The organism is Vibrio sp. QJM3NY_27 (assembly GCF_057785955.1).
The window spans coordinates 1,499,459-2,422,204 of record NZ_CM173511.1 but is presented as its reverse complement, the minus strand read 5'-3'; the positions used below and the strand labels follow the sequence as shown (position 1 = coordinate 2,422,204).

The 922,746-nt window shown below is 43.7% G+C and carries 776 protein-coding genes, 6 tRNA genes, 12 pseudogenes, 3 riboswitches and 1 other annotated feature (2 of these 798 only partly in view); of the genes and pseudogenes, 396 read left to right on the top strand and 398 right to left on the bottom strand.

The window, feature by feature from the left end; translation table 11 throughout:
• On the top strand, positions 1–713 hold the 3' portion of the coding sequence (locus AC3CIA_RS10695) for a patatin-like phospholipase family protein (protein WP_488518106.1). 484 nt of this gene lie to the left of the window's left edge; the window shows 713 of its 1,197 coding nt (coding positions 485–1,197); the start codon falls outside the window, past its left edge; its stop codon occupies positions 711–713.
• A 171-nt stretch (positions 714–884) separates the two neighbouring features.
• Here the strand turns inward: AC3CIA_RS10695 and pyk are convergent, their stop codons facing one another.
• Entirely contained in the window at positions 885–2,333 is a 1,449-nt protein-coding gene (pyk, locus tag AC3CIA_RS10690; protein WP_017085832.1) for a pyruvate kinase, read from the bottom strand.
• A gap of 319 nt (positions 2,334–2,652) precedes the next feature.
• On the opposite strand from pyk, the gene mlc reads away from it, so the two are divergent.
• Complete coding sequence (gene mlc, locus AC3CIA_RS10685; protein WP_017084008.1) at positions 2,653–3,870, top strand: sugar metabolism global transcriptional regulator Mlc; 1,218 nt, start codon at positions 2,653–2,655, stop codon at positions 3,868–3,870.
• A 168-nt stretch (positions 3,871–4,038) separates the two neighbouring features.
• Positions 4,039–4,980 (top strand): chemotaxis protein CheV, encoded by a 942-nt coding sequence (locus AC3CIA_RS10680; protein ID WP_004736572.1) that lies wholly within the window; start codon positions 4,039–4,041, stop codon positions 4,978–4,980.
• A gap of 348 nt (positions 4,981–5,328) precedes the next feature.
• Here the strand turns inward: AC3CIA_RS10680 and AC3CIA_RS10675 are convergent, their stop codons facing one another.
• The 4 genes from AC3CIA_RS10675 to AC3CIA_RS10660 all read right to left on the bottom strand — a co-directional run bounded on the left by AC3CIA_RS10675 (position 5,329) and on the right by AC3CIA_RS10660 (position 11,654).
• Positions 5,329–8,421 carry an error-prone DNA polymerase gene (locus AC3CIA_RS10675; RefSeq protein ID WP_488518105.1) on the bottom strand — a complete coding sequence of 1,031 codons (3,093 nt, stop codon included), beginning with the start codon at positions 8,419–8,421 and terminating at the stop codon, positions 5,329–5,331.
• Between the two features lie 141 nt (positions 8,422–8,562).
• Positions 8,563–10,047, bottom strand: a complete 1,485-nt coding sequence (locus tag AC3CIA_RS10670) for a Y-family DNA polymerase (RefSeq protein ID WP_488518104.1) — start codon at positions 10,045–10,047, stop codon at positions 8,563–8,565.
• Between the two features lie 3 nt (positions 10,048–10,050).
• Positions 10,051–10,758 carry a translesion DNA synthesis-associated protein ImuA gene (imuA, locus tag AC3CIA_RS10665; protein ID WP_488518103.1) on the bottom strand — a complete coding sequence of 236 codons (708 nt, stop codon included), beginning with the start codon at positions 10,756–10,758 and terminating at the stop codon, positions 10,051–10,053.
• Positions 10,759–10,913: 155 nt separating this feature from the next.
• Positions 10,914–11,654 (bottom strand): YciK family oxidoreductase, encoded by a 741-nt coding sequence (locus tag AC3CIA_RS10660; protein WP_004736577.1) that lies wholly within the window; start codon positions 11,652–11,654, stop codon positions 10,914–10,916.
• Positions 11,655–11,797: 143 nt separating this feature from the next.
• On the opposite strand from AC3CIA_RS10660, the gene sohB reads away from it, so the two are divergent.
• Positions 11,798–12,859 (top strand): protease SohB, encoded by a 1,062-nt coding sequence (gene sohB / locus AC3CIA_RS10655; protein WP_009849001.1) that lies wholly within the window; start codon positions 11,798–11,800, stop codon positions 12,857–12,859.
• 193 nt (positions 12,860–13,052) lie between these two features.
• Here sohB and AC3CIA_RS10650 read toward each other — a convergent pair whose 3' ends face one another.
• From AC3CIA_RS10650 to AC3CIA_RS10640, 3 genes are all read right to left on the bottom strand, one after another.
• Positions 13,053–14,615: a SpoVR family protein gene (locus tag AC3CIA_RS10650; RefSeq protein WP_171327814.1), complete on the bottom strand. Its 1,563-nt coding sequence runs from the start codon at positions 14,613–14,615 to the stop codon at positions 13,053–13,055.
• Between the two features lie 11 nt (positions 14,616–14,626).
• Positions 14,627–15,898: a YeaH/YhbH family protein gene (locus AC3CIA_RS10645; RefSeq protein ID WP_488518102.1), complete on the bottom strand. Its 1,272-nt coding sequence runs from the start codon at positions 15,896–15,898 to the stop codon at positions 14,627–14,629.
• Positions 15,899–15,980: 82 nt separating this feature from the next.
• Positions 15,981–17,915, bottom strand: coding sequence for a PrkA family serine protein kinase (locus tag AC3CIA_RS10640; RefSeq protein WP_004736581.1), 1,935 nt, complete (start codon positions 17,913–17,915; stop codon positions 15,981–15,983).
• Positions 17,916–18,269: 354 nt separating this feature from the next.
• Between AC3CIA_RS10640 and AC3CIA_RS10635 the strand changes: the two genes are divergently transcribed.
• Positions 18,270–19,025: a MipA/OmpV family protein gene (locus AC3CIA_RS10635; RefSeq protein WP_488518101.1), complete on the top strand. Its 756-nt coding sequence runs from the start codon at positions 18,270–18,272 to the stop codon at positions 19,023–19,025.
• A gap of 194 nt (positions 19,026–19,219) precedes the next feature.
• On the opposite strand, the gene AC3CIA_RS10630 is transcribed toward AC3CIA_RS10635, so the two are convergent.
• Positions 19,220–19,273, bottom strand: a complete 54-nt coding sequence (locus tag AC3CIA_RS10630; RefSeq protein ID WP_488518895.1) for a hypothetical protein — start codon at positions 19,271–19,273, stop codon at positions 19,220–19,222.
• A 39-nt stretch (positions 19,274–19,312) separates the two neighbouring features.
• On the bottom strand, positions 19,313–19,882 hold the full coding sequence (locus AC3CIA_RS10625) for an outer membrane beta-barrel protein (protein WP_004736526.1): 570 nt from the start codon (positions 19,880–19,882) through the stop codon (positions 19,313–19,315).
• Between the two features lie 393 nt (positions 19,883–20,275).
• On the opposite strand from AC3CIA_RS10625, the pseudogene AC3CIA_RS10620 reads away from it, so the two are divergent.
• Positions 20,276–20,413, top strand: a pseudogene (locus AC3CIA_RS10620) (MipA/OmpV family protein); the annotation flags it as partial.
• Positions 20,414–20,518: 105 nt separating this feature from the next.
• Here the strand turns inward: AC3CIA_RS10620 and AC3CIA_RS10615 are convergent.
• From AC3CIA_RS10615 to AC3CIA_RS10595, 5 genes are all read right to left on the bottom strand, one after another.
• Entirely contained in the window at positions 20,519–21,019 is a 501-nt protein-coding gene (locus AC3CIA_RS10615) for a YfbU family protein (RefSeq protein WP_004736527.1), read from the bottom strand.
• A gap of 384 nt (positions 21,020–21,403) precedes the next feature.
• Positions 21,404–22,144, bottom strand: coding sequence for a pyruvate formate lyase 1-activating protein (gene pflA, locus AC3CIA_RS10610; RefSeq protein WP_004736528.1), 741 nt, complete (start codon positions 22,142–22,144; stop codon positions 21,404–21,406).
• A gap of 165 nt (positions 22,145–22,309) precedes the next feature.
• The gene (locus AC3CIA_RS10605) at positions 22,310–23,311 is read right to left on the bottom strand and encodes a lipid A deacylase LpxR family protein (protein ID WP_488518100.1); all 1,002 of its coding nucleotides are present in this window, start codon (positions 23,309–23,311) and stop codon (positions 22,310–22,312) included.
• A 202-nt stretch (positions 23,312–23,513) separates the two neighbouring features.
• Positions 23,514–25,790 carry a formate C-acetyltransferase gene (pflB, locus tag AC3CIA_RS10600; protein WP_102445107.1) on the bottom strand — a complete coding sequence of 759 codons (2,277 nt, stop codon included), beginning with the start codon at positions 25,788–25,790 and terminating at the stop codon, positions 23,514–23,516.
• Positions 25,791–26,097: 307 nt separating this feature from the next.
• On the bottom strand, positions 26,098–27,639 hold the full coding sequence (locus tag AC3CIA_RS10595; RefSeq protein ID WP_017083998.1) for a DUF3360 family protein: 1,542 nt from the start codon (positions 27,637–27,639) through the stop codon (positions 26,098–26,100).
• A 790-nt stretch (positions 27,640–28,429) separates the two neighbouring features.
• On the opposite strand from AC3CIA_RS10595, the gene AC3CIA_RS10590 reads away from it, so the two are divergent.
• The 5 genes from AC3CIA_RS10590 (at position 28,430) to AC3CIA_RS10570 (ending at position 34,795) form a co-directional block, all read left to right on the top strand.
• Positions 28,430–29,200: an ABC transporter ATP-binding protein gene (locus AC3CIA_RS10590; protein ID WP_004736532.1), complete on the top strand. Its 771-nt coding sequence runs from the start codon at positions 28,430–28,432 to the stop codon at positions 29,198–29,200.
• Between the two features lie 234 nt (positions 29,201–29,434).
• On the top strand, positions 29,435–30,214 hold the full coding sequence (locus AC3CIA_RS10585; RefSeq protein WP_017095697.1) for an ABC transporter substrate-binding protein: 780 nt from the start codon (positions 29,435–29,437) through the stop codon (positions 30,212–30,214).
• A gap of 79 nt (positions 30,215–30,293) precedes the next feature.
• A complete protein-coding gene (locus AC3CIA_RS10580) occupies positions 30,294–31,034 on the top strand; it encodes an ABC transporter permease (RefSeq protein WP_004736534.1) in 741 nt (246 codons plus the stop codon).
• Between the two features lie 2 nt (positions 31,035–31,036).
• Entirely contained in the window at positions 31,037–31,714 is a 678-nt protein-coding gene (locus AC3CIA_RS10575) for an ABC transporter permease (protein ID WP_004736535.1), read from the top strand.
• A gap of 225 nt (positions 31,715–31,939) precedes the next feature.
• Positions 31,940–34,795 carry an ImpA family metalloprotease gene (locus tag AC3CIA_RS10570; RefSeq protein WP_488518099.1) on the top strand — a complete coding sequence of 952 codons (2,856 nt, stop codon included), beginning with the start codon at positions 31,940–31,942 and terminating at the stop codon, positions 34,793–34,795.
• Between the two features lie 135 nt (positions 34,796–34,930).
• On the opposite strand, the gene xthA is transcribed toward AC3CIA_RS10570, so the two are convergent.
• The 3 genes from xthA to emrD form a co-directional block, all read right to left on the bottom strand.
• Positions 34,931–35,737, bottom strand: coding sequence for an exodeoxyribonuclease III (gene xthA / locus AC3CIA_RS10565; RefSeq protein WP_065204914.1), 807 nt, complete (start codon positions 35,735–35,737; stop codon positions 34,931–34,933).
• 171 nt (positions 35,738–35,908) lie between these two features.
• Positions 35,909–37,999, bottom strand: a complete 2,091-nt coding sequence (locus AC3CIA_RS10560) for a S9 family peptidase (RefSeq protein WP_488518894.1) — start codon at positions 37,997–37,999, stop codon at positions 35,909–35,911.
• 339 nt (positions 38,000–38,338) lie between these two features.
• Positions 38,339–39,544, bottom strand: a complete 1,206-nt coding sequence (gene emrD, locus AC3CIA_RS10555; RefSeq protein ID WP_488518098.1) for a multidrug efflux MFS transporter EmrD — start codon at positions 39,542–39,544, stop codon at positions 38,339–38,341.
• Positions 39,545–40,043: 499 nt separating this feature from the next.
• On the opposite strand from emrD, the gene AC3CIA_RS10550 reads away from it, so the two are divergent.
• Positions 40,044–42,161 (top strand): methyl-accepting chemotaxis protein, encoded by a 2,118-nt coding sequence (locus tag AC3CIA_RS10550; RefSeq protein ID WP_237300139.1) that lies wholly within the window; start codon positions 40,044–40,046, stop codon positions 42,159–42,161.
• A gap of 158 nt (positions 42,162–42,319) precedes the next feature.
• Here the strand turns inward: AC3CIA_RS10550 and AC3CIA_RS10545 are convergent, their stop codons facing one another.
• From AC3CIA_RS10545 to dinG, 5 genes are all read right to left on the bottom strand, one after another.
• The gene (locus AC3CIA_RS10545; protein ID WP_488518097.1) at positions 42,320–43,453 is read right to left on the bottom strand and encodes a ribosomal protein uL16 3-hydroxylase; all 1,134 of its coding nucleotides are present in this window, start codon (positions 43,451–43,453) and stop codon (positions 42,320–42,322) included.
• An 85-nt stretch (positions 43,454–43,538) separates the two neighbouring features.
• Positions 43,539–43,709: a pleiotropic regulatory protein RsmS gene (gene rsmS, locus AC3CIA_RS10540; RefSeq protein WP_004736541.1), complete on the bottom strand. Its 171-nt coding sequence runs from the start codon at positions 43,707–43,709 to the stop codon at positions 43,539–43,541.
• Positions 43,699–44,247, bottom strand: coding sequence for a primosomal replication protein (locus AC3CIA_RS10535; RefSeq protein ID WP_488518096.1), 549 nt, complete (start codon positions 44,245–44,247; stop codon positions 43,699–43,701). The genes rsmS and AC3CIA_RS10535 overlap by 11 nt, the downstream gene beginning before the upstream one ends.
• A gap of 22 nt (positions 44,248–44,269) precedes the next feature.
• A complete protein-coding gene (locus AC3CIA_RS10530) occupies positions 44,270–45,049 on the bottom strand; it encodes a sulfite exporter TauE/SafE family protein (protein ID WP_004736543.1) in 780 nt (259 codons plus the stop codon).
• A gap of 127 nt (positions 45,050–45,176) precedes the next feature.
• Positions 45,177–47,252: an ATP-dependent DNA helicase DinG gene (gene dinG, locus AC3CIA_RS10525; RefSeq protein ID WP_488518095.1), complete on the bottom strand. Its 2,076-nt coding sequence runs from the start codon at positions 47,250–47,252 to the stop codon at positions 45,177–45,179.
• Between the two features lie 516 nt (positions 47,253–47,768).
• Between dinG and AC3CIA_RS10520 the strand changes: the two genes are divergently transcribed.
• A complete protein-coding gene (locus AC3CIA_RS10520) occupies positions 47,769–48,776 on the top strand; it encodes a porin family protein (RefSeq protein ID WP_017083949.1) in 1,008 nt (335 codons plus the stop codon).
• Positions 48,777–48,911: 135 nt separating this feature from the next.
• Here AC3CIA_RS10520 and AC3CIA_RS10515 read toward each other — a convergent pair whose 3' ends face one another.
• Positions 48,912–49,640, bottom strand: coding sequence for a pseudouridine synthase (locus tag AC3CIA_RS10515; RefSeq protein ID WP_488518094.1), 729 nt, complete (start codon positions 49,638–49,640; stop codon positions 48,912–48,914).
• A 321-nt stretch (positions 49,641–49,961) separates the two neighbouring features.
• On the opposite strand from AC3CIA_RS10515, the gene AC3CIA_RS10510 reads away from it, so the two are divergent.
• Positions 49,962–52,187 carry an NADP-dependent isocitrate dehydrogenase gene (locus AC3CIA_RS10510; RefSeq protein ID WP_488518093.1) on the top strand — a complete coding sequence of 742 codons (2,226 nt, stop codon included), beginning with the start codon at positions 49,962–49,964 and terminating at the stop codon, positions 52,185–52,187.
• 372 nt (positions 52,188–52,559) lie between these two features.
• Here the strand turns inward: AC3CIA_RS10510 and cspD are convergent, their stop codons facing one another.
• The gene (gene cspD, locus AC3CIA_RS10505) at positions 52,560–52,781 is read right to left on the bottom strand and encodes a cold shock domain-containing protein CspD (RefSeq protein ID WP_004736548.1); all 222 of its coding nucleotides are present in this window, start codon (positions 52,779–52,781) and stop codon (positions 52,560–52,562) included.
• A gap of 586 nt (positions 52,782–53,367) precedes the next feature.
• Here cspD and clpS point away from each other — a divergent pair.
• Positions 53,368–53,688 (top strand): ATP-dependent Clp protease adapter ClpS, encoded by a 321-nt coding sequence (gene clpS / locus AC3CIA_RS10500; protein ID WP_004736549.1) that lies wholly within the window; start codon positions 53,368–53,370, stop codon positions 53,686–53,688.
• A gap of 39 nt (positions 53,689–53,727) precedes the next feature.
• Complete coding sequence (clpA, locus tag AC3CIA_RS10495; RefSeq protein WP_004736550.1) at positions 53,728–56,001, top strand: ATP-dependent Clp protease ATP-binding subunit ClpA; 2,274 nt, start codon at positions 53,728–53,730, stop codon at positions 55,999–56,001.
• Between the two features lie 385 nt (positions 56,002–56,386).
• Here the strand turns inward: clpA and infA are convergent, their stop codons facing one another.
• From infA to aat, 3 genes are all read right to left on the bottom strand, one after another.
• The gene (gene infA / locus AC3CIA_RS10490; protein ID WP_001040192.1) at positions 56,387–56,605 is read right to left on the bottom strand and encodes a translation initiation factor IF-1; all 219 of its coding nucleotides are present in this window, start codon (positions 56,603–56,605) and stop codon (positions 56,387–56,389) included.
• Between the two features lie 81 nt (positions 56,606–56,686).
• On the bottom strand, positions 56,687–57,385 hold the full coding sequence (locus AC3CIA_RS10485) for an arginyltransferase (protein ID WP_004736551.1): 699 nt from the start codon (positions 57,383–57,385) through the stop codon (positions 56,687–56,689).
• Complete coding sequence (aat, locus tag AC3CIA_RS10480; RefSeq protein WP_017078161.1) at positions 57,382–58,095, bottom strand: leucyl/phenylalanyl-tRNA--protein transferase; 714 nt, start codon at positions 58,093–58,095, stop codon at positions 57,382–57,384. The genes AC3CIA_RS10485 and aat overlap by 4 nt, the downstream gene beginning before the upstream one ends.
• Positions 58,096–58,148: 53 nt before the next feature.
• Here aat and AC3CIA_RS10475 point away from each other — a divergent pair, with 53 nt between their 5' ends.
• Together AC3CIA_RS10475 and aroA are read left to right on the top strand one after the other, a co-directional pair.
• Positions 58,149–58,604: an outer membrane lipoprotein gene (locus tag AC3CIA_RS10475; protein WP_004736438.1), complete on the top strand. Its 456-nt coding sequence runs from the start codon at positions 58,149–58,151 to the stop codon at positions 58,602–58,604.
• A 162-nt stretch (positions 58,605–58,766) separates the two neighbouring features.
• Positions 58,767–60,047, top strand: coding sequence for a 3-phosphoshikimate 1-carboxyvinyltransferase (gene aroA, locus AC3CIA_RS10470; RefSeq protein ID WP_488518092.1), 1,281 nt, complete (start codon positions 58,767–58,769; stop codon positions 60,045–60,047).
• Between the two features lie 62 nt (positions 60,048–60,109).
• Here aroA and AC3CIA_RS10465 read toward each other — a convergent pair whose 3' ends face one another.
• A complete protein-coding gene (locus AC3CIA_RS10465) occupies positions 60,110–60,355 on the bottom strand; it encodes a YciN family protein (RefSeq protein ID WP_004736440.1) in 246 nt (81 codons plus the stop codon).
• A 439-nt stretch (positions 60,356–60,794) separates the two neighbouring features.
• On the opposite strand from AC3CIA_RS10465, the gene topA reads away from it, so the two are divergent.
• The 4 genes from topA (at position 60,795) to AC3CIA_RS10445 (ending at position 67,705) form a co-directional block, all read left to right on the top strand.
• On the top strand, positions 60,795–63,425 hold the full coding sequence (topA, locus tag AC3CIA_RS10460) for a type I DNA topoisomerase (protein WP_054547284.1): 2,631 nt from the start codon (positions 60,795–60,797) through the stop codon (positions 63,423–63,425).
• A gap of 535 nt (positions 63,426–63,960) precedes the next feature.
• A complete protein-coding gene (gene glgC, locus AC3CIA_RS10455; protein WP_017078163.1) occupies positions 63,961–65,178 on the top strand; it encodes a glucose-1-phosphate adenylyltransferase in 1,218 nt (405 codons plus the stop codon).
• The gene (gene glgA, locus AC3CIA_RS10450) at positions 65,168–66,622 is read left to right on the top strand and encodes a glycogen synthase GlgA (RefSeq protein ID WP_488518091.1); all 1,455 of its coding nucleotides are present in this window, start codon (positions 65,168–65,170) and stop codon (positions 66,620–66,622) included. The genes glgC and glgA overlap by 11 nt, the downstream gene beginning before the upstream one ends.
• 285 nt (positions 66,623–66,907) lie before the next feature.
• A complete protein-coding gene (locus AC3CIA_RS10445; RefSeq protein WP_004736445.1) occupies positions 66,908–67,705 on the top strand; it encodes an alpha/beta fold hydrolase in 798 nt (265 codons plus the stop codon).
• A 139-nt stretch (positions 67,706–67,844) separates the two neighbouring features.
• On the opposite strand, the gene AC3CIA_RS10440 is transcribed toward AC3CIA_RS10445, so the two are convergent.
• The 5 genes from AC3CIA_RS10440 to torD all read right to left on the bottom strand — a co-directional run bounded on the left by AC3CIA_RS10440 (position 67,845) and on the right by torD (position 71,991).
• Positions 67,845–68,162: a putative signal transducing protein gene (locus AC3CIA_RS10440; protein ID WP_017078165.1), complete on the bottom strand. Its 318-nt coding sequence runs from the start codon at positions 68,160–68,162 to the stop codon at positions 67,845–67,847.
• A 70-nt stretch (positions 68,163–68,232) separates the two neighbouring features.
• Entirely contained in the window at positions 68,233–68,913 is a 681-nt protein-coding gene (locus tag AC3CIA_RS10435) for a TVP38/TMEM64 family protein (protein ID WP_249631871.1), read from the bottom strand.
• Between the two features lie 135 nt (positions 68,914–69,048).
• Positions 69,049–69,639 (bottom strand): TfoX/Sxy family DNA transformation protein, encoded by a 591-nt coding sequence (locus tag AC3CIA_RS10430; RefSeq protein WP_004736448.1) that lies wholly within the window; start codon positions 69,637–69,639, stop codon positions 69,049–69,051.
• 127 nt (positions 69,640–69,766) lie between these two features.
• Positions 69,767–69,852: riboswitch (cyclic di-GMP riboswitch) on the bottom strand.
• A gap of 170 nt (positions 69,853–70,022) precedes the next feature.
• A complete protein-coding gene (gene purR, locus AC3CIA_RS10425; protein ID WP_065204902.1) occupies positions 70,023–71,027 on the bottom strand; it encodes an HTH-type transcriptional repressor PurR in 1,005 nt (334 codons plus the stop codon).
• A 316-nt stretch (positions 71,028–71,343) separates the two neighbouring features.
• Positions 71,344–71,991 carry a molecular chaperone TorD gene (gene torD / locus AC3CIA_RS10420; protein WP_488518090.1) on the bottom strand — a complete coding sequence of 216 codons (648 nt, stop codon included), beginning with the start codon at positions 71,989–71,991 and terminating at the stop codon, positions 71,344–71,346.
• 284 nt (positions 71,992–72,275) lie between these two features.
• On the opposite strand from torD, the gene torR reads away from it, so the two are divergent.
• Complete coding sequence (gene torR / locus AC3CIA_RS10415) at positions 72,276–72,989, top strand: two-component system response regulator TorR (protein ID WP_054547289.1); 714 nt, start codon at positions 72,276–72,278, stop codon at positions 72,987–72,989.
• 226 nt (positions 72,990–73,215) lie between these two features.
• Here the strand turns inward: torR and elyC are convergent, their stop codons facing one another.
• A complete protein-coding gene (gene elyC, locus AC3CIA_RS10410) occupies positions 73,216–74,070 on the bottom strand; it encodes an envelope biogenesis factor ElyC (RefSeq protein ID WP_479279437.1) in 855 nt (284 codons plus the stop codon).
• Between the two features lie 115 nt (positions 74,071–74,185).
• Between elyC and cmoM the strand changes: the two genes are divergently transcribed.
• The 5 genes from cmoM to fdhF all read left to right on the top strand — a co-directional run bounded on the left by cmoM (position 74,186) and on the right by fdhF (position 86,241).
• Complete coding sequence (gene cmoM / locus AC3CIA_RS10405) at positions 74,186–74,971, top strand: tRNA uridine 5-oxyacetic acid(34) methyltransferase CmoM (protein ID WP_017085860.1); 786 nt, start codon at positions 74,186–74,188, stop codon at positions 74,969–74,971.
• A 125-nt stretch (positions 74,972–75,096) separates the two neighbouring features.
• A complete protein-coding gene (mukF, locus tag AC3CIA_RS10400; RefSeq protein WP_171327784.1) occupies positions 75,097–76,434 on the top strand; it encodes a chromosome partition protein MukF in 1,338 nt (445 codons plus the stop codon).
• The gene (mukE, locus tag AC3CIA_RS10395; protein WP_114633773.1) at positions 76,415–77,221 is read left to right on the top strand and encodes a chromosome partition protein MukE; all 807 of its coding nucleotides are present in this window, start codon (positions 76,415–76,417) and stop codon (positions 77,219–77,221) included. The genes mukF and mukE overlap by 20 nt, the downstream gene beginning before the upstream one ends.
• Positions 77,218–81,678 (top strand): chromosome partition protein MukB, encoded by a 4,461-nt coding sequence (gene mukB / locus AC3CIA_RS10390; protein ID WP_488518089.1) that lies wholly within the window; start codon positions 77,218–77,220, stop codon positions 81,676–81,678. Before mukE ends, mukB begins: the two co-directional genes overlap by 4 nt.
• A gap of 333 nt (positions 81,679–82,011) precedes the next feature.
• Positions 82,012–86,241 (top strand): formate dehydrogenase subunit alpha, encoded by a 4,230-nt coding sequence (fdhF, locus tag AC3CIA_RS10385; protein ID WP_488518088.1) that lies wholly within the window; start codon positions 82,012–82,014, stop codon positions 86,239–86,241.
• Between the two features lie 111 nt (positions 86,242–86,352).
• On the opposite strand, the gene AC3CIA_RS10380 is transcribed toward fdhF, so the two are convergent.
• The 6 genes from AC3CIA_RS10380 to AC3CIA_RS10355 all read right to left on the bottom strand — a co-directional run bounded on the left by AC3CIA_RS10380 (position 86,353) and on the right by AC3CIA_RS10355 (position 92,792).
• Complete coding sequence (locus AC3CIA_RS10380) at positions 86,353–87,333, bottom strand: alpha-L-glutamate ligase-like protein (RefSeq protein WP_004736463.1); 981 nt, start codon at positions 87,331–87,333, stop codon at positions 86,353–86,355.
• A 3-nt stretch (positions 87,334–87,336) separates the two neighbouring features.
• Complete coding sequence (locus tag AC3CIA_RS10375) at positions 87,337–88,842, bottom strand: inactive transglutaminase family protein (protein ID WP_054547295.1); 1,506 nt, start codon at positions 88,840–88,842, stop codon at positions 87,337–87,339.
• A gap of 17 nt (positions 88,843–88,859) precedes the next feature.
• Positions 88,860–89,600 (bottom strand): ATP-dependent zinc protease family protein, encoded by a 741-nt coding sequence (locus tag AC3CIA_RS10370; RefSeq protein ID WP_054547296.1) that lies wholly within the window; start codon positions 89,598–89,600, stop codon positions 88,860–88,862.
• A 267-nt stretch (positions 89,601–89,867) separates the two neighbouring features.
• Positions 89,868–90,839, bottom strand: coding sequence for a tRNA 5-methoxyuridine(34)/uridine 5-oxyacetic acid(34) synthase CmoB (cmoB, locus tag AC3CIA_RS10365; RefSeq protein ID WP_017105756.1), 972 nt, complete (start codon positions 90,837–90,839; stop codon positions 89,868–89,870).
• Positions 90,840–91,021: 182 nt separating this feature from the next.
• The gene (cmoA, locus tag AC3CIA_RS10360; protein ID WP_017078176.1) at positions 91,022–91,750 is read right to left on the bottom strand and encodes a carboxy-S-adenosyl-L-methionine synthase CmoA; all 729 of its coding nucleotides are present in this window, start codon (positions 91,748–91,750) and stop codon (positions 91,022–91,024) included.
• A gap of 139 nt (positions 91,751–91,889) precedes the next feature.
• On the bottom strand, positions 91,890–92,792 hold the full coding sequence (locus AC3CIA_RS10355) for a DUF72 domain-containing protein (protein WP_488518087.1): 903 nt from the start codon (positions 92,790–92,792) through the stop codon (positions 91,890–91,892).
• Positions 92,793–93,372: 580 nt separating this feature from the next.
• Between AC3CIA_RS10355 and aspS the strand changes: the two genes are divergently transcribed.
• The 18 genes from aspS to AC3CIA_RS10265 all read left to right on the top strand — a co-directional run bounded on the left by aspS (position 93,373) and on the right by AC3CIA_RS10265 (position 111,246).
• Positions 93,373–95,145, top strand: coding sequence for an aspartate--tRNA ligase (gene aspS, locus AC3CIA_RS10350; protein WP_004736469.1), 1,773 nt, complete (start codon positions 93,373–93,375; stop codon positions 95,143–95,145).
• 211 nt (positions 95,146–95,356) lie between these two features.
• Positions 95,357–95,878 (top strand): crossover junction endodeoxyribonuclease RuvC, encoded by a 522-nt coding sequence (gene ruvC, locus AC3CIA_RS10345; protein WP_004736470.1) that lies wholly within the window; start codon positions 95,357–95,359, stop codon positions 95,876–95,878.
• Between the two features lie 215 nt (positions 95,879–96,093).
• Positions 96,094–97,554, top strand: coding sequence for a methyl-accepting chemotaxis protein (locus AC3CIA_RS10340; protein WP_488518086.1), 1,461 nt, complete (start codon positions 96,094–96,096; stop codon positions 97,552–97,554).
• 92 nt (positions 97,555–97,646) lie between these two features.
• The gene (gene ruvA / locus AC3CIA_RS10335) at positions 97,647–98,258 is read left to right on the top strand and encodes a Holliday junction branch migration protein RuvA (RefSeq protein ID WP_017111036.1); all 612 of its coding nucleotides are present in this window, start codon (positions 97,647–97,649) and stop codon (positions 98,256–98,258) included.
• A gap of 73 nt (positions 98,259–98,331) precedes the next feature.
• Complete coding sequence (gene ruvB / locus AC3CIA_RS10330) at positions 98,332–99,348, top strand: Holliday junction branch migration DNA helicase RuvB (RefSeq protein WP_017083931.1); 1,017 nt, start codon at positions 98,332–98,334, stop codon at positions 99,346–99,348.
• 552 nt (positions 99,349–99,900) lie between these two features.
• On the top strand, positions 99,901–101,487 hold the full coding sequence (cydA, locus tag AC3CIA_RS10325; protein ID WP_004736475.1) for a cytochrome ubiquinol oxidase subunit I: 1,587 nt from the start codon (positions 99,901–99,903) through the stop codon (positions 101,485–101,487).
• A gap of 13 nt (positions 101,488–101,500) precedes the next feature.
• Entirely contained in the window at positions 101,501–102,637 is a 1,137-nt protein-coding gene (cydB, locus tag AC3CIA_RS10320) for a cytochrome d ubiquinol oxidase subunit II (RefSeq protein ID WP_054547301.1), read from the top strand.
• 31 nt (positions 102,638–102,668) lie between these two features.
• Positions 102,669–102,776 (top strand): cytochrome bd-I oxidase subunit CydX, encoded by a 108-nt coding sequence (gene cydX / locus AC3CIA_RS10315; RefSeq protein ID WP_000270284.1) that lies wholly within the window; start codon positions 102,669–102,671, stop codon positions 102,774–102,776.
• Positions 102,769–103,071 (top strand): cyd operon protein YbgE, encoded by a 303-nt coding sequence (gene ybgE / locus AC3CIA_RS10310; RefSeq protein WP_017055065.1) that lies wholly within the window; start codon positions 102,769–102,771, stop codon positions 103,069–103,071. Before cydX (AC3CIA_RS10315) ends, ybgE begins: the two co-directional genes overlap by 8 nt.
• Before the next feature lie 172 nt (positions 103,072–103,243).
• The gene (ybgC, locus tag AC3CIA_RS10305; protein WP_017078182.1) at positions 103,244–103,681 is read left to right on the top strand and encodes a tol-pal system-associated acyl-CoA thioesterase; all 438 of its coding nucleotides are present in this window, start codon (positions 103,244–103,246) and stop codon (positions 103,679–103,681) included.
• Positions 103,671–104,354: a protein TolQ gene (gene tolQ / locus AC3CIA_RS10300; RefSeq protein WP_004736480.1), complete on the top strand. Its 684-nt coding sequence runs from the start codon at positions 103,671–103,673 to the stop codon at positions 104,352–104,354. The genes ybgC and tolQ overlap by 11 nt, the downstream gene beginning before the upstream one ends.
• Positions 104,355–104,357: 3 nt before the next feature.
• On the top strand, positions 104,358–104,801 hold the full coding sequence (gene tolR, locus AC3CIA_RS10295; protein ID WP_004736481.1) for a protein TolR: 444 nt from the start codon (positions 104,358–104,360) through the stop codon (positions 104,799–104,801).
• Between the two features lie 13 nt (positions 104,802–104,814).
• The gene (tolA, locus tag AC3CIA_RS10290; RefSeq protein WP_017085870.1) at positions 104,815–105,882 is read left to right on the top strand and encodes a cell envelope integrity protein TolA; all 1,068 of its coding nucleotides are present in this window, start codon (positions 104,815–104,817) and stop codon (positions 105,880–105,882) included.
• 17 nt (positions 105,883–105,899) lie between these two features.
• Positions 105,900–107,255: a Tol-Pal system beta propeller repeat protein TolB gene (gene tolB / locus AC3CIA_RS10285; protein ID WP_425609817.1), complete on the top strand. Its 1,356-nt coding sequence runs from the start codon at positions 105,900–105,902 to the stop codon at positions 107,253–107,255.
• A 111-nt stretch (positions 107,256–107,366) separates the two neighbouring features.
• Positions 107,367–107,909, top strand: coding sequence for a peptidoglycan-associated lipoprotein Pal (gene pal / locus AC3CIA_RS10280; RefSeq protein ID WP_004736484.1), 543 nt, complete (start codon positions 107,367–107,369; stop codon positions 107,907–107,909).
• A 33-nt stretch (positions 107,910–107,942) separates the two neighbouring features.
• A complete protein-coding gene (ybgF, locus tag AC3CIA_RS10275; RefSeq protein ID WP_488518085.1) occupies positions 107,943–108,731 on the top strand; it encodes a tol-pal system protein YbgF in 789 nt (262 codons plus the stop codon).
• 210 nt (positions 108,732–108,941) lie between these two features.
• The gene (gene nadA / locus AC3CIA_RS10270) at positions 108,942–110,003 is read left to right on the top strand and encodes a quinolinate synthase NadA (protein ID WP_146455881.1); all 1,062 of its coding nucleotides are present in this window, start codon (positions 108,942–108,944) and stop codon (positions 110,001–110,003) included.
• Between the two features lie 211 nt (positions 110,004–110,214).
• Complete coding sequence (locus AC3CIA_RS10265) at positions 110,215–111,246, top strand: potassium channel family protein (protein ID WP_054547305.1); 1,032 nt, start codon at positions 110,215–110,217, stop codon at positions 111,244–111,246.
• 77 nt (positions 111,247–111,323) lie between these two features.
• Here the strand turns inward: AC3CIA_RS10265 and AC3CIA_RS10260 are convergent, their stop codons facing one another.
• A complete protein-coding gene (locus AC3CIA_RS10260; protein ID WP_102541105.1) occupies positions 111,324–111,893 on the bottom strand; it encodes a UPF0149 family protein in 570 nt (189 codons plus the stop codon).
• 138 nt (positions 111,894–112,031) lie between these two features.
• On the opposite strand from AC3CIA_RS10260, the gene AC3CIA_RS10255 reads away from it, so the two are divergent.
• From AC3CIA_RS10255 to AC3CIA_RS10195, 13 genes are all read left to right on the top strand, one after another.
• On the top strand, positions 112,032–114,518 hold the full coding sequence (locus tag AC3CIA_RS10255) for a hybrid sensor histidine kinase/response regulator (protein ID WP_474356315.1): 2,487 nt from the start codon (positions 112,032–112,034) through the stop codon (positions 114,516–114,518).
• Positions 114,519–114,766: 248 nt separating this feature from the next.
• The gene (locus AC3CIA_RS10250; RefSeq protein WP_017105736.1) at positions 114,767–115,216 is read left to right on the top strand and encodes an L-alanine exporter AlaE; all 450 of its coding nucleotides are present in this window, start codon (positions 114,767–114,769) and stop codon (positions 115,214–115,216) included.
• 180 nt (positions 115,217–115,396) lie between these two features.
• Positions 115,397–115,487 (top strand) — tRNA-Ser (locus tag AC3CIA_RS10245).
• A gap of 254 nt (positions 115,488–115,741) precedes the next feature.
• Positions 115,742–116,956, top strand: a complete 1,215-nt coding sequence (gene gltS / locus AC3CIA_RS10240) for a sodium/glutamate symporter (protein ID WP_017083923.1) — start codon at positions 115,742–115,744, stop codon at positions 116,954–116,956.
• Positions 116,957–117,625: 669 nt separating this feature from the next.
• Complete coding sequence (locus tag AC3CIA_RS10235; RefSeq protein ID WP_488518084.1) at positions 117,626–118,609, top strand: LPP20 family lipoprotein; 984 nt, start codon at positions 117,626–117,628, stop codon at positions 118,607–118,609.
• 54 nt (positions 118,610–118,663) lie between these two features.
• A complete protein-coding gene (locus tag AC3CIA_RS10230) occupies positions 118,664–119,671 on the top strand; it encodes a hypothetical protein (RefSeq protein ID WP_428785678.1) in 1,008 nt (335 codons plus the stop codon).
• 3 nt (positions 119,672–119,674) lie between these two features.
• Entirely contained in the window at positions 119,675–120,286 is a 612-nt protein-coding gene (locus AC3CIA_RS10225; RefSeq protein ID WP_428785679.1) for a lipoprotein, read from the top strand.
• 99 nt (positions 120,287–120,385) lie between these two features.
• A complete protein-coding gene (locus AC3CIA_RS10220) occupies positions 120,386–121,891 on the top strand; it encodes a transglycosylase SLT domain-containing protein (protein ID WP_488518083.1) in 1,506 nt (501 codons plus the stop codon).
• 25 nt (positions 121,892–121,916) lie between these two features.
• Positions 121,917–122,087: a hypothetical protein gene (locus AC3CIA_RS10215; protein ID WP_488518082.1), complete on the top strand. Its 171-nt coding sequence runs from the start codon at positions 121,917–121,919 to the stop codon at positions 122,085–122,087.
• 2 nt (positions 122,088–122,089) lie between these two features.
• Positions 122,090–122,896 (top strand): ETEC_3214 domain-containing protein, encoded by an 807-nt coding sequence (locus tag AC3CIA_RS10210; protein WP_065204880.1) that lies wholly within the window; start codon positions 122,090–122,092, stop codon positions 122,894–122,896.
• 58 nt (positions 122,897–122,954) lie between these two features.
• The gene (locus tag AC3CIA_RS10205; RefSeq protein WP_065204879.1) at positions 122,955–123,932 is read left to right on the top strand and encodes a DHH family phosphoesterase; all 978 of its coding nucleotides are present in this window, start codon (positions 122,955–122,957) and stop codon (positions 123,930–123,932) included.
• Between the two features lie 223 nt (positions 123,933–124,155).
• The gene (locus tag AC3CIA_RS10200; protein ID WP_488518081.1) at positions 124,156–125,082 is read left to right on the top strand and encodes a LysR family transcriptional regulator; all 927 of its coding nucleotides are present in this window, start codon (positions 124,156–124,158) and stop codon (positions 125,080–125,082) included.
• Positions 125,083–125,306: 224 nt separating this feature from the next.
• Complete coding sequence (locus AC3CIA_RS10195; protein WP_171310820.1) at positions 125,307–126,560, top strand: D-amino acid dehydrogenase; 1,254 nt, start codon at positions 125,307–125,309, stop codon at positions 126,558–126,560.
• Between the two features lie 140 nt (positions 126,561–126,700).
• Here AC3CIA_RS10195 and AC3CIA_RS10190 read toward each other — a convergent pair whose 3' ends face one another.
• Positions 126,701–127,480 carry a type 2 periplasmic-binding domain-containing protein gene (locus AC3CIA_RS10190; RefSeq protein WP_237300154.1) on the bottom strand — a complete coding sequence of 260 codons (780 nt, stop codon included), beginning with the start codon at positions 127,478–127,480 and terminating at the stop codon, positions 126,701–126,703.
• Positions 127,481–127,980: 500 nt separating this feature from the next.
• Between AC3CIA_RS10190 and AC3CIA_RS10185 the strand changes: the two genes are divergently transcribed.
• The 6 genes from AC3CIA_RS10185 to AC3CIA_RS10160 all read left to right on the top strand — a co-directional run bounded on the left by AC3CIA_RS10185 (position 127,981) and on the right by AC3CIA_RS10160 (position 137,126).
• Entirely contained in the window at positions 127,981–129,615 is a 1,635-nt protein-coding gene (locus AC3CIA_RS10185) for an ABC transporter substrate-binding protein (protein ID WP_054547309.1), read from the top strand.
• A 55-nt stretch (positions 129,616–129,670) separates the two neighbouring features.
• Positions 129,671–130,645, top strand: a complete 975-nt coding sequence (locus AC3CIA_RS10180) for an ABC transporter permease (RefSeq protein ID WP_048659636.1) — start codon at positions 129,671–129,673, stop codon at positions 130,643–130,645.
• An 8-nt stretch (positions 130,646–130,653) separates the two neighbouring features.
• Positions 130,654–131,643 (top strand): ABC transporter permease, encoded by a 990-nt coding sequence (locus AC3CIA_RS10175; RefSeq protein WP_054547310.1) that lies wholly within the window; start codon positions 130,654–130,656, stop codon positions 131,641–131,643.
• Positions 131,643–132,596 carry an ABC transporter ATP-binding protein gene (locus AC3CIA_RS10170; RefSeq protein ID WP_054547311.1) on the top strand — a complete coding sequence of 318 codons (954 nt, stop codon included), beginning with the start codon at positions 131,643–131,645 and terminating at the stop codon, positions 132,594–132,596. The genes AC3CIA_RS10175 and AC3CIA_RS10170 overlap by 1 nt, the downstream gene beginning before the upstream one ends.
• A gap of 10 nt (positions 132,597–132,606) precedes the next feature.
• Entirely contained in the window at positions 132,607–133,596 is a 990-nt protein-coding gene (locus AC3CIA_RS10165) for an ABC transporter ATP-binding protein (protein WP_054547312.1), read from the top strand.
• Between the two features lie 86 nt (positions 133,597–133,682).
• A complete protein-coding gene (locus AC3CIA_RS10160) occupies positions 133,683–137,126 on the top strand; it encodes a hypothetical protein (protein ID WP_488518080.1) in 3,444 nt (1,147 codons plus the stop codon).
• 89 nt (positions 137,127–137,215) lie between these two features.
• Here the strand turns inward: AC3CIA_RS10160 and AC3CIA_RS10155 are convergent, their stop codons facing one another.
• A complete protein-coding gene (locus AC3CIA_RS10155; RefSeq protein ID WP_146455857.1) occupies positions 137,216–138,211 on the bottom strand; it encodes a LacI family DNA-binding transcriptional regulator in 996 nt (331 codons plus the stop codon).
• A 548-nt stretch (positions 138,212–138,759) separates the two neighbouring features.
• On the opposite strand from AC3CIA_RS10155, the gene AC3CIA_RS10150 reads away from it, so the two are divergent.
• Together AC3CIA_RS10150 and AC3CIA_RS10145 are read left to right on the top strand one after the other, a co-directional pair.
• Entirely contained in the window at positions 138,760–140,358 is a 1,599-nt protein-coding gene (locus AC3CIA_RS10150; protein ID WP_488518079.1) for a family 16 glycosylhydrolase, read from the top strand.
• A 454-nt stretch (positions 140,359–140,812) separates the two neighbouring features.
• On the top strand, positions 140,813–142,144 hold the full coding sequence (locus AC3CIA_RS10145) for a carbohydrate porin (protein ID WP_488518078.1): 1,332 nt from the start codon (positions 140,813–140,815) through the stop codon (positions 142,142–142,144).
• Positions 142,145–142,464: 320 nt separating this feature from the next.
• On the opposite strand, the gene AC3CIA_RS10140 is transcribed toward AC3CIA_RS10145, so the two are convergent.
• Entirely contained in the window at positions 142,465–143,343 is an 879-nt protein-coding gene (locus AC3CIA_RS10140; RefSeq protein WP_171314174.1) for a helix-turn-helix domain-containing protein, read from the bottom strand.
• Positions 143,344–143,485: 142 nt separating this feature from the next.
• On the opposite strand from AC3CIA_RS10140, the gene AC3CIA_RS10135 reads away from it, so the two are divergent.
• Positions 143,486–146,299 carry a glycoside hydrolase family 3 protein gene (locus AC3CIA_RS10135; protein WP_488518077.1) on the top strand — a complete coding sequence of 938 codons (2,814 nt, stop codon included), beginning with the start codon at positions 143,486–143,488 and terminating at the stop codon, positions 146,297–146,299.
• A gap of 89 nt (positions 146,300–146,388) precedes the next feature.
• On the opposite strand, the gene AC3CIA_RS10130 is transcribed toward AC3CIA_RS10135, so the two are convergent.
• The 5 genes from AC3CIA_RS10130 to AC3CIA_RS10110 form a co-directional block, all read right to left on the bottom strand.
• A complete protein-coding gene (locus AC3CIA_RS10130; protein WP_488518076.1) occupies positions 146,389–147,294 on the bottom strand; it encodes a MalM family protein in 906 nt (301 codons plus the stop codon).
• A gap of 176 nt (positions 147,295–147,470) precedes the next feature.
• Positions 147,471–148,208 (bottom strand): dienelactone hydrolase family protein, encoded by a 738-nt coding sequence (locus AC3CIA_RS10125; RefSeq protein WP_054547321.1) that lies wholly within the window; start codon positions 148,206–148,208, stop codon positions 147,471–147,473.
• 215 nt (positions 148,209–148,423) lie between these two features.
• Positions 148,424–149,353, bottom strand: a complete 930-nt coding sequence (locus AC3CIA_RS10120; RefSeq protein ID WP_488518075.1) for a pyridoxal-phosphate dependent enzyme — start codon at positions 149,351–149,353, stop codon at positions 148,424–148,426.
• A gap of 127 nt (positions 149,354–149,480) precedes the next feature.
• Complete coding sequence (locus AC3CIA_RS10115; protein WP_488518074.1) at positions 149,481–150,779, bottom strand: sensor histidine kinase; 1,299 nt, start codon at positions 150,777–150,779, stop codon at positions 149,481–149,483.
• Entirely contained in the window at positions 150,776–151,453 is a 678-nt protein-coding gene (locus AC3CIA_RS10110) for a response regulator transcription factor (RefSeq protein WP_029405344.1), read from the bottom strand. Before AC3CIA_RS10110 ends, AC3CIA_RS10115 begins: the two co-directional genes overlap by 4 nt.
• Positions 151,454–151,578: 125 nt before the next feature.
• On the opposite strand from AC3CIA_RS10110, the gene AC3CIA_RS10105 reads away from it, so the two are divergent.
• From AC3CIA_RS10105 to AC3CIA_RS10095, 3 genes are read left to right on the top strand one after another with little or no spacing between them, the layout of a single operon-like run.
• Positions 151,579–152,598 (top strand): glycosyltransferase family 2 protein, encoded by a 1,020-nt coding sequence (locus AC3CIA_RS10105; RefSeq protein WP_004736502.1) that lies wholly within the window; start codon positions 151,579–151,581, stop codon positions 152,596–152,598.
• Positions 152,595–154,076, top strand: coding sequence for an ArnT family glycosyltransferase (locus tag AC3CIA_RS10100; RefSeq protein ID WP_473575783.1), 1,482 nt, complete (start codon positions 152,595–152,597; stop codon positions 154,074–154,076). Before AC3CIA_RS10105 ends, AC3CIA_RS10100 begins: the two co-directional genes overlap by 4 nt.
• Positions 154,069–154,533, top strand: coding sequence for a GtrA family protein (locus AC3CIA_RS10095; RefSeq protein WP_054547326.1), 465 nt, complete (start codon positions 154,069–154,071; stop codon positions 154,531–154,533). Before AC3CIA_RS10100 ends, AC3CIA_RS10095 begins: the two co-directional genes overlap by 8 nt.
• Before the next feature lie 125 nt (positions 154,534–154,658).
• On the opposite strand, the gene AC3CIA_RS10090 is transcribed toward AC3CIA_RS10095, so the two are convergent.
• A complete protein-coding gene (locus tag AC3CIA_RS10090; protein ID WP_054547327.1) occupies positions 154,659–156,971 on the bottom strand; it encodes a YgiQ family radical SAM protein in 2,313 nt (770 codons plus the stop codon).
• 330 nt (positions 156,972–157,301) lie between these two features.
• Between AC3CIA_RS10090 and AC3CIA_RS10085 the strand changes: the two genes are divergently transcribed.
• Positions 157,302–157,982 (top strand): hypothetical protein, encoded by a 681-nt coding sequence (locus tag AC3CIA_RS10085; RefSeq protein ID WP_054547328.1) that lies wholly within the window; start codon positions 157,302–157,304, stop codon positions 157,980–157,982.
• A 121-nt stretch (positions 157,983–158,103) separates the two neighbouring features.
• Positions 158,104–158,304, top strand: coding sequence for a DUF4250 domain-containing protein (locus tag AC3CIA_RS10080; protein ID WP_004736508.1), 201 nt, complete (start codon positions 158,104–158,106; stop codon positions 158,302–158,304).
• Between the two features lie 230 nt (positions 158,305–158,534).
• On the opposite strand, the gene AC3CIA_RS10075 is transcribed toward AC3CIA_RS10080, so the two are convergent.
• Entirely contained in the window at positions 158,535–159,446 is a 912-nt protein-coding gene (locus tag AC3CIA_RS10075) for a LysR substrate-binding domain-containing protein (RefSeq protein WP_017076389.1), read from the bottom strand.
• A gap of 278 nt (positions 159,447–159,724) precedes the next feature.
• Here AC3CIA_RS10075 and metE point away from each other — a divergent pair, with 278 nt between their 5' ends.
• On the top strand, positions 159,725–162,073 hold the full coding sequence (gene metE / locus AC3CIA_RS10070; protein ID WP_488518073.1) for a 5-methyltetrahydropteroyltriglutamate--homocysteine S-methyltransferase: 2,349 nt from the start codon (positions 159,725–159,727) through the stop codon (positions 162,071–162,073).
• 108 nt (positions 162,074–162,181) lie between these two features.
• Here metE and AC3CIA_RS10065 read toward each other — a convergent pair whose 3' ends face one another.
• The 6 genes from AC3CIA_RS10065 to AC3CIA_RS10040 all read right to left on the bottom strand — a co-directional run bounded on the left by AC3CIA_RS10065 (position 162,182) and on the right by AC3CIA_RS10040 (position 165,829).
• A complete protein-coding gene (locus AC3CIA_RS10065) occupies positions 162,182–162,580 on the bottom strand; it encodes a GspS/AspS pilotin family protein (RefSeq protein ID WP_029225239.1) in 399 nt (132 codons plus the stop codon).
• A 1-nt stretch (position 162,581) separates the two neighbouring features.
• Positions 162,582–162,878, bottom strand: a complete 297-nt coding sequence (locus tag AC3CIA_RS10060; protein WP_004736512.1) for a YciI family protein — start codon at positions 162,876–162,878, stop codon at positions 162,582–162,584.
• Between the two features lie 194 nt (positions 162,879–163,072).
• Positions 163,073–163,471 carry an acyl-CoA thioester hydrolase YciA gene (yciA, locus tag AC3CIA_RS10055; RefSeq protein WP_017061510.1) on the bottom strand — a complete coding sequence of 133 codons (399 nt, stop codon included), beginning with the start codon at positions 163,469–163,471 and terminating at the stop codon, positions 163,073–163,075.
• Positions 163,472–163,657: 186 nt separating this feature from the next.
• Positions 163,658–164,260, bottom strand: coding sequence for a septation protein A (locus AC3CIA_RS10050; protein WP_054547330.1), 603 nt, complete (start codon positions 164,258–164,260; stop codon positions 163,658–163,660).
• A 146-nt stretch (positions 164,261–164,406) separates the two neighbouring features.
• Positions 164,407–164,655 carry a hypothetical protein gene (locus AC3CIA_RS10045; RefSeq protein WP_004736516.1) on the bottom strand — a complete coding sequence of 83 codons (249 nt, stop codon included), beginning with the start codon at positions 164,653–164,655 and terminating at the stop codon, positions 164,407–164,409.
• A gap of 286 nt (positions 164,656–164,941) precedes the next feature.
• Positions 164,942–165,829 carry a LysR substrate-binding domain-containing protein gene (locus AC3CIA_RS10040; protein WP_054547331.1) on the bottom strand — a complete coding sequence of 296 codons (888 nt, stop codon included), beginning with the start codon at positions 165,827–165,829 and terminating at the stop codon, positions 164,942–164,944.
• A gap of 181 nt (positions 165,830–166,010) precedes the next feature.
• On the opposite strand from AC3CIA_RS10040, the gene hisC reads away from it, so the two are divergent.
• From hisC to AC3CIA_RS10015, 5 genes are all read left to right on the top strand, one after another.
• Positions 166,011–167,153, top strand: a complete 1,143-nt coding sequence (hisC, locus tag AC3CIA_RS10035) for a histidinol-phosphate transaminase (protein WP_114633740.1) — start codon at positions 166,011–166,013, stop codon at positions 167,151–167,153.
• Positions 167,154–167,163: 10 nt separating this feature from the next.
• Positions 167,164–167,937, top strand: a complete 774-nt coding sequence (locus tag AC3CIA_RS10030) for an ABC transporter substrate-binding protein (RefSeq protein ID WP_488518072.1) — start codon at positions 167,164–167,166, stop codon at positions 167,935–167,937.
• Between the two features lie 586 nt (positions 167,938–168,523).
• A complete protein-coding gene (locus AC3CIA_RS10025) occupies positions 168,524–169,483 on the top strand; it encodes a TRAP transporter substrate-binding protein (RefSeq protein ID WP_488518071.1) in 960 nt (319 codons plus the stop codon).
• 67 nt (positions 169,484–169,550) lie between these two features.
• Positions 169,551–170,030 (top strand): TRAP transporter small permease, encoded by a 480-nt coding sequence (locus AC3CIA_RS10020; protein WP_004736522.1) that lies wholly within the window; start codon positions 169,551–169,553, stop codon positions 170,028–170,030.
• Positions 170,031–170,051: 21 nt separating this feature from the next.
• Complete coding sequence (locus AC3CIA_RS10015) at positions 170,052–171,359, top strand: TRAP transporter large permease (RefSeq protein ID WP_488518070.1); 1,308 nt, start codon at positions 170,052–170,054, stop codon at positions 171,357–171,359.
• A gap of 102 nt (positions 171,360–171,461) precedes the next feature.
• Here the strand turns inward: AC3CIA_RS10015 and AC3CIA_RS10010 are convergent, their stop codons facing one another.
• Positions 171,462–172,781 carry a dicarboxylate/amino acid:cation symporter gene (locus AC3CIA_RS10010; protein WP_422641388.1) on the bottom strand — a complete coding sequence of 440 codons (1,320 nt, stop codon included), beginning with the start codon at positions 172,779–172,781 and terminating at the stop codon, positions 171,462–171,464.
• 410 nt (positions 172,782–173,191) lie between these two features.
• Between AC3CIA_RS10010 and AC3CIA_RS10005 the strand changes: the two genes are divergently transcribed.
• Both AC3CIA_RS10005 and AC3CIA_RS10000 read left to right on the top strand, forming a co-directional pair.
• Entirely contained in the window at positions 173,192–174,598 is a 1,407-nt protein-coding gene (locus AC3CIA_RS10005) for an NfeD family protein (protein ID WP_488518069.1), read from the top strand.
• Positions 174,599–174,667: 69 nt separating this feature from the next.
• Positions 174,668–175,465, top strand: coding sequence for a slipin family protein (locus tag AC3CIA_RS10000; RefSeq protein ID WP_065204854.1), 798 nt, complete (start codon positions 174,668–174,670; stop codon positions 175,463–175,465).
• 116 nt (positions 175,466–175,581) lie between these two features.
• Here AC3CIA_RS10000 and trpA read toward each other — a convergent pair whose 3' ends face one another.
• The 7 genes from trpA to trpL2 all read right to left on the bottom strand — a co-directional run bounded on the left by trpA (position 175,582) and on the right by trpL2 (position 182,758).
• Positions 175,582–176,388: a tryptophan synthase subunit alpha gene (gene trpA / locus AC3CIA_RS09995; RefSeq protein ID WP_004729802.1), complete on the bottom strand. Its 807-nt coding sequence runs from the start codon at positions 176,386–176,388 to the stop codon at positions 175,582–175,584.
• A complete protein-coding gene (gene trpB / locus AC3CIA_RS09990) occupies positions 176,388–177,578 on the bottom strand; it encodes a tryptophan synthase subunit beta (protein ID WP_010438034.1) in 1,191 nt (396 codons plus the stop codon). The genes trpA and trpB overlap by 1 nt, the downstream gene beginning before the upstream one ends.
• Before the next feature lie 167 nt (positions 177,579–177,745).
• Positions 177,746–179,197 (bottom strand): bifunctional indole-3-glycerol-phosphate synthase TrpC/phosphoribosylanthranilate isomerase TrpF, encoded by a 1,452-nt coding sequence (trpCF, locus tag AC3CIA_RS09985; protein WP_488518068.1) that lies wholly within the window; start codon positions 179,195–179,197, stop codon positions 177,746–177,748.
• Positions 179,198–179,222: 25 nt separating this feature from the next.
• Positions 179,223–180,218, bottom strand: coding sequence for an anthranilate phosphoribosyltransferase (gene trpD, locus AC3CIA_RS09980; protein ID WP_114633734.1), 996 nt, complete (start codon positions 180,216–180,218; stop codon positions 179,223–179,225).
• 9 nt (positions 180,219–180,227) lie between these two features.
• On the bottom strand, positions 180,228–180,854 hold the full coding sequence (locus tag AC3CIA_RS09975; RefSeq protein ID WP_054547339.1) for an aminodeoxychorismate/anthranilate synthase component II: 627 nt from the start codon (positions 180,852–180,854) through the stop codon (positions 180,228–180,230).
• Positions 180,855–180,856: 2 nt separating this feature from the next.
• Positions 180,857–182,446: an anthranilate synthase component 1 gene (locus tag AC3CIA_RS09970; RefSeq protein ID WP_488518067.1), complete on the bottom strand. Its 1,590-nt coding sequence runs from the start codon at positions 182,444–182,446 to the stop codon at positions 180,857–180,859.
• A 125-nt stretch (positions 182,447–182,571) separates the two neighbouring features.
• Positions 182,572–182,686, bottom strand: a sequence feature (Trp leader region).
• Positions 182,633–182,758: a tryptophan operon leader peptide gene (gene trpL2 / locus AC3CIA_RS09965; protein ID WP_009848753.1), complete on the bottom strand. Its 126-nt coding sequence runs from the start codon at positions 182,756–182,758 to the stop codon at positions 182,633–182,635. (Overlaps the previous feature by 54 nt.)
• 120 nt (positions 182,759–182,878) lie before the next feature.
• Here trpL2 and rnm point away from each other — a divergent pair, with 120 nt between their 5' ends.
• The 3 genes from rnm to rluB all read left to right on the top strand — a co-directional run bounded on the left by rnm (position 182,879) and on the right by rluB (position 185,612).
• Positions 182,879–183,748 carry an RNase RNM gene (gene rnm / locus AC3CIA_RS09960; protein ID WP_054547341.1) on the top strand — a complete coding sequence of 290 codons (870 nt, stop codon included), beginning with the start codon at positions 182,879–182,881 and terminating at the stop codon, positions 183,746–183,748.
• 55 nt (positions 183,749–183,803) lie between these two features.
• Complete coding sequence (locus tag AC3CIA_RS09955) at positions 183,804–184,424, top strand: L-threonylcarbamoyladenylate synthase (RefSeq protein WP_017076369.1); 621 nt, start codon at positions 183,804–183,806, stop codon at positions 184,422–184,424.
• 159 nt (positions 184,425–184,583) lie between these two features.
• Positions 184,584–185,612 (top strand): 23S rRNA pseudouridine(2605) synthase RluB, encoded by a 1,029-nt coding sequence (gene rluB / locus AC3CIA_RS09950; RefSeq protein WP_004729784.1) that lies wholly within the window; start codon positions 184,584–184,586, stop codon positions 185,610–185,612.
• A 204-nt stretch (positions 185,613–185,816) separates the two neighbouring features.
• Here rluB and AC3CIA_RS09945 read toward each other — a convergent pair whose 3' ends face one another.
• From AC3CIA_RS09945 to efpL, 3 genes are all read right to left on the bottom strand, one after another.
• Positions 185,817–186,308, bottom strand: coding sequence for an RNA methyltransferase (locus tag AC3CIA_RS09945; RefSeq protein WP_004729783.1), 492 nt, complete (start codon positions 186,306–186,308; stop codon positions 185,817–185,819).
• An 89-nt stretch (positions 186,309–186,397) separates the two neighbouring features.
• The gene (locus AC3CIA_RS09940) at positions 186,398–186,727 is read right to left on the bottom strand and encodes an HI1450 family dsDNA-mimic protein (RefSeq protein WP_004729782.1); all 330 of its coding nucleotides are present in this window, start codon (positions 186,725–186,727) and stop codon (positions 186,398–186,400) included.
• A gap of 10 nt (positions 186,728–186,737) precedes the next feature.
• Complete coding sequence (efpL, locus tag AC3CIA_RS09935) at positions 186,738–187,307, bottom strand: elongation factor P-like protein EfpL (protein WP_004729781.1); 570 nt, start codon at positions 187,305–187,307, stop codon at positions 186,738–186,740.
• Positions 187,308–187,444: 137 nt separating this feature from the next.
• On the opposite strand from efpL, the gene AC3CIA_RS09930 reads away from it, so the two are divergent.
• On the top strand, positions 187,445–188,212 hold the full coding sequence (locus AC3CIA_RS09930) for a nucleotidyltransferase family protein (protein ID WP_054547342.1): 768 nt from the start codon (positions 187,445–187,447) through the stop codon (positions 188,210–188,212).
• Positions 188,213–188,372: 160 nt separating this feature from the next.
• Here the strand turns inward: AC3CIA_RS09930 and AC3CIA_RS09925 are convergent, their stop codons facing one another.
• Positions 188,373–190,736, bottom strand: a complete 2,364-nt coding sequence (locus tag AC3CIA_RS09925; RefSeq protein ID WP_054547343.1) for a DNA polymerase II — start codon at positions 190,734–190,736, stop codon at positions 188,373–188,375.
• Positions 190,737–191,162: 426 nt separating this feature from the next.
• Here AC3CIA_RS09925 and uvrY point away from each other — a divergent pair, with 426 nt between their 5' ends.
• From uvrY to nspC, 10 genes are all read left to right on the top strand, one after another.
• Positions 191,163–191,807 carry a UvrY/SirA/GacA family response regulator transcription factor gene (gene uvrY / locus AC3CIA_RS09920; RefSeq protein WP_004729778.1) on the top strand — a complete coding sequence of 215 codons (645 nt, stop codon included), beginning with the start codon at positions 191,163–191,165 and terminating at the stop codon, positions 191,805–191,807.
• A 15-nt stretch (positions 191,808–191,822) separates the two neighbouring features.
• Positions 191,823–193,655: an excinuclease ABC subunit UvrC gene (uvrC, locus tag AC3CIA_RS09915; protein ID WP_017078220.1), complete on the top strand. Its 1,833-nt coding sequence runs from the start codon at positions 191,823–191,825 to the stop codon at positions 193,653–193,655.
• Positions 193,656–193,701: 46 nt separating this feature from the next.
• On the top strand, positions 193,702–194,259 hold the full coding sequence (gene pgsA, locus AC3CIA_RS09910; RefSeq protein WP_488518066.1) for a CDP-diacylglycerol--glycerol-3-phosphate 3-phosphatidyltransferase: 558 nt from the start codon (positions 193,702–193,704) through the stop codon (positions 194,257–194,259).
• Positions 194,260–194,525: 266 nt separating this feature from the next.
• Positions 194,526–194,599 (top strand) — tRNA-Cys (locus AC3CIA_RS09905).
• Positions 194,600–194,631: 32 nt separating this feature from the next.
• Positions 194,632–194,707 (top strand) — tRNA-Gly (locus tag AC3CIA_RS09900).
• A gap of 80 nt (positions 194,708–194,787) precedes the next feature.
• Positions 194,788–194,874, top strand: a tRNA-Leu gene (locus AC3CIA_RS09895).
• Between the two features lie 36 nt (positions 194,875–194,910).
• Positions 194,911–194,986, top strand: a tRNA-Gly gene (locus AC3CIA_RS09890).
• Between the two features lie 791 nt (positions 194,987–195,777).
• On the top strand, positions 195,778–198,729 hold the full coding sequence (locus AC3CIA_RS09885; RefSeq protein ID WP_488518065.1) for a diaminobutyrate--2-oxoglutarate transaminase family protein: 2,952 nt from the start codon (positions 195,778–195,780) through the stop codon (positions 198,727–198,729).
• 8 nt (positions 198,730–198,737) lie between these two features.
• Complete coding sequence (locus AC3CIA_RS09880; RefSeq protein WP_237290216.1) at positions 198,738–199,988, top strand: carboxynorspermidine synthase; 1,251 nt, start codon at positions 198,738–198,740, stop codon at positions 199,986–199,988.
• Between the two features lie 211 nt (positions 199,989–200,199).
• The gene (gene nspC / locus AC3CIA_RS09875) at positions 200,200–201,333 is read left to right on the top strand and encodes a carboxynorspermidine decarboxylase (RefSeq protein ID WP_488518064.1); all 1,134 of its coding nucleotides are present in this window, start codon (positions 200,200–200,202) and stop codon (positions 201,331–201,333) included.
• Positions 201,334–201,418: 85 nt separating this feature from the next.
• Here nspC and AC3CIA_RS09870 read toward each other — a convergent pair whose 3' ends face one another.
• The 4 genes from AC3CIA_RS09870 to AC3CIA_RS09855 form a co-directional block, all read right to left on the bottom strand.
• The gene (locus tag AC3CIA_RS09870) at positions 201,419–201,955 is read right to left on the bottom strand and encodes an Lcl C-terminal domain-containing protein (protein ID WP_146457118.1); all 537 of its coding nucleotides are present in this window, start codon (positions 201,953–201,955) and stop codon (positions 201,419–201,421) included.
• A complete protein-coding gene (locus AC3CIA_RS09865) occupies positions 201,955–203,604 on the bottom strand; it encodes an Lcl C-terminal domain-containing protein (protein ID WP_488518063.1) in 1,650 nt (549 codons plus the stop codon). Before AC3CIA_RS09865 ends, AC3CIA_RS09870 begins: the two co-directional genes overlap by 1 nt.
• Positions 203,605–203,796: 192 nt before the next feature.
• Entirely contained in the window at positions 203,797–204,309 is a 513-nt protein-coding gene (locus tag AC3CIA_RS09860; protein WP_010438087.1) for a glycine cleavage system transcriptional repressor, read from the bottom strand.
• 253 nt (positions 204,310–204,562) lie between these two features.
• Positions 204,563–205,474, bottom strand: coding sequence for a DUF3943 domain-containing protein (locus AC3CIA_RS09855; protein WP_017083899.1), 912 nt, complete (start codon positions 205,472–205,474; stop codon positions 204,563–204,565).
• 209 nt (positions 205,475–205,683) lie between these two features.
• Here AC3CIA_RS09855 and AC3CIA_RS09850 point away from each other — a divergent pair, with 209 nt between their 5' ends.
• Positions 205,684–206,922, top strand: a complete 1,239-nt coding sequence (locus AC3CIA_RS09850; protein WP_488518062.1) for a CinA family nicotinamide mononucleotide deamidase-related protein — start codon at positions 205,684–205,686, stop codon at positions 206,920–206,922.
• Positions 206,923–207,083: 161 nt separating this feature from the next.
• On the opposite strand, the gene AC3CIA_RS09845 is transcribed toward AC3CIA_RS09850, so the two are convergent.
• Genes AC3CIA_RS09845 through AC3CIA_RS09835 form a run of 3 tightly spaced genes read right to left on the bottom strand, consistent with a single transcriptional unit; the run spans position 207,084 to position 211,001 of the window.
• On the bottom strand, positions 207,084–207,929 hold the full coding sequence (locus AC3CIA_RS09845; RefSeq protein WP_488518061.1) for a dimethyl sulfoxide reductase anchor subunit family protein: 846 nt from the start codon (positions 207,927–207,929) through the stop codon (positions 207,084–207,086).
• A 1-nt stretch (position 207,930) separates the two neighbouring features.
• A complete protein-coding gene (locus tag AC3CIA_RS09840; protein WP_004733360.1) occupies positions 207,931–208,551 on the bottom strand; it encodes a DMSO/selenate family reductase complex B subunit in 621 nt (206 codons plus the stop codon).
• Between the two features lie 11 nt (positions 208,552–208,562).
• Positions 208,563–211,001 (bottom strand): DmsA/YnfE/YnfF family dimethyl sulfoxide reductase, encoded by a 2,439-nt coding sequence (locus AC3CIA_RS09835; RefSeq protein ID WP_488518060.1) that lies wholly within the window; start codon positions 210,999–211,001, stop codon positions 208,563–208,565.
• A 198-nt stretch (positions 211,002–211,199) separates the two neighbouring features.
• Between AC3CIA_RS09835 and AC3CIA_RS09830 the strand changes: the two genes are divergently transcribed.
• Together AC3CIA_RS09830 and napF are read left to right on the top strand one after the other, a co-directional pair.
• Positions 211,200–211,766, top strand: coding sequence for a molecular chaperone TorD family protein (locus AC3CIA_RS09830; RefSeq protein ID WP_474356345.1), 567 nt, complete (start codon positions 211,200–211,202; stop codon positions 211,764–211,766).
• Entirely contained in the window at positions 211,766–212,278 is a 513-nt protein-coding gene (napF, locus tag AC3CIA_RS09825; protein WP_054547353.1) for a ferredoxin-type protein NapF, read from the top strand. The genes AC3CIA_RS09830 and napF overlap by 1 nt, the downstream gene beginning before the upstream one ends.
• A gap of 192 nt (positions 212,279–212,470) precedes the next feature.
• Here the strand turns inward: napF and yfaE are convergent, their stop codons facing one another.
• From yfaE to ubiG, 4 genes are all read right to left on the bottom strand, one after another.
• Entirely contained in the window at positions 212,471–212,749 is a 279-nt protein-coding gene (yfaE, locus tag AC3CIA_RS09820) for a class I ribonucleotide reductase maintenance protein YfaE (protein ID WP_017078714.1), read from the bottom strand.
• Entirely contained in the window at positions 212,749–213,882 is a 1,134-nt protein-coding gene (gene nrdB / locus AC3CIA_RS09815) for a class Ia ribonucleoside-diphosphate reductase subunit beta (RefSeq protein WP_004733365.1), read from the bottom strand. Before nrdB ends, yfaE begins: the two co-directional genes overlap by 1 nt.
• Positions 213,883–213,983: 101 nt before the next feature.
• Positions 213,984–216,266 carry a class 1a ribonucleoside-diphosphate reductase subunit alpha gene (gene nrdA / locus AC3CIA_RS09810; protein WP_108176287.1) on the bottom strand — a complete coding sequence of 761 codons (2,283 nt, stop codon included), beginning with the start codon at positions 216,264–216,266 and terminating at the stop codon, positions 213,984–213,986.
• A gap of 508 nt (positions 216,267–216,774) precedes the next feature.
• Complete coding sequence (ubiG, locus tag AC3CIA_RS09805) at positions 216,775–217,518, bottom strand: bifunctional 2-polyprenyl-6-hydroxyphenol methylase/3-demethylubiquinol 3-O-methyltransferase UbiG (RefSeq protein ID WP_474356347.1); 744 nt, start codon at positions 217,516–217,518, stop codon at positions 216,775–216,777.
• A gap of 258 nt (positions 217,519–217,776) precedes the next feature.
• Here ubiG and gyrA point away from each other — a divergent pair, with 258 nt between their 5' ends.
• A complete protein-coding gene (gyrA, locus tag AC3CIA_RS09800; protein ID WP_004733368.1) occupies positions 217,777–220,464 on the top strand; it encodes a DNA topoisomerase (ATP-hydrolyzing) subunit A in 2,688 nt (895 codons plus the stop codon).
• A gap of 200 nt (positions 220,465–220,664) precedes the next feature.
• Positions 220,665–221,294, top strand: a complete 630-nt coding sequence (locus AC3CIA_RS09795; protein ID WP_488518059.1) for a TPR domain-containing protein — start codon at positions 220,665–220,667, stop codon at positions 221,292–221,294.
• Positions 221,295–221,350: 56 nt separating this feature from the next.
• On the opposite strand, the gene AC3CIA_RS09790 is transcribed toward AC3CIA_RS09795, so the two are convergent.
• Positions 221,351–221,695 carry a rhodanese-like domain-containing protein gene (locus tag AC3CIA_RS09790; RefSeq protein WP_171316060.1) on the bottom strand — a complete coding sequence of 115 codons (345 nt, stop codon included), beginning with the start codon at positions 221,693–221,695 and terminating at the stop codon, positions 221,351–221,353.
• A gap of 129 nt (positions 221,696–221,824) precedes the next feature.
• Positions 221,825–223,255, bottom strand: a complete 1,431-nt coding sequence (gene nrfA / locus AC3CIA_RS09785) for an ammonia-forming nitrite reductase cytochrome c552 subunit (RefSeq protein ID WP_017101428.1) — start codon at positions 223,253–223,255, stop codon at positions 221,825–221,827.
• A 481-nt stretch (positions 223,256–223,736) separates the two neighbouring features.
• Between nrfA and nrfB the strand changes: the two genes are divergently transcribed.
• The 15 genes from nrfB (at position 223,737) to AC3CIA_RS09710 (ending at position 238,482) form a co-directional block, all read left to right on the top strand.
• Complete coding sequence (gene nrfB / locus AC3CIA_RS09780; protein WP_010438133.1) at positions 223,737–224,321, top strand: cytochrome c nitrite reductase pentaheme subunit; 585 nt, start codon at positions 223,737–223,739, stop codon at positions 224,319–224,321.
• Between the two features lie 3 nt (positions 224,322–224,324).
• Entirely contained in the window at positions 224,325–225,011 is a 687-nt protein-coding gene (gene nrfC / locus AC3CIA_RS09775; RefSeq protein ID WP_016797526.1) for a cytochrome c nitrite reductase Fe-S protein, read from the top strand.
• 2 nt (positions 225,012–225,013) lie between these two features.
• Positions 225,014–225,988 carry a cytochrome c nitrite reductase subunit NrfD gene (nrfD, locus tag AC3CIA_RS09770; RefSeq protein WP_488518058.1) on the top strand — a complete coding sequence of 325 codons (975 nt, stop codon included), beginning with the start codon at positions 225,014–225,016 and terminating at the stop codon, positions 225,986–225,988.
• Positions 225,989–226,120: 132 nt separating this feature from the next.
• Positions 226,121–228,043, top strand: coding sequence for a heme lyase CcmF/NrfE family subunit (locus AC3CIA_RS09765; protein WP_488518057.1), 1,923 nt, complete (start codon positions 226,121–226,123; stop codon positions 228,041–228,043).
• Positions 228,024–228,578 carry a DsbE family thiol:disulfide interchange protein gene (locus tag AC3CIA_RS09760; protein WP_171330945.1) on the top strand — a complete coding sequence of 185 codons (555 nt, stop codon included), beginning with the start codon at positions 228,024–228,026 and terminating at the stop codon, positions 228,576–228,578. The genes AC3CIA_RS09765 and AC3CIA_RS09760 overlap by 20 nt, the downstream gene beginning before the upstream one ends.
• Positions 228,575–229,015: a heme lyase NrfEFG subunit NrfF gene (gene nrfF, locus AC3CIA_RS09755; RefSeq protein ID WP_054547360.1), complete on the top strand. Its 441-nt coding sequence runs from the start codon at positions 228,575–228,577 to the stop codon at positions 229,013–229,015. Before AC3CIA_RS09760 ends, nrfF begins: the two co-directional genes overlap by 4 nt.
• 89 nt (positions 229,016–229,104) lie before the next feature.
• The gene (locus tag AC3CIA_RS09750; protein WP_017063565.1) at positions 229,105–229,281 is read left to right on the top strand and encodes a hypothetical protein; all 177 of its coding nucleotides are present in this window, start codon (positions 229,105–229,107) and stop codon (positions 229,279–229,281) included.
• A gap of 249 nt (positions 229,282–229,530) precedes the next feature.
• On the top strand, positions 229,531–230,127 hold the full coding sequence (locus AC3CIA_RS09745) for a GTP cyclohydrolase II (protein WP_004733379.1): 597 nt from the start codon (positions 229,531–229,533) through the stop codon (positions 230,125–230,127).
• A 176-nt stretch (positions 230,128–230,303) separates the two neighbouring features.
• The gene (locus AC3CIA_RS09740) at positions 230,304–231,563 is read left to right on the top strand and encodes an imelysin family protein (protein WP_102434846.1); all 1,260 of its coding nucleotides are present in this window, start codon (positions 230,304–230,306) and stop codon (positions 231,561–231,563) included.
• A gap of 111 nt (positions 231,564–231,674) precedes the next feature.
• Positions 231,675–233,063: a di-heme oxidoreductase family protein gene (locus AC3CIA_RS09735; protein ID WP_488518056.1), complete on the top strand. Its 1,389-nt coding sequence runs from the start codon at positions 231,675–231,677 to the stop codon at positions 233,061–233,063.
• A gap of 158 nt (positions 233,064–233,221) precedes the next feature.
• The gene (locus AC3CIA_RS09730) at positions 233,222–234,283 is read left to right on the top strand and encodes an imelysin family protein (protein WP_488518055.1); all 1,062 of its coding nucleotides are present in this window, start codon (positions 233,222–233,224) and stop codon (positions 234,281–234,283) included.
• On the top strand, positions 234,273–235,361 hold the full coding sequence (locus AC3CIA_RS09725; RefSeq protein ID WP_488518054.1) for a DUF1513 domain-containing protein: 1,089 nt from the start codon (positions 234,273–234,275) through the stop codon (positions 235,359–235,361). The genes AC3CIA_RS09730 and AC3CIA_RS09725 overlap by 11 nt, the downstream gene beginning before the upstream one ends.
• Before the next feature lie 80 nt (positions 235,362–235,441).
• Positions 235,442–236,980, top strand: coding sequence for a L,D-transpeptidase family protein (locus AC3CIA_RS09720; protein WP_054547365.1), 1,539 nt, complete (start codon positions 235,442–235,444; stop codon positions 236,978–236,980).
• 199 nt (positions 236,981–237,179) lie between these two features.
• Complete coding sequence (gene mepK, locus AC3CIA_RS09715) at positions 237,180–237,728, top strand: peptidoglycan L,D-endopeptidase MepK (RefSeq protein ID WP_065204824.1); 549 nt, start codon at positions 237,180–237,182, stop codon at positions 237,726–237,728.
• Positions 237,729–237,828: 100 nt separating this feature from the next.
• On the top strand, positions 237,829–238,482 hold the full coding sequence (locus AC3CIA_RS09710; protein ID WP_004733386.1) for an MBL fold metallo-hydrolase: 654 nt from the start codon (positions 237,829–237,831) through the stop codon (positions 238,480–238,482).
• 153 nt (positions 238,483–238,635) lie between these two features.
• Here AC3CIA_RS09710 and AC3CIA_RS09705 read toward each other — a convergent pair whose 3' ends face one another.
• A complete protein-coding gene (locus AC3CIA_RS09705; protein WP_171309126.1) occupies positions 238,636–239,451 on the bottom strand; it encodes a DUF2982 domain-containing protein in 816 nt (271 codons plus the stop codon).
• A gap of 220 nt (positions 239,452–239,671) precedes the next feature.
• On the opposite strand from AC3CIA_RS09705, the gene AC3CIA_RS09700 reads away from it, so the two are divergent.
• From AC3CIA_RS09700 to AC3CIA_RS09660, 9 genes are all read left to right on the top strand, one after another.
• On the top strand, positions 239,672–240,064 hold the full coding sequence (locus tag AC3CIA_RS09700) for a hypothetical protein (RefSeq protein WP_004733388.1): 393 nt from the start codon (positions 239,672–239,674) through the stop codon (positions 240,062–240,064).
• Positions 240,065–240,685: 621 nt separating this feature from the next.
• Positions 240,686–241,780, top strand: coding sequence for a TRAP transporter substrate-binding protein (locus AC3CIA_RS09695; protein ID WP_009847138.1), 1,095 nt, complete (start codon positions 240,686–240,688; stop codon positions 241,778–241,780).
• Between the two features lie 208 nt (positions 241,781–241,988).
• On the top strand, positions 241,989–242,561 hold the full coding sequence (locus tag AC3CIA_RS09690; RefSeq protein WP_488518053.1) for a TRAP transporter small permease subunit: 573 nt from the start codon (positions 241,989–241,991) through the stop codon (positions 242,559–242,561).
• Positions 242,562–242,570: 9 nt separating this feature from the next.
• Positions 242,571–243,854, top strand: coding sequence for a TRAP transporter large permease (locus tag AC3CIA_RS09685; RefSeq protein ID WP_054547368.1), 1,284 nt, complete (start codon positions 242,571–242,573; stop codon positions 243,852–243,854).
• Between the two features lie 104 nt (positions 243,855–243,958).
• Positions 243,959–245,314 carry a cache domain-containing protein gene (locus tag AC3CIA_RS09680; protein WP_017078693.1) on the top strand — a complete coding sequence of 452 codons (1,356 nt, stop codon included), beginning with the start codon at positions 243,959–243,961 and terminating at the stop codon, positions 245,312–245,314.
• On the top strand, positions 245,307–245,945 hold the full coding sequence (locus AC3CIA_RS09675; protein WP_171316073.1) for a response regulator transcription factor: 639 nt from the start codon (positions 245,307–245,309) through the stop codon (positions 245,943–245,945). The genes AC3CIA_RS09680 and AC3CIA_RS09675 overlap by 8 nt, the downstream gene beginning before the upstream one ends.
• Positions 245,946–246,114: 169 nt before the next feature.
• The gene (locus tag AC3CIA_RS09670; RefSeq protein WP_488518052.1) at positions 246,115–247,713 is read left to right on the top strand and encodes a BCCT family transporter; all 1,599 of its coding nucleotides are present in this window, start codon (positions 246,115–246,117) and stop codon (positions 247,711–247,713) included.
• A gap of 272 nt (positions 247,714–247,985) precedes the next feature.
• Entirely contained in the window at positions 247,986–249,557 is a 1,572-nt protein-coding gene (locus AC3CIA_RS09665; protein WP_017093820.1) for a BCCT family transporter, read from the top strand.
• A 298-nt stretch (positions 249,558–249,855) separates the two neighbouring features.
• Positions 249,856–251,739: a methyl-accepting chemotaxis protein gene (locus AC3CIA_RS09660; RefSeq protein ID WP_488518051.1), complete on the top strand. Its 1,884-nt coding sequence runs from the start codon at positions 249,856–249,858 to the stop codon at positions 251,737–251,739.
• A 397-nt stretch (positions 251,740–252,136) separates the two neighbouring features.
• On the opposite strand, the gene cydC is transcribed toward AC3CIA_RS09660, so the two are convergent.
• The 4 genes from cydC to AC3CIA_RS09640 all read right to left on the bottom strand — a co-directional run bounded on the left by cydC (position 252,137) and on the right by AC3CIA_RS09640 (position 258,342).
• Complete coding sequence (gene cydC, locus AC3CIA_RS09655; RefSeq protein WP_488518050.1) at positions 252,137–253,858, bottom strand: heme ABC transporter ATP-binding protein/permease CydC; 1,722 nt, start codon at positions 253,856–253,858, stop codon at positions 252,137–252,139.
• Complete coding sequence (gene cydD, locus AC3CIA_RS09650; protein ID WP_488518049.1) at positions 253,851–255,635, bottom strand: heme ABC transporter permease/ATP-binding protein CydD; 1,785 nt, start codon at positions 255,633–255,635, stop codon at positions 253,851–253,853. Before cydD ends, cydC begins: the two co-directional genes overlap by 8 nt.
• A gap of 161 nt (positions 255,636–255,796) precedes the next feature.
• On the bottom strand, positions 255,797–256,756 hold the full coding sequence (gene trxB, locus AC3CIA_RS09645; RefSeq protein WP_004733400.1) for a thioredoxin-disulfide reductase: 960 nt from the start codon (positions 256,754–256,756) through the stop codon (positions 255,797–255,799).
• 539 nt (positions 256,757–257,295) lie between these two features.
• Entirely contained in the window at positions 257,296–258,342 is a 1,047-nt protein-coding gene (locus AC3CIA_RS09640) for a S1C family serine protease (protein WP_162929976.1), read from the bottom strand.
• Positions 258,343–259,148: 806 nt separating this feature from the next.
• Here AC3CIA_RS09640 and AC3CIA_RS09635 point away from each other — a divergent pair.
• Together AC3CIA_RS09635 and AC3CIA_RS09630 are read left to right on the top strand one after the other, a co-directional pair.
• The gene (locus tag AC3CIA_RS09635; RefSeq protein ID WP_488518893.1) at positions 259,149–259,805 is read left to right on the top strand and encodes a 2OG-Fe dioxygenase family protein; all 657 of its coding nucleotides are present in this window, start codon (positions 259,149–259,151) and stop codon (positions 259,803–259,805) included.
• Positions 259,789–261,024, top strand: a complete 1,236-nt coding sequence (locus AC3CIA_RS09630) for a cysteine desulfurase-like protein (RefSeq protein WP_102343913.1) — start codon at positions 259,789–259,791, stop codon at positions 261,022–261,024. The genes AC3CIA_RS09635 and AC3CIA_RS09630 overlap by 17 nt, the downstream gene beginning before the upstream one ends.
• Before the next feature lie 127 nt (positions 261,025–261,151).
• Here the strand turns inward: AC3CIA_RS09630 and AC3CIA_RS09625 are convergent, their stop codons facing one another.
• On the bottom strand, positions 261,152–261,823 hold the full coding sequence (locus AC3CIA_RS09625; RefSeq protein WP_488518048.1) for a type 1 glutamine amidotransferase domain-containing protein: 672 nt from the start codon (positions 261,821–261,823) through the stop codon (positions 261,152–261,154).
• Positions 261,824–262,061: 238 nt separating this feature from the next.
• On the opposite strand from AC3CIA_RS09625, the gene AC3CIA_RS09620 reads away from it, so the two are divergent.
• Both AC3CIA_RS09620 and AC3CIA_RS09615 read left to right on the top strand, forming a co-directional pair.
• Positions 262,062–262,946 carry a LysR family transcriptional regulator gene (locus AC3CIA_RS09620; protein ID WP_065204807.1) on the top strand — a complete coding sequence of 295 codons (885 nt, stop codon included), beginning with the start codon at positions 262,062–262,064 and terminating at the stop codon, positions 262,944–262,946.
• Positions 262,947–263,349: 403 nt separating this feature from the next.
• Positions 263,350–264,573, top strand: coding sequence for a sensor domain-containing diguanylate cyclase (locus tag AC3CIA_RS09615; RefSeq protein WP_488518892.1), 1,224 nt, complete (start codon positions 263,350–263,352; stop codon positions 264,571–264,573).
• A gap of 283 nt (positions 264,574–264,856) precedes the next feature.
• On the opposite strand, the gene AC3CIA_RS09610 is transcribed toward AC3CIA_RS09615, so the two are convergent.
• Positions 264,857–265,681 (bottom strand): DUF2797 domain-containing protein, encoded by an 825-nt coding sequence (locus tag AC3CIA_RS09610; protein ID WP_017082764.1) that lies wholly within the window; start codon positions 265,679–265,681, stop codon positions 264,857–264,859.
• Between the two features lie 304 nt (positions 265,682–265,985).
• Here AC3CIA_RS09610 and AC3CIA_RS09605 point away from each other — a divergent pair, with 304 nt between their 5' ends.
• Positions 265,986–267,281 carry a GGDEF domain-containing protein gene (locus AC3CIA_RS09605; protein ID WP_488518047.1) on the top strand — a complete coding sequence of 432 codons (1,296 nt, stop codon included), beginning with the start codon at positions 265,986–265,988 and terminating at the stop codon, positions 267,279–267,281.
• Positions 267,282–267,405: 124 nt separating this feature from the next.
• Complete coding sequence (locus AC3CIA_RS09600) at positions 267,406–267,756, top strand: GlpM family protein (protein WP_004733411.1); 351 nt, start codon at positions 267,406–267,408, stop codon at positions 267,754–267,756.
• A 335-nt stretch (positions 267,757–268,091) separates the two neighbouring features.
• Here AC3CIA_RS09600 and AC3CIA_RS09595 read toward each other — a convergent pair whose 3' ends face one another.
• The 3 genes from AC3CIA_RS09595 to AC3CIA_RS09585 all read right to left on the bottom strand — a co-directional run bounded on the left by AC3CIA_RS09595 (position 268,092) and on the right by AC3CIA_RS09585 (position 272,342).
• Positions 268,092–269,462, bottom strand: a complete 1,371-nt coding sequence (locus AC3CIA_RS09595) for a DASS family sodium-coupled anion symporter (protein ID WP_372244041.1) — start codon at positions 269,460–269,462, stop codon at positions 268,092–268,094.
• 196 nt (positions 269,463–269,658) lie between these two features.
• Entirely contained in the window at positions 269,659–270,459 is an 801-nt protein-coding gene (locus AC3CIA_RS09590) for a SanA/YdcF family protein (protein WP_029224433.1), read from the bottom strand.
• A gap of 194 nt (positions 270,460–270,653) precedes the next feature.
• Positions 270,654–272,342 (bottom strand): NAD-dependent malic enzyme, encoded by a 1,689-nt coding sequence (locus AC3CIA_RS09585; RefSeq protein ID WP_171309140.1) that lies wholly within the window; start codon positions 272,340–272,342, stop codon positions 270,654–270,656.
• Between the two features lie 184 nt (positions 272,343–272,526).
• Here AC3CIA_RS09585 and AC3CIA_RS09580 point away from each other — a divergent pair, with 184 nt between their 5' ends.
• Together AC3CIA_RS09580 and AC3CIA_RS09575 are read left to right on the top strand one after the other, a co-directional pair.
• Positions 272,527–274,905, top strand: a complete 2,379-nt coding sequence (locus AC3CIA_RS09580; protein WP_372244043.1) for a helicase-related protein — start codon at positions 272,527–272,529, stop codon at positions 274,903–274,905.
• 203 nt (positions 274,906–275,108) lie between these two features.
• Positions 275,109–275,486: a hypothetical protein gene (locus AC3CIA_RS09575; protein WP_054547386.1), complete on the top strand. Its 378-nt coding sequence runs from the start codon at positions 275,109–275,111 to the stop codon at positions 275,484–275,486.
• Positions 275,487–275,681: 195 nt separating this feature from the next.
• On the opposite strand, the gene AC3CIA_RS09570 is transcribed toward AC3CIA_RS09575, so the two are convergent.
• The 7 genes from AC3CIA_RS09570 to AC3CIA_RS09540 all read right to left on the bottom strand — a co-directional run bounded on the left by AC3CIA_RS09570 (position 275,682) and on the right by AC3CIA_RS09540 (position 281,867).
• Positions 275,682–276,785: a phosphoribosylaminoimidazolesuccinocarboxamide synthase gene (locus AC3CIA_RS09570; RefSeq protein ID WP_488518046.1), complete on the bottom strand. Its 1,104-nt coding sequence runs from the start codon at positions 276,783–276,785 to the stop codon at positions 275,682–275,684.
• A gap of 309 nt (positions 276,786–277,094) precedes the next feature.
• A complete protein-coding gene (locus tag AC3CIA_RS09565) occupies positions 277,095–277,502 on the bottom strand; it encodes a SulA-like leucine-rich domain-containing protein (protein ID WP_488518045.1) in 408 nt (135 codons plus the stop codon).
• A gap of 365 nt (positions 277,503–277,867) precedes the next feature.
• Complete coding sequence (locus AC3CIA_RS09560) at positions 277,868–278,056, bottom strand: hypothetical protein (protein ID WP_017059767.1); 189 nt, start codon at positions 278,054–278,056, stop codon at positions 277,868–277,870.
• Positions 278,057–278,221: 165 nt separating this feature from the next.
• Positions 278,222–279,316, bottom strand: coding sequence for a tetratricopeptide repeat protein (locus AC3CIA_RS09555; RefSeq protein WP_488518044.1), 1,095 nt, complete (start codon positions 279,314–279,316; stop codon positions 278,222–278,224).
• 158 nt (positions 279,317–279,474) lie between these two features.
• Positions 279,475–280,143 carry a YiaD family glycine zipper/OmpA-like lipoprotein gene (locus AC3CIA_RS09550; protein ID WP_488518043.1) on the bottom strand — a complete coding sequence of 223 codons (669 nt, stop codon included), beginning with the start codon at positions 280,141–280,143 and terminating at the stop codon, positions 279,475–279,477.
• Between the two features lie 142 nt (positions 280,144–280,285).
• The gene (locus tag AC3CIA_RS09545; RefSeq protein WP_004733422.1) at positions 280,286–280,975 is read right to left on the bottom strand and encodes a DUF2786 domain-containing protein; all 690 of its coding nucleotides are present in this window, start codon (positions 280,973–280,975) and stop codon (positions 280,286–280,288) included.
• Between the two features lie 208 nt (positions 280,976–281,183).
• Positions 281,184–281,867, bottom strand: coding sequence for a DUF3334 family protein (locus AC3CIA_RS09540; protein ID WP_004733423.1), 684 nt, complete (start codon positions 281,865–281,867; stop codon positions 281,184–281,186).
• A 221-nt stretch (positions 281,868–282,088) separates the two neighbouring features.
• Here AC3CIA_RS09540 and ydiJ point away from each other — a divergent pair, with 221 nt between their 5' ends.
• On the top strand, positions 282,089–285,124 hold the full coding sequence (gene ydiJ, locus AC3CIA_RS09535) for a D-2-hydroxyglutarate dehydrogenase YdiJ (RefSeq protein WP_372244045.1): 3,036 nt from the start codon (positions 282,089–282,091) through the stop codon (positions 285,122–285,124).
• 66 nt (positions 285,125–285,190) lie between these two features.
• Positions 285,191–285,652 carry a methyltransferase family protein gene (locus AC3CIA_RS09530; RefSeq protein WP_488518042.1) on the top strand — a complete coding sequence of 154 codons (462 nt, stop codon included), beginning with the start codon at positions 285,191–285,193 and terminating at the stop codon, positions 285,650–285,652.
• Positions 285,653–285,781: 129 nt separating this feature from the next.
• On the opposite strand, the gene AC3CIA_RS09525 is transcribed toward AC3CIA_RS09530, so the two are convergent.
• From AC3CIA_RS09525 to hutC, 6 genes are all read right to left on the bottom strand, one after another.
• Positions 285,782–286,507: a DUF3581 domain-containing protein gene (locus AC3CIA_RS09525; protein ID WP_010438254.1), complete on the bottom strand. Its 726-nt coding sequence runs from the start codon at positions 286,505–286,507 to the stop codon at positions 285,782–285,784.
• A 226-nt stretch (positions 286,508–286,733) separates the two neighbouring features.
• Positions 286,734–288,266, bottom strand: a complete 1,533-nt coding sequence (gene hutH / locus AC3CIA_RS09520) for a histidine ammonia-lyase (RefSeq protein ID WP_488518041.1) — start codon at positions 288,264–288,266, stop codon at positions 286,734–286,736.
• A 14-nt stretch (positions 288,267–288,280) separates the two neighbouring features.
• A complete protein-coding gene (gene hutU / locus AC3CIA_RS09515) occupies positions 288,281–289,975 on the bottom strand; it encodes a urocanate hydratase (protein WP_488518040.1) in 1,695 nt (564 codons plus the stop codon).
• Between the two features lie 78 nt (positions 289,976–290,053).
• Positions 290,054–291,118 carry a formimidoylglutamase gene (gene hutG, locus AC3CIA_RS09510; protein WP_171316105.1) on the bottom strand — a complete coding sequence of 355 codons (1,065 nt, stop codon included), beginning with the start codon at positions 291,116–291,118 and terminating at the stop codon, positions 290,054–290,056.
• Complete coding sequence (gene hutI, locus AC3CIA_RS09505; protein ID WP_171330910.1) at positions 291,105–292,355, bottom strand: imidazolonepropionase; 1,251 nt, start codon at positions 292,353–292,355, stop codon at positions 291,105–291,107. The genes hutG and hutI overlap by 14 nt, the downstream gene beginning before the upstream one ends.
• Positions 292,356–292,468: 113 nt before the next feature.
• Entirely contained in the window at positions 292,469–293,182 is a 714-nt protein-coding gene (hutC, locus tag AC3CIA_RS09500) for a histidine utilization transcriptional repressor HutC (RefSeq protein WP_488518039.1), read from the bottom strand.
• Positions 293,183–293,363: 181 nt separating this feature from the next.
• On the opposite strand from hutC, the gene AC3CIA_RS09495 reads away from it, so the two are divergent.
• From AC3CIA_RS09495 to AC3CIA_RS09465, 7 genes are all read left to right on the top strand, one after another.
• A complete protein-coding gene (locus AC3CIA_RS09495) occupies positions 293,364–294,107 on the top strand; it encodes a sporulation protein (RefSeq protein WP_488518038.1) in 744 nt (247 codons plus the stop codon).
• Between the two features lie 384 nt (positions 294,108–294,491).
• Complete coding sequence (gene thrS / locus AC3CIA_RS09490) at positions 294,492–296,420, top strand: threonine--tRNA ligase (protein ID WP_029404979.1); 1,929 nt, start codon at positions 294,492–294,494, stop codon at positions 296,418–296,420.
• Between the two features lie 83 nt (positions 296,421–296,503).
• Positions 296,504–296,974, top strand: a complete 471-nt coding sequence (gene infC, locus AC3CIA_RS09485; RefSeq protein ID WP_004733519.1) for a translation initiation factor IF-3 — start codon at positions 296,504–296,506, stop codon at positions 296,972–296,974.
• Positions 296,975–297,078: 104 nt separating this feature from the next.
• Entirely contained in the window at positions 297,079–297,273 is a 195-nt protein-coding gene (rpmI, locus tag AC3CIA_RS09480) for a 50S ribosomal protein L35 (protein ID WP_004733518.1), read from the top strand.
• Between the two features lie 42 nt (positions 297,274–297,315).
• Complete coding sequence (gene rplT, locus AC3CIA_RS09475; RefSeq protein WP_004733517.1) at positions 297,316–297,669, top strand: 50S ribosomal protein L20; 354 nt, start codon at positions 297,316–297,318, stop codon at positions 297,667–297,669.
• A 217-nt stretch (positions 297,670–297,886) separates the two neighbouring features.
• A complete protein-coding gene (gene yqfB / locus AC3CIA_RS09470; protein ID WP_017086672.1) occupies positions 297,887–298,201 on the top strand; it encodes a N(4)-acetylcytidine aminohydrolase in 315 nt (104 codons plus the stop codon).
• A gap of 69 nt (positions 298,202–298,270) precedes the next feature.
• Positions 298,271–298,720 carry a hypothetical protein gene (locus AC3CIA_RS09465; protein ID WP_054547397.1) on the top strand — a complete coding sequence of 150 codons (450 nt, stop codon included), beginning with the start codon at positions 298,271–298,273 and terminating at the stop codon, positions 298,718–298,720.
• A 132-nt stretch (positions 298,721–298,852) separates the two neighbouring features.
• Here the strand turns inward: AC3CIA_RS09465 and AC3CIA_RS09460 are convergent, their stop codons facing one another.
• The 5 genes from AC3CIA_RS09460 to AC3CIA_RS09440 all read right to left on the bottom strand — a co-directional run bounded on the left by AC3CIA_RS09460 (position 298,853) and on the right by AC3CIA_RS09440 (position 305,277).
• On the bottom strand, positions 298,853–300,091 hold the full coding sequence (locus tag AC3CIA_RS09460; RefSeq protein ID WP_171308748.1) for a leucine-rich repeat-containing protein kinase family protein: 1,239 nt from the start codon (positions 300,089–300,091) through the stop codon (positions 298,853–298,855).
• A 114-nt stretch (positions 300,092–300,205) separates the two neighbouring features.
• Entirely contained in the window at positions 300,206–301,780 is a 1,575-nt protein-coding gene (locus tag AC3CIA_RS09455; protein WP_171308747.1) for an ABC-F family ATP-binding cassette domain-containing protein, read from the bottom strand.
• 492 nt (positions 301,781–302,272) lie between these two features.
• Positions 302,273–302,851 carry a TetR/AcrR family transcriptional regulator gene (locus AC3CIA_RS09450; RefSeq protein WP_017088387.1) on the bottom strand — a complete coding sequence of 193 codons (579 nt, stop codon included), beginning with the start codon at positions 302,849–302,851 and terminating at the stop codon, positions 302,273–302,275.
• Complete coding sequence (locus tag AC3CIA_RS09445) at positions 302,848–304,284, bottom strand: coniferyl aldehyde dehydrogenase (RefSeq protein ID WP_171308746.1); 1,437 nt, start codon at positions 304,282–304,284, stop codon at positions 302,848–302,850. Before AC3CIA_RS09445 ends, AC3CIA_RS09450 begins: the two co-directional genes overlap by 4 nt.
• Before the next feature lie 288 nt (positions 304,285–304,572).
• Entirely contained in the window at positions 304,573–305,277 is a 705-nt protein-coding gene (locus AC3CIA_RS09440) for a class I SAM-dependent methyltransferase (RefSeq protein WP_054547401.1), read from the bottom strand.
• Between the two features lie 442 nt (positions 305,278–305,719).
• On the opposite strand from AC3CIA_RS09440, the gene speA reads away from it, so the two are divergent.
• The 3 genes from speA (at position 305,720) to AC3CIA_RS09425 (ending at position 327,140) form a co-directional block, all read left to right on the top strand.
• Positions 305,720–307,609 (top strand): arginine decarboxylase, encoded by a 1,890-nt coding sequence (speA, locus tag AC3CIA_RS09435; RefSeq protein WP_488518891.1) that lies wholly within the window; start codon positions 305,720–305,722, stop codon positions 307,607–307,609.
• A complete protein-coding gene (speB, locus tag AC3CIA_RS09430) occupies positions 307,609–308,535 on the top strand; it encodes an agmatinase (RefSeq protein ID WP_488518037.1) in 927 nt (308 codons plus the stop codon). The genes speA and speB overlap by 1 nt, the downstream gene beginning before the upstream one ends.
• A gap of 662 nt (positions 308,536–309,197) precedes the next feature.
• Positions 309,198–327,140, top strand: a complete 17,943-nt coding sequence (locus tag AC3CIA_RS09425; protein WP_488518036.1) for a retention module-containing protein — start codon at positions 309,198–309,200, stop codon at positions 327,138–327,140.
• A gap of 112 nt (positions 327,141–327,252) precedes the next feature.
• On the opposite strand, the gene AC3CIA_RS09420 is transcribed toward AC3CIA_RS09425, so the two are convergent.
• The 5 genes from AC3CIA_RS09420 to AC3CIA_RS09400 form a co-directional block, all read right to left on the bottom strand.
• Complete coding sequence (locus AC3CIA_RS09420) at positions 327,253–328,017, bottom strand: transporter substrate-binding domain-containing protein (RefSeq protein ID WP_488518035.1); 765 nt, start codon at positions 328,015–328,017, stop codon at positions 327,253–327,255.
• A 304-nt stretch (positions 328,018–328,321) separates the two neighbouring features.
• Positions 328,322–330,076, bottom strand: a complete 1,755-nt coding sequence (locus AC3CIA_RS09415) for a sodium:solute symporter family transporter (protein ID WP_086049217.1) — start codon at positions 330,074–330,076, stop codon at positions 328,322–328,324.
• Positions 330,077–330,948: 872 nt separating this feature from the next.
• Positions 330,949–331,575, bottom strand: coding sequence for a bifunctional 4-hydroxy-2-oxoglutarate aldolase/2-dehydro-3-deoxy-phosphogluconate aldolase (locus tag AC3CIA_RS09410; RefSeq protein WP_017069898.1), 627 nt, complete (start codon positions 331,573–331,575; stop codon positions 330,949–330,951).
• Between the two features lie 73 nt (positions 331,576–331,648).
• A complete protein-coding gene (gene kdgK / locus AC3CIA_RS09405) occupies positions 331,649–332,581 on the bottom strand; it encodes a 2-dehydro-3-deoxygluconokinase (protein WP_146454185.1) in 933 nt (310 codons plus the stop codon).
• A 34-nt stretch (positions 332,582–332,615) separates the two neighbouring features.
• A complete protein-coding gene (locus AC3CIA_RS09400) occupies positions 332,616–332,951 on the bottom strand; it encodes a cupin domain-containing protein (protein WP_004733502.1) in 336 nt (111 codons plus the stop codon).
• 333 nt (positions 332,952–333,284) lie between these two features.
• Between AC3CIA_RS09400 and AC3CIA_RS09395 the strand changes: the two genes are divergently transcribed.
• The 4 genes and pseudogenes from AC3CIA_RS09395 to AC3CIA_RS09380 all read left to right on the top strand — a co-directional run bounded on the left by AC3CIA_RS09395 (position 333,285) and on the right by AC3CIA_RS09380 (position 339,854).
• Positions 333,285–335,474, top strand: coding sequence for a heparinase II/III domain-containing protein (locus AC3CIA_RS09395; protein ID WP_488518034.1), 2,190 nt, complete (start codon positions 333,285–333,287; stop codon positions 335,472–335,474).
• A gap of 2 nt (positions 335,475–335,476) precedes the next feature.
• Positions 335,477–337,630 (top strand): heparinase II/III domain-containing protein, encoded by a 2,154-nt coding sequence (locus AC3CIA_RS09390; protein ID WP_488518033.1) that lies wholly within the window; start codon positions 335,477–335,479, stop codon positions 337,628–337,630.
• A 317-nt stretch (positions 337,631–337,947) separates the two neighbouring features.
• A pseudogene (locus AC3CIA_RS09385) lies at positions 337,948–338,745 on the top strand (fumarylacetoacetate hydrolase family protein).
• Between the two features lie 392 nt (positions 338,746–339,137).
• Positions 339,138–339,854 (top strand): FadR/GntR family transcriptional regulator, encoded by a 717-nt coding sequence (locus AC3CIA_RS09380; RefSeq protein WP_488518032.1) that lies wholly within the window; start codon positions 339,138–339,140, stop codon positions 339,852–339,854.
• A gap of 413 nt (positions 339,855–340,267) precedes the next feature.
• Here the strand turns inward: AC3CIA_RS09380 and AC3CIA_RS09375 are convergent, their stop codons facing one another.
• Entirely contained in the window at positions 340,268–340,489 is a 222-nt protein-coding gene (locus AC3CIA_RS09375; protein WP_488518031.1) for a hypothetical protein, read from the bottom strand.
• A gap of 134 nt (positions 340,490–340,623) precedes the next feature.
• On the opposite strand from AC3CIA_RS09375, the gene AC3CIA_RS09370 reads away from it, so the two are divergent.
• The 4 genes from AC3CIA_RS09370 to AC3CIA_RS09355 all read left to right on the top strand — a co-directional run bounded on the left by AC3CIA_RS09370 (position 340,624) and on the right by AC3CIA_RS09355 (position 347,842).
• Positions 340,624–342,402 carry a sodium:solute symporter family transporter gene (locus tag AC3CIA_RS09370; protein WP_017076740.1) on the top strand — a complete coding sequence of 593 codons (1,779 nt, stop codon included), beginning with the start codon at positions 340,624–340,626 and terminating at the stop codon, positions 342,400–342,402.
• Between the two features lie 217 nt (positions 342,403–342,619).
• Positions 342,620–344,698 (top strand): DUF4962 domain-containing protein, encoded by a 2,079-nt coding sequence (locus AC3CIA_RS09365; RefSeq protein WP_371715968.1) that lies wholly within the window; start codon positions 342,620–342,622, stop codon positions 344,696–344,698.
• 655 nt (positions 344,699–345,353) lie between these two features.
• Positions 345,354–346,235: an NAD(P)-dependent oxidoreductase gene (locus AC3CIA_RS09360; protein ID WP_004733521.1), complete on the top strand. Its 882-nt coding sequence runs from the start codon at positions 345,354–345,356 to the stop codon at positions 346,233–346,235.
• A 569-nt stretch (positions 346,236–346,804) separates the two neighbouring features.
• The gene (locus AC3CIA_RS09355; RefSeq protein WP_048607052.1) at positions 346,805–347,842 is read left to right on the top strand and encodes a polysaccharide lyase family 7 protein; all 1,038 of its coding nucleotides are present in this window, start codon (positions 346,805–346,807) and stop codon (positions 347,840–347,842) included.
• Between the two features lie 256 nt (positions 347,843–348,098).
• Here the strand turns inward: AC3CIA_RS09355 and AC3CIA_RS09350 are convergent, their stop codons facing one another.
• The 3 genes from AC3CIA_RS09350 to AC3CIA_RS09340 all read right to left on the bottom strand — a co-directional run bounded on the left by AC3CIA_RS09350 (position 348,099) and on the right by AC3CIA_RS09340 (position 351,297).
• Complete coding sequence (locus tag AC3CIA_RS09350; protein ID WP_488518030.1) at positions 348,099–349,466, bottom strand: MATE family efflux transporter; 1,368 nt, start codon at positions 349,464–349,466, stop codon at positions 348,099–348,101.
• A gap of 148 nt (positions 349,467–349,614) precedes the next feature.
• A complete protein-coding gene (locus tag AC3CIA_RS09345) occupies positions 349,615–350,337 on the bottom strand; it encodes a FadR/GntR family transcriptional regulator (RefSeq protein ID WP_488518029.1) in 723 nt (240 codons plus the stop codon).
• A gap of 183 nt (positions 350,338–350,520) precedes the next feature.
• Positions 350,521–351,297: an SDR family NAD(P)-dependent oxidoreductase gene (locus AC3CIA_RS09340; RefSeq protein ID WP_017092960.1), complete on the bottom strand. Its 777-nt coding sequence runs from the start codon at positions 351,295–351,297 to the stop codon at positions 350,521–350,523.
• Between the two features lie 341 nt (positions 351,298–351,638).
• On the opposite strand from AC3CIA_RS09340, the gene AC3CIA_RS09335 reads away from it, so the two are divergent.
• The 3 genes from AC3CIA_RS09335 to AC3CIA_RS09325 all read left to right on the top strand — a co-directional run bounded on the left by AC3CIA_RS09335 (position 351,639) and on the right by AC3CIA_RS09325 (position 355,164).
• Positions 351,639–352,358 carry a FadR/GntR family transcriptional regulator gene (locus tag AC3CIA_RS09335; RefSeq protein ID WP_054547416.1) on the top strand — a complete coding sequence of 240 codons (720 nt, stop codon included), beginning with the start codon at positions 351,639–351,641 and terminating at the stop codon, positions 352,356–352,358.
• Positions 352,359–352,585: 227 nt separating this feature from the next.
• On the top strand, positions 352,586–354,448 hold the full coding sequence (locus AC3CIA_RS09330; protein ID WP_488518028.1) for a DUF294 nucleotidyltransferase-like domain-containing protein: 1,863 nt from the start codon (positions 352,586–352,588) through the stop codon (positions 354,446–354,448).
• Positions 354,448–355,164: a 3'-5' exonuclease gene (locus AC3CIA_RS09325; protein ID WP_054547418.1), complete on the top strand. Its 717-nt coding sequence runs from the start codon at positions 354,448–354,450 to the stop codon at positions 355,162–355,164. Before AC3CIA_RS09330 ends, AC3CIA_RS09325 begins: the two co-directional genes overlap by 1 nt.
• A 139-nt stretch (positions 355,165–355,303) precedes the next feature.
• Here AC3CIA_RS09325 and AC3CIA_RS09320 read toward each other — a convergent pair whose 3' ends face one another.
• Positions 355,304–356,053: an oligogalacturonate-specific porin KdgM family protein gene (locus AC3CIA_RS09320; protein ID WP_488518027.1), complete on the bottom strand. Its 750-nt coding sequence runs from the start codon at positions 356,051–356,053 to the stop codon at positions 355,304–355,306.
• Positions 356,054–357,226: 1,173 nt separating this feature from the next.
• A complete protein-coding gene (locus AC3CIA_RS09315) occupies positions 357,227–357,838 on the bottom strand; it encodes a toxin-antitoxin system YwqK family antitoxin (protein WP_145564505.1) in 612 nt (203 codons plus the stop codon).
• Positions 357,839–358,367: 529 nt separating this feature from the next.
• Between AC3CIA_RS09315 and AC3CIA_RS09310 the strand changes: the two genes are divergently transcribed.
• Both AC3CIA_RS09310 and AC3CIA_RS09305 read left to right on the top strand, forming a co-directional pair.
• The gene (locus AC3CIA_RS09310) at positions 358,368–360,143 is read left to right on the top strand and encodes a sodium:solute symporter family transporter (RefSeq protein WP_488518026.1); all 1,776 of its coding nucleotides are present in this window, start codon (positions 358,368–358,370) and stop codon (positions 360,141–360,143) included.
• Between the two features lie 112 nt (positions 360,144–360,255).
• Entirely contained in the window at positions 360,256–361,872 is a 1,617-nt protein-coding gene (locus tag AC3CIA_RS09305; protein ID WP_488518025.1) for a polysaccharide lyase 6 family protein, read from the top strand.
• A gap of 166 nt (positions 361,873–362,038) precedes the next feature.
• On the opposite strand, the gene AC3CIA_RS09300 is transcribed toward AC3CIA_RS09305, so the two are convergent.
• Entirely contained in the window at positions 362,039–362,563 is a 525-nt protein-coding gene (locus AC3CIA_RS09300) for a peptide-methionine (S)-S-oxide reductase (protein ID WP_488518024.1), read from the bottom strand.
• 234 nt (positions 362,564–362,797) lie between these two features.
• Between AC3CIA_RS09300 and AC3CIA_RS09295 the strand changes: the two genes are divergently transcribed.
• The 3 genes from AC3CIA_RS09295 (at position 362,798) to tnaA (ending at position 367,789) form a co-directional block, all read left to right on the top strand.
• Positions 362,798–363,910: a YcjF family protein gene (locus AC3CIA_RS09295; protein WP_488518023.1), complete on the top strand. Its 1,113-nt coding sequence runs from the start codon at positions 362,798–362,800 to the stop codon at positions 363,908–363,910.
• Complete coding sequence (locus tag AC3CIA_RS09290) at positions 363,897–365,561, top strand: GTPase family protein (protein WP_488518022.1); 1,665 nt, start codon at positions 363,897–363,899, stop codon at positions 365,559–365,561. The genes AC3CIA_RS09295 and AC3CIA_RS09290 overlap by 14 nt, the downstream gene beginning before the upstream one ends.
• Positions 365,562–366,316: 755 nt before the next feature.
• Positions 366,317–367,789 (top strand): tryptophanase, encoded by a 1,473-nt coding sequence (gene tnaA, locus AC3CIA_RS09285; protein ID WP_488518021.1) that lies wholly within the window; start codon positions 366,317–366,319, stop codon positions 367,787–367,789.
• A 118-nt stretch (positions 367,790–367,907) separates the two neighbouring features.
• On the opposite strand, the gene AC3CIA_RS09280 is transcribed toward tnaA, so the two are convergent.
• Complete coding sequence (locus AC3CIA_RS09280; protein WP_488518020.1) at positions 367,908–368,792, bottom strand: LysR substrate-binding domain-containing protein; 885 nt, start codon at positions 368,790–368,792, stop codon at positions 367,908–367,910.
• Positions 368,793–369,069: 277 nt separating this feature from the next.
• Between AC3CIA_RS09280 and AC3CIA_RS09275 the strand changes: the two genes are divergently transcribed.
• Together AC3CIA_RS09275 and AC3CIA_RS09270 are read left to right on the top strand one after the other, a co-directional pair.
• Positions 369,070–369,309, top strand: coding sequence for a VPA0252 family protein (locus tag AC3CIA_RS09275; protein WP_065111198.1), 240 nt, complete (start codon positions 369,070–369,072; stop codon positions 369,307–369,309).
• Positions 369,310–369,545: 236 nt separating this feature from the next.
• A complete protein-coding gene (locus tag AC3CIA_RS09270) occupies positions 369,546–369,863 on the top strand; it encodes a Dabb family protein (protein ID WP_488518019.1) in 318 nt (105 codons plus the stop codon).
• A 211-nt stretch (positions 369,864–370,074) separates the two neighbouring features.
• On the opposite strand, the gene AC3CIA_RS09265 is transcribed toward AC3CIA_RS09270, so the two are convergent.
• Both AC3CIA_RS09265 and AC3CIA_RS09260 read right to left on the bottom strand, forming a co-directional pair.
• The gene (locus AC3CIA_RS09265; protein ID WP_488518018.1) at positions 370,075–371,295 is read right to left on the bottom strand and encodes a DUF3103 domain-containing protein; all 1,221 of its coding nucleotides are present in this window, start codon (positions 371,293–371,295) and stop codon (positions 370,075–370,077) included.
• Between the two features lie 325 nt (positions 371,296–371,620).
• Positions 371,621–373,444 (bottom strand): M4 family metallopeptidase, encoded by a 1,824-nt coding sequence (locus AC3CIA_RS09260; RefSeq protein ID WP_488518017.1) that lies wholly within the window; start codon positions 373,442–373,444, stop codon positions 371,621–371,623.
• A gap of 918 nt (positions 373,445–374,362) precedes the next feature.
• On the opposite strand from AC3CIA_RS09260, the gene AC3CIA_RS09255 reads away from it, so the two are divergent.
• The 8 genes from AC3CIA_RS09255 to AC3CIA_RS09220 all read left to right on the top strand — a co-directional run bounded on the left by AC3CIA_RS09255 (position 374,363) and on the right by AC3CIA_RS09220 (position 382,449).
• Complete coding sequence (locus AC3CIA_RS09255) at positions 374,363–374,977, top strand: hypothetical protein (RefSeq protein WP_488518016.1); 615 nt, start codon at positions 374,363–374,365, stop codon at positions 374,975–374,977.
• A 102-nt stretch (positions 374,978–375,079) separates the two neighbouring features.
• Positions 375,080–375,820 (top strand): FRG domain-containing protein, encoded by a 741-nt coding sequence (locus AC3CIA_RS09250; protein ID WP_488518015.1) that lies wholly within the window; start codon positions 375,080–375,082, stop codon positions 375,818–375,820.
• 2 nt (positions 375,821–375,822) lie between these two features.
• On the top strand, positions 375,823–376,998 hold the full coding sequence (locus AC3CIA_RS09245) for a DUF262 domain-containing protein (RefSeq protein WP_488518014.1): 1,176 nt from the start codon (positions 375,823–375,825) through the stop codon (positions 376,996–376,998).
• A 133-nt stretch (positions 376,999–377,131) separates the two neighbouring features.
• On the top strand, positions 377,132–377,518 hold the full coding sequence (locus AC3CIA_RS09240) for a hypothetical protein (RefSeq protein ID WP_488518013.1): 387 nt from the start codon (positions 377,132–377,134) through the stop codon (positions 377,516–377,518).
• A gap of 385 nt (positions 377,519–377,903) precedes the next feature.
• Positions 377,904–378,794: a hypothetical protein gene (locus AC3CIA_RS09235; RefSeq protein WP_488518012.1), complete on the top strand. Its 891-nt coding sequence runs from the start codon at positions 377,904–377,906 to the stop codon at positions 378,792–378,794.
• Between the two features lie 414 nt (positions 378,795–379,208).
• A complete protein-coding gene (locus AC3CIA_RS09230) occupies positions 379,209–380,627 on the top strand; it encodes an SLC13 family permease (protein WP_004733551.1) in 1,419 nt (472 codons plus the stop codon).
• Positions 380,628–380,633: 6 nt separating this feature from the next.
• Positions 380,634–381,989, top strand: coding sequence for an ATP-binding protein (locus AC3CIA_RS09225; RefSeq protein ID WP_488518011.1), 1,356 nt, complete (start codon positions 380,634–380,636; stop codon positions 381,987–381,989).
• Positions 381,976–382,449: a response regulator gene (locus AC3CIA_RS09220; RefSeq protein WP_017062404.1), complete on the top strand. Its 474-nt coding sequence runs from the start codon at positions 381,976–381,978 to the stop codon at positions 382,447–382,449. Before AC3CIA_RS09225 ends, AC3CIA_RS09220 begins: the two co-directional genes overlap by 14 nt.
• A 115-nt stretch (positions 382,450–382,564) precedes the next feature.
• On the opposite strand, the pseudogene AC3CIA_RS09215 reads toward AC3CIA_RS09220, so the two are convergent.
• Positions 382,565–382,906 (bottom strand): annotated as a pseudogene (locus AC3CIA_RS09215) (transposase); the annotation flags it as partial.
• Between the two features lie 9 nt (positions 382,907–382,915).
• Between AC3CIA_RS09215 and AC3CIA_RS09210 the strand changes: the two are divergent.
• The 12 genes and pseudogenes from AC3CIA_RS09210 (at position 382,916) to AC3CIA_RS09155 (ending at position 390,187) form a co-directional block, all read left to right on the top strand.
• Positions 382,916–383,236, top strand: coding sequence for an NUDIX hydrolase (locus AC3CIA_RS09210; protein WP_253656760.1), 321 nt, complete (start codon positions 382,916–382,918; stop codon positions 383,234–383,236).
• A 338-nt stretch (positions 383,237–383,574) separates the two neighbouring features.
• Entirely contained in the window at positions 383,575–384,201 is a 627-nt protein-coding gene (locus AC3CIA_RS09205) for a LysE family translocator (RefSeq protein WP_017072731.1), read from the top strand.
• A 146-nt stretch (positions 384,202–384,347) separates the two neighbouring features.
• Positions 384,348–384,809: an RDD family protein gene (locus AC3CIA_RS09200; protein ID WP_488518010.1), complete on the top strand. Its 462-nt coding sequence runs from the start codon at positions 384,348–384,350 to the stop codon at positions 384,807–384,809.
• Between the two features lie 228 nt (positions 384,810–385,037).
• On the top strand, positions 385,038–385,391 hold the full coding sequence (locus tag AC3CIA_RS09195; RefSeq protein ID WP_171308714.1) for a YkgJ family cysteine cluster protein: 354 nt from the start codon (positions 385,038–385,040) through the stop codon (positions 385,389–385,391).
• A 77-nt stretch (positions 385,392–385,468) separates the two neighbouring features.
• Positions 385,469–385,591, top strand: a pseudogene (locus tag AC3CIA_RS09190) (opioid growth factor receptor-related protein); the annotation flags it as partial.
• Between the two features lie 54 nt (positions 385,592–385,645).
• Positions 385,646–386,053, top strand: coding sequence for a GFA family protein (locus AC3CIA_RS09185; protein ID WP_017072727.1), 408 nt, complete (start codon positions 385,646–385,648; stop codon positions 386,051–386,053).
• A gap of 185 nt (positions 386,054–386,238) precedes the next feature.
• Positions 386,239–386,664, top strand: a complete 426-nt coding sequence (locus tag AC3CIA_RS09180; RefSeq protein ID WP_488518009.1) for a hypothetical protein — start codon at positions 386,239–386,241, stop codon at positions 386,662–386,664.
• Between the two features lie 106 nt (positions 386,665–386,770).
• Positions 386,771–387,349: a DJ-1/PfpI family protein gene (locus tag AC3CIA_RS09175; protein ID WP_488518008.1), complete on the top strand. Its 579-nt coding sequence runs from the start codon at positions 386,771–386,773 to the stop codon at positions 387,347–387,349.
• 582 nt (positions 387,350–387,931) lie between these two features.
• Positions 387,932–388,408, top strand: a complete 477-nt coding sequence (locus tag AC3CIA_RS09170; RefSeq protein WP_488518007.1) for a DUF2059 domain-containing protein — start codon at positions 387,932–387,934, stop codon at positions 388,406–388,408.
• A 235-nt stretch (positions 388,409–388,643) separates the two neighbouring features.
• Complete coding sequence (locus AC3CIA_RS09165) at positions 388,644–389,036, top strand: hypothetical protein (protein WP_488518006.1); 393 nt, start codon at positions 388,644–388,646, stop codon at positions 389,034–389,036.
• Between the two features lie 89 nt (positions 389,037–389,125).
• Positions 389,126–389,677 carry a class IV adenylate cyclase gene (gene cyaB / locus AC3CIA_RS09160; RefSeq protein ID WP_237300233.1) on the top strand — a complete coding sequence of 184 codons (552 nt, stop codon included), beginning with the start codon at positions 389,126–389,128 and terminating at the stop codon, positions 389,675–389,677.
• 27 nt (positions 389,678–389,704) lie between these two features.
• Positions 389,705–390,187 carry a tetratricopeptide repeat protein gene (locus AC3CIA_RS09155; RefSeq protein ID WP_488518005.1) on the top strand — a complete coding sequence of 161 codons (483 nt, stop codon included), beginning with the start codon at positions 389,705–389,707 and terminating at the stop codon, positions 390,185–390,187.
• A 44-nt stretch (positions 390,188–390,231) separates the two neighbouring features.
• Here AC3CIA_RS09155 and AC3CIA_RS09150 read toward each other — a convergent pair whose 3' ends face one another.
• On the bottom strand, positions 390,232–390,678 hold the full coding sequence (locus tag AC3CIA_RS09150; protein ID WP_488518004.1) for a hypothetical protein: 447 nt from the start codon (positions 390,676–390,678) through the stop codon (positions 390,232–390,234).
• A gap of 84 nt (positions 390,679–390,762) precedes the next feature.
• Here AC3CIA_RS09150 and AC3CIA_RS09145 point away from each other — a divergent pair, with 84 nt between their 5' ends.
• Positions 390,763–391,200 (top strand): MarR family winged helix-turn-helix transcriptional regulator, encoded by a 438-nt coding sequence (locus tag AC3CIA_RS09145; protein WP_488518003.1) that lies wholly within the window; start codon positions 390,763–390,765, stop codon positions 391,198–391,200.
• 99 nt (positions 391,201–391,299) lie between these two features.
• Here the strand turns inward: AC3CIA_RS09145 and AC3CIA_RS09140 are convergent, their stop codons facing one another.
• Positions 391,300–392,328, bottom strand: coding sequence for a methionine synthase (locus AC3CIA_RS09140; protein ID WP_004733563.1), 1,029 nt, complete (start codon positions 392,326–392,328; stop codon positions 391,300–391,302).
• A 45-nt stretch (positions 392,329–392,373) separates the two neighbouring features.
• On the bottom strand, positions 392,374–393,351 hold the full coding sequence (locus AC3CIA_RS09135) for a DUF1852 domain-containing protein (RefSeq protein WP_029224723.1): 978 nt from the start codon (positions 393,349–393,351) through the stop codon (positions 392,374–392,376).
• Positions 393,352–393,694: 343 nt separating this feature from the next.
• On the opposite strand from AC3CIA_RS09135, the gene AC3CIA_RS09130 reads away from it, so the two are divergent.
• From AC3CIA_RS09130 to AC3CIA_RS09120, 3 genes are all read left to right on the top strand, one after another.
• Complete coding sequence (locus AC3CIA_RS09130) at positions 393,695–394,504, top strand: sulfite exporter TauE/SafE family protein (protein ID WP_488518002.1); 810 nt, start codon at positions 393,695–393,697, stop codon at positions 394,502–394,504.
• A gap of 252 nt (positions 394,505–394,756) precedes the next feature.
• Complete coding sequence (locus AC3CIA_RS09125; RefSeq protein WP_488518001.1) at positions 394,757–395,758, top strand: metal-dependent hydrolase; 1,002 nt, start codon at positions 394,757–394,759, stop codon at positions 395,756–395,758.
• 135 nt (positions 395,759–395,893) lie between these two features.
• On the top strand, positions 395,894–397,558 hold the full coding sequence (locus tag AC3CIA_RS09120; protein WP_488518000.1) for a competence protein CoiA family protein: 1,665 nt from the start codon (positions 395,894–395,896) through the stop codon (positions 397,556–397,558).
• Positions 397,559–397,582: 24 nt separating this feature from the next.
• On the opposite strand, the pseudogene AC3CIA_RS09115 reads toward AC3CIA_RS09120, so the two are convergent.
• Positions 397,583–397,849 (bottom strand): annotated as a pseudogene (locus AC3CIA_RS09115) (carboxypeptidase M32); the annotation flags it as partial.
• Between the two features lie 66 nt (positions 397,850–397,915).
• Between AC3CIA_RS09115 and AC3CIA_RS09110 the strand changes: the two are divergent.
• On the top strand, positions 397,916–399,772 hold the full coding sequence (locus tag AC3CIA_RS09110; RefSeq protein WP_488517999.1) for a recombinase family protein: 1,857 nt from the start codon (positions 397,916–397,918) through the stop codon (positions 399,770–399,772).
• 183 nt (positions 399,773–399,955) lie between these two features.
• Here the strand turns inward: AC3CIA_RS09110 and AC3CIA_RS09105 are convergent, their stop codons facing one another.
• Positions 399,956–400,549, bottom strand: a complete 594-nt coding sequence (locus tag AC3CIA_RS09105; RefSeq protein ID WP_488517998.1) for a hypothetical protein — start codon at positions 400,547–400,549, stop codon at positions 399,956–399,958.
• 90 nt (positions 400,550–400,639) lie between these two features.
• Here AC3CIA_RS09105 and AC3CIA_RS09100 point away from each other — a divergent pair, with 90 nt between their 5' ends.
• Entirely contained in the window at positions 400,640–401,206 is a 567-nt protein-coding gene (locus AC3CIA_RS09100) for a hypothetical protein (RefSeq protein ID WP_488517997.1), read from the top strand.
• A 289-nt stretch (positions 401,207–401,495) separates the two neighbouring features.
• Here AC3CIA_RS09100 and AC3CIA_RS09095 read toward each other — a convergent pair whose 3' ends face one another.
• Complete coding sequence (locus AC3CIA_RS09095) at positions 401,496–401,897, bottom strand: hypothetical protein (RefSeq protein WP_488517996.1); 402 nt, start codon at positions 401,895–401,897, stop codon at positions 401,496–401,498.
• Positions 401,898–402,510: 613 nt separating this feature from the next.
• Between AC3CIA_RS09095 and AC3CIA_RS09090 the strand changes: the two genes are divergently transcribed.
• The 7 genes from AC3CIA_RS09090 (at position 402,511) to AC3CIA_RS09060 (ending at position 409,008) form a co-directional block, all read left to right on the top strand.
• Complete coding sequence (locus AC3CIA_RS09090; protein WP_488517995.1) at positions 402,511–403,584, top strand: plasmid recombination protein; 1,074 nt, start codon at positions 402,511–402,513, stop codon at positions 403,582–403,584.
• Positions 403,538–403,798, top strand: coding sequence for a hypothetical protein (locus tag AC3CIA_RS09085; RefSeq protein ID WP_488518907.1), 261 nt, complete (start codon positions 403,538–403,540; stop codon positions 403,796–403,798). The genes AC3CIA_RS09090 and AC3CIA_RS09085 overlap by 47 nt, the downstream gene beginning before the upstream one ends.
• A gap of 312 nt (positions 403,799–404,110) precedes the next feature.
• Positions 404,111–404,524: a TIR domain-containing protein gene (locus AC3CIA_RS09080; RefSeq protein WP_488517994.1), complete on the top strand. Its 414-nt coding sequence runs from the start codon at positions 404,111–404,113 to the stop codon at positions 404,522–404,524.
• A gap of 9 nt (positions 404,525–404,533) precedes the next feature.
• The gene (locus tag AC3CIA_RS09075) at positions 404,534–405,481 is read left to right on the top strand and encodes a caspase family protein (protein WP_488517993.1); all 948 of its coding nucleotides are present in this window, start codon (positions 404,534–404,536) and stop codon (positions 405,479–405,481) included.
• A 140-nt stretch (positions 405,482–405,621) separates the two neighbouring features.
• Entirely contained in the window at positions 405,622–406,209 is a 588-nt protein-coding gene (locus AC3CIA_RS09070; protein WP_488517992.1) for a DUF6338 family protein, read from the top strand.
• 10 nt (positions 406,210–406,219) lie between these two features.
• Complete coding sequence (locus AC3CIA_RS09065) at positions 406,220–406,384, top strand: hypothetical protein (protein WP_488517991.1); 165 nt, start codon at positions 406,220–406,222, stop codon at positions 406,382–406,384.
• 311 nt (positions 406,385–406,695) lie between these two features.
• Positions 406,696–409,008 (top strand): P-loop ATPase, Sll1717 family, encoded by a 2,313-nt coding sequence (locus AC3CIA_RS09060; protein ID WP_219908221.1) that lies wholly within the window; start codon positions 406,696–406,698, stop codon positions 409,006–409,008.
• A gap of 565 nt (positions 409,009–409,573) precedes the next feature.
• Here AC3CIA_RS09060 and AC3CIA_RS09055 read toward each other — a convergent pair.
• Positions 409,574–411,124 (bottom strand): carboxypeptidase M32, encoded by a 1,551-nt coding sequence (locus AC3CIA_RS09055; protein WP_488517990.1) that lies wholly within the window; start codon positions 411,122–411,124, stop codon positions 409,574–409,576.
• Between the two features lie 328 nt (positions 411,125–411,452).
• Between AC3CIA_RS09055 and AC3CIA_RS09050 the strand changes: the two genes are divergently transcribed.
• A complete protein-coding gene (locus tag AC3CIA_RS09050; RefSeq protein ID WP_146456763.1) occupies positions 411,453–412,088 on the top strand; it encodes a LysE family translocator in 636 nt (211 codons plus the stop codon).
• A 154-nt stretch (positions 412,089–412,242) separates the two neighbouring features.
• Here the strand turns inward: AC3CIA_RS09050 and AC3CIA_RS09045 are convergent, their stop codons facing one another.
• From AC3CIA_RS09045 to AC3CIA_RS09030, 4 genes are all read right to left on the bottom strand, one after another.
• On the bottom strand, positions 412,243–413,721 hold the full coding sequence (locus AC3CIA_RS09045; RefSeq protein WP_488517989.1) for an aerolysin family beta-barrel pore-forming toxin: 1,479 nt from the start codon (positions 413,719–413,721) through the stop codon (positions 412,243–412,245).
• Between the two features lie 556 nt (positions 413,722–414,277).
• Complete coding sequence (locus AC3CIA_RS09040) at positions 414,278–414,739, bottom strand: hypothetical protein (RefSeq protein WP_488517988.1); 462 nt, start codon at positions 414,737–414,739, stop codon at positions 414,278–414,280.
• Positions 414,736–415,548 carry a winged helix-turn-helix domain-containing protein gene (locus AC3CIA_RS09035; RefSeq protein ID WP_488517987.1) on the bottom strand — a complete coding sequence of 271 codons (813 nt, stop codon included), beginning with the start codon at positions 415,546–415,548 and terminating at the stop codon, positions 414,736–414,738. The genes AC3CIA_RS09040 and AC3CIA_RS09035 overlap by 4 nt, the downstream gene beginning before the upstream one ends.
• Positions 415,549–415,912: 364 nt before the next feature.
• Positions 415,913–417,283 (bottom strand): alanine/glycine:cation symporter family protein, encoded by a 1,371-nt coding sequence (locus AC3CIA_RS09030; protein WP_488517985.1) that lies wholly within the window; start codon positions 417,281–417,283, stop codon positions 415,913–415,915.
• A 128-nt stretch (positions 417,284–417,411) separates the two neighbouring features.
• A riboswitch (glycine riboswitch) is annotated at positions 417,412–417,546 on the bottom strand.
• A 301-nt stretch (positions 417,547–417,847) separates the two neighbouring features.
• On the opposite strand from AC3CIA_RS09030, the gene AC3CIA_RS09025 reads away from it, so the two are divergent.
• From AC3CIA_RS09025 to AC3CIA_RS09015, 3 genes are all read left to right on the top strand, one after another.
• On the top strand, positions 417,848–418,006 hold the full coding sequence (locus AC3CIA_RS09025) for a hypothetical protein (RefSeq protein ID WP_048659466.1): 159 nt from the start codon (positions 417,848–417,850) through the stop codon (positions 418,004–418,006).
• Between the two features lie 149 nt (positions 418,007–418,155).
• A complete protein-coding gene (locus AC3CIA_RS09020; protein WP_102492239.1) occupies positions 418,156–418,890 on the top strand; it encodes a chromosome partitioning protein ParA in 735 nt (244 codons plus the stop codon).
• A 263-nt stretch (positions 418,891–419,153) separates the two neighbouring features.
• The gene (locus tag AC3CIA_RS09015; RefSeq protein ID WP_488517984.1) at positions 419,154–419,387 is read left to right on the top strand and encodes a hypothetical protein; all 234 of its coding nucleotides are present in this window, start codon (positions 419,154–419,156) and stop codon (positions 419,385–419,387) included.
• A gap of 184 nt (positions 419,388–419,571) precedes the next feature.
• Here the strand turns inward: AC3CIA_RS09015 and AC3CIA_RS09010 are convergent, their stop codons facing one another.
• From AC3CIA_RS09010 to AC3CIA_RS08985, 6 genes are all read right to left on the bottom strand, one after another.
• Positions 419,572–421,113, bottom strand: a complete 1,542-nt coding sequence (locus tag AC3CIA_RS09010) for an alanine/glycine:cation symporter family protein (protein ID WP_054547673.1) — start codon at positions 421,111–421,113, stop codon at positions 419,572–419,574.
• Between the two features lie 562 nt (positions 421,114–421,675).
• Positions 421,676–422,830, bottom strand: coding sequence for an ABC transporter permease (locus AC3CIA_RS09005; protein ID WP_488517983.1), 1,155 nt, complete (start codon positions 422,828–422,830; stop codon positions 421,676–421,678).
• Positions 422,827–424,146 carry an ABC transporter permease gene (locus AC3CIA_RS09000; RefSeq protein ID WP_488517982.1) on the bottom strand — a complete coding sequence of 440 codons (1,320 nt, stop codon included), beginning with the start codon at positions 424,144–424,146 and terminating at the stop codon, positions 422,827–422,829. Before AC3CIA_RS09000 ends, AC3CIA_RS09005 begins: the two co-directional genes overlap by 4 nt.
• Positions 424,147–424,153: 7 nt before the next feature.
• Positions 424,154–425,128, bottom strand: coding sequence for an HlyD family secretion protein (locus AC3CIA_RS08995; RefSeq protein WP_054547676.1), 975 nt, complete (start codon positions 425,126–425,128; stop codon positions 424,154–424,156).
• Between the two features lie 3 nt (positions 425,129–425,131).
• Positions 425,132–426,586: a TolC family protein gene (locus AC3CIA_RS08990; RefSeq protein ID WP_054547677.1), complete on the bottom strand. Its 1,455-nt coding sequence runs from the start codon at positions 426,584–426,586 to the stop codon at positions 425,132–425,134.
• 216 nt (positions 426,587–426,802) lie between these two features.
• The gene (locus tag AC3CIA_RS08985) at positions 426,803–427,030 is read right to left on the bottom strand and encodes a hypothetical protein (protein ID WP_004733582.1); all 228 of its coding nucleotides are present in this window, start codon (positions 427,028–427,030) and stop codon (positions 426,803–426,805) included.
• A 617-nt stretch (positions 427,031–427,647) separates the two neighbouring features.
• Between AC3CIA_RS08985 and AC3CIA_RS08980 the strand changes: the two genes are divergently transcribed.
• The 5 genes from AC3CIA_RS08980 (at position 427,648) to gnd (AC3CIA_RS08960) (ending at position 434,213) form a co-directional block, all read left to right on the top strand.
• Positions 427,648–429,300, top strand: coding sequence for an ATP-binding protein (locus AC3CIA_RS08980; RefSeq protein ID WP_017093985.1), 1,653 nt, complete (start codon positions 427,648–427,650; stop codon positions 429,298–429,300).
• A 69-nt stretch (positions 429,301–429,369) separates the two neighbouring features.
• A complete protein-coding gene (locus AC3CIA_RS08975; protein WP_004733584.1) occupies positions 429,370–430,065 on the top strand; it encodes a response regulator in 696 nt (231 codons plus the stop codon).
• A gap of 437 nt (positions 430,066–430,502) precedes the next feature.
• Positions 430,503–432,005 (top strand): glucose-6-phosphate dehydrogenase, encoded by a 1,503-nt coding sequence (zwf, locus tag AC3CIA_RS08970; protein ID WP_004733585.1) that lies wholly within the window; start codon positions 430,503–430,505, stop codon positions 432,003–432,005.
• Entirely contained in the window at positions 432,002–432,736 is a 735-nt protein-coding gene (gene pgl / locus AC3CIA_RS08965; RefSeq protein ID WP_488518890.1) for a 6-phosphogluconolactonase, read from the top strand. Before zwf (AC3CIA_RS08970) ends, pgl (AC3CIA_RS08965) begins: the two co-directional genes overlap by 4 nt.
• A gap of 28 nt (positions 432,737–432,764) precedes the next feature.
• Positions 432,765–434,213 carry a decarboxylating NADP(+)-dependent phosphogluconate dehydrogenase gene (gene gnd / locus AC3CIA_RS08960; protein WP_004733587.1) on the top strand — a complete coding sequence of 483 codons (1,449 nt, stop codon included), beginning with the start codon at positions 432,765–432,767 and terminating at the stop codon, positions 434,211–434,213.
• A gap of 135 nt (positions 434,214–434,348) precedes the next feature.
• Here the strand turns inward: gnd (AC3CIA_RS08960) and AC3CIA_RS08955 are convergent, their stop codons facing one another.
• Entirely contained in the window at positions 434,349–435,509 is a 1,161-nt protein-coding gene (locus AC3CIA_RS08955) for an HD-GYP domain-containing protein (protein WP_488517981.1), read from the bottom strand.
• Positions 435,510–435,934: 425 nt separating this feature from the next.
• Between AC3CIA_RS08955 and AC3CIA_RS08950 the strand changes: the two genes are divergently transcribed.
• A complete protein-coding gene (locus AC3CIA_RS08950; RefSeq protein ID WP_054547682.1) occupies positions 435,935–436,348 on the top strand; it encodes a VF530 family protein in 414 nt (137 codons plus the stop codon).
• Between the two features lie 568 nt (positions 436,349–436,916).
• On the opposite strand, the gene AC3CIA_RS08945 is transcribed toward AC3CIA_RS08950, so the two are convergent.
• The 4 genes from AC3CIA_RS08945 to AC3CIA_RS08930 form a co-directional block, all read right to left on the bottom strand.
• Positions 436,917–437,675 carry a sulfite exporter TauE/SafE family protein gene (locus AC3CIA_RS08945; RefSeq protein ID WP_171308698.1) on the bottom strand — a complete coding sequence of 253 codons (759 nt, stop codon included), beginning with the start codon at positions 437,673–437,675 and terminating at the stop codon, positions 436,917–436,919.
• A 192-nt stretch (positions 437,676–437,867) separates the two neighbouring features.
• Positions 437,868–439,388 (bottom strand): tripartite tricarboxylate transporter permease, encoded by a 1,521-nt coding sequence (locus tag AC3CIA_RS08940; RefSeq protein WP_004733593.1) that lies wholly within the window; start codon positions 439,386–439,388, stop codon positions 437,868–437,870.
• A gap of 10 nt (positions 439,389–439,398) precedes the next feature.
• Positions 439,399–439,899, bottom strand: coding sequence for a tripartite tricarboxylate transporter TctB family protein (locus tag AC3CIA_RS08935; RefSeq protein WP_171308697.1), 501 nt, complete (start codon positions 439,897–439,899; stop codon positions 439,399–439,401).
• 245 nt (positions 439,900–440,144) lie between these two features.
• Entirely contained in the window at positions 440,145–441,116 is a 972-nt protein-coding gene (locus tag AC3CIA_RS08930) for a tripartite tricarboxylate transporter substrate binding protein (protein WP_017076146.1), read from the bottom strand.
• 450 nt (positions 441,117–441,566) lie between these two features.
• On the opposite strand from AC3CIA_RS08930, the gene AC3CIA_RS08925 reads away from it, so the two are divergent.
• Complete coding sequence (locus tag AC3CIA_RS08925; protein WP_488517980.1) at positions 441,567–444,737, top strand: HD domain-containing phosphohydrolase; 3,171 nt, start codon at positions 441,567–441,569, stop codon at positions 444,735–444,737.
• 31 nt (positions 444,738–444,768) lie between these two features.
• On the opposite strand, the gene AC3CIA_RS08920 is transcribed toward AC3CIA_RS08925, so the two are convergent.
• Positions 444,769–445,533 carry an AraC family transcriptional regulator gene (locus AC3CIA_RS08920; protein ID WP_488517979.1) on the bottom strand — a complete coding sequence of 255 codons (765 nt, stop codon included), beginning with the start codon at positions 445,531–445,533 and terminating at the stop codon, positions 444,769–444,771.
• A gap of 98 nt (positions 445,534–445,631) precedes the next feature.
• Here AC3CIA_RS08920 and AC3CIA_RS08915 point away from each other — a divergent pair, with 98 nt between their 5' ends.
• From AC3CIA_RS08915 to AC3CIA_RS08885, 7 genes and pseudogenes are all read left to right on the top strand, one after another.
• Positions 445,632–446,753 carry a multidrug effflux MFS transporter gene (locus AC3CIA_RS08915; protein WP_488517978.1) on the top strand — a complete coding sequence of 374 codons (1,122 nt, stop codon included), beginning with the start codon at positions 445,632–445,634 and terminating at the stop codon, positions 446,751–446,753.
• A gap of 377 nt (positions 446,754–447,130) precedes the next feature.
• Positions 447,131–447,850: a GntR family transcriptional regulator gene (locus AC3CIA_RS08910; RefSeq protein ID WP_488518889.1), complete on the top strand. Its 720-nt coding sequence runs from the start codon at positions 447,131–447,133 to the stop codon at positions 447,848–447,850.
• A gap of 100 nt (positions 447,851–447,950) precedes the next feature.
• Complete coding sequence (prpB, locus tag AC3CIA_RS08905; protein ID WP_488517977.1) at positions 447,951–448,847, top strand: methylisocitrate lyase; 897 nt, start codon at positions 447,951–447,953, stop codon at positions 448,845–448,847.
• A gap of 146 nt (positions 448,848–448,993) precedes the next feature.
• Positions 448,994–450,196: a bifunctional 2-methylcitrate synthase/citrate synthase gene (gene prpC, locus AC3CIA_RS08900; RefSeq protein ID WP_488517976.1), complete on the top strand. Its 1,203-nt coding sequence runs from the start codon at positions 448,994–448,996 to the stop codon at positions 450,194–450,196.
• Between the two features lie 101 nt (positions 450,197–450,297).
• On the top strand, positions 450,298–452,943 hold the full coding sequence (gene acnD / locus AC3CIA_RS08895) for a Fe/S-dependent 2-methylisocitrate dehydratase AcnD (protein WP_488517975.1): 2,646 nt from the start codon (positions 450,298–450,300) through the stop codon (positions 452,941–452,943).
• Position 452,944: 1 nt separating this feature from the next.
• Complete coding sequence (gene prpF, locus AC3CIA_RS08890; protein ID WP_488517974.1) at positions 452,945–454,117, top strand: 2-methylaconitate cis-trans isomerase PrpF; 1,173 nt, start codon at positions 452,945–452,947, stop codon at positions 454,115–454,117.
• Between the two features lie 118 nt (positions 454,118–454,235).
• A pseudogene (locus tag AC3CIA_RS08885) lies at positions 454,236–454,577 on the top strand (acetyl-coenzyme A synthetase N-terminal domain-containing protein); the annotation flags it as partial.
• Here AC3CIA_RS08885 and AC3CIA_RS08880 read toward each other — a convergent pair.
• Entirely contained in the window at positions 454,523–455,236 is a 714-nt protein-coding gene (locus AC3CIA_RS08880) for a winged helix-turn-helix domain-containing protein (RefSeq protein ID WP_488517986.1), read from the bottom strand. The pseudogene AC3CIA_RS08885 and the gene AC3CIA_RS08880 sit on opposite strands and share 55 nt — an antisense overlap.
• A 364-nt stretch (positions 455,237–455,600) precedes the next feature.
• Complete coding sequence (locus tag AC3CIA_RS08875; protein WP_488517985.1) at positions 455,601–456,971, bottom strand: alanine/glycine:cation symporter family protein; 1,371 nt, start codon at positions 456,969–456,971, stop codon at positions 455,601–455,603.
• Between the two features lie 128 nt (positions 456,972–457,099).
• A riboswitch (glycine riboswitch) is annotated at positions 457,100–457,234 on the bottom strand.
• Between the two features lie 301 nt (positions 457,235–457,535).
• On the opposite strand from AC3CIA_RS08875, the gene AC3CIA_RS08870 reads away from it, so the two are divergent.
• The 3 genes from AC3CIA_RS08870 (at position 457,536) to AC3CIA_RS08860 (ending at position 459,075) form a co-directional block, all read left to right on the top strand.
• Positions 457,536–457,694 (top strand): hypothetical protein, encoded by a 159-nt coding sequence (locus AC3CIA_RS08870; protein ID WP_048659466.1) that lies wholly within the window; start codon positions 457,536–457,538, stop codon positions 457,692–457,694.
• Between the two features lie 149 nt (positions 457,695–457,843).
• Positions 457,844–458,578: a chromosome partitioning protein ParA gene (locus AC3CIA_RS08865; RefSeq protein ID WP_102492239.1), complete on the top strand. Its 735-nt coding sequence runs from the start codon at positions 457,844–457,846 to the stop codon at positions 458,576–458,578.
• Positions 458,579–458,841: 263 nt separating this feature from the next.
• Positions 458,842–459,075 carry a hypothetical protein gene (locus AC3CIA_RS08860; protein ID WP_488517984.1) on the top strand — a complete coding sequence of 78 codons (234 nt, stop codon included), beginning with the start codon at positions 458,842–458,844 and terminating at the stop codon, positions 459,073–459,075.
• A 184-nt stretch (positions 459,076–459,259) separates the two neighbouring features.
• On the opposite strand, the gene AC3CIA_RS08855 is transcribed toward AC3CIA_RS08860, so the two are convergent.
• The 6 genes from AC3CIA_RS08855 to AC3CIA_RS08830 all read right to left on the bottom strand — a co-directional run bounded on the left by AC3CIA_RS08855 (position 459,260) and on the right by AC3CIA_RS08830 (position 466,718).
• Positions 459,260–460,801 (bottom strand): alanine/glycine:cation symporter family protein, encoded by a 1,542-nt coding sequence (locus tag AC3CIA_RS08855; RefSeq protein WP_054547673.1) that lies wholly within the window; start codon positions 460,799–460,801, stop codon positions 459,260–459,262.
• A gap of 562 nt (positions 460,802–461,363) precedes the next feature.
• Complete coding sequence (locus AC3CIA_RS08850; RefSeq protein WP_488517983.1) at positions 461,364–462,518, bottom strand: ABC transporter permease; 1,155 nt, start codon at positions 462,516–462,518, stop codon at positions 461,364–461,366.
• Positions 462,515–463,834 (bottom strand): ABC transporter permease, encoded by a 1,320-nt coding sequence (locus tag AC3CIA_RS08845; RefSeq protein ID WP_488517982.1) that lies wholly within the window; start codon positions 463,832–463,834, stop codon positions 462,515–462,517. Before AC3CIA_RS08845 ends, AC3CIA_RS08850 begins: the two co-directional genes overlap by 4 nt.
• Positions 463,835–463,841: 7 nt before the next feature.
• A complete protein-coding gene (locus tag AC3CIA_RS08840) occupies positions 463,842–464,816 on the bottom strand; it encodes an HlyD family secretion protein (protein WP_054547676.1) in 975 nt (324 codons plus the stop codon).
• A 3-nt stretch (positions 464,817–464,819) separates the two neighbouring features.
• Positions 464,820–466,274 carry a TolC family protein gene (locus tag AC3CIA_RS08835; protein WP_054547677.1) on the bottom strand — a complete coding sequence of 485 codons (1,455 nt, stop codon included), beginning with the start codon at positions 466,272–466,274 and terminating at the stop codon, positions 464,820–464,822.
• Positions 466,275–466,490: 216 nt separating this feature from the next.
• Positions 466,491–466,718, bottom strand: a complete 228-nt coding sequence (locus tag AC3CIA_RS08830) for a hypothetical protein (RefSeq protein WP_004733582.1) — start codon at positions 466,716–466,718, stop codon at positions 466,491–466,493.
• A gap of 617 nt (positions 466,719–467,335) precedes the next feature.
• Here AC3CIA_RS08830 and AC3CIA_RS08825 point away from each other — a divergent pair.
• The 5 genes from AC3CIA_RS08825 (at position 467,336) to gnd (AC3CIA_RS08805) (ending at position 473,901) form a co-directional block, all read left to right on the top strand.
• Entirely contained in the window at positions 467,336–468,988 is a 1,653-nt protein-coding gene (locus AC3CIA_RS08825) for an ATP-binding protein (RefSeq protein ID WP_017093985.1), read from the top strand.
• A 69-nt stretch (positions 468,989–469,057) separates the two neighbouring features.
• The gene (locus AC3CIA_RS08820; protein WP_004733584.1) at positions 469,058–469,753 is read left to right on the top strand and encodes a response regulator; all 696 of its coding nucleotides are present in this window, start codon (positions 469,058–469,060) and stop codon (positions 469,751–469,753) included.
• Between the two features lie 437 nt (positions 469,754–470,190).
• A complete protein-coding gene (zwf, locus tag AC3CIA_RS08815) occupies positions 470,191–471,693 on the top strand; it encodes a glucose-6-phosphate dehydrogenase (RefSeq protein ID WP_004733585.1) in 1,503 nt (500 codons plus the stop codon).
• Positions 471,690–472,424: a 6-phosphogluconolactonase gene (pgl, locus tag AC3CIA_RS08810; protein ID WP_488518890.1), complete on the top strand. Its 735-nt coding sequence runs from the start codon at positions 471,690–471,692 to the stop codon at positions 472,422–472,424. The genes zwf (AC3CIA_RS08815) and pgl (AC3CIA_RS08810) overlap by 4 nt, the downstream gene beginning before the upstream one ends.
• Before the next feature lie 28 nt (positions 472,425–472,452).
• Positions 472,453–473,901, top strand: coding sequence for a decarboxylating NADP(+)-dependent phosphogluconate dehydrogenase (gnd, locus tag AC3CIA_RS08805; RefSeq protein ID WP_004733587.1), 1,449 nt, complete (start codon positions 472,453–472,455; stop codon positions 473,899–473,901).
• A gap of 135 nt (positions 473,902–474,036) precedes the next feature.
• Here gnd (AC3CIA_RS08805) and AC3CIA_RS08800 read toward each other — a convergent pair whose 3' ends face one another.
• Positions 474,037–475,197, bottom strand: coding sequence for an HD-GYP domain-containing protein (locus AC3CIA_RS08800; protein WP_488517981.1), 1,161 nt, complete (start codon positions 475,195–475,197; stop codon positions 474,037–474,039).
• Between the two features lie 425 nt (positions 475,198–475,622).
• Here AC3CIA_RS08800 and AC3CIA_RS08795 point away from each other — a divergent pair, with 425 nt between their 5' ends.
• Positions 475,623–476,036, top strand: a complete 414-nt coding sequence (locus AC3CIA_RS08795) for a VF530 family protein (RefSeq protein WP_054547682.1) — start codon at positions 475,623–475,625, stop codon at positions 476,034–476,036.
• Between the two features lie 568 nt (positions 476,037–476,604).
• Here AC3CIA_RS08795 and AC3CIA_RS08790 read toward each other — a convergent pair.
• From AC3CIA_RS08790 to AC3CIA_RS08775, 4 genes are all read right to left on the bottom strand, one after another.
• A complete protein-coding gene (locus tag AC3CIA_RS08790) occupies positions 476,605–477,363 on the bottom strand; it encodes a sulfite exporter TauE/SafE family protein (RefSeq protein WP_171308698.1) in 759 nt (252 codons plus the stop codon).
• Positions 477,364–477,555: 192 nt separating this feature from the next.
• Complete coding sequence (locus tag AC3CIA_RS08785; protein WP_004733593.1) at positions 477,556–479,076, bottom strand: tripartite tricarboxylate transporter permease; 1,521 nt, start codon at positions 479,074–479,076, stop codon at positions 477,556–477,558.
• 10 nt (positions 479,077–479,086) lie between these two features.
• Positions 479,087–479,587, bottom strand: a complete 501-nt coding sequence (locus tag AC3CIA_RS08780; RefSeq protein ID WP_171308697.1) for a tripartite tricarboxylate transporter TctB family protein — start codon at positions 479,585–479,587, stop codon at positions 479,087–479,089.
• 245 nt (positions 479,588–479,832) lie between these two features.
• On the bottom strand, positions 479,833–480,804 hold the full coding sequence (locus AC3CIA_RS08775; RefSeq protein ID WP_017076146.1) for a tripartite tricarboxylate transporter substrate binding protein: 972 nt from the start codon (positions 480,802–480,804) through the stop codon (positions 479,833–479,835).
• 450 nt (positions 480,805–481,254) lie between these two features.
• Between AC3CIA_RS08775 and AC3CIA_RS08770 the strand changes: the two genes are divergently transcribed.
• On the top strand, positions 481,255–484,425 hold the full coding sequence (locus AC3CIA_RS08770) for an HD domain-containing phosphohydrolase (protein WP_488517980.1): 3,171 nt from the start codon (positions 481,255–481,257) through the stop codon (positions 484,423–484,425).
• 31 nt (positions 484,426–484,456) lie between these two features.
• Here AC3CIA_RS08770 and AC3CIA_RS08765 read toward each other — a convergent pair whose 3' ends face one another.
• The gene (locus AC3CIA_RS08765) at positions 484,457–485,221 is read right to left on the bottom strand and encodes an AraC family transcriptional regulator (RefSeq protein WP_488517979.1); all 765 of its coding nucleotides are present in this window, start codon (positions 485,219–485,221) and stop codon (positions 484,457–484,459) included.
• Between the two features lie 98 nt (positions 485,222–485,319).
• Between AC3CIA_RS08765 and AC3CIA_RS08760 the strand changes: the two genes are divergently transcribed.
• From AC3CIA_RS08760 to AC3CIA_RS08710, 11 genes are all read left to right on the top strand, one after another.
• Entirely contained in the window at positions 485,320–486,441 is a 1,122-nt protein-coding gene (locus AC3CIA_RS08760; RefSeq protein ID WP_488517978.1) for a multidrug effflux MFS transporter, read from the top strand.
• A 377-nt stretch (positions 486,442–486,818) separates the two neighbouring features.
• On the top strand, positions 486,819–487,538 hold the full coding sequence (locus AC3CIA_RS08755) for a GntR family transcriptional regulator (protein ID WP_488518889.1): 720 nt from the start codon (positions 486,819–486,821) through the stop codon (positions 487,536–487,538).
• Between the two features lie 100 nt (positions 487,539–487,638).
• Positions 487,639–488,535 carry a methylisocitrate lyase gene (gene prpB, locus AC3CIA_RS08750; RefSeq protein WP_488517977.1) on the top strand — a complete coding sequence of 299 codons (897 nt, stop codon included), beginning with the start codon at positions 487,639–487,641 and terminating at the stop codon, positions 488,533–488,535.
• Between the two features lie 146 nt (positions 488,536–488,681).
• A complete protein-coding gene (prpC, locus tag AC3CIA_RS08745) occupies positions 488,682–489,884 on the top strand; it encodes a bifunctional 2-methylcitrate synthase/citrate synthase (protein WP_488517976.1) in 1,203 nt (400 codons plus the stop codon).
• A gap of 101 nt (positions 489,885–489,985) precedes the next feature.
• Positions 489,986–492,631: a Fe/S-dependent 2-methylisocitrate dehydratase AcnD gene (gene acnD, locus AC3CIA_RS08740; protein WP_488517975.1), complete on the top strand. Its 2,646-nt coding sequence runs from the start codon at positions 489,986–489,988 to the stop codon at positions 492,629–492,631.
• Position 492,632: 1 nt separating this feature from the next.
• Positions 492,633–493,805, top strand: coding sequence for a 2-methylaconitate cis-trans isomerase PrpF (gene prpF, locus AC3CIA_RS08735; protein ID WP_488517974.1), 1,173 nt, complete (start codon positions 492,633–492,635; stop codon positions 493,803–493,805).
• 118 nt (positions 493,806–493,923) lie between these two features.
• Positions 493,924–495,828 carry a propionyl-CoA synthetase gene (locus tag AC3CIA_RS08730; protein WP_488517973.1) on the top strand — a complete coding sequence of 635 codons (1,905 nt, stop codon included), beginning with the start codon at positions 493,924–493,926 and terminating at the stop codon, positions 495,826–495,828.
• Positions 495,829–496,004: 176 nt separating this feature from the next.
• Positions 496,005–496,451 carry a hypothetical protein gene (locus AC3CIA_RS08725; protein WP_135456343.1) on the top strand — a complete coding sequence of 149 codons (447 nt, stop codon included), beginning with the start codon at positions 496,005–496,007 and terminating at the stop codon, positions 496,449–496,451.
• A 249-nt stretch (positions 496,452–496,700) separates the two neighbouring features.
• Positions 496,701–497,102: a YMGG-like glycine zipper-containing protein gene (locus AC3CIA_RS08720; protein ID WP_017076343.1), complete on the top strand. Its 402-nt coding sequence runs from the start codon at positions 496,701–496,703 to the stop codon at positions 497,100–497,102.
• 193 nt (positions 497,103–497,295) lie between these two features.
• Positions 497,296–497,775 (top strand): GNAT family N-acetyltransferase, encoded by a 480-nt coding sequence (locus AC3CIA_RS08715; RefSeq protein ID WP_017100229.1) that lies wholly within the window; start codon positions 497,296–497,298, stop codon positions 497,773–497,775.
• Positions 497,776–497,846: 71 nt separating this feature from the next.
• Positions 497,847–499,259: a bifunctional NUDIX hydrolase/phosphatase PAP2 family protein gene (locus tag AC3CIA_RS08710; RefSeq protein ID WP_488517972.1), complete on the top strand. Its 1,413-nt coding sequence runs from the start codon at positions 497,847–497,849 to the stop codon at positions 499,257–499,259.
• A 100-nt stretch (positions 499,260–499,359) separates the two neighbouring features.
• Here the strand turns inward: AC3CIA_RS08710 and AC3CIA_RS08705 are convergent, their stop codons facing one another.
• Positions 499,360–500,169, bottom strand: coding sequence for a Cof-type HAD-IIB family hydrolase (locus tag AC3CIA_RS08705; protein WP_488517971.1), 810 nt, complete (start codon positions 500,167–500,169; stop codon positions 499,360–499,362).
• 185 nt (positions 500,170–500,354) lie between these two features.
• On the opposite strand from AC3CIA_RS08705, the gene queE reads away from it, so the two are divergent.
• Both queE and queC read left to right on the top strand, forming a co-directional pair.
• Entirely contained in the window at positions 500,355–501,023 is a 669-nt protein-coding gene (queE, locus tag AC3CIA_RS08700) for a 7-carboxy-7-deazaguanine synthase QueE (RefSeq protein ID WP_338121295.1), read from the top strand.
• 60 nt (positions 501,024–501,083) lie between these two features.
• Positions 501,084–501,779 (top strand): 7-cyano-7-deazaguanine synthase QueC, encoded by a 696-nt coding sequence (gene queC / locus AC3CIA_RS08695; RefSeq protein WP_017082670.1) that lies wholly within the window; start codon positions 501,084–501,086, stop codon positions 501,777–501,779.
• 7 nt (positions 501,780–501,786) lie between these two features.
• Here queC and AC3CIA_RS08690 read toward each other — a convergent pair whose 3' ends face one another.
• The 4 genes from AC3CIA_RS08690 to AC3CIA_RS08675 all read right to left on the bottom strand — a co-directional run bounded on the left by AC3CIA_RS08690 (position 501,787) and on the right by AC3CIA_RS08675 (position 506,304).
• Entirely contained in the window at positions 501,787–503,772 is a 1,986-nt protein-coding gene (locus tag AC3CIA_RS08690; RefSeq protein WP_488517970.1) for a diguanylate cyclase, read from the bottom strand.
• A 162-nt stretch (positions 503,773–503,934) separates the two neighbouring features.
• On the bottom strand, positions 503,935–504,285 hold the full coding sequence (locus AC3CIA_RS08685) for a DUF2750 domain-containing protein (protein ID WP_004733613.1): 351 nt from the start codon (positions 504,283–504,285) through the stop codon (positions 503,935–503,937).
• 136 nt (positions 504,286–504,421) lie between these two features.
• Entirely contained in the window at positions 504,422–505,039 is a 618-nt protein-coding gene (locus AC3CIA_RS08680; RefSeq protein ID WP_004733614.1) for an OmpA family protein, read from the bottom strand.
• Positions 505,039–506,304, bottom strand: coding sequence for a TolC family outer membrane protein (locus AC3CIA_RS08675; protein WP_004733615.1), 1,266 nt, complete (start codon positions 506,302–506,304; stop codon positions 505,039–505,041). The genes AC3CIA_RS08680 and AC3CIA_RS08675 overlap by 1 nt, the downstream gene beginning before the upstream one ends.
• A 445-nt stretch (positions 506,305–506,749) precedes the next feature.
• On the opposite strand from AC3CIA_RS08675, the gene AC3CIA_RS08670 reads away from it, so the two are divergent.
• Genes AC3CIA_RS08670 through AC3CIA_RS08645 form a run of 6 tightly spaced genes read left to right on the top strand, consistent with a single transcriptional unit; the run spans position 506,750 to position 525,589 of the window.
• Complete coding sequence (locus AC3CIA_RS08670) at positions 506,750–508,030, top strand: Ig-like domain-containing protein (RefSeq protein ID WP_488517969.1); 1,281 nt, start codon at positions 506,750–506,752, stop codon at positions 508,028–508,030.
• Positions 507,987–515,954, top strand: coding sequence for a beta strand repeat-containing protein (locus tag AC3CIA_RS08665; RefSeq protein ID WP_488517968.1), 7,968 nt, complete (start codon positions 507,987–507,989; stop codon positions 515,952–515,954). The genes AC3CIA_RS08670 and AC3CIA_RS08665 overlap by 44 nt, the downstream gene beginning before the upstream one ends.
• On the top strand, positions 515,911–516,660 hold the full coding sequence (locus tag AC3CIA_RS08660; RefSeq protein WP_488517967.1) for a hypothetical protein: 750 nt from the start codon (positions 515,911–515,913) through the stop codon (positions 516,658–516,660). Before AC3CIA_RS08665 ends, AC3CIA_RS08660 begins: the two co-directional genes overlap by 44 nt.
• 17 nt (positions 516,661–516,677) lie before the next feature.
• Complete coding sequence (locus tag AC3CIA_RS08655) at positions 516,678–518,096, top strand: hypothetical protein (RefSeq protein WP_488517966.1); 1,419 nt, start codon at positions 516,678–516,680, stop codon at positions 518,094–518,096.
• Positions 518,097–518,145: 49 nt separating this feature from the next.
• Positions 518,146–518,943: a hypothetical protein gene (locus AC3CIA_RS08650; protein WP_488517965.1), complete on the top strand. Its 798-nt coding sequence runs from the start codon at positions 518,146–518,148 to the stop codon at positions 518,941–518,943.
• A complete protein-coding gene (locus tag AC3CIA_RS08645; protein WP_488517964.1) occupies positions 518,912–525,589 on the top strand; it encodes a VWA domain-containing protein in 6,678 nt (2,225 codons plus the stop codon). Before AC3CIA_RS08650 ends, AC3CIA_RS08645 begins: the two co-directional genes overlap by 32 nt.
• Positions 525,590–525,661: 72 nt before the next feature.
• On the opposite strand, the gene AC3CIA_RS08640 is transcribed toward AC3CIA_RS08645, so the two are convergent.
• Positions 525,662–526,855, bottom strand: a complete 1,194-nt coding sequence (locus AC3CIA_RS08640) for a class I SAM-dependent methyltransferase (RefSeq protein ID WP_146454341.1) — start codon at positions 526,853–526,855, stop codon at positions 525,662–525,664.
• A 129-nt stretch (positions 526,856–526,984) separates the two neighbouring features.
• Positions 526,985–528,388, bottom strand: a complete 1,404-nt coding sequence (locus AC3CIA_RS08635; protein WP_017088499.1) for a methyl-accepting chemotaxis protein — start codon at positions 528,386–528,388, stop codon at positions 526,985–526,987.
• A gap of 88 nt (positions 528,389–528,476) precedes the next feature.
• Between AC3CIA_RS08635 and yccX the strand changes: the two genes are divergently transcribed.
• Positions 528,477–528,764 (top strand): acylphosphatase, encoded by a 288-nt coding sequence (gene yccX / locus AC3CIA_RS08630; RefSeq protein WP_171308305.1) that lies wholly within the window; start codon positions 528,477–528,479, stop codon positions 528,762–528,764.
• A gap of 58 nt (positions 528,765–528,822) precedes the next feature.
• Here the strand turns inward: yccX and AC3CIA_RS08625 are convergent, their stop codons facing one another.
• The 6 genes from AC3CIA_RS08625 to AC3CIA_RS08600 form a co-directional block, all read right to left on the bottom strand.
• Positions 528,823–529,152, bottom strand: a complete 330-nt coding sequence (locus AC3CIA_RS08625; protein ID WP_004733621.1) for a TusE/DsrC/DsvC family sulfur relay protein — start codon at positions 529,150–529,152, stop codon at positions 528,823–528,825.
• Positions 529,153–529,307: 155 nt separating this feature from the next.
• A complete protein-coding gene (locus AC3CIA_RS08620; protein WP_016767698.1) occupies positions 529,308–529,973 on the bottom strand; it encodes a Bax inhibitor-1/YccA family protein in 666 nt (221 codons plus the stop codon).
• A gap of 295 nt (positions 529,974–530,268) precedes the next feature.
• Positions 530,269–531,033: an amino acid ABC transporter ATP-binding protein gene (locus AC3CIA_RS08615; protein ID WP_004733637.1), complete on the bottom strand. Its 765-nt coding sequence runs from the start codon at positions 531,031–531,033 to the stop codon at positions 530,269–530,271.
• Between the two features lie 22 nt (positions 531,034–531,055).
• The gene (locus AC3CIA_RS08610; RefSeq protein WP_004733636.1) at positions 531,056–532,153 is read right to left on the bottom strand and encodes an amino acid ABC transporter permease; all 1,098 of its coding nucleotides are present in this window, start codon (positions 532,151–532,153) and stop codon (positions 531,056–531,058) included.
• A gap of 1 nt (position 532,154) precedes the next feature.
• Positions 532,155–533,360 (bottom strand): amino acid ABC transporter permease, encoded by a 1,206-nt coding sequence (locus tag AC3CIA_RS08605; RefSeq protein ID WP_488517963.1) that lies wholly within the window; start codon positions 533,358–533,360, stop codon positions 532,155–532,157.
• A gap of 71 nt (positions 533,361–533,431) precedes the next feature.
• Positions 533,432–534,460, bottom strand: coding sequence for an amino acid ABC transporter substrate-binding protein (locus AC3CIA_RS08600; RefSeq protein ID WP_004733634.1), 1,029 nt, complete (start codon positions 534,458–534,460; stop codon positions 533,432–533,434).
• A gap of 481 nt (positions 534,461–534,941) precedes the next feature.
• Between AC3CIA_RS08600 and AC3CIA_RS08595 the strand changes: the two genes are divergently transcribed.
• Positions 534,942–535,883, top strand: a complete 942-nt coding sequence (locus AC3CIA_RS08595; protein ID WP_171312406.1) for a precorrin-2 dehydrogenase/sirohydrochlorin ferrochelatase family protein — start codon at positions 534,942–534,944, stop codon at positions 535,881–535,883.
• A gap of 181 nt (positions 535,884–536,064) precedes the next feature.
• On the opposite strand, the gene AC3CIA_RS08590 is transcribed toward AC3CIA_RS08595, so the two are convergent.
• Together AC3CIA_RS08590 and AC3CIA_RS08585 are read right to left on the bottom strand one after the other, a co-directional pair.
• A complete protein-coding gene (locus AC3CIA_RS08590; RefSeq protein WP_004733632.1) occupies positions 536,065–536,547 on the bottom strand; it encodes a YajQ family cyclic di-GMP-binding protein in 483 nt (160 codons plus the stop codon).
• 12 nt (positions 536,548–536,559) lie between these two features.
• On the bottom strand, positions 536,560–537,618 hold the full coding sequence (locus AC3CIA_RS08585; protein WP_488517962.1) for a 3-deoxy-7-phosphoheptulonate synthase: 1,059 nt from the start codon (positions 537,616–537,618) through the stop codon (positions 536,560–536,562).
• Between the two features lie 207 nt (positions 537,619–537,825).
• Between AC3CIA_RS08585 and AC3CIA_RS08580 the strand changes: the two genes are divergently transcribed.
• Positions 537,826–538,713, top strand: coding sequence for a putative PEP-binding protein (locus AC3CIA_RS08580; RefSeq protein ID WP_017095590.1), 888 nt, complete (start codon positions 537,826–537,828; stop codon positions 538,711–538,713).
• Between the two features lie 175 nt (positions 538,714–538,888).
• Positions 538,889–539,374: a PaaI family thioesterase gene (locus AC3CIA_RS08575; RefSeq protein ID WP_017082222.1), complete on the top strand. Its 486-nt coding sequence runs from the start codon at positions 538,889–538,891 to the stop codon at positions 539,372–539,374.
• Between the two features lie 123 nt (positions 539,375–539,497).
• Here the strand turns inward: AC3CIA_RS08575 and AC3CIA_RS08570 are convergent, their stop codons facing one another.
• Positions 539,498–540,853 carry a hypothetical protein gene (locus AC3CIA_RS08570; protein ID WP_488517961.1) on the bottom strand — a complete coding sequence of 452 codons (1,356 nt, stop codon included), beginning with the start codon at positions 540,851–540,853 and terminating at the stop codon, positions 539,498–539,500.
• A gap of 28 nt (positions 540,854–540,881) precedes the next feature.
• Between AC3CIA_RS08570 and AC3CIA_RS08565 the strand changes: the two genes are divergently transcribed.
• The gene (locus AC3CIA_RS08565; RefSeq protein WP_004733627.1) at positions 540,882–541,790 is read left to right on the top strand and encodes a CvfB family protein; all 909 of its coding nucleotides are present in this window, start codon (positions 540,882–540,884) and stop codon (positions 541,788–541,790) included.
• Positions 541,791–542,094: 304 nt separating this feature from the next.
• Here AC3CIA_RS08565 and rsmF read toward each other — a convergent pair whose 3' ends face one another.
• From rsmF to AC3CIA_RS08545, 4 genes are all read right to left on the bottom strand, one after another.
• Complete coding sequence (gene rsmF / locus AC3CIA_RS08560; RefSeq protein WP_488517960.1) at positions 542,095–543,516, bottom strand: 16S rRNA (cytosine(1407)-C(5))-methyltransferase RsmF; 1,422 nt, start codon at positions 543,514–543,516, stop codon at positions 542,095–542,097.
• 169 nt (positions 543,517–543,685) lie between these two features.
• Positions 543,686–546,343, bottom strand: coding sequence for an MlaD family protein (locus AC3CIA_RS08555; protein WP_474356435.1), 2,658 nt, complete (start codon positions 546,341–546,343; stop codon positions 543,686–543,688).
• Positions 546,330–547,667: a PqiA/YebS family transporter subunit gene (locus AC3CIA_RS08550; protein WP_488517959.1), complete on the bottom strand. Its 1,338-nt coding sequence runs from the start codon at positions 547,665–547,667 to the stop codon at positions 546,330–546,332. Before AC3CIA_RS08550 ends, AC3CIA_RS08555 begins: the two co-directional genes overlap by 14 nt.
• A gap of 78 nt (positions 547,668–547,745) precedes the next feature.
• Positions 547,746–549,542: an ABC transporter ATP-binding protein gene (locus AC3CIA_RS08545; protein WP_017086285.1), complete on the bottom strand. Its 1,797-nt coding sequence runs from the start codon at positions 549,540–549,542 to the stop codon at positions 547,746–547,748.
• Positions 549,543–549,631: 89 nt separating this feature from the next.
• On the opposite strand from AC3CIA_RS08545, the gene AC3CIA_RS08540 reads away from it, so the two are divergent.
• From AC3CIA_RS08540 to rmf, 14 genes are all read left to right on the top strand, one after another.
• On the top strand, positions 549,632–550,123 hold the full coding sequence (locus tag AC3CIA_RS08540; protein ID WP_017077212.1) for a GAF domain-containing protein: 492 nt from the start codon (positions 549,632–549,634) through the stop codon (positions 550,121–550,123).
• 97 nt (positions 550,124–550,220) lie between these two features.
• A complete protein-coding gene (gene proQ, locus AC3CIA_RS08535; RefSeq protein WP_488517958.1) occupies positions 550,221–550,844 on the top strand; it encodes an RNA chaperone ProQ in 624 nt (207 codons plus the stop codon).
• A gap of 17 nt (positions 550,845–550,861) precedes the next feature.
• On the top strand, positions 550,862–552,856 hold the full coding sequence (gene prc, locus AC3CIA_RS08530) for a carboxy terminal-processing peptidase (protein ID WP_488517957.1): 1,995 nt from the start codon (positions 550,862–550,864) through the stop codon (positions 552,854–552,856).
• 276 nt (positions 552,857–553,132) lie between these two features.
• A complete protein-coding gene (locus AC3CIA_RS08525) occupies positions 553,133–553,819 on the top strand; it encodes a hypothetical protein (protein ID WP_054547714.1) in 687 nt (228 codons plus the stop codon).
• 218 nt (positions 553,820–554,037) lie between these two features.
• Positions 554,038–556,644, top strand: a complete 2,607-nt coding sequence (pepN, locus tag AC3CIA_RS08520) for an aminopeptidase N (protein ID WP_488517956.1) — start codon at positions 554,038–554,040, stop codon at positions 556,642–556,644.
• 237 nt (positions 556,645–556,881) lie between these two features.
• Positions 556,882–557,100, top strand: a complete 219-nt coding sequence (locus tag AC3CIA_RS08515; RefSeq protein WP_004733645.1) for a DUF2835 domain-containing protein — start codon at positions 556,882–556,884, stop codon at positions 557,098–557,100.
• Between the two features lie 228 nt (positions 557,101–557,328).
• Positions 557,329–562,170 (top strand): NAD-glutamate dehydrogenase, encoded by a 4,842-nt coding sequence (locus tag AC3CIA_RS08510; protein WP_488517955.1) that lies wholly within the window; start codon positions 557,329–557,331, stop codon positions 562,168–562,170.
• 371 nt (positions 562,171–562,541) lie between these two features.
• Positions 562,542–563,552 carry a quinone-dependent dihydroorotate dehydrogenase gene (gene pyrD / locus AC3CIA_RS08505; RefSeq protein WP_017077215.1) on the top strand — a complete coding sequence of 337 codons (1,011 nt, stop codon included), beginning with the start codon at positions 562,542–562,544 and terminating at the stop codon, positions 563,550–563,552.
• Between the two features lie 205 nt (positions 563,553–563,757).
• Entirely contained in the window at positions 563,758–564,306 is a 549-nt protein-coding gene (locus AC3CIA_RS08500; RefSeq protein WP_488517954.1) for a cell division protein ZapC, read from the top strand.
• Positions 564,307–564,853: 547 nt separating this feature from the next.
• A complete protein-coding gene (gene rlmKL / locus AC3CIA_RS08495) occupies positions 564,854–566,974 on the top strand; it encodes a bifunctional 23S rRNA (guanine(2069)-N(7))-methyltransferase RlmK/23S rRNA (guanine(2445)-N(2))-methyltransferase RlmL (RefSeq protein WP_017082213.1) in 2,121 nt (706 codons plus the stop codon).
• A 67-nt stretch (positions 566,975–567,041) separates the two neighbouring features.
• Positions 567,042–567,260, top strand: a complete 219-nt coding sequence (locus AC3CIA_RS08490; protein ID WP_237300794.1) for a glutaredoxin family protein — start codon at positions 567,042–567,044, stop codon at positions 567,258–567,260.
• A complete protein-coding gene (locus tag AC3CIA_RS08485) occupies positions 567,238–569,154 on the top strand; it encodes an ABC transporter ATP-binding protein (RefSeq protein ID WP_488517953.1) in 1,917 nt (638 codons plus the stop codon). The genes AC3CIA_RS08490 and AC3CIA_RS08485 overlap by 23 nt, the downstream gene beginning before the upstream one ends.
• A gap of 9 nt (positions 569,155–569,163) precedes the next feature.
• The gene (locus AC3CIA_RS08480) at positions 569,164–570,882 is read left to right on the top strand and encodes a DUF3466 family protein (RefSeq protein WP_488517952.1); all 1,719 of its coding nucleotides are present in this window, start codon (positions 569,164–569,166) and stop codon (positions 570,880–570,882) included.
• A gap of 160 nt (positions 570,883–571,042) precedes the next feature.
• A complete protein-coding gene (rmf, locus tag AC3CIA_RS08475; RefSeq protein WP_017074275.1) occupies positions 571,043–571,216 on the top strand; it encodes a ribosome modulation factor in 174 nt (57 codons plus the stop codon).
• Between the two features lie 249 nt (positions 571,217–571,465).
• Here the strand turns inward: rmf and fabA are convergent, their stop codons facing one another.
• Positions 571,466–571,981 (bottom strand): bifunctional 3-hydroxydecanoyl-ACP dehydratase/trans-2-decenoyl-ACP isomerase, encoded by a 516-nt coding sequence (fabA, locus tag AC3CIA_RS08470; RefSeq protein WP_010440782.1) that lies wholly within the window; start codon positions 571,979–571,981, stop codon positions 571,466–571,468.
• A gap of 70 nt (positions 571,982–572,051) precedes the next feature.
• Positions 572,052–573,704 (bottom strand): AAA family ATPase, encoded by a 1,653-nt coding sequence (locus AC3CIA_RS08465; RefSeq protein ID WP_488517951.1) that lies wholly within the window; start codon positions 573,702–573,704, stop codon positions 572,052–572,054.
• Positions 573,705–573,892: 188 nt separating this feature from the next.
• Between AC3CIA_RS08465 and matP the strand changes: the two genes are divergently transcribed.
• The 4 genes from matP (at position 573,893) to AC3CIA_RS08445 (ending at position 576,463) form a co-directional block, all read left to right on the top strand.
• The gene (gene matP / locus AC3CIA_RS08460; protein ID WP_004733655.1) at positions 573,893–574,348 is read left to right on the top strand and encodes a macrodomain Ter protein MatP; all 456 of its coding nucleotides are present in this window, start codon (positions 573,893–573,895) and stop codon (positions 574,346–574,348) included.
• 23 nt (positions 574,349–574,371) lie between these two features.
• Positions 574,372–574,680 carry a DUF3634 family protein gene (locus AC3CIA_RS08455; RefSeq protein ID WP_017082208.1) on the top strand — a complete coding sequence of 103 codons (309 nt, stop codon included), beginning with the start codon at positions 574,372–574,374 and terminating at the stop codon, positions 574,678–574,680.
• 107 nt (positions 574,681–574,787) lie between these two features.
• Positions 574,788–575,096: a hypothetical protein gene (locus AC3CIA_RS08450; RefSeq protein WP_114633574.1), complete on the top strand. Its 309-nt coding sequence runs from the start codon at positions 574,788–574,790 to the stop codon at positions 575,094–575,096.
• A gap of 146 nt (positions 575,097–575,242) precedes the next feature.
• Positions 575,243–576,463 carry a hypothetical protein gene (locus AC3CIA_RS08445; protein WP_488517950.1) on the top strand — a complete coding sequence of 407 codons (1,221 nt, stop codon included), beginning with the start codon at positions 575,243–575,245 and terminating at the stop codon, positions 576,461–576,463.
• 85 nt (positions 576,464–576,548) lie between these two features.
• Here AC3CIA_RS08445 and AC3CIA_RS08440 read toward each other — a convergent pair whose 3' ends face one another.
• From AC3CIA_RS08440 to AC3CIA_RS08415, 6 genes and pseudogenes are all read right to left on the bottom strand, one after another.
• Positions 576,549–577,151 (bottom strand): DUF2971 domain-containing protein, encoded by a 603-nt coding sequence (locus tag AC3CIA_RS08440; protein WP_054547722.1) that lies wholly within the window; start codon positions 577,149–577,151, stop codon positions 576,549–576,551.
• Positions 577,152–577,470: 319 nt separating this feature from the next.
• Positions 577,471–578,406, bottom strand: a pseudogene (locus AC3CIA_RS08435) (ISNCY family transposase); the annotation flags it as partial.
• Between the two features lie 180 nt (positions 578,407–578,586).
• Positions 578,587–579,933, bottom strand: a pseudogene (locus AC3CIA_RS08430) (ISNCY family transposase).
• Between the two features lie 282 nt (positions 579,934–580,215).
• On the bottom strand, positions 580,216–581,940 hold the full coding sequence (locus tag AC3CIA_RS08425; RefSeq protein ID WP_146454314.1) for an ATP-binding protein: 1,725 nt from the start codon (positions 581,938–581,940) through the stop codon (positions 580,216–580,218).
• Positions 581,940–583,124 carry an FIST signal transduction protein gene (locus AC3CIA_RS08420; RefSeq protein WP_171329791.1) on the bottom strand — a complete coding sequence of 395 codons (1,185 nt, stop codon included), beginning with the start codon at positions 583,122–583,124 and terminating at the stop codon, positions 581,940–581,942. Before AC3CIA_RS08420 ends, AC3CIA_RS08425 begins: the two co-directional genes overlap by 1 nt.
• A 115-nt stretch (positions 583,125–583,239) precedes the next feature.
• Positions 583,240–583,605, bottom strand: a complete 366-nt coding sequence (locus AC3CIA_RS08415) for a hypothetical protein (protein ID WP_017080464.1) — start codon at positions 583,603–583,605, stop codon at positions 583,240–583,242.
• A gap of 252 nt (positions 583,606–583,857) precedes the next feature.
• Here AC3CIA_RS08415 and ccoN point away from each other — a divergent pair, with 252 nt between their 5' ends.
• From ccoN to uspE, 10 genes are all read left to right on the top strand, one after another.
• Positions 583,858–585,291 carry a cytochrome-c oxidase, cbb3-type subunit I gene (gene ccoN, locus AC3CIA_RS08410; protein ID WP_102437077.1) on the top strand — a complete coding sequence of 478 codons (1,434 nt, stop codon included), beginning with the start codon at positions 583,858–583,860 and terminating at the stop codon, positions 585,289–585,291.
• An 11-nt stretch (positions 585,292–585,302) separates the two neighbouring features.
• On the top strand, positions 585,303–585,923 hold the full coding sequence (gene ccoO, locus AC3CIA_RS08405) for a cytochrome-c oxidase, cbb3-type subunit II (RefSeq protein ID WP_004733677.1): 621 nt from the start codon (positions 585,303–585,305) through the stop codon (positions 585,921–585,923).
• Positions 585,924–585,932: 9 nt separating this feature from the next.
• Entirely contained in the window at positions 585,933–586,106 is a 174-nt protein-coding gene (locus AC3CIA_RS08400) for a CcoQ/FixQ family Cbb3-type cytochrome c oxidase assembly chaperone (RefSeq protein WP_004733679.1), read from the top strand.
• Entirely contained in the window at positions 586,106–587,080 is a 975-nt protein-coding gene (gene ccoP, locus AC3CIA_RS08395) for a cytochrome-c oxidase, cbb3-type subunit III (RefSeq protein ID WP_004733681.1), read from the top strand. The genes AC3CIA_RS08400 and ccoP overlap by 1 nt, the downstream gene beginning before the upstream one ends.
• Positions 587,081–587,188: 108 nt before the next feature.
• Entirely contained in the window at positions 587,189–587,668 is a 480-nt protein-coding gene (locus AC3CIA_RS08390) for a FixH family protein (RefSeq protein WP_017074288.1), read from the top strand.
• A 5-nt stretch (positions 587,669–587,673) separates the two neighbouring features.
• On the top strand, positions 587,674–590,046 hold the full coding sequence (locus tag AC3CIA_RS08385) for a heavy metal translocating P-type ATPase (protein ID WP_488517949.1): 2,373 nt from the start codon (positions 587,674–587,676) through the stop codon (positions 590,044–590,046).
• The gene (gene ccoS / locus AC3CIA_RS08380) at positions 590,046–590,282 is read left to right on the top strand and encodes a cbb3-type cytochrome oxidase assembly protein CcoS (RefSeq protein WP_004733686.1); all 237 of its coding nucleotides are present in this window, start codon (positions 590,046–590,048) and stop codon (positions 590,280–590,282) included. Before AC3CIA_RS08385 ends, ccoS begins: the two co-directional genes overlap by 1 nt.
• Complete coding sequence (locus AC3CIA_RS08375) at positions 590,272–590,946, top strand: sulfite exporter TauE/SafE family protein (RefSeq protein WP_004733688.1); 675 nt, start codon at positions 590,272–590,274, stop codon at positions 590,944–590,946. Before ccoS ends, AC3CIA_RS08375 begins: the two co-directional genes overlap by 11 nt.
• A gap of 86 nt (positions 590,947–591,032) precedes the next feature.
• Positions 591,033–591,779, top strand: coding sequence for a fumarate/nitrate reduction transcriptional regulator Fnr (gene fnr, locus AC3CIA_RS08370; protein WP_004733691.1), 747 nt, complete (start codon positions 591,033–591,035; stop codon positions 591,777–591,779).
• 132 nt (positions 591,780–591,911) lie between these two features.
• Positions 591,912–592,859, top strand: a complete 948-nt coding sequence (gene uspE, locus AC3CIA_RS08365; RefSeq protein WP_004733693.1) for a universal stress protein UspE — start codon at positions 591,912–591,914, stop codon at positions 592,857–592,859.
• Positions 592,860–592,959: 100 nt separating this feature from the next.
• Here uspE and ttcA read toward each other — a convergent pair whose 3' ends face one another.
• The 4 genes from ttcA to AC3CIA_RS08345 form a co-directional block, all read right to left on the bottom strand.
• Positions 592,960–593,853: a tRNA 2-thiocytidine(32) synthetase TtcA gene (gene ttcA, locus AC3CIA_RS08360; RefSeq protein WP_004733695.1), complete on the bottom strand. Its 894-nt coding sequence runs from the start codon at positions 593,851–593,853 to the stop codon at positions 592,960–592,962.
• Between the two features lie 348 nt (positions 593,854–594,201).
• Positions 594,202–594,852 (bottom strand): DUF2987 domain-containing protein, encoded by a 651-nt coding sequence (locus AC3CIA_RS08355; RefSeq protein WP_004733696.1) that lies wholly within the window; start codon positions 594,850–594,852, stop codon positions 594,202–594,204.
• A gap of 123 nt (positions 594,853–594,975) precedes the next feature.
• On the bottom strand, positions 594,976–595,824 hold the full coding sequence (locus AC3CIA_RS08350; RefSeq protein ID WP_488517948.1) for a glucosaminidase domain-containing protein: 849 nt from the start codon (positions 595,822–595,824) through the stop codon (positions 594,976–594,978).
• Positions 595,817–596,671 (bottom strand): DUF2189 domain-containing protein, encoded by an 855-nt coding sequence (locus tag AC3CIA_RS08345; RefSeq protein WP_488517947.1) that lies wholly within the window; start codon positions 596,669–596,671, stop codon positions 595,817–595,819. The genes AC3CIA_RS08350 and AC3CIA_RS08345 overlap by 8 nt, the downstream gene beginning before the upstream one ends.
• A gap of 329 nt (positions 596,672–597,000) precedes the next feature.
• Here AC3CIA_RS08345 and potA point away from each other — a divergent pair, with 329 nt between their 5' ends.
• From potA to AC3CIA_RS08315, 6 genes are all read left to right on the top strand, one after another.
• Positions 597,001–598,116 carry a spermidine/putrescine ABC transporter ATP-binding protein PotA gene (gene potA / locus AC3CIA_RS08340; RefSeq protein WP_065205192.1) on the top strand — a complete coding sequence of 372 codons (1,116 nt, stop codon included), beginning with the start codon at positions 597,001–597,003 and terminating at the stop codon, positions 598,114–598,116.
• Positions 598,100–598,957, top strand: a complete 858-nt coding sequence (gene potB / locus AC3CIA_RS08335) for a spermidine/putrescine ABC transporter permease PotB (RefSeq protein ID WP_017107109.1) — start codon at positions 598,100–598,102, stop codon at positions 598,955–598,957. The genes potA and potB overlap by 17 nt, the downstream gene beginning before the upstream one ends.
• The gene (gene potC / locus AC3CIA_RS08330) at positions 598,957–599,727 is read left to right on the top strand and encodes a spermidine/putrescine ABC transporter permease PotC (protein ID WP_009846722.1); all 771 of its coding nucleotides are present in this window, start codon (positions 598,957–598,959) and stop codon (positions 599,725–599,727) included. The genes potB and potC overlap by 1 nt, the downstream gene beginning before the upstream one ends.
• A 137-nt stretch (positions 599,728–599,864) precedes the next feature.
• Complete coding sequence (locus AC3CIA_RS08325; RefSeq protein WP_372244424.1) at positions 599,865–600,899, top strand: extracellular solute-binding protein; 1,035 nt, start codon at positions 599,865–599,867, stop codon at positions 600,897–600,899.
• A 232-nt stretch (positions 600,900–601,131) separates the two neighbouring features.
• On the top strand, positions 601,132–602,169 hold the full coding sequence (locus AC3CIA_RS08320) for an extracellular solute-binding protein (RefSeq protein WP_029223699.1): 1,038 nt from the start codon (positions 601,132–601,134) through the stop codon (positions 602,167–602,169).
• Between the two features lie 96 nt (positions 602,170–602,265).
• On the top strand, positions 602,266–603,051 hold the full coding sequence (locus tag AC3CIA_RS08315; protein WP_488517946.1) for a GGDEF domain-containing protein: 786 nt from the start codon (positions 602,266–602,268) through the stop codon (positions 603,049–603,051).
• Between the two features lie 132 nt (positions 603,052–603,183).
• Here the strand turns inward: AC3CIA_RS08315 and cobB are convergent, their stop codons facing one another.
• From cobB to AC3CIA_RS08260, 11 genes are all read right to left on the bottom strand, one after another.
• The gene (gene cobB, locus AC3CIA_RS08310; RefSeq protein WP_017087790.1) at positions 603,184–603,918 is read right to left on the bottom strand and encodes a Sir2 family NAD+-dependent deacetylase; all 735 of its coding nucleotides are present in this window, start codon (positions 603,916–603,918) and stop codon (positions 603,184–603,186) included.
• A gap of 273 nt (positions 603,919–604,191) precedes the next feature.
• Complete coding sequence (locus AC3CIA_RS08305) at positions 604,192–605,412, bottom strand: ammonium transporter (RefSeq protein ID WP_171316391.1); 1,221 nt, start codon at positions 605,410–605,412, stop codon at positions 604,192–604,194.
• Between the two features lie 453 nt (positions 605,413–605,865).
• A complete protein-coding gene (locus AC3CIA_RS08300) occupies positions 605,866–606,282 on the bottom strand; it encodes a hypothetical protein (RefSeq protein WP_017059624.1) in 417 nt (138 codons plus the stop codon).
• Positions 606,266–607,339: a formate dehydrogenase subunit gamma gene (locus AC3CIA_RS08295; RefSeq protein ID WP_171312464.1), complete on the bottom strand. Its 1,074-nt coding sequence runs from the start codon at positions 607,337–607,339 to the stop codon at positions 606,266–606,268. Before AC3CIA_RS08295 ends, AC3CIA_RS08300 begins: the two co-directional genes overlap by 17 nt.
• A gap of 13 nt (positions 607,340–607,352) precedes the next feature.
• Positions 607,353–607,961, bottom strand: a complete 609-nt coding sequence (gene fdh3B / locus AC3CIA_RS08290; protein ID WP_004733723.1) for a formate dehydrogenase FDH3 subunit beta — start codon at positions 607,959–607,961, stop codon at positions 607,353–607,355.
• 11 nt (positions 607,962–607,972) lie between these two features.
• Entirely contained in the window at positions 607,973–610,828 is a 2,856-nt protein-coding gene (locus tag AC3CIA_RS08285) for a formate dehydrogenase subunit alpha (RefSeq protein WP_146454297.1), read from the bottom strand.
• A gap of 10 nt (positions 610,829–610,838) precedes the next feature.
• Positions 610,839–611,039: a twin-arginine translocation signal domain-containing protein gene (locus AC3CIA_RS08280; protein ID WP_004733728.1), complete on the bottom strand. Its 201-nt coding sequence runs from the start codon at positions 611,037–611,039 to the stop codon at positions 610,839–610,841.
• Positions 611,040–611,115: 76 nt separating this feature from the next.
• Entirely contained in the window at positions 611,116–611,748 is a 633-nt protein-coding gene (locus AC3CIA_RS08275; RefSeq protein ID WP_237290419.1) for a TorD/DmsD family molecular chaperone, read from the bottom strand.
• 9 nt (positions 611,749–611,757) lie between these two features.
• Positions 611,758–613,419, bottom strand: a complete 1,662-nt coding sequence (locus AC3CIA_RS08270; RefSeq protein ID WP_488517945.1) for a 4Fe-4S dicluster domain-containing protein — start codon at positions 613,417–613,419, stop codon at positions 611,758–611,760.
• Positions 613,420–613,718: 299 nt separating this feature from the next.
• Complete coding sequence (locus AC3CIA_RS08265; protein WP_016795574.1) at positions 613,719–614,408, bottom strand: DUF3306 domain-containing protein; 690 nt, start codon at positions 614,406–614,408, stop codon at positions 613,719–613,721.
• Positions 614,398–614,862 carry a DUF3305 domain-containing protein gene (locus AC3CIA_RS08260; RefSeq protein ID WP_016795575.1) on the bottom strand — a complete coding sequence of 155 codons (465 nt, stop codon included), beginning with the start codon at positions 614,860–614,862 and terminating at the stop codon, positions 614,398–614,400. Before AC3CIA_RS08260 ends, AC3CIA_RS08265 begins: the two co-directional genes overlap by 11 nt.
• Before the next feature lie 354 nt (positions 614,863–615,216).
• Between AC3CIA_RS08260 and fdhD the strand changes: the two genes are divergently transcribed.
• Positions 615,217–616,056, top strand: coding sequence for a formate dehydrogenase accessory sulfurtransferase FdhD (gene fdhD / locus AC3CIA_RS08255; protein ID WP_237290420.1), 840 nt, complete (start codon positions 615,217–615,219; stop codon positions 616,054–616,056).
• Between the two features lie 336 nt (positions 616,057–616,392).
• Positions 616,393–618,282, top strand: a complete 1,890-nt coding sequence (locus AC3CIA_RS08250; RefSeq protein WP_237290421.1) for a methyl-accepting chemotaxis protein — start codon at positions 616,393–616,395, stop codon at positions 618,280–618,282.
• A 187-nt stretch (positions 618,283–618,469) separates the two neighbouring features.
• On the opposite strand, the gene AC3CIA_RS08245 is transcribed toward AC3CIA_RS08250, so the two are convergent.
• Positions 618,470–620,053, bottom strand: coding sequence for an ABC-F family ATPase (locus AC3CIA_RS08245; protein WP_017077249.1), 1,584 nt, complete (start codon positions 620,051–620,053; stop codon positions 618,470–618,472).
• A 451-nt stretch (positions 620,054–620,504) separates the two neighbouring features.
• Between AC3CIA_RS08245 and AC3CIA_RS08240 the strand changes: the two genes are divergently transcribed.
• Positions 620,505–622,850 carry an ATP-binding protein gene (locus tag AC3CIA_RS08240; RefSeq protein WP_054547742.1) on the top strand — a complete coding sequence of 782 codons (2,346 nt, stop codon included), beginning with the start codon at positions 620,505–620,507 and terminating at the stop codon, positions 622,848–622,850.
• A gap of 1 nt (position 622,851) precedes the next feature.
• Positions 622,852–623,739: a mechanosensitive ion channel family protein gene (locus tag AC3CIA_RS08235; protein ID WP_004733762.1), complete on the top strand. Its 888-nt coding sequence runs from the start codon at positions 622,852–622,854 to the stop codon at positions 623,737–623,739.
• Positions 623,740–623,873: 134 nt separating this feature from the next.
• On the opposite strand, the gene AC3CIA_RS08230 is transcribed toward AC3CIA_RS08235, so the two are convergent.
• From AC3CIA_RS08230 to AC3CIA_RS08220, 3 genes are all read right to left on the bottom strand, one after another.
• Complete coding sequence (locus AC3CIA_RS08230) at positions 623,874–625,493, bottom strand: methyl-accepting chemotaxis protein (protein WP_488517944.1); 1,620 nt, start codon at positions 625,491–625,493, stop codon at positions 623,874–623,876.
• Positions 625,494–625,773: 280 nt separating this feature from the next.
• Positions 625,774–627,801: a sensor histidine kinase gene (locus tag AC3CIA_RS08225; RefSeq protein ID WP_488517943.1), complete on the bottom strand. Its 2,028-nt coding sequence runs from the start codon at positions 627,799–627,801 to the stop codon at positions 625,774–625,776.
• Entirely contained in the window at positions 627,791–629,254 is a 1,464-nt protein-coding gene (locus tag AC3CIA_RS08220) for a sigma-54-dependent transcriptional regulator (RefSeq protein ID WP_054547745.1), read from the bottom strand. Before AC3CIA_RS08220 ends, AC3CIA_RS08225 begins: the two co-directional genes overlap by 11 nt.
• Positions 629,255–629,557: 303 nt before the next feature.
• Here AC3CIA_RS08220 and AC3CIA_RS08215 point away from each other — a divergent pair, with 303 nt between their 5' ends.
• From AC3CIA_RS08215 to AC3CIA_RS08190, 6 genes are all read left to right on the top strand, one after another.
• Complete coding sequence (locus tag AC3CIA_RS08215; protein WP_017077255.1) at positions 629,558–630,364, top strand: ABC transporter substrate-binding protein; 807 nt, start codon at positions 629,558–629,560, stop codon at positions 630,362–630,364.
• A gap of 189 nt (positions 630,365–630,553) precedes the next feature.
• Positions 630,554–631,252, top strand: coding sequence for an ABC transporter permease (locus tag AC3CIA_RS08210; RefSeq protein ID WP_017068184.1), 699 nt, complete (start codon positions 630,554–630,556; stop codon positions 631,250–631,252).
• Positions 631,253–631,262: 10 nt separating this feature from the next.
• Positions 631,263–631,982 carry an energy-coupling factor ABC transporter ATP-binding protein gene (locus tag AC3CIA_RS08205; protein WP_004733775.1) on the top strand — a complete coding sequence of 240 codons (720 nt, stop codon included), beginning with the start codon at positions 631,263–631,265 and terminating at the stop codon, positions 631,980–631,982.
• Positions 631,960–632,544, top strand: coding sequence for a molybdenum cofactor guanylyltransferase MobA (mobA, locus tag AC3CIA_RS08200; RefSeq protein WP_004733776.1), 585 nt, complete (start codon positions 631,960–631,962; stop codon positions 632,542–632,544). Before AC3CIA_RS08205 ends, mobA begins: the two co-directional genes overlap by 23 nt.
• Positions 632,544–634,361 (top strand): bifunctional molybdopterin-guanine dinucleotide biosynthesis adaptor protein MobB/molybdopterin molybdotransferase MoeA, encoded by a 1,818-nt coding sequence (locus AC3CIA_RS08195; RefSeq protein WP_488517942.1) that lies wholly within the window; start codon positions 632,544–632,546, stop codon positions 634,359–634,361. The genes mobA and AC3CIA_RS08195 overlap by 1 nt, the downstream gene beginning before the upstream one ends.
• A 281-nt stretch (positions 634,362–634,642) precedes the next feature.
• Entirely contained in the window at positions 634,643–634,909 is a 267-nt protein-coding gene (locus tag AC3CIA_RS08190; RefSeq protein ID WP_004733780.1) for a DUF2960 family protein, read from the top strand.
• A 196-nt stretch (positions 634,910–635,105) separates the two neighbouring features.
• On the opposite strand, the gene nagK is transcribed toward AC3CIA_RS08190, so the two are convergent.
• Together nagK and AC3CIA_RS08180 are read right to left on the bottom strand one after the other, a co-directional pair.
• Positions 635,106–636,014 (bottom strand): N-acetylglucosamine kinase, encoded by a 909-nt coding sequence (nagK, locus tag AC3CIA_RS08185; protein ID WP_488517941.1) that lies wholly within the window; start codon positions 636,012–636,014, stop codon positions 635,106–635,108.
• A gap of 163 nt (positions 636,015–636,177) precedes the next feature.
• On the bottom strand, positions 636,178–636,924 hold the full coding sequence (locus AC3CIA_RS08180) for a tRNA-uridine aminocarboxypropyltransferase (RefSeq protein ID WP_081279949.1): 747 nt from the start codon (positions 636,922–636,924) through the stop codon (positions 636,178–636,180).
• Positions 636,925–636,992: 68 nt separating this feature from the next.
• On the opposite strand from AC3CIA_RS08180, the gene AC3CIA_RS08175 reads away from it, so the two are divergent.
• A complete protein-coding gene (locus AC3CIA_RS08175) occupies positions 636,993–637,796 on the top strand; it encodes a sterol desaturase family protein (RefSeq protein WP_488517940.1) in 804 nt (267 codons plus the stop codon).
• A 241-nt stretch (positions 637,797–638,037) separates the two neighbouring features.
• Here the strand turns inward: AC3CIA_RS08175 and AC3CIA_RS08170 are convergent, their stop codons facing one another.
• Positions 638,038–640,083 carry a methyl-accepting chemotaxis protein gene (locus tag AC3CIA_RS08170; protein ID WP_488517939.1) on the bottom strand — a complete coding sequence of 682 codons (2,046 nt, stop codon included), beginning with the start codon at positions 640,081–640,083 and terminating at the stop codon, positions 638,038–638,040.
• 104 nt (positions 640,084–640,187) lie between these two features.
• Between AC3CIA_RS08170 and AC3CIA_RS08165 the strand changes: the two genes are divergently transcribed.
• On the top strand, positions 640,188–640,673 hold the full coding sequence (locus tag AC3CIA_RS08165) for a C40 family peptidase (protein WP_488517938.1): 486 nt from the start codon (positions 640,188–640,190) through the stop codon (positions 640,671–640,673).
• 114 nt (positions 640,674–640,787) lie between these two features.
• Here AC3CIA_RS08165 and AC3CIA_RS08160 read toward each other — a convergent pair whose 3' ends face one another.
• The gene (locus AC3CIA_RS08160) at positions 640,788–641,132 is read right to left on the bottom strand and encodes a DUF3802 family protein (RefSeq protein ID WP_004733787.1); all 345 of its coding nucleotides are present in this window, start codon (positions 641,130–641,132) and stop codon (positions 640,788–640,790) included.
• Between the two features lie 617 nt (positions 641,133–641,749).
• Between AC3CIA_RS08160 and AC3CIA_RS08155 the strand changes: the two genes are divergently transcribed.
• The gene (locus AC3CIA_RS08155) at positions 641,750–642,616 is read left to right on the top strand and encodes a fructosamine kinase family protein (protein WP_054547752.1); all 867 of its coding nucleotides are present in this window, start codon (positions 641,750–641,752) and stop codon (positions 642,614–642,616) included.
• Positions 642,617–642,727: 111 nt separating this feature from the next.
• Positions 642,728–642,931: a CPXCG motif-containing cysteine-rich protein gene (locus AC3CIA_RS08150; protein ID WP_054547753.1), complete on the top strand. Its 204-nt coding sequence runs from the start codon at positions 642,728–642,730 to the stop codon at positions 642,929–642,931.
• 184 nt (positions 642,932–643,115) lie between these two features.
• On the opposite strand, the gene AC3CIA_RS08145 is transcribed toward AC3CIA_RS08150, so the two are convergent.
• Positions 643,116–643,724, bottom strand: a complete 609-nt coding sequence (locus AC3CIA_RS08145) for a riboflavin synthase (protein ID WP_054547754.1) — start codon at positions 643,722–643,724, stop codon at positions 643,116–643,118.
• 161 nt (positions 643,725–643,885) lie between these two features.
• Here AC3CIA_RS08145 and AC3CIA_RS08140 point away from each other — a divergent pair, with 161 nt between their 5' ends.
• Complete coding sequence (locus AC3CIA_RS08140) at positions 643,886–645,256, top strand: MATE family efflux transporter (RefSeq protein WP_488517937.1); 1,371 nt, start codon at positions 643,886–643,888, stop codon at positions 645,254–645,256.
• An 86-nt stretch (positions 645,257–645,342) separates the two neighbouring features.
• On the opposite strand, the gene AC3CIA_RS08135 is transcribed toward AC3CIA_RS08140, so the two are convergent.
• Positions 645,343–646,185 carry a DNA ligase gene (locus AC3CIA_RS08135; RefSeq protein WP_146454258.1) on the bottom strand — a complete coding sequence of 281 codons (843 nt, stop codon included), beginning with the start codon at positions 646,183–646,185 and terminating at the stop codon, positions 645,343–645,345.
• Positions 646,186–646,496: 311 nt separating this feature from the next.
• Between AC3CIA_RS08135 and AC3CIA_RS08130 the strand changes: the two genes are divergently transcribed.
• The 21 genes from AC3CIA_RS08130 (at position 646,497) to AC3CIA_RS08030 (ending at position 673,373) form a co-directional block, all read left to right on the top strand.
• Complete coding sequence (locus AC3CIA_RS08130) at positions 646,497–646,826, top strand: STAS domain-containing protein (RefSeq protein ID WP_004733793.1); 330 nt, start codon at positions 646,497–646,499, stop codon at positions 646,824–646,826.
• A gap of 62 nt (positions 646,827–646,888) precedes the next feature.
• Positions 646,889–647,725, top strand: a complete 837-nt coding sequence (locus AC3CIA_RS08125) for an OmpA family protein (RefSeq protein ID WP_488517936.1) — start codon at positions 646,889–646,891, stop codon at positions 647,723–647,725.
• Positions 647,722–649,821 carry an SLBB domain-containing protein gene (locus tag AC3CIA_RS08120; RefSeq protein WP_488517935.1) on the top strand — a complete coding sequence of 700 codons (2,100 nt, stop codon included), beginning with the start codon at positions 647,722–647,724 and terminating at the stop codon, positions 649,819–649,821. The genes AC3CIA_RS08125 and AC3CIA_RS08120 overlap by 4 nt, the downstream gene beginning before the upstream one ends.
• A complete protein-coding gene (locus AC3CIA_RS08115) occupies positions 649,821–650,510 on the top strand; it encodes a P-loop NTPase family protein (RefSeq protein ID WP_488517934.1) in 690 nt (229 codons plus the stop codon). The genes AC3CIA_RS08120 and AC3CIA_RS08115 overlap by 1 nt, the downstream gene beginning before the upstream one ends.
• Positions 650,511–651,103: 593 nt before the next feature.
• A complete protein-coding gene (locus AC3CIA_RS08110) occupies positions 651,104–652,096 on the top strand; it encodes an ABC transporter substrate-binding protein (RefSeq protein ID WP_488517933.1) in 993 nt (330 codons plus the stop codon).
• Positions 652,097–652,239: 143 nt separating this feature from the next.
• The gene (locus AC3CIA_RS08105) at positions 652,240–653,139 is read left to right on the top strand and encodes an ABC transporter permease (RefSeq protein WP_054547760.1); all 900 of its coding nucleotides are present in this window, start codon (positions 652,240–652,242) and stop codon (positions 653,137–653,139) included.
• On the top strand, positions 653,132–654,364 hold the full coding sequence (locus AC3CIA_RS08100) for a quaternary amine ABC transporter ATP-binding protein (RefSeq protein ID WP_054547761.1): 1,233 nt from the start codon (positions 653,132–653,134) through the stop codon (positions 654,362–654,364). Before AC3CIA_RS08105 ends, AC3CIA_RS08100 begins: the two co-directional genes overlap by 8 nt.
• 392 nt (positions 654,365–654,756) lie before the next feature.
• The gene (locus tag AC3CIA_RS08095) at positions 654,757–655,161 is read left to right on the top strand and encodes an Hpt domain-containing protein (protein ID WP_171308271.1); all 405 of its coding nucleotides are present in this window, start codon (positions 654,757–654,759) and stop codon (positions 655,159–655,161) included.
• Between the two features lie 222 nt (positions 655,162–655,383).
• Positions 655,384–656,895: a sigma-54-dependent transcriptional regulator gene (locus tag AC3CIA_RS08090; RefSeq protein ID WP_171308270.1), complete on the top strand. Its 1,512-nt coding sequence runs from the start codon at positions 655,384–655,386 to the stop codon at positions 656,893–656,895.
• On the top strand, positions 656,876–658,000 hold the full coding sequence (locus AC3CIA_RS08085; RefSeq protein WP_171308269.1) for a glycosyltransferase family 4 protein: 1,125 nt from the start codon (positions 656,876–656,878) through the stop codon (positions 657,998–658,000). The genes AC3CIA_RS08090 and AC3CIA_RS08085 overlap by 20 nt, the downstream gene beginning before the upstream one ends.
• Before the next feature lie 251 nt (positions 658,001–658,251).
• Positions 658,252–659,628: an O-antigen ligase family protein gene (locus AC3CIA_RS08080; protein ID WP_171308268.1), complete on the top strand. Its 1,377-nt coding sequence runs from the start codon at positions 658,252–658,254 to the stop codon at positions 659,626–659,628.
• Positions 659,629–659,720: 92 nt separating this feature from the next.
• The gene (locus AC3CIA_RS08075) at positions 659,721–660,506 is read left to right on the top strand and encodes an acyltransferase (RefSeq protein WP_017094511.1); all 786 of its coding nucleotides are present in this window, start codon (positions 659,721–659,723) and stop codon (positions 660,504–660,506) included.
• Positions 660,499–661,635 (top strand): glycosyltransferase, encoded by a 1,137-nt coding sequence (locus AC3CIA_RS08070; RefSeq protein WP_171308266.1) that lies wholly within the window; start codon positions 660,499–660,501, stop codon positions 661,633–661,635. The genes AC3CIA_RS08075 and AC3CIA_RS08070 overlap by 8 nt, the downstream gene beginning before the upstream one ends.
• Complete coding sequence (locus AC3CIA_RS08065; protein WP_171308265.1) at positions 661,632–663,056, top strand: GumC family protein; 1,425 nt, start codon at positions 661,632–661,634, stop codon at positions 663,054–663,056. Before AC3CIA_RS08070 ends, AC3CIA_RS08065 begins: the two co-directional genes overlap by 4 nt.
• Before the next feature lie 375 nt (positions 663,057–663,431).
• The gene (locus AC3CIA_RS08060) at positions 663,432–664,532 is read left to right on the top strand and encodes a glycosyltransferase (protein ID WP_171308264.1); all 1,101 of its coding nucleotides are present in this window, start codon (positions 663,432–663,434) and stop codon (positions 664,530–664,532) included.
• A complete protein-coding gene (locus AC3CIA_RS08055) occupies positions 664,529–665,716 on the top strand; it encodes a glycosyltransferase family 2 protein (RefSeq protein WP_171308263.1) in 1,188 nt (395 codons plus the stop codon). Before AC3CIA_RS08060 ends, AC3CIA_RS08055 begins: the two co-directional genes overlap by 4 nt.
• Positions 665,717–665,725: 9 nt before the next feature.
• Entirely contained in the window at positions 665,726–666,385 is a 660-nt protein-coding gene (locus AC3CIA_RS08050; RefSeq protein WP_017083640.1) for a sugar transferase, read from the top strand.
• A gap of 217 nt (positions 666,386–666,602) precedes the next feature.
• A complete protein-coding gene (locus AC3CIA_RS08045) occupies positions 666,603–667,481 on the top strand; it encodes a LysR family transcriptional regulator (protein WP_054547772.1) in 879 nt (292 codons plus the stop codon).
• Between the two features lie 99 nt (positions 667,482–667,580).
• The gene (locus tag AC3CIA_RS08040) at positions 667,581–668,732 is read left to right on the top strand and encodes an efflux RND transporter periplasmic adaptor subunit (RefSeq protein ID WP_081009008.1); all 1,152 of its coding nucleotides are present in this window, start codon (positions 667,581–667,583) and stop codon (positions 668,730–668,732) included.
• A 10-nt stretch (positions 668,733–668,742) separates the two neighbouring features.
• Complete coding sequence (locus AC3CIA_RS08035; RefSeq protein ID WP_200909009.1) at positions 668,743–671,862, top strand: efflux RND transporter permease subunit; 3,120 nt, start codon at positions 668,743–668,745, stop codon at positions 671,860–671,862.
• A 2-nt stretch (positions 671,863–671,864) separates the two neighbouring features.
• A complete protein-coding gene (locus AC3CIA_RS08030; protein ID WP_054547774.1) occupies positions 671,865–673,373 on the top strand; it encodes an efflux transporter outer membrane subunit in 1,509 nt (502 codons plus the stop codon).
• 81 nt (positions 673,374–673,454) lie between these two features.
• Here AC3CIA_RS08030 and AC3CIA_RS08025 read toward each other — a convergent pair whose 3' ends face one another.
• The 8 genes from AC3CIA_RS08025 to AC3CIA_RS07990 form a co-directional block, all read right to left on the bottom strand.
• Positions 673,455–673,787 (bottom strand): YnfA family protein, encoded by a 333-nt coding sequence (locus AC3CIA_RS08025; RefSeq protein ID WP_004733816.1) that lies wholly within the window; start codon positions 673,785–673,787, stop codon positions 673,455–673,457.
• A 119-nt stretch (positions 673,788–673,906) separates the two neighbouring features.
• The gene (locus tag AC3CIA_RS08020; protein WP_054547775.1) at positions 673,907–674,356 is read right to left on the bottom strand and encodes a DUF3291 domain-containing protein; all 450 of its coding nucleotides are present in this window, start codon (positions 674,354–674,356) and stop codon (positions 673,907–673,909) included.
• 64 nt (positions 674,357–674,420) lie between these two features.
• Complete coding sequence (locus AC3CIA_RS08015; RefSeq protein ID WP_102578134.1) at positions 674,421–674,702, bottom strand: hypothetical protein; 282 nt, start codon at positions 674,700–674,702, stop codon at positions 674,421–674,423.
• Positions 674,703–674,895: 193 nt separating this feature from the next.
• A complete protein-coding gene (locus AC3CIA_RS08010) occupies positions 674,896–675,300 on the bottom strand; it encodes a DUF1801 domain-containing protein (protein ID WP_428786119.1) in 405 nt (134 codons plus the stop codon).
• Between the two features lie 70 nt (positions 675,301–675,370).
• Complete coding sequence (locus AC3CIA_RS08005; RefSeq protein WP_488518862.1) at positions 675,371–675,850, bottom strand: P-loop nucleotide/nucleoside kinase family protein; 480 nt, start codon at positions 675,848–675,850, stop codon at positions 675,371–675,373.
• Positions 675,847–676,053, bottom strand: coding sequence for a hypothetical protein (locus tag AC3CIA_RS08000; protein WP_488518861.1), 207 nt, complete (start codon positions 676,051–676,053; stop codon positions 675,847–675,849). The genes AC3CIA_RS08005 and AC3CIA_RS08000 overlap by 4 nt, the downstream gene beginning before the upstream one ends.
• Before the next feature lie 611 nt (positions 676,054–676,664).
• Positions 676,665–677,078, bottom strand: coding sequence for a GNAT family N-acetyltransferase (locus AC3CIA_RS07995; protein WP_488518860.1), 414 nt, complete (start codon positions 677,076–677,078; stop codon positions 676,665–676,667).
• Between the two features lie 146 nt (positions 677,079–677,224).
• Complete coding sequence (locus tag AC3CIA_RS07990) at positions 677,225–677,950, bottom strand: hypothetical protein (RefSeq protein WP_488518859.1); 726 nt, start codon at positions 677,948–677,950, stop codon at positions 677,225–677,227.
• A gap of 340 nt (positions 677,951–678,290) precedes the next feature.
• On the opposite strand from AC3CIA_RS07990, the pseudogene AC3CIA_RS07985 reads away from it, so the two are divergent.
• Positions 678,291–678,497, top strand: a pseudogene (locus tag AC3CIA_RS07985) (IS110 family transposase); the annotation flags it as partial.
• 1 nt (position 678,498) lies between these two features.
• Here the strand turns inward: AC3CIA_RS07985 and AC3CIA_RS07980 are convergent.
• From AC3CIA_RS07980 to AC3CIA_RS07960, 5 genes are all read right to left on the bottom strand, one after another.
• Complete coding sequence (locus tag AC3CIA_RS07980; RefSeq protein WP_488518858.1) at positions 678,499–678,972, bottom strand: hypothetical protein; 474 nt, start codon at positions 678,970–678,972, stop codon at positions 678,499–678,501.
• Between the two features lie 142 nt (positions 678,973–679,114).
• Positions 679,115–679,549 (bottom strand): GNAT family N-acetyltransferase, encoded by a 435-nt coding sequence (locus AC3CIA_RS07975; protein WP_488518857.1) that lies wholly within the window; start codon positions 679,547–679,549, stop codon positions 679,115–679,117.
• Between the two features lie 151 nt (positions 679,550–679,700).
• On the bottom strand, positions 679,701–680,279 hold the full coding sequence (locus AC3CIA_RS07970) for a hypothetical protein (protein WP_488518856.1): 579 nt from the start codon (positions 680,277–680,279) through the stop codon (positions 679,701–679,703).
• Between the two features lie 236 nt (positions 680,280–680,515).
• Positions 680,516–680,929: a GNAT family N-acetyltransferase gene (locus AC3CIA_RS07965; RefSeq protein ID WP_488518855.1), complete on the bottom strand. Its 414-nt coding sequence runs from the start codon at positions 680,927–680,929 to the stop codon at positions 680,516–680,518.
• A 143-nt stretch (positions 680,930–681,072) separates the two neighbouring features.
• Positions 681,073–681,486: a hypothetical protein gene (locus AC3CIA_RS07960; RefSeq protein ID WP_488518854.1), complete on the bottom strand. Its 414-nt coding sequence runs from the start codon at positions 681,484–681,486 to the stop codon at positions 681,073–681,075.
• Between the two features lie 182 nt (positions 681,487–681,668).
• Between AC3CIA_RS07960 and AC3CIA_RS07955 the strand changes: the two genes are divergently transcribed.
• Positions 681,669–682,694 carry an IS110 family RNA-guided transposase gene (locus tag AC3CIA_RS07955; protein WP_488518853.1) on the top strand — a complete coding sequence of 342 codons (1,026 nt, stop codon included), beginning with the start codon at positions 681,669–681,671 and terminating at the stop codon, positions 682,692–682,694.
• A 379-nt stretch (positions 682,695–683,073) separates the two neighbouring features.
• Here AC3CIA_RS07955 and AC3CIA_RS07950 read toward each other — a convergent pair whose 3' ends face one another.
• From AC3CIA_RS07950 to artP, 8 genes are all read right to left on the bottom strand, one after another.
• A complete protein-coding gene (locus AC3CIA_RS07950) occupies positions 683,074–683,547 on the bottom strand; it encodes a GrpB family protein (protein WP_488518852.1) in 474 nt (157 codons plus the stop codon).
• 151 nt (positions 683,548–683,698) lie between these two features.
• Complete coding sequence (locus tag AC3CIA_RS07945; RefSeq protein ID WP_488518851.1) at positions 683,699–684,313, bottom strand: hypothetical protein; 615 nt, start codon at positions 684,311–684,313, stop codon at positions 683,699–683,701.
• A 163-nt stretch (positions 684,314–684,476) separates the two neighbouring features.
• The gene (locus AC3CIA_RS07940; protein WP_488518850.1) at positions 684,477–685,139 is read right to left on the bottom strand and encodes a hypothetical protein; all 663 of its coding nucleotides are present in this window, start codon (positions 685,137–685,139) and stop codon (positions 684,477–684,479) included.
• A 112-nt stretch (positions 685,140–685,251) separates the two neighbouring features.
• Positions 685,252–686,340, bottom strand: coding sequence for a PIN domain-containing protein (locus AC3CIA_RS07935; RefSeq protein ID WP_488518849.1), 1,089 nt, complete (start codon positions 686,338–686,340; stop codon positions 685,252–685,254).
• 316 nt (positions 686,341–686,656) lie between these two features.
• Complete coding sequence (gene artM / locus AC3CIA_RS07930; protein WP_017074936.1) at positions 686,657–687,325, bottom strand: arginine ABC transporter permease ArtM; 669 nt, start codon at positions 687,323–687,325, stop codon at positions 686,657–686,659.
• On the bottom strand, positions 687,322–688,008 hold the full coding sequence (gene artQ / locus AC3CIA_RS07925; protein WP_065205245.1) for an arginine ABC transporter permease ArtQ: 687 nt from the start codon (positions 688,006–688,008) through the stop codon (positions 687,322–687,324). The genes artM and artQ overlap by 4 nt, the downstream gene beginning before the upstream one ends.
• 3 nt (positions 688,009–688,011) lie before the next feature.
• On the bottom strand, positions 688,012–688,743 hold the full coding sequence (locus AC3CIA_RS07920; protein WP_065205246.1) for a lysine/arginine/ornithine ABC transporter substrate-binding protein: 732 nt from the start codon (positions 688,741–688,743) through the stop codon (positions 688,012–688,014).
• Positions 688,744–688,882: 139 nt separating this feature from the next.
• On the bottom strand, positions 688,883–689,611 hold the full coding sequence (gene artP / locus AC3CIA_RS07915) for an arginine ABC transporter ATP-binding protein ArtP (protein WP_004733840.1): 729 nt from the start codon (positions 689,609–689,611) through the stop codon (positions 688,883–688,885).
• Between the two features lie 583 nt (positions 689,612–690,194).
• Between artP and AC3CIA_RS07910 the strand changes: the two genes are divergently transcribed.
• Positions 690,195–692,018 carry an ABC transporter ATP-binding protein/permease gene (locus AC3CIA_RS07910; protein ID WP_171316313.1) on the top strand — a complete coding sequence of 608 codons (1,824 nt, stop codon included), beginning with the start codon at positions 690,195–690,197 and terminating at the stop codon, positions 692,016–692,018.
• A gap of 220 nt (positions 692,019–692,238) precedes the next feature.
• Positions 692,239–692,703: an acyl-CoA thioesterase gene (locus AC3CIA_RS07905; RefSeq protein WP_016786146.1), complete on the top strand. Its 465-nt coding sequence runs from the start codon at positions 692,239–692,241 to the stop codon at positions 692,701–692,703.
• Positions 692,704–692,879: 176 nt separating this feature from the next.
• Here the strand turns inward: AC3CIA_RS07905 and AC3CIA_RS07900 are convergent, their stop codons facing one another.
• On the bottom strand, positions 692,880–695,135 hold the full coding sequence (locus tag AC3CIA_RS07900) for a peptidase U32 family protein (protein ID WP_054546343.1): 2,256 nt from the start codon (positions 695,133–695,135) through the stop codon (positions 692,880–692,882).
• Between the two features lie 173 nt (positions 695,136–695,308).
• Here AC3CIA_RS07900 and AC3CIA_RS07895 point away from each other — a divergent pair, with 173 nt between their 5' ends.
• On the top strand, positions 695,309–695,899 hold the full coding sequence (locus AC3CIA_RS07895; RefSeq protein ID WP_253659267.1) for a glutathione S-transferase: 591 nt from the start codon (positions 695,309–695,311) through the stop codon (positions 695,897–695,899).
• 223 nt (positions 695,900–696,122) lie between these two features.
• Here AC3CIA_RS07895 and AC3CIA_RS07890 read toward each other — a convergent pair whose 3' ends face one another.
• The 3 genes from AC3CIA_RS07890 to AC3CIA_RS07880 all read right to left on the bottom strand — a co-directional run bounded on the left by AC3CIA_RS07890 (position 696,123) and on the right by AC3CIA_RS07880 (position 697,133).
• Positions 696,123–696,572: a GyrI-like domain-containing protein gene (locus AC3CIA_RS07890; RefSeq protein ID WP_171316309.1), complete on the bottom strand. Its 450-nt coding sequence runs from the start codon at positions 696,570–696,572 to the stop codon at positions 696,123–696,125.
• Between the two features lie 67 nt (positions 696,573–696,639).
• Complete coding sequence (locus AC3CIA_RS07885) at positions 696,640–696,873, bottom strand: hypothetical protein (RefSeq protein ID WP_004733848.1); 234 nt, start codon at positions 696,871–696,873, stop codon at positions 696,640–696,642.
• Positions 696,874–696,881: 8 nt separating this feature from the next.
• Complete coding sequence (locus AC3CIA_RS07880; RefSeq protein ID WP_004733849.1) at positions 696,882–697,133, bottom strand: Rho-binding antiterminator; 252 nt, start codon at positions 697,131–697,133, stop codon at positions 696,882–696,884.
• Positions 697,134–697,383: 250 nt separating this feature from the next.
• Between AC3CIA_RS07880 and AC3CIA_RS07875 the strand changes: the two genes are divergently transcribed.
• Together AC3CIA_RS07875 and AC3CIA_RS07870 are read left to right on the top strand one after the other, a co-directional pair.
• Positions 697,384–697,749 (top strand): c-type cytochrome, encoded by a 366-nt coding sequence (locus AC3CIA_RS07875; protein WP_054546347.1) that lies wholly within the window; start codon positions 697,384–697,386, stop codon positions 697,747–697,749.
• A 118-nt stretch (positions 697,750–697,867) separates the two neighbouring features.
• Positions 697,868–699,046, top strand: a complete 1,179-nt coding sequence (locus tag AC3CIA_RS07870) for a BamA/TamA family outer membrane protein (RefSeq protein ID WP_054546348.1) — start codon at positions 697,868–697,870, stop codon at positions 699,044–699,046.
• Positions 699,047–699,094: 48 nt separating this feature from the next.
• Here the strand turns inward: AC3CIA_RS07870 and catB are convergent, their stop codons facing one another.
• From catB to AC3CIA_RS07850, 4 genes are all read right to left on the bottom strand, one after another.
• Complete coding sequence (gene catB, locus AC3CIA_RS07865; RefSeq protein WP_054546349.1) at positions 699,095–699,727, bottom strand: type B chloramphenicol O-acetyltransferase; 633 nt, start codon at positions 699,725–699,727, stop codon at positions 699,095–699,097.
• Between the two features lie 93 nt (positions 699,728–699,820).
• The gene (locus AC3CIA_RS07860) at positions 699,821–700,552 is read right to left on the bottom strand and encodes a glucose 1-dehydrogenase (protein ID WP_054546350.1); all 732 of its coding nucleotides are present in this window, start codon (positions 700,550–700,552) and stop codon (positions 699,821–699,823) included.
• A 124-nt stretch (positions 700,553–700,676) separates the two neighbouring features.
• Positions 700,677–701,060 carry a nuclear transport factor 2 family protein gene (locus AC3CIA_RS07855; protein WP_054546351.1) on the bottom strand — a complete coding sequence of 128 codons (384 nt, stop codon included), beginning with the start codon at positions 701,058–701,060 and terminating at the stop codon, positions 700,677–700,679.
• A gap of 70 nt (positions 701,061–701,130) precedes the next feature.
• On the bottom strand, positions 701,131–701,847 hold the full coding sequence (locus AC3CIA_RS07850) for an HAD family hydrolase (protein WP_054546352.1): 717 nt from the start codon (positions 701,845–701,847) through the stop codon (positions 701,131–701,133).
• Positions 701,848–702,100: 253 nt separating this feature from the next.
• Between AC3CIA_RS07850 and AC3CIA_RS07845 the strand changes: the two genes are divergently transcribed.
• Positions 702,101–702,433, top strand: coding sequence for a PBPRA1643 family SWIM/SEC-C metal-binding motif protein (locus AC3CIA_RS07845; RefSeq protein ID WP_004733856.1), 333 nt, complete (start codon positions 702,101–702,103; stop codon positions 702,431–702,433).
• Positions 702,434–702,529: 96 nt separating this feature from the next.
• On the opposite strand, the gene AC3CIA_RS07840 is transcribed toward AC3CIA_RS07845, so the two are convergent.
• The 31 genes and pseudogenes from AC3CIA_RS07840 to AC3CIA_RS07690 form a co-directional block, all read right to left on the bottom strand.
• On the bottom strand, positions 702,530–702,754 hold the full coding sequence (locus tag AC3CIA_RS07840; protein WP_032555842.1) for a hypothetical protein: 225 nt from the start codon (positions 702,752–702,754) through the stop codon (positions 702,530–702,532).
• Between the two features lie 132 nt (positions 702,755–702,886).
• On the bottom strand, positions 702,887–703,402 hold the full coding sequence (locus tag AC3CIA_RS07835; protein ID WP_054546353.1) for a P-loop NTPase family protein: 516 nt from the start codon (positions 703,400–703,402) through the stop codon (positions 702,887–702,889).
• Positions 703,403–703,668: 266 nt separating this feature from the next.
• Positions 703,669–704,127: a DUF302 domain-containing protein gene (locus AC3CIA_RS07830; RefSeq protein WP_029406454.1), complete on the bottom strand. Its 459-nt coding sequence runs from the start codon at positions 704,125–704,127 to the stop codon at positions 703,669–703,671.
• Positions 704,128–704,293: 166 nt separating this feature from the next.
• Positions 704,294–705,283 (bottom strand): S66 family peptidase, encoded by a 990-nt coding sequence (locus AC3CIA_RS07825; RefSeq protein WP_054546786.1) that lies wholly within the window; start codon positions 705,281–705,283, stop codon positions 704,294–704,296.
• Between the two features lie 140 nt (positions 705,284–705,423).
• Positions 705,424–705,681 (bottom strand): hypothetical protein, encoded by a 258-nt coding sequence (locus AC3CIA_RS07820; protein WP_054546354.1) that lies wholly within the window; start codon positions 705,679–705,681, stop codon positions 705,424–705,426.
• Between the two features lie 199 nt (positions 705,682–705,880).
• Positions 705,881–706,267 (bottom strand): hypothetical protein, encoded by a 387-nt coding sequence (locus AC3CIA_RS07815; protein WP_488518848.1) that lies wholly within the window; start codon positions 706,265–706,267, stop codon positions 705,881–705,883.
• A gap of 122 nt (positions 706,268–706,389) precedes the next feature.
• On the bottom strand, positions 706,390–706,971 hold the full coding sequence (locus AC3CIA_RS07810) for an HD domain-containing protein (protein WP_488518847.1): 582 nt from the start codon (positions 706,969–706,971) through the stop codon (positions 706,390–706,392).
• 67 nt (positions 706,972–707,038) lie between these two features.
• Complete coding sequence (locus tag AC3CIA_RS07805; RefSeq protein WP_488518846.1) at positions 707,039–707,446, bottom strand: GNAT family N-acetyltransferase; 408 nt, start codon at positions 707,444–707,446, stop codon at positions 707,039–707,041.
• A 113-nt stretch (positions 707,447–707,559) separates the two neighbouring features.
• The gene (locus AC3CIA_RS07800) at positions 707,560–707,973 is read right to left on the bottom strand and encodes a GNAT family N-acetyltransferase (RefSeq protein ID WP_488518845.1); all 414 of its coding nucleotides are present in this window, start codon (positions 707,971–707,973) and stop codon (positions 707,560–707,562) included.
• A gap of 52 nt (positions 707,974–708,025) precedes the next feature.
• Positions 708,026–708,442 carry a VOC family protein gene (locus tag AC3CIA_RS07795; RefSeq protein ID WP_017061801.1) on the bottom strand — a complete coding sequence of 139 codons (417 nt, stop codon included), beginning with the start codon at positions 708,440–708,442 and terminating at the stop codon, positions 708,026–708,028.
• A gap of 119 nt (positions 708,443–708,561) precedes the next feature.
• Positions 708,562–708,906 (bottom strand): VOC family protein, encoded by a 345-nt coding sequence (locus AC3CIA_RS07790; RefSeq protein WP_488518844.1) that lies wholly within the window; start codon positions 708,904–708,906, stop codon positions 708,562–708,564.
• 88 nt (positions 708,907–708,994) lie between these two features.
• Positions 708,995–709,465 (bottom strand): GNAT family N-acetyltransferase, encoded by a 471-nt coding sequence (locus AC3CIA_RS07785; RefSeq protein WP_488518843.1) that lies wholly within the window; start codon positions 709,463–709,465, stop codon positions 708,995–708,997.
• A 36-nt stretch (positions 709,466–709,501) separates the two neighbouring features.
• Positions 709,502–709,858, bottom strand: coding sequence for a hypothetical protein (locus AC3CIA_RS07780; RefSeq protein WP_488518842.1), 357 nt, complete (start codon positions 709,856–709,858; stop codon positions 709,502–709,504).
• 101 nt (positions 709,859–709,959) lie between these two features.
• Positions 709,960–710,394, bottom strand: a complete 435-nt coding sequence (locus tag AC3CIA_RS07775; protein ID WP_237299069.1) for a GNAT family N-acetyltransferase — start codon at positions 710,392–710,394, stop codon at positions 709,960–709,962.
• A gap of 73 nt (positions 710,395–710,467) precedes the next feature.
• A complete protein-coding gene (locus AC3CIA_RS07770; protein WP_488518841.1) occupies positions 710,468–710,875 on the bottom strand; it encodes a bleomycin resistance protein in 408 nt (135 codons plus the stop codon).
• A gap of 400 nt (positions 710,876–711,275) precedes the next feature.
• A complete protein-coding gene (locus tag AC3CIA_RS07765; protein ID WP_488518840.1) occupies positions 711,276–711,614 on the bottom strand; it encodes a GFA family protein in 339 nt (112 codons plus the stop codon).
• Positions 711,615–711,666: 52 nt separating this feature from the next.
• The gene (locus AC3CIA_RS07760; RefSeq protein WP_488518839.1) at positions 711,667–712,101 is read right to left on the bottom strand and encodes an NUDIX hydrolase; all 435 of its coding nucleotides are present in this window, start codon (positions 712,099–712,101) and stop codon (positions 711,667–711,669) included.
• A gap of 26 nt (positions 712,102–712,127) precedes the next feature.
• Complete coding sequence (locus tag AC3CIA_RS07755; protein WP_488518838.1) at positions 712,128–712,544, bottom strand: nucleotide triphosphate diphosphatase NUDT15; 417 nt, start codon at positions 712,542–712,544, stop codon at positions 712,128–712,130.
• A gap of 25 nt (positions 712,545–712,569) precedes the next feature.
• Positions 712,570–713,127, bottom strand: a complete 558-nt coding sequence (locus tag AC3CIA_RS07750; protein ID WP_488518837.1) for a nucleotidyltransferase family protein — start codon at positions 713,125–713,127, stop codon at positions 712,570–712,572.
• An 8-nt stretch (positions 713,128–713,135) separates the two neighbouring features.
• Positions 713,136–713,300 (bottom strand): annotated as a pseudogene (locus AC3CIA_RS07745) (MBL fold metallo-hydrolase); the annotation flags it as partial.
• A gap of 117 nt (positions 713,301–713,417) precedes the next feature.
• Positions 713,418–714,035: an RraA family protein gene (locus AC3CIA_RS07740; protein ID WP_488518836.1), complete on the bottom strand. Its 618-nt coding sequence runs from the start codon at positions 714,033–714,035 to the stop codon at positions 713,418–713,420.
• A gap of 61 nt (positions 714,036–714,096) precedes the next feature.
• Positions 714,097–714,573, bottom strand: a complete 477-nt coding sequence (locus AC3CIA_RS07735; protein ID WP_488518835.1) for a GNAT family N-acetyltransferase — start codon at positions 714,571–714,573, stop codon at positions 714,097–714,099.
• A 218-nt stretch (positions 714,574–714,791) separates the two neighbouring features.
• Complete coding sequence (locus AC3CIA_RS07730) at positions 714,792–715,001, bottom strand: DUF3955 domain-containing protein (RefSeq protein ID WP_488518834.1); 210 nt, start codon at positions 714,999–715,001, stop codon at positions 714,792–714,794.
• 234 nt (positions 715,002–715,235) lie between these two features.
• Positions 715,236–715,487, bottom strand: a complete 252-nt coding sequence (locus AC3CIA_RS07725; RefSeq protein ID WP_171313086.1) for a hypothetical protein — start codon at positions 715,485–715,487, stop codon at positions 715,236–715,238.
• A gap of 235 nt (positions 715,488–715,722) precedes the next feature.
• On the bottom strand, positions 715,723–716,136 hold the full coding sequence (locus AC3CIA_RS07720) for a GFA family protein (protein ID WP_488518833.1): 414 nt from the start codon (positions 716,134–716,136) through the stop codon (positions 715,723–715,725).
• A 439-nt stretch (positions 716,137–716,575) separates the two neighbouring features.
• Positions 716,576–717,133 (bottom strand): cysteine hydrolase family protein, encoded by a 558-nt coding sequence (locus AC3CIA_RS07715; RefSeq protein WP_488518832.1) that lies wholly within the window; start codon positions 717,131–717,133, stop codon positions 716,576–716,578.
• A 150-nt stretch (positions 717,134–717,283) separates the two neighbouring features.
• Positions 717,284–718,120, bottom strand: coding sequence for an HNH endonuclease (locus tag AC3CIA_RS07710; RefSeq protein WP_171308220.1), 837 nt, complete (start codon positions 718,118–718,120; stop codon positions 717,284–717,286).
• A gap of 131 nt (positions 718,121–718,251) precedes the next feature.
• Positions 718,252–718,860: a sugar O-acetyltransferase gene (locus tag AC3CIA_RS07705; RefSeq protein WP_488518831.1), complete on the bottom strand. Its 609-nt coding sequence runs from the start codon at positions 718,858–718,860 to the stop codon at positions 718,252–718,254.
• Between the two features lie 96 nt (positions 718,861–718,956).
• Complete coding sequence (locus AC3CIA_RS07700) at positions 718,957–719,331, bottom strand: VOC family protein (RefSeq protein ID WP_017078093.1); 375 nt, start codon at positions 719,329–719,331, stop codon at positions 718,957–718,959.
• A gap of 64 nt (positions 719,332–719,395) precedes the next feature.
• Positions 719,396–720,094: a pseudouridine synthase gene (locus AC3CIA_RS07695; RefSeq protein ID WP_488518830.1), complete on the bottom strand. Its 699-nt coding sequence runs from the start codon at positions 720,092–720,094 to the stop codon at positions 719,396–719,398.
• On the bottom strand, positions 720,094–720,255 hold the full coding sequence (locus AC3CIA_RS07690) for a hypothetical protein (RefSeq protein WP_012604036.1): 162 nt from the start codon (positions 720,253–720,255) through the stop codon (positions 720,094–720,096). Before AC3CIA_RS07690 ends, AC3CIA_RS07695 begins: the two co-directional genes overlap by 1 nt.
• 208 nt (positions 720,256–720,463) lie before the next feature.
• Here AC3CIA_RS07690 and AC3CIA_RS07685 point away from each other — a divergent pair, with 208 nt between their 5' ends.
• A complete protein-coding gene (locus AC3CIA_RS07685; RefSeq protein WP_054546373.1) occupies positions 720,464–720,865 on the top strand; it encodes a YkgJ family cysteine cluster protein in 402 nt (133 codons plus the stop codon).
• Positions 720,866–720,917: 52 nt separating this feature from the next.
• On the opposite strand, the gene AC3CIA_RS07680 is transcribed toward AC3CIA_RS07685, so the two are convergent.
• The 8 genes and pseudogenes from AC3CIA_RS07680 to glpT form a co-directional block, all read right to left on the bottom strand.
• On the bottom strand, positions 720,918–721,331 hold the full coding sequence (locus AC3CIA_RS07680; RefSeq protein WP_488518829.1) for an NUDIX hydrolase: 414 nt from the start codon (positions 721,329–721,331) through the stop codon (positions 720,918–720,920).
• Positions 721,332–721,559: 228 nt separating this feature from the next.
• Entirely contained in the window at positions 721,560–721,940 is a 381-nt protein-coding gene (locus AC3CIA_RS07675) for a SpoIIAA family protein (RefSeq protein ID WP_146454522.1), read from the bottom strand.
• A 112-nt stretch (positions 721,941–722,052) separates the two neighbouring features.
• Positions 722,053–722,556, bottom strand: coding sequence for an HAD family hydrolase (locus tag AC3CIA_RS07670; protein ID WP_488518828.1), 504 nt, complete (start codon positions 722,554–722,556; stop codon positions 722,053–722,055).
• 43 nt (positions 722,557–722,599) lie between these two features.
• Complete coding sequence (locus tag AC3CIA_RS07665) at positions 722,600–723,100, bottom strand: GNAT family N-acetyltransferase (protein WP_171313092.1); 501 nt, start codon at positions 723,098–723,100, stop codon at positions 722,600–722,602.
• Positions 723,101–723,143: 43 nt separating this feature from the next.
• Positions 723,144–723,278 (bottom strand): annotated as a pseudogene (locus AC3CIA_RS07660) (D-2-hydroxyacid dehydrogenase family protein); the annotation flags it as partial.
• Between the two features lie 75 nt (positions 723,279–723,353).
• A complete protein-coding gene (locus AC3CIA_RS07655; protein ID WP_171316267.1) occupies positions 723,354–723,818 on the bottom strand; it encodes an ASCH domain-containing protein in 465 nt (154 codons plus the stop codon).
• A gap of 261 nt (positions 723,819–724,079) precedes the next feature.
• Positions 724,080–725,135, bottom strand: coding sequence for a glycerophosphodiester phosphodiesterase (gene glpQ / locus AC3CIA_RS07650; RefSeq protein ID WP_488518827.1), 1,056 nt, complete (start codon positions 725,133–725,135; stop codon positions 724,080–724,082).
• Positions 725,136–725,214: 79 nt separating this feature from the next.
• Positions 725,215–726,588, bottom strand: a complete 1,374-nt coding sequence (gene glpT / locus AC3CIA_RS07645) for a glycerol-3-phosphate transporter (RefSeq protein WP_114633484.1) — start codon at positions 726,586–726,588, stop codon at positions 725,215–725,217.
• A gap of 558 nt (positions 726,589–727,146) precedes the next feature.
• Here glpT and AC3CIA_RS07640 point away from each other — a divergent pair.
• Positions 727,147–727,863 (top strand): membrane lipoprotein lipid attachment site-containing protein, encoded by a 717-nt coding sequence (locus AC3CIA_RS07640; protein ID WP_488518826.1) that lies wholly within the window; start codon positions 727,147–727,149, stop codon positions 727,861–727,863.
• Positions 727,864–728,041: 178 nt separating this feature from the next.
• The gene (locus tag AC3CIA_RS07635) at positions 728,042–728,542 is read left to right on the top strand and encodes a hypothetical protein (RefSeq protein ID WP_114633482.1); all 501 of its coding nucleotides are present in this window, start codon (positions 728,042–728,044) and stop codon (positions 728,540–728,542) included.
• Between the two features lie 147 nt (positions 728,543–728,689).
• Here the strand turns inward: AC3CIA_RS07635 and AC3CIA_RS07630 are convergent, their stop codons facing one another.
• The 4 genes from AC3CIA_RS07630 to AC3CIA_RS07615 all read right to left on the bottom strand — a co-directional run bounded on the left by AC3CIA_RS07630 (position 728,690) and on the right by AC3CIA_RS07615 (position 730,975).
• Positions 728,690–728,944 carry a DUF3297 family protein gene (locus AC3CIA_RS07630; protein ID WP_004733911.1) on the bottom strand — a complete coding sequence of 85 codons (255 nt, stop codon included), beginning with the start codon at positions 728,942–728,944 and terminating at the stop codon, positions 728,690–728,692.
• Positions 728,945–729,184: 240 nt separating this feature from the next.
• Entirely contained in the window at positions 729,185–729,619 is a 435-nt protein-coding gene (locus AC3CIA_RS07625) for a GNAT family N-acetyltransferase (protein WP_488518825.1), read from the bottom strand.
• A gap of 66 nt (positions 729,620–729,685) precedes the next feature.
• Positions 729,686–729,820, bottom strand: a complete 135-nt coding sequence (locus AC3CIA_RS07620) for a hypothetical protein (RefSeq protein WP_009846853.1) — start codon at positions 729,818–729,820, stop codon at positions 729,686–729,688.
• A 24-nt stretch (positions 729,821–729,844) separates the two neighbouring features.
• Positions 729,845–730,975: a PcfJ domain-containing protein gene (locus AC3CIA_RS07615; RefSeq protein ID WP_488518824.1), complete on the bottom strand. Its 1,131-nt coding sequence runs from the start codon at positions 730,973–730,975 to the stop codon at positions 729,845–729,847.
• A 243-nt stretch (positions 730,976–731,218) separates the two neighbouring features.
• On the opposite strand from AC3CIA_RS07615, the gene AC3CIA_RS07610 reads away from it, so the two are divergent.
• The 4 genes from AC3CIA_RS07610 (at position 731,219) to AC3CIA_RS07595 (ending at position 735,594) form a co-directional block, all read left to right on the top strand.
• Entirely contained in the window at positions 731,219–731,641 is a 423-nt protein-coding gene (locus tag AC3CIA_RS07610; protein WP_054546383.1) for a universal stress protein, read from the top strand.
• A 274-nt stretch (positions 731,642–731,915) separates the two neighbouring features.
• Entirely contained in the window at positions 731,916–733,298 is a 1,383-nt protein-coding gene (locus AC3CIA_RS07605; protein WP_488518823.1) for a DASH family cryptochrome, read from the top strand.
• Complete coding sequence (locus tag AC3CIA_RS07600) at positions 733,295–734,854, top strand: cryptochrome/photolyase family protein (RefSeq protein ID WP_488518822.1); 1,560 nt, start codon at positions 733,295–733,297, stop codon at positions 734,852–734,854. The genes AC3CIA_RS07605 and AC3CIA_RS07600 overlap by 4 nt, the downstream gene beginning before the upstream one ends.
• Positions 734,854–735,594, top strand: a complete 741-nt coding sequence (locus AC3CIA_RS07595; protein WP_488518821.1) for an SDR family oxidoreductase — start codon at positions 734,854–734,856, stop codon at positions 735,592–735,594. Before AC3CIA_RS07600 ends, AC3CIA_RS07595 begins: the two co-directional genes overlap by 1 nt.
• 165 nt (positions 735,595–735,759) lie before the next feature.
• Here the strand turns inward: AC3CIA_RS07595 and AC3CIA_RS07590 are convergent, their stop codons facing one another.
• The 7 genes from AC3CIA_RS07590 to AC3CIA_RS07560 all read right to left on the bottom strand — a co-directional run bounded on the left by AC3CIA_RS07590 (position 735,760) and on the right by AC3CIA_RS07560 (position 744,805).
• Positions 735,760–736,644, bottom strand: coding sequence for a PA4780 family RIO1-like protein kinase (locus AC3CIA_RS07590; RefSeq protein ID WP_029221996.1), 885 nt, complete (start codon positions 736,642–736,644; stop codon positions 735,760–735,762).
• Between the two features lie 93 nt (positions 736,645–736,737).
• Positions 736,738–736,881 (bottom strand): DUF2256 domain-containing protein, encoded by a 144-nt coding sequence (locus tag AC3CIA_RS07585; RefSeq protein WP_017078065.1) that lies wholly within the window; start codon positions 736,879–736,881, stop codon positions 736,738–736,740.
• A gap of 238 nt (positions 736,882–737,119) precedes the next feature.
• Complete coding sequence (locus AC3CIA_RS07580) at positions 737,120–740,836, bottom strand: SbcC/MukB-like Walker B domain-containing protein (RefSeq protein WP_488518820.1); 3,717 nt, start codon at positions 740,834–740,836, stop codon at positions 737,120–737,122.
• A gap of 5 nt (positions 740,837–740,841) precedes the next feature.
• Complete coding sequence (gene sbcD / locus AC3CIA_RS07575) at positions 740,842–742,095, bottom strand: exonuclease subunit SbcD (RefSeq protein ID WP_488518819.1); 1,254 nt, start codon at positions 742,093–742,095, stop codon at positions 740,842–740,844.
• Positions 742,096–742,308: 213 nt separating this feature from the next.
• A complete protein-coding gene (locus tag AC3CIA_RS07570; RefSeq protein WP_488518818.1) occupies positions 742,309–742,881 on the bottom strand; it encodes a porin family protein in 573 nt (190 codons plus the stop codon).
• A gap of 508 nt (positions 742,882–743,389) precedes the next feature.
• A complete protein-coding gene (locus AC3CIA_RS07565; RefSeq protein ID WP_488518817.1) occupies positions 743,390–744,046 on the bottom strand; it encodes a glutathione S-transferase family protein in 657 nt (218 codons plus the stop codon).
• Between the two features lie 162 nt (positions 744,047–744,208).
• Entirely contained in the window at positions 744,209–744,805 is a 597-nt protein-coding gene (locus tag AC3CIA_RS07560; RefSeq protein WP_017090253.1) for a LysE/ArgO family amino acid transporter, read from the bottom strand.
• A gap of 505 nt (positions 744,806–745,310) precedes the next feature.
• Between AC3CIA_RS07560 and AC3CIA_RS07555 the strand changes: the two genes are divergently transcribed.
• Complete coding sequence (locus AC3CIA_RS07555; RefSeq protein WP_488518816.1) at positions 745,311–747,029, top strand: S8 family peptidase; 1,719 nt, start codon at positions 745,311–745,313, stop codon at positions 747,027–747,029.
• 182 nt (positions 747,030–747,211) lie between these two features.
• On the opposite strand, the gene AC3CIA_RS07550 is transcribed toward AC3CIA_RS07555, so the two are convergent.
• Complete coding sequence (locus AC3CIA_RS07550) at positions 747,212–747,736, bottom strand: GNAT family N-acetyltransferase (RefSeq protein WP_488518815.1); 525 nt, start codon at positions 747,734–747,736, stop codon at positions 747,212–747,214.
• Between the two features lie 274 nt (positions 747,737–748,010).
• Here AC3CIA_RS07550 and AC3CIA_RS07545 point away from each other — a divergent pair, with 274 nt between their 5' ends.
• Positions 748,011–749,306 carry a sensor domain-containing diguanylate cyclase gene (locus AC3CIA_RS07545; RefSeq protein ID WP_488518814.1) on the top strand — a complete coding sequence of 432 codons (1,296 nt, stop codon included), beginning with the start codon at positions 748,011–748,013 and terminating at the stop codon, positions 749,304–749,306.
• Between the two features lie 309 nt (positions 749,307–749,615).
• Positions 749,616–750,371 (top strand): class I SAM-dependent DNA methyltransferase, encoded by a 756-nt coding sequence (locus AC3CIA_RS07540; protein ID WP_488518813.1) that lies wholly within the window; start codon positions 749,616–749,618, stop codon positions 750,369–750,371.
• A gap of 132 nt (positions 750,372–750,503) precedes the next feature.
• On the opposite strand, the gene AC3CIA_RS07535 is transcribed toward AC3CIA_RS07540, so the two are convergent.
• The 4 genes from AC3CIA_RS07535 to AC3CIA_RS07520 form a co-directional block, all read right to left on the bottom strand.
• Positions 750,504–752,549, bottom strand: a complete 2,046-nt coding sequence (locus AC3CIA_RS07535) for a TonB-dependent receptor domain-containing protein (RefSeq protein ID WP_488518812.1) — start codon at positions 752,547–752,549, stop codon at positions 750,504–750,506.
• Between the two features lie 172 nt (positions 752,550–752,721).
• On the bottom strand, positions 752,722–753,651 hold the full coding sequence (locus tag AC3CIA_RS07530) for a LysR family transcriptional regulator (RefSeq protein ID WP_065205298.1): 930 nt from the start codon (positions 753,649–753,651) through the stop codon (positions 752,722–752,724).
• Between the two features lie 253 nt (positions 753,652–753,904).
• Complete coding sequence (locus tag AC3CIA_RS07525; RefSeq protein WP_488518811.1) at positions 753,905–756,094, bottom strand: immunoglobulin-like domain-containing protein; 2,190 nt, start codon at positions 756,092–756,094, stop codon at positions 753,905–753,907.
• 487 nt (positions 756,095–756,581) lie between these two features.
• Complete coding sequence (locus tag AC3CIA_RS07520) at positions 756,582–757,580, bottom strand: DHH family phosphoesterase (RefSeq protein ID WP_488518810.1); 999 nt, start codon at positions 757,578–757,580, stop codon at positions 756,582–756,584.
• 239 nt (positions 757,581–757,819) lie between these two features.
• On the opposite strand from AC3CIA_RS07520, the gene AC3CIA_RS07515 reads away from it, so the two are divergent.
• Positions 757,820–758,059, top strand: a complete 240-nt coding sequence (locus AC3CIA_RS07515) for a PAS factor family protein (RefSeq protein WP_488518809.1) — start codon at positions 757,820–757,822, stop codon at positions 758,057–758,059.
• Positions 758,060–758,200: 141 nt separating this feature from the next.
• On the opposite strand, the gene AC3CIA_RS07510 is transcribed toward AC3CIA_RS07515, so the two are convergent.
• From AC3CIA_RS07510 to AC3CIA_RS07495, 4 genes are all read right to left on the bottom strand, one after another.
• On the bottom strand, positions 758,201–759,922 hold the full coding sequence (locus AC3CIA_RS07510) for a methyl-accepting chemotaxis protein (protein ID WP_488518888.1): 1,722 nt from the start codon (positions 759,920–759,922) through the stop codon (positions 758,201–758,203).
• Positions 759,923–760,551: 629 nt separating this feature from the next.
• A complete protein-coding gene (locus AC3CIA_RS07505) occupies positions 760,552–760,968 on the bottom strand; it encodes a MarR family winged helix-turn-helix transcriptional regulator (protein ID WP_004733937.1) in 417 nt (138 codons plus the stop codon).
• A complete protein-coding gene (gene dmeF / locus AC3CIA_RS07500) occupies positions 760,946–761,881 on the bottom strand; it encodes a CDF family Co(II)/Ni(II) efflux transporter DmeF (RefSeq protein ID WP_237290502.1) in 936 nt (311 codons plus the stop codon). The genes AC3CIA_RS07505 and dmeF overlap by 23 nt, the downstream gene beginning before the upstream one ends.
• Before the next feature lie 280 nt (positions 761,882–762,161).
• Positions 762,162–763,073: a LysR family transcriptional regulator gene (locus tag AC3CIA_RS07495; RefSeq protein ID WP_171327236.1), complete on the bottom strand. Its 912-nt coding sequence runs from the start codon at positions 763,071–763,073 to the stop codon at positions 762,162–762,164.
• Between the two features lie 214 nt (positions 763,074–763,287).
• Between AC3CIA_RS07495 and AC3CIA_RS07490 the strand changes: the two genes are divergently transcribed.
• Positions 763,288–764,547: an adenylosuccinate synthase gene (locus AC3CIA_RS07490; protein ID WP_171327237.1), complete on the top strand. Its 1,260-nt coding sequence runs from the start codon at positions 763,288–763,290 to the stop codon at positions 764,545–764,547.
• A gap of 84 nt (positions 764,548–764,631) precedes the next feature.
• Here the strand turns inward: AC3CIA_RS07490 and AC3CIA_RS07485 are convergent, their stop codons facing one another.
• From AC3CIA_RS07485 to AC3CIA_RS07415, 15 genes are all read right to left on the bottom strand, one after another.
• Complete coding sequence (locus tag AC3CIA_RS07485; protein ID WP_488518808.1) at positions 764,632–765,573, bottom strand: GGDEF domain-containing protein; 942 nt, start codon at positions 765,571–765,573, stop codon at positions 764,632–764,634.
• A gap of 134 nt (positions 765,574–765,707) precedes the next feature.
• Positions 765,708–766,346: an OmpA family protein gene (locus AC3CIA_RS07480; RefSeq protein ID WP_488518807.1), complete on the bottom strand. Its 639-nt coding sequence runs from the start codon at positions 766,344–766,346 to the stop codon at positions 765,708–765,710.
• 8 nt (positions 766,347–766,354) lie between these two features.
• Positions 766,355–767,911, bottom strand: coding sequence for a TadE/TadG family type IV pilus assembly protein (locus AC3CIA_RS07475; protein WP_488518887.1), 1,557 nt, complete (start codon positions 767,909–767,911; stop codon positions 766,355–766,357).
• Between the two features lie 10 nt (positions 767,912–767,921).
• Positions 767,922–768,482: a tight adherence pilus pseudopilin TadF gene (gene tadF / locus AC3CIA_RS07470; RefSeq protein WP_488518806.1), complete on the bottom strand. Its 561-nt coding sequence runs from the start codon at positions 768,480–768,482 to the stop codon at positions 767,922–767,924.
• Positions 768,469–768,951 carry a TadE/TadG family type IV pilus assembly protein gene (locus tag AC3CIA_RS07465; RefSeq protein WP_488518886.1) on the bottom strand — a complete coding sequence of 161 codons (483 nt, stop codon included), beginning with the start codon at positions 768,949–768,951 and terminating at the stop codon, positions 768,469–768,471. The genes tadF and AC3CIA_RS07465 overlap by 14 nt, the downstream gene beginning before the upstream one ends.
• The gene (locus AC3CIA_RS07460; RefSeq protein ID WP_488518885.1) at positions 768,938–769,639 is read right to left on the bottom strand and encodes a tetratricopeptide repeat protein; all 702 of its coding nucleotides are present in this window, start codon (positions 769,637–769,639) and stop codon (positions 768,938–768,940) included. The genes AC3CIA_RS07465 and AC3CIA_RS07460 overlap by 14 nt, the downstream gene beginning before the upstream one ends.
• Positions 769,640–769,686: 47 nt before the next feature.
• A complete protein-coding gene (locus tag AC3CIA_RS07455; RefSeq protein ID WP_488518805.1) occupies positions 769,687–770,529 on the bottom strand; it encodes a type II secretion system F family protein in 843 nt (280 codons plus the stop codon).
• The gene (locus AC3CIA_RS07450; protein ID WP_017090273.1) at positions 770,526–771,428 is read right to left on the bottom strand and encodes a type II secretion system F family protein; all 903 of its coding nucleotides are present in this window, start codon (positions 771,426–771,428) and stop codon (positions 770,526–770,528) included. The genes AC3CIA_RS07455 and AC3CIA_RS07450 overlap by 4 nt, the downstream gene beginning before the upstream one ends.
• 1 nt (position 771,429) lies before the next feature.
• Complete coding sequence (locus tag AC3CIA_RS07445; protein ID WP_004733950.1) at positions 771,430–772,701, bottom strand: TadA family conjugal transfer-associated ATPase; 1,272 nt, start codon at positions 772,699–772,701, stop codon at positions 771,430–771,432.
• Entirely contained in the window at positions 772,698–773,939 is a 1,242-nt protein-coding gene (locus AC3CIA_RS07440) for a CpaE/TadZ family protein (RefSeq protein WP_488518804.1), read from the bottom strand. The genes AC3CIA_RS07445 and AC3CIA_RS07440 overlap by 4 nt, the downstream gene beginning before the upstream one ends.
• Complete coding sequence (locus AC3CIA_RS07435) at positions 773,939–774,418, bottom strand: hypothetical protein (protein WP_488518803.1); 480 nt, start codon at positions 774,416–774,418, stop codon at positions 773,939–773,941. The genes AC3CIA_RS07440 and AC3CIA_RS07435 overlap by 1 nt, the downstream gene beginning before the upstream one ends.
• Positions 774,415–775,785, bottom strand: coding sequence for a pilus assembly protein N-terminal domain-containing protein (locus AC3CIA_RS07430; RefSeq protein ID WP_372243874.1), 1,371 nt, complete (start codon positions 775,783–775,785; stop codon positions 774,415–774,417). Before AC3CIA_RS07430 ends, AC3CIA_RS07435 begins: the two co-directional genes overlap by 4 nt.
• On the bottom strand, positions 775,785–776,609 hold the full coding sequence (gene cpaB / locus AC3CIA_RS07425) for a Flp pilus assembly protein CpaB (RefSeq protein WP_372243873.1): 825 nt from the start codon (positions 776,607–776,609) through the stop codon (positions 775,785–775,787). The genes AC3CIA_RS07430 and cpaB overlap by 1 nt, the downstream gene beginning before the upstream one ends.
• 21 nt (positions 776,610–776,630) lie before the next feature.
• Complete coding sequence (locus tag AC3CIA_RS07420) at positions 776,631–777,071, bottom strand: prepilin peptidase (RefSeq protein ID WP_372243872.1); 441 nt, start codon at positions 777,069–777,071, stop codon at positions 776,631–776,633.
• A 159-nt stretch (positions 777,072–777,230) separates the two neighbouring features.
• A complete protein-coding gene (locus AC3CIA_RS07415) occupies positions 777,231–777,437 on the bottom strand; it encodes a Flp family type IVb pilin (RefSeq protein ID WP_017080668.1) in 207 nt (68 codons plus the stop codon).
• A 417-nt stretch (positions 777,438–777,854) separates the two neighbouring features.
• On the opposite strand from AC3CIA_RS07415, the gene AC3CIA_RS07410 reads away from it, so the two are divergent.
• On the top strand, positions 777,855–778,748 hold the full coding sequence (locus AC3CIA_RS07410) for a LysR family transcriptional regulator (RefSeq protein ID WP_004733957.1): 894 nt from the start codon (positions 777,855–777,857) through the stop codon (positions 778,746–778,748).
• A gap of 349 nt (positions 778,749–779,097) precedes the next feature.
• Here AC3CIA_RS07410 and AC3CIA_RS07405 read toward each other — a convergent pair whose 3' ends face one another.
• Complete coding sequence (locus AC3CIA_RS07405) at positions 779,098–779,421, bottom strand: winged helix-turn-helix transcriptional regulator (protein WP_372243871.1); 324 nt, start codon at positions 779,419–779,421, stop codon at positions 779,098–779,100.
• Between the two features lie 139 nt (positions 779,422–779,560).
• Here AC3CIA_RS07405 and AC3CIA_RS07400 point away from each other — a divergent pair, with 139 nt between their 5' ends.
• On the top strand, positions 779,561–779,974 hold the full coding sequence (locus AC3CIA_RS07400) for a YybH family protein (protein ID WP_488518802.1): 414 nt from the start codon (positions 779,561–779,563) through the stop codon (positions 779,972–779,974).
• Positions 779,975–780,137: 163 nt separating this feature from the next.
• Here AC3CIA_RS07400 and AC3CIA_RS07395 read toward each other — a convergent pair whose 3' ends face one another.
• From AC3CIA_RS07395 to AC3CIA_RS07380, 4 genes are read right to left on the bottom strand one after another with little or no spacing between them, the layout of a single operon-like run.
• Complete coding sequence (locus AC3CIA_RS07395; RefSeq protein ID WP_488518801.1) at positions 780,138–780,701, bottom strand: condensin complex protein MksE; 564 nt, start codon at positions 780,699–780,701, stop codon at positions 780,138–780,140.
• Entirely contained in the window at positions 780,698–782,110 is a 1,413-nt protein-coding gene (locus AC3CIA_RS07390; protein ID WP_488518800.1) for a hypothetical protein, read from the bottom strand. Before AC3CIA_RS07390 ends, AC3CIA_RS07395 begins: the two co-directional genes overlap by 4 nt.
• The gene (locus tag AC3CIA_RS07385) at positions 782,103–785,042 is read right to left on the bottom strand and encodes a coiled-coil domain-containing protein (RefSeq protein ID WP_488518799.1); all 2,940 of its coding nucleotides are present in this window, start codon (positions 785,040–785,042) and stop codon (positions 782,103–782,105) included. The genes AC3CIA_RS07390 and AC3CIA_RS07385 overlap by 8 nt, the downstream gene beginning before the upstream one ends.
• A 3-nt stretch (positions 785,043–785,045) precedes the next feature.
• A complete protein-coding gene (locus AC3CIA_RS07380; protein WP_488518798.1) occupies positions 785,046–785,825 on the bottom strand; it encodes a Wadjet anti-phage system protein JetD domain-containing protein in 780 nt (259 codons plus the stop codon).
• A 203-nt stretch (positions 785,826–786,028) separates the two neighbouring features.
• On the opposite strand from AC3CIA_RS07380, the gene AC3CIA_RS07375 reads away from it, so the two are divergent.
• The gene (locus AC3CIA_RS07375) at positions 786,029–786,889 is read left to right on the top strand and encodes a helix-turn-helix transcriptional regulator (protein WP_488518797.1); all 861 of its coding nucleotides are present in this window, start codon (positions 786,029–786,031) and stop codon (positions 786,887–786,889) included.
• A gap of 26 nt (positions 786,890–786,915) precedes the next feature.
• Here the strand turns inward: AC3CIA_RS07375 and AC3CIA_RS07370 are convergent, their stop codons facing one another.
• Together AC3CIA_RS07370 and AC3CIA_RS07365 are read right to left on the bottom strand one after the other, a co-directional pair.
• Complete coding sequence (locus AC3CIA_RS07370) at positions 786,916–788,043, bottom strand: HNH endonuclease (RefSeq protein ID WP_488518796.1); 1,128 nt, start codon at positions 788,041–788,043, stop codon at positions 786,916–786,918.
• On the bottom strand, positions 788,043–788,660 hold the full coding sequence (locus AC3CIA_RS07365) for a class I SAM-dependent methyltransferase (protein ID WP_488518795.1): 618 nt from the start codon (positions 788,658–788,660) through the stop codon (positions 788,043–788,045). Before AC3CIA_RS07365 ends, AC3CIA_RS07370 begins: the two co-directional genes overlap by 1 nt.
• 411 nt (positions 788,661–789,071) lie before the next feature.
• On the opposite strand from AC3CIA_RS07365, the pseudogene AC3CIA_RS07360 reads away from it, so the two are divergent.
• Both AC3CIA_RS07360 and AC3CIA_RS07355 read left to right on the top strand, forming a co-directional pair.
• Positions 789,072–789,259: pseudogene (locus AC3CIA_RS07360) on the top strand (IS5/IS1182 family transposase); the annotation flags it as partial.
• Positions 789,260–789,496: 237 nt separating this feature from the next.
• The gene (locus AC3CIA_RS07355) at positions 789,497–793,942 is read left to right on the top strand and encodes a sacsin N-terminal ATP-binding-like domain-containing protein (RefSeq protein WP_488518794.1); all 4,446 of its coding nucleotides are present in this window, start codon (positions 789,497–789,499) and stop codon (positions 793,940–793,942) included.
• A 127-nt stretch (positions 793,943–794,069) separates the two neighbouring features.
• On the opposite strand, the gene AC3CIA_RS07350 is transcribed toward AC3CIA_RS07355, so the two are convergent.
• From AC3CIA_RS07350 to AC3CIA_RS07320, 7 genes are all read right to left on the bottom strand, one after another.
• The gene (locus AC3CIA_RS07350) at positions 794,070–795,614 is read right to left on the bottom strand and encodes a class I SAM-dependent DNA methyltransferase (protein WP_488518793.1); all 1,545 of its coding nucleotides are present in this window, start codon (positions 795,612–795,614) and stop codon (positions 794,070–794,072) included.
• A 176-nt stretch (positions 795,615–795,790) separates the two neighbouring features.
• Positions 795,791–796,900, bottom strand: a complete 1,110-nt coding sequence (locus tag AC3CIA_RS07345) for a hypothetical protein (RefSeq protein ID WP_488518792.1) — start codon at positions 796,898–796,900, stop codon at positions 795,791–795,793.
• Between the two features lies 1 nt (position 796,901).
• Entirely contained in the window at positions 796,902–798,512 is a 1,611-nt protein-coding gene (locus AC3CIA_RS07340; protein WP_488518791.1) for a restriction system-associated AAA family ATPase, read from the bottom strand.
• A complete protein-coding gene (locus tag AC3CIA_RS07335) occupies positions 798,509–800,245 on the bottom strand; it encodes a restriction endonuclease subunit S (protein ID WP_488518790.1) in 1,737 nt (578 codons plus the stop codon). The genes AC3CIA_RS07340 and AC3CIA_RS07335 overlap by 4 nt, the downstream gene beginning before the upstream one ends.
• Positions 800,242–803,082 (bottom strand): type I restriction endonuclease subunit R, encoded by a 2,841-nt coding sequence (locus AC3CIA_RS07330; protein WP_488518789.1) that lies wholly within the window; start codon positions 803,080–803,082, stop codon positions 800,242–800,244. The genes AC3CIA_RS07335 and AC3CIA_RS07330 overlap by 4 nt, the downstream gene beginning before the upstream one ends.
• Before the next feature lie 28 nt (positions 803,083–803,110).
• Positions 803,111–804,016: a restriction endonuclease gene (locus AC3CIA_RS07325; RefSeq protein WP_488518788.1), complete on the bottom strand. Its 906-nt coding sequence runs from the start codon at positions 804,014–804,016 to the stop codon at positions 803,111–803,113.
• 78 nt (positions 804,017–804,094) lie between these two features.
• On the bottom strand, positions 804,095–804,484 hold the full coding sequence (locus AC3CIA_RS07320) for a helix-turn-helix domain-containing protein (RefSeq protein WP_017095389.1): 390 nt from the start codon (positions 804,482–804,484) through the stop codon (positions 804,095–804,097).
• 131 nt (positions 804,485–804,615) lie between these two features.
• Here AC3CIA_RS07320 and AC3CIA_RS07315 point away from each other — a divergent pair, with 131 nt between their 5' ends.
• On the top strand, positions 804,616–805,077 hold the full coding sequence (locus tag AC3CIA_RS07315) for an NlpC/P60 family protein (protein ID WP_488518787.1): 462 nt from the start codon (positions 804,616–804,618) through the stop codon (positions 805,075–805,077).
• A 173-nt stretch (positions 805,078–805,250) separates the two neighbouring features.
• Here AC3CIA_RS07315 and AC3CIA_RS07310 read toward each other — a convergent pair.
• A tRNA-Val gene (locus tag AC3CIA_RS07310) sits at positions 805,251–805,327 on the bottom strand.
• A gap of 264 nt (positions 805,328–805,591) precedes the next feature.
• Entirely contained in the window at positions 805,592–806,260 is a 669-nt protein-coding gene (locus tag AC3CIA_RS07305; RefSeq protein WP_004734944.1) for a DUF2726 domain-containing protein, read from the bottom strand.
• A 272-nt stretch (positions 806,261–806,532) separates the two neighbouring features.
• Here AC3CIA_RS07305 and AC3CIA_RS07300 point away from each other — a divergent pair, with 272 nt between their 5' ends.
• Entirely contained in the window at positions 806,533–806,718 is a 186-nt protein-coding gene (locus AC3CIA_RS07300; protein WP_017089278.1) for a hypothetical protein, read from the top strand.
• 153 nt (positions 806,719–806,871) lie between these two features.
• Here AC3CIA_RS07300 and AC3CIA_RS07295 read toward each other — a convergent pair whose 3' ends face one another.
• The gene (locus AC3CIA_RS07295) at positions 806,872–808,836 is read right to left on the bottom strand and encodes a GGDEF domain-containing protein (protein ID WP_428783431.1); all 1,965 of its coding nucleotides are present in this window, start codon (positions 808,834–808,836) and stop codon (positions 806,872–806,874) included.
• A gap of 259 nt (positions 808,837–809,095) precedes the next feature.
• On the opposite strand from AC3CIA_RS07295, the gene AC3CIA_RS07290 reads away from it, so the two are divergent.
• Positions 809,096–810,202 carry a M20/M25/M40 family metallo-hydrolase gene (locus tag AC3CIA_RS07290; RefSeq protein ID WP_372230111.1) on the top strand — a complete coding sequence of 369 codons (1,107 nt, stop codon included), beginning with the start codon at positions 809,096–809,098 and terminating at the stop codon, positions 810,200–810,202.
• Positions 810,203–810,330: 128 nt separating this feature from the next.
• On the opposite strand, the gene AC3CIA_RS07285 is transcribed toward AC3CIA_RS07290, so the two are convergent.
• Both AC3CIA_RS07285 and AC3CIA_RS07280 read right to left on the bottom strand, forming a co-directional pair.
• Complete coding sequence (locus tag AC3CIA_RS07285; protein WP_114633419.1) at positions 810,331–810,753, bottom strand: DUF3859 domain-containing protein; 423 nt, start codon at positions 810,751–810,753, stop codon at positions 810,331–810,333.
• 78 nt (positions 810,754–810,831) lie between these two features.
• Positions 810,832–811,200, bottom strand: coding sequence for an ATP-binding protein (locus AC3CIA_RS07280; protein WP_054546426.1), 369 nt, complete (start codon positions 811,198–811,200; stop codon positions 810,832–810,834).
• A gap of 273 nt (positions 811,201–811,473) precedes the next feature.
• On the opposite strand from AC3CIA_RS07280, the gene metA reads away from it, so the two are divergent.
• Both metA and pilW read left to right on the top strand, forming a co-directional pair.
• Positions 811,474–812,415 carry a homoserine O-acetyltransferase MetA gene (gene metA / locus AC3CIA_RS07275; RefSeq protein WP_004734938.1) on the top strand — a complete coding sequence of 314 codons (942 nt, stop codon included), beginning with the start codon at positions 811,474–811,476 and terminating at the stop codon, positions 812,413–812,415.
• Positions 812,416–812,583: 168 nt separating this feature from the next.
• Positions 812,584–813,351 carry a type IV pilus biogenesis/stability protein PilW gene (pilW, locus tag AC3CIA_RS07270; protein ID WP_488518786.1) on the top strand — a complete coding sequence of 256 codons (768 nt, stop codon included), beginning with the start codon at positions 812,584–812,586 and terminating at the stop codon, positions 813,349–813,351.
• A gap of 107 nt (positions 813,352–813,458) precedes the next feature.
• Here the strand turns inward: pilW and rlmF are convergent, their stop codons facing one another.
• Positions 813,459–814,817, bottom strand: coding sequence for a 23S rRNA (adenine(1618)-N(6))-methyltransferase RlmF (gene rlmF / locus AC3CIA_RS07265; RefSeq protein WP_488518785.1), 1,359 nt, complete (start codon positions 814,815–814,817; stop codon positions 813,459–813,461).
• A gap of 4 nt (positions 814,818–814,821) precedes the next feature.
• On the bottom strand, positions 814,822–815,319 hold the full coding sequence (locus AC3CIA_RS07260) for a YgjP-like metallopeptidase domain-containing protein (RefSeq protein ID WP_004734935.1): 498 nt from the start codon (positions 815,317–815,319) through the stop codon (positions 814,822–814,824).
• A 153-nt stretch (positions 815,320–815,472) separates the two neighbouring features.
• Between AC3CIA_RS07260 and AC3CIA_RS07255 the strand changes: the two genes are divergently transcribed.
• Positions 815,473–815,709 carry a glutaredoxin family protein gene (locus tag AC3CIA_RS07255; RefSeq protein WP_004734934.1) on the top strand — a complete coding sequence of 79 codons (237 nt, stop codon included), beginning with the start codon at positions 815,473–815,475 and terminating at the stop codon, positions 815,707–815,709.
• An 89-nt stretch (positions 815,710–815,798) separates the two neighbouring features.
• Here AC3CIA_RS07255 and AC3CIA_RS07250 read toward each other — a convergent pair whose 3' ends face one another.
• Positions 815,799–816,671 carry a LysR family transcriptional regulator gene (locus AC3CIA_RS07250; protein ID WP_488518784.1) on the bottom strand — a complete coding sequence of 291 codons (873 nt, stop codon included), beginning with the start codon at positions 816,669–816,671 and terminating at the stop codon, positions 815,799–815,801.
• Between the two features lie 110 nt (positions 816,672–816,781).
• On the opposite strand from AC3CIA_RS07250, the gene AC3CIA_RS07245 reads away from it, so the two are divergent.
• Together AC3CIA_RS07245 and AC3CIA_RS07240 are read left to right on the top strand one after the other, a co-directional pair.
• Positions 816,782–817,981: an MFS transporter gene (locus tag AC3CIA_RS07245; RefSeq protein WP_488518783.1), complete on the top strand. Its 1,200-nt coding sequence runs from the start codon at positions 816,782–816,784 to the stop codon at positions 817,979–817,981.
• 85 nt (positions 817,982–818,066) lie between these two features.
• The gene (locus AC3CIA_RS07240) at positions 818,067–818,633 is read left to right on the top strand and encodes a DUF1415 domain-containing protein (RefSeq protein ID WP_171312903.1); all 567 of its coding nucleotides are present in this window, start codon (positions 818,067–818,069) and stop codon (positions 818,631–818,633) included.
• Between the two features lie 17 nt (positions 818,634–818,650).
• Here AC3CIA_RS07240 and AC3CIA_RS07235 read toward each other — a convergent pair whose 3' ends face one another.
• Positions 818,651–819,721, bottom strand: a complete 1,071-nt coding sequence (locus AC3CIA_RS07235; RefSeq protein WP_488518782.1) for a sensor domain-containing diguanylate cyclase — start codon at positions 819,719–819,721, stop codon at positions 818,651–818,653.
• A gap of 213 nt (positions 819,722–819,934) precedes the next feature.
• Between AC3CIA_RS07235 and AC3CIA_RS07230 the strand changes: the two genes are divergently transcribed.
• Positions 819,935–820,510 (top strand): nucleoside triphosphate pyrophosphohydrolase family protein, encoded by a 576-nt coding sequence (locus tag AC3CIA_RS07230; protein WP_488518781.1) that lies wholly within the window; start codon positions 819,935–819,937, stop codon positions 820,508–820,510.
• Between the two features lie 115 nt (positions 820,511–820,625).
• Here the strand turns inward: AC3CIA_RS07230 and AC3CIA_RS07225 are convergent, their stop codons facing one another.
• The 9 genes from AC3CIA_RS07225 to AC3CIA_RS07185 all read right to left on the bottom strand — a co-directional run bounded on the left by AC3CIA_RS07225 (position 820,626) and on the right by AC3CIA_RS07185 (position 829,737).
• Positions 820,626–821,114, bottom strand: a complete 489-nt coding sequence (locus AC3CIA_RS07225; protein WP_017068284.1) for a GNAT family N-acetyltransferase — start codon at positions 821,112–821,114, stop codon at positions 820,626–820,628.
• A gap of 284 nt (positions 821,115–821,398) precedes the next feature.
• On the bottom strand, positions 821,399–821,578 hold the full coding sequence (locus tag AC3CIA_RS07220) for a hypothetical protein (RefSeq protein ID WP_171312900.1): 180 nt from the start codon (positions 821,576–821,578) through the stop codon (positions 821,399–821,401).
• A gap of 224 nt (positions 821,579–821,802) precedes the next feature.
• Positions 821,803–821,904 carry a cytochrome bd-I oxidase subunit CydX gene (gene cydX, locus AC3CIA_RS07215; protein ID WP_017109819.1) on the bottom strand — a complete coding sequence of 34 codons (102 nt, stop codon included), beginning with the start codon at positions 821,902–821,904 and terminating at the stop codon, positions 821,803–821,805.
• A gap of 10 nt (positions 821,905–821,914) precedes the next feature.
• Complete coding sequence (cydB, locus tag AC3CIA_RS07210) at positions 821,915–823,051, bottom strand: cytochrome d ubiquinol oxidase subunit II (protein WP_114633413.1); 1,137 nt, start codon at positions 823,049–823,051, stop codon at positions 821,915–821,917.
• Between the two features lie 12 nt (positions 823,052–823,063).
• Entirely contained in the window at positions 823,064–824,650 is a 1,587-nt protein-coding gene (locus tag AC3CIA_RS07205; RefSeq protein WP_488518780.1) for a cytochrome ubiquinol oxidase subunit I, read from the bottom strand.
• Between the two features lie 142 nt (positions 824,651–824,792).
• Complete coding sequence (locus AC3CIA_RS07200; RefSeq protein WP_488518779.1) at positions 824,793–826,223, bottom strand: aminotransferase-like domain-containing protein; 1,431 nt, start codon at positions 826,221–826,223, stop codon at positions 824,793–824,795.
• A 224-nt stretch (positions 826,224–826,447) separates the two neighbouring features.
• The gene (locus AC3CIA_RS07195; RefSeq protein ID WP_488518884.1) at positions 826,448–827,914 is read right to left on the bottom strand and encodes a lytic polysaccharide monooxygenase; all 1,467 of its coding nucleotides are present in this window, start codon (positions 827,912–827,914) and stop codon (positions 826,448–826,450) included.
• A gap of 371 nt (positions 827,915–828,285) precedes the next feature.
• Positions 828,286–828,645, bottom strand: a complete 360-nt coding sequence (locus AC3CIA_RS07190) for a DUF6559 family protein (protein WP_488518778.1) — start codon at positions 828,643–828,645, stop codon at positions 828,286–828,288.
• A gap of 165 nt (positions 828,646–828,810) precedes the next feature.
• Positions 828,811–829,737, bottom strand: coding sequence for a LysR family transcriptional regulator (locus AC3CIA_RS07185; protein ID WP_488518777.1), 927 nt, complete (start codon positions 829,735–829,737; stop codon positions 828,811–828,813).
• A 184-nt stretch (positions 829,738–829,921) separates the two neighbouring features.
• On the opposite strand from AC3CIA_RS07185, the gene AC3CIA_RS07180 reads away from it, so the two are divergent.
• Both AC3CIA_RS07180 and AC3CIA_RS07175 read left to right on the top strand, forming a co-directional pair.
• Positions 829,922–830,857 carry an NADP-dependent oxidoreductase gene (locus tag AC3CIA_RS07180; RefSeq protein WP_488518776.1) on the top strand — a complete coding sequence of 312 codons (936 nt, stop codon included), beginning with the start codon at positions 829,922–829,924 and terminating at the stop codon, positions 830,855–830,857.
• A gap of 26 nt (positions 830,858–830,883) precedes the next feature.
• A complete protein-coding gene (locus AC3CIA_RS07175; protein WP_017057425.1) occupies positions 830,884–831,297 on the top strand; it encodes a RidA family protein in 414 nt (137 codons plus the stop codon).
• A 52-nt stretch (positions 831,298–831,349) separates the two neighbouring features.
• Here the strand turns inward: AC3CIA_RS07175 and btuD are convergent, their stop codons facing one another.
• The 9 genes from btuD to AC3CIA_RS07130 all read right to left on the bottom strand — a co-directional run bounded on the left by btuD (position 831,350) and on the right by AC3CIA_RS07130 (position 840,229).
• Positions 831,350–832,108, bottom strand: a complete 759-nt coding sequence (gene btuD, locus AC3CIA_RS07170) for a vitamin B12 ABC transporter ATP-binding protein BtuD (protein WP_368084362.1) — start codon at positions 832,106–832,108, stop codon at positions 831,350–831,352.
• Positions 832,095–833,090 carry a vitamin B12 ABC transporter permease BtuC gene (gene btuC / locus AC3CIA_RS07165; protein WP_004734896.1) on the bottom strand — a complete coding sequence of 332 codons (996 nt, stop codon included), beginning with the start codon at positions 833,088–833,090 and terminating at the stop codon, positions 832,095–832,097. Before btuC ends, btuD begins: the two co-directional genes overlap by 14 nt.
• Positions 833,091–833,223: 133 nt before the next feature.
• Positions 833,224–834,252, bottom strand: a complete 1,029-nt coding sequence (locus AC3CIA_RS07160) for a succinylglutamate desuccinylase (RefSeq protein ID WP_428783440.1) — start codon at positions 834,250–834,252, stop codon at positions 833,224–833,226.
• Between the two features lie 277 nt (positions 834,253–834,529).
• On the bottom strand, positions 834,530–836,326 hold the full coding sequence (locus AC3CIA_RS07155) for a M3 family oligoendopeptidase (RefSeq protein WP_488518775.1): 1,797 nt from the start codon (positions 836,324–836,326) through the stop codon (positions 834,530–834,532).
• Between the two features lie 146 nt (positions 836,327–836,472).
• Positions 836,473–837,090 carry an alpha-ribazole phosphatase family protein gene (gene cobC / locus AC3CIA_RS07150; protein ID WP_488518774.1) on the bottom strand — a complete coding sequence of 206 codons (618 nt, stop codon included), beginning with the start codon at positions 837,088–837,090 and terminating at the stop codon, positions 836,473–836,475.
• 9 nt (positions 837,091–837,099) lie between these two features.
• Positions 837,100–837,702 (bottom strand): bifunctional adenosylcobinamide kinase/adenosylcobinamide-phosphate guanylyltransferase, encoded by a 603-nt coding sequence (gene cobU / locus AC3CIA_RS07145; protein ID WP_488518773.1) that lies wholly within the window; start codon positions 837,700–837,702, stop codon positions 837,100–837,102.
• A 9-nt stretch (positions 837,703–837,711) separates the two neighbouring features.
• Positions 837,712–838,518 (bottom strand): adenosylcobinamide-GDP ribazoletransferase, encoded by an 807-nt coding sequence (locus AC3CIA_RS07140; protein WP_488518772.1) that lies wholly within the window; start codon positions 838,516–838,518, stop codon positions 837,712–837,714.
• Entirely contained in the window at positions 838,518–839,573 is a 1,056-nt protein-coding gene (cobT, locus tag AC3CIA_RS07135) for a nicotinate-nucleotide--dimethylbenzimidazole phosphoribosyltransferase (protein WP_488518771.1), read from the bottom strand. Before cobT ends, AC3CIA_RS07140 begins: the two co-directional genes overlap by 1 nt.
• Positions 839,574–839,617: 44 nt before the next feature.
• The gene (locus tag AC3CIA_RS07130) at positions 839,618–840,229 is read right to left on the bottom strand and encodes a flavin reductase family protein (RefSeq protein ID WP_054546448.1); all 612 of its coding nucleotides are present in this window, start codon (positions 840,227–840,229) and stop codon (positions 839,618–839,620) included.
• A 645-nt stretch (positions 840,230–840,874) separates the two neighbouring features.
• Here AC3CIA_RS07130 and AC3CIA_RS07125 point away from each other — a divergent pair.
• Complete coding sequence (locus tag AC3CIA_RS07125) at positions 840,875–841,570, top strand: NAD-dependent epimerase/dehydratase family protein (RefSeq protein WP_054546449.1); 696 nt, start codon at positions 840,875–840,877, stop codon at positions 841,568–841,570.
• A 184-nt stretch (positions 841,571–841,754) separates the two neighbouring features.
• A complete protein-coding gene (locus tag AC3CIA_RS07120; RefSeq protein WP_017077997.1) occupies positions 841,755–843,128 on the top strand; it encodes an L-cystine transporter in 1,374 nt (457 codons plus the stop codon).
• 114 nt (positions 843,129–843,242) lie between these two features.
• Here AC3CIA_RS07120 and AC3CIA_RS07115 read toward each other — a convergent pair whose 3' ends face one another.
• Both AC3CIA_RS07115 and AC3CIA_RS07110 read right to left on the bottom strand, forming a co-directional pair.
• Positions 843,243–843,635, bottom strand: coding sequence for a GlcG/HbpS family heme-binding protein (locus tag AC3CIA_RS07115; RefSeq protein ID WP_065205371.1), 393 nt, complete (start codon positions 843,633–843,635; stop codon positions 843,243–843,245).
• A gap of 9 nt (positions 843,636–843,644) precedes the next feature.
• Positions 843,645–844,655: an aldo/keto reductase gene (locus tag AC3CIA_RS07110; RefSeq protein WP_065205372.1), complete on the bottom strand. Its 1,011-nt coding sequence runs from the start codon at positions 844,653–844,655 to the stop codon at positions 843,645–843,647.
• Between the two features lie 132 nt (positions 844,656–844,787).
• On the opposite strand from AC3CIA_RS07110, the gene AC3CIA_RS07105 reads away from it, so the two are divergent.
• The 6 genes from AC3CIA_RS07105 (at position 844,788) to AC3CIA_RS07080 (ending at position 853,151) form a co-directional block, all read left to right on the top strand.
• Positions 844,788–845,696 carry a LysR family transcriptional regulator gene (locus AC3CIA_RS07105; protein WP_488518770.1) on the top strand — a complete coding sequence of 303 codons (909 nt, stop codon included), beginning with the start codon at positions 844,788–844,790 and terminating at the stop codon, positions 845,694–845,696.
• 318 nt (positions 845,697–846,014) lie between these two features.
• Positions 846,015–846,776 carry a YdcF family protein gene (locus AC3CIA_RS07100; protein WP_488518769.1) on the top strand — a complete coding sequence of 254 codons (762 nt, stop codon included), beginning with the start codon at positions 846,015–846,017 and terminating at the stop codon, positions 846,774–846,776.
• A 463-nt stretch (positions 846,777–847,239) separates the two neighbouring features.
• Complete coding sequence (locus AC3CIA_RS07095; protein ID WP_488518768.1) at positions 847,240–848,709, top strand: aerolysin family beta-barrel pore-forming toxin; 1,470 nt, start codon at positions 847,240–847,242, stop codon at positions 848,707–848,709.
• A gap of 176 nt (positions 848,710–848,885) precedes the next feature.
• Positions 848,886–851,165, top strand: a complete 2,280-nt coding sequence (locus AC3CIA_RS07090; protein ID WP_488518767.1) for a hypothetical protein — start codon at positions 848,886–848,888, stop codon at positions 851,163–851,165.
• Between the two features lie 43 nt (positions 851,166–851,208).
• A complete protein-coding gene (locus AC3CIA_RS07085) occupies positions 851,209–852,789 on the top strand; it encodes a M91 family zinc metallopeptidase (protein ID WP_488518883.1) in 1,581 nt (526 codons plus the stop codon).
• Between the two features lie 179 nt (positions 852,790–852,968).
• Positions 852,969–853,151 (top strand): hypothetical protein, encoded by a 183-nt coding sequence (locus tag AC3CIA_RS07080; RefSeq protein WP_017077989.1) that lies wholly within the window; start codon positions 852,969–852,971, stop codon positions 853,149–853,151.
• A gap of 281 nt (positions 853,152–853,432) precedes the next feature.
• Here AC3CIA_RS07080 and AC3CIA_RS07075 read toward each other — a convergent pair whose 3' ends face one another.
• Positions 853,433–853,954 (bottom strand): DUF2058 domain-containing protein, encoded by a 522-nt coding sequence (locus AC3CIA_RS07075; protein WP_004734880.1) that lies wholly within the window; start codon positions 853,952–853,954, stop codon positions 853,433–853,435.
• A 401-nt stretch (positions 853,955–854,355) separates the two neighbouring features.
• Between AC3CIA_RS07075 and AC3CIA_RS07070 the strand changes: the two genes are divergently transcribed.
• On the top strand, positions 854,356–855,690 hold the full coding sequence (locus AC3CIA_RS07070) for a sphingomyelin phosphodiesterase (protein ID WP_428783454.1): 1,335 nt from the start codon (positions 854,356–854,358) through the stop codon (positions 855,688–855,690).
• Between the two features lie 39 nt (positions 855,691–855,729).
• Positions 855,730–856,680 carry a chromosome partitioning protein ParA gene (locus tag AC3CIA_RS07065; RefSeq protein WP_428783653.1) on the top strand — a complete coding sequence of 317 codons (951 nt, stop codon included), beginning with the start codon at positions 855,730–855,732 and terminating at the stop codon, positions 856,678–856,680.
• A gap of 4 nt (positions 856,681–856,684) precedes the next feature.
• Here AC3CIA_RS07065 and AC3CIA_RS07060 read toward each other — a convergent pair whose 3' ends face one another.
• Positions 856,685–857,719: an AraC family transcriptional regulator gene (locus tag AC3CIA_RS07060; protein ID WP_428783455.1), complete on the bottom strand. Its 1,035-nt coding sequence runs from the start codon at positions 857,717–857,719 to the stop codon at positions 856,685–856,687.
• Positions 857,720–857,888: 169 nt separating this feature from the next.
• On the opposite strand from AC3CIA_RS07060, the gene AC3CIA_RS07055 reads away from it, so the two are divergent.
• On the top strand, positions 857,889–858,902 hold the full coding sequence (locus tag AC3CIA_RS07055) for a DUF2804 domain-containing protein (protein ID WP_488518766.1): 1,014 nt from the start codon (positions 857,889–857,891) through the stop codon (positions 858,900–858,902).
• 87 nt (positions 858,903–858,989) lie between these two features.
• On the top strand, positions 858,990–859,838 hold the full coding sequence (locus AC3CIA_RS07050) for a sterol desaturase family protein (RefSeq protein WP_428783457.1): 849 nt from the start codon (positions 858,990–858,992) through the stop codon (positions 859,836–859,838).
• A 15-nt stretch (positions 859,839–859,853) separates the two neighbouring features.
• On the opposite strand, the gene AC3CIA_RS07045 is transcribed toward AC3CIA_RS07050, so the two are convergent.
• From AC3CIA_RS07045 to AC3CIA_RS07030, 4 genes are read right to left on the bottom strand one after another with little or no spacing between them, the layout of a single operon-like run.
• The gene (locus AC3CIA_RS07045) at positions 859,854–862,292 is read right to left on the bottom strand and encodes a carboxypeptidase-like regulatory domain-containing protein (RefSeq protein ID WP_488518765.1); all 2,439 of its coding nucleotides are present in this window, start codon (positions 862,290–862,292) and stop codon (positions 859,854–859,856) included.
• 47 nt (positions 862,293–862,339) lie between these two features.
• Entirely contained in the window at positions 862,340–863,050 is a 711-nt protein-coding gene (locus AC3CIA_RS07040; RefSeq protein ID WP_054546463.1) for a fimbrial biogenesis chaperone, read from the bottom strand.
• Positions 863,047–863,484, bottom strand: a complete 438-nt coding sequence (locus AC3CIA_RS07035; RefSeq protein WP_474355525.1) for a DUF4402 domain-containing protein — start codon at positions 863,482–863,484, stop codon at positions 863,047–863,049. The genes AC3CIA_RS07040 and AC3CIA_RS07035 overlap by 4 nt, the downstream gene beginning before the upstream one ends.
• Before the next feature lie 52 nt (positions 863,485–863,536).
• Positions 863,537–863,971, bottom strand: a complete 435-nt coding sequence (locus AC3CIA_RS07030) for a DUF4402 domain-containing protein (protein WP_004734871.1) — start codon at positions 863,969–863,971, stop codon at positions 863,537–863,539.
• Between the two features lie 1,023 nt (positions 863,972–864,994).
• On the opposite strand from AC3CIA_RS07030, the gene sbcB reads away from it, so the two are divergent.
• The 5 genes from sbcB (at position 864,995) to purT (ending at position 870,084) form a co-directional block, all read left to right on the top strand.
• A complete protein-coding gene (gene sbcB, locus AC3CIA_RS07025) occupies positions 864,995–866,419 on the top strand; it encodes an exodeoxyribonuclease I (RefSeq protein ID WP_488518764.1) in 1,425 nt (474 codons plus the stop codon).
• A 25-nt stretch (positions 866,420–866,444) separates the two neighbouring features.
• Positions 866,445–866,816, top strand: coding sequence for a CidA/LrgA family protein (locus AC3CIA_RS07020; protein WP_004734867.1), 372 nt, complete (start codon positions 866,445–866,447; stop codon positions 866,814–866,816).
• 2 nt (positions 866,817–866,818) lie between these two features.
• Entirely contained in the window at positions 866,819–867,496 is a 678-nt protein-coding gene (locus tag AC3CIA_RS07015) for an LrgB family protein (protein ID WP_004734865.1), read from the top strand.
• 357 nt (positions 867,497–867,853) lie between these two features.
• Complete coding sequence (gene cdd, locus AC3CIA_RS07010) at positions 867,854–868,741, top strand: cytidine deaminase (protein WP_017086319.1); 888 nt, start codon at positions 867,854–867,856, stop codon at positions 868,739–868,741.
• 167 nt (positions 868,742–868,908) lie between these two features.
• Positions 868,909–870,084 (top strand): formate-dependent phosphoribosylglycinamide formyltransferase, encoded by a 1,176-nt coding sequence (gene purT / locus AC3CIA_RS07005; RefSeq protein WP_004734863.1) that lies wholly within the window; start codon positions 868,909–868,911, stop codon positions 870,082–870,084.
• Between the two features lie 194 nt (positions 870,085–870,278).
• Here purT and AC3CIA_RS07000 read toward each other — a convergent pair whose 3' ends face one another.
• Complete coding sequence (locus AC3CIA_RS07000; protein ID WP_114633382.1) at positions 870,279–870,932, bottom strand: thiopurine S-methyltransferase; 654 nt, start codon at positions 870,930–870,932, stop codon at positions 870,279–870,281.
• A 323-nt stretch (positions 870,933–871,255) separates the two neighbouring features.
• On the opposite strand from AC3CIA_RS07000, the gene AC3CIA_RS06995 reads away from it, so the two are divergent.
• Positions 871,256–872,032, top strand: coding sequence for a RelA/SpoT domain-containing protein (locus tag AC3CIA_RS06995; RefSeq protein ID WP_017077978.1), 777 nt, complete (start codon positions 871,256–871,258; stop codon positions 872,030–872,032).
• 153 nt (positions 872,033–872,185) lie between these two features.
• Here the strand turns inward: AC3CIA_RS06995 and AC3CIA_RS06990 are convergent, their stop codons facing one another.
• The 9 genes from AC3CIA_RS06990 to AC3CIA_RS06950 all read right to left on the bottom strand — a co-directional run bounded on the left by AC3CIA_RS06990 (position 872,186) and on the right by AC3CIA_RS06950 (position 879,557).
• The gene (locus tag AC3CIA_RS06990) at positions 872,186–872,770 is read right to left on the bottom strand and encodes a c-type cytochrome (RefSeq protein ID WP_488518763.1); all 585 of its coding nucleotides are present in this window, start codon (positions 872,768–872,770) and stop codon (positions 872,186–872,188) included.
• The gene (locus tag AC3CIA_RS06985; RefSeq protein WP_054546469.1) at positions 872,767–873,270 is read right to left on the bottom strand and encodes a hypothetical protein; all 504 of its coding nucleotides are present in this window, start codon (positions 873,268–873,270) and stop codon (positions 872,767–872,769) included. The genes AC3CIA_RS06990 and AC3CIA_RS06985 overlap by 4 nt, the downstream gene beginning before the upstream one ends.
• On the bottom strand, positions 873,270–874,496 hold the full coding sequence (locus tag AC3CIA_RS06980) for a molybdopterin-dependent oxidoreductase (protein ID WP_065205387.1): 1,227 nt from the start codon (positions 874,494–874,496) through the stop codon (positions 873,270–873,272). Before AC3CIA_RS06980 ends, AC3CIA_RS06985 begins: the two co-directional genes overlap by 1 nt.
• Entirely contained in the window at positions 874,493–874,798 is a 306-nt protein-coding gene (locus AC3CIA_RS06975) for a c-type cytochrome (protein ID WP_004734857.1), read from the bottom strand. The genes AC3CIA_RS06980 and AC3CIA_RS06975 overlap by 4 nt, the downstream gene beginning before the upstream one ends.
• A 552-nt stretch (positions 874,799–875,350) precedes the next feature.
• Positions 875,351–876,217 (bottom strand): DUF302 domain-containing protein, encoded by an 867-nt coding sequence (locus AC3CIA_RS06970; RefSeq protein WP_488518762.1) that lies wholly within the window; start codon positions 876,215–876,217, stop codon positions 875,351–875,353.
• A gap of 133 nt (positions 876,218–876,350) precedes the next feature.
• A complete protein-coding gene (locus tag AC3CIA_RS06965) occupies positions 876,351–877,016 on the bottom strand; it encodes a Rossmann-fold NAD(P)-binding domain-containing protein (RefSeq protein ID WP_171314576.1) in 666 nt (221 codons plus the stop codon).
• 39 nt (positions 877,017–877,055) lie between these two features.
• Positions 877,056–877,547 carry a hypothetical protein gene (locus AC3CIA_RS06960; protein ID WP_065205653.1) on the bottom strand — a complete coding sequence of 164 codons (492 nt, stop codon included), beginning with the start codon at positions 877,545–877,547 and terminating at the stop codon, positions 877,056–877,058.
• A 458-nt stretch (positions 877,548–878,005) separates the two neighbouring features.
• Positions 878,006–878,302 (bottom strand): integration host factor subunit alpha, encoded by a 297-nt coding sequence (gene ihfA, locus AC3CIA_RS06955; protein ID WP_004734853.1) that lies wholly within the window; start codon positions 878,300–878,302, stop codon positions 878,006–878,008.
• A gap of 523 nt (positions 878,303–878,825) precedes the next feature.
• Complete coding sequence (locus AC3CIA_RS06950) at positions 878,826–879,557, bottom strand: SDR family NAD(P)-dependent oxidoreductase (RefSeq protein ID WP_488518761.1); 732 nt, start codon at positions 879,555–879,557, stop codon at positions 878,826–878,828.
• A gap of 128 nt (positions 879,558–879,685) precedes the next feature.
• Here AC3CIA_RS06950 and AC3CIA_RS06945 point away from each other — a divergent pair, with 128 nt between their 5' ends.
• The 4 genes from AC3CIA_RS06945 to AC3CIA_RS06930 all read left to right on the top strand — a co-directional run bounded on the left by AC3CIA_RS06945 (position 879,686) and on the right by AC3CIA_RS06930 (position 882,714).
• On the top strand, positions 879,686–880,444 hold the full coding sequence (locus tag AC3CIA_RS06945; RefSeq protein ID WP_488518760.1) for a helix-turn-helix domain-containing protein: 759 nt from the start codon (positions 879,686–879,688) through the stop codon (positions 880,442–880,444).
• Positions 880,445–880,638: 194 nt separating this feature from the next.
• A complete protein-coding gene (locus AC3CIA_RS06940; protein WP_065205392.1) occupies positions 880,639–881,094 on the top strand; it encodes a Fur family transcriptional regulator in 456 nt (151 codons plus the stop codon).
• Between the two features lie 62 nt (positions 881,095–881,156).
• Positions 881,157–881,717, top strand: coding sequence for an LbetaH domain-containing protein (locus AC3CIA_RS06935; protein ID WP_065205393.1), 561 nt, complete (start codon positions 881,157–881,159; stop codon positions 881,715–881,717).
• Positions 881,707–882,714: a CobW family GTP-binding protein gene (locus AC3CIA_RS06930; RefSeq protein WP_065205394.1), complete on the top strand. Its 1,008-nt coding sequence runs from the start codon at positions 881,707–881,709 to the stop codon at positions 882,712–882,714. Before AC3CIA_RS06935 ends, AC3CIA_RS06930 begins: the two co-directional genes overlap by 11 nt.
• A 97-nt stretch (positions 882,715–882,811) precedes the next feature.
• Here AC3CIA_RS06930 and AC3CIA_RS06925 read toward each other — a convergent pair whose 3' ends face one another.
• The gene (locus AC3CIA_RS06925; protein WP_488518759.1) at positions 882,812–883,684 is read right to left on the bottom strand and encodes an aspartoacylase; all 873 of its coding nucleotides are present in this window, start codon (positions 883,682–883,684) and stop codon (positions 882,812–882,814) included.
• A gap of 263 nt (positions 883,685–883,947) precedes the next feature.
• Positions 883,948–884,862, bottom strand: a complete 915-nt coding sequence (locus AC3CIA_RS06920; protein WP_428786727.1) for an EamA family transporter — start codon at positions 884,860–884,862, stop codon at positions 883,948–883,950.
• 103 nt (positions 884,863–884,965) lie between these two features.
• Between AC3CIA_RS06920 and AC3CIA_RS06915 the strand changes: the two genes are divergently transcribed.
• A complete protein-coding gene (locus AC3CIA_RS06915; protein ID WP_171312587.1) occupies positions 884,966–886,348 on the top strand; it encodes an aminotransferase-like domain-containing protein in 1,383 nt (460 codons plus the stop codon).
• Positions 886,349–886,664: 316 nt separating this feature from the next.
• Positions 886,665–887,846, top strand: a complete 1,182-nt coding sequence (gene cqsA, locus AC3CIA_RS06910) for an alpha-hydroxyketone-type quorum-sensing autoinducer synthase (RefSeq protein WP_237290575.1) — start codon at positions 886,665–886,667, stop codon at positions 887,844–887,846.
• Positions 887,847–888,033: 187 nt separating this feature from the next.
• On the opposite strand, the gene AC3CIA_RS06905 is transcribed toward cqsA, so the two are convergent.
• From AC3CIA_RS06905 to AC3CIA_RS06895, 3 genes are all read right to left on the bottom strand, one after another.
• Positions 888,034–890,082 (bottom strand): ATP-binding response regulator, encoded by a 2,049-nt coding sequence (locus tag AC3CIA_RS06905; protein ID WP_488518758.1) that lies wholly within the window; start codon positions 890,080–890,082, stop codon positions 888,034–888,036.
• A gap of 254 nt (positions 890,083–890,336) precedes the next feature.
• A complete protein-coding gene (locus AC3CIA_RS06900) occupies positions 890,337–891,152 on the bottom strand; it encodes a TauD/TfdA dioxygenase family protein (RefSeq protein ID WP_488518757.1) in 816 nt (271 codons plus the stop codon).
• A 297-nt stretch (positions 891,153–891,449) separates the two neighbouring features.
• Positions 891,450–892,352 carry a Vmh family MBL fold metallo-hydrolase gene (locus AC3CIA_RS06895; RefSeq protein ID WP_488518756.1) on the bottom strand — a complete coding sequence of 301 codons (903 nt, stop codon included), beginning with the start codon at positions 892,350–892,352 and terminating at the stop codon, positions 891,450–891,452.
• 176 nt (positions 892,353–892,528) lie between these two features.
• Here AC3CIA_RS06895 and AC3CIA_RS06890 point away from each other — a divergent pair, with 176 nt between their 5' ends.
• Positions 892,529–893,422 carry a LysR family transcriptional regulator gene (locus AC3CIA_RS06890; protein ID WP_488518755.1) on the top strand — a complete coding sequence of 298 codons (894 nt, stop codon included), beginning with the start codon at positions 892,529–892,531 and terminating at the stop codon, positions 893,420–893,422.
• A 181-nt stretch (positions 893,423–893,603) separates the two neighbouring features.
• The gene (locus AC3CIA_RS06885) at positions 893,604–894,935 is read left to right on the top strand and encodes an IS4 family transposase (RefSeq protein WP_488518170.1); all 1,332 of its coding nucleotides are present in this window, start codon (positions 893,604–893,606) and stop codon (positions 894,933–894,935) included.
• 99 nt (positions 894,936–895,034) lie between these two features.
• Here the strand turns inward: AC3CIA_RS06885 and AC3CIA_RS06880 are convergent, their stop codons facing one another.
• Positions 895,035–896,627, bottom strand: a complete 1,593-nt coding sequence (locus AC3CIA_RS06880; RefSeq protein WP_488518754.1) for a S8 family peptidase — start codon at positions 896,625–896,627, stop codon at positions 895,035–895,037.
• A 471-nt stretch (positions 896,628–897,098) separates the two neighbouring features.
• On the opposite strand from AC3CIA_RS06880, the gene AC3CIA_RS06875 reads away from it, so the two are divergent.
• Entirely contained in the window at positions 897,099–897,500 is a 402-nt protein-coding gene (locus AC3CIA_RS06875) for an ACT domain-containing protein (protein WP_488518882.1), read from the top strand.
• 5 nt (positions 897,501–897,505) lie between these two features.
• Here AC3CIA_RS06875 and AC3CIA_RS06870 read toward each other — a convergent pair whose 3' ends face one another.
• Complete coding sequence (locus AC3CIA_RS06870; RefSeq protein WP_488518881.1) at positions 897,506–898,351, bottom strand: LysR family transcriptional regulator; 846 nt, start codon at positions 898,349–898,351, stop codon at positions 897,506–897,508.
• 143 nt (positions 898,352–898,494) lie between these two features.
• Between AC3CIA_RS06870 and AC3CIA_RS06865 the strand changes: the two genes are divergently transcribed.
• Positions 898,495–899,340, top strand: coding sequence for an alpha/beta fold hydrolase (locus tag AC3CIA_RS06865; RefSeq protein ID WP_488518753.1), 846 nt, complete (start codon positions 898,495–898,497; stop codon positions 899,338–899,340).
• Positions 899,341–899,460: 120 nt separating this feature from the next.
• Here AC3CIA_RS06865 and AC3CIA_RS06860 read toward each other — a convergent pair whose 3' ends face one another.
• On the bottom strand, positions 899,461–901,347 hold the full coding sequence (locus AC3CIA_RS06860; RefSeq protein WP_428783476.1) for a methyl-accepting chemotaxis protein: 1,887 nt from the start codon (positions 901,345–901,347) through the stop codon (positions 899,461–899,463).
• Positions 901,348–901,683: 336 nt separating this feature from the next.
• On the opposite strand from AC3CIA_RS06860, the gene AC3CIA_RS06855 reads away from it, so the two are divergent.
• On the top strand, positions 901,684–902,385 hold the full coding sequence (locus tag AC3CIA_RS06855) for a helix-turn-helix transcriptional regulator (RefSeq protein ID WP_488518752.1): 702 nt from the start codon (positions 901,684–901,686) through the stop codon (positions 902,383–902,385).
• Between the two features lie 115 nt (positions 902,386–902,500).
• Positions 902,501–902,854: a VOC family protein gene (locus AC3CIA_RS06850; RefSeq protein WP_488518751.1), complete on the top strand. Its 354-nt coding sequence runs from the start codon at positions 902,501–902,503 to the stop codon at positions 902,852–902,854.
• 77 nt (positions 902,855–902,931) lie between these two features.
• Here the strand turns inward: AC3CIA_RS06850 and AC3CIA_RS06845 are convergent, their stop codons facing one another.
• On the bottom strand, positions 902,932–903,648 hold the full coding sequence (locus AC3CIA_RS06845; RefSeq protein WP_488518750.1) for a DUF1826 domain-containing protein: 717 nt from the start codon (positions 903,646–903,648) through the stop codon (positions 902,932–902,934).
• Between the two features lie 291 nt (positions 903,649–903,939).
• Between AC3CIA_RS06845 and AC3CIA_RS06840 the strand changes: the two genes are divergently transcribed.
• The 6 genes from AC3CIA_RS06840 to AC3CIA_RS06815 all read left to right on the top strand — a co-directional run bounded on the left by AC3CIA_RS06840 (position 903,940) and on the right by AC3CIA_RS06815 (position 908,517).
• Positions 903,940–904,512, top strand: coding sequence for a YceI family protein (locus AC3CIA_RS06840; protein WP_065205406.1), 573 nt, complete (start codon positions 903,940–903,942; stop codon positions 904,510–904,512).
• A 405-nt stretch (positions 904,513–904,917) separates the two neighbouring features.
• A complete protein-coding gene (locus AC3CIA_RS06835) occupies positions 904,918–906,108 on the top strand; it encodes a YbfB/YjiJ family MFS transporter (RefSeq protein WP_065205407.1) in 1,191 nt (396 codons plus the stop codon).
• A gap of 50 nt (positions 906,109–906,158) precedes the next feature.
• Entirely contained in the window at positions 906,159–906,815 is a 657-nt protein-coding gene (locus tag AC3CIA_RS06830; protein ID WP_488518749.1) for a glutathione S-transferase family protein, read from the top strand.
• A gap of 171 nt (positions 906,816–906,986) precedes the next feature.
• The gene (locus tag AC3CIA_RS06825) at positions 906,987–907,682 is read left to right on the top strand and encodes a VC0807 family protein (protein ID WP_017075154.1); all 696 of its coding nucleotides are present in this window, start codon (positions 906,987–906,989) and stop codon (positions 907,680–907,682) included.
• A 372-nt stretch (positions 907,683–908,054) separates the two neighbouring features.
• Positions 908,055–908,330, top strand: a complete 276-nt coding sequence (locus tag AC3CIA_RS06820; RefSeq protein ID WP_004734824.1) for an HU family DNA-binding protein — start codon at positions 908,055–908,057, stop codon at positions 908,328–908,330.
• Positions 908,331–908,370: 40 nt separating this feature from the next.
• Positions 908,371–908,517, top strand: a complete 147-nt coding sequence (locus AC3CIA_RS06815; RefSeq protein WP_004734823.1) for a hypothetical protein — start codon at positions 908,371–908,373, stop codon at positions 908,515–908,517.
• 97 nt (positions 908,518–908,614) lie between these two features.
• Here AC3CIA_RS06815 and AC3CIA_RS06810 read toward each other — a convergent pair whose 3' ends face one another.
• Entirely contained in the window at positions 908,615–909,763 is a 1,149-nt protein-coding gene (locus tag AC3CIA_RS06810) for an MFS transporter (protein WP_488518880.1), read from the bottom strand.
• Between the two features lie 435 nt (positions 909,764–910,198).
• On the opposite strand from AC3CIA_RS06810, the gene AC3CIA_RS06805 reads away from it, so the two are divergent.
• Positions 910,199–911,086, top strand: coding sequence for a VirK/YbjX family protein (locus AC3CIA_RS06805; RefSeq protein ID WP_081008967.1), 888 nt, complete (start codon positions 910,199–910,201; stop codon positions 911,084–911,086).
• A 159-nt stretch (positions 911,087–911,245) separates the two neighbouring features.
• Here AC3CIA_RS06805 and AC3CIA_RS06800 read toward each other — a convergent pair whose 3' ends face one another.
• The 3 genes from AC3CIA_RS06800 to pnuC form a co-directional block, all read right to left on the bottom strand.
• The gene (locus tag AC3CIA_RS06800; protein WP_004734820.1) at positions 911,246–911,926 is read right to left on the bottom strand and encodes a Crp/Fnr family transcriptional regulator; all 681 of its coding nucleotides are present in this window, start codon (positions 911,924–911,926) and stop codon (positions 911,246–911,248) included.
• Positions 911,927–912,051: 125 nt separating this feature from the next.
• Entirely contained in the window at positions 912,052–912,780 is a 729-nt protein-coding gene (locus tag AC3CIA_RS06795) for a nucleoside phosphorylase (RefSeq protein ID WP_146454737.1), read from the bottom strand.
• An 8-nt stretch (positions 912,781–912,788) separates the two neighbouring features.
• Positions 912,789–913,523, bottom strand: coding sequence for a nicotinamide riboside transporter PnuC (pnuC, locus tag AC3CIA_RS06790; RefSeq protein WP_054546503.1), 735 nt, complete (start codon positions 913,521–913,523; stop codon positions 912,789–912,791).
• 372 nt (positions 913,524–913,895) lie between these two features.
• Here pnuC and AC3CIA_RS06785 point away from each other — a divergent pair, with 372 nt between their 5' ends.
• On the top strand, positions 913,896–914,099 hold the full coding sequence (locus AC3CIA_RS06785; RefSeq protein ID WP_102576647.1) for a hypothetical protein: 204 nt from the start codon (positions 913,896–913,898) through the stop codon (positions 914,097–914,099).
• Between the two features lie 43 nt (positions 914,100–914,142).
• On the opposite strand, the gene AC3CIA_RS06780 is transcribed toward AC3CIA_RS06785, so the two are convergent.
• Both AC3CIA_RS06780 and AC3CIA_RS06775 read right to left on the bottom strand, forming a co-directional pair.
• Entirely contained in the window at positions 914,143–915,234 is a 1,092-nt protein-coding gene (locus AC3CIA_RS06780) for a transporter substrate-binding domain-containing protein (RefSeq protein WP_488518748.1), read from the bottom strand.
• A 217-nt stretch (positions 915,235–915,451) separates the two neighbouring features.
• A complete protein-coding gene (locus AC3CIA_RS06775; RefSeq protein ID WP_171307680.1) occupies positions 915,452–915,889 on the bottom strand; it encodes a PaaI family thioesterase in 438 nt (145 codons plus the stop codon).
• Positions 915,890–915,924: 35 nt separating this feature from the next.
• On the opposite strand from AC3CIA_RS06775, the gene AC3CIA_RS06770 reads away from it, so the two are divergent.
• Positions 915,925–916,203, top strand: coding sequence for a DUF134 domain-containing protein (locus tag AC3CIA_RS06770; RefSeq protein WP_004734814.1), 279 nt, complete (start codon positions 915,925–915,927; stop codon positions 916,201–916,203).
• Positions 916,204–916,255: 52 nt separating this feature from the next.
• Here AC3CIA_RS06770 and nqrM read toward each other — a convergent pair whose 3' ends face one another.
• The 4 genes from nqrM to AC3CIA_RS06750 form a co-directional block, all read right to left on the bottom strand.
• The gene (gene nqrM, locus AC3CIA_RS06765; protein ID WP_114633350.1) at positions 916,256–916,453 is read right to left on the bottom strand and encodes a (Na+)-NQR maturation NqrM; all 198 of its coding nucleotides are present in this window, start codon (positions 916,451–916,453) and stop codon (positions 916,256–916,258) included.
• Complete coding sequence (locus AC3CIA_RS06760; RefSeq protein ID WP_114633349.1) at positions 916,450–916,941, bottom strand: NifB/NifX family molybdenum-iron cluster-binding protein; 492 nt, start codon at positions 916,939–916,941, stop codon at positions 916,450–916,452. Before AC3CIA_RS06760 ends, nqrM begins: the two co-directional genes overlap by 4 nt.
• A gap of 281 nt (positions 916,942–917,222) precedes the next feature.
• On the bottom strand, positions 917,223–918,620 hold the full coding sequence (locus tag AC3CIA_RS06755) for a sensor histidine kinase (RefSeq protein WP_237299318.1): 1,398 nt from the start codon (positions 918,618–918,620) through the stop codon (positions 917,223–917,225).
• Entirely contained in the window at positions 918,604–919,278 is a 675-nt protein-coding gene (locus AC3CIA_RS06750) for a response regulator (RefSeq protein WP_017077938.1), read from the bottom strand. The genes AC3CIA_RS06755 and AC3CIA_RS06750 overlap by 17 nt, the downstream gene beginning before the upstream one ends.
• Before the next feature lie 243 nt (positions 919,279–919,521).
• On the opposite strand from AC3CIA_RS06750, the gene AC3CIA_RS06745 reads away from it, so the two are divergent.
• The 4 genes from AC3CIA_RS06745 to AC3CIA_RS06730 all read left to right on the top strand — a co-directional run.
• The gene (locus tag AC3CIA_RS06745) at positions 919,522–920,019 is read left to right on the top strand and encodes a GlcG/HbpS family heme-binding protein (protein ID WP_009846975.1); all 498 of its coding nucleotides are present in this window, start codon (positions 919,522–919,524) and stop codon (positions 920,017–920,019) included.
• 242 nt (positions 920,020–920,261) lie between these two features.
• The gene (locus AC3CIA_RS06740) at positions 920,262–920,984 is read left to right on the top strand and encodes a DUF1007 family protein (protein WP_488518747.1); all 723 of its coding nucleotides are present in this window, start codon (positions 920,262–920,264) and stop codon (positions 920,982–920,984) included.
• 97 nt (positions 920,985–921,081) lie between these two features.
• The gene (locus tag AC3CIA_RS06735; protein ID WP_488518746.1) at positions 921,082–922,197 is read left to right on the top strand and encodes a nickel/cobalt transporter; all 1,116 of its coding nucleotides are present in this window, start codon (positions 921,082–921,084) and stop codon (positions 922,195–922,197) included.
• Between the two features lie 285 nt (positions 922,198–922,482).
• Positions 922,483–922,746 carry the 5' portion of a YcxB family protein gene (locus AC3CIA_RS06730; RefSeq protein ID WP_249632665.1) on the top strand. Its footprint extends 240 nt past the window's final position, so 264 of the gene's 504 nt are visible here — the first part of the coding sequence; it begins with the start codon at positions 922,483–922,485; its stop codon lies beyond the right edge, outside the window.

Here is a 922,746-nt window from a genome sequence, read left to right as displayed (position 1 = left end):
TTGCCACTTGCGCCATTCCACGTTTGTATAGCGATGAAATATTCATTGGCGATAACGCTTATGTTGATGGTGGTGTATCCGCTTGTATCCCGGTTCAAGAAGCGTGGCGTAGACAAGCCCGTTCCATTGTAGTGATCAGAACTGAGCCACCTTTAGAGGAAGAGGTTCGAGTTAACAGTACGGGATTAAAAACACCCAAACCAATATCAGCTGAAGAGTTGGAATGGTTCCGGGAATCTTTTGACAGTGTTCAAGGTCATTGGCAGCAAAAAGTGGAACAGTGGAAAACCGATTGGAGCTCGTTCTTTCAACAACAAATCCTCAGTTCAAAAGAACAGAAGCGCGACAGATCACATTTGGATTTACTTAATGGTGGTCGATGGCTATTTGGGGCGGATGACATCTATAGATTAAGTCATTTAATTGGTGATAAGTTTGATTCCGGTTTGGCTGATATGCTAATGGTACATTACCAAACTTACTCATTGACTCAGGATTTTTTGAACTCCCCACCAGACGATGCGTTTGTCGTGCAAATTGCCCCAAGTAAGCCGCTGAAATCAAGTTCATTAATGAGTAATAAAGAAGATTTACTGCACGATTACGACATGGGTTTAGAAGCGGGTTACCGATTTGTAGAAACTTATACCTCTACGGAAAATGCCCGCAGTTCACACATGCCACAGTTGGCAACCATTGCTGCTGAGAAGTAATGCTTGAAGTTGATAAGTTAACATACTGTTAGCTCATCATGCTGTTTTAACCCGATCGTTAGTGAGTCGTGTTCTGATATGAAAAAGGGTTATTGAACTTGGTTCGATAACCCTTTTTTGATCTTGGCAGGGTCGTTCATCAACGAACTGACCTAATCAAACACTAACTGATTAAGTAACAGGCAAGATTCTCATGCAGTTGGTTGAGCCCGCCACATCCATAATGTCGCCTTGAGTGACGATCACGAGATCGCCAAACTTAAGATGCTCTTTCTCTTTTAGGCAAGTGAGCGTAGATAGGGCAATGTCAAAGCTATCTTCGGCTTCTGTCTCGAAGTAGATAGGTGTTACACCGCGGTACAAGGTACAGCGATTAAGCGTTCCTTCGTTACGAGATAGTGCATAGATAGGCATATCAGCACTTAGACGAGACATCATCAATGCAGTACGGCCTGACTCGGTGAGAGTGACTACGCCCTTAATGCCTTCCATATGGTTTGCAGAATAGATGGTTGCCATCGACACGGTTTCTTCGGCGGTGACAAAAGTACGGTCAATACGGTAATTAGATTGGTTATTAATTCCTGCCATTTTCTCTGCGCCAATACAGACTTCGGCCATTGATTTCACTGTTTCAACCGGGTAATCACCGGCGGCGGTTTCACCTGAAAGCATCACTGCATCGGTGCCGTCCAGTACGGCGTTGGCAACGTCCATCACTTCGGCACGGGTTGGCATTGGTGCTGAGATCATTGATTCCATCATTTGAGTTGCGGTGATTACGGTTCTGTTAAGCGCTCTAGCACGGCGTATAAGCTGTTTTTGTACTCCGACCAACTCAGGATCGCCAATCTCTACTCCGAGGTCACCACGAGCCACCATGACCACATCTGAGGCCATTATGATGTCATCCATGTTCTCAACAGTGGCTACCGTCTCTGCTCGCTCTACTTTTGCTACAAGGTGAGCTTCTAATCCCGCTTCTCGTGCAAGCTGACGAGCGTAGTGCATGTCTGCGCCGTTGCGTGGGAAAGACACTGCGAGGTAATCCACTTTGATTTGGGCTGCGGTGACGATGTCGCGCTTATCTTTTTCTGTCAGCGCTTCTGCGGAAAGACCACCGCCTTTTTTATTGATGCCTTTGTTATTTGACAGTGGGCCGCCAATGATGACTTCTGTATGAACGCGACAGCCTTCCACTTCGGTCACTTTCAGCTGAACACGACCATCGTCGAGTAACAGGATGTCGTTAGCTGAAACGTCGTTAGGTAATTCTTTATAATCAAGACCGACTGCTTGTTGGTTGCCTACACCTAAACCTAGGCTACTGTCGAGAGTGAATTTGTCACCCACAGCAAGTTGGATTTTGCCATCTTTGAATGTCGATACTCGAATCTTGGGGCCTTGTAAGTCACCGAGAATAGCGATTTGAGTGCCAAGTCTTTTTGCAATTGCTCTGACGTTTTCTGCGCGTTGTATATGGTCGTCGCTGGTGCCGTGAGAGAAGTTCATACGGACGACATTGGCACCGGCTTTGATGATCTCTTCAAGCACGTTACCTTTATCAGTAGAAGGGCCTAGCGTTGTGACGATTTTCGTTTTTCTTAATTCGGCTGTCATGAATACTCCTAGAGTGAGGCCAAGTAATCTTTTAAAAGACTGAATTAAGTATATGCATTAATTGATTATTTATTGGGAGCTAGGGAGATATTTCATTATTTGTCTCTAATTATTGAATTCAGGGCTCAATAACGATGTTTTATTCTGAAAATTAAGTCTCAATTTATCGATTTTGGTGTTAATTTTCCTCGAACTATTTGACTCGATACACAAAGATTCATGTATATACGTGATACTGGTCACGGCGATATACCAAGTGACTTCACAATTACTTCGCAAAGTAAAAAAATTAACTCGTTGATGATTTCTGGAGCGTAAAATGTACATGGCTCAACCGGGCCATATTGATCATATCAAACAGGTCAATGCTGGTCGTGTATATAAACTAATTGACCTTAAAGGTCCTATTTCTCGTATCGATCTGTCCAAGCAAAGTGAGTTGGCTCCGGCGAGTATTACTAAAATTACCCGTGAACTCATTGAAGCTCACCTTATTCACGAAACGACGGTTCAAGAAGCCACGACTCGTGGGCGTCCTGCTGTCGGTCTGCAAACCAATAACGAAGGTTGGCAGTTTCTGTCGATGCGTCTTGGTCGCGGATACTTGACGATCGCGCTCCATGAATTGGGTGGCGACGTGCTTATCGATACCAAGATTGATATTCATGAACGTGACCAAGATGATGTGCTTGCGCGTCTTCTACATGAAATTGATGAATTTTTCCAAACTTATGCTGAGCAACTCGATAGGGTAACAAGCATTGCGGTTACGCTACCGGGCCTTGTGAATTCTGAGCAAGGTATTGTGTTGCAGATGCCGCACTACAACGTTAAAAATTTAGCGTTGGGTCCTGAGATTTACAAAGAAACAGGTCTGCCTGTCTTTATTGCCAATGATACCCGAGCTTGGGCATTAGCAGAGAAGCTGTTTGGTCACTCACAAGACAACGATAATTCTGTTCTTATCTCGATTCACCATGGTGTAGGTGCTGGGATCATTCTCGACGGCCGAGTGCTACAAGGTCGCCACGGTAATATCGGTGAACTTGGGCATATCCAGATCGATAAGCAGGGCAAACTTTGTCATTGTGGCAACCGAGGCTGCTTAGAAACAGTCGCGAGTTCTCAGGCGATCCGTGATCAAGTGAAAGAGCGACTGGCTAATGGTGAAGCATCATCATTAACTGTGTTTGAAGACGTCACTATCGAACAGATCTGTGCAGCCGCTGCTGATGGCGATCCATTGGCTGTTGAAGTTATTGAACAGTTAGGTCGTTACTTAGGTGCCGCGATAGCGATTGTGATTAACCTTTTCAACCCTGAGAAAATCTTGGTGGGTGGTGTTATCAATCAGGCTAAAAGCGTGTTGTACCCTGCGATTCAAAAGTGTATCGAAGAGCAGAGTTTATCGGTTTACCATCAAGATTTAGAGCTGGTGGAATCTCGATTCTATAAACAAGCAACCATGCCTGGTGCTGCGCTTGTTAAACAAGCCTTATATGATGGCCAACTGTTAATGAAAGTTGTTGAAGGTTAACTCCTTATACTCGTCTTTTAGCCTCACCCGAAACCTTTCCATGTACTTAAGCTTTGTATAACATCATTTGTTGTACTTAGTTTAAGCATTCTGTGCATTGGCGCTTTGCTTTAACCTATTGAAGTAGGCTATTGTAGCCACAGTTATTATTTGTCACTAAGGTGTTGTATGTCTGGCGTTTTAAATTCGGTTGATCAGAGAACCAAACTGGTCGGTGAAAACCGTCTGGAGCTCTTGTTATTCAGCTTAAACAGTCGTCAACTATTTGCGATTAACGTATTTAAAGTGAAAGAAGTCCTAAAGGTGCCAGTACTCACTCGCTTGCCGGGCTCTCACCATCATATTACGGGTGTTGCGTCTCTACGTGGTGAGTCGGTGCCTGTTATCGATTTGCGCAGCGCGATTGGCTTCCCACCGTCACGAGATGAGACTCAAGAAAATAACTTGATCATCACGGAATACAACCGAACTGTACAAGGTTTCTTGGTTGGGCAAGTGCGTAATATCGTGAATACGACGTGGACTGAAATTCAGCCGCCTCCAAAGACAACGGGTCGTGCCAATTACCTGACGGCTATCACGCATATTCAAGAAGAAGAGCAGCACAAAATCGTTGAGATTATTGATGTTGAAAAGGTACTCGCTGAAATCATCGATTATGATGTTTCGATTTCTGACGGTGTTTTAGATGAGCAACTTGCCAATGAAATGGTTGGACGTAATGTACTTATCGTTGATGACTCTTCAACCGCGCGTAACCAGATTAAAGGTACCTTATCGCAGCTGGGTTTGAACATTATTGAATGTTGTGATGGTTTAGAAGCTCTGACCTTACTTAAGGGCTGGTGTGATGAAGGTAAAGACATCAATCAAGAAATATTGTTGATGATCACCGATGCTGAAATGCCTGAAATGGACGGCTATAAACTGACGCATGAAGTGCGTACGGATCCAAGAATGCATGACCTGTTCATCACGCTAAACACTTCATTAAGTGGAAGTTTTAATGAAGCTATGGTTGAGAAAGTAGGGTGTAATCGCTTTATTTCTAAGTTCCAACCGGACCTTCTGGTTGAAGTGACTCAAGAGCGAATGCGTCAGATTTTATAATTAAGACTGCTGTACGGTTATTTTGAGTGACCTTATGGAAAGTGTTTGCTAATATTCATGCAGCATATTTTTCTTAACGAAATATGCTCAACTACTAGCGTAACTTTTCACACACAATCTAAGGTAGTTCCTCTTAATGATATGGTTGACTTCTAAAGTCGTAATGACTTTGAGCTTATTACTGTATAGGGAATTTAAGAAAAGACGTACGGAAGCTGAAGTTGAGTCATAACTCAACAAATTGAATTGAAGGGAAGCTGATGCTTCCCTTTTTCGTTTCTTTCCTTTTTCGTTTCTCCGTCTATCGTTTCTTAGTCAATGAACGATCGAAAAACAGTTGGTACATCGCTAATGAAAATCCCGAGACTTGGTGTTCAAGCCAACAATCTCCTCGGTAATATCGATGAGCTTACCCGCGATAACATGCACGACCTCCCCTTCTTTTTCTAATATCCCTTGTACCTTTAAAGCCTTGGCTGTGAGATAAGCTTGTTGTTGGGCGCGCGCGGTGGCTCCCCAGACCACAACATTAATATTGCCTGTGTTATCTTCCAATGTGACAAAGGTGACCCCAGCTGCGGTGCCAGGTGATTGCTTACCCGTGACTAACCCGACAACCGTAACCATGGATTTGTGTCTTTGCTGTTTTAAGTCTTTCATGTGTGTGAATCGACCTAATCGTCCCGCTTCTTCTAGCAAAGTGATTGGGTGCTTGTTCAATGAAATTCCGACACTGGTGAAGTCTTCGAGTAGATCTTGCATCTCATTGGGTTGATGCAATGAGAGCTCGCCATTATCATCTTCTGCATAGTTATCGACTTGGTTAAACAAAGGCAGATCAGAGGCTGAGTCCATCATTGCCCAACGCGTCTGGAAGCGGTCTCCCGAGACGTTATGTAGCGCATTGGCCGATGCCAGTAGCTCGATATCTTTCTTATTCATCGACAACTGTTTCACCTGGCTAGGGTGGCGATAACCGGATTGCGGGCGATTGGCGAGCACACTTTGAATTCCATGTTCGCTGAATCCTTTGATTTGTCGCAACCCTAAGCGAATCGCTAAACCATTCTGATGTTCAACGACTATGTGGTTGTCTTGTGACGCGTTTACACATACCGGAAGAACCACCACACTATGTCGTTGTGCGTCTTGTACCAACTGTGAGGGACTATAAAAACCCATAGGCTGGCTATTCAGCAAAGAAGCGTAGAAACATTCTGGGTAGTAATATTTCAACCAAGCTGAGCAATACGCTAATACTGCAAACGAAGCCGAGTGGCTTTCAGGAAAACCGTACTCGCCAAAGCCGCATATCTGTTTAAAGATCTGTTCAGCAAACTCTGTCTCATAGCCTCGCTTTTGCATCCCTTCGATGAGCTTGTTTTTAAACTTAAAGACGTTGCCATTTTTTTTCCAAGCGGCCATCGCGCGTCTGAGCTGATCGGCTTCACCACCGGTGAACCCTGCAGCGACCATCGCGAGCTTAATCACTTGTTCTTGGAATATCGGCACGCCTAAAGTGCGTGACAGTACCGATTCCACATCTTTAGATGGATAGCTGATGGGCTCAATACCATCTCGACGTTTTAGAAACGGATGCACCATATCACCTTGAATAGGCCCTGGGCGTACGATAGCGATTTGAATCACCAAGTCGTAATAAGTCCTCGGTTTAAGCCTTGGCAGCATACTCATTTGAGCGCGTGACTCAATTTGGAATATCCCGACAGTGTCTGCCCGTTGAATCATGCCGTAAACCTGAGGATCGTCTTTGAGGCGAGTGATCTCTGCGATCGTTAGTAAGCGACCATGAATGCGTTTGATTAGGTCGAAACATTTACGAATCGCAGAGAGCATACCCAGTGCAAGCACATCGACTTTAAGCAGTCCCAAGGTTTCTAGATCGTCCTTATCCCATTGAATTATGGTTCGTTCGTGCATCGCGGCATTCTCGACAGGAACCAGTTCATACAAAGGCCCAGAAGAGATCACAAAGCCACCGACGTGCTGAGATAAATGGCGTGGAAAGCCGATGATCTCATTCACCAAGTGGATAAACTGTTGCCCCTTCAACGAATCAGGTTGTAGTCCTAATTGAGTTAATTGTGCCTGCCAACCTAAGCTTTTGTCCCTGCGGTTGGTGTTCTTTATGAAGTAATCAAGTTGGGTTTCCTGTAGTCCTAACGCTTTACCGACATCTCTTACTGCACTTTTGAAGCGATATGAAATGACCGTTGCGGCAAGCGCGGCTCTTTCTCTACCGTATTTTTGGTAGATGTATTGGATGACTTCTTCACGGCGTTCGTGTTCAAAATCGACATCAATATCAGGCGGCTCATCGCGCTCTTTACTGATGAAACGCTCAAACAGCACCGAGATCTGCCTTGGGTCGACTGAGGTGATTTCTAAGCAATAACAGACCACGGAATTGGCCGCTGAACCTCGACCTTGGTAAAGAATGCCTTGGCTTTTGGCAAACATCACGATGTCGTGAATGGTGAGAAAGAAGAAAGGGTAGTCAAGCTCGCCAATTAACCCCAATTCTTTCTCTATGATCTGTTGGATGTCGTTAGGTACACCTTGTGGGAAGCGAGCCCGTTTTCCCTTTTCGACCAACATGCGCAGATAACTCATGGGTGTTTCACCTTGAGGAATCAGTTCACTGGGATATTCGTAGCGCAAACTGTTTAACTCAAATTCGCACAGTTCTGAGATTCGGTTGCTCTCTTCTAGCCATTCCGCTTTGAAAATACGTGAGAGCTTATTGATGCTTCGTAAACAGCGCTCGGCATTGGCCAGTAAGTGACTGCCCACTTCAGTAATGGGCTTTTGGTACTTGATCGCAGTGAGTGAGTGCTGCAAGGGTAAGCGGCTAGCATTGTGCATCAATACACCGCCGCAAGCCGTTATCGGCAGGTGATGATGTTGTGACAGCTCGACACAGTAATCGATGTACTGCTGGTCGGTTTGTTTTAGGTGTCGTTGTAAGCCGATCCACAACCGACCTAGATGATGCTGGGAGAGCCATTGCCCCCAGTGTGCGTCTTCATTTTTCTGTTGAGGGAGCCAAAGAATAAAACAATGCTTAGCCGACATGATATCCCACTCAGAGAGCTGATAATGTCCCTTGCTGCTACGACGTCTCGCGTTGGTAATAATACGGCACAGCTCGGCATAGGCCGTTCTATTCGGACATAACAACACTACTTGGCACTCTTCATTTAACCAAAACATACTCCCGACAATTTGCTTGAGCGACAGTTTATGTTGCTTGATTGCAGAGTGAACCTTAACGACGCCCGCCACTGAGCACTCATCAGTGACAGCGAGTGCTTTGTAACGTAAGAAGTCGGCCTGTAAAACAAGCTCTTCTGCGTGTGAGGCTCCCTCAAGGAAGGAGTAATTACTTTGGCAAAATAGCTCTGAGTATTGCTGAGACATAACGTAATCTCACTTAACCATTGCGAGTGAACATGATTGAAAAGGGATGTTGAAATTGAGTAAGTGGAACGGACGAGCTAACGAAGTTTCTCACTGACTTTCTTACAGACGAGCTTTCTTACTGACTTACTTTCCTACAAGCTAGCTAAATAAGCCGTGCAAAAACCACTGTTTATCTGGCGTTCTAAAGATCCATAGCCACCGACCGTTTTCGCTGTGAGCAATAAAGTAGTCACGAATGATTTTCTCGCCATCCCACCAGCCAGAAACAATGCGCTCAGGACCTTGAGACAGGGTGACGCTTTCGGTTAAGGCTTCGGGCTCTGGCAGCAAAATACTGGGCCTGAGTCGCTGTTGGCTGATGTTGGGAGTTGCTATTTTCTGTTCGAACTCTGTGGGTGTTTGCCTCTTTGCCACAGACTTACTCAGTGTTGGGAGCGAGTACTGATTGGCCTTTTCTGGCCTTGGGTCGTGCTGTATTTTCGGTGTTTGAATACAGGGTTGCCCAAGCTTTGCTTGCAGTAGTGAGAGCAAATCTAACGCGGCAAGTGTTCCTGTATTGCCATCAAAAAGATCACGGTAGGCCATTTGCGGTTCTCCATGACGAATCAAAGAGAGAGTCAGCCCCTGAACCGGTGCCGTGATCTTCAGTGATTCTAAGGTTAGATGAGTCAGGTTCGCCCACTTTGCAGCAAGGTAATCGCCTTGTGCTGAATAGAAAGAGACAGGGTGGTCGTCTTTATCTCTCAGATGCAAAGTCAGCGTTAACTCGAAAGCCACTCGGTCGCGTAGTTTCAAAAAACACTCGAGTTGATTTAATAATTTCAGTAACGGCTTTTCGATAAACAGGATGTTTTCAATATCAAACAATAGCTCGAGATATTGCTGAAAATTCTCCGGTGGATGATAGAAATCAATCGGGTGCTTGAACTGTCCGTTAAGGCGACCAACATAATTCACTAAATCGATATCAAAGCGACGTGCGACATCTTGCAAAGGCAGTTTCAATAGGTCATCCACTAAGTTAATGCCGACGCGGTTCAGGCGCTCCACTTGCTTAGTTGGCAACTCACTAGAACTCAATGCTTGTTGATTGACCCATGCTTTCATTTGCTCAACATTATTAGTGACTTGGTTGATGGATTGCTTGCCCAAAAGGATCGCAGAAAGTGGTGAGTAACCCGTCGCGAAGCTGAACTGGATATTGAGCGTTTCTAAGTGGCTTTTGAGCTCATGCCAGTAGTTATCTAACCCATCGTAAAGTGACAGCATATTAGAAGCTTTAATCAACAAACCATTCGGTGGTAGTAAAGCCATGTCAGAAGTGACCAAATACGCCCATTGAGCGATCTCTTTGAGCTTGCTTTTTTCTAGCTCAATACTGTAAGGGTGGACGTGTAAGTTATGGCAAAGCGCCGCCGCAGACCCTAGCCCCATACCAAGTGAAATTCCCGATTGCAGAGCAGCTTGGTTAGCTTGCAGCACACGGTGATCTTTTTCATCCACGATGATAATAGGTTGCTCGTGTGACTCTTCATTAGAGTGAACTTTCTCGGAGTTAGATAGCTCAGAATTAAACAAAGTATCCAACTGCAGAGATGGAAAGTGCAGATAAAGCCACAACATACGCTAGCCTTGTTTCGCAATAGGAAAAGCCAGCACGGTGTTATTTGATAAAGCACTATGTGAACTGTCTTGAAGGGTGATTTTTTCAGTGAGTAACGGCCAATTTTGGCTCATGTCTAGAATAAAGAAGCCATATGACCAACTGCCTTTCCTTTTTGTGACCTCAACCTTTAACCCTTGGGCGTGAGAAGACAGCTTCATACTTAGAGAAACGGGTAGGGATAACTGATTATGGCTGCTGGCCTTAAAGTGAAATTGCAGACACTTACCGGTTTCGCTTGCTGCTTGCAGGCGCTTGGTTTGGTGTATTTCTAGATCGGCTCCCCATAGCAATACCGAGTGACAGGCGCCGCTTTTAAGGCACTGCTCTGCTGCCCACAATGCATCGAGATCGCGCTGAGGTTGGATAACGAGGATGTTCTCTAGTTCAATACCTTGGCTGCTAAAAAACTCAGCACAGATCTTCCCCGGTGGGTTAATGAAGATGGCCAATTTTTGTAAGTTTTGTTGAGCTAAATAGGGTGTAAGCAGGCGAAGTTCGCCGATCCCTTGTTGCGATTCAACCTCAATAACACCATGCGTCGGAAAGCCACCATCAAGCTGTTTATCCAATTGAGAATAGCCTGTTGAAGTAGTGCTTCCTTGCGCTGTTGATTGTAACCCTGTCCAGATTAGCTGGCGGTCTTGTAAGTTTTTTATTAGTTCATGCATAATTAAATACCTGTATATTTATACAGTATATTTGACAATGAAAAAGATGCAAAGAAAAATGACGAAAATCAGATGAACTAAATATTAGATGATTGATTTAGATGCAAAAAAAGCCGCTATGGAAGCGGCTTCTTACTGTTGGTTAATGATATCAGTTACTTAGGTTGAGCATCGATACATTGGCCATTAATGTCTGTCACACTTGGGTTCATTAAGTGTAGGTACAGCGGGATGATGTCGAGTGGCGTTTTCAGCTTGTTCGCATCTTCACCTGGGTACGCTTTTGCACGCATGCGTGTTTGAGTGCCGCCAGGATTGATCGCGTTTACACGGATGTTGGTGTCTTCAAGTTCGTCCGCTAGGATTTGCATCATGCCTTCGGTAGCAAACTTAGAAATCGCGTAAGTGCCCCAGAACGCACGGCCAGAGTGACCAACCGTTGAAGAGGTAAAGACAATACGACCCGCTTCAGCTTTCTTAATGACAGGCAGTAATGCTTGAGTCATTAGAAATTCAGCTTTAACGTTGATTTGCATAACGCCATCAAACGTTTCTTCATCGATTTGATCAAATGGACTTAACGTGCCAAGCACACCTGCGTTATGCAGTAGGCCGTCTAAACGACCGAACTGTGATTCAATGGTTTCAGCCATATCAATGTAGTTCTGCTTTGTTGCTCCTTTGAGGTCTAGCGGGATGATCGCAGCCTGAGGGTAACCAGCACTTTCGATTTCATCGTAAATGAATTCAAGGTTTTTAACATTGCGGCCTAACAGAATGACAGTTGCACCATGTTGAGCGAAGCTTAGTGCGGCTTGGCGACCAATGCCAGCACCGGCACCTGTAACCAAAATTACTTTATCTTTGAGGGCATCTGTAGAGATTGGGTAATCCACTGTGCTTATCCTTCTTTCTTTTATTATGTTCGTCATTCCATTGATGTTTAATCACACAGATAACCGCAGGAATGATGAGAAATTCTTGGTAATCGTGACAAGATGGTTACAATACACTAATTCATACAATAGGGGATATGACATTGGAATTTTTGTTGGACTACGGCTTGTTTTTAGCCAAGATTGCGACCGTTGTAATCGCCATCATTGCAATTTTAGTGATTGCTAAATCGGTGGGTGGAAAATCAAGCGCGATTAAAGGTGAGCTGGAAATCACGAACCTATCTGAACACCACAAACAAACGATTGAACAACTAGAGCACCATTTGCATGATGATGCTTTCATCAAAGCTCGTGATAAAGCAGAAAAGAAAGCGGAAAAAGAAAAAGTAAAATCACGTGGCAAAGAAGTGAAGAAAGCAGCGAAAGAGGGTGAGCTTGATAGCAAGCGTGAACCACACCTATTCGTTCTCGACTTTAATGGCAGCATTGATGCGAAAGAAGTGGCTTCATTACGTGAAGAGGTAACAGCGGTTCTAGCTGTGGCTCGTGAAGGCGATGAAGTATTGCTTAAACTTGAGTCTGGCGGTGGCATGGTTCACGGCTATGGTTTGGCGTCTTCTCAACTCGACCGTATCAAAGCAGCAGGCCTGCCTCTGACTATCTCGGTAGACAAAGTAGCCGCGAGTGGTGGTTACATGATGGCATGTATTGCGGACAAAATTGTATCTGCACCTTTTGCTATTGTTGGCTCTATTGGTGTTATTGCTCAACTGCCAAACTTCAATAAATTGCTTAAAAAGCATGACATTGAGTTCGAACAGCTAACGGCGGGTGAGTACAAACGCACGCTTACTATGTTTGGTGAGAACAGCGATAAAGCACGCGAGAAGTTTAAAGAAGAGCTCGAAGAGACACATGGCCTATTCAAAGACTTCATCCGCGACCACCGCCCGGCGTTAGATCTTGAAAAAGTAGCAACCGGTGAACACTGGTTTGGTACACAAGCACATGAGCTTGGGCTGGTGGATGAGATCAGCACTTCTGATGATTTAGTCGTAGCGGCATGTAAGGACAAAACGGTTCTAGCGATTCACTACGTACAGAAGAAAAAGCTGTCAGACAAACTAGCGGGCGTGGCAGGTAAATCTGCAGACAGCGTGCTGATGAAGCTGATTGAACGCGGCCAAAAGCCGATTGTTTAAGCTTATTTAGTTTTAGCTCTAGTATCTAGGTTTAGTGCCTTGCGTCTATTGAAGACGTTTAAGCCTTAAAAAGAAAGCGCATAAGTCATCAGACTTATGCGCTTTTTTATTGCTCCACTTCCGAGCGGGTTTAACCACTATGTTGTAGGGGGAGCGGAGTCTTATACCAACCACTTACTTCCTGTGGCTGGTATTAAATCTTTGCTCCATAATCATTGCGCTTTGGACAAGTGGTCAGAATTTCTCTATGACCAGTATCTTTGACCTCCTCCAAAATTACATCAAAGCCCCATAAACGATAGAGATGTTTCATCACTTCGTCATAGCCTTTATCAAGCGGGATACGGCCGTGAGGCACATACTGCAGTGTCATCGAGCGATCACCACGAACATCGACGTTAAACACCTGAATATTCGGTTCAAGGTTACTTAGATTGTATTGAGCCGCAAGCTTTTCACGAATCAAGCGATAGCCTGGGTCATCGTGAATAGCACTTATCTCAATGGTGTTTTTACGGTCGTCGTCGAGCACAGAGAACAGTTTAAAGTCTCGAATGATCTTTGGTGAAAGATATTGGCTGATAAAGCTTTCATCTTTGAAATTGTGCATGGCAAAGTGCACCGCTTCTAGCCAATCACTTCCGGCTAACTCAGGGAACCACTCTTTGTCTTCATCGGTTGGTTCTTCACAGATACGTCGGATGTCTCTAAACATCGCAAAGCCAAGCGCATAAGGGTTTATCCCGCTGAAATAAGGGCTGTTGTAGGCGGGCTGTGCGACCACGCTGGTGTGGCTGTGTAGGAATTCTAATATGAACTTGTCACTCACCAAGCCTTCGTCGTAAAGGTGGTTAAGAATGGTGTAGTGCCAGAAGGTTGCCCAGCCTTCGTTCATTACTTGAGTTTGCTTTTGAGGGTAGAAGTATTGGCTCACCTTGCGAACAATGCGAACACACTCACGCTGCCAAGGTTCAAGTAGTGGTGCGTTCTTCTCGATAAAGTAGAGAATGTTTTCTTGAGGTTCACTAGGAAAGCGAATTTTGGTCTCTTTTTCCTTGTCTTGATTTTTAGGCACAGTTCTCCACAGCTCATTGACTTGAGATTGCAGATACGCTTCACGTTCTTCTTGCCTTGCTGTCTCTTCAGCTATGGAAATCTTCTCAGGGCGTTTGTATCTGTCTACGCCGTAATTCATGAGGGCATGACAAGAGTCGAGAAGTTGTTCGACTTCGGCAACACCGTATTTTTCCTCACAATCGGTAATGTATTTTTTAGCGAATAATAGGTAGTCGATGATGGAACTGGCATCGGTCCAGGTTTGGAATAGGTAGTTGCCCTTAAAGAAAGAGTTATGGCCGTAACAAGCATGAGCCATTACGAGCGCCTGCATCGTGACCGTGTTCTCTTCCATCAGATATGCGATACAAGGATCTGAATTGATCACGATTTCGTACGCTAATCCCATCTGACCATGCTTGTAGTTTTGCTCGGTTTGAATGAATTTTTTGCCAAATGACCAGTGATTGTAATTGATCGGCATACCGATGCTCGAGTATGCATCCATCATCTGCTCAGAAGTAATCACTTCAATTTGGTTCTGGTAAGTATCTAAACGGTAATGCTGAGCCACACGCTTAATTTCTACGTGATATTGTTCCAAGAGGTTGAATGTCCAATCTGGACCATCAGGCAGCATCTTGTCGTTTCTCTTCTGTGTCGCTTTGTCTTTTTCTGCAACGTTTGATTTCGCTGACATGGCAAGCCCCCTTACGCTGTCTCTTTCTGGAACAATTCTCTAAACACAGGAAAAATATCATCCACCGTTTTAATATTTTTCATGGCGAAGTTGTCAAAGCTACTCTCGAGTTTTTCGTATTCGTGCCAAAGCGTTTGATGAGAGCGGCGTGTTATTTCGATGTAAGAGTAATATTGGCAAGTTGGCAGAAGTGTATTGACTAATAGCTCTTTACAACGAGGAGAGTCATCAGCCCAGTTATCTCCATCAGAAGCTTGTGCTGCATAGATGTTCCACTCATTTGCAGGATAGCGGTCTGCGACAATTTCCTTCATCAGTTTCAGTGCACTGGAAACGATGGTGCCACCGGTTTCTTGTGAATAGAAAAACTCGTGTTCGTCGACTTCTTTAGCCTGAGTATGGTGACGAATAAACACAACATCGACGTTTTCGTAGGTGCGGTTTAGGAACAGATACAGAAGGACATAAAAGCGCTTCGCAATGTCTTTCGTGGCTTGATCCATTGAGCCAGATACATCCATTAGGCAGAACATAACGGCTTGGCTAGATGGAATAGGGCGCTTCTCGTAGTTTTTAAAACGCAGGTCGAAGGTGTCAATGAATGGCACGCTTTCAATTCTTTTACGTAACTCGGCAATCTCTTCTTTTAAACGACTTTCTTCAAAGGGTTGTGCTGGTTCCGTCATTTTAACTTGGTCAAGCTGCTCCATCAGTAGGTTAAGCTCGCGCTTTTTACCTGCTGTCATCGCGGTTCTACGAGCCAGAGATTGCTGCAGTGAACGAACGATAGCAATGTTGGAAGGAATTCCCGCGCTTTGATAACCAGAGCGATGTGTCTTCCATTCGGTGATTTTGTTGACCTGATTCTTCTCTAGATTAGGAAGAGCTAAATCTTCAAAGAGAATATCAAGATATTCATCTTTTGAAATTTGGAATGTAAATTCATCTTGGCCTTCGCCATCAGGGCTTGCGTCACCCTGGCCTGCGCCACCACCTTGACCGCCACCTTTAGGACGTTCAATTTTATCGCCCGTGATGAACTGGTCATTACCTGGGTGAACGCGTTCTCTTACGCCGCCTTGACCTTGGTGAAAGCTTGGCTCTTTGATGTCTTTATGGGGAATAGTGACGTCTTCACCGGTTTCAGTATTGGTGATTGAGCGTCGGTTGACTGCATCGGCCACAGATTCTTTGATTTGCTCTTTATGGCGTCGTAAGAAACGCTGTCTATTCACAGCACTCTTATTTTTGCCATTGAGCCTCCGATCGATAAATTGTGCCATAAGAACTCCCTCTCAGCTGATGTCGCGATCCTACTTTTTATTATGTACGAGCTGCTCACTTGAACAGCTCAGTACAGTTTGGTTATGAGGATTTACGAACTCTTAGGTACCACTCGGATAGCAGTCTAACTTGTTTCTCGGTGTAGCCTTTTTCCATCATACGAGCAACGAAGTCGTCGTGTTTTTTCTGATCATCCGTTGAGGTCTTAGCATTGAACGAAATAACAGGAAGTAGCTCTTCTGTGTTGGAGAACATTTTCTTCTCAATCACAGTACGCAGTTTCTCGTAGCTGGTCCAAACTGGGTTTTGACCGTTATTGTTGGCCTTGGCACGAAGCACAAAGTTCACAATCTCATTTCGGAAGTCTTTAGGATTACTGATACCGGCTGTTTTCTCGATCTTCTCTAGTTCACCATTCAGAGAAGCACGGTCAAATAGTTGGCCTGTTTCTGGATCGCGGTACTCTTGGTCTTGAATCCAGAAGTCAGCGTAGGTGACATAGCGGTCGAAGATATTCTGTCCGTACTCAGAGTAAGACTCTAGGTAAGCGGTCTGAATTTCTTTACCAATGAACTCTACGTAACGTGGTACTAAGTATCCTTTCAAGAACTCAAGGTACTTCTCAGCGGTTTCTTGAGGGAACTGCTCACGTTCGATTTGCTGTTCAATTACGTAGAACAAGTGAACCGGGTTTGCCGCCACTTCGGCTTGGTCGAAGTTGAACACTCGAGACAGAATCTTAAAGGCGAAACGCGTTGATAGCCCAGACATTCCTTCGTCAACGCCAGCATAATCTCGGTACTCTTGGTAACTCTTCGCTTTTGGATCGGTGTCTTTTAGAGTTTCACCATCGTAAACACGCATTTTTGAGAACAGAGAAGAGTTTTCAGGCTCTTTCAGTCTCGATAGGATGCTGAATTGCGATAGCAGATCGAGTGTGCTTGGTGAACAAGGGGCTTTCGACAGCTCACTGTGCTCAAGCAGTTTTTGGTAGATCTTAACTTCTTCAGAGACGCGCAGACAGTAAGGGACTTTTACAATGTACACACGGTCGAGGAAGGCTTCGTTGTTTTTGTTGTTACGGAAGGTCTGCCACTCGGATTCGTTTGAGTGAGCTAGAATCATACCGTCAAATGGCAGTGCAGAAAGTCCTTCAGTACCGTTGAAGTTACCTTCTTGCGTTGCCGTTAGAAGTGGGTGCAAGACTTTGATTGGCGCCTTGAACATCTCCACGAATTCCATCACACCTTGGTTGGCTTTACACAGCGCACCAGAGTAGCTGTAGGCATCGGGATCATCTTGAGAGAAGTGCTCAAGTTTACGAATATCGACTTTACCAACCAGAGAAGAAATATCTTGGTTGTTTTCATCACCAGGCTCTGTCTTCGCGATCGCAACTTGGTCGAGAATCGAAGGGCGTAGTTTGATGACTTTGAATCTAGAGATATCACCACCGAAATCATGGAGGCGTTTCGCTGCCCAAGGAGACATGATAGAGCGTATGTAACGTTTCTCTATTCCGTACTCTTGTTTCAAAAGGTCGCCATCTTCGTTTACGTCGAATAGACAGAAGGGGTGATCATTCACAGGGCTTCGTTCACCATCTGCAGACAGCACATAGATTGGTAGCTTTTGCATCAGTGCTTTGAGTTTTTCAGCAAGGGAAGATTTACCACCGCCCACAGGGCCAAGCAGGTAAAGGATTTGCTTCCGTTCTTCTAAGCCTTGTGCAGCGTGTTTTAGGTAAGAAACAATCTGTTCAATCGCATCTTCCATGCCGTAGAAATCTTTAAATTCGCTGTAGCGTGAGATGACACGGTTCGAGAAAATACGACTTAGATGGGGGTCTTGAGCGGTGTCTATAACCTCCGGTTCGCCGATGGCCAGTAGTAAGCGCTCAGCAGCGTTAGCGTAAGCACTTTTATCGTCTTTACACAGCCCTAAGAACTCTTGCAATGTGAGCTCTTCTTCCTTGGCTGCTTCATAACGTGATTGATAGTGGTCAAAAATACTCATAGTCACATTCCCCTTGTTAACCAGTCAAAACTGATGAGCGATTGAAAAATAGGCTCTCCCTACATTTTAAGGTTAGACCCGCTTGCACAATTTTGCTTAACAATTATGTATTTATTTACAATTTTGCGTGTGAAAAACCTATCGAGCGCAATAGGCAACTTGAGGCGTGTAGAATCCAATTATTTTACATTCGAGGGGATCTAGCCGTTTGTTTTGTGATTTTAGGTCGCTTAATAATACTCACACTGGATTTATGTGTATTAGATGTATAACTGAGCTCTATTGATTTACTGGAATGAAGTACCATATAATGCGCAGCGTTATCAAAAATTGCTCAATAAATAGGTAGATGTAGTGAAGAATTATGGGTTAAAAATAGTGGCTATCAGTGTTGCGTTACTGGCTTCGACAGCAACACATGCAAAAATATCACAGTGGTCACTGGGCGTTGCCGCTTCTTATTCTCCTGCTGTCTATAAAGATACACCGTCAAACCGCGCTGTGATTCCTATGATTGGCTATGAAGGTGAGCACTTTTTCATGCGTGGATTCAGTGCAGGTTATCGCTTACTTCCTGCGGGCTCACCACAGAATATTGTGTTTCGAGCGGTTTATGATTCTAGAACATTAAAGCCGGGTGATTCTGATAACGTTGATATTCAAAAGTTAGATGAACGTAAAGCATCAGTATTAGGTGGCATTAGCTACCAAGTGATCACCTTGGTCGGGATGTTTGAAGCGACATCAGGCTCTGACTTAGGGTTTAGGCATAATGGTATCTATGCGGAAGCTGCATGGCGTTTACCGATTCGTCGCAATGGGTGGGCGATTACACCCTCTATTGGTTATGCTTATAACAGTGAGCGCTTGAATAACCACTTATACGGGGTGAGTTCAGCAGAAGCGTCGAGAACTAATTTGAATGAGTTCGATGCAGACTGGGATGGTCAGTACTTTATTAGTTTAGGTGGTTACTTGCATGTGACGCCAAATATCCGGGTCACTGGTGGCGTTCGTTATACCAACCTTGAAGGTGATATTGAGAACAGCCCAATACTTGAAAGTGGCATCAACATGGCCGCAAACGTCGGTGTTGCTTACGTCTTCTAGTTGCTTTGGTTTCCCTCTCTAAATGCGGACATTAAAAAAGGGTTACTCATGATGAGTAACCCTTTTTATTTATGCGAAGTACCGACCGATTATTACAGTAATCGAATCGAATCAAGGAAAGACATGGCTAGATTTAGCTCCCACCAGTGACTTTTCTACAAATCAATTTACTACCAAACTTTTCACCCAGTGGTTTAAAAACTTGAGGCAGCGGTTAACGCTAAGATACCAAGAATAGCAATAACGATGATCAGCTCAATTAGTGTAAAACCTTTCTACTTCATACCTTAGAAAGTGAAACCGGCCTGTAGACCTAGAGTGCCGTCACTGCCTAGATTTAGACCACCTGAGCTGAAGTCGTACCAATCAAAACCAACACGTGCCATAAACTTCGAGTTACCAAACATTGGTTGCACTGACTTAAATTCAGCACCGATGCCGTAAGTTGCCCCCCATTCACTATTTGAATGCTTGTTATTCACTGAGCCATCTTTATCAGTGATCGTTGATTTAGAATTAAAGTTTGAGTAAGCAAGACCAACTTTACCGTAGATAGCAAAAGATTCATCGAAACTATATTTATACATTGGCGCTAGAGACATTTTGAAGTGTTGGTAATCGCCCTTGTGCTTAGTTAGGTCGCCGTTTACGTCTGAAGTAACATCGCTGATATCTGAATCGATGTAATTCATGGTTGATTCTAAATAAAAGTTTGTATCAAGAACTTGTGAACCAACAGTGAATTGTGCGCCTGTGTCGTCTTCGTTAATGCCAACGCCGCCAAGTACGTACATTTCGTTAGCTGCGAAAGCTGAAGTAGACATGATAGCTAGTGATGCAAGGATGAATTTTCTCATTTTGTTTATCGCTCTGGTTAATAAATTTCGGGGAGCATTCTAGCTATCTTATTTAAAATAAAAAACACCGTTCAAAATCGATCGATGGTTTTTAATTTGTATTAAATTTTTCGAAGTGGAATTAATAAAGATGAATGACTTAATTGGTTATAAATACTAGGTTTGTGTTCGTTGGTTAAAGGGCGATATCAGAGAAATTAATTGGAAATGGTTCCACATTTAATATCTTATCTTTATGATTCATTTGCGTTTTCTGTATCTGAAGTACACTTTTTATCCACATCGCTTCATAAGTCCCGTTTTCTGTTTGTGAATATTCATTATCTGCAGACTTACACAACATCGTTACTTGCGCTTTGATATAAAAAAGCCCACTTCTGAAAGTGGACTATCTACATACATGTGACGTCAAATGTTCGAATAACCGACGGTGTTCGTTATACCAACCTTGAAGGTGATATTGAGAACAGCCCAATACTTGAAAGTGGCATTAACATGGCTGCAAACGTCGGTGTTGCTTACGTCTTCTAGTTGCTTTGGTTTCTCTCTCTAAATGCGGACATTAAAAAAGGGTTACTCATGATGAGTAACCCTTTTTTGAAACTTTTTAAAAGTTAGAGCTGATCAATAAATGTATTAAGCGCTAAAGATTTGAGATAGCTCTGTCGCACATAGGTGGTACTGACGAGGGCAGTTGCGCCATGTTGTTAGCATGCGGCGGTATTTCTCTAGCATTGGCATTTGGCTATTGAAGTGGTGATCTGCTTTGTCGAATTGAGGGTAAAGACCTTCAGAATCAACAAGGAAACGTACGTAATGTACGCTCTGAGCTTCAGAAGCGATATCAAAACCTAGGAACTGTAGGCGACGTTGGTCTACTTCAGCACGTTCTTGTTCTGCTAGCATTTTGTTCGACTCTTGCATGGCATGGTACATCTCCATGATGTCGATAACTTCGCGACACTCGGCTTCAGTCAAACAGCCAAATTCTTTATTAAGTTCACGCATTTGAAGTTCGTAACCACGCTCTACAACCGTTTGTAGACGTTGGTATTTAGCTGAGTTCTCAGGATCCATTTGAGACATTAGGTAGTATTGATTTGATAGAATTAGACGCTGAGCATTGGTCATTTCCATGGGAGAAGCCTCACTAAAAAACTAAATGTTATATTCTTTTGTTGCAGTAAGAGTAACAGCATTCCTACGAGTGGAAACATGATCTCAACACGGATTTAATATGATTTTTTGAATTGATAAACAAAAGTTGTAAAGAAAAGTGAAAGGATTATTTTAATACCAATCACAGTAAATAAGTGATCATAAATAGCGCAGGAAAAAGGCTTGAGAACAAGGCAGAAAGTTTCGATAAGTGGTTATTCTACAATCAAAATTTCTAACGCAGTTATTGAGCGTTTTAACCAGCTAGGATGACCAACTATTTACTACGATTGGTATAATCATAAAAGAAAACGCCCCAATCGAAATTGAGGCGTTTAAAAACACTATGAACGTAAGTCTAGATTAGTACTTTACGTTTGAATGGTACTGGCTTAGAACAGCAACAATCTCGTCCATTTTCTCTTTGCTTGGCGGATTTGTACCTTCAAGAGGGTAGTCATAACCAAGCGCTTCCCATTTATGAGCACCAAGCTTGTGGTATGGAAGCAGTTCTATTTTCTCGATGTTATCCATGTCTTTAATGAATTCACCAAGAAGATGAGCATCTTCAGGCGTATCCGTGTAGCCAGGAACTATCACGTAACGAATCCACGTCTTCTTACCGATTTTATGCAGGTAGCGTGCAAAATCCAGAGTACGTCTGTTTGATACGCCAATGAAATCGTGGTGTATCTCATCTCGCATATGTTTAAGATCCAACATCACTAGATCAGAGGCTTCTAGTACTTCATCGACCACTTCAGTGTGCTTACGAATGTAGCCATTAGTATCAAGACAAGTGTGAATGCCTTCAGCTTGCGCCGCTTGGAAAAAGTCACGAACAAACTCAGGTTGTAGCATCGCTTCACCACCAGAACAGGTGATACCACCGCCCGATGCTTTCATGAAATGACGGTATGATTTTGCTTCGTTGATGATCTCTTCGACCGTTACTTCCTTTCCGTCATGAAGATCCCATGTATCGCGGTTATGGCAGTACATACAACGCATTAAGCAGCCTTGAAGAAACACAATGAAGCGGATACCAGGGCCATCGACAGTACCACAAGATTCGAATGAGTGAATGCGACCAGTTGTAGACATGAGCTATTCTCGTAGAGGAATTTATACCGTGTATTTTATTACAAAAACGGTACATAAAATAGGGTCAAATGGTAACGAGGTCTTTAAAAAGAAAGGCGATCACCTGTGAAGGTGATCGCCTTTATTAAACCCGGAAAAATAAAGGACAAGAGCCCTTGCTGGTGGTTAGAAGAAAGCAAACATAGTTATGCCACCAGTGGTATAAATCGATTCTTTCGCTTCTTTGTAATCAGGCGTTTTGGCCGTTAGCGCAAAAGAGGCACCAACGTATTGGTTATACCAAGCAACACCCAGTACGGCTGTCGCTTGGATGTTCTCTAATGTCACATCGTAGATCGCAGGGTTTTCGTTGTTTTTATTTGCGTATTCGTCAACACCAGAGCGATCACCTTCGATAGTGAGGTCGTTAAATCGGTAACGCCCTTCGAGGCCAGCATAGGTAAACCAACCCGTATTGGATGCGCCAATCATGCCAGCTTTAAATGGGTTTTCAGTGCTGATGTTAGCCGCGCCAAAGTTACCACCTAAGTCGGTACCCCAACGGAACATGAAGCCCGTTTGGATATCACTTCTAAAGTTGCCTACATTGATCTCTGAAACGTTAGAGATCTCGTAGTCTGTATTTGCTAGCGCTTGATTACGCATTATGTTGAAATGGCTTAAGTAACCAACGCTCCCCGCCCACTCATCGTCAACCTGATATTCCCAACCCATAGGCTCATCTGATTTTGTGATCGAGTGAACCAACTTTTGAGCATCTTCAGACAGTGCACGTTCGCCTGTTGTACCGAAGGTAATGTTAAAACGTTGGGCTTGTTGTGGGTTCAAACTGATATAGTTGAAATCTGTATGTAGGTAACCTGCGTATGGGCGGTCATTAGCCGATGGCGTTTCTAACTCAATATCAGAAGGCGTATACATCTTGTGGCCAATGGTGATTTCCCATTTATCTAGAGAGCTTGCGCCCCAGTAAGAGAGACTCAATGGTTTCACCCAATTGTATGGCGTAATACTTGACGATGTGTAACCCAGAAATAAGCCGTTGGTATAGTCTTGGTCGACACCAAAAATACCATCATTATCTAAAGCGAAAGTTAGCGTAGAACGCTCAGATGCTAAAGATGAAAAAGAGAGAAGGAGCAGGGGTAAACAACGCAGGTATTTCATGGAGCAGTTACTCTTAAATTATGAACCAAGATAGTACCGTAATTAGAGTTTAGGTGTGAAAAAAAAGTGAATAGATGACGGGTTTTTTGCTCAATCTGACGTTTCGTATAGTGAAGACGAAATAATAAATTTCTGGATGATATAAAAAAGCCCCGCACATTGGCGGGGCTAATATCATTTTACTTATCTATTTAGCGTGAGCTTATAGAGACTCAGTAAATGTACGTGCGATTACGTCAGCTTGCTGCTCTGTAGTTAGAGAGTTGAAGCGTACAGCGTAACCAGAAACACGAATCGTTAGCTGAGGGTATTTCTCAGGGTGCTTAACTGCGTCTTCAAGAGTTTCGCGGTTAAGAACGTTAACGTTAAGGTGTTGACCACCTTCAATGCCAGCTTCGTGGTGGAAGTAACCATCCATTAGGCCTGCAAGGTTAGCACGTTGGCTGTCTTGTTCTTTACCTAGCGCGTTTGGCACGATAGAGAAAGTGTAAGAGATACCATCTTGAGCATCAGCAAACGGTAGTTTACCTACAGACGTTAGTGAAGCTACAGCGCCTTTCTCATCACGACCGTGCATTGGGTTAGCACCCGGAGCGAAAGGAGCGCCAGCACGACGACCGTCTGGAGTGTTACCTGTCTTCTTACCGTATACCACGTTAGACGTGATAGTAAGAACTGACTGTGTAGGGATTGAATCACGGTAAGTCTTAAGCTTACGGATCTTGTTCATGAACGTAGAAACTAGTTCACAAGCAATGTCATCTACACGAGAGTCGTTGTTACCGTATTTAGGGTAATCGCCTTCGATTTCGAAGTCAGTTGCAATGCCATCTTCGTCGCGGATTGGTTTAACCGTCGCGAATTTGATTGCAGACAGTGAGTCAGCAGCAACAGACAGACCAGCAATACCACAAGCCATAGTACGACGAACGTCACGGTCATGAAGAGCCATTAGAGACGCTTCGTAGCTGTACTTGTCGTGCATGAAGTGAATGCTGTTTAGAGCTGTCACGTATTGCTTAGCTAACCAATCCATGAATGTGTCTAGGCGACCCATTACGTCATCGTAGTTAAGTACTTCGTCAGTGATCTTGTCGCCAACTGGGCCAACTTGCATTTTAAGCTTCTCATCAACGCCGCCGTTGATTGCGTAAAGCATCGTTTTTGCAAGGTTAGCACGAGCGCCGAAGAACTGCATTTGCTTACCAACGATCATTGGTGATACACAACAAGCGATTGCGTAATCATCAGAATCAAGGTCAGGACGCATTAGGTCATCATTTTCGTACTGGATAGAAGAAGTATCGATAGATACCTTCGCACAGAAACGCTTGAAGCCGTCAGGTAGTTGCTCAGACCAAAGAACAGTGATGTTTGGCTCTGGAGATGGACCCATTGTGTATAGAGAGTTTAGGAAACGGAAGTTCGAACGCGTTACTAGCGTACGACCGTCGATACCCATACCACCCATAGACTCTGTTGCCCAGATTGGGTCGCCAGAGAATAGCTCATCGTATTCAGGAGTACGTAGGAAACGAACCATACGTAGCTTCATTACGAAATGATCAATCATTTCTTGAGCTTGGTCTTCAGTGATTTTACCAGCAGCGATATCACGCTCAAGGTAGATGTCTAGGAAAGTCGAAGTACGACCTAGAGACATTGCAGCACCGTTTTGAGACTTAACAGCAGCTAGGTAGCCGAAGTAAGTCCACTGGATAGCTTCTTGAGCAGTTTGAGCTGGTTCAGAGATATCGAAACCGTATTTCTCAGCCATTTGCTTGATTTGACCTAGAGCACGATGTTGCTCAGAGATCTCTTCACGCAATTGCATTGTTGCAGAAAGATCTTCGCCGTTCTCGAAACGCTCTTGTAGAGATGCGAATTGAGCCGCTTTGTCTTTCATTAGGAAGTTGATACCGTATAGTGCAACACGACGGTAGTCACCAATGATACGACCACGGCCGTAAGCATCAGGAAGACCAGTCAGAACACCAGACTTACGACATTTTAGGATATCAGGAGTGTAGATATCGAAAACGCCAGCATTGTGTGTTTTGCGGTATTCTGAGTAGATTTTTGAAACCATTGGGTCAAGAGTTTCACCGTATGCTTTACAAGAACCTTCAACCATACGTACACCACCGTTAGGGATGATTGCACGTTTTAGTGGCTTCTCAGTTTGTAGACCAACGATAGTCTCAAGATCTTTCTCAATGTAACCTGCATCGTGAGCAGTAATGGTAGAGATAACAGAAGTATCGAAATCTACAGGTGCTTTAGTTGCGTTTTCCTGTTTGATACCTTCCATTACCGAAGACCAAAGCTTGTTAGTTGCTTCAGTACCCTCAGAAACTAGGAAAGACTCGTCGCCTTCATACGGCGTGTAGTTCTTTTGAATGAAATCACGAACGTTTACTTCGCTTTGCCACTCACCTGCAGCAAAATCTTCCCAAGCTTTAGCAAATTGCTCTGCCATGACATACCTACCTTTTTAGTAGAAAAAATACGTACATTAACACTGTTGAGCCAGCGCCCCTCGTAAGGGTAGTACACTCTTATTAATAACAATATATATGAGCATATTCGCATCATATGGTTATATATATTGTCACTACCTTTTATATGTTGTCTTTACTCTATGTATTCAAGACTACGCTAAAAAATTTCTGTAAACCTTAAACTAAATCAATAAATGCCAAAAAAAGTTGAAAAAAAATGGGTGGCAGGGGTTGCCACCCAAACTTTTTTTTAATACCAATACTACTTTTGTGTAGTTAGAACCATTATAGCCAAGCTTTTAGGCCATATTGACTTTCTAGCATACCAACTGCAAGCATTGCTACTAAACAGATAACCAAAACGCCAACTGGGATAACAATCTTGTCTACAAATGATAGACGCTTCGCACGCTCTTTATCACCAATTAGACCGTTATTATCTAGAAGCATAGTCAGTGCCCATGCTAATACTGGGTTAACAACCGCAGAACCGAAGATACAGATACCCGCTGCTTGAGAATCTTTTGAATCCTTAACCATTTGCATACCCGCTTCAAGTAGAGGCAGAGATACACCTACAAGCAGCGCAACACGCATCACTGGTGGCCATACAGCTACGTCCATTGGGAAACCAAGAATCGCAACAATAATACATAAAGAACCAAGCAAGATTGCGCCGCCAGGAATTGGACGTTTCGCGATTGCTGCTGGGATCATGTAAGTACCCCAAGAAGAAGTGATGTTACCACCACCAACTGCAGTGCCCACCATTTGACGAACTGAACACATAGTCATTGTGTCATCAACATCCATAAGTACTTTTTCAGAACGTTTAGGGTAGTTCAGTTCTTGGAAGATACGGTGACCTAGGAAATCTGGCGACCACATTGCTACAGCAAGAATTGCGAATGGTAAAGAAGCAATGAAGTGTTCAACGTTTGGCAAGCCAAGCATCCAACCTTCAGAAGTAGAACCCCACCAGTAAACTGGGTTTAGGTTTGGAATACCCATTTCAGTTTCGAATACGATATCGAAACCAGCACCTAGTGCTAATGCAATAGCAAGGCCTGTGAATGCACAAACTGGGATAGCCAACCAACGCTTGTTCACTTTTGCTAAGAAAGCGTAGATAGCAATCGTAATAGCAAGAACGATTAAACCAACGTAACCCATGCTGCCTGCTTCAACAGTAGAAGATTGAAGACCAACCGCCCATGCTTGAATCGAGTTAATTTGGCTCATGGTGCCTGTTAGGCCTAAGAAAATGAGTAAGCCGCCAGCGGTACCTTCCGAAGTCAGGTTAACCAGCTTGGAGCCGCCTTTTAGGAAACTTAGGATTAGACCGAAGACACCGATAAGGATTGCCAATGCAAGAGGGTGAGCACCAGCGAGAGCGATGGTACCAATAAGAGGGATCATTGGGCCGTGGTTGCCGGCAAGGTTTGCTTTAGGGTTGAAGAAACCAGAAGCAAGAATACAGAACAGCAGTGCAGGAATAAGCATTTCTACACGAGCGACTTCAATTGCGAAGTCTTTACCTAGGTTTACGTGATCCCAAGCTTGGGTTAGGCCATCAGCCCAAGACATCATTACTGCTGAGTACATCGCGATGATACCTATGGTACCAGCAAGTGCAGGAACAAGGTCTTCAAGTTCAAAACGGAAATCACGGCCTGGAAGGTTTAAACCGAAGCGGCGAGGCTTCATGATTTGAAGTTCGTGATCTAGATAATCTGAGCGGCTCTCAAATTCCGAAGAAGGGCGGTGTAGCTCTTTATAGCTTTTCTCTTCTACTTCAGAGTTCGCATTATTCACAACGTCTGACATAGATTCCTCATATTTTTATGTTAGTAATTCTAAAATTGAATTAAATAAGTTCGCGTAATTGCGTTATTTCTTAGTTATAACTTATTAACACTATGTTGCACGGTTTTGATGTGCTTTATGCAGCTAAGTTAAAAGAAATGTTTGGCATTTTTAATGCCTTATTTTGTATTGAGGAGTCTAACAAGCTTACCCTTTAGGGTGATTGATCTTGATCACTTTATGAGTGTATGTGAAAGAAAGCTACAAAACGCAGCGATTCATTAACGTACCGTTGATAAAAAGTGTAATTTGTTTTCACAAACTGACGTTTTCCAATCTTCTTTGAACCTCTCCCGCTATGGTATTAGCTGAATGCTTAACGCGTACTGAGTTATTTCACTATTATTCGATTGTCATCCATTCCTTTTGACATACTTACAATGTAATGACTTCAAACAGAACTGTGATTGATGGAGGGGGTGCGCTGAATGCTCTGGTTGCATGTTTTCGGCAGCGATGTTTCTAAGTTCACAAAACGTGTTTTTCTTGTGAGCTATCAGGCTACGAGAATCTCATTTTGATTAACTTTATTTAAACAATGTAAGAGTGGTAATTACGACTTATTGATAGAACTCATTCATTAAATTGAGGTGAAAACGCTACCTTTTGCATAATAAGTCAGAGTGAATCGCTATTTATTCCAAATTATTAGGTTAATAATTTGTTGCATGTTATTCCGTGTGGTGCTAGTTTGTATCGCATGAAAAGGTCGGAGTACCTTGCATTTTCACAAACTTGGGAGAGAAAGCGCATGAAAGATGTACCAGCGCTGGACATAAAGGATCTACACAAAACGTTTGGTCAAAATGAAGTTTTAAAGGGAATTTCACTTTCTGCGCATAAAGGCGATGTAGTCTCGATTATCGGATCTTCTGGGTCTGGTAAAAGTACTTTCCTTAGATGTATCAACCTTTTAGAGACACCTACCGCCGGCGAAATTTGGGTTAATGGCGAATTAATTCAAATGAAAAACAACCGCCAAGGTGTTTCAGTTCCTGCCAATGAAAAACAAGTACAGCGAATCCGTTCTCGCCTAGCGATGGTTTTTCAGGGTTTCAATCTGTGGTCTCACCTGACCGTTCTCGAAAATGTTATCGAAGCGCCTGTTCACGTCTTAGGTGTACCTAAAGCGCAAGCGATTGAAAATGCAGAGTTACTACTGAAGAAAGTTGGTCTGTATGAGCGTAAAGATTACTACCCGGGTCACTTGTCTGGCGGACAACAACAGCGTGCTGCTATTGCGCGAGCGCTAGCGGTTGATCCGGAGGTTATGCTGTTTGATGAACCAACATCTGCACTTGACCCTGAGTTAGTAGGCGAAGTGCTTGGTGTAATGCGCGATCTAGCAGAAGAGGGCAGAACCATGCTTGTGGTAACACATGAAATGGCTTTCGCTCGTGACGTATCGAACCATGTGATGTTCTTACATCAAGGTCTAGTGGAAGAACAGGGCGATCCAGCTAAACTGTTTACAGAACCTGAATCTGAGCGATTACAACAGTTTATCTCTTCTATCTATTAATGTTCTAAACGTTAGATGGGCTTCTACTAGCAGTAGAGCGCAGTAGAGAAGTAGAAAATAGATGGCTTCTTAAAAACAAAGCAAAGCGTTCAGACGAATCAAGATTGAAATACCGCCGCTAAGGAAAATGGCGACGGTATGAACAATAAAACACAACAAGTAAGTTAATAAGTAACAACAAACACAATATTAAAATTAGCAAAACATAAAAACCTAAATCACAGGAGTAGGGATATGAAAAAGTGGTTATTAGTCGCGGCACTTGCTGCAACTGCTGCAACTGCTGCAACGGGCGTAGCTCAAGCAAAAGAATGGAAAACAGTACGTTTCGGTATTGAAGGTGCTTACCCTCCATTTAGCTGGACGGAAGCTGATGGTTCACTAAAAGGCTTCGATGTTGACATGGCTAACGCGCTTTGTACCGAAATGCAGGTGCAGTGTAAGATCGTTGCACAAGATTGGGATGGCATTATTCCTTCTCTACTTGCTCGTAAATATGATGCGATCATCGCGGCAATGTCTATCACGGAAGAGCGTAAGAAAAAGATCGATTTCACTGGTAAATACGCACTTATCCCAAACAAGTTCATCGCTAAAAAAGGTGCAGGCCTTAACTTTGATGATCTAAGTGGTCAAAAAATTGCCGTTCAACGTGCAACAACTCACGATAAGTACCTAACAGACAACTACGGCGACACAGTAGAGATCGTTCGTTACGGTTCATTCGATGAAGCTTACCTTGATCTAGCTAACGGTCGTGTTGCTGCTGTACTGGGTGATGCATCGGCTCTAGAAGAAGGCGTACTAAACAAAGCGGGTGGTGAAGACTACGAGTTTGTTGGCCCATCACTAACAGATCCTAAATGGTTCGGCGATGGTTTTGGTATTGCTCTACGTAAGCAAGACAAAGATCTGACTAAGCAATTAGATGCGGCAATCCTTTCACTACGTGAAAAAGGCATCTACCAAGATATCGCAGCTAAATACTTCAACTACGACGTATACGGTCAGTAATATCTAGCGTCAATTCTTAAGGGAGAGGTTCTCCTCTCCCTGTCTTACCAACTTTTTCGCAGTTCTGTTGGAATTCATTATGTTTGATTTACAAGGATATGAAGCTTCGATCCTGAAAGGGGCGGTGCTTACAATCGAAGTTGCCTTGCTGTCGCTAATTTTAGCTATGGTTCTTGGTATGCTAGGTGCCTTAGCAAAACTTGCGCCTTATCGCTGGGCTCGTGCAATTGCAACCCTCTACACAACCGTTATTCGAGGCATTCCTGATCTCGTATTGATGATGTTGATTTTCTTTGGTGGACAAATCCTTTTAAACAACAGTTTGTATTCCATCAATGAGTGGCTCAATGAGTGGTTCACATCAAGTGATCCTAACCATGAATGGACCGCTTACTTACCTGATTATATCGATGTCAGCCCATTCATTGCTGGTGTCTTAACCATTGGCTTTATCTTTGGTGCTTACATGGCTGAAACTTTCCGTGGTGCAATCATGGCTGTCGACAGCGGTGAGATGGAAGCGGCAAAGGCCTACGGCATGGGACCCGTCTTAGCGTTCCGCCGTATTCTGTTACCTCAAATGATTCGTCACGCACTGCCGGGTTTTGGTAACAACTGGTTGGTTCTACTTAAGACCACCGCGTTGGTTTCGATTATCGGCCTAGAGGACATGGTACGTGTTAGTGCATTGGCTGCTGGTTCAACCAAAATGCCATTTACCTTTTATATGACAGTGGCTCTTATTTTCCTATTCTTCACCAGTGTTTCGACGGGCTTGCTTAAGTTGGTTGAACGTAAATTCAGTATCCACGCGAGGTAGTTATGGACTTTTCATTGATAATTGAAAGCCTGCCGATTTACCTTAGTGGTTTATGGACAACGGCTTGGATGGTTTGCGTCGCTTTGATCATTGGCTTATGTGTAGCAATACCATTAGCTATTGCTCGTAACAGTCCCAATATGCTGATTAACGCTCCAGCTTGGTCGTTCATCTATTTCTTCCGTGGTACGCCATTATTGGTGCAGTTGTACCTAATTTACTACGGAATGGATCAGTTCTTCCCAGTAAAAGATACCCTATGGGAAAATGCATGGTTTTGTGCTTTGGTGGCATTCATTCTTAACACATCGGCATACACAGCAGAAATCATTCGTGGCGCTATCAACGGCTTGCCTAAAGGTGAGGTTGAAGCAGCAAAAGCTTATGGTATGAGCACACCCAAGACATACCGCCGCATCATTCTGCCAAGCGCTTTACGTCGAGCATTACCAGCTTACAGTAATGAAGTTATCTTTATGCTTCATGGTTCGGCGGTAGCAGGTATCGTAACCATTATGGATCTAACTGGTGCTGCCCGTTTGGTTAACTCACGTTACTACGCACCATTTGAATCGTTCTTAACAGCAGGCCTATTCTACATGGGGCTAACGTTTATCATTATTGCGATTTTCAAATTCGCAGAGAAGCGTTTCCTTGCTTACCTAAGACCACTTAGCTAATTGCACTTTGTACAAATCATAGTTAAAAAAACGGCGCTTCTATAGCGCCGTTTTTTATAGCATTAAACAAGTCGTGTGATTTTGAATTCTACGAGCTTTCGAGAAGTTACGTCCCAACGAAATAGTTACCTTGCTTCAAATTAAACTAGCGTATTCATGAGATTGATTGCTTTAGGTTTGGCGATAGATAGACTCAGCAAAATTTTGTTGTTGTATGGAATAATGATGAAAAAGAGTAAGTTACTATCCAATTGGGTTCTTTGTGCTATTGCTTTATCACTTTTTGGATGTGGAGGTGGCAGCGGCGGTGAAAGTGCTCAAACTGGTTCTGGTGGTTCTGGTGGTTCTGGTGGTTCTGGTGGTTCTGGTGGTTCTGGTGGTTCCGGAGGAGAAGGAAACGAAGGCGACGGAAGTGGTGAGCCTGGTATCACTCCGGTTCCACAAACTGCTGTTCAAAAGGCGTTGGCCACAGGTGATGCTTCTTATGTTAAGGATTCCAAAGAGTTCATTGATGCCAGCCGAGCATTAGTTGCTCAATACAACTCGAACTTCAATCATATTAAGCAAGCATTATCCCAAAACTCTGAAGGAGAGCCTTTACGCAATCTTCATTGGGATCCAACACACGACACGGCAATTATCTTACCAACTTATGGCTTTAACGATGTCATCTTACAAACCAATAAAGCGATGCAAGATGGGTATTCCGACCAAGAGCTTGCCATTGGTATTGCGGGTTATACGTCAGATAACAGTCGCTATGCAGCATTGGCAAGTAACCCGTTTCGAACTAAGCAGCGCTTTCCAGATTCTGTTAACGAAGAGATGGATATTTGGCTAGAAAACTTGGTTAAGTGGGCTTCTGATAATGATTCGCCACAAAATGTCGTATTAGCTCAGCTCGATCAATCTCATTATTTTCCTGACGACCAAGCAACACGAGATTGGTTGACTAGTAATATCAATCCTTCAATGGTTATTAATGCCGACAATGCTTGTGATGGCGATAAGTTGAGTCAATGCGTTGAAAGCAATAACCCTGATTTACTGGTTTTGTCCCAAAAGCTGAATGATGGTGATGACATTGAAGATGTGATTACGGGTTTACGCTTGGCGTTCAATAAAAATATACCAGTGTTATACCTACATCTTGATGGCGGTATGACGGACTTAGGTAACGCGCTATTTTCAGAAATGCACATGACTTACGTTGGCGACAACTATTGGCGTAAGCTCGGTTTATCGAACTGGGATTCTACACAGCTGATAGATCGAATGCCGGATAATATTGTTCAACAACAAGCGCTTTTACAGCGTCTGAAAGACAACAGTTTCACCGTCGATCTGAATTCGTGTGATGACAAATCTTGTCCTGACGATTCCAACATGAATGAAGAGTTCTATGTCGCTGCGAACAGTATTCGTTTACACCTAACGACTCTTGATAGTAAAAAAATTGATCTGTTTGCAACCGATGATTACGAATATGAAAAGTTGTTGCTGTTACTCGCTGATCGTTATCGCCAAGATGTTCAATACCCGATGGGTAAAGGCGTAACTGAGAGAATCGAGTTTCTTCGTTCTTACTATAGTGATTACGCCACATACAACAGCCGTTTGTATAATGCAGCGCAACCAAGCTTAGGTAATTTCAGTTCTAAGAGTTTTGATAATGTACCGTTGGTCACCAAGCTTATTTCCTTAGAGTCTAAGAGAAACTTTCGTGCGGCTGGTGTCTATGCTTTGCCGGGTAAGACAATCAAAGTGACTCGTTTGGACAACAATGAGGTAGCGACATCGATAGCATTTAATACCCTACGTAGTGGCGCGACTCACGAATTTTCGGGTGATGACGGCTATGCTAGGCCGAAGTTTTTGACGTCAGTAACCTATCCAGTGAAAACAGGAGAGACGATTTCTCTGACTTCTGCCTATGGCGGAACATTACAGGTTCATTTTGATACCAATGATATTAATGTTGAGCTACGTTTTGAAAATGTTGCTCAACACCCTGTTTGGCGAAGTGAAGCCGACAACGACAGTTTTGTCGCGCAGCTGGAAGAAGGAAAGTTTGATTGGGCCGAGTTGGTTACACCTGGGTTCGAAGTCCATTCTAAACTAGACAAGATGAAAGAGTCTATCGGTGCCTCAGATTGGGCGCAGCCGCATGATATGGCACTCGCCACTGAGCGTTATGTACATAACTTTCCTCATGCGCTTGCAGGTTTTAGAGGTCCTGGGATTGATGAGATTACTGAAGTTCATCAATACGGTGAGGCAAAGGGCTGGGAAATTGCGAATATTGATATCGTCAAGCACATGAATGCCGATCAAGCGAATTGTGGTTACGGCTGTTCAGGAAACCCTTACGATGCTTACTGGTCTTTTCACCCGTTAGGGCATGGTGATCTTCATGAGTTAGGGCATGGCTTAGAGAGAGGTCGTTTCAGATTTTCTGGATGGGATGGTCATTCAACAACCAACTACTATTCGTATTTTAGTAAATCAAAATACTACAAAGACACCGGAAAGATATCTTCTTGCCAAGGCTTAGATTTTAAAGGGCAGTATCAGCTTTTACAGCAGAGCCGGACTCAACCTGATCCAAGTGCTTTTATGGCGGCTCAAAATCAAACTGGTTGGAGTTGGGGAGCTCGTATCTACATTCAAATGATGATGCTTGCAGAGCAGCAGGGTGTATTGCATTCGGGTTGGCATTTATTAGGGCGCTTGCACTTGATTGAGAGAGAGTTTAATCGCTTGAAAGGCGGTGATGAACTTTGGAACGATCGAAAAGGCTCGATTGGTTTTTCAGATTATACGAGACAAGAAGCGGTAGATATTACAAACAATGATTGGTTGCTTATCGCATTGAGTTACGTTGCAGAACGGAATATGACGCAATACTTAGATATGTGGGGATTCAGTTTCAGTGACAAAGCGAAGCAACAAGTCACAGCTCTTAGTCTAAGTAACATGCCTTTGACATATTTTGCATCGTCTAATCAAGGATATTGTTTAGATGAGTTTGCTAAGACGCCGTTAGACGTTGACGGCACGACCATTTGGCCGCTTAACTAGGTATATGACAGATAGAGTCACGAATAAAAAGAGAGGAGATATTATCTCCTCTCTTTCGTTATTAGCTTCTGATCAGCGTTGTGAGTACTATTTGCTTGCTACTTGATCTGGCTAAGTTTTGTTACCTAAAGATGACTATTTAAACGTCGACCAAATCGGAGCGTGGTCTGATGGTTTTTCAATGCCGCGTAGCTCGTAGTCGATGCCCGCTTCAGTACACTTATCAGCAAGCTTCTGAGTCGCAAGTACCACATCAATGCGTAGGCCGCGGTTGTCCACGAAGCCTTTTGAGCGGTAATCAAACCACGAGTATTGATCGTTCACTTCAGGGTGTAGTAAACGGAAGCTGTCCACAAAACCCCAATCCATCAGTGTTTTCAACCATTCGCGCTCTTCTGGTTGGAAAGAACACTTACCTGTTTTCAACCAACGTTTCGCATTAGGTTCACCAATACCGATATCAATATCGGTAGGGCTGATATTAATGTCGCCCATCACGATCACTTGTTCATCTTTGTTGTGGTAATCGTTCAGGTACGTCATTAAGTCTTTGTAGAACTCACGCTTATACGGGTATTTGGTTTCATGCTTAATGTTATCCCCTTGAGGGAAGTAGCCATTAAGCACGGTAACTTTTTCACCGTTTTCGTCTTCAAACGTCGCCATGATCATGCGCTTTTGATGGTCTTCATTGTCAGTAGGAAAACCCTTCTGCACAGAGATAGGCTCTTGTTTACACAGCATAGCTACACCGTAGTGCGCTTTTTGGCCATGGAAGTAAACCTTGTAACCCATCGCTTCAACATCAGTGAGCGGGAAGGCTTCATCGTGCACTTTAATCTCTTGAAGACCAATCACGTCGGGTTGGTGTTTGTCGATAATCGCTTGCAGTTGATGAAGACGGGCTCTAAGGCCATTTATGTTGAAGCTAATGACTTTCATTTGTTTTTATACCTCTCGTAAACCCTTGTGCTTGCTTGTTTATCAAGGGTTTGTTGATTTGGTGGATTTCATGGTTAATGGTATTTAACCATGCTTAATAATTTCTGTCGCCACTTTATAAAGACTAAATGGCTACGTTAAATTGTGTGAATACCTACAGTTACGCTGAGTCTACTGAGTTTTTAGTAAGTCTAAAAAGAACGCGTATTCAAGTGCGTCTTCTTTCAATCTTTTGAAGCGACCAGAAGCCCCGCCGTGACCAGCTTCCATATCGGTTTTGAACAGCAGCACGTTGTTGTCTGTTTTCATCTCACGCAGCTTCGCCACCCACTTCATGGGTTCAAAGTACTGTACTTGTGAGTCATGCAGGCCTGTTGTTACTAACATGTTCGGGTAGCTTTGAACTTTCACATTGTCATATGGCGAGTAACCTAGCATGTAATCGTAGTAGGTTTTATCGTTAGGGTTGCCCCATTCGTCATACTCGTTTGTGGTGAGAGGAATCGATTCATCAAGCATTGTCGTCACCACGTCTACAAACGGAACATGTGCACCAATACCACGGTACAGTTCTGGTGCTTGGTTGATGATTGCGCCCATCAATAGACCGCCAGCCGAGCCGCCTACCGCAAATACTTTATCCTTAGCGCCGTAACCTTCTTCAACAAGCCCTTTGGTTACATCAATAAAGTCGTTGAACGTGTTTTGTTTGGTCAGTTTCTTGCCATTTTCATACCAAGGGCGACCAAGCATTTCTGAACCACGAATATGTGCGATAGCATAAACGAATCCGCGATCAAGTAAGCTGAGGCGAGCCGATCCAAAGGTTGGTTCGATTGTGTGGCCGTAAGAGCCATAGCCGTATTGATAGATAGGGTTAGTGCCGTCTTTCTTGAATAAATCTTTACGATAAACCAAAGAGACAGGAACTTGCTTACCATCGCGAGCCGTTACCATGATTCGCTCTGATTGGTAGTTATCCGCTTCGAAATCACCTAATACGGGTGTCTGCTTCATTAGCTCAGGTTCACCTGTACTTAGATCGAAATCATAGTAAGTACCTGGCGTAGTTAAGCTGCTGTAATAGACACGAACTTTTGAGTTATCTAATTCATAGTTACTCGTTAGGTAAGCGGCAAATGCGGTATCGTTAAATTCAAGTGGGAACTCGTTGCCTGTTGAGAGTTGGCGAACTTTCACTGTAGACAAGCCATTCGCACGTTGCTCGTAAACAAGATGGTCATCAAACAGTTCGAAATCTACAAGTTGAGTGTCGTCGTCTGCTGGGATGACGTCGACCCATTTTGAACGGTCATGCATGTCTGCTGTGTTTACTTTCATTAAACGGAAGTTGATGGCTTGGTAGTTGGTGTCGATGTAATACCAATCATCTAGCTTAGCGATGCTGTACTCGATGCCAGTCTCTCGTGGGTAGAAAGGTTTTGCTTTCGCGTTTGGGTTGTTGGCATCAATGATCGAAACACCACTGGTTTCAGTGCTCGAGTGCCAAATATAGACCTGTTCACCGTCTTTGCTTTTACTCAAAGAGGTGTAATAAGCGCTGTCGGTTTCTTCGTAGATTAGCTCATCGCTTGTCTGAGATGTGCCCAATACATGTCGTAAAACTTGGTAACCCAGCAATGTTTGTGGATCTTTCTTGATGTAGTAGAAGGCTTGGTTGTCGTTTTGCCATGCAATTGCACTCGAGGCACCTTCAATTTCATCTTTCAGATATTCACCTGTCGTGAGGTCTTTAATCTTGATGGTGTAGATTCGGCGGCTAAGCGTATCTTCGCCATAGGCCAACAAGTTTTCGTTTGGACTGATCGTCAAGCCACCAACACTGAAGAATTCATGTTCTTTTGCCAGTGCGTTAACGTCTAAAATGATTTGCTTGTCTGCGCCTGCAAAGTCTTTTGCACGTAAGTGAACGGGGTATTCGTTGTGACCTGTGACTTCATTCGAATAGAAGTAGCTGCCTTTGCGAACCGGTACTGAATTGTCGTCTTTTGCGATTCGCTCTTTGATCTCTTCAAATAACTGTTCTTGTGATGCTTCAGTGTGTTTCAGCACGGCCTCTGCGTACTGGTTCTCTTGCTCAAGATGCTGCAAGATCTCTGGGTCTTGGCGTTCATCATCACGCATCCAGTAATAATCATCGATTCGGGTATCACTATGAATCGTCATTGCATGAGGGACTTTCTTAGCTACGGGGGCTTGGGTTTGATGTGCGATGAGTTGCGATGGAGAGTTGTGGTCCATGGTTGTTATTCCTTGATTGCTGCATCCGGCGACAAGCGCGACCGATACGGCTAATGTGGTTAAAGCGAAACGCATCTGTATATCCTTAGTGTGCACCTTACTCGTTTTAATGCCAGCATCCTTTGTAATCTGAACTTGGGTTCTTCCAGTGATGTTATTTATAATTGGATTCTGGATAGGCACTTTCAGCGTAAGTGTCTGTTATTGTTTTCAAAAAATCAAAGTAATGTTAAATGAAATTGCTGATACGCAAGAGTGGAAGGAATAAATGCGAAACAAAAAAGGACACACTTTTCAGTATGTCCCTCTTCGTTGTTTGGGCTGGGTTCGAGTTTTACTTTAGATAGCTAATGGCATTTCGTTTGAGTGGTCAGGTTTACGATTAACCCAACGTAAACCAAGCATGGCGATGAATGACATTGCAATCATCAAGCAACCGAGTGGCAGTTGGTCTTGAGCAGGGAAGAACGATGCCAATAGTGTTGCGATGCCAGCACCTAGATTTTGCATACCACCGAGGATCGCGCCCCCTGTACCTGCGTGGAATGGGAATGGCGAAAGCGCTCCCGTTGTTGCTGCTGGAAATAAGATACCAGCGCCTAAGAAGTAAATCGTTGCACCGCCAATCAAAGTTAATGCTGTTGTTTGACCGAATAGACCCGGTATCAATACCACTGTTGAGCCTACCAAGATAGCAACTAGACCAACATTCAGTACACGGCGCTCACTGCGACGTTGTGCGATGTAACTAGATAGGCCTGCACCGATTAAGTAACCCGGAATGGGTAAGACAAACAACAAGCTTACTGTGGTTGCTGGTAAGCCAAGTACGCCGCCAAGCAGCACGCCTGCCGCTGCTTCGAATACCGCTACGCCAGCAAAGGTTGCGACTAATACCAATAAGAAACCTTGGAAACGTTTGTCAGACAGAACGAATTTGTAGCTGTTGGCAACTGATTCATGCTTGCGTCGTTCTTTCGGTAGTGTTTCCATCATGCTCGTCATCATGGTGATCACAACAGCAATACCAAACAGTGCAAGGAATAAGTAGCTAGAACGCCAGCCGAAAGCTTCTGTTAGGTAACCGCCCAATACAGGAGCCATCAATGGTGAGAAAATCACACACATGCTAATCAAGCTGTTTGCACGGTGTAGTTCTGCGCCTTCAAAACAGTCGCGAGTCAATGTACGAGACATCGCACCGCCACAACCGATACCCAAACCTTGGATAAAGCTACCCGCTAAGAACCATTCATATTCATGAGCGAATAATGCGACCAAAGTACCGATGATGTAGATAATCAAACCAATCACGATGATCGGTTTACGACCTAGGCGATCAGAAAGTGGGCCGTAAATAAATTGCGACAGACCATAAGGGATCAAGTAACACGCCATCACTGCTTGCAGTGAAGATGCCGAAACTAAGAACTCACCCGACATATGACCGATAGAAGGCACGTACATCGTTTGAGTCATTTGACCTACAGCAGTCAGAATAGCGATTAAAAAGGTAAGTTTCGCTAATGGAAACGAGGCAGACATTTGCGTTTCTCTCCAAAAATTAAAGACGTAAAAAGCCTTAGCGCTCCTTTGAGGAGAGCCAAATGAATAAAGTGTTCAGGGAATCTAGGCGCGAGATATTAGAGGTTGAGTGCCGAGTTAGCAATCAAAAAGTGTGAAGTTGATCAAGATAAAAATCTATAGTTTGGATTATTAAAACTAATCTGAAATAGTTGTATTCTCAACGATCAAAAGGGGGAATGTTTTTCCTAGAAGTATCGATGCTATGGTTATGCCTAAAGTGTTAGTTCAACAGTTACATGGCCCATGATGGCGTGAATACATTTAGTTGAAATCACAGAAAAAAGGCAAAAGACACGCCCTATTAACATTTATGTAAACTTTCGTTTTATATGTAAGCAATTTGTGCTGTAATTATCCGCTAAGCTATTCGTCAAACTTATTTACATTGTGCTCTTCAATTCATCTCAATGTGGTAGTTACGGTTATGGAAGTCTTTTGGCTTAAATAAGGATATTAAATGCGCTCACTATCGGTACAGTGGAAAATCACCCTGCTTGCAGGCTGCTGTCTAATCATTACTTCACTGTCTCTTATTGGTTTTTCAATCTATAACGCGACCAGTAACCAACAAGTCATCAAATCTCAAAGCTCAGAATCAGTTATCAATAAAACTCAGCAGTTGCTGGCGTCTGTTTCTCAGCTTAATGCTCAAGAAACCCAACGCTATGTAGACGAAGCGGTTTACCGCGCAGAAATGTTAGCAGCCAGTGCTCAGTTTCTAAAGAACAATGCGGATGAAAACTTTACCCCAAGTGAAGAGCTTCGTACTGCGTTAGATGAAATGGTTCGTCGCTCAGTTTTGAACTTTGATTCTATTCAAGGTGCATATTTAGTTTTCCAACCTGATTTACTTGATGGTGAAGATGCGAATTATGTAGATGCGGACTATGTTGGATCTAATGAAAAAGGTCGTTTTGCTCCTTATTGGAAGGTGGCGGATAACGGCGAAAATGTTCTAGCGAACGTTCTGTCAGAACCTATCTTGAGCGATGATAGTAATAGCGAACGCTTTTATTGTCCTCTGTCTTCAGGGCAAACGTGTATTAGTACTCCACGAGTCGTGAACAGCGGTGGTACTGCATTACTTACCTCTTCAATTTCAGTACCTATCTTAGTTGATGATGTTGCTATTGGCTTCTTGGGTATTGACCTAAGGCTAGATGGCTTGACCAGTGTGGTCACGCAATCAGATCAAAGCTTATTTGATGGCGCTGGTGCCGCTTATGTTGTCAGCCTAGACGGTTCGGTTATTGCTTCAGATGACTCAAGTATTGCAGTCGGCTCGGTCTTTCAAAGTGACAATACCAACAGTGATTTAATGACCGACTTTATCTTCGGTGGCGAAGTCACGACTCAATGGAGTGAGAATGGTGAGTGGTTACTCGCATTTGCTCCTGTTACCGCGGCGAACCAAACTTGGGGCGTGTTGTTTGAGATCCCGCGTGAGAGCGTGGTTGCCGATGCTAACCGATTGGATTCAATCATTAGTACTAAAGTAAGCGAAGGCATCCAAACGGAAGTGATTGCAGGCGTCATCTTTATTCTTTTTGGTTTAGCTATTATCGCGTTTTCTTCATTGTCTATTGTTAAGCCTATCCGACAGGTAGTCGAAAGGCTCAATGATATCGCTTCTGGTGAAGGTGATTTGACTCAGCGCTTGGAAGTGAAATCTCAAGACGAAATTGGTCAGTTATCACAAGGGTTTAACCTGTTCTTAGACAAGCTTCAGCACACGATTAAAGAAGTGATTCAAACCACTGAGCAAGTGGCGAGCACGACAAGCCAAGCTAAGGCATCAGCATCAAGTACACGTGAAAGCAGTGAATCTCAATTTAAAGAAGTCGATCTAGTGGCAACAGCCGCAGAAGAGATGACTCAGACTGCTGGCTTAGTGGTACAAAATGCAGAAGTTGCAGTTGATGCTGCTTGTGAGGCAAACCGTTCTGCTCGACAAGGGCAACAAGTCATCGAACTCTCAGCTGGAGAAATGAGAAAGCTGGTGGAGCGTATGTCGAGTGCTGTTCCTATTGTTGAAGAGTTAGCTAAAAATAACGGTAACATCACCGAAATCTTAAGTGTTATTGAAGGGATCTCTGAGCAAACCAACTTACTAGCATTGAATGCAGCGATTGAAGCGGCGAGGGCGGGTGAGCAAGGGCGAGGTTTTGCTGTTGTAGCTGATGAGGTAAGAAACCTAGCAAGTCGTACGCAATCATCGGTTGGTGAAATCAGAGCGGTGATCGACAAGGTTCATGCTGGAACTCAAGATGTTGTCGAAGCGATACAAGAAGGTAATATCTTAGCCAACGATACTGCGTTACATGTTCAAAATGCAGTTGAAGATCTTGGTTCGATTTTCACTTCAATTGAAGAGATCAGCGATATGAATAGCCAGATCGTGAGAGCAGCAGAAGAGCAGCAATCGGTTTCCGGCGAAGTGAATCAAAGTGTGGTTAACATTCGCGACTTAAGTGCGAAAATTTTGGAACAAGCTGCAGCTTCTGAGCAAGTGGGCAGCGAAATCGAGCAACTATCTCAACAGCAACAGAAATTGGTGAACCAATTCAAGGTCTAGTAGTTTAAGGTTTAGCGGTTTAAGACTTAGCAGTATAAGGCTAGCTAACGGTTGAATCGAAAAAGGGACAAATGAAGATTTCATTTGTCCCTTTTCTGTTTTTCTGAGGCTATTAGGTTCTAGGGCTCGGTGATATTCATCGAAACCGATTAACCAAGTTAGTCTTCGATAAACCAGTAACCTTTGTTTACTAATTCAGTCACGACAGTTACACCTGAAGGAGTCAAAGTGGTTGCTGAGTTAATCACCGAGTCATCACACAGTACATTTAGTAGCGATGAATCCGCTTCTTCAACCTTGACCACTTCACCATTGATGTAAGCCGTGTTGCTTTCATTCTCATGGTAGAGCGCTTTTAAGCCCGATACTCGACAGATCTCACCTTCTGACTCTAAGTGCTGAGCGATCTCTTCTTCTGTCCATAATGGCTCAGGAGCGACGATATCAAGCTGGTGGCGTGATTGGCTTAGCAAACATCCCATGAATTCGCTGATGGTTTCAGGTTGCTCTAATGCAGATTTCAACATATCAGTTAGATTGCTTAAATCCGATGAACGAATCTTGCCGTAACCATCTTGCGTTTTGAATTCTGGATCGTGAAGATGAACGTCACCCATGTCATGAGCAAGTACAAAATCGGCGAAGTTGCTGATTAGCTCTTGTTCTTTAGGGGAGCGATAGCCAATAGAGTAGCTCATTGACGGCTCTAACGTGTTCCCTTCATGCGGGAAACCCGGTGGGATATAAAGGATATCGCCCGGCTCTAAAGTTTCATCAATGATCGGTTCAAAACCTTCGATTTGACGAAGTGCAGAAGCTAGAACGGTCTCTTTGTATTGGCCCACATCTTTTGCGCCGACTTTCCACTGGCGTTTACCTTGACCTTGAATGATGAATACATCGTATTGATCAATATGGGGGCCAACGCCACCTTCTGGTGCTGAGTAGCAGATCATTAGGTCGTCGAATAACCAGTTTGGTAAAGCTTGGAACGCTGCTGTCAGCTGATTTGCACCTTGGTGCCAGTGGTTCGCTGCTTGAACGATCAATTGCCAATGTGTTTCAGTTAGCTCGCCAAATTTTTCTTCGGAGAATGGACCATGTTCTGCAGTCCATTGGTTATCGAGATTAGAAACAAAGCGAGAATCCACTTCTTCTTCCATCGATAAACCAGCAAGTTCTTCCGGCGAAATTGGGTCGACGAAGTTTTGGAAGCCACCTTTTAAGATGGTTGGTTTTTTATGCCAGTAGTTTTCAAGAAATTCGGGCATAGAAAAGCTAAGTTGGTACATGTGAATCCTGTATGTTTTTATGCTAGATGCTAGATGCTAGATGCTAGATGCTAGATGCTAGATGCTAGATGCTAGATGCTAGATGCTAGATGCTAGATGCTAGTTTGGCTTGTAAATCTTGTTGGACAATCTTAATTGCTTCTAACGCCACTTTTGGGTCGATTTCGTTGCTTTCGAGCAGATAGATCAGGTCGACAGCTAACTTAACTTCTTCTGGCGCATTATCCAGTGGTGATGATGTGTTATCAGTGTTCATTTCGCTTAGGGTTCTCTAAGTTGATCAGTCTCTCAATATTTTTCATTGAGTCTTCACAGCGTTCTAATCGTTCTTTTGCTAATTGCCAAGCCTCGTCCGCTTTTTTCTTACTGTGGCGAGGCGCAGAATCAAACGCTAACTTTCGTACTCGTACTAAATCGACCAGTCGTTTTTGCCAATCTTGGTGCTGAGCGAGTTCGTTGTATAGGTCGTTGAGATTCTTGCCTGACTTACTTTTTCGGTCTAAGCGTAAATCATGGTTAGCGAGCTCCCTTTGGATTGCAGCTATCTGGTTAGTCAGCTTTTCCGTCAGGTAGTTGGCCCGAGATGCGGTCAGTTGATTTGTCGCTTGTTCACGAATAATGGTGTTGTACGTTGTTTGAGTTTCAAGTGCGTAGGGCAGTAAAATAGAAGAGCTGCACTTAAATAAGGTTCGGTCAAACAAGGCTTGATGATAAGCACCACGGGCTTTGTCGACCTGAGAACTGTGCCCAATTAGGGTATCCAGTATACTTTTAAGATTTGAAAAATGGTTCATTTCGCTTCCCATTGGCTGGTGGCTATAAGTTTACAAACCACGCTTCGTAAGCCAGTTTAATCGCAAGGACACTCACAACAGTCACAAAGACAGGTCGTATAAATGTAGCACCAAAGCGAATAGCAGAATGTGCTCCAACAAATGCACCAGCCATCAAACAAAGCCCCATGGTTAAACCTAGAACCCAATCAATATGACCGAGAATCGCAAAGGTCACCAAAGAGGTGAAGTTGCTAGTGAAGTTCATCGCTTTAGACAAACCAGAAGCCAGTAAGATATTTAAGCGATAAAGCGCCATAGAACTCACCGTCCAAAACGCGCCAGTACCTGGGCCTGCAACACCATCATAAAAGCCAAGAATGAATCCTTGGTACTTTTGTTTTCTTTTAAGTACCGGACACGGTTTAGGAGATACATTATGGCTCACATCCGGAGTCTTATGAAAAATGGTATAGACAGCAGCGGCAAGAATAACTAATGGCAATACCTTCTCTAACCATTCTGTACTGATGGCATCAACAGTTAGGGTGCCGATTGTTGCACCTATTAATGTCGATATGAATGCATTGGTCCAACATTCAGGTTTGAACAGTTTCTTACGATAGTAAGTAAAAGCGGCAGTTGATGAGGCAAACGTTGCGGCCAGCTTATTAGTTCCGAGTGCAATATGTGGCGGTAAACCAAGCGATAGCAAAGCTGGGACCGTTAACATCCCTCCGCCACCGGCGACAGCATCGATAAAGCCTGCTGCAAATGCAACCAAGGCAAGTATGACCAACATGGTTGGCTCAATCATTTCCATAAATAGCTAGTGTTCTCGTTATCGGCTGTTAGGGCAGCCACATGAATAATCAATGGATTAGTCATGTTGGGTTGTGAATGCAAGGGCCTAGCGATGACAGGCCCATAACTACCTGAGGGCAGTAAAATTAGTATTTTATTGTTCTTTTAAAAGGCGGTAGCGAATCGAGTAGGGATTTCCCGTATCGCTTCGTAACTATGCGCCTATCAAGGATCGTGACTCTACCAGAATCTCGTTCTTTACGCAGCAATCTACCCACAGATTGAATAAGCTTTTTACTCGCTTCTGGAACAGTAATCTGCATAAAAGGATTACCGCCGCGTGATTCAATATATTCTGAATGTGCTCGCTCTACAGGAGAGGTAGGAACACCAAAAGGAATCTTGGTAATAACGAGGTTTTCAAGTAGCTCACCAGGTAGATCAAGACCTTCAGAAAAGCTACCCGTTCCAAAAAGGACGCTGGTTTTACCTTGATCTATCAGCTTTTTATGTTTTTTTAGGATTTCGGTTCGTGAAGTATCACCTTGAACCTGCAATGCCCACGACTTTTTAACGAAATCTGTTGCCAAAGCTTCTGCAACTTTATTCATTTGCCAATAAGAAGAGAATAAAACGAGATTGGCTTTGTTGTCTTCTATTACCTTAGGCAATATTTCAATAAGATATTCATTAAACTGAGGTGCTTGCGGTTCGTACTTCATTGCAGGAACAACCAGTTCAGCTTGGTTCTGATAATCAAACGGCGATGCCAAAGCAAGAAATTGTACACCGTCTTCAGCTTTTTGACTGATACCAGCTTGATGGCAGAAAAAGTTGAAGGAGTTGAGTGCTCTCATTGTCGCAGAGACGAGTACTGCACCAACACAACGACTCCAGATCTGTTGGTCCAGTTGCCAACCAACCTCTAGTGGCGAAACATTCACAACGAAATCGCCTTCACTTTCTTTATTCAGTTCAAGCCAACGCGCTAAAGGCGCACCTTTTTCGCGTTTAGGTTCAGCCATTAAACGCCAAACTTGGGCAAGGTTCTCTGTCCTTTGTATATAGAAGCCAATTTCTGCAAGCGCAGGCTCCGCCAGTTTTGCTGAAAGCTCTCCGTCTTTAACTCGTTCTGCAATCAGGTCTGCAATCTTCGCAACGGCTTGGCTCGCCTTTTGTGTGAGTTGCTTGAGATCTTTAGATTCATTCTCTAGCCAATCAGGTAAGTCGCCATGCTCGAAGCGATACAAGCCGTCTTCAAAGTGGCTAGCATCAAACTGTTTGCTCATTTGAGTAAGAGTAGGAATCAGCTGTTGTACAGAATCCTGCAATTCATTTCTGAATCGACCCACGCGCTTTTCATCCGCCAAGCCCGAAAGCTTGGTGATTGATTGATTCAAACGCTCTAACCATGAAGCGGCACCCTTTAAGCTCGCGGCTGCAGAAGAGTGATCTCTCGCTACGTGTGGTAAGTGGTGAGCCTCGTCAAATATATAGATGCTATTTTCTGGTTCGGGCAGTATCACGCCGCCACCAAGGTCGGCATCAGCCATCACTAAACTGTGATTGGCGATAATCACGTCTGCTTTATCCAGCTCCGAGCGTGCTTTTTGGAAAGGGCAGTCTCGATGAGTCGGCATACTGTTGTTACAGCTGTGCTTATCACTGACGATCATTTGCCAAATTATATTGTCGATTGGTTTAGGCCATGAGTCACGATCCCCGTCCCATTTACCTTGAGCCAAACTACGATACATAGTTTGAAGCTGCTCGATGTCTTTCTTCTTTGGCTTAGATTCGAACATCGCCATTTGTCCACCATCAACCCCACAAGCAGCGGCTAACTTCTCGGAGCAACAATAACGCTGTCTTCCTTTCGCTAATATAAAAGAAAACTCTCTATCAGTAAGTCTTCTATATAAAGGGAGATCTTTATTGACGAGTTGTTCTTGTAAGGCAACCGTAGCTGTCGAAATGATGATTTTTCGATTATTTAGCACAGCGACAGGAATCGTTGCCATGAGATAGGCGAGTGATTTCCCGATTCCTGTTCCCGCCTCGGCAACAATCATACGATTACTTTTGTGGTATTGACCACAAAGTGTCTTAGCTATTTCTGCAACTAGGTAATTTTGAGCACGTCGAGGTACAAAGTTGTCCAACTGATCTTGGAGGTTTTGATAACTGGTGCGAATGGATTTTTGAATTTTAGTAGTTAGCATACTGTGACCTACATAACGGAGCGAGGATAGTAGCACATATCACTAGTCGGTACATTTGCGGCGAAATAGCTTGCTTTTGAATCAAAGGTAGATCTTGTTCACAAAAAAAAACTGAACCATCAGGAACTTAACGATTTTATTTATGTTGTGAAATATAAATATTAAAAAAGACTGGCTTGTAGGTGTTAAATTCTAATTTGTTGTTTGTTTGTTGGTTTATCTAGCTTAAAGTTCTGTTATGTTCTTTTTTTATATTATTATATTTCCTGATAAAACTAAGGATAAGTTACTCGTAAAACAATGAAAAAAAATGTAAGTCTTTGATTGTTATTGGTTTGTGTTTTTTTTAGATATGTTTTTAGTTTATTTGACACGCAGGATAATCTTTTGCAATCTAGACCTCGAAATTTAGTGACGGTGATTAACCAACAAAGAGTGGTAATGACCAGTCGCAAAAAATAAAAAAAGGGAACCGGGCAAGGATCTCCCATTCTTAGAAAAGGCAGTGGATTTATTATGAAAAAGACTCTATTAGCGCTAACAATCGCAGCAGCTTCAACTTCAGCTTTCGCGAACGTAGGCCTAGGCAACGCAAAACCAACATTTGAATTTGACCCAATGCACAAAGAACAGTTCTCTGTTTCTGGTTCACTTGGTCTTGGTGGTTACTACGATACTAAAACTAACGCTATGTATGATGACTGGGCAACAGCTCTTACTCTAGCAGTTAGCTACAAAAACAACCGCCTAGTTGGTTACTTCGAAACTGATTTCGAACTTAACTGGACAACTGACGAAAACGACAACGGCTTCGGCGTTAAAAACGAATTCGGTACTGACGTTGATAAAGCATGGTTAGGTTTTGACACTGGTGTTGGTGTTGCATCTTTCGGTTGGGAAAACGATACTGCTCTTGATAAAGTTGATGGCGCTGGCGACATGACTTACGAGTTCGGTTCTTCTGCTGGTGATGCTTCTGATGCATTCAACGTAGTTAAGTTCCAAGGCGCTACTTCAGGTTTCGCTTACGGTATCTCTTACTTCGAAACTGATGACGACCACTCTGCTGCTGATAAAGGCGTGAACGGTTACGTTGGTTTTGAAAGCGAAGTAGTAAATGTTTACGGTGGTTACGAAACTCGTGACGAAGCTGATTACCAAGTTTACTCTGTATCTGGTAACTCTAAAGTTGGTGAGCTAGACCTAGGTGTTAACTTCTGGATTAACGATGGTTCAGACGACAAAACAGCTACTAAGAACACTACTAATCTAGAAACAGTTGGCTACTACCTATCTGCCGGTTACCCAGTAACTGAGCAACTAACTCTTGCCGCTGGTTACAACGCTAACTCTACTACTGAAGATGGCAAAGCTGACAAAGACATCTCTCGCGTAAACGTTGCTGCAATGTACACACTTAACGACCGCGTAGATATGGGTATCGATATCCTACAAGACATCGATGCTGGTAAAGGCAACGACGAAGAAACTTACATTTTCGCAGCTGCATTCTACAGCTTCTAATAGTTACTTAATCAGTAATTGTTAAATGTTGATAAAAGCCAGTCTTGTGACTGGCTTTTTTGTGTCTAAAATTTATCAATGCATATAAAAAGACCGTTACGTGAGCGGCCAGTCATTTGATTAAAGTGGTGCATTTTAAATCTCTTTCCACTCACCAGGCTGAAGTTGCCCCACGTTCATGTTGCCCATTGAATAGCGAATAAGGCGCAGGGTAGGGAAGCCGATATTTGCTGTCATTCGTCTTACCTGACGGTTACGCCCTTCAATGATAGTAATCGCTAACCATGTTGTCGGTATTGCGGCTCTGAAACGCACTGGAGGGGTTCTTTCCCACACAATAGGTTCAGACATCACCTCAACCTGAGCAGGCAGTGTCATGCCGTCTTTTAGCTCCACGCCTTTTCTCAATTTATCTAAATCTTCCTCAGAAGGTGCGCCTTCAACCTGCACCCAGTAAGTCTTTGGTGATTTTGAGTTTGGTTGAGTTAACTTAGCTTGGAAGATGCCATCATTGGTCAAGACCATTAACCCTTCGCTGTCGCGATCAAGTCGACCTGCCGCGTAAACATCTTTAACCGGAATAAAGTCGGCTAGTGTTTTCCTGCCTTCGCCATCAGTGAACTGGCTGAGAGTATCGAAAGGCTTGTTGAACAAAATGACTTTGCGATCTTCGATTGCCACCTTAGGTTTCACGTTGGTAGGTTTGCTTTTATATCGGTGCTTACTCGAGTGCGATTTTTTATGCGAACTACCCGTGTTATTTTTATCACTGCTTCGGTTTTGTCTATTACCGCTTTGTTTTAATGTTGCACCAGCACGAGCTGGTTTGTCTGAACGAGATACGCTGTGTGAGCGAGTAGACATGTTAACTACCTTGCAAAAATGTAAACGAAGTGTGCTGAAAAGTTTTCACTGAAACGGAATTGAGCTATCATTTGCGCGCCTAAAAGACACAAAATAGAACAAGTTGATGGACTCTTAAGCCTGATTTGTTTAATTATACCTTCGTGTTTTATTATAACAACGCACTCACGGATTTGGTTCATGCTGTCATCAAGATTGCATGAAAAATAAGATAGAGTACGACTATCGAGTAAGCAGTTTTCACTCTTTGAGTGGCTTACTGGTCAATTTATAACATGCTCAATACTTTAAATGAGCTTGTAAGAACTATAGGGAAATTTCATGCCTACTGAAAAACCAACGATCATCTATACCATTACAGACGAAGCTCCGGCGCTAGCAACTTACTCTCTGCTGCCAATTATTCAATCTTTTACAGCTTCTTCTGGTATTAACGTTGATACTCGCGACATTTCACTTGCAGGGCGTATTATTGCCAACTTCCCTGACTATTTGAACGAAGAGCAACGTATTGGTGATGCATTAGCAGAACTAGGTGAATTGGCTAAGACACCAGAAGCGAACATTATCAAGCTTCCAAACATCTCTGCATCTGTACCTCAGCTTCAAGTAACGATCAAAGAGCTACAGTCAAAAGGTTACGCACTTCCTAATTACCCAGAAGAAGCAAACACTGACGAAGAGAAAGCCGTTAAAGCGACTTACGATAAAATCAAAGGTAGTGCAGTAAACCCTGTACTACGTGAAGGTAACTCGGATCGCCGTGCTCCACTTTCTGTTAAGAACTATGCGAAGAAGAACCCACACTCAATGGGCGCATGGTCTGCAGATTCTAAGTCGCACGTTTCAAGTATGGACGACAAAGACTTCTTCGGTAGCGAAAAGTCAGTAACGATTGAAGGTGCTACAGAAGTGAGCATCGAATTTGTTGGCAAAGATGGCGCGAAGAAAACACTGAAGCCAGCTTTTGCACTGCAAGATAAAGAGATCATTGATGCGTCAGTGATGAACAAAGCTGCTTTGGTTGCGTTCTTTGAGAAAGAAATCGCATCGGCTAAAGAGCAAGGTGTACTGCTTTCTCTTCACATGAAAGCGACGATGATGAAAGTGTCTGACCCAGTGATTTTTGGTCATGCGGTTAAGGTTTACTACAAAGACGTGTTCGCTAAGCACGGTCAACTGTTCAATGAGTTAGGTGTTGACGTAAATAACGGCATCGGCGATGTATACGCAAAAATCGCTGTACTTCCTCAAGATCAGAAACAGGCAATCGAAGCTGACCTACAAGCAGTATACGAAACTCAGCCTCCACTAGCGATGGTTGACTCAGACCGTGGCATTACTAACCTACATGTTCCAAGTGACATCATTGTTGATGCATCGATGCCTGCAATGTTACGTTCTTCAGGTCAAATGTGGGATCCAGAAGGTAAGCAAAAAGACACGAAAGCAATGATTCCAGATCGTAGCTACGCGAGCATCTACCAAGCGGTTATTGATTTCTGTAAAGAGAACGGTGCTTTCGACCCTACAACGATGGGCAGTGTACCAAACGTTGGCCTAATGGCTCAAAAAGCGGAAGAGTACGGTTCTCACGATAAGACTTTCATCCTTGAAGCTGCTGGTCAGGTTCAAGTTGTAGACGCTTCAGGTTCAGTGCTTCTTGAGCAAGACGTAGAGGAAGGTGATATCTTCCGTATGTGTCAGGTTAAAGATGCACCAATTCAAGATTGGGTTAAGCTAGCGGTTACTCGTGCTCGTGCATCGGGTGTTCCTGCGATATTTTGGCTAGACGCGTCTCGCGCACATGACGCTCAGCTTATTGAGAAAGTAGAAGCTTACCTTCCTGAATACGATACTAATGGTCTTGAAATTAAGATCCTTGCTCCACTTGAAGCAACTCAATATTCATTGGTTCGTATCAAAGAAGGTCTAGATACTATTTCTGTTACAGGTAACGTATTACGTGACTACCTAACGGATTTATTCCCAATTCTAGAGCTTGGTACGTCAGCTAAAATGCTATCGATTGTTCCACTAATGAACGGTGGCGGTCTGTTTGAAACCGGTGCTGGCGGTTCTGCTCCTAAACACGTGCAACAAGTAGAGAAAGAGAACCACCTGCGTTGGGATTCTTTAGGTGAATTCTTGGCATTAGCGGCATCTCTAGAGCACCTAAGCGTAGTCACTGGCAATGCTAAGGCACAAGTTCTAGCTGACGCGCTTGATAAAGCAACGGGCGAGTTCCTAGAAAAAAACAAATCTCCTTCACGTCGAGTAGGTGAGCTTGATAACCGTGGTAGCCATTACTACCTAGCAGCATACTGGGCTAAAGCGCTTGCTGAGCAAACGGTTGACGCTGACCTTGCTGCTGAGTTTGCAGGTGTGGCAAGTCAATTGGCTGAAAGTGAAGAAGCTATCGTTGCTGAGCTAAACAACGCTCAAGGTCCAGCAGGCGATTTAGGTGGTTATTACCTACTTGATGATGCATTGGTTTCATCACTAATGCGTCCAAGTTCAACACTGAACGCATTCATTGACGCATAGTGATTAGACTCACCGTTAGCAAATTATGGTCATGATTTACTAACGAGTTGCTTGGTCTGACAGTTAGATCGTAGACCAATACAAAACGAAAGACGCTTTAACGATAACGTTAAAGCGTCTTTTTTTATTCATAATGCTTTCCTAGACCTAGACCTAGACCTAGACCTAGACCTAGACCTAGACCTAGACCCAGAAGTACCTTGGGGGCAAACACCCTCGAGCGAATTGTACTGTGAGCAACGTTATAGCTTCTAGATCGAAAAACCGCTCATTTAATCCTGTATTAGGGGTATCAAATGAGCGGTTTCAATATTCTGCTTACCTGTCAGCCGTAATTACGACTGATGGAGGTCAACATGATTTGGCCATCGCCTATTTAGCGGCGCTGCCTTCTACAGGAACAACAGAGCTAGCGTGCGAGCCTTTAGGTCCACTTTCTACTTCATAGTCGACCTGCTGACCTGCCTTTAAGGTTCGATAACCTTCCATCTGTATTGTGGAGTAGTGCGCGAAAATATCGCCGTCTTCACCTTCTGGACAAATAAAGCCAAACCCTTTGGCATTGTTAAACCATTTTACTGTACCTGTAGCCATGCTATACATCCCTCATGCATTTTGTTACTAACGTTGTTATATCAATTGTTGTAAGTGCGATTGATATCATTCCTACCAACTAAAGAATTTCAGCTGATAGCTTGAATCTCATACATTGCTTACGGAAATTAACGCTACCCTGCGTAATTATTCCTTATTGTTCATTCTTAACGCGTATTACTCGATTTTGAATCTTGTTATAAAGTTGTATCAGAAAAACCTTTTAGCTCCAATGTAGCTAATGATTGAGCGCAGTCAATAGTAAATTGGTATAAAAGTGATCAATTTTAATAACAAATCACATTCGAGATTAACTGCAAACTATTAACTAAATAGTAACTTAGCGGTAATCTTATCGTTAGCATCAATAGTTATGGTGTCTTTTTAATCAATCACATATGTTAATCCTGTTAATAGAGATCTTTTATTTGCAGCGATGGAAATGGTGGATTAGGCTCAGTATAGAGGAATATTTTTTGGTACTGTTTCTCGGTGCAGTTTCTTAGTACACCGTAATGCGTGAATGTGGTAAATTTGAATGACGTAACACTCACGACTTCCGAAAAATAACTCTTAGCAAAGCGATATGAGCAGAAACTTTGAATGGGCATCTCCAGGCTCAGATTTACTGGAGAAAGAAGAGACAAAAGTAAAGCCACCGGCGATGTATAACGTTGTATTGAATAACGATGACTACACGCCTATGGACTTTGTAATCGAGATCCTAGAGCGATTCTTCTCACTAGATATCGAACAAGCAACGGAAGTGATGCTCAAGGTTCATTATGAAGGTAAAGCTATATGCGGCACATACAGTGCTGAAATAGCGGAAACAAAGGTAGCGCAAGTAAAGATGTACTCAAAGGAAAATGAGCATCCGCTACTATGTACAATGGAGCAAGTATAAATTGCTCGAACAACACTGTTGTTCCCTTAGGAGGTACTTATGCTAAATAAAGAATTAGAGACGAGTTTAAATGGTGCATTTGCTCGTGCGCGAGACAAGCGACATGAATTCATGACTGTCGAACACCTCCTACTAGCATTATTAGAAAATGATGCGGCCAAGGAAGCGCTCCAAGCTTGTCAGGCTGATCTCGATGCTCTTCGCAATGAGCTCGATATTTTTATCGATCAAACAACCCCACTTATCCCAGAAAGTGACGAGACTCGTGAGACTCAGCCTACACTGAGCTTCCAACGAGTACTTCAACGCGCTGTTTTTCATGTTCAGTCTTCAGGTCGTAGCGAAGTTACAGGTGCAAATGTACTTGTGGCTATTTTCAGTGAGCAAGAATCTCACGCGGCATATTTACTCAAGAAAAACGATATTAGCCGCTTAGATATCGTTAACTTTATTTCTCATGGCATTACCAAAGCCAGTAACGAAGGTGATAGTTCATCACCGTCTGATTCATTTGGTGGCGCAGAGAATGCAGAAGAAGCTAACTCTGAAGATCGTCTAGAAAATTTTGCAACTAACCTTAACGAAGTGGCGAAACAAGGTAATATCGACCCGCTTATCGGGCGTGATAAAGAGCTTGAGCGTACGGTTCAAGTTCTATGTCGTCGTCGTAAAAACAACCCTTTGTTAGTGGGTGAAGCGGGTGTGGGTAAGACCGCAATCGCAGAAGGTCTTGCATGGCGTATTGTTGAAGGTCAAGTACCTGAAATCATTCAGAGTAGTGTGATTTATTCTTTAGATATTGGTTCACTTCTAGCTGGGACCAAATACCGTGGTGACTTTGAGAAACGTTTTAAAGCGATTCTTAAGCAACTAGAGAAAGAAGAAGACGCAATCCTATTCATTGATGAGATCCACACCATTATTGGTGCAGGTGCAGCATCGGGTGGTCAGGTTGATGCGGCAAACTTAATTAAGCCACTACTAAGCAGCGGTAAATTACGTTGCATCGGCTCAACGACATACCAAGAGTACAGCAGCATTTTTGAGAAGGAGCGTGCTTTAGCTCGTCGCTTCCAGAAAATTGATATTATTGAACCATCGTTAGATGACACAACTAAGATTCTGATCGGTTTGAAGCCAAAATACGAAGCTCACCACGAAGTGCGTTACACCAACAAAGCGTTGCGTGCCGCTGTGGAGCTGTCAGCTAAATACATTAATGAACGTCACCTTCCAGATAAGGCTATTGACGTGATTGATGAAGCCGGCGCTCGTAGTCGTTTGGCACCAGCAAGCCGTCGTAAGAAAACGGTAAGCGTGGCTGATATTGAGTCAATGGTCGCGAAAATGGCTCGTATTCCTGAGAAGTCAGTATCATCTTCAGACAAAGATACGTTACAGAAACTGGATGACCGCATGAAAATGTTGGTATTCGGACAAGACCCAGCGATCGATGTATTGAGTGAAGCGATTAAGCTGACTCGTGCAGGATTGGGTGCAGACAATAAACCTGTTGGTTCATTCCTATTCGCTGGTCCTACTGGTGTAGGTAAAACAGAGGTGACTGTACAGCTGTCTAAGTTGATGGGTATTGAACTGTTGCGCTTTGACATGTCTGAGTACGGTGAGCGTCACTCTGTGAGCCGTTTGATCGGTGCTCCTCCTGGTTATGTTGGTTATGACCAAGGTGGTCTACTCACTGATGCTGTAATCAAGAATCCACACTCTGTTGTGTTACTTGATGAGATAGAGAAGGCTCACCCAGATATCTTTAACTTGCTACTACAGGTGATGGACAACGGTACGCTAACTGACAACAATGGTCGTAAAGCGGATTTCCGTAACGTGATCCTTGTGATGACGACCAATGCTGGTGTTGCTGAAACTGAGAAGAAATCGATCGGTTTGATCCAACAAGATCATGCGCCAGACGCGATGGGTGAAATCAAAAAGGTATTTACACCAGAGTTCCGTAACCGTCTTGATAATGTCATTTGGTTCAACAGCCTTGATCCAAGTGTGATTAACCAAGTTGTCGACAAGTTCATTGTTGAGCTTCAGGTTCAACTGGACGCTCGAGGCGTGTCTTTAGAAGTTTCTGAGGATGCTCGTCATTGGTTAGCTGAAAGAGGTTATGACAAGACTATGGGTGCGCGTCCTATGGGACGAGTGATTCAAGAGAAGCTTAAAAAACCTCTTGCTAATGAGTTGCTGTTTGGTAGTTTGGTTGACGGCGGTACGGTTAAAGTATCCCTGATTAAGGACGATCTAGATTTCATCTATGTTGGTGCTAAAGAAGAGGTTATGCATTAAGCCTATTTCTTAACTGCTTAAGCTGTTGCTGACGGCTTATTGAGAGCTCGGTACAGCTAATCACGATAATAAACGCATGACTTCGGTTGTGCGTTTTTTTTAGTTATAGAGTAGCTGAAACAAAGAGAAAGCTGTGGATTGGGTTGTGGCACTGTTTGACTATAAACCGTTTATGCTGGCTAACCTACGCATATACAAACAGCGATTGGTGACACTGTTATTGGTGATACAGTTATTAGGAAGTGTATTGCAGGGGAATGTTACGAGATACTGAAGGTATTGTTGGGGCTCTTGGAGAGCTAACCAGGTGTTTCTTTAGTATTTGTTTGGTCGATAAAAAACGGAGCATCAAGCTCCGCTTCTTATCGTATTCGGTAATTAAAAATTAACGAGCACGGAAGACGATGCGGCCTTTAGAAAGGTCGTATGGAGTCATCTCAACAGTTACTTTATCACCAGTAAGAATACGGATGTAGTTTTTACGCATTTTACCAGAGATGTGTGCTGTCACTACGTGACCGTTTTCAAGCTCAACACGGAACATCGTGTTTGGTAGAGTATCAAGGACAGTGCCTTGCATCTCGATTACGTCTTCTTTAGCCATCTAATCCTCTTTCGAAATTTGGCGGTTTTCAACGGCTTGATTGTGCCGTTAAAATCAAAATATGTAAAGTTGTCGCGTATTCTACCCTTGCCACCGCTGATTTACTAGCCTTTGATGACGTTGAAATCGTACTTTATAGTTCATCGCAGGACATTCATCGATTTGATAACCCAAATATAACCACTGTTTCTGTTCTTTCTGGGCGTGCTGGATTTGAAACAGAACACCTAGTGTTCCCATAGAGATGTCGATATCAGGATCGAAGAAGGTATAAAATGCGCTTGTGCAGTGAGACATCACATCAGTGACGGCGATGCCGACTAACTGGCTATCATCATAGATGTGCATGAACTTTGTGGCAAGCCATTCATTTTTAGAGAATTGTAGAAACTCTTCTTTTTTTGGGGGATACATGGTTCCGGAACGGTGACGAGCGGTTATATAGCGACTATATAAGTCAAACCAGTTGTCATCCATCTCGTCTTTCAATTCCCAACGTAGTGATTTGGCTTTGTTGAGGATTCGTCGTTGGCTTTTGGAAAACTTGACTTCGGGAATCGAGAGGCGAATAGCTTGGCACGCAGAGCAATTATCGCAATGTGGCTTATAAATGGTCGCTCCACTGCGGCGAAATCCGTTGGCGAGCAGGACTTCATAATTATCTGAAGTATGCATGTGCTCATCAAGCGTGACCGCCACTCTTTCTTGAAGATGTGGCAGGTAGCTGCAAGCATGGTTATCGGTCAATCCAATTCTGATTTGTTGTAAATCTGAACTCATGAAGGCGTTCCCTCTAGCCATTGTGATTTAAAACATCCATCGCTAAGTTGATTTTCTTTAAGTATTTTCAAAGCACTAAGGAACTCATCTCTTTCTACTTCGATAGCGCCCAAGGATTCCAAATGAGGGTTCATGACTTGGCAATCGATGAGCTTTCCTCCGAATCGTGTAAAGTGTTCACAAAAGTACCAAAGTGCAATTTTAGACGCATTGGTCTTCAGACTAAACATCGATTCACCACAAAAGACTTGGCCTCTTTGTAAACCGTAAAGTCCGCCGATAAGCTCGTCTCCTTGCCAAACCTCAACGGAGTGGCAGAAGCCTAATGAAGAAAGTTCGCGGTACGCTGACTGCATGTCACCGTTTAGCCAAGTTTCTTCTTCGGGTCTTAGCGAGGAGCAGTAGCCAATCACTTTGTCTGTCGCTTGGTTGATGCTGACACGGTAATTATGCTTTCTTTGAAACTTTTTAAGACTTTTTGACGGTTCGAATGTCTTAGGATTAAATACCGCTCGTGGTGCTGGGCTCCACCAAAGTATAGGCTCCCCTGGGCCGTACCATGGAAATATACCTTGGCTATAAGCGTTTAAAATTCGCATGGGTGACAAATCACCACCGAAGGCGAGCAGACCGTTAGGTTCATCAAGCGCGTCGAAAGGCGAAGGAAACTCTATACTAGTAGTATCAAGTTCGGTTAAGTATATAGTCATAAGTACCGCGTTACAGATTAATCACTGACCAAGAGGTCTTTAGGAGTTTTACCATGAAAAAGTTGCTTTGGATTTTACTTGTTTTGCCCATGTTGGCAAATGCAGCTTACAACAGAAACCAAGCTCGACCAGTCAATGAGGTCGTTTATGGTGAGATTGACACAGTCAGATACATTACCCAACAAGAGATCGTAGAGTCGAAAGCGAATGGTTGGGAAACCTTGTTAGGTGCGGCTATTGGTGGCTTGATTGGTAATCAATTTGGTGGCGGTACCGGCAAAGAGGTAGCAACGGCCGTCGGTGCTGTGGCGGGCGCCGGGATTGCTCGTAATCGAGGTAACACACAATACAAAGTGGAATATAAGCTCGTCGAATTATTGGTTAAAACTAAAGATGACAAGTTGGTTAACATCATTCAAGACGTCGATAACTCGATGTTGTTTAACCGAGGTGATGATGTGCGAATTCTCTATTTTTCAGACGGTGTCCGAGTTGATCTCGTGTACTAGTATGTAAATGTGTTTGGTTGGCTAATTAATCGCCTTTATCGAGGGGATTAGCTCTGGAGTTCATTGGAAAAGTTCGTTAGTCTGCAAGTACGAAGAATTATTCATCACCCGAAAATAAATACGCGCCAGTGACTTCGGGTGGTACAAGGACTATAAGATTTAATGGAAAGCCTTACGTTACAACCAATTCAAAAAGTGAGCGGGGAAGTTAACCTACCTGGCTCAAAAAGTGTTTCCAACCGTGCGCTTCTTTTGGCTGCACTTTCAACTGGAACCACGCGCCTAACAAACTTACTAGACAGTGATGATATTCGCCATATGCTGAATGCTTTGACGCAACTAGGTGTTGATTATCAGCTGTCTGCAGATAAAACCGTCTGTGAAGTGACGGGTGTGGGTGGTGCATTCTCAAGTGACAAAGCCCTAGAGCTTTTCTTAGGCAATGCGGGTACGGCGATGCGCCCGCTGGCTGCTGCACTTTGTTTGGGGCGTGGTGAATATGTTCTGACTGGCGAGCCTCGCATGAAAGAGCGACCAATCGGTCACTTAGTGACTGCACTGCAAGAAGCCGGCGCCGACGTTGAATACCTAGAAAACGAAAATTACCCACCATTGAAGATCACGGGTACTGGCCTTAAAAGCGGTACGGTTTCAATCGATGGTTCTATCTCTAGCCAATTTTTGACGGCATTTTTGATGGCTGCGCCTTTAGCTGAAGGTGAGGTAACAATCGAAATTGAGGGTGAATTGGTTTCTAAACCTTACATCGATATCACGCTACACATTATGAAACAATTTGGTGTGGATGTGATCAACAACGATTACCAAGAGTTCGTAATTCCGACTGGGCAATCTTACTCAGCACCGGGGGATTTCTTGGTTGAGGGTGATGCATCATCTGCGTCATACTTCCTTGCTGCCGCAGCGATTAAAGGCGGTGAGATTAAAGTAACGGGTATTGGTAAAAATAGTATCCAAGGTGATATCCAATTTGCTGATGCGCTTGAGAAAATGGGTGCAGAAATCGAATGGGGTGACGACTACGTGATCTCTCGTTGTGGTGAGCTGAAAGGCATCGATATGGACTATAACCATATCCCAGATGCAGCGATGACTATCGCAACGACAGCTTTGTTTGCTAAAGGAACAACGGCAATCCGTAATGTTTACAACTGGCGTGTGAAAGAGACCGATCGCTTAGCGGCTATGGCCACAGAGCTTCGTAAAGTTGGCGCAGAGGTCGAAGAAGGTGAAGATTACATCATCGTTAACCCTGTTGCTCAACTGACACATGCGGCGATCGATACCTATGATGATCACCGTATGGCGATGTGTTTCTCGCTGGTTGCCTTGAGCGATACTCCTGTGACAATTAATGATCCAGGTTGTACTTCAAAGACTTTCCCTGACTACTTCGACAAGCTGAAAATGCTGAGTCAATAAAAATGCTAAGCATGTAAAGGTCCAGGAAGTAAAAAAGCTTGCCTAAATGGCAAGCTTTTTCGTTATTGTTGAAGCGTAAATTCTTTTGAAAGATGGTGCGCTAAGTATTTAAACATGTTAAATACTGCGGTTGTATTCTCTGTCGGCATTCCATTGCTGTCTAAGAAGTATTCACCTTTGAAGATGAGGACATCGTCTTTTTCTACTACGCTGTTTGCGCGCATGCCTTCAATGTAGTCATCATGTGATTGGATAATTTGGTTTGCGATAAGCAGTAAATCAAATTCTGCTATTACTTTCTTTGTCATGAGTTTATCTCTGATAACTGAATATAACGTTGAGTTTATGGTGTCGAACTAGAAATTCAATGATTTCACAACCGATTAAGAGAGTCTTTTCAAACATCCACAATTTATTTTGTGATTTACGGCAAAAATAATTGAATGGGGCTCGCGTTAGATTCGCGGACAAGCTTAGTATGAGCCCGTTTAGACGTAATGCCTGATGAATAGGCTCTTGCAAGTATTCTTAGTGAGTACTTTATAGCTTCTTTATATTGTGCCCCTTTTCTCTATGAGTCGTCGAATTGTCGAGCGATCAGATCCAATTTTGAAAAAAGCGGTTGATCTTCTAGTAATCTCGCACAATAGTAAAAAAAGAAGCAATGAATTTAGAATATCATGCGTAAAAGCCCACAAGCTAAATTGTTGGTGCTGAAGCATCGTGATTAAGGACGTTAGAGTCAATATGGGTAAATCGCTCGTTATAGTGGAGTCGCCAGCCAAGGCTAAAACTATCAATAAATATCTTGGCAAAGACTTTGTCGTTAAGTCGAGTGTAGGTCACGTACGTGATTTACCAACGGCGGGTCAAAGTACTGGTCAAAAGGCTGCTGCAGTTTCAACCAAGGGTATGAGCCCAGAAGATAAAGCTCGTATCAAGAAAGAAAAAGATCGCAAAGCTCTCATTAAAAAGATGGGTATCAACCCATATCAAGAGTGGGAAGCGAACTACCAAATTTTACCTGGCAAAGAAAAAGTCGTTGCTGAATTGCAAAAACTGGCTGAGAACGCAGACCATGTTTATCTCGCAACCGATTTGGACCGCGAAGGAGAAGCTATCGCATGGCACCTTCGTGAGATCATCGGTGGTGATGAAACGCGATACAAGCGAGTGGTTTTTAACGAAATCACTAAAAATGCTATTCAACAAGCTTTTGAAACTCCAGGTGAGCTAAACATTGATGGCGTAAACGCACAACAAGCACGACGTTTTATGGACCGTGTTGTTGGCTTTATGGTGTCACCACTGCTTTGGAAGAAAGTAGCACGAGGCCTATCCGCTGGCCGTGTTCAATCAGTCGCTGTAAAACTACTGGTTGAGCGCGAGCGCGAGATCAACGCTTTTATCCCCGAAGAGTTCTGGGATGTGCATGCTGATACCAAAACAGCAGAGAAAACAGATTTCAGACTGCAAGTCGCTCAGAAAGACGGTGTTGCGTTTAAACCTGATAATGAAGCGCAAACACAAGCTGCAGTTAGCGTTTTAGAAAAAGCGCAATACGAAGTATGTAAACGTGAAGACCGCCCTACTAAGAGTAAGCCGTCTGCACCTTACATCACGTCTACGTTGCAACAAGCGGCGAGTACGCGTCTTGGTTACGGCGTGAAGAAAACCATGATGTTGGCTCAACGTTTGTATGAAGCGGGTTACATCACTTATATGCGTACTGACTCAACCAACTTGAGTTCAGAAGCTGTAGAAGCCGCTCGTGAATACATTGGTTCTGAGTACGGCGCGCAATATCTTCCACCTAAAGCACTTGTATACGGTAGCAAAGAGGGCGCTCAAGAGGCCCACGAAGCGATTCGTCCTTCAAGTGTAGATGTTAAGTCGGAAGACCTAAACGGCGTAGACGCAGACGCACACAAGCTTTACTCGCTGATTTGGAATCAATTTGTTGCATGTCAAATGACACCTGCGCAATACGATTCAACGACGGTAAGCGTTAAAGCTGATGAGTACACGTTAAAAGCGAAAGGCCGTATTCTTAAGTTTGATGGTTGGACTCGCGTTCAACGTCCAATGGGCAAAAATGAAGATACTATTCTTCCTGCTGTACAGGTTGGTGAAAAGCTAGACTTAATCGCACTCGACCCTAAACAGCACTTCACTAAGCCACCAGCACGTTTCACTGAAGCTGCGCTAGTTAAAGAGCTTGAGAAGCGCGGTATTGGTCGTCCTTCAACTTACGCATCAATCATCTCGACGATTCAAGATCGCGGTTATGTAAAAGTTGAACAGCGCCGTTTCTATGCTGAGAAAATGGGTGAAATTGTTACTGACCGTCTAGATGGCAGTTTCAATGATCTAATGAACTATGACTTTACTGCTCGTATGGAGCAGAAGTTAGACCAAATTGCAGAAGGCGAAGCAAGCTGGAAAGGCGTGCTAGATAACTTCTTCGAAGACTTTACTGGCGATTTGGAAAAAGCGGATTTAGACGAAGACGCTGGTGGCATGAAGCCAAATCATATCGTAGAAACCGATATTGAGTGTCCAACTTGTAGCCGTAAAATGGGTATTCGTACGGCTTCGACAGGCGTATTCCTAGGTTGTTCTGGTTATGCACTTCCACCAAAAGAGCGTTGTAAGACAACAATCAACCTTGGTGATGAAGAAGGTATTATCAACGTTCTTGAAGAAGACGTTGAAACAGCAGCACTTCGAGCGAAAAAGCGTTGTCCTATTTGTGAAACGGCAATGGATGCTTATCTGATTGATGATAAGCGTAAGATGCACGTGTGTGGTAACAACCCTAACTGTGAAGGTTATGTGGTTGAACATGGCGAATTCAAAGTCAAAGGCTACGATGGTCCACTTGTTGAGTGTGACAAATGTGGTTCTGACATGGTTCTGAAGAACGGTCGTTTCGGTAAATACATGGACTGTACGAGTGAAGATTGTAAGAACACTCGTAAGATTCTGAGAAATGGCGAAGTGGCGCCACCTAAAGAAGACCCAGTGCATTTCCCTGAACTTCCATGTGAAAACTCAGATGCGTACTTCGTACTTCGTGACGGTGCTTCTGGTCTATTTATGGCAGCGAGCAACTTTCCTAAATCACGTGAAACACGTGCGCCATTAGTGGAAGAGCTGGTGCGTTTTAAAGACCGTATTTCACCTAAATTCCAATACCTGACATCAGCACCAGTTGCTGATCCTGATGGCAAGCCGACAGTCGTTCGTTTTAGTCGTAAGACAAAAGAGAACTACGTTCGTACTGAAGCGGATGGCAAACCATCTGGTTGGACTGCGTTGTACATCGATGGTAAGTGGGAAATTACGGATAAACGTAAAAAGCCTAAAGAGAAGTAACTGAACGTTATTTGAAAAAAAGCAGCCATTAGGCTGTTTTTTTTTGACCAAATACGACTAATTATGCAACTGGTTGATTTGCTGTGTCGATTGCGATAATTTATTAAATTCACAGGGTAAAATAAATGGAGATGATTAATTATATCTTCTTATGCAACTTTAACGAGAATGTAACTTAATTCAAATATTGTAACTCAAAGATCAGTGTTTAGTTGTATACCTGATGTGTGACGGGTGTTAATGTAATGTTTCGCCCGCACGGTGTAGTGTGAGCTGCTTTAAGTCTTAGGAAAGCAATCAGCTTACATAGCACAGAATGGCGTATTAAAAATTGAAATCGACCGAAAAGTCGATAACGTATATAAAACCAAGTGCAAAGAATAGTGCACGCATAACAACGTTTGGCTTAGGATATTGTCACTGTATGTGAATGAATATTCGTTAAGTACCGAAATAAGTGTTAGTGCTCATCCCCCAGAGGAAGACACCTCTACGAGTACTGACATCGACAAGCTATAGATATATGGAGAATAAAATGGCTGGTGTATTGGGAATGATTCTTGCTGGTGGTGAAGGCTCTCGCTTAAGACCTTTGACTGAATCTCGCAGCAAACCCTCGGTTCCTTTCGGTGGTAGTTACCGCTTAATTGATTTCGCTTTGAACAACTTCGTTAATGCTGATCTTATGAAGATCTACGTATTAACACAATTTAAGTCACAATCTCTGTTCCACCACATGAAAAAAGGTTGGAATATCAGTGGCATCACAGATCGTTTTATCGACCCAATTCCTGCGCAAATGCGTAAAGGAAAGCGTTGGTATGAAGGCACAGCAGATGCTATCTACCAAAATATGGGCTTTATGGAGCTGGAAGAACCTGATCAAGTCTGTATTTTTGGTTCTGACCATATCTATAAAATGGACATCAAACAAATGCTTGATTTCCATAAAGAAAAGAAAGCAGCGTTAACCGTTTCTGCACTGCGTATGCCGCTTGCTGAAGCATCAGAATTCGGTGTTATCGAGGTGGATGCTGAAGGCCGTATGATTGGCTTTGAAGAGAAGCCTGCAAATCCGAAGTCGATTCCAGGAGACCCAGAGTCTGCGCTCGTTTCAATGGGCAACTACGTGTTTGAAGCGAAAGAACTTTTTGCTGAACTAACGGAAGATGCAGATAAACCTGAATCTTCACATGACTTCGGGAAAGACATTATTCCAAACATGTTCCCACGCGGTGATGTGTTTGTTTATGATTTCAGCACCAACCGTATTACTGGTGAGAAAGAAGAAGTTTACTGGCGCGATGTAGGTACGATTGATGCGTACTGGCAAGCACATATGGACCTTCTTAAGAAAGATGCACCATTCTCGCTATACAACCGTAAATGGCCTCTACACACTTACTATCCGCCACTACCACCAGCGACGTTTACTGACTCGGCTAATGGTCGAATTCAGATCATTGATAGTCTTGTGTGTAGCGGTAGTTACGTACGTGGTTCGCGTATTGAAAAGAGTGTTTTAGGCTTCCGCAGCAATATCGCATCAGCGTGTGATATTAGTGAGAGTATTTTATTAGGTGATGTGAAGGTGGGCGAGGGTTGTATACTTCGTCGCGTTATCATTGATAAAGATGCAGACATCGCACCAGGCACTCAAATTGGTGTAAACCTGACAGAAGACAAAAAGCATTACCACGTATCTGACGATGGTGTAGTTGTTATTTCTAAAGGAGCGCGAGTTGGTTACTAAAACTCTCTCGGTACTTTTTGTAGCGTCTGAAGTTGAAGGCTTGATTAAAAGTGGTGGCTTGGCTGATGTAGCCAAGGCACTGCCGAAAGCGTTACAAACACTCGAACAGGACGTTCGAGTGACTATTCCCGCGTATAGAAACATTCCAAACATTGATGCAGCCGAAGTCATTTTATCGACCGAGCTCGATCATTGGCCTCATACCGCTTACCAAGTCAAAAAACTGAGTGTAGAAGGTGTTCAAGTTTTTGGTATCGAATGTGCCAAATATTTCGACCGTCCAGAAATGTACGCAGAAAATAATCAAGCTTACGCAGATAACGGAGAGCGTTTCTCGTTCTTCAGTGCAGCTTGCCTTGATATGCTTCCTAAGCTTGGCTTCCAACCTGATATCATTCATGCAAATGACTGGCATACAGGCTTTGTTCCTTTTTTGCTTAAATCACGTTATCAACAACATGATTTCTTTGAAAATACGCGCAGTGTTATCTCAATTCACAACGCAGTTTTCAAAGGTGTGTTCGCATACGATGAACTGCAATTTCTACCAGAAATGCATAGCTACAATGTGCCTGAAGCTTCAGTGAGTGACACGCATGTCACAATGCTGAGAGCCGGCGTGATGTGTGCTGATAAGGTGAACGCAGTAAGTCCAACGTATGCCGAGGAGTTGAAAACGGAATTAGGCAGTCACGGTATGGCAGTAGAATTCCAGTACAGATCCGCGGATCTTTTTGGCATTTTGAATGGTTGTGATTACGGAGCTTGGAACCCGGAAACGGACGCTTTCCTCCCTCGTAAATTCAAAGCGACAAAGCACAGCATGGTTCGTGGGAAGTCAGCTTGTAAGCAAAAACTGCAACAAGATGTTGGCCTCCCCGTCACCGATTGTGCGGTTTATGGCATGGTTTGTCGTTTGACTAATCAGAAAGGTGTTCATTACTTACTGCCTATCATCGAACAGTTTTTGAAAAACGATCTTCAGATCGTGATTGTCGGTACTGGTGATCCAGTTTTAGCGAGTCAGCTGAAAGAGCTGTCGGCACTTCACTCAGATAAGTTCTCGTTTGTAGAAGCGTATAATAATGAGCTTGCGCACTTAGTTGAAGCGGGTTCTGATTTCTTCTTGATGCCTTCGGAGTTCGAACCTTGTGGCTTAAACCAAATCTACAGCATGGCTTACGGTACGTTACCGATTGTTCGCTCTGTGGGCGGTTTAAAAGACAGTGTGAATGATTACGATCAGGATCCCGAGATAGCGACCGGCTTTGCTTTTGAAGAGCCAACACCGCAAGCGTTACTGGCAGTATTGCATCGTTCATTACTACTTTATGCACAAAACCCCGCTGAAATTAAGCGTGTTCAACTTTACGCGATGCAACAAGATTTTAGTTGGGAAGATGCGGCAAAAGAATACCTTACGATGTACCATTCTGCATTTTAACGTGCTGAATTAGCTGTAAAATAAGCTGATGTATAACAACTGAACTTAATAGTAGAAGGCGCTCTGATAGTAGAGTGCCTTTTTGTTTTCTGGTCAGATCACATCACGTTTAGGAAGACAAAACTTGCAAACTCATTTTAGTCAGGTAGAAAAGGTGGGGTAGGTATTCACATGACTAATGTTAGGTTTGACACTATTATCACTTAAATTTCTTGATTGCGTGATATCCTTAGCCATCGCCTTGTGATGAGGCAGAGCTCCATTCCAATAATTAAAGCGATAGGTATGTCTGAGAGTTTACTATTTCATAAAACATTTACTCACCCTACGAGCGATGAGTGGGTTGTATTTGTGCATGGCGCAGGAGGCAGTTCCTCCATTTGGTTTAAGCAGATCAAAGCGTATAAACAGCACTTCAACTTGCTTCTCATTGATTTGAGAGGGCATGGTAAATCAGACAACATCCTCAAAGAGCTGATTTCGAATCGTTATACGTTCAAAGCGGTAACGCTCGATATTCTTAAGGTGTTAGACCATCTGAAAATCCGTTCTGCACACTTTGTAGGCATGTCTTTGGGCACGATTATTGTCCGTAATGTCGCAGAGCTAGCGGCTGGCCGAGTACGTTCAATGGTGCTAGGTGGTGCCGTGACCAAACTCAACACTCGCTCTCAAGTCTTAATCAAGTTGGGTAACTTGAGTAAGCACATCATTCCTTATATGTGGTTATACAGCCTTTTTGCTTACGTTGTGATGCCACAAAAAAGCCAAAAAGAATCACGTCACCTGTTTATCCGCGAAGCCAAAAAGCTGTGCCAAAAAGAGTTTAAACGCTGGTTTATCCTTACGGCTGATGTGAACCCATTGATGAAGTACTTCAAAGACCGAGAATTGCCGATTCCAACTTTGTATTTGATGGGCGAGCGCGACTACATGTTCATCAAGCCAGTAAAAGAAATGGTAGAAGCGCATAAGTCGAGTGAGTTGGTAGAAATTGCCAATTGTGGGCATGTGTGTAACGTAGAAAACCCTGAAGAATTCAATCAACGATCTATCGCTTTTATACAAAAGCAAATTCAGTGATTCTTTAGCAGAACAGATGCTCGAATAGAATTGAAACAAAAACGGGAAGCTAATTTTAGCTTCCCGTTTTTATTTGGAGGAGGTATCTGACCGAGTTGTTATATAAGGCCGTTGGAGCCACTTTACCTTTCAAAATCTGCTATTCAGGTGAAGCAGCACCGCACTGCCAACAAGAACCGAATTGTGCTTCGTTGACTTCATGACATTCTCCGCAACGCCACTCTTCATAAATGATCGAATCTTGCTGTTTCTGGTAGTCATTAACAACTGCCCGGGCTTTGCTCGCCAATTCTGGCTCATATAACCATACGTAAGGGTCAGTTTCTTCGGTAAATGGAATTTCCCCTTTCAAACCGAATAACCCTTCACCACGAACTTCACACGCAATATTCACACTTTCTAGCAATCCACAGATGATGTGGGCTTCTGTCGGATTCGATGCACTGAAGATTTTCATTGAGATAGAACCTTATCTGGCTATATGCGTTATTTAGCTATTATAAGTATACGTTATTCAGTGATAGACGTTATTCAGCCACAGGTGCTGAGCGAAATTTATTCATCAACCATTTTGCAATGATTGGGAATACACCCAGTAAGGCAAATGACAAAAGTACTGAAGGGGACACGATACCCGAAAGTGAATCAATTTCCGCGAGTTGAGTACCAGCATTCAAGAAAACAGCGGTACCCGGTAACATCCCTATTTGACTCGTAATGTAGTAACGACTCACGGACATCGGTGTTAGACCCATCAACAGATTGATAAGAAAAAATGGGAATACAGGAATCAGACGCAGAGAAAACAAGTAAAATGCTCCGTCTTTTTCAACGCCCTTGTTAATCGTTGCTAATTTGTCACCAAATTTGGTTTGGATCCAGTCACGTAAAAGGTAGCGGCTACTTAGAAATGCGAGGGTTGCACCAATGGCACTGGCGAAAGAGACCAGCAGCAAACTATTCCAGAAACCAAATAGCGCAGCCCCTAACAGGGTCACAACAGCAGCACCAGGAATTGAGAAAGCAGTAATCATTAAATACGCGACAAAATAGATAGCAGCGGCAGCAATGAAGTTGCTATCAATGTAGTCAGTTAAAACGGCTTGTTGGGCCTTGGCATTTTCAAGCGTTAGGTATTGGCCGAAATTGACGCCTAACAAGACGATGGTTACGACCAACACAATACCCAATATCATTTTCTTACTCATTGATACTTCCTCTAAATTTTCAATGTATACCATTAGTATAGATAGACAGGCAAAGCATAGATTAACTTTCAGCAGATATAAAAAAAGCCGCAGTAAATGCGGCTTAGTTATGTATATAGTTTTTCACTTACAATGTTAATTGACGCGATTGATAAGCTCTTCACGACGCTGCTGCGGTATAACAGACCAATGTGTGCCATTGATCGCGCCTTCTAGCGCCCAAAGTAGTTCAATACTGACAGAAGACGCATGTGATTCTTTGATGGCGTTAAATGCGTTTACAGAGCCAGATTCATATAAACGTTCTACGGAATCGATCCCTGCTTTTTTCAACATACGCTCAGTGGCGAGTCGAAGGTTGGGCAGATCTTTGAGTCGAGTAGGCTTAGCTGAAGATTGCTCAGCTTTTTCTTCTTTAGCAAAACCCAGAGACGTCGTTGCAAGCTGCAAGATTTTCTCTTGGTCTTGCCACAGGCCTTCGGGTAAAGCGAAATATTTAGTAACGACAGGGAAACCACGTTTTTTGTAGACGTACGGTTGAAACCCTTGTTGTTCGAACTGTTTCGTTGTGCATTTGTCTGCTCGTATGTGCAGCTGGTCATTTACAACCAGAGCAAACATAGTGTCATCAGCAAAAAGACCGAAGCCACCAAACATCGAGCGTGATTTTATTTTTCCTAGGGATTCAAATAATTTCATTGAATCCTTTAGTATCGGTTTATCCATGTTATTTATCTCGGTGTATTTGAACTACGCCACCAAATAAGCAGGTCCGAGAGATTAGCAAAATGTTGCAATTAAATTGTCAATTAGCCGTAAATTACTAAATTATTAGTAGTTACTGCATTTTGCCATCGGTAACCCCGCTACCATACCAACGAGTGGTTTAGGCCGGAAGCTTTGCGTCTCACTCTTTCAAGTGATTTGCCCTGTGCGTGACTGATTGAATAGAATAAAGTTTTTGTTGAATGAGGCTCACACTTGTTATTTCAAAATGTGATATTGCTTCAATTAATGATCTTTCCAGTATGATACCAGGTTCATTCATGTTGTTGATAAAAAAAGCGCACCTAAAGGTGCGCTTGATTAAACTAAACTGAATTTATCAATTAATTTAACGTTTTAACTGTGCTTCGCTCAACAATTTCAGGGTGCATTTCGAACACACGCTTTTCATGGTCTTTATCTTTAATGCGTTCTAACAAAATTTCGAAAGCGTTCTTACCAACACGACGTTTGGGTTGGTGAACCGTTGTTAACGGCGGAGAGAAGTATTCAGCCAACTCGATGTTGTCATAGCCGATCACTGAAATATCTTCAGGGATACGAATTCCTTTCTCTTGCAATCTGCTCATTAGGCCGAGTGCCATGGTGTCGTTAAAACAGAATACGGCCGTTGGGCGATCTACCATCTTAATGATTTTCTCTGCAGCAAGAACCGCAGTATCACACTCGAAGTTACCTTCAATGATCATGTTATCATCGGTAGCAATCTTAGCTTCGTTGAGTGCGCGTTTGTAACCCGCGATGCGTTCAACACATGCCGCTTTGTCTAAGTGGCCACTTAAACAAGCAATCTTGGAGTGACCGTGCTCAATGAGGTATTTGGTCGCTAGGTAACCACCTTCCTCAGAGTTGTCGATGATCTTATCTGCTTGAGAACTCTCAGGGCCCCAATCCATAATCACTTTAGGAATGTCAGCGTGACGGTCTAACATGCCTCTTAGCTCTTCAGTTAGGTCAGAACACATAACTAAGATGCCATCTACACGTTTCTCTGCAAGCATTCGAATGTAGTCACGTTGCTTCTCATAGATACCGCCCGTATTACACAGAATCAAAGTGTAACCTTGACGGTAGCAGTAGCTTTCAACACCATCGATAACTTCAGAGAAGAATAGGTTAGTTGATTGAGTAACTAGCATGCCGATAGTGCGGGTTGTATTGCACTTCAAACTACGAGCAACGGCACTTGGTGCATAGTTCAGTTCGTCTACGGCTTTATTTACTTTTTCTTGCGTCGCTTCTGCAACAAAGCGAGTTTTGTTGATTACGTGAGAAACGGTTGTTGTTGATACGCCTGCTAAGCGAGCGACATCTTTTATAGTGGCCATGGTTTTATCCTATTAGAAGCTACTTTCCCAAAGTACGGAATGAAGTAGCCGTTAAGCTACCTAACTAAGAGCTTAAATTTGTAGGGCTCTTTGGGTACTAAAGTGCTAAAAAACAAAAAACCGCTATTGAGCGGCTTGTCTTAACACCGAAATGCTCAAAACTATAATAAGCATAGCATTTCGTGAATGTTTCATATTTTATCGTTTGCGGTCACAATTTTAGACTGACTAGAAATTACTCGCAATAAAATTCACCCGGAAATCCGGGTGAATTGTCACATTCTTCTGAATTTATTTAACGAGTCATCCAATAAGCTTATTCACCAGCGAGGTATTGGGTGTCCAATGTACAGAATGCAAGTAGCAGAGATGAGACTGATGCGTAGAAACCGAATTCGTCAACGTCATGACATTTAACGTTGAACTTTGGTACCCAAGTAAGAAGTTGTTGCTCTATAAATTGCTGTTGAACAATGAACGATTTTTCTAGCTCTTCTTCAAGTTCCGTTTCATTAGAACGGATGATCAAGTTGCCAAGGAAGTCGAGTGCGATAGCGATGTGGTCAGCTGGTTCTTTTAGGTCTTGGTTCACCACTAAGTTGTGCTTGGCCATGATCTCTTCCATATCTTTTGCTGGCTTATCATTCAAAAGGCCAGTCTCACCGATATACATAGAAGCGTAAGGAAGTGCGCCATGCTTATCTGTTTTTAAGAATAAGTCACAGAAGTCAGCAGACAATTCTAGTTGAGCATCCTCACGCGTTTGTAGGCGGTTTAGCGCATCCACTAGGCTATCGATCGCCGGCTTTAGTGTTTCATTTTCGCCTAAACCAGTTAGGAAAGAACGAATTTCAACAGAGTGGTAGTGATCGAGTTCTTCTTGAGTGAGCTCTTTAGCGAATAAGCTTGATAGCAACCAGTATATTTCTGCTCTTTGCTCGTTGAACGCTTTCGTATCTTTCATTTCTTAGATCCTGATTTAGTCTTGTGGTGTTACTTATATGCATCTTGAAATTACTTGTGCAAAGCACACCAAGGCTGAATAACAAGGTTATTTGCGAAACGCAAAGTTACTCGTTAGTAGTAATGCCTATATTGAATTGCGATGGACGATAAATAGCAAGGTTTAAGATTGTCTTGTATCAAAAAAGATCCATGTTTCTGGCTTTTATCTTGTGTACCACTAGAATTGTTACGAGTTATGAATAGAATAGTCACTGAAACTATTAAATAAGAAAAGTGGTGTAGATGAGCTATCACGTATTAGTCGTAGAAGATGATGTGGTAACCCGCAGTAAACTGGTCGGATACTTCCAGAACGAAGGTTACACAGTAAGCGAAGCAGAAAGCGGCGCTCAAATGAGAAACGTGTTAGAAGATAATAACGTTGACCTCATTATGCTGGACATCAACTTACCAGGCGAAGATGGATTGATGCTAACTCGCGAATTACGCAGTCAATCAGACATTGGAATTATTTTAGTTACTGGACGCACGGATAGCATCGACAAAATCGTTGGCCTTGAAATGGGCGCTGACGATTACGTTACTAAACCCTTCGAACTTCGCGAGTTATTGGTTCGAGTTAAAAACCTACTTTGGCGCATTTCTGCCGCTCGTAAAACAGCAGCAGGTAAGGTTGAAGAGACTGAAGACGAATCTGTGGTTCGTTTTGGTGAGTGGACGTTTGATATCCCTCGTCGTGCGCTAAGCAAAAACGGCGAACCGGTAAAACTGACTAAAGCTGAATATGAACTGTTGGTTGCGCTCTCTTCTTATCCTAACCAGGTATTAAGTCGTGAACGCATTCTGAATATGATCAGTCACCGAGTGGATGCTCCAAACGATCGAACTATCGATGTGTTAATCCGTCGTATGCGTGCGAAGATGGAGTTTGACCCTAAGAATCCACAAATTTTTGTAACGGTTCACGGTGAAGGTTACATGTTCGCTGGTGATTGATTTCCTGCGAGAGTGATTAATCAACAACGATATTTAAACGTAAAAAGCCGAGACATCATTGATGTCTCGGCTTTTTTATTGCTTAGCTTTTACTGTTTACGAACTGGAAACCTGCAAATTACTTGGTTAATCAGTCTTGCCTATCTGGCCGAATCTAAAGATAAGACTATGTCTACAGGTAAGATTATGTCTACTGATAAGATCCAGTTTACTTATTCGGTTGAGTTTATTGAGGCTGCGCCGCAGAAATACCACCGTCATCTTCAACTAAGCGAGATGTTTCAGGAACAACAATGGGTTCTTCAACGGTGTCATTACTTGTATCAAGCCAATCACGCAGGCTTTGCCACATCAACCCCATTGTTTCGTGCCAGTAACGCTCAGTTTGCTCAAGGTAAAGAGCTTTGGGCATGTACTTATTCCAAGGTTCAACAATCCCTTCTTGTGCAAGGTAGTTGGTTGGTGCTGGTAATGGCCTCATGCCGGCAGCATGGAATTCATTCAATGCGCGAGTCATATGGCTAGCGGAAGTTACCAGTACCATTCTTTTATTTTTAACGAACGCAGCGGCTTGGCGGGCTTCTTCCCAAGTGTCTTTTGCTGTTTCAAGCAGAATGATATCGGGCTTTGAGACACCTAGTGCCAACGCAACTTTGGCCATCATTCTAGCATTGCTCACTTCAGTGCCTGCACCATAGCCAGACAAAATGAGTTTTGCACCAGGGTAAAGGCGTAGAATACGAATCCCTTCACTTAAACGCATTAGACCGGTGCGACTAAGCTCTGATGTTGGTGGGATTTGGTCGTCTACGACGTGACCACTTCCGAGAACCATCACGTAATCGACGGTTTCATCGACAGGTAAAAAAGCGGTGTGTTGCCTTTCCATTGGCATTAAAAGTTGACTAGAAACTGGCTGGAAAGCGATTAGGAAAATACCACATAGGGCTGAAAGGGTGATTAGGCAACCCGTCTTCCTTTTGGTAGTAAACATCACTAGGGCTAAACCCAGAAAAGCGAGAATTAACATTGCTGGCAGTGGCATCAGTAACGAAGACACTACTTTTTTCAGCTCAAACATATCCGAATAGTCCGAAAAAACATCACTTAGTAGTAAAAAGAGACATCGCCTCTTTATTCCTGAAATTCCTGTGACAGAATAGCAGGCACGATAGGACATAATAACTCAAGTAGCCGTGACTGAAGACCGTAATTTCGACGATATTGCCCACAAATTTGCAAAAAATATTTACGGCTCTGACAAAGGAGAGATCCGTCAGATCATCGTATGGGAAGATTTAGAACAAGCTTTGAGCAAATTTGAGCAATCAGCTTCGCCGCTGCATGTGCTTGATGCTGGAGGCGGCCTTGCGCAGATGTCGCAAAAAATTGCGTCGCTTGGGCATAACGTTTCTCTTTGTGACCTCTCTTCTGAAATGCTGAAGCTAGCAGAAGAAAGTATCAGTGAAGCGGGTTTGCTAGAGCAGTATCGGTTTATTCATTCTCCGGTCCAAAAAGTAGCAGAGCACCTTGAAGGCCAAGTTGATTTTGTGATGTTTCATGCCGTAATGGAATGGCTCGCAGATCCTAAAGAGGCGCTTGATTTATTACTGGAACAAGTAAAACCCGGTGGTGTTGCCTCGATAATGTTTTACAACCACCACGGATTAGTCCTGAAAAATGTGATTTGTGGCAACATTCCTCATGTATTGAATGGGATGCCACATCGAAAACGGTTTAAGCTGCAACCACAAAAAGGCTTGAAGCCAGAAGAGGTTTATCAATGGATAGAAGACGCCGGTCTAGAAATCTGTGGTAAATCAGGCATTCGTTCCTTCAGTGACTACATAGGTAATATGGAGTACATGGGCGATTACCAATTTGAAGATGTATTGGAACTAGAAAAACAGCTATGTCGCCAAGAGCCATATCTGTCGCTAGGCCGTTATATTCACGTTTGGGCTCAAAAACCTGCGCAATAACAGCGGTGAATGTGGTAAAAGAAGCCACAACATGCGCTATGCAATCGTAATAAGCCCGCGTCATAAAGAAATAGGCGTCATATCTAATACGTTCCATATGACGAAGAACAGTAACAGGAACCACAATGAGTGAAATGACTCAAACTGCCGAAGAGCAGCCAATTGATGAGTTGGTGGGCTGGGTCAAGCAGCATGATTTTTCATTAAACTTGCCACCAGAGCGCTTAGCATTTTTGATTGCTATCGCAGTACTAAGCAATGAAAGGTTCGATGAAGAGTTGGGCGAAGGTGAACTGCACGATGCATTTACCATTGTCACTCGACTGTTTGAAGATACTGGCGAAGCGTCTGCGTTTCGTGCCAACAATGCCATCAATGAGCTAGTTAAACAGAAGTTGATCAGCCGCTTTACCAGTGAAATCACCGATGGTGCGAGCATCTACCGCTTATCACCGTTGGCCGTTGGTATCTCTGATTATTACTTACGTCACCGTCAGTTCTCTAAATTAAAACTGTCGATTCAGCTTTCTATGGTTGCCGATGAGATGGCAAAAGCCATTGAAGCTGCGCAGAAGGGCGGAACTCCGGGGCATTGGAAAAAGAACGTTTACGGCGTGCTCAAATATTCAGTTGGTGAAATTTTCGATCAGATTGATCTTAACCAACGTGTTATGGATGAGCAGCAACAAACCGTTAAGCAGCAAATTGCCGACCTTTTAAATAAGGACTGGCGAGAAGCGATTAATAACTGTGAAGCTTTGCTATCAGAAACTTCTGCAACGCTAAAAGAATTGCAAGATACCTTGCAAGCGGCGGGTGATGAACTGCAAACACAGATCCTCGATATTCAAGAAATTGTTTACGGTGACGATGAACTCGAGTTCGTTGGCGAAACCCTGTTCGGTTTGCAAATGAAGCTTGACCGAATCACCAGTTGGGGTCAGCAAGCAATCGACTTGTGGATCGGCTACGACCGCCACGTTCACAAATTTATCCGTACCGCTATCGATATGGATAAAAACCGTGCCTTTAGCCAGCGGTTGCGTCAGTCAGTCACAGACTACTTTGATGCGCCTTGGTTATTGACCTACGCCGATGCTGAGAAGCTGACCGATCTTCGTGATGAAGCGCTAGTGCTTCGTGATGATGAAGTGATGGGACAATCGCCAATCGACGTTGAGTACGAAGAATTTGAGCAAGTGAATGATCTGCTTTCAGAACGAATTGCAGAGATGTTAAAAGCTCACAAACAGCAAGGCGCGCCAATTGACCTTGGCCTTGTGCTACGCGATTACCTCGCAGCACACCCTCGCACACACCATTTTGATTTAGCCAGAATTGTTGTCGACCAAGCCGTGCGCTTAGGTTACTCAGAGTCTGACTATCAGGCTATTCAGCCGGATTGGCAGGCAATCAATGATTTTGGTGCAAAGGTACAAGCAAATGTCATTAACAAGTACTGATGATTACATGCCAGAGAAACTGGTAAAAGCGATAGCGAACCCGTTGTTCCCTGCGCTAGATAGCATGCTGCGTTCAGGTAAGCATGTTTCAACCGAAGACCTAGACAACCACGCGTTGCTTTCTGATTTTGAAGTGGAACTTCAGCATTTTTACCAACGCTACAATACGGAACTGGTAAAAGCGCCGGAGGGTTTCTTCTACCTGCGTCCGCGTTCTACGTCTCTGATTGGCCGTAGTGTGTTGTCTGAGCTAGACATGCTGGTTGGTAAGGTGTTGTGTTTCTTATACCTAAGCCCAGAACGCCTTGCTCATGAAGGTATCTTCACCAATCAAGAACTGTTTGATGAATTGATGTCGTTAGCGGATGAGAAAAAGCTCATGAAGCTAGCAACGAACCGCGCATCTGGTTCTGACTTAGACAAAGAAAAGCTCTTTGAAAAAGTACGTACTTCTTTGCGTCGTTTACGCCGTATCGGCATGCTGATTGCGATTGGTGAAACCGGCAAGTTCCGTATCAGCGAAGCGGTATTCCGCTTTGGCGCTGACGTTCGTGTTGGCGACGATATGAAAGAAGCGCAATTACGTCTTATCCGTGATGGTGAAGCTGTGGTTCATACCCAAGAACCTAACCAAGGCAGCTTGTTGAATGAAGAACAAGCAGAAGCGGTATCAGAACTAGAAGCAGATGTAGACGAAAACGGTCAACAAGACATTTTTAACGATCAAGCTGACTTTGACTTAGAGTCGAACGATGGCGAACAAACAAAAGTAGAAGGTGAAGCATGATTGAAAGAGGCAAGTATCAATCATTAACCATGATCAATTGGAACGGCTTCTTTGCTCGCACTTTTGATATTGATGGATTGGTTACAACGCTTTCTGGCGGTAACGGTGCAGGTAAGTCGACCACAATGGCGGCATTCATCACAGCATTAATCCCTGACCAAAGCCTTCTGCATTTCCGTAACACAACGGAAGCGGGCAGTTCACAGTCATCTCGTGATAAAGGCCTTTACGGTAAGCTTCAGCCGGGCGCATGTTATGCGGCGCTAGATGTGGTGAACTCTCGTAACCAACGCCTATTGTTTGCAGTAAAACTGCAGCAAGTAGCGGGTCGTGATAAGAAAGTAGACATCAAACCGTTCGTAATCCAAGGCCTTCCAAGCCATGTAAAACCAACGGATGTGTTGATTCAGAACGTTTCAGACAGCCATGCTCGCGTATGTCAGTTAAACGACGTAAAAGCGGCGGTTGCACAATACGAAGGCGCGCACTTTAAAGCGTTTTCTTCGATTGTTGATTACCACTCACAGATGTTTGAATACGGTGTAGTACCGAAGAAATTGCGTAACAGCAGCGACCGTTCTAAGTTCTACCGCTTAATTGAAGCATCACTTTACGGTGGTATTTCTAGTGCGATTACGCGTTCTCTGCGTGATTACCTTCTACCGCAAAATGGTGGCGTGAAGAAAGCATTCCAAGACATGGAATCAGCACTACGCGAAAACCGCATGACGCTAGAAGCGATCAAAACGACTCAGTCGGATCGTGACTTGTTCAAGCACTTGATCACGGAATCTACGAACTACGTGGCAGCAGATTACATGCGCCATGCCAACGATCGTCGCAACAAGTTAGATCAAACCATGAAGTTCCGTGGTGAACTGTTTGGTTCTCGCGAAACCTTGCTTAATCAAAACAACTTGTTGAACCGCGTTCAAGAAGAGCTTGAGCTGTTGGTCGATCAAGAATCGGCACTAGAGCAAGATTATCAAGCGGCTTCGGATCATCTTCAATTGGTTCAAACTGCACTGCGTCAGCAAGAGAAAATTGCTCGCTACAGCGAAGATTTAGAAGAGCTTAATGAGCGTCTCGAAGAGCAGATTATGGTAGTTGAAGAAGCTCAAGAACGAGTACTTCTTGCTGAAGAACAGGCAACCATTACTGAAGAAGAAGTGGATAGCCTGAAAACTCAGCTTGCTGACTACCAACAAGCGTTGGATGTTCAGCAGACTCGTGCGCTTCAATACCAGCAAGCGGTTCAAGCCTTAGAGAAAACTAAGCAGTTACTTGGTGATGAATCTATTACTGCAGAAAGCGCATTAACTCTGGTTTCTGAGCTAAAAGCACAAGAAGAATCAAGCACTCAAACGTTACTGTCGACTAAGCATAAACTAGACATGTCTTCTGCTGCGTCTGCACAGTTCGACAAAGCGCTCGCTCTTGTTAAAAGCATCGTTGGTGAAGTTGAGCGTAAAGAAGCGTCTAACAGTGCTAAGCAAGCTTTAGAAAAAGGCCGTAACGCAAAACACGTTGTTGAAAACGAACAACAGTGGCGTGCTCAGCACCGTGACATGGCTCGTGATGTGGCGCAGCAGCGTCAAGCAAAAGAGCTTGCGACTGAATATCAAAAGCAACACAACATCTCACTGACTGACGAAGCGGTTTTCGATGAAGAACGTGAACGCCATGCAATGCAGATCGAGTCTCTTGAGTACGCACAAGAAGAGCTGCGTGAAGCGAAGAGTGAGCAACGTCGTGTGCAACAAAACCACGACCAAGAGATTCAAAAACTTGAGTCTATTGCTCCAGCGTGGATCACGGCGAACGACGCACTTGAAGCCCTAAGAGATCAAACAGACGCTGAGCTAGAAGATAGCCAAGCAGTAATGACTCACATGCAGCAAGTGCTTGAAGACGAGAAATCTCAAGCGGTAGCGAAAGATCAATTGGCGACGCGCCGAGCTGAACTTGAGCAAGAGATTGAACGCTTAGCTTCTCCGGGTGGCTCTAACGATCCTCGTTTGAAAGGTTTAGCGGATACGCTTGGTGGCGTTCTGCTTTCTGAAATATATGACGACATTACCATTGGTGATGCACCGTATTTCAGTGCGATGTACGGTCCTGCTCGTCATGCGATTGTGGTCTCTGATCTTGATGGTATTAAAGAGAAGCTGGTGGATCTTGATGATTGTCCAGATGACCTTTACATCCTTGAAGGCGATGTTGATGCGTTTGATGACAGCTCATTCAATGCTGATGAGTTAGAGGGCGCGGTGTGTGTTCAGCTGAACGATCGCCAAATGCGTTACTCTCGTTTCCCTGAGATCCCTCTGTTTGGCCGTGCGGCTCGTGAACAACGATTAGAGAAATTGCGTGAAGAGCGTGATGTTGTTGTGGAAAACCACGCGAAAGCGGCGTTTGATGCACAAAAGCTGAATCGCCTATACCAAGCATTCAATAGCTTTGTTGCTAAGCACCTACACGTTGCATTTAACGCTGACCCTGAACAGGCACTAGTGTCTATTCGTGACAAGCGTAACCATATTGTACGCTCTTTGGCTGAATTAAATTCTAAAGAGCAACAGCAACGTAGTCAGCTACAACAGAGTAAACAAGCGTTGGGTGCGCTAGACAAATTAGCACCAATGGTTCGTATTTTAGAAGACGAAACATTGGCTGAACGCCTAGCTGAATTAGAAGCGCAACTAGAGCGCTTGAGCGAAGCTAAGTCGTACTTGAACAACCATGGCAAGGCACTGGCGTCTTTAGAGCAGATCGTTTCTGCACTAGACGCAGACCCTGAACAGTTCGAGACACTAGAAGCACAATACCAACAAGCTGACCAAGCTCTACAAAGCCTGAAAGGTAAAGTGTTTGCTCTGTCTGACTTGATTGAACGTCGTCACTACTTTGCCTATGCGGATTCTGTTGATCTTCTAAACAAGAGCAGCGAACTGAGCGAGCAATTAAAAGCGAAATTGGTTCAAGCAGAACAAGCTCGAACTAAAGGTCGTGATGGCTTCAAGCAAGCTCGCGAACAGATGAACCAATACAACCAAGTATTGGCAGCACTGAAGAGCTCACATCAAGCGAAGCAAGAAACGGTTCAAGAGTTCAAGCAAGAGCTACAAGAGTTCGGTGTCAATGCTGATGAAGGCGCTGAAGAGCGTGCTGTACGTCGTCGTGATGAGCTTCAAGAGCGTTTGCACACATCTCGCAGCCGTAAGAGCGAATACGAGCGTACGATTACATCAACTGAACTTGAGATGAAAGCACTGGCCAAGCGTCTTAAGAAAGTTCAGAAAGAGTACACAGAGCTTCGTACCTTCGTAGTTGCAGCAAAAGCAGGCTGGTGTTCAGTACTTCGTTTAGCTCGTGAGAATGACGTTGAACGTCGTTTACACAAGCGTGAACTGGCTTACCTAACGGCGGGCGAACTTCGCTCAATGTCAGACAAGTCATTGGGTGCGCTACGTCTGGCTGTCGCTGACAATGACGACCTACGCGATTCGCTGCGTCTCTCTGAAGACAACGCGCATCCAGAACGTAAGGTTTTGTTCTACATTGCGGTTTACCAACACCTTCGCGAGCGTATTCGCCAGGATATTATTCGTACGGATGATCCGGTTGAAGCTATCGAAGAGATGGAAGTTGAGCTAGCTCGACTAACAGAAGAATTGACGCAGCGTGAAAATCGCCTGGCAATCAGCTCTGAGTCCGTAGCAAGTATCATCAAGAAAACGATTCAGCGCGAGCAGAACCGTATTCGAATGCTGAACCAAGGTTTGTCTAACATTTACTTTGGTCAGGTTAAAGGCGTACGTTTGAACGTTAAGATCCGTGAAAGCCACGAGATCTTGCTATCAGGGCTAGCGACTCAACAAGAGCAACACAAAGACTTGTTTGAATCAACGCGCTTTACCTTCTCAGAAGCGATGGCGAAGTTGTTCCAACGAGTGAATCCGCATATCGATATGGGTCAACGTTCTCCGCAAGTTCTGGGTGAAGAGCTACTGGATTACCGTAACTACCTAGAGCTAAGTGTTGAAGTTAACCGTGGTTCAGACGGTTGGTTACAAGCGGAATCGGGCGCACTGTCTACGGGTGAGGCGATCGGTACGGGTCAGTCAATTCTATTGATGGTTATTCAGAGCTGGGAAGAGGAATCTCGTCGACTTCGCAGTAAAGACATCGTTCCATGTCGTTTGTTGTTCCTTGATGAAGCAGCACGTCTGGATTCTAAGTCGATCTCTACGCTGTTTGAACTGTGTGACCGCTTGGGTATGCAACTTCTGATTGCAGCACCTGAAAACATTAGCCCAGAGAAAGGTACAACCTACAAACTGGTTCGTAAGGTCTTCAAAGACCACGAACACGTTCACGTAGTTGGCTTGCGTGGTTTTGCTCAAAACAAACCAGCATCTCCAGTTCAAGAGCTTATCGAAGAAACTGAGCAATAACTTTGATAGCCGAGTTATAACCTTGATAGCGCACCTATAAGCTCGAAAGTGACTCAATGATATTTGTTCAAAGCCCCTAATCATTAGGGGCTTTTTTGTACCTTGAATCTAATTTCTACAACTGAACACCTTCCGCCTAATCCTCTCGTCGATACTGATAAGACCACTCATACCTTATGGTTATTATCAATGGAACTTGTTTGAGGTCACACGCACAAAACCACAAATAATGTATGGTAATGACATAGGTTTAATAATATTAATAATATTGTATTACTTAAATTTTAATTGTTGATAACTCGCGTGTGCGAAAGGTAAAGGTAGGACTTAGGTATGATTCAAATCGTTATTGATGGGAAATATCGAATCGTCGAGCAAGGACAAACCGTTCTTGAAGCGGCAAAAACATGTGGTTTAGAGATCCCATCTTTATGTGGTTTGAACAAAACAGCGGATAAAGTACCGTGTGATTTGTGTGTTGTTGAAGTTGATGGCGTTGGTGTCACTCGTTCTTGTGAGCTTGAAGTGTCTAATGGGCTGAATATTACCACCCGGTCAAAGCAGTTAACGATTCATCGGCAAGACGCGTTGAACCGCATCATGACCGATCATTACGCCGATTGTGAAGCGCCATGCCAAACAGCGTGTCCTGCTGGGGTCGATATCCAATCTTACCTGCATCATATTGCGAGAAATGATCACATCAAAGCGATAGAGGTGATCAAAAAGACACTACCAATGCCGCTTTCGATTGGTCGAGTATGTCCTGCTTTCTGTGAAACGGAATGTCGTCGCAACTTGGTCGATGAATCCATCGCGATTCGCCAACTCAAACGACACGCTGCCGACGCAGATTTAGCCGCTCAAGAGAGCTACATACCAACTAAGAAGCCAAACAAAGGCAAGCACGTAGCAATCGTCGGTAGTGGCCCCGGTGGTCTTACTGCGGGTTATTATCTATCTAACGAAGGCTATGATGTCAGTGTTTATGAGTCGATGCCCAAAGCGGGGGGTTGGCTGCGTTACGGTATCCCTGAATATCGTTTACCTAAGTCGATTCTAGATAAAGAAATCGAACTGATGTGTCGTAATGGGATGTCGGTAGAGTGTGATAAAAAGCTCGGTGTTGATTTTACACTGTCTGATTTGAGTAACGATTTTGATGCGGTTTGTTTAGCCGTTGGCGCATCGAAAGCGGTTGAAATGAATTATCCGGGCAGCGAGCTTGGCGGTTGTTACCTAGGCGTCGATTACCTGAAAGATTACGTGACCGATCAGCAGTATGTAACTGGTAAAAAGGTTGCAGTGATCGGTGGTGGTAATACCGCGATTGACTGTGCTCGAACTGCTGTTCGTGATGGCGCTGATACCACGCTGATCTACCGTCGTACTCGAGATGAGATGCCTGCAGAAGATTACGAAATCGAAGAAGCTGAGCATGAAGGCGTGAAATTCCACTTCTTAACCAACCCGGCAGAAAACATAGCCGATGAAAATGGTCATGTATCAGAAATACGATTAGAGCGTATGGCTTTGGGACCAGCAGATGCCTCTGGTCGTCGTAGCCCTAAACCAACTGGCGAGTTCTTTGTTGAAGCGTTTGATACGGTCATCGCTGCCGTGTCGCAAAAGCCGGATCTGAGCTTTATGGATAACGAAGCTATTGATATCCCGCTTACGCGTTGGAATACCGCTGATGCCGATCCGCAAACCATGCATACAGGTACCGGCAATATCTTTAGTATCGGTGATTTCCGACGCGGCCCTGCAACCGCAGTGGAAGCGGTGGGGGATGGGCGCATTGCTGCACAGGCGATTGATCGGTTCTTTCATGGCGACATGGATAACATTCCGGCCAAACCGTTTAATTCAAGAAAGCACAAGCAGCTCAAAGCAGTGGATCCTGAGCAATACAAATCCATACAGCGTATGGCGCGTAAGATCATGCCAGAGCTAACACCCGAGCAGCGTGAACAAAGCTTCGACGAAGTAGAAACAGGATTTGATAATGCCGATGCAATTGCGGAAGCAGCAAGATGCCTAGAATGTGGCTGCCAAGCCAATACCGATTGCGACCTACGAGACTACTCGACCGAATACAAAGCAACGCAAACACATCCAGAGTACAAAATCGATGTGGCTTCGAATGAGAACTGGCAGGCGATACGCGCAGAAGAAGCGAAGGTCGGTTTAACAAGACAAAAATTTGCAGTTGATGACAGTTCAGAATTTATTATCTTTGATGCCAACCGCTGTATCAGTTGCGGCCAGTGTATCCAAGCGTGTCGCGAACAGAATGTTCATGGCGTTTTAAGCTTCATGAATCAATCTGATGGCAAGCCTGCATCAAGACCTGAATGTCGTCCTAATTTTGGGGCAGACAAGACCTTAATGGGTGACTCAAACTGCGTTCAATGTGGATCTTGTATTCAGGCGTGTCCAACCGGTGCAATGGTGGATGCTCGTGATAGAAAGCAGGGAGACACAGACCTACTCAAGAAAGTCGATACCATCTGCACCTATTGTGGTGTGGGCTGTAAGCTAACCATGCATATCGATGAGCAGAAAAACAAAATCCGTTATATCGAAGGCGGTGACTCTCCGGTTAATGAAGGCATGTTGTGTGTTAAGGGGCGATTCGGCTTCGATTTTGTGGGCAGTGATGCGCGTTTAACCACACCATTAATTCGTAAAGATGGCTGGTTGCAACCTGCAAGTTGGGAAGAAGCGATTAAGCTCATTGCTGATAAATTTACCGCGATTAAACAGGGCTTTGGTAGCAATGCTTTGGCGGGCTTCTCATCGGCGAAAACCACCAATGAAGACAACTATGCCTTCCAAAAATTCATACGCCGTGAATTAGGCACTAATAACGTCGATCACTGTGCACGTCTTTGTCATGCTTCTACTGTTACCGGTTTAGAGGCTTCGCTGGGTAGCGGGGCGATGACCAATGATATTCCAAGTATCAAGCATTCAGATGTGATCTTTATTATCGGTTCAGATACTACTTCAGCACACCCAATTATTGGCTCGCACATCAAGCAAGCGGTGAGGCATGGTGGCGCACGATTGATCGTTGCTGATCCAAAACGAATCGATATTGCTGACCATGCTGAGCTTTACTTAGCGCACCGACCGGGCACCGATGTGATGCTGATTAATGGTGTGATGCAGCAGATCATCAAACACGGTTGGTACGATCAAGATTATATTGATGATCGTGTTGACGGCTTTGATACCTTATTGCAGGAAGTCATGTCACCAAGCTACTCACTTGATAAAGTTGAATTAGTGACTGGCGTGAAAGCGGAAGATATCTTCGCGATGGCTCGTTTGATTGGTACTGCAGAACGCACCGCAGTGTATTATTCGATGGGTATTACGCAACACACTACTGGTCACGACAACGTACGTTCAATCGCTAATCTACAACTCTTGTGTGGCAACATTGGTATCGAAGGCGGTGGTATAAACCCATTACGTGGTCAATCCAATGTTCAGGGCGCGTGTGATATGGGGGCATTGCCGAACAACCTTCCAGGTTATCAGAAAGTGTATAACCCGATAGTTCGTCAAAAATTCGCGATGGAGTGGGGAGTTTCTGACTTACCAGCGGAAGCGGGGTTAACGCTCACCGAAATTATTGATGGAGCGTGCCATCGAGATGTTCGCGGTCTGTATGTCATGGGTGAGAACCCAGTGTTGAGTGACCCAAATCAAGCGCATGTGATTGAAGGCCTTGAAGCGTTAGATTTCCTAGTGGTTCAAGATATTTTCTTAACCGAAACCGCTCAGTATGCCGATGTGGTTCTGCCGTCTTGTTCGTTTGCTGAAAAGTCTGGCCACTTCACTAATACAGAGCGCCGAGTCCAACGTATTAATCCTGCTGTTAATCCGCCCGGTGACGCGAAAGAAGATTGGGTGATTATTCAAATGCTAGCCAATGCAATGGACGGCGGTTGGGACTATAAAACCGTTGCTGATATCACCAATGAGATAGCACGTGTAACGCCGCAGTATGGTGGTTTACGTTGGGAGAATATTACGGTGAACGGCGTCCAATGGCCAAGTAATAAGAATAACCCTGACGGTACACGCATCATGCACCAGACTCAATTCACTCGCGGGCGTGGTCAAATGGAAGCGATTCCGTTTAGATACGCAGCAGAACTTCCTGATGCGGAATACCCGCTAGTATTAACGACAGGTCGCATCCTAGAACAGTTCCACACCGGGACCATGACACGTAAAACCAAAGGGCTTGATAACTTGGCAGGACCACGTGCGATGGTGAGTGTTCATGATGCCGAAGCGTTAGGGATCTCGAATGGCCAGATGCTCAAAGTATCAACCCGTCGTGGAGAAATTGAAATCGCGGCATTTGTCACTAAGCGAATGCAAAAGGGGGTGGTATTTATTCCATTCCATTTTGTCGAATCTCCAGTTAACCGCTTAACTACGACTGCAACCGATCCGCACGCTAAGATCCCAGAGTTTAAGGTGGCGGCAGTCCGCATTGACCCAATTCGTGAGCCTGAAGCCGAAACAACAGAAGCTTAGTTCCGAGCGTTAAGCTAATTAACGATAGGCATTAAAAAGCCGCGTAACTCTCAGAGTTATGCGGCTTTATTTATTGAGCTAGATTCGGTGTCAAATGACCGAGTTAGTCGCTTAGTTTGAAGCGAGTTCGTTACCGTGAACACCAAATTGCTTTGCGGCGTATGCCACGCGCTCGGCAGGTTTTGGATATTCAGCTGGCGTGCCTAGGTTTTCAATATGATGTAAGCGAGGCAATAAACCCGCGCCGTTTGCAATCTGTATTGCTAATCCTGGACGAGCGTTTAGCTCTAGTACCATTGGCCCTTCTTCTTGGTCTAAAACCATGTCAGTGCCCATGTAACCAAGGCCTGTCATTTCCCACGCGCTTGATGCTAGCGTAAGCAGTTTTTCCCAATGCGGTACTTGAAGTTGTGCCAACTCTTTATCCGTGTCCGGGTGGTGAGTCACAGGGTGGTCAAATTGAACCGCACGAACGGCTTTGCCTGTAGCAATACAGATGCCCACACCCACAGCGCCTTGGTGCAAGTTTGCCTTGCCGTCAGAAGCTGAAGTAGAAAGACGCATCATCGCCATCACAGGGTAGCCTTTGAATACGATAATTCGTACATCTGGCACACCTTCATAACTGAAGCCATCAAAACACTCGTCAAACTTGATGAGGTTTTCAACCACGGCTACGTCGTTCTTACCACCCAGTGAGAAAAGACCCGCGAGAGCGTTACTGATGTGACGCTCTACGTCTTCTTCATTGATAGTCGAACCTGATGGCTTGGTATAAACACCATCCTTGTGAGAAATAACAACAAGGATACCTTTACCACCACTACCTTGAGCGGGCTTGATTACAAACCCCGGCCACTCTTTAACCATCTTGTGGATTGTTTTTACTTCAGCTTGGTGACCAATAACGCCAATCAGTGTTGGTACGGTTGCACCAGCTTGTTCAGCAATAATCTTAGTCTTAAGCTTGTCATCAACGAGTGGATACTTGGAACGATCATTGTAGCGACCAATATAGCTATGGTTACGCTTGTTCATTCCCATTATGCCTTTGTCTTTCAACTTAAACGGTGAAGTAAATTGATCAAACATAACTTAGTCCTCCGCTAGCGGTTTAAAGCGACGAAGCTCGGTTAGACGGTAGCCTGTGTAGTTACCTAGTAGCAAGATGGTCGCTAGAATAACAAGCTGTAAACCAATAAAGTTAAACGTTAAATGCTGGATGAACGGGTTAGTCATGCCTAAGTAAACAAGAACAGCGGTAAATAGAGAGCCACCACCTTGTAGCACTACCTCTTTCGCCCCTTCTTCTTCCCATAGGATAGACATACGTTCGATAGTCCAAGATAGGATAATCATTGGGAAGAACGTAATCGATAGACCTTCAGTCAGACCGACTTTAAACGCCACTACAGTAAACACAGAGATAATCATGATTACCGTAATGATTACGGCGGATATCCGGGCGACCAGTAGCAAGTTGAGCTTGGATAAGTAACTTCGAATAATAAGACCTGTACCTACAATCAGTAGGAAGCCGACAATACCCGTTACCAATTGTGTTTGTACAAAGGCTACCGCAATCAGTACAGGCATGAACGTACCAGACGTCTTCAGACCGATGATGACTCGTAGGAACACAACAATCAGAGCACCGATAGGAATCAGCATGATGGTTTTAAACATCGCTTGCTCTTCTAACGGTAGACTGTGAATGGAAAGGTTTAACAGTTGATCCGCAGAGACTTTACTGTTGGTTGCTTCAGTGGGAGTCACCTCCTGAGCAATCATAGAGAAGTGTACTTTACTGTTCTGACCGCCAACCACGTCTAAGAGAGATACATTTGATTCATCCCAAATTAGCAGGTTTGGCTGAACTTGCTGTTCGCTTGATTCAGGAGAGAATAAAACCCATTGGTCGTTATCCCAGATCTGGTTCATTTGCTGGATAGATTGACGACGACGGCCATCTTCTAGCTCGATAACGCCAACCACTTTATTGTGGATATTTGCTGCTGAAAGTAGCTTGTGTGTTGCTTCAACTTTGCTCATGTTATTCAGAATCAGCGCAGAGTTTTGGCTGTCTGGATCATTAAGTGTTTTGATAAGTTCACGAGTGAAGGTGATGTTGTCTGCTGAGCGCTTAGTTGCTCGGTCAATCAGTGCCAACGCTGCTGCTTCTTCTGGGCCATCAAAGCTTGGTTGCGTGATTTCACCTTCTGGTGGGATAGCATCAACTTTCGCTTGGTTATCGACAAGGAATTGAGTCTTGTAGTAGATAGTTTGCGGGCCATCAGCGTGGCGAATAGACCATTCAGCACGACGACCTGACTCGGTGTTCAAGTAAGAGATGCCGTAACCTGGTGACGAAGCTGACTCACCAATAAGTGTGTAATTAGACTGAGTGTGAGGAGCTGCTAATGAAACTTTTGCTTCTTTGCCTACTGCGTTGAACTCAATACGAGCTTCAACGTCCCAAACCTGTCTGGTTTCCCCTGGAGTCCAAGGTACACCGTAGGTGGTATGTCTGAACATACTCAGTGTTATACCTGCCACGATAAGCAGGAATATAGAGATATAAAATGGAATTCTTGACGTCATAGCTTACCCTACTATTGTTATTTAACTTCCGTTTGTACGTACTTTTTACTTACATCTACTAGCGCTATGTCTTTGATAAATTCGCGCCCTAGTAATACAGGGTGACTCATTTGAGAGCGATCCGCCAATGTAAATTGCGCTTTTTCATGGATTTTTCCAACTTTTACCCATAATTCGATCACAGCTCGACGTTCTGTCTGGTCATTGGTTGACTGACGGATTTTCACATACCGCACAACGGGCGCTTCAATCCATTTTTGGTCTTCTACAGCTTGTGCTTTATCAGCCAAATGGAATCTCACCCAGTCTTTACCGTTACGTTCGAATTCTTTGATATCGACAGCATTTAAAGAAGAAGTGGTTGCGCCAGTATCAACGCGCGCATCAAAGCTTTGTTTGATCGAGTCGATAGACACTTTCTCGATTCCGCCAAGGATGGTCGGTTGTAACGTAGTAGTGATAGGAGTAGCTGCTACGACGACGGGTTCTTCTTCCTCTAGCTCTTCAATAACCTTATGTTCCATGCTGGTCAGATGAACATCTAATTGACTAGAAAGAGTGGTGATTTCGTCTTCTAAGCTTTCAATATAATCACTTTGATTACTTAGTTGTAGTTCAAGATTTTGAACCTTATTTGCGATGTTTGTCTCTGAGCGGGCAATAGCGTCGAGAGTTTCTTGGTGGTAGGTAGCACCGTTCGTGAGGGTACAACCAGAGAGCAAACCAACCGCCACGATAGGCGATAATCGCTTAAACATATAAAAAACCTTTGAGAATTAGAGAATAGTTCAGACTATTTAGTAGTTTATCCCACAAAAAAGGACGCGTGAAGCATCCTATTGTAAGAGTCTGGTCATATTGAATCGCTATGTGAGCGCTACGAAATTTATTGTGATCTGAGTTCGTTCATTTGTTAAGCATGAGCACGGATTTTATACAATTCATGCTCTTGCTAATCAAAACTTACACATATAAATAACTAAGACTTAGTGACCACAGAGTTCATGGCTTTGGTCTTATCGAAATTACGGTTTCGTCGCAACAAGAACGGCACGTCTTGGTGCCGGGTGACCTTCAACTGTTTTACTTGGATCATTCGGGTCTAAGTAATCTGGCAAAGAGTTATGTGTCATCCATTCTGTTGTGCGTTGTTCGCCAACCGTCGTAACATTTTCATCAACGATTCGAACGTCTTCAAAGCCAACTTGTTCTAGCCAGCGTTTCAGTGCGCGAGCAGATGGGAAGAAGTAAACATTTCTCATCTGCGCGTAGCGGTCAACAGGCACAAGAACAGCGTTTTCGTCACCTTCAATCACTAACGTTTCAAGTACCAGTTCGCCACCAGATACCAATTGGTCTTTTAGTTGAATTAAATGATCAAGCGGTGAACGGCGGTGGTAAAGCACACCCATGCTGAATACAGTGTCGTAAGCTTCCAGTTTTGGCAGCTGTTCAATGCCTAAAGGTAAAAGGTGAGCGCGTTGATCATCGCCCATTAGCTTACGGATAGCTTCAAACTGAACAAGGAAAAGGTGAGACGGGTCGATACCGACGGTCAAACGAGCACCTTCACCTAACATACGCCACATGTGGTAGCCATTACCGCAACCTACATCGAGTACAGAACGGTTTTTAAGCGGAGATATATGAGGAAGTACACGATCCCATTTCCAGTCACTGCGCCATTCTGTATCGATATGAATGTCGTGAACTGTGTAAGGGCCTTTACGCCAAGGGTGGAAAGTCTTCAGTAAGCTTTCTAGCTTTTTAAGTTCACCCGTTTGAAATGGTGTGCTGCTGCCGATAGTCACAGAGTTCTTTAAATCAACTTGATCAGGCACGCCTTGCGGGATCTTATTCAGTGCACGTAACCAACGGTCAAAGTCACCGTGCTCTGCATTTTGCCAATCCGTCAGCTGTTGAGGAAGAACATTGAGCCACGGCTGTAGGCGAGTGTCTTGGGCAATGAGTTGATAAAAATTGGCAAAATTAAACATAGTTTTTCACTGAGTTAATAGGGTTAATAAACCCTAAAATAAAAATTAAATTTGTCATTCCCTACAGTGAGGGACGAACATGATAGGGAATCTCGGTTTATCGTACTTGATAGAGATCCCCAACTCGCTCGTTCCTCGCTCTTGAGGATGACGTTTTAGTACGAGCTGACTGGGTATGTGCGCTATTTAATCGCGAACATTGAACCGAAGTTGAAGCATTGGAACCACACTTCGCTACTTGAGAAGCCAATCTTATCAAAGCGTTCCTTGTGGACAGGGATCGAGTCTGGACGCATCACGTTTTCGATTGCACTACGTTTTTGGCTTACTTCAAGCTCGCTGTATCCGTTGGCACGTTTGAAATCATGGTGCAGATCGATAAGCAGTTCATTTGAACTTTCATCTTCGAATACGTATTTTTCTGACAGAATTAAGATCCCGCCCGGGCGCAAGCCTGCATAAATTCTCTCAAGCAGAGCGTATCGGTCGTCGGGAGACAGAAATTGCAGCGTAAAGTTAAGAACAACAACAGAGGCGTCTTTAATTTCTACTTCACGGATGTCGGCTTCAATGACTTCTACTGGCGTGTCACTGCGGTAAGCATTAACGTGCAACTTACAGCGTTCAACCATCGCTTGTGAATTATCAACAGCGAAAATGGTGCAGCCTTCTTGCTGAATATGGCGACGCATAGAAAGTGTCGCCGCGCCAAGAGAGCAGCCTAGGTCATAAATGTTTGAGTGTGGTTTTACGAAGCGTTCAGCTAACATGCCAATAGCAGAGATGATATTGCTATAACCAGGCACCGAGCGTTGAATCATATCCGGAAATACTTCAGCAACCCTTGCATCAAAGGTGAAATCACCAATTTTATCAATAGGAGCGGAAAAGATATTGTCTGTGTTGCTCATGGCATTTTCTCTCGACAGTCAGCGTAATTGGCACAAAATTCATACCAAATAAAAGGGGACGTATTTTACGTAAAAAAAGCGCGGCTGTCACGAAAACTGAGATTTAGCTCAAGGTTCGAAGTTACGGATAGGTGAGGGGTTAAAACATCGAGATTTGGTGATTGCCTTTCTGTGCTGGAAATTGAGCGAGATCAGGCAAGATAAGTGATGTATTTTCAGATACTTGCTTTTGCAGCTGCTTATAGATAGCAATCGCCAACTCAGGGGCGTGATTGTTGTCTGGTGTGTGAATCATTAAATAAGGCTGCTTACCTTCATTTAACCAAGTCGGTAATTTCGCGAACCAAGGTTTAAAGAAAGCCAGATTGGGTTCCTGATCTGGATGACCAATAAAACGAACCATCGGATTGTTTGCCGTCGCAATCGCATGTACTGGAACGCGCGGCTTTTTCTGATGAGCATCGATCACCGCTTCTGTGGTTGGTGGTGCGGAGAAAACGGGACGGCTATCCATAATAATGCGATTGATCCCTTCTTCTATTAACCAATGATTGAAGCGCTTTTCCGCATCACCCTTATCAAAAAAACCAAGGTGACGAACTTCTACACCGAGCTGCATATTTTTGGGGAACAAGGTACAAAACTTTTGCAGGGCAGGGAGCATGCTAGGTTCAAAACTGTGTGGTAGCTGAATCGTCCATTGGCCAATACGGTCGTGGAGTGGCGACATGGTCATTAAAAACTCTTTGAGCTCGGCTTGGCAGTGCCTAAGTTGTTGCTGGTGGGTGATGAACTTTGGCAGCTTGAAGGTAAACCTAAAATCACCGTGACTGGCGGCTTTCCAGTTGTGAACGGTCGACATACTCGGTGTGGCGTAGAAGGTCGTGTTGCCTTCAACCGTATGAAAAACTTGTGTGTACTTCTCTAAGCGTTCAGCAGGTTTTGTTCCCTTACCATAGAACTGACTTTGCCACTCGGAATGAGACCACATGGTCAATCCAAGTCTTAGAGGTAAAGTTTCTGTTATTACACGATCATCCATCTATTACACCGTTATTCATCACGCTATCAGTCATTACAAAAAGTTTTTGGTTTGAAATTAGGGCGTGTTGATCTTTCGAGCTGGTTTTTGCAGCGAGTTGCTGGGTATTTATACAAGGCAGAGGCTTTGATGTGTAGCTAGCCTACATGAGAAGCCGATAACGTAGTAGAAATACCCAGCAAACGCTGCCCGAAGGGTTCGGCTAAAAGCGTTTTACTCTTTGTTGAGGGAGATTTGCTTAGAATGACTAGGCTACTTTTCCCTCGCCGCGATTAAAATGCTTTTATCTCGAACAAAATTTAACCACGAAAGGTCAACGCGCCCTAAAATCTACTGTACGAGAGTTTTGCTGATTAAGGTACTTTCGAGATATAATTAGCGCAATTTTTTCGGTTTTGATGAATCTTTGCGCACTTGATGGGCTAAAAAGCAGCAAAGCCAGATAAAACACAATAAATTCGAATGTGGAAGGTCGATTTTAAACGAGTTTCCGCGTATAAATGTTCCTTTGCTCTGTTGTGTGGAATGACCACTGACAGCTTGGAAACTAGTAAATAATTAAGAGATTGGGAAATTCATTATGCGTACCCATTACTGTGGTAACCTGAACAAGTCCCTGGCGGGACAAACTGTAGAATTGTGCGGCTGGGTAAACCGTCGCCGTGATTTAGGCGGTCTTATCTTTATCGATATGCGAGATCGTGAAGGCGTCGTTCAGGTTGTTGTCGATCCAGATATGAAAGATATCTTTCCGATCGCTAACCAACTGCGTAATGAATTCTGTATCAAATTTACTGGTGAAGTACGTGTTCGTCCTGACAGCCAAGTAAATAAAGATATGGCGACGGGTGAAGTTGAGCTTTACGCGACTGGCCTTGAGATCATCAACCGTTCAGAAGCGCTTCCACTGGATTTCAACCAAACGAACTCTGAAGAACAGCGTCTAAAGTACCGTTACATCGATCTTCGTCGTCCAGAAATGAGCGATCGTATCAAGCTTCGTGCACGTGCTTCTAGCTTCGTTCGTCGTTTCCTAGACGAGAACCTATTCCTAGACATCGAAACACCAGTACTAACGAAAGCGACACCTGAAGGCGCTCGTGATTACCTAGTACCAAGCCGTGTTCACAAAGGTAGCTTCTACGCACTTCCTCAATCTCCTCAGCTGTTCAAACAATTGCTGATGATGTCTGGTTTTGACCGTTACTACCAAATCGTTAAATGTTTCCGTGATGAAGATTTACGTGCTGACCGTCAGCCTGAATTTACTCAAATCGATATCGAAACATCGTTCATGTCTTCTCAAGAAGTGCGTAACATCACTGAGAAGCTAGTTCACGATATGTGGAAAGAGCTTCTAGATGTTGAACTGGGCCAATTCCCAGTAATGCCTTTCTCTGAAGCGATTCGTCGTTTCGGTTCTGATAAGCCAGACCTACGTAACCCACTAGAATTAGTAGACGTTGCTGACTTGGTTAAAGACGTTGAGTTCAAAGTATTCTCTGGCCCTGCGAACGACGAAAAAGGTCGCGTAGCGGTTATCCGTGTACCAGGTGGCGCTAAGTTAACTCGTAAGCAAATCGACGGTTACGCAGAGCATGTAGGTATCTACGGCGCGAAAGGTCTAGCTTGGATGAAGGTTAACGACCGTGCTGCTGGCATGGAAGGTATCCAATCTCCAGTTGCTAAGTTCCTAAACGAAGACGTGATCAACGGTCTTCTTGAGCGCACTCAAGCTGAATCTGGCGATATCATCCTATTTGGTGCAGATAAAGCGAACATCGTTGCTGAAGCAATGGGCGCACTTCGTATCAAGCTAGGAGATGACCTAGAGCTAACAGATAAGAAAGCGTGGGCTCCTCTTTGGGTTATTGATTTCCCAATGTTCGAAGAAGATGGCGAAGGCAATCTTCACGCTATGCACCACCCATTCACATCACCACTTGGTGTGAATGCGGAAGAGCTAAAATCGAACCCAGCAGCAGCTAACTCTGATGCCTACGATATGGTAATCAACGGCTACGAAGTAGGCGGCGGTTCTGTACGTATTCACAGCGCAGAAATGCAAACGGCTGTATTCGGTATCCTAGGTATCGAAGCTAAAGAACAGCAAGAGAAGTTCGGCTTCCTACTTGAAGCTCTTAAGTACGGTACGCCACCACACGCAGGTCTAGCATTCGGTCTTGACCGTTTAGCAATGCTTCTTTGTGGTACAGAGAACATCCGTGACGTTATCGCATTCCCGAAAACAACAGCTGCAGCATGTCTATTAACAGACGCGCCAAGCCTAGCAAACCCAGCATCACTGGAAGAGCTAGCAATCGCTGTTAACTTAGCGAAGAAAGAAGACTAATCAAACGATTAAGATCAACTTTCTCATCAAGCAGTGAGTTTTCGATAGAGCTTAAGTCTTAGATAGCACTTAAGCTTTCAACAAAACTTAGTTTTTGATAGAACTTTTTCTTTCGCAGAACAACGAAATGCCCGTTAATTTGACGGGCATTTTTTTTTGCGTTCGATATACTAAGCTCATAAAGCATGTATAAATAATCAGTATTGAAGTTATGTCTATTATCTTAGGGATTGACCCTGGTTCTCGTATTACCGGCTATGGCGTGATTCGTCAAAATGGTCGTCATCTATATTACTTAGGTAGTGGTTGTATTCGTACTTCCGAAAAAGAACTGCCAGGTCGCTTAAAGCAAATCTATGCGGGCGTGAGTGAGATCATTACTCAGTTTCAGCCTGACGTATTCGCGATCGAACAAGTGTTCATGGCGAAGAATGCCGATTCAGCACTTAAACTTGGCCAAGCTCGTGGCAGTGCGATTGTAGCAGCAGTGAATGCTGATTTGCCTGTACATGAGTATGCGGCTCGTTTGATCAAACAAGCGGTGACAGGTAACGGTGGCGCTGATAAGTCGATGGTTCAGAATATGGTGATGAGTATGCTCAAACTACCCGCTAAGCCACAAGCCGATGCAGCCGATGCTCTAGGCGTAGCGATCACTCACGCTAACACCAATAAAACCTTGGTCGCACTCGCAGGTAAAGCAACAGGAGCAAGAAAAGGGCGTTACCGTTAAATCTCATTCTATTGTTAGTTCCTAATATTCTGCCTTTTAAACTTATTCTATTGATGAGCCTTACAGCCGGTTTGGCTCATATCAACACAATACGCCGCTAAATCCTTGATGAAATGAGATCTTTCGAACATAACCCAGATAATAACATTGCGTATCATTTAACATGTTATTAACATTGGTCGGAGGTCTTACAAGTTAATCAAGGATGATCACTGATGAACCCAATCAAGCTGTGGCGCGCGCTGTTTCTACCCAAAAGCAATGGGTGGAGTAACAACGAAGTCAGACAAGCCGATATCTTATTACTCTTCACTTTTATCGCATTCTTCGTTGGCGTCTATAGCTTAATCAAGTGGACTAAGCACGAAGAGCAACTTCTGATCGCTACATCTGTATTTCTTATCGTATTCGAACTGATCTCTGCACTGCTACTTCGTGTGACGAGTAAGCCGAGCCTTGCACTTAACTTTGGTTTTGTCGGCATGGCTGTCCACGCGTTGAACATCATTTACCAAAGCGGTGGGGTTGTGGCTTCCACTCAAGCTTATTGGGTGCCTTTGTTAGTGGTCGCTTTCTTCTTATCTGGAACACGAATTGTGGCTTTGGTGTGGAGTGGACTGGTTATCGGTGTTTCATTAGTGATGACCTCAGCACATCTCAATGGATTTGCATTTCCCCAGCTTGAGCTAACCCCTGATGCGGTAGTGTTAGAAACTTGGTCTGGTGTGATTATGCCGCTGGTGGTGATCTGCATTGCCCAAGCATTTACTGCGAAACAGAAAGAGGTGGCGATCGAAATGGCAGAGGATGCGATTTCAGAAAGCCAACACGTTGCCAATCAAGCGACGCAAAGTGAAGGTCGGCTCTCTATCGTGCTCGACCAAGCCAATTCGAATTCAGAGAGTCTACAAGGTGTTTCGGTTCATTTAGATCAGCAGTCGCAAGACTTGCATGCTCAAGTTGAGGTGTTGAACATCAATTGCGAATCTCAGGCGAGTGCAGCAGAAGAGATGAGCCAACAGCTGCATCAAATGACTCAAGGTATCGAAGAATCCAATTCATTTGTGGGTGAACTGAAAGAGCGCAGTGAAGCGGTTGGAACCAAAGCGCAAAAGAGCTCTGAGTCACTAGAAGCCTCAACCAGTGCAATCAGCCAGATCATTCAAAGTAATCAAGAGATCATGAAAGTCGCCGATTTGATTACTTCCGTAGCCGAACAAACTAACCTTTTAGCACTCAACGCAGCAATAGAAGCCGCTCGAGCCGGTGAACAAGGACGAGGTTTTGCTGTGGTGGCCGATCAAGTGAGAGAGCTATCGGCGAAAAGCAGTCATTCTGCGATAGAGATTCGAACTTTGTTAGACCGCAGCAAAGTAGAAGTTGAACACGGCAGAGCTATCATCGAAACCACGGCGAGCGAGATGAACGGCATCATCTCAGAGGTGCAAACCATCTCAACAGATGTTAATCAGCTCACCAATATCATGGCCATGCAGATGAGCTCTCTGAAAGAACTCGATCTCGCGAGTTCAGAGGTGGCGCAGAGTGTGGCAGAAACTAAATCTGTATCGGGTTTAGTGGCCAATTATGGTTCTGAATTAACAGGCCATGTTGCTTCGGTAAAAGAACTGGTTGAAAGCCTGAATAGTGTGGTTTCCAAAGCTAAGCAAGCTTAAATAAATCACCTTAATAAACACAAAGAACTGGATAAGCATCCAGTTCTTTTATATTCTGTCCCTCAAATAATATTCCATCAAGAGAGTGAATTGTGATCGGACGCCTACGCGGTACATTAATAGAAAAACAGCCACCAGAGTTGCTAATCGAAGTCAGTGGTGTTGGTTATGAAGTACAAATGCCAATGAGCTGTTTTTATGAATTACCAAACGTTGGCGAAGAGGCAATTATCTACACTCACTTTGTCGTACGTGAAGATGCGCAGCTACTTTATGGTTTCAATACGGTAAAAGAGCGTGCTCTGTTCCGTGAAGTCATCAAAGCAAATGGTGTAGGTCCTAAGCTAGGTCTTGGCATACTTTCAGGCATGACCGCTAGCCAGTTTGTTCAGAGTGTTGAACGTGAAGATATCTCTACGCTGGTTAAACTGCCGGGTGTGGGTAAGAAAACCGCAGAGCGTCTTGTCGTTGAAATGAAAGACCGCCTGAAAGGGTGGGGCGCAGGTGATCTGTTTACGCCTGCAACGGATGCTGCGCCAATGGACTCGATGCCAGCGGTTCACGATGCTGAAGAAGAAGCGGTAAGCGCACTACTTGCGTTGGGTTATAAACCGACTCAAGCCTCTAAAGTTGTTGCTCAAGTGGCTAAAGATGGCATGACCAGCGAACAATTGATTCGAGAAGCACTGAAGTCGATGGTTTAATACCTCATATACTTGTTCTACAAAATAGACTCATTCACTTTGCCTGTGCGCAGAGTTAGGAATAACAGAATTTATGATTGAAGCCGATCGCCTGATTGCACCGGATAATCCGGTCTTTAAAGATGAAGATGTTATCGACCGTGCAATACGTCCAAAGGCGCTAGCCGACTATCAAGGTCAGGACCACGTTCGTAACCAGATGGAGATTTTCATTCAAGCCGCTCAAATGCGAAATGAAGCTCTGGATCATCTGTTGATTTTTGGCCCTCCCGGTTTAGGTAAAACCACGTTGGCAAACATTGTTGCCAATGAAATGGATGTGAGCATCCGTACCACTTCAGGCCCTGTTCTAGAGAAAGCCGGTGACCTTGCTGCGCTACTGACTAACCTTGAAGAAAATGATGTGCTGTTCATTGATGAGATCCACCGTCTGAGCCCAGTGGTTGAAGAGGTGTTGTATCCCGCAATGGAAGATTACCAATTGGATATCATGATTGGTGAAGGCCCTGCGGCACGTTCTATCAAGATTGATCTTCCTCCTTTCACTTTGATTGGCGCAACCACTCGCGCTGGCTCACTGACGTCTCCGTTACGTGACCGTTTCGGCATTACCCAGCGTCTTGAGTACTACAAAGTAGAAGATCTTCAAAATATCGTTCAACGCAGCGCGGATTGCCTTGGCCTATCTCTGGAGTCTGAAGGTGCATTAGAAATTGCTCGCCGTGCGCGTGGTACACCACGTATTGCTAACCGTTTACTACGTCGTGTTCGTGACTATGCGGAAGTGAAAGGCGATGGACATATTTGCCCAGACGTTGCAGATAAAGCACTCAACATGCTGGACGTTGACGCCAAAGGCTTTGACTACATGGATAGAAAGCTTCTGCTTGCAATCATGGAGAAGTTTGGCGGTGGTCCGGTTGGTATCGACAACATGGCAGCTGCGATTGGTGAAGAGAGAGACACCATTGAAGATGTGTTGGAGCCTTACTTGATTCAGCAAGGTTACTTACAAAGAACGCCAAGAGGTCGAATCGCGACCGATAGAGCGTATTTACACTTTGGAATAGATAAACCGTCTAATCGTTAAATTATTCATTTCTAAAGATCCCAGTTGCATAAGCGCTGGGATTTTTTGGTTTTTATTGAATAACAACTCTTTGAGCAAATCGATAAAAAGGCGAATTATCGAAATTCAAAAATGGAAACTTTGATTCCAAGTTTGATTTGGATAACAAAAAATGAAATAAACTGTCATATCTTTTGTTAATACTTTATAGGTAGTTGTAATTGGTATGTTGAGGTGGTGCTGAGCTTTTGTCACAGATATCATGCGCGGTTATTAACAAGGCTAAAATTGGTGTGATTTTAATCATGATTGTTTAAAAATAACTCTAATTTGCTTGAATAAAATTGATACAAATCAACGCAGACTTCTCCTATAAACCTTTTGAAACATACTGATTTTACCAGTAATATTAGCGCCAGCTATATTAGCTCATGCTTAACAATAATCTAACTATAACGGTACGTTTTTGCTACAAATTTCAATTTGTAATAACAATTACATAAATTGTTTTAACATGGATTTTTGCGGTGAATAATCACACAAGTGTCATTCAGCCGACACAAAGGAGTTACCATGATTGATGTTGTTGATCTGTCGCGATTGCAGTTTGCATTTACAGCGATGTATCACTTCCTATTTGTTCCACTGACCTTAGGTATGGCATTTCTTCTTGCCATTATGGAGTCAGTATATGTAATGACGGGCAAACAAATTTACAAGGACATGACCAAGTTCTGGGGTAAATTGTTTGGTATTAACTTTGCTCTTGGTGTAGCGACAGGCTTAACCATGGAGTTTCAGTTTGGTACAAACTGGTCTTACTATTCTCACTACGTTGGAGACATCTTCGGTGCTCCGCTAGCTATTGAAGCGCTTGTTGCATTCTTCCTAGAGTCTACTTTTGTTGGTCTTTTCTTCTTCGGTTGGGACAGATTGTCAAAGCGTCAGCACTTAGCGGTAACGTGGTTAGTAGCACTTGGCTCTAACTTCTCAGCGCTATGGATCTTGGTAGCAAACGGCTGGATGCAAAACCCAGTGGGTGCGGAATTTAACTTTGAAACCATGCGTATGGAAATGGTGAGCTTCGCTGAAGTTGTCCTAAACCCAGTAGCGCAGGTTAAATTCGTACACACAGTAGCGTCTGGTTACACTACGGGTGCAATGTTCATCCTTGGTATCAGTTCATACTACATTCTTAAAGGTCGTGACCTTGCCTTTGCTCGTCGCTCTTTTGCGATTGCAGCATCTTTCGGTATGGCGGCGATCCTGTCAGTAATCGTACTAGGTGATGAATCTGGCTACGAGCTTGGTGAAGTTCAAAAAGTGAAGCTCGCTGCGGTAGAAGCCGAGTGGCACACTGAAGAAGCACCAGCCGCATTTACTGTTTTTGGTATTCCAAACCAAGAAACAATGAATACTGACTACGCAATTAAAATCCCATACGTAATGGGCATCATCGCAACGCGTTCGCTTGATACTGAAGTAACGGGCCTACGTGACTTACGTGATGATCACGTTGATCGTATCCGCACTGGTATGTACGCATACGAGTTGCTTGAAAAGCTACGTTCAGGCGATAAGTCTGAAGAAAACATCGCAGCGTTCGACGAAGTGAAAGGTGACCTAGGTTACGGTCTGCTTCTTAAGCGCTACACAGACGACGTTGTTGATGCAACAGAAGACCAAATCCAAATGGCTGCGGATGATTCTATCCCAACTGTTTGGCCTCTATTCTGGTCATTCCGTCTGATGGTTGCTTGTGGCTTCATCATGCTGTTTGTATTCGGTGCGGCGTTTGTTCAAACGTGTCGTCAGAAGATCGAACAGAAACCATGGGTACTTAAAGCGGCGCTATTCTCAATCCCACTACCTTGGATTGCGATTGAAGCAGGTTGGTTCGTTGCTGAGTTTGGTCGTCAGCCATGGGCGGTTGGTGAAATCCTACCGGTTAATGTGGCTGCATCAGCACTGACTATTGAACAGCTTTGGACTTCTCTATTCGCGATTCTGGCACTGTACACAGTGTTCTTGATTGCTGAAGTTTACCTAATGCTGAAATTCGCACGTAAAGGTCCAAGTAGCTTAAAGACAGGCCGTTACCACTTCGAACAAAACGATAACTCTGTTGAAGACAAAGTTAGCCGTTCAGTCGAAGTATAAGTGAGGGAATATTATGTTTGATTACGAAAGCTTACGACTTATTTGGTGGGTATTGATCGGTGTTCTACTGGTTGGTTTCGCCGTAACTGATGGCTTCGATATGGGTGTTGCAGCCCTTTCTCCTGTTATCGGTAAGAGCGACACTGAACGTCGTATTATGCTAAACACGATTGCCCCTCACTGGGATGGCAACCAAGTTTGGCTTATCACTGCGGGTGGTGCATTGTTTGCTGCATGGCCACTGGTTTACGCGACGTCTTTCTCTGGTTTCTACTTCGCAATGTACGCGACGTTAGCAGCGCTTTGGTTACGTCCACTTGCTCTTGATTACCGCTCTAAGATTGAAGATCCAAAATGGCGTAAAACTTGGGACTACGCACTTTGCTTTAGTGGCACAGTACCACCAATCATTTTCGGTGTGGCATTTGGTAACCTACTACAAGGTGTACCATTTGATCTGAACGAATTTATGATGTCTAAGTACCATGGTACGTTCTTTGCTCTGCTTAACCCATTTGCATTGCTTTGTGGTGTGTTGGCTCTGATGTTGTTCGTGATGCAAGGTGCAACATGGCTTCAAATGAAGACAACAGAAGAACTGCACAGCCGCGCTCGTAACGTTGCTCAGATCACTGGCCTAATTGCTATTGCTCTGTTCGTTATCGGTGGCTTCTGGGTTCAGTCTATTGAAGGCTACGTAATCACTAGCACGATGGACACGTTTGCTGATTCAAACCCACTAAACAAAGAAGTATCACTTCAAGTTGGTGCTTGGATGACAAACTTCGAAACGTATCCAGCAATGTGGGCTGCGCCGATCCTTGGCGTAGCAATGCCACTGCTTGCTGTGATTGCATCTCGCTTTGAGCGTGGTGGTTTCGCATTCTTGTTCTCAAGCCTATCTAACGCTGGTGTTATTTTAACGGCTGGTTTTGCAATGTTCCCATTCGTAATGCCATCAAGCCTGAACCCTAGCCATAGTTTGACTATGTGGGATTCAACAGCGAGTGAGTTAACGCTTGGTCTTATGACCGGAGTTGCGGCGGTAATGGTTCCTGTGATTCTTGGCTACACAACTTGGACATACTACAAAATGTTCGGTCGTCTAGATAAGAAACACATCGAAGATAACGACGTTTCAGCTTACTAAGCTAGAAGTTAAATAACTTAGGAGAAATTTTATGTGGTATTTCGCATGGATTTTGGGTGTACTTCTAGCATGTGCATTCGGCATCATCAATGCTCTATGGTTAGAGCATTCAGAAATGATGGATAAAGACAGTGAGTAATCTCGCGGAGCAAATCGCTAAACTGCATCAACCAATGGATAAGACTCTGTTAAGAGCTTTATCCCTCGTATTGGGTTTCATGCATGTTGGTTTAGTGATGTGGGATCCTGAAGCGTATGCGACAAGCATCGGTGGCTTTAACGCGATCATCGGGCCAATGTTCATTTGGGCAGTGTGCTCAAGCATGGTTTACGGTATCGGATTTAAGCCTAGAGCTTGGATGTGGCAGCTACTGTTTAGCCCATACGTTTCACTCACAATTTTGCTCTACCTAACGGTGTTGCGCCTTTTATAAAAGGCAGAAGATTTAGGTTCATAACGACGTGAACCTTTATACTTGTTGGGTTTTTAGCCAAAAAGAGGTCATCTTATACAGATGGCCTTTTTTTTCGTCTATTAAATCAAAAAATTCACAGCGATATACTATTAATGATAAGGAGTTAGGTTATAGTGAGATCTTTATCGTTTTGGATTGTGGTATCAAATTGCAGGGAATATCTAAGCCATTTACGTGGCCAGTGACAGTGTATTACGAAGACACCGATGCAGGTGGTGTTGTATACCATTCAAACTATCTTAAGTTTTTCGAACGCGCTCGAACTGAGATGTTGCGCTCAATTGGCGTCTCTCAGCAAGTCTTGTTAGAACAAAATATCGGTTTTGTAGTCCGACATATGGACATTGATTTTATTCAAGGTGCGCGACTTGATGATTCTTTACAAGTCATTACAAATATTTACGAGTTGAAGCGAGCTACCTTGGTCTTCTGTCAAGAGATCGTAAATCCTGATGGCAAGGCATTGTGTAAAGCAATGGTTAAGGTAGCATGTATCGATAATCAAAAAATGAAACCCAAAGCAATGCCAACATTTATTCTCACGGAGCTAACGAATAGTGACTGCTGAAATCTCAATCTTAGGCCTAATATTAGAAGCTAGCTTACTAGTTAAGATGGTCATGCTGATTCTTATGGGCATGTCTGTTGTTTCTTGGGCAATGATCATAAAAAGAAGTAAAGTATTATCTCAAGCTTCTAAACAAACTGACGTATTTGAAGATAAGTTCTGGTCAGGCGTTGATCTCGCAAAACTGTACCAAGAGAGCAATAAGCGCAAAGACGAGCTTTCTGGTACTGAAGAAATTTTCTACGCAGGCTTTACTGAGTTTGCTCGCCTTCGTAAATCGAATGCAACATCTCCTGACTTCATTATGGAAGGTACTGGCCGTGCAATGCGCGTAGCGGTTGCCCGTGAAGTAGACGAGCTAGAAACCAACTTACCTTTCCTAGCAACGGTCGGTTCTATCAGTCCATACATCGGCCTATTTGGTACGGTTTGGGGCATCATGCACTCATTCATCGCATTAGGTGAAGTGAAGCAAGCGACATTAGCAATGGTTGCTCCTGGCATTGCAGAAGCACTGATCGCGACAGCAATGGGCCTATTTGCAGCAATTCCTGCTGTTATGGCTTACAACCGCTTTAGCAGTCGAGTCGGTAAGCTAGAGCACAACTATGCGACTTTCTCTGAAGAGTTCCACAGTATTCTTCACCGTCAAGCGATGGCTGGCAGGGAATAATAGATGGCCGGATACCAACCTAAAAAACGCAAAATGACAGCAGAGATTAACGTTGTACCTTACATCGACGTTATGCTTGTTTTGCTGATTATTTTTATGGTGACTTCGCCATTCGTTACTCAAGGCGTAGACGTTGAATTGCCTAAGGCTTCAACGGCTCAGTCTGCACAAGATCTATTGGGTGACGACAATGCGAGCTTTATTATCGTTGAAGTGAACAAAGACGGTGAGCTTGGTTTGAGTGTGAATAACGAAGAAGTACAGCGTGGCTTATCAATGGAAGACATTATCGTCCGAGTGAAAGCCGAGCTGTCTCTTAAGCCAAACTCTCCAGTGGCGGTTGGTGGTGATGCCGCAACGCCTTACGCTGAAGTGGTTTTATTACTTGATGAATTAAGCCGTGCAGGTGTGCCAAAGGTTGGCCTATTAACGGATATAAGGGAATAGCTCCGTAGCATTCATGAAAGCGAATAATAAGAAATCCAATAATTTTAGATCACCGCTTCTTATCTCTCTTGGGCTGCACGTCATCTTATTCGTTGCGCTTATTTGGGGGGCGGATTTCACGATGTCGGAACCAAAGCCTACTGGGCAGATGGTTCAAGCTGTGGTGATTGATCCTCAGTTGGTTCGCCAACAAGCTCAACAGATTCGTCAACAAAGAGAAGCAGCGAGTAAGAAAGAACAAGAGCGTCTAGACAAACTAAGACGTGAAAGCGAACGACTTGAAAAAAATCGTAAAGCTGAAGAAGAGAACATTCGAAAGCTGAAAGAAAAGCAAGCTAAAGAAGCGAAAGCCGCTCGCGAAGCGGAAAAGCGTCGAGTTGAAAATGAAAAACAACGTAAAGTTGAAGAGGCTCGTTTAAAGCAAGAACAAAAGAAAGCCGCTAAAGCAGAAGCTGATCGTAAATTGAAAGAAGCAGCGGTTGTGAAAGCGGAAAAAGAGCGCAAAGCCAAAGAAGTGGCGATAGCTAAAGCTGAACAAGAACGCGTGGCAAAAGAAAAGGCCGCGAAAGAAGCTGCAGATAAAGCTCGTAAAGAAAAAGAAGCCGCTGAACGTGCTGAAAAGCAACGTATAGCGAAAGAGAAAGAAGCGGCAGCCGCAGCGGAGAAAGCGCGTAAAGCAAAAGAAGCTGCAGCAAGAGCTGAAAAAGAACGTAAACAGCAAGAAGCAGCATTGAACGACATCTTTGCTGGACTGGAGACTGAACAAAGCAATAACAACACTGCTTTGAACCAGCATTTAGAAGATGAAAAGGCTCGATATATATCAATTTATCAACAAACAGTACAACGAAACCTTTTGATGGAAGACTCCTTCCGTGGTCAAGAGTGTGTTCTTAACATTCAGTTGACACCAACTGGTGGTAATAAAGCTGTAGTGAGAAGGGTTTCGGTAGTTAGCGGAAATCGCCAGCTTTGCTCAGCAGCACAGGCTGCTACAGTTAAAGCGAGAGAGTTCGATTTTCCACAAGACTCATCATTACAACAAATATTCCGAGATTTTGACTTTCGGTTCATCCCATAATGAGAAATGGATAACTTATGCTTAAAGGTAACTTTTTCAAGAGCCTGTTTGTTATGGCATGTATTTTTTCTAGCTCTGCTTTTGCAAAATTAGAAATTGTTATTACAGACGGTATTAACTCCGCAAGACCTATCGCTATTGTCCCTTTCCGTTGGGAAGGTGCAGAACAATTGCCACACGATGTATCAGCAGTTATTGCTTCTGATTTACAACGCAGTGGTAAATTCAGCCCAGTTGCAACAAGCAAGATGCCACAGACGCCTTACAGCGAAAGTGAGGTGGATTTTGATGCTTGGACTAACTTAGGCGTTGATTCATTGCTAACAGGTAGCATCACTAAAAATGCCGAAGGGCAATATGTAGTCAACTACCAGTTGATTGACATTGTTCGTGGTCAACTGACCAAAGGACAAAGCCGTGCGTTAAGTGATGAGGGCCAACTGGTACTTTCTAAAGACCACGTGTTGTTCAATAAGAAAGCGACAGTTCCTGGTAAACGCTTGAGAGAGTATGCACACCGTATTTCTGATTTAGTTTATGAAGAACTGACTGGCGAGAAAGGTGCGTTCTTAACTCGTATTTCTTATGTGGTAGTGAACGACAAAGATAAATACCCATACCAACTTCGTGTTGCTGACTACGATGGGTTTAACGAGCGCTTGGTGCTTCGTTCTAAGCAACCACTAATGTCACCGGCATGGTCACCAGACGGTAAAAAGCTTGCTTATGTGAGTTTCCAAAATGGCCAAGCTGAAATATTCATCATGAATATTTACACGGGTGAGCGTGAGAAAGTAACGTCATACCCTCGTCATAATGGTGCGCCAAGATTCTCGCCAGATGGTAAAACATTGGCATTGGTATTGTCTAAAACAGGCAGCCTTCAGGTGTACACACTTGACCTTGCTAGCCGTAAGCTGACTCAAATTACTCGTGGCCGTTCTAATAACACGGAACCATTCTGGCACCCAGATGGCAAGTCTCTTATTTTCACATCGGATCGTGGTGGTAAACCACAGATTTATAATGTAAATTTGTCCAATAATTCGACTTCTCGTATTACTTGGCAAGGTAGCCAAAACTTAGGTGGCCAGATCACCCCTGATGGTCGATTCCTAATCATGGTCAATCGCAGTAATTCAGGCTTCAACTTGGCTAAGCAAGATTTGGAAACCGGTGCGGTTCAGGTGCTAACAAAGACATTGTTAGATGAATCTCCAAGTATTGCACCAAATGGGGGTATGGTTATCTATAGCTCTATTTACAACAAAACAAACGTACTATCGATGGTTTCTATCGATGGCCGTTTCAAAGCTAGATTACCGGCAACCAACGGACGTGTAAGAGCGCCTGCATGGTCACCGTTCCTCTAGTTAAAGTGATACATTCTTTTAGCTATTGATAGTGTTAACTATTGTGGCAATTAACTATCTATAGCACTTAGTCGCTGTAGAAACTAAGTTTGATAACGTAAGGAAAAAAAGATGCAACTTAACAAAGTTCTTAAAGGCTTGATGATTGCACTACCAGTGATGGCAGTAACGGCATGTAGCTCAACTGATGAAGCAACATCTGCAACTTCAGGTACTGAAAGCAACCAAACAACTTCAGGTTCAGAAGGCAACGTAGACACAACTGTTGTAACGCCAATTGATGCTAACGCTCAACTGTCTGAGCAAGAGCTTAAAGAGCAAGCGCTACGCGAAACTCAAACAATCTACTTTGCATTCGATAACTCTACTATCGCTGGCGACTACGAAGAAATTCTAGCAGCTCACGCAGCTTACCTAAGCAACAACGTTGACATGAACGTTACTATCGAAGGTCACGCTGACGAACGCGGTACTCCTGAGTACAACATCGCACTTGGCGAGCGTCGTGCACAAGCTGTAGCGAAATACCTACAAGCTCTAGGTGTTCAAGCAGACCAAATCTCTATCGTAAGCTACGGTGAAGAGAAGCCACTTCTTCTAGGTCAATCTGAAGATGTGTACGCTAAAAACCGTCGCGCAGTACTAGTTTACTAATTTTAGTAGACTATATAATTGAGGAATTGCCTCATGTTCAGTAACACAAAGCGAGTCATTTTGCTTTCGTTACTGGCAAGTGTAGCGAACACTACGTTCGCTGCACCAGCTCCAGTATCCGATCTCAATAGCACCGCAACCAATTCATCATCTTCCTCTCGAGCAGCGTCTGCATCTAACGAATCAGATATTGAGCGTTTAGAGCGCCTGCTTCAAAATCGCAATCTCGTTCAGCTTCAAATGCAACAGCAAATCGACGACATGGCACTGGAGATCAGTGAACTTCGTGGTGAGCTGGAACGAAACAGCTACGATATGAAGCAAATGCTAGAGCGCCAACGCGAACTGTTCATTGAACTGGATCGTGTGAGAGGCGAGGTGAAAGCAGCAGGAACGGCAACGGTAGCAGTAGCGGCGAGCGAAGGCTCTAAAGACGCTTCTGGTACGTTCAGTACTGATGTCGATGAGCAAACCGCTTATCAAAATGCTGTAGATATGATTCTAAAGCAACGAGACTACACGGGCGCTATCGCAGCATTCCAAAAGTTTCAAAAAGACTTCCCAGATTCAACCTTCACACCTAACTCACATTACTGGTTAGGTCAGCTTTATTTCGCTAAGAAGCAAGATAAAGAAGCCGTGAAGAGCTTTGCCGCTGTTGTGTCGTACAAAGACTCCAACAAGCGAGCAGATGCGCTGGTTAAGCTTGGTGACATAGCTGCGCGCAACAATAACGCGACGCAAGCTAAGAAATATTACCAACAAGTCGTTACCGAGTACCCAAACAGTGCTTCGGCTAAAGTGGCTAAAACCCACTTGTAAAACAAAATAGGGGTGCTCAGGTACCTCTTTTTTATACCTGAGCACTCCCGTTTAGTGTCTACTTATCTTCTTTATGCTGCCAACACATCGCCTTGTTTATGCGTTTTAAGTATTAGCTAGTCACTACTTGCAACCAATCCTTTTTGATCCTCATCGCTGTCCTGTGTAGAATACTCTAATCCTCGGAAGAAGTTGCGTAGAGCAAGAGCAATGAGTCATATACTAGATAAAATCGATACAGTTTACCCGTTTCCGCCTAAGCCAGTTCCATTGAGCGACGCTCAGAAACAGGCCCACATCGCAAACATCAAAAAACTACTTCAAGAAAAAGATGCAGTTCTAATTGCACACTACTACACCGATCCTGAAATTCAGGCTCTGGCAGAAGAAACTGGTGGTTTCGTTGGCGATTCATTAGAAATGGCTAAGTTTGGTAACCGTCATTCAGCAAGCACTTTGATTATCGCTGGTGTTCGTTTTATGGGTGAATCTGCAAAGATCCTTACCCCTGAAAAACGCATTTTAATGCCAACGCTTGAAGCTGAATGTTCACTTGATCTGGGTTGTCCTGCTGACAAATTTGCAGAATTTTGTGATGCTCACCCCGACCATACCGTGGTTGTATACGCGAACACCTCTGCAGCGGTTAAAGCTCGTGCAGACTGGGTGGTTACGTCGAGCATCGCTTTAGAAATCGTTGAAAGCCTGGACGCTGAAGGCAAACCCATTATTTGGGGGCCAGACCGCCACCTAGGTTCTTACATTGCAAATCAAACTGGCGCTGACATGTTGCTTTGGCAAGGTGAGTGTATCGTTCATGATGAATTCTCAGCTGATGCTTTGAAGAAAATGAAATCGGTCTACCCAGAAGCGGCTATTTTGGTTCACCCAGAATCACCAGCAAGCGTGGTTGAACTGGCTGATGCTGTAGGCTCAACAAGCCAACTGATCAAGAAGGCGAAAGAGCTTCCTCATCCACAGATGATTGTCGCGACAGACAAAGGTATCTTCTTTAAGATGCAGCAATTGGTTCCTGAAAAAGAGCTGATTGAAGCGCCGACTGCGGGTGCTGGTGCAACTTGTCGCAGCTGTGCACACTGTCCTTGGATGGCTATGAATGGCCTTGAAGCGATTGAAAACGCACTTGAGCATGGTGGTAAGCAACACGAAATTTTCGTTTCTGACGAACTACGTGTGAAGTCTCTTATCCCATTGAACCGCATGCTAGATTTTGCCGAACAGCTTAACCTACAGGTTAAAGGCAACGCTTAATTTCGTTGCCGTGATGATATATAGCAGTCCAGCTTAATCACTGTTTTGCTTTACCATCAAGAGAAAAACCAGCCGAGTGCTGGTTTTTTTGTATCTGAATATTGGCTATCGATATCAATGTTGTTCTTATGTATCTTTTTCTGATGATATATCTTGTTGATATCGCGTATTTTTTCTAGCATGTAAGTAAGAGATTAAGATTGGGGCTCGAATGATAATCTGGTTACAACTCAAACGCTGGATCAAAGCAAACATCTTTGTTTTGAATGGCAAAAACTTACTGTTCACTTTTCTTGGCTACATAGCTCTATCGTGGTTGATGTTGTATTTGGCGGGTGAAACAGATTTAACCAGTTCGGTTACCGTATTTGCTTACTACTTGGTGGTGACGGCTTCTACAGTAGGTTATGGTGATTTGTCACCGACCACGGCTGCGGGGCAGTGGATAGTCATTCTATTTGTGATTCCGGGTGGACTCAGCCTTTTTGCCGCATTACTCGGTAAAGTGGCAACAGAAGGTGTTGAATATTGGCGAGCGGGCTTGCTAGGGAAAAGGAGAGTTAGAGTGGACAACCACATTTTGATGCTGGGATGGAATGAACAAAGAACTATTCACCTCATCCGCATGCTGCAACACGAAGAAACGGGTAAGCGACCAATCGTATTATGTACTCGTTCAGATATCGAAAACCCGTTACCCGGCGAAATCAATTTCGTCAAAGTAAACAGCTACACAGATGGCAAAGAGATGGAGAAAACGGGTATTGAGTCTGCGAGTTGCATCCTGATTGATAACCCGGAAGACGACATTACCCTGTCTGCGGCACTTTACTGTGCTAACCGAAATCCGAAAGCTCACTTACTGGTTTATTTTAAAGATGAAGCGTTGAGCGACCTGCTACACAAACATTGTCCAAACTCTGAATGTATTCCGGCTGTGGGTGCAGAGATGCTAGCAAAGGCTGCGGTAGACCCAGGTTCAAGTGCGCTTCATCAAGAGCTATTGAGCTCAACAAGAGGTATGACACAATATTCAACGTATTTCCCTGAAGATGCTGAGCCTGTCACCGTCGCGCCTATTTTCTCTGTGTTTAAAGAGAAGTACAAAGCAACGCTGATTGCGATTGATACTGGGAGTGGTATTGAACTTAACCCAGAACTAGACCAAGTTGTCAGCAGCGGCACTAAACTATTTTATATCGCCGACGAGCGAATTGATGACTTCGATTGGAAAGGCTTCTAGAGCTACTATTTTAATCTCGTCCAAAAACGAAAAAAGGCCTCATTGTGAGGCCTTTTGGATCAGTATAAAGCTAACTTTTATTGAGCTTCAGCCAGTGCAATACCACGCTGCGTTAATCCGCAAAGCATTACAGGAACAGCGTTAAAGATCTCTTCAAATTGCTCTAGGCCTTCGATGCCTTGCTCTGCAAGTGTTGCAATTGACGTTTCTGGATCGTAAAGCATGCTCAGTGAAAGTAACACGCCGCCCACGAGTGCGTTGTCTTCGCTCTCTTCAGGCATCAATGTTTCCCAGTCATCACGGGCGATCTGCCATCCTTGAAGCAAGCCTTCACAGAAATCGCGAGCAGCGGTATTCACCACTTCTGCATCATCCAATTGGCAAGCTTCAGGCCACCCCCACGTTCCTTCAATTAGCTCAGGACGTGTTTTATTCCAAAGCGTGATGATAACTTCAATGTAGCTCTCTAGTTGCTCACCATCCGTAAAAGGTGCGACTTCTTCACCACCCCATAAGAACGGCAGCCACTCATGAGGGGTTAACACATTAGGTGCCGCTGCCATTGCAGTGACAAAGCCCATTGTTTTGTGTTCTGTGATTAGCTTTCCTTCCAACTCTGGAAGCGCAAGAATATCTTGTAAAGTCAAAGTGAGGTACCGTAAAAGGGAACATATTTGCGCTTATAGTACCAATGAACTTGTGCCAATCAAGCTTCAATCTAAAAAGGCTTGATGTCATGGATGATAAACACTAGGTTTAACAGAAAAGAAAACAATAAAAGAATTATGCAGATACGGTCGTCTTTAAAGAAAAAAAGTATGGTAGCGCTTGGGTTATACCTTGCGATGTTTATTGCCATTGTCGGTAGTGTGACGTATTACGTCGTAGAATCCCCTGTGCGCGCCAAATTACAACAAAACCTCGACTTGCGTACACAACTTTTATCCGCATTGATTACAGAGCCACTCAGCAGCTCTCAAGGCTTTGTAGATAGTCTAGTTGGCTTTGCTCAAGCACATCACAACACTGATGATGTTATTCCGCTCTTTAAGTCGATGTTGGCGGCGAGTGACGATACGATCGTCAGTGCCGGAATTTGGCCTGAACCTTATGCGCTTGACTCTAAAAAGCGTCTTAACAGCCACTTTTTCAATAAAGCCGACGATGGAAAAATTGATCAGCTGTTTTCTTACAACAATCCTAAAAATGTTCCTTATCAAGAAGAGTATTGGTACACCTCTGTAGTCAACAAAAAACAAGGAACCATCTCTTGGAGCGATGTGTATATCGACCCATACACACACGTTCGAATGATTACTGCTTCATCGCCTTATTATTACGACGGCATTTTTGCTGGCGTTGCGACGGTGGATCTCTCGCTTGAAGAGTTGCTAGGCTTTATCAAGAACCACGCCGAAGAATACAATCTTGGCATTATGCTCAGAGATAAACTCAATCAAGTGTTGGTTTCGCATAACTTCAATCTCGTTGAAGGGATCTACATCAGTAGCAATCAATTTGGTGATTTCGGTTGGCAAGTGGATGTGGTTAATTCTAAGTCACGTGTAGCAGACGAAGTATTTCGTCAGGTGATGAGTATTGAGGGCGGTATTGTTCCGCTATTACTACTTTGTGTGATGGCGGGTTACTACTTATTGAACCGCTATTTGATTAGCCCAATTACAACGATTGCCGCACAGGTAGATAGTTCGAAAGCAGGCGAAATCATCGATGTTGACTACTCAAGTGATGACGAAATCGGTCATTTGATTAAAACCTTCAACGAAAAGACCATTTATCTTGAAGCGGAAAAGGTTAAAGCTCAGGCATCCACTAATGCTAAAACTGCTTTTCTTGCGACCCTGTCACATGAAATTCGCACCCCTATGAATGGGGTATTAGGTACTGCTCAGATCCTGCTTAAAACGCCTCTAAATTCTGAACAAGAGAAGCATCTTAAGAGTTTGTATGAGTCCGGTGATCACATGATGACCTTACTCAACGAGATCTTAGACTTTTCGAAGATCGAGCAGGGAAGGCTGGATCTTGATGAGACTCGCTTCCCACTCGATTCGATCATCGGCAGTATCAACAGTGTCTACTACACACTCTCTTCCGAGAAAGGGCTGCAATTCAAAGTGTACTCTGAGGTGCCTTCTGGTCGTTGGTACTTCTCAGATAAAGCACGTCTACGACAAATCTTGTTTAATCTATTGAACAACGCGGTGAAGTTTACTTCCAGAGGATTTGTCGAGGTGTACCTGAAAGAAGTCGTAGAGGGGAGTGACACCTATCTTAGTATTCGAGTTCGCGACACCGGAATTGGTATCTCTAAAGAAGCTCAAAAGCGTATTTTTAAACCATTTGAACAAGCGGAGTCTTCGACCACAAGACGTTTTGGCGGTACAGGCCTTGGCTTAGCGATAGTGAAGAAAATTGCCCAATTGATGGATGGCAGTATTACCGTTACCAGTGAAGAAGGGATAGGCACGAGCTTTGATGTTCGATTGAAGATTCAACCATGTCAGCCTGGTGAGATAGAGAGTTTGCCACATAAGAAGTTGGACTACTCAGGCTTAAAAGTATTGATTGTCGAGGATAACCGAACGAATACGGTGATCATTGAAACCTTCATGAGCAGCAAAGGTTTCACTTGTAAGAGCGTCGAAAATGGTGAACTTGCAATACAAGCAGTGGTTGCCGAGCGCTTTGATTTGGTACTCATGGATAACCATATGCCTGTGATGGATGGCGTTGAATCAACCACTGCGATTCGTGCTTTGATAGGTGATGTGTCATCGGTACTGGTATTTGGTTGTACGGCTGATGTCTTTAAAGAGACTCGCGAACGTATGCTGGGGGCGGGTGTGGACTACATTATCGCTAAGCCGATTGATGAGCGTGAACTGGATGACGCGTTGTTCCGCTATTCAAATAAGCTTTACCAATACCATGAAGTAAAAGCGGATGCTCTCGAAAGCCAGGATGTAAAAAAACACAACTCGAAAAGTAAAAGTGAGTCACTGCCTAAACCTGATCTGCGAAATAAAGATAACACCGAAGAGCTGTTAGTGACGCTGTATGTGGCGCTAGAAGACAACAACCTAGAACTGATTCAATTTGCACTAGAGAGCCTACGTGTCCACGTTGAACCTATGAACAACGCTGAACTTACTGAACAAGTCGATAAAGCGCTAGAGCAGGTTTCTTTAGGAGTACCACCTACACAAGATGTCATCAATATCATTACTGTAAATTTACCTATGGCCTAGATGTTGTTTAATTACAGAAAGTAAATAACGAATTGTCTATTATTTGACCTTGGTGTGATTTTTTGGTGAAAGTGACTGCTTTTTAAGTGGTTTTTGGTTGTTAATTTACAACTTGATTTCTAATTTGAAATGTATGACTGCTAATATTATGGTTTAATAGCGATATTATCTGGTAGGGTGTAAATACACCTTGTTTATATGTTGCTAATTCACTCAATAGGCAGTGATATATTTTAGGTTTAACGTCAATGAAGTCTCGTGGTCCATTTTGTATTCGAAACGCAGCTGCGGATACATTTGCTATGGTCGTTTTCTGTTTTATTTCAGGCATGATCGTAGAAGTGTTTATTTCTGGTATGACATTTGAGCAGTCTCTCGCTTCTCGAACGTTATCTATCCCAGTAAACATTGCTATCGCTTGGCCTTATGGTGTTTTTCGTGATTGGTTCTTGCGTAATGGTGCAAAGCTTTCACAAAGTTCGTTGATGAAGAATATTTCTGACCTTTTAGCTTACGTGTTGTTCCAGTCACCTGTGTATGCTGGTATTTTATTGGCGGTTGGTGCTTCAAGCGACCAGATCGTTACGGCTGTAACCAGTAACGCTGTGATCTCATGCGGTATGGGCGTGCTGTACGGTTACTTTTTAGATATGTGCCGTAAATGGTTTCGAGTTCCGGGCTACTATCAACAAGCTTAAGAAAAGCAACAAGCGTAAGTGCAGCGAAAGAATGAAATTTGGTTTGTTTTTGATCTAATGAGTTAATTTGTAATCGAACAAACTGAAAAAGGCACTTTTTTTGACAATGCCCCTTGACCAAAGCAAGCAGAATCAATAAAGTAGCGCCTCGTTGAGTGACAAGCTCAACACACAATTTGTGGAAGGATGGCTGAGTGGCTTAAGGCGCTCGCCTGGAAAGCGAGTATACGTTTATAGCGTATCTGGGGTTCAAATCCCCATCCTTCCACCACTATTCAAAACCCTAGCAGAAATGCTGGGGTTTTCTCGTTTTAGAGCCCCTATATTTCACTTCATCTACATCCATCCCTAGTATCAGTTCCTTTAATCACTCCTTTATAGTTATTTCCTCTATTAATACCGTCGCAGATTGAACCATATTTGGTGTTTTTATCATCGATAAACGCTTGATCTTTTGGCATGAATCTAGATTATTAATAGTACGAAATATTATTAATAATCTAACTATTAGGAATTCATTCCCCCATGACAGAAACCCTAGTTTCTCCAATGCTCTCTTTTACTATCGCGATTTCATTACTGTTTATCGGTAAAGGTCTGATTGAACGATCTGAAGTGTTAAGAAAGTATTCACTACCAGAGCCTGTTATTGGTGGTTTTGTTTGTGCTGCGACCGTAGCGGCGCTTTACTATATTTTTGAAATCCAAATCACCTTTAGCCTAGATGTCAGAGACTTTTTGCTTCTCTACTTTTTTGCTGGTATCGGACTCCAAGCGGATATTAAGACACTGATTAAGGGTGGGCGACCGTTGTTCATTCTATTGTTTCTTGCTGCCGTCTTTATCGTTCTGCAAAACGTGGTCGGGATGGCTGTAGCTTCTGGCTTTGGAATGGATCCTAAAGCTGGTTTGTTATCGGGCTCTGTTAGCTTAATCGGTGGCGTAGGTACAACGTTAGCGTGGGCGCCAATGTTTGTGGAAGAGTTCGGTATTGCTAACGCGCTAGAGCTAGGTGTGGCGTCAAATACGGTTGGTTTGATAGCGGCGTGTGTGATTGGTGGTCCAATTGCCAACTACCTACTAAACAAGCACAAAGTGAGTCCATCCAATGAAGAAGAAGTGACAGTTGGTGCATACCAAGAAAGTGAAACTCGCACTGAATTGAGCCATTACGGTGTCTTATGGGCGTGGTTGATTCTCAACTTAACACTGATGCTCGGTTACAGCCTGAGCGAAGTTATCGACTCGATGGGCCTAAAACTGCCGTTATTCGTAAGTTGTTTAATTGCCGGTATCCTCATAGGAAACATTGGTCGAGCATTGTTCAAGAAGCGTCGTACACAAGAGAAAATTGCTCAAGGCCGTAAAGGCTTAGCGATGATCTCTGATATCTGCTTAGGTATGTTCTTGACCATGGCCTTGATGGGGCTGCGTATCTGGGATCTCGATGGACTGTTTGGCTATATCTCTGTTGTCATGAGTATCCAGATCCTGCTTTCACTGCTGTTTACGATATTCGTCGTTTATTACCTAATGGGGCGAAACTATGATTCTGTGGTGATATGTTCAGGCTTCGGTGGTATCACTCTTGGCTCGACAGCAACTGCAATTGTTAACATGACCGCGGTAACTCACCGCTATGGCGCAAGCCCACAAGCATTCATTGTGGTGCCATTAGTGTGTGGTTTCTTTGTTGATTTGATCAACGCGCTAGTGATCAGTTTCTTTGTTGGTATGTAGTGACTTCCTAGTACTTTCTTGTCATTGACGACAGACAACTCTCAGTAGCTTACTCGATTGAGTGAGCTACTTATTGTCTTGTTATAACCCCTCCTCGTACATGACCATACCTTTAACTAATTCATCCCCCTTTCTTGATTTTATAATATTGTAGATATATCACTTGGTTATATTTCATGTCACCGTGGGCTGGGTGTTTTTATAATTTATTTGGGAGTTACTTATTCTTCCAAAATCGTTTGTTTTGATATTAGTGTTGTTCGATTTTTAATTATACAAATAATCGTTGCAATCAAAATTTAATAATAATTTTTTGTCGCACTTACTAAACCTATCTCTTAATTTTTCATCTTGAATAAAAACTAAGTTAGTCTATTTATTGAGCATTTTTTGGTTTGTTTTTTATTCTCTACCCATTTTAAAGATAATAAATAAAATTAATTTTTACGGTTTTTCTGTGTTTTTGTTTTAAATGTAAATTCTTTTATATCAGATGTTTATGTTGTTGATTGTGTCATTTATCTTGCCTGACGGCTAATGGTCGATTCATGATTACTTAAATAATGTACATTTTGTGGTTGAAAATAAGCCACTCTCTCAGTAGGGCGATTTGAATGTTATTTAGTGACGCTATAACATGCCGGAAAATTTATTAGACCTTAGTGCCATATGTTTTCAAATATAAAAAAACTTCTAGTATTCTCCGTGGTTGTCGGACTTTTATTTACTACTGGTTGCCAATCAACTAAACCAGCTTGGTATTTAAAACCTCAAGTAGACACTAATGAGTATATTTATGCAGTGGCACAGGCAAGGACCTTGTCTCACGCAAAAAAGATTGCGGTCAATAACATCAATGAAAAGCTTTGGACTCAAGTTGAATCTTCTTTTTACATGCGAGAAACCGCGCGTGAAACGAATGGTGCTGGGTTTTCAAATAGCCTAGTAGATAACAAAGTAAATACAAAAACCGAATCACTAACCCTCAATGGTATTGAATATCTGCAAATGGAAGAGAGTGAACTTGGTGCTTTTGTCGAGGTTAGGGTTAAAAAAAACTTAGTAACGCAGCAATTGATTCGTGAAATAAAAGAGATGAACCGCAGCTCTGAAGCAAAACTTGTCGCGCTTGAGCATCAAGATAAATTGTTATGGTGGCTAGACAACCGAAGTGCCTCCCAGTTGCAGCATAAGGTTTCGGTAAGAACAGCAATGCTTACGCCTTTAGAACCAGGATATCAAGTCGATGCTCGTTCTATCGATCAACTTATAGCGACACATAAAAATATAAGCAGCCAGATTAATATTCGTCTTTCTTATGACAGAAACTCACAGAAAGCGACTCAGTTATTAGGTGAGCAATTATCGGAATTTAATATTGCTACCTCAACTTCCAAGAGAAGAAATCAAACTCACGTACTGCACGTTGATTCAGAACGCCGACGAAATAAAGTGGGAGATGCATTTATTTCAACACTGATTTCAGACGTTAAAGTGATCAATATGAAAGCAAAAACAATCTCTCGTAGTGAAATTATATCGACGGGTAATTCAGTAATAAGCTTTAAGTACGCGGATGAAGGCGCTGCTCGCCATTTAAATGAGCAAGTAAAAGAAAAAGGGATTTGGACGGCATTAGGCTTAATCAAATAATAAGTTCGGTTCCCTACCTGAAAATTTAATTAACTGATGATATTCGGAGAAATAATGTTAAGAAAAACGTTGATGGCTACTGCTGTAATAACGAGTTTGGCTGGCTGTGCTGGTCATGAGGTTTTGGTTTGTACTCCTGACACTCGTGTAGATATTGAAACCGCAGATGTTCAGCTGCCGTCTTCAGACAATACGAAAGTCGTTGTCCTTCCAGTAGAGCTTGAGTTTAAAAACTCTGCTGCAAAAAACATGCAGTCGGCAATGCGTAACTCTTTGGAAACACAAATCGATGAAACCGGCGCAGACCTTGTTGATCGTAAAATTGCTAATAAAGTAAAAGGCGAAATCAAATTAGCTGAGCAGAGTGGTCGTTTAAGCAGCAAAGGAGTGCCTATCGCAGACTACGCAATCATTACAGAAATTACTCAAGCAGACTTAAGTAAGTCATTCAGTGAGCGTCGTACGTATGAAAATGATGAGGGTGAAACTAAAGTTGTTCCGGCGTCTTGTAGTTATGATTTCGATGTCCAAGCTGTAGCAAAAGTAGTTGCGCTACCAAGTATGGATGTTGTTAAACGCATTAAGCTTGAAGGCGACGAATATTCTTCAACGGAAACAAGTAATTCAAGTTGCCCAATAAGTAATTCGACCTATACGTCGATGGCAGCTAAAGCGGCTGCAGAGGCCGTAACTTACTCGACTGAAATCCAAAAAATGTTAGCAGCAAGTGGCCCAGTTCTAGAGATGCGCCACTGTGAGGTCGGTACTCAAGTGCGCTTAGCAATTGGCAAAAAACAGAAGGTTCAACCTGGCGCTGATATCTTATTCGCAAATGCATTCAAGTCGCCTGAAGGCGAAACTGAAATTCACCCAATCGGTGAGGGTTATGTTGTAGATAATGAGATCAATGCCGTAACCGACAAGTACTCTTGGGTTGTAATTGACGAAGAAACGTCACTGAAGGTTAAGAAGGGCACTATGGGCAAAGTTGATGCATCAGGTATCAAATGCCCACTTTTAGATTTTGAATGTGAAATAGAAAAATTTACGGCCGATCTGTAAGTTATGAAAAAACTAATTATTGCAACATCACTAGTGACCGTTCTTGCTGGTTGTCAAAGTAACAACAGCACGGTTGAACAGGCTCAAAATTTTGCCCCCTGTACTTTCCCTGATGCACCAACCGTATCGGCACCGGGTTGGATCTGTGACGTGATTCCTACAGATATCGCTACAGCTGCTAAGGGATACGCGAAGAAAAGCGCTGCGGGTATGAGCGTTATGCGCAAGATCGCCGTGAATGATGCGCGTGTGAACCTTGCAGCTGAATTCGAAACTGACGTAAGTAACTTATTCCAGGCTGCGACAGAGGGCGTAACATCAACCTCTTCTGCTGAAGGTTTAACGTTAGTAACAGAAGAAGTTAAAGAGACGTTTGAAAATATCACTAAGTCCGTAGTGAACAAAACGCTCACAAACAGCCGTGTCATTGTAAGTCAAGCTAGCCCTACTGGTGGCTTGTACGTTCTAGTTGGCATGGACCAAGCGGCTTATGATGCGAACATGAATAAGGTTATCGACGAAGTCGGTGGTGAAGATTCTGCACTTTGGGATCAATTCAACAACGAGAAAGCAGCTACAGATCTTGCAGCGGCATTCGATGCTTTGAAAAAATAATCGTGGTATGACGATTAGTTAAAGTGACAAGGCCGCCGATTGAGTGGCCTTTTGTTTCTATGTATTTTAGGACGAGACAATGCAATCTCGGAGTTAGTTATGTATAAAACGATCACCAAAACAGGGTTAGCGATAGCAATCTCTATGGCAATTAGTTTCCCTACGCTTGCGGTGTCAGATAACCAGAAACAGCAGTTAAACAATGCAGTGGTTAATGCCAGTCAATCCCAAGAAGAAAGGCTCAAAGAGTTCCATGCTTATGTAAATGCGTATTTGGATGAGTATGAACAATGGCGCGACGAATACACCAATCAGCTTGATGAACGTCGTACAGACCTTATTAAAACGTGGGGTGAAGGGGAGGTTTCTTCTCAAACCACACAAGTTGAATACTCCCAAGGTGATCAAGTTAAAACCGCTGTGGATTATGAAAATAATACGGCGACCGTTTCTGTTTTAGTTGATAAAGACAGCAGTGCAGAAGAGATTGATGATCTTGTAAAGGGAATCCCGGTGGAAGTTGCAGGGCAAGTGGTAGAGCTATCAGACTTGAAAGCTCAAGACCACGAGGCTTTGTACTCTTGGGAAAAAGAGCAACAAGAAAAGGACTTTGTAATCGAACAGACGCGAAGTCAAATGAATGAGCTTGATGTTCAAGCTGAGCGTCTTATTCAATCAAACACGGGCATTCCGGATTCATTCATTTATCAGCGTGCTCACAACAAAAAACTGGCACTCCTGAGCAAAGCGCAACAGCGTATTGCAGCACAGACTAAGCTGTACGATGAAATGCGTGCTAAACACGGAATTGAAGTAACACGACTAGAACCTCAGGTTGAAATCGTTGAACTGGTTGAAAAAGTAGAATCCCCTAAGGAAGTCGTGAAATCAGAGCCAGTTGCAGAACCAAAGCAACCTTCGAAAGTGGTTCAAATGACCGTAGAGGGCGCAGCTGAAAAAGCACCTGAAACTCACGCTGTGAAACCTCAGCCTGGAGTGGAAGTGGCTGCTACGCCAGTGAAACCTAAAAAGGTGGTCACCTACAAAGTTAAACTTCCTGAAAACAGCTTAAAAGCGCGCGCAAGCAAATACAGTGCTTTAGCTGAGAAAGAAAGTAAAAACTGGGAAATAGATGCAGCACTGATTATGGCAATTATGCATTCTGAATCCGCTTTTCGCCCTGATGCTAAATCACACGTACCAGCGTTTGGTTTGATGCAAGTGGTACCAACCAGTGCGGGGCATGACGTGAACAAACAAGTTCGCAATATCGATGCGCCAATGAAGGTTTCGGACTTGTATCAGCCTGTCATCAATGTTGAAACCGGTACCGCTTATTTGGATATCCTAAATAGTAAGTATCTGCGTAAGATTGAGAATGATGAAAGTCGTTTGTACTGTGTGATTGCGGCTTATAACACTGGCGCTGGTAACGTTGCCCGGGCATTCAACAAAGATCGCTCAACGAGTATCGGCAAAGCATCCAAAGTGATCAACAAAATGACTCCAGAAGAGGTGTACAACCACCTAGTTGCGAAGTTGCCATACGATGAAACCAAAAACTATTTGAAGAAAGTGAACAGTCGTATCGCATTATATAAGTAAAACTTTTGAAGAGGTGAGACTAAATATGTTTAAGATTTTTGCTTTATTTTTCATCGCTATTGGTATTTACCTAGGCCTTAATTACAGCGACGAAATTGAAGATATCATGGACACCGATGCTTTTGATCGAGTGCAGGAACGTGCTGAAGATGGCAAAGATGCATTGATGGATACAATTGATGAGATTAAAGGTTAAAAATGTCTGAAGAACAGAGTGCTGATATTTCTAAAGATATTCAAGACGAATTACAAGAACTGCAAGAGACACAAGAGTCTCTGTTAGAAGAGCAAAAGAAAGGCGGTCTAGCTCGTACCATTGGTTTGGTATCGGTTATTTCTATTGCTTTGGGTGGCTTTAATGACAGCTTTGATGCATTGGAAAAGATGTTCGACTTTGGTCTTTCTCAAATGACAGATATTCCATCTCATAGAAAGCTAGAGAGAATATATATTCGTTCATCCGCTGAAGCTTTAGATCAAACTTTTGGTGCGCCTGTCTATATCAAACGCGCTTCAACGAATGACGTCATTAAGTATTACCAAGACGATAACTTCATTCTTTCTGCAATTACCCGAGATAACGCTATTGTCGCTTACCTCGTCTTTCCTGATCAAGGTTTTGTACCTGAAACACGAGAACATGCAGGTGGTGTAGAGTTTTTCAATCAGCCTTTTAATACCATTGAAAGTGTTAATGAAATTCGAGCGTCGTTCGCTAGAACTGGTAATTATTACATTGAAGAAAATAACGGTGGGGAATTCGGCTATCTCTATTCTTCAATTAGTGGCGTTAGTGAATTTATTGCGCCAATGACCAAAGGTAATAGAAATTTGCTTGCCGCCGTCGTTGACTCATTAACGATGGATGAAGATGTAGTAACGAGCGTACAGTCTTTGCGATTGAGCGCCAAACCAAACTTTTATGGTTACAGTACGTTAGGTGTCGATGCGCTTGAAGAAGCGATTTTATCGAGTGCAGAGTACCGTTTGATTCATAAGAGTTAACCATTAACACATTAGCTCTGGCTTCTTACAAAGCTAGAGCTTTATCAGCAGTTGGATTATGGCAAATTCAAAATTCGATACGTTTCTAGAAAGACTCAAAGGCAATAAACGAATCATTGTCCAAGCTCATGACTTCCCTGACCATGATGCATTGTCTTCGGCGTACGCTCTAGCTTACCTATTAAAAAAGGAAGGATTTCAAACATTTATTACCTTCCATGGCTACATCGATAGAGTGTCCCTTAGGAACCTAATTGATTGGTTGGAGATTCCAATCTATGAACCAAAAGACTTGAAGCTACAGCCTGACGACAAGATCATTGTTGTTGATGGCTGTATTGGTGAAAAGAACGTTACCGATGTTCCAGGTTTAGAAGTCGCAGTGATTGATCATCACCAAGTCAAAGTACCTGATTTTGTATGGTACTCAGATGTGCGAGCAAATTATGGCGCAACAGCAACCATGATGGTTGAGTATTACCGCTATTTTTCTTTGCCGATGCCACAAAAAATTGCAACAGCACTATTGGTCGGTTTGAGCTTTGATACCGCTAACTTTACTCGGGCTGTAGGAGCGGCTGATCTGAAAGCACTGCTGTACCTTCAAGAGAGGGCAGACAATGCCATGGTCAACAAGATTTGTCGTAATCAGGTCGAGTTCCACGAATTGCAACTTTTCAATTCAATGTTGACTAACTTACGCCGTGAAAAAAATGCAGCATTTGCGGTGCTTCCTGAAGGTTGTCCTAAAAATATGCTCGGTGTATTAGGAGATTTTCTATTAAGTGTTGATGAGCTTGATATCGTCGTCCTCACTGCTAGGAGTCATGAGAAAACCTTTATTTCTCTTCGTTCAGAGTGCTCCAATAACAATGTCGCCAATATAGTTAAAAGAGCACTGAACGATAAAGGGATTGGCTTTGGAGGTGGGCATTCTCACATGGCTGGTGGCATCATCAACAGCAAGTTTCAGAAAAGTAATGAACTAGATTACATCTATGATTTGATTCGACCGAGTCTAGTACTCAGCGTTTAAACGGTTTGCTGACAATACCGGGTACCTTGAAATCAGTTTGATAGAATTAGTGTTGTGTCTAGAACAAACGGTACAACGTGTATCAACGGTTGATGTGCAGGCTTGAAGTGACTCGGTGCACAAGTTAGTAAGTGCAAACGCGATCTTGATAAATTGGGATACATGTTCGTAGCAACTTTATGAGACGCTTGAATCAGTGTCAGTTGAATCACAAGGAAGTTGAATGCACCACTTTAATATCCGCGCGCTGGAATACCTTAATGCTTTATCGAAATACGGGTCGTTACGTAAGGCATCTAAGATGATGAACGTTGACCCTGCCGCGATGAGTAGAATGCTGACACAGTTAGAAGCGCAAGCGGAAATGAAAGTATGGGAGCGCAATAACCGCCAATCACTGTTAACCGAAGCGGGTAATGAACTGCTGAATTACTACCGTTCCATTGTTCGTGGAGAGGCCGCAGTACTTGCTCGACTAACCAAGCTTAAAAACCTCAAAGGAGGCAATGTCAGCATTGCCATCGGTGAAGGGTTCATTACCAACTTGGTGTCAAAGCCGATGCAAACCTTCATGACTCGTTATCCTGATATCAACCTTTCTATTGAGATTGCTGGGGCATTGGACGCGGTCAAGATGTTGGAAGATCAACAGATAGATTTTGCGATAACCTATGCTTCTGCTCCACATCCTAAACTGCACTCCCACGTTGAACGTAGCCATCCGCTGGAATTGATTGCTCCGAAAGGACACTTCCTTACGATGAAAGAATCGCCTGTGGTAATGCAAGATATTCAAGACGCCTCTCTCGCCTTGATTGATAATTCGACCGGCATGGGGAGGCTGGTAAAGCAGGCCGAACAAATTTCCCATCTTACCTTGCAGCCAAAGCTTCAAACTAACTCGGTGACCGCACTGACTAACTTTGTTTCAGCAGGTTTGGGTGTAACCTTTATGCCCAAACTCACCGTGATCGATGAGATAAAGTCCGGACAGATTGAAGTGGTTGCGACCGAGTTGGATATCTTATCGAAGGCAACCGTTAAGGTTCAATCTTTGAAAGGCCGCGCACTCACGCTACAGGCCGAAACCTTGTTAGATTTCTTACTTGAAAACGCCACTTTCTTGAGTCATGACGCTTACAATATCTAGGCATAGTAGATTTATGTAACGATCCCTCCCAAGCTCCCAAATACCGCAAATGTCACAGTTCCAAACTGCCGAATTCGTTTTTAAGTAGAATTGAGTTTTTGTCAACGCTATCTCTATTGTTAAGTCAACATATGCGGAATAAGTTACAAAGCATTAACGAAACGAGTTTTAGACTGACAGCTGTGTTCGACAGGTTTAGCTTTGTCAGGTATTAGGGGAAGAGAATGGAAGTTATTGTAATTGGCAGCGGTGTTATTGGGTTGACTAGTGCTTGGTACCTGGCGAAAGAAGGTCACTCGGTGACGGTTATCGATCGTCAAGATAGCAGTGGTAAGGAAACCAGTTTTGCGAATGCTGGCCAAATCTCTTACGGCTACTCCTCCCCATGGGCCGCCCCCGGTATCCCTTTAAAAGCGATGAAGTGGCTCACCCAAGAACATGCGCCATTAAAAGTGAAACCGTCACTTTCTCCTGAATTGGTTTCTTGGGCGTCTAAGATGCTCGCCAACTGCAATGAAGCCAAATACGCACAGAATAAATCGCGCATGCTGAGAATCGCAAATTACAGTCGTGATTGTCTGACTCACCTGAGAACCAGTGAAGAACTGGCTTATGAGGGCAGACAGAAAGGGACGTTGCAAGTGTTTCGAAGCGAGAAGCAATTGGATTTCATTCAGCAAGATATGAAGCTGCTTAAAGAAAGTGGAATTGAGCACTCGTTGTTTGATGTTGAGCAGTGCCTATCCATCGAACCTGGTTTATCAGACGTGAAAGATAAGCTCGTAGGTGGCCTGTATTTACCACATGATGAAACCGGTGATTGCCATCAATTCTGTTTAACCTTAACTGAGAAAGCCAAGCAACTCGGTGTTAGGTTCGTGTTTGATACTGAAGTGGTCAAGCTCAATCATCAGAATCAAACCATTGAAAGTATTACCACGACTCAAGGTGACTTCAAAGCGGACGCTTACGTAGTCGCGTCTGGTAGCTATTCTCGTGATCTGTTGAAGCAAGTCGACCTGTCTATTCCTGTCTATCCAGTCAAAGGGTATTCGCTGACATTGCCTATCGTGAATGCTGATAAATCGCCGACCTCTACCGTGATGGATGAAACCTACAAAGTGGCGATGACTCGTTTTGATGACCGCATTCGCATTGCGGGTACGGCAGAGCTTGCTGGTTTTGATTATCTCATTCCTGAAAAACGTAAAGCCACGATTGATATGGTGATCAAAGACCTCTTTCCTCAAGCCGGGGATTTTTCTAAGGCAGAGTATTGGACAGGACTAAGACCAATGACGCCAGATGGCACGCCTATTATCGGCAAGACTCCGATTAAGAACTTATTTACCAATACGGGCCATGGAACATTAGGTTGGACGATGGCGTGTGGTTCAGGAAAGATCTTGGCAAGCGTAGTCAGTGGTTCTTCAAGTGATATCAAAACAGATGACTTGAGTATTCATCGTTATCTATAAATGTACGTAGTTAATAATGTAGCCTCTACTCTGGCTCAATGACCCTAGATTAAGATCGTTTCGAGGGTCATTGTGTTGTTTTCGTAACTTTTCGATAGATTTAGGGCAAGTTAGGGCTCTATTGTCATTACCATTTATGTTTATGAGGCGAATTGAGATTGAAATGCTCCAAACTCGTCAGGCAACTCTGGATTGGTGAGGTTAATGATCTTACGGCTTTCTAGTCTAGTTGAGCTCACCACATTTCCAAAATGCTGGTTAAACAGTGAATCAAACTCACCACTGAATATGAAATCTTGAAGCTTATCATCCAATAATTGCGCAAATTGCACTTTGTCTGGGTGTACATAAAAGACCAAAGGAAGAGGGTAATAAAGCAAGGTGCTTTCTTCTATCATTAGCCCTTCCAGCAAGCTTGCGTGTTCTTGGTATATACTTTCTACTTCATTGGCGCCGAGTGACACATAATCACATTTTTTATTTGAGAGAAGTTTAAGAACCTCTGGTAACGTTCCTTGCTCTAGTACTCGATATCCATTTGCTCTAAACAGCTCAGCGTCAGCCCATGTCGCCGGAACTCCAGCTGTCAGTGATTTCAATTGATCACTATGGATATGATGGAATGTAGGTTGATCTTGTTCCCGAACGACTAAAATACGGTGCCCAAGTAATCCTTTGCAAATTGGAGAGTTGAGCTTGATTAAAGGTTTGTTTGCAAATTTTTTGTTCCCTGCGACTGTAACGAGTACGTCATAATCCTTGTTGAATATATTCCCCTCATCCTCTGCTCTCGGAAAATCGGTCTTGTCGTCGTGAACGACAACAGATTCATTTGAATTCCAATTCAATAAGCTGCGGATCAATTCGAATTCGTAGTGCTGTCTTTTATTTGATTTATTGCCATTCCAAAAGTTAAACATATCTGTCCTAAGGGCTAACTCATATTTTAATCTTGATATGCTGTCATAGGTTTGAAATTCAAGAAAGCGCTTTCTTGAGTTTTTGAGAGGAGCATAGATAGTTGGAGATTATGAAAATGGAGAACGGTGATGAAAAGACTATTTGAGAAAGCGTACAAGCTGATAAATGACAAAGAAAATAGATGATCATTATTCATGATGAGGTCACTTTGGTGCTTTATTTAATTTACTGTTTTATAAAGCTTTTATTGTTATATTGGTAATTAATGTGATGAATGGCACTGTTATATATATCCGCTCTCTGTCTGTTTTAAATTTGTGATCTATGGTTCGTTTCATTCAATTGTAAGTTGAAGAATCATAGAATCAGCTTATTATCCACCCAAAGAAAGCGGTTTCTTGAAATGAGTAACCGATAGTAAATACTAAAGCACCCCCTTTTTTTAAAGTTAAAAGAAAGCGCTTTCTTTCTGGTTATTATCATTAAAAAGGACAACGTGATGCACAAAAAGACATTGATTGCTTCGCTCGCTATTGGAGCTTTATTTGGAGCATCTGTACAAGCAGATGAAGTAAAGCAGGGCGGTACGCTAACGGTGCCAATTATCAATACTGGCTTTGTTGAAAACTTCAACCCGTACACAACTAAAGACCTACTTCACGGTGTGATGTTTGAACCTCTAGTTGTATTTAACAATATGACGGGTGATGTTGATTACCGATTAGCTGAATCAGTTGAATTTTCAGAAGATCTTAAGACACTAACTCTTAAGCTTCGTGAAAACCTGAAGTGGTCTGATGGTACTAAACTAACAGCAGAAGACGTTGTGTTTAGCTTTATGCTAACTAAAGACGCTCCAGCATTTGACCAAAAAGGTATTTGGTCAGCGGGTAACCTGCAAGAAGTTACTGCTTCTGATGAGAGAACCGTTGTCTTCTCACTGGCGGAAGCTGATTCTACTTTCGCTTGGAACCTAGAGCGCTACCACGTTGTACCGAAGCATATTTGGTCGAAAGTTGAAGAGCTGACAACGTTCACCAACTTGAACCCAGTAGGCAGTGGCCCAATGACCACAGTTAAATACATCAAGCCGCAACAGATGGAGCTATGCCGAAACCCTAATTACTACCTAGAGAACCGCCCGTACCTAGATTGTGTGAACTTCCGTTCTTACAATGATAACTCTCAAATCCAACCGGCCTTAATTAAAGGTGAAATTGATTGGGGTTCAAACTTTATCGCTGACGTTGAGTCAACGTTTGTTGGTGTTGATAAAGAAAACCATCATTTCTGGTACCCCGCTAACGATGCGATTCATCTTTACGTAAATACTAAAGAAGCGCCTTTTGATGATCTTCGCGTTCGCCAAGCATTATCTATGGCACTTGACCGTGAAACTATCGTCGATATTGCAGCTTACGGCTACCCAACGCCTAACTACAATGCTGGTGGTATTGCTGAGCTTTACGAAACGCATATCGACAAAGCTGTATCTGCTAAATACGCGGATCTGACACAATACGACGCTGAAAAGGCGAAAGCTTTACTTGACGAAGTTGGTCTAGTCGATAAAGACGGGGATGGATTCCGTGAAAAGAAAAATGGCGAAGCATTTGAGTTCGACATTGAAGTCGTTGCGGGTTGGACTGACTGGATTCAAGTTGTTCAGATGGTATCTGAGTACTACGAAGAGGTTGGTGTAAAAGCGAATATCAAAACGGTTGACTGGTCTGTCTATGATAGCAACTTGAAAGACAGTAAATACACAATGTCTATCAACTGGTCAATGGTTGCGACTAACCCAATCTTGGCTTATCAAGAGTACTTCTCGACATCACGTATCGGAAAAACTTGGCATGCTGGTCATGGCGTTAATTCACCAGAGATCGATGCATTGATCGATAGCTTCGGCAAAATTGGTGACGCTGAACAGCAAGAAGAAGTGTTGAGCGAGCTTCAAGAATTTACGGCTAAAAATCTTCCGTTTATTCCTCTGTTCTCTAACCCGACTTGGTTCCAGTACAGCACTAAGAACATTGTCGGTTGGCCTAGCGCTGAAAACCCATACGTACAACCAGTATGGTACGACGGTGGTAAGCGAGTAATCATTCTCAACAACCTACACCTTAAGTAAGTTATTTCTAATTTGGCCGTAACGTAAGTTGCGGCTCTTAGGTTAAAAGATATTTATGTCATTTCTGTTTCGTCGATTCGGTTTTTATTTCACAGCCTTTCTGATTGCTATCTCGTTTAACTTTATGTTGCCTCGCTTAATGCCTGGTGACCCAGTAGATGCTCTGTTTGCTGCTGCTCAAGGTCGTATGGATCCAGCTCAGATGGATGCGGTTCGTGAGATGTATGGTTTTGTTGATGGTAATGTTTTCGAACAATACTTTGCATATATGAAGAGTGTATTTACGCTTGATTTGGGGCCGTCTATTTTGATGTTTCCTATTAGTGTTTCTGATGTGCTTGCTATGGCACTGCCGTGGACTATGTTTCTGGCGCTTGGTTCGCTCATTGTCGCTCTCATCATCGGTGTCAGCATTGGAACTTATGCGTCATATCGACGTGAAGGGCTGTTTGGGCAAATTGTTCCTCCAGTCTTGGCTTTTATTAGCAACTTTCCGTATATCGTAACCGCGTTACTGTTGTTCTATTTCTTCGGTCTAAAGTTAGATTTACTACCTTTGGCTTACACTTACGACCCGTCACTTGAGCCCGGTTTTACGTGGGAATTTGTTTCTAGTGTGGCTAAACACGCGGTGCTTCCAATGGGCTCTATGGTCTTGGTTGGAATCGCAACATGGGTCTTCAATATGCGTAATGCGATGATCAATGTCTTGGGAGAGGATTACGTGACAATGGCTGAGGCCAAAGGCTTGAGCAGCTATCGTGTGATGTCTCGATACGCTGGTCGAAATGCCATTCTTCCTGTCGCGACCGCTATTGCTATGGCAATCGGCTTCTCATTCGCTGGCTCAATCATGACTGAAGTGGTCTTTAACTACCAAGGTTTGGGCAACATTCTTCTTAAGGGAATTGTGGCGCGAGATTATCCTTTGATTCAAGCCATTCTTCTTATTTTAGTGACCGCAGTGCTTGTTGCTAACTTTATCGCCGACTTACTGTATGTCTGGCTTGATCCACGAATTTCGAATTGAGGCACATCATGGATAACTTAATTGACACTCAAAAAATTTCGAAGCGAACAAATATACCGGCACGTGAGCCGAAATGGTCGTGGAAAAATGTAAAGAAAACATTAGGTAAAGCCTATGCTTTTTTCTACGGTAACCCACCAGCAATCATCGGTACTTTTTTACTTACGATAGTTTTAGCTGGTGCACTATTTGCCCCTGTTTTATCAACGCACAATCCCGAAAAGCGTGTTGCGCGCCCGCATGAAGCACCAAGTGCTGAACATATTATGGGCACAACTCGTAGTGGACGAGACGTGTATAGCCAAGTTCTTTTTGGGGCGAGAAAGTCACTGACTGTCGCGATCTCTGCGGGTGTAATTGCAATGACTATCGCAGTTTTAGTCGGCGTTTCTTCTGGCTACTTTGGCGGAAAAATTGATGAGCGCTTGAACTTTATTACTAACGTATTTCTCGTGTTTCCGCAGCTACCCTTGCTGATTGTTCTCGCTGCATTCTTAGGGCAAGTCGGTTCGTTGGTTATCACTATGTTGTTAGGAATAACCTCTTGGCCTTGGGGGGCGAGGGTAATTCGTGCACAGACCATGGCAATTAGAAGCAAAGAATTTATCATTTCTGCAGAGGTTATGGGTGAATCAAAAATTCGTATTATTTTAGTCGAGATTTTACCTAACTTAGTTTCGATTGTTTTTGGTGGCTTCCTTGGCACGGTTATCTACGCAATGGGGTCTGAAGCTGGTCTTGGTATTTTAGGTTTAGGTGATGCAACGGAAGTGAGTTGGGGGTCAATGTTGTATTGGGCACAGACATCTTCGTCGCTATATACCGGAGCATGGTGGGAAATGATGGTTCCTGCATTAGCGTTAGCGATTACTGGTGGTGGATTAGCACTGATTAACATGTCCATTGACCAAGTGAGCAACCCTAAATTACGTACGGGCCCACACATCAAATTGTGGCACAAACTTAAAAAAGAAGCAGACAAACGCCGAGGTTTATAATGAGCAAGCTACTAGAAATTAATAATCTGTGTGTTGATTACGTTTCTCCTAATGGTGTAGCGAGAGCCGTAAACGACGTAAGTATTTCCATTGCGCCCGGAGAAACGCTCGGTATTGCTGGTGAGTCTGGTTGCGGTAAAAGTACATTGGCTTTTGCAATATCAAGGCTCCATAAAGCACCGGCTCTTATCTCTGAAGGCGAGATACTTTACAAAGGGCAAGATGTTTTAAAAATGAATAACAAGCAGTTACGTGACTTCCGCTGGAATGACGTTTCTATTGTTTTTCAAAGCGCAATGAACTCACTTAACCCTGTCATTACTATTGGTGAGCAGTTAACGGACGTTATTCTCGCGCATAAAAAGACACCTTATAAGCAAGCTCATGAGCGTGCGGTTGATTTATTAGAAACGGTCGGGATGCACGGCGATAGAATGTCGAGCTTTCCCCATCAACTGAGTGGGGGAATGCGCCAGCGTGTTGTTATCGCAATTGCATTGGCGTTGGAGCCTAAACTGATCATCATGGACGAGCCAACGACGGCACTCGATGTGGTTGTTGAACGTGAAATATTGAATGAACTGTATGAGCTTAAGAGTAAGTTTGGTTTCTCCATTCTATTTATTAGCCATGACTTAAGTTTGATGGGTGAGATTGCTGATCGAATTGGCGTGATGTATGCGGGTAACCTTATTGAGTTAGGTGATGCTAAAACGGTATTTAGTGACCCCAAGCATCCTTATACCAAAGGGCTTATCTCTTCATTCCCGACTATTCACGGACCAAAAGAACGCTTGTATGGGATCCCTGGAAATCCCGTCAACCTACTCGACACTCCTCAGGGGTGTAACTTCCAAGAGCGATGTGGCGAATGCATTTCAATGTGCATCAAAAGTGAACCTCGTTTAGGCACAGTTGCGACTGGGCATCACGTATCTTGTCATCTAGTTTGAGCGAAAGATTATGAATACTTTAAATAACGTTGATAAAAGCGAAGTTATCTTATCAGTTAAGAACTTGGTAAAAGATTTTCCACTTGGCCAGTCAGTGAAAAGCAACATGATGCGAGCGGTTAATGATGTTTCATTTGATCTTCGAAAAGGAGAAGCATTAGCGATTGTTGGCGAATCTGGTTCTGGAAAAAGTACAGGTGCTCGAATTCTTACTCGCATTTACGATAAAACTGCTGGGGATATTGAATTTAAGGGCGAACCATTATCTGACTATATTGAAAAACATGGTGAGCTTGAATATGCACGCCAAGTGCAAATGATTTTTCAAGACCCGTTTGGCTCGTTGAATCCTGTACACACGATTTACCACCATATTGCGCGGCCATTACTTATTCATAAGCGAGCAGAAAAAGATGCGGTTCCTAGCCTTGTTTATGAACTCCTTGAAATGGTTGGGTTGACGCCAGTAAAAGAGACAGCAGAGAAGTACCCCCATGAATTGAGTGGTGGACAACGACAACGTGTGGCTATCGCACGTGCAATTGCAGTGAGTCCTGAAGTTATATTGGCGGACGAGCCTATCTCAATGCTTGATGTGTCCGTTCGATTAGGCATCTTAAACCTAATGGCTGACTTGAAAGATAAGCATGGTATTTCGTTTATGTACATTACTCATGACATCGCGACGGCGCGTTATTTTGCTGAGAAAACGGCAGTTATGTACGTTGGACATATGGTGGAGTGGGGCAATAGCGACAATGTAACGCAGAATCCACAACACCCATATTCTCAGCTGTTGCTTTCAGCGGTACCTGAAGTCGGTAAATCAGGTAAGCGCGATATGAATGTGAAAAAGGGCGATATCCCTTCTTGGAAGCCAAGTAGTGTCGGTTGCCCGTTCGCAAGCCGTTGTATGAAAGCCGATAAGCTTTGCACGCAATCGATCCCAGAACCGACTCAAATTGCAGAAGAGCATTTTGCTCGCTGTCATCACCTATAAACCTATAAACCTTTAATCCTTTTTTGAAACGCAAAAAGAAAGCGCTTTCAAAAATTTAAAAGTAAGAATCTTTTTGGAATTTTGATATGAAAAAAGACAATAATTTCACATCTGAAGTCGATGGCAAGTTCGTTGATTTAGATGGTGAGCGTTACTACCAAATCTCTAATGTTGACCAAATGACGCCGTTTTTTATTAGCGTTGTATCGTCGAGCGATCACTGGTTATTTATTTCATCGACAGGCAGCCTTTCAGCAGGACGCATTCGTCCGGAAAATGCGCTTTTCCCTTATAAGTCTGTCGACCATATTCATGAAAACGCTGAAAATACCGGGTCGAAATCCATTTTTCGCATTGAACACGGTGACAAGGTTGTACTTTGGGAACCGTTCAACACGTTTCATGATGGGATTTTCCAGGTTGAACGTAACCTTTACAAAAATACGATTGGAGACAAGATCGTATTTGAAGAAACAAACCATACTTTGCAACTGAAATTCCAATACAGCTGGAATACGAGCGAGAAATACGGCTTTATTCGTCGTTCAAAGCTGACCAATTTAGCGAGCTTCGAGCGTAAAGTTGAAGCGCTAGATGGCTTACAAAATATACTACCTTCAGGCGCTCCACTATCAGCACTCCAAACAAGAAGCGCATTAGTTGATGCGTACAAGTGGAATGAGCAAGTTGATGGTAGTTCATTAGCACTATTCAGCATGTATGCCAAATTGAGCGATAGAGCGGACCCTGCTGAATCTTTGCTGGCGACGACAGTCTTTAGTTTAGAAACAGAAACTAGCCAAATTTTACTGACTAGCACTCAGGTGAATGCATTTAGAAAAGGGCGACCGATTGAAAGTGAGCCTTTGACTAAAGGGATTAGAGGAAGCTATTTAGTTCATAAGTCTCTGACACTGCGAGCACATCAAACCAAAGTTTGGTCGATTGTCGCTGATATAGACAAGACTCATTCCGATATCTGTCAGCTTCAATCTGAGCTCTCTGTTCCTGCTAACCTAGTATTAGCTTTAGAAAAGAGCATTGCAGATAATCAAAATGAATTGATCACATTGATGTCTGGCGCGGATGCGTGGCAAATAACAGCTGAAGAAAATACAAGCGTTCACCATTATGCCAATGTGTTGTTCAATAACATGCGTGGTGGCGTGTTTGAAAACGGCTATATGTTAGAAAAGGCTGACGTAGTTAAAACTATGGAAAAGGCCAACTCTCAGGTAGTTGGCCGCCATCAAGACTTTTTTGAACAGTTAGGGGAGGTTTTCAGCCATTCCGAATTAGTTTCGCGCGCTAAAGCGACAGGAGATTCTCAATTAGTTCGATTGAGCTATGAGTATCTACCGCTTACTTTTGGACGTCGTCATGGTGACCCTAGTCGCCCTTGGAACCACTATGAGATTAAGCTCAAAGATGAAAATGGCGAACGCTTACTTTCTTATCAAGGCAACTGGCGTGATATTTTCCAAAACTGGGAAGCGATGGCTCTTAGTTATCCTGGGTTCATCAAATCATTCATCTCTAAGTTTGTTAATGCTTCAACGGTGGACGGCTACAATCCGTATCGAATCACTAAAGATGGTGTAGATTGGGAGCTGTTAGAGGCGGATGATCCTTGGAGTAACATTGGTTACTGGGGCGATCATCAAATCATCTATCTATTAAAATTCCTTGAGCTGGCAGACAAATTTGAGCAAAGCGATCTTATCGAATTACTAGAAAGTGACATTTTTAGTTATGCCAATGTGCCTTACGAGCTTTGTGGAGTGCAAGGTCTCTTTGATAACCCTAAAGATACCGTAGAGTTCAACCAAGACCTGCAGGAACTGACAGAGCAACGTGTCAAGAGTTTAGGCAGTGACGGTCGCTTGTTGATGACGGGTGACCAAGAAGTTTATATGGTCAACTTAATGGAGAAGATACTCGTACCTTTGTTGGCGAAATTGAGTAACTTAGTGCTTGATGGTGGTATTTGGCTCAATACACAACGTCCAGAATGGAATGATGCAAACAACGCTATCGTTGGCAACGGTCTGTCAATGGTAACCTTGTACTACATGCGTCGCTATGTTGCCTTTATGCAGCGCCTGTTAGAGAAGTCACCATCTTCATACAGTATTTCCAAAGAAGTGTTTGAGTGGATGTCTTCTGTTACACAGATTGTTTCAGAGGCAAATACAGAGATTCGTCAAGATACGGTAACTCGTCAAACTCGCAAAGCAATGCTGACTAAGCTGGCTAAATCTGCTGCTAACTATCGTGAGCGTGTTTACCGAGTAAATGGATTTTCAGGGAAAACGAAAGTTGAGAAAGAAGCGATTGTTCAATTGATGGGCGCGAGCTTAAAAATCCTGGATTCTACGATTACAAACAACTTGCGTGAAGACGGTTTGTATAATGCGTATAACATCTTGAGTTGTTCTGGTGAGAGCTTAATGGTTGAAGAGCTTTACCCGATGCTAGAAGGACAGGTTGCAGTATTAAGTTCGGGTCTATTATCACCTAAACAAGCGGTTGATTTGTTGGATAAATTGTTTGCCAGTGATATGTATCGTGCTGATCAAAATAGCTTCATGCTTTACCCTGACCGCGAGCTGGCTTCTTTTATGGACAAAAACTGTTTAGACGCTAAAGACATTGATCAGAGCAAATTGTTAAGCATGATGGTTGTTGCCAAAGATAACAGATTAGTAAACCAAGACAGCAAAGGTTCTTACCATTTCAATTCAAGTTTTGAAAACAAAGGTTTCCTTCAGACTGCGATTGATGAAATTAAAGCCGATTACCCGTCAATTAGTGATGATGAATTTTGTCATGTATCTAGTTTGTATGAGCGTGTATTCAACCATAAAGCCTTTACTGGGCGTTCGGGCACCATGTTTGGTTATGAAGGTTTAGGTTGTATCTATTGGCATATGGTTTCTAAGTTGCTGCTAGCTGTGCAAGAAAATTATCAGCATGCTTGGAGTATGGATTCTAATAGTAAGGAAACTCTTAAATTAGCGGATTACTATTACAAAGTGAGAGCTGGTATTGGCTTCAACAAAACACCGGAAAACTACGGTGCGTTTCCGACGGATCCGTATTCTCATACGCCAAAGCACTCTGGAGCACAGCAGCCAGGGATGACAGGGCAAGTTAAGGAGGAAGTGATTACCCGTTTTGGAGAGCTAGGTCTAGAGGTCGTTGATGGCACTATTGTAATTAACCCATCACTTCTTAATCCTAAAGAGTTCTTGCAAAAAGCGGCGACTTTTGACTGCCAAAATATTGAAGGACAAATGCAGAGCTTTATTGTTCAGGCTGGGCAACTGGCGTTTACTTACTGTCAGGTACCATTTATTTACCAACTCAATGATGAGCCAACACAGGGTATTGAAGTTCAGTTTAAAGACGGAACAAGTGAGGCATTTGCATCGTTAACGCTAAATCATGAAATGGCTTCACAGCTCTTTTCTCGTAGTGGTCTCATTGAGAAAGTTGTTGTCGTATTGTCAAAGCACCAGTTACTCTAATTCTAGTTTAAAGTGAAATAAAAAGGCTCTAAGTGAATACTTAGAGCCTTTCTTATAAGTGTAAAAATAGGGTGTTTGATTTACGAAAATCAAAGCTTGGCCACGGACTCTCTTACAATCAATGTCGGGGTTAATTTGTGCTTCAATGGGTAGTCGCGTTTATTAATTAACGATAAAACACCTTTTGCAGCTTCTTCTCCCATTTCATGGACAGGAAAGTCGACCGTCGATAAGCGAGGACGAATATGCTGGCTATGAGTATCGTTATCGAAGCCTACGACCGAAAGGTCTCGCCCAATAATGAGGTTTCGCTCTGCTGCTACGTCATATACCGCAAGTGCAATGTTATCGTTTTGACAGAAAATTGCGGTGATCTCCGGGTCTCGATCTAACAAGCGTCGCGCAGCGTCGTGGTTGCCTTGATGATCAAAGCGCCCCTCTACAAACAGCCCTGCGTTGTATTCGATACCGAACTCTAACAAGGCATTTCGATACCCTTGAAAGCGATCTCTACTATCAACTTTACTCAACTGGCCTGTTATACAAGCGACTTTTTTATGCCCGTTTTCAAGTAAGAGCTTCGTTGCAAGGTAGCCACCAAGCTCATTATCAATGTAAATACAGCGATCAGAAATCTCAGGAATAAAACGGTTGAGAACAATCATTGTTTCACTGCCTTTCGCTATTTTGATCAGTTCGTCATCACTGAGCTTGTCTGAGTGAACAATGAGGCCATCCACAAGTTTAGATTGCAAAAACTGGATGGAGTCTAGCTCTTTGGTGCGTGATTCTTGGCCACTGGTAACGATCAAGTGGATATTGCTCTGGCGAACAGTATCTTCAGCCGTGTGCATTAATGGGCCATAGAAAGGGCCATCAAGTGAGCCGACTAACATGCCGATACTATTTGAACGGCTAGATGCTAGAGCTTGGGCAAATGCATTCGGTTTGTAACCTAACTGCTCAATCGCTTTGAATACTTTTTCGCGATTGGCCTCTTTTACCGTAGGGTGACCATTCAATGCTCTTGAGACGGTTGATTGAGAAACTTGAGCAAGTTCAGATACTTCTTTAATGGTGATCAATGGTAGTGGCCTTATCTCTATTAGGAGTTAACTAAGCTATATTACCTTTGTGGTTTGCACGAGCCTAGTAATCCAATGATTAATATTTGAAAACTCTGAACTGCTTAACGCTTAATTTAATTCTTAAGCATACAAAGTAAGATAACGGATATTTTCATAGACACCATAAAATATCAAGAAAGCGTTTTCTTTGGTGCTGTTATCAAAGAAAACGTACTTTTTGAGTATTGAACAGATATTTTTTAAAAAGACACCAGTAAATATAGGCCTCTTAGGAAATTAATTCATCGATCCGCAATGAAATTTAATTGGGGTTCTGCTCGAATTACAATCAATTTTAACAAAATGTGAAATCAAACAAGAAAGCGCTTTCTTTGGGTGATCATGGTCTCTTTTTAACGCTAGGCACTTTTATATACTCATTTTCATAAAGGCGAGCATGGTATCTCCGTGTCATGTTCGTAAGTCACTCATTAATCGATTTTATCTTTATGGGGCACCCATATTACGTGTCGCCTGTTTGGAAGGTCGTGATACAAGGAGCTGTAATGCAACATCTCAACACTCAGGTAAAAATATTAGCGTCTTTGACTACCGCGGCATTGATGTCCGGTTGTACGACGGTAGAACTACCGGCTTCTGGCAGTGCCGACTTAGCTCAAACCGAAAAGCCGATTGTGCTATCCCATTTACCGGTTGTTTCAAGCTCTGATTGGCAATTGGTGTGGGAAGACCAGTTTAACGGTGAGCAAATAAATAAACGCAATTGGTCATTAGAAGCGAACTGCTGGGGAGGAGGGAACAATGAACAACAGTGCTATACGGATGATCCGAATAACGCGTTTGTTAAAGATGGCCTTTTACACATTGTCGCGCTGAAGAAAAGTCATACTGGGCCTGATAATGCTGAAGGCTCGCTTGGTGGAGCAACGAAGACTCTTCCTTATACCTCTGCGAGATTGAGCAGCAAAGGCAAGCGTGACAACAAATATGGCCGTTATGAAATCAGAGCAAAGTTACCTGGTGGACAAGGTTCATGGCCCGCAATCTGGATGCTGCCAACCGATAATAAATATGGCTCATGGGCAGCTTCTGGCGAAATCGATATTATGGAAGCGGTTAACCTAAACACACTTTCAGATGCGGCGGGAGCGAAAAATGATGATCTAGAGAGCCGAGTCTATGGGACGTTACATTACGGACGAAATTGGCCAGACAATGTTTATAAAGGGCAGGCCGCGATATTGCCAAATGGTGTGAACCCTACTGATGGCTTCCATACATACGCGATTGAGTGGGAAGAAGGTGAAATTCGTTGGTATGTAGACAATATTCATTACGCGACTCAAACTCAAGAGGGTTGGTACAGCCAATATGAAGCGGAAGAAGGGAAACTCATTAATGCGAGTGGAGCAGCTCCGTTTGATGAAAAGTTTCATTTGTTATTGAACTTGGCTGTCGGTGGGGCGTGGTCAGCAAACGCAAATGATAAAGGAATCGACGAAGGTTTGTTTCCGAAAACAATGCTAGTTGATTCAGTAAAGGTTTACCGTTGTAAGGTTGATCGTTGGAAAGGAAAAGGGTGTGCAAGTCGTTCTGAACACGCAATACAAGTAATCGGGCACGAAGCTCCAGAGATCTTAGCAACCGATGATAGTTATGCCGATGGACCAACGTTGGAGATTTTTACCGAAACTCTTAACGCAAGCTTGGCTTATGCAAGTTATGACCCATTGGATATTGTTGACTATCAAGAACTGACCGAACCAGATCGTGGAACAGTGCTACAAGTGAATAAGAGTCAAGGAGCAGGAAATATCTATTTTCGTTCTCCTGTAACGGATGTGACACATTGGCAAGAAACGGGTGAACTGGTCTTTGATTTGAAAGTTGAGAGTATGGCTGATGGGGTTGAACTACTGGTTAAGATGGACAGTGGCTGGCCGAAAACAAGTGACTATACCGTGCCGCTATCAGTAATGAATGAATGGAAGACGGTACGTATTCCAATAGCTGACATTTTAAAGAGAGACAACCGTTTTGCTGGTGGGAATCAAGCTGATCCTACAGTGATCACTAATCTTTTAGTGTTTGAGCCTCAAGGAGAAATGAGTTTTAAATTAGACAATATTCGATTTGAAAAGTAAGCCTTTTAACTAGTTACTTTTAATCAAAGCTTGAATAGAAAGGGAGCATACTATGTATGTTCCCTTTTTTTTGCGATGATTTTTGCGGGAGGAAATCGTTTATGTGCTCGAGGAAAATTCTGCGTGATTGAACGGACCGATACGTTCTTATTATGTGGTCAGTGATATTTTACTTAGTTCCATAATTGTTCAAACAAAATACTTAACATCTTGGGTTTTTGTGACTCACGCATAAGAAAGCGCTTTCTTTGTTGGGTTTGATCACGGTTTATATTCACAGGATCGATTTATACTCTTTCCATACCAACTGAGCGGTTAAAGCCAATAAGATTAAGAGTGCATAGTAAATGTGGGCTTAGATTTGATCTTCTTTAAATCTGTTCGATTGGTTTTTTTAAGAAAAATAAAGAAAGCGCTTTCTTTGTGAAAGTATAATTTAGAACATGGAGTTATTATGAAACTTTCTAAGCTTACCCTTGCTTGTTTAGTCGCTACAGCTGGCTTGTCTACTGCACCTGCTGTACATGCCGAAAAATCGGATGGATTTGAATTTCACGGTTATTTCCGTGCTGGTGTTCTATTCAGTGAAAATGATGATTTTAAACGTGCAAAGTTCCCTGCATCTAAAGAGCGTTTAGGTCGATTGGGTGTTGAGTCGGATAGTCACTTTGAAGTTGCACTGCAGAAAAATTTTGAGAATGACGGTGGTCAGAAAATTCGAATCAAAACACGAGCTGCAGCCAACAATGCGGAATATGCAACCAACCAGCTTGGTGCCAATGCCGATGCAACCAACAGCGAAATTGGTATGGCAGAAACTTTTGTCGAGTTTGAAGGTGTATCTGAAACCGGTGTTGTATGGGGGGGTAAGCGCTTTTATGGTAAAGATAATTACATCTTTATGACCGACTTTTTCTACACGGATATGTCGGGTACTGGTGTTGGTATTGAAGGTGTTGAGCTAGGTGGTAATAAGTGGGACTTTGCTTACATTGCAAGCGATGATTCTGGCGATACAAGTTTCTGGGGTGACAGCAACAATATCATGCATGCACTTCATGCTGGCGTGAACTTTGGCAATGTTGAACTTCACGCTATGGCTAAGTATATGCCAGACAATATGGTCGATTTAGGTTTTGGTAATGGTCCAGAAGCATTCGCTGAGAATGGCTATGAAATGACGGCAATTGTTCACACTGAGTCTGTCTTTGGGTTGTCAGATAAAGGCTTTACAAAATACATCGCGCAGGCTGGTAAAGGCTTAGGTTCGGGTAACCTTTTAGGTGGTACTCTTACAACTTACAACACGTACAAGCCTGGTAGCGACTATCAAAGTTGGTTAACGACAGGCACGGGCTGTGGGACGTCTTGTTTGAAGGCTGTTGATGAAAACGATGTATCACTACGTGCTTTAGCATGGGGTGGGTACTTTTTTGACAATGGTGTGAATATTTTCCACTCTCTTCAAACCCAGTACAACGATTTTGACAATGGCGACACAGACGGCTGGGTATCAGCAATGGTGCGACCAACGTTCCCAATTTCAGAAAACTTCTTTATCGCTACCGAAGCTGGTTACATGTACAACTACGAAGACCGTAATGGTGAGTCAAAGAATTCTTATGATTACAAGCTAACAGTAGCACCGACTCTAGTTGTGCACTCTGGCTTCGGTCCATCTCCAGAAATTCGCTTTATGGCATCTTACCTTGATGGTGAAATGCAAGACGGCACGGGTAAAGAGGGCGACTTTGTTGTAGGTATTCAAGCTGACATGTGGTGGTAGAATTTTTTACCTTCGGGTCTTAAGTGATATCGAGCATACCGGGGGAGTGGTATGACGGCCTTGCCTTTAGGGCGGGTAAGGTTCTCGATATCCCTATTTATTGCAATAGTTGATCTCTTTCCTAGCAGCACAAAGAGTTTCATTTTTATTGCTATGAGTCTTCCATATTTGAATTTCTTTTCAAATGTGTTCTTGCCAAAGATACTCATTGACCGCTTCGAAAGAAGCGGTTTTTTTATGTGTGACATATCTAATCTTTTAATCTTTTAATCTTTTAATCTTTTAATCTTTTAATCTTTTAAGGTTTAAGGGGCAAAGGATTATGAGTTATGGGAAGAATGTTGCTTTCTAAATTCTCGAGGGCTGCATCCATTTTGGGTCTTAAAACACTTGGAGAAATAATTGCTGTCAGAAAAGCCGCAAGACTCAGCAATGTGTTGGATGCTTTTGTTGTCGTTTAACAATAAGGTTGCCGAGTGTCTAATTTGAAGGCCTTTGATGTATTGGTTCGGGGATGTATTTAAAAACTGCCTGAATAACCTTTCTAGTTGCCTTTTGCTGATATACGCCGCTTGTGCAATGGCTTCTGTATCTAATCCTACTTCTTTGTAATGACGGTCAATATGTGCGAGAGCACGGCTCAATGCTAGGGTTGTTTTTGGTAAGCTATGGGTCTGTTCTTGATATCGCCGAGCAAGTTCTATCGCAAGTTGCTGCATTGTGCTCGTCAATATGATTTCAAACCCCTGTTCTGCATTGTCGTATTCCGATTTGATTTGTTGTAGAAGTTCATTGATTCGTTTCAACTGAGAAACTGATAACGTAAGCTTTGCTTGATATTCCGACGCTTGTCGAGCAATCGGTTCTACCTTGAAAAGTGCTTGATAGCCCGGCATTTGACGCATTGAAGGAACCTCAAAAAAAGGCAATGCCGTATCAAACATCAAGTTTACAATCTTCAGTTTATTTACTTCACAAAATCCATGTTCAATATCCCCATTAATAACAAATACATCTCCTGTACTTAAAGGGTAAGTGTGGCTAGCTACCGTATGCTTCCCGCTACCACTCACAACTAAGAAAAGTTCAGAAAAGTCATGGCTATGTACGTCAAAGTCGAAATTGTGATGACCATCGACATAGGCAAATTTTATCTGGGGATATCTCTGATGACTTTGGAGTCTAAATTTGGTTTTCATGTCGCTATTTTACCCATAACTGTCGCTTATTTGGTAGTTACACGCCGTAGTTAAGATTACTATTTTTTGAACAAAGACAATATTAACTTTTAGAGCGAGAGGTCAAATTTTTGCTCTAAGTAAAAAAATGGTAGGACTCAAAATGGATACTGTGGAAATTCTCGAAGCACAGAAGCAGCTTGCACCAATAAGTCGACAAGCGGCTACTGAGGGCATTGTGCTACTAAAAAATAGTGATTCAATATTGCCATTGCAGACTAGTGATACGGTGTCTCTTTTTGGTCGATGTCAGATTGATACCTACCGAAGTGGCACTGGATCGGGTGGAGCGGTGAATGTGCCTTATTCCGTAAATGCATTACATGGCTTGCATGAAAATCCAAACATCAATCTTAATCTCAGTTTGGTGGAGGTATACCAACGTTGGGTCAAGGACAACCCGTTCAATGACGGCGGTGGTGGTTGGGCAGTAGAACCTTGGTTTCAAGATGAAATGCCTCTTTCAACTTCAGCTGTGATGGATGCTGCCGCCAAATCTAACAAAGCCATTATCTTTATCGGTCGAACGGCGGGTGAGGATCAAGACAATGCACAGCAGCAAGGCAGTTACAATTTAACCGCGCTCGAAATGCAAATGTTGGAGAAAGTGACGGGACATTTTGATGATGTCATTGTGATACTGAACGTGACCAACATTATTGATATGTCATGGGTAAGCTCACTCAAAGATGCAAGGTCGATCAAGGCGATTTTGTATAGCTGGGCTGCAGGGATGGAAGGTGGGCATGCATTAGCTGATGTTTTATCAGGTGATGTTAGCCCGAGTGGACGTTTGACCGACACTATTGCGCACTCTTTATCTGATTACCCTTCCAGCGCTAGCTTCGGAAATAAAGAGCGTAATCTGTACCAAGAAGATATCTATGTTGGGTACCGATACTTTGAAACCTTTAACCCAAAATCCGTTCAATTTGAATTTGGTTTCGGGCTTTCCTACACCAAATTTTCAAATAAATTAAATGCATTAACGATTCTTGGATCCGGCTCTGAACAAGAGTTGGTCTTCGATATTGAAGTTAAAAACATAGGCGAGAAATACAGTGGTAAGGATGTTGTTCAACTGTATGTTGAATCGCCTCAAGGCCTGCTGGGGAAGCCATCTAGAGCACTTACAGGATTTGCAAAAACACCTACTTTGGATCCAAACGAAACAGCACGTGTGAAGGTTTCATTTCTTCTATCTTCGTTAGCGTCATTTGATGATAGTGGTAAGACGGGCCACCCTAATAGCTATGTACTTGAAGCAGGGGAATATCAGTTCTATTTGGGAGGCAGCGTTCGACAAGCAAGGCTGGTTGACGAAAGCATAAAAGTTGATGAACTAATAGTTGTTGAGCAACTAACGGAAGCTCTGGCACCCGTCACCGCTTTTAAAAGGCTCGTTCCAAAAGAGATAGGGCAAAATGGGGTTTACAGTTGCGACTATGAATCTGTGCCACTACGAAGTGTAGATTTGAGCAAACGTATCCTAACTGAACTCCCAACTTCGATTCCTTTTAGTGAAGATAAGGGAATCAAGTTGCTTGATGTGAAGCAGGGACAGGCGAATATTGAGGCGTTTGTATCGCAAATGACGGTACAACAGCTGGCGACAATTGTTCGTGGTGAAGGCATGTGCAGCCCCAAGGTAACCCCTGGCACGGCTGCGGCTTTTGGTGGTGTATCACCAAGCTTGTTTGATTTAGGTATCCCTATTGTTGCGGCTGCTGATGGCCCATCGGGTATCCGAATGGATAGTGGACACAAAGCATCACAAGTCCCGATTGGCACGCTATTGGGCTGCACATGGAATACAGAACTGAATGAACAACTGTTTTATTTAGTAGGGAAAGAGATGCAAGCCAATCATATTGATACATTGCTTGGGCCTGGGATTAACATTCATCGTCATCCTTTGAACGGGCGAAACTTCGAGTATTTTTCTGAGGATCCTCTTTTGACCGGAGCTATGGCGGCGTCTCAGGTTTCTGGGCTTAGATCTGCAGGTGTGTCCGGTACTATCAAACATTTGGTTGCGAACGACCAAGAAACTGGACGATTTGATGTTGATAGTGTGGTTTCTCAGCGAGCGCTCCGTGAGATTCATCTAAGGCCTTTTGAAATAGCGGTAAGGCAAGGGCGAGCTTCAAGCATTATGACCGCTTACAACCCCATCAATGGTCACTGGGCTGCATCTAATTACGACCTCAATACTACTATTCTTCGAAAGGAGTGGGGCTATAAAGGGATAGTGATGACGGATTGGTGGGCAAAAATGAATGACCCAATCAAAGGAGGTTCTGAAAGCCGAAGTTACACATCCTTTATGCTTCGCTCTCAAAATGATCTGTATATGGTCGTTGAGCACGATGGCGCTGAAAGTAACGCATCAAACGACGATACATTACAGGCGCTTGAAAATGGGATGTTGAGTTTGGGAGAGTTGCAACGAAGCGCGATAAATATCTGTCGTTTTATTATGGAATCCCCTGCGATGGGTCGCCCATTGGTCGCTTTTGATCCAGTTAAGGGCTTTGAGGCGACGAAAAACTCAGACAGTTATCAGGACAAGATTGATGGTGATTTTTGTCAGCTTACTACCGAGCAACGTGTAACAGTACTACCACTTAATACCCAAGAAAACCGGAGCATTGTCTTGTACGTTAAGCATGCAGGCGTGTATCGATGTACGGGTATTGTTCATTACGATAGCGGTACCTTGGCTCAATCTGCGTGTAGTTTAAGTTTCAATAAGGTGTATGCGATGTCTCTATCAGTGAATGGTACTAATGGCGAGACAGTTTCAGTTGAGGGGCTTCCTGTTAAGCTGGATAAAGGCTTTTATTCGTTGGATATTGAATTCATCAAATTAGGCTTAGAATTAGAGCAATTAGAATTCTCGTTTATGCCTGAATAGGGCTGAGGGATAACAGTCGTTTATTTAACTCTCGTTTGCTCAAAAAAGAGGTAAAGTGAGAGAAAATAAACGACTACTTTGAGGCTGAGTTATTGTGCTTTTTGATATTGTTTCATCGCGTCAACAAAGGTGTTTCGCATCCCCTCAATACCTAGTCGTTCAGATTCTTCAACGTAAGTCAGTGCTGCGCTGAAGTCTCCCGATGAAACTGAGTTTTCAATAAGAGTGCTATAAACCTCTTTCTGGTTTAAGGGATTCTCCGTTAACAGATCAGACTTTATTGCGCTTGCTTCAGGAATGATTTGTTGAACTCGCTTTTGACGATTTTGTTCTTCAACAACAGTCGTTACTGCTGTGAATTCAAAATCAAAGGAGACTTTTCCGATCGCAGAGTGGGGGATTTCGTAGTCCGTATTGTGAGCAATGTTTGCTTGGATATCACCAGAACGCATTGCCATATCACTTGGTTTTTCGACGGGAGTTGTTTCTGAGAGTGCTTCGCTGGTTGTGAATACGACCAAGTAAGCAGGAGCCTCGCCGTTTAAGTAACGTTCCTGAAGTTCTACTTGTGCGCCATATTGTGCACCATCAAGCAGGCTAAGTGGTTGGTACTTAATGCTTTCATTGCCAATAACATCTAACGGCTGGTAGTTTTGGTCCAAAACTAAAAGTGATGGGACGAACGTAGAATAACCCGCATTTGAAGTCACTGAGAAACGAATAGCATCTAGCGTGGTCGGAAGCTTAATCCCCTCAGCAAAAGAGCGGCCAGATTTAAACTCCACTTTTGGGCTTGCTGTAGTGATTGAAACGAATGTTTCTTCTGGATTCGCGATGTTTTGATATTGAATGTTACTCAGGGTTTCGCAGCAGTTTTCGTTGTTTTGTAGTGATTCCAGCCCCGGAGACGTTTTGTGGTAGATAACCGGTGACTCTGTCACTGTTGAGCAGGCGCTGAGTGCGAATACCGCTGGTAGTATTGCTAAATATTTCATAATTTCTCACAGTTAAAAAAGCATATCTGATTCAGAGTGCTTAATTGATAATAGTGATACACTACAAGAAAGCGCTTTCTTTTTGAGTGACGGACACCAAAGTTAGAGAAATACTCGCTAATAATTAATACGAATTAGGTAATAGGTTGTCGTTGAACAGTTACCAAGATTGAAAGTTAACGAGATACCGAACTTAACAACTGAGTAAAGCGTTCCCATGATTTTTGGTCGGCTTCATTTTGGTAATTATTGGAGCCGAACACGGTAAACGCATGTGGTGCTCCACTATAAGTGATCATTTCATGTGGAACCTTGGTCGTTTCAAGTTCAGCGGCGAGGTTGCCAAAATCTTGCATTGAAATCATCGAATCTGCTGTGCCATGGAATACGACGACAGGCGCTTTAGTCTGAGAGTAATCTTGGCCTTTCGGTGTTGATAAACCACCATGGAAAGTGACATAAGCTTTCGATGGGATGCCCGCACGCGCGGCTTCTAAAACAGCAGCTCCGCCAAAACAATATCCCATCATCACGTTGTTATCTAAGTTGCCGCCAAGTCTTTTCGCTTCCATTGCTCCCGCATTAAGTAGTGCGCGCATTTTTTCTCTGTCTTTATATAGTTCGCCCGTGTGTTGCTTTTTGTCTTTGACTTCGGTTGGGCGGATGCCTTTACCAAATAGGTCGATGGCGAACACGTTGTAACCGAGTTCGTTGAGCATTTCAGAACGTTTTTTTTCGTAATCAGTTAAGCCGTCCCAATCATGTATTAGCAGCACTAAAGGCGCTTGGTCGCTGGCTTCACTCCAATAACCTTCGTAATCCATACCGTCGACTTGATAAGTGACGTTTTCTCCCGAAATTGCAGAGAAGGGCAGCAAAACTGAAAACAAGCCTAGCGTAGTGAGTGTTCGCATGCGTTATTCCTTTCGATGACAGAGACGTTCCAATCGAAAGTATAGATAACGCGATGATTCTCGCCAGATTTCTGTTTCTAACTTGAAATGTATGGCAGGGAGAGCAGGTGGCTATTGCTGATGAATAGCCATCGAGAGGGAGTGTTATGGCTGTTTTGTGATGTTTTCAGCTTACCAAAACTTGAATAGCTAAACTGGGGAATAAAGGAAAACAACTACCAAGATGCGTTGGTTTTGCTAATGCTCATCTCCGGATATTTTCGCTGATAGCGCGGCAACATCGACTCATTGCCCAAGATGCCACCTTGATGGATATAGATAATGGTTTTGGTTGGGTTGTTATCTTGCCATCGTTCTAAACATTGCCACATTAATGGGTCATACAGCAGATCGAATTCAATATCCGTTTGTTCTTGTAGATCCAACCAGGTTTGATAGTCCTGTTGATACAGCTTACCAAAGTGGTGCTTGGTTTTGAGCGGCAGTATTTGTGGATGATCGGACTCACCAAGCTCATTAAATTGTTGTGTAAGGTAGTCACTGCCGCCAACACAAGCGCAGGTGATTACCGGGATGTTGTGCACTTTTAAATGCTTATGTAGATACAGAGCCGTACTGCCGGTGCCTGCTGGTAGTGCAACCACGAAATCGTGTTTGTTTTCGAAACGCGTCCAGCTAAGTATTTCCATCGCCAGTTGCTTCACGCCGTATTCAGAAAGCTGAGAGCGTCCACCTTCAGGCAATACAATGCACTGAGAATCTGGCTGTCTTATTTGCTCAATATACTCCTGTGGATGAAGCTCAGAGCCTGTCTCTTTGACTGAAATTACCTTCGCACCAAGGTCTACTGCACCACGGTAATTACCTATTGGGCGTTCTAGTAGCCACTGGGGAATGTGGTCGACGTAGAACTCAAGCGTCCAACCTTTGATCTTTGCCAGTGCCGCGAGTGAGAACAGAGAGTTAGCCTGCGCAGAACCATAGCTGATCAATGTTGTAGTTTCTGGGTGATCGTCTTCCAGCAGCTTCATGAATTTGCGGGCTTTATTGCCGCAAAAGTGGGAGTGCAGCTGATCGTCACGCTTTAAGAAAAAAGTGTGATCGTTAAATTGATGTTGAGTTACAGGGCTATTATTTAGTTTCATCGCACTTAGTAAAAATGCTGACTAAAAAGCCAGCATTTTAAAATCAAATTGGACTAACGAGTATCTAGTAGCCTGCAAGTGCTGTAAACCAACTAAATCAAGTTTTCGTTGGATATTGAACTTAGTACTACGAGTTTATTTGCTCTGGTATGGGCGAGGGTGAATCTGTCTGAAAGGCGATTCTGGCAGTGCACCCTCCAGAGTTACGATTGACCAAATCAAAGTCCCAATGGAAGCGTTGGCACAAGTCGTCGACAATCAATAAACCTAATCCATGACCATTCGGATTGTATTGTTCCTGAAGGCCTTCACCTTGGTCTTCAATCACAATACTCTGCTCGGACAGGGTAACAGTGACAGTACCACTATTGGTCGCTGCAATGGCATTTCTCAATAAGTTGCCGACCAACATATTCATGATCGCGCTGGTGGCTTGAATGGTAGGCTCTGATTGAATGTGTAGGGATATCTCGACTAGCTTTTCATCCGCCTGTAATGAATTCTTGGAAACGATAGCTTCTAACTCTTGCTGACTAAACAAGCGCAGTGGTGCATCGTCACTGTTTCTTTCATAACGAACTAAACCGAGTAGGGCATCGACCATTTCTGACATCTGGATAATGGCTTCATCAATGCGCTCAACCTGACGAGATTGAAATTCCGTTGTTTCGCTTCTTAATAGCAATTTATTCGCACCACGAGCGACCGTTAGTGGGGTTCTTAACTCATGACTTGAATAACGAGCAAAGGCTTGTTCTCGTTTGAGTAATGAATTAATTTCACGACGATATTGATTAAGCTGATCAGTTAATTGGCGAAACTCAACGGCGGCGTCATCACTTACACCGAACTCTTCACTTAGGTTTAATTTATTTGTCTCAAGTTGCTCTGAAAGTAAGTTGAAAGGTTCTATCAGTCGTTTCGATAATCGATAGAGCAAAGCGCCAAAGCTAAAAATTAAAATGGAAAGTAATGTTAAAACGAATGTTGTTGCGTACACCAATTCGTCATGACTAAACTCGACGCGGTCAACTTCAGATAAAAGGATGATTGGATAGGTTTTCCCTTTGTCAGAATACTCACCGACATACACCATTCGTGAATCAGGCTCTTCTCCTACCTCACCAACAAAGCTCTCTTTACCTTCAATGTATTTCCGGTATTCGATAGGGATGAATGAAGGGTCATTGTATGCCATGGTAAGACCATCGATGCGAATTTTACCACTCTCCCCTGACTGAAATTGCTCGACCGCATAGTTTCGGTCAATCAAGATACGTCTTTCGCCCACCCGATCTTCTGATAGATAAAGTGCAGACATAAACACTATGTAGGTAAAGACCGAGACAATGACCGCCATTGCCCCAAAGAAAACCGCTAGGCGGCCAGTTAGAGTTTTAGTGCTAGTGAGAACGTTCAAAATCAATTTGAAGACTCCAAACGGAATCCTACTTTAGGGACAGTAATCAACATTTGGGTGTCAAAAGGCTTGTCGAGTTGATTACGCAGCTGATAGATATGGCTACGTAACACATCGTTGTTGGGTTCGTCTTCCTGCCATAGCTTGTAGGAAATATCTTCACGAGTCACTACTTCAGGTGCTTTTTGGCACAGCATCTCAAGGATGGTGTAAGTGGTTGGGTTAAGTGCGAGCAGTTTGTCTTTACGGTAGGCTTTACGGGTTTTTTGATCAATGGTGAGTTCATCAAACTGAAGCTTAGAAGAAGCTACTTTTCCTCGGTAACGACGAACAAGCGCTTTCATTCGGGCTTCCAAAATATCCAAATCAAAAGGTTTGGTTAGATAGTCATCGGCACCATGCTCAAACCCTTTCAACATGTCATCTCGGCTATCTAACGCGGTAAGCATTAGAATAGGCGTTGCGTTGCCTTGGTCTCGCAGTTTATTACAAACCGTGAGGCCGTCCATTCTTGGCAACATCAGATCCAATATGATGATATCAAATGAGTTTTCCAACGCGAGTTGCAGGCCGAGTTCGCCGTTGTCCGCATAATCGAGTTCCATGCCAATACACTCAAAATAATCAAACAAGACACCTGCGATTTCACGGTTATCTTCGACTAATAGAACTCGTTTCATTTTGATTCTCATACAGAAATAGACGGTAACATTATCCTGAGTGAGCGTGAAAAATATGTCAATAACATAACTTTCACTTATGGGAGGGTAGATTGGATTCAGATTAAAAAATAGAAGAACGTATTATGTCTGAACTTCATATAAGCCGCCCTAAGATATCTACATCGCAGATCAACCCTGCGGTTTCTCTGTCTATCATTGTGCCTTTTTACGATGAACAAGAGGTATTGGAAGAGTTCCACTCTCGCCTTACCAAGGTGCTTGATAGCTTACCCATCAAGAGTGAAATCGTTTATGTCGACGACGGTAGCAAAGACAGCAGCTTGGAGTTGGTGAGCTCATTCACTTCAATCAATAGCTCAATTTCTGTTATCGGTTTAAGCCGTAATTTCGGCAAAGAATCAGCGATGAGCGCAGGCCTTGAGCACTGTCGGGGACAAGCGGTGATTTTGCTAGACGCTGACTTACAAGATCCACCTGAGCTTATCCCGCAAATGATTGCTAAGTGGCGCGAAGGTTATGACGTCGTCAATATGCAGCGTAGCCAGCGCGACGGTGAAACATGGTTTAAGAAGTTTTCAGCAGCGAGCTTTTACAAAGTAATGAACGTGGCTGCGAAGATTGATGTGCCTGAGAACGTGGGTGACTTTCGACTGTTAAGCCGAGAGGTTGTCGACCATATCAATCAGCTTCCAGAACGTAACCGCTACATGAAAGGCATTTTTTCATGGCCGGGTTTCCGACAAGCGACGCTCCAATTTAAGCGTGATGCTCGCTTCTGTGGTGAGACCAAGTGGAACTATCTCAAGCTCATCGGATTGGCGATGGATGGCATTACCTCATTCTCTATCAGACCACTGCGCATTGCGACGGCCGTTGGTGGTTTAGTGGCACTTACTGCTTTTGTGTATGGCGTCTTCATCGTATTCAAAACCATTATGTTTGGTGAGCCCATCACGGGCTATCCGTCAATGATGGTCGTGCAACTTGCCCTTGGCGGTATTCAACTCCTGAGTATTGGTTTAATGGGAGAGTACATAGGTCGTATTTTCATTGAAACCAAGAATCGTCCTTTGTATCTGATCCAATCGGTGGTCGATACACCTGCATTAAAAACACATTTCAAATTAGAGGAGTCAGCATGAGCCTGAACAGAACGCACCTATGGTATTTGTTGGCTTTTGCACTGGTTTTAAGACTCCTATCTTTGGCGACTTATCCGTTAATGGATACTACGGAGGCGCGCTACGGAGAAATGGCTCGCTTGATGGTAGAAACCGGTAATTGGTTAACACCTCAGTTTGATTACGGCATTCCTTTTTGGGGCAAGCCACCGTTGTTCACATGGATGAGTGCTGCTGGTATTGAGCTGTTTGGTTTGAGTGAGTTTGCTGTTCGTGCACCTCACTGGTTAGCGGGAGTAGCGACGATTTTGTTAACCGCTTACATGGCGAAGCGAACTGGGCAAAGTGCGTTGGTTGCCGCGGTAGTGTTGGCGACATGCGGTATTTTCTCTATTGCCGCGGGCGCTGTGATGACAGACATCGCGTTAACCTTAGCGATGACCATTGCCATGTTAGGCTTCTACTTGTGTTGGCTAGGAGGAGAGGGTTGGAAAGGCGAAGGCAGTGCGAAGACTAATCGATCTTGGGGTTATGTCGGTTTCATTGGTTTAGCGTTAGGCTTGCTTGCAAAAGGGCCAGTAGCGATTGTCATTATGGGCATCGCAGTTTTCCCTTGGTTAGTATTACAACATGGCTTCTTTGGCGCTTTCAAAGTGCTTTGGCAACGCTTTCCATTGTTGTCTGGCTTGGGTGTGATGCTAGCAATAGCTTTGCCTTGGTACATCATGGCTGAAATGGCAACACCGGGCTTTATTGATTACTTTATTGTTGGCGAGCACTTTAAGCGTTTTGTTGTGAGTGGCTGGGAGGGCGATCTGTACGGCTCTGCCCATGACCAAGCAAGAGGTATGATCTGGCTGTTTTGGCTTCAAGCGGCTGCGCCGTGGTCGATTGTATTACCTATATTGGCATTTGCTCGACGTAAGAAAATTGCAGAAATTAATACTGAAAATCGCGGTTTGTTTTCATTTCTTGTCTGTTGGTTGATTTCACCTCTGATTCTTTTCACTATGGCGGGCAATATTCTCCCAGCGTACGTCCTGCCAGGTATTCCGGCCCTTGGCTTGTTGATTGCTATACTCGTAGTGGAAAAAGATAAGAAGTGGTTCTCGAGCGTGGCTTTGGTTCTACCTGTGTTGCTAATGATTGCGATGGTCTACCTGAATCTCGGCAAGGCGAACGAGAAAAGTGACCGCATTATCTTCGAACAGATTACGGATTCTGCGCCAAGCTTTTACGTGGGTAAACGACCATTCTCTGGGCAATTTTACAGTCATGGTCAAGCGAAAAGACTTCTCGATATCGAGCAGCTAGATGGCATTGATAAGTTCTATCTGATTGGTAAAAGATCTGAAGTGGAAACCAAGATTAAAGAGAACGCATTAACGTGTATTCTAGAGCCAACGGTGAAAATAAAGCGTGCTTTATTCAGCTGTCATAGCTCAAGCATCAAGCCAAATCTATCGTTGAGTCATATTCAAAGTGGCAGCGATGTTTAGCGTTAACTCGGGGTTACGAATGTTCAACAACAAGCTTCAAACGCACAGTCAGAGGTTACAGTCTCACCACAAGGTGGTTCGATTTGCTGTGGTTGGTGTTGGCGGATTTGTTGTTGATTGCTTAGTTTTTGCATTACTGCATTATGCCGTTGGGCTGCCTTTGATGAGTGCACGGATAGGATCTTTCATTGCAGCCGCCACGACAACATGGTTTGGTAATCGAGTGCTAACTTTTGACTTCAAAGGGCAGGATAGTTGGTCAGAGAAGTTGATTCAGTGGCAAAAGTTCATGTTTTCCGCATCGATATCGGCGATACCTAATTTGCTGTGCTTTAAGCTGATGACTGAATTGCTTCCTGCATTTACTGGGGCTGTATTTATCGCGATGGCCGTAGGTATCTTGGTGGGCATGGTCACTAACTATTTGTTTAGCCAGTATTGGGTCTTCACCCGTTAGAATCCCTTGTAATCACATAACCAAGTGAAACCTTCGGGTCGTTCATTAGTAACAGACACAAAAAAGCGCAGCTAAATAGATGCGCTTTGTATTTTTATGATAACCAAGTAAATGGGGTCGCTATATTAACGCTGTGTTGCGCGCTGGCGATTCTTTCCGTTACTTGTTGGTTTACCACCTTGACCATTGCCTGCTTTGCTGCGGTTTGGCTTGCCATTTCCGCCGCCGTTGCCTTGTGATTGCTGGCTAGCAGGGGCTTTTTTGATGAAACCAGTCGCTGGTTTATTCGCGTTACCATTACCGTTCTGCTTCCCGTTGCCCTGATTGCCGTTACCTTGGCTACCTGTTGGCTTCTTACCACCCGGTTTAGGCTTATTGCCACCTGGCTTAGAATGGTTACGTGGGCTTTCTCCGCCAAGACCCGGTTGAGCTTTACTGTGCTTAGTTGCAAAACGTTGTGAACCATGACGACCAGACTTACGACGCTGTGCCGGTGTTTGAGCTTCAAAGTCTTCTTCTGGTACTAAGCAGTTCGCTTTGTCACCAATCAGGTGCTTTTTGCCCATGCTGATCAGTGCTTCACGGATGATCTTCCAGTTTTCTGGATCGTGATAACGAAGCAATGCTTTATGCAGACGACGTTGACGATCGCCTTTAGGCACTGGAACATCTTCACGTTTTTTGTATTTCACGCGCTTCAGAGGGTTGGTCTCTGAGTAGTACATCGACGTCGCATTACACATTGGCGATGGGTAGAAGTTCTGTACTTGGTCACACTCGTAGTTGTGCTTTTTCAGCCACAACGCAAGGTTGAGCATGTCTTCATCTTCCGTACCCGGGTGAGCAGAGATGAAGTAAGGAATTAGGTACTGTTTCTTACCGGCTTCAGCGCTGTACTTCTCGAACATCTCTTTGAAACGATCGTAAGTGCCCATGCCCGGTTTCATCATCAGATCCAGAGGGCCTTTTTCAGTATGCTCTGGAGCAATCTTCAAGTAACCACCAACGTGGTGAGTCACAAGCTCACGTACGTATTCTGGAGACTCAATCGCAAGGTCATAACGAACGCCTGATGCGATCATCACTTTCTTGATGCCCGGAACCTTTCTCGCTGAGCGGTAAAGGTCAATGGTGTGCTGGTGGTCTGTGTTCAGTTTTTCACAGATTTTAGGGAACACACATGATGGGCGACGACAGTTAATTTCAGCTTTAGGATCAGAACAACCTAGACGATACATGTTCGCCGTTGGTCCACCCAAGTCAGAAATCGTACCGGTAAAGCCAGGTACTTTATCTTTAATGTCTTCGATTTCATCCAAGATCGATTCTTTCGAACGGTTCTGAATGATACGACCTTCGTGCTCTGTGATTGAACAGAAAGAACAACCACCAAAACAACCACGCATGATGTTAACCGAAGTTTTAATCATGTCGTATGCAGGGATCTTTGCTTTGCCATACATAGGGTGCGGAACACGCTTGTACGCAAGGCCAAACACGTAATCCATCTCTTCAGTTGCAAGAGGAATTGGCGCTTGGTTTACCCATAGTTCGCGGTCACCGTGACGTTGAATAAGAGCACGACCTGAATACGGGTTGGTCTCTAGGTGCAGAATACGGCTAGCGTGAGCGTAAAGAATACGGTCGTTATTGAGCTTTTCGAAACCAGGGATACGAACCGCGGTTGTTTTTGCATCGTGACGAGAAGGACGAATCGTAATTGGCTGCGCTTTTACTTCTTCTTTTTCATCTTTCTTGGTATCACATTGCGTTTCTACTTCGTACGGGTTAACCGGAACGTAGGCTTTGTTCGGTTTTTCGATACGAGAAGAATCAATAATTTTGTAACCTTCAGGCGCTGCAGGCAAGTTGATAGCAGTACCACGAATGTTTGTCAGCGTAGACATGTCTTCGCCATCGGCAATGCGGTGTGCCACTTCAACCAGTGCACGCTCAGCGTTACCGAAAAGAAGAATGTCTGCTTTTGCATCAAACAATACAGAGCGACGAACTTTATCAGACCAGTAGTCGTAGTGCGCAACTCGACGTAAGCTGGCTTCAATACCACCAAGAACGATTGGCGTGCCTTTGTAGGCTTCACGACAACGTTGAGAATAAATCAGAGTTGCACGGTCAGGACGCTTACCACCTTCATTGTTTGGTGTGTAGGCATCGTCGTGACGAAGTTTGCGATCAGAGGTGTAGCGGTTGATCATGGAATCCATGTTACCCGCTGTGATGCCGAAGAATAGGTTAGGTCTACCCAGTTCCATAAAGGCATCTTTACTGTCCCACTTTGGTTGGGCAATGATGCCCACGCGGAAGCCTTGAGCTTCAAGCAAACGGCCAATGATAGCCATACCAAAGCTCGGGTGATCGACATAAGCGTCACCAGTTACAATAATAATGTCACAGCTATCCCATCCAAGAGCATCCATCTCCTTTCTACTGGTAGGCAAAAAGGGTGCTGTTCCGTAGCACTCGGCCCAGTATTTTTTGTGTTCGTGAATAGGAGTGATATCGCTGTACATATTTCAACCTCTGATTTTTGAGGCGGGAATTATAGCGGCATGAGCCTAGACTAGCCAGTAGAACATGCCCCTGTTAGTTCTGATGTCTTTCGCCATTTTGCAGATAATGCTGACAAAAGAACCATACAACAGCATAGTTGAAGCCTTGAATAACGTCGCTAATTTGTGATTTTGATTAGTGTTCGCAGCAGTTTTTGATATTATTCGCGAAAATAAGTCTGAATAAGTAGATCCACAATGGTCGAATCATTATTAGTACAATTTGCTCCCATGCTATTAGGAGCCCAACTGATCTTAACTTTAATCTTAGTGAAGGGTGACATTTGCCCTGGTCAACGTGGCCGTATTCACAAGATGTTACCTGCGATTGGCGTGCTTTGGCTTGCTGTTGCTTCATTAAGAATTGAAGCGTTTCTGATCGTATTCGCTATCTTCTATTTCTATTCTCAAGTTCAAACTAAGAAGACACGTGACTCAGGCCCTATCTGGGTGATGTACCTTGCGTGTGGTTTGGCGCTTTCATACGTTGCTATTCAAGCGACTGAGCAAGCAACTACCGTCGGTATTATTACTACTTTACTGCTGGTGGCACTGTTGGGGTCTGCGTTTGGTCATTTACTGCTGACGATTGCAAGAACGCGCTTACAAGCATTTCACCGTGTTCTGCCTGTTGTGGGCGTATTAAGTGGCATGTTGGTGGTGTTGGCGACCGTGATTAACGTTTATTCACTGTCTGAAGCGCAACTAGAACCTGTTATTTCAACTTTGTTGTTTAGCTTTGCTTTGCTTATCTCTTCTATCGTGGTTTGGTGTTGGCATTTGCTGTTTGTCAAAACCCCTGAAAAGCTTCAGCTGACTCTTTCATTGTTGATGTTATTGGCGGCGGCTGTTGGTTTAACGCCAGTTTGGGCGATGTAGAAGGTTACTGATCTCACAAGCCTTTCAGTGTTGAATCGAAAAAGTGTGATCTGTTTTTTAGCGTGGTGTTGGTAAGCGTTCTAAACTTAAATCTGGTCGGTGTGTTCGTTAGGAGTACGGGATGGATTTAAGCAACGTCAAAGGTTTCGATAGCATTATTTTGCTGGGAATCGTGAATGAAAAACTTCGCTTAGAATGCGATAGCTTTGAAGAGCTGATCAGTATGTATGAAATGGATATAGAAAGTGTTGTAGGTAAGCTTGATATGCTTGGCTATCAATACGATCCATTAACTAACCAGTTTAAGTCTTATCCAAGATAAGCAGCAAACTGGCGCATGTTCTATTGATAGCGAGTTAGTTATCGATTGTGAGCCAGTTATCGAGAATGAACTAGTTATCGAGAGTGAGCTAGTATCGTGAATGAACAAGTACCGCCATTGTCGGTACTAAAGCTAAAAGAAAAAAGTCACAGATAATCTGTGACTTTTTTGTTTCTGGCGCATGCCTATCAGGTTCAACGCAGGCATAAACTAACCCAACAACGAGTCTCTTAAACGACCTCAATGCCATCTAGGTGACTCTTACTTTGCTGTCTTGCCGTGCTAAAGAAAGCTTGCAGGTAACGTTTGTCTTTTTCTGAGTTTCTTACCGCTGCGAACAACCTTCTTGAAAGCCCTTTGCCTAATGGTTTGCTGGCAATGAGTCCTTGTCTTGAAAATTCACTAATTGCCCAGTTAGGCAAAGCTGCAACTCCGAGCCCTGCCGACACCATTTGAACCAGCATTAGTGTGTTGTCTGCCTGTTTCCATTTTTTAGGTTCAACACCCGCTGGCTGCAAAAAGTGCTTCACGACATCTAAACGCTGTTTTTGAACCGGGTAGGTGAGCATAGTGATATCGCTAAGATCTTGCGGATCAATGCTCGATTTTTCGGCCAAAGGTGAATTGATTGCTGTAATCAAACGCATCTCGAAATCAAAAAGCGGTTCGTAATGGACTTCCGAACGCGGTTGAATATCAGAGGTGATCACCAAATCTAACTCACCTGCCATTAATGCGGGCAGCGGCTCAAAACCAAAGCCTGACGAGAAATCGAGCGTCACGCTTGGCCAAGCAACTTGGTACTCTTTCAAAGCGGGCATTAGCCATTGGAAGCATGAGTGACACTCAATCGCCATGTGCAAGCGACCATTCACATCCTCTTTCAGGCTTGCGAGTTCGTTCTCTGCTTTAGCTATTCTTGGCTGTATTTCATCGGCAAGCTTAAGCAAGATCTCACCCTCAGAGGTGAATTTTACTGGCCTAGTTTTTCGTAGGAAAAGCTGACCGCCAATACGCGCTTCAAGATCTTTTAATTGATGAGAAAGCGCCGACTGAGTCAGGTGAAGAGAGGTCGCAGTGGCTGTTAACGATCCGCTGTCTCTCAAGGTGGTCAATGTTCGAAGGTGTTTAAGCTCTATCATGAGTATTCCTCATATTCCCTAAGCCAATTCAATATTTCTTAATAATCACCCTACGGTGTTTTTGATCTTTTGTAAACGTCTAGATGTCCAGACGGATTTAAATTGTTCATCTTTGAATGATTAAAGATGAATATTATTAATAAACAAGATGAATATTTGGACGTTGTCCATAGATCGGATTAAGGAGATAGTTTAGCCATCCAGACGCCTTTGTGGAAAATTAAAACATCAAAGGCAGTCTGACCGGAAATTAAAATTATCGAATAAGGAACAGACTCATGACGACAACAACGCATATTCTTGGCTACCCACGCATTGGTGAAAAACGCGAACTTAAATTCACGCTCGAGAAATACTGGCGCGGTGAAATCGATCAATCTGAGCTCAAGCAACTCGGCAGCGAATTAAGAAATCGTAACTGGAATGTACAAGCTGACGCGAATCTAAGCTTTGCAACTGCGGGTGACTTCGCATGGTACGACCATGTTCTGACAACGACTCTACTTCTAGGCCACGTTCCAAAGCGTCATGCTGGTGGTTCTGAAGATGAAAAAGCCTTCCCAGATCTGGATACCTTGTTTCGTGTTGGCCGTGGTCAGTCTCAAGTTCAGTCTACCTGTTGCGGTGGTACGCATACGTCTAATGATGGCACTAAAGACAGTTCGGCGGCTTCTGACATGACTAAGTGGTTCAACACCAATTACCACTACATTGTTCCTGAGTTCAGCAAAGACGATTCGTTTGAGGTGAGTTGGCCACAATTGTTTGACGAAGTGAGTGAAGCGATTAAAGCCGGGCATAAGGTGAAGCCAGTCCTTCTCGGCCCGCTGTCTTACTTATATCTAGGCAAAGAAGTGGAAGAGGGCTTTGACCGCTTAACCTTGCTTCCACGTTTGCTTACTGCTTACCAAGCGATTTTGGCAAAACTCGCCAAGTTGGGCGTTGAGTGGGTGCAAATCGATGAACCTATCCTTTCTCTGGAACTTGAAAAGCAGTGGGCTGATTCATTCAAACTGGCTTATCAAGTGATTCAAGGCGATGTGAAACTATTGCTGACCACTTACTTTGATTCTGTGACTGATACGTTAGGCAAGATCGTGGAATTGCCCGTCAACGGCTTACACATCGACTTGGCTGCCGCACCGCAGCAACTTGATGAAGTGGTGAATAAGTTACCGGAAGATTGGGTACTTTCTGCGGGTGCAATCAATGGACGCAATGTTTGGCGAGCAGACTTAGCTTCTCAGCTTGAGTTACTGCAACCTGTGAAAGAGAAGCTGGGAGACAAGCTGTGGGTGGCAAGTTCATGTTCGCTGCTGTATAGCCCAGTAGATTTGGAGTTAGAAGAGACGCTTAGCGAAGAAGTGAAGAGTTGGTTTGCCTTTGCAAAACAGAAAGTGACCGAGGTGAGCTTATTGGGTGCGGCGTTAGACGGCGATCAAAATGCCATTTTGGCGTGTGAGACTTACAGCCAACCTATCGTTGCACGTAAGAGCGCGACTCATGTGAATAAGCCGCAAGTTCAAGCTCGACTCAATACCATTACTAAAGCACTAGCAGAGCGCAGTGCTCCATACGCAGAACGCGCAGCGCATCAGTCTGAGGTGTTGGGTTTACCGCTATTACCAACCACAACCATTGGTTCGTTCCCACAAACAGGGGAAATTCGTCTTCAACGCAGTGCTTACCGCACTGGAAAACTGAATGAGTCGGAATACAACACTGCACTGAAAGGTCACATCGCAGATGCTGTTAAGCGTCAAGAAGCACTGGATTTGGATGTGCTTGTTCATGGCGAAGCTGAACGTAATGACATGGTGGAGTACTTTGCGGAAAATCTAGCAGGCTTTCAAACCACCAAGTTTGGTTGGGTACAAAGCTATGGCTCTCGCTGCGTGAAGCCAGCGATTGTGGTCGCGGATATAGAACGTGAGAAACCGATGACGGTAGAATGGTCGACCTATGCTCAATCTCTGACTTCAAAGCAGATGAAAGGCATGCTGACAGGACCCGTCACTATTCTATGTTGGACATTCCCACGTGAAGACATCTCACGCAAAGAGATCACTAACCAACTGGCGTTTGCTCTGCGTGATGAGGTGTCTGATTTGCAAGATGCAGGTATCAACATTATTCAAATCGATGAACCTGCTATTCGTGAAGGTTTACCACTGAAAAAGCGCGACCACGCAGAATACCTAGAGTGGGCGGTCGATGCCTTTAAGATCTCAGCGGCGAGTGCTAAACCAGAAACTCAGATCCATACCCATATGTGTTACAGCGAGTTCAACGAGATCATTGATTCAGTAGCCGCGCTAGATGCCGATGTGATTACCATTGAGACTTCTCGCTCGAACATGGAGCTACTGAAAGCGTTTGAAGAGTTCAACTACCCGAATGCGATTGGACCGGGTGTTTACGATATTCACTCGCCAAACATTCCGTCAGAAGAGTGGATTGTTGATTTACTTAAGAAAGCGGCAGAGAAAATTCCAGCAGAACGTTTGTGGGCAAACCCTGATTGCGGATTAAAGACTCGTAACTGGGCAGAGACAGAAGCGGCACTCACTAACTTAGTTTCGGCGACGAAGACACTGCGTAAAGAGTGGGAATCAGCTGAGGTATAATTCAGTCTAAGATTTTGATTGATCCGTTAATCCACGATGAACCACAACAAAGGCCTCGCATTTGCGAGGCCTTCTGGTTTTATACTTGTTCGAATTTCGAGCTAGAAACTAGCTGCTACTTTGACACGTCTCTTTACTGATCAGCTTCTCAACGATCAGTTGTCCGCGAGTGTTGCGAATCTTGATGTTGTAAGCCAAGCCCATGTCGAGATTTGCTCTTACTTCAGAGTTGGTGCAGTAGCTATTCACACTCATGTCTACAACTTGGTTTAAAGGTTTAGCACCTTTTGCATCTTGGTTGTAGATCATCATGATTTCGATAACCGTGTTTTTTGCCAGTACGCGCATGACCGACAGCGGGCCATACTCAATCGGCAAGCCTGCGGATAAAACGCCAGCGCGATGTTGCGCCATCATTTCTAGCTGTCTTTGTTTGTCTTGTTCACTTGATGAGCTACAGCCTGCAAGCAGAACAGCAGCCAGTGAACCGATAATCCATTTTTTCACGTTAAAATACTTTCTTGAATGGTTTAACAATCACATTTTGGTACACACCAGCAGCAATGTACGGGTCTGCGTCTGCCCATGCCTGTGCATCGTCTAAAGAATTAAATTCAGCAATCACAGTAGAGCCTGTGAAGCCCGCTTCACCAGGGTTATCTGAATCAATCGCTGGCATTGGACCTGCTGTCAAAAGGCGGCCTTCATCGTGAAGTGTTTGTAGGCGTTCTAGATGTTGTGGGCGAACACTTAGGCGTTTTTCTAATGAATTTTCGACGTCTTGAGAAAAAATCACGTACCACATATTGAGATATCCTTATTTTACTTCACTAAATTGAGGGCGTTTAAATTCGCTATCTTGCTAATTTACGCGAACTAATTGGTATTGGAAGAGCTAATGATAAGAAATTGTGAAATGGTGCGGCAGAGTGAGAAGGTCTTTAGCATTTTTAATCGAAACGACTAAAGACCTTAAAGTGCGATAGGGTCGTCGAAGGACTATTTGTTGATTGGGCGAGGTTTACCGCTTTCATCTACAGCAACGTAGTTGAATGTCGCGCCACATACCTTGTAACGATCGCCGATGCCGTGATCAAGTACCGGCTTAACCCATACTTCTAAGTCGATATTCATCGAGCTACGACCAATCTTGGTGCAGTCACCATAAACACATACCACATCACCCACTGAAACTGGTTGTTTGAACTCGATACTCGATACTGAAACCGTGACTATCTTGCCGTTAGAGATCTCTTTCGCCAGTATCCCGCCAGCAAGGTCGAGCTGAGACATTATCCAACCACCGAAAATCTGGCCTGCTGCATTGGTATCAGAAGGCATCGCCAAAGTGCGAAGAAGTAAAGAACCAATCGGGTTCAAAGTTGATTGAATAGTCATTGTTGTACTCTTAATGGTATTGATTGTTTTAAATTTAAATAGATGTGTTTGCGGGGCTCGTATTTTTAACGTATTCACAGAACACAAACAATCAGTGGCCAATGATCACGAGTATCATTGGCCACTGTTAAATAGCATATTGATAATAATTGTATCAAAAAGGGGATGAGGACTCATCCCTTAGGGTTACTTCTCGTCGGTATTTTTATCCGTTAACTCGTTCTGCTGGTCTTTTTGTAGATGCTGGTCTTTTGGCAAATGCTGATCTTTTGGTAGATGCTTGTAGATGTAAACACCCGTTAGCAAGGTAAATGCAAAAGTAGCGATCAGTAAGCCAAACACTTTGAAGTTTACCCAAACATCCAAGGGTAGGCTGAAAGCAACGTAAACGTTGAGAACGGCACATAGAGTAAAGAATAAAGTCCAAGCCCAGTTGATCTTGCTCCATACCGCTTCAGGAAGTGTGATCTCTTTACCCAGCATGCCTTTAATCGCTGACTTACCCATTAGGTGACTGACGGTCAGGCCGATAGCGAACAATGCATAAACGATGGTTACTTTCCATTTAATGAAGTTGTCATCGTGCAAGAAAATGGTCATGCCACCAAATACGGCAACCATCAGAAATGTGATGATCTGCATTTTCTCTACTTTCTTGTAGATGACGTATGTCAAAACGATTTGTACTGCGGAAGCAACAATCAATGCACCTGTAGCCGTGTAGATGTCATACATCTTATACAGCGCAAAGAAAATAATGAGAGGAATGAAATCAAGGATTTGCTTCATGTGGCACTGACTGTCCAGTTAGTTGAGTTGCAGACAGTCTAACGAAAACTGTCTCGATGCTAAATAGCCCGAGACAATTGGGTGCTAATTAATTCCATCTAATTGCTTTATCGAGTCGGATCTTTTCATCATCGAGTTGGATAACGTTATCGCATTGATGTGGTTTGGTAGCGAGGTATTAGCTTCTTGATGTCTTCAAGGTAACCTTCACTCTTTAAGCTGTCTAAGGTGTTTTCGAGCTCTTGCTCACTCATGGCAAAACACGTCGATTTGCCTGTCGTTAGGTCGAGATATTCGTGATATTCACGCTCTGTGAAGTGGCCAATTCTGTCCATTAATAAGGTTTTAATTCCATGGTGAATCAAGCCGTAATACGTATGTCTTTGTAAGGTCATAGCCTATCCTCCGTGACAAGCTGCAGTGAAACTGTTGCAACCTGCTGTATATTGGTTGGGTTATCTATGACAAAGCAATTCGAATGCCATTTTCTCTAATTGAACGGAACATTTTCCCTACTAGATAGAATTGAACTTCTTTTCAAATAGTTAAGGCGAGGTACGTTCTATTCTCTGACAACCAATACGTAACAGACATAAAATAGTTTCATTTTGAGAACGATGAAATTCTCATTATGACGCTCTACTGCCGTTTATAGTGTGGTTCTATCTACGGTGATGGCCGCTAATCGACAAGCCAATCAACAAGCGTAGATAAAGATGTATTTTGTCGATTCTTAGGCTGCAGCAAGAAGTAACCATTTCCAGAAAAGATACTGCCTTCACTCACTTTCACCAACCTGCCCAAATCGATATCTTGCTTGGCCAGCGTGATGTCGCCTATGGCAATGCCAAATCCTTGAATAGCTGCATTCATCGCTTGATCAAGTGTCGCGAATTGTTGGTTGTTCTTGCTTGAAAGGTCGTGGCTGCCTATGTGATCTAACCATAGTCGCCAATCACTTTGCTCATTGTTGGCGTGTAACCAAGTGTATTGAGCGAGCTTGTGTGGCTTGATGATAGTAGAAGCGCTACTTACAAGATGGCTCTGAGTAATGCTTTGCGCCTGGCAGACCGGAGCCAGCTGTTCGTTGAACAATAACTGGCTCACAATCGATTGTTGGTTTGGCTTCTTACCATAGGTGATTACGGCGTCAAACGGGTCAAAGCTTGGTTCAAAAACGTGCTTGATGGTCGACGTGAGCTCGACATCAATTTCAGGGTAGGCTTGCTGAAAAGACATCAACTTGGGTAGCAGCCAAGAGGTAATACAGCTGGGGGCGTTGAGTTTGATCTTAGAGGGAGAACTTGCGACTTGATTGAGAGCCGATTGCAGTTGATGAATCGTTCCTTGTATCAGAGGAACCAGCTCTTCTCCTTTCGGTGTTAAAGACAATCCTCGAGCATGGCGATAGAAGAGATCACAGCCAAGGCTTTCTTCAAACGACAATATCTGACGACTTACTGCACCTTGCGTCACATTGAGCTCATGTGCCGCTCGCGTAAAGTTGAGATGCCTTGCCGTCGACAAGAACGCGAGCAAGGTTTTAGTTGAAGGAAGTGTGCGATTCATATCTTTACCTATGACTTTTTATCATGGCTATTATGTGATTATTTCGATTCATTTATCAATAGTGTTCTGTTTGAATGTAAATACTTAATCATCATTTGTGATTCAATATGTGTATAAGTCACATTTTTTGAATATGAAGGCAGTGGTGAAGACATTGTGATTTTGTGAAAGGGATAGCTTCTTGACATCTTTTATCGATAGTTTAGTACCTCAGGCTGTAAAAAAATTAATACCTTATCAATCAGCAAGAAGAATTGGCGGTGATGGACGTGTCTGGCTAAACGCCAATGAATTGGAAAGCTCGCTGTTTCAAGGAGAAGTAAGTCACAACCGATACCCAGACTTCTTACCACAAGATATTGCTAAGGCTTACCAAGATTACTGTGGCACTGATGCTGCGACTGTTGCCGTTCGTGGCGCCGATGAAGCGATTGATTTGCTGATCAGAACATTCTGTAAACCGGCAAGCGACAACATACTTATCTGTTCACCCACGTATGCGATGTATGAGTTTTGCGCTGATGCATTGGCGATTAATACCTTGGACTCTCCATTGCAGCAAGATTTCAGCCTGAACGTCGCTGATATCGTGAACAAAGCGAAGTTGACTAATATCGTGTTTCTTTGCTCACCAAACAACCCAACGGGTAATGTGATTCCTAAATCGGATTTGATTCAGGTACTGGAAGGCACGATTGGAAAGTCTCTAGTGGTAGTCGATGAAGCGTATATCGAGTTTGAACCACAAACGTCAGCGGTGGGCCTTATTGAGCGTTATCCGCATTTGGTAGTGATTCGCACCTTGTCTAAGGCGTTTGGACTGGCTGCGGTTCGATGTGGCTTTATCTTAGCGAGTCAAAATGTGATGCAGTATGTTGCGAAGCTGATTCCACCTTATCCGATGCCGGATTGCTCATCGCAAATCGTGTTAGACGCTTTGTCTGATGAACGAGTCTCAGTGATGCAAGACGCCACACAAAAGCTGGTCGAACTACGTAACTGGTTTGCTTGTGAGTTAACGCAGTTTGATTTCATCGAGTCTGTTTACCCTTCATCGACGAACTTTATTTTGCTGCGTCAAAAACCTGGGCATCAAGTGTTCAGTGTGTTGGCGAAGGATGGCATTGTGACAAGGAATCAAAACCACGAACCTGCTTTGCGTAACTGTGTACGAATCAGTATTGGTAGCCAAGAGAGCATGCTAGAAGTGATAACGTCACTTACACGTTACCAAACCGAATTAGAAAAGAATCAACAAAGCAAACAAGTTCAACAATCTCAACATAAAGAAACTCAATCTCAACTCGATAAAAATCATATCTAGGATGGCAATGATGAAAAAGATAATACTAGGACTCACTTGTGCGGCCGCTTTACTTGGTACAACGGTACAGGCGAAAGAAATCCGTTTGGCGTCAGACTTTACCTATCCGCCATTCAACTACAAAAACAGTGATGGTGTGCCTGTCGGGTTTGACATTGAGATAGCTGATGCCTTGTGTGAGCAAGCCAAACTCGATTGTACTTGGGTTTCACAAAGTTGGGACTCGCTAATTCCAAGTTTGCTGGCAAGAAAGTCAGATGTGATCATGGCTTCAATGCGTATTACCGAAGAGCGTAAGCGCAAGATTTTGTTCACCGATAAGTATTACCAAACACCAGCCGTATTTGTTGCTGCCAAAAGTGTAAAGTTTGATATTGATAAGCAAGGTCTCGATGGTAAAACTATTGGAGTACAGCAAGGAACGATTCACGATCGCTACGTAACAGACAAGTTTGGGGATGTCGCAAACATTAAGCGTTATACCGGCCAAGATGAGGTGTATCTGGATCTGCAAAACGGTCGTCTAGATCTAACCTTCGGCAACTCAGATCAGCTGTCATTGGCTTTCTTAGACAAGAAAGAAGGTGAGGGTTTTGAATTCAAAGGCAAAGCAGTGACCGACAAAGCCTACATTGGCGAAGGCACGGCACTAGCGTTAAGAAAGCAGGATTCAAAACTGGCGAAACAATTTAATGCCGCGATTGAAGAGATCAGAGCGAACGGTACTTACGACAAGATCGCTGCTAAGTACTTCACGTTTGATATTTATGGCGCTGATTTGTAATTCGTCTAAAGCCTAAAAACTAGACCACCAAAAAAATCCGAGGGCTGTGAGGCTCTCGGATTTTTGTTACAAACAATTCGTCCTAGTAAGATTCCCACCGTTGTCTTTATCCCTGCTTATCCACTCTTGTTCCATACGCTCAGCCTAAAACCTCACCTCTACCACCTCAGAAATCGCAGTTCACGACTCGCTTTTCAATCGATAAGACCTTCTTTGCTCGTGCTCTACAAATGGCTCCAAGGTTTTAAAATAACACAAATATGCAAGTATATTTTTTGCCAACAGATTGTTCTAAAAGCAGTTGGAAGTGATCGAAATCCCCCAAAACCCGAAGTTAGACTACTTAATGGTCCAATTGATGCGAAATATGATTGGTATCACAATCAATTCGGTTCACAAGCCAATAGATAAACCTTAGCTCACAAAATATACACATATTATTGTAATACAAAATTCACAAGGTAAGAATATTGTAATGAAACGTTACTGTTATGAGCGGTATGCAATTGAACGTTAGATTTCAAACTCAGCTGTAGCGTTGCATATAAAAACTGTACCTCTTACAAAATGGATTCTGGAGAAGAACATGAAAAAACACCTACTGACGATTGCAGCGGCTTCAATTCTTATGGCATTTGGCGCTCAAGCAAAAACTTTGACCTTAGGGCATGCAATGTCATTAGAAAGCGCAGCTCACCAAGGCATGGTGATCATGGCTGATAAAGTGAAAGAAAAATCGAATGGTGACCTTACGATTAAGATCTTTCCAAACGGTCAATTAGGCTCTGAACGTGATCAAGCTGAGCAAGTTGTTACCGGCGCGATTGATATGGCTAAAATCAACGGTGGGCTAGCCGAATCTTTTGAACCCACGTTTAAAGTTAATGCACTGCCTTTCTTATTTCGTGACGTTCCACATATGAGAACGTTCATGCGAAGTGAAGCAGCACAAGAGATGTTGCTTTCAAGTGAAGGTAAAGGCTTCATCGGTCTTACGTTCTATGACTCAGGCACACGTAGCTTCTACGCTAAAAAAGCCATTAACTCACCGGCTGATCTCGCTGGTATGAAAGTTCGAGTTCCGGGTTCTCCAACCATGATGGAAATGGTTAACCTATTAGGTGGTAAAGCAACGCCTGTACCTTTCAATGAGGTATACACGGCGCTGCAACAAGGCGTAATTGACGGTGCTGAAAATAATATTTCTAGCTTAGTTGAAATGAAACACAGTGAAGTTGCCAAATTTTACTCTATGGATCAGCACATGATGACACCTGACGTGATCATCATTTCAGAATACAAATGGGGTTCATTAACGGCAGAAGAGCAAAAAATCTTAAAAGAAGCTGCTGCTGAGTCTCTTGAAGAGCAGATCAAAATCTGGGACGCAACAGATGACATGAACAAAGAGAAAGGAATGAAAGAAGGCGTAACGTTTGTTGAAGTTGATAAAGCCCCTTTCCGTGCAGCTGTTAAACCTATGATTGATGAGGCGAAAAAAGCTCCAAAACTAGCTCCATTCATTGAAAAAATTGAAGCTCTTTAATCAGTCTTAGTGAAAATATAATTTTGCCTTGGCTTTGCTGAGGCAAAATTTTTTGAGGTATCACACCATGTTAGCAACTTTCAGAAACCTACTTGATAGGCTGATTCTTTTTGTCTCTTCTTTTGCACTAATGTTACTTGTCGTTACTGTCACTTGGCAGGTCTTTAGTCGTTATGTTTTGAATGATCCAAGTAACTGGACTGATGAACTTGCTCGTTATGCGATGGTATGGCTTGGCTTATTAGGAGCAAGCTACTTATTCGGTATCAAAGGACACTTAGCAATAACGTTATTGGATGGTTATCTTAAGGGTAAAGCACATATCGCATTACATGTACTCATCAATATCATTTCTGGCGCATTTGTATTTCTAGCAATGCTTCAAGGTGGCATCGCCCTAATGGGAAGAACTACACAACAACTCTCTCCAGCACTGCAATTACCGATGTCGACGGTTTATTCAATATTGCCGATTTCAGCCGTTATTATCCTCATCTATTTGGTCATGAATACGTTTGATCTTTTTTGTGAACCCAACAAAAAGTAAGTTTTAAAAGGACTCTATATTATGGATTTGTCCATTGGTGTTTGGCTGCTAGGCCTATTCTTATTCATGATCGCGATTAGTATGCCCATTGCGATTGCAATTGCCATGTCATCTTTAACGATCATGTATTTCATCTTACCGTTTGAAGTCGCCAGTATTACTGCGGGTCAAAAAATTATTACCGGTATTGATAGTTTCAGTTTATTAGCCATCCCTTTCTTTATCCTTGCTGGGAATATAATGAATGTGGGTGGCATCGCGAGTCGGCTTATCAACCTTGCAAAGCTCTTGGTTGGTTGGATCCCGGGCTCACTTTTTCACGTCAACATCTTCGCCAATATGATGTTTGGCGCCGTTTCAGGATCAGCCGTTGCAGCAGCAGCAGCGGTTGGTAAAACCTTAGGCCCTGAATTAGAAAAAGATGGTTATGATAAAAACTTAGCAACAGCAGTAAACGTTGCATCTTGCCCGGCAGGCTTACTAATACCGCCGAGTAATTCATTGATCGTATTTTCAGTGGTATCGGGTGGAACATCCGTAGCGGCGCTGTTTATCGCAGGTTATGTCCCAGGTATTTTAATGGGTTTAAGTTGTATGGTCGTCGCCTATTTTATCGCTAAAAAGAAGGGCTACAAAACAAGTGCGAATGACGGCTTCACAGCAAAAGATGTGCTGAATATTGTTTGGCAAGCAACGCCAAGCTTAGGGCTTATTGTTGTTGTTATTGGCGGTATTATTGGTGGTATATTCACTGCAACAGAAGGAGCATGTATAGCGGTTCTTTACTCTTTTATATTGTCACTCTGTTACCGAACCCTCAAATGGGCGCACTTCCCGATAATTTGTAGAGAAACCGTTCAGGTCACTGGCATTATGCTGTTCTTGATTGGTGCTTCAACCATCATGTCATGGGCAATGGCTTTTACTGGTCTACCAACAATGATCAGCGATTGGATGCTCTCTATTTCAGATAATCCGATTATCATCTTTATTCTGATGAATCTGATTCTACTGATCGTGGGTATGTTTATGGACCTTACGCGAGCCGTATTGATCTTTACCCCTATCTTTATGCCGATTGCTGAGCATTTAGGCATGCATCCAATTCACTTTGCGATGATGATTATTTTCAACTTATGTATTGGCATTGCAACGCCACCCGTTGGTACGGCGCTATTTGTCGGTTGTAGTGTCAGTGGCTCCAAGATTGAGAATGTTATAAGAAGTATCATGCCGTTTTGTGCCGTATTGATCGTCACACTGTTGGCTATTACTTTTATTCCTGAAATTAGCTTGGCTCTACCTCGTGCGTTTGGATTAATCAATTAGCATTACAAGGGGCAGATTTACCGACTCAATATCGATCACCACCTAATAAAAAACCGCCTGTATGAAGGCGGTTTTTTTATCAATCAAAACTGAAGCTTAATATTACGCTTGCTGTTTTTGTAGCTCAGTTTCTTTCGCTTCGTCTTCAATTAGAGAATCAACGATTACTGCACATGCTGCATCACCAGTGATGTTCAGGGCAGTACGGATCATGTCGAAGATACGGTCTAGAGCGAACAACAGAGGTAGACCTTCGATAGGGATACCAGCTGCTAGAAGAACCGCAACCACTAGGAAAGAAGGACCTGGAACACCTGCTTGACCAACTGCGCCTAGAGTCGACGTTACGATGATAGCAACGTAAGCGCCCATAGACAGGTCGATGTTGAACAGCTGTGCGAAGAAGATAGCAACTAGGCCATAGTAAATTGCATTACCAGACATGTTGATCGTCGCACCAAGTGGCAGAACGAATGAAGCCGTAGAGTTGCGAACACCAAGTTCTTTCTCTACCGTTTCCATTGTTACTGGCAGTGTCGCCATTGAAGAGGCTGTTGATAGTGCAACCGCTTGAGGTTTCTTCATTGCCACTAGGAACTTCTTAGCTGAAGTCTTAGTGAAAATTTGAATCATCAGTGGGTAAGCCACAAAGCCGAAGATAAGAATCGCAGCAATGTAGACAATGAACAGCTTGAACACGACCATAAGTGCGCCAAAACCGAATGTACCGACTGCTTCTGCCATTAGGCCGAATACGCCAAGTGGTGCAATGATCATAACCTTGTTGATCATCCAAACCATAGAGTCAACAATCGCGTTTACGCCATTGATGATTGGGTCACGTTTTTCTTTCGCTTGTTTAGAAATCGCAATACCGAAGAATAAGCAGAAAACGAGAATTTGCAGAATGTTAGCTTCGTTCAGTGACTGGAAAACGTTGGTAGGGATCATGCCCGTGATGGTTGCCCAGAACGTTGGAAGTTCGCCTTTCGCAGCGTATTCAGAAGAGAACATACCTTCAACGCCAGAAACATCGATACCACGACCCGGTTCGAATACTTCACCCATTACAAGCGCTAGTGCTACAGCAAGTGCAGACGTTAGTGCAAAGTAACCCAGTGTAACCACACCAACTTTACCTGCTGATGAGCTATTACCTAGACCTGCAGCACCTGAAATTAGGGCAACTGCGACTAGAGGAATAACCAGCATCTTGATTAAATTGATGAAGATTGCGCCCAGTGGAGCGAACATTGTTGCGCTGTCACCCATCATTGCACCGACAGCGGTACCGATGATCATTGCAATAACGACTTGAACGCCGATGTTGCTTAGTAAACTCTTCTCTTTTAACACTTCCATAACCTCTGTGCTACTAAATATAAAAATCCCAGAACTACTCACCAATGTACGATGTACCATTGGATTAATATTTCGCGACGAGTTTTACACGTATCCTTTACATTTATCAATATGAGCAGAGGTGAAAGTCTCTGAAAAACTGGTGGTCTAATGTCATTTGTTGATTTTGCACAACAATGCAATCGTTTGCCTTGGTTTTTTATTGCGATGTTATTTGTTGAATTTATAAAAGACTTTTCGCTGGAGATTTTGTGAATGATTTACAAGCGCTGGTATTGAAAATATCTTGTTAACATTTTGATTTCATTTGCGAGTGTTTTTTGAACACCTATGTTGGGGTGAATCCACAGCTACGTATTGTGTGAAATTTAGCCTGAACTATGCTTAAGGTATCTATTTATTACCAAGATGTTACCTCTGCGCTTTAAATAAAACGTCTATCTAGCATCTCAGTTGTAAGGAGAGGGGCTATGACTTTTATATTAAAGTACTTGTTTGTGTTTCTTCTGTTGTTCAGCTCTGTGTTCGCTCAGGCCGATGATGTCTGGGTGATTGAGGTGAACGGAGGGATAGGTCCGGCGACCAGTGATTACCTCACTAGAGAAATAGAACAAGCTCACGATGAGCAAGCAAAGCTCATCATTTTGAAAATGAACACGCCTGGCGGGTTAGATTCGTCGATGCGTGACATTATTCGATCCATCACCACATCACCGATTCCGATAGCAACTTGGGTTGGGCCTGCGGGTTCACGAGCAGCGAGCGCCGGAACCTATATTTTACTTGCCAGCCACGTTGCTTCCATGGCGCCCGGAACTAATCTAGGTGCAGCAACTCCTGTGTCGCTCGGTGGTGGCAAAGCGCCTGCTAATCCGTTATCTCCTCAAGACGATGCTAATAAAGATGACAACACGTCAGCGAGTGAGCAAGACGAAACGAAACAGGAGAATTCAGATCAAGTAAAAGCCACCACTGCGATGGAGAAGAAAGTCATCAATGATGCTGCAGCCTACATTGTCAGTTTGGCTAAGTTACACAATCGCAATGAAGAATGGGCAGAAAAAGCGGTGCGAGAGGCAGCGAGTTTGGATTCTGAGAATGCGCTGACTCTTAACGTGATTGATTTTATTGCCAGTGACCTTCAGCAATTGGTTGAACTGAGTAACGGACGCACCGTCATAATCAACGGTGTCAGTCAGGAAGTCCAACTTAGTGATGTTGCTTTTGTCGAGCGAGAACAAGACTGGCGCTTTAGTTTGCTGTCAGTGATCACGAACCCGAACGTTGCATATATTTTGATGCTGATTGGTATCTACGGTTTGTTACTCGAATTCTATAATCCTGGAGTCGGCTTACCGGGTGTATTGGGCGGTATCTGTCTGTTATTGGCGATGTACTCCTTACAAATGCTGCCAGTGAGTTACGCGGGCCTTGCTTTAATCCTATTGGGAATTGCTTTGATGGTCGCAGAGGCCTTTAGCCCTAGCTTTGGTATTTTCGGTTTGGGTGGGGTTGCTGCGTTTACGTTGGGTTCAATCATGCTGATGGACACCGAAGTGCCTGGTTATCAAATCGCATTGCCGCTAATTATCGGGATCAGTTTGTTCTCTGTTGCCTTTATCGTCGTAACAATATCAATGCTAGTCCGAGTGAGAAACAAACCAGTGACTACGGGGATGGAAGCGGTAGTCGGTGACTCGGGCAAAGTTGTAAGCGGCTTCCCCGGTGCGGGGCGTGTGCTAGTCGAAGGTGAGATCTGGCAAGCCAAATGTGCGAGTGAATTGCAAGTGGGGCAGATCATCAGAGTGACCAAGCTGACGGGGCTATCTTTGGATGTTGAGGCGCTGACCGATGATACATCATCGAAACCTAGCTAGCGCGACATGCTAGTACAAACGTTATTGAATTATTAATTGCTTATCCATCGTTACCATTAGGGGGCGGTTATGTTTATACACACTATCGGTATTGTTATTGTGCTCGTTATCTTGTTGATAGCCAGCATGTTCAGAGTACTGCGCGAATATGAACGTGCAGTCGTGTTTTTCCTTGGGCGCTTTTACGGTGTTAAAGGGCCGGGGTTAATTATCATCATTCCTTTCATCCAACAAATTGTGCGAGTGGATCTACGAACTATCGTGTTGGATGTTCCAACACAAGATTTGATCACTCGGGACAATGTGTCGGTGAAGGTGAATGCCGTGGTCTATTTTCGAGTGCTCGATCCGAAGATGGCGATCAATAATGTAGAGAATTACCTCGAAGCGACCAGTCAACTGTCACAAACAACGCTGCGTTCAGTATTAGGACAGCATGAGTTGGATGAATTGCTGTCTGAACGAGAAGAGTTAAATAGAGACTTACAAGCGATACTGGATCAACACACGGATAACTGGGGGATCAAGATTGCCAATGTCGAGATCAAGCATGTTGATCTGGATGACAGTATGGTGCGAGCCCTTGCTAAACAAGCGGAAGCCGAACGTTCACGTCGAGCTAAGGTGATCCATGCAACAGGGGAACTAGAAGCATCAACCAAGCTGAAAGAGGCTGCAGAGGTTCTTAATCAAGCGCCCAATGCGATTCAGCTGCGTTACATGCAAACACTAACAGAAGTAGCGAATGAGCGAACTTCTACAATCATATTCCCAATGCCCATCGATCTGGTCGAGAAGATAACCGATCCGATCAAAGCGACACTCAATGAGGCTGCAATCAAGAAAGCGATGAAAGCCGATGACTAATTCGCTTAAATGAAGAGCAATAAAAAAGGCTCCACAACTGTGGAGCCTTTTACTATTTGAATCATCGGTCCTATTTCATGACCATTGATTACGAGTGTCTATTTAATGACCGTCGATTATTTCTGCGTAGCCGCTTTCATTGGCGTAACAAACTCCGCAAGTGCTTTAAGCATTGCTTCTGGTTGTTCAACGTTGTTTTCAATGATTTTCACAACGGCTGAGCCTGAGATCGCACCGGCAGCGCCAGCTACAATCGCTTCTTTCACTTGTTCAGGAGCTGAGATACCGAAACCAAGCAGTGCTGGTGGCGCGTCGAACTTGTTCAAGCGATCAAGCAGTGCCGTTACTGGCATGTTTGCTTTTGTTTCAGCACCTGTTACGCCTGAGCGAGAAAGTAGGTAAGTGTAGCCACCACCTAGCTCAGAAACTGATTGAAGCGTTTCATCGCTTGCAGTTGGTGGAGCAATAAAGATTGGGTGAACGCCAAACTTTTCAGCTGCAGCAACAAATTCACCGCTTTCATTGGTTGGTACATCAGCAATCAATACTGAATCGATACCTGCTTTTGCGCAGCGTTCGTAAAAATTTTCTATACCACGTGCGTAAACCAGGTTTGCGTACATCAGTAGGCCGATTGGTAGCTCTGGGTATTTAGCACGGATTTGACCAATAAGATCGAAGCACACATCTGGCGTTACTTTAGAATCTAAAGCACGAATGTTTGCGCCTTGGATAGTTGGACCATCAGCCAGTGGGTCAGAGAATGGAATACCAAGTTCAAGTGCGTCAGCACCGGCTTCCACTAGTGTTTCCATGATCTTCAATGATTGCTCTGGGTTAGGATCGCCAACCGTTACAAATGGTACAAATGCGCCTTGATTCTTTTCAGCTAAGCGAGTGAAGAGTGATTGATAGCGATCCATTATAATGCTCCTTTCTCTTTAAGAATGTCGTGTACAGAGAAAATGTCTTTGTCACCACGACCAGATAAGTTAACCACTAATAGCTGTTCTTTCTCTGGGTCGTCGTGAGCCATTTTTACAGCGTGAGCCACAGCATGAGATGACTCTAGTGCTGCGATAATACCTTCTTTACGTGCAATCAATTGGAACGCTTCAAGCGCTTCATCATCGGTCACGTTGTCGTATTCAGCACGGCCAATAGCATTTAGGTGCGCGTGTTGAGGACCAACTGATGGGAAATCTAGACCAGCAGAAACAGAGTAAGACTCTTCTACTTGGCCGTTCTCATCTTGCATCAATGGTGCTTTCATACCGAAGAAGATACCGGTTTTACCGTGCTTAAGCGGTGCGCCGTGTTGGTCGGTATCAATACCCTTACCAGCAGGCTCTACACCGATCAGGCGAACAGACTCTTCTTCAATGAAATCAGCGAACATACCGATAGCGTTTGAACCACCGCCAACACAAGCGATAACGGCATCAGGAAGGCGACCTTCACGAGCTAGAATTTGGTTTTTCGTTTCTTCACCAATCATGCGTTGGAAATCACGAACAATCGTTGGGAATGGGTGAGGACCCGCTGCAGTACCCAATAGGTAGTGCGCGTCTTCATAAGTTGCAGACCAGTCACGTAGTGCTTCATTACATGCGTCTTTTAGTGTTGAAGAGCCAGAATGAACAGGGATAACCTCTGCGCCCATTAGCTTCATGCGGAATACGTTCGGGCTTTGACGTTCAACGTCTTTTGCACCCATGTATACACGACACTTAAGACCTAGTAGAGCACACGCTAGAGCCGTTGCCACACCGTGTTGGCCTGCACCAGTTTCAGCGATGATTTCTTGCTTACCCATACGTTTTGCTAGCAGCGCTTGACCAAGTACTTGGTTTGTCTTGTGAGCACCGCCGTGAAGTAGATCTTCACGCTTTAGGTACAGTTTGGTTTTTGTACCTTTAGTCAGGTTGCGAGTAAGTGTTAGTGCCGTTGGACGACCCGCGTACTCTTGAAGAAGCGTCATGAATTCACTGCGGAACTCAGGATCTGCTTGTGCATCGATAAATGCTTGTTCCAGTTGGTCTAGTGCTGGCACTAGGATCTGCGGTACGTATTGACCACCGTATTCACCAAAGTAGGCATCGAGTTTAGCCATTGTGTTATTCCTTCAATTCTATCGATGTGTATTCACACCAAGTCATTTAATCTTGTTTAAGCTTCGCGAAGGCAAAGCTTACTAATTAGTTTTGAGATTCTGCTTTCTAGTTTCTAAGCTCTGGGCTCTAGATTTCAAGTTCTAGGTTTTAAATTCTAGAAACCGGACTAGTAATTACGAATCGCTGCAAAAGCACGTTGCAGTTTGTCTGCGTCTTTTTTACCTGGAGCCGATTCAACGCCAGAGTTTAGGTCTAGCCCTAAACAACCCAACTTAGCCGCTTGGTTAGCATTTTCTGGGTTTAGACCACCCGCTAACATGATTGCGTTTTGGTTGTTGATTAGGCTCCAATCGAACACTTGGCCTGTACCGCCAGTTTGAGAACCCACTTTAGTATCTAGCAGGTGACGAGTCACATTGCTTTGAAGTAATTCTGGTAGCACACTTTCAGCGCCGTTTTCAGTACTGCAAGCAACACCGTAAGCTTTCCAAATTTCAACATTTTCAGGTAGAGATTGTTTTAACTCATCGACAAACGCTTGAGATTCATCACCGTGCAGTTGCACCGCAAACAGACCGAGTTCAGAAACTGTGTTAGCAACGTCAGCAACACTATGATTTTGGAACACACCCACGTAGTTCAAAGGTGCGCCGCTCATGGTTAAACGAGCCGCTTCGATACCCACATGACGCTTAGATGCTTCAACGAAAATCAGACCACCGAATACTGCACCAGCTTGATACGCTTTCGCTGCATCATCAGAGTGAGTTAAACCACAGACCTTGTTTTCACCGAGCGTTACTTTGCGCACTGCGAGTTCAAGGTTCTTCTCTGCCATTAAAGAGCTGCCGATTAGGAAGCCGTCTGCAAATGTTGAAAGGTCACGAACTTGTTGATGCGTGTAGATGCCAGACTCTGAAATCACGACTGCTTCTGGAGCCAGTTCGCGAACCAGCGGAGCTAACTCTTTGGTACGGTTCAAATCAGTCGAAAGGTCACGTAGGTTACGGTTATTAATACCGATCACTTTTGCTTTTAAAGCGACAGCGCGATGAAGTTCTTCTTCGTTGCTGACTTCGGTTAGTACACCCATGTTGAGTGAGTGAGCGACTTCAGCAAGCGCTTTGTATTCTTCATCATCTAATACCGACAGCATCAGCAAGATTGCATCAGCTGAATAGTGACGAGCTAAGTAAACTTGGTAGCTATCGACCATGAAGTCTTTACACAAAATAGGTTGCTTAGCAATGCTACGAACCTTCGGCAAAAACTCAAAATCACCTTGGAAGTACTTCTCGTCTGTTAGTACTGAAATCGCATTTGCGTGGTTGTTGTACACCGATGCGATGTAGTCCAAATCAAACTCGTCGCGAATCAAACCTTTTGACGGAGATGCCTTCTTACATTCCGTGATGAAAACGGTTTGCTCGCCGCTTAGTGCATCATAGAAGCTACGATTTGTTGCGGTTAAGGCCGCTTTAAACTCGTCCAATGGCTGAGTCTGCTTACGCGTTTCAACCCACTGGTATTTGTCACGAACGATTTTCGCTAATACTTCTGCCATTTCTGCTTCTTTCATCGAAACGTGGGTCGACAGTTTATCGGTAGTCTGTGTCATGTTCTTTATCTCTACTCGTCGTTCGTTAGGCGTGTGCAGCAAGTTTTTGTACAAGCTCGTACGCTTTGCCAGAGTTCATCGCGTCAATAGCTTGTTGTGCGTTAGCTTTTAGATCTTCATGGCCAAATAGACGCATCAGCAGAGCAACGTTGACTGCCACAGCGCCAACTTGAGCATCTGTGCCTTTACCCGTCAGGATATCGGTTGTGATGGCTTTGTTCTCTTCTGGCTCGCCGCCCTTGATTGCTTCAAGAGGGTGAGTGTTCAGGCCAAAGTCTGACGGTGTCACTGTGTACTCGTGAATTTTGCCATCTTTAATTTCAGCAACGATTGTCTCGCCATGAATAGCCACTTCATCAAGGCCACTACCATGCACAACGGCAGCACGCTTCATGCCCATTTGCAGCATCGTCTCCGCGATAGGGCGGACGAGCTCTTTGCTGTAAACACCCATTAACTCGATGTTAGGGCGAGCAGGGTTAATCAGTGGGCCAAGGATGTTGAAGATAGTGCGTGTTTTCATTGTTTGACGAACAGGCATCGCGTGACGTACACCGACGTGATACTGCGGAGCAAATAGGAATGCAACGCCAAGCTCGTCGACTGCAGTACGAGTGTCTTCTGCTGTCATCGCTAGGTTAATACCGAACGAATCCAGTAAGTCAGAAGAGCCTGATTTGCTCGATACGCTGCGGTTGCCGTGCTTAGCTATTTTTAAACCACACGCTGCTGCTACAAATGCAGAAGTTGTAGAAATGTTGATGGTGTCATGACCGTCGCCACCTGTACCTACGATGTCTGCAAAATCGTAATCAGGACGTGGGAACGGGTTTGCATTGGCAAGCAGTGCTTTCGCTGCGCCAGCGATTTCATCCGGCGTTTCGCCTTTGATTTTCAGTGCAGTAAGCGCAGAAGCCATCAAAATTGGGTCTAGTTCGCCCTTGATGATCACATCAAACAGTTGTTGGCTTTCTTCTTGAGTAAGAGACTGTTGTTCGTAAAGTTTATTAATCTGTTCCATGATCGTTTCCTAGTTAGTCTTTTTATCAAGAGTAGAGCTTTTCTCTAGATTAAGAGGTTTCTCAAGAGCCCATTCGATAGCGTTCGCTAGAAGCGTTGCACCGTAGGTCGTCATAATCGATTCAGGGTGGAATTGGAATCCACAAACCTTGTCTTGTTCTTGAACTACAGACATCACCAAATCATCGACTTCAGCGGTCACCGTTAGGCTATCGGATACATGCGTTGCCACTAAAGAGTGGTAGCGAGCGATAGCCAGTGGCGAAGGTAAGCCTTGATAAGTCGCATGGTTTTGGTGTTCCATCATCGACACTTTACCATGAATGATTTCGCCAGCGCCTGCAACGGTGCCGCCGTAGGCTTCAACAATCGCTTGGTGGCCTAAGCAAATACCAATCATTGGCACTTTGCCTTTTAGCAGCTGAATCAGCTCAGGCATGCAGCCCGCATCCGCTGGAGCGCCAGGACCTGGTGAAAGCAGTGCAACAGGGTTGTCTAGTTCATTGATCGCCGCTTCAACCACCTTTGCAGGAATGTTGTTACGGTAAATTTTCACACTGTGACCTAATGAACGAAATTGGTCTACAAGGTTGTAAGTGAACGAGTCGAAGTTATCGATGAATACAATATCAGCCATGATTACGACTCCTTCTTATTTGTTAGGTTTTTAGTATGAGCTGCTTGAATCGCTGAGATGACCGCTTGAGCTTTGCCGCGAGTTTCATCTGCTTCTGCTTGTGGGTCTGAGTCGAACACCACGCCAGCACCCGCTTGTACTTGTGCTACGCCATCTTCAACGTAAGCAGAGCGAATCACGATACAAGTATCTAATGTGCCTTCACCGGTTAAGTAGCCCACTGCGCCACCGTAGCTACCACGACGTGTTTTTTCTACGTCACGGATAAGTTGCATTGCGCGGATTTTTGGCGCGCCCGTTAGCGTACCCATGTTCATACAAGCTTGGTAAGCGTGTAGGGCATCTAAGTCTTCACGTAGCTGACCAACAACACGAGAAACCAAGTGCATTACATGGCTGTAGCGGTCAACTTTCAACAAGTCTGCCACGTGGCGAGTACCTGCTTCGGCAATACGAGCCACATCGTTACGCGCTAGGTCGACCAGCATCATGTGCTCAGCGTTTTCTTTCTTGTCGGTACGCAGTTCAAGTTCGATACGGCTGTCTAGGTCGAAATCGATTTGGCCATTTGGGCGCTTACCACGACGACGAGTACCAGCAATTGGGTAAATTTCGATTTGGTTGGTTTTGGTTTCGTACTTCAGCGCGCTTTCTGGAGAAGCACCAAACAGAGTAAACAGCTCATCTTGCATGTAGAACATGTAAGGGCTTGGGTTACTTTGCTTGAGTTCTTTGTAAGCCGCCAGTGGAGCAGGGCAAGGCAGTGTGAAGCGGCGTGAAGGTACCACTTGGAATACATCGCCTTTTACTACGTATTCTTTTAAGTCACGAACCGTTTGGCAGAAGTCTTCATCTGAAACGCTTGGTACAGCTTCAACGTTGTCGAGCGGCGTTACTTCTGTGATGGCTTTCAATGACTGACATTGTGTTTGAATGTCAGCTAGACGTTCAGTTAACTGTGTTCTGATGTTTTCATCTTGAGTGAATAAGCTGGCGTGAAGCAGACCTTCGTTCTCTTGGTGATCGAAACGCAATAGTGTTTCAGCAACGTAGAAAACAAAGTCAGGGCAGTTGTTGGTCGCTTCTGCATCGCCTAGCGGTTCAAAGTTCGCCACGATGTCGTAAGCGAATAGGCCAGCCATGAATAACGCGTGCTTGTTATCAGCGTCTTGCTCAAAGCTGTGTTGAACCAAACGCAGTGCATCGAATGAAGAAGCTTCTCTTAAACGTGAGTCTTCATCTAATTCGTTGCTTGGCTCGACAAAAGTCAGCGTCAAAACGTTAGCGGTAAGGTCAGATTTGATCTCTGTTTTAACGTTTTGAGCTAGGTGTTCGATTAGCGCTTGACCATTTTGAGTCAACGCTTGAAAGGTTACTTCATGTCCGCGACATACGATGCGAACAGCAGAGTCGATAAGGAGTAGGCTTGTCAGGTTCTGTTTAGATTCAATCTCAGCAGATTCCAACAACAGACTGTCTGTTTTGTTTTCACACAGAGTATGAAAAACACTGGTTGGATCTTGCGAGTAAGGAACGGAAGAGTTGATGACCTCAATGGTTCCCAGCTTTTTGATTTCAATGGCCTTGTTCACAAGACCTCCTTTATGATTCTTTAAATTTCCTGCCGTACATAGTCGCATAAAGATACCTTTCACCCAATCTAGAATATGGTCAATTCGTTGATTTGTTAGTCAGTTGAATGTGAGATGTTCGACAAATTAAAAAGCCCGCTATGAAAGCGGGCTTAGTGATAACTTTTTTATAAACAAACTGTTTAATTAGAAGTACACGTTGGCCCACCAAGAACTTGTCCAAGTGCGCCACCAATTAAGCTCTGAACTTGCTTCTACTGAAGAAAGTTCTAAAACTTTATCTTTATGGTTTTGGTTAAATTCTTGTAACATAGTGAACCTATCAAATGTGATACTTCGTATTTGCGTACTAGTTAACTAGTTTTGCGCTTGCAGGTCAAGTGCGTTGACACAAATATAACGATAAAAATTGAAAACAATGAAAAAGAATATATGAGAATTGATCTACATAGTCATACAACAGCCTCAGATGGCCGACTTACTCCACCTGAACTGATTGACCGAGCGTTAGGCTTTAACATCGAAGCGTTAGCGATTACAGATCATGACACGACTGATGGGCTTGCTGAAGCTCGCAGCTATATTGCTGATAACAATCTTCCTATTCAGTTGATTAACGGCATCGAGATCTCAACCGTTTGGCAAAACAAAGATATCCATATTGTTGGGTTAAACGTCGATCCTGAATCACCAGAATTGAAAGCGTTAATAGAACAACAAAAGCTTCATCGTATTGGGCGTGCTGAGATGATTGCTCAACGACTCGAGAAAGCGACCCGTGAAGGCGTTTTGGAAGAAGTTAAGTTGATTGCTGGTGATGCACCAATTACTCGAGCGCACTTTGCGAAGTGGTTAGTCGACAACGGCTACGCGAAAACCATGCAGCAGGTGTTTAAAAAGTTTCTTACGCGCAACAATCCAGGCTATGTGCCGCCAACATGGTGCTCAATGAGTGATGCTGTAACGGCTATTCATGCGGCTGGTGGTCAAGCGGTATTGGCTCACCCTGCGCGATATGGACTTACAGCTAAGTGGGTTAAACGTCTGCTCGCTGCATTTGTTGAAGCAAATGGTGACGCTATGGAAGTGGCTCAACCTCAGCAAGCACAACAAGAAAGACGCACACTTGCGGATTATGCTATACAATACAAACTATTAGCCTCCCAAGGCAGTGACTTCCATTATCCATCTCCGTGGATGGAACTTGGACGTAATCTCTGGCTACCTTCTGGGGTCGAAGAAGTATGGAAAGATTGGGAGTTTCAAACGGTTTCACCAACTGATACTGATGACAGTATTTAGGTGAACCTGCTCCTTCTGATGATAGAGTCGAGAGATTCGATAACGAGGATCAACAATGAGCCAGTTTTTTTATGTACACCCAGATAACCCACAAGCGCGCTTAATTACTCAAGCTGTTGCGATTATTCGTAGTGGTGGTGTGGTGGTTTATCCAACAGATTCCGGTTATGCGCTGGGCTGTCAGCTTGAAAATAAACAAGCACTTGAACGCATCTGTAAAATTCGTCGAATCGATGATAAGCACAATTTCACCTTGTTATGCCGTGATCTTTCTGAGTTGTCACTGTATGCACGAGTTGATAACGTTGCTTTCCGTTTACTTAAGGCGCACACGCCCGGTGCTTACACGTTTATCTTTAAAGCAACCAAAGAAGTGCCGAAGCGTTTGATGAACGCGAAACGTAAAACGATTGGTATTCGTGTACCAGACAACAAGATTGCACTTGACCTGTTGGAAGCAATGGGCGAGCCATTGATGTCGACGTCTCTAATTCTTCCGGGTAACGAGACAACTGAATCGGATCCAGAAGAAATTCGCGACAGCCTAGAGCATGCGGTTGATGTCATTTTGAATGGCGGCTATCTAGGTGAGCAACCGACTACGGTTATTGACTTCAGTGACGATGATGCCGTTGTTTTACGTCGTGGTGCCGGCGATCCAGCGCCGTTTGAATAATAGCGTTACTGATTAACAGTCTGTAACGAAACAGCAAACCTGCCAGAGTAAATAACAAGTGCTTTTTGGCAGGTTATTTGCGATAATACGCGACCGCGATTTGGTCGCGAAAAATTCATTCGACGTCTGTGAAGACGACAATTAGGTAGAAAAGAGTAAATGAGCGAAAAATTACAGAAGGTTTTAGCGCGAGCTGGTCACGGTTCTCGTCGTGAACTAGAAGGTTTAATCAAATCTGGTCGTGTAAGTGTTAACGGTCAAGTTGCGAAATTGGGTGAGCGTCTTGAAGACGAGAACTCAGTGATCCGTATCGATGGCCACACAATTACAGGCAAGGCCTCTGAAGAAGTGGTTTGTCGTGTACTTGCTTACTACAAACCTGAAGGTGAGCTTTGTACTCGTCACGATCCTGAAGGTCGCCGTACTGTTTTCGATCGTCTACCTAAGATCCGTGGTTCTCGTTGGATTTCAGTTGGCCGTCTTGATGCAAACACATCGGGTCTTTTGCTTTTCACTACTGATGGTGAACTTGCAAACCGCCTAATGCACCCAAGCCGTCAGGTTGAGCGTGAGTACCTAGTACGTGTGTTTGGTGAAGTGACTGAGCAAAAAGTTAAAAACGTGACTCGTGGCGTTCAACTTGAAGATGGTATGGCTCGTTTCGAAGACGTGGTTTACGCTGGCGGTGAAGGTATGAACCATACTTTCTACGTAGCGATTAACGAAGGTCGTAACCGTGAGGTTCGTCGTCTTTGGGAATCACAAGAAACAACAGTAAGCCGCTTGAAGCGTGTACGTTACGGTGATATCTACCTTGATAAGAAACTGCCTCGTGGCGGTTGGAAAGAGCTAGATCTTCAAGAAGTAAACTACTTGCGTGAGCTTGTTGAACTTCAGCCAGAAAAAGAGACACTGTTGGATCTTGATCCTGCAAACACTTCTCGTAAGCGTGAGCGTTCTCGTAGCCAGAAAATTCGTCGTGCTGTTAAGCGTCACGAAGAGCGTGCAAATGCTCCTAAAGGCCGTAGTAACCAGACTAAGCGTAAGAAGCCTGCTACTCGCGGTACTACAACACCTGATTCAGGTCGTAGTGCTCCAGCGACCAATGGCAAACCTCAGGCTACCAAAAAGCCTAAATTGAACAACGGACGCCCGGCTAAACCGGCTAAGCCAAGATCACGTAAGTAATTACACCAGTAGTTGCTACAGTTCTTAAGCTTAAAGCTTAATCCAACGTTTCGAATACTAAAAAACCTGCTAACTTAGCAGGTTTTTTTTCGTCTTGAATATGGCGCAGTTCAAATCATGTGGAAGTGCTTACCAAGCAGAAACGATTAACTAGGTAGAAGTGCTTCACTAGCTAGGGTGACTAGCTATGGACTACGATTGGTATTAGGTCACTTTCAAATGATTAGAAAAATTATCACCCTTCGCCATGCGGTCATACAAAATAACATTGACCGCGGCAGCAAGGTTCATGCAGCCATTGGTCGGAACGTAGATGGTTTCACGACAGAAATCCGTGATCTCTTTTTTCAGAGTCCCATCTTCAGGGCCGAAGATATAAAAAGCACGAGGTGGGTGCTTATAATCAGGCAGAGGCTTAGCGCCTTCTATCAAATCAACCGCGATTGGTACGCAGCCAACGGGAATAATGTCTTTCAGGTCTTCAACACCAATTAATGGTAGCTCAAGGTGCTTTTCTTTGGTGTCGGTATGAAACTGTCGAGCGTGGTCATAACGGGTGCCCGTATAAAATACAGAGTTTGCTCCGTAGCAACCAGCTGCTCGCATTACTGAGCCAACATTTTCAGGTGTTTTGGGGTTTACTAATCCAACACAGGCATAGCCTTTGGATAGGGTATCTGTCTTTGCTTTGGTCATAATTTTGTAGAGTTGCAGTTTGGTAAAGTGATGAGGCTATGAAGTCGTAAGAAAATCAGCTCAGTACTCTGAGCTGATTTAAGAAGAGCCTAGTCGCGTTTCCACAAGATGTGACAGAACTTGTGTTCAGGGTCACGGCTGATCAGCAGACGAGCGAATACGTCATCTAAGACATCATCAGCTTCATTTACAAGACCAATGCGTACTTCAGCGTAGATCTCTTTGTCGACTTCAAAGCCAACATGTTCAACCCAATCGTCACCAGTTTCAACGAGCTCTGCAGCGCCACGATCTTCAAACTGAGCCGTGAATAGGATCACGTCTGCTGGTTCAAGGTTATCAGGAGCCATCTCTAGAAAGATGTCGTATGCAGTGTCAATTGCGTCGTCGTAAGACATTAGGTCGTTAGCTTCGGTCATAATAAATATCTTAGCTTGCGCGGTTCATGTATTTACGTTCAGCTGTGTTCACAACAACTTTGTCGCCAGTTGCAATGTACTCAGGAACTTGAACAGTAAGGCCTGTAGACAGACGAGCTGGCTTAGTACGAGCTGAAGCAGATGCACCTTTGATTGAAGGGTCTGTTTCTTCGATCACTAGCTCAACTGAAGTTGGTAGCTCAAGCGTTGCTGCAGTACCGTCGATAAGAATCGCGTACATGCCTTGAGTTTCTTCGTTGATGAACAGCAGTTCGTCTTCGATCATTTCACCGTTGAAGATGAACTGTGAGTAATCTTCGTTATCCATGAAGATGTACTCGTTGCCGTCAACGTAAGAGAACATCACTGCACGCTTAGTTACGTCGATAGTTTCAACGATTTCGTCAGCCTTGTGGCGAACTTCTGTTTTAACGCCAGTTGCTACATCGTGACCACGGAAGCGGTAAATCTTTTGACCGCCACGGCCACCTGGTGTTGTCACTTCGATATCTTTTACTAGTACTGTTTTGCCATCAACGTTGATCGCAAAACCTTTTTTAATCTCACTTGCTCTAGGCATTTTGTGTTTGTCCTTATTGGGTCTATCCGGTGATTATATCTCGTAGACGCTATAAATAGGAATAGCTTGAATCATAAAGTCACCTAAGCGATCATAGAGAGACAGTTAAATCATTATTTTATTTACCGAAACGACCTATGCAGCTACCTGTTATTGACCCAACACAGCCATTTCAACCTGAATTCCAACCTGTGGTTAACGATCTGATTACCTTTTTAAAAGGTGGGTTAGGATCCAATCTACACAGTGTCTATGTTTATGGCAGTGTGGCACGTAAGCAAGCCGTTGTCGGTCGCTCGAATCTAGATGTGGTCGTGGTTACTCATCGTCATTTCCCAGATCAACGAACTACGCTGCTGAATACCATCAAGTGGCGCTTCCAAAAGAGCTTCCCTCAGGTCACTCAAGTGGCAATCAAAACCACCTTGGTGAGCGAGATCGTTGATTTCGACAACATATTTACTTGGGGCTTTATGCTCAAGCATTTAGCTGTGTGTGTGCATGGTGAAGATCTATCGGACTGCTATGGTGATTTCGAAACGAGTTGGGAAATTGCTAAGCATTGGAATATGGATGCGGAAAACTGGTTAGCGGTTTATCGTAATAAGATTGCCCGAGCAACAACGCCAGAACAACAAGTTGCAGCACAGGTGATTATTGCTAAAAAGCTACTGCGAGCGAGTTATTCTTTGGTGATGTATCGTGACAAATATTGGTTCGATGACCCAATAGAGTGTGGTCAACAGTTCTTGAAATATCATCCAGAGAAAGAAGTCGAAATCCAAAGGTTAGGCATTTTACTTTCTGGTAGACCGATTCCTAAACGTTCGGTGATAGGGATTCTTGATGGCTTTGGTGAGTGGCTGGTTAAGCAGTATCAGAAAACTGAGTTTCGAATCGGGTAGGGGTTCGTAAGCTATCAAGCTATCCATTGATATGAAAAGCAGAGCAAGCTGAAGAGCACGTCTCTGCTTTTTCATTTTAAGCTTATCTCGATTTTTAATGCCTATTTCGAGTTTTAATACACATCTCGAGTTTGAAGGCCGTTTCGAAAATAGAATAGGTCTAGAACAGGCCTAGCTGCTGCCCGCTGACTCGTTCAAAATCTAAACCGATGAAGGGCAAGATAGCTTCTGCGACCGGTTTGATTTGTTTGTCGATGTAATGCTGATAATCGATGCCACTCTTCAAATACTCCTTTGGCTCAGGGCCACTCAGCGTAATCAAATATTCAATACGCCCTTTGTTTTGGTATTGAAGCGGGCGACCAAGTTTGGCATTTATCTCATCGGCCATACGAGCTGCGCGAACCTGTGGCGGAATGTTTTTTTGATACTCGTGTAGTTTGCGGCGCAAACGCTTTTGGTACACCAGTAAATCATCGTGTTTACCGGCAGCGGTTTCATCGACAAACTGTCTGACATAGTCCGTTGGATCTTGGTCGTGAAACACCATCTCATACAGGGTTTGTTGGAATTGCTGCGCGAGAGGTGTCCAATCGGTTCGCGCACTTTCAAGCCCTTTAAAGATGATCTTCTCTTGGTCGCCTTGATTGATCAAGCCTGCATAGCGTTTCTTCGAGCCGGTTTCTGAACCTCTAATAGTTGGCATTAGAAACTTGCGATAGTGAGTTTCGTATTCCAATTCAAGTATTGAGGTTAGGTTGTAGGTTTCTTTTAAGTGATTCGTCCACCAGTCGTTGATGTAAGCGACTAATGTGTTTCCGATCTCATCTGCTTTTTTCTGATCATAACTGCCGTTTAGCGATACGAAGGTTGAATCGGTATCTCCGTAAATTACTTGATAACCTTTATCCTCGATTAGAACCTTGGTTTGCTTCATGATCTCATGCCCACGCATAGTGATCGATGAGGCCAAACGGGTATCGAAGAAGCGACAGCCAGAAGAGCCAAGCACACCATAGAAGGAGTTCATGATGATCTTAATCGCTTGAGAGAACGCTTTTTCGTTGTTCTTCTTTGCAACGTCACGTGCTGCCCACAGGTTTTCGATCATCTCTGGTAGAAAGTGTTTAGAGCGATGGAACTGACCGCCACGAAACCCAGCCACCGCTTGGTCTTCTTCAGAGCCTAACTCTAACTTTAGTCCTTCTATCAGCCCCATTGGATCAATCAAGAAAGAACGAATGATCGATGGGTATAGGCTCTTAAAATCGAGTACCAAAACCGAGTCGTATAAATTGGGAATGGAGTCCATCACGTAGCCACCGGGGCTAGCAATCCAGTTCTCGGGCTCTAAATTAGGCGCGACGTAACCTGCTCGGTGTATTTGAGGCATGTATAAATTAGTAAAGGCCGCAACAGAACCACCAACACGATCCAGCTCGACACCGGTTAATCGAGAGCGCTCAATCGCGAAGTCGAGTAGGTGAGTGTGCTCGAAGATGCGGTTTACTAGCACGCAGTCTTGCAGGTTGTACTTGGCGAGCGAAGGCTTATCGAACTTAAACATCCGGTTTATCTCATCCATGCGGTCGTGAACGTTATGGATGTCTTTACCTTCGCCGAGTAGCTCTTGAGATACCGATTCAAGAGACCAAGAGCGGAAGTGGTAGGTCGCTGTCTTGAGCATGTCGATGCCATCCAACACAACGCGGCCTGGGATAGTGATAAAGCCTTGCTGGTTTTGTGCAGAACTACGGAAAAAGCTTGGTTGATTGTCTCTACCAATATTGAGCTTCACTTCGTTCCATTCTGAACGTTTGTGCAGCAGCCTAAAATCGAAATCAATGACATTCCATCCGATGATGATGTCGGGGTCAAATTCAGAAAACCATCTAATCATCGCCTCGAGTAGAGCTTTCTCATTAGGGACCCATTGGACGTTTGTGTCAGCCTCTTGTGGTTCGCCGACCATGATGACTCGGCTGTCCATCGGGCTGTCTAAGCCAATGGAATAAAGCACGCCTTTTTCTGAGCATTCAATATCAAGTGAAACCACAGATAAACTGGGTAAGTAATCGCCCGCTCTGCATTTTGCATTGGAGACTCTAAGATGCTGACTTTTTTGCACGGCAGTCCCAGTGAACTCAATGCTGCCTTTGATAAAGCGTTCCATTAGATATCGATCGGCGAGTCGAATATCGCTTTCAAAGGTCTGAATCTCTTCGCTGTGAAAGGCTTGTGCTAAACCAAAGCTACTTCTCGACAGTGAGGTGTAACATGCGGCGAGAGGAGTTTGATCGAATGTGGCTAGTTCTAGAGACTTGAATTGGCAATCGATCGACTCTTTCGCTGCGATTGCCTGACATTCTTCAACGTCAGATTGAGCGACGAAAAATACAGGTTTTTCATTTTGAATCGTCAACAGAGTTGGGCCTTGAGGGGAGCTTAACCACAAGTCAATTTGGGTACGCCCTGAAAAGTCTCTCGCTTGTCTTGTGAGTACAAAGCCTTGCTGAATATCCAATGTAGTAACCTATTGAAATTGGGAATCGAATACTACCATCTAGCGGCTCTCTGCGCACAATAGGCAACCAAAATACTAACTAAATTCTAGTTAACAGAGGCAAATAACGGGACTCAATAAGCAAATAAGTGAAATTATCGCGAATGGCTATTCAATGGTATTGAAAATATCTTTATCTTGTGTAATTTTATTGGGTGTTGTTTTAACTGGTTGATTTTTAGAAAAAGCTTGTTGTTTTAGTTAGCTTATTTGTTAATAAGTACTTGCTAAAGTTCGTGTTTCAGCACATATTCAACAGAGCTTTTTTTTAGTAATTAAGTTAAGATGTACTCAATGCTGCGATCCACTGTTCCTTTGTTCAATTGTTTCAAACAGATGAAATGACACAGTGGTTGCAGAGCCAATTAATAGTGTGGAGATACAAGTTTGATAAATGTTTTCCTTGTAGATGATCACGAGCTGGTTCGCACAGGGATACGACGTATTATTGAAGACGTCCGTGGAATGAACGTAGCAGGGGAAGCTGAAAGCGGTGAAGATGCTGCAAAATGGTGTCGTACTAATAATACTGACGTTATTTTGATGGATATGAATATGCCTGGTATTGGTGGCTTAGAAGCAACCAAGAAAATCTTGCGTTTCAACCCTGATGTTAAAATCATCGTTTTAACTGTTCATACGGAAAATCCGTTTCCAACTAAAGTGATGCAAGCTGGAGCTGCTGGTTACCTTACTAAAGGGGCGGGTCCGGATGAAATGGTAAATGCAATTCGAGTGGTTAATAGTGGCCAACGATACATTTCACCAGAAATTGCGCAGCAGATGGCTTTGAGCCAATTCTCGCCTGCGTCTGAAAATCCATTCGCAGACTTATCTGAGCGTGAACTTCAAATCATGATGATGATTACCAAAGGTCAGAAAGTGACGGATATTTCAGAACAACTCAATCTAAGTCCTAAAACAGTCAACAGTTACCGCTACCGTTTGTTCAGCAAATTGGATATCAGTGGCGATGTAGAGCTGACGCATTTAGCGATTAGACATGGAATGTTAGACACTGAGACCCTTTAACACTGAGATCGTATAGTGACCAACTTGTTTGACTCAGTGTCATTTCTCAAGACAGTAACAGAACAGCCCGGCGTTTATCGTATGTATAACGCCGAGGCTGTTGTTATTTACGTCGGTAAAGCTAAGAACCTCAAAAAACGCCTTTCCAGTTATTTCCGTAAAAAAGTCGACAGTGAAAAAACGCGCGCTTTAGTTAGCAATATCGACAAAATCGATGTCACTGTAACGCATACAGAAACAGAAGCTCTTATCCTTGAGCACAACTACATCAAGCAGTATCTACCGAAATACAACGTACTTCTGCGTGATGATAAGTCGTATCCCTATATTTTTATTAGTGGTCACAAACATCCTCGTTTGTCGATGCATCGTGGTGCTAAGAAGAAAAAGGGAGAGTACTTTGGTCCTTATCCTGATTCCGGCGCTGTGCGTGAGACGTTGCACCTAATACAGAAAATCTTTCCTGCTCGTCAGTGTGAAGATACGGTTTATGCCAACAGAACGCGCCCGTGTTTGATGTATCAGATTGGTCGTTGCGCTGCGCCATGTGTCAGCTCAATCATCTCTGATGAAGAGTACAGTGAACTTATTGACTACGTTCGTTTATTCCTACAGGGGAAAGACAAGCTAGTTCTTGAGACGCTCATCGATAAAATGGACAAGGCAAGCCAAGAGCTTCGCTTTGAGCAAGCTGCTGCTTTCCGCGACCAGATCCAAGCGATTCGACGCGTGCAAGAGCAACAGTACGTATCTGACGACTCAATGGAAGATATGGACGTGTTAGGTTTTGCTCAAGAAAATGGCGTGGCTTGTATTCACATCTTGATGATTCGCCAAGGAAAGGTTTTAGGCAGTAGAAGCCATTTCCCGAAAATTCCAAACAATACGGTGCGAGAGGAAGTCTTTTCGAGCTTTTTAAGCCAATACTATCTTGCACATAATGAAGCGAGAACCATCCCAACTCGTCTCATCCTTAATGCTGATTTGATGGAAGATGTCACTCCGATTCAAGAAGCCTTGTGTGAAGTTGCGGGTCGTAAGATCCACTTCAATACTAATCCTTCTGGAACTCGTGGTCGCTACCTTAAACTGTCTAACACCAATGCATTAACAGCCATTACCACCAAGATTAATCACAAGATGACGATCAATCAGCGCTTTAAGGAGCTTCAAGAAGTGCTGTCGATGGACGTTATCAAACGCATGGAATGTTTCGATATCAGTCACACCATGGGTGAAAGTACGATTGCATCTTGCGTAGTCTTCAATCAAGAAGGGCCAGTTAAACCGGAATACCGTCGTTACAACATCACAGGTATTACCGGTGGTGATGACTACGCTGCAATGGCTCAGGCGCTTGAGAGACGCTATTCAAAACAACTCGATGTCGACAAGATCCCAGACATCATTTTTATCGATGGCGGTAAAGGTCAGTTGAATCGTGCCCATGAGATCATTTCCAAATATTGGGATGATTGGCCGTTTCGACCAAGAATGATGGGTATTGCGAAAGGGGTAACACGTAAACCGGGTTTGGAAACCTTGGTGACCCTTGAAGGTGAAGAGTTTAATTTACCAAGTGATGCGCCAGCACTGCACCTTATCCAACATATACGTGATGAAAGCCATAATCATGCGATTGCAGGGCATAGAGCAAAACGTGGTAAAACGCGTAGAACCAGTGCACTTGAAGGAATTGAAGGGGTAGGGCCTAAGCGCCGTCAATCTTTGCTGAAATATATGGGTGGCTTACAAGAACTTAAGCGTGCAACTGTCGAAGAAATAGCCAAAGTGCCGGGCATTAGTCATTCTTTGGCAGAAAACATTTATCAAGCATTGAAACAATAGTAAAAATCCCGCACCATTAAAGCGCAATTAATAAGAGCCTAATAATATGCGTTTGAATATACCTAACATTTTGTCCTTACTGAGACTATTTTTGATCCCAGTATTCGTTGTTGTTTTTTACCTACCTTACCAATGGGCTCCTTTTGCTGCTGCAATGGTGTTTTGGATAGCGGGTTTTACCGACTGGCTAGATGGCATGCTGGCTCGTAAACTCGGGCAAACGTCTCGCTTCGGTGCCTTTATTGACCCTGTGGCGGATAAAGTGCTGGTTGCTACGGCTCTTATCTTGATGACTGAGCATTACCATTCGATTTGGATAACGATTCCAGCGGTTACCATGATCGCTCGTGAAATTATTATTTCGGCGCTTCGTGAATGGATGGCTGAAATCGGTAAACGTGCAAGCGTTGCGGTATCTTGGGTTGGTAAAGTCAAAACCGTTTCTCAGATGTTCGCTCTTTGGGTACTGATCTGGCGATACGACGACTGGATGGTGTGGGTAGGTTACATTGCGCTCTATGTTGCAACCGTTCTTACATACTGGTCAATGGCGCAATACTTGATGGCTGCCAAAGACGATTTGTTAGACGAAAAACATCATTGATGAAGAAGCGAGCTGAGGCTCGCTTTTTTGATCTTTAACCTAAGGTTAAGTTATCAATAGTGGATATCTAATGTGATATAGATCGCCTTTGAATGGCCTGTCCACAAAGTCCTTTGCACACAAAGTCAGCTATTTAGCCTGTTTCGTATGAAATCTATTCAAACGAATTAAAAATACAAAAATAATATTGACTCAATCCTCTGAATCCGTAAAATGCATCCCGTACCCAAGAGGATGGCAATAAGCGATTCGATTGGAGCTACTAAGGCGCCTTGGCAGAGTGGCTATGCAGCGGATTGCAAATCCGTGGACCTCGGTTCGACTCCGGGAGGCGCCTCCATTATCTCTTTCGTTTAGAAGAGTAATGAAAATGCGATACTAGCTCAGTTGGTAGAGCGCAACCTTGCCAAGGTTGAGGTCATCGGTTCGAACCCGATGTATCGCTCCAAAATTTGTAATGTTGATTGGCGTCAGCATTAAGATGGTGTTTTACTTTTCAGTAATCGGCATCGCAATAAAGAATTGCGTGCCCTGGTGGTGGAATTGGTAGACACAAGGGATTTAAAATCCCTCGGCGTTCGCGCTGTGCCGGTTCAAGTCCGGCCCGGGGCACCATCTATTAAAGTCTACGTCTTAACGGATGTAGCAAATGCGATACTAGCTCAGTTGGTAGAGCGCAACCTTGCCAAGGTTGAGGTCATCGGTTCGAACCCGATGTATCGCTCCAAATTAAAAAGCCCGAACAGAAATGTTCGGGCTTTTTGGTTTCTGCTGTTCAACATTTTATTACCCCACATTTTTCCTGTTTGACTCCCGTGGTTAGACGGTCGATAAAATACTCAAACTCTCATACCTTTAACTTCGTTTTAAAAGCGAGATTCCCTATGAACTCGTTCCTCGGGCATGAGGGACGAATGAACCGGGGTCGCCTTACCTAAAGATTAAGTTGACGATATTTGCAGCAATTTGTCAGTCACCGCTCCTATTTATCCAGCTATTATTAAAAACTATTGATCGTTCATTTCACTTTATGTTACTTTCCCGCGCAATCTCGGAATGATCAATGTTCAAAAAGAGCAGCGATAGCTTCTGGGGGATACGCGTAGTGACCATTCTTGCTGATTGGGACATTACGTAGGGTAGGTATCGGCTAATCCTTTAGCTGATAGACGGGATACTTATGGCGCAATTCGCCATGCTAATGGGAAACCCAACATTGAACACACTAATAACAACATTGCTAATCAGCTCTGCATTTCCAAAAGGGCCAGTTCTTCATAGCTGTCCGATACTGCACAAATGTCCAATTCTTCAAAACAGTAGCATTACTGAACCTTGAGCTCACGTTAACTAATTTTTGCTGTCCTAAGACGGCCTAATTTCGTATTCGTCATTTGACTTATGCGAGCGTACAGCTATATCTCATTATCTCATTTCTAGACAATACGCGTGTTTCACTATGAATTCTCTCTAAATCAATAGAGGGACGGTGTGCAATTGCGTCTGATGGAGGTGAGTATGAACACATTCAAGGGGATTTTTATGACTACCGCCTTTGAAGTCGATATTAATACTATCGCAAATTCATTTTCAACTATGGTTCCTATCGTTGAGGGAACTTACGACCTAACACCTGACGCTATTTTGCTTGAACAAGAGCAACATGAATCGGATGTTCGTTCATACCCAAGACGCCTACCTATTGCTATTAAACGAGCATGTGGTGTTTTAGTTGAAGATACTCGTGGCCAACTCTTTCTCGATTGCTTAGCTGGTGCCGGTACACTTTCTTTGGGTTACAACCACCCTGAAATCAACCAAGCACTTAAAGACCAACTCGATTCAGGTTTGCCATACCAAACACTTGATATTACGACTCAAGCAAAAGAGACGTTTATCAAGCGAGTTAAAGCTTTTCTCCCTCAAGATTTTTCAACTAACTCGGTTCTTCAATTTTGTGGCCCGTCTGGCGCTGATGCTGTGGAAGCGGCTATCAAGCTAGCCAAGCAAACAACAGGTCGTAACACCATGTTTGCTTTCCGTGGTGCTTACCATGGCATGACGAACGGCACCATGGGCATGATGGGTAACCTTGGCACTAAAGAGCGTCGTAGCGGCTTAATGTCTGACGTACATTTCATGCCTTTCCCATACAATCTTCGCTGCCCGTTTGGCATTGGTGGTGAAGCAGGTGCCAACGCAAGCATTCGTTACATCGAGCGTATGTTGAATGACGACGAATCTGGCATCATGAAACCTGCAGCAATGATCGTTGAGCCTGTACAAGGTGAGGGCGGCGTGATTCCAGCCCCGGCATCTTGGCTACAAGGCTTGCGTCGCATCTGTGATGAACACGGCATCCTACTTATCTTTGATGAAATTCAGTGTGGTGTAGGTAAAACTGGTCATCGCTTTGCGTTTGAAGAATCAGGCGTTAACCCTGATATTTTGTGCTTGTCTAAAGCGATTGGCGGCGGACTGCCTATGTCGCTGCTTGTGTTCGATAAGAGCATTGATACTTGGAAAGCGGGTGAGCACACCGGTACATTCCGTGGTAACCAATTAGCAATGGTATCTGGCGCTAAAGCATTAGAAATCATCGAGCGAGATGGTTTGGTTGAGCACGCGAACATCGCAGGCCAATACTTACGTCATGGGCTTGAGAGAATTCAATCGCGTGTGAACTGTATTGCTGAAGTTCGTGGCAAAGGCTTGATGCTTGGCGCTGAGATCAAGCAACCAAACGGCGAACTCAACAAATTTGGCGAGCCGCAATCAGACGGCGAGCTGACGTTAGCGATTCAACGAGCAGCATTAGAGCGCGGATTAATGGTCGAGAAGGGCGGTCGTGATGGTTCGGTAATTCGTTTCCTTCCACCTATGATTATCTCTTTTGAGCAGATCGACTTTGCATTGCGCGTCATGGAAGAAGCGATCATCGCAGCGGGTGGTGGTTTACGACAAGACCAAACACAAAGCGAAGAATCAAATCAGGAATGGAACAAGCATTTCATCCAGACGGGTTTAGGCGGTAGCGACGAATTTGCTAGCGTGATGAACCAAACTACTCAAGCGATGAAAGCGGTTTTTGAACAGGTTGAAACCCCTTATTCGGGTTTAGATCCAAAAATGCTAGAAGCAGCTATCAACGCTGTCGATCTCGATAACAACCAACACGCTTTGGTTGATGTTGTGGATAGCACGGCTGACTTAGTCGCAGCGAACTCTATCTTTGTGCAGCACCCAGACTGTATTGCACACCTTCACACGCCTCCTCTTATGGCTTCTGTTGCTGCGGAATCGATTATCGCGGCGTTGAATCAATCGATGGATTCATGGGACCAAGCATCTGCTGCGACTTATGTTGAGCAGCGTGTGGTGGATTGGATGTGTGACAAATATCAACTTGGCGCACAAGCTGACGGTGTTTTCACCAGCGGCGGCACGCAAAGTAACCTAATGGGTTTATTGCTTGCGAGAGATTGGGTTGCCGATAAGCACAATGGCCATTCTATCCAAAAGCTTGGCTTGCCAGAATACGCAAGCAAGCTGCGTATCTTATGTTCAAAGAAATCTCACTTCACGGTTCAAAAGTCGGCCTCTTTAATGGGTTTAGGTGAAGCGGCAGTGTGTTGTGTTGACACCAATGCAAACGGCACTATCAAGCCGGACTTGCTAGACGCAGAAGTGAAAGCACTTAAAGCTCAAGGGTTGATTCCTTTTGCTGTTGTCGGTACCGCGGGTACAACCGATCACGGTGCTATTGATGACCTGGAAGCGATAGCTGACATCGCCAACCAACAAGATCTTTGGTTCCATGTCGACAGTGCTTACGGTGGTGCGCTTATCTTAAGTAGCCATAAAGCTCGCCTGAAAGGCATCGAAAAAGCGGACTCAGTGAGCGTTGATTTCCACAAGTTGTTCTTCCAAACAATCAGCTGTGGTGCTGTGCTTCTCAAAGACAAAGCGAACTTTAAGTACCTACTGCATCACGCAGATTACTTGAATCGTGAGCACGATGAGCTGCCAAATCTAGTCGATAAGTCTATCGCTACCACCAAGCGTTTCGATGCACTGAAAGTCTTCATGACTATGCAAAGCGTTGGGCCAAAGCAACTGGGTGATATGTACGATCACCTTCTAGAGCAGACGCTTGAGGTTGCCGATCTGATTCAGATGCATGATGATTTTGAACTGCTTGCTGAGCCGTCTCTTTCGACTGTGCTGTTCCGTTCGGTTCCTAGTAATGGACAGTCAGCAAACGGTGTTCTTGATTTAGACAAACTGAATCAGACGTTAAGACTGGAGGCGTTGACTCGTGGCGCTGCCGTGCTTGGCGAAACGGTCGTTGATGGTAAAAGTGCGCTGAAATTCACTATCTTGAACCCGTGCTTAAAGACATCAGATTTCAAATCTCTAATTAACAAAATTCAAACTCTAGCCACTGAGCTAGCAGAACAACAAGGGTAATTAATACTATGGCTATTCTACAAATTGGTGCAGGCGGCGTTGGTTGGGTTGTTGCACATAAAGCAGCACAAAATAACGAAGTACTGGGTGATATCACAATCGCTTCGCGCACAATCGCGAAATGTGAAAAAATCATCGAATCGATCAAAGGTAAAAACAACCTTAAAGATTCAACTAAGAAACTAGAAGCACGTTCAGTAGACGCTGACGATGTTGATGCGCTTGTTGCTTTGATTAAAGAAGTTAAGCCTGATCTTGTGATCAACGCTGGTCCTCCTTGGGTAAACATGGCGATCATGGAAGCGTGTTACCAATCTAAAGTCTCTTACCTAGATACATCGGTAGCGGTTGACCTATGTTCTGAAGGTCAACAAGTACCACAAGCTTACGATTGGCAGTGGGGCTACCGTGAGAAGTTCGCTGAAGCGGGCATCACAGGTATTCTTGGCGCGGGTTTCGATCCAGGTGTGGTATCAATCTTTGCAGCGTACGCGGTTAAGCACTTGTTCGATGAGATTGACTCAATTGACGTGATGGACGTGAATGCTGGCGATCACGGCAAGAAGTTTGCGACAAACTTTGACCCAGAAACCAACATGCTTGAGATCCAAGGCGATTCTTTCTACTGGGAAAATGAAGAGTGGAAACAAGTACCTTGTCACTCTCGTATGCTTGAGTTTGAATTCCCTAACTGTGGCTCTCACAAGGTGTACTCAATGGCGCACGATGAAGTGCGTTCAATGAAAGAGTTCATCCCAGCTAAGCGTATCGAATTTTGGATGGGCTTTGGTGATGCATACCTGAACTACTTCAACTGCATGCGTGACATCGGTCTTCTTAGCCCTGATCCGCTAACGCTACATGACGGCACTGTGGTTCAGCCCTTACATGTTCTTAAAGCGCTGCTACCAGATCCAACATCTCTAGCTCCGGGTTACACAGGTTTAACGTGTATCGGTACTTGGGTTCAAGGTAAGAAAGACGGTAAAGAGCGTAGCGTATTCATCTACAATAACGCAGACCACGAAGTGGCTTACGAAGACGTTGAGCACCAAGCAATCTCTTACACAACCGGTGTTCCTGCAATTACGGCTGCACTTCAGTTCTTCCGTGGTGAATGGGCTGACAAAGGCGTGTTCAACATGGAACAGCTAAACCCAGACCCGTTCCTTGCAACGATGCCTGAAATCGGTCTAGATTGGCATGTTCAAGAGCTAGAGCCTAAACAAGGTCTACCTCTGATCCACACTTTGAAGTAATTTCTGGTTCTTTGCCCTCGTCGCGTTGTCCATCGTGCTCATTTACGTTCGTAAACTCCGCGCGATGTCCTAGCGACAAGGTCAAAGCTCTGCGAATTCCATTCAAAGTCATATGATTGACGAGAACGTATAATTACAAGCCGATGCTGTTGCGTCGGCTTTGTTCGATTATCATGTGCCTTCGTGAACTCGAGGGCCGCAAGGTATTAACATGCAAAACAACGAACTAAAAACGCCTTATTTCATGATCAACGAAGATAAGTTGATTGCGAATTTAGAGATAGCTAAGCAGCTGAAAGAGATTTCAGGTGTGAAGTTGGTATTGGCACTCAAGTGTTTCTCAACATGGGGTGTGTTTGAAATCATCAAACCTTACCTCGATGGCACGACAAGCTCTGGTCCATACGAAGTAAAACTTGGCCACGAAACCTTTGGTGGTGAAACGCACGCTTACAGTGTCGGTTACAGCGAAGATGACGTTAGAGAAGTTGCCGATATCTGCGACAAGATGATCTTCAACTCACAAAGCCAGTTCGCAGCGTACCGTCATATCGTTGAAGGTAAGGCTTCGCTGGGTTTACGTTTAAATCCGGGCGTGAGCTATGCAGGGCAAGACTTAGCAAACCCTGCGCGTCAATTTTCTCGTTTGGGCGTACAAGCTGATCACATCAAACCTGAGATCTTTGATGAGATTAATGGCGTGATGTTCCACATGAACTGTGAGAACAAAGACGTTGATGCGTTTATCGGCCTACTTGATTCAATCTCAGAACAGTTTGGTGAGCATTTAGATAAATTGGACTGGGTGAGCATGGGCGGTGGTGTGTTCTTCACATGGCCGGGCTATGACATTGAAAAGCTTGGTCTTGCGCTAAAAGCCTTCTCTGAAAAGCACGGCGTGCAGATGTACCTTGAGCCGGGCGAAGCCATCATCACTAAAACAACTGACTTGGTTGTGACAGTAGTTGATATTGTTGAGAACGTGAAGAAAACGGCGATTGTCGATTCAGCAACCGAAGCACACCGTCTTGATACGCTTATCTACAATGAACCAGCATCGGTATTGGAAGCCTCAGAAACAGGCAGTCACGACTATGTGATTGGTTCATGTTCATGCCTTGCGGGCGACCAATTCTGCGAAGCGAGCTTTGATGAGCCTCTGAAAATTGGTCAAAAGCTGCATCTGTTGGACAGTGCTGGTTACACCATGGTGAAACTGAATTGGTTCAATGGTTTGAAAATGCCGTCTATCTATTGTGAGCGCAGCAATGGCGAAATTCAAAAATTGAATGAGTTTGGCTATGACGACTTCAAACGTTCTCTGTCGCAGTGGTCAGTAAAGTAACTGAGTCATAGCTTCAGAACAATAAAAAGAGCAGCCAATGAGCTGCTCTTTTTGATTTTGGACTCTTACTTGATGAAAGAGTGTTTTACTCGTTCAATTCTTTTACTAAGCGGATAAGGGTCATCCCACTTGAATTTGTGGTTACTTCTTGTGCTTCTGTGAAGTCAATTATCAATCCGTCGTGATTAGTATTGATACCATTATTGTCCGGAGTATTTGTCCAATAAGGTGCATTTATTGTTGTTGGGAAGTAACTTAGATTAATAGCTGGCTGGGTACAGCGGTAATCAACAATGGAACCAAGCTCTTTGATATTTGGTAGTCTAAAACTATTTTGAGATCCAATTGTTGTTAATGTTGTATCAGCCGCCGCGGCCAAAGCATCTTGAAAAGAGATGTAGTTCGTAGGGAACCCGCTACAAAGATTACTTTCTGTATCATAGGTTTCCCCGAGACTGCATTTGGCCCATAACAGGTTGGTGTGTATATCTAAGATCGTTCCATCTTGGCGGTCGATGAATTGACCATCAGTTTGGGAAGCGGGTTGATTTTCAACACAGGTTTGAGCGGAGCCTAAACTCGGAGCAAATAGGGCTGCTATAACATAATATTTAAGTTTCATTATTCGACTACTCCACTTACTGCGATAACACCTTGATAAGTCCCTTTGTTACAAAGTTTCATTTGCCCGCTTGATGTATCCATACACCATGCACTGCTGCTGGCTCCAACAGAAGTGGACTGCGTAAAAATAGTACCAACAGAGCTCACATTCTTGATGTATGGGAAGTAATCAACAGTCGTTGGGTCAATAGTGCCCACATTATAGTTAATAAATGAACGAGCTTCTGCCGGAGAAGGCAAACGCCAGTTATTGACGCCACATGCACCAAAGCTATTTAGGTTGGCTAAGTAACCTTCGGCATCACAACGTCTATTACCTGAAGAATTGGTCGAGTAAGCACACGCAGAAGAAATTGGTCCGTCAGCCAGAAGCTCATCATTTTTATGACCGGCAGAACCGCCATTCGTTGTGGAAACTGAATCATACCATGTGTATTGGTAGGCAGCGCTGCGCCAGTAGGCCGATTTTGTCGAATATGGGTACGGGTTTGCATCAGGGGCATTGGCGTAATCTTCTAACCATTGATCGATTGCGCTTTGATTTGGTAAGTCGATTGGTTGCTGTTTGGCTTCAATATACATACCTGTTCGTTCATCTCGAACGCAAGACCAATCCGTGGCGCTATTTGGAAGAATGTTGCCACTGTAATCTAATTTAGTGAATTTAAAGCCGTATTGACCGTCTGAGTGGTCTGTACCGTTAGTACTATCTAAACCATAGTTGGCATCTTGCCCGGGGTAATTGGCTGGCGCAGATATTAAATCGTGGGTTGCACCATCAGAGTAGGTAGCAAAACCCGTATCGTTAATCCCTCTATCGCCGGGTATATAAAATGACAGCGAGTTGTGATCGCTATCGATCGAGGTATTTCCGCTACTGGACATGGTGAATATAACCGATTCCCCCCCTTCACTTAGCCTATCTTGTTTGGCTGTTACTTTTATTGCGTGCGTTAAACTTTCGGCGGGAATCGTAATAGTCATGCTACTAAGATTACTGGTGTAATCATCATTTGAAGCTATCCCACTTTTTTCTAGCGTAACGGTAATATCTTGGTAGGAATAGTGGCTTAACTCAATGTTACTGCTGTCACTATCCCCTTCTAAGACCACTTTGCTGGTGTCGCTATAGCGAATACTTGGTTCAGAATCACTATCGGATAACGTCACATTTGTTTGAGCATTGTCGATCTTATATAGATCGCTACCATCTGCGCTTATAGAATAATGAAGAGTTTTGCTTCCTTCATACAGATTATTGTGCACAAGGTTTAATGGCAGATCTGCGTTTGTTGCTCCTGCCGCAATTTTGACGTTTTGGCTAGAGATAACATCGTAGTTCTTGAACGCACCACTGGAACGTGTCGTTACGTCACTGGTTGAGATCGTCAAGGTTAGATCTTGGCTTAAGGCTTCGGAAAGAGAAACGGTGATCGACTCTGTTTTTGACCCTGATTGTGGTTCAGAAAATGAAACACTATTAGGGAGGCTAACAGTAACCGGGGAAGAGGATGAACCAGTACTGGTTCCTGTCGTTGTTGTTCCACTGTCATTATTTTCATGGCCGCTTTTACAGCCGCTAAATAGTGTTGTGAGAAGGATTACTGAGATGGCATTGAGTTGCCAACTCGACCTTTTTCTTTCCATGTATCAACCTAAGCTACTAAATTATATAAGATATCTATGATAACAATAAATTCATATAAATGCTTGGTTTCATATGTCTAGGTTATGTTTTTCTATCCTTTTTATTCGTATTTTTGTAAGTTATGTAAGTGAAGTGTATTTCTCATTAGTTAGCCTCCCAACAACGAATCCATTGTCGGGAGGGTAGGTAACTTAACTCTCAATCATCACACGAGTATCTTCACTGAGCGTTTCTAACTCGTTGACGACATCATCAATCAGAACTTCAATTGGCAGCTTAACGGCAATCTTGGAAGTAAATAGGCTTGAGCTAACGCCACCGCCGCCAGCGATAAAGACACGGTGGCAGTCCATATCGAGAATGCTGATCCCTTGTCTGTCTAATACATGTGTCACTTCGTTGACGATACCGGCTCTGTCGTTAGAGTCGAGCCTTAAGTGATGGATTGTATCTTGTGCGTTGTGAGTGTGGTCTGAATCAACAAACTGCACGATCAAGTCAGTATTGGCGCTGAAAGCCTCTTTCACAATCGATTCGTTGATGGCTGGAAGTTGAACCTTAAGTACGCCTGCGACCTGGTCTTCAATAAAATTAACTTTACTGATGAGCCATTTGCCGTCGTTTTCGTGAGTAACAGCAGCAAGTTGTTTGATTGTTGCTGGTGATGCTTTTCCGATAAAGTTTACGATAAATGTACTGTTCATATCAGCCCCCAAAGTTTCAATGATTCGTTTCTAATTAAATGTTTGATATCACGCGATAAAGTTCTTTAATTTCAGTGTAGAAGTTTACATCGAACAATGTTTGACCTACGTCAATTTTTGAAACTAAGCTGTGAAGTAAAAAAAGAGAATGAAGAGTAGGGCACAAAAAAAGCGGCTAGAGAGCCGCTTTTTAGAAGAGTTGTCGCTTTTATTAGGAATGCAGTAACTTGAAATTCATAGACTGAAAGACGATTTAGAACGTTACTTTAAAGTTCATACCAACAAATTGAGAATCGTATCGTGCGCCAGCATCGTAGGCGAATCGCGCAGCGTCTTGGTTGTCCCACCAAGGGTTAGTATTCAGGTTAACTTCTGCATCACCACCCCAAGCGTCACTTACCCAGTAGTGGATGTGGCCAACAGGGTTTAGGAAGAATAGAGACACATCACCCATGGTTTGAGAGCCCATCACTTCACCACCTGAAGCAACGATATCTTGTTCTGCTTCTAGCATCATTTCACCGACAACCGCACCAAAGAATGGTGTGATAAACAGATCTTGCCATGATGGTACTTCAGCAAACGCTTCTACGCCGTATTCCCAGAAGAATGTCGACATGGTCCAAGAGTATAAGAAAGACTCAAACTCATCGTAACCTGCGTGTCGAGCTGCGGTGTAGTAAACACCACCGAAATACGGGTGCATCACGTAGTTTAGGAAGTGTTCGTCACGATCCCATACTGGGCCTTCGGAAACGTTATCTTTCCATTTTTTACCCAGTGCGCTGATATCACGTTGGTCATCATCCCACTTAGTGATACTTTCAGGTAAAAGAGTCATTAGACCAACGGTTGCGACACTTAGGCCAAGAATGGTGTAGGTTTGACCCATTAAGTAATCCCAATCTTTGCCATCGCTGACAGTAAGGTAGATTGGTTGCTTATCGATCGTTAGATCGTACTGATCACTTGATTCGCTTAGTGCATAGTTCTTGCTAGGCTTGTAGGTGTACAAGCTTTCATTAACACAGTAATCTTGAGCACATTCATCCGAGTAAGAAAGGTTGATTGGTTGGTCGAAGTCGTATTGGCTTGCAACCGAGTTAACTGACATTAGCATTGAAAATGCAGCAGTAACCTTCGTTAGTAACGGTGATTTGGCCACAAGGGTCTCCATGAGAAGTTAAGAATTGATCAGAGTCACAATTATCTATTAAATGCCTGATTTAGGGAACTAATAATTTATTGCTTTTCCTAAGAAAACCTTAGATTTAACATTATTAATATTTGTGAAAAGGTGAAATGTCTCAAACTCAACCATAGACCAGTTTGTAAATAATGCAGTGTCTTTTTATGACTACAAAGGATAGAAATATGACGAAAATCGCAATGTTAAGCACTGGTGAAGAAGTTCTTCATGGGGACATTGTAGACACAAACGCAGCTTGGATGTCTGCTGAGTTTTATCAGCACGGTTTTGCCCTAGCGAAACGTTCGACTGTGGGTGACCAAATGAATGCTCTAGTTGAAGAACTGCTGATGCTGAGTTTTAACTATGATGTGGTTATCGTTAATGGTGGTTTAGGACCGACAACTGATGACATGAGTGCGGCGGCGGCGGCGGCGGCTTCAGAGCAGAAACTCGTCATGTTCCCTGAATGGCTAACTCGTATGGAAGAGATGTTTTCTGGACGTGGTATGCCGATGCCGGATAGCAACCTTAAACAAGCTTTGTTACCAGCGAGTTCAGAGATTGTCGATAACCCTGTGGGCACGGCTTGCGGCTTCAAACTGAAAATCAACGATGCGACTTTCTATTTCACTCCGGGTGTACCGAGTGAATTCAAACGCATGGTCACGTTTGAGATTCTTCCTGATTTGTCGCGTACTTACCCTCAAGTGGTTGCCTCTGAATGCAGTCGACTGTTTACGTTTGGGTTGTCTGAGTCGGGTATCTCGGATGTGTTAGATCAGCTTAAGCTTCCTGCCGGCTATGAACTTGGCTACCGTTCTTATCTGCCGTTCATTGAGGTCAAACTGTTTGGTCCTAAGGCAGACTTAGAAACTCGCGTTAAGTTTCTGCAAATGGTTTACAAGCTACTAGAAAGTAATGTCGTCAGTGTTGATGAGCCTATGATTGATCATATTGGACACATCATGGCGGAGAAAAAGAAGACGTTATCTGTGTCTGAAGTGTCGACCAAAGGCGCATTGTCAGCGTGGCTGCAATTGAATGAGCAGGTAGAAGATTGCTTCGGGCATTCGTGGTTGATGGCTGAGCCAAAAGAGAGTGAACTTGAGAAGAGCGATCCATTAGCTGCAACCTTTGCTCTGGCTGGCGCAACAAGAGAGAAGTGCGGTACTGAGCTCGCTTTGGTGACTGGCAAGTTAGAGGGCAACACATTCAGCGTTGCATTGTCGACCGAAGCAGGCGAGTGGGGCCAGGTGCTTGAATTTTATCGTCAGTACTCACGCGAAGACCAACGTAACGTGATTAAGACCGTTGCCGCCGATATGCTGAGAAGGCATTTAGACAACAAACCGATGTTTGGTACTTACTCTTCGGTTAAGCGATTGAAAGACATGTTTATTCCAGCGGCTATTATTAAGTAAGTATTTAGGCGAGCTAACCAAGTCTGTACTAAAAACGCGAGAAAAAACGAAATAAAAAGGCCCAACATCTAAATAGGTGTTGGGCCTTTAGTTTATCTAGCCTTCTAGATAACCAAACAAGCAGCTATGTTTACACGTAACTCATGTCTGTAGGAACTTGATTACAAACCGCTTGTCATATGTAGACTATAGAACAAACCACGGCCGATTAACTCTGAAGCCAAGAACAATACTAGTGCTAAGCCAAGGTTTACTGGGTTCACTTTTGCTTTGTTCAGCATAGGTAGAATCCAAATCAACAAGCTTGCCATTAGCAGTGCCACTTGAAGAATTACATAGCTACCTAAACCATCGACTAACTCAGACGCTTTTGCCGCTGAAGTTTGGATGTCACCGATTAGGTTCAGTTTTCCTACTGTCACGAGCAAGCTGATAGCAACTGCGATAACAGCTAGCATGGTGATGTTACGGTCAACCGTAAAGCGGCTGTCGTTTGCGAGTACAATCACGAACTGAGATAGCAGCAATCCACCCACAACCATGGTCATGATGAAGCTCAGTGGCGTGTAGATGTTGTCCCACGTTGGTACTGTGTTGATCATGTATACGTTGATCATCGCGTACATAAAGATAACACCCAACACCATCGCGCCAACCATCAGTGCTTTCTGGATAGCTACGCCACCTTTCTTAAGCACAGACAATAGCCATTGCAGACCACCGACAGCAAAGAATGCTGCACCGAAGAACACTTCGTTAGACAACCAAGCTGAGCCTAGTTGGTTAAAAGCGTTAAACGCGCGCAGTGGAGAGCCAAGGTGCGTTGTCGAGAACATGAAGCCAAGACCCATCAGTGCCCATAGAATGAACATTGGAACCTTGTAGCTGTTCAGCTTCTCTTCGTCATGACTAAGTACCAGTGCACGTGCGCCAATCAGTAAGTAACCACCAACCGCCGTTTGCGCTAGCACCGTAAAGAAGATTAAAGACCACTCATGAAAAATCATCTTACACCTCCTTCGGGTTTGCTAGGTGACCACTGGTATCGCCAGTCGGCTTCGCGTTTTTGTTCAGCTTAATCACGATGTTTGGTAGCGTTTCTGTTGAAGATGGCAGTGGAGCCACATCCGCACCAGAGCCGTACTTCTCGCGAAGTGTATTGATTTCGCCAAACTCCAATGCACGAAGTGGGCAAGACTCAACACAGATAGGCTGTTTGCCTTCAGAAACACGTTGGTAACAACCATCGCATTTAGTCATGTGACCTTTCTTAGCATTGTATTGTGGTGCGCCGTAAGGACACGCATTGCTACAGTGCTGGCAACCAATACATACGCTCTCATCAACCACGACCAAACCGTCTTCATCACGTTTGTGCATCGCGCCCGAAGGACACACTTTCACACACGCTGGGTTAGTACAGTGGTTACAAGCGATAGAAAGGTAGTAAGAAAAGACATCTTTCTGAACCCAGGTATCACCATCTTGAGTGAAGCCACCACCTGCGTATTCGTATACGCGACGGTAGTTCGTTTTGATGTCTAGATCGTTATAATCTTTACAAGCAAGCTGACAGGTTTTACAACCCGTGCATTTACTTGAATCAATGTAAAAGCCGTATTGTTTCATTCCAACCTACCTTATGCTTTGTTTAGCGCTTTGATTTGAACTAGGTTTGTATGCTGAGGGTTACCCTTAGCAAGTGGGCTCGGGCGCTGAGTGGTCAGCACGTTAATAGAGCCTGCATGGTCGATCTTCTGACCATCTGGTGCGTACCATGCACCTTCGCCTAGTGCGACAACTCGAGGAAGAATCCTAGGTGTCACTTTCGCTGGAATGTGTACTTCGCCACGGTCGTTGAAAATACTCACCATGTCGCCATTTTTAATACCGCGCTCTTGAGCATCAATCGGGTTGATCCACAACTCTTGCGGTGCTGCTGCTTTGATTTCAGCAACGTTGCCGTAAGTCGAGTGAGTACGAGCCTTATAGTGGAAACCGGTTAGCTGAAGTGGGTACTTCTCTGCTAGTGGATCGTTATGACCTTCAAAAGAGTCCGCGTAAATCGGAAGTGGATGAATTACTTCGTCTTCTTTCAGTTTCCAAGTCTTCGCGATATCAGCCAGTTGCTCTGAGTAGATCTCGATCTTGCCGCTTGGTGTTGTCAGTGGGTTCGCTTCAGGATCTTTGCGGAAATCTTCGTAAGCGATGTAGTGGTGGTCATAGCTACGTTTGTAGATACCCAGCTCTTTCATCTCTTCGAAAGTTGGCAGTGTTGGATCGTTCTTACGAGTTTCAGCGTAAAGATGCTCAATCCATTGCTCTTGTGTACGACCTTCAGTGAACTCTTTTTCGACGCCCATGCGCTTCGCTAATTGAGAACACATTTCATAGATAGATTTCGCTTCGAACTGAGGCTCGATCGCTTTCTGCGCGTAGATGAAGTAAGGCATATTCGCTGCTTTACCATCCATACACCAGTCGTCTTGCTCAGACGTTGTTAAGTCTGGCAGGATGATATCGGCGTATTTCGCTGAAGAAGTCATATGGTTATCAACCACAACAATCATTTCACACGCACTTTCATCTTGAAGAATCGCGTGAGTCTTGTTGATGTCTGAGTGTTGGTTAATGATGCAGTTACCTGCGTAGTTCCAGATCATTTTGATTGGGTTCTTAAGGCGCTCTGCACCGCGAACACCGTCAGTGATGTCGGTCATTTCATGGTGACGGTAAATCGCGTCTGTCCACATGAACATTGAAATTGAAGTTTCAACTGGGTTTGGCACAGTAGGGAAGCGAACAAACGGAATGTTGATGTCACTTTCACGAGCGCCTGTTGAACCGCCAGATACACCCACAGAACCGGTGAGTAATGACAGCATTGCGATTGCACGACACGCTAGCTCACCGTTCGCAGTGCGTTGTAAGCCCCAGCCTTGGTGAATCGCACATGGTTTCGCTGTGCCCATCTCGCGACCAAGCTTGACGATAGTATCAACGGGAATACCGGTGATCTTAGAAGCCCATTCTGGTGTCTTCTCTACGCCATCTTCACCTAAACCTAGGATGTAAGATTTGTAGTCGCTGTTTTTAGGCGCCGATGCAGGCAGAGTTTTCTCGTCGTAACCGACACAGTATTTGTCTAGGAACGGTTTATCGACAAGGTCTTCAGTGATCATTACGTGTGCAAGACCCGCTACCAATGCAGCATCTGTAGAAGGACGAATTGGGATCCATTGATCTTCACGGCCACCGGCAGTATCGGTGTAGCGAGGGTCGATGATAATCGTTCTTGCGTTCGATTTGTTTTTGCTTTCTACATAGTGGTGGATCAGACCGCCGCCAGACATGCGTGTCTCGGCAGGGTTGTTACCAAACTGGATGTTAAGCTTAGTGTTCTCTAGGTCAGAGAAAGAGTTGTTGTTTGCCCAACCACCGTAGGTGTAGCTCAAGCCTTTCGCGATTTGCGCTGTTGAGTAGTCACCGTAATGGTTTAGATAACCACCACTTAGGTTCATTAGACGAGCAATCAGCGTTTGTGCTGGTGGCCAAGACTTAGTTACTGTACCGCCAAGTGTACCTGTCCCGTAGTTTAGGTAGATGGTGTCGTTACCGTAGTCTTTGATAAGGCGTTGCATGGTGCCAGCAACTTCATCGTAAGCTTCTTCCCAGCTAATACGTTTGAATTTACCTTCACCACGTTTACCCACACGTTTCATCGGGTATTTCAGGCGATCTGGGTTGTAAACACGGCGGCGCATAGAGCGACCACGTAGACAAGCACGAACTTGGTGATGACCGTATTCGTCAGTACCAGTGTTGTCGGTTTCTACGTATTTGATTTCACCGTTTTGCACATGCATACGTAATGGGCAGCGAGAGCCACAGTTTACAGTACATGCACTCCATACGATTTTCTCATCCACACTCTCAGCAACCGCAGCCGCTACTGGTTTGGATTTGAAAGGTAAAGCGATACCGCCCGCGAGTGCGGCTGCGCTACCTACCGCAGAAGAAGCTTTCATGAAGCCTCTTCGAGTAAGATTCATTACCCCAGATTCTTTCTTATTCGTCATTCTAAGATGCCTATTGTTATTGATGACTAGCACTTTATAGGTAGTTTAGTCTCTATGTTTTTATTTCTAATTATTGATTGATTGGCATCAAATAAGATCGGAATTAAAATATTATGAATCGAATGTATAAAATAGATCAAAGAATCCAATCGTATTATTTATATAATTGTCGTTAAACCAATTACGGTATAAATAAGAATGATTATTGATACGCATAAATTGCTCGGTTCATTATTTTATCAAGCAACTAATAAAGAACAGTTAATAGATATTGTTCAGGCCTTAGTAGAGAGCCAAGTTTTATCAGAAGATTGTTTACTGGCACTCCAAAACGAACAGGAAGATGCGCTCGCTGCAGAGTTTAGTCGACTGTTTGAAGGCGTTGGCGACATGCCAGCACCGCCTTGGGGCTCTGTTTATCTCGATAAAGACCGTATTGTGTTTGGCGCATCGACTGTGGAATATCGACAGTTTTTAGAATTGAATCATATTGAGTTAGATACAGGCTTAAGAGAGCCAGAAGACCAATTTGGTTTAATGCTACTCGCACATGCGTATTTGTTAGAAAATAATAATATTGATTCATCTCGTGAATTATTAGAGTCTCATTTATTAACTTGGTCATCAGTTTATTTAGAGAGATTTAATTCAGCATCAGAGTTATCTTTTTATAAGAAGCTATCAAGTGATGTAATATATTGGCTTGAGCAATTAACATTTGAATATAATTTAAACGTTGCTACTAAAAAGTTATATATCGATTAATGCCTGAACAAATAAATTCAAATAGGCGTGGTTTCTTAACTCGACTTTCTAAACCGGTTAAAGCCGCCGCGAATTATGAAGAGAAGTCACAACGCTCGTATGCAAGGCCGCCAAAAGCGGTCGATGAGGTGCTGTTTGAACGTCTTTGCGACGGTTGTGGGCTGTGTGAGCATACGTGTCCGAATAGTGTCATAGAGATGCTAGAGGGCAGTGCGCTGCTGAATTTGGATTACAACAGTTGTTCTATGTGTAACAAGTGCAGTGAAGTGTGTCCGACTGGCGCGCTTCATCCAACGGTCACGCCTTATATTGACTTGAAGCCTAGCTTTGCTGATAGCTGTAACAATTACATGCAAATGGATTGTAATGCGTGCCAAACCGCTTGTTCAGCAAGTGCGATTCAAATCGAAGCAGGGGAGTTGCCTACGGTGGACAAAGATAAGTGTAACGGCTGCGGAGAGTGCCGAAGCGCTTGTTACATTGGCTCAGTGACTTTGAACCTTATTCAGTAGTAAACGTCTGGTTTGGCTTTGTGGCAGCGAGCTAGCAGAAAGGCTTTGGTTGAGTGAGAGGCGAGTCGTCTCAGATTCCTAAAGACATAAATAGAAAAGGGTCCGCATTCCTAGAGGAAGCGGACCCTTTTTAGTTCTTATATTCTTTAAATAAAAAGAACTTAAAGAAAAAATGCGTTAAAGAAAAACAGTCTATGCACGTTTCTGTTTACTTCGATGAAGAACGTTACTCAGCGATAACTCAGTTTTTGCTTTGCAGATGCATGGCAAAATTTCATTGGCTTGTGTGTAAGCCATAGCAAAACCAACGTACTCGACTTCACCAGAATCCAACGTACAGCGGCAAGCGCCACAGTGGCCATCTCGGCAGTTGTATTCTGGCTCTAACCCTGCTTGTTCCATTGTTTCCAATAGAGTATTTGAAGGGTTAGATTCAATCGAAGTCAGCTTGTTGATTTTGATTGTTGGCATTACAGCTCAAACCCTTCAAAGTCGTCAGCTTTTACTTCGTTGTCGATTTGGCCAACTAGGTAAGAACTGATTTCAGCTTCTTGTGGAGCAACTTGAACGTTATCTGAAGACAACCAAGCGTTGATCCATGGAATTGGGTTCGACGTTGCTTCTGGGTAAGCAGTACCTAGACCAACAGCCTGCATACGGATGTTAGTGATGTACTCAACGTATTGGCAAAGAATATCTTTGTTTAGACCAATCATAGAACCATCTTTGAATAGGTATTCTGCCCACTCTTTCTCTTGCTCAGCCGCTTCTTTGAATAGGTCGAAACACTCTTGCTTACACTCTTCAGCGATCTGCATGAATTCGAAGTCATCTTGGCCATTACGCAGCAAGTTGATCATGTGCTGTGTACCAGTAAGGTGAAGTGCTTCATCACGAGCGATTAGCTTGATGATCTTCGCGTTACCTTCCATTAGCTCACGCTCAGCGAATGCAAATGAACATGCGAAACTTACATAGAAACGAATCGCTTCCAGTGCGTTTACAGACATTAGACATACGTAAAGCTTCTTCTTCAGGTCATGAAGTGAAATCTTAACGTCTTCGCCGTTGATGTTGTGGTTTCCTTCACCGTAGCGGTGGTAGTCAGCCGTCAGCTTGATCAAGTCGTCGTAGTAAAACGCGATGTCTTTCGCACGTTTCAGGATCTCTTCGTTTTCAACGATATCGTCGAATACTACGCCTGGATCATTCACGATGTTTCGGATGATGTGCGTGTATGAACGAGAGTGAATCGTTTCAGAGAATGACCAAGTCTCAATCCAAGTTTCAACTTCTGGCAGTGATACCAAAGGAAGTAGGGCAACGTTAGGGCTGCGGCCTTGGATAGAATCTAGAAGCGTTTGGTACTTCAGGTTAGAGATGAAGATGTGCTTTTCATGCTCAGGAAGCTTGTTGTAGTCGATACGGTCGCTAGACACGTCTACTTCTTCTGGACGCCAGAAGAAAGAAAGCTGCTTTTCGATCAACTTTTCGAAGATTTCGAATTTCTGTTGGTCGTAACGTGCAACGTTTACCGACTGACCCAAGAACATTGGTTCTTTTAGTTGGTCATTTTTTTGTTGAGAAAAAGTACTGTAAGCCATAAATGCCTCAAATCCTTTAAAGACCCGCAATAAAACGGACCCTGTTAATGCTTTAAACCCAGAGAAGATAACTTCTCTGGGGTCTTAATGTTTATTGCGGTTTAGATCTTACAACCGCCGCCTTCACAATCTTCTTCCGGCACTTGAACTGCATCGCCTTGGTCGTCTTTAGCACCATCACGAGTGTTATGGTAGTAAAGCGTCTTAACACCGTACTTGTACGCTGTTAGCAAGTCTTTAAGCAGCTGCTTCATTGGTACCTTACCGCTGTCGTAAACACTTGGATCATAGTTAGTGTTTGCAGAGATAGCTTGGTCAACGAATTTTTGCATGATACCCACTAAGTGCAGGTAACCATCGTTAGTACCAATGTTCCAAAGTAGCTCGTAGTTCTCTTTAAGATTTAGGAAATCTGGAACAACTTGCTTCAGGATGCCGTCTTTCGACGCTTTAACTGATACATAGCCACGTGGTGGCTCGATACCGTTAGTCGCGTTCGAGATTTGAGACGAAGTCTCAGAAGGCATAAGCGCTGTCAGTGTAGAGTTACGTAGGCCGTGCTCCATGATCTCTTCACGTAGCGTGTCCCAATCGTAGTGCAGTGGCTCTTCACATACTAAGTCGATATCTTTTTTGTAAGTATCGATTGGTAGTAGGCCTTTCGCGTAGTTGGTCTCGTGGAAAGATGGGCAACGGCCTTGCTCTTTCGCTAGTTCAACAGACGCTTTTAGCAAGTGGTATTGAATTGCTTCAAAAGTACGGTGAGTCAGGCCATTTGCGCTGCCATCAGAGTACTTAACACCATTCTTCGCAAGGTAGTATGCGTAGTTGATTACACCCACACCTAGAGTACGACGGTTCATTGTCGACTTACGTGCTGCTGGAAGCGGGTAGTCTTGGTAATCAAGTAGCGCATCTAGAGCACGAACAACCAGTTCAGAAAGTTCAGCCAGATCGTCTAGCTCGTTGATTGCGCCTAGGTTAAACGCCGAAAGCGTACATAGTGCAATCTCACCTTCGTCATCTTCTACGTTAGAAAGCGGCTTAGTTGGTAGCGCGATTTCTAAACATAGGTTCGATTGACGAACAGGGGCTACTTCAGAATCAAACGGGCTGTGTGTATTACAGTGGTCAACGTTCTGAATGTAGATACGACCAGTAGAAGCACGCTCTTGCATTAGCAGAGAGAATAGCTCAACGGCTTTAACCGTTTCACGCTTCACTGAAGGATCGTTTTCGTACTTCACGTAAAGTGCTTCAAAACGCTCTTGGTTTTCGAAGAACGCGTCGTAAAGGCCAGGTACGTCTGAAGGAGAGAACAGGCTGATGTTGCCACCTTGAACTAGGCGAGAGTACATTAGCTTGTTCAGCTGTACGCCGTAATCCATGTGACGAACACGGTTCTCTTCAACGCCGCGGTTGTTTTTCAGTACTAATAGAGACTGAACTTCACCGTGCCATAGTGGGTAGAACACTGTTGCTGCGCCGCCACGAACACCACCTTGAGAACAACATTTTACTGCTGTTTGGAAGTATTTGTAGAAAGGGATACAGCCAGTGTGGAACGCTTCACCATTACGGATTTCAGAACCAAGCGCACGGATACGACCTGCGTTGATACCAATACCAGCACGTTGAGATACGTAACGAACAATAGAGCTTGCTGTTGCGTTGATAGAATCAAGGCTGTCACCACACTCAATCAGTACACATGAACTGAATTGACGAGTAGGCGTACGTACACCAGACATAATTGGTGTAGGTAGAGAAATCTTAAACGTAGACGATGCGTCGTAAAAACGTTTGATGTAGTCAAGACGAGTCGATTTCGGGTATTTACCGAATAAACACGCAGCAACTAAAATGTAAAGGAACTGAGCACTCTCGTAGATTTCTTTTGTTACACGGTTCTGCACGAAGTATTTACCTTCAAGCTGCTTAACCGCCGCGTAAGAAAAGTTTAAGTCACGCTTGTGGTCGATGTACGCGTCAAGCTCTTCGAATTCAGCTTTCGTGTAGTCTTCCATTAGGTGGCTATCGTATTTACCCATATCAACCAGTTTTGCAACGTGGTCATAAAGAGCAGGCGGCTCGTATTCACCGTACGCTTTTTTACGTAGATGGAACACTGACAGACGTGCTGCTAGATATTGGTAATCAGGAGTCTCTTCAGAGATTAAATCCGCTGCTGACTTGATGATTGTCTCATGAATGTCAGTCGTGGTAATGCCATCGTAAAACTGAATGTGAGCTTTCAATTCTACTTGTGATACAGAAACATTGTGCAAGCCTTCAGCTGCCCATGTGATCACTCGATGGATTTTCTCTAAATCGATCGTTTCTTTGCGCCCGTTACGCTTGGTAACAGTAAGTTGTTGGTTCATTCTGCTTAATTTCCCTAACAAAACTGAACAAGGCCGTGTTTTTGTGTATTTCTGTGTAATTTTTGTAAATTACGTTTCGGCTTTGTGATCTTGGTCTACCCATATATTGTAGTTCAAACACAACATATAGGGGTCATTTGTTTGTTGGGTTACAAGATAGTGCTACAACTGATATTTTTCAAGGTAAAGAAATGGGGTTGCTTGTGGATAAGTGGTGGATTGAAAAAAAACTGTAAGTGACCACTAACTGATGACGTTAGACGTGACTTGATTGTACAAAAGTCGCCTTTTAAGGATGCTTTATTTTTGCACGCCCATAAAAAAAAATCCCTTGATCTTTGGGTAAAATAGGCAATGGATTTTGGACGATTAAATTTAAATCGAGGTGGTCAAAATGGAAGCTAGCGCACGAAATTTAGACTGAAAAAAGTCGCAAACTTATGGTAATTGCAACTCTTTTCATTCGTCTTTTTTACAAAATATTTTACGGTAGGGCTACCGATATTTTTTAGCCCAAGTTTTGAGTGTGAACGATGTAGTTCACATCGACTTTTTGGCCTAAACGGTAGGTGTTCGTTAACGGGTTATAGTGCAGCCCTGTAATCCCTAGTTCTTGAAGCGGAGTGTTATCAACCATTTTGATAAGCTCAGCAGGGCGAATGAACTTTTCGTGGTCGTGAGTACCTTCAGGCACTATCTTAAGTAACTTCTCTGCACCAACAATAGCGAACAGGTAAGACTTAAAGTTACGGTTCAATGTTGAGAAGAACACATGGCCGCCCGGTTTCACTAATTTTGAACAAGCCGAGATAACTGATTGTGGGTCAGGAACATGCTCTAGCATTTCCATGCACGTCACCACATCGTAAGTTTGTGGGTTTTGCTCTGCATGGTCTTCAATGGTGCTTTGGATGTAATCGAGCTTGGTGCCGGTTTCTAATGCGTGCAGACGAGCGACTTCGAGCGGTTCTTTACCCATATCTAGTCCGGTGACTACCGCACCCTCTACAGCCATGCTTTCAGCCAGAATACCGCCGCCGCAGCCAACATCGAGAACTTTCTTACCAAAAAGGCCTTCGGTTTTCTCTAGCACGTAATTTAAGCGCAACGGATTGATTTGATGTAGTGGCTTAAACTCGCCTTCTAGATCCCACCAGCGCGACGCCATGTCTTCGAATTTTTTGATTTCTGCTGGGTCTACGTTCTGTGATTTAGTCATAATCGGCATTTCCAAGTTAAATAATGCATCCATGAAATTGCAGGCATTATAACTTGCCTTTTCCTGCTGACCAGAAGATCTACAATTTTGCTAGTTTATTGGGTGTAAAGTGACCATGTTTCAGCAAGATATGACGCTGAGGTGCAATTTCTCATCAATAGATTGGCTACAAGGGTCACAAGATGGTAAAAGGAGAGGGAAAGTGATGCCTCCGTAGGTAAATTTGTGTTATATTTTTCGGTCTTATACGTATTCAAAAATACGATCTGACTATAGAGGGAAAATGGCTCTATGAGCGATCTAGCGAAAGAGATCACGCCCGTAAATATTGAAGATGAGCTTAGAGGTTCATACCTAGACTACGCGATGTCCGTCATCGTTGGTCGTGCCCTTCCAGATGTGCGTGATGGCCTAAAACCAGTACACCGCCGCGTTTTGTTCGCGATGAATGTACTAGGTAATGATTGGAACAAAGCATATAAAAAGTCTGCTCGTGTAGTAGGCGATGTAATCGGTAAATATCACCCACACGGTGATAGTGCGGTATACGAGTCAATTGTTCGTATGGCTCAGCCGTTTTCACTACGCTATATGTTAGTCGATGGCCAAGGTAACTTTGGTTCGGTTGACGGCGATTCAGCTGCGGCAATGCGTTATACCGAAGTTCGTATGTCAAAAATAGCTGGTGAGCTATTAACGGATCTTGATAAAGATACGGTTGACTTCGTTCCTAACTATGATGGAACCGAGCAAATACCAGCAGTTTTACCAACAAAAATACCAAACCTATTGGTTAACGGTGCTTCTGGTATCGCAGTAGGTATGGCTACCAACATCCCGCCACATAACCTTGGCGAAGTTGTTGATGGCTGTTTAGCATTTATCAATAATGAAGACATCACTATTGATGAGCTAATGGACTACATCCCGGGTCCAGACTTCCCGACAGCAGCATTAATCAGTGGCCGTAAGGGCATTGTTGATGCATATAAGACTGGTCGTGGCAAAGTTTACATGCGCTCGCGCGCGAACATTGAAATGGAAAAGAACGGTAAAGAAACAATTATCGTTACTGAAATTCCATATCAAGTGAACAAAGCTCGTCTGATCGAGAAGATTGCAGAACTTGTAAAAGACAAGAAAGTTGAAGGCATCAGTGCACTACGTGACGAATCTGATAAAGATGGTATGCGTATTGTTATTGAATGTAAGCGTGATGCTGTCGGTGAAGTTGTACTAAACAACCTTTACTCACAAACTCAACTGCAAACTACTTTCGGCATCAACATGGTTGCCCTAAACAACGGCCAACCACAACTTTTCAACATTAAAGATATGTTGAAGTGTTTTGTTGATCACCGTCGTGAAGTTGTGACACGTCGTACTATCTTCGAATTGAAGAAAGCGCGCGACCGTGCACATATCTTGGAAGCTCTATCTTTAGCGCTTGCAAACATTGATGAAATCATTGAACTGATCAAGAACGCACCAACACCAGCAGAAGCTAAAGTTGGTCTAGTATCTCGTGGTTGGGATCTTGGTAACGTTGCATCAATGCTTGAACGTGCTGGTACTGATGCAGCTCGTCCAGATTGGCTTGAAGACCAATACGGTATCCGTGATGGTCAATACTTCCTAACGGAAACTCAAGCGCAAGCTATTCTAGAACTTCGTCTTCACCGCCTAACTGGCCTTGAGCACGAGAAGATTCTAGACGAATACAAAGCACTTCTAGAAGAGATCGCTGAGCTAATGCATATCCTTGCAAGCACTGAGCGTTTGATGGAAGTGATCCGTGAAGAACTTGAAGCGGTACGTGATATCTATGGCGACGAACGTCGTACAGAAATCACAGCAGCGGTTCATGACATCGACATGGAAGAGCTAATTGCTCAAGAAGACGTTGTAGTAACGCTTTCTAACGCAGGTTACGTTAAGTACCAAATCCTAAGCGACTACGAAGCTCAGCGTCGTGGTGGTAAAGGTAAGAGTGCAACTAAGATGAAAGATGAGGATTACATTGAGCGTCTGCTTGTTGCTAATACTCACGATAACATCTTATGTTTCTCTACTCGTGGTAAAACGTACCGCCTGAAAGTTTACCAACTGCCTCAAGCAAGCCGCACCGCTCGTGGTAAGCCTATCGTTAACATTCTTCCTCTAGAAGAAGGTGAGCGTATTACGGCTATCCTGCCTGTTTCTGAGTTCTCTAACGAGAAATTCATCTTCATGGCAACAGGCGACGGTACAGTTAAGAAGACATCACTGGATCAATTTGCAAACGTACGTGCTAACGGCTTAATCGCAGTTAACCTACGTGACGATGATTCACTGATTGGCGTTGATATTACTGATGGTAATAGCGACATCATGCTGTTCTCGAAGTCGGGCAAAGTTGTTCGCTTCAACGAGGACAAAGTGCGCCCAATGGGTCGTACTGCCTCTGGTGTTCGTGGTATGAAGCTTCCAGAAGACGATCAAGTGGTTTCACTGATTGTTCCTTCAAACGAAGGCGATATCCTAACTGTGACTCAAAACGGTTACGGTAAGCGTACTGAGCTGGCTGAATACCCAACGAAAGGCCGTGCAACGCAAGGTGTAGTATCTATCAAAGTCTCTGATCGTAATGGCCCAGTTGTTGGTGCTGTTCAGGTTGAAGAAGGCGATGAAATGATGATGATCACCGACGCAGGTACATTAGTACGTACTCGCGTAGCGGAAGTGAGCCAAGTTGGTCGTAACACTCAAGGTGTAACACTGATTCGTACTGCTGAAGACGAGAATGTTGTAGGTCTACAACGTATCGACGAAGTAGAAGAAGCTGAGATTGTTGAAGGCGAAGAAACTGAAGAAGCAAATGCTGACGCAGTAAACGCAGAAACAGTTAATGCAGAAGGAACGGTCGTTTCTGAATCAAGTGAAGAGCAAGCATCAGATGCTTCTGACTCTGAAAGTGATAGCGAGCAAGACACTGAGTAATCTCGATTACGTTAAGTAATTTAGCTTACCAATGAAAAAACCGAGCCTAAGTGCTCGGTTTTTTATTGCCTGCTATGTGTGGATCTTGCTCTGACTTTATCGTTGAACTGTGATCGTCAAAATATCGATAGCTAAACCTTGATCAATATAGCGAGGAGATGAAAACGATAGAGTAGAGGGGAATAAAAAAGGAGTGTGAAATGGATATCTGGTTGTTGGTTGCGTTGGTACTAATGAGCCTGTTTTTGATTGTGATCGTTATTGCCGCGAACAACAATGGCAGTCATCTAAAAGGCAATGTGGTGATTTCTCTTACTGCAGTGGCTTTGAGCGTGCTGGTCTGGTCTCAACTGAAACAAGAGTTACCTCAACTTCCTTTGGATGATAGCAATAACTACACGGCGACAGATTTCGAAGATGAGCTTCAACAAAGCCTCAAACAAGACCCGAATCAATCCGACTTGTGGTTTAAGCTTGGTGGTGTGTACATGCAGAGAGGGGAGTTCGATGCGGCATTCACTTGCTACGACTATGCGATTCGCTTAGATCCTCAAGCACCTTCTGGCCTCTATGCTGCCAAAGCAACCGCACTTTATTATCTTAGCTCTCAAGCGATGAGTGATGATGTTAATGCGTTGTTGGAGCTCTCAATGCAGCTTGATCCCAATGATCGTACGGCATTGATGCTGATTGCGACCGATCACTTCATCAGCATGCGCTATCAACAAGCGATCGATGCGTGGACTCAAATTCTCGATTCCAATCAAAAGGGCATTGATCGCGTTTCAATTATTCATTCGATCAATCAAGCCAAACAGATGATCCGCTAGGCTTGGTCAATAGGCTGTTCTTCCTGATTAGCCTCTAAAGCCATTAATCTCTCAAGCTATTGGCTTTCTTGCATTTCGATTAATCCACCTGCGTTATGGATTTGAGTAAACCCTTGAGCACGCAAGAACTGATAAGCTTGCCCTGAACGATTGCCACTGCGGCAATACAGAACGATCAGTTGGTCTTTCTCTATATTGGCGAAGTGAGTAGCTACTTCAGAAAGAGGGTAGTTGATGGCGTTATCTAGATGCCCTTGTTCGAACTCTGCAGGTGTTCTGACATCAACCACTAATGCACCTTTCTCTATTAATTCCCACCCTGTCTCAGCACGCTCAGAGGCGTGAACGCCTGAACTGAGTAGTGCAATACATAATGCCGCAAGCGAAAGTAAGGTTTTCATTGTTTATTCCTTGAATTGGCGAGTGGATTAGGGGTATCGATATTGATGTGTATTCCCCCCAAAACCTAAAAAAACCAGCCACACAACAATAGTGTGACTGGTTTTTACGTAATGGTCTAATTGAAGAAACTAGTATTCGTAGTTGGCTTCACGCTTTTCAGCTTGCTCTTCCCATTTAGGAACAACCGTGTCTAAGAAGTGTTGTTTCTCAGCATTCATCTTATCCATGTCCATTCCAAGCGCTTTTTGAGCCGCTTCTTTTGTCGAGATATCTGGAATCTCGATTGGATCGGTGATGCCTTTCTTCGCCAGTAGACGAACAATCTTAGTACGAGCATCGGCTGCGCGGTCAACGGCAGTACCTAGCACTTCTAGAGCGATTTCAGGTGCGTGCATATGAATACCGTGAGACGCGATAGCGTAGTCCCAACGCCATTGAGCGTGACGGATATCGAGTAAGATCGGTTCCATCTCTTGCTCTGTCGCACCCGCTTCCCATGCTGCGCCTGCTTCAAAGTGAGCAGCAACGATTTGTTTCTCGGCTGTCAGCTTCATGTTCAGCACTTGCGCTTTACGGCTTGAAACGATGTTACGCATGGTTTCTTTCGATTGAGTGTGACAGTTTGCACAGGTATCTTCGAAGCGGTCGAATGGGTTACCCACTTTATGGTCGGTATAAACGGTGCCATCTTCTTTAGTCACTTTCGGCATATGACAGTCAGCACAAACGACTTTGTTCTTACCGTGGATGCCTTCGCGCCATGTTTCGAAACCTGGGTGCTGTGCTTTCAGCATGGGTGCTTTCGATACTTTATGCGTCCAATCTTTAAAGTTGATTGCATCATAGTAACGTTCCATGTCGCCAACGGTTGTACCTTGGTCCCAAGGGAATTTCACACCTTTGGTTGGCCCTGTGAAGTAGTATTCCACGTGGCACTGAGCACAAACAGAAGCTTGTTGGTCTAAGCGGCTTTGTTCATCAAACTTTTTACCAATCGTTTCAAATGCTCGTTCAACGTAAGGACGAGTCACCTTCAGTGCTGGCTCACCATTCTTAAAGCCTTCGCTTTGGGTATCGTGACAGTCTGAACAGCCAATAGGGTTAATGATCTCGTTGCCAAGACGCGCCCATTTACCTTCGAAATAACCATCTTCGCCACGTTCTTCAATAACACGTGCTACGTCTGGGCTCTTACAGCTCCAACATGCCATTGGCATTGGGCCTGAGCTTTCGTCTGTTGGGCCGCCAGTACGAAGCGTTTGTCGTACATCGTCAATCGCATAAAAGTGACCACGTGCCTTGTTGTAATCTTTTGCGAAGCCGTAGCCAGCCCACATGATAACCATGTTGGGATCTTCTTTTAGTGCATCTTCAATAACTTCGCTTTCTGAAGTCTGTCTCCATGAATGATATTGATCTGGGTGGTTTTGCTCGAACTGGTCGTTACGAGGATCGCCAATTTCTTTTTGTTCAGACGCAGCAAAACTGGTCGCGCTTGCTAGTGATGCGCTAACCATTAATAGTGCTGTGACCGAATTACGTATCCAATGCTTTTTCACAGTGATATCTCCAATATACTGATTCTTATACCAAGCGTTGTGAGTTTGCTATTCAAATTAAGAACTGGAGAATTCCTGTTTATATTAATTCATAAACAAACACATTTTGTTACGTGTTGGATATAGCTTGTCTTAGATCAATTAATGGTAGTGACTTCAATCACGTTGAAGTTTATATACCCCTAAAGGGGTATTGGTGGGCAGTGTTATTAAAATTTAATTGAGAATTATTATCATATATAACAATCAATTACCGAAATTGACCATGGTATAAATAGGGTGATTGCGTTCACAGATTAACCCATCCAAATTTCGTATTACCCAATTAGAGGTATATTCTAACTATAGAAAGCGTTGTGGCTTATCCAAAATAAGAATTGATATCATTTAAGCGGTAATAATATCGTTTAAGGGTACTTTTGTTTAACCGGAATATTATTTAGTTGAGAGTTAAATAATGCCGGTATAAGGAAAGGATAAAATGGGCAATATTAAATTGGCCATAGTCATAATGCTTAAATCCCTTCTAGCATTCTGCCTCTATGGTTATTCCATTCATGCTGTTGCTGAGCCTGCTGTTACGCCAGTAGGAGAATCAACAAGACATGAAGTCGAATTAATCCGCGACAAAGACTACAAGTGTGTTCAATGCCATAAAGATTCAAAAGAAACGGTATTGGGTTCACATGGTGAAAGTGCACACGCTTTGCTTGGCCGCGAAGTAAATTGTACCGACTGTCATAGTTCTATTAGCCCCGATCACCGTGAAGGTGCACCTAAAGTGGTGAAGTATCGTGAGGCTCAATCACAACCTGGAACCGAGAAGGTTTTCTTAGACCCTAAATTAATCCTAGATGCCAATAGCCAATGTATCGATTGTCACCAACCTGATGATCTCCGCGAAGCGAGTTGGACTCACGATGTTCACGCGCAAAACTTAACGTGTTCAAACTGCCATGATGTTCATGCGACTGAAGCAAAGGTGTTGGGCTTAGATAAGAAGCAAACCATCAAGCTGTGTGTGGATTGCCATTCAGACTTCAACCAGAAGAAAGAAGAGGAGTAATCTATGAGCTGCTCAAGAAGAAACTTTTTAGCAGGCGCTGGTGCCGTTATTTTTACCACAGGTGTAGCGGGAACTGCGGCAGTAACAAGTCGCAAGACGCTAGCCAATGTTCAAGAAGATGGCACTAAACGTTATGGAATGATTCATGACGAAACCGCTTGTATTGGTTGTACCGCCTGTACTGAAGCATGTCGTGAAGTAAACAAAGTACCTGAAGGTGTATCGCGCTTAGAAATTATTAAGAGTGAGCCCCAAGGCGAATATCCCAATGTTGATTACCGTTTTACTCGTAACTCTTGCCAACATTGTGATAACGCACCTTGTGTGATGGTTTGCCCAACAGGCGCGGCCTACAAAGATGAAAAAACCGGCATTGTCGACGTTCATCAAGAGAAGTGTGTCGGTTGTGGTTATTGTCTATTGGCTTGCCCATATCAAGTGCGCTTTTTCCATCCAGAGAACAAGTCCGCAGATAAATGTAACTTCTGTCGTGATACCAATCTAGCACAAGGGAAGTTGCCTGCTTGTGTCGAATCTTGCCCGACCAATGCGCTGGTCTTTGGCGATCTAAATGACCCTAAGAGTGAGATAAACCAGGTGCTTCAATCTGAGGTGGTTTACAGAGATAAAGCTTATCTAGGTACTCAACCAAAGCTCTATAAAGTGCCACACCAAAAAGGGGAGATTTGATTATGAGTGCATGGGACGCAGCTTTTCAGTCTGGTACGGTGGTATGGGACTGGATTATAGCAATCTATCTATTTCTCGCGGGGATGTCGGCCGGTGCCGTAATGATCTCCATTTATCTAAAACGTAAGGTCATTGAAGGCGACCCTGCTCATAATGGTGTGTTAAAGGCCACGGCTTTTCTTGCGCCATTTGGGATCATTTCAGGTCTGCTTATCTTGGTTTTCCACCTGACAAAACCGTTATCCTTTTGGAAGATCATGATCTTCTATAATCCAACGTCTGTGATGTCGATGGGGGTGATCTTATTCCAAGTATATATGGTGATCTTATTCCTTTGGATCGGCATTATATTTAGGGATCAAATAGTCGTGTTCTTGAATGATCAAGCATGGTTAAAAGGGCGACTTGATTTTGTCGGTAATTGGATTGGCAAATTAGAAGTGTTTGAGAATGCTCTGGAAATATTCTTAGCTGTTCTTGCTCTGATGCTTGCCGCTTATACCGGATTCTTGCTTTCAGCTTTAAATACCTTCCCACTATTGAATAACCCAGTGCTGCCGATTTTGTTCTTATTCTCGAGCTTATCTTCGGGAGCGGCGGCGTGTATTTTATTTGGTGTGCTGGTCTTTAAAGAATCATCTCATAGCCCGACTATTTCATGGATCCACGGATTCGAACGTCCAGTCGTGATGTTTGAATTGTTTGTTCTTATTACTTTCTTTACTGGGCTTATCTTCGCTGGTGGTCAAAGTGAGCAAGCAGTATGGAACGCAATAGGCAGTGGTTTCTGGGCGAGTTGGTTCTGGTATGGCGTCATCGGCGTTGGCATGGTTTTACCGTTGTTGCTGAATGCCGTTACACCAACTTCAATTCGCCATAGCTCGGTGTATATTTTCTCCGTGACTTCGCTAAGTCTGATGGGTGTATTAATGCTGCGAACTTTTGTCCTTTATGCAGGGCAGTTAACGATAGCTTAATTTTGCTCAAGTTAATGAGTAAGTAGATGTTGGATACTGGGCATCTGCTTACTTGGTTTCTGTTTATTGGAACAGTATAAGCGAACAATTGTTTAACTTGGCTCTGCTCAAGCGGAGCCTTATTGAGGTGATATGGTCGGTTCTTTGGGGCTGTTTAGTTTAGTGTTGGTTGCTGTACTCAGTAGCATTATTGGTGTGCATTCGTTTTATCAAATGCTAAACAAACGGACGCAAAATATAGGTTTAATCCGCAGTTTCTCTCTTTCAAGTGCATTGTTTTCTCTCACTTCTGTCGCATTGCTTGGCTACGCCTTTGTCAGTGATGACTTCTCTATTCTCTATGTCGCTGAACATTCAAATACTCAATTACCCTCATTTTTTAAGCTAGCAGCCGTATGGGCAGGCCATGAAGGTTCCTTGTTATTTTGGGTACTGACGATCAGCGTCTGGTCTGGCGTGATTGCCTTACAAAAACACTATTCGAATGAATACCAAAGCCGTGTGTTGTGGGTAATGAATCTACTGCTCGCGATATTTGCTTGGTTCACCTTATTCGCATCAAACCCATTTGAAATGAATTCGATCTTGCCGCTAGAAGGGCGTGACCTTAACCCAATGTTGCAAGATGTCGGCCTGATCTTTCACCCTCCATTACTTTACCTTGGCTATGTCGGCTTTTCTGTGGTGCTGGCATTTGCCGTTGCCGCTTTGCTGGTTGATCCTATTGAGTTTGATTGGGTAGCCCATTGTCGCAGTTGGTGTCTAGTCGCTTGGATCTTTTTAACCGCAGGGATCATTCTTGGCTCTTGGTGGGCGTATTACGAATTAGGCTGGGGCGGCTGGTGGTTCTGGGACCCTGTTGAAAATGCCAGTTTGTTACCGTGGCTCACTTCGACAGCCTTGCTGCATTGTTTAGGTGTTGCCAAGGGCAAACAACAGCTTCTGAAGTGGTCTCTCAGCCTTGCTTTCATTACATTTTGTTTGAGTATCTTAGGCACCTTTATTGTTCGTTCTGGTGTACTAACGTCGGTGCATGCTTTTGCCGTTGACCCAACTAAAGGCATCGCGCTGTTATTAATACTCGTGGCTGTATTGTTGAGCTCTTTCTCGTTGCTAATTGTGAGAGGCGAGTCTTTCGAGTCGAGCCCGATTACCAGCTTCGCGAGTAAGAGCTTTTTGAGTTTAGTGGCGGTGCTCATTTTTGTACTGGCGACCGCTGTTGTGGTGTTTGGTACGTTTTATCCAATGGTCTTTGAACTGCTTGGGTTGGGTAACATATCGGTAGGTGCGCCTTACTTTAATCTATTGATTGCACCTTTGGCTTTGCTTGCGTTGGCCGTCGTCGGCTTAGCCCCTTTACTGAGTATTAAACCTCAAGCGACTAAAGGTGTTATTTCATCGCTAGCTGTGGCGTCATTGGTACTTGGTTATGCTTGTTATTCTTGGCAAGTAGAACAGGCGCAAGCACAAGTGATGGCTCTGATGACATGGTCACTCGCGTTTTGGGTTTTACTCACTCATGTTTATGGCTTAGTGGTGACGCGCAGCTCCAAGTTCCAACGCAAAGTCTGGGTGATGACCTTTGCTCATGTCGGGGTTGCAGTACTCGCTGTAGGTGCTGCAATGAATAGCTATCACTCGTTTGAGCGCAGCTATAAACTAAGCCCAGGCACACAAGTAGAGTTCATGGATTGGACGCTTTCTCATCGTGATACTGAGCTTTATGTCGCCTCAAATTTTACCGCAGAGAAGGCGATACTCAACCTAGATGCCGGTGATAAAAGCTTTACCATCGCGCCAGAAAGAAGACACTACCAAGTTCGAGTCATGAACATGAGTGAGCCTGCAATGAAGTGGTTCTGGCATGGCGATGTTTATATCACCATGGGCGAGAAAGTAGATTCCACCGCTTATGCGTTTCGAGTGCAATACAAGGCGTATGCGCGCTGGATCTGGTTTGGTGGGTTGTTTTCCATTCTTGGCGCTTTACTCTCATTGACTCATCGTAAAAAGAAAACCGTTAAGGCGTCACAGTATGCATACCAGCGTTCGTAACAAGCTCATCACGTTAATTATCTTGGCATTAATGGTGGTGTTGGGTTTTGCCTTTGCGCTCAATAATAAACAGCAATCGACGATTGTGTCGGAGCAAAAAAGGGCATTTCCAGAATTCATATCTACTGCGTTAGCGAATAGTGAAGGCATCAGTAGTAAACAGGAAATTACGTTGGCTGATGTCACTCAACATCCTTACCAACTGGTCAATGTATGGGCTTCATGGTGCGGAATATGTAAAACCGAGCACGCTTTTTTACTCGAACTACAAAAGGAAGGTATTCCAATTGTTGGTCTCAATTATCGAGATAACCCCGGTGCTGCGCTTAATGTATTGTCCAACGACGGCAACCCGTACTCAACTGTGATCAGCGATCCTCAAGGGAAGTTGGCGTTAGAACTCGGTGTAATCGGTACTCCTGAGACGTATTTAGTCGATGCTGAAGGCCAAATAGTTAAGAAGTTACTGGGCGTGATTAATGAATCGGTTTGGCGCAAAGAACTTGCGATGTATTTTGATGGTGCGAATGGATGATGAAGCCTTTAATACAAGCACTCGTTATGCTGTCTACGCTTATGGTTATTAGTTTTCCGACTTTGGCAGAAGATCTGTTTACAGCCAGTAATAAGGACACGAGTATTCAAGTTGAACTGTTTGAGTTTGAAAACCCAGAACAGCAGCAGCGCGCTATTACATTGGCAAAAACCCTACGTTGCCCGCAATGCCAGAATCAAAACCTGATTGAGTCGAACTCTCCAATTGCAAAAGACTTACGCCTCGTTGTATTCAATATGGTGAAAGCAGGGAAGAGTAATAATGAAATTACTCAATATATGACGGAAAGGTTCGGTGAATTTGTGCTCTATAAACCAGCAATGAGTGTTTCAAACTTATTACTTTGGCTACTTCCGAGCGTATTATTTCTCTTATTTATATATCTATCAGTAAAAAGTGTTAGAAAGAGCTCATAAAAATTATGTATTACTGTTTACCAATTGACCTGTATTTTGTAACATTAAAGGATTATAAAGGCTAAGCACTGTTATATAAGGATGTATCTGTGGATAACGTAATCTCAAATTTAAAGAAAGAGTTCCATACTCATGTCCGATCTGACAAATGGGCAGAAAAATACAGTGCAAAGTCGAGCATTTCTACGCTTACTCAAGAAGAGTTAACCGAATTAGAGAACGCTTGGGTTCAGCTTGTCATCTGGAAGCAAACTCAAGTAAGTTGATCGTTCTGTAAAAAATCGTAGTCTTAGCCGCAACTGATTAATTTATAACCCCATGTTGGTCATTCCAATGTGGGGTTTTTTGTTACCTGAAAAATTATTGTTATAATATAACAATTAGTGCATGGTCGACCTTGAAAAAAATTGTTAACAGCCTCATAGTGTCTATCATTAGATAGTTAGCTACAAAATATTGCCTAGACATATAATGTAGTGTTGTTAAATACATCGAATTTTCAAGTGAGTATAGCTATGGCGGAAGTGCGTGCCAGAATAGATTTCAAAGTAGGGGTAACAAGCAGTATTGATGCTGAACTTCTGTCTTTTCATGGATTGAAAACAGATAAAGAGCATGTTGCTGTGATATTTAAATCAGCAGACAAGACACAAGACATACCTCTTGTTCGTATGCACTCTGAGTGCCTGACTGGTGATGTTTTCCATTCCTCTCGCTGTGACTGTGGCGAGCAGCTAGACGAAACCATTAGAATTATGGGTGAGACGGGTGGAGTGATTCTTTACTTACGCCAAGAAGGTCGTGGTATTGGTTTATACAATAAAATCGATGCATACCGCCTGCAAAGTGAAGGTATGAACACTTACGAAGCCAATAACCATCTAGGTTTCGGTGATGATTTGCGTGATTTTACTGAAGCGGCAGAAATGCTTCGTGCTTTAGGAACCACAAAAATTCGCCTAGTCACTAACAACCCCAAGAAAATTAATGAGCTGAAATCTTTTGGTATTGAGATTGAAGAAGTGGTGAACACCTCTGCTCATGTTAAGTCGGGTAATGAAAGCTACCTGAAGGCAAAAGTCTCACACGGTAAGCATAATCTGGATATCTGATTAGCCTCTTTGTTGCGCTTAACATAAAAATGTTTAAAGACCTCACACATGTGAGGTTTTTTTGTATTTATCTTGCAATAAAATTGTAAGTTTGTATTATTCCAATCCGTAGTGCAAATGATAATGGTTTGCACTATTACTACGAATAATAATTTAAAGCTCAACAAGGATGCTTCATGACCATTAAATCTTTAGTGACCAAAGCCGTAACTTCGTCACTCATTTTTGCCTCTGCTTCTTCTTTCGCAGCAGTAACTCAAGATCAAGTTGTAGAACATTACGCAGATATTGCTCATGCAGTGTTTGCAGATTCAGTAATTACAGCAAAAGCGTTGAACTCTTCTATTGATACCTTCTTAGCTTCTCCTTCTGCTGGCAACTTCGAACAAGTAAAACAAGCTTGGCTTGAGTCTCGTGTACCTTACCAACAGTCTGAAGTATTCCGCTTTGGTAACGTTGTTGTTGATGATTGGGAAGGCCAATTAAACGCATGGCCACTAGATGAAGGCCTAATCGATTACGTTTCTTCTGATTACCAATATGAGCTTGGTAACGAAGGCGCAAGCGCAAACATCGTTGCGAACAAAACGTTCCAAATTGGTCAAACTACAGTAGACGCAACCAACATTACTCCTGAGCTAATCGCAGACCTTAACGAGATCGGCGGTTCTGAAGCAAACGTAGCATCTGGTTACCATGCGATTGAATTCCTACTTTGGGGCCAAGATTTAAACGGCACAAACAGCGGTGCAGGTGAGCGTGCTTACACTGATTTCGTTGTTGGCGCTGAGTGTACTAACGGCAACTGTGACCGTCGTGGCGCATACCTAAAAGCATCAGCTGAACTACTTATCCAAGATCTGGAGTGGATGGAAAAACAGTGGGCTGAAGGCGAGAAAGGCAACTACCGTCAAGAGCTTCTTTCTGAATCTAGCGACAACGGCCTACGTAAAATGTTGTTCGGCATGGGTTCACTGTCTCTAGGTGAATTGGCGGGTGAGCGTATGAAAGTGGCTTTAGAAGCTAACTCTACTGAAGATGAGCACGACTGTTTCTCTGATAACACGCACAACTCTCACTACTACAACGAGCAAGGTATCTACAACGTATACACTGGCTTGTACAAACGTGAAGATGGTTCTCTACTTTCAGGCCCTAGCCTGTTTGACCTAGTTGAGCAAAAAGACGAGCAAGCTGCGAAAGAGATTCAAAAGCAGTTTGATCTAGCACGTGCACAAGTTGGTCAGCTTGTTGTTTCTGCAGAGAAAAACAACCAGCACTTCGATCAGCTAATTGCTGCCGACAACGCTGCGGGTAATGCACTAGTAAACAAAACAATTGTTGCGCTAGTGTCTCAAACAGCTGCAATCGAGCGTGCTGCAGGTGTTATTGGCATTGATAGCCTAAACCCTGACACGGCTGATCACGAGTTCTAAGAACCCGAAGCGAAAATCAATAAAGGGCTCTCATTGAGCCCTTAATTGTTTGCTACTCAAGAAAGTTACTCCCAAATAAAAACTAAAATCAAAAACACAGCAAGGCAATGTATGAAGTCGTATCTCTCAGCCTCACTATTAACCACACTGTTTTTCTTATCGCCATTACACGCTCATGAAACCTACTCTGGTGGCAAAACTACCGTGAAGAAAGAGGGAGCGAATGCTTTTTCTCTTCCTGCTGCCAATTTACCAATGAGCAAACGCTTGGATTTCAGTGTCGGTAACAGCTTCTTTAGAAATCCTTGGGTACCCGCACCATCATCAACCGATGCGCGTGATGGGTTAGGCCCACTATTCAATACTAACGGTTGTCAAAACTGTCACATCAAAGATGGTCGTGGCCACGCGCCAGAAAAAGGCGATGAAAACGCGGTATCCATGTTGGTTCGCTTGAGTATTCCTGCTGAAACACCTGAGCAGAGACAAGCCTTTATACGCGATGGTGGCATTCCAGAACCGACTTACGGTGGACAGCTACAAGATTTCGCGCTTCAAGGTGTTAAACCAGAGGGTAAAGTGAACATCAGTTACACCGATGTTCCTGTTGAATTCAAAGACGGCACCGTCGTGACTCTGCGTAAACCAACGCTAAAGATTACTGATCTTGCTTTTGGCGAGATGCACCCTAAAACAGAGTTTTCTGCGCGCGTTGCGCCGCCAATGATTGGCCTTGGTCTGCTGGAGAGCATTTCAAAAGAAACGATTCTTAGATTTGCTGAGCAGCAGTTGGCTGACAAGCAAGGCGTATCAGGCAAAGCCAACTACGTTCTTGATGTTCAAACTAATGACATGACGTTAGGCCGTTTCGGTTGGAAAGCCGGCCAGCCAAATTTAATGCAGCAAAATGCGGCGGCGTTTAACGGTGATTTGGGCTTAACGAGTCGTTTATTCCCGAATGAAAACTGCACATCAGCGCAATCCACTTGTGATGATTTTCCAAATGGTGGCAAACCAGAAGTCAGCGACAACATCTTAGATTTTGTTGAGTTCTATTCGCAGCATCTAGCGGTACCTATTCGTCGTAATGTCGACAATCCAGTCGTTGTTCAGGGTAAAAAGCTGTTTAAAGACGCGGGTTGTCAAAGTTGTCACCAAGCTGAATTCCGCACGGCAGAGCGTGAAGGTTTACCGGCACTGTCTAAGCAGTTAATTAGCCCATATACCGATATGTTGCTGCACGATATGGGTGAAGGCTTAGCGGATAACCGTCCTGAGTATCTTGCGAATGGCCAAGAATGGCGTACAACACCTTTATGGGGATTAGGCTATACCAAAGAAGTGAATGGCCACACCTTCTTACTTCATGATGGTCGTGCGAGAAATGTTATGGAAGCTGTGCTTTGGCATGGCGGTGAAGCAGAAATGGCGAAACAAAACGTTTTAGCTCTTAGTAGCAGCGAGCGTGAAGCGTTATTGGCGTTCTTAAACTCGTTATAGGCTGAGTTGAATTCAGTTTAGTTAACGGCTAATGACTTAAGAAAGCCGCTATCAAACCACTTAGCACCGCTGAACTTGTAGGAATACGAGGCCAGCGGTCGTATCGTATTTAATGAACTCATATAATTAAAAGAAAAATTAGGAAGTAAGGTAACAGCATGACACATAAATTATTGTTAATGCCTTTGTCGGTATTAATCATGGCAGGCTGCCAATCATCGGGTGAGCAAGTCGCTTCATCTGAGGTTAACGGTGTGTCTTATCAAGCAGACACGACCGATCACATCAGTCGCAGTGTCTATCAACAAGAGTTTGATTCGGCCGTCCTATTTGCCAAGCAAGCCAATGAGCTAGAAGTCTTGATGCAGGGTTACTGCCAAACCAATGATGTTGAGTTAGATGCATTGAAAAATCAGTGGCAGCTCACCATGAACAGCTGGATGGCGCTACAAGGCCAAGAAAGAGGCCCAACAGCGGCACTAGAAGAGAGCTGGAATGTTCAATTCTGGCCAGACAAAAAGAACACCACAGGCCTAAAAATGCGCCAGCTGACTCAGCAAGATAAAGTTTGGTCCCAGCACGAAATTGCTCAGCAGAGTGTGACCGTTCAAGGGCTAGGTGCGTTGGAATGGTCGCTTTATGACGAGCAATCGCCACTGCTTCAAGACAAAGCGCTAGGTTGCCAATCATCACAAGCGATTACTGAAAACTTAGCGATTAAGTCGTCTTCGATTGCACTGGCATGGCAGGTTAACCCTTGGTTAGCGCTAGACGATACTCGCTGGGAGTCTGAATACATCGCTTTATTGACCAACCAACTTGATTACAGCATGAAAAAGCTGAGTCGCCCGATGGCGAAAATTGGTCATCCGCGTCCTTACTTCTCAGAATCATGGCGTGCACAAACCTCGATGACTCAACTAAAAGCCAATGTAGCAGCACTGCAGAATTTGTACCTTGCCGATGGCAATGGCCTAGACGGCTTGTTGAGAGAGAAGGGCTTAAACGACCTTGCTGACCGTGTTGCTGACCAGTTCACATTGACGCTAGATACTTGGCCTACAGACTCAAGCTTGTTTGAGTTATTGCAGAGTAAAGAGGGCTATCGAGATGTGCTGACTCAATACAACAAACTAGAACGTTTGAAGTACCTCATTCATGAAGAAGTGGCGATAGAGCTTGGCGTGGTAATAGGATTTAATGCTACCGATGGTGACTGATACTACGCGAAGAACGCTACTCAAGGCTGCACTGGGTTGTGCAGCTGTACCAGTACTTCCATTTGGGTGTGCTAGTCGCTCTGGTGCTATGAGCTCATCTCATGAGCCTCAATTAATCGGTTGTGCGCTGAATGGGCGAGGTCAATATTCAGCGGTTGTGGCTGACGAATATGGAATGCCATTGAGTCAACTGCCGATCCCAGATCGTGGCCATGGCGTCGCGATTTGCCCAACCTCATCGCATGCAGTGGTGTTTGCTCGTCGTCCTGGTGACTATTTTATGGTGTTTGACTATAAAAGCGGTGAGCAAATCAAGTTAGTAGTGAAAGTGAACAACCGTCACTTTTATGGTCATGGCGTTTACTCATTAGATGGTAAATTACTGTATGCCACTGAAGGGAAAACGGACAGCAGCCAAGGGGTGATTGGCGTTTACGATGTCGCACAAGGTTATCGTAAGGTCGAGGAGTTCATGGGTTTTGGTATTGGCCCTCATGAAGTGATCATCATGCCGGATGGAAATCTCGCGATTGGCGTTGGTGGCGTTCATACTGACGGAAGAACCCCCAAAAACCTCCATTCAATGCAACCGAGCTTGAGCTATGTTTCACCTCAAGGTGCGTTGCTTGATCAGGTTGAATTGCTAGACAAGAAGCTAAGCATTCGACATTTAGCCCATGATGGTGCTGAAACCGTACTTTGTGGTCAGCAATATCGTGGCGAGCCTGACGAGTATCCTTCGTTGTTGGCCATGCATACCAAAGGCGGGCAGTTTGAATCACTGAACGCAGAGCCTGAGCAATGGGCAAGATTCAATCACTATATCGCCAGTATTGCGGCGTCAGACGATTGGATTATTGCGACTTCGCCAAGAGGCAATTGCTACGGTATCTGGTCTAAAGAGACCAAAGAGTTAGTTGAACTGTCTGCGTTATCTGATGCTTCTGGTGCTGTGTTGCTTGATGGTGAGTTTCGACTCAGCTCTGGGGCGGGCAGTGTGGTGAGCCAACGCAAGCCTTATGAGAAATCCAGCCAGCAATCATCGGTCCAGTGGGATAACCATTGGAGTTCAATCTGATTTATAAAGCCTCTTAAAAATAACATGCTTACTCCCATTTCTTTGCCATACTTATGAGATGGTTGGTGATGGAGTTAAGCATGTTCGCGAAATACTTCTGTGGATTATTAGTTCTAGTTTCTGTGCACGCATGGAGCTATACGAGTTCTGACGAGAGCCGATTTATTCCGGCTGATTCAGAGCTCTCTTTTATGCTGATTTATCCAGAGCTTACTCAGAGTATTTATCAAGACTCATCTCTGCCTATTCTTTGGGATTCACCTGAACTTGTTAAGGCGTTTGAATTTCAATTGTCGCTTCTCGAACAAGCTCAAATGGCACCACTCTTCGAGCGACAACTCAAGCAAATCCGTCACTATCAATCCCATGCTCAATGGCAAGAGTTGGACATATTACTCACCGATACCTTTATCTACTACTTGAGCTACGTTGAAAATGCGCCGCTTGCCGGTAAAGAGTGGTACTTCTCGGGCAAGCTGCATTCCAAATTACCCGCGCCTTCTCCGCATATTCTGATGAGATTAAAAAGCAGCGTTGCCAATGATTACTTATTGGAGATGGTGTTGTCTTACGCGCCGCCTGTTGGAGATTTTGACCAATTCAAAGCAACCTATTCGGTGTTAGAAACCGCCTCTGAACTCAATATTGAACGATATAGACAGAAAGGTTTGAAGCGCTTGGGTGACGAGCTTTCAGACAAAACGGTTCTTGTTGAGCGCATTGCTTTGGTTGGTGTTGATACCTCGATGATCGCAGTCGATTTTCCCGAGTTCGATCGAGATCTGCAAACGGCGATTAAATCATTTCAGCGTATGCACGGCCTTACAGATGATGGGATCGTCGGGCCAGATACGATCAAATGGATCAACATGAGCTTTGATGATCGATTGACTTCATTGGCTTTGAATGCCGAACGTGTTCGTTTGTGGCCAAGAGACAGAGACTCTCTCATCGTCGTCAATGTCCCTAGTTTTGATATGAAGTATTGGGAAGATGGCGAAGAGGTCTTTGAGTCCAAAGTCGTCGTGGGCAGAAAGTCGCGAAAAACACCGCTTTTAGAGATAAACCTAGATTCGGTCATCCTAAATCCGACTTGGAACGTGCCATGGAAAATCATGGTCAAAGACATTTTGCCTAAGGTGAAAGCGGACGAAAGCTATCTAGATACACACAACTTCCAAGTGATTGATGGTTGGCGCACTATGGAGACGGTCGACACCACAGATATCGATTGGCAGACCATCAATTTCAATTCTTTCCCATATCGAATGCGCCAGCAGGCAGGCTCGCGCAATGCATTAGGTTTGTATAAGTTCAACACACCTAACAAGCGAGCGATCTATCTGCACGATACGCCAAGTAAAGGTCTGTTTAATGACGACTTCCGTGCTTATAGCTCCGGCTGCATACGTGTTGAACATGCAGAGGAGCTGGCTGAGTTGTTGTTTGCTACCAAGGTAAGGAAAGTACCGAACCAGAATGATGATCTTGCTCCGAATACTAAGGTGCGACTCAAGAAGCGAATCCCCGTACATATCATTTATCAAACCGTATTGTTTGAAGAAGGGGGCATTCAGTATCGTGGTGACATCTATCAATATGATAAAGAGGGTGGTTAATTATCAGTGAAGCCAATAAGGGTGATCTTGACCAAAAAATGACAACCAAGCTTCTATTGATAAAATTATAATGTGGATCAATAACTAACCGTGCAAAGGTTACAAATACTAACCTTTTGGGCGGTTTTTGTACGTTGACGCAGCAATTACCATTATGTATCGTGCATTTTTCGTTCGATCTAATTGGTTTTTTTGCTGTATGTCTCAAAGTTTATTTTCACGCCGTCAGTTTCTGACTTACGCTGGTGGTACCGCTGTTGTCGCCTCAATTACTCCTTCTATCGCTTTTGCTTCATACCCTGATCAACCAAGAACGATTAGCATGAACAATCTTCACACTGGTGAACGATTAGAGACCTGTTATTTCGATGGCACTAACTATGTTGGTGATGAGATGGCACGCCTCAGCAAACTATGTCGCGATTTCCGCCGTAATGAAATTCACCCAATGGATAAGAACCTGTTTGATCAGATTACTCAGATTCAAAATGTCTTAGGTATTCATAAAGAAGTTCAGATCATCTCTGGCTACCGCTCTCCAGCTACCAATGAGGCATTGCGTTCTAAGTCGAGTGGCGTAGCCAAGAAGAGCTACCACATGTTGGGTAAAGCGATTGATTTCCGTATTGATGGCGTCAACCTAAAAGAATTAAGAGACGTAGCCAAAAGCCTGAATGCGGGTGGTGTAGGTTATTATGCACGTAGCAACTTTATCCATATCGATACTGGCCCAGTTCGTAGCTGGTAGCGCTAAGCTTAGATTGCGAGCGAAACGGTAGGGACTTGTCAAAGTAGACATCCAATGTCATAGTTTGCCCAAATTTCAGTTTGCCCTTTAAGGTTTGTATATGTCTCTCAAGTATCAAGTTGTCCCTGTTACCTCTTTCTCTCAAAACTGCTCAATTGTGTGGTGTGATGAGACAATGGAAGGCATCGTTGTCGATCCGGGCGGTGATGTTCAACAGCTGGCTGCGATCATTGAAGAGCTCGGTGTTAAAGTGGTGAACTTGGTCCTGACGCACGGTCACTTAGATCATGTTGGCGGCACTGTACCGCTTGCTGAGATCTTGAACGTGAACATTGTTGGCCCGCATAAAGCCGATAACTTTTGGCTTCAAGGCCTAGAGAATCAAAGTCAGATGTTTGGTTTCCCATTGTGTAAAGCTTTTGAACCAAACACATGGTTGGAAGAGGGCGACAAAGTTACTTTTGGTAACCAAGTGATTGATGTGATTCATACTCCGGGTCATACGCCAGGTCACGTTGTACTGTTCAGTGAGCAAGCGCGCATGGCGTTTGTTGGTGATGTTTTATTTAACGGTGCTATTGGTCGTACGGATTTCCCACAAGGCGACTTCAACACGCTGATTGCTTCAATCAAGACTAAGCTTTGGCCACTAGGCAGCGACGTAACATTCGTTCCGGGTCATGGCCCTGAATCGACATTTGGTCGTGAACGCGCATCAAACCCGTTTGTCGCGGATGAAATGCCTCTGTACTAGGTCTCTGATTTAATAGAAGAACGATTGAAAATGAAGCTTAGCTTTTCCTATGAAAGCTAAGCTTTTTTAATTTTACGTGTATGCGAGCGTGTTTGTTTTAATCTCAACGTTTAGTTTCTTTTGCTCACAAGTTTCAATTTCCAACGTGTTCACTTAATCAGAAAGACGTTCGGCTGCTGCTAAGTAGCGTCGAGCAAGTCCAATAAACTCCTCTCCACTCATATTCAAATCTTGAGTTGAGATGAAAATATCGTAACCGTGGAAACCTCTCTGATATTTCATCCTGTTCGCAAGCATCGCCTGTAACCCGGAATAGTCTTTAATCACTGCGTTTTGCACATTCGATTTATGGGATTTCGATTCATGGGATGAACCTGGGCTAGTCTGTGTTTGGCTATCGTTGAAGATAACCTCGTCAGTATTTTGTGACTCTTTATATCTGTTTAGTTCCACACAACCGCTCTCAGTGCATCGCGCATGGTAATGCGATGAGTCGAGAACCATATCTTCAAAGTTTGACTCTTTACCCGCTTGCTTGGCGCCCAGATACAAAAGTGCTCGCTGGCTCAGCAATAACTCGCAAGTGATTTTAGGGCAAATTGAATCCAGGTAGGGCGAGTAATCTTTAACCTTGATACCAACCCAAGGAAGAGGTTGATGCCACCCCTCTTGCTCGTAGGTACACATGCCAATCTTTTCAATATTGCTCCACTTTAAAACCCACCCACCTTTATAAAAATGCTGCTGAAAATGAGTCGGTGTGAGAGTGAACATCACTCTGCTGCGCAACATTAAATAATAGCCAGTTCCGAGTAGGGCAATAATGCAAAATGCACCCACGATCAGTAACTTTGGATTGTCACTGTACAGAGCAACGATCAAGCAAACGAAGCCTAAAACAACGGCCAGAATACGGTACGAACGTGTGAACGAAGGCAAAGAGAAATTTGTAAGGTGACGAGTGTCCATAGGCAACACCAAGTTTTCATATTTTTGTCTGGATGGATAACCAGTGTATATGACCCTGAATTGATAAGTCGATGTTTAAATAATAGACGTTAGTAGACAATATCGGTATTTTTCGTCGACTTTCGGCGCTTCACTCTACAAATAGCTCCTGTTTTTTGGTATAAATCGCGCTTCAAATTTTCACCACTGCGAAAAGAGCAGTGAACTGGAGAAATATTCAATGAGACTTGCTCATAAGCGTAAGGTGCAGGCTAAACTGCAGAAACGCACTAAAGCGGCTGTAGTTAAAGCAGTGGCAACGCCGAAAAAAGCGAAGCCTGTCGCAGAGAAAGTTGTAGCAGAAAAAACTGTAGCAGCAAAACCAGCGGTAGAGAAAGCAGTAGCAGCAACTAAAGAAGTTGCAGTAGCACTGACTCCTAAGCAACAACAAGTTCTAGACATCGTTGTTAGCAATGCTGAAGGCATTAACCCTAAAGGTATCGGCCTAGCAGCTGGTCAAGAAGACGCGAAAGCAGCTTCATGGGCAACAGGCGCATTGAAAAAACTTCTTGAAGAAAACCTAGTAGCGAAAGAGCAACTTGCAGGTAACAAGGTTATCTACAAAGCTATCTAATCCTGTGGGATTACATTCGCTTCGTTAAGTTTTTAAGCCTCGATTTTCGAGGCTTTTTTGTATCTGACGGATCATGTTAATCCCAAACCCAAACCCAAACCCAAACCCCTAAATCCCTAAATCCCTAAACTCATATTCATATTCAAACCTAGCATTCGAACCTAGCCCCAGAAGCCTCATTTCCAATCGGCTGACCCCTTCCGTTATTCATCTGTCTTTGCCGTGTCCGATGTTTCGAATCAGTAAGCACCAAAGTAGGGCGTCTGATTCTATGAAACCTTGATTTTCATGGATTGAATGCATTCAGGTGCGTATTTGATCTGTGGTGTGAATAGAGCCTCATCACGAAATGGCAATCAATTGTTAACGGTATTTAATTATTAATACTTAGGTACTTATCAATAAGCATTCCCCTGATGAATAGAGTAAGTCCTTTAAAACCGACATAACTCAATTATCTCCTACGTAGTTCTACGTAATCCTTTGGTCTAATACGCAGTTTGTGTGGGCCTGTCGTGCGTGCTCTCCCTGATATCTAGTTGCCTCATCAAGGTGCACTCTTATGTTGAACCATAAAAAATACTCACAGAAAGAGTGTTAATCCAACAAAAGGACGTGAACATGAGTCTCATTTCTAACTCCCTCACACGAGTTTTTAAAAACGTTGCGGTTACTGCAGCGGCTTGTTTAGCTTTGGTCGCAACTGGCGCCACAGCTGCTGATAAGGTTTATCGCTTGAAGCTTGCTGAAACATGGGGACCAAACTTCCCTGTTTTCGGTGATGCAACCAAAAACATGGCTGCGATGGCTGAGAAGATGTCGAATGGTCGACTGCAAATCAGAATCGATTCAGCAAACAAACACAAAGCACCGCTTGGCGTTTTTGACATGGTTAAGTCTGGTCAATACGACATGGGTCACTCAGGCTCTTACTACTGGAAAGGTAAAGTTCCAAACACTCTTTACTTCACTTCTATGCCTTTCGGTATGACGCCAGCTGAACAATATGCGTGGTTCTATCACGGTGGCGGTATGGAGTTGATGGAGCAGGTTTACTCTCCACACAACCTAATGTCGTTCCCAGGTGGTAACACGGATATCCAGATGGGCGGTTGGTTTCAAAAAGAGATCAACAGCGTTGAAGATCTACAAGGTCTGAAAATGCGAATCCCAGGCTTTGCTGGTGAGATCCTTGCGGAGCTAGGTGCTAAGCCGACTAACATTGCCCCTGGTGAGCTTTACACGTCTTTAGAGCGTCGCACAATCGATGCGCTAGAGTGGGTGGGTCCATCACTTGATTTGCGTATGGGTTTCCACAAAATCGCGCCGTACTACTACACAGGTTGGCATGAGCCGGGTTCAGAGCTTCAATTCCTTGTGAACAAGCGTACATGGAACAAGCTTCCTGAAGACCTACAAGAAATCTTGCGTGTTGCAATGCGTACTGCTGCTTACGACATGTACACACAAGCAACGCACGAAAGTGGCAAGAACTGGGTTTCAATGAAAACAGAATATCCAGATGTACAAGTGAAAGATTTCCCGCCAGAGGTTATGTCTGCACTAAAAGAAGCGAACGATCGTCTACTTGCTAAGCACGCTGAGAAAGATGCATTGGCAAAAGAGATTCAAGCTTCACAAGCAAGCTACCTAGAGCAAGTGCGCTCATGGACGGATATTTCACACAGAGCTTATTTAAATAGCCAAGCGAAATAATCGACAGTTGTTGAACTGAAGCTAAATGAACCCAAAGCTGTTCTTGTTAGGTAACTAAGAGTGACTAAGCGGCGGGTTCATTTTAAACATAATAATTAAGCAGGATAAATCCTGTAATACGCCAAGAACCCTTTCTACGTCGTGCATCTTGTTAGCGCTACTTGTTTTAGTTGCCCTAACTCTAATACGCGATGTCTTTTCAAATTCCATGGAGTCGGGAATGCGAAGTCTAATTTATATTGAACGCCTATTTAATCGTATCGGTGATGCACTGGGATGGCTTTCCAGTATGTTGTTTATTTTACTTATCGCGAACGTCGTGTATGACGTTGTCATGAGGTATGCCTTTAACGATGTGTCTATCGCCTTCCAAGAAATGGAATGGCATCTATTCTCAGCTGTTTTCCTATTAGGTGTTCCTTATGCCATCAAAGCGGGTGGCCACGTGCGAGTGGATGTTTTTTACGAACAACTCAGCTTCAAGGCACAAGCGATTATTGACCTAATAGGCACCGCTGTCTTCCTGCTTCCTTTTTGTTTGCTGGTGGCTTGGTTTGGTATCGATGTTGCCAAAGATAGCTATAACTTGGGTGAAACGTCGGGCGATCCAGGTGGCTTGCCGTATCGTTGGATCATTAAAGCGATGATCCCATTGTCGTTTTTCTTGATGGCAGTCAGTGGTGTTGGTTTGATTCTGCATTCGCTGAACAAGATTTTTAATCCGCACCTTATCCATGCAAATAACACGCATGCAAACAATACTCACACAAAGAATAAGTAGAGGCTGAACATGATTGGAATAGTAATGTTTTTCGTAGCCTTGTTTGCACTTTTACTTGGCTTCCCGGTCGCGTTCACCTTTGGTGGTATCGCGTTAATCTTTGGTGTTTGGGCTGAAGGCATCGAAATGTTCGCCTTCATGCCATATCGAATTCAATCGATCATGGAAAATACGGTACTGATGGCCGTTCCATTGTTCGTTTTCATGGGGCTTGTTCTACAAAAGACCAAGCTTGCTGAGCAGTTGCTAGAGTCAATGGGACGACTGTTTGGTGGTGTTCGTGGTGGTATTGCTATCTCGACGGTACTTGTGGGTTCACTGCTTGCGGCTTCAACGGGCGTAGTAGGTGCTTCTGTGGTTGCCATGGGTCTTATCTCGTTGCCAGTTATGCTCAAGTACAACTACGACAAAGGCTTAGCCTGCGGCACTATTTGTGCGTCTGGCACGTTAGGGCAAATCATTCCGCCTTCTATCGTACTGATCTTATTAGGTGATGTACTCGGTGTGCCAGTAGGGGACTTGTTCCAAGCGGCGATTTGGCCGGGCGTAATGTTGGTGGGCGCGTATATCGTTTATATCTTGATATACGCAAAGCTTAACCCAGAAGCGGCTCAACCAATTGAACGTGATGACTCAATTAGTCGTAAACAAGAAGTCATCAATGCACTGAAAGCTATCGTACCGCCACTCGCGCTGATCATTGTCGTATTGGGCTCTATCTTCGCGGGTGTTGCCACGCCGACAGAGTCAGCTGCATTAGGTGGTGCGGGTGCTATGGTACTTGCTTTGTTGTACGGTCAATTCAGTTGGTCGATGGTGTATGAAGCGTCCAAAGAGACGGTGAAAGTCACGGCAATGGTCTTTGCTATCTTGCTTGGTGCGACGGCATTCTCGATGGCGTTTACTTATACTGGCGGTGATTATCTGGTTGAAGAGTGGATGCTGCAGTTGCCGGGTGAAAAATGGGGCTTCTTGATCATTACCATGTTGGTGATTTTGATTCTTGGTTTCTTCATCGACTTCGTAGAAATCTGTTTCATTATCGTGCCGATCATTGCGCCTGTTGCTGAACTGATGGGCATCAACATGACTTGGTTCGCTATCCTTATCGCGATGAACCTACAAACCTCCTTCTTAACGCCGCCATTTGGTTTTAGTTTGTTCTATTTGAAAGGGGTTGCACCGAAAGGCGTCACCACAAAAGACATCTACCGAGGCGTGATGCCGTTCATTCTTATTCAAATCCTCGTACTTGGATCACTTCTCGCTTTCCCTTCTTTCTATGGAATGTGAGTGAAGCCAAGAATGTGAATGATATGTTTCAACGACTATCTATAAATTGCTAAAGTAAAACGGCTTATTGATGTTCAGTAAGCCGTTTTTTGTGAGGGAAAGGAATGCCTCTAAAAGCTAAGCTGATTTTGCTGACGCTACTCCCGTTGCTACTGGTCACGGCGAGCATAAGTTGGATCTCGTTACACCAAACTAAGACGTTGGGTGCGAAAGAGGTCGAGATCTTCAGAGACAGCTTAATCAAGTCGCGTGAAAATGCCCTCAAAGACACCGTCGACCTCGCATTCGACGCCATTGAACACATCTACAACGACCCCGATATCAAAGAAGCGCAAGCCAAAAAAGAAGTTCGAACCATATTGTCTAAACTTAGGTATGGCTCTGATGGTTATTTCTTCGCATATGATCGCCACGGAACCAATTTGGTTCATCCAATACAGCCGGAATTGATTGGAAAAAATCTGCTTCAATTACAAGATGAAGACGGCGACTTTCTGATAGAAGCGCTATTAAGAGAGGCGCAAACCGGAGGAGGGTTTCACCAATACCTGTGGCAAAAGCCCTCGACTGGGGAAGTGGTCTCTAAGCTGAGCTATGCGGCTTGGTTAGAACGTTGGGATTGGATGATTGGCACGGGTTTGTATATTGAAGATGTGCACCAAGAAGTGGCTTCGATGCAGGCCGCGATCAACAAGAATATTGAAACCACGTTCTTCTCCATTGTGGTGATTCTTAGCGTGACGGTGGCGGTTATTATCGTGCTGACGTTGGCCATTAACATGCATGAACATCGGATTGCAGATAATAACCTGAAGGAACTGGCGCATAAGACGGTGATGTTTCAAGAGGACGAGAAGAAGCATTTAGCGCGTGAGTTACATGACGGTATTAACCAATTATTAGTATCGAGTCGTTGCCACTTAGAACTGCTTGGTAATAAGTTACAAAATGAAGACCTCAAAGCGCATTTGAATAAGTCGCAGCATTCATTGATGCGAGCGATCGAAGAGGTGAGGCACATCTCGCATCAACTTCGACCAAGTTCACTGGATGATATCGGCTTAGAAGCGGCGTTGTCTTCGTTGTTGTTGGATTTTCAGGCGCACTCGGGTATTGAGGTTGAAACCTTGTTTAGCACTCAACCCGGAAAGTTGAAATCAGAAGCGGCGACGACCTTGTATCGAGTGGTGCAAGAGTCCCTAAATAACATAGAGAAACACGCACAAGCGACCAAAGTAACGGTTATCGCACAGCAAATTGGCAACGTGTTACAGCTTCTAATCCAAGACAACGGTGTCGGTTTCAACACCTATAAAGCGATGGAAAAACGAGGGATCGGTCTGCGTAACATGAGAGAGCGAGTGGAATTCATCGGTGGTGATTTTGAATTGATGAGTGAGATTGGCCTTGGAACGGAAATTACAGTGTTACTGACACTAGAGGGATTAATGAATGAGTGAAGTTATTCGAGTTGTGATCGCTGACGATCACCAAGTGGTATTGGATGGCTTTATGGCGAGATTGGAACTCGAGCCAGATATTTGTGTGATAGGCACCGCCAGTAATGGTTTAGAAGCGGTAGAGGTTGTTAAGTCTTTACGTCCCGATGTGGTGTTGATGGATATCAGCATGCCTATCATGAACGGCATTGATGCGACCCATCTGATTAAAGAAGAAGACCCAGAAGCGAAGGTGTTAATGCTGACTATGCATAACAACCGTGAATACATCATGAAGGTGATGCAATCGGGCGCAGTCGGCTATATGTTGAAAGAGATTTCGGCTGAAAAAATGGTGCAAGCGATCAAAACGGTCAATCAAGGCTCGACCTATTTTTGTGAAAAAGTGACGCAGAATTTGTTTACTCAGCCGATTACTCCCACGCAATCTGTGAAGAATCCATTGAGCAGGCGTGAAGAAGCGGTATTGAAATTAGTTGCAAAAGGGGAGAGCAGTAAAGAGGTCGCAAAGGCGCTGAATATCAGTTACCGAACCGTCGAAACTCATAGACAAAACATTAAGCATAAGCTGGATATTCACTCTACGGCAGAGCTAGCTAAATATGCTGTTAATTCTGGGCTTGTAGAGTGATCTTACGCTAAATTACATTAAATGTGTAATTTAATTACTAAAGTTGTAATTTATGCCTGATTTTTGGCGGTTTTTTTAGTATTTTTGCGACAGGTTGATATCCTTCTTTTCGAAATTTAAGCGCCGAATGCAATGTTGCAAACTGTGCGCTACAAATTAGAGAGGAAACATGGAGCCTGTAAAAGATAGGTATAGTATTGAAAATACCGATTATACAGTAGGACAAGATAACGTTCAGAAATGGGGTTTTGACGTCCATAACCCAGTATTTGGAATCAGTGCAGGAGCGATTATCATCTTCCTGGTTGCACTTTTGATCGCTGATCCTGAAACCGCAAAAGCGGCACTGGATGGAATAAAATGGAAAGTCATCGGTAACTTCGATGGTTTCTTCATGTGGGCAGCCAACATCTTTGTTATCTTCTGTTTTGCCCTCATTGTCTCCCCGTATGGCAAGATACGTATTGGTGGCAATGATGCCAAAGCAGAGCACTCCAACCTATCTTGGATGTCGATGTTATTCGCCGCGGGAATGGGTATTGGTTTGATGTTCTGGGGTGTTGCAGAGCCAGTAGCTTACTTCACGGGTTGGTATGAAACGCCACTCGGTGTTGAAGCTTATTCTCCTGAAGCAGCTAAGTTGGCGCTTGGCGCAACTATTTATAACTGGGGTTTACACGGTTGGTCTATTTACGCCGTTGTTGCTCTAGCCCTCGCTTTTTTCACTTTCAATAAAGGCTTACCGCTTTCTATTCGATCAATCTTTTACCCGCTACTCGGTGACAGAACTTGGGGTTGGTTTGGACATATCGTTGATATCGTCGCGGTACTGGCTACGCTATTTGGCCTTGCAACATCGCTTGGCCTAGGCGCACAGCAAGCAACCAGTGGTATTAACCATGTATTTGGTACCGATGGTGGTATTGGCATGCAGCTGATTGTTATTGGAGTGGTCACTTTCTTAGCAACAATGTCAGTGGTTCGCGGTATTAACGGTGGCGTGAAGGTTTTAAGTAACATCAACATGTTGGTTGCTTTGGGCTTGCTTATCTTCGTAACGATCGCTGGTGGTATGGCGGGTATTAAAGCAATCCCAACCGCGCTAATGGGCTACATTGAAAACTTTATTCCTCTAAGTAATCCTCATGGTCGTGATGATGAAACTTGGATGCAGGGTTGGACGGTATTCTACTGGGCTTGGTGGATGTCTTGGTCACCATTCGTAGGCATGTTCATCGCGCGTATCTCTAAAGGTCGTACTATTCGTGAATTCATCGTCGCTGTATTGTTCATCCCAACGACAGTAATCATCATCTGGATGGCTATTTTCGGTGGTATCGCGATTGATCAAGTGGCGAACAAGGTGGGTGAGATAGGCGTGAATGGTTTGCAAGATATTACGCTTTCTCTATTCCACACTTATGATGCGCTGCCAATGAGTTCTGTGCTTTCTGTAGTATCGATTGGTTTGATTATGGTGTTCTTCATCACCTCGTCAGATTCAGGCTCATTAGTTATCGACAGCATTACTTCTGGCGGTAAAGTGGATGCGCCAGTTCCACAACGTGTATTTTGGGCGTTGATGGGCGGTGCGATTGCAGCTGTTCTATTGTGGGTTGGCGGTACGGAATCCATTCAAGCACTGCAAGCTGGAACGGTATCAATGGCGCTACCATTTGCGTTCATATTATTGCTTATGTGCCTAAGCTTATTGCTAGGTTTGCGTACCGAAAATCAATTGGTTAAGCAGCAAAATGCTTTGAGTTAAAAGTATTATTCAAATAACGGCCGACTTGTTCGGCCTTTTTTTCGTCAGTAATTTGAGTAATTACGTGAATATTGGATGAAAACCCATCGAACCGATTCTGGTTTACTGAAAACAATAAGTTAACCTGCTAAACTTCAGACATCCAAGTATTTGAATTATTGTGACAACAGCTTGTATTACTTGGATCGTGTGTTCGAGTTTGTGATTCAGTCACAAGTAAGTAAGGGATAGTAAGGTCAACAGACCCTATCAATATTCCGTAGAGAGGGATAATGACTAAAGGTATAGATAAATACAGTATCGACAGTACGGATTACACTGTCGGTCAAGATAACGTCCAAAAATGGGGTTTTGATGTTCATAACCCAGTATTTGGTATCAGTGCAGGACTTATTGCTTTGTTCCTGATCGGCATTCTGATTACAGATACCGCTTCAGCAAAGGCAGCACTAGATGGCGTTAAAGGCCAGATCATCAATTCGTTTGATTGGCTTTTCATCTGGTCGGGTAATGTTTTCGTTGTTTTCTGCTTAGGCTTAATTGTTTCTCCGTATGGTAAAATCCGCCTTGGTGGTGTTGATGCGACGGCAGATTACTCATTCATGTCTTGGCTATCGATGTTGTTTGCCGCAGGTATGGGTATCGGCCTAATGTTCTGGAGTGTGGCGGAACCCGCTGCTTACTTCACGGGTTGGTTTGAAACCCCGTTAGGTGTTGAACCAAACACACCAGAAGCTGCTAAGTTGGCGCTAGGTGCAACCATGTATCACTGGGGTCTACACCCTTGGGCGATTTATGGCGTAGTAGCACTGTCACTTGCGTTTTTCTCTTACAACAAGGGATTGCCTCTTTCTATTCGTTCTATTTTCTACCCAATCTTGGGTGATAGAGCGTGGGGTTGGGCTGGTCACATTGTTGATATTCTGGCGGTTCTTGCAACGCTGTTTGGTTTGGCGACGTCGCTGGGCTTAGGTGCACAACAAGCAGCAAGTGGTATTCAACATGTCTTCGGAATCGAGGCTGGCTTAGGGTTACAAGTTGTTGTTATTACCGTAGTAACGTTATTAGCGGTCGTGTCAGTGCTTCGCGGTATTGATGGCGGCGTTAAAGTTATCAGTAACATCAACATGTTGGTTGCTTTCCTGCTGCTTATCTTAGTGGCTCTAATCGGCTATGCGGTGAGTTTAGGTTCTATCCCAACAACCTTTATGGCATACGTTGAAAACATCATTCCTTTGAGTAATCCTCATGGTCGTGAAGATGAAGCGTGGATGCACGGCTGGACTGTATTCTACTGGGCTTGGTGGATTTCATGGTCACCATTCGTAGGTATGTTTATCGCGCGTGTTTCTAAAGGTCGTACGGTTCGTGAGTTCATCACAGCGGTTCTGATTGTTCCAACGACTGTTACTATCATTTGGATGTCAGTATTTGGTGGCATGGCAATTGACCAAATCGTGAATAACGTTGGTATCCTTGGTCAAGATGGTTTGACTGATGTATCACTAGCGATGTTCCAAATGTTTGATGCTCTACCGTTCGGTACGCTGCTATCAATCATTGCGGTTATCTTAGTTCTAGTATTCTTCATTACGTCGTCTGACTCAGGCTCTCTAGTTATCGACAGCATCACCGCAGGTGGTAAAGTTGATACGCCAGTGCCTCAGCGTGTGTTCTGGGCGTTCCTTGAAGGTGCAATTGCAGTAGCTCTATTGTGGGTTGGTGGTACTGAAGCAGTACAGGCTCTACAAGCGGGTGCAATCTCTACGGCATTGCCATTCACCATCATCCTATTACTGATGTGTGTTAGCTTGCTAATGGGTATGCGCACCGAGAAGCGATAGACTGATCGTTAATCGACTTTCCATTTGGTTGAAGTCGAATATAAAGTAAAAAGAAAGGCAGAAGAGGAAACTCTCCTGCCTTTTTTGTATCTATTTTACAGTCTAGAGAACAGTATATTTCGATGAAACTACCTTCAAAATAACGTCTTAAATTTGGCGATTAGCCAAGTAATTGACATTCGATAAGCCAATGGTTTGCTTAAAATTATATTACGTTATTAAATTATAAAATCGCTCGAATTTAATACTGATATTGGGTAGTATGCGCGAGATTTCCCACTACTCGTGAAACTTTGACATGAAACTAACACTTAAGCAGAAGTTAATAGGTGCTAGCCTATCTGCTGTTGTCGTTATGGCAACAGCGTTAACTTGGTTATCAGCAAACCAATTATTTGAACAGACTCGTAACGGCGTATACCTGCGAGCTGAAAGCGTATCAGAAGCAGCATCTGAAGGTATTAAAAACTGGATTGATATCCGCACCGATATCGCATCAGCATTTAATGACTTTTCACGAGAGGATGATGTTGTTCCTTTCCTTAAGCAAGCTCGTGTAGCGGGTGGCTTTGACGATATCTTTTTAGGTACTCCAGAAGGCGGAATGTACCGTTCACACCCTGAACGTAATCGCGCTGGTTACGATCCTCGTCAACGTCCTTGGTACCAAGAAGCAAACGCTGCAGGTAAGCAAATCATTACCACTGCTTACCAAGATGCAATCACTAAAGCATTGCTAGTAACAATTGCAGAGCCGGTGCGTCATAACGGCAAACTTGTTGGTGTAGTGGGTGCAGACGTACTTATCGACCAATTGGTTAACGATGTAATCAGCCTTGATGTTGGTGACAACGCTTACGCAATGCTAATTGATGCCTCTGACGGCACATTCCTCGCACACCCAGATTCAGCACTGAGCCTTAAGCCGGTAAGCCAGCTTTCAAACGACATCTCTATGCCTATCATCGAAAACGCAGTGCGTACGGGTAGCATCGAGATCATCAAAGAGCGCGGCGCAGAGAAGCTGCTTTACTTCACGAAGGTGCCTAACACTAACTGGATCTTCGCTGTTCAGATGGACAAAGCAACAGAAGAAGCGAACCACTCAACACTACTTACTCAGTTGATCACAACGGCGGTCATTATTACGTTAATCGTAATCGTATTAGTGTCTTGGTTAGTGAGCTTCCTATTCCGCGATTTAAACCGTGTTTCAGCGGCACTGGAAGAAATTGCTTCAGGTGAGGGTGACCTTACTCAACGTCTTGAGCCTAAGAGCGATGACGAGATTGGTAAGCTTGCTGAAAACTTCAACCGTTTTGTAGGCAACATGCACACCATGGTGATCAAGCTAAGCGAAGTATCTGCTGCGCTAGGCAACCAAGCACGTCAAACAGCTTCTCAAGCTGAAGAACGTAGTGCTCGTATCCAAATGCAACAAGACGAGATCAACATGGTAGCAACAGCCGTTAACGAAATGGCTGCAGCAACACAAGAGATCGCGGGTAACGCTGACCACACTGCACAGAACTCATCTGAAGCAGTTGGCGCGTGTGAGCACGGTACTGGTCAAGTGACACAGACTCAAAGCTCTATCCAAAACCTTGCTCAAGAAGTTCAAATCGCAACTAACGTGATCCTAGAACTTGAAGAGCACGGCAACAGCATCAACGCTATCTTGTCTAACATTCAAGGTATTGCAGAACAAACGAACCTACTTGCACTTAACGCGGCTATTGAAGCAGCACGTGCCGGTGAACAAGGTCGTGGTTTCGCAGTAGTAGCGGATGAAGTTCGAGTTCTGAGCCAACGTACACACGGCTCAACGCAAGAAATTCAACAAACGATTGAGTTGCTACAAGGTACAACAGGCAAAGCGGTTAATATCATGAACGATAGCCGTACACTTGCTGAAACCAGTGTTGATGACGCAAACTCAGCCGCAGCGAGCCTAACGCAAATCCATGCAGCTGTTGAACGCATTAGCGACATGGCGACACAAATTGCTTCCGCTGCAGAAGAGCAAGCATCAGTAACGTCTGAGATTACTCGTAACACTGAAGGAATCCGTGACGTATCTAATGAGCTAGCAGACGAAGCGCACCAAGCTGCGGAACAAGCTGCTCAGTTATCTGAACTGTCTCACGAGCTAGAAAGCGAAATTAGCCGCTTCAAGCTTTAAGCACTAAGTTCTGAGCGAATAGCGATAACTTGATAGCTAAAACGACTAGCGAATAATTCGCGATAACGTTATCAAAAAGCCGAATGTGATTATCACATTCGGCTTTTTTGTGCGAGCTAGTTAGAGTTATGAACCCAAATTAGTTGTTCGGGTAACCTGGGAACTTAGCTTTAAGGGCTGCGCGAGTAGGGAAGTACTGCTCCATAAATTTAACCATCGCAGGGTCGTTCGCTTGTCGTTTCTAAGCTGTTTGGGTATTTGCATCAAGGTCAGTACTTATTGTAAGTGACAGGCCAAGTTTGATTGGAGAAGGGTGTAGTTCAGGAGAATCACAGACACAAAAAAGCCCGAGTATAAACTCGGGCTTTGAATGGTTTTCTTTATAACTTATGAGGAGCTAGATTGCCTGACGAAGTTGGAAGTAACGTCCTGCTTCGATTAACAGTTTCTCATGAGAGCCGTTTTCAACAATCTCGCCTTGTTCAATCAGAACGATGGAGTCCATCGATTCCAGACCAATCAAACGGTGCGTAATGAAGATAACTGTCTTGCCTTCAAAGTGCTTCTCGAACAGCGTCATGATGCTGTGTTCTGTTTGCTTATCTAAGCCTTCTGTTGGCTCATCTAGAAGCAGGATAGGAGCATCATGAAGAATCGCGCGTGCGATACCAATACGGCGCTTCTCACCACCAGATAGTTGACGACCACCGTCACCTAACCAGCTATCAAGTGCGTTATTCTCAAGCAGCTTTTCTAGGCCAACATCTCTTAGGATATTTGCTAAGTGATCATCGGTTGCTTCTGGTCTTGCAATCAACAAGTTGTCACGCAAAGTACCATTTAGAATGTCGACACGCTGGCTTACCACACTGATTGATTCACGAAGCTGTGATTCATTCCACTGCGTCAGTTCAATGCCCGCGATTGAGATGTAGCCCTTTTTAGGATCCCAGTAGCGAGTCAGAAGCTGAATCAGAGTCGATTTGCCCGAACCCGTTTGGCCAACAATCGCAACCTTGTGCGTGGCAGGGATCGTTAGGTCAACAGAGTTCAGAACACTGCGCTCAGAATCAGGGTAGTTGAACGTCACGTTTGAGAACGTAATATCCAGCGGCTTGTTGATGTCGAGCTTCTCTTCAGCAAACTGAACTTCAGGTTCTGACAGAATAACTTCGTTCAAGCGACGTGCTGAAGACAGAGTCTGACCTAAATGCTGGAACGCGCCTGCAATTGGCATTAATAGCTCGAAGCTTGCCATAGTTGCGAATGCCATTAGCGCGATGAACGGGTCTGGTGCATTACCACCTACGCCGTCTGCTGCAAGCCAAAGCATAAGAACAAGTGTTAGACCGTTGAACAACATCAGAGCTGCTGACGCCATACCGGTTAGGTTAGCATTCACAAACTGATTCGCCATCAGCTTCTGTTGCGTTTCTAGAATCGCATTGCGGTAACGCTCTTCAGCACCGAACAAAGTCAGTTCGCTGTAGCCTTCAATCCAATCTAGCGTCGTTACACGAAGATCCGCTTTGTTCTGTGTAAGCTCGCCACCGTTACGTTTGCCCAATTTGTAGAACAAGATTGGCCAAACCAACAGCATGATCAGAAGGATAGAACCCAAGATTAAACCTAGTGAGCTATCGAACCACATTAAGAACAGAGTCAGGAAGAAAATCCCGAACACACCCACCGTCACAGGGCTTACTAAGCGCAAGTACACGTGATCCATCGCGTCTACATCAGCAACCAAACGGTTGAGAAGGTCAGCATCACGAAGGTTTGAAATACGACCTGGGATCAGCGGAGCCAGCTTCTTGAAGAAGAAGATACGCAAATCAGTTAACAGTTTGAATGTTGCATTGTGGCTAACAACACGTTCACCCCAACGACCCGCAGTACGGCTCATTGCCAAACCACGTACACCGCCGCCCGGCAGCATGTAGTTGAAGGTTTCACGTGCAATCGTAAGGCCTGCAACCGCAGAAGCTGAAATGAACCAGCCTGATAGCGTTAACAAGCCAATAGAAGCCGAAAGAGTAGCAAAAGCCAATAGCATGCCTAGCGATAGGCCAAACCAATGCTTTTTATAGAGTTTCAGGTAAGGCAGTAAATCACGCATCTAAATTACCCTTATTATCTTGTTGAGCTAAGTTCGCGTTCAGCATCTCTTCAAACAAACCACCCGCAATCGAAAGCTGAGAGTAATGACCTTGTTCAACCAGACCACCATCGCGCATAACCAGAATATTATCGACTGATTTAAGAGGAGCGAGTTGGTGCGTCACAAGCAGGGCAGTGCGGCTTTCAATATTGCTATTGATGCCTTTCATTACTAACTGTTCGCTACGAGTATCTAGGCTGGCTGTTGGTTCATCGAGCAACCAGAATTGACCGTCTTGAATCATTGCACGAGCCAGAGCCAAACGTTGAGATTGACCAACAGAAAGGCCGCCAGAGCGATCAGAGATCATGTAATCCAAGCCGTGCTCGTTTACAAATTCGCTAGCAAATGATTGCTCAAGAGCATTTTCGACAACTTGGTCAGCGATATCATGCTTACCTAGAGTGACGTTGTCACGAATGCTGCCGTGCAGTAGCAACGGGTTTTGACCAACCCAGCTAATCGTTTTACGCCAAGAGGCTAAGTCGAGGTCACGCAATTCAATACCATTGATTTGCAAGCTTCCTTCATAAGGCATGAAACCAAGGATGGCATTGATCAAACTTGTCTTACCCGCACCACTTGGACCAACTAACGCAGTCGATTGGCGAGTGTTAAGTGCGAACGAGATAGGACCAACTAATTGAACACCTTCAGGGCTTAACACTTTTAGGTCGGTAGCTTCAATATTGATGCCTTGAGCTGAATCGAGTTGAGTGTTGCCTGATTTAACCTTAGTGATGTCGGTTTCTAGGAACTCGACAATACTTTCGGCTGCGCCAACCGCTTGTTGCTTCGCGTGGTAGAAAGTACCTAAGTCACGTAGAGGTTGGTAAAACTCTGGCGCTAAGATAAGGATAAACAAACCAGCGAATAGCGTAATACCTGCACCGTAGTGGCCGAAGTTCAGCTCACCAATGTAGGTGAAACCAAAGTAAACCGCGGTCATCGCGATAGAGATCGACGTGAAGAACTCAAGGACAGCAGAAGACAAGAAAGCGATTTTCAACACATCCATGGTACGCGTTCTGAACACTTCAGATGCACCTTTCAATACTTCTGTTTCAGCGTTGGTGCGGTCAAATAGACGAATGGTTGTCATTGACTGCAAACGGTCGTAAAAGTGACCAGAAAGACGCTGCAACGCTTTGAAGTTTTTACGGTTTGCATCGGCCGCTTTCATACCAACAAGTGCCATGAACATCGGCACCAGTGGAGCAGTAATCAAGAAGATCAGTCCTGCTGCCCAGTTAACTGGGAACACCACAACTAAAATAATGAATGGAATCATTACCGATAAAGACATCTGAGGTAAGTAACGAGAGAAGAAGTCTTGCATGTCTTCTACTTGTTCTAGCAACAGCGTTGCCCACGTACCGGCAGGTTTGCCTTTAATGTAAGCAGGGCCTAACTCACGTAACTTATCAAGGATGAGTTGCCTTATATAGACCCGGATCTGTTCACCACAGCGATAACCTGCGATTTCACGTCCCCATGTACAGCCAGCACGGCCAACGACCGATAATGCCAAGCCTGCGAAATGACCAACCAGTTCAGATTTATCGACATTCTCGATGATCAGCTGGTGAAGAATAGAGGCGAGAAGAGCTGCTTGAGCAATTAAGAACACGCTTGAAAGTACGCCAAGGCTAATCGCAATCATAAGCCAGCGTTTCGCTAACTTACTCTGTTGCTTAAGCCACTTGTTCAAGCTGCGTTGTTTTTTCTTATCCATTATGAAGGCTTAATGATAATTATTATTTGTTGAGGGCGGCTAGTATACAAAAGAAAGCCCAGTGGATATACCACTGGGCTCTAGGGATTTACAACAAAATGTGATGACGCCCTGCATCTACTGAGGCGAGAGCACCGATAATCAAATCTGCAATCTCAGATTTACTTATCGTTAAGGCCATCTAGGAAGCGTTCAGCATCCAGTGCAGCCATACAACCTGTACCAGCAGAAGTGATTGCTTGGCGGTAGTTGTGGTCCATTACATCACCTGCAGCGAACACGCCTGGGATGCTGGTTTGTGTAGCGTTACCTTCAAGACCTGACTGAACGATGATGTAGTCATCTTTCATATCCACTTGGCCCTTGAAGATTTCAGTGTTTGGTTGGTGACCGATAGCAATGAATGCGCCCATTACTTCGATGTCTTCCGTTTTGTCAGACTGAGTATCTTTAATACGAACACCCGTTACGCCCATGTCGTCGCCTAGAACTTCGTCTAGCGTGCGGTCAGTGTGAAGAACAATGTTGCCGTTCTCTACTTTGTCCATTAAACGTTTCACTAGGATCTTTTCAGCGCGGAACGTGTCACGGCGGTGAACTAGGTGAACTTCAGATGCGATGTTAGATAGGTAAAGTGCTTCTTCAACAGCCGTGTTACCACCACCAACTACCGCCACTTTCTGGTTGCGGTAGAAGAAACCATCACACGTCGCACAAGCAGAAACGCCACGGCCTTTGAATGCTTCTTCAGAATCTAAACCTAGGTACTTAGCCGATGCACCCGTTGAGATGATCAATGCATCACACGTGTACTCGCCAGAATCGCCTTTAAGACGGAAAGGGCGGTTTGATAGGTCGACTTCGTTAATGTGGTCGAACAGGATCTCTGTTTCAAAGCGCTCTGCGTGCTCTTTCATGCGATCCATTAGAGCTGGACCCGTTAAACCTTCAGCATCACCCGGCCAGTTTTCCACTTCTGTCGTGGTTGTAAGCTGACCACCTTGCTGCATACCTGTAACAAGTACTGGGTTTAGGTTTGCACGAGCAGCGTAAACTGCAGCTGTATAGCCAGCAGGGCCAGAACCAAGAATCAATAAATTACAGTGCTTTACGTCGCTCATGAGGACTCCGAAATTGAAATTGTTTTTATTTATAATCGCTTAGGATTGTATGGAAAATATGGAGGCAATAAAAGGTTAAACAAGGGCAGAAGTGTAATTAATCGTTATAGGTTAGAACTTAATGTAGACAAACGTTTTCGTGGCTGGATGAATCAGTGAGAACATCCCAAGGTTTAAGGTGTAGTGGGGAGGTCAGCAGCACTATCGCTTGTTAGGGTGCTTCAAAAACTAGTGGACGAGTAGGCATGTTCTAGTGCTCAGAGAGTATGTAGGCTTTGAAGTTTATAATTAATAGTACAAAAAATACTTAAATTCGAGAATTCGGGCAACTTTTGGGGTTGGAAAGTCGCTTACAGGAGCGTCTAGCTCTACTGATTTAGGGCAGTTAAGCAAAAGTGCTTTAAATACACAAGGCGTAGATAAAGGCCACCCATAAACCAAACCTATCAGAACTTTAATTTCGAGTGATAACTTGCAGCCAAAAAAGCCGAACTAACTAAGTAGAACGACTCTTTGATATTGACTCTTGTCTATCAAAATCACATGTTGGTTTGATTGTGACCTACCGCTAATTCCGTGGTGATCTTGTCCATCATGTCATAAACTGGACCTTGGATACCCATTGAATCAGCTTCGAGGGATGACTTTAAAACTGTTTCGCCGGTATTGCTATCAATAAGGTGCAATCTCATATACGACAGATGGTTACCTAGGTCCCAATAATATCTATAAGTAAACTTGGCGATATAAGTTCGCTTCTGCTTTGTTGAATTGCCATTCCAAATTAATGCTGTACTACTGAGAAGCGCCTGAACGCTATCTATTGTTTCTTGTGGTGTCTCAACACCATTTTGCAACAAAAACCCTGCGGCAACGTTCGGAGATACAGCGAAGTTTAAGCCTTGAGGTAGCGAACCGATTCTATTGGCCATCGCGACTGTATTTGCCGTGCTTACGACTACACCTACAGCTTCAAAGTCGGTATTTGTTACAGGTCCTCCTGAGTTCCCTGGAGAGATTGGGGCCGTAATTTGTATGTTGCTAGTGTTACCATCAAACCCATACAAACTGCTTATATTACCCGTTGTCAGTCTTGCATAATCGCCCAGCATAGAAGAGAGCGGGTAACCCGATACGTAAATACTATTTCCAACTTCAGCTGGAGCGAATTTTATTGATTTCAAATCACCGCTGTCTGCCTCTAGGAGGGCTAGATCATTATGTTCATCAGTAGCAATAACGGTAGCCGGAATGTTCTTCCCTGCATAACTGATAGTAATATCATCTAAATCCTTTATTACATGGTAATTGGTGAGCCATTTGTTTTCAGCCACCAAGAAACCGCTGCCAGTGCCTGATTGCGCAAAATGTTTGCCGCCATGACCAAGTTCTGATGAGATTTGTTTATCTTCTAAATACTTCAAGATAACCGGACCAACACCAATTTGATCCTCAACCGCGTCACTTTCAATCACAACATGAATGTTATTGTTACCTATAGCAGTGTTATCCACAATGGCTACTTGTGATGACACACACCCCATTAAAGACAAAGACACCATACATAACAAAAGTAACTTTTTCACGAACATCTCCAAAACAAAAAAGGGGCAGAATTCTACCATTAACCTCATGGTTATTTGATTGATAATTCGTTTCAAAATGCTACGAAAAAGCTCGAAGTAGCTAGATAGTGTATTAGAAAAGTAACGGATAGGAATTAGCACATCAGTGCTGGAATCTACGTTTTTAAAGCACTTTATTATCAAGCTCTCCAGATTAACTCAAATACGAGCCTTAGCTGATATTAGGAGAACACACCACAAACTGAGTTGGCATTGAGAAAGGCGTAACCTTAAAAGAAAGTAATTGTTATTTGAGGGCGGCCGAGTTCCCCCCGAACTCGACCTGTTCCAGACGCGCAAGCAAAGGCGTTTGGTTTCTGGCTTACTCATAAATTAACCAATTTCAGTTTGTTGTGTAAATAATCAATAGCTTGGCAACTGATAGGTAGGTCGTATTTCATTGTGCAAAAACATAGAAATGAATGATGGTGAACGTGATGCCTGAACTCAGGCAAGGAGGCTGGCGTATTGAAGCGAAAGGGCTGACACAATATGAAACATAGCTTGCTAGTTTATAATATCGTTAAATTTAAATTTTCAGGGATTTATAACTAGCTAGTGGAGTGTGCTAGTTTTAAGAGTTGGTCATCTTTTATTCTGGTGTTATACACTGCTTTTGAATTTCAAGTTGGATTTAGTGTCTGAATTATTAAATCTGACGGGATAAATGATTGTTTAATGTTGATTTGACAAGATCTTCAAGTATCCTTTATGTAAACAAAACGTTAAATATCGAAAGTAAATTAACAATCATTAAGGAGTCGATGATGTTACATGCTCACGAAAATACCCTACATATTACCCACCTCAGTAACCACGCAGTTAAGGAGTTGTCACCATCATTCTCTAAGCTACCAAGCACAGAGCATGCGGATGGACAGTTTCGATTGAGAAGGTACTCAGTGGTTCAATTCAGTAATGGACAAGTCGTTGAGCAAGACAAACATAATTTTGTTCAGTCTGAAGATGTTAATCACTTTCAAGGTGATGTGGTTCGTCAATTCGAAGCTGTTGAACAAAATATTCTAAACGGTCAAGGCATGCAGGAAATGTGTGAGCTGTTTATTGAAACCAACGGGCTTGAAGACGGACAAGAAATCGAAATCCATCAAATCCGTATCGCTGCTATTTACGAAGAAACTCAAGTAGCACCTGAAGGTGTTCACCAAGACGGTTTTGACCACATTGCGATTATTGGTGTTACTCGCCACAACATTGTTGGTGGTGAAGTGATGCTTTATCAAGACAGTAATGAAGCGCCGTTCTTTAGAAAAGTGTTAGGCGATGGCGAAGTTGCGATGCTGGCAGACAGTAAGCTTTGGCACAATGCACAACCGATTCGCACCATAGACCACGATGAGATGGGCTATATGGATGTGTTTGTTCTAACGGCTAAGGATGCGCGCAATGTCCTTCACTCTTAATGATGTACGCCAACAATTTAGTGCTTTAGGCCAATATCATAACGGCAAACCTGTGACCTTTTTTGATGGGCCAGGCGGATCTCAGGTGCCTGAGAATGTTTTAGCTTCAATGACCGAATACCTAGGGCATTTCAATTCAAACCTAGGTGGCCACTATTTTTCTAGCCAAAAGACCACGAGCTTAATGCAGCAAGCAAGAGAAGCGGCGCAAGCACTGCTTAATGCGGAGTCTTCTGGTAACGTTGTGTTCGGTGCGAACATGACATCTCTGACCTTCCAACTTAGCCGAGCGATCAGCCGCGATTGGAAAGAGGGCGATGAAGTTATCGTCACGGCGTTAGACCATTACTCAAATGTATCGAGCTGGCAGCAAGCGGCAGACGACAAAGGCGCGATTGTTCGCCAAGTTCGTGTAGACGAGTCGGATTGTAGTTTGGATATGGCGCATTTTGAATCGCTGCTTAACGAGAAAACCAAGCTTGTCGCAGTCACGTTTGCTTCGAATACGACAGGCTCTATTGTCGACATGGCGAAAGTTATCGAGCTTGCACATCAGCATGGTGCGCAGGTTTATGTCGATGCCGTGCATTACGCGCCACACCACTTGATTGATGTTCAGCAACTGAATTGTGATTTCTTAGCGTGTTCAGCGTATAAATTCTTCGGCCCGCATGTTGGCATTGCTTATGTTGCGCCTCAATGGCTGCATACTCTAAAACCTTACAAGGTTGAGCCTGCAACCAATATCGGCCCTGGTCGATTTGAAACAGGAACACAGAGCTTTGAAGGCCTTGCTGGTGTGATTGCGGCGGTGGATTACTTGGCACAGTTAGGTGATCCAGCCGATTCATTGCGTTCTCGTTTAGAGCAAAGCTACGCGTTGTATAATAAGCACGAAAGCCAGCTCAGTGAATACTTCCTTAAGCGCTTGTCCGATCTTGAAGGGGCAAAGCTTTATGGGAAAACCGAGTTTGATTCGAACCTAAGAACCCCAACTTTTGCGATTACCTTTGATGACCACTCTCCAGAGTTCATCGCTAAGAAGTTGGGTGAACATAATATCTGTGTGTGGAACGGACATTTCTACGCATTAGGTTTGGTGAAACAGTTGGGTATTGAAGAGCAGGGCGTGGTGCGTATTGGTTGTATGCATTACAACTCGATTGAAGAGATTGACTTGTTGTTTAATGTGCTTGAAGGGATCTTGCGAAGCCACTAGCACTTAATAGCTACAGAATTAGAAAAGAGCATACTTCTCTCAATAATATTGAGTAGGAAGTGTGCTCTTTTTGTTTGATTGATCTTATTTGATCAACGCCAGTTATTCAAATAAAACCTTGATTTAACTAAGAAAGGTGCTTGACCAGAGCTGCGCCTACTGCGTGCGCACTGGTTGGGTTCTGACCGGTAATCACTCGCTCATCAACAATCACAAGCTCATGCCAAGGTTGAACCTTATTGAAACGCGCTGCGCTGCGAGCAAGAGATTCTTCCAATAAGAACGGAATGTCATTGATGGTGCCAAAGTCGATCTCTTCTTCGCGTGTAAAGCCAGTCACCGATTTAGAGCTTAATAGCTTCTCGCCGTTGCTTAAAACAATCGGAAGCAGTGCCGCTGGGCCGTGACATACTGATGCGATCACACCGCCATCTTCATAGTGCTTAGCTGCAATCGTTGCGAATTGCTCGTCGGTTGCTAAGTCAGAAAGCAAACCGAAACCACCTGGGTAGAAGATAGCATCGTAGCTTTCTACGTTAATTTGGCTTACAGGAATCGTGTTGTTAATACGGTTTTGGAAGTCATCGTCAGCCAAGATCTCGGCGTTTACTGAATCCCCTTCAATATCGGTTCCATACAATGGGCCTTTACCACCTTTGATAGAAGCGATGTCGTACTCAAAACCCGCAGCCATGATCTCTTTCAGTGCATGAGTCAGTTCAGGCGCGTAAGTTCCGTTCGCTTGGTCTGTATCGCCTAGTGTTGCGTGGTTAGTTACAGGTATTAGTATTTTTTTCATGATTCGTCCCTTTGAGCACGTTTGTTTGGTTTCAGCGTCGTTGTTTGCTATAGGCATCGTGGTTTTTATTTAGAAAACCAAAGTTTTCAATCTAGATACCGCTGTTTCGTTACCTGTAATACTAGTAGTAAACCATTTGAGTGATAATATGCCGAATAGGCAAAACATTATTGCTATATAGCAATAGTAGGGTGAGAATTAGTCGGATGTGAATTCGTTATATGTAAACAGGTGAAGTATGGATAGCTTTGAAGGGATTAATGAGTTTGTTGCGGTAGCCGAGTGTCACGGCTTTTCTGCAGCAGCAAAACAACTGGGTTGCAGTACCAGTCATGTAAGTCGCCAAGTTTCAAGGTTAGAAGAGAGAGTGGGTGTGGCATTGCTTGCACGCTCTACACGAATGGTGAGCCTGACCGAATCGGGTCACACCTATTATCAGCAGTGTAGAGATTTGGTCATTGGGCTTCAGCAAGCGAACGAGCAAGTGACTTCTCAGCAGACTCAGCTTAGCGGTACTTTGCGTGTGAGTGCTGCTGGCGCGTTTGCAGAAAATCATGTCGCGGCGGCGCTGATGGAATTTGCTAAAGATCATCCTGAGCTCACCATAGAAATGAACTTCAATACTAAGATGGTTAACTTCATCGAAGATGGCATCGATTTCGCGATTCGTTATGGCCGATTGGACGATTCAGGATTGGTGGCAAGAAAGCTCGTCGATCGCCCGATGGCGGCAGCAGCCAGTAAAGGTTATATAGATCAATTTGGTGCGCCAACTCACCCAGAGCAGTTAAAGTTACACAGCTGTATTATCGCCAACAGTGATCAGTGGCTATTTGAGAAAGAGGGCAAACCGTTAAATGCAGTGCGAGTGCATGGGCGCTGGCGCAGTAATAATTCGAGTGCAGTACTTAAAGCATGTGAAGAGGGGCTTGGTGTTGTCTATCTGCCCAAAAGCAGCTTCAATGGTGGCCTTAGTAATGGAAAACTGGTCCCGGTGCTTGAAGAATATTGGGGAGCAGGAACCAGCAGTTGGGTCGTATATCAAAACCGTCGTTTTTTACCCCAGAGAGCACGGTTAGCGATCGACTTCTTAGTCGCTTACTTTTCGGATTGGAATGAATAACCGACAAGGTTTCAAGCTAACAGCCAACAAGATAGAAAAGGAATAATAAAAGGATTTGAAAAGAGTCGTGATTAGATCTAGCTACCGACTTTAAAGCGGAAAACAGAAAAGCTAATGCTTACATAGATATACGTTATCTTTTTTTTGTTTTTTGACGCGAGTAATAGGATTGAGATACTTGTCTACTTTTAGTGACTCGTGTTAGCGATAGAATTGTAGAGAAGCCTGTAGCAGTACGATATACTAGATACCATATTAATGCCCCTAACGCGTGAAAGATTGTGTGGAAGCGTTGGCAGGATGTGTTGTTATGCTCCAGTTTTTGGGGTGTAGCGAGAGTGCGGAGTTGGCAATGTCTTCAATAAATTTCGAATCCACGTACGGTGTAATAACTATTCAAGATATGAATGTAGTTAGTGTTGACGCTAATTATGCTCGCATCTATGGATACCAATCACCCGAAGAACTACTTACTAATATAGATAGCTTCCTAGATCTAATCTCAGAAGAATACCATGTTTTAGCCTATCAAAATTACCTTGAAACGATCAGTGGTCAACGCGATCCGCAGGTCCACACCTATGTTAATGTTGATCGCAATGGTCGAGAGTTCACTGTGTTCTCTATTGACCATGTTACAGAGTGGAAAGGTCGGCCAGCACTGCAAGTCACGGTGATCGATCTTTCCCCTGCGATTCAGCTGCAAAATGCGGTGCGTAAACAAGATAAGATGTATCACGATATGATCATGCAATCAGGGCAGGGCATCTTGGTTCACCGAGAGTTCAAACCGCTGATGGTCAATCAATCGTGGGTTAAAATGCAGGGTGGTTCTTCCATTGAGCAAGTTTTAAAGCTGGACTCTATCCTTACATTGGTGCCAAAACAGAATACGGATGGCATCAGTAAGCACTATCAAGCGATCGTGTCGGGTGAGTTGTCGGGAACCAGCACTGTGGTTGAAAACATTGGGTTCGATGGCATTCATCGATTCTTCAATATTTACGATAATGCGATTACTTGGCGAGGTCAGCCGGCTGTTCAGGTTGTGCTCGAAGATGTGACTCAAAAAGTGATGTTGGAAAAGCAATTGGTTCATCAAGCGAATTACGATGAAATGACTGACTTACTCAATCGCAGAGCGATTTATGAGTGGTTAAGGGAACATATTGCCTCTGATACTCATGTCGTCAGTATGCTGCTTGATATCGATGACTTCAAATCGATCAATGATGCTTACGGCCATATGGTGGGCGATGAGGTTATTTGCGCATTGGCTAACATTACTAAACGTAATGTTGAGAGAGTGGGTGGTGTGGCAGGCCGCTGGGGTGGAGAAGAGTTTATTCTCTTTATTCCCAATGCGTCACCTAACGTTTCGCGAGAAGTTTCTGATCAGATCCGACAGCAATTTAATCAGGTCGAGTTCAAAGTGGGCGAACAGATTCGTTTTAATGTGAGTGTGAGTATCGGAGTGAGTGATAGTCGATCTTGCGAAGGAAAAGTGTCCATCGATGCACTCGTCAACCTCACAGACCAATCTTTGTATCGAGCCAAAGCGAATGGAAAGAACTGCGTGTGCGGAGAAGTGTTTTCCAGCGATATAAGCCAAGCATTACCGCACTAAACGACTTCAATCTATTGAGTAAACTCGATCAATTTAGCACCCCCAATCAATTTAGAAGCATAAGCTATTAATCTAGAAGCTTAAGCCATAAATCTAGAAGCATAAAAATAAAGCTAACTAGGGTGTCACCTCGTTATAATGTTTGGTCATGATACAAAAATGCCCTCAAGCAATTGCTGAGGGCATTTTAGTTTTAGTTCATCAAAGCCGTTTAGCTTTCACCGATCAAAGCCGTTTAGCTTTGGTTTATCAAAACAGCGATCATCTCAAAACCGTTGGCTGACTAAGCAGAAACTTCTACTTCGTAAGAGCCAAATTTACGGATGTTAATCACACCAGTATCCAAGATAAGGTATTGGCCTTTGATACCTTGAAGTACACCTGTCACTTCAGGGTTCTTATCAAAGTTATGAGAAACAATCTTCACTGGGTGCTGCTCAACTGGGTAGCTCAGTGAAGTGATGTTCTCACTAAGAATCTCGATGGCATCGTCGCCAAACTTCGCTCTGATCTCTTGGATTTTATCCTCAACCAATGGCAAGAGTTCTTTGGCTTTTTCTACCAACTCCATATCGTCACCGTCGCCTTTTAGCAACGTGCGCCAGTTGGTTTTGTCGGCAATGTGTTTGGCTAACTCAACTTCAATCAGGCCAGAAATCTGACGTGTTTTTACCTTCAAGATCGGTAGGCCTTGAGTGGCTCCTTGGTCAATCCAGCGAGTAGGAATTTGAGTGTGACGAGTGATACCCACTTTTAGGCTTGATGTGTTCGATAGGTAAACGAAGTGATCAACCATGCAGTTCGCTTCGCCCCATTCAGGCTCACGACACGTGCCTTCATCGTAATGGCAAGTTTCAGGCTTCATGATGCACATGTCGCAGCTTGCTAGCTTTCTCATGCACACAAAGCAGTGGCCTTGAGAGTAGCTTTTCTTGGTTTTCTTGCCACACGAGCAGCAAAAAATATTACCGGTGTGAGTGAGGTTGATGGTTTTACCAATCAGAGGGTTTAGCTCTACAAACTCTTCACCGACAGGTAAACGGTAGGTAACCGCACCATCGAGCGAAGCACTCATTTTCTTGAGTGTTCCTTTTGCTAATAAAGACATGACATTACTCGTTGTATTTTGATTATTATTTCGTCGACTCGGACGCTCTGTAAGCAGGCGCTACGGTTAACGATGATTATGCGATGAGTATAACAAATAGAGTCCGTTTTAATACGCAATATTACTTGATTATTGCGATGGATAATTGATGAGTAAACGCTCGCTTAAAATTATGGTATGACATTTTGTTCAGGCGTGATATAACGTTTTTTAGTAAATTATTGGCATTAAGATCACTAATTTATCTAACTTATTTTTTATCGTGAAATCCCAATTATAGGGACCTTAAGCCGGAAGCTTAGACGTGAAGTGGATCCATAAAATAGTCATCTTTTTAGTTATCACGACACTGGCGATTGTCCAGTATTACCGTGTGAGCGGAAATCGTGTGATAACGGCAATTATGCCGGATAAATATGAGTTTATCGCGACCAGCGATCAAGTGGATAGGGGTGTCAGTACGTCCCAATTATCTTATCAAAATGGCCAGTATATTCTCGACTGTGAGCTTAAAGAATCTGAGTATCCGTGGCCTTATTGCGGCCTATCGATTCGTATCAACCCAGACATTACCACTGGCCTTGACCTTTCGCAGTACCACACCTTTAGAGTCAATATTGATTACCATGCGGAGGCCGATTCTAGCGGTCGTTTGCGAACTTACCTGCGTAATTATAATCCTGCTTATTCGGTTCCTGATGACGAGTACACGCATAAGTACAACGGGATGGAGTTTTCTCCTGGCGTGGATGGTGGTGTGATTGAGATTCCGATCAAAAACCTGCAAGTAATGACATGGTGGTTAGCGGATAACGAGATTGCGCTAGAGCATTCAGCGCCTGAGTATTCGAATGTGAATATGGTTGAGTTTGCTACCGCGTCTGGTGCGAAACTGGGTCACCACAGAATAGTCATCCGCAGTATTGAGTTCGAGGGATCTTATATTTCAGGCGAAAGCTTGTTCCTTATCTTACTGTTTGTTTGGGTTGGTACAGGCACCGTATTCTTATTGTCTGAGTTAAACCGTTCAAGAAAACGTATGGTGCTTGCAGAGAAAAGGCATCATCACTTAAAGAACGTCAATCGAGCACTGAGAGAGCAAAACTTTGAGTTTTCAGAAAAGGCTCATCGTGATGAACTGACTGGGATTCTCAACCGACACGCGATTCGTGATTGGCTAAAAATGCAGTCTCAGCAGGTAAAGCAGGGGCATGGAAAGCTGAGTATGTTGTATCTCGACATTGACTACTTTAAGAGCGTCAACGATAAATACGGACACCAAATGGGTGATCATATTTTACGAGAATTCAGCATGGTGGTCGGCAGTTCGATCAGCGCTTCCGACAAATTGGTGAGATGGGGTGGTGAAGAGTTCATTGTTTTTTGCCCGGAGACTGATCTTGGCGAAGCACAAAGAAAGGCCGAGAAAATCCGACTTTTAGTCAGCCAGCACCTTTGGGTTCATGGCGATCCACTCACTTGCAGTATCGGTATTGCTGAGATGAAACAAGAGCGTGTGACAGAGACCATTGCTCGCGCTGATGAAGCCTTGTATCAAGCGAAGCATTCAGGGCGAAATCAGGTGATTTTGAGTCACTAATCTGAAAATTGTTTTGGTTAGTTTATAAGCCACACGTGCATATGTGATGTGTGGCATTTTTATGGGCGCTATATGAGTTTACCCTCTAGAGCCTTTGTTGATTTGCTTGGATAACGTATAAAAAATGATCTCACTGTTCTTTAAATGCTTGCTCGGTGCCGCGGCTGTTTTGTTGATTGCGCTACTGTCGAAAAGTAAGAGCTTTTACATCGCAGGCTTAGTGCCGTTGTTTCCAACCTTTGCTCTGATTGCTCACTACATTGTTGGCACGGAACAAACCATGGTGGAGTTACGTACCACGGCACTCTTTGGTTTGTTCTCGCTTGTGCCATACGCGGCTTATCTTGGCGCGGTTTATGTGTTCAGTTATCGCTACAATTTGGTATCGACGCTTTCTTTAGCCACTGTCGTTTGGGTTATGTGTGCTTCTATGCTGCTGTTAGGTTGGACGCGTTTGGTGCCAAGTGTGGCGTGAGAGCCAGATCTTAGAACGGTAATGAGTGCTTGGTGGCAAGTTGATCCAAAAAAGGTGACAAGTTGACACAAAAAAGGTGGCGCGGGGCCACCAAAAGGGAAAAGCGTTTCTTGTTTTTAGATGCCCGTTTAGCTGATTTAGTTAGTTAAACTGGTCTTGCTAGTTAAATTGATCTTGTTAGCTGAACGGGCATTTTTGTACTGGTTGAGCCGGGGGAAGCTGCAACCAGATTTTTTAGGGGGGCATTCCTGTAAACATTTATCTATAAGCATTTACCTATAAATATGTGTTTCTAAGCACTTGCCTATAAAGCTTTCTCTATAAGCGTTTGCTGCTTACCAAAAGATCCACGCGAACAGTGTTAGCACTAGGATACAAACTAAGTTCAACACCATACCGACTCGCATCATTTCTTTTTGTTTGATATGACCAGAGCCAAATACAATCGCATTAGGTGGTGTCGCGACTGGTAGCATGAAGGCACAAGATGCGGCAATCGCAATTAGTGCAGATAAGATAACAGGTGACATACCCAGCGCTTCAGCAATGGTTGCGAATACAGGGACAAGCAATGCCGCACTCGCTGTGTTACTCGCAAATTCCGTTAGGAATACCACGAACGCTACCACGGCTAGAATCGTAAGAAGCACGCCTGCTGTTTCTAAAAATCCGCTTAGTGAGTGTGCTAGGAATACGCTGGTTCCAGTCGCTTTAAGAATGTTACTTAAACAGATACCGCCACCGAACAGGATAAGCACACCCCAATCCGTTGTCTTCTCGACATCTTTCCATTCAACCGCTCTAGAAGCGCCAAGCAGTACAATGGCACCAATCGCGACCAAGCTATCAAACTTAGAGAATCCGCCAATCATTGCATTAATTGGTTTTCCGAATATCCAAAGCGTTACGGTTAAAAGGAAGATAGACAGTGTGATTTTTTTGCTGTTCGTCCACTCTACAGGAGCGTGGTCTAGCTCGAATTTATGGTCGAGCTTGGGCTTAGTCATCACGTATAAAACAATCATCGTGATTGGCAATAAGATCATTGAGATAGGTAGGCCAAGTGCCATCCACTCTGTGAAGCTCAAGCCGACTTCTGCCGCAGCAATTGCGTTTGGTGGGCTACCCACTAAGGTTGCGATGCCACCAATCGATGCACAGTAAGCGATGCCTAGTAGCACAAATACGTAGGTGTTACGGTCTTCACTTTGGTCAACTTTGTTCATGATGCCTAGAACAAGAGGAAGCATCATTGCTGTGGTTGCGGTGTTTGAGATCCACATGGATAAGCCTGCACTCACACCGAACAGCATGAACACGGCGACCGACATTCTGCCTTTTGCAATCAACAGTACTTTGTCAGCAATTGCTTTATCTAACTCTTGCTTGTTCAGCGCGGCTGCCAATGCGAAGCCACCCATGAACAAGAAGATGATTGGGTTCGAAAAGTTAGCCAGCGCAGCGGGCGTGTTGAATACACCAAACAAGACAGCCAATAGGGGAACGAGCAAAGCGGTGATGCTGACGTGAATAGCTTCTGTTAACCATAAAATGGCAACGAACACGAGAATACTTAAACCTGTATTCACTTGTGTTTCGAAAGGAAGATTATTGAGCAAAAGTGCAAATAACGTGAAATTACCAATTAAGATCATGCTGTTGCGGGTAAACAACCAGTGTTTCAGTGTAGTAACAAGTGCCGTCATAAGACGCTCCTTTTGTTATCCTCGTTTTATTGGTGCACGACTTCATTGAGTCGTGCTTATTATTTTCGAGGTATATAGCTTGATGTAGGGTCAGACTTTGTTGGAAGAATGTTACTCAAGTTAATAAAGGAGTGTTGGTGTGTTTTTGCTTAACAATGGGGAAGTGTGAGGCAACAAATTCAAAATGTGTAGTTTTCTACACATCGGTCTCTGCTGGTTCTAAAATAGGGCTTGTTGTAGGGTCTACAACAGGGTTTACAGTGGGGTCAGTAATAGGGTTTGGAATCGGAAATGATTCCGGTTTTGGACTGGGTTGAATCGGCTCTTTAGGTCCAAGGAACTTTGGCGTTGTCCCCATAATATACAGATCAAGGAATGCTTTGGTGCGCGCAAACACTTCACGTAAACGTATTGAGGTTCCCGAATGGTGAGTTGGTCCTGAAACCGCCAAACACTGCGCATGAATATCGTAAGAATTGGCGATGAAGAGCGCTCTTTCACAGTGGAATTTCTGAGTGATGATCAGAAAATTATCAGTATCGAATATCTTTTTAGCGCGAACAATCGAGTCCAAGGTTCTAAAACCGGCGTAATCTAGATTGATGCGTTCATCGGGGACACCCGCTTTCAACAAGTCGCGTTTCATCGTCCACGGCTCATTGTAAGAGCGATGAGCGTTATCGCCACTCAGTAGAAATTGGTCAACTTTTTCACGATCGAATAGCTCAATCGCGGCTTCGATTCGGTGTTTATAATAGTCGTTGAGTGTTCTACCCAAATATTTGCTTGTGCCAAGCACAACCGCGACCTCAAGCTCGGGCACGTCATCAATATCGTAGATGATGCGATCTTCCGCTTGCCATGAAACCCAATAATCGATCGCAATAACCGCAGCGCTGCCAACTAAGAACACGAGGAAAGCGCCAAACAGAAAACCTTGCAGTTTTTTGTAAGCTTTTAATAAGTAGCTACGGAAAATGTGAGAATCAAATTTCACTCTCGGTATGGTCCTTTGACTGAGCATTATTTTTTTGAGTGCTCGATAATACCAAATAAAAATGAGAAAAATCAGTTAAAAAGACAAGACAGTGTAAAGAAAAAAGCCCCTGCAATTGCAGAGGCTCATATAAGAGTCGTTAACGCTCTTTATTCAAAGCGCAGTACGCTTTATTGAGAGCGCAGCACGCTTTATTAGAATGCAGTACGCTTGTAGCGACGGTAAACCGGCTGCCAGAAATGCTGGTCAATCGCTTGTTGAAGAGCTTCTTCAGTGATCTCTAGTGCAACACCCTGCTCAATCGCTTTTTTACCAACGGCAAGAGCAATCTTCTTAGATACGGTGTGAATCTCTTCCAATGGTGGAAGTAGCGCACCTGAACCGTTGATAGCAAGTGGAGAGCACGTAGCAAGCGCACGGCTTGATTCCATCAGCATTTCATCAGTGATACGTGCAGCATTCACAGCCAATACACCAAGGCCAATACCTGGGAAGATGTAGCTGTTGTTACACTGAGCGATTGGGTAAGTGGTGCCGTTATGAGTTACTGGCTCAAATGGGCTACCTGTCGCAACCAGTGCTTGACCATCAGTCCAACGAATAATGTCGTTTGGAGTTGCTTCAACACGGCTTGTTGGGTTAGACAGTGGGAACACGATAGGGCGTTCACAGTGTAGGTTCATCTCTTTGATGACTTCTTTGCTGAACAGACCTGGAGCACCAGAGACACCAACCAATACTGTTGGTTTCGCGTGGCGAACAACGTCTAGTAGAGAGAAACCAGTGCCGTCGCTTTCCCAGTCTTTGGTGTTTTCGTTGGTTTGAACGAGACGCTGTTGGAAATCAAGCAGGTTTTGCATGCCTTCCTGTAGCAGACCCCAACGGTCAACCATGTAAACTTGAGAGCGTGCTTGTGCATCGCTGATACCTTCAGACACCATTTGAGCAATGATAGCTTCAGCAATACCACAACCTGCAGAACCCGCACCTAAGAAGGTGATGCGTTGATCTGAAAGTTTGCTGTTTGCTGCTTTACATGCTGCAAGTAGAGAACCAACCGTTACGGCTGCTGTGCCTTGGATGTCATCGTTGAAACAACAGAGGCGATCTTTGTAACGCTCAAGCAGTGGCATTGCGTTCTTTTGTGCGAAATCTTCGAACTGAACTAATGCATCAGGCCAGCGGCGTTGAACCGCTTGGATGAACTCTTCAACGAATGCATCGTAGTCAGCACCTGTGATACGAGGGTGACGCCAGCCCATGTACATTGGGTCAGCAAGACGTTGAGGGTTGTTTGTACCCACATCGAGCACGATTGGTAGCATGTAAGCTGGGCTGATACCGCCACAAGCTGTGTACAGTGCTAGCTTACCAATTGGAATACCCATGCCACCGATACCTTGGTCTCCCAAACCAAGAATACGCTCACCATCCGTAACCACGATAACTTTAACGTTGTGGTTTGTCGCATTGTTCAGTAGGTCATCGATACGATCGCGGTTCGGGTATGAGATAAACAGACCACGGCCACGACGGTAAATATTTGAGAAGTTCTCACATGCTGCGCCAACCGTTGGCGTGTAAATGATAGGCATCATTTCAGAAATGTGGTTTTGAACTAAACGATAAAAAAGCGTTTCATTAGTGTCTTGGATGTTACGAAGGTAGATATGCTTATCCATATCACTTTCGAAGTTACAATATTGCTTGTATGCACGTCCTACTTGCTCTTGGATTGTTTCGGTCGTTTCCGGTAACAAGCCTTCAAGGTTGAAAGAACTGCGCTCTTCAGCAGAGAATGCGCTGCCTTTGTTTAGAAGAGGGGTACTTAGTAGAGCAGGACCAGCATAAGGGATATATAGAGGGCGTTTATCGTTGTTCATTGGATGCCTAATATGGGAGAAAGGGTAACCGAAAAATGATAACGGTTTAGTTATTCAATTGTAAATAGTTTCCCTCCGATCTTTGCAAACAAAATGATATTCTTACCCATGTCCCACACTTATCGAATTCTAGCGCCATAATTCGTTATACTTCGCTCACACTTTTTCGCGACTCCTCCTTTTTATGTCATTACTTCCTATCGATTCTTATCAAAACGTATTCCACGAGCAAATCGCCAATTCTCACCTTGTAGTCGAAGCTGAAACCGGATCGGGTAAATCAACGCGTTTGCCACTTTGGGCTTCTCAGCATGGACGAGTGCTGGTGGTGGAACCAAGACGTATCGCGTGTACGTCATTGGCTAAATATCTGGCACAGCAATCGGGTGAGAAGATTGGTGACAAGGTTGGCTATGCGATTAAGCTTGAGTCGGAGTACAACGAGCAAACTAACGTTGTGTTTGTGACTCCCGGTATCGCGCTGCGTTGGTTATCAGAAGATGGATTAGCCAGTTTTGATGTGATTGTGGTGGATGAGTTTCACGAGAGGCGCTGGGACATTGATCTGCTGGTGGCGATTCTCAAACAAAAAGAAAGCCATCGCTTGGTGATCACGTCAGCAACCATTGAAGGGGAGCGTCTTGCTCATTACTTGGATGCGAATCGAATTAGCTGTGAAGGCCGAACTTATCAAGTTGCTATTGAACACAGGGCTAATGAGTCAAGAGCACTGCCCGATATTCGACATCTAGAGCAACGCATTGCTGAAGAAGTGAATCATCAACTGATCGCTTCACATGGCGATATCTTGGTTTTCCTGCCGGGTAAAAAAGAGATCGTGCAATGTGAACAAGCCTTGGCAAAAAATCCAGATATCCAAGTGGTGAAGTTGCATGCGTCGGTCAGTGAAAAAGAACGAGATTTAGCGTTATCGGGTCGTAATATTAATACTGAAGGTAATGACCTGAGAAAAGTCATTCTTGCTACTAATGTTGCTGAAACCTCCCTCACCATACCTGATATTGGTGTGGTGATAGATTCAGGATTAGAAAGACGCACCGTTCAACGAAACGGAAGAACCACACTGATGCTTAAATCGATATCACGAGCGAGTGCCAAACAACGAGCTGGCCGCGCGGGTAGAGTGATGGATGGTGTCTGTGTTCGTCTATATGGCGAACATGCGGCGTTAGAGTTAGTCACGCCACCTGAATTGCAGCGTGAAGAGTTGACCGAACCTATGCTTGCGGCGGCATGTTGTGGTGCTCCGTTTGAGACCTTGTCCTTCCTTGATCCTATTCCTGAGAAGTCATTAAACAGCGCGACTCAAACCTTGCTGACGATGGAGGCGATTAATAGCGACCATCAAATTACCGAGCATGGCAAAAAGCTGTATCCGTTGCCGATTGATGCTTTGTATGCCGATATTGTTACTCGAATCAAAACCAAAGCATTAAAAGAAGCGATGGTCGATCTCACGGCTGCGTTGTCCGTTCCTGCTCGCTTGTACCAATTACCAAACAATGCAGAACATTTGGAAGCGCTCGTGCAACAAGAGAAAGAAGGGTGTGATTTAAGCCTGTTGATTCAGATTGTTCGTGGTCGCGATTATCCGCATTTAGAAATCGACCAACAGGCACTGAATGAAGCACAAGGGCTGGCAAAGCAAATGCGTGAGGTGTTTGAACTTCCTCAGTTAGAAGTCGCGTCACGTTTCCAACGTATTGAACTGCTTAAGACTATTGTGAATTTGCATCCTGAGCTGGTGTTTGTGCGCCGACTGAAGAGGAAAGAAGCCTTTGCCAATGGAGTGTTAGAGGTAGTACTCGGCCGTCAGAATCGTTTCCCGGACAATGCACAAGCGATGTTGGTACTTGATACCCATAGTTTGCCGGGAAGAGGTGTTAAGCAAACACTGACCTTAGCGACGGTCACGGCACCTATTCCTCTTGAGCTTATCATTGAAGCTGAACTCGGAGAGTGGGAGCAAGGTGAAACAAGAGTAAATGATGATGGTGTCTTTACCGAGATGGCTTTGGTGTACGCAGGCCGTACAATTACGACTAAGCTCGTCGCGGCTGAAGGGCAACTATCATTAAAGCCTATTGTCGATTTTGTGTTAAAAGGCGTCCAACTGCCCGGTTTTGCAAAGGTTCGTACTCAAGAAATCAGACACTGGCAGTTGTATGTAAAACTTGGGCTCGATGAACAAACAAAATATACTCCTGAGATCGAGCAACTTAGCTTTGAACTATGGTTTATACAACAGCTTGAGGTGTTAGGGGTTACCGATGTCAGCGAGCTAGAAATGTTTGAACATTCAGACATTCCATTTGATGGTATCCCAGAATGGCTCTATTCAGAGTTCTCTGAAAAATACCCGTTTGCACTGAGCCTTGCCGACTTACAACTCGATGTAGAATACTTGCCCGCGCGAAAGCTGATTTACGTGCACTATCAATCGGGTAGCCGAAAGTTATCACCAAAACGCTGGGAGCTGCCAACATGGTCTGGCTGGCGTATTCAATACAAAAAAGCGAGCCGGATAATTGATATAAAATAGATAGATAAGTTTTATCTCTAAAATATTAATCAAATAGGTGCATATATGATTATTCAGTGCTTATTTTGTTACAAAATTGATTCTTATATGCCTTTTTAACCAATCAAAAGGTCATAAAAGACTATTCTTCTATATCCTATTGCTATAAAGAAAGAGTTGATAGATATTGAGTATATTGTGTTGTCAAAGTGTCGGGGGACATCATGGATAAACAGATAGAGACGCGTGTAGAGTTCGATTACACAACCTTTCTTGGCGCCTCATGCAGTAAAAAATGGACTTTTCTGGAAGCACTAACCACAATTGCGCCAGTATTCAGTACCGTCTGGCGAGATAGCATTAAAGAGCTAGCAAGCCCTGAAGATCGTTTATGGCAGATGGCATTAAAATCAATGTCGACGCGTAAAAGTGATGAGTCAAACATTGTTACCTTACTTAAGCTAGCTAGGCTGGAAGGGATCAATGAGCTCAAAGTTGTTATGCCATATTCTCTTGAAGAAGAGCAGATAGAGTACATCGAGACGCGCAGTCATTTGGTGATCGCCGAGAATACTGGAGAAGAGTTTACTATCAAGCTGTAATCTCTCAGTATTGCTTAGAGCTTAGAGCTTAGAGCTTAGAGCTTAGAGCTTAGAGCTTAGAGCTTAGAGCATGCAGCTTAGAAACTAGCTTAAAGAATATTAAAACCGCACATGTAAAAAGGGCCTCAATAATGATGAGGCCCTTTTAGTATCTGGAACTTGTGTTTACGAGCTTACTCGCTTTCTAGAATGCAATCAGTCAACTAGACCATAGTCAGCACGCAGTACATCGATAATTTCTTGCTTAGGATTTTCGCTCAGTACGATCTCTGCACCTGTGATTTTCGCTGCGATATCAAGATAAGTACGAGACAGAGACATCAGTGAATCAAGAGGCAACTCATTGTCACGAGCTAATGCTTCACGTTCTGGCATGCGTTCTTTGTTCAAAAGGATGTCTGCATCAGGGAAGTAGTTAAGCAAGAACTGACGGAACCCCTCTTTAGAGTTTTCAACGATGTTGCCTTTGTTGTATTCCTGAGTATCCCAAATGCGAGATGAATCTGGAGTACCCACTTCGTCCATGTAGATCAGCTTTTCTTTACCTTGAGCATCGTTGACGTAACCAAATTCAAACTTTGTATCCACAAAGGTTTGGTCGACTTTCGCGAGTGCTTGGCTAATTACGTTGAAGCCTTCTTTTAGAAGTTTTTCGTAATGCGCAATGTCACTTGCTTGAGTAAAGTTGAACGCTGCGAAGTTATCTTCGATGTTGTTACGCGAGATGTTCACATCGTCAGCTTCTGGAACACCAGGGATACCTTTCAAAATCCCTTTTGTTGAAGGCGTGATCAGTAGCTCAGGTAGCTTCTTGTCTTTCTCGAGACCTTCAGGCATTTCGATACCACAGAATTCACGTTCGCCGCTTACGTATGCACGCCACATTGAACCTGTGATGTATTGACGACAAATCGCTTCAATCATGACGGGGCGAGCTTTTTGTACAATCCATACGAACGGGTGAGGGATATCAAGAATATGACTGTCAGCAAGCCCGTTGTCTTTAAACAATTTGAACCAGTGGTTAGAGATAGCATTCAGAGCCGCTCCCTTACCTGGAACACCTTTAAGATTACCTTCACCACGCCAGATACAATCAAATGCAGAGATTCGGTCACTGATCACCATGATTGCTAAAGGTGCATCTGGTGCTACATCGTAGCCTTTCTCTTTGATTAGTCGTTGACTATCTTCTTCAGTTAACCAGTAGACTGAGCGAACTTTGCCACTGTGGACAGGTTTGTCAGTACGGATTGGTAGGTCATCATTTACGGCAAGAACTTGATCAGCAAGGCTCATTTAGACATTCCTATCTTTTATCAAACGTCATACAGAGAAGTGCGGTGTGCACATGATTAGACGGGCATTATACTCAATCTACTATTTCCTTCCAGATAAAAAGCAAACGATTGCTAAATCTATTGTTTAAATAAAAACCCCCGCCTAACAATTCGCCAAAAAATAGGCGAATCGTAGGGCAGGGGAAGGCAGTATATTTGGACTGTGTTTTGGAGCTATGCGGTTAGTTTACTTAAGTTTGTTAGCTAAACGATTAAGCTATGTTTGTGGGCCATGTTTTTGAGCCAAAATGTTATTAAGTAAGGTGGCTTAGTGAATGCGCTCTGAATTCGCATCCATAAAGAACACTTCACACTGAAAGCGCATTCCTAATGTTCTTAGGTATTGCTGACTGAATTGATCAATCGATGCACTTGCCACAATCGCACTCGCATTCTTAGAGCGAATGGCTTTCTCGACGGTTTCTACCTCAGTCATTTGATGAGAGGCTTTCATATGAATAACTCGGTCGCAGCAAACATTATGTTGCTTCAGCAGCTTAGCGGATGGTCTCGGTGTTTGAGCCGTAAACAGTAGCCACTGATGTTGGTTGGACAGCAACGCCATTCTTGCAAATAACGCTTCCTCGTTTGAATTTTTGCTTTTACGAGAAACTGATGTAAATGCGCAGTGAACTAGCGGGCTAGAGTGTTGGGCTTTAACGTGTGCTTGAATCATTTTGCTGTCCTTATATACATGCTGTATGTGTATACAGTAGTTTTAGTTGCTTATAAGATCAAGCGTTTTTTGCGGGATTATTGGACGATTTTGTCTGAAGTTATAGGTGTTATGTTGTTAAGCCATTGAAATTATTTGACAAATTAAATTAGAATGAATTTGCCACTTTGTCTCATAAGTTCAAAAAATGTGAGCTTTATACAGGTGTATACAGTGGTTTTGACAGAAAAGTACTGTATACGCCTGTATAGAAGAGAGAAGAGAGAAGAGAGAAGAGAGAAGAGAGAAGAGAGAAGAGAGAAAATCTAAAACCACAGACACAAAAAAAGCGCCTTAGGCGCTTTCTTATATTTCAACGGTGTTGCTTATCTCAATGTCGCTTGGGAGAGTTTTGCTCTCATTTCCATTTCACCAATATTGAACTGGCGAACATCAATGGTTGCAATATCATTGCATTCATTACATGCATGATGACACTTACCATCTAGATAGTCGTGCTTTTTAACTAGGCTTGGCTTTTTGCACCAATCACAAACGCCTTCTATTGTGAACATATTCTCTCCTCACCTGTTTAAGTCAGGTGTATTTTCGGCGCAAATTATGACACAAGTAAGACCCATTAGTTAATAGTTTGTTACCCGTTTTTGAGAGGGGGATCGATTGCAACACTAATAAAATCGATATCTTTGCGACCTTGAAAATTTAATATGTGTAGTTGTTTACGGTTTTGTAACATTTTGTAAAATGGTTTTTAGCGCATTGTTCAAACGTTTCATTTCTTCGTCACATCCGTGACCATCTGGATGGTAGATCTTTGATAATTGTTTGTATCGTATCTTGATGCTTTTCTGGTCCGGAATTGAGCTAGGCGTGTAGCCAAATAGCGCACAGGCTACCTGAAAATTGTTCAAACTCTTGTTGTTTTTCTGCTTCTTCAGTTCGTTATAGATAGTCTGAAGTTGGCGCTTTTGCTGTTTGATGGTGAAGTCTTTGGCGCTAAGCTGCGCTTCAAGTGTCTGCTGTTGCTGATTTAACTCACCAGACTTAAGGATCTGTCGCTTTCGCGATACAACCAGAGTCGCGCTGATACTCACTATTGCAATTAAAACGGCCAGTGCTGCGCCACTTATATAGTCAGAGCTTGTTAGGTTAGAACGTGTTGCTTGGTCTCTAGAAGTTAGTGCCGAAGGGAAGGTGCTTGGTTGATTCGTATTGGCTTCTGCACTGACGTTGTCATTGAGCTGCTCAATCGAAGATATCTGCTTGGCGCGTTGTTGGTTAAATTGTGCTTCCAGAACGTGATTGTAACCATCTTCTGCATCAGGGTTGTCTTTTAGGGCCGCTTCATACCATAGCTGTGCTGCATCTAATGGTTGGAGTAGATCTTTCTCAAGCGAGGACTCATAGATCTTTGCGACCTCAACTGAGGCGCGTTTGTTACCTTGCAATGCTGATTTGATAAACCATTCTAAAGCTAGCTTGTTGCTTTGCTCTACACCTGTCCCTGATAAATACAATTCAGCCAGCCTAAATTGCGCATTTGCATTGCCGTTATCCGCTGATTGCGAGTACCAATAAAATGCATCGCTGGTGCTCAAAGGGACGTCGACACCCGATTCATAAGCTTGAGCTAATTGGTATTGAGAAACTGGATCTTGAGGTTGTGACTCTTGAGGTTGTGACTTTATTGAAAATTCATCACTGCTTTTCGCGTGAACGAAATGTGGAATGGACAACTGTATCGTGGAAAAGATGAGGGCTACAAATAGAGGCCTAAGAAATGACGATGACCAGAAGTTGGATAGGATAAGCAAAAGATAAGTCTCGTAAAAAAAGCCCAGTCCCGATGTATCAGGATGAATACGCTATGTGCCTGAGTGTTAAGTCGTAACGCTTAAAATAAGCGATACGAATGACAAGCAACTATATAGTGGTTAATTCAATAGATAAAGGTAACTGGGCTTTAATCGTGCTACTTAAGCGGCAAGATTTGAATTTCTACGCGACGGTTACAAGCACGACCTTGAGAGGTGTTGTTGTCACATAGAGGGTAACGTTCACCGTTACCACGAGCAATGGCACGACCTGCAGCAACGTCTTGAGAGATCAAGAATGCACGAACAGATTCAGCACGACGCTCAGAAAGGATTTGGTTAGACGACTCGCTGCCAGTGCTGTCAGTGTGACCGTCGATCACTAGGCTAGTGTCTGGGTATTCAACTAAGATACGAGCAACACCACGTAGTGTGTTGTGAATACTAGACTCTAAAGCGTAAGAGCCAGAACTAAAACCAATGCCGTTTTCTAGGCGAAGTAGAAGCTGGTTCTCACCAACGCGTTCAACTTGAACACCAGAGTTCATGAGTTCTTCACGAAGTGCAGCTTCTTGTTGGTCGAAGTAGTAACCGATACCACCACCAACGGCGGCGCCACCAGCAGCACCGATGAGTGCACGTTTACGGCGATCTTTAGAATCGTCACCAGTAGCAGCACCAGCAACGGCACCAGCGATTGCACCAATTAGAGCGCCTTGAGTTGCAGAGTTCGTCTCAGATTCGCCTGTTGTAGCATTTTGGCGTTGAGTTGCCTGACAACCCGTTAGAGCGACAGTAAGCGCTAGGGCTAGTGTGATTTTTTTCAACGTATTTCTCCATCATGTACTTCTGTCAAACGCATGGATTGCGAATGACAAACATATAGTCCTATAAGTATTACTGATGGTTTTAACAATGTGCTGAGGAAATGTAAAGAGCAAGCATTATGATTTAGCTAAATGGCATGCTCTACGATTTGGTGATTTTTTTAGCTGCTTGAGTTCCGCCAACAGGGCGGTTTACCGAAAGCTTACGGCCTTTCTTCAAGCCAACTTCATAGTCAGCGGTGAGGTTTTTCATCGCTTCTCTGAGTTGTTGTTTGAAGGTTTCACGGTCAATATTTTCAAATTCTTTATCAATGTAGTTATTGATTTTGTTGTTTGACTCGTCGTCCGGGGTAATGATTGGCAACTTTTCAAGCGCACCTTCTACCCAACCAGAGACGTAAGAGTTCACACGACGAGTGACTTCGAGAGTTCCGGTACCAGATCCTGCAAAGCTGTTTCTGAATTGACCCGTATGCTCGTTCAATTCGCGATAAATAATATCGAAAGCAAAGGCAGCAAAGATTGCTCGATCAGCTTCACCAATGAACTCCACACGCTTAAGGCCTTTGTGGTTCAGTAATACGGCTTCTACGCCAAACTTGGTGTTAATACCACGAATAACACGCAGCAGTGTAGAGCTGATATTTGCAGGTAACAGATGACTGGACTGAGTTTTCCCCATCTTGATAAATTCAATATCGTCTTTCTCGAGACCATATTTCAGCATCAAGTTATGCGCCATTTTTATCGCATTGGCCGCTTCATTGACGTTCGCAGAATTTCCAAGCTCAAGGCACTTGGCAATTTTCTTTAGGGCTTTTTTCTTATCCATCGACTACTTAATCATTACCGCAAATTTTGAAAAGTCCGACATTTTACATGTTTTGGCAGGTAACAGCAAAGTCAAAAGTCATTTGTTATTACGCGGTGAGCCATTATGAAGGATGGAAGAGGCGGCTTCTGGGTCATACAAAAACGCCATCAAGCGTATTGATGGCGTTAGTGACACGATTTTCCGGATTAACTAGAGCATTAGCAAACTAGATACCAAGTTCATCGAGTAGATCGGCTGCCGAATCATTACCTGAACTTTGAGCGGGCTTATTCGCTTCCTGCATTTTTTTCTGAGTAGCCTCAAGAATACTGTCTGGACATTCGTCTTCAGCGATCTCAAATTCTTCCAATTGGATGAATTCTGTCTTATCCATTGCAAGCTCTAGATAGAAGATGTTGTTGTTTGCAGTCGAGAAGGTCACACGACGGGCTTGTGGACGATCTAGGTTAGTATCAACAGAAAGGTTTACTTGCTTGTTCAATGCCAGCATTTTCGGTTGGTTCTGTGTGATGTTGGTTTGCAGTTCTTTACGGATCTTATTGGTGAAATCACCAACTAACTGGTTCATCAACTCACCTAAAACATCGCCCACTTCGTCTGAAGTGTGCAGTACCGCCAGCTCATCTTCTGGCATGCCCATGTTACGCATGTAATTGGTATAGATCTCTAGCGCGGCTTTAGACGTAAAATTGATGACAACAAGACCAGAAAAGCCACCGTCAAATAAGACGAAACAACCAAAGTCTGGCTTCAGACTTGTCTTGTTGATCTTTTGAACCATAGCTGAATAGGACACCTGAGAAGCCGTCGCTGAAGTGAGTACGCTTGAGACTGATTGGCATAGCTTAAGAAGAATATCTTCAGTTGTGACTGTTTTGTTTTTTTTCATTGTGATGTGCTCATGGAGATGTCTTAAACAAAATGTTATTCAGTATATTGGACTGAATTAAGACGAAAGTGACTATTTCTCCATTCTTGCACTGAGATTCTGATTTGATCACCTTTTTATATGATCTTAATAGTAGTAAAGTGACGAAATTCAAAGAAAATTATTAAAAATCTCAGATAACCCAATGCTGATAGGATCAGCGAAGTAGGGGCAGGAAGCAAATGTTACCAAGACTTCAACTTAATGCTGATGTCGATCCAGTAGTCGTACGCTTTTTAGATGAACTAAAAACAGCGGGCTTTACTGGCGACATTGAATCTCAATATTCTAGCCGTTTGGCTGTGGCGACTGATAACAGTGTCTATCAGCAATTGCCGCAGGCGGTCATCCTTCCTAAAACAACTCAAGACGTTGTGTTGCTCGGTCAGTTGGGTGCTAAATCCGCTTACGAACGCGTGACCTTTTCCCCTCGTGGCGGCGGTACCGGAACCAACGGACAATCTTTAACAAAAGGTGTCGTGGTTGACCTTTCACGACACATGAATAAAGTTCTTGAGATTAACGAGAAAGAGGGCTGGGTAAGAGTTCAGTCTGGCGTCGTTAAAGACCAATTGAATGATGCGGTACGTCCCTACGGTTACTTTTTCTCTCCAGACCTTTCTACCAGTAACCGAGCAACCTTAGGTGGCATGATCAATACCGATGCTTCGGGCCAAGGGTCGTTGAAGTACGGAAAAACGTCAGATCATGTATTGTCATTGCAAGCGGTGTTTGCGGATGGTTCGTGTCTAGAGTCTGATTTATCACACGGCTTGCCAGTTGAGGGTGAGTTTGCTCACCATGCCCTTGCGGTTACTGAAGCCGTTTGTCGAGACAAGCGCGCTCAAATTCTTAATAAATTCCCACCGCTGAACCGCTTCTTAACAGGTTACGACCTAAAGAACGCAATCAACGAACAAGATGACACCTTTGATCTGACTCGCGTCCTATGTGGTGCCGAGGGCTCATTAGCCTTCATTACGGAAGCTAAGCTCAACCTAACGCCGATTCCCAAAGCGCGAACGCTGGTCAACGTGAAATACAACACGTTCGATTCTGCGCTGCGTAATGCGCCGTTCATGGTAGAAGCGAAAGCGCTGTCTGTTGAGACGGTTGATTCAAGAGTATTGAACCTAGCGAAGCAAGACATCGTTTGGCACACTGTGAGCGACCTGCTTATGGATGTTCCCAATAAAGAGATGCTTGGCATCAACATGGTTGAGTTTGCAGGCCAAGATGAAGCGGAAGTTGAACAACAAGTTCAAGCACTGACGGCACAACTTGAAAGCATGCTTGAAACCGAAGAAGCTGGTGTGATTGGCTTCCAAGTATGCAGTGACTTAGCGAGCATTGGCCGAATCTACAACATGCGTAAGAAAGCGGTAGGTTTATTGGGTGCGGCGAAAGGCCGAGCTAAGCCAGTCGCTTTTGCTGAAGATACCTGTGTACCACCGGAAAACTTGGCCGACTTCATCTCTGAATTTAGAGTCTTACTCGATTCAAAAGAGTTGAACTACGGCATGTTTGGTCACGTGGATGCGGGCGTACTACATGTTCGTCCAGCACTTGATCTGTGTGATCCGATGCAAGAAGCCTTGATGCACGAAGTCTCTGATGAAGTGGTTAAGCTGGTGGCTAAATACGGTGGCTTGATGTGGGGTGAGCACGGAAAAGGCTTCCGCTCTGAGTATGGCCCTGACTTCTTTGGGGAGGAACTGTTTACCGAATTAAGACGTGTTAAAGCAGCGTTCGACCCGCACAACAAGATGAACCCAGGCAAGATCTGTACGCCATTAGAAAGCGATGCTGAGTTGGTGAAAGTCACCGATACCAAGCGTGGCTTCTATGACCGTCAGATCGACGTACAAGTTCGTGATAGCTTCAAACAAGCCATGGAATGTAATGGTAACGGCTTGTGCTTCAACTACGATACTAGCTCGCCAATGTGTCCTTCGATGAAAGTCACTGCAGACCGTCGTCATTCGCCAAAAGGCCGCGCAGGTTTGGTAAGAGAGTGGTTGCGTCAGTTAACGGAACAAGGCGTCGATATTCTCGATTTAGAGCAAGAAGCGCTGAAGGACAATACTCCGGTTAAAACCATGGTTGAGCGTGTTCGTAACACGATGAACAAACGCCATGAATACGATTTCTCGCATGAAGTTCACGAAGCGATGAACGGTTGTCTTGCATGTAAAGCGTGTGCGAGCCAGTGTCCTATTAAAGTCGATGTGCCGAGCTTCCGTTCCCGATTCTTGAACATCTATTACTCGCGTTATCAGCGCCCAGCAAAAGACTATTTAGTTGCCAACATTGAAACCATGCTGCCGCTGATGGCGAAAGCGCCGAAAGTCGTGAACGCAGCATTGGGTCAAAAGTGGATACAAACCGCAACGGCTAAAACGGTCGGTTATGTTGATGCACCACTGATGTCGGTGCCTACGCTAAAAAATCGTCTGGCGAGCAAAGAGCTGCAACTCTTCGATTTACAGTACCTAGAAGGGCTCTCTTCTGAGCAGAAGAAACAGCATGTACTTATCGTTCAAGACCCGTTTACTAGCTTTTATGATGCAGAGGTAGTTGAAGACTTCGTTACTCTGGCTCAAAAGCTGGGCAAAACACCGGTACTGCTGCCGTTTAAGCCAAATGGAAAAGCGCTGCACATTAAAGGCTTCTTAAGTCGCTTTGCGCGTGAAGCGAAATCCACATCGGATTTTTTGTCGATGGTGGCGGATATCGGCATTCCTTTGGTGGGTGTTGATCCTGCACTGGTACTTTGTTATCGCGATGAATACGTCGAGATCTTAGGTGACAAGCGTGGCGACTTTGATGTGCTCACCGTGCATGAATGGTTAATGCCATCGTTAGGTGAGTTCGAAGCGCGCTCAGCAAGTGAAGATATGTGGTACTTGTTCGCTCACTGTACTGAGAAAACCAAAATGCCGAACGCTGAAAAAGAGTGGGGCGCTATCTTTAAACATTTTGGCGCTGCGTTAACCAGCGTTCCTGTCGGCTGTTGTGGTATGGCGGGTACTTTCGGTCACGAGGTCGATAAGCTGCAAATGTCGAAAGACATATACGGTTTAAGCTGGAAGCCTCGAATGCAGGACTTACCAAAAGATCGTTGTTTGGTGACAGGTTATTCTTGCCGTAGCCAAGTGAAGCGTTTTGAAGGTGAGAAGCTTGCTCACCCATTACAGGCGCTAGCAAAAATTCTTTAATACATTTAGCCCAGCAATTGCTGGGCTTTTTTCTAAACTAACAAAGGAATGTTAATAAGGAAAAGTATGAAATTTCTAGAATTAAAAGTACCACCCGTTGCACTGTTCATTATTGTATTCGTAGCATCATACTCCTGCGCTCAGCAGTTGAGCCTAGGGACACTTGCACTGCCTTATGGAACGGTTGTGTTAGGTATCGGGATTATATTGAGTGGTGTGATTGGAATTTCAGGCATATGGGAGTTTCGCAAACAGAAAACCACCGTTAACCCGATCAAAGTCGAAACTGCTTCTGCAGTGGTGGACAGTGGAATCTTTGGCTATACGCGAAACCCAATGTATTTAGGTCTATTCATCCTACTGTTTTGCTTCGGTTACTTCTTCCAAAACCTATTCAGTGTTTTACTTAGCTTTGTATTCGTGATTTACATGACTCAGTTCCAAATTAAGCCAGAAGAACACGCTCTAGAGCAATTATTCGGTGCGGAATATGTTGATTATAAACAGAAGGTTAGACGCTGGATTTAGTATTGACTTGAGTGTCTTCGTGTAGTCAGGGATCGTACTAAAAAAGCCCAGTTTGAGGATATCAAGCTGGGCTTTATTGATCTTGTTCTAGAGCTTATTTACATCGAGATGTGTAAATAAGGATGCTGATTAAGCGGCAGCTGCAAACTGAGCTAGAAACATCTCTTTACGCTCGTTGAAGCGGTTTACTAGGTCGTCTACAGAAGCTTGGTCGTATGGCTTAAGGCCACTTGCTACCATGCGTTTCACGCCTTTACCGACAACTTCGCCGTCTTCTTTGAAATCGAAGTTCAGTGTCACGATGCCACGCTTGCCTTCAACATCAAAAGTCGCACCTGAGAATTCAACTTCTGGGTGAGATAGGTCTAGGCGAGTAAATTCAACTTCCATGCTCTCGTAAATCACAAGAGGGCGTTGGCAGTTGATCATCATCTGTTGTTCTTCCATAAGAGGAACCATGATGTGTGGGAAGTTCATGCCAGAGAACTTAACGTAGTTTGTTACTACGTGTTCGATGAATGCTTGATCGTGGCTCTTTTCACCTTCACAAGACATGTGTAGGTATTCTTTGCCTTTCTCGTCAACCAGTGAGCTTTCTTTCTCACACTTGTTGTCAACGCTTAGCGCAATACCGTTACCCACCATACCTGAAAAATCAAAACGCATTTTTTGGCTGATGCCTTCTTTTTGCAGAAGTACTGCAAACAAAAGATCGCCAGGCACGCAGAAGCGCTTGTTGTCTTCATCGTGAATGGGGTTGAAGTCAGCGGCTACTTTTTTAGCAAAGTGGCTAGCCTGTTCACGAGTGAATTGAAATTGATTGTCTTCAGTAGAAAAGTAAGGTGTCAGAAACATAGTATCGCTATTAGTCATCAAATCTGGCGTGGATTATAGCTAACTAACTTCGATCTAATGGTCTATCCAGTTAACTTTGTATATATATCAGCCAATTAGATAAATACGTTGGATGGTATGTGACGATTTTTAAGAGGGTATGGTCTTTGACTCAATGCAACAAGGGCTAATCAATAGCCCTTGTTTATACAACACTTTAAGAGGTGTTGTTTAGAGTGTTTTTGCTTTAAAAACTACACAGAGTGCCTTCTGGCATTAGATGGTTATGAACGGACAACTTAAGTAACAGGTTCGCTTGTTCAATATCAGGTGAGAAGTAGCGATCTTTGTCGTAGAAGCTGACCTTCTCACGCAGAATTTGTTTCGCCTCTTCTACGCGAGGAGACGAAAGGTTTGGCGTTCGGAAGTCTAACCCTTGTGCTGCAGCTAAATATTCTACGGCCAAAATCCCTCGTGTATTTTCGGCCATGTATCTAAGCCTGCGTGCAGCGAAGGTTGCCATCGATACGTGGTCTTCTTGGTTTGCAGAAGTTGGTAGGCTATCTATTGACGCTGGATGAGCCAGTGTTTTGTTCTCACTCGCCAATGCTGCAGACGTTACCTGAGCAATCATAAATCCTGAGTTCACGCCGCCGTTATCTACCAAGAAAGGTGGAAGTTTGCTTAGCGCGCTATCGATTAACAGTGCCATTCTTCGTTCTGACAAGCTACCTATCTCGGCGATTGCCAATGCAAGGTTATCGGCTGCCATTGCGACGGGTTCGGCGTGGAAGTTACCACCTGAAATGATGTCACCGTCTTCAGCAAAAACAAGTGGGTTGTCGGATACGGCATTTGCTTCAATGTTTAAGGTTTCTGCTGAATTACGAATCTGCTGTAAACACGCCCCCATCACTTGAGGCTGGCAACGCAGCGAATAAGGGTCTTGAACCTTTTCACAACAAGTGTGTGATTCACCAATCTCACTCTTTTGATCAAGCATATGGCGGTAAGCAAGGGCTGCATCCATTTGCCCACGGTGACCACGAACGCGATGAATACGCGGATCAAACGGACGACGGCTACCCAGCGCGGCTTCAACAGACATTGCACCACACACGGTTGCAGACGCAAACAAGTCTTCAGCTGCGAACAGACCTTCTAATGCAAATGCTGTCGATGCTTGTGTGCCGTTTAACAGCGCCAAACCTTCTTTTGGCGCAAGTGTGATTGGTTCCAAGCCAGCGATCTGCATTGCTTCTAGGCCAGTGATGATCTTGCCGTTGTGACGTGCTTGGCCTTCACCTAGCAGTACCGTACTCATGTGGGCGAGGGGAGCAAGATCTCCTGAAGCACCCACAGATCCTTTTTGTGGAACACATGGGTAAACCTGTGCGTTCACAAGATCGATAAGGGCATTAATCACTTTGAGGCGGATACCCGAGTAGCCACGAGACAAGCTGTTAATCTTTAGCACCATCATCAAGCGTACAGTTTCATCAGACATGAATTTACCAATGCCCGCCGCGTGAGAAAGTACGATACTTTTCTGTAGTACTTCTAAATCTTCAGGGGCTATTTTGGTATTCGCTAATAAGCCAAAACCTGTATTGATACCATACACGGTGCGATCTTCAGCAATCACTTGCTCGACAACGTGCATGCTCGCTTCAATATCTGGAATCGCTGCAGGATCAAGTGATAAGTTCACAGGGCTACGGCTAATCTTACGCAGTTCAGGTAGGCCTAGATGTCCTGGTTTAAGTAATAAATTCAACATGTTTTCTCCAGACATTAAAGGCGACGAAGTTCTTCGTTTAGCATAGGTAAATCAAGCTTCTGCTCTTTAGCACACTGCTTGGCAATATCGTAACCCGCATCAGCATGACGCATAACGCCAGTGGCCGGATCATTGTGAAGTACACGAGCAATACGCTGTGATGCATCTTCACTGCCGTCACAACAAATCACCATTCCTGAGTGTTGTGAGAAGCCCATGCCAACGCCGCCACCGTGGTGCAGGGAAACCCATGTCGCGCCGCCTGCAGTATTTAGAAGGGCGTTCAATAGAGGCCAATCTGATACGGCATCTGATCCATCCATCATGCCTTCTGTTTCACGGTTCGGGCTTGCTACTGAGCCTGAATCTAGGTGGTCACGGCCGATAACAACCGGCGCTTTCAGTTCGCCATTTTTAACCATTTCATTGAATGCTTGGCCTAAACGTTCACGATCTTTCAAACCGACCCAACAGATACGCGCTGGTAAGCCTTGGAACTGAATACGTTCACGTGCCATATCTAGCCAGTTGTGTAGATGCGGGTTATCTGGAATCAGCTCTTTTACTTTTTGGTCTGTTTTGTAGATGTCTTCTAGGTCGCCAGAAAGGGCAGCCCAACGGAACGGACCGATGCCTTCACAGAATAAAGGACGAATATAAGCAGGAACGAAACCTGGGAAATCAAATGCGTTTTCCACACCTTCTTCCAGTGCCATTTGGCGAATGTTGTTGCCGTAATCTACGGTTGCAGCACCACGGTATTGTAGGTCTAGCATCGCTTGAACTTGAATCGCCATTGATTGCTTAGCGGCTTTCACTACTTTCGCTTCATCAACTAAACGTTCTTGCGCTGCTTTCTCCATCGTCCAACCTTGCGGCAAGTAGCCGTTCAGCGGATCGTGGGCAGAGGTTTGGTCGGTCACTACGTCAGGGGTGATATTGCGTTCGACAAGCTCTGGGAATACGTCTGCAGCGTTACCTAATAAGCCAACAGAGATTGGCGTGTCTGATTCTTTAATCATTGCCATCGCTTCATCTATGCTGGTGGCTTTTTTGTCTACATAGCCAGTACGTAAGCGGTAGTCGATCCGTGATTCATCGCATTCAACCGCGATCATCGAGAAGCCTGCCATAGTCGCTGCGAGAGGTTGAGCACCACCCATGCCGCCAAGACCACCCGTTAGAACCCACTTGCCGTTCGCTTCGCCTTGGAAGTGCTTTTTCGCGATAGCAACAAACGTTTCATAAGTACCTTGAACGATGCCTTGTGAGCCAATGTAAATCCAGCTGCCTGCTGTCATTTGGCCGTACATCATCAAGCCTTCTTTATCGAGCTCGTTGAAGTGCTCCCAGTTTGCCCAGTGTGGAACAAGGTTAGAGTTCGCGATCAGTACGCGAGGCGCGTTTTTATGAGTCGGGAACACGCCCACAGGTTTACCTGATTGAACAAGTAACGTTTGGTCGTCTTCTAAACGCTCCAATACTTCAACAATCTTGTCATAACATTTCCAATCACGCGCCGCGCGACCGATACCGCCATACACAACCAGTGCATGTGGATGTTCTGCCACATCAGGGTCTAGGTTATTCATCAGCATACGCAGTGGTGCTTCTGTTAACCAAGATTTAGCGCGCAAAGTGGTGCCATGAGGTGCGCGAATTTCGCGAGTCGTGTCGAGACGAGGGTCACTGTTGTGGTGTTCCGTCATTTTGGAATTCCTTCTGTTTCACGTTATATCGTTGTAGTTGTAGTTGTAGTTGTAGTTGTAGTTATCGGTATAGCTGGATTAGTCGCTGGCCATTGCAGAGGCAATATCCCAACACAAACGTGCCGCCAATCGAGCCGTTTGGCCATCGATGTCGTAGTCTGGGTTGTATTCCGCAATGTCCGCGATAATGAGTTTTTCACTGTGTTGGAAAATCTGTTCTAGAAAAGGAGCGAGTGCTTCATAGCTCACGCCTCTTGCCGCTGGCGCACTTACGCCCGGCGCTGTCGCTGCTGGGAATACGTCTAGATCGATAGTGAGATAGAGGTAATCACACTCAGCGATGAATTTTTGTAACTTAACCAGTTGAGCGACTTGGTTTATTTGGGTCATGTTGCGGTCGTGTTCATACCAAACGCCCAGTTGGTCGGCTTTATTGAACAGCGCTTTGGTATTGCTGGCCGCGCTCACACCAAGACAAGCGTAATGAAACGGCCACTGATGTTTGTGGCAGTAATCGCTTATCTGATTAAAAGGCGTACCTGAACTGGGTTTAACATCGGCGATTTCGCTTTCAAATTCACGAAGATCAAAGTGAGCATCAAAGTTAACGATGCCGATCTTAGGTTTGCGTTCTGACTGATCTTTATGAAGGTGTTTAGTTTTATGTCGGTGTTCCGTTTGGTGTAAATGCTCAGCAAGTCCTTGGAAAGACGCCCAAGCAACCTCGTGACCACCGCCAAGGGTAATCACTTTGTTGGTTGATAAAGCATTAGTAATTACAGAAGCACACTGTTTTTGGCTGACTTCGAGCTGGCCATCATTACATTCGATATCACCAAGATCCGCGATGTGCGCGTCACTGTGCCAAGCCATATTAGCCAACGCTTGGCGAATCAGGTTAGGTGCTTGTTTCGCGCCTACGCGTCCTTTGTTTCTTGCAACTCCAGCATCGCTGGCAAAGCCAACTAAGGCGATAGCGCCATCAGTAAGCTCGTTACTTAACTCACTACTGTGAACTTGTTTGGTAATGTGATGAACGCGAGTACCGAGTGCGCCATCTTCAAGATCATTACGCCCAGTCCATACAAAGTTATGTGTGGTTGCTGCATTATCTCGGATGCCGTTAGACTTAGATTGAGTCATGACACACCTCGCCGTTAACAATGCGTTTATACAGATGAGGAACACCAACTTGATAGCTTAAGTCGGCAGGGTGCTCGATATTCCAGATAGCCAAATCAGCGGCATAACCAATTTCAATTTTGCCTTTGGTTTGTGAGTCGCCAATGGCAGAAGCAGCGTTACAAGTTACACCGCGCAGCGCTTCTTCAGGCGTTGTACCAAACAGGGTGCAGCTCATGTTCATCATTAGAGTTAAATCAGCAAAGGGAGAAGTGCCGGGGTTTAAGTCGGTTGCTATTGCCATTGGAATGTTGTGTTCACGAAGTAAAGCAATAGGAGGCTGTTGAGTCTCTTTCAGGAAGTAGAAAGCACCGGGTAGCAAGGTGGCAACTGTGCCTGATTCTGCCAGTGCTTTTACTCCGGTTTCATCAAGGTATTCAACATGGTCAACAGAGAGTGCGCCGTATTTAGCTGCAAGCGCGCTGCCACCCATATTCGAAAGTTGTTCAGTGTGGCCTTTAATCGCTAGCCCATGCGCTTTGGCTGCTGCAAAGACACGTTCGGTTTGTTCTAGGTTGAAGCCGATAGATTCGCAGAACACGTCAACTGCATCGGCGAGCCCTTGCTCTGCAGCTTTAGGAATGATCTCTTGGCAAACCAGATCGATATAGCTGTCCGGTTTCTCTTTATATTCTGGTGGAATAGCATGGGCAGCAAGGAGAGTGGTGGTGATCTTAATACGGCGATGATTCTCTAACGCTTTGGCTGCACGTAACATCTTGAGCTCATCTTCAAGTGTTAAACCATAACCAGATTTTACTTCGATACTGGTTACGCCACTTCTTAGCAGACCATCGAGTCTCGGTAACGCCATTTCAACCAGTTCAGACTCTTGTGCTGCGCGTGTTGCAGTGACTGTCGCTAGAATGCCACCGCCTTGCTTGGCGATGTCGGTGTAAGACACACCATTCAAACGTTGCTCAAACTCGTTGGCACGATTACCCGCAAATACGAGATGAGTGTGACAATCAATCAGCCCAGGAGTGACGAGCTTGTTTTTGCAGTCATAGGTGATGTAATCCGCAGAGCTATCAGTGCTCGGTTGTTCTACCTCAGAAGCATGTCCCTCGTGGTTTGAACAAGAGATGGACACGATCTTACCGTTTCCGATAACGATATCTTGAGGGGAAGAGGGCTGATAACCATCGGCTCCCGAACTCATGGAGACCACTCGTGCGTTTTTGAGGATCAAATTCATAATCACCTAGATCTTTGCTAAACATTAAATGTATATACAAATAAATAGGCTAAACGCTGACCCGAATCAAGTTGATGTTGCAAAAATGTGATCGGCGATCAGGATGATGTTCTTTAATCTAGAAGTATCTTGGAGCTTAATTTGTACTTAGAGCCAGGATGGTAGAGCAATGCAAAGCTGATGAGGCGCTCTTTACTCCATGTTCTTCTATTCAAAAGAAGGCAAGGCTCTGATTCAGATAGCTTTAGTGACGCTCTGATTTGAGTGTCTGGAATAATGGCTTCAACCGTATGCTCGATAGCACTCAACGGGCAGCTTTTTGAAAGGTATTCGTTGGGTGTAGAAGTTGAAAAGTCTTGCTCTAGGTATTTTGGAGCGGCTTGAGAGTTCACCCAGCGCGCTTCCAATTGAATCGGTGCGTTGTCGGAAAAGTGTATGATTTCACTATAGAATACTTCGGTATTGATCATCACACCTAACCGTGTGGCGGTGCTTTCATCAGCCTTGATGCTCTTGTGCTTGATAACTTGGCTAGCATACGTTTGGCCTCGGTCTTTGATCTCTTGCGCGATATTGTTGATATCAAGCAGGGGAGATTGTGCTTTTTCGTCTGGTTCACAAACAAAAGTACCCAGCCTTGGTTTCCTGATTAGCTTACCTTCAGACACCAGATCTCGAATGGCCTTATTCACTGTCATTCGACTCACTTTGAACTGTTCAGTGAGTTCTAGCTCTGTGGTTATCTGGTAACCCACTGGCCAGAGACCACTGGTGATATTGTCGTCTATGAACTGTTTTATCTGAAGGTAGAGCGGCGCTTTCGACATAATGAAACCTTATTTGACTATACAAATAGAGTAACGGAATTTTTCACGATTTCAACATTTCCTCGGGCAATGTGACCTTATTCAACATAGATGGGGCAAATTGCTTGATTCTGTGAGGTAAGTGTCGCAAATTGTCACGCAATAACTATTCGTAAATCAGATAATTAGAAAGGGAAATAATATGTTTAAGAAATTAAAGGCCTCGTTGGGCATCGGTGCAGCAAAGGTTGATACTGTCTTAGATAATATTGAAGTTTTCCAAGGTGGAGAGTTGTCTGGCAATGTTCACATTGTTGGCGGCGACGTTGAGCAACAAATTGACTTGATCAACTTAGTTCTCAACACAGAAGTGAAAGTAGAAACGGAAGACAGCACTAACTACGAAACTTTTTCTCTGGGTCGTATTCAAGCCGTAGAGCCTTTCGTTATCCAACCGGGCGAAACCAAACTGGTTCCATTCCGCCTTAAGTTAAATGATGAAACGCCAGTCACCGCGTTGAACGCACAAATGAACCAATGCCATGTTTGGGTAGAAACCAACCTAGATATTGGCTTCGCGATTGACCCTAAAGACCGTGACTTTATCTCCGTACACCCACTGCCAACAGTTGCTAAAATCATCCAAGGCGTGGAAGCATCGGGTATGGCAATGGTGAAAGCAGACGTAGAGAAGGGCTTCTTAAAAGGCAACAGCTTTGCTTCTCGTTCGGGCTGTTACCAAGAGATTGAATTTCGCAGCGGCGGCTTCATGAATAATAAAGAGATCGAGCTGTCATTCATAGTTGAAGGCTCAATAGTTCACTGCCTAGCAGAAATTGATCGTTCAATGAGCTTCCGTGGCGACCAATACATCTCATTCAGCTTACCTGCTAATGCCGCCGATTCAGATATTCGCAACGCAGTCTCAAGAATCATGAGTGCATAGTTCCCTTTCTGTTAGTAGTCGCTTTTTCTATTAATAGAGACAAGACAGTACGATTTCTATAGCCGAACTTAACCGTTCGGCTTTTTTGTTTGTAAATAAAGACAAAGAACCAATCATTGAACGTTAGCTTAGGGTGTTAGAAGGTCCTATATAGAAGATACATTTAAGTTATGTAGTTTTTGTGGCGCTGTGGGACTAACATTGTCATTTCATATAATTTCGTTACAATGTTCGGCTACTCACAAATGGGGCATCTGTATTTGCTTTTATGTGGGTATCTTTATTATGCATATATCTCCGATCAACATACTTGTTGGTTGAAAAACATATATTAAACATTTTCATGTGTTGCTTGGTGTGCAACACCACTGTAAAGGACAAATAATGCCAATTATTACTCTTCCTGACGGTAGTCAGCGTCAATTTGACAACCCTGTATCAACTCTAGATGTTGCCCTATCAATCGGTCCTGGTCTTGCGAAAGCAACCATTGCTGGTCGTGTAGACGGCGAGCGTGTTGATGCTTGTGATCTTATCGAAAACGATGCAAGTCTAGAAATCATCACAGCTAAAGATGAAGTTGATGGTCTTGAGATCGTTCGTCACTCTTGTGCTCACCTTTTAGGTCACGCGATTAAGCAGCTTTTTCCAGAAGCGAAAATGGCGATCGGTCCTACCATCGATAACGGTTTCTACTACGATATCGACCTTGAGCACTCTCTAACGCAAGAAGATCTAGAAAAGATTGAAAAGCGTATGAAAGAGCTAGCGAAGACCAAGTATCAGGTTGTTAAGAAGAAAGTTAGCTGGCAGGAAGCGCGTGACGCATTCGAAGCTCGCGGCGAGACTTACAAAATCGAAATCTTGGATGAGAACGTTTCTAAAGACGATCGTCCAGGCCTGTACCATCATGAAGAATACATCGATATGTGTCGTGGTCCACACGTTCCACATATGGGTTTCTGCCAACACTTCACACTACTTAACGTAGCGGGTGCTTACTGGCGTGGTAACAGTGACAACAAGATGCTTCAACGTATCTACGGCACTGCATTCCACGACAAGAAAGCACTTAAGGCTCACCTAGTGCGCCTAGAAGAAGCGGCTAAGCGTGATCACCGTAAAATCGGTAAGCACTTAGATCTATTCCACATGCAGCAAGAAGCACCAGGCATGGTGTTCTGGCATCACAACGGTTGGACTATCTTCCGTGAGCTAGAAGTATTTATTCGTCAGAAGCTGACTGAGTACGATTACCAAGAAGTAAAAGGCCCATTAATGATGGACCGTGTTCTTTGGGAACGCTCTGGTCACTGGGATAAGTACGCTGAAGCGATGTTCACTACTTCTTCAGAGAACCGTGAATACGCGATCAAGCCAATGAACTGTCCTGGTCACGTTCAAATCTTTAACCAAGGTTTGAAATCTTACCGTGATCTTCCGCTACGTATGGCTGAGTTCGGCTCATGTCACCGTAACGAGCCGTCTGGCGCACTTCACGGCATTATGCGTGTTCGTGGCTTCACTCAAGATGATGCTCACGTATTCTGTACTGAAGACCAAGTTCAACAAGAAGTGAAAGCTTGTATTGAAATGGTTTACGATACTTACACAACTTTCGGCTTCGATAGCATTGTTGTTAAGCTATCTACTCGTCCAGAACAACGTGTAGGTTCAGACGAAATGTGGGACCGTGCAGAGGCTGACCTTAAGCAAGCGCTAGAGGCAATGAACATTGCATACGAGATTCAAGAAGGCGAGGGTGCGTTCTACGGACCTAAGATTGAATTTACTTTGCATGATTGTTTGGACCGCGCATGGCAATGTGGTACAGTGCAGCTCGATTTTGCATTACCAGAACGTTTAGGTGCAACTTACGTAGGTGAAGATAACGAGCGTCACACGCCAGTTATGATCCACCGCGCGATTTTAGGTTCACTAGAACGCTTCATCGGTATTCTTATTGAAGAATACGCTGGCTTCTTCCCAACGTGGTTGGCGCCAGAACAAGCAATTGTTATGGGCATTACGGACAAACAGTCTGAATATGTACAAGAAATTGCGAAAAAACTGCAAAAAAGTGGATTTAGAGTCAAAGCAGACTTGAGAAATGAGAAGATTGGCTTTAAAATCCGCGAACATACTTTGAAACGTGTACCGTTCATGCTTGTGTGTGGTGACCAAGAAATGGAAGCCGGCGAAATAGCAGTACGTACACGTAAAGGTAAGGACCTTGGTAAATTTAAAGTGGATGACTTTATTTCATACATCCAAGCCGAGGTTTCAAACCGTAAGCTCAATCTGGAGGAATAGCTATTAAAGGCGGAAGACGTGGCCAACAACCGGCCAAACAAAACCAGCACCGTTTAAACGGTGACATTCGTGGCGTTCGTGAAGTGCGTCTAACTGGCGCAGACGGCGAAGCTGTTGGTGTAGTAACAATCGCTGAAGCGATGGAAGCTGCAAATGAAGCTGGTATGGATCTCGTAGAGATCAGCCCTAACGCCGAGCCGCCAGTTTGTCGTGTGATGGACTACGGTAAGTTCCTCTTCGAGAAGAGCAAAGCTGCGAAAGAGCAGAAGAAAAAGCAAAAGCAGGTTCAGATCAAGGAAATTAAATTCCGACCTGGAACTGATATTGGAGACTATCAGGTAAAACTACGCAACCTGACTGGTTTCCTTGAAGACGGCAACAAAGTGAAGGTAACAATTCGCTTCCGTGGCCGCGAAATGGCTCACCAAGAAATCGGTGTTGACGTTCTTAATCGTTTGAAAATCGATACTGAAGAATTTGCAGTTGTCGAATCTTTCCCAACGAGAATTGAAGGTCGCCAGATGATCATGGTGTTGGCCCCTAAAAAGAAGTAATTAACGGCTTTACAAGTAATTAAACCTTGCAGCCATAGGCTGTAGGGTTTTATTCGCCCTAATTACTATGTTATTAACAACTCAACAATGCGGAGTTATTCATCATGCCTAAGATGAAAACCAACAAAGGTGCTGCTAAGCGTTTCCAGAAAACTGCTGGTGGTATTAAGTTTAAGCACGCTGGTAAACGTCACATCCTGACTAAGCGTACTACTAAGAACAAGCGTCAGCTTCGTCCGAACTCAATCCTTCCAAAATGTGAAGTGGCTGCAGTTCTACGTATGATGCCATACGCTTAATTCTTTTTAGTTTATAAATTCGTTTAGTTTAGGAGAAGCATAATGCCTCGCGTAAAACGTGGTGTACAAGCTCGTGCACGTCATAAGAAAGTTCTAAAACAAGCTAAAGGTTACTACGGAGCACGTTCACGTGTTTACCGCGTAGCTTTCCAAGCAGTTACCAAAGCTGGTCAATACGCTTACCGTGACCGTCGCAACAAGAAACGTCAATTCCGTCAACTTTGGATTGCACGTATCAATGCGGCATCTCGTCAAAATGGTCTATCTTACAGCCGTTTCATCAATGGCCTTAAGAAAGCATCTATCGAGATCGACCGTAAGATTCTTGCTGACATCGCAGTATTCGACAAAGCAGCATTTGCTGTTCTAGTTGAAAAAGCGAAAGCATCTCTATAATTTAGAGTTAGCTTAAAGGTTTAAGAAAAGGAGAACTTCGGTTCTCCTTTTTTATTGCCTGTAATTTGTCTTTGCCATATTCTCTCGCATCTCGCATCTCGCATCTCGCATCTCGCATCTCGCATCTCGCATCTCGCATCTAATTTTTATTCGCTTGAACAGGCATTCTGGTATATAAACATCTACCTAACCTTTAAATGTTAAGCGACCGAGATAAATGACCGCACCTACCACTATGACGTTCTTCGAACGTTTCGAAACTGACATCCTTTCTGGCAAAAAGACCATTACTATTCGCGATGAATCTGAACGCGACTACCAGCCAGGCAGTGTTGTGGAAGTATCAACGCTAGAGCAAGGCCGTGTGTTCTGTAACCTTAAGATCATCAGTGTTGAACCAATCCTGTTTGATGACTTAGGTGAATTCCATGCTCAGCAAGAGAACATGACGCTGCAAGTACTCAAAGACGTGATTCAAGATATCTATCCTGGGATCTCTGAGCTGTATGTGGTTTCTTACGAGCTTGTGTAACCCGCTTTAAATGAAATTTGTTGATCACTACAGTGTTTAACTGCTGAGCAATAAGAAAGGGAAGTCACAATGAGTGAATTACTGAACGGAACAGTTCAGCAAATTTTGCTTCAACTTTATTGTCGTGAGCAAACTGAGCTGCCGTTAATTTCTCGAATTGATCTCGACATTGGTCTTTATGATAGTGAAGGCTTTCTTGCGTGGCGTGATACAAAGCGTGACTTTACTGTCAGTGATATCGAGAGTCGAGTGTGGGTGAAGAGTTGCCCCGGCGGCTATATCACTGAAGTGCACTTTAATGCTGACGGTTCTCTAGCTGAATACCGTTTGTTCGATCGATTTGAAACAACAGGGCAGTGGCAACTAAAAGACGGTTTGTTACACGTCGAGATTCTGAAGGGTGACAACCGCTACCAGTTTGCTGTTGTGGCTCGTGCTGATCTTAATATTCATTCTGCGGTGGAATATAAAAATGGTGAACTGCATTCGTATCTGAAATTGGTGCAGGCTGAACGTTAATCCTTTTTAGTCGACCTTGCTTGCCCATTAAAATGAGTGATGTTCCAAGAATAAAAAAGCCAACAGTGATGTTGGCTTTGTTGTTTTCAATTCGACGAGTATTTCTAATCAACGCGCTATTAAGTTAAGCCATTAAGCTTCGAAGTTCGCCAATCGAGTATAAAGCTCGCTGTCTTGGTCTTGCTTTGCGCATACGGTCAGTAGGTCTTCAATAAAGTACTTTAATGCACGTGCTTCAATTCGACGAATGCCTTGTTGCTGCTCTTCAGTCAGGTAACCGTAGATAGTTGCAGCTCCGAAGTCACCAAAGATCATCTGACCTTGTTCATTGACCAAGGTGTTGTGCGCGTACAAATCACCGTGACAAACTTTGTTTTGATGAAGGTGTTCAAACACATCAATCATCTGCTCGGTAATGCTATTGATCTGAGCAATTGAAATCTCAAAGCCTTCGTTGAACGTATCGCGAGTACAGCTTTCAAGAGTAGGGGGCAAACCTAGGTTGTAATAGCTGCTTGGGATAAGCTCCATGACCAAAGCTAAATAGTCATCTTCATCAACTTGGGCAATAGATTTCACTAAATTGCCATGGTAGCCAGTCTGCAAACAAGCTTCTAGCTCATCGTGTGGGTAGCCATCACTGGTGACTTCGCCTTTGAATACTTTAACGGCCACTTCTTGTGGGAAATCAAAGTCACTGTTTAACCAGTTAGCATGAGAAATCACGCCAGATGCACCTTGGCCCAGCACTTGATTGAGTGAGTAGCATCGCGAGCTCACGGCTGGCACGCTATCTAAGCTGCTTGGGTGTTTGCAAAACGGGTTACCCGCAAAGGCTAACCAAGCCAGTTTTGGTAGCTTAATAAGGAACTCTGGGAATTCAGTCAGTTGGTTTGCAGATAGGCGAACTAGCTCAAGGCTTGATAGGTTTTCCATGCTTTCTGGTAAAACGCGAATCTTGTTACCCGCTAATGCGAGTTTTTGCAGGCGTGGTCTTTCACCTAAAGAGTGAGGGAGAACCTCGATCACATTGTCTGTCAGGATTAACCAACGTAACTGAGCTGGCAGAGATTGCTCGCTAACGGTTTTGATTTGGTTGGTTTTGAAGCCAACCATTTCGAGCTTAGGAAGAGTACCTAGAACATCAGGCAGGTGCGTAAACAGGTTATTCGACGCGAAGATGATACGCAGGTTAGTCAGCTGCGATAACTCTTTTGGTAAATCTGACAGTTGATTGCCTGAAAGGTCTAGAATCTCAAGAGAATCAGCGAGTTCTAAGATCTCTAATGGAAATTCAGTGAGACCTTCTGACAGTTGTAAGCGCGTAATACCGTTTAGTTGTCCTGATTTTAATTGTTCTAGAGTATGCAAACCTTAGCCTTATGAATAGATGTTCGAGGCGCGTAGTTTACTTGTCTCAATCAAGAAAGGCGAGCACCGGAACGATGCTCGCTTAACTAAACTAAGTGAACGATTTTACAAAGGTTAAAGTCGTATATGGTTTTGGCTGACACCGACCTCCTCAACAAAGTCGTTGTCATGACTCACCAAGATAAATGCGCCTTGGTATTCACGTAAAGCGGACGCCAATATTTGCTTTGAGTCGATGTCTAGGTGGTTGTCCGGTTCATCGAGCAATAGAAGCGGGGTGTCTTGCTTATGGCTAACGATCAACATCGCCAGTTTCATTTTTTCACCACCACTTAAATGTGCCACTTTTCGGTATACGGAGTCTCGCCTGAACCCTATTCCAGCCAACAAGGTTCGTGCGTCACTTTCTGTTAACCCAAAGCTGTGTGTCATCAGGCTATCGAACATAGTATCGTTGGCGTCTAACAGGCCAAAGTGTTGATCCAAGTATACCGTCGCCCCTAAACGCTTAATGGAACCAGTATAGTTCGAGTGTTGGCCATGAATGGCTTTTAACAGTGTCGATTTTCCACACCCGTTAGCCCCGGTTAGATAGCATCGTTCCCCTTGTGATAGAGAGAAGCTAATAGGAGCACCAGAACCAAAATTTAGGCTACACTCTTCAACGGTTAATAGTGAGTGTTTTTTAGTAGCATTCGCTTGTTGTAGGTATAACGCTTGTGGTTTCAGCCGTTCCTTCAGTTCTTTAAGCGACTGAAGTTTATGTTGGTTTTGGTCAATGAGATTCTTTTGGCTTGTCGCAGACGCGGCTTGGCTTTGTCCTGCTTTATCTTTCATCGCATCCAATAAGATCTTGGGTTGGCTACCTGACTTTCTGAGTCGGTTTCCCTGAGATTCTCGCTGCTGCGCCTTTTCCTTGTTGGCTTGAGCTTGACGCTCGAGTCGTTTCTTTTCGGACTGATGATGCGCGATCTGTTTGTTGAGCGCTTCGCTTTGGCTAGACACTTGTTTGAAGTAATCATCATAATTTCCTTTATAGAAACGTACGCCCAAGCTGTTGAGATGGTAGATCCCGTCCATTTGTCTCAATAAGCTTCGATCATGGCTGACGACAAGTATTTTGCCTTCAAACATCTGGCATTGTTCGAGTAGCCAATTGCGTCCATCGTTATCTAAATGGTTTGTAGGTTCGTCGAGAATCAGTATGTTGTGGTTTGATGTGAATATCCGATGAAGCTGTAAAAGGGCGAGTTGCCCACCGCTCAATGTATGGCACGGCGTGGTTAACCCACTGGTTATTTTCAATGTGGCTAAAAGTTGCTTTGTGTTCGCTTGTAAATCCCAATCCTCGCCAACGATATTGAAGTGCTGAAGTTCGCAACTCCCTTGCTCTATCGCTTTTAATGCATCTAACTTTTCGGTGAGCCCTAAGAAGTCAGCGATGGTGGTGGCGAAATCCAGTAGCGTTGATGGCAACTGAGAGTAAAAGCCGATCGAACCTTGGCGCGAAATACTGCCTGTTGTGGGTTGTTTTTGCCCGATCAGTAACGAAAGAAGTAGTGACTTTCCAGCCCCATTTCTTCCGACTAGGCCGGTGAGGCGAGTGCTCAAATTAAAGGTGATGTCTTTGAATAACCACTCACCAGTATCGAGTTGGAATGAGAGATTGTTGGCTAATATAGTAGGCATAAAAATACCTCCCTTTACGTGTAAACGAGTAAAAGGGGTGAGGCGCTTTTTCTATATAGAACCCTACACAGAATTCTATGTATAGATCGCCAAAGACGTTACTTAGGTAGCGTACCAATCAAAGATAGGAAATAGAGTGCTGATCTGATTTCTGTCTTTAAGGCGCTGATCTTAAAGATGTAGCTTGTCAAAAAACAGATCTTTAAGAGCTTGATTTGTCGCGAAAATAGATGACGAAGTAACGCCCACTAACCCCGAGTGTCCAAATGATTTTTATAAAAATAAATCGGATGTCAGGATGTTAGTACTTCATTATGGCGTTATTCTCTTTTGAAATGATGGTGGGATGGTACTGAAAGAACGTACTCTGAGTCAATATACTGAGGTGATTAAATTGTGTTCAAATGATTAAAGCGCCTGTGTGGCGCTTTAGTGATCATTATTGGAAATAAGTTGAGTCTAGAACTTATATTTTGGAGCTTAGAGCTAAAGCTACTTGGTTTGTCCACCAACGGCTCGCCAACACATATCAAAGCTATCATTGATGTACTTCGATGTTTGCTCTGGTGGAGATTCGTTTTGCTCAATAAGCCAGTTTGCACAAATCAGAAAGTGACTGTGGATGAAGTGCCTTACAAGGTTAATGTCTAATGCCATCAATTCACCGTCCTCTTGTCCTTTCAAAATGATCTCGTCTAGCGACGCGAACATCTGCGAGACGATGACTTCTCGAGTTTGGGTCGTTGGGTCGAAATGAACATTGGTGAAGAACTTCATCGCAACCGGATTTTCTAGTGCCCATTCAATCCCAGTGATCCACATGAACTTAAAGGCTTGATAGAGATCCTGCTCAGCAATATCAGTGTGTTGTTGAAGGGTAGAGAATAGCTCCAACTTCAGCTCGCGAAACAGCTCGTCAATCAATAGAGATTTATTCTCGAAGTGGTGAAACAGCGTCGCTTTCGCCACACCAGCTGTTTTCGCTATTTGTCCAGTAGATGTGCCCTCTAGCCCCTGTTGAGAGAAGAGCAAGAGTGCAGCATCTAGGATTTTTTGTCTTTTAGTGATCATCTATTGAGTACTTTGAACATCAGTTTTTTGATTGGGTTGTTGTAAGGAGGATGCATTAACTTGGTGAAGTTGATTTTTCCTCTACTTAGAACGGTTTTGGCATGACTAAAGGTCTTGAAGCCTTCAATGCCATGATAGTGTCCCATGCCTGAAGGGCCGATGCCACCGAACGGCGCGTCTTCTGCTGCCACATGCACCAAAGAGTCGTTAATACAAACACCGCCAGAATGCGTGCTCGATAAGAATAGATCTTGAGTCTGCTTATCATGACTCATCAGGTACAAAGCAAGCGGACGTTCTCTTGTTGTGATGTAGCTGATCGCTTCTTCAACAGAATCATAAGGAACGATAGGCAGTACGGGGCCAAACAGCTCTTCTTGCATTGCGACCATGTCGTCGTTCACTTCGGTGAGAAGGTGCGGCGTCATTCTGTGGTTTACATCGTCTTGCGCTTGTTCGGTGACGGTGTGAACGACTGCGCCTTTAGATTGAGCATCTGTAATCACCCCCTTCAAACGATTGTATTGACGCATATCGATCACTGAAGTTAAGTCTTTGCTCTCAATGCCTGCTTTATACAGCTTTTTGAAGTATTGCTTATAAGCTGTGATGAACGCATCGACTTTTTCTCGTGGCAATAAGATGTAATCGGGCGCCACACAAATCTGGCCAGCGTTTAAGCTTTTTGCAAACAGGATGCGTTCAACGGCGTCAGCCACATCAAAGTCGGGAGCAATAATCGTTGGAGACTTGCCGCCTAACTCCAAAGTTACTGGCGTTAAGTTGTCGGCTGCTGCTCTCATTACTTGCTTACCTACAGAGGTCGACCCTGTGAATAGAATATGATCAAACGGGAGTTGGCTAAATTTCGCGGAAACGTCAGCTTCACCTTCTATAATCGCGACTTGATCTTCACTAAAGCCTTCGGCCAGCATGGCTTTTAAAACTCGGTTGGTCGCAGGAGTAAACTCGGACATCTTGAGCATTGCAGTGTTGCCCGCCGCTAACGCAGTGATGAGAGGGCCTAAAGAGAGCATTATAGGAAAGTTCCAAGGAACAATGATGCCTACAACACCTACCGGTTGATAGTGAACAGTGATCTTCGCTGGTGTCAGCATCAAGCCTGCTTTTCTACGAGATGGCTTCAACCACTTCTTAAGGTTCTTATCACTGTAATTAATTTGGTGAAGAGAAGGGGTGATATCAGCAATCAAGCTGTCGTGTTTTGCGCGATGACCATAATCTTCAGACACCGCATCAATCAATTGCCCTTGGTAGCGCATTAGCAACGCTTTTAATTCCGAGAGGTCTTTTCTTCTCTGCCCAAACGTTGGATTAACATTACTGCGGTAGTGATCTTTTTGTCGGTTGAATATTTTATCCATGTCGTTGGTGTTCGACGTGGTTGGTTCAAGGTCTAGATTATGGCTCATAGTATCCCCTAAATTCGAAAGCTGACCGATTGGTTGGTCAGTTGAAGCTACAAGAAGATCGAACCGAATACAAGATATGCGTGAGAAAAGTTTATTTTTTGTTCAGTTGTACGTTGTTTTTTCGAAGGGAAATTGAGGAAAAGTGAGTTAGACGTTGGGTGATAATAACTATCGTAAGAAGATAAGAAGATAAGAAGATAAGAAGATAAGAAGATAAGAAGATAAGAAGATAAGAAGATAACGAGTGCCTTTGACGGAATCAAAGGCACCAAGATAAGCGTTTAATGATTACGCAGGGGCTTTTTCACAACGGAGAAAGATAAAGTTAACGTTCTTTGACAGTCGCTCGTATGTCGCTTCAGAAATTTCTTTGGCTTTTTCATCGATAGTGCCCTCCGTGATTTTTGAAATCAGCAAGCCTGATTGAGTAACCGCTTGGCAAAGTTCGGTTAAAGAACGGCGGTAGAAGCTCACTTGAACGGGTGTACCTACCGTGTTCCACTCTTCTTGAATGAATTCACGTTCGTAGTAATTGCCAGAAATCGTACATTCAAAGTCAGCAAAAGGGTGGTGTGTTGAAAAGACAATGTAACCACCTGGCTTAAGGACCCGATGAATATCATCAAAGACGGGTTTTAGATCTTCAATGTAATGCAAGACTAGCGGACACACGATGACATCGGCACTGTTGTCTTTTTCATTCGGCAGACCAAGGGCAGCATCTTGAGCATAAGCGGAAACATTTTTGATTTGTTTTCCGTTCACTAAGTCGACCATATCCTGAGAGAGATCGGTACACGTCACTTTATTTGCGCCTTGGTCAATAAACCATTGCGCGTAAATGCCAGAGCCACAACCTAGGTCGACAATATCCATGCCTTTTACATCATCGAGCAAAGCTATCGTTGATGGACGCTCAAGTAAGGCATTGTAAATATTATCGCGGGCAGCCGAGTCGTATTGCTTAGCGTAGGTGGTGTACATTTCAGACATGATTTAGCACTCATCAATAGGCATGGAATAACAGGATACAAGCTATGTCGGTGATAGCGAGAGTTGTGGTAGAGAAGTGGTTATATTTGGCACAACCCTGACTTAACTTGACCAGAATAGCCAAGGATTTTATGTGTCTTTGGTATTTTATTCACCTGCTTTTTTGTTAGAAAGTGCTTTAAATCTCATGCGCTTCAGCCTGTTTTTTGGCCTAAAACCTTGTAATTCCTTACCTGTCACTTTAAGTCGGATCGTCGATAAAAAAGCGTAATCGTAACCACAAATATCAATGGTTGGACTCACTCTTAATAATATCGGTTAATGCAGCCAACAAATCGTTTTTGAACGTTTTTTGTTGGGTTATACCTCGCTATTCCAATGAGGTATCTTCTGTCGATGGCCCTATAGTGTGAGGTCTCTAGAATTGGAAAATTCGGTTAATTTGGAACGCATCCGTGCTGAGTATAATGTAAAGCACTGGAGCCAAGGTTTTTATGGAATTGATGATAACGGCGAGGTGTATGTTTCACCGAGCGAAACCGATCATCAAGTTCCGCTTAGTCAGATCGTAAAACAGTTAGAGCAGCGAAATATTGGTTTGCCTGCTCTTGTGCGTTTTCCTCAAATAGTGCATCAACGTGTGCACAATATCTGTAACGCATTTAACCAAGCGATCGACGAATATCAGTACGACAACCGTTACCTACTTGTTTACCCGATTAAAGTTAACCAACAGAAAGAAGTGGTTGACGAGATCTTAGCGAGCCAAGCTCAATTAGAGCAGAAGCAGCTTGGTCTAGAGGCGGGCAGTAAGCCGGAACTATTAGCGGTATTAGCGCTGGCTCAAAAAGCGAGCTCAGTGATCGTGTGTAACGGTTACAAAGACAGAGAATACATCCGTCTTGCGCTTATTGGCGAAAAGCTGGGTCATAAAGTATTTATCGTTCTAGAGAAGTTATCAGAGCTTGATCTTGTTCTTTCTGAAGCGAAAGCGCTTGGCGTGAAACCTCGTTTAGGTTTGCGTATTCGTCTTGCTTCTCAAGGCGCTGGTAAATGGCAAGCAAGTGGTGGTGAGAAGTCTAAGTTCGGTTTGTCTGCATCACAAGTTCTGACTGTCATTGAACGCTTGAAAGCAGAAGACCAACTCGACGTTCTAGAGTTAGTGCATTTCCATCTTGGTTCACAAATGGCCAATATTCGTGATGTACGAAATGGCGTGAGCGAAGCGGCTCGTTTCTACTGTGAACTGCGCGATATTGGTGCTCAATTGAAGTACCTAGATGTGGGTGGCGGCTTGGCGGTTGATTACGACGGCACACGTAGCCAGTCTTCAAACTCAATGAATTACGGTTTGCTTGAGTACGCTCGCAATATTGTGATGACAGTAGGGGACATTTGTAAGCTCTACAATCAACCACAACCTGTGATCATTTCTGAGTCTGGTCGTTCGTTGACTGCGCATCATGCTGTACTTGTGACCAATGTGATTGGTACAGAAAGCTATTCTCCGGAAAACATGGCGGCTCCAGAAGCTGACGCACCAATGTTGCTAAACAACATGTGGAAGAACTTCTTAGAGCTAGATGCGGGCAATGATGACCGAGCGTTGATTGAGATCTATAACGACACGCAGAGCGATATCGCAGAAGCGCATAATCAATTTGCCACAGGCATGCTGAATCTTCAGCACCGTGCTTGGGCAGAGCAGATGTCTTTGCGTATTAACTACGAACTTAGCTCTCGTATGAACACTAAGAACCGTTACCACCGTCCTATTTTGGATGAGTTGAGTGAGCGTTTAGCCGACAAGTTCTTCGTAAACTTCTCGCTGTTCCAATCTTTACCAGATGCTTGGGGTATCGATCAGGTATTCCCTGTGTTGCCTCTGAGTGGTTTGGATAATGCGGACGAGCGGCGCGCTGTAGTACTGGATATCACATGTGACTCGGACGGCACGATTGATCAGTATGTTGACGGTCAAGGTATTGAAACGACTCTGCCAGTTCCTGCATGGAATCCAGATGAACCTTACCTGATGGGCTTTTTCCTAGTAGGCGCATACCAAGAGATCTTGGGTGATATGCATAACCTTTTTGGTGATACGCACAGTGTAGTGGTCAACGTTGACGAAAGCGGTGAAGCGAACATCGATTACATCAATGAAGGCGATACGGTTGAAGACATGATGCGTTATGTTCACATCGATACGGATCTGATCCGTCAGAACTACAAAGAATTGGTCACGGCGAAAGTACCAGCTCAAGAGCAGCAAAGCGTACTTGAAGAGTTAGAACAAGGCTTGATGGGTTATACCTATCTTGAGGATTTTTAATGGACGATTTATTTACCAAACCCGATTACTCGCTGTACTCCAATGCGATGACGTTTATGCGTCGTCCATTGGTACAAAACCCAATTGATAACGACGCTGATGTGGTTGTGTTGGGTGCGCCGTTAGATATGGCGACGTCTGGTCGTCCGGGTGCTCGTATGGGACCTGATGCGATTCGTCGTGCGTCAGTCAACTTGGCGTGGGAAGGCAAAAAATTCCCTTGGGACTTCAATGTATTTGAACACACCTCGGTGATTGATGCTGGCGACCTCGTGTTTGATTGTGGTGATGCAGAAGATCTAACTCAACGTTTAGAAGCGGCTGCTGATGCGATTCTAAGCAGTGGTAAAACACTGTTAGGTTTAGGTGGCGATCACTTCATTACATTGCCTTTGCTAAGAGCATACGGCAAAAAGTATGGCGAGATGGCGTTGATTCACTTCGATGCACATACTGATACGTACAGTCAGGGAAGTCGTTATGACCACGGTACGATGTTCTACCATGCACCTAATGAAGGTCTAATATCGCCTGAGCATTCAGTGCAAATTGGGATTCGTACTGAGTATAAGCAAGAAGGTCACGGCTTCAACGTCATCAATGCGATGCAAGCGAATGACATGAGCGTGGATGAAATCATTGCTCAAGTAAAAGGCACTGTTGGCGACAAACCTGTCTATGTAACGTTTGATATTGACTGTTTGGACCCTGCGTTTGCACCGGGTACGGGTACGCCAGTGTGTGGTGGTTTGAACTCAGATAAAGTGTTGAAAATCATCCGTGGCTTGCAGGGTATTAACATGGTTGGTATGGACGTTGTAGAAGTTTCCCCTGCGTATGACCAAAGCGAGATTACGGCATTGGCTGGTGCGACGATTGCTCTCGAGCTGCTTTACGTTTGGACGGCGAACCGCCTCGCTAAATAATAGTGTGTCATTGCTAACAGCATAACGCTATATACTGATTTTAAAGCCCACTAAGGTTCAACTTAGTGGGCTTTTTTTGGGATACCTCGAAATATCCATTTGCAACTTCTACTCATTGCCCCTGCATACCCATTCAATACTCCAATAGTTGTATATGTAATTGACGCCCTATACGGTGTTTGAACAGTTTCTCATCAGCTTTGTGCTGAACCTTGTCTCAAATATGGGATTTGGTTCTTCTTTGGGGTTTAGGTATATCTCGACCTTATTAATTGCCTATAAATCCTAATGATTTATCAACTTTATTACTGTATATATTTATAAAAATTTGAGGTGTAATTAACTTGTGCATTTTATTGCATATAAATCAGCGCCCTATAAACTTTTGCTTAGTCCATGAACAAACTAAAGTGAATGCCTAGCTTTGTGAAAAGAAGTCACTTCGCACACACATGACATTTCGGATAAGAAAGACTAGGCTTAAGGTTAAGTAAACTATAAAAAAAACAGGCGAAACGGAACTGACTCATCACATACATCAGTCTACGTAATTGATTGTTAATGAAGAGAATAAGTTCTGAATATAATTTAAGCCTGAAACCGTTATTACTATCATTTTCACGATGTTGGGCAATACAGCATTTTGTGACCTCGGGGGATATATGGGTATTGAAGTTTCGCGCCAAGCTGCAGTTGTAGAGGTAGTGAGTGGAGAAGTCATTGCGGTTAAGTCTGACGGAAGCGCACGAAAAATTTCAGCTGGAGATATTATTCGTGAAAACGAGATTGTTATCACTGCCAACCAAGCAGAGCTTGTATTAGGTACCCCAAACGGTGTCACTGAGGTGGCAAGCAATTGTGTTGGCTGTGTTGATCAAGATTTAGCGTGGGCTGATGCTCCGATCGCTGGAGAAGTTAATTTTGACTTACAGCAAGCCGGTGCTGGAGATTTTGATGATGATGAATTTGCTGCAATCCAAGAAGCTATTTTAGGTGGTGCCGATCCGACTCAAATCTTAGAGGCAACAGCGGCTGGTGGCGGACTAGGCTCTGCGAATGCCGGCTTTGTGACGATTGATTATAACTATACAGAAACTCATCCATCGACATTCTTTGAGACCGCTGGTTTAGCAGAACAAACCGTTGATGAAGACAGAGAAGAATTCAGGTCGCTCACTCGTTCCTCGGGTGGTCAATCAATCAGTGAAACACTGACTGAAGGCTCCATATCTGGCAATACTTATCCCCAATCTATAACAACCACAGAAACGATTATTGCTGGCAGCTTAGCGCTCGCTCCTGACTCTTTCGTACCAGAAACGCTATCCCTAGCTTCACTGCTTAGTGAATTAAACACCGACATTACTTCAAGTGGTCAGCCCGTCACCTTCACGTATGACGCGGCGACTAATTCTATCGTTGGTGTTCAAGGTACCGACGAAGTATTACGTATCGATATTGATGCCGTCAGTGTTGGTAATAACATTGAGCTTTCTCTAACCACAACGATTTCTCAGCCGATTGATCATGTACCGTCTGTTGGCGGTGGTCAGGTTTCTTACACTGGCGATCAAATAGATATTGCCTTTGATATTCAAGGTGTAGACACCGCTGGAAATCCGCTAGCAACATTCGTTAACGCACAGGTTTCAGTGTTTGACGGGATAGATCCGTCTGTTGAAAGTGTCAATATCACTAACGTTGAAACTAGTAGCTCGACAATCGAAGGGACGTTCTCAAATATTGGTAGTGATATCCTTCAATCAGCCGTATTTGATGCAAGCGCACTCGACCAGTTTGATGGGTTGCTCAGCGACAATCAAAACACACTTGCGAGACTTTCTGACGATGGAACAACGATTACTCTGTCCATCCAAGGTCGAGGTGAGGTTGTTCTCACTATTTCTCTAGATACCGATGGCACCTATAAATTCGAGCAGTCTAATCCGATAGAACAAGTGGGTACCGATTCACTGACGTTCGTTTTGCCAATCACGATTACTGATTTTGACCAAGATGTTGTAACCAATACCATCAACATTGCCATTACTGATGGCGATAGTCCTGTTATCACTAATGTTGACAGTATTGATGTTGATGAAGCGGGCATTGTTGGCGGCTCACAAGAGGGCACGGCGCCAGTGTCTGGTAGCGGCAGTATTATCGCGGATATTTTTGAAAGTGACATCATTGACCATTATGAACTTGAGCCGGCAGAATTTAATACTGGTGGCAGCTTGGTTTCAAATGGCGAGGCTGTGCTACTTGAGTTGATTGATGAAACCAACGGTGTAAGAACCTACGAAGGTTATGTTGAGGTCAATGGTTCGAGAATTACGGTCTTTGACGTTAAAATTGACAGCCCTTCATTAGGGAGCTACGAATTTAATCTGTATGAAGACCTTTCACATCAAGGCGCTGAAGATGCGCTGCTGACCTTTGCATTGCCAATTTATGCCGTTGATGCGGATGGTGACCGTTCTGCACTGTCTGGAGGTTCAAACACACCAGAAGCTGCTGAGATCCTCGTTAATGTTAAAGACGATGTCGTTGAGTTAGTTGATAAGGTTGAATCAGTCACCGAGCCGACCTTAGCGGGCGATACTCTTGTTTCGTATAACCTGTTCAATTTTGAAGGCGCAGATGGTTCTACAATTCAATCGTTTAACTACGACGGTGTTGACTATTCGTTAGATCAAAGTTTATTACCTGATGCTGATCAAACCTTCAGTTTTACGGAGGGTGTGGTCACTATCTCATTGAATGGTGATTTTAGCTTTGAAGTGGCTCGTGATATTGACCATACAAGCAGTGAAACCATCGTCAAACAGTTCTCTTTCTTAGCCGAAGATAGTGATGGCGATACTGATACATCAACGCTTAAGTTAAGTATTACAGATGGTCAGAACCCAACTATAGATCTGATTCCACCTGTCACTTTATCCGAAACCAACCTTAGTGACGGCTCAGCGCCAAGTGGCACTGCAGTCAGTCAGACTGAGACGATTACTTTCACCAATCAAAGTGATGATGTAGCTAAATTCCGAATTGAACCAACCGAGTTCAATGTCGGTGGAGCACTGAAATCGAATGGATTTGCGGTTGAGATAAAAGAAGACTCTGCTAACCCAGGTAGTTATATCGGTTTTATTACTGATGGTTCGGGCGCGGAAGTTCCAGTGTTCACGATTGCCTTCTCTACGAGTACGTTGGGTGAATACACCTTTACTCTGCTTGAAGCGTTAGACCATGCAGATGGCCAAACGAATAACGATCTGAGCTTCGATCTGCCTGTTTATGCGGTTGATACGGACGGCGACGATTCACTGGTATCCCAGCTTAATGTGACCATCGGTGATGATGTTCAGATCATGCAAGACGGAACGTTAGATATCACCGAGCCAAATCTGGCTGATGGAACAATCACAACCAATACCATTGATGTGATGCCAAATCAGAGTGCCGATGGCGCGACGATCACTCAGTTTACTTATGACGGCGTCGTAAACACACTCGATCAAAGTATTTCAGATGAACAACAGTTTAGCTTCACGGAAGGTGAATTGTTTATCACCCTTGAAGGTGAAGTGCGCTTTGAACCTAATCGCGATCTAGACCATTCCGTTAGCGAAGACATCGTGAAGTCGATTGTCGTTACCTCAAGCGATTTCGATAACGATTCTCTGACTTCAACCGTTACGTTAACCATTACTGATGGTGATATTCCGATTATTGATGTGGTACCGAGCGTTTTACTTGAAGAAGCGGACTTAACTGACGGCTCATCGCCAAGTGGCAGCGCAGTCAGTCAAACGGAAACCATCACTTTCACTAATCAAAGTGATGACGTTGAGAAATTCCGTTTAGAGCCAAGTGAATTTAATACCAACAACGCGCTCAAGTCCGATGGCTTAATCATTGAGATTCGAGAAGAACCAACAGGTTCAGGCAATTATATTGGTTTCACGACCGATATTTCGAATGTCGAAACCACTGTGTTTACACTCGATTTCAGCAGTACCACTTTGGGTGAGTATACCTTCACGCTTCTGGAAGCGATTGACCACACGTCTGTTCAAGGCAATAACGACCTAACATTCAACTTGCCAGTATACGCTGTCGATAGCGACGGCGATGATTCGCTAATGTCGCCACTGGCTGTGACTATCACTGATGATATTCAAGTGATGGTTAATGACTCTCTCACTATTGAAGAGCCAACGGTTGCAGATTTGGCAGCAGGTACTCCGACGACAGCTACCGTTAATGTACTTGATGAAGAAGGTGCTGATGGCACGACCATTACTCAGTTCACTTATGATGGTGGGGCGGTATTAACGCTTGACCAAAATGATACGGGTGAGCAAAAGTTCGTGGTTGCTGATGGGGCATTATATATCACTCTGCAAGGCGATATTCGTTTCGAACCAAGTCGTAACCTTGACCATACTGGTGGCGATATCGTGAAGTCGATAGTCGTAACTTCAAGTGATTCCGATAACGATCTTGTGTCTTCAACGGTAACGCTAACCATTACCGATGGCGATATCCCAATCATTGACACAGTGCCAAGCGTTACGCTGTCAGAAACGAATCTGAGTGATGGCTCTGCTCCAAGTGGCAGTGCGGTTAGTTCAACTCAAACCATTACCTTTACCAATCAAAGTGATGATGTGACAAGTTTCCGTATTGAACCAACAGAGTTCAATATTGGTGGTGCTCTCACATCAAACGGATTAGCGGTTGAGCTAAAAGCCGACCCAACCACTCCGGGTGGCTACATCGGTTATGTTACAGATGGCTCAAACGTTGAAACCAACGTATTTACGATTAGCTTCTCGGATACCAATTTAGGTCAATACACCTTCACCTTACTTGAAGCGTTGGATCATGTAGATGGCTTAGCGAAGAATGATCTGACTTTTGATCTTCCTGTTTATGCCGTTGATAGCGATGGTGATGATTCACTGGTGTCTCAACTGAATGTGACCATTGGTGATGATGTACAGGTCATGCAAAACCAAGCGCTTAATATTATTGAGCCAACGGTTGCAGATTTGGCAGCAGGTACTCCGACGACAGCTACCGTTAATGTACTTGATGAAGAAGGTGCTGATGGCACGACCATTACTCAGTTCACTTATGATGGTGGGGCGGTATTAACGCTTGACCAAAATGATACGGGTGAGCAAAAGTTCGTGGTTGCTGATGGGGCATTATATATCACTCTGCAAGGCGATATTCGTTTCGAACCAAGTCGTAACCTTGACCATACTGGTGGCGATATCGTGAAGTCGATAGTCGTAACTTCAAGTGATTCCGATAACGATCTTGTGTCTTCAACGGTAACGCTAACCATTACCGATGGCGATATCCCAATCATTGACACAGTGCCAAGCGTTACGCTTTCAGAAACCAATCTTACGGATGGATCAGACCCAAGCAGTAGTGCAGTAAGCCAAACTGAGACGATTACTTTCACGAACCAAAGTGATGATGTGACTAGCTTCCGTATTGAATCAACTGAGTTTAATGTCGGTGGTGCACTGAAATCGAATGGGTTTGCGGTTGAGATAAAAGAAGACTCTGCGAATCCGGGCACTTACATAGGTTTTATTACCAATGGTTCGAACGCTGAAGTTCCAGTGTTTACCATTAGTTTCTCGGCAACCACGCTAGGTGAGTACACCTTTACCTTACTGGAAGCGTTAGACCATGTAGATGGCCTTGCGAATAACAGCTTAAGCTTTGACCTGCCTGTTTACGCTGTCGACAGTGATGGCGATGATTCACTGGTGTCTCAACTCAATGTGACCATTGGTGATGATGTCCAAATCATGCAAGACGGTACGTTAGATATCACTGAGCCAAATCTTGCAGACGGAACAATCACAACCAACACCATTGATGTGATGCCAAATCAGAGTGCCGATGGTGCGACAATCACTGAATTCTCATTTGGCGGTATTGTCAAAACACTCGATCAAAGCATCGTAGGCGAGCAGCAGTTTAGTTTTACCGAAGGTGAGTTATTCATCACTATTCAAGGCCAAGTGCGCTTTGAACCTACTCGTGACCTTGACCACACGACCAACGAAGATATCGTGAAGTCGATAGTGGTAACTTCAAGTGATTTTGATAACGATCCGGTGACCTCAACCGTTACGCTAACCATTACCGATGGTGACATTCCAACCATTGGTGCTGTGCCAAGCGTTACTCTCTCAGAAACAAACTTAGCGGATGGTTCGGTTCCAAGCGCCGGCGCGGTCAGCTCAACACAGACGATTACTTTCACCAACCAAAGTGACGATGTGGTTCGTTTCCGCCTAGAACCAACCGAGTTCAATACCAACGATGCACTTAAATCGAATGGCTTAGCGGTCGAACTGCGTGAAGATCCTCAAGGCTCTGGTCAGTACATCGGTTTTACTACCAGTTCGTCTAATGTAGAGACGACAGTATTTACACTGGACTTCAACTCTGGAACCTTAGGCGAATACACATTTACTTTAATCGAAGCTCTCGATCATCAAGATGCGCGCGGCAACAACGATTTAAGCTTTAATCTACCTGTGTATGCGGTTGATAGTGATGGCGATGATTCGTTAGTTTCTCAGCTTGGCGTGACCATTGGCGACGATGTGCAGTTGATGCAAGGCGGCACAATCACCAGTCGTGAGCCTGCAGCAAGTGTCGAAACATCAAATACCTTTGATGTGATGCCAAACCAAAGTGCTGATGGAGCCAAAGTCACTTCATTTGTTTTTGACGGTAACACTGCAGAAAGCCTTGATTTAAATGTGAATGGTGAACAAGAGTTTGTCTTCACGGAAGGCTCGGTATTCATTACGACGGAAGGTGAGATACGTTTCGAACCTGTACGTAATCAAAATCATGCTGGTGGTGATATTACCAAGTCGATTGAGGTGACGTCTGTTGACCTCGATGGCGATATTGTTACATCGACCGTGACGCTGAAGATTGTTGATGGTGACCTTCCTACTATTGACCTTGTTCCCGGAATTACGTTATCTGAAGTGGATCTGGCTGATGGCTCTGCGCCAACCGGTAATCCAGTGACAATGACACAAACCATTACTTACACAGCGGGTAGTGACGACGTAAGCCATTTCAGAATTGACCCTACGCAGTTTAATACTTTAGGGGCTTTGAAATCGAACGGTCTAGATGTCGAGATAAAAGAGCAGCCAGCTAATTCTGGTAATTACATTGGCTTCGTTAAAGACGGTTCTAACGTAGAAACCAACGTCTTCACGATCAGCTTCTCGACGAGCAATTTAGGGCAATACACGTTCACACTGCTTGAAGCGTTAGATCATGTCGATGGATTACAAAACAATATACTAAGCTTCGATGTCCCTGTGTTAGCGGTTGATGCGGATGGTGATGATTCTGCAATGTCGCCAATGACGGTTGCGATCACCGATGACGTACAAGGTGTTCAAGATGGTACCTTGAGTATCACTGAGCCTTCATTAGCTGATTTGGCTGCGGGTACGCCACCTACGACGGCAATCATTGATGTTATGCCAACGCAGAGTGCTGATGGCGCGAAAGTGACACAGTTTACTTACGATGGTGGCACAGCTGTAACGTTAGACCCAAGCATCTCTACAGAACAAGTCTTTACCGTAACCGATGGCTTACTGTACATCACCATTGAAGGGGAGGTTCGTTTTGAGCCGAACCGAGATCTCGACCATTCATCCGGCGACATTGTAAGAACGATTGTCGTCACCACCAGTGATTTTGATAACGATACAGATACCGCGGATGTCACCTTAACGATCAAAGACGGTATCGATCCCGTTATTGACGTGGTTCCAGATGTTAACTTATCGGAAGTCAACCTAGCGGATGGCTCTACGCCAACTGGTTCTCCGGTAAGTTCGACTCATACAATCACTTACACCGAAGGAAGTGATGATTTTAGTCACTTTAGAATTGCGACCAACGAATTCAATCCTGGCGATCTGTTGAAATCAAGTGGTCTTGTTGTTCAACTAAAAGAAGATCCTTCTTCTGCTGGTGACTACATTGGTTATACCGATGATGGTATGGGTAACGTTACCGATGTATTTACCATTAGCTTTGATAGTGCAAACAAAGCTCAGTTTACACTTGCCTTGATTGAGGCGCTTGATCACCTTGATGGCGTGCTCAACAACGACCTTACTTTCCGCTTACCTATCTATGCTGTTGATACCGATGATTCTGAGTCAACAAAGCGCGATGTGGTGGTTACGATAGAAGATGACATCCAGCAAATGCAAGATGGCTTCTTAACCATTACCGAGCCAAATTCTGGTACTCCAACAACAACTACCGTTGATGTGATGCCAATACCAAGTGCAGACGGCGCGAACATTACGCAGTTCACGTATGACGGCGGTTCTCCAATTACTCTGAATCAGAACATCAGTGGCGAACAAGAGTTTGTTTTCACTGAAGGTTCACTGTTTGTGACATTAGATGGTGACGTAAGGTTTGAGCCTAATCGAAACCTTGATCACTCTGCAGGGAACATTGTTAAATCGATTGTGTTCACGTCTTCAGACTTTGATAAAGACACCTTTTCATCAACGGTCACGTTAACGATTGTTGATGGTGATGGACCAACTATAAACGTTGTGCCAAGCGTCAGCTTGTCTGAGAGCTTACTTGCTGACGGTTCGACGCCTAGCGGAACGCCTGTCAGTGTGACTCAGACTATCACCTCGCTAGCGAGCAGTGATGACATCGGAAAAATAGTCGTTGAAGTTGGGCTGTTTAATACCAACGGCGTGTTGAAGTCTGATGGCCTTGAATTGAGTTTACGTGAGGAGCCTGCGGGTTCTGGCGACTACATTGCGTTTACGACGGATGGTTCGGGTGGTGAGAAAATCATATTCACCCTAGATTTTGATGATACTAATCCTAGCCAGTATACCTTTACGCTGCTTGAGCGTTTGGATCACGTTGATGGCTTAGGAAACAACGATCTCAGCTTTGACTTGTCGGTGTATGCACAAGACACCGATGGCGATATTTCAGCGTCTAAACCGCTTTCTGTGACCATCAGTGATGACGTTCAATTGATGCAATCTGGTGCTCTTAGCATCACAGAGCCAAGCTCGGGCACGCCGACCACAACAACGTTTGATGTGATGCCTGCGCAAAGTGCAGATGGCGCGACAGTCACTAAATTTGTGTATGACAATCAAGTTGAAACAGCCTTGGTACAAACGAACACTGGTGAGCAAGAATTTGTATTTGCAGAAGGTTCTTTGTTTATCACACTCGAAGGTGATGTACGTTTTGAACCTAACCGCAATCTAGACCACTCAGGTGGCGATATCGTCAAGACCATTACGGTGACATCTGAAGATAAAGATGGCGATATCGTGACGTCTACAGTGACGTTAACTATTGCCGATGGCGCGCCACCAACTATCGACACCGTACCGACTGTCGCGTTGGCTGAAGCAAATCTGATTGATGGTTCTTCACCGGGTTTACCTGTTAGCCAAACTGAAACCATTACTTTCACAGCAGGAAGTGATGATGTGAGCCACTTCCGTATTGATCCGGCTCAATTCAACACATCAGGCGATCTGAAAGCGGATGGTTTGGTGGTTCAGTTAAAAGAAGATCCTCTAAACAGCGATCATTATATTGGTTACGTTGAAAGCGGCGGTGTCCAAACGGATATCTTCACCATCACCTTTAGCAGCGTGGTTCTAGGAGAGTACACATTCACCTTGTTGGAAGAGTTAGATCACCTGCCTGTACAAGGTAACAATGATCAAATCTTCACCTTGCCAGTGCTCGCAGTCGACAAAGACAACACTGATTCAGTGATGAAACCCCTTACGGTGACCATTACCGATGATGTTCCAACCATTACTGATACCACTGTCGCGAGTACGTTTGTGGTTGATGAAGATGACTTGGGCGCTCTGGCACAAGCGACAGGTTCGTTTGTAACCACAGAAGGTGCAGACCAAGTCGAGGTTTACGAACTACGTAATATATCAACGTTGGAAGCCACGCTATCGTCGGGCAGTGAAGGTATTAAGATCGCTGAGATCACAGGTGCTGCTAACACGACCACCTACCAAGGCGCAACTAACCCAGGCGGAACGCCAATCTTCACATTAGTGCTGACTGATGATGGTGCTTACACGTTTACCTTGCTTGGCCCTCTAGATCATGAGCCTAGCTCAGAGGCGAGAAATAAGCTGTCTATCTCCTTTGATGTAGTGGCTGTTGACAGTGATGGCGATGATTCCAACCAGTATAAATTACCCATCGAAGTTATTGATGATGTACCGGTAATGACGGCGCCGACTGGTGAAACAGTTGTTGATGAAGACGATCTTACTGGCATTGGTTCCGATCAATCTGAAGATACCATTATCAATGGACTGTTCACCGTTGATGAAGGTGCCGATGGCGTTGTTAAATATGAACTGGTTGATGAAGATTTGGTTCTGACGGGCTTAACCTCCGATGGAGAAAGCTTAGAATGGTTACCTGTTTCTGTATCTGGCAGTACGTTTACTTACGTTGCTCAGACTGCCACAGGTCAAGTGCCTGTTTTCGAGATTATTTTTGATACGTCAGATAACAGCTATCAATTTGAATTGTTTAAACCGCTTGAACATCCTGATGGTGCCGATGAAAACAACATCGAACTTGATTTCTCGGTCGTGGCTGAAGATTTTGATCAAGACCAATCAAACGCGATCGATTTAAAAATCACGGTTACTGATGATGTTCCGTTGGTGACCACTCAATCGATTACTCGTCTTGAAGGGCAGGGTTACAACAACTCTAAAGTCGACATGTTTGCTAATGCGACGGATGTGGGGGCTGATAGTGCGGTACTGAGTCGAATTGAGGGTATCTCAAATAATGGTGCAGATATTGTTTTCCAAAGAGGTAATGCGACTGATTATAGTGACGCATTGAATCTTCAAAGTGGAAGTCGAATTATCCGCGTTTATGAGCAAACCGATGATGGCAATGGTGGTACTCAGGAAAGGCAGCTTGGTACTTTACGCATCAACTCAAATGGTGAGGTCGAATTCAAAGCTAACGGCTATCTCGATCATGACGGCCTAGACACTATCGACTTCTCGATTAACGTGATTGCGACGGATGGCGATTTAGACACCTCTGAAACACCGTTAGATATTACGATTACTGATAGGGATTCTACAAGAATTGCGCTGAAAGTGACGACCTTCGAGAATGCGGGTAGAGACTCAACCATACCTTACGCAACAGGCGATGAGCCGACTCTTGAGAATGTTCAAGATAACCAAAATGGCTTGCCTAATGCACCAGCTCAAGTTGCGCTGCAAGTTAGTCTGTATGACCAAGATAACGCTGAATCTATTGGCCAGTTGACGATTAAAAGCCCGAATGGAGGTGATAGTCACCAAGGTACTTTTTATTACTTTGATGGTGCTGACTACATTGAATTAGTGCCTGACTCAAATGGGAACATTATATTTGGCTCTCCTGAACTCGTACAAAGCTTCGCTCCAAACCCGAGTGAACCAAGACAAACTATCGCGACGATAGATAACCTGTTCTTTGTTCCGGACCAACACGCTAGTTCGGATGAAACTGGTGGGCGAGTTCGTTATGAGCTTGAAATTGAGAAAAATGGCAGTACGGATCACACTGTTAATTCAAACTTCAGAATTGAGATTGAAGCGGTAGCTGATATTGCGACTTGGGATGACACCAGTAGCACGTATCAGTATCAAGTGAACGAAGATGAAGACAATGTCACTCTGCAGTTGAATGCACAGTCGCAAGATAGCAGTAATACTGAGACGATTACCTATGAACTTGAAGCTGTCCAAGGCGACGGGAAGTTTGAGCTGCTTGACCAAAATGGCACAGTGCTGACGCCAGTTAATGGTGTTTATATCATCGCATCTGCTGATATCAATAGCACCGTAGTTAACCCTATTGATAACTTCTCAGGGCAGATTGAGTTCAAAGCGACGGCAATTACGGAAGAGACGCTTAACCCATACGATGACTCAGCCAACGGTGGAGCAAACGATAAGACGACCGCTCGTTCTGTAGAGCAAAACATTATTATTGATGTCACCGCTGACGCCGATCCGGGCAAATTCAGTGTGAGTCGTATCAAGATCAACGAAGATAACATCGATGACCCTGATTACATTGGTCCTTTGGACAACAAAGACGCGCTCACGCTAGACGAAGTCATCACCATGACAGGTTCGGTCGATTCTGACAGCTCTGAAGAACTGTTTGTGCGCATCAGTAATGTTACGGAAGGCGCGGTACTTTACTTCTTAGGCACCACGACAGTCGTTCCGACCATCACGATCAATGGCGTTGATTACCAAGAAATTGCGTATTCCGATTTGGCTAACGTGGAAGTTGTTCCAACCAAACACAGCAATGTGGATTTTACTTTCGATGTCACCGGTGTGGTTAAAGACACCGCGAACCTTTCTTCAGGTGCGCAAGTCGATGAAGAAATACTGGGTACTAAGACAGTCAACGTCGAGGTCAAAGGTGTTGCCGACACGCCTTATGGTGGGACGAATGGTACAGATTGGACGACGTTTAACGAAGGTGGCATAACCGGCGTTCAAACCACGATTCAAGAAAGTCAAAACGGTGATAACTTTGCTCTGCTTGACTTCACTGTGTTATCTGGAGAGAGAAGACCAGATACTGGCACTACACCATTAGCTGATGATGGGTCAGAATCAATAACCGTTATTCTATCTGGTATACCCGATGGTGTTGTTCTAGAAGACGGCGACGGAACAGTGATTGATCTTAACTTTGTCGGTTACGAAACTGGACCGGGCGGTAGTCCTGATCTATCGAAACCTATCTACGAAGCGAACATTACTGAGGCAGGTAAAACCTCAGGCATTCGCATTCGACCTGTCGACTCATCGACAGAGAATATCCACATCCAAGGTAAAGTGATTGTGACCGAGAATGATGGTCACACGCTTACGTTTGATCAAGAAATTCGAGTGCTTGTTATACCTCAAATCGATACATCAGCAACTTATGTCAACACGACTAACGGTGATGAAGATACGGCTATCAACATTGATTGGCACCCCGAAGGTGCAGACTATATTGATTCTGATGAGCATTTCACTTCGATTACGATTTCCGGTATTCCATCGGGTGTCACACCTACCGTAAATGGTGATGTTACTGTTGTAAACGATGGTGCAGGTACGTTAACGATTACTCCTAAAGACGCTAGTCAGACACCGGAGCAATTCACTCAGATTGCTTTGGCGAATAACTTCATTCAAATGACGCCTCCGGCTGATTCTAGTGCAGATTTTACGTTGACCACCGAGCTTAAAATGGAAGAGCGAGATCATGAGTATACGTCTAGCGGCCTAGAGGATGAAGATGGTGGTTATGTCGAAGCCGATCCAGATATAACCGGAATCATTAACGTTCAAGTACGACCTGTGGTTGAACCAGGAGATGCCGACAACAAGATTGTTGTTTCAAGCGAAGATGGCTTTGGAGACCTGACTACGATTACGGCTGACGCTAATGGCGTAATTAAATTTACAACCAACAGTGATAACCAAACGACTGATATTAACGGAGACGAAATTTGGGACGGTGAATACGTCATCCGATACCAAGAAACGGATTTAAGCACAGTAGAAGAGCAAGTTGACGAAGTGATTGTTCAGCTGACTAACACTGACGGAAGCGCTTTGTCGGATGATATTTTAGGGCAACTTTTAGTAACGGGTGCCTCTTACGAAGGCGGTGGCCGATGGGTTGTGACCAATGAAGATGCCTTTAGCGTCAGTGCGCCAAATGGCTTAGATTTCACCCCTGCCAATGATACAGATGACGTGGCAGGGGACTTTAATAATATCAAGATGACGATTCATACCTTAGTGTCAGATCCTGGAGATGCCAACAATGAAACGTCCGTCCAAGAGCAACGCACCGGTGAGGTAACGCTTTCTTATCCTGAAGTACTTGTTGCTACGGATAAAGTTGCAGCTGGGATCTCCATTGTGGAAGACAGCGTTATCGATGCGGTTGAAGATACTCAACTTGATCTCGGCGCGGCACTCAATGGCATTTTGAGCTTTACGGGCCGTGATGATTCTCCTGACCAAGTGACGGTGATCATTGATGGTATCCTGGTCATTGATGCTACTACATCATTCCCGATTAGCCTTTCGGGAAGAAGTGATGTTGACTTTGTGAACGGGAAATATGTTTACGAGACAACGGTTGAACAGGGTACAACCGTCGATTCTTCAGGTTTGTTGTTGAACCTGCCACCAAACTACTCTGGTGACTTTAGGTTGCCAATGACCATTGTGACCAAAGATTTACAATCTGGCGATGAGAAGACCTTAGTGACCGAAGTCGTCATCAAAGTCGCACCGGATGCGGAGACGGATCCAACGATTGAGGTGAATGTCGTGGGTTCTCTTGATGACGCCTTTAATCCTGTCGATAACGATGGCCAAGCCGGACAAGATCCGGTGGGTTACGAAGACACTTATATTCAACTCGACTTCAATTCGACTATTTCGGATCAAGTATCAGGCGTCGAAGGCGGTCAAGAAGAGTTTACTTCGATTACCTTGACGTTGGACGATCCTTCTATAGGCGCATTTTATGACAATATGGGTACTTCATTAGGTACGTCAGTGACGTTTAATCAGGCTGAAATTGCGGCAGGTGCACTCGATAATGTGCTCTTTAGGGCAATCGAAAATTACCCAACGGGCAATGATATTAACCAAGTGCAGGTTAATGTCAGCGGCACCGTTACCGATACAGCAACCTATAATGATCCTGCTTCTCCTGTGGGTACGGCAACAGACTCCGATACCTTCTCTACAAGTGTCAGCTTTGAAGTCGTTCCTGTGGTGGATGACGTGTCTGCCACAGGGCCGGGTAGTGATCCGGATGTCATCGAGATTACTGGTAACGAAGATCAGCTTATTTCCTTGTCCGGTACGGGGCCAGTATCGATCGCATTGACTGACCTTGATGGCTCAGAGCAGTTCGTTTCGATTAAGTTTACGGGTGTACCAGATGGCTTCTTAATGAGTGCAGATGCTGCCTCAACTTACACAGTGAAGAACAACGGTGGTGGTGAATGGAGTGTTCAACTGCCCCAAGCATCAGGACTGTCATTCGACCTGAGTGAGCTGTCGATTTTACCACCGAAAAACTTCAGTGGTACGGCCGAGTTTGGCGTTGAAGTCTTCACTCAAGAATCTTTGTTGGGTGTGCCTACTGCGGCGGCAAACTTGCCAAGCTTCAAACTGCATGTGGTACCTGTTGGTGATGATGTCGATACTAACCCTACCGACTCTGTGACAGGCAATGAAGGCCAAAACATTGATATCGAAATCAATGCGACTATTTTGGACAAAGAATTGTCTGCAACAGGAAGCGGGACGTATACCGAGAATGCGCCCGAAACGCTTCGAGTTGAAGTGGCGGGTGTTCCTCAAGATGCTTCTATTTTCTATCCAGATGGCACGACATTGGCTAGCTACGATCCGGCGACGCAGCTTTGGACACTTGATGTTCCTGCACAGTCGCTCGATAAGATCGTATTTAACTCTGGCGAACATAATAGTGATGCGGGTAATGCTCTAGGTATTGATGGTCCACTGCAGATTACCGTTCGTTCTGTGGATACAGATGCTGATAACACAGAGTATTTAGGCACACCAACCAGCTTCGATGTCGATCTGGTGATTGATCCTATTAACGATCAACCGATCTTTGTGAATGTGACCAACATTGAAACATCGGAAGACATCAGTGTTGCCATCGACAACTTTAGTATCTACGACGTCGACGCAAACTTTGATAATCCAGATGCTCCGTATGAACTGACGCTTAAAGTCGACCAAACACTGCCGGGTGCACAGGGTGTGTTTGAGTTTACCAGCTCTCCTGACGTGACGTTTGTATTGCAACCTGACGGCTCATTGGTGGTTACAGGTAAAGAGGCCGACATCAATACCGCGTTGACCAATGGAGCGGTGACTTTCAAACCAGACCCAGACCAGAACCACCTCAACCAGAGTGGTTTAGTCACAATCAATGCAACGCTCGATGATGGTGGTAATAACGGCTTGATTGACGCGGGTGATCCAAATACCGCTCAAACCAATCAAGCTACCTTCACTATTAAGGTGACGGAAGTGAATGACGCTCCGGTGGCGACTGATGTGGATTTAGGCTCGATTGCGGAAGACGGTCAAATCGTGATTGTTGAAAGTGACTTGATTGCAGCCAGTTCTGATCTAGAAAACCACAATCTCACAGTAACCGGTGTGACTCGTACTCAAGGGCAAGGTCAGCTTACACGCTATGAAAATGCTGGTGGTGCTGATGACGCTGGGATAACTGGACCATTCTGGATATTCATTGCAGCCAGTGATTTCAATGGCGATGTGAAGTTCAATTACGACATCATTGATGACGGTACCACCAACGGTGTGGATGATTTCTTAACTGATAATGCTGAAATTAGCCTCGTAGTTACTGAAGTCAATGACCAGCCAGTGGCATCGGATATTGATTTGGGCACCATGCTTGAAGAAGGTCAGTTGATCATCAAAGAGGAAGACCTGATTTCAGCAACCACTGATCCGGAAAACGACACGATTACTGTGCACAGTTTGGTGCTCGATCAAGGTCAGGGCCAATTACAACGCTTTGAGAACGTGGGCGGTGCTGATGATGCGACGATCACTGGCCCATACTGGGTATTTACCGCAGCCAACGAGTACAGCGGTGATGTTAAGTTCACTTATACCGTTGAGGACGATGGTACAACCAACGGCGTTAATGATTTCTTAACAGACACTGGCGAAATCAGCGTTGTGGTAACGGAAGTGAATGATCAGCCGGTGGCAACGGACATTGACTTAGGAAACATCCTTGAAGAAGGTCAGTTGATCATCAAAGAGGGCGATTTAATTGCTGCGACGAGCGATCCGGAAAACGACACGATTACCGTGACCAATCTGGTGCTCGACGAAGGCCAAGGCCAGTTACAGCGCTTTGAGAACGTAGGTGGTGCTGATGACGCTATGATTACTGGCCCGTACTGGATATTTACGGCTGCTGATGAATACAGCGGTAACGTTAAGTTCACCTACACCGTCGAAGATGATGGTACTACCAACGGTGCCAATGATTTCCTAACCGATACTGCGGAGATCACCGCGATTGTCGATGGAGTGAACGATACACCTGTCGTTAATGGTGACAGTGTCACTACGGTTGTTGATGAGGACGTTGGTCAACTATTGAGTGGTATCAATGTCAGTGACCCTGATTATGTTGATACATTTTCCGATGATCTCATGACCGTCACGCTGACAGTGGATTACGGTACATTGAACGTTTCACTTCCGGCAGTGACGACAGTGATGGTCAACGGCAACAACACTGGTTCGGTTATCTTAGTCGGTACTTTGAGTGACCTAAATGCATTGATTGATACACCAACCAGTCCAAGCGGTGTGTTCCTTGATGCGAGTCTGTCTCCAACCAATAGTATTGGCTTAGAAGTTATCGCCAAAGACAGCGGAAACCCTTCTGGTATCGCGATAGAGACGACGCCTGTTGTTTACAACATCGCGGTAACGCCAGTGGCGAATGCGCCAACCTTGTCGATTGATACTGCGTCTAATTACGTGAGAAACATTACTGCGAGCCAGTCAGTCAGTGCGAGTGGCATTCCTTTGGTTGGAATTATCGCTGCCTTAACGGACATTACAGAGGAGCTAACGCTGCATATCAGTGATGTGCCTGCTGGCGCTCAAATCACCAGTGATGTCGGTTCTGTGACCGATCTCGGTGGCGGTGTTTGGGTAGCAACGGCAGATGCGATCGATAGCTTGCAGGCAGTAGGGCTTTCTCAAACTCCGAGTAGTTACACGCTTAAAGTTGAGGCGGTTTCTGAAGAGACTGACAACAACGACACGGCGACCTCGGCTTCAATCGACCTTAACCTGAACATTGTGTCTGACGCGGCCGACATTAACCTGGCTTCGGAAACCGACGATATTCAGCTATTGGCTGGCGCGAATGCGACTGACCTAACTGCGGGTTCTGGAAATGACCGACTGGAAGGTGGCGCGGGTGACGATACGTTGGTTGGCGGTGACGGTAACGACACACTGATTGGCGGCGGCGGTTCAGATATCCTAACTGGTGGCAATGGAATGGATTCGTTTGTGTGGCTCAATATTGAAGATGGTGTCGCAGACACGATTACCGATTTCAATCTATCTGAAGGCGATCAGATTGACCTACGAGAGGTGTTGCCGGAACTGAAAGATGCCACTGTGAACATGACGACGCTGTTACAACATATCGATGCAAAAGTGGATGGAAATGATGTAGAGCTAACCATCAACCCTGATGGTTTGGGCACCACAGAGCAAGTGATTGTGGTTGAAGACCTTGCTCCTCAGCTAACCTTAAGTGGCACCATGCCTTCGGATATTTTGGATGCGTTAGTGCAACAAAATGTCATCACTCACGGTTAACGCGCCCTAGGTATTAGAATCTAACGATTAAACTAAAGGCGAACTACAAAACCAAGCGAAATAGGCCAGCAATGCTGGCCTATTTTTTTGCTCTGTATAAACCACAACAAGATTATTTTAGCGAGTTGTGGATCAGGAACTCTTCTTCAACGCCTTTCAATTTCATCTCATCCATAATGAAATTCACTGTGTTCAACAAACGTTGTTCGCCTTTAGGAATTAGGTAACCGAATTGGCTATTGGTGAACGGAGTTTCACAACGGGCTGCTTCAAGGCGTTCGTCCGTTACTTGATAGAACAGACCTTCAGGGGTTTCTGTCACCATCACATCAACTTTGCCTTCCGCAACGGCTTGCGGCACATCTAAGTTGTTCTCGTAACGTGTGAAGCTTGCGCTCTGCAGGTTGGCGTCTGCAAACATCTCGTTAGTGCCGCCAATATTCACGCCTACACGAACCGAAGATAGATTTACTTTTTCAATGCTGTCGTACTGTTCTGCTTTGCCTTTCGCGACTAAGAAACACTTACCAAAGGTCATGTATCCCTGAGTTTGCTCTGCGTTTAATTGGCGTTGCATTTTACGCGTAATACCACCCATCGCGATGTCGTATTTATCGTTGTCGAGGTCGGTCAGTAGATCTTTCCATGTGGTACGAACAATCTGTAATTCGACGCCTAGCTGCTCTGCAACATGCTTAGCCACGTCAATGTCATAACCAGAGTAGGTTTTGCCGTCGAAGTAAGAAAAAGGTTTGTAGTCGCCTGTGGTGCCGACGCGAAGTGTGCCTGATTTTTGAATGTCTTCTAACTGGTCAGCTTGCGCTGCGCCGGAAAGTACCAGAGTAATGGAAGCAAGTAATAGTGATGTTTTTTTCATTGTAATTATCTGTTGTGTTTGTCTAGTTGTTAAAAGTAACAGAAAGAAAAGCAGAAAGAGATCAAACCATTGGAAAGTTTAAAAGAAAGTGCGATTACAAAAAATAGAGGTAAGAAAACTCTGTCTGAAAGAAGGGTGTAACGGGTGTAATTGAAAGGTTTAGGGAAGGGGAGAAGACACATTAAAGTGCTATTCAGATTTAAAAGTATCAGAAATTTTGAGTGGTAAACAAAAAGCCCATGTTATCGAATAACATGGGCTTCATATTGGTTTAACGTGTTAGATGCTTTCTTTAGCGATTGGGCTATTTAGCAACTGACTCGTTGGTCATCTTAGCTGTAGCTCTTGATGCGTTGATTAATAGTATACCTACTGTCAAGACGATTGTGCCACACAGCACGAACATTGAGCGACCAAACATGTCGTTTGGAATCAATGCCATCAATAGAACACCAAGGCCTGCAACTGAAATCAATTTACCAAGCATACTGCGTTGTTTCATATCTAACTGTTGCTGCTCTGCACCTTCTGAGATAACAGGTGTATTCCAGTTTTCAAACAGCTTTTCAACTTCCGCTTCGCGCTCTGGCGTACGGCCTTTATAGAGCAGCATTGTTAGCAAGAAGAAACCACCTGTAAAGATAACATGGGCAGCAAGACTGAGACCTACTTTTAAGTCACCCCACTCACGTGCTGTTAATGCTTGATCTAGGTTAAACCAGTTTTCAATATCTTCTGCTTGTAATGAAATACCAAAGATATAAGAAACAACACCACCAACAACTAATGTTGCCCAGCCAGACCAGTCTGGAGTCTTGCGAATCCACATACCCAGCAAGATTGGAATTAGCATTGGGAAACCAATTAATGCGCCGATATTAAGTACAATATCAAACAGACTTAGGTGACGCAGTGAGTTGATGTATAAGCCAAGGCCTATAATGACCAAGCCCATAAAAATTGTCATTGCCTTACTTACTATAACCAACTCTTTCTGCGAAGCATTTGGGCGAACAAACGGGTTATAGAAGTTAACAACAAAAATACCTGCATTACGGTTAAGGCCAGAGTCCATTGAAGACATCGTCGCAGCGAACATTGCAGACATCAATAGCCCAACCATACCAGCTGGCATCACATTTTCCACAAACGCAAGGTAAGCAGCATCTGCGCCAACACTGTAGTCACTTACAAAATCTGGCATAAATGCAGAAACGTACCAAGAAGGAAGGAACCAAATTAGCGGGCCAACAATTGCTAGAACTGTTGCTAAGCCTGCAGCTTTACGTGCGTTTTCGCTGTCTTTAGCACACAGGTAACGGTAAGCATTAATACCATTGTTCATTACACCGAACTGTTTAATAAGAATGAAAACAATCCATAGAATGAAGATACTCATGTAGTTGAGATTGTTACCAACCCAAAAGTCACCAGTAAAGTTTGTAACAATGTTCGAGACACCACCACCGTGGAAGTATGCTGCCACAGCACAGGTAATGGTTACTGCCATTATAACTAACATCTGCATAAAGTCGGACGCAACAACCGCCCATGAACCACCAGTTACCGACATGATCACTAGTACAACACCAGTGAAGACAATCGTCACCTCCATCGGAATGTTGAATACGGCAGATACAAAAATTGCGATACCGTTTAAGGCAACACCCGCAGAGATCAAGCTATCTGGCATACCAGCCCAAGTGTAGAACTGTTCTGAACTTCTACCAAAACGCTGACGAATAGCTTCGATTGCTGTAACAACACGAAGCTGCCTAAACTTAGGCGCGAAGTAAACGTAGTTTAAGAAATAACCAAATGCATTGGCCAAGAATAGGATTACAACGACGAAACCGTCGGTGAATGCGCGTCCTGCGGCACCTGTAAACGTCCATGCTGAAAATTGTGTCATGAAGGCAGTTGCACCAACCATCCACCACAACATTTTGCCGCCACCTCTGAAGTAATCACTAGTAGAGGTGGTGAACTTACGGAACATCCAACCAATAGCGATCAAAAAGAAGAAGTAGGCGAGAACAACAAAAGTATCAATAGTCATCTTTTCAGCCTTTTAAATATCATAATTAACTGGGCTTAGATTAACGCGTCCAAAGGTTTATTTGTACTACAATATGCCTTTAGTATGATCTAGGTCGCATTGATTTTTACTTGCTTGCGTTGCTATTGTTTAAGTTGCTGTTTTAAATAACTAAATTGTTCACCCAATTTGTTTTAGATTCAAAATAAATTGGAGTGCAAATGTTTATATGTATTACAATATAGGCAGCAAGCTTTCAGTTTGCCTTATTTATAAGATTTTAATTATAACCGTAACAAATACGCTACAACTGGACGTGATTTTACGATGGAATTCACGTTAAATTTCAATACTCAATCGCTAAGTCATGTTTCCGGCTTTTAAGTGTAGCTTATTGTTTTTAAGCCTTTATTTCTGTTTCGCGTTTCCCATTTCTTTTTGATTTGACCACGGCTTTAGCGTTTGGACTCTTAGCTTGTCGAATGGGCGGAAATAAGAGTGAGAAACCGCGCTATCTATAACAATAGCTTCAGGTTTAGGCGTTGTGTCTCTCGATGATGCTGGATTCCATTGAGATGAAATTTTTGAGTATAGCTTTCCAAGCAAAGCAAGCGCTCTGTGAAGCGTTAAGATAGCATGCTACGTAATATCATCGAGTGTGAAGCTGGTGGGTAGTTTGATTAATAGGAAGGTATTGGAGAGGTCTTTATTGGGCGTATACGTCTGGTGGAGCAGGGATACCCTAAGTTGCTAAGTTGCTAAGTTGCTAAGTTGCTAAGTTGCTAAGTTCTCCAAACTTCCGGATACCGATAACGGCAAATACTGAATTCGCAGAGCCCGAGAAAACAAAAAGCCCCACCGAAGTGAGGCTTTATCACCAAATCTAAAATAGATTAAGCGTTAACGTGATCAACTGCGTCACGAACAAGCTTGCCTAGTTCGTCCCACTTACCTTCGTCGATAAGGTTAGTTGGAACCATCCAAGTACCGCCACACGCAAGAACAGAAGGGATCGATAGGTATTCATCAACATTCTTCAAGCTTACGCCACCAGTAGGCATGAATTTAACAGGGTAAACTGCTGTTAGTGCTTTAAGCATACCAGTACCGCCTGAAGGCTCAGCAGGGAAGAACTTCAACGTGCGAAGGCCCATTTCCATTGCTTGCTCAACTAGGCTTGGGTTGTTAACACCCGGTACGATTGCAACACCTTTGTCGATACAGTATTGAACAGTACGTGGGTTAAAACCTGGGCTTACGATGAAATCAACGCCAGCTTCGATAGATGCGTCAACTTGCTCGTTAGTCAGTACAGTGCCTGAACCGATTAGCATGTCTGGGAATTCTTTACGCATGATGCGAATCGCTTCGATTGCACATTCTGTACGCAGTGTGATTTCTGCACATGGCATACCGTTTTCAACCAACGCTTTACCTAGAGGGATAGCGTCTTCAGCACGGTTGATAGCGATTACAGGGATTACTTTTAGGTTTGCTAGTTGTTCATTTAATGTCGTCATGAATTATTTCTCACGTCAAATGTGGGCCTGCTTTCAACTAAGCAAACCCTTGATTAATAGTTAAAGTGCGTAATTATAGAGACAGATCGGGCGTCGCTTCTAGAGGAATGATAGCACCTGGATGCTGAATCACGGTTCCTGCAACAATATGACCTGCAAATGCAGCATCACGAGCACTACCGCCGCTCAAGCGCTTGGCCAAGAAGCCTGCACTGAACGAGTCGCCAGCTGCGGTAGTATCAACGATTTTGTCTACAGGGTTGGGTGCAACGTACTGAGCGCTTTGGCTTTCAACCACTAAGCAGTCTTTCGCGCCACGTTTAATGACGATCTCTTTCACACCAGACTCAGACGTACGTGTAATACATTGTTCAATGCTTTCGTCGCCGTATAGCTCTTGCTCATCATCAAACGTCAGCAGAGCCGTATCTGTGTACTTAAGCATTTTCAAGTACCAAGAAATCGCTTCTTGTTGGCTTTCCCAAAGTTTAGGACGGTAGTTATTGTCGAAGAATACTTGGCCGCCTTGAGCTTTGAATTTGTCTAAGAAGTTGAATAGCTGCGTGCGACCATTTTCTGTCAAGATTGCCAGCGTAATACCACTTAAGTAAACCGCGTCAAAAGAGAACAGCTTATCAAGAAGAGCAGGCGTGTCTTCCTGATCAAACATGAACTTCGCTGCAGCATCACTACGCCAGTAATGGAAGCTGCGTTCACCAGTTTCATCGGTCTCGATGTAATAAAGCCCTGGTTGTTTGTGATCGAGCTGAGCCACTAAGCTTGTATCGATACCTTCAGCTTGCCAATTTTTCAACATGTTGACGCTGAATGGGTCAGTGCCTAGTGCGGTTACATAGCTTGTTTGGATATCTTGCTCTTTTGTTAAGCGTGACAAGTAAAGTGCAGTATTCAGCGTATCGCCACCAAAACTTTGTTTAAGCCCGTCTTGTTTCTTTTGTAGCTCAACCATGCACTCGCCAATGACCGCGATGTTTAATGATTTCATATGCTTACCTTAGCAACTGAGGTTGCGCTAGTTATTATTTTAGGAAATCTTCACGCGCAGGGTTGAAGATATCAAGAAGGATGCTGTCTTGTTCTAGTGCAACCGCACCGTGCATCATGTGTTTACGAGCGAAGTAAGCATCGCCTTCTTTAAGCACTTTCTTCTCGCCGTCGATTTCAGCTTCGAAGCTACCACGGACAACATAACCGATTTGGTCGTGAATTTCGTGAGTATGAGGGTGACCAATCGCGCCCTTATCAAAACATAGGTGTACAGCCATAAGATCGTCAGTGTAAGCGACGATTTTACGCTTAATGCCGCCACCAAGTTCTTCCCATGGGTTTTCATCTAGGATAAAGAAAGAGTTCATTGTGTATCTCCTAATCTGTTTAAATCTTTTAAGTGTTACTTAACTTGCATCCATCATAAGGGAATGAGCTCAATTGTAATACAATATATCTAAATTTGTGTGATATTGATCAAGCGATACTTTATATAGCGTAAATAAATCAATAACTTAATAAATGACCGATATTTATCATTAGTCATTTACATCAATGACTTACGGTTGATTATGTGACTCTAATCATCATTTGGTAACGAATAGGTATAATTAAAGCTCTTATTGTATTACTTTATATGGAGTTTGAGAATTTAATCAAAGTTTAAGCAGATAAACTCTTTATTGAGGGTGACAAAGAATATGACGACTAAACCAGTATTGTTGACTGAAGCTGAAATCGAACAGCTTCATCTTGAAGTGGGCCGTTCTAGTTTAATGGGCAAAACCATTGCAGCGAACGCGAAAGACCTAGAAGCATTCATGCGTTTACCTATTGATGTTCCAGGTCACGGTGAAGCAGGGGGTTACGAACATAACCGCCATAAGCAAAATTACACGTACATGAATCTAGCTGGTCGCATGTTCTTGATCACTAAAGAGAAAAAGTACGCTGACTTTGTTACAGAATTACTAGAAGAGTACGCAGACAAATACCTAACGTTTGATTACCACGTACAGAAAAACACCAACCCTACCGGCCGTTTGTTCCACCAAATTCTGAACGAACACTGCTGGTTAATGTTCTCAAGCTTAGCTTACTCTTGTGTTGCTTCAACACTGACACAAGAACAACGTGACAACATTGAGTCTCGCATTTTCGAACCAATGCTAGAAATGTTTACCGTTAAATACGCACACGACTTCGACCGCATTCACAACCACGGTATTTGGGCAGTAGCCGCTGTGGGTATCTGTGGTCTTGCTTTAGGCAAGCGTGAGTACCTTGAAATGTCAGTGTACGGCATCGACCGTAACGACACTGGCGGTTTCTTAGCGCAAGTTTCTCAACTGTTTGCACCTTCTGGTTACTACATGGAAGGCCCTTACTACCACCGTTATGCGATTCGCCCAACGTGTGTGTTCGCTGAAGTGATTCACCGCCACATGCCTGAAGTTGATATCTACAACTACAAAGGCGGCGTGATTGGCAACACAGTACAAGCGATGCTTGCGACGGCTTACCCGAACGGTGAGTTCCCGGCTCTGAATGATGCTTCTCGTACTATGGGTATCACAGACATGGGTGTTCAAGTTGCCGTCAGTGTTTACAGCAAGCATTACTCTTCTGAAAACGGCGTAGACCAAAACATTCTCGGTATGGCGAAGATTCAAGACGCAGTATGGATGCATCCATGTGGTCTTGAGTTATCTAAAGCCTACGAAGCCGCTTCTGCTGAGAAAGAAATCGGCATGCCTTTCTGGCCAAGTGTTGAGTTGAACGAAGGCCCTCAAGGTCACAACGGCGCACAAGGTTTTATCCGTATGCAGGATAAGAAAGGCGACGTTTCTCAGCTAGTGATGAACTACGGTCAACACGGCATGGGTCACGGCAACTTCGATACGCTGGGCATTTCTTTCTTCAACCGCGGTCAAGAAGTGCTGCGTGAATACGGCTTCTGTCGTTGGGTGAACGTTGAGCCTAAATTCGGCGGCCGTTACCTAGACGAAAACAAATCTTACGCTCGTCAAACGATTGCTCACAACGCAGTAACGATTGATGAAAAATGTCAGAACAACTTTGATGTTGAACGTGCAGACTCAGTACACGGTTTACCTCACTTCTTTAAAGTAGAAGACGAGCAAATCAACGGTATGAGTGCATTTGCTAACGATCACTACCAAGGCTTTGACATGCAACGCAGCGTGTTCATGCTAAACCTTGAAGAGCTAGAATCTCCGCTACTATTAGACCTTTACCGTTTAGATTCTGAGAAAGGCGGCGAAGGCGAACATCAATACGACTACTCACACCAATATCAAGGTCAGATTGTTCGTACTAACTTCGAATACCAAGCAAACAAAGAGCTGAACACTCTAGGTGACGATTTCGGTTACCAACACTTATGGAACGTGGCAAGCGGTGAAGTGAAGGGCACAGCACTTGTAAGCTGGCTACAAAACAACACTTACTACACGTGGCTAGGTGCAACGTCTAACGACAATGCTGAAGTGATTTTTACTCGAACAGGCGCTAACGATCCAAGCTTCAACCTACGTTCAGAGCCTGCGTTCATTCTACGTAACAAAGGAGAAACAACACTGTTTGCTTCTGTTGTTGAAACGCACGGTTACTTCAACGAAGAGTTCGAGCAATCAGTTAATGCACGTGGTGTTGTGAAAGACATCAAGGTAGTGGCTCACACGAATATCGGTTCGGTAGTTGAGATCACCACAGAGAAATCAAACGTGACAGTGATGATCAGCAACCAACTCGGCGCGACTGACAGCACTGAACACAAAGTAGAGCTGAACGGCAAAGTATACAGCTGGACAGGCTTCTACTCAGTAGAAACAACTTTAAACCCAGAATTAGCAGAGCAAGGGAAATAATAATGAGCTATCAACCACTTTTACTTAACTTTGATGAAGCAGCAGAGCTTCGTAAAGAACTTGGCAAGGATAGCCTTTTAGGTAACGCACTGACTCGCGACATTAAACAAACTGACGCTTACATGGCTGAAGTTGGCATTGAAGTACCAGGTCACGGTGAAGGCGGCGGTTACGAGCACAACCGTCATAAGCAAAACTACATCCATATGGATCTAGCAGGTCGTTTATTCCTTATTACTGAGGAAACAAAGTACCGTGATTACATCGTTGATATGTTAACAGCGTACGCGACGGTATACCCAACATTGGAAAGCAACGTAAGCCGTGACACTAACCCTCCGGGTAAGCTGTTCCACCAAACGTTGAACGAGAACATGTGGATGCTTTACGCTTCTTGTGCGTACAGCTGCATTTACCACACTATCTCTGAAGAGCAGAAGCGCCTTATCGAAGACGATCTTCTTAAGCAAATGATCGAAATGTTCGTTGTTACTTACGCACACGACTTCGATATCGTACACAACCACGGCCTATGGGCAGTGGCTGCGGTAGGTATCTGTGGCTACGCGATCAACGATCAAGAATCTGTAGATAAAGCACTTTACGGCCTGAAACTGGACAAAGTAAGCGGCGGTTTCCTAGCGCAACTTGACCAACTGTTCTCGCCAGACGGCTACTACATGGAAGGTCCTTACTACCACCGTTTCTCTCTACGTCCAATCTACCTGTTCGCAGAAGCGATTGAACGTCGTCAGCCAGAAATTGGTATTTACGAATTTAACGATTCAGTGATCAAGACAACGTCTTACTCTGTATTCAAAACTGCATTCCCAGACGGCACATTACCTGCTCTGAACGATTCATCGAAGACGATCTCTATCAACGATGAAGGCGTGATCATGGCGACGTCTGTGTGTTTCCACCGTTACGAGCAGACTGAAACTCTGCTTGGTATGGCTGATCACCAAAAAAATGTTTGGGTTCATGCTTCTGGTAAAACACTGTCTGATGCGGTTGGTGCAGCAGACGACATCAAACCATTCAACTGGGGTAGCCTGTTTGTAACAGACGGCCCTGAAGGCGAAAAAGGCGGCGTAAGCATCCTGCGTCACCGTGACGAGCAAGACGACGACACAATGGCGTTGATCTGGTTTGGTCAGCACGGCAGCGACCACCAGTACCACTCTGCACTAGACCACGGTCACTACGACGGCCTGCACATAAGCGTATTCAACCGTGGCCACGAAATACTGCACGATTACGGCTTTGGTCGTTGGGTAAACGTTGAGCCTAAGTTTGGCGGTCGTTACATCCCAGAGAACAAGTCTTACTGTAAGCAGACGGTTGCTCACAACACAGTAACGGTTGATCAGAAAACGCAGAATAACTTCAACACAGCATTGGCTGAGTCTAAGTTTGGTCAGAAGCACTTCTTCGTAGCAGACGACCAGTCTCTACAAGGTATGAGCGGCACGATTTCTGAGTACTACACTGGCGTAGACATGCAGCGCAGTGTGATTCTTGCTGATCTTCCTGAGTTCGAAAAGCCTTTAGTAATTGATGTTTACCGCATCGAAGCTGACGCTGAGCACCAGTACGACCTACCCGTTCACCACTCTGGTCAAATCATTCGTACTGACTTCGATTACAACATGGAAACAACGCTTAAGCCGTTAGGTGAAGACAACGGTTACCAACATCTGTGGAACGTTGCTTCAGGCAAAGTGAACGAAGAAGGTTCTCTAGTAAGCTGGCTACATGACAGCAGCTACTACAGCCTAGTAACCAGCGCTAATGCGGGCAGCGAAGTTATCTTTGCTCGCACTGGTGCTAACGATCCAGACTTCAACCTTAAGAGTGAGCCTGCGTTCATCTTACGTCAGTCTGGTCAAAACCATGTGTTTGCTTCTGTATTGGAAACACACGGTTACTTTAACGAGTCTATCGAAGCCTCTGTAGGCGCTCGTGGTCTGGTTAAATCAGTGTCTGTTGTTGGCCATAACAGTGTCGGGACTGTTGTGCGCATTCAAACGACATCTGGCAACACTTACCACTACGGTATTTCAAACCAAGCTGAAGACACGCAGCAAGCAACTCACACTGTTGAGTTCGCGGGTGAGACATACTCGTGGGAAGGATCATTCGCTCAACTGTAAATGATTAACATATATGCCGTTTAACGATGGCATGTATTGATGTGGTGCTTTGCGGGAACGAAGCATCACATTGAATTCAGTCGTGATTGAAAAATCGTTCGTTGATACCAACAACGACTGAAACATCGGGAATAAGTCAAATCGAGTAACTCACTGCGAGTTGCTCGGTTTTTTTATGTGTGCTGCTTTTATAAGGGGAAGAGAGAGGGCTACAGAGCTTCCCTTTTCCTTCGAATCCGACAGAGTGGGCTAAAGTATAATTTAGGATTTAAAATTGAAGGGATTCAAGGATGAAGTGGTTATTGGCAATAGTTACGATGTCTGGCGTCGCATTGGCGGCAGAAAATAACAATGTTGAGGTGAGCAGTGAGCATTTCGTCCGTTATCAATACCAAGACAAAGTCAGTTACGGAAAGCTAGACAATGACGCTGTGTTACCGGTCATCGGCGATATCTTTGGAGAATATTCGGTAGCAAAAAAATCGATCTCGTTAGAGTCGGTTGAGGTGTTACTGCCGACAAAACCAGAGAAAGTCTTCGCCGTCGGGATGAACTTCGCCAGTCACCTAGCATCATCTGCCGATGCACCACCGCCGATGTTTCTTAAACTTCCTTCTTCTTTGATTCTTACAGGTGAAGTGATTCAAGTGCCACCAAAAGCAAGAAATGTTCATTTTTAGGGCGAGCTGGTGGTTGTGATTGGGAAAGAGCTCAGTCAAGCTAGTGAAGAAGAAGCCGAGCAAGCGATCTTTGGTGTCACGGTGGGTAACTATATTACAGAGAGGAGCTGGCAAGGCACGGATTTACAATGGTTACGAGCGAAAGCTTCAGATGGCTTTGGCCCCATTGGTAATACGATTGTTCGTGGTATCGATTATAACAACGTGCAATTAACCACGCGTGTAAATGGCAAGGTTGTTCAACAAGAGAATACTTCGTTTATGATTCACAAACCTACAAAAGTCATCAGCTACTTGAGCCACTATTTTACCCTCAAACCGGGCGATCTTATTTTCATGGGAACGCCGGGAAGAACCTATGCTTTGTCCGACAAGGACCAAGTGAGTGTCACGATTGAAGGGATAGGGACTGTGGTCAACGAAGTGCGGTTCTGATGGAATTGAATTAGCGTTGGGAGCTACAGAGCTTATGTCTGAATCTGCAGTACGTAGACGACTTGAACCTATTCATTTGAACTAGGTTAACTTGTGTAGTGAATAAACTAACCGTTTTTCGGTTCCATTATTTTAGCCCAATTGAGTGATGTTTTTGGAAGCGATCAGAGAAAACGAGAATGACGGACCTACATGCTCGGCGAGGGTTTTGTTAGTGGTGTAACACAGTGTTTCTAGCTAAGAGAAATTAGATGCTTTCTAAGTGTTTGATTCATTGAGTAAATTAATAGAGAGCGACTCGTTGCTATTTTACTCAATTGGCGCTAGGTTGAAATCCTGTTATAGTGATCCTTAAATAATACATAAACATAACATATAAAATAAGTGAACTTATGGTTAGCACTTTTAATTCAATCTCGGGCTCGAAGCGCAGCCTGCACGTGCAAGTAGCGCGTGAAATCGCTCGTGGAATCTTGTCTGGTGAACTGCCACAAGGTTCTATTATTCCTGGTGAAATGGCGCTGTGTGAACAGTTTGGTATCAGCCGTACGGCACTTCGTGAAGCCGTTAAACTACTGACTTCTAAAGGTCTGTTAGAGTCCCGCCCGAAAATCGGTACTCGTGTAGTAGACCGCGCATACTGGAACTTCCTTGATCCTCAACTGATTGAATGGATGGACGGCCTAACCGACGTAGACCAATTCTGTTCACAGTTCTTAGGCCTTCGCCGTGCGATTGAACCTGAAGCGTGTGCATTGGCGGCAAAATTTGCGACGGCTGAACAACGTATCGAGCTTTCAGAGATCTTCCAAAAGATGGTAGAAGTAGATGAAGTTGAAGTGTTTGACCAAGAACGTTGGACAGACATTGATACTCGTTTCCATAGCTTGATCTTCAATGCGACAGGTAACGACTTCTATCTACCGTTCGGCAATATTCTGACTACGATGTTTGTTAACTTCATCGTGCATTCTTCTGAAGAGGGAAGCACATGTATTAATGAACACCGCAGAATCTATGAAGCTATCATGGCCGGTGATTGTGACAAGGCTAGAATTGCTTCTGCCGTTCACTTGCAAGATGCCAACCACCGTTTGGCTACAGCGTAATAGAAATGATTTAAAGCGCACCTAAGCCATCTCACATCGAGATGAACAGGCACACGCTCAGATAAATGATTTAAAAAGGTATGCCAAGTGCATGCCTTTTTTGTTTTTAGAAAGCGTGTTGCACCATGTGTAGCACTATTTTGGGTCAGCCTTTTCGCTACGTCAGTTAAGCTATTCTTCCTCGTTACAACCCGCCTTATTTTTAACGTCTGGGTAACAATCCCCAAGTATCGTTCTAAACACACATTTTTAGACTGTCCGTATCAGACAAATAGTTATGCGACAGCCGGGATTTTTTACTTCTAAGTATTCTAAATCTGGGATAACACAAACAGGGTTCGTGGATTTAATATTTAGATATTTAAATTGAATTCTAATGATATTACCCGCTCGATTTCGATAAAAACACTGGTTTATTGTGTGATTAATGGGCTGGGTTGTCCTTTGGCTTGGCTTTGATTATTTTTGAGGGCTTTATATTTATATGTATTTGGTTGCATTTTTAATTTAGTGCGTAAAGTCTTACTTGTTTGTGTAAGTTTCTGATTTAAATTATTATTTTGTTTTATTTTTTGATTGGTCAAATTTTTATCTAAAATATCAGTAATTGCCTTGATGGATTGGCCATATTCCATCCTATGTCATATATATAATTAACTTAATCAATTAAAATAAGATCACCATCACTTATTTGGATTATTGTACTACAAATAAAGAGTCGAATTTCCTATAGTCCTCGTAACAAATTATAACGGACAAAGGATACACGATGGAACTCAACACGATTATTGTCGGCATTTATTTCCTATTCTTGATTGCGATAGGTTGGATGTTTAGAACATTTACAAGCACTACTAGTGACTACTTCCGCGGGGGCGGTAACATGTTGTGGTGGATGGTTGGTGCAACCGCCTTTATGACCCAGTTTAGTGCATGGACATTCACCGGTGCAGCAGGTAAAGCGTATAACGATGGTTTCGCTGTAGCGGTCATCTTCGTAGCCAACGCATTTGGTTACTTCATGAACTACGCGTACTTCGCGCCGAAATTCCGTCAACTTCGCGTTGTTACGGTAATTGAAGCGATTCGTATGCGTTTTGGTGCGACCAACGAACAAGTATTCACTTGGTCTTCAATGCCGAACTCAGTGGTATCTGCGGGTGTGTGGTTAAACGCATTGGCAATCATCGCTTCGGGTATCTTCGGTTTCGACATGAACATGACTATCTGGGTGACTGGCCTAGTGGTGTTGGCGATGTCGGTAACAGGTGGTTCATGGGCGGTAATCGCATCTGACTTCATGCAGATGGTTATCATCATGGCGGTAACGGTAACTTGCGCGGTTGTAGCGGTTGTTCAAGGTGGTGGTGTTGGTGAGATTGTTAACAACTTCCCAGTGCAAGATGGTGGTTCGTTCCTTTGGGGCAACAACATCAACTACCTAAGCATCTTTACGATTTGGGCATTCTTCATCTTCGTCAAGCAATTCTCTATTACTAACAACATGCTTAACTCTTACCGTTACCTAGCTGCTAAAGACTCAAAGAATGCAAAGAAAGCCGCACTGCTTGCTTGTGTGTTGATGTTGTGTGGTGTGTTTATTTGGTTCATGCCTTCTTGGTTCATTGCAGGTCAAGGTGTCGATTTATCAGCGGCTTACCCGAATGCAGGTAAAAAAGCGGGTGATTTTGCTTACCTATACTTTGTACAAGAGTACATGCCAGCAGGTATGGTTGGTCTATTAGTTGCCGCGATGTTTGCAGCGACAATGTCTTCAATGGACTCAGGTCTAAACCGTAACTCAGGTATCTTTGTTAAGAACTTCTACGAAACAATCGTTCGTAAAGGTCAAGCATCAGAGAAAGAGTTAGTAACCGTATCTAAAATTACTTCAGCGGTATTTGGTTTCGCTATTATCCTAATCGCACAGTTCATCAACTCATTAAAAGGTTTGAGCCTGTTTGATACGATGATGTACGTGGGTGCGTTAATCGGCTTCCCTATGACGATTCCTGCATTCCTTGGTTTCTTCATCAAGAAGACTCCGGACTGGGCTGGTTGGGGCACGCTAGTTGTTGGTGGTATCGTATCTTATGTGGTTGGTTTTGTTATCGACGCAGAGATGGTAGCAGCGGCGTTTGGTCTTGATACTCTAACAGGACGTGAATGGTCTGATGTTAAAGTTGCGATTGGTCTGATTGCTCACATCACGCTAACTGGTGGCTTCTTCGTACTATCTACGATGTTCTACAAGCCTCTATCAAAAGAACGTCAAGCGGATGTTGATAAGTTCTTTGGCAACTTAGATACACCATTAGTAGCTGAATCGGCAGAGCAAAAAGTGTTGGATAACAAACAACGTCAAATGCTTGGTAAACTGATTGCGGTAGCGGGTGTTGGTATCATGTTGATGGCTCTTCTGACTAACCCAATGTGGGGACGCCTAGTCTTCATCTTATGTGGTGTGATAGTTGGTGGTGTCGGTGTTCTACTTGTGAAAGCGGTCGATGACGGCGGCAAGCAAGCGAAAGCAGTAACCGAAAGCTAATACATAGAAACGTTTATAATAGAATGCGACGACTCGAAAGGGCGTCGCATTTTTTATTCTGCGGAACCGGAAAACCGTCAGGTGAAAGATATCTGACCTAAATCACGAAAACTGTACAAAGTGGTTCAATCGAATCGAAATACATTCAATTGTCCTACAATAAGACGTATATTATTGCTAATTCCTTTCAATCAACTTGAAAAATAAGTGAGTTAGAATGAGCGACCAAAAATCTCTTGATGCAATCAGGAAGATGAAGCTGGAAAACGATACTTCAGCAGGTAATCTTGTAGACCTACTCCCTATCGAAGTTCAAACACGTGACTTTGACCTATCATTCCTAGACACCTTGAGCGAAGCACGTCCGCGTCTTCTTGTTCAAGCTGATCAGTTAGAAGAATTCAAAGCGAAAGTGAAAGCTGATGAAGCTCACTGCATGTTTGATGACTTCTACAACAACTCGACAGTTAAGTTCCTTGAGACTGCTCCTTTTGAAGAGCCTCAAGCGTACCCAGCTGAGACGGTAGGTAAAGCTTCTCTATGGCGTCCTTATTGGCGTCAAATGTACGTTGATTGCCAAATGGCACTGAACGCGACACGTAACCTAGCGATTGCTGGTGTTGTGAAAGAAGATGAAGCGCTCATTGCGAAAGCAAAAGCTTGGACTCTAAAACTGTCTACGTACGATCCAGAAGGCGTGACTTCTCGTGGCTATAACGATGAAGCGGCTTTTCGTGTTATCGCTGCTATGGCTTGGGGTTACGACTGGCTACACGGCTACTTCACAGATGAAGAACGTCAGCAAGTTCAAGATGCTTTGATTGAGCGTCTAGACGAAATCATGCACCACCTGAAAGTGACGGTTGATCTATTAAATAACCCGCTAAACAGCCACGGTGTTCGTTCTATCTCTTCTGCTATCATCCCAACGTGTATCGCGCTTTACCATGATCACCCGAAAGCAGGCGAGTACATCGCTTACGCTCTAGAATACTACGCAGTACACTACCCACCATGGGGTGGTGTAGACGGCGGTTGGGCTGAAGGTCCAGACTACTGGAACACACAAACGGCATTCCTAGGCGAAGCATTCGACCTATTGAAAGCATACTGTGGCGTAGACATGTTTAACAAAACATTCTATGAAAACACCGGTGACTTCCCGCTTTATTGTATGCCTGTTCACTCTAAGCGCGCGAGCTTCTGTGACCAGTCTTCAATCGGCGATTTCCCAGGTCTAAAACTGGCTTACAACATCAAGCACTACGCAGGTGTTAACCAGAAGCCTGAGTACGTTTGGTACTACAACCAACTGAAAGGCCGTGATACTGAAGCACACACTAAATTCTACAACTTTGGTTGGTGGGACTTCGGTTACGACGATCTTCGTTTTAACTTCCTTTGGGATGCACCTGAAGAGAAAGCACCATCGAACGATCCACTGTTGAAAGTATTCCCAATCACGGGTTGGGCTGCATTCCACAATAAGATGACTGAGCGTGATAACCATATTCACATGGTATTCAAATGTTCTCCGTTTGGCTCAATCAGCCACTCTCACGGTGACCAAAACGCATTTACGCTTCATGCATTTGGTGAAACGCTAGCGTCAGTAACAGGTTACTACGGTGGATTCGGTGTAGACATGCACACTAAGTGGCGTCGTCAAACGTTCTCTAAAAACCTTCCACTGTTTGGCGGTAAAGGTCAGTACGGCGAGAACAAGAACACAGGCTACGAAAACCACCAAGATCGCTTCTGTATCGAAGCGGGCGGCACTATCTCTGACTTCGACACAGAATCTGATGTGAAGATGGTTGAAGGTGATGCAACGGAATCTTACAAGTACTTCGTTCCTGAAATCGAATCTTACAAGCGTAAAGTCTGGTTCGTTCAAGGTAAAGTATTCGTAATGCAAGACAAGGCAACGCTTTCTGAAGAGAAAGACATGACTTGGCTAATGCACACAACTTTCGCAAACGAAGTGGCAGACAAGTCTTTCACTATCCGCGGCGAAGTTGCACACCTAGACGTAAACTTCATCAACGAGTCTGCTGATAACATCACTTCAGTTAAGAACGTTGAAGGCTTCGGCGAAGTTGACCCATACGAGTTCAAAGATCTTGAAATCCACCGTCACGTTGAAGTGGAATTCAAGCCATCGAAAGAGCACAACATCCTGACGCTTCTCGTTCCTAATAAGAACGAAGGCGAGCAAGTTGAAGTGTCTCATAAGCTTGAAGGCAACACGCTACTACTCAATGTTGACGGTGAAACGGTTTCAATCGAACTGTAATCCGCTGAAGTAACAGAAGCTAGATATTAAAAACTCCGAGTGAAAGCTCGGAGTTTTTTTGTTTGGCTAGCCAGTTAAATTGGATAAGTCAGTTAAGTTGTATTAGCTGGCAACGTCGGGAACCCCATCAGGTTGAAAGAAAACTAAATGGCCAAGAGATCAATCGCTTCTCGATGCCAAGTCAGTCGCTCGAGGGTTAAACCTGGAAGCTGATACACACAAAGACTGGGTATGTACTTAGCCACTATGCTCAATGAAATGTGCAGGAGTCGTATACGAGACCCGCATGTCTCGCTTTGTTAGAAGAATAGGGCGCCAACCCCTTTTTCGTAAATACTGATATGACTTACTTCTGCGTGAACAGTTTAATCACTGGCTGAGTAAGGGAGTAGTGAACTATACATAGGTAAAGGCGTAGCTTGTTCTTACTAATCGTATGACATTTAACGAATGTTATTTCATCAATAGACGGTTTTTAAAGTGGCAAATAGTTCCTGTAAGTACAAAGCGTGACCCATATTTTCTCGTAAAGTGAATCCCCGTCACAACTTGCATCGAACCATCGAATCAATGCCCTAAAACTATTGCGTAACGGAAAAGACGTCGTTATTATAATGACCATATAATCATACAATACTATATTTGGAGTTTGAACATGACTAAACCTGTAATCGGTTTCATTGGCCTAGGTCTTATGGGCGGCAACATGGTTGAAAACCTACAAAAGCGCGGCTACCACGTAAACGTAATGGATCTAAGCGCTGAAGCTGTTGCTCGCGTTACAGATCGCGGCAATGCGACTGCATTCACTTCTGCTAAAGAACTAGCTGCTGCAAGTGACATCGTTCAGTTTTGTCTTACAACTTCAGCTGTTGTTGAAAAAATCGTTTACGGCGAAGACGGCGTTCTAGCGGGCATCAAAGAAGGCGCAGTACTAGTAGACTTCGGTACTTCTATCCCTGCTTCTACTAAGAAAATCGGCGCAGCTCTTGCTGAAAAAGGCGCGGGCATGATCGACGCACCTCTAGGTCGTACTCCTGCACACGCTAAAGATGGTCTTCTGAACATCATGGCTGCTGGCGACATGGAAACTTTCAACAAAGTTAAACCTGTTCTTGAAGAGCAAGGCGAAAACGTATTCCACCTAGGCGCTCTAGGTTCAGGTCACGTGACTAAGCTTGTAAACAACTTCATGGGTATGACAACTGTTGCGACTATGTCTCAAGCTTTCGCTGTTGCTCAACGCGCTGGTGTTGATGGCCAACAACTGTTTGACATCATGTCTGCAGGTCCATCTAACTCTCCGTTCATGCAATTCTGTAAGTTCTACGCGGTAGACGGCGAAGAGAAGCTAGGTTTCTCTGTTGCTAACGCAAACAAAGACCTTGGTTACTTCCTTGCTCTTTGTGAAGAGTTAGGTACTGAGTCTCTAATCGCTCAAGGTACTGCAACAAGCCTACAAGCTGCTGTTGATGCTGGCATGGGTAACAACGACGTACCAGTAATCTTCGACTACTTCGCTAAACTAGAGAAGTAATCGACGTGCGACCTCGCTAGGGTATTGCCTGTCTTTTTAGGCAGCGATACCTCAGCGAGGTTCGTTTTTATCTGCCATACCCAAACCTTTGTTCTCTCGTTAAAATCTTCTACTTCTACTTCTACTTCTACTTCTACTTCTATGATGCAAATAGAAGCGGTAAGACCGATTGGTATTGGGCAATCATAAAAAATAATGCGGTTAACTGCAGCTCCAAGAGCGGCAATAAAGGCTCAGCGGAATGTAAGAAAGCTTATATAAAGTTACCGCTTGGCCCGATAGCTGAAAAAGGCTCGGACAAATTTGATATTTACGTAGGTAACCAAAGATTAATCATCAACCATAACGACAGCACTGTAGTTAATCACGACATTAGCTATTGGAAAGATATGGTGAGTTATTATAAGGCTGGCGTTTATAACCAATTTAAAAATGGTGAAAGCGAAGCCCATTTCTACAAGTTAGCTTATTCAATAAAAAATAAACCTGTTATTACAGATTAGGGTAGTACTGCCTAATTTAATATTGATGGGTCTACAAATACTCGTTTGTTATTAAGGATAATTTGGATGTTCAAAAAAAATATGCTTGCTGTAGCTTTGCTATCAGCAGTACCTATTGTGTCGTTCGCAAATAACGGTGTTTCTTACCCCGTACCTGCCGATAAATTCGATATGCATAATTGGAAAATAACCATACCTTCAGATATTAATGAAGATGGTCGCGTTGATGAAATAGAAGGGGTCGCTATGATGAGCTACTCACATAGTGATTTCTTCCATCTTGATAAAGACGGCAACCTTGTATTTGAAGTGCAGAACCAAGCGATTACGACGAAAAACTCGAAGAATGCGCGTTCTGAATTACGACAAATGCCAAGAGGCGCAGATTTCTCTATCGATACGGCTGATAAAGGAAACCAGTGGGCACTGTCGAGTCACCCAGCGGCTAGTGAATATAGTGCTGTGGGCGGAACATTAGAAGCGACATTAAAAGTGAATCACGTCTCAGTTAACGCTAAGTTCCCAGAAAAATACCCAGCGCATTCTGTTGTGGTTGGTCAGATTCATGCTAAAAAACACAACGAGCTAATCAAAGCTGGAACCGGTTACGGTCACGGCAATGAACCACTAAAGATCTTCTATAAGAAGTTTCCTGATCAAGAAATGGGTTCAGTATTCTGGAACTATGAACGTAACCTAGAGAAAAAAGATCCTAACCGTGCCGATATCGCTTATCCAGTGTGGGGTAACACTTGGGAAAACCCAGCGGAACCGGGTGAAGCGGGCATTGCTCTTGGTGAAGAGTTTAGCTACAAAGTGGAAGTGAAAGGCACCATGATGTACCTAACGTTTGAAACAGAGCGTCACGATACGGTTAAGTATGAAATCGACCTGAGCAAGGGTATTGATGAGCTTGACTCACCAACGGGTTATGCTGAAGATGATTTCTATTACAAAGCGGGCGCATACGGCCAATGTAGCGTGAGCGATTCTCACCCTGTATGGGGGCCTGGTTGTGGCGGTACTGGCGATTTCGCTGTCGATAAAAAGAATGGCGATTACAACAGTGTGACTTTCTCAGCACTTAAGTTGAATGGTAAATAGTACATAACATAACCAATAAGCTAACTAGACGCAGTCCTTAAGGAATATTATCGAAGACCACTTAACCGATTGTTGAGTGGTCTTTTTGTTTTATATGAGCTTTAAGATGACCTTGGTATTAATGTGACCTTGGTATCACCGAGGGTGTGCTGAAGCCTACCAATGAAAAGTACAGCTAAAACAAAACAACCTTGTCAAAAGACAAGGTTGTTTTAGAAAGTTAGAGTAAAGCTCTGGTGGCAATTAGATACGGAGTTTAGTCATACATCAACTCTTTGGCTTTGTCGGCATCAAACTCTTTAAGAGACTTACGAGCCAAGTGACGGAATGGGAAAGCTTTAACTATCTCTTCGAATGGTTGGATAGCAAACGCCCAAAAGATAGAACCGTCTAATCCAAAGATGATCAATGCACACAATGGAATTGAAATTACCCATTGACCAGTAAAGTTGATTTTGAAGACTGCGGTCGTTTTTCCTAGTGCTCTTAATACATTCCCATGAACCGTGTTGTAGCCACGGACAATCGGCAAGAAGATGTAGAGTGGGGCGATAACGGCCAATGCTTGATAGGTAGACTCATCCAAGTTCGGGTAAATGTCACCAATGACCAGACTTAATCCTGCGAACAAGATTGCACACACAAAAGAAATGACTACTGCGATATCGATACTGGTATCGACGTTTTTGACTAGGTCATCCATCTTTTTAGAGCCAATCGCTTGGCTGATAGTAATCGCGGAAGAGTGAGCCCAAGCAGTAATAAATTGAGAGACAGCCCTGATCCAAGGCATCACTAAAGTAATCGCAACATACGCGTTGATGTTAAGTTGCGAATACAGTAACTGATAAATCGTTGCGCCAATCAATAGCATGGTTACATTTGCTGCGACAGGGAATATCTCGATAAAGTGACGACGAACGTTTGTCATGAACTCAGATTGCTGGGCGTCTAATTTGAGTGAAATTGCTGAGCTCAAATACACGCAAAGAACCAGATACACAAGGCGAAGGGTGATAGCAATAACACTGCCTAGCGCGGCGCCTTGAACACCAATACCTTCGAAATTCGAAAAGCCGTGAATGAGTCCATAAGAAAGTACAGCGTTGATCGGCAATTCAATCAAATACCCTTTAAATGGTATTTTGGTTCTTCCTAATGCATTAAATAGGGCGATAATCACTTGCGTTAATGCTGTGAAAATGACGAGATACTTTGAGATATCAAGGTAGTGGCTAATTTCTAGGTAAAGGGCTTTATCGTCGGTTAAGGCTTGAATTAAAGGCTGTTCTAAAAAGGTGAGCAGAAACCAAAATATTGTCGCGATACCTAAGTTGATGAACAGACCTGCCCAAAACGCTTTGGATAATGAAGCGGTGATGCCAGAACCCACGGCGCGGCTCAATACTAGCTGAGTGCCGTTTGCCAGCGCCATTTGAATACCGAGTACAAAGGCAACCATAGTCGTCGCAATTCCCATGGCAGCCAAAGGTATTTCACCAAGAGAAGAAACCAGCAGTGTATCGATCATCAACATCGACTGCATCAATATACCGTTTAGGGCTAGGGGCCAGGCGAGAGAGAAATTTTTCCTTACATACGATTGTGTAGACACAAACAACACCTTATGTGTGTAACCGTAAGTTTTCTCTGAGAGGACCCGAGTTCAACATTTAAAGATGAAACACTACGGTAATGGATGGTTAAAAATGGGCGCTAAAACATGACTGACTCGTGTATTGGGATACACGAGTCAGTCTGGTCAATCTTGGTTATGCGATGGCTAATTCAACCCTAGACAGCTTTTGATTTTCATCATCAAGTAAAGCTTGAGAGGCTACTCGAGCCTGATTCGCATTGCCTGACATAATCGCGTCGTATATCGCTTTGTGCTCTTCTAAACAGAAACGACCGCCTTCGGCAGAGTGGTCGATAAATTGTTTGAAAATCGTCGACAGAATGTTCGCGAACGGAATGTAAAACTGGTTACCCGTCGATAAGAAAATCGTTTGGTGAAACAGATGATCGTTGGTTGTCCACTCTTGATAATCAAAGCCGTTTGCCGCGATGGTCATCTTTTGGAAAAGAATCGAAAGCTCTTTGCGTTGCTCTACCGTAGCGTTGGATGCCGCAAGCGCACACGCTTCTGGGTCAATCGCTTTTCTTAAGCCTAAGAATTGAGATAAGAAGGGTTTAGTGTCTTCTAAGTCTTGGATCCAATACAGCAATTGCGGATCTAAAAAGTGCCATTGCGTTCTTGGTTTGATACGAGTGCCCACTTTAGGCTTTGATTCAATCAACCCTTTTGCTGAAAGCAGCTTAGTGGATTCTCGAAGGGCAGTTCTGCTGACTCCGAAGATCTCGCACAGATCCATTTCGCTAGGTAACTTCTGATTTTCTTTCAACTCGCCAGACAAGATTTTGCGAGCAATTTGTCTCGCGACTTGAACATGAATTCGGCGGCTTGAATCTTCCACCAATGTAAATATTGACATTTAAACCACCTGAAATTGAAACTTTGAAAACAAAAAAAGCCAGACGAATCTGGCGCTTAGTGTCAGTGTATACGTCTAATATAGTGTGAGGTTTTCCCTCATCTACTTGGGTCTGATGACCTTATTTAGTGTGACGATCTTAACGACTTTATATAACTTAATGAGTTTATATAAGTCAGCTAGCTAGGGCGTTATCTGTCCGCCGTTAACATCTAGGATTTGCCCTGTGATGTACCCGCTGCAAGCGTGCGATGCAAAGAAAGCAAATGAAGGGGCAACTTCATCAATATTGCCAAAGCGTCCCATTGGAATATTGTTAGCAATGGTCGCTTTCAGATCGTCGCTCTTGCCATCGTGAAATGCGGTGTCGATCGTGCCCGGTGAAACAATGTTGAAACGGATATTGTCTTGCGCGAACTCTTTCACCCAATTGCGGTGAATGTCGTGTAACCACGCTTTAGATGCGGCATAGATACCAGCACCCACACCACCGCCTTCGCGAGCGGCAATAGAGCCCGTGCTAATCACACACGATGTTTGCCCCGATAGAGCAGCAGATGCACGCAAGTGTGGTATAGAGAACTTAGTTGTCATCAGCGCGGACCGAACATTTAGATTCATCACTCGCTCATAAAACTCGTCATCGATATTTTCTAGACTTGCACGCCCACCAAGGCCACCTGCGTTGTTAATCAACACATCCATGCCGCCAAAATGGTCAGTGAACTCTTTGACTAACCTTTCGCACTCTAATGTGTCCATTAGGTTTGCAGGAAAAAACGCAACATCGCCACCCAATGCGGTGAGTTCGGTAAGAACGTCATCGACTTTTGGGCTGAAAGCACGACTATTGATGCCAATCTTTGCGCCGTACTTTGCAAAAATGCGTGCAGTAGCTAAGCCCATACCAGCAGTAGAGCCAGTAATTAAAATGCGTTTGCCTTTTAAATCGTTAAACATCAGAGTCGCCTATATTGTAGATTATTTGCGTTAATAAATCATACAATAACACTTGCTATATTCAAGAGTGTTCATCTAAAAACTGATCATTACCGACATAAATAGTGAGAGTAAGAGTGGTTTTGTGAGTTCGCGCATACAAAAATGTGTAAATGAGAACTATTTGTATGAATAAATGGATTTGTTTTGTTTGATGATCTTAATACTTATAAGATTATCAAAATAATGCTCAAGCCTATATTGGTCGTGACCTCACGTTATTCTGATGCTGAGTTGGTAGAGATATTAATCGGTGTTATAGTACGAATTAAATAATACATATCTAATAAGTAAGTAGACACATGGCTGGTCATTTCAATTCTATTTCAGGCTCTAAGCGAAGCCTTCATGTGCAAGTTGCACGTGAAATCGCCCGTGGTATTTTGTCGGGCAATTTGCCTCAAGGTTCTATTATCCCTGGTGAAATGGCTCTGTGTGAGCAATTTGGCATCAGTAGAACAGCATTAAGAGAAGCGGTTAAGCTTCTTACTTCAAAAGGCCTATTAGAATCTCGCCCTAAGATTGGTACTCGTGTTGTTGACCGCGCGTTCTGGAACTTCTTAGATCCACAATTGATCGAATGGATGGACGGTTTAGCTGACACCGACCAATTCTGCCATCAGTTTTTAGGCTTGCGCCGTGCCATCGAACCTGAAGCTTGTGCGTTGGCCGCAAAATTTGCAACTGCGGAACAACGAATTGAACTATCAGAAATCTTCCAAAAAATGGTGGAGATATCTAGCGAAGAGATTCTTGATAAAGAGCGTTGGCTAGATATTGATATGAAGTTCCATAGCCTAATCTTCAACGCGACAGGGAACGACTTTTACTTACCATTCGGCAATATCTTGACGACTATGTTTGTTAACTTTATTTCTCACTCTTCTGAAGAAGGAAGTACCTGCATTGAAGAACACCGCCAAATTTATGAAGCAATCATGGCGGGGAACAGTGATAAAGCGCGTCAAGCGTCAGCGAGTCACTTGCTAGAAACGAACCACAGGTTACCAATCGCTAGTTAATGGTTTTAAAAAGATTTTTACTTTGAATCTTTGTTGGAACTAATTCATTGGAACTAAAAGGCACACCAGGAAAGCACGTTTAATACGTGCTTTTTTTGTATCTAAATTTGATGGAAACCTGACTGATGTCCAATATTTGACCTATTCTTTGCTGTTTTGTTAAAACCACTAGCAACCAGTCTTGTTAGTTATATAATAATACTAATCAAATTATTGCGAGTGTGATTATGCCTCAGTCTTTATTACCAAATATTCTTCAGTTTATCGGTCAGATAGACCCTTTCGATAAGATCCCTAAAGAAGCGCTGCGTGAACTTGCCTCTAATGTTCAGATAACTTACCTCGGCAAAGGGGATGTGGTTGATCTGTGTGAATCGGGCAAGGAAAAGTCGCTCTATATCATTCGAACTGGCTCTATGGAGCAACGAAAATCGGACGGTGTGCTTCGTGCACGTCTAGGTAGCGAAGACTTGTTCGGTTTTACATTCTTAGATTCTGAAGTTAACGATGAGAAAGGCTACAGAGCCATCGCAATTGAGAACACCTTACTTTATGTGATTCCACACTCGGCACTTCAAACGCTTTTCAAAGCCTTTCCAAGTTGCGCAGAACACTTCGCTTCACAGGCGCAGGTTCGCTTAAAGTCAGCATTGGATGTGGTGTGGTCAAATAAAGAGAAAGGCCTATTCATTCGTAAAGTCGAGGAAGTAGCAAGCGGGCAGGTGGCCATTGTTAAGTCTGAGCAAACTATCCAGTCGGTTGCGGTTGAAATGCTTCATCAACGCTCACCGTGTGCGGTGATCTATGAAGGTGACACCATTGTTGGTTTGATCACCGACCGAGACATGACTAAGCGAGTGATCGCCCACGGTGTCAGCACTGATAGCCTGATCTCAGAGGTAATGACACACTCTCCACTCACAGTGAAGCCGGATGATTTAGTGCTGCATGCTGCATCTATAATGATGCAATTCAATATCCGTAACTTGCCCGTCGTGAAAGAGAATAAGGTCGTTGGTCTCCTCACCACGTCTCACTTAGTTCAAAACCACCGTGTCCAAGCGATCTTCTTAATCGAGAAAATCAAATACGCGGGCAGTGTGAAAACCATGTCTTCGTTTACCCCAGAGCGACAAGCTATTTTTGAAGCGCTGGTGGAAGGCAAGGTTGCACCGGAAACCGTCGGTAAGGTAATGACCATGATCATGGATGCCTACACCCGCCGATTGATTCAGATCGCGATTGATAAGTTAGGCCCACCACCGTGTGATTTCTCTTGGATCGTAGCCGGATCGCACGCGCGTAATGAAGTGCACATGTTGTCGGATCAAGACAGCGCGATTGTACTGGCTGATGATGCGACAGACAGTGACCGTATTTACTTTAAACACTTAGCGATGATGGTGACCAACGGGTTGGCAAGCTGCGATTACCCATTATGCCCAGGTAAATTCATGGCAGCGACGCCAAAATGGTGTCAGCCACTCAATGTTTGGAAGCACTACTATAAAAAATGGGTCGCAAACCCTGAGTACGAACGCCTACTCAACATCAGTGTGTTCCTAGAGATCCGTACTATTTATGGCAACAGTGAGTTCGAAGGCATTCTTCGTGATGAGCTGCATACGAATATTCGCGGCAACCGTGAGTTCCTAAGTACGCTCGTGAAAGATGCGGTCAATACCAATCCACCTTTGGGTATCTTCAACAGCTTGGTGTTAGAGAAATCGGGTGAGAACAAGAAAACCTTGAACGTGAAGAAATACGCCATCAACTTGATTATTGATTTAGCGCGTATTTATGGCCTTGCTGTAGAGTGCGACTTGTCAGCCACTGATGAACGTTTCGCTGCTGCCAATGAAAAAGGCATGCTGAGCGATGACGCATTTAAGAATATTCTGGGTGCTTACCAGTTCATTCTCTCTTTCCGATTTGGTCATCAACTTGAAGCGCTGAAGAACGGGGATGTGCCTGACAACCACATCAACCCAGACAGTTTTGGTAGCTTTGAACGTAAGCACTTGAAAGATGCCTTTAGGATCATAGCTGATCTCCAAGAGGCGGCGAAGATTCGTTTCGGAGCGCGCTAATGAGAGCATTGTTAAATTATTTTCATCCGCTTGAGCGAGTCAAGCGCAAGCGAAAACAATACCTAAACACGGTTAAACTGCCTGAAGCACTACACGATCTTGTTGAACAGCCGTGTCCAGAGATGGCGGACTTGGCCAAAGACAGTGACTATATCGTGTTGGATCTTGAGACCACGGGTCTAGACAGCGAACAAGATCTGATTCTGTCCATGGGTTGGGTCGATGTGGTCAAGGGGCGAATAGACTTAGCGTCCGCCAAGCATATTTACCTGGATAACGATTCGCAGATCAACGCCGAAACCGCCGTGATCAACCATATTACGCCGCAAATGTTGGAAGAGGGCGCTTCTATTCATGATGCGATGCTGACGTTCTTCGAAGCAGCGAAAGGCAAGATTATTGTCGCGCACGCGTGCATGGTTGAAGAGAGGTTCATTAGCCAATATCTTCTTCGCTGCTACGGTTTACGAGCGATTCCTCTGCTTTGGCTAGACACATTGTGTATCGAAAAGAGTATGGAGAAAGCGATCAGCAACCATCAAGAAGTGGATTTGACTCTAGCAGGCACTCGCCAAAGATACGGGCTTCCTGAATACAATAATCATAATGCGCTTGCTGATGCAGTATCAACTGCAGAATTGTTTTTAGCTCAACAAAAGAGAGTTGTGCCTAACGATGACGTGACCGTTGCATTTCTCTATCGGATCAGCCACTAGGGTGAGGAGCGTTAAGTACTCGGCTCTTATTTGATTGAATTGATTTGAAAGAAGAAAAGCCAGCGATTAAGCTGGCTTTTGTTTAGGTCTTAGAAAATTAGGACAGTAATTATCTTAGATTCTTCATATTGGGTGCAGTTTAGAAGCTGTAAGTAAGACCTACACGGCTACGTAATTCACGAGTTGCTTTTGTTGAAGAAGTGCTCACATCACCAAATTCTACATACGGTGCCCATTGACCCATCATGTGGCGAATACTTGCGTTCAACTCGTAGTTGGTATCATCGTTATCGTAGATGTCGTAATCGTCAGCTTTGTAGTAGTTACCTTCAAAACCGAAACGCCAGTTTTCTATTGAGTAGTTAACGTTTGCCGTTAGACGATGACGACGCTGATTAGAAACGTTTTTATCAACCGTGATTGGTACACCGTCACTATCAACGATAACGTCGCCATTACTATCGAACTGGTACTCTGAGCTGCTCGTGTTCTGTCTCATATCGTAACGGTAACGAGCACTTAGGCTTAAACCGTCAATGCTATCCACTTTGTATGTTGCACGAACTTGAGGTTTATACGTAACGCCAGATTCGCGACCTTCAATCGGCATACCGTAAGTCATCGTCCAATTGTCGTTAAGTACGTGACGGTAGTTTAGACCAAGCTCCCAGCCATTATTCTTCAAGTCTTCCATGAATTTACCGTCTTCTCCCTTGAATTTTGCTTCGATATCTACAAGGAAGTTGCCAATGCTATCGCCAAGTTTTACACGAGTAGCGTGTTGAACTGTGTGACTTTTGTATTCGTGTCTCATATCGAAAGACGCCGCAGATACAGAGCCAGCAGCGAGTACAGATGCCACAGCAATCACGATTTTAGTTTTATTCATGGTATTAATTCCATATTTATAGGTTGAGTATTGGCCATAATTACAAGCCAAATAGAGTAGTTCTTGTCTTCAATGCATTTTTTTGTTGAAACGATTTCTTAGCCATTTCAAGTTTATTTTGCATTTAAATAATACAAATATGCTAACGATTTGAAGGTGCATGATCTGTGAATTGGATCGTGTTGTGGAGACAAAACCACTATTTACAAAGGGTTACAAAGTCGGCTTGTCTAGGTAAGTTTATGATTTTTAGTGTTTTATTTGTCTGTTGATAATGGTTTTTAAGGGTTTTGTTCATCAATTAATGTGCGCTACAGCAAAAAATTGAATCTTTAGATGTCATTTTTATTTGTAATACATTATTATTTACTAACTTTCAGCGGCGATACATATGTTTGACATGTTGAATGTATGCGCATGTAGAGCGTGGATAGGTGAACTGATGGTTCATCTCTGAATTTCCAAGAGTGGATTACAAGTTAAAACGCTTTAAAAGCGAACATGGTTTAAAGGCTCTAAGCGGTTGAAAGGTTATAAAGGTTATAAAGGGTATGAAAGGTGCAAAGCTAAACGTGGTTTAAAAGCTGTAGTGATTTAAAACCTACGGCATTTTGAAACTTAAAGTAGCTTAAAAGCATTCGGCATTTGCTTGAGGTGATTGAAAGCCTCAAACAGAGAAGGATTGAAGTGTAGTAGGCAAGTCAGTGACATAGCCTGCTATATAGGTCTGACTTTGGTGCGATTGGGAACAGTCGCTCTAAACTGATGACAAAAGAAGAAATCGTTGAAATGCTCGTAAGAGCATTTTGATTATTGCTCCCAACTATTCTAATTATAACTTCTGCTTTCCTTTAGAGAGGTAGGAGATGACAGTGAAGATCTGTCTTTGCGCTCATGTTGATACAGGCAACATGGGCGTTTTTTTTGCTTTGAATTCATGGGTTAGTAGGTGGTAGGACTGAGGCGGGATGTTCTTTTAAATTTCCAGAATCATTGGAGTTGATATCGTTGTATTAATATCGATGATTTTGTGTGCTTATTTCACTCTATTAAACTCTATTGAACTCTATTGAACTCTATTAAACTCTATTAAACTCTATTGAACTAACCGACAAGAAGCACTCATGCGTGATGACATGAATGCGTCTTGGAGTAGGTTTAGTCTATAAAAGGTTAACTTTGCGTCGGCATCCATACTTGTTTGGACGTAATTTTGTGGCCTTTAAAGGTCAGCTCCTCAATCTTATCTCCGTTCTGATTCCAACGAGTTAATGTACCATTAGCAATTTCACCGTCATCAAACTTGGTCTCACTGGCCTTGTGACCGTTCGGGTAATAATCCGTTACCAACCCATCTTTTTGCCCTTTGCTGTATTGAGCAGTAAGGCTCTGTTCGCCGTTTGGATACCATCGAGAGGCAACGCCTGACAATTCATTATCTTCATAATTGAGCTGTGCTTTTTTCTGACCATTGGGATACCAGGCTTCGGCTTTGCCCTGCAATTCACCTTTTTCGTAATTCACTTTAGAAGCGATCTGACCGTTCGGATACCAGTTGGTTTCTAGTCCAAGCTGCAGGCCGTCAGCGAATTGCGCTTGAGTTGCTATTTGGCCGTTATCGAATGCCTCTTCAAATTGACCAGTAAATGGTTTTGAGTGGTTGACTTGATAAGCGACACCTTTTCGCATCTGTAGATAATCAACAGCGTCTTCACGCGGTGTAGCTGCGTAACTCATAGAAGACATCGTACTAAGAGCAATCAATATTGGGATGTATTTCTTCATAATGACACCTTTTCATTGGACGGGGGAAAGTGTAGTCGGTGTGTTAAAAGCATTTCACTTCCGAGAATAACTGTCAGCACCTATTACTGGTTTTCAAGTTTTCATTATTAACGGTCTAATAAAGGGAACTTTTTAAAGCGAAATTGGGCGTTAAGATTGTCACATTTGTAATACAAATGAGTTGGATTGAATCATCTTTATAAATTATATGAAATGCTTGTTATGATGTCTGGTCGTGGATTTTCTAGTTACGATTAAAATTTTCTAATGATGATTTAGTCTTTTTTTGAGATTTAATTCACATTTAGAGGGCTTTCCCCCTCAATATAAAGACTTTGGTTGCCAGAGACTGCACTGGCTTGATGAATTATGCTCTCGAACGGTGCAACTTTGAACTCGATCACTTGTATGATTATTAGTGTGTAATAGTCTAAGATCGTCGTCACGCATTTAAGTTATTGTAGTACAAATATACTTGTCATCTATCTATAGTGAACCTAACAAAAAAACATAAATAAAAGGTCTCAAGATGGAACTCAATACCCTGATAGTTGGCATCTACTTCCTATTCTTAATTGCAATAGGGTGGATGTTCAGAACGTTTACAAGTACGACGAGTGATTACTTCCGTGGGGGAGGTAATATGCTGTGGTGGATGGTAGGTGCAACCGCATTTATGACCCAGTTCAGTGCGTGGACATTTACAGGTGCAGCAGGTAAAGCCTTTACTGATGGCTTTGCAGTAGCGATTATCTTCATCGCTAACGCATTTGGTTACTTGATGAACTACCTATACTTCGCTCCGAAGTTCCGCCAACTGCGCGTTGTGACGGTTATTGAAGCGATTCGTATGCGTTTTGGTAAGGTTAATGAGCAAGTGTTTACTTGGTCGGGCATGCCAAACAGTGTTATCTCTGCGGGTATCTGGCTGAACGGCCTTGCGATCATCGCATCGGGTATCTTCGGCTTTGACATGACGACAACGATTATCCTAACGGGTTTGGTTGTATTGGTAATGTCAGTAACAGGCGGCTCATGGGCAGTAATCGCATCTGACTTTATGCAGATGGTTATCATTATGGCAGTGACCGTAACGTGTGCTGTAGTCGCGGTCTACCACGGTGGCGGCGTTACACAAATCATCAATGACTTCCCAACCGATTCATTCATTACGGGTGATAACCTTAATTACCTAAGCATCTTCAGCATCTGGGCAGTGTTCATCTTCTTAAAGCAGTTCAGCATCACGAACAACATGCTGAACTCTTACCGTTATCTTGCAGCGAAAGACTCAAACAACGCACGTAAAGCAGCTTTACTTGCCTGTATCCTGATGACGCTTGGTCCAATCATTTGGTTCATGCCTTCTTGGTTCATGGCAGGTCAAGGTGTTGATTTAGCAGCCGCTTACCCTGAAGCTGGCAGCAAAGCCGCTGATTTCGCATACCTTTACTTCGTTCAAGAGTACATGCCTGCAGGTATGGTTGGCCTTCTGATTGCCGCGATGTTCGCTGCAACCATGTCTTCAATGGATTCAGGTCTAAACCGTAACTCAGGTATTTTTGTTAAGAACTTCTACGAGCCGATTCTTCGCCCTAAAGCGACAGAGAAAGAGCTAATGGTCGTTTCTAAACTCACGTCTACTTTCTTCGGCATCGCGATCATCTTGGTTGCACTGTTCATCAACTCGCTTAAAGGATTGAGCCTTTTCGATACGATGATGTACGTGGGCGCGTTGATCGGCTTCCCAATGACAATTCCAGCATTCTGTGGCTTCTTTATCCGTAAAACACCGGATTGGGCAGGCTGGGGCACGCTAGTTGTCGGTGGTGTGGTTTCTTACTTCGTTGGTTTCGTTATCACTGCTGACATGATCCAAAACTGGTTCGGTCTGAATGAACTGACAGGCCGTGAATGGTCTGACCTAAAAGTGGCTATCGGCCTTATCGGTCACATCATATTTACTGCTGGCTTCTTTGTTCTTTCAACGCTGTTCTACAAGCCATTACCGGCGCACCGTGAGAAAGACGTAGACAAGTTCTTCAACAACCTAGCGACACCATTAGTTGCTGAAAGTAATGAACAGAAGAAACTGGATAACAAGCAACGTCGTATGTTGGGTTCACTTATCGCGGTAGCGGGTGTGGGCGTAATGACTATGTTTGTACTGCCAAACCCAATGTGGGGACGCATGGTATTCGTTCTGTGTGGCTTGATTGTGTTCTCTGTTGGTCTGTTACTTGTTAAAGCAGTCGATGACAAAGTCGAGCAACAAGACGACGAAGTTACCCCTGCTGAAGGTTAAACCATAAAAATCCAAAAAATAAATATGCTCCAAGAAGCAAATATTTAGTACAACGGTCACCAATTTGGGTGGCCGTTAATTTGATAATCCAAGATTTAATGTGAGATGTACGATGAAGAAGAAATTAATTTCAGTAAGCATTATTAGCGCGTTTACGTTAGCGTTCGCAACGGGCTGCACTAGCCAAGAAACAGCGGCACCGGTGATCAGCGTGGTTGAACAAGCTGTTCCTGCTATTGGTGAAATCGATCGCAGTTACTTATTGAGTAGTGAGCGCTTAACTGAGGTGGATGGCAATACAATAAACGTTGCATCAGAAGAGCAAGTAGCCGCGCTTAAAGCACAATTTGAAAACCTAAAAGATGGCGACGAAGTTGTTATTCCTAACGGTAAATACGCGAACTTAGGTCAAATAACTATTACCGCGAATGACATTACCGTTAAAGCAGAGCAAGCCGGTTCTGTATGGTTAACTGGCCTAGTTCAGTTTGAACTTAAAGGTGATGACATCACGCTAGATGGCTTAGTCTTTACCGAAGGTGGTCCGAACGAAAGATTTGGCGGCGTTCGAATGATGGGCGACAACAACACTTTACAGAATTCAACCTTTTACTACTTTAACCACGCTTATGAATATCAACCCGATGAGCGTCGTTCTGAATACCCGAGATACCTGTGGGTTTCTCTGTGGGGTAAAGACGGCAAAGTGATCAACAACCGCTTTGAAGGCAAACAAAAGCGCGGTACGTTGATTGGTGTACAGAAAGATGATTCTGCAGACAATCACTTGATTGCTAATAACATCTTCATGGATCAGAAACCGAATCAGTTTAATGAATTCGACATCAAAGAAGCGATTCGTTACAACGGCAACAGCTGGGAAGCACTTCGTATTGGTGATTCAAAATCCTCTCAGTGGGATTCCAATTCAAAATTCGTGAATAACTTGATGATCGACATGGATGGCGAGCGCGAGCTTGTCTCAGTTAAGTCGGGTGGCAACACAATTTCTGGTAATACAATTTTTGAAAGTTCTGCTTTGATTTCTTTGCGTCATGGTAAAGGAAGTAGTGTTGAAAATAACATTATTCTAGGTAATAAAAAGAACTTAACTGGTGGCATTCGAATCTACGACGAAGACCATGTTATCCGTAATAACTACATTGCGAATACACGTGGACGTGACGGTGTGATTGAAGGCAATGCTGACCTACGTGGTGGTATCGTGATTAATACGGGTATCATTGATGTGGCAAACGGCGAAGAGCTAGATCAGTCGGTTAAAGGTAAAGAGCTTAACAAACAGTGGACGCCTAAAAACATCACCATCGAGAACAACTCATTGGTTGATACACAGTGGGGCATTATCTATGGCAATCAAACTCACCGTGTGAGCCTGTTCAATAATGCCGAAGTTGAAAAGATTTATGCCGGTGTTGATATCGCGTTTAATAATAACGTTGTCGATAATTCAGAGTCTCCAGAGTTTGTCAGTGTTCGCGCAACGGAAGATTACCCGTTAGTGAACGCAACGTATGAAAATGAAACATATGTTGGCCAAGTGACAGCATCTGAGCTGATTTCGAGCTACTCCGTTGAGTTACCAGCAATGACCGTCACTAATGGCATGAACGCTTATCAAGGTGAAGGTGCAGACGTGTCTAAACTTGCGGTTGTGACGGCTGAAACAGCGGGTCCAGATTACGTGCTTGAGAATACAACTAAGTAACTTATTTATTAACGCTAAACGCTAAACGCTTAATGGTTTGAGCTATCAAACAAATTTACGATAGCTGTCTGGGTCATTAAAACTTAAAAAGCCTCAACGGGTAATGCCTGTTGAGGCTTTATCGATCTTACGTCGTGACCATCTCAATCTTACATCGTGACTACTGTTATTTATACTTATGCAGCAGATCCCAAGGAATATTGCACAAGTGATGGTCTTCAGGGAACTGGCTAAGGTGATGCTGGTGGATATCATCACTGGCGGCATAACAGGTCAATGGCAAGATTTCGAGAGCAATGCGGTCTGCATCATCGCGAGAGGTAATATAGCGCTCAGCTTCAGTTAAGTGCAGGGCGTTAGTGCTGTAAACACCAGTGCGATATTTCTCACCCACATCGACGCCCTGTTTATTGACGCTGTATGGGTCGATGATCTCAAACAGATGTTCCATCAGAATGGTTACTGAAGTGATGCTTGGGTCAAACTCTATCTGGACACACTCCGCGTAGCCATCATAGTCACTATTATTTGATGTACCGTTTTCTGTTGTATTACTTTTTACGGCATCGATTTGTGTCTGTGCGGAGTTTCCATTCGCACGGCCTGCTTCTGTGCTGATGACACCCGGAACGTATTTGATAAATTCTTGTACACCCCACAAGCAACCGCCCGCCAAATAGATTTGTTCCATACTTACCTTTTACTTCTCTGTGTTTGTTGTTCGTTCGATGCGTGAATCAATATAGTGATATGCACATATAAAAAAGCGTGTATACAAAATAAGTGTGCACATAAAAACAAGTGTTTAGGTATTGTAAACCTGTGCGACTGAACAAACATAAGTCTAATAGGATTTGTGATTATATAAGCTAGTATTGCGTTGTCACCACCCCAAATTTCAAGATTAAGTGAGCGTTAGCCAACCATGTTTGATCAAATAAAAGATTTCATCAATCCGAGTAAGAATCCAGACCTCACACAGGCTCAGGAATACCAACGTCAGCATCTGCCGACACTGTGGCTGTTGGGCAAAACGGGGGCGGGCAAGTCGTCGTTTATTCAAGCGGTCACTGGTGATTCCTCTATTGAAGTGGGGAATGGCTTTGCTCCATGCACTATGACGGCAATGTCGTATGAGTTTCCTCAAATTAAGCCGGTAATGCGATTCCTCGATACCAGAGGGTTGGGTGAGGCGGATTATGATCCTAAAGAGGATCTAGAAGAGATCGGCCAAGCGGGTAATGCGTTAGTCGTGGTGATGAAAGCTGATGAGCCTGAACAGTCTGCCGTACTTACAGCTCTGAAACAGATTAAGAAACAAAAGAAAATTAAACACTTGTTGCTTGTTCATACTGCAGTTTTGTCTTCCAATGAAACAGACCGCGCAAGACAAATTCAATTCAACATCAACCAAGTAGAAACGGTTTGGGGTAAGGGATTGGAATCGGTTGCGGTGGATTTCGAAACGGATGACTTGAGCAATAACAGTGGCTCAGTTTACAACTATGACGTTTTGTTAGAAAAGCTGACCAACATCCTTCCTGTTATTGGAATGATGGTGGTAGACAAAGAGCATTCCACTCAAGAAGAAGCCAACTTTGACCAAGTCGAAAACGAAGTGCTTTGGTACGCGGGAAGCGCAGCGGCGAGCGACCTGATTCCGGGTGTTGGCTTAGTGTCTGTACCTGCGATTCAAGCGAAAATGCTTCACAGTTTGGCAAACCAATATGGGGTCGAATGGAACAAGAGAGTCTTCAGTGAGTTGATAGGCACTCTGGGAAGCAGCTTTGCTTTGCAATACGGAATGAAGCTGGGCACTCGACAGCTGATAAAGTTGATTCCGGTTTATGGTCAAACGGTCGGAGCGGTTGCAGCCGCAGCCATGAGTTTCGGTACCAGCTATGGTTTAGGTCGCGCGGCTTGTTTTTACTTCTATCATAAGAACAAAGGCGAAGAAGTCTCTGAAAAAGAGATGCAAAAGATTTACAAAGAATCCCTGAAAAAAGGTAAGGCGGCGTCGGGCTATGAAGAAAATTAGAAACCTATTTCGATTATTGGCCGTTCTGTCTAGTGGACGTTGGGGCATTGCTCTGATTTCGGCCATCTTCCCGAGCATCATCATGATGGCCTTTGGTCTTTTCTTGGCGATCAAATATGGCTACCTATTGGAAATGTCGATTGCCATTGCGGTGAGTACCTTGGTGTTCACCATTCCTTTATTCATTTCTAGCCGCTTTTCGCGTAAACCAACTTATAGTGACTCTTCTTCACATGATGAAAGTGACGTTCAACCTGAAGCCGGAGCATCGCCCAAGAATTCAGACATCAATGATGCGCTGGTTAAAGCGTCTGATGAATGGTCTCAAGCAGAGCTATCAATCTGGAACGCCTCGAAACACCATGTACGACAACAGTTAATGGTCGACATCGAGTGGGGTAATCTCGACCAAACCGGTTTAGAGGTACTTGAGTTCGTCGCCAAAAAGTTTGATAAGAAATCACTCGATTTTTCAATCCCTGAAGGACTTAAGCTGTTTGAAGAAGTGAGCCGACGATATAAGTTAGTGGTACGGGAACATATACCGGGCATTGAATATCTAAAGGTTTCCTATATCAAAGCGGGCTACGAAGCCTATGACAAGTACGGTGAACTAGGGCAGAAGATCGTTAAAGCCGCTATCTGGGGCAATCACCTTAAGAACCTGTATTTGAATCCATTGAAAGTGATTTCTGATTTAGGTCGAGAGCAAGCGACATCATCTATGACCAAAGGCGTGGTGGATGACATGCAATACGCCGCGAAACAAGCCTTACTCGATGAGGTGGCCGCGGTAGCGATTGATCTCTATAGCGGTCGATTCAGCATTGAAGATGAAGCATTAAGAGCGTCTGATGTTTCTGAAATAGATGAACAGCGCTTTGCACCAGAATTAGAGCCAGTAAGAATTGTGCTGGTGGGGCAAACAAGCTCTGGGAAATCCTCACTGATTAATGCGCTCAAGCAAGAGCTCGTTGCCGAGGTGGATGTATTGCCATCAACCGACACTTCAACCGTATACAACGCGTTTGTCGATGACAATGATGTTCGAGTGGTTGATCTTCAAGGGCTGGATGGCAATGCCAAAACCGAAGCTCTAATGCTTAAAGAGATGACCCAAGCCGATGTTGTACTTTGGGTTCTTAAAGCCAATCAATCGGCTCGTGAACTGGATAAGCAATTGAAGGGCAAGTTTGATGCTTTTTATGACGATCCTAAAAACATCTCACGCAAGAAGCCAATCGTTGTTTCGGTTGTGAATCAGGTCGATCGATTAAAGCCTGTTGATGAGTGGCAACCTCCGTATGACTTAGAGAACCCAACATCGGCCAAAGCAAAGATCATTGCTCAAGCTCTCGAATACAACCATATATTGCTGCAGTCTGATATCGTGTTGCCGCTCGCTATTGCGCCAGAAAAGACGATTTTTGGTTTAGAAGCACTCAAGCAGATGCTAATCGAAGGCATAGCTGATGCTAATAATGTGCAAAGAAACCGCCAACGTTTGGAGGCAATTAAACGGGGAACATCGGTTAAAGGCCAACTGAACAAAGTAGTGAAGGCCGGTAAGAAGGTCGCACCAAGTGCATTGAAGGCAGCGACACCAAAACTGGCTGAAATGGCCATCAAGCAAGTTGTGAAGAAAAAGTAAGTCATTCACTGCGAATACGGTTCTGGTGGGGTTTGAGCCTCATCAGAGCTTATCTTTTTAGCTCACTAGATTCTTAGAAGATAGCTTTTCAGAAAACAGCCATCTTCGCCCCTTATTAGAGATGTATTGAGTTTAAAAGAGATTCGATATTATTAAGTAACTCGCTGAACTAGTTTAATAGTATATAAACGACTGTGATTCACATTTTATATAACATGCTATCGTATTTAATTATCATTCTAAATGTTGATCACATTTATACTTTTCAAAGCTTTATTTATAAAACAATTGCACTATATTTAAATTTCGGATCATCTTGATTTCAACGTAGGGATATATTGTGAACATGTATCTGAAATGGCAATCAACAACATGGCTAACCTTGTTAGCTTGGTATACCTTAGATCACCAGCTCTCGTTCCGCCTTTCTTCAGAGTAGTACCCTCTAGGCGTCACGCGCCAGCAAAGCCCTTGAGTTTTGCCAATCCTGTTAATTTTGTCTTTAAGAAGCTTCGTAACCCATGCGGCCGCTATTTGTGTTGTTGTGCATGAGGTTCTTATCTCTTAGTTATTATTAATTGGATCCTAATCAATACGTTATTGATTAATAAATTATTTCTAGCTATTAATTTTTCATCGTAATTATCACGAGAGTGATCGTGCGTGAAATTAAATTAATGGTGATGACTCGTGACATTTAAAAATAATTAATTTGGCTTTTCCCGTTTAGGCTGAATTTGTTGAAAGGTACTATTATGGAAAACTTCAAGCATCTACCAGAACCGTTTCGTATTCGCGTTGTAGAACCAGTAAAAAGAACAACCTCTGCATATCGTGAGCAAGCCATTGTTGACGCGGGCATGAACCCATTTTTACTGGATAGTGATGATGTGTTTATCGACTTACTGACTGACAGTGGTACAGGTTCTATTACTCAGCGTATGCAAGCAGCGATGTTAATGGGTGACGAAGCTTACAGTGGTAGCCGAAGTTACTATGCGCTGTCCAATGCAGTGAAAGATATTTTTGGTTACCAACTGACGATTCCAACACACCAAGGACGCGGCGCCGAGCAGATCTACATTCCTGTTCTTATCAAGAAGCGTGAAATGGAGAAAGGACTCGATCGCAGCAAAATGGTCGCCCTGTCTAACTACTTCTTCGATACAACACAAGGTCACACTCAAGTGAACTGTTGTGTAGCGAAAAACGTCTACACCAAAGAAGCGTTCGATACTTCAGTGAATGCCGACTTTAAAGGCAACTTCGACGTTGTGAAACTGGAAGAAGCGATCTTAGAAGCGGGCGCTGCCAACGTTCCTTACATCGTGAGTACCATTACCTGTAACTCGGCTGGTGGACAGCCAGTATCAATCGCGAACTTGAAAGCTGTGTATGACGTGGCTCAGAAGTACGATATTCCAGTGATTATGGATTCTGCTCGCTACGCTGAAAATGCCTTCTTCATTCAACAGCGCGAAGCGGGTTATCAAGATTGGACAATCGAGCAAATCACGCGTGAGTCTTACAAATACGCGGATGGCTTAGCTATGTCTGCTAAGAAAGATGCGATGGTGCAAATGGGTGGCTTGTTGTGCTTCAAAGACGATTCTTTCATGGATGTGTACACAGAGTGTCGAACACTGTGTGTAGTTCAAGAGGGCTTCCCAACCTATGGTGGCTTAGAAGGTGGCGCGATGGAGCGTTTAGCCGTTGGTCTATACGACGGCATGCGTCAAGATTGGTTGGAGTACCGCATTGGCCAGGTTCAATATCTCGTTGATGGATTAGAAGCAATGGGTATCGTGTGTCAGCAAGCCGGCGGTCATGCTGCGTTTGTAGATGCGGGTAAACTGCTTCCTCATATTCCGGCTGGTCAGTTCCCAGCACATGCTTTGGCGTGCGAACTCTATAAAGTAGCAGGTATCAGAGCGGTTGAGATTGGCTCATTGCTGCAAGGCCGCGACCCAGCAACAGGTGAACAGCATTCATGCCCTGCGGAGCTATTGCGCTTAACCATTCCACGCGCGACGTACACACAAACCCACATGGATTTCATTATCGAAGCATTCGAAAAAGTGAAAGAGAACGCTGGGAAAGTAAAAGGGCTCGACTTTACCTATGAACCGCCTGTGTTAAGACACTTTACAGCGCGCTTGAAAGAGGTTGAAACCGTTGAAAAACAAACCGAAAAAAAGAACGAACAAACGCTCGAAGAAGCATTTTAAAATAAAAAAATAAGCGAATAGTCATCAGAACCCTAATCAAAGGCTCCCACAGGAGCCTTTTCTTTTTTGAATGGTAGGGGAGTTAGGTAGTTTAGCTTTTAACCCGTTAAATGCTGAACTACGCTTGTTTGTTTTTTAGGGTGGATTTCAACATTTGGAATAACCATTGATTCAATGGAGCATCTTTTTGAGAGCGACGGCAGCTCATTACATAGCTGACATCGATAGTCAGCTTTTCCGGCAAATCAATACTTCGACATCCATCTGGTACGCTGCCATTGAGAGTGATACCAAAATAGTCAGATTTAAGTACGACATCATGAATCATTGCAGGGTGGTCAACTTCTACTTTAGGGTTTATCTGAAAACCTATGTTTCTAAGTCGCTCAAGGATCGGATATTTGTTGTCATTCCATCCAGGGGTTTTAAACAGAATGATTGGATAGTTGGCGAGTGACTCAAAATCTTTTGCAGGATGGCCTTCTCTGACGAAGAACACGACTTTTCCTTTTCCAAATTCTGTCTGAGAAATTGACTGTGGCAGGGTTTCATCAAAGTAGTGCACCGCTATTGCTTCTTCGCCGTCGATGAGCCTATTTTTAACATTGCTTCCCCATCTAACGAACGAGTAGTGAGCATGCGGGGCTTCTTTACTCAAAGAAAAGTAGAGTTTCGAACCAAAGCGCTCCCAGAAAAGCGTATTCGCGTAGATTTTGATATCGCCTTGGTAAGTTTCAGGGGAAAACTCTTGATGCTTTATCGCTTCTACACTACTCAGAATCTGCTCAAAATTAGCGATATTGGCTTCTACGAATGAAGTAGGTTCGAAACCTTGTTTGGTTTGAATGAACAAGGGATCGTCGAGTTGAACCTTTAACTTAGACAAGTTTTTACTGATTGCCCCCGCCGTTTTGCCCAACGACTCTGCGACCAAACCAACATGACGAAGTTCGTACATACGTTTGATGACCAAGATATTTTGGATATCTAAATTGAAGTCCACAAGCACTCCGAATTGAGTTGATAAGGATGAGCTCTCGCGTTAGTTACACGAAAGAAAAACATCTGACCTTAGTATCATAGTCTTGAGAGTCTCTAGTTAAGACAGAACAGCGTCAAAATGTGACTATTACATTGATTTAAAACTGTATTGATTGTGAGCGATTTCTATTTTGTAAATCTTGGTTTTCCTCGAGTGCACAACATCGGGTTGTTAAAGTTACCTCAACAAAGCAACACACTAACCAAACAACAAGAATTAAAACAATAAGAGGTGACGTATGAAAAAACTAATCGCATTAGGCTTAATGGCGCTTTCAATGAATACTGCATTTGCTGCCGATGGTACGTATACAGGTACTATCGACATGACAAGAAGCGAAGGTAATCAAGTAAAGGCTGAGCGTGTTGAATCTGACTTAACACTGGAAGGAAGAAATGAAGCGTCTAACGGCGGAATCCAATTCCAAAAGAACGTAGATCAAGATCAAGCGATCCAGCTTACAGGTCGTCGTGATTAACGTTAAAGATGTGCTTACCATTGTCATGAGAAATGCTGCGCCCTTGGGTGCAGCATTTTTCGTTTTGGGATTTGGAGTGTTTTATAAAACCTAGTGATCTAGCCTTGGCATGTTGTGTAACGTGTGGCATTTTGTTCTCTAACTCTAACTCTAACTCTAACTCTAACTCTAACTCGCAATAAGGTGTTGGTTAAGCATTACAAGCCAGTAAGCGAACGATTCGAAAAGGACAAGGAATGACTCAAAAAGAAACGGGAATGATTCGTCATATTCTACTGATTAAGTTTAAAGAAAACGCAGAGGCTTCAGAGGTTCAAAAACTAAAGATGCTGTTTGAAGTGATGCCAAACAAGGTTGACGGGGTAACTTCAGTAGAGTGGGGGTTAAATGACAGCCCAGAGAATAAGAACCAAGGTTATACCCATTCAGTTTTAATGACGTTTACGGATGAAAAGGGGCGTCAGAACTATCTTCCACATCCAGAGCATGATGCGCTGAAAGATGTATTTCGTCCCTTGCTAGACGACATCATCGTGTTTGATTACTCCCTATAATTAGTCCTCTCTGTATGCTCTCTAAAGCCTAAAGCCTAAAGCCTAAAGCCTAAAGCCTAAAGCCAAAGCCAAAAGCCCAAAGCGATAAAAGCGTATATACCTAAAGTTTATTTACACAAGGTATATACGCTGAGTCATCTCGAATAACGAAGCGTTAGGGCTTGTGTTGCAGAGCCCTAAACGAGAAAGCCCTAATCAAAAAAAGCATCAACTACTCTGTAGGAGAGATAGTCACCGGGGCGAACGAAGCTACTGCATTTCCGCCGGCACCTGGGTGATCAACATAAGAAGTGTTTTGCATTAAGGTGTAGTACACGTCCACAAAGTCATCATCATTCACTAATACACCATCAGGAATCACATCGATAATCTTGCCTGTGATCTGAGGGATGATCGCATAACCCTGAACTTCCGGATCAGGAATCATCTTCAGTATCTCTTCTGCGGCTTGAACCAAGAGTTTTGCTAGCGCTTTATAATCTGTTCCATCATCGTGTTCCATTAAGATCATGTCTGCAGCGCCCCAGCGGTAGCGAGGCCAGAAAATGACCGTTTGATTTGGGTAGTACGTCTGTTTGTCGTAGTCCAGATAAGGCATTTCTACTAGATCTATTTGTGGCTCTAAGCGGCTTGAATCTACACCTGTCACAATGGCGTAGATTTCAGCTTTGCCAGAGATCCACGGTTCTTGGTCTACAGCCAAACGGATCTTTTTCAACTGAGTGGTATTCAACGGCTCAGGTTCTGACATAGCCATGGAGCGCGTAGCCTTACCAATAAATGTTTGTGTCTGAGTGCTACGGCTTTCATTGTTGCTGCTTGTGTTTTTGGAGCCTGAATTAATTTGCGTTGTAGTACCCAGCTTTTGCATCTCTGCCTGCATTGCCATTAAGCCTGCTTTGAGCTCTTCAGCACCGTTACTATCAACCACAAACACTGGGACGTCTGGCATTTGGTACACATCGAGTTCATGAACTTGTCCGTACACGTCATACGCTTCAATATATTGCCAATTCGAATCATCGCCTGATGGTTCAAATGCGAATAATGGGCTTTCGCCGTTCTTCCAGGCTTCAATCATCGCTTCATCAGCCATGCGAACCTCTAACACAGAGTCGCTGAAGTCGTTGATCCCTTTCATCTTGCGATAACCAAGATCCGCTTTCTGCATCCGGCTTGAAAATGTAGAGTAGGGCTGAGTAGAGCTCAATTTATCTACAGGCGCGGATAAGTTCTTTTCTGAGATCTGAGCCTTCAATGAATGCTCAAGAACGGAATAACGCTCGCTGATTTGTAACGCCAAAGATTGTTTTTGTGCTGAGGCGTTCTCCGAAAGAGAGCGCGAGTTTACTGTGTCGATATTGTTTGCATAGGACTGGAAGCCAACCACTGTCGTTGCAAGCACCATACTGATAGAAAAAGATGGTCTCATAAATAATCCTTATTTTAATTTTTATCATTAATAGAGCATTTGCCCTATAAGGATTAACCTATCAGTAACGTGAATGTGTTCAAAAGTTAGTCAGTTATTTTTGTTTCGTTGTGCAGCACAGGATCTCAATTTAAACTGTTTTTATAAAACAATGCCTAAGTAACCTTGATATTTATAAATTAATAAACGTATCAGTAAATAACTTACAATATTATTAACTACTAGGGTGTGTCATAAAAAAAACCTACTCAAAGTGAGTAGGTTTTTATTTCGCGGTTAACCGCTAGTTCTCGATTTACAACTTGTTTGAGAGGTTCGCTCTAACTCAATCTAAACGTAATGTTAGCCCTGAGTAGTTCGAGTATCCGCGCAGTAACACATGATAGGTCACGCCCGGCTGAGCGCTCACACTGCACTGCTCGTTGTTTCCAGCGCGATAAGGGCGACAATCGTAACTCGATGTCGTTGGCTTGCTGCCCGATTTCACGTAAAGGTCGGCATCGCCTGAACCGCCCGACATTGAAACCGTCACGCTGGATGCAGAATCCACAGTGAACGTGTAGAAATTCTCTGAGGATTGATTCCCGCTCAAGTTCGCAATCGGTGTGCCTTTCGTTAATACATTGCCAGTTGGAGGCATTACACCACAACTCGCATTCACGCCTACCGTATTAAAAGCATCTTCAACATCAGCAACCACATAGCCCATGTCTGCTGCGGCTTTCGCAACACCACAAGCACCAGCGTCAAAGGTACTGTTTGCCGTCCAATACAGTTGGTTTGCGACTGTGAATATTTCAAAGCCCTTACGTACATTCCAACCCGATTTGTTCGCTAAAAGGTAAAAGGCGCGGTTGTAAACACCGCTAGATAAGTGAACGTTCAAACCGTCGTAATATTGAGAGACATGATCAATCGATCGTCCATCTTTTGAAGGTTGATCAAAGTAACGCAAGCCACCTTCAGACTTGAATATATCGCTACCGACCACCCAATCCACATTGCCACGCAAGTAGTATTCAGCCGCTTCGCCTGCAATGTCTGAGAAGGCTTCATTCATACCACCCGACATATTTCGGTACACAAGACCGGAGTTTTGCTCTGTGAAGCCGTGGCTGACTTCGTGAGCACTCACGTTGATATCGACCAATGGGTAAAAGGTGTTTTTGCCATCCCCAAATGTCATGGATGAGCCATTCCAAAAGGCGTTTTCATAATCGGTACCGTAATGAACGCGCATCGTCAGCTGGAAAGTTAAAGGCGACGTGTTCATCCACTCTTTGTACATATCGAATACGACATTACCAAAATAGTGCGCATCGTTAAGAGGCGAGTAAGCCCCGTTAATGTATTTATGATCGGTGTAGTTGGTGCCGTCGGCACAGTTGTAGCTGTAGGCTGCGCTGCCAGAGGTTCCGCTCCTCAAATCGACTGTCTTAACTGATTCATTTTCTAACTTACAAGTCGTGCCTGTTTTGTCGATGGTAAAGCTAGGGAAGTCACTACCATATTCATATCGAGTGGTTTTGATATTACCACCGGGGCCAGTACCCAATGCTTTAGCGTGGTTTAGTCCATTCCATTTTTGGAGCACATCGCCAGTCGTAGCATCAATAAAGTAGAAAGGGCGCTCTGGCATAGATGACGCGATAAAGAAATCGACCAGGTACACAACTTGGGCGACTTGGTTCTCATCCAATCTCACCATCAGTTTCGCGTTTTTATTTTCAATCGACTTTTTGCCGACGGTAAACGTGCGATGAGCGGACAGTGCGGCTTCTATAGCTTGTTCCTGATTTAGCTTTGGCGCGATGCTGGATAGGTCACCGCTGATCCCTTGTGCCATGGAGCCGAACACCTGAGTGGGTTGGTTCTTGGAAAGGGTGGCGACAACGGAGGTATCAAAGACGGGTAAACCTAGGTGAGTTTGTTGATAGCGGACTTTGGTTTTTCCATTGGGTAATACCACCCGTTTAACTTCAGAAAAACCTAATTCAAGTGGAGCAACACTCTTCGACTGAGCGACGAGGCTTTGTTGTAGTAATGCATCATTATCGACTCTGACCATTTCTGCAGCGTGTGCATTAAAGCCAAAAGATGTACCTAGAATGGCTGCTATTTTCCAGCTTAGTTGACGTTGTTGGTTCATTTTTCGTTCCTGATTTTAATATAAACTCCTTCTTCCCAACGGCTTTATAGGAAGTCTATATGCAACACATTTGTGCCATGTGTTGCGAATCAAGATTGGAAGAGCATTTGGAATTATGACAAGTTTATCAGGGAGATTTATTTTTAGAGTATGTAATTCAAAGTTTACAAAAATCCTTATTGATCAAATTGTTTTTATAAAATACAATTTTATTATTTATCGTAAACGTATGAAGGGGAGGGAGTTATTAAAATCTGTTTTGTTTGAATTGATAGAATAAATTTATTTAAGTTAACCTCGATATTTTTCTGTTTTTATCTTAATTACAAATGAGTAAATAACCGAGTTTTTGGAAGTTGAATATTGTCCTTATTATCAATAGTAAACTTGTTTTAACAATACTACTAAGCACAGAACTCACCTTTTGTAACACTTAGCCTCGTTAGATAGGAAAACATCTACATTTTGTTGTTCAATCACAAACTAAGAACGATAAGTCATTGTTATAGATAAAGTAAGTCGCTTAAGATAGACCGCATAAGAAACTAGACAGAAACTCTGTATTTGAATACAAAATTTCTTTGTTTGGTAGTACTTATATGTTTGCTGAGAGAATATTAATAATGCAATTCTAAAGTTCTCAAAAACCTTGGTTCATTGTCTACTCTATAGTCTTGACGCTCTGTTTTTTGACAAGAGCGGCTTTAGCTATATTTACTTGTATGTATACACATTGAAGAGCAGGTGTTTAGATTGTTGTGAAATGCATATAACCAAAAATTTAATCTAGTTCGCAAACTTTCGGCATTCTCGGTTTGAATCAGATCTCGTGTTTACGGCATAATTGTTAACGCAGAGAGGTAGTGTTAATCGTTAATTAATAGGGCGTAATAGCCTATTCATTTTGGAGAGCTCAGTTTGACTCAAGTAGACCGTTCGCTTTGTAAGCACTGTGCTGCGATATTGTATGTGGATTTTGTAAATAGACCAGCAAATCGCTGCTCAGAGTGTCAAGGGTGGCAGAACTCAAGAAGCATTTTGGATATGTCCAACTTAGTTCTTACAGGAATTGTATCTTTTATCACTATTTCACTTGCATTCTGGAAACCTATCCATGAATTAGTTGCTGATAAAGTGCCCAAAATACATTTAAGTGTATTGACAACAGATTATCGTCAAATGTCTTTTTTTGTTTCGAACACAGGTAAAGCTCCGGCTGGAATTGTTGAAATGTATGTGGTGATAAACGAAGGTAAACCAATGAATATTCCTGTTGGTAAGAAGTATTGGGGGACTCTACTTGATAAAGATGAAGCGAAAGCGTTTAAAGTTTCCCATGAATCGAGTGGTCTACCTATACAATCAAATCCTGATCATTTTATCTATGACAAAAAGAATGTTATTAATTGTATATTTGTGCTGACATATAAAAATCTAGGCACAAAGCTTAGTGAAGATACTGAGTATGACTATCCATGCTACAACTATAGTCCACTCCCAAAAGGTTTAAAAAGGAAAATGTTTGACAGGTAGGCGAGGTTATACAAAAAATTTAAGAGTGATTAGTCACTCTGGTATCGCGCGATTATAAGTTTATGTTATTATTAACTAAATTTAGTTGCATATTGGTGTTCAATGGAAATAACAAAACTCAGCGAGTACATGGCATATGTTGAGGAGCTAGAGAAAGAATTTTACCTGTCACGAGGTCAATCTCAAGATTACCCACTCCTCCCAAGTGCTTTACGTCGCGATGAATCCGGGAATAGAAAGTATCCCAAGAGAGCAATAAGAACGTTTTTGGAACAGTTCAAAATTAATTCATATCAATACATGCCAAACCCTTGGGATATTAAAAATGATATAGAATGGATGCTTTATGCTCAGCATTATGGAATTCCGACAAGATTGATGGATTTTACCACTTCTCACATTACAAGTTTACTTTTTGCGGTAGAAAAATCGTTTCAGCAAGATACAGATAAAGATGCTGTTGTTTACTTCCTTAATCCCACGAACTTAAACATGAAGTTCAAGCAACAAATGTCTATTGTTAACATTTCAAGTGAAAGCGAGCATTCGCTTGAGGGGCTTGATGGCCCAATAGTAATACAAGGGCGAAAGATCAATCCGCGCGTAAACGCTCAAAAAGGACTTTTTGTATTGTTTCAAGACGATGATCAAGCTTTAGAGCTTATTGACGATCAATCAATACTTAAGAAAATAGTAGTTAAAAGCGACTATACAAAGGAAATATTAGCCTCATTGTATTCTATGGGTGTCACCTTTACCCATATTTATCCTGAACTATCATCTGTCGCTAAAGATATTGTTATGCAACAGGATATAAACGATTTTAATAGAGAAGATTCGTAATTATGGATAGTAAATTTAAGATAAACCCAAAAGACGAAACGCTAACATGGCAAACCATATTTGAACGAATCAAAAATGGATTTGAATTACAAGCAATAGAGTCAGAGGAGTTAGACGCTAGTCAAATTATAAAATTTAATGATTCAATCGTCATCGCTCCTGATTATCAAAGAGAGTATCGTTCGTCAATTTCTGATGAAAGTTCATTGATTGAATCAGCTTTACTTGAGATACCAATCCCCCCAATTTTTTTAGCTAGCCACAAACTCAAAGGTGTACAAGTGTTGAACGTTGTTGATGGGCAGCATCGACTACGTGCATTTTATCGCTTTCTTTCCGGTGAATATGCGCTTCAAGATTTGGGTATAGTGAAGGACTTTAATGGCTTTCATATAGCAGATTTACCACTTGAGGATCAGGTGGACCTAATGAGTCGACGCGTGTCGACTATTACTTTTCGAAACTTTCCGGGTAAAGAATTCGAACTGGAAATTTTTAATAGATATAACAAGGGAACTAAGCCGCTAACTCCACAAGAAATTAGACATGCAGTATTTGACTCTAGAGTTAATCAACTTGTAACTAGTTTCTGTAATAAAATGATGAATGGTGACAAAGATGCTTTATTTGAAGCATATGCTGTATCCAAAGATCGTTTCCAGAAGAAAACAATACATGAAAATATTTTTGTAATATTGAGCATCATCGAAAACGGGGTAAGTCAAATCTATGTGAACGACAAGGGGCAGGTTTCTAAGGTTATGAAGTCTCCCCAGTATGCTGAGTCTTATATGAAAGCTAAGTCGGAAAGTGATATGTTCGATCAAAGCTTTGATAAAACAGAGCGCTTACTCGAGGGGTTTAATGAATTTGTATCCACGCTGGCCAAGATAACGCCATACCCTTTCTCTAGAGAGATATATGGTATTTCTTCAAAGCGCGGTAATAAATTCCAAGTATCAATTTCAATGATATTAGCTGGTATTTATAGAAAGCTAGTGGAGTCTGGCTTCGATTTCACTCTATTAGAGAATGCAATTAACTTAGAAACATTTTCGATAGAGATTACTAGAATATTAAATGAATCTCATTTAGAAGACGCGGAGTACAAAGCTTCTACTACCAATCCTATAGAAATCGAGAAAACCGTCGAGTCATTCGATCTGAAGTTGGTGTAGCAGTTTCTTCTGAGTGATTCGTAATGCATGGGGTTTTCTACTATGCATTATGTTTAAGTTGGTGTGCGGAAACATCGTGTCATGCTGCTCACCACTTAAACGGACGTAATGCGTGCAGAGTATGCATTATATAATGAAATATATTTCAGTAGCTTTAGCTAGTTTGTTGATTGGTGTTGGTGGTGTGTATTACCCAACCTCTATGACTTTAGAGGATTTAGAACATAAATATGCTAAGAGCTTAGAGAAAGAATTTGAGTTATTTAGATCTCAAAACTCGGATTTAGCTCAAACCTTAATTAAAGCTTCAACCGTGTCCATAAAACATACGTTATGCATGCTTGAAGGTGAAGACAAAGAACAAGTAATACATTCTTTGATTCTCAATGCCATGTTCTTAAGTGACATTTCAAAACAGTCGCTAGCTACTCTAGAGGAAGTCTTTACGACATCACTTGTTGCCTATGCGGAGTTAAACGGAACGTCACATACTAAAGTCGACAAAAATTTTTACTTTTGATCAGAAATCATTGTAATAATCATTTGCCAAACTTGAACTGTGAAAAAATTGATAGCTTAATTGAGCAGCTGTCGGAACAACCAAGTTCATGCACATAACGGTGGTTTTTCCGGATTCACAATGCTCGGCACTCATCAAGCTTTGAATAACTTCAGTGGTGAGATTCATTATGTAGTTTTGCTTGCGGATCACAATGATGAGCCTAAAGTGGTCGACGCAGAAAGACAACAAACTTTCTATTGGCTAGAGCCCTCAGCGATACCTCTTGGTGATTTTTATCGTGCAGATATCGAGTTTATAGAGAAGTACTTGAGTAGATATGTCTCTCAAAGATGCTAGTCACATCGCCACTACCTCTATTCATCGTCAGTTTCACGGAGGAAACATGACAAGCGACCAACTATTAGAAAAGGCACTTTATAGCAGTGCCAGTATCCACCAACCTCATTCATTAAAAGCTTATTTGGCTGCGAATTATCTAAATGGGTATTTCGCTAAATCAGACAATGTCTGGCTTAAAACTAGTGAGTTGATAGACCAAACTGAGATTGAAGTTTTAGGCGAGTACTCTGCAACGCTACAAGCGCCAAAGTTTACGGATTTTCGTATTCAAAGGATATTGGATAACGGGGTATACCCAGCGGCGTATGCTGCTTTAATGCAGTGGCATGAGAATAAGGGCTTTCAAGATATCTTCTCGCATTACGTTTCGCAGGCTTCTCAAACCAGCGAATACCTTTCCCACAATGTGACTATCTTATTGGCGCTGAACCGTGTTTACTGTGAGTTAGAGCCGTCTCAAGTACCAGTATTCCTTAACCGCTTCACTGAATTTGTTACATCGACTCGTTCTGATGGCGACCAAAGCTCTGAAACAAGCGAAGTCGTAGAACTCAATAGCGTATTACAAGCATGCTTAAAGCAGTTTGGTTTCTTTGGGCATAACCTCATTACGCTTACGTGGATATTGCGTTGTAAGGAAGAGCTGTCGAAAGAGCAATATGACGCAATGCTTTTTAATCTTTATCGACAGGCCAATAGCCCTTTGGAAGATCCTGACGATGAGATTGATCAAGCTATCTTAGAGCAGTGTCAAAGCTCAGATAATTCAGATGAGCTCTATGGCAATGTCCACCGATTGGTTTTTGGTTATACATCGAATCTACACCAGATAACCTTAGCGGATGCATTGTGCTTTCTTCACGAACAATTCCCTGAACATATATCGGAGCTAAAGCACATTGCCGAGTATCAGTGTCGTCTGTTAGAAAAGTGAGTTTAATTAGGACGTTGCATTTAACTTATGCAACGTTATCAGTCTAGTTAGCGCAGAAGTACAACTTACACGCTAATCAGATCTCAAATTGAAAAAAAGAGCTACTCGATAATGCAGCTATGCTCTTTAATTCTGAAAACCAGTTAGGTGTCAAATATGGCTCACATATTATGAATCTCCCACGCAAAGGCGAACGTTTGCCTTTTGTTTCTCGGAATTTAATTGCAACAGTAAATGACACACAAACGTAGAGGTAGCGCACAGAAACGAAAAAGGGGATATCGCGATTACGTAATCATTGATCTAGCCGATAGTGAAATAGTGATAAGAGATCGATAATTCGTTGTCGGATCTAAATTAGAACTTTAAATCTAATTTCTAAGTAGTTGTTATCTCAGGAAGAGTTTTTGTGCTATGCGCCCCTATATTAAATACATTATCCCTATTTTAATTCCTTTCATTATCCTCGTAATGCCGCTATCAGCGTTTCCATTTGAAGGCCTTACGATTATTCAACAACGCGTTATCGCGATCTTTTTATTAGCGGCATTGTGCTGGGTGTTCGAGCCCATCCCGATCTACGCGACGTCTGTTGTGATTATCGTTCTGCAATTGTTGATGTTGTCGGATAAAGGGCTGATCTTTTTAAGGTTTGAACATGGGCAGGAACATTTTGGTGAGTTGTTAAAATACAGCGACATCATGGCGACATTCGCCAGCCCAATCATCATGCTGTTTTTGGGCGGTTTTTTCTTAGCGATGGCCGCCACTAAGTATAGATTAGACGTAAACTTAGCCCGTGTATTATTGAAGCCATTTGGACAAGATCCAAAGTTTGTGATGCTCGGCTTAATGTTGATCACTGGTATCTTTTCGATGTTTATGTCTAACACGGCAACAACGGCAATGATGCTCTCTATTTTAACGCCGGTACTGGCTGTGTTTGGCCCGAAAGACCCCGGTCGTATAGCGTTTGCGCTCTGTATCCCTGTTGCCGCTAACATCGGTGGCATTGGTACCCCGATCGGTACCCCCCCGAACGCTATCGCACTTAAATATTTAGTTGGTGACAACCTCATTACGTTCGGCGAATGGATGGCATTTGGTGTGCCGTTTGTCGTTATTATGATGGCATTAGCGTGGTTTTTAATAGGCTTTATGTACAAAGCTGACCAAAAGAAAATCGAGCTAAGCATCAAAGGCAAATTCCTTAAAACGCCCAAAGCCATTGCGGTATACGTCACTTTTGCGCTGACCATCATTCTTTGGTTAATGGGCTCAAGCCATGGCATGAACTCTTATACCGTCGCTCTGATTCCTGTCGCTGTTTTCTCACTTACAGGGATCATCAATAAAGAAGACCTGAAAAAAATCTCTTGGGACGTATTGTGGCTTGTATCAGGTGGTATTGCGCTTGGTTTAGCTCTCGATAAAACTGGCTTAGCAAGGCTCGTGGTACACAGCATTCCGTTTGATGCTTACTCACCCTATGTAGTGTTGTTCGGAGCGGCGTTCTTGTGTTTGGTAATGGCAAACTTTATGTCTCATACCGCAACGGCTAACTTGTTAATGCCAATTATGGCTGCATTAGGTTCGTCTATGGCTTCACTCACGCCACTAGGCGGTGAATTAACGTTAATTCTGGTTGTGACTTTTGCCGCTTCATTAGGTATGTCGCTGCCAATCAGTACGCCCCCGAATGCGTTGGCTCATGCAACGGGTCATGTGCAAAGTAATCAAATGGCCAGAATCGGTATTATTTTGGGTGTGGTTGGTGTGCTACTGAGTTTTGTTATGGTGTGGGTGCTACATTCAATTGGTCACATAGGATAACGATACGTGTATCAACAAAAGCTAGAAGCACTTATCCATCGTTATTTTAATCAGACAGAACGTCGGGTGACGTGCCGTGCCGGTAACACCATTATTGAACAATCAGCGTTAAACACTCGTTTGTATTATGTGTTTAGTGGAGAACTGGAAGGCTTTTATACCGAAGCGAATGCACCGCGAGTACGCGTGTTTAGCGCGGGTAGTGGGGCTTTTATAGGCGTTCACAGCTTCTTTTCAGGTAATTGGACAGCATCTTCAACGGTTGTTGCCAAAACCGATGTTGAGTTAGCGTGGATCGATAAAGACACGCCGGCAGAAGATGAACGTAAATTTGGTCCTCTTACCGCACAGTTCACACCTGTGATTGTCAATGAGTTGTCGCGTCGTCAACGCCGCGCAACACAAGAAGCGATAGCGAAACAAAAAGCGCTAGAGAAGTTACATACTGCTGAGCAAATGACGACCTTGGGTCAATTGGCTGCAGGGATTGCCCATGAGCTTAACAACGCTATTGGTGTAGTAAATAGTAAATCTGGTCGACTTGAAACGGTCATCATGGAGCTACTTGAAGAAGTGCATCCAGAAGCCAGTCAATTTTTCGATTTTGGGTTAATGCATGGTCAGAAAACGTCGTCGTCAGAAGCGCGAACACGTGGGCGACAATTTGAAAGAAAATATGGTTTAGACAAAAACATTGCTCGCTCTCTTGCAAAGGCGATTCCAATTGACGCTTTATCTGCAACAGACGTTATTTCAAAGCATTGGCTGAAAAACCCAGAAGAGGCGATTCGTTTTTGGCAGATGGGCTGTGATTTACATGATTTACGTTTGGCATCTAGACACACTGTGGGCATCGTCAAATCGGTTAAACAACTTGGCAGAGTTGATATTGACACCGAAGAAGCGGTTGATATTAATGACTCCATTAACCATGCCTTATCGTTGTTACAAAGTGAGTTACGTAGAGTGTCTGTGCGATTGAGCCCTGCAGATTTGCCGACTTTTAAAGGCTCGAAAACAGAGCTCGTTCAGATTTGGGTCAACATTGTAAAGAATGCTTGTGATGCAATGTCGAATTCAGACGATGCTGCAATAGAGATTCAAACCAGATTAAGTAAGAAAAGAATATTAGTTACGATTGCAAATAACGGCCCTGAGATAGACGAGGTGACTCGTAGAAAGGTATTTCAGCCCAACTTCACCACTAAAAAAGGTGGTTTATCGTTTGGATTGGGTTTGGGTTTATCAATAGTTAAGCGGATTGTGGCGGGTTATGGCGGAAGTATCATTGTGAAAAGTGATGCTTCTAAAACTGTATTTAGAATCAAGTTACCAATAGAGGGTGAACATGGAGAAGCTTAATTTAATCTGTGTCGATGACCAGAGAGAAGTACTAAGCGCAGTGGTACAAGATTTAGAGCCGCTGGCGAGTTGGCTGAATATTGAAGATTGTGAATCAGCGCAAGAAGTGCTTGATCTCATTGATGAACTTGACGCAGAAGGTGAACACATTACCGTCATCGTGTCTGATCATGTGATGCCAGGGAAAACGGGTGTGGAGTTACTCACTGAAGTGTTTCACGACAGCCGTTTTCCGAATACAAAGAAAATTCTTCTTACGGGGCAGGCTACTCATACTGATACCATCAATGCGATTAATGCAGCAGGCATCGACCGTTACTTTGAAAAGCCTTGGCAAGCAAGCACATTAGTTGAGTGCATTCGTACTCTTGTCACTGAGTACATATTTGATCAAGGGCTTGATTACACGGACTATCAGAATGAGCTCGACCAGCAGGTTGTGTTGAGACGCTTACGTTAGTCACTTATGTTAGCGACTTACTTTAGTCACTAATGTAAGTCGCTTGAAATTATATGCACCGAAGGAAGCTTTCTGAAGGAGTTTGTCTTTGAAAGACGTAATCATTCGGTGCATATATTGCTCCTCTCATTTTAGTCTTAAATGAGACTTCAACCTGCTTGGTTCTACGACTGATGCAGGTGTAATGTGGGCAACTTAACGGAACATTGACAAGTCTAAATATCGAGTCGATAAATCCTTGCAGCGCTCTCAGTGGCATAGAAAAAACTCTCTTCGCCATGAACGCAATCGTGATAGCTAAATCACTGAACCGACGTGGCCTCCCGTGCTTATTATGTTTGTTTTACGCCCACCCGCTTATCGCCTCTTCACTAATCCAAAAGGTCAGAGATTCGCGATTAATGAGTGATTGGTTGTATTGCTTCCAGTTGGTCGTTTTGTTACGAGGTTTAGGCATGGTCAAGGTATGTTTTTTGAATTCCCTAGAGGTTCAGTTGATTCCGGTGAGTCGGGTAGCCAAACCGCAATTAGAGAATTGTGGGAAGATACAGGTCTTAAAGATTTACAACTTCTCGGTACTCATCAAGCTTTGAATAACGTCGGTGGTGAGATTCATTATGTAGTTTTGAATGCGGATCAGAATGATGAGCCTAAAATGGTCGAAGCAGAAAGACAGCAAACTTTCTATTGGCTAGAGCCCTCAGCTATTTCTCTTGATGATTTTTATCGCGCAGATATCGAGTTTATAGAGCACCATTTGCACCGGTTTGCTTCTCAAATACGCTAGTCACATCACCACCATCTTTATTTATCGTTAGTTTCACGGAGGAAACATGACAAGCGACCTTCGGCTAACGCGAGCGATACGCAGTTTGTACTTGTTCTATTGAGTAAAAATAAGTCTGGTGGACGGATGTGAATATCTAACAGGGACTTACCACATTAACGCCGATATATATGTTTTGAAGTGAGGCTGGATTCATAATAGGCTAACTCGTCGTGCTTGCGTAATACGGGCTCACGTCTCAGTCGATTTTTGTGTGTACGATGAAACAGTTGATGTGGATGTGTCTCTCACTAACTAACGTGACGTTAGCACTAAGAGCCATACTACAAGGAGGTTTTATGTTTCCATTAGATATATTTGTTACTTACACGCTGGCTTGTTTACTGTTAGTTATCTCGCCGGGGCCGGATAATTTGCTTGCTATAGGTCGAGGTTTAAGCCAAGGCCGATTGGCAGCAATAATGTCAGGTATGTCTTCTGGGGTGGGGATTCTATTTCATGTCGTTGCCGCGACCTTTGGGCTTACCCTTCTCATTCAAACTTCTGAAGTAGCGTTTTACGTTGTCAAACTCGTTGGCGCAGCTTACCTAATTTGGTTGGGTGTGAAAGTGCTTCGTACGAGAAATTTGTTCACATTAGAACCAGCGAAAAAACAGCCTCTAAAAGTCATCTTTTCTACGGGTTTTCTATCTGCCGCGCTTAATCCAAAGCCAGGTATGTTTGTTCTTGCTTTTGTACCTCAATTTGTAAACCCAAGTTTAGGGTCAGTGACAACTCAAATGATCGGTTATGGCGTTTGGTTTGCTTTATTAACGGCAGTTGGCTTTAGCTTAATGGGTGTTTTCTCGTCTCAATTGTCAGAGTGGTTCAGGAACAAGCCTAAGTTAGTGTCAGGGTTGAATATTGGTGCAGGTATTACATTCGTATCTTCTGGGTTAGCTGTTGCGTTTATGAAGCAGCGATAATCTGTGCGCTAGGCATTGATTTGGTAAGATTCACAACGTTTGGCATTTTTACTTTGGGTGCCAATCGTTTTAGTTGATAGTCGTAATCACAATTCAACAGAGCGCTCGGCTGCAATGTGATTTAAACAAAACAGATAGGATATTTTATGGACAATGAGCAATTAGAGTATGCAGGCTTTTGGGTGCGATTAGGAGCTGCGTTGCTTGATACCTGCCTGTTCTTGCTGGTGACTATGCCTTTATTGTATTGGGTATATGGTGACTACTATTTTGATTCAGATGAGTTCATCTTAGGCGGCTGGGATATGTTGTTAAATTGGGTGTTCCCTTTTATCGCAACGGTTATATTCTGGGTTTATCGGTCTGGCACTCCAGGAAAAATTGCTTTGAAGCTTCAAGTTGTGAATGCGGAGACCGGAGAGGCACTTTCTACGGGCAAATCAATTTTAAGGTACCTTGCGTATTACGTAAGTATTCTTCCACTGTGTTTTGGCTTTGTTTGGATTGCGTTTAGCGGAAAGAAACAAGGTTGGCATGATTTAATTGCCAATACAGTCGTTGTTAGGCCTACAAATAAGGGCATTGAACCCGTAAAGTTTGGAAAGTGAGCTTAAGAATAATTCCAACTGATAGTTAATGCGTGATATTTCTTGTTCCAACTTGGTTTGGTGTAATTGGTATAACTATCGTTCTGCATACGTACCGACGATTTGCATACGTAGTGGTCCTGATGACTTCGCCAGACCGCGGTGCCTTAGATTTAGGTTAGTTCTCAACTTCTAGCGAATTATGTATTGCTCTATAATGATCGCGCATTACATGAGAAGAAGATATTGATGAACAATAATAGAGAAATAATTACATACCTCCGCGAGAGTATTCCAGTTTTTGAATGCGTTAAGGGCTGTCATGATTGTTGTGGGCCAGTAACGACTTCTTCTGAAGAAATGTCGCGGCTACCAGTGAAGTCTGACGCGGAACATGAAGCTGCCTTAGATGAATATAACTGTGTGCATTTAGGCCCCAATGGCTGTGAGGTATATGAAGAGCGACCATTAATTTGTCGATTGTTTGGTACAACACCTCGTATGGCATGTCCAAATGGGTGTCGTCCAACAGAGATGGTCGACTTAAAAATTGAACGTCAGGTGCATTACTTCATCAGGAACACTCGCCAGGTTTTAGTGTAGTTGGCTCAATAGCCGACAGAGCACCCACAATCACATAAGCATTAAAGATAGCTCACTTAATAGTATTTTCAGTTTCGTACTTGTTAGGCAATGAAGAATTGGCGACTAACTTATGTGACTTTTTGATCGCCGCGGCCAGTGAAACAGGTTCTGTCTCGGATAAAACAGTGCAATATTGGCGTAATGCGTTAAATGGTTAGAAGTCCAATTTAACCAGTGGGTAACACAGTATATGAAAGGGAAGGAGACTCAGGATGAGTACAGCTTTTAAAGGTTCGTGTTTGTGTGGAAGTGTTCGCTTTTCGGTTGATGGATTCAGCGAAAAGGCAGCCAACTGTCATTGTTCAATGTGCCGAAAATTTCACGGCGCAGCTTTTGGTACGTTAGTTGGTGTTCAGGGGTTGAGCTGGCTTTCAGGTAAAGATCGACTCAAAGAGTTTGTCGCACCAAACGGCACAACACGAACATTCTGCTCCAATTGTGGTTCAAGTTTAGGCTTCAGAGTACAAGGTGAACCTTTAGAAAACATCGAACTAGCGATATCGACATTCGACGTGGATATTCCAGTCAAAATCGATGCTCAGATCTACACCAACAACAAAGCGAACTGGTGTGAATTACAGCCAGACTTACCTACGCATTCAGAAGGGCGAACAAGTTAATCGATCTTCGATTCTTTGAATCGCAAATATTGAATGCACAGTGATTATGGTTAACGTGCTTGGTGTTGCCCAATTCTTAACGCACGTTGACGCCTCTCTCCAAATTTATTGAGGCAGCTCGAAAAGATCGGGTTTTCATACAATCCTATATTGGCACCTATCCATACTAAATCCAGGAGGAAAGTATGAGATGGTTAATAATTAAAAATGCGTTCATTACGCTTACTATAGGATTTGGAATTGTATGGCTAATTTCTCGAGGAGACTATCTAGCTACAGCGTCAGTTTACCCGATCGACTTTGTGTTCTTATGGTTGGGCGTTGTTTTAGCTGGCTTCGCATCGATTTATACAATAGATGACCTTCAACGAGGTTCATGGCATAAGTCTGCTGTGATTTATGCATTTTATTATTATGGTGCATTCGGTCTTTTTGCAGACGGTCACGTTGCGGGTTGGGCTCATAGCACTGGTTACATTGAGAAGTTGTTTATGTCTGGCTTTATAATTTTCGTCTCGTTATTTTCAATAGTCGTGCCGTTAATCGTGTTCACGATCTCTGTTATACAGGCACATCTTCTTTCTATCGCAGTTGAAAATAGGCAGCTGTAAACAAGTCAATTATCTACATGTTCGAGTTTTTAAACAGGTGTGTTAATTAGTTAAACAGGATGCGAAGGTAGGCCAAAATATTCATCATTTTGTACATGGAGGTACAATGAACATCGGTATATATATTTATAATCAAGCAGAAGTTCTCGATTTCTCTGGCCCATTTGAAGTTTTTAGTACGGCAAAGCGCTTAGGTGCTGAAGATCTAAATGTATTCATGGTTTCTGAGCACGCCGAGCCAGTTGTAGCCCGTGGTGGGTTTAAGGTTCTGACTGACTACTCGTTACAAAATCATCCAGAGATAGATTTGTTAATGGTAGTTGGCGGTGTGCATACTGACGAGATGAACAAGTCGAATGTACTGGATTGGTTGGTATCCGTTGAGCCAAATGCTGAACAAGTTGTGTCAGTTTGCACTGGCGTGTTTTTATTGGCTAAAGCGGGCTTACTTAAGGGGTTAACAGTCACTACCCATTGGGAAGATATTTCCGACTTAGCATTACAGTTCCCTGATTTAAATGTGACTGCCGATCAGCGCTGGGTGACATCAGGTAAGTTCACAACTTCAGGCGGTATCTCAGCAGGTATAGATATGAGCTTGCATCTGATATCTGAGCGCTATGGTTTAGAATTCTCCACGATAGTCGCTCGGCAAATGGAGTACAACTGGCAGCGATACACATAACTAACGTTCTAAAAATATCACTATCAACTCTGACTATTTTTCAGCGTGTGCAGTGAAGCTGAACGACGTACCTAGAATGGTTGATATCTTCTAGCTTACTTGACGTTGTGGGCTCTTTTTTCCTGATTTTAATCTAAATATCTTCTCCCACATCTTTATAGTAAGTCTATATTCAGCAACCTAATATCATGTGTTATGACAATATTTTAAGAGATTAATTTTTATTATTTATCGTAAATAATTTTTGAATTTAATGTGCTAATTTCGTTAAATTTAAAATCTATCAATAATTATATCTTTGGGTTTTCATATTGTTATTTCTATCAGTTTTCAGAATTTTGAGCAGGTATCAATCAAAACGGAACTGAGTTGTTTGTAAATAAACTTGTGAAATCTTGTGCGATGTTGCATATCTCTAATAAAGTTAGATTATTGTTATATAACCTCTTGTTATTTATAAGATAATTCAAGTAAGATTAGTGACGTAAAGAACGGAACAGAAAGCTTAGGATTATAAATCAGACGCTGTCTGCTTAATAACCGCTATACGCCATAGCATTCTATCAAATAAAAGGAATCAGCATGTTTAAAGGGTTTAGTCTAGTCTTGTCAGTTTTCATTTGTACATTTGCACAAGCTAATACTTCCGTTGAGTTTGAAACTGCGCAAGAATTGTTGACGGCGATGGATGTTGACAAACAAATGTTAGGTGGCTTCGAGGCCATGTTGCCAATCGTTAATCAGCTTGCGGGTAAGCTTGAGCTTAACTCTCAAGAAACTGACCAACTAAAAGATATTTATAAAGATTGGTTTGAAAATGATATTGATAGAGTAAAAATGCGTCTCGAAATTGCAAAGCTCTATTCTAATCAGTTTACCGTTACGGAAATGAACCAAATAATAGAGTTCTACGACACGCCAATTGGGAAAAAGCTGATACAAAAATCGCCAGAGTTAGCAAAGCTTGGAGCGCAGATTGGCATGACAGAGGCTCAAGAGAAGCAACAACAATTACTTGAAAAAATCACTCCTTTCATAAAGGAGCATAGTGCTAAGTAACTGGTGCATCGTTTGTGACTACGGAATGAATGATTGACCTTTAGCCGCGTTTTTTCCCATACAGTGCAATCTGTCAGAACCATGTGGGATGAAAATCCTCTACGTATTAAAGTTGTTATTACTGCCCTGTTGAGTCAGCCATTAAAACAAATATGGTGATTTACTATCACGTTAGTTTTTCGTTGAACAACTAAGGTGTTCACATCTTCATCATGCTGTATTACCGAGAGAAATCATGGACAGTCGTATCCAATTAAATTTTATTAAATACTTATTTTCAGAGTTACTGTTTATTGTTATTGCACTAGGTCTTGTCTATTGGATATCAGACGGTGATCGTTCATCGCTGCTAACCATAGGGCTGATAATTTGTGTTCCTCCACTAATAAAAATTCTAATGTTGTGGTGGAAGCTTCGCGATACCTCATTTGAAATCACGAACGGTCACGTACGTTTAAATGGAGTTGCTTGTGATGTGACTTTACAGCGCAGCTTTCTTCCGTTTCAAATTGGCTCATTTATCAAGCTTTCATACACGAAAGGTGCAATGCAGAAACACAATATTTACCTTTCTAAAGGCGCTATGAGCCAAGAAGAATGGAAGCATTTGTTAGCGTGTCGAACATAGTTCCACGGCTTTAGTTTGTGTTGTGCGTCAGTTTGTATTTCGGATGCGGTCCGTGTGCTAGTATCGCCTTTTTTGCATCGAGCTAATCTATGACTAACGATCATTTCAAAGGTAAATATGAGGTTGAGCTGAAGTATCAACTTAGCTCTAAGTCTGAGTTCTTGAAAACTTTGAACCTAATTCCTCATGAAATAATGCTGCAAGACAACCTAGAATGCGATTGGTATTTCGATAGCCCTGATAGAAGCTTACAGGCTCAGAACAAAAGCTTGTGTATTCGTACTATGGAGCCGTCGGGCATCAAGTTATGGATTGTAAAAGGCCCTGAGCCTGATCGATGCGAAGCGACAAATATCACCGATGCGACGAATGCCAAGAGCATGCTAGAGAACTTGGGATACGAAGTGATTCTTAAAGCGCGGAAAACTCGCAGTATTTACTTTGTTGGAGAGTTCCATATCACGGTCGATTCTCTTGCGGGTATTGGTGATTTTGCCGAATTTGCAATCATGACGGACGATGAGTCTAAGTTGTCTGTGTATAAAAGTGAGCTTGGGTTGTTAGCCAATAAATTCGGGTTGACTCAATCGGCACTGCAAACTCAGTCTTACAAACAGATGTTCGAGGAAATGAACGCATAGCACAGCGCTTAAGCGTCAGGGAGACTTATGGACACCATTATCAAACAAGCAATCGAATTGCGAAAGGAAGAGAAGTACCAAGCGTCGCGTGACTTACTGGCAACGCTACTCACTGATGAAAACTATGCGGCGAAAGCTCATTTACAGATTGCGTGGTCTTACGACAATCAGGGCAAAGAGCAACAGGCGATTGATCACTATGTATTGTCTCTGTCTGGTGCGCTTTCTTCAGTAGAGCGTTTTGATGCGCTTTTCGGTTTGGCGAGTACTTATCGAAGCCTTGGCCTTTATGCAGAGGCTTTAGGCTATTTCGAACAGACTATGGCTGAGTATCCTGACTCGATAGAAGTGAAACCTTTCTACGCAATGTGTTTGTACAATTTAGGTCGCCATAAAGAGGCGACATCGCTGTTACTTGAGCTTTTGGTTTCCACCACGAATAGCGAAGCGATCAAAGAGTACCAACGAGCGATCTCTTTATATGCTCAAGACTTAGATAAAACCTGGTAAACAGCCGCGTATAAAGCTCATCTGTTTGCTTAAATACGATGAGCTTAGCTTTGTGTTGCCTTCTTAGGACGAAACTTTCTGCCGTCCATGATATTCAAAGACATCAGTGTTAGGTTGGTCGCGCCTGCTATCAGTTCTAAAACCTGAACGCCGTAAAACACTGAGTCGAACTCTCCTAAACTTGCCCACTGATTTAAAAAGTAAGCGGCCGGAATCAAAATAACGATCCCGTTGAACGCGATAATTGGCATGCGTTTACTTTTACGCTCAACTATTTTCCCTTTACGTTGTTTTGCCATGGCTGCACCGGTCGCACCAGTGATAGCAATGGCTGGGACAAGAATAAACAAGCCGGGAAAAACGATCATCGACTTGACTAGCTTCACTGATTCCAAAGTGCCAAACAGTTCTACAAGCAATGTGCTGGTAAAGAATGTCGCGACACACAGTGTTGCTATTAATGCTGCTGTTCTGTGGATTATTGGTTTCATATCATTTGTGCCTTTAATTTGGTAACATGTTGTCAACTTGGTTTAAGTTTAATTTAATGACAGCATGTTGTCAAAGTGAGTGTTATGGATACGAATGGAGAAGTTTTCACAAAGATCGCACTAGAGATCTTTAAGGTCAGTGGTCTATTGAATGCTGAGGGTGACAAATTAACCGAAGAGTTAGGGTTAAGCAGTGCCAGATGGAAGGTGATGGGTGCGATCGAGAAGTCCGATGATCTGGTCACGGTTTCTCAAATTGCTCGTATTATGGGGCAAAGCAGACAAGCGACTCAGCGTGTTACCGACATAATGGTGAAAGATGGCCTGCTAACTTGGCTTGATAACCCGAATCACAAAAAAGCAAAGCTGGTTAACATGACTGAAAAGGGCAAGGACGCGTATTCGCTATTAGATAAAAAACAGGAAGTATGGGCTGAAAGTGGCGCTGAAAGCATTGAAAGAGACGAGCTTGATAAGGCGCTAATCACTTTGAAGAAGATGGCTACCTTCTTAGATAAATAAATAGATAAATAGAGAGTGGAAGTTGAGAAGAGTACGGAAGCCTAAGCATCGATATGATACTTAGGCTTCAGGGGATGGCTTTTGTTCTTTAGGAAAGCGTTACGCTGAAAGCTCTTTACGAACGATCTCTGCGCCAGCACTGAGCGCATTAAGCTTCGCTGAGGCAATTTCGCGAGGCAGGGGTGCCATGCCACAGTTGGTGCAAGGGTAGAGCTTATCGGCATCAACGTACTTAAGTGTTTCTCTAAGAGTGCTAGCCACTTCTTCCGGTGTTTCAATCGAGTCGGTTGCCACATCGATTGCACCGACCATCACTTTCTTACCTCGTACCAGTTCAAGTAGCTCAAGGGGCACATGAGAATTGTGACACTCTAAAGAGATGATATCGATATTCGATTGCTGCAGCTTAGGAAATACTTCTTCGTATTGGCGCCATTCGGTGCCTAATGTCTTTTTCCAATCCGTATTCGCTTTAATGCCGTAGCCATAACAAATATGCACTGCTGTTTCGCACTTAAGCCCTTCAATGGCTCTTTCCAAACAAGCAATGCCCCAATCGTTCACTTCATCAAAAAACACGTTAAACGCAGGTTCATCGAACTGAATAATATCAACGCCTGCTGCTTCTAACTCTTTCGCTTCTTCGTTGAGGATCTTCGCAAATTCCCACGCCAGTTTTTCACGGCTTTGGTAATGCGCATCGTAAAGCGTATCTATCATCGTCATAGGCCCCGGCAGAGCCCATTTGATCGGTTGGTCGGTTTGCTGGCGTAAGAACTTAGCATCTTCGACAAACACGGATTTCTGACGAGAAACAGGGCCAACGACTGTCGGTACACTTGCATCGTAACGGTCGCGGATTTTAACGGTTTCACGCTTTTCAAAATCAACGCCATTCAAGTGTTCAATGAAGGTCGTTACAAAGTGCTGACGTGTTTGCTCACCGTCACTCACAATATCAATGCCTGCTTGCTGCTGCTCGTGCAGAGAGACACGCAGCGCATCTTGTTTGCCATCTGTGAGTTCAGCGCCTTGAAGTTTCCATGGCGACCAAAGCGTCTCTGGTTGTGCAAGCCAAGACGGTTTCGGCAAACTGCCCGCTGTTGAAGTCGGTAATAGTGTTTTCATAATAATACTGCCTATCCTTGGATGATTTGAGCGCGCAATAGGCGATTAAAGTGCGTAATTTGCCGACCAGTTATCGAGAACTGATTGGTATGGCTTAATGAAATTCTCTTCTGCGAACTTACCTTGCTCAACCGCTAGCTGGCCTCGCTCTTCACGGTCGTACACGATTTGAGTTAGCGAGTGATCCAAGTTTTTCAAGTTTGGTTGGTAACAGTTGCCCGCAACCGCGTTCGCGTTGTAAATCTCAGGTCGGTAGATTTTTTGGAACGTACCCATGGTACTGATGGTGCTGATAAGCTCTAGGTTAGAGTAATCGTTCAGCAGATCACCAAAGAAATAGAAAGCTAAAGGTGCAACACTGTTTGGCGGCATGAAATAACGAACCTGTAAGCCCATCTTCTTGAAATATTGCTCAGTTAAAGAAGACTCATTCGGTTGGTATTCAAAACCTAATACTGGGTGTTGGTTTTCAGTGCGGTAATAGGTTTTATTATCTGACACACTTAAGCAAATAACAGGTGGTTTATTAAAGTTCTGTTTGTAAGCTTCAGAGTTAACGAAATATTTAAAAAGCTTGCCGTGTAAATCACCAAAATCTTCTGGAATGCTGAATTTATCTTGGCCTTTATTATGATCCAACAGAAGTACGCTAAAGTCATAATCTCGAACATAGGAAGAAAAGTTATTTCCGATAATACCTTCAATACGCTCGTTGGTTTTACGGTCCAGAATATTGGTTTTCAGCACTTCAATTGAAGGGAATGCTTCGCCGTTGCTTTCAATGTCCATATCAACAGAAATGATTTCAAGCTCAACAGAGTAACGGTCGCCCTTAGGGTTGTCCCAGTGTGCTAACGCATTGAAACTGTTATCGATCATTTGTAGTGCATTACGCAAGTTTGCTTGGCGGCTGTCGCCTCTAGCCAGGTTAGCAAAGTTGGTTGTGATACGCGTGCTGTCTGCTGGCTGGTAGTTTTCGTCGAGGCTAATGCTCTTAATCGTAAAATTAAATTCTTTATTCATGCTGATTTGGTATCCCAATTTGTTTTCTGATTCTCTCGGTCTTTAGTATTACAACGGCTTTTATTTTTTGCTTGTGACCAGATTAAGAATCGAAGGCTATGCTGTCTGAAATTAATGCTTAGTAGCATTGCTGTCGTATAAAGTTAATTGCTTAAGGTTTTTATACGTGGATAGGTTCACCTTTAACAATGGTATTACTTCACATTGAACATGAGGAATATTCATGATCTATTCTGTTTGAATGTTTAAGTCGGTGTCAGTTATATTAATTAGCTTGATGGAAATATAACCACATTAATAGTGCGTTATTTAAGACAATTAATTTAATTAAGAGATGGATGAAATGAGTGAATTGCTGTTGTTGATTTTATACTGTGCATTATTAGGCAGTGGTGTTGGTTTTCTTGCCGGGCTTTTGGGGATTGGCGGAGGGCTGATCATTGTTCCGGTGCTAAGCAGCATTTTACTTCACTTAGAGATTCTACCTGCGGATCAAGTGGTTGTTGCGGCCATCGCTACCTCGTTGGCATCGATACTGTTCACCTCAACTTCATCTGCGCTTGCTCACCACAAGAATGGAAACGTGCCTTGGGATCTGGCGCCTTGGATCATGCTCGGTGTTGCTCTTGGCGCATTAGTTAGTGGCTTTATGGCGGCTTTGTTGCCAGAAAAAGTTGTTCGTATTGTGTTTGCAGTGAGTGTGGTTCTTATCGCAATAAAGATGTTCTTAAGCAGCAAAAACGACGCGCCTAAAGAAAGAAAACTGCCAAATAAGGGCATCTTAACCGTCTTGACAACGATCACGGGCGGTTTGTCTGCGATGATTGGCATTGGTGGTGGTGCATTACTGGTTCCGCTGTTGACGTTTTTCTCTGTCGATATGAAAAAGGCCATCGGTTGTGCGTCTGCTTGTGGCATTGTCATCGCGTTATTTGGTTCAATCGGCTATATCAGTTCAGGCAGCAGCCAGTTTACTCTAACAGATGGATTTGCTGGTTTTGTTTATCTACCTGCGTTACTGGGTATCGTGTGCACCTCTTGGTTTACTGCCCCTTTAGGCGCAAAAGCAACCAATCATTTACCGGTTCCAACGATTAAGAAAATCTTCTCAGTGTTGTTGCTCGTTATTGCGGTAAGTATGGTGGCTAGTTAGTTACCATTCGTCAGGCTATTTATTAGGTCTGTAGATATAAGGCAACTGTAGATATAAGGTAGCTATGAATAGATAGCTCAACATGAACAAATAGAAAAGAGCAGCCTTGTGCTGCTCTTTTTATGTGTGTAGCCGATGTTTCTACGGTTATGTGCATGAGTATGTTCAGAAAATATTGCTGTTTAACCTAATTCACTGCTATAGCTAAATGTATCTTGTTTGATTCAACGGAATGCTATCAATGAGTGATTTATGGATCCTTTAACGCAGGGCGTGCTAGGCGCTTCTTTGTCACAGTCGGCAAGCAAAAAACAGAACTTGGTTGTCGCTGGGGTATTAGGATTACTCTCTGGAATGGCGCCGGATTTAGATGCGTTTATTCGATCACAGAGCGATCCTCTGTTGGCTTTGGAGTTCCATCGGCAATTTACCCATTCACTTCTTTTTATCCCCATTGGCAGTTTGATTTGCGCCTTGGTTTTGCATCATCTCATTGCAAAAAGGCGTGGACTCTCTTTCAAACAAAGCTGGCTTTTTTGTGCTCTGGGGTATGGCACACATGCACTGTTAGATGCTTGTACCACTTATGGCACCCAGTTACTTTGGCCTTTCACCAACGCCCGTTTTGCTTGGAATACCATTTCAATCATCGATCCTATTTATACGCTTCCCATCTTAGTATTGCTTGTGTTTGCAACGTTGAAACGAGCGCCTTGGCTTGCACGTGTTGCGTTTGTTTGGGCTCTAATTTATCCAACATTAGGGATGATTCAGAGAGACAGGGCAGAGGTTATTGGTTGGCAATTAGCGGAAGAAAGACAACATAAGCCGATTCGATTAGAGGCTAAGCCGAGCTTTGCGAACATCTTAGTTTGGAAAGTGGTGTACGAAACAGAGCATCGATACTATGTAGATGCTGTGCGGGTCGGCACCTCGGTTAAGAAATATCCTGGAGAATCGATCGCTAAACTCAACGTTAGCCGAGATTTCCCTTGGATCGACCCGAATTCACAACAAGCGAGAGACATTGAACGGTTTCGATGGTTTTCGAATGGCTATGTGGCACAAGATCCAATGGATGAACTGCGTATTATCGATGTCCGATATTCAATCGTACCGAACCAACTGAAAACGCTTTGGAGCATCAAGCTATCGCCATCCGCTAATGCAGATACACACGTGAAATACGAAACGCATAGAGACAATACACCAGAGTCGAGACAGATCTTCTTCGATATGCTGAAAGGAGGTTGATGGATTCCGATGATTTTCTTCATTGGAGCCACTTCCATATTTATGTTGGTAAGCAGTTAAGTGTAGTGCGTTAGGTTTTGTATGCTATTGGCCATAAGTACGATAATATTTGGTTAGTCTCTCGAGGGAACCTACATGCTTATACCGTTTGGTCTAAAAAATGGAAAAATACACCACGTCAAAAACGTCCTTAATGGTTTAGCTTGTGACTGCATTTGCCCCAGTTGTGGAAAACAACTCATTGCTAAAAACAAAGGTCAAAAAAAGCGTCCGCATTTCGCTCATGCGATTGAGACTGATTGCTTTGACTATGAAGCAATGACTTACCTTCATCAATATGCACAACAGCTATTAGAATCAGAACAATGCATTGTATTACCTGAATTCACATACACACCTGAAATAATTCTACTCGACGACACGGTTCTTAGTGGAAAAGAGATAAAGTACCCAACAGCAAAGGTTTGGTTTGATTCTGTGCAAAACGAATATTCTTGGCACAAGTATCGAATTGATAGCCATGGAAGACTAAAACATCGCTCGTTATTTATTGAAATTACAGTTACTCATGAGTGTGAGGCAGAAAAGTTAGCAGCGATAAAAAAAGAAGATCAGCCCGCTATAGAAGTCGTTTTAACTAGCCTGCATAACTCTGATAGATTGTATCAAGATAAAGAAATCAGAAAGGCTTTTTTCAATCCTACTAACGCTAATTGGATACACCATCCGAAGGCAATGGAAAAAGTAAATAAAGCTCTAGCTGAACTAAAACTTGAAGCTGAAAACAGGAACCGTGTTATTCAACATCGTTTAGATGCTGAGGAATCTAGGAGACAACAACTATATGAGCGTGAGCAGAGAAAAGAGCATAATATTGAAAATGCGAAACAGCGATTCAGAGCTGAGATCAAAGACGAACTAGATTGGTTGGGTACTGTTGATAACAGTTGGATTTTTCGAAATGAACAGCAGAAGCAAAACGTTAACCCTGATTTTTTGAAGTGGGTGAGTGTAGATAAATACTCAGGCCTAATTAATTTCAAAACCGATGTTGACTGGATTATCGAGTGTCGGCGTGAGCAATGGCAAGCGCTTATAGTTGATCATTTGTATCGAATTGGTATAAATCAAGACATAAAGGCTTTCGATATAAAGCGCTTTGTTCAGAAAAATGCTCCTATGAATTCAAACATGTTGCGATTGAATACGGCTCAATATCAAGCAAGGCAAAAAGCAAAGGCTAACGGGTCACAGACTAACAAGCGTATTGCTTGGTATTTAACGATTGAAGAAAACCATAAGATAATCTCTCCTTTCAAAGTAATACTTGATTACCTTCAGTATTTAGCAATCAACGATGTAGTGACCACTACACTTGCCCCAACTGTTTTTCAGTTAAGGGATCAAAGCATCGAAGATTTCAGACATAGAATGCAAAAGAGAAAGGAAGAAGCAGCAAAACTTCGAGAAGAACGCTTACACAAAGAACGTGAAGCAGAGCTTATTACAGAGCGGAATAGGCAATTAAGTGCGGAAATGAAGCAGAAGCGGATTCAAGAGATGATTGAAGCAGACGAGTTTGTTTTCAACCACCACGGTGGTTATGGTCTAAGGTGTAACAGTTGTCTATTTACATCACCTAAAAATATGGTGTTAGTAAATTCAAATTGCCCAGTCTGCAATAAAAAAACAGACTACAAAGAAGTGTTCATTACGCAAGATTACCTTGATACTGCGATACATCGATATCAATGTGGGGTCTTGCTTCTGAGAAGCTTAGAGCGTTACCCGCAGAGGTAAAGGGCACATTAAGTGCCCTTTACCTTATAAATAACGGCTTCTTAGATGGTCTTTGAAGTATTGCGCGTTCAAGGTTTCGCCCGTTGCGCCTTTCACCAAGTCATCGGTGGTCAGCAGGCTGCCTTTGCTCCAAATATTTGATTCTAACCAAGTGAAGATAGGTGATAGGTCGCCACTTTCAATTACAGCGTTCACATCTACCGTTTTCTTCATTGAAGCCATGAACTGAGCCGCGTACATCGCACCTAATGTGTACGATGGGAAGTAACCGAATGCGCCGTCTGTCTGGTGTGTAATGTGACTTGCGAGGTGTGTTCACGAATGCTAGTGTGTTCTCCAGTTAATTTGGTTCATTTTATGAAAATTGAAAAAAGTTTAGTTCCACAGGTTTATTCTTATAACCGTTTCTCTGACATGGAGCAGAAAAAAGGTAGCTCCTTAGCAAGACAAGAAAATTATGCTTTAAAGGCTGCAAAGGAATATGGATTAGAGTTAAATGAAGAGCTGATTATGACCGATCTTGGGAAGTCAGCATTCCATGCTAATCATAAAAAAACTGGTTCCTACGGTGTCTTTCTAAATGCCGTTAATAAAGGTTTGGTTGCGAAAGGCTCATATTTGATAGTAGAGAGTTTTGACAGGTTGTCTAGACAACAAGCCCGACTTGCTCAAATTGATATAGGTCAGCTTATTGAAGCTGACATTAACATAATTACTGCATCTGACAATCAACTATATAATAAGAAAACCCTAGACCAAAACCCTCATCTGCTCTTTACGATGGCTGCAATAATGATTCGTGCTCACGAAGAGTCATTGATGAAGCAGAAACGTTCGATAAGTTCGATAGAGGAAAAATTGGGAAAGTTTCGTAGTGGTGAATCCGTAGATGTTGGCGGGCCAGTACCATTTTGGATTGAGCGGAATAGGTTGGGTTCTGACAAACTCTTTGAATTTAGTGAGAAAACACCTGCCGCAAGAATTATCACTAGCAGTTTTCTTGAGGGGAAATCTTATGGTCAGATTCAAGATCTTTTAACGAAGACAGGAATAAGAACACCTAAAGGTGACGATAAGTGGGGAACAACCACTATTAGCAATATTCTGCAAAGTGAATCATTGTATGGCCGTAAAACCGTTCGTTTACCTGCGCTAAAAGATGGCTCGAAAGATGCACAAGAACATCTTCTTGATGGTTATTATCCAGCACTAATAAGTAAGAGTGATTTTGATCTTATTCAACAGATAAAGAAAGTTAAGAAAAAAGGAAGGACTGGTTATAGGTTCAACAGTGTAAAAGACGATGAAGTAAAGTCAGTAGTCTATTTACTGAGCGGGTATGGTAGAGATAAAGATAGAAAATCGCGCTCGGTATGTAGTAAGTGTGGTGGTGGCTTAGGGTCTCGTTTAGTAGATCAATACACTCGTAAAAAAAAATATGTTCGTACCGTTATGCGTTTAGATTGTCTAAACCGAACACGTAAAAAATCTTGTGACGCTAAAGGGATTGCTCAGCGCGAGCTTGAGAAAAGCTTTTTACTAGCTATATCAGAACATGTTGACTACAGCCTGTTGAATAAAGAGGATTCTGATGTTCGTGCTGTTGAAGTAATAGATAGTAAGATAGACGAATTGGACGGTATCATCGAACGGGCTTCTGATTTGTACCTTCTTGGTAAAAGTTCATCTGTGAGAGATAAGGCTAAATCTCAACTTGATTTAGCTGAAGCTGAAAGAGAGGAGCTCTTAAAAGATAAAGTTGATGGCAAGGAATTGATCATTTCGGCTGAGTCGATAAAGGAATTTGAAGGTTACATTCATAGGGCTCACGAGAATGATGATGACTTTGAAGCTAGGAGTTATGTAAAAGATATTCTCCTTCAATGTGTTGAGAAACTGATCGTAGATACAGAGCCGCGTCCTGTTGAAAGTTTAGGTTATAAAAACCTCTATAAAAATGCTCGTGTATGGACGGTTACGGTTGATTTTCGTTCAGGAAAGCGAATCACTGTCTATCATGATTGCGATACGAATATGTCTTTGTTTAACCAGATAGAGGGTGGGACGAGTACCTTCCATTCATACACACCAGAGGCTTTAAGCATTCTAGATAATCAAGGGCCAGAAGCTTTTGCACAGCATTTACGTGAAACTGGATTTGGTGCCAATACTGGATATGTACAAGACTTTATTTCTTCGTTGGAAGGTAAATAATTGACGGCACTGCTGGTTGGCGCGATGTTTTTGGTCATTGTGCTTGAAAAACATCATAGTTAACGATAGCCAGGTTATTTTATAATCTGGTTATCTTTAGCCAATTAGAGCTTACTGCGCATCCCTTTTAAGGGATGCGCAGTAAGCTCTTATCTTTTTAAGGCTGAACTTTTATTTTTTATTTTACACTATATTAACAAAGTAAGGCACGATTACTTCAGATATATTGACAAAGACAACCAATGCCAAAATTAAAATAATAAGTGCTAGCCCAAGTTTAACTTTACCTCTAACGCCGTTGAACCGAGCTAATGTTAGCCAGCAACGTATACTCCAAGTAAACACAAGAACTGAAGCCGTGAATACTAATAGTTTGGAACCGCCAGTATCGAGTTGAATCTGGAATGGTAGAAGTAGGCTGTTTAAGAAATAAAGCATTCCTGCGTTTAAAAAAACAAGCTTTAGATTTAGTTGACTATCTTTAATCGCACCAACAGCTTTGAAGCTAAAATGAAGCATACCCGCAAAGAATAGGGCGTAAGTACTCTGAAAAAACGCCATCGAATGAACTGATAGAGAGCCTGAGCCCGTGTGGTGGCTGACGATGCGTGAAAAAATAAAAAGCGAAGCAATTAGTAAAGAGGTGTAAAAGCTTAAGGTGAGCTTCCAGGAAATTCTATTCAGCTCCACAAGCCGTGTCATCTTCTTTGGGTCAAAGAGTACAAAATAATAGAGTGGAACAAACTCCGCTTTGAAAAACTTAAAGAAGCCCTTCATAGATATCTCCCTAATTTTAAATTAATACTGTGCAAATGCACATGCTGTGTTAGTGTACAGTTAGTTGCTTTTATATACAATGGTGGTGATATGGAACATGATCTTCAAAGTAAATTTGGTCGTAATACGTTCTTCAAAAATGCAGTGTTTGTGTTTACAGGCATTCTGGCAGTAATTGGAGGGGGGAATGCGATTTTTGATTTATATAATAAATGGCAAGATACAAAAATACCCACAAAAGCTCATGCCATCATTGAACTGGTAGATATTCAAGATAATCAGTTAGATAGAGTCATTATAAGTTTTAGAAACGCTACTAATATTGAGGAGTCTATTAATTCTGTTGGTCTAGTGTGTGAAAGATATGATGGGCAGACTTCGTTAGTTAATGCTTTAAACAACGAGCCATTTCAGTATGAATTGATGAAGCAGCATTTTGGGCTACCAGAATTAGATGAGACGCCTAAACAACTAGCCTCCGGAGCATCAGTAAGGTTTGAAGCGCTGTTCTTTAAGAATGGTGAGATTGAATCTATTAATAAGACATGTAAGTTCATTAGACCATATTGGACGGATAGCCGTTTTCAAAATAATATTGGTGATTCTTTTGGGCTTGATCCAAGCTTGGTATTTTTAAGGCAGAGTGTGTCAGTGTGAGCTGAATAAAAATCGCTAAGCTAGTCTCTGATAATAATCAAACTACCCTTATTTACAAGCTGTGGTTTGATTTGAAATTACTACAATAATTAATTGAAAAATTTCTAACCTCGACTTCTAAGGTTTGTGCTAGAACCCTCAAAATCACATTAGTTACTCGAACCATTTCTGATTCTATTTTTGCTAATTTACTGCAAGTAATGTCCTATCTTTTACAAAAAAGCAATCTTTCCAACAAGATGTTGAGAGGGTAGATTGTAGAAATTTACCCTTTATCATGCCCTTAAGTTCAGTGGGCCTTCACTGTATCAGAACGCAAAAAGTAACTAATCTCAAAAGACTCTTTAGTGATGGGATTGAAGCCGCTTCGTGTTTTTGAGCAAGGAACCGAGTCAGGAACAACTCGCCTGCTTTCTTCACGCCACTGGCGCGGCGTCTTCTTCGGTTCACATTCATCAAAGTAATAATAAGTTATACCCTTATACTGTTCTTTGACAGGGACAAAGCCAGCTAGGAGATGGTGAGTTGCCTCGCTTCGCACTGGTATTGTTTGGTCGTAATGATAGTAAATGCCACGTTTGCAAATCTTGCCCATTTCACCGTGCCTAGGATAGCGTTTATCTTCCTGCTTAAGTGCCAACCATTGTTTAGTCGTTTTCAGTTCATTGGTGTAGTTTTTTTTATTTGTCATCTGGAGAACCTTTTTAATTATTAGTTTGAGTTCAGAGATGAGGATACAGCGATGAATAGAGTAAATACCATACAAGGTAATAGATATTCTTGTTAAAATAAGCGTTTTTTTATGTTTTAACTTATAATGGTTCATTTTTGCAAAAAATGAACCATTACCAGCTTGCGGTGCAAGCTGAATTCAGCGAGTGCTGCATGGCTGGCCTCTGTGTATTTCTGAGTGGCTATTTCTTAAAAAAAAAAAGACTAGAGAAGCGAGATGAGACGTGAAGATATTACACAGACATAATGCTTCACTTTTTACTTGCTTGTCAAGTGTTTTGTTTTTAAATTGTTGAAATATAAAAGGTAATAAATAATTGTCAAATTTCCTCCCATCTTAGAGTAAGCCGTTATTTAGTAAGCATAGTAACCGACTATGCTTATCATATGGCTCTCGTACCTCGAGCAATGATAAGCGTCGGTTGGGGACTTTATCCCCCTAATCACTTTCTATTATGCGCATTTTTAATGCTTTGCTAAAAAGTTCGCTTGTATACTGAAAAGTAATTTTAATGTCAGCTATTTCTTTATTTTACATAGTGTTATAATTAATAAAATCAATAATGAACGTTATGTCTGGATATCAATTTATACGCATTGAAACATGTGCAAAAATTCCATCGAAAAAAGGTAAACCAGCGATGCAAAGCATCGTTAATGAAGTAATGCGAGTTGATGGGTTTTGCCCTCATGTCTATCAGCCTCAGATGCCACAGGTTCTGTTAGGCTTAGATCCTCTCAAGCTCCCTCAAATCGCTCTAGAACGCTCTCAAAAATCAAAGGATAAGAAAGGGCGTAAAGTCCGCAAAGATGCGCCGTTACTGCTTGCTGGCGTGATTAGCCTTGGTGCGGAATCTGATGTTAACTTCCGTGATTTTCTAAAACAATCAATTGGATTCTTGCGTAATAAATATCGTGCAAATCTAATGTCAGCTGTTCTTCACGTGGATGAAGAGCATCCTCATATTCATTTCTATGTGATCCCTTCTGTTATAGATGGATGCTTTGCCATGTCAGAAATTCATGACGGAATAAGGGCGAGAAACGAATGTAGGGGTGGGTACTCTAAAAAAGCTCATGCTTATAAACAAGCTATGCGGGAATTTCAAGACTCTTACTATGATGAAGTTGGCTCTAAATTGGGTTTAACGCGCTTGGGGCCACGAGTACAGCGGTTAACGAGGAAAGAGTGGAAAGCACAGCAGAAGCAAGCTCAAGTGTTCTTGCAGCAGCGTAGAGAGCTTAATAAACAGCAGCGACAAGTAACTAAAGATGAGACTGCATTGGCTAACGAAAAACAAGCCATTAAGCGGCAAGAAAGCGAACTAACGATGATCACTGGGGCTTCATTTTTTAGTAAAAAGCATGAGAAGAAAAATGAATACTTGAGAAAGCGATTGAACAAGTTGCAGCAACAAAACATCGTTATGTCAGTGGAGTTAGACGAGAAGCAGCAGGGTATTACTAAGCTGTATCGAGAGATGAAATCACTTAAACAAGATCATCAAGCTTACCAACATAAATTTGATGCAATGAGCTATAAGCTCGAATTGAAAGATCAGTTTATTCAACAACTAAAATTAAAAACGGGTAGACAACATGAAGAAAAATATACAAGAAATCAACAATATACTTGCCAGCCTTAAACTGGCAGCGCCAGTGCGAGATCGGGAATATATCCGCATGATCTGGGCTATTACCAATCATGTGGCTATTCAGTCATCTATCAGTCGGGAGCAAGAGGTTTGTATTATGACTGATTTACATAAGTTCATTGGTGATCTTAACGCAAAGTATCCTATCGAAAGTGAATCGACAGAACAGTATGAAGGTCATTTGTCTCCACAAATAGTGATTTGAAAATTAAATAAATTGACTGTTTAACAAATTGATTCAGGTTATTAGTGAATTAAACAGATTGCATTGCAACTTGATTTTTATCATGTACATATAGATTAAAGGTTTGCTAATGTAGTCAACAAATTAGTGTAGGTAACGGGGTGAAGTTATGCTTTGCTCGACTAATGAGTCACACCAACATAGAGGTGGTTCAAAGTTATAGAGATCTTGTGGCAATGTATTTTGTCCCGATTCTTTGTATCAAGCGCTAAAACAGGGTTAGTTCTTTCGAGAATAGCCCTCTACTCTCGTATCCAGTAAACAAGGATGAAAATGATGGCAAATCCAAGAGCATTTATAAGCTTTGATTTTGATCACAATGTAACTCAAAAGAATCTGTTTATCGGTCAATCTAAGAACTCAAAAACGCCGTTCGCAATTGAAGATTGGTCGTCGAAATCTTCTTTACCTCAATCGCAGTGGGAAGCATTGATTAAAAATAAAATTGCTCAATGCAATATGCTCATTGTTTTAAGCGGCAAAACTATGGCGAGTGCAACTGGTGTTGCTAAAGAAATAAAAATGGCTAAAGATCAAAATGTACCTGTATTTGGTGTATATGTTGATGGAGCGAGTTCTACTAGCAACCTTCCTTCTGGGTTGCAGCGTAATAGAACCATCACCTGGGACTGGGACAGTATTGCGTCAGCCATCGATCAAATGATGGGTGAAGGGAAGAACAATTAGGTATATCTCATGAAAAAAGCATTAATTATAGGTATAAATGATTATCCATCTTCACCATTAAACGGGTGTGTCAACGATGCCAATACTCTGGCTGCTATATTAGAATCGAATGGAGATGGGTCTCCTAATTTTGGGGTGAGGACTATAACCTGCCCAAGTGTGAATATTACAAGATCTACGCTAAGGGAGGCTATTGAACAACTTTTTTCGGGCGATTGTGATATGGCTTTACTCTATTTTTCTGGTCATGGTTACATCAAGAGTACAGGTGGGTACTTGGTGACAACGGACGCTAAAAAATATGACGAAGGCGTCTCTATGGATGAGATTTTAGCTTTGGCTAATCAGTCGAAGGCTAGAAACAAGATCATAATGTTTGATTGTTGCCATTCTGGTGCCATGGGTTCTCCTAGCCTCTTGGGAAGTGGTACTGCACAATTAGCAGAAGGGATGTCGGTATTAACAGCCAGCAGGGATAGTGAATTTGCTTTAGAAGTAAATGGTGCAGGAATATTTACCTCTCTATTGATTGATGCTTTAAAAGGGGGGGCCGCGGACATTCGGGGGAATATAACTCCAGGTTCATTGTATGCGTACGTTGATGAAGCATTAGGGGCTTGGGATCAGCGACCTATATTTAAGACTAATGTCACTAGTTTCGCGCCGTTACGAGTCATTCCACCTAAAGTGCCGTTTGAAACTCTTAGAAAAATAAACCAATATTTCCCCACTCCAGATTCGGAGCATAAATTAAACCCTTCTTACGAAGATTCAGATGTTAGTGCAGACTCTGAAAACGTTAAGATATTTAAAGACCTACAAAAGTTTCAGAGCGTGGGTTTAGTCGTCCCTGTAGGGGCTGAATTTATGTACTTCGCAGCCATTCATTCTACTTCCTGTAGATTAACTGCACTTGGTTATCAATACTGGCGACTAGTTAATGAGAAAAGGCTTTAGAAAAATACGATAAACCTTAGGGTGAAAATCAAGATGTAGTGTGTTGGGTAACTAATTTTCGATAAGTAATGCGTGTAGTGAGTATGATGACCTCTTATGAGGAGAATTATCTCACTCGTGACATTTAATAAAGGAGAACTATGAGTATCTGGGAAGTTGATAAGTTATTGATTTTTATAGCATTTGTTATACCAGGCTTTATAAGCTTGAAGGTTTATTCTATTTTCATCGCTGATACTAATAAAGATACAAGTAAGCAGTTAATCGACGCGGTTGCATATAGTTGTATAAATTACGCAGTATGCTTTCCTTTGCTCATTGCCACGACCAACGAAGAATTTTTTAAATCTCATGAGCATTGGTTTTTAGTGTCTAGTTTGTACATGATTTTGATTAACCCAATGCTACTATCCTTGATATGGTTAAAAGTGAGGAAATCAAAAATTATTAAGGGTAACTCCATTCATCCAATTGGTAAGCCGTGGGATTACGTTTTTTCTCAAAAGCAACCATTTTGGGTGAAAGTTACTTTGAAAAATGGAGAAGTGTTAGGCGGAAAATATTCATGTAAATCATTTGCATCAAGTGCTCCTAATGAAGAACAAATCTATCTTGAAGAAACTTGGGTCTTGTCCGAAAAAGGCAAGTTTGAAAGACCAAAAAATGGAACCGCGGGTATTATCATTCTAGCGAGTGAGATATCACATGTAGAATTACGAAAAGGGTAAAGGACAAAATATGTCAGATGGCAAGCAGCAGCAAAATAAAGGTTATCAACCTGAAAAAATTGAAGAAGGTTATCAGCCGCAATCCGATTCATCCAGCGACAACGAGAGATTTGGCTATCAGCCACCTGAAAACAATACCCCATCAAATGTCAGTACTCCTCCTGAGGATGAATAAAGTCTCTAAATAAATCTTCTATCCTGTAAGAACCCAACCATCTAGCTAGGTTCTTACAGGAATATGCAAACGTGGTTAATACTACTTTTCTTGTCCCTATCCGTTTTTCCCTGCATCTACCATTCAAACTGAGCAAAATCTAACTTTGATAGCTTTAGGGAAAAATAGGTATCACGACCAAAGCCAATTTAGCTCCCATATTTTGCAATTTAATTGTTTAACTTATTGATCTGTATGTTTGCTTGTTAGTACTTGGTTTCAGTACAATGGATTTAATATTTTAGGTTCGATTTACTGAGTGTATTGACATTATGAGTTTAAAAGGATTTTTTGCCTATGCCGCATCACCTAGGGATATAGGGGATACAATTGAAGCCGCTATTGATAAAGCCAATAAAACAACTGGGTCAAAGGTTGATTCATGGAAAGCATTAGATGTTGTTGGTCATTTCATCTCTGAGCACGTAACTTCTCAAATTGATAAATGCGATTTCCTCTTAGCTGATATATCTGTGCTTAACTTCAATGTAACCTATGAAGTGGGGTATGCAATTGGTAAAGGGAAAAGAGTTTTTATAACAAAAAACTCGTCTATAAAAGATGCCAACATAACTATCCGCGAATTAGGGATTTACGACACTATTGGATTCCATGAGTACGAAAATTCTGATCAACTCTGTAGCTTTATCTCAGCAGCACCTTCAGCTGATGCATTAAAAATCTCGCAAAAAATCAATACCAGATCACCTGTATATCTCTTGGAGGGGCAATACAAAACAGATTGGGCTTCTAGAATCGTTTCTCGTATAAAGAAAGCCAAATATTTGTTTAGGTCTTTCGATCCTAATGAGCAGCCTAGACTATCTGCAAGCGATGCTATTAACCAAGTATCTCAGTCCTATGGTGTTGTCGTCCCTCTATTATCAAGTACTTCGAATGGTGGTGACTTAAACAATATGCGTGGAGCATTCATCGCTGGTTTGGCTGACGGAATGGGGAAAGCTTTGTGCATCCTCCAAAACGGTGAAGACCCTGTTCCGATAGACTACAGAGACTTTGTTAATACAACATACCATCCTAATGATATAAATGAGCACATAGCAGAGTTTGCAGGGAATGTGGCTGAAGCATTTCAAGCAGGTGTAAGCATAAGTAAGTCCCAAAAAGAGTCTTTTTTGGAGTCTCTAGATCTTGGTGCTTCTTCAGCAGAGAATGAGATGAGAACTCTTGTTGGATATTACTTAAAAACAGATCAGTTCCTCAAATCTATAAGAGGTGAGGCAAATATTGTTGTTGGACGTAAGGGTTCAGGGAAGTCCGCTATATTTCTTCAAGTGAGAGATAAGGAAAGAGCGAAGAAAGACAATATCGTGCTCGACCTAAAGCCTGATGGCTATAAGTTAATTAAGTTCAAGGAACTCATATTATCTTTCCTTGCTGAGGGAACATTTCAACACACAATAATGGCATTTTGGGAATACGTCTTGCTTTTGGAAATTTGTTATAAAATTTTAGAGGCGGATAGGGAGAGACATTTACACGATCACACTTTGTACGAGCCGTATAGAAAGCTTGCTGATCTATATCATGCTGAAGGATATGAGACCGAGGGTGATTTTTCAGAGCGTATGAGTACGCTCATGGAAAATATATCTACAGAGTACCGTTCAAAGTATAATCAACAAGACGATGTTAGATTGAATGTAGGGCAGTTAACTGAACTACTTTATTGTCATGATGTACGAGTGTTGACCAGTCAAATTACTGACTATATGCGAAATAAAGATGCATGCTGGTTATTGTTTGACAATCTAGACAAAGGTTGGCCAACCTCAGGGTTAAAGCATGAAGATTTGATCATGATTAGGGCATTATTGGATGCAACAAAAAAAATTGAGAGACAATTTTCTAGGTCAGGAACGCAAGTTAACTCTATAGTATTTTTGAGAAATGACGTTTATGAACTATTGGTTAAGGAAACTTCTGATAGAGGAAAAGAAGCTAAAGTCCTATTAGATTGGACAGATCCTGACCTGCTTAGAGAGATTGTTAGATTGAGGCTTGTATCCAACGAGATGACGGGTAGTGAACTTTTTGAAGCTCTCTGGCCTAAAGTATGTGTCAGTCATTATGACGGTGAAGAGTCTTCTCAGTACTTAATTGAACGCTCTCTCATGAGACCAAGATTCTTGTTGAATCTGATTAGTCAATGTAAAGGGTTTGCTATTAACCTTAACCACAGCAAAATAGAAGAAGCTGATATCGAAAAAGGACTGGAAGCATATTCAGCAGATTTACTAGCAGACATTGGTTATGAAATCAACGATGTACAAGATGGTGTTGACGATATTTTGTATGCATTTATCCAAAGCCCGTCTGTTATGAAAAAAGGCGAAATACTAGAAACACTGACTCAGTTTGGCTTAGAAAATGAGCAAAGTGAAAGTATCTTCAATCTTCTTATTTGGTATGGATTCTTAGGTCTAAAAGTAGGTGAAGAATTTAAGTATATCTTTAATCTCAACTACAGCATTAATCTCATGATGGGGTTAATCAAAAAGAATGGAAATGCTGATTTTGTGATAAATCCAGCTTTTTGGCCCGCTCTTTTAATTGATGGTTAGTACTCGCTCTAAAGTGAATTATATAAGGTTCTCTTCGTAGACAAAACTTCTATGAAACTAGAGCAGACCGTTTCAAAGGTGAGCAATATGTTGTTTGTTCGGGAGTGTTACTAATATACTTCAATGCTGCTAGCAATACATAACATTCTAGTGAGAGTACTGAAATAGATCGTAGGGTCGTTTCGTTCACCGCTTGCGGTGGGAGCTGTGAGGAAAAATGAAAATTTAACTTCTACTAATGAAGTGCTTTTCTACCAAGAAACGATTATGTGATATTAAAGTGCTTTAGATTAGCGGTATTCAGTGAACTAAAAGTTAGGCAGTGTTACGTTCCAACGTGACACTGCCTTTTTTACGTCTAGAAAATACATAGATAGTGACGGTAATGTCGGTTAGTAGATTCCTAATATGTGTCCCTTGATCAGCAAGATTAATCGGAGCTTAATTACGCTGCCTCATCGTAAATTGGTTAAGACTGTCAAGTTCTGAACTAGCCACAAGTGGAGAGAAGTAAGTTTAGAATTCCCTCCACTTAATGCCCGTTACTGTGTAACGAAAATGATGTCTACGTTAAGTACCTACCTTCTAGGTGTGCTCTGAAGATTGAAGGGTTCAATGCTTCGCCAGTCGCTTGTGTAACTAATTCATCCGTTGTTAGCAAACTGCCTTTACTCCATATTTTTTCTCGTAACCAGGTAAAAATAGGTGTCAAGTCACCACTTCGGATTGCGCCCTCAACATCAACTGTTTTCTTCATTGATGCCATAAATTGAGAAGCATACATAGCACCTAATGTGTAACTTGGAAAATACCCGAAACTCCCATCACACCAGTGTATGTCTTGCATGCAGCCATTTTTATAGTTATGGTTACTGCAAGTCACATTACTATGCTGGCGGTCTGTCCAATGGATGTCTTGCATACAGCCATTAGTAAAATTGCCTTGAGTGCTTAAACCAAGGTATGACTGCATCTTGGTGTTCCACAATTCTGGAACATCGGTGTGTTTGATGTTGCCGTTGATCAAGTCACGTTCAATTTCGTAACGTAAGATAACGTGTGCAGGGTAGGTCAGCTCATCAGCATCGACACGGATGAAGTCTTTCTTCACTCGAGTGTAGATCTTCTGGAAGTTCTTTTGCTCAAACTCAGAACCAGAGAACTGTTGGCCTGCTAAGTTAGCTAAGTGCCCTATGAATGGGTCGCTGCGGCCAACTTGCATCTCGAAGAACAAAGATTGAGATTCGTGGATGCCCATAGAGCGCGCTTCGCCCGCCGGTTGGCCTGCTAGGTGTTTTGGTAAGCCTTGTTCGTAACGCGCGTGCCCAGTTTCGTGCACGATACCCATTAAGCTTTGAACGAACTCCGCTTCGTCGTATCGGGTTGTGATGCGCACGTCTGAAGGCACGCCGCCACAGAATGGGTGAACACTTTCATCTAGTCGACCGTGTTCAAAATCGAACTGAAGCAGCTTCATGACTTCTAAACCAAGTGCTTTCTGTTTCTCGGTCGAATAGATACCCGATGGCGCATTGAATTGCTCGCTCGACTGTTTTTCGATCACTTCGTCAATCAGGCTTGGTAGCCAGGTTTTAACGTCTGCAAACAAGATATCAAGAGAAGCAGAGCTGGTGCCCGGTTCATAGATATCCAGCATGGCATCATAAGGCGTAAGGTTCGCTGCATCGGCGCGGATCTGCGCTTCTTCACGAGATAGCTCAACCACTTCACGCCAGTTCTTTTCGAATCCAACCCAGTCGTTGTTACCACGTTGGCTGCGCCATGCATGTTCACACTTCGAACCCGCTAGAGATTTCGCTTCAACCAGCTTTTCTGGAAGTAGGTTCGCTTGTTGCCATTGGCGTTTAATTTCGCGCAGAGACGATTGTTGCTCGCCATTCAAAGCTTCGTTTTCAGCGTCTGAAATCCAATCGCCAAGCTGTGGTTGAGTCATTAACCCGTGAATATGAACCGAAAGCTCGGCCATCGCTTCACTACGAGCTTGATTACCACCAGATGGCATCATTGAAGCCTGGTCCCAACCACAAATAGAGGCTAGGTGTTGAAAGCGTGAACATTTTTGAGAGTGCTCGACTAGTTTTTTGAATGCGCTCATTTGACTACTCTTAATTTGGTTTCTTTAAATGATCCTTAGGACAGCGTCAGCTTTAAGGTTCATCTCTCGTGTACTTTGATTATGGCTCTGCTTTTTAATGACGCAGTACTTCGTAGTTGAAGATACAGCGATAGAAGATATAGCGATAGAAGATATAGCGATAAAAGCATGAGGCAGTACGATGCCTAGAATTTACTATTTCTTAACAAATCAAACTGTTCCATTGTGCACAAAATCAGTGACTTGTATAGCAGATGGCAATTGTTGCTTGCGAATTGTTCAGATAAGCGGTATTGATGATAGATCGCTGAACAACAATGACAATAATATGGATATTTTGAACTTTGAGGCATTTCTAATTGCCATCACTATTTTAACGCTAACGCCGGGCTTAGATACTGCGTTGGTGATTCGCAACACGAGCCGCTCGGGTTTATCTGACGGTGTGATGACGAGCTTTGGTATTTGTAGCGGCCTTTATGTACACGCTTTTTTCTCTGCTGTGGGGATCTCTGCGATTCTTGCTCAATCAGCTGAGCTCTTTCAAGCCGTTAAAATGGTCGGTGCGGTTTACCTGATTTGGCTTGGCTTAAGCAGTTTACGAGCTTTGATGAAAAATGGCGGAGGGATGCAGGTCGGGGAGCAGGCCAAGCAAGCATACAGCGCCAAGCGTTCTTTGCGTGAAGGTTTCCTATCAAATGTGCTGAACCCGAAAACGGCGGTTTTCTATTTGGCTTTTCTGCCTCAATTCGTAAACCCTGAAGGATCGCCTTTATTGCAATCCATGGTGATGGCTTCGGTGCACTTTATGATTGCGATGGTGTGGCAATGCAGTTTGGCTGGGGCATTGAACTCAGCTAAAAACTTGCTCAAGAACGCGAGTTTCATGAAATGGATGGAAGGTGTGACCGGTATGGTGCTGGTGGGGCTGGGTGTTAAGCTTCTGATGGAAGAGCCAGTATAACCTGAACCGTTTTGGGTATAGGTTATTGAGAGTCGCCCTAAAGGCTCTACACAATTGAACTAAAAAGAAGAAAGCCCACGTTAGGTTTGTATATAAACACTGCCGTGGGCTTTTTTGTTACTGGTAAACCGAGTGTTAGATGTGAGCTACTGCGTTATTCGACAACGCTAATGTTCATCTCAGCGCCTTCGAAACCTAAGTCACTCAACTCATCTGCATTGAAGTTGGTGGTAACTTCGATATCGCCAATGCGCTCAGTGGTTTCGTTGACTGAATCAACGCTTCTTTTGCTTCGAACACTGTTGGTAATTGGCGTTGCTTGGCCAATTTCAATGGTGCCTGCAAACTGAGATTCAGCGTTAAAATCACCCGATACGTAAGAGTAGAATGGGCGTAAGCTTTTTCCAGTCACTAACTGCATGCTTGATACACCGGCATTTCTGATCGCCCAACCCCAGTCCCACCATTTAGTTTCGCCTGGAATGTATCTGTGATCCCATTGGTAACGAATATCGGCTGATTTATGGCTGCTGCGACCCATCGTGAAGGTGTGAGCTTTGTACGGGCGGTTCTTTGGGTGGGTGTGCCATGCGTTACCACCCCAACGAAGGAAGCCGTTAAATTCAACATCGTAACTGATGTCAGCGTTGAATCGGTACGGATAAGAGATGGTTGAACGATACAACTCAACTCGAATCGGCAGCTCTGAATTCGCTGGAATCATAGGACGAGCTTGCAGTGTTACTTGCTCGCTAGTGGAGTTGCCATTGGTTTCAGCAAAGCTCTGGTTCGCTTCTAACGTGATTGCAAGCTTAGTCTCGCCAACCAAAGGCCAATTGAATTTATTCTCTGTTTGAACACTCTCAGAGAACCCATAGCTATTCGTTTTCGACCAATTTGTAGACTCATCGACTTTTAGGTCGATAACGACTTGTTGCGCGATGTTACTTCTGTTTCTTGCCGTTGCATAAATGGTCTTAACCAGTTCACGATCGGACTCGACGACATCGCCGTGCCAAAAATTATTGTCGTTAACCGTGTAGGTGAAGTTGTCGACCGTGATCTTAGTCTTTTCCCCACAGCGATAACCATCACAAGAGCCACTGTTGTTGCCTTGTATTACCCAAGAGTCACCTGAGCGCTTAATCGTCATGTCCTCACCAACATACCGACTGTTGTTACCGCTAACCCATGCATAACCTAGGGTGTGCGCTAGATAGCTAAGAGGGCGTACAAAATCATTACGGTTGTTCACTAGGTCGTATTCAACGTCTATCTCGTTGCCTTCTGGCACGGCTTTAGCAGAGTAATTTGGAATTTCAGACTGGTGATTGTTCGGATAACAGAACGTTTTGCCGTTGGTTGTGTCTGGTTTAATAAGGCCATGGTATCCCGGGCCCATGATCACCCAGTTTCCTTTTAAGCCTGTGATCTGCCAAGTGTCCATACGAGCGAGCAAAGAACTCTTGTGTTCTTCAGCCTCATAACGGTCTAAAGGGCGATAACCAGAGCGACATACATCGTCACCAAGTTGGTCAAACACTATTTTGTCTGGGTAAACCTTTGCGTTTACGCCGGTAGATAGAACAGACAACACTGCGGTTGCTAAGAGACTTCTGTTTATATTAATCATTAATAATTCCCTCGTTTGTAATTTTTCTATTTTGATAATGTTTTGTGCGCCGTGCAGTTAACAAGACCAATTCACTTTTTCATGTTGATAAATAGATAGATACTGAAAAGGGTTGAATTAAATTACCTCATTAATTCAATAGCTTGTATTGCTAGAAGTGTTTTTATGGTGAAATTGTATGCAACTGGAAGTCAATTATTTGATGGGGCTCAAACCGTTTTTAGAAAAATGAGGTGTTATTATCGCGACTTTAACGTCAAATTATTTTGACGTTGTTTAATCACATGTGAGGTGAATGAGTAAGTACAATAGGAGACATATTATTCACATCGCCTACAGCTTTATGTTGATATGTGAATTAACAATAACGATGTAAATTTAACTTAGGTTTTTAAATGCAATCAGTTGTTTTAAACATCCGATTAATCGAATGTTTAAATGTGAGAGTTACTTACTGACATAGTCATAAAAATAACCATCCGTTTTTTATGTGTAATATTCAGGATGGTGTTAATTAAACGTCGATAAATTCAGCCGGTGGCTAAACAACAATAAATTATCGTTTAGCCAGTAGTTGTGTTCGGCCAGTATTACACGTTCGAATAATGGCAAATAAATCATTAGAACTTAAGACATCAACCTTCAACGTTAATGGATCATTGTTGATGAGTAGGTAGGGTGACAATAAGCTATCATTCATTGTTTTATTTATTTTTTGTACTGAGACTAAATCAATGGTGCCAGATATTGAAAAGAAAAGTGATTGAGAAGGGCCTGCCTCACCTCTAAACCGTAGAACAATAGGGTCGGGCATGTTGTCATCTTGAACCGACATCAGGTGCAGAACCTTGTTATTACTTATTTTGGTGAGCCCATCAGTACGTAACACACTTCCATCGAGTATGAGGTCTACCACGCTATGTTGATAACGGTGCTCTTCTTGCGGTGGAGAGTTAGGGATACTCCATATACCAACCAATAGAGCTAACGCGGAAAATAGAGCAACAAATGGCATCATAATTGGCCTCTCTCTAGGAATAACGCTATTTCGCTACTCGCACGATCTAATTGCGTGGGTGTGTAAAAGATATTGACGGACTGGCGTGTTTCTTTATTGAGTATTGAAAGCTCAGAATATTCCGCTTCTTCGCTAATGTACGCCACGCAATCACATTGATACTGATAGAGAATGCTTTCTAGCTCTGGCGTCATCGCCATTTCAGGGGCTTGGAAAACTTGTATTTGACCTATCCATTGCTCGCTGAGCCGGTTAACGGGGTTGATATCGCTGAGGTTTCTCTCATTAACCTTAGCAAAAGCCAATAACGCTGATGCCAACAGTAAGCAGCCAGTGGTGAAGTAGCACAACTTGTTTCGGTTTTCAGCAGTGGGAAAGTAAGCCGACGAACTTTGTTTAGGGTTAGGCTGAGGTTCGACTGCAACTGCTGCACCGATAGCAATACCGTTATTGCCGACGGGTATTAGGTTGCTTGCAGCAGCAAGGGGAGTTGTGGCTGCATTATTGACGGGCGAGTCGATTACCACGCAATCATCGATAAGGCGGTAACCAACCTTTGGTACCGTGACGATTGGCGTCTCTTTGATGCCGAGCTTCACGAATCCTTGGCGGAGTAAACTGATGCATTTCGCAAGTGATGTATCACCAATGAATTCGCTTCCCCATGCGAAACTAATGATCTCTTGCTTATTCACAATCTCTGGTGAGTTTTTAAGTAATAACTCTAAAACACGAGTCTCACGATATCCTATTTTAATAGAACGTGCGTCGCTATAAATACGGTTTTTAATTGGGTCGAATCTGATCATATAGCCAACATTTTATTTTTATTATAATTCTCTCAACAATGTAGATGACTATAAACGGACTATTATATGAATTAAAGTCACATGTTTTATTCTAGTGATTTTTTGTGTGGTAGAAACAAAGCGTTGTTTATTCGTTTATGACTAAAAAGCGGCCATTTATACATAATCTGTTAAATATAAGTAACATCTAATTAAGATTTGGTTTTATTAGCTTTCCATGAGGTATGTTAATTCGCACAGCGGCCTAATTAATATCCTTTTATATGTAAGGGGATAAGTGTTCGTCATGATTTTTTTAGTTTAACGTTTGAATAAATATAAAAAAGCCCGCATTTTAATGCGGGCTGTATTCAATCAATTCAGGTTACGCTTTAACGGCTTCACAATCACTTGAAGAAGTTAAAGGCTTGAAGAATAGCTTTGTTTCTTCGATGACGACGCGACGCAGCAAGATCAGGCCGATTAGGTTTGGAATTGCCATCAAGCCGTTCACGATATCAGCCATCAGCCAGATCATGTCGAGCTTTAAGAAGGCACCAGAAGCAACCAACGCAATGAAGATGATCTTGTAAGGCAGAACCGCTTTAGTACCTAGCAAGAAAACAACACAGCGCTCACCATAGTAGTTCCAGCCTAAAATCGTTGTAAACGCAAAGAAGATTAAGCCAATCGAAACTAACATTGGACCTAGAGTATCGGCGTTTAAACCCACAGCGAATGCATGAGTGGTCATCGCCGCACCAGAGAGGTCGGTTTGCCAAGCATCCGTTAAGATTAGCGCCAAGCCTGTCATCGTACAAATGATGATGGTGTCAAAGAAAGTACCTGTCATCGAGATAAGGCCTTGCTTCACGCACGAGTCCGTTTTAGCCGCTGCTGCTGCCATAGGCGCACTACCTAGACCAGATTCGTTCGAGAATACACCACGAGCGATACCTGATTGGATAGCAAGCATGATGCTTGCACCAAAGAAACCACCGGTTGCAGCGGTGTTGGTAAACGCAGAGGTAACCACAAGGGTAATGGCATTCAGTAGTTGGTCGGCATTTGAAACCAGCACGCTCAAACACGCGACGATGTACATAATTGCCATGGTTGGAACCACTTTTCCTGCCACCTTCGCGATAGATTGAATACCACCAAGGGTTACAACTGCCACCAATATCGTAAGAACGACAGCAGACATCTCACGAGAAGCACCAAATGAAATTTGAGTTGCGTCTAAGATAGCGTTGACCTGTGGGAAGGTACCAATACCGAAGCAGGCAACACCTAACGCGAAGACAGCGAACATTACCGCTAAGATTCGTGAGCCGACACCGTATTGCAGGTAGTACATTGGGCCGCCAACCATTTCGCCATTGCTATCGGTTCTGCGGTATTTAACGGCAAGTAGACATTCTGCATATTTGGTCGCCATACCAAATACAGCGGCAAGCCACATCCAGAATAGGGCTCCAGGGCCACCAATCTTAATTGCGGTCGCTACACCTACGATGTTACCTGTACCAATCGTTGCGGAAAGTGCTGTACACAAAGCGGCGAAACTCGATACGTCACCCGTACCGGATTTGTCTTTGGTGAACACCATTTTTAGTGCGGTTGGGAGGTGTCTAAACTGGAGTAAGCCTAAGCGAAAAGTAAAGTAGATCCCCGTTCCCACTAGCAGAATAAGCAGTGGTGGTCCCCAAATGAATTGGTTGATGGTTTGTAGTGTAGCTTGTAGATGGTTCATAGTTTCCCCTTAATAAATATAAAATTTAAGGAGAAGAGGGAAGGCAGTGCGGATCTCAGGGATCGATAGCACTACTTAATACAGACGGATTTCTAGATAGAATTCTTTTGTTAATTAAGGCTGTTGCTTTCCACTCCTCTGTCCTTTTGCCTGAGAGTTTCACTTAGCGAATCACTTATAGATAAGTAACGGGCACTAAGCTTGCTCCTTCGGCGACCGCTTGCTACAAAAAAAGTAGTACGGTTCTCTCCAGAGGTTCCTCCAACGACAGTCCTCACTTTTCTGGATTTCTCCAGCATAAAGCACCTGAAAGATTTACTTCTTCGGCGGGTCAATCTAACTAAATGTTAATATTTAGTTAAAAACCACTCTCCTGCAGTCTTCATCGGAACAATTACCTAAATAATTAGGTAATCTGTAGACGTATCCTAGATCATATAAAATGTGATGTCAGCTACAAAATATCTGTTTGCTTAAATGTTGTTCAACTAAATGATCAAACAACGAGTCTCTGACGTAACTTGCTTATTTAAATGGTATAAAATAGAGAAACAAGGAGGAGTTATGACTCGACTAATAGCGATTGTTTTTTTATTGGCTTTGGCATTTGTGCTGTTTCGTTACCGGACAAACGAAAAACTGCAAAAAGGGGTAGTGATCGTTATCGTTAGCAGCTTCCTTTTGTATACGGCGAGCTTGATGATTTCGGAGTTAACTCGTTAAACCTGTCTTTGAGTAGATAAGACGAACGTGTAAGCAAAGCTCAAGTGCTTCTGGCTTGGGCAATAGGTTTAACTGAGCTTAAAGTATCAGTATCAGTATCAGTATCAGTGACCGTGTAACGTTAAACAAATTTTTGGGAGTACCCGCTAGTGAACCAGCAATCTGGACAAAGCGAACAAGATGAAGTGGTTGTTATTGAAGAACGCGATAAGCGCAGTCAGCTTTATATCGGCATTGCTGCGGTTATAGGTTTGGCGTTAGGTGGCTTGATCGGTTCTACAATCACGGCTTCGAAGTGGGAGTCCACTTATCAGGTACTCGAAACTCGTTATCAAGAACTGAATGACAGCAAAACACAGTTGATGACATCCGTTGAAACTAAAGTGGCAAAAGTCGATACCGAAATCGATGCAAAAGTAGAAGCCGCTCTAGTAAAACAAACAGAAGAACATCAAAAAGAGCTCCAAGACCTAGCGAAGCAGTCTTCGGTTTTAGAGAAAGCGAACTACTCGTTAGAGCAGCAGCTAAACGAACAGAAGCAAACGTTAGAGCAAACTCAGCAAGACAACCAGAAACTTAATCGTCAGGCTGACATGCAATCGACCTTGTTTGAGCGTTCGCGTGAAGTTTTCCGAAAAGAATTGCAGATCTCTCAAGAACTTGAAAAGCTTGAGAAAGAAAAAAATGAACTTGAGCAGAACCTTGGTTCTCTAAAGAAAGCGTGCGACGTTTTCTTAGATGGCACATCATGGGATGCTAAATCTGACGCGTGTGAGAAGCAGGATAACGCCAACTCTCGTCTGAGTGATATCAGACAAATGATTGAAGTCCACACCATGGATCTTAAGCAGATCAAAACGCTCACTGAAGAGATGGGTCTATAAGCCACAGGCTTTATTCAACCCAAAGATAGTTTACAGTAAATATTGAAACGCCCACATCACACACGTGATGTGGGCGTTTTGCGTTTTCTGGGGAGCATAGATCCGATGCTTTCCCATTATTGATTATTTGAGTGTTTTCATTGTTTGCTTAGATATTTGTGAATAGTTACGTATATCCACAATGATATGTTACTTGTTGTCTATTAAATGACTTTGCATACATATTTTCAGATCAGAGTCGCTGCATAATAGTATTGTTCAGGATGAACACGCAGTCGATTGCTAGCTCGCATTTGGCTGCTTTGACGACAAGGGATGAAGTGATGCCAGAGTACCTTTGTGAGAACTGCACCATAGCTTATTGTCTCGATGATTGTTGTTCGCCATTAGCGCAAAAAGAGATGATCGAAGTAGAAGAATTAGTTCGTCGTTTCGACGTTGAACATGATGGTGAAAAGAGTGAAAAGAGTGAGCAGGGCATTGAGGATAGTAAATAGCCCAACCATTCAGGCATAAAAATCCCCACAAGCAAAGCTCGTAGGGATTTGGATAAGTTGCAGTCCTGTTCTCGCTTTCTCAAGCAAAGGGTCTTACAAAAATTTTTAGAACAGTCTCGTTTATTAGAACTGTATCGTTATGAGACCTAAACTAGTTATCAGATCAACATCATTCTACTAAACGTTATTTATCGTAAGTTTTGATTTCACCTGATTTCACACGAGCAACAAATGATTGCAGTTCTTTCTTCACAACAGGCATTAGGAAGTACAGGCCAAGAATGTTGAAGATAGACATCGCAAAGATGGCTGCATCAGAGAAGTCGATTACCGCGCCAAACTGAATCGTCGCACCAATAACAACAAACACACAGAACATCACTTTGAAAATCAGTTCCGTTGTTTTGCCTTCACCAAATAGGTAAGTCCAAGCCTTAAGACCGTAGTACGACCAAGAAATCATCGTCGAGAACGCAAACATGATTACCGCGAGAGCAAGTGTGTATTTGAACACTTCTGCCGTTTCAGTAAACGATGCAGCAGTAAGCGTTACGCCCGTTAAACCTGTTCCATCATATGGACCTACGTTTAAGCCAGCGATAGTGATTACCAATGCCGTCATTGTACAAATGATTACCGTATCAACGAATGGTTCTAGTAGTGATACAAGACCTTCAGTGATTGGTTCTTTTGTTTTTACTGCTGAGTGAGCAATTGCTGCTGAACCTACACCTGCTTCATTTGAGAATGTTGCACGTTTTAGACCTTGGATTAGGGCACCAATGAATCCACCAACCACACCTTCACCGGTAAATGCACCTGTAAAGATTGCGCTGAACGCAGGGCCAACTTGATCAAGATTAGAACCGATAACAATCAGAGCCATACCGATATACAGAGCAGCCATCCAAGGAACAACTTTTTCCGTTACCGATGCGATAGAAGGCATACCACCAACAATCACAGAGAAAACTAAAGCAGCGAGTACAAGGCCAGTGATCACACCGTATTCACTCGGTACATCGAATGCGTAAGTTAACATGGCATGTGCTTGGTTAGCTTGGAACATGTTACCGCCGCCCAACGCACCTAAAATACACATTAACGCAAAACCAATTGCAAGGGCTTTACCTAGTCCACCGAGTCCTCTTTCGCTTAGGCCTTGGCTTAGGTAGTACATTGGACCACCTGAAACAACACCGGAAGGTAGAATAGTTCGGTATTTCACACCTAAGGTACATTCACAGAACTTAGACGCCATACCCAGAAGACCACACAAGATCATCCAGAATGTCGCACCAGGACCACCAATTGCGAGTGCAGCACCCACACCGGCAATATTACCAAGCCCAACAGTTCCAGAAAGCGCGGTTGTTAACGCTTGAAAGTGAGAAACTTCCCCTTCGTGTTTGGAGTTAGGGTCTGTGTACTTACCTTTAATAATGTCTATTGCCATCCCGACACGTTTAAATTGAACAAAGCCAAAGTAAACAGTAAAGATGATCGCAGCGAGCAATAGCCAGCCAACAATGATTGGGAAGTTTGCTTCACCAAGTGGAACACTTTTAAATATTAATCCAACGAACCAACCTGTGTAGTCATTGAAAAAACCATCAACACTTTGGCTCAAGTTACTGATACTTTGACTAAATGATCCTTCTTCTGCAAATGCACTGGAACTAAACAATAATATAAACCCAAAAAATAATTCACGTAAGTTTTTCATGGTTTTCCCTGTCTTTTTATTAAATTATGTTTGCTGCTGTTGTGTTTGTTTTTTATTTGATTTTTTACATTTCAGTGATTTATCTACTTCATTAGACGGCAACATAAACGGCTGTAGCTAGGTCGAAAAACGAAATAAATATAAGTACTGATCTTGCTTTGTATGGATATCCTTTTGGTATGTGAACCAATCAGACTATGGTATTCGGCCTACCAAGCCCTACTGATAATCCTATACATAAAAATAATACCCTCAAAGAAATTTTTACAATAAATTTACAATTGTTCGGGTTTTGTCATTGTTTTGGAATAAGTCGATGCTTTTTAGGTTGCAAAAGGCATATGCAGTGGCTGTTATAGCGACGGGCTAAGGTGAAGTATAGTGGGGGATCACAGGGAAGTCGGCGAGTTTGATTATTCGATATGTGCTTGTGAAGTGTTTAAACAATTGATGGCTGAAGATGAAGTTAGGCCAGAGGGCATTAAAAAGGCCCTTTATCAGAGCCATTTTTAATGATTTACGATGAACATGAGGTTTAGCGTTTAGCGTTTAGATACTAGAGTTAAACCGAGCCAGTGATACGTTTACTCGACTTGTGGTAAAGCTTAAGTGCTAATAACGAACCCCATAAAGTGACTTGTCCCCATAGTAATGTCCATTGAGATGCCACTTCTTGCCAAGATGCACCCATCTGATTAAGCGCTAAGAAACCTTGGATAGCTGGTGTGCTTGGGAATAACTGTGACAGCAGTACTAACCATTCAGGCATCATTTCAACAGGCCAGATAAAACCTGAAGAGAAAATCAGCGGCATTGAACTGATTAACACCACAACCGTGACTAACTCTCTTCTTGGCACTAGCTCACCAATAAAAATCCCGATCAAACAACTGGCCAATAAGAAGGGCAGCAGTAAGGTCAAAATTTGTGTCGTTGAGGCGAGCAAATTTATTCCATACATCGAAAAGCTCGCGCCGAAATAGTACATCGACAACAAGTAATAAATACCAACTAAGGTACAGCAGCGAGCAAGCATCAGTTTCGCCGGAGAGGTCTTACTCCAATAGCCAAACGTAGATTGAGCGTTTTGGGTTGCCCCAACTAAACCAGAAGCCATGGCTAAGGTTTGTTGCAGGATCAACACAAAGACGGCTGGAACCACGTAATCGATATATCCCATGCGGCTATTGAACGTTGGTTTTAGGTTCAAGCTAAACGCGCTGTAGCCTTTGGCTGCGGATTCTAAAGGCACTCCTTCTACTAACAAGTGACTGACCTTAACTTGTGCAGCTAACGTGCCACCTGCCTTGGCAAGTCCTTCAACAATGGTTCCATACACTAAGAAGTAAGAAGCATCGCCGGCGTAAGAAAGCGTCGGGCTCTTACCGAGCAGCAGGTCTTTATAGAAATCTTCTGGAATGACGAGGAACCCACCGATCTCTTGGTTAAGTACGGCTTGTTTTGCATCTGCGATGCTGGAGTCTCGACGTACCAATTCGATTTGAGAGGTGGCATCCACCATTCGTTCTAATTGGTAGCTGCTTTGACTCTTGTCCAAGTTTACTACCGAGGCTCTAAGCTGCTGAGGAACTTGGTGCGTGTAAGGCAATGGATACAAGAATGAATAGAAGACCACACCACCAAATACCGTAAGAAGTACAACAGGGTTACGCAGTACCGCTAACAGTTCTTGCTTGAGCAGTTGAGTAAAGCTCATCGTTTTACTCCTTGTGGTGCTGATTGTTCAGATTTCTCTTGCTGTGTTGAAGGTGTTGAAGGCGTCGCTTTTGCAGATAGAACTGCTTGGGCTGTTAGATCCGTTTGTGCAGACAGAGCCGATTGCGCCAAGTGTTTCTTAATCAACAACATCACCACGAAAGCAGGAATCGCATACCACAACATCGAGGAGAGGCTGATAAGCGACTGTGCCGCGCTCGCGCCATAACTTGATTGTGCTGTTTGTACTTCGATGTAGTGACTCACGGGCAACAAGCTTCTCCAGATTTGCGCTGGAGTGTTCATGTCGGTTACTGGAAAGGTAATGCCCATGAACGCAAAGCTTGGTGCTGTAAAGGCGCCAGCGAAACTCATCGCCCTTGCTGGATCAAGCGTTAAGAAGAAAAACAAACAACCCATGACGATACAACTGATGACGGTAAGCAGTTGGGCGACGGTCAGTGGCACAAAACTGCCGTTAAACGGCCAGTCTAAGAGGACATAGAACCAAAAGCTAAACGCGATACCAAACATCAAAAACAAGACAAGGTAGGGCGCTAGTGTTGATGTTAGTGACTTCATAGGGGCGTTGGATAACCAAGCATGAAGACCACGTGCTCTAACGTTCGCCGTCAAAACCAATATCGTGCCCACCACAATCATGATCTGCCATAGCGCTGGAATAACCGCAGACACCAAGAATTGAGCATAACTGGTGTTCTTGTTGAACAATGGCGTGATCTGGCTTTGCACTGTTACTGCTTGGCCTAATGCGGATTGCACCGTGGTATCACCGTGTGATAACTGCTTAACGACCTCAAGTTGCGCGTTAAAAGTCCCCTGAGCCTGCAACAACGCCGAATTCACTAGCTTACCTATCAAGATAAATTGGCTGTTGTAGAACACAGACACTTGCGGATTCAATCCGAGCAGAAGGTCTCGGTCAAAATGCCTTGGCATCACAACATAACCGTAGATATCACGTTCAATCATCGCTTTCGCCGCTTCACTCGCCGAGCTGTATTTCTGAGTGACTTGCAGCGTTGGTGATGCATCAACAAGGCGTGTGAACTGCTGCGAAATTTGGCTGTGTTCCAAGTCAACAACCGCAACCGGTAAGTCACGAGCGATCCCTTGCGAAAAAATCAGCCAAATACTGGCAGCAAGAAGCAAAGGTATCCAAGTTAGGCAAGACAACAACCATTTGTCTTTGCGGACAATCGCCCACTGCCTAAGCAAGGTATTCTTCGCTCTATGATGCTCAGTTGATTGCGAGCCTCTAGATTGCGAATCTGTAGATCGAAAGTTAGCAGACATACGTCACCTAAAGCTCAACCACTAGGCTCATGCCCATACGCAGTGTTTCGCTCGTATCGACAGGGTGCGCTTCTACTTCAAAAGTACGTAAGTCGAAGCCTTGTGCTGCGTCTGTTGAACGCCAAGTCGCGAAATCACCCATTACGGCGATGTGAGTCACTTGGAAAGTTAATGATTTATCCAGAGCCGGTAGGTACGCTTCAAACTGGCTGCCTTTCTCGAAATGCTTAAGCATATCTTCACGCACATTAAGTACTGCCCATGCATCCTTGGTGTCGATAACAGTCACAACAGGGAAACCTTGTGGTGCGAGCTCACCGCTGCTTAATAGCACCTGAGACACTTCGCCATTAAACCAACTGTGGATCTGTGTGTCTTTTGCGTAAGCTTCAACTTCCGCCACCGCACCTGCCGCCATTAATGCTTTTTGAGCGGCTGCCACTTTGGTTTCGTCACGAGCGCCTTCTCGTGCTAATTGATACATTTGGAACGCAGCACTTTCGGTGTACTTCGCCGCTTGCCACTGTGTTTTTGCTTCATCGCGTTTTTGCTCGGCAACGACACCATCGTTGTAAAGGTTGTTTACACGTTGGTAGGTTTTGTCCATAAGATCGGCTGCCGCTTTTGCTTTCAACCATTGGTCTTTAGCGGCTTGGATTTGCTGAGTACGGGCACCATTCTCTGCTTGTTTTGCTAATGCGCCAGCAGCTTTTTGACCTGCTTTTGCTTGTTCTAGCTTCGCGTCAATCTCAGGGCTAAGAAGAGAAAAGATCAATTCGCCTTTTTCAACTGAATCGCCTTTACGCACGAATATTTCATCAATTCTGCCAGGTACTTTCGATGAGATGCTGTATTGCTGCGCATCGATTTGACCTTGAAGCTTAACCGGCTGAGGTTGGTAAGCTTGGTAGAAACTGTATCCGACCCAGCCAATAACGCCGATACCAACTAAAGATAGAAGAAGGGGCTTAATAGGTTTCATGAATTATCCTTTTGACTGGCTATCGGTGTCTGTTTTTGAGTCGAAGTCAGACGGAACAGAAGAGGTTAAGTAACTCGAGTAAGCATTCATTTCGCTGGTTAGCGCTAATAGCTTGTTCAGAGAGATTAGGTATTTGAATCGCGCAGCAGATTGTTGGGTTTTGATGCTCGCAAGGTAGAGCTCTGCATCAACCACTTCTAGCGAGTTCGAGAGTCCTTGAGTGAAGGCTTTTTTACGGAGTAATAGGTTTTCTTGAGCCAAAGCCAAGCTTGAGTTGAGGCCTTGAACCTCTTCAATTGCTTGGTTTGCTTCAAGGTAAGTCTTCTGTACCAACACGGTTAAGTCTTGCTTAGCTTGCGACTTCAGGAATTGAACCTGTGAGACAGCACTGTGAGCGGCGGCTACTTTGTCTGAACGGCCAGAAGTATCAAGCAGCGGCACATTCACACCAATGCCAACTAACCAATCGGGTTTCATTTCGCTGGCGAGAGAGTCATCTTCATACAGGCTGTAATCACCGTAAAGGTACACTTCTGGATAGTATTTACCTTTCTCAGCTTTAATTAAGCTGCTTGCTTGTTTCTCTTTTGCATCAAGAATCTTAAGGCCGGGATAGGTCATGAGTGTTTGATCAATGAACACATCCATATGAGGCAGGTTCTTATTGATAAACAGTTGCTCTGAAGGTTCTACACTTTGGCTCTGGCCAAGGATTTGAGTCAGCGCTAATTGAGCAATCTTAAGATCGTTTTGAGCTTTAGTTCGCTCGACAACCGCTTTGTCTAGTGACGCATCCGCTTGCAAGCGTTCTACTCGTGCGATTTGCCCTTGTTGTTCAAGCTTGATGGCGAAATCACGATGCTGAGTTAAGCCAGCTTCAACGGCTTGACGCGTTTTCACGACGTCTTCCGCTAAGATCACCGAGAAGTAATATTTACTTAAGTCTTCGTAGCGAGCTTGTCTTTCCATCAACAACTGGCTTTGCGCTTCTTCGCTTTTACCTTCAGCAGCATTTTGCGCAGCGGTAATTCGCCCGCCTGTGAAGATAGGCCAAACCGCGCGAATGGAAGAGCTAAAGATGTCTTGTTCTGTAATGGTTGAGGTAACGCCGCCAAGCCCACTTAATATAGGCTGAAGAATACCTCCAACTGCGCCTAAATTTGGCACGCCACTTAAGCTGTCAGTGAACTGCTCACCATTAATCGTCACGTCACTATCAAGGTGCGTGTAGTTAGCCCCTAAGGTAATAGAAGGCAAGTTGAGGCTACTCGTTGAGTTCTGAAGATGTTGATAACGTTCAACATTGGCTTGTTGAGCCGCAAGTGAGTTGTTGTTTTCTTGTAATATTTGCCACGCTTCAGAAAAAGTGAGCGGGGCAGCATAGCCTGGCGAAGTCACAGTGCCGAGAAGCATACTGGCGATCGCAAGGTATCGAAATTTTGGTTTGGTCATCTGCATTAAATACCAAATTAGAGTATTAACTCTAATGTTAACAGGGCAATAGTCATTTGTCTTGATTAGATTCTCTCACACTTGGAGACAGTCTCATAACTCGTTAACCAAGTGTAAATAAGATTGAGTGATGAGGGTATCAGAGATAAATGAAACTTAAAAAGCACGCATAAGCGTGCTTTTTAAGTTCAGTATAGAAGCGTTTTTACAAAATGAAGTGGCTTATTTAAAGCCAGGACAATGGTGATCGGCGCGCCACACCAATTGTCTTGAGCCTTGCATTGTTTGTAATAAATCTCTGCCCGACATTTGCGGGAACGCTAACAATACCTTGAGATCGAGAGGGGAGGTACCGTCTTTCTCATAGGCTCTTACGTGAGTAAAAGTCGATTGCAAGTGTTTGAACAGCATGGTCTTAGTAAGACAAATTCCAAAATTATCGCGTTTCATTGCCTGGTTTCCTTTTCAACAATGTTTATACGTTATGTTTTTAATCCTGTTTCTATTGGACGTTGCCACTGATCGATACTTCCTGCTCATCAATGTTTTATTATTGGGCGCTGCTTTATCAGGCACCTCTGAGTTGTCATGCTGGCCTATAGTGTGAATAGAGATGTATGAATGAGGTTAGGTTGATAACCTGTTTGTTCAACAATCCTAGCGGCGAGCGTGCAACGTTTCGTTATAGATACGTCCAGTGAGCGAAGAGTTGTTGTCTTTTTGTTAACCGAAATTTCGATTTAAAGCAGAGTCTGAAAATCATGACTGATGGCTTGGCAACAATAAACTTCTTCATATGCAACTATTATAATTGTATTTATTTTAAACAACCTAAAAAACACCTAAAAGCTTAGTGATCTAGCTCAATGTTTATTCGTTTATTTTGATTTTTAAGCTAATCCGTTCTAAAAGCGAACGATTAATCGAGGTGAACAACGTAAAGGATTATCAATTAATAATCTGCTCAATTATTTAGTTGAGTAACAGTCACAAATTCGCGTACGTAGAAAGGTCATCTAATTAACTTGGTGTTAACATTGCTCGTCTAACACTAGGGACGGTGGAATATGAAATGGAGTAGTATCAGCTTCCGTAAAAGGCTGCTGATTATCATGACGGTCACTGGTCTTGTTGAACTTTTGATACTTTCAGCGGCTGGTTTTTATTATATCAAACAATCTCAAGAACAAGAGATGGGTTTGAAAGCGTTAGGTGTTGCTGAATTTCTGTCTGAATCGCCACTTGTCACCAGCATTATTCAAGAAAATGGAACGATGGGCCCTAATGGCGCTCCCTACGTTCTGTCTGAAGAAACTCAAGTTAAATTTCGAAACCTTACCCAGCTCATTGGCGCGGCGTTTATCGTTGTGGGAGATGATAAAGGTATCCGCCTGATTCACCCTTATGACGACAGGCTTGGTAAACCAATGCGCGGTGGTGATAACCAAAAAGCATTGGTGTTGGGTGAATCTTATGTGTCGACGGCCAAAGGATCACTTGGCTTCTCTGTCCGTGGGAAATCCGCGGTTAAAGACCCACAAGGCACTGTCATTGGCGTGGTGTCGGTTGGCTATTTGTTGGACTCGTTACAAGACCGAATCGAACCTTATTTAGCCTTTTTGATTGTGATGGCGTTGCTGGTGGTTGCGGTCAACGCTTTGATTTCAAGCTATGTGTCTCGTCGCTTTCAACGCGCTATTTTAGGCTTTGAACCCGAAGAGATCGGCCGACTGTATGTCGAGTTAGATGTGACTATGAGTACCGTGAAAGAAGGTATTCTGAGTATCGATAAGCACGGAATTTTACGTTCTATAAATAAGAGTGCCTGCGATATTTTGTCTATCGATAGAGAGTCTGCACTAAACCAGCAGCGCCTTTCAGATGTATTGGCCGGCAGTGATTTAGAGCAACTGTTATCCACTGGTGAAACCGATCACGACGTCGAGCTGTACCTGAACAATAAGCGAATCGTTGCCAACCGCAGCCCAATTATCGTGGCGGGTGAAGTCGTTGGGGCGGTATCCAGCTTTCGATTGCGAGATGAAATCAACGACTTAACAGACCAGCTCTCACAAACCAAAGAGTATGCTGATTTACTCCGTTCACAAACCCATGAGCATCAAAACAAGCTCAACACCATTAGTGGCTTGATCCAGATGGGCGAGTTGGATTCAGTACAGCAGCTGATTGGCCAAGAAACAGCACACTATCAAAGCTTGATCGAGTTCTTGCGTGAAACCGTTAAAGACCCGCTCATTGCAGGCATGCTCTTGGGGAAAACGGAGCGTGCGAGAGAAATAGGCTTAGAGCTCAAAGTCGAAGAAGGCTCAAGGCTTGAAGCATTGCCTAGCTGGCTGAACGCGGATGACGTTGTCACAATTCTTGGCAACCTGATAGATAACGCCTTTGATGCCACTATGACGGCTATTAAGCAAGAGGGTCAAATTACTCCAGCGCGTCGAGTTATTGAAGTTTCAATCAGTGATTTTGGTAATGAAATTATCGTAGAAGTAGAAGACAAAGGGTGTGGTTTGCCGAAAGACTTGGCGACGAAAGCACTCACCGAAAAAGGCGTATCAAGCAAAGCGAAACAGAATCGCGGCGTCGGTTTGTATTTAATAAAGCAACTGGCAGACCGATATCAAGGACAGCTTGAAATGGTCGACAACCACGATTTTGGTACGCGAATGACGGTTTATCTGCCAAAAGAAGCACAATAATAATTAAGCGCGAAGTGATCGAGTGAAGATCATCGTGACGGAAAAAGCATGGTTAAAGGAAGAACATAAATGAGCGCAATCACGAGAGTCATGGTCATTGAAGATGATATTGCGATTGCAGAGCTACACCATCGTTATTTAGAACAGATGGGTGGCTTTGATGTGGTGGGGATTGCGACCACGCAGTCTGAAGCGTTAATGCAATTAGACATATTAAAGCCTGACTTGGTTTTGTTGGATGTGTATCTGCCGGATGGATGCGGGCTTGATATTTTGAACCACGTTCGTGGTAGTAATCAGGGTTGTGATGTGATTTTGATTACTGCTGCGCGAGACGTCGATACCTTGCAACAGGCAATGCGCGGTGGAGTCGTGGACTATCTGCTCAAACCTGTGATGTTTCCTCGCTTAGAAGCGGCGCTGAAAAAATATCAATCGCAGCTGCAAGAGTTTGAAAGTGTGTCTGATTTGAACCAAGGTTTGGTCGATAAGATGCTGCAAGCCAACGCGAAAGCGGACTCAGGAAAAGTGTCAACATTACCCAAAGGAATTGATGGCGTAACGCTTGATAAAATTAGAGCCATTTTTCAACAAGCCGACATTGCTGATATTACAGCAGATGAAGCAGGTGAACGGATTGGAGCGAGTCGAACCACTGCTCGACGCTATTTGGAATTTCTAATCACGACTGGCGAGTTAGTGGCTGACTTAAATTACGGGTCAGTAGGCCGCCCAGAACGCTGCTACAACAAAGCTAGAAGATAGATTTAGCGACAACAAGTCACAAAGACAAACGCGATGCTGTCAAATAAATATAAAGCCAGTTGAATAGGCTGGTTTTGCCTTTCTCTCCATTTCCTATTATTCACTCCACCGACCAGATACCGTTCTTTCTTGACTACAATGTTTGAGAATACCGATTTGCTTCACTCTCGGGCTCGGCTAACTGAGCTATCGATTAGAATTTGTTCGAAATGAGTCAATATTTAATCGATTGCTTTCACAGTGGTTGATGTAAATCAAATACTCATAGACAATACTGTCCCGAATAGAGGTGATAGCTTTCACCCTCGTTTACCAAACGCATTCTCAAGTGTAATAGGCACTCGCTATTGATGTAATAGCCAAGACCTATTATCTATTTTCGTATGTCGCTGATACCTTTGGCGAATACTAAAAACCTTGTTTTTATAGGAAAGATGATGGTAATACCTGAAAACAGCAGCATCGTTATTTTTGGTGCATCGGGAGATCTAACTTACCGCAAGTTAATTCCTGCTTTGTACCACCTGTATGCTAGCAATCAACTACCAAAATCCTTTGCGATTCTTGGAGTGAGCCGTACTGAGTACAGCGATGAGTCTTACCGTGAGAAGCTGAAGAAGTCTCTTCAGGAAATGGAAAAAACTGAGCCAGAGACGCTGAATGCATTTATTGAACATCTGCATTACCAAGCGATCAACACTTCAGATGTAGACGACTACGCTCGTTTAGCACAACGTCTAGACAAGCTTGAGCAAGACTACCAATTCGAAAACCATAACACATTGTTCTACTTGGCAACCCCGCCAAGCCTATACGGTGTGATTCCAGCAAACCTTGCTGCGCATGGCCTGAACGACGAAAAGAACGGCTGGCGTCGTCTGATCATCGAGAAACCATTTGGTTACGACTTAGCATCAGCTCAAGCGTTAGATGAAGAGATCCATCATCACTTCCAAGAACACCAGATCTACCGTATCGACCATTACCTTGGTAAAGAGACGGTTCAAAACCTTCTAGTGCTTCGTTTCTCAAACGCGATGTTTGAACCACTGTGGAACCGTAACTTCATTGAATACGTTGAAATCACAGGTGCTGAGTTCCTTGGCGTTGAAGAGCGTGGCGGATACTACGACGGTTCTGGCGCAGTTCGTGACATGTTCCAAAACCACTTGCTACAAGTATTAGCAATGGTTGGTATGGAGCCACCAGCTCAAATCAATGCGGATTCAATTCGTGACGAAGTGGTTAAAGTACTTCAGTGTCTGAAACCACTGGAAGAAGACGACCTGCGTAAAGATTTGGTTCTAGGTCAATACACAGCATCAGATGTTCGTGGTCAGCACTTGCCTGGTTACCGCGAAGAGCATGGTGTCGCAGACGACTCTCGTACTGAAACGTACATTGGTCTTAAAGCACACATCAACAACTGGCGTTGGAATGGTGTTCCTTTCTACGTACGTACGGGTAAACGCTTACCAACACGTGTGACTGAAATCGTGATTCACTTTAAGAACACGCCACACCCAGTGTTTGGTCAAGATGCACCAGAGAATAAGCTGATTATCCGTATCCAACCGGATGAAGGTATTCAGATGAGCTTTGGTTTGAAAGAGCCGGGTGCAGGCTTCAAAGCAAAAGAAGTGAAAATGAACTTCTCTTACTCTGACTTGCCTGAAACTCAAATGCTGACGGCTTATGAGCGTCTTCTTCTTGATGCGCTGAACGGTGATGCGACTCTATTTGCACGTACCGATGCAGTAGAAGCATGTTGGAAGTACGTTCAACCGATCTTAGATCTCAAACAAGACCCTCAAGCACTGTTTGGCTATGCTTGTGGTACTTGGGGCCCGCAAGAAGCCGATGAGCTTCTGCAGCGTGATGGCCGCGCATGGCGTTTCCCATGCAAAAACTTAACAGACACGGATTACTGCGAACTATGATCAATCACAAGATCTTTGCAACGCCTGAACTGGTCGTTGAAAACCTAGCAAATGAAATGAAAACATACAGCGAGCAGGGCAAACCTGTTCACATTTCATTGTCGGGTGGCAGCACGCCAAAAATGCTTTTCAAGCTTTTAGCTCAAGCGCCATACGCAGAAGGCATTCAATGGAATAACCTTCATTTCTGGTGGGGCGACGAACGTTGCGTGGCACCTGATGATGCAGAAAGCAACTTCGGCGAAGCGAACGCGCTATTGTTTTCAAAACTAAGAGAATTTTCTCAAGTAAACTTTCCGGCAGAGAACATCCACCGCATCCGTGGTGAAGATGAGCCTAAAGCAGAAGCAGAGCGTTTCGCAAAAGAGATGGCAGACGTGATTCCAACTGAAAACGGCACGCCAGTTTTTGATTGGATTCTGCTAGGTGTTGGCGCAGACGGCCACACAGCTTCACTATTCCCGGGTGCAACTGACTACCAAGATGAGAACCTATCTGTATTAGCTTCTCACCCAGAGTCGGGTCAAATCCGTGTTTCTAAAACGGCGAAAGTTTTAGAAGCAGCAAAACGAATCAGCTACCTAGTACTGGGTGCAGGTAAAGTTGAGATCGTTAAAGAAATTCATACAACTCCTGCTTCAGAACTGCCTTACCCGGCAGCAAAAATCCAGTCTAAAACTGGCGAAACAGAGTGGTTCCTAGATTCAAATGCAGCAAGTGCTATCGCATAAGTGCGAATAGCCGCAAGGAGATAAAATAATGAAAGGTGATATCGGTGTAATTGGCCTAGCAGTAATGGGTCAGAACCTTATCCTAAACATGAACGACCACGGCTTCAAAGTTGTGGCTCACAACCGTACTGCTGCTAAAGTAGACGAGTTCCTAGAAGGCCCAGCTAAGGGTACTAACATTGTTGGTGCTTACTCTCTAGAAGAGCTAGTTGAGAAGCTAGAAGCGCCACGTAAAGTGATGCTTATGGTTCGTGCTGGTGACGTTGTAGATACGTTCATCGACAAGCTTGTACCACTTCTAGACAAAGGCGACATCATCATTGATGGTGGTAACACTAACTTCCCAGACACTAACCGTCGTGTTGCTGCTCTTCGTGAGAAAGGCATCCACTTCATCGGTACGGGCGTTTCTGGTGGTGAAGAAGGCGCTCGTTTCGGTCCTTCTATCATGCCAGGCGGTTCTCCTGAAGCTTGGGAAGCGGTTAAGCCTATTTTCCAAGGTATCTCTGCGAAAACTGACGCGGGTGAGCCTTGTTGTGATTGGGTTGGTAACGACGGTGCTGGTCACTTCGTTAAGATGGTTCACAATGGCATCGAATACGGTGACATGCAGCTTATCACTGAAGCATACCAGTTCATGAAAGATGGCCTAGGTATGAACCACGACGAAATGCAGGCTGTATTTGCTGACTGGAACAAAACTGAGCTAGACAGCTACCTAGTAGAAATCACTGCTGACATCCTTGGCTACAAAGATGAAGACGGTGAAGCGCTAGTTGAGAAGATCCTAGACACTGCTGGCCAAAAAGGTACAGGCAAATGGACAGGTATCAACGCACTAGACATGGGGATCCCACTGACTCTAATCACTGAGTCTGTATTCTCTCGTTGCCTGTCTGCACTTAAAGACCAACGTGTTGAAGCTGAGAAACTGTTCGGCAAGACTGTTGCTCCAGTTGAAGGCGACAAGCAAGAGTGGGTTGATGCAATCCGTCAGGCTCTACTTGCTTCTAAGATCATCTCTTACGCTCAAGGTTTCATGCTAATGCGTGAAGCGTCGAACGAAAACGGCTGGGATCTAAACTACGGTAACGTTGCACTTATGTGGCGTGGCGGTTGTATCATCCGCTCTGCATTCTTAGGCAACATTCGTGATGCTTATGAAGCGAACCCAGAGATCGCATTCCTAGGTTCAGATGCATACTTCAAAGGCATCCTAGACAACTGCATGGGCGCTTGGCGTAAAGTTGCAGCTAAGTCTATGGAATCAGGTATCCCAATGCCATGTATGACTTCTGCACTAACGTTCCTAGACGGCTACACAACAGCTCGTCTTCCAGCGAACCTTCTACAAGCTCAACGTGACTACTTCGGTGCTCACACTTACGAGCGTACTGACCGTCCACGTGGTGAATTCTTCCACACAAACTGGACTGGTACAGGCGGCGACACTGCTTCTACAACTTACGACGTATAATCGTTAGTTAGAATCAGTAGAGAACAAATTTGTTCTTTCAGCTGCAAACTAGAAAACAAAAGGATGCCTCAGTGGCATCCTTTTTTGTTGGTTTACGTTCTCTTACTTAGGCTTGAATAACAAAGAAGCCATAGTTTAAGCTGTCATTAAGTGCGGCTGAGCATCGTCATTGTATTGCTCCCGAATTGCCATAAAGCCGTCTAGGTTCTGTTTAAGAGCCACAACACACTCTGGGTCGAACATTGAACCGTTCTGCATTTCAATGTATTCCATCACTTCATCGAGTGTCCACGCGTGCTTATAAGCTCTTTTGCTCATCAGCGCATCGAATACATCGGCTAATGTCACTATTCGAGCTTCGAGTGGTATCGCTGTGTTACTCAAAGCATCTGGTAATCCAGAGCCATCAAACCGTTCATGATGGTGGCGCACAATATTCTTAATGAATTGAATCTCTTCACTGCACATCGAGCTGTGGTGGGAAAGGGCAACCACGTCATCAATCATCTCTTCGCCATACAAGGTGTGATTGTTCATGATGTTTCTTTCTTCTTCGTTGAAATGCGCGCTACTGAATAGCACCTTATCTGGAATTCGATACTTTCCTATGTCGTGAAAGGGCGCATACAACCGGATTCGATGAATGAATTGGTGGGTGATTTCTCTTTTGGTGTGCGACAGAGTGCGAGCAATTTTTTCACTGTATTTACCCATGCGAATGAGGTGTTCTTTGGTTTCTGGATCTCGAGCATGACCCATGTTTAAAGCTATCGCTAAAGAGGATTGAAAGTGACGTTGGCGCTCAAACCACTGAACGAAAAGGCTAGAGATGACTTGAGTGAGATAGGCGATATCACACTGAATAGTTTGGTTAGCAAAAAATCCTGTTGATGAAGCATTGATAAATACAAACCCAAGATTACTTTCTTGATGATGAATCGGTGTTGTATAACTACTTTGATGACCGAGATCGAGCAGGTGAGATATTTGTTTGGTTGAGCTAATGGTGGTGAGGTCGTTGATGATCCGGGTATCTAAAGACTCAGCCATGCGCGACAAAGCCGATTCTGGCGTAAGTTCTTGCTCAACGTAACGATGTTCGGCTTCTTGGCACAGAGTGTCCGAAACAAAGTAATTCGACGCTCTATTTTCGTTGCATAGCACAACCGAGAGCCTAGACAGAATGGGGTAATGTTCGCGAGCTAGCCGAAAGAGATCATCAACGATGGCGATAATGTCTTTATCTTGGGCGGCTACTCTGCTGATTTTTGAGTAGTCAAACATGGTCAAAGCCAACCTTTATTTATAATTATATCATTGTTTAATATCGTTATTTGTAGGTTTCTATACCACTTCTAACATAGCATCGTGCTGTTAATTAGCAATACTGCGTTCTAATAAATTTATAATTCATTACTTAAATTATGGATATTTCATGCTTCTATCATGGTTTTTGTTAACTTGAACGAATTTGGTCGAAATCTAAGAGAGGCAATAATCGGGAGTACATGGCGGTATTGCACGCGACATTAGGATAGTAAGTGACCATTTTAAAATTAAATTGAAAGATAAATAGGATAACGAGCATGCTTTATGCCATCATAAAGGCATAGATAAGGGCAATGGATGTAATGCCCAAATGATTGAGCTAGATATGGTCAGTGATGACGGTGTTCTAGAGTATATTCAAGGCCGTGAGCTGCCTTGGAAAAGGTAAAGATATGACTGAAGACGAAAGAATCGAACTGCAACAAAACAACCCACTGCACGGCTTAAAGCTAGATACTATGATCACTGAATTAGTGGATCATTACGGTTGGGAAATTTTGGATGCAGCAATGCGCATGAACTGCTTTAACACTAAGCCAACGGTGGCAAGTGCTGTTAAATATCTGAAGAAGACTGAATGGGCTCGTGAGAAGGTTGAAAACTTCTACCTTTACCGTTTCAAGCGTATGCCTAAAGCATCTGATATTGAATACCAAATGCCTCCGCGTTCACGTACGTTCCGCCATGGGTTAGAACCTCGTGAGCCAATGGAATTGACGGTTGAATCGATTCTAGCATCACAAGCTAAAGCAGCGTCTGCATTTAAAGAGCGCCGTGGCGGTAACGGTCGTAACTTTCGTCGCTAGTAATAGGGCGTCGTTAATAGAAAGGCGTCGTTAGCTTTAACGTCTTTATGTAAAGACGTAAGTTGAGCATCGTAAGATAGCCAAAGCCTTGACTGCAAAATACAAAAGGAGCCCAAGCGCTCCTTTTTTAGTGCGTGTCGCTTTAGTCGTTCGTCTTAAGCTTCGCGGTTCTTTCTTTGATTCTTCCAAAGGTCAACGACATAGACAATGGCGCTGATCAGTAAGAATAACGCTGACACAGAAAACAGAGCGGGCATTTTTAGGATCCACGCAAATGTGGCAGCAAGAAAAGCGACAAAGCAAATGAGTCGACTTGATGACATGACCGAGTTTAATGTTCATAACGCCTCCTAATGAAGTCTCACTTTCGACAGGAGAATTATCCCACCTTTGGTAAAATAAAGGCTAAAAAACAGTCTAAATTGTTATCAAATTTGCTAATTGAAGGACTCGCCTCACATATTTCACCTTGGCTATTTTATGAGCAATAAAATAGCGAAATAGGTATTGAGAGAGTGGAGTCTTTTCGGTCTGTCTTTCATGTTGAAAGCCTTATTGAACTGAACGTCTAGTTAGCATAGAAAAAGTAAGCGGTGATCAAAAAGCTAGCGATGATCACTGTGGTACGAACATATTGTTGTGGGATACGGCGAGAGATTTTTGCTGAATAATAACCACCAACCAATGTACCAAATAATACAGCCATGCCAGACGGCCAATCAATCGAACCATTCACAACAAAGAACACGATTGCCGCGAGTGATGCACACGCAGACACCAACAATTTGATGCCATTCATTACATTAATGTTGGTGTAACCAGCCAGAGCTAAGTAACTCAACGTTACTATCCCCAAACCTGCATTAAAATAACCACCATAAATACACACGATCAAAAGTAATACAGCTGAAAAGAATACCCCTGCGCTGGTGGCGTGTTTGTGTTTAGCCGTAACTTTTTTGAGCCATTTATTAAGCGTTCCGCCAAAGGTGAATAGAAGTGCTGCAAAAAGTAGTAACCAAGGAACGGATTGAGTAAATAGGGCTTCTGGTGTGTGCAATAGTAAAAACGCACCAATACCTCCACCAATTACACACAAACCAATGGTCAGTTTTAGCTGCTTAGTACCAGATTGAATTTCGTGGCGTAGAGCGTAGGCTCCGCTCATGTAGCCAGCGCATGAAGCAAAGGTATTGGTCGCGTTGGCCGCTATTGGTGGAACACCAGCAAATAATAGAGCGGGGAAGGTGATGAAGCTGCCGCCGCCCGCAATTGAGTTAAGCACACCGCCAATCACCCCTGATAAGAATAGAATCAACCAATCCATAGTTTTAGAATCCAATACGTTAACTAGCTGGTTACCTTACTTGAATTTGTTATGAATATCAGCGCCGAGTGTGTTGTAAAGGTAGGTTTGTGAGTTTGCTACCATCTTTAATCGCTAGTTCTAATTGAGGTCCTAAATGAAAAAAGGAGCCAATGGCTCCTTTCGTTGAGGTTTCGTTGAATTGGTAGAGTTTTACACTTCTACTGGCTTCGATTTAAAGCTTCTAAATAGTTTTACTAAGATTGGGCTAGATAGTACCAGCACAGCTAGAATAGTGAACGTCATCGTGATTGGTCGTTCCCATAGGAAGCTCAGCTCGCCATCGCTGATCATCAATGCACGTCGTAGGTTCTCTTCCATTAATCCACCAAGGATAAAACCTAGGAGTAATGGGGCAAGTGGGAAGTTAGCCAACCTCAGCGCAATCGCAACCATCGCAACAATGAGCATTACAAAAACATCCATCGTGTTGAAAGACACCAAGTACACGCCTGTGATTGAGAAGAAGATAATCATTGGCAGTAGTACCGTTCTTGGTACCGCGAGCAGTTTAGAGATGTAAGGGATTAAAGGCAGATTCAAGATAACCAGTACGATGTTACCAAAGTACATCGAGATAATTACTGACCAAAATACATCTGGGTGTTCAACAAACAAGCGAGGGCCCGGCTGAATACCGTAAGCGATTAGGGCGCCAAGCATGATTGCCGTAGTACCAGAGCCAGGAATACCGAGCGTCAGTAGCGGAACGAATGAACCACTTGAAGCTGCGTTGTTTGCTGATTCAGGAGCAACAAGACCACGAATACTGCCTTTACCAAACTCTTTCTGTTTGTCTTTTGGCGCAAGACTACGTTCCATACCGTAACTTAAGAACGCAGCGATAGTCGCACCAGCACCGGGTAGAACACCCGTAAAGAAGCCGAGAATTGAAGAGCGAATCGAAACAGGTGCTACTTCTTTGAACTCTTCTTTGGTGATTTTCATGCTACCAATATCAGCCATCTTTTGGCTTTCTTCGCCGCTAGTGTCTTTCTCTGGTTTCAAAATACCCATTAAAGTCTCACCTAAAGCGAAGGTTGCCATTGCAAGAAGTAAGAAGCTAAAGCCATCCATCAGGTCTGTTAGACCAAACGTGAAACGCTCAACACCAACGCCTTTGTCGATACCAACAGTAGATAGCATCAAACCAAGAATGGTCATCATCCATGCCTTGATCACCTGACCTGGGCCCGCAAACGCCGCTACTGCCGATAAACCTAAGAGCATCAATGCGAAGTAGTCTGAAGACTGGAAGCTCAATGAGACGCTTGCTAAAGCCGGAGCCGCAATCAAAAGCATTATTGCCGAAAGCGTGCCGCCAGTGAAAGAAGAGTAAGCCGCGAGTGCCAACGCTTTACCAGCTTGGCCTTTTTGTGCCATCGGGTAGCCATCGAATGCGGTTACTACCGTTGAAGAACAACCCGGAGCGTTGATTAAGATTGATGACGTCGAGCCACCAAATACAGCGCCGTAGTACACACCAGCCATCAAGATTAGGCCAGAAGAAGGATCTAGGCCGTATGTAATCGGGATCATCAACGCGATTGCTGAAATTGGACCGAGTCCCGGTAGCATCCCAATAAAGGTACCAACAAAACAGCCAACAATTACCATCATGATGTTCATTGGCATCACGGCGGTCGAAAGTCCTTGTAAAATTCCGTCTAACATAATGTTATCCCTACCAAAGAGTGAAGATTAAACCAGGCTCTAGGTAGATATCTAAGCCTTGAGTTAATAAAAGAAAGAACGCGATAACGAAAGGAAACGACGCGCCAAATAAGACAGCTTTGCGGCGCTCACCCAGTAGGTAAAAGCCTGCAAGTAAGAAGAAGCTGGTTGCTAAAACAAAGCCAAGATAAGTCAGCCCAACACCGTACAGAGCCATTAACACCAAGAAGCCAACAAGTAGTTTCCAGTTCAGCGGCGTAGTGTCGCATGTGACTTTTTTATCCGGCTGTCCGGTTATAAGCAGGATCAACGAAAGGCCAATGCCGATAAACGTTAGCAGGATAGGTAAGGTTCTTGCTGTGAAGGGTTCGTACTCGTCACCGGGGAACAAAGGAATCAGCGTGGTTTGGTAGCCATAGCATAAACATGCAAGCATAAAGAGCATGGCTCCGATGCGATCCTTCGAAAGCAAAGATTCCTTACTCAGAAATTTGGTTGGTAAGTCCGACATATCCAACTCCATTTGGGGTGGTATAAAAAATAAAAAAGCCGTACATGAGCGAGTCAATGAAATGTCTGGGATCACTAACCAAAGGTAAGCGAATTACGGTACTGGTTTATCAGCCACTTGCGTTTACAACGAATCGGCAAGCGTGAGTAATACGTCTACGAATAAACAAAGGAGTTTGAAGTTAACTCATGTACGGCGAAACAAGGAAAGAGTAAGAGGGCACATAGGCCCTCTATGGTTGTTAGTTATTTCAAGAAACCAAGCTCACGCATTAGGTCGCCCATCTGTTTTTCTTGATCTTCTAGGAAGGCGTAAAAATCTTTGTCAGCTTTGTAGTTGTCGATCCAACCGTTACGGTCACGAACCACTTGCCACTCATCGGTTTTGTACATTTTGCCAAGCGCTACATTCCATTCATCGATCTTCGCTTGGCTTGTGCCCGGTGCTGCAAAGAAACCACGCCAGTTAGCGAATACGGTTTCGTTGCCGTACTCAGTCAGTGTTGGGATGTTAGGTGCAGCGTCAAGACGCTTTGGTGCCGTTACAGCAAGCACTTTCACTTGGCCAGATTTAGACATCTCTAGCACTTCACCAAGGCCAGTAGAAAGAAGCTGTGTTTCGCCAGACAGTAGCGCTGCCATTGCTTTGCCGCCTGCATCGTAGGCGATGTAACGTACTTTCTTAGCGTCGAAACCTTCGCCTTTGAACGCCGCTGCTACCACAAGGTGATCCATACTGCCACGAGCTGAACCACCTGCGATTTTCACTTTACGTGGGTTGGTTTCGAACTCTTTTACTACATCTTCCCAAGTGTCGTACTTCGAATCAGCAGACGCCACGATTGCACCGTAGTCGGCAATAGTTGCTGCAACTGGTGTTAGGTCTCGGAAAGATTGTGGGAAGATACCTGTTAGTGAGCGGACAACGATAGGTGTTGAGTTCACCATCAACGTGTCTTCTTGGCGTTGAGCTGTTTCGATTAGGTGTGCAATGGCTTTACCGCCGCCGCCACCAGACAAGTTTTGGAAAGAGACATTTTCAACGATGTCTGATTTCACTAATACATCACCCGTACCACGAGCCGTCATATCCCAACCGCCGCCAGCACCGCCAGGGATTAGGAAGTGGATTTTCTCTAGGTCCGCAGCAAAAGTGTTGAAAGAAAAGGTAGCTGCGATGATAGAAGCCGCAAGAGTAGGTTTCAGTGCCTTGAACATGGTTCACGTTCCTTATGTAGGGGATCTCTTCAATGGAGAGAAACTTATGTTTTATATCCAGCTGCTAAACACACGAGTAGAGCATTGCTTAGCAGATGAGGTTAAAGTTAACGATGTGTTAACGAATTGTCTTTAATGCGGCGATATTGAGGATAAAGAACATTGGGTGAATAAAGTTCATAAAGTTCACGGAGGCGTGGCTATAGGACTCTTCCAGCAATAATAACTAGGTTTTTCTTGAGGTTATGTGAACAATTTTTTTGACTGCTGGTCGCTTTATACTGCTGTGTATCATTAAAGAGGGTACTTATTGCGACACAAAGAGTGATATGGAGAGGCGCTCTTTAATATATAGAATAATATGTTGCTAGGTGTGCAGTGCTACTGTAATAATATGATTATAGCTGGCACGTTACATTTCTGAGCTAGTGGTTATTCAAGGATCGAATAATGACAGACAAAAAAATTTCGTTACGATTTACTGTTGGAGGAATGTTTTTACTCGCGACATTTCTTACCGCTGTTGTTGCGGTTTCACTGCAATATTACTTCAGTAAAAAAATGGCGACTGAGAATACCCTATCAAAGTTGACGATGGTGTCCCAAGAGCTGAGTAACTATATCGGCGCGGTTGATTCTGACGCAGCCAATACCGCGCGTTTACTTTCTTCAGTGAAACGTTCTATAAGTAACAAAATATCTAAAGAAGAGTCGCGTACTATTCTTTCAGAAGCAATTAAAGATAACCCTCTCTTTTATAGTATTTACATTGGCTCGTCTAATGAAAACTTCTTCCAAATTATTAATCTAGAATCTGCCCCTGTCGTTAGAGAAAAAATCGGTGCACAACAAACGGACCGTTGGGTTGTGGTTGAGATTCATAATATAGGGGAGGAGCGCGTCCGTACGACGAAATATTTTGACCAAGAGTTTACGCTAAGAAACTCAACTACGGAGCAGAGCAACTACCTTCCAACGACCAGGCCTTGGTATGTTTCTGCTAATGTTCAGTCGGTCGAAAAAACTCAGCCATATCTTTTCCAGCATTTACAAATTACCGGGCAAACTTATTCTTTAGCGTTTGATTCAAAAATAGAATCTGAAGTTCAACATGTGATTGGTATTGATATTGTGTTGTCTTCTTTGGCTAGCAAACTATCAAGTGCGGCGCTTGGCTTAGCAGAAGACAGTAAGGTGGAGTCTTTCTTATATTCGAAATCGGGTAATATTATTGCGTCTAACCTCAAGGTTAACAATCAGGAATCGGAGTTTGATGTACCAACATTGATGCTATCGTCTGAGCAGCAAGCCTTGGTTAACGATACCCCTCCGCTGTTAGTGTCTAATCAAAATGATTGGGGGCCGATGGACTTTTCAGTGGCGGGAAAACCAAACGGCTATGCGATAGACCTTCTTAAAATGATTGGTGAGATGACAGGGATCAAGTTTGAATTTGTTAATGGTTTCTCTTGGGGCGAGCTTGTCAGTAAGTTTCAAGAAGGAAGTATTGATGGCCTGCAATCGGTTCAAAATTATAAAAATAATGGTATAGATGGCCTATACACGACTCCAATTTATGAATTGCCATTTTCTATCGTGACAAGGGTCGGCGCGAAGGTTGTCACTAATTATACCGAGCTTGAGGGTAAAAAAGTTGCCATTTTATCTGGGTGGTCAATTATTCCTAAGTTGAGAGAGGATTTTCCGAACATTGATTTAGTTGAATTTGAAAACCTAGAGTCTGCATTTAATTCAATTGAAAGCGAAGAGAACTTTGCTTTCTTAGAAGCAGAACCCGTACTCTCGTTTGCATTAGATAGGTTTTTCCAGCCAGGCCTTATTGTCAATGGGACTCTAGAAGATCTAAAACAGAACTACTCAAACCAATTCCATTTGGTGCTGCAGAGCAAGCATAAACAATTGCTTCCAATCATTGATCAAGCTATCAGCAAGTTAAGTGGTGAACAACTTGATGCCTTAGCGAAAAAGTGGCTGCATGATACCGGCTTTAATACGAATACGACGGTTCCTTATACTGAACTTTATGATTTGACTAAGGAAGCAACGGTTGAAGGCTGTATGGTAAGGGTAGAGTTGAATGGCGAGATCAAACATCTCTATTTAAAGAAAATAGACACGGGCGAACACTACTCTGAGTATTTTGCGGTATTGATTCCCGAATCTGAAGTCTTCAGTACAGTCAATAAACGTCTAGCAACCTCTGTTGGTGTAACGGTGTTACTGATGAGTTTGACGTTGCCTATTGCTTGGGCTTTTGGGGCGCCGATAGTGCATCCAATTCGCCAATTAGAGGAAGAGACTCATAAGGTTAAGCTGCGTGATTATGACAACGTGACAATTCTTGATACTCGAATCAAAGAAGTGTGGGAATTATCTGTTGCCGTAAAAGATATGGCTATGGAGATTAAACGACATGAACAGATGCAAGAGGCGTTTGTTGAGTCGTTTATCAAGCTCATCGCTCAAGCGATCGATGATAAGTCCGCTTATACGGCAGGGCATTGTAATCGTGTACCAGAACTCGGCTTGATGTTGGCTGACGCGGCTGAACAATCACAATCTGAGCACTTCAAAGACTTTGAGTTTAAAAATGATGACGAACGCCGTGAGTTTAGAATTGCGGCTTGGCTTCATGATTGTGGCAAGATCACGACACCGGAACACATCGTCGATAAAGGTACGAAGCTAGAAGCGAACTACAACCGAATCCACGAGGTGAGAACTCGTTTTGAAGTACTTTGGCGTGATGCGGAAATCACTGCTTTGAGAAAACAACTTGAAGGTACTCTATCAACGCAACTGATAGCCGATGAGCTTGCGGCAACGAAACAGCAGCTACAAGATGACTTTGCCTTTATCGCTACGTCGAACGTTGGTGGTGAGTTCATGAGTGACGACAAAGTTGCTCGTATTCGTTCGATAGCTGAGACGACTTGGATGCGTAATTTTGATGACCAACTTGGTCTATCACCGATAGAAGCCTTGAATCGAGAATCGAGTTCAAGCTTGCCAGCGACAGAGCTGCTGTTAAGTGATAAGCCTGAACATATAGTGAAAAGAGATAGGCCGTTAGAGTTCGACCCGAAATATCAAATCAAAATGGATGTGCCGGAGCACCTATACAACTTAGGCGAAGTCTACAATCTGAGCATTGCACGTGGCACGTTAACTGCTGAAGACCGATTCAAGATAAATGAGCATATGCTTGGCACGATTAAGATGCTTGAGAACCTGCCATTCCCGAAAGAACTAAGCCGTGTTCCTCGCTATGCTTCGACGCACCATGAAACACTCAAAGGCACAGGATATCCAAGGAAGTTGACTGGCGACGATCTTTCAATTCCAGAACGTATTCTGGTGATCTCCGATATTTTTGAGGCATTAACCGCTGCGGATAGGCCGTATAAGAAAGCGAAGCCGATTAGTGTTGCTGTCGATATCATGTACAAAATGGCGTTGGACGAGCATCTCGATATAGAACTGTTTAGGTTGTTCCTAACTAGCGGGACACATATCCGTTATGCCGAAACGTATTTAAAACCGGAACAGATCGATCATATAGACCTATCAAAATATGTAGTTGAAGGCGTCGCTGCTTAACTTTGCCAGAAAGCATGAATGGCTGTTGACCTCACTTCATGTAGTGAGTTGGGGTTTCTCCGGTGTGTTGCTTAAAGAAATGAATAAACGCACTGTCACTGGAGAACTCTAACTCGTGGGCAACCACAGAGACACTCTTTTTTTCTGACAATTGCTCAATGGCACTTAACAGCCTCCATTGTTGACGCCAAGCTTGGTAAGGCATCCCCGTTTCTTTGATGAATAATCGGCTAACGGTCTTGCTGCTTGCTCCAATATGCTTGGCCATTTCATTGAGTGGTTGAGGTAACTGTGTTCCTAGTTTTACTTTTTCTAACCACAACGCTAATCGTTTATCTTTGGGTAAAGGTAGCGTTAGCTCGTTCCTTTCTGCGTAAGAAAGTTCTTCGCAACACAACGCCAATGTGTTTTGTTGCTCTTCACTAGGTTTATCCCAATCCCAAAAAGCCATTCGTTCGATCAACTCCTTTAGTAGTGGTGTGACGTTAAGAATACTTAACTCTTCAGGCAAGTTTTTAATGTGAAGAGGATCAAAATAAAGCGAACGATAGGCCACGACATTGTTCATGGTTGCACAATGCTCAATTCCTGCGGGTATCCACGCAACTTTGGTGGGCGGCAACACACAATGCATTCCGTCGAGGGTAATACTGATGCAACCATGTGGTGCAAATAACAATTGTGCACGGTTGTGTGTATGCATACCAGAATCGTGCCTGCCGACTTGGGCGGCAATGCCGACAAAGGGATAGGGCATTCCATCAACATAAAAAGGTGTGTTGTCATCGATTAACATTATTTGTCCTTATTTTGATATTTGTTGTTCTACTGTTGATATTTGAACATAAATGAAATCCATATACTTCTCTTATTCCAGTTTTAGAAGAGAATAATATGAATAAAAAACCCCATATGGGACTGATCATCGTTCTGCTGATGTTCCCCCAAATTGTTGAAACTATCTACAGCCCAGTATTGCCGCACTTAGTTGATTATTTTGGTGTATCAATGGCAAGCGCTAGTCAAACCTTGTCGATTTACTTTATTTCTTTTGCTATGGGTGTTGTTTTTTGGGGACGAGTTTCTGATCTTATTGGCCGAAGAAAAGCGATGTTGTGTGGTTTGTTTACTTATGGCGTTGGTTGCCTTTTAGCCATCACGGCAACTCAATTTGATATGGTCATGATTGCGCGGGTTGTTTCAGCTTTTGGGGCGGCGGTAGGCTCAGTTATTGGTCAAACAATATTGCGAGATAGCTATGAAGGCAAAGAGCTAGGGAAAGTGTTTTCGCTAGCAATTGTTGCAGTATCAATCAGCCCTGTTGTTGGTTTAATGTCAGGAGGATTGATTGCTGAATATTTTGGACACTTAGTGGTGTTCAGTTTATTGCTTGTCATGGCTTTTATATTGCTGATCGTATCGGCCTTTTCCTTACCCGAAACGAAACCTGCTGATACTAAAACAGTCAGCTTTATTGGTATTTTCACGGTAATGCTAAAAGATAGAGATATTTGGAAAAGTGCGATTCTTGTGGCTTGCTTTAATGTCATGATGTTTAGCTATTATTCTTTAGCGCCATTTATGTTCAGCCAGTTTGGCTTAAGTTCCATTGAATTTGGTTACAGTGGCGTGATATTAGCGGCAGCATCTGTTTTAGGAAGCTCGATGAATAAACGATTGCTAGTAAAAGAATGGGGTTCCCAACGACTCATTCAGATCGCGGTGTTAATCAGCTTTATTGGGGCTATTCAGGTGTACTTTTACCAAGACAACCTTTGGTTTCTATTAGGAATGGCTGCTGTGGTTGTAGGGTTTGGTATGGCAAGTCCTAATATATTTAGTACGGCGTTGGTCAATTATAAGCACCAAGCAGGCACGGCCGGGGCGGTTCTAGGATTGTTGTATTACTGTTTAATTGGTGGGGGACTAGGGCTTGCTGGTGAGATTGGTAACTTAGGGGTAGTGCTAATAGGAATGTCGTTATTGGCAAGTATCATGTTGATGTCTCGTGATTAACCTATTTTGAGAGTGTTAATCTTGTGAATAATAAAGAGAGGCGATCATTGCTTCTCTTTTTTTGGTCTAAATAGCTGATGGGTAGAAATGAATACTATCTCTAAAAGTTGACTGTCAGTTGTCGACACATTGTTTTCGAGCAAATTTGGGGTGGGTAAGGGTTTGAAGCTTGCTCACGATTTAACTTAATGAATAACATCTATTTATTTTCTTTTATGGCTTCGTTTTACTACTTCTCTACCGCTTAATAAAAGTACTACCTTAGTCTAAATTGTCGACAATTAGCTTGATTGTCGACAATTTAATCGTGTATTTTATGTTCATGTTATGAAATTGTTGACAGTTAAGGTCGGCAATCAGAAGTGAGCTGCGTGAATATGAAGACTGCGATAAAAGATCTCACCTTAAGTGCAAACACGAAAACACGTGTGAGCGACAAAGAAAACACTAAGTCGGAAAATCTGACAGAGTATCTCGTTGAGGCGATTGTTAACGGTGAATTACCACCGGGCAGTAAGATCTCGGAGCCTGAACTGGCTAAACGCTTCGAGGTAAGTCGAGGACCATTACGTGAAGCGATAATGCGTATCGAAGGGCTTGGCCTAATTGAGCGAATTCCTCATGTCGGCGCTCGAGTTATTACTTTTTCGGCAGACAAACTGCTAGAGCTTTACGCGGTGCGAGAGGCATTGGAAGGCATGGCGGCGCGCTTAGCAGCGCGACATATCACACAAGAAGAGCTTATCGGGCTTGAAGGATTATTGTCGACACACTCAAAGCACATCGATGAAGTTGAGGGTTCTTCTTACTTTCATCAACATGGGGATTTCGATTTTCATTACCGCATTATTAAAGCGAGTCGTAACAGCAAACTCATTTCGTTGTTGTGTGACGAGCTTTATCACCTATTACGCATGTATCGCTACCAATCGCCTAGAGCACAGTCTCGACCAAAAGAGGCGCTTGATGAACATAAATACATCCTCCAAGCGATTCGCAACCGTGATGAAGAGCTAGCAGAAATGCTAATGCGACGACACATCTCGGGCAGTCGATTGCTTATAGAACAACAAATTCAATCCAAAGATCTTGATTAAGCGACCATTGGAATCTGTCAGCGGATCAGTGCTGGCGATAACCAAAAGCCGTAAGTCTTAAAGGTTAGCTAGAAATAAACAATTAACAGGGAGCGTCATTATGAAGTTATCAGCAGGAGCAAAGTTCCGACAAGCTGTGCAAGACAACGACCCATTGCAGATCGTCGGTACGGTGAATCCGTATTGCGCGATGATGGCAAAGAACTTGGGGCATCAGGCGATCTATTTGTCGGGTGGAGGTATCGCCAATGCGTCTTATGGTTTGCCTGATTTAGGTATTACGACATTGAACGATGTGTTGGTGGATGTTGAACGTATTACCAATGCGTGTGATCTGCCTTTGCTGGTGGATATCGATACGGGTTTTGGTGGCGCATTTAATATTGCACGTACCATTCGAGCGATGGAGAAGGCAGGCGCAGCTGCAATTCATATGGAAGATCAAGTGGCCCAGAAACGCTGTGGTCATCGACCAAATAAAGCGATTGTGAGCCAGCAAGAGATGGTCGATAGAGTCAAAGCGGCAACCGATGCTAGAACCGATGAGAGCTTTGTGATTATGGCGCGTACGGATGCATTGGCGGTTGAAGGCATTGATAGTGCGATTGAACGAGCGATTGCGTGTGTTGAAGCGGGCGCTGACATGATTTTCCCTGAGGCGATGAATCAGCTAGACCAATACGTGAAGTTCTCGGCGGCGTTGAAATCAGCAACGGGTAAGCACGTACCTATTCTTGCAAACATCACTGAGTTTGGCCAAACGCCACTCTACAACTGTAACGAGTTGGCCCAATCAAGTGTCGACATGGTGCTTTATCCATTGAGTGCGTTCCGTGCGATGAACAAAGCGGCGGAGAATGTTTACAAGCACTTGTTAGTTGAAGGCAATCAAGAAGCTATGTTGGATTCAATGCAAACCCGTAAAGAGCTTTACGAACACCTGAATTACCACGACTACGAAAACAAGCTTGATCAGTTGTTTTCAAGCGAAGGGTAAACCAGTTTCAATTAATCAAAAATCAACTTAATCCAATAATGTGAAATGGTTAGTCGCCATATCCAGTACCGATAATAAAGATCATCGGGCATATAAACAGGCAGCACCAAAGAGTGCAGGCGGCTAACACAGAAAAGGAGTTCACCATGTCTGTATCTTTGAGTGATAAAGCAGCTGTCGAAAAGGCTTCAACAGAAAACCAACAACAAAGCGAAAAAATAGCCAGCGCACCTGCAATCGGTGGTGCTGGTCTACGTGGCCAAAGTGCGGGAACCACCGCGCTATGTACCGTAGGCCAGTCAGGAACGGGTTTAACTTATCGTGGTTACGATATTACCGACCTTGCTAATCATGCTCAGTTCGAAGAAGTGGCGCATCTGCTACTAAGGGGTCACTTACCCACTGAAAAAGAGCTCGATGATTACAAAACATTGTTGGTTGGTCTACGCGGCTTACCTCAACCTTTGAAAGCAGCACTAGAGCTTATTCCTGCAGACGCTCATCCAATGGATGTAATGAGAACGGGTTGTTCAATGTTAGGTAATCTAGAGCAAGAATCTGACTTCTCTGAGCAACTGTTCGCGACCGAACGAATGCTTGCGCTTTTCCCTGCGATTATTTGTTATTGGTACCGCTTTAGCCACGATGGCGTGCGCATTGATACTGAAGATCAAAGCGAAGCATGTCTGGGTGGCTACTTCTTGAAAATGCTAACAGATAAAGCGCCGAGTGAACTGCATAAGAAGGTAATGCACTGTTCGCTAACGCTTTACGCAGAGCATGAGTTCAACGCATCTACTTTTGCTGCCCGTGTCTGTGCCTCAACACTGTCAGATATTCATTCGTGCGTTACAGCAGCAATTGGCACACTAAGAGGCCCGCTGCATGGTGGCGCGAATGAAGCGGCGATGGAAATGATCCAAGATTGGCAAACCGCCGATGAAGCAGAAACTAACATAATGCAGATGCTTGCTAACAAAGACAAAATCATGGGTTTCGGTCATGCCATTTATCGTGAAAGCGACCCACGAAATGCTCTAATCAAGCGTTGGTCAAAAGAGCTAGCTCAAGAGGTCGGTGATAAACAGCTTTACACCGTTTCAGAACGTGTTGAAGCGGTTATGAAGCGCGAGAAAGGCTTGTTCTGTAATGCTGACTTCTTCCATGCATCGGCATATCACTTCATGGACATCCCAACCAAATTGTTTACTCCGATCTTTGTGATGAGCCGCCTTACAGGTTGGACGGCGCATGTGTTCGAACAAAGAGAAAACAATCGCATCATTCGTCCAAGTGCAGACTACACCGGGCCAGAGCATCAAGACTGGTTACCTATTCATCTACGTTAGCCCTCTATAACGAGCCGACTTATGTCTTGAGGTGGCTTCCGTCTTCATACGACAAGGCCTCAAGAACCAACGAATAGAATCTAACAGATAATGGTGGATGTATGTCTGATGTAAAACTTGAACAAGCTCAGTACCTTGATAAAAACCAGTACCGAAAACTTTTACCCGGTACGCATTTAGAGTATTTCGATGCCTGTGAAGCGGTAGAAGCGATATCTCCGGGCAGTTATAGAACCTTGCCTTATACGTCGAGAGTATTGGCAGAGCAATTAGTAAGACGCTGTGATCCTGAAACCCTTGAAAACAGCTTAAAACAGATCATTGAACGCAAGAGTGACCTTGATTTCCCTTGGTATCCTGCGCGTGTGGTGTGTCATGACATTCTTGGTCAAACAGCCCTAGTAGATTTGGCTGGATTAAGAGACGCGATTGCCGACCAAGGCGGAGACCCTGCCAAGGTCAACCCCGTTGTCGAAACCCAACTGATTGTTGATCACTCTTTAGCCGTGGAACATGCAGGCTTTGATAGTGAAGCCTTTGATAAAAACCGTGCGATTGAAGAACGCAGAAACGAAGACCGTTTTCATTTTATTGAATGGTGTAAAACCGCGTTTAAAAACGTGAGTGTGATTCCTGCGGGTAATGGAATTATGCACCAGATTAACTTGGAGAAAATGTCTCCAGTGATTCAATCTAAAGAAGGCATCGCGTTCCCAGATACCTGTGTTGGTACCGATAGTCATACTCCTCATGTTGATGCTCTGGGTGTTATTGCAATAGGTGTAGGTGGTTTGGAAGCTGAGACTGTGATGCTCGGTCGTCCGTCTATGATGCGTTTGCCAGACATCGTGGGCGTTAAACTGACGGGTCAACGACAAGAAGGGATAACCGCAACGGATATTGTGCTTGCGATTACTGAGTTCCTTCGAAATGAAAAAGTGGTTTCTAGTTACTTAGAGTTCTTTGGTGAAGGTGCTCGTGCACTGACTATTGGCGACCGCGCCACTATATCGAATATGACACCAGAATACGGCGCGACAGCAGGTATGTTCTATATCGATGAACAGACCATACAATACCTAAAGCTGACAGGACGCGAGCCTGAACAGGTTGAGTTAGTTGAGCTATACGCTAAGCAAACTGGCTTATGGGCCGATGATTTAGATTCCGCTCAATACGAACGTGTGCTTGAGTTTGATTTGTCTAAAGTTGAGCGCAACCTTGCAGGGCCATCCAATCCACATCGTCGTTTACCAACCAGTGAACTTGCCAAACAAGGCATTAGCCAATCATCGTGGAAAGAACAACATTCGGCGAAATATAGCGATGAACAAATGCCCGATGGTGCTGTGATTATTGCTGCAATCACTTCTTGTACAAACACCAGTAATCCAAGAAACGTAGTCGCCGCAGCATTGGTGGCTAAGAAAGCCAATCAGCTTGGATTAGTTCGTAAGCCTTGGGTGAAAACGTCATTCGCCCCAGGCTCAAAAGTCGCCAAGTTATATCTCGAATCGTCAGGTTTGCTTCCTGAACTTGAACAATTAGGCTTCGGTATCGTGGGTTATGCGTGCACTACCTGTAACGGAATGAGTGGGGCGTTGGATCCTAAAATCCAACAAGAGATCATCGACCGCGACCTGTACTCAACCGCTGTGTTATCTGGGAATCGAAATTTCGATGGTCGAATTCATCCTTATGCTAAACAAGCGTTTTTAGCGTCACCGCCATTGGTGGTTGCTTACGCTTTAGCGGGTACGATTCGCTTTGATATCGAAAAAGACAGCCTAGGTACAGACAACAATGGTAAACCAATCTATCTAAGTGATTTGTGGCCAAGTGATGCAGAAATTGATGCGGTTGTCGGTGAGCATGTTAAGCCTCAGCAATTCCAACAAATCTACGTGAAAATGTTCCAGCCAGACGAAGAACAGGTAACGACTGAACCGCTTTATGACTGGCGACCTCAAAGTACCTATATTCGCAGACCACCTTATTGGGAAGGAGCTCTTGCGGGAGAACGAAACCTATCTGGTATGAGACCTTTAGCGATTCTGGGCGACAACATTACTACGGATCACTTATCCCCTTCAAATGCGATTCTCGCTTCGAGCGCAGCGGGGGAATACCTCACCAAAATGGAAGTGCCGGAAGAGGACTTTAACTCTTACGCGACCCATCGAGGTGATCACTTAACCGCGCAACGAGCAACATTCGCCAACCCTAAGCTGTTTAACGAAATGGTGAGGGACGCTGGAGAAGTCGTGCAAGGTTCATTAGCAAGGGTTGAACCCGAAGGTCAAGTTACGCGAATGTGGGAAGCGATAGAAACTTACATGAACCGTAAACAACCCTTGATAGTGGTTGCTGGTGCCGATTATGGACAAGGTTCATCACGTGATTGGGCAGCCAAAGGTGTGCGTTTAGCGGGTGTTGAAGTGATTGTGGCAGAAGGGTTTGAACGAATTCACAGAACCAACTTGGTTGGCATGGGCGTGCTGCCTTTGCAGTTTAAAGCGGGAACGAATCGGAATACCTTACAACTCGACGGTACCGAACTTTACGACGTGTACGGTGACATTGAAGCAGGTTCAGACTTGGCTTTAGTGATCACTCGTAAAAGCGGTGAAAAGCTTGATGTGCCAGTAACCTGTCGATTAGATACCGCAGATGAAGTGAATGTGTATAGCGCTGGTGGTGTGTTGCAGCGTTTTGCCAAAGACTTTACTTGCGCAGTAGGAGCTTGATATGACAAACAAACAGATCAAAGTGCCTGCAACTTATATGCGAGGAGGCACGAGCAAAGGGGTTTTCTTCAATCTAAGAGACTTACCTGAAGCGGCGAAAATGGCGGGTGAAGCGAGAGATGAATTACTCTTACGAGTGATTGGCAGTCCAGACCCTTATGGTAAACAAACCGATGGTATGGGTGGTGCAACATCGAGTACCAGTAAAACCGTGATTGTTTCGAAAAGCAGTAAAGCCGATCACGATGTTGACTACCTATTCGGCCAAGTTGCCATTGATAAGCCGTTTGTGGACTGGAGTGGTAACTGCGGCAATCTGTCTGCTGCAGTAGGCCCATTTGCTATTCATAGTGCCTTAGTCGATTCGAATCGTATTCCAGAAAACGGTGTTGTCGAGGTGCGAGTATGGCAAGTTAACATCCAGAAAACCATTATTATTCATGTGCCTATCACCAATGGTGAAGTCCAAGAGTTAGGTGACTTTGAGCTTGATGGCGTGACTTTTCCTGCGGCAGAAATACGAGTCGATTTCTTAGATCCTGCCGATGGCAATGGTTCAATGTTTCCAACAGGGAATGTTGTCGATTTTTTAGATGTTCCCGAATTGGGCTGCATCAAAGCGACATACATCAATGCAGGAATACCGACTATTTTTGTTGATGCTGAATCGGCGGGTTATCAAGGCACAGAGCTTCAATCGGATATCAATAGCGATGCCAAAGCTTTGGCGCTGTTTGAATCTATCCGAGCGCATGGTGCGGTTGCGATGGGGCTGATTGATTCTTTAGAACAAGCTGAATTACGCCAACATACACCTAAAGTCGCGTTTGTTGCTAAGCCTCAAGCGTATCAAGCTTCAAGTGGTAAATCGGTATTAGCTGACGATACCGACCTTCTGGTGCGAGCTTTGTCTATGGGACAACTTCATCACGCCATGATGGGTACAGCTGCAGTCGCCATTGCTTCGGCGGCAAGTGTGCCAGGTACGTTAGTGAACTTGGCAGCCGGTGAGGGGACCCGAGATTTTGTGACCTTTGGTCATCCATCAGGGACCTTAAAAGTGGGTGCTAAAGCTATTCAGACGGAAAGCGGTTGGAAAATTGAGAGGGCGATTATGAGTCGTAGTGCCCGAGTGATCATGGAAGGTGCCATCCGTGTGCCTTTTCCTAAGTAAAGCGATTGTCGTGAACGGTTAAATATTCACGAACACAACGCTGAGAAAAGAGTGCACCCAAGTGACACTGCTAAAAGCTAGTCGCTTGGACAAATGGATAAAGCATGGAGGAGGCACTATGTCTGCTACGAATCAAATGAACAGAAAAACAGACTATATCACCGAGTACCAATGGGCTAGGGAAGACCCTAATTCGTTTTGGGAAACACAATCACAAGCGATAGATTGGTTTGAACCACCAAAAACGATATTACAAACTGACGATAACGGTATTGAGCGCTGGTTTCCTGATGGGGTGATGAACACGTGCTGGCTGGCGCTTGATTATCATTGTGAAAATGGGCGAGGTGACAATACCGCGCTGATTTACGACTCTCCAGTTACAGGAACTCAATCCTCGTACACTTACAAACAACTGCGTGACCAAGTGGCTAAAGTCGCTGGTATGTTAGCCACGCAATCACATTGATACTGATAGAGAATGCTTTCTAGCTCTGGCGTCATCGCCATTTCAGGGGCTTGGAAAACTTGTATTTGACCTATCCATTGCTCGCTGAGCCGGTTAACGGGGTTGATATCGCTGAGGTTTCTCTCATTAACCTTAGCAAAAGCCAATAACGCTGATGCCAACAGTAAGCAGCCAGTGGTGAAGTAGCACAACTTGTTTCGGTTTTCAGCAGTGGGAAAGTAAGCCGACGAACTTTGTTTAGGGTTAGGCTGAGGTTCGACTGCAACTGCTGCACCGATAGCAATACCGTTATTGCCGACGGGTATTAGGTTGCTTGCAGCAGCAAGGGGAGTTGTGGCTGCATTATTGACGGGCGAGTCGATTACCACGCAATCATCGATAAGGCGGTAACCAACCTTTGGTACCGTGACGATTGGCGTCTCTTTGATGCCGAGCTTCACGAATCCTTGGCGGAGTAAACTGATGCATTTCGCAAGTGATGTATCACCAATGAATTCGCTTCCCCATGCGAAACTAATGATCTCTTGCTTATTCACAATCTCTGGTGAGTTTTTAAGTAATAACTCTAAAACACGAGTCTCACGATATCCTATTTTAATAGAACGTGCGTCGCTATAAATACGGTTTTTAATTGGGTCGAATCTGATCATATAGCCAACATTTTATTTTTATTATAATTCTCTCAACAATGTAGATGACTATAAACGGACTATTATATGAATTAAAGTCACATGTTTTATTCTAGTGATTTTTTGTGTGGTAGAAACAAAGCGTTGTTTATTCGTTTATGACTAAAAAGCGGCCATTTATACATAATCTGTTAAATATAAGTAACATCTAATTAAGATTTGGTTTTATTAGCTTTCCATGAGGTATGTTAATTCGCACAGCGGCCTAATTAATATCCTTTTATATGTAAGGGGATAAGTGTTCGTCATGATTTTTTTAGTTTAACGTTTGAATAAATATAAAAAAGCCCGCATTTTAATGCGGGCTGTATTCAATCAATTCAGGTTACGCTTTAACGGCTTCACAATCACTTGAAGAAGTTAAAGGCTTGAAGAATAGCTTTGTTTCTTCGATGACGACGCGACGCAGCAAGATCAGGCCGATTAGGTTTGGAATTGCCATCAAGCCGTTCACGATATCAGCCATCAGCCAGATCATGTCGAGCTTTAAGAAGGCACCAGAAGCAACCAACGCAATGAAGATGATCTTGTAAGGCAGAACCGCTTTAGTACCTAGCAAGAAAACAACACAGCGCTCACCATAGTAGTTCCAGCCTAAAATCGTTGTAAACGCAAAGAAGATTAAGCCAATCGAAACTAACATTGGACCTAGAGTATCGGCGTTTAAACCCACAGCGAATGCATGAGTGGTCATCGCCGCACCAGAGAGGTCGGTTTGCCAAGCATCCGTTAAGATTAGCGCCAAGCCTGTCATCGTACAAATGATGATGGTGTCAAAGAAAGTACCTGTCATCGAGATAAGGCCTTGCTTCACGCACGAGTCCGTTTTAGCCGCTGCTGCTGCCATAGGCGCACTACCTAGACCAGATTCGTTCGAGAATACACCACGAGCGATACCTGATTGGATAGCAAGCATGATGCTTGCACCAAAGAAACCACCGGTTGCAGCGGTGTTGGTAAACGCAGAGGTAACCACAAGGGTAATGGCATTCAGTAGTTGGTCGGCATTTGAAACCAGCACGCTCAAACACGCGACGATGTACATAATTGCCATGGTTGGAACCACTTTTCCTGCCACCTTCGCGATAGATTGAATACCACCAAGGGTTACAACTGCCACCAATATCGTAAGAACGACAGCAGACATCTCACGAGAAGCACCAAATGAAATTTGAGTTGCGTCTAAGATAGCGTTGACCTGTGGGAAGGTACCAATACCGAAGCAGGCAACACCTAACGCGAAGACAGCGAACATTACCGCTAAGATTCGTGAGCCGACACCGTATTGCAGGTAGTACATTGGGCCGCCAACCATTTCGCCATTGCTATCGGTTCTGCGGTATTTAACGGCAAGTAGACATTCTGCATATTTGGTCGCCATACCAAATACAGCGGCAAGCCACATCCAGAATAGGGCTCCAGGGCCACCAATCTTAATTGCGGTCGCTACACCTACGATGTTACCTGTACCAATCGTTGCGGAAAGTGCTGTACACAAAGCGGCGAAACTCGATACGTCACCCGTACCGGATTTGTCTTTGGTGAACACCATTTTTAGTGCGGTTGGGAGGTGTCTAAACTGGAGTAAGCCTAAGCGAAAAGTAAAGTAGATCCCCGTTCCCACTAGCAGAATAAGCAGTGGTGGTCCCCAAATGAATTGGTTGATGGTTTGTAGTGTAGCTTGTAGATGGTTCATAGTTTCCCCTTAATAAATATAAAATTTAAGGAGAAGAGGGAAGGCAGTGCGGATCTCAGGGATCGATAGCACTACTTAATACAGACGGATTTCTAGATAGAATTCTTTTGTTAATTAAGGCTGTTGCTTTCCACTCCTCTGTCCTTTTGCCTGAGAGTTTCACTTAGCGAATCACTTATAGATAAGTAACGGGCACTAAGCTTGCTCCTTCGGCGACCGCTTGCTACAAAAAAAGTAGTACGGTTCTCTCCAGAGGTTCCTCCAACGACAGTCCTCACTTTTCTGGATTTCTCCAGCATAAAGCACCTGAAAGATTTACTTCTTCGGCGGGTCAATCTAACTAAATGTTAATATTTAGTTAAAAACCACTCTCCTGCAGTCTTCATCGGAACAATTACCTAAATAATTAGGTAATCTGTAGACGTATCCTAGATCATATAAAATGTGATGTCAGCTACAAAATATCTGTTTGCTTAAATGTTGTTCAACTAAATGATCAAACAACGAGTCTCTGACGTAACTTGCTTATTTAAATGGTATAAAATAGAGAAACAAGGAGGAGTTATGACTCGACTAATAGCGATTGTTTTTTTATTGGCTTTGGCATTTGTGCTGTTTCGTTACCGGACAAACGAAAAACTGCAAAAAGGGGTAGTGATCGTTATCGTTAGCAGCTTCCTTTTGTATACGGCGAGCTTGATGATTTCGGAGTTAACTCGTTAAACCTGTCTTTGAGTAGATAAGACGAACGTGTAAGCAAAGCTCAAGTGCTTCTGGCTTGGGCAATAGGTTTAACTGAGCTTAAAGTATCAGTATCAGTATCAGTATCAGTGACCGTGTAACGTTAAACAAATTTTTGGGAGTACCCGCTAGTGAACCAGCAATCTGGACAAAGCGAACAAGATGAAGTGGTTGTTATTGAAGAACGCGATAAGCGCAGTCAGCTTTATATCGGCATTGCTGCGGTTATAGGTTTGGCGTTAGGTGGCTTGATCGGTTCTACAATCACGGCTTCGAAGTGGGAGTCCACTTATCAGGTACTCGAAACTCGTTATCAAGAACTGAATGACAGCAAAACACAGTTGATGACATCCGTTGAAACTAAAGTGGCAAAAGTCGATACCGAAATCGATGCAAAAGTAGAAGCCGCTCTAGTAAAACAAACAGAAGAACATCAAAAAGAGCTCCAAGACCTAGCGAAGCAGTCTTCGGTTTTAGAGAAAGCGAACTACTCGTTAGAGCAGCAGCTAAACGAACAGAAGCAAACGTTAGAGCAAACTCAGCAAGACAACCAGAAACTTAATCGTCAGGCTGACATGCAATCGACCTTGTTTGAGCGTTCGCGTGAAGTTTTCCGAAAAGAATTGCAGATCTCTCAAGAACTTGAAAAGCTTGAGAAAGAAAAAAATGAACTTGAGCAGAACCTTGGTTCTCTAAAGAAAGCGTGCGACGTTTTCTTAGATGGCACATCATGGGATGCTAAATCTGACGCGTGTGAGAAGCAGGATAACGCCAACTCTCGTCTGAGTGATATCAGACAAATGATTGAAGTCCACACCATGGATCTTAAGCAGATCAAAACGCTCACTGAAGAGATGGGTCTATAAGCCACAGGCTTTATTCAACCCAAAGATAGTTTACAGTAAATATTGAAACGCCCACATCACACACGTGATGTGGGCGTTTTGCGTTTTCTGGGGAGCATAGATCCGATGCTTTCCCATTATTGATTATTTGAGTGTTTTCATTGTTTGCTTAGATATTTGTGAATAGTTACGTATATCCACAATGATATGTTACTTGTTGTCTATTAAATGACTTTGCATACATATTTTCAGATCAGAGTCGCTGCATAATAGTATTGTTCAGGATGAACACGCAGTCGATTGCTAGCTCGCATTTGGCTGCTTTGACGACAAGGGATGAAGTGATGCCAGAGTACCTTTGTGAGAACTGCACCATAGCTTATTGTCTCGATGATTGTTGTTCGCCATTAGCGCAAAAAGAGATGATCGAAGTAGAAGAATTAGTTCGTCGTTTCGACGTTGAACATGATGGTGAAAAGAGTGAAAAGAGTGAGCAGGGCATTGAGGATAGTAAATAGCCCAACCATTCAGGCATAAAAATCCCCACAAGCAAAGCTCGTAGGGATTTGGATAAGTTGCAGTCCTGTTCTCGCTTTCTCAAGCAAAGGGTCTTACAAAAATTTTTAGAACAGTCTCGTTTATTAGAACTGTATCGTTATGAGACCTAAACTAGTTATCAGATCAACATCATTCTACTAAACGTTATTTATCGTAAGTTTTGATTTCACCTGATTTCACACGAGCAACAAATGATTGCAGTTCTTTCTTCACAACAGGCATTAGGAAGTACAGGCCAAGAATGTTGAAGATAGACATCGCAAAGATGGCTGCATCAGAGAAGTCGATTACCGCGCCAAACTGAATCGTCGCACCAATAACAACAAACACACAGAACATCACTTTGAAAATCAGTTCCGTTGTTTTGCCTTCACCAAATAGGTAAGTCCAAGCCTTAAGACCGTAGTACGACCAAGAAATCATCGTCGAGAACGCAAACATGATTACCGCGAGAGCAAGTGTGTATTTGAACACTTCTGCCGTTTCAGTAAACGATGCAGCAGTAAGCGTTACGCCCGTTAAACCTGTTCCATCATATGGACCTACGTTTAAGCCAGCGATAGTGATTACCAATGCCGTCATTGTACAAATGATTACCGTATCAACGAATGGTTCTAGTAGTGATACAAGACCTTCAGTGATTGGTTCTTTTGTTTTTACTGCTGAGTGAGCAATTGCTGCTGAACCTACACCTGCTTCATTTGAGAATGTTGCACGTTTTAGACCTTGGATTAGGGCACCAATGAATCCACCAACCACACCTTCACCGGTAAATGCACCTGTAAAGATTGCGCTGAACGCAGGGCCAACTTGATCAAGATTAGAACCGATAACAATCAGAGCCATACCGATATACAGAGCAGCCATCCAAGGAACAACTTTTTCCGTTACCGATGCGATAGAAGGCATACCACCAACAATCACAGAGAAAACTAAAGCAGCGAGTACAAGGCCAGTGATCACACCGTATTCACTCGGTACATCGAATGCGTAAGTTAACATGGCATGTGCTTGGTTAGCTTGGAACATGTTACCGCCGCCCAACGCACCTAAAATACACATTAACGCAAAACCAATTGCAAGGGCTTTACCTAGTCCACCGAGTCCTCTTTCGCTTAGGCCTTGGCTTAGGTAGTACATTGGACCACCTGAAACAACACCGGAAGGTAGAATAGTTCGGTATTTCACACCTAAGGTACATTCACAGAACTTAGACGCCATACCCAGAAGACCACACAAGATCATCCAGAATGTCGCACCAGGACCACCAATTGCGAGTGCAGCACCCACACCGGCAATATTACCAAGCCCAACAGTTCCAGAAAGCGCGGTTGTTAACGCTTGAAAGTGAGAAACTTCCCCTTCGTGTTTGGAGTTAGGGTCTGTGTACTTACCTTTAATAATGTCTATTGCCATCCCGACACGTTTAAATTGAACAAAGCCAAAGTAAACAGTAAAGATGATCGCAGCGAGCAATAGCCAGCCAACAATGATTGGGAAGTTTGCTTCACCAAGTGGAACACTTTTAAATATTAATCCAACGAACCAACCTGTGTAGTCATTGAAAAAACCATCAACACTTTGGCTCAAGTTACTGATACTTTGACTAAATGATCCTTCTTCTGCAAATGCACTGGAACTAAACAATAATATAAACCCAAAAAATAATTCACGTAAGTTTTTCATGGTTTTCCCTGTCTTTTTATTAAATTATGTTTGCTGCTGTTGTGTTTGTTTTTTATTTGATTTTTTACATTTCAGTGATTTATCTACTTCATTAGACGGCAACATAAACGGCTGTAGCTAGGTCGAAAAACGAAATAAATATAAGTACTGATCTTGCTTTGTATGGATATCCTTTTGGTATGTGAACCAATCAGACTATGGTATTCGGCCTACCAAGCCCTACTGATAATCCTATACATAAAAATAATACCCTCAAAGAAATTTTTACAATAAATTTACAATTGTTCGGGTTTTGTCATTGTTTTGGAATAAGTCGATGCTTTTTAGGTTGCAAAAGGCATATGCAGTGGCTGTTATAGCGACGGGCTAAGGTGAAGTATAGTGGGGGATCACAGGGAAGTCGGCGAGTTTGATTATTCGATATGTGCTTGTGAAGTGTTTAAACAATTGATGGCTGAAGATGAAGTTAGGCCAGAGGGCATTAAAAAGGCCCTTTATCAGAGCCATTTTTAATGATTTACGATGAACATGAGGTTTAGCGTTTAGCGTTTAGATACTAGAGTTAAACCGAGCCAGTGATACGTTTACTCGACTTGTGGTAAAGCTTAAGTGCTAATAACGAACCCCATAAAGTGACTTGTCCCCATAGTAATGTCCATTGAGATGCCACTTCTTGCCAAGATGCACCCATCTGATTAAGCGCTAAGAAACCTTGGATAGCTGGTGTGCTTGGGAATAACTGTGACAGCAGTACTAACCATTCAGGCATCATTTCAACAGGCCAGATAAAACCTGAAGAGAAAATCAGCGGCATTGAACTGATTAACACCACAACCGTGACTAACTCTCTTCTTGGCACTAGCTCACCAATAAAAATCCCGATCAAACAACTGGCCAATAAGAAGGGCAGCAGTAAGGTCAAAATTTGTGTCGTTGAGGCGAGCAAATTTATTCCATACATCGAAAAGCTCGCGCCGAAATAGTACATCGACAACAAGTAATAAATACCAACTAAGGTACAGCAGCGAGCAAGCATCAGTTTCGCCGGAGAGGTCTTACTCCAATAGCCAAACGTAGATTGAGCGTTTTGGGTTGCCCCAACTAAACCAGAAGCCATGGCTAAGGTTTGTTGCAGGATCAACACAAAGACGGCTGGAACCACGTAATCGATATATCCCATGCGGCTATTGAACGTTGGTTTTAGGTTCAAGCTAAACGCGCTGTAGCCTTTGGCTGCGGATTCTAAAGGCACTCCTTCTACTAACAAGTGACTGACCTTAACTTGTGCAGCTAACGTGCCACCTGCCTTGGCAAGTCCTTCAACAATGGTTCCATACACTAAGAAGTAAGAAGCATCGCCGGCGTAAGAAAGCGTCGGGCTCTTACCGAGCAGCAGGTCTTTATAGAAATCTTCTGGAATGACGAGGAACCCACCGATCTCTTGGTTAAGTACGGCTTGTTTTGCATCTGCGATGCTGGAGTCTCGACGTACCAATTCGATTTGAGAGGTGGCATCCACCATTCGTTCTAATTGGTAGCTGCTTTGACTCTTGTCCAAGTTTACTACCGAGGCTCTAAGCTGCTGAGGAACTTGGTGCGTGTAAGGCAATGGATACAAGAATGAATAGAAGACCACACCACCAAATACCGTAAGAAGTACAACAGGGTTACGCAGTACCGCTAACAGTTCTTGCTTGAGCAGTTGAGTAAAGCTCATCGTTTTACTCCTTGTGGTGCTGATTGTTCAGATTTCTCTTGCTGTGTTGAAGGTGTTGAAGGCGTCGCTTTTGCAGATAGAACTGCTTGGGCTGTTAGATCCGTTTGTGCAGACAGAGCCGATTGCGCCAAGTGTTTCTTAATCAACAACATCACCACGAAAGCAGGAATCGCATACCACAACATCGAGGAGAGGCTGATAAGCGACTGTGCCGCGCTCGCGCCATAACTTGATTGTGCTGTTTGTACTTCGATGTAGTGACTCACGGGCAACAAGCTTCTCCAGATTTGCGCTGGAGTGTTCATGTCGGTTACTGGAAAGGTAATGCCCATGAACGCAAAGCTTGGTGCTGTAAAGGCGCCAGCGAAACTCATCGCCCTTGCTGGATCAAGCGTTAAGAAGAAAAACAAACAACCCATGACGATACAACTGATGACGGTAAGCAGTTGGGCGACGGTCAGTGGCACAAAACTGCCGTTAAACGGCCAGTCTAAGAGGACATAGAACCAAAAGCTAAACGCGATACCAAACATCAAAAACAAGACAAGGTAGGGCGCTAGTGTTGATGTTAGTGACTTCATAGGGGCGTTGGATAACCAAGCATGAAGACCACGTGCTCTAACGTTCGCCGTCAAAACCAATATCGTGCCCACCACAATCATGATCTGCCATAGCGCTGGAATAACCGCAGACACCAAGAATTGAGCATAACTGGTGTTCTTGTTGAACAATGGCGTGATCTGGCTTTGCACTGTTACTGCTTGGCCTAATGCGGATTGCACCGTGGTATCACCGTGTGATAACTGCTTAACGACCTCAAGTTGCGCGTTAAAAGTCCCCTGAGCCTGCAACAACGCCGAATTCACTAGCTTACCTATCAAGATAAATTGGCTGTTGTAGAACACAGACACTTGCGGATTCAATCCGAGCAGAAGGTCTCGGTCAAAATGCCTTGGCATCACAACATAACCGTAGATATCACGTTCAATCATCGCTTTCGCCGCTTCACTCGCCGAGCTGTATTTCTGAGTGACTTGCAGCGTTGGTGATGCATCAACAAGGCGTGTGAACTGCTGCGAAATTTGGCTGTGTTCCAAGTCAACAACCGCAACCGGTAAGTCACGAGCGATCCCTTGCGAAAAAATCAGCCAAATACTGGCAGCAAGAAGCAAAGGTATCCAAGTTAGGCAAGACAACAACCATTTGTCTTTGCGGACAATCGCCCACTGCCTAAGCAAGGTATTCTTCGCTCTATGATGCTCAGTTGATTGCGAGCCTCTAGATTGCGAATCTGTAGATCGAAAGTTAGCAGACATACGTCACCTAAAGCTCAACCACTAGGCTCATGCCCATACGCAGTGTTTCGCTCGTATCGACAGGGTGCGCTTCTACTTCAAAAGTACGTAAGTCGAAGCCTTGTGCTGCGTCTGTTGAACGCCAAGTCGCGAAATCACCCATTACGGCGATGTGAGTCACTTGGAAAGTTAATGATTTATCCAGAGCCGGTAGGTACGCTTCAAACTGGCTGCCTTTCTCGAAATGCTTAAGCATATCTTCACGCACATTAAGTACTGCCCATGCATCCTTGGTGTCGATAACAGTCACAACAGGGAAACCTTGTGGTGCGAGCTCACCGCTGCTTAATAGCACCTGAGACACTTCGCCATTAAACCAACTGTGGATCTGTGTGTCTTTTGCGTAAGCTTCAACTTCCGCCACCGCACCTGCCGCCATTAATGCTTTTTGAGCGGCTGCCACTTTGGTTTCGTCACGAGCGCCTTCTCGTGCTAATTGATACATTTGGAACGCAGCACTTTCGGTGTACTTCGCCGCTTGCCACTGTGTTTTTGCTTCATCGCGTTTTTGCTCGGCAACGACACCATCGTTGTAAAGGTTGTTTACACGTTGGTAGGTTTTGTCCATAAGATCGGCTGCCGCTTTTGCTTTCAACCATTGGTCTTTAGCGGCTTGGATTTGCTGAGTACGGGCACCATTCTCTGCTTGTTTTGCTAATGCGCCAGCAGCTTTTTGACCTGCTTTTGCTTGTTCTAGCTTCGCGTCAATCTCAGGGCTAAGAAGAGAAAAGATCAATTCGCCTTTTTCAACTGAATCGCCTTTACGCACGAATATTTCATCAATTCTGCCAGGTACTTTCGATGAGATGCTGTATTGCTGCGCATCGATTTGACCTTGAAGCTTAACCGGCTGAGGTTGGTAAGCTTGGTAGAAACTGTATCCGACCCAGCCAATAACGCCGATACCAACTAAAGATAGAAGAAGGGGCTTAATAGGTTTCATGAATTATCCTTTTGACTGGCTATCGGTGTCTGTTTTTGAGTCGAAGTCAGACGGAACAGAAGAGGTTAAGTAACTCGAGTAAGCATTCATTTCGCTGGTTAGCGCTAATAGCTTGTTCAGAGAGATTAGGTATTTGAATCGCGCAGCAGATTGTTGGGTTTTGATGCTCGCAAGGTAGAGCTCTGCATCAACCACTTCTAGCGAGTTCGAGAGTCCTTGAGTGAAGGCTTTTTTACGGAGTAATAGGTTTTCTTGAGCCAAAGCCAAGCTTGAGTTGAGGCCTTGAACCTCTTCAATTGCTTGGTTTGCTTCAAGGTAAGTCTTCTGTACCAACACGGTTAAGTCTTGCTTAGCTTGCGACTTCAGGAATTGAACCTGTGAGACAGCACTGTGAGCGGCGGCTACTTTGTCTGAACGGCCAGAAGTATCAAGCAGCGGCACATTCACACCAATGCCAACTAACCAATCGGGTTTCATTTCGCTGGCGAGAGAGTCATCTTCATACAGGCTGTAATCACCGTAAAGGTACACTTCTGGATAGTATTTACCTTTCTCAGCTTTAATTAAGCTGCTTGCTTGTTTCTCTTTTGCATCAAGAATCTTAAGGCCGGGATAGGTCATGAGTGTTTGATCAATGAACACATCCATATGAGGCAGGTTCTTATTGATAAACAGTTGCTCTGAAGGTTCTACACTTTGGCTCTGGCCAAGGATTTGAGTCAGCGCTAATTGAGCAATCTTAAGATCGTTTTGAGCTTTAGTTCGCTCGACAACCGCTTTGTCTAGTGACGCATCCGCTTGCAAGCGTTCTACTCGTGCGATTTGCCCTTGTTGTTCAAGCTTGATGGCGAAATCACGATGCTGAGTTAAGCCAGCTTCAACGGCTTGACGCGTTTTCACGACGTCTTCCGCTAAGATCACCGAGAAGTAATATTTACTTAAGTCTTCGTAGCGAGCTTGTCTTTCCATCAACAACTGGCTTTGCGCTTCTTCGCTTTTACCTTCAGCAGCATTTTGCGCAGCGGTAATTCGCCCGCCTGTGAAGATAGGCCAAACCGCGCGAATGGAAGAGCTAAAGATGTCTTGTTCTGTAATGGTTGAGGTAACGCCGCCAAGCCCACTTAATATAGGCTGAAGAATACCTCCAACTGCGCCTAAATTTGGCACGCCACTTAAGCTGTCAGTGAACTGCTCACCATTAATCGTCACGTCACTATCAAGGTGCGTGTAGTTAGCCCCTAAGGTAATAGAAGGCAAGTTGAGGCTACTCGTTGAGTTCTGAAGATGTTGATAACGTTCAACATTGGCTTGTTGAGCCGCAAGTGAGTTGTTGTTTTCTTGTAATATTTGCCACGCTTCAGAAAAAGTGAGCGGGGCAGCATAGCCTGGCGAAGTCACAGTGCCGAGAAGCATACTGGCGATCGCAAGGTATCGAAATTTTGGTTTGGTCATCTGCATTAAATACCAAATTAGAGTATTAACTCTAATGTTAACAGGGCAATAGTCATTTGTCTTGATTAGATTCTCTCACACTTGGAGACAGTCTCATAACTCGTTAACCAAGTGTAAATAAGATTGAGTGATGAGGGTATCAGAGATAAATGAAACTTAAAAAGCACGCATAAGCGTGCTTTTTAAGTTCAGTATAGAAGCGTTTTTACAAAATGAAGTGGCTTATTTAAAGCCAGGACAATGGTGATCGGCGCGCCACACCAATTGTCTTGAGCCTTGCATTGTTTGTAATAAATCTCTGCCCGACATTTGCGGGAACGCTAACAATACCTTGAGATCGAGAGGGGAGGTACCGTCTTTCTCATAGGCTCTTACGTGAGTAAAAGTCGATTGCAAGTGTTTGAACAGCATGGTCTTAGTAAGACAAATTCCAAAATTATCGCGTTTCATTGCCTGGTTTCCTTTTCAACAATGTTTATACGTTATGTTTTTAATCCTGTTTCTATTGGACGTTGCCACTGATCGATACTTCCTGCTCATCAATGTTTTATTATTGGGCGCTGCTTTATCAGGCACCTCTGAGTTGTCATGCTGGCCTATAGTGTGAATAGAGATGTATGAATGAGGTTAGGTTGATAACCTGTTTGTTCAACAATCCTAGCGGCGAGCGTGCAACGTTTCGTTATAGATACGTCCAGTGAGCGAAGAGTTGTTGTCTTTTTGTTAACCGAAATTTCGATTTAAAGCAGAGTCTGAAAATCATGACTGATGGCTTGGCAACAATAAACTTCTTCATATGCAACTATTATAATTGTATTTATTTTAAACAACCTAAAAAACACCTAAAAGCTTAGTGATCTAGCTCAATGTTTATTCGTTTATTTTGATTTTTAAGCTAATCCGTTCTAAAAGCGAACGATTAATCGAGGTGAACAACGTAAAGGATTATCAATTAATAATCTGCTCAATTATTTAGTTGAGTAACAGTCACAAATTCGCGTACGTAGAAAGGTCATCTAATTAACTTGGTGTTAACATTGCTCGTCTAACACTAGGGACGGTGGAATATGAAATGGAGTAGTATCAGCTTCCGTAAAAGGCTGCTGATTATCATGACGGTCACTGGTCTTGTTGAACTTTTGATACTTTCAGCGGCTGGTTTTTATTATATCAAACAATCTCAAGAACAAGAGATGGGTTTGAAAGCGTTAGGTGTTGCTGAATTTCTGTCTGAATCGCCACTTGTCACCAGCATTATTCAAGAAAATGGAACGATGGGCCCTAATGGCGCTCCCTACGTTCTGTCTGAAGAAACTCAAGTTAAATTTCGAAACCTTACCCAGCTCATTGGCGCGGCGTTTATCGTTGTGGGAGATGATAAAGGTATCCGCCTGATTCACCCTTATGACGACAGGCTTGGTAAACCAATGCGCGGTGGTGATAACCAAAAAGCATTGGTGTTGGGTGAATCTTATGTGTCGACGGCCAAAGGATCACTTGGCTTCTCTGTCCGTGGGAAATCCGCGGTTAAAGACCCACAAGGCACTGTCATTGGCGTGGTGTCGGTTGGCTATTTGTTGGACTCGTTACAAGACCGAATCGAACCTTATTTAGCCTTTTTGATTGTGATGGCGTTGCTGGTGGTTGCGGTCAACGCTTTGATTTCAAGCTATGTGTCTCGTCGCTTTCAACGCGCTATTTTAGGCTTTGAACCCGAAGAGATCGGCCGACTGTATGTCGAGTTAGATGTGACTATGAGTACCGTGAAAGAAGGTATTCTGAGTATCGATAAGCACGGAATTTTACGTTCTATAAATAAGAGTGCCTGCGATATTTTGTCTATCGATAGAGAGTCTGCACTAAACCAGCAGCGCCTTTCAGATGTATTGGCCGGCAGTGATTTAGAGCAACTGTTATCCACTGGTGAAACCGATCACGACGTCGAGCTGTACCTGAACAATAAGCGAATCGTTGCCAACCGCAGCCCAATTATCGTGGCGGGTGAAGTCGTTGGGGCGGTATCCAGCTTTCGATTGCGAGATGAAATCAACGACTTAACAGACCAGCTCTCACAAACCAAAGAGTATGCTGATTTACTCCGTTCACAAACCCATGAGCATCAAAACAAGCTCAACACCATTAGTGGCTTGATCCAGATGGGCGAGTTGGATTCAGTACAGCAGCTGATTGGCCAAGAAACAGCACACTATCAAAGCTTGATCGAGTTCTTGCGTGAAACCGTTAAAGACCCGCTCATTGCAGGCATGCTCTTGGGGAAAACGGAGCGTGCGAGAGAAATAGGCTTAGAGCTCAAAGTCGAAGAAGGCTCAAGGCTTGAAGCATTGCCTAGCTGGCTGAACGCGGATGACGTTGTCACAATTCTTGGCAACCTGATAGATAACGCCTTTGATGCCACTATGACGGCTATTAAGCAAGAGGGTCAAATTACTCCAGCGCGTCGAGTTATTGAAGTTTCAATCAGTGATTTTGGTAATGAAATTATCGTAGAAGTAGAAGACAAAGGGTGTGGTTTGCCGAAAGACTTGGCGACGAAAGCACTCACCGAAAAAGGCGTATCAAGCAAAGCGAAACAGAATCGCGGCGTCGGTTTGTATTTAATAAAGCAACTGGCAGACCGATATCAAGGACAGCTTGAAATGGTCGACAACCACGATTTTGGTACGCGAATGACGGTTTATCTGCCAAAAGAAGCACAATAATAATTAAGCGCGAAGTGATCGAGTGAAGATCATCGTGACGGAAAAAGCATGGTTAAAGGAAGAACATAAATGAGCGCAATCACGAGAGTCATGGTCATTGAAGATGATATTGCGATTGCAGAGCTACACCATCGTTATTTAGAACAGATGGGTGGCTTTGATGTGGTGGGGATTGCGACCACGCAGTCTGAAGCGTTAATGCAATTAGACATATTAAAGCCTGACTTGGTTTTGTTGGATGTGTATCTGCCGGATGGATGCGGGCTTGATATTTTGAACCACGTTCGTGGTAGTAATCAGGGTTGTGATGTGATTTTGATTACTGCTGCGCGAGACGTCGATACCTTGCAACAGGCAATGCGCGGTGGAGTCGTGGACTATCTGCTCAAACCTGTGATGTTTCCTCGCTTAGAAGCGGCGCTGAAAAAATATCAATCGCAGCTGCAAGAGTTTGAAAGTGTGTCTGATTTGAACCAAGGTTTGGTCGATAAGATGCTGCAAGCCAACGCGAAAGCGGACTCAGGAAAAGTGTCAACATTACCCAAAGGAATTGATGGCGTAACGCTTGATAAAATTAGAGCCATTTTTCAACAAGCCGACATTGCTGATATTACAGCAGATGAAGCAGGTGAACGGATTGGAGCGAGTCGAACCACTGCTCGACGCTATTTGGAATTTCTAATCACGACTGGCGAGTTAGTGGCTGACTTAAATTACGGGTCAGTAGGCCGCCCAGAACGCTGCTACAACAAAGCTAGAAGATAGATTTAGCGACAACAAGTCACAAAGACAAACGCGATGCTGTCAAATAAATATAAAGCCAGTTGAATAGGCTGGTTTTGCCTTTCTCTCCATTTCCTATTATTCACTCCACCGACCAGATACCGTTCTTTCTTGACTACAATGTTTGAGAATACCGATTTGCTTCACTCTCGGGCTCGGCTAACTGAGCTATCGATTAGAATTTGTTCGAAATGAGTCAATATTTAATCGATTGCTTTCACAGTGGTTGATGTAAATCAAATACTCATAGACAATACTGTCCCGAATAGAGGTGATAGCTTTCACCCTCGTTTACCAAACGCATTCTCAAGTGTAATAGGCACTCGCTATTGATGTAATAGCCAAGACCTATTATCTATTTTCGTATGTCGCTGATACCTTTGGCGAATACTAAAAACCTTGTTTTTATAGGAAAGATGATGGTAATACCTGAAAACAGCAGCATCGTTATTTTTGGTGCATCGGGAGATCTAACTTACCGCAAGTTAATTCCTGCTTTGTACCACCTGTATGCTAGCAATCAACTACCAAAATCCTTTGCGATTCTTGGAGTGAGCCGTACTGAGTACAGCGATGAGTCTTACCGTGAGAAGCTGAAGAAGTCTCTTCAGGAAATGGAAAAAACTGAGCCAGAGACGCTGAATGCATTTATTGAACATCTGCATTACCAAGCGATCAACACTTCAGATGTAGACGACTACGCTCGTTTAGCACAACGTCTAGACAAGCTTGAGCAAGACTACCAATTCGAAAACCATAACACATTGTTCTACTTGGCAACCCCGCCAAGCCTATACGGTGTGATTCCAGCAAACCTTGCTGCGCATGGCCTGAACGACGAAAAGAACGGCTGGCGTCGTCTGATCATCGAGAAACCATTTGGTTACGACTTAGCATCAGCTCAAGCGTTAGATGAAGAGATCCATCATCACTTCCAAGAACACCAGATCTACCGTATCGACCATTACCTTGGTAAAGAGACGGTTCAAAACCTTCTAGTGCTTCGTTTCTCAAACGCGATGTTTGAACCACTGTGGAACCGTAACTTCATTGAATACGTTGAAATCACAGGTGCTGAGTTCCTTGGCGTTGAAGAGCGTGGCGGATACTACGACGGTTCTGGCGCAGTTCGTGACATGTTCCAAAACCACTTGCTACAAGTATTAGCAATGGTTGGTATGGAGCCACCAGCTCAAATCAATGCGGATTCAATTCGTGACGAAGTGGTTAAAGTACTTCAGTGTCTGAAACCACTGGAAGAAGACGACCTGCGTAAAGATTTGGTTCTAGGTCAATACACAGCATCAGATGTTCGTGGTCAGCACTTGCCTGGTTACCGCGAAGAGCATGGTGTCGCAGACGACTCTCGTACTGAAACGTACATTGGTCTTAAAGCACACATCAACAACTGGCGTTGGAATGGTGTTCCTTTCTACGTACGTACGGGTAAACGCTTACCAACACGTGTGACTGAAATCGTGATTCACTTTAAGAACACGCCACACCCAGTGTTTGGTCAAGATGCACCAGAGAATAAGCTGATTATCCGTATCCAACCGGATGAAGGTATTCAGATGAGCTTTGGTTTGAAAGAGCCGGGTGCAGGCTTCAAAGCAAAAGAAGTGAAAATGAACTTCTCTTACTCTGACTTGCCTGAAACTCAAATGCTGACGGCTTATGAGCGTCTTCTTCTTGATGCGCTGAACGGTGATGCGACTCTATTTGCACGTACCGATGCAGTAGAAGCATGTTGGAAGTACGTTCAACCGATCTTAGATCTCAAACAAGACCCTCAAGCACTGTTTGGCTATGCTTGTGGTACTTGGGGCCCGCAAGAAGCCGATGAGCTTCTGCAGCGTGATGGCCGCGCATGGCGTTTCCCATGCAAAAACTTAACAGACACGGATTACTGCGAACTATGATCAATCACAAGATCTTTGCAACGCCTGAACTGGTCGTTGAAAACCTAGCAAATGAAATGAAAACATACAGCGAGCAGGGCAAACCTGTTCACATTTCATTGTCGGGTGGCAGCACGCCAAAAATGCTTTTCAAGCTTTTAGCTCAAGCGCCATACGCAGAAGGCATTCAATGGAATAACCTTCATTTCTGGTGGGGCGACGAACGTTGCGTGGCACCTGATGATGCAGAAAGCAACTTCGGCGAAGCGAACGCGCTATTGTTTTCAAAACTAAGAGAATTTTCTCAAGTAAACTTTCCGGCAGAGAACATCCACCGCATCCGTGGTGAAGATGAGCCTAAAGCAGAAGCAGAGCGTTTCGCAAAAGAGATGGCAGACGTGATTCCAACTGAAAACGGCACGCCAGTTTTTGATTGGATTCTGCTAGGTGTTGGCGCAGACGGCCACACAGCTTCACTATTCCCGGGTGCAACTGACTACCAAGATGAGAACCTATCTGTATTAGCTTCTCACCCAGAGTCGGGTCAAATCCGTGTTTCTAAAACGGCGAAAGTTTTAGAAGCAGCAAAACGAATCAGCTACCTAGTACTGGGTGCAGGTAAAGTTGAGATCGTTAAAGAAATTCATACAACTCCTGCTTCAGAACTGCCTTACCCGGCAGCAAAAATCCAGTCTAAAACTGGCGAAACAGAGTGGTTCCTAGATTCAAATGCAGCAAGTGCTATCGCATAAGTGCGAATAGCCGCAAGGAGATAAAATAATGAAAGGTGATATCGGTGTAATTGGCCTAGCAGTAATGGGTCAGAACCTTATCCTAAACATGAACGACCACGGCTTCAAAGTTGTGGCTCACAACCGTACTGCTGCTAAAGTAGACGAGTTCCTAGAAGGCCCAGCTAAGGGTACTAACATTGTTGGTGCTTACTCTCTAGAAGAGCTAGTTGAGAAGCTAGAAGCGCCACGTAAAGTGATGCTTATGGTTCGTGCTGGTGACGTTGTAGATACGTTCATCGACAAGCTTGTACCACTTCTAGACAAAGGCGACATCATCATTGATGGTGGTAACACTAACTTCCCAGACACTAACCGTCGTGTTGCTGCTCTTCGTGAGAAAGGCATCCACTTCATCGGTACGGGCGTTTCTGGTGGTGAAGAAGGCGCTCGTTTCGGTCCTTCTATCATGCCAGGCGGTTCTCCTGAAGCTTGGGAAGCGGTTAAGCCTATTTTCCAAGGTATCTCTGCGAAAACTGACGCGGGTGAGCCTTGTTGTGATTGGGTTGGTAACGACGGTGCTGGTCACTTCGTTAAGATGGTTCACAATGGCATCGAATACGGTGACATGCAGCTTATCACTGAAGCATACCAGTTCATGAAAGATGGCCTAGGTATGAACCACGACGAAATGCAGGCTGTATTTGCTGACTGGAACAAAACTGAGCTAGACAGCTACCTAGTAGAAATCACTGCTGACATCCTTGGCTACAAAGATGAAGACGGTGAAGCGCTAGTTGAGAAGATCCTAGACACTGCTGGCCAAAAAGGTACAGGCAAATGGACAGGTATCAACGCACTAGACATGGGGATCCCACTGACTCTAATCACTGAGTCTGTATTCTCTCGTTGCCTGTCTGCACTTAAAGACCAACGTGTTGAAGCTGAGAAACTGTTCGGCAAGACTGTTGCTCCAGTTGAAGGCGACAAGCAAGAGTGGGTTGATGCAATCCGTCAGGCTCTACTTGCTTCTAAGATCATCTCTTACGCTCAAGGTTTCATGCTAATGCGTGAAGCGTCGAACGAAAACGGCTGGGATCTAAACTACGGTAACGTTGCACTTATGTGGCGTGGCGGTTGTATCATCCGCTCTGCATTCTTAGGCAACATTCGTGATGCTTATGAAGCGAACCCAGAGATCGCATTCCTAGGTTCAGATGCATACTTCAAAGGCATCCTAGACAACTGCATGGGCGCTTGGCGTAAAGTTGCAGCTAAGTCTATGGAATCAGGTATCCCAATGCCATGTATGACTTCTGCACTAACGTTCCTAGACGGCTACACAACAGCTCGTCTTCCAGCGAACCTTCTACAAGCTCAACGTGACTACTTCGGTGCTCACACTTACGAGCGTACTGACCGTCCACGTGGTGAATTCTTCCACACAAACTGGACTGGTACAGGCGGCGACACTGCTTCTACAACTTACGACGTATAATCGTTAGTTAGAATCAGTAGAGAACAAATTTGTTCTTTCAGCTGCAAACTAGAAAACAAAAGGATGCCTCAGTGGCATCCTTTTTTGTTGGTTTACGTTCTCTTACTTAGGCTTGAATAACAAAGAAGCCATAGTTTAAGCTGTCATTAAGTGCGGCTGAGCATCGTCATTGTATTGCTCCCGAATTGCCATAAAGCCGTCTAGGTTCTGTTTAAGAGCCACAACACACTCTGGGTCGAACATTGAACCGTTCTGCATTTCAATGTATTCCATCACTTCATCGAGTGTCCACGCGTGCTTATAAGCTCTTTTGCTCATCAGCGCATCGAATACATCGGCTAATGTCACTATTCGAGCTTCGAGTGGTATCGCTGTGTTACTCAAAGCATCTGGTAATCCAGAGCCATCAAACCGTTCATGATGGTGGCGCACAATATTCTTAATGAATTGAATCTCTTCACTGCACATCGAGCTGTGGTGGGAAAGGGCAACCACGTCATCAATCATCTCTTCGCCATACAAGGTGTGATTGTTCATGATGTTTCTTTCTTCTTCGTTGAAATGCGCGCTACTGAATAGCACCTTATCTGGAATTCGATACTTTCCTATGTCGTGAAAGGGCGCATACAACCGGATTCGATGAATGAATTGGTGGGTGATTTCTCTTTTGGTGTGCGACAGAGTGCGAGCAATTTTTTCACTGTATTTACCCATGCGAATGAGGTGTTCTTTGGTTTCTGGATCTCGAGCATGACCCATGTTTAAAGCTATCGCTAAAGAGGATTGAAAGTGACGTTGGCGCTCAAACCACTGAACGAAAAGGCTAGAGATGACTTGAGTGAGATAGGCGATATCACACTGAATAGTTTGGTTAGCAAAAAATCCTGTTGATGAAGCATTGATAAATACAAACCCAAGATTACTTTCTTGATGATGAATCGGTGTTGTATAACTACTTTGATGACCGAGATCGAGCAGGTGAGATATTTGTTTGGTTGAGCTAATGGTGGTGAGGTCGTTGATGATCCGGGTATCTAAAGACTCAGCCATGCGCGACAAAGCCGATTCTGGCGTAAGTTCTTGCTCAACGTAACGATGTTCGGCTTCTTGGCACAGAGTGTCCGAAACAAAGTAATTCGACGCTCTATTTTCGTTGCATAGCACAACCGAGAGCCTAGACAGAATGGGGTAATGTTCGCGAGCTAGCCGAAAGAGATCATCAACGATGGCGATAATGTCTTTATCTTGGGCGGCTACTCTGCTGATTTTTGAGTAGTCAAACATGGTCAAAGCCAACCTTTATTTATAATTATATCATTGTTTAATATCGTTATTTGTAGGTTTCTATACCACTTCTAACATAGCATCGTGCTGTTAATTAGCAATACTGCGTTCTAATAAATTTATAATTCATTACTTAAATTATGGATATTTCATGCTTCTATCATGGTTTTTGTTAACTTGAACGAATTTGGTCGAAATCTAAGAGAGGCAATAATCGGGAGTACATGGCGGTATTGCACGCGACATTAGGATAGTAAGTGACCATTTTAAAATTAAATTGAAAGATAAATAGGATAACGAGCATGCTTTATGCCATCATAAAGGCATAGATAAGGGCAATGGATGTAATGCCCAAATGATTGAGCTAGATATGGTCAGTGATGACGGTGTTCTAGAGTATATTCAAGGCCGTGAGCTGCCTTGGAAAAGGTAAAGATATGACTGAAGACGAAAGAATCGAACTGCAACAAAACAACCCACTGCACGGCTTAAAGCTAGATACTATGATCACTGAATTAGTGGATCATTACGGTTGGGAAATTTTGGATGCAGCAATGCGCATGAACTGCTTTAACACTAAGCCAACGGTGGCAAGTGCTGTTAAATATCTGAAGAAGACTGAATGGGCTCGTGAGAAGGTTGAAAACTTCTACCTTTACCGTTTCAAGCGTATGCCTAAAGCATCTGATATTGAATACCAAATGCCTCCGCGTTCACGTACGTTCCGCCATGGGTTAGAACCTCGTGAGCCAATGGAATTGACGGTTGAATCGATTCTAGCATCACAAGCTAAAGCAGCGTCTGCATTTAAAGAGCGCCGTGGCGGTAACGGTCGTAACTTTCGTCGCTAGTAATAGGGCGTCGTTAATAGAAAGGCGTCGTTAGCTTTAACGTCTTTATGTAAAGACGTAAGTTGAGCATCGTAAGATAGCCAAAGCCTTGACTGCAAAATACAAAAGGAGCCCAAGCGCTCCTTTTTTAGTGCGTGTCGCTTTAGTCGTTCGTCTTAAGCTTCGCGGTTCTTTCTTTGATTCTTCCAAAGGTCAACGACATAGACAATGGCGCTGATCAGTAAGAATAACGCTGACACAGAAAACAGAGCGGGCATTTTTAGGATCCACGCAAATGTGGCAGCAAGAAAAGCGACAAAGCAAATGAGTCGACTTGATGACATGACCGAGTTTAATGTTCATAACGCCTCCTAATGAAGTCTCACTTTCGACAGGAGAATTATCCCACCTTTGGTAAAATAAAGGCTAAAAAACAGTCTAAATTGTTATCAAATTTGCTAATTGAAGGACTCGCCTCACATATTTCACCTTGGCTATTTTATGAGCAATAAAATAGCGAAATAGGTATTGAGAGAGTGGAGTCTTTTCGGTCTGTCTTTCATGTTGAAAGCCTTATTGAACTGAACGTCTAGTTAGCATAGAAAAAGTAAGCGGTGATCAAAAAGCTAGCGATGATCACTGTGGTACGAACATATTGTTGTGGGATACGGCGAGAGATTTTTGCTGAATAATAACCACCAACCAATGTACCAAATAATACAGCCATGCCAGACGGCCAATCAATCGAACCATTCACAACAAAGAACACGATTGCCGCGAGTGATGCACACGCAGACACCAACAATTTGATGCCATTCATTACATTAATGTTGGTGTAACCAGCCAGAGCTAAGTAACTCAACGTTACTATCCCCAAACCTGCATTAAAATAACCACCATAAATACACACGATCAAAAGTAATACAGCTGAAAAGAATACCCCTGCGCTGGTGGCGTGTTTGTGTTTAGCCGTAACTTTTTTGAGCCATTTATTAAGCGTTCCGCCAAAGGTGAATAGAAGTGCTGCAAAAAGTAGTAACCAAGGAACGGATTGAGTAAATAGGGCTTCTGGTGTGTGCAATAGTAAAAACGCACCAATACCTCCACCAATTACACACAAACCAATGGTCAGTTTTAGCTGCTTAGTACCAGATTGAATTTCGTGGCGTAGAGCGTAGGCTCCGCTCATGTAGCCAGCGCATGAAGCAAAGGTATTGGTCGCGTTGGCCGCTATTGGTGGAACACCAGCAAATAATAGAGCGGGGAAGGTGATGAAGCTGCCGCCGCCCGCAATTGAGTTAAGCACACCGCCAATCACCCCTGATAAGAATAGAATCAACCAATCCATAGTTTTAGAATCCAATACGTTAACTAGCTGGTTACCTTACTTGAATTTGTTATGAATATCAGCGCCGAGTGTGTTGTAAAGGTAGGTTTGTGAGTTTGCTACCATCTTTAATCGCTAGTTCTAATTGAGGTCCTAAATGAAAAAAGGAGCCAATGGCTCCTTTCGTTGAGGTTTCGTTGAATTGGTAGAGTTTTACACTTCTACTGGCTTCGATTTAAAGCTTCTAAATAGTTTTACTAAGATTGGGCTAGATAGTACCAGCACAGCTAGAATAGTGAACGTCATCGTGATTGGTCGTTCCCATAGGAAGCTCAGCTCGCCATCGCTGATCATCAATGCACGTCGTAGGTTCTCTTCCATTAATCCACCAAGGATAAAACCTAGGAGTAATGGGGCAAGTGGGAAGTTAGCCAACCTCAGCGCAATCGCAACCATCGCAACAATGAGCATTACAAAAACATCCATCGTGTTGAAAGACACCAAGTACACGCCTGTGATTGAGAAGAAGATAATCATTGGCAGTAGTACCGTTCTTGGTACCGCGAGCAGTTTAGAGATGTAAGGGATTAAAGGCAGATTCAAGATAACCAGTACGATGTTACCAAAGTACATCGAGATAATTACTGACCAAAATACATCTGGGTGTTCAACAAACAAGCGAGGGCCCGGCTGAATACCGTAAGCGATTAGGGCGCCAAGCATGATTGCCGTAGTACCAGAGCCAGGAATACCGAGCGTCAGTAGCGGAACGAATGAACCACTTGAAGCTGCGTTGTTTGCTGATTCAGGAGCAACAAGACCACGAATACTGCCTTTACCAAACTCTTTCTGTTTGTCTTTTGGCGCAAGACTACGTTCCATACCGTAACTTAAGAACGCAGCGATAGTCGCACCAGCACCGGGTAGAACACCCGTAAAGAAGCCGAGAATTGAAGAGCGAATCGAAACAGGTGCTACTTCTTTGAACTCTTCTTTGGTGATTTTCATGCTACCAATATCAGCCATCTTTTGGCTTTCTTCGCCGCTAGTGTCTTTCTCTGGTTTCAAAATACCCATTAAAGTCTCACCTAAAGCGAAGGTTGCCATTGCAAGAAGTAAGAAGCTAAAGCCATCCATCAGGTCTGTTAGACCAAACGTGAAACGCTCAACACCAACGCCTTTGTCGATACCAACAGTAGATAGCATCAAACCAAGAATGGTCATCATCCATGCCTTGATCACCTGACCTGGGCCCGCAAACGCCGCTACTGCCGATAAACCTAAGAGCATCAATGCGAAGTAGTCTGAAGACTGGAAGCTCAATGAGACGCTTGCTAAAGCCGGAGCCGCAATCAAAAGCATTATTGCCGAAAGCGTGCCGCCAGTGAAAGAAGAGTAAGCCGCGAGTGCCAACGCTTTACCAGCTTGGCCTTTTTGTGCCATCGGGTAGCCATCGAATGCGGTTACTACCGTTGAAGAACAACCCGGAGCGTTGATTAAGATTGATGACGTCGAGCCACCAAATACAGCGCCGTAGTACACACCAGCCATCAAGATTAGGCCAGAAGAAGGATCTAGGCCGTATGTAATCGGGATCATCAACGCGATTGCTGAAATTGGACCGAGTCCCGGTAGCATCCCAATAAAGGTACCAACAAAACAGCCAACAATTACCATCATGATGTTCATTGGCATCACGGCGGTCGAAAGTCCTTGTAAAATTCCGTCTAACATAATGTTATCCCTACCAAAGAGTGAAGATTAAACCAGGCTCTAGGTAGATATCTAAGCCTTGAGTTAATAAAAGAAAGAACGCGATAACGAAAGGAAACGACGCGCCAAATAAGACAGCTTTGCGGCGCTCACCCAGTAGGTAAAAGCCTGCAAGTAAGAAGAAGCTGGTTGCTAAAACAAAGCCAAGATAAGTCAGCCCAACACCGTACAGAGCCATTAACACCAAGAAGCCAACAAGTAGTTTCCAGTTCAGCGGCGTAGTGTCGCATGTGACTTTTTTATCCGGCTGTCCGGTTATAAGCAGGATCAACGAAAGGCCAATGCCGATAAACGTTAGCAGGATAGGTAAGGTTCTTGCTGTGAAGGGTTCGTACTCGTCACCGGGGAACAAAGGAATCAGCGTGGTTTGGTAGCCATAGCATAAACATGCAAGCATAAAGAGCATGGCTCCGATGCGATCCTTCGAAAGCAAAGATTCCTTACTCAGAAATTTGGTTGGTAAGTCCGACATATCCAACTCCATTTGGGGTGGTATAAAAAATAAAAAAGCCGTACATGAGCGAGTCAATGAAATGTCTGGGATCACTAACCAAAGGTAAGCGAATTACGGTACTGGTTTATCAGCCACTTGCGTTTACAACGAATCGGCAAGCGTGAGTAATACGTCTACGAATAAACAAAGGAGTTTGAAGTTAACTCATGTACGGCGAAACAAGGAAAGAGTAAGAGGGCACATAGGCCCTCTATGGTTGTTAGTTATTTCAAGAAACCAAGCTCACGCATTAGGTCGCCCATCTGTTTTTCTTGATCTTCTAGGAAGGCGTAAAAATCTTTGTCAGCTTTGTAGTTGTCGATCCAACCGTTACGGTCACGAACCACTTGCCACTCATCGGTTTTGTACATTTTGCCAAGCGCTACATTCCATTCATCGATCTTCGCTTGGCTTGTGCCCGGTGCTGCAAAGAAACCACGCCAGTTAGCGAATACGGTTTCGTTGCCGTACTCAGTCAGTGTTGGGATGTTAGGTGCAGCGTCAAGACGCTTTGGTGCCGTTACAGCAAGCACTTTCACTTGGCCAGATTTAGACATCTCTAGCACTTCACCAAGGCCAGTAGAAAGAAGCTGTGTTTCGCCAGACAGTAGCGCTGCCATTGCTTTGCCGCCTGCATCGTAGGCGATGTAACGTACTTTCTTAGCGTCGAAACCTTCGCCTTTGAACGCCGCTGCTACCACAAGGTGATCCATACTGCCACGAGCTGAACCACCTGCGATTTTCACTTTACGTGGGTTGGTTTCGAACTCTTTTACTACATCTTCCCAAGTGTCGTACTTCGAATCAGCAGACGCCACGATTGCACCGTAGTCGGCAATAGTTGCTGCAACTGGTGTTAGGTCTCGGAAAGATTGTGGGAAGATACCTGTTAGTGAGCGGACAACGATAGGTGTTGAGTTCACCATCAACGTGTCTTCTTGGCGTTGAGCTGTTTCGATTAGGTGTGCAATGGCTTTACCGCCGCCGCCACCAGACAAGTTTTGGAAAGAGACATTTTCAACGATGTCTGATTTCACTAATACATCACCCGTACCACGAGCCGTCATATCCCAACCGCCGCCAGCACCGCCAGGGATTAGGAAGTGGATTTTCTCTAGGTCCGCAGCAAAAGTGTTGAAAGAAAAGGTAGCTGCGATGATAGAAGCCGCAAGAGTAGGTTTCAGTGCCTTGAACATGGTTCACGTTCCTTATGTAGGGGATCTCTTCAATGGAGAGAAACTTATGTTTTATATCCAGCTGCTAAACACACGAGTAGAGCATTGCTTAGCAGATGAGGTTAAAGTTAACGATGTGTTAACGAATTGTCTTTAATGCGGCGATATTGAGGATAAAGAACATTGGGTGAATAAAGTTCATAAAGTTCACGGAGGCGTGGCTATAGGACTCTTCCAGCAATAATAACTAGGTTTTTCTTGAGGTTATGTGAACAATTTTTTTGACTGCTGGTCGCTTTATACTGCTGTGTATCATTAAAGAGGGTACTTATTGCGACACAAAGAGTGATATGGAGAGGCGCTCTTTAATATATAGAATAATATGTTGCTAGGTGTGCAGTGCTACTGTAATAATATGATTATAGCTGGCACGTTACATTTCTGAGCTAGTGGTTATTCAAGGATCGAATAATGACAGACAAAAAAATTTCGTTACGATTTACTGTTGGAGGAATGTTTTTACTCGCGACATTTCTTACCGCTGTTGTTGCGGTTTCACTGCAATATTACTTCAGTAAAAAAATGGCGACTGAGAATACCCTATCAAAGTTGACGATGGTGTCCCAAGAGCTGAGTAACTATATCGGCGCGGTTGATTCTGACGCAGCCAATACCGCGCGTTTACTTTCTTCAGTGAAACGTTCTATAAGTAACAAAATATCTAAAGAAGAGTCGCGTACTATTCTTTCAGAAGCAATTAAAGATAACCCTCTCTTTTATAGTATTTACATTGGCTCGTCTAATGAAAACTTCTTCCAAATTATTAATCTAGAATCTGCCCCTGTCGTTAGAGAAAAAATCGGTGCACAACAAACGGACCGTTGGGTTGTGGTTGAGATTCATAATATAGGGGAGGAGCGCGTCCGTACGACGAAATATTTTGACCAAGAGTTTACGCTAAGAAACTCAACTACGGAGCAGAGCAACTACCTTCCAACGACCAGGCCTTGGTATGTTTCTGCTAATGTTCAGTCGGTCGAAAAAACTCAGCCATATCTTTTCCAGCATTTACAAATTACCGGGCAAACTTATTCTTTAGCGTTTGATTCAAAAATAGAATCTGAAGTTCAACATGTGATTGGTATTGATATTGTGTTGTCTTCTTTGGCTAGCAAACTATCAAGTGCGGCGCTTGGCTTAGCAGAAGACAGTAAGGTGGAGTCTTTCTTATATTCGAAATCGGGTAATATTATTGCGTCTAACCTCAAGGTTAACAATCAGGAATCGGAGTTTGATGTACCAACATTGATGCTATCGTCTGAGCAGCAAGCCTTGGTTAACGATACCCCTCCGCTGTTAGTGTCTAATCAAAATGATTGGGGGCCGATGGACTTTTCAGTGGCGGGAAAACCAAACGGCTATGCGATAGACCTTCTTAAAATGATTGGTGAGATGACAGGGATCAAGTTTGAATTTGTTAATGGTTTCTCTTGGGGCGAGCTTGTCAGTAAGTTTCAAGAAGGAAGTATTGATGGCCTGCAATCGGTTCAAAATTATAAAAATAATGGTATAGATGGCCTATACACGACTCCAATTTATGAATTGCCATTTTCTATCGTGACAAGGGTCGGCGCGAAGGTTGTCACTAATTATACCGAGCTTGAGGGTAAAAAAGTTGCCATTTTATCTGGGTGGTCAATTATTCCTAAGTTGAGAGAGGATTTTCCGAACATTGATTTAGTTGAATTTGAAAACCTAGAGTCTGCATTTAATTCAATTGAAAGCGAAGAGAACTTTGCTTTCTTAGAAGCAGAACCCGTACTCTCGTTTGCATTAGATAGGTTTTTCCAGCCAGGCCTTATTGTCAATGGGACTCTAGAAGATCTAAAACAGAACTACTCAAACCAATTCCATTTGGTGCTGCAGAGCAAGCATAAACAATTGCTTCCAATCATTGATCAAGCTATCAGCAAGTTAAGTGGTGAACAACTTGATGCCTTAGCGAAAAAGTGGCTGCATGATACCGGCTTTAATACGAATACGACGGTTCCTTATACTGAACTTTATGATTTGACTAAGGAAGCAACGGTTGAAGGCTGTATGGTAAGGGTAGAGTTGAATGGCGAGATCAAACATCTCTATTTAAAGAAAATAGACACGGGCGAACACTACTCTGAGTATTTTGCGGTATTGATTCCCGAATCTGAAGTCTTCAGTACAGTCAATAAACGTCTAGCAACCTCTGTTGGTGTAACGGTGTTACTGATGAGTTTGACGTTGCCTATTGCTTGGGCTTTTGGGGCGCCGATAGTGCATCCAATTCGCCAATTAGAGGAAGAGACTCATAAGGTTAAGCTGCGTGATTATGACAACGTGACAATTCTTGATACTCGAATCAAAGAAGTGTGGGAATTATCTGTTGCCGTAAAAGATATGGCTATGGAGATTAAACGACATGAACAGATGCAAGAGGCGTTTGTTGAGTCGTTTATCAAGCTCATCGCTCAAGCGATCGATGATAAGTCCGCTTATACGGCAGGGCATTGTAATCGTGTACCAGAACTCGGCTTGATGTTGGCTGACGCGGCTGAACAATCACAATCTGAGCACTTCAAAGACTTTGAGTTTAAAAATGATGACGAACGCCGTGAGTTTAGAATTGCGGCTTGGCTTCATGATTGTGGCAAGATCACGACACCGGAACACATCGTCGATAAAGGTACGAAGCTAGAAGCGAACTACAACCGAATCCACGAGGTGAGAACTCGTTTTGAAGTACTTTGGCGTGATGCGGAAATCACTGCTTTGAGAAAACAACTTGAAGGTACTCTATCAACGCAACTGATAGCCGATGAGCTTGCGGCAACGAAACAGCAGCTACAAGATGACTTTGCCTTTATCGCTACGTCGAACGTTGGTGGTGAGTTCATGAGTGACGACAAAGTTGCTCGTATTCGTTCGATAGCTGAGACGACTTGGATGCGTAATTTTGATGACCAACTTGGTCTATCACCGATAGAAGCCTTGAATCGAGAATCGAGTTCAAGCTTGCCAGCGACAGAGCTGCTGTTAAGTGATAAGCCTGAACATATAGTGAAAAGAGATAGGCCGTTAGAGTTCGACCCGAAATATCAAATCAAAATGGATGTGCCGGAGCACCTATACAACTTAGGCGAAGTCTACAATCTGAGCATTGCACGTGGCACGTTAACTGCTGAAGACCGATTCAAGATAAATGAGCATATGCTTGGCACGATTAAGATGCTTGAGAACCTGCCATTCCCGAAAGAACTAAGCCGTGTTCCTCGCTATGCTTCGACGCACCATGAAACACTCAAAGGCACAGGATATCCAAGGAAGTTGACTGGCGACGATCTTTCAATTCCAGAACGTATTCTGGTGATCTCCGATATTTTTGAGGCATTAACCGCTGCGGATAGGCCGTATAAGAAAGCGAAGCCGATTAGTGTTGCTGTCGATATCATGTACAAAATGGCGTTGGACGAGCATCTCGATATAGAACTGTTTAGGTTGTTCCTAACTAGCGGGACACATATCCGTTATGCCGAAACGTATTTAAAACCGGAACAGATCGATCATATAGACCTATCAAAATATGTAGTTGAAGGCGTCGCTGCTTAACTTTGCCAGAAAGCATGAATGGCTGTTGACCTCACTTCATGTAGTGAGTTGGGGTTTCTCCGGTGTGTTGCTTAAAGAAATGAATAAACGCACTGTCACTGGAGAACTCTAACTCGTGGGCAACCACAGAGACACTCTTTTTTTCTGACAATTGCTCAATGGCACTTAACAGCCTCCATTGTTGACGCCAAGCTTGGTAAGGCATCCCCGTTTCTTTGATGAATAATCGGCTAACGGTCTTGCTGCTTGCTCCAATATGCTTGGCCATTTCATTGAGTGGTTGAGGTAACTGTGTTCCTAGTTTTACTTTTTCTAACCACAACGCTAATCGTTTATCTTTGGGTAAAGGTAGCGTTAGCTCGTTCCTTTCTGCGTAAGAAAGTTCTTCGCAACACAACGCCAATGTGTTTTGTTGCTCTTCACTAGGTTTATCCCAATCCCAAAAAGCCATTCGTTCGATCAACTCCTTTAGTAGTGGTGTGACGTTAAGAATACTTAACTCTTCAGGCAAGTTTTTAATGTGAAGAGGATCAAAATAAAGCGAACGATAGGCCACGACATTGTTCATGGTTGCACAATGCTCAATTCCTGCGGGTATCCACGCAACTTTGGTGGGCGGCAACACACAATGCATTCCGTCGAGGGTAATACTGATGCAACCATGTGGTGCAAATAACAATTGTGCACGGTTGTGTGTATGCATACCAGAATCGTGCCTGCCGACTTGGGCGGCAATGCCGACAAAGGGATAGGGCATTCCATCAACATAAAAAGGTGTGTTGTCATCGATTAACATTATTTGTCCTTATTTTGATATTTGTTGTTCTACTGTTGATATTTGAACATAAATGAAATCCATATACTTCTCTTATTCCAGTTTTAGAAGAGAATAATATGAATAAAAAACCCCATATGGGACTGATCATCGTTCTGCTGATGTTCCCCCAAATTGTTGAAACTATCTACAGCCCAGTATTGCCGCACTTAGTTGATTATTTTGGTGTATCAATGGCAAGCGCTAGTCAAACCTTGTCGATTTACTTTATTTCTTTTGCTATGGGTGTTGTTTTTTGGGGACGAGTTTCTGATCTTATTGGCCGAAGAAAAGCGATGTTGTGTGGTTTGTTTACTTATGGCGTTGGTTGCCTTTTAGCCATCACGGCAACTCAATTTGATATGGTCATGATTGCGCGGGTTGTTTCAGCTTTTGGGGCGGCGGTAGGCTCAGTTATTGGTCAAACAATATTGCGAGATAGCTATGAAGGCAAAGAGCTAGGGAAAGTGTTTTCGCTAGCAATTGTTGCAGTATCAATCAGCCCTGTTGTTGGTTTAATGTCAGGAGGATTGATTGCTGAATATTTTGGACACTTAGTGGTGTTCAGTTTATTGCTTGTCATGGCTTTTATATTGCTGATCGTATCGGCCTTTTCCTTACCCGAAACGAAACCTGCTGATACTAAAACAGTCAGCTTTATTGGTATTTTCACGGTAATGCTAAAAGATAGAGATATTTGGAAAAGTGCGATTCTTGTGGCTTGCTTTAATGTCATGATGTTTAGCTATTATTCTTTAGCGCCATTTATGTTCAGCCAGTTTGGCTTAAGTTCCATTGAATTTGGTTACAGTGGCGTGATATTAGCGGCAGCATCTGTTTTAGGAAGCTCGATGAATAAACGATTGCTAGTAAAAGAATGGGGTTCCCAACGACTCATTCAGATCGCGGTGTTAATCAGCTTTATTGGGGCTATTCAGGTGTACTTTTACCAAGACAACCTTTGGTTTCTATTAGGAATGGCTGCTGTGGTTGTAGGGTTTGGTATGGCAAGTCCTAATATATTTAGTACGGCGTTGGTCAATTATAAGCACCAAGCAGGCACGGCCGGGGCGGTTCTAGGATTGTTGTATTACTGTTTAATTGGTGGGGGACTAGGGCTTGCTGGTGAGATTGGTAACTTAGGGGTAGTGCTAATAGGAATGTCGTTATTGGCAAGTATCATGTTGATGTCTCGTGATTAACCTATTTTGAGAGTGTTAATCTTGTGAATAATAAAGAGAGGCGATCATTGCTTCTCTTTTTTTGGTCTAAATAGCTGATGGGTAGAAATGAATACTATCTCTAAAAGTTGACTGTCAGTTGTCGACACATTGTTTTCGAGCAAATTTGGGGTGGGTAAGGGTTTGAAGCTTGCTCACGATTTAACTTAATGAATAACATCTATTTATTTTCTTTTATGGCTTCGTTTTACTACTTCTCTACCGCTTAATAAAAGTACTACCTTAGTCTAAATTGTCGACAATTAGCTTGATTGTCGACAATTTAATCGTGTATTTTATGTTCATGTTATGAAATTGTTGACAGTTAAGGTCGGCAATCAGAAGTGAGCTGCGTGAATATGAAGACTGCGATAAAAGATCTCACCTTAAGTGCAAACACGAAAACACGTGTGAGCGACAAAGAAAACACTAAGTCGGAAAATCTGACAGAGTATCTCGTTGAGGCGATTGTTAACGGTGAATTACCACCGGGCAGTAAGATCTCGGAGCCTGAACTGGCTAAACGCTTCGAGGTAAGTCGAGGACCATTACGTGAAGCGATAATGCGTATCGAAGGGCTTGGCCTAATTGAGCGAATTCCTCATGTCGGCGCTCGAGTTATTACTTTTTCGGCAGACAAACTGCTAGAGCTTTACGCGGTGCGAGAGGCATTGGAAGGCATGGCGGCGCGCTTAGCAGCGCGACATATCACACAAGAAGAGCTTATCGGGCTTGAAGGATTATTGTCGACACACTCAAAGCACATCGATGAAGTTGAGGGTTCTTCTTACTTTCATCAACATGGGGATTTCGATTTTCATTACCGCATTATTAAAGCGAGTCGTAACAGCAAACTCATTTCGTTGTTGTGTGACGAGCTTTATCACCTATTACGCATGTATCGCTACCAATCGCCTAGAGCACAGTCTCGACCAAAAGAGGCGCTTGATGAACATAAATACATCCTCCAAGCGATTCGCAACCGTGATGAAGAGCTAGCAGAAATGCTAATGCGACGACACATCTCGGGCAGTCGATTGCTTATAGAACAACAAATTCAATCCAAAGATCTTGATTAAGCGACCATTGGAATCTGTCAGCGGATCAGTGCTGGCGATAACCAAAAGCCGTAAGTCTTAAAGGTTAGCTAGAAATAAACAATTAACAGGGAGCGTCATTATGAAGTTATCAGCAGGAGCAAAGTTCCGACAAGCTGTGCAAGACAACGACCCATTGCAGATCGTCGGTACGGTGAATCCGTATTGCGCGATGATGGCAAAGAACTTGGGGCATCAGGCGATCTATTTGTCGGGTGGAGGTATCGCCAATGCGTCTTATGGTTTGCCTGATTTAGGTATTACGACATTGAACGATGTGTTGGTGGATGTTGAACGTATTACCAATGCGTGTGATCTGCCTTTGCTGGTGGATATCGATACGGGTTTTGGTGGCGCATTTAATATTGCACGTACCATTCGAGCGATGGAGAAGGCAGGCGCAGCTGCAATTCATATGGAAGATCAAGTGGCCCAGAAACGCTGTGGTCATCGACCAAATAAAGCGATTGTGAGCCAGCAAGAGATGGTCGATAGAGTCAAAGCGGCAACCGATGCTAGAACCGATGAGAGCTTTGTGATTATGGCGCGTACGGATGCATTGGCGGTTGAAGGCATTGATAGTGCGATTGAACGAGCGATTGCGTGTGTTGAAGCGGGCGCTGACATGATTTTCCCTGAGGCGATGAATCAGCTAGACCAATACGTGAAGTTCTCGGCGGCGTTGAAATCAGCAACGGGTAAGCACGTACCTATTCTTGCAAACATCACTGAGTTTGGCCAAACGCCACTCTACAACTGTAACGAGTTGGCCCAATCAAGTGTCGACATGGTGCTTTATCCATTGAGTGCGTTCCGTGCGATGAACAAAGCGGCGGAGAATGTTTACAAGCACTTGTTAGTTGAAGGCAATCAAGAAGCTATGTTGGATTCAATGCAAACCCGTAAAGAGCTTTACGAACACCTGAATTACCACGACTACGAAAACAAGCTTGATCAGTTGTTTTCAAGCGAAGGGTAAACCAGTTTCAATTAATCAAAAATCAACTTAATCCAATAATGTGAAATGGTTAGTCGCCATATCCAGTACCGATAATAAAGATCATCGGGCATATAAACAGGCAGCACCAAAGAGTGCAGGCGGCTAACACAGAAAAGGAGTTCACCATGTCTGTATCTTTGAGTGATAAAGCAGCTGTCGAAAAGGCTTCAACAGAAAACCAACAACAAAGCGAAAAAATAGCCAGCGCACCTGCAATCGGTGGTGCTGGTCTACGTGGCCAAAGTGCGGGAACCACCGCGCTATGTACCGTAGGCCAGTCAGGAACGGGTTTAACTTATCGTGGTTACGATATTACCGACCTTGCTAATCATGCTCAGTTCGAAGAAGTGGCGCATCTGCTACTAAGGGGTCACTTACCCACTGAAAAAGAGCTCGATGATTACAAAACATTGTTGGTTGGTCTACGCGGCTTACCTCAACCTTTGAAAGCAGCACTAGAGCTTATTCCTGCAGACGCTCATCCAATGGATGTAATGAGAACGGGTTGTTCAATGTTAGGTAATCTAGAGCAAGAATCTGACTTCTCTGAGCAACTGTTCGCGACCGAACGAATGCTTGCGCTTTTCCCTGCGATTATTTGTTATTGGTACCGCTTTAGCCACGATGGCGTGCGCATTGATACTGAAGATCAAAGCGAAGCATGTCTGGGTGGCTACTTCTTGAAAATGCTAACAGATAAAGCGCCGAGTGAACTGCATAAGAAGGTAATGCACTGTTCGCTAACGCTTTACGCAGAGCATGAGTTCAACGCATCTACTTTTGCTGCCCGTGTCTGTGCCTCAACACTGTCAGATATTCATTCGTGCGTTACAGCAGCAATTGGCACACTAAGAGGCCCGCTGCATGGTGGCGCGAATGAAGCGGCGATGGAAATGATCCAAGATTGGCAAACCGCCGATGAAGCAGAAACTAACATAATGCAGATGCTTGCTAACAAAGACAAAATCATGGGTTTCGGTCATGCCATTTATCGTGAAAGCGACCCACGAAATGCTCTAATCAAGCGTTGGTCAAAAGAGCTAGCTCAAGAGGTCGGTGATAAACAGCTTTACACCGTTTCAGAACGTGTTGAAGCGGTTATGAAGCGCGAGAAAGGCTTGTTCTGTAATGCTGACTTCTTCCATGCATCGGCATATCACTTCATGGACATCCCAACCAAATTGTTTACTCCGATCTTTGTGATGAGCCGCCTTACAGGTTGGACGGCGCATGTGTTCGAACAAAGAGAAAACAATCGCATCATTCGTCCAAGTGCAGACTACACCGGGCCAGAGCATCAAGACTGGTTACCTATTCATCTACGTTAGCCCTCTATAACGAGCCGACTTATGTCTTGAGGTGGCTTCCGTCTTCATACGACAAGGCCTCAAGAACCAACGAATAGAATCTAACAGATAATGGTGGATGTATGTCTGATGTAAAACTTGAACAAGCTCAGTACCTTGATAAAAACCAGTACCGAAAACTTTTACCCGGTACGCATTTAGAGTATTTCGATGCCTGTGAAGCGGTAGAAGCGATATCTCCGGGCAGTTATAGAACCTTGCCTTATACGTCGAGAGTATTGGCAGAGCAATTAGTAAGACGCTGTGATCCTGAAACCCTTGAAAACAGCTTAAAACAGATCATTGAACGCAAGAGTGACCTTGATTTCCCTTGGTATCCTGCGCGTGTGGTGTGTCATGACATTCTTGGTCAAACAGCCCTAGTAGATTTGGCTGGATTAAGAGACGCGATTGCCGACCAAGGCGGAGACCCTGCCAAGGTCAACCCCGTTGTCGAAACCCAACTGATTGTTGATCACTCTTTAGCCGTGGAACATGCAGGCTTTGATAGTGAAGCCTTTGATAAAAACCGTGCGATTGAAGAACGCAGAAACGAAGACCGTTTTCATTTTATTGAATGGTGTAAAACCGCGTTTAAAAACGTGAGTGTGATTCCTGCGGGTAATGGAATTATGCACCAGATTAACTTGGAGAAAATGTCTCCAGTGATTCAATCTAAAGAAGGCATCGCGTTCCCAGATACCTGTGTTGGTACCGATAGTCATACTCCTCATGTTGATGCTCTGGGTGTTATTGCAATAGGTGTAGGTGGTTTGGAAGCTGAGACTGTGATGCTCGGTCGTCCGTCTATGATGCGTTTGCCAGACATCGTGGGCGTTAAACTGACGGGTCAACGACAAGAAGGGATAACCGCAACGGATATTGTGCTTGCGATTACTGAGTTCCTTCGAAATGAAAAAGTGGTTTCTAGTTACTTAGAGTTCTTTGGTGAAGGTGCTCGTGCACTGACTATTGGCGACCGCGCCACTATATCGAATATGACACCAGAATACGGCGCGACAGCAGGTATGTTCTATATCGATGAACAGACCATACAATACCTAAAGCTGACAGGACGCGAGCCTGAACAGGTTGAGTTAGTTGAGCTATACGCTAAGCAAACTGGCTTATGGGCCGATGATTTAGATTCCGCTCAATACGAACGTGTGCTTGAGTTTGATTTGTCTAAAGTTGAGCGCAACCTTGCAGGGCCATCCAATCCACATCGTCGTTTACCAACCAGTGAACTTGCCAAACAAGGCATTAGCCAATCATCGTGGAAAGAACAACATTCGGCGAAATATAGCGATGAACAAATGCCCGATGGTGCTGTGATTATTGCTGCAATCACTTCTTGTACAAACACCAGTAATCCAAGAAACGTAGTCGCCGCAGCATTGGTGGCTAAGAAAGCCAATCAGCTTGGATTAGTTCGTAAGCCTTGGGTGAAAACGTCATTCGCCCCAGGCTCAAAAGTCGCCAAGTTATATCTCGAATCGTCAGGTTTGCTTCCTGAACTTGAACAATTAGGCTTCGGTATCGTGGGTTATGCGTGCACTACCTGTAACGGAATGAGTGGGGCGTTGGATCCTAAAATCCAACAAGAGATCATCGACCGCGACCTGTACTCAACCGCTGTGTTATCTGGGAATCGAAATTTCGATGGTCGAATTCATCCTTATGCTAAACAAGCGTTTTTAGCGTCACCGCCATTGGTGGTTGCTTACGCTTTAGCGGGTACGATTCGCTTTGATATCGAAAAAGACAGCCTAGGTACAGACAACAATGGTAAACCAATCTATCTAAGTGATTTGTGGCCAAGTGATGCAGAAATTGATGCGGTTGTCGGTGAGCATGTTAAGCCTCAGCAATTCCAACAAATCTACGTGAAAATGTTCCAGCCAGACGAAGAACAGGTAACGACTGAACCGCTTTATGACTGGCGACCTCAAAGTACCTATATTCGCAGACCACCTTATTGGGAAGGAGCTCTTGCGGGAGAACGAAACCTATCTGGTATGAGACCTTTAGCGATTCTGGGCGACAACATTACTACGGATCACTTATCCCCTTCAAATGCGATTCTCGCTTCGAGCGCAGCGGGGGAATACCTCACCAAAATGGAAGTGCCGGAAGAGGACTTTAACTCTTACGCGACCCATCGAGGTGATCACTTAACCGCGCAACGAGCAACATTCGCCAACCCTAAGCTGTTTAACGAAATGGTGAGGGACGCTGGAGAAGTCGTGCAAGGTTCATTAGCAAGGGTTGAACCCGAAGGTCAAGTTACGCGAATGTGGGAAGCGATAGAAACTTACATGAACCGTAAACAACCCTTGATAGTGGTTGCTGGTGCCGATTATGGACAAGGTTCATCACGTGATTGGGCAGCCAAAGGTGTGCGTTTAGCGGGTGTTGAAGTGATTGTGGCAGAAGGGTTTGAACGAATTCACAGAACCAACTTGGTTGGCATGGGCGTGCTGCCTTTGCAGTTTAAAGCGGGAACGAATCGGAATACCTTACAACTCGACGGTACCGAACTTTACGACGTGTACGGTGACATTGAAGCAGGTTCAGACTTGGCTTTAGTGATCACTCGTAAAAGCGGTGAAAAGCTTGATGTGCCAGTAACCTGTCGATTAGATACCGCAGATGAAGTGAATGTGTATAGCGCTGGTGGTGTGTTGCAGCGTTTTGCCAAAGACTTTACTTGCGCAGTAGGAGCTTGATATGACAAACAAACAGATCAAAGTGCCTGCAACTTATATGCGAGGAGGCACGAGCAAAGGGGTTTTCTTCAATCTAAGAGACTTACCTGAAGCGGCGAAAATGGCGGGTGAAGCGAGAGATGAATTACTCTTACGAGTGATTGGCAGTCCAGACCCTTATGGTAAACAAACCGATGGTATGGGTGGTGCAACATCGAGTACCAGTAAAACCGTGATTGTTTCGAAAAGCAGTAAAGCCGATCACGATGTTGACTACCTATTCGGCCAAGTTGCCATTGATAAGCCGTTTGTGGACTGGAGTGGTAACTGCGGCAATCTGTCTGCTGCAGTAGGCCCATTTGCTATTCATAGTGCCTTAGTCGATTCGAATCGTATTCCAGAAAACGGTGTTGTCGAGGTGCGAGTATGGCAAGTTAACATCCAGAAAACCATTATTATTCATGTGCCTATCACCAATGGTGAAGTCCAAGAGTTAGGTGACTTTGAGCTTGATGGCGTGACTTTTCCTGCGGCAGAAATACGAGTCGATTTCTTAGATCCTGCCGATGGCAATGGTTCAATGTTTCCAACAGGGAATGTTGTCGATTTTTTAGATGTTCCCGAATTGGGCTGCATCAAAGCGACATACATCAATGCAGGAATACCGACTATTTTTGTTGATGCTGAATCGGCGGGTTATCAAGGCACAGAGCTTCAATCGGATATCAATAGCGATGCCAAAGCTTTGGCGCTGTTTGAATCTATCCGAGCGCATGGTGCGGTTGCGATGGGGCTGATTGATTCTTTAGAACAAGCTGAATTACGCCAACATACACCTAAAGTCGCGTTTGTTGCTAAGCCTCAAGCGTATCAAGCTTCAAGTGGTAAATCGGTATTAGCTGACGATACCGACCTTCTGGTGCGAGCTTTGTCTATGGGACAACTTCATCACGCCATGATGGGTACAGCTGCAGTCGCCATTGCTTCGGCGGCAAGTGTGCCAGGTACGTTAGTGAACTTGGCAGCCGGTGAGGGGACCCGAGATTTTGTGACCTTTGGTCATCCATCAGGGACCTTAAAAGTGGGTGCTAAAGCTATTCAGACGGAAAGCGGTTGGAAAATTGAGAGGGCGATTATGAGTCGTAGTGCCCGAGTGATCATGGAAGGTGCCATCCGTGTGCCTTTTCCTAAGTAAAGCGATTGTCGTGAACGGTTAAATATTCACGAACACAACGCTGAGAAAAGAGTGCACCCAAGTGACACTGCTAAAAGCTAGTCGCTTGGACAAATGGATAAAGCATGGAGGAGGCACTATGTCTGCTACGAATCAAATGAACAGAAAAACAGACTATATCACCGAGTACCAATGGGCTAGGGAAGACCCTAATTCGTTTTGGGAAACACAATCACAAGCGATAGATTGGTTTGAACCACCAAAAACGATATTACAAACTGACGATAACGGTATTGAGCGCTGGTTTCCTGATGGGGTGATGAACACGTGCTGGCTGGCGCTTGATTATCATTGTGAAAATGGGCGAGGTGACAATACCGCGCTGATTTACGACTCTCCAGTTACAGGAACTCAATCCTCGTACACTTACAAACAACTGCGTGACCAAGTGGCTAAAGTCGCTGGTATGTTAGCCACGCAAGGCGTTACCAAAGGCGATCGTGTGGTGATCTACATGCCAATGATTCCTGAAGCGGCGATGGCAATGTTGGCCTGTGCACGACTAGGCGCGGTGCATTCGGTGGTGTTTGGTGGGTTTGCTCCTCATGAGCTTGCCGTTCGAATTGAAGATGCCGAGCCGAAGGTGTTGATTACAGCGTCTTGTGGAGTCGAGATAAACAAGGTTCTACCATATAAGCCAATGGTTGACAGAGCGATCATGGACAGCCGTTGGAAACCAGAAAAAGTCGTGGTATTCCAAAGAGAGCAGTCTCTAGCCGAATTGAACAATGAACGTGATGTACTTTGGCAACAAGCGGTTAGCGATGCATTACCTCATGTGTGTGTGCCTGTTCTAGCTACTGATCCACTATACATATTGTATACATCAGGGACGACGGGTAAGCCAAAAGGCGTGGTGCGTGATAATGGTGGTCACGCGGTCGCGATGAAATACTCGATGAGCACTATCTACGATATGCCGCAAGGTGGCGTGTTTTGGGCAGCTTCTGACGTGGGTTGGGTTGTAGGCCATTCCTATATTGTGTATGCGCCACTGATTCACGGTTGCACCTCTATTCTGTTTGAAGGCAAGCCGGTAAGAACACCCGATCCAGGCGCATTCTGGCGTGTTTGTGAAGAATACAATGTTGATGTGCTGTTTTCTGCCCCAACAGCGTTTAGAGCAATCAAGAAAGAAGATCCTGAAGGTAAGTTGCTCACCAAGTATGACTTATCATCGCTCAAGTCGATTTTTATGGCGGGAGAGCGTTTGGACCCGCCAACATTGGATTGGGTCGAGTCTCATACCAATAAACCGGTTATCGACCACTGGTGGCAAACCGAAACGGGTTGGGCTATTTCTGCCAATCCAACAGGGCTTGAATCTTTGCCTGTAAAAGCGGGTTCTTCAACCAAGCCAGTACCCGGTTACCAAGTGGAGATCCTCAATGAATTGGGTGAAATCGCACAAACGAATCAACAAGGGTTTGTGGCACTTAAACGACCATTGCCGCCTGGTTGCTTACCCACGGTATGGCGCAATCATGATAGATTTGAATCCGGCTATTTGAGTCAGTTCCCGGGCTATTATGTTTCTGGGGATGGTGGCTATCTTGATGAAGATGGGTATCTATTTATCATGGGCCGTATCGACGATGTGATAAACGTAGCGGGACACCGTCTGTCGACTGGAGAAATGGAAGAAATCGTGGGTGGTCACCCCGCGATTGCTGAATGTGCCGTTGTCGGTATTCATGATGACTTGAAAGGGCAACTACCGCTTGGTTTAGTTGTGCTAAAAGATGGCGTGAAAGTTGATGATATGGAGTTACAAGCTGAATTAGTTGGTAAGGTTCGTAATGAAATCGGCGCTGTCGCCTGTTTCAAACAAGCTTTAGTTGTTGAGAGGTTACCGAAGACTCGTTCAGGTAAGATCTTACGCAGAACCATTCGTCAAATTGCAGAAGGTGAGCAGTATGTGGTGCCTTCGACGATTGATGACCCGACAAGCTTAACTGAGATTGCCGAGAAGTTGGGTAGATAGTATCGGCATAAATAATGTCATTGGCGCTAAGTAGAATTAGGTTGAATCTGGGATATGAGTTGGCTTGCTGAAACATAACCATTAGTGATGTTTTACCTAAACTTTACTTTATTCATCTTACCAGACAGTTTGCTTATTATGACCTCATTATTATTCCCACATATTGAGGTCACTCTATGCGAACCTATTTTTTGCTTATCGCTTTACTTGCTAGTGGTGCAGTTGATGCTGCTACTTCAAAGGATGAGGTTAGCCGAGTGCTGCTAGAACCCCTGAGCCACCCAAAAGTATTCAAGTGCGTGTCTAAGACGGGCGTCGATTTGTATCAAGCAGTGTTTGATATTAAAGATGGGCATGATTTTGATCCGATAAATTCAAAAATGATCGTCAATTCAAGAAAAGGTCACTACGAATATCAAATTTTGGGCGCGGTAAGGTCTGAAAGAGCAGGAGAGATCGTAGTGTTGACTCGACACGTTGGCGACGATGTTAAAGTTGCCGCTATGATCGATGAGGAGAATGGGAAAATACTTGGAATTGGTGATAAAAATCATTATCGAGATTGTGGTGTAAGGCCGCCTCCTAGTGCAGCGGATATGCAGAACTTTTGGTCGAAAGGCTAAAACAGATTATTAGATTATTAGATTATTAGATTATTAGATTATTAGATTACTAGAGTTATTGAGGCGGCCTTATCGGTCGTCTTTTTGTATCTACTGAAAAATGATAAATCCTATATTTCTAAATAATGATGTGTTGATTGATTAATACATAGTCAATCATTATGTATCGCCTAAACTGGCCTTTATTTATCTCACTAAGCGTTCTGTTTAAGATAGCTTCATTCCAAACGAAACCAAAGCGAGACTCCTATGACATTCACTAAACCTTTCCTTTTAGCGACACTGATTGTGACTCTTTCTGGCTGTGCATCTCCTGCCACTGATAACGAAAATGAAAACGCAGCGCGTAATCGTGGTGCTATTGGTGGTGCTCTACTAGGAGCGACGGCTGGAGCGCTGACTGGAGACGCGAGCTTAGCGGTTAAGGGTGCTGCACTAGGAGGTGTAACAGGTGGAGTCGCTGGTTCGATGAAAGATACCGATGACGCAAGAAATGCTCAAAGAACTCAAGTGACTGCTGACGGTTTAGCACAAGATAATCGCACCGATGCTGAAAAGCGAGTTGCTGAGGTAGAAGCAGAGATTAAGCTGATTGAGTTGGAACAACAGCTTGCTGAACTGAAAACTGAGAAAGACAACGACGGAGCGTAACCGCTAGCTATTATTCTCGTCTAGTAACTTTAAAATAAGTTAAATCAAACAAATGGTCACAATAATGTGGCCATTTTTGTATCTAAAATGCGCTGTTCAAACAATGAATTAATTCAATCACTTGTATAGATACTGACTGCAGGTAAACTAGACTCAATTTAGATACTAATTTGGTTTGAGAAGCGCAATAGTCATGAATGTCACCTTAAGGGCTGCAAAGCATACGGATTTGGAACAACTTAATGAGTTAATGTTCGATCTCCACCATCATCACCACCTTGCTAGCCCAGAGCACTTTAAAACGGCAGAAGAGATTGAGCAGGAAAAAAGCATTGCACGTTACTTGGATGATCCTGAATGCTTGGTTTATGTGGCATTAAAAGGTGAGCTCATTGTTGGCTTTATCTCCGGACATTTTTGTGAGCTTATCTCAACGGTGAGTAAACCGGTGCCGATGGGGAGTGTCGATGAACTGTTTGTCTTGCCTGATTATCGAAAAGAATCGATTGCTGAAAAGTTGTTTAGCAAAGTTGAAGCGACTTTTGATGATTATGGGGTTGAACAAGTCTTTGTAGAGGTTTGGGACTTTAATTCGCCTGCCAAGGACTTCTATCAAAAAATGGGGTTCACACCTCACATTCAATGGATGAGGAAGGCTTTGCACAAAACATAGACAGCGATTTTGTGCATGTTTGATTACACTAGAGCAGTCTTTAACTTTTTCTCTTATTTTAGGTAAATTCGTTGGTTATTCGATATTTATTAGTTTTCATATTGCCTCTTTTGAGTACTACTTCCGCTTGGGCGAGCAACACTTTGCCCGATCATATCGCGGGCGCTTTGTGTGTAGTACGTGCTGATAACCAAATCGTATTGGTTGATGAATTGATCACGGGGCAATTGTCTCTACCGGGAGGCACTGTGGTTTCTGGTGAGCCGCCAGCGGTCGCGGCGCAACGAGAAACTTGGGAAGAGGCGGGCTTGTCCGTGACGGTCGGTGATGTGTTGGGATATACCGACAGTGCCGTTGTGTATGATTGTGTCTCTGACTCTGAAGTGATCAGTTACAAAGCTCGAAATGAGTTAGTTGGCTTTGAGCTACCAATCTGGTTTGCTCCTCATTATGGTGTGGAAGTCAGTCGCGCGATGTTATTGCCACCTACGGAGTTGCAAGCCAATCAATACCGTTACCCAGAGCAATGGTCTGAGATTAACGAATTCTTTCTATCCGCGACAGATCAACCTGTGACGTATGTGACTGAGCTGGTGGGCGCGGCACCGAAAGTCCATCAAGTTGAATTAAATTGGATTGTGTCGCTTCAAAACGCGTTCGATAAGATGCCAAGCGTGTTTGCGAATACTGTGCTTTTAACTGACTCGTTAGCGAAGCCATGGATTTTCATCGTGATATTGCCGCTAATTGCTTGGCATTTTGGCCGTAACTTCGCGTTGAAGTTTGGCTTCACTTTGATCTCGGTGACATTGCTCACTTTAATCGCCCACCAAGGGTTTGGTTTTCCACGTCCGCATGCTTACTTGCCAACGTTGAAGCTAGTGATGAGCAGTGGGTATAGCTTTCCAAGTTTATTGGCTGGCTTGTGGGTGAGTTTAACCTTGTTAGTTTTTTGGAAACTAAAGCGCCTCTTGGATCAAAAATCGATTTTGATAGTGCTCGCGGGCCTACTGTGGATTATGCTATTTACGTCTTATTCAGGCAGTGCGTTCTTTAGTGATGTCTTAATGGGAGGCGTATTGGGCGCGTTAACGACTTGGCACATCGTGAGATTAGATGCGAAACCTGATGTTGATATTAGTGCCTTATTAAGCTCTAAAGGTGTCTGGTGGGCATTGTGCGTACTGTCGATTGTTCTCACGGTGATATGGCCACTGCCAACATTCTCTTTCTGGGTAGCAATTTTGATGACGATTGTATGCTTAGTAACGTTAACGGATTCAAAGCCTTTGGTCGGCCAGTTCTCATTCAAGATTGTATTTGGAGTGATGGCTATGTTGTTAGCGGGGAATCTACTGATTAGCTGGGCTGGAAGTTTCGTCTCATTCAGTGGCATCGCTTCATTTATCGTTGAGACCTTACGTTTCCCAATCTTGATTCTATTTGGTGTAGTGGCGTTTCGTCTGCCATGGAAAAGAGAGTAGGCGAACCGACTAATATAAAATCAAAAAAGGCTGTGCAGTGCACAGCCTTTGTCATTTGTGCAACAAGCAAAAAGTAATTCTCACTATAGCTGCTGAGCGTTTATGAGTTGAAGATAAACTTCTCAATCGCGACCGCTACACCATGGTCGTCGTTGCTCGCTGTGATGTGATCCGCCAGTTTCTTGGTTTCTTCCATTGCGTTTTCCATTGCAATGCCAAGGCCAGCGTATTCAAGCATATGATGATCGTTTTCAGCGTCACCCATGCAGATTACTTCTTCTGCTGTAATACCCAAGTGCTTAGCTATCGCCTCAATACCGACACCCTTGTTTGAATTCGGGTTTAGGAACTCTAAGAAGAATGGTGCACTTTGCACGATAGTAAATTGAGCCTTAAGCTCTTGTGGCAACTTGCCGGTGATTTCAGTCAGCTTGCTTGGTTCTGCGACAATCATAGTTTTGATGATTTCGTGGTCGTCTTCTAGTTGAGAAAAGTCGAACTCGGTAATCTCTAAGCCATTAATACGCGCTTCAATAGCTGTGTACTCATTGTTTTCAGGCGTGATTAAGCCATGAATCTTGCTGAATGCATGAACATAACCACCAAGCTTTACAGCGAGGGCTGCGATCTCTTTCGCGGCTTTACCATTGCTGATTTCACTATGAATGAGTTCTTTTGTAGCGACGTTTTGAACCATAGAGCCGTTGTAGAAGAGCACAAAGTCATCTTCGTCGTTGATTGAAAGCTCGTCTAACTTACTCTGCATACCTTCTAAAGGACGACCAGAAGCCAGAACCACTTTCACTCCTGAAGCACGTGCTTTGGCAATCGCGTCTTTGTTCTCTTGAGAAATTACTTTATCACTGTTGAGCAGTGTGCCATCCATATCAAGAGCAATCAGTTTGTACATGTTGTTCCTTACTAAAAAATTAAAAGCTAACGAAATCTAATGGGCGAAAGGATAAGGGAACTTGAAAGTTCAGGCTAGGGCTTTGATCAACTCATTTATCAGTACTCATTTGTTTGACCAAAAGGGGCAAGTGCTTTAAGGTCTGCGGTTGATTAATTTCATCAAATGATTGAGCTGAGGGTAAGTTGTACAAGATTAATGAAATGTTTGAAACCATCCAGGGCGAGGGCGTATTTACCGGCGTTCCTGCTGTTTTTGTTCGACTGCAAATTTGCCCTGTAGGCTGTTCTTGGTGTGATACCAAACAGACTTGGGAAGCGTTGCCGGAAGATGAAACGAGCCTTGGTGATATTATGGTTAAGACAGAGGATTCACCGACTTGGTCTGCAATTGATGCGCAAGGAATCGTGAATGAATATATCAAGCAAGGTTACACCGCGAAGCACATTGTGATTACTGGTGGTGAGCCGTGCATTTATGATCTTGTCCCTCTTACTGAAGCATTTGAGCAGCACGGTTGTCGCTGTCAGATTGAGACCAGCGGAACCTCCGAAGTAAAAGCCACACCGGAGACTTGGGTTACGGTGTCACCAAAAGTCGCAATGAAAGCCAAATTGGATATCCTTGATAGCGCACTCGTTCGTGCGAATGAAATCAAGCACCCTGTTGGTACCGGTAAAGATATCGAGCAACTAGATGCTCTTATTGCTAGAGCCGATGTTCCTGAAAATACAGTCATTGCACTTCAGCCGATTAGCCAAAAAGAACGTGCAACGCAACTGTGTATTGATACTTGTATTGAACGTAACTGGCGTTTATCTATTCAAACTCACAAATATTTGAGCATCGCATAGGTTGCATTTGTTTACTGGCCTAGATAAGTCGCTAGTAGAAGATTCTCGTAAGGATTTAAGATGAAAAAAGCAGTCGTAGTATTCAGTGGTGGTCAAGACTCAACAACGTGTCTTGTTCAAGCTTTAAAAGAGTATGATGAAGTTCATGCGATTACGTTTGACTATGGTCAGCGCCATAGACTCGAGATTGAAGTTGCGGAGTCGTTGTCGAAAGAGCTTGGTGTGAAAGCGCACAAAGTGATGGATGTGACTCTGTTGAATGAACTGGCTATCAGCTCTCTGACTCGTGACGATATCCCTGTTTCTCATGAGCTACAAGAGAATGGATTACCAAACTCTTTTGTTCCTGGTCGTAATATTCTGTTCTTAACTTTGGCGGGTATTTACGCTTACCAAATCGGTGCAAATACCGTAATCACGGGCGTGTGTGAAACTGATTTCTCAGGCTACCCTGATTGTCGTAATGACTTTGTGAAAGCGATGAACTCTGCGCTTGTACAAGGTATGGACAAGCCGCTTGATATTAAAACACCGTTAATGTGGCTCAACAAAGCTGAAACATGGGCGTTGGCCGACCAGTACTCAGCACTTGAGCTTGTTCGCAATAAAACACTGACTTGTTACAATGGCATCATCGGTGATGGTTGTGGCGATTGCCCAGCGTGTGAACTGCGTAAAGTTGGCCTTAACGATTACCTAGGTGATCGTGAAGGTATTATGGCTGAGTTGGTTCGCAAACAGACTGAGAATAAATAACCTCAGGTCAATCAATTGGTTCGTTGTAAGCATCAATGATGCAGTTTCGGCCGTTGCTCTTTGCTTGATACAGTGCTTGGTCAAGCACTGAGTACAAGTCATCAAAGTCACTTAATGCGTTTGAGGTTGCTAGATAAGCAAAACTCGCGGTTACATTAAGTGGCTTTTTGCTTTCTGATAAGAAGACTGTGCTTGATATTGCGTAATGTAGCTCTTCGACGCGCTCTCGCACGTCTACAGACTTGGTCTTGGTTAGCATGATGAGAAATTCTTCGCCTCCTAAGCGACCAAACAATTCGTCATTCATTAAGTGTTTTCGTATTTGCTGACTAATATGGACGAGCGCTCTATCACCGGTAGGGTGTCCATGTTCATCATTGATCTTCTTGAATCTATCCAGATCGAGCAGAACGAGGACATGTTGCTTGTCCGTTCCTTTACAGCGTCTGACTCTTTTGATTCTTCGTATGATCTCGGTCCGGCCATACGCTTTCGTCATAGCATCGATGGAAGCTTTTGCGCGAATCGTTTTGTTTGCTAATACCGTAAAGCTTGCGGCGCACAGCAACAGAATAACAATGACGTTGTACATCCATCTTTGATGCTCCATTTTTTCAATTTGAACGCGGTCGAGCTTTGTCTGATTTATCAGGAAAGAGCTTTCCAATTCTTGCTCATATTTAGCGTGGGTCAGGTCTAGTGCTTCAAAAGCCAACCTGTTATCGATATCGCGTGTTTCAATTTGTATAGACGAGTATCGCTGGTAGAAATAGAAAGCTTGTTGGTAATTGCTGAGCGCTTGATGAAGCTCGGAAAGCTGCAGGAGTGACTGAGCGATGTACTTGTGTCTTGTGACTTGCTCGGATACTTCTAGAGCTTGCTGAGCATAATTGAGCGCCTCGGTTGTCAGCTTTTGCTCTTCGAACATATCGCTTATCGCCAAGTAAGCGTTAATACGAATGACGTCGTTACTCAATTCATTCGAAGCTGACAGAGAGTTGACTAAGTAACCTCTTGCCAAATCATAGTCCCTAATTTGAGTGTAAGCTTTTCCTAAGCCAAGACTTGTTAGTGCGATACCGTAGCTATGTGAAGATGAGCTCAGCAGTGTTCTTGCTGTTTGAAAGTGGTTAATTGCTAAGTCACTTTGCTCTTGGTTAAGGTAGAGATCTGCAAGGCTATGATGCACTTGTGCTTTCATCAAATCAGAAGCACTTTCTCTTAATGTGAGTGCTTCTTTGAGGTACTCTGCCGATTTTTCATATTGCTTTAACTCTTTAAGCAAGTTACCCACATCATTATAGATCCCCGAAATGTCATGTCCTTGTGGGAACACGTTTATCAGTGATAGGTAGGTATCTAGCGCGGCTTGATAGTCACTGCGGAAATGGTGATTGTTAGCGATGACTCGATAAGTACCAAACTTTGGTAACACAGGGTCAGCGATGTTATGTAAATCTGATTGAAGCGCAGAACAGTAATAGTTCGCTTGATGATATTTAGCTTGCTCGTTAAGCGATCGGCATAGCTGGTATTTTAGCAGGGCTCTTCCAGTCAAATCACTACGTGATTGCATTTTCGCCAATAGGGTCAAAAAGCCTTGTTGCGCTTCTTCATATTGGCCTTGGCCGTCTTTCATCAATGCAGAAATAAACGCTTCTTCAATCGCTTGGTACTCACTGTCGTTTGAAGCGATTCCATAGAACGGTTGATCTCGGTGGCTCATGTATTGATATAACAGAGATGAAAGGTAAAGCTTATCCCCATAGACAGTTGAGCCAGTGTAACGGGTTTGCAGCATGTTTAATGCACGCGATGGGGAATGAGTTAGAGTCGAGAGATAGAGTGCATTCCAATCAGCATTTGGAGTCGTGTTTGAATCCAAATTGGATGAGTTGAAAGGGGAGTCCAGGTGACGATCTTGTGTTGATACTTGGCCATGAGAATAAAAGCTAATGAACAGTAGAAGGGTAATAAAAACAGAGTGAGTCACAAGAAATTATCTATCAGATAAAGAACGATATTCTATTATTAGTTTGATCTTGCTTCAAATTTTGAATGGTATTGGCAGGAGGTTATGCGAGGTAAGTCTCTAATTTGTTGATATTTATCTGAGGTGTATCGGTCGTACTGTTCGCACGACCGATATCGGAAATTAGATGTATAATTTCGCTAGGTCAGAAGGCTCAAGTTCTTTGCCTTCTAATGTTGCATTCCAGTTAATACCAACAAGAACGCCGTCTTCAGCTAGAGTCAGTAACCAATCTTCTACAAAGATATCTAGTGGAATTTCTAATACTTCGAAGTCAGCCCACTCTTCAACGTTGTGAGTCTGAGCATCTTCTTTTGAAGACCAAAAAGGCATCACTTCGCTGCTTTCGAATTCACTTGAGTCACATGCTAGCCAACCTTCTTCATTGCGAAGGCCCCATACCAGTTTAGTTTCTTGTGTTTCAGAAACGAAAAGTTCTAGATTTGCTTGAGTATCAGCTGTTAGTTTGCTCATGGATTAATTCTCTATGTTGATAACGACGCAAGATTAACATTATAGACGGCTTAGGTACATGCTATTCAAGGAATTATCACCATACTGAAACGTTAACTAAAGATCACGTTTCAGTATGGTAAGCGCAGGATAGAGCCTACTTTTTTATTTTGGTGAAGATGTGCCACTCTTCTTTGATGTTGCCTTTAAATCCAACAACGGAAGCGACAACTTTTCGATGTAGTGCGTGATTAACTTGGCTGTCATCACTGCTGAATTCAGAGTCGCCATGACCCACGATATTGACTCGAGATGGTTGAATACCATTACTGATAAGGGCTCGCCTTACGTGAGATGCTCGCTCTTTTGACAGTTTTAAATTGTGTTTGGCATTGCCCACTTTACTGGCATAACCTTGCAACTCAATCGATGTACCCTCGTAACGCTTCAAAAACGCAGCCATCTGGCGTATCTGCCCTAGGAAAACAGGGTTAATTTCCGTAGAGTTATTAGCAAAGAGTATGTGGAGCTCTTTCTTTTCTGACGATTCAAAATATGAACCACAACCGTCGTTATCGATCTCTGCACCAATTTGCGTATCGGGACATAGATCTCGCGCGTTAATTACGCCGTCATTATCATCATCTTCGAGATCATAAATTTGCGTGATGTCTGGAAGAGCCCGATATTCAAATTCTTCATTGCTTGTTTCAGCTAAAACGTTGGCAGAGACAATCATGAGACAAAGCGGAAATACAGTCTTTATCAGCTTCATTAGTATTCTACCTTTTCATTCCATTCTTGAGGGGTTTCGACGCGTAACCCAGTTAACAGGTTTCCTGTTGCATTCATTACTCGGTACTTCGCGTATTGTTCGTCGTACTTGGCATCCAGATAGCCCTTACGGGCTTCGAATAGTTCGTTCTCGGTGTTAAGCAAATCGAGAAGGGTACGTTTACCGATACGGTATTGTTTCTCATAAGAGATAACGGTGTCTGATGCCGAGTCTACGTGGTCAGATAAAAACTCTTTCTGTTGGACGGTTAAATCAAGTGCGCTCCATGAAAGACGCAAGCTCTCTTCTACATTACGGTAAGTACTCTCGCGGAGGTCTTTCGCTTTGTTTAGTTGATAAGCGGCACTTTCTGCACGGTCTTGGTCTGAACCGCCGTTGTAAAGGTTGTATCTTAAACGAACCATCGCAGAAAACTCGTCACTGCTGCCTGGAGTGCCACCGGCATCATCGCGCCAGGTTTGAGCGGCTTCAAAAGAAACCGTTGGGTAGTTGGTGCTCTTAGATTGCTTGTATTGAAATTTCGCTGAGTCTACATCGGCTTGTGCAATCTTAATTACTGGGTGCTGATTAAACGCTTTTGCTAATGCGCCATCAACCGTGTAAGGGATAGCGCCTGCATCTGCACGAGGGAAGGTTAAGCCTAACGGAGATTGACCCACAAGCCTTTTGAATTGTGTATGAGTGTCAAAAAGGTTGTTTTGCGCCGCAAGTAAATTACCGTGCGCTTTAGCAATACGTGCTTCTACCTGTGACATATCTGCCGTTGAGCCAATACCTGATTCAACACGCTTGCGAATATCGCTGTATATTTTTTTGTGGGTTGCGAGGTTGTTTTCAGAGAGTGAAAGCACTTCATAAGCTTTTACCGCATCGAGATAAACCTTGGTCACTTCTAATGCGATATCTTGAGCATTAGATATCAATTGATAACGCACTGATTCCGCATCTGCCGCGGTACGGTCAATATCATTCGATGTATTAGCCCCATCCCAGATAAGCTGAGTTAGCGTAATTGTCGCTTCTTTCCGAGTCAGATCGGTCGTGCTTGAGTTAGTTGCTAGATCGGTATGTTCGTAACCAATACCTCCATCCAAGTCTATACTTGGACGATAAGCACCGCCAGAAGCATCATTAAGATATCGCTTGCTGACATATTCGTTATAAGCACTTTTGATTTCAGGATTACTTTCTAAAGTGAACGCAACGGCTTGCTCAAGGGTTTGTGCTGTCGTCGGTAAGCTCATACTTATAGCTAACCCTAATGTTGTCTTTTGAAGCCTATTCAATGTGCATCTCCCTAAAGTTAGCTCGCATCTAAGTCTTGAATTTGTGCTGTTATATACGAAATTTAGATGAACCGCCAAAAAAATTACGATCGCTAAGCTGGCGTTCGCAAATGGTTGTCAAAATGTTAACCGATCAGCGTGCGTTTTATGGTGTTTTTATACACGTCAATCTTACGTTTTTAAATCTATTATTTTCCGCAAACACAATAACTTATATTACTGGTGTGAGCACTAAGATTGTTATGCGATGTGATCACCGTCATTAGCTTGTCACTCAAGTTGTTAAATACTAGATTCATAACTAGGAATTATATGACTTTAAGTGTTATATTTTAACTAATATTATAAATATAATGTCACTATTTTGACGTTAATGACAAGAAATGCTTTTTTAGGGGTTTATATGGACATGACAACATTGAATTTGGGTGGTGCATTAGCACTTGGCCAGCGCATTGTTATCTCGGTAGATGGTACGATTAAAGTCTTAGAAGAAGGCCAACCACTACAAACAGGGGATGTCGTTCTTGAATCCCAGAACGGATCCAATGAACCTCAGGTATCAGTAAAGCGTTTTTCACCAGAAGAAGGTGAGGAAGTTGAACTTGACCAAGACATAGCGAATATTTTTGCTGCATTGGAAGAAGGTCAAGACCCAACAGAGTTAGGTGAAGAGTTCGCTACCGCTGCTGGTCAGAATGGTTCTAGTTTGGCTTCTAGCGGAACTATTGAACGTGATGGTGAAGAAACCATTCCTGGTACAGAGTTCGTGACTACGGGTTTTGAAGCACTGGGTATGTCTCGTACTCAAAGCTTGAGTCTTCTAGATGCCTTCCGTTCGTTTGAGCAACCTAATGCCGATCCCACTTTTGTTGATAACAACAACTCACCTATCGGTGACACTGTCTCTTTTACCACAAATGAAGATACGCCAGTAAACGGAACCTTGTCGGCTTCAGACGAAGATGGCGATTCTCTGTCTTTTGTTAAAGCTACAGATCCTTCGAACGGCACAGTCGTCGTTGATGAAAACGGCGATTGGACTTATACACCCAATGAAAACTACAACGGTGATGACAGCTTTACGGTAGAAGTCTCTGACGGCCAAGGCGGCACAGACACAATAACCGTGAATGTCGGTGTTACTCCTATTAATGACTCACCTGTCGGTGAAGATGTCTCTGTCACCACAGATGAAGATACTCCAGTAAGTGGATCACTCACTGCAACCGATGCAGATAACGATCAGTTAACGTTTAGCAAAGGCACAGAACCATCGAATGGCTCAGTAGTCGTTGACGAAAATGGTAATTGGACATATACCCCAGACGAGAACTACAACGGCAGCGATAGCTTTACTGTGATTGTGAGCGATGGGCAGGGTGGCACGGATACTATTACTGTTGATGTAGTGGTGACGGACGTGAATGACGCGCCGGAAATCACCGTGACAGCGAACGACTTCACAGAAGACGCTGGCGCAGCAGTGGGCGATGTAGCGGGCACGTACGTGACGTCTGACGAAGAAGGCGATGCGGTAACCGTGACCTTCACGCCAGGCAGCAATGCCAACGGCCACTACACGTTAGATACGGCAACGGGTCAGGTGAAACTGACGCAAGATGGTGTAGACGCCATCAATGCGGGTGACGCAAGATGGTGTAGACGCCATCAATGCGGGTGAAGACTTAGATACCATCGATCTGACGGTGACTCAGACCAATGACAGCAGCCTGACAGGCACAGACAGCGATACCCCAGTGGTGACGGACGTGAATGACGCGCCGGAAATCACCGTGACAGCGAACGACTTCACAGAAGACGCTGGCGCAGCAGTGGGCGATGTAGCGGGCACGTACGTGACGTCTGACGAAGAAGGCGATGCGGTAACCGTGACCTTCACGCCAGGCAGCAATGCCAACGGCCACTACACGTTAGATACGGCAACGGGTCAGGTGAAACTGACGCAAGATGGTGTAGACGCCATCAATGCGGGTGAAGACTTAGATACCATCGATCTGACGGTGACTCAGACCAATGACAGCAGCCTGACAGGCACAGACAGCGATACCCCAGTGGTGACGGACGTGAATGACGCGCCGGAAATCACCGTGACAGCGAACGACTTCACAGAAGACGCCTGGCGCAGCGCAGCAGTGGGCGATGTAGCGGGCACGTACGTGACGTCTGACGAAGAAGGCGATGCGGTAACCGTGACCTTCACGCCAGGCAGCAATGCCAACGGCCACTACACGTTAGATACGGCAACGGGTCAGGTGAAACTGACGCAAGATGGTGTAGACGCCATCAATGCGGGTGAAGACTTAGATACCATCGATCTGACGGTGACTCAGACCAATGACAGCAGCCTGACAGGCACAGACAGCGATACCCCAGTGGTGACGGACGTGAATGACGCGCCGGAAATCACCGTGACAGCGAACGACTTCACAGAAGACGCTGGCGCAGCAGTGGGCGATGTAGCGGGCACGTACGTGACGTCTGACGAAGAAGGCGATGCGGTAACCGTGACCTTCACGCCAGGCAGCAATGCCAACGGCCACTACACGTTAGATACGGCAACGGGTCAGGTGAAACTGACGCAAGATGGTGTAGACGCCATCAATGCGGGTGAAGACTTAGATACCATCGATCTGACGGTGACTCAGACCAATGACAGCAGCCTGACAGGCACAGACAGCGATACCCCAGTGGTGACGGACGTGAATGACGCGCCGGAAATCACCGTGACAGCGAACGACTTCACAGAAGACGCTGGCGCAGCAGTGGGCGATGTAGCGGGCACGTACGTGACGTCTGACGAAGAAGGCGATGCGGTAACCGTGACCTTCACGCCAGGCAGCAATGCCAACGGCCACTACACGTTAGATACGGCAACGGGTCAGGTGAAACTGACGCAAGATGGTGTAGACGCCATCAATGCGGGTGAAGACTTAGATACCATCGATCTGACGGTGACTCAGACCAATGACAGCAGCCTGACAGGCACAGACAGCGATACCCCAGTGGTGACGGACGTGAATGACGCGCCGGAAATCACCGTGACAGCGAACGACTTCACAGAAGACGCTGGCGCAGCAGTGGGCGATGTAGCGGGCACGTACGTGACGTCTGACGAAGAAGGCGATGCGGTAACCGTGACCTTCACGCCAGGCAGCAATGCCAACGGCCACTACACGTTAGATACGGCAACGGGTCAGGTGAAACTGACGCAAGATGGTGTAGACGCCATCAATGCGGGTGAAGACTTAGATACCATCGATCTGACGGTGACTCAGACCAATGACAGCAGCCTGACAGGCACAGACAGCGATACCCCAGTGGTGACGGACGTGAATGACGCGCCGGAAATCACCGTGACAGCGAACGACTTCACAGAAGACGCTGGCGCAGCAGTGGGCGATGTAGCGGGCACGTACGTGACGTCTGACGAAGAAGGCGATGCGGTAACCGTGACCTTCACGCCAGGCAGCAATGCCAACGGCCACTACACGTTAGATACGGCAACGGGTCAGGTGAAACTGACGCAAGATGGTGTAGACGCCATCAATGCGGGTGAAGACTTAGATACCATCGATCTGACGGTGACTCAGACCAATGACAGCAGCCTGACAGGCACAGACAGCGATACCCCAGTGGTGACGGACGTGAATGACGCGCCGGAAATCACCGTGACAGCGAACGACTTCACAGAAGACGCTGGCGCAGCAGTGGGCGATGTAGCGGGCACGTACGTGACGTCTGACGAAGAAGGCGATGCGGTAACCGTGACCTTCACGCCAGGCAGCAATGCCAACGGCCACTACACGTTAGATACGGCAACGGGTCAGGTGAAACTGACGCAAGATGGTGTAGACGCCATCAATGCGGGTGAAGACTTAGATACCATCGATCTGACGGTGACTCAGACCAATGACAGCAGCCTGACAGGCACAGACAGCGATACCCCAGTGGTGACGGACGTGAATGACGCGCCGGAAATCACCGTGACAGCGAACGACTTCACAGAAGACGCTGGCGCAGCAGTGGGCGATGTAGCGGGCACGTACGTGACGTCTGACGAAGAAGGCGATGCGGTAACCGTGACCTTCACGCCAGGCAGCAATGCCAACGGCCACTACACGTTAGATACGGCAACGGGTCAGGTGAAACTGACGCAAGATGGTGTAGACGCCATCAATGCGGGTGAAGACTTAGATACCATCGATCTGACGGTGACTCAGACCAATGACAGCAGCCTGACAGGCACAGACAGCGATACCCCAGTGGTGACGGACGTGAATGACGCGCCGGAAATCACCGTGACAGCGAACGACTTCACAGAAGACGCTGGCGCAGCAGTGGGCGATGTAGCGGGCACGTACGTGACGTCTGACGAAGAAGGCGATGCGGTAACCGTGACCTTCACGCCAGGCAGCAATGCCAACGGCCACTACACGTTAGATACGGCAACGGGTCAGGTGAAACTGACGCAAGATGGTGTAGACGCCATCAATGCGGGTGAAGACTTAGATACCATCGATCTGACGGTGACTCAGACCAATGACAGCAGCCTGACAGGCACAGACAGCGATACCCCAGTGGTGACGGACGTGAATGACGCGCCGGAAATCACCGTGACAGCGAACGACTTCACAGAAGACGCTGGCGCAGCAGTGGGCGATGTAGCGGGCACGTACGTGACGTCTGACGAAGAAGGCGATGCGGTAACCGTGACCTTCACGCCAGGCAGCAATGCCAACGGCCACTACACGTTAGATACGGCAACGGGTCAGGTGAAACTGACGCAAGATGGTGTAGACGCCATCAATGCGGGTGAAGACTTAGATACCATCGATCTGACGGTGACTCAGACCAATGACAGCAGCCTGACAGGCACAGACAGCGATACCCCAGTGGTGACGGACGTGAATGACGCGCCGGAAATCACCGTGACAGCGAACGACTTCACAGAAGACGCTGGCGCAGCAGTGGGCGATGTAGCGGGCACGTACGTGACGTCTGACGAAGAAGGCGATGCGGTAACCGTGACCTTCACGCCAGGCAGCAATGCCAACGGCCACTACACGTTAGATACGGCAACGGGTCAGGTGAAACTGACGCAAGATGGTGTAGACGCCATCAATGCGGGTGAAGACTTAGATACCATCGATCTGACGGTGACTCAGACCAATGACAGCAGCCTGACAGGCACAGACAGCGATACCCCAGTGGTGACGGACGTGAATGACGCGCCGGAAATCACCGTGACAGCGAACGACTTCACAGAAGACGCTGGCGCAGCAGTGGGCGATGTAGCGGGCACGTACGTGACGTCTGACGAAGAAGGCGATGCGGTAACCGTGACCTTCACGCCAGGCAGCAATGCCAACGGCCACTACACGTTAGATACGGCAACGGGTCAGGTGAAACTGACGCAAGATGGTGTAGACGCCATCAATGCGGGTGAAGACTTAGATACCATCGATCTGACGGTGACTCAGACCAATGACAGCAGCCTGACAGGCACAGACAGCGATACCCCAGTGGTGACGGACGTGAATGACGCGCCGGAAATCACCGTGACAGCGAACGACTTCACAGAAGACGCTGGCGCAGCAGTGGGCGATGTAGCGGGCACGTACGTGACGTCTGACGAAGAAGGCGATGCGGTAACCGTGACCTTCACGCCAGGCAGCAATGCCAACGGCCACTACACGTTAGATACGGCAACGGGTCAGGTGAAACTGACGCAAGATGGTGTAGACGCCATCAATGCGGGTGAAGACTTAGATACCATCGATCTGACGGTGACTCAGACCAATGACAGCAGCCTGACAGGCACAGACAGCGATACCCCAGTGGTGACGGACGTGAATGACGCGCCGGAAATCACCGTGACAGCGAACGACTTCACAGAAGACGCTGGCGCAGCAGTGGGCGATGTAGCGGGCACGTACGTGACGTCTGACGAAGAAGGCGATGCGGTAACCGTGACCTTCACGCCAGGCAGCAATGCCAACGGCCACTACACGTTAGATACGGCAACGGGTCAGGTGAAACTGACGCAAGATGGTGTAGACGCCATCAATGCGGGTGAAGACTTAGATACCATCGATCTGACGGTGACTCAGACCAATGACAGCAGCCTGACAGGCACAGACAGCGATACCCCAGTGGTGACGGACGTGAATGACGCGCCGGAAATCACCGTGACAGCGAACGACTTCACAGAAGACGCTGGCGCAGCAGTGGGCGATGTAGCGGGCACGTACGTGACGTCTGACGAAGAAGGCGATGCGGTAACCGTGACCTTCACGCCAGGCAGCAATGCCAACGGCCACTACACGTTAGATACGGCAACGGGTCAGGTGAAACTGACGCAAGATGGTGTAGACGCCATCAATGCGGGTGAAGACTTAGATACCATCGATCTGACGGTGACTCAGACCAATGACAGCAGCCTGACAGGCACAGACAGCGATACCCCAGTGGTGACGGACGTGAATGACGCGCCGGAAATCACCGTGACAGCGAACGACTTCACAGAAGACGCTGGCGCAGCAGTGGGCGATGTAGCGGGCACGTACGTGACGTCTGACGAAGAAGGCGATGCGGTAACCGTGACCTTCACGCCAGGCAGCAATGCCAACGGCCACTACACGTTAGATACGGCAACGGGTCAGGTGAAACTGACGCAAGATGGTGTAGACGCCATCAATGCGGGTGAAGACTTAGATACCATCGATCTGACGGTGACTCAGACCAATGACAGCAGCCTGACAGGCACAGACAGCGATACCCCAGTGGTGACGGACGTGAATGACGCGCCGGAAATCACCGTGACAGCGAACGACTTCACAGAAGACGCTGGCGCAGCAGTGGGCGATGTAGCGGGCACGTACGTGACGTCTGACGAAGAAGGCGATGCGGTAACCGTGACCTTCACGCCAGGCAGCAATGCCAACGGCCACTACACGTTAGATACGGCAACGGGTCAGGTGAAACTGACGCAAGATGGTGTAGACGCCATCAATGCGGGTGAAGACTTAGATACCATCGATCTGACGGTGACTCAGACCAATGACAGCAGCCTGACAGGCACAGACAGCGATACCCCAGTGGTGACGGACGTGAATGACGCGCCGGAAATCACCGTGACAGCGAACGACTTCACAGAAGACGCTGGCGCAGCAGTGGGCGATGTAGCGGGCACGTACGTGACGTCTGACGAAGAAGGCGATGCGGTAACCGTGACCTTCACGCCAGGCAGCAATGCCAACGGCCACTACACGTTAGATACGGCAACGGGTCAGGTGAAACTGACGCAAGATGGTGTAGACGCCATCAATGCGGGTGAAGACTTAGATACCATCGATCTGACGGTGACTCAGACCAATGACAGCAGCCTGACAGGCACAGACAGCGATACCCCAGTGGTGACGGACGTGAATGACGCGCCGGAAATCACCGTGACAGCGAACGACTTCACAGAAGACGCTGGCGCAGCAGTGGGCGATGTAGCGGGCACGTACGTGACGTCTGACGAAGAAGGCGATGCGGTAACCGTGACCTTCACGCCAGGCAGCAATGCCAACGGCCACTACACGTTAGATACGGCAACGGGTCAGGTGAAACTGACGCAAGATGGTGTAGACGCCATCAATGCGGGTGAAGACTTAGATACCATCGATCTGACGGTGACTCAGACCAATGACAGCAGCCTGACAGGCACAGACAGCGATACCCCAGTGGTGACGGACGTGAATGACGCGCCGGAAATCACCGTGACAGCGAACGACTTCACAGAAGACGCTGGCGCAGCAGTGGGCGATGTAGCGGGCACGTACGTGACGTCTGACGAAGAAGGCGATGCGGTAACCGTGACCTTCACGCCAGGCAGCAATGCCAACGGCCACTACACGTTAGATACGGCAACGGGTCAGGTGAAACTGACGCAAGATGGTGTAGACGCCATCAATGCGGGTGAAGACTTAGATACCATCGATCTGACGGTGACTCAGACCAATGACAGCAGCCTGACAGGCACAGACAGCGATACCCCAGTGGTGACGGACGTGAATGACGCGCCGGAAATCACCGTGACAGCGAACGACTTCACAGAAGACGCTGGCGCAGCAGTGGGCGATGTAGCGGGCACGTACGTGACGTCTGACGAAGAAGGCGATGCGGTAACCGTGACCTTCACGCCAGGCAGCAATGCCAACGGCCACTACACGTTAGATACGGCAACGGGTCAGGTGAAACTGACGCAAGATGGTGTAGACGCCATCAATGCGGGTGAAGACTTAGATACCATCGATCTGACGGTGACTCAGACCAATGACAGCAGCCTGACAGGCACAGACAGCGATACCCCAGTGGTGACGGACGTGAATGACGCGCCGGAAATCACCGTGACAGCGAACGACTTCACAGAAGACGCTGGCGCAGCAGTGGGCGATGTAGCGGGCACGTACGTGACGTCTGACGAAGAAGGCGATGCGGTAACCGTGACCTTCACGCCAGGCAGCAATGCCAACGGCCACTACACGTTAGATACGGCAACGGGTCAGGTGAAACTGACGCAAGATGGTGTAGACGCCATCAATGCGGGTGAAGACTTAGATACCATCGATCTGACGGTGACTCAGACCAATGACAGCAGCCTGACAGGCACAGACAGCGATACCCCAGTGGTGACGGACGTGAATGACGCGCCGGAAATCACCGTGACAGCGAACGACTTCACAGAAGACGCTGGCGCAGCAGTGGGCGATGTAGCGGGCACGTACGTGACGTCTGACGAAGAAGGCGATGCGGTAACCGTGACCTTCACGCCAGGCAGCAATGCCAACGGCCACTACACGTTAGATACGGCAACGGGTCAGGTGAAACTGACGCAAGATGGTGTAGACGCCATCAATGCGGGTGAAGACTTAGATACCATCGATCTGACGGTGACTCAGACCAATGACAGCAGCCTGACAGGCACAGACAGCGATACCCCAGTGGTGACGGACGTGAATGACGCGCCGGAAATCACCGTGACAGCGAACGACTTCACAGAAGACGCTGGCGCAGCAGTGGGCGATGTAGCGGGCACGTACGTGACGTCTGACGAAGAAGGCGATGCGGTAACCGTGACCTTCACGCCAGGCAGCAATGCCAACGGCCACTACACGTTAGATACGGCAACGGGTCAGGTGAAACTGACGCAAGATGGTGTAGACGCCATCAATGCGGGTGAAGACTTAGATACCATCGATCTGACGGTGACTCAGACCAATGACAGCAGCCTGACAGGCACAGACAGCGATACCCCAGTGGTGACGGACGTGAATGACGCGCCGGAAATCACCGTGACAGCGAACGACTTCACAGAAGACGCTGGCGCAGCAGTGGGCGATGTAGCGGGCACGTACGTGACGTCTGACGAAGAAGGCGATGCGGTAACCGTGACCTTCACGCCAGGCAGAATGACACTGACGCAAGATGGTGTAGCGCCATCAATGCGGCAGCAATGCCAACGGCCACTACACGTTAGATACGGCAACGGGTCAGGTGAAACTGACGCAAGATGGTGTAGACGCCATCAATGCGGGTGAAGACTTAGATACCATCGATCTGACGGTGACTCAGACCAATGACAGCAGCCTGACAGGCACAGACAGCGATACCCCAGTGGTGACGGACGTGAATGACGCGCCGGAAATCACCGTGACAGCGAACGACTTCACAGAAGACGCTGGCGCAGCAGTGGGCGATGTAGCGGGCACGTACGTGACGTCTGACGAAGAAGGCGATGCGGTAACCGTGACCTTCACGCCAGGCAGCAATGCCAACGGCCACTACACGTTAGATACGGCAACGGGTCAGGTGAAACTGACGCAAGATGGTGTAGACGCCATCAATGCGGGTGAAGACTTAGATACCATCGATCTGACGGTGACTCAGACCAATGACAGCAGCCTGACAGGCACAGACAGCGATACCCCAGTGGTGACGGACGTGAATGACGCGCCGGAAATCACCGTGACAGCGAACGACTTCACAGAAGACGCTGGCGCAGCAGTGGGCGATGTAGCGGGCACGTACGTGACGTCTGACGAAGAAGGCGATGCGGTAACCGTGACCTTCACGCCAGGCAGCAATGCCAACGGCCACTACACGTTAGATACGGCAACGGGTCAGGTGAAACTGACGCAAGATGGTGTAGACGCCATCAATGCGGGTGAAGACTACACGTTAGATACGGCAACGGGTCAGGTGAAACTGACCATGGTGTCGCCATCAATGCGGGTGAAGACTTAGATACCATCGATCTGACGGTGACTCAGACCAATGACAGCAGCCTGACAGGCACAGACAGCGATACCCCAGTGGTGACGGACGTGAATGACGCGCCGGAAATCACCGTGACAGCGAACGACTTCACAGAAGACGCTGGCGCAGCAGTGGGCGATGTAGCGGGCACGTACGTGACGTCTGACGAAGAAGGCGATGCGGTAACCGTGACCTTCACGCCAGGCAGCAATGCCAACGGCCACTACACGTTAGATACGGCAACGGGTCAGGTGAAACTGACGCAAGATGGTGTAGACGCCATCAATGCGGGTGAAGACTTAGATACCATCGATCTGACGGTGACTCAGACCAATGACAGCAGCCTGACAGGCACAGACAGCGATACCCCAGTGGTGACGGACGTGAATGACGCGCCGGAAATCACCGTGACAGCGAACGACTTCACAGAAGACGCTGGCGCAGCAGTGGGCGATGTAGCGGGCACGTACGTGACGTCTGACGAAGAAGGCGATGCGGTAACCGTGACCTTCACGCCAGGCAGCAATGCCAACGGCCACTACACGTTAGATACGGCAACGGGTCAGGTGAAACTGACGCAAGATGGTGTAGACGCCATCAATGCGGGTGAAGACTTAGATACCATCGATCTGACGGTGACTCAGACCAATGACAGCAGCCTGACAGGCACAGACAGCGATACCCCAGTGGTGACGGACGTGAATGACGCGCCGGAAATCACCGTGACAGCGAACGACTTCACAGAAGACGCTGGCGCAGCAGTGGGCGATGTAGCGGGCACGTACGTGACGTCTGACGAAGAAGGCGATGCGGTAACCGTGACCTTCACGCCAGGCAGCAATGCCAACGGCCACTACACGTTAGATACGGCAACGGGTCAGGTGAAACTGACGCAAGATGGTGTAGACGCCATCAATGCGGGTGAAGACTTAGATACCATCGATCTGACGGTGACTCAGACCAATGACAGCAGCCTGACAGGCACAGACAGCGATACCCCAGTGGTGACGGACGTGAATGACGCGCCGGAAATCACCGTGACAGCGAACGACTTCACAGAAGACGCTGGCGCAGCAGTGGGCGATGTAGCGGGCACGTACGTGACGTCTGACGAAGAAGGCGATGCGGTAACCGTGACCTTCACGCCAGGCAGCAATGCCAACGGCCACTACACGTTAGATACGGCAACGGGTCAGGTGAAACTGACGCAAGATGGTGTAGACGCCATCAATGCGGGTGAAGACTTAGATACCATCGATCTGACGGTGACTCAGACCAATGACAGCAGCCTGACAGGCACAGACAGCGATACCCCAGTGGTGACGGACGTGAATGACGCGCCGGAAATCACCGTGACAGCGAACGACTTCACAGAAGACGCTGGCGCAGCAGTGGGCGATGTAGCGGGCACGTACGTGACGTGACGAAGAAGGCGATGCGGTAACCGACTTCACAGAAGACGCTGGCGCAGCAGTGGGCGATGTAGCGGGCACGTACGTGACGTCTGACGAAGAAGGCGATGCGGTAACCGTGACCTTCACGCCAGGCAGCAATGCCAACGGCCACTACACGTTAGATACGGCAACGGGTCAGGTGAAACTGACGCAAGATGGTGTAGACGCCATCAATGCGGGTGAAGACTTAGATACCATCGATCTGACGGTGACTCAGACCAATGACAGCAGCCTGACAGGCACAGACAGCGATACCCCAGTGGTGACGGACGTGAATGACGCGCCGGAAATCACCGTGACAGCGAACGACTTCACAGAAGACGCTGGCGCAGCAGTGGGCGATGTAGCGGGCACGTACGTGACGTCTGACGAAGAAGGCGATGCGGTAACCGTGACCTTCACGCCAGGCAGCAATGCCAACGGCCACTACACGTTAGATACGGCAACGGGTCAGGTGAAACTGACGCAAGATGGTGTAGACGCCATCAATGCGGGTGAAGACTTAGATACCATCGATCTGACGGTGACTCAGACCAATGACAGCAGCCTGACAGGCACAGACAGCGATACCCCAGTGGTGACGGACGTGAATGACGCGCCGGAAATCACCGTGACAGCGAACGACTTCACAGAAGACGCTGGCGCAGCAGTGGGCGATGTAGCGGGCACGTACGTGACGTCTGACGAAGAAGGCGATGCGGTAACCGTGACCTTCACGCCAGGCAGCAATGCCAACGGCCACTACACGTTAGATACGGCAACGGGTCAGGTGAAACTGACGCAAGATGGTGACCTTAGACGCCATCAATGCGGGTGAAGACTTAGATACCATCGATCTGACGGTGACTCAGACCAATGACAGCAGCCTGACAGGCACAGACAGCGATACCCCAGTGGTGACGGACGTGAATGACGCGCCGGAAATCACCGTGACAGCGAACGACTTCACAGAAGACGCTGGCGCAGCAGTGGGCGATGTAGCGGGCACGTACGTGACGTCTGACGAAGAAGGCGATGCGGTAACCGTGACCTTCACGCCAGGCAGCAATGCCAACGGCCACTACACGTTAGATACGGCAACGGGTCAGGTGAAACTGACGCAAGATGGTGTAGACGCCATCAATGCGGGTGAAGACTTAGATACCATCGATCTGACGGTGACTCAGACCAATGACAGCAGCCTGACAGGCACAGACAGCGATACCCCAGTGGTGACGGACGTGAATGACGCGCCGGAAATCACCGTGACAGCGAACGACTTCACAGAAGACGCTGGCGCAGCAGTGGGCGATGTAGCGGGCACGTACGTGACGTCTGACGAAGAAGGCGATGCGGTAACCGTGACCTTCACGCCAGGCAGCAATGCCAACGGCCACTACACGTTAGATACGGCAACGGGTCAGGTGAAACTGACGCAAGATGGTGTAGACGCCATCAATGCGGGTGAAGACTTAGATACCATCGATCTGACGGTGACTCAGACCAATGACAGCAGCCTGACAGGCACAGACAGCGATACCCCAGTGGTGACGGACGTGAATGACGCGCCGGAAATCACCGTGACAGCGAACGACTTCACAGAAGACGCTGGCGCAGCAGTGGGCGATGTAGCGGGCACGTACGTGACGTCTGACGAAGAAGGCGATGCGGTAACCGTGACCTTCACGCCAGGCAGCAATGCCAACGGCCACTACACGTTAGATACGGCAACGGGTCAGGTGAAACTGACGCAAGATGGTGTAGACGCCATCAATGCGGGTGAAGACTTAGATACCATCGATCTGACGGTGACTCAGACCAATGACAGCAGCCTGACAGGCACAGACAGCGATACCCCAGTGGTGACGGACGTGAATGACGCGCCGGAAATCACCGTGACAGCGAACGACTTCACAGAAGACGCTGGCGCAGCAGTGGGCGATGTAGCGGGCACGTACGTGACGTCTGACGAAGAAGGCGATGCGGTAACCGTGACCTTCACGCCAGGCAGCAATGCCAACGGCCACTACACGTTAGATACGGCAACGGGTCAGGTGAAACTGACGCAAGATGGTGTAGACGCCATCAATGCGGGTGAAGACTTAGATACCATCGATCTGACGGTGACTCAGACCAATGACAGCAGCCTGACAGGCACAGACAGCGATACCCCAGTGGTGACGGACGTGAATGACGCGCCGGAAATCACCGTGACAGCGAACGACTTCACAGAAGACGCTGGCGCAGCAGTGGGCGATGTAGCGGGCACGTACGTGACGTCTGACGAAGAAGGCGATGCGGTAACCGTGACCTTCACGCCAGGCAGCAATGCCAACGGCCACTACACGTTAGATACGGCAACGGGTCAGGTGAAACTGACGCAAGATGGTGTAGACGCCATCAATGCGGGTGAAGACTTAGATACCATCGATCTGACGGTGACTCAGACCAATGACAGCAGCCTGACAGGCACAGACAGCGATACCCCAGTGGTGACGGACGTGAATGACGCGCCGGAAATCACCGTGACAGCGAACGACTTCACAGAAGACGCTGGCGCAGCAGTGGGCGATGTAGCGGGCACGTACGTGACGTCTGACGAAGAAGGCGATGCGGTAACCGTGACCTTCACGCCAGGCAGCAATGCCAACGGCCACTACACGTTAGATACGGCAACGGGTCAGGTGAAACTGACGCAAGATGGTGTAGACGCCATCAATGCGGGTGAAGACTTAGATACCATCGATCTGACGGTGACTCAGACCAATGACAGCAGCCTGACAGGCACAGACAGCGATACCCCAGTGGTGACGGACGTGAATGACGCGCCGGAAATCACCGTGACAGCGAACGACTTCACAGAAGACGCTGGCGCAGCAGTGGGCGATGTAGCGGGCACGTACGTGACGTCTGACGAAGAAGGCGATGCGGTAACCGTGACCTTCACGCCAGGCAGCAATGCCAACGGCCACTACACGTTAGATACGGCAACGGGTCAGGTGAAACTGACGCAAGATGGTGTAGACGCCATCAATGCGGGTGTGACAGGCACAGACAGCGATACCCCAGTGGTGACGGACGTGAATGACGCGCCGGAAATCACCGTGACAGCGAACGACTTCACAGAAGACGCTGGCGCAGCAGTGGGCGATGTAGCGGGCACGTACGTGACGTCTGACGAAGAAGGCGATGCGGTAACCGTGACCTTCACGCCAGGCAGCAATGCCAACGGCCACTACACGTTAGATACGGCAACGGGTCAGGTGAAACTGACGCAAGATGGTGTAGACGCCATCAATGCGGGTGAAGACTTAGATACCATCGATCTGACGGTGACTCAGACCAATGACAGCAGCCTGACAGGCACAGACAGCGATACCCCAGTGGTGACGGACGTGAATGACGCGCCGGAAATCACCGTGACAGCGCCAATCAAAACTAACGAAGACACCCCAACCTTCATTGAATGGGATTCATTCGGAATTACCGATGTTGACTCACCTGATTCAACTCTAGGTATTGAGATTACCGATTTGCCAGATAGCGGGCAGTTTGAGTATTTCGGTGATGATGGTCAGTGGCATGACATTTCGGTTGGTCAAGTTATTGACAAGGGCGAGTTTGATGGAGATAGAGTTCGCTTTACTCCGGATGAAGATGAATCTGGGTACGATAGCCACTCAACTCCAGGCGTCGGTGATCAACAACAAGACTACGCACAGATTGGTTTCAAACCAACTGATGGCATTAACGTAGGCGAAGAGTCGACTGTTGCGATAAATGTTACTCCAATTGCTGACGCGCCTAACTTGTTCACCAGCATCGATGGAATTCAACTTCCGGACCAACAATTCAACGTAAGTATGTGGAATGGTGTCTCTGTTGGTTATCAATATGGTGTTGGTAATGGTGTGGACCCTGATACCTTGATAAATGTCATCGATGGTTTGGATAGTAACAGTAGTTCTTTAAGTAATGTCAATGATGTGCGTGATGCTAGTCAAGGTGCAGGTCAAGCTACACTCATCACTGGCTTGATCTATTTAGAAGCAGGTAAATCTTATGATTTCGTTGGTAACGCGGATGATAGTTTAGCGATAAAAATTGGTGGTGAGCTTACAGATGATGCTCGATGGGGAGACAGTAGTGGGAGTATCCAAGGAATTGCATTTACACCGACTGTGTCCGGTTTCTATCCGATAGAGGTTTACCACCACAACCAGAGCGGCCCTGGTAATTTTGATGTCAATGTTTCTGTAGATGGCGCGAGCCCTGTCAACTTAAACAACACGGACTTTGGCGTAGTCAGTGATGTGTCTCAGCTCGATAATATTGATATACGTACATCACAATTAATTAACGAAAATGGCGTTGAGCTCTATCAGGTCTATACAACGAATGAAGGTCCACAAGACACACGTATTCCACTGACTGAACTGCAAGCATCTTTAAATGATACTGATGGTTCAGAAAGTTTGGCTGTTAATGTTAGTGGTTTCCCTATTGGTTCTGAGCTAAGTGATGGAGTCAATTCTCACACATTCACTAGTACCAATGAGACATTTGATATCAGTAGTTGGGATATGACAAGTTTAACGGTCTTACCGCCTTCGGGAAGTCACGACGATTTTACTATTGATGTCGAAGCGATCGCTAGTGAAAAGGATTCAACAAGTACTGCTACGACTACGACCAGTATTGATGTGGTTGTTTATGAATACAATGCTACAAACACGCTGCCAGATACTCGTACTGTAGATGAAGATACAAGCGTCTCTGGTAACGTTTTAACAAACGATACTGATACAGATAACACATTATCACTGCAGTCAATTGAAGTAGGAGGAACGTCCTATAACGTTGGTGACACTATCACGCTAACTGGTGGTGAGTTGACGGTCGAGCAAGATGGTAGTTACTTGTTTGTACCATCAGAGCATTGGTCAGGTAACGTTCCAACGTTGACTTACACCACAAACACCGGCGTAAGCGATACTCTCGATATTACGGTCAGTGCGGTTGCTGATGCTCCTCGTGTAACTATTGCGGTCGGGGAGTTGCAACAATCACAAGCTATGCCCGATTTCGGTACATCACCTAGTGATATTAGAAACCTTGTAAGTAACGGTGAGACATCTATTGGTGGTGTCGATTTCGACCACGTTGATCAGTCTCCAGCTTTCAATAATGGCAATCAAGGCGATGACTTGATGATCGCACCGGACAATGCGGCGGCTCAGCAGTTTGTCGGCGATCAGCAAGCCGTTAATCTGACTCAACAGGGAAGCGATACGTTTGTTGGCACTAGTGGCAACGATTCGTTTTATGGTGGTAATGGGTCTCAGGATAGTGAAGTTGAGACTGATACAGTTATCTATCAAGGTAAATTGTCTGAATATGACCTTGATTTTAGAGGTCTTGAGCATAGCCAAGTACCTTATTGGTTAGTTAAAGATTCTCTTGAAAGAGATACATCTAGTGACAATTCGCCTTCTACCGAAGATGGTGACCACTTATATGGTATTGAACGAATTATTTTCTCGGACGCGATTGTCGAGATTGATAGTGAGACTGGAGAGTATACGGTCCTACAAGACAGCGTAATACCGCTAGATATTTCAGCGGAACTCGTTGATAACGATAGTAGTGAATCGTTAGGTAATGAATTTACTCTTCAAGGCATTCCTCAAGGTGTTGAGCTTTATGTCGGTGGTCAGCTTATATCTCCCAATATCGACGGATCGTATTCTATTGTTATACCAGCTTCTGGTGATGTTAGTGCAGAGCTTAGAATTCCTTACTCTTATGAAGGCGATTTAGATTTTGAGCTTTCTGTATCGGCCTCATCTTCCGAATTGGTTAATAGTGACGAAGCAATAACTAACACATCGACAGATATAAGCTTCAGAAGCTATAGTTTGGAATCTGGTTCCCACGGTGATGACAATATCAAAGGGACAGAGAACAACGATTTGATTGTTGGTGACGTTCAAGGAATTCAAATTGTTGCCGGTGAAGACTACAATATCGCATTTATTCTCGATACGTCAGGCAGTATGGGAAGAGATGTTGAAACCGCAAAAGATGAACTGTTAGTTGTTTTTGATGCGATTTTAGCTAGTTCACAAGGGCAACATTCTGGTCAGGTTAATATTCTAATCACGGATTTTTCAGATAACTCTAATACGTCAGTATCTGTCGATTTGAGTAGTCAGAACCCAAGAGAACAATTTATTGCAGCACTTAATGCCATTACTGATGCTGGCGGAGGTGGTACCAATTACGAAGCCGGATTCCAATCTGCAGTTGAATGGTTCTCTGATCAAAACAGTGGGAACAACATTTCTTATTTCATTTCTGACGGTGAGCCGACTTCCTTTACTGACAGTAGGTTAATGAAAAGTGAGTTCGATGAAATATTGATCGATTATGATCTGAGTACGAACCAAGTTATAACACTGGCTGATTTATTGCCTGCCGGATATACAAGTGGCGTTGTTAATTATAAAGGTAGTGTATTAATTGACGATAAGGCCAAGTTATATTCACCATTAACAGGGGATAGAATTGGTGATTTAAGCATTAATGGCAATTCTTACGATTACTACGATAAGGGTGGCGTTAATAAACAAGGTCAGCATATGTATCAATTGCTCGCATTGATGTCATCTGTTGACGCTATTGGGCTCGGTAATTCATTAGATGAAGATGTTCTCGAAGATTACGACTCTGATGGCCTAGTTGAAACGTCAATAGACGTAACGAAATTGTCAGAGGTTATTCTTGGTAAAGAAGTGAGTTTATTGCAAGGTGAAGATCAAATTGATGCTTTAGCTGGTGATGACATCATGTTCGGAGATCTGGTGCAATTTGACGGTATTTCAGGGCAGGGAGTTGCAGCGATACAGAAGTATGTCGCTCAAGAAACTGGTGAGCAATTATCTTCTGTGTCAGCGCGAGATATACACGATTACATTTCTGATAACGTACAAGATTTTGACCAGTCTAGAGCTAACGATAAGGATGACATTTTATCTGGCGGCGAAGGAGACGATATTCTCTATGGCCAAGGCGGTGAAGATACGCTTATCGGTGGTCTAGGAGACGATATCTTAGTTGGTGGAGAAGGTGATGACCTATTCCAATGGGTTGACCAACCGTTCCAAGATGATGTCGATACGATTACTGACTTCGCTCTGGGTGAAGACCATCTTGATATCTCTCAGTTATTACCAACGGAAAATTCAATGTCAGATTTGCTTGAGCATATTACGATTGAAAAAGTCGATAATGGTGGAGGGGATAAGGATTTAGTGATTACTATTTCTGAAGATTCAGGTAACAGTGGTCAAACACAAACGATTGTACTTGATAATACGGGGAATCAGTTTGACTCTGTGAACGCTCAAGGTGATGGCAGTGTGATAAGCAGTGATTTGAGCAACTTGGTTAATCAACTCTTTGTGAACTTACCAGACCAATAACAAAAAAGGGCCGAAAGGCCCTTTTTTAATACGTCTGTTTTGCTATAAAAGCTAGACTCTAAAGCACAAAAATTAAAGCACCTTACAAGCAAAACCTTTTAGATAGAAACCTTCAGGGTAAGCTGTATCGATCAAGTGATCGGCAGCTTGCTCGAAGCGTTCAACAAACTTCACTGTTCTGCCCGCATCTAGAGCGGCATCAGCAATGATCTTTTGGAATAAGTCAGCCCCCATCAAACCTGAGCAAGAGTAGGTGAGTAGTGTTCCACCTGGCTTCAGGATTTGCATTGCTAGCATGTTAACGTCTTTGTAGCCGTTAGCGCCTGAAGTTAGGTTGTTCTTGCTTGAAACAAACTTTGGTGGGTCCATGATGACTACGTCAAACTTAGTGCCCTGGTCACGGTATTCTCGAAGTAGTTTGAATACGTCAGCGTTTAGGAATACAGCACGCTTTTTCGAGATATCAAACTCGTTAAGTTCAGCGTTGAACTTAGCTGTATCAAGAGCAAGTTGAGATACGTCTGCGTTGATCACACGCTTTGCGTCGCCTTTAAGTGCGTAAAGGCCAAAACCACCGGTGTATGAGAAACAGTTAAGGACATCTTTGCCTTTAACGTACTTCATAGATTCTTTGCGACTATCACGTTGGTCCATGTAGAAGCCCGTTTTGTGGCCTTCCATAATGTTCACGCTGATCTTCACGCCGTTTTCTTCAATGACTACTGACTTAGGTGGCTCTTCGCCATGCAGTACGCCGACGGTTTGCTCTAAACCTTCTTTTTTACGAACAGCTACGTCAGAGCGTTCGTAAATATTACATTCAGGGAAGCATTCAACTAAAGCTTCAACGATAACGCTTTTGTTGAATTCTGCGCCAGCACTCAGTAGTTGGCAAACTAAGAAGTCTTGGTACTTGTCGATAGTAATACCTGGCAGGCCGTCAGATTCAGCCGCTGTTAATCGGTACCCCGTTAGGCCGTCACGTTCGATGATATCGTCACGTAGTGATTGTGCGTCTTTAAATCTTTTGATGAAAAACGCTTTATTGATTTCTTCTTTTTCAAATGTCCAAACACGAGCGCGAATTTGAGATTCTGGTGAGTAAGCTGCCTTTGCGAGCCACTGACCATTTTGAGCATATACGTCTACAGTTTCACCTTGTTGTGGTTCGCCTTCGACCTTATCGATACCGCGTGAAAATACCCAAGGGTGTTTACGGCGTAGTGATTTATCTCGGCCTTTAGCTAGATGAATTGAAGGAGTCATAATTTACTCTGTTTGTTGAATTTGAAGGAGGGGTATTGTCGGGGAAGTGCAAGGGAAAAGCAAATAAGAAAGGGCTGCAGAAGCAGCCCTAGCAATGACTAATTAACACATAGTGGTTAGATGTCAGTATTAAGCTTTAAGACCTGTCAGCAAACCTTCCATCGTATCGCTTTGCTTACGAAGTTGGTCAACATTTACATTACTCTTACTGATCATTTCACAGATGCTGTCTGATTGATGACGAATCTCTTCAACACTTTGTGCAATGTTGTCAGCAACAACACCTTGCTCTTCAGCAGCAGTAGCAATTTGAGTGCTGCTATCAGAAATAGATTGGTTCTTTTCAGCTAACGAGCCGATCTCAACGTTTACTTCCGACATCAATGTTTGACCTTCGTTAGCATTGCTAACAGTCACTTCCATCAATTTTGTCAGTGATTGGCTGTTACGTTGTAATGATTCGATCATGCTCTGGATTTCAACCGTTGCTTGTTGAGTACGGCCGGCAAGGGCACGGACTTCATCGGCAACAACAGCAAATCCACGACCTTGTTCACCAGCTCGAGCAGCTTCGATAGCCGCGTTGAGTGCTAATAGGTTGGTCTGTTCTGAAATCCCATTAATGGTTGCGACCACTTCATCAATTTGCGCTGCGTTAGCATCAAGCTCTTCTACCGCTTGCGAAGCTGATTGAATTTCTTGAGATAGGCTTGAGATAGATTCCAATGTATTTGAAACTTTTACTTGGCCACTCTGTGCAACACCGCGAGCGTCCATAGTCTGAGAGCTAGACTCATGAGCAAGGGTTGCGACTTCACGAATCGTTGCCGCCATTTGTTCCGTTGCACTTGCCAAACTATTCAGGTGTTCTTGTTGGTTACCCGAGATGTCTGAGCTCTGTTGTGTCGACTGGTTTAAGTCAGAACTGATCTGCTGCATGAGTGCGACAGACTCTTGGATTGATAGAACCATGTTTTGTTCACGTTCTGCTACTTTATCAATAGTAATTGCGATTTCACTGAACTCATCACGAACAAGGAAGTAGTTCATACGGCAGGTGAGATCACCACTCGCTAGCGTGCTTAACGCTTTGTTCATAGAGAACATTGCGCCACCGATGAAAGTCATGATGTAGTAAACACCTAGCGCGATAAGCGTTAGGGTTACTGCGATAATTGAAACCTGAGTCGTAGATAGAGCTGACCATAAGTTTTGGTCATGGTTCGCAACCAAGCTGAATGCACCGTTCATAACTGAGACGGAACCAACACCATAGCCTAAAGAGATGGTTTCAGAATTACTGACAAGTTGAGCAACTTGATCTTTCGTCAGTTGACCCGCTTCGATAAGTCCTTTCATCAAGAGCATTTCTTCTTGATAAAGATGAGCAAGTAAAGAGTCTGCGGCGCTATCTAAAACAAGAGTTAATATAACCAGGGCGAGAAGAGGTAATAAGAAGAGTAGATAGAACTTTTCTTGGATTTTTAGGTGAATGAGATATTTGTCAATCCAACGAAATGGGATTTCTTTCATAATCGTTATACTCGAAGTAAGTCCACCAATAAGCGGTGAATGAATAGAGTCGCAACTATATCATTCATACAATTTATGAGGCAACGTTATGGAAAGTTCACAATATATTTTTGTCGTATCAGGCGTAGTTCAGTGTGTTGGTTTTCGCTATCACACCAGTAGGCAGGCACAAGCTCTGGGCATTTCAGGCTATGCAAAGAACCTAAATGATGGCCGAGTTGAAGTGTTAGCTGTCGGAAAGGGTAAGGAAATAGAGAAGTTCCACGCATGGCTCAATATTGGCCCTTCGAGTGCGACAGTAGACCAAGTAGTGATGCATCGAGTTAAAGAAAGTGAGCGACAGGATGTACGTATAGATGAGTTTAAAATACTGTAGCTAGCGCACTACAGTATTTGTCTTTTTACCTTGAGAGTAACCTAAAGCTGTTTAAGCTTTACAAGCATTTTGCTGGTTTAGGTAAACCCGCGAGCTTGGTTGCTTGTTTAGCGGGGCCTTTCTTGAACAATTTGAATAGGTACTTACTGTTACCTTTCTCTGGGCCGTGCGCTTTTTCCATCGCTTTAACGAGCATACGAACAGCTGGAGAGGTTTTGAACTCTTCGTAAAAGCTTCTTACAAAATGTACCACTTCTAAGTGCGCATCAGTCAGTTCAATCGCCTCGTCTTGAGCAAGAATCTCAATCATACCTTCTTCCCATTGTGTGTAGTCCAATAGGTAGCCTTGAGCGTCGGTTTCAATTTGTTTGCCATTATATTCAAACATGTTTAGTCCAGAATCAGTTTAACTCAGTAAATAGGGTACATGACCACGTTTGCCTTTCTCAAGAAATATCGTCGTTATCTCTAGGAATATTGCAACTATAGATACAAAAAAGCCCAAGAGACAGGCTCTTGGGCTCAATTTTGAACGAACTATGATTAGTCGTTGCTGTTCATAATACCTAAGATGCTTAGTAGGCTGATGAAGATGTTGTAGATAGAAACATACAAGCTAATCGTTGCTGAGATGTAGTTTGTTTCACCGCCGCGGATGATGCTTTGCGTTGTTAGCAAAATAACACCAGTCGAGAATAGGATGAACATACCGCTCATTGCTAAAGACAGTAGAGGCATTTGTAGGAAGATGTTTGCAACCATCCCTACTAGCAGAACAACAAAACCAGCCATTAGCATACCGTTAAGGAATGAAAGGTCACGTTTAGTCGTCAGTGCGTAAGCTGATGCCCCCATAAATGCTAATGCTGTACCACCAAGTGCAGTAAGGATGACATCACCCATGCCTGCGCCAACGTACATGTTTAAGATTGGACCAATGGTGTAGCCTAAGAAACCTGTAAATAGGAATGTGAAGACTAGACCCATGCTATTGTCACGGTTCTTTTCTGTTAGGAACAGTAGGCCGTAGAAACCAACTAGCATAATGATAAGACCAGGGCGAGGAAGGTTCATCGCCATAGATACGCCTGCTACTACAGCAGACCAAAGTAGTGTCATAGACAGTAGTGCGTAGGTGTTACGCAACACTTTATTGGTTTGCAGAGCACTTTCTTGAGATGCTGTGCGTGAAAACATAGGGCTGTTCATAATCTTCCTCGTAAGGTGACTTCAATAGTTATTAGTACATTTATGGGGCTGAAAGTTCGAAAAATCAAGTCTTTCATTCCTTTTGTATACCTAAAATAATAATCAAAATAGTCGGTTAAGTGTTTCTTAAGGTGTAACAAAGTGTTTCTAATGACGTATAAAGTGTCGCTAATACTCGATGTTCAAACTTTTATAGTTACTGGTTAATGATTTATAACCTTTGAAAAACTAACTATAACCTTGAAAAATAAAGAGGCGACCTAAGCCGCCTCTATAGTTTATGCATCATAACACATTAATGGTGCAAGATTTGGCTCAAGAAGTTCTGCGTTCTGTCCGATTGTGGGTTTTCAAAGAAGTCGACAGGGTTGTTCTCTTCTATGATTTCACCTGCATCCATAAAGATAACGCGGTCGGCAACTTCTTTAGCAAAACCCATCTCGTGCGTTACACACAACATTGTCATGCCTTCTTCTGCAAGCTCGACCATTACATCGAGCACCTCACGTACCATCTCTGGGTCGAGTGCCGATGTTGGTTCATCAAACAACATGACTTGAGGGTTCATACATAAAGAACGAGCGATTGCCACACGTTGTTGTTGACCACCAGACAGTTGGCCTGGGAATTTATCCGCTTGCTCAGGGATTTTTACACGTTCGAGGAATTTCATTGCGATGGCTTCGGCTTCCTCTTTCGGCATCTTTTTCACCCAAATAGGGGCCAGAGTACAGTTTTCTAAAACCGTTAGGTGAGGGAATAGGTTGAAGTGTTGAAAACACATACCTACATCTCTGCGCACGGCTTCAATGTTCTTCAGATCTTCTGTCAGTTCATTACCTGAAACGAAGATATGACCTTTTTGGTGCTCTTCTAATCGGTTGATACAGCGAATCATCGTGGATTTACCTGAACCAGAAGGGCCACAAATTACAATTTTCTCGCCTTTTCTAACTTCTAAATTGATGTTTTTAAGAACGTGGAACTCACCGTACCACTTGTTCATGTCTTTTAACTCGATCATAAGACCTTGAGAGTTGTTTTCTGTTTGCTGCGTCATAATACGTCCTTGATCTTGTTAATTATCGTTTGTGACCGGTGTGAAGTCTGTTTTCTAGCCAAATCGAGTATCTCGACATGCCAAAACAAAACACCCAGAACACTAACGCGACAAATACATAACTTTCTGTTGAAAACCCAAGCCATTCAGGATCGGTATTCGCGGCTTGGCCAATTCCCAATACATCAAACATACCGATAATTAAAACCAGACTGGTATCTTTGAACAAACCAATAAAGGTATTCACAATTGAAGGAATCGTGATTTTAAGAGCTTGAGGTAGAATGATAAGCCCTGTTTTTTTCCAGTAGCTCAACCCTAAAGCATCAGCGGCTTCGTATTGACCTTTTGGTATTGCTTGCAAACCACCACGGATTACCTCTGCCATATAAGCCGCACTAAATAGTACTACCCCAACCAACGCTCTGATCAGTTTATCGGTTTCCATCCCTTCTGATAAAAAGAGCGGAAGCATTACCGAAGCCATAAACAGAACCGTAATCAGCGGTACACCACGCCAAATTTCGATGTAAACGGTACACATACTGCGGATGATCGGCATCTCTGAACGACGCCCAAGTGCCAATGCAACGCCAATAGGAAGTGACACTACAATACCAACAAGTGCGATGATCAGCGTAACCAGTAGACCGCCCCATTTATGGGTATCAACAACCTCTAGTCCAAATACACCACCGTATAGTAAGCCAGCAATGATAAACGGGTAGATGTTTACGAAGAACAACCAAATCCACGTGCGCTTAGGTGTTTTTTCGTAAGCTAACAAAACGACAAAAATAGCTAACGTTGCGTAGAAAAGGCGAGGGCGCCACAGTTCAGCTTCTGGATAGAAGCCATACATGAATTGGTCCCAACGAACACTAATGAAAACCCAACATGCTCCATCACTTGTACAGGCATCTCGAGTTGTTCCTATCCAATCAGCATTAATGAATGCCCAATCTGCTATTGCCCACAATAAAGTGAAAGCAAAATAACCAAGGACCACAGTGACGACACTGTTAATTGGTCCATTAAATAGATTTTTTCTTAACCAACCGACAGGTCCAACAGTATTCGCTGGAGGCGGAAGATCAGGTTGAAATTGATGTGTACTCATCTTATCTCTCCACCAACGCTACTTTGCGGTTGTATATGTTCATTAGAGCGGATGTTAATAGGCTTAGAGTCAGGTAGACGCCCATTGTCATCGCGATTACTTCGATAGCTTGTCCAGTTTGGTTCAATGTTGTCCCTGCAAATACAGACACAAGATCAGGATAACCAATGGCCATCGCAAGTGATGAGTTTTTGGTCAGATTCAAATACTGACTGGTTAATGGTGGAATGATAATTCTTAATGCTTGTGGAATAATCACCAACTTGAGGGTTCGTGTTCTAGGGAGACCTAGAGACATCGCAGCCTCTGTTTGCCCATGGTTTACCGCGTTAATACCTGAACGCACAATCTCGGCGATGAACGCTGCTGTGTAGATACTTAAAGCAAGCATCAACGCAGCCAGTTCAGGGATGATGCTAATACCGCCTTTGAAGTTAAACCCTTTCAAAACAGGGTACTCCGCAGAGATAGGCATGCCCATAATAAAGTAAGTTACCAATGGTAAGCCCACAATCAGCGCCGCAGCAATTCGCAACATTGGTGTTTGTTGGCCGGTTAGCTTTTGCTTGTTATTAGCCCATATGTTGATAACAAAAGTAGCGATGACACCCGTAATCAATGATGCGATCACAATACTACTGCCTTGCTCTAACACTGGTGCAGGGAAGTACAAACCACGTACGTTCAAGAAAATGGCTTCACCAAGGCTCATACTTTGACGAGCAGAAGGTAAGGCTTGTAGAACGGCGAAATACCAGAAAAAGATTTGCAACAGAAGAGGGATGTTTCGGAATATCTCAATATAGATAGCTGCAAATCGGCTAACTAACCAATTTGAAGAGAGCCTTGCAATACCCATACTAAAGCCCAGTACCGTGGCTAACATGATGCCGAGTACAGAAACCAAAGCGGTATTGAGAAGACCAATAAAGAAGGTACGACCGTATGAGAATGTTTCGTCGTATTCAATCAGTGTTAAGCCGATACCAAAACCAGCTTCTTGGGATAAAAAATCAAAACCAGTGGCGATACCACGGGAATCTAAGTTAGTGAGTGCATTATTTACAATCGTGTAAAAGAAAGCACAAAGCGCCCCGACGGCGATAATTTGGAAAACAATTGAGCGAAAAGTGGGGTTGTAAAACAGGTTGGCACTTTTGGGCTGTGGCTTTGCCTGAGCTGGAGAAATAGTTTCATTAGGTTTCATACTGCTATAACCTCAAATCCATTTAATAAATAGGGCGGAAAAGTCCGCCCTAATTGATGCTTGTAAATTTATTAACGGATTGGTGGAGCGTACATAAAGCCGCCCGCATTCCATAGTGCGTTTACGCCACGAGAGATCTGTAGTGGTGAACCTGTACCAACAGTACGTTCGAAGCTCTCACCGTAGTTACCAACTTGTTTAATGACTTGGTAACCCCAATCGTCACGAATACCAAGGCCTTTGCCTTTAGGACCGTCAACACCAAGAATACGTTTGATGTTTGGATCTTTTGACTTAAGCATTTCGTCAGCATTCTTAGACGAGATACCGTACTCTTCCGCGTTAATCATTGCTGAAAGTGTCCATTTAGCAACGTTGAACCACTTGTCATCATCTTGACGAACAACAGGGCCTAATGGCTCTTTAGAGATGATTTCAGGAAGTACCTGTGCAGATTTAGGATCAGCTAAGTTTAGGCGAAGTGCGTATAGACCAGATTGGTCAGTCGTTAGCACATCACAACGACCCGCGTCGAAACCTTTAGATGTTTGTGCTGCCGTATCGAATACCACTGGCTTGTAAGACATGCCACTGTTACGGAAGTAATCGGCTAGGTTAAGTTCAGTTGTTGTACCTGATTGAACACATACAGAAGCGCCATCAAGCTCTTGAGCACTTGTAAGACCAAGTTCTTTCTTAACCATGAAGCCTTGACCATCGTAGTAGTTAACGCCTACGAAGTTCAGACCTAGAGCAGTGTCACGATGTAGTGTCCATGTTGTGTTACGAGATAGTACGTCGATTTCGCCAGATTGAAGCGCGGTAAAACGTTCTTTAGCAGTAAGAGGTACATACTTAACTTTAGTTTTGTCACCGAGTACAGCCGCTGCAAGAGCTTGACAATACTCAACATCAATTCCTTCCCATTCACCTTTTGAGTTAGGGTTAGAGAACCCTGGAAGACCGGTACTTACACCACAAGTTAGAAAACCTTGAGATGTGACTTTGTCCAGAGTGCTTTCTGCCGCTGATGCTGATGTTGCCATCATCGCAGTTGATGCAGCTACTACTGAAGCAAGAAGTGTTAGTTTATTTGTCATTTGTATCCTTCCTTGTTAACCAGGTGACACCTGATACTCGTGCTCATTTGAGTTTTTCTATATGTGTTGCGTTTTCTATGACCTTGTTACTCAAATCAAACTGGTTGCATTTTGCAAATGAAACTGTGTGCGATTTAAACAACTATTTATAAGGTTAGGAAAGGATCCGTACTTTCACAAATGTATAATTTAAAAAGAATTTTGAATGAAATCACAAATCCGAACACAATTAGAATGACCAAATGTTAACTTAATGTAAATAGTGCAGCGCTTCACACTGTTGGTGCAACGAGATTTAGATTTTTATATTGACAATTGACTAGGTTAATATTCTGAATCAGTATCACAATGATGAAACATTAAACTTAAGAAAGATTGAAATTTGGTGAATAAATATTTTTATTGCACTTGGATAGTTATTAATATGCTCCAAATTTGGTAGCATGGTTGAATAGTTATTGAAGTCACCTCAAGGAAGAACATGCGTTATTTCCCAATGTTTTTAGATGTAGAAAATAAGCCGATCTTAGTGGTGGGTGGGGGTGAGGTTGCTTGCCGAAAAGTCGATAGCTTGTTAAGAGCTGGGGCGGATGTCACGTTAGTGTCCCCAAAGGTAGAGCCTTACTTAAAGCAGCTTGTCGATGATAATAAATTACATTGGATTCAAAATTTTTACTCTTCACAACTTATCTCGAAAAACTACTTACAAGTGTGGGCAACAACAGACAACCCAAACCTAAATCATCAAGTACATAATGATGCAAAAAAAATGGGTATTCTTGTCAATGTGGTCGATGACTTACCCTATTGTGACTTCATCACTCCCTCAATGATAAATCGCGGAAGAATCCAAATTGCGATCTCAAGTGGGGGCGCATCACCTGTTTTGGTGAGAAATATTAGAGAAAAACTCGAAACGGTATTGCCACAAAACATAGGTTTGATTGCGGACTTTGGTGCATCAAAACGCAATTCGATTAAGGAGTCCTTTCCTACTGTTGATGAACGCCGTAAATTCTGGGAACGCTTTTTGTCATCCAGTTTTATCAATCAAGTGACGGATAGGGAGCAACTTGAATCGTATTATCAACAGTCGCTGACTGAGCAAGTTGATAATGAAGGTCAGGTAACTTGGATTGAATTTGAGCAAGACGTTGAGTTATTACCTATGAAGGCCCTACGTTTGATGCAAGAAGCTGAGTTAGTGCTTTCACCGAGCGATTGTCCGTTTGAATTTGTTGACCTGTGCCGCCGAGACGCAGAAAGAGAAGGTTATGCTGACAGTGGAGAGCTGTCGACCAAGCTTGAGCAAGCGAGGGCCGAGAAATTGCGAGTGTGTGTCTTTATTCCACCAGCGAGTGTTGAGTTCAATTTACTGGCCGGCAAAGACCTTAAACTGTCTGTTGCCAAAGTGCTCAGTTGAGTTGATAGATTTTAGTTGAAGTGAGCGCTTTCTAGTTGTTTGAAATCGGCTAGAGACGCTGAATAAGAATGACCCGATAAATAAAAAGCCACTTCCCAAAGAAGTGGCTTTTTGCTATTTCGAACACGACATTGTGCTGATGAATGAGCAACCCAAATAAGCGGTCGCTCAAACTCAAAAATTAGTCGCGGAAGTTGTCAAACTGGAAAGGTTGACCAAGTTCACCGCTGCGAACTAGAGCCATAACAGCTTGTAGATCATCACGCTTCTTACCGGTTACACGAACTTTGTCGCCTTGGATAGAAGCTTGAACCTTAACTTTGTTGTCTTTGATTAGCTTAACGATTTTCTTAGCGACATCCGTTTCGATGCCTTGCTTAAAGATAACTGTTTGGTGCCAAGTGCGACCTGTTTGGTCTGCCGCTTTCGCTTCCATCGCGTTAGGATCAACATTACGCTTTGTTAGGTTGCTACGAAGGATATCGCGCATTTGCTTCAGTTGAAAATCGTCTTGAGCAGTCAATTTTACTGATTCATCTTTGTAATCAAAGCTTGCTTCAACGCCGCGAAAATCGAAACGAGTCGACAGTTCACGGTTTGCGTTGTCTACCGCGTTACGCAGTTCTACTGCTTCTACTTCAGAGATAATGTCAAATGATGGCATTGTGTTGTTTCCTTAAGCTAAGTTTCTATCTTTAATTGCTGTTGCAAGCATATCTAGCATTGTTGCAGTATCTTCCCAGCTTAGGCATGGGTCAGTAATAGACTTGCCGTATTCTAGGTTGTTGATATCTGTCATTGGCTGGTTACCTTCAACAATGAAGCTTTCCGCCATGATGCCTGCAATTTGATTCTTGTTAGATTTGATTTGCTCACAAATGTCTTGTGCCACTTCTAACTGTTTACGGTGTTGTTTCTGACAGTTAGCGTGGCTAAAGTCTACAACCAAACGTTGAGGTAGATCGAATTCAGCCAGTTGCTTACATGCGTTATCTACAGATTCAGCATCAAAGTTAGGGCCTTTATCACCACCACGTAGAATTACGTGACCGTATGGGTTGCCAGAAGTACGGTAAACCGTCATACGGCCGTTCTTATCTGGCGAATAGAAGTAGTGTGAGGCATGCGCAGCACGAATCGCATCAATAGCAATTTTGATGTTGCCGTTAGTTGCGTTCTTGAAACCAACTGGGCAAGACAGTGCAGAAGCCATTTCACGGTGAATCTGAGATTCAGTCGTACGAGCGCCAATTGCGCCCCAAGTGATAAGGTCTGCAATGTACTGACCGGTGATCATATCAAGGAATTCAGTCGCGGTAGCTAGACCAAGCTTGTTGATATCAAGTAGAAGCTTACGAGCTTTGTTCAAGCCTGTTTCAAGTGCGTATGACCCATCAAGGTTAGGATCGGTAATCAAACCCTTCCAACCTACAACAGTACGAGGTTTCTCGAAGTAGGTTCTCATTACAACGAACAGTTCATCTTTGTACTGTTCTTGAATCTGACTTAGACGCTCAGCGTAATCAAGTGCCGCTTCTGTATCGTGAACAGAGCAAGGGCCTACGATAACTAACAGGCGGTTATCACGACCCGTTAGAATATTTTCGATTTGGCGGCGAGAATTTTTAATGCGCTCAGCAACGTCGTCAGTAATAGGATGTGCATTGCCTAGTTCGGCAGGAGTTGGCATAGGACCCAGAGCTTGGGTTCTCAACTCATCAGTTTTTAATGGCATGTGATGGCTTTTTTATTCTATTGCGAAGTGGTTAAGATAACGGAATTGAACAGAGGAATAAACTCTCTTAAGTCAAAGTTATCTCTGTTATTGCTAATATTCTTATTTTTATCAGCAGGCCAGCGCCAAATAAGGGATTTTCACTTGTATTAACAGGCAGCTATCGGTATTTTCGTTTGAACACAACATAAAAATGCTGGAGCAGCAATGACTCAAGAAAATCAAAGCACTTTGCACCCAGAACTGGTCTTAGGTGATGTGCTGCCTTCTTACAACGATAATAATAATTCTAACCACTTATACGTTTCATTATCTGAATTGGTTATGGATCGTATCTTCTATCACCCAAGTATTGAAAGTCACTTAGATACACTGACTGATATCGAAAAAACCTCTTTAGATGCGATCCTTGGCGATAAAACAGTCGATGAGCATTTTGTTTCGACCTTAGTGATTGCCATCCAAGCTGCCGTTCAGCCAAATCATACTTCTGTTCGTATCGCGTTAAGTAGTGCTGACAGCTATGGCTTCCGTTCACTACTTGGTGGTAACTGTGAAGCCGAAGAGATAAACCCGGCACTAGGTGTTCGTGGGGTTGCTCGTTATGCAACATCAGAGTACAGCAAAGCATTCGCTTTAGAGTGTCAGGTAATTAAAACATTGCGAGAGCAGGGTATTAACGTTGAAGTGGTTGTACCGTATGTACGAGCATTAAGCGATGCCGCTAAGATTATTGATTTGCTTGCAGAGCAAGGCTTACCGCGAGGCCTTAATGGTTTGAAAGTACTGTTCTCGTGCGATGTACCGTCTGCAGTGCTACTGAGCGAAAGATTGCTGCATTACTTTGATGGTGTTGTAGTGAACGTTGATAGCTTAGCGTCTTTCACTTTAGGCGTAGACAAGCACAATGAAGCTCAGCAACATGCTTTTGATCCACAAAACGAGGCGGTTATTACCTTGTTGAGTATGATTGTTAAGGCAACGCTGAACGCGAAGAAGCCTGTCCTACTTGTGACTCAAGGCTTGGTGGACTACCCGCGTCTACAAGGCTTCATCGCTGATCTTGACGGTGTAGAGACAGTCGTTACTGCATAGACCAGCTTATTGCTAAATAAATCAACTTGTTGTATGAGTTTATTTAAAGCAATAAAGCTTTGAGAATGAAAGAGATATCATTATGCGATGATATCTCTTTTTTGTAACATTTTTTTGACATCTCTAGCGCTAATCGATTAACTGGTCTGATGACTTATTTGACTAGGTAACTCGAATGTTGACCCCTCTACAAAAAGCAAATTTCTACTTGAGCATGTTTGGCTTTTTCAAAGTGCCTCTGATCTGGCTATGCCGACCAAAACTGCTCGCGCTGGATAATCAACATGTTGAAGTGAAAATTCCTCTCAAAAGACGGACTAAGAACCACCTCAATAGCATGTACTTTGGTGTGTTAGCAGTAGGTGCTGATGTGGCGGGGGGCTTTCTTGCAATGAGTAAATCTCAGCAGCAAGGCGAAAAGATCTCGCTGGCATTTAAAGAGGTGACTGGTAACTTCTTGAAGCGCCCGGAAGGTGACGTACACTTCACTTGTAACGATGGTGAGCTGATCAACACTATGCTGGCTGAAACTATGTCTACTGGCGAGCGTGTGAATCAACCCGTGACCATAATCGCGACTTGTCCGTCTTTGCATGGCGACGAACCAATGGCGGAGTTCACGCTGACGCTTTCGATTAAGAAAGTTCCTTCTAGAAAATAGCTCGGAAGTATAAGGTTGGGCGGAATCTGAAGATCATAGTTCAACAGAAGGTAATCGTTGAATGAGTGGAAGGGCGGTATGTGAATCTAGTATCCACATACTGTGCCGCACACCCTAGCAAAGTTAAGATTCTTGAGCGATTTGCTCGATATCAACGATCTTTGAACGGTTCATTACGATTTTCCAACGGTAATAGGTCGGTTCAGTATCGTGATTGTTCTCTTTAATGATCAGGTTGAGCAGGTGACGCTTTTCGACAGACTCACGGCTTACTTGCCCTTCATTCAGGCGATATACGTTATTTGACCCCTTGTCCATCAAGCGTGTCAGCGCTCTCAGGCTGATCGATAACGTTTCACGAGTCTCCTCGTAACCACTCATGAATGTTGACGTCGACATCTCGGTATGTGAACGATAGTGCAAGACTTGCTCTTCACGCTGAACGACACGTTTCTTGCGTATTGATTGAATACGGTCAGCTAACTTGGAAAAGTTCGCATAGTCCAACCATTCAAGCTTGTGGCCGACAGATTTATTGGTTGTAGGGTCAAAGTAGCGACGCTTCCACTTGGGTTTGCCTTTACGAAGCCAACGCCAAAGGATGTCTCTCAAGTCATCTTTAAATATTTCACGCAGTGCGTAGATAAATGACATCGACACGATGAAAGAAGCGGTAATCTCTCCTAGAAAATCACGAGCCAATATGACGGTTGTCGTCACGACCACCATGACTAAGCCTGTCGCAATGCCTTTAACGGCACGCTTAACGTTTTTACCCATGGAGGTGGTCTTCTCCTTGAGTACGATAGGGTGCTCTATCAAACGTCGCAGCAATCGCATCTTGTTACTCAGGCGCGTTACGTCTTCACGAACTTTGGCTGAGTTATAGCGATTAAGTTTACGATGGGCAGTCTCTTTGTCACACAGCGTCAAGAGTCGCTCTTTTATCGTCGAGTACTCACTGCCACGCGGCATATGAGAGACCAGAGATAAGAATTTTTGCTCTGTGTACCAAGAAAGGTAGTTATCAATATTTGCGTAGTAGCGTTTGAGGTTTTCTTCATAAGGAATACTTCGGCGAAGCTTCTTCAAGATGTCTAACGCGAGCTCAATGACTTCATCAACCTCATCCGCTGTTACGTCGTCACTATCAGTCTTATTTAAACTGCTCACGGCTTTATCTAAAGCAATAACATATTGATATGCGAACAAACTCAAACTTACACGATACTGTGTCGTTGATAAGCGTCCACGTTTTGCCAAGCGACTGTGTACCAAAGGTAACAGTGTCTTGTCACTGTAGTAGGCGCGCTTTTGAGTAATTGAGCTGTAGAAAAAGGCACTTTCAGAAAGTACTTCGGGAGTGAGTCCGAGTTCACCGGGAATGAATAGATAAACGTCCATGTCGAGCTTTTTGGTCTTCGCCATTGCATGGTTAATTTTGAGTGTTATCGCATCTTGTTTATCAACGGTGATCAACGATGTCTCCTAGAATGTAAAAATATGAATGAAACTAGCGAAAGCATATCAGAGATCACGTATAATCACCGCCAAATTTAAAGTAGAGAAAATCTTGATGATTAATATTGGTCAAATAAACAACTTAGAAGTAGTAAAGCAAGCCGACTTCGGTGTATTCCTTGACGCTAGCGACTATGGAACCGTGTTGCTGCCAAAACGATTTACTCCTGAAGGTGTTGAAATTGGTCAAAAACTGGATGTTTTCTTATACATTGATTCTGACAACCAGATTGCTGCAACGACTGAAAAACCAATTGCTCAAGTGGGGCAGTTTGGCTTGATGACGGTTGAAGGCGTAAACAGCACCGGTGCATTCATGAGCTGGGGCGTGAAAGGTAAAGACCTTCTTGTTCCTTTCAGCGAGCAACGTGGCCGTTTAAACGAAGGTCAGTCAATCTTAGTATATGTGTATATTGATAAAGCATCTAGCCGCATTGTAGGTACAACAAAGTTCAACAAGTGGTTAGACAACACGCCTGCGACTTATAAGCAAAACGAGCAAGTGGATCTCATTATCGCTGAGCGCAGCCAGTTAGGTTACAAAGCGATCGTGAACGGTGAGCATTGGGGCATGATTTTCCCATCAGACATCATCGGTAAGCTGTTCATCGGTAAAGCGCTAAAAGGCTACATTAAAAACGTTCGTGAAGAAGACGGTAAGATTGACTTGTCTCTTCAGAAAATTGGTGTGGCTAAAATGGATGACCTAAGCACTAAGGTTCTCGATCTGCTTGAGAAGAAAGGTGGTTACTTACCTTTGAATGATAAATCTTCTCCGGAAGTTATTTTCTCTGCTTTCAGAACCAGCAAAGGTACGTTCAAGAAGACAATTGGTGGTTTGTACAAGTCTGGCAAGATCACTATCGACAAAGAAGGCATCAGCCTAGTTAAATAAGCGAGCTTGTCGGTCAAAAAAAAGCCCAAACCTTCCTGTTTGGGCTTAGGGGAAAGGGCTCCGAAGAGCCTACGCTAATCGTTTTAATTCTTTGACTGTTAGACTGAAGTCTAGTTTAAATTCCCTAATAAGCGATTTTTGTTATTGGAAATAGCGACTTGAATTGATATTTGTATAATTAAGTGTTGATTTTTCAGTGCTTCCCTTGAAATGAGCTAGCCGACAAGAATAGAAAAAGCCCAAACAATGAATGTTGTTTGGGCTTTTTGTTTTTCTCAGTACAGTGAGAGCTTTAATCGAACGACTAGAAAAGGTTTTTGTCGCGTACTAGCTCTCTTGGTAAGCCATTCTTCACTCGGTTACCTACCCATTTACCAAGGCCGATGATTGCGCCGTTGTATTTTACTAGCACTTCGCCTTTGCCTGACAAGCCTTCTGGGCGAACGTCACGTCCCATGAACCATTCTCGAGCATCTTCGATGTTGAGGTCTACAATGTTAGCTTCATGACCTGTCGCGAGCGTTGTCGCGACTTGGTGTTGCCATCGGTAACCTTTTTTATGGGTTTCAGCGATCTTGATGCCCATACGAGAGAAACGGAATGCACCGATCATAGGCTCAAGCGCCTCAGGGAATAGCCAAACGTCTTTATCTCGGATCCAAACTTGAGTATCACTTGGTAGTTCGATATCGAGAGCGCTAAGCAGTTGTTCAGCGACTTCTTGCTGAGCTTTCTTTGACGCTTTTTCAAATGGGAACTTACCCATGCGTTTTTTAACTTCTGGTGGAGTCACAGACGCTAGTTTACGGATACGTGCAACAAAGAAACCTTCCGAGTCATATACCTGAGGGAAGATGTGAAGAAAGCCTTCTTCAGTCGTCGTTGCTTTTGCGTTGTCGAACAGTGATTCAAGAGACTCAAACTCAACCGCATCACCAAAGGTTTCTTTTAGGTGATGGCACACTTGTTGGTTCTCTTCAGTGCTTAACGTACATGTTGAGTAAACCAAAACACCATTAGGTTTAAGAGCATGGAATGCACTTTCAATCAGGTCTTTTTGCGTGTCGGCAATATCGACTACAGATTGATACGTCCAGTTCTTCATCGCATCAGCGTCTTTACGAATGGTACCTTCGCCAGAGCAGGGTGCATCCAGCAAGACAGCATCAAACTGTTCTGGCAACCAACCACCGAAAACTCGACCATCGAAGTTACTGAGTGCGGCATTACGAACGCCACAACGTTCGATGTTGGCGTGAAGTACTTTCACACGACTTGCAGCGTATTCATTGGCAACCAACACGCCGCGATTATTCATTAGCGCAGCGATTTGCGTTGTTTTAGAACCGGGTGCAGCAGCAGTATCTAGCACGGCTTGGTAATCAGCTTCGCCTTGGAAAAGTGCAGAAGGTGGCATCATAGAACTGGCTTCTTGGATGTAGAAAAGACCAGACATGTGTTCTGCCGTATTACCTAGAGGCGCTTCACTTTCATTGGCTGTAATCCAAAAACCTGTTTCACACCAAGGTACAGGTTCCAGTTCCCAGCCTTTCTCTTTTGCTCGCACTAGGAAGTCTTCAACACTGATTTTCAGTGTGTTGACTCGAATACTTTTACGAAGTGGTTTTTGGCATGAGGCAACAAAAGAAGCCATATCTAGGTGACTAGGCATGATCGCTTCGATGTGCGTTAGGAATTCTTCAGGAATATATACGTTAGCGTGCAAAAGAGTATCTCGAATTATTGCATTAATGCGGGGAGTTTAAAGCAAAATGAGGTCGTCCTAAACCATATTTACGGCAAACAACAAAAATGCAGCCGAATGGCTGCATTTTGATGAAGAATTAATCTTCGTTAAGCTGTATTAATTTGCATGGAGCTTCTGAGGATTCACTCTATGGGCGAGGAATCGCGGTTCTCCATGACTTCCACTCATCTTCTGCTTGTGGATATAGGTAGAAAGACTGATCTTCGCTTGCCACAGGCTGAAGTTCACTCGTCGGAGGCGTTGAGAAGGTAATTCCACCTCTTAATAAACTGTCTACCGTTCCGGCTTTGATGTTTGCACCAGAGAGACCGATAGAGACATCGACACCCGACACGTTCCAGAACACAGTGTTTGCGCGGATCAGATACGCGTAGTCAGGTTCTATTTGAATCGTAGAGATGATGCGATCAGCAAACTCGCCTAGTTGAACATCGATAACACTACCGATTTCTAGCTCACGGAATAGGATAGGTGTGCCTTCAGACACCGAGCCTCGCGTTTCGCTTTGTAGCTGGAATATCTTGCCTTCAGGCTGCACTGGTCCTTTGCTAAGCTTAAATTTCGTACTTCTGTCACCATTGCCCGGATCTACGTTGATGTGCTTAGAGAGAAGCGCAGAGACGTTTTTGATGCCATTAAGGCCGATCTCAGGTTCTGCCAACCAGAAGTGACTGTTCGCCACGGCAATCTTGTCAACGTACTCAGGTAAGATTCGCGCGGTAATTTCAATGCCGCCTTTATTGAAGTTAGGGATCACCAAAGTGACCTCACCTACAGTGACACCTTGGTATTTGATCGCCATACCCTTGCTGACTTCTTGATCGCCAGAAGAGGTAATCGTAATCGCGCGGCCAAATTTTCGAGCGGATTTAGAATCTTTGTACAGCTTCCACACATCGCCAAGCTTATTGTCTATACCGGGAAGCGAATCAAAAGCAATACCACCCTGAATTAGCGTTTTAACGGGTGCCGCTTTAATACTAATACCCGATAGCGAAGCATCAATCTCAACGCCTGAGCGGTTCCAGAAAACGGTATGTTTATTGAGTAAGTGCGTGTAACGATTTTCGATCGTGACTTTGATTCTTACACCACCATCAGCAAGCTGAAAATCCGAAATGCTACCCACTTGTAGGTTACGGTAGAGCAGTGGGCTGCCTTTAGAAATTGAAGGTAACTCACTAGCAAATAACGAAAGCGTCTTTGAGCCTGACTGATTAAACTTAGCGATTTCTGCTAACGACTTACTTTGGAAAAGTTGGTAGTCAGTTCGAGCTTCAGGTTTACCTTCACTCACAAAGCTGATCGAGCCAGTAAGAAGCTGTTTTGCCGGTGGAACAGTAACACTTAGACCTGATTCGGTCAGCTCTGCGGTCGCACTGCCTGTCACAAAGAAACGGTTGTGGCTTTTGATTAGGTGCGCATATTCGTTATCGATAAGCGCATCCATAAACACTTCGTGCTTGTCAGAGCCAGTGCCAACACCATCAACTAAGCCAACTTGAATGATAGAGCCAACGGCAATGCCTTTGTAGAGCAGTTGTGTACCGACATCCAATCCGAATGAATTGTTTGATGTTAAGCGAATCGCGACTGACTTTTCTTGTTCCTGACTGAACTCGTTTTTACGAATCGCAGTAAATCGACGCGCCTTTTCACCTTCGCCCGGTACCAAGGTTAAAAAGTTACCTGTCACTAAGTTGGCAATGTTCTTCATACCAGTGAGTGACAGTTCAGCTTCTTCTAAAACGAATTTACTGCCGCTATTTAAAAAGTCGCTGAATGCCGGTTGGATAGCTGCAGATGCGACCACGTTTTCGCGACCTTCGCTTAAAGATAAATCAGTGATCTGGCCGATTTCTATGCCTCGATACATGATCGGAGCGCCTGTTGCGCTGATCTTGTTGTCATCTGGCACGGCGATCTTTATAGAGATGCCACGACCGGCGGTTTTCAAATCTGGGTAGAGCTTGAACTTGGTGTTCATCTCGACGGGCTGACCTTCTCCGGGAGAGTCAACCGCAATTGAACCGCCAAGCAGCGCGCTTAGGCTTTCTAAGCGCACGTCGACGCCTGAAAATCCAATACTGGCACCTAAGCCACTGACATTCCAAAAACGGCTTTGGTCGGTAATGATATGGCTGTATTCATCTTTAATCGACGCTTGGATCGTAACGGACTTCGCGTTGTCGTTTAACTGGTAGTTGTAAACCTCACCAATTGGAATTTTACGATAAACGATTTGAGAGCCAACAGACACACCGCCCAGATCTTTGGTCGTCAGTGAGATATTTAGACCTTCAGAGGCCAATAAATCAGAAGGGGAGGATTCTAGAGCTTGGAAAACGGTTTCTGGTTCTTCTTTGATTTCGCTAGGATGAATAGCAATGTAGTTACCCGAAACAAGCGCGTCTAACCCTGAGATACCAGACAAACTCGCCGTGGGTTTTACGAGCCAGAAACGTGTGCCCTTTGAAAGTAGCTTCTTCGCTTCTGGGTAGATGTCAGCATCGACATAGATACTCGATAAATCTTTGGACAAGGTGATGTCGCGCACCATACCGACCTCTAAGCCTTGGTAACGAATTGTTGTTCGACCTGCGACTAAACCTGCGGCATCTGAGAAGTATATCTGCACACGTTGCCCTGCATCGTGTATCGATTTCATGACTAACCAACCGGCTAATGCGACGGTTAATATCGGCAGAATCCACAAAGGTGAAATGCCTTTGTTTTTCCTTACTTCTGGTGAATATGACGTTTGTGATTGGTTATCGTTGTTCATTCACTGACTCATCTTTAGAGGTGTAGTTATCCCAAATTAGCCTAGGATCTAAGCTTTCCGCTGCCAGCATCGTGAGAACAACAACGACACCAAAAGCGACTGCACCATAACCTGGTGTAAAGTTTAAAATCTGTCCACGGTCGACCAAGGTCATCATGATCGAAATAACGAACAGATCCATCACCGACCATTTTCCCACCCACTTCACAATGAAATAGATGGTCATGCGCTGCCTGTGGTAAACCGCGCGCTTCATCTTGATACAAATTAAGATGTACGTTAGGCCAAGTATTTTCGCAACAGGCACGACGATACTGGCAATAAAAATGATCGCTGCGATGCCATACATGTCGCTATTGATTAGCGAAGCGACACCAGAAATTATCGTGTCTTCTAGCCTTTGTCCGTTTGTAATAAGGATAGAAATAGGAATAACGTTGGCTGGTATGATAGCCACTGACGCAGCAAACAACAGAGCCCATGTCTTCTGTATAGAGTAGGGCTTACGGTGATATAAGTCATGGTGACAACGTACGCAAGTATGACCGTCAGGTTGAGAAAGATGGCAGTTGTGGCAGTGTACGTTCTTACTTTCTACAAAAGAGTAATCAGACTCTTGAGCCCAAGCTTCCCAATAGCGACGCACACTGATACGGCTTACCAGTAATACACTGAAAAGCTGCAGTAAAATCAATCCAACTAAACCAGGGCCGACAAAAATATCTGAGTAATCCTGCAGTTTGAAGCATGAGACAGCCAAACTTACCAGAAATACATCCAACATCATCCAATGCTTTAATGTTTGGATGATGGATAACGCATACCTAAATGGCGTGAAAATCTTAAAGCGCAGTGCTGCATGAGTGACGAGTACAGAGGTACAAACGAGTAACGGGGCGATCGAACTACAGAATAGGATGAGTAGGCCTAGTAGAGGGAAGCCTTCACCCATTAAAGTAAAGACACCTGATGGTAACGTCGCAGGTATCATGACGCCAATCAGACGAATACTGATAAATTCAAAAAAGTGTGAGGGGATAAATAGCAATAAGCAGGTAATCGCGATTGCTAGGTTTCCAGACAGGCTAGGTGTACCGCCTCGGTAAAGCTGAGTGCCACACCTTGGACAATATGCGGATTTCCCTAGAGGGATATCCATTTTATCAACGGGGAGTTCGCAGCCCTGACACAGGCGTACAGAGCTGCTATCGCACTGGTGCTCGGTTCTTAACGGAGACTTAGTTGTCAACGGAGACTCAGTTGACAACTGGTGCTGAGTCGATAAAGAGTTGGTTTCGGATGGGGAGGTCACGCGACCTCCCAAGTTGAAACACTAATCAAGCTGAAAACCTGATTTAAATGCCTAGAACTACACTGACTTAAATCCCTAGAACAATAAACATCAGGCGTGCGATTGCACACTGCCATAGAGTGTTTGATATAGTCCTTGTTGTTCAACCAATTCACCATGCGTTCCTGTCTGTGTGACTTGCCCATCTTCTAAAACATAGATTAGATCGGCCTGTTTCACCGCTGATAATCGATGAGCCACTATCAAAGTTGTGCGATCTTTCAAAAACTCGCTTAGTGCTTTATGCAGTGCTGACTCTGTTGCTGTATCCAAGGCAGATGTCGCTTCGTCAAGAATAACAAACTTAGGATTACTCAGCACCATGCGGGCGATCGCTAAGCGTTGTCGTTGACCGCCAGACAGTCGAACGCCATTCCTACCAATTTGCGTATCCAAGCCATTACTCAGCTGTTTGATTACATCTTGCATTTGAGAGACTTCAAGCGCGCGCCACAACGACATTTCATCGTATTCAGCACCAAGGGTCAGATTATGCCTTAATGTATCGTTAAAGAGTATAGGTTGTTGTAAAACAACGGCAATTTGACTGCGTATTATGTCAAAACTGATGTCGTCCGTTGTTTCACCATTAAAGCGTATACAACCAGAGTCCGCCTGATAAACCCCAATTAACAACTGGATCAACGTTGATTTACCACCACCGCTAGCACCCACTAGGGCGACTTTTTTTCCTGCTGGAATGTGTAGCGATAGCCTATTTAAAACAGTGTTTTCTAATGTGTAAGAGAATGTAACGTCTTCAATGTCGACTGTCACTTCTTTATGGTCATCAAAAGGGTTTACCTTGCTAACAGGGCGATGTTCTTCTTCTAGTTGCAGTAGGTCGTTAATACGTTGCAGCGCTGCTTTCGCGCTATACCAAGAGAATTGAATCCCTAGCAATTCTTGGACAGGGCCTAACATGAACCATAAATAGCCGAACACCGCAAAAATCTGACCTATCGTCAAGTCACTGAATAACACCATTAGCATTGCGACGGCACGGAATAGTTCAAAACCTAATAGGAACAGTAGAAATGAAACACGGCCGGCAGCTTCCGATTGCCAAGCGTATTTATCGGCATCAATTCTTACTTGGTTTGCTTGAACTTTAAGTTCATCAAGAAAGATACGCTCCTTATTAGCGGCGCGGAGTTGATAGATGCCATCCAAGGTTTCCACTAAGCGATTCTGAAAACGCTCAAAAGACTGGTTCTCATATTTTTTGAGGTGTTTAACTCGGCTGCCGAGTTTACGAGAAAAATAAATAACAACAGGATTGACCAGTAAGATAAACAGCCCAAGTCGCCACTCTAACCATAGTAGGACGATAGCGGTTCCGAACACCGTCAAGAAACTGATGATAAATTTAGAAAGGGTCGAGCCAATGAACTTATCAATGGTCTCTATGTCTGTAATTAGGTGGGCATTAATACCGCCGCTGCCCTTGGTCTCATATTGTCGGATGCTAATGCGGCCAAGTTTATCGATCATCTTGCTACGCATCTGGTAGGTGATCGTTTTGGAAACCAAAGTAAATTGGCGACCTTGTAGAATATTCAGCGCTTGGCTGGCTGAGCGCATTAAGATAACCAACAAGAGAGTAAGCGCAATATAACCAGTCGGCGTTTGCAATGAGACTGGAAGTAGATGATTCATCATCTCTAACCCTGAAGCTGGCTTATCAAGCAAAACTTCATCGACCATGAGTGGCATAAGTAGAGGGATAGGGACGCTAATTAGGGTTGCAATAATGGCAACAAAGTTAGCAAACAGTAATTTGGACTTGTGTTTTTTTACTTGAGTTATCAACCAAGAACGGCTAATAGTGTCTTCTGAATTGTTCATTGTAATGAGAATAAGTCCTATTTAGTTTGATGGCCGCATTTTACTGCGTTCTCTTGATAATGGAAGTCTCAATTTAATTGGAAGTTAATATGAAAATAGAACATTACCAACGCTTAACCAAACAAGCCGTTGCATTAATTGAATCTGAAACCGATCTAATTGCAAATCTTGCAAACATTAGTTCATTATTATTCATGGAATTGGATGAACTGAATTGGGCGGGTTTCTATTTAATCAAGCAAGACCTAGCTAAGGAAAAAGACGAACTAGTTCTGGGTCCATTCCAAGGTCAACCTGCTTGTGTTCGAATTCCGGTAGGGCGTGGTGTGTGTGGAACTGCGGTTGCGACAAATACAGTTCAGCGTATTCATGATGTGCATGAGTTCGAAGGTCACATCGCTTGTGACGCTGCAAGTAACTCAGAAATCGTTATTCCATTCTCTATCGATGGCAAAGTTGTGGGTGTTCTTGATATCGATAGTCCAAATATTGGTCGTTTTTCTCAAATTGATGAAGACGGATTGACATTTTTTATGGCTGAAGTGGAAAAGGTGCTTAATTCGCACGCGAACAAGGCATAAATTATTCTCTTACTGTGGTTTTTCCCAAGCATCTCTCTATAATACGTAAAAATATTTTCTTAATGCTCGCGGAAAACCGCAAAAACCAGGAACCCACATGGAAAACACTGAAAAGTTAAAAAACAGCAAAGAAGTTATCGCATATATTGCTGAATGTTTCCCTAAATGCTTTACTCTAGAAGGTGAAGCAAAACCACTTAAAATTGGTATTTTTCAAGATCTTGCTGAACGTCTAACTGAAGACGAAAAAGTAAGTAAGACTCAGCTTCGTGCAGCGTTAAGACAGTACACATCATCATGGCGTTACCTGCACGGCGTAAAAGCTGGCGCAGATCGTGTTGACCTAGACGGCAACACGTGTGGCACGTTAGAAGAAGAGCACGTTGAGCACGCTAAAGCTACACTTGCAGAAAGCAAAGCGAAAGTTCAGGCTCGTCGTAAAGAACAAGCACAGAAAGCTCGTGAAGAAGGCAAAGCGAAAGCTAAGGCGAAGAAAGCTCAACAGCCTCGTCGTCAAGCGCCTAAAGCACCGAAAGTAGAAAAGCCTGTAGAAACACGCGCTTTGAACGCTGACGAATTCATCGCTGGCAAAGAAGTAAATGTGAACATGGGTACAGGAAACATGGCTGCGACCATTGTTGAAATCAATAAGGAAGATGTGCGTGTTCAGTTAGCAAACGGCCTACAAATGGTTGTTAAAGCGGAGCACTTGCGCGCTTAAAGGAGATACTCCTACGCATGAAATGCCGTTCAAAATTGACACTGATTGCTGCTAGCTTTTGTCTAGCAGCTTCAGCTCAGGCTCTTGAAGCCAAATTAGATCAGGACGATTTACCTTTACTCGTTCCTGAGGCCCAACACGAAACTGCTAGTAAACGTGTTACTTCTCGATTTACTCGTTCTCACTATAAACACTTCAATCTCAACGATGATTTCTCTCAAGCTATCTTTAATCGTTATTTAGAGATGCTGGATTATAATCGTAATATCTTCACTCAAGATGATATTGACTCTTTCTCCTCATCATCTGTTCAAATTGATGATCAGCTGAAAGCGGGTAATAACCAGATTGCTTTCGATGTTTATAATCTTTCTATGCAGAAGCGTTTTGAACGTTTTCAGTATGCGCTGTCTTTGCTAGACACTGAGATTAAGTTTGATACCGATGAAAGTATTGAGCTCAATCGCAATGAAGCGGAATGGCCGAAAGATATCGCCGAAGTGAATGAGCTTTGGAGGAAGCGTGTTAAATACGATGCGTTGAATCTAAAACTTACTGGTAAAGAATGGCCAGAGATTCAAGAAGTTTTGGAAAAGCGTTACAACAATGCGATGAAGCGTATCACGCAATCGCATAATGAAGATGCTTTCCAAATCTACATGAACGCATTTGCGCGTGAAGTTGATCCTCACACCAGCTACCTTTCTCCAAGAAATGCAGAGCAATTCCAATCAGAGATGAATCTATCTCTAGAAGGTATTGGTGCTGTACTTCAGATGACTGACGACTACACCGTTATTCGATCTCTCGTTGCTGGTGGCCCTGCGTCAAACAGCAAACAATTGAGCGACGGCGACCGTATTGTTGGCGTTGGTCAAGATGGCGAAGAGATTGTTGATGTTATCGGCTGGCGTTTAGACGATGTAGTGCAATTAATTAAAGGACCGAAAGGGACCAAAGTTAAGCTACAGATCTTGCCAGATGGTAAAGATGCAAAAAGTCACGTTGTCACAATTGTGCGCGATAAGATTCGTTTAGAAGACCGCGCTGTTAAATCAGAAGTTATTGAGAAAGATGGCAAGAAGATTGGTGTACTAGAAGTACCCAGCTTCTATGTTGGTCTTTCTAAAGATACAGACAAACTGATCACTGAGCTTAAAGGGCAAGGTGTTGAAGGCATTATTGTTGATCTGAGAAACAACGGTGGTGGTGCACTCACTGAAGCAACTGAACTCTCTGGTTTGTTTATCAAAGAGGGACCCGTTGTTCAGGTTCGTGACAGCTACGGTCGTGTCAAAGTGAACAGTGATACTGATGGCGAAATTAGTTACCAAGGCCCACTAACGGTATTGGTCAATCGCTACAGTGCTTCAGCTTCAGAGATCTTTGCGGCAGCGATGCAGGATTACGGTCGTGCAATCATTCTTGGTGAAAACTCTTTCGGTAAAGGAACGGTGCAACAACATCGCTCTTTGAATCATATCTATGATTTATTCGACAAAGAGTTGGGCTACGTTCAATACACAATCCAGAAATTCTATCGAATCAATGGTGGCAGTACGCAAAACAAAGGTGTAGTACCTGATATTGCTTATCCAACGCCAATTGATCCTGCTGATACTGGTGAAAGTGTTGAAGATAATGCTCTGCCTTGGGACAGCATTGATAAAGCAAGTTATTCAGTGTTACAGCGTAACGATGAAGAGATAATTGCTTTGACTGCCCAACATCAAGCTCGCATTGCTACTGACATGGAATTCGGCTTTATTGCGCAAGATATTGAAAAATATAAGGCAGATAAAGACGATAACGACCTTTCTTTGAATGAAAAGGTACGTCAGCAAGAGAGCGATGATGCGGATACGCTTCGTCTAGATCGTATTAACCAACGTCAAAAGGCCGCTAAATTAGAGGCATTTAAAACGTTAGATGATATTCCTAAAGACTATGAAGCCCCGGATGCTTATCTTGATGAGTCTGTAGCTATCATGCTGGATATGATCAAGAAATAGAGCAAATACCTGTTAAAAGGTGATTGTTTAAAGATACACAATTTAAGAAGCGAGCCTAGGCTCGCTTTTTTTTGTGTCTATGATTTGACAGGAATACCTGATTGTAACCGTTGAGATTGTCGCAAAGAACACTAAATACTCAGGGTCATTTAGCTCTATTTTGCATCGAATAATGACATTTAAGTTACTTTGCACTTGAAATTTAGTGACTTGGATCATATTTTTTCGCTTTCTATTCATTACGTGCCTAAGCTTAAAGAAAATGAGGGGGCGCGTATGAAATGGATTCTACTATTTTTATCTTGTTTAAGTTTTGTTGCTTTTGGGAGTGAGGTAGCTGCTTCGAGCGATCAACAATCAAAAAGTGATAGCAATCTATCTCATTTTGACCTTCCTCTGTTGCTTGGTGATTGGTATTTGATGAACCCAGATCCTGAGCAAGGTACTGAAAACTTTAGAGCAATCAAACTCACTCTCGATTCAAACTACTCTTTCTCTATTGATATTCAGAAGAAAGACTACAGTGTCGACCATTGGGAAGGCTTGTATAACGCCAATGAAGACACGATTATTTTGGGTTTAAATACTTCTGAGCCTCAGGTTTACGCTTACAGCAGTAATCACAATATGCTGAATCTTAACGGCGTTATGTTTACCAAAGCCTTGCCCAATGCCTTGGCAGGAATATGGTCAAGCGCAGAACTTTCCGGAAGCGATTTACGTGCCAGTAACATTCAAAAAATGGATTTAGTGCTTCAGCCTGACTTTATCTTCATGTTCCGAGTGTCCGATGAAGAAGGGGGTGAAGTGATTCGTCGCGGAGTGTATTACACCGAAGGCGACCAATTAGTACTGCTGTATGAAAATGGCGAACACGGTACTCGTTACACACTGAACAGTGATGTGTTGACGCTTCAAGGTGAAGAAGGAGACATGTTTGCGGTGCTCAATCGCATTCGTTAAGCACTATATCTCGCTGTAAAGTCGGGCTCGTTGATAATATGGTGCACAGTTCATTTCTTAGCCGTTCCTGTCTGATTTGATTGATAAAATAGCAAAATATGGAGGCATTTTCCTACAATGCCTCCTTTTTTTAATATTCCCCTTGTTTTATTGGCGCTCAACCTTTAGATATATACAGTTAAAAAATAATTACGTATAACGATCAAAAGGAACCCGTCATGGCACATACACCTCAAGCCAAGTATCGTAAAGATTATCAATCACCATCTCACACTATTTCTGAAATCGATCTTACTTTCGATTTGTACGATTCAGCATCCATCATTACCGCTGTTTCTAGTGTTAAGCAGGAGAAAGAAAGCTCGACATTAGTACTTGATGGTGAAGGCTTGAAGTTGGTGTCTGTTTTGGTAGAAGGTACGGAGTGGACGCAGTATGAGCAGTCTGAAACTCTACTTACTCTGAATGATCTACCGAAAGATTTTACATTAACGATCGTGACGGAAGTTGACCCTGAAGGGAACAGCGCACTTGAAGGCCTGTACAAATCGGGTGGTGCGTTCTGTACTCAATGTGAAGCTGAAGGTTTCCGCCGCATTACTTACTATATGGATCGCCCTGATGTGTTGGCGAAATTCACGACAACAGTCATCGCAGACAAAGCTGAAAACCCATTCTTATTAAGTAATGGTAACCGTGTAGATGAAGGCGAAGCTGAAAACGGTCGTCACTGGGTGAAATGGCAAGACCCACATCCAAAACCTGCGTACTTGTTTGCTTTAGTTGCAGGTGACTTCGATGTACTTCGTGACGCATACACAACACAATCTGGTCGTAATGTTGACCTCGAAATCTTTGTCGACAAAGGCAATCTAGACCGCGCAAACCACGCGATGGTTTCTTTGATTAACTCAATGAAGTGGGACGAAGAGCGTTTCAATCTTGAGTATGACTTAGACATCTACATGATCGTAGCCGTTGATTTCTTCAATATGGGTGCGATGGAAAACAAAGGCCTGAACGTGTTCAACTCTAAGTTCGTTTTAGCGAACGACCAAACAGCAACAGATACCGATTACCTAGGTATAGAAGCGGTTATCGGTCACGAATATTTCCATAACTGGACTGGCAACCGAGTAACGTGTCGCGATTGGTTCCAGTTAAGCTTGAAAGAAGGTTTAACGGTATTCCGTGATCAGGAGTTCTCATCTGATCTTGGCTCTCGCGCAGTTAACCGTATCAACAATGTTCGCATTATCCGCGGGCCACAATTCGCTGAAGATGCGAGCCCAATGTCTCACCCAATTCGCCCTGAAAAAGTGATAGAAATGAATAACTTCTACACGTTGACAGTATACGAAAAGGGCAGTGAAGTGATCAGAATGATCCACACACTGTTGGGTGAGGAAGGTTTCCAAAAAGGCATGAAGCTGTACTTTGAACGTCACGATGGCACGGCTGCAACATGTGAAGACTTCGTAGCGGCAATGGAAGATGCATCGGGCGTTGACCTGTCTCAGTTCCGTTTATGGTACAGCCAATCTGGTACGCCGACGCTTTCTGTTGAAAGCCATTACGATGCAGAGAAAGAAGAGTACACGTTAACGACTCGCCAAGTAACAGCGCCAACTCATGAGCAAACTGAAAAGCAGGCTCTGCATATTCCTCTAGATATCGAGCTATACACAGCGTCAGGTGAAGTGATTGAGTTACAATGTAACGGTCAGCCAGTTCACAATGTATTAGACGTGAAAGAAGCGGAACAAACGTTCGTGTTTGAAAACGTTTCAGAGCAACCAGTTCCATCTCTGCTGCGTGAGTTTTCTGCGCCAGTGAAACTTGAATACAATTATTCAGACGAAGAGCTGATCTTCTTGATGGTGAATGCTCGTAACGAATTCTCTCGTTGGGATGCAGGGCAAATGCTGCTAGCGAAATACATCCGTAGCAACGTAGATAACGTTCAGCAAGGTCAAAAGTTTGCACTTTCTTCTGAAGTCGTTGATGCATTCCGTGGTGTATTACTCAGCGATTCGTTAGAACCTGCATTTATTGCAGAGATGCTTTCTCTACCAAGTCATAATGAAGTGTCTGGTTGGTATGAGCGTGTCGATATCGATGCGGTTGCATCTGTATTGAAAGCGATGAAAGTGACGCTAGCGAAAGAGCTCGAAGATGAACTTGCTGCGGTTTACCACAGTCACGCATTAACAGAATACACGATTGACCATGATTCAATTGGTAAGCGAACTCTGCGTAAAGTTTGTCTAAGTTACTTGGCTCATACTGAAAAGGGTGATGACTTGGTTGTCGCTATGTACCAGCAAGCAAACAACATGACAGACACAATGGCAGCAATGGGCGCGGCGAACATTGCACAACTCCCATGTCGTGAAACTTTAATGGCGGATTACAGCGACAAGTGGAAACATGATGGTCTTGTCATGGACAAATGGTTTGCTCTTCAAGGAACAAACCCAAGTTCAAATGCACTTGAGGTGATCAAGGCGTCTATGTCACACCAAGCATTCAGTTTGAAGAACCCGAACCGTACTCGCAACTTGGTTGGTTCGTTCTTAAATATGAACCCGGTTCAATTCCACGACAAGTCAGGACAAGGTTATGCGTTTGCTGGCGAGATCCTACGTGAGCTGAATAGCAGCAACCCGCAAGTGGCTTCGCGCTTGATTGACCCGCTACTTAAGTTCCGTAAATATGATGATGAACGCCAAGCTCTAATCAAGAAAGAACTTGAGACGCTGAAGAACATGGACAACCTAGCGAATGACTTATTCGAGAAAGTGGCAAAAGCACTAGAGGCTTAAGCTCTCGCTCATTCACGTAACTGTTTGTTAATATGCGGTTTGCTAATAAGCGGCTTGCTAATAAACTGTTTATTAATAACAAAAATTCATCAGTGGTAGATAATATCTGCCACTGATTTTTTTGTTTCTGGGTCATCGAATTTTCGATAAGCTAGAGAAGTTTTCAAGCTCAGTTGTACAGTCAGACATCGTTAAGTGCCAAAAAACACTGGCACTGTATATTTACACAGGTATTGTATGAATCGCTATATTTTCCAACTTAACATCTCATATCAGCAGTTTCTGGCCAGCTATTCTGGTGCGGCAAGTAAAGTTCAAGTGATAACGACTACTGGATTACGTCTACAGCTACCTGCAACTCGGTTCAGACCTTTTCTTACACAAATAGGGGTTAGAGGGCAGTTTAGACTGACAACTGACCAAAAAAATAAGTTTATTAAGTTGGAAGCTCTGTAAACCTTGGCGTGCCTAGTGAGTTAAAAGGAATCTTAATCACATAATCAAACATTTCACCTCTTACCACCTCCAAAACAATTAACTATTTCTCAATAATACTTTTACAATAAATGAATGCATTACCTTTGCTTAACTCGTTAGTAGGAAAGAGCTCAACGGCTCAATTCAAACACTAGCTTAAGTAAGTCCCCTAATAATAAAATATAATTCTAATTGTGGAGTGTGACTATGACCGCACGTGAAACTGTGGTTCCAGTTTTACTTGAAAAAGTGTACAAACTGATTCAAGACAAACTTGACCTTGCTCATCGACCTCTCGTAACTCAACTTGCTCAACACTTGTTTAGTAACGTTTCTCACGACGACCTGACTCAGAGAAACGAATCCGATTTATACGGTGCTGTAGTTAGCTTATGGCATCACATCAATGAAAAGAAAGCCGACGAAATCTCTGTCCGTGTTTTTAACCCGACAGTAAGTCGCCAAGGCTGGCAATCTACTCACACTATCGTCGAGATAGTGGTACCAGATAGCCCATTCCTCGTTGATTCTGTAAAAATGGCATTAACTCGCCTCGACCTCTCTTCTCACCTTATGCTTCACAACCCAACACAAATCTCCCGTTCTGATAAGGGAAGTGTTGTTGGTGTCAGCAACAATGAAGGTGCATTCCAATCGCTTTTCCATATTGAGGTTGACCGTCTTAGTAGTAAAGCTGAAATGACAGCGCTTAAAACCGAGCTGCTGGATATATTTACCGATACTGGCCTTGTGGTTAATGATTGGCTACAAATGGTAGAAAGACTCGAAGAAGTCACCAATCAAGTTGAAGAGCAAAAAGAGACGATTCCAGTCGATGGTCAGCGCTTTGATGAAACGCTTGCATTCCTTCGTTGGTTAGGTGAGCACAACTTTACGTTTATGGGCTACAAGGAATACGACCTTGTTTCTGTGAATGGCGACACTGAACTACAACCTACCAAGGAGCAAGGCCTTGGTTTGTTCGCAAATTCAGATCGTGTACGTAACGTTAAGCTGTCTGAGTTTTCTGACTCGGCACGCTTAGAAGCGAAAAAACCGTATGTATTGATCGTAACTAAGGGCAACACGGCTTCACGCATTCACCGCCCAGCTTACAATGATTACATCGGCATCAAGAAGTTTGATAAAAACGGCAAGGTAATTGGTGAACACCGCTTTACGGGTCTTTACACTTCTGCTGTTTATAACCAAACTGTTGAAAGCATTCCTCTAGTTCGCGAGAAAGTTGAGCGTATCTTAGATGCAAGTGGTTACCGTCAGGGTTCATACTCTTTCAAAGCACTGCACAATATTCTAGAAAACTACCCGCGTGATGAACTGCTTCAAGCTCGAGAAGAAGAGCTACTTGAAGTGGGTACGGGCGTTGTACAAATGCAAGACCGCGATCTTCTACGTTTGTTTGTTCGTAAAGACCCGTTTGGCCGTTTCTTCAGCTGTATGGTTTACGTAACAAAAGATCGTTACAACACCGAACTTCGTCGTCAAACCCAACGCATTTTAAAGCAATACTTCGGTTGTGAAGAAGAAGTCGAGTTCACTACATACTTCTCTGAAAGCCCACTAGCAAGAACGCACTATATTGTTCGTGTTGATAACAACAACATGGATGTGGACGTGAAAACAATTGAGCAAAATTTAATGGAAGTATCGTCTACGTGGGATGACCGCCTGTCTGAATCAATCGTTGCTAACTTCGGTGAGAGCAAAGGTCTTCCATTATCGAAAGAGTACATGCGTGCATTCCCACGTTCGTACAAAGAAGACATGATGCCTGGTTCTGCTGTTGCAGATATCGAGCGTCTAGAAGCACTAAGTGAAGACAACAAACTTGGCATGCTTTTCTACCGCCCTCAAGAAGAAGCGGCAGACTCTAAAGCCGTTCGTTTGAAATTGTTCTATCACAGTGATGAGCCGATTCACCTGTCTGATGTTATGCCAATGCTTGAAAACTTTGGCCTGCGCGTTATTGGTGAATCACCTTATGAAGTGCGCAAGACCAATGGGGTGACTTATTGGATCCTTGATTTCTCGATGCTGCACAAGAGTGACAAGACGATTGATCTTCGTGAAGCTCGCGATCTATTCCAACAAGCCTTTGCTGCGATTTGGGCGGGTGAGTTAGACAGCGATGGTTTCAACCGTTTGGTATTGGGTGCAGGTCTTTCTGGACGTGAAATCTCAATCTTACGTGCGTATGCGCGTTACATGCGCCAAGTTGGTTTCCCATTCAGCCAACAATACATTGAAGACACACTGTCTCATTACCCAGATCTAGCGAAAGGATTAGTGAGCTTATTCGGCAAGCGTTTTGATCCTAAATTGAAGGGCAGCGCGAAAGGCCAACAAGATCTTATTAAGAAGATCACTGAACAGTTGGATCATGTAGAAAGCTTGGATGATGATCGTATCATTCGTCGCTACATGGAAATGATCACGGCAACGCTTCGTACTAACTACTATCAGTTAGACGACAACAAACAGTCTAAACCTTGGTTGGCTCTGAAAATGAGACCAAGCGAGATTCCAGATATCCCAGCGCCGGTTCCTGCATTTGAGATCTTCGTTTACGCACCAGACATTGAAGGTGTGCATCTACGTGGCGGTAAAGTTGCTCGTGGTGGTTTACGTTGGTCAGATCGTCAAGAGGATTTCCGTACTGAGATTCTAGGCCTAGTTAAAGCACAACAAGTTAAGAACACAGTAATTGTACCGGTTGGTGCAAAAGGTGGTTTCGTTTGTAAGCGTCAGCACATGATGTCTGGCCGTGATGAAATTTTTGCTGAAGGTCAACGTTGTTACAAGCGCTTCATCCGTGCGCTACTAGACGTATCAGACAACATTATTGAAGGCGAGGTTATCCCACCGAAGAGTGTTGTTCGTCACGATGAAGATGATCCGTACTTGGTTGTTGCTGCCGATAAAGGAACAGCAACGTTCTCAGATCTCGCAAACTCAGTATCTGATGAATACAACTTCTGGTTAGGCGATGCGTTTGCCTCTGGTGGTTCTAACGGTTACGACCATAAAGCGATGGGTATCACCGCGAAAGGTGGTTGGGAATCTGTTAAGCGTCACTTCCGTGAAATGGGCATCAACTGTCAAACAACAGACTTCACCGCTATCGGTGTAGGTGATATGGCGGGCGATGTGTTTGGTAACGGCATGCTGTTGTCTAAGCATATTCGTATGCAAGCTGCGTTTAACCACATGCATATCTTCATCGATCCGAATCCAGAATCTGCCTCTAGCTGGGTAGAGCGTGAGCGCTTGTTTAATCTACCTCGCTCAAGCTGGGAAGATTACAACAAAGACCTTATCTCTCAAGGTGGTGGCATCTTCTCTCGTAGAGCGAAGTCGATTCCTTTGACGCCTGAAATTCAGAAAATGCTGGGTACCAAGAAAGCATCAATGGCACCGAATGACTTGATCAAAGCGATCTTGTCTATGCAGGTTGATCTTCTTTGGAATGGCGGTATCGGTACATACGTTAAGTCTTCAAACGAGACTCATACTGATGTTGGTGACCGTGCAAATGACGTGCTTCGTATCGATGGCCGTGACCTGAAAGCTAAGGTTGTTGGTGAAGGCGGTAACTTGGGTATGACTCAATTGGGTCGTATTGAATACGCGCTTACGGGTGGCCGAGTTAATACCGACTTTGTTGATAACGTTGGCGGTGTTGACTGTTCAGATAATGAAGTAAACATTAAGATCTTCTTGAATGGTTTAGTTTCTAACGGTGATCTAACCGTTAAGCAACGTAACCAAGTGCTTGAATCGATGGAAGATGAAGTTGGCGAAATCGTACTAGACGACGCATATTGCCAAGCTGAGTCTATTTCGGTTACTGAGCATCAAGGTGTTGGCTTAGTCAAAGAGCAAATCCGCTTCATCCATACTATGGAAAAAGCAGGGTACTTGGATCGTGGTTTGGAATACATCCCAGATGACGAAACACTGCTTGAGCGTGAAAAGCAGGGCCAAGGTCTAACAAGACCAGAGCTTTCTGTACTTGTCGCTTACGGTAAAATGGTACTTAAAGAAGATCTTGTTAGTGATGATATCGCTAATGATGAATTCCATGCTCAACAGCTTATGCAATACTTCCCAACTGCGTTACGTCGTAACTATTCTCAGCATATGGATAACCATCCACTACGTTCTGAAATCATTGCGACGGCACTGGCTAACCAAATGGTTAACGAAATGGGTTGTAACTTCGTTACTCGTCTGCAAGAAGAGACAGGTGCAAATATCGTTGATATTGCCAATGCTTACGCGGCATCACGTGAAATCTACGGTCTTGGTCATGTTCTGAAGAGCATCCGTGAACTGGACAATGTTTCAAGTTCTGAAGCTCAGTATGAATTGATTTACCATGTTCGTCGTACACTTCGTCGTTTGGCTCGTTGGTTGCTAAGAAACCGTACTGGTAAACAGTCAGTGAAAGCATTGATTGAACTTTACCAAGGCGATGTTCTTACTATCACAGAGAAACTGGATGAAAACCTAGTGGCTTCTGAAGTAGAAGAGCATAACGCAATGGCACAGCTATGGATTGACCAAGGTGTAAACGCTGAGTTGGCTAATTCAGTCGCGCGTTTGTCTAGCTTGTACTCAGCACTGGATATATCCACAGTAGCTCGTGAAACAGGTAAAACAGTACAACAAGCGTCTAAGCTTTACTTCAATCTTGGTGATCGCTTGTCTTTGCACTGGTTCTTGAAGCAAATCAATGGTCAAGCAGTAGACAACAACTGGCAAGCGCTGGCACGTGCAGCATTCAGAGAAGATCTGGATTGGCAGCAACGTCAGCTAACTGGCCAAGTACTTAACTGCGGTTGTGCTTCCGATATTGATGTGATTAAAGCGCTTGATGATTGGATGGAAAGCAATTCGGTTTCTCTACATCGTTGGGAAAGCATCTTGAACGAATTCAAAGTAGGTTCGGTTCATGAGTTTGCTAAGTTCTCAGTAGCACTACGTGAATTGATGCTATTGAATCTAAACTGCATGTCGACAGACTAGCGATTAGATAAAAACGAAAATAAACAAGGGCAGGCCATTAGGTCTGCCTTTTTCGTTTGGCCGAACAATGTTGTTTGACAGAACAGTGCTATTTGGCTGAATAGTGAATGACGTGTCCGATTATTTCATTGAGTCACTTATGCTTGGTCAAGTTAGCTTATCCCAGGTCGAGTTAATCTATGCTCGTTACACGAATGATAGTCAAATGGACTATTCGCCGGAGGATACGGTAACGTTTGCTTAATAATAAACCTCATTCGTTAGCAAACTCGATTATCTTACCCTTACAGACAGTAATAGATTGAATAGTTGGGTAAATAAGTAAATAATATCGCCCCGTTTACACGGCGCTTTTTTCTATCGGAGGCACAATGCTTTACCGTCTAGCCAGAACTGGCTTTTTCCAACTTGATGCCGAAAAGGCTCATGATCTTGCAATTCAAAATTTCAAACGCTTCACTGGCACACCTATTGATCTTTTGTATCGCCAACAATTACCTCACCGACCTGTAGAGTGCATGGGTCTTACTTTTAAAAACCCAGTTGGCCTTGCTGCCGGCCTAGACAAAAACGGCGAATGTATTGATGCATTTGGCGCAATGGGTTTTGGCTTTGTAGAAGTAGGGACTGTGACTCCTCGTCCACAAGCAGGTAATGACAAACCACGTTTGTTCCGTCTTGTTGAAGCCGAAGGTATTATCAATCGTATGGGTTTTAACAACCTAGGCGTAGATAACCTAATTGAGAATGTTAAGAAGTCGAACTATGACGGCATCTTAGGCATCAATATTGGTAAGAACAAAGACACGCCAATTGAAAAGGGCGCAGAAGATTACATTATCTGTATGGAGAAGGTTTACCAATACGCGGGTTACATTGCGGTAAATATCTCTTCACCAAATACTCCAGGACTTCGTTCGCTACAATATGGCGAAGCACTTGATGATCTGTTGTCTGAACTAAAAACCAAGCAATCTGAATTAGAAGCGAAGCATGGCAAATATGTCCCGCTTGCTCTTAAGATCGCGCCGGATCTAAGTGATGACGAAATCAGTCAGATTTGCGAATCATTGATCAAAAATAAGATCGACGGTGTGATCGCAACAAACACAACATTAGATCGCAGCATTGTTGAAGGCATGAAGCATTGCGATGAAGCGGGTGGCCTTAGTGGACGTCCGGTTCAATCTCGCAGTACTGAAGTTGTTCGTAAACTTCACGAAGAGCTGGGTGACCAATTACCGATCATCGGGGTAGGTGGCGTTGACTCTTACGTTGCTGCAAAAGAGAAAATGATGGCGGGCGCGAAGCTTGTACAAGTTTACTCTGGTTTCATCTACAAAGGTCCAGGCCTTGTAGGCGACATCGTCAAAAATCTATAGTTCGTAAAAACGATCTTAGTCCAAAGACTACAATCCGGCATCGTCTTAATAAAAGAGACACTGTAACTCACTGAGTTGTAGAGAAAAGCAATAAGAAAGAGGAATTCATTTCCTCTTTTTTTTTGCCTATCGCACAGTAAAATTACTGTAATTGAAGGTAATTTTGCGTTTTACCTAATGGAATGGTTCAACAGTGTGAGACGAAATGATGCTTAAACCTAGCGATACATGGAGTTGGTATTACGATGAGCAGCAATGTTCATTGATGCTAAACCTCGGAGAGGATATGATTTTTAAAACGAATCTGGTCCGCAGTAAGCTGGTGGACTGCGCTTTTAAAGATAATGAATTCACTGTTGATGATGCATCTTCCTACCAAACCTTCAAAGAACAAATTTCTGGCTTAGAACTGTCTGAGCCACGACAAGCTGAGCTTGCACTTTATTGTGTGGCTGCAAAGCGTTTCCATAAGCCTGTGCAGCCTAAAAGCTGGTTCTTCGACTCACAAGGCGCTGGCCATGAATATCCTCAAGAAGGGGATATTGTACAAATGAATAACGAGCATAGTCTTGGTTACTTCATTGTATTAGAAGTAGGAGAGTGTGCGAGCTTATGTGCATTTGTAGACTTAGAAGAGTTCCTGTTAACGCCTTCAAAAGGGTTACGCTTTGGAGACTCGATTAAAGTCATGCACGATAGAATGACTGACGCAAATGCCATCCTTCATCAAACGCATATTGCGATGGTGGGTTAATCTCTAATCTCTAACCTAGAGCATCACTAGAGCATTATTTCACCCAACCATCGCTACGAATAAACCTGTAATACCTTCCCCATAATCGGCTTAATAGCCGATTTTTTTGTGCCTAAAAAAGCCTATCTCAATAAATACGACGTAGTTCATTCATTTGAATGACGTTGTTCACTTATTTAATTTGTAAAAAACGTATCTTTTTTAACCTCAATTTCGACCGATTCTCTTATTATCGATGGTGGATTTCCTCTGTTTATTCCCTGTTTGGGGTCTTTTGTTGCTAAATTTCAACCTAAATTCACCTCTGGTATATACCAGTTTTAGGGTGAATATAAATGCACTTAATGGTTTAAGCCTATCGATGAGTGTTATTTCTGTGAGATTGAGAGTTGTTGTGTTGTACGGGGATGCGAGTAAGCGATCGCTTCATGACTGACCATTTGCTAAGCAGTTAGTAGAAAGATTCAATGAAAAGACGAGTTTAGTGTGATGCTCTAATAGCAAATTCAGGTATAATCGAGCTCATTTTTATCAATAAAAGAACACTATGAATCAATATCTAGCGGTTACCTCAAATGGCCTTGAGAATTTATTAGTTGAAGAACTAACCCAACTAGGGATTACAAACGCAAAACCTGTTCAAGCAGGTGTTAAATTCAAAGCCACCAATGAGCAAATTTATCGTTGTTGTTTGTGGAGCCGTTTGGCTTCTCGATTTGTACGTGTCCTTTCAGAATTCACTTGTATGGATGACATGGATCTTTACCTATCGACCACTGCGGTTAACTGGGTAAATCAATTCCATAGCACCAAGCGTTTCGTTGTTGACTTCAATGGTACGAACAACGAAATCCGTAATAGCCAATACGGTGCGATGAAAGTAAAAGATGCCGTTGTAGATTGCTTCGAGAAGAAGTCTTTACCGCGCCCATCTATTAGCAAAGAAAATCCAGATATTCGTATTCACGTTCGTCTGCATCGTGACAAGGCGATCCTTGGTGTAGATATGGTAGGCAGTGGCCTTCATCAACGTGGCTACCGTCCAGAATCCGGTCGCGCACCATTGCGTGAAACTCTTGCTGCAGCGATTCTTCTTCGTAGTGGCTGGGATGCAACCAAACCTTTCCTAGATCCTATGTGTGGTTCAGGTACGTTAGTAATTGAAGCTGCGATGATGGCTGCAAACATGGCACCTGGTGTGAAACGTCAGAAATGGTGTTTTGAATCACTAGAAGATTTCGAACCTGAGCTTTGGGCTGAAGTTAAAGCTGAAGCGAACGTTCAAGGCCGTCGTGGCGTTAAGAAAGTAGAATGTAAGTTCTTCGGTTATGATAATGACGAACGCATGATCAAAACGGCGCGTGACAATGCACGTCGTGCTGGCGTTGAAGAGTTGATTGAATTCGAAGTAGGTGACGCAGCAAAGCTTAAACGCCCTGCAGAGTTCAATGATGGTGTGATTGTGTCAAACCCGCCTTATGGTGAGCGTTTAGGTACAGAGCCTGGCTTGATTGCTTTGTACACAGCATTTGGTGCTCAACTGAAGGCTGAGTTTGGCGGTTGCAACGCTTCTATCTTCTCAAGTTCTGATGAATTACTTAGCTGCTTGCGTATGCGTGCAGACAAACAGTTCAAACTGAATAACGGTGCGTTACCGTGTCACCAGAAGAACTACTCAATTTCAGATCGTCCTATGTCTGAGCGTCCAACTGGCGAGCAAGAGCAGCTAATTGCACCTGATTTCGCGAACCGTCTTAAAAAGAACATCGGCAAGATCGGTAAGTGGGCTAAGAAAGAGCAACTAGATTGCTACCGTATCTACGATGCTGACTTACCAGAATACAATGTAGCGATTGACGTATACCCGGGTCACCTTGTGATTCAAGAATACGCAGCACCTAAAGATGTGCCGGAAGACAAAGCTAAGCGTCGCTTAACCGATATCATCCGTGCTTCTATTCAAGTGACTGGCGTTGAAGCAAACAACGTAGTGCTTAAGGTTCGTCAGAAGCAGAAGGGTCGTTCTCAATACCAGAAGATGGCTCAAGATTCTTCTAACCTAGAAGTAAACGAATATGGCGTGAAGCTAATTGTTAACCTTCATGACTACCTAGATACAGGCTTGTTCTTAGATCATAAGATCACTCGTCGTCGTATTGGTGAGATGGCTGGTGGTAAAGACTTCTTGAACCTGTTTGCTTACACAGGCAGCGCTTCTGTTCATGCTGCAGTAGGTGGCGCTCGCTCTACAACGACTGTTGATATGTCGAACACGTATCTTGAGTGGGCAAAAGAGAACATGGAACTGAACGGCCGTGTTGGTCGTCAACATCAATTTGTTCAAGCAGACTGTTTACAATGGTTGGCAAAAGAACAAGGATCTTACGACTTGATCTTTATTGATCCGCCAACGTTCTCAAACTCTAAGCGTATGGATCAATCTTTTGACGTTCAACGTGACCACATCCAGTTGATGGAAGATTTAAAACGTCTTCTAAGAGAAGAAGGCACGATAGTGTTCTCTAACAACAAGCGTCATTTCAAGATGGATATGGAAGGACTGGAAGAGCTGGGCCTTACAGCTCAAAATATCTCGTCTAAGACATTGCCTCTGGATTTCTCTCGCAACAAGCACATTCATAACTGCTGGTTGATTACTCATAAGTAATTAAGAGACTGTATAAGGATATATAGTGCTGACTCTCTACAGTACAGAAGGATGCCATCTATGTGAGATGGCATTCAAACTCGCGGAACAGCTGAATATAAGTCATCAGATCAATGTGGTGGATATCGCACTGGATGATGAGCTCTTTTCCCGTTACGGGGTCACTATTCCGGTGCTCAAATTTGAAAGCTCTGACTTGTCTAAACACTCAGAGCTTAACTGGCCTTTTGGCTTGTTAGAACTTAACGATTGGTTAAAGAAGAATGGCATTACTTACAATTCATAATGGGCAATTAGCGTTTGGCGATCACCCATTATTAGATGGTGCGGATTTCGCACTGCAAGAAAACGAACGTGTGTGTTTGGTTGGCCGTAATGGTGCAGGTAAATCAACGTTGATGAAGATTTTGTCTGGCAACATCATCATGGACGATGGAAAGATGCAGATCACACAAGATGTGGTTGTATCTCGTCTAGAGCAAGATCCTCCGCGTAATGAACAGGGATCTGTTTACGAATACGTATCTGGCGGTTTGGCTGAGGTAGGTGAGTTGCTTAAGGAATACCACAACTTACTTGATGTGATTGCAGAAGATCCTAGCGAAAAGAATTTAAACCGTCTTACTCGCGTTCAAGAAAAATTGGATCATGCAAATGCTTGGCGTTTTGAAGATCGCGTAAGTAATGTTCTTGCTGCACTTAAACTAACAGCAAATACTAAACTGACGGAACTGTCAGGTGGTTGGCAACGTAAAGCCGCACTTGCACGTGCGCTTGTATGTGACCCTGACGTATTACTGCTTGATGAGCCTACCAACCACTTAGATGTAGCAACGATCGAATGGTTAGAAGCTTTCCTAAAAGACTTCCGTGGTTCAATCATCTTTATCTCGCATGACCGTGCTTTCATTAAATCAATGGCAACACGCATTGTTGATCTTGACCGTGGCAAGCTAAGTTCTTTCCCTGGTGACTATGACAACTACTTGTTAGAGAAAGAAGAAGCACTACGTGTTGAAGAGATGCAAAACGCTGAATTTGACAAAAAGCTAGCGCAAGAAGAAGTTTGGATTCGTCAAGGCATCAAAGCGCGTCGTACGCGTAATGAAGGCCGTGTTCGTGCTCTTAAAAAGCTTCGTGAAGAGCGTCAAGATCGTCGTGAAGTACAAGGTAAAGCGAATATCCAAATCGATACGTCTGCACGTTCAGGTAAAATCGTATTTGAAGCAGAGAACCTTAACTTTGCATTTGAAGGCAAAGAGATCGTTACAGACTTTAGTTTCAACATCATGCGCGGCGATCGTATCGCACTTATCGGGCCAAATGGCTGTGGTAAGAGTACGGTTCTTAAACTGCTTCTTGATCAACTTAAACCTGATTCAGGTCGTTTGCATTGTGGTACTAAGCTGGAAGTGGCTTACTTCGACCAATACCGTGAAATTCTAGACCCTGAGAAGTCGGTGATTGATAACCTGGCTGATGGTAAGCAAGAAGTAACAGTAGGCGGACGTGAGCGTCATGCACTGAGCTACTTACAAGATTTCTTGTTCTCTCCTAAACGTGCTCGTACCCCTGTTAAAGCACTGTCTGGTGGCGAGAAAAACCGATTGTTACTGGCTCGTATTTTCCTTAAATCGAATAACTTGTTGATTCTCGATGAGCCTACCAATGATTTAGATATCGAAACATTGGAACTTTTAGAAGATTTGCTTGCCAACTATGAGGGTACGTTGCTTCTCGTGAGCCATGATCGTCAGTTCGTTGATAATACGGTAATGACGAGCTGGATATTTGAAGGTAACGGTGTAGTTGAAGAGTTTGTTGGTGGTTACCACGATGCTCAGAAACAAAGAGCACAAGCACTTGAGTATCGTCAGGTTGAAAAGCCAGCAAAGACTGACAAAGTTGTTGAGGAAACTCCCAAAACTGCGCCAGTTAAAGCTAAACCTAAGAAGTTATCGTATAAGCTACAAAGAGAACTAGAAGCGCTACCAGTGCGTTTAGAAGAATTGGAAACTCAAATTGAAACTCTTCAGGAAGAAGTCAACGATCCAAGCTTCTTTTCAAAATCTGTAGAGCAGACACAACCAGTATTAGATAAGCTATCTGCAGCAGAGCAGGAGCTTGAAGTTGCTTTTGAGCGCTGGGAAGAGCTCGAGGCACTACAACAGGAAAGTTAAGACGTAATAATGACTTGTACTAAATTTAAATTAACAACAGTTGCAGCCCTAGTTTTGGCTGCAACTAATGCCAACGCTGCGCTCTATCAAGTAGTAGAAGTTGCCACTCCTAGTTCAATTACGGGTGCTTCAGAAACCTTTGGAGTAGCAATTCAACCAGCGACGGTAACCGGAACAGAAAGTTGTTTTACTACCGGCACTGTTGGTAGTGTTGCATGTGGTGACTTTAAACTGGCTGGTGAAACTCGCGATACTCTTGAAGCTGTAAGTTATCGTGAAGAAGTACCATTCGCGATGGACGCTCCATTTCAATATATTCAAGAGTTTGATGATTTCGAAAACTATTGTTATCGAGAGCTGAGATACTCTACGTGCGAAAGTTGGGCTCAAAATCGTTGGAATGATACGTGGAGCAAGGAAAGAAATGACTTGAGTTACGTAAATGCCAAAGCCTTTGTTGAAGGTGGTGATACATTTACGAGTCGAAATACTGTCATTAACTCCTTGTATGCCAAATCTGCGACAGAAGTTGAGCCTTTGGGTGTTAAATCAGAAGGCGGTATCCGTAATAATGCCCTTCATACTGAATCAGTAGCTCCTGCAGGCTCTTCGGAAACTCGTGCGTGGCGTGCGATAAAAGCGAGTGACGGCAAAGTTTACAATGTAGGTAGTGTATCTGAGGAGTTCAAGCCGACAGATACTTCTGAACCAGATAAGGCCTTTGCTTCTAAAGCCGCGATTTGGGATGGCACCACAACAAAACAAATCGATTGGATAAGAAGTGGTGATGCCCAACAAGGTGATTATTTTGCTCAAGGCAGTATGCGCTCAATTGTTGAGTCGAACTCTGTTTTTTACGGTGTAGGTTATAACACAGCAGATGGTAGTGGTGATCTACAAGATATGAATGCTTCGGTATTCATTAGTAAATCTTTGGACCTAGCTGATAGGAATAACACATGGACAACTAAAGAGATTAGCGGCGCTGAGGTCAAATCTGGTTCTTCAAATGATGATGCTAGATACAGTAACTCTGTTGCAACGGATATTAACGATAACCTCTTTGCTGTTGGCTATGCTAAGCGTAACGGTTATGTACCAGAGAGTGGTAGTGCAGGCAATAAGATCTTTGTTGTTGAAAATGCAGCAGATCCTGAAGCGGACTTTTTGACTGGTGGTATCTTCTTTGATGGTGCGAGCGGTGAAGCTAAAGCGGTAAATAACTTCAATGAGATCGTAGGCCAAATTGACGCGGAAACGACTCGTGAAGTAGATGGTAGTGAGCGTAGACATAGAGGTTTTATTTACCCGTATCAAGCGACCGGTACTGACGCATCAAGAATTGCGCTGTTTGAGAGCAAAGCTTGGTGGTTAGATGATCTAACAAATGATGGTAACGCTTCTGGAGAAAACAACAAGTTCCGAATTATTGATGCTTCAGATATCAATGATGCAGGTGTGATCTCAGCCACCGCTATCAAGTGTACCGTTGGTGGAACAACACAAGCATATGATACAACGTCACATAACTCGTATTGTGGCGGCGCTGCATCTAACGCGGTAGAAGAAGTAGTAGCTGTTAAGCTGATTCCAATTGCCGGAGCTACTAAAGTTGATATTCAAACTCGTAGCGCTGATACGGAGAAAGTTGATCGTCAAGGCGGTAGCCTAGGTTGGTTAGGTTTGACTGTGCTTGGCCTGTTAGGGTTCCGTAGAAAATTTAAATAATTTTATCTCTTGAGCCCGAGTTCACAATTCTGAACTCGGGCTTTTTTTCGCCTTGAGAAAAGTGCAAAAGTGGTCGATTCTTAAAGTTGGAGTCAACAAAACTCCACGAAGTTGTAATCATTGTATGTTAGTAAACGAACACCCGTATGAGGACTGCACTATGAAGAGACAAAAGCGTGATCGCCTAGAACGAGCACAATCTCAAGGTTACAAAGCTGGTTTAAATGGCAGGTCACAAGAAGCTTGCCCATACAGCCAAATGGATTCTAAATCGTATTGGTTAGGTGGTTGGCGTGATGCCAAAGATGATAAGCATTCAGGTCTCTATAAGTAGATAGGGCGAACATATTCAAAGGTCAAGGCTCCATGTTGTATGACAGCTGGAGCCTTGTTAGTTTCTGAGAACCATACAAGGCCTTATAAACCGAGAACTGGCTGCTTAGAAAGTGATTTAAGATTGCTTCGCTGGTGGACATATAATTGATGAGAGTTACTTAGTTACATCTTGATGCACTATAACTAAATGTATTGAAATGAAAATAAAGCAACCATTGGCTGCTTTATTAAAAATCTAACTATTAGACTAGAATGCTGATGTGTCTTGGAAAAGACCAACTTTCAAATCTTTAGCAACATAGATCTCTTTACCATCAACAAGAACGCGACCGTCTGCAAGGCCCATTACTAGGCGACGGTTAACAACACGCTTCATGTGAATTTCGTAAGTTACTTTTTTAGCCGTAGGTAAGATTTGGCCAGTGAACTTAACTTCACCAACACCTAGAGCACGGCCTTTGCCTTTGCCGCCAACCCAACCAAGGTAGAAGCCAACAAGCTGCCACATTGCATCAAGGCCTAGACAACCAGGCATTACTGGGTCGCCAGGAAAGTGACAGTCGAAGAACCATAGGTCAGGAGTAATATCCAGTTCAGCAAGAATCAAACCTTTACCGAAATCACCTTCAGTCTCAGACATTTTAGTGATGCGATCCATCATCAACATGTTCGGTGCTGGTAGTTGAGGACCTTCTGGCCATAGTTCGCCTTGGCTTGATGCTAGAAGATCTTCGCGAGTGTAAGAATCACGTTTGTTTTGCATTATCAATTACTCCGATTTTTGATAGGTGCATATTAGTGAACAGGTGTACGCTAAACAAGTCCGATCAGTACTAGACAAACCAGTTTTTAATGCGTCCAACGATTCCAATAGGGTGCTCATGTCTTTCAAAGTTTTCAATACGTTCCGCGATTTTACTCAGAACGCTTTCTTGTTCTTCGTCCCTAAATGGTGCGTTCATAATAAGAGGAATCGCTTCATCTACATTAGACACAGACCAGATATGGAACTCTTTGTTTTTGATGCTTTCAATTAAGTCTGGCTTCAGAGCAAGATGTCTTAAGTTAGATCTTGGAAGGATCACACCTTGTTCGCCAGTTAGTCCGTTGTGTTTACACACATGGTAGAAGCCTTCGATTTTCTCGTTTAGCCCACCAACGGCTTGTACACGACCGAATTGGTCGACAGCACCGGTTACCGCTATTTGTTGATTGATAGGGTATTCCGACAAAGCACTTACCAGAGAGCAAAGCTCAGCTAGAGAAGCGCTATCGCCATCAACTTCGCAGTATGATTGCTCGAACACAACAGAAGCAGCATATGGCAACGGATCTTCAAGGTTAAGCGCGCTGCTAACGAATGCTTGCATGATCATCATACCTTTGGCGTGAAGGTTGCCACCAAGCTCTGCTTTTCTTTCTACATCGGTAATGTCGCCATCGCCAAAGTGAATAACACAGGAAATACGAGCCGGTTCACCATAAGAAATAGGGTGTCCAGGAACGTCAATAACCGTCAGGCCGTTAACTTGTCCTACTTGCTCACCCTCTGTTTCGATGATGACTTGGCCATCTCGAATATCATCGAGAGCACGTTCAGGAAGGTAAGACTCTCGGTTGTACTTGTGCTGTTGAGCTTGTTGGATATGCTGAATGTCAATGTCACCATTGTCCGCTTCAACTAAAGCTTCGCTCAATAGCGCATTGTGCCAAATAGGGCATAAAGGGATATAGCTTTGATCTTCAGTCTCACGCGCACCAGCAGTAAGAATTCCAATTAGTGCCTGTTGTGTAATGTTTGTGAGGTTATAACGTTGCTGAAGCCATCTTAGATACCCAAGATATTGGGTCAAAGTATCGTACGACAGCTTAATATCTTGTTCTATTTCACTGAATAGACAAAACCCTGTTTGAATATCGCCATCTAGATAATCCAGATCACCAAGTTGAGCGCGGTCTCCGACAACAATCAACTTAATGTTATATGTCAGTGCAGCGATAGGCGTTTGATTTAGATGTTCTGGAAAACTGCTAATTGGTTCGACTGCTTCACCGAGAAGTGCGGATTTCAATAACAACCAACTTCCTGGATTTGCAAGAATCAGATTCGCTGAGACAACGAGGTAACCATTGTTCGCTCTAGAAAGTAGACCTGGCTTTGTCGCTACAATTTCACCATTTTTAGACTGAACTTGGTCAAATAAAGTGGCTGCATTTAAAGATTCGGTTTTTATAACAGGCTGAGCATCGTCTTTTAACTCTGTCGTCAAAGATTCAACGATAAGTTGACGATAGATTGAGTTGTCAGGCGCATTAACAAGTAGAACTCGTGAAAGATTGGATAGGCGTACAAAACGGGTTAGCGCATCTCTAAATCGATGTTGAATATCTGAGAATGTGAAAGGAGAGATGTCAGGGAATTGCTCTAGTTGAGCGCTATATTCATCGTACTGAGGCGTTACATGTCGCCAATCTACTTGAGTCATTTAAATGTCTGATTATGATAATAAGGTAGGGAGTATATAGAAAAACCGAGGACTCATATAGGTCTATGTTGTAGTTACTAAACACTAAGCTAATATAAGTATGATCTTGGTCTATTCTTTCAAGACAATAATTGTTAAGTGACCTATTTTGGGTTACGCTGTCACTAGGTTAACTCTCGAGATTAGACATGAAATATCAGCAGCTTGAAAATTTAGAATGTGGTTGGAAATGGAACTACTTGGTAAAAAAATGGAAAGAAGGTGATTCGATCACTTGCCACATTGATTCAAGTGAAGCTGATGTTGCTGTGAAAGCTTTGTTGGAGCTAGAACACCAACCTACAGGGGTTCTTGAGTGGATCTCAAATAACATGTCGCCTGAGCTCGATAACAAACTCAAGCAAGCGATCAGAGCCAAACGTAAGCGCCATTTCAACGCTGAGCAAGTTCATACTAAAAAGAAGTCTATCGATCTTGATTATCGAGTCTGGGAGAAGTTATCTCAACGAGCAAACGAACTCGGTTGTACGTTATCTGATGCGATAGAGTATTTGGTTAGCGAAGCGTCTCGAAGTGAGCAGGCCAGCAAGACAGTTACTAGCCTTAAAGAAGATTTGAGTAAGCTCCTTTCTGACGATAAATAACCGTCAACAGTAGTGGTGACATTATGATGTATGTAATCTTAATTGGTGCAGCGTTGGTTTTTTGGTTAGTCGCAGTTGATCGGCCGGTATTGAAAATCAAATTTAGTGACGGGGCGATCGAACAAGTTAAAGGTCATCTACCACCGAGCTTTAAGCACAACCTTCAAGAAATTGGCCACAATAATTCCTTCAAGGGTGAGTTGAAAGTATATGCGAAGCGCTCTGGTTACAATCTCAAATTTACTAAAGATGTACCTAAAAGCGTTCAACAACGTATTCGTAACGTATTTCCGCATAATGGATTTAAATCCAAAGGTTCAAAGAAAGCGTAATTGTCGAGAATTACGAGTTATCTGGTAAAACGTCATACTTAGTTAATTCTTCATCCCCCTTAGCTGTAAGCATACTGTTCTCACCCCCCCAATAAAGAGAGATCAGTATGAGATATCTAATATTCTTGTCGTTTTTTTTATCCCCATTTGTTTTTGCCGACGATGCATTGGTTAACCCCGTAGCCAAAAAAATCAAAGCCACAATGCTGAAAGGGCTCAACAAGAATAATATTGATTTTGATGGTTATTGCGACCTGATGATAGAAATGAAGCACTCTAAAGGTTATGCAAGAATTAAAAAGGTTAGGACATCTGGCGATAGCAAAGCATGCAAACAAGCTAAAAAGCACTTACCGAGGAAGAAAAAGTTCAAATACAGCTTTCCTGAAAAGTACATCCGCCTCCATATCACATAATAAGCCGATTTCATGCACTATAACTAAATAACCTTAATTTTATTGAAACAATTACGTGAACCAATCTCTAATTTCTATTAATATTAGTTTTATTATAAAGGCAGGATATGCCGGAAAAGAGCTTTTAGGGCAAAGGAAAGTCACGGTTGTTGTTAGCACATAAAAATTACCCCCCTGAAGTGATTGAGATATCGAGAAAAGTCTCTATAAATGTTGAGGCTCGCTTTAATCGGTGGCTGATCTCTCCGGAGTATAAACTCGAGCAATCTACGGTCGATACATTACTGAGCTTGGAAAATAGATACTGTGATAGCGTTATATTTGATGAATCTGACCGCATATCTCACAATCAACGTATTTTATTGCGTTGTGAACAAGATAGAGTTCACGCTCATCGTGAGAAAGTCGTCGCGAAGCAACAAACATTGCGTTACGTGGTCGATGATGTAAGTAATACAGCCTCGGAGCTTATGCTTGAGAAGCTTCAAGGGACCTTAATAAGCACATTGTTTTCAGAGCTACCAGACTACAACCAGTTCGCTAATGTTGGCTATTCGCCATCCTTAAACTTTTCTAAGCTTCATGAAATATCAGCCAAAAGTAGTGCATTGAGTTCAAGCTTAATCGAGTTTGTTTCCAATCGTGAGTTCACTGAAAAGTACGGTAAAAAATCTAAGGTAATTCTCGATCCTAAAGTTGCAGCGCGCCAAATCGGTATCGAGAACTGTCGTTTGTTGTTTCCATTACTGATGAGCCAGCAGCTTATTAAATGGAGTGATGGCAACATCAAGCACATCTCGCCTAAGGTTTGGCAGCATCTGGTAGTGACTTCAAATGCGACTCGAATTCGACTTCAAGAAACGTCGGTAAAAGATCCTAACGTCGGTATTCTACTTGGTGTTTTGAGAGTTCTGCCTTTGTTCTTGATTTGTAACCACTTTTCTTCAATTTTTGAAGATGCATTGGTAAAAACGATGCTTGGCTATCGTGAAGCAAGTGACAAGCATGATGAATATTATGCTTGTACAGAGGTGATACCAAACACACAGTTTCTCGAAGTAATGGTAGAGAAATTGGAGCTTAAGCTACTAAAAAATCTCGTTGAATTTGTAGATTGGAGTCCAAGTAATCTATTCATCAAGAGGGCGCTTCTAGAGGAAGTGAATGATATCCCCGTGCTTGAGCGAACAGTTTATGGCGCGGCTCTCGCCCAAGGTCGAAAGTTTTCTATTTTCGAAGCGTTGGATAACAGCGAATTGTTTAACGTTAAGCATCGCCCTTATTGGTTTTCCACAGTTCAAATGTCTATAACGACAATTGAACAAATGCAGGGTAGAGTGCCTGGACAACTGACGACGAACATGTAAATAAAAAGGGAGCCACATTTAATGTGGCTCCCTTTTTGTTACGCAGTAACCTTTGGGCGGTTACTGGATCAGTTGGTGTGTTATTTTAACTGACCACTTCGAATGTAAACGACTCTTGTTTGGCTGTTGCGTGTTTAACGGGAATACCAAGGCGTTGGCAAGTCATCAGAACTTTAAGCTTCCTGTCGGCAGGAGCGTGTTCAGAGAGGATCACAGAGCTTAGGCATTCTCTATTAAGGTACAGCTTATTGCCGAGCATCTCCTGATTAGGCAACACCCAGCGATATTCCTTTTCGTAACGCCAATTAGAATGCTTGATCTTAAATATTTCTGCTTCCAATTCAGATGTTTGGAATTCATTCAACGATTCTAAGTGGAACATGTTTGGGTCGTCTTTATACTGGACTTCAAAGCAATTGAGCTTGGCCTCACCATTATAACAATTGAGGTCATACTCGATGCACATGCCTTTAAAGTTGTCGCCATACTGAGACCATAGTATTGGGTGGTCACTCGACTGAGAAAAACACACAACCTTGAAATCGTTCTGAAGTTCTTTGTCGAGCAGATGGTTAGACTCAAATGGGTTATTAAAGGTCTTAGCGTAATCAAACCATAACGAACATTCGGCAATAGATTGTATGTTTCTGTCGTGGAGAGATCTGAACTTATAAAGTTTAGGCAACATATCAAACACCTAGTTTACAACATTGCTTGATGTTAACACTTTAATTCATAACTCATACCCGAATGCATAGCATTTGATTGCTCAATCACCAAATTTATTGGCACAACTGTTTGATAGATCGAAATTTAAACACGAAATAGTGACCGGTTTAAGTGGTTTGTTTTGCAGTTAAGCAATAGCGAACTAAAGTAGGTTAGTTGGAAATAAGATACAACGTAACTTTTTTTTGGACTAAATGGCTTAGAGCTGTATTTGAGAATCGTAAGGTTAATTTAATAAAGGAAGTGTTCTAGTTGACTCTTGTGGGTTTCTTGCACTTGAAAATATCGTCGAGTTCTTGCTTGGACTCTCGAACCGGACGATGCATGTTTTTCGGGTACTGTGCGGGTTTAGCAAAGCGGTGGTTAAAATCGGCGATGAAGTAGGGAAGCCAGGCGTTGGCTTGTTCGATGGTGTCGATACCTTGTAAGCGCATCTCTTTAACCAGTCGGTCTTGCTGCGTGAGGTTGGCTCGCTCAACGTGGCCTTTGGCTTGGGAGCTGTTGGCACAGATGAGTTCTATCGCCAGTTCTTTCAACACGCGCCCGTATTTAGTTTGGCCAACTTGTTTGTTTTGCTTCTGATTCACTCGAAAAATCGAGTGCTTGCCGCTGTAAAATGCGATGGGTTTACCGTGCTCATTGAGGTATTCACGTGTGGTCAGCATGTAGTCAAACGCGGATTCAGTCTCACTGAATCTTAGGTTCATCAAACGGCCAGTCGCATCATCAATGAACACCAATAGGCAGCATTTGTCGCTGCGGCCCTCAAACCAGTCATGATGTGAGCCATCTATCTGAATCAATTCTCCAAGACAGTCTCGACGGTAACGAGGTTGATAGACTCTAGGTTTTCGTTGTGAGTGCGGGATCCAAAGGTTGTCGGCAATCATCCATTGGCGAAGTGTCTCTAACTAGATAGCTAAATTATGATTTTCTATGATCTTTTCACGTGCAAATGTGGGTGAGAAATCAGAATAGTGTTTATGGATAGTCGAAAGAATCTCTTTGCGATATTCGTCAGAATAACGCCGATTACTGGGTTTACCTCTAGAAGCATGGGTTAAACTAGCCGCACCATGTTCACGTAGTTTGTTCATTAACCTTTGAACTTGACGCTCACTTAACGAAAGTATCTCTGCCGCATCAGTACGACGCAAACGATGTTCACAGACGTCTTGAATAACTTTGAGTCGACTAATTTCTTTTTCACTCATGGCAATCAACATCTCAGTAGTCCTTAGTAACCGAAGCTGGTACATGAAATGTAGTCAGCAACCAGCACTAAGGTGACATTTTAATCTAGCTCAAAAGTGACATTACTACCTGGGGCCTACAAGCCATGTCAATCCCATTTTAAAATGTCCTCATTTGCCCCAAATAGAAATGTCCCCTTGTTAGGTCTTTCGACTGGAAGCTTTGAATGGTTCGGTGAGCACTGGGTTGATGGTTCGAGGGGCAGTTTGAAGGGCTCTTTGTTGTGCACGCCGCTTGGGCGCTTTCTTACTGCGGGTTCGTTGCTGTTGTTGTTCGAATTCTTCTTGTTGTTGCTGAGCAAATTTTAAAACTTGGCCGAGGCGTTTGTTGTCGACGATTTGGGTTTGTTGAACGTGCTCGAGTTTGTCGAAGGTTTTGAATTCGAGTCTTCGATGCCCGTATTGGATGGCGATTTCACCGTTTGGGTAGTCGAGTATCTTGACATGTTCGTGCGCTAGTCGGCTGTTTTCTTCAGTAGGTTCAATGAGATAAATCACTTTATCGTATTGAAATGTAAGTGACTTTGAGAGCTTGCGGGTTTCTTGCTAACTGAAAATATCGTCGAGTTCTTGCTTGGACTCTCGAACCGGACGATGCATGTCTTTTGGGTATTGAGCGGGCTTAGCAAAGCGATGGTTAAAATCGGCGGTGAAGTAGGGAAGCCAGGCGTTGGCTTGTTCGATGGTGTCGATACCTTGTAAGCGCATCTCTTTAACCAGCCGGTCTTGCAGCGTGAGGTTGGCTCTCTCAACGCGGCCTTTGGCTTGGGAGCTGTTGGCACAGATGAGTTCTATGGCCAGTTCTTTCAGCACGCGCCCGTATTGAGTTTGGCCAACTTGTTTGTGTTTCTCCTGATTCACTCGAAAAATTGAGTGCTTGTCACTGTAAAATGCGATGGGTTTACCGTGCTCATTGAGGTATTCACGCGTGGTCAACATGTAGTCAAATGCGGATTCTGTCTCGCTGAATCTTAGGTTCATCAAACGGCCAGTCGCATCATCAATGAACACCAATAGGCAACATTTGTCGCTGCGGCCTTCGAACCAGTCATGATGGGAGCCGTCAATTTGGATAAGTTCGCCCAAGCGATCACGACGGTAACGAGGCTGATAGACTCGAGGTTTGCGTTGTGAATGTGGAAGCCACAGTCCGTCGGCGATCATCCATTGACGGAGTGTTTCTTTAGAGACGGATAGATTGTGTCGTTCAGTCAGTTTTTCCAGAGCGAACGTTGGTGAGAAGTCAGAGTAATGCTCACGGATAAGTTTCAGTATTTCAATTCTGAAATGTTCTGAGTAGCGTCGATTACTTGGGCGTCCACGCGCTGCGTGTGTAAGACTTTGAGCGCCAAGAGAGACCAGTTTGTTTACCAAACGTCGGATATGACGCGCAGACAGATTCAAAATGATAGCAGCGTCAACTTGGCGTAGTCGTTTTTCACGTACGTCAGTAAGCACCTTGAATCGATGAATATCTTTTTCACTCATAGTAATAAGCATCCGGATAACTCCTAAGCAGACCAATATAGGTAAGCTTAGGAGGACATTTTAAAATGGCTCAAACCGGACATTACTAAATTGCTCTAACAAGCCAACTGCGTATTATGTATATTATGTTAAATTGAGTTTGGTGTTTATAAGGCAGGTATCTTTGTGTGATGCCCTGCCTCTTGTTTATCTACCAAATTGGCGTTCTATTTAACAGTGAGGCTATTTACCATAAAATACCTAATAAACATATATCCTAATCTTCGATTAAGAATACGTTTATTAGATTTCAAGCATTAATCGATCGATAGCCTCTGTGATCTCTTTGGTTCTTACTGGTTTGGTGACGAAATCATTCATGCCTACATCTAAGCACGAATATTTATCTTCTAGTGATGTGTGTGCTGTTAGCGCGACGATTGGCGTTTTGATGTTCGCGTCTCTCATGTATTTAGTTGTCGTTAGGCCATCCATTACTGGCATCGACACATCCATCAAGATAATATCTATCGAGTCGTTTCCTCTTTCAACAAATCCAATTGCTTCTTCACCGTTACTTGCGATAAAAACTTCGTGGCCTTGTCGCGTTAGAATCAATTTAATCACCATTTGATTTGTAGGATTGTCTTCGACAACTAAAACTGAATAGCGACTTCTGAGTTCTCTTGAAGATTTGTCCTCTTCACTGTGAGCTAGATTGTTCGTGACTCTGGTAAGTACTGGTAACTGCACTTCGAATTTAGAACCTTTTCCGGGTTCACTCTCTACAGATATGCGTCCTCGCATCAGTTCTACCAGTCGCTTGGTTATCGCAAGGCCTAAACCGGTGCCACCAAATCTGCGTGTGATTGTACTATCAGCTTGCACGAATGGGCTGAATAGCGACGAAAGTTGTTGTGAGCTAATGCCAATCCCGGTGTCTTCTACTGTTATATAGAATGAGCTCTGCAGGTATTTGATCGAAACATGGACATGCCCACGCTCAGTGAACTTAATCGCGTTACCGATCAAATTAAATAGGATTTGTGCCAAGCGACTTGGGTCGATGTAATGAAGTTCACCTTCAGGGATATCGCTGGATATTGTTAGCGCCAAACCTTTATTGTCTGCTGTCTTCTTTTGTTCAGATAATACAAAAGTTACAGTGTCTCTTACGTTGCTCCATTGAGGTGCTAGTGAGAAACATCCAGATTCAATCTTAGAAAAATCCAATACGTCACTGATAATTGCCAATAAAAGCTCAGATGATGTGCTCATATTAAGCAGTATAGACTGTTGCTCTTCGTTCAGTGATGTGGATTTTAGGGCGTCTATCAAGCCAATGATGGCATTTAGCGGTGTTCTTAATTCATGACTCATCATTGCGAGGAATTCAGACTTGGCCTTGTTGGCTCTTTCTGCGTCTTTTCTTGCTGTGACAAGCTCTGCTGTACGCTCTCGAACGGTTGCTTCAAGCTTTTCTTTGTTTTCAATATCGAAAACAGCACGCTCAATTAGTGGTCTAAAGCGGTTTAGGGTTGCTTTTGTTTCAACACTAAAGTGCTTGGTATTGGAGTGGATAAAGATGATTACGGATTGTGTTAGTCCGCTATCGATACCAGTAATTAGAACAGAGTTGATTTGATCGAGGATAATGGGATGTAAGGAATTGAATTCACCCAGAGACTTGGGTTCAAAAAGGATGGCGCATTCTCCATTGATCACTCGAGATAGCTTACCACAATCACTCCAATTCATTTGTTCGAAGACTTTGTTATTGGTTAGAAGGGTTTTGAAATTACCTTCGTTCCCTACCCTAGATATTACGATAAAGTCATCAAACTTAATGTATTTTTTGAGCACAAATTCAAGACTATAAAATATCTCAGATATGTTACTTGCCTTACTGATCGCAGAGATGGTTGATAAGATCACCCTGTTCTCTTCAGCCAGTTTTCGCTCACGGGCTTTTAGTTTTTGCAGTTCAATACGTGCTTCTTGCAGCGCTTCTTGACCTTCAGAGCCCATTATTTTTTCAACCTATAAAACGTTGCAGACGATACCATTAAATTTCCGTGCGCACTCTCACCGCCAGATAACCTTCCTTGTTCACCAAAGGTGAATGGGCATATGTATGGGAGTCCGTTAAGTGCTTGATTTATTTGATCGCATACTTCGTCCATATCTTGCTTAAGGTTCAACATTGGACCTGCGCAGAAGATATTGATCGCACCTAGTTTCTCTTCTAAATCCATGTCGTTGTAGTAAGAAGAGTGAATAATATTAGCGGCACGGCTTATCAATTGCTGTTTAGATCCCTGCATCAAATAAATGGTGTCGCCTTCATTGATGTCTGTGAATAGCTCGATTCCATTGCACTCTGTTTCTCTGATTGAGTGGGACAATTTGAAATATGGGTAGTCGTATGAAGAGCCAACTTTTCGCCCTAGCGGATACACGGACGACTTTTCGAATATATAGCCATCATCACTACCACCTAGATGGAAATTGGTCCATTCGTTATAAACGGTGACGGCTGGTCTATGGTCAATCTCCAACAATATTCGGTTTCTTACTTTAGTCACGGTCCCAGAATAGCGAGTGGGCGTATGGCCTGCACTAAAAGACGAATAGATGGACTGAGAAGCAAATACCACAGTTAAAGATACGCCATTGATAGAGAGTGACTCTTCGGTAAATATACTCCAGTTTCCAGAAACCTGATTGTCCGCCGCGCTGCCACCAATAACAGGTACCTCAGTACCAAACTTCTTATCGATAGCCGCCATGACCTTCTCTTCATTGCCAGGAGTGGAATGCAGTAAGATAAGATCAGGGATTTCACCTTCTCGGTTGGCGTTCTTAAGTGCTTTATCGATGGCGCTGAAGGTGCTTTGGTTTATGGAGTCGCTAAAGTGCTCGATACCCGTACCATAGGCGTTGATCCCAGAGTCATAGATGATGAGTACGCCTATCACTGGGCCAGAGTGGAACCCAGTTTCGGTCATAATGCCGTGACAAGTGGTGCAGCCATGTATTGGGGTGTTAGGGAGAGCATCTACGAAATATCTCTGCACAGCGAGTGTTGAGTACTCTTCTGTGCAGTAGCAAATAAGACAGGCAATATCTTCAGGGTTTTCTACCCCATTGAGCAACTCATCTACTGCGATTTTATCGTCTAGGGAATAAGAGACTTTTGATAGAAATTTCATAGATTCCGGGAAACTTTATTAATGTCCTCTTTATAACACTTTAATGCATGGTGTTTCACTGATTTGGTACATATTTCTATCAAAAGAACCGAGGCGTGACTCAGTTTACCCTCTATTACTCTTTAGAAAGGTTTACGGAAAACGTGCTTATCTGTTGTGGAAATGTAACTGTTATTGAGGAGGTCTTATCATTAGTTTGTAACAGCCAATTCGATGGCCCTTTTTCTTCTAGAATTCCACTCTCATTGTAGCTAATGATAAATTTGCCAGTTTTAGATGTTTCGATTGAATACCCTGATCTATCGCCCGAAATTAAAACATTATGATTATCAATACCAAATTCACACGGTTTTGAAATTATACAGCTTACTGTTTCGTGATTATCGTATGTTACTGTTCTCCAAGTAAATGCCGCTATTAAAATAACCAACATGACGATAATTTGAACAAGCCTGCCTTTTGTTAGCTTTTGTGCCGCCATTATAATCTTTACTCCTTGTTACAAAGTTCAAAGTTTTTAAATAAAAATCCAATTCCAGACCAAGCGTAAGGTTACTACTCTGTCATTGATTTGTTAATTCAAGTATAGTGTCGCGTTGAAAATGCCACTTTTTTTTAAAATCAGCAAGTGGAAATAAAGCCCTGAATAGGCTGAATTTCCTTTTCTAATTTGGGTGGCATTACGACGTGAGTCGTGTTGGAAGTAAAGTGTAGTAAATAAGAAATTGGAAGCATGCAAATGAGCCAAGAAAAGCAGCTTGAACAAAACTACAACTATACGGTCGTCCGTCAATTTACCCTCGTTACAATTTTGTGGGGTATTGTCGGTATGGGCGTTGGTGTTTTGATTGCCGCTCAATTAGTTTGGCCACAGCTAAACTTTGATACGCCGTGGCTGACGTACAGTCGTTTACGTCCCCTGCATACTAATGCGGTTATTTTTGCGTTCGGTACAAGTGCGCTGTTTGCAACATCATATTATGTTGTACAACGTACCTGTCAGACGCGTCTCTTTGGTGGCCCTCTCGTAGCCTTTACCTTTTGGGGTTGGCAAGCGATTATCCTGTCCGCTGCAATTACTTTACCGTTAGGTCTAACCTCTGGTAAAGAATACGCAGAACTTGAATGGCCAATCGATATTGCTATTACTCTTGTGTGGGTAGCTTATGCGGTCGTGTTCTTCGGAACTATGATTAAGCGTAAGACATCGCACATTTATGTAGCTAACTGGTTCTTCGGAGCCTTCATCATCACGGTTGCCGTGTTGCACATCGTTAACAGCCTAGCTGTTCCTGTATCTGCGTTTAAATCGTACTCGATTTATTCCGGAGCGATCGATGCAATGGTGCAATGGTGGTACGGACACAATGCGGTAGGCTTCCTATTGACAGCTGGTTTCCTAGGTATGATGTATTACTTCGTTCCTAAACAAGCTGGTCGCCCTGTTTACTCTTACCGTTTGTCGATTGTTCACTTCTGGGCTCTTGTGTCACTGTATATCTGGGCTGGTCCTCACCACCTACACTACACTGCACTTCCAGACTGGACTCAGTCTCTAGGTATGGTTATGTCTTTGGTTCTGTTTGCTCCATCTTGGGGTGGCATGATCAACGGTATTATGACTCTATCTGGTGCGTGGCATAAGCTACGTTACGACCCAATTCTACGTTTCCTAATCGTTTCTCTATCATTCTACGGCATGTCGACTTTCGAAGGCCCTATGATGGCAATTAAAACGGTTAACGCACTATCTCACTACACGGACTGGACTATCGGTCACGTTCACTCTGGTGCGTTAGGTTGGGTTGCTATGGTTTCTATCGGTTCGGTTTACCACCTAGTTCCAAAACTATTTGGTCAAGAGCGTATGTACTCTGTATCCCTAATCAATGTTCACTTCTGGTTAGCAACGATTGGTACGGTTTTCTACATTGTTGCAATGTGGATTTCTGGTGTGATGCAAGGTCTGATGTGGCGTGCAGTTAACTCTGACGGTACATTGACTTACAGCTTCGTAGAGTCTGTAGAAGCTTCTTACCCGTTCTACTTTGTACGTTTCTTAGGTGGTCTTATCTTCCTATCTGGTATGTTCTTACTGGCATACAACACGTACAAAACTGTTTCTGCACCTAAAGATAGCCTTAAAGCTATCCCTCAACCGGCTTAAGGAGATTTAGAATGAGCTCAAATTCAAATAATCGCCATGAGTTGGTCGAGAAAAACGTTGGTCTACTCGCGATCTTAATTGTTATCGCAATCAGCTTTGGTGCTTTAGTCGAAATCACCCCGCTTATTTTCCAAAAGCAAACGACTGAACCTGTAGAAAACCTACGTGTTTACTCTGCTCTGGAAATGGAAGGTCGTGATATTTACATTCGTGAAGGTTGTAACGTATGTCACAGCCAAATGATTCGTCCTTTCCGCTCTGAAACTGAACGTTACGGTCACTACTCTGTAGCTGGCGAAAGTGTTTGGGAACATCCATTCCTATGGGGTTCTAAGCGTACTGGCCCAGATCTAGCGCGTGTTGGTGATCGTTACTCTGATGAGTGGCACCGTGTTCACCTTCTCGACCCTCGCGAACTTGTTCCTGAATCAAACATGCCTGGTTTCCCATGGCTTGCTGAGAATGTACTTGATGGCAAATTGACTAAGCAGAAGCTTGAAATCTTCCGTAATCAATTTGGTGTTCCTTACACAGACGAACAAATTGCTAACGCTAAACAAGATGTTGAAGGAAAAACAGAGATGGATGCAATCATCGCTTACCTTCAATCGCTTGGCCACGCAATGAAATAAGGAATAATTATGGACATTATTACATTTCAAAGTGTTTGGACTGTTACTGTTTTTGCTTGTTTCATCGGCATCGTTTGGTGGGCTTTCGGTAAAAATCGTAAGTCGCGCTTCGACGAAGATGCAAACCTAGTGTTCGCTGATGAAGCACCTGCGAAAGATAAAAATCAAGGAGTGACGAAGTAATGAGTACATTCTGGAGTATTTGGGTAACAGTCATCACAATCGGTACGCTGATTGGCTGTGCAGCCTTACTTCGTTGGTGTTCCAACGATAAAACAGGTGTAGAAGAAGGTCATGACATGGGCCATGAATACGATGGTATTCGTGAGCTTAATAACCCACTACCTAAATGGTGGACATACCTTTTCGTTAGCACAATTGTGTTTGCAGCTGTTTATCTTGCTCTATACCCGGGCCTTGGCAACTTTAAAGGTCTACTAGGTTGGACGAGTTCAAACCAAACAGTTCGTAGCGTAGAAGAGTCTCGCTCTGCAATCGCTGCAGCTCAAGCTAACAAACAGTTAGATGAGTACGCAAAAGAGCTTGATGACGCGAACACTTACTTTGGCGAAGCATTTAAGAAGCTAGCTCATGATGAGAACGGTCTTCGTTCTGTTCCTGACATTGCATCAGATGCTGACGCAATCAAAGTTGGTCAACGCTTGTTCCTGCAAAACTGTTCTCAGTGTCATGGTTCTGATGCTCGTGGTCAAAAGGGCTTCCCTAACTTGACTGACGATGCATGGCTATATGGCGGTGAACCACAAGCGATCGTTACTACCATCATGCATGGTCGTGTCGGTCAAATGCCAGCGTGGAAAGACGCACTTGGCGAAGAAGGCGTTAAAGAAGTGGTTAGCTACACTCTTAGCCTTTCTGGTCGTAGCGTGAACGTACGTGAAGCAGAAGCTGGTAAAGCACGTTTCGTAGTGTGTGCTGCGTGTCATGGTACAGATGGTAAGGGTAACCCTGCTGTTGGTGCTCCTGACCTAACAGACCGCGATTGGTTGTTTGGCGATTCTCGTGCTGATGTAACTGAAACAGTAATGAACGGTCGTTCTGGTGTAATGCCGGCTTGGAAGGATATCCTCGGTGAGGATAAGGTACAGCTCGTCGCTGCCTACGTCTGGAGCCTCAGCAACTCAGATAAAGAGTAACATAATAATAACAGCCCCTTCTTAAGGGGCTGTCTTTCTTTTACAGTTATAACCTTAAGTGTTTGTAAAAATTAGTTTTATTTCATTAGATATATTGAGAATAATAATATGGTACAACCTTGGTATAAGCAGTTTTGGCCGTGGTTTTTGATCTTCCTAACCGTTGGCGTTTCTATGCTAACATTGGTTCGAGTCGCGATACTTACCAACCATTCAGTTAACGTTGTCACTGAAGATTACTATAAAAAAGGTAAAGGTATTAATGTCGACATTTCAAAAGTAAACGTTGCCAAAGAGCTTGGCCTATCAGCTTCAGTTAGCGAGAAAGGTAACTCAGTTATCATTACCCTAGACAAAGGCAAGCTAGACCACTTCCCTGCTATTAGCGCAATGTTCGTGCACCGAACGCTCCCTGACCGTGATTTTACTCAGCTACTGACCGCTGATGCGAGCGGCAACTACACGTTGACTCTGGACCATGAAATGCAAGGTCCATGGTTTATCGAGCTTTCTCCGCATGATTCTGAATGGTTAGTGCAAGGTCGCATGAACTTTCCAATTGATACTCCTACTCAACTAACGAACTAAAGCTTATGTGTGAATCCTGTTATCACTGCGGTGAAGATGTACCAGCGGAAACGGATTTTAAAGTAGAAATCTTAGGATCGGTTCGACCGATGTGTTGTCCAGGTTGCGAAACCGTAGCCCAGACAATCGTTGATAGCGGTTTGGTCTCTTATTACCAATATCGTACCGCTCCGGCTGAAAAAGCGGATCTAATACCAGAGCAACTTCTGGCACTCAGTCATTACGACAACGAAGATGTTCAATTGGAGTTCGTCCGTAACTCTGAAAATACATCTGAAGTGACATTGTCACTCGAAAGTGTCTCTTGTGCTGCTTGTGCATGGCTTATTGAAAAGCAAGTCTCTTCAAAGTTAGGGGTTGTTAGCATTCGTGTTAATACCACGACTAACCGCGCCCTGCTCAGCTGGGACAACACTCAGGCTAAACTGAGCGAGCTGTTGTCTGCAATCCATACCCTAGGCTACAAAGCAGCACCATTCGAGGCTGATCAACAAGAAGCCGCCTATCATCGTTCGATGAAGAATTATCTCTATCGTCTTGGTATTGCTGGTTTAGCGACCATGCAAGTCATGATGTTAGCTGTAGCGCTCTACCTCGAAGTGTTTGGCAGCCTTGAACCTGAATTCAAAAGTTACTTCCGTTGGGTAAGTTTGATCTTCGCGACACCTGTTCTCCTATACTCTGCGTTACCTTTCTATATTAATGCGTGGCGCAGTATTAAAGGCCGAACATTGGGTATGGATGTACCCGTTTCGATCGCTCTGCTATTTGCTTACGTTGCGAGTTTAGTGGCAACAGTGACAGAGCAAGGTGAAGTGTTCTTTGAATCTATCTCGATGTTCACCTTCTTCTTGTTGCTTGGTCGTTTCCTTGAGATGCGCGCGCGTCGTAAAGCTGCAGCAGCTAGCGGTAACTTGCTTAAGCTCGTTCCTGCGATGGCGACAACGCTAGACGGTGAGCAAGTACCGGTAAAAACCTTAAAAGTTGGCGACCAGATTCGCGTTTTACCGGGTGAACATATTCCCGCAGATGGCAAAGTATTGTCTGGCAGAATTCATATCGATGAATCCATGCTGACTGGCGAATCTATCCATGTGGTCAAGAATGAAGGTGATACGGTCTTTGCTGGCACATTGAATGGTGATGAATCGTTTGAATTGGAAGTGATGACCTCTAAAGCGGATTCGGTTATTTCTAATATCGTTCGTCTTCAAGATGAAGCTCAATTGTCTAAACCCCGAATTGCTGAAATCGCCGATGTGGTGGCTCGATACTTTGTCGCGGTTATCTTAATCATTTCATTCGGGACTTGGTTCTACTGGCATCAAACACGACCAGAGGACGCTTTCTGGATCATGCTTTCAGTATTAGTGGCGACCTGCCCTTGCGCTCTGTCTCTTGCGACGCCGACCGCGATTACGTGTTCAACTTCTCGCATGGGTAACTTCGGTATCTTGCTGCGCAAAGGTCACGTATTTGAAACCTTATGCAAGGTAAACCACTTAATCATCGATAAAACGGGCACTCTGACTGAAGGTGATATTCGTATCAGTAAAGTTGAGACGTTTGCTGACCTTGATAAAGACACTTGTTTGCAAGTTGCAGCAAGCCTAGAGCAACACGCTAACCACCCTATCGCTAAAGCGTTCAAAACTTATATTTCTGATGATATCGAAGTGGAGTCGGTAAACAACGTGATTGGCTCGGGCATTACTGGCGAGTTGAATGGGCGAGAAGTGGCAATTGGTAGCAGCGAGTTCATTCTAGGTGAAGCTCAGCCATCTGAAAGTAACGGTATTTACTTGTCGATGTCTGGTCGTCATATTGCAACATTCACTTATGAAGATCCGATTCGTAAAGAAAGTATCGAGTTCATTAAGCAATTCAAAGAAGCAGGAATCAAAACCACGCTGCTGACTGGCGACTCTTTGATTAATGCGAAGCCTGTTGCAGCAGAGATTGGTATTACTGACATTGTTGCTAACGCGAAGCCGGAAGACAAGCTGGCTTATTTAAACTCTAGAGACGCAAGTGACATCACCATGATGGTTGGTGACGGTATCAATGACGCCCCTATTCTTGCCGGTGCTCACCTGTCTGTTGCTATGGGCGGCGGTACTGATGTGGCGAAAGCCTCTGCGGATATGGTGCTATTGGGTGATAAGCTCGATAGATTACTTAAGTCCCGTACTTTGGCGCTAAAAACGCGTAGGATAATCCGTGAAAACCTAGCTTGGTCACTAGGATATAACTTACTTATTCTTCCATTGGCTGTCGCAGGTTTGGTTGCTCCATACATTGCTGTTGTTGGCATGTCTGCTAGCTCTATTATTGTAGTATCTAATTCGTTAAGGCTTTTAAAAGAGCAAGGTAAATAATGGAAAGTTTATACATACTCATTCCAATTGCGATCGTACTTGTATGTATCGCGGTTGGAATCTTTCTATGGGCAGTGAAGAGCGAGCAGTTTGAAGACCTTGAACGCCAAGGCCATAACATTCTGTTTGATGAAGATACTAATGTTCATCATCATTCTGATAGTAAACCTGTCAAGAATGAGAAAGCTAACGTAGAAAGCCAAACTAACTTAGACAAAAAGAACGATGACGCCTGATTGGATTGGCGCTTTTGTTGTTGGATTGATCGGCGCAGGCCATTGCATGGGAATGTGTGGTGGTATTGCGTCGCTTCTTTCGATTGGCAACAGTAAACCTTCCCCTGTCATTCCCCTGCTTTATAACTTAGGGCGCTTGCTAAGCTATGCTGTGATTGGCGGTGTTATTGGTGGTGCAATCTCTTCGATAGGTCAGCTGAGCGATTTTAATGCTCTGCTGGGCTGGCTGCGTTTGTTTGCTGCTGGTTTTATGATCGTCTTAGGTTTGTATATCGGTAAATGGTGGTTTGGCTTGTTGTTCTTTGAAAAAGTTGGACAGAAGCTATGGCGTTATATCTCTCCTTTAGGCAAATCATTTCTACCATTGAAGCACCCTAGCCATGCTTTACCTTTTGGTTTTATCTGGGGTTGGCTTCCATGTGGTCTTGTTTACTCAATGCTAACGTGGGCGGCAGTGTCAGGAAGTTGGTATAACGGAGCGGGTATCATGCTTGCTTTCGGTTTAGGTACTCTTCCAGCGATGCTCACGGTTGGAATGGGTGCCAATTTCCTCAAAAAACTGCAACAAGCTGACTTATTTCGCCAGTTTGGCGCAATTTTAATCCTCATTTACGGCTTCTATACCGGTTATATGGCACTACAGCTCATTATTTATACCGTATAGTGGTGTCTTTAATCCGGTTTTTTTACTACCCTTTAGGATTAAGGAATGCTAAAATATTGACGTATATCAAATAGTGAAAGATTGTTATGATTTCTGAAAAGCCTGTGACGAAACGAGTTCAGTCTGGTGGCTGTGCGATCCACTGCCAAGATTGTAGTATTAGCCAACTCTGTATCCCATTTACTTTGAATGAATCTGAGCTAGATCAACTTGATCAGATCATTGAAAGAAAGAAACCTATTCAAAAAGGCCAAGAGCTATTTAAAGCGGGAGACGAACTTAAGTCTCTTTATGCTATTCGCTCTGGAACGATTAAAAGCTATACGATTACCGAGCAAGGTGATGAGCAGATTACTGCATTCCACTTAGCGGGCGATCTTGTTGGCTTTGACGCGATCACGGGTGACGAACACCCTAGTTTCGCTCAAGCTTTGGAAACTTCTATGGTATGTGAAATTCCATATGAGATTCTCGATGACTTATCAGGGAAAATGCCTAAATTGCGTCAGCAGATTATGCGTTTGATGAGTAATGAGATTAAAGGTGACCAGGAAATGATTCTGCTTCTTTCTAAAAAGAACGCGGAAGAGCGCCTTGCGGCATTCCTTTACAACCTTTCAACTCGCTTCTCTCAGCGTGGCTTCAGCCCTCGTGAGTTCCGCTTAACGATGACTCGTGGCGATATTGGTAACTACCTTGGTTTGACTGTTGAAACAATCAGCCGTCTGTTAGGTCGTTTCCAAAAAGCGGACATCTTGAGCGTTAAAGGCAAATACATCACTATCGAAGATCACGATGCGTTGATGGAACTTGCTGGCGTTTCAAAAGAATAGTCTAGATATCAATGATGTAGTTCAATAATGAGCTACATCATGTTTCTCTCTTAAAACCTCTTATATTTCTCTTATTCTCTCCATAACTACGCTACATTATTTATATGTTCGGTCTGAAAAGTAGGCTTAGTTATGAGTATCTATAACAAAATTTTAGTTGTCGCAGACATTAATCACGATGAGCAACCTGCTCTAGTTCGTGCTATCCAACTTGCCAAGAAAAGCACCTCAACAAGCCACATCACTTTCTTTTTGTCGATCTACGACTTCTCGTATGAAATGACATCTATGCTCTCTGTCGATGAGAGAGACGCAATGCGCAAAGGCGTAATTCATCAGCGTGAAATTTGGATGAATAAGGTTGCTGCTCCTTACCTTGATGATTCTATTGAGTTTAACGTACAAGTGGTTTGGCATAATCGCCCGTATGAAGCGATCATTGCTGAGGTTTACAGTGGTGAGCATGACATTTTGATCAAAGGCACGCGTAAACACGATACCTTAGAATCGGTCATATTTACTCCAACCGACTGGCACCTATTGAGAAAGTGCCCTAGCCCAGTGCTGCTGGTTAAAAATGATTTCTGGCCAGAACACGCGAAGATCTACGCTTCCGTTCATGTTGGCTCTGAAACAGAAGCTCACTTAGAGCTCAATGATACGATGGTCGACAGATTACTTGAGATCACTGGTCGTTTGGATGCTGAACCGTTCTTGGTGAACGCCTACCCGGTGACACCTGCGAATATCACAATCGAATTGCCAGAGTTTGACCCAACCTCTTATACTGATGCGGTTCGTGGCCATCACTTAACCGCGATGAAAGCACTGCGCCAGAAACACGGTATGTGTGAAGAGCAAACCGTGGTTGAGCAAGGCTTGCCTGAAGATGTTATTCCTCGTGTAGCGTCTGAACACAATGCGGCTATGGTTATCCTTGGTACAACAGGTCGTACTGGCTTGTCTGCCGTGTTTATCGGCAATACTGCGGAACATGTCATCGATAAGATTAACTGCGATGTACTGGCTCTTAAACCGTCAGGTTACGTTAGCCCGCTTGATCCGAATCTGTCTAAATAGCTGATTTTTAATTATAAAAAACGCCTCAAGCAATGCTCTTGAGGCGTTTTTGTTTATCTAAAGCTTACGCGATTCCAACAACAGAATCGTTTATATCGCGTTATACGTTAGTTACGTCGATGAACATTGACTCATCAATGTTTGAAGACGAGATTTCAGCTTCTTCGAATTCGTATGCTTTGCGATCTTCGCTACGATCCAGTGGAAGGTTAATGAAATCAAACAACTCACGGTCAGCCAATTGGCTTGGGCTCACGTTCTGAATTGACTTGAAGACCTTCTCAACACGGCCTGGAGTCTGTTTATCCCAATCAATTAGCATCGCTTTGATGTTTTGACGTTGCAGATTTTCTTGAGAACCACACAGGTTACATGGAATGATCGGAAACTCTTTATGCTCTGCGTATTTGATTAGGTCCGTTTCGCGACAGTAAGTCAGAGGACGGATTACAACGTTACGACCATCGTCAGAGCGAAGCTTAGGTGGCATAGCCTTAAGGCGAGCACCGTGGAACATGTTCAGGAACATAGTCTCAACAATGTCGTCTAGGTGGTGACCTAGAGCAATCTTAGTTGCGCCAATCTTCTCTGCAAACGAGTACAACGTACCACGACGCAGACGTGAACAAAGGCCACACGTTGTCTTACCTTCTGGCACTTTTTCTTTTACCACTGAGTACGTATCTTTATCTACGATGTAGTAAGGAATGTTCAGAGTTTCAAAGTACTCAGGAAGAATATGCTCAGGGAACCCCGGTTGTTTTTGGTCTAGGTTTACGGCAACAACATCAAATTTGATGGGTGCTGCTTCACGCAAACGTAGCAAAATGTCTAGCATCGCAAATGAATCTTTACCGCCACTAATGCACGCCATTACTACGTCATTCTCTTCGATCATGTTGTAGTCGACGATGGCATTCCCAACATTTCTTCTTAGAAGTTTCTGAAGCTTGTTGAATTCAAGTGTATCTTTTTTATTTTCGTTTTGGTTCATTGCGACTCTCACACCGTCGTATTACCGACTGTAGATTGCTAGTGGGACTGTTTTAGGGCGTGGATTATACGGATTTTTATTTCAGGTTGGAACAGCAACGACAGGATAAACAAGCCAAGCAGGAGAAAGATTCCGCCTTATCATACGATCTGTCCTCTAGCGGTGAGAAAAACATGTCGCAATGAGAGGTAAGAATCAAAGATGAAAGGCCGTCGAGATATGTGATTTGGCAAGATTTAAAGGTTTAGGTTTAAGTTTAAGACTTTAAACGAAAACAGCCTGTTCAAAGAAGAACAGGCTGTTTCGTCAAGATCTTAAGCTGAGCAAACAGCTTCTGGCTGGTCGCTATTATTGCGCTGGTATGTAAGGCAAAACGCGAACTGTGGTTTCTGGTAACGTGATGCTGTCACTTCCATTCAGTTCGTCCAGCGTGAATTTCGCACGCCCTTCTCTGATTGGGATTTGCTTACCATTAGACAGAGCAATATTGCCTTCAAGTTTACTATCAAATTCTAGCGTCAAACCTTGAATATCAGGAGTGAACCAACTAGAGAACATGCCGCTGACGTCTTCTAGCATCGCTTGCATCTGTGGTAAAAGGTTTTCTAACTGTGCAACCTCAACCGTTCCAGCCAAAGGCTTCTGAGTCATTACGACGAGCGAATACGCACATTCTTGTTCTTGGGTTTGTACAAAGATAAGAGGGTTTGCTGAGCGTAGGTTTTTATCTACCGGTAGAAGCAGCTCATTCGCAGGAGACACTTTTAACTCTTCGTAATGCTCTTCTTTCTCCATCCAAGCTTTGCTGATGTGACAGGTTTTCTGTGCTTGTTGGTCAACAAAGAAGACCGCAACTTTAACATCATCGTGCCCTTCTTTGGTGTTGTTTTTCAGCTGAGTATAGAGTTTAGAATACGTGAACATGTATTCTTGCGCCGAAGCAGGAAGAGAAACGCCAAGGCTTAAAGTGGCTAATAGAGCGAGTACTGTCTTTTTCATTATTATAATCTTGTCGAAGTTGAGCGTTTATAAATAGAAAGAGCAGCCAATGAGCTGCTCTTTTTGTGATGTTAATTGGTGTAAGCCGACTTTCGAAGGCAACCAAGTTGGTATCAAAATGAGTTACTTTTTCCAGTATACCTTGTTGTGACGGATCATAGCTTGTAAATCAGTCACATAGTCTGAACCTCGCTCAGAATATTTTAACAAGCCGTTAGTGAGCTCTGTCGCTGTTTCGGTTGTTAAAAGGTCGTCACCTTGTGCAGCAAGTTTTGCGCGAATGGCTCTTAAATCAGAGTAAGCACGGTTGCGGTTAAGGTTCATGAAGTAACGATGCACCGATTCTTGGCTTGAAGAGAATGTTGCTACTTCATGCGAGCTACCTTCGTTACGTTGTAGCGGAACAAGTCCACAACCTTTGGTGTAACACCAGTGTCCGAAATAGTTGTTGGCTTTGGTGGCGAAACGCGATGTCCCCCAAGCCGATTCATTAGCAGCCTGTGTCAGTACCAGCGCCTCTGGCAGTACGTTGACACGGCTCAGCATCTCTGTCAGCCATGCCTGATCTAAACCTTCACTAGGTACTGGTAAGCTGTACAACTTCCCTAGCCTTTTCGCATAAGACGCGTCTTCAGAGTCAATATTGCTCAAACCAGATTCAGATAGCTTAGTTAAAAACGCGCGCTCTTTGGTGATACGTTTGTTTTCAATATTGATGCTTGGGCGAAGGAATGAAAAGAATGTGTCTTTTTTCACGTTCACATCTTCGATAGCAGTAAAATTTGGTCGATCTGAAGCCACGGTCAAATCACCAAACTCACTTGATGTATTTGAACTTTGGTCTGCCGAACGTCGGCGCTCTTCTTCTTGGTAAATGTATGGACCAACCAGTGAGATAGACCCCACAATCGCTAGTGCAGTTACCTTTAGCGCAAGTGATTTACTTGCGCTGCCTTTGACATTATTACGCATCGAACACCTGAGGGTTTTTGTTTTTGTTACCATCGTTACTGTTGTTGCCGTCGTTATTACTGTCGCCGTTGCTGTTGTCGTCATCACTATTAGGTCGATCTGACGCAATAACCTTCAGTTTGATACCAAACATTTCACGGTAGATGATGCCTTTCACATGAAAGAAAAACGGAAGAACGAATATCAAGCCAATGCCGTACATCATTGCTGCCACAATGAACATCAGCATAACCATTAAGTAGATAGATGCGACGACGAAGATTTTCTTATTTACCGCTCTTAGAGAAAGCAGCAACGATTGCATTGGCGGTACTTTCTTATCACAAATCAGCAGAATTGAATTGCTGAATGCTAGTGAGAAGTAGATAGACAAAAATGGCAAAAGCATACCTGCAATGCCTTGAAGCATGAGGCTGAACAAAGTAACGAGAATGACTGGAACCGTGAACTGTAAACCTTTTCCGATATGACGTACTTTGGTTTGTAAGCCTGCGGCGTGGCTCATTGCCATTAAACAGATGCCAGCATAGATAGGCGCGCTGATTACTTCGTAGCTGAAGTTAGCAATAAAAATGGATTCAACGACCTGTGGTGTAAATGCCTCTGGGTCGATAACCGCGTCTAAGATAATCGCGGGGTCACCAAGCTGCAGTTTTAGTGCGATATAAAAGATAGCCAATTGCACGAACATCAGCGCAACAATCGCAGGGGAAAACGAAAGAAAGTGACTTATCGTATGTTTCCAAGCTTCTTGGAATACAGCCGTTGCTTTGAGCTCATAATCGCCGGAAAGTGCACGGTCGATACTACCGCCCAAATTAAAATCTTTTTCGATGTCGTTGTTCATATTGATACCTAGGTGCGCCAACTAAACGAAGCCACCTAACTTATTGATAAAAAATTGCCTTCATTATACCCATATGTCGGCTGCAAACTAAAATATGAATCTGTAACAAGGCTTGCTTTTGCGTCTTAATGGTTAATAATTAGACACTTGTTAGGGTGTGAACCCAATAAATAACAGTATGGTAAAGGATGTTTACTTTTACCTGCGAATTTTTTTATCTATGAATGGTAAAAAATGCTTTGAATTCACGTTTTTGGTGATTATGATGCGCGCCTTAAAGGTGTATAGCAACAGGTCTCAAATAGAACCAAGGTGGAGAAAAACAGACGTTGAACGCTAAAAAATCAGTAGGAAAGCCAGTCGTACAGTTAACTGGCATTAGTAAAAGTTTCGATGGTAAGGAAGTCATCGGCAATCTTGATCTAAACGTAAATCATGGTGAGTTTCTCACGATATTAGGCCCGTCCGGTTGCGGTAAAACCACGGTACTAAGGATGATTGCAGGGTTTGAAACGGCAGATAGTGGTGAAATACTATTAGCTCAACAGAATGTAACCCAAGTTCCTGCTGAACAAAGGCATGTTAACACTGTATTCCAAAGCTATGCTCTATTCCCACATATGACCGTTTTCGACAATGTGGCATTTGGTTTACGCATGCAAAAAGTGCCAAACACCGAGATTGAACCTCGTGTCATGGATGCTTTAAAAATGGTGCGCCTAGAACAAATGGCACAACGAAAGCCACACCAGCTATCCGGTGGTCAACAGCAACGTATCGCAATCGCTCGTGCTGTCGTTAATAAGCCTAAAGTTCTTTTGTTGGATGAGTCTCTCTCTGCTCTAGATTATAAACTACGTAAACAGATGCAAATTGAGCTAAAACAACTGCAACGCCAACTTGGTATCACGTTCATTTTTGTAACGCATGACCAAGAAGAAGCATTGTCCATGTCTGATCGTATTATTGTTATGCGTGATGGCGTGATTGAACAAGACGGTACACCAAGAGAAATCTACGAAGAGCCTAAGAACTTATTTGTTGCTCGTTTCATTGGTGAAATTAACGTATTCGAAGCGACAGCGAAATCTCGTCAAGATGAAAAGCGCATTGTTGCGACAATCGAAGGTGAAGAGTCAATTATCTATCATGATAAAGACGTAGCACCGGGCCAAAAACTGCAAGTACTACTTCGCCCTGAAGATCTTCGTATCGAAGAAATTAAAGAGTCGGACCGAAGCGGTATTGTCGGCCACATTGTCGAGCGAACCTACAAAGGCATGACATTAGATTCAGTCGTAGAACTTGAATCAGGTATGCGTGTCATGGTTAGCGAATTCTTCAACGAAGATGACCCTGATGTTGATCACTCACTGGGCCAAAAAGTTGCAGTAACTTGGGTTGAGAGCTGGGAAGTGGTGTTAGAAGATGAGCAAGAAGTTTAATTTACAAAACGCGATTGTTGCTTTAATCACAGGTTGGTTAGTGCTGTTCGTGATGATTCCAAACATCATGATCATCGGCACTAGCTTTCTAACTCGTGACGAAGCGAACTTGATCGAGATGACCTTCACTCTCGACAACTACCTGCGTTTGGCTGATCCGCTGTATTTTAAAGTGCTAATGCACTCTTTCTATATGGCGATAGTCGCAACCCTACTTTGTTTAATTATTGGTTACCCATTTGCCTACATCGTGGCAAAAATGCCTGCGAAATGGCGTCCAATCATGTTGTTTTTAGTGATTGTGCCATTCTGGACAAACTCTTTAATTCGTACTTACGGATTAAAAGTGGTTCTGGGTACTCAAGGTGTGTTGAACAAAGGTTTGTTGGCGTTAGACATTATTGATAAGCCACTTCGTATCATGTATTCAGAAACGGCAGTAATGATCGGTTTAGTGTATATCCTATTACCTTTCATGATTTTGCCGTTGTACTCAGCGATTGAAAAGCTAGACGATACTTATTTAGAAGCGGCTAAAGACTTAGGTGCGAACAAACTTCAAACGCTATTGAAGGTTGTTTTACCGCTAACGATGCCTGGCATTATCGGCGGTTGCTTACTTGTATTGCTTCCTGCGCTTGGCATGTTCTACATTTCAGACTTGTTGGGCGGTGCTAAGAACCTATTGATCGGTAACGTCATTAAAAGCCAAGTGCTTAATGCTCGTGATTGGCCGTTTGGCGCAGCAACCAGTATTGCACTGACTACCGCTATGGCCGTGATGCTTTATGCCTACTACCGAGCAGGCAAGTTATTGAATAAGAAAGTGGAGCTAGACTAATGGGTCGCACAGTTAAGTTCAGCTTTATGGCGCTGGTATACGCTTTTCTATACCTACCTATTATCGTATTGATTGCAAACTCATTTAATGCCAATAAATTCGGTATGAAATGGGGTGGCTTTACCACCAAGTGGTATGACGCGCTGATTAACAACGACAGCCTAATGCAGGCTGCGTGGCACTCGATCAACGTAGCGGTGTTCTCTGCAACTGCCGCAACGATTGTCGGAAGCCTGACTGCTGTTGCCCTATTCCGTTACCAATTTAAAGGTAAAGGCATCGTCAATGGCATGTTGTTCATCGTGATGATGTCACCAGATATCGTAATGGCGATCTCGCTTCTTGCTCTATTCTTGGTAATGGGTGTGCAACTTGGGTTCTTTACCCTACTTGCAGCGCACATTACTTTCTGTCTGCCGTTCGTTGTTGTCACGGTTTACAGTCGCTTGAATGGCTTTGATGTGAAGATGCTAGAAGCCGCAAAAGACTTAGGTGCAAGTGAATGGACGATTCTAAAACAGATCATCCTGCCTCTTGCTAAGCCAGCGGTTGCTGCGGGTTGGTTATTGAGCTTCACTCTGTCTTTGGACGATGTGATCATCAGCTCTTTTGTTACAGGGCCAACCTACGAAATATTACCACTGAAGATTTACTCGATGGTTAAAGTCGGTATATCTCCAGAGGTCAACGCCCTAGCAACAGTGATGTTAGTGGTGTCGTTAGTACTGGTGATTATTTCCCAGTTGTTAGCGAGAGAGAAAATCAAGTAAGTCTCCTACTCTTTACTGAGACTGACTTGATAAGATTCAAGTTTAACAAAAGTGTTATTCATAAACAGAATGGTAAATTGCCATTCTGTTTTTCTATCTAGTGCCTTCGGGCAACGTTTAGTTTGGAGCTAACGTCAATGAAAAAATGGGCTACTCTATTAGCTGGTAGTGCATGTGCGCTTTCAATGTTATCTGCACCATCGTTTGCAAAAGATAACAAAGAATTGGTATTCATGAACTGGGGACCTTACATCAACAGTGAGATCTTAGAACAGTTCACGGATGAAACTGGCATCAAAGTGATTTACTCGACTTACGAATCGAATGAAACTTTGTACGCAAAATTGAAAACGCACAATAAAGGTTACGACCTTGTGGTTCCTTCAACCTACTTCGTGTCTAAAATGCGCGACGAAGGCATGCTTCAAAAGATCGACAAAACCAAGCTAAACAATTTTGCGAATCTAGATACGAACTACCTAGATAAGCCATATGATCCGAACAACGACTACTCGATTCCACATGTTGTTGCTATTACGGGCCTAGCTGTTAACACGGACATGTACGATCCAGAAGATTTCCAAAGCTGGGCTGACCTATGGAGCCCTGAGCTTGAAGGTCAGCTGATGATGATGGATGACACGCGTGAAGTGTTCCACATCGCACTGCGTAAGTTAGGTTACTCAGGTAACACGACTAACGAAAAAGAAATCGACGAAGCCTACGCTGAACTGCGTAAGTTGATGCCGAACGTTCTTGTGTTTAACTCAGATAACCCTGGCGCGCCATACATGTCTGGTGAAGTGGGCCTTGGTATGCTTTGGAACGGTTCTGCTGCTGCAGCGCAAAATGAAGGTCTGCCGATCAAACTGGTTTTCCCTAAAGAAGGTGGCATCGGTTGGGTTGATAACTTTGCTATCAGTTCTGGCGCAGTAAACGTAGAAGCGGCTCATAAGATGATTGACTTCCTACTTCGCCCAGAAATCGCAGAGCAAATCTCTCGTGACACCGGTTACCTAACGGCAGTTAAAGCGTCTAATGAGAAGTTCAAAGACAGCCCTGCTCTGTTCCCGTCGCAAGAAGATCTTGACCGTGTTGAATGGCAAGCTGCGGTTGGCGATAAGACAGTGAAGTACGAAGATTACTTCATGAAGCTTAAAGCGGGTCAGTAAGCGAGCGAGTTAGTTATCTAATTGCTCTGGTCAACAGATGCTTATTAAGTAACTGGTTTACTTAACAAGCCTAGTTAGGTAATCAACAAGTTAAAAATAAGAATATCAACGAATAGGCAGCTTAGGCTGCCTATTTTGTTATATCACTGCTATAATTTAGCGCGATTTTTAGAAATCCATTTACTTTGGGTTCAATACCCAGCTCCAAATCAAACAAATGAACGGAACAGTAATGAAAAAAACACTGTATACCGGCGCATTGTGTGCTGCTACTTTACTTTCTACACCCTCTTTCGCAGCTGACCAAGAACTGTATTTTTACAACTGGTCTGAATATATTCCAAATGAAGTACTAGAAGACTTCACAGAAGAAACTGGCATTAAAGTCTATTACTCAACTTATGAGTCTAACGAAAGCATGTACGCTAAGTTAAAAACTCAAGGTACGGGTTACGACTTAGTGGTTCCTTCTACTTACTTCGTTTCTAAGATGCGTAAAGAAGGCATGCTTCAAGAGCTTGATAAAACTAAGCTAAGCCACTTTGCAGATTTGGACCCAAATTACTTAGATAAGCCATTTGACCCAAACAACAACTACTCGATCCCATACATCTGGGGCGCAACGGGTATTGGTATCAACTCAGATATGCTAGACAAGTCTTCAATTAAAAACTGGGGCGATCTGTGGGATACACAATGGGAAGGTCAACTGATGATGATGGATGACTCTCGTGAGGTTTTCCATATCGCACTGTCTAAACTGGGTTACTCTCCAAACACAACGAACCCTGAAGAAATCAAAGAAGCGTACGAAGAACTTCGTAAGCTAATGCCAAACGTATTGGTATTTAACTCAGACTTCCCTGCGAACCCTTACCTAGCGGGTGAAGTGTCTCTTGGTATGCTTTGGAATGGCTCTGCTTACATGGCACGTCAAGAAGGCGCAACGATTGACATCATCTGGCCAGAGAAAGGTGCTATCTTCTGGATGGATAGCCTAGCGATTCCAGCAGGCGCTAAGAACACTGAAGCGGCACATAAGATGATCGACTTCCTTCTTCGCCCTGAAAACGCAGCGAAAATTGCTCTAGAGATCGGTTACCCGACGCCAGTTAAAACGGCTTACCCTCTTCTTCCTAAAGAATTTGCTGAAGATAAGAACGTTTTCCCACCGCAATCAGTGATGGATAACGGCGTTTGGCAAGATGAAGTTGGCGAAGCGAGCGTCATTTATGACGAGTACTTCCAAAAACTTAAAGTAAACAACTAGATTGTTACTGATAGGTTAATAAAGCGGCGTAAGCCGCTTTATTTTTATCTACACTTTATATAGGATTGCACCAAACAATATAGAGTTCGATTTAATATGCCAGCAAACCCTATTTTATTGGTTGTGACACTGATGCTTCTCGCGTCATTCTTGATGCTTGGGCTGAGTTCTTTTATTCACATAGATTCCAATTACGATCTGTTTTTTGAAACGAACACGCTCGTGATTATAATGTACATCTACTACGTTGCTCGTCATGCTATTCGCCCTCATAAAGCCCTTCGCTATGGTGCTTTACTGCTTATTTTTAACTTGCTTTATGATGTGTTCACAGAGCTCAAACACCTCGATGAATGGGCCGACCGAAACGAGTTACTCGACACCTTTCTTGAAGATGGATTGTTGCAAATAGCCTTCCTACTTATTGCTTACGGTATTACTGAACTTACAACCAAATTGAAAGATCAAAGCAAGCAAGATGAGCTGACAGGCTTGTATAATCGTAAGAAGTTTGACGCAATCACGCTGAAAGAATTCGAACTCATATATTTCGATTTGGACGGGTTAAAGCGAGTCAATGACCGTAAAGGCCATAAAGTTGGCGATCTAATGATCGTTCGCTTCTCTCAAGCGCTCAACCAAGCCGCCTTAGAAGATGAAATGGTGTTTCGTGTTGGCGGTGATGAGTTTGTCGCGACTGCACAACTTGGCCGTGGTGGCGAGTTTGTAACCCAAGTGACGAACCTATTACATGGAGAGGACATCGGCTTCTCTTACGGTATTGAAGTAACGAGTCGAGAGAACTTTAAACAGGCGCTTGATGAGTCAGATAAAGCGATGTACGAAATGAAAAAAGCGCAGCGAACAGATCAACGAGCTTAATTACTCCATTATTTAGTGGCTGATTTGGCCGTAAGACAGGTAAAAAATAGAGACAAAAAAGGCAAACATACATACGACTCTAATTCTTTTTAGGTCAATGTACATTTGCCATATATAGTGGATAAAGATTAGTTAAGCCGTCAAAGAGCCCTTCTCTGAACACAACAGCTCACCCACTAATTTCGGCACTTCAATACTGGCTTTACCGTAGCGTTTCTCTTCAAACTCACTTTCAACCGCACTAGGTTCGAGATTTATCTCGATGGTATGCGCACCATGCATTCTAGCGTCATGTACAAAACCTGCCGCTGGATAAACCACACCTGACGTGCCGATCGAGATGAACAGATCCGCTTCTTCTAACGCCGAATAGATGTCGCCCATTCTTAATGGCATTTCGCCAAACCAAACAATATGAGGACGCATTTGAGCTGGTATTTGGCAACAATGGCACAATTCACCAGTATGGATGTCGTCTTTGTGCTCTAGAACTTGATTTGATTCGCTGCAACGTGCCTTAAGAAGTTCACCATGCATGTGAATAATATTGTTGCTACCGCCTCTCTCGTGCAGGTTGTCGATGTTTTGAGTGATGATCGTTACTTTGCCGTCTAGCTTCTCTTCGAGCTCACCTAGCGCCTTATGGGCAGAGTTTGGCAGAATACTTTCGTTCTGTAAGCCATGGCGACGCTTATTGTAGAACTCTTGCACCAAGTCTGGATCTTTTGCAAAACCCTCTGGTGTCGCGACATCTTCGATTTTATGGTTTTCCCATAATCCGTCTTGTGCTCGGAATGTTTGAATCCCCGACTCCGCAGAGATGCCGGCGCCAGTAAGAATTACGATATTTCGATATGGGAAATGCATATAACGTCCTTTTCAATATGTCACTTTGTAACAGCTTAGCACTGTTCAAATTCCAACAATAGTTTTAGGGATTAGACCATAGTCTTAGCCAACTGAATTCATTGATTATTTGTGACATAACTCGCTTGTTCTCCTTCGTTCTTTCTCAATCTCCTTTCTGACTGACTCGTATTGCTTTCTATTTCCCATAAACGCAAAAAAGCGGCCGAAGCCGCTTAGTTATAATTTAATTTGTGTCTAGCAAGGGCTTAACACTCATCAAGATTGATGACGTTAGTCTTCGTTAATCGAAGAGATCTTATGGATTGAAAGATCCGCACCGTTGAACTCGTCTTCTTCACTTAACCTTAGGCCAGTTACTTTGCTCAACACACCGTAGACAACCAATGCACCGATTAAAGCTACTGTAATGCCCGCTAGCGTACCAATCACCTGAGCACCAAAGCTCACGCCACCTAGTCCCCAGAGTGCTTGCTGGCCGAAGATGCCAGCTGCAATGCCACCCCAAGCGCCACACACGCCGTGCAATGGCCATACACCCAGCACATCATCAATCTGTGTTTTGTTCTGCATGTAAGTAAACAGGTAAACGAACAATGCGCCCGCTACACCACCTGTAACGAGAGCGCCAAGTGGGTGCATTAAGTCTGAACCTGCACAAATCGCTACGAGACCAGCCAAAGGACCATTGTGGATGAAGCCTGGGTCATTTTTACCTGCGACTAAAGCCGCTAGAATGCCGCCGACCATAGCCATAAGTGAGTTCATGGCTACTAGGCCGCTGATGCCATTGATAGCTTGAGCTGACATCACGTTGAAGCCAAACCAACCCACACATAAGATCCAAGAACCTAGTGCTAAGAATGGGATGTTAGATGGTGCGAAGTTCGTGTGTTTACCTGCGCGAATACGACCTTTACGCATACCTAAGAAGTAAACTGCGACCAAAGCAATCCAACCGCCAACGCCGTGAACCACAACTGAACCCGCGAAGTCATGGAAGCCATAACCGAATTGTGCTTCAAGCCAATCTTGGAAACCAAAATTACCATTCCAAATGATGCCTTCAAAGAATGGATAAACAAACCCAACGGTGAAAAGTGTTGCTATGAGTATTGGATAGAAACGTGCACGCTCAGCGATACCACCAGAAACGATCGCTGGAATCGCCGCAGCAAACGTCATCAAGAAGAAAAACTTCACCAGCTCGTAACCATTACCTTGCGATAAGGTTTCTGCATCTGCAAAGAAATGCGCACCGTAAGCCACCCAGTAACCGATAAAGAAATAGGCAATGGCAGAAACGCCGAAATCCGAGAGGATCTTAACCAGCGCGTTCACTTGGTTTTTCTTTCTTACTGTACCGACTTCCAAAAATGCAAAGCCTGCGTGCATTAAGAAGACCATGATGGCGCCTAATAATAGAAATAGAGTGTCTGAACTCTGCGTCAAGCTCTCTACTGCGCTATGAACTTGGGTAACCGTTTGACTCATTAAAGCTCTCTCCCTTAGCTTTGTCTCAATTGCACTAGAACCGTGCGAATTGATGTCGTAATTAATTAAAGACTCAACAGTAAACGCAAGATGCGTTCCAACACGCTCACGTAATTTTCGTGCAACAAGTTTTTGTTTTAAACTTATGATTTTAAAGGGTTAAAATTACCACTGCACTTTTTTGGATATTTGAGATGGAGGGATGTTTAAAATTAATTGCACCAATTAAGGGAGTTGCACCATATTGGCGCGGTCAATATCATGCTTGGTTCTGTTTTAGAGCTACTCCAAATATTTTGAAGCATTCACTAAAAATCTTCTTCCAAGTTGACTAGACCCTTGTTCAGGGGGGACAAAAAAAGCCCAGTGATTCGAATCACTGGGCTTTCTATACAATGGTTGCTTTGAGTAAATCGCTCTAGATAAGTTGTTATCTACTTCATCTGATACTCACTACAGGTTTGGTCCTGTTGTCGGGTTTTGCGGTAGGTTTTGACTTAAGCGCTGCATGCCTTGATACATACGAATAAACCAAACCACGATCGCCACACCACCAAACAGCATGCCGACATAGGGAATGTAGTAAGCGATGTCATCGATAATATGGTTTTGATACCAGTAATCGTTCACACCAATTAACACGCCGTTAGAGGTCGCTACCGTGACGATAAGCACAACAAAGAACGTCAGGTTCAAGAAGAACGAGCGAATCAAGCCATAGTAGTGCGTATCCACTACTTCGCCGTCTTCCCCTTTATCTAAACGATAGCCTGCGTAGATAATCGCGACCACACCAGAGAGAAGACAAGTAAATGGTGTAAAGCAGCTTAGGATGTAAGCGACCCAAATACCTTTATGAGGTTTGTTCATTCTTATTCACCCCTTCTGTTTTCTCTGTTGTTACGTTAGCGCTTTGTTCAGTGCCGTTTTTCTCTTGTTCCATCACTTCTTTGTACCAAAGGTCATGGTGCTCTTTAGCCCAAGTTTCATCAACTTCGCCTGTTACCATGCCTTCAAGTGCACCTTCCATACCGAACAAGCCGATGTAGATGTGGAACACAAAGCCACAGATAAGGATTAAAGCAGCCAACATGTGGACTAGGTTTGAAAGCTCCATATCACGACGGGTTTGACCGAAGATTGGGAAGTCCAAAACCAAGCCACTGATCGCAGCGACACTACCCATAACAATCAATAGCCAGAATAGCGCTTTCTCACCCGCGTTAGAAAACTCTGCAGATGGATGAGAACCTTTATGTTTCCCGACCATACCACCCAGTTTTATAAACCACTGGATATCGACCATTTTGAAGATCGACTTGCGCCACCACTTGATAAGAACAGCCATCAACAGCACATAGAAAATCGGGCCGATGTAGTTGTGGTATTGCTTCGCCAATAGAACGATGAAGCCCCATAAATCGGTTGGGATATAAGGTTTCAAGAAGTGTTTACCGTAAACCAACATCAAACCACTGAACGCCAGTGTTAAGAAGGTAAACGCCATGCTCCAGTGCAGTGCGCGGTCCAGTCGCGACCAACGTTTGATCTTACGGCCCGTTCTTGGTGCACTCAGCATTAATGGGCCAATCACAACGTACATTAGAGTAACGAAAGCAATACTGCCAAAGATAGCGACAGCACCGGCTGGTGACATCCACTTCTCTTTCAATATGTACCACGTTTGACCTGGGGTACTGATCAACACACCGTGCTCAGCCGATTGAGATGTGGTGTAACCTTCTTCACCGTTTCTTACTTGTCGCCAAAAATCAGCGCCAGCAAGTTGTGTGATTTCTCTTTCAGCAGAGCTCGATTGAGTTTGTGATGAGTTCGTCTCAGATGCATGACTCAAAGGAGACAGCATTGTTAGTGCTGCCAACATTGGCAGCACAACAAGGAAGAGACGCTTAAACATTGTAAGCATATGTCTCTCCTAACTAGCTCTTCATCGCATCGTAAGAAAGGTCATTGCCGTCTGTCCAGCCTGCACCCTTCGCACCACGCTCAACAACACGCTGACGGAATACATCAGAGACTTTCTCTGCATCACCCGCTAGCAGTGCTTTGGTTGAACATAAAGAAGCACACATTGGTAGCTTGCCCTCAGCAATACGGTTCGCCCCGTATTTCTGACGTTCTTCCACAGAACCTGGCTCTGTTTCTGGGCCGCCAGCACAGAAGGTACATTTGTCCATTTTACCGCGCTCACCAAAGGCTTCCTGTTTAGGAAATTGAGGTGCGCCAAACGGACAAGCAAACAAGCAGTAACCACAACCGATACATAGATCTTTATTGTGAAGTACGATGCCGTCTTCTGTATGTTCAAAACAATCTGCTGGGCAAACTGCCATACAAGGTGCATCAGTACAGTGCATACACGCTACTGAGATAGAGTTTTCACCCGGTTCACCGTCGTTCAGTGTTACAACGCGGCGACGTTGAATACCCCATTCCAGAGCATCATCATTTTCGTTCTTACATGCAGTGACACAACCGTTACATTCGATACAACGTTTGGTGTCACAAAGAAATTTCATTCTAGCCATTTTAAGACTCCTTACGCTTTACGAATATTACAAAGGGTTACTTTCGTTTCCTGCATCAACGTGACAGGGTCGTAACCATATGTGGTTGCTGTATTGGCTGCTTCGCCAATAACGTAAGGATCAGTGCCTTCTGGGTACTTAGAACGCAAATCTTCGCCTTCGAACTTACCGCCGAAGTGGAACGGCAAGAACGCTAAACCCGGTTTAACACGACGAGTAACCATCGCTTTCACCTTGATACGGCCTTTCTCTGCACCTTCAACCCAAACATCATCGCCATCTTTGAAGCCAATGTCGTTTGCGTCTTTCGGGTTCACTTCAACAAACATCTCTTGTTGTAGTTCTGCTAGCCAAGGATTAGAACGTGTTTCTTCACCACCACCCTCGTACTCAACCAGACGACCAGACGTAAGAATAATCGGGTATTCACCAGACTTATCTTGGTCTTGAATGGATTTGTACAACGTAGGAACACGGAAAATCGCTTCTTTGTCGTCCCACGTTGGGTAGTCAGCGACTAGATCACGACGTGGTGTGTAAAGTGGCTCACGGTGCAGTGGCACGCGGTCTGGGAATGTCCAAACAATCGCACGCGCTTTCGCATTACCAAACGGAATACAACCATGCTTGATAGCAACACGTTGGATACCACCAGAAACGTCGGTTTTCCAGTTTTTACCTTCAGCAGAGGCTTTCTCTTCTGCTGTTAGATCGTCCCACCAACCCAGTTGTTTCAGCAGTTTGTCACTGAACTCTGGGTAACCATCTTTGATTTCGCTGCCTTTTGAGTAGCTGTCTTCAGCCAATAGGCTTTGACCTTCAAATTCCACACCGAAACGAGTACGGAAGTTACCGCCGCCCTCAGCAACAGGTTTAGACGTATCGTAAAGGATATGCGTCCCTGGGTGTTTCATTTCTGGGTTGCCCCAACATGGCCAAGGCAGACCGTAAGTTTCGCCATTCGCTGGGCCGCCTTCTGCAGCAAGCGTGGTTTTGTGGAACGTGTGCCAGTTTTGTTGGTGTTCTTTCAAACGCTCTGGGCTTTGACCTGTATAGCCGATCGTCCACATACCTTTGTTGAATTCACGTGTAATGTCTTCAATCAATGGTTGGTTGTTCTCAACACGGATGTTTTTGAACAGTTGATCAGAGAAACCAAGCTTCTTAGAAAGAAGGTACATGATTTCGTGGTCAGGCTTAGATTCGAACAGTGGATCAACAACCTTGTCACGCCACTGTAGAGAACGGTTTGACGCCGTTACACTGCCGTAGGTTTCAAATTGAGTGGTTGCTGGAAGCAAGTAAACGCCATCGGTGCGATCGTTCATGACTGCCGCGACTGTTGGGTATGGGTCAACGATAACCATCATATCCAGCTTCTGCATCGCCTTCTTCATCTCTGGACCACGAGTCTGAGAGTTCACCGCGTGACCCCAGTAGAACATGGCGCGGATGTTTTCGCGTTGGCGAATCTTGTCTTTGTCTTCAAGCACGCCATCAACCCAACGAGAGACAGGAATACCTGCACTGTTCATTGGCTTTTGACCACCGTATGCGTTGTCGTCAAAACGTCCTTTGACCCAGTCAAAGTCGATATCCCAAACTTTAGACCAATGGCGCCAAGAACCTTCAGACAAGCCGTAGTAACCCGGTAGCGTGTCTGATAGTACGCCAAGGTCAGTTGCGCCTTGTACGTTATCGTGACCACGGAAAATGTTTGCACCGCCACCTGATTTACCTATGTTACCTAGCGCAAGCTCAAGTACACAGTAAGCGCGTGTGTTGTTGTTACCCGTAGTATGTTGAGTACCACCCATACACCAAACGATACAACCCGGACGGTTCTCTGAAAGCAGTTTTGCTGTGTGGTAAACGTCTTCTTCGCTAACGCCTGTTACACGCTCAACTTCTGCTGGGTTCCACTTCGCAACTTCTTCACGGATCTCGTCCATGCCGAATACACGTTGGCGGATGAATTCTTGGTCTTCCCATTTGTTAGCAAAGACATGCCATAACAGACCCCAGATAAACGCAACATCTGAACCCGGGCGTAGAGAAACATAGTGATCAGATTTCGCAGCAGTACGCGTACGACGAGGATCCGCAACAACGATCTTACAGTTGTTCTTCTCTTTCGCGATTAGGATGTGTTGCATCGCAACCGGGTGAGCTTCTGCAGGGTTCGAACCAATGAACAGCATCGACTTACAGTTGTGCATGTCATTGAACGAGTTTGTCATCGCGCCGTAACCCCAAGTGTTTGCAACACCGGCTACTGTGGTTGAGTGACAAATACGCGCTTGGTGGTCAACGTTGTTGGTGCCCCAAAGCGACGCCATCTTACGGAATGCGTAAGCTTGCTCGTTACTGTGTTTTGCACTACCCAAGAAGTAAACGGAATCAGGACCAGACTCTTTACGAAGTTCTAGCGCTTTATTACCGATCTCTTCAATCGCTTGTTCCCAAGAAAGCTTCTTCCACTTACCGCCTTCCAATTTCATTGGGTACTTAAGGCGACGCTCACCGTGGCCGTGCTCACGCAGAGCTGCGCCTTTCGCACAATGTCCACCAGCGTTGAATGGGTGATCGAATGCAGGCTCTTGACCCGTCCAAACACCGTTTTGAACTTCAGCGTAAATGCCACAACCCACAGAACAGTGAGAACAGATAGTGCGTTTCACTTCTGTTTTCGCTTCAGGGTCGACTGACTTAGCTTCCGCCTTTTTCATCATACCCGGAGCGAATAGACCAGCGCCTACTACCGCACCACCAGCCGCTAGAGAGGTGTTTTTCATGAAGGCACGTCGAGACACACCCAGTTGATTGGTTTCTTTGCTCACACTATCGGAGCGTTTGACAAGTTTCATCCGTTATCTCCTAAAGCGTGTCGTAGTAATCGCGAATGTGTTGCGTTTCACGATAGCCCGTCTTCTTCATGTCTTCTTTCGGCATTTCAACCGTTTCTGAAGCAGTTGCCACCTTCGTTGTTCCAGCGACAACTGCACCCGCTACGGCTGCAGTTGTTAAGCCTTTGAGTAAGTCCCTACGGCTTGTGTTTATTTCTTTATTATCTTTCATCATTGCTTCCTTACCTTGCGGTAGATCTTTTTGGAGGCTTAATGCCCCTCTATCGATATAATCGCGTACTGCTCGATTACTCGTAATCAGTGACGTTTTTCACATCAATCTTTAATTTATGCTTACTGCTTTTTGTATTAACGCTAAAACGCACTTGCTCTAACGTTAGGAATGCTTCACACAGCTGAGCTGCCGATTTGTAGAAGTTCGCACTTTCTGCACTTTTAAGCTGACGCGTAAAAGAGTTGAACCAAGGGCCAAGATGCTTATTGAAAACAGCTTGCTGAAGCGCTTCTTCTTCACCGGTTAGCATTGCCATTACTTCACACAATGCCGCAATATGATCTTCTGGCTCTTTCACTTGATCATCACGCTCAATGCCTAAAAGCTCTAAATCATGACGAATCTCTGCTAATGGTTTTTCCATCATGGCGCCAGTTCTATGCCAAGAACCAAATGGAACAATCTCTCCACGGCCAATGCCAATGAACAGATCTTGATATTCGTCTTCTAACGCTTCGCGATTTGATTCCGTTGCTGCTTGTTGAATGGCAATCCAAGCTTTTTGCATTGCACTCTCAGACGCTTCAATGTCTAACGTCTTTAGGAAATCAATGACCTCTTCAGAAGGTGCGCTACGGAACAATGCAGAAAGAACCAAATAGATTTCAGTTCTTAGTGTCTGTTCTTGATCCAAATTAGTATCCAATGCCAACTCCTAGTATTTCAATTGATTCAATGGGTCTTGAGCCATTGAGTCGAACATGTCCACCACACGACAGTCTTCACACATCGCAATACGATTAATCGCAGTTTCATCTGAAAAATGAGAGTGACCACGTAACTTATTCTGCAGCATGTCAATCATAGACTGTGGAGCGAATGGCTTATGGCAGCGTAAACATTCCGCCGCTTTCTCTTCATGAATCACAACCGCTTGTTGACGTTCTTCTTTCACCCAATTCATACGAGGTGTCAGAGTGAGAACATTCTCAGGGCATGCCTTTTCACACAGACCACATTGAATACAGTCTTGTTCTACAAACTTAAGTGATGGAGAAGCACCGTCGGTATGAAGAGCACGTGTAGGACAAACCGCAACACAACTCATGCATAACGTACAATCTTTGCTTTCACACGAAACCGTGCCGTATGGTGCATTCGAAGGAAGTTCAACGATATTCTCGACAGGAATGCGAGATGAAGACATAGCATCAAGTGCAGTGAATAGACGTTGACGTTTGTTGCCTTGAAGATCGCCAAGTGCAAGGTCGAAAGAATCAACGCACAGTGTTGGAGGCCCTTCACGTAGAGACTCTAAATACAGGATATCGATGGTTTCTTTTGGAACACCGATTTGGTCTAGTAGCTCTTGAGCAATCCCGACTTCGTTATTCAGAACACGAATGATCGTCTCTGGCATAAAACGAGAAGCAGCAAACAGAACCTGAGTTGCGCCATTCACTAGCGCTGCAAACCAAGTATCAATACCAATAGAAGGCAGTTCTTCAACAACGATTGGAATAACGTTATCTGGTAGTGCTTTTAGCGCCATTACATTGTAAGTCTCATGACGAGAGCTACAGATAAGTACGATTGGATCCAGACCGCCCGCATGTTCATAGTTAGCTAGCGTACGTTCAATGAACTTTTGAGTATCGTCAGGGTTTGGAAGCGCATAGGTAATCGCTTCTGTAGGACAGCTTGTTGCACAAGTTCCGACGCCTTGACATAGATAAGGGTTAATCTCGATTTTGTGACCTGTTTTGTCTGAGCCTTCACTTGATAGCGCGCCAGCAGGACAAGCATCAACACAACGTTCACACCCTTTTACGCCACGAGAACTGTGCGCACAAAGGTCAGTGTCTAAACGGAAGAACTTAGGCTTATCAAATGTACCCATTAGCGTTGGAATCTCTTCCAGTGCTTCGGCCAGTTTTGGATAGCCTCGACCCACTGGGTAATAACCCGGTACAGGCACTTCTTCTGTCATGCAGCTATTCAGACATAGGTCTAGAACAACATCGAAACAATCGTGATTAATCGCGATTTTCGCTAAGTTGCTTGATGTGCCTTTACTCTCAATCACAACTTCAAACGTACCAAGGAAACCGGATACTTGAACCGAATTCGCGAAGTACAGTTCTGGGTTTTTGCCCTTTTCGCCGTCTGTCGACAATAAGGTTAAGCTCGTCAATTGAGGTAATTGAGCCGCAGCACTTTCAACGATCGCAGTTGGACCAATAACAAGAGTATTACCGCCGCTTTCGTAGCTAACAGTAGGTGGAATCAGATTTGTTAACTCAACTGTATTTTCAAATGCATACAGTCTTGCTTTAGCGTTATTTGAAGTTGCTTGTTCTAATAATTGTTTAAGCATTGCTCAGTTCCATCTTTGGACATGGATAATCTGTTCAACCTTCATTGTAGTAAGCGATAGAGAACTTGCTGAGTAATCCGTTAACAACTAACCCTTTAGCCAGTGTCTCGCTCGTCAGACTATGAATTCGTCTATCTACAAAAAAGTTGATAATAAACGTTATTTAGCAAATGCCATGCCAATTTAATAAACCTTATATATCAGTAATTTAATTCTTTATAGCGTTTATTGTGCGTATAAAAAAACCGCTTGGGACATTTTGTCGCAAGCGGTTCATTGAGTATTTAGTCAAAATGTACCTATTCTTTGTGTGGTATATTTTGTCCCATCTCTTTCAGGTCATCTTCGTCTGATGTGGTAGCGCTTTTATCTGAAACTGTGTTTTTATACAGTTCTTTTTCTTGTTCGGTTATTTCGGCACTTTCTGAAGTTTCAAGTTCATTATCAGATGCCTCAAGATCGCTTTCAGAAGTTTCTAAAACTGAGCCTTCATCTTTATTATCAATGACTTGGTCTTCTTCTGGCGTAGTGTCTTCTTCCGTTTTATCTTTAACCCAATCACGCAGGGTTTCCGCAACCCCTTCAGAAAGAGACTTTAAATTACTGTAATCGTCGTCGTAATCATCTAAACCATCACGAACATTGAATTCTTCTGAGAGGAATAATTTACGCAATGCGGCTTTTTTTACGCTTTCTGAGGCTTCTGATACCAATAATTGAGCAACAGACAAGTCTTCAGTGGCTTCTGGTGCGGGATCTTGAACGTCAGCAGCATGAACTTCTTCATTGGTTTCTAAAGGATCACTATCTAAAGACTGAGGCGCTGCTGCTTCCATTTCAGAAGAAAGATCAGCAGACGAAATCTCAGAAGATGAAGAATCAGAGGAAGTGAGTTCCGGTGCTTCCAGTGTTTGCTCTACTTCCAAAGCTTCGTCAGTGGATTCGTCAAGCTTTCGTTGAGACCAACGGCTAAAGAAGTTAGTTGCCATTTGATCTACCCGCACCTTTACGTTTCTTACGTCTTGCTTCTAGCAACTCACCATGACGGCCTATGAAGGCTTCCATCCAAGCTTGCACAGGTAGCGGAATGTCGTATGAAAGGACTTGGTTGTCACCGTCCATGTATTGCCCTGCAACAGTTTGTGATGCTGTAAGTAACTGAATAACTGGTTTTACACCAGAATCGACATTATCCATCACTAAGAAAAGCTTAGGTTGCTGAGAGCTTAAGTTGAAACGATAGTCCGTACGCTCGTCTTTGTGTAACTGAAGTAAGCAAACGTCTTGGGCATCACCTTCTGGCGACAGTTCAAACCCCGTCAATTCCCATTGCGTCGTTACCCAGATACCTGTTTTGATCTCTTTCTCAATTCTTTGGACACCGATTGGCCAAGCTGCTTCTGTTTTTTCATATTGTTCTTTGAATTCTTTTATCTCAGACATACTTCACCCAATTGATTTTCTTTGGTCTGAATGCACTTAGGACATTTTGTACTGTGCGCAATCATATACACCCCATAAAGCAATAAACACGCCAATACGGATTAACTGCGAGAGCGTATCTATAGCGTTCGTTATCAAGTTGTCACTATAACGTTAGTCGATACTGGTTATTTCAGACAACTCCACTCGGTGAACTCTCATATTTTGCGCTATTTTAATCGAATGCTTCATGTTTTCCTGAATACCCGTTATTTTGGAATAAGATTTGCTTTAAGCATGGGCTAAAGAATCGATTAACAAGAGTGGCGTTAGACCGTCTTGTTACAACCCTATCTCATTAAGTAGGAAGTGATTGTGGTAAAACCAAACATAATAAAAACTAGCGAAAACCCACTTCAGACAATTGAAGTTGAAGTGTTTGATGAATATGGTGAGAAGCTAACCAAACAGATCGCTTGTGAACGCCCTCTTACCGTTATGTTGAACTGGAAAGAGATCGTAACCCTGATGACGCTCGGCTCACGCCCTGAATCCTTAGTCTTGGGTTATTTGAAGAACCAAAGCTTCCTTTCTGACCCTGAAGCGGTTGAGTCTATCATCATCGATTGGGAAACCAGCTCTGCAGCGGTTATCACCAAAGAAGATACGAGCCAACTTGAGCAAGCGCTTAAGAAGAAGACGGTGACCTCTGGCTGTGGTCAGGGCACCATGTTTGGAAACGTGATGAAGCAGTTGGAAGATTACCAGGTGCCTCAAACCAAGATTAAGCAATCTGAAATTTACACGGCTTTAGAAGCGCTGACTCATTACAACGACACCTACAAGAAAGCTGGCGCGGTACATGGTTGCGCAGTTTGCAAAGACGACAAGGTTCTATCGTTTGTTGAAGATGTTGGCCGTCACAATGCGGTAGATACGTTAGCTGGTGAGATGTGGCTTAACAAAGAGTCTGGTGAAGATAAGATTTTTTACACTACTGGCCGCCTGACTTCTGAAATGGTCATCAAAGTAGCGCAGATGGGTATTCCTGTTCTGCTATCACGCTCTGGCGTAACACAAATGGGCTTAGACTTGGCTCAGCAATTTGGTATCACGACCATTGCTCGCGCTAAAGGCCTGCGTTTCCAAGTGTTCACTGGCGCAGAGAAGATCGACTTTGATGTGAAAGGCGAACAGGCTTCGTCTGAAAGCTAGATTCAAAAGCCCTGTTCATGCCTAATTAAAGCTGATTTTAGGCGAATGATATAGCTAAACAACAATGCCGCTCATAACCTTGATGAGTGGCATTTTTTATTTGTTCAAAGTTTATTTCAAGATATGCCTAGTAAGCTATATAGCTTGGAGGTTTCTCTCAACGGTACCCACTGATTCTTGCTTGTAGATAAATAACGGCTCCCTCGACCTTAGTCGTAAACGAATCTTGCTTTAACAACCTTATAGGCTATTAGTTACATATTCATCATTTAAATGCATCTATTAATTACAAAACAAAGATGAATATTAACGTCACTGGCTTAAAGGGAATTAACCATGAGTAATCCATCGGAACCTCAGCGTCGTTCGCTGTCTCTTTCAATACGCAGTAAATTTATTCTAATCAACCTCACCTTGTTTGTTTCAGTTTTCATATACGCCATTTACGAACAGTTTAGCTTAGACAAGCTTGAATCCTTGGAGCGCGCTGCGACTGAAAACCTCAGGAGTTCAGTTGACTTGCTAACGCTCAGGAGACACGAGAAAGATTTCTTGTCTCGCCACGATCAAAAATACGCAGAACGCTTCGACAAAACCGCCAACACCCTGAATCAACGATTGGTGACTTTGAACCAAACTCTCACCTCGCACGAGCTGCACCTGTCTGACCAAATGACAAGGATTTCGGACACTCTTCATCAATATCAAAAACAGTTTCACCAAATCGTTGAACAAGTAAATAACATTGAACGTACGACCGCACCTTTAGGTTTTGTCGCTGCGTTAGATGGCAAAAGAACCGCGTTAAAATCAGCGATCGAATCTGAATCGAGTTTGGCTCTAGAGCTTGCGCTATTGGAGTTGATTGAAAAAGACTTCCACTATCTCGCTCATATTAATGACCAAACACATATGGCGTTAGCTGGTGCTCTTAAAGAGTTTGAACCCTATTCTCAAACGTCGGTTGCGACAGAGCAAGCCTATTCGGATTACAAAGCTGCGGCTGAAACGCTTCTGTTGGCTAACACCAATTTAGGTTTATCGGCAGAACTCGGTCTTAGAGGCGCCTTACGTAGCAACGTCCACCAAACAGAACAAGCCATTGAAGCGGTACAAACCGAGATAAGCCAAGCTATCTCAGCGGCGAGTACACATACCAAAAACACACTACATCTTTTTGGTGCGGCTATCGTAGCTCTGCTCTCTCTGTTGTTAGTGTTCATTGGGCGCAACATACTTGCGCGAATCAAAGCGATAAACGTGATGATGGAGTCAATTGCCAATGGAGATGGCGACTTAACCGTGCGCATGAACGCCAAAGGCAACGATGAACTTGCTCAGTTGGCGCATTCCTTCGATACCTTCATCAATAAACTGCATGGCAATATTAAAGAGTTGTCTGGCGTGATGACGGTGTTGACCGATAGTTCGTGTAGCTCTGAAGAAGCGGCAATCAAAAGTATGAGTAATGCTGAAAAGCAGAAGCAACAATCTGAATCAGTAGCGACGGCAGTTAATGAGCTGGTGATGACCAGTAATGAAGTGACGGCGAACATAGAAAACGCAGCGACGAACGCTGAGAAGATCAAAGACAATGCACATCAGGCGTTACAAGAAACCCACGCAACCAATGACAGCATTAATGTGCTGGCCGAGAATATTGCAGAGTCTCAAAACCTAATTGTTCAGCTTGAAGACCAGAGTCGTGAAATCAATCAAGTCGTCACTACCATTCAAGGTATTGCGGAACAAACTAATCTACTCGCGCTAAATGCAGCGATAGAAGCTGCGCGCGCTGGCGATCACGGACGTGGGTTTGCAGTCGTGGCGTCTGAAGTAAGAGAGCTTTCGCTAATGACTAACGATTCAACCCATCAAATTGAATCGACCATTCATGGCCTAACGTCTGGAATAGCAAAAACGGTCGCTAAGATGTCGGTAAGCCTAGAACAAACGGGATTAGTTAAACACCAAACCAAAGATGTGGTAAATGCGATTGAAGGTATACACTTTCAAGTTGGAGAGATGTTCGACTTAAACAGCCAGATTGCCACGGCGTCTGAAGAGCAATCCATGGTTTCAGCGGACATCGATCGGAACATTACCGATATCGCTCATTTAGCCAGTGATACTCATACCGTGGTTTCAGGGTCAGTTCGTTGTAGTGAACAAGTATCGAACGTGAGTGTGAAGCTTGAGAAGATTGTCGCGCAGTTTAAGTATTAATGAGCAGTGTAAGCATTGATGAGTAAAGGTATTTTCGACCAACCACTCGACGTTTTTTAATACAAAGAGACTGATTTAAAAAACTGATATGAAAAACAAAAGGCCTCTATCTTATTCATAAAGATAGAGGCCTTTTTAATCAGGGATACGTACTAACGTTGTATTACGTATTCATGTTTAATGCGTACTAAGCGCGTGCTTTCAAGAACTCAGCGTAAGTACCGCGGAAATCGTTGATCTTGCCGTCTTTGATTTCAAGAACACGAGTCGCTAGAGAGTCTACGAATACACGGTCGTGAGAAACGAAGAACAATGTGCCTTTGTAGTTCTCAAGAGCCAAGTTAAGTGCTTCGATAGATTCCATATCCATGTGGTTCGTTGGTTCATCCATTAGCAGGATGTTTGGTTTGTGCATCATGATCTTGCCAAGAAGCATACGCCCTTGCTCACCACCAGAGATAACCTTTACCGACTTTTTGATGTCGTCTTGGCCAAACAGCATGCGACCTAGGAAGCTACGAACAACTTGCTCGTCTTCACCTTCTTGACGCCATTGGCTCATCCAATCAAACAGGTTTAGATCTTCTTCAAAATCATGTGCGTGATCTTGAGCGTAGTAACCGATGTTTGAGTTTTCAGACCACTTATATTCACCAGTACGCGCTTCTAGAGCACCCGCTAGTGTGTTAAGTAGTGTTGTTTTACCCACACCGTTCTCACCGATGATAGCAACACGCTCACCAACTTCGAAAATCGCATCGAACTTGTTGTATAGGTCTTCTTCAAAACCTTGAGATAGGTTTTCAACCACAAGCGCGTTACGGAATAGCTCTTTAGACTGTTCGAAACGGATGAATGGGTTTTGACGGCTAGACGCTTTTACTTCATCTAGTTGAATCTTGTCGATCTGTTTAGCACGAGACGTTGCCTGTTTCGCTTTAGATGCGTTAGCAGAGAAACGAGAAACGAACGTTTGAAGTTCAGCAATTTGTGCTTTCTTCTTCGCGTTATCAGAAAGTAGACGTTCACGAGCTTGTGTCGCTGCTGTCATGTACTCATCGTAGTTACCAGGGAACAGACGAAGTGCGCCGTAATCAAGGTCAGCCATATGTGTACAAACTGAGTTTAGGAAGTGACGGTCATGCGAAATGATGATCATTGTGCAGTTACGTTGGTTTAGCGTATCTTCCAACCACTTGATGGTGTCCATGTCCAGGTTGTTCGTTGGTTCGTCAAGAAGCATAATATGCGGGTCTGCAAACAGTACTTGAGACAATAGAACACGAAGTTTCCAACCTGGTGCCACTTCGCTCATTAGACCGAAGTGCAGTGATTCTTCAATACCTACAGCAAGAAGAAGCTCACCTGCTTTCGCTTCTGCCATGTAACCGTCCATTTCAGCGAACTGAACTTCAAGATCAGCCACTTTCATGCCGTCTTCTTCGCTCATTTCAGGCAAAGAATAAATGCGGTCTCGCTCTTGCTTAATCGCCCAAAGCTCTTTGTGACCCATGATAACCGTGTCGATTACCGTGAATTCTTCATAAGCAAACTGGTCTTGGTTTAGCTTAGCAACGCGCTCATTTGGATCGTAGCTTACGTTACCAGCACTTGGCTCAAGTTCACCAGAAAGGATCTTCATGAACGTCGATTTACCACAGCCATTCGCGCCGATTAAACCGTAGCGGTTGCCTTCGCCGAACTTAACTGAAATATTTTCGAAAAGTGGCTTAGCGCCGAATTGTTGGGTGATATTTGCTGTGGAGATCAATGCCGTTACCTTTTTAATGTGAAAAACGCCGCAACGTTACTTCTTCGGGGCTTTAACTGCAAGTCTTGATTGCAATTACTCGCCATTAAGTGAGTGATAACCTAGCCAAATCATAGTTTGAGCTGACTCACATTTTTGATTTTCTATTTGTCGTTAAAAAACCATCTATTTTCAGGAAAAACAAAATATCGAACAGCGCCCTATAATGGGCGGTATATAACGTCTCAAATCATGCCAACCATTGAATATATCGTATGCTGATTGGTCACAGTAAAACTAACCCGATCAAAGCAACAACAGACATAGGCAAGACTAGCCTAATCTCTGACAATTTCATGACAAAATCAGCCGAAACGGGAATAAAGTACTCGCCCCCGATACGGGGTTGGATTTCACAAAGTAAGATTAACTAACTATAGTAATCCTAACCTCATAATTCTAAGAGACTTTTATGCGTTCACTTTCGCGCTTCTTAATCTTCACTTTGGCCATTCTCTCTTGGCCGAGTCATGCCAACTTGGAATATGACTTACAATCTCAGCCTCAGGTATCTAATAGTGCTGTAGATCTGGATAAGCGTATTGATTCCCTACCTGATCCCCTCTTTATGGAGCAGTCGGACAGACGCCAAGTCAACATTTTACTTGCCGAAGTTCTGCGAGTTCAAAAGCTGGAAATCAAAACCTTCGAGCAACAGGTAAAAGCCTATAGAGATAACAACGACGCCGATCAATGGTTTGCCGTGCAAACCAGCTACGTTACTTTGAATAGCTTGAACGTGAGTAAGCAGCACCTGTTAGAGCAGACCAACTCTGCGAACAAAGAGCGCTTAACCGGTTTTGGCCCATACGGCGTGACTCAATTTAAACAAGAGTGGGAATTAACCAAACTCAATATTGAGTATCTTGTTTACTTCCAAATTCGTAGCTTTAAAGCATTAGTTAAAGACATTTTTATTTCTCCAGTGCCTGTCATTTGGGCTTCTCTAAAGGTGCTGTTCATTTACTTCGGTTTAGTATGGTGGCTTGCCAACAGCACTCGCTTGATTGAGTTGTTTCGAGTTAACTTTCTCGAAGCGAAAACGAACCCTCCTTTTTTGGTTCGTGTGATTTGGTATATCAGCCGCGCTGAGCGTGCGATTGCTTGGTTAATCGCCATCACACTTTCTTTGAGAGTGCTTTCTAGCATCCCTAGCCTGCAGCACCTGATTTTCCTAGAAATATTCACGTGGTGGATTCTAGGTGGTTCGATTGCTATTAGCTTTATTCTTGAATTTGCGTATCGCTTGGGTCGCACATCAAACCAAGAAGTCATCGCGCTGAGACTATCGACTATTCGTCGCTATGTTTGGAGTATTATTGTTGCAGGTCTGACTTTGCAGATATCGAGCATCACACTGGGTAAAGGCACCATTTACAGCTGGATCTACAGTGCGCTGTTTTTCTGGTTTGTGCTGGTCACGATATCGGTACTTAGATTATGGAGAGCGAAAGTCTTCGATACGCTGCAACACATCTCCGATCGTCCGGTGTGGGTTAACTGGGCGGTAAACCGCAAGGAAACCTTCTTACTTAATATACTGGCGACAGCAATTGGAATCGTCTGGTTGAGTGTTTACAACTTCCAACATCGAATCATGGCATTGCTTTCTAGTTACACGTTGTTTAGTCAGGCCTTAGCCTATCTCTTTCGAATCGAAGTGGCTAAGCAGTCTGATCTTGATAAAAACCAACAAAACTTGGTTCGAATCAAAGGAGACAAAACCTATGAGTACATTCTGCCGGGTAATATCGATAGCACCTTAATTGATTACGCGGGCGATGAGGTTAAGCAACTCTCTCGTTACTTAATGTCTGACAGCCCTGCTATTTGTATTGTTTCAGGCGAACGTGGTGTGGGTGCGACAACGCTGCTTTATACCTTGCTGCATAAAGTATCCAACGCAGAGCCTGTTTACGTGAGTTGCCCTTACGCAGGTTACCAAGAGCTCTTAGCGCATCTAGCCGTGAGCATCGGCTTGGAAGAAGAAGCGACTGAGATTCAGATCTTGGCGCACCTACGTAAAAGTAACACCACGTACCTAATTGCGATTGATAATGCCCAACGATTAGTTAAGCCAATGGTCGGTGGCCTGTCTGATTTGATTCGTTTAACCAACCTTCTCCGTCGTTCTAAAAAGAATCACCGTGTCGTGATATCGATTGCCAAATCAAGCTGGCGATTTGTCGATCGAGCGCGTGGTGAGCGTTTGCTGTTTGACTTGGTGTGTTTTCTACCGCGTTGGACAGAAAAACAAGTTGGCGAACTACTGACTAGCCGCATCAATACCGATCTTGAAAAGCCGTTATCGTTTGATGGTTTAGTTGTCCCTAAGCAGTGGGATCAAGATGACATGAGTGAAGAAGAACGCGCACGCCAAGGCTTCTATCGAATCTTGTGGCACTACTCTGATGGCAACCCTACCGTTGCGCTGCGTTTCTTTAGGCTCTCTTTGAACCGAAATAAAGAGACAGATCAAGCCGTGGTACGTTTGTTCCATGTTCCTGAAGCACAGGAGCTGGAAAACATGCCGAAGCCTATGCTGGCTGTACTTCGCTCTATCGTGCAACTGGAAATAGCTTCTCCGGAAGTGTTGTCTGAATGTACTCAGCTGAGCATTGCAGAGATAACCGGGATTCTACGTTATTTTGAAAGCCGTGGTTATATTGGTTGGCATGAAGAAAAGGCTCGAATTTCTGAGCACTGGTTCCGCCACATTACAAACGTTCTCGACCGTCAACATCTACTGGTGAAGTAAAATGAAGAAGTTATTTATCCTACTATTTGTTGGCTTGGCAAGTGCTGTCAGTTTCCCGACCTTCGCGACGGAAGAGTTAGCTAACGTAGAAAACATCTCAAAGATTGCGAGTTTAGTGCGTTGGAGCGGCGTGTTCTTCTCCATGATCGTTATTGCCGCAATGTGGTTGTTACTTAAGTTCATCAATTCGTTGGTGACCAGCTTTGGTAGTCAGTTCGTGCAATATCGAATGCTGCTACAGAAACTGCAGTCGTTTACTCAGTTCTTTATTTACGTGAGCACCGGTCTTATCGTGTTCATGATGAGCTTTCGAATCAACGATCAAATCTTAGCTTTGATTGGTGGTACCCTCGCCGTGTCGGTCGGCTTTGCGCTTAAAGACTTGGCTGCGTCATTCATCGCCGGTATCACGGTGATGATTGACAGACCTTTTCAAGTTGGTGACCGTGTCACGTTCGAAGGTAACTATGGCGACATCATTACCATTGGTTTGCGTTCTGTTCGAATGAGAACCCTGAACGACGACATTATCACGATCCCGAACAACAAGTTCTTAAACGAAGTAACGACTAGTGGTAACTATGGCGCGCTGGATATGCAGGTGGTAATTCCATTTTATGTCGGTATGAATGAAGACATCACCCTAGCCCGTGACTTGATTCAAGAAGCGGCATCTTCAAGTCGTTACATCCATTTGCCGAAGCCTGTTACGGTTCTGGTCAAACAGACCATCACGGATAATTACTTGGCGATACAGCTAACTTGTAAGGCCTATGTGGTCGACACGGCGTATGAGAAGCTGTTTGAAACCGATATTACCTTGCGTGTGATGAAAGAGTTTAGAAAACACAATATCAACCCTCCGAAGATTTCAGTGACTGCACATTAACAAGATTGGCTTAACGCGCTTCTTTTTCTTAACGCTCTTCTTTTGTTGAGCAAGTTAACAATCCAGTCATCTACAAACAAAAACACCTCCGAACTTGTCTCAAGTGCGGAGGTGTTTTTTTATGAGGTTTTTGCTTAGACCTTAAAGTACTTTAACTGATCAGTAAGGTGTTCTGTAGTGTTGGCCATTTTCTGGCTATCCTCAGCTAACGACTGTGAAGCTTGCAGTACTTCGTTAGCCGCCAGATGAATCCCAGTGACACTTTCACTCATTTCGGTTGCTACCGTGCTTTGTTGCTCCGAGGCGGCGGCGATCTGCGCGACCATGTCGTTAGCGTTGTGAAGCTCATTCACAATCACATCGAGTTGTTGGCGAGTTTCGTTAGACGCGACAACACTGTGATCGACTTTCTCATTGCTGCTTTGCATTGCTTTAAAGGTACGCTCGGCTTGCTGAGTCAGTTTTTCAATCGTCGATTGCACTTCATTGGTTGAGTTCTGAGTACGACTAGCAAGGTTACGAACTTCATCGGCGACTACCGCGAACCCTCTTCCTTGCTCACCCGCTCGCGCTGCTTCTATCGCGGCGTTAAGTGCTAACAAGTTAGTTTGTTCAGAGACATCACGTATCACGCTCACCACTTGGCTTATCTCTGTGACACCAGATTGCAAGTCTCTGACGAGATCGTTCGCGGTCGAAATGTTTTCTGAAACCTGAGATATGGTTTTAGACGTTACTTGCATGTTTTGGTCGTTATGGTTTGCGTGCTCGACAACCTTATTGGTGCTTGCGGCAGTGTTTTCAGCATTCACAGCGACATCAGAAATGGTGGCACTCATTTCTGTCATCGCTGTCGATAGCAACTCAAGCTGTGCATGCTGTGAGTTAACACTGGTCGCAGCCTCTTCACTGGCTTGTGCAATGTGACTCGCCATGTTGCTGGATAAACCGGCTGATTCATTCGCTGTACGAAGCGTGCTTTGTAACTTGTTGAGCATGGTATCAATTTGATTACTCATATCGCCCAGTTCATCTTTGCGTGTCATGTTCATGCGTACACGAAGATCCCCATCTGCAATCTTATGGGTGTTGTCGATAAGCTTGTTAAGTGGCACAAGGATATTGTTAGAAATCGCGTAGCCCATAGCAAACAACAGGCCTGATAATACAACTGCGACCAGTCCCTCTTTGAGCGCTAGTGCATAGAAAGCGTCTTGAATATCCGCAACTAAGATTCCCGACCCAACAATCCAATTCCACTCAGGGAATAGCTGTACATATGAGATCTTGTCTTTGAGTTCACCTTGCGGGCTCATCCATTGATAATCAAGAAACCCTTTCTCCTCAGGGGTACGTGAAATGGTGACCATCTCACGCCAGTGGTGTTTACCTGCACCATCTTTAAAGTTACCTGCGTTCTTGCCATTGAGTTCAGGTTTTAATGGATGGATAACAACGTTGAGTTGTTGGTTTAAGATCCAGAAATAATTGGTGGTGTCGTAACGAAGCGTTTCAATCGCTTGCAGCGCTTGTTTCTTTGCTACTTCTTCACCGAGTACGTTACGTTGGCTGTAATAGTAACTCGCTAAGCTGACCGCGGTTTCGACTTGAGCACTGAGTTTATCTTGGCGCTCTTGCATTGAGCTTTCACGTTGTTGCATTAGGTTGAAAGATGACGCCATTACCAATAGAACAACCGATAAAATGACGATGGAGATAAGTTTTGATTTAATAGAGAGATTACTTAATTTCATAGCTGACTGACTTTATTATATTTTTTGATTATGAATTTGGGGTCAATGTATCAAAAATCCGTACAGTTCAGATGATATGCATCAAGATCAAAAGATATACACTGTGTTACATATTCAAAAAGAGGTACTCGTCAAACAGTCAGAGGTTGAGATTTAGTTGGCGATAGTTTAGTAGTGCGGGATTTTCGTGCTTGGGCTGAAACGTTCATGTAACAGCCTAAGCGCAGTAGAGATATTATCGGGTGATAATATGGTTGGATTCGAGCTTAAAGCTAAAAAATTATAGGTTAGACACCAACAACTGCGGTGTGGCCTTTTGTTGAAGATAGATGCTAAAGCGACTTCCTTTGCCTACCTCAGATTCAACTCGGATCTCGCCACCCGTTTGGCTCAAGATACTTTGAGATACTGACAAACCTAAACCTGTACCGTCACGTTTGGTGGTGTAGAAAGGTGAAAAGATGCGTTTCAATTGTTCTTCTTTGATACCACACCCTTCATCTTGAACATGAACGATTGCACCATGAGACACGCCATTCTCCACCCAGTCTTCACTTGAGATAGTCAATGTGCCCTGTCCGTCCATGGCATGAATCGCGTTCATCTGTAGGTTAACCAAAATCTGCAAAAGTTGGTTTCGATTAACTTCCACAGACGTTTTAGCATGCAGTTGTGATACGTAGACAATGCCTTTCTTTTTCGCGCCTGTTTTTACGAGCGTAATACTCTCATCCACGATTGGATTAATGTGTTGCCACGTAATTTCGTCTTGTACACCGCCGTGTCGGCTGTATTGAAGCAAGCTTCGTGTGATGTTTCGGATTCGGTCAATCTGCTCCATGATGGCGTGGACTTCTTCGTCTACACGAGCGACTTCGTCACCGAGTTCAAACTTCATTAATTCGACATTGCCAAGAATCACCGCTGTCGGGTTGTTAATCTCATGGGCGATACCCGCGGTTAATTCGCCTAGCGCGGCTAACTTTTCGTTGACCACCAGCTTGTCTCGAGCTTGATTCAACAGCTTGATATGCAGTTCGAGTTCTTCGGTTTTCTCTTTCAAGCTAGCAGTACGTGAATGAACCTTACATTCGAGTTCTGAAGCGGCTTGTTGGATCTCTTGATTACGTTCGTGCAGCAAATCTAACATCTTGTCGAATTGTTTAGCGAGTAAAGTCAGCTCGTGTTGATCGTTCAAACCCAGAGTGCCGATTCGCTTGTCTTGCCCCATCTGGACTAGCTTGACGACTTTATGAATGCGTTCAATAGGATTGAAAAGATCACGCGCACCACGGTGAACGATCAAACCAGACGCCAGTAACAACAACACAATCGTAATACTGATTTCACCAAGATTGGTTAAGTACGTTTCCACCAATGGCCAAATCAGATAACCGGTATAGAGCATGCCGATGACGTTATCGAATTGGTCATGAATCGGTTGATACGCAGTGATGTACCAAGCGTCGTAAACATACGCTCGATCTAGCCACTCTTTGCCTTCATTCAATACTTTAGAATGAACCTCGTGAGAAACACGAGTACCAATTGCGCGCCCTGCGCTTTCTTCGCTGCTCAACGGTACATTAGTGCTGACACGTAGGTCATCAAGAAACACAGTAACGGTGCCAATACGACGATTGAACCCCTCGCGTTGCGGATAAATGAGATTGCTGATCTGATCAACCAACTGTGTGCTGTTATTAAGGAGGATTCCCCCATCAAGAAAACCAATTACGTGATCATTCTTGTCACGAATCGACACAACAGTGCGGCTAACTAAACCCCGAGTTTCAACGTTTTGACTATTGAGCATTGGGACTTCGGCTTGCCTGGCAAGGTTTTGGTCTAAATCGTTGAGTTCGTTTTGGCTCAATACACTAAAGAACGACTCTTTGTGTGTCATGTTGAGGTATTCAAGTTTTTTTTCCATGCTCTCGACGCTACGCCAGCGCAGGAAATCGAGTTCATAGAGAGATTTGTTTTCAGAAACCCAACGTGTGAGCTCTTCTTTCGAAATATCGCTCGTGAGTTTGATTCGGAAGTTGTAAGACTCAGCAAATGCTTGAACGTTATAGGCCTGTTGGTTCTGAATTAGATGGATACTGTTGTCGGCAACATCCAAACGCTCATCGACATCAATCAGAGCACCCTGCCACGTGTAATGTACTGACCAATACAGTGTTATAGCGACAAGCGCACACAAGGTAAGAATGATGGGGGCTGATGTTAGAAATAGCAGGCGATAACGCACCATGGTTTTGAACCGGAACGCCCACTTTGTCCACCAATGACGTCTAATCGGCATATTCTGAGCCTTCTGTGTTCCACTCTTTGTACTTACGCTCTAGTGTTTTACGCGCCACACCGAGATCTCTCGCAGCTGCAGACTTATTGCCATCATGGAAACTCACCAGTTGTTCTATGTGAGATTTTTCTACTTCTTTGAGTGTCCAAGTGTTCGGGTAACCCTCAGCAGCGTCTACATTATTCAAGTTTGGTATTTCTGCTCCATGTGACACCGTCACTGAAATGCTGGTTGGGGCTGGATCACCATTAATTTCGCGCCAATAGTGTGCTGGTGGCTTGTCTAAAAGAATGCATCTTTCGACTAGGTTCTTAAGTTCGCGAATATTTCCCGGCCATTCGTATTCATTCATTGCCAAGATATCTTCATGTGCCCAGTTTGGAACCGGCATACCCAGTTCACTTGATAGAAGACGAGTGAAGTATGGCACAAGCTCTATCAGATCAGACGGTCGTTCTCTCAATGGCACAACATCAATCTTAAGTACATTGAGTCGGTAGAACAGATCGCGACGGAAGTGGCCTTTATCGACTTCTTCTTGAAGGTTTCGGTTAGTCGCCGCCACCACACGTACGTCAACGGCAATTTCTTTCTCGCTACCGACAGGACGAATCGTACGTTGCTCTAACACACGTAACAGCGCAGCTTGCATTGGCAATGGCATTTCACCGATCTCATCAAGGAACAAGGTGCCACCGCTTGCGACTCTGAATAGACCTTCACGGTTTTTCTTCGCGCCGGTAAATGCGCCAGAGGTATGCCCGAATAGCTCACTTTCCAGAAGCTCAGGCGCAATCGCTCCACAGTTAATTGGCACGAATGGCCCTGTTCGTTTGCTAGCTTCATGTACACCACGAGCAACTAACTCTTTACCCGTACCTGACTCACCTTCTATAAGAACTGATGCTCTTGACGGTGCAAATTGACTGATCAGCAATTTAAGCTGTTTAGTCTTGTCTGAATTGCCGATCAATTCGGTCTTGATATGACGGCTAACATCGCGCTTCAACGCGTACTGCATTCTTTGATCAAGGCGCTTGTCCATACAACGCAGAACCGCTTGTATCATTTGTTCGAGGTTGAACGGCTTAAGAATAAAATCTGAAGCACCAAGCTTAAGCGCAGATATCGTCATCTCTAAATCAGCATAACCTGTCATGAAAATCACATCGGCACGTTTGTCGTTGTCGTTAAACGCCTCTTCCCACTCAATACCAGACCGACCTGGCAGGTTGATATCAAGAACAATCAGATCAAAATGCTCGCTCGAACGCAGTATTTCAGCTTCTTCAACCGACCCTGCACTCGATACCTTGCCAAAGAACTTACCCAGTGCTTTCTTTAAAATAGCTTGCATACCTATTTCATCATCCACAACCAAGACGGAAAACGCTTGATATTGAGTCAATGTGTTTGGGTTGAGGTTGGGTGCTGATGAACTAGGTAAAGACATAATGATTAGCCGGTGGAGAAAGTTGGGACAGAGTGTACCAATTAACCTTTTGTGCAACAGGGACAATGTGCGACATTTTGTCCTAGCTCATGTTTTGATTCATTTTAGAGGGCTAAATGACGCAGTTTTGTCCGAAATAACAGCAATTTAATGAGATCTGATGCATTATTTATTGGCATTAAGATTGCTTATAAGGTGTAGATTTCTAATTACAACAATTAGCGTCTTATGTACATGCCCTTTTTTGAGCCCTTTAAAACTGAAGGCATGTCATTCATTTATAACAAAATGGACATAATAATAATGAAAGCAATTCCCCTAACTATTGCAGCTCTATCTATCGTCAGTTACACGGCTAGCAGCGCGGAAGACACCACCCATATCAAATTGGCGACCACCACAAGTACCTACCACTCTGGTCTACTTGACTACTTATTACCTGAGTTCGAAAAAGATTCTGGTATCAAGGTTGATGTTCTTGCCGCGGGTACGGGTAAATCACTTCGTATGGGTGAGAATGGCGATGTAGATCTAGTGATGACTCACGCACCGAAGGCTGAAGCGAATTTCGTAGAGCAAGGTTACGGGGTTCTACCTCGCAAGCTGATGTACAACGACTTTGTCATTGTTGGTCCTCAAAGCGATCCAGCGAAGATTGAATCTCAAAAAGCAGTGACTGATGTGTTCAAAGCAATCGCGAACAATAACGTGACCTTCGTTTCTCGTGGTGACGACTCTGGTACTCATAAGAAAGAGATGGGTATTTGGGCACAAACTAAAATGGAACCAAACTTCGGTGGTTATCGCAGTGTTGGTCAAGGCATGGGCCCTACTCTGAACATGGCGTCAGAGATGCAAGGCTACACCATGACAGACCGTGGTACTTGGTTGGCTTACCAAAACAAATTGGATCTTAAAATCCTTTTCCAAGGTGACAAGAACCTGTTTAACCCTTACCAAGTGATTCTTGTTAACCCAGAACGCTACCCGAGCATCAACTACCAAGCTGCGAAAGTATTCAGTGACTGGCTGGTTAACCCTAAAGGTCAGAAATTGATTAACGACTTTAAACTGCACGGCAAACAGCTGTTTGTTGCGAGCGCAGAATAGTTGGTTGTAAGTAAAGCGTAGCGTTGAAGGTCTAGCCAAAACTAACAAGCACTACACTTAGCTAAACAGTTAACGAAACACTCTTAAAAACAATAGCTGGCCAATTCAAGCTCAAATAGTTTGTGTCAGCTATGATTAACATCAGTCATTACCGATAAAGACCTATTATCGATTCACACGAGATACTTCATGACCCTATGGCAAACAACGATTGATGCAATGAACCTACTAGTGAGTTTTGACCACGAATTGTGGAAAATCGTCGCGGTATCTTTCAGCGTATCTTTGTCCGCCATCTCATTAGTGATTGTTCCTGCAATCCTTATGGCTTTCTTATTGGCTTATACTGAGTTCCCCGGGAAGTGGGCATTGTTATCGGTGATCAACACCCTGCAAGCTATCCCAACCGTGGTTATCGGTTTGTTGATGTACATGATGCTCTCTCGTTCTGGCCCACTCGGTGATTGGGAATTACTGTTCACCCAAAAGGCGATGATCCTAGGTCAGATGCTGATCTGTTTCCCAATCCTAGTCGCGATGATGCACGGCGCTCTCCAAGCCAGTGACCGCCGAGCGGTTGAAACGGCGCGCACGCTTGGCGTATCAACGACTCGTGTGGCGTGTACGTTAATTTGGGAAACGCGCTTCCCTCTTTTAGCTGCAACTATCGCTGCCTTCTCTCGTATCGTCACTGAGGTTGGTTGTTCAATGATGGTCGGTGGCAACATTATGGGGATGACAAGAAACATCCCAACAGCTATCGCTATGGAAAGCCACAAAGGCGCATTCGCTCAAGGCGTCGCCCTCGGTATGGTGTTATTAGCATTGGCATTAGCCCTTAACTTTTTCCTTTCCAGTGTGAGAGGAAAAGGCTATTTAAGAACTTAGGAACGCTGTCATGAGTATAAAAATAACAACGCAGCAAATTTCAATGCGCTACAAAGAGCGTGTTTTGTTCCATATTCCCGAATTGTCGATCGGCCCCAACGATGCCATTTATCTCAAAGGAGATAATGGTGTGGGTAAAACGACCCTACTTAAAATATTGTCTGGATTGATTCAGCCAAGCTCTGGCCGCATTCAGTCTCCAACACAAAGCTGGCAGCAGATCTTATTCCCTAGGCTCAAGTTCAAAGACATTATCTACCTGCATCAAACCCCCTATCTTTTTGATGGTTCGGTGTACCAAAATGTCGCTTATGGCATTCGCTTTAACAAAGAGAGCCAAAAAGATAAGCGAGCTCAAATAATTAATGCGCTGAGAATGGTAGGTTTAGAAACCTTGGCAGATGAACACATTTCTGTGTTGTCTGGGGGTGAGCGTCAACGCGTTGCAATGGCACGAGCCTGGATTCTTAAGCCGTCAATCTTGCTTATGGATGAACCAAGTGCCTCTTTAGACAAAGAATCTATTGAAAGATTGGTGATAATGGCCGAAGATCTTCTTCAAAGAGGCGCGAGTTTAGTCATCACTAGTCACCAAACTAACGCGTTAACCGACTTATGTAAGAAGCAATGGTGGATCAAAGACAATACTTTGACCGAATCGCCGCTTCTGCAAGTTATTCAGAAAGATAAAGCACAAGAGAATATTTATGCTGCTTCCAACGCAAACTAGTTGGGTTATTTTGGCTGGCGGACAGGCCAGCCGCATGGGCGGAAAAGATAAAGGACTTGTTGAGCTCAACGGTTCTCCGCTTATTCAATACGTTATAAACAAGCTGTCACAGCAAGATGTCAGCATCACTATCAATGCCAACCGTAACTTAGACAGTTACCAAGCATTTGCTCCGGTTGTTTCCGATTCCTTCCCTGACTATCCAGGTCCATTGGGCGGCATTCATGCTGGCCTTAAAAACGCGAGCACAGACTGGGTCGGCTTTGTCCCTTGCGATAGCCCACAAATCAGTGACGACCTTGTTGAGCGTTTTTGTTCTGCAGTTAAAGAAGACAGTGACATTCTTGTCGCGCATGATGGCGAATTTAAGCAACCTGTATTCACCCTATTCCACAAACGTGTTCTGCCAAAGCTAGAAGCGTTTTTGGAACGTGGTGATCGTAAAATCATCTTGCTATACAAAGAATGTGTTACCGAATACGTTGATTTCAGCGATTCTCCTAACTGCTTTGTTAATCTGAACACGCCAGAAGAACTCACCCAATTCGGAACGCTTCAATAATGAAAGATTCTAAACAACGCCCTAACCTTCCTCTATTGGGCTTTGCAGCTTATAGCGGTACAGGCAAAACAACGGTACTTGAAGCTCTGCTTCCGTTATTGACTGAATCGGGTTTAAAAGTGGGTGTGTTAAAACATGCTCACCACGATTTTGATGTCGATAAGCCGGGTAAAGACAGCTACCGCTTACGTAAAGCGGGCGCGAATCAAATGTTGATCGCTTCTCGTAACCGTCACGTGATGATGACAGAAACGCCAGAAGCCGAAGCTGATTTTGATTACCTTCTGACACGTTTCGATACCAACAAGCTGGACTTGATTCTGGTAGAAGGATGCAAGAACATTGCTTTCCCTAAAATTGAATTGCACAGAGATGAAGTCGGTAAACCTTGGTTATACCCGAACGATGACAACATTATTGCCATTGCTGCAGACAGCCAAGTGGGATCCGAACTGCCACAAATGGCGATCAGTGACTTAGAAGCGATTCGTGATTTCATTATTGAATATGCTCAGTCGTTTGACGGTTCCTCGAAAATAAGCGAAACCGCTTCTTGTTCGTCTTCCAGAGACAACACGCCCGCAGTGTGTTGTGATTCGTTCTCTCCTGCTGGTTTAACCGTTACTCAAGGCCAACAAAAGATTGTTGATAGCATTGACGCGCTCGATCTCACAGAGAGTGTTGAACTATTGCAGGGCTACGGTCGTGTTTTGGCTGAAGATATAATCTCGCCAATCAATGTGCCTCAAAACACCAACTCAGCAATGGACGGCTACGCAATTCGTAGTGAAGATTTAGAACTGGATAGTTACCAACTGGTTGCTGAAGTTATGGCTGGTCACAGCTACGAGCAAACTGTTCAACAAGGTGAAGCCGTTAAGATCATGACGGGTGCACCAATGCCTGAAGGCGTTGATGTTGTTGTGATGCGCGAACAAGCCGTCCAAGATGGCGATAAGGTTAGCTTCCCAGGTGCGAAAATCTCAATTGGACAAAATGTCCGTATGGCTGGTGAAGATTTAGAAATCGGCCAACCTGTCTTTACTCGTGGTACACGCATCGAAGCACCTGAAATGGGCATGATGGCGTCGTTAGGTTTTGGTAGCTGCCCTGTTCTACGTAAGGTAAAAGTCGGTGTGTTCTCTACGGGTGATGAAGTTCAAGCACCGGGTAGCGAGCAGAAGCCGAACTCTATCTACGACTCGAACCGTTTTACGATCATCGGCATGCTTCAAAAGCTAGGTTGTGACATTGTTGACTACGGCATCATTGAAGATGACGAACAAAAGATGATGGATGTACTTCACGCTGCGTCGTTAGAGACCGATATGGTTCTGACTTCTGGTGGTGTGTCTGTCGGTGATGCTGATTACATCAAACTCGCATTAGATAAGCTGGGTGAGATTAACTTCTGGCGCATCAACATGCGTCCGGGTCGCCCTCTTGCTTACGGCAAAATTGAAGACAAACCTTTCTTCGGTTTACCGGGTAACCCAGTTGCCGTGATGGTGTCGTTCATTAACTTTGTAGAGCCAGCGATCCGTAAGCTACAAGGTCAAACCAACTGGACACCAGTTAAAGCGAACGCGGTAGCGACTGAACAATTGCGTTCACGCCAAGGTCGTACTGAGTTCAGCCGTGGTGTGTTTTCGATGAATGAATCGGGTGTGCTTGAAGTAAAAACGACGGGCAAGCAAGGTTCAGGTATCCTGCGTTCAATGAGCGAAGCAAACTGTTTAATCGAAATCTCACCAGCGGTTGATACCGTGAAAGTTGGTGAGACGGTAACGATCATTCCTCTTCAAGGGCGTGTTTAATTCAAAGCTTAATCAGCTAAGTTGACTTACCAGATCTTTAATTAACTTAGAAGTTCTTCGCCAAGACATAGATGAAGCCCCTTCTATCGAGCTTTCGATGTTATGGGGCTTTCTTTTCTGTTCGTTTTGTAAAAGACAATCTGTTCGTTCCTTTAAATGCAAAAAGCTTAAAAAGCCTTAAGCGTGAGAGCGTTAATCTTAAGATTTTTTATCATAACCTTGAGCCACGTACTGTTTTTATGTAGAGTGCGCGCAAAGTAATAATTCTATTGGAGAGCACCATGGCTCGTACCATTCTGTACACTTACAAAGACGAAGACAAAGAGTTACTGTTTTCGAAACAAGAACACCGCACGATCCAAGAAGCTGTCGCTGCAGCTGAAGGTATCGACATCACTGAGTATCTAAAAACTGAGCAACAGCTTGAGTTTATTTCTGATACTAAAGCGGTTCGTAACTACCAAGACAACTATTTCCGTAAGCTAGGCTTCACTAAGCTTACGTTGAAGCAAAAAGACAACCTTGGTGTTGGTAAAAAGAAGAAGTAAGTCCTCTGGCTTCTTTTTCTCCATCTGTAGTTTCTAGCTTTTCGTTTTCACTTGAAAACTAAGAAGTTAAGAAGTTAAGAGCTAAAGAAACGGAAACACCGAACAATAAAAAATGCCGCAACCTCTTTTGAGATTGCGGCATTTTTATTTATGCTTTTAACTATCTAACCTTAATTAGCTTAACGGTAAGTAATGATTACTTAATGTTAAGGAATGCTGCGCCACGAACGCCGCCTGAATCACCGTGCTTCGCTTTGATGATCTTTGGACATTTCGCTACAGACAATAGGTATTTAGGAACACGCTTTGGCATCTCTTCGTAGATAAGTTCGAAGTTTGAAAGTCCACCACCCAGTGCTACAACATGCGGGTCAAGTGCAGTAAATAGGTTTGCGAAACAGATAGCCAATAGCTCCATGAAACGGTCAACGTGCTCAGCTGCTTTTGCTTCGCCTTCGTTGTACGCTTGGATGATTTCAATCGCTTTCTTTTTCTCACCGAAGTAGTGCTCATAAATCAGTTCAAAGCCGCGACCAGATAGGTAGCTGTCTAAACAACCTTTCTTGCCACAACCACAGCCTAGTAACGGTGCGTTGTCGCCAAGGTGGAACCATGCATCAATAGGAAGACGCATATGGCCGAGCTCGCCAGCAACGTGGTTACGTCCTGAGAATACTTTGCCATCAAAAACCAAACCACCACCAAAACCAGTACCTAGAATTAGGCCAGCTACTGATGGTTCATCTTTCAATTCATCATCCCACGCTTCAGACAGCGCAAAACAGTTCGCATCGTTCTCGATTTTAACACTACGACCAATCAGCGCTTCTAAGTCTTTGCGTAATGGCTTACCTGTTGAAGCCGGTACGTTAACAACAAGCATAGTGCCGTCGTCCGCATCTTCCATACCAGGAAGACCAAGGCCAATTTTGCCTTCGCAAGAGAATTCGCTGTCGTATTTTTTAACTAAACCAGCAATCGTATCAAGCAGTAATTGATAATCGTCTGTTGGTGTTGGAACACGTTCTGTTGCTACTCGCTCAAGTTTCTCATTGAATGCACCAAACTCAATTTTTGTGCCGCCAACATCGAAGCCGTAATACATGAAATCTCTCCAATTTTTCCCTAAATTAGGGCAAATAAAATTTTTAAATTAAACAACTAAAGAGCATTATCCATAACACTCCCCCTACAAACCGTGATAGATAACAAACTTATCTCGTGATCGAGTCTGTTTGAACAACAAGTCAGCACAAAGCGGTTAAAGGTTAGAGTGACGTCTCACTTTTGGTGTGCTCTATGAAAGCGTTCAGGCTTGGTTTGGTCGGATCGGACTTATAACGCGTCTTACTTAGCATGTAGCTTTCACGAAATGCTTCAAACCATAGTTGTAAAGTCTTCGCGCCCTGCTCTTCACCCGCTTGTTTTAATACTAAGCTCGCGACTTCGGCAGTAGAAAGGTGTTGTTCGTTGTCTGACTTACGCATCATGTATTGAGAAACCGATTCAGGCTCAATCGACAGCACAGGTAAGTCTTGCAGATACTCTGAACGACGGAAGATACGTCGCGCTTCGCGCCAGCTGCCATCAATGAAAATCAGCAATAGTGTTTTGTTTGGGTCACGCATTTGTGGCAGATCTTGAACCACGCGTGTTTTGTCGTCGGTATAGTCTTCAGGGAATACGATCACGGGTTGGTATTTGTCATCTTTGAGGACTTCCAACATCTCTTGATTTGGCTCAGTACGGTGCCAAAGGTAGGCGTAGCTGTCCTTAACCGTGTCGACAATGAGTCGCCCTGTATTACTTGGTTTCAAGATTTCGTTATCTGACAAGATCAACATGGTGGCGACGTTCGTATCTATGTTTGGTTGATGCTCACAGATACAGCTGTCTTGTTTGATTTTGCAATACTCACATCGAACCACTTTACAACCGCGTGCATTAAACGGCTTAGTAGCAATGGATAAACGATGTTGATATAAACGGTGAAAAGCGTGGATTCTCATGGACAATAACGATAACTCTAGAAAAGTGGCACGATTGTACTTACAGTGTCCTTAGAATGATAGAAGGAATTCCCATGCAAGACCCATCACTGCTTCGCCTTGTTTGTTTTATTGTCGTTTTTGGATTGTGTGCGCTTTGGGAATACCGTTTTCCGCGTAAAACACTGACTCAAAGCAAATGGTTTCGTTGGGGGAATAACTTTGCGTTGGTTGTTTTGAACAGCTTTCTATTAGCCACTCTGATTCCTATCGCAGCATTCCAAGCGGCGGTTATCGCACAAGAAAACCAATGGGGTCTGTTCAATACCCTGTCACTTCCGAAAGAACTCACTATTTTGGTCTGCGTATTACTGTTAGATTGCGCCATTTACCTGCAGCACTTGGTGTTTCACCGTGTTCCTTGGTTATGGAAGTTACATCGAGTTCACCATGCGGACCTAGATATCGATGTCACAACCGGAACGCGCTTTCATCCTATTGAGATGATTCTATCAATGCTCATCAAAGTGAGTTTGGTAATCGCACTTGGTGTCCCTGTCATTGCGGTCGTGATATTTGAAATTGTTCTTAATGCGAGTGCGATGTTTAACCACAGCAATGCACGTCTTCCGCTATGGATTGATACGCGATTGAGAAAAGTGATTGTGACCCCAGACATGCACCGCGTTCATCACTCGGTCATTGTGAAAGAAACCCACTCAAACTTCGGCTTCTTTTTATCTGTGTGGGACATCTGGTTTAAGACTTACCGCGCTCAGCCAAAGCTTGGCCACGATAAGGTTCAGATTGGCGTTCCAGAGATTCAAGATGGTAAAGAACAACGGTTAGATCTGATGCTTCGTCAGCCATTTACTCAATTCCCGACGACGAAAAACTAGGTTTGAATTCGTTTGAGGCTCAAGCTTATCTTGAGACCAAACTTATCTTAATAACGAAGTTAGCTTAAATACAAACTTAGCTGAATGCCAAAACAAAACGCCCTTAGATTCTTGTGAGAATTTAAGGGCGCCTCTGTATCGATAGTCGTTATAAGCGTAGTTAGTGATTAAGTGCTGCTAGTGCTTAAACTCTTGCGCACAATAACTTAACTCTCACGCTCGTTTATTTCAGCACGCTCGTTTACCTCAGCACGTACTTGTGAAGCATAGCTTGTTGGTGTCCTGCTATCTCACCAACTTGCTCTGAGCTTTCAATCATAGATTCAAGTTGCAGCTTAGTATTCTCACCCTGCTCAGACACACGAGTAATTGAATGCGTGACATCAACAGTCGCACGGGCTTGTTGTTCGGTTGCCACCATGATTTGCTCAACACGGCCTTTGATCTGGCTAACCGCGAATTCGATTTTCTCGAAGGCCTGCTTTACATCGCCACTGGTTTCCAGTGCATTCGCCATTTCGCTTCTCGATTCCGTTACAGAAGCACGTGAGCGATCAGCTGCCGCCACCAATTCGTTCATCATATTACGAATATTAGTAGTTTGCTGGGAGGTACCACTCGCCAGTTTTCGTACTTCATCGGCAACCACTGCAAACCCGCGGCCTTGATCTCCTGCTCGCGCTGCTTCTATTGCGGCATTCAATGCGAGTAAATTGGTGTTTTCAGCAATACCACTGATCACGTCGACCATTTCACGAATCTGTTTAACGCGAATATCCAAGTCCGTCATCGATTCTTGATTCAGGCTAAGAGATTGCTCGAGTGCTTGTAATCGCTTCTGATTAAGGCCGACCACTTGGCTACCATTGACTGATTCGTCTTCTGCTATCTGCGCGTCGTCATTCGATGCGTTCGAGATACGAGCAATCTCACCAATGGATGCTTCAAGTTCTGTAATTGTGGTGATCATATTCTGTAGCGATTCGTTCTGCTCGTTCAAGCTTGAATTGGTTTGCTCTGCGGCGTCATGGCTTACTTCAGCGGTTTGATAGAGCGTTTCACAGTTACGCGTTACTAAACGAACCGAATCCGCGGTGGAATCAACGACCGTATTTAGCTTCGAAGTAATAACCTGCAGCTCTAGCGGCCCGAGTAGTTCACTTTGTTTAGAGAAATCATGATCTGCGAGCGAACTCAGTTGTTGAGTAATATTTTTAAGCCCTTTATTCATCCAACGGCGTAACACGAACCATGAGATCACAATGATAACGGCAATCACTAGCCCACTGATAAACAACACACGATCGATGTTGGTGATGGTTTGATTTACAACCAGTTCACTTTCATCAATCAGGTGGGAAGCGGTAGAAGACAAATGATTCAATGTGCTGATGACGGTATTCGCTAGGGTGATGACTTGCGTTAAGTTTTGCTCTTGCTGCTGAACCAGTTCGAGTTTCAAGAGGATTTGTTTGATTATCCCTTGCTCGGTGAAGCCTTCTTTCACCATTTCGTAAGGCGCCGTCAAGCTTGCGAATTCAGCGATGTCTGGGTGCCAATCGGCAAAATCGCTGTAAGCCAAGTTAAGGCCTGCGATTCGGTTTCTCAATTGACGGTATTCGTCTTGTGCTTTATCAATGTCAGATTGCATCATCAACATCAGGAAGGTGTTCGCCATAGCAGACGCACTGGATGTAAATCGGTTCGCTGCATCGCTCGCTTCTGGGTTGTCTTCAACCAAGAATGAGCTGATTCGGTTCATTTCAGGTCCGATCGAGCCAACGCCATAACGAAACTCGCCCATTTTACTGTCGATTAGGTTTTGCTTACTTTGAATCTCAATCTGTGCCAGCAGTACCGTATTAGTCATGGTTTGCAGTTGCGCCATATCATCAATAAGGTTTTGTTGTTGCTCTAAAGAGATCGCATCAGGAAAAGATTGGGAGATAAAAAGGAGTTCCTCAAGCGTGGTATTACTCTCTGTTGCGAGTTGGTCAATTGAAACCCTTGTCGAATTCAGCGCATCTAAGTCGGTTGACTGGGTGCTATAAGTGAGAAGTTTCACTTGCTCTAATACGCTTTGCGTTAATTCGGCGTTGTGCAAGGCAAGGGGTAATGCTTGTTCTGAAAGTGCGTCAAAATGTCCCCCGACCCGTTCAACTCCCCGAATGCTAACCATTGATAAAAAACTAACGAGTAAAAGTATGGAAATAAATACAGCAGTGACGGTTTGAATGAGCGAAAATGTATAACGTGAGGGTTTTATTGATAAATTTGTGTCGGGCATGTGAAATCCAGTTTGACTACGAAAAGAGATATCCTTAAGTTAGTTCGTATACTAGAAGTCCTTGATGACGTTTTTATTTCAGTTTTTTGTCAGAAGAGTTACATATGAAATTCAGAAAAATGGCTGTAGTTACAATAACTTTAGCAACATTGGCTGCTTGTAGCTCGACTCCACACCCTTCTCAGCTTAGTCAAACCGCACAGAAACCCCTATCAAAGTCAGAACAATTGACTACCAATGCGTATATGAGTGTGTATGAGCAGTGGAAAGGTGTGCCATACCATTTTGGTGGAACATCATTTCGAGGCGTAGATTGCTCCGCTTTTGTTCAAATTGCCGTGCAAAATGCAACTCAACAAGCCTTACCAAGAACCACAAAAGATCAGAGTAAAAAGGGAAAAGAAATAGCGTATGGGCAAGCAACAAGCGGAGATTTGGTATTTTTCAAAACATCGATGACGGTACGACACGTAGGTGTGTATTTAGGAAATAATCAATTCCTACATGCTTCGACATCGAAAGGTGTCATCATCTCGAGGTTGGATAACCCTTATTGGGCTTCTAAGTTTTGGCACTTTAGGCGTTTATAGCGGTTTAAAGACTTGACCGCTAAACGAGGTGACTTTTAAAGCTACGACGTAAACGCCTATCATCGTGAACATAATCATCGTGAAAAAATGACTAACGAGGAAATGGACAAATAGTTAGTCGTATTTAGCGACAGCAGAATCAAATAGATTCTTCACTAGCGCGATGTATTCATCTAGAAATACAATTTGCTCGTTGGTCGCTTTCTTAGCCCATACACCCGCTAATACTTCGCCTAAATCCGCTACCACAGCATCGGCTTCTTTCAAAAGTTGAAAACGAACACTCGAATGTAACTCTGGATTTTGCTCAAAAATAGCCATGATGTTTGTTGAAATCATGTCTGTGATGATGTCTTCAACACTCTCATTGCCTGTATCGCCATTACTATTTGTAAAGACATCCAGATTAAACGATAAGTGCTCGATCAGAGCCAAATAGCCATCGGTTTCTACAACCACAATAAATCTCCGTTTTAAGCTCAAGAGCAGATTAATACGCACTTGCTTAATACTATGTAAATGAAGCGATTTGTCATCACTTTATTACCAAAAACCGTATTAAAATGATCCTAGTTAGTATTTCAGCTTAAATATTAAACCAATAGCTGAATATATACGTGTCGCTAGATGTCTGTTGGTCAAGATACTTGCAGACTCAGTACGCCATCATTACTCGGCTATTAAAGAGTCATAAAGAGCTAGCTAGCAAGTTGAGATGATCACGTGCCCTATCGTTAACTATAGTCGTTCAACCTACTCTAATAGCGCATTTAAGTTGATGCGTAGACAATAACAAGCTCCAACTATTTTTCCAGTTTGTTTCAACGAAAACGTTTCGATTGTGAGGCCAGTTCCAAACAATTCTATAACTTTGCCTTGCCAATTTCTGTTTGTATTTCAAAGAGCTTGAATCAGTTCGAGTTCACAAATCAGCCAATTGATTCTACATAAGGTGAAGAACAGATAAGAACATTGACGAGTACGTCTATAAATTGCTCAAATTTATCCTAAACTATGGCTAACAAACAGTATTTCTAACCTTCAATTTTTTAACTTTCAGTCTTTGAGGATTTCCTATGTGGCAGGCCATTTCTCAACAACTTTCAGATACTCTTCTATTTAACTTTCAGATTACTGAACGTACCAAGGTTTCTGGTGGTGACATTAACGATTGCTATATGATCAGCGATGGTAATGAACGCTACTTCGTAAAAGTGAACCAGCGAGAATTTTTACCTAAGTTTGAAATCGAAGCTGAGAACTTACGCTTGTTAAGAGAAACTTCCACCGTTTATGTTCCTGAGTTGGTACTGATTGGTAAAACCAAAGAATGCTCATTCATTATTCTCAATTACTTGCCAACCAAGCCGCTTGATACGGGTAATAACAGCTTTGATTTCGGCGTGCAGCTTGCTCAGCTTCATAAATGGGGCGAGCAAAAAGAGTTCGGTTGTGACCAAGATAATTATATCGGTAGTACGCTTCAGCCTAACCCTTGGCATAAGAAATGGGGTCGCTTTTTCTCTGAACAACGCATCGGCTTCCAACTGCAATTGCTAAAAGAGAAAGGCATTGAATTCGGTGATATTGATGACATCGTTGATGTGGTGAATATGCGTCTTGCTGGCCACAATCCTCGCCCTTCTTTACTTCATGGTGACCTATGGAATGGCAACGTAGCGAATTCAGCCTTTGGGCCAATCTGTTACGACCCCGCTTGTTATTGGGGCGATCATGAATGTGACTTAGCGTTAACGGAATTGTTTGATGGGTTTCCAAAAGAGTTTTATGAAGGTTACCAGAGCGTCAATCCACTCGACGTTGGCTATACTGATCGGAAAGACATTTACAACTTGTACCATCTTCTTAACCACTGCAACCAATTTGGCGGCGAATATTTAGCACAAACTGAGGCGTGTATTCAGAAGATACAGGCCGTTTAATACCAATCACAGCTAGCTAAGTCGTTCTATAAAGCTACTACGATCTATACAAGCTACTGCGATCTTTAAAGCTAATACGATTTGGACAAGATACAGTGAGGAGAATTAGCCATGCATAAATACACAGAGAAACATGTCTCGTGCCCCCACTGTGGGCATGCAATCAGCATAACGCTCGATGCTTCTAATGGGAGCCAAGATTTTTATGACGATTGCCCTGCGTGTTGCAATGCCATTCACCTCGATATGCAGGTGGATGAAGTCAGAGACAAAATTAATCTCTCGATTGATGCAGACGACGAACAAGTCTTCTAACACCTACTCTCTTGTCGAGTTGGAGCTACGCTTCGATTTAGAGCTTCCCCTCGATTTTGAGGCTAGCCTAGAAAAACACAAATACACAAAAATAGAAAAGAGCACCTAATGTGCTCTTTTTTAATATCTTCGACTTTTACTTGGTGTCGCTTTGGGGGCAAATGCTATTGATAAACCGTCACTACTATTTCTGGTTTGCTAGTACGCGTTCAACAGTATCAACAATCGCTTGTGTTTGAGGATCAAACTCAATATTTACTTGGTCGCCTACTTCACGGCCGCCAAACAGAGTGCGATTCAGCGTTTCTGGGATCAGGTGAACAGAGAAACGGTTATCTTCCACTTCACCGATTGTCAATGAACAACCATCCACGCCGATGTAGCCCTTGCTCAACACATACTTCATTGATTCTTGCGGCAGCTCAAACCAAAGCGTACGGTTATTTTCTGTCTTAATCACATCAACGAGGTTACCCATCAGAGTAATGTGGCCAGACATGCTATGTCCGCCAATTTCGTCACCAAACTTTGCTGCACGCTCAACATTCACTTTGTCACCAACATTCAGCTGGCCCAAGTTCGTCAATCGCAATGTGGCTTGCATTAAATCAAAAGCAATCTGATTGCCCGAAATTTCCGTTACCGTTAAGCAACAACCGTTATGAGCTACTGAGGCACCAATTGCTAATCCCTCAACCATTTCATCTGTTAACTCAATGGTATGAGTCTGAAACAGCTCTTTTTTGTTTATTGCAACCAGTGTTGCCATGCCTTGAACGATACCTGTAAACATAAGATTCCTATTTAGCATTCTAATAACAGTTTTTCATAGCAGTTATTGTGACATTTCTTTATGATTCGTCCAGTGGAAGCTTAAGATCATTGCCTCTGATTCCTTCAGAATGTCCTTTCCTACACTATTATTCTAATTTTCCCTCTTATTTGGAGTTGTTTGTGCATCGTTACAAAGAAGAATCCTCGAATCTAATCAAACTTGCGACCCCAGTTTTGATTGCATCTGTTGCACAAACCGGAATGGGTTTTGTTGATACCGTGATGGCCGGTGGCGTAAGTGCTATCGATATGGCAGCGGTTTCGATTGCAGCAAGTATCTGGCTACCATCAATCTTATTTGGTGTCGGTCTTTTGATGGCGTTGGTTCCTGTTGTTGCACAACTGAACGGTTCAGGCCGCCAAGTCAAAATTCCATTTGAGATTCAGCAAGGTGCATTTTTGGCACTCGTCATCTCGTTACCTATTATTGGCGTGCTGTTCCAAACGCAGTTGATATTGGAATGGATGGACATTGAGCGACTCATGGCGGAAAAGACCATCGGCTATATGAACGCGGTGATGTTTGCTGTGCCTGCGTTTTTGCTGTTCCAAACATTAAGAAGTTTTACTGATGGTATGTCTTTAACTAAGCCTGCCATGGTGATCGGTTTTATCGGCTTACTATTAAACATTCCGCTAAACTGGATGTTCGTATACGGGAAACTTGGAGCCCCTGCTCTTGGTGGTGTTGGCTGTGGCGTTGCAACGGCTATCGTCTATTGGGTGATGTTTGCACTGTTGTTCGCCTATGTTTTAACATCAAAGCGTTTGGCTAAAATCAACATCTTCGGGACGTTCCACAAACCTCAACTTAAAGCTCAAATTCGTTTGTTTAGACTTGGTTTTCCAGTTGCTGCCGCTATCTTCTTCGAGGTCACGCTATTCGCTGTGGTTTCCTTATTAGTTGCCCCATTAGGTTCATTGGTTGTTGCCGCTCACCAAGTCGCGATTAACTTCTCTTCTCTCGTATTTATGATTCCAATGAGTATCGGTGCCGCCGTGAGTATTCGTGTTGGCCATAAGCTTGGTGAAAACAACACTGAAGGTGCGAAGATCGCAACACACGTGGGTATCATCGTCGGTTTGGTAACAGCCTTTATGACAGCGGCATTAACAGTATTGTTTAGAGAGCAGGTTTCGTTACTTTACACAGAGAACACGGCAGTAGTTACCGTTGCAATGCAATTGCTGTTGTTCGCTGCGGTTTATCAATGCACCGATGCAATCCAAGTTATCGCTGCAGGTGCTTTGCGTGGATACAAAGACATGCGTTCGATCTTCAACATTACCTTCGTAGCGTATTGGTTACTTGGTCTTCCTATCGGCTACATCTTAGGAATGAAAGATTGGATTGTTGAACCTATGGGCGCACATGGCTTCTGGATTGGTTTCATTGTCGGCCTAACATCAGCTGCCATTATGCTCGGTATGCGTTTGCATTGGATGCATAAACAAGACGATCATGTTCAGCTAGAGTTTAGCTCTCGTTAGAAACCGGTATCGCCGTTATCACATACAAAAAGAGCTCTGATTTTCAGGGCTCTTTTTGCTTACGGCTGTAAATGATTTAGGGGAGATTAGTATTCACTCTTCTCTCTAACAAAGCGCGCAAACTTGGGCTTTCCGTTTTGCGTAAAGCCGTTATACCGGAAGGTGATTTGACTGCCTATTTCAGGTGGTGCGAGTCTCATCTGGTCACTGAACCCGCTTCCAATATAAAATTCCACACCCTCTTCTGTGTGAACCAAAATCGAACCCATCATCCCTTTATACTTCCCTGTTCCACCTTTGTAACCAATAACCGTGGCTTCCGCATCGTGATGCCTTTTAAGCTTTAAAAGGTCATTACTTCGGCCTGCTTGATAGCGACTGGTGATCTTACGAAGCATCAAACCTTCACCATTACTCTCATCGACATTATCGAGTTGATGGAAAAGAGCTTCTTCATTGTGAATCGGTACATGTTCGATGTAGCTGACATGAGGTTCTCCAATCGTACTTACCCAATGCAAGATGTTGTAATAGCGCTTTTGATAATCACCAGCAGCCCCTGGCATATCAAACAACATGAAATCTATTTGGCGCCACGCTACGTCACTAGGCGTATGATCAAGGACGGTAGATTGGACTAAGTGGAATTGACCTCTTCCTGCCCACAACTCCCCTTCGAGATGTACCTTAGGCAAGTTTTTCGTAAACCACTTCGGTGAGTAAATGCGATTCCCGTTTCGAGTATAAAGGTGTTGTCCGTCCCAAAGAGCCCGAATCCCATCAAGCTTTTCACTCTTCCAGTATTCAGAAACATCAATGCCTTGTTGGTATGTATTGGCCAGTACCAAATGGTCGGGAGGTAAATAGGATGAATGAGAAGAAAGCGAACACGCCCATAGAGTTGCTATCGCCAATTTAGTTAATCTCATCATCTGCTCCGTATTGATATCTGTAGTGGTCAACAAACGCCTTTAATCCTAAGCGTTCTGACACGTAGGTAGACAACCTTTGCTAGAAGATGCGATCCACACATCAACCTTATTTAACTTTCAATTTCATTCATATAATTAATGACTTATGGATCTCAAATGTTCACCCATTTTTAGTTCTCATATTGAGAAACCGACTTTCTCAATATGAGATAGAGATTAGCGTTTTATTTAAGTTATTGAAAAATATAAACATAAAAGTTGGCACATTCAGTGCAATTGTCCATACATACTCAAAAGGAGATATCGCTATGGAACTACGTAAGATTGATTTAAATACAACGACACTGACTCTTTCTATCTTCGGTGATTTAGATGCAGCAGGTAGCCGCGATGCTCAGACCGATATTGACGATGTAATCTCAAATGATGGCCACCCTGAAATCGAAGTTGATTTTAGCCAAGTTGAGTTTTTAGATTCATCTGGTGTTGGCGCGATTGTTTACATGTTCAAACGCCTAACTGAGCGTGAGCGCAACATGCGACTTGAAAATGTGACTGGCCAGCCTCTTGAAATTATGAACTTGCTACGCATTGGCCACGCTATTCCAGTAAATTCAAAAAATCCTACAAATTCATGAAGATCCACTAAGCTAGAAGTAACAAAACATAATAATAAAAAGTAAAAACATAGGACGTTGGCATGAAAATACTGAAAAACTACATAGCCCTTTCTCTGTCTGCTTTGGTTCTAGGTGGCTGTACTAGCTACCCTGAACAAGGCACCGGCGGTTTGGCTGAAAGTTATGACTCTATTAATTACCAAAATTCCGACTTTTCTCCTGTGATGCCAGACGAACCTCTTGGTCCTGAACACGGATTACGTTTTGATTGGCAACTGGCTAAATTACATCTTGATGCCTTGATTCAAGAAGGCGCGCGTTGGTGCTTCCCCGCTGCTGTTGTGCAAGCGATAGAGAAGCAAAATCGTATCGCTCGTGAACTACAAGGTGGCCTGCTTCTAGATGCGGCCAACGACCTAGTCATTCAAAGAAAACGCTTAAACGAACTTGAAGTCCAACTGGACTATGTGACCTCACAAGCCCGCTGTGAACCACCAAAAAATGAAAACCAATTTAGAATGCAATTGTCGATTATCGAACAGTTGTACGACCTGCTTAACGTTGACAACCAATTCGCGGAAAACTCTACCGAAGTCAATCCCAAGTACATGGGACGACTTGCCGAGGCGACCACACTACTGAAAGAACATAAATCTCTAGACCTTGTTGTTACCGGCCATGCCGATGCTACGGGTACCGAAAAATTTAACGATGATTTGGCACTTGGACGTGCTAAACAAGTCGAACGCTACCTGACTATTTTTGGCTTAGGTGCTCAGCGAATCAAGGCAGTATCTGTTGGTGAAACCGTCCCCCTTTTTGAGGGTGAGTCTGACGGCACTCGTTTAACGAACCGTCGAGTAAGTATCGAAGTTATCTCCCCTAAAAATGCCGAGAAAATGGGAGGTGGATTATGAAATCATTGATCGCTTTTATCATCACTCTATCGTTATGCTTTACGAATGTCGTGAATGCGAGCGAAGAGTTTTCAGACGCGGTTCAAGTCGGTGACCTTATCCAAGTTAACGTACCCGGTGAAAGTACGTTAAACACAGGATTCCAAGTGGATAAACGTGGCCGCATTACACTTCCTGAAGTTGGCGCCGTATTCGTTGCGGGTTATGACAGCGAGCAGCTTAACAAAGTCGTTCTAGAATCACTGGCAACTGCTTATAAAGATCTTTCGAACGCTTCGGTGTACGTCAAAGAACAACAAATCATTATTTACGTGCAAGGTTATGTAGAGCAGCCTGGCGAATACACACTGGCATTGGGTTCTAGCATCCAAATGGCCCTTTACGCAGCCGGTGGATTACGTCCGGGAGCACAGCTGGACAAATTGATTCTCAAGCGAGGCGCGGACAAGAAAGAGTTTAACTACAAGCGTTTTCTTGATTCAGGTGACGAATCAACGCTACCTACTCTGCAATCATTGGATTCGCTTTTTGTTCCAGCATCGCCATTAGTAGGCAATATTGAACAAGAATTCGATGCTGCCAAGCTTGCTAACTCTGGTGACAGTGCTGACTCTCGCAATTCAATTAAAGTATTTGGTGAGGTAAATGCACCGGGTTCGTTCACTTATAAAGAGAGCACCGATCTTGTCGACGTACTAATGCGCTCGGGCGGTGTGACTCGTTATGCCAGTGTTGAGCAAATACGAGTAATTTCAAACAACACGCCTACGCTATTCAACCTTAAACGTTATTTAGATTCTGGTGACGAAAGCCTACTTCCAATCTTACGCCCGGGTGCAACCATTTTTGTGCCGAAGCAAGAAGAAGAGATCAAATCCGGCGCAAACATGGTTTACGTCATGGGTGAAGTTGCCGCTCCCGGTGCTTTTGAAGGAAAAAGAGACGCCACCTTCATGGATATCCTTGCGAATGCTGGCGGTCCGACTCGATTTGCAGAATCGCGCCAAATACGTGTGATCAAGGCGGATGGCAGAGTCCTTAAATTCGATTTAGCGGCTTACACAGAAGGTCTACCTAATTCTAATCCACCGAGCATCAAAGCCGGTGACGCTATTTTCGTTCCAGAGAAAACCGACATGAACGAGAAGTCTTGGTTGAAAATTGCGCCAGATAGAGCGGTTAACGTTATCGGTGAAGTAAACCGACCTGGTCGTATTGAATGGTCAGATGAAATGAACTTCATGGGATTATTGGCTCACGTCGGCGGTCCTACGTTACGTGCTGACACCTCAAAAATTGAAGTTGTGACGGGTAGAAAGATGGTTGTGTTTAATCTTGATGATTTCATCAGAAATGGCGCGCCACGAGATCTAATGCCGAAAATTCGAGCAGGCTCTATCGTCCGTGTCCACGACTTACCACAAGACCCTTCAGACAATAAATCTCAATGGGTACGTCAAAGCTCTGATGCTTCGATCTATATCTTTGGACAAGTGAATGCGCCGGGTCGTTACCGCTTTACCAAAGACATGCACTTTCTAGACATTTTGTCTGCGGCAGACGGCCCTACTAAGGATGCCGATATACACAACGTTCGTGTCACGCATCGTGATAAAACCTACTCTAAAGTAAGCAAACTCAATCTTTCACTGTACTTTGAAACCGGTGACGAATCATTACTGCCCAATGTAACCACCGGTGACACCATTTATATCCCAGAGAAAGGTAAGAACTGGTTAGACACACCGAAAGAAGAAACAGTTCGTGTGCTTGGTGCGATTAACAATCCGGGTCGTTATGTGTTTAACGACAACATGACCATTTTAGATATATTGGCAGAAGCGGCAGGCCCTACCGACAATGCTTACGTAGAGAAAATTACCATTGTGAATATGTCTTGTTGCCAAGGTCAAGCTCGTACCTTCGACCTTGTTGAGTTCAGCAAAACAGCCAATATTTACAACTTACCTGTGCTACGCGCTGGCGACACCATTTACATCCCAGATCGTCGTGAAAGCTTTATCGAAAAAGCACGTGTCGGATTAGATGACATACTACGTATTACGACCACCATCGTACTAATAGGAGCTTTATAATGACTATTTCAGCGACCCATGCCGAAGTCGAGCAACTGTATTTAGCTTCTGAACTTAACGGACAGAAATCGATTTGTGTGACGGCCTGTCACTCAGGTGACGGGGTAACCTCTGTTGCCACTGCATTAGCGGAACGTTTTCTTCTTGCTGGTCACTCCACGCTTTATGTTGACCTCAACTTATACAACCCCGCTTTCAAAGATTTGAACATGTTAGAAGACGGTCAACAGGGGCAGTTAATAGAACATGTTGAGTCTCATCGTACGTTTATCGGTGTCCCAGCACCTCAAGTGGCATCAACACAGCTTGCTTATAAAGATCCGACAACGTTACAAAAAGTGGTAAATAAATGGCTAGAGAAATACGATCGAGTCATCATTGATACCTCACCGCTTCTCAACATAAACAAAGGCAACATTCCTGCACAGTCTGTTGCGAGTGCTTGTGACAGCACATTGATGGTTGTCGCCTATGGTGAAACGTCAACTCACCACCTAGAACAAGCGAAAAAGCTGCTTGATGCACAGAGTATCAATCTAATGGGCAGTGTGATGAACATGAAACAAACTCCTAGCTTTGCACAAGAGCTGGTAAGACAAATCAATCGAATGAAATTCCTTCCAACTAAACTTCGCGATAGCTTGGCAAACAAGCTGTATCAAAATGAGTTTTTAAACCTGCCGATGTAACTTTTCCGCGCCACTGTAACTTTCTTGTACAACTATAGCTTTCTTGTACAACTGTATGGCTGTCATTGATACCATGACAGCCACCTATCCTATTAAATTTCATGCAGTGACAGCTCTAAATACCCCAAAACCAAATTGGGTGTTTTTGGCGAAATTATTATTGAAAATAAGATTTTAAAAACCATTCAACGCATTTCACACACGCCAACCATGGTCTTACCACCTTTAAATCCCTTCAGAAATCAACAGCCCCATGCCTAACTTTAGCGGTAATGTGACACAGACGGTTAAAGTGCCATGTAAATCGCATCAAAGATGGAATTCGTACGATTATTCCCTAAGATTATAAATAGAGGTGGTTTTTGACGAATTTGTAATAGTTTGACAAAGTTATCCGATGGCTGTTGAAACACAGTGGATGAATTGGCAAATCACACTTCACTGACTTTGCACGTTTATCTATTCAAACTTCACCCATCCCTCCTTCTGCTCAAATGGTTCAAATACACGGAAAGGATCACCATCGAGCAATTTAGATAATCGATTTACCTTGGTTACCTTAGTTGTATTATTAAAGAGAAAGGAAACTCAATATGAAATACAAGTTAAGCTCCGTATTTTTGTTAGTAGCAGCAGCCAGCGGTAATGCTAACGCTGGAGAATGTGGCAGCGTAACAATCGCAGATATGAACTGGAACTCTGCAACATTGATCGCCAATATCGACCAATTCATCCTAGAACATGGTTACGGCTGTGATGCCGAACTTATCCCTGGCGACACCATGCCAACAGGCACATCTATGATTGAAAAAGGTCAGCCTGACGTTGCACCTGAGCTTTGGAGCAACAGCTTAAAAGATGCATTGGACAAAGGTGTCCAAGAAAAACGTCTTCGCTACGCAGGTAAAGCACTTGTGAATGGTGGTGAAGAAGGCTTTTGGGTTCCAGCTTACTTAGTTAAACAATACCCAGAGATGGCAACCATCGAAGGTGTACGTAAAAACGCTAGCTTGTTTAAGCACCCTGAAGACCCAGATACATCAGCATTCTACAGTTGCCCAGCAGGCTGGAACTGTCAGATCAGCGCCGGAAACTTGTTTAACGCTCTTGAGCTGGAAGACAGTGGTTTCACGATTGTTGATCCAGGCTCGAGTGCCGGCTTATCTGGCTCAATCGCAAAAGCTTATGAGCGCGAAGAAGCTTGGTTTGGTTATTACTGGGCGCCAACTGCCGTTCTAGGTAAATACGACATGGTTAAAGTTGACTTTGGCAGTGGTGTTAATGAGCAAGAGTTCCTAACTTGTACCACTAAAGAAGACTGTGATTCACCTAAAGCGACCATGTACCCGCCTTCACCAGTGCACACAGTCACGACAGAAGACTTCGCATCGAGAGCACCAGAGGCTTACGACTACTTCACTAAACGTGGTTTCACTAACGACAAAATGAACTCACTTCTTGCTTGGATGGAAGACAACCAAGCGGATGGTGAAGAAGCGAGTATCCATTTCTTGAGTGAGTTCCCGGAAATATGGCACCCATGGGTTTCTCAAGAAGTGGTTAAGAAAGTTGAAGCAGAGCTGTAAGAGCTTGGTTTAATAACAAGCAATTACGCTTCAATAATACGGAAATAACGTCGCTATACTTGATGTTATTCATGATTCGGAGCCCTTTTCATAGGCGATACCTCATCGCATGAACAAGTGGCTCCGAACTATAAGGATATAAAATGGCTGACACCAATTGGTTATCAAGCTTTCCAGAGATGGAACGCGCTGATTTACGAACCATAAAAAAGACGCTAGATGGCGCATACCGTGAATTCTCTCGTGAATACGGTGAAATGATTGAATCTCTATTTGACCCTCTTCTTTCATTCCTTGTTTGGTTTGAAAAACTTCTTATCTCAACCCCTTGGATTATAGTCCTCGCCGTTTGTACAAGCCTTGTCTACGCCGCGAGTCGTTCTTGGAAACTGGCTTTAGGTTGTGTCGTTTCTCTGCTCCTTATTGGTTACTTTGGAATGTGGGAAGACACCATGCGGACGCTCAGTATCATCACCGTTTGTACCTTGGTTTCGATATTCTTAGGCATTCCGATTGGTATTGCGATGGCTCGTTCAAATCGAGCTCAATCTATCGTTACACCGATGCTTGATATCATGCAAACCATGCCGGCATTCGTTTACTTGATCCCAGTGGTGATGTTACTCGGCATCGGTAAAATTCCAGGTCTAATCGCCGTGGTTATCTACGCTATCCCACCAGTGATTCGTTTAACCAACCTAGGCATACGCTTAGTCGATAAAGAAGTCCTTGAAGCAGCAACCGCTTTTGGTGCGAGCAAGAAACAACGCTTATGGGGTGTTCAACTCCCTCTAGCAATGCCAACGATCATGGCGGGTATCAACCAAACCATCATGATGGCACTGTCTATGGTTGTTATCGCATCCATGATTGGTGTGAAAGGCCTAGGACAACCAGTTCTTAAATCCATCACCAACCAATATTTCACATTAGGCTTGATGAATGGTTTCGCCATTGTTGCCCTCGCAATTCTTTTTGACCGCGCTTCACAGGCATACGCAAGAAGAACCAATGCGCATTTAGGAGGACTCAAGCATGACTAAACCATTGATTGAAATTAGTGGTCTATACAAAGTGTTTGGACCGAAACCGATGTCTGTTATGAACCGAGTTCAGAACGGCGAACACAAAGATCAGATTCTTGCGGACACAGGTCATACCGTCGGTTTAAAAGAGATTAATCTCGAGATTAACCGCGGTGAAATCTTCGTTATCATGGGGCTTTCTGGCTCAGGTAAATCGACTCTAATTCGCCACTTCAACCGTTTAATTGACCCAACGCAGGGTAAAATCATGGTCGAAGGCATTGATGTAATGAGCCTCAACACCAAGCAATTAGAAGAGTTCCGCCGTCATAAAATGTCGATGGTATTCCAACGCTTTGGCTTAATGCCTCATCGCACCGTGGTAGAAAACGTTGCGTACGGGTTGGAAGTACAAGGCATCAAAAAAGAAGACCGTTTAGCAAAAGCCAATGAATGGTTAGAAACAGTGGGTTTGAAAGGTTACGGCAAGCAGTACCCTGCCCAGCTTTCTGGTGGTCAGCAACAACGTGTTGGCCTTTCTCGCGCTCTGTGTACTAACGCTGAAATCTTGTTAATGGATGAAGCCTTTTCGGCACTCGACCCTTTGATTCGAAGTGAAATGCAAGATCAGCTTATCGAACTTCAACAGAAGCTTCATAAAACGATTGTTTTCATCACCCACGATTTGGATGAAGCACTCCGTCTCGGCGATCGAATCGCAATTTTGAAAGATGGCGAGTTGGTACAACAAGGCACACCACATGAGATTCTGCTGAATCCAGCCGATGACTATGTAGAGGCGTTCGTTAAAGACGTAAACCGTGCTCGTGCATTGACGGTTGAAACGGTTATGCAGCCTCCTCTCTATCGAATCACTTCAGAAACGATTGAAGGTGCTCTGGCACAAATGAAGATGCTGAAAAACGATTACGCTTATCACGTAACGGATGACGGCTATCAAGGCCTAGTCACACAAGAGAGCCTACAAGACGCCGTTGAAGATGCCTCTGTTCATGACTTCAGTGATGAGATTTACGAAGAGGTTCCTGCTGTTTTACCTGATGCGGTCATTGAAGAAGTTCTACCAGACACCATGTCTTGTGACTACTCCCTTCCAGTTGTCGACGAAGATGGAAATCTGAAGGGTGAATTAGAGAGAAGCGCCGTTGCTGATATCTTCTCTGAAAGTAGCGAGGAAGAAGTAGAAGCTGACCCAAAGCCAAAGATTGATAAAGCCTCATAGTTCTACTTTTCGTTATTTAAAGCACGGCTGTTTAAATTATCGTTATTTGAGTTACAGGTATTTGGGTTAAAAATATTTAGATTAGCCTAAACTACTTATCCCGCTCTAAGACCACTGTTGTTAATTCACTGCAGTGGTCTTTTTATTTGTATCGGCCTCGTTTTCTCCTGAGCTCTACCCGCCCCTTACGTTTATAGGCACCTAAGTTTATATTTCATAAGAGAAAACAAATTTAAATCAGTCCGTTAGGCTTGTCACAAACCCTGTAGCAATATGAGTGAGATAGTAATTAATTGCTCTGTTTATACGGCAAGCAGTTGAAATTATTCTAGAAAATGACTAGAACTTATTAGTACTCACGGATATTACGCTCAATAGAAGGACTTAGTTTGATGAATTCCACTTTAGCGTCAGACACAGCTGCACATCTAAACTCACAAGAAGTTAGCGAGCTTGTTGATGAAAGCGTTCTAGAGCAAATGATTCGAGATACAAGTGCGGATATTATCCCGATCTTGATCGACCATTACGTCGAAGAATCACAAACACGCTTGGTCGCCATAAAAGAGGCTGTCGCTCAGAAAGACGCTCAAACACTTGAGTTCGAGGTCCACACTCTTGGCAGCACCGCGCTCTCATTAGGTAATCGCCCCTTGGGTGAGTTAGCTCGCGCTCTAGAGAAGCAGTGTTTAGAACATAATCATGATACGGCATTTCGACAAGTTGACGAATTACTAGAGCTCGCAGATCGTTCAATCAAAGCCTTACTTGAAAGAAAAGAGGCTGGTTTCAGTTAACTTTGGATGTTCATCATAAGTATCAGACAAAAACTCAACATAGTCGTTATCAATATAGTCACCATTAACATGTACTCCGGCGTGACCAACAACGCGAGAAGTACATCTATAGTTTGTTAAGAGATTGCATGCGGTAGATAACAAATAAACAAGACTCGTATTGATGGATGCATACCACTATGTTATTGATTGGTTAGGATAAAGTTTCAAAAGGAATACACAATGCGCCCTAAGGTATTGTTAGTTGAAGACTCCACCTCACTCGCCGTACTCTATAAGCAGTACGTAAAAGACGAACCCTACGATATTTTCCACGTCGAAACCGGCGCAGAAGCTAAGATCTTCATTGAAAGGCACTCTCCACAGCTTGTTATTCTCGATCTTAAGTTGCCCGACATGCCAGGTGAAGAAGTACTAGATTGGGTTAGCGAGAATGAAATACCGACCGCCGTCATTATCGCGACAGCACATGGCTCAGTTAATATTGCTGTAGACCTTATCCAACGCGGTGCGGAAGATTTCTTGGAAAAGCCAATTCAAGCCGATCGACTTAAGACCTCTGTTCGCTTGCATTTGAAACGAGCTAAGCTAGAGAACCTCGTTGATGACATGCAAAGCAAGTTTGATCGTGACCGCTTTCATAATTTTATTGGCTCTTGCCTACCTATGCAGGCTGTCTATAAGATCATTGATTCGGTGGCGCCAACCACCGCTAGCGTGTTTATTAACGGCGAAAGTGGTACGGGTAAAGAAGTGTGCGCGGAGGCTATTCATCAGGAGAGTCAGCGTAACGGCAAGCCCTTCGTTGCCATTAACTGTGGTGCTATCCCTCGAGACCTAATGGAGAGTGAAATCTTCGGTCACGTCAAAGGTGCGTTTACCGGTGCGACAACCGACCGTAAAGGTGCTGCAATGCAAGCACACGGCGGTACCCTATTTCTCGATGAGCTTTGCGAAATGGAACTGGAGATGCAGAAGAAGCTCCTACGATTTTTGCAAACAGGTACGTTTACTCCACTCGGTGGTAATCGCGAGATTAAAGTAGATGTCAGAATTATCTGTGCAACCAACCGCGACCCACTGGTTGAGGTCGAAGAAGGACGTTTTAGAGAAGACCTTTACTATCGTGTTCACGTTGTGCCTATCGAGATGCCACCACTTCGTGAACGAGGAAGTGACATTGTGACTTTGGCTAATCACTTTTTGAAATTGTATGCGAAGCAAGACAAGAAGAAGTTCAAATCCATAGACAAAGAAACGCAGAATCTACTTAAACGTTATGTGTGGCCAGGCAACGTGCGTCAGTTGCAAAACATCATCCGTAACATCGTGGTGTTGAACAATGAAACGAGCGTGACCAAAGACATGTTACCGCCTCCGATTAATAAAGTAGACGCGGCTCCAACTTCGAAATCAGTGACACCGATTCGAGTAGCGGCGCCCCAAGCTGCTGTTGTGGAAGCACCCGAAGCTAAGTTGCCACCGATTACTCCTGAAGAGTTGGAGCAATCGTCAGTTGTTCCCGCTAACAACGACCCGATGACGCCCGCATTTACAACAAACGAAGGTGCTATTCGTCCAATGTGGCAAATAGAGCGCGAAGCCATTCAACACGCGATCAATCATTGCGATGGGAATGTGCTAAACGCTGCTGTGTTGTTAGAACTTAGCCCTTCTACCGTTTACCGTAAGAAGCAGGCTTGGGAATCGGAAGATGAGTACAATCAAGCCTAAACAAGGTGTACTCAACGTAAACCTTCATGAGATTTGGCTGTTGATTGACAGCCAAACTTTTGGAGGTATAGAAACACATGTTTTAGAATTAGCACAAGGCCTGATATCTGAAAGCGCTCAGTATTCAGATGCTGTTCGAATCGTCCTTTTGACTAAGTTTAAGCCTGAAGCGATCATCGTTGAAAAGTTAGATGCGCTGCATATCCCTTATAGTTACCTCTCCGATTTAGCCTCTGGCTGTGCGGATTCAAGCAGTAATAGCGCGACACAGCTTAAACGTGCAGTTCAACATTATCAGCCAAGGCTTATCCATGCTCATGGTTACAAAGCCAGTTTGGTCAGCAAGCTCATAAAACTCCCACCTCGTTTAAGCAATACCAAACAAATCACCACTTATCACGCAGGTGAAACCCCAACAGGCAAAGTATGGCTTTATGACTGGCTCGACCGTTACAGCAGCTTCCTTTCTGATCAGTCGCTCGTGGTTAGTGAGAAGATCAAAGCGAAAGTGCCGAGTAAAACCCATCAATTGAATAACTTTGTTAAAGTCCCAACCGGGTTAACAAATGCCCCTTCGTCAAGCCCATTCCATGTTGGTTTTGTGGGCCGATTAAGCCACGAAAAAGCGCCTGATCGATTTATCGCATTAGCTAAACAGTTTCCTGATGTTCGGTTTGAGCTTTTTGGTGATGGACCAGAAATGGAGGATTTAGTTAAATCGCAGCCTGATAATGTTACCTTTCATGGGCATCAAACCAATATGGACGACGTCTGGAGCCAAATCGATTTGTTAATCATCCCTTCCCGCTTTGAAGGCTTGCCGATGGCAGCATTAGAAGCCATGATTCGGGGCATTCCTGTTCTCGCCACCTCCGTTGGTAATTTGCCTCAACTCATCGAGCATCAAGTCAACGGCTACCTCGCCAATTCAGAATCTGATTCAGAAACCGCGTTAGTACTAGAACAGCATTTATCCACGTGGATGTCATTGACGAGTGAGCAACGTGACTCCCTCAAGAATAACGCGATAGAAACCGTCAAACACCAATACTCGCCACAAGCCGTTGTCCCGCAGTTGTTAGAAATCTATCAACTCGACCGTTAATACTCGTCTTAGTAGATAACTGGTTATTTGGACTTGATGATTTAAGTACTTTAGTCAGTTTTATACTGATTCTCAAAATGACAAAACTCAACTCAAGGCTAAGCGCTATCCTAATAATCTAAAGCTAAATCAGTTGGTTAAACAAAATGCATAACTGGCACTCGCTTTGCAATATTTAACATCAGGCGTAACTACGTCTCAAAAGATTGCGAGCCGAGTCATTAAGAGTTTATTTGCGAATAGAGGTCACAATGGTCAACCCTGAAGCCAATAGATTGCCAGTCATCATCACGATCAGCGCCTTGTGTGTCGGGCTCGGTATTGTCTGGTACTTCGTGCCGCATCCCGCTGTTATTGTTGCGCTAGCACTTCTTCCTTTGGCCGGAATGTTTGTTATTAACAAAACCTTTTGGATGGTGATACTGTTCGTTGTCTTTTCATTTTTTCGAATACACGAAGCGATCCCTCAGCTCTATTCGTTAAAAATACCGCTGTTACTCTCGTTAGGCGCGCTTTCCGCTTTGCTATGGCACGCCTTCATCAGCAAAGAACTTAAAATATTTTGGCACCCTACATTGAGCTGGCTCGCGATATTTTGGGCTCTCGTCTTTATCGGTCTGATCTTCGCATCTAACCGTCCAATAGCGTTAGCTGAATTTAAAGGCGTGTATTGGAAAATAATGGTGATGACACTCGCTATCGTGTGGCTGGTAAATAGCGTCGAAAACTTAGCAAAGACATCGACAATCATCATGATGGCCGGTTCGTTAGTCGCACTTATTGCAATTAACAACTCAATCAATGGTATCGGATTAGTCGAAGGGTCACGTGTCACTATTGGCCGCGATTTTGGTTCGATGTTAGGAGATCCTAATGATTTAGCACTGGTTCTTTTGTTTCCACTTGCGTTTGCGCTCAGTCAGACGACCACCCATGGCATTAATGCTTTTAAGCGTGTATTGAGTATTGGTGTCGCTGTATTGTTACTTGCCGCTATCGTTGCAACCCAAAGCCGTGGTGGATTACTTGGTGCGCTAGCAGTCGTCGGGATTTTTGCGTTCAAAGTAATACGTTCAAAATCACTGTTGATCACTTTGGGCGCGATCGGAGCGATTGGCCTTTACTTTGTTGCTGGAATTTCAGACAGAGCATCAGGCGGTGCTGCTGAACAAGGGGTTGATGAATCTGCAATGGGGCGAATCTATGCATGGGAAGCCGCGTTCAAAATGGCACTGGATAACCCTTTAACCGGAGTCGGCCTAAACAATTTCTTTTCTAATTACTTCTTTTATAGTTCGCACTGGGACGGACTGAATCATGCGGTTCACAGTACTTGGTTTGGCGTGCTCGCTGAAACTGGCTTTCTAGGGTTGATTATCTTTCTGATATTGATTGGCTCACTGATCAAAACAATACGCTCGACACTCAAACAGCTTTCAGAGACGACCAACGTAATCGACCCAAATCTCAATGCCGCGGCTTACGCCGTATATGCTGGGTTAATTGGCACCATCGTCTCGGGTACCTTCCTAACACAAGGCTTCAACTGGCCTATCTATATCCTTTCCGCATTGATTGTTGCTGTTGCGAACGTATCTCATACTGCCTGTCAAAATGAGAAAATCTAAAAGCCAACTTGTAACACATTGAAAATAATAAACTTATTAAATGGCACAATATATGAAAGTACTTCTATATAACAAAAAAGAGGATTTTCATTATGACGTCAGTATCTATACATCAATTCAAACATTGGCTTAAGTTTCACCCTAATTCTCGAATTAGAAATGTGTTTATCATTTTGAAAAACATCAGAAGCACAGAGCTACCTACCCCTCAAGTACTTAATCGCTGCCTATACCAAGCACACAAGCTTGTCGTGAATTTGGTTTCTGGTTTTACTCGGTTCTTCTACTGGACACCAGCTTTCAAAGGTCGTGTCGCTCAATGTGGCAAACGTCTGTACTTATACGGTGGCCTCCCTTTCGTGAGCGGTCCGGTACAAATTACGATTGGCGATAACTGCCGTATCTCTGGCCACACGACATTCTCTGGTTGTACCCAACCACTTGAAGGCTTGGAACACCCACTACTGTCGATTGGCAACAATGTAGACATCGGTTGGCAATCGACTATCGCAGTTGGAGGTAAAGTCGTTATCTCCGACAACGTACGCATCGCTGGCGGCGCTTTCCTGTTTGGATACTCTGGACACCCGCTTGATGCAAAACGTCGAGCACTAGGTGAAGGCGATGACCCTCAGCAAATCGGCGACATCATTCTTGAACAAGATGTATGGCTAGGCACCAATGTTACCGTTAAAGGTGGCGTAACCATCGGCGAAGGTGCCGTTATAGCCGCAGGCAGCGTGGTAACAAAGAACATCCCTGCCTTCGCAATCGCAGGCGGCAACCCTGCTCGAGTTGTCGGTCAGATTAAATCCGTTGAAGTGACAGAGTCCGATGTATTCGATTCGTTAGAGACTCATGGAGGCGACCATGCGTGATTTAATCGTATTTGGTGAAGACTTTGGTGGCCTACCTTCATCGACTCAACACTTGGTTCGCCACTTAGCTAAACAACATAAAGTCTTATGGGTAAACTCTATTGGTCTTAGACAGCCAAGATTGTCAGTTAAAGACATCAATCGTGCATTCAATAAACTGACAGGGCGAAGCAACGCAGTTACTCAAAACATGCTGGATCCACAAAATGTCGCTGATTCAAACGACCAAGGCAACATAACGGTCGTGAACTTGAAAACCATTCCTGCGCCTTCTTCTAAGCTGTCTAGAAAACTGGCTCAGCAAATGATGTTACGCCAGTTGAAGCCAGTTATTGCCGAGCTGAAGCTTCATGCTCCTATCTTATGGACTTCCCTTCCTACCGCTGTTGATTTGTGCGGACACTTAGGCGAGTCAGCGGTTGTTTATTACTGCGGGGATGACTTTAGTGCGCTCGCGGGCGTTGACCACAAAACTGTCGCACAGCATGAATTGGAATTGATTGAAAAATCAGATCTGATCTTCGCTGCTAGTGAAAAGCTGATGGGCAAATTCCCTAGTGAGAAAGCTCAACTCTTACCACATGGTGTCGATGTCGGGCTATTTTCTACACCAGCTCCAAGAGCACACGACTTGCCAAGCCACCACCGCCCGATTGCAGGTTTTTACGGAAGCTTATCTCAATGGCTGGATTACGACATGGTCAAACATGTGGCGACAGCAATGCCGGAATGGGACTTTGTATTCATCGGCCCTAATGAGCTTGATACATTGTCGTTGCCTAACCTCGATAATGTTCATTACTTGGGGCCTCGCCCACATCACACGTTGCCAAGCTATTCACAACACTGGGATGTGAGCCTATTACCTTTCGTGGATAACGAACAGATCCGAGCATGCAGTCCATTAAAGTTGATGGAATACCTAGCCGCGGGAACTCCTATCGTGACCACCCCTTTTCCTGCAATGGTTCCTTATAAGAATCACGTTACGTCCGTTGATAATGGACAACAGATGGTCGAAGCTCTCGAGCAAAGCCGTCACCTTGAAAACTCGCCAGTATCTGTTGTCTCCAAAGACAGTTGGCAGAACCGCGGTAACTTCGTACATTGGATGTTGGAGCTATTATGAATAATCTGAAATTGCGGTTATTAGTCATCATCAATGCCATGTGGCGCCAACGCTACGTTATTGTTCTACCAATCCTTATTTTGCCCTTTATAGGCTTTGGTGTGAGCAAGTTGGCTCCGACTAAATATGACGCGCATACCAGTATGTTGATTCAAGAAACGGCCAAGATGAATCCATTCTTGGAAGACATCGCCGTTTCTACCATGCTCAAAGACCGCCTTAACGCGTTGAGAACACTACTTCATAGTCGACATGTGCTTTACTCGGTCGCTGATGAACTGCAATTAACCACGCCCGATATGCCTGAAATTGAGAAACAAGAGATCATTACTGACCTATCTCAACGTCTAACGGTGACTCAGCTTGGAAAAGATTTTCTAAAAATCAGCTTAAGCTCAAACACGCCCGATGGAATGGAAGCGACGCTTCGTTCGGTAAGTGAACATTTTATTGAGCAACTGTTAGCACCAGAACGTTCTTCGATTGAAGACTCAAGCAACTTCTTGAAAATTCATATAAATAAGCGCAGTGCTGAACTTGAAGTTGCAGAAGAAGCCCTTGCCTTATACATGAATGAGAATGTTCATTCGACGCCTGAGGTACAAAGCCAAAGTTTGAATCGCTTAGCGTCACTCAAGCAAACACTGGCAGAAAAAGAGGCCGAGTTATCCGGTGTTGAAAAAAGCTTAGGGTCAATCGATCAACAGCTTTCAAAAACCAACCCCGTGATAGGTCGAATAGAAGATCAGATCATCGACATTCGTAGTGAACTGGCTCTACTTCAAGCAAAATACACAAACAAACACAGTGCCGTACAAGCTAAAGTTCGTGAACTAGACAGACTTGAAAATGAGAGAAAGAGTTTGCTCGATGTAACCCAACCAACGATGAACAGCGACCAGCTTTGGGACATTGCAAGTAGCACGACACTGAACAAACTGTCGGATACCCAACCTCTTTTGGTCACCCAGCTACACAGCTTACAACTGGTTCGAGCTCGCTTTGAGTCTTTAACTGAAGAGACTAAAAGCCTTCGTACTATGATTTTTGAATTAGAACACAAGGCGAATAACTTCGGCGAAAATGCAAAAGAGATGTACCGTCTTAAGCGACAAGTTGAAATTAAGCGCCAACTATACGATGAACTGACAGAGCGTTATGAAATGGCTCAATTAACGGGTTCGCTTGGTGTATTCGAGCAAAACAAACGTGTGAAGATTATCGATTTACCCTTCACGCCTAGTATCAAATCTAACATACCTTCTTTTGTGTTTGTTCTGGCTGGTTTCGTTGCCGGTATCGGCCTTGGCATTGGGTTAGCGATATTGTTTGAGCTGTTTGACTCTTCAATCAAGCGTAAAGATGAAATTGAAGACATCTTAGGTGTTCCCGTAATTACCGTTATCCCTAAAATGAGTTGATTAGCCTTAAAGCTATTTTTAACTTGCTAGCTTCTTAGCTTCTTAGCTTCTTAGCTTCGTGCTTTCTAGTGTCCAAATACTAAACGCCAACACTCGGTTGGCGTTTTGCTTTTATAAAGCCCCAATTATTAATCCCACTTTCGACTTCCCAAAGCGCCACGATTCAAATAGTCATTCACTCGTATCTTGTTTTGATTCCCATTTTGAGAAACGAAAATCTCCCTAGAATCATTCACCATAAACCACTGAAATATAATAATTATTTAATTGGCACAACTCCTGCAATCTCCTTGTGTAGTCAAACGTTTTAAAGAAGTTACTTCAAGAGAAACGTCAGAAAGGCGAAACAAGAATTATAAAGGCAGGGTCCAAATTATGAATAACCAGATAACAAAGCATGGCAAGAAGATCATACACGTTGTTCAACATCTTGCCCCAGGCGGATTAGAAACCCTAACTTTAGATTTGCTTCGCCTTGCTAAACCAACAGACCAAGTGTTGATCGTCAGTCTTGAAGGCACGAAAGCAGAATCCATCACAAACTGGCCGAAGCTAAAGCCTTACCACAACCAAATCGTGTTTTTAGACAAAGAGCCCGGTGTTCAATTCAACATCATCATAAAACTCATCAAAGCATTTAGAGGAATTAGCCCTGATGTTGTTCACACGCATCACATAGGCCCACTGCTCTACGCGGGTTACGCTGCCCGCGTATCAGGGGTTCCTACTCGAATTCATACTGAACATGATGCATGGCATTTGAAAAATAACAAACGTCGTCGCTTACAAGCATTAGCACTTAAAGCCGCTCAGCCAACTTTGGTGGCCGATGCAACCCGTGTTTACAACCAACTTCGCTCTGCCTTTTCATACAACAATATCATCACGATTAAAAACGGTGTGGATTGCGAGAAGTTCAAACCGATGTCAAAAGCAAACGCGAGAGCAACACTCGATCTACCAACCGATAAACACATCGTAGGTTGTGCGGGACGTTTAGAACACGTGAAAGGTCAAGACCAACTGATTAAAGCGCTTACCTTACTTCCTACTAACACCGTTGTCGCATTGGCTGGTGATGGTTCAAAACGCAAGCAACTGGAACAACTCACTGACCGCTTGAATTTGAGCGACCGTGTGATCTTTCTTGGCCTTATTGAAGACATGACCACCTTTTACGGCGCTTTGGATACCTTCTGTTTACCTTCTCGTCATGAGGGGTTGCCACTTTCTACACTCGAAGCTCAGGCGTGCAACATCCCTACCGTCGCGATGAATGTAGGAGCTGTCGATGAAACCTTATGTCCAGTCAGCGGCGCCCTCGTCAAAAGCGGCAGCATTGTGGGGTTAGCTAGTGCGCTATTAGAAAAGCAAAATGAACGCTTTTTGTCACCTCGTCGTTACGTACTCGACTACTTTGACATTGTAAAAATGGTTGCCTCTTACAACGATATCTCAGAAGGAGTTTGCGCATGATCGACTGGTTGCTTGCAGGAATTTGCTTATTCTCTGGTGCGCTGATTGTCTACCATCACGCTGCCTATCCACTGTTACTGCGTTGGTATGCGAAAAGTCACCCGGCGCGTCAAATTGAAGAGAGCCATCGTTGTTATAAAGACGAACAACAAGATTGCACACTACCCACCATTACCATTCTTGTGCCGGCATTTAACGAAGAGCAATGGATCGCAGATAAAGTTCGTAACCTTGCTTCATTAGATTACCCAAAAAAGAAGCTACAAGTGATTATTGCTTGTGATGGCTGCACTGATAACACGGTAGAAATCGCCGAAATGACGATTCAAGAAGCGATGTGCAGCGATATCTATTTCGAGATACATGACCACAAGACCAACCGAGGAAAAGTTGCGGTTATCAATGAAGAAGTGACAAGTATAAAAAGCGACATTACGGCGCTAAGTGACGTATCAGCCCTTATTTCACTGGATGCATTGCTTATTGCAGCTGCTCATTTTGAAAGTGACAAGGTTGGTGTGGTAAACGCAACGTATCAACTATGCCCTACAGGCAATAAAGGTGAAAACGCCTACTGGCAGTATCAAACAGCCGTTAAAGAATCTGAGGCATCATTAGGTTCTAGCTTAGGTTCTCATGGCGCTTTCTACTTGTTTAGAACACACCTGTTTGAATTGCTTCCACTCAACACTATTAATGACGATTTCATCTTACCGATGCAAATCGTTAAACAAGGTTACATCGCAGAATACGAAACCCAAATGGTTGCATTAGAGCTAGAAGAATCAAATTTAGAAACAGACTTCAAAAGAAGACTTCGTATATCAGCGGGCAACATGCAACAAGCGATTCGATTGTTTGGCTTGTTCAGCCCTAAGTTCAAGGGCATCGCGTTTGCGTTCTTCTCAGGAAAAGGACTTCGCCTCCTAACACCATATTTAATGATCGTGTGTTTAGTGTGTTCCATCTTACTTAGTAACTACTTGGTATTTGAAGCACTGTTATGGGCTCAAGTTACCGTTTATACCATTGGCGTACTTGGTTGTATCTTGCCAAAGCGTCTAGTAAACAAACCTATTTCATTAATCTCTTATTTGATAGTTGGACACTATGCCAACTTCATTGGTGGCATTCGTTACCTAATCGGACTAGAAAACTCACCTTGGACACGAGCGAATCATTAAGGACTTATTATGATGAACATTGAACAGCTATCTACTCAAAACTTATACCAATACAAAATCTCACGTGCTAAACGTACGTTCGATTTCGTTAGCTCATTGATTGCGGTGATTTTGTTAGCGCCAGTATTTCCATTGATAGCGATGGCAATTGCACTTACTTCTCGCGGTCCTATTTTCTACCGCCAATTGCGTGTCGGTAAATCTACGCCGGAGAAAATGGCAATCTTTGAAATCATGAAGTTCCGTAGCATGTACGAAGATGCAGAAACGCGTTCTGGCGCAGTCTGGGCTACCGCGAATGACCCACGAATTACACCCGTTGGACGCTTTTTGAGAAAAACACGTCTTGATGAACTCCCACAGCTGTTCAATGTATTGAAAGGTGAAATGTCTCTAATTGGTCCACGGCCTGAACGCCCTACTTTTTACACCAAACTAGAAAACGAAATCCCTTACTTTGCTGACCGTACATACGGCGTAATGCCTGGTATTACGGGGCTTGCACAAGTAAATCAAGGTTATGATACCTGTATTGATGATGTACGTCGTAAAGTGGGCTTTGACCATAGTTACGCATTAAGCCTATGTTCTGTTAAGTCTTGGATTGCCGCTGACCTCTCCATCATTTCTAAAACAATCATTGTGATGGTCGACGGTCGAGGTCGCTAAACTAATATGGTGTGAGGTGAAAGAAAAAGTTGCCAAGTCCAAGGTGAAAAATAGAGCAGTCTTGTCCGATGTGAACACAAAGCCAGCTTTGATAATGGTTGATCAGCTGGCTTTTTACTGTCTTAAAATAAGCCAAAACCAAGAACGCTTCGATTTTAAAATCCAATTGGTATACGATGCCAACATACTGTTCTAAAAACGATTAAATGCCGTTGTTATGAAAATCGAAGATCTTAAGCTATTTACCACTGTAGTCGAACTGGGTAGTTTTACTGCCGCAGCCAATGCACTTGACCTTCCCCGAGCTAACGTTAGCCGTAGAATTAACGACCTTGAGAAGTCTCTCGGCATTCAACTGTTTTTTAGAACTACACGAAGCCTCTCCTTAACCAAATCTGGCGAGCTCTATTACAAAGAACTACTCAATGCATTAAGTGCGCTCGACAAAGCGAATCATGTCGCTTCCAACCTTTCAGAAGTTGCACACGGGCAAGTTAAGATTGGTCTATTGCCTGAAACCAGCGACATCATGCAGTCGACTCTGTTTAAATTCCAAGATATGTACCCCAAGGTTGAGCTTGATATTCGCAACATTAGTAACGGCTTTGTCGACATGTACCGTCAAGGGTTAGACCTCGCTATGCATGGTGGTACGTTGAGCGACGCTAACGTGGTTGCTCGTAAAGTGATGGTTCTCCAACGTATTTTTGTCGCAAGCCCTGAGTTTCTAGAGAAACAAGGCAAGCCCTCAAACCTAAGAGAGCTCACCAATTACCCATTTGTTTGCTTCAGGTGGCCAAGTGGCGACATCGATAAACAATGGGACATCAAAGATCACATCATCAAAGTTGAACCTTCGGTCGTCAGCGACAGCATTGGCTTCGTGAAAGGCGGTGTAATTCGACATAGAGGCATCGCGTTGTTACCAGAACTCTTGGTACGACAGCAACTTAAAGACGGCAGTCTGATTAACCTGTTCCCCGACGAGAATCTTCAAGAAGAAGAAGCATGGCTGCTCTATCCTCAGCGTAAAGCGTTAAGCCATTCAGCACAGCTTTTGATTGATTTTTTATTACAAGAGCTTCCGAAATTATAGTTATTGTAACGAATAATGTGACAGTGTTTCACGTGCAGACTAGATTATCTAAACAAGACTGAAAGATAGAATTACTCCATAAATTGACAGGAGTAATCCATGAAGCCTATATCTCAGCATTCACAGATCTTTCAACAGACACCCACGTTTAAGCACTCGCCTATTCTTAAACACGCACCTACCTTTCGACATACAGTCATTGCACTAAGCCTAACCGCTCTGTTTGGCTGTAATGACTCTGAGGCGACGATAGCTCAAAAACAAACGCGCCCGATTCAAGTGATCCAACTTGAGCCTCTCTCTCATGAAGTTGAAAAATCGTTCACAGGCAAATTGCAGTCATCAGAAACGGCTGGTGTTGCGTTTCGAGTGCCTGGCACTATTCAAAAAATGATGGTCTCGGTTGGTGATTCAGTTAAGAAAGGCCAACCACTTGCGCAGTTAGACCCTCATGATTACCAAGTCGCGTTGGAAGAGTTACAAGCTCGAGCACTCGAAGCGAAATCTGCACACAAATTAGCGAAATCCGAACTTGTACGAGTAAAACAAGCCATCGCTGATAATGCGATTGCCGATGTTAACCTAGACCGTGCAATCAGCGGTTATGAACGAAGTGAAGCGGCGGTTAAAGTCGTAGAACAGAACATACGCCGTGCGAAAGATTCGATTCGTTATACCAAGTTGCTCGCACCCTTCGACGGCGTTGTAGCGGCATCGAACTTCGATCAGTTCGAACAAGTCCTGCCGGGTATTTCGGTTTTCACAATCCATAACCCGGAACAACTTGAAGTTAAAATCCAAGTCCCAGAAAACTTGATTCATGAGTTCCAACCGAATCAAACCGCTGTTATCAATTGGTATGGTTCAGAGGAAAAGCTGATTGGGTACGCCGCTGAAATTGCCACGTCACCTCACCTTATCAAACAGACCTACGCGGTAACTTACCATGTAGAAACAACCAACAAGTCAGTGTTGCCAGGAAAAGCCGTCACACTGACAACTCAACTTGGCGAAGCTAGCAGTAATTTTTGTTTACCGTATTCAGCGTTGGTGAATCAATCTGGCATCGAGCAAGTGTTCACGATTAAGAACGAGCAAGCTCATGGCGTGACTGTGGACGTGGTTTCGATGTCCCAAAATACCGTATGTGTTGAATCAACGCTCAACGATGGTGATTTCGTCGTGGTGAGTGGTGCTCAGTACGTCATGGAAGGCCAACACTTCTCCGATATTCAAGTTAAGAGTCTGTAGGTAAATCATGATGAATCTAGCTGATTTTGCGATCAAACAACGCACCTTCATCCTGTTTTTCACTGCATTGAGTGTTATCGCAGGCCTGTTTTCTTACTTTGATCTTGGCAAGCTCGAAGATCCAAGCTTCACTATCAAAACGGCCGTCGTAGTAACGCTCTACCCCGGTGCTTCTGCGGAAGAAGTGGAACAGCAAGTTACTGATACCGTCGAAACTAAACTGCAAGAGATGGGATCATTAAACCGACTTCGTTCACTCTCTCGCCCTGGCATGTCGATGGTGTTTGTCGATCTCAAAGAGTCTCTTAATTCAAAGGCACTTCCTCAAGAGTGGGACTTATTGCGTCGCAAAGTCTCTGACATGAAGCTGTTACTGCCTTCGACTGCACAGATCAGTGTCGTACAAGACGAGTTTTCTGAAGTCTACGGCATGCTTTTCTCTATCCACAGTAAAGATGCATCGCCAGCTGAACTAAGACGTTACGCAGAAGAGTTGCAACGTCGAATTAAAACCGTCGATGGTATTAAGAAGATCGAATTACACGGCGTTCAACCACGCGTTGTTCATATCGACATCCCTGATGAAAGGTTAGCGCAATACGGCCTATCTATCACACAAGTTTGGTCGCAGCTGAATACGCAAAACATGGCGTTCGATGCCGGTAAGTTTTCAGCAGGAACGGAACGAATCCGAGTTCAACAGTCGAGTGAGTTTGGTTCATTAGACGACATCAAAAACCTGATGATCAAAGGTGGCGTCAGTGAATTAGGAACCAGCTTAATCCGCTTAGGCGATATTGCAGACGTCACAATGGGCTACCAAGAACCAATGATGACAGAGAACCGTTACAACGGTGTACCAGCAGTCACATTAGCGATGAGCCCCGTCACCGGCGTTAACGTGGTATCACTTGGCGATGAAATTAATCAAATCGTCAGCGATTTCCAAGCGACTTTGCCACTGGGCGTTGATATCGCGACGGTAGCTAACCAGCCGGAAGAAGTTCAAAAATCAATCGACAACTTCGTAAGCAACTTGCTTGAGAGTGTCGCGATTGTATTCATCGTCCTGGCCATATTCATGGGGCTAAAAAGCGCAACTATTGTCGGTTCAAGCTTACTGCTGACTATCTTGCTGACCCTTACCTACATGAACATGACTTCAATTGATTTACACCGAGTTTCGCTAGGTACCTTCATTCTTGCGCTTGGTATGTTGGTTGATAATGCCATTGTCATCACCGATATGATGATTGTGAAAATCAACAAAGGCATCGACCGAACCAAAGCCGCAATTGATTCTGTTAAAGAGACCGCTACACCACTCTTTGGCGCGACAGTTATCGCTATCATGGGTGCGAGCCCTGTTATCTTTTCAAAAACCGATGCCGCTGAGTTCGCAAGCTCAGTATTCCTAATTATCGCCTCTTCACTGTTGTTGTCATGGTTTGTCGCAATGACCTTTACAGCTTTGATGTGTTGGTTCTTCATCAAGCCAACTAAGCAAGCTGACAATACCAAAGTGAGCTTATACCGTAAGAGCGTAAACTGGACGGTAGATAACCCACTCAAAGCACTTGCGGGACTCATTCCGCTGATTTTGGTCACTGCATTGGCTATCCCGAATATTGCCGTTAACTTTATTCCACAAGCCGACAGACCCATTCTGTTCTTAGATTACTGGCTGCCCAATGGCGCCAAGGTTGAACAGACCTCAGAAGACATGAAGCGTATCGAACAATGGTTGTTAGAGCAGCCGGAAGTCGAGAGTATTTCAACGTACATTGGTGCTGGCGCTCCTCGTTTCTCAGTGACCATTGAGCCAGAACCGTTTGACTCTGCTTACGGTCAGATCTTGATTAACGCGACCGATTTCCCGTCACTCAGCCCGTTGATTGCGCGTGGCGACAAATGGTTAATGGAAGAGTTTCCAAACGCCGATCCTCGCTTTAGAAGCTTAAAGCTTGCGACTTCGGATAAATTCAGTGTTGAAGCGCGTTTTTCAGGCCCAGATATCGAGGTACTGCACGGCTTATCTGAACAAGCGAAAGCTATCTTTGCTCGACACCCAGACACCAAGTACGTGCGTGATGACTGGCGACAGAAGAGTAAAGTGCTAGAACCTGTCATCAACCAAGACAAGATGCGTCTTGCAGGTATTAACCGTGCAGATATTGCATTCGCGATGAAACGCGCGTCAGAAGGCATGCCGCTGGGTCGTATGAACTTAAACGATGAATTGGTGACTATTGAACTGCGTGGTACAGACAGCTCTATTCAATCGCTAGAAACTTTGCCGGTACGTTCTTTACTGGGCATCCACAGCGTTCCACTAGGTCAAGTCATTGACGGGTTTGAGCTTACAAGCGAAGAGACCATGATTTGGCGTCGCGACCGAGTAAAAACCATCACAGCACAAGCTGGCGTTGGTCGCTACACCACACCTGCAGCAGTGAGAGACTCAGTTAAAGAACAAATAGAATCCATTCACCTTCCACACGGTTACCACTTGGAATGGGGTGGCGAATATTACGACGAGCATAAAGCGGTCAGCGATATTCTTAAACAGCTACCTAAAGCGATGTTGTTGATGGTGATCATCCTAGTTGCGATGTTTAACGGCTTCAAACAGCCAGTGATCATCTTCACCACCCTACCGCTTGCGGCGACGGGTGCAACATTCAGCTTGTTGCTGTTGGACAAACCGTTCGGCTTCATGGCGTTGATTGGCGCGGTAACGTTGACAGGTATGATCATCAAGAACGGCATCGTGTTGATGGACCAGATCGAGCTTGAACGTAAAGACGGTCGTTCACTGTCAGACGCAATTAAAGAAGCAACCGTGAACCGTACTATGGCGATCTCGATGGGTGCACTCACCACAGCACTTGGCATGATCCCGCTGCTTAGTGACCTGCTGTTTGACCAGATGGCGGCAACCATTATCGGTGGCTTGGCGGCGGCAACCGTGTTGTCTCTGTTTGTAATGCCTGCGCTGTACAAGCTCTTCTATCGAACTGAAGAAAAAAAGACAGTGGCTGAAGCCATTAAAGATGCTGTAGTTGTACTCGATGCAACGCCTCAGTCTACAAACAGCGGCACTCCAACCTCATTCAACAAGGAGCAATAAACATGTACCCATTAACTAAGTTTAAAGTGGCTCCTATTGCTCTTGCCTTGTTGCTAACAGGTTGTGCGGTTGGCCCTGATTACGATGAACCGCAAACGACTATGGCTGAGACCTTCTTATATAGCCAAGGTGATGTGAACCAAGACGGAGTGAGCCAAATCGAACAGCACAATCATTGGTGGACGCAGTTTAATGATCCAACGCTCAATCAGTTAGTGGCCGATGTTCAAAGCCAGAACATCCCACTTAAACTGGCCGCCGAGCGAATCAACATGGCGAACTCATACAAAAGCGTTGTTGAATCATTCAAAGTTCCGACCATCAATGTCGGTGGCGGTTATTACAACTACCAACTGAGTGAGAACGACTCCCTACTCGGCCCAGTATTTGGCGCCTCTGATGCGGTTGAATCAGCAACGGGGATGTCGTTGCTGGAAGCGCAACACGATGGCGGGTTCTTAGGTGCAAGCATCGCATGGGAAATGGACTTGTTTGGACGTATCGATAAGCAATCCAACGCAGCAACAATTCGAGTGGAACAAGCCGAGATATTCCAATCGGGTTTGAATACCTTGATCACTGCCGATGTCATTCACAACTACCTGCAATATCGTGGCGCTCAAGAGCGAAAAGCGATCGCACTAGAGAACATTTCCGACCAAAAGCAGACTTTAGAACTGGTCACCAAAGTGGTTCGCAGCGGCTATGGCTCGGAGTTAGACCTTGCTCAAGCCCAAGCCATGCTTGCCGCGACTGAATCCATTGTTCCTCAACTTGAAATCGCAGAGCAAGTTCACAAACAACGTATGGCGGTGTTATTAGGTGAATCACTTACGAGCGTGAGCCAACGTTTAGCTAGTGAATTTACGTTACCGAGAATGAAGGATGTGATTCCTACAGGCTTACCTTCTGACTTGTTAGAACAACGCCCAGACATCCGCATTGCAGAGCGTGAAATGGCAGCCATTAATGAAGAACTCGGCGCAAGCATTGCCAATCGCTATCCAAAGTTCTTCCTAACGGGCACGCCAGGAGTGACAGCCGGAAGTTTTGATGACCTATTCAGTAGCGATTCATTCGGTTGGGCGGCATCTGCAGGCATCAGTTGGAATGTATTCGATGGTGGTCGAGGCGAAGCCATGGTGGAAATGAACGAAGCAAGGTTCAGTTCTGCAGCGCTTAACTACCAACACTCGGTAGACAGCGCCTTTGCAGAAGTCGATTCAAGCTTGTTTGCCTATGGCCGTAGCCAAGAAAACCAAAAGCGCATCGATGAAGCTACCCTTGCCGTTGATAATGCGGTGAACAAAGCAAAGTCGCTATACAAAGCGGGCCTAGTCGATTACTTGTCGGTGTTAGACGCACAAAGACAACAAAAAGCGATGCAAGACCGCCAAGTCGCCGCCAAGCTTCAAACCGCCAACACCACGATTGCGGTGTATAAAGCGTTAGGTGGCGATTGGAAAGTAGCTAATGAAACACAGAGTGTCGAATTAGCCCACGTTAACTAGGCTCTTTGTTCTCTGCTGAATGATGTAATAAGCGTAAAAAAATACCGCCGTTGATTACGGCGGTATTTTTGTGTAAGCACGTTATGCGTTTCGAGGGCCAAACATAATAATCGCCATACCGAGTAGTGCAACAGAGCCACCAACCAGATCCCACGTTGTCGGCTTCTCGCCATCAACAAGCCACAGCCATATTAGGGCAACAGAAATATACACACCGCCATAGGCTGCATAAACACGCCCTGTCGCGGTAGGATGAAGCGTCAATAACCAAGCAAATAACGCCAGGCTTATCGCAGCAGGAATCAATAACCAAATGCTCTTGTCTTCTCTCAACCAAAGATAAGGTAGATAACATCCTACAATCTCGGCGACCGCTGTAAGTACAAAAAGACCGACCGTTTTAAATTCAATCACAACTTACCTTTATAAATTTAAATGCAGAAAACACTATCGATGATCCATCCAACAACTCCCACACACCACAGATGCCCCTCTTTTAGTTTCAATGGAACATAACGTTGGCTGGACGAATGCTATTTTGGCGCTTCTGACTGTGTAAAGTTGGTTTTAAAAGTGAAGGCATACGGCGTATCACCGATTTCTCTGAGGTGTTCAAGTCGCTCTATCGCTTCTTCGAGTGTGGGAATATGGTCTTCTTCAATCCACCAAAGAACATAAGTATCTTCAGGTAAACGATGAAACCAGTCACCCTTTCGGCGCATAAAATCACGGTGATGTGTGCGGAACATGAAGTTCTTTAACGAATCCACAGAGTCCCACACCGACATGTTCACAATCATATTAGGATCATCGAAAGCTTGGATATTGGTGGCGTCACCAGATTCATCTTTCAGACGCCAAACAAACCCTTCACTGCTTTCTGCGATTCCATTAACCAGCTCTAAGTTATCGATAAACTCTTTGATTTCCGGCGCACCTAACGGGTATTTTGCCAGAGCGATATTTAACTGAGCTAATTTCATAATGTTTCTTCCTTGATAAATTATGATTAGAAAATTTCAAACGCACCGACTGATACTAAGACAACTAAAGAACCGTCACGCCTTCAACTTCAATCACAGAGTTAACATTAGCGCGCTCGATTATCTTGAGTAACGTCGTTTGGATCAGCTCATTATCTCGGATTTCGGTTTCACAAGAAAAACGCTCTTCTTGAACACCATCGCCCTCACCCAGCATAAATTGAACTGCGACTTCCGTTGCGAGATCTTTGGTCGATCCGTAATACGCTAACGTGATTTTTGGGTATCCGTGGTCGCCTTTTTTAACCTGCTTTGCGATACGTTTCTTAGCTTTATCTAAATTCATACAACTACCTTTAAGTCTGAAATACAAGGTGACTAGAACACCTTTTTAAACGGTAAGCAATACAATCAGCGTTGGTTATATAGATTCCCTAGCCTCTTGATACTAATCAAGATGGTACAGTCTTAGTGATTTAAAGAGTGATAGCTAGAGCACAGATAACCAGTTTAGGAAATATGCTGACAACACGTAAGAACTACGCGCCAAGAAGCGGTAGATGTTTTCGTTGTTGATAAGTTAAGGCTAGCTCTAAGCACTGCTTAATCGGTGCTTTGGGGAGTGGTTCAGTTAGGTTCAAGACGATTGCCCTATTACCCTGAAATGCCAATGTGCCGTCGTGCAATTCTCTGAATGTGTCGATTAGCTTCGTTTTACAGTTAAAGAACAAGTAATAGTTGTTTGGTGATTTTAATTTCCAGTCAATTCGAATTGGGCTACCCGTCTTAACGCTGTAACTTGGTTCGCCCCATTTCAGAGACTCTTCGACTTCACCTAAACCCAAATCAGATGAAAGCTCAAAGATAAATGAGCGCAACTCTTCAAGTCGGCCTCGAACATCATCGGGATACTCGTCGAAATGTGTTTTGATTGCTTTGTCCATTGAACCTCCGATTCACTTGTTGCGATATAAAGGATCTGCTAACTCAAACTATGCTTGGCTATATAGTTTGCTAAGTGTCCTGTTGAACCCAAACAACATTTTCATTTGAAGTTGGAACCTCAAACCAAGACCAAAACAGATCTAACATTTCAGGTGTCATTTCGTAAGACTTACCATCCAGTTCAGAGTTACGGCTAAATGCCCTCTGCTTACAAGTCTCAAAGGAAACATCAAGGTAGTGAACTTCGCTGTCCACACCTAGGTTTGATACCCAGCTTTTAAAAGAATCTCGGTCAGACTCACGCCAAAAACCAAAGTCAAAAATCACAGGAACACCTAAGGAAAACAGCTGCATAGCAGACTCCTTGAATAACCCTTGAAGCGTAGCCAGCCGGCGATCAAAAACTTCACGCTCCATATGCTCGCCATACAAAGGAATCATCCACTCATCGATTGAGAAACGAAAGGCGCCATGCTTTTCTGCAAGCGCTTTAGAGTAAGTCGTTTTACCCGAACCGATAAAGCCACATACGAAGTAGATTTTAGTCATGATGCCCCTTTAGTCTGCTTGTTACGCATGATCCTTTCTTTTAGAAGTGTACCAATACTGCTAACTACAAACGTAAAAGTAAACGCCACAATTGGTCGATAGAAATAAAACGCACCATCCGTCATAAAAAAGTACTGATGAATGGCGACACCAAAGCCAACCCCTATTGCGAGCTTCAAGTTCTTGAAAATTCGTTGTTTCATGTTCATTCCCTTGTAGAAAGCAAAACTATGTATAGGTGTAAGTGACGTTATGACCAGATCTTAAATCATTGTGATATAGACGCTTAAACTGAAGTAAGCCGAAATTGGACATCGCTTTTAAATTTCTTGCATGCTCATTACAACACACATTGTCCTACTGATTTTTAGGTATTAATTATTTTTTGATTATGCCGGCTTGGCAATTTATGATCTAGGGATGTAATTCAGAGAAACCCAAAATGACATATAAGAACGTAATAAAAATCTCAGCTATCGGTACACGCGGTAAAGTTAAAGGCCTAGAGTTCGTCGCAAAAAGGAACCTCGATGGTCAATATATACTAAATGGAAAAGTTCATACGCCCACCGATTCTAATAGGACCAACAAAGCTAAGAATAAGGTATATGCGTCTACACTGACTGAGGCCGCCAACCTGCTTTCAACCAACGAATACTTAATCAACTTAACCTGTACAGATCCGATCGGAGGACGAGCTCTACGCGAGTACAACAAAGTAAAGGTTACTGAAGGCTAAAACAATATCGACAAGGATGTCACCACTAGCTCGGGTCAACTACAGAATCACTCTTAAATGCTTTGTTAGCAGTACTTATAGCACTTTAACCATAAAGTACTTACACCCGTCCTTAGGGTAGCCTTCTTGTGTCCACTGAGTAACGTAACCATGCTTCTCGTAAAACGGCATAGCTTGAAAGTTAAGAGTATCCAAAAGGCACTTTTTGCATCCCCGCTCTATACCCGCTTTCTCTATTTCATTTAGGATCTTTGAACCAACATTTCGACCTCTTAATTCATCTGAAACCCAAAGAGTATCGAGCAAAAGCCAATCTCCAAAAGAACGAGCAGCCGCCCCCGCAATTACTTCCCCAGAATTATTTTTAATTTGAGCGGCTAAAGGAAGCCTTTCATTTACCTCCCAGTTAGCCCAATTAAATTCATCAATCTTTTTGTCGAGATAATCAATTAATTCTTGTTCGGGATTATCCAAAACTTCAATGTTCATTTACTACTCCGATTCAATCTGTACTGCTAACGCCTTGCTAAGGTGCAGCAACCACCACAAACCCCAAGCAAAGCCACCATAAACACTAAAGCCAACCAAACCAAACCAAAAATGCCAGAGGTTAGCTGTCACTCTTAAGCAATTTGTTATGTTTGTTGCATTCGAATAGTATCTACTAATATCGGGAATTCTTTACTATCTTCGACTCTCCCGCGAGAAACAACGATTAGATTATCGTCATGCGAAATAAATGCTTTCCACTCGCTTGGGGTTTCTTTGACATCAGTTTTTATATAGAGAATATAGCCATATAAGTAAAAACGATGGTAGTTCACGTCGAACCATGACTCAGGGTGTGGATCCATTATAGTTCTTGATACACCATCACTAACGTCATCAAATTTAGCCAATACAAATGAAAAATCATCCAACTCACCTGATTTTCCGTCCGATATTAGTTTTTGTGCTTTATCTTCTAAGGAACCTAATTTAACTTTAGAATAAAACTGTTGTTCTGAAATTGAAGCTCGCCAAAGAATGCTGATAAAGAATAATTTTAATTTCGAAACGTCTACTTTATTTATCCGGTAACCAACCAACTGTCCTTCATCGTACAGCGGAGTTTGCTTATCTTCCTCGCCTATCAATACTCGATAACCGTAATCATCAATCTGTTGAAACTTATCTTCACATTGTCGACACAGGATATTTTGATCATATACTCCAATCGGAGACTTCTTTGGGTATACACCAGATGTATTAGTAATAAGTCGAAGTGGCTTGCTACTACTTTTCATACTTACGAAGAAAGACTCTGGGATTACATGAGCCTTTATTAACTTTTTACTTTCTCCGCATCCTTTACATTTCATATTTCCACCTGAAAAACATAACGCCCAATTAAGGTGTGAGCCACGCTACCTCACACCCAACTGGAGCGCAGTAAACACTGAGCTTAACGCAAACCAAAAATGTCAAGCGTGGGGAATCACTCTTAAACAGTTTGTATGGATAATAAGCACTCCAATCGGGTAAGGTGAGACCCAGACTTTAGCTGCAACTAAAGTTCTTCTATCTGGTAGTTCGATTAAACGATGGCTCCTCGATTGAGAGACCGGTAACAAGTACGAACGTCAGATAGAACTCCAAGCACCACACTCGAATAGTCTTCTGGGTCTCGAGCCCGCATTTGCAAGCAAGAGTTAGCTTATTATGAATACAAACACACTTCAAAACATTAATGTTGGCGTTGATACTGGTAAGTCACAATTAGACATCTATGTCCGTCCACTCGACATTTACTTCACCGTACCAAACACCGATAAAGGCATCAGCGATGCCATTAAAATCATTAAGAAACACAAACCTCAACGCGTCGTCATCGAGGCTACAGGTCGATTAGAAATGCCCTTCATACTTGTTATGTTTCGTTGCCAAAAAGACCGAGTAAATATTTACCAGAGTCATTTTTATATGATTTACCCAGCTTGTTCAGTCCAAATTTAGGAAGTAAATGTTGCATTGCTGCATTTGAATTTCTAGTGGTTGCAAATATCGCTGACTCTCCGCTGGCTTCAATAACACCTTCCATTAATTGGTTACCGACCCCTGATACCGTTGCATAAATGTATCCGATTTCAAAGTGGTAGGAAGTTAACTTATCTTTAACATCGGCAGCGCTAAAAACCTTAGTTTTATAACTATCAGCTGGTGTTTTAAGAGCAGCAATTGCTACACAATTCTCATGGTTATAAATAAAAACCAATTTTTGAGCACGGAGAATTTTATTTCGAAGTTGGTAAGTTGACACTTGCCCACCTTCTTCTGTCATCCGCACGAATGTATTGATTTCACTTTCAGTACAATCGGCTGGAGATTTGATTATTGTTTTCATAATTACCTTTAGAAACATAACGCCCAATTAAGTAGCTGACAACGCTACCAATACACTCAAATTTACCACTGAAACCACTGAAACCACTGAAACCAAGCCGAGTTGAAAATGCCAAGCGTTGGCAGTCTGCTTGAATTGCTTGTTATGCAACAGGGTCGTGGTACACATTCGGCTGCCAAATTTGCATTAATATTTCTGGATTCTCAACAGATCGAAAGCCATATTGCGAGTACAAGCCATGTGCATCTCTAGTTGCCAGCATTAAACGCCTTAAACCTTGAACTTCAGGATGTTCAATAATGGTTTTAACCAACCACTTGCTTAACCCTTTACCTCTATAGCAATCAATGACAAAAACATCTGCTAAATAGGCAAATGTAGCTTTATCTGTGATTAGTCTTGCGAAACCAACTTGATTGCCATTTTCCTCAAACACACCAAAACACCATGAATTTGAGATCGCTTTCTCTAAAGTAGCTCTAGGAATTCTAGAGGCCCAATAACTTTGAGATATAAACTGATAGATAACATCAATGTCCAAATCACTGTGATTTGTACTAATTCTGAATCCTTTCAATGAACTTTCCTCCCTGAGGCATAACGCCGCATTAAGGTGTGAGCAACGCTACCACGAAACTTAACCAGACCACCGTAAACACAAAACCCAACGATGGAATGAAGAATGCCATGCGTTGGGAATCACTCTTAAATGCTTTGTTGTGTGGTGTTTACCAATGTACTGCTAGATCACTAATAGACAGCGGCTCTAGTAACATAGATTTCATTAGTTTTAAGATACTTTGGCAAGCTAACGCAAGCTCATCTAAACCAATATCCTGCGTTTTATTGATCGTTAAATGTGCCACACCGTTGTTTGTTTTAAGCGTAACATTCTGAATTGCCGTAATTTCTTCTGTGGTCAGTGAGTTGAAGATGTAACTATCACTTTCAGGACTACCCGATGGCTTATCTAGCCCAAAGCTTTCAATAGTAAGATCATCTGAACGAGCCCCGTACTCTCGTAGAATCACGCCATCATCGGTATCTTTTACCGTATAACCTAAAAACTGAACCATGACACGTAACATTGTAATGCCTGTATCCAGAATAGGGTCTGTCAAATCACGGTGGTCAGATTTAACATCAATGTTTAGGTCTCCCAATTTGAAGACTGCACTGTCAAAACTTTCCCCAGAATCATACATTTTTTGACTAACTACACCGCACAAAGAAATTTCTTTTAAGCGCGGTTTGATACGTTCATTTACGGTAGTAGTTTTATCTTCATCAGTTGTTAGCGGGTGCATTAGAACCTCTAGACGATTAAATATACAGCCTATCACTATGATTTAATTTGATTTGTGATGCTGTTACTGATTCAGGGGTTTATAAGTTTAGTTGCGTACTTTCACACCACATAACGCCCAATTAAGTTGCAGACCAACGCAAACCTGAACCCAAAGCAACGCACCGATTACGCCCAAACCTATTGGAGCTGAAAATGCCGCGCGTTGGCTGTCAGCTTAAATTGTTTGTTAGTCGCCTATTTCAACGACTTCGTAAAGAAGTAACGAGAATGTGAAATAGGATAATTATCAAGTGTCATCTGACACTCATAACCTAATTTTTCATAAAACGGCTTTGCTTGAAAACTAAATGTATCCACCATTGATGAATGACAGCATTGTGACTCTGCATAACTCTCAAGCTTCGCCATCAATTCACTTCCTGTTCCTTGACCGCGAATAGTCTTATCAACCCACAGGAAATTTATTAAAAGCCAATGTCCAAAAATTTCGGCAGTAATACCTGCAATTTTTCTCTCGTCATCAATCGCATAATAAGCCACTTTTCTACGGTCAATACCAGTTAAAAATGGAGAATTGTGCTCAACAAGACCATTGCGTATTTCATTGATATTTTCTTCTGACGGTTCTAAATCTAGCTCAAATTCCATTGTAATCCTCATGGCGACTAACGCCCTGTTAAGGTGTGAGCAACGCAATACCGAAGCTACCGCATACCACCTTAAACACAAAACGCAACGCACAGCAAAAATGCCAAGCGTTGCGAATCATTCTTAAACAGATTGTAAATGCCTTATTCTACAGGAAGACATTGATTTCCATCATACACACCAACAATATTTCCGTCGCCATCAAGAATCAGAGTGATTTTAGCTTCTGGCTTTATTAGCGGCTCGATTTCAAGTCTGACCTTATCCGGAAGAGTTTTTAAATTAAGCACTTCACTGTCTGTGTCGTTTTTAAAAACCTGCCCTTGTAGCTTCAGAAAATCTATACCGTAGTTCCGAAGCCGACCTTTCAAGTAATCTTCCAATTCTAAAATCTGCTGATACTCAAATGGAGTCATTTTTACTTCATTCACTCGCTTTAAAAGTTCTTGAGCATAAATAATTATGTTGGATACCGATTGCTTTTGATTACTGCAATTATCATCTTCACAAGCAACTAGTTCACTATCAGGTTTTGCGATCCCTTTTACTTCATCCATAGCTAATCTCCTTTTATAGAAGCCTAACTTAACTATAGTTAGTGAGAATTAGAGACGTATGCAAACAAACACTTAATTGATTTGGATCATGTAATCATCTTTAGGCATTTAACGAATGACATGGATTCCCCCTACCGAGGATCTGCCACACTTATGTGGTACTTAAATGCATCGGAGGCACCATGTCTGATTATTCTTATTTCTGCGGTATCGACCTAGCTAAAAACCACTTTAGCCTTCATGCCGTAGACCAAAATGGTAAGGTCATACTTCATAAGTCAGTAACTCGCTCTAAGCTACTGACTACAATAGCAAATATGCCACTCATGCGTATAGGCGTTGAAGCGTGTGGTGGTGCACATTATTGGGCAAGAACACTCAATAAACTCGGTCACGACACCCGCATTATGGCTGTTAAATACATGGTTCCTTATCGAACTAAAGGGAAGAACGACCTTAATGATGCTGTTGCCATATGCGAAGCTGTTCAGCGTCCATCTACTCGCTTTGTACCCGTAAAATCCCCCGAGCAACAAGCCATCTTATCGGTACATAGAATGAGAGAGCATTGGGTTCGTGAACGCACCGCGCTTATGAATCGCATGCGTGCCCTACTCTCTGAATTCGGATTAATCATTCCTGTTGGTCGCTCTTCATTGATGAGACAGGTTCCCTTAATGCTCGAAGATGCAGAAAATGAGCTGCCACACCTCGCAAGAACAGTGATTGCCGATGCTTATCACCACCTTGGAGAATTGAATCAACGTATCGCCGATACTGAGCAAGTCTTCGATTCTTTTGCTAAGGTCAGCTCTAATGTTCAACGAGTGATGAAGGTTCGAGGTATCGGACCGCAAACTGCAACAGCGATACTTGCTTCGATAGGTAATGGCTCTCAATTTGATAAAAGTCGCGATTTCTCTGCTTGGTTAGGCTTAGTACCAAAGCAATATTCGACAGGAGGAAAACCTCGTTTAGGCCGGATAACCAAACACGGCGACAAATACTTACGAACACTATTAGTTCACGGCGCAAGGACCGTGATTACCAACCTTGGCGACAAACAAGATAAGTTAAGTCAATGGTGTCGCGGCGTTCTAGAACGGAGAGGAATGAACCGAACAATAGTGGCACTTGCCGCGAAGAACGCACGAATTATATGGTCGCTTTTACACAATCAAACAGAATATGAAAACTATGCTGCTTAAGTAAAAACTTAAGCAGCATAAAGAGTTAAACCCACCGGGTCATTGCAGACGCTAATGATGTAGATAGGTTAAGACCACTTGCGGAGAGCCTGTTAATGCGGCGGACACACTAGATGTCATCTAACGAATAAGGCACCGCAGTCACGCAAAGTCATCAGGGCCACGACGTATGCGAATCGTCGATAAGCAGGCCGAATGTAGAGCGGCAGTCCAAAACCCATCAACATAAGTTTAGCGGATGTTTGACAACCGGGGGAATCCATGTAGCCGCGTTAAGTGGTGAGGCACGCAATACCAATGCTTCCGGATACCATCTTAACCACTAAAACCAACGCATAGTAAAAATGCCACGCGTGCCGAATCACTCTTGAACAATTTGTTATGCCTGTCCTAAAACGCGCTCAATAAAAGCTGACTTTTTTCGACGATACTCTTCGTGAACTCTACCTGTACAAGATATTTTGAGTTCATTGTATTGTTGAACCAACTCAGGGCTTTCACGCAGTTTGTCCCTAAACCTCACAAAGAAGTCAAATTCTGAGCCATTCGCTACGACTTGAAAAGCGACATCTTCACCTGAGCTATTTTCTAGCATGCAAAGCTCTGGAGTTCTTAGCGTATTAGATTTTTCGTTGAAACCTAAAGTAGAAAGTAACTTCACTGCTTTTTCTAGCTCGTTACCGTTAACACCAACAAGTATATCTAGGTCTCCCTTAGATACAGCATTAGGGATAGAAGAAGCTCCAATATGCTCAATTGTTGCGCTTGGAAGTAAAGCGGCTATCTGAAGTTCGTACTTACGATAGAGATTTTCACAAGATCCCTGATACTCATCTGCTTTGTAAAACTGCATATTTTCTCCCAAAAGGCATAACGCCCAATTAAGGTGTGAGCAACGCTACCACGAAACGTAACCAGACCACCTTAAACACAAAACCCAACGATGGAATGAAAAATGCCATGCGTTGGGAATCACTCTTAAATTGTTTGTTAGGTTTGTACTGTTAACCCAAAATATTCTTGATAACCCAGCAAAAGTTTTGCACAAACACTATCGAAATCAGTGAAAAACCGAAAGCATAACAAAGGCAACATAAGATATATGAGATTTTACGTACCCTATCAGCCGTCCAATGCAAATGCCAAAATACACTTTGCATATACTCCTTACCTTCAAACACACGACCTTCAGCTTCATGCATTGACTCTTCTAGATCAAACTTGAACCGGTCATAATCATGACCGATGTCTTGAGAAAATGGTCTTAAGTGCCATTCTTGCTTACCTTCGCTTTCAAATTCTGAAAAAGAAGAATACTGCTGAATTAGCTTCGGACAACGTAAATTGTAAATCACTGTAGCAGCAGCAAAGAACAAAGCGGAAAAATAGAAAGACTGCCACGAGAATGGCAATTTCAAGTGTAACTCGAACGTGTAATCAAAAACTGTTACCACCGCTAAATCATTGGTTCCAGAAAGTATCTTAGCTGCAACAGGAACGATAAAGATCCAAATGTACATTGATGATATAAGCTTAACATTATGGATTTTGTTTAGGCTAGACCAGTTTATATCTTTATTTCTGTACCAATTATTTAAGTTATCCCACCATTCTGACAATTTTATTTTCCTCATATATTGTAATTTTTCACCAAAAACCTAACGCCCTGTTAAGGTGTGAGCAACGCAATACAAAAGCCGCAGCAAACCACCTTAATCACTAAAACCAACGCATAGTGAAAATGCCACGCGTTGCGAATCACTCTTAAACTGTTTGTTATACCTAAATTCCACGAATTTCCGTACGCATCTGAGTCATTAGCAGCTTAGACTGCACCTGAATATCTGATGATATATCATTCAGTTTCGCCAAATATTCTTCTTGGATTGAAGTTTGCTGATTTAGGACTATTTCCGTCAATTTACCCATGAATTCATGTGCTGTATTCATTGATAATTCAGTCAAATCTTCCAACTGTTGAAAAGTTCCAAGCATCTCGTCGGTTGCAATCAGCTTTAACCTATTAGACTCTGACTTTAATTTGAAAAAGTCTTCTCCTCCTTCGCGCATGATAAGTGAAATTTGTTGGCTAAACCACACTAACACTTCACGAGTTTTCTCTTGGTTGTTTTCAGCTGAAGCTGTCATAAAATCATTAAGGTATTGATCGAAAATAGGTTGCATGCGCCCCATTATTTCACTTTGATTTTTCTTTCCAAATTGATCCAAACTAGCAACATAGTTGGCATACTCAGTGGCTTTCAAGTCAAAGACTTTTAAGCGCCTTTCGGCATCAAACCTTAAGTCTTGCTCTAGCCTTTTGAGTTGCCTTTCATGCCATGATTTAAATAGAAATGCGAACACGATCCAACCCGCATTGATCAACCCAAAAAGCCAAACATAGTATTGTGGGTCTTTTTGAATAATTTCGTAAATACTGCTCATTTGCTTCCTTAGGTATAACGCCGCGTTAAGCGGACTAAAATGGTTGGTTATAATGTGTAGCGAAGCGAAACCTAACCAACTGTTTTAGTTCCGTTTAAACGCCTTGTTAACCCTACTTTCTGAGCCAAAGCTGAGAAACTTCGTAATCAGTAAGGATATTTTTTCGATCGTTGTAAATAAAACTGACATCAAAATATGGCCTAACATATGTAGTAAGAGTTGCTACACCAGAAGATACATCAATATCTATAAACAACTTATGTAGAGCAGATTGGTTTGCAATATAATCAACCTCTGGAATATCTATTTCGAGTGTTACTCTTCTTAAGTTAAAGCTATAACTTACATAAATATCGTTACCTTCCATTTTTGTTGTTTGGAGTATTTCTGGATCTTCTAATCCTTCCCATACATCCACCCTAATCTCTAATATTTCTTTCACTTTAGAATCAAAAATCGAATCTTCAAGATATTCACTTAGATCAGAGTTGGTCATATTTTCTAAGTATCTTTCTCCCTCGCTTTCTACATATTCTTCCAAGATCCATTCCATATTAACTCTATCAATAGCATGATCATGCTGATCAATTGTACTATTCACAAAATCGAATAATGATGTGTATGGTGTTATCTTCGCTACTATGCCGTTCACTTCAAAGTCATTAATTAAATCTTTATGAAAAGTAACTTCTTTCTTGTTAACCTTAAAAAAATCCGATGAGTTCTCAGTAATAAATACAATTTCTTCATCTGTAATTTTTTGTTCTGAAACATAATTTAAGAATGAAAGCCAAATCAAGGTATCTCTATACCCTTTTTCACCTTCGGCAAATGGTTTTTTATTTATTAGAGCTCTGTTTACGACTTCTTTGTGCGCGATATTTTCATAGTCAAAAACATGAATGGATTCGACTTTTTCATCTAGTAAAGGCAATAATTTATATTCTTTAAGCCCAAGAGTATCACTTTCATATTCGACTTTAGATAAGTTAAGTTTTTTAAGTTTATTAATGTTCTTTTTGATTTCAGCCAAAGAACTACGGACATCCCTATTTCTAATGTTTTCGACTTCTTGTATAACCAATTCGGAAATAATTAATTCGTGTTCTTCATTGTTTAAAAAATGAAACAAATATTTGAAATTTGCATTTGTCATAAACCAGTTATTATAAAAAACATTTGTGTCTAAGAAAATCTTCATCGAACTTCCATTATTGTAGGGTTAACAGTTCTTAGACAGAAAAATTCTGCATTTAAATACAGAATTATTCTATCTAGTTTCATATGATCGAAACTCTACCACAATTAATCACAGTATTTCAGTGACTTAAAACATAGATAGGCTCATTGAATGACAAAATGCAGAATATTTCCATATAGTATGAATTTCGCAAAAAAACCGAACTACTGGATATAAAAAAGCACCTGTACGCATACCCCAAACACAAAAAAGCCTGCCATCTATGCGAACATAAATGGCAGGCTTTATACGTTAGTTAAGCTTGTGAGTAGCTAGATTACGCGGCTTCGAATGCGAGGGCCTTCTTCTCTACCTGACGGAAGATTAGCGTTAACACACCATTCACGGCTAGGTAAAATGCACCAGCAATACCGAACACGGTGAGTGTGTCGTAGGTTTGGCCGTTAATACGCTGAGCGTAGCCCATCAAATCCATGATGGTGATGGTGCTTGCCAGTGATGTGCCTTTGAAGACTAGAATCACTTCGTTCGAGTAAGCTGGAACGGCGCGACGTAGTGCGTATGGCAGCAACACTTTAAGCGTTGCGATTTTGTCCATGCCTAATGCGCGACATGCTTCCCACTGCCCTGCAGGTATCGCGTTGAATGCGCCTCTGAACAGTAGTGTGCTGTATGCCGCGGTGTTCAACGCAAGTGCTAACATTGCGCAGAACCAAGGTTGGCTAAGCCATGTCCATAGGAAGCTTTCACGAATCCAATCGAACTGACCCGGGCCGTAATACACCAAGAAGATTTGCACCAATAATGGTGTGCCGGTGAACAGCGTAATAAGGCCACGAGTGAACCAATGTATTACTGGTAATCTAAGGATCAGCGTTACTGTCATTAACAACGATAAGATACAACCAACCAGCAATGAAGCGCCTGTGAGTTGAAGGCTAGTCGCTAAGCCTTCAAGCATTTGAGAGAGGTATTGTTGATTCATGCCATTGCCCCTTTGTTACCCAAACCTTGAATAGAGAACTTACTATCAATCACTTTTACCAATCTTTGTGTGATTAAAGTGATGACCAAGTAGATTGCTGCTGCTGTCGCGTACCAAGTGAATGCTTCGTGCGTTGCAGCTGATGTTAGTTGTGCTTGTTTCAGCAAATCCGTTACGCCAATTAGCGATACTAATGCGGTGTCTTTCAGTAACACTAACCATTGGTTGGTTAAACCTGGTAGCGCGTGTCTTACCGCTTGAGGTAAAACTATACGAAAGAATGAACGTGATTGAGAGATACCAAGCGCGCTTGCTGCTTCTCTCTGCCCTTTGCTAACTGCTTTCAAAGCACCACGGATGGTTTGTGAAGCGTAAGAAGCAAAGATAAGTGACAGTGCAACAACACCAGATAAGAACGGGCTCACTTCTATGAAGTCGCCAGTGATCATGAACAGAACTTGTGTCGAACCAAAGTAGATAAACAGCACGACCAGAATTTCTGGTAGACCACGAACAATCGTCACAAATGCAGTCGTTGGCCATTTGATTGCAATACGACGAGACATCTCACCACTTGCAAACAAAACTGCTAGAACCAATCCAACCAATAGACTTACGAATGCAAGCTGAACTGTCATCCAGCTTGCTTCGACGAGCCCTAAAGAGTAACCCGTTAATTCCATAAATTACTTACCGAAGTACTTGTTGAAGATCTTGTCGTATTCGCCGTTCGCTTTCACTGCTGCAAGTGCAACGTTAAGCTGGTCTACAAGTTCTTGATTGCTCTTGTTTACTGCGATACCAAAGCCGTTACCGAAGTACTCTTGGTTTGTTACTTGGTCGCCAACGTACGTTAGGTTGTCTTCTTTCTTGAACCATTCTGCTACAACGGCTGTGTCACCGAACACAGAATCGATACGACCGTTTTTCATGTCGATGAATGCATCTTGGTAGCTTGAGTAAGGCACCGCTGTTACGCCAGTCATTTGCTCAAGTAGGAAGCTCTGGTGAGTAGAACCGTTTTGAACACCAACACGCTTACCTTTTAGTGCTGCTTGGTCTGCTACTTTGCCTTCGAAAGAGATGAATGCTGCAGAGTTGTCGTAATATGCGTTAGAGAAGTTCACTTGTTGAAGACGCGCTTCAGTGATGTCCATTGCCGAGATAGCCGCATCGTAACGTTTGAATTTAAGTGCAGGGATCAAGCTATCGAACGCTTGGTTATGGAAAGTACATGTCGCTTTAAGCTCTTCACAAAGTGCGTTTGCTAAGTCTACGTCAAAACCTTGAATTTGGTTGTTCTCATCCATGTATTCGAATGGTGCGTAAGTTGCTTCCATTGCGAATTTGATTTCTTCTTGCGCCGCTGCATTGAAAGAAGCAAGGCCGATAAGTGAAGCTAGTAGAATCTTTTTCATGTTGTTACTCCGAATACTGTTTGATAGCGGCCTGTGGCCATTCTTATAATTTGATTGTTTTGATCGATGTTGTGTTTAGCTAAATCTAGAGAGTTACGTGAATCTTATGCGTTAACTCAGATTTAATGAGTCAACTAACCTAGTGAGTCAAATACTCGGCAAACTCAGGTGTCTGCGGATTAACGAATGAATCGCTGGTGCCGTGTTCGACGATGTACCCTTTCTCTAGATACAGAACGTGGCTAGCAATCTTCTTCGCGAAATCGACTTCGTGCGTCACGACTACTTGGGTAATGCCCGTTCCGCTCAATTCTTTAATAATGCTCACGACTTGGTTGGTGATCTCTGGATCAAGCGCCGCTGTTGGTTCATCAAACAACAACACATCCGGTTTCATCATCAGCGCGCGTGCAATCGCAACACGCTGTTGTTGACCGCCAGACAGTTGAAGTGGCCAAGCGTCGGCTTTGTCTGCAAGTTGAAGTGTCTTTAGTACTTCTTGAGCTTGCTTAATCGCCTCTTGCTTATCCAAACCCGCAACTTTCGTTGGTGCTTCAATCAAGTTTTCCATCACCGTCATGTGTGGCCATAAGTTGTATTGTTGGAACACCATGCCGACTTTACGACGAAGTTTAAGCCCTTGCTTCTCTTGGATCTGGCCAGCAAAATCGAATTGCTCGTTAGCAATGTCTAATTCGCCGTTGTCCGCAATTTCTAGCAGGTTCAAAACACGCAGTAGTGAACTCTTGCCCGCGCCGCTTGGGCCAAGCAATACCAAGGTTTCGCCACTCTCACAGTCGAAACTGATGTCATGAAGAACTTGGGTATCACCGTATGATTTGTTGATGCTCTTTACTTGAATACTCATGCCACAATACTGCATTAATTGTCATTTGTTGGTTATTCTATTCAATCCGAGGTTTTATGCAAGAAAAATGTATAAAAAACTACTTTGTTGAATTTTTGTAACAAATATTGCACAAAAAACAGTCGCTATAACTGGTCTTACAACCAAAAATTGCAAGTCATTGATAAAGTTAATATCGAGACAAAAAGCAATCGTTTTTCTATCAATTTACAAATCATCACTCGATTGCTAACTTATGAGCGCACTCTCCTATTAACGCCAATTTACTTGCATAAAAATTAGGGTTAAACCCCTCGTTTTCCTATCGAACTGACTGGATCAGAATGCTTAGTTTTCCTTTAAGGTTGTTTCGAATTATTCACTTCGTGGGGAGGAAATATTGGAAATTGAGTTTCCTAGGGAGCGTCACAGCGCAATAAATGCTTTAATGGGTTCTATTCTCAACAACAATTACTTCCCAGCGAAAAAAGCGCAGTACAGGCAATAAGTCATAAACCATAAGCAATTAGCCATAAGCAATAAGCAACAAGCAACAAGCAACAAGCCATCTATTTTTAAAGCGACAACACATTAAGGCAGTCATATGCAAAACGATGTCTCTTCTACGCTCGACTCAACTCAGCGCTCGACTCAAAAAGCGCCAGAACCCAAACCTGAGAAAAAAAGCCTCAGTATTTTGTTTGAGCTGAGTAAATTCATCCAGCCTTATAAAGGTCGTGTTATTGCAGCGTTGATCGCGTTGATCTTCACGGCGAGCTTAACCCTTTCGGTCGGACACGGTATTCGTCTTCTTATCGACCAAGGTTTTAGCCAACAATCACTCTCAGATTTAGGCAGCGCAATTCAGTTCATCATGGTCGTGGTCGTATTGATCTCGATTGGTACTTTCTTCCGCTTCTATTTGGTTTCTTCTGTTGGGGAACGTGTAAGTGCGGACATTCGCTTGTCAGTTTTCAATCATGTCGTGACGCTGCACCCGAGTTACTTTGAAACTAATGGCAGTGGTGACATCATGTCGCGCATCACAACGGATACCACTCTGCTTCAAAGCATCATAGGTTCGTCGTTCTCTATGGCGATGCGCAGCGCGTTGATGTGTATTGGTGCAATCATCATGCTGTTTGCGACCAATATTAAGCTGACGTTGATTGTATTGGCGTCGGTGCCGTTTATCTTGATTCCGATCCTTGTCTATGGGCGCCGTGTAAGAGCCTTATCTCGCCAAAGCCAAGATTCGATGTCTGATGTCGGGTCTTACGCAGGTGAAGCGATTGAGCATATTAAAACGGTGCAAAGCTACAGCCGAGAAGCGCAAGAGAAAGCTTCATTCGCGGTAGAAGTGGAAAAGGCTTATGAGATTGGACGCCAGCGCGTTAAACAGCGCGCGATTCTTATCTCTGGTGTAATTGTTATCGTGTTCAGCGCGATTGCAGGCATGCTTTGGGTTGGCGGCAGTGATGTTATTAACGGCACTATGTCGGCGGGTGATCTGGCTGCATTTGTCTTCTATGCGATCATGGTTGCTTCATCACTAGGTACGATTTCTGAAGTGATGGGTGAATTGCAACGTGCGGCAGGTGCGACAGAACGATTAATTGAAATTCTACAAGTTGAAAGCCACATTGTTGCGCCTGTTGAAAACCCAACACCACTGGATAACGTGACACCAGAAGTCGCTTTTGATGATGTGACCTTCTGTTACCCATCAAGACCCGACCAGCCCGCAACAAGCAACCTCACGCTCACAGCCCATGAAGGCAAAGTATTGGCATTGGTTGGCCCGTCTGGCGCGGGTAAAACTACTTTGTTTGAACTGTTGCAACGTTTCTACGACCCGCAAGTGGGTAAAGTAACGTTAGGCGGTGTTGAACTGAATCAGTTTGATCCGAACGAGCTAAGAAAGCAGATGGCACTCGTGCCGCAGCAACCTGCTCTGTTCAGTAACGATGTGTTCCACAACATTCGCTACGGAAACCCGAAAGCAACGGACGAACAAGTTATCGAGGCCGCTAAAAAAGCGCACGCGCACGAGTTCATTCAGAACTTACCTGAAGGCTATCACAGCTTTCTTGGTGAACGTGGCGTGAGATTGTCTGGCGGACAAAGACAACGCATTGCCATCGCTCGTGCCATCCTAAAAGATCCGAATATTCTATTGTTAGATGAAGCAACCAGTGCGCTAGACAGCGAAAGTGAACATCATGTTCAACAAGCTTTAGAAGAATTAATGCGTGGCAGAACAACCATCATTATCGCGCACCGTTTATCAACAATTAAACACGCCGACCAGATTGCAGTGCTCGATAAAGGACAGCTAGTAGACATCGGCGACCACCAGTCGCTCATCAATAGCTGCGAATTGTACCAACGCCTAGTTGAACTGCAATTCAAACACCTGAGTAGCTAAGTTATAGAGCAAAAGCGTTCAAGTCATTAAGTAATGAAAGACTAAGTCACTGACATTGTGTGGTTTCAAGCTTCAAAAACTTAAATCACACGTGTTGCAGTTTTGTTAATTTAGCGGTAGGGTTTTTATTCCAATAACAACTTATCTCGATGAAGGATAAGCCGATAACATTAATTACCCAGATAACATTAACTACACAGATAACAATAAGAGAGTTCGCATGGAAGCACTATTATCTGACTACCCGGTAGTAACAGAAATCCCTGTCGCTTGGGGAGAAATGGACGCACTCAATCACGTTAACAACGCCGTATATTTTCGCTATTTCGAAACCGCTCGCTTAGATTTTTTCAAGCACGTTGAGCTGATGGAAGAGATGGCGATTACCAAAGTTGGCCCTGTTCTTGGTGACACTTACTGTAAGTATTTCCGCCCAGTCACGTATCCAGATACGTTGATGATTGGCTCTCGTGTCACTGATATTCAAGATGACCGATTCACCATGGAATACGCGATTGTCAGTAAAACTCAGCAAAAACTGACGACCATAGGCACCGCGACTATCGTGATGTTTGATTTTGCTTCGAATCAAAAAGCCCTGCTCTCGCTGCGCTTAACCAATGAAATCGAAAAGATGAACACGTTGAAAAGCCCATGCTTCAAACAAGAAGCCGTGACGGAATAGCGTATTCGCTGATTCAAAACGACTCAGACATTAAAAAGGCCACTCGATTGAGTGGCCTTATGTTTATTGGTTCTGAGTGCTTATAAGCGGTTAAGACTTATAGACCTTGAACGCTCTCTACCTTGAACGCTCTCTACCTTGAACGCTCTCACCTTAGAAGCTATAAACCTTGAACCCTATAAGCCTTGGACGTATTGAGCATTAGTTCGAACTTCAACCATCTGCTCTAGGTTCTGTTGTGAGCCATCAACGCCGTCAATCAAACCTTGGAAGTGCTTAATCAGCTCTACTTTGTCTTGTACTTCTTTCGAGCCCGCGCCGATGTTGGTTAGGTCGATGAAGAACTCGTCGAACAGACCCGAGAAATCCGTTACAGCGTCATGGTTTAAGAACTGCTCGTGGTTGTAAATGCTTGGGTAGCCACCCTTCTGTTTATCAACCGCGAAAGAGATGCCTTTCACGTTGGTAATCGTGGTCGCTTTCTCACACTTCAACATACAACCGGCTTCAATGCTTGGCTTGTTACAACCCACAGTTCTTTGGAAGAAACACTGGCGGCTGGTCATCATCAAGATTGGGTGGTAGATGCTGTAGAACAGTTTGAAGTTCTCTGGGCGGCGAATATGACGAATCTGACCTTTGTTGATCTCGTTCGAAATGAAAGCACCAGCACAGTTCAGCTCTTCTTTCAGCGTAACCAGTGCGTGAGAGTTGGTCGTGTTCATGAACGGGCCTGCAACCCACTCAATTCCCATCTCGTAAGCTTTGTAAGCAATACCCGTATTGTTGGTCACGATGCGAGCTGGCTTGATCTCTTCAAGAATACGAACCGCTTCGTCGTAATCTTTACCGATCAATACTGCTGGGAACCAAGGAATCAAACGTGGGTTTGCTGCCAAGATGTCGATGTACTTGTTACAACGCTTCTTGAAGCTTTCAGGCAGTTTGAAGTAAACATCCGCGTCGGTTACGTCACACAGGTGCAAGTCTTCCACATCAGCGATAAGCATCGACATGGTTGGCTTCTCGTTAACCTTTGGTTGCTGAGGCAGTGCTGGCACTTCAACGTGCTTAATCACTTTCACAGAACCGTTTAAGATGAAATCGATTTCGTCTTTTAAGACCGACACTTCTTTCAAAGGAAGAATCAGACCTTCATCTAAGTTGTCGTAGTTACAGTTTTCTAGCGTATGAACCGCACTCTTCACTGATTTGAAACGCTTCTCAAGTAACGCCTGAGTAATCGCAGTCTCTTTAGCTGTTGCCAATAACGATTGAGATTGAACCGTAAAGTTTTCTTTTGGTGTGTTCACTGTCACCGTAAATGGTTGACCCACCTTAGCGCTAAACGACAATGACACGGGTGTTTTACGAATATCAAGGAACTCGATCTTGTCGCGCATTTCACTGCCTAGGGCATTTTTCGCTTCATAAAGATCGCTGGTCACTTCTTGAATTTGTACCACTGAGATTTCATTGTTCTCTTTCGTCGCTTTATCAACGGCGTAGTTCATGCTGTTGTCACGAGGATTATCAATGAACATGTCTTTCGTTAGGTTACCCTTTAGGAAAGAGTTGGTGAAATCACGGTTGAATACTTTGTGCAGGTTCGAATCGTCTTCGATCAACAAACCACTTTCTACAAAGCTATCAATTTGTTTGCGCCACGTATCAACCACTGTGTATACGTAGTGTGCGCCTTTGATACGGCCTTCAACTTTCAATGAGTCGACTTTCGCGTCAACCAATTCAGGTAGGTCGTAGTACGCTGAATTATCTTTCAGGTTCAGTGGGAACTTGTTTCCTGCATCAGTGATTTCGTATTCATCACGACATGCTTGGCTACAACGGCCACGGTTACCTGAGTTACCCACACTTACTGAGCTTGAGTAACATTGGCCAGAGAATGCGATACACAAAGCGCCATGTACAAACACTTCGGTTAGAACATCGTGGTCGTGTGCCACTTCCGTCAGCATTTTGATTTCTGGCAGGTTCAATTCACGAGACAAGTTAACGCGTGTTGCGCCAATTTTAGACAAGAACTTAATCTGGCCTTCGTTGTGTGTCGTTAACTGAGTCGATGCGTGAACATCTAACGATGGGAAATGCTTTTTCACCAAATCGAACAAACCAAGATCTTGGACGATGATGCCATCAAGCTTAGTGTTCACAAGCTGGTTCAACAGTTTAGTGATGCTCTTAATTTCATGCTCCAGCAGCACAACGTTAAGAGTCAGAAACACTTCACAACCGTATTCATGAGCAAGGCGAATCACACCATTCAACTCATCTAACGATAGGTTAGAGGCTCTGTTACGAGCGTTGAAGGTGTCTAAACCGCAATAAACCGCATTAGCACCCGCTACGATAGCTGCTTTAATCGCCTCTACATCGCCACCTGGGGCTAATAACTCAATCTTTCTGCTCATTTTTGAAGTCGCTCACTTACTTATAATTTTTAAGCCGCGTATTCTACCTACATCACGATCTCTTTACCACCTAACAACACTTTTCAAACTAAATGACCTCAATAATGCCAAACGAATCCGATTTACCTATCCTTTATTCTTTACGTCGCTGCCCTTACGCCATGCGCGGACGAATGGGCATCGCACTATCACAGCAAAAAGTGTTACTTCGAGAAATCGTTACCAAAGACAAGCCTAGCGAACTATTGGCCAGTTCGCCAAAAGGTACCGTTCCGGTATTGGTGTTGCCAGATGGACAAATCATTGAGCAGAGCTTGGATGTGATGAACTGGGCACTTCAGCAAAACGATCCTCAAGATCTTCTTCGTTCAAGTAATCCAACACTTAGCCAACAAGTCCACCAGCTCATCAAAATCAACGATGAAGATTTTATTGGCCACTTAGAAAAGTACAGAGCGTCTGTTCGTTATCGAAACATCGATGTTGAACTACGTCGACAAGCCTGCGAAGCGTTCATTAGTCAGCTAGAAACGCTACTCACCGAACAGCCCTACTTTTTCGGAGAAACCCCAAGCTTAGCCGACTTTGCCGTGATGCCTTTTGTCAGCCAGTTTGTACGAGTCGAAAAGAAGTGGTTTGTACAATCTGAGTACCAAAACGTAGGACGTTGGTTAAGAGCGCACTTGGAAAGTAAGCTCTACACCCAAGTCATGAAGCAATACCCTTTGTGGAATGAAACCAAGCAAGATTGTATTTTTGGGTGACTTAAGGGTATTTGGGGTGCTCTAGGGGAATTAAGGATTAGATAAAGCGTAAGTATTATGGTAGTTACGTGACACTGTACCTTCTTGTAATGAACAGATATTCAAAGGCTTAACTGGTTTTTCGCAGTCTCTTTACCGATAACTACTGTCTCTTAACTGGATACTGCAGTCCTTTAACCGGATGTTAGAGTCTAAGTTAAGCCTTTTGTTTATTTTAAACTGATCACTGAATCGCTATCGAAATCTCGACTTCGGTTTCGCCTTTGTAGAATTCAAAATCTGTCGTGTAAGTTCGAACATGTGGGCAATCCACTGCGTTGAAATACGCCCACACTTCACCCCATAGGTCGATCACTGCTTGAGGGAGTTCACCTTCAGCAGAAAACGTTAAGTATTTGCCTGCTTGTATTTCGGTTTCGACAAGCGCATCTAAATTGTTATCGGTGAGTGCGCTAGTACAAGCGATGACATCAAATTCACCCGTAAAGTCAGACTCGTAGTTTGTGTAGACACCATACACCTTTGAATCTGGTGTCAGTTTAGGAAACGCTTGGTCAAAAAAGCCCTGCCACAATTGCCCTATCTTGGCTTTGGCTGGGTCAATCTCATCGGTATTAGTGGTTCTTACTGAAAAACCATACGCCTTTACGGCTTCAATCGTTTCTACTCTCATTCGTTTTATTCCTAAGCCAATTGACGATCTAACTGTATTGAATCCAATGTTTTGTAAAATAACGCGACTAATCTTGTATCTCTTTATGGCCACACTTTTCACAGACAAGGTGACGAGAAAACTCATCCATTGACGCGATAAACGGGCCAAGGAACCAACCTTTTATCATGCCTGCCCAAAACTCGCTTCGCTTTTGGTTAGGTTTGTCTGCAAACGCACTCGTCTTTCTGACCAACACAACAACGTGTTGTGTGTCTTCTCGGCACGCGGTGCAATAGCATTGTTCTATGGTGTTATTCATTTGAAAGCCTATGACGTTTTGAATGAAATCTGCTGAAAATGAGGATTGTCGACACAGACTTCTAGTGTGGAAAGATCAGTGAGTACGACAAGTTGTTCTACACCTTGAATACTGACCTTAATGCACTCTTCACGGCTATCATTGCGTTGAGTATCTAATCCGACACATTCAATCTGCTCGCCAGACTTCAGCGTTAATTTGATTGGGTATCGGTGCATACACACAATCTCAATATAATCGTAATCGTTGCAACTAATCATAATACCCCTCCAATTCATCCACCACGCTAATGCGACACGCCATACTATGCAATATGCATATAATCAATCATTTACCTACATCACATTGATGTTCGTCCGCAACTAAACTTGCTTCTAAATTTACTTTTAAAGCTAATTCTAATTCTAATTCTAATTCTAAACTTAGCTTAATCCCGCTTTACCTATTCACGTTTCTTCTACTCACGCCTGCTTATTCTTTCGTTGTTAAATAATAATTGAGAACAATACAATGAAAACCATGAACCACTTACACGTGTTAGCTTTCTTAGGTTTAGTCGCTGCAATGATGACGTTTAATGCGAGTGCCGCCTCAGAAATCGATGCGAGCCACTTTGCCAATGGTAAAGCCAAATACACGCAGCTTTGTCAGGTGTGTCATGGCGACAAAGGACACGGTGATGGCCCCACTGCTGCTTCATTGCCACACAAGCCCGCTAATATCGCTAATAAACTAGGCGGCTTTTTTACCAGTCCAAGTTCTGTGGCGGATGACATTTTAGAAGGTAACGTAGAACAAGGTATGCCAGTGTGGAAAGGTACAATTACCAAGCAAGATGCTCTGGATATTCTGACGTACGTAGAAGCTATCCAATAGTAAACGCTGTTCCATTCGCCTTTTGAACCGATATATCGGTTAATACTCCTCGTTCTATTGCGCTATCTATTTGATTGATTACACTCAATTTAATGGATAGTGAATAATACGGAATGTTATGACCTTCAAACCTTTAGCACTAAGTAGCCTGATATTTGTTTCTACGGCGACACACGCCGTCAGCTTTATCGATGAAATTGATGGCCAACTCGACATGGGAGAATACCTCGCAGAAAATGCCTACGGCTTTCTTCCTGTTCCAATTCTAATTACAGAGCCTGCGGTAGGATACGGTGGCGGCTTCACTGGTATCTTCATGCACGAATCTGAAGAGCAAAAAAAAACGCGTAAAGAACTCGCCGAAAAATCCATCGATGGTGGCGCGCAGCTTCTCACCCCTGCAATCACTGCGATTGGCGGCTTTGCGACAGAGAATGGCACTTGGATGGCGTTTGTTGGTCACAAGCGCAGTTGGAATGAGGACTCAATACGCTACCTTGGTGGATTAGGTTATGGCGATATCAACATGACCTTTTATAGACAAAGCTCTCTGAACGCCTTGTCTCCACTCGATCCAAACGAAGGTGTTGAGCTAGGACTCAAAGGCATGGGCGGGATACAGAAACTCCAATTTAGAGTACCCGACTCCCAATGGTTACTGGGGTTTTCTCAACAGTTCTTCGCACCAACACTCTCACTTAATAATCATCCTAAAGCGCAAGAAATCTTAAACAACATTGGCAACACGTCACCGACCTCTTCCGGTTTGGGTCTAATCGCTGAATACGACAGCAAGAACAGCTTCTTGAATCCGACGCAAGGATACAACTATGTCGCGAAATACCTTTGGTTTGGTGATGCGATTGGCAGTGACTACACCTACCAAACGTTTAATGTGGAAGGGCTGAACTATTGGGAGTTAAACAAGGAGTGGAACCTAGCATTGCGAGGACAGTACAAATCATTGTCGACCAATGAACGAGTGCTTTCTCCTCAATATTACCCAGACGTTGAACTGAGAGGTATCGCCCGTAATCGTTATCAAGGTGAACACACTGTCGCGGCAGAAGTTCAAGTAAGCAAACAATGGACACCACGTTGGTCAACCGCGGTATTTACGGGAATTGGCTATGCAGGTGACAGCGATAAAGACATGTTTGATCAAAGCTCTCACGCGGCTTACGGCGTTGGTTTCCGTTACCTTATCGCAAGACGCTATGGTTTAATTTCGGGGATTGACCTCGCGTTCAGTGAAGAAGATACCGCGCTCTATTTTCAAGTTGGCGCAGGTATCTAGCTCACGTGCGTTTATTTAGGCGCACTTGTAATTTCAGCGAGCCTGAATTTAAGATTGCGCGAACGCTTTCCAATATTGGTACAAACCGTCGATATCTGAAGAACACATCAATGGCATCGCGCCTTTGATTTGTTCTTCGCTCCACTCCCACCATTTCATTTCTAACAACTGAGCAATTTCAGTTTCATTGAAACGATAACGGATGTGACGCGCAGGGTTTGAACCAACAATCGAGTATGGTGCAACGTCTTTAGTGACCACAGCGCGGCTCGCAATGATTGCCCCGTCACCGACCTTAACACCACTCATGATCATGGCTTCTGTGCCAATCCACACATCGTTACCAATCAAGGTATCACCAGAGCGTTCGAAGCCGTCTATCGCATCTTCAAATTTCTCGTCGTCTTGATAGAAGAACGGGAAGGTACTCACCCACTGGTTTTGATGGCCTTGGTTACCCGCCATCATAAACACCGCGCCAGAACCAATCGAACAGTAACTGCCGATGATCAGCTTGTCGATGTCGGTTCTATCCGCTAATAGGTAACGTGCGCAGTCATCAAAACTGTGGTTATGGTAGTAACCCGAGTAATAACTGTGCTCGCCCACAATGATGTTTGGGTTGGTCACTTGTTCTTTGAGTGACTTTCCGACAAACGGACTTTCAAAATAGTTTTTCATATTTGTACTCTTAGTTTCGTTCTTTTAGTTAGGTACTTTTGTTGCGTGTTTATGGTTTTTACTGGTTTATCTTAGTGTAAAAGCTAACGAGCCCTATCGCCCGCCCGCAATATCAATGAATGATCCAGTTACATAAGAAGCTTCGTCTGACAGTAACCACACGATAGAGTTAGCCACCTCTTCTGGCGTGCCACCTCGTTGTAATGGTAACTGCGAAGCTAGTCTGTCTACGCGATCTGGCTCTCCACCGTCTGCGTGCATTTCGGTGTAGATACAACCCGGCCTTACGCCATTCACTCGGATATTACGCGCAGCCAATTCAAGCGATAAGCCTTTGGTTAGTGAATCCATCGCACCTTTCGATGCTGCATAATCGACATATTCAAACGGCGCTCCTGTGCGAGAAGCAGCAGATGAGACATTCACAATAGAACCTGCACCGTCCGCTTGTTTGATAAAGGCTTTACTGCACAGGAAACAGCTTGATACATTCGATTTCATCACCTTCTCAAAGCGATCCAATTCGATATCAACCAATGGTGACTGGGTAAACAAGATCCCGGCATTATTGACCAAGTGAGTCACTGGGCCCAGCTTGTTACGTGCAATCTCAAATAAGGATTTCACGTCCGATTCAACAGACACATCCGCACGCACGCTTATCGCGGTTCCGCCTTGTTCGCGAATCTCGTTCACTAGATCTTCAGCTCGCGACTCATTGTGTATAAAGTTAACGCATACAGCATAGCCTTTACTGGCCAACAATTTAGACGTCGCTGCGCCAATACCTCGGCTTCCGCCCGTTACAATCACTACCTTGCTCAATGAAACCTCCTAATACCACTTGTTTGTTATAACCTGATTTTTCGATGAAACCTGATCGTTCGATATAACCTGATTATTCGATACGACCTGGGTTTTCGTTACAAACTGATCGTATCGATACAAACTAATTTTTCGATATAACCTGAACCCACTGCGATCGCCACGCCGGCGCTTCGAACGGGTCTGGCCAAAACTCAGTTTGCTTTTGAATTAAACCATCAACAACCGTGTGAAAGGTAATCACTCGGTCTTTCAATACACTGTCAGTAACCGAAACGTCCGTCACTACGGAATCTCCTTCACAGACAATCGAATTGAGGGTGAACTCCCAAACACCATTGGCTGGGTATTCAGAGTTGATTGCCGTAAAGTTATCGCGGCCTACCGTCAATTCAGACGACTGAGGCCAATAGCCTTCAAAATCTGCGGCTAACCATTCGCTTGCCTTGGCAAAATCATTACTGCGCATTGCATCCCAAAAACCTAATACCACTTGTTTTGGTGTCATTATTCTTCCTTAAAGTCATTCAGGTGTGGTGATTTTTAAACGTACTGCTTCGTTATGCGTACTTAGCTTTCTATGCGTACTTACCGATGATCGTTAAAAGATCATCGACATTGTTAGCAATATAATCGGGCTTGGTTTGCCAATTTTCAGGCTCAGATCGGCTATAACCGGCAGCCACCGCAATCACTTTTGCGTTTTTACCCAGCGCGTCTTCAATATTGCGAGCAAACTGTGTGTCCGCTTCATGGTCACCGATGTACATCAAACAAAGCTCGTTAGCCTGATCGACGCCAAATATGTTCTCAACACATTTCACTCCACCAAATGGATGTGGTTTTTGGTGGCCGTTCGAGACATCGTCATAGCCCACTACCGATTTAAACAAATCGCCAATGCCATAACTGTCGAGTACACCACGAATATTCAATTGAGAGTTTTGAGAACAGATCCCATGAGGAAGATGAGCAAACTGACTTACCACAGTGTTCATCCCGTCAAACAAGGCGACAGCAGTTTGGTTTTTCTCTTGATGCTCTGCCCACATTCCACCGGCGATCAACATTTCGTCATGTGATAGGCCGTAATAATCGACATATAAAGCTTGCCAGTTTTTAGCACCGTGGTTGGCTTCGTGATAAAGCGTTTCGCTCAGCAGATATTTAGGTAAGTTCTCACCTGATAAGCGTGGCGCGACCACAGAGATAATATCTTTAGTAATTGCGATATTCTTTGGAACTGAATTCACTAAGGTTCCATCGTAATCCCACAGGATGGCATCTAACTTCATGGGGTATCTCGTTGTTTAAATTGACGATTTCAATTTATCACTTGAAGCCCTATTAAGGGAAATCTTATTGTCTTGAGTTTCAAAATTAGTCTAATTAGAACAAAGCAATAAAACAAATAATTGCTAGCAAACAAAAACCAACAATCTTTACTCACATCACTGCTTTATCAATTGGAATATATGCGTATAATCCCCCGCTCTATAACGCTACCTAGCATAGGAATAGCGTCATCCCAAATTTTGTGAGTACCCAATGTCGAAACTATTTTTCAAAGGCCGTATCGAAACAAGACAGAACCACGTTCTTGCTGGCTACAATGTAAACCGCGATGTTAAAGTGGGTACTGAAGAGTCACCAGTTGCGGTAATGGTTCAAACTGAAGCTCGTAAAGCAGAAGTTGAAGCAATCGCGGCTGAGCATTCTATCTTTGTTACTGTATCTGTTGATGCAACTAAAGAAGAAAACACGCTTGAGTTCGACACGTTGCTAAACAAGCCAAAAACAATGACGTTCGAAAAGACACCTAACCGTAACGACCCATGTTCTTGCGGTAGCGGTAAGAAATACAAGAAGTGTTGTGCATAAGGCTTCTCACTCAAACTGCCAATAGCACGATGAGTTAAGTAATACCTAACGGGAAGATCATTGAGGTCTTCCCGTTTTTATTTGTCCAAGCCAAACTCAGTCTAGATTGTCTGGTGTTCGCAAATTGGTTCCACACTTTATACATTTATAATCACCGGTTCCGCCGCTTGAAGCTAATGACGATAAAATCATTCCCAGCAACCCTGGCTTCTTTACATCTTGTGGCGCTTTTTCGGCTTGGTTACTGAACATAGTGTACTTATGCAGTGTAAGTTCCTTACAGTTACAGCAGAACGCTCTCGTCTTCTCACTTCCATACATAATATCTATAGCCTTAACTTAAAGCACAAATTCAACACATGGCAAATATGCCACATGTTGAATTAAATCTAAATATTTTCATGAAGTTATGAGCAAATTAAAGCGTTTCAAAGAAAGGTAAGCTCTCACCTGTTAAGTGACGTGTTGGCGGACAAAGTTATTCAATTCACTCACGCTTCTGATGATGTGAACCTCTTTCTCTTTTGCGCGTAATTCTAACCGTAGTCTAAAGTCGTCATTCCAAAACTTAGGGCACAGTTTTAGTGTCTTGTAACTTTGTATCGTGCCTTTTATCACTGAGCTTCCATCAGGCCAACCTTCAGGTTTAACGAACAACCCTTTGAGCATTCGCTTGGTAACAAACCAGTAGTTAATTGGATAAGGAAGGTCGATATAAACCAAAGTATCTGCGGCTTCTAAACGTGTGTTGAATGAGCTTAGAGGGCCAAAACCATCGATGATCCAGCTTTCTGACTTAAGTATGCTCTCATGAGCCAGCTCGAATACTTCACGTTCAACAAACTCTCCGTTGGCCTTATAAACAATAGAGTCCAACTGGTGAAGCTCTATCTCTGTAGCTAGAGCTAAAGCTTTGCTGATTGTGGACTTTCCGCTCCCAGGCTTGCCAAAAACCGCGACCTTTTTCATATGACTTCCTCTATTCAGATAAAACCCATAAGACAGCGACAAAAAACCCACCTTACGGGTGGGTTCGATAAACAAAGCGCATCAACAATCCCACCATTCCTATGGAATGATGATAATTCGTTGGTTAGATGGCGCTAAATTCAGTTTCATAACACTACTTTTATATATTGTTGCTTAGTTGTCAATGCAGCCAAACGTTGATTGGGAAGCTATATCATCGTCAAGTCGCACCCATTAATGGTCTAAATGAGTGCTTATTGGCTCGGTTATTCAGCTTTCGCCACTGTCGCTTCTGAAAGCTTGCTTAGTACACCCGAGATCTTCTTAACCACTTCGTCACAGCCATTGATTGCGTGACGCTCTACCAAGTAATTAGGATCGTTGTAAGATAGCCATACTTCTTTATTAGAATCCTCAGTGACTAACACCTTCTGCGGTAAATCTATCGCGACATCTTGAGCGCATTGCATTAATGGTGTCCCTACTTTTGGGTTACCAAAGATGATGACTTCCGTTGGTCTCAATTCAAGACCAACCTTACTCGCATTTTTCTGATGGTCGATTCTCGCAAACAAGGTCAAACCTTTGCTTTTAGCGATTTCTTCAAAGCGGTCTGCAGTCTCTTTCACTGAGTAATTACTTTGGTATTTAATCAAACCATCAGAAGCCGCAGCTGAAAATGATGCCGAGAGTAAAATGGCGCATAGTGGTAGTAATTTTTTCATCGTCACCTCTGAGATTTAGCCTAATCAAACTTACATTCATAGCGCCACTTCTTAAATCAGTGACGTAACCCATGTCAGTATAGACGCGTTTCCATTCTCAGTTTGCAGAGAGGATCACTTTTCTAATGCGTCTTATTATCATCAGTTTATGCTAACTCGACGCTAACTATTGGCTTTGAAGCTTGAATGTCTGGTCATCAAAATCAATAGTGCCTTGCACACCTAGTGGCGTGACTAGCATAGGATGGGTGTGACAACTGTCGAAGCCATACAGGATCGGGACATTTTTACCGTTCAACACTTCAAGAAGTACATCGAGGGGTGTTCGCCCTGTCCCTTTGTCATCAAACAGCTCATGTTTGCCGAGTACAATAGCGCCAACTTTATCGAATACTCCGCAAGCCAATAAGTGTGCGAATGAACGCTCTACCGCTTCAATGCCTTTTAGTGAATCTTCAATAAGAAGAATATCGCCAGGCTGAATTTCTGGCATGTATTCACTGCCCCAAATCCCCGCCATCGTACTCAGATTGCCACCAATCACGCGACCGCTTACTTGACCTATTCCCATGAAGTGCCATTCGTTATTGTAAACTGGCTTTGCCGAATCTTGAGTTTCCCAGTCGTGTTTGATGTCCGTCCAACTCTCAGGCATCGTGTACTGATGTTGGCTTGAATCCGAACATAAGATGTCAGTAAATGATTGGAAGGTTTCGTCGACTAACGGCGGGAACTCACCAAATGACGCGACGAGTGCTGGGCCATAGAAAGTCACCAATCCAGTTTTGGCGTAGATGCCTAACAGTAATGCGGTGGCATCTGAATAGCCGACGATGATCTTAGGGTCGTTTCTAAGGGCATCATAATCGATGTATGGCAACAATGAGTTGCTGTTGTTACCACCAATGGTCGACATAATGCAGCGCACGTCTGGGTCTCGAATGAGCTGGTTGAGTTCTTCGGCTCGTGCTTGAATGGAACCAGAACGATACCCTTCTGACTCTCCAGTTAACGAACCTTCAACCAGAATGAAGCCCTGCTCTTCCAAATAGCGTTTAGAACGAGCAAACCGTTTAGGAGCAAAGACAGTTGCAGGCGATGACGGTGAGAAAAATCCGATTTTGTCACCGATATTTAAAGTTTTTGGGTATATCACTCGTTTGTCCTCCATAACAAAGTAAGAATAATACGCCTGATTGAAACTCATTAATTATTAAAGCTAACTAGTTCTTTAAGCTAATTGATTTTGGGGATTAGAGCTCGAAAATTAGGGTTGAATCAAATTTTCATACCCAATTAATGCCACGACTTAGTCCCACACTTTTCACATTGGTATTCATAATCACTGTCGACATAAAAACCGGGAACGTTATTGTCACCTTTAAACAATAACGTCATCAAGTACTCCATCAACACGCCTAACTTCCATTGTTTCTTTTCAGATTCAGCGTCCGCTTTAGATTCAGCATCGGAAGCGTTAACTGCAAGGTGTGGGGTCAGTGCGTTGCACTGTTCACAGTGATAAGGGTGTTTAATATACTTATTATCAAGCATTTATATAAACCAACTAATATTTATAAAGTTTATGCATACTAACAACTTATCACTCGGTTCTCGAACTTATTGTCGTCCATTAGAGTTTTATTAGAAAGAAATGAGACACAAGATAATACCGTGTGTCATGCATCTACTTTAATTGGCATTGCGGTGTTCAATAGCAGAACAAAAAGAGTAACCGTGTGTCGTTTGAAATTTAGTCAAGCGCTTTAATTAGAACCGTGTATTTCCACAGGTTTGCTTCATCTTCTCCAAGCTCGATACTTGCTTCTCCACCCTCTTTATCAAGAATAAAAACAGGCATCTCACGACTAGACTCACCATTTTCATAATCGCATGACATTTTGGCCTCTAATAGAATAGCGTTAGCTTCATGCTTAGAAAGAACACCCGAATAAATGCATTCTTCAGTTTGAGATGAGACTTCCTGTCCGAAAGAGTCGAACTTAAAGGTTGGGAAGTTGAGTTTTGATTCAGAATCCTCGATAGTGACCGACACTTGGTAATCGATCGCTTCAATATTGGTTGCAAATGCACTACCAGAAACACTAAGCAACAATAAAGCTAAAGCAGTGGTTTTCATGTGGTTCTTATTCCTTTAACAATGGCCTTGCTACGCTGAAGTAACACTATGAATTCTCGAGTTTAATTTAAACGTTATTAGGTTGAAACTTCTTTGTCATTCCTTGGCAAGATAGTTAATTTTTACTTTAATAGCCCTTTGTCCGCAGCCCCTTCAAGTTGCACTTCTAGCTCTTTCCATAGAGCACGACTGCCTTTAGAAATACGCTCGCCATTAAAGGTCAGTACTTTATCTTTAGATATGTTGTGCTTCTTCCAGCTGTGACCGCCTCCATGGATGTTATGAAGCAAAGGCGGCACTCTATCGATCGCCTTACCAAATCGAGCTTCCGGTGACTCACCCGCTTCGAACTCAAGCCATAACTCCAAATACTCGGTTCTTAAATGACTCGGCAATGATTTCAGCAACCGCTCAACGCAGTTTCTCTCTTTGAGCTTGTTTTCTTCAGTTTCACTGGCATAAATGATGGTGTCTCCGGCATCGATTTCCCCAAGGTCATGAATCAGCAACATCTTCATCACTCGCGTAATATCGATCTCTTCATTGGCATAGTCTTTTAACATCAGAGCGCTCAAACAGACGTGCCAACTGTGCTCTGCCGAGTTTTCATATCGGTCCAATCCAACTGGTTTTGTTTGTCGATGAACATCCTTTAATTGTTCAATTTCGACCATGAATTGCAGAATGCCTTTGATTTCTTCCACGATGAGCTTCCTTAACTTAAGTTGATGATTTGGCGATACGGAGGGTTAACAGAGCTACAGAGAACCGTTACTCCCAATGAACCGACATTTTGTAATACGCAACACCCGATTTTTCAAATTCAGAGCCTTCTACAGCCATCCCAAACTTTTGATAAAAACCTAAAGCCGTTGTACGCGCATCGCACCAAAAATATTGGATGTTTAAATCTTTGAGGTTAGAGATTGCATGATCAATCACGTTTGAACCGATTCCCTGCCCTTGGAAATCATGCAGCGTGGCAAACTTTCTCAACCTAGCTTCATTGTCTCGAATATAGATAGACGCGACACAAACCAACTGCTCACCAACAAACGCGCCGTAATGCGTTGCTTGTTCGTCATCTGGCACCATACAAAACGACATCGGTTTATCAGGCCAAAGCACTTGATGCCTAACCGGAAGTACCTCCGTCGCTGACAGCTGTTTTATTTCCATATTCTCTGTTTAAACTCCCGACTTGATTACCCTTGTTGTAATTGCAGGGCTTGTGATTGTTATGATTGTTATGATTGTTATGATTGTTATTACTAAACTTATTATTACAAAGCTTAGTACGTCATTAAGTGATAACGCTCTAACCCCTCTCCCTCTGTGGACGAGATAACAAAGCCTTGCGACTGATAAAAGCCAATCGCATTTTCATTGGCAGTCAAACACTTCAATGTCAGACCAGAGTAATGTTGTTTGCAGGTATTGAGTAAAGCAGAACCAGCCCCAGAACGTAGCGTTCGCGGGCAAACATAGAGGTGATGGATGAAGCTTTCAGGTACCCAAATAGAGGCAAAACCTAAAACCTTATTGCCAGAAACAGCGACCCATATTTGCTCACCTTCTGTATCTAAGTCGAAATCGGATAACTTAAAAGCGCTAGTATCAGCCCAATGAAAGGTGTTCTGTCTCGATTCTAAATAGATTGCCTGTAAAGCGGTTAAATACTTGGGATGATACTTTGTGACTTCCATGTCGCTCCTGTCAATCCGTATGACTAGAATTAGGGTTGTTGACTAAGCTATTCTACCTATTAGCCATAGGGTGTTCAGGGTTTAACTGAAGCAGATCCCACAAGTTACCGTAAAGATCTTCAAACACAGCAACGGTACCGTAGCCTTGCTCTTTTGGCTCTCGGACAAAGTTAATACCCAAAGATGTCATGCGTTCGTAATCACGCCAGAAGTCATCGGTGTTTAAGAATAGGAATACACGTCCACCAGCTTGGTTGCCGATGAAATCAAGTTGCTCTGGCTTGGAAGCTCTAGCAAGTAACAGGCTCACACCGGTTGAATTTGGTGGAGCAACAACAACCCAGCGCTTATCTTCTTCTGGTAGATACGTGTCTTCGATGAGATCAAACTTAAGCTTGTTTACATAGAAATCAAGCGCTTCATCGTAGTCTTTTACCACGAGTGCAATGTGGACAATATTCTGTTTCATAACATACCTTGTTGGGGTTTTAGCTGCGTGGAATGATGCCATGAAGCCGGCAAAGACACTAGGTGTCGTATCATAAATCGCAGTATCTCGTCCTTCACATTCTAAAGGCTATGTATCACCTATAACTCCCAGAATCCGAGCTCGACGCCACCTTGAATAACAATGGCACACATGCCGTGACGTGGTAACTCCACTGGCGGTACTGCGACTTCGGCGCCTAGTTTCTCGGCTGCATTTACTGCAGACTGAATATCCTCAACCAGCGTGTAATGTCGAACAGTTGGCTCTTCAGTTTCACGAAGCGGTGCTCGAATACCTATTACCCCACCATTAGATAGCTTTGCAGTGCGCGCCCCACCAAGGTTCACATCAGCACCACTAAACTTCACGTTGTAGAGCTGAGCGTATGTTGCACAAACAACATCAACTTCTGGGGTAATTACTTCAAGATATTGAACCTTCATCAAATTTCCTTTTCGTGCTCTTTAAAACTCTCAACCTGCATACAGCTGTGCAGGTGTTTCTCATCAATAATTAGTCGGTATAATATTACTAAGCGATTCGACCGCTCATGATAAATTGCGGGCCTGCTGCGCCACCTAAATACTGTTCATTGGTATCTTCGAAGCCGCCTTTCTTATAACAGTTGAATGCGGCGGGATTTTTGCAATTCACGGTTAAATAAATCGACTCATACGCTGAGTAATTCGCTTTTAAATATGGAAACAAAGCTTTGACCGTGCCAGTTCCTAAACCTTTACCTTGCTGGTTTTTATCAAGCACAAAAGCTCTTAGCCCAATGCTTCCTTTAGGGCAAAACTCATAAGAATCTGCGTAAGCGATATCCAGCTTAAAGAAACCAACAACTTCGTTATTAGACTTAATCACGTGCAAGTGCGTCGTTTCACTGCCGTCTAATAAAAACTCTGCAGCTGTACCAGCGAACTTAACCTGTTCATCGGCGAGTTGGATGGCCTGAACTAACGCCACATGTGATTCTTGAAGCCTTTCAATAGTTATCATTGTTGTTCCTTCTGTATAACACGCACGAAAAACCGACTAGAGCTCATCGCTAGTGTCTCGAGAACCGTAGTTTGGGAAGTTGATATTAAGAACGTTATCATCCTCAAGTGTGAATAGAACGCTTCCATTCTCTACACCGGTTTCGTTTCTATCTGAACAGCCGAGAAATAGCTCCCAATCAAACGAATATTGAAGTCGGTATTGATTCGAATTGATGTGTAGAACGTCTTTGATTTTAATACCGTTCACCACATGTGCCATATCATCGATGTATGACAGGTCAGGGATTAACTTTTCTTCGAAGTCACTCTTATGCTCGGTTAAGAAATTGAGTAGCTCAGAACATAACTCGGAGCCATGAACCAATGATTTAGACAGACTAGAAAACAACATTTCTAAATACTCCAAGGATTGTTTTGATATTAGATGGATGCGCGCGAACCTGTTACAAATTCAAGCTCAAACTCAAACTCAGCCAACGCGAACTTATAAGGCTAAACGTTACTATTATCCGAGCTATTAAACGAGTACATTCGAACTTCATCTCGAGGAAACCAGCCCAACTTTTCATAAAACTGTTGAGCATTGATGTTGTCGTTATAAACAAACAAGTGGGTCTTGGGGATACCTAGCCCTGCAAGTGCGTTGACCGCCTCTGCGACAAGCTTACAACCTAATTTTTGCCCTCTGAAGTTGGCTGATACAGCTAAATGTTGTAAATACCCACGACGTCCATCCGTTCCGACCAACACAGCGCCAATGATCTCGTTGTTACTTTCAGCCACAAAACTCAGACCGGGGTTACGAGCTAAATAGCTCGCAATGCTTTCTTTCGAATCGGCATCGCGAATACTCATGCCTTCCGTCTGGCACCACAACGCGATCACGGAGTCGTAATCTGAAATTGCCATTTCCCGAATGTTGACCACTCTACTCTCCTTGTTTAAGCAGGTACTTAGTTAGCCATGTTTCTCGTAATAAGTAACCAATAATATTTATATGTTAAAGAATATCTTGGCAAAACCTAAAGAGGTAACCGTCTGGGGTTTGGACTATGAACTGCTTCTGAGTCGCGATCGAATCCCCACATTGATAAGACTTTGACTCTAACGCTAAGTAAATAGAATCAGCGGCGCTTTCGTTAACTCTCTGATATAGAGGTTCGATATCGATAACATCCCATTGGAAGTTAACACCACGCCCTAACGGAAACTCCAGATCACCTGAAAGCCATTTTCGACTTTTGCCCGTAATCCCTTCAAGCATCACATCAACACCATCGAGCGTTAGATAAGCAAACTCTTCATCTGGGCGCTCGTATTTCACTTCAAATCCCAACACATCGACAAAGAAGGATTTGCTCACATTAATATTGAAACAATAAAGCTCTGGAACTACTCGTAATGTCATGATTTACCTGTCTCATTATTTTATTGCTGATTAGTCATCTTCTTTTAATGCTAGAGGGCTATTGCGTTACTTTCTTTATTGGCTGACACACTAACAGCACGTAAAACAATGTAAAACTAAGCACCATGGCACCTAAAGTGCTAAACCCTGCATAATTCATTGAAATCGAAACCGTAAAAGGGGCAATAAAAAAGAGTGAATAGTAATAAATAGTAAAAGGCTTCAATACTTGAGCGCATTGTTTACATGGCATGTGCTTGGAAGGATGTAGCTTCGATTTCTCTTTAATAGAAACCGACGCCCCACAATTTGGACACTTGAACATCGAACTTCTCCTTAATACGACCAAATCTACCGTTTCAATACTGCAAGGCGTAGTGAAAGTACCTTGTTAGTTGACTTAGTACGCTTCGCCGTTGATTTTACGAACTGGGATGCTTGCAAGCACTTTATTTTCGGCCATTCTCATGTTCACAGCCAAGATATCTGCGGAGCATTTCTCTGTCGTTACGTAATGCGTTAAACATCCACACAACTTGCAGCGATGAAATTCGACTTCTTTATCGCCCCAACAATAAAACTCAGTTTTATCGCTCAAGTTGATTTGAACTTGCTCCGGAGAAAAATACGCCCAAACGGCAGCATAACGACGACAGATAGAACAATTACACTCCCCGACTTCGTCTGGAAGCGAGCTCAGATCTAAGCTCACATTTCCACAGTGACACTTTAATTCCATTTGATTGTTCCCTGTATTCACATAACATACGATTTAAATAAGCATTGTGTTTTTAGACTCCGCTGAGCCTTTCGTTGATCTCCCAAAGCGCGTTTCTGTTCGAGTCATATGTTAGAAGTTCAATAGCTTCTTGGTAATCACACCAACGGTAATCTGTGTGTTCATTTGATAATTGAGGGTCTTCCGTCACTTTAACTGAGAAGGAATGCTCAGGAATTACGAATGGATGCTCAGTCCAATTCTGATTTCCTGCATAAAAGACTTTTGGAAGCATGCACATTGAATCAAGTAGCTGCCAGTTACAACCGACTAGCTGAGCCTCTTCAGAGAGCTCTCGTTTTGCTGCTTCAAGTAATGATTCATTGTCTTCGCCACCACCCGATATTGCCTGCCATACACCATTGTCCCTTCTAAGTGCGATTAAAAATCGAGATTTGTTATCGACTGTTTTGTAGGGAAAAACTAAAACTTGAAAAGGTGCTCTCATTGATTTTCTCTCCAATCGTTCACGTTTTACTGCGCTAACTTCCCAAGGATGACCGGATCGTTAAGCAAATTCGTCAGAGGAAGAAACAGTGGTTCTGGTAGCTCATCTGGTTTAAACCATTCCCATTGCTTACATTTGTCAGGCTCAACCACCTGAGGCTCTCCGCTTGTGTCAGAAGCAACAACAAACAGCGTTATATAGTGCTTGTTCTCTTTCTCAAAAATATCATTGGTAAAAGTCAGCTTCTCAAATGCACTAACAACTAAGCCAGTCTCTTCGAGTGTTTCACGTTTAGCACACTCTTCAATGCTTTCACCCCATTCAAGGTGTCCGCCCGGCGTTGCCCACGTATGAGCCCCGTGGGAACCAATTCGCTCTCCAAGTAGCACTCGTCCTTCACGTAGAATAACCGCAGCTACACCTACTCTTACTTCCTGACTCACTTAAAACTCCTTAACATTCTATCAATCAACCCCAAGGGAGCACTTTTACTTGCTGCCATCGGGCCTTATAGCCAGTGGTCATTTTGTTGTAATTTGCTTCTGTCATTGCTCGCTTATTCGGCTTAATCAGCATATCAAAAGCGTCCTCTACACCGTATGGTGCAAACAACTTGATATCGCCTGAATCATCCAGAGTAAACCCAATAGCAAACGCAGAGAGCCAAGACTCGATACCTTGCTCCGCACGTACGTATGGTTGAATGAAGCAACCGAACTTCTTAGCGTAATGCTCATGAATGGTCGCTTGGTTCTTTACGTCCACGTCGACACAATGACTTAACCGCGAACGAATGCGGCTTTTGAACTCATCTTCGGTGATAGCTGAGGTACTATTGAAATAGACAACATCGAAGTCTTTGACTTGATCTAGAAGCGGTTTGTTTTCGATATCATTCCAGATGATTTGAGTGATAGCGCCGCCTGCAATATAGAAGTTTGGCAAGCCCACCTCACGACATACGTTGGCTGTTTCGATTAGCTCAGGAACTTGTTGAATGAGGCCCTTTAGTTTTTGTTTATTCATCGTGACCTATTAACACCCAGTAATGGTGCATTTTTACAAAACGTATCGCCACTTCCCATATAGAACAAGATCTTTAGCTTCTCGGTTTCAATATGCTGTGATAGCCCGCGCTCAACGGCTAAGTCTTTTCGGTTATCCAGTCGAGAGTTATCAACCAGCGTCGCTATTTTCATACTTCGTCGCAGTCCGTACGATCACTCTCTTCTCCATGGATGAATTTATTCGTTGTCGCCTAACGCCTGTTAATTGATGACAAATGCCACGCGTTACAAATCAGCTTGCTGCACCAATTAAGTTTTTCGTTTCGCAGACGTTATTGCTTGGGCTATTTTAGCCCTATGACTCGTTTCCCACTCAGCGAGTGTTAATGAAGCTTCCTCACTTGCTTTCTTTGAAGCCATTAGAAACACTTCATCTTTTCTTGATTTAGGAATAACGACAATACCCTCTACATCAGCAACAATGATATCTCCCGTAGAGACCTTTGCTCCCCCACAAGTGATTGGAGCGCCCAATTCAGAATAGACCTCTTTCTTTCCCGGTACTGGATGAACACCTTTCGCAAAAACTGGAAACTTCATATCTGAAATTTCACTCAAATCTCGAATGACACCATCAATAATAAAGCCTTTGATACCTCGACTCTTAGCGACTGCGCATACATTCCCACCGGCTACTGCATATTCGCTATCAACTCCATCCACTACAATGATGGAACCTTCTGGTGCTTCGTATATGGCTGAATGAAGCATTAAATTATCACCAGACGTTAACTGGACAGTAAACGCTTCTCCAAAAATTGGCGGCATTCCCTGCCAAAGAGGACCAATACTAAAATTAATAAAGTGGTCGTTACTTAATATGTTTCCGTACTCGGTTGTCGCAAGTTTTGAAAAATCTGACTTCATATTTTCACTCCATGTTTAAATGAAACCTGCCGGTCTATGTATGTTGCTTGATATGTTGAGGCTACCCGCTTAGTTTCTTAGACATATTGAAACCGGTAACCTCAAAGCCAACTTCTTTATACAACTTAAGCGCCCGCTCATTATGATATGCGACCCTCAGTTTTATTTGATTGATACCAATAGCGAGTAGTTGAGTCTCTAACGCAGAAATTGATTGAGTACCATAACCTAGACCTCGATGTTCATTCGAAATGAAGAAGTCATAGATAAACGTAGATTTATCACCAATATTGACTGAGTGCCATAGGTAACCCACAAGCTTACATTCACCATCGACTTCAGCATCAATGCATAATAGCGAATGCTCATTGCCCTCTAGTCCGTTAGGGAAGCTGCGATGCAAGTCCTTCTTTGCCAATTCGACTGCAACGTCCAAAGAATGCCCATAATTTCTAGCTATTTCCTGACTGTAATCGTCAATAAAATACTGACAATATACTGGATATTCGTCTTGGCGCATTCCTCTAAGTACTACCATGTTCATCCTTTATAAACGTTGAATTCAATTAGTAACATAACGCCCGCTTGAGCAGATTACAACGCTACCAATACTCTCAAATTTAACACCTAACCCACTGAAGTTAAAACGAGTGGAAACACCAATACCGCCGCATGCCACAAATGCCACGCGTACCGAATCGCGCCTAAGTTGTTTGTGATAACGAAACATCTTCGTTTACTTGCAGCTTAACTGGTCTACTGACACTTTCTGTTTCTAACGAAGGTTACAACCAAAGCCAGCAACGCAAGTAACTCAAAAAGCCAAAATAGAGGAATAAGCCCGAATGGCTCAACTAACAAACCATTTTCATCTACGTATGAACCGATGGTGTTATAAGCAATGAAACACAAAAGGCCACTAACGCAGAAAAGAAAGCTGATTTTATACTTACGGAGAAAATTCATCGAAGCCTCAACATTTGAATATCTAAAATGTCAGACACTTTGTAAGAGAACATGGTTCACTCGGATAGGCAAATGGGATAGACGAGTTATCGCCGCTTGAAGTAACTGACATCGCGATCACCTCACCTCACCCATTGTGCCGAAAACACTAAAGTTGATTCTAGCTGGAAATGCCAATCGTTTAGCATCATTTTTATATACCGAAATGGATAATAAACACTTGTTATGTGCTTTTTATTGAGGCCTATCTTCTGGGTTATCACGATACCAAGCTTCGAGCAATTCCCGACCATAGATGACTTCTGTCTGCATATGCATGTAAAGAAGGAATGCAACCAATAGAAAACTAACTCCGTTCAACCACCTTAATGCTTGTTTACGCTCTGCATCATAGAAAAACATACTGACACCAACAAGCAAGAAAGGGTAACAACCTATAAGAAGTAACAACCAGCCAAGGTAACTTGATATTGCCATATCCGTCATTTCCGCCTCCTCAGAGTCATTAGGCGACTCGTTGCATATTAGAGTAACTATTCAGCTATTCGGAGTTCAGACAATCGAGTTTCGAGTCACTTCAAATTGGGGGTTGATGCTGGGAGGTTAAGCGTGAGCAACGCTACCACCTCGCCAAAACCATTGCACCGCAAACACTAAAATCGACCGAAACTAAAAAATGCCGAGCGTTGTGAATTAGTCTTAAGCTAATAAAAACTAAGTGCTACTCTCCACTTTCAAAGTGGGCAAATACTTCTGCACCAGTCATATTTTGTGTTTCATTTTTAAATTCGTAGTATTTGGGCTTTTCATCGATGAATATCTGATGAGTTAACTTGTAGTCATCCCCAGACCTCAATAAACCGACAGGAAGGTGGTACTGATTATTTGGCACCAAAAAGTAAAACAAGTGAGTACCACATTTACCGCAGAACCCCCTCTCAGCCCAATCGGACGACTTATATCTCACTACATTTGATTCACCTGATATTTTGACGGAATCAGAGCAATCAATGACTAACATCGGACCGCCAGACCAATTTCTACACATACTACAATGACAAGCCCCCAATTCATTACTGGCGTACTCTACTTCCAACTCAACCGAGCCACATAGGCACTTTCCTTTACCTTTCATGAATCCTCCAATCTTTGCAATGTGTGTAAATGAATAGCAGATAACGTTTTTTATACCGATGACTTAATAAGAAAAGGCTATTTTTTGTTTCCCTTCTCCGACAGATACGCGGCGTACTTTTTAGAGATCCATTTATGAATATGAAGCCCTGTTTTACGAACAATATACCAATCTATAGCAGCTAGAATTACCAATCCGATTACAGTTCCCATTATAAAACCTCCATGCACACTGAAATGCCACTCTATCAAATAGTTAAGAAAGGCACCGTGAACCTAAACAAACTATTAAGACTAGATATGTATAGTTACTTTCACTCTGGAAGAATTGCAGGAATATGATGCCCGCTTAAGTGGTGAGCAACGTAATACCACCTTAATCACCTAGAGCAATGCATAGTAAAAACGCCAAGCATTACGAATCACGCTTAAACAAATTATTAGCTTTTCAATCTATCGATGATCTCAGTATTGGATAAAGGAACTCCAATACCACTATTTACCATGTATCCAAATGATTCATCGTGGCAACCTTGATCATATGAATCAATGCACTCTGTGGCCAATAACAAATGGTAGTCACGTTGATAAGCATCAATAGCAGTGACTCTCACACATGCATGAGTATTTACACCTGCAATCACAATTTCAGTAGGTGATATTTCATTCAAGATCGCATCAAGATCTGTTCCAAAGAAAGCACTATAACGTTTTTTGATAATCTCATGTTCATTTGGATGTCGAACTAACTCACTTAGTAGCTCGCAACCACTAGTACCTTGAATAGTCCATTTTTGACTCGATTGTCTTAACGCCAAATACGTATCTGACAAATCTTCTTTGAAGACTTGACGCACCCAAATAATCTTCTGGTTTTCTCTACGAAATGCGTGTACCAACGCGTTCAATGAGCGAGTAAATTCTATTCTTTTGTCAGCGAGTCTACCCCGCTGGAAAAAGTCTTCTTGCATATCAATAACTAGTAATAATTTAGCCACTATGATCTCCTTAGAACGCTAACGCCAAATTAGCGTGTGAGCAACACCATACGAAGCCGCCGTATACCACCTTAAACACAAATCGCATCGCATCGCATCGCATCGCATCGTAAAAATACCACGCGTTGCGAATCAATCTTAAATAGTTTGTTATGAGTTTTCACGCACAAGCCTAGTGGCTTTCCTATATAATTCTTCTCGTAAATTCTCTTTATCAATACTATTGTGCAATGCTCTATGACAGTTAGGGCAAAGTGCCGCTGCATTTGTGATTGTATCTGAACCACCCTTAGATAAAAATTTTACATGATGAACTTCCAAGTATGGTTGCCCATTCTCCTTAACAAACGGGGCTTTGCTACCGCATAGCTCACAATTACCCCCCGAGGCTTTTAGAATATACGCAACGACTGTAACGTCACGATGATATTGAGTTACCTCGGCTTTTCTTTTGTTTACAACTTGTTGTCCCTTAGGAGTCCTAGTTCCTAACTTGGCTATTACTATTGGTAATGCTTGCTCAATCTCACTGTCATCGTAAACAGTTATAGGTGCCAATTCGTAAGAACTAATATTACATACAAAATTTCCTGATATATTTACCCCAAATTTTTCTAGATTTTCAGTTAGTTCATTAGCGGTAATTTCATATAAGTCTTCAAAAAGCACCTCAACCCAACCAAGTGTTGGTCCAAGTATAGGAGAACCTACTTTTCTTCCATGTCGCCAGCGCGCTCGGTATTGATTTTGGTATTCAGTTCCATTTTTTATAAGAAACTCAGCTTGTTCATTATTTAAGTGCCACCTTTGTATATCAGTCAAAGCTGATAAGTAGTCACCTTCTGACTTACCTTCTTTAGCTTTATAGCCATAGATATATTTATCCAAGTTAGATACAGGCAGAAAAGCCCTACAACCAAACTTTTCGGAACGATTTGCTACAGGAACCCAAATAGTCGAATCCCCATCTGAATAAATTTCAATCACCACATTCTCCTGAGGTATTCAATTGAACTCGGACTCATAACGCTATTAGACAGAAAAATTCTGTATTTAATTGCAGACCCACTCTGTCTAGTATGACCAAACTCCCACATAAAGAATCTGGTTAAGATAACTTACTTAAGCTCTTCTGGAATGGGGTGATCTTTGTGGTAATACTCTCGGTCGCGTTCGTTTATTTCGCGTATCACTTTGCATGGGTTACCGACTGCGACCATATTAGCTGGGATATCTTTGGTGACTATGCTGCCTGCGCCTATTACTGAGTTTTCACCAATGGTGACACCGGGAAGTACGACGGTGTGCGCGCCAAGCCATACGTTGTTTCCAATACGAACAGGAACATTGAACTGCGCTGCTTTTAGCCTGAGTTCAGGGCTGATGGGATGTGTGCCAGTGGCGATGGTCACGTTAGGAGCAATCATCACGTTGTCGCCGATGAATACGTCTGTGTCGTCGACCAGAGTTAGATTGAAGTTAACGTATACGTTGTTGCCTAAGTGGGTGTGACGCCCCCAGTTCGCGCGTAACGGCGGCTCGATGTAGCAGCCCTCACCGACTTCGGCGAACAGTTGCTTCATGATTTGTTGTCGTTTATCCCCTTCACTAGGACGAGTGTGGTTAAAATCGTATAGCACTTCTAAGCATTGAGTTTGCTCAGCAACCAAATCAACGTCGTCACAGTAGTAAACGTCTTGGCTGTGTATTTTAGCCTTTATATCCATGTTTGAACCTATTTGATCATTGCCTTATATCGGCATAAATAAAGAAACAGATGAATAATTTGAAGTTTTCACTGGCCTCAATGCAAGTTGGAGGAATTAACGCGGCCTGATGTTTTCAGCCACACGCCACAGCACACCACTTGGGTCAGTGATACAAAACTCTAGCATTCCCCAAGGCTGCTCAACAACCTCGGAAACAGTAACTTCAAATTCCGACACTACATTAGAGTTTTGGATGTGTTGATACCAACTTTTTACGTCTTCAACCAGCAAGTGCATCATGTAATTGTGACAGTGCGCAGGTTCATAAAAGTTTTGCAGAAGGAACGCACAACTGCCGTGACGCAGATAGGCGATATCGTGAAATTCAGACATCACTTCGAAGCCGATTGACTGGTAAAAACGCTTGGATAAAACGAAGTCTCTCGCGGGTACGAAAGACTTAATTTCTGAGACTTTTAGGTTTTCCATCCTACATCCTTATAGTGTTGATGTTCTGGTGCTGACACGCTTTACGCTTCTAGTGGTTAAACGATTACTCAGAACCCTGCTGAAATGAGTCGACTTCGGCTTGGGTTAAATAACGCCACTGGCCTGCTTCAACATCTAAACGAACATCACCAATCTGTTCACGATGAAGGCCAACAACTCGATTCCCTACCGCGGCAAACATTCGTTTTACTTGATGAAACTTACCCTCTGTAATGGTCAACAGCACTTCTTTACTGGTAATCACTTCGAGCTCTGCCGGACGTGTCAGCTTTTGCTCGCCTTGCAATTGAATGCCCGCTTTGAACTTGTCAGCGACATCGTCTTTGATATCTCGTGACAATGTCACGCGATAGACCTTCTTACATGACTTGGTTGGCAGCGTGATATTGAATGACCAGCGCCCATCATCGGTAATCAAGACTAAGCCTGTTGTGTCTGCATCTAAGCGCCCTGCGATGTGCAGTTCTGATGCTTTGTCTATCTCGATGTAATTGAACAGTGAAGGATAAACCTCATCGATATTGGAGCAAATAGTACCGGCTGGCTTGTGCATTAAAAGGTATCGAAATTCTCGCAACTTAAGCGGCGTGCCATTTAACAAGATGGTGTTGCTTTCATGAACCTGAGTAGATTCATCAGTGACTGTTTCATTGTATACGTTCACCTCGCCATTATGGATGCGTTCAATCGCTTCAAGTTTGGTTAGGTCAGTACTTTTACATAGGTATTTATCAAGGCGCATTAATCGTCGGCACCACATTTAGCACAAGGCTTGTAGGTACGTTCGCCTTGAGCAATCACCACATAGTCTCGAACGCAGTTATCACATAGCGCCAACTTTGGGTAAGCGTCTTTCTGTTTCTTTGCGTTAATGTCGCCTTCGGTGGTGTATACGGTTCTCATTTTTATACCTTTGTTTAATAACTTGCTAGGCGCAAATTGTATCACTGTTTACAGCCTTGATTGGAGTAGTGTTAGGTTGTAAAAGTCATATTTAGCACTTCTATTCTAGGCTCCCTTCCCGAAACGGTTTAACCATGAACAACAAAGTCAACGTGCCACGCCTATCAGTGGTAAAATGACAAAAGCTCACCAACCAATGAAGTCACTAATGAAAAATTGTAATCAATGCGGGAAATGCTGTATCAAATACGGAGATGGTGACCTTGCCGCAACGCAAGAAGAGATTGATTTGTGGGAGTTGTTCAATCCAGACATCTTTGAATATGTTCGAGGAAGCGAGATCTGGTTCGACCCTGAATCTGGTGAACGTTTAACTCGCTGCCCTTTTCTGGAGCTAGTTCCGACGAAAGACACCAAGGCTCAAGCCAAGTACACCTGTAGTATTTACTTAGACCGACCAGAAGATTGCAGACACTATCCAAGCCTGATTAATGAGATGGTACGAGATGAGTGTGAAATGATTGAGGTGGTGGATTTACAAGACACGAAGAAAGCTCAAAGAAAACTCGACATTCTGATGAAAGACAGTCGCCCTTCAAGCTTTTCATAAGCACTGATCTATAAAGATCCTGACTAAACAGTCGTTTTGTATTAACGAACCATTATTTACTGATAAGTGGTAAATACTGGTTCGCTTCTAACCAATCAAGCGCAACCAGTGCCGCCAGTGAACATACTGCTCTGTCGTTGCCATCCACAAACTTAAGCTCTTCAATTTCGGCATCTGGAGACAGTTCGCCAGTATAATCAGCAAGATAACAAGTCAATTGCACCGATACGCCTTCTGCTTTACCGTCAGCTTGGCCTGTAAACGTCTCAACGTATTTGATGGAATCAGGCACCAAATCTGCCGAGATCTCTTCTTTGATTTCGCGAACCAGTGCTTGCTCATCACTTTCGCCCGCTTCACGCTTACCACCCGGTAGATAGAACAGTTCTTTGCCTTTTGATCTCACCATCAACAACTTGCCGTCTTTGATGAATATCCAAGCCAGCTTATCAATTACCTTATGCATGTCGTTAGACCTTATTTTTGTTTTAATTCTCGTTTTTACTGAATCTGGCCGCGCTACTAGTCACGACCAAACCAAGCCTGCGTATGTTACACGCTGGAATGAATATGCTCTATTGAATCGAATAGGAAATATCATAACCAAAACGAAAAATGACAGCGTTTGAGACAATGCTCATCAACTGTCATTGGCGATGTTTACGAACTACTCTCTAGCTGCCCGCGAATAGTATCAATCGACTAGCCACTGAAGCGCAGAGTCATGCTCTTCGAATGACTTTATCTCACCGGACACAAACCAGCCCCCTACTTTTGAAGCGAATTCTTGCCAGCTTTTATCACCATAAATCGCGATTTTGTCTATCTTCGAATTGAGCTCTAACCCCAATTTGAAATCATCCCAAGCAGCACGCAACTCCCACCCCGTTAAAGTGGAGATGTCGACAAGCATCTTGAGTTCGGATGAATCGAGTTCTTCTAGCGTGGTATTTAGAATTGGCATCATTGCTTGATAGTCATCATGTGTGAGTTTACCTTTCGCTTTAAACACAACAATGGTTTCACCACTAACACGTTCAATTCCAACCGATATTCCGTGACGTTCGATATTCATAGCCTAGCCCTCATAGTGGAAACTAGACTTAGCTTAGAGGATTAAATAACAAAGAGATGAGAAGTTGGTGTCAAAACGGACAAGCGAATTATCTGAACTTAATATCAGGTAGTTAATCGCGCTTCTCCAACAGTGCACTTAGACTTTGAACTTGCACGATACGCGGATGCTCTGACTTAAGCTCAACTCCTTCCGTATTCAACCACACCGCTTGCAAACCCGCTTCAAGTGCTGGGTAAATGTCTTTCTTTAGGGTGTCACCCACCATTGTGATGTGTTGTGGTTCAACACCGAGCTTAGAAATGATGGCGGGATAGAACTCCGGTTCGAACTTAGAAAAGCCAATGCTCGCATTACAAAAATAGCCCAAGATATATTGAGACAGGCCAACACGCTCAAAGGCTCGAATGATGTCGTTTTTACTTGAATCACCGGCATTGGTGGCAACATAGACTTGATGATTTTTGGAGAGTTCAGCCAGTAATACACGAGCACCACTCACTTCTTGTACGGTTTCCCAGTCACACATCTTCCCTTGTGCGTCGGGGAAATCGACCATTAGCGTATTGCCCCAGTCGAATAAGACTATTTCTGTTAATTCGATTAGCTTTGTCATCTTGCCTCCTGCATACGATGAATTATCTAGTATTTAAACGAGCCTATAAAAACTTCTCAATAAGGATCTCATCAAAGTACTGGTCGCCGATCTTACCGTGTTTCTTAGCCGTTCCGACTATTTCAAAACCTTGCTTAAGGTATACCGCTAACGCGCGCTCGTTGTCTGCTCTTACATAGGCGAAAAGCTTTTCATAACCTTTGGCTTTGGCTGCTTTGAATGTGTAATCAAACAACTGTTTTGCAACACCCTGCCCACGGCTATTTGCATCAACATAAGTACCAATAATACCAACATGGTCAAAGGCCTTAGTGTAAGTAGCAAATGGTTCTACATTCTGAAAACCAAGCAGCTGACTTGTCATCTCGTTGACTGCAACGCTAAATACACCACGTTCTGGAAACGACTCAATGAATGCCTTTTCTTCATCAACAGTAAAAGTCTGATCTAAGATCGTATAACGCGCTTCGATAATGATTGGATTCAATACATCAATAATGCCTTGTGCATCTTCTACCGCGACTTCTCTGATTGTTGAGCTCATACTTCTCTACCTCTTTTTTTTTTGCTTTGGGCAGATTCTATCGCTATAGGCCATCTCTTTGATAGGACAGAATGTTGTTGAAAGCGATATCAAAGTAGAGTTCGTAGCTATTTTGTTCAACATAGCCCAAATGTGGAGTCGCTGTGACGTTTGGTAAGGACAATAGCGGTGCGGTATCTAGTTATCTTGCTTTAGTCAAAGACACCTAAAGCGCCAAGCCTTGTGATTCAATAAGACACTCACGGTTACTGTATTACTGATAAACTACTTTGAAGCGCTCTAACACAAGTAACATGTCTTCACTTGGTGAGATCTTGAGTTCTTCACATTCACGAGAGAAGAAGTTCCAGTGAGCTTTTCTCCACCATTCTAGTGTTTTATCACCCTCGCCTTCTGCAGCAGCAAACTCCGCACTCACTTCGTTGTATTTGCACGACGACACCGACGTGATCTCAACAATACAGACAGGCTCACCATCCCAATCGGTGACGACTTGTAAGTGACCTACTATGGGTCTCGTCTCGCCTTCATAGGTATACCAGTGTTCAAGGCCGCAGGACGCCTGTTTTTCACCTTTTAAAATCAACTGCGCGCAAAGGTTGGCGTTGTACTCGTCGGCGCAGTAATAATCAGCACTAAAGGAGGTGTATTGCGAGGCAACGTCCGCTGGCAATGTGTTGAGGTACCTATCAAGATAAGCTTTACTTCTTTCTTCCATGATCTTTCCAAGTTCAATATTAGGTTGAGCCGATAAATACTTATAGATTAAGCATCTGGCTGCATTGGGAGTAACCTATCAAGTCAGGTTATTGCTGTAAACCGAGTGAATATCAAAATGTGGGCTGAGAAAGAAGAGTATGGGTAGGATTTCGAGGCCAGTACAAGAAGAGCCAAAAAGTTAAAAGAGCTAAAAGCGCCTTTAGGCTGTGCTTTTAGCTCTTCGTATCTCGTTACTAGTACCTCGTAACTGAGCAGGAAATTAACGTTTTAAGAAGTCGACCGCTTTGTCCGGAAAGTCGGTAAACACACCATCGACTTTGACTTGGTTGTAGAAGACATCCAACATGCCATCAAAGTTATCAGCATAAGCTGGGATTCTTCCTGGATCAGCACGGAACGTGTACGGGTGAACGTCTAAGCCAGCGTCTTTTGCTGACTTCATCAATGGTTTAATAATGATGTTATCTTTGGTCGATGCATCGTCCACCAGCATAGGTTTCCATGGGCCAATACCATCAGCATAGCTAGCGACTTTTGCCATTCCGCCCTTCTCAAACATCCAGTCATAGCTGTACGGCGTCGCTTTATCGCCCTTGTAAGTCATGGTTTCATTCCAGTCTGTGTAAGCCATCAACTGAACGAGCTTAAGGTCCATTTCCATAGCTGGCATTAACTCATCATTAATGCGTTGCAATTCATTGGCGTCGAAACACTGCAAATACACTTTGTCGTCTTTCGATAGATACCCATATTGTTGCAAGGTGGCAAGCACAGCTTTAGAGATGTCTTTTCCTTCATGACGATGGAACCAAGGTGCTTTAATCTCAGGATAAATGCCCACGTCATAACCTAAGGTCTTGTTTAGGCCTTGGATCAGCTCGATTTCTTCTGCAAATGTAGCGACACGAAAATCAGACTGCCACATAGGGAAGCGTGCTGGGAACCCAGCCACTCGATTACCTTGGTCATCTAGGTTAAAGCCTTCAGTCACTTTTAATGATTTGATCTCGGCAAGCGTAAAATCAATCGCATAGTAACGGCCATCTGCACGAGCGCGTGTTGGAAAACGATCCGCGACATCGGTGACGCGATCTAAATAGTGATCATACAAAACCACCAATTGGTCATCTTTGGTCATCACTACATCTTGTTCGATATAGTCAGGTTTCATTGCGTAAGCGAGTGCTTTAGCCGGTAATGTGTGCTCGGGCAAATAACCAGAAGCACCACGATGTGCAATCACTAAAGGATCGGCGAACGCATTTGCAGATAAGCTAAGAGCTAATAAAGTCAGAGACAGTGACGTTGTTTTCATTATTGTTTCCCTTGATAAAACAGAAGCAGGATATACCTGCCTCTGTTGTTTATTAGTATGACGTTGTCCAGTTAATGAACTACTGAGTTAATGCTTCTTTCTGTTGTTCGAGTTCTTTTTGTTTGTGGTGTTCACGCTCTCCTAAGAAGGCATAAAGCAGACAAATTATTGAAGCAACACAAGCACCGACCAAGATAATGAAGCCGCCATCCCAGCCGTAATGGTCAACCATAAAACCAAGCACGGCATTGGCAGCAACTGCGCCACCTAAGTAACCAAACAAGCCAGTAAGACCCGCAGCCGTACCTGCCGCTTTCTTAGGTGCAAGTTCAAGTGCATACAAACCAATTAGCATTACTGGTCCATAGATAAGGAAACCAATCGCGATAAGTGCCAGCATATCAACCGTTGGGTTACCTGCCGGATTTAGCCAGTACACTAATACAGCGACAGTAACGAGAACCATGAACAGGATCCCTGCTGGTGCGCGTCGGCCCTTAAACAACTTATCTGAAATCCAACCACACAGTAGCGTTCCAGGAATACCTGCCCACTCATACAGGAAGTAAGCCCAAGACGATTTATCTACTGAGAAGTCTTTTGCTTCTTTTAAGTAAACTGGAGCCCAATCGAGTACGCCATAGCGGATAAGGTAAACAAACGCGTTAGCAATCGCGATTGACCACAGTAACTTGTTAGAGAAAACGTACTTAAAGAAGATCTCTTTCGCCGTCATTTCTTTCTCATGGGACGTGTCGTAGTCGTCTGGGTAATCGTCTTTGTGTTCTTCAATCGGTGGTAAGCCACAAGATTGAGGTGTATCTCTTACGGTGAACCAAACAAAAATAGCAACGAGAGTGGCAAAAAATGCAGGAACATAAAAAGCGGTTCGCCAATCATCGTTAAAAGCCCACAGTCCCAATAAGAACATTGGGCCAATCAAGCCGCCACCCACGTTGTGAGCAACGTTCCATACCGATACGATCTCACCACGTTCTTTACGCGACCACCAGTGAACCATGGTTCGTCCACAAGCCGGCCAGCCCATGCCCTGAAACCAACCATTCAAGAACAATAGAATAAACATTGCAGTGATGCTGCCTGTTGCCCATGGCATGAAACCAAAGCAGAACATGACCAACGCCGACATTAACAAGCCGCCACTGAGGAAATAACGAGGGTTAGAACGGTCAGAAACGCTTCCCATCAAAAACTTAGATAAACCGTAAGCGATGGATACTGCTGCTAAAGCAATCCCTAGCTCTCCTCGACTGTACCCTTGCTCAATCAGGTATGGCATCGCCAAACTGAAGTTTTTGCGGACTAGGTAGTAACCGGCATAGCCAACAAAGATGCCGAGAAAAAGCTGCCATCGTAATCGTGTGTAGGTGCTATCGATCTTATCGGTAGATAAGCGATCGATATGCGCCATAGGTTTGAATATTCCAAACATAGGAACCTCATGTGTATTGGGCGATAGAAATAAAATGCTCGAACGAAAAAATTTAGCGCTCATTCGAAAGCCTGGGAATTGTATGTGCTTCAGGATTATTTTCTGTGATAGAGATAGCCATTAACAATAAATAACCTTAAATACAGCACTTTAGTTTCATTTAATTAGACTGCGCTTCATGTTTTTGTTTGTTGGTTTCTTATTCGAGGAAGGCATTTGTATATAAATCATACTTTCGAGTGAGCAATTTATTATCAATTTCACTTAACAGAATGTTCGGAACTTCAGTGTGGTAGTTATCAGATCAATAGATTGGTACACATAGAGCATGCATAGTGAATGAGTCAGAATATAAGCTTGCGCAATGCATCGCATAAATAACACATAGCAGATCGTGATGTATTGTATTTCTTTTCGTTTATTTATCGAATTACCAAGGTTGTTTATTGTACACCTCAAGCGATGCAGCAATGTCTATACACAAGGTGTATACCCGTCACCTTGTAGTGAGGTTAGTCAGTGAGCATCTTACGAATTCAACAAATGATAGGAAATATCATGAACAAATCACTTATCGCACTCGTTCTTACAGCTGTTTTAGCAGGTTGTTCATCTGGCGGTGGTTCAGAACCAGCACAACCTCAATTTGATGGTGATTATGGTTTCGAAAATATCGATCCAGGTTTTGGACTAGATGATTCAGATAACGATGGCGGTTATGAGAACCCTGAATCCGACCCTGGTTATGGTGCCGATGCCCCAACGTTAAAAGACAGAATAGCTCAAGCAGATTTAGGTTTTGTTCATATTCCTGAGTTGGGAGACATTCCTTTCTTTAATAAAGACAACGGTGATGCTCATATAAGCGCCGTTAAACAACGTTCTAATGATGAAGAAACGCTATACAGCATCTACGTAGATGACAAGCCTGTCGGTGAAATCATCGTTCGTGAAGATTATGTGACAATCAGGTCTGGTGACAAGATGATCTCAGGTGAGAAGGAATCTTATCTTGATACTGAACATACCTTTTGGACAGTTAGAGACACTAGCGGAAATGTAGTTGGCGACTTTAAACGCCTAGACGATGGTGTTTGGGTGTTCCGTGAAGAAATAGAGCGCGAGACATTTGTGGTCAAGTATCACAACGGCCAGTGGAACTTTATCCCAGTTGCGAATATTAAAAATAAGGTTAAAGACAACTTGCCTTCTCAGGCAGAAGTTACCAAAGTTCGTGCAAAGATGCAGGTCAATAAGCTACGTACTTTAAAATAACGATTACCCCCATTCCCATAACAAATAGGCATCCTCAAACCTAAGAGGATGCCGTTCAAAACATCTACGAAGAAAACACTAACAAAAAGCTCAAGGAAGATCCGGACTAGGTTACTAATCTACTGGCGTTCAATACTTTGAATTCGCCGATATTTTGTATACATAAGCGAGAGATCCAATGACCATCAAAAAGCTTCCCATTCTGACATTAGCCGCTGTCTTGTTGTTCACTATGTCTAACGCACAAGCCTATGAACAAAACCAAGAGGAAACCGCGATTACATTTGGTCTATCGGCTGAACGTGGTTGGCGTGATTGGTCTGCTTCTTACATAAAATATCGCGGCCCGGGTAGCATAGGTTATGGTATTGAATTTACTCGTTCGGCTTATAACGAAGACGAAGAATCTTACGAATACAAACAACGTGACAACGAATATCAGTTTCACGCCCCTATTGGAATCACCGAAAACTTGTACATCACTCCCGGTTACGGGATTAAGCGAACACATACAGACGTAACTTTAGATAGCCGCGAGTTCTCTAACAGATCAACCAAACAGGTGGGAGGCTTAGATGCCACCTATATTATGGACAGCGGCTTTGTAGTGACAGCAGGATTCGATAAAGCAGAAGGTGAAGACTTGGAATTCTCAATTGGTGCTGGTATCGCCTGGTAAAGGTAATAAGCCTAATAGATTTAGCAAACAAAAAGGGTCTAGATTTCTCTAGACCCTTTCAAGTAATAACTCTTAGTGACTCTATGTTGGCTAATTAGACAAAACATTTGCTAACTACACGAAGTATTAGCGCGTCACACAAAGCGATTATTCTTCGATGTAAAAAGCTTCTACAGAGCCTTTTAGAGTAATAAGCATTGGCTGACCACGGCGGTCTAGCGCTTTTGGAGAAGGGATCTTAACCCAACCTTCGCTGATGCAGTATTCTTCAACATCAGTACGCTCTTTACCATTTAGACGAATGCCGATTGGGTATTCGAAACACTCAGCCACGTGGTGTGGGCTGCGTGGGTTACCTGCTAGATGATCTGGTAAAGCTGGTTTTGAATTAGTATCGCTCATGTTCATTACCTGTATGTACGTAAATAAAAAAAGTGCGCCATTCTAGTCAATATAGGCTTTGTGCTCAACAACTGCTGCAATAAATCGTAGTGATCGTTTTAATCAACAGCGAGTTGTTTGATTTAAAGGCGATATAGGTATCATTTCAAACGAAAATTTAACAGGATTATACGTTGTTGATAAAGAGATAGGTTCAATACTCGATAGGTAGATAACCTAATAGTCGGCTTTGCTCTAAGCTTATCGAATAAGCTCTATACTCATCACTTTATGGTTTGCTTCTGAGTCGATATCGACGACTGACCAACCTAACCCTTGGTAGAGTTCCATTACATTGGTGTACACGTACAGTTGAGTTTGTACTGTAGAAGAAACCTGTTTTACACCACGATTAATCAATTCACTTGCAATACCTTGGCCTCGCCATTGAGCATCAACATAAACAGCATTGACCCAAACCACATCTCTTACTTGATGAGGTTCCTGAAAATGGGAATATGCCAAGCCACCAATGACCACATTATCGCGAAGCACTACTATTACTGGAGGGAGTTGTACGCAGTCTTTATAGGTATCTTTAAACTTAAAATCCGACCATTCACTTTGAAACAAGCGCTCTAAATCACTCCAATATGGCGAACTCTCATCGCAATTTCTAAAGATTACTTTCTGCATGTCTTCCCATCCTTTGAAGGGCTAATACGGCCATCCTAGCCTTGGTTTATATCAGTGTAGATAAAGTTACTCTTCTTCGTCGTAATCGTCTGCAGGGTCTTGATTGATCTCTTCACCACACCCTAAGCATTCGGCTTGCAAATCTGTTGGCATGACAATAATCAAACCACAATGCGGGCATAAATCGCCTTGTTGAAACATCCTGTTATTCCTTCTACTTCACAGCTATTGCTTCGGATACTTTTGCTTACTCGCTTCTAACCAATCATGAATAACTTGGCGAGCAGACTCCGATGGCGGTGCATTTCGTTTCCCGCAAATTTGGTCAATCTCAAACGGAAACGCTTTGCTCGGGACACGACGTAGACCTATGGTTAAACGCTGAGGTTTGAACATGCGGAATACCACATAGCGATCGCTCATGATTCGATTGTGATAAACACCAATGCAGTGTTTTTGCTCCACGCCTTCTTGTTCAAGGTCGTAGTAATCAGTAAGTGGATGAATATTGTCGTTACCTAGCAAAGGAACCGGGTAAGGAATGTCTTTATCCATTGGGCGGTTACCTTCTAAACGACGCAGTTGACGTTGCTCTGTCCATCTATCGTGAAGTTGTTCGAACATCGCAAAAGAGTTCTGACTGGTAATGGCGCGTAATGGATCATCCATCTCCAAATCTAGTCCTAACAATATCGCATCTTGGAACATCGCCATTTTTGAAGGCGCATTAAGCCTACCCTCTTCCACCATCGCAATGCCCAATCGACTGCCGGTTAGAAATGGATGAACTTGGTCCAAACGAAGCGCTGTGTAGCCAACTTTGGAGTAATGCTTGAATTTAAGAACACGTCTTTGCAGGGGTTCGAGAATTCGCACAATGTGGTCAAGCTCATCACCGACGTTGTAATGAAGCTCTAGCTTATCGATAAATTTGAGTGTGGCTTTACTGCCGTCTAAGCCCAGTTTGGTTAAGATTCTCTTCTGCCCTAGACGACTCAGTTCCAATGCTTTCTTGTTATCGACACTGTGTTTCATGCAGATTAACGCCAAGATAACCGGTCTTAACTCAAGCAGTTGAGCAGCTTCATAAGTATTCGCCGCGAGCCACAACATCTGGTATTGATACTCTGGGAAATCATCGGTGATCTCACGATAACGAGCTGGCAATGAATCTAACCAACGACCATTCACATCAAACTGCTCAACGAGGTTTAAGCTCAAGCCAATACCACCATCGAGCGGTCGTCTACCATCTTCAAATACGTGAAAACCGACAAGTTTTTGCGACCAATCGCGGATCTCAATATCGTAGTCAAAGCCTAATGTTCGAGTTGGGATGGTGAGTAATGCTGTCATTGATGCCTCTTGGTTATTGACGAGTTGGACTATCGAGCTTATCTAATAGCAAAAAGCGTAAAGATCGAACTCACTTCACTATAACAACCTTTTGTAAATTTCTTATCAATCAAAGCGATATAAATACGAGAGTACTTAGAAGATCTTTGAATGATGATTTTACGCAATATGAGACCTCTTCGATATCATTTACTTAGAGAGAAACTATGCTTGTAACATCACTAATAACAAGAGGCTTTAATTATGGAATACCGACATATTCTGGTCGCACTTGAAATGTCTGATGACTCAAAAATACTCATTGATAGAGCAACCTTCTTCGCGAACAAACTAGAAACGGAACTTTCATTTGTTTATATCGACGGTACTCACGGAGAAATCTACCCAGAACTCGTTGATATTCAAGAAAATGAGAATGACCTACCTGTCAATGAAGATGCCATAAAACAACTAAGAGAGTTTGAGGCTTACGCTAAACAGCCGGTTCAGCACATCTTTGTGGGTACGGGTGATTTGAATGACAAGCTCAAAGACACCGTAAAAGCGCACAACATTGACCTGATGCTCTGTGGTCACCATCATGATTTTTGGCATAAGATCATCTCGCACTCGAAGCAATTGATAGACTCTTCTCCTGTCGACATACTCGTCGTTCCTATGGACTAGAGCTCGTTCCTAAAGACTGACTGCTTCTATGAACTAGAGTTTCTATGGACTGTCTGCTCCTAAAAACTGTCGCTCTTAACAAATAGCTGTTTTGGCTTATAAAGCCAGACTTGATGAGCCAACCTCTATCGGTATTATTGGTTGGCTTCTATTCTCTCCTCAATCCTCTTCTTTCCCCAAATTCAACCATTACCCATTCGGCGTAATCATTTGTGATCTTGTTTGCTCATCCACTCGTAACCGTCTAATAACTAACAAATCACGAGTGCAAGCAATGAAAAAGATTGGTCTCTATCTTTTTACGAACGACTTAAGAATCAACGACAATCAATTGCTCCATTACGCCGCGCAGAGCGTCGATAAACTCATTTGCGTGATTGTCGAACCCACTTTGGTTCATTTCTCTGCTGATTTAGCGCAAGAACAAAGTTATGGCGCACATCGCCAGGCTTTTATTTCACAATCGATAGCTAATCTAGAATCGAATTTAGTGAAGCTTGGGCAGCAACTTGTCGTAATTCACAGTAACCATTTAGAACCAGACGCTGCTGAGCAAGCACTCAGCCAAATCATCGCTACTCAACACGTCACTCACTTTTTCGCTAACGCACATTGCAGCTACGACGAGCGACAATTGATTCGATCGACACAAAGACAGTCCCCTAACTTAGTGATGTGTTTATCACATCATTCCACCTTGTTTGACCAAGATGAACTGCCGTTTGAATTGTCAAAGCTTCCGAGCTCATTTACCAAATTTAGAAAGCTAGTCGAACACTTGGACGTTAATGAAAGTGAGACGGTTATTTCACGCCTTCCACCAGCAGTAACACCAATAGCGACACCTGAACCAATATCGACAATCCCACTATTTAGTTCAGCAAATGATGAGAGCGGAGTAACAAGCGATTATTTGGGTGGAGAAGACGCAGGACTAGCGCATTTAGAAAACTACTTTTCACATGATTACGCCCTTAACTACAAGCAGACTCGAAACGCATTTGACGGCATCGAAAACTCAACCAAGTTCTCGCCGTGGTTAGCGCTCGGTTGCGTTTCGCCTAAAACGATTTATCGCCATTTGAAACAGTTCGAAACCGAACATGGCAGTAACGATTCAACCTATTGGATCTACTTTGAGTTGTTATGGCGCGAATATTTCTATTGGACGTGTTTGTCACTGGGTTCCTCGTTGTTCGGTGATTCTTCAAACCGTCAACTCTACAGCCCTAACTCCTCAGCGACGTCGAACCTGAATTTCGCCAAATGGAAGAGTGGCAATACCAACTATCCGATTGTCGATGCATGTATGCGTCAGCTTAATGAAACAGGCTATATGTCTAACCGAGGAAGACAGTTAACGGCCAGCTGTTTGATCTACGAACTAGGGATCGATTGGCGACACGGCGCAGCCTATTTTGAGAGCCAACTTATCGACCATGACGTGGCATCAAACTGGGGGAATTGGGCGTATATCGCTGGGGCTCTCAATAAACCCGCCCACAACGAGCAAACTGAAAACCAATCACAACCTAAATCACGCCATTTTGATTTGGCCAAGCAGACTGAAATGTACGACCCAGACCATTCCTTCATCAACCAATGGGTAGGTGGTAACGCAGTTTCAACAAGCCTCACAAACCAGGACGCATTATGAAATTTAAAACGGTACGACTTGTATTAGGTGACCAACTAAACATTGAGCATTCATGGTTTCAACAAGTTAACGATGACGTTATTTACATCATTGCTGAGCTCAAACAAGAAACGGATTATGTTGCATCTCACATTCAAAAAGTGGCCGCGTTTTTCTGTGCGATGGGTTACTTCGCTGACGAACTCAAAGAACAAGGTCATCAAGTACTCCACCTTACTCTTGACGACACAACGCAATTTGAAAACCTAGATAAACTTCTAAAGCACTATGTACACGAATACGGCGCAGAGACATTCGAATATCAAAGGCCAGATGAATATCGCCTTTTAGAGCAGATGAACAAGCTAAAACTCACCAATGCAACCAAAGGCTGTAGCGATTCCGAGCACTTCTTGTTTCCGTTTGACGAGATTGAAACCGAGTTTCCTAAAGACAAACACATCATGATGGAACATTTCTATCGTCGAATGAGAAAGCGTTTCGACATCCTGCTCGACGATGGCAAACCGGTTGGCGGAAAATGGAATTACGATGCAAACAATCGCAAGAAGCTAAAGAAACAAGACATCGAGAACCTGCCGCAACCATTAATGTTTGCCAACGACATTTCTGCGATTTTAGAACGCATCGAGCATCATCAAGTTCAAACCATTGGTGAAGTTGGCGAACAGTTATTATGGCCAGTCAATCGAGCGCAAAGTCTGTCTCTGCTTGCTCACTTCTGCCAAGTCTGTTTGCCACTATTTGGCCAGTTCCAAGACGCGATGACGACCGAGCACGATTCGAAATGGAGTTTGTATCACAGTCGCCTCTCCTTTTCGTTGAACAGTAAACTGCTAAGCCCCCAAGAAGTGATTGATGCGGCACTGTCAGCTTATCAGTCTTCTTCTAAATCAAGCACACCCACTATCGATATTGCACAAGTCGAAGGGTTCGTACGCCAAATTCTAGGTTGGAGAGAATACATACGCGGTGTTTATTGGGCGAACATGCCTGCTTACGCAAACAAAAACCACTACGCAGCAGACCGTCAGTTGCCTCATTACTTTTGGGATGGACAAACCAAGATGAATTGCATGAAGCACGCGATTGATCAATCCCTCGAGTTTGCTTATGCGCACCACATTCAAAGGCTTATGATCACCGGTAACTTCTGCTTAATTACGGGCATTGCTCCGGAGCAAGTCGACAGTTGGTACCTTGGTATTTATGTTGATGCGATTGAGTGGGTCGAAATGCCGAATACGCGAGGTATGGCACTTTTTGCCGATGGCGGGATCGTCGGAACCAAACCATACTCTGCCAGCGGTTCTTACATTAATCGCATGAGTGATTACTGCAAAGGCTGTCATTACCAAATTAAAGAGCGCAGTGGAGAGAGTTCTTGTCCATTCAACAGCTTGTACTGGCGCTTCATGAACAAACATCGCGAGGCCTTAAATCGCAACCCTCGAATGGGGATGCTTTATCGCTCTTGGGACAATATGGATGAGCAAGACCAACAAGCGATACTCGACACCGCAGAACAACGACTGACTAACTTGGAGAACTTATAATGGTGGAACAACTCAGATTACACATATTGGTCATTGGTGGCAGCGGCGGTATTGGTTTCGCCGTGGTTAAGCACCTACTGTCTGAGCTGTCTCGCTTTGATTTTCTCGATGTACATGTCGACGCGACTTATCACTCTCAACAGCCAGAACTAGAAAACAGTCGCTTAAACTGGCACCAAGTCGATGCAACCAATGAAGCTGATATTGAGCAACTCAGCAAACAGTTTGAAAAATTGGACTGGTTGATAAACTGCGTGGGTATGCTTCATACACCAGATCTAGGGCCTGAAAAAAATCTATCTTCTATCGACCCAGAATTCTTCCTGAAAAACCTTTCGGTGAATACCCTACCCAGCTTATTACTGGCAAAGCACTTCACACCTGTTCTTAGAACGAGCGACAATCCAAAGTTTGCTGTAGTTTCAGCCAAAGTCGGTAGCATTTCAGATAACCGCTTAGGTGGTTGGTATAGCTATCGTTCATCGAAAGCAGCGCTCAATATGTTTATCAAAACCATGTCGATTGAATGGCAACGTACCATAAAGAAAGGCACCGTGTTAGCGCTACATCCGGGCACAACAGATACGGCTCTATCTAAGCCTTTTCAGACCAATGTCCCTGAAGGCAAGTTGTTTGAGTCGAGCTATGTCGCCCATCAGTTGGTCGATATCATTCGCACTGCCACACCGGACGAAAGTGGGCACTTCTACGCTTACGATGGTGAGCAGTTAAACTGGTAGTGAGGAATACCAAGCGCTGGCTTTGATGAATGGTAAAATTTGATGAGTGCTAAAAAAGAAAACCCAACGAGTGTTACTCTGTTGGGTTATTTTTAGAACGAATGCATCAATTATTTAAGGAGATATGGCTGATGTTTAACTAAAGATCAAAACGGATCATTACGACTACTCAGCCCAATTGAACTTGCTGTCGTCCACACCTTCTTTTTCTTCTTTAACACGCTCGCGTCGGTGTTGTTCTTCAATTCGCGCAGCGTCTATCTCTTGCATAATAGCTTCGATGTCTGCCAAATCGTCCGTTTCTGTAAACTCGCCCGTCAGCTTGCTGTCAGGCTTTAAGTCGCCTTTCTCGTATAAAGCCCACATTTCCTTAGCATACTCGGTTTTCGCCAATTCAGGGGCAAACTGAGCGTAATAATCACGAATGTTATTGATGTCACGAGCCAACATCCACTCGGCGTTGTTATTAGCCGAAGCGTCGACCGCTTGCGGTAGATCGATAATCACAGGGCCGTATTCATCAACCAATACGTTGAACTCAGACAAGTCACCATGGATCAAACCAACGCAAAGCATTTTAACCACGTAAGTCATCATCACTGCATGATCTTCAATCGCTTGTTCTGGCGGCATTACAACATCGTTCAATCTTGGAGCAACATAACCGTCATCATCAGTGACTAGCTCCATAAGCAGCACGCCATCAAAACAGCCATAAGGCACAGGCACACGAACACCCGCTTCTGCCAGTTTATACAAGGCGTCCACTTCAGCGCTTTGCCACACTTTCTCTTGTTGCTCACGTCCAAATCCTGAGCCTTTTTCCATCGCTCTGGCACGGCGGCTGTTTCGGACTTTTCGTCCTTCACGATACGCCGTTGCTTTTTTAAAGCTGCGCTGGCTTATTTCCTTATATACCTTGGCACAACGGATCGTATCGCCGCAGCGCACTATGTACACTGATGCTTCTTTGCCACTCATTAATTGGCTTGTCACCTCGTCGACTAAACCATCGTCAACTAAGGGCTGTATTCTTTTAGGTATCTTCATGCCGCCTTTATACATTAGTTGTCTTACAGATAGAAATATTAACTTAAGAAATGAATGACGAAACTATTAACGTGTTCTAAAAACGAACAGAAATTACGCCAAAGTTGGCTTATGACGACGACAACGTTCAGAACAGTAGATCACGTCATCCCAACAGCGCTGCCATTTTTTACGCCATGAGAAAGGCTTTTGGCAAATAGGACATGTCTTAGTTGGTAAATGGGGCTTCTTGTGCATGGCCGTATCCTTTTTGATGAGTCCACTCCCTGCGTTTACTAGAGATTCCCTATTACGCTCGTTCCTCACTTTAGGGAATGACGATAATTATTATGTTCGTTCCATGTGTTAGGGAGTACGAGACATGATTGATGACAACTCCCGACTCCGTCATCCTCGAGAAGGAGGAACGACTGAGTCGGGGATCTGCTTGGTCTAGCTCTACCTCTATTTCTGCGCTAATGAATATGGCTAGAAGCTAAGCAACAACCTTGTACTGCTTCTCCATCTCACTCACACCTAAGCCAGAGTGTTTTGTTACTTTGAGCTGAACTGGCACTCTCTCTTTCAGCGCTTCAACGTGGCTAATGACACCAATCATCTTGCCAGACGCATTCAGGTTATCGAGCGCATTCAGTGCAATGTCTAATGTGTCGCTATCCAGCGTGCCGAAACCTTCATCTAGGAACAGAGAATCAATACTGGTTTTGTAGCTCACAAGATCAGAAAGCGCTAAGGCCAACGCCAAGCTCACTAAGAAGCTTTCGCCACCGGATAAGGTTTTGGTGTCACGCATCACATCGCCCTGCCATGTATCAAGCACTTGCAGTTCTAAGCCATCATCGGCTTTACGTTTTAGCTCGTAACGACCATGCAAACGCTGTAGCTGCTTGTTCGCCAAGTACACCAAGTTTTCCAGTGTTAAACCTTGAGCAAACTTACGGAACTTGTCGCCGTTCTTAGAACCAATAAGTGAATTCAGACGTGAGATATCATCAAACTCGACCTGATGCTCGTCTATTTGCTTAAACAGATCTTGCTGATTACTGCGGTTCTGGTTATCCGTTTCAAGATTGGCAGAAATCGCGCCGATCTTTGTCGCATGGCTTTGTTGTGCGTTTTGGCATTCAGTAGTCGCTTCTTCAACTTGCTGTTGGTCTTGCTCTTGCCATGCTTTAGCATTTTCGTGGTTTTGTAGCTCCACTTGCGTCGTTTTGGCGGTGTTCAACCTAGCTTGAGCACTGACAATCGCTTCGTCTAAAGACTTCTTCAAGCTTTGAAGTTGAGTTCTAACCTCTTCATCCAACAATGCTGCTTCAAAATCAGCCTCACCTCCGAATGGGCTCGTTTTGAGCGCTTCTAACCAAGCATTCGACGCTTGTGTGTAACTTGACTGCTTGCTGGCCAACTCTTCAGAGAAGCTAATGTGTTTGGTTTGCTCAGTTCGATGTTCCAGTTCGCAGCGGTTAAGCACCAACTGCGCTGCATCAAATGCATTTACCGCTTCAGTGACTTTTTGCTTCATCGCATTGCTGGTGGCTTGAATGTCTTTGTCACCAAACAACTCTGTTCTTTCAGCCGTTACACGAGTGAGTTCTGACACTAAAGACTCACTCTCTTGCGTCAGTGTCGCGATCTCTTTCTCTGCGCTACTTAGCTTGTCATCTAATGTTTTCAATTCGGCATTTTGAGTAATCAATTGCTTCTCAATATCAGCCTGTTGGTGTTTGGTTTGCTGCCACATGCTTGATGCTTGCAATTTCGCAGTAAACCAATCATCGATATGTTCAAGTTCAGGCGCTTCAATAGCCGTTTGAACAATGCTCTCTTTCAAAGCGTTCCATTGCTGCTCTTTCGCTTGAGCTATCTGAGCCACTTGTTCGTTCGTGCTGTGATTTTGCTTATTCAGATCCGCTAAGCGTTGCTCGGCCAACTCGAGATTAGACTGCGCCTTGTCAGCCATAACACTTACAGACAGGCGTTGTTTCTCAGCTTCGGCGTAATGCGCTTTAGCATCAGCCAACGCTTTGAGTTGCTGTGAGCTCTGACTTAGTTGAAGTTCACACTGCTGAGCAAAGGTCACGACTGTAGCTTCATTGCCTAAATCGTTAATCGTTAGTACTGCTAGCTCTGAAGCCGTGCCAACGAAATCCGATAAGCTCTGTTGAAGCTTGCCGACAACGCCTTGCCAATTCATTTGAGCTTGCTGAATATCCGCTTGCGCACGTTGAATGTCATCGTTAAGTGCTGCAATCATAGGGGCAAGAGAATCTAACTGCTGACGATGCTCTTGGCCTTCTTTTTTGATGGCCGTTAACTCTAGGTTTTCCCTATCTTTTTGAGCAACCAAATTTGCAATATCTTGTGACTGTTCAATCGAATGGTCTGTTGAACCACACAGCGGGCACTCAGAGCCTGATTCTAGAGCTGCACGGTATTTCGCCAACTCGCCTTCTTGATCAATCAAACGCGTTAATCGCTCAAGCGAAGTCTCTTTCTCTTTATATCGCTCCACCAACACTTCACGCTCTTTCGAAAGCTTGTCGACCAACTGAGTGTTAGTTTGATGTGTTTGTGTTTTAACGTGCAGCTGTTGTTGGGCATTTAGGAAACCACGATTGATCTCAAGTAATGAGTGCGTATTGCGATTCCAAAACTCCAACAGATCTTTTTGCGCATGCAATACTTGTTCGCTGGTGTTGCCTTGCAATGCTTCCCACTGTTGCTTTGCACTACTCTCTAGCACAACCAATTCACTTAAAGTTTTGTCTTGCGTTGCTTTAGCTTGTTGCGCAGATTTGATGATCGTTTGCTGAGTATCAACCGCAGACAAGGCTTGCTTCGCTGAGTTTAACTGTTCTGCATGCTGACGCTCTAGAGTACGAACTTGCTCTACCTTTGCTTGCCACTGACCTAAGTATTTTTCCAGATGTTGGTCAGCTTGATGTGTATTTAAGTACTCAGTGCTGAGTTGATATTGTTGCTTCAGTGCATCAGTTTTTTGAACTAAATCGACCTGTTGATTACGCTGCTGCGTGTGTTGCTCGTTTAGCGTATTCGCTGCATTAACGGCCGCAGTTTGCTTATCTTTGAGTACAGCAATTTGGTTATCTAGAGGACGAACCTGTTCAATGATCTTCTCTTGATCTTGTTGTTCGGTTTTTATCTTCTGAACAGCGTCACTGCTTTGAGTCAGTTGAGTTTGCGCGTCTTGCTTTTCCGCATCACGAACAGCAAGTAACTTAGTGCTGTTATCTAAGTGAGCTTGAGTAGTGTTCACCTCTTGTTCGCAACGCTTTAAATCTTTGTGCATTGGGCGCAGTTTTTCGGCAGGTTCACTGTTTGCCAAACTCTCTAGTGAGGGTTGGTTACGGTCTAGCTCATCTTGAGCTGTTTTAAGATCGTGCTCGCTGGTCGCAATAATTTGCTCAGCTTTGGTCACGTCTTTCCACCAGCTAAGGTGAGCTTGCCACTCTTTTAACTGCTCAGACAAACGCTTCTGTTCAGCTTCTAACGTCTCTCGATCTGCGGTTAGCTCTTGGATTTGCTCTTCAGACAGCAAACTCACACCCTCAGCTTTTGCTTTCAGGTGATTAAGCGACTCTTCACTAGACTTAAAATGATCGTAGATGCGCTCGGAAATCAGGCTATAAACTTCTGTTCCCGTCAGCTCTTCAAGTAGCTCTGCACGGTCGTTAGCATTGGCATTTAAGAACGCCGCAAACTCACCCTGAGACAACATGATGGATTTAGTGAAGCGTGAAAAATCGAGACCGGTTACCTGCTCCACCAATTTTGTCTTCTTGGTCAGCATGGTTTCTAAGACTTTGTCGGTGTCAGCATCGGCAAATTCACAGGTTGGCGTTTGTAATGCGCCATCGTGTTTTCCACGCGCTCGCTTTTGATGGAAGTTAGAGCGGTACGTTTTGCCCTGTACTTCAAACTCCAGCTCAGCGAAACACTCACCCGTGCCACGCGTCATTAATTCGTTATTACCTTTAGCAATGCTCTTTAAGCGCGGCGTGCGGTGGAACAGTGCCAAACAAATCGCATCAAGAATGGTGGTCTTACCCGCCCCTGTTGGGCCAGTAATCGCAAACAAGCCATTTTCCGCAAACGGTGATTGGGTAAAATCGAGCTTCCAACGTCCTTTCAAAGAGTTCAGGTTTTCAAATTCTAGGCTTAAAATCTTCATACTGGTTACTCTTCTACTTTGTTTGGTGTTTGAGCGCTTTCAGACACTTCAACCATCACTTGTTTAAACTTCACCGTCATTCGCTCTAAACGCGCTTTTTCAGAATCGGTTTCAAACTCTTCTAAGGCAATACGCTTGCTAAAAACGTCCATCGGGCTCAGTTCAGATAAGGTTTCTGCTGATTCTTGCTCTAATGCCTGATTGCGACGTTCTCTTGCTCTGCGCAATTGAAGCACTTCCACATTCAAACCTTCTGTTAGTGCGCGCATACGTTCTTGAAGATCCGACAAGTAATCTTGCGCTTGCACTTCTATCGATAACCAAACGCTTTGTTCGCTATCTAAGCCTACATATTGATTCAGTTGAGATTCGATTTCACTCAAGTCGCCTTTGATTTCAGCTAGGGGTTGGAACGTTGGAACTGGCAATTGAGAAATGGTGCGCACTCCCTCAACAAATTCAACCACACAGACCTGCTTTTGAGATTTAAGTTCATCAAAGCTTAATGGGATTGGTGAGCCGCAGTAACGAATGTATTCACGCTTTGCCACCACTTGTGGGCGGTGGATATGACCAAGTGCAATATAATCTGCGTCTGGGAAGCCATCAGCGGCAAAACCATCAAGGTTACCGACATAGATGTCGCGTACCGAATCCGATTGTTGAACGCCCATCGCCGTTAAATGACCCGTAGCGATAATCGGCATGTGCTTGCTGTTTTCAAACGTCGCACGTTTTTCTACAGCGGCATCATAAACACTTTGGTAGTGCTGTTTGATTGCATCTCCGAGTTGCTTCTGACGCTCAACGCCAGTGACACCCGCCTGGCTGGTCAACACATCGCGAGGGCGAATAAAAGGAATGGCACAAACCAGCGCTTCTACATCGCCGTTCTTGCCTTTTAGTTCGACAACCTGAGTCGCATGATCTTCATTGGTATTAGGAATCACGTCTGCACCCATGTATTTGAGCAGCTGTTGTGTCTCTTTAAGCACAGACACCGAATCATGGTTACCACCTAACAACACCAATTGGCAGCCGATCTTGTTCGAGTCGACCACGAACTTGTTATACATCTCACGAGCGTAACTCGGCGGTGTGCTGGTATCAAAAATATCGCCAGCAACAATGATCGCGTCGATGTCGTGCTCTGTAACTTGCTCAAGTAACCATTGTAAAAACCGTTCATGTTCATTCTTACGACTTTTATTGTAGAAGTTTTGGCCAAGGTGCCAATCGGACGTGTGAAGAATCTTCATTGCTGCTCACTGGAAGTCTGTAATACCTTTAATCTACCAAAATAGTCGAGATAATTCCCTTTTATAAGCTTGTGAAAACCAACTAATTTCAGGCTTTGGACCAACTCCGCCCACAGCGTGAGCAATCGTTATTTTTGACATAAAAAAACCGCTCAACGTTAGAGCGGTTTTGGGTGTCCATAGCTTTAGCTTTAAGCTATTTAACAGAAGCCATTAGAAATTGTATGAAGCACCCAGAGTTACTGTGCTAAAGGCTACATCACGGCTTTCCAATCGATTACCCGTTGTTCTATCGAATAATTCGATGTTTACTGCGTCTGCTTGTGATATCAAACGTAATGTTAGGTTTTCTACTGGCGTGTATTCAACACCAATACCGAAATGAAAGCCGGCACCAGAATCATCATCAAAAGAGCTAGCGTTGTTTGAGTTCAAATCTACGTAGCTCAAGCCCGCTAGTACAAATGGACGAATTGAGTTATCGAAGGTGTAGCCAAGGTTTGCTGCAACAGAAAGCGATGTTGGCGAAAACACCTTCGTTCCAAATGATTCATAGTCAGCATAATCCGTGTAACCAAGTTCGATACCTACAATGCGGTTAAATTGGTAACCACCGTAAAGGCTATATCCCATGCTTTCAGCATCTAAATTACCTGCGCCGTCAGTGTCTGAGTCTTGATACACACCAAGGCCGGCGCCAATGTATGGACCACCCTCAATACCAGCAGCAAATGTAGGAAGTGAAACTAAGCCAACTAGGCCCAATAGAAATGATGATTTAAGCATGAAAATACCCTTTTTTTGTCTGTCCTACAGCAACGTTGATCAACCGCCAATAGCTTCCGACACTATTTCACCTGTTGCGTTACTGTTTAAAATAAATTAAATAAGCAGCCCCTAATGAATAATAAAACACTGTTCATTTACGGAGCGAATGAGAAAGTACCACAAGATTTTTAGGTCATCAAACGAACAATCATAGATATTTAATTCAGTCTTACTTATGAGACAGATGTATTTCCTGAGAAGTGACGAGTACTAAAATACGTATAAACCTGATAGTAAACCTGAGCATCATCAACATTAAGTTCATTATAATCATGTCGTTACCGTACTAGCCAAATTGTCACTCGTTCTCAAAAACAACCTGAATCTTCACGCCTAAATATAAAAACTCATCCTGTTTCTCTCTTTTCCCAATAAAAGATATAAAGAGAAGAATGAGTTTTATTTTTGGAGGACATTTATTTAGAACGACCTGCTATTAAAATATATTACAATTTAATTCATATTATTAACGAGCGTCAACGAGACTAGCCAAATAGTTATTCGTTAAGTAGAAGCCGCTGAACTTCTCAATAAAGTCCGCAGGAATGGTTTTATCGGTCAAGCCAGATTCAATCAGCGCCGCTTGCCACTTCTGTACTTTCGGGAAGCCTTCAAGCATATCAAAACCGGAGCCTTCTTTAATCACTGACGCTCGGTGTAATAGTGGTAGCCAAGCGATGTCGACGTTAGAGATGTCATCGCCTTTGAAGAAGTCGCTGTCACCCAGCTTGTTCTCGGCCTTTTGGAAGGATTTTTGAAGATTCGCTAAACGTGTCTCAAAGGTTTCTTTATCTTTACTGCCCATCGTTCCACATTGCGGCATGTAATGTTTGCTTGCCTGATAAGACCAAGCGCGATCTAGTGCTTTTTGCTCTGCAGACACCTCTTCTATCGGCGCATATTTATCGTCTAGGTATTCAACAATTGCATCAGACTCAAACAGAACCGTGTCATTTTCTGTAATCAATACCGGCACTTGTCCGTTTGGCGAAATATTTAGGAACCATTGAGGCTTATTGTTTAGCTCAATGTATTCAATTTCAAATGGGACATTTTTCATTACTAAAGCACCCATTACACGTTGAACGAATGGGCAGTTTTTAAAGCTAACACGTTTAATCATGGTTGACTCCGAATTAGGTCATTAATTTGTATTTGTACCCCTAAGACGAACGCCAAAACCGAAAGACGAAAAATAATTCTACTTTTTTGGAAATAATTAAAAAAGGAAATGCCTAAAAGTAGGCACTTTAGATAATATGTTTGAATGCCTAATTACGAGCGGCTAAACGATCAAAGATATTGCAATAGATGCCATGATCACGCCAACGACAAACTCCAACACCTTCCACGCTCTCGGGTTCTTAAACATTGGAGCCAAGAAGCGTGCGCCATATCCAAGTGAAAAGAAGAACACAAACGACGCCGATACTGCACCAGCGCCAAACAACATTTGGTTAGGTTGATATTGGGTTGAGATAGAACCCAGCAATACCACAGTATCCAAATACACATGCGGATTAAGCCAAGTAAACGCCAAACACATAGCAATCGCTTTGGTTAACGAGTCTTTGGTTTCAGCAGTGGCTTCTAAGGCGTGGGTTTCAGTAAATGCTGAACGGAAGCTTAAGAATGAGTAGACACCCAAAAAGATAGCCCCGCCATAACGAGCGAGCTGCTCAATTTGTGGGAACTGTTTAACGATTGCGCCAAAGCCTGTAACGCCGAAGCTAATTAGTAAGGCATCAGAAATGGCACATACAGCACAAACTGCCAATACGTGTTGATTCTTAAGCCCTTGCTTTAAAACAAATGCATTTTGAGAACCGATTGCAAGAATCAGCGAAAGCCCAAGGGAAAAACCAGCAAAATAAGTCGTCATGGAAAAAGGTCTATAAAAGTAGTGACGGTAATAATTGACACAATACTGCCAATTAATCAGATTGTTAACAAGTGACTCTGTTGTTTATCAATGACACGTTTCGTGTATTTTTTTGGCCATTAGAGTAACCAAAAGACGAGGAGCAGACGCACACTTCGACTCTAACCGAAACGAGTCACTTGTCCTCAGATACAATAATTAACAATCCAATCAATTGATTTTAAACGCCTTTAATCCCAACCTTTATTTTATAAATGTTGGTTTTGTTAATAGAATTTAGCTCAAAGTTTGAGAATTAAAAATCGATCACAGTGAGATCTTCCTACCATTTCATTGACCAAGCGAATGATACAAGTCTGATTGCATATTACCTTTTAACTGCGTTTTGAGCGGGCATTCCCCTCTCAAATAACTGACTTACTGCGTGTTTTTTACACTTCGTTTCGAAGAAGTCAGCGTTAGTCGCACAACTATTTAGTCGCACAATGATAAGGATGCACCACAGATGAATCACGGACAAAGACTTACCACTATAGCCCTAGCTATTATGGCTTCGACCCACGTATCAGCTACTACTCTGAACGAAAGTAGCCCAGAGCCACAACCTATCAACTCACCTTTTATTCAAGATGTAAAAGGCACGATTGTTGAGGATTACTCACGAGAAACCATTCAACCTTCATTCTTCTCTATGAGAATGATGAGTAACGCCGATGAACAACGCGGCGATTGGTTTAACTTATCGGCGAACTACACAAGACTTCAGGGCGTGGGTTCAGATATTGTGTATGACTACCTAATGCCCCCTCTTATGCCACAGCCAGTTATCGTTGCCGTTCTTGATTCGGGTGTCGATGTTGAACATGAAGACCTAAAAAATAAACTTTGGACCAACGAAAACGAAATCCCAGGTAATGGCATTGATGATGACGGCAATGGTTACATCGATGATGTCCACGGCTGGAACTTTCTGGGTAACTCGTTAGGTATTAACGTTGATCAAGATACATTAGAGGTCACCAGAGAATACAAAAAGTACCTCGAGTTAAAAGAAAATGGACATTGGATTCCTCGAAAGAAACGCAAGTACTATCAAGGTGTTGAATCTGATTATTTGTCGTCTCTAAAAGATGACCAAGATGCGTTGAATCGCGTAACATCAGCAACTAATCAAGCTAATGAGTACAAAGAAGAGATTCTTAAATTCGTCGATCAAAAAGACTTTTCTACTAACGGTCTTAAAACACTGTTAGATAGTGAGAATGCTAGCGTCGTTACAGCAGCTGAAGGGCTTTTGAGCGTATTTGATTCATGGTACTCCTTTGAATATCTAGAATCACGTCGTAGCCGTTATCAAGACTCTCTAGATTTCCACCTTAACTTAGATCTTGATACGCGTGGCGATATTGTATGGGATGACATTTCTAACCCTTGGGAAAAAGGCTACGGCAACAACGATGTAAAAGGCCCTGTCGGTTCGCACGGTACACACGTTGCTGGAATCATCGCTGCGGAGCGCGGCAATTTTATTGGTATTGAAGGTGTCGCGGATCATGCCCAAATCATGGCGGTACGCATGGTGCCAAATGGCGATGAGCGAGATAAGGACATTGCCAATGCAGTGCGTTACGCCGTCGATAATGGCGCGAAGATCATTAACATGAGCTTTGGTAAAAGCTACTCGCCACGTAAATACATCGTTGACCACGCGTTCCGCTATGCCGCTCGTAAAGGCGTATTGATCGTTCACTCTGCGGGTAACAGCCGCAACGATAACGACATCAAACCAAGCTTTCCAAACCGCTACGCTAAGCACTACCGCTCGAAGCCTATTTCAACGTGGTTAGATGTGGGCGCATCAGCGAAATACGCAGACGAAACCTTGATCGCAAACTTCAGTAATTTCGGTCAGAAATCGGTTGATGTGTTTGCACCTGGGTACCGCATTTTATCAACCACTCCGGGAAACACCTACGGTTCGAAAAGTGGCACAAGTATGGCTGCACCTGTTGTTTCCGGTGTCGCTGCGTTGGTGTGGTCGCGCTATCCTGATTTATCGGTAAAAGAGCTAAAGGCGATGTTAATGGGTGAATCAAAAATCTACCCAGAGCTGCTTGTTAAAAAGCCATCAAACCCAGAAGATTTGGTTCCTTTCAGTACCCTTTCTATCTCAGGCAGCGTTGTGGATGCAGAAGCGATATTTGCAGAACTAGAAACACGCTAACGCTTTCAGTTTATCTATTGATTCATAAAGAAAAAAGGTTGCTCAGAGCAACCTTTTTGTTTTCACAACAGCAAAATAGAAGTACAAGTCATCGAGATACACCCCGCCCGTCATTCCCTACAGTGAGGAACGAACGTGATAGGGAATCTTTCTTTTACTTCGGTCTACAATTTCGACCACATCTAACGCAACTCAATACTCATGAACTGGCTGTGCGGGTCCAACACATAGTCAGCAAAGGGTTCGCAGTATCCAAAGCCAAACTTTTCATACAGGTTACGCGCTGGCTTAAAGTAATCTTCTGAGCCTGTCTCTAAACTGATTTGTCGATACTGGCGAACGGTTGCTGTGTCTATTACATGCTGTAACAGTTGGCTTGCAACACCTGACTTTCGAGCAAACTGTGAGGTTCTCATCGATTTCAGTTCAGCATGTTGGGGATTTAGCTCTTTAATGGCAACACACCCAAGCAATTGGCTGTCTTTCCAAGCGCTGAAAAAGGTAATTTCTGGCGACTTGAGCCCATCCAGATCCAATGCATGAACGCTTTCAGCCGGTGACGTGGCATACATGTCAGCAAGGTGCTCTTCAAGCAATTCAACGACTTCCCCACCCGACAAGTCATCAAGCTTAATTTCTATTGATGTGCAGCTTTCCAATGCTGTTCCGTTTCCCATTGAATCCTGTGCTTTAATTTCTGGTTTCATTACCTCAACTCTCCTTGTTTAGTTCGCTTATTTAGCTTGAGTGATTTGGCTTTAATTACGGACCGACTTTCCTGATTGTTTCCTTTTCAAGAACTCGGTTTGAATCAGTAAAATTACTGATTAATCATGAAATTATAAATGCCATACTGACCTTACCTAGATAGCATATTTTTCTTATCTAGTCTCTTCATAAAAGTGTTCCACAATGCCTGTGTGGTCACTACGCCGAGGAACAACACCTGTTTCAATTTAACGAATAAGTAGCCAGGTCGATATGAGCATTCAATTAGATTTAACCACCACGACACCCTGCCAGAACTTCGATTCCGCGCAAGGGCGCATGACACTGCAAAATCACCGAATTATTGATGTCGACAACGAAATCGCTCAGATCTTTGGTTACCTAACCCGTGAAGAGCTGTTATTGAACGTTGAATTTGTTTATGCGTTAGTTCCTGACAGTTACCAAGAGTTAGCCAAGAAACGTTACTTAGAGGCCATAAAAGGAAAACTAAAAAAAGGAAAGTTGTACACCGATATTCCAGCCAATGGCCGCAACATCTCTATCTTTTGCCTATCACACATTATTGAACTCAATAGTAAACCCGCCCTCCAAGTCACTATCATCGACATCACATCCGTAGTCGAAGCTCAGCGCAAACGTAACGAAACGGATCGCATGTATCGCAAGCTACTTAATACATCGAAACAAGGGATCCTGATCCATAGAAACTTCAAACCTTTAATGGTCAACCAAGCATGGGTAGAACAACAAGGTGCAGACACAATAGAGCAAGTGCTTGCGATGGACTCTATCCTACCCATCGTACCTGAAGATCAACGTTCAACGGCCATCAGACGCTGCGAGAACATTCTCAATGGCAATACACCCAACTTTAGTTCCGTGGTGTCTAACCAATGCTTTGATGGCACCCACAAATACTTCAACCTCTATGACAACGTGATTAACTGGGAAGGTGAAGACGCGATACAAGTGATCCTTGAAGAAGTCACCGATAAAGTATTACTAGAAAGGGAGTTGCTGCATCGTGCGATGCATGATGACTTAACGCATGTGTTCAATCGCCGTGCTATTTACGATTGGCTCAAGAAGCCGGTTAATCAGCATATGGAGATGTCATGTCTGTTGATTGATATTGATGACTTCAAATCGATTAACGATCGATTTGGGCATACAGTGGGTGACACGGTGATTAGGCACTTAGCAGACACCATTAAAACTCACATTGAGTTGTTAGGTGGTGTAGTTGGACGTTGGGGTGGCGAGGAGTTTATTGTGTTCATTCCAAAAGCGAAATCGGCCCATACCAAAATCATCAGCGAACGAATCTGCCACACCTTTAACCAACATACCTTCTTTGGCATTAATCGCCGCGCTTTTACAACGAGCGTGAGTATTGGCGTTACCAACCAATGCGAGTGCCACTCTGCCAACACCATTGATACACTTATTCGTGTTACCGATGATGCACTATATCGTGCGAAAGCGAATGGTAAAAATCAAGTATCGATCAACGATGATGTGATTTGCTATGAAGCACTAGCTTGATCGCAGTTCCCTGCTCTCCTTCATGTTCCTCTGGCTCTCCTGCATAACCCACCAGTTCTCCTTCATAACCCACTGGCTATCCTGCATAACCCACCAGCTCTCTTTCATAATCCAACGCCTTTTTAAGCTAACGCTAAATGAGTCGGCTAACCATACAAATTGAGCACAGCCGCACATAATTAAGGTACAGTCACCGAGAATTAAAGCACATAACTTGATCGAATATTTGATTGCGATTTCGACATTTCGGTATATGATGCGCCACCCTCATTATATCAGCTAACGCTGTAGGCACTTATGTCCGCCAATATGTCAGCTACTATTTCTTCCAACGCACTTTATACCGACCTATCCAGTTACTACGATTTAATGTGTGTTGATATTGACTATCAAGCGCAAAGTAACTGCGTACGTAGGCTACATCAAATTTTCGGAAATGGTGGAAAGACTCACCTCGACTTAGCTTGTGGCACTGGTCCACACGTTCGTCACTTTATCGATTTTGGTTACCAAAGTAATGGACTCGATCTCAACGCGCCAATGCTAGATATCGCTCAGGTTCGCTGCCCCGAAGCCAATTTCTCGGTGCAAAACATGAGCAGTTTTGAAGTGGCAGAACCTCTGGATTTGATCACCTGCTTCTTATACTCAATCCATTACAACGATGGTTTCGAGAAGCTAAAAGAATGTATAGATAGCGTACATCGTGCTTTAAATTCAGAGGGAATTTTCTGTTTTAATGTGGTGGATAAAGACAAGATCAGCAATGATCTTTTTGTTCGACACACCACCAATCTTGAACAAGATGATTTCACGTTCAGCTCAGGCTGGTATTACTCTGGCAAGGGTGACAAGCAGGCGTTAAAACTCAGTATCGAAAAGACAACATCCGGTGAGACACAAGTTTGGAATGATGAACACCCGATGGTGGCATTCTCGTTTAAGGAGTTGATCGATATATTGAAGCCCTACTTTGAGGTTCATATTTTTGAGCACGATTATGACAAGCTGTTACCTTGGGATACCAAATCAGGTAATGCTCTGATCGCTTGTGTAAAAATCTAGGTCAGTCGATACAAAACGAATTAGCCAGATTCAAGCACAGACAAAAAGGAACCTGCACTCGCCGTGATCATTATCGAGCATCCAGCCAGTGTGGGTTCTTTTGTATCAAGCTATCGGTGTTCGAACTCTCGATTAGAAGTCCGCAGTCATACCTAAGTAGTAAGTACGTGGCTCTTCAACATAACCCATGCTCTCTAGCTCTTGTGATACCGCTTCGTCAGTCAAGTTAGTAATGCCTGCGCGTACTCTAACCGAATCATTAATGTTGTATACCCCACCAATATTTAGCGTAGTGTATGCTTCTTGGGTCAAATCAGTTTCGATATTACGCTCACCTCGGTAACGCGCACTAACAAAGGTGTTCAGGTCGTAAGTTGGGTTCCAGTTCAGTTTAACTAAACCCGAGTGCTTGTAACGCTCAAGCAGTTCTTCACCAGTAGACTTATCTTCAGTGTCTAAGAACGTGTAGTTACCTGACACGCCCCATTCATCCGTTATTTGGAATTGGCCAGTAAGCTCAGCACCTTGAACCACAGCCTCAGACACATTGGTATAAGTACGTTTGCCTTTCACATAGCCAGTTGAGCTAGAACTATCGGCACACCCTTTACCCGATTCAAACATTCCGCCGTTCTCGCAGTAGGTTTCGTCACGATCAATAAGGTCGTTGATTTCATTGCGGAACAAGGCACCTTCAACGTTCCAACGAGGTTGGCTGTATATCGCTGCAATCTCATAGTTCCAGCTCGTTTCAGGCTTCAGGTCTTCATTACCATATAAATCACAAGCACCTTTACAACTGTTAACTGTGTAGTCGGCTTGGTTTTGAGTCAATGTTGGTGCTTTAAATGCTTTACCCACGCCACCCTTAATGATCAGGTCATTCGTTGCTTGATGCACCAAATACACACGCGGGCTGAACTCTTCACCGTACAATTCGTGCTTATCTAAACGACCACCGATGGTTGCTGTTAGTTGCTCAGTCATCAGCCATTGATCTTGAACAAATAACGCACCTTGATACGCTTCTGATGTGCCATTGACCAAGTTTTCTTTGTTGGTTAATTCGCTCAACTGATAGTCCATACCAAACGTTACGGTATGATTATCACCAAGATAAGTCGTCGCTGATGCTTCTGCTATTTGAGTTAACTCTTCTACGTCACTGCTGTAGTTAGTATCAGAATCCGCAGCGTCGTTGTCAGTCACGTTTTCGCGTGAGTAGCGGACTTGTGTATCACCCCAGCTCCAAAAGCCACTGTGCGTAATCGCTTGGCTCTGACGCACTACTCGTGTGTCAGACTCAATCACAGATGATACGTTTTCTGCAGATGATTCACGTTCGTCGTCACTGTAACCGAAATCAAAGTCGATCGTTTGGTTGTCTGTCGCATTCCAAGTCAGGCTTGCGAGTAAACTTAGTGTGTCTCGTTCTTCTAAAGCCGTAACATCTGAGCGGTCGTAACCAGAGCTATGTGTACCAGTATAGGGTTGCCAAGCATCACGGCTAGTTTGGTTAACAGATAAGCGAGCAAACAATTCGTCTTCAATTAGAGCACCAGAGGTCGTGAAGCCCATCGAGTACTCTTCACCGCCATCACCATCTAACGGTGAAGACGTGTCCATGCTTAGTGTTGAACTCCAATCATTTTCAGGTGCCTTGGTGATGATATTGATTGTGCCACCCATGCCATCTGAGCCATAAAGTGCAGACATTGGGCCGCGGATAATTTCAACGCGTTCAATTGAATCAGCAGGAATGGTCGATAGGTCGAAGTCGTTACCTCGGATGATGGCACTCGCCGAGCTTAGACGACGGCCATTCACCATGATAAGCGTGTAATCTGAATCCATACCACGAATAGAAATCATCTGACGCCCAGCACGTGTGCTATCAAAGTCAGATTCGACACTGGTTGATTCTGCAACGATGTCAGCCAAAGTAATACCAGGGCTGTCTTCAATGTCTTGAGCGGTGATCACTGACATTGAAGCCGGCGCTTGTTTCAGTGCCATTTCAGTGCGAGTTGCCGTAATAACCATTTGCTCATCTGTTGCTTGCGCTTCTTCTTGCGCCAACACGTTAGCCGAAAGTGAGGTACAAATAACAGCGACTGCGATCGAAAGGCGTTTACGAACCAAAAGAGGTTTGCGAATCAAAAGAGATCTCTCAGACATGATATTCATTCTTATATGTGATTGGTAATGATAATGGTTTGCATTAAACAACCAGTTACCATTCTTATCAACGAAAGTTTCATACCAAAAATTGATTCTCGTTATTCAACTTTCAAATAATAAAACCAATACATATTCATTTTAATAGCATGACCTCAATAGCATTCACCACCTAGATGGATTGGGTATATATCTCTTTAAATAAATCACGAACCCAACGACACATAGGGTCATTATGGAAACGTTTATGCCAATAGAGATAAACATCTTCTGATGGGCTTCTGATCGCTTTGGGAACGCGTTTACAAATTAAATCTCGTTGATTGGCAGCTTGTGTCGCAAATGGTGTCGGCAAGTGAAAGATGATGTCGGTCGTCTCCGCAATATCCGCAGCAATATTGAAGTTGGACAACTGAATTGGGATCGATAGTTGGCGCTGCTTATCAATCAAGCCAAGGTCTTTAAATCGACTTTCAATCGAGAGTTTTTTGTCACCTTGCAGCGAAATCTGGCCAAGCTGGCTGTTAAGTAAATCATCGACTGTGATCTCTTTGTCTGCCAACGGGTGGTCTTTGCTCATTAATAACCGATAATCGCGACTGATTACGAACATTCGATACAGGTTTTGTTCAGAACTTAATGGCTCATGCGTCGACAACACAAAGTGCGCATCACCGGATAACAGAGGCTCAAAGTGTCGTTTAGGAATCGAGTCAATATCGATAACCATATTCGGCGCTTGCTGGCGAATTTGTGCCACTACTTTTGGCAAAAGGTGTGAGACCTGAGGAACCAAACCAAAAAAACGAACCGTACTATCACTCGTTTGTGGTTCAAACACGTCCCCGTGAACCAGTTTCTCAAGGCGCGTAAGCACAGAGTTGAGGTCTTGCTTGATGACCTCTGCTTTCGGGGTCAATTCATAGCCATAAGCAGCTCGCACCAACAAATCATCGTTGAACACAGTGCGAAGTTTTTGTAGAGATCGGCTCACCGTAGGTTGGCTCATATCCAACGCCAACGCCGTGTTGGAAACGTGCTTCTCTTCAAGAAGGTGTTTAAGAATAACGAGTAGGTTTAGGTCAACTTGGGCAAGATTCATTATGCAAATATTCACAACAGAGAAAATTCAGTGTGCGCATAGTGCATCTACCACCTCATTAATACAATTGATAATCACTCTTACTTTGATATAGAGCAAAATGCAGAACCGAGTTTGAGGTTAGGAAAGGTTTGAAGCTCTAAGTTAGAATTGTTTAAAGCTCTAAGTCAGAAATGTTTGAACATAAAATTAGAGAGGCACAATGGCCTCTCTTTGATCGTCTACTTTATATTGCTAACGTCGAGCTATCAGACTACAGCTTTGTCCAAGCATCTTGCCAGTATTGGCTTTCTGCTGGTGCGTAAGATGCGCTTGCACACCAAGCCGTGTATGGCCAAGGCTTACATTCGTATAGACCATTGTCGCTGCCTACCACAATGTCACCTGCTGCGTAATTTGTGCCTGCTTCATATGGAGGGTAATCACCTGGAGGTGGAGTCGTTCCGCCACCGTCTTTAACAGTGAACGAATCGTTTACCATCACCATTTCACCGTCAGATGCTTTACCGACCACTTCAAGTGTATATTGCCCTTCCGCTACATCGTATAAGTCCATGGTAATAGCGCGGCTGTCCGTTACGTTAACCTGAGTTTGCTCAACCACAGTCCCTGCACTGTTGATCACCATAGCCGTAACATCTAAAGCTTCATTTGATGTCAGTGTTAGGTCTAAACGAACATTGCTGTTATCTGGCGCATATTCTGACTGAAGGCCTGAAACTGCAAGCTCTAAGTCATCGCCCGGATCTGGGTTACCACCACATGAAGAGTCTGAAACCTTTCTCCAAACGCCCCACTCACCTGTTGTTCCTGGCTCTTCGCCGCGAGTGTACCAACCTGCTCCCCACGTTGAACCGTCATGAGAGACTTGATCACCTTCAACATAAACGGTGTCGGCATCCCATGCAGCAGCACAGTTAGAACCATCCGTCACAGACACTTTACGGTCAGCGGTTACAGTTTGGTTCGCGCTGTCTGTTACGCTATACACAAGCGTGTAGTTGCCGATTTCATTTACATCGACACTGCCAGTGTGTGTGATAGTGCTTGTCAGGTCGCCATCTTCAGCATCATTCGCCGTTACGCCTGCCATAGCATCAAATGCAGTTCCCAACACAACAGTTGTGTCAGACACACCATTAAATACTGGCTTCTGGCTGTAAACCTCTACCGTTCTCGCTTTAGTGGTTTCGTTGTTATCGCTGTCTTTCACTCGGTAAGTTAGAACGTAAGTGCCAATCACACTGGTTTCCACGTAACCTTCAACATCGATTGATGACGTTAGATCACCGTCTTCTTTATCGGTTGCCGTGACGCCTTCCATTGGGTCAAATGAAGTTCCATGAAGAACACGCGTATTTTCGATGCCTTTAAGAACTGGCTCACCCTCTACTGGTGGTGGTGTCACTTGACCATGAACAAATGGGCCGTAATCTTTGATTAACTGTTCGTTGTATTGCTGGCCGTTCTTATTAGTGCCCATGTCCCAGTTGATAGACCATGTCATCACGCCGCGCAGAGGTTGGCCTTGAGTCGTTAAAGTCTCGAACGCATCGTATAAATCTTGAGGATCTTGCACGAAGCCCGTCGCTGCAGCATCAATACTTGAAGGAATACCAAACACTAGTTTGTCGTGTGGGATCTTATGGAAACCGCGAGTACCATTAATCAAAGAATCAGAAATGTAGTAGATGAATTCTTCTTTCAACTCATCATTATTTTGAGCAATCCAACCTACACCATCAACCCAGATACCGTCGCCACCTTGGTTGTAGAATTGTGGGTTAATCCAGTCGTAATAACCTTCTAGATTATCGATATATGGAACGTACTTACCGCCTGTCGTTAGATACGGGAACTCAGGCGCCATAGTAATAAGGAAGTTTTTACCTTCAGCACGGTAGTGGTCTTTCACTAGCTTAAGGGCGTCAGGAATGACCGTTTGGTTGTTTGCTGCGGTTACCGCGGCTTGTTCAAGGTCGATATCTAGGCCATCGAAACCGTAACGCTCAGTAAGGCGGATTATCTCATCAGCAAAGGCTCTTTCATCACCGGTTTCTAGCTCTACGTGTGCATCAGCACCGCCCAAAGCCAACAGTACAGAACGGCCTTGTTTGTTGAGTTCAGAAATTTGGTCAATAAATTGTTCTTCTGAAAGCCCAATGGTTGGGTCCAGTTTAAAAGTTGGGATTCGACCATCAGCCACATCGTAAACCTTCATGAATGACACATTCACGATGTTATACATTGGGTTTACTTCATCCAGCGTCACGCATGGCGCATTACCACCTTGGTAGCCGCCACCGTCACACCAGTTGTGCCAATACCCGACCACGACACCAGAATCTGGATTCGTCATATCTGAACCATTCGCATAAACAGCGCCAGACATTGCGGCCATGCCGACCGATACAGCTAATTGTAGAGCTTTACGTTTCAACATTAGTCCCACTTCCTTACTTAACAGCTGTGCCAATCACAACCGAACCAATTCATTGTAATCATGAATATTTATAGAGAAGTAATGGAATTTATAGGAAAAGATGACCTTTGATTTAACTTGTGATTTTAAGTCACAGATTGAATACCAGAATCAATATGATTTTGACTTTTCATTCAAAATGAAATGCTAAAAGCTGTTATTTTCGGCCGAACACATTGACCATGCAAATATTTAATCAACCTTAATTCACATAGATAATTAACCGAAAACATAAAAAATCACCAATAGGAAAAAACGAACTTTAAATCGACAAAAATCGATTCAAACACACCGTAATTACTGACCTCAGACCAGATACCATTGCGAGTGACATCACTAAAATAGCTTGGATATTGTCGTCATACATGTGCTAGAGATACACACGTATAACGGAATATAGGAGTGAAAATTTGTGGAATTTTGTATGATCACCCCGACTATTTTTCAGTTAGCCTTTAACATCAGGTGAATAATAAGTGTCAATTAATGAAATAAAATTCATCTTATTCTCTTCATTGAGTTGATTGATACCCGCTGCTGCTTTTCTTCCACCACCCGTATCAAAACTAGAACAAATTTCGTCTGCGCCCGTTCTGTTTGATAATGGTGCCCGTAAGCTCACCGTGTAAGACAAGCCATCTTGGTTTTTCGTTAATACTGCTTGCGCTCGGTTTGGATCTTGATTAACGATTTCATTACCAAATACACCACTGATGCGCCTTGCCCACGTCTCACCTGGCAGTTCAAACACACGTGCGACTTCACTTTCATAAACAGGAGCAAGGTTTGATAGCTGTTGGCGATCATTTTGATAAGCAGATCGTAGTCGATAAAACACAGAGTTTTTATCATCTAAAAGGTCAAATGGGTTCGGGTATTGATAAAGGGTTTGGTAGAGCTCAATTGGCGTGAAATGCAAATCGCTTAATGAAGAACCGTAACCATTGTAGTTAACCAAGGTACCTAGCTCTTCTAAAAACTCTGTTTGAGATTGATCGAATCCATTTTCATCCGCTAGCCGCGCGGCCACTGTTTTTAGGTTATCACCAAAAGCAGCCGCGATTGCCCAAGCCACATGCGCACCATTCAGCTTCTGGTTAATCAGCAAGCTCGTGCAGCTCTCTGGCGCGGTATCAATCAGAGTATCCAAATAGCTAGAGTCAGGTACCTCACCAGTTCGATGGTGATCGCAATAAAATACATTGATGTTGGCGTCTAGCAGTGAGTGCAATGCAGATAAGTTTTTTTCCATCGACACATCTAAAACGGTAACGGAAGAAATGTCACCTTGCTTACCCGGCTCCATAATTTGAGTAACAACTTGAGAGACCAACTTAATATCACGCTTTACACCTGTAATGAGCACGCTCTCTCTTGGCTCACTGAATCGCAGCTGTAACAACGCGATTATGCCATCTGCGTCTCCGTTGAATACGTCGTAGTGCATGTTGTTCCTCTTCCTATAGATTTAACCGTTTGCCAGAAACGCGCCAATTCGTTCGTGTGTTCGATAGTCTGTCATTATTTTAGTTATATTTCACAGATACTTAAGTCTATTTTGGAATGCCTTATTCTCATTAGATTCAAAAGATAAACACATTAATAATATTGTATGACTTATATCACAGTAAACAAACCTGAAAAGATTATAAAATAAGCGCCTCCCACTTAATGATAAAGAGACGAATGAACACTACCACCACTATTGTTTATGACACTTTGAAAAGCCTTGCTGCTCACGCTCCTGAGCAACATGCCGAGATTAGACAGCGGTTATATGAGCAGTTGAGCCTGCCATTTAACAAGCAGCTCTCGTTATACGCTAATGTGCTTGGTCCTATCAGCTCAGGTAAGTTAGCGGGATGCGACAATATTGATAAAGCGGTTGAGCTGGCACTGGATGTGCTGGAAGGCCGAAATAAGTAATTCCCCTTTAAATACGTAATATAACGGCCCAGATCTTCCCCCCAGATCGGGCCGTTTTTATTCTCGTCATTTATCTAGTTGAATTTTAGGCACAAAAAAGGCGCAGATGATCCACGCCTTTGGTTTAGTTTACTCTAAATTTTAAGAAGTCTTGAACTGCGCCACCGCTTTATCCATGTCATGGGCTTGCTCTGCGACCTTGTCAACTTCAACTAAACAGTGCTGAGCTGATGCGTTGTTGTCGTTAGAGATGGTGTTTAACTCGGTGATTGAGTCACTCACTTGTGCCATAACAGCACCCTGCTCTTCAATTGCTGATGCGATACGCTCAGAATTACCTTGGATGCTTTCCATATCGCTTAAGATAAGCTGCAGGCTAGCATCGAGCTCTTCCGAATCTTTCAAAGTCAGTTGGCCTTGTTGGTTACATTCACCAATCTCGGTCATCGAAGCGTTCATTTGGCTTTGAATTGCCGTAACAACGCTGGTGATTTCGGTTGTTGATTGATGCGTTCTGCTTGCAAGAGCTCGAACTTCATCTGCAACCACGGCAAAGCCTCGGCCTTGTTCACCGGCGCGTGCCGCTTCAATGGCCGCGTTCAATGCCAATAAGTTGGTTTGTTCTGCAATGCCTTGGATGATGTTCACTGCATCGCCGATTTGATCAACATGATGATTCAGCGAGCTTATTGAATCTTGGCTGCTTGAAAGGCGCTCAGATAACTGGGTAATATTGCTGATCGTATCGACCACCACTTCACGGCCTTTATCGGCATTCACTTTTGCTTGATGAACACCTTCAGCCGCAACTGATGTGCTTTCTGATATTTCACCAATGGTGAGTACCATCTCTTGCACTGACGTAGTCATTGTAGAGGTGTGATTTGCTTGAACTTCAAACTGTTTGATTACTGACTCTAGCTCGTCATGCATGTTCGACGTGCTTTGGGTCAGTTGCAGTGACTTAGATTGAGATGCAGCGATCAAGCCTTCAAGCTGATCCAACAGTTGGTTGAAGTATTGACCTAACGTGCTCAGTTCATCTTTACCATCTAGGTGTGAACGAATAGACACGTCGTTCGAATCAACAATATTACGAATCACTGAAAGTAGAGATTCGATTTTACCAATAATAGAACGGACGATTAACCAGCTGAACAGAATGATCGACACGAGTAGCGTGACGCAAAGAATGTTGTTGATCAGCGATAGTTTGTCCATCTCTTGTTGGGTTTCTTGGTCCAATACCGCTGAGAACTCTTTAAATTGAGTTTCAATCGCGTGAGAACCTGAGCGTGCTTGCCCTAACAAACCTTCGTTATGCTTCAATCCAATCACACGCTTCTGCGCAACGACTTGCTTTGCAGCATCTAAAAGTGCACTTGACCTTGCATTCGAAGTAATAGAAAGAACGCTTGGGTCAAATGTGCCCTTTTCAATCAGATCGTTAAACAGGTACAGCTCTACTTTTTGCTCTGCGCCGACTGTTGCACTGATGCTGTCTAGCTCTTCATGAAACTGGCCGAGCAAACCTTTGTCACGTACTAATCCATACACTTCACTCGCTTTTACTAAGTTAACAAAGCTTGTGTGGTAGGTTTCAATATCTTCACGTAGGTGTGCGCTGTTGGCTAAACCTAAATCACTGAGCACTGCATTGAGCTCAGATTCAGACGCTAAGAATTTATTGTAGTTTGCGTCGAACTTGGCGAGGTACTTCATATCACTACGTAATAGGAAATCTTTCTCGTTACGGCGAAGATTGAGTAGTCGCACTTCAAGTTCTTTGGTGATTTGTTTGGCTTCGCTCATTTGAGCGGTGGTGTCTGCAAATTGCGATGTGGTAAACAACAGTGAAATCATGCCGAAGATGGAGAACATCCCCAACGAATAGAGCTTTTTCTTTATATTCATATACGTGGCTCGTCTTTACTAAATTAACTTTGAGTATCTAATTGATCGCATCTAAGCATGGTATACAACTCGTGCGACCTGGTTATTGTTATGGTTATGGTTATGGTTTTTGTATCAGTAATGAGCACTAAATCTAGCGACTGTTCAGCCCACCAGCAGTGACATTCTCAATGGTATTCAAACAGAGAATGAATCTTTTCACTAAAGATAAAAGCATCAATAACACAAATTGAATACATGTACATTAGTTGAATGATAAAAGTGAGAGACAGCTATTTGACGGAACATAAATAGCTTGAATGCCATGGTATACAAGGCATTGAATTAAAAGACTTTGAAGCACATTTGGATGTATTATTTATGATGACATTTTTTTGGCTCTCCAGAAGAGCACGAGCGAAGCGCAATAGTGGAGGTTTTGACTTGGTTTTTAAACAGTGAATCCGTCTATTGATGATTGTACAGTAAAGCGTAAACGGCGAAAAAAATGGACCTACTCAATTCGAGTCAGGTCCATTTTTTGATTGTCTAGTCAATCGCTTTGCAGCTAAAGAGTTAGGGTGCGAACTCAAGGCTGACTAAAACGCTTTCACCATCTTGGTTAGGCACTTCAATAACACCGCTTTCTCATCTTCTTCGATGTCTTGTGTTAGTCCACTAACCAAATTCAAGTGAAGCTGATTGTGGTGAACGTGTATCTTCTGCCCTTCATCCGTCAAGGCAACCACAATCGCACGACGATCGGTTGGGTGTTCATGGCGCTCAATCAATTCAGCTTTAACCAACTTTTCGATTTGAACGGTAAGCGTACCCGTGGTGATACCCAACTTTTCAGCGAGCTCTTTCATTCTTAACGCGCCATGCATACCAAGCACTTCAATGGTATGTACTTGAGCAAGGGAATAACCTGTCTCTTTGACAACAGACTGCTCCCACGAAGACATTTTATCGTAGAACTCAGTCAGTATTTGGTTAAGCTGTTCTATATTTCGCATGGTCGTTTGAATGCACTTCAAGAGTAAGATGATTAATCTTATCAAACTTGGCGAGCATTTGTTTATATTCAGAGACGGTTTTATCACTGTTTGATTCAAGAGTAATCGCTGCTGAATAGTGATGCCCACTCACCTTCCACATGTGTAAGTCGGTTACGGTCGCATAAGGCGTTAAGGTTTTGGTCACTGAGTCACGATAATCTTGGTCGATATTCTCATCCAGCAGGATTGGGCTGGTTTGTTTCATAAGGTTCATCGTCCACTTGGCAATGACAAATGCACCAACCATTCCCATTGCTGCATCTAACCAGTTCCAGCCGTAAAACTTACCAAATAGCAGTGCGACGATCGCCAGCAGAGACGTCAATGTATCGGCCAAGACGTGCATGTAAGCTGCTCGTAAGTTGTGATCGTGATGATGTTCATGATTCTTATTATGATTGTGGCCATGCTCGTGTCCGTGATCATGATGATGATCCCCGAGCAAAAACATACTGACGACATTCACCGTCAAACCGATACATGCCACGATAATCGCTTCGTTAAACTGAATTGCTTGCGGGTTGAATAAGCGATGCACCGACTCCACCAGCATCAATAACGCCACAATTCCCAATGCGATCGCGCTGGTGTAGCCGCCTAGCACACTGACTTTGCCAGTGCCGAAAGAGAAACGTTCGCTCTCCGCATGTTTCTTCGCATAACGGTATGCAAATAAGGTGATGCCAAACGCTGCAGCGTGCGTCCCCATGTGCCAACCATCGGCAAGTAACGCCATAGAGCCGTAAATAGTACCGGCAACGATCTCGACAACCATGGTGATGATAGTTAACAAGAGAACGTAGAAAGTACGCTTTTCACCTTGGCTGTTATGTGAAGAAAAGTTGTGTTGGTGACGTGTTGGAAAACTCAAAATGGCGTCCTTAGCTCGTGTGTTCAATGTTAGGAGTCGTTACTGATTAATCTTGCTAAAAAAGTGCTTTGATTTACAAGTAGTTTGATTATCAAATCAATAAATGGAATTTAGTTTGATTATCAAACATTGTCAACGATGAATTTTGAGGCTCTGATTTGGGAGAGTAATAATTTATAGGGAGATCTAATTAGCTCGACAGCCTATTAGGTGGTGAAATAGCTGCGCTTTGCAGACACAAAAAAGCCCACACGAGGTGGGCTACTGAAATCAGAAGGAGTTATTGGTTTTGCAACAGAGTAATCTCATCATTCACCCAACCTAACAACTGCTTGGTGGCTTTCGACAACACTTGGTTCTGCCGAACAATATAACCAAGACTGGTGCTAGAAAAGTTCATCAACGGTGTCACTTTCGAATGCAGATGCTGCTTGGTGGATACCGCAAATTCAGGAACAATCGCCACACCAAATCCCGCTTCCGCCCAGTCGATTTGAGCGTCAACGCTCCCTACTTCCATGATTCTGTGGTTAGGTAGATTCAAGCTTGGTAAACCTTCATCAATGAAGTCACGGGTTCTTGTATCGTGGCCAAGTAGAATTAAGGTGAGCTCAGAATCATCTTCTGTTCCTTTAACCTGATGTTTTATCTTACTATCTGACCCTTGAGAATCAAACCCATCGCCTAGCGCGCACCAAGAAAGCTCCTGCAGCTTAGTGAAATACAATGACTCGTTGTGCTGTTCTTTCGCAATAACAAAGCCAAGATCCGCCTGAGCATTTTTAACTAAATTCGATGCCTGAGATGACGTGGTATTCAAGAGCGTAAGGTCAATACCGGGATACTGAATTTTGAAATTTTGGAAAGGACGAATCAACAAGAATCGGGAAATAATGTCACTTACGGCAATGGTTAACGTCCCTATTTTGAGGTCATTAATCGCGTTGAGATCGGCCTGACAAATCTGCAGTTCGAGTAGTGTTCTTTGGCTTGTTTCCAATAGCCGTTCACCCGCTTGAGTCAATTGAAAAGGGCTTCTCTCTATCAACTTTATGCGTGTTTGTTGTTCCAGTTGTTTTAGGTGCAAACTCACATTGGGTTGTGTCATATGAAGCGCATTAGCCGCTTTCCCGAAATGCTTATACTCCGCTAGCGTCACAAACGTTTTCAACAAATTGATATCAAGCATCATGTCCTCTTTCTTGTCACTTACATCATCCTCTAAAGTAAGGGACTACCCCAACTCATCATTCCCTGCAGTGAGGAACGAACGTGATAGGGAATCTCGCTTATAGGTTAAGACCTTAAAGCTATATGGAATCCTTATCAAGATAATAAAGATAATTAATTTCTCTTATTTCTTTTGCAGGACTAACATGATTTCTCAATCAGTCAGGAGAAAAATTATGCCATCTATTGTTGTTGTAGGCGCAAACTGGGGCGACGAAGGCAAAGGCCGTATCGTTGATTTTTTAGCAGACCAAGCTTCTGCTAGCATTCGTTTCCAAGGCGGAAACAATGCAGGTCATACTGTGGTAAATGACTTCGGTACATTCAAACTGCACCAACTACCTAGTGGTATTTTTAATCCTGACTGTACCGCGGTTCTTGGCCCAGGCATGGTGATCAGCCCTGCTGCGCTAACTCAAGAGATTGCAGAAGTTCAAGAGGCTGGCATCAAAGTGAAAATGGCGATCTCAGATCGTGCGACACTGTGTCTACCTTTACACGCCCTTGAAGATACGCTTGAAGAAGAGCGTTTGGGCGACGGCGCTTACGGTTCAACACGTCAAGGTATTGCACCAGCATACGGCGATCGCGTGATGAAGAAAGGCATTCTTGTCGGTTGGTTGAATCAACCTGAAATTTTAGAGCAACGCATTCAATTCCTACTTGATTGGAAGATGCCTCAACTGAAGGCTCTATACCCTCAATGTGATTTCTCTCAGACTGCTTCTGAAATGACAGAATGGCTACTTGAAGTGACTAAAGGTTGGCGCCCGTTCATTTGCAACGTAACTGAGCCGCTAAAAGCACTACAATCGCAAGACGCGAACCTACTGTTTGAGGCTCAGCTAGGCGCAGGCCGTGACCTTGTTTACGGTGAATACCCTTGGACGACGTCTTCTAATGTAACTGCAGCTTACGCAGGTATCGGTAGTGGTTTACCAGCCCTTCGCCCTGAACGCATTATTGCTGTTGCTAAATCGTTCAGCTCGTCAGTAGGTACTGGCACGCTAGTGACGGCAATGGAAGAGCAAGACAGCTTCCGCGAAAGCTCTAACGAATACGGTGCAACCACGGGTCGTCCGCGTGATATGGGTTACTTCGACGCGGTAGCAACTCGCAACGGTGTTGACCTGCAAGCCGCGACTGAAATCGCACTAACTAAGATTGATTGCCTATCTGGTTTATCTGAACTTAAGATTTGTACAGCTTATTCAGGTGAACACACTGAGAACCCAATTTGGCCACAAACTGCTGAACTAAAACCTGTTTATGAAGATATGGCCGGTTGGGACGAAGACATCACTGGCTGTCGCACGTTTGAGAGCCTTCCTCAAGCCGCACAAGATTACGTAACTCGTATCGAAGAGTTGATGGGTGTGCCAATTGTAATGGTATCGGTAGGTCCTGAGCGCGAACAAATGATCATTCGAGCTTAGTTTAGAAGACTATTAGACCCACATCTACATCTACATCTACATCTAAGCCCACACTAGTGGGCTTTTTGTGTCTGTCACGAGCATCTAAATCTTGTTCTTCTTGTTGAGATACATGTTTTCATCGGACGATTTGATTAGATTTATGATGTTGAAACTGCGAGAGTCAGCGATACCACAACCATATGAAAAACCGAGTTGCACCTCATCATCACAACGAAAGCTTTCAATGAAGTCATGAAATTCAGTGTGGATTTTATTGATCAACTCAGAAACATAACCAGCCTCTTCTGAATGTATGACGACGATGAACTCATCACCACCGACCCTAGCCGATATGATGTTGTACTTTGAATTGTTTTTTATGCATGACGCAAAGCCAGAGATATAGTCATCACCTTTGAAGTGACCATAGGTATCATTGATGTACTTCAAATTATCCAAGTCGAAATACAAACAAACAATCTCACCATCGCTGATGTTTGCTTTGTTGAATTCATGGAAGAAGCCCCTTCGATTAAGCAGCGTAGTCATGATATCAAAGTGACTATTTTTGTATAAAATCCGGCTCTCTTCTTTTAATAAGATTTCAGAACGCAATAGAGTCGATATGTTTTCAATCAAGTTAACTTGGCTTTCTGTATACGTTGTTGGGCTTAAATCAAAAACCAAGAGCACCGCAAACACTTCGCCATCAATATCTCTTACCGGGACGCCGCAAAACGACTTATAGGCATCCACCCCATTCGCAGAAACGGAATCACCACCAGCATGACCACTCAAATAAACCGTGCGATTTTCGTTATGCACATACTCACAAAAGAGGCTAATTTTGCTCTTATGTTGGTTACACGATATGTTTGAGGAGCTCCACACACTCTCAGAACCAGAGCAACTCAAATCAGAGATCATAATGATGCCCGCATTCGATGCGTCCATGATGTCTCGTATGTTATCCAATATAGATACCCAAGTATCGACATCGATATTTTTTTGCATCCCTTCAGAAGAGAACTTATCAAAAAGCATTAATATTTCTTTAGTATCAGACAGTTAAACTTAATTGAATATTCATTAGTATACGTTGTAACAAAAATTCCAAGAGCGATAGCTTAGGGTGGTTATTACGACAAAGTAACAGCCAAGCCCTACATCCTAGTTTTCTAGTTTTCTAGTTCGGAAGCATCATTCGCAGAGGCCCAAATTTCTGAACGTCTATTCTTGGCTCTACCCTCTGACGTTGCGTTGGACGCAATAGGTTTACTTTCACCAAATGAGCGTATAACAAGGCGATTCCTCTCTACACCATCCGCGATTAAACCATCCGACGTCGTCAGTGCTCTTTGAAGACCCAATGCTTGGTTATAACCTTCTGCGCCGGTGCTGTCAGTGTGTCCATCCACCGTAATTGCGCTGCCGTTAGTATTTAACTCGCCTGCAAGTTGGCTCAGTGCTTTGCTGCCCATCGGCGATAGTTTGTGTTGGTCAAAACCAAAATGAAGTCGTGCCAACAACCCGTTACGCTCTTGGTTACTGATCCAAGTCTTACAACCTGATTGGTTCATACCTAGATTGGATTGACCTGCTAACGCTTGTTTTAGCTCACTGCTGTCAGATGGCTGTTCAATTTGTAAAAAGCCCTGTCTGTGTTGTGCAATGCCGACGACATTATCGACTCTTACACTATGTTGATATTCACTGAATGCGGTGTCGCAATAAACACTGATACCTTCTTCCGCATGAGCGATAAAACTAAGTTGCAATGTCGATAGGACGATTGAACTGATCATTAACTTTTTCATATTTTCCTCTAATACAACTTAGTGATTCCGCTTGTTTTTGAGCCTTTACGGATGAGTTCTTCTATCTTTTCAATCAATTCATCTAAGTTAGATACGTCGATGATGTCTTCATTTGGGTCGACAACGCAGTCTTGAAAACCACTTTGTTGAGATGCTCGAAAATCGATACCAATAACACCTATGTATAAGCCTGGTATTTCCTCTCTTGCTTTGTTACACATGCCTCTGTCGACTAACCCTTTGAGGATGCCGTTATTCGGACTCTCCTGCCCATCGCTTAAGATCAGCAGCATCTTGATTTTCTTGTTGTAGGTTTGCTGCTCTTCTTGATCGGAACTGTTCGGGTCACCGTCATGAAGAACCTGAGAACCTCTCAAAACACCTTGAAAAGCCGCAGTGCCACCGTCTGCCCACATCGAATTAATCGGGTCCAAATCTGAGAGCTTGTTCGATAGGCGAATGTTCGAAAACTGCGATGAATTGGAAGAACCATGCGCGTTAAATAGCTTTGTTCCACTCACGCCATAGAAATCCGGCTGTAACCCCGACTTGTCCGTAAACATCGTCGACACTGAACTCGGGAAATCAACGTAGTTGTAGACATCGGCAACCAAGTAATTATCTTGATAAATCACATCCTGAATGCGTTTCGCATACCGTCGATTGTCCGCTTTCGGATTGGGACAATATGATTGCCAATTGGCACAGTTGATCACTTGGTTTTGCGAATACGTACGCCAGAAGTCCCAGTTAACATCGTTGTAGGAATAAGGTGATACGTTCGTTTTATAGTTATCTTTGTAGCTCAACTGGCTTGTCGCCCGAGCTTGATTTCCCGAGACGATCTCCCTAGTTCGAACGTTAAAAGGCACAAAGCCAACTTGATTAAGCAGCTTGTCTCCGGTTGTATCTTCTCCCGGCTCATCACAAACGTATTTCCACTCTCCATCGACATAGTCCTGTTTAATCGATGTGCAAAGAATTTTGCTAGATATTTCATCAATAGCTGTCTTCAGATCGTCGATTTTTATGTGTCGACTTGAGCCCCATCTGTCGTTCATTGAACCGGAAAAGTCCGACACAAAAACAATATCGATGTTGTTGTCACCAAGATAAACAGGGTACTTCCTCGCTAACGAGCGTCCCGCTAAGTCTTGCTGCTGATCAAACGAAGGGATAAAGCTACTCGCGAACCAAGAGTCGTGCGTCGTCTTGGCATTCACTGTGTATTGGATGTATTCCAGAACCCCAGTGCCCTCGCCTTCCGCTTGGTGAAATCGGTCTGCTGATAGGTTGGTTGATTTGATGTCTCGCACGTAGTTTTCGACATACTTGGTCGCTAGCCCACGAGCCTGATCCGGTTGGTCTTCAATGGTTACCGCTATCGCCGCAGCCTCTGCTGAATCTCGTAATCGGCTAGTCTCTTGAACATAACGTGTGCCTTCAACCGCCCAAAAAGTCATGCCCATGATTGGAACAAGTAATAAGCCCATCCAAACTGCGGCAACCCCTTGCTGTCTTTGGAGACTGAGATGCTGGCGATTGATATGACGATCGTGCTGCATTTTCATTTCATTATCTCCCAGGCATGATTGAAGAAGAGCCAATCTTAACCGTGGTACTGGTACCACCGTTGAAGAAGGGTTTGAACCAAGAGCTTTGCTCTTCACAAAGGCTGATTCGGTACAATGGATACACAACGCCCTTTTCTACCGGAGCTAGGTCTGCATGATCGATCATCGAATCGGTTTTACAATTTAAGCTTCTGTACTTGCTGGTTGAGAATTCAGCGACATTAACTTTATTGGTCAATGACTCTATCTTGATCGCTACATTATCGACTGGTGTATTGAGCATGCGACTTGCCACTTTAGCCATGTCTTCTAACTCTGAATTAGTTACAGGTAGGTTTTGTCCTGCCAATACATCGGCATCAAAGTAACGAGTACGTTCTTTGATCACATTCACTAAAGCAAAGCTGGATCGATCGAGCTTGGCACGCACGAGTAGTTGATGACTCAAGTCTGCCCCAAACAGGTAAACGCCCCACAAGGCCACAAGAATGAACAGCAATTCAACGGTAAATGAACCTTGCTGGCGAATCGCGTAAGACACACGTTGTTTACGGCGTATCATCTTTCCACCCCTCGTGTTCTAAGTTCAAAACCATAGTGCTTGAAATGTCCCTATCCGCAGCACCGGCCAGTTTAATGACTGGGGTATAACGGTAGGTCACGGTGATCTCGGCTAAGTCGTAATTGAAGTTCAAGCCTTGATCAGAATGTCCCCTATTCGCGATGAAATCGTCATAAGTTTTGAAGTACTGACCTGCGATAGAAAACCTTGAGCTATCAATTAAGAAACTCCATAGATTGTCATCATCTTCGATTAACGATTTGAACTTAGTTTCGTACTGCTCGTTGATCCCTTCGCCTTCATATATCTTGGTATTCCTGATGGTTTCTCTCAGCGAATACTCGGTCATGTTCACAACGTAGATTTGGTAACTCGATTCGAAGATCGCAAAGGTGGCAAAAAACAGAACAAGCGCACCCAACACAAACTCAATCGCCGTCACGCCCTTCTGCTTATTAAGACGCTTCATCATTAACTCCTAGTTGAGTCAACTCAGCGGCGATGCTCTGGATCTCTTCCGCTGAAAAATCGCCTTTAAGTAACTTTTTGGCCGAGTCGATTTGCTTGGTTTTCATTAGTGCGATAGCTAAGTTCGCTTTTACGATCTTATTCGCCGGGTCTTCTTTTAAAACTGGGGCTAGCGTTTCGATCGCCTGTTGATACTCGCCATTCGCCATTTGAATCATCGCAATGTTGTTCTTAACAACGACATCGTCATAACCGCGTAATCGGGCTCGGTTGAGTTCTTGATACGCTTCGTTGAACCTTCCAATTTTGGTGTATGACACGCCAAGCAAGACATGAATTTGACCCGTTGTATTTCCCGCGTTGATAGAAGCTAAATAAGCGGCAATGGCACTTTCAACGTCATTTTTTGCATCAAAAACTTGCCCTTCTAATTGATACAAGTTGGGATTTTCAAACCCCTCTTTTTGCAAATGTTGAACATAGAAGTCTGCCGACTCGATATCCCCTTTATGAAAATATGCCCATGCCAGTTTCTCTTTTACCTCTGGGTCTTCGGAGCCTTGCTCTAACTCAGCTTTGTAATAACTAATCAAGCCGTCATAGTTCTTCACTTTTTCCATGCTAGTAACGTCAGCAAGCTGTAGGTCTTGTGGTGAGGGGGCCGATTGACAGCCCGCTAACACACTCATCGACAACAAAATGAGACAAAAACGTTTTCCAATCACTCGTCGTCTCCCTATATATTCAATGTCATTTGCATGATGCTCGGCGCGAGAATCAAGATAACGATCGGGAACATGATGAAGAGGATCAATGGGACACTCATCTTCGCAGAGAGCTTACCTACCTTTTCCTCGACCGTAAGAATTTGGACTTTTCGCATGTCCTCTGCGAGATCACTTAACACCTGAGCCACGGATGTGCCGTATTGCAGATTTTGGATGATGGTCAGTACAAAGCTTCGTACTGGAGGTGTTGGGATACGCTCACTCAGGTCATTGAGCGCCTTTTCCAAACCGTGTATTTTTGCAGAATCGGATGTGCGCTTAATCTGGTAGCAAAGGTCTGAGTCAAATTCAGCCAGCTCTTTCCCCAAATAAACCAAGGCCGCTTCAATTGTCATACCAGTTTGAACACATACCGACATCATATCGAGCAAATACGGCAGTTGAGCTGAGGTTCTACTGATCAACATCTTGCGGCGCATTTGAAGCATTGTATCTGGGACGACAATGACACCAATCAGCGAGAAAATAACCACGATCAGTTTGTTGGTTGACGTCATATCTCCCAACAAGACCAAGCCAGAAACCAACGCTAATACCAACAACTTGGCCGGAAAATAGAATTTGGCCCAATCCGTGTTGTAATAACCCGCCTCTATCATTTTTTGCTCGAGTTCATGGCGATGTTCTTTACCAAAACGAACAAAAAAGCGATTTACGCGCGAAGGCGCACGAGCCGAATTATCCCCAATATAGAGTGCAACCTTCTTATGTCGTTGCTCTTTACGAATAGAATCGATAATCAAAAAGAGTAGCGAAAAAAACAACACAATAAGGGAAGCCAGTAACATCATGCGCGTACTCCTCTCACTAATAACCAAACAAGGAATAAACCAAAAAGCTCACTACCCAAGACGTAAAACAGTACCAACCTTCCTTCAGGGTCATAGAGAACAAACTCCACATTATCTGGATTGACGTAGTTAAGAATGAGCATAAAAATCAAAGGGATCGCTGCAACAATTTTGGCAGAGATTCGGGCTTCTGAAGTCATCGCCATTTTCTTTTTCTCTAGTGTTCTAGAGTCCACCAGCACTCTAATCAGCCGCGCCATCACGCCCTTAAGTTGCCCACCTCGAGCTATATTCGCCCTGATAGTCACGGTAAAGAATAGAAACTCTGGGTAGGGGTAGTTTTTGCACGATCGTTGAAGCACCACTTCTGGTGACTCACCCAACTTAAGACGATCGCCCATTAGCTTAAATTCGCGGCCTATCGGGTTGTGCATCACATCGCCTACATAACTGATGGCTTGCATTAAGCTGTCACCTGCCGTTACCGCACTCATTAGAATGTTCAACGCATCTGGGAACGTATTCTCAAATTCGCGACGTCTTCTTGTGACCAGGAACCGATAACCACATAGGGTAAATACCATAGATGAGCCCAGCACTAACCACGTATTAGTGATTGATAGCAATTCAACAACGATGTACCAAGATGCGATTATGCTGCCCGTAATATAGAGCGCAATGTAAAGAGAAGAACGCGGGCCTAACACCATTAACGTGGGTGATATGGACTCTTTGAACTTTTGCCAGTTTTGCTTACGAACCAAAGACTTGACGTTAATGGCATTGAAGTTTTCCGCTTCTACTTCTTCAATATTGAAAAACTGATTGACCTTTTTTACCTTTGAATCTCGGATCAAAAGCAGCACAAACGCAAAGAGGATTAACGAAAGCCAAAGCATGCTAGGCCCCCTTAAACGATGCTTTCAGCTCTTCATAGAGCCCGAAGAATTGCGCTTTTTTCACAAGCTCAGATCGCTGCATAATGCCGTCGGTGACGAATTCGCCTTTTACGGTTTCTCCATAATGCGCGTCGTCATAACGAAAACGGTAGATCTCTTCCATCACTACGCTATCGCCTTCTAGGCCGACGATTTCCGAGATGCTTGTGATCTTACGAGACCCATCGCGCAACCTGTTAACCTGAACAATCATTTGAACGGCACTCACGATCGTTCTTCTAATCGCGTCAAGAGGCTGATTTAGGTTCGCCATCATCACCATCGATTCAACACGAGCAATCGCATCACGCGGCGTGTTGGCGTGCAATGTAGACATCGAACCGTCGTGTCCGGTGTTCATGGCTTGCAACATTTCGAACGCTTCAGAGCCACGACACTCACCAAGAATAATGCGGTCTGGACGCATACGAAGTGCATTGATCACTAACTCACGCTGAGTCACCGCTCCAGTTTGTTCAACACTCGAGGTACGTGTTTCGAGTCGAACTAAATTGGGTTGTTGCAGGCGCAGTTCAGCCGCATCTTCAATCGTGACAATACGTTCATCTTCGGCAATGTATTGAGATAATGCGTTGAGCAGCGTGGTTTTACCTGAGCCGGTACCGCCAGAAATCAACACATTGATTCGACAGCGAGAAGCGATCATCAACACTCGCGCCATGTCTGGAGACATAGAACCGAAGCCAATCAAATCTTCAAAGCCGATGTTCTGCTCTCTGAACTTACGAATAGAGATCGAAGTACCATCCAACGAAATGGGAGGAATCACGATGTTCACACGGCTACCGTCTTCTAACCTGGCGTCGACCGTCGGCGAAAGTTCATCGACACGTCTTCCGACACGTGAGGCAATACGCTTAGCAATGGCTAACAACTGTTCCTCATTCACAAACGAGACTTCGGACTTTTTCACCTTACCGTGTCGTTCGAAAAAGATGTTGTTGGGTCCGTTCACCATGATGTCAGAAATGGACTGATCTTCGACCAAGGGCTGTAAAGGACCCAAGCCAAACAGTTCATCAATCAGGCTTTTCACCAAGCCTGACTTCATCATCGAGGTGATTGGTCTTTGGTAGCTATTTGCTAGCAAATCAACCGCCGCTTGTATTTGGGATTCAAGATCTCTGCGGCTCATTTTCTGAACCGCTTCTGCATCTAGGGCTTCAAATATCTGGCCACGAAACGCGAGGTATAAGTCTTTGTTAGAACTCATTTAGCACGCACCTTTTTCAACCAAGAGTTCATGCCCTTCTGATCCATAGGTTGACCATTAATCAGCTTCACCAACTGTTCCATAGAACGACTAATGTGACGGTCATGCTTATGCCCGCGTTTTCCATCGATAATGATGTGCGCCAGCGCTTTGCAGTAGTCGACTTCGAGATCGACTTCTGCGCCTAGATACTTAATAAGATCAGGCTTTTGTAAGACGTAAGCGTTTTCCGGGCGATGGTAGTTCACCACCGTAATCACGCGAGTACGCGACGATAACGAAAGCTGTAAGTTGGAGACTTTTTCATACAGTCGTTTTGCACTTCTTACTGAAGACACAGATGCGTCTAACACCAACACAACCACATCAAAGTTTTCTACCAAGAGTTGAGGTTCAACTTTGAAATCCACACCACCAGAAAAGTCTTCGATAATGAAATTGGTGTTGCGCGCTAACAACTCGCACAAGGTTTGGTTGTAATTAAGAACATCGCTTTGGCTCATGTCGCCATCGATCGCTAACAGTCGCAAATTCTTGCGAGCGTTGATTAGGTAACTCAACGCCCCTTCTTCATCCATTTCGTGTAATGGTGCGGTGAACTCATCGATGGTTCTCGGCTTAAAATCCTTTAAGCCAAGCAAGACATCAATGTTGGTATCTGCATATTGATGATCGACAAGAATCGTGTCCGAGCCTTGCGTCGATAATATTGAGCTCAACTCAGTAGTGATAAACGATGCGCCAACGCCGCCTTTTGAACCGACAATCGCCACGCGCTTCGCTTTGCGTTTTTGGCTCACACCGGAGAACGTCTTCAGGTTCTTACTAACGTGGTTTAAGAAATCAGCAAACTCCTGCTTATTCACCGGCCAGAACACGTAGTAAAAACCCATGTCTTTAAGAGAACGAAGTGTAGAAATGGCATCCTCTTTACCAATCACCACTACGCCTTTGTGTGTGGGTAGTTTGCTGGCAAAGGCTTTAGCGTCTTCAACAACATTGGTCGATTCATTAAGTTCCAGAATAACAATATGGCTACTCTGTTGCTCTGTCAGTTTGGTCAAACCCGCTTTGGCTTTAACGCATGCAGGATCATTCCACCCTTCAAATCGAAAAACTTCTTGAACAAGGTCTAAACACTCTTGAGATTGATAGAACAAAGTAGATCCGGCAACCCCTGTCGTTCCGGTTTGCACTGGCTTGGCCTTTGTTGTTAACGCTTTAGTCAAGTCAAACATTATTGCTCTCCTACCAATCGAGACTTGTAAGCCACTTGCTTCAAGCGCATCGATTCAGCAAAGCAGTCTGGCTGCCTCAACCGAACGTGAATCTTTGCTGGTGCGCATTGTTGAGTCTTCAAACGCGTTAAGGTCACCTGAATCTTTAAGTCGCTTGGTAGCAACGGAGCGCTTCGATACGAGACTCTTTGTGGCGCGATGACATGTGACGGATATTGATCGAAGATCTCTTGCAACATCTGTTTGCTGCGGGTTGATTTGTAATCCACGACATAAGTGGCTTCTTTGTCCGTTGATTCAATATCTTGAATCAAAGCGGTAATCTGCTTGGTGGTTTCAGCACGGTTTTTCATCGCAAACTCAAAGCTGTGATGCTCTTTGTACACCAAGGCTTCAGCACCGTGTCCGACAAAATATTGCTCAGAGGCGCAGCCTAAAAGTGACGTGGTAAATAACGCCATTAATAGTAATTTCTTCATTGGATAAACCCTCCTTGCGACAACAGACGAATCGTTGCATCGGAAGATGTCACCGACTTGCCATCCCACTTAATGTTTAGCCAACGCGCCAATGTAGAGGTCTTCTTGATGTAAGGCAGTTGAATGTCTTTCGGTTTCATCGGTTCAACAAGATTCACGGTGGCAACGATGATCAATTCAGTTCGTTTTCTTTCTGTGGTTGCTTTGCGGAAGGCAGCACCGAGTACTGGTATGTCGCCAACAAACGGGATTTTTTGCATTTTTTCCAAATCAGCACTGCTCATCAAGCCACCAAGGACGAAGCTGTCGCCATCGGCTAACTCTACGGTTGTCATCGCACGTCGTGAAGCCAGTTGCGGAACTTTGATTCCTGCTGTTTCTATATAACCTTCAACTTCGCTGACTTCTGGCGCTAATTGCATGCGGATTCTGTCTTGGCTAAGCACTTTCGCGGTGAGATCGAGTTTGATGCCGAACTCTTTAAAAGAGATGTTCACGTTGTTACTTGTAGTAACGATAACGGGCACTTCGCCTCCCACAAGGAAACTTGCAGACTCACCGGATAACACGGTTAAGTTAGGCTCAGCCAGAACTTCAGCAATCTGGTCGTTACCTAATGCAGTGATTAACGTACTGAGGTTTGCTGCATCGAACTGGTCAAACACAAATTCGCCAACGCTTGAACCGACCGAACTCCAATCAACACCAACGGTTTGTCCAAATGACTCGGTGACTTGAGCCACTGATATTTTGACGTTCACTTGCTGGGTCGTTGCAACTTCAATGCGTTCGATGATCCCTTCCCACGTCATATTGCGGGCAAACACCATGCTTTCGGGCTCTTCATAATTTGAGTTGTCGGACTTAAACTCCAGTTTCACCGTTTTGTCCCATTTCTCTGTTTTTTCTCGTCCAAGCAGAGTGGCAACCAAACGATAGATATCGTCACGAGTTGCTTCGTAATCAACAAGACCACTCACGGCGACTTGCTCTCCCACCGACTGAACCTTGACTTTGGCATCAGGGAAATGAAATTTGAGTTGTCGTCTAATATCCGTTAAATCCAAATCAACAATAATGCGGTCTGAAAGCAGAACATCACCATCAATGCCATAGACGATCAGTCGCGATTGCCCAATAGCATTGGCGAACACAACTATCGTGTTGTCGTTGATTATTTTGTAGTCGACGATGTCAGGGTTATTAATAAACACTTGGCCAATCGGACTTTTTAGCTGGATGTGCTGACCATCGTTGAGCGTGATGGAGCGATCGGCGGCAAAAGCGTTTGTTATAGAAAGTAAGCCAATCAGCGGCGCTAGAATGGAAGCAAACAGTACTTGTTTGATTCGATGGTGAATCATCATCACAAAGCCTCTCTCGGGTTGTTCTCGTTACCACGTAACTCAGCAATCCCGGTATAGTTATCGATAATATTGCGTACCTCTGCGAACTCGGGTTGCGTGTAGGTTTGGCTTCGGTAAATTTCGATGTGCATTGTTCGTTGCGCTAATGCAAGTTTTGGTAACTCGTCGGGGCTAACTTCGATGACCACCGTAGTCAGTCCATCCTCTTTAATCGGAGCGCGTGCGGTAATAGAGCTATCGCCAGTTGCATCATTTCCAATGTTGAGTACTTTGACGTTTTTAAGAAACATCGACGCCTTCACCCCTCTAAAGCGCTTCGGTTTATCGATATTTCCAGCTAAGTTATCGTTTGGAGAACTTACAGTTAAGATATCGATGGACGTTCCAGGACGGATGTAATCGTTGATTAGGTTTTTGTCACTGACTTTAAGTGGGTACAACGTCATGCCTTCCGTGACCAAAAGATCTATGTATCCGGGCTGACCAGGCATCACTTGATATTCAGGCAGTACAACCTCGCCAGCGTTGAGGCTTCGATTGAGTAAAGTGGAGGGTGCAAAGTTGATTTGAGCGTCTTCTCTAACACCAAGCGTCAATGCTTGGCTAAGAGGGAGTTGTTGTTTAACGACACCTTGCGCATCGATCGCACGCCCTTTTTCATAAGGTTCCGTGGTCATCCAAACGGCAACATGTTCTTCGTTTTTTTCTTCCACCACTTCAGCGGTCGTTGTCGGTTGAGGTTCACTCTTGAACAAATCGACAACGCCTAGCGCGCCAACTATTAGGGCAGCAATGGCAACAAGTAATACCAGTCGAGATCTCATAATGTTCTCATTCTTGGGGGTTTATATATGTGGCATGTTTTGAGTTAAAATTACCAAGTAGAATCCAACGCTAATCGCTATCCCATATGGAATACCTTGTTGGCTGTTCGACGTTTTTCTTACTAGCCTTTTACTTATCAGCTTGTTGTATACGAGATAAATAACGGCTAGAAATCCACCGGCAAAAGCCGTCATAACAAACGCCCAAAGTAAATCACTGAGAGGTATGGTAAGTGATAGAACCGCGGCATATTTAATATCGCCAGCTCCAATCCAAATCAGGGCGTAAACAATCAACCCTCCCCCTAACACCAGCAGAAAGCTCATAATTTGAATGTCTAACGGTGACAAAAAACATTGTAAAAAGAGCAATATCAACAAGGTGGGATTTTGTATCTTTCGATAGAGAAAATCGGTAGCCGATACATAGACACACACGATTACCAAAATCAGTAAATACACGTCAAAACTCAAAATTAGAAATATCACCTAGATTTATATGGATTAGCGTAAAGTATGTCTTAATTGATGTTCCTAATTAACTGAGCCAGACCAATGGAAAACATAGGTCTGGCACAAATATCTTTCGATATGATCTACATTAGCCAATAAGGCTTGATGTTAGCTGCTTGCAGTGTCAATAGCGGTAGCTACATCTTCGAAAGCACCTTCTAGTTTGCCAATGAAACCATCAGCGCCTACTGCAGTAGTTACTAATACAGCCATTGCTACTGCAATAAGACCATATTCAATTGCAGTTACTCCGCGCTCATCGTTCTTGAATTGTGATAAAAACATGCTTGTTTTAACGTATAGCTTAGTAATCATTAGTTCTTCCTATAAGGGCTGTTGAAAATTCGTCGCCATTATAATTAGCGTTACCAATCTATGGAAAATAACCCCTATCGACTTAATCAATAGGCCGGACGAAAAATGATCAAAATAAACACATTAAAAACAAAGGAATTAAAAACAAAAACTATAATTAACAATGATTTACATATAAAATCAACTTCACAAGACAATATTAAATAAAATTTATAAACTTGAAAAAGTAAGACATTGGTCAATATTTTAACTTATCTAAACTTTATATAAGCTTTGGAACCAATCTAAGAATTAATTTACCCAGTTTTATTACTCCTTATAAAACTTGTTGAAATACAATTATCATCACGCTATTGTTCTTCAAATCAACAAACCATAAAAAATATAATTTATTTGTGTCAAAAGGTTAGTCGAATCATGAAACTACATTTCGAAAATATCATTTCGTTCATAGCGGTAGTTGAGGAAGGTTCATTTAGCTCTGCTGCTCGCAAGCTTGGCAAGTCACAATCAACCGTTAGCACGGCTGTTCAAAATCTTGAATCCGATTTAGGTTTCAATGTATTTAATAGAGAACACTCTAAAGTTTGGCTAACAGAGAAGGGAAAACGACTATTCCAGTTATCTTTACCTGTGGTATCGAAATATCGTGATCTAGTCACGATCGCACAGCAAATGAATATATCTGATCAGATAGTCTATCGGGTAGGCATAGACCCATTAGTGTTTAATAATAATGTAAAGAAAACACTATTAGCGTTTTCAGAAGCATTCCCTAACGTTGATTTACTTGTCGTAACTAAACCAAGTTTCGTGTTAGGTAACTATATAAATGAAGGGAAGATAGATTTAGCCTTAGGTAACCCCTATCACAAGACAAATTACGACTTCAACATAGAGGAGTTATTTCACGTCAACTGTTGGTGGGTGGCTCATGAAGACCTGGTAACCTTTAAGTCTCAAGCACCATCACAACGAGTTCTATTAATGGATGGTTGTGAAGAGCTGCTTAACTTGTCAAACATAGCATCGTACAACTTATGGCGACTGGATGACTTAGGAACCATCATCGATCTATGTAAGGCTCAAAAAGGTATCGCTTTTTTACCGGGATTTCTCATAGAGGGAAGTGTAGAAAATAGTAAACTTAAAGTAGTTACAGACCACCCTGATTTTTTTGGTAAGCGAGTTATTGCATCCCTTTTCTGGCAATTACACTCTGACTTTAGCTTGTTCAACCAATGGATCAAAAAAGAGTTGCAAACTACTGCCAGTTACAAGCAAACATTTGTTGCTGATTTGACTCAATAATACTCTGTTGAAATCTAACAATCACACTCTATTGCACGCTTCAGCTTCGAGTGTGATATTTCAATACGATGACTCATCCTAATATAAGTCCAAAGCAAAACATACGAAATATAAATGCCAAGACCGATGTTCATTATTTAACATATGCATTGGTATTGTTTTGCATTATTTAACATTCCATATTTTTGTGACTAAATATAAAACTAACCTGTTAAACGTATTCGATATTTAAGCTATGACCTCGTCTATCACTAAATATCGAAAATAACCGCCTAAACCATGCACACAGAAAAATCCACCATAGTAATGACGTTGAATATCAGAATAGCTTTACAACCATTACGTTAGACTAATTCCAGCTATCCGATTTTTTCACGATGATATCAACAATATCCGCCAGCTCTTTTCCTTTTTTGGTCAGACCGTAATATACCGTCACTGGAACGGTTTCTTCTTGCCTACGCCAAATGAAACCTTCTTTGCTGAGTAACTTCAGTCTCTCACTAAGTACTTTACTAGACACCAGAGCCAACTGCTTTTGAATTTGCCCAAAGCGTATCTCGTTAGTTTGGCCTAATAACCAAACGATATGAGCAGTCCACTTCGTAGAGATCAAGGTCAAATATTTATCAGCATTGCAGTAACCTTCAGGTTGCTTACCCTGTTCACTCATATCCACCTCTTAGATTATCCGTTGTAACAATTGCATAGTTACCTAAAGGTAATTAGTTACTTTTAGGTAGCTAATTTCTTTTAGTAACCACCCTATCTATTATGGCTTCAACCCAAAACACAAACAAGCAGGTGGTTCCATGAAGATACTTCTATTCGTAGTTTTAAACTTAATAACTTTCTATTCTTACGCATCAACAGATTACAAAAAACCGCAGTCGCCAACAGAACTGCACCAACTTTTCGCGGAATACTTTTCAAAACAAGACATAGACGGACTAGGCACTCTGTTCCATGAAGACGCCATATTCGTCTTGGATGCTCAGGGTAACCTTGCTAGAGGACCAAAGGCTATCAAGCCTATATTGAAAAGTTACTTTCAAGGTGACGTTGAAATGCTAACCCATGATGTGTCTATCCATATTAACGGTAATACGGCTCTCATAAGGTCTAATTGGGAGATAGTTGGAGGCCCCAAAGGAACCGCTCTCGAAGTGATGAAGTATATAGATGGAGGTTGGCTATACGTTATTGACAACCCGAATGGATTTTAAGTGGCTATTGCACTTTGGATCAATTAAGAACCTTTAAAACATAAACTTACGGACACCAAAAGCCCACGGCAGGTGGGCTTTTTTACTTGTTCATAAGGAATGGATTCACAAACGCCTGGTAGATGATTAGAAATAAAACCTCTCAAACTTCGAATTGACACTCTTACTGATCTTCTGAGTATTTCTCGACATGTAAGTTCAAAAAGTGCATTCCGGCTGAACTTAGAACGTAATGTTTATCACCGCAAGGGTAGACAAAGTTTCGATCTGCAAGATAATTTATGGCCTTTTCCCAAGTTTCGATTCCAAGCGCCTGTCGAATATCGTCATAGATGGTTTGCTCTGCAATCTCTTCTAGTGCCGTACGCCCGAGCCCAAGAACCGGCGTGGTTAGATCGTCTAGATCAAAACCTTTATCCACCCAGTAACGGGCAATAATTAATAACATTGCCTGAATTTTGGTGGCATTAGTGTCTGCGTCTTCTTCTGCTTCACTACGGCTGATATAGAAAAACTCCCCTTCTACATTGAAATTAAGAGTGAAGCCAATATGCAGATAAAGCTGCGTAAAGTGGTCAAGGTTATTGTATAGCTCAGTATAGAGAACGCTTTCTATAAAACTTTGCTGGTAAAGGTCATAACCCTGCTTGGTGATCACTTTACCACTGACGAAAGTAGCGTATATCTGTTGGCTTTTAATCATGTTGATTTGAGAAAATGGAGTCATTGTTGAGGTACTCGCTCTGTTCGAATTTTACGGTATAGATAAATAGTGTCGCTTTGGGCGATACGTTGACGGTAATTAGTCATTTTAAGTATGTGTCCATCAAGCATCGCGTCACTGCGTAATAGGAAATTGAGCCCTTCCAACAGATCAACAAAATGATAGTCAACCAGTTGACCTTTTAGACGCCGATGCAGTGAAAGTGTAAGGTTTTGATATTCCGACATTTTCATCTGTTTCACCAATTCCAAGATCTGCTCTGCGCGAGCGAGCCTTCGCTCAGTAGAATCATCTTTAATACTAACTAACTCCACATAACGGTTCTGCTCTAGCAGACCTTTATCCGCGACTCGCGCATCTATATCACTCACTACGTTGTTGAGGTAGGCTTCTGAACTACTGATTCGAAGAACTTTGGGTCTTGCTTGCTGCATTAAGCCCATAAATGCCCCGTTATCACGGGCAAATTGTCCATCAATCTGGCTGCGCTTTAGGTTGTGCTTTGTTGCATCTAGCTCTTTGACTAAATCACCAAATGCCGTTTCAATGGCATTAAACTGTTGAAGACGCTTCTTGGATCGGGCCAAAAACTGGTCTACCGATTGAGACACTTTACTGATCTGTTTGTGAAAACTGTTAAAGCTTACTTCGTACCTTAGCATCGCAGTAGAACGTTGATGATCTTGATGGTGTTCAAACAGACTGCGCAAGCTTTGCAAGCACTCAAATAAGTTGGGGCCATCTTTCAGGCGGCTTTTTTCATCAAGAAACTGCCGAGTCGGTAAAATATGCCGTGATAAAAGAAGCGATATCTTTTCAATGGATTCTCGCTGCAACACAGAGAAGACTTGTGGGCTATCTGATTTTGCTGCTAGTTCACTCGCTTCACTCAGCTCTTGGTTAATCATCTGCATTTTAACTAAGTTCAAGCGGATACTATTTAGCAATTCACTTAGGCTGTGAAAGAGCTGGTCTATCAGCTCTTTAAAATCCAGGTTCTCATCGCAAAACAGTAATGTACTTGCTTGAAGTTTAGTCAGTAGCAAACGTATCCCGCCGAGTTGGATTTTTAATGCCACGTCGGTTAAGTCTTGAAACAGACTGCGATCAAATAGCCTAAATACACCAATAACGGAACGTTCAAAGATTAGCCGGCTTTCACCACCAAATTCATCTTTATCAACCAAAATATGCGAAGCAAGTAAGTTCTCGGTCGAAAAAGCTGTCCGTAACTGTTTCTGTTTATCTCTACTTTGTCCTTGAATATAACGATGTAACCGAGCAATAAACGTCGCTTCACGTATATAAGGCTCACTCGTTTCATCCATTTCTCGGATGATGTCACGCATGATTGTGTGATGCTCAAGCATGATGGAAAAAGTCGGAATCGTTAGAAGCCGTTGCTCACTCATCAGCATCTCCAAACATATCAAGCTGCTCTCTATCCAATACACTACCTTGGGTAACAAAACTATCGGGCATACCAGTAAATGCAATGGTCCGTGCTGAACTGTAAGGCGTTGCGGTTCGCATAGCGTCTAACCGGAAGTGCTGCCCGAATTTAAAAATTATTTCACTGGACGCTGAATTAGTAGAAGCGCTCAATACCCTAAAACCAGCTTTCTTCATATTAGGCAACAGCCAATCAAACTGAGAGCTATCAACAGAAGCACCTTCATCAATAATCAAAGGAAACTGAGTCGTACAAGCGCTATTTCTCAACCTTCCAAGTAGAATCTCAACAAGTTTGATGTTGATGAGCATAAGGGTCGAAGTGGATTGTGATTTGCTCTCCCAACCTGTTTGTCCCTGCTTTTTCACTCGATAAGCTATACCAGATACAATCTGCTCCATCGTTAATAAAGCTGCCTTTCCATCCGGGAAAAATTTCTTACTAAAGGCTTTAAGGCGTTCAATAAATTGATTCGAAGCTTTTTGATCCGAATGGGTATCTAAGTGCTCTATTTCACCCACTAAATCACTAAATCTTGCTTCGACCTTAATCTTTGCCTCGACTTCCGCTAAATCATTAATCGTCACCCCCTCAAAGGCGCGATTAATACTCTGTTCAAACAGTAGGACCATTTCTCGATTGTTCTTTAACTCATTAATAATGGCGTGAACGGAATGCTTATGCTCAACAAAGTTTTTCCGTAGAATATCAAACTCTTCATCCAACCCTTGATAGCGAGACTTGAGCTGTTGGAATGCATGCTCTAGCAACTCGTCGTCTATGTGAGAACTCATTAGTTTATCATCGTTCTCAAGCACTTGATTTCGCACAAAGCTTTGGACTCTTTCAACAATATCAATTTTAGCTTGTCGTTTATTTTGTATATTTTTAATCCGGGCTATCAAGTTTTCTTGATTGAGCTCTAATTCATTATCGGGTAATACTGAGAAATCAGTGGTCGGTAAAGTATGAGCTTCAAGCTCTGCCTTAACTCGAATTTGATAGCTACCTAGTTTCGCTAGGTCTGAATTCATCTGGCCTACTTTAGTCTTTTGCATTTCAAATGCTTTCTTATCTTGAGCTAGTACTAATTTCTGACTTTCAAGTTGACGTTTAAAGTTCTGTGCTTTGTTTTCTATTTGCTCAAGTTCTTCATTTACACTATGAAGCTGCTGTGCGTTGTTGCTAAAAGCCAGTAGCAATTCGATTTCCACCTTAGTTCGCTTAATTTCGGTTTCAAGCGCTGTGATGGCTTTAATTCGCTCAAATCGGCTTTCATTATCCATCGCACTAATTTCTGCTGCACGTCTTCGATTTTTATCAAGCTCTAATCGGACTTTATCCAGCCTGATTTGATCTGATTCTCGATTATCTACAGAAGTCGCTTCCAGCTTTACACCGAATAGGTCATAACCATGCTCATCAATTTCTACTAACTCAGCAAAAGATTCTATTGCTTGTCGCTCTGAAGAGGTCAGCTCACGCTCTGGGTTTGCCTCTGCTACAACAGAATTCATTGCAGCGAGTTTCAACCAGGTAGATTCTGATAACTGCTTAAATAGCTTAAATTCCTGCTTACTCACTGAAGCTTGGTAGCTACGTTCCATCACTTCAAACTTTGTTATCTCTTGATTAAGATCTTGTAGTTCAATCTGTCGTTGCTCAGCACTCTGTTTAAGTTCCAGCTCTTTTTCTTTGCCAGCTAAGTGCTCTCTATGACCTGATACAATCATTTCGAGGGATTCTGACTCATCGTATTGATTCACTACTAGCTGAGTTTTATTCACTAAACCATCTAACTTTGCCTGCTGACGAAGTAGAACCTTTCCCTCGCCCTCTAAACTTTTCTGTTCATTGGTTATATCGCCACAATTTTTGTTAGCTGAACGCACTTTACCTTCCATCAGGCTCAACTGAGCTTCTTCCAACGCAAGTTCTTTACTTTCTTTACCAATACGATTTTGCGTCATCATGGCGTACTGCATTAACTCATCGTCAGCATTTCTATTTTTCGTTAGTTCTTGGTGGCTATCTGAAAGGACTTCAAAATCAGGCCTTAAACTTTCTATGCTTTTGAGCAGCTCTTCTCTACGTGCCAGTGACTCGTTATGCCCAATAAAGGCATCAATATCAAAGTTAAGCTCATCTTTACGCTCTTTTTTCTGTGACTCAATAATATTAGCGACTGCTAAACGGACGGTATCGGAGCCCGTTTTCATATCAAACAACAAACGAACTAATGCTCGAAAGGCATCTACATCAGTATCATTCGTCGTACTCAGTGGGAATAGGCAATAGCGCATTGCATCAATGTCTAACAACCGGTTCGCATAAATCACCTCTTTAATCGCTGCTGAGCGCATAAGAGTCTTATAATGCTTATCCTCTCGTTTGAGGAAGGATTGAATTTTGCTGACACTCAGATCTTCTACTCGCCCACCGATTCCATCCTCTCCAACACTTGAGTCCCAAAATAGGTGACGAATTTGTTCATAGCGTAAAGCGGTAAACATTCTGCGGTAATCCAGTTTATCTGAGTTTCCTCGATAGAGAATCTGACAATGAGGTAAGGGACCGCCTAAGTAGTTATTACACTCCAAAATCAGAAAGCTCGTACTACTTGGAAAATAATGCTCGAAGCTCTCATCGTTAGTGTAAAACTTGCCCTCTTTATCTGAAAAACCAAACTTTCGGGCTGAGTCTTTGAAGTTTTCTTCAGGTAATAGAAATAACCTTATTGCATTGAGGATTGAGGTTTTACCAATATTCCCGCCGCCAATGAGTATCCCTCCTTCTCGCAAGTCAATTTCGGCGATAGCAACCCCCGCGGAATCTACGGTTACAAGACGAGATATGCTTATCAAAAGGTTATCGATTGCATTATTAAACATGAGTTAGTCCTGTGATAATTCTGGTAACAGAGCTTCTTGCTCTAAGAAAGCGCGAGTTTGGTTCATGAGATCTGCTTCAGTATTCAATTGAAGCTCACGAGCGAGCTGTATTGCTTTAACAAGGTGAGTATTATGTTTTGGCTTTAACTTAAATTTGTTTCTGAAGATGTCCCAATTATCTGGCGCTAACCAATCGCATTGGGGAAGCGAGGATTTGAGAGTTTTGTATATTGTTAAACCACCGAGTTCGACATCTTGAGCACAATAAAGCACCTCATAACAGGAAAGGAACTTTCGATTCATGTGATGACATATTTGATTACCAGAACCAAAAATAATGTCACAATTATCAGCTAAGCCAGAGTGTCCGATAAATTCTAAAAATTCTTGGTAACGATAGAAATTCTCGATATTTTCTATAAGAACAGCCCTTTTCCCAATAAGCTTTCCTTCCGTTTTGAACCCATTAACATCAGAGACAACAACAAAAGGAACCTGAGATTTAATCAGATGATTTAAAACTAAGATATGGGAAAAATTACTTGGAAAGTCATGAGATCTCCCCATGTTAGACGCACTAACTCTATCGCTTGGAACTTCCTCATAAAGTGCGTTATGCCGATCTTCATTAACAATTACCAACTTATAGCCACCGCGAACACGTGTCGCGCTATAGGTTTTACGCCACTCATTCACATCAGAATATGGTAAGCATTCGATAAAACGAACGAGGTTTATCGAGCCTCCCTGTGAAATTTTATTGAGATATTGATTAAGTTTCATTTAAGTAAATCCAGTTTAATCATGTAGATAATGTCAAATATTCCACAAAACAATAAAGAGTATTGCGAACCAGGTCGATATATTGGCGAAGTTATCCCCCGTACCTGTTGACTACTATTTGCTCTAAAAATAATATGACGTCACTAGCTACGGGTAAATACTGAATACATATACACGTAGCATAACTAGGCAGGAGGTGCTCGATGAGTAAATGGCCAATTAGGTGGGATTTACTATCTCGTTATCGCATGATTGAGATTATTGCGTTGTGGGAAGGTCGATTGAATACGAGTCATCTTATTCAAAATTTTGGCATCGGAAGACAACAAGCTTCAAAAGACATAAAAACTTATCTAGCCGATATTGCTCCTAGCAACCTTATATACGACAAACAGCTAAAGGGTTATAAGCCCAGCAATTTCTTTAGCCCAAAGCTTACACGTGGTCATGCTGACGAATACTTACATGTTTTATCACGCACTGAAGATATGGCAGTTACTTTTGATGGTCTTGATATGGGCTTTGAAAATACAACAATGGTCCGTCCGGTGACGCGTAACATCGCACCTGAAATTTTACGACCATTAGCTCAGGCAATCAGAGAAAAAAAACGTGTCGATATAAGCTACACATCACTAACAAATGGTGAAGAAGTAGATAGGATAATATCGCCCCATACTCTGGTTTGCACCCCTCTACGCTGGCATGTTCGAGCTTATTGCGAGCACTCTGCTGACTATCGCGATTTTGTACTGAGTCGAATTAGGGGTATTCCTGACTTAAATGGTAAAGCAGCTTATGAAAAATCAAATGATATACGTTGGAGTACTAAGCTTTCTATTGAATTAAAACCAGATCCTCGATTAACTAGTGCTCAAGCAGCAGTTGTTGCCAATGATTATGGTATGGAAAACCATTCTCTACAGATAAACACTAATGCCGCTTTAGCTCGTTACGTTATAGACGCATATAATATCGATATCAATGTGTTAGATTCAAACCCAAAGGGGCAACAGATCATCTTAAAAAACATTGAGGAACTAAGGCCATACTTGGTCTTCTAAGCCAATGGTAAACCTGAGGCAATCAATTATCGCCCCTTAAATAACTCGCCTCGATGATAACGAAGGTATGGTCTGTGATCCGGCATGATTCTAAATGCCATATCTTCCTTTAAACCGATCACATCCGGAGACTCCAAGTAGCTTGAAATGATTACCTTTCCGTGATCATCAAAGGAGATAAAACCTAGATCAAACGCTTTATCTAGGTTGGCAAGAAGCAGTAAACCATTAAATCTATCTAGTCGTTCTTCGTTGCTAGAGTCTCGCCAAGGTTTAATGTGTGAAGCCATTAACAGCTGTGTATTTCGATACCCCGTAATAGCGCAACCACCCCACATCTGAATTAGTTTTGATCTAAAGTGACCCTGCCCTACCCTTGTATTGACCAAAATAGTCTTTTCAGTCTCAGACAGAGTGTTATCAGTCATAACTTGTTTAATATCTGCATTCACATCAACTTGAGATAAGTCAGCTAAAAACTTGTGGTAATGAGACAAAGCAGCGCTGTACATCCCATTCCCCCTAGAATCACGAATTTGAAACTGTTCCAATTTTTTAGCTTTTTCTTCATAACGAACAAACTCACGATACGAATTGATATCAGTAAGCGGTGCTTCAAGCTCGCCAACATCCATCAACCAATTAGATATCGAGCCTCTTATGGCTCCAAGGTAGTTCTTCGCGGTTTTTCCAGATTTACCAATATCAATCAACCACTGATGATATAACGTCGCTAGATCAGATAGATTAGAAACTAAAGCACCTTTTAGTTCGTTAGAAACGATATAGCTTTTCATGTAGCTAAATAGCTCATCGTCAATATATGCGTGCGAGACCGCCTTTACTGAATAACGACTGGTTGATGTATTGTCATAACCGTCATTGAAGAAAAGGTGCCAAAAGCCTTCACTTCTCAAATGGAAGAAAGGGGTTTCTGGGGTATTTTTGTCAGCCCCCTGAGTTAGGTTGTCAAAGTGATGAGTAAACCGTTCTTTAAGGGCTTGGTTAAGGCAGATCTTATTGGTCGAAATATGCCCGGCTTGAATTAGATCCATAACAGCCAACAACATACAGACTTTATGAGGACTTTTTTTGCCACCAGCATTGTTCATTTTTAGATTTTGAAAACGATCTAAGTAGTACTCTAATGCCATTATCGACCCTTGCTTTTGTTAGATCTTGCATGTTCTAACACTACAGTTTCCCAAGATATATCGGTTCTCTTCAATGAGTCAGTGTCTTCGGCAACGTGACAGACTATCAGCCCTACAGCTTCACTTAACCTTTCTAATTGTTCGACTGAAACACGGTAAGCGCTGCGGCCATCATTAAAACCTCCATGACGCAATGTGATCACTAGTCTTCCATTCTCGGAAAGGAGTTCAGACAATACAGCAATCGACTCTTTTCGAACCGACAAATTTAAATGCATCCATACCGCTGAAAGTAAAATCAAATCGTACTGAATACACAGTTTTCTGACTTTGCTTAAAGCAGGCAGAGCGTCGTCTAACCACTGAACTTGAGTCGAGGAGTTTAAGATCCCTAACTGTCGAAGTTCGCTTGCTGGTTCAACGGCTACCACTGAGCAACCTTGTTCAACAAACCACCTCGTATCTCGGCCTGAGCCAGCACCGACATCAAGTATCCTTGTAACACCGCAAGGCCAATACACATGCCACGCACGGTGGACATTTTCAAATTCCAAAGAATCATATTGCTTTGCAAGCTGGACCGCGTTTTCGTTGTAATAAGAAGTGTTTACCGACATAAGTCAACTCGTATATCAATCTCACTCGATAATATCTGGTTTGGTTGCATATGACGATTTAGCATTAGATAAGTATTAGTAATTGTGATGAAGATCGCCCGCTTTCGCTTGATTAACGGCAACAATGGCAAAATAACAATTAGAGGTCGTAAGCTTAATTCTTAGAATCGTTCATCATGGAAAAATTGAACATTTAATAAAGATAGGAATTACAGGCACAAAAAAGCCCACGCTAGGTGGGCTTTTTTGCTTGTTCATAAAGAACGAATTTGGTGCCACTACTGGACTCTACTATATAATCTATCCAGTTGATTAAAAAGGATAGATTATATAGTAGATCTTTAAGGTGTTACCTCTAGTGTTACTTAGGTTAAAAGTGACTATGTGTTTAGCTTCGACTAAGTAAATTAATTAGCTCAATGGAAAGTAAATTCTGACTATCACTATCACTCAATATCCGAAATAGCAATGTCTCGATACAAAGGGTTAACTAGTGGGATGTTGAATTTGAGGAGTTATAATGCCGAGTCGATGAAGCGTTGGCTAATGTTAAGGCCATTAACAAAATTATCGGGCTAGGTATGCCTGTTAGAAATTGATTGAGATACAGACTAGCTTAGATGTGCTATGAATCTGATTTGATCAGCAACGTCTTTATAAAGTGCTTAAAATCTACTCAATAACTACATATTGGCGAGAACCGAGCCAAGCACTCTTAATACGACTCTAGTAACATCAATATTTCCCGTTAACATCATACAAACAATCGCTTAACCCATTGATGATATGTTAGTATTTATAAAGTGACACCTAAATTTTGATGAAGAGATGAAAATTTGAAAGCATTTTTACAAAAAAAAATTGATGAACAGATTCATCTTTATAAAATGACGCCTAGCCGGATGATTTCTGATTATAATCAAGAAAACCAGCAAGTAAGGGACTATAACGGGCGACAATTACTAGAGTTAATTCAAAATGCGGATGATGAACTTTCTGATACCGTTTCTTTAGAGTTTGACTCTATTTCACAGCGGTTAATAATTTCAAATAGTGGCCCACATGGTTTTAGCAAGTCGGGCTACGAATCGTTAATGCTTTCAAATTTAAGCTCAAAAACAAAAGAAAGGTTTATCGGAAATAAAGGACTCGGATTTAGGTCGATAATAAACTGGTCTGAATCAGTTACAGTAAGGAGTAACTCATTAGATGTTACGTTCTCTAAGAAATACGCATCAAAGCTATTCGAAGAACACTTTACAGATGAAGAAAAGTTTGAATTAAGAGGCAGGCAAGGACTCTCTGGGAGTGAAGCACCATGGGCAGTTCTTTCAGTTCCTGAATATCGTGACGCGCCAGAGTCTAACTGGGTGACACAGATCATCATTAACTATAAAAAAAACGAAGAAAAAAACATATACGAACAACTAAGTTCATTAAGCAAAGAAGTTTTGCTTTTTCTAAATAATTTAAAAAAATTGAAATTAACTATTAATGGAGAAATTACTGAATTCATTCTGGAGAAAAATAACAACCACTACGAAATATCTGGTGATAGTTGGAAAATATTTGATTCGGGAAAAATTTCTTTTCCAGATAAATATCAAGATAGTACTAAATCCGAAAAGCAGCATTATAACCTAAAAATTGCGTTGCCCAATAGACCCCTTACATTTGAAAGTAAAACTTTATTCTCATTCTTTCCTACCAAAATTGAACTTGATTTCCCATTTATAATTCATGGTACCTTTGACCTTGATAGCTCTCGAAACCAACTAAATGATACTGATAAAAACCGTTATGTATTAAAACAGCTAGTAAAATTGATTATACAAGTAGCTAAAGATGCGTCAGAAAAAGAAGTAAGCTGGGTACCATTTAAAGTATTAAGTTATAACTCAATAAACACTGTATTAGAAGGCTTGGAATTTTATACAAAAATATCGGAAGCTAAGTTAGAGCTAGACATTTACCCATGTATCGATGGCTCCTACAGAAAACATGGTGATTATATCTACATGGGAACTAACCATTTTTCAGAGTTACTAATAGATACCAATGGTGAAGTGTTCTTTCCAGAAGTTTTAATCCCACTAGATGAAAAAATAACTGATGCTGTAGAGAAATGCTCGTTAACTGATACAGAAGGATATAGAGACAGAGTTAATCTGTATTCAGAGTACTTAGTGGAATACCCTATTGAGCATCGTGTAAATTATATAAATGAAATTATCAAGTTGAATGATGGATACGACAACTACAATCTGTTAATCAATACAGAAGGTAAACTAATAAATGCAACCGAAGAAGAGGTATTTACACCTATAACCTCAAACATTGATGATATTATTTTCCCTTCTTTTGTTAAAATAGAGTTTATTAATCAAAACTTATGTGAAAAGTTAATTGATGTATTAAATATTGTCCGAACCGAAAGGTACCGTGACTTACAGAGAAAATTAAAGGTAGTAACTAGTATACGTAGTTATGAGCCAGCAGAGCTGTTATCAAAGATAGTTAGCAGTACAAATAAAATAATAAACTCAAATAATGTTCAAAATAATGCATATATAGCAGAGATGACTCTTTGCCTTTTTTTAATTTATCAGCAATTAGGGACAAATCGCCCCAAAAGAATAGGTAATGTACAAGTCAATTTGATAAATAAAAATGGCAAGCTTAAAAAATCGACCGATCTACACCTAAGCAGTAACTTCCCTACAGGTGTTAATGTTGAGCTAATATTCTCCGGTGTATATAGCGCTGATGACCTCCTAGCTTCAAGTGATTTATTTGAATTAAGTACTGAAGATATCAATATACAAGAAGAGTTTTTTAAATGGTTAGGAGTGAACTCATATGTTTCTTATCAGTGGGTAACTACCGATAACTCATACAGCGAACATTTAAAAATAAATAATCACGTTGATATAAGAGACGATGCACTAAAAATTCTAGCATTAGGAATTGACCAATCCATATTTAACTCCATCATTGACAAATGTAAACCGGAGTTAATCATACTTTGGATATTAAAAGACTTTATCATTAGAAATAGAATCCAAGGAAATGATAACGATACCGTTAAATTTGAAACAAAAGGAGATGAATATGGAAGTTATAAGCACGCCCTTCCTAATATAACTCCGTATTTACTCCATCAATTTCACCAATCTGGCTTATTTAATAACTACTGGATTTCAGATGAGAAAATTTCAGAATTATTTAATAGTTCTACGTTTGATTATGAGTTTTTATCTCAATATGGCTATACCAAACCAGACATCGATTCAATTTTATTAAAGTTAGGCGCAAAAGATAGCTTTAATAAACTCTCGATTGATCATATTTCAAACGTTTTACAGAATTTACCTACAACTCGCCCGAATGGCACTGATACACAGAAAATATACAAGCTAGTACTAAACCACTTCAAAATACATGGTAAACCTATCAATTCGAGCATCATGCTGTTCGCAAAGACAAAGACACAAGAAAAGTATTTCAACCAAGCTGATATTTACTACAGTGACAATATTAAGTTACCTTCAAAGGTAATTAGAGATAAACCACTGTTAAACTTTCCTAAACGTTCTGGTGGTAAACAAGTCCCAGCATGTTTTGGCGTAAAAAACTTAAACGATATTGAAGTACAAATTGAGGAATATAAAGTAGTTGACGCGCTTTCGAGTGAATTTGAACTGAAAATGCAAAGGCTAAAACCATATTTACTCTCTTACAGATTTGATAACTTACAAGCGACACAAAAATCTACAGAGTCAAAGTGGATCTCTAATGTAAACTTTGTTTTATGTAGTGATATTTCTTGCACCTGTGAAGGTAATCGAATATCACTAAATGATAGTGATTACATACAAGATAAAAACAATTATTTCATTAAAGTAAATAAAAGCCGAACAATTGATAATATTAGGCGTGATTCAAACTTTGGAGATACCTTCGCTGAAATCATCTGCTCAATTTTCAAGGTTAATGAGCATAAAAATGACTTCAGAAATATTTTGAGGGATGACGAACAGGATATTGAACACCACCTCCGCAATGAAATGGGCTCTGAGGTCTTAGAAGAGGCAAGAAAATATTTAGGTATTTCTGATCGATTCTTCTCTTTTTGGAACTCCATATTCAAAAGTAAAAATATCTCCCCAACATTTGACTTAACCAGATCAAATGCATCTCTTATAGAAGAAAAATTAGCCATTAAAAAGAACACTATCCTAGATATTGATTATGATAATTTCAGTCTTGAATCAATGGATAAAATAGTTAGTTTATTTCATTTTCTAAAATTTAATGTACAAGAATTCAACATTCACTCTGGTTACAAATTATTACTAGCTGACTGGCATTATCAAAAACTCACTACTTCTATTAAAATTTCATTCAAAGAATTCAAATATATTTTATGGGAACAAATATCTGAAAACAAAGATATAGAAAAAGCCAAATTATTTTTAAATAAGCTTCACAAATATGATCAATTAGAAAACTGGGCCCAAGACATTGCTAACGAAAATACAGAGCTAATCGATGTTACACACTCGGCACTGGTTAGAAACAAAGTGGATAATGATTTTTCTATAACGTTACACCCTATTAATGAAACTAGAATAAACGATCCAGATAAATGCTTTCAAAAAAATATAACTACGTTAAAAATTAATCACTCTGAGCTTCCAAATAATATTAGTAGCTTACTTTATTTTGATTGCTACCTGGACACAATAACCAGTTATATAGATGCGTCTATTGAGCAGGAGTCAATCGAGGGAGCTTATCGTGACGACATTAAAATATCTACAATTCCGGATAAGCCTTCTGTTACTTCAGCTATTAATAAAGTTATTAAAAAGGGAAGCAAAGGAGTAGGGAAAAAGTTTTCTTCCGCTAGAGAGAAGAGTAAGCGCCTTTCAGGGCAAACAGCAGAAGAAATTGTTTATCACTCTTTACTCGCTAAGTATGGAGAGAAATATGTGGATCACAGTTCATTAAGAAGTGATACATTTGGGTACGATATTAGTTATTCACCCGACCAAGGAATGTCAAAAAAACTTGTCGAAGTTAAGCGCTTTACCAACGGTATGTTTTACCTCTCAGAAAATGAGCACCACGTCGCCATTAAAAATAAAAGTGACTATCAAATCTTTCTTGTAGATGCAGAAGACAAAATCTATATCATTGAAAAAATAGACTTCGATAATGATAGGAAATTAACGGTTGTACCAAGTGAATTTAAAGTTTACTTGGAAATTAATAATTAAAAGGATGGTAGTACATTTCAAGTGTTCATCAGAAAATTGTTCAGATTCTTGCAAACCTGTCCAATATACTGCTAGTGATTAAATGTAGGCAAGGAATAATTGCCTACATTTATACTCAGCACTAAGTTTATTCAGAAGCTGAAACTGGTAATCCAGCTGCAACATCTTTAAAGGCAGCCAACGCAGCCTCTAGGTGATCTATAATCTCTTGCTGCAAAATATCAGGCGCTGGCAAGTTATCTAAGTTGTCTAGGCTATCATCTTTAAGCCAAAAAACATCTAAACTAGCTTTATCACGATTGATTAGTTCATCGTACGCGTAGTATTTGAATCGCTCTGTCTCTTGACGTTCATGACGATTATCAGGGTTATAACACTGAATAAAGTCTTTTAGGTCGCTCAACATCATTGGGCGTTGTTTGAGTGTGAAATGTTTATTAGTTCTTAAGTCATAAAACCAAATACCTTTGGTATGGACTTTTTCATCACGAGAAGCATTATCAAAAAACACTACGTTTGCTTTAACACCATGGGCATAGAAGATACCTGTTGGTAATCGTAGAATCGTATGTACATCGCAGTTGTTTAGCCACTTACGGCGTATACGCTCACCTGCCCCACCTTCGAATAACACGTTATCAGGCAGGACTACTGCAGCTTTACCGGTATCCTTCAAGCTTGAAACTATATGCTGTAAGAAGTTTAATTGTTTGTTGGTGGTTGTAGCCCAGAAGTCCTGACGCTCGTAGGTTAGAGCATCCTTATCTTCACCACCTTCAGCATTAGTGATGGTCATACTGCTTTTCTTACCAAAAGGAGGATTGGCTAGTACATAGTCAACCTTATCTTCCCCTTTAATAGGCGTCAGCAATGCATCAGCTCGCTCTACTTCTGGCTCACCATCAATACTACCGATATTGTGAAGGAACAAGTTCATAAGACACATGCGGCGAGTAGATGGAACAATCTCATTACCACGGAAGGTTTTGTCACGCAAAAACTTCACTTGGTCTTTGTTTAACTTTGATTTTGCTATGGTACTTTCGTCATGCTTTGATGGATTCCAATGGCTCATTCCCTTTTCAATCCACTGTTCGTCGCCATAGGTGATCCAATCACTAGCCGTTAGGAAGAATCCACCTGTACCACAAGCTGGGTCGGAGATAGTTTTCTTAGGCTCTGGACGAACACAAGCCAACATTGCATCAATCAATGCACGAGGCGTAAAGTACTGGCCTGCGCCACTTTTTGTATCTTCCGCATTTTTCTGCAATAGCCCCTCGTACAAATCACCCTTAGCGTCTGAATCTAAGCTTATCCAGTTTTCATCGTTAATCATTTTAACAATACGGGCAAACTTAGCAGGATCAGGTATCTTATTTTCAGACTTGTAGAAAATAGCACCAATCATACCACTTTCTTTTGCTAAGTTTTTTAACACCTTACGGTACTGTTCTTCTAGCTTCTCGCCTTTTAACCCCTGCAACGTTTCCCAGTTGAACTCTGTGGGAACTTTGGTATCCCTTGAATAGGGGGGCTGGGCATACTCATGCGCCATTTTTAAAAACAGTAGGTATGTAAGCTGCTCTAAGTAGTCACCATAACCTACGCCGTCATCACGCAATGTATGACAGTAATTCCAAACTTTTTGTACTAATGCTGGTGCATTCATTTTTACCATCCAAACCTGATTGACTGCATTTTGGTTCACTACAGCCTAAAGATGAGATTATACCTATTTTGTGCAGAGTTAATTGTCTCTTTTACTCTGTTCAGGCGCTTAAAAAAGAGCTCTAGCTCAATTTTACACACAGTATGAGCTAAAACTATTGCTCTGGAAATTGCTCGTTAAGCAGCCTCAATATCTTGAATCTCTTGTTGCCCTAGAACTGCTATTCTTATCAAGCTTACTATTCTAGGGTTATTTTCATTATATTCTCTCAGCAAGAAGCTGAAGACTAAAGGCTCAAGAAAGCCTGCAAGGCCAATACTAGGATTATCGTCTTTATCTTCTTGATAATAAGCTAGTTGTTGTCCAATTTGCTCCGGGGTTAGGGCGCTCTCCAAATAGCCACGCTGCCTATCCTTACGGCATTTTTCTGAAAAGCCCCATAACCATTTGTCAAAGTACACATTTAATATATCTCGCTTATAACGAATGCGAATATCAAACACAGAATCCCAAGTTTCAGCTTCTTCGACGTTAGTAAGAAAATCAATATTCCAATCAAATTTAATAGGAAAGCTATCTTCAACAATTGTTGTTTGATTTAAAGTAATTTCAGGTGCGGTACAGTTGTAAGGATCAAAGGCTCTTCTTAAACCATTTTGAATAACGTCTTTGTCTTTTTTGTAATCACGATTACAACAACGACACATGGGAACTAGATTTCTTAAATTAGCCGCGCAAAATGGATAAATACTTTTTGCTAGATAATGGTCTTGGTCTTGAGCTGTCTCTTCTGGATTCATCACTCTTTCTATCCCACAAAACGGACAGATTTTATCTGATAAACTACTAAATATAGTGAGATATTGATCAGCCCTGACATTAAAATCAGTCAGTTTTCCAAAACAAAACACAAATAAATCTTTAGCTTTTTCATGAATTAGAGGGTGGGTTTGGTTTAACACTCGAGTTTGTAGTGTTCGGTTTAGTAGGTTAGCAATTTCATTCTGACTTACAAGCGTGGCCAAAACCACATCACGGTCAGGCGAAACAAGGTTGGCATATACATCTTTAAATGCAAACAGACGATTTTTCACTCCAGATGACCCAATTAACTTATCTTTGTTCTGCCCTGCTAACTGTGCGGAAACCAAGTCCCGCCAAACAGCCTGAGTGTTTGCTATATTTTGCCCTGCATTTAATTTGCCATGAATGTCTCGGATTATTCCAACAATAGCACCGTGTAACCAGTTATCTTCAGTAGCAGCAATGGGGTAGCTTCTTAACATGTTACTGGCTTTCCTTCGCTTTTAACAATCTTATTCTATCTGCAAGATACATACGCTCCACAGAATCACCCAACCGAGAAATCCCCTGCTGTATCATTTCAAGATCATCCGATTTCAATAAGTGCTCAATTTCACTTTTTGGTAAGTCAGACATTGGAGGTGAAATACTGAAACATTCTTCAAGGATTGTATCAAACGTACTCCCGTACGTTTGAATATTAGGGTTTCGGGATTCTATTTTTCCAGTTGTAGAATCTTTTTTAAATATTAAAACATTGTCGCTTTGCATATCTGAAGGAACAAACGGTGAATGCGTTGTAATTAGGCATTCTTGTTGTGATGCTAAAACCCCTGACGAGCGTTTACCTTCATTGGTACATTGTTCTTTATTTGTTGTCGGAAGGTTCATAATTTTTGATATGAACTCCACCCGCCACTTTGGATTGAAGTGACTTTCAGGCTCATCCATTAAAAATAACGCATTAGGGTAATCAACCATACAAAGAGTGCCTAATAGTTGAGCCAACTGATGTTCACCATCAGACAGTGATACATAGTCAACAGGAGTATTAGACTTGCTGGACAAGAACTTTATTTTCTCAAACTTAAACACTTTATCACTATCGACCGGCTCAACTAACCTAGAAGAAAAACCTTTTTCATAAGGATCTTGTTTAAAAACTCCATTACCCTTAATCATCAAGTCATTGAGCATAGATAGCTTATGAAAATCAGAATAAAGCTTTAGAGCGTCTTTTCCCCAAAAATGGTTGAAAGCTAAATAGGTGTTATTTTGAACAAGAAAATCAAAAGTATAAGTCTTTGTCTTGGCTTCGTAGTTCGAGCAAGTACAACATTTTGACAGGTTATCAATCGATTCCTGTAATTCGTTAGTTAATAAGATCCCACCTTTACCGGGTGCTCCAGGGTGGTTTAATTGAACAATACATCGGAATGAATGTAGTTCGTTCAACTTTGGTTCCGCCAATAAATACTTCCTTGCTTCATTGTCATTTTGCAACAGGTTAGCTATCAATACTTCCAGACTAGTCCCATAATCAATAAGCATTAGCTTCGAATCTTTGATGACTTTGTTTTTGTCGCCTTTAGGCATTGCACTTGTAGCTACTTCTCTTGCATATCTACTACGGCTAGCATAAAAGGGTCTACTTAACGTCTCATTATCACCTGACGTATAACCTACAACTATAGAAGGTAAATATTTTTCAATCAGCTCAGGCTCAACGTCTTTCCATTCTCCATCACTAAACAATTTCAGTGATAGATTTATTTTGTTACGTACTTTTTCTGTTGCTAGCAACAATCTACTGTACGTAGTATTACTAGAAGAAATATAATACTCCAACTCAAATTCTAACCCATTATTCACCTTTGTCTTTTCTTCTTCTGGTAAGAAGGTTGCGAATGCTAACTGACATATTTCCGCAATAATTTGCAAGACTTGAGATTTACCTGTGCCATTGGGGCCAATTAAACATAATGGTGAAAAAGTATCCGTTTCAATTAGACCATTACGAAATTTTATTGTAACGTGGTTAAGTAAACCACCACAGGTATCAGCATCTATAATTTTCAGCCTAACGAGTTTCATTTGCCTTCCTTTACGAATTTAATTGAATCAATTTCCTTATCAAATACTTGGCTAATTAACGGCTTATCTTCACTCAACATGTCAAATATGCAATTTTTTAACTGATCATAATCACCTTGAAAAGCCTTTTGTAATTCTCCAAAGGTAAAACTACTTTTTTTATAGTCACTCACCCACTTAGCAATGTTATCTCTAGTGATTTTTTTCATAGTTTGCACTTTCTTTGTTCGTTTAGGTTTGGCTATCTTTGCAAGCTCTTCACGTTCTGTTTTTATTTTTTCGAGTAGTGTAGAGGCAGGTTCATCAGTAGGATCTTGTGGGACCAATTGTCCTAAAAATGCTGACTTTAAGATATTTTTCCTCTGAGCATTTGACTGCTTAAGAGCAAAAGATATATCAGATAATTTTTTATCCGCATTTTCAAATTCTTCTGATAAATAGTTACCTATAAACGCCATTTCTTCTAACGATGAAATTGCTATTGGCATTTTTTGCACCAACGACTTATTTAACGCAGGTTGATTATTCCCACTACTTCCACTCCGTGTTTTCTCATACTGAGACCATAACCAATAGAATACGTATTCGGATGATATTCCAGACTCAGGTACCCAGAGTGCTGCACAATTCTGGTTATTTGCGGCATCAATATCCAAAATCGCTGATTGACCGCGAGTTTTTCCTTCTCCAATCATCCCTAAAAGCACCGATCCTTTAGGGTTAATTTGAGTACTACTGTTGTTTAGGCCGTCCTCAGTAATTTTTTCTTTGGTATCTTTAACTCTCCCAAATTGCACTTCCCCAGAGCTAGCCCACGGAATCTCACCTCCCCAATAGCTTAATTGCTTTCTACTTGGAGTAGCACCTACCTCTACACTAAAGCACTGACCTAAGCTCGCCCACACCCAGCCATCTGGTAACTCTGGTAAACCTTCGACTTCCGGACTTGTCGGCTCAGGGTATTTAGCCTGCCAATTTTTAGGTGGCTTTTTATCTTTGGCTTTAAACTCAGCTAGTTTTTGCTTTTCCCAAAGCTCACGCCGCTCGGTAAGGATTCGATCTAATAATTGCGCACCTGTTTCCTGTAAATTTCCGCTGTTAGTCTCGCGCCATTGCTGCGTAAGCGAGCCTTCAACTGCACTTTTTAATAGCGATTGACGATATTGAGTGAGCTTTATTTGTGCAGATTTGAGTTCTTTGACGCCAGTATCAAGTTCGGAAAATAACTCTTCCAGTTTGTCTATTATTCGATTTTGTTCATTGGATGGTGGAAGCGGGATATCTCTACTTAATACATCTTTAGAACGAACTGCTGGGTAACTTACACCTCTTTGCAGTGGGACTATTTCTTGTAAGAACTGATCACTACGAACAAAATAAAACAAAAAATTCTTGTTTATTCCTTCATTTGGTCGTAGTACACAAAAGCCTGTAGAAGCTATTGGATTCATCAAGTTAGTTGGTACCATCGCAATAGCTTGCAAATATGGTCTAACAGTTGAGTATATAGTGTCTCCAGGAATAACAACTTGGCGTGCCCTTGAAGGAGCATCAACACCTAAGAGTACTTTAGGTTGCTCTATAAGACCCAACTCATTGTTTATTGACCCAATATCTAAATATGAAATCTCTTTTTGAGGAGTATCACTTGGGTTCAAAGTATTTACAGGCGTCGTGACTTCTTCTAGCCTAGCCAGTACCCATCCAGAAGGATAATTTTCTAATTCACTCACGCAATTAATTCCTGATTCATTTCAGCCAATAGGCTATCTAATTCGTTATCTTGGCCGTTTTTGCTTGCATTGTTAACGACAAATTGTCCCCATGCTTTTTGTAAACCTCCGTGATCGGAAAACGGGCTGTAGTCAAAGTCATCGCGTTCAATAAAGCAACTGGCGGAAATATGATCTTTGATCAAACGCAGCCACTGGGTCTGCTGCTCGGTAAATGCTGTGGAGCGTTGGGCATTGTGGCGGAAGATCCATTTTTTAAACTTGGCGTCTACCTGTTCAGCAAAAGGTTTCAACTCTGTATCTAAACCAATAGCAAACCTAATTAGCGAGATTATATCTGTTAGTTGGCGTTTGGTGTCTGTTTTCTTCTTATTGCTGCTGTCACTTTGATTAAGCCGCTCATAAGCAGTCCAGAGTTTTTCTGTTGTTAGCAACAACGGTGGCTTACTTAACGCTTGGTGCAACTCATCTAACATAGCGAATGTTAACCCCCTACGTTGATAAGGTTGCTGGTAGAAGAAACTTAAAGCTTGGATATCATCTTTATACTGTTCAATAAAGTCTTTAAAGGTTTGAATAACCTTTTCAGCATCATCCGCGGCTTGGCTGCTGTAACCAGAATAGGTGACAGTATCTAGATTGATGTGATCTATAAGCTGTTCACGGTCACGACGAGCAGATTCAATTACGTCGCGTGTTTCTGGATTATCAAAACTTTGGCACGCTTGATCGACAAGTTGTTCTTTGGCTGTTTGACGCTCACTATCTGTTAGAGTTTCTTCACTACGTGTGATCCCAGCCTCTTTCGCATTGGTCAATGCTTGTTTAGTGATAGCGTCTGGGTCAATCGCGGTGAGTAGTTCTCTGGCTAGCTGTGGTAATGGTTTACCTGCTAGCTTTTCTACTTTATCTAACCCCCGCTTATCGAGCTGCTTAGATAAGCGCGTTAAACGGCTGGCTAAACTTTGGATTGTATCATCGTCTCGATGCCCCATCGCCACGCCTTGCAATAAGTCTTTCATTGACAGATTTGGTACTTTTTCTAGAGGTCTGCTTTCTGTTTTTAGGGATTTCTCTACCCCAACAGCATCAATGAGAACAAAACGGTCCTTATCGGTAGTCGCGCTTTTGCTGACGTTATGTAGGTCCTCATAGCTTAGACTACGAACACCACGACCTTTCATTTGCTCGTAATAGCCTTTGCTGCGTACGTCTCGCATAAAGAGCAAGATTTCGAGTGGCTTTACATCGGTCCCCGTTGCAATCATATCAACGGTAACCGTGATCCTTGGGTTAAAGTCGTTACGAAAGTCATTGAGAATACCATCAGGATCTTTTGCGCTATAAGTTACCTTTTTGCAGAATTCGTTGCCCTGACCATATTCTTCACGCACAATCTGAATGATGTCATCAGCATGACTGTCTGTTTTAGCGAATATAAGTGTTTTTGGCACTTCCTTACGATTAGCAAATATCTCTGTTTCAACCGCCCTTTTCATCGCCTTTATTACTTGGCGAATTTGACTTTTGTTGACCACCGAACGGTCGAGATCTTTGCTAGTGTAATTGCTATCTTCTTCGGCCTGTGCCCAACGTTTTTTACGGGTAAGTTTATCTCGGTGATCGAGCCACTCTTTAGCTTTTAGCTCAGCACCTTTGTTACCAATTTCAGTTTCTATCTCATAGACGTCGTAGCCTACGTTCACACCATCGAGAACCGAATCTTCATAGCTGTATTCAGCAACAATATTTTCATTAAAGAAACCAAAAGTACGCTTGTCTGGTGTGGCGGTTAAACCAATGGTGAAAGCATCAAAGTAATCAAGTACCTGTTTCCATAAGTTGTAAATAGAGCGGTGGCATTCATCGACGATAATAAAGTCAAAGGTTTCGATAGGTACTGCTGAGTTGTACTTAACCAACTTGCCCTGTTGTTGGTTTTGTTTAATTTCATGTAAAGATACATCTTCGGCACTTTCATCAATAGGCTTGCCGCTCAAGATAGAGTACATGCGTTGAATGGTACAAATACACACTTCAGCCGCGTCGTCTATTGTGCTGCTGTTTAAGCGCTGAACAATGTGATTCTCATGGAAGAAGGTTTGTTTACCTTGCGGTTTAAATGCATGAAACTCTTGCTGTGCTTGTTTACCTAAGTTTCGAGTATCTACCAGAAAGAGTATACGTTTCGCACCACCATGATTAAGTAAACGGTAGACCGCATTAATAGCAGTAAAGGTTTTGCCTGCACCTGTTGCCATGTGTATCAGCGAACGTGGTCTATTTTCAGACAGCGATATCTCAAGCCCTGTAATAGCATTTACCTGACAATCACGTAGAGTCGCTTTCTCCAATTCCGGCATACAGTTTTTTAAACTATAACGTAATGAGTTTTCTTGTTTGGACCACGTCTGTAGGGTCTCTGGTTTGAAAAAGTGGAAAAGTTCACGTGCTCTCGGGGCTGGATCTCTCAAATCAGTAAAATGAATAACTTGGCTTGTTGCTTCAAATAGAAATGATAAAGGCGCTTCTTCTTTTCGGAACTTGATTTTACTAGTGGCATAGCGAAGCGTTTGCTCTTCCACCTGTGAAAGAATCGTTTCGTCTTTTTTAGCTTCGATAACACCAACAGCGAGACGGTTAACGAATAACAAGTAATCGGCACTATCTGTATATTGCCCTTTCCCACTGTCAATTGGATACTCGCGGACCGCTACGCCCAAGCCTTCGCCAAGATTCACCTTGGGCCAGGTCTGTATTTTCCAGCCTGAGGCCTTCAATTGCTCATCAATTGATAAGCGCGCCTGCGTTTCCGGTTTTAGTCCGTCAATATCCATAATCTAATCCCAAGCTTTGTTTCATTGATTAACTTTCGAAAAACTCTTCGTCAATTTTTTTCAAATGCAATACATCTTCATCACGGCTGCCAATGTTGTATCGCAACATCAACTTAGCCAACTCTTTACCATTAATAAGCACTATGCGCATCCCCAAATCTTTAGCTGTTTGTATGGCTGAAGAAGTAAATTCGGATGTAGTGATGAAAATGCCTTTTTGTGCTTTCTTCAGACTAAGCGCACCAAAGAAGTCTCGAATTTCACCTGCCCCAACGTTATTGCCATCAGCATAACGCTTAGCCTGGATGTAGACCTGATCAACACCAAGTGGATCTTGATTGATTACGCCATCAACACCGTTATCACCGCTCTTCCCAAGCGTATGGGCCATTCCCTCATCGCTTCCGCCATAGCCCATTGCTAGTAGCAGATCAATAAGTAGTTGTTCAAAGAAGGCTGGAGATACTTTACGAGTACGCGACAAAATATCTGACGCTAAGGCATCGTTAATCTGCTTGTAAGCTGCTCTTAGCACTTCATCTGGCGTCGCATCATTATCAGACACAGTTGTATCTTCGACTTTGTCTGAATCACAGTTTTTTTGTTTAGTGAACGCATTGAAGTCATCAAAACGTTTAAGGTATTGGTTATTGATCTCTTCGCCACTATTTAGGGCTTCTTTCCCCAAGTCTGTTATCACGAAGTGACCACGCCTTACGGAATCCAAAAGCCCAGCTTTGGCTAAATAAGTTTTGGCCCATCCAACTCGGTTGGTAAATGCAGCTTGTCGCCCACTAGGAAGAAGCTCTGTTCTCTCGTCTTCAGACAGATTGAATTGCTCAGCTAGCAAGTCTATGACGTTGCTAAGCTTAACTTCTTCATTTTTGGCAGCCTCTAACACTGGCTTCATTAACTCTTGATAACTTGGAAGCACTACAAACCCTAACCATTTGACTTTTAGTTTCGGCAATATACCCGAATATACAATCAGTTACATTGATATACGTTACGTTTATTTAGACTTACCAGCGAGTCCAATTATCAATGCACCTAAAGCGGCTCCCGCAATGAAAGTACCGACATTGCTTCCCTCTTGAGATTTAGCCTTTGTCGTATTACCTCTCGGTTGAGACTGAACGGCTACCTGTTCACTTTTTTGAAGGTTGTTCACCGTATTCACAACAGAGTGGAATAGTTCTTCTGGAGCTATACCAAGAGCTTTCGCACATTCGAACATCTGATCAACGGAAAACGTAGATTTTCCAGACTCCAAACGGCTATAACTCGCTTGTGAAAGCCCCATCATGTCAGCCAAAACGCTCTGCTCAACGCCTAACTCTTTTCGCTTATTCGCAACGACTACGCCCAAAATAGATGAATATGAAACCATTTTATCTTGCATTTTCACCACCAATAACAAAAAAACACTTGATCAATTAAGTGCATAGGCATAAGTTAAATGAATTGATATACGTTTTACGCATTTCAATGTTAATTTTGAATACACATACTTTAAATCAGAAAGGAAAAATTATGAAGAATAATCTTAGTATTGGTGATCTACTTTATCGTTCAAAGCTGCTCGTGGAGCATGCTGGAATTTATCTAGGAAAAGGGCGAGTGCTTCACAACTCTCCAGATGGAAATGTAGAAATTTGTACCTTAGAAGAGTACGCACATGGGAAACCAGTGAAAGTAGTCTTAAGCCATTTAAGTGAAGAACAGAAAAATGAACTGTTTTATCAAGCAGAGCTGTTGATCAAGAAAGCTAAAAAATATGGGTTGTTAGCAAACAACTGTGAACATCTAGCTTCTACAGTGCTACATGGCAAGCCATCAAGCGAACAGCTACAAGCGGCAGGTCTTGGCGCTGTTGCAGGCTTACTTTTGGCTAGCTGCAATCAATCAAGAAACTCACTGTTGTATATGCTAGCAGGTGGACTTATTGGGTGCATCGCTATCAATGCGGCTCGTCAATATGATCGTGTTTTATAAATGGGAAGTTATAACACTCCGCTCTTTTCAAATCAGCAGAATGCCATACGTTCGCGTTTACTATTATATAGCCACACTTTGTCTCTATATACTTTCGATCGTAGGACCGGAGTTACAGGCACAAAAAAGCCCACACTAGGTGGGCTTTTTTGCTTGTTCATAAAGAACGAATTTGGTGCCCGCTACTGGACTCGAACCAGTGACACCTTGCATGTCATGCAAGTACTCTAACCAACTGAGCTAAGCGGGCAATGCTTTGAAACTTAACTAACCGCTTTACTAAGTGGCTAACGCTTCAGAACGAGATGGATAATAACGAGTGAATGGGTAGCGTGCAAGGATAAATTTGCACAAAACGGTTCGTTTGCTTTTAAAAACAACAATCAGAATAAATTTTAAACACAAAGCAGATCAACGGCTTGAAGTAGATCACATTTCGCCTCTAGTTCAATAGCTATATACATCTGCCTGTTTCGTGTCTTACCCCTCTGATAAAGTATTTTAACTCAAGATATTAGTTAGAATCTTCATCCACATCGAATACAACATTGTAGTTCTCTGTATACGTACAGTTTGGCTGACGGCTACAAGTGAAGAATCGTCGGCCTTTGTAATCGCCTTGGCTGGCCAGTTTGATGATCATCGGGCTGCCGCACTTCTTACAGAATCGAACTTCTTTTGATGGCTCGATTAAATCGATGTGTGCTGCCAGTAACCTCTTCAAACGGCTCACTTGGTAGCTGTGTTTAATAGATGCACCAATCAGTGGCAAGCCTGCCGATTTACACACGTGGATCAGTAGCTTTTCTCGATCGGCCTTTCCCTTGTTGAGCTCTTTGCCGTTATCAAGTTCGATGATCACGCGGGGCTCTAACGTTCGCGGGTCACAGACGACAAAATCAAAGTAGCTACGTGAGATTTTGTTGTTGGCGATAAACCAATTCTTTTTGTTGTTCGCCTTAGCAGGAACAAGAACGTTCGACATGCTGACCTTGGCAAACACTTCGCCATGGTTACCCACCGCGGATTTAAGTGCGTTATAAAATGTCGCCTGTTGCGCCGACATCAACGACCCTTTTTTCTGATAGGCATGATCTTTGGTATCGTCATGCTTCACTAGATACTTTTGGATAAAGTAAAAGAACACAACCAGAACAATTACAACGATAAAGATATTAGTCATTTTCCAACACAATCACGTCTGTATAGGGATTAAGAGAGTGGCTAGCGTATGTAGAAAAGCCTCACGTGGCAAGCAAAAGAGCGATAGTTGCCAACCAGAATCACGACCTTTGAATGCTGTAATCACCAAGAGGTCGCTCATACGCTAGACACACCTCTCCTATTTGGTAATCAAATCATCAATTACACTCTAGATTGATTTAGATCAATTTACCTAAATTTGTGATCAACTAGTCTGAAAAACGTTAGGCAAATGTTAATAAGGAAATTGATATGGAACTCAAACAAGACCCAAGATGTTATACGGACGTATGTGTAGACGGTAAATGGTTCCACTATGACCACTGCGGAACTCGAGCTTATATGTTAAAAGGCGGTGCTTCCGCGGTGATTGAACTGGCAAAAGAACCGGCTACAGAGGGCGAACTGGTTGAAATGCTGCAAGGTGCCGCTAAATAACTCATTTAGAAAATGTTGATATAAATAAACTCGACATATCGCTAAGTAAACCCCACTTCTCACTCAAATTTTGATATTAGCGATCTCAGAGTGTTCCAGAAGCCATTCTTATCTCACGAAGATCAGAATGGCTTTTTGTTTCCTGATTAGCGATTAACTTTCAGCGATGATGACTTGATTCCTACCCGACTCCTTCGCTTGATATAATGCATCATCCGCGGCTTTGAGGTACTTCTTGTAAGTATCTTGATTGAGTTGCTCATGAGCAATACCAATCGACGCTCCTATCGATGTGGTGAGGTCTAAAGAACCGGAGTGCGTATCAATTGGCGTTTCAGCAATGCCTAAACGGATAACGTTCAATTGTTGTTCAGGATCGACGGATCCAGATAGCAACAGGACAAATTCTTCACCACCCCAGCGAGCCACTACGTCATTCGGAAGCAAATGTTGTTTAACGCGCCTTGCGACTTCCACTAATACCTCATCACCAACATCATGTCCAAAGGTGTCATTAACGCGCTTAAAGTGGTCAAGATCTAAAATAACTAAACTGATTCCAAACCGTGAAGTATTAAATGTCATTGGCTGAGTTAACAACTGCTCTAGATAGCGTCGGTTGTATAAACCCGTTAGCGCACACGTTGTAGATTGGGTGACCAACGCTTTATTTTTACTTTGAATGCTGCGAAGCCTTATCAACAACAATGCGACACTGATCATCACCATTATTCCCAACGCGACAACAATTCGATTTCGTAACTGCTGCTTATCTAACGTCAGCTCACCAAGCTCTTTTTCTGCGTTAAGCAGTTCATTTTCTTGGGCTAATGATGCCGTGGTGAAATCTTGCTCTAGTAAAAAGATATCGCTCTGACGCTTATCAAACAACAGCGCTTTGTTACCTTTGTAGTAGAGTTTAAAGTAACGAAGTGCGTTTTCGCTGTCGCCTCTCGAATCGTAATATTCAGCAAGTGTTCTTAAACCGAGGACTTTCCAACTGCGAGTACCCACAACGTCGAACATTGCAGACGATCGCTTAAGATCAGCGAAGACAAAATTATCTCGGTTCAAACCGATATTTGCTAAGGCTCTGTTTAAGTAACACTGACCCAGTTGAAGTGTGTATTTGTCCACTCCCGGATATCTGAGACACAAATTTGCGACCTGCCGTGCTAACTCAAAGTTCTTTTCCGCCAACAACACATCACTCTCTGCTTTCAACAAGATGATTTTGTATCGCTCACTCACATTATCGCCATTGAGCTTAGCCGCACTTTGATACGCCTCTCGGCCTTTAACCAAATCACCACTGCGCAGATAAGCAAAAGACTCATTTACATGCAGCACACCGATGGTAGAAGCTTCGAGTAGTCCACTCTTGTAATAGAGTCTTTTAGCTCTTTTAATCAACTTGAGCGCTTTAGGCCAGTCTTCTAAATAGATATAAAGCAGTGCCATATTTGACACTAACTTACTATTATAGATGTGTTGAGGGTACTTCTTGCCAAGCTCTAAGCCTTTATGGAAAAAATATTGAGCTTCAGGAAAGTCATTGCGGATATTATTGATGACACCAGCCGTGTTATAGGCCTTAATCAACAACTCTTCATAGTGGAGTGATTCCGCGATATCTATCGCTGCTCTGATTTGGATTTCAGATTCCGCTAGCTCGCCCTTACTGATGTATTCGATCGCCAGTTCAACAAGAGATTGGGCCTTTAGCCAACCCATATGTTCGTGTTGTGCGAGTGTTTTAATCTGTCTGACGTATTCTGAAACCGCTTTGGTATCCAGCTTGTGCTGGGCGAGGTTCGACAAAATCATCAATTCATAGGCACGATAGATGGCTTTATCTTGATGGGGGAACTTAGCTCGTAGAGCCTCTAGTTGTTGGGCAGCTAGATTAGGATCACCACGAGACACATCGAGAATATCAATCAATGTAGCTCCGTATTGAGAGAGTAATAACTCTTTCTCTGGACTATAAACACTCGGATTTTCAGGGCGAATGTGCTTTAAATCATCGTCATAAGTTGGATAGAGCAAATACAGCCCCAGCACAACACTCATTAGCACCACTAAAAGGAATGAACCTAACACATTGTTTCTATTCATTTATCAGTGCCATTATTGATTACATTCCAATTTCATCGACGTTTTTTCAAAGCGGTTAAACATTATACCCGACAGATATACAGATTAAAATCCTGCGCATTGGAGAATCTGAGTTGGCTTTTTCTCATCAATTAGAATAATCAGGCAACTTTCTTGATTTAACTCAGATAATCATCTACCTCATTGGCGTTATAGTAATTTTCCTGTTCCTACCTCCGCGACTTCTTTAGAACGAGCGGAAGCATAATGAGAATTAACAATGACCCAAATTAATGAACAACGTCTTGTAGAACATTTCTGCGATCTAGTGAAAATTGATAGTGAATCTCGTAATGAAAAAGCGATTGCTGAAGCGTTGGCTGAACAACTTGGTGAACTAGGTTTTGAAGTTCACAAACTGGCTGTCCCTACAGAAGTGTCTAACGGTTTCAACATCTACGCTCGTCTAGATGGCACTCTTCCAGGAAGCACAGTGTTCAGTTGCCACATGGACACAGTAACGCCAGGCATCGGTATTGAGCCAATCATCGAAGACGGCATCATCCGTTCAAAAGGCAACACCATTCTAGGTGGCGACGATAAATCAGGTATCGCAGCTATCATGGAAGCGGTTCGTTGCATCAAAGCTGAAGGCAAAGAGCACAAAACTATCGAGATTGCGTTTACTGTCTTCGAAGAAGGTGGTCTGTTCGGCTCTTTGAACTTCGATATGTCTTACATTCAATCTGAGCACGCTATCGTACTTGATACAGGTGGCCCAATTGGCACCATCGTAAACGCAGCTCCAGGTCAGCAAAAGATTGTTGCTAAGATCAAAGGCCGCCCTGCTCACGCTGGTCTAGCGCCAGAAGAAGGCATCAGCGCAATTCAAGTGGCTGCAGACGCTATCACTAAGATGAACCTACTTCGTATCGATGAAGAAACTACGGCAAACGTCGGTATTGTTGAAGGCGGTCAAGCGACCAACATCGTAATGCCGGAACTTAAAGTAGTGGCTGAAGCACGTTCTCTAAACGGTGAAAAGCTAACAGCTCAAGTTGAGCACATGATCTCTACATTCCAAGAAAGCGCGAAGCAATTCGGCGCTGAAGTAGAAATCGAATCTACTCGTGCTTACGATGCATTCGTGATTGCAGACGATCACCCGCATATTCTTTCTATCAAATCAGCGTTTGAGAAGCTTGGCGTAACCGCAAATACTAAACGCACTGGCGGCGGTAGCGATGCGAACAACTTCAACGCGAAAGGTCTAACAACGGTTAACCTTTCTACTGGTATGGCGAAAGTTCACACCACTGAAGAATACATTGCAGTGAAAGACATGGTTGCAATCACTGAATTTGTTGTGGCTTACGTAACGCAATAATTTAATCCATTAGTTAGGTAGTCACTTCTATCTAGCACAATGAAAAAAGCCGAGTACACATACGACGTGTGACTCGGCTTTTTATTGTCTGCGTTTAGCCTAAAGCTAACGTCTACCAGAAATTTCGTCTAAAAACCCCTACGCTTCCAGAATTGGCCTTCGTCTTTTGCAACAAGGTCGAATGTCTTATCGGCAATGATGTTGCCTTTTAACTCCACGGTCATGCGCCACTTGCCTAGCTTGTTCGAGACTGGCGCCCAGATGGTGTCACCTAAGTAGAAATCCCAGTCGTTGTTACCGACATGCTCTTCACCATCGAACGGTTCGAGCACTTCACCCTTGTCTGTGGTGATATCCGGGTGATAGATGCAGTAGCGGATCTTTTCACCTTTGGCTTTCTTGATATTCAAGATATAGCCAAACTCTACGTCGATTTCAGCACCAACAATGGTGGTGAACTCTTGGATTTTTGGAAGGTCTTTAGATTTGGAATCCCACGTTGTGTAGATCCCGTATGATGTCATGTCGACCACAACAGAGCGCTTTGCCATTTCAATCGTTACCTTGGAGTTGTTCTATTCATCTAATTCTATTTGCCATTCAGCCACGCAAGCAGAGGAAGAACGATGCTATTCTTGCCAATCTTTTGCCATGCGCTTAATCACTGACGGTTCGATGTCGTGAATGCTGCCATATTGCTCTCGGCATACTTCGATGATCAAGTCAGCTTTGTATTTTCTTGCAAGTTGACGGTAAGCCTTCATTTCCCAATGCTTAATAAAGGTATTCGAAACAACAACATCCAACCCTTGCTTCAAGCCATTCTCTGCCGTGTTCTGACACCACTCATGAGCTTGCTGTAGCTGCCTTGGATCAAAATAGTAGTCACCTTGCTCATTCACGTAATACATATCGGCTTCGACATGCAACGCATCGTAGGTTTTTGCTTTTGTTGACTTGCCAGAACCGGGCAACCCTCGAATGAGTATTAACTTCATCTGTCACTTTACAGGCTAATTCGAAAACATGAGTTTATCGTAAATGCTAACCGCTTGCTCTGATAACTGCCTAGTTCTACATAACAGAACCAAGCACTTATGCATTACTCGGGTAGTCGTTAAACATTATAAGACTCCCTCGACGTCGGAAGGTGGCTTCTGATAGAAAACACAAATAATTTACATCTATCCATTTTGGATATCGACAAGCGTACCAAACTACTATAGATTTAGATGTATAGACGTCTACATATCTAGCTTAGGGAGAAAGCTTTGCCTATTCGCATTCCAGACCAATTGCCAGCATCTGATGTTCTTCGTGAAGAAAACATCTTCGTGATGCCGTTATCAAGAGCATCGACGCAGGAAATTCGTCCACTTCGAGTCTTGATCCTCAACCTAATGCCGAAGAAGATTGAAACTGAAACTCAATTCTTACGCCTACTATCAAACAGTCCATTGCAAGTGGATGTAGAGCTGCTGCGCATTGATGACCGACCAAGCAAAAACACACCGACCGAACACCTTGATAACTTCTACCGCCAATTTGAAATGGTCAAAGGGAGAAACTTTGATGGATTGATCATCACTGGTGCACCGCTTGGCTTGGTTCAATTTGAAGATGTGATTTACTGGGACCACCTAAAAACCATCATGGAATGGGCAAACAAGCACGTGACCTCAACCTTGTATGTGTGCTGGGCGGCTCAGGCTGGTTTGAAACTACTGTATGATTTGCCAAAGCGCACTCGTAAAGAGAAGCTTTCTGGTGTTTATAATCACGAGATTCATCACCCTTACCACCCGCTTCTGCGTGGCTTTGACGATACCTTCTTAGCACCGCACTCTCGCTATGCAGATTTCTCTCAGGAATACTTAGCCGAGCATACCGACCTTGATGTTCTTGCGACTTCTGATGTGGCTGGCGTATACCTAGCGGCAACCAAAGATAAGCGAAACGTGTTTGTAACGGGTCATCCTGAATACGATGCGCATACATTGCACGGTGAGTACGTTCGTGATTTAGGCGAAGGTATGGAACCCGTGATTCCAATCAACTACTACCCGAACAACAATCCAGATAATAAGCCTGTCGCAAGTTGGCGTAGTCATGGGCACTTGCTATTCTCGAACTGGTTGAACTACTGCGTTTACCAACAAACGCCTTACGATTTGGATCACTTCAGCGAAGACAACTTTACCAAAGACGATTAAGTTCTTTCTTCCAATTCACAAACACATAAAGCCGTGTTCAGTAGGTTGTTGATAAACACCAAATTGGACACGGTTTTTTTATGGTGTTTGAGTCGCATTCCATAATAGATTTACCACTTCAATGGGTTTGATTTCATATGATGGGTTGGTGTTCATAAGGAGCTTCACATGCCCGCCAAGCCGTTATTATCTAAACCTATTTCATTACACCGCGCCCTTTCGCTATCGAGTCTGATACTACTCGCCTCTCTTTCGTTGGTCGGTTGCGTTTCTGTCACTGAAGGACCGCCAAAGATTGAAAGCGACCCTATTGCGATGTCTGAATCTCGTATTGAATTAGGTTTGGGTTATATGGGACAAGGGAATATGGTGAGAGCACGTGAGAACCTAGAACTCGCCATCAAACACGCACCTAGCTACTATCGAGCTCGCCTTTCCATTGCGCACTATTACGAACAAGTTGGGGAAGTTGACGAAGCAAGAGACGCCTATAAGAAAGCGCTGAGGTTAGACGCAAGAAACGGCAATGTATTGAACAACTACGGTACATTCTTGTGTAAACAGGGCGAATACGAGCAAGCCGATAAATACTTTAACCGTGCCATCGACCAACCCTATTATTATCTCGTCTCTGCAAGTTATGAAAATGCGGCATTCTGCGCGTTTAAGGCCGGAGAGGTCGAGCAAGCAAAATACTACTTCTCTCGTGCGATTGACCACGACCCAAATCGAGCTAGATCCGTACTACAGCTTTCTAAAATTGAAGTCAGTGAGGCCGAATACAATGACGCTAGGCTCCGCTTATTCAAATTCCACCAACGTTATGGCTATCAAATTCCATCGCTTCAAATCTTGGTCGAACTCGAAAAGAAAGCGGGTAACCGTGCACTTCAACAGAAATACCAAAGTAAATTAGACGAACTGCTCTCCGTTTAAGACTAACTAAGCTTAGAGTCGTTGCGATAGATATAAAAACGGGCTTGTTGCGTTAACAACAAGCCCGTTCGTAATATCAACTTAATATCTTAACTAAGTACAGTCTGTTATTTAAGCGCAATCCACTCTTGTCTTTGTTCGTCGTCCATAAAGGTCCATGCGATAAAGCGACTCACCTTCTGGCCTTGTGACATCTCAACCACTTTTACTTGTTTAGCTCTCAGCTTGCCAAGCTCTGAACGAACCATATCAACGTTGTCTTTCTTAGAGATCAATGTCGTAAACCACAATACTTGAGTAGCAAAAAGCTGGCTCTCTCTCGCCATCTTCATGATGAAAGCTGCTTCACCACCCGGACACCAAAGTTCAGACTTTTGGCCACCAAAGTTTAAGGTTGGTTTATCTTGCTTAGTTGGTTTATTTTGCGTAGTTGATTTGTCTAACTTAACTGGCTTCTTGTTCGTTTCTGGCTTGAACGACTGACCGGCTTTCTTAGCACGGTTTGCCGCTAGGTTATCCAGTTTACGTTGTGATCCCTTTTCCGCCTCTTCTAGAGAGCTATGGAATGGAGGGTTACAAATTGTGACATCGTAACGTTCATTATCCTTAATCACGCCCTTAAAGATAGATTCTGAGTCGGCTTGCAGGCGAGCTCGAATCTTACCTTTTAGATTAGGGTTACTTTCCGCAATGAAGTTCGCTGTTTTGATGGAGACTGAATCGACATCAGTACCTGTCCAGCGCCACTTATACTCTGTCGCACCAATGATTGGGTAAATACAGTTTGCACCAACACCAATATCTAGTGCTTTCACAGAAGCATGATTATAAGGTTCACCTTGGCCATCGCTATTAAGGATATCTGCCACTCTGTGAATGTAGTCTGCACGGCCAGGAATTGGCGGGCACAAGTAGCCAGCAGGAATATCCCAATGCTTAACGCCATAGTGATGCGCCAGTAAAGCCTTGTTAAGTAGCTTAACGGCTAATGGATCAGAGAAATTAATGGTGTCTTCGCCCACCGGGTTCTTGATCAGGTGTTCTTTTAGCTCAGGCAATGCTGCAACCAATAACTCGAAGTTATAGCGACCTGTATGTTGGTTTCTTAGGTGCAATCCACCTTGGGGCTTTTCAGTCGAGCGTCTTTTCTGGGCTGCGTTTTTGTTAAAAGCAGTTTTATTGAAAGAACCCTTATTCGATGATCCTTTATTCGCACCCGGTTTACCTTTGCTATCTTTTGCAAAAGGTCGCTTTGCTTTGTTGTTGTCAGCACCTTTGGGAGTACTGTTTTTGCGGTCTGATGTGTTCTTTGTAGAAATACGCTTGTCGCTGCTTGGCTTGCCGGCATTTGGCTTAATATCACCGTGCTTACGGTTACCTTTATCAGCTTGGTTGTCTTTTGTTTTTGCAGATGAGGTGCTGTTTTTCGACAGGCTTAGCGTAGTTCTATTTTGTGATTGGCTCATTGGGCTACTTCTTTAAGTCTAAATACATCATGAATAAACGGGCATCTAACTCAAGTTGATGATATTCCGGCTCCATGTGACAGCATAGTTGGTAAAAGGCTTTGTCGTGTTCTTTCTCTTTGATGTGCGCCAGTTCATGCACCACCAGCATTCTCAGCAAAGGTTCTGGTGCATTTTTAAAAACACTGGCGATACGAATTTCGTTCTTCGATTTGATCTTTCCACCATGATTCTTCGCGACGTAAGAGTGCAGACCTAATGCATTATTAATTAGGTGTATCTTACCGTCGTAAATCACTTTACTGATCGGTGGCGTTTTTTTCATGTAGCGATTTTTAATCTCAATCGCATAGTCAAACAGGGCTTTCTCGCTTTTGATTTCATGATTCTTTGGGTAGCGAGCTTCAAACCACGGCACCAATTTACCTGATTCAACAAGTTGAGTTACCGGGTCGAGAATGTGCTTCGGGTAGCCTTGGATATAGCGTAAAGAAGGATGCATGCTGAAAGACCGTACAAGTTACACCACGACAATATGTTGTGGTCTTGAAAATTGAGCCGGATAGTGTAACTGATCACACTTTTCTAATCACCTAGGATTCGTTACACTTTAGCGAGATTCACCAAGAGCTACACTCAAAAAGAGATTGTAAAAATGAAACGTGTTGTATTGTACGTCGCAGACAAATGCCCGCACTGTAAAGATGCACAACGCTATTTGGATTCGAAGAAAATTGAATATCGCCTAACGAATGCAAAAATGCAGCGTGGCCGTAAAGAATTACAGGCGATGGGTGCTCGCTCTATCCCTGTGCTGAAAATCGGTGACCAAGTGATGGTCGGCTGGAATCAGAAGAACTTCGATAAGATGTATAACTCAAAGAACACCTAACGTGTTCTGAGCCAGTCATACTTTTATACAACAAAGCCCGAATATCCAATCTAGGATGTTCGGGCTTTGTTTATTTATATCTTACTCAATCACACATACCGCTTAACGAAATCAATAAAGGTTCTGTCGGCTTTCGACAAATACCCTTCCTTTCTCCAGGCCAACGATAGATTCAGTTTTACAGGGTCTTTAAATGGCACGCCTATCACGTCTTTTTCATATTCTGTCACTAAGCTCAACAGCGCGGTGATCGCAAACTCTTGTTTAACGATAGAAAGAATCATCGGGAGCAAGTTGGTTTCAAACGCAATGGTCATATCAAGATCGTACTTCTTACAGGTCGCATCAATAAAATCGCGGTGGAAATAGCCCGATTTGAACATGATCAACTCTTGAGCAAAGAATTCTTCAAAGGTCATCGAAGGCTGTTGTGCTAACGGATGCTCCTTACCGACAACGGCGACCATCTCAGAACTTAACAGATGATCCGTTTCCAAATCATCAGGGACGTTCTCATGATTAATTACACCAATATCGAGTTCGCCGTTTAACAGCATTTCACGAATCGATGCGGTGCCAGCATCAATCAAGGTCAACTTTAGGTTTGGGTATTGGCTTTTAAATGCCATCACGACTTGGGGGAAAAAGTAACTGCCCATCATACTTGGAGCGCCTAATCGAACCTCGCCTTTTTCTAGTCCCTTTAGTTCATTCATCGCGAGCTGAGCATCATCAAACTGCTGGGCGATTCGCTTCGCATGCTCAAACAGTACTTTGCCCTCCTCCGTTAAAGTGACGGATTTATCGCCTCGACGGAATAGAATCAACTCAAGCGTCTGTTCTAGTTTTTTAATGGAGATACTCAATGCAGGCTGTGCAATATACAACGCTTTGGCAGCCTGAGTGAAGTTACCAAACTGAGCAACAGCCAGAAAATGTCGAAGTGGTTTTGATTCAAGCATGGCGATATATTTTATATATGGAGGTGATATCTTTAATATATTTCTTTAATCACACCTGTACTGATAACTTGTTCACAAATAGCTTACTAACTTGCGCAGGCACAACGTCAATGTTTGATAAAGGCAGTCCTCAATACAAACGTATCACCCAATCATTGGCGATTGGTTCATTTATCATTTTCTGTAACCTTTACCTCTTTCAGCCTATCTTGCCGCACATGGCGGAGCACTTCCAAGTATCTGAAACTCAAATCAACTGGCTGTTTGCCGCGACAACACTTGGCCTTTCGATTAGCTTGGTGCCTTGGGCAATCGCTTCTGAAACCTTTGGTCGAAAACCCATTATTCTGTTCAGTCTGTTCGCTATTCCTTTGATTGGAGTGAGCATGGTGTTCACAACCACTCTACTACAACTTGTTATTGCCAGAGCATTCATGGGAATCGCAGTCGCTGCTTTTGCGGGCGTGGCGGTTGCCTATATGGTCGAAGAGTTATCACCCAAAGCATTCGCAGTCGCGATCGGCGGTTATATTGCAGCCAACTCATTGGGTGGTATTTTCGGACGTGTCCTCGGAGGTTTAATCACGGATTACTTTGACTGGCACGCTACGGTATTGTTTTTTGTGGTCGGCTCTTTACTTGGCGCGCTCTATATTGCGTATAGCTTGCCTGACCAACAAAACTTCAAACCTCAGAAAGGGTTGTTCTTTCATCATAACCGCTCAGTTGTTATGCACTTAAGAAACCGTACCTTGTGGCTCGCGATGTTGATTGGTGGCGCTAACTTCGCCCTATTCGTTAACCTGTATTCGGTAATGGGCTTTAGGCTAGTATCTGCGCCTCACTCAGTGCCTGTTGGCTTAGCTTCACTGATATTCCTATGTTACTTAGCCGGTACGGTAAGCTCTAAGCTCTCCAACAAATGGACACTTCGTTTTGACCCGTTAAGCGGAATATTGATGGGCGTGTGTATTAGCTTAATCGGAATGCTAATTTCTGCCGTCGACAAAGTCCCGTTCATGTTAGCAGGCTTGTTATTGATTAGTGGCGGCGCTTTCTTCGCCCATACCCTTGCCTACTCTTGGGTAAGTCAAAAAGCACCAAGCGCTAAGGCGACGGCAACTGCACTTTACTTAGTTCACTACTACATTGGCGGGAGCTTAGGTGGTTTCTTACTCTTGTATTGCTGGCAACTGTTCGGTTGGAATGGCGTGATTGCGGGTGGTTCAATCTTCTATGTTGCGATATTTGCTTGGGTCTACCAATTAAAACAACTTCAAGTATCGGCCTCTAAACTCGCACAAGCATAAGTGCGACAGAGGTTGTAACTCAATTATTGCTTTTGATTGACGTCCGTTCTGATATCCTACGCAAAATTTCATTTCGGAACCTGTTATGTCGAACACTCAAAGCACAGATCTTCAAACCATCCACGACCAAGTAAAACAGTGGTTAGACGATGTCGTTATTGGCCTAAACCTGTGTCCATTCGCAGCCAAGCCACAACGTAATAAACAGATTAAGATCTTTGTGAGTGAAGCAAATACGGAAGAAGCGTTGTTGGAAGACATCATGGCGCATTTCGTTGAGTTAGATAACACGCCAGTTGCTGAATTAGAGACGACATTGGTGGTTGTACCTAACATGCTGCAAGATTTCTTCGACTACAACATGTTCATTGATTGGATTGAAGCGTTGATCAAGCAAGAAGATTGGGAAGGCGTTTACCAAGTGGCAACCTTCCACCCAGACTATTGCTTTGGTGGTGCGGATCCAGAAGACGATGAAAATCTGACTAACCGCTCTCCGTATCCGGTTTACCATTTGATTCGTGAAGCAAGCATGGAAAAGGTGTTGAAGCACTACCCTAACCCTGAAGCGATTCCTGATACCAACATCGCGAGAGTTGAATCTTTAACACCAGCGGAACGTCGTCAACTGTTCCCTTACCTGTTCAGTTAATCGCTTAACAAGATGGCTCATATTCCTGAGCGTTCTTGATGATATGGACGAGAAATGAACTGATCTCGTCCATTTTGTTTCGCAATGTACAGGCATTCATCGGCAACTTTGATGAGCTTATCTAACGCCGACATTCTTTCCCCTTTAGTATCCCCAGTACTCAACTCAAAATGACACGCACCGATTGATATAGTGACAGGCTTTCTATCCAGTGTAATTTTCTTCATCTCTTTTAAAAGAGTCATGAACTTATCTTCAACACAACTTGGTGTTTTATTGGGGTACCAAAGAATGAACTCCTCGCCACCAAAGCGCGCCACAAATTCACCCTCTTGAGTGTTATTGCTCAGCACGTTCGCCACTTTCTTTAATACAACATCACCCATTTGATGACCATAAGCGTCATTAACCTGTTTAAAGAAATCGATGTCGACAACCGCTAAGGTTCCCTTTCCTAAAGATCCTTTTAACTGCTCCACTTCTGCGTTCAACGTTTTGAACAAGCAACGTCTATTCGGCAAGTGTGTCAAAGGATCGTACATAGCTTGGTACTCTAACTTCTCATTCAGCTCTTTGAGTTTTCGCTCTTGCTGTCTTCTAACCAGTTCCACTTCGATCCATGAGGCCATTAACCTCATAACGTCGATATCGAACTCCTTGAATTCACGATGATAAGGAGCCGGGCTTGAAAAATTTAAGGTGCCATAAAGCTCGTCATTAACGAAAATCGGGATACCAATATAAGACTCTAACCCAAAAGACTGATAAGCAGGATGAGTTGCATATTTATCGTGTTTACCGCAATGTTCAATGCAGATAGGGCCGATTGATTTACACGTAATTTCGCAATAGGTCGAACGATAATCGAAGGTGTCGCCAGTGTTGAGTTCAACCCCTTCTGGCGTAACACAGTGCTCGACTAAATAAGAATTACCATCGACTTTAGACAAAATACCAATATCAAGGTTGAAGCGTTCAAGCCCCATGATAAGCAGCTGAGCGATCTGAATATCGAAGCCCTTCCGGTAATCATTGGTAATTTGATACAAGCGGCGTATAACAATTTCGCTTTCACTAGCTTGGTTCATAACAGGGATTCCACTACTGCAGAAGTTAATGGCAACATCAACATTTGGTATATTAAAAAGAGTAAAGGGTAAAAAAACATAATAATCAATTGGTTTGTATGCAAAATACCTCATTGGTCCAATGAATAAAAGTCGACTTCTTCGACTTTGCGTTAGCACCCTATTCCTAGCTTTGGTAAAATAATCCATTAACGAAACAGAATGGATAGGAAAATGAACCTTTCTCAACTAAGCCAAGAAATCTACGATCACCTTTACCGCGACATTGAAGAGTTCCGCAGTACTTTTGATCTGCCTGTTGCTGCTCCTGAAACAATGGACGAAAAAGGCGATACGCTACATACCTCTCTAGCGATCGAAGAACTAACAGAACTTGCAGAAGCTGACTCAAAAATCGAACAAGCGGACGCTATTGTAGACAGCGTTTATGTTTTGATGGGGCGTCTGGTTCACCTTGGCCAAGCTAGGGTTGAAGACAACCTAGCAATCAGCTACCTGATCGACCTGCTATTGAATGTTTCTAAAAACCGCTCAATTGACTTCTTACCTTGCTGGGACGAAGTACACTCAAGCAACATGAGCAAAGTATGTCGCAACGAAAAAGAATACGCTGAAACAGAAGCTTTCTATGCTGAGCAGAACATCAAGCTGATGGCGGTTCAAAAAGGCGAATACATCATCGCTAAGTGTGCGGAAGATTTCGTATCGGAAGGTAAAACGGTTCGCCAAGGTAAAGTACTAAAATCAGTACACTACCGTCCTGCGAACCTTGAGCCACTAACGGCTTAATTAAGGTTAATACTGAAGCGGTTAAAAGCTTCAGCTAATTTGAATAGCCAACGCCACGTTTAAATAACGTGGCGTTTTATTATCTGTCCGTAAATTCTAACTGTGTAGCCAAGTGCTATACCAGTCGAGCCATGTGGTAAGCCGCCACATATTCGCCATTTCTGAAAGCAAACCCTGCGGACTCTCCTTCAATCACGAAACCAAACTTCTTATACAAACTGATCGCTCTTTCGTTATCGGTGTACACCGTTAACTCCATTCGCTTGATGTTAATCCAGTTATCACACAGATCGATTGCTGTTGCGAGCAATTGACTACCCACACCTTTGCCTAACACATCGTCTTTAACACCCATACCAAATGAAGCCACATGTCGTCTTCTTGGATTCACACACACTTCCATTCCCAAGTTGCCAACAATCTCATCGTCGATCATCGCGACATACGAGTACACGTTGTCAGGCATATTAGAGATTCGTTTTTGCCAGCTTTCCAGAGATGGATTTGGGAGTTGCAGCGTACCGGTATAAGCATTAGTGCATTCGTAAACTTCTTTGATTCCCTTTGCATCTGACGGTTCAGACCGTCTCACTATAATACTCATCGCAACTCCTACTATTTTCATCGCTCAATATGAAACACATCCTTAATGTGCACCTAGACACACTATCAAATAGTAAATATTTAACAATAGGTTAGATGAAATTGTTTTTATTGAACTGATGTGGGGAATGTATGTGGGTGATCTGAAGAAGTACATTTGAGGAATCAAGGTTAGTTAAACTGGAGGTAATTTGATTTGGGCACCTCGGGTGTGCCCACGCCGCCAAATCTATGGAGTTAGTTAGCTTTGGTTCATCATGATCTAACTAGTTCATCTTGATCTAGTTAATCACGCTGACATTGAACTTGCATGACTTTAAGGTCTGTGGCATTTAGCTTCTCAGCTAGCGCTGCGCCTTCTTGATTACATTGCTCAAGAGTCGTAAATTGGGTGTTAACTTCCATTTCTGCTGTGCTATCAGCTCCACCCATCATTAGGCTTAGAATCAGTGTTAGTTCGTACATAAAATAATCCTCTTTCGAGCTTTCAAAGCATCCATTCGAATAAGATAAAGTGACTAGAATCCGCCCTAATTCACTTGTTTCGTTTGAGATAATTCTAGTCATTCACTCGATTCGAGTCTTACCATTTTGTGCCACTAACTAATAAAGCAGCATAGCCATGATTTAAAGGTATAAAAAAGACCAGAGCATCATGCTTCTGGTCTTTTTATGAATTAAAGCGTCAATCATAACTCCGTTTCTGAGTCACTTTTTTCTAAACTGATGACATTCAAAACCGCAAAAGCAGAGGCTAGAAATAAGCCCAATATCCAAACAAAATACCACATGAAAAACTCCTTAATACAGTGAATGGCCATTACGTTCGACATACTCGCTATCAAGTCGCCCAAACATGGTTCGATAACTGAACGCGGTATAACACAGAATGATTGGCACCATCACAAACGCCACGCCTGTCATGATATTCAAGGTCAGTTCACTGGAGGTTGAATCCCACAGCGTTAGGCTATTACTCGGGTTAACGCTAGACGGGATAATGAACGGGAACATCGAGAAACCAGCCGTTAAGATGATGCAAGCGTTAGTCAGGCTTGAACTAATAAAAGCAATCGCATCCCATTTCAACCTTGCGCCAATTAAAGCCAGTAAAGGAATGGTCACGCTGCCGATCGGCGCAAACCACATCCAAGGGTACGTATCGAAGTTGGTTAACCAAGCACCTGCTTGTTTGACGACTTCTTTGTTCAAAGGATTCGAAGCCGAGCTATGATCCATCGCACTGACTATTAGATACCCGTCAATATGGTTTATCGCCATACAGCCAATCACCATAAGGAAAGCGACAAATACAGCACTCGCCTGCGTCACCGTTCTTGCCTTTTTGTACACTGCGTCTGTGGTTTTCATCATCAACCACGCACTGCCTTGTAACAGCGCCATCAATAACCCAACCAGACCACACAAAAGCGAAAATGGGTTAATCAAATCGATAAACGAACCATGGTACTCAACCATTAAAAAGCTATTGAGCGTAAAAGGTAAGCCTTGCATCAAATTGCCAAACGCCACCCCGAACAAAATAGGTGGCAAGAAGCCTGAGAAAGAGATAGCTAGGTCACACACCCGTCGCCACTGATCGCTGTCGATCTTTGCTCGATACTCAAGCGCCAAAGGACGCAACCACAATGAAATAAGTACCAAATACATCGCCACATAAAGGCTTGAAAACGATGTCGCATAAACCAAAGGCCAAGCCGCAAACAACGCACCACCTGCGGTAATTAACCAAACTTGGTTGCCGTCCCAATGGGGCGCGATGGAGTTAATCATGACTCGTCTTTCAGCGTTCGTTTTACCAATAAACGGTAACAACGCCCCCACTCCCATATCAAAACCATCGGTGATCATAAAACCAATCAGCAGTACACCAATCAGAACCCACCAAATTAAACGCAATGTGTCATATTCGAACATGAGTCAGTCACCTTATTGTTGAACTTGTTGTGCCAATTTGGCTTCAAGTGAAGTTGTATTTTGTTCATAGTGATAGCGACCCGTTTTTAAACTGCTTGGGCCTTTTTTAGCAACGGTAATCATCAAGTAACTTTCAACAATAATAAATACTGTGTATAGGCTAATAATAAGCGCGAGAGACGTAAGCAGGTTTTCAACGGTTTGAGAAGAAGCCGCGACTGCAACAGGAAGGATTTCACCGACCGCCCACGGCTGACGACCATACTCCGCAACAAACCAACCTGCTTCGATTGCCACCCAAGGTAATGGAATTGACCAAAGTGCCGCCTTCAATAACCAAGGCTTTTGAGTGATGTTTTTACGGTAGGTTTGCAGGAAGGCCGCACCAAAGACAAACAACATAATGAAGCCACAACCCACCATGATTCTGAATGACCAGAACAAAGGCCAGACAGTTGGAATCGAATCATCTGCCGCTTGTTGGATTTGCTGTTCAGTCGCATCGGTTACGGTATCTGTGTAACGCTTAAGTAATAAGCCATAGCCGAGATCGTGCTTAGTTTGATCGAATGCTTGTTCTGTCCCATAAGAGGTATCGCCAGCTCGTAAACGTTCTAGCAATTCATAAGCGATGATTCCGTTGCGAATGCGGACGAGGTGTTGGTCGCGCAAATCGTGTAAACCCGTCACTTGTTCATCCAAAGATCTCGTTGCAATAATGCCCATCACATAAGGGATTTTTACCGCGAAGTCGGTTTTACCTTCTTCTTGGTTTGGTAAACCAAATAATGTAAATGCAGCCGGTGCAGGCTCGGTGTGCCATTCCGCTTCAATCGCTGCTAGTTTTACTTTTTGGACATCACCCAGCTCATAACCAGATTCATCGCCAAGTACGATTACCGAAATGATAGAAGCTATTCCGAAAGATGCAGCCACAGCGAAAGAACGTTTTGCAAATGCGATGTCTCGACCTTTCAGTAAGTAATATGAACTCACACCAAGGATAAACATCGAGCCACAGGTATACGCTGAGGCCACGGTATGCAGGAATTTAACTTGAGCGACAGGGTTGAGCACCACTTCGGCAAAGCTGGTCATTTCCATACGCATGGTTTGGTAATTGAACTCTGATCCAATCGGGTTTTGCATCCAACCATTTGCAACCAAAATCCACAGTGCAGAAAAGCTCGAGCCCAGAGCCACCAGCCAAGTCACTACAAGGTGTTGGCGTTTCGATAGCCTTTCCCAACCGAAAAAGAATAAGCCGACAAAGGTGGATTCTAAGAAGAACGCGACAAGCGCTTCGATGGCTAAAGGTGCACCGAAAATATCGCCGACATAGTGAGAATAGTAAGACCAGTTGGTGCCAAACTGGAATTCCATGGTTAAACCTGTTGTTACGCCCAAAGCAAAGTTAATGCCGAACAGTTTGCCCCAGAAGCGGGTCATGTCTTGATAAATTTGTTTACCGGTGAGTACATAGATCGACTCCATGATCGCCAGTAAGCACGACATACCGATAGTCAGAGGGACGAAAAGAAAGTGGAACATAGCGGTTAGCGCAAACTGTAAACGCGACAATTCAACTACATCAAACATTTAAGCTCCAAACATCATAATGATGGCTTTCATATTAAGAATTGGAACGTATTTCAGCACAGTTCTCACCAACCAAACTAGAACAGATTGATTGTTAAAAAACAGAACAGATTTACTTATTAGACGAACGACTGGTCAGAGTTTAGCTGCAACTATTGGCTTGCAATTCCATGGTCTGAATCAAACTACCTAGCGTACGAATGGCTTCTGCTATTTTGTCGTCACAAGCGTACGAACAATTGAGACGAATATGATGAGAGAACTTTTTGTCGCTGCTGAATATAATTCCCGGCGCAACAGAGATGTTGTTTTCAAGTGCTCGCTCATAAAGCTTCTCTACACAAACAGAATTAGGCAACTCTATCCAAAGGAAGTAACCACCTTGGCTTTTTTGAATCAGAGCACTCGTAGGCAAACTGGATTCGAGAAGTGATATATGCGCCTTCTTCCTTTCATTCAAAAGCTTGCGAAGTTTTTTTAGATGGTTGTCATAGCTATAAAACGTAAGGTAGTGAGACAAGCCAAGCTGAATCGGAATACTGCTGGAGAGTGTCGATAAGTGCTGTAATCGTTGAATCTTTAACGCTTGTTTACGTGCAACTACCCAGCCGATTCGAAAGCCCGGTGATAGCGATTTGGAAAACGAACCACACAACATGATTTGTTCGCCAGTGTCATAGGCTTTAGCAGGCAATGAGCTTTGATTACCGACGTGAAGTTCTCGATACACATCGTCTTCAATCATCGGGATCTTATGTTGGTTCACCAACTCAGCCAACCTTTGCTTGTTACTGTCACTCATCGAATAACCAACTGGGTTCTGAGATTCCGTCATGAACCAACACGCTTTGATGTCCATTGAAGCGAACACCGACTCCAACACATCTAAATCAATCCCTGTAGTCGGGTCTGTTGGAATCTCTACAGCGGTGAGGTTTAGTCTTTCAATAGTCTGTAACACACCGTAAAACGCTGGGTACTCAATCGCGACTAAATCACCCGGCTCCGTGCAAGATTGCAGACATAAATTTAGGGCTTCCATAGCTCCAGAAGTAATCACGATATCGTCAGGTAGGACGTTCAAACCTTGAACTTGATAGCGTTGGGCGATTTGCCTGCGTAACGTTTCACTGCCTGGCGGTAAATTAGTGAGCATGCTGTTATCTGGCATTTGACGACTAGCATTAGCTAAACTGCGCGACAATGCTTGATGCGGAAACAAAGCAGGATCTGGGAATGCCGAGCTCAGTGGAATGATGCTAGGATCTTTGGCTCGTTGAAGTACATCGTAAAGCAGATCGCTGATTTTAACGGGATACGGCTTAATGACTTTCTGTTGCGCGTGTTCTGAGGTGAATACATTTCTACGCGGTAACACGAAATAGCCAGACTTAGGCTTTGAGCGCACATAGCCTTGGTCTTCGAGCTGTTGATACGCCTGCAGCACCGTCTCGATACTGAGTTTATAGCGCTTACATGCGTCTCTAATTGATGGGATCTTCTCACCACTCAACCAGATGTTTTGCTCTATCTGATTCTTAATTGTATTGGCGAGTATCTGTGATTTTTTCATCAAAAAGTTCTTTCTTATCCAGTGCGCTTAAGCTTCCCGAACTCCCGATATTCAAAGCATTCGAGGTGAACTTAGCATTCGAGGTAAACCAAAGCCCTACCCTAAACGCAATTCTCTTCACGGTCGACTTGTTTATCTCTCCCATAAGAAAAGACACCACACTCGTCAAAAAGTGTGGTGCCTTGGTTATTACTTTAAAGCTAACTAACTAACGCTAATTAAGATTAGTTAGCTGGACGCCACACGCCCCACTGATCATTTTCGTAGGTCGCTTTAGGGTTTGTACCACCTTGGATCCACCACTGTGCTTTCCAAGACTGGTTTGAGTAAGTCACGACTTCACCGCCTAGGTAAGTTGCTGATGAGTCCCAAGTGCCTGGGTCTGGCGTAGGGTCAGGAGTCGGATCTGGATCCGGCGTTGGATCTGGGTCTGGTGTTACGCCACCGTCATCAGCAATCACTTCAAACGTGAAGGTTTCAACACTCTCGCTTTCAATCGAGCTAGCCATAAACGATAGAGTTTCGTTTGCGGTGATGCCATTGGTATCAACTACGATAGAAGCCGTGCCGTTATTTTGAATGCTAACTGCAGAACCTTGAGTCTGAGTTAGGTTTGCTGCTTCACTTGTTGCAATGACAACCTTGTCACCAGCGTTCACTACATTATCACTCTTAACTAATTCGTAGATATCGCCTTTCAATGGTTCAACACCACCGTCGCCACCATCAATCAGCGTTAACTGACCAGAAGCACGGCTATCCTTTGAGTTGAAGAAGTTACGAGAAGGATCGTTTTGGAAGTACATGTAGTGCTGCATTTCAGCATGCCAGTCACCAATGAAGATCGCGCCATCCTTAAACTCTTCATGCCAGCCATTAATTTCTGAAGCCAACAAACGAGCCCAATCATTAACGTTTAAAGCGTCGATAGCGATGTCGAAGCTACGCGCTACTTCACCATACTTGTTGATTATGTCGTATTTAACCGTATCACCAATTTCTGGCGTACCAAACTGGTCAGAAACAAACAGGTCGCCACGGACTAGATCAGGCTCAGGACCTGGCTCTGGTGGAGGGGTTGTACCACCCGCGATAGTGATGTCAGAACAGTTGTAGAAGCCTTCACCCGCGGCATCGTCACGTTGCCAACGTACGTATAAGATTGCGTCGCCAGAGCGGTCTGAAGGAATCGTCACGTTGATACGGTATTTGCCACCGCTTACAGGTACATTCCCCACTTCTTGGATAAGATCTAAGTCCCCCCACGCTAGGCCTTTGCTCAGGTCTGCGTTTGGTTTCGTTAGGTAGAACTCCCAGAAAGAAGGGTTGTGTGGCGCTGTCGCATTGAATACATATTCAAATGTACCTGTGCTTAGCTCGGTTCGAGTCCAGCCTGTATGAGGTGCACCCATACCGCGTTTTTGCGAATCATTGGCGTAACATAAAGTGCCGTCAGGAATCGCCGATTTTACAGCATTGATGTTGTTGAAATCTGGGATATTTTTCGCGTACTCGTTACGTTGAACGAACGGGTATGAACCAGAAATATCTTTTGCTTGAGCACATGCAGCATTTGGTGGTGTACCTGACCAAACCCCGCCTTGCTCGTAACACGTGTTCTGACGTGCGCTTGGAAATTCAGACCAACCATGAGCGTTTGCCACTGACGGTACACTCGATAGCATAGCCATACCTACTGCTACTTTTAGAATATTATTATTTATTGTTGTCACTTTCCCACTCTCTATTATTTTACCCTAAACACAAAACCAATTGGTTACTAACCAACCAGCACTGTAATTCGAAGGTTTATAGTTTCTGACTTAAAGAACAACGAAAAATATATACGTCAATTTTATCAATAACAGCGGGTTTTTATATTGATAGGAATCAGCATCACACAACTCAAACAAATGCGTTGTAGATAGATGATGTTGCTTCGAATTATGACATTTCAGTATTCTGTGTTGATTGAGGGAACATCATTCAAAATGAATAAAAAAGCGACTTTATGATTAAGCCGCTTTGGGGATATACAGGAAGTTAAATAATAAGAAGAGCATTAATAACGGCTATGCATGCCCATGCGATGTGACATGTCGTCGTCCATACGACCGCCCTTCCAGCCGCTTCCACCCAAGAGGTTGAGCACATCACGTGCGGTGTAGTCTTCGCCGCCGAAGAAGTCGTTAGACACATCATTACGTAACAGTTGGATAGTGGGAACCAATTCAACATCAAGATCTTGTGGATCCGCAAACAAAGACAATGCGATTTGTTGTTGGCGTTTACTTAGTTCATGAGCGCTGGTTTCAACTTGTCCAATCGAGAAAAAGTCACGGCTTCCGTAACTTTGTACCATCTTTGCAGACAGTAACTTAATCACCTTTTTGATTCTTCGTCGTTGAATATATCTAAACACTCTAGTTCCTCTTTCAATTTACAAATATCACATCAAATGTTGTTCAGATTTGAGCAACACTTAGAATGTCACTCTTTATGACGATGCTCAATATATAACGTCAGTAATATACTGATTAACAATGCAAAAAGGCAATTTCGAGACGAATACACTTTGCACCGCTTCTCATTGAAACGGATCAATAAGTAAATTTTTAGGTAAACCATGATTCAGAACACTAAGTACTTTCTCACGCAACCATAACGTACCTTGGTCACGTTGATGCCGCACATGCCAAGACATTGAAATGGGCCCCGGCCGCATGAGGAATGGCGTTTTCTTGATCACCAGTTCTCCCTTGCTCACGCTCTCCGATATTATCGGCAATGGAATCGTCGTGATCATGTCAGTATTAATGAGCAACTTAGGTATGGAGTAACAGTGGTTCACCGTCATGGCGATGCGCCGTTTCATTCCCTTCTGTCCTAGTAGCATGTCTACCCCGCCCGTCGCTTCACCTGATAACGAGAGCAACAAATGGTCAGCGCTAGCAAACGCACTTAGCGATAGCTCTTCACTAGCCAACGCGTGATCGGCACGCATTGCGCACACAAAGTGATTATCAAACAGATGTTGAGTTTGAACTTGAGCTGAGTTGCCTTCGAAATAATCCAAAACCATATCGACATCGGCACTGAGCAATAACTTTTCTCCATTGACGTTGTAAGGTACGGCGTGAATATTAACGTCAGGCGCTTCAAGCTCTATTCGTTGCTTTAACGGCAGCCAAAACAGGTCTGCCATCCAATCTGTGGTTGCGATTCTAAACGTGCGCTTTAACGTCGCAGGACGAAACTCATCACGCTCAGTTGCGATCCGTATTGCCTCTAACGGCTCACCAATCGTTTTCCACAACTCGACGGCGTAAGGGGTTGGGCGAATCCCTCTTCCTTGTTTCACGAATAAAGGATCTTTCCAAGCGTGACGCATTCGAGAGACTGCGTTCGATACCGACGGTTGCGTCATCGACAATCGTTCTGCGGCCACGGTAATCGAGCTTTCCTGCATGATTGCATCAAAAATAACCATTAAATTCAGATCGACATTAGCCATCTTACTTGCCTAATTACACAGGGAGTTAGTGAATGAGTATCGATAAACTCATCATATTAATCAATGCATATTATACCAATCATCAATTAGACGATAAGTAACAAGTTGGGCAAAGTGAGTTCCACAAACAGATTAACCCGCTGGTAGAAAAACAAATCAGATGACTCACTTATAAGGAAATACGATGAAAGCCGTGTATTTAGAAGAGTATGGAAGTGCGCAGAACTTAACGTTCGGCGATATAGCGAAACCCACCATCACACCAAATCAAGTGCTGATCAAAGTACAAGGCGCGGGGGTAAACCCTGTCGACTGGATGGTAAGAGAGGGATTCTTACAGGCTAGCGGTCAACATGAAATGCCACTCATTGTTGGCTGGGATGCAGCAGGGCAAGTTGTCGAAAAAGGCAACAATGTAAGCAACCTTAAACTTGGGGAGCAGGTCTATGTATATGCGCCCATTTCTGAACAAGGCGCCTACGCCGAATATCTTGCTGTCGATAGTGATTTAGTAGCAAGAGCGCCCAAGTCTCTCGACATCGTGACCGCTGCAGCTGTGCCATTGGCCGCAACAACAGCATGGCAAGCACTTGTTGAAGGCTGCCAACTCAAAGCCGGTCAACGTGTCCTTATTCACAATGCATCCGGAGGTGTTGGCAGCTTTGCGGTTCAAATAGCGAAAGCGCTCGGTGCTTATGTTATCGGAACAGCATCAGCCAGCAACAAAGCCTACTTAATGGCTTTAGGGGTCGATCAATTCATCGATTATCAAACTCAACGCTTTGAAGACCTTGTTGATGAGTTAGATGCTGTGCTCGTCGCTGTTGGGGGTGATGGCATCGCGGAGCGTTCACTCGAAGTCGTACGAAAAGGTGGCAACGTAGTTTCACTATTAGATGACATTGAAAGCGCATTGCCACTGCAACTAGGCGTAAATTTTCAACGTTGGTGGGTTTCACCCAATGCCAGAGATCTACAACGTATTGCCACTTTAATTGATGATGGCGTAATTAAAGTGAACATCGATAAGGTGTTCCCACTATCTAAAGCCGCTCAAGCACAGGAGTTAAGTAAATCGAAACGTGCTCGTGGCAAAATCGTATTGGAAGTTTCGCTGTAAACACTATCAAGTAGAGAGGATATAAAATGGCCATTAAACAAGCTTTTCGTAATAAGAACCTACCCGATATGAGCAATGCGTTTAGTTGGGGACTGAAACTAAGTGAATTCAGCGAAGTATTCTTTGTGACAGGACATGCTGACTGTAACCCGGACTTTATCACTCAACACCCTAATGATCCTGTTGCTCAAACACGATTGATTTTAGACCAAATGAAGGCATTCTTAGAAGAAGCTGGCTTTAGTGTTAACGACATTGTCAGGACGGATTGGACATTTACCAACGAAGTAAACTCTGCACAATTCGAAGGTATTGCTCATGTCTGGGAAGAGTTTTTAGGGGATGTTGAAGTAAAACCAGCGACAGGCACGTTGCGCTATGTTCAGCGTTTAGGGATGCCAGATATGATGGTTGAATATGAGATGATGTTAGCCCGATAACTGCCGAGCTTTCCAACCCTAAATTCAACCGTCTTACCCAAACGATAAAGGCTTAACCAAACAACAGATAAGTTTGATTATCGACTGAGATACTTTTGACTTCAGTGTTGAACACGGACTCTAGCTGTTCAGGCGTAAGAACTTGTTCTGCACTACCTGATGCTTGAAGTACGCCTTTGTCGAGCAACAACACTTGGTCTGCATGTCTTAAGGTTCGGTTCAGGTCGTGGTTAGCCATAATAACCGCAATGCCCTTCTCAGCCACTCGTTCGATAAGCTTATACAGCAACGCTTCTTGAGCAATATCCAACGGAGCTGCAGGTTCGTCTAGGATCAGAAGCTTTGCGTAAGGATTAAGCGTCGGCCAAATTTGCAGGCACATGCCCGCTAAACGAACGCGTTGCCATTCACCACCAGACAATGTCTGAATTGAACGATGGAGTTTGTCTGTGATGTCCAACATCTGGCTGATTTCGTCCAAAGCTGCGTTGATTTCAATATCAAGTCCGTGTGATGAACTTGGCAGTGACAACGCAAGGTACTGGAACACTTCCAAGTTGAAGGCAGGTCTTGCACTTTGACAAAGATAAGCACGATGCAATGACAAGTCTTGCAGTGATAATACTGACAAGTCTTGTCCGTCGAGGTTTATATCACCTTTGTAGCCATCACCAACGCCAGATATCGCTTCGAGTAAGGTACTTTTGCCACTGCCATTTGGACCGATGACATGAGTCACCTGCCCTTGCTTGAGCTCAAATGATAGTGGTAATAGACGAGCGCCGACGCTCAGGCTCTTAATTTGAATCATGATTTTTAATTAACATCCAAATGAAGATAGGCGCACCGATACTGGTGGTCATCACACCCAAGGGTAGTTCTGCTGAATCTAGTAAAGTTCTTGCACAAATATCAGCAAATACAAGCAATGCTGCACCGGCAACGGCAGACAAAGGAAGAAGGTATCGGTTGTCAGTACCAATCGCTAAGCGCAACAAGTGTGGCACAACCAAGCCAACAAAGCTGATCACGCCGCCTAAGGCAACCGCGCAGCCGACTAAAATAGACACAGCGAAGATCAAGCGCCAGCGTAATCTCGGAACGTTCACGCCTAACTGTGCAGCATGAGTCTCGCCAATCATTAACTTATCTAGCTTACTACCTTGCAGGCACAACCAAATAATCACGGGGATCATCACTAAAGTGAGCGAGTGTTGATACCAAGTAACGCCACCTAAGCTGCCCATCAGCCAATACATCAGTAAACGAAGACTAAGGTCATCACTAAAGTAGAAAGCCCATGTCACCATCGCGCCAGAAAGAATACCTAGCGCCACGCCCACCAGCAATAATTTGGCCGTAGTCAGTCGCATCGTTTTGACCATGCTCACCAGAATAACGGTAAAACAGAGTGAGCCTAAAACGGCGGCAATCATGAACAGTTCTGGAGTAGGAGCAAACGGCAAGAAGAACAGTACAATAACCATCGCCAAACTTGCGCCACCAGAAATGCCGAGCACACCTGGCTCTGCTAATACGTTACCCAATAAGACTTGTAAGCTTGCGCCAGATACAGCTAACCCTGCCCCGATCGCAATCGCTGCTAATAATCGAGGTAAGCGTAAATCAATCAGAAGTTTTTGTTCTAACGTGGACAATGTGCCCAGAGGGGAAATGAAAAGATCGCCAACCATTAGGTAAATCGCACTCAGCGCGACAAGCAGTGCTGCCATCAGATAAATGGCTCGGGTCCATTTGCGCTGTTTTTGGTGAAGAAGTTGTTGGAAATCCATATCAAGCTACTTTGAAATTGTTCGCGTAACCTTACCTGTATCCCTAAATAAACTCAAGGCTCACACCGTAATGTGAACCTTGATATTTCAACCAGTTGAGCGGTTGTTTTCGTTGCCTTAACCCAGCTCAGTATTAATCGTACACAAGCTGACCGTGGTCGAATCGCGTTTCAACTTCGCACACCATTAAGGCCGCTCGTTGACCGATAGCCACGTTTCGATTCGGGAATACCACGGCTTCGTTTTCATTCTTCGCCATCAATGGCTTATCACCATCATGACCAAATACTTCACCGTGCTTGAACGCGGTAAAGTTCTCTACAGAATCAGAGAACATGAAATCAAAGTCATCGTGCAAACGAACAATAGTGCGGCTCACACGATACATGATAGTTCGCTTAGGCAGGTGCTCAGGCTCAGCTTCAGCAATCAAGTTACGCATTGCCAAATCAAAAGCAGTGAGCTTATCAAGTTGGTTCTCACCAATTTTTGCGACCTGACCCAATTCCATTGTCAGTGCTTGCGCTTCAAAGTTTTCAGCGCTGTACCAACTGAAAGTGCTCGTTGGCGCATTCGACAGCAACACAGCTTCAACGTGGGCACTGTTGATGAAATCGAAAAGCTCTTTATTACGTACTTCGTGGCGAACCTTAGGGCTCACCGCGAACGAGTAATGCTTAGATAAACGGATTGCGCAGTGCAAATCTAAGTGCCAACGAGTCGCAGGTACCGTTTCCTTGTAAAACTCAGTAACCAAGTACTTAAGGTTCTTCGCGATATCCACTTCTCGATTACTATCGTGCTGTTTTTCATCAAACAGACGGTTCATATTCACATCAAGAAAACGAGTATGCGCATTGGTTGCTTCTGGGTGAGCAATGATGAACAAACATCTTGCTGTCACTACTTGGAAGCCTGTTTCAATATCCTCAATGAGCTTATCAATCAGCTCCATTGGTGAAGTTTCGTCGCCATGAACACCTGTTGAAAAGATGATGTTCTTGGTTTCAGAATTATACTCAGCGGGAATCACTTCCAATACACCGCGTTGATGAAGCTTAATTTGAACACCGTTACTCAGTACGGTCTGTCCTGCAACCACTTCTTGCTCAAGATCTAGGCTGTCAAAAAGAAATGATTGGCGAAAGAGGGTCTTCGTCATGCGTTACTCCTTAATTGCACGGCCGTATGTTAATAAATTGTACATAGAAATTGTGTTGCTAGGATCGCACTTATCAATAGAAACTCCGTTATCACTCACAAATACTACCCATATATTTTTGTATTACCTGCTGATTTTACTAACCGACATCTGTTCCAAATAACTTTTTCTATTTAAAGCAATTTTGGTTGTCTCAGCTTTTCTCAAGTCATGTCAGCAAGATAAGAGCCACGTAAGCTAACACAGCTCTTACCTGCCATGAACAGATTGAGATCAATTAATCTTCCTGATCGAGCAATCTTTCAAATTCATCGATTTGAACTTTGACCATGTCGATGCTTTGTTGCCAAAAATCAGCTTGAGTCAGGTCCATTCCTAAGTGCTTCTGAACGACTTCTTCCGCCATCATGCTGCCCGTATCACGAAGCAACGACACGTAATCGCCGTAGAATTGCTCACCTTTCGCATCACGCTGAGCGTAAACACCTTTACTGAACAGATAACCGAACAGGTATGGATAGTTATAAAAGCTCACTTGAGAGATGCTGAAGTGCAACTTGCTCGCCCAGAAATAAGGGTCGGCTTCTGTCATTGCATCGCCGTACCACTCTTTCCAAGTTGTTTCCATCAAGTCACACAGCTGCTGAGCCGTGAGCTCGCCTTTTTCACGCTGCTCGTAGAAGGCTTTCTCAAACTCAAAACGAACGGGAATGTTCACCATTAATGCCAAAGAAGAAGAAAGCTCTTCCCACAGCATTTCAAGTTTCTCATTACGTGTTTGTGCTTGCTTCAATAGATGGTCACGAACGATGTTTTCAGCAAAGATCGAAGCAGTTTCTGCTAGCGTCATTGGGTAGCGAGTTTGACACAACGGCATGTCTTTCATTACCCAGTTATGGAATGCGTGGCCCAACTCGTGTGCCAGTGTCATTAAGTCAGAGCGACTGCCACTCCATGTCATGAACACAAGTGGCGTGCGTGTCGCGGCAAACTTAGTGCAGTACGCGCCTAAACGTTTGTTGGCTGCTGGTGCGGCATCAATCCAACCGTTCTCAACCATTAATGCGACGAAATCAGCCATCTCTGGATTTACTTCAGCGAAGGCGGTTTTAATCACGTCGATCGCTTCATCAAATGGATAAACCTTAGATTCGCTGTCACCCAGCGGTGGCATCGCTGCTAAATGGTTCCAAGGCTTCATTTCATCGAGCCCGTGAACTCTTGCCATTAACAGGCCTGCTTTCTGTCCTACTGCTCGATTTGCCTTTGCTACCGACATCATGGTGTCTAGCGTTTCAGGCACAATGCGGCTGCCGTGTAGGCTTGGATCTAGGAAATGTACGTCGCTTATCTTCGAGCGCTTCTTGTTTTCAGTCAGTCGCCATCCAGCCAATGCGTTTAGGATCGAAGCAAAAGACTCTTGATGGGTCTTCATTGCGCCTTGAACCGCGCGCCATGCCGGTTCTTGTTTGTCGAATTCGCTGCCGTACAACAGGCTCGCGGCTTGTGAAAAGCCTAGAGCTTCATCTTCACCGTCCAGCTTTAGCGACAGTTTTAAAGAACCGGTTAGGTTATCGTATAAACGCCCCCATCCGTCACGGCCATCAACCTTCATCGCGGCTAATAACTGCTCTTCAGCAACACTGAGTCGACTGCTTGATAACTTACGTGAGCTTTCGATAGCAAAGCGTTGCCCTGCTACATCGGCACTATCATGCTCTAATACGGCATTCAAAAATTCAGGTTCTGCGTGAATTAGCGTGTCTTCGTAAGGGCTAAACGCTTGAGACATTTCAGAGTTCAGCTTCGCTACACGACCAAGTAGTGCTTTGGCTTCTGTGTGCGTCGCGTCTACCGATGCGTGGCAATTAGCGAAGGTGTTGATCGTGCTCAGTAACGTGCCTGCCGCTTCAGAAGTTTGAATGGCGTTTTGCATCGCTAGGATAATATGACGCTTTTCAACATGCAGGTACAACAGTTCAATACACTGTTGAATCAGTTCGATGTCTTGTTCGATTTTTGCATCATCAAGATCGCGATAAGCAATGCTTAAATCCCAACTTGGAGTTGTCATGACTAAATTCCTTTCACGTAGGTAGTAATACCAATCTGGTATAGCGACTGTAAACGCCGCTTTATACTTCTATTTATACTTCTATTTCTATTTCTATTTACAGTTCTAATAGATTGTTAATTCTTAAAACCGTGTATTTTTAACACTCAGAGAACAGGTAACCCTATCGACTTTACACTGATAAAACTCTGCGCAAACTGAGTGATTTGAATATGCGTTATCGATGCGTTTCCTATCGACAACTTCGAGTACAGACTCGGGTTTTTCCAATCAATATCAAGGCAGTGCGCTAACAATATGCGAATCACACCACCATGAGTAACCAACAATATATTGTCACTTGGATCATTCAAAAGTTGCGACCAAGCTTGAGTTACTCTGTCGTGGAAGCCCTGTAAACTTTCTGCGCCAGTTAATTGATGATTAGCAGGATCTTGCCAAAAGGTTTCTAACATTCCCCACTTGTCTTCAAGTTCATCAAATGGGACACCATCTACTTCACCGAAGTTCATTTCCTGAAAGTCTGGTGCAACTGCTAAAGGCACTGACATACGCTCTGCAAACAAGCTCGCAAGATCACCACATCGTCTGAGTGGCGAGGTAATAGCACCATCGAAAGCGACATCGTACTGAGCCAACGCATCGCAAATCTGCTGTTGAAGGTTTGGGTTAACCAACACGTCAGATAAACCATTCAATGCAGCTTTCCCTTCAACCTTGCCGTGTCGCAGCAAATAGATATTTTTAGTTGTTCCATTGACCATATGTGCGACCTAACCTTGAGTATCAAGCGAATGATTAGATGGTTTTAAGTGCAGTGGCAATCCGGCGGCTATCAACGTAACTCGTTCGACAACGCGAGCCAATGCTTGGTTCATTCGCCCCGCATTGTCTACAAACAAGCGCGATACTTTACCCAGCGGAACCACGCCAAGCCCGACTTCGTTAGACACCATGATAATTTGCGCAGGGCTTTGCTCTACACTTCTAACCAAGGCTTCAACCACAGCTTCGACTTGCTCATTAGTCGCATCCTCACCCAGTTCAAAGATGATGTTGTTCAGCCACAATGTTAGACAGTCAATCAGCACCACATCATCTTGGTTAAACGACTGCAGTTTCGTGGCTAATTCGACGGGCACTTCATGTTCAATCCATTGCTCACCGCGACGGTCTTTATGATGGGCGATACGCTCACGCATTTCGTCGTCTAGATAAGTGGCGGTCGCAATGTAATGCAAACGCCCATTTGAACATGCTTCAAGCGCACATAATGCTTGTTGTTCTGCAAAACTCGACTTGCCAGAACGAGCCCCGCCCAATACCAGATGGCTGTTTCGCTGGCTTGATTGAATTGTTTGATTTGTGTTTGTCATAGGAAACCGTTATCGAAAGCCATTGTAAAATGCAGTAATGAATACAAGGTAAATCAGTAACTCCATCAACTGTTGAGCTGCCCCCAAGCAGTCGCCGGTAAAGCCGCCAATTCGAGCCGTTAACCACTTTCTGAAACCAGTTCTGAACAGATAGGCGACGACAGATAAAACCAAAGCGAATTCAAGACCAAACCACAGGCTTGGCAGAACGCCAACAAGCAATAGAAAGACAAGTTCGCCCCTAGTTTGCTTATTGGCCAATGGCTTACTTTTACTGGTATCTAAATCGCTGACATAGGGCATGTCATAGATAAGTGACGCAGCAATTGCGCGACTAAAGGTATAACTGGTAACGATAACCATGAACAAGGCTGTCATGTTCACGAGCTCGCTTAATAGCACCCACTTACCAAGCAGAGCCATAACCAGTGCAGACGCGCCATAAGTACCAATTCGACTGTCTTTCATAATGGTCAAACGGCGTTCTAGAGTCATGCCGCCGCCAATACCATCCGCCATATCGGTTAAGCCGTCTTCATGAAAAGCACCAGTGAGCATCAAGCTAAAACTCATCATCAAAAAGATCGCCACTACACTCGGCAATATGGCATCAAGTAGCAAGAACACACCGCCACACAGAACACCAAGTAACAAACCAACCGTTGAAAAGTAGCGACCAGAACGATTCATTCGCTCTGATGAGTAAGGCGTGTTCTTCGGCATTGGTAAGCGAGAAAAGAAGCCCATCGCTAACGAAAAAAGTTCCCATTGGTATGTGCAGCGATCTTTCAATGATCCTTCTGGTGCATCACTCATTAAACAGTGACTCCTGCACTTTCGAAGCTCGCCATGTTGTTGTAGAACTCGGCTGCCGCACGAATAATGGGCATAGCTAGCGCAGCACCCGTGCCCTCGCCTAGTCTCAATCCAAGATCGAGCAGTGGCTCAGCGTCTAGCAGTTCTAATAGAATTTTGTGCCCTGACTCTTCAGAGCGATGAGCAAAGATCATGTAATCACGGCAACTCGGTTCAATTAAAGTCGCAACATACGCAGCGACTGACACGATAAAACCATCGACCAGTACAGGGGTCTTGTCTTGATAAGCGCTAAGGAAAGCACCGACCATTTGAACGATTTCATAACCGCCGACCTGAGCTAGTACCTCTTTAATATCTTTAATATCTTTAACTTCTTTAAGGTCCAAGCCTTTGCAGCGAGCAACACCTTGCTCAACCACAGCCACTTTACGTGCAAGCTGTTCATTGTTGATGCCAGTGCCTAGGCCGACACACTCCGCTGCAGCACGATTCGATAATGCACTTAAGATCGCTGATGCGCTGCTGGTATTACCGATGCCCATTTCACCAAACATGATTATATTGGTGCCATTCGAAATGGTTCTAGATACAAGCTCTGTACCCAGTTCAATGCCACGTTCAACAGTTTCTAAACTCATTGCCGCTTCATTGGCAAAGTTATTGGTTCGCGTACCCAAGCGCTGGGATATCAGCATGTCACTGTCAGATTCCACAGGCAACAATATCCCCGTGTCGACTACCGTGATATCGATATTATTCACCGCACAGAAGCAATTGATCGCCGCGCCACCGCTTAAGAAGTTCAACACCATCTGCTGTGTCACGGCACTTGGAGCAATACTCACGCCTTCATCTGCTATGCCATGGTCGCCAGCAAAAATGATGATACTTGGCTTATTCAATTCGATGTGTTCAACCGCAGCTTCTTTGCCTTGGCTCTGAATCAATGCCAATTGATGAGCGACTTTTTCTAGTAAGCCAAGCGCACCGAGTGGCTTGGTTTTTTGGTCAATACGGTGTTGGATGTACTGCGAGTATTGGGTATCTAACATAGTTTTTAAAAACGCTTATTCTAGGTACGTTAATTTAGGATTGGCTATTTTGGGCGAGCAACAGAGAACACATTAGAAAGCGTCGCGTATTCACCACCACCAAGTCTCGACAGTGGATCCAATGCCAGCGCATCAATCTTAAGACGTTCACTCTCTTTATCGATCACGTCTTCGGCAATGTACACGGTTTCGACTTGAGCAAAGATAAGGCTTTGTGGCACCTCTCCAACTTCTTTTACTTCGTACAAGGTGCAGCCAAAAGCGACCGCGCACTCTTTTACTCTCGGTAAAGAAAAGCCCTCAAATTCAACCAGCTCAATATCATTCGCGGTGACTTCAGAATCACCATGATCGAGAGTGGCTGCTGTTGCTGTCATTGTTTCGGCAGAACTTGAAGAAGCAATGTGAATCACTAGCTTACCCGTTTCTAGTGCGTTACGAGTGGTATCTTTGATTTCGCCAGACGGTTTCTTCCCGACCGATAACATCAGTAGCGGCGGATTACTGGAAACTGGCGTGAAATAAGAGAAAGGCGCTAGGTTGTACTCTTGTTCAGAAGATTCCGTCAATGCCCACGCAATAGGGCGAGGAACAACGGTTTGTGTCATCAGGTGATAAATCTGAGTGGGAGCAAGAGTATCAAGCTTGAGGTTCATAGCACGTCCTTGGTCTATGTGAATTACGACTCAGTTTACGTGTTAAGCAATGCTGTATCTATGCCTAATCAATAGAAACCGTAGAGAGTGTTCTTAATTTAAACAGATCTCGCTGAGTTTTTCTCAAATTGACAATCAAATTGACGAACCCGCAAACACCCACAATGCTGATAATAGATTTATCAATAACTTACATTTTGGCATCGTTTATGCTTTATCTAAAGTACTTATTAATCTCTCCATTGATAAGTACCCATACAGTGAAAGCCCACAACACTGACGCTACACAAAGAAGACAATCGATTGAAAGACAAAACAGAACAACGATTTAGGAGGTGTAATGATTCCAAACTCAAGTAAAAGAAAACCAAATAAATCAAGTAAGAAAACCAGCAAAAAGGTAAGGAAAATCCCACTATCCTTCACCTAGAAAGCAGTAAAGTAAGTAACAAAGCCCGTCGCCCAGCGGGCTTTGTTATGTTTAACGCCGTACTTATGCGTCAAGCCAAACTAAATCATCTCTTTTTCCATAAACAGGTGACTCCCCACACACTACTGACCACTCGTTTAACAAACTTTTATTCGCTTAAAATTCAAACACTGTTTATATTAAACAAGCACTTGTGGAGTGAATAAGGGATTAGAATGAGCATTGCTGGAGACAAAACATCGGTTGTTGTGGCTGGTGCAACAGGGCTAATTGGTCATCATGTGATGAGGCAGCTCATTGATGAGCCCGCGGTCGACAATATCTATGCGTTATCCCGAAGATCACTCCATGCACAATTTGACTCCAATAAACTCCACACACTCATTCATAATGACCTGCAAGTCACGAGTTGGGATGATACGAATGCGACGCCTAAACTTGGCGTTATCTGCTTAGGTACGACTAAGAAAAAGGCAGGGTCAAAAGAAGCACTTCGCAAAGTCGATGTTGAATTGGTTAGCCAGGTTGCACAGTCGATGAAGTTTCTTGGAGTACAACGCGTTGCCGTTGTTTCGAGCTATGGCGCTTCACCAGATTCTTATTCACATTACCTTCGTTGCAAAGGGCAAATGGAGCAAAACTTAAAACGTATTGGCTTCAAGCAGCTTTTCATCGCACGTCCGGGGCCGCTGGTTGGTGAACGTGATGAACCAAGAGCCGATGAAAAACTCCTGCAAAGCATCTTTCCTTTAGTCTCTCCCTTTATGTTTGGTCAGTTCAAAAACCTACGCCCTATTCAAGCGGAAGACGTCGCGAAGGCAATGTTGTTCCGATTATTCGAAAATAATTTTAAAAATACCGAAATTTACTCGTCAAGTGACATGCTCAATTTATTGGCAAAATATCGCTAAAAAGCTCACCTATTCATCACAATGTTGAATATCCACCCATCCCATTGAGTGGATATTACTAATCGTTCTAATAAATTACTTTTCCTTATTTTACGTTTTGTAACAGAACGTTATTTTAGCAGCAGTACTGACACCTATACATCTAGGTGCTTAATTGATTTAGAGTTATTCATAAGGAAAACAAATGTCATTTTCAGCTATCGCTGCCTTAGCGGTATTCACTGGTATCCTCTTTTTTCTCTACGGACAGCAGAAAAAAGAAAACACACTTTCTCGCCTCGTTTTACTTGGTTTAGTTTTTGGTAGTGCATTTGGTCTTGGTCTACAGCTGCTATTTGGTGAAGGCAATCCCATCATCAAAGAGACGCTAGACTGGGTAAACATCGTTGGCCGTGGTTACGTTGGATTGCTTAAAATGGTAATCATGCCATTAGTCTTGGTTTCAATGATTGCGGCTGTAGTGAAGCTTGAAAAAGGCGGTTCACTGGGCAAGATTTCTGGTATCACTATTTCAGTATTACTCGCCACAACAGCGATCTCTGCGATTGTTGGTATTGCAGTGGCGCAAGCATTCGGCCTTTCTGCTGAAGGCTTAACAGAGGGCGCTCGTGAAACAGCTCGTATTGCAACACTAGAAAGCCGCATGGGAAGTGTTTCAGACCTAACCATTCCACAAATGCTGGTTAGTTTCATTCCGACCAACCCGTTTGCAGATCTAACGGGCGCTCGCTCTACGTCTATCATTGCGGTTGTTATCTTCGGCGTTCTAACAGGTATTGCTGCTCGTAAAGTAATGGCTGAGAAAGAAGAGCTAGAATCACCGATCCGTACTTTCGTTGACGCTGCGCAATCTATCGTTATGCGCTTAGTTAAGATGATTATGGCACTCACGCCATACGGCATCGCTGCTTTAATGGCGAAAGTTGTAGCAACATCAAGTGCTTCTGACATCCTAAGCTTACTGGGTTTCATCGTTGCTTCTTACGTCGCAATCATCCTGATGTTTGTTGTCCACGGTGTGTTGGTCTCTTTTGTTGGTGTAAACCCGAAAGAGTACTTCCAAAAAATCTGGCCGGTCCTAACGTTCGCTTTCACTTCACGTAGTTCTGCTGCAACGATTCCACTGAACGTTGAAGCTCAAATCACTAAGCTAAATGTGCCACCAGCGATTGCTAACCTGTCTGCTACTTTCGGTGCGACGATTGGTCAGAATGGTTGTGCGGGTATCTACCCTGCAATGCTAGCAGTCATGGTTGCGCCTACGGTTGGTATCGACCCAATGGACATCAACTTCATTCTGTCTCTAATTGCTATCATTACAGTGAGCTCATTCGGTATCGCGGGTGTGGGTGGCGGTGCAACATTCGCGGCACTTATCGTGCTACCCGCTATGGGGCTTCCAGTAACGATTGCAGCACTGCTTATCTCTATCGAACCACTTATCGATATGGCACGTACAGCGCTTAACGTATCTGGTGCAATGACAGCCGGTACGATCACAAGTCGCCTATTGGGTAAGAAAGACAAGCAACAGGATCTAGAACAAGCGAACGCTTAATGGATTCAATTGATTCATTAACTTGAGCCTCTTTAAACAAAAAAACCGATGCACATGCATCGGTTTTTTATTATTTGTCGTTTCTAGCTTCAGTTACTTCACAAGCAACAGCGCTTAGAGCACTCGTTGGATCACTTTTTCGGCGAGCGATTCATCGTCATCTTCACTCAATCCGCTGATGCCAATTGCGCCAATCACCTGCCCCTTTATCTCAATGGGAACACCGCCTTTAAAGCCAGTGATCTTTGAGTCGGTCCAGTAACTTAAGTCTTTACCAGTTTCTCTCGCCCAAACACCTAAGTTACCACTTGGCTGCCTGTCTCTTGCAGACGTATAAGCTTTGTTCTGTGCTAACAACCCGGCTTGTACGCTCACATTATCCATGCGAATAAACGCCAATAACTCTCCGTGCGTATCACACACGCTCACCGCAATTGCTTGTTGATGATGCTCAGCAATATCGAGAGCGTTAGACACCAACTGTTGTGCGATCTTTTGATTCAACATGTTCATTCCTTATGGCAGTGCTTGACCACGTGAGTACACGTATAAGTTGTACCACTCTTCACGAGACAGACTTATCTGAGTCGCTACTGATGAAGCTTTGATTCGCTCTAGGTTTGTGGTGCCAATAACAGGTTGGATACGAGCAGGGTGACGAAGCAAAAATGCCAACACAATCGCTTCACTTTCTACCCCATATTGGTTCGCTAACTGAGCCACGTAGTGCGCCGTCTTTTTCACGTTTTCATGTTCTGAATACAAACCTTGCTCAGCAAATCGACCTTGTGCCAAACAGCCCCAAGCTTGCAGTTGGATGTTATTCATTTGGCAATGTTCTAGTGTGCCTGCGGCGAAATCTGATTGATGATGCCCTTGCGAGTTAATCATCACCCCATCATTCAACCAATCCAGCTTGGTTAAGCTCATCTCAATTTGATTCGCGACAATGGGCTGCCCGAGCGCAGATTGTAGGTACTGAATTTGGTGGCTGTTCATGTTCGACACACCAAAGAAATCGACCTTACCTTGCGCTTTTAAGTGCTCTAACACTCTTGCCAGCTCATCAAGTTCCATCAGAGGATCAGGACGATGTAATAGCAGCACATCGAGTTTTTCAGTATTCAATCGGTTGAGAATACCGTCTACCGATTGGCTTACCCAATCAGCCGAGAAATCATAACGACCAACATTGCCCTCACCTTCAAAACGAATCCCACACTTAGATTGAATGAACATCTGCTCTCTCAGTTCAGGCGCTTGTTGTAATGCTTGACCAAAGGCTTGCTCGGCTTTGCTGAAGGTATAGATGTCCGCATGGTCGAATAAATTAATACCCGATTCTAATGCTGTGTCGATTACGCTTCGTGTTTGAGCAACATCCGCACTTGTCACTAGATTATCATTCCAGCCACCACCTAACCCCATGCAGCCATAGGCAACTTGGCCGACATTCGGCAAATAATTTGATAACGGGATACTCTTTTTCTCATTCGTTTTGTTTGTAGATTCAATGCTGTTCGTCATATCGATTCTCGCTTAGAAGATTTGCTGACCAGAAATATGCCTCTATCATATTGTTCTTTTTAAAAAACAGAATATGCTAGTTACGAAATGATTGTTTGATATGACGAGCAATAGATAGGTAGGAACGCGCAAATGAACGAACACAAAAGAATAGAACGACTGATCCTGTTTGTAGAACTTGCTCAGCAACTCAACTTTACCAAGGCAGCCGAAAAGCTCGGTATCTCTAAGAGCTACCTTTCTGAGCAGATCAAACGTTTAGAGAACGACTTACAGTGCCCGCTTTTGGTCAGAACCACACGCAGTGTTCGTTTAACCCAAGAAGGCGACCGCGCGTTACAACAAGGCTTAACGATTCGCTCGCAAGTCTTACAGCTTGAACGCAGCGTTTCGGAGCAACATGACATCGTAAAAGGTCTATTACGCCTCACTGCGCCAAAGATGTTTACTGAGGTATATCTATTCGATATCTGCCAACAGTTTAGGCAACAATACCCTGAGATCCGTTTCGAGATAAACAGTAGCTACACCAACTTTAATCTCAACCAAGATGATATCGATATCGCGTTTCGCGCCACCAATACGCCACCTGACAACATGGTGGCGAAACACTTGATTAGCTATCAGCATGATTTAGTCGCGACTCCCGGCTATCTTGATCAGTTTGGCCGCCCCAACAATGCTAACGACTTAAATGACCATCAATGCTTAGCAACGCTGCACCAAACCGAGTGGCCTTTAAAATCGGCAAATATTGATGTGTCCGGTTGGCTTTCAAGTAATGACAACCACTTACTTAAGCAACAAGCTATGGCAGGCAGTGGCATCATCCGTATCGCAAGTTATTACGTCGCAAAAGAGGTCGAGCTTGGAGAATTAGAGCGAGTGCTGCCTGATGAATGCCTGCAACAAGGCAACAGTATTTATCTTTTCTATCCGCAAGTTATTTATCCTGCAAAGAAACACCAAGTGTTCGTTAAATTTGTTCAGCATTACTTTGAGAGCTTGAAAACTGGAGAGCTCGATCATTTAAGAGCTTGAAGGTTTGGTAGTTTAAGAATATGAAAGCTGAGTTAACGAGTTGAAAAAACGGAAACCGATGAACAGATAAATCAAATAACACGAAATAAGGTTTAAATAACTTTCTTGATTTATATACCTATATTTAGAATGGGATTATCGAACAATAATAAAGCGATTTTTAGAATGTTCTCATCGATGATTGTGTTTAATAGAAAGAAATCGTGCATTTGTTCAACAATACAATGAGTTAGCTATGAACGACTAACATAACTGATATATGATGCACCGCTTCAGTATGTCACATCATTTTGGCACCAGTTCGATAACAGGATCCTCATGAGCTTTATTATATTATTACTTCTTCTGCTATTCGTAGGCTTTACACGTTTACTTGAGTGGCGAAAAACCTCTCTGTTTTTATCTCTTGTTCTTATATCGTCATTTGTGTTGATTGGTTCAGGCTTAATTCCTCGTTACTTACTGAACGACCTACAAACTGATTACGAAAGTAAGCCTGATATCCAATGGTCTGGCAATAACGCTATTGTTCTTCTGGGCGCGGGAACGCAGTTAATTAAAAGCACGCAAGAGTTCGAGCCAGCCTTTTTCTCTTTCGGCAGAATCAACGAAGCGGCAAGCCAATATAAAGATTGCGCCAAAACCCAAACCACATGCACAATTATCATCAGTGGTGGCGATGCACAAAATAATGGTGTAACTGAAGCAGAAGTTTATCAACAACAATTGCTGAGACTTGGCGTTCCAATACGTGACATCATTCAAGAGCCAAATAGCGTAAACACTTGGAAGAATGCACAGCTCACTAGTGATCTAATGAAGCATCATAAATTCGATAACATTGTGTTAGTTTCGTCTGGCCTGCATATTCGTCGCAGCGAGCTCTACTTCAACCACTTCGGCTTAAATGTTATTCCAGTAAGAGCCGATTATATGGCAGCTCAAGTTTCGTGGTTACCACTATGGTACAACTTTGCGGTCACAGATTTTGCTTTGCATGAACAGATAGGCTTTGCTCGTTACAACATCTACAACTTTATGGGTTGGAACAGTAAACGCGAACAGCCAGGTGATGCTTAAACACGTTCAATTGAGTTAACTAGAGCCATATAAAACAAAGATGCAGCAACAACCGAAAGGTTATTGGCTGCATTTTTTGATCCTGCCTATCACAACACCATTTCTTATTCTCATTTACGTCTGTTCTTGCCGTTCGGCAACCATTCCTGCTAGCTAATCACTCAGCCAATTTTCAAATAGCAGGCTACGAAAATATAAACGTTCAACAATCAACCACCTAATATTTTGATAGTTGAAACTAATTGAAAACAATCGCAATAATCCTTTATAAAACAACAATCCAATCAACATAACTAGCTGATAATTATAAGTATTTATTTTCAATTCATTTCAGTGTTTTTGGCATTGTTTTATATGACAGAGTACACCCCGCTAGTAACCCTCGGCTTTAAATAATATCAATAAAATCTAATAACTCGATTCTAATAAAAATAGCCAAATAATGGCATTTAGGAACTTATTAATGATTAACGTCAGTAGAACCATTCTATTTAGCACTGCCCTATCGGTAATCTCTTTTACTGCTCATGCGAAGATATACTCAGACCAAATCGTCTTAGATAAACTTGGAGAAGATATCTGTCGTTTCGACTATCGCGCTCTCAACAATTCAGAAGCTCAAGAACATAAAACAGCACTGATATCCCGTATGAATGTTTGGGACGTTGTTGGCCTTCAGCATGATTGGGTGATCATGGGCTCCGGCTATCATGGCCTCATTAAACCAGGTCAACCAAGCGACAAAACCTGGTGCTACCCCAATACACCAGAAGCGGGCTTGCCATACTACGAAGCACAAGCTACTCAAGAGAACAGTAACCTTGAAGTTCAACGAGCTTTAGTCAATGACGACACGAACTTTATCAGGCCGCTAAGTTACTTAGCTCATAGTCTTGGGTACGCTTGGGTTAGCGGTAATAACGGGCGTTACGTCGGTCAAGATATGGCAATAAAACCGCTTAACAATGGTTGGGAGATCAAAGGGAATAACAATGGAAGCTGTACCGGTGAGCGTTGTAATGAGAAGACAACCATCACTGTCGATAACTTCTCTTACGTACTCGATAACACTGCGTTTTGGCACGGCTCGGTAGAAGAAACTAACCAAGAGCTGGTCAACACCCTTACAGCTTATGCTATTAACAAGACTGATCAGCCGAAACAAATCGTCGTTGACCTTCATTTTAAGCAATCAACACAATGGAGTAAAACACAGCGCTTCGACCTTGCTGATTCAGTCGTCATTGATGAGACCTTTCATTGGCCGCAAGTTCGAAAAACAGAGGTAAGAGTCGTGCTAGAAGGAGGCCAGCGCTTCTCTGATACCAACAGTGGCTCTCGCTTTGAGCCGACTGACCTACAAGCCATCATCACTGTACCAGCGAACTCAGTACTTCCCTTTCAGGTTGAGTTCTTGCGCTCTACCATTTCATACCCGTACCGTATCAAAACGAGCATGAGTTACGACGTGAACTTCACAGGTTTCCTCCGTTATAGCGGCAATGCGCTAAGCTCCCACCCAACAAACCGCCCTACTGTCTCGCACACCTTTACGATGGGCACCAACAGCGAAAAGCAAGCCAATATTCGCTACCAATGGGACCATCGCTATATACCTGGTGAAATGAAATGGTGGGACTGGAGTTGGGCAATCAACACAAATGGGCTGAGTAGCATGCAATATGCCGCAGGTGCCAGTGTGCGTCCGTTCTACTCTCACGTGTCTGGTCAATTCAGTGCTGAATCTCAATATTCAGGGATGATAGATATCGGCGCTGAGCATTCTGTTGATTCATTCGATACAACGACGTTCAACAATCACGAAACCTACTACGCGGGTGATATTAAAATAGTGACTGATTTCAACCCTGACACTTTCGCTCAACTTGGGTATCTAGATGCTCAACTTATGATTAACCCTGTGCAGCAGTAAGCAAACTCATATTCCCCAATCTAGGTTCACCACACTGGTGGTGAGCTTTTTGCAACCCCTCAATCAAAAAAGCCAAAACACTCCTGCGTATCGGCACCCAAACGAGGCTCTTGTTTATGGGTGAACCTTTATCTCGATAAATACGGCCAGCTATTCACTCCAAGAAAAAGTTAACTATGAAAAACAAAAACACGTTATGGCGGTTTGTCGCCATACTATACAGCCCCATGTCAGCCGCGCTTTGCTTAAGCAATGGAGTTCAGGATACCCAATCACTAGACACAATAAACAATGATCGTGCCTCTTTATGGTCTCGAAATGAGCTTTATTTGGAACCACAGTTTGGTACTGCGTTAGGCGAACTTGAACACGATGCGCACACGCAATCTTTCACATCAGCATGGCCACAAACAGAAAAAGCGTTGGCTAACGTCCCACAAACATTCGAAAGCTCGTTGAGCCAAGAAAGCCTAATCAATCGGTTGGGTCAGGCCGGTTCTTCTACTTTGGAAGTCTTAGGGCCAATCGGAGATGCTGTTGCGGTGGGCTTTTGGGTCGACAACATGGTCCAAACATTCTCTCAAGAATCTTCGACTCAACTCGACAAAACGGCTTCTATTTTTTCTCTCATTCCTCTAGTTGGTGATGAGCTAAACCTATTATCGAATGACATTAAGTACTTCTCAGCCAAAGAAAAAATCACCGAATTTGAAAACCAATCGCATTACGTGTTTACCAACCACTCATCAGAATTTTCTCGTTTCCATCATTCAAAACAAGATGCCATCGAACTCATCAATAAATACGACGATCATGTCAAGCTCACTGCCTCTATGTATATAGATAACCTGCTTCTTGAAGCAGACACTGAGTATCGCCGGTTAGCTTCAGCGTATGACAGGCAGTTATCTAAACAAATGGCCCGAATTGATTTAGAACTGTTGAAGTCAATCGGGCATGTTTCCCCTAATTCAAATCTACACCAGCCGCTATGCCAAAATGCTCAAGACTCTTTAACAGCGCTCGAACGCTGTATTCGCATTGAAGGACCAGCACGCATCGATGATCTGATTAATAAACTGAACGCAGATGACTATAACGAGCTCGCTTTGAATATACATAGCAAGAAAAGAGAACTTGTTGAAATTGCTTTGCGCCGACTATCCACACATAGAGAGAACACAATTAAACGGCTCATAGAAAGGTCAAAGCCTCACGTGGTATCGATCATTACACACAGCAAAATCAACCGAAGTATATTGGAATTTCAAGTAAGGCAAAGTGGATTGAGAGAGTATGCGAAAGAAATGTGGGATATCGATTACCTGAGCGAGGAACAACTCAGTACAGCAACTGTAGAAGTCCGCCCCGCAAGAACTTGCTGGGGTGTTCCTTCCATTGCCCCAGGCGGTATTCAAGCTTCTCTAGATGCATGTAAAGACTCTGGTCCATTGTACGATACTTACCACCCTAAAAAGGATCCTGAGTTATCCGAATTGTTGCTAAAAAAGGTAGGATTTAATGTCGAACAGCATATTGCATCGAGGGTTGTTAATGGTTGGCCAGCAGGCTTATTTAGAACTCAGCTGATCAACACCGCTAGCGCTTATATATCTGGCCAGTCATCGAATAAACTATTTGAAGAGCTAGTGTCCGAGTTAGCGAACATCCAGATTCTTAGCTACCAAACGCCTTTCAGCGAATACTTAGATAGCAAAGGAATTGACAGCTCTGATCCAAATGTTCGTAAAAGTTGGTATGAGATTAGCCGTTGGTATGAACTGCTGCTAACAGAGCGACCGAGCGGCGGAGTGTTAGATCAAATCAAACAATATGAAATTTTTAAACATTTTATTCAACCTCAATTCAAGCTCGCTATTTCAATGTCTTACATCCGCTCTCTCAATTACTCGTTACCGTATCCAAGTGTATACTCTGCAGCAAATCTTAGGTTTTATGCCCCTAAAATGGCAGACATACTCGATGACGTGATGTCGCAGCCAAGTACTAACTTTGATCAAAACTTTCAAAGCGCTATTGAAAGCATCATTGAAAAGGCAATGAAGACGACGAATGCCAATCAACTTCAATATTTATTAGGCGATCTTTCGCTCTATCTACAAATCGCGCAACATCAGCTGTCAGAATTCAATGTATCTCCTAACAGTCAACATCAACTGTTCAACAGCACGCTTTCTCCTCTGCACCTGAGCTACCTTTCCGATGAGCATCAAGATGAACTGGAACAACAAGTAGGCTATGTATCTTCACATGCCCTCTGGGCCCAACTCGCGAATATAAAAATAGCGTTGAGCCAAGGAGATCTCGAGTCTGCAATTAGGCAGCTTGGGTTAATCATTAAACAAGAAGAATTCACCATGCTCCCACATCTCAACCATCTGCTCCTCAAAGAACTCGAAGATTGGATTGAATTACAAATCGCATTAGAGGAATAAGCCAATGAAAACTAAGATGTTCTTAACTCTTTCAGTACTTTTAATGCTTGTTGACCCAATGAATGTATATGCTGGAAAAGGCTCAGAATTCGGCCTCTTTTATGACGCTCCGGATGGCGTAAAAGTGATTGCTGGGTACAACTCAAACACCCACGGTAAACTTTATCGCATGTCTAGAAACCTCTACGTACAAACAAAGAGTGACGCATACCTTGCAGATATAAGCGTGTTAATACGCAAGCTACAGTTGTCACAAACTGGACGAGAAATTTTACGACAAATCGCTACCTACGTTCCGGTCAATGCGCCTCACGACGGTGTTGAACCATTAATTGAACATACAATGGGGATCGACCACTCTAATACTACGGTTGTCACTGTGATAAGAGAACCAGAAGGACCAGGAAGACTCTTTGAGACGATACCCTCTAAATTTGAAGATCAACAAAAGGCCTCGCTAGCTTGGCAGCGACAGTTTAATGGTAAGGGGGTCTCGAATACGGTTTACTTCTCCACCACGGAGATGGTCAATATTCCAGGAACAGAGACAGCGTTTGATCAAACCGTCGCATTAGGCCATGAACTCATACACGCGAGAGACTTCTCTTCCGGTGCCGTACCTCAAGGTAATGCGCCTCTGTCTCACCGACACCCAGACACCAATAAAGCGACAGAGTATGTGATTCCAAATTATGAATATCAGACCACAGGAATTACTCACTACAACAATGCTGAACACGGTCGAGATCCCGTTACGGAAATCAGTAGTGCCAGGCAGTCAATCATCAACCTTCGTGAAGAGATGTACTTCCAATGGAAAGCGCTAGGACAAGAAAAACCTAAGGCGTATTTAAAAAATGAAAAGATCGTGAGTGAATTTCATTTGGCTGACGATTTGGGAAAAGCAAAAAGAAATACTTATTGGCCGAAAGAGCACTACGACTACAAGCCATATACGCTTGAAACAAGACCATCCGCAACACCTCAGCATGCACCGAACTGGGATACTGTAGAAGGGAAAATGGCACATATCGAAGTTAGACAAGTACTAAAGAAATCGATAAGTGAAGGTAACAAACCTGCGATTGTTATCGTTGATGCTACCGAACAACGCTTATCTCAAAGCTTGCAAAATTCACCAGCGCTAACACGCCGAGGACTCGGAAACCAAAGTTCAATTCTGAAATACGCTGCTCAAAACGATATTAAAGTGGTCAATATTTATAGCAAGCAGAATGAGACCCCACTTAGCTCCTTAAATAAACGTAAAAAGAGCCTTCTTTATCGTTCAATTTCAGGCAAACAGACAGACGCAGACCAAGGTTACAGTGATGTTCAATACAGCAAAGACAATGAAAGCACGTTAGTCTCAGCACTTGAGGAAAATGATGAAGTTTTGGTCATGGCCTACTCCGATGGGAAAGTGACAACTAATGTAATCGATAGCCTATCTGAAAGCATGGATAAACAAGTGGTTGTATCCAGATACGCTAACTTAGATTATCAACCTTCAAATCTCAGTGCGGAAGAAAGTACCGCCTGGAAGGCACTTAGCAACAAAGAGAATGTGAAAATGCTAGGTGGAGGTAGTCGCTCTCGCTTCAATATATGTAGCATCCAATAAACAGCATTGTCGAACACGAAGCAACTTATATCGCTGCTCCTTTCTGTGGCCAAGCACAGCAACAAGTAGCGGGGTTATGACAAATAAACCCGCTACTTGACTTAAAAATGAAATCACAACGAAACAAAAGTTTGAGTTAATGGAGTCGGTTATACACTGGGATTCCATCAGGAGGATCTATGAAACATTGCCCATCTTGTTCAACTGAACTGGTCGCAAGAGACGATGTACAAATTTGCCCACGCAATGAAATCGGCGACTGCTATTTTGATGGCTATGAGCAATATCAGCTAGAATATCATCAACTTAAAAACAACCAACAAGACTCAACTTTCGACATCGCAGACATTGTTGCCGATTAGCTGGCCAAAGCCTTAGTAGGTAACCTACCTACTTAGCTACTTGGCTACTTGGCTACTTGGCTACTTGGCTACTTGGCTACTTACCAGTAAAGCGGTCGTAAGTGAAACACTGGCAATGAATTATTTCTCAAATATAGAGACATGACCGGTTCAGATGAGCCCGTAAATAATTCTATGCAGTTGCCAACATTGAAAAAGCCCCGATGCAAGACACATCGGGGCTTTTAATACTTCTTCACGCCACAAGTAATTGACGAATTAGATAGTGATTTAGTCGAGGACTACCACATTAGATCATCTGGGATCACGAAGTCTTTGTACGGATCATCTTCGTCTACTTCATCAGAGCTTGAAGCTTGAGTATCAACGATAGATTCTTCGTCACGCATCGCGATCTTGTTCGCTACCGCAGTAGGAATAACAACATAGCTTTCGCCTTGACGCGCGATACTTAGAATACCTTTACTTAGTTGCTTTTGAGTCAGGTCTTCTACGTAAAGGTATTTAACTAGCGTACCATCGGTGAAGTTGTATTTGATCTCACCGTTCTTCTGTTCGATCTTGTTCATCTCAATCAGTTGCTTCACTTGAGCTTTAATTTCTTTGCTCAACTGCTGTTCTTTCAACTGTTGGTTTAACTCTTTGTCTTTCGCTTGCTGCGCCAGTTTAGTTTCTTCTGCTGCCGCTTTTGCTTCACGAGACTGAACGCGAGACTTTTTAGAGCCCTTCTTCGCCTTCTTTAATTTTTTCTCATTTACCAAGCCAGCTTTAAGCATTTGCTCTTGGAGTGTTAACTTTGCCATGACTTTCCCAGTTCAGGATTAAAAACGACACTATCATACCTGTTTTTGAGGAATCTGTTTACTGAACAATGGCAAAATTTTTGCTGATAGAGCAAGGCGGTTAGCGTTATTCCTTATCGTGATTCACAGCATCCATTTCTGGTTATTTACCGACCTATGATTTCCACGAAAACAACCACTAGTGACTTACCCTCAAACCCAAATCCTTCCTCTATTTTTTAGCGTGCGCGCGTATCACTTGTCATTCCGATAAAGCAATATGTTAATTATCAATGAGTAATCGAATTTATAAAACCATGGCATATATCTAATATTTGGATAATTCTGATAGAGTTATAACTCCAATGTCATAACTCTTTACTACGTTATTCTTTAAACCAATCAGTAAGGATAACGTGAAAATGAAAACTCAATGGACTTGCCTGAGTGCATTACTTGCATCAGCTTCATTCATTTCAACCTCGGCTATTGCAGATACCGATGTGTACCTGACCAATAACACTAGCCAAGTAATGACGATTCAAACCAATCACACAGGTACCGACCAGCTTCAATTCGGTGATGAGTGGCAACAGCATGTTGAACAGATTGGCCCTTGGGAGACGAAGAAGCTGATCAGTTTCAATCGCTGGACTGGTGTGAAGTCTGGGAAGACCTACGAGTTTGACACTGTAGTATCGAACGCTGTGGGAGAAAGTGTCACGCTCAACCAAACCATGAAAGGTCATTGGTACAACTCGACACTGCAACATGGTTTAAGTGCCGCAGACGTCAACCTAACGCTGCATGACGATCGTAATATTCATCGCAGCACAACCGATGCATTCGGGGTCAATGCAGAGCTTGCACTTAAAGCCGATTCTACGGCGCGCTACGATGATATTTATTACACCATCACCCCACCCAAAGTAGATGAGCAACCAGAGCCGGATGCCAAGACACTCAAAGTCATGACCTATAACATCTGGGCGCTGCCTGCCATCGCTTCGCATATTGGTGACCGCTACGATCTTCTCCCTCAATATGTAAAAGGCTACGACGTATTGGCGCTACAAGAGGTGTTTGCTAACGGCAGAGATGAATTCTTGCGTGAACTTGCAAAAGAGTACCCGTACCAAACCAAAATGCTCGATAAAGATGGGATTAACATCTATGACGGTGGCGTGGTCATTGTCAGCCGCTACCCTATTGTCAACGAAGCGCAATACGTGTTCCCTGATTGTACAGGCACAGATTGTTTCGCTGATAAGGGCGTGAATTACGCTGAGGTCATCAAGAATGGTCAGGCTTACCATGTATTCGGCACCCACACGGCATCATTCGATACGGACACCGCTCGCGACTACCGACAACGTCAATTCAAGCAGATGCGTGCACTGGCGCAGTCTCTGAATATCCCTGCATCAGAAACTGTGGTGTACAGCGGTGACTTCAACGTGAACAAGCTGAAGTTCCCAGGCGACTACCAACAGATGTTCGCTAACCTGCAAGCCGCTGAGCCTGAGTATTCAGGTTATACCGCTTCCACCTTTGATCCTCGCATCAACAACTTTGCGGGCGAACCTATGTCTGGCGGGGAAAACGTCGAATACTTGGATTACGTAGTGGTGAGTTCGGAGTACGCACAAAAAACTCACAACAATAACCGCGTTGATGTTCCTCGTTCAACAAGCAGTGAGTTATGGAAGCACTACAACCTTTCAGACCACTTCCCTGTTAGCGCTGTCATCAAGTAACTCGGTGAACCCATAATGCATCGAGTTATATTAATCATAATGCTCGTCTTAACGGCGAGCATTATTGGCTATTCGTGGTCATCAAAAACGAACGAAACGCCGCTATCTTCTGCTCAACACACAGAAGCTAAGCCGCGTGTTCCTACGACAACTGTTGACGATAATTCCACACCAACTGCAACCGCCAGTTCGGAAAATACAGCATCGCAGAACAAACAAGCCGAAGCAGAATCATCGGGCGGAGAAACGCATGTTGAAAACTTAAGCGAACTTGAAGGTAAAGCTCTATTCGATGAACTCGATGGGTTCTGGGCGCTTTGCAAACAACGCGATGACTGCACTGAGCAACTCGCACGATTGAAATCAGAGTTGCCGAGTATATGGTTTGAGTTACTGAGCGACTATCCGCAGCTATCAGTCGACTGGCAATTAACCCAAAGCACTATCCCACTAGAATCCATAGAAACTCTTGAAGAGCGTGTTGCCCTATTCAAGCAATCTGCACAGCAAGTATGGGGAGAGTTGGCCCACCAGCTATTCGCAGACCAGTTTGCGCATCTAGATTTTACGCTCGACGCAAACACCCTTAAAGAAAACGAAGCGAGCCAGTTTTTGGCCAACTATCAAGGTTTGCTTAGTGAATGGCAAAACAATACGGACACGTTAAACGCCGAAACACAGCTTCAAAAATATGAATTGGCAGTCTCTTTGATACCCAGCAGCTATAGCCCTGCTGAGATAGTATCAGTCAAAGCGGACCTTCAAGAGACCTACTTAAATGAAACTGAGGCCAATAACATTACCGCACGAGAACAACAAGTCGCGCAACAGCAACAAACAGTGATGACTTACCACGAGCAACTGGATCAGCTCAAAGCGATCTTAGGCTCTCAGCGTTCCTCAAGTTATGCCACTTGGACTCAACAAGATTGGGACAGTTACTATCAGCAGCAAGTATCCGATTTCAGGGAGCAGTTTTTTAGCAAGTAACGCTTTAACTTAAACCGTTACGGAACTGCGCAGGCGTTTTATTGAGCCACCCTTTAAACGCCCTTCTGAAGTTTGCAGGATCGCTATAACCGAGCCTTTCACCGATGTCATCAATGCTCATGGTTGTGCCGAGTAACAGCTCTTTGGCCAGTTCCACTCGAACTTCGGTAAGCAATAATTGATAGCTGGAGTCGTTGGTCACTAGCTCTCTCCTGAGCGTACGAGAGCTACAACCAAACTCTTCTGCGAGTTGTTCAATATTCGGGAAGCTACCTGCAGTTTGATAAAAGATCGTTTTGATCTGGTTAGTCAACAAATGTTCCGAGTCCAACGTTTCCACTATCGACTGGCAAGACGCGAGATAGCGCTTCAGTGTCGCGGCATCATGAGTCAATAAGGTTTGTGACAAAACAGAAGCATCAAAACGCAGTTCACAATGGTTTTGTTCAAAAATCACCGGGCACTGGATGCGGTTGTCATAAAGCTTGGTGTAATTGGGGCGAGCATAAGGCAAAGCCAAAGTATGAATATCCAACTCGTGACCAGTCAGTTCTTTGAACAAAGAGACGATTGAACTCAAGAAATATTCACTGCAGAAAGGAAGGAGATCACCCACTTCTAAGGTGTTCTCAATCTGAATCACTGCTTGCTCGGAATCTAGAAACAATTTAACCGAGAAAATAGGACCGTTCAGGCGCAGATATTTAAAGCCCGACTTGATGGCCTCCCCGACATTTTGACTGGTCGATAGCGCATAACCCAACACACCAAAGTGGCTCAAGCTAGCGTGTTCGCCCAACCAAAGCCCTAGACCATCGTGAGGAAAACTCTGATTAGCCGCGCTAAATAACGCAAGTTTATCAGCGTAAGTCAGCTTTCCATTCGGGTCTCGCCAATCCATGTTCTGCAAACCCACATCATTGAGTAACCTTTCAATATCGATACCTCGTTGCTCTAACGTATTCAACAGCAGCGCGATATCTAATGTCCCCAACTGATGCCGATGTCCGGTCGGCTTATACTCCGCGATAATCTCCAATCGTCTCTCCTTATATCGAGCCCATTCCCATCAACATGACTACTCAGCTTCAACAACACTACTGACAAAATCGTGATTGGTAACGCGCTCTTGTCCGAATATGACCTCCCAATTCTACGCTACTCATCGCACAATGGCTTTAATTGTTAAATTTATGTGAACCATCGCAATGATAAAAACGAACCCTGCCCCACACAGTTTGATTGATTCTAATGGTCAGCCGATCATTGGACATTTCGATGGCATCCCAAAACAACTGAACATCGAGAACTTTGACTACCGAAACTCGATGGATTCAAAAGCAGGTCCTTGGCAGAAGCACTTCCACTACAAGCAATTTCAATTTGTCAGCATCGTCACCGAAACGCACGTTATCGGCGTGGCAATCGCGGATATTCGCTACTTGGGCTCGGCATTTTGTTATCTGTACGATATTGAAAACAACCATCTAGAAGAGTCATCTTGGTTGAGGCTATTAGGGTTTGATAAACAAGTTACCGCTTCGCCATTTGACGGCACGACAAACATTGCAGGCCAAAGCATCACCTTTAATATTGAAGGCGGGCAATGGCAAGTTCGCTTGAATACCAAACTCATCAAGGCCGATATCGCTTTAGAACCTGAAGCCGACAGCTTGCCCTTGGCGATGTGCAGCCCAACGGGTTATTCAGGTTGGACTTACACCCAAAAGCACAATGCTTTGCGCATCAGCGGTGAAATCCAAATCAAGGGAGAATCACTCGTTCTCGAACAAGCTCGTGCCGGTTATGACTTTTCAGCGGGCTACATGAGACGTGAAACCAGTTGGCGCTGGGCAAGCATCAACACGCAATCCAATGGCACAGATATTGGCCTAAACCTCGCGGCGGGCGTGAATGAAACCGGAGGCTGCGAAAACGTGTTATGGGTCAATGGAACCAGACACTTGCTTAACTCGGTACAGTTTACGTTCAGTCGCCAAGACACGAACTTGCCTTGGCAGATAACATCACAAGATGGACGTATAAACCTGGCCTTTATGCCCCTTAATAACCGCAGCGAAAAGCTCAATTTATGGCTGTTAAAGAGTAACTTTCGTCAGTTCATTGGTCATTTTTCTGGCTCGATTGAAGACAACAATGGAGTGACACATCAACTCGATGGTGCTCTTGGTCTAACAGAAGATCACTTTGCACGCTGGTAGCGAAATTCTGCTAACTGAATCTCAGACGATCAAGTCTAAGCAAATTTGATACTAAGAACGCGTATGGCGACTCAACAAGGATAAAACATGAATATCGACGCATTAATCAATCACCCAGAATTGCTATTGTTGGTATTAGCGCCCTTGTTCGTGGTGTGCATGTTGGCTGAGTATTTTATCGGTCAGAAACAAGGTCGACTACCAGATAACTCCAGCTATAAACTTTCAGAGGTGATGTGTAACTTCACGCTTGCGGGAATGCATCAACTCTCCGATTTACTCACCGGGTTATTGGTCGTGCAGCTGTATCTTTGGATGTTCGGTTGGCACTTAATGGACATCGACATGGGCGTGCTGAGTTTTGTTGTATTGATGGTGTTACAAGACTTTTTCTATTATTGGTTCCATAGAGCAAGCCATCGTGTTCGCTGGATGTGGGCCGCGCACGTCGCGCACCACAGTTCAGAACAGATGAACTTCAGTACGGCTTTCCGTCAGAGTTTGATGTACCCATTCGCAGGCATGTGGTTATTTTGGGTACCGCTCGTCATCATAGGCTTCGACCCTAAATGGGTCATCTTTGTGGTGCTTCTCAACCTTGGTTTGCAATTCTTTGTCCATACACAATGGATACGAAGCTTGGGACCACTTGAATACATCTTTAACACCCCATCACACCACCGTGTGCATCACGGCAAAAACCCGCAATACATAGATAAGAACTACGCCGGCGTTTTGATCATTTGGGATAAGTTGTTTGGTACGTTCGAACCGGAAGTTGAAACAGTACGTTACGGCGTCACCAAGCCAATAAACAGTTTTAACCCGATAGTGGTCACCTTTCAAGAATGGAAGGCCATAATCAAAGATTTGAAGAACCGAGAGCTAACCATGAAACAAAAAGTGCGATTGATACTGTCGCCTCCTTCAGACTAATCAAAACGATCGGATTTAGTACACCTTATGAAAATCAATGAGGTTGAATGTGAGGTCGCTTACCCAGAAATCGCCGTCCAAGTCGGCACCTTGCACGTATCGCTTGTCGCCCATTTCTAAAGTCACAATGTATTTGCCCGCGATGAGCCCCTCTACCATGTAAAAGCCATCGCTCTCAATCTCGCTCGAATACTCGGTGCCTTTCTGGATATGTTTAAAGTGCAGATAAGCACTGTTTTCTAGATCGCCTTCCACTGTGCCATCGACGCCAAATGACACCACCATTTCGATGTGAGCATGAGTTAGCCCGACTTGCTTAGTGTTTACAAACACAGGGTTTTGAATCGGCGTGAGGTTAAGGTCGAGTGCCCCTTCATCGATATAGATAGGTAGATTATCTCGAGCCGGAACACTTGAGAATTCAAATCGGCCTTTTGCATCGCTGACCGCTCGTTGGTCCAAGATTTGTAGGCTTACGCCTTGTATGGGTTGTTTGTGGTGATCGTAGACAACGCCCGTCAGCTTAGAATGGTTGTATCGATTCCACTCAACAAACTCACCAATGCTTTCATCAAAGTAAGTTTTAGCACCGAATTCTGTCGTCATCTCGACACCGTATCGGTCTTCGGTTCCTTCTAGCTTAAAGAGTAAATAAGGGTTCACTCGAGCTTCTAAAGAGGCGGAAAACGAAACCTCCTGCTTTTGATAGCGAGCCGATACGTTCGTCGTGAGCTCTTGAAAAACCTCTAGAGGATCTAGCAGGCACTCTTTACAGGCATTCCTTAGGGATAATTCTGTTCGTTCATGATGACCAGAGCCATCAACGGTTCCAGAAATATTCCACGACGTATCTGAGAAACCGCTTTTGGCCAAGCCAATCGTGTGTAGATAGTCTTCTTGATGAGAAGCTTTGGTGTATCGATAGTCACCGGCGTATGAGACAAACAGATTACGAGCCACTTTCGAGTTCAACTTGGGTTCAACGCTCAACTCATCTTCATCATCCCTTACCGTTAAAAAGGCCGTTAGATTGGCAAGCGACAGGCTGTATTTGAACACATCGTACTCCATCGACTCTAAGTCCAATTCATCGGTTTTATTGAGCTCTATCGATGCCGACTGATCGCCGTTGATCAAGATATCAAACTCCATTGGAAAGCGATTGAACTCAGGTAACCAACCGATATGACCCGCGAACCAATGCGCCGGTAAGTATCGTCCTTGAACGCCAATCAAGTCTTTGCCATTTTGCCTCATAAAGGCACTACCCACAGTGAAGTAATCGGCAAGCCCATATTCGAGCGACACAGCGCCAGCTCGGTCTGCACCTTCATTGCCCACCACTTGCACACCCCACTCGTTGCTTGGCAGAAATGCATCTTCTAAACCGGCGACGGTGATCTCTTCTTCCTGCCAGACACCTTTCGATAAGTAGTAGCGAAACTTGATGGTGTCACCTGGGGAAATATTATCTTCTTCAACCACGAAGCGTCCAAACTCATCAGAGCGATAAGTGGTTTGATAAATGCCATTGACTAAAACATCGATGCTGATATTAGGTTGAGTAGTTCGTTCGAGTTGAAGGTTGCCGAACTCTGTCTGTCGCTTTCGGTTGGTGTAATAGAGCCCATCTTCGAGGGTTTGATTCACGGTAAATACGCTGCCATCTAATAACACATGGCCGACTTCCAAAGAGCCTTCACCGTCATGAGCTTCTACCGCAATGTTGTAATAAACGATGGGGTTATCTTCTCGTGAATCAATCGACAAGCGAGACAAAGAGTGTTCAGTGCTTAATATGGTGTCTGAGATTGCGTAAACATCACCGCCAGTTTCACTGTCGTGATAAACCGAAGTCGCTAAGCGAGTCGCCAAACCCACAGCGGCAACAGGTTCGAAAGCTGGCGTGCTTTCAGCTCGCTTGAGATCCTCGGCCTTCTTACGTGATTCATTTTTCATCTTAGAAATAGCGGCTTCCAGTTCAGTCAATGAACTGAATTCTGGAGTAACGGTGAGCCGATAATCATCAATATCCCAACGCACTTTTGCCGGGATACAAACTTGTAAGCTGTACCAGTGAATGTAAGTTTCTGAGTCGATGACTTGATATTTGATCGACTGGATATTGTTGTCATCGCGATAACAAATGGCTTGTTCGGTATCTAAAATGTACGGAGGAGATTCTCTTCCCACATCTTGAGGCAAATACAGTTCGCAATATCCGCTTTCATCACACTGACCATTCATTTCGAGCAGATAAAAAGCGGCATTGGATATCGAAATGAAGGGTTCTTCGTAGTCATCCATCATGACACGATAAAAGCTATCCCCCACTTTCCCGACTCGAACTTCAACATGGGCTGGATAGAGTTCACTCGCCTCACTTTCTGCTTTAGATTGCGAATACGCACCAAAAGGAAACAGTGAAGCGAGCAACAAAAGTCGCCAAACCATGCAATTGAACACTGGCTTTTACAGAGTTCGCTTCAATGAAACGAGCACTACAGAACACATTCGTACAGGGGCTGTTCGTTCTGAACCAGTGAGATCTTTGAGTCTTTAGGAAAAGCCTTGGTTAATTCAGAATTACGTAGTAGCACCACTTTTTCGCTATGCTCATCAACATTCAATTTCGCAGTAAATTGAAAGTTACCATCGTTGCGAATCTTGATGCTTTGGTTGTCACACGCAAACTTAACATCTTGCACCTGCTCACCTTTCTGAACATAAACGGGTACATAACTGTTGATGTGAAAGTTCAGTTGAAAGGCTGAACCATCACTGTTGGTTTTACTTGAAGACAACGCAATGTCTGATAGCTCTGTAGCTTTTGCTATTGGAGAAAACCACAAGTAAGCACGATATTCACCATCAGCCATGTCAGCAGGTAAAGCATTCATACGTAAGCGAACCGTGCGTCTTTGATTGGGTTTAAGTTCACGAATTATTGGTGGTGACACTTTAATCCAACTCGCGATATCTTCTGATTGCGCGATATTAGCGTCAGTTCGAACTAAGCCACTCGCCTTTACCGGGCGATAAATCGGTTTTATCTCCAAGCGAATCGGTTGATCTGAATTGTTTTCGACGACGATTTTTTCAGTCACCGAAGTGTCGGCATCCAGCACAAAACGAGTCGGTGCGATGAGTAACTGAGCATAGGCTTGTGTTGTGAAGATTAAGCCGAGAACACATGAGATAAACAACTTCATTTATAATTAACCTCAAAAGGGATTGTACTGGTGTAAAGACCTGCTGGGTGGTTAGCGCCGATTTTCACTTTGGCACCAATACACAATAATTTGCTTCTTCCATTCCCTTTGATTTTGGCTCTACCACGCTTTGATAAGCCACAACCAAAATAGAACTTTCTAATACGCAGGCGTTTGGATTGACGAGAATGGTTTAGATATTGCTTGGAAGGGAGAGAAACCACGATTTTTTTACCAGGCTCACCTTCAACATAAAAACGAACCACATAAACCTGACTATTGGATGGGTTTGAATCCGCATTCTGGCCCGACCCAGAGATATACATGCCCGGAAATTTCACTTCCATATTCTCAGGAATAATTTCTAGCGCATGAAAAGGGCTGGAGTAAATCATCAGACCAATATAAATTGCGTATTTGAATAGAACACTCATAGTAAAAGCGGCTGCTTTATAGCAGCCACAATATTACACTGGTTTCATTTAATTACTGGTAAGTAACATCTACTGCAACGTTAGCAGTATATGTACCAGCAACTAATGTCGCACTTGAAGTACGTGCAGTACCACCAATATTAAGAGCCGCAGTACCACCGGTAAGAGTAATAGCGTTATTAAAGTCGAATTCAGCTGCAATCGTATTTACGCCGTTAACCAAGTTAGTATCAGAAATACTTACTGTTACTGCATCACCAGATTCTCCAGAAAGAGTAAATGCCGCAGCTCCAGCATCACCTTGAGCGATAACAACGTCCGTTGTGTTGTCTGAAGTGATGATACCGAAGTCAAGATCACTTGTTTTTGTCATTGTAATTGCTTGTTTTACTTCTAGTGTTGCATCAAAAGTGTCACTCACAGCGAAAACGTTCGCTGAAGAGATAGAAAGTGCAGATACAGCAACAACCTTAAAGACTTTGTTCATTTCTTTAATCCTTTATATAAAATCGGCTTTATTATTAGGGTTACCTAATAGTCAATCAAAGTTAACAATTAAGTAACAACAATCCTATTTAGAAAATATATATATTGACACTTATTTATAAAGAAATGAGGCGCAGTGAGAATAAGATCACGCAAATTGATATAAATAACACTAACAATAATAATGGTATTGAATCATTTTCACCAATTATATATAAAACTGGTTTTACACTTAATTCCTTTATTTTTGTACGTAATTATTTCTATAAAATACCTTAATTAGAACAACCCTAAAATAAAGAACAAGAATAAACCCTTATTATATTCAGGTTAATTACTATATAGATCACCGTGTTGCAATACAGTCTCAAAAATGAAACATACTGACAATTAAAATAAATTGTAATGAAAATGAAATATTAGAGCTTTATTTATATCCAATTCAAACACGGATTATAGAAAGTATTAACAATGAGACAAACATAACACTCCAGTAAAATTAACCCCGACAATCATAAATACCGAAAATTAATTAAATCTAAGAGGATTGTATTGCGAAAAACACCTTGATTGGACAGAGCCAAGACAGGCAAGTGAAGCAGTTTAAACATCTGTGCTACGGTTTAGACATCTGCGCTGCGGTTTAGACACAAGCACAGCGAATTAGCCTCAGGTACAGCCGATTAGCCACCAGTCAAAAAACAACGAGATGTTTCTAATCACACAGCTTTAGAGTACAAGACAAACAAACTCATTCGCGGTAAACCTCAAACCCGACTCATCGCCTTACAACAGCTAAGGTGAAAAGATAGGTAAAAAAGAGGTACACAGGCAGAATTGTGACCATAGAAAAGCCACAATTGGATTCAAAACCTTCCCCACCGACTCGATTGAATAGTAAAGCACCGTTTTCCGGCAATTTATTTGTGATCTGGGTTGCACGCGTACCGCATACTATCAGATACTGAACAAAACTAACCTTCAGCCACAGTAAACGTTCCGCGCTTGCTGTTCAGGAAATTCAATGAGTTCAGATAATCAGCCGACCTACTTCTTTTTCGATTACGAAACGTGGGGCGTTAGCCCAGCAAAAGACCGTCCGAGTCAGTTTGCGGGTGTTCGTACCGACCAAGATTTCAATGTTATTGGAGAGCCTCTGGTTATCTATTGCCAACCTCCTGCTGATTATCTCCCTGCGCCTGAAGCTGCACTGATCACCCGCATCACACCACAAAAAGCGGCTTCACAAGGTCTTCCTGAACCAGAGTTTATCGCAAAGATCCATGCTGAGTTGGCGAAACCAAATACCACAAGCCTTGGCTACAACAGTATTCGATTCGATGACGAGGTAACGCGTTACACCTGCTACCGAAACTTCATCGACCCATATGCGTGGAGCTGGCAGAACGGCAACTCACGTTGGGATCTATTAGATGTAATGCGCGCTGTTCACGCACTGCGCCCTGAAGGCATTGTTTGGCCAGAGAACGAAGAAGGTTATCCAAGCTTCAAACTGGAACACCTATCTGTGGCAAACGGCATTGAACATGAGAACGCGCACGATGCGATGGCAGATGTTGTTGCGACCATCGAGTTAGCGAAGAAGCTGAAAGCTGCACAACCTAAGATGTTCGATTACCTTTACAACATGCGTCATAAGCGTAAGCTGAATGACCTGGTTGATATTGTAAACATGACACCATTGATGCACGTTTCGGGCATGTTTGGCCGTGACTGCAACTACACAAGTTGGATTGTGCCTATGGCTTGGCACCCAACCAATCAAAATGCCGTTATCGTGGTTGATTTAGCCAAAGATCCAAGCCCACTGTTAGAACTGGACGCTGATGAACTCAGAGACAGACTCTACACCAAACGCAGTGAACTGGGAGAAGACGAGCTACCCGTACCAATCAAATTGGTTCAACTGAACAAGTGCCCTATTCTTGCTCCAGCGAAAACGCTGACGGCTGAAAATGCCGAAACCATCGGTATTGATCGCCAACAATGCTTGAAGAACTTGGCATTGCTGCGCGAACACCCAGAGATCCGCGAAAAACTGATCGGCTTGTACTCACAAGAACGAGAGTACGAAAAGAGTGATGATGTTGATACACACCTTTACGACGGTTTCTTTTCACCTGCTGATAAAACAGCGATGAATATCATTCGCGAAACTGACCCAAATAACTTGGCAGCTTTAGACATCACCTTCGGTGATGAACGTATTAAACCGTTACTGTTCCGTTACCGCGCTCGACATTTCCCATGGACGCTCGACGAAACTGAGCAATTGAAATGGGCGAACCATTGTCGTGAATTTTATGAGAGCCGTTTAGAAGAGTACATGCTCAACCTTGAAAACCTCGCGCATGAACATGAAAGCGACGAGAAGAAAATGGCTATCTTGAAGTCGGTTTATCAGTACGTAGAAAAGTTAGCTAGCTAATTCCATTATCAAGAGACGTAACACTTTGAAAGAAAGATTGATCCAGCTGGTTTACTGCTTAATCTCCTTCACCTTAATCATAGGTGCACTTACAGCAGGTAACGCGTTACAGCACTTTTTGGATACCTCAATCCCAGGCAGTATTTTTGGCATGTTGATTCTGTTTGCCGCCATGGTGATTGGTATTGTTCCTTCGCACTGGGTACAACCCGGTGCAAGCTTGATTATCCGCCTAATGATCTTACTGTTTGTTCCGATCAGTGTTGGGTTGATGGATCACTTCGACATGCTCATCGCGAACGCATTGCCAATTATGGCGAGCGCCGTTGGTGGCACGTTGCTGGTGTTGGTGTCCTTATCATGGTTTTTAGACCGCTTGCTTTCGAGAGGTAACTGATCATGTGGATTCTACTCACCATCGTGGTATTCCTGTTTGCTCGCTGGGTAAGTCAAAAAGTGAACTCACCGCTGTGTAATCCTCTGCTGATCAGCATTGGTATCATCATTCCGATACTCACGTTCTTCAAAGTACCATTTGAGACTTACTATGCAGACAACACCTGGATTACCTACATGCTGCAGCCTGCGGTTGTTGCCCTTGCTTATCCGCTTTACGAACAGCTACCTCAAATCAGAGCCAACTGGCGCATCATCACCTTTGCTTGCACGCTAGGTAGTGTTATGTCGATGACAACGACAGCATTAATCGCAGTGGCTTTTAAAGCGGACTTAACTTTGATTGCGAGTTTATTAGGTAAGTCAGTCACCACGCCAATTGCTATGGAAGTGTCGAGCCATTTAGGTGGTGAAGCAGCGATTGCGGCAATACTGGTATTGATTGTTGGTCTATTTGGGGCAATCTTTGCTTACCCAATCTACAATCTCATTGGTATTAAGAGCCCTATCGCGCGTGGTTTAACCATGGGTACCGTGTCTCACGCTTTAGGTACTGCGACATGTGCTGAAAAGAATCAGGAAGATGCTGCATTCAGTTCGTTGGCATTGGTTCTTTGTGGGGTTATCACCTCAATCATTGCACCGAGTATATTTTCGCTCGTGGTTTGGTTCTATTCTTAACCACTTTGATTACAGTTTATACGCGCTCTAATCGATGAGTTGGTAAATAACTAAACTCACTGGTTCGCGACTTTTAAGCGTTACAGATATCAATAAGCCCAAGCATAACCTGATTATTTCAGTGATAGCTTGGGCTTTTTTCTCTCATTTATTCATCAATACGTGACAAACCAAACTCAATTTCAAGCAATAAGTGCGATATCAATGGTAGTTTTTACTCTTGCAATCGATTTCATCTGTGACCTCACTCTAATTATGCAAACCAATGTAACAGCAACAACGCAGTAGTGATCAAAGTCACAGAAAATTCCTGAGCATTGCATAGAATTAAAGCCTAAGGTCAATTAAGGATTCAACATGAACAGTCGTATTACCCTGGCGCTGGAAAGTGCTCCAACAGCAATCAAAGCACTTTTGAGTGACATCGTATTAGCAGACAACTTTGACGCGACATTGTCTCCAGAACAATTTGCTAGCCTACTGCAAGCAAGTGGTTTAGCGGATGACGAGCTACGTATTGCGCTACTTCCTTTTGCCGCAGCCTATTCTTACGCTCCGCTATCTGACTTTTATGTTGGTGCAATCGTGCGTGGTTTGTCTGGCACTCTGTATTTTGGTGCAAACCTTGAAATCGCTGGTGCTCAACTTGGCCAAACAGTACACGCCGAGCAATCTGCAATCAGCCACGCTTGGATGAAAGGCGAACAAGGTATCTCTGATATCACAATCAATTTCAGCCCTTGTGGTCACTGTCGTCAATTCATGAACGAACTGACCACAGCGAAAGAGCTTAAGGTTCAGCTGCCACAACGTGATGAAATGTCTCTGCAAGAATACCTGCCAGACTCATTCGGCCCTGCTGATTTAGGTGTGACGACTGGCCTAATGACTAAGCTTGATCATAAGCACACGACTGAAGAAACAACGCCTATTGTTGTAGAAGCGCTAGCAGCACTAAACCGCAGCCATGCTCCATACACCAAAAACCTAAGTGGTGTTTCACTGCAATTGACGTCGGGTGAGGTTTTCACCGGTGCTTACGCTGAAAACGCAGCGTTCAACCCGAGCTTACCACCTCTACAAGTGGCGTTGATTCAACTTAAACTGGCTGGCTTCGATTTTGAACAGATTGAAAGTGCAGCGTTGGTTGAAATTGCCGAAGGTAGCATCAGCCACCTAGCGGATACGCAATCTACATTAGAAGCGATTAATCCCGACATTCCAGTGACTTACTTAGCAATCTAAGTACATCTAATTAACAAAATTTTAAATAAGCAGCCCTATTTAACGGGGCTGCTTTTTTTATACCTGTAATTAACGCAACAACTTGCGCAAACGTTTGCTTTTATCATTGAAATAAGTATGATCACCCCGTTTTCAATCAATCGCTCAAAAGATCGGAAGGAATTTCTATGTTTGGTACTGCTACTCGTGAAAATGCTACTCGTGTACTTCTATTAGGTTCAGGTGAACTCGGCAAAGAAGTTGCTATCGAGTGCCAACGTTTAGGCTTGGAAGTTATTGCATGTGACCGTTACGCAGACGCACCCGCGATGCAAGTTGCACATCGTAGCCATGTATTAGACATGTTAGACGGCGATGCACTGCAAGCAGTCATTGAACTTGAAAAACCAGATTATGTGGTTCCTGAAATTGAAGCTATTGCCACCAGCAAGTTGGTAGAGCTAGAAGCTCAAGGCTTAAATGTCGTTCCCACTGCAAATGCGACGAAGCTAACGATGAACCGCGAAGGTATCCGTCGCCTAGCTGCAGAAGAACTAAAACTGAGCACTTCTCCTTACCGCTTTGCAGACACCTTTGAAGACTTCGCTGCCGCTGTTGAATTCGTGGGCATGCCTTGCGTTGTTAAGCCAGTAATGAGCTCTTCAGGTAAAGGCCAAAGCGTTATCAAAACAGAAGAAGACATTCAAAAGTCTTGGGACTACGCACAAGAAGGCGGTCGTACTGGCGCGGGTCGCGTAATCGTTGAAGGCTTCATCGACTTTGATTACGAAATTACGCTACTTACCGTTCGCGCTGTCGACGGTGTGCATTTCTGTGCGCCTATCGGTCACCGCCAAGAAGATGGTGATTACCGTGAATCATGGCAGCCACAAGTGATGTCAGACAACGCACTTAAAGCGGCGCAATACACGGCTGAGCAAGTCGTTAACGCACTCGGCGGTCACGGCATCTTTGGTGTTGAACTGTTCGTTAAAGGCGACCACGTGATCTTCAATGAAGTATCCCCTCGCCCACACGATACTGGCTTAGTGACTCTTATGTCTCAAGACTCATCGGAATTCGCACTGCACGTACGCGCCTTTACTGGTATGCCGATCAAATCCATCACGCAATACGGCCCGTGTGCATCAGCGGTTATTCTAGGCCAAGGCACTTCAACCAACATTCGTTTTGAAGGTCTTACAGAGGCGCTAGACGCACCACAGACGCAAGTTCGCTTGTTTGGTAAGCCTGATATCGATGGTCGCCGTCGTCTAGGTGTGGCACTTACTCGTCGCAACAGCACTGAGACAGCGATTGAAGATGCAATTGAGAGCGCGTCTAAAGTAAAAGTGATTTACTAGCTGTTAATTACCATTTTCTAGCTAATGACTACTAATTGGTAACGACTAACTCAGATCTGAACCATTACGTTCTCGCATCTGAACAATCACGACTTCAAATCTGAACAATAAAAAAGACGGGCTATCGAGCCCGTCTTTTTGTTGGTGTTATCTTTTTTATTGAAGCGGTTTTTTCGCTAGAGAGTTCACTGCGCTTAAGCGTCTGACTCAATCAAGTACACTTCTTCACTAAATCGAGACAAGCCTTTTTTGGCAATCTTCGGATGTTCATCGTCTGCAATATCTTGATTCAACAATGTGATTTTGTATCCCGCGAACAACTGATCAATCTCTAGTTTAGGTACGCTAAACGGAGGCCCTGCCATCTCGTTTTGGTCGTAATCCAGAGTTACTAGAAGGATCTTACCACCCGGTTTCAGTCGTTGTTTCAAACGCTCTACATACTGCACTCGCATCTCTTCAGGCAATGCGACTAAAGACGCGCGATCATAAATGGTATCGACAGGCTGGATTGGCGCTGAGAAGTAATCACCCGTGTAGATGTTCAGTTCATCAAATTGATACAGCTCGTGCTGACCACTGATTTGAGTCACAGTCGGGGTGTAAAGGTGCTCTGCAAAAAATGCGCGAACCGCTATCTGGCTTAACTCGACACCTTGAACATCTTCATGCTTTGAAGCTAGCCAAATCAGATCTTCACTTTTGCCACAAAGTGGAACAAACACACTCTTCTCATAGCTAGGCTCAGTCTTTTCCCAAAATTTAATCAGAAGTGGGTTTACATCTTCGAGGTGGAAACCAATTTGGTTGGCTGCCCATTTATTGTGCCAAAATTCAGGATTATTCATCTTTCGTTCATGTTAAACAATCATAATACAAGGGTACAGTATAGAGAGGTAAGAGCAACCTTAGCTTGGTTTAAAGTACCACATTGGTTTCGATAAAATCAGAAACTGGCTAAGTTCAAAGTTCTGATAATTGCGGAACTAACGGTTGGATTATTTGTCTATATCTTCACATTTTAAAGCAATATTAAACGTTAGAGTTGGTTTCTGTCTTAGCTAGCCCCATTTAATATGTAGTGAGTTTAGTTAAGCTGTTTTTACTCTTATGCGTTACTGGTTACCCCTTTTGACTACCCGTTTTTGTAACCTTGTATTTTGGAGTTTGAATGAGTGTATTTCTCCGTACGACGGCCCTAATGCTATTGGTATTGAGCCGAGCGCCTGCATTCGCAGCAGCACCTGTTTCAACAAGTTCGACTGATCAAACGCGCACCCCTGCGCAAAACCAAGTTTCATCAAACGTATTCCGTCATAGTTTGAGCGGCCTTTACGGCATCAAAGCCTTCGACTCACGCCCGACTCAGCCTTACACCGACTTCGATATTCTGTACAGCAAAGCGCATCAAGGCCAAGCTGAACTAGAAACTATCTGTAAAAGTACTGCCCTACTCACCAATTCTGAAGCGTTATTTGCTGGCGTTAAATCTCAAGCTCGTGCAGAAGAAAAAATCGCCCTTGAGCTTGATGGTGATGTGACAAAAATTACGGACTTAGCCCGTGCAACTATCATCGCGAACGATGTAGAGAGCTTGGTTGAAGTTTACGAAGCGCTAAGCCGTGAAGCAGACGTTGTTAAGCTGAAAAACAAGTTTAAATCACCAGCCGACTCTGGTTACCGTGACCTTAACTTGTTGGTTCGTTTGCCAAAGACCAACATCATTGCAGAGGTTCAACTTCACTTAAAAGCGATTGCTGATGTGAAAAGTGGCCCTGAGCACGAGCTTTACGAAATCATCCAAGGCATTGAGCGTCACGCAATTGCAGAACAACGTCCTATCAATGACATTGAAGCGGCACAAATTAATAGCTTAAGACGCCAATCTTTAGAGCTTTATCAACAAGCATGGCAACCTTACATTACCACGCACATCAAAGCGGCTTAACCAATGGCATAAACGCTTATCACAAACAACAACGACAAAGGGCCGCATAATCGCAGCCCTTTGTTTTATTTACTTTTTTACCTATCGCTATCTACTGTTTTACCTATCGAATCTCGTAAAAACCTACTTAACCAACTTCCCAGAAAGCCTCACCTATTGGTGATAATACTCTTTAGTGCGATTGTATAAATCCAATGGCTTCAACGTGCTATAAAACGCCGCCGCATCTTGTAAGTCTTCATCCGAAAGGTGTTTCACCACCGACTGCATGTACAAATCTTGGCGCTCATCGCTTTTAAAATTGCGCAGCTGCTTAAGAATATACCCTGCTTTCTGACCTTTGATGTTTGGATAAGATTGTACGAAGGGAATGATCTTGTCACCATGACACTGACTACATAGATTCTGAACCAACTTTTCACCTGCAACTAAGCTCGGAATGTAATCGTCAGTGATTACCTTGCTATCGACAAGAGTTTCAACCTCAGTTTTAGCTTCCGCTTTAAGCTTCGGCGCTGGTTCCGACTCCATGCCCAATGATTCGACTCGCGAGGCAACTTTATCTTCAGTGCTCTGCTTTTCATCAGTACACGCAGACAGCGACAAAACTACTGTAGCAGCGGCTGTCGCAATAACTGTATTTGCAACAGCTCTATTAACTACAGCTCTAATAACAACAGCTCCATTCGCAGCAATTCCATTCGTAAGAGAGGTCCGCTTTAATCGATTGATGATCATAGGATGTCTCCCGGCATAGGTGGCATCAAGGCGCTATCAATAGGCTTACGACGATACTTGTTCATATCGATGCCTTTGTCTTGATAGTAAGTACTGAGGTAATCCAATACCGGATCCCAAGTATCAGATAGATCCCACAGCCCTTGAGTGTCGACCATCCATTGAATGGTTTCACGCCATTGCTCTCGGTTACCGCTATTCTGAGCAACGATTAAGCTAGTATGGCAGGCGTTACATTGCCCTTTCACGGTCTCCCAACCGGGTGCCATAATCAGACCCGACGTTTTGTCTACGCCGTAATACTCTTTCGGATTCTCTGGAACTTCATCAGCATGAACAAGCATCGACGTTAACAAACTACACACTAATGCCGCTCTCATTATGCCTTTACGGTAACTGCGCTTGCTGGCAGGAGTTGAGTCTGCATGAAATGAGTGGCCATCAACCAAATTGGTAAGTTTAGAACTGCCATCAATAGGCTTATTGGAAATAGACAGCATCACGACACTCTTACAGCAATACGGTGACAACCATTGAACAGATAACCTTTAGGGTTCCATTGCGGTTGTACGACTGGCTGGCTATCGCCTTCACTGTCGGTTGCCTTTGCCCAGATCTCGTAATAACCAATCGTAGGAAGGTCTAAATCAGCTTCCCACTGTTGCCACGCGCCCTTATTTACTGGCTTGTTCAGCTTCGCATCATGCCAAGTAGTACCGTAATCGTAACTCACTTGCAGCTTCTCAACGGTTCTCAAGCCAGCCCAAGCATGACCACTGACTTTGACCTTCTTACCTAACGTAAACTCAGTGCCACTCTTTGGCGAAGTAATTAACGATTTAACGATCATCTCTTCAATGATTCGGAAATCTTTGTTATCCACTTTCTCACCCGGAGCGATTGGGTTCTTAGGCACTTGATAAGCAGGAGCCGCCATCTTGTGCCCATCATGGATCTTATTTCGAATACTGATGCCAGTCGTGCATTTCTGAGAAACAGAAGCCGGTCGGCCGCCAAATACCGTTCGTAGCGGGTAACCATGAAGATAAGGGATCGGCTCGCCATTCATTTCCCATGCAATTAAGGCGTTATCGTTCATCGCCGCTGCAATAGGAACGCCACGTGAAATCGCCTCACCTTTGCCACTCAAGTGCTTATCAAAGCCATGGTTACCGACGTAAACCGCATCATCTTTAATTCCACAGTCTTTAAGCACATCACTCAGCAACACACCTGTCCACTGTGAACAATAGACGCCAGCATTGCTCCATTGATTGCCTTTAGTGCTTGGATAGAAGTTATTACGGCTGTTACCACCACACTCCAACACAAGGCTTTGTGTGTGATGTTTAAACTTAGATTTCAACTCTGCGATCGTATAGGTTTTGCTTTGCTTTACCGATTCACCTTTCACCTCGAAGGTCCAAGTATCTGGGTCCATCTCCGTAAAATCTGGCATCAAGCCATTCCAACGAACAAAAGGAACATCTGCAGGAGTCACAGCAGGCGCAAGCATACTTTCTGGCGGATACGCATTCAAAGGGTTGGTATTTAAAACGGTGTAGTAATCCGGTAGATCTTCTGCTTTTGCCCACGTTAATGCATTGATGTCCAGTGCAGCTAAACCTTCAGGTCGATTCGCGGCAAATACCCACGACACCGGCAATGCAGATACTGCGGTTGCTGAAAGCGCGGCTTTAAGGAACTGTCTTCTATCTAAACTCATTGCGGTGACCCTGTGTTATTTAGTTGGTAAAAGTAATTGGCTAGCTTCTTGATGTCTTCTTCTGACAATAGCTGTGCGACTTTGGACATCGTTTTGTCCTCACGCTTACCACTTTTAAAGTCAGTCAGTTGCTCAGTAAGGTAGACTTGGTTTTGCCACTTAAGGTTAGGGATAGAGGGAAACGAGGTGTCGTTGTTACTGCCATGACAAGCAATGCACATATTGGCGAGTTGCTGGTACTCCGCTGCCGAAGCGACAGTCGATAAAAAGAGTAACATCAAAGCTAAAGCGGACTTACGCAAAGCTTCTCCTTAGATTTAGATCAACAAAATAGATTAACTGGCTGTTTATTGAGCGCATTACAGCAAATCATTCGGGTGATTTAAATTCAATTAGACTTAACCTCTGTTCAATTTCACTGAACGGATTTAAAAAACAAATAAGGTGCGTTGAATACATACTGCCTAGCTGTCCATTTTAAATGTACGGGTAATAAATGAAGACGGGCGTCGATGTATGGAGACAAGATAAGGTGCTGGGAACAAAGTTGTATGACTGAGCTGAAATGGCAGGTATTGATCGACTGTGGAGAATAACTAGACATAAGAGCTCTGCTTGACGGGCGTAAACAGAGCTCATGCGATGGTAATTGGTAATTGGTAATTGGTAATTGGTAATTGGTAAACTATAGATATAGATATAGATATAGATATAGATATAGATATAGATATAGATATAGATATAGATATAGATATAGATATAGATATAGATATAGATATACAGACTTACTGAAACCGCTTAGCAAACAAATAGCGCTTCTAGTAAACAAATAGCGCTTCTAGTAAAAACACCCCCTACTTCGATACTGCTCCGCCAAGGGTTTTGCTTAATCGAAAGTTAATGATCTTGTGAGATATTGCGTCATCGCCGTAATGCAGTTCCGACATATCGACAATGTCGTTATAGAGCACAATAACCTTGCCTTCTTGCTCGATAACAAGAACCTTTTGACCAAAAGCATCTAAACCAATGCTAGGAAAATCAGTCATCGCGGTCGCGCCAGGAGCTGGCCCTCCAAACACCAACAAAGTTGCTTTAGGAATCGATTGTCCAATCGATTCGGCCCGAGCCTTGTAGTCCCAATTCATAAACCAAACCGTGTCATCTTGTTCAAGAACATCTCGCTTAATGTTCTTTAACGTCGTCTCAAAGTCATAATCAGATTCAAGCGCTTCAATGCCATACCCTTGCTCTAAGGTGGCACTATTAACTGCAGAAGCATTATCTAGCCCAAGAACAAGCTGTTCAACCTGTAGTTGGTATTGTGTAAGCGTGGCGTCATCTGTGATCCCATGTCTTTTTCGAATAAACTCCGCGTCTGTGTAGACCGTTTTTTGAATCCCGCCTTCCATGTAGTTTAAAACTCGAAAAGGCAGATCGAGTCCTACTTCCGGGTTGCGTTTTAATAATGCGGTATTAAGAGCGTCATTGGTGTAGAAATCCACACGACTTGGAGCCAAATACTCTCCTGCTTGTTCCGCTAAACGAGAATGGTCGATAGTCAGCACATGATCCAAATTTTGCCCTTGGGCATTAGCTTCGACGGTCAAAGCATTCTGATCGACGGCTTGTAGCTCAGAGACATAAGCAATGGGATCAACTGTTGACTCACATCCCATCAAAGGTAACGCCAGCAACATCATTAAAGAACGATTTTTCATTGATAACCTCTTAATTTTTAATCACATGCCCAACAAAGCTATGCCTATACCTATACAGTATCAGTATCAGTATCAGTATCAGTATCAGTATCAGTATCAGTATCAGTATCAGTAGAGTGGACGCAGATTCACGCTAAGAAATGAGCTGATTCATCGCAACCGAGTTCAATCTTTCAACCTGATTGGAATGGGGCATCATCGATATCGTCAAAATGCTTTGAGCAATAACAGACGACTCAATCGGGACATATTTACTTAGATTGCCGATCATTAGCGGCTTAACAATTTTCAATAAACCTTGCAGAAATTTTTCATCCGTTCTTTTCTCATCACGGTCGCCCGCTAAAGGCCCGGGATGTAAAAAAGTCGTTTGTTCAAAACCCAGAGATTCGACCTTTGCTTCCATTTCACCTTTGCAACGAAGGTAATGGGAACGAGCGTTAATATCCGCTCCAAGGCATGACACAACAATGATGTGACCTACGCCAAGCTGCTGCATTTTCTCAGCGGTAGCTGTGACTAAATGGACATCAATTTCGCGCAGTTTTTCTTTCGTGCCAGCTTTCTTAATCGTGCTACCCAAAGCAATGATGCCAATCTCAGGCGGTTGATCCATTGTGATGTCTGGAGAGACTGACAGCGCTTCGTCAATCACTTGAGTCAACTTAGAACCTTCAACAACCAATCGATGTCGAGACAATGCATAAACGCGATTTACCTCATCACTTTTAAGCAGTGCAGCAAGCGTTTCTTTACCGACTAGGCCACTCGCACCAGCAATAATTATTGATTTGTTCATATTAGTTTCACCATTTAGTCGATTAACACTTACTGTGTACTATTCAATTTCTTCAAGCATTGCGTTAGGTATGATGCTTTCGATGGCAATGTACTGCTCAACATCGAGTAACAAGAAACAGCCATAAGCCAAACCACTCCAACCTAAGATCGACAACGTCAGCATGGCGAACGTCTTTCTCCAATCTTGATTAAGCCGCTTCGAAACAAAGGTGTAGCTTGGAATTCCCACCAGAACAGGGGCTAAAACAGCCATCGTAAGTTGACCATATTTATTCCATCGCTTCATAAAGCGTCTCAGCTTGGGCTTAAAAGCAACGGTTTTGTGGCGATTAAAAATGCTCGAATAAACTGGCGCAACCTTCCACCCAACATAAGCTGCCAGCAATGCGGGAAGTAGATTAAATAATAGCATTTCAGGGTATGAATATGACATGAGCGCTGCCAGAGCAGGCCCTGAATACGTTTTCCAAAGACTCAATAGCGCCATTGAAAACCCAATGAATAGATAACTTTCCAATGCTAGTGTCATAGATGCGATTCTCTCTTTGAACTGCCTGTTTGAAAGGCTCTGTGCAGAAATTTTCTGACTTTCAGCCACCCTTTCACTCTGTATTGATGACACAACAAACAAAACAAACCGATCGGTCTAGTGTTTTTTGTATCTGTTTACACTGAGTTCCTAGTACAAGCATAAGAAGCAAACTAGACAATTGGGTGAACTTTAAAAGTATATGGTGCAGATAAAGTTATGACAGGCTCGGAAATACATCAGTCTTAAGCTGTGGGATTGAGAACCAACCGTGAAATCAACGAATCTTAAGAGATGGGCATAATGATGGTGAATGGTGAATCTAGGATTGGGTTTGGAATTTGGAATTTGGAATTTGGAATTTGGAATTTGGAAGCTTAAAGCCGTTAGAGATTGAATGGGTGTTTTTCCTTGGGATAGATACAAAAAGACCACGCTAGGCGTGGTCTATTGCTTGGCTACTTCTCGATTTTAATATTCTCGACTCGGGCCTTTAATTTTTGTCCCGGTCTAAAAGTAACAACACGTCGAGCAGAAATTGGAATGTCTTCACCAGTTTTCGGGTTACGACCAGGTCGCTCGTTTTTCTCACGAAGATCAAAGTTACCAAAACCAGACAGTTTTACCTGTTCGCCATTTTCAAGTGCCTTACGAACTTCTTCGAAAAACACTTCAACCGTTTCCTTGGCATCCCGCTTGCTGTATCCGAGTGTTTCAAACAGGTTCTCAGCCAAATCGGCTTTAGTGAGTGCCATAAAACTTTCCTCAAAGCTATGTTATACATTGCTACCATCGCCAGTAGCGCCAAAGCATTTACCCTATTCAATCAATGAGATAAGGTCGTTTACAAGGAAAGTGTATGCCAAGCTTCTGATTTTCGCCAACTTTTTTATCTCAACTATTTAATTATTCTTTCAAATCAGAAAGATAAGTCGCTTGTAAATTCACATATATGGCTAAAAAACATCTACTTAACCACCATCAAATAGAACAACATGCCTATTAGTTAACTAAAAATAGAATTTAATACTTTAGAGACCTAAATGATAATTTTTGAGACTTTTATCCTATACCCAATAAAATCAGCGACTTGATTTGATATCGGACTCAACAGAGGTTATTAAATAAGCGTTATTAAATATGAGATTTGTATCATTTCAGCATTTAATTCGAATTAGCCTGAATAAAACCTTACTGAGTTACGCTTCCTACGGAGTCACTTGTTTAGAAGTTAACATAATAAAGCTCACCTTTGCATAAACAACCTAGCCGATACAGCTAGTATTGAACATGGCTGGTCGATGCTCCATCTACGTACCAGTTTGCCCCAGAAACAAAACTCGCAGCAGGACTAGAAATAAAGGTCACCACGTTGGCTACTTCTTCAGGGGTAGCTAAGCGACCCATTGGATTTCTATCGATAACTTTCTGGAAAGTGTCCGGCTCTTCACGCTTACACCGCCCCCATAAACCATCAGCAATATATGTGTCTCCAGGCGAAACAGTATTGACTCTCACCTTACGAACGTAGGTCAAAGACAAGGATTTCATGTAATGGGCAAGCGCGGCCTTCCCTGCTCCATAAGCATTGGCGTTACAAACTGTATATCCACTCGCTTTCGACCCAATATAGGTGATTGCTGCGCAACGCGACTCAAGCAATTTAGGTAAAACTAACGCAATGCCCTGTTGCGTGGCTGCCATGTCTTTTTGCAGAACATCTTCCCATTCATCAGAGAGTGCACTTACATTGGGAACAAAAATATCGATATTCGGAATTGACTCGATCCAAGCTTTCATTTGTGCCAAATCATGGACATCGACCACTTTTCCGACAACTTGCTTTGACGCTTTTCCAAGTTGTTTAAGCAGCTTATCTATCCGATGTTGAGAACGGCCACAGAACCAAACCTTCGCCCCTTCGTTAGCAAAGCCTTCAACTATTTTCGCCCCAATTCCACTAGAACCTCCAGTGACAACAACATTGATATTCCCTAACCTTAAATTCATCGTATCCTCTCAAATAGTATTGACTACCGAAAGGAAGTATCAAAAAAGATCGCTTACATTTCAAAGGTAATAACAAAAGTGACACTTTATGCTACCTTAGGTGTATGAAATAGCGATGGTATAGAGTAATGGACGCACTTGACGACGAAATTTGCACAACAATCAAACGCCATTTAAAAAAGGCGGGGATCTCTTATAAAGAAGTTTCAGAATTCACAGAATTTTCCGAAATAAGCATTAAACGATTGCTGAACGGCCATCAATCGCTCTCTATTTTGAAGTTACAAAAGATATGTGAATTAATTCAGCTCCCTCTATCAGCCATTATCACAGAAGCAGAAGAAGCATTAGCCTCGGTATCACTATTTACGGATGAGCAAGATGCAGCCTTCTGTAAAGAGCCGCCGTTATTTACTATTTTCCAAGATATTGTAAATGAAGGAGCAAACGCTCAACAGTTAATGGCCAGTTATGATTTAAACGAACCATCACTGCATATCTACCTCAGGAAACTTGAACAGTTAAAACTAATAACGATGTTATCTGGCTTAAAATTCAACGTCATTGTGCCTACAAATACAGCTTTCTCTGAACAAGCGCAATTTAGCGTTACCTTCAAAAACCAAGTCATAGATGCATTAAAACAGTCCGTGCAATATATAGATGCACGTAACAAACAGGCTTACTTTATTACTGCCAGGCTTAGGCTGACCGAAGACGAATTTAAAGAATATAACGCTAAGCTTGAGGAGTTAATGTTAAAAACACTAAAGATTAGTCAGTCGCATAACCGAATGACTGAAGGAGTCAACGACTATGCCATTGTCGACATGGGCGCCAAGGGTATTTTCCACCCAACACTCAAAGCGCCAGTAAATTTGGTTTAAAAATTTCAGCATGCTCATTATTCCGTAAACCCTCGCCATGATTGCTTGGCGAGTCTTTTCATTACCTACCTCAGCCAAAACTAATATTCATCACCCTGAGTATTTATCCTCGACACCACAAAGAAAAAGTACGTTTCACACCTCAACTTGATATGTTATAACATATCAATACTATCATTAATTATGTAGATTGAATGAGAGACATTGAAGCGATCATTGAGCACGTAAAACAAGGCTGCAAAGCCAATGGCCAACAATTTACGGCAAAAAGACGATTGATATTGCGGGCATTGGTTCACACCGACAAAGCGTTGTCTGCGTATGAACTCGTTGATTATTGTAAAGAGCATTTTGACCAACATGTTCAAGCGATGTCGGTTTATCGAGTGTTGGAGTTTCTTGAAGAGCATCACTTAGCGCACAAACTTAAAGTCTCCAACAAATACATCCTCTGCGACCATATCCTTTGCGAACATGAGCATGGTATCCCTCAATTTTTAATTTGCTCAAAGTGCGACAAAATCAGCGAGCAAACCATCGACCCTGCCATGATTCACGGGCTTCAATCCCATGCAAAACAGGAAGGTTTTACCGTGGTCACGCCTCAACTAGAGATCAGTTGCGTGTGCGATGAATGCGTCGATACATAAATGCCCAGCGCCATCAATGGTGGTATGCCCAGTGGCATTACGAAAAAATAAAAGAGCTCAATATGTTAAGAAGAAACCCAAACGGCCATATGCCAGAAGTATCGGAGACCGCTTTCATTGACCCAACGGCCATCATATGTGGCAAGGTCATCATTGAAGATAACGTGTTCATTGGCCCTTACGCCGTGATTCGTGCTGACGAAGTCAATGAACAAGGCGATATGGAAGCCATCGTGATTAAGCGTGATACCAATATTCAAGACGGTGTGGTTATTCACTCAAAAGCCGGTGCTGCCGTCACTATTGGTGAACGCTCATCCATCGCCCATCGCTCGATTATTCATGGCCCTTGCGAGGTCTGTGACGACGTATTTATTGGCTTCAACTCAGTAGTCTTTAATGCGGTAATTGGCAAAGGCTGCGTAATTCGCCACAACTGTGTGGTAGACGGGCACGACTTACCTGAAAGCTTCCACGTACCACCAATGACCAACATCGGCTCAGGGTTTGATTTGAACAATATCTCCAAAGTCCCACCTGAGTATTCTGCGTTTTCAGAGTCAGTTGTTTCGGCAAACCATACCCTTGTGCAAGGTTATCGGAGAATTGCCAATGAGCTCTGATAAAACACCTATCTTAGGTATTCCAACCAACATTATTACTGGCTTTCTCGGCGTGGGTAAGACCACTGCGATTCTCAACCTAATGAAGAACAAGCCCGCAGATGAAAACTGGGCTATTTTGGTGAACGAATTTGGAGAAATTGGCGTTGATGGCAGTTTGATCCAAGGGAACGACAGCAAACAACAAGTGTTTATTCGTGAAGTACCTGGCGGCTGTATGTGCTGCGCGGCAGGTTTACCGATGCAGATCGCGCTGAATCAACTGTTGTCTGAAGCAAAACCTGATCGCTTATTGATCGAGCCAACCGGGCTTGGTCACCCTAAAGAAGTACTAGAAGTCTTGTCTTCAGAGCACTATCGTAAAGTGTTGTCACTGCAGAAAAACATTACTTTGGTTGATGCCCGCAAGCTTTCTGACACACGCTATTCTGAACACGATACCTTCAATCAACAAATCACCATTGCCGACACCATCGTGGGTAATAAAGTCGATCTCTACAAAAGTGGCGATGCAGAAAAACTGGCTGAGTACGTCGCACAGGTTTGTCACCCAGACACCAAGCTAATATTTGCTCATCACGGTAAGATCCCTTCAGACGAGTTTGATGGAAACACCAGCTTTTACCATCATCAAGCTCATGGGCACCATCATCACCATCATCATAAGGAAGACAAGCCACTCGCTTCAGAATTACCGATGCCAGAAAGCGGCATGATAAAGGCGAGCAACCAAGGTGAAGGATTTGAAAGTATTGGTTGGCGATTCGCGGCTGACAAACTGTTCGACCGTCAGCAATTGCTTAAGGTATTAGTTGGACTCAAAGCTGAACGAATGAAAGCGGTATTCATCACTCAAAGCGGCATCTTTGGTTACAACCTAACGGAAGATGGTCTAACAGAGTGTGAGTTAGATGAGTGCAATGAAACCAGAATAGAAGTTATTGGTTATAGCATCGACAGTGACCTCGAAAACCAATTGTTAGCGTGTCAGATTTAGCCAGAACGGGTTAACCCTTCCCCCTCTTTAAAATCAAAGCCCTATGAATTGATACACTCATAGGGCTTTTTAACCAATCCGTTATAGGTTCAAAACGCTAGTTCACTGAGACCAATCGCTTCTCGGCAAGTGCCATAGCAATATTGGCTTTAGCGTAAGCACTCTCATTGATGAAATGTGGATAGATGTCTTGTTCGCGCTCCCAATAGATATCATAACCAAAGAAAGTCGCTAACAACGGCTCCCCTTGTTTCACTACCTCGAAATCTCTACCACAAATCGCTGGGTGTACTGTAGCGACTCGCATACCATCAGGACCAAGCGGAACATTCACCTCTTCAACATAGAAAAAGGCATCGTAATCTTCTAAGGCTTGTACTTGGTTGAGGTTGTGCTTCTCAACATAATCAAGAACCATGGTCAGCATCTGCTTCATCAGTTTGAGAGTATCGAACTTAAGTGAGCCATGTGCCTGAGCGCCAACTTCAATCATCACACCACACTTGCCTGTTGTGCAAAGGTAAGGCTGCTCATCCCAAGGCTTTCTATCTTCAAACAGAATATTGGCTTCCGGCATTCGCTGTTTCACGTAAGCGCCCATTTTTTGGTAGAAAGCATCATTGGAAAGCAAGATTAATGTCGCTCCCATATTGCTGGTCGTGTTGTGCAAATCCACGATCAATTGCTGCTCTTTGCTTGCGTGTCTATCTATAAACTGTCGTGCGACTGTGTACTCAGCTAAACCTGAAGTATCGTCGTTGTTAGCATTAGAAAACTGACGATTTAGGTCGGTATCAACATATCGAACGTTCTGCTCTACCGCTTTAGGATTTGCGATAACAGAAGTAGTCGAAAACGTTGAACGATCGGCGGCATACAAACGCTCTTTGATGAGTTTGTTTAAATAGATTCCTGAGAGCTCGTTACCGTGTGTTCCAGCAACCAGTAAGACTTGATTAATGTTGTCCATGTCATTGATTTCCAAATATCGAAAGTGCAAGTCACCCTTGCTTTATTGTTACAATATAACATAACAACAATGAGTTCATTTCTCCAGAACACTTCGTAATCAGGCACTAGATAGTCCTAAGTAGACACAAAAATTCAATATGGAAACGATAACTCATTGTGAAACATACACACAAAGGCCCCGCAATTGCGAGGCCTTCGTTTTTATTCAACACTGTAGTTTCGATGATTAATCTACATCATGCTTCTTTGCAGCGAATCAAATCACGACTGCTTAACAAGCTTTCCATTATCTTCTGCGCTATCTGATGTTTTAACGCTCGGTGTCTTCGCAGGTTTTACGATTAAGCCAATCCCGACTAAGAACAGCACCGATGCAACAACTTGGGCGACTGATAGTACTTCGTCATACATAAAGTAACCACTTATCAACGCGAATATTGGCACCAGCAAGGTTAACGGCGCGGTCGTGCTTAACGGGTATTGTATTAATAACTTATTCCACACCCAATAACCAAATAGCGTGGTTGGATAAGCCTGAAACAGCACCGCAATCGTCGTGTTCCAATCCCATTGTTCAATACCCTGCCAGATAATTTGGTCACCGTGTAACATCACGGCAAATAACACCAGTGGCACCGGAGCAAACAGCATCCCCCACACATTAAATGCAAAAGCCTGAGTGGTTTTAGATGCCTTAACAATCACGCCCATCAAGGTCCAGCTGCATGCCGCTATCATAATCAAGATGACACCATTGAGTGTCACGTTGCCTGTTGCTGCGGAAACCAACACCGCTAACGCACACATGGCTAGCATCGCACCCATAAACTTACGAACGGAAGCACTCTCCTTGAACACCCAGACGCCAACCGCCATGCCAATTAATACGTTGGTTGAAAGCAAGACCGATGAAAGCCCCGAAGACAAACCCGCAGTAATAGACCATGAAGCCATACCCCAAATTCCCACACCGAACACAAAGCCATAACTGACTAAGTAGCGCCAAGCGACATTAGGTCTCGCCACAAAAAATATCACCGGAATCACCGCTAGCGAAAAACGTGCTGCAGTGGCCAATAATGGATGAACGTTGGTCACACCCATTTTGATCATCGAGAAATTGAATCCCCAAATTGCCATAACGAATACCGCTAACAACAAATCATTTCTTTTCATACTCACCCCTCCTTTGTTTTGAATGAGTATCCCTTGAACAATAAAACCAGTACAGATACAATTTTAATAATAAAAACCAGTACAGTTAATAACGGTCGTGACAATGAGCATCTACAGAAAGCTAGCCAATCAATTTATCGATGAAATAGAAACAGGCAAAAGACCGGAAGGCGGACGTATGCCTTCGCTTCGTCAATTGGCCAAGCAACAGGCGATCAGCATGTCGACCGTGGTGAGCTGCTACCAAGAATTAGAATCACAAGGCTGGATCCATTCTCGACCGCAAGCGGGATATTTTGTTTCTCTTCATAAACCTGCTCACTCCACACCGGAATGGGCACAGTTTGAAAGTAAAGTGTCCAGCGTTAGGCAAACCTCATCGACTCACAACTCAATCAATGGACCTTTAGGGGTTTCGAGTACCGCCAATGATGAACAGTCGATCGTTGAACTGGAACGCAGTTTTCGCCGCGCTATTAGGCGTATGAGCAACAGGCTAAACCATTACCCAGATGCACAAGGTGAGCCAATGTTACGACAGGCATTATCCACTCACTTTGCCAAGCTCGATGTGCACTTTTCACCTGAAGAGATGGTGATTACGGCTGGCTGTATGTCTGCGATTAAGGCTGCTCTTGAGTCGTGTACCAAAGAAGGTGACACCATCGCTATTAACTCGCCATGTTTCAACGGTATTCTGGAGTTGCTTGGCAAGATGTCACGCCAGATCATTGAGATCCCGTCTTTGGATGATGGTGTCGACCTACAACAGTTGGAAACACATCTGAAAAACAAGCGTGTGGATGCCGCTATCTTCTGTACCTCACATATGAATCCTCAAGGGATCAATATGTCGGCCAGTCAAAAACAAAAACTGGCTGAATTGGCGAATCACTATCGAGTACCAATCATTGAAGACGATGTGTATCTAGAGCTCTCATATTCTTCACACACACCACTACCTGCAAAATACTATGACAAAGGTGGGTACGTGCTGTGGTGTGGTTCAGTATCGAAAAGCCTGTCGCCAAGTTATCGTTTAGGCTGGTGCTTGCCAGGAAGGTACATAGACGAGTACAAGGCTCAGTTTTCTGCTGCGAGTTATGGCGTTGCCCTGCCCACTCAGCTTGCGGTTGCTGACTTTATCGAATCAGGCCAATACGCTAAACACATTCGAAGAAGGTGTGCTCAAATCCTTTCATTACGCCAGCAATATCTAAGCTATTTGGCTCAGCATCTTCCTCAAGATGTGAAGATAAGTAACCCACAAGGTGGCATGGTGCTTTGGTTACAAATACCCAACTTGAACCAATCAACCTTTGCTCAGGCAGTTGCCGACCAGAACATTGATATCAGACTTGGACACCTGTTCAGCACTCTCGACCTTTACAGCAATTGCTTACGCATCAATATTGGTTACTCGTTAGAGGGGAAAGCCAAGCAACAATTAGACGACTTAATAGAACTGATTCACATTCATAGGTAATACGTGCTAATTCATAGGTAATACGTGCTAGTTAATAAACAAAGCTAGCACACCGTAGCTTTTCATAATCGACCTTTTCATAGCCATTCGAGCACCGAATTTTAATAGCCTTTTATCATAAAAAAGAAGGCTATTATTCCCATCTAAACTAGGTTAAAGCCCCGAACCGTAAGGAAATTCACTCGCCTCAAAACCCTTAAATACTGAGTTTGCAAGCACGCACAAAATTATGCAACTTGGCCAATGACACCTCACTTTTAATCGTCAATATACAACCGTCAGCGCTGGCGTTATCCTGTATTTGAAGAGAACTATTATGAGTGATAAAACCAAAAAAAAACCATTACCTTCCTTTATTGAAGAACGCTTGAACTTCTATATTCAAGACCTGATTACCCAGAACCAAAGTCAGAAACACTTGGTGTTGGGTAAACGTCCACCGTGCAACGCCGTTGTCATGCAGAGCAATGATTACCTAGCCCTGTCGCACAACAAGCAGATCCAACAAGCTCACCAAGCGGCGATCAGTGAAAACGATGACAACGTGGTGATGTCGGCCATTTTCCTACAAGATGAAGAGTCTAAACCTGCGTTTGAAACCGAACTCGCAAGCTATGTGGGTATGGAAAGTTGTTTGCTTTCTCAATCTGGCTGGGCGGCCAACATTGGGTTACTTCAAACTATCTGTCCGCCAGCTACGCCTGTGTATATCGACTTTTTTGCACACATGTCGCTGTGGGAAGGTATTCGCGCGGCTGGTGCAAAAGCCCATCCATTTATGCATAACAATATGAATCACCTGCGCAAACAGCTAGAGCGCCACGGCTCAGGCGTTATTGTGGTCGATTCGATTTACAGCACAATCGGCACCATCGCCCCACTACGCGACATCTACGAAATGGCGCAAGAGTTTGATTGTGCCGTTGTCGTTGATGAATCGCATTCACTGGGTACGCATGGAGAAAATGGTGCTGGCTTAGTTCACGCATTGGGCCTCACTAACCAAGTCGACTTTATTACCGTTAGCTTGGCTAAAACCTTTGCCTATCGTGCAGGTGCTATCCTTGGGCCAAAGCAGCTTTCAGAAACCTTACCTTTTGTCGCGTATCCAGCTATTTTCAGCTCGACCGTGTTACCACAAGAGGTGGTTCGTTTAGAGAAAACATTAGAGGTAATAAAAGGTTCAGAAGACAAACGAGAAGCCTTATTCAAAAGCGCTAAATCGCTTACTACTGGCCTCAAACGGATTGGTTTTAACATCCGCAGCGAGTCTCAAATCGTGGCACTAGAGTGTGGTAGTGAAACAAACACCGAGCGTGTTCGTGATTTCCTCGAAGAACGTGATGTATTCGGTGCGGTTTTCTGCCGCCCCGCGACGGGCAAGAACAAAAACATCATCCGCTTTTCGGTCAATGCCGACATGACACCAAGAGATATTGACCATGTGCTCACGGTTTGTCATGAAGCGTACAATCATCCGGAATTAGAGTTCGTGTGATTGTAAGGGCAATTCACACAACAGGATTCTTTGAAAGATAAGACCCCTTCCGATAATCAATATAAACGGCAAGACTGAATGGACGCTATCATGTCGCGATACAAAAAGAGCCCAGCGAATAGCTGAGCTCTATCTTGTGTCTTTGTTCGCTGACAAAATGGTCGTGTGCTTCAACCTATGGCATTCACTAAATCCAGTGAGCAATCTTATCGAACAGGCGGTTTTTATCTGCCGGTTTGACGATAAAATCTGACATGCCTGATGATTCCATTTTTTCCAATGTCACAGGAGAACTGTCACCCGTGTGAGCAATAATTGGCACTGAAGAGTATGCTTTGTTAGCGCTTCGAATTCGACGAGAAGCTTCAACACCGTCCATGATTGGCATCTCGATATCCATCAGAATTAAATCAATATCATCGCTGTCCAACGCGTCTAAGGCTTGTTGCCCATCTTCTTTCTGCACGACATCAAAACCCTGCTTTTCCAATAACATTGCGGTAAATCGGCGCAGAGATTCGTTATCATCGACCACCATAATCGTGCGCTTATTGGTAGCCTCTAACGGTTTTACAGAAACTGATGGCATCACATAGTTGGAGTCGAAAAGTAAGCGTTCGATGGTCGCCTTGGTATTCAGTAACCAAACTTGTGTTTCCACCCAAATAGGTTCAAAAGCAACGTTTCGGACACGTTTAATTGGGTGACGTTCATACAAATAGATGATTCGAGCTTCAGTGAATGAAAGTAAAGATTCAATTCTATCGAGGCAACTTGCTCTTAAATCCAAGCTCTCCATGTCAACGAATATCAAATCGAATTCGAACTGGTATTCCTTCTTTTTAAGCGCTGATGCTACATCCAACACCGTGAGATCAACCCCCATAAAACGTGCTACCTCAGTCATTTTATTGGTGAGAACTTTCTGGTCACTCACCATTAGCACAGTCTTAAGTTTAGTCAGTTCATTCTTGATTTCTTTCACCGAATGGGAAGACAAAGATGGAAAAGTCATCGTGAACTGTGTCCATTGGTCCACTTCAGACTGACATTTAATTTCACCACCAAACGAGCGCATTACCTTCTGACAAAATGGCAAACCTAAGCCGTAATTACCCGATTGGCCAGTAGTATAAAAGTCCTGGAAAATGCGCCGAATCACATCATTTGAGATGCCTGACCCGTTATCGGTAACCATTATTTGATTGGCCACTTCATCACTACACATGGTGACATGAATATGAAAATCTTCAGGGCTGCGATGGTGGAATGCGTTCTTGAACAAGTTATACATCACGTACTTCAACAGAGTGTCGCTACCCAAGAAATCAAAGTTACTCTGTACGTCTAAAGAGATTGCTGATTTATCGGCTGAACGCTTGTAGTTAAAGCTGTCTATCGCACCCTCAATCACCGCTTGAGCTGAATGCTTCTTGAAGGTAGATCGAGATACTCGGTTTTCATCAATTGAAGTCAGTAACAGGTCAATCGTCTCGTTACCTGAGTGAATGATCTCCATCGCTTCATCGCCCACTTCACGTAACTGTATGACTTCTTCGTTGCTTAAAGCATATTGCCCTTTGTGATCACCACTTTTAGGGTTCGGCAATATGGACTGCATAACATCAATAGAGGTCAACAAACCGCTCAGGGGGTTTCGCATCTCGTGCGCGATACCGGCTCCAAAAGATTTCGCCAACGACACCTTATTCTCGTGTTCCATCTGATTGCGGAAGTAGAACAAGTTACCAAATAAGTAGATAAACAAAAAGATTGGCACATGCGTCCAATCCATTGTGAGTTCTAGGTAGAAGCCTTGTGCAATCCAAGCGCACAAGATCGCCATCCCAATACCGGCAAAGGTTTGTGCAAACATCACTCTCGTCACGTGCACTAATAAAATATGGAGGAAAATGGCAGACATGAATGACATAACCCAAACATTGGACCAATTATTCATTAGTAACATGTAGAAGAAGAAAAACGGCAAGCAGAGGGTTACGGCGACTTGATAATAAACCGGAAGGTATTTTCGCCATTCAAATGGGACACTATTGCGATAGATAATGCCGAAAAACAACACTGAGCAAAACAAGCGCAGCATTAAGTTTTCATAAGGTTGAGGGAACAAGAACTCCCACACTATGTAGTAAATTGGGAAGCCGACAAAGCCCATCCAACCCACGAGAGTAAGGTTTGGTTCTGCGTACTGATAAACTTTACGAATAGCGTTCATACGAAATTCTTTATTCTCTAAGCCCTAACGTTTACTAATTCTATGGTTTGATTTTTATTCTTATATTTTGGCGTCGATTATATTACAAATCACCTCCGATCAGTGAGGTTTCAATCAAATATGTATCAACGCTTTTGTTTTAATTATGACTTAGATGAATGAAGTCTCAGTTTTATACTTTAATTCAGACACTAAACCTGAGTTCCTAAGGTTTGTCCGCTAGCGCTTACACCAATTACCCCTCTTACTTACCATTATGTCACTGTAACGCGATGCATCTTTCTTGGGGTATCGCCGTAATCAATCACCGCGTAATGCTGCGTTACCCTGTTATCCCAAATAGCCATTGCTCCCTTGTCCCATTTGAAACGAACTTGAAATTCAGGGCGGCGTGCAATTTCGAACAGTTGGTTAAGTAAAACATCACTCTCTTGTCGGTCGAGCTCATTGATATAACGAGTAAACTGTTCATTGATATAGAGCGTCTCTTTACCCGTTTCAGGGGGAACTTGAACAACCGAGTGAATCACTGGGGGATTTTCTTGAGCCGTTTTGATTAACGACTTATGCCAATCAAGCTCAATCTGATCCGACTCTATACCTTCAAAAGCCACCAGCGAATGAGTCGCCGATAAGCCCCTCAGTTTTGCTTTCATACTTTCATCTAATGAATCAAATACAGCGGTCATAGAGCACCAGATAGTGTCTCCACCGACGCTTGGAATATGTTGAGCATGCAACAAAGAAGCTTTAGATGGCAGGCTACGCCACGTTAAATCCGTATGCCAATAGCTTTCCATCGGAGCATTTCCACGAGTTGTTTCTATCACGCTCACCTGAGGTACATGTTCGACGCGAGGAAAAAACGGATGCGCCGGTTCGAGCACCCCAAATCGCTCTGCAATCATCAAATGCTGTTCGGGCGAAAGGGTTTGATCATCCAGAAAAATCACTTGATGGGTTACAAGCGCCTGGTAAACCTCGTCGAGTTCATTCGCACGGCATGTGGCGAGATCGACTCCATGGATACGAGCACCGATGTGAGGAGTAATGGGGTCTATTTTCAACATAAATTCGCTTATTGATGATGTGACATTTCAGAGTCAATTTAGATACTGACTAGTAAACCGGACAAATACGCCATTTCTTTCAATCCTACTCAACATAAAATGGCTTTACTTGGAAAACAAAAAAAGAGCCCCTAAGCTGGAGCTCTTTTCGTTTTTTGATACTTCCTGTATCCATAGACAAGTCCAATCTGTAGTACTTTCACCGAAAGCCAGATCATCGATATCTCCAGTTGTGTATCAACTTAAATCTAGCACACAATCTTCAAGCTTTTCTGAGACACAACCGAGAGAATGAACTTAGTGCCACTCCATCTCACCACTTAGCACTTTGGCACCCAGTTCTAGGTCGCCTTCTGTTGCCTTAAATTGTGGGTATGCTTTCTTCATGTAATCACTGATATCAACAGACGTTGGATTGCTTATACTTACCAGTGCCTTTTCAATATCTGCCACGTAATCCATCGTAAATTGAACGCCGTTAGCACCTGTTGGCATTTCACCTAAATAGTGACCCGGAATTACAACCTCTGGCTCAAGTGCTTTCAGGCGCTCTAATGATTGTGACCACTGGCTACGAATATCTTTTGATGCGGTATCTGCCATCCATACATGTACGCCACTATAAACCGACACACCACCAAACACTGTTTTCTCAGACGGCACCCACAGGTACGCTTGATGCGTGTTAATTTCTCTCACCTCGATGGTTTCACCTTCGAGGTTCAACGTGGTGTCATTAAGAACGGTTGGGACAATGACTTTAGATGGTGCGTTATCTTCTAAGATTGGCCCCCAGTACTCTAGCTTTGCATCTTTAGTACGCTTGATGTGAGTAACGATCGCTTCACTGGCAACGACCTCAACGTTTGGAAATGCCGCAACAATCGGTTCTAAGCCAAAGTAGAAATCTGGGTCGCCGCTGCTGATGTAAACCATCGACAACTCTTTGCCAGTCGCTTTGATTTGATCCACCAGCTTTTGCCCATCTGCGACGCTAAATTGCGCATCAAACAAAATCACTTCTTTTTCTCCAGCTACCAACACAGAGCTTGCGGGGAATATCGCGTTTTCACCCGGATTGTAATGAGTGATGTTTAGTTCAGCAGCAGAGACAACACTCGATGCTGCCAACATTGCTCCTAGGCTCATCGTTCCTAAAAGCGCGGTTCTCGATAGAAGGATTTTAGATAACTTTTTCATAGCTTTATTCCGTTATTAAGAGCTGAACGCCTGCCAACTCATTGAGTGTGCAAACATCTTATTTGATTGGATTTAGATAAAATAGACATCAAATTAACTTTCACTATTGCGATTTTCGGACATATACTAATTTTCCGGTAACTATTAGATTCGAAAATCGTTGGGTAATTAGAACCATGGATAAACTCGAGGCAATGAACGTCTTTGTCACCATCGTTGAACGTGGCAGTTTGAGTGCAGCAGCAGAGCACCTTGAGCTATCTCGAACCAAAGTCACTCGCTATTTGGGGGAACTCGAAAGCTGGATGGACACACGCTTGCTTCATAGAACCACTCGAAGCTTGAGCTTAACCAGTGCAGGGAAAGAAACACTAGAAGTCGCAAGAGAACTGCTTGCCCTTGAAGCGTCGTTAGCGGGTATTCGAAACCAAAGCCGCGAACACTTAAAAGGTCAACTGCGTATTACCGCAAGCTACTCTATTGTCGATAGCTTCTTGATGGACGTGATCGGTCGCTTCATCGCTAAATGGCCAGAGGTCTCAATTGATATCGTTTCTACTGATCAAACCGTAAACCTTGTTGAATCACGCATCGATTTGGCAATTCGCATTACCAACGAACTGACACCGAATATTGTCGCGAAGCAGCTAGGTGAATGTCGCTCGGTGATTTGCACATCTCCTCAATATCTAAAAGAGAAAGGTACGCCATCAAACGCACAAGATTTAGCGCACCACAACTGTCTGTCATTCAGTTACTTTGGTAAAACCGCGTGGACGTTTAATGGCCCTAATGGATTGGAATCTGTACCGATTAAAGGGAACATCAGTGCGAATACATCTGAAGTTCTGCTTTCTGCAACACTCAAAGGCAACGGTATCTGCTTACTGCCCTTTCCTTCGGTGGAAGGCTTAATTGAAAACGGGCTATTGGTTCCTCTTCTCTCTGAATGGAAACCGAAAACGCTGGACGTACACGCGGTTTATGGAACGCGCAAACAAATTACACCGTTGTTAAGAGCCTTTATCGATCACCTATCTAACGAGATGGAACAGTCTATGAGCTGGTAACGTGGCAACTCAACGTCCTCATAAATAACACGGCGACACAGTAGTAAGAATTGCATTAGGACTCAAAAATAAAGCCCACAGCAAGGTGTAATGCCGATCAGTTAAGAAATTTGTGAGATCATTTGACCGATCCTCAAAAGGCTTCAAAATCCGATATTAGGAAACTAATATCGGATTTTTTATGTCTTTAGAAAGCCAACTTGCGAATACTTTTCGATCATGTAACACCTTTCATCACTTTGATAGATATTCTGACATTCTTAGCCCAGACCTTATTCAGCAAGGCTTCGAACAAGCGGGGGTCGCAACGGTGAGAAGAAGGCGTTTACCTTTAGAGGCTGTACTTTGGTCCGTTGTAGGAATGAGTCTTTTTCGACAACAATCTGTTTGGGATATAGCTAATCAACTCGATATTGTCCTGCCAGACAAACAACGTTTTGTTGCCCCAAGCGCTGTTGTTCAGGCGAGACAGAGATTGGGCGAAGAAGGTGTTAAGCAAGTCTTTAAGAAGATGGCAGCGCATAGCTATCAATCGTCTAACTTCGAAACTTGGTGTGGACTAAACCTTCTATCCGTCGATGGTGTCGTTTGGAGAACGACAGATACACCTGAAAATCATCAAGAGTTTAAAGCACAGCGCAATCAATCAGCTGAAAATATTTACCCTAAGGTACGTATGGTTTGTCTGATGGAGCTTACGAGTCATCAGATAATCGATAGTGCATTCTCTGACTATCGAACCAACGAAATGCGCCTTGCAGAAGAACTCATTGAACAAACCCCCGATCATTCTCTGACTATTTTTGACAAAGGATATTACTCTCTAGGGCTACTTAATCGCTGGAATAAAGTAGGCCAAGAAAGACATTGGATGCTCCCTGTGAGAAAGGACTTTCAGTATGAAGTCGTTCATAAATATAGCCAGAGTGACGCTATCGTTGCTATAAAAACGACACCTCAAGCAAGAAAGAAATTCAGTGACCTCCCTGAGATAATAGAAGCACGGTTAGTGTCGAAAATTATCAAAGGAAAGAAATATCAGGTGCTTACATCAATGCGTGATGGGTTGCACTTTCCTGGTGAAGACATTGTAGAGCTCTATCGCTACCGTTGGGAAATCGAATTAGGTTATAGGGAAATGAAGCAAACCTTGCTTGATAGTGAGTATACATTGCGAAGTAAGCGCCCAGATATGGTCAAACAGGAGCTCTGGGGGATTTTGTTAGCCTATAACCTTATAAGGCAGGTTATGACAAAGGCAGCGAGCAAGTTAGATAGCGTCTGGCCGAATCAATTAAGCTTTACGAGTAGTGCCATGGCTGTGACTCAATACTTTGCAGCTTTACCTTTAACGAGTCCTGGGAAACTACCCAAACACTATGAAGTACTACTACAGCAAATATCGATGTTTATCCTACCACCTCGAAGAGAAGATAGAAGTTATCCTCGTTGGGTGAAACTGAAACCTAAGAAATATGCAACGAATAGAAAAAATGCCAGTCAGCTTAACTGACTGGCATTACACAGCAAGGTGGGCTTTAGCTATCAGTCTTTTGAACTGACTAAACTAGTGAGTAACTTGGCTTTCTTAAGCTGTGATTCAAACCTAAATTTAAAAGTTTGCTTGGAGCGTCAAACCACTGTAAGCCGAGTATGCATTCAACATAACGTGGTATCTGCCGCTTTGGGTGACATTCACCGTACAATTCTCGCTGTTGCCCGATCGGTAAGGTCGGCAGTCCCACGTACTAAGCGTTGGTTTATCTCCGAAACGTAGATACAGATCCGCGTCACCTGTGCCACCAATGGTCACCACTGTCAGCTGTTGGCCCTGTTCTAAGTCCATGTAGAAGTAGTCCTTTTGTCCTCGGCTGCCATTCAGTCCATTAACCGGCACGCCAGAGACTAGTTTTCCATCTGGATCCGGTCCAGGTGTTGGACCACCGCAATCCGGCTCACAACCACTATCTGCCAAGCTATATAGCAGTTTATTGGTGGTGCCTCTTGTGTCAGAAACCTTATTCTCCGAGGCTCTTGAGTTCAGTAACCCTGCAAGCTGAAGCGGAGTTAAGCCGTTGTTTTCTTGTAAGTACAAGGCTGCAACGCCGGCAACATGTGGCGTCGCCATGGAAGTTCCGCTAATCGTTTTATAGCCGCCATCATACCAAGCAGACTTAATTTGAGACCCAGGTGCGAATAGATCAACACAACTGCCCCAGTTCGAAAAGCTTGAGCGCGAATCAGAGCTGGTCGTTGAGCCAACCGTCACACCACTTGGTACGCGAGCTGGTGATGTATTACATGCATCGGCATTTGAGTTACCTGCCGCCAACATAAAGCTCACTCCAGATTGAATCGCGCCTTGCACCGCGCTATCTAATGCAGTGGATTGACCTCCACCTAAACTCATGTTGGCGACCGAAGGCCCTGATGCATTTTGTGCTACCCAATCCACACCAGATATCACTCCAGATGTGGTTCCTGAACCCGAACAGCTAAGTACTCTTACCCCAACAATATTGACGTTTTTAGCCACACCATACTGGCTGCCGCCAATCGTTCCTGCAACGTGGGTACCATGCCCATTACAGTCACTCGAATCAGCATCATTATCTACGAAATCATAGCCAGAAACCGAGCGCCCGCCGAATTCCTCATGGTTGTTATTAACTCCCGTATCAATCACGTATGCTGTGACGCCAGAGCCATCAAAATTGGCATTATAGTTTCGGTCCAAAGGAAGACTTCTCTGATCTATTCGGTCTAGCCCCCAAATCGCATTGCTTTGAACGACTTCATTTGAAACAACAGGATCGATACTGAGTATTTGGTCTTGTTCGATGTATTCCACCCGAGAATCACGTCTGAGTTGCTTTAATTGAAGTGCGTCTAGATTTGCCACAAAGCCAATAATGGAACTATCAAAAACATCGTCTGTTTTGATTGAAAACGAATTGGCCATCTGGCCTACTGTTTGTTGAGTGAACTGCTGTAATCCAGCCGCGTCATTCATTAGCATCTGCGGTTGTTTCAATACAATAATATAACGATCGGTGATCGCATCATCTGATGAAGCCAACATCAGTGGAGCAATAGGTTGTTGTAAGTTTTCAGTCGAATTTAAAGCCGAACCTTGAGCCAAACTTGATGCAGAATAAATACCAAATGTGGCTGCAATACAACAACTTAATACTTTCTTTAACATAGCTTGTTCCTTGATATTTTAGGTTTGTTGGTTGTTACCTACGACAAACACGAAAATGCAGACAGCTAGCGTTATACGCTCAATACGTGAAGCAACAGTGTTACAAATTCAACCTAAGACAATACCAATGAGGTTGCTTATTAATTTATATTCATCTCACTAGGAAATTCGAGTTGGGACAAATTATTTTGTAAAGCTTATGCAAGCGCAATTTATATAATTTGATCAAAAGCTCTAATTTCAATAAAAGTTGAATGCATGGATAAAAATGGTGTATGAAGCGGAATAATCCTCACTATTGATACATAACACACCAAAACGCTGCAAAAACCGGAAAATACAGAATTAAAATTACGGACGATTAGTCGTGCTTATAGTGAATAAATATTATTAATTGTACTCGCCGACAGCTTACCTCTATCTTGGCTCATTACCCACACCCTAAACAAACGCGATTAAGCAGGGAAAATGATGACCGCCATTACCGATTTAGACATTCTGTTGAAGTCCATGTCACCTGAGCTCATTGAAGGTGATTATGTTTTTTGTACAGTAGAGGGAGGACTAGCCGACTATGTCCATCTCAATCCGATGGCGACCTTTCGAGAAAGGGAAGGGTTAACTTTGGTGCTGACAGAAAAAGTGGCGACTCAAGCGCAGTTAAGTTTCGACGGTGTGTTTAGCATGATCACTTTATCAGTACACTCAAGCCTTGAAGCGGTTGGATTAACAGCGGCCTTTGCCACAAAGCTTGGCTCATACGGCATTAGCGCCAACGTGATTGCGAGCTTTTATCACGACCATATCTTCGTTCAAAAAGACAAAGCAGACGAAGCAATGAGCGCGCTTAGAGAGTTTTCAGAAGCCGAATAACTCGATCAATTTGCTCGTTCACGTATGAAGCTGACTAAAAGATTAGTTAGATGAGTGTGATAACTGATCGAACGATAATGAATGTATATCGTCAGGGGCGCTAATTGGTCATCTAAGTACTGTTCAACCAATGTGCCCCGCTCTATTTCCTCACGACAAAACTCTCTTGGTAAAGCAACAAAACCAAGCCCCCGGATCGCAGCGGCTTTCGCGATAAACCCACCATCGACATTAATATTTGACTTGATATCCAAGCCCTTCGAGTCGTCTTTTGTCCTGCTAAAGACCCAAGGGTTGCCGCCAAAAGCTTTATAGCTAGAGATACATGGCAACGCTCTTAACTCTTCAATTTTACTTGGTGAACCATGTTCCTCCAAACAAGTTGGAGAAGCAAAAACAGCACTCTCCCATTGGCATAAAGGACGAGAAACCCAATCCCTATCATCCAGCGATCCTCGCTCAAAGCTAATCACGATATCTGGGTCACTGTTGAGTGCGCTTTCGATGGACGTACTGTGTTCACAGAACAGAGATATATTGGGATAGTCGACCACAAAATCAGCAAGAACATCGCCAATGAACGGAACGTCTGGCGTGCTTAAGCGAATACTTCCTTTTACTGATTCAGTTGAAATGGTGAGGCTTTGCAACGTCTGACTCAGGCGACGGAGCGGCTCTCTTATCTCGTTATACAGAATCTCGCCCGCTGAGGTTGGCGTAACCTTGCGGGTAGTCCGATAAAACAGTTTATTGCCAATCTCATTTTCAAGTTGTTGAACATGACGACTTACCGTAGAGCTCGGAATTAACAAGCGCTCCGAAGCCTTGATGAAGCTGTTCTGTTCATACACACAAAGGAATGAGTTTAACCAAGCGTTATCGATCCTTTCCAATCTTATTATCCCAAAATCACCAACACTGAATCTCATATTAGCCTATTTATCAGGATTATCTATCGCGATAAGGTTCAAAAAAACGATGTGAGTTAAGAGTGATGAAAACTAAAAACCAGACAATCTTCAAGCGCGATGGGTATCAACTTAAAGCCGAACAACACGGCGAAGGACCAAACTTATTGATTATTGGTAGTGTTGATTACTACAAGCGAGTAATACCGAAAGCGCTACACGACTACTTTACCTGCTTATATCTAGACCATCGTGGCTTTGCTTTAACGGGAAAAGGTAATCAGACAATTAATTTGGATATTATCTCTGACGATATCGAAGCTATCTGCGAGAGTTTTAATATACGAAAAGCCAGTGTTCTTGGTCATTCCGGACATGCTTACATGGCTCTTCACTTCGCCAGTTCTACCAAGATTCGTATTGGGAAGGTTATGGTTGTTGGGGCACCACCAAGCTTATCTGAAGAGATGAAAGCCAATCAGTTTTCACACTGGGAAAGCCATGCGTCAGCTGAACGAAAGCGCCTATTTAAACAAAGTATTGAAAAGCTCGAACACGACATAAACAAAGAACCACATAAAAAGTTTGTCCATCTATGTAATCGATTAAGCCCTATGCGCTGGGCAGATCCTAGCTTTAATGAGCTTCCCCTTTGGGACCAAGTACACACCAATACAGCACTGCTTGACGCACTTTGGGGGGATATTTTTAGCAGTATAGATTTAACGACTCTACCTAAGGCTAATCAACTGGAGGTTATTGTTGCTATTGGCGAACTCGATTTCAGTATCGCACCTTTGAGCACTTGGCTGGATTTAGGAGGGGCGTTTAAATCATTAGAACTCATTGAGCTTGAAGGCGTGTCGCATACCCCAATGCTTGAATCGCCAGTCAGTTTTATTGAACTGATGTGCCATCATCTACTCGATTAATTCAGCGACTTATTTTGTCCCACCATCTAGCAATAGACACAAAAAAAGCGACGTAATCTACGTCGCTTTAGCTTATTGCTTACCGATTACTCACTGATCAGGCATCAGTGAATGAAACAGTTAAGCAAGCTTAAAAGTCGCCACTTTGTCGCTTAAGCCAGCGGCTTGACTCTTAAGTTCGTTCGACTCAGTTAAACTGTCCTGAGCACCCACAACTAAGTGGTCAGTGACATCTTTAATGGTCGTAATGTTCTGGGTAATTTCACCCGTCACGTGTGTTTGCTCTTCAGCAGCCGTCGCGATTTGAGTCGCCATGTCGCTGATCAAAGCAACTGCAGTATTGATCTCTTCAAGCGCATGCGAAGCTCGATCGGCATCTTCTACTGAATGTATCGCCAGTTTAGAACTGCTCTCCATCAGCTCAACGGCTTGGGTCGTCGTGCGCTGTAGGATATCAATGGTTGATTTTATCTCTTCCGTTGAAGAGTGGGTACGCTGCGAAAGCACACGTACTTCATCAGCAACCACAGCAAAGCCACGACCTTGTTCACCAGCACGGGCCGCTTCAATCGCCGCATTCAAAGCAAGCAAGTTGGTTTGCTCTGCAATGCCTTGGATTGTCGCTAATACTGTTGAGATCTCTTGAGCGTGCTTGTTAAGTTCGCTGATCACATTACCCGCTTCGTTCACTTCATTGGCCAAGTTATTAATCGAACCTTTAGTGTCGACTACCAGAGCGTGACCACTGTTAGTGCTTGTCGCTGAGTCTTGTGCCGCTTTTGCTGTTTGCTCGGCATGCGATGCAATCTCTTGAGTTGCACAGGCCATTTCCGTTACAGCCGTTGCCACCATTGTGATTTCTTGCTGTTGATGATTAAGCTCGTCCACAGAACGGTTCGCACGTTGAGTACTTTGCTCTGACTGGCTATTTAGCTGTTCTGACTGCCCACGGATATGGCCAATCAACTGCTGTAAGCTTCCAACAAAGGTATTGAAGTTATGAGCCAACTCGCCCACTTCATCTTGGTTTTCTACATGAATGCGTTGAGTCAAATCACCGCTACCATTCGCGATTTGCGCCAATGCTTGAGATACGTGGTTCAACGGACGGAATAGAATCGTACACAAAAGGTTAAACAGTATGGTACATACAATAACGACCAGCAGTGTCGCCAAAACTTGACCAATCACTGCATCAAATAACGGTGCAACCAGAGAGTCATGATTAACAACACTCACTGTAATCAGGCTCGTTCCGTCAATAGCACGTGCGTACAGAACATAGTCGCTGCCATTCAGTTCGATAGAAGTGTCTTTACCGCTAGTCAGAGCCTTTTGTACATCGGAGAAATTTAACCCAAGTGAACTGATATTCTTGTTCAGTAACTTAGTGTCAGGGTGCGTGTAAACCGTGCCTTTGTTGGTCGCGATGAACATGTAACCTTCACCTGGAAGAATCACCTGCTCTAGACTGTTTAAGATGTCGGTAATTTCAACATCCGCCCCCAACACAACCTGTTGCCCATGCAGTTGCATTGCTGTTCCTAATGAAACAACGTTCGCCCCAGTTGCTGCAGCAACCGTTGGGTTATCCATGAACACCTTACTTGGGTTCGCTACCGCATTGGTGTACCAACCCCATAAACGGGGATCATCATTACCCGGCGGCAGTACTACTCCGTTCGCATTCTTTTGCGAACCATCAGGAAATGCCAAGAAGACATTATCAAAAGAGGCTGAGTCACGAACCTGTTTTAGATGAGTCACCAAGCTGTCTTGCTTGGACTCTTTCGAAAGAGAAGTAAGCGCACGCTCTTTGGATAAGATCCAATCCGATACATATTGATTGTACGAAGCCGATGCGCCCTCTAAGCGCTGTTCAACTTCAATATCCAACCTTTGCAGTGAAGCACGAAAAGAAAGGGCCTCAACCAAAATCCCCCCCAGGATGATGGCCATACTAGCTGATATCGCTAGCTTATTTTTAAGCGAGAGTTTCTTGAACATAGGAAACCTATAATTTGGAAGTAAAAAACCGTGGCGAACAAATTGGTTGCCAAAGCGGTTTGCAAGCGGGATATATTTTACGCTTTAAAATAAATTAAGAAACCAGCTAACCGGTTGAATTATTCATATGTGTGAGTAAGAGCACGCATCGTAATCCATTGATTTAGAGAATGGCAAACTCTAAATTTTAAATTAGAGACGAGAATAAGTTCAACGGGTAGGCGTCATACTTTAGGACTGGTAAAGGCACAGATCACGCCATTTCTTACAACCTAAATAGCGTTACGAGTTTTGATCCATTAATCTAATCGTTCATTCTGTCGTCTGAGTTTTTCTATGTCCCGAAGCCAACGCCTCTTCGACCTGCTCCAATTATTGCGCTGTCATAAATACCCAATTTCCGCTGACTACTTGGCTAGTGAGCTCAATGTGAGTACTCGCACCATTTATCGCGATATCGTGACGCTGCAAGCACAAGGTGCTGAAATTGACGGTGAAGCAGGAGTTGGCTATCAGTTGAAACCGACCTTCACTCTCCCTCCGATGATGTTTTCAACGGAAGAATTGGAAGCATTAAGGCTTGGCGCTGAATGGGTAGCCAAGCAAGCCAATGGGGAATTCAGTGATTCGGCTAGAAATGCCATTGCCAAAATTTCTGCGGTGTTACCTGCTGACCATCAGATCAAACGCAGTGAAGACATTGTGCGTGTTGCTTCAATCATTGAAGTTGCAGAGTTAACCATCGAACTGTCAGATATCAAGCTAGCAATTAAGCAGCAGAGTAAAGCTGAGATTCATTACACAGACGCAAAAGCTAATGTGAGTTCAAGAATCGTTTGGCCAATGTTGATTGGCTTATTCGAACAGCACTACGTTTTGGTCGCTTGGTGTGAAACGCGAAATGCATATCGTAATTTCAGGCTCGATAGAATGGCTGAATGGAAAATCCTAGAAGAAAAGTATCAGCGCCCACGTCATGACTTGCTCAAAGATTGGCAGGACATAGAAGGCATTACAGATAAAGTGATTCACTACTGACAAAAACTGTCACAGGGGTTCGATACATTGCCGTGGTCCCAAATCGGGCTCAAGACAAAAGCTGAGTTAACTGAAACCAACACGGCAAATCCAATTGAACATTTCAGGAGCTATTATGTTTACCATCGATTCATTTGTTCTTTATGTCACTGACATTCACCGCAGCATGGGCTTTTATGCAAAAGCATTTGATTGCGAACCAAAGCTTCTATCACCGACCTTTGCTGTTCTAGACTTTGCAAACAACGTTAAAATAACACTCAAGCAGGCTGACGTTCTAACACCAGCAAGTAACATCAAGGGTGGCGGTACTGAGCTTTCTATGTCTCTTGCTGACAAAGAGACACTGGAAAACCTCTATAAAGCATGGAAAGAAAAAGGTATCCAGTTTGAGCAAGCGCCAGAAGAGTCCGTTTACGGCATTAACTTCCTCGCAGTTGACCCAGACAGCCACCGCATATTCGCTTAAATGAATAGAGCAAGCCGTATTTAAGCCGCTTGCTCATCTCATCTCATCTCATCTCATCTCATCTCATAAAAAGCTTACTAACCGAAATCTAGAGTCAGCAATAGTCGTGTCTCATTTGATGACGTAACTGGTGAACGGTGAACAAGGCCTCTATTCTCATTGCCACTCCAACGCTCCCCTTTTAATAACGCAACATCACCACTGGCCATTTGCTGAATGTTAGACTCATCACTGTACAGGCCAGAAACAGAATCAAGCTGTCCGTCACTTCCACGGCTAAGCTTAGAACGGTCGACCGATTCGTTTGGCAGCCATTGAGTCGCAACGCCGTGATAGGTTGTCACTAAGCGGCAAGGAACTTGGTCAAAATGAAAACGAGGACACATCGCTTGATTCAGAACCGCCAAACGGAGCCCTACTTCTTCAAGATCGAACAAACAACAGAACATATCCACCAGCTCTGTCATGTTTTCTAATAACGCTTTAGAAGCGGTTCCGTCGGTAGCAAACTCCAATTTATCGTAAGCGTTGTCTGGTGACAGGCCAATAGACTTACTGAAGCTAGGATTCGCGGCGATGAATTCACTAATTGCCATAGTTAAATCTTCATCAAACTGTCGCTGCCATACCGCTATATTAATATCGCTTTGGTAGATATCCGCTAATACCGTTGGCTGCTCAGAAGCGCTAAGTCCTGGATTATGATTCGCCTGATCCTTGATACTCACAACGGAACTAATGTTAAGTGGCTGATTACTATTCGTTATCAAAGGCTTGGTTAACACGGCATTCATTACGTCATCTCCTTGATGCTTGCTTATCATTTCTCTTTTAATACTGCAAACGTCGTTCACAGTAATAGCGACTTTTGGTTATGTTATAACATAACCAAATTTGCACAAGTAACTTTGCCGATCATGGTTCCAATAATATGGCGATGCTCTACCTTCGTCAGGTAATTTGATCAATGCTGAACTAAGCTTCTATCTATCTTTTTCTAATTTATCTTTAGTTCAAATAAAGACTCCAAAAATGCACGACTCGAGAACGTTAAACTTGTGAATTCATCAATGTGGTGACAACTTATGAAAAAACTAATCTCTACACTCGGCCTCCTATGCATCGTTATCTCCGCTCAATCTTTAGCGGAAACGGGCTACACGTTAGACCCCAATTTATCGAATATTACGTTCGCAACTATCAAGAAGCAGTTTGTTGTTGAGCCCGCATCCATCAAGCCTTTATCTGGTGGTCTTACCGAAGAGGGTCAATTTTCCATATTGTTGGACGTGAAAAGTGTGAGTACTGGCGTCGCTATTCGCGATCAGAGGCTCAATGAGCTCTACTTTGAATCGATGACTTTCCCTGAAGTAAAAATCTCTGGAAAAGTTGAACCGTCAATGTTGTCTGGTGACCCAAAAAGAACAACCATTGCAGCGGAGGTTACCTTGCACGGCGTAACAAAAACGATTGATTTTCCCGTTTTAATCGTTCCTTCAGAAGAGTTAGTGATGGTCAGTTCAGCCTCGACAATCATCGTCAATGGCGCTGATTTTGGAATATCGACAGACAACTTGAACAAGCTATCAGCTACCGTTGGTGGGTTAGCGATTTCCGACAAAATCCCTTTAAGCTTCAATCTGCTCTTCGATAAATAATGGGTTCACACCTACCCAGTTAGATCTTTCTTAATTCACATTCATCTATCGTTTAAGGTGGGTGAATGTGAGTTAGAGCCGGCAAGTCAGTACACAGATCTAGATAAACAAATCACTCATGTTCAATTAAGTCGGTCGGTCGTCCAACTTTAGTCTAACAATTGATCACTCAAATCTGCGGTGATTAAAACAATCGCTTATTGCCTTATCCTCGGCAGAACAACACATCCACCTAAGTGTTTAAACACACTCGCTATTTACCTATCTCAAACCGGTTTTAGATGAGCAAATTATATGACTAACCGCCTAGTGATATTGATGGCAAATGATGTCAGTATGCAAAACTAAACAAAGATCTTGTCCTAGTGCTAGAACATCTAGCTGAACCTAAAAAGAGCCCTTTTCATGCTGAATAAACACATCGTTAATCGAGACAGCTTGGCTGGAATGGGGGCGACTCTAATAGGCAACGGGATCGGTAGGTTTGCCTATATAGCATTAATGCCGGCTCTCATTCAAAGTGGTTGGTTTAGCGAAAGTGATGCATCTTACCTTGGTGTCGCGACCCTTCTTGGATACATATTGGGTGCACCTGCTGCCAACATACTGTTGCGTTACTTTAGTGCTGGGCAGTTAATTCGATTCGCTATGTTGATAAGCAGTTTTAGTTACTTAGGCTGTGCGCTACAAGAAGCGCCCTTAACATGGTTCTATGTTTGGCGAACTTTGGCTGGAATTGCGGGTGCCTTATTAATGGTTGTCGCCCCACCAGTGATTGTCCGAAAGTTTAATCCCGATGTGAAGGCGCGTGTCAGCGGAGTAATATTTTCAGGCATTGGACTTGGTGCTATGTTATCAGGCACATTAATCCCAGTACTGATCTATTTTAGTGTGGTGTCGGCTTGGGTTGGCATGGGAGTCATCGCATTAGTCACAACGATACTGACTTGGAATGCATGGCAAACCCAATCTAACACGTCTAAAGCGCCTTATATAAAATCGTCCTTCTCTCAGCTCTCAAAGCCAAAACTAATCAGCGTTGCGCTTATTCTGGCAGCGTATACCTTCGACGCTATTGGCTACTTACCCCATACCTTGTTTTGGGTGGATTACATCGTGCGCGAACTGGGTATGTCGTTCAGCAGCGGTGGTTTATTCTGGGCAACCTTTGGTATTGGCGCCGCTATTGGACCATTGATTACCGGTGTCTTGGGAGACAAGTTAGGGCTTAAAAAATCCCTCGGCATTGCATTTAGCCTCAAGGCTTTAGGCGTCGCATTACCGCTTGTTAGTACACATCCTATCGCGCTGTTAATTTCTTCATTACTGGTTGGTATTTTCACGCCGGGAACGGTAACACTTGTGTCGACTTATACGTTGGAGATTGTAGGCTATGAACTGCATACCAAAGCGTGGGCAGGAATGACACTCTCTTTTGCTGTATCACAAGGTGTGGTTGGGCTTTTGATGGCGTACTACTTAAATCATATGGCTTCATACGACGTGTTGTTCACCGTTAGTACTGCTGCTTTGATGCTGTCTGCGGTGTGTACCTTAATGACTGTAACTCACTCTAAGCCTGAACACTTGACCTAGATCTAAGCTAGCTTCCTCAGTTCATCTGACGAATACAATAAAGGATTATCATGCAACTCTACTTAAATGAAACCTCCCCGTTTTCACGCGTGGTCGCAGCAACTGCGCTTCTATCACGCTGCTCTCCTTTGTCTTTTGTTTGGGTTGATCCATGGAGCTCCCCGGCCAATCTAAAAAGCGTCAATCCGTTTTGTTTAATTCCAGCACTCAAACTTGAAGACGAAACAGCACTGACGGAAAGCTTTTGCATTTGCCAATACCTAATTGAAACGTACCAACCTCAAACGCTACGTCAGGTAACGTTAAGTCGTGCCAATGAAATGCAAACGTTAGGAACAGCAAAGACGTTAATGGAGATCGCGTTTAGAACCGCGGCATTGATTCGCTATGCAGACAGTGACAATGCGCTTATCCATAGAGGGCAAGAGGGTATGGTTTCCGCCCTAGAGCAACTTGACCAAGAGATAAAAGAACAAGGACTAGAATCCCTTTTGAGCGACAACTTGGCCACCTTGTATCTCCATGTCGCTTTAGATTACGTCCAGTTTCGACATACTGAATTGTTTCATGAAGTGGACAGCCGCAACATCATCGATTTTTTACGCCTTTCTCCGTTCGCAGACGTACTGACACTTATAAGCATTGAGAGTTTGGCAAACAAGCCTGACTATGAAACGTTGCTTGATTCGTTAAGTCGAGATACCTAAGAGCATCCAGAACTAGAATACGTAAAGTCTTGAATTCAACGTGAGACAGGCTCAGAGATGTCGTTGATGTCACATGTCGTTACACAGCATGACGTGTTAAGGCTTTACATCTTGGGCGAGGTAAACAACAATCCCTGAGAATAAATCCATAACATAATGTATTTAGAAATTATGAGTAACACAGAAAACAAAAAATCGAACCCTCTTTTCGAAATCGTTTTTAACGTATTTCTTCCGTCATTCATCTTAATGAAGTTCAGTGGAGAGGAGCACCTAGGAACCGGTCTAGCACTGCTTGTCGCCCTTGCTTTCCCTATCGCTTACGGTGGTATGGAGCTAATCCGCAACAAGAAGTTTAACTTCATCGCTGCGCTTGGCTTCGTCAGCGTGCTATTAACGGGTGGCATTGGTTTCTTCGAACTAGATACTCGTTGGTTAGCACTAAAAGAAGCATTAATACCTGGCCTAATTGGTTTAGCGGTCCTTGGCTCGACCTTCACTCGCTACCCGTTTATCCAAAAAGTTATCTTTACGCCAGCTCTGTTAAACATCTCTCTTATTGAAGAGCGTTTAAGACAGTTCGGTAACCAAGCAAAGTTTGATCGTTGTCTAATGACATCGAACTACATGTTCGCAAGTACCTTCGCTTTCTCTTCTGCGATGAACTATTTCCTAGCAACTTGGATTGTGACAAGCCCTGCTGGTACTGCAGCCTTTAATGAAGAACTTGGTAAACTGACACTTTACAGCTACCCAGCCATAGCTATCCCTAGCATGCTGATGATGTTAGGCATTTTCTATTACATTTGGCGCCAAGTTCGTGCTATGACGTCACTAGAAACAGAGAAAATCTTTATTACTAAGTAGATCTTACCGAACTAACTTAGTGTCTCGTCTTAAAATAGAAACACACACCAAAAGCTCAGCACATTCGCTGGGCTTTTTTGTTTCTGTTCTCTCATTTATCCGACAAGTGATATGCTGAATTATGATCAGCTTTCTCAAAAAATGAGAGATTACTTTCACCTTTCTCATACTAGCTTGATAGCTAGCATTTAAATTACCAATAGCTAAAGAACTGCATTCGGTTATACTGAAAGATGATTTAACGCTCAATCTTGTTGATTACTTTACAAAACCCTGCCTAGGTGTTAACACTATTTCAGCCCTTATTGCTAAGATAGAACAAGCTTGGCCTTAAAGTTAAGCGCCAGTCGTACTCAATAAGGAATATAGAATATGAACAAATCTCAGTTGGTTGAACACATCGCAACTTCAGCAGACATCTCAAAAGATCAAGCAGGTTCAGCGTTAAACGCACTTGTTGAAGGTATCTCTAATACATTGGCTAAGGGTGATGATGTTGCCATCCTTGGTTTCGGTAGTTTCAAAGTTAATTCTCGTGCTGCTCGCACTGGTCGTAACCCACGAACCGGAGAAGAGATTCAAATCTCAGCATCAAAAACGCCTGCGTTTAAAGCAGGTAAAGCACTAAAAGAGTCATGTAACGCTTAGAGTAAATACGATCTCAAAGCAGAATCCAAGGAAGATTACTATGTCTATAACCAAAGAAAAAGTTAAAGCTAGCCGCAGTAAAAAAGCAGGCAAGTCAACCAAAGCACAAGCCGAAACGCCCAAAACTCGTCAACGCATTGAAGAGCTTATGGAAGAGCGTGAACTGGCAAAACTGTTAGAGTTATAGTTTGTTATTCTTCTAATGCCACTGCAGCCTTGTAGTGGCATTTTTGATTTAAGAAACAGCGCTTCACTAATACAAGTGCTTATACCGATTAACCCTTTCAAGCGACCTCTTTCTGCAATTCAGTCACTCCATTAATACGTTGATGCAATCTGGTATCGATAGTCAACGAGATTAAAAAGCTCAGCAATGCAATAATAGCTCCTGTAACAAACACCCATTGATAGCCAGACATCCACACCACTCCCAATAAGAATGGCAGAAATACTGCCGCGATATGATTGATAGTAAACGAAAGACTCGCCGTGGACGCCACTTCGTTTGACCGGACGGTTTTCTTAAAATAAGTAGTCAACGCTATCGCAAAACTGAAAATGATGCTGTCGACAACGTATAGCCCACCTGCCAGATAATGATTCTCAACAAAAGCATACGATAAGAACACCAATATCAACACCGCATACTCAATCAGTAGAGATCTCTTTTCTCCTACTCGGTCAATAAAACGACCCACCACAGGTAATGCAACAGTGGCGGACAAGCTAGATAACATAAATAGAGCGGCCATCATTGCGATCGTGTAATGGAATTTGGTGACCATGAGTAAACCTGAAAACACGACAAAGATCTGTCTTCTTGCCCCGCTTAGAAAGGTCAACATGTAATATGTGGTGTATTCACGACGTACAATAAGCTTGGTGTGCTGTCGTTCACCGCAGCTAGCATTTTTGAATGTGAGTAGATAAAAAGCTAACCAGAAGCACGCCGTGCCACTAGCAAAAAATATAGCCTTATCTGATACACCAAATACATAATTGGCGACAATAATACATATGAAAGTCACCATGGAGAAAAAGGATGCCGCGGCTCGAATCCTCCCCATGGATTCACTAAAGTTTTCCGTACCTAGAAGTTGTGTAGACAGAGATCTATTCACTGCTTCTAGATAATGAAAACCAACAGACATCAGGGTTGTGCTGAAATAGAAGCCATAGATTGAGGGTAAGTAACCCGTTATGGCAACGCCTAATCCCAGCGCGGCGACAGAGAGCACCGCAACTTGTTGTTCAGAAATAATAAGTAATAGAAACAGCACTGTAAATGAGAGTAAACCAGGGATCTCCCTTACACTCTGAAGCAGACCAACATCCGCTCCTGTCATTCCCACGGTATCGACAGCGAAATTGTTCATGACAACTCGCCACCCCGTATTCGCTATCACGGAGGCAATAGCGATGATCACTAACATCGAAAATGAACTTCTCGATGTTAACAAGCGTACCCAACCAATCATTTATACCACCGATTCCATCGGCTTCGCCTTAAACGACCGTAGCTGCGCGGTGATATGCTTCCTGCCATGTTTAATTCCTCAAAAGTATCTTTACTCCGAAAAATCAGTCATATGAAACTCAGCTTCGGAATTAGGAAGCATACTACTCGCCAGTCAATTGTTACACGATCGTTTTGTAAATGTTACTTTTTGCATTTATCAATCCGCGTTAAGCGTAAAAGCCGCCCAAAATTTGAACGTTAAGTAACTGACTTAATTACATTGTCATACATACCCATACATACCCAAATCGCATTTTTCACTATCATCATTTTCATTGTTAGTTATGAGAGTCTGGGAAATGTTCGCAACACTAATGTGTTGGTGCAGCGTTTCTTTTTTGAGGTGATTATGAATGTCGTTCGCATGGGAATAGAAGCCAATACCCATAAAAACAAGGGCAAGTACAAGGCGATAATTAAGTTTACTATTCGAGCCCTGTTTTACTATTCAGCCACTAGAAAAATGAGTGAAAATTTCAACTCTGAAGAGAGAAAGCTGTTATTTATCAAACAGCCTAACTTCTTATCCAAATTTGTAACTCCCTACTTATGTACTGGCTTTAGCAATAAAGAAAAGATAGAAATCTTATCCAAGCACTACGACTGGTTTGAAGAAACCTTCGCAACAGAAGCTAGACACCAAATCTATAATGAAAGACTCAATCTTTTAAAACTAGAGATAGATGACAACGTTTATCTGGTTAATCTCAGCTTTGAACGAAACGCGAGAAAAGAAGGTGAACTGACAATTTCATTGACCAATTCTCTACTCGAAAAAATGTATAGCATCTCGTTCACTGTTTTCGACAACAGCATCTACATCGGTGGTATTCAGGGTGGAGCCAATGACAATGGATTTAGCCGTACATTCACAAAAGCTTTCTACGGTTTAAGACCTAAATCCTTCATGGTCGAAACACTACGACTGTTAGCCATTAGCTTAGGTATCGAAAATATCTATGCGGTAAAAGAATCTGGCCATGTGTCGAACTCATTACGCTACGGCAAGAAAAACAAAGACATCAGCCTTAAGTACGATAGTTTATGGGAAGAGCACGATGGACAGGTACACGATGACTATTTTTATCGTCTACCGATCAACCCAAACAGGAAAGACCTTGAGGCTCTGAAACGCCAAAAACGTAAGTTATATCGTGAGCGGTATGCGTGGCTAGATCAGTATGAAGAAGAGCTAAAGAACAAAATGAGCCACAACATTCAAGTTCAGTTTAGCTAACAACTGCCTTCTAAATAGGTACTACTTTCTGGCGCTCGCTCTTTATTTTGTTACAAACACAAGGCCTCATAATACGGGGCCTTAGAATCGAGAAGCAGCTCTGCACTTACCTTTCTGATTTCACTCAAATTTCCCTTTCAACTTGAGTCATTCTTTTTCTTACTCATACGAATCAATAAAGGCTCGGAGCGCTTGCTGGTCGACAATTTCCAACCCTTGGTCTCCTTTTCTAATGAAACCTTTGTCTAATAGGTCTTTAACCGCTCTTCGATACACCCTGCTCGATGTACCAAATCGTTCCGCTTCTTGATTCACTTTATCGAAACCGCCTAACACGGTATTTGTCTGGCTTTGAACCAATAAGTCGTAGGCAATGTTGTAGGTAATTGAGTGTAGAAGACGGTTAGTGTAAATGCCCATAGAGTCTTGATAATCTTCCGCTAATGCAGAGGCAAAGAAGAACATCATCTCCGGATTTTCATGTAGTGCTTCTGCTAGTTTCTGAATGCAAATGACATCAACTTGCATGTGTTCGTCAGCCACTACGTTCCACTGACAAGGTGTCTGAGTGAAAAACTCCATCTCACCGAAGATATGGTAATCGCAATTCACCTCACCCAATTGAAAGCGTCGCCCATTAGCCGCAGAAATACTCATAGAGACTCTCCCAGCGGGCACTACATAAAGATACTGAAGTTGCTCACCTTGACGCAGAATTTCATCATTTTGATTGAAGTAACGAGAGTTAACTTGGTGTTGGTAGATGAGATCTCTAAATTCAGAGCTTTTTTGTTCTAAGTAGTTTTTAAAGCGTCCGCTTGAGTATGGTGCAATCTTCATACTTACTCTCTCATTGCATTACTGCTGTTTATATTCAAACGATTGTAACCACTTAAACCACAGGAGAGAACCCAATAAAAAAGCGACGGTCTCCCATCGCTTTCGTCTTGCATTTATTGAGGCTCTTATTGAGTAATTAATGCTTCCAGTGCCGCTAATGATGCTAGCCGCTCTCCTTGCATCATTGCCTCTGCCTCATCGACATATTGCCCAACGCCCTCCTTTACATCTTGTTCGTACAAGACAACATTGTTCAAGATAGAAGCTACGTTAAGCCCTCTCAAGCGCCCCACGGTAAACAGCGCGGATGTTTCCATGTCTGCACCTAAAATGCCCTTACCATTCCAGTACTGACAAAGCGCCTGTTCGTCATCGGTATAAAAACTGTCGTGTGAGCGTACCGTGCCCAAATAGTAAGGTGTTGTTTGCTGCTGCAAGAACTTGTCTAGCTCTTTAAGCAGAGAGAAGCTTGCATAAGCGGGATACGACGGCTTAACGTAAGCGGTAGAACCACCCTCATCGCGAACCGCACCCTCTGCAATAATTAGCTCACCAAGCCCAATCTGTGACTGCATCGCACCTGCAGACCCTACTCGAACGATATGAGTGACACCACAAAACTTAAGTTCTTCTACGGCAATGATCATTGAAGGTGCGCCGATCCCCGTACTACAAACTGATATCGCTTTCCCTTGATAAGTTCCAGTGAAGATTCGATACTCTCGATTCTCAGAAACCATCTCTGCATCTTCTAGCAAGCTCGCGATTCGATTCGCTCTATCAGGCTCACCACAAACAATGACTAACGGAGCAATTTGCGTTTCATCAACGCCAATATGAGGTTGCTTTGCCATCTTCACTCCTAAGAAGCCGTTGCTTGAGTTAACGATTTATCACTGTTTCGTTTAGCTGTGCGTGCCCACTCGCGAGTACCGTTTGCCGCAATAAACATTAAGATTGCATATTGAACAGACATTGCGTACACGCCCTGCGTCGCATAAATACCAACACTGATAATGTTAATCACAATCCAAAGTATCCAGTTTTCAACATACTTACGTGTCATAAGAACTTGAGCAACAATAGATAGAATGGTCATCGTTGCATCCCAGAATGGGAACGCATCAGGTTCAAGTACTGGTTCCGTTAAATCAGCACCAAATAGATTCAGGCTATCAACCGCGATGTTCGCCAACGCAAAGAAGAATGGGTCGATATACATTGTGAGCAGTGCAATCGAAACCGCACACGCTGCAGCTGTTGCCACCAGCTTATTTTGACTCAACCAGCGAACTTCTAACGTTTCACCTTGCTCATTAGGGCGTGTCCATGCGTACCAACCGTAAATATTGGCGCAGAAGAAAAAGAGTTGAAGAAGTAACAATCCGTATAACTGAATTTGGAAAAAGATAACCGCAAATAAGGTGACATTCAGTAATCCGAACAGGTAGTTAATGGTTTTTTCTTGGCTTGCAAACCAAATACACAACAGGCCAAATACAGTGCCAAAAGCTTCAATCCAGCTCATGGCATAGCCATCCCCTATTGGGATGTTGACTAAGGTATTATTGATATCAAGTAGGGCGAATAGGTCCATAAAAGTGTCCTTTATTATTTGTTTTTTAGTAGCACTTATCTTATTGCGCCTTCAGAAACAAATAGGAGGACATTTGTCCCCCCTAGATTGCATGCGATCATAAATCAGAATAATAATTGGCGAAATTGAAATTCATCGTAATAAGTTCAACTGTTCCTCACACATTCAATCCTTTGCGTATATCTCCATTAATGAAAAGAACCACTTCCAAAAACGAAACTTTAGCTTACTGGTTTTAGGCGGATATCGCGTTGACGGGCGCGTTTGAGAAGCGCATTCTTTAATTTCGAACAGAACAAGTTTTAACCTCACGAGAGTGTGATTAACTCATGCTTTGTTCTGTGTAACGCATCTAATTGAATGGCAGGTCACATGAATAAAATTGTTATGTTAGTAATGGGGCTACTTTTTACCAGTCGATTGTTCGCCAGTATTGTGCCGCATGTTAGCCAGCTTGAGCATGATGCACCTATCCTCATCCGTTCGGCATTGATTGTGGGTGTTGCGGCTTACGCCGTCTGGACTGCATTCAAATACTTCAAAAAGAACAAAGCTTCTAGTTCAGAACCACTTTAGGAATCAGCATTAGAAATATTTGAGAGTCAGCAGCTAAAATCGGTTACTTATCCGCAAAGTAATCGACCAAGATTTTACGCCACTTTCGCGACTCACGAATTTTCAAAAGAGCACGATTAATCTCTTCTTCATACACGTTGTTTTCAGTGATAATAAAGCCATAATTCTGCTTTTCTAGCTGATATGGCAACACCTCTAGATCATCAAACTGCCCGCTTATTCTGCCATTACCGATCATATATTTGAGCACCACATCATCAGCGACAATCGCTTCCACTTCGCCTTCCTCTAAAGCCGCCAACAGTCTTGGCATATCGATATAACTCTTGTGTCGAATACCAAAACTGGTGAGCATCAAAGAAGACGTCGTCGCGACTTTTGCCCCTACTTCAACATCCGCAAGATCATTCACGCCTTTAATATGTGAAGAGCCTTGGCTGAGCGTAAGCTTGCTGGCTAATACCGCAGTAATACTGGCGATAAACAGCATACTCAGCACACCAATGAACACCGTAGCAATTCGTCCGGTTAAGCTCTTAAACTCAAAATAATTGAATGGGCCTCGAGTGATAAAAAGCAAACCCAATATGAAACTTTCTAACCAACGGCCCGTTCGGCTTTTCATCGAATAGAGCTTTTCATTTTCACCGTGTTCCAATACGTAAAAAAAGGCACCAATCACACCAGAGATAAAGACGATAACGCCAATGATCAGCCACAATGCAGGGTTTAAGAAAATGGCGTGTAAGGTATGAAGGTAACCTTGCTTTTTCACTGCAATAGCAAGATGAGTTTCGTAAAAGGAATGGGAAAAGTCAGCGAACAACTCGCGTTCTGGGGTTATTGAAATACAGGATACACCAATGTCGATTTGCTCTGTTTCAATGGAATTGAGTAGATCATCTAAGCGGTAATTCTCTACCGTAAACTCTACGTTCATTTCCTTCGCTATCAGCTCCCACAGCTCGATGCTTAAACCGTTCCATTCATTTTCCATAGAACTAATCACAAAAGGAGGACAAGGATAAACACCGACTTTAAGCGGAGAAGCCGACGAAAAAGTGCTAAACAAAGTTAAAAGAAAAATGACTAAAGCTACACAAGATTGAAGTGCCGATTTGAAACAACTTGGCATTGGCAAACCCTCAAGAAAGAGGCAGCGATGAATTGAATCGAGTAGAAGAGCTCGTTCTAATAAACAGAGTTAAGCACGCTCAGGAGCTTAGAAAGTTGATAGTAAATTCAATACTGCCCTAGTTTTTTCGTTAGTAACTTAACTATAGAAAACCTCTATTTATTGTGCAAAAGAATGGGTTCAATAAAGCGACTCTTACCGAACTTAGATTCATTGATTAAAGCGACGACATAAACTGGCTTTTTGCCGATGAACATAACTTCCCGCATTGAGTTATTTGGCTTTCTAAGAAGTAAATGTTACGTCTGCTTTTGACCCATTGAGCGCGGATCTCTAGCTCTTGGCCAATCAAAATTGGATGATGAAAACGAGACGTTAAGCTAACCGTCATGGCAGTGATATTATTTTGGAACAAGCAATGCAGCATGGTGGTATCGTGTAACGCGGTAACAATGCCGCCCTGCATAATGCCATCGTAGCCCTCAGCTTTATCTGTTGGTACAATCTTGGCCCTGGTTTTATATTTAGCTAAAGTCTCATGCTTAACTAAAGCCTCGTGCTCACCAATAGCTTCAAATATTATTGGATTGTCTGAAAAAAAACCTTGGCTGCACACTTGGCAACGCCGATGGTTGTGTGGAATGAAAACCTTCATACTTACCTTTTAACCTTAAATACCTAGAGATTGATATGGCTCGACCAAAAAAACATCGCCAGTTATGCACCCGAGCGGCTTACTCTTGCTTTAAGCCTAATGGCGTTCCTATGGACGAGCTTCATAAAGAAGAATTGCTATTAGAAGAGTTAGAAGCCTTACGCTTGGCTGATCAAGAAGGATTGAGCCAACTTGAAGCCGCTGAACAAATGCAGGTGTCTCGCCAAACGTTCGGCAACATCATCAAGCGTGCACGAGCCAAAGTCGCCAAGTGCATCGTCAACGGTCACGCGTTGGTGATTCAAAGCGCTTAACTCGCGAACTAGCCCAACGTTAGTTAGCTCAACGACAGTGAATTCTCGATACTTAGCTTGATGGCTCAGAGATCTGATACAGCTTTCGACTCTGCCCTTCACACACATCTTTGCAATTGCATTCACGCTCAATATCTAACTGCGCAAGCCCTCCACAGCTGCCTTTGATTGGCTTGCGAGAAAAAATCACACCTATCGCCATCAACGCGACGATTCCGACAAACCCCAATAGCGTCAACATAAAGGTCATTTTCGGAACCCTCGAATACCCCCTAAGTGATTCGGCTGTGCCATAAGAATCGCGGAGTCTTTCTTGCGCCCTTCCTCACCGCAGCCTTTCTTACTACTCCCTTTATTACTGCACTCTCTCTGACTGTGCCCTTTTTTACTGTGACAAACGTTGCGAGGTTCGCGACCGTAATCGAGATCGGTCACTTCCCGTAGATTGTCGAAATCCAAAGTCCCGATTTCTGCCTTACCTGTTGATGCCAAGACTCTAATGTCGTGGTTGAACAAGTGCGCTAGCATCTTCTTCCCTATGTGACGGACGACTACAGATTTCACATCGTAAGAACGGAGGACAGAGATCCATTGCTTCTTTTTATTGCAAGCGGTGTCGGACTCAACCAAAGGAACAATCTGCTTTATTTGTCGTTGTTCATCGACAATCGCAATCTGTGGGGAACGAGCAAAATGGTTGCCTACATGAAGGTCGCGACAAGGTACTGCGTATAACATAGTAACTTCCTGTTATTGATGATCAGAAGTTCAGCATACGCCCCATTATTGGCATATGCCAATAACTATCATGTGAAAAATAAGATTTACTGGATCGACAGGTAAGATCAAAAGCTACAAGCTACAAGCAGCCAATAGGGTTGGCGCAGGTTACTGTACCTCCCGAACCTGTTCATGAAGAGCCTCCCTTCCCCAAAAACAAGAATGCCCCACTAGTGCGGGGCATTCTTTGTGCGTAAAAGTTGAAATTTCAAAGACAGAAGTGACGATATAAATCGTTGTTACAACGAAAGAGTAAAAGTACTTCCCACACCCAGTTCAGATTCAACGACTAACGTTCCTTCTAGATTCTCGACCATGGCAAGCGCTAAAGATAACCCAAGACCATACCCCTCGATATTGCTGCGGCTGCTGTCGACTCGGTAAAGTCGTTCGAAAATCAAATCCTGATATTTCTGTTCAATACCAACACCAGTGTCCTGGATGGTTATCGCGATCTTACCCTCTGAACTTTGCTCGGCTTTGACCGTCACTCTTCCTTCGGGCTCGGTGTACTTAATCGCGTTATCAACAAGGTTAACCAACACCTGAGTCAATTTGTCAGGATCTGACTGAATAACAAGAGCATCAGCGCTCTCAACCTCAAGCTCAACTTGTTTATCTTCTGCGACATCTTCATACCAGCTCACCACATTGGCAATCACATCAGAGACCTGAGTCGGCACTTTCTGTGGTATGCGCTTTCCGGTCAGCTCGTCGTTCAACTTCATCAAGGCGGTTAACATATTGCTTGCCTGCATGGCGTGTTCAGAACAATCTGCCAATGCGTCTTTCATCGCTTGTTGGTCGGCGTTATTGAGCAATGCCGTTTGGGAAGCTAACGTAATACGCGACAAAGGAGTTCGAATATCATGAGCGATCGCATCGACGGTCGTATTCAAGGTTGTCGTCACGTGCTGTAACTTGGCAACCGCAGTATGGACACTAGAGCTGATCACGTTGAGCCCTTGCGGTAAATCAGGTTCGGCTTCATTTTTAGTGCTAGGAAATTCTAACTGCCCTTTTTTCAGCTTATCGAGCAGGTCGCCAAAGGTCACTAACGGAGACATGGCACTCTGGATGATGTTACGAGTGAATACTGCGGTCACGGACACGAGAGCAAGCAACGCATATAAGGTCATTAGCCATTGATTGTAGGCGATAAAGTCTCTTGCTCGGTTATCCAAAACCAACCAGAAATCATACTGCTCCCCTTCAATAGGCAACGACATATAGGGACTCAAGATGAAGCTCTCTAACCATGAACGATTCTCATCAATTTGATAGCTAGAAAAAGACTGTTCTGTCGATAAATGTTGAACACCAGCGATAAACACACCATCAGATGAAGCGCCCTTCTCAAGCTTATACGCCGCAATGTTGTTTTCGAGTAACCGGTGAGGATTCGCCTCTAAAACATGAATCAATCGCTCACTCGAATCGTAAGTCAAAATACGCTGATACTCGGTCGACATAGACGTAAGGATCTTCTTTTCCGTTTGGTAAAGGTCGAAAAAGAAGATAGCCCCAACAATCAGTTCCACCAGCAGCAAGCAGAGCAGTAAGGTCGACATAAAGCGAACCAACAAATGTCTCTGTGTTTTAGCGAGCGCCTGTTCAATACTACGACTTGAGGACATAGCCAACACCTCGAAGTGTGTGAATTAATGGCTTAGAAAAACCCTTATCAACTTTGCTGCGAAGCCTACAAACCAAAACATCGACCACGTTGGTTTGCGGATCAAACTGATGCCCCCAAACATGCTCAAGAATCGCGGTTTTCGACATCACAGCCTCTCGGTTTTCGAGCAGTAATTTCATCAACATAAACTCGCGCTGATTAATGGTGATCGTTTGTTGATCTCTTTGTAGAGTGTGTTTAAGTAGGTCTAGGCTAAGCGGGCCGTAATGCAATTCTAATGGCTGAGGTGTCGGTTGCTTGCCTCGACGCACCAAGGTTTGGCAACGGGCCAATAACTCAGGAAACGCAAAAGGTTTTACCAAATAATCATCAGCACCTGACTGTAGCCCTTGCACTCGTTCTTCCACTGAGTGTTTGGCACTTAATATGATGACGGGCGTCGCGTAGCCTTGCCCTCTGAGTTCAGCCAACACTTCAAACCCATCTTTCTTTGGCAACATGATATCGAGGATGATCACGTCATACTCTGCGGTTACGGCCTCGTGTAATCCATCAACACCATCTGTTGCGTGCGTCACCGTTATCCCTTCTTGCTGAAAACCATTCACCAAAAATCTCGCGATATGAATGTCATCTTCAATCAATAGTATTTTCATCAACGTCCGTTTATTTATTTGCCGTGGTCTGAATACACTCTATCAATATCCTTTCTCGAATATAACCAACATTGCAACTTTGTAATGTTCAAGAAAGCCAGTCGTAATCATGCATTCGTTAGTATGAACCTGTTGATTAAAAACACCCTTTCTAAACAAACAAAAAATAGAATTCGGAATTTGAAAACGAATATTTTTTGAAAACAGATGCTTTTTGAAAACAGATGCTTTAACGGAGTAAACATGAAAACGACAAAACTAACAGTACTAGCAGCAACCCTTGGTTTCCTTAGCCTTTCTCACAATGCAATGGCAGCAGAAACACAAACGGTCTCTTTCACTCAAATCTCATCAGAAGCGGCCTTCAAGCTTGCCCATGAAGCCGTTAATCAATGCGAAGCCGATGGCTACAAGGTTTCTGCGACTGTTGTCGACTTGTCGGGCAATGTGATTGCTCAACTACGTTCTGATGGCGCTGGCATCCACACTCTTGATAGCTCACGCAAAAAAGCGTTCACAGTGGCAAGCATGAAGCAGCCATCAGGTAACCTGATGAAACTCATCGCCGACAAACCTATCATGCAACCCTTGCAGAATATGGACGACAACTTGTTGTTCCTAGCGGGTGGTGTTCCGGTACAACTGAACAATGCCATGATTGGCGCGATTGGTGTGGGTGGCGCTCCGGGTGGCCATTTAGATGTCGCTTGTGCTGAAAAAGCGATTAAGAAGTTCTTCTAAAAGTCCGTTTACCAACAAACACTGACTGATCTAGAAAAGCGGCTTAGTACCCTCCATGCCCAATCAAAAAATGCCTCGCACTTGCGGGGCATTGCTGCAAATTAAAGCAGTTGCGAATAAAAGCAACTCCGAATTGAAACCGATAATAGAAACGTAAACAGGCAAAACATGACACAAATTTGATGTGAACAACCCACTCAATTGTTATATTATAACATTACACTTAATAACCATTCGTTCTCATGAAACAGCTATTCAATCTAATCGATGTAATCAATCGCTTCTTCTCTCGCTATGTAAGCCGTTTCTCGACATGCTGTCGTTCTCTAAAGGGTTTGCCTTTTGGCCTAGTATTACTGTGTTTTGCGCCAAATCTATATGCCCACCCTCACTCTTGGATAGAGATGAAAACCCATGTTGAGGGAGAGAATGGCATGATCACCGGTCTCTCTATGGAGTGGTCTTTTGATGCAATGACATCCATGTACATGTTGGATGGCGAAAATGTCTCTGCCGATACAGAAGCTGAAACATTCAAAAAGCTCGCTGCGTCTGTTATTGAAAACATGATGTACGAGCACTACTTCACGTATTTCTACGATGGTGAAGAGCCAATTAAGTATCAAGTTGCTGAGCATGCCAAATTTGAGCGTGACAAAGCCAAAATGGTTCTAACATTTGACCTACCGCTGTCTAAGCCAAAATCCGTGACACGAGACTCGCTCCGCGTACTCATTTTTGACCCTAGTTACTTCGTCGACATGTCGTGGTTATCGAATAGCGACGTGACCTTGTCACCTGAACTAGCGAGACAATGTCAGTTGGAATTAATCGAGCCCAACCCGACGCCTGAACAAATGAGCTATGCAATGTCTTTACCTGTCGATACCGATCCAGACAACACATTAGGCCAACTGTTTACTCAATCGGTTGAGCTTCATTGTGCTGCGGTTCCAGTGTCTTAATCGCAGCGGCTCGTTGCTAGTCAGTAAACGTCTTAACTCAAACTCATTAAACCTCTCACTCACTATGAGAAAGCTCTCTGATACAGGTTCTTGTTAAATGCAGAAAAATAGCCTCAAAACAAACTATTACCTCATTGGCGTCGGCGCCCTGTTACTTGTTATTGTCGGTGCGTACCAATTGTGGTCTATATGGCCATCGTTAGTGATCTCTAGTATTCAATGGCAAAGGGAAGTTAACGCAGAGCTTGCCGACCTACTCTATGAAGCTAAATCCAATCCTTGGGGCGCAGGCAGTTACCTTATCGGGTTCAGCTTCGTCTACGGTATGCTTCACTCTTTAGGCCCAGGACACGGCAAGGTTATCGTGTCTACTTACTTAGCGACTCACCCGACTAAGGCGAAAGCCAGTTTAGTGCTTACGGTTGTGTCTGCGTTTTTACAAGCACTGGTCGCGATATTATTGGTGAGTGTATTGCTGTGGGGCTTTAGTGCTTCAATGCGCGTAGTGAATGACAAAGCGAATATGTTTGTTTCATTAAGCTTTGCGTTGGTGGCCGTGGTAGGTACTTTGATCTGCTGGAAGGCTTTGAAAAATATCTACACCACAATGCGTAAGCCAAAGTTGAAAGTGAAAGCCATCACCACATTAGCAGCCGATGCGCCTTCAGCAATGGCCGCTCGTCCACCAGGCACAGTCCAATCGCCAATAGCGCTTCGCTCATCTCTATCTGTTGGTTCAGCCATGTTGAACCCGACTAACGCATTACAAACTGCGGAACACTCTCATGCAGATCATTCTCATGCCGACTGCGGATGTGGCCACCAGCATGTTGCCGATGCAGACGCGATCAACAAAGCTTCCACGCTTCGTGAATACGCCGGAATCATAGTGACTATTGGAGTAAGACCGTGTACTGGAACCATCATGGTTCTGCTTTTCGCAAACATGGTTGGCCTATATTGGATGGGCGTTCTGAGTGCCTTTGCGATGGCCGTAGGCACAGCATTAACAACCTCATTAATTGCAATGATGACGCTAACAGGTAAACATCTAGTGAAGCGCTATTTGGCAGCGGGTAACAAGAACAGTAGTGAATCAATGAAAGTCGCAGGTCACTACTTGCAACTCTTTGGCGGCATTTTGCTTGTGTTGATTGGCTTGTTATTAATGAACGGCCAAGACAGCGGCATGTCGCCTGTTTTCACCATGTAGAGCGCAAGAACGTAGCAATATATCTGAGGTTCTTTCCACCCGCTCCGCACATATCAAGGCCTCGCAAACGCGAGGCCTTAGCTTTAGTCATTATTTAATATCAAATCAGGTAAACAAGTAAGCTATACCGAGAGCAAAACCCGTCAGTATTATTGATTTACAAAAGAGCATCAAAACCGCTAAAGAAAAGTACCGACAAGCGATACAATGCTGGAGTTACTAGATTGCAGCGTAGTAGCCCCTTTATAGAAAGCTCATTCACAGAAAACATTAAAGTAGCCAGACATGTCTAAAGATCCCGGTTTCACCACAGAATACATCCTCGATAAGACGTTTTTCACAGAGTGTTATGATCAAACTAGCCTTCCGACTCAATTTCCAAAAGCCTATTTAAAAGGAATACTGTTTCTTATTTTTGGTGTGGTTTTATTAGAGTTTGAGCTACTACCTAACGGTTACGTTGGCTGGTTCTTTATTGTATTAAGTGTGATTGAAGCGTTCAGCGTTTACTGCAAGAGAACCTGGTGGATATGGCGACAAAAAATCAGC

Bases quoted from the DNA above. Each gene is read 5' to 3' on its own strand.
- AC3CIA_RS07570 (WP_488518818.1), bottom strand. From the start codon at position 742,881: ATGCTTAAATCATCATTTCTATTGGGCCTAGTTGGCTTAGTTTCACTT.
- AC3CIA_RS08030 (WP_054547774.1), top strand. From the start codon at position 671,865: ATGTACCCATTAACTAAGTTTAAAGTGGCTCCTATTGCTCTTGCCTTG.
- AC3CIA_RS09045 (WP_488517989.1), bottom strand. From the start codon at position 413,721: ATGATTAATATAAACAGAAGTCTCTTAGCAACCGCAGTGTTGTCTGTT.
- AC3CIA_RS10370 (WP_054547296.1), bottom strand. From the start codon at position 89,600: ATGTTTAAGCGATTATCGCCTATCGTGGCGGTTGGTTTGCTCTCTGGT.
- AC3CIA_RS07905 (WP_016786146.1), top strand. From the start codon at position 692,239: ATGGAAGCACTATTATCTGACTACCCGGTAGTAACAGAAATCCCTGTC.
- emrD (WP_488518098.1), bottom strand. From the start codon at position 39,544: ATGTCTGCCTCGTTTCCATTAGCGAAACTTACCTTTTTAATCGCTATT.
- AC3CIA_RS10205 (WP_065204879.1), top strand. From the start codon at position 122,955: ATGGCAAATTCAAAATTCGATACGTTTCTAGAAAGACTCAAAGGCAAT.
- AC3CIA_RS06990 (WP_488518763.1), bottom strand. From the start codon at position 872,770: ATGATCATCAATCGATTAAAGCGGACCTCTCTTACGAATGGAATTGCT.
- AC3CIA_RS08215 (WP_017077255.1), top strand. From the start codon at position 629,558: ATGAAAGCAATTCCCCTAACTATTGCAGCTCTATCTATCGTCAGTTAC.
- AC3CIA_RS08545 (WP_017086285.1), bottom strand. From the start codon at position 549,542: ATGAACAATTCAGAAGACACTATTAGCCGTTCTTGGTTGATAACTCAA.
- AC3CIA_RS06875 (WP_488518882.1), top strand. From the start codon at position 897,099: ATGACCGCCATTACCGATTTAGACATTCTGTTGAAGTCCATGTCACCT.
- AC3CIA_RS08075 (WP_017094511.1), top strand. From the start codon at position 659,721: ATGACGTCAGTATCTATACATCAATTCAAACATTGGCTTAAGTTTCAC.
- AC3CIA_RS07430 (WP_372243874.1), bottom strand. From the start codon at position 775,785: ATGATGATTCACCATCGAATCAAACAAGTACTGTTTGCTTCCATTCTA.
- AC3CIA_RS08210 (WP_017068184.1), top strand. From the start codon at position 630,554: ATGACCCTATGGCAAACAACGATTGATGCAATGAACCTACTAGTGAGT.
- AC3CIA_RS07820 (WP_054546354.1), bottom strand. From the start codon at position 705,681: ATGCTTGATAATAAGTATATTAAACACCCTTATCACTGTGAACAGTGC.
- AC3CIA_RS10105 (WP_004736502.1), top strand. From the start codon at position 151,579: ATGTCTGAACTTCATATAAGCCGCCCTAAGATATCTACATCGCAGATC.
- trpCF (WP_488518068.1), bottom strand. From the start codon at position 179,197: ATGACACAGACTACCGATAAACTGTCGACCCACGTTTCGATGAAAGAA.
- AC3CIA_RS09850 (WP_488518062.1), top strand. From the start codon at position 205,684: ATGACGAAAATCGCAATGTTAAGCACTGGTGAAGAAGTTCTTCATGGG.
- AC3CIA_RS08225 (WP_488517943.1), bottom strand. From the start codon at position 627,801: ATGCCGATTAGACGTCATTGGTGGACAAAGTGGGCGTTCCGGTTCAAA.
- AC3CIA_RS07435 (WP_488518803.1), bottom strand. From the start codon at position 774,418: ATGAAGAAATTACTATTAATGGCGTTATTTACCACGTCACTTTTAGGC.
- AC3CIA_RS07565 (WP_488518817.1), bottom strand. From the start codon at position 744,046: ATGATTAAACGTGTTAGCTTTAAAAACTGCCCATTCGTTCAACGTGTA.
- cqsA (WP_237290575.1), top strand. From the start codon at position 886,665: ATGAGTGATAAAACCAAAAAAAAACCATTACCTTCCTTTATTGAAGAA.
- ccoO (WP_004733677.1), top strand. From the start codon at position 585,303: ATGAGCTCAAATTCAAATAATCGCCATGAGTTGGTCGAGAAAAACGTT.
- AC3CIA_RS07795 (WP_017061801.1), bottom strand. From the start codon at position 708,442: ATGAAACAGAATATTGTCCACATTGCACTCGTGGTAAAAGACTACGAT.
- AC3CIA_RS07235 (WP_488518782.1), bottom strand. From the start codon at position 819,721: ATGAACCAAGCTAGTGAAAGCGAAATTGTTATACGCCGCTTGTATCAA.
- AC3CIA_RS07230 (WP_488518781.1), top strand. From the start codon at position 819,935: ATGAACCTTTCTCAACTAAGCCAAGAAATCTACGATCACCTTTACCGC.
- AC3CIA_RS08595 (WP_171312406.1), top strand. From the start codon at position 534,942: ATGCGTTATTTCCCAATGTTTTTAGATGTAGAAAATAAGCCGATCTTA.
- AC3CIA_RS09235 (WP_488518012.1), top strand. From the start codon at position 377,904: ATGACAAGCGACCAACTATTAGAAAAGGCACTTTATAGCAGTGCCAGT.
- AC3CIA_RS08835 (WP_054547677.1), bottom strand. From the start codon at position 466,274: ATGCAGATGACCAAACCAAAATTTCGATACCTTGCGATCGCCAGTATG.
- cmoB (WP_017105756.1), bottom strand. From the start codon at position 90,839: ATGTTTAATTTTGCCAATTTTTATCAACTCATTGCCCAAGACACTCGC.
- gnd (WP_004733587.1), top strand. From the start codon at position 472,453: ATGAAAGGTGATATCGGTGTAATTGGCCTAGCAGTAATGGGTCAGAAC.
- pnuC (WP_054546503.1), bottom strand. From the start codon at position 913,523: ATGGACCTATTCGCCCTACTTGATATCAATAATACCTTAGTCAACATC.
- AC3CIA_RS09065 (WP_488517991.1), top strand. From the start codon at position 406,220: ATGTCAGATGGCAAGCAGCAGCAAAATAAAGGTTATCAACCTGAAAAA.
- AC3CIA_RS08105 (WP_054547760.1), top strand. From the start codon at position 652,240: ATGGCTGACACCAATTGGTTATCAAGCTTTCCAGAGATGGAACGCGCT.
- AC3CIA_RS09880 (WP_237290216.1), top strand. From the start codon at position 198,738: ATGGCTATTCTACAAATTGGTGCAGGCGGCGTTGGTTGGGTTGTTGCA.
- glpQ (WP_488518827.1), bottom strand. From the start codon at position 725,135: ATGAAAACAACGTCACTGTCTCTGACTTTATTAGCTCTTAGCTTATCT.
- AC3CIA_RS09195 (WP_171308714.1), top strand. From the start codon at position 385,038: ATGAACAATAATAGAGAAATAATTACATACCTCCGCGAGAGTATTCCA.
- yqfB (WP_017086672.1), top strand. From the start codon at position 297,887: ATGACCGCACCTACCACTATGACGTTCTTCGAACGTTTCGAAACTGAC.
- AC3CIA_RS07870 (WP_054546348.1), top strand. From the start codon at position 697,868: ATGACCTTCAAACCTTTAGCACTAAGTAGCCTGATATTTGTTTCTACG.
- aat (WP_017078161.1), bottom strand. From the start codon at position 58,095: ATGACTATATACTTAACCGAACTTGATACTACTAGTATAGAGTTTCCT.
- mepK (WP_065204824.1), top strand. From the start codon at position 237,180: ATGTCTCAAAGTTTATTTTCACGCCGTCAGTTTCTGACTTACGCTGGT.
- AC3CIA_RS07800 (WP_488518845.1), bottom strand. From the start codon at position 707,973: ATGGAAGTCACAAAGTATCATCCCAAGTATTTAACCGCTTTACAGGCA.
- AC3CIA_RS08175 (WP_488517940.1), top strand. From the start codon at position 636,993: ATGCAAGACCCATCACTGCTTCGCCTTGTTTGTTTTATTGTCGTTTTT.
- AC3CIA_RS07400 (WP_488518802.1), top strand. From the start codon at position 779,561: ATGAAGATACTTCTATTCGTAGTTTTAAACTTAATAACTTTCTATTCT.
- cydC (WP_488518050.1), bottom strand. From the start codon at position 253,858: ATGCGTGATTTACTGCCTTACCTGAAACTCTATAAAAAGCATTGGTTT.
- rnm (WP_054547341.1), top strand. From the start codon at position 182,879: ATGAGAATTGATCTACATAGTCATACAACAGCCTCAGATGGCCGACTT.
- AC3CIA_RS07185 (WP_488518777.1), bottom strand. From the start codon at position 829,737: ATGGCTAATGTCGATCTGAATTTAATGGTTATTTTTGATGCAATCATG.
- AC3CIA_RS08720 (WP_017076343.1), top strand. From the start codon at position 496,701: ATGACATTCACTAAACCTTTCCTTTTAGCGACACTGATTGTGACTCTT.
- AC3CIA_RS09140 (WP_004733563.1), bottom strand. From the start codon at position 392,328: ATGAAAACACTATTACCGACTTCAACAGCGGGCAGTTTGCCGAAACCG.
- prpF (WP_488517974.1), top strand. From the start codon at position 492,633: ATGACAAACAAACAGATCAAAGTGCCTGCAACTTATATGCGAGGAGGC.
- AC3CIA_RS08730 (WP_488517973.1), top strand. From the start codon at position 493,924: ATGTCTGCTACGAATCAAATGAACAGAAAAACAGACTATATCACCGAG.
- AC3CIA_RS08875 (WP_488517985.1), bottom strand. From the start codon at position 456,971: ATGAACCATCTACAAGCTACACTACAAACCATCAACCAATTCATTTGG.
- AC3CIA_RS07790 (WP_488518844.1), bottom strand. From the start codon at position 708,906: ATGAAGGTTCAATATCTTGAAGTAATTACCCCAGAAGTTGATGTTGTT.
- AC3CIA_RS10050 (WP_054547330.1), bottom strand. From the start codon at position 164,260: ATGAAGCAAATCCTTGATTTCATTCCTCTCATTATTTTCTTTGCGCTG.
- AC3CIA_RS09610 (WP_017082764.1), bottom strand. From the start codon at position 265,681: ATGTCTTTATTAGCAAAAGGAACACTCAAGAAAATGAGTGCTTCGCTC.
- AC3CIA_RS07895 (WP_253659267.1), top strand. From the start codon at position 695,309: ATGGGCATCGCACTATCACAGCAAAAAGTGTTACTTCGAGAAATCGTT.
- AC3CIA_RS09730 (WP_488518055.1), top strand. From the start codon at position 233,222: ATGACACATAAATTATTGTTAATGCCTTTGTCGGTATTAATCATGGCA.
- AC3CIA_RS09120 (WP_488518000.1), top strand. From the start codon at position 395,894: ATGCTTATACCGTTTGGTCTAAAAAATGGAAAAATACACCACGTCAAA.
- rplT (WP_004733517.1), top strand. From the start codon at position 297,316: ATGCCTCGCGTAAAACGTGGTGTACAAGCTCGTGCACGTCATAAGAAA.
- AC3CIA_RS10210 (WP_065204880.1), top strand. From the start codon at position 122,090: ATGTCTGAAGAACAGAGTGCTGATATTTCTAAAGATATTCAAGACGAA.
- AC3CIA_RS06800 (WP_004734820.1), bottom strand. From the start codon at position 911,926: ATGAAGATTGCACCATACTCAAGCGGACGCTTTAAAAACTACTTAGAA.
- AC3CIA_RS09155 (WP_488518005.1), top strand. From the start codon at position 389,705: ATGGACACCATTATCAAACAAGCAATCGAATTGCGAAAGGAAGAGAAG.
- AC3CIA_RS07050 (WP_428783457.1), top strand. From the start codon at position 858,990: ATGAATATCGACGCATTAATCAATCACCCAGAATTGCTATTGTTGGTA.
- AC3CIA_RS07815 (WP_488518848.1), bottom strand. From the start codon at position 706,267: ATGAAAACCACTGCTTTAGCTTTATTGTTGCTTAGTGTTTCTGGTAGT.
- AC3CIA_RS07415 (WP_017080668.1), bottom strand. From the start codon at position 777,437: ATGATTACTAAGCTATACGTTAAAACAAGCATGTTTTTATCACAATTC.
- hutU (WP_488518040.1), bottom strand. From the start codon at position 289,975: ATGACGGAACACCACAACAGTGACCCTCGTCTCGACACGACTCGCGAA.
- sbcD (WP_488518819.1), bottom strand. From the start codon at position 742,095: ATGAAGATTCTTCACACGTCCGATTGGCACCTTGGCCAAAACTTCTAC.
- AC3CIA_RS07085 (WP_488518883.1), top strand. From the start codon at position 851,209: ATGCTTGTTGACCCAATGAATGTATATGCTGGAAAAGGCTCAGAATTC.
- AC3CIA_RS08250 (WP_237290421.1), top strand. From the start codon at position 616,393: ATGAGTAATCCATCGGAACCTCAGCGTCGTTCGCTGTCTCTTTCAATA.
- AC3CIA_RS10015 (WP_488518070.1), top strand. From the start codon at position 170,052: ATGGATTTGTCCATTGGTGTTTGGCTGCTAGGCCTATTCTTATTCATG.
- AC3CIA_RS07530 (WP_065205298.1), bottom strand. From the start codon at position 753,651: ATGAATCTTGCCCAAGTTGACCTAAACCTACTCGTTATTCTTAAACAC.
- AC3CIA_RS07705 (WP_488518831.1), bottom strand. From the start codon at position 718,860: ATGGATATAAAGGCTAAAATACACAGCCAAGACGTTTACTACTGTGAC.
- AC3CIA_RS09250 (WP_488518015.1), top strand. From the start codon at position 375,080: ATGGAAATAACAAAACTCAGCGAGTACATGGCATATGTTGAGGAGCTA.
- AC3CIA_RS07120 (WP_017077997.1), top strand. From the start codon at position 841,755: ATGTCATTTTCAGCTATCGCTGCCTTAGCGGTATTCACTGGTATCCTC.
- AC3CIA_RS09865 (WP_488518063.1), bottom strand. From the start codon at position 203,604: ATGGAAAGAAAAAGGTCGAGTTGGCAACTCAATGCCATCTCAGTAATC.
- AC3CIA_RS07205 (WP_488518780.1), bottom strand. From the start codon at position 824,650: ATGTTTGATGTAGTTGAATTGTCGCGTTTACAGTTTGCGCTAACCGCT.
- AC3CIA_RS10615 (WP_004736527.1), bottom strand. From the start codon at position 21,019: ATGGAAATGACCAATGCTCAGCGTCTAATTCTATCAAATCAATACTAC.
- AC3CIA_RS09010 (WP_054547673.1), bottom strand. From the start codon at position 421,113: ATGAAAAACTTACGTGAATTATTTTTTGGGTTTATATTATTGTTTAGT.
- AC3CIA_RS07110 (WP_065205372.1), bottom strand. From the start codon at position 844,655: ATGACGAACAGCATTGAATCTACAAACAAAACGAATGAGAAAAAGAGT.
- queC (WP_017082670.1), top strand. From the start codon at position 501,084: ATGAAAAAAGCAGTCGTAGTATTCAGTGGTGGTCAAGACTCAACAACG.
- mukF (WP_171327784.1), top strand. From the start codon at position 75,097: ATGAGTGAAATGACTCAAACTGCCGAAGAGCAGCCAATTGATGAGTTG.
- AC3CIA_RS08665 (WP_488517968.1), top strand. From the start codon at position 507,987: ATGCGGGTGACGCAAGATGGTGTAGACGCCATCAATGCGGGTGAAGAC.
- AC3CIA_RS10485 (WP_004736551.1), bottom strand. From the start codon at position 57,385: ATGAGTTCAGATTTACAACAAATCAGAATTGGATTGACCGATAACCAT.
- AC3CIA_RS08620 (WP_016767698.1), bottom strand. From the start codon at position 529,973: ATGAACAGCCCTATGTTTTCACGCACAGCATCTCAAGAAAGTGCTCTG.
- prpC (WP_488517976.1), top strand. From the start codon at position 448,994: ATGTCTGTATCTTTGAGTGATAAAGCAGCTGTCGAAAAGGCTTCAACA.
- AC3CIA_RS09975 (WP_054547339.1), bottom strand. From the start codon at position 180,854: ATGGCTGATATTGTATTCATCGATAACTTCGACTCGTTCACTTACAAC.
- AC3CIA_RS09465 (WP_054547397.1), top strand. From the start codon at position 298,271: ATGAGTGAATTACTGAACGGAACAGTTCAGCAAATTTTGCTTCAACTT.
- AC3CIA_RS07280 (WP_054546426.1), bottom strand. From the start codon at position 811,200: ATGAAGTTAATACTCATTCGAGGGTTGCCCGGTTCTGGCAAGTCAACA.
- AC3CIA_RS07740 (WP_488518836.1), bottom strand. From the start codon at position 714,035: ATGAAGTCAGATTTTTCAAAACTTGCGACAACCGAGTACGGAAACATA.
- AC3CIA_RS09695 (WP_009847138.1), top strand. From the start codon at position 240,686: ATGAGTCTCATTTCTAACTCCCTCACACGAGTTTTTAAAAACGTTGCG.
- AC3CIA_RS09055 (WP_488517990.1), bottom strand. From the start codon at position 411,124: ATGAGCGCATTCAAAAAACTAGTCGAGCACTCTCAAAAATGTTCACGC.
- AC3CIA_RS07675 (WP_146454522.1), bottom strand. From the start codon at position 721,940: ATGAATATCGAACGTCACGGAATATCGGTTGGAATTGAACGTGTTAGT.
- AC3CIA_RS10535 (WP_488518096.1), bottom strand. From the start codon at position 44,247: ATGAACCATTTTTCAAATCTTAAAAGTATACTGGATACCCTAATTGGG.
- AC3CIA_RS09720 (WP_054547365.1), top strand. From the start codon at position 235,442: ATGTTCGCGAAATACTTCTGTGGATTATTAGTTCTAGTTTCTGTGCAC.
- AC3CIA_RS06970 (WP_488518762.1), bottom strand. From the start codon at position 876,217: ATGAAAAATCGTTCTTTAATGATGTTGCTGGCGTTACCTTTGATGGGA.
- AC3CIA_RS08080 (WP_171308268.1), top strand. From the start codon at position 658,252: ATGGTCAACCCTGAAGCCAATAGATTGCCAGTCATCATCACGATCAGC.
- AC3CIA_RS07030 (WP_004734871.1), bottom strand. From the start codon at position 863,971: ATGAACAAAGTCTTTAAGGTTGTTGCTGTATCTGCACTTTCTATCTCT.
- AC3CIA_RS09080 (WP_488517994.1), top strand. From the start codon at position 404,111: ATGATGGCAAATCCAAGAGCATTTATAAGCTTTGATTTTGATCACAAT.
- AC3CIA_RS08775 (WP_017076146.1), bottom strand. From the start codon at position 480,804: ATGTTCAAGGCACTGAAACCTACTCTTGCGGCTTCTATCATCGCAGCT.
- AC3CIA_RS10160 (WP_488518080.1), top strand. From the start codon at position 133,683: ATGAAAAAAGACAATAATTTCACATCTGAAGTCGATGGCAAGTTCGTT.
- AC3CIA_RS10585 (WP_017095697.1), top strand. From the start codon at position 29,435: ATGAAAAAGTGGTTATTAGTCGCGGCACTTGCTGCAACTGCTGCAACT.
- AC3CIA_RS09455 (WP_171308747.1), bottom strand. From the start codon at position 301,780: ATGCCTACTATATTAGCCAACAATCTCTCATTCCAACTCGATACTGGT.
- AC3CIA_RS10030 (WP_488518072.1), top strand. From the start codon at position 167,164: ATGAAAAAGATAATACTAGGACTCACTTGTGCGGCCGCTTTACTTGGT.
- AC3CIA_RS10005 (WP_488518069.1), top strand. From the start codon at position 173,192: ATGACTTTTATATTAAAGTACTTGTTTGTGTTTCTTCTGTTGTTCAGC.
- AC3CIA_RS10520 (WP_017083949.1), top strand. From the start codon at position 47,769: ATGAAAAAGACTCTATTAGCGCTAACAATCGCAGCAGCTTCAACTTCA.
- AC3CIA_RS09365 (WP_371715968.1), top strand. From the start codon at position 342,620: ATGAGCGACCAAAAATCTCTTGATGCAATCAGGAAGATGAAGCTGGAA.
- nqrM (WP_114633350.1), bottom strand. From the start codon at position 916,453: ATGACCTTTATGTTGACGCTATTGGGGTTTGTCGGAATCGTCGCGTTG.
- AC3CIA_RS09675 (WP_171316073.1), top strand. From the start codon at position 245,307: ATGAGTGAAGTTATTCGAGTTGTGATCGCTGACGATCACCAAGTGGTA.
- AC3CIA_RS08915 (WP_488517978.1), top strand. From the start codon at position 445,632: ATGAATAAAAAACCCCATATGGGACTGATCATCGTTCTGCTGATGTTC.
- yciA (WP_017061510.1), bottom strand. From the start codon at position 163,471: ATGACTATTCAATCAACTTTGAACCCGATTGGTTCTTTACTTCTTCGC.
- cpaB (WP_372243873.1), bottom strand. From the start codon at position 776,609: ATGAGATCTCGACTGGTATTACTTGTTGCCATTGCTGCCCTAATAGTT.
- AC3CIA_RS08950 (WP_054547682.1), top strand. From the start codon at position 435,935: ATGACTGAAGACGAAAGAATCGAACTGCAACAAAACAACCCACTGCAC.
- AC3CIA_RS09560 (WP_017059767.1), bottom strand. From the start codon at position 278,056: ATGTTCACAATAGAAGGCGTTTGTGATTGGTGCAAAAAGCCAAGCCTA.
- AC3CIA_RS08680 (WP_004733614.1), bottom strand. From the start codon at position 505,039: ATGAAGCTGATAAAGACTGTATTTCCGCTTTGTCTCATGATTGTCTCT.
- AC3CIA_RS06865 (WP_488518753.1), top strand. From the start codon at position 898,495: ATGAAAACTAAAAACCAGACAATCTTCAAGCGCGATGGGTATCAACTT.
- AC3CIA_RS07995 (WP_488518860.1), bottom strand. From the start codon at position 677,078: ATGAACATTGAAGTTTTGGATAATCCCGAACAAGAATTAATTGATTAT.
- AC3CIA_RS08580 (WP_017095590.1), top strand. From the start codon at position 537,826: ATGACTCAAGAAAATCAAAGCACTTTGCACCCAGAACTGGTCTTAGGT.
- AC3CIA_RS09495 (WP_488518038.1), top strand. From the start codon at position 293,364: ATGTTTAAGAAATTAAAGGCCTCGTTGGGCATCGGTGCAGCAAAGGTT.
- AC3CIA_RS07295 (WP_428783431.1), bottom strand. From the start codon at position 808,836: ATGAATAGAAACAATGTGTTAGGTTCATTCCTTTTAGTGGTGCTAATG.
- AC3CIA_RS06920 (WP_428786727.1), bottom strand. From the start codon at position 884,862: ATGAAAAGAAATGATTTGTTGTTAGCGGTATTCGTTATGGCAATTTGG.
- AC3CIA_RS07125 (WP_054546449.1), top strand. From the start codon at position 840,875: ATGAGCATTGCTGGAGACAAAACATCGGTTGTTGTGGCTGGTGCAACA.
- AC3CIA_RS07680 (WP_488518829.1), bottom strand. From the start codon at position 721,331: ATGCATAAGGTAATTGATAAGCTGGCTTGGATATTCATCAAAGACGGC.
- tnaA (WP_488518021.1), top strand. From the start codon at position 366,317: ATGGAAAACTTCAAGCATCTACCAGAACCGTTTCGTATTCGCGTTGTA.
- ccoS (WP_004733686.1), top strand. From the start codon at position 590,046: ATGGAAAGTTTATACATACTCATTCCAATTGCGATCGTACTTGTATGT.
- AC3CIA_RS08590 (WP_004733632.1), bottom strand. From the start codon at position 536,547: ATGCCATCATTTGACATTATCTCTGAAGTAGAAGCAGTAGAACTGCGT.
- fdhF (WP_488518088.1), top strand. From the start codon at position 82,012: ATGATTCAAATCGTTATTGATGGGAAATATCGAATCGTCGAGCAAGGA.
- AC3CIA_RS07605 (WP_488518823.1), top strand. From the start codon at position 731,916: ATGAAAAAGATTGGTCTCTATCTTTTTACGAACGACTTAAGAATCAAC.
- ccoN (WP_102437077.1), top strand. From the start codon at position 583,858: ATGCAAATGAGCCAAGAAAAGCAGCTTGAACAAAACTACAACTATACG.
- AC3CIA_RS08325 (WP_372244424.1), top strand. From the start codon at position 599,865: ATGAAAAAATGGGCTACTCTATTAGCTGGTAGTGCATGTGCGCTTTCA.
- AC3CIA_RS10040 (WP_054547331.1), bottom strand. From the start codon at position 165,829: ATGAATCGCACACTTCCTTCAACTAAAACCTTGCTCGCGTTCTTGTCG.
- cobB (WP_017087790.1), bottom strand. From the start codon at position 603,918: ATGCATTTCCCATATCGAAATATCGTAATTCTTACTGGCGCCGGCATC.
- catB (WP_054546349.1), bottom strand. From the start codon at position 699,727: ATGAAAAACTATTTTGAAAGTCCGTTTGTCGGAAAGTCACTCAAAGAA.
- tolB (WP_425609817.1), top strand. From the start codon at position 105,900: ATGCTTAAAGGTAACTTTTTCAAGAGCCTGTTTGTTATGGCATGTATT.
- AC3CIA_RS08000 (WP_488518861.1), bottom strand. From the start codon at position 676,053: ATGAAACAACGAATTTTCAAGAACTTGAAGCTCGCAATAGGGGTTGGC.
- AC3CIA_RS07595 (WP_488518821.1), top strand. From the start codon at position 734,854: ATGGTGGAACAACTCAGATTACACATATTGGTCATTGGTGGCAGCGGC.
- AC3CIA_RS07225 (WP_017068284.1), bottom strand. From the start codon at position 821,114: ATGAGTATTATAGTGAGACGGTCTGAACCGTCAGATGCAAAGGGAATC.
- AC3CIA_RS07475 (WP_488518887.1), bottom strand. From the start codon at position 767,911: ATGCAGCACGATCGTCATATCAATCGCCAGCATCTCAGTCTCCAAAGA.
- pepN (WP_488517956.1), top strand. From the start codon at position 554,038: ATGGCACATACACCTCAAGCCAAGTATCGTAAAGATTATCAATCACCA.
- AC3CIA_RS08070 (WP_171308266.1), top strand. From the start codon at position 660,499: ATGCGTGATTTAATCGTATTTGGTGAAGACTTTGGTGGCCTACCTTCA.
- AC3CIA_RS09625 (WP_488518048.1), bottom strand. From the start codon at position 261,823: ATGAAAAAAATACTAATACCTGTAACTAACCACGCAACACTAGGCGAT.
- AC3CIA_RS07970 (WP_488518856.1), bottom strand. From the start codon at position 680,279: ATGCACCCGCTAACAACTGATGAAGATAAAACTACTACCGTAAATGAA.
- AC3CIA_RS07405 (WP_372243871.1), bottom strand. From the start codon at position 779,421: ATGAGTGAACAGGGTAAGCAACCTGAAGGTTACTGCAATGCTGATAAA.
- AC3CIA_RS06855 (WP_488518752.1), top strand. From the start codon at position 901,684: ATGTCCCGAAGCCAACGCCTCTTCGACCTGCTCCAATTATTGCGCTGT.
- AC3CIA_RS07780 (WP_488518842.1), bottom strand. From the start codon at position 709,858: ATGTTGTTTTCTAGTCTGTCTAAATCATTGGTTCATGGCTCCGAGTTA.
- AC3CIA_RS09615 (WP_488518892.1), top strand. From the start codon at position 263,350: ATGAATGTAGTTAGTGTTGACGCTAATTATGCTCGCATCTATGGATAC.
- nspC (WP_488518064.1), top strand. From the start codon at position 200,200: ATGCAAAACAACGAACTAAAAACGCCTTATTTCATGATCAACGAAGAT.
- AC3CIA_RS07590 (WP_029221996.1), bottom strand. From the start codon at position 736,644: ATGAAGATACCTAAAAGAATACAGCCCTTAGTTGACGATGGTTTAGTC.
- AC3CIA_RS07065 (WP_428783653.1), top strand. From the start codon at position 855,730: ATGCTCGTCTTAACGGCGAGCATTATTGGCTATTCGTGGTCATCAAAA.
- AC3CIA_RS07285 (WP_114633419.1), bottom strand. From the start codon at position 810,753: ATGGCAAAGCGCTCTGTTGTGGTCGACATGACATCATACGGGATCTAC.
- AC3CIA_RS07250 (WP_488518784.1), bottom strand. From the start codon at position 816,671: ATGCTTGAATCAAAACCACTTCGACATTTTCTGGCTGTTGCTCAGTTT.
- AC3CIA_RS07665 (WP_171313092.1), bottom strand. From the start codon at position 723,100: ATGAGCTCAACAATCAGAGAAGTCGCGGTAGAAGATGCACAAGGCATT.
- AC3CIA_RS10235 (WP_488518084.1), top strand. From the start codon at position 117,626: ATGTTTTCAAATATAAAAAAACTTCTAGTATTCTCCGTGGTTGTCGGA.
- AC3CIA_RS08515 (WP_004733645.1), top strand. From the start codon at position 556,882: ATGAATCGCTATATTTTCCAACTTAACATCTCATATCAGCAGTTTCTG.
- cydA (WP_004736475.1), top strand. From the start codon at position 99,901: ATGATTGATGTTGTTGATCTGTCGCGATTGCAGTTTGCATTTACAGCG.
- AC3CIA_RS09725 (WP_488518054.1), top strand. From the start codon at position 234,273: ATGGTGACTGATACTACGCGAAGAACGCTACTCAAGGCTGCACTGGGT.
- AC3CIA_RS09040 (WP_488517988.1), bottom strand. From the start codon at position 414,739: ATGATGCCATTTGTTGCTCTATTTTCCGCGTTAGCTCTATTGGTTGGT.
- glgC (WP_017078163.1), top strand. From the start codon at position 63,961: ATGGCTGGTGTATTGGGAATGATTCTTGCTGGTGGTGAAGGCTCTCGC.
- AC3CIA_RS08670 (WP_488517969.1), top strand. From the start codon at position 506,750: ATGGACATGACAACATTGAATTTGGGTGGTGCATTAGCACTTGGCCAG.
- hutC (WP_488518039.1), bottom strand. From the start codon at position 293,182: ATGTCGAAAGCGCCGCTCTACCTTCAGATAAAACAGTTCATAGACGAC.
- AC3CIA_RS07560 (WP_017090253.1), bottom strand. From the start codon at position 744,805: ATGACGACTTATTTTGCTGGTTTTTCCCTTGGGCTTTCGCTGATTCTT.
- AC3CIA_RS06950 (WP_488518761.1), bottom strand. From the start codon at position 879,557: ATGAATTTAAGGTTAGGGAATATCAATGTTGTTGTCACTGGAGGTTCT.
- AC3CIA_RS07175 (WP_017057425.1), top strand. From the start codon at position 830,884: ATGGCCATTAAACAAGCTTTTCGTAATAAGAACCTACCCGATATGAGC.
- AC3CIA_RS08450 (WP_114633574.1), top strand. From the start codon at position 574,788: ATGAGATATCTAATATTCTTGTCGTTTTTTTTATCCCCATTTGTTTTT.
- AC3CIA_RS08100 (WP_054547761.1), top strand. From the start codon at position 653,132: ATGACTAAACCATTGATTGAAATTAGTGGTCTATACAAAGTGTTTGGA.
- AC3CIA_RS07115 (WP_065205371.1), bottom strand. From the start codon at position 843,635: ATGTTGAATCAAAAGATCGCACAACAGTTGGTGTCTAACGCTCTCGAT.
- prpF (WP_488517974.1), top strand. From the start codon at position 452,945: ATGACAAACAAACAGATCAAAGTGCCTGCAACTTATATGCGAGGAGGC.
- prpB (WP_488517977.1), top strand. From the start codon at position 447,951: ATGAAGTTATCAGCAGGAGCAAAGTTCCGACAAGCTGTGCAAGACAAC.
- proQ (WP_488517958.1), top strand. From the start codon at position 550,221: ATGGAAAACACTGAAAAGTTAAAAAACAGCAAAGAAGTTATCGCATAT.
- AC3CIA_RS10560 (WP_488518894.1), bottom strand. From the start codon at position 37,999: ATGGACCACAACTCTCCATCGCAACTCATCGCACATCAAACCCAAGCC.
- AC3CIA_RS09085 (WP_488518907.1), top strand. From the start codon at position 403,538: ATGAAGAAAAATATACAAGAAATCAACAATATACTTGCCAGCCTTAAA.
- AC3CIA_RS10135 (WP_488518077.1), top strand. From the start codon at position 143,486: ATGGATACTGTGGAAATTCTCGAAGCACAGAAGCAGCTTGCACCAATA.
- AC3CIA_RS10090 (WP_054547327.1), bottom strand. From the start codon at position 156,971: ATGGATGCTCTTGGATGGGATAGCTGTGACATTATTATTGTAACTGGT.
- AC3CIA_RS09540 (WP_004733423.1), bottom strand. From the start codon at position 281,867: ATGAAAAAAAACAAAACAGTCACAACTGAAGATATTCTTCTTAAGCTA.
- AC3CIA_RS07220 (WP_171312900.1), bottom strand. From the start codon at position 821,578: ATGTACGAACTAACACTGATTCTAAGCCTAATGATGGGTGGAGCTGAT.
- purR (WP_065204902.1), bottom strand. From the start codon at position 71,027: ATGGCCACTATAAAAGATGTCGCTCGCTTAGCAGGCGTATCAACAACA.
- AC3CIA_RS09955 (WP_017076369.1), top strand. From the start codon at position 183,804: ATGAGCCAGTTTTTTTATGTACACCCAGATAACCCACAAGCGCGCTTA.
- AC3CIA_RS09450 (WP_017088387.1), bottom strand. From the start codon at position 302,851: ATGATCACTAAAAGACAAAAAATCCTAGATGCTGCACTCTTGCTCTTC.
- AC3CIA_RS07155 (WP_488518775.1), bottom strand. From the start codon at position 836,326: ATGACAACTCCAAGTTGGGATTTAAGCATTGCTTATCGCGATCTTGAT.
- glpT (WP_114633484.1), bottom strand. From the start codon at position 726,588: ATGTTTGGAATATTCAAACCTATGGCGCATATCGATCGCTTATCTACC.
- AC3CIA_RS07460 (WP_488518885.1), bottom strand. From the start codon at position 769,639: ATGAGTGTGTTAGCGGGCTGTCAATCGGCCCCCTCACCACAAGACCTA.
- torD (WP_488518090.1), bottom strand. From the start codon at position 71,991: ATGAAAGATACGAAAGCGTTCAACGAGCAAAGAGCAGAAATATACTGG.
- AC3CIA_RS06860 (WP_428783476.1), bottom strand. From the start codon at position 901,347: ATGTTCAAGAAACTCTCGCTTAAAAATAAGCTAGCGATATCAGCTAGT.
- AC3CIA_RS07365 (WP_488518795.1), bottom strand. From the start codon at position 788,660: ATGTCGGTAAACACTTCTTATTACAACGAAAACGCGGTCCAGCTTGCA.
- AC3CIA_RS07840 (WP_032555842.1), bottom strand. From the start codon at position 702,754: ATGTATGGAAGTGAGAAGACGAGAGCGTTCTGCTGTAACTGTAAGGAA.
- AC3CIA_RS09220 (WP_017062404.1), top strand. From the start codon at position 381,976: ATGGAGAAGCTTAATTTAATCTGTGTCGATGACCAGAGAGAAGTACTA.
- AC3CIA_RS07625 (WP_488518825.1), bottom strand. From the start codon at position 729,619: ATGCAGAAAGTAATCTTTAGAAATTGCGATGAGAGTTCGCCATATTGG.
- AC3CIA_RS08760 (WP_488517978.1), top strand. From the start codon at position 485,320: ATGAATAAAAAACCCCATATGGGACTGATCATCGTTCTGCTGATGTTC.
- AC3CIA_RS07520 (WP_488518810.1), bottom strand. From the start codon at position 757,580: ATGCACTACGACGTATTCAACGGAGACGCAGATGGCATAATCGCGTTG.
- AC3CIA_RS08390 (WP_017074288.1), top strand. From the start codon at position 587,189: ATGGTACAACCTTGGTATAAGCAGTTTTGGCCGTGGTTTTTGATCTTC.
- AC3CIA_RS09845 (WP_488518061.1), bottom strand. From the start codon at position 207,929: ATGATTTTTCATGAGTGGTCTTTAATCTTCTTTACGGTGCTAGCGCAA.
- AC3CIA_RS06965 (WP_171314576.1), bottom strand. From the start codon at position 877,016: ATGAACAAATCAATAATTATTGCTGGTGCGAGTGGCCTAGTCGGTAAA.
- AC3CIA_RS07195 (WP_488518884.1), bottom strand. From the start codon at position 827,914: ATGGCTATGCTATCGAGTGTACCGTCAGTGGCAAACGCTCATGGTTGG.
- AC3CIA_RS08285 (WP_146454297.1), bottom strand. From the start codon at position 610,828: ATGAAACTTGTCAAACGCTCCGATAGTGTGAGCAAAGAAACCAATCAA.
- AC3CIA_RS07395 (WP_488518801.1), bottom strand. From the start codon at position 780,701: ATGACTCCATTTTCTCAAATCAACATGATTAAAAGCCAACAGATATAC.
- AC3CIA_RS07725 (WP_171313086.1), bottom strand. From the start codon at position 715,487: ATGACGGATATGGCAATATCAAGTTACCTTGGCTGGTTGTTACTTCTT.
- AC3CIA_RS10510 (WP_488518093.1), top strand. From the start codon at position 49,962: ATGCCTACTGAAAAACCAACGATCATCTATACCATTACAGACGAAGCT.
- AC3CIA_RS07735 (WP_488518835.1), bottom strand. From the start codon at position 714,573: ATGGTAGTACTTAGAGGAATGCGCCAAGACGAATATCCAGTATATTGT.
- nrfD (WP_488518058.1), top strand. From the start codon at position 225,014: ATGAGTGCATGGGACGCAGCTTTTCAGTCTGGTACGGTGGTATGGGAC.
- AC3CIA_RS07620 (WP_009846853.1), bottom strand. From the start codon at position 729,820: ATGTTTCAACAAGGCGATTTATGCCCGCATTGTGGTTTGATTATTGTC.
- AC3CIA_RS07830 (WP_029406454.1), bottom strand. From the start codon at position 704,127: ATGAAAAAATTACTACCACTATGCGCCATTTTACTCTCGGCATCATTT.
- AC3CIA_RS08685 (WP_004733613.1), bottom strand. From the start codon at position 504,285: ATGAGCAAACTAACAGCTGATACTCAAGCAAATCTAGAACTTTTCGTT.
- AC3CIA_RS10120 (WP_488518075.1), bottom strand. From the start codon at position 149,353: ATGAAACTAAATAATAGCCCTGTAACTCAACATCAATTTAACGATCAC.
- AC3CIA_RS08615 (WP_004733637.1), bottom strand. From the start codon at position 531,033: ATGACGCAGCAAACAGAAAACAACTCTCAAGGTCTTATGATCGAGTTA.
- AC3CIA_RS06940 (WP_065205392.1), top strand. From the start codon at position 880,639: ATGAGAGACATTGAAGCGATCATTGAGCACGTAAAACAAGGCTGCAAA.
- AC3CIA_RS09150 (WP_488518004.1), bottom strand. From the start codon at position 390,678: ATGAAACCAATAATCCACAGAACAGCAGCATTAATAGCAACACTGTGT.
- AC3CIA_RS08455 (WP_017082208.1), top strand. From the start codon at position 574,372: ATGATGTATGTAATCTTAATTGGTGCAGCGTTGGTTTTTTGGTTAGTC.
- AC3CIA_RS07035 (WP_474355525.1), bottom strand. From the start codon at position 863,484: ATGAGTGTTCTATTCAAATACGCAATTTATATTGGTCTGATGATTTAC.
- AC3CIA_RS06845 (WP_488518750.1), bottom strand. From the start codon at position 903,648: ATGAATGCCGTGTTAACCAAGCCTTTGATAACGAATAGTAATCAGCCA.
- AC3CIA_RS09745 (WP_004733379.1), top strand. From the start codon at position 229,531: ATGGCGGAAGTGCGTGCCAGAATAGATTTCAAAGTAGGGGTAACAAGC.
- metE (WP_488518073.1), top strand. From the start codon at position 159,725: ATGACGACAACAACGCATATTCTTGGCTACCCACGCATTGGTGAAAAA.
- acnD (WP_488517975.1), top strand. From the start codon at position 450,298: ATGTCTGATGTAAAACTTGAACAAGCTCAGTACCTTGATAAAAACCAG.
- AC3CIA_RS07380 (WP_488518798.1), bottom strand. From the start codon at position 785,825: ATGAAACTTAATCAATATCTCAATAAAATTTCACAGGGAGGCTCGATA.
- AC3CIA_RS07700 (WP_017078093.1), bottom strand. From the start codon at position 719,331: ATGGAAAACCTAAAAGTCTCAGAAATTAAGTCTTTCGTACCCGCGAGA.
- AC3CIA_RS09005 (WP_488517983.1), bottom strand. From the start codon at position 422,830: ATGAGCTTTACTCAACTGCTCAAGCAAGAACTGTTAGCGGTACTGCGT.
- AC3CIA_RS07305 (WP_004734944.1), bottom strand. From the start codon at position 806,260: ATGACTAATATCTTTATCGTTGTAATTGTTCTGGTTGTGTTCTTTTAC.
- AC3CIA_RS07320 (WP_017095389.1), bottom strand. From the start codon at position 804,484: ATGCAAGATAAAATGGTTTCATATTCATCTATTTTGGGCGTAGTCGTT.
- AC3CIA_RS08640 (WP_146454341.1), bottom strand. From the start codon at position 526,855: ATGACTCCTTCAATTCATCTAGCTAAAGGCCGAGATAAATCACTACGC.
- AC3CIA_RS08350 (WP_488517948.1), bottom strand. From the start codon at position 595,824: ATGCGTAATAATGTCAAAGGCAGCGCAAGTAAATCACTTGCGCTAAAG.
- AC3CIA_RS08565 (WP_004733627.1), top strand. From the start codon at position 540,882: ATGAAACTAGCGAAAGCATATCAGAGATCACGTATAATCACCGCCAAA.
- ydiJ (WP_372244045.1), top strand. From the start codon at position 282,089: ATGTTACCAAGACTTCAACTTAATGCTGATGTCGATCCAGTAGTCGTA.
- rmf (WP_017074275.1), top strand. From the start codon at position 571,043: ATGAAGAGACAAAAGCGTGATCGCCTAGAACGAGCACAATCTCAAGGT.
- cydB (WP_054547301.1), top strand. From the start codon at position 101,501: ATGTTTGATTACGAAAGCTTACGACTTATTTGGTGGGTATTGATCGGT.
- AC3CIA_RS07245 (WP_488518783.1), top strand. From the start codon at position 816,782: ATGTTTGATAAAGGCAGTCCTCAATACAAACGTATCACCCAATCATTG.
- AC3CIA_RS08045 (WP_054547772.1), top strand. From the start codon at position 666,603: ATGAAAATCGAAGATCTTAAGCTATTTACCACTGTAGTCGAACTGGGT.
- AC3CIA_RS09270 (WP_488518019.1), top strand. From the start codon at position 369,546: ATGACTCAAAAAGAAACGGGAATGATTCGTCATATTCTACTGATTAAG.
- AC3CIA_RS08980 (WP_017093985.1), top strand. From the start codon at position 427,648: ATGAAATGGAGTAGTATCAGCTTCCGTAAAAGGCTGCTGATTATCATG.
- AC3CIA_RS08525 (WP_054547714.1), top strand. From the start codon at position 553,133: ATGAAATGGATTCTACTATTTTTATCTTGTTTAAGTTTTGTTGCTTTT.
- AC3CIA_RS09795 (WP_488518059.1), top strand. From the start codon at position 220,665: ATGGATATCTGGTTGTTGGTTGCGTTGGTACTAATGAGCCTGTTTTTG.
- AC3CIA_RS07240 (WP_171312903.1), top strand. From the start codon at position 818,067: ATGTCGAACACTCAAAGCACAGATCTTCAAACCATCCACGACCAAGTA.
- AC3CIA_RS09370 (WP_017076740.1), top strand. From the start codon at position 340,624: ATGGAACTCAACACGATTATTGTCGGCATTTATTTCCTATTCTTGATT.
- AC3CIA_RS06830 (WP_488518749.1), top strand. From the start codon at position 906,159: ATGCAACTCTACTTAAATGAAACCTCCCCGTTTTCACGCGTGGTCGCA.
- AC3CIA_RS08005 (WP_488518862.1), bottom strand. From the start codon at position 675,850: ATGACTAAAATCTACTTCGTATGTGGCTTTATCGGTTCGGGTAAAACG.
- AC3CIA_RS08790 (WP_171308698.1), bottom strand. From the start codon at position 477,363: ATGGATTGGTTGATTCTATTCTTATCAGGGGTGATTGGCGGTGTGCTT.
- AC3CIA_RS08125 (WP_488517936.1), top strand. From the start codon at position 646,889: ATGAAAATACTGAAAAACTACATAGCCCTTTCTCTGTCTGCTTTGGTT.
- AC3CIA_RS07040 (WP_054546463.1), bottom strand. From the start codon at position 863,050: ATGAAGTTGTTTATCTCATGTGTTCTCGGCTTAATCTTCACAACACAA.
- AC3CIA_RS09025 (WP_048659466.1), top strand. From the start codon at position 417,848: ATGACTCGACTAATAGCGATTGTTTTTTTATTGGCTTTGGCATTTGTG.
- trpA (WP_004729802.1), bottom strand. From the start codon at position 176,388: ATGGATCGCTATCAATCACTCTTCACTCGCTTAGCTGAAAAGAATCAA.
- pyrD (WP_017077215.1), top strand. From the start codon at position 562,542: ATGCTTTACCGTCTAGCCAGAACTGGCTTTTTCCAACTTGATGCCGAA.
- AC3CIA_RS08945 (WP_171308698.1), bottom strand. From the start codon at position 437,675: ATGGATTGGTTGATTCTATTCTTATCAGGGGTGATTGGCGGTGTGCTT.
- AC3CIA_RS07805 (WP_488518846.1), bottom strand. From the start codon at position 707,446: ATGGAAATAAAACAGCTGTCAGCGACGGAGGTACTTCCGGTTAGGCAT.
- cydD (WP_488518049.1), bottom strand. From the start codon at position 255,635: ATGGATAAGAAAAAACAACGCAGCTTGAACAAGTGGCTTAAGCAACAG.
- AC3CIA_RS10670 (WP_488518104.1), bottom strand. From the start codon at position 10,047: ATGTTGTGGCTTTATCTGCACTTTCCATCTCTGCAGTTGGATACTTTG.
- AC3CIA_RS07885 (WP_004733848.1), bottom strand. From the start codon at position 696,873: ATGAATAACACCATAGAACAATGCTATTGCACCGCGTGCCGAGAAGAC.
- AC3CIA_RS09095 (WP_488517996.1), bottom strand. From the start codon at position 401,897: ATGACAAATAAAAAAAACTACACCAATGAACTGAAAACGACTAAACAA.
- AC3CIA_RS09105 (WP_488517998.1), bottom strand. From the start codon at position 400,549: ATGAAGGGCTTCTTTAAGTTTTTCAAAGCGGAGTTTGTTCCACTCTAT.
- AC3CIA_RS10125 (WP_054547321.1), bottom strand. From the start codon at position 148,208: ATGCGAACACTCACTACGCTAGGCTTGTTTTCAGTTTTGCTGCCCTTC.
- AC3CIA_RS07855 (WP_054546351.1), bottom strand. From the start codon at position 701,060: ATGACACCAAAACAAGTGGTATTAGGTTTTTGGGATGCAATGCGCAGT.
- AC3CIA_RS07690 (WP_012604036.1), bottom strand. From the start codon at position 720,255: ATGAGAACCGTATACACCACCGAAGGCGACATTAACGCAAAGAAACAG.
- AC3CIA_RS10515 (WP_488518094.1), bottom strand. From the start codon at position 49,640: ATGTCTACTCGCTCACACAGCGTATCTCGTTCAGACAAACCAGCTCGT.
- AC3CIA_RS08120 (WP_488517935.1), top strand. From the start codon at position 647,722: ATGAAATCATTGATCGCTTTTATCATCACTCTATCGTTATGCTTTACG.
- AC3CIA_RS08825 (WP_017093985.1), top strand. From the start codon at position 467,336: ATGAAATGGAGTAGTATCAGCTTCCGTAAAAGGCTGCTGATTATCATG.
- nrfC (WP_016797526.1), top strand. From the start codon at position 224,325: ATGAGCTGCTCAAGAAGAAACTTTTTAGCAGGCGCTGGTGCCGTTATT.
- AC3CIA_RS08995 (WP_054547676.1), bottom strand. From the start codon at position 425,128: ATGAAACCTATTAAGCCCCTTCTTCTATCTTTAGTTGGTATCGGCGTT.
- AC3CIA_RS09685 (WP_054547368.1), top strand. From the start codon at position 242,571: ATGATTGGAATAGTAATGTTTTTCGTAGCCTTGTTTGCACTTTTACTT.
- AC3CIA_RS09830 (WP_474356345.1), top strand. From the start codon at position 211,200: ATGATTATTGATACGCATAAATTGCTCGGTTCATTATTTTATCAAGCA.
- AC3CIA_RS06780 (WP_488518748.1), bottom strand. From the start codon at position 915,234: ATGCCAAGTTGTTTCAAATCGGCACTTCAATCTTGTGTAGCTTTAGTC.
- AC3CIA_RS09680 (WP_017078693.1), top strand. From the start codon at position 243,959: ATGCCTCTAAAAGCTAAGCTGATTTTGCTGACGCTACTCCCGTTGCTA.
- AC3CIA_RS08920 (WP_488517979.1), bottom strand. From the start codon at position 445,533: ATGTTAATCGATGACAACACACCTTTTTATGTTGATGGAATGCCCTAT.
- AC3CIA_RS07890 (WP_171316309.1), bottom strand. From the start codon at position 696,572: ATGAGAGTAGAAACGATTGAAGCCGTAAAGGCGTATGGTTTTTCAGTA.
- AC3CIA_RS07440 (WP_488518804.1), bottom strand. From the start codon at position 773,939: ATGTTTGACTTGACTAAAGCGTTAACAACAAAGGCCAAGCCAGTGCAA.
- pal (WP_004736484.1), top strand. From the start codon at position 107,367: ATGCAACTTAACAAAGTTCTTAAAGGCTTGATGATTGCACTACCAGTG.
- AC3CIA_RS07015 (WP_004734865.1), top strand. From the start codon at position 866,819: ATGTGGATTCTACTCACCATCGTGGTATTCCTGTTTGCTCGCTGGGTA.
- AC3CIA_RS10590 (WP_004736532.1), top strand. From the start codon at position 28,430: ATGAAAGATGTACCAGCGCTGGACATAAAGGATCTACACAAAACGTTT.
- AC3CIA_RS08860 (WP_488517984.1), top strand. From the start codon at position 458,842: ATGAACACGCAGTCGATTGCTAGCTCGCATTTGGCTGCTTTGACGACA.
- AC3CIA_RS09130 (WP_488518002.1), top strand. From the start codon at position 393,695: ATGAGTGAATTGCTGTTGTTGATTTTATACTGTGCATTATTAGGCAGT.
- AC3CIA_RS09205 (WP_017072731.1), top strand. From the start codon at position 383,575: ATGTTTCCATTAGATATATTTGTTACTTACACGCTGGCTTGTTTACTG.
- AC3CIA_RS07555 (WP_488518816.1), top strand. From the start codon at position 745,311: ATGAATCACGGACAAAGACTTACCACTATAGCCCTAGCTATTATGGCT.
- sbcB (WP_488518764.1), top strand. From the start codon at position 864,995: ATGAGTTCAGATAATCAGCCGACCTACTTCTTTTTCGATTACGAAACG.
- AC3CIA_RS07485 (WP_488518808.1), bottom strand. From the start codon at position 765,573: ATGCTTTTTGATAAGTTCTCTTCTGAAGGGATGCAAAAAAATATCGAT.
- AC3CIA_RS07615 (WP_488518824.1), bottom strand. From the start codon at position 730,975: ATGACAGCATTACTCACCATCCCAACTCGAACATTAGGCTTTGACTAC.
- AC3CIA_RS07880 (WP_004733849.1), bottom strand. From the start codon at position 697,133: ATGATTAGTTGCAACGATTACGATTATATTGAGATTGTGTGTATGCAC.
- hutG (WP_171316105.1), bottom strand. From the start codon at position 291,118: ATGACTCAATCTAAGTCTAACGGCATCCGAGATAATGCAGCAACCACA.
- AC3CIA_RS06885 (WP_488518170.1), top strand. From the start codon at position 893,604: ATGTCTTTAGAAAGCCAACTTGCGAATACTTTTCGATCATGTAACACC.
- AC3CIA_RS09050 (WP_146456763.1), top strand. From the start codon at position 411,453: ATGGATATTTTGAACTTTGAGGCATTTCTAATTGCCATCACTATTTTA.
- AC3CIA_RS08935 (WP_171308697.1), bottom strand. From the start codon at position 439,899: ATGTCGGACTTACCAACCAAATTTCTGAGTAAGGAATCTTTGCTTTCG.
- AC3CIA_RS09000 (WP_488517982.1), bottom strand. From the start codon at position 424,146: ATGTCTGCTAACTTTCGATCTACAGATTCGCAATCTAGAGGCTCGCAA.
- AC3CIA_RS07260 (WP_004734935.1), bottom strand. From the start codon at position 815,319: ATGCATCCTTCTTTACGCTATATCCAAGGCTACCCGAAGCACATTCTC.
- hutH (WP_488518041.1), bottom strand. From the start codon at position 288,266: ATGTTGAATTTATTACTTAAACCAGGACATCTAGGCCTACCTGAACTG.
- AC3CIA_RS06995 (WP_017077978.1), top strand. From the start codon at position 871,256: ATGAGTGTATTTCTCCGTACGACGGCCCTAATGCTATTGGTATTGAGC.
- AC3CIA_RS07730 (WP_488518834.1), bottom strand. From the start codon at position 715,001: ATGAATTTTCTCCGTAAGTATAAAATCAGCTTTCTTTTCTGCGTTAGT.
- AC3CIA_RS10605 (WP_488518100.1), bottom strand. From the start codon at position 23,311: ATGAAATACCTGCGTTGTTTACCCCTGCTCCTTCTCTCTTTTTCATCT.
- cydX (WP_017109819.1), bottom strand. From the start codon at position 821,904: ATGTGGTATTTTGTTTGGATATTGGGCTTATTTCTAGCCTCTGCTTTT.
- AC3CIA_RS08110 (WP_488517933.1), top strand. From the start codon at position 651,104: ATGAAATACAAGTTAAGCTCCGTATTTTTGTTAGTAGCAGCAGCCAGC.
- AC3CIA_RS08705 (WP_488517971.1), bottom strand. From the start codon at position 500,169: ATGTACAAACTGATTGCTCTTGATATGGATGGCACACTGCTCAACAGT.
- AC3CIA_RS09840 (WP_004733360.1), bottom strand. From the start codon at position 208,551: ATGAAACAATACGGCTTTTACATTGATTCAAGTAAATGCACGGGTTGT.
- AC3CIA_RS08260 (WP_016795575.1), bottom strand. From the start codon at position 614,862: ATGTCTGAGATAAAAGAATTCAAAGAACAATATGAAAAAACAGAAGCA.
- AC3CIA_RS08555 (WP_474356435.1), bottom strand. From the start codon at position 546,343: ATGAACAACGATAACCAATCACAAACGTCATATTCACCAGAAGTAAGG.
- AC3CIA_RS10190 (WP_237300154.1), bottom strand. From the start codon at position 127,480: ATGTTTAACTTTTGGAATGGCAATAAATCAAATAAAAGACAGCACTAC.
- AC3CIA_RS10435 (WP_249631871.1), bottom strand. From the start codon at position 68,913: ATGAGTAAGAAAATGATATTGGGTATTGTGTTGGTCGTAACCATCGTC.
- AC3CIA_RS07875 (WP_054546347.1), top strand. From the start codon at position 697,384: ATGAAAACCATGAACCACTTACACGTGTTAGCTTTCTTAGGTTTAGTC.
- AC3CIA_RS09030 (WP_488517985.1), bottom strand. From the start codon at position 417,283: ATGAACCATCTACAAGCTACACTACAAACCATCAACCAATTCATTTGG.
- elyC (WP_479279437.1), bottom strand. From the start codon at position 74,070: ATGTTTGAGCTGAAAAAAGTAGTGTCTTCGTTACTGATGCCACTGCCA.
- btuD (WP_368084362.1), bottom strand. From the start codon at position 832,108: ATGATTCAAATTAAGAGCCTGAGCGTCGGCGCTCGTCTATTACCACTA.
- AC3CIA_RS07510 (WP_488518888.1), bottom strand. From the start codon at position 759,922: ATGATTTCACTGTTGTTTACCACATCGCAATTTGCAGACACCACCGCT.
- AC3CIA_RS09585 (WP_171309140.1), bottom strand. From the start codon at position 272,342: ATGAACAACGATAAACGCCCTCTATATATCCCTTATGCTGGTCCTGCT.
- AC3CIA_RS08155 (WP_054547752.1), top strand. From the start codon at position 641,750: ATGTGGCAGGCCATTTCTCAACAACTTTCAGATACTCTTCTATTTAAC.
- cmoA (WP_017078176.1), bottom strand. From the start codon at position 91,750: ATGAGCAACACAGACAATATCTTTTCCGCTCCTATTGATAAAATTGGT.
- AC3CIA_RS07375 (WP_488518797.1), top strand. From the start codon at position 786,029: ATGAGTAAATGGCCAATTAGGTGGGATTTACTATCTCGTTATCGCATG.
- AC3CIA_RS09380 (WP_488518032.1), top strand. From the start codon at position 339,138: ATGGTTAGCACTTTTAATTCAATCTCGGGCTCGAAGCGCAGCCTGCAC.
- trxB (WP_004733400.1), bottom strand. From the start codon at position 256,756: ATGAGCGACGTAAAGCACTGTAATTTATTGATTCTTGGTTCTGGCCCT.
- zwf (WP_004733585.1), top strand. From the start codon at position 470,191: ATGGTAATACCTGAAAACAGCAGCATCGTTATTTTTGGTGCATCGGGA.
- AC3CIA_RS07600 (WP_488518822.1), top strand. From the start codon at position 733,295: ATGAAATTTAAAACGGTACGACTTGTATTAGGTGACCAACTAAACATT.
- AC3CIA_RS08320 (WP_029223699.1), top strand. From the start codon at position 601,132: ATGAAAAAAACACTGTATACCGGCGCATTGTGTGCTGCTACTTTACTT.
- AC3CIA_RS09665 (WP_017093820.1), top strand. From the start codon at position 247,986: ATGACTAAAGGTATAGATAAATACAGTATCGACAGTACGGATTACACT.
- AC3CIA_RS09600 (WP_004733411.1), top strand. From the start codon at position 267,406: ATGATCTCACTGTTCTTTAAATGCTTGCTCGGTGCCGCGGCTGTTTTG.
- AC3CIA_RS09835 (WP_488518060.1), bottom strand. From the start codon at position 211,001: ATGACGAATAAGAAAGAATCTGGGGTAATGAATCTTACTCGAAGAGGC.
- AC3CIA_RS10255 (WP_474356315.1), top strand. From the start codon at position 112,032: ATGCAGATACGGTCGTCTTTAAAGAAAAAAAGTATGGTAGCGCTTGGG.
- AC3CIA_RS09330 (WP_488518028.1), top strand. From the start codon at position 352,586: ATGCCTCAGTCTTTATTACCAAATATTCTTCAGTTTATCGGTCAGATA.
- cspD (WP_004736548.1), bottom strand. From the start codon at position 52,781: ATGGCTACAGGTACAGTAAAATGGTTTAACAATGCCAAAGGGTTTGGC.
- AC3CIA_RS09145 (WP_488518003.1), top strand. From the start codon at position 390,763: ATGGATACGAATGGAGAAGTTTTCACAAAGATCGCACTAGAGATCTTT.
- tolR (WP_004736481.1), top strand. From the start codon at position 104,358: ATGGCCGGATACCAACCTAAAAAACGCAAAATGACAGCAGAGATTAAC.
- ihfA (WP_004734853.1), bottom strand. From the start codon at position 878,302: ATGGCACTCACTAAAGCCGATTTGGCTGAGAACCTGTTTGAAACACTC.
- AC3CIA_RS07480 (WP_488518807.1), bottom strand. From the start codon at position 766,346: ATGAAAAAGTTAATGATCAGTTCAATCGTCCTATCGACATTGCAACTT.
- AC3CIA_RS09360 (WP_004733521.1), top strand. From the start codon at position 345,354: ATGACTAAACCTGTAATCGGTTTCATTGGCCTAGGTCTTATGGGCGGC.
- AC3CIA_RS10645 (WP_488518102.1), bottom strand. From the start codon at position 15,898: ATGGCACAATTTATCGATCGGAGGCTCAATGGCAAAAATAAGAGTGCT.
- AC3CIA_RS09735 (WP_488518056.1), top strand. From the start codon at position 231,675: ATGAAGTCGTATCTCTCAGCCTCACTATTAACCACACTGTTTTTCTTA.
- AC3CIA_RS08135 (WP_146454258.1), bottom strand. From the start codon at position 646,185: ATGAGATTAACTAAATTGGCGATAGCAACTCTATGGGCGTGTTCGCTT.
- cobC (WP_488518774.1), bottom strand. From the start codon at position 837,090: ATGGTCAATGGAACAACTAAAAATATCTATTTGCTGCGACACGGCAAG.
- AC3CIA_RS10100 (WP_473575783.1), top strand. From the start codon at position 152,595: ATGAGCCTGAACAGAACGCACCTATGGTATTTGTTGGCTTTTGCACTG.
- AC3CIA_RS07900 (WP_054546343.1), bottom strand. From the start codon at position 695,135: ATGAGCAGAAAGATTGAGTTATTAGCCCCAGGTGGCGATGTAGAGGCG.
- AC3CIA_RS08845 (WP_488517982.1), bottom strand. From the start codon at position 463,834: ATGTCTGCTAACTTTCGATCTACAGATTCGCAATCTAGAGGCTCGCAA.
- mobA (WP_004733776.1), top strand. From the start codon at position 631,960: ATGCTGCTTCCAACGCAAACTAGTTGGGTTATTTTGGCTGGCGGACAG.
- AC3CIA_RS08235 (WP_004733762.1), top strand. From the start codon at position 622,852: ATGAAGAAGTTATTTATCCTACTATTTGTTGGCTTGGCAAGTGCTGTC.
- AC3CIA_RS08305 (WP_171316391.1), bottom strand. From the start codon at position 605,412: ATGAGTCAAACGGTTACCCAAGTTCATAGCGCAGTAGAGAGCTTGACG.
- acnD (WP_488517975.1), top strand. From the start codon at position 489,986: ATGTCTGATGTAAAACTTGAACAAGCTCAGTACCTTGATAAAAACCAG.
- AC3CIA_RS08770 (WP_488517980.1), top strand. From the start codon at position 481,255: ATGACAGACAAAAAAATTTCGTTACGATTTACTGTTGGAGGAATGTTT.
- AC3CIA_RS06810 (WP_488518880.1), bottom strand. From the start codon at position 909,763: ATGTTAGTGATCATCGCTATTGCCTCCGTGATAGCGAATACGGGGTGG.
- matP (WP_004733655.1), top strand. From the start codon at position 573,893: ATGAAATATCAGCAGCTTGAAAATTTAGAATGTGGTTGGAAATGGAAC.
- AC3CIA_RS08985 (WP_004733582.1), bottom strand. From the start codon at position 427,030: ATGAAACGCGATAATTTTGGAATTTGTCTTACTAAGACCATGCTGTTC.
- AC3CIA_RS08585 (WP_488517962.1), bottom strand. From the start codon at position 537,618: ATGCCATTAAAAACTGATGAGTTGAGAACCCAAGCTCTGGGTCCTATG.
- AC3CIA_RS08480 (WP_488517952.1), top strand. From the start codon at position 569,164: ATGACTTGTACTAAATTTAAATTAACAACAGTTGCAGCCCTAGTTTTG.
- AC3CIA_RS07580 (WP_488518820.1), bottom strand. From the start codon at position 740,836: ATGAAGATTTTAAGCCTAGAATTTGAAAACCTGAACTCTTTGAAAGGA.
- AC3CIA_RS10375 (WP_054547295.1), bottom strand. From the start codon at position 88,842: ATGACGTCAAGAATTCCATTTTATATCTCTATATTCCTGCTTATCGTG.
- AC3CIA_RS09320 (WP_488518027.1), bottom strand. From the start codon at position 356,053: ATGAATAAAACTAAAATCGTGATTGCTGTGGCATCTGTACTCGCTGCT.
- AC3CIA_RS09345 (WP_488518029.1), bottom strand. From the start codon at position 350,337: ATGTCAATATTTACATTGGTGGAAGATTCAAGCCGCCGAATTCATGTT.
- AC3CIA_RS06755 (WP_237299318.1), bottom strand. From the start codon at position 918,620: ATGTCCTCAAGTCGTAGTATTGAACAGGCGCTCGCTAAAACACAGAGA.
- dinG (WP_488518095.1), bottom strand. From the start codon at position 47,252: ATGCTAACTACTAAAATTCAAAAATCCATTCGCACCAGTTATCAAAAC.
- AC3CIA_RS06890 (WP_488518755.1), top strand. From the start codon at position 892,529: ATGGATAAACTCGAGGCAATGAACGTCTTTGTCACCATCGTTGAACGT.
- AC3CIA_RS06760 (WP_114633349.1), bottom strand. From the start codon at position 916,941: ATGTTATACGCAGTACCTTGTCGCGACCTTCATGTAGGCAACCATTTT.
- AC3CIA_RS08440 (WP_054547722.1), bottom strand. From the start codon at position 577,151: ATGTTGCCTAAACTTTATAAGTTCAGATCTCTCCACGACAGAAACATA.
- hutI (WP_171330910.1), bottom strand. From the start codon at position 292,355: ATGAATTTGATCCTCAAAAACGCACGAGTGGTCTCCATGAGTTCGGGA.
- AC3CIA_RS06795 (WP_146454737.1), bottom strand. From the start codon at position 912,780: ATGGCAAAGCAACCTCATATTGGCGTTGATGAAACGCAAATTGCTCCG.
- AC3CIA_RS07200 (WP_488518779.1), bottom strand. From the start codon at position 826,223: ATGAAAAAATCACAGATACTCGCCAATACAATTAAGAATCAGATAGAG.
- imuA (WP_488518103.1), bottom strand. From the start codon at position 10,758: ATGCATGAACTAATAAAAAACTTACAAGACCGCCAGCTAATCTGGACA.
- AC3CIA_RS07545 (WP_488518814.1), top strand. From the start codon at position 748,011: ATGAGCATTCAATTAGATTTAACCACCACGACACCCTGCCAGAACTTC.
- AC3CIA_RS09305 (WP_488518025.1), top strand. From the start codon at position 360,256: ATGAAGAAGAAATTAATTTCAGTAAGCATTATTAGCGCGTTTACGTTA.
- AC3CIA_RS09260 (WP_488518017.1), bottom strand. From the start codon at position 373,444: ATGAACCAACAACGTCAACTAAGCTGGAAAATAGCAGCCATTCTAGGT.
- trpL2 (WP_009848753.1), bottom strand. From the start codon at position 182,758: ATGTTACAAGAATTTAACCAAAACCATAAAGATAAAGTTTTAGAACTT.
- AC3CIA_RS09375 (WP_488518031.1), bottom strand. From the start codon at position 340,489: ATGGAATATGGCCAATCCATCAAGGCAATTACTGATATTTTAGATAAA.
- AC3CIA_RS08195 (WP_488517942.1), top strand. From the start codon at position 632,544: ATGAAAGATTCTAAACAACGCCCTAACCTTCCTCTATTGGGCTTTGCA.
- purT (WP_004734863.1), top strand. From the start codon at position 868,909: ATGTTTGGTACTGCTACTCGTGAAAATGCTACTCGTGTACTTCTATTA.
- AC3CIA_RS08020 (WP_054547775.1), bottom strand. From the start codon at position 674,356: ATGAAATTAGCTCAGTTAAATATCGCTCTGGCAAAATACCCGTTAGGT.
- AC3CIA_RS10225 (WP_428785679.1), top strand. From the start codon at position 119,675: ATGAAAAAACTAATTATTGCAACATCACTAGTGACCGTTCTTGCTGGT.
- AC3CIA_RS10640 (WP_004736581.1), bottom strand. From the start codon at position 17,915: ATGAGTATTTTTGACCACTATCAATCACGTTATGAAGCAGCCAAGGAA.
- AC3CIA_RS08855 (WP_054547673.1), bottom strand. From the start codon at position 460,801: ATGAAAAACTTACGTGAATTATTTTTTGGGTTTATATTATTGTTTAGT.
- AC3CIA_RS08385 (WP_488517949.1), top strand. From the start codon at position 587,674: ATGTGTGAATCCTGTTATCACTGCGGTGAAGATGTACCAGCGGAAACG.
- AC3CIA_RS07750 (WP_488518837.1), bottom strand. From the start codon at position 713,127: ATGAATAAACAAAAACTAAAGGGCCTCATTCAACAAGTTCCTGAGCTA.
- AC3CIA_RS08170 (WP_488517939.1), bottom strand. From the start codon at position 640,083: ATGCCCGACACAAATTTATCAATAAAACCCTCACGTTATACATTTTCG.
- AC3CIA_RS07950 (WP_488518852.1), bottom strand. From the start codon at position 683,547: ATGCAGTTTTACAAAGCAGATGAGTATCAGGGATCTTGTGAAAATCTC.
- torR (WP_054547289.1), top strand. From the start codon at position 72,276: ATGAGCTATCACGTATTAGTCGTAGAAGATGATGTGGTAACCCGCAGT.
- AC3CIA_RS08870 (WP_048659466.1), top strand. From the start codon at position 457,536: ATGACTCGACTAATAGCGATTGTTTTTTTATTGGCTTTGGCATTTGTG.
- AC3CIA_RS07450 (WP_017090273.1), bottom strand. From the start codon at position 771,428: ATGCTTTGGCTTTCGTTAATCCTCTTTGCGTTTGTGCTGCTTTTGATC.
- AC3CIA_RS07695 (WP_488518830.1), bottom strand. From the start codon at position 720,094: ATGCGCCTTGATAAATACCTATGTAAAAGTACTGACCTAACCAAACTT.
- napF (WP_054547353.1), top strand. From the start codon at position 211,766: ATGCCTGAACAAATAAATTCAAATAGGCGTGGTTTCTTAACTCGACTT.
- AC3CIA_RS09860 (WP_010438087.1), bottom strand. From the start codon at position 204,309: ATGAACAGTACATTTATCGTAAACTTTATCGGAAAAGCATCACCAGCA.
- AC3CIA_RS07445 (WP_004733950.1), bottom strand. From the start codon at position 772,701: ATGAGTTCTAACAAAGACTTATACCTCGCGTTTCGTGGCCAGATATTT.
- AC3CIA_RS08375 (WP_004733688.1), top strand. From the start codon at position 590,272: ATGACGCCTGATTGGATTGGCGCTTTTGTTGTTGGATTGATCGGCGCA.
- yfaE (WP_017078714.1), bottom strand. From the start codon at position 212,749: ATGCCAACAATCAAAATCAACAAGCTGACTTCGATTGAATCTAACCCT.
- AC3CIA_RS07180 (WP_488518776.1), top strand. From the start codon at position 829,922: ATGAAAGCCGTGTATTTAGAAGAGTATGGAAGTGCGCAGAACTTAACG.
- AC3CIA_RS08150 (WP_054547753.1), top strand. From the start codon at position 642,728: ATGCATAAATACACAGAGAAACATGTCTCGTGCCCCCACTGTGGGCAT.
- AC3CIA_RS08755 (WP_488518889.1), top strand. From the start codon at position 486,819: ATGAAGACTGCGATAAAAGATCTCACCTTAAGTGCAAACACGAAAACA.
- ybgF (WP_488518085.1), top strand. From the start codon at position 107,943: ATGTTCAGTAACACAAAGCGAGTCATTTTGCTTTCGTTACTGGCAAGT.
- AC3CIA_RS08780 (WP_171308697.1), bottom strand. From the start codon at position 479,587: ATGTCGGACTTACCAACCAAATTTCTGAGTAAGGAATCTTTGCTTTCG.
- AC3CIA_RS08510 (WP_488517955.1), top strand. From the start codon at position 557,329: ATGACCGCACGTGAAACTGTGGTTCCAGTTTTACTTGAAAAAGTGTAC.
- thrS (WP_029404979.1), top strand. From the start codon at position 294,492: ATGCCAATTATTACTCTTCCTGACGGTAGTCAGCGTCAATTTGACAAC.
- AC3CIA_RS10430 (WP_004736448.1), bottom strand. From the start codon at position 69,639: ATGGATAAACCGATACTAAAGGATTCAATGAAATTATTTGAATCCCTA.
- AC3CIA_RS09635 (WP_488518893.1), top strand. From the start codon at position 259,149: ATGTTACATGCTCACGAAAATACCCTACATATTACCCACCTCAGTAAC.
- AC3CIA_RS07465 (WP_488518886.1), bottom strand. From the start codon at position 768,951: ATGAAGCGTCTTAATAAGCAGAAGGGCGTGACGGCGATTGAGTTTGTG.
- gltS (WP_017083923.1), top strand. From the start codon at position 115,742: ATGACAGAAACCCTAGTTTCTCCAATGCTCTCTTTTACTATCGCGATT.
- AC3CIA_RS08205 (WP_004733775.1), top strand. From the start codon at position 631,263: ATGAGTATAAAAATAACAACGCAGCAAATTTCAATGCGCTACAAAGAG.
- AC3CIA_RS09415 (WP_086049217.1), bottom strand. From the start codon at position 330,076: ATGACTATTGATACTTTTGTTGTTCTCGCCTACTTCTTCTTTTTGATC.
- AC3CIA_RS09275 (WP_065111198.1), top strand. From the start codon at position 369,070: ATGAAAAAACTAATCGCATTAGGCTTAATGGCGCTTTCAATGAATACT.
- AC3CIA_RS08625 (WP_004733621.1), bottom strand. From the start codon at position 529,152: ATGTTTGAATATAATGGCAAACAAATTGAAACCGACGCTCAAGGCTAC.
- AC3CIA_RS08230 (WP_488517944.1), bottom strand. From the start codon at position 625,493: ATGAAATTAAGTAATCTCTCTATTAAATCAAAACTTATCTCCATCGTC.
- AC3CIA_RS08420 (WP_171329791.1), bottom strand. From the start codon at position 583,124: ATGAAATTTCTATCAAAAGTCTCTTATTCCCTAGACGATAAAATCGCA.
- AC3CIA_RS07490 (WP_171327237.1), top strand. From the start codon at position 763,288: ATGCCATCTATTGTTGTTGTAGGCGCAAACTGGGGCGACGAAGGCAAA.
- AC3CIA_RS07835 (WP_054546353.1), bottom strand. From the start codon at position 703,402: ATGAAAAAGGTCGCGGTTTTTGGCAAGCCTGGGAGCGGAAAGTCCACA.
- AC3CIA_RS10075 (WP_017076389.1), bottom strand. From the start codon at position 159,446: ATGATAGAGCTTAAACACCTTCGAACATTGACCACCTTGAGAGACAGC.
- AC3CIA_RS08220 (WP_054547745.1), bottom strand. From the start codon at position 629,254: ATGTCTTTACCTAGTTCATCAGCACCCAACCTCAACCCAAACACATTG.
- prpC (WP_488517976.1), top strand. From the start codon at position 488,682: ATGTCTGTATCTTTGAGTGATAAAGCAGCTGTCGAAAAGGCTTCAACA.
- AC3CIA_RS09300 (WP_488518024.1), bottom strand. From the start codon at position 362,563: ATGGAACAAATCTATTTGGCGGGCGGTTGCTTGTGGGGTGTACAAGAA.
- AC3CIA_RS07850 (WP_054546352.1), bottom strand. From the start codon at position 701,847: ATGAAGTTAGATGCCATCCTGTGGGATTACGATGGAACCTTAGTGAAT.
- AC3CIA_RS08930 (WP_017076146.1), bottom strand. From the start codon at position 441,116: ATGTTCAAGGCACTGAAACCTACTCTTGCGGCTTCTATCATCGCAGCT.
- AC3CIA_RS09945 (WP_004729783.1), bottom strand. From the start codon at position 186,308: ATGACCAAAGCAAAGACAGATACCCTATCCAAAGGCTATGCCTGTGTT.
- pflB (WP_102445107.1), bottom strand. From the start codon at position 25,790: ATGGCAGAGCAATTTGCTAAAGCTTGGGAAGATTTTGCTGCAGGTGAG.
- AC3CIA_RS08060 (WP_171308264.1), top strand. From the start codon at position 663,432: ATGAATAACCAGATAACAAAGCATGGCAAGAAGATCATACACGTTGTT.
- uspE (WP_004733693.1), top strand. From the start codon at position 591,912: ATGAGTATCTATAACAAAATTTTAGTTGTCGCAGACATTAATCACGAT.
- AC3CIA_RS07920 (WP_065205246.1), bottom strand. From the start codon at position 688,743: ATGAAAAAGATTCTACTAGCTTCACTTATCGGCCTTGCTTCTTTCAAT.
- AC3CIA_RS06930 (WP_065205394.1), top strand. From the start codon at position 881,707: ATGAGCTCTGATAAAACACCTATCTTAGGTATTCCAACCAACATTATT.
- pgl (WP_488518890.1), top strand. From the start codon at position 432,002: ATGATCAATCACAAGATCTTTGCAACGCCTGAACTGGTCGTTGAAAAC.
- AC3CIA_RS06775 (WP_171307680.1), bottom strand. From the start codon at position 915,889: ATGAAGGTTTTCATTCCACACAACCATCGGCGTTGCCAAGTGTGCAGC.
- AC3CIA_RS07535 (WP_488518812.1), bottom strand. From the start codon at position 752,549: ATGTCTGAGAGATCTCTTTTGATTCGCAAACCTCTTTTGGTTCGTAAA.
- AC3CIA_RS06980 (WP_065205387.1), bottom strand. From the start codon at position 874,496: ATGAGTTTAGATAGAAGACAGTTCCTTAAAGCCGCGCTTTCAGCAACC.
- rluB (WP_004729784.1), top strand. From the start codon at position 184,584: ATGAGCGAAAAATTACAGAAGGTTTTAGCGCGAGCTGGTCACGGTTCT.
- pflA (WP_004736528.1), bottom strand. From the start codon at position 22,144: ATGTCTACAACTGGTCGCATTCACTCATTCGAATCTTGTGGTACTGTC.
- nadA (WP_146455881.1), top strand. From the start codon at position 108,942: ATGAGTCATATACTAGATAAAATCGATACAGTTTACCCGTTTCCGCCT.
- AC3CIA_RS08055 (WP_171308263.1), top strand. From the start codon at position 664,529: ATGATCGACTGGTTGCTTGCAGGAATTTGCTTATTCTCTGGTGCGCTG.
- AC3CIA_RS09310 (WP_488518026.1), top strand. From the start codon at position 358,368: ATGGAACTCAATACCCTGATAGTTGGCATCTACTTCCTATTCTTAATT.
- AC3CIA_RS09170 (WP_488518007.1), top strand. From the start codon at position 387,932: ATGTTTAAAGGGTTTAGTCTAGTCTTGTCAGTTTTCATTTGTACATTT.
- AC3CIA_RS10625 (WP_004736526.1), bottom strand. From the start codon at position 19,882: ATGAGAAAATTCATCCTTGCATCACTAGCTATCATGTCTACTTCAGCT.
- yccX (WP_171308305.1), top strand. From the start codon at position 528,477: ATGGAAAGTTCACAATATATTTTTGTCGTATCAGGCGTAGTTCAGTGT.
- AC3CIA_RS08840 (WP_054547676.1), bottom strand. From the start codon at position 464,816: ATGAAACCTATTAAGCCCCTTCTTCTATCTTTAGTTGGTATCGGCGTT.
- AC3CIA_RS10650 (WP_171327814.1), bottom strand. From the start codon at position 14,615: ATGTCAGCGAAATCAAACGTTGCAGAAAAAGACAAAGCGACACAGAAG.
- AC3CIA_RS08975 (WP_004733584.1), top strand. From the start codon at position 429,370: ATGAGCGCAATCACGAGAGTCATGGTCATTGAAGATGATATTGCGATT.
- speB (WP_488518037.1), top strand. From the start codon at position 307,609: ATGGACGATTTATTTACCAAACCCGATTACTCGCTGTACTCCAATGCG.
- AC3CIA_RS09290 (WP_488518022.1), top strand. From the start codon at position 363,897: ATGAAGAAAATTAGAAACCTATTTCGATTATTGGCCGTTCTGTCTAGT.
- AC3CIA_RS09400 (WP_004733502.1), bottom strand. From the start codon at position 332,951: ATGAACTCTTTCTTTATCCTAGATGAAAACCCATGGGAAGAACTTGGT.
- AC3CIA_RS06840 (WP_065205406.1), top strand. From the start codon at position 903,940: ATGAAAAAACTAATCTCTACACTCGGCCTCCTATGCATCGTTATCTCC.
- AC3CIA_RS08280 (WP_004733728.1), bottom strand. From the start codon at position 611,039: ATGAAAGATAATAAAGAAATAAACACAAGCCGTAGGGACTTACTCAAA.
- AC3CIA_RS08850 (WP_488517983.1), bottom strand. From the start codon at position 462,518: ATGAGCTTTACTCAACTGCTCAAGCAAGAACTGTTAGCGGTACTGCGT.
- AC3CIA_RS10465 (WP_004736440.1), bottom strand. From the start codon at position 60,355: ATGACAAAGAAAGTAATAGCAGAATTTGATTTACTGCTTATCGCAAAC.
- AC3CIA_RS09295 (WP_488518023.1), top strand. From the start codon at position 362,798: ATGTTTGATCAAATAAAAGATTTCATCAATCCGAGTAAGAATCCAGAC.
- AC3CIA_RS10170 (WP_054547311.1), top strand. From the start codon at position 131,643: ATGAGCAAGCTACTAGAAATTAATAATCTGTGTGTTGATTACGTTTCT.
- AC3CIA_RS07410 (WP_004733957.1), top strand. From the start codon at position 777,855: ATGAAACTACATTTCGAAAATATCATTTCGTTCATAGCGGTAGTTGAG.
- gnd (WP_004733587.1), top strand. From the start codon at position 432,765: ATGAAAGGTGATATCGGTGTAATTGGCCTAGCAGTAATGGGTCAGAAC.
- AC3CIA_RS07765 (WP_488518840.1), bottom strand. From the start codon at position 711,614: ATGGAATTAAAGTGTCACTGTGGAAATGTGAGCTTAGATCTGAGCTCG.
- AC3CIA_RS10145 (WP_488518078.1), top strand. From the start codon at position 140,813: ATGAAACTTTCTAAGCTTACCCTTGCTTGTTTAGTCGCTACAGCTGGC.
- mlc (WP_017084008.1), top strand. From the start codon at position 2,653: ATGTACATGGCTCAACCGGGCCATATTGATCATATCAAACAGGTCAAT.
- AC3CIA_RS10680 (WP_004736572.1), top strand. From the start codon at position 4,039: ATGTCTGGCGTTTTAAATTCGGTTGATCAGAGAACCAAACTGGTCGGT.
- AC3CIA_RS08425 (WP_146454314.1), bottom strand. From the start codon at position 581,940: ATGGGCTCTGAAGGTCAAGAAGCGCTGCAAGAAGCACGTATTGAACTG.
- AC3CIA_RS07455 (WP_488518805.1), bottom strand. From the start codon at position 770,529: ATGATGTTACTGGCTTCCCTTATTGTGTTGTTTTTTTCGCTACTCTTT.
- AC3CIA_RS09530 (WP_488518042.1), top strand. From the start codon at position 285,191: ATGAAATTTCTAGAATTAAAAGTACCACCCGTTGCACTGTTCATTATT.
- AC3CIA_RS08485 (WP_488517953.1), top strand. From the start codon at position 567,238: ATGGCATTACTTACAATTCATAATGGGCAATTAGCGTTTGGCGATCAC.
- AC3CIA_RS08295 (WP_171312464.1), bottom strand. From the start codon at position 607,339: ATGCTTACAATGTTTAAGCGTCTCTTCCTTGTTGTGCTGCCAATGTTG.
- artQ (WP_065205245.1), bottom strand. From the start codon at position 688,008: ATGGAATTAACGGGTTACTCTTTAGGGCTCGTCGAAGCAAGCTGGATG.
- AC3CIA_RS10085 (WP_054547328.1), top strand. From the start codon at position 157,302: ATGGTCGAATCATTATTAGTACAATTTGCTCCCATGCTATTAGGAGCC.
- AC3CIA_RS10675 (WP_488518105.1), bottom strand. From the start codon at position 8,421: ATGTCTCAGCAATACTCAGAGCTATTTTGCCAAAGTAATTACTCCTTC.
- AC3CIA_RS09445 (WP_171308746.1), bottom strand. From the start codon at position 304,284: ATGAGCCATAATCTAGACCTTGAACCAACCACGTCGAACACCAACGAC.
- AC3CIA_RS06735 (WP_488518746.1), top strand. From the start codon at position 921,082: ATGCAGAAAAATAGCCTCAAAACAAACTATTACCTCATTGGCGTCGGC.
- AC3CIA_RS10265 (WP_054547305.1), top strand. From the start codon at position 110,215: ATGATAATCTGGTTACAACTCAAACGCTGGATCAAAGCAAACATCTTT.
- AC3CIA_RS09090 (WP_488517995.1), top strand. From the start codon at position 402,511: ATGTCTGGATATCAATTTATACGCATTGAAACATGTGCAAAAATTCCA.
- AC3CIA_RS07655 (WP_171316267.1), bottom strand. From the start codon at position 723,818: ATGGAAGAAAGAAGTAAAGCTTATCTTGATAGGTACCTCAACACATTG.
- AC3CIA_RS09595 (WP_372244041.1), bottom strand. From the start codon at position 269,462: ATGACGGCACTTGTTACTACACTGAAACACTGGTTGTTTACCCGCAAC.
- AC3CIA_RS08190 (WP_004733780.1), top strand. From the start codon at position 634,643: ATGGCTCGTACCATTCTGTACACTTACAAAGACGAAGACAAAGAGTTA.
- AC3CIA_RS07965 (WP_488518855.1), bottom strand. From the start codon at position 680,929: ATGGAATTTGAGCTAGATTTAGAACCGTCAGAAGAAAATATCAATGAA.
- AC3CIA_RS09885 (WP_488518065.1), top strand. From the start codon at position 195,778: ATGAACACATTCAAGGGGATTTTTATGACTACCGCCTTTGAAGTCGAT.
- AC3CIA_RS08145 (WP_054547754.1), bottom strand. From the start codon at position 643,724: ATGTTTACAGGTATCGTTCAAGGCATGGCAACACTGGTTGCAATAAAC.
- mukB (WP_488518089.1), top strand. From the start codon at position 77,218: ATGATTGAAAGAGGCAAGTATCAATCATTAACCATGATCAATTGGAAC.
- AC3CIA_RS09060 (WP_219908221.1), top strand. From the start codon at position 406,696: ATGAGTTTAAAAGGATTTTTTGCCTATGCCGCATCACCTAGGGATATA.
- AC3CIA_RS07385 (WP_488518799.1), bottom strand. From the start codon at position 785,042: ATGTTTAATAATGCAATCGATAACCTTTTGATAAGCATATCTCGTCTT.
- AC3CIA_RS08130 (WP_004733793.1), top strand. From the start codon at position 646,497: ATGGAACTACGTAAGATTGATTTAAATACAACGACACTGACTCTTTCT.
- AC3CIA_RS07340 (WP_488518791.1), bottom strand. From the start codon at position 798,512: ATGAAACTCGTTAGGCTGAAAATTATAGATGCTGATACCTGTGGTGGT.
- AC3CIA_RS10580 (WP_004736534.1), top strand. From the start codon at position 30,294: ATGTTTGATTTACAAGGATATGAAGCTTCGATCCTGAAAGGGGCGGTG.
- AC3CIA_RS09790 (WP_171316060.1), bottom strand. From the start codon at position 221,695: ATGAAAACCTTACTTTCGCTTGCGGCATTATGTATTGCACTACTCAGT.
- AC3CIA_RS07960 (WP_488518854.1), bottom strand. From the start codon at position 681,486: ATGGATGAAGTAAAAGGGATCGCAAAACCTGATAGTGAACTAGTTGCT.
- AC3CIA_RS10530 (WP_004736543.1), bottom strand. From the start codon at position 45,049: ATGGAAATGATTGAGCCAACCATGTTGGTCATACTTGCCTTGGTTGCA.
- AC3CIA_RS08635 (WP_017088499.1), bottom strand. From the start codon at position 528,388: ATGAAAGAAATCCCATTTCGTTGGATTGACAAATATCTCATTCACCTA.
- AC3CIA_RS09185 (WP_017072727.1), top strand. From the start codon at position 385,646: ATGAGTACAGCTTTTAAAGGTTCGTGTTTGTGTGGAAGTGTTCGCTTT.
- AC3CIA_RS08880 (WP_488517986.1), bottom strand. From the start codon at position 455,236: ATGATCAGATTCGACCCAATTAAAAACCGTATTTATAGCGACGCACGT.
- AC3CIA_RS07630 (WP_004733911.1), bottom strand. From the start codon at position 728,944: ATGAGCGATACTAATTCAAAACCAGCTTTACCAGATCATCTAGCAGGT.
- tolA (WP_017085870.1), top strand. From the start codon at position 104,815: ATGAAAGCGAATAATAAGAAATCCAATAATTTTAGATCACCGCTTCTT.
- fabA (WP_010440782.1), bottom strand. From the start codon at position 571,981: ATGCAAAACAAACGTGATTCTTACACTCGCGAAGATCTTCTAGCATCA.
- AC3CIA_RS08725 (WP_135456343.1), top strand. From the start codon at position 496,005: ATGCGAACCTATTTTTTGCTTATCGCTTTACTTGCTAGTGGTGCAGTT.
- AC3CIA_RS09180 (WP_488518009.1), top strand. From the start codon at position 386,239: ATGAGATGGTTAATAATTAAAAATGCGTTCATTACGCTTACTATAGGA.
- AC3CIA_RS08540 (WP_017077212.1), top strand. From the start codon at position 549,632: ATGAAAATAGAACATTACCAACGCTTAACCAAACAAGCCGTTGCATTA.
- AC3CIA_RS10060 (WP_004736512.1), bottom strand. From the start codon at position 162,878: ATGTGGTACGTGATTTTTTCTCAAGACGTCGAAAATTCATTAGAAAAA.
- AC3CIA_RS07075 (WP_004734880.1), bottom strand. From the start codon at position 853,954: ATGGCAAAGTTAACACTCCAAGAGCAAATGCTTAAAGCTGGCTTGGTA.
- AC3CIA_RS10380 (WP_004736463.1), bottom strand. From the start codon at position 87,333: ATGTTTGATCAATTTACTTCACCGTTTAAGTTGAAAGACAAAGGCATA.
- fdh3B (WP_004733723.1), bottom strand. From the start codon at position 607,961: ATGGCTAGAATGAAATTTCTTTGTGACACCAAACGTTGTATCGAATGT.
- AC3CIA_RS07540 (WP_488518813.1), top strand. From the start codon at position 749,616: ATGTCAGCTACTATTTCTTCCAACGCACTTTATACCGACCTATCCAGT.
- AC3CIA_RS08115 (WP_488517934.1), top strand. From the start codon at position 649,821: ATGACTATTTCAGCGACCCATGCCGAAGTCGAGCAACTGTATTTAGCT.
- AC3CIA_RS07910 (WP_171316313.1), top strand. From the start codon at position 690,195: ATGCAAAACGATGTCTCTTCTACGCTCGACTCAACTCAGCGCTCGACT.
- nrfB (WP_010438133.1), top strand. From the start codon at position 223,737: ATGGGCAATATTAAATTGGCCATAGTCATAATGCTTAAATCCCTTCTA.
- AC3CIA_RS07390 (WP_488518800.1), bottom strand. From the start codon at position 782,110: ATGAGTGAGCAACGGCTTCTAACGATTCCGACTTTTTCCATCATGCTT.
- gyrA (WP_004733368.1), top strand. From the start codon at position 217,777: ATGAGCGATCTAGCGAAAGAGATCACGCCCGTAAATATTGAAGATGAG.
- AC3CIA_RS07130 (WP_054546448.1), bottom strand. From the start codon at position 840,229: ATGAACCTCAAGCTTGATACTCTTGCTCCCACTCAGATTTATCACCTG.
- AC3CIA_RS09870 (WP_146457118.1), bottom strand. From the start codon at position 201,955: ATGAAACTTAAATATTATGTTATAGCAGCCCTATTTGCTCCGAGTTTA.
- cydX (WP_000270284.1), top strand. From the start codon at position 102,669: ATGTGGTATTTCGCATGGATTTTGGGTGTACTTCTAGCATGTGCATTC.
- AC3CIA_RS08820 (WP_004733584.1), top strand. From the start codon at position 469,058: ATGAGCGCAATCACGAGAGTCATGGTCATTGAAGATGATATTGCGATT.
- potC (WP_009846722.1), top strand. From the start codon at position 598,957: ATGGGTCGCACAGTTAAGTTCAGCTTTATGGCGCTGGTATACGCTTTT.
- AC3CIA_RS08400 (WP_004733679.1), top strand. From the start codon at position 585,933: ATGGACATTATTACATTTCAAAGTGTTTGGACTGTTACTGTTTTTGCT.
- AC3CIA_RS09070 (WP_488517992.1), top strand. From the start codon at position 405,622: ATGAGTATCTGGGAAGTTGATAAGTTATTGATTTTTATAGCATTTGTT.
- AC3CIA_RS08610 (WP_004733636.1), bottom strand. From the start codon at position 532,153: ATGAGTACACATCAATTTCAACCTGATCTTCCGCCTCCAGCGAATACT.
- AC3CIA_RS07935 (WP_488518849.1), bottom strand. From the start codon at position 686,340: ATGAAGATTTTCTTAGACACAAATGTTTTTTATAATAACTGGTTTATG.
- AC3CIA_RS08925 (WP_488517980.1), top strand. From the start codon at position 441,567: ATGACAGACAAAAAAATTTCGTTACGATTTACTGTTGGAGGAATGTTT.
- AC3CIA_RS08345 (WP_488517947.1), bottom strand. From the start codon at position 596,671: ATGAACAACGACATCGAAAAAGATTTTAATTTGGGCGGTAGTATCGAC.
- AC3CIA_RS09410 (WP_017069898.1), bottom strand. From the start codon at position 331,575: ATGACGACATTAAATGAACAACTAGCAAACCTAAAAGTAATCCCTGTA.
- topA (WP_054547284.1), top strand. From the start codon at position 60,795: ATGGGTAAATCGCTCGTTATAGTGGAGTCGCCAGCCAAGGCTAAAACT.
- rsmS (WP_004736541.1), bottom strand. From the start codon at position 43,709: ATGAACACTGATAACACATCATCACCACTGGATAATGCGCCAGAAGAA.
- AC3CIA_RS10130 (WP_488518076.1), bottom strand. From the start codon at position 147,294: ATGAAATATTTAGCAATACTACCAGCGGTATTCGCACTCAGCGCCTGC.
- AC3CIA_RS06985 (WP_054546469.1), bottom strand. From the start codon at position 873,270: ATGCTGTCTATTTCCAATAAGCCTATTGATGGCAGTTCTAAACTTACC.
- AC3CIA_RS10140 (WP_171314174.1), bottom strand. From the start codon at position 143,343: ATGAAAACCAAATTTAGACTCCAAAGTCATCAGAGATATCCCCAGATA.
- AC3CIA_RS09440 (WP_054547401.1), bottom strand. From the start codon at position 305,277: ATGTCTGAAATGTACACCACCTACGCTAAGCAATACGACTCGGCTGCC.
- AC3CIA_RS08085 (WP_171308269.1), top strand. From the start codon at position 656,876: ATGAGTACAATCAAGCCTAAACAAGGTGTACTCAACGTAAACCTTCAT.
- AC3CIA_RS06900 (WP_488518757.1), bottom strand. From the start codon at position 891,152: ATGTTGAAAATAGACCCCATTACTCCTCACATCGGTGCTCGTATCCAT.
- AC3CIA_RS08910 (WP_488518889.1), top strand. From the start codon at position 447,131: ATGAAGACTGCGATAAAAGATCTCACCTTAAGTGCAAACACGAAAACA.
- AC3CIA_RS10355 (WP_488518087.1), bottom strand. From the start codon at position 92,792: ATGGATGATCGTGTAATAACAGAAACTTTACCTCTAAGACTTGGATTG.
- AC3CIA_RS07330 (WP_488518789.1), bottom strand. From the start codon at position 803,082: ATGGATATTGACGGACTAAAACCGGAAACGCAGGCGCGCTTATCAATT.
- AC3CIA_RS07505 (WP_004733937.1), bottom strand. From the start codon at position 760,968: ATGCGAAATATAGAACAGCTTAACCAAATACTGACTGAGTTCTACGAT.
- AC3CIA_RS07290 (WP_372230111.1), top strand. From the start codon at position 809,096: ATGACCCAAATTAATGAACAACGTCTTGTAGAACATTTCTGCGATCTA.
- nrfF (WP_054547360.1), top strand. From the start codon at position 228,575: ATGATGAAGCCTTTAATACAAGCACTCGTTATGCTGTCTACGCTTATG.
- pgsA (WP_488518066.1), top strand. From the start codon at position 193,702: ATGCGTTTGAATATACCTAACATTTTGTCCTTACTGAGACTATTTTTG.
- xthA (WP_065204914.1), bottom strand. From the start codon at position 35,737: ATGAAAGTCATTAGCTTCAACATAAATGGCCTTAGAGCCCGTCTTCAT.
- AC3CIA_RS09100 (WP_488517997.1), top strand. From the start codon at position 400,640: ATGGAACATGATCTTCAAAGTAAATTTGGTCGTAATACGTTCTTCAAA.
- AC3CIA_RS07055 (WP_488518766.1), top strand. From the start codon at position 857,889: ATGATAAAAACGAACCCTGCCCCACACAGTTTGATTGATTCTAATGGT.
- AC3CIA_RS10080 (WP_004736508.1), top strand. From the start codon at position 158,104: ATGGATTTAAGCAACGTCAAAGGTTTCGATAGCATTATTTTGCTGGGA.
- AC3CIA_RS06935 (WP_065205393.1), top strand. From the start codon at position 881,157: ATGTTAAGAAGAAACCCAAACGGCCATATGCCAGAAGTATCGGAGACC.
- AC3CIA_RS10165 (WP_054547312.1), top strand. From the start codon at position 132,607: ATGAATACTTTAAATAACGTTGATAAAAGCGAAGTTATCTTATCAGTT.
- AC3CIA_RS08645 (WP_488517964.1), top strand. From the start codon at position 518,912: ATGGTGACCTTAGACGCCATCAATGCGGGTGAAGACTTAGATACCATC.
- rpmI (WP_004733518.1), top strand. From the start codon at position 297,079: ATGCCTAAGATGAAAACCAACAAAGGTGCTGCTAAGCGTTTCCAGAAA.
- AC3CIA_RS08830 (WP_004733582.1), bottom strand. From the start codon at position 466,718: ATGAAACGCGATAATTTTGGAATTTGTCTTACTAAGACCATGCTGTTC.
- AC3CIA_RS08795 (WP_054547682.1), top strand. From the start codon at position 475,623: ATGACTGAAGACGAAAGAATCGAACTGCAACAAAACAACCCACTGCAC.
- AC3CIA_RS08035 (WP_200909009.1), top strand. From the start codon at position 668,743: ATGAATCTAGCTGATTTTGCGATCAAACAACGCACCTTCATCCTGTTT.
- AC3CIA_RS09545 (WP_004733422.1), bottom strand. From the start codon at position 280,975: ATGGATAAGAAAAAAGCCCTAAAGAAAATTGCCAAGTGCCTTGAGCTT.
- AC3CIA_RS06925 (WP_488518759.1), bottom strand. From the start codon at position 883,684: ATGGACAACATTAATCAAGTCTTACTGGTTGCTGGAACACACGGTAAC.
- AC3CIA_RS09125 (WP_488518001.1), top strand. From the start codon at position 394,757: ATGGATCCTTTAACGCAGGGCGTGCTAGGCGCTTCTTTGTCACAGTCG.
- AC3CIA_RS10475 (WP_004736438.1), top strand. From the start codon at position 58,149: ATGAAAAAGTTGCTTTGGATTTTACTTGTTTTGCCCATGTTGGCAAAT.
- AC3CIA_RS07585 (WP_017078065.1), bottom strand. From the start codon at position 736,881: ATGCACAAGAAGCCCCATTTACCAACTAAGACATGTCCTATTTGCCAA.
- AC3CIA_RS08990 (WP_054547677.1), bottom strand. From the start codon at position 426,586: ATGCAGATGACCAAACCAAAATTTCGATACCTTGCGATCGCCAGTATG.
- AC3CIA_RS10025 (WP_488518071.1), top strand. From the start codon at position 168,524: ATGAAAAAACACCTACTGACGATTGCAGCGGCTTCAATTCTTATGGCA.
- AC3CIA_RS07315 (WP_488518787.1), top strand. From the start codon at position 804,616: ATGAAGAATAATCTTAGTATTGGTGATCTACTTTATCGTTCAAAGCTG.
- AC3CIA_RS08010 (WP_428786119.1), bottom strand. From the start codon at position 675,300: ATGGACAAAGCAATCAAAACACATTTCGACGAGTATCCCGATGATGTT.
- AC3CIA_RS06835 (WP_065205407.1), top strand. From the start codon at position 904,918: ATGCTGAATAAACACATCGTTAATCGAGACAGCTTGGCTGGAATGGGG.
- AC3CIA_RS08600 (WP_004733634.1), bottom strand. From the start codon at position 534,460: ATGACAAATAAACTAACACTTCTTGCTTCAGTAGTAGCTGCATCAACT.
- AC3CIA_RS09325 (WP_054547418.1), top strand. From the start codon at position 354,448: ATGAGAGCATTGTTAAATTATTTTCATCCGCTTGAGCGAGTCAAGCGC.
- AC3CIA_RS10440 (WP_017078165.1), bottom strand. From the start codon at position 68,162: ATGAAAATCTTCAGTGCATCGAATCCGACAGAAGCCCACATCATCTGT.
- AC3CIA_RS09230 (WP_004733551.1), top strand. From the start codon at position 379,209: ATGCGCCCCTATATTAAATACATTATCCCTATTTTAATTCCTTTCATT.
- AC3CIA_RS09015 (WP_488517984.1), top strand. From the start codon at position 419,154: ATGAACACGCAGTCGATTGCTAGCTCGCATTTGGCTGCTTTGACGACA.
- AC3CIA_RS06785 (WP_102576647.1), top strand. From the start codon at position 913,896: ATGAATAAAATTGTTATGTTAGTAATGGGGCTACTTTTTACCAGTCGA.
- AC3CIA_RS07770 (WP_488518841.1), bottom strand. From the start codon at position 710,875: ATGACATTACGAGTAGTTCCAGAGCTTTATTGTTTCAATATTAATGTG.
- AC3CIA_RS09395 (WP_488518034.1), top strand. From the start codon at position 333,285: ATGACGACTAAACCAGTATTGTTGACTGAAGCTGAAATCGAACAGCTT.
- pyk (WP_017085832.1), bottom strand. From the start codon at position 2,333: ATGACAGCCGAATTAAGAAAAACGAAAATCGTCACAACGCTAGGCCCT.
- AC3CIA_RS10150 (WP_488518079.1), top strand. From the start codon at position 138,760: ATGCAACATCTCAACACTCAGGTAAAAATATTAGCGTCTTTGACTACC.
- AC3CIA_RS08785 (WP_004733593.1), bottom strand. From the start codon at position 479,076: ATGTTAGACGGAATTTTACAAGGACTTTCGACCGCCGTGATGCCAATG.
- AC3CIA_RS10020 (WP_004736522.1), top strand. From the start codon at position 169,551: ATGTTAGCAACTTTCAGAAACCTACTTGATAGGCTGATTCTTTTTGTC.
- AC3CIA_RS08490 (WP_237300794.1), top strand. From the start codon at position 567,042: ATGGCATTCAAACTCGCGGAACAGCTGAATATAAGTCATCAGATCAAT.
- AC3CIA_RS06745 (WP_009846975.1), top strand. From the start codon at position 919,522: ATGAAAACGACAAAACTAACAGTACTAGCAGCAACCCTTGGTTTCCTT.
- AC3CIA_RS06825 (WP_017075154.1), top strand. From the start codon at position 906,987: ATGAGTAACACAGAAAACAAAAAATCGAACCCTCTTTTCGAAATCGTT.
- AC3CIA_RS10195 (WP_171310820.1), top strand. From the start codon at position 125,307: ATGGAAGTTATTGTAATTGGCAGCGGTGTTATTGGGTTGACTAGTGCT.
- AC3CIA_RS06750 (WP_017077938.1), bottom strand. From the start codon at position 919,278: ATGAAAATACTATTGATTGAAGATGACATTCATATCGCGAGATTTTTG.
- AC3CIA_RS08270 (WP_488517945.1), bottom strand. From the start codon at position 613,419: ATGCTTAAACAATTATTAGAACAAGCAACTTCAAATAACGCTAAAGCA.
- AC3CIA_RS07300 (WP_017089278.1), top strand. From the start codon at position 806,533: ATGGAACTCAAACAAGACCCAAGATGTTATACGGACGTATGTGTAGAC.
- AC3CIA_RS10200 (WP_488518081.1), top strand. From the start codon at position 124,156: ATGCACCACTTTAATATCCGCGCGCTGGAATACCTTAATGCTTTATCG.
- AC3CIA_RS10545 (WP_488518097.1), bottom strand. From the start codon at position 43,453: ATGTACCAACTTAGCTTTTCTATGCCCGAATTTCTTGAAAACTACTGG.
- AC3CIA_RS07685 (WP_054546373.1), top strand. From the start codon at position 720,464: ATGAAAAATTGTAATCAATGCGGGAAATGCTGTATCAAATACGGAGAT.
- AC3CIA_RS07550 (WP_488518815.1), bottom strand. From the start codon at position 747,736: ATGAAACCAGAAATTAAAGCACAGGATTCAATGGGAAACGGAACAGCA.
- AC3CIA_RS09355 (WP_048607052.1), top strand. From the start codon at position 346,805: ATGTTCAAAAAAAATATGCTTGCTGTAGCTTTGCTATCAGCAGTACCT.
- AC3CIA_RS07785 (WP_488518843.1), bottom strand. From the start codon at position 709,465: ATGATAACTATTGAAAGGCTTCAAGAATCACATGTGGCGTTAGTTCAG.
- fnr (WP_004733691.1), top strand. From the start codon at position 591,033: ATGATTTCTGAAAAGCCTGTGACGAAACGAGTTCAGTCTGGTGGCTGT.
- AC3CIA_RS10550 (WP_237300139.1), top strand. From the start codon at position 40,044: ATGCGCTCACTATCGGTACAGTGGAAAATCACCCTGCTTGCAGGCTGC.
- ruvB (WP_017083931.1), top strand. From the start codon at position 98,332: ATGATTGAAGCCGATCGCCTGATTGCACCGGATAATCCGGTCTTTAAA.
- AC3CIA_RS07100 (WP_488518769.1), top strand. From the start codon at position 846,015: ATGAGCTTTATTATATTATTACTTCTTCTGCTATTCGTAGGCTTTACA.
- kdgK (WP_146454185.1), bottom strand. From the start codon at position 332,581: ATGAAATCATTAAACATCGCGGTCATTGGCGAGTGCATGGTTGAGCTA.
- AC3CIA_RS07000 (WP_114633382.1), bottom strand. From the start codon at position 870,932: ATGAATAATCCTGAATTTTGGCACAATAAATGGGCAGCCAACCAAATT.
- AC3CIA_RS08050 (WP_017083640.1), top strand. From the start codon at position 665,726: ATGATGAACATTGAACAGCTATCTACTCAAAACTTATACCAATACAAA.
- AC3CIA_RS09765 (WP_488518057.1), top strand. From the start codon at position 226,121: ATGGTCGGTTCTTTGGGGCTGTTTAGTTTAGTGTTGGTTGCTGTACTC.
- AC3CIA_RS06895 (WP_488518756.1), bottom strand. From the start codon at position 892,352: ATGAAAAAGTTATCTAAAATCCTTCTATCGAGAACCGCGCTTTTAGGA.
- aroA (WP_488518092.1), top strand. From the start codon at position 58,767: ATGGAAAGCCTTACGTTACAACCAATTCAAAAAGTGAGCGGGGAAGTT.
- AC3CIA_RS09200 (WP_488518010.1), top strand. From the start codon at position 384,348: ATGGACAATGAGCAATTAGAGTATGCAGGCTTTTGGGTGCGATTAGGA.
- AC3CIA_RS09740 (WP_102434846.1), top strand. From the start codon at position 230,304: ATGACCATTAAATCTTTAGTGACCAAAGCCGTAACTTCGTCACTCATT.
- AC3CIA_RS10180 (WP_048659636.1), top strand. From the start codon at position 129,671: ATGTCATTTCTGTTTCGTCGATTCGGTTTTTATTTCACAGCCTTTCTG.
- AC3CIA_RS09670 (WP_488518052.1), top strand. From the start codon at position 246,115: ATGGAGCCTGTAAAAGATAGGTATAGTATTGAAAATACCGATTATACA.
- AC3CIA_RS08040 (WP_081009008.1), top strand. From the start codon at position 667,581: ATGAAGCCTATATCTCAGCATTCACAGATCTTTCAACAGACACCCACG.
- clpA (WP_004736550.1), top strand. From the start codon at position 53,728: ATGCTAAATAAAGAATTAGAGACGAGTTTAAATGGTGCATTTGCTCGT.
- ccoP (WP_004733681.1), top strand. From the start codon at position 586,106: ATGAGTACATTCTGGAGTATTTGGGTAACAGTCATCACAATCGGTACG.
- AC3CIA_RS08575 (WP_017082222.1), top strand. From the start codon at position 538,889: ATGTTGACCCCTCTACAAAAAGCAAATTTCTACTTGAGCATGTTTGGC.
- AC3CIA_RS09710 (WP_004733386.1), top strand. From the start codon at position 237,829: ATGTCTCTCAAGTATCAAGTTGTCCCTGTTACCTCTTTCTCTCAAAAC.
- AC3CIA_RS09705 (WP_171309126.1), bottom strand. From the start codon at position 239,451: ATGGACACTCGTCACCTTACAAATTTCTCTTTGCCTTCGTTCACACGT.
- AC3CIA_RS09565 (WP_488518045.1), bottom strand. From the start codon at position 277,502: ATGATTCAAGCACACGTTAAAGCCCAACACTCTAGCCCGCTAGTTCAC.
- AC3CIA_RS07990 (WP_488518859.1), bottom strand. From the start codon at position 677,950: ATGAAATGTAAAGGATGCGGAGAAAGTAAAAAGTTAATAAAGGCTCAT.
- AC3CIA_RS09620 (WP_065204807.1), top strand. From the start codon at position 262,062: ATGGATAGCTTTGAAGGGATTAATGAGTTTGTTGCGGTAGCCGAGTGT.
- AC3CIA_RS09570 (WP_488518046.1), bottom strand. From the start codon at position 276,785: ATGAGCCTTGCTGATCAAGTTCTTGCCGTAAATGATGACCTACCAATC.
- AC3CIA_RS10220 (WP_488518083.1), top strand. From the start codon at position 120,386: ATGTATAAAACGATCACCAAAACAGGGTTAGCGATAGCAATCTCTATG.
- AC3CIA_RS06945 (WP_488518760.1), top strand. From the start codon at position 879,686: ATGGACGCACTTGACGACGAAATTTGCACAACAATCAAACGCCATTTA.
- AC3CIA_RS10215 (WP_488518082.1), top strand. From the start codon at position 121,917: ATGTTTAAGATTTTTGCTTTATTTTTCATCGCTATTGGTATTTACCTA.
- AC3CIA_RS08300 (WP_017059624.1), bottom strand. From the start codon at position 606,282: ATGAACAAACCTCATAAAGGTATTTGGGTCGCTTACATCCTAAGCTGC.
- AC3CIA_RS09425 (WP_488518036.1), top strand. From the start codon at position 309,198: ATGGGTATTGAAGTTTCGCGCCAAGCTGCAGTTGTAGAGGTAGTGAGT.
- AC3CIA_RS10575 (WP_004736535.1), top strand. From the start codon at position 31,037: ATGGACTTTTCATTGATAATTGAAAGCCTGCCGATTTACCTTAGTGGT.
- AC3CIA_RS09575 (WP_054547386.1), top strand. From the start codon at position 275,109: ATGGATAAACAGATAGAGACGCGTGTAGAGTTCGATTACACAACCTTT.
- AC3CIA_RS08265 (WP_016795574.1), bottom strand. From the start codon at position 614,408: ATGGCAACTAACTTCTTTAGCCGTTGGTCTCAACGAAAGCTTGACGAA.
- AC3CIA_RS07105 (WP_488518770.1), top strand. From the start codon at position 844,788: ATGAACGAACACAAAAGAATAGAACGACTGATCCTGTTTGTAGAACTT.
- nrdA (WP_108176287.1), bottom strand. From the start codon at position 216,266: ATGAACCAACAACTTACTGTTACCAAGCGTAACGGGCGCAAAGAAACG.
- AC3CIA_RS08165 (WP_488517938.1), top strand. From the start codon at position 640,188: ATGAAATTCAGAAAAATGGCTGTAGTTACAATAACTTTAGCAACATTG.
- AC3CIA_RS10175 (WP_054547310.1), top strand. From the start codon at position 130,654: ATGGATAACTTAATTGACACTCAAAAAATTTCGAAGCGAACAAATATA.
- AC3CIA_RS09315 (WP_145564505.1), bottom strand. From the start codon at position 357,838: ATGAAGAAATACATCCCAATATTGATTGCTCTTAGTACGATGTCTTCT.
- AC3CIA_RS07070 (WP_428783454.1), top strand. From the start codon at position 854,356: ATGAAAACTCAATGGACTTGCCTGAGTGCATTACTTGCATCAGCTTCA.
- AC3CIA_RS07095 (WP_488518768.1), top strand. From the start codon at position 847,240: ATGATTAACGTCAGTAGAACCATTCTATTTAGCACTGCCCTATCGGTA.
- AC3CIA_RS09340 (WP_017092960.1), bottom strand. From the start codon at position 351,297: ATGTTTAACGATTTAAAAGGCAAACGCATTTTAATTACTGGCTCTACT.
- ubiG (WP_474356347.1), bottom strand. From the start codon at position 217,518: ATGGATGCATTATTTAACTTGGAAATGCCGATTATGACTAAATCACAG.
- AC3CIA_RS10045 (WP_004736516.1), bottom strand. From the start codon at position 164,655: ATGACCTTACAAAGACATACGTATTACGGCTTGATTCACCATGGAATT.
- AC3CIA_RS09135 (WP_029224723.1), bottom strand. From the start codon at position 393,351: ATGAATAAAGAATTTAATTTTACGATTAAGAGCATTAGCCTCGACGAA.
- trpD (WP_114633734.1), bottom strand. From the start codon at position 180,218: ATGGAACAGATTAATAAACTTTACGAACAACAGTCTCTTACTCAAGAA.
- AC3CIA_RS08355 (WP_004733696.1), bottom strand. From the start codon at position 594,852: ATGAAAAAGACAGTACTCGCTCTATTAGCCACTTTAAGCCTTGGCGTT.
- AC3CIA_RS09580 (WP_372244043.1), top strand. From the start codon at position 272,527: ATGTCATTACTTCCTATCGATTCTTATCAAAACGTATTCCACGAGCAA.
- AC3CIA_RS08090 (WP_171308270.1), top strand. From the start codon at position 655,384: ATGCGCCCTAAGGTATTGTTAGTTGAAGACTCCACCTCACTCGCCGTA.
- cydB (WP_114633413.1), bottom strand. From the start codon at position 823,051: ATGTTCGAATATGACACATTGCGTTTAATTTGGTGGGTTCTGATTGGT.
- AC3CIA_RS09335 (WP_054547416.1), top strand. From the start codon at position 351,639: ATGGCTGGTCATTTCAATTCTATTTCAGGCTCTAAGCGAAGCCTTCAT.
- AC3CIA_RS06880 (WP_488518754.1), bottom strand. From the start codon at position 896,627: ATGTTAAAGAAAGTATTAAGTTGTTGTATTGCAGCCACATTTGGTATT.
- AC3CIA_RS06770 (WP_004734814.1), top strand. From the start codon at position 915,925: ATGGCTCGACCAAAAAAACATCGCCAGTTATGCACCCGAGCGGCTTAC.
- AC3CIA_RS09245 (WP_488518014.1), top strand. From the start codon at position 375,823: ATGGATAGTAAATTTAAGATAAACCCAAAAGACGAAACGCTAACATGG.
- AC3CIA_RS06820 (WP_004734824.1), top strand. From the start codon at position 908,055: ATGAACAAATCTCAGTTGGTTGAACACATCGCAACTTCAGCAGACATC.
- zwf (WP_004733585.1), top strand. From the start codon at position 430,503: ATGGTAATACCTGAAAACAGCAGCATCGTTATTTTTGGTGCATCGGGA.
- prc (WP_488517957.1), top strand. From the start codon at position 550,862: ATGAAATGCCGTTCAAAATTGACACTGATTGCTGCTAGCTTTTGTCTA.
- AC3CIA_RS09110 (WP_488517999.1), top strand. From the start codon at position 397,916: ATGAAAATTGAAAAAAGTTTAGTTCCACAGGTTTATTCTTATAACCGT.
- AC3CIA_RS07845 (WP_004733856.1), top strand. From the start codon at position 702,101: ATGTCGAAACTATTTTTCAAAGGCCGTATCGAAACAAGACAGAACCAC.
- AC3CIA_RS06960 (WP_065205653.1), bottom strand. From the start codon at position 877,547: ATGACACTAGCATTGGAAAGTTATCTATTCATTGGGTTTTCAATGGCG.
- efpL (WP_004729781.1), bottom strand. From the start codon at position 187,307: ATGCCTAGAGCAAGTGAGATTAAAAAAGGTTTTGCGATCAACGTTGAT.
- AC3CIA_RS07045 (WP_488518765.1), bottom strand. From the start codon at position 862,292: ATGGTTTGGCGACTTTTGTTGCTCGCTTCACTGTTTCCTTTTGGTGCG.
- cobT (WP_488518771.1), bottom strand. From the start codon at position 839,573: ATGTTAGATACCCAATACTCGCAGTACATCCAACACCGTATTGACCAA.
- AC3CIA_RS07610 (WP_054546383.1), top strand. From the start codon at position 731,219: ATGGAATACCGACATATTCTGGTCGCACTTGAAATGTCTGATGACTCA.
- AC3CIA_RS09035 (WP_488517987.1), bottom strand. From the start codon at position 415,548: ATGATCAGATTCGACCCAATTAAAAACCGTATTTATAGCGACGCACGT.
- btuC (WP_004734896.1), bottom strand. From the start codon at position 833,090: ATGGATTTCCAACAACTTCTTCACCAAAAACAGCGCAAATGGACCCGA.
- AC3CIA_RS07350 (WP_488518793.1), bottom strand. From the start codon at position 795,614: ATGAATGCACCAGCATTAGTACAAAAAGTTTGGAATTACTGTCATACA.
- AC3CIA_RS06915 (WP_171312587.1), top strand. From the start codon at position 884,966: ATGAGCATCTACAGAAAGCTAGCCAATCAATTTATCGATGAAATAGAA.
- AC3CIA_RS09175 (WP_488518008.1), top strand. From the start codon at position 386,771: ATGAACATCGGTATATATATTTATAATCAAGCAGAAGTTCTCGATTTC.
- AC3CIA_RS09210 (WP_253656760.1), top strand. From the start codon at position 382,916: ATGTTTTTTGAATTCCCTAGAGGTTCAGTTGATTCCGGTGAGTCGGGT.
- AC3CIA_RS06740 (WP_488518747.1), top strand. From the start codon at position 920,262: ATGAAACAGCTATTCAATCTAATCGATGTAATCAATCGCTTCTTCTCT.
- AC3CIA_RS08465 (WP_488517951.1), bottom strand. From the start codon at position 573,704: ATGACTCAAGTAGATTGGCGACATGTAACGCCTCAGTACGATGAATAT.
- AC3CIA_RS07980 (WP_488518858.1), bottom strand. From the start codon at position 678,972: ATGAAAACAATAATCAAATCTCCAGCCGATTGTACTGAAAGTGAAATC.
- AC3CIA_RS09420 (WP_488518035.1), bottom strand. From the start codon at position 328,017: ATGAAAAAAACATCACTATTACTTGCTTCCATTACTCTGGTACTTTCC.
- AC3CIA_RS07080 (WP_017077989.1), top strand. From the start codon at position 852,969: ATGAAACATTGCCCATCTTGTTCAACTGAACTGGTCGCAAGAGACGAT.
- AC3CIA_RS08315 (WP_488517946.1), top strand. From the start codon at position 602,266: ATGCCAGCAAACCCTATTTTATTGGTTGTGACACTGATGCTTCTCGCG.
- AC3CIA_RS07670 (WP_488518828.1), bottom strand. From the start codon at position 722,556: ATGACAAAGCTAATCGAATTAACAGAAATAGTCTTATTCGACTGGGGC.
- ttcA (WP_004733695.1), bottom strand. From the start codon at position 593,853: ATGAACCAAAACGAAAATAAAAAAGATACACTTGAATTCAACAAGCTT.
- rlmKL (WP_017082213.1), top strand. From the start codon at position 564,854: ATGAATCAATATCTAGCGGTTACCTCAAATGGCCTTGAGAATTTATTA.
- AC3CIA_RS07160 (WP_428783440.1), bottom strand. From the start codon at position 834,252: ATGACGAAGACCCTCTTTCGCCAATCATTTCTTTTTGACAGCCTAGAT.
- AC3CIA_RS08415 (WP_017080464.1), bottom strand. From the start codon at position 583,605: ATGGCGGCACAAAAGCTAACAAAAGGCAGGCTTGTTCAAATTATCGTC.
- AC3CIA_RS09240 (WP_488518013.1), top strand. From the start codon at position 377,132: ATGAAATATATTTCAGTAGCTTTAGCTAGTTTGTTGATTGGTGTTGGT.
- ruvC (WP_004736470.1), top strand. From the start codon at position 95,357: ATGTCTATTATCTTAGGGATTGACCCTGGTTCTCGTATTACCGGCTAT.
- AC3CIA_RS06905 (WP_488518758.1), bottom strand. From the start codon at position 890,082: ATGAACGCTATTCGTAAAGTTTATCAGTACGCAGAACCAAACCTTACT.
- tadF (WP_488518806.1), bottom strand. From the start codon at position 768,482: ATGATACGCCGTAAACAACGTGTGTCTTACGCGATTCGCCAGCAAGGT.
- AC3CIA_RS09660 (WP_488518051.1), top strand. From the start codon at position 249,856: ATGAAACTAACACTTAAGCAGAAGTTAATAGGTGCTAGCCTATCTGCT.
- AC3CIA_RS10445 (WP_004736445.1), top strand. From the start codon at position 66,908: ATGTCTGAGAGTTTACTATTTCATAAAACATTTACTCACCCTACGAGC.
- AC3CIA_RS10010 (WP_422641388.1), bottom strand. From the start codon at position 172,781: ATGGTACATCGTACATTGGTGAGTAGTTCTGGGATTTTTATATTTAGT.
- artP (WP_004733840.1), bottom strand. From the start codon at position 689,611: ATGAGTATTCAAGTAAAGAGCATCAACAAATCATACGGTGATACCCAA.
- mukE (WP_114633773.1), top strand. From the start codon at position 76,415: ATGTCATTAACAAGTACTGATGATTACATGCCAGAGAAACTGGTAAAA.
- AC3CIA_RS10110 (WP_029405344.1), bottom strand. From the start codon at position 151,453: ATGAAACGAGTTCTATTAGTCGAAGATAACCGTGAAATCGCAGGTGTC.
- AC3CIA_RS08065 (WP_171308265.1), top strand. From the start codon at position 661,632: ATGAATAATCTGAAATTGCGGTTATTAGTCATCATCAATGCCATGTGG.
- AC3CIA_RS06815 (WP_004734823.1), top strand. From the start codon at position 908,371: ATGTCTATAACCAAAGAAAAAGTTAAAGCTAGCCGCAGTAAAAAAGCA.
- AC3CIA_RS10185 (WP_054547309.1), top strand. From the start codon at position 127,981: ATGCACAAAAAGACATTGATTGCTTCGCTCGCTATTGGAGCTTTATTT.
- AC3CIA_RS10340 (WP_488518086.1), top strand. From the start codon at position 96,094: ATGAACCCAATCAAGCTGTGGCGCGCGCTGTTTCTACCCAAAAGCAAT.
- AC3CIA_RS07640 (WP_488518826.1), top strand. From the start codon at position 727,147: ATGAACAAATCACTTATCGCACTCGTTCTTACAGCTGTTTTAGCAGGT.
- AC3CIA_RS07370 (WP_488518796.1), bottom strand. From the start codon at position 788,043: ATGGCATTAGAGTACTACTTAGATCGTTTTCAAAATCTAAAAATGAAC.
- AC3CIA_RS07940 (WP_488518850.1), bottom strand. From the start codon at position 685,139: ATGAGCAGTATTTACGAAATTATTCAAAAAGACCCACAATACTATGTT.
- AC3CIA_RS07635 (WP_114633482.1), top strand. From the start codon at position 728,042: ATGACCATCAAAAAGCTTCCCATTCTGACATTAGCCGCTGTCTTGTTG.
- AC3CIA_RS10095 (WP_054547326.1), top strand. From the start codon at position 154,069: ATGTTTAGCGTTAACTCGGGGTTACGAATGTTCAACAACAAGCTTCAA.
- AC3CIA_RS07525 (WP_488518811.1), bottom strand. From the start codon at position 756,094: ATGTTGAAACGTAAAGCTCTACAATTAGCTGTATCGGTCGGCATGGCC.
- infA (WP_001040192.1), bottom strand. From the start codon at position 56,605: ATGGCTAAAGAAGACGTAATCGAGATGCAAGGCACTGTCCTTGATACT.
- AC3CIA_RS09930 (WP_054547342.1), top strand. From the start codon at position 187,445: ATGCAGCTACCTGTTATTGACCCAACACAGCCATTTCAACCTGAATTC.
- AC3CIA_RS08765 (WP_488517979.1), bottom strand. From the start codon at position 485,221: ATGTTAATCGATGACAACACACCTTTTTATGTTGATGGAATGCCCTAT.
- AC3CIA_RS06850 (WP_488518751.1), top strand. From the start codon at position 902,501: ATGTTTACCATCGATTCATTTGTTCTTTATGTCACTGACATTCACCGC.
- aspS (WP_004736469.1), top strand. From the start codon at position 93,373: ATGCGTACCCATTACTGTGGTAACCTGAACAAGTCCCTGGCGGGACAA.
- pilW (WP_488518786.1), top strand. From the start codon at position 812,584: ATGCCCGCCAAGCCGTTATTATCTAAACCTATTTCATTACACCGCGCC.
- trpB (WP_010438034.1), bottom strand. From the start codon at position 177,578: ATGGCTAAACTCGATGCCTACTTTGGTGAATACGGTGGTCAATACGTA.
- nagK (WP_488517941.1), bottom strand. From the start codon at position 636,014: ATGTATTACGGCTTCGATGTTGGCGGCACAAAAATTGAGTTTGGTGCA.
- AC3CIA_RS09390 (WP_488518033.1), top strand. From the start codon at position 335,477: ATGAGCTATCAACCACTTTTACTTAACTTTGATGAAGCAGCAGAGCTT.
- pgl (WP_488518890.1), top strand. From the start codon at position 471,690: ATGATCAATCACAAGATCTTTGCAACGCCTGAACTGGTCGTTGAAAAC.
- clpS (WP_004736549.1), top strand. From the start codon at position 53,368: ATGAGCAGAAACTTTGAATGGGCATCTCCAGGCTCAGATTTACTGGAG.
- AC3CIA_RS09700 (WP_004733388.1), top strand. From the start codon at position 239,672: ATGAGACTTGCTCATAAGCGTAAGGTGCAGGCTAAACTGCAGAAACGC.
- AC3CIA_RS08715 (WP_017100229.1), top strand. From the start codon at position 497,296: ATGAATGTCACCTTAAGGGCTGCAAAGCATACGGATTTGGAACAACTT.
- AC3CIA_RS07495 (WP_171327236.1), bottom strand. From the start codon at position 763,073: ATGATGCTTGATATCAATTTGTTGAAAACGTTTGTGACGCTAGCGGAG.
- AC3CIA_RS07345 (WP_488518792.1), bottom strand. From the start codon at position 796,900: ATGTTAAGAAGCTACCCCATTGCTGCTACTGAAGATAACTGGTTACAC.
- AC3CIA_RS10230 (WP_428785678.1), top strand. From the start codon at position 118,664: ATGTTAAGAAAAACGTTGATGGCTACTGCTGTAATAACGAGTTTGGCT.
- AC3CIA_RS09760 (WP_171330945.1), top strand. From the start codon at position 228,024: ATGCATACCAGCGTTCGTAACAAGCTCATCACGTTAATTATCTTGGCA.
- AC3CIA_RS09165 (WP_488518006.1), top strand. From the start codon at position 388,644: ATGGACAGTCGTATCCAATTAAATTTTATTAAATACTTATTTTCAGAG.
- AC3CIA_RS08240 (WP_054547742.1), top strand. From the start codon at position 620,505: ATGCGTTCACTTTCGCGCTTCTTAATCTTCACTTTGGCCATTCTCTCT.
- rlmF (WP_488518785.1), bottom strand. From the start codon at position 814,817: ATGAGCCAATCACAAAATAGAACTACGCTAAGCCTGTCGAAAAACAGC.
- AC3CIA_RS07515 (WP_488518809.1), top strand. From the start codon at position 757,820: ATGAACACTACCACCACTATTGTTTATGACACTTTGAAAAGCCTTGCT.
- AC3CIA_RS08940 (WP_004733593.1), bottom strand. From the start codon at position 439,388: ATGTTAGACGGAATTTTACAAGGACTTTCGACCGCCGTGATGCCAATG.
- AC3CIA_RS08675 (WP_004733615.1), bottom strand. From the start codon at position 506,304: ATGAGCTTACCGACGACAGCACAAACCCTTGAGCAAGCCGTTGCGTTC.
- nrdB (WP_004733365.1), bottom strand. From the start codon at position 213,882: ATGGCTTACAGTACTTTTTCTCAACAAAAAAATGACCAACTAAAAGAA.
- AC3CIA_RS09630 (WP_102343913.1), top strand. From the start codon at position 259,789: ATGTCCTTCACTCTTAATGATGTACGCCAACAATTTAGTGCTTTAGGC.
- AC3CIA_RS10595 (WP_017083998.1), bottom strand. From the start codon at position 27,639: ATGTCAGACGTTGTGAATAATGCGAACTCTGAAGTAGAAGAGAAAAGC.
- cdd (WP_017086319.1), top strand. From the start codon at position 867,854: ATGAACAGTCGTATTACCCTGGCGCTGGAAAGTGCTCCAACAGCAATC.
- AC3CIA_RS07720 (WP_488518833.1), bottom strand. From the start codon at position 716,136: ATGAAAGGTAAAGGAAAGTGCCTATGTGGCTCGGTTGAGTTGGAAGTA.
- AC3CIA_RS08605 (WP_488517963.1), bottom strand. From the start codon at position 533,360: ATGAAACCTAATGAAACTATTTCTCCAGCTCAGGCAAAGCCACAGCCC.
- potB (WP_017107109.1), top strand. From the start codon at position 598,100: ATGAGCAAGAAGTTTAATTTACAAAACGCGATTGTTGCTTTAATCACA.
- AC3CIA_RS06805 (WP_081008967.1), top strand. From the start codon at position 910,199: ATGAATGTCGTTCGCATGGGAATAGAAGCCAATACCCATAAAAACAAG.
- AC3CIA_RS09525 (WP_010438254.1), bottom strand. From the start codon at position 286,507: ATGTTTCTGACACCTTACTTTTCTACTGAAGACAATCAATTTCAATTC.
- AC3CIA_RS10000 (WP_065204854.1), top strand. From the start codon at position 174,668: ATGTTTATACACACTATCGGTATTGTTATTGTGCTCGTTATCTTGTTG.
- AC3CIA_RS09075 (WP_488517993.1), top strand. From the start codon at position 404,534: ATGAAAAAAGCATTAATTATAGGTATAAATGATTATCCATCTTCACCA.
- AC3CIA_RS07955 (WP_488518853.1), top strand. From the start codon at position 681,669: ATGTCTGATTATTCTTATTTCTGCGGTATCGACCTAGCTAAAAACCAC.
- cobU (WP_488518773.1), bottom strand. From the start codon at position 837,702: ATGACAAACACAAATCAAACAATTCAATCAAGCCAGCGAAACAGCCAT.
- AC3CIA_RS08095 (WP_171308271.1), top strand. From the start codon at position 654,757: ATGAATTCCACTTTAGCGTCAGACACAGCTGCACATCTAAACTCACAA.
- AC3CIA_RS09940 (WP_004729782.1), bottom strand. From the start codon at position 186,727: ATGACCGAAGCTAACGACCTAATGTCTTACGACGACGCAATTGACACT.
- AC3CIA_RS08500 (WP_488517954.1), top strand. From the start codon at position 563,758: ATGATGCTTAAACCTAGCGATACATGGAGTTGGTATTACGATGAGCAG.
- prpB (WP_488517977.1), top strand. From the start codon at position 487,639: ATGAAGTTATCAGCAGGAGCAAAGTTCCGACAAGCTGTGCAAGACAAC.
- AC3CIA_RS10250 (WP_017105736.1), top strand. From the start codon at position 114,767: ATGAAGTCTCGTGGTCCATTTTGTATTCGAAACGCAGCTGCGGATACA.
- artM (WP_017074936.1), bottom strand. From the start codon at position 687,325: ATGAATCAACAATACCTCTCTCAAATGCTTGAAGGCTTAGCGACTAGC.
- AC3CIA_RS07140 (WP_488518772.1), bottom strand. From the start codon at position 838,518: ATGAGTGATGCACCAGAAGGATCATTGAAAGATCGCTGCACATACCAA.
- AC3CIA_RS09690 (WP_488518053.1), top strand. From the start codon at position 241,989: ATGGAGTCGGGAATGCGAAGTCTAATTTATATTGAACGCCTATTTAAT.
- AC3CIA_RS10570 (WP_488518099.1), top strand. From the start codon at position 31,940: ATGAAAAAGAGTAAGTTACTATCCAATTGGGTTCTTTGTGCTATTGCT.
- AC3CIA_RS07255 (WP_004734934.1), top strand. From the start codon at position 815,473: ATGAAACGTGTTGTATTGTACGTCGCAGACAAATGCCCGCACTGTAAA.
- AC3CIA_RS09265 (WP_488518018.1), bottom strand. From the start codon at position 371,295: ATGAGACCATCTTTTTCTATCAGTATGGTGCTTGCAACGACAGTGGTT.
- AC3CIA_RS07760 (WP_488518839.1), bottom strand. From the start codon at position 712,101: ATGAGAGCACCTTTTCAAGTTTTAGTTTTTCCCTACAAAACAGTCGAT.
- AC3CIA_RS08015 (WP_102578134.1), bottom strand. From the start codon at position 674,702: ATGAATTTAGATAAAGCTAAGAAACGTATCGCAAAGCAGGTTAAAAAA.
- cyaB (WP_237300233.1), top strand. From the start codon at position 389,126: ATGACTAACGATCATTTCAAAGGTAAATATGAGGTTGAGCTGAAGTAT.
- AC3CIA_RS07090 (WP_488518767.1), top strand. From the start codon at position 848,886: ATGAAAAACAAAAACACGTTATGGCGGTTTGTCGCCATACTATACAGC.